Origin of the sequence: Lactiplantibacillus argentoratensis, from assembly GCF_037290055.1 — a bacterium.
GTDB lineage: Bacteria > Bacillota > Bacilli > Lactobacillales > Lactobacillaceae > Lactiplantibacillus > Lactiplantibacillus plantarum.
In genome coordinates this window covers 980,080-1,902,825 of record NZ_CP147647.1, presented here as the reverse complement: position 1 = coordinate 1,902,825, position 922,746 = coordinate 980,080, and the positions used below count along the sequence as shown (strand labels likewise).

At 46.3% G+C, this 922,746-nt stretch carries 834 protein-coding genes, 40 tRNA genes, 7 rRNA genes, 1 other RNA gene, 14 pseudogenes, 3 CRISPR repeat arrays, 3 riboswitches and 6 other annotated features (1 of these 908 only partly in view); of the genes and pseudogenes, 471 read left to right on the top strand and 425 right to left on the bottom strand.

The window, feature by feature from the left end; all coding sequences use genetic code 11:
• Positions 1-7: 7 nt before the first annotated feature.
• The 3 genes from mutL to V7R88_RS09010 all read left to right on the top strand — a co-directional run bounded on the left by mutL (position 8) and on the right by V7R88_RS09010 (position 6,725).
• The gene (gene mutL / locus V7R88_RS09020; RefSeq protein WP_057717942.1) at positions 8-2,044 is read left to right on the top strand and encodes a DNA mismatch repair endonuclease MutL; all 2,037 of its coding nucleotides are present in this window, start codon (positions 8-10) and stop codon (positions 2,042-2,044) included.
• A 1,063-nt stretch (positions 2,045-3,107) separates the two neighbouring features.
• Positions 3,108-3,440 carry a hypothetical protein gene (locus tag V7R88_RS09015; protein WP_152707414.1) on the top strand — a complete coding sequence of 111 codons (333 nt, stop codon included), beginning with the start codon at positions 3,108-3,110 and terminating at the stop codon, positions 3,438-3,440.
• A 216-nt stretch (positions 3,441-3,656) separates the two neighbouring features.
• Complete coding sequence (locus V7R88_RS09010) at positions 3,657-6,725, top strand: YfhO family protein (RefSeq protein ID WP_338816157.1); 3,069 nt, start codon at positions 3,657-3,659, stop codon at positions 6,723-6,725.
• A gap of 116 nt (positions 6,726-6,841) precedes the next feature.
• Here the strand turns inward: V7R88_RS09010 and V7R88_RS09005 are convergent, their stop codons facing one another.
• On the bottom strand, positions 6,842-7,366 hold the full coding sequence (locus V7R88_RS09005) for a hypothetical protein (protein WP_057717939.1): 525 nt from the start codon (positions 7,364-7,366) through the stop codon (positions 6,842-6,844).
• Positions 7,367-7,551: 185 nt separating this feature from the next.
• On the opposite strand from V7R88_RS09005, the gene V7R88_RS09000 reads away from it, so the two are divergent.
• The 16 genes from V7R88_RS09000 (at position 7,552) to trxA (ending at position 24,542) form a co-directional block, all read left to right on the top strand.
• The gene (locus tag V7R88_RS09000) at positions 7,552-8,517 is read left to right on the top strand and encodes an IS30 family transposase (protein WP_033609918.1); all 966 of its coding nucleotides are present in this window, start codon (positions 7,552-7,554) and stop codon (positions 8,515-8,517) included.
• A gap of 124 nt (positions 8,518-8,641) precedes the next feature.
• Positions 8,642-9,253: a Holliday junction branch migration protein RuvA gene (ruvA, locus tag V7R88_RS08995; RefSeq protein ID WP_054398534.1), complete on the top strand. Its 612-nt coding sequence runs from the start codon at positions 8,642-8,644 to the stop codon at positions 9,251-9,253.
• A 17-nt stretch (positions 9,254-9,270) separates the two neighbouring features.
• Complete coding sequence (gene ruvB, locus V7R88_RS08990; protein ID WP_003641514.1) at positions 9,271-10,281, top strand: Holliday junction branch migration DNA helicase RuvB; 1,011 nt, start codon at positions 9,271-9,273, stop codon at positions 10,279-10,281.
• Between the two features lie 17 nt (positions 10,282-10,298).
• On the top strand, positions 10,299-11,333 hold the full coding sequence (queA, locus tag V7R88_RS08985; RefSeq protein WP_060599024.1) for a tRNA preQ1(34) S-adenosylmethionine ribosyltransferase-isomerase QueA: 1,035 nt from the start codon (positions 10,299-10,301) through the stop codon (positions 11,331-11,333).
• 312 nt (positions 11,334-11,645) lie between these two features.
• The gene (gene tgt, locus V7R88_RS08980) at positions 11,646-12,788 is read left to right on the top strand and encodes a tRNA guanosine(34) transglycosylase Tgt (protein ID WP_021732534.1); all 1,143 of its coding nucleotides are present in this window, start codon (positions 11,646-11,648) and stop codon (positions 12,786-12,788) included.
• Positions 12,789-12,865: 77 nt separating this feature from the next.
• A complete protein-coding gene (gene yajC / locus V7R88_RS08975) occupies positions 12,866-13,249 on the top strand; it encodes a preprotein translocase subunit YajC (protein ID WP_003645451.1) in 384 nt (127 codons plus the stop codon).
• Between the two features lie 126 nt (positions 13,250-13,375).
• Positions 13,376-14,509 (top strand): DNA polymerase IV, encoded by a 1,134-nt coding sequence (dinB, locus tag V7R88_RS08970; RefSeq protein WP_057717937.1) that lies wholly within the window; start codon positions 13,376-13,378, stop codon positions 14,507-14,509.
• 92 nt (positions 14,510-14,601) lie between these two features.
• Positions 14,602-15,558: a DHH family phosphoesterase gene (locus V7R88_RS08965; RefSeq protein ID WP_057717936.1), complete on the top strand. Its 957-nt coding sequence runs from the start codon at positions 14,602-14,604 to the stop codon at positions 15,556-15,558.
• Between the two features lie 2 nt (positions 15,559-15,560).
• Complete coding sequence (locus V7R88_RS08960; protein WP_054398529.1) at positions 15,561-16,904, top strand: DEAD/DEAH box helicase; 1,344 nt, start codon at positions 15,561-15,563, stop codon at positions 16,902-16,904.
• 327 nt (positions 16,905-17,231) lie between these two features.
• A complete protein-coding gene (gene alaS / locus V7R88_RS08955; RefSeq protein ID WP_057717935.1) occupies positions 17,232-19,874 on the top strand; it encodes an alanine--tRNA ligase in 2,643 nt (880 codons plus the stop codon).
• A 385-nt stretch (positions 19,875-20,259) separates the two neighbouring features.
• Positions 20,260-20,529 carry an IreB family regulatory phosphoprotein gene (locus tag V7R88_RS08950; RefSeq protein ID WP_003641523.1) on the top strand — a complete coding sequence of 90 codons (270 nt, stop codon included), beginning with the start codon at positions 20,260-20,262 and terminating at the stop codon, positions 20,527-20,529.
• Positions 20,526-20,960, top strand: coding sequence for a Holliday junction resolvase RuvX (gene ruvX, locus V7R88_RS08945; RefSeq protein WP_054398526.1), 435 nt, complete (start codon positions 20,526-20,528; stop codon positions 20,958-20,960). The genes V7R88_RS08950 and ruvX overlap by 4 nt, the downstream gene beginning before the upstream one ends.
• 12 nt (positions 20,961-20,972) lie before the next feature.
• The gene (locus tag V7R88_RS08940; protein ID WP_003641525.1) at positions 20,973-21,269 is read left to right on the top strand and encodes a DUF1292 domain-containing protein; all 297 of its coding nucleotides are present in this window, start codon (positions 20,973-20,975) and stop codon (positions 21,267-21,269) included.
• Positions 21,270-21,400: 131 nt separating this feature from the next.
• Complete coding sequence (locus V7R88_RS08935) at positions 21,401-21,652, top strand: cell division protein ZapA (protein ID WP_003645448.1); 252 nt, start codon at positions 21,401-21,403, stop codon at positions 21,650-21,652.
• A 59-nt stretch (positions 21,653-21,711) separates the two neighbouring features.
• Positions 21,712-24,075, top strand: coding sequence for an endonuclease MutS2 (locus tag V7R88_RS08930; protein WP_057717934.1), 2,364 nt, complete (start codon positions 21,712-21,714; stop codon positions 24,073-24,075).
• Positions 24,076-24,230: 155 nt separating this feature from the next.
• Positions 24,231-24,542 (top strand): thioredoxin, encoded by a 312-nt coding sequence (gene trxA / locus V7R88_RS08925; protein ID WP_003641528.1) that lies wholly within the window; start codon positions 24,231-24,233, stop codon positions 24,540-24,542.
• A gap of 163 nt (positions 24,543-24,705) precedes the next feature.
• Here the strand turns inward: trxA and V7R88_RS08920 are convergent, their stop codons facing one another.
• On the bottom strand, positions 24,706-25,227 hold the full coding sequence (locus V7R88_RS08920; protein WP_225588530.1) for a YslB family protein: 522 nt from the start codon (positions 25,225-25,227) through the stop codon (positions 24,706-24,708).
• 199 nt (positions 25,228-25,426) lie between these two features.
• On the opposite strand from V7R88_RS08920, the gene racE reads away from it, so the two are divergent.
• The 6 genes from racE (at position 25,427) to V7R88_RS08890 (ending at position 29,843) form a co-directional block, all read left to right on the top strand.
• Entirely contained in the window at positions 25,427-26,248 is an 822-nt protein-coding gene (gene racE, locus V7R88_RS08915) for a glutamate racemase (RefSeq protein WP_054398519.1), read from the top strand.
• Positions 26,241-26,849, top strand: a complete 609-nt coding sequence (locus tag V7R88_RS08910) for an XTP/dITP diphosphatase (RefSeq protein ID WP_057717778.1) — start codon at positions 26,241-26,243, stop codon at positions 26,847-26,849. Before racE ends, V7R88_RS08910 begins: the two co-directional genes overlap by 8 nt.
• Positions 26,846-27,364, top strand: coding sequence for a YfcE family phosphodiesterase (locus V7R88_RS08905; RefSeq protein WP_054398515.1), 519 nt, complete (start codon positions 26,846-26,848; stop codon positions 27,362-27,364). Before V7R88_RS08910 ends, V7R88_RS08905 begins: the two co-directional genes overlap by 4 nt.
• Before the next feature lie 86 nt (positions 27,365-27,450).
• A complete protein-coding gene (gene cbpB / locus V7R88_RS08900) occupies positions 27,451-27,942 on the top strand; it encodes a cyclic-di-AMP-binding protein CbpB (RefSeq protein WP_054398513.1) in 492 nt (163 codons plus the stop codon).
• A gap of 18 nt (positions 27,943-27,960) precedes the next feature.
• Positions 27,961-28,671, top strand: a complete 711-nt coding sequence (gene dapD / locus V7R88_RS08895) for a 2,3,4,5-tetrahydropyridine-2,6-dicarboxylate N-acetyltransferase (RefSeq protein WP_003641534.1) — start codon at positions 27,961-27,963, stop codon at positions 28,669-28,671.
• Positions 28,672-28,688: 17 nt separating this feature from the next.
• Positions 28,689-29,843 carry an N-acetyldiaminopimelate deacetylase gene (locus V7R88_RS08890; RefSeq protein ID WP_054398509.1) on the top strand — a complete coding sequence of 385 codons (1,155 nt, stop codon included), beginning with the start codon at positions 28,689-28,691 and terminating at the stop codon, positions 29,841-29,843.
• 275 nt (positions 29,844-30,118) lie between these two features.
• Here V7R88_RS08890 and V7R88_RS08885 read toward each other — a convergent pair whose 3' ends face one another.
• Positions 30,119-31,012, bottom strand: coding sequence for a mechanosensitive ion channel family protein (locus tag V7R88_RS08885; RefSeq protein WP_054398507.1), 894 nt, complete (start codon positions 31,010-31,012; stop codon positions 30,119-30,121).
• Positions 31,013-31,200: 188 nt separating this feature from the next.
• Here V7R88_RS08885 and V7R88_RS08880 point away from each other — a divergent pair, with 188 nt between their 5' ends.
• The 3 genes from V7R88_RS08880 (at position 31,201) to V7R88_RS08870 (ending at position 32,663) form a co-directional block, all read left to right on the top strand.
• Positions 31,201-31,617 (top strand): DUF948 domain-containing protein, encoded by a 417-nt coding sequence (locus tag V7R88_RS08880; protein WP_003641537.1) that lies wholly within the window; start codon positions 31,201-31,203, stop codon positions 31,615-31,617.
• 2 nt (positions 31,618-31,619) lie between these two features.
• A complete protein-coding gene (locus V7R88_RS08875; protein ID WP_057717776.1) occupies positions 31,620-32,132 on the top strand; it encodes a YtxH domain-containing protein in 513 nt (170 codons plus the stop codon).
• 69 nt (positions 32,133-32,201) lie between these two features.
• A complete protein-coding gene (locus V7R88_RS08870; protein WP_054398503.1) occupies positions 32,202-32,663 on the top strand; it encodes a MerR family transcriptional regulator in 462 nt (153 codons plus the stop codon).
• A 72-nt stretch (positions 32,664-32,735) separates the two neighbouring features.
• On the opposite strand, the gene V7R88_RS08865 is transcribed toward V7R88_RS08870, so the two are convergent.
• Positions 32,736-33,845, bottom strand: a complete 1,110-nt coding sequence (locus V7R88_RS08865; RefSeq protein WP_057717775.1) for a M24 family metallopeptidase — start codon at positions 33,843-33,845, stop codon at positions 32,736-32,738.
• Positions 33,846-34,108: 263 nt separating this feature from the next.
• Between V7R88_RS08865 and ccpA the strand changes: the two genes are divergently transcribed.
• The 19 genes from ccpA to V7R88_RS08770 all read left to right on the top strand — a co-directional run bounded on the left by ccpA (position 34,109) and on the right by V7R88_RS08770 (position 50,854).
• Positions 34,109-35,119, top strand: a complete 1,011-nt coding sequence (gene ccpA / locus V7R88_RS08860; protein ID WP_003641542.1) for a catabolite control protein A — start codon at positions 34,109-34,111, stop codon at positions 35,117-35,119.
• Between the two features lie 121 nt (positions 35,120-35,240).
• Positions 35,241-36,113 carry a TIM barrel protein gene (locus V7R88_RS08855; protein ID WP_338816152.1) on the top strand — a complete coding sequence of 291 codons (873 nt, stop codon included), beginning with the start codon at positions 35,241-35,243 and terminating at the stop codon, positions 36,111-36,113.
• Positions 36,106-36,426 carry a DsrE family protein gene (locus V7R88_RS08850; protein ID WP_054398497.1) on the top strand — a complete coding sequence of 107 codons (321 nt, stop codon included), beginning with the start codon at positions 36,106-36,108 and terminating at the stop codon, positions 36,424-36,426. The genes V7R88_RS08855 and V7R88_RS08850 overlap by 8 nt, the downstream gene beginning before the upstream one ends.
• Before the next feature lie 217 nt (positions 36,427-36,643).
• Positions 36,644-37,372, top strand: coding sequence for a YebC/PmpR family DNA-binding transcriptional regulator (locus V7R88_RS08845; RefSeq protein WP_003641545.1), 729 nt, complete (start codon positions 36,644-36,646; stop codon positions 37,370-37,372).
• A gap of 136 nt (positions 37,373-37,508) precedes the next feature.
• Positions 37,509-38,429, top strand: coding sequence for a ribokinase (gene rbsK, locus V7R88_RS08840; RefSeq protein ID WP_057717774.1), 921 nt, complete (start codon positions 37,509-37,511; stop codon positions 38,427-38,429).
• Between the two features lie 209 nt (positions 38,430-38,638).
• Positions 38,639-39,613 (top strand): competence type IV pilus ATPase ComGA, encoded by a 975-nt coding sequence (gene comGA / locus V7R88_RS08835; protein WP_054398493.1) that lies wholly within the window; start codon positions 38,639-38,641, stop codon positions 39,611-39,613.
• Complete coding sequence (locus V7R88_RS08830) at positions 39,552-40,598, top strand: type II secretion system F family protein (protein WP_054398491.1); 1,047 nt, start codon at positions 39,552-39,554, stop codon at positions 40,596-40,598. Before comGA ends, V7R88_RS08830 begins: the two co-directional genes overlap by 62 nt.
• Positions 40,595-40,951 (top strand): competence type IV pilus major pilin ComGC, encoded by a 357-nt coding sequence (gene comGC / locus V7R88_RS08825; protein ID WP_054398488.1) that lies wholly within the window; start codon positions 40,595-40,597, stop codon positions 40,949-40,951. Before V7R88_RS08830 ends, comGC begins: the two co-directional genes overlap by 4 nt.
• Entirely contained in the window at positions 40,941-41,414 is a 474-nt protein-coding gene (locus tag V7R88_RS08820; protein ID WP_054398486.1) for a prepilin-type N-terminal cleavage/methylation domain-containing protein, read from the top strand. The genes comGC and V7R88_RS08820 overlap by 11 nt, the downstream gene beginning before the upstream one ends.
• Positions 41,407-41,592: a histidine kinase gene (locus V7R88_RS08815; protein ID WP_225588532.1), complete on the top strand. Its 186-nt coding sequence runs from the start codon at positions 41,407-41,409 to the stop codon at positions 41,590-41,592. Before V7R88_RS08820 ends, V7R88_RS08815 begins: the two co-directional genes overlap by 8 nt.
• Positions 41,585-42,073 (top strand): prepilin-type N-terminal cleavage/methylation domain-containing protein, encoded by a 489-nt coding sequence (locus V7R88_RS08810; RefSeq protein ID WP_057717773.1) that lies wholly within the window; start codon positions 41,585-41,587, stop codon positions 42,071-42,073. Before V7R88_RS08815 ends, V7R88_RS08810 begins: the two co-directional genes overlap by 8 nt.
• A gap of 172 nt (positions 42,074-42,245) precedes the next feature.
• The gene (locus V7R88_RS08805; protein WP_057717779.1) at positions 42,246-43,295 is read left to right on the top strand and encodes a class I SAM-dependent methyltransferase; all 1,050 of its coding nucleotides are present in this window, start codon (positions 42,246-42,248) and stop codon (positions 43,293-43,295) included.
• 11 nt (positions 43,296-43,306) lie between these two features.
• Positions 43,307-44,500, top strand: a complete 1,194-nt coding sequence (locus V7R88_RS08800; RefSeq protein WP_057717772.1) for an acetate/propionate family kinase — start codon at positions 43,307-43,309, stop codon at positions 44,498-44,500.
• A gap of 321 nt (positions 44,501-44,821) precedes the next feature.
• Positions 44,822-46,207 carry an amino acid permease gene (locus V7R88_RS08795; RefSeq protein ID WP_054398478.1) on the top strand — a complete coding sequence of 462 codons (1,386 nt, stop codon included), beginning with the start codon at positions 44,822-44,824 and terminating at the stop codon, positions 46,205-46,207.
• 497 nt (positions 46,208-46,704) lie between these two features.
• On the top strand, positions 46,705-47,313 hold the full coding sequence (locus V7R88_RS08790) for a metallophosphoesterase (protein WP_057717771.1): 609 nt from the start codon (positions 46,705-46,707) through the stop codon (positions 47,311-47,313).
• A 69-nt stretch (positions 47,314-47,382) separates the two neighbouring features.
• Positions 47,383-48,768: a bifunctional metallophosphatase/5'-nucleotidase gene (locus tag V7R88_RS08785; protein WP_057717770.1), complete on the top strand. Its 1,386-nt coding sequence runs from the start codon at positions 47,383-47,385 to the stop codon at positions 48,766-48,768.
• 18 nt (positions 48,769-48,786) lie between these two features.
• The gene (locus tag V7R88_RS08780) at positions 48,787-49,416 is read left to right on the top strand and encodes a YutD family protein (RefSeq protein ID WP_054398473.1); all 630 of its coding nucleotides are present in this window, start codon (positions 48,787-48,789) and stop codon (positions 49,414-49,416) included.
• A gap of 21 nt (positions 49,417-49,437) precedes the next feature.
• Positions 49,438-50,229 (top strand): TIGR01457 family HAD-type hydrolase, encoded by a 792-nt coding sequence (locus V7R88_RS08775; protein WP_054398471.1) that lies wholly within the window; start codon positions 49,438-49,440, stop codon positions 50,227-50,229.
• 43 nt (positions 50,230-50,272) lie between these two features.
• Positions 50,273-50,854, top strand: a complete 582-nt coding sequence (locus V7R88_RS08770; RefSeq protein WP_237758867.1) for a TIGR01906 family membrane protein — start codon at positions 50,273-50,275, stop codon at positions 50,852-50,854.
• Between the two features lie 95 nt (positions 50,855-50,949).
• Here the strand turns inward: V7R88_RS08770 and V7R88_RS08765 are convergent, their stop codons facing one another.
• Positions 50,950-51,606, bottom strand: a complete 657-nt coding sequence (locus V7R88_RS08765) for a VTT domain-containing protein (protein WP_057717768.1) — start codon at positions 51,604-51,606, stop codon at positions 50,950-50,952.
• 163 nt (positions 51,607-51,769) lie between these two features.
• Between V7R88_RS08765 and V7R88_RS08760 the strand changes: the two genes are divergently transcribed.
• From V7R88_RS08760 to V7R88_RS08625, 28 genes are all read left to right on the top strand, one after another.
• Positions 51,770-52,354, top strand: coding sequence for a peptidylprolyl isomerase (locus V7R88_RS08760; protein WP_054398465.1), 585 nt, complete (start codon positions 51,770-51,772; stop codon positions 52,352-52,354).
• A gap of 116 nt (positions 52,355-52,470) precedes the next feature.
• Complete coding sequence (locus V7R88_RS08755) at positions 52,471-52,893, top strand: CvfD/Ygs/GSP13 family RNA-binding post-transcriptional regulator (RefSeq protein ID WP_057717767.1); 423 nt, start codon at positions 52,471-52,473, stop codon at positions 52,891-52,893.
• Positions 52,893-53,273 carry a hypothetical protein gene (locus V7R88_RS08750; protein WP_054398461.1) on the top strand — a complete coding sequence of 127 codons (381 nt, stop codon included), beginning with the start codon at positions 52,893-52,895 and terminating at the stop codon, positions 53,271-53,273. Before V7R88_RS08755 ends, V7R88_RS08750 begins: the two co-directional genes overlap by 1 nt.
• Before the next feature lie 498 nt (positions 53,274-53,771).
• Positions 53,772-55,338, top strand: a 16S ribosomal RNA gene (locus V7R88_RS08745).
• Positions 55,339-55,543: 205 nt separating this feature from the next.
• Positions 55,544-58,464 (top strand): 23S ribosomal RNA (locus V7R88_RS08740).
• Between the two features lie 71 nt (positions 58,465-58,535).
• Positions 58,536-58,652: ribosomal RNA gene (rrf, locus tag V7R88_RS08735) — 5S ribosomal RNA — on the top strand.
• A gap of 6 nt (positions 58,653-58,658) precedes the next feature.
• Positions 58,659-58,731, top strand: a tRNA-Val gene (locus tag V7R88_RS08730).
• A gap of 4 nt (positions 58,732-58,735) precedes the next feature.
• Positions 58,736-58,808, top strand: a tRNA-Lys gene (locus V7R88_RS08725).
• Positions 58,809-58,862: 54 nt separating this feature from the next.
• Positions 58,863-58,979 (top strand): 5S ribosomal RNA (gene rrf / locus V7R88_RS08720).
• 6 nt (positions 58,980-58,985) lie between these two features.
• A tRNA-Val gene (locus V7R88_RS08715) sits at positions 58,986-59,058 on the top strand.
• A gap of 4 nt (positions 59,059-59,062) precedes the next feature.
• Positions 59,063-59,135: transfer RNA gene (locus V7R88_RS08710), tRNA-Lys, on the top strand.
• A 94-nt stretch (positions 59,136-59,229) separates the two neighbouring features.
• A tRNA-Thr gene (locus V7R88_RS08705) sits at positions 59,230-59,302 on the top strand.
• A 16-nt stretch (positions 59,303-59,318) separates the two neighbouring features.
• Positions 59,319-59,390, top strand: a tRNA-Gly gene (locus tag V7R88_RS08700).
• Positions 59,391-59,405: 15 nt separating this feature from the next.
• Positions 59,406-59,491 (top strand) — tRNA-Leu (locus V7R88_RS08695).
• A 10-nt stretch (positions 59,492-59,501) separates the two neighbouring features.
• Positions 59,502-59,575 (top strand) — tRNA-Arg (locus tag V7R88_RS08690).
• A gap of 5 nt (positions 59,576-59,580) precedes the next feature.
• Positions 59,581-59,654 (top strand) — tRNA-Pro (locus V7R88_RS08685).
• A gap of 31 nt (positions 59,655-59,685) precedes the next feature.
• Positions 59,686-59,759 (top strand) — tRNA-Met (locus V7R88_RS08680).
• A 15-nt stretch (positions 59,760-59,774) separates the two neighbouring features.
• Positions 59,775-59,848 (top strand) — tRNA-Ile (locus V7R88_RS08675).
• Positions 59,849-59,887: 39 nt separating this feature from the next.
• Positions 59,888-59,977, top strand: a tRNA-Ser gene (locus tag V7R88_RS08670).
• 6 nt (positions 59,978-59,983) lie between these two features.
• Positions 59,984-60,057: transfer RNA gene (locus tag V7R88_RS08665), tRNA-Met, on the top strand.
• Positions 60,058-60,059: 2 nt separating this feature from the next.
• A tRNA-Asp gene (locus tag V7R88_RS08660) sits at positions 60,060-60,134 on the top strand.
• A gap of 29 nt (positions 60,135-60,163) precedes the next feature.
• Positions 60,164-60,236: transfer RNA gene (locus V7R88_RS08655), tRNA-Phe, on the top strand.
• 12 nt (positions 60,237-60,248) lie between these two features.
• Positions 60,249-60,319: transfer RNA gene (locus tag V7R88_RS08650), tRNA-Gly, on the top strand.
• A gap of 6 nt (positions 60,320-60,325) precedes the next feature.
• Positions 60,326-60,400, top strand: a tRNA-Ile gene (locus V7R88_RS08645).
• 4 nt (positions 60,401-60,404) lie between these two features.
• Positions 60,405-60,492: transfer RNA gene (locus tag V7R88_RS08640), tRNA-Ser, on the top strand.
• A 20-nt stretch (positions 60,493-60,512) separates the two neighbouring features.
• Positions 60,513-60,585 (top strand) — tRNA-Glu (locus tag V7R88_RS08635).
• Positions 60,586-60,594: 9 nt separating this feature from the next.
• Positions 60,595-60,668, top strand: a tRNA-Met gene (locus tag V7R88_RS08630).
• Positions 60,669-60,670: 2 nt separating this feature from the next.
• Positions 60,671-60,745 (top strand) — tRNA-Asp (locus V7R88_RS08625).
• Positions 60,746-61,414: 669 nt separating this feature from the next.
• Here the strand turns inward: V7R88_RS08625 and V7R88_RS08620 are convergent.
• On the bottom strand, positions 61,415-61,915 hold the full coding sequence (locus tag V7R88_RS08620) for a hypothetical protein (protein WP_054397432.1): 501 nt from the start codon (positions 61,913-61,915) through the stop codon (positions 61,415-61,417).
• A gap of 140 nt (positions 61,916-62,055) precedes the next feature.
• On the opposite strand from V7R88_RS08620, the gene V7R88_RS08615 reads away from it, so the two are divergent.
• The 5 genes from V7R88_RS08615 to pepF all read left to right on the top strand — a co-directional run bounded on the left by V7R88_RS08615 (position 62,056) and on the right by pepF (position 67,495).
• Positions 62,056-62,799, top strand: coding sequence for an MBL fold metallo-hydrolase (locus V7R88_RS08615; RefSeq protein WP_057717528.1), 744 nt, complete (start codon positions 62,056-62,058; stop codon positions 62,797-62,799).
• 286 nt (positions 62,800-63,085) lie between these two features.
• A complete protein-coding gene (gene spxA / locus V7R88_RS08610; protein WP_011101690.1) occupies positions 63,086-63,484 on the top strand; it encodes a transcriptional regulator SpxA in 399 nt (132 codons plus the stop codon).
• Between the two features lie 135 nt (positions 63,485-63,619).
• Positions 63,620-64,348: an adaptor protein MecA gene (locus tag V7R88_RS08605; RefSeq protein WP_057717529.1), complete on the top strand. Its 729-nt coding sequence runs from the start codon at positions 63,620-63,622 to the stop codon at positions 64,346-64,348.
• 172 nt (positions 64,349-64,520) lie between these two features.
• Positions 64,521-65,606: a competence protein CoiA gene (locus tag V7R88_RS08600; protein WP_072535355.1), complete on the top strand. Its 1,086-nt coding sequence runs from the start codon at positions 64,521-64,523 to the stop codon at positions 65,604-65,606.
• 77 nt (positions 65,607-65,683) lie between these two features.
• Entirely contained in the window at positions 65,684-67,495 is a 1,812-nt protein-coding gene (gene pepF, locus V7R88_RS08595; RefSeq protein ID WP_057717531.1) for an oligoendopeptidase F, read from the top strand.
• A gap of 200 nt (positions 67,496-67,695) precedes the next feature.
• Here pepF and V7R88_RS08590 read toward each other — a convergent pair whose 3' ends face one another.
• The gene (locus tag V7R88_RS08590; RefSeq protein ID WP_054397419.1) at positions 67,696-68,331 is read right to left on the bottom strand and encodes a DsbA family protein; all 636 of its coding nucleotides are present in this window, start codon (positions 68,329-68,331) and stop codon (positions 67,696-67,698) included.
• Between the two features lie 290 nt (positions 68,332-68,621).
• On the opposite strand from V7R88_RS08590, the gene V7R88_RS08585 reads away from it, so the two are divergent.
• From V7R88_RS08585 to V7R88_RS08575, 3 genes are read left to right on the top strand one after another with little or no spacing between them, the layout of a single operon-like run.
• Positions 68,622-69,284, top strand: coding sequence for a GTP pyrophosphokinase (locus V7R88_RS08585; protein WP_054397417.1), 663 nt, complete (start codon positions 68,622-68,624; stop codon positions 69,282-69,284).
• Positions 69,281-70,084 (top strand): NAD kinase, encoded by an 804-nt coding sequence (locus V7R88_RS08580; RefSeq protein ID WP_054397414.1) that lies wholly within the window; start codon positions 69,281-69,283, stop codon positions 70,082-70,084. Before V7R88_RS08585 ends, V7R88_RS08580 begins: the two co-directional genes overlap by 4 nt.
• Positions 70,081-70,983: an RluA family pseudouridine synthase gene (locus V7R88_RS08575; RefSeq protein ID WP_338816144.1), complete on the top strand. Its 903-nt coding sequence runs from the start codon at positions 70,081-70,083 to the stop codon at positions 70,981-70,983. Before V7R88_RS08580 ends, V7R88_RS08575 begins: the two co-directional genes overlap by 4 nt.
• 250 nt (positions 70,984-71,233) lie before the next feature.
• On the opposite strand, the gene V7R88_RS08570 is transcribed toward V7R88_RS08575, so the two are convergent.
• Positions 71,234-71,872 (bottom strand): copper homeostasis protein CutC, encoded by a 639-nt coding sequence (locus V7R88_RS08570; protein ID WP_057717458.1) that lies wholly within the window; start codon positions 71,870-71,872, stop codon positions 71,234-71,236.
• Positions 71,873-71,887: 15 nt separating this feature from the next.
• Positions 71,888-72,907 carry a lactonase family protein gene (locus V7R88_RS08565; protein WP_057717459.1) on the bottom strand — a complete coding sequence of 340 codons (1,020 nt, stop codon included), beginning with the start codon at positions 72,905-72,907 and terminating at the stop codon, positions 71,888-71,890.
• Positions 72,908-73,038: 131 nt separating this feature from the next.
• On the opposite strand from V7R88_RS08565, the gene V7R88_RS08560 reads away from it, so the two are divergent.
• The gene (locus tag V7R88_RS08560; RefSeq protein ID WP_003645946.1) at positions 73,039-73,398 is read left to right on the top strand and encodes a PTS glucitol/sorbitol transporter subunit IIA; all 360 of its coding nucleotides are present in this window, start codon (positions 73,039-73,041) and stop codon (positions 73,396-73,398) included.
• 14 nt (positions 73,399-73,412) lie between these two features.
• Positions 73,413-74,567, top strand: coding sequence for an AI-2E family transporter (locus tag V7R88_RS08555; protein WP_057717460.1), 1,155 nt, complete (start codon positions 73,413-73,415; stop codon positions 74,565-74,567).
• 161 nt (positions 74,568-74,728) lie between these two features.
• Here the strand turns inward: V7R88_RS08555 and rpsN are convergent, their stop codons facing one another.
• The gene (rpsN, locus tag V7R88_RS08550; RefSeq protein WP_003640872.1) at positions 74,729-74,998 is read right to left on the bottom strand and encodes a 30S ribosomal protein S14; all 270 of its coding nucleotides are present in this window, start codon (positions 74,996-74,998) and stop codon (positions 74,729-74,731) included.
• Positions 74,999-75,264: 266 nt separating this feature from the next.
• Here rpsN and V7R88_RS08545 point away from each other — a divergent pair, with 266 nt between their 5' ends.
• Positions 75,265-76,119 carry a methyltransferase domain-containing protein gene (locus tag V7R88_RS08545; protein WP_057717461.1) on the top strand — a complete coding sequence of 285 codons (855 nt, stop codon included), beginning with the start codon at positions 75,265-75,267 and terminating at the stop codon, positions 76,117-76,119.
• Between the two features lie 347 nt (positions 76,120-76,466).
• Here the strand turns inward: V7R88_RS08545 and brnQ are convergent, their stop codons facing one another.
• Together brnQ and V7R88_RS08535 are read right to left on the bottom strand one after the other, a co-directional pair.
• The gene (gene brnQ / locus V7R88_RS08540; protein ID WP_057717462.1) at positions 76,467-77,816 is read right to left on the bottom strand and encodes a branched-chain amino acid transport system II carrier protein; all 1,350 of its coding nucleotides are present in this window, start codon (positions 77,814-77,816) and stop codon (positions 76,467-76,469) included.
• A gap of 333 nt (positions 77,817-78,149) precedes the next feature.
• Entirely contained in the window at positions 78,150-78,797 is a 648-nt protein-coding gene (locus tag V7R88_RS08535; protein WP_057717463.1) for an NAD(P)-dependent oxidoreductase, read from the bottom strand.
• Between the two features lie 291 nt (positions 78,798-79,088).
• On the opposite strand from V7R88_RS08535, the gene V7R88_RS08530 reads away from it, so the two are divergent.
• Together V7R88_RS08530 and V7R88_RS08525 are read left to right on the top strand one after the other, a co-directional pair.
• Entirely contained in the window at positions 79,089-79,601 is a 513-nt protein-coding gene (locus V7R88_RS08530) for a tRNA (cytidine(34)-2'-O)-methyltransferase (protein ID WP_003644616.1), read from the top strand.
• A gap of 112 nt (positions 79,602-79,713) precedes the next feature.
• The gene (locus tag V7R88_RS08525) at positions 79,714-82,101 is read left to right on the top strand and encodes a DNA translocase FtsK (RefSeq protein WP_057717464.1); all 2,388 of its coding nucleotides are present in this window, start codon (positions 79,714-79,716) and stop codon (positions 82,099-82,101) included.
• A gap of 309 nt (positions 82,102-82,410) precedes the next feature.
• On the opposite strand, the gene V7R88_RS08520 is transcribed toward V7R88_RS08525, so the two are convergent.
• Entirely contained in the window at positions 82,411-82,530 is a 120-nt protein-coding gene (locus tag V7R88_RS08520; protein WP_003645940.1) for a DUF4044 domain-containing protein, read from the bottom strand.
• Positions 82,531-82,605: 75 nt separating this feature from the next.
• Positions 82,606-83,565 carry a magnesium transporter CorA family protein gene (locus tag V7R88_RS08515; RefSeq protein WP_057717465.1) on the bottom strand — a complete coding sequence of 320 codons (960 nt, stop codon included), beginning with the start codon at positions 83,563-83,565 and terminating at the stop codon, positions 82,606-82,608.
• A gap of 115 nt (positions 83,566-83,680) precedes the next feature.
• Between V7R88_RS08515 and V7R88_RS08510 the strand changes: the two genes are divergently transcribed.
• From V7R88_RS08510 to V7R88_RS08345, 34 genes are all read left to right on the top strand, one after another.
• Positions 83,681-84,049: a DUF3397 domain-containing protein gene (locus V7R88_RS08510; RefSeq protein WP_057717466.1), complete on the top strand. Its 369-nt coding sequence runs from the start codon at positions 83,681-83,683 to the stop codon at positions 84,047-84,049.
• Between the two features lie 169 nt (positions 84,050-84,218).
• Positions 84,219-84,644 carry a division/cell wall cluster transcriptional repressor MraZ gene (mraZ, locus tag V7R88_RS08505; protein WP_003644614.1) on the top strand — a complete coding sequence of 142 codons (426 nt, stop codon included), beginning with the start codon at positions 84,219-84,221 and terminating at the stop codon, positions 84,642-84,644.
• Positions 84,645-84,677: 33 nt separating this feature from the next.
• Positions 84,678-85,637, top strand: a complete 960-nt coding sequence (gene rsmH / locus V7R88_RS08500; protein WP_013355690.1) for a 16S rRNA (cytosine(1402)-N(4))-methyltransferase RsmH — start codon at positions 84,678-84,680, stop codon at positions 85,635-85,637.
• A 30-nt stretch (positions 85,638-85,667) separates the two neighbouring features.
• Positions 85,668-86,054, top strand: a complete 387-nt coding sequence (gene ftsL / locus V7R88_RS08495; RefSeq protein WP_003640861.1) for a cell division protein FtsL — start codon at positions 85,668-85,670, stop codon at positions 86,052-86,054.
• The gene (locus V7R88_RS08490; protein WP_057717467.1) at positions 86,051-88,192 is read left to right on the top strand and encodes a penicillin-binding transpeptidase domain-containing protein; all 2,142 of its coding nucleotides are present in this window, start codon (positions 86,051-86,053) and stop codon (positions 88,190-88,192) included. The genes ftsL and V7R88_RS08490 overlap by 4 nt, the downstream gene beginning before the upstream one ends.
• Before the next feature lie 28 nt (positions 88,193-88,220).
• Positions 88,221-89,186, top strand: a complete 966-nt coding sequence (gene mraY / locus V7R88_RS08485) for a phospho-N-acetylmuramoyl-pentapeptide-transferase (protein ID WP_054396394.1) — start codon at positions 88,221-88,223, stop codon at positions 89,184-89,186.
• Between the two features lie 279 nt (positions 89,187-89,465).
• Positions 89,466-90,845: a UDP-N-acetylmuramoyl-L-alanine--D-glutamate ligase gene (gene murD / locus V7R88_RS08480; protein ID WP_057717468.1), complete on the top strand. Its 1,380-nt coding sequence runs from the start codon at positions 89,466-89,468 to the stop codon at positions 90,843-90,845.
• The gene (gene murG, locus V7R88_RS08475) at positions 90,845-91,936 is read left to right on the top strand and encodes an undecaprenyldiphospho-muramoylpentapeptide beta-N-acetylglucosaminyltransferase (protein WP_057717469.1); all 1,092 of its coding nucleotides are present in this window, start codon (positions 90,845-90,847) and stop codon (positions 91,934-91,936) included. Before murD ends, murG begins: the two co-directional genes overlap by 1 nt.
• 30 nt (positions 91,937-91,966) lie before the next feature.
• Positions 91,967-92,842: a cell division protein FtsQ/DivIB gene (locus V7R88_RS08470; RefSeq protein ID WP_054396399.1), complete on the top strand. Its 876-nt coding sequence runs from the start codon at positions 91,967-91,969 to the stop codon at positions 92,840-92,842.
• A gap of 116 nt (positions 92,843-92,958) precedes the next feature.
• On the top strand, positions 92,959-94,305 hold the full coding sequence (ftsA, locus tag V7R88_RS08465; protein ID WP_054396400.1) for a cell division protein FtsA: 1,347 nt from the start codon (positions 92,959-92,961) through the stop codon (positions 94,303-94,305).
• Between the two features lie 29 nt (positions 94,306-94,334).
• Positions 94,335-95,618 carry a cell division protein FtsZ gene (gene ftsZ / locus V7R88_RS08460; protein ID WP_003640854.1) on the top strand — a complete coding sequence of 428 codons (1,284 nt, stop codon included), beginning with the start codon at positions 94,335-94,337 and terminating at the stop codon, positions 95,616-95,618.
• Positions 95,619-95,641: 23 nt separating this feature from the next.
• Positions 95,642-96,064 (top strand): cell division protein SepF, encoded by a 423-nt coding sequence (locus V7R88_RS08455; RefSeq protein ID WP_057717470.1) that lies wholly within the window; start codon positions 95,642-95,644, stop codon positions 96,062-96,064.
• An 18-nt stretch (positions 96,065-96,082) separates the two neighbouring features.
• The gene (locus V7R88_RS08450; RefSeq protein WP_057717471.1) at positions 96,083-96,337 is read left to right on the top strand and encodes a YggT family protein; all 255 of its coding nucleotides are present in this window, start codon (positions 96,083-96,085) and stop codon (positions 96,335-96,337) included.
• A 23-nt stretch (positions 96,338-96,360) separates the two neighbouring features.
• A complete protein-coding gene (locus V7R88_RS08445; protein WP_054396404.1) occupies positions 96,361-97,146 on the top strand; it encodes an RNA-binding protein in 786 nt (261 codons plus the stop codon).
• A gap of 17 nt (positions 97,147-97,163) precedes the next feature.
• Positions 97,164-97,862, top strand: a complete 699-nt coding sequence (locus V7R88_RS08440; RefSeq protein WP_054396405.1) for a DivIVA domain-containing protein — start codon at positions 97,164-97,166, stop codon at positions 97,860-97,862.
• Positions 97,863-97,893: 31 nt separating this feature from the next.
• Positions 97,894-98,106, top strand: a binding site (T-box leader).
• Positions 98,107-98,176: 70 nt separating this feature from the next.
• Positions 98,177-100,975, top strand: coding sequence for an isoleucine--tRNA ligase (gene ileS, locus V7R88_RS08435; RefSeq protein ID WP_057717473.1), 2,799 nt, complete (start codon positions 98,177-98,179; stop codon positions 100,973-100,975).
• 346 nt (positions 100,976-101,321) lie between these two features.
• The gene (gene dapF, locus V7R88_RS08430; protein WP_003645933.1) at positions 101,322-102,320 is read left to right on the top strand and encodes a diaminopimelate epimerase; all 999 of its coding nucleotides are present in this window, start codon (positions 101,322-101,324) and stop codon (positions 102,318-102,320) included.
• Positions 102,321-102,514: 194 nt separating this feature from the next.
• Positions 102,515-103,069, top strand: a complete 555-nt coding sequence (locus V7R88_RS08425) for an NUDIX hydrolase (RefSeq protein ID WP_003640847.1) — start codon at positions 102,515-102,517, stop codon at positions 103,067-103,069.
• Entirely contained in the window at positions 103,069-103,320 is a 252-nt protein-coding gene (locus V7R88_RS08420) for a hypothetical protein (protein ID WP_003640846.1), read from the top strand. The genes V7R88_RS08425 and V7R88_RS08420 overlap by 1 nt, the downstream gene beginning before the upstream one ends.
• 20 nt (positions 103,321-103,340) lie before the next feature.
• Entirely contained in the window at positions 103,341-104,033 is a 693-nt protein-coding gene (locus V7R88_RS08415) for a 5'-methylthioadenosine/adenosylhomocysteine nucleosidase (RefSeq protein WP_003640845.1), read from the top strand.
• A gap of 58 nt (positions 104,034-104,091) precedes the next feature.
• Positions 104,092-105,252 (top strand): cysteine desulfurase family protein, encoded by a 1,161-nt coding sequence (locus V7R88_RS08410; RefSeq protein ID WP_054396413.1) that lies wholly within the window; start codon positions 104,092-104,094, stop codon positions 105,250-105,252.
• Between the two features lie 2 nt (positions 105,253-105,254).
• Positions 105,255-105,596: a DUF1831 domain-containing protein gene (locus tag V7R88_RS08405; protein ID WP_003640843.1), complete on the top strand. Its 342-nt coding sequence runs from the start codon at positions 105,255-105,257 to the stop codon at positions 105,594-105,596.
• Positions 105,597-105,712: 116 nt separating this feature from the next.
• Positions 105,713-106,837 (top strand): tRNA 2-thiouridine(34) synthase MnmA, encoded by a 1,125-nt coding sequence (gene mnmA, locus V7R88_RS08400; RefSeq protein WP_003644602.1) that lies wholly within the window; start codon positions 105,713-105,715, stop codon positions 106,835-106,837.
• A gap of 191 nt (positions 106,838-107,028) precedes the next feature.
• Positions 107,029-108,387 carry a TrkH family potassium uptake protein gene (locus tag V7R88_RS08395; protein WP_072535358.1) on the top strand — a complete coding sequence of 453 codons (1,359 nt, stop codon included), beginning with the start codon at positions 107,029-107,031 and terminating at the stop codon, positions 108,385-108,387.
• A gap of 9 nt (positions 108,388-108,396) precedes the next feature.
• Positions 108,397-109,059 (top strand): potassium channel family protein, encoded by a 663-nt coding sequence (locus tag V7R88_RS08390; protein ID WP_054396415.1) that lies wholly within the window; start codon positions 108,397-108,399, stop codon positions 109,057-109,059.
• A gap of 282 nt (positions 109,060-109,341) precedes the next feature.
• Complete coding sequence (locus V7R88_RS08385) at positions 109,342-110,073, top strand: WxL domain-containing protein (RefSeq protein ID WP_054396417.1); 732 nt, start codon at positions 109,342-109,344, stop codon at positions 110,071-110,073.
• A 58-nt stretch (positions 110,074-110,131) separates the two neighbouring features.
• Positions 110,132-111,166 carry a DUF916 and DUF3324 domain-containing protein gene (locus tag V7R88_RS08380; RefSeq protein WP_057717474.1) on the top strand — a complete coding sequence of 345 codons (1,035 nt, stop codon included), beginning with the start codon at positions 110,132-110,134 and terminating at the stop codon, positions 111,164-111,166.
• Between the two features lie 6 nt (positions 111,167-111,172).
• Positions 111,173-112,621, top strand: a complete 1,449-nt coding sequence (locus V7R88_RS08375; protein ID WP_060598989.1) for a WxL domain-containing protein — start codon at positions 111,173-111,175, stop codon at positions 112,619-112,621.
• Positions 112,622-113,113: 492 nt separating this feature from the next.
• Complete coding sequence (locus V7R88_RS08370) at positions 113,114-113,779, top strand: histidine phosphatase family protein (RefSeq protein ID WP_054396423.1); 666 nt, start codon at positions 113,114-113,116, stop codon at positions 113,777-113,779.
• Between the two features lie 20 nt (positions 113,780-113,799).
• Entirely contained in the window at positions 113,800-114,474 is a 675-nt protein-coding gene (locus V7R88_RS08365) for a tetratricopeptide repeat protein (protein ID WP_057717477.1), read from the top strand.
• Between the two features lie 15 nt (positions 114,475-114,489).
• Positions 114,490-117,027, top strand: a complete 2,538-nt coding sequence (locus tag V7R88_RS08360) for an ATP-dependent RecD-like DNA helicase (RefSeq protein ID WP_057717478.1) — start codon at positions 114,490-114,492, stop codon at positions 117,025-117,027.
• Positions 117,028-117,180: 153 nt separating this feature from the next.
• On the top strand, positions 117,181-118,146 hold the full coding sequence (locus V7R88_RS08355) for a ribose-phosphate diphosphokinase (RefSeq protein ID WP_057717479.1): 966 nt from the start codon (positions 117,181-117,183) through the stop codon (positions 118,144-118,146).
• A gap of 361 nt (positions 118,147-118,507) precedes the next feature.
• Positions 118,508-119,962: a LysM peptidoglycan-binding domain-containing protein gene (locus V7R88_RS08350; protein ID WP_057717480.1), complete on the top strand. Its 1,455-nt coding sequence runs from the start codon at positions 118,508-118,510 to the stop codon at positions 119,960-119,962.
• Positions 119,963-120,132: 170 nt separating this feature from the next.
• Positions 120,133-120,336, top strand: a complete 204-nt coding sequence (locus V7R88_RS08345; protein ID WP_054396432.1) for a hypothetical protein — start codon at positions 120,133-120,135, stop codon at positions 120,334-120,336.
• Between the two features lie 239 nt (positions 120,337-120,575).
• Here the strand turns inward: V7R88_RS08345 and V7R88_RS08340 are convergent, their stop codons facing one another.
• The 3 genes from V7R88_RS08340 to V7R88_RS08330 all read right to left on the bottom strand — a co-directional run bounded on the left by V7R88_RS08340 (position 120,576) and on the right by V7R88_RS08330 (position 123,489).
• A complete protein-coding gene (locus V7R88_RS08340) occupies positions 120,576-121,535 on the bottom strand; it encodes a diacylglycerol/lipid kinase family protein (protein ID WP_054396433.1) in 960 nt (319 codons plus the stop codon).
• Between the two features lie 62 nt (positions 121,536-121,597).
• Positions 121,598-123,274 carry a ribonuclease J1 gene (rnjA, locus tag V7R88_RS08335; RefSeq protein WP_003640828.1) on the bottom strand — a complete coding sequence of 559 codons (1,677 nt, stop codon included), beginning with the start codon at positions 123,272-123,274 and terminating at the stop codon, positions 121,598-121,600.
• Positions 123,271-123,489, bottom strand: a complete 219-nt coding sequence (locus V7R88_RS08330; protein ID WP_003640827.1) for a DNA-directed RNA polymerase subunit epsilon — start codon at positions 123,487-123,489, stop codon at positions 123,271-123,273. Before V7R88_RS08330 ends, rnjA begins: the two co-directional genes overlap by 4 nt.
• Before the next feature lie 282 nt (positions 123,490-123,771).
• On the opposite strand from V7R88_RS08330, the gene V7R88_RS08325 reads away from it, so the two are divergent.
• The gene (locus tag V7R88_RS08325) at positions 123,772-124,278 is read left to right on the top strand and encodes a hypothetical protein (protein ID WP_057717481.1); all 507 of its coding nucleotides are present in this window, start codon (positions 123,772-123,774) and stop codon (positions 124,276-124,278) included.
• Positions 124,279-124,307: 29 nt separating this feature from the next.
• Here the strand turns inward: V7R88_RS08325 and def are convergent, their stop codons facing one another.
• A complete protein-coding gene (gene def, locus V7R88_RS08320) occupies positions 124,308-124,868 on the bottom strand; it encodes a peptide deformylase (RefSeq protein ID WP_003645922.1) in 561 nt (186 codons plus the stop codon).
• A gap of 283 nt (positions 124,869-125,151) precedes the next feature.
• On the opposite strand from def, the gene pdhA reads away from it, so the two are divergent.
• The 22 genes from pdhA (at position 125,152) to holA (ending at position 152,841) form a co-directional block, all read left to right on the top strand.
• Entirely contained in the window at positions 125,152-126,264 is a 1,113-nt protein-coding gene (gene pdhA / locus V7R88_RS08315; protein WP_003644593.1) for a pyruvate dehydrogenase (acetyl-transferring) E1 component subunit alpha, read from the top strand.
• Position 126,265: 1 nt separating this feature from the next.
• Positions 126,266-127,243 (top strand): alpha-ketoacid dehydrogenase subunit beta, encoded by a 978-nt coding sequence (locus V7R88_RS08310; RefSeq protein WP_003639044.1) that lies wholly within the window; start codon positions 126,266-126,268, stop codon positions 127,241-127,243.
• A gap of 57 nt (positions 127,244-127,300) precedes the next feature.
• Positions 127,301-128,623 (top strand): 2-oxo acid dehydrogenase subunit E2, encoded by a 1,323-nt coding sequence (locus V7R88_RS08305; RefSeq protein WP_057717482.1) that lies wholly within the window; start codon positions 127,301-127,303, stop codon positions 128,621-128,623.
• Between the two features lie 7 nt (positions 128,624-128,630).
• Positions 128,631-130,043 (top strand): dihydrolipoyl dehydrogenase, encoded by a 1,413-nt coding sequence (gene lpdA / locus V7R88_RS08300; RefSeq protein ID WP_057717483.1) that lies wholly within the window; start codon positions 128,631-128,633, stop codon positions 130,041-130,043.
• A gap of 391 nt (positions 130,044-130,434) precedes the next feature.
• On the top strand, positions 130,435-131,367 hold the full coding sequence (locus V7R88_RS08295) for a hypothetical protein (RefSeq protein ID WP_057717518.1): 933 nt from the start codon (positions 130,435-130,437) through the stop codon (positions 131,365-131,367).
• Positions 131,360-131,647 carry a UPF0223 family protein gene (locus V7R88_RS08290; RefSeq protein ID WP_371859719.1) on the top strand — a complete coding sequence of 96 codons (288 nt, stop codon included), beginning with the start codon at positions 131,360-131,362 and terminating at the stop codon, positions 131,645-131,647. The genes V7R88_RS08295 and V7R88_RS08290 overlap by 8 nt, the downstream gene beginning before the upstream one ends.
• Positions 131,648-131,657: 10 nt before the next feature.
• Positions 131,658-132,431, top strand: a complete 774-nt coding sequence (locus V7R88_RS08285; RefSeq protein ID WP_057717485.1) for an inositol monophosphatase family protein — start codon at positions 131,658-131,660, stop codon at positions 132,429-132,431.
• A 189-nt stretch (positions 132,432-132,620) separates the two neighbouring features.
• Positions 132,621-134,459, top strand: a complete 1,839-nt coding sequence (gene typA, locus V7R88_RS08280; protein ID WP_072535333.1) for a translational GTPase TypA — start codon at positions 132,621-132,623, stop codon at positions 134,457-134,459.
• Between the two features lie 254 nt (positions 134,460-134,713).
• The gene (locus tag V7R88_RS08275; protein ID WP_072535332.1) at positions 134,714-135,967 is read left to right on the top strand and encodes a Firmicu-CTERM sorting domain-containing protein; all 1,254 of its coding nucleotides are present in this window, start codon (positions 134,714-134,716) and stop codon (positions 135,965-135,967) included.
• An 897-nt stretch (positions 135,968-136,864) separates the two neighbouring features.
• On the top strand, positions 136,865-137,464 hold the full coding sequence (xrtG, locus tag V7R88_RS08270; RefSeq protein ID WP_057717487.1) for an exosortase family protein XrtG: 600 nt from the start codon (positions 136,865-136,867) through the stop codon (positions 137,462-137,464).
• Entirely contained in the window at positions 137,464-138,819 is a 1,356-nt protein-coding gene (locus V7R88_RS08265; protein WP_080392643.1) for a TIGR03111 family XrtG-associated glycosyltransferase, read from the top strand. Before xrtG ends, V7R88_RS08265 begins: the two co-directional genes overlap by 1 nt.
• A gap of 104 nt (positions 138,820-138,923) precedes the next feature.
• Positions 138,924-140,510, top strand: coding sequence for a TIGR03766 family XrtG-associated glycosyltransferase (locus V7R88_RS08260; protein WP_057717489.1), 1,587 nt, complete (start codon positions 138,924-138,926; stop codon positions 140,508-140,510).
• 452 nt (positions 140,511-140,962) lie between these two features.
• On the top strand, positions 140,963-142,129 hold the full coding sequence (locus V7R88_RS08255) for an FtsW/RodA/SpoVE family cell cycle protein (protein WP_057717490.1): 1,167 nt from the start codon (positions 140,963-140,965) through the stop codon (positions 142,127-142,129).
• 30 nt (positions 142,130-142,159) lie between these two features.
• Positions 142,160-145,591 carry a pyruvate carboxylase gene (locus V7R88_RS08250; protein WP_057717491.1) on the top strand — a complete coding sequence of 1,144 codons (3,432 nt, stop codon included), beginning with the start codon at positions 142,160-142,162 and terminating at the stop codon, positions 145,589-145,591.
• A 160-nt stretch (positions 145,592-145,751) separates the two neighbouring features.
• Positions 145,752-146,057 (top strand): YlbG family protein, encoded by a 306-nt coding sequence (locus V7R88_RS08245; protein WP_057717492.1) that lies wholly within the window; start codon positions 145,752-145,754, stop codon positions 146,055-146,057.
• A 15-nt stretch (positions 146,058-146,072) separates the two neighbouring features.
• On the top strand, positions 146,073-146,636 hold the full coding sequence (gene rsmD, locus V7R88_RS08240; protein ID WP_054396453.1) for a 16S rRNA (guanine(966)-N(2))-methyltransferase RsmD: 564 nt from the start codon (positions 146,073-146,075) through the stop codon (positions 146,634-146,636).
• Positions 146,637-146,638: 2 nt separating this feature from the next.
• A complete protein-coding gene (coaD, locus tag V7R88_RS08235) occupies positions 146,639-147,130 on the top strand; it encodes a pantetheine-phosphate adenylyltransferase (protein ID WP_057717493.1) in 492 nt (163 codons plus the stop codon).
• Complete coding sequence (locus tag V7R88_RS08230; RefSeq protein ID WP_057717494.1) at positions 147,123-148,172, top strand: SepM family pheromone-processing serine protease; 1,050 nt, start codon at positions 147,123-147,125, stop codon at positions 148,170-148,172. Before coaD ends, V7R88_RS08230 begins: the two co-directional genes overlap by 8 nt.
• Before the next feature lie 99 nt (positions 148,173-148,271).
• On the top strand, positions 148,272-148,997 hold the full coding sequence (locus V7R88_RS08225; protein WP_054396459.1) for a helix-hairpin-helix domain-containing protein: 726 nt from the start codon (positions 148,272-148,274) through the stop codon (positions 148,995-148,997).
• A gap of 54 nt (positions 148,998-149,051) precedes the next feature.
• A complete protein-coding gene (locus tag V7R88_RS08220; RefSeq protein WP_003645663.1) occupies positions 149,052-149,537 on the top strand; it encodes a ComE operon protein 2 in 486 nt (161 codons plus the stop codon).
• Positions 149,538-151,829, top strand: a complete 2,292-nt coding sequence (locus V7R88_RS08215) for a DNA internalization-related competence protein ComEC/Rec2 (RefSeq protein WP_338816140.1) — start codon at positions 149,538-149,540, stop codon at positions 151,827-151,829. It abuts the gene before it with no gap.
• On the top strand, positions 151,780-152,841 hold the full coding sequence (holA, locus tag V7R88_RS08210) for a DNA polymerase III subunit delta (RefSeq protein ID WP_338816139.1): 1,062 nt from the start codon (positions 151,780-151,782) through the stop codon (positions 152,839-152,841). The genes V7R88_RS08215 and holA overlap by 50 nt, the downstream gene beginning before the upstream one ends.
• Positions 152,842-153,012: 171 nt before the next feature.
• Here the strand turns inward: holA and rpsT are convergent, their stop codons facing one another.
• On the bottom strand, positions 153,013-153,267 hold the full coding sequence (gene rpsT, locus V7R88_RS08205) for a 30S ribosomal protein S20 (RefSeq protein WP_003645660.1): 255 nt from the start codon (positions 153,265-153,267) through the stop codon (positions 153,013-153,015).
• 227 nt (positions 153,268-153,494) lie between these two features.
• On the opposite strand from rpsT, the gene rpsO reads away from it, so the two are divergent.
• The 11 genes from rpsO to V7R88_RS08150 all read left to right on the top strand — a co-directional run bounded on the left by rpsO (position 153,495) and on the right by V7R88_RS08150 (position 165,015).
• Positions 153,495-153,764 (top strand): 30S ribosomal protein S15, encoded by a 270-nt coding sequence (gene rpsO / locus V7R88_RS08200; RefSeq protein ID WP_003639022.1) that lies wholly within the window; start codon positions 153,495-153,497, stop codon positions 153,762-153,764.
• A gap of 135 nt (positions 153,765-153,899) precedes the next feature.
• Positions 153,900-155,102 (top strand): MFS transporter, encoded by a 1,203-nt coding sequence (locus V7R88_RS08195; protein WP_057717497.1) that lies wholly within the window; start codon positions 153,900-153,902, stop codon positions 155,100-155,102.
• Between the two features lie 117 nt (positions 155,103-155,219).
• The gene (gene dapA, locus V7R88_RS08190) at positions 155,220-156,092 is read left to right on the top strand and encodes a 4-hydroxy-tetrahydrodipicolinate synthase (protein WP_057717498.1); all 873 of its coding nucleotides are present in this window, start codon (positions 155,220-155,222) and stop codon (positions 156,090-156,092) included.
• Positions 156,093-156,111: 19 nt separating this feature from the next.
• On the top strand, positions 156,112-157,836 hold the full coding sequence (locus tag V7R88_RS08185; protein WP_054396469.1) for a ribonuclease J: 1,725 nt from the start codon (positions 156,112-156,114) through the stop codon (positions 157,834-157,836).
• 62 nt (positions 157,837-157,898) lie between these two features.
• The gene (locus V7R88_RS08180; protein WP_057717499.1) at positions 157,899-158,813 is read left to right on the top strand and encodes a hypothetical protein; all 915 of its coding nucleotides are present in this window, start codon (positions 157,899-157,901) and stop codon (positions 158,811-158,813) included.
• Between the two features lie 214 nt (positions 158,814-159,027).
• Positions 159,028-160,215 (top strand): elongation factor Tu, encoded by a 1,188-nt coding sequence (gene tuf, locus V7R88_RS08175; RefSeq protein WP_003640798.1) that lies wholly within the window; start codon positions 159,028-159,030, stop codon positions 160,213-160,215.
• A gap of 203 nt (positions 160,216-160,418) precedes the next feature.
• Positions 160,419-161,741, top strand: a complete 1,323-nt coding sequence (gene tig, locus V7R88_RS08170) for a trigger factor (RefSeq protein WP_054396474.1) — start codon at positions 160,419-160,421, stop codon at positions 161,739-161,741.
• A 285-nt stretch (positions 161,742-162,026) separates the two neighbouring features.
• Positions 162,027-163,292, top strand: coding sequence for an ATP-dependent Clp protease ATP-binding subunit ClpX (clpX, locus tag V7R88_RS08165; protein ID WP_003640796.1), 1,266 nt, complete (start codon positions 162,027-162,029; stop codon positions 163,290-163,292).
• A gap of 159 nt (positions 163,293-163,451) precedes the next feature.
• The gene (yihA, locus tag V7R88_RS08160; RefSeq protein ID WP_054396476.1) at positions 163,452-164,045 is read left to right on the top strand and encodes a ribosome biogenesis GTP-binding protein YihA/YsxC; all 594 of its coding nucleotides are present in this window, start codon (positions 163,452-163,454) and stop codon (positions 164,043-164,045) included.
• Position 164,046: 1 nt separating this feature from the next.
• Positions 164,047-164,343 carry a nucleoside triphosphate pyrophosphohydrolase family protein gene (locus tag V7R88_RS08155; RefSeq protein WP_054396479.1) on the top strand — a complete coding sequence of 99 codons (297 nt, stop codon included), beginning with the start codon at positions 164,047-164,049 and terminating at the stop codon, positions 164,341-164,343.
• Between the two features lie 264 nt (positions 164,344-164,607).
• A complete protein-coding gene (locus tag V7R88_RS08150; protein WP_050338448.1) occupies positions 164,608-165,015 on the top strand; it encodes an iron-sulfur cluster biosynthesis family protein in 408 nt (135 codons plus the stop codon).
• A gap of 55 nt (positions 165,016-165,070) precedes the next feature.
• On the opposite strand, the gene V7R88_RS08145 is transcribed toward V7R88_RS08150, so the two are convergent.
• Entirely contained in the window at positions 165,071-165,241 is a 171-nt protein-coding gene (locus V7R88_RS08145; protein WP_072535328.1) for an SPJ_0845 family protein, read from the bottom strand.
• A 205-nt stretch (positions 165,242-165,446) separates the two neighbouring features.
• On the opposite strand from V7R88_RS08145, the gene V7R88_RS08140 reads away from it, so the two are divergent.
• From V7R88_RS08140 to V7R88_RS08080, 13 genes are all read left to right on the top strand, one after another.
• On the top strand, positions 165,447-166,922 hold the full coding sequence (locus V7R88_RS08140; protein WP_057717500.1) for an ABC transporter substrate-binding protein/permease: 1,476 nt from the start codon (positions 165,447-165,449) through the stop codon (positions 166,920-166,922).
• Positions 166,915-167,655: an amino acid ABC transporter ATP-binding protein gene (locus tag V7R88_RS08135; RefSeq protein ID WP_003640790.1), complete on the top strand. Its 741-nt coding sequence runs from the start codon at positions 166,915-166,917 to the stop codon at positions 167,653-167,655. The genes V7R88_RS08140 and V7R88_RS08135 overlap by 8 nt, the downstream gene beginning before the upstream one ends.
• 183 nt (positions 167,656-167,838) lie before the next feature.
• On the top strand, positions 167,839-169,653 hold the full coding sequence (uvrC, locus tag V7R88_RS08130; RefSeq protein WP_057717501.1) for an excinuclease ABC subunit UvrC: 1,815 nt from the start codon (positions 167,839-167,841) through the stop codon (positions 169,651-169,653).
• A gap of 421 nt (positions 169,654-170,074) precedes the next feature.
• Entirely contained in the window at positions 170,075-170,833 is a 759-nt protein-coding gene (locus V7R88_RS08125) for a YveK family protein (RefSeq protein ID WP_057717502.1), read from the top strand.
• A 20-nt stretch (positions 170,834-170,853) separates the two neighbouring features.
• The gene (locus tag V7R88_RS08120; protein ID WP_057717503.1) at positions 170,854-171,561 is read left to right on the top strand and encodes a CpsD/CapB family tyrosine-protein kinase; all 708 of its coding nucleotides are present in this window, start codon (positions 170,854-170,856) and stop codon (positions 171,559-171,561) included.
• Positions 171,542-172,321: a tyrosine-protein phosphatase gene (locus tag V7R88_RS08115; protein WP_057717504.1), complete on the top strand. Its 780-nt coding sequence runs from the start codon at positions 171,542-171,544 to the stop codon at positions 172,319-172,321. The genes V7R88_RS08120 and V7R88_RS08115 overlap by 20 nt, the downstream gene beginning before the upstream one ends.
• 15 nt (positions 172,322-172,336) lie before the next feature.
• Positions 172,337-173,278 carry an NAD-dependent epimerase/dehydratase family protein gene (locus V7R88_RS08110; protein WP_060598947.1) on the top strand — a complete coding sequence of 314 codons (942 nt, stop codon included), beginning with the start codon at positions 172,337-172,339 and terminating at the stop codon, positions 173,276-173,278.
• On the top strand, positions 173,265-173,930 hold the full coding sequence (locus tag V7R88_RS08105; protein WP_054396496.1) for a sugar transferase: 666 nt from the start codon (positions 173,265-173,267) through the stop codon (positions 173,928-173,930). The genes V7R88_RS08110 and V7R88_RS08105 overlap by 14 nt, the downstream gene beginning before the upstream one ends.
• Positions 173,930-175,021: a glycosyltransferase family 4 protein gene (locus V7R88_RS08100; RefSeq protein WP_057717506.1), complete on the top strand. Its 1,092-nt coding sequence runs from the start codon at positions 173,930-173,932 to the stop codon at positions 175,019-175,021. Before V7R88_RS08105 ends, V7R88_RS08100 begins: the two co-directional genes overlap by 1 nt.
• Positions 175,022-175,035: 14 nt before the next feature.
• Complete coding sequence (locus V7R88_RS08095; RefSeq protein ID WP_057717507.1) at positions 175,036-176,064, top strand: glycosyltransferase; 1,029 nt, start codon at positions 175,036-175,038, stop codon at positions 176,062-176,064.
• Positions 176,061-177,335: a hypothetical protein gene (locus tag V7R88_RS08090; protein WP_057717508.1), complete on the top strand. Its 1,275-nt coding sequence runs from the start codon at positions 176,061-176,063 to the stop codon at positions 177,333-177,335. The genes V7R88_RS08095 and V7R88_RS08090 overlap by 4 nt, the downstream gene beginning before the upstream one ends.
• On the top strand, positions 177,320-178,273 hold the full coding sequence (locus V7R88_RS08085; RefSeq protein WP_338816138.1) for a glycosyltransferase: 954 nt from the start codon (positions 177,320-177,322) through the stop codon (positions 178,271-178,273). Before V7R88_RS08090 ends, V7R88_RS08085 begins: the two co-directional genes overlap by 16 nt.
• Positions 178,274-178,359: 86 nt before the next feature.
• Positions 178,360-179,811 (top strand): lipopolysaccharide biosynthesis protein, encoded by a 1,452-nt coding sequence (locus tag V7R88_RS08080; protein ID WP_057717510.1) that lies wholly within the window; start codon positions 178,360-178,362, stop codon positions 179,809-179,811.
• A gap of 100 nt (positions 179,812-179,911) precedes the next feature.
• Here the strand turns inward: V7R88_RS08080 and V7R88_RS08075 are convergent, their stop codons facing one another.
• From V7R88_RS08075 to V7R88_RS08060, 4 genes are all read right to left on the bottom strand, one after another.
• Positions 179,912-181,234, bottom strand: a complete 1,323-nt coding sequence (locus tag V7R88_RS08075) for a metallophosphoesterase family protein (RefSeq protein ID WP_057717511.1) — start codon at positions 181,232-181,234, stop codon at positions 179,912-179,914.
• Between the two features lie 139 nt (positions 181,235-181,373).
• Positions 181,374-183,341, bottom strand: coding sequence for a PTS fructose transporter subunit IIABC (locus V7R88_RS08070; protein ID WP_057717512.1), 1,968 nt, complete (start codon positions 183,339-183,341; stop codon positions 181,374-181,376).
• A gap of 21 nt (positions 183,342-183,362) precedes the next feature.
• Entirely contained in the window at positions 183,363-184,280 is a 918-nt protein-coding gene (pfkB, locus tag V7R88_RS08065; protein WP_057717513.1) for a 1-phosphofructokinase, read from the bottom strand.
• Positions 184,277-185,032: a DeoR/GlpR family DNA-binding transcription regulator gene (locus tag V7R88_RS08060; protein WP_003644567.1), complete on the bottom strand. Its 756-nt coding sequence runs from the start codon at positions 185,030-185,032 to the stop codon at positions 184,277-184,279. The genes pfkB and V7R88_RS08060 overlap by 4 nt, the downstream gene beginning before the upstream one ends.
• 247 nt (positions 185,033-185,279) lie before the next feature.
• On the opposite strand from V7R88_RS08060, the gene obgE reads away from it, so the two are divergent.
• On the top strand, positions 185,280-186,575 hold the full coding sequence (gene obgE, locus V7R88_RS08055; protein WP_054396514.1) for a GTPase ObgE: 1,296 nt from the start codon (positions 185,280-185,282) through the stop codon (positions 186,573-186,575).
• A gap of 146 nt (positions 186,576-186,721) precedes the next feature.
• Here the strand turns inward: obgE and V7R88_RS08050 are convergent, their stop codons facing one another.
• Positions 186,722-187,006 (bottom strand): hypothetical protein, encoded by a 285-nt coding sequence (locus V7R88_RS08050; protein WP_054396516.1) that lies wholly within the window; start codon positions 187,004-187,006, stop codon positions 186,722-186,724.
• Between the two features lie 431 nt (positions 187,007-187,437).
• On the opposite strand from V7R88_RS08050, the gene rnz reads away from it, so the two are divergent.
• The 7 genes from rnz (at position 187,438) to V7R88_RS08015 (ending at position 194,122) form a co-directional block, all read left to right on the top strand.
• The gene (gene rnz, locus V7R88_RS08045) at positions 187,438-188,373 is read left to right on the top strand and encodes a ribonuclease Z (RefSeq protein WP_226320057.1); all 936 of its coding nucleotides are present in this window, start codon (positions 187,438-187,440) and stop codon (positions 188,371-188,373) included.
• Positions 188,374-188,382: 9 nt separating this feature from the next.
• Positions 188,383-189,174 (top strand): SDR family NAD(P)-dependent oxidoreductase, encoded by a 792-nt coding sequence (locus tag V7R88_RS08040; protein WP_057717514.1) that lies wholly within the window; start codon positions 188,383-188,385, stop codon positions 189,172-189,174.
• Positions 189,175-189,186: 12 nt separating this feature from the next.
• Positions 189,187-189,537: a LapA family protein gene (locus V7R88_RS08035; RefSeq protein WP_057717515.1), complete on the top strand. Its 351-nt coding sequence runs from the start codon at positions 189,187-189,189 to the stop codon at positions 189,535-189,537.
• Positions 189,538-189,558: 21 nt separating this feature from the next.
• Entirely contained in the window at positions 189,559-191,895 is a 2,337-nt protein-coding gene (gene recJ, locus V7R88_RS08030) for a single-stranded-DNA-specific exonuclease RecJ (protein ID WP_057717516.1), read from the top strand.
• An 18-nt stretch (positions 191,896-191,913) separates the two neighbouring features.
• Positions 191,914-192,432, top strand: a complete 519-nt coding sequence (locus V7R88_RS08025; RefSeq protein ID WP_003640768.1) for an adenine phosphoribosyltransferase — start codon at positions 191,914-191,916, stop codon at positions 192,430-192,432.
• A gap of 89 nt (positions 192,433-192,521) precedes the next feature.
• Positions 192,522-193,247, top strand: a complete 726-nt coding sequence (locus V7R88_RS08020; protein ID WP_072535594.1) for a helix-turn-helix domain-containing protein — start codon at positions 192,522-192,524, stop codon at positions 193,245-193,247.
• Positions 193,244-194,122: an IS3 family transposase gene (locus tag V7R88_RS08015; protein WP_222848374.1), complete on the top strand. Its 879-nt coding sequence runs from the start codon at positions 193,244-193,246 to the stop codon at positions 194,120-194,122. The genes V7R88_RS08020 and V7R88_RS08015 overlap by 4 nt, the downstream gene beginning before the upstream one ends.
• A 165-nt stretch (positions 194,123-194,287) precedes the next feature.
• Here the strand turns inward: V7R88_RS08015 and V7R88_RS08010 are convergent, their stop codons facing one another.
• Entirely contained in the window at positions 194,288-194,872 is a 585-nt protein-coding gene (locus V7R88_RS08010) for a winged helix-turn-helix domain-containing protein (protein WP_057716924.1), read from the bottom strand.
• Between the two features lie 115 nt (positions 194,873-194,987).
• On the opposite strand from V7R88_RS08010, the gene V7R88_RS08005 reads away from it, so the two are divergent.
• Positions 194,988-196,199, top strand: a complete 1,212-nt coding sequence (locus tag V7R88_RS08005; RefSeq protein WP_003640766.1) for an MFS transporter — start codon at positions 194,988-194,990, stop codon at positions 196,197-196,199.
• Between the two features lie 96 nt (positions 196,200-196,295).
• Here the strand turns inward: V7R88_RS08005 and V7R88_RS08000 are convergent, their stop codons facing one another.
• Positions 196,296-196,643, bottom strand: a complete 348-nt coding sequence (locus V7R88_RS08000; protein WP_003640765.1) for a heavy metal-binding domain-containing protein — start codon at positions 196,641-196,643, stop codon at positions 196,296-196,298.
• 111 nt (positions 196,644-196,754) lie between these two features.
• Here V7R88_RS08000 and V7R88_RS07995 point away from each other — a divergent pair, with 111 nt between their 5' ends.
• The 8 genes from V7R88_RS07995 (at position 196,755) to V7R88_RS07960 (ending at position 201,292) form a co-directional block, all read left to right on the top strand.
• Complete coding sequence (locus V7R88_RS07995; RefSeq protein ID WP_054396524.1) at positions 196,755-197,516, top strand: SAM-dependent methyltransferase; 762 nt, start codon at positions 196,755-196,757, stop codon at positions 197,514-197,516.
• 174 nt (positions 197,517-197,690) lie between these two features.
• Positions 197,691-197,897 (top strand): hypothetical protein, encoded by a 207-nt coding sequence (locus V7R88_RS07990; protein ID WP_003640763.1) that lies wholly within the window; start codon positions 197,691-197,693, stop codon positions 197,895-197,897.
• Between the two features lie 102 nt (positions 197,898-197,999).
• A tRNA-Ser gene (locus V7R88_RS07985) sits at positions 198,000-198,087 on the top strand.
• A gap of 813 nt (positions 198,088-198,900) precedes the next feature.
• On the top strand, positions 198,901-199,488 hold the full coding sequence (locus tag V7R88_RS07980) for a hypothetical protein (RefSeq protein WP_057716925.1): 588 nt from the start codon (positions 198,901-198,903) through the stop codon (positions 199,486-199,488).
• Positions 199,489-199,811: 323 nt separating this feature from the next.
• Positions 199,812-200,210 carry a minor capsid protein gene (locus tag V7R88_RS07975; RefSeq protein ID WP_225588483.1) on the top strand — a complete coding sequence of 133 codons (399 nt, stop codon included), beginning with the start codon at positions 199,812-199,814 and terminating at the stop codon, positions 200,208-200,210.
• A gap of 139 nt (positions 200,211-200,349) precedes the next feature.
• A complete protein-coding gene (locus V7R88_RS07970; protein WP_260354196.1) occupies positions 200,350-200,556 on the top strand; it encodes a hypothetical protein in 207 nt (68 codons plus the stop codon).
• A 55-nt stretch (positions 200,557-200,611) separates the two neighbouring features.
• Complete coding sequence (locus V7R88_RS07965) at positions 200,612-200,890, top strand: hypothetical protein (RefSeq protein WP_225588482.1); 279 nt, start codon at positions 200,612-200,614, stop codon at positions 200,888-200,890.
• 192 nt (positions 200,891-201,082) lie between these two features.
• Positions 201,083-201,292: a hypothetical protein gene (locus tag V7R88_RS07960; RefSeq protein ID WP_143142895.1), complete on the top strand. Its 210-nt coding sequence runs from the start codon at positions 201,083-201,085 to the stop codon at positions 201,290-201,292.
• A 416-nt stretch (positions 201,293-201,708) separates the two neighbouring features.
• On the opposite strand, the gene V7R88_RS07955 is transcribed toward V7R88_RS07960, so the two are convergent.
• The 3 genes from V7R88_RS07955 to V7R88_RS07945 all read right to left on the bottom strand — a co-directional run bounded on the left by V7R88_RS07955 (position 201,709) and on the right by V7R88_RS07945 (position 205,409).
• Positions 201,709-203,517: a hypothetical protein gene (locus V7R88_RS07955; protein ID WP_143142915.1), complete on the bottom strand. Its 1,809-nt coding sequence runs from the start codon at positions 203,515-203,517 to the stop codon at positions 201,709-201,711.
• Positions 203,518-203,610: 93 nt separating this feature from the next.
• Positions 203,611-204,552, bottom strand: a complete 942-nt coding sequence (locus V7R88_RS07950) for a glycosyltransferase family 2 protein (protein ID WP_054396528.1) — start codon at positions 204,550-204,552, stop codon at positions 203,611-203,613.
• Between the two features lie 464 nt (positions 204,553-205,016).
• Positions 205,017-205,409: a hypothetical protein gene (locus V7R88_RS07945; protein ID WP_057716928.1), complete on the bottom strand. Its 393-nt coding sequence runs from the start codon at positions 205,407-205,409 to the stop codon at positions 205,017-205,019.
• 163 nt (positions 205,410-205,572) lie between these two features.
• Between V7R88_RS07945 and V7R88_RS07940 the strand changes: the two genes are divergently transcribed.
• Entirely contained in the window at positions 205,573-205,965 is a 393-nt protein-coding gene (locus V7R88_RS07940; RefSeq protein ID WP_057716929.1) for a hypothetical protein, read from the top strand.
• A gap of 35 nt (positions 205,966-206,000) precedes the next feature.
• Complete coding sequence (locus V7R88_RS07935; RefSeq protein ID WP_057716930.1) at positions 206,001-207,170, top strand: hydroxymethylglutaryl-CoA synthase; 1,170 nt, start codon at positions 206,001-206,003, stop codon at positions 207,168-207,170.
• 48 nt (positions 207,171-207,218) lie between these two features.
• Here the strand turns inward: V7R88_RS07935 and V7R88_RS07930 are convergent, their stop codons facing one another.
• The gene (locus tag V7R88_RS07930) at positions 207,219-207,848 is read right to left on the bottom strand and encodes a hypothetical protein (protein ID WP_054396537.1); all 630 of its coding nucleotides are present in this window, start codon (positions 207,846-207,848) and stop codon (positions 207,219-207,221) included.
• A gap of 99 nt (positions 207,849-207,947) precedes the next feature.
• On the opposite strand from V7R88_RS07930, the pseudogene V7R88_RS07925 reads away from it, so the two are divergent.
• Positions 207,948-208,595, top strand: a pseudogene (locus V7R88_RS07925) (DNA alkylation repair protein).
• A 92-nt stretch (positions 208,596-208,687) separates the two neighbouring features.
• On the opposite strand, the gene lexA reads toward V7R88_RS07925, so the two are convergent.
• On the bottom strand, positions 208,688-209,320 hold the full coding sequence (gene lexA / locus V7R88_RS07920) for a transcriptional repressor LexA (RefSeq protein WP_057716931.1): 633 nt from the start codon (positions 209,318-209,320) through the stop codon (positions 208,688-208,690).
• Between the two features lie 151 nt (positions 209,321-209,471).
• Here lexA and V7R88_RS07915 point away from each other — a divergent pair, with 151 nt between their 5' ends.
• Both V7R88_RS07915 and V7R88_RS07910 read left to right on the top strand, forming a co-directional pair.
• Positions 209,472-209,711, top strand: a complete 240-nt coding sequence (locus V7R88_RS07915; protein WP_057716932.1) for a DUF896 domain-containing protein — start codon at positions 209,472-209,474, stop codon at positions 209,709-209,711.
• 97 nt (positions 209,712-209,808) lie between these two features.
• Positions 209,809-210,045 (top strand): YneF family protein, encoded by a 237-nt coding sequence (locus V7R88_RS07910; protein WP_003640745.1) that lies wholly within the window; start codon positions 209,809-209,811, stop codon positions 210,043-210,045.
• 57 nt (positions 210,046-210,102) lie between these two features.
• Here V7R88_RS07910 and V7R88_RS07905 read toward each other — a convergent pair whose 3' ends face one another.
• Complete coding sequence (locus V7R88_RS07905) at positions 210,103-210,738, bottom strand: lysophospholipid acyltransferase family protein (protein ID WP_057716933.1); 636 nt, start codon at positions 210,736-210,738, stop codon at positions 210,103-210,105.
• A 111-nt stretch (positions 210,739-210,849) separates the two neighbouring features.
• Here V7R88_RS07905 and V7R88_RS07900 point away from each other — a divergent pair, with 111 nt between their 5' ends.
• The 3 genes from V7R88_RS07900 (at position 210,850) to V7R88_RS07890 (ending at position 212,980) form a co-directional block, all read left to right on the top strand.
• Positions 210,850-211,608, top strand: coding sequence for a tRNA1(Val) (adenine(37)-N6)-methyltransferase (locus V7R88_RS07900; RefSeq protein WP_057716934.1), 759 nt, complete (start codon positions 210,850-210,852; stop codon positions 211,606-211,608).
• The gene (locus V7R88_RS07895; protein ID WP_338816132.1) at positions 211,592-211,897 is read left to right on the top strand and encodes a GIY-YIG nuclease family protein; all 306 of its coding nucleotides are present in this window, start codon (positions 211,592-211,594) and stop codon (positions 211,895-211,897) included. Before V7R88_RS07900 ends, V7R88_RS07895 begins: the two co-directional genes overlap by 17 nt.
• Positions 211,898-211,981: 84 nt before the next feature.
• Positions 211,982-212,980 (top strand): D-2-hydroxyacid dehydrogenase, encoded by a 999-nt coding sequence (locus tag V7R88_RS07890; protein ID WP_003640741.1) that lies wholly within the window; start codon positions 211,982-211,984, stop codon positions 212,978-212,980.
• Positions 212,981-213,316: 336 nt separating this feature from the next.
• Here the strand turns inward: V7R88_RS07890 and V7R88_RS07885 are convergent, their stop codons facing one another.
• The gene (locus V7R88_RS07885; RefSeq protein WP_054396545.1) at positions 213,317-214,039 is read right to left on the bottom strand and encodes an HAD family hydrolase; all 723 of its coding nucleotides are present in this window, start codon (positions 214,037-214,039) and stop codon (positions 213,317-213,319) included.
• Between the two features lie 223 nt (positions 214,040-214,262).
• Between V7R88_RS07885 and rpsB the strand changes: the two genes are divergently transcribed.
• The 35 genes from rpsB (at position 214,263) to lepA (ending at position 255,780) form a co-directional block, all read left to right on the top strand.
• Positions 214,263-215,066 (top strand): 30S ribosomal protein S2, encoded by an 804-nt coding sequence (rpsB, locus tag V7R88_RS07880; RefSeq protein WP_003640739.1) that lies wholly within the window; start codon positions 214,263-214,265, stop codon positions 215,064-215,066.
• A 102-nt stretch (positions 215,067-215,168) separates the two neighbouring features.
• Positions 215,169-216,047, top strand: a complete 879-nt coding sequence (tsf, locus tag V7R88_RS07875; protein WP_003644498.1) for a translation elongation factor Ts — start codon at positions 215,169-215,171, stop codon at positions 216,045-216,047.
• A gap of 199 nt (positions 216,048-216,246) precedes the next feature.
• Positions 216,247-216,969: a UMP kinase gene (gene pyrH / locus V7R88_RS07870; RefSeq protein WP_003640737.1), complete on the top strand. Its 723-nt coding sequence runs from the start codon at positions 216,247-216,249 to the stop codon at positions 216,967-216,969.
• A gap of 1 nt (position 216,970) precedes the next feature.
• The gene (frr, locus tag V7R88_RS07865) at positions 216,971-217,534 is read left to right on the top strand and encodes a ribosome recycling factor (RefSeq protein WP_003640736.1); all 564 of its coding nucleotides are present in this window, start codon (positions 216,971-216,973) and stop codon (positions 217,532-217,534) included.
• Positions 217,535-217,653: 119 nt separating this feature from the next.
• Positions 217,654-218,433 (top strand): isoprenyl transferase, encoded by a 780-nt coding sequence (locus V7R88_RS07860; protein ID WP_057716936.1) that lies wholly within the window; start codon positions 217,654-217,656, stop codon positions 218,431-218,433.
• Between the two features lie 15 nt (positions 218,434-218,448).
• Positions 218,449-219,234: a phosphatidate cytidylyltransferase gene (locus V7R88_RS07855; protein WP_054396552.1), complete on the top strand. Its 786-nt coding sequence runs from the start codon at positions 218,449-218,451 to the stop codon at positions 219,232-219,234.
• Between the two features lie 37 nt (positions 219,235-219,271).
• Entirely contained in the window at positions 219,272-220,549 is a 1,278-nt protein-coding gene (rseP, locus tag V7R88_RS07850; RefSeq protein WP_057716937.1) for an RIP metalloprotease RseP, read from the top strand.
• 39 nt (positions 220,550-220,588) lie between these two features.
• A complete protein-coding gene (locus V7R88_RS07845; RefSeq protein ID WP_057716938.1) occupies positions 220,589-222,298 on the top strand; it encodes a proline--tRNA ligase in 1,710 nt (569 codons plus the stop codon).
• A 392-nt stretch (positions 222,299-222,690) separates the two neighbouring features.
• Positions 222,691-227,004, top strand: coding sequence for a PolC-type DNA polymerase III (locus V7R88_RS07840; protein ID WP_057716939.1), 4,314 nt, complete (start codon positions 222,691-222,693; stop codon positions 227,002-227,004).
• 295 nt (positions 227,005-227,299) lie between these two features.
• Entirely contained in the window at positions 227,300-227,776 is a 477-nt protein-coding gene (rimP, locus tag V7R88_RS07835) for a ribosome maturation factor RimP (RefSeq protein WP_054396562.1), read from the top strand.
• 20 nt (positions 227,777-227,796) lie between these two features.
• Complete coding sequence (gene nusA, locus V7R88_RS07830) at positions 227,797-229,023, top strand: transcription termination factor NusA (RefSeq protein ID WP_054396564.1); 1,227 nt, start codon at positions 227,797-227,799, stop codon at positions 229,021-229,023.
• A gap of 44 nt (positions 229,024-229,067) precedes the next feature.
• A complete protein-coding gene (gene rnpM / locus V7R88_RS07825) occupies positions 229,068-229,367 on the top strand; it encodes an RNase P modulator RnpM (protein WP_003640726.1) in 300 nt (99 codons plus the stop codon).
• On the top strand, positions 229,357-229,662 hold the full coding sequence (locus V7R88_RS07820) for a L7Ae/L30e/S12e/Gadd45 family ribosomal protein (RefSeq protein WP_054396567.1): 306 nt from the start codon (positions 229,357-229,359) through the stop codon (positions 229,660-229,662). Before rnpM ends, V7R88_RS07820 begins: the two co-directional genes overlap by 11 nt.
• 14 nt (positions 229,663-229,676) lie before the next feature.
• Positions 229,677-232,241 carry a translation initiation factor IF-2 gene (infB, locus tag V7R88_RS07815; protein ID WP_338816129.1) on the top strand — a complete coding sequence of 855 codons (2,565 nt, stop codon included), beginning with the start codon at positions 229,677-229,679 and terminating at the stop codon, positions 232,239-232,241.
• A gap of 22 nt (positions 232,242-232,263) precedes the next feature.
• Positions 232,264-232,617 carry a 30S ribosome-binding factor RbfA gene (rbfA, locus tag V7R88_RS07810; protein ID WP_003640723.1) on the top strand — a complete coding sequence of 118 codons (354 nt, stop codon included), beginning with the start codon at positions 232,264-232,266 and terminating at the stop codon, positions 232,615-232,617.
• A 597-nt stretch (positions 232,618-233,214) separates the two neighbouring features.
• A complete protein-coding gene (locus V7R88_RS07805) occupies positions 233,215-234,657 on the top strand; it encodes an MFS transporter (protein WP_057717001.1) in 1,443 nt (480 codons plus the stop codon).
• Positions 234,650-235,819, top strand: coding sequence for a chorismate synthase (gene aroC / locus V7R88_RS07800; protein ID WP_057717000.1), 1,170 nt, complete (start codon positions 234,650-234,652; stop codon positions 235,817-235,819). Before V7R88_RS07805 ends, aroC begins: the two co-directional genes overlap by 8 nt.
• An 8-nt stretch (positions 235,820-235,827) precedes the next feature.
• Positions 235,828-236,355: a hypothetical protein gene (locus V7R88_RS07795; protein WP_054396574.1), complete on the top strand. Its 528-nt coding sequence runs from the start codon at positions 235,828-235,830 to the stop codon at positions 236,353-236,355.
• Between the two features lie 13 nt (positions 236,356-236,368).
• A complete protein-coding gene (gene aroA, locus V7R88_RS07790) occupies positions 236,369-237,667 on the top strand; it encodes a 3-phosphoshikimate 1-carboxyvinyltransferase (RefSeq protein WP_057716999.1) in 1,299 nt (432 codons plus the stop codon).
• 2 nt (positions 237,668-237,669) lie between these two features.
• Positions 237,670-238,767, top strand: coding sequence for a prephenate dehydrogenase (locus V7R88_RS07785; protein ID WP_060598934.1), 1,098 nt, complete (start codon positions 237,670-237,672; stop codon positions 238,765-238,767).
• A 1-nt stretch (position 238,768) separates the two neighbouring features.
• The gene (locus V7R88_RS07780) at positions 238,769-239,290 is read left to right on the top strand and encodes a shikimate kinase (protein WP_054396580.1); all 522 of its coding nucleotides are present in this window, start codon (positions 238,769-238,771) and stop codon (positions 239,288-239,290) included.
• A 511-nt stretch (positions 239,291-239,801) separates the two neighbouring features.
• Positions 239,802-240,725 (top strand): tRNA pseudouridine(55) synthase TruB, encoded by a 924-nt coding sequence (gene truB / locus V7R88_RS07775; RefSeq protein ID WP_072535269.1) that lies wholly within the window; start codon positions 239,802-239,804, stop codon positions 240,723-240,725.
• 12 nt (positions 240,726-240,737) lie between these two features.
• Positions 240,738-241,739, top strand: a complete 1,002-nt coding sequence (gene ribF / locus V7R88_RS07770; RefSeq protein WP_054396583.1) for a riboflavin biosynthesis protein RibF — start codon at positions 240,738-240,740, stop codon at positions 241,737-241,739.
• Positions 241,740-242,450 carry an acetolactate decarboxylase gene (budA, locus tag V7R88_RS07765; protein ID WP_057716997.1) on the top strand — a complete coding sequence of 237 codons (711 nt, stop codon included), beginning with the start codon at positions 241,740-241,742 and terminating at the stop codon, positions 242,448-242,450.
• Between the two features lie 404 nt (positions 242,451-242,854).
• Positions 242,855-243,898 carry a heat-inducible transcriptional repressor HrcA gene (hrcA, locus tag V7R88_RS07760; RefSeq protein ID WP_057716996.1) on the top strand — a complete coding sequence of 348 codons (1,044 nt, stop codon included), beginning with the start codon at positions 242,855-242,857 and terminating at the stop codon, positions 243,896-243,898.
• Between the two features lie 20 nt (positions 243,899-243,918).
• A complete protein-coding gene (grpE, locus tag V7R88_RS07755; protein ID WP_338816128.1) occupies positions 243,919-244,518 on the top strand; it encodes a nucleotide exchange factor GrpE in 600 nt (199 codons plus the stop codon).
• Between the two features lie 43 nt (positions 244,519-244,561).
• Positions 244,562-246,430, top strand: a complete 1,869-nt coding sequence (gene dnaK, locus V7R88_RS07750; RefSeq protein WP_057716995.1) for a molecular chaperone DnaK — start codon at positions 244,562-244,564, stop codon at positions 246,428-246,430.
• Between the two features lie 101 nt (positions 246,431-246,531).
• Positions 246,532-247,674, top strand: coding sequence for a molecular chaperone DnaJ (dnaJ, locus tag V7R88_RS07745; protein WP_003640710.1), 1,143 nt, complete (start codon positions 246,532-246,534; stop codon positions 247,672-247,674).
• 432 nt (positions 247,675-248,106) lie between these two features.
• Positions 248,107-249,282, top strand: a complete 1,176-nt coding sequence (locus tag V7R88_RS07740) for a serine hydrolase domain-containing protein (protein ID WP_338816127.1) — start codon at positions 248,107-248,109, stop codon at positions 249,280-249,282.
• A gap of 31 nt (positions 249,283-249,313) precedes the next feature.
• The gene (locus V7R88_RS07735; protein ID WP_003640708.1) at positions 249,314-249,463 is read left to right on the top strand and encodes a teichoic acid D-Ala incorporation-associated protein DltX; all 150 of its coding nucleotides are present in this window, start codon (positions 249,314-249,316) and stop codon (positions 249,461-249,463) included.
• 42 nt (positions 249,464-249,505) lie between these two features.
• Positions 249,506-251,032, top strand: a complete 1,527-nt coding sequence (dltA, locus tag V7R88_RS07730) for a D-alanine--poly(phosphoribitol) ligase subunit DltA (RefSeq protein WP_054396592.1) — start codon at positions 249,506-249,508, stop codon at positions 251,030-251,032.
• Positions 251,029-252,243: a D-alanyl-lipoteichoic acid biosynthesis protein DltB gene (gene dltB, locus V7R88_RS07725; RefSeq protein WP_054396595.1), complete on the top strand. Its 1,215-nt coding sequence runs from the start codon at positions 251,029-251,031 to the stop codon at positions 252,241-252,243. Before dltA ends, dltB begins: the two co-directional genes overlap by 4 nt.
• A 23-nt stretch (positions 252,244-252,266) precedes the next feature.
• Positions 252,267-252,509: a D-alanine--poly(phosphoribitol) ligase subunit DltC gene (dltC, locus tag V7R88_RS07720; RefSeq protein ID WP_003640705.1), complete on the top strand. Its 243-nt coding sequence runs from the start codon at positions 252,267-252,269 to the stop codon at positions 252,507-252,509.
• Entirely contained in the window at positions 252,506-253,783 is a 1,278-nt protein-coding gene (dltD, locus tag V7R88_RS07715; protein WP_057716993.1) for a D-alanyl-lipoteichoic acid biosynthesis protein DltD, read from the top strand. The genes dltC (V7R88_RS07720) and dltD overlap by 4 nt, the downstream gene beginning before the upstream one ends.
• 161 nt (positions 253,784-253,944) lie before the next feature.
• On the top strand, positions 253,945-255,780 hold the full coding sequence (lepA, locus tag V7R88_RS07710; RefSeq protein WP_003640703.1) for a translation elongation factor 4: 1,836 nt from the start codon (positions 253,945-253,947) through the stop codon (positions 255,778-255,780).
• Positions 255,781-255,883: 103 nt separating this feature from the next.
• Here lepA and V7R88_RS07705 read toward each other — a convergent pair whose 3' ends face one another.
• A complete protein-coding gene (locus V7R88_RS07705; protein WP_054396601.1) occupies positions 255,884-256,174 on the bottom strand; it encodes a hypothetical protein in 291 nt (96 codons plus the stop codon).
• Positions 256,175-256,428: 254 nt separating this feature from the next.
• Between V7R88_RS07705 and V7R88_RS07700 the strand changes: the two genes are divergently transcribed.
• The 8 genes from V7R88_RS07700 (at position 256,429) to V7R88_RS07665 (ending at position 263,142) form a co-directional block, all read left to right on the top strand.
• Positions 256,429-256,719 (top strand): hypothetical protein, encoded by a 291-nt coding sequence (locus tag V7R88_RS07700; protein WP_003640701.1) that lies wholly within the window; start codon positions 256,429-256,431, stop codon positions 256,717-256,719.
• A 62-nt stretch (positions 256,720-256,781) separates the two neighbouring features.
• Positions 256,782-257,411 (top strand): DNA-3-methyladenine glycosylase, encoded by a 630-nt coding sequence (locus V7R88_RS07695; protein ID WP_057716992.1) that lies wholly within the window; start codon positions 256,782-256,784, stop codon positions 257,409-257,411.
• A 109-nt stretch (positions 257,412-257,520) separates the two neighbouring features.
• Positions 257,521-258,471, top strand: coding sequence for a 50S ribosomal protein L11 methyltransferase (prmA, locus tag V7R88_RS07690; protein ID WP_054396605.1), 951 nt, complete (start codon positions 257,521-257,523; stop codon positions 258,469-258,471).
• Positions 258,472-258,483: 12 nt separating this feature from the next.
• Positions 258,484-259,236, top strand: coding sequence for a 16S rRNA (uracil(1498)-N(3))-methyltransferase (locus tag V7R88_RS07685; RefSeq protein ID WP_057716991.1), 753 nt, complete (start codon positions 258,484-258,486; stop codon positions 259,234-259,236).
• 70 nt (positions 259,237-259,306) lie between these two features.
• Complete coding sequence (locus V7R88_RS07680) at positions 259,307-259,642, top strand: hypothetical protein (protein WP_057716990.1); 336 nt, start codon at positions 259,307-259,309, stop codon at positions 259,640-259,642.
• 80 nt (positions 259,643-259,722) lie between these two features.
• Positions 259,723-261,990, top strand: coding sequence for a RelA/SpoT family protein (locus V7R88_RS07675; protein WP_054396612.1), 2,268 nt, complete (start codon positions 259,723-259,725; stop codon positions 261,988-261,990).
• Between the two features lie 9 nt (positions 261,991-261,999).
• Positions 262,000-262,446: a D-aminoacyl-tRNA deacylase gene (gene dtd, locus V7R88_RS07670; protein WP_054396614.1), complete on the top strand. Its 447-nt coding sequence runs from the start codon at positions 262,000-262,002 to the stop codon at positions 262,444-262,446.
• A 72-nt stretch (positions 262,447-262,518) separates the two neighbouring features.
• Positions 262,519-263,142, top strand: coding sequence for an HAD family hydrolase (locus V7R88_RS07665; protein WP_057716988.1), 624 nt, complete (start codon positions 262,519-262,521; stop codon positions 263,140-263,142).
• A 108-nt stretch (positions 263,143-263,250) separates the two neighbouring features.
• Here V7R88_RS07665 and V7R88_RS07660 read toward each other — a convergent pair whose 3' ends face one another.
• The gene (locus V7R88_RS07660) at positions 263,251-264,093 is read right to left on the bottom strand and encodes a fructosamine kinase family protein (RefSeq protein ID WP_057716987.1); all 843 of its coding nucleotides are present in this window, start codon (positions 264,091-264,093) and stop codon (positions 263,251-263,253) included.
• 269 nt (positions 264,094-264,362) lie between these two features.
• The gene (locus V7R88_RS07655) at positions 264,363-265,211 is read right to left on the bottom strand and encodes an N-acetylmuramoyl-L-alanine amidase (RefSeq protein WP_060598936.1); all 849 of its coding nucleotides are present in this window, start codon (positions 265,209-265,211) and stop codon (positions 264,363-264,365) included.
• Between the two features lie 389 nt (positions 265,212-265,600).
• Here V7R88_RS07655 and hisS point away from each other — a divergent pair, with 389 nt between their 5' ends.
• The 7 genes from hisS to V7R88_RS07620 all read left to right on the top strand — a co-directional run bounded on the left by hisS (position 265,601) and on the right by V7R88_RS07620 (position 273,710).
• A complete protein-coding gene (gene hisS / locus V7R88_RS07650; RefSeq protein WP_057716985.1) occupies positions 265,601-266,881 on the top strand; it encodes a histidine--tRNA ligase in 1,281 nt (426 codons plus the stop codon).
• Positions 266,882-266,922: 41 nt separating this feature from the next.
• Positions 266,923-268,719, top strand: coding sequence for an aspartate--tRNA ligase (gene aspS / locus V7R88_RS07645; RefSeq protein WP_057716984.1), 1,797 nt, complete (start codon positions 266,923-266,925; stop codon positions 268,717-268,719).
• An 80-nt stretch (positions 268,720-268,799) separates the two neighbouring features.
• The gene (gene msrA / locus V7R88_RS07640) at positions 268,800-269,330 is read left to right on the top strand and encodes a peptide-methionine (S)-S-oxide reductase MsrA (RefSeq protein ID WP_057716983.1); all 531 of its coding nucleotides are present in this window, start codon (positions 268,800-268,802) and stop codon (positions 269,328-269,330) included.
• Between the two features lie 202 nt (positions 269,331-269,532).
• Positions 269,533-270,408, top strand: coding sequence for a YitT family protein (locus V7R88_RS07635; protein WP_003640688.1), 876 nt, complete (start codon positions 269,533-269,535; stop codon positions 270,406-270,408).
• A gap of 358 nt (positions 270,409-270,766) precedes the next feature.
• Positions 270,767-271,927, top strand: coding sequence for a CDP-glycerol glycerophosphotransferase family protein (locus V7R88_RS07630; RefSeq protein WP_057716982.1), 1,161 nt, complete (start codon positions 270,767-270,769; stop codon positions 271,925-271,927).
• Between the two features lie 104 nt (positions 271,928-272,031).
• A complete protein-coding gene (locus V7R88_RS07625) occupies positions 272,032-272,928 on the top strand; it encodes a deoxyribonuclease IV (protein ID WP_054396630.1) in 897 nt (298 codons plus the stop codon).
• Positions 272,929-272,984: 56 nt separating this feature from the next.
• Positions 272,985-273,710: an SDR family oxidoreductase gene (locus V7R88_RS07620; protein WP_072535265.1), complete on the top strand. Its 726-nt coding sequence runs from the start codon at positions 272,985-272,987 to the stop codon at positions 273,708-273,710.
• A gap of 141 nt (positions 273,711-273,851) precedes the next feature.
• On the opposite strand, the gene V7R88_RS07615 is transcribed toward V7R88_RS07620, so the two are convergent.
• Complete coding sequence (locus tag V7R88_RS07615; RefSeq protein ID WP_054396631.1) at positions 273,852-274,670, bottom strand: pyruvate, water dikinase regulatory protein; 819 nt, start codon at positions 274,668-274,670, stop codon at positions 273,852-273,854.
• A 232-nt stretch (positions 274,671-274,902) separates the two neighbouring features.
• Between V7R88_RS07615 and rpsU the strand changes: the two genes are divergently transcribed.
• From rpsU to rpoD, 11 genes are all read left to right on the top strand, one after another.
• Positions 274,903-275,091, top strand: a complete 189-nt coding sequence (rpsU, locus tag V7R88_RS07610) for a 30S ribosomal protein S21 (RefSeq protein ID WP_003638914.1) — start codon at positions 274,903-274,905, stop codon at positions 275,089-275,091.
• A gap of 41 nt (positions 275,092-275,132) precedes the next feature.
• Positions 275,133-275,576 (top strand): GatB/YqeY domain-containing protein, encoded by a 444-nt coding sequence (locus V7R88_RS07605; protein ID WP_226319647.1) that lies wholly within the window; start codon positions 275,133-275,135, stop codon positions 275,574-275,576.
• A 333-nt stretch (positions 275,577-275,909) separates the two neighbouring features.
• A complete protein-coding gene (locus tag V7R88_RS07600) occupies positions 275,910-276,887 on the top strand; it encodes a PhoH family protein (protein WP_057716980.1) in 978 nt (325 codons plus the stop codon).
• 9 nt (positions 276,888-276,896) lie between these two features.
• Positions 276,897-277,376 carry an rRNA maturation RNase YbeY gene (gene ybeY / locus V7R88_RS07595; RefSeq protein ID WP_057716979.1) on the top strand — a complete coding sequence of 160 codons (480 nt, stop codon included), beginning with the start codon at positions 276,897-276,899 and terminating at the stop codon, positions 277,374-277,376.
• On the top strand, positions 277,360-277,776 hold the full coding sequence (locus V7R88_RS07590) for a diacylglycerol kinase family protein (protein WP_057716978.1): 417 nt from the start codon (positions 277,360-277,362) through the stop codon (positions 277,774-277,776). The genes ybeY and V7R88_RS07590 overlap by 17 nt, the downstream gene beginning before the upstream one ends.
• A gap of 40 nt (positions 277,777-277,816) precedes the next feature.
• Positions 277,817-278,725, top strand: coding sequence for a GTPase Era (gene era / locus V7R88_RS07585; protein ID WP_057716977.1), 909 nt, complete (start codon positions 277,817-277,819; stop codon positions 278,723-278,725).
• Positions 278,726-278,755: 30 nt separating this feature from the next.
• Positions 278,756-279,532 (top strand): DNA repair protein RecO, encoded by a 777-nt coding sequence (recO, locus tag V7R88_RS07580; RefSeq protein ID WP_003644472.1) that lies wholly within the window; start codon positions 278,756-278,758, stop codon positions 279,530-279,532.
• A gap of 324 nt (positions 279,533-279,856) precedes the next feature.
• Positions 279,857-280,756 carry a glycine--tRNA ligase subunit alpha gene (glyQ, locus tag V7R88_RS07575; protein ID WP_003640677.1) on the top strand — a complete coding sequence of 300 codons (900 nt, stop codon included), beginning with the start codon at positions 279,857-279,859 and terminating at the stop codon, positions 280,754-280,756.
• Entirely contained in the window at positions 280,756-282,840 is a 2,085-nt protein-coding gene (glyS, locus tag V7R88_RS07570) for a glycine--tRNA ligase subunit beta (RefSeq protein WP_057716976.1), read from the top strand. The genes glyQ and glyS overlap by 1 nt, the downstream gene beginning before the upstream one ends.
• Before the next feature lie 256 nt (positions 282,841-283,096).
• A complete protein-coding gene (gene dnaG, locus V7R88_RS07565; protein WP_057716975.1) occupies positions 283,097-284,980 on the top strand; it encodes a DNA primase in 1,884 nt (627 codons plus the stop codon).
• Positions 284,981-285,061: 81 nt separating this feature from the next.
• On the top strand, positions 285,062-286,168 hold the full coding sequence (gene rpoD, locus V7R88_RS07560) for an RNA polymerase sigma factor RpoD (protein WP_003640674.1): 1,107 nt from the start codon (positions 285,062-285,064) through the stop codon (positions 286,166-286,168).
• A 567-nt stretch (positions 286,169-286,735) separates the two neighbouring features.
• On the opposite strand, the gene V7R88_RS07555 is transcribed toward rpoD, so the two are convergent.
• Genes V7R88_RS07555 through V7R88_RS07545 form a run of 3 tightly spaced genes read right to left on the bottom strand, consistent with a single transcriptional unit; the run spans position 286,736 to position 288,364 of the window.
• Positions 286,736-287,404 carry a YczE/YyaS/YitT family protein gene (locus tag V7R88_RS07555; RefSeq protein WP_057717113.1) on the bottom strand — a complete coding sequence of 223 codons (669 nt, stop codon included), beginning with the start codon at positions 287,402-287,404 and terminating at the stop codon, positions 286,736-286,738.
• A complete protein-coding gene (locus V7R88_RS07550; RefSeq protein WP_027821980.1) occupies positions 287,401-287,838 on the bottom strand; it encodes a MarR family winged helix-turn-helix transcriptional regulator in 438 nt (145 codons plus the stop codon). The genes V7R88_RS07555 and V7R88_RS07550 overlap by 4 nt, the downstream gene beginning before the upstream one ends.
• 58 nt (positions 287,839-287,896) lie before the next feature.
• Positions 287,897-288,364 carry a GNAT family N-acetyltransferase gene (locus V7R88_RS07545; RefSeq protein WP_057717114.1) on the bottom strand — a complete coding sequence of 156 codons (468 nt, stop codon included), beginning with the start codon at positions 288,362-288,364 and terminating at the stop codon, positions 287,897-287,899.
• Between the two features lie 293 nt (positions 288,365-288,657).
• Between V7R88_RS07545 and V7R88_RS07540 the strand changes: the two genes are divergently transcribed.
• From V7R88_RS07540 to V7R88_RS07500, 9 genes and pseudogenes are all read left to right on the top strand, one after another.
• On the top strand, positions 288,658-288,807 hold the full coding sequence (locus V7R88_RS07540) for a hypothetical protein (RefSeq protein ID WP_162985461.1): 150 nt from the start codon (positions 288,658-288,660) through the stop codon (positions 288,805-288,807).
• 203 nt (positions 288,808-289,010) lie between these two features.
• Positions 289,011-289,898 (top strand): ABC transporter ATP-binding protein, encoded by an 888-nt coding sequence (locus V7R88_RS07535; RefSeq protein WP_057717115.1) that lies wholly within the window; start codon positions 289,011-289,013, stop codon positions 289,896-289,898.
• On the top strand, positions 289,895-290,665 hold the full coding sequence (locus tag V7R88_RS07530) for an ABC transporter permease (protein ID WP_003644463.1): 771 nt from the start codon (positions 289,895-289,897) through the stop codon (positions 290,663-290,665). Before V7R88_RS07535 ends, V7R88_RS07530 begins: the two co-directional genes overlap by 4 nt.
• A pseudogene (locus tag V7R88_RS07525) lies at positions 290,643-290,990 on the top strand (sensor histidine kinase); the annotation flags it as partial. The gene V7R88_RS07530 and the pseudogene V7R88_RS07525, both read left to right, overlap by 23 nt.
• 87 nt (positions 290,991-291,077) lie before the next feature.
• Positions 291,078-292,043, top strand: coding sequence for an IS30 family transposase (locus tag V7R88_RS07520; protein WP_033609918.1), 966 nt, complete (start codon positions 291,078-291,080; stop codon positions 292,041-292,043).
• A 19-nt stretch (positions 292,044-292,062) separates the two neighbouring features.
• Positions 292,063-292,827 (top strand): annotated as a pseudogene (locus tag V7R88_RS07515) (sensor histidine kinase); the annotation flags it as partial.
• 9 nt (positions 292,828-292,836) lie between these two features.
• On the top strand, positions 292,837-293,442 hold the full coding sequence (locus V7R88_RS07510; RefSeq protein WP_054396655.1) for a response regulator transcription factor: 606 nt from the start codon (positions 292,837-292,839) through the stop codon (positions 293,440-293,442).
• Positions 293,443-293,596: 154 nt separating this feature from the next.
• On the top strand, positions 293,597-295,003 hold the full coding sequence (locus V7R88_RS07505) for an FAD-dependent oxidoreductase (RefSeq protein ID WP_057717116.1): 1,407 nt from the start codon (positions 293,597-293,599) through the stop codon (positions 295,001-295,003).
• 179 nt (positions 295,004-295,182) lie between these two features.
• Positions 295,183-295,431 carry a hypothetical protein gene (locus V7R88_RS07500; protein ID WP_003640651.1) on the top strand — a complete coding sequence of 83 codons (249 nt, stop codon included), beginning with the start codon at positions 295,183-295,185 and terminating at the stop codon, positions 295,429-295,431.
• 94 nt (positions 295,432-295,525) lie between these two features.
• Here the strand turns inward: V7R88_RS07500 and V7R88_RS07495 are convergent, their stop codons facing one another.
• Both V7R88_RS07495 and V7R88_RS07490 read right to left on the bottom strand, forming a co-directional pair.
• Positions 295,526-296,470, bottom strand: coding sequence for an NADP-dependent oxidoreductase (locus tag V7R88_RS07495; protein WP_027821977.1), 945 nt, complete (start codon positions 296,468-296,470; stop codon positions 295,526-295,528).
• A 163-nt stretch (positions 296,471-296,633) separates the two neighbouring features.
• Complete coding sequence (locus V7R88_RS07490; RefSeq protein WP_338816120.1) at positions 296,634-297,524, bottom strand: LysR family transcriptional regulator; 891 nt, start codon at positions 297,522-297,524, stop codon at positions 296,634-296,636.
• A gap of 215 nt (positions 297,525-297,739) precedes the next feature.
• Between V7R88_RS07490 and V7R88_RS07485 the strand changes: the two genes are divergently transcribed.
• The 10 genes from V7R88_RS07485 to V7R88_RS07440 all read left to right on the top strand — a co-directional run bounded on the left by V7R88_RS07485 (position 297,740) and on the right by V7R88_RS07440 (position 306,275).
• Positions 297,740-298,174, top strand: a complete 435-nt coding sequence (locus tag V7R88_RS07485) for a DUF2255 family protein (protein ID WP_057717117.1) — start codon at positions 297,740-297,742, stop codon at positions 298,172-298,174.
• Between the two features lie 2 nt (positions 298,175-298,176).
• Complete coding sequence (locus V7R88_RS07480; RefSeq protein WP_003640647.1) at positions 298,177-298,818, top strand: NAD(P)H-binding protein; 642 nt, start codon at positions 298,177-298,179, stop codon at positions 298,816-298,818.
• Positions 298,819-298,956: 138 nt separating this feature from the next.
• On the top strand, positions 298,957-299,811 hold the full coding sequence (locus tag V7R88_RS07475) for an alpha/beta hydrolase (RefSeq protein WP_057717118.1): 855 nt from the start codon (positions 298,957-298,959) through the stop codon (positions 299,809-299,811).
• A gap of 317 nt (positions 299,812-300,128) precedes the next feature.
• Positions 300,129-300,842, top strand: a complete 714-nt coding sequence (locus V7R88_RS07470) for a MurR/RpiR family transcriptional regulator (RefSeq protein WP_013355586.1) — start codon at positions 300,129-300,131, stop codon at positions 300,840-300,842.
• A 71-nt stretch (positions 300,843-300,913) separates the two neighbouring features.
• The gene (locus V7R88_RS07465; RefSeq protein ID WP_338816118.1) at positions 300,914-301,522 is read left to right on the top strand and encodes a sugar O-acetyltransferase; all 609 of its coding nucleotides are present in this window, start codon (positions 300,914-300,916) and stop codon (positions 301,520-301,522) included.
• Positions 301,515-302,183: an HAD family hydrolase gene (locus V7R88_RS07460; RefSeq protein ID WP_057717120.1), complete on the top strand. Its 669-nt coding sequence runs from the start codon at positions 301,515-301,517 to the stop codon at positions 302,181-302,183. The genes V7R88_RS07465 and V7R88_RS07460 overlap by 8 nt, the downstream gene beginning before the upstream one ends.
• Before the next feature lie 159 nt (positions 302,184-302,342).
• Positions 302,343-304,022 (top strand): SWIM zinc finger family protein, encoded by a 1,680-nt coding sequence (locus V7R88_RS07455; protein ID WP_057717121.1) that lies wholly within the window; start codon positions 302,343-302,345, stop codon positions 304,020-304,022.
• Positions 304,023-304,456: 434 nt separating this feature from the next.
• A complete protein-coding gene (locus tag V7R88_RS07450; RefSeq protein ID WP_057717122.1) occupies positions 304,457-305,089 on the top strand; it encodes an SDR family oxidoreductase in 633 nt (210 codons plus the stop codon).
• 229 nt (positions 305,090-305,318) lie between these two features.
• Positions 305,319-305,708, top strand: a complete 390-nt coding sequence (locus V7R88_RS07445; RefSeq protein WP_003646013.1) for a YbgA family protein — start codon at positions 305,319-305,321, stop codon at positions 305,706-305,708.
• A 165-nt stretch (positions 305,709-305,873) separates the two neighbouring features.
• Positions 305,874-306,275 carry a Spx/MgsR family RNA polymerase-binding regulatory protein gene (locus tag V7R88_RS07440; protein ID WP_003640632.1) on the top strand — a complete coding sequence of 134 codons (402 nt, stop codon included), beginning with the start codon at positions 305,874-305,876 and terminating at the stop codon, positions 306,273-306,275.
• A 194-nt stretch (positions 306,276-306,469) separates the two neighbouring features.
• Here V7R88_RS07440 and V7R88_RS07435 read toward each other — a convergent pair whose 3' ends face one another.
• A complete protein-coding gene (locus tag V7R88_RS07435; RefSeq protein WP_057717123.1) occupies positions 306,470-307,075 on the bottom strand; it encodes an NUDIX hydrolase N-terminal domain-containing protein in 606 nt (201 codons plus the stop codon).
• 15 nt (positions 307,076-307,090) lie between these two features.
• Positions 307,091-307,843 carry a DeoR/GlpR family DNA-binding transcription regulator gene (locus V7R88_RS07430; RefSeq protein ID WP_057717124.1) on the bottom strand — a complete coding sequence of 251 codons (753 nt, stop codon included), beginning with the start codon at positions 307,841-307,843 and terminating at the stop codon, positions 307,091-307,093.
• Between the two features lie 192 nt (positions 307,844-308,035).
• On the opposite strand from V7R88_RS07430, the gene V7R88_RS07425 reads away from it, so the two are divergent.
• Together V7R88_RS07425 and V7R88_RS07420 are read left to right on the top strand one after the other, a co-directional pair.
• Positions 308,036-309,727 (top strand): FAD-dependent oxidoreductase, encoded by a 1,692-nt coding sequence (locus V7R88_RS07425; protein ID WP_057717125.1) that lies wholly within the window; start codon positions 308,036-308,038, stop codon positions 309,725-309,727.
• Positions 309,728-309,847: 120 nt separating this feature from the next.
• Positions 309,848-310,993 carry an ArgE/DapE family deacylase gene (locus tag V7R88_RS07420; RefSeq protein ID WP_057717126.1) on the top strand — a complete coding sequence of 382 codons (1,146 nt, stop codon included), beginning with the start codon at positions 309,848-309,850 and terminating at the stop codon, positions 310,991-310,993.
• Positions 310,994-311,062: 69 nt separating this feature from the next.
• On the opposite strand, the gene V7R88_RS07415 is transcribed toward V7R88_RS07420, so the two are convergent.
• The gene (locus V7R88_RS07415) at positions 311,063-311,512 is read right to left on the bottom strand and encodes a MarR family winged helix-turn-helix transcriptional regulator (protein WP_057717127.1); all 450 of its coding nucleotides are present in this window, start codon (positions 311,510-311,512) and stop codon (positions 311,063-311,065) included.
• A 164-nt stretch (positions 311,513-311,676) separates the two neighbouring features.
• Between V7R88_RS07415 and V7R88_RS07410 the strand changes: the two are divergent.
• A pseudogene (locus V7R88_RS07410) lies at positions 311,677-313,035 on the top strand (MFS transporter).
• Between the two features lie 119 nt (positions 313,036-313,154).
• Here the strand turns inward: V7R88_RS07410 and V7R88_RS07405 are convergent.
• The gene (locus V7R88_RS07405) at positions 313,155-313,250 is read right to left on the bottom strand and encodes a winged helix-turn-helix transcriptional regulator (RefSeq protein WP_231957295.1); all 96 of its coding nucleotides are present in this window, start codon (positions 313,248-313,250) and stop codon (positions 313,155-313,157) included.
• Between the two features lie 9 nt (positions 313,251-313,259).
• Here V7R88_RS07405 and V7R88_RS07400 point away from each other — a divergent pair, with 9 nt between their 5' ends.
• The 3 genes from V7R88_RS07400 (at position 313,260) to V7R88_RS07390 (ending at position 316,119) form a co-directional block, all read left to right on the top strand.
• Entirely contained in the window at positions 313,260-313,697 is a 438-nt protein-coding gene (locus V7R88_RS07400) for a glycine betaine ABC transporter substrate-binding protein (protein ID WP_057717128.1), read from the top strand.
• A 22-nt stretch (positions 313,698-313,719) separates the two neighbouring features.
• Positions 313,720-314,694, top strand: a complete 975-nt coding sequence (locus tag V7R88_RS07395; RefSeq protein ID WP_338816116.1) for a zinc-binding alcohol dehydrogenase family protein — start codon at positions 313,720-313,722, stop codon at positions 314,692-314,694.
• Positions 314,695-315,018: 324 nt separating this feature from the next.
• Positions 315,019-316,119 (top strand): hypothetical protein, encoded by a 1,101-nt coding sequence (locus V7R88_RS07390; protein WP_057717213.1) that lies wholly within the window; start codon positions 315,019-315,021, stop codon positions 316,117-316,119.
• A 335-nt stretch (positions 316,120-316,454) separates the two neighbouring features.
• Here V7R88_RS07390 and V7R88_RS07385 read toward each other — a convergent pair whose 3' ends face one another.
• Together V7R88_RS07385 and V7R88_RS07380 are read right to left on the bottom strand one after the other, a co-directional pair.
• Positions 316,455-316,595, bottom strand: a complete 141-nt coding sequence (locus tag V7R88_RS07385; protein ID WP_227059677.1) for a hypothetical protein — start codon at positions 316,593-316,595, stop codon at positions 316,455-316,457.
• Positions 316,550-317,116 carry a hypothetical protein gene (locus V7R88_RS07380; RefSeq protein WP_225588474.1) on the bottom strand — a complete coding sequence of 189 codons (567 nt, stop codon included), beginning with the start codon at positions 317,114-317,116 and terminating at the stop codon, positions 316,550-316,552. Before V7R88_RS07380 ends, V7R88_RS07385 begins: the two co-directional genes overlap by 46 nt.
• 189 nt (positions 317,117-317,305) lie before the next feature.
• Here V7R88_RS07380 and V7R88_RS07375 point away from each other — a divergent pair, with 189 nt between their 5' ends.
• The 3 genes from V7R88_RS07375 to ppsA all read left to right on the top strand — a co-directional run bounded on the left by V7R88_RS07375 (position 317,306) and on the right by ppsA (position 321,020).
• Positions 317,306-317,839 (top strand): MarR family winged helix-turn-helix transcriptional regulator, encoded by a 534-nt coding sequence (locus V7R88_RS07375; RefSeq protein WP_057717130.1) that lies wholly within the window; start codon positions 317,306-317,308, stop codon positions 317,837-317,839.
• Positions 317,832-318,200, top strand: coding sequence for a rhodanese-like domain-containing protein (locus tag V7R88_RS07370; protein WP_057717131.1), 369 nt, complete (start codon positions 317,832-317,834; stop codon positions 318,198-318,200). The genes V7R88_RS07375 and V7R88_RS07370 overlap by 8 nt, the downstream gene beginning before the upstream one ends.
• A 423-nt stretch (positions 318,201-318,623) precedes the next feature.
• The gene (ppsA, locus tag V7R88_RS07365; protein WP_060598940.1) at positions 318,624-321,020 is read left to right on the top strand and encodes a phosphoenolpyruvate synthase; all 2,397 of its coding nucleotides are present in this window, start codon (positions 318,624-318,626) and stop codon (positions 321,018-321,020) included.
• Positions 321,021-321,174: 154 nt separating this feature from the next.
• Here the strand turns inward: ppsA and V7R88_RS07360 are convergent, their stop codons facing one another.
• Positions 321,175-321,681 (bottom strand): MarR family winged helix-turn-helix transcriptional regulator, encoded by a 507-nt coding sequence (locus V7R88_RS07360; protein WP_003644447.1) that lies wholly within the window; start codon positions 321,679-321,681, stop codon positions 321,175-321,177.
• A gap of 175 nt (positions 321,682-321,856) precedes the next feature.
• Between V7R88_RS07360 and V7R88_RS07355 the strand changes: the two genes are divergently transcribed.
• Together V7R88_RS07355 and V7R88_RS07350 are read left to right on the top strand one after the other, a co-directional pair.
• Positions 321,857-322,798: an ATP-binding cassette domain-containing protein gene (locus V7R88_RS07355; protein ID WP_057717133.1), complete on the top strand. Its 942-nt coding sequence runs from the start codon at positions 321,857-321,859 to the stop codon at positions 322,796-322,798.
• Between the two features lie 14 nt (positions 322,799-322,812).
• Positions 322,813-323,583 (top strand): ABC transporter permease, encoded by a 771-nt coding sequence (locus V7R88_RS07350; protein WP_057717134.1) that lies wholly within the window; start codon positions 322,813-322,815, stop codon positions 323,581-323,583.
• Between the two features lie 105 nt (positions 323,584-323,688).
• Here the strand turns inward: V7R88_RS07350 and V7R88_RS07345 are convergent, their stop codons facing one another.
• Positions 323,689-324,894, bottom strand: a complete 1,206-nt coding sequence (locus V7R88_RS07345) for an O-antigen ligase family protein (protein WP_057717135.1) — start codon at positions 324,892-324,894, stop codon at positions 323,689-323,691.
• A gap of 566 nt (positions 324,895-325,460) precedes the next feature.
• Between V7R88_RS07345 and V7R88_RS07340 the strand changes: the two genes are divergently transcribed.
• From V7R88_RS07340 to clpB, 4 genes are all read left to right on the top strand, one after another.
• Positions 325,461-326,168, top strand: a complete 708-nt coding sequence (locus tag V7R88_RS07340) for a tRNA (adenine(22)-N(1))-methyltransferase (RefSeq protein WP_057717136.1) — start codon at positions 325,461-325,463, stop codon at positions 326,166-326,168.
• Entirely contained in the window at positions 326,155-327,177 is a 1,023-nt protein-coding gene (locus V7R88_RS07335) for a Nif3-like dinuclear metal center hexameric protein (protein WP_057717137.1), read from the top strand. Before V7R88_RS07340 ends, V7R88_RS07335 begins: the two co-directional genes overlap by 14 nt.
• Positions 327,178-327,215: 38 nt before the next feature.
• Positions 327,216-328,454 (top strand): peptidase T, encoded by a 1,239-nt coding sequence (gene pepT, locus V7R88_RS07330; RefSeq protein ID WP_057717138.1) that lies wholly within the window; start codon positions 327,216-327,218, stop codon positions 328,452-328,454.
• A 116-nt stretch (positions 328,455-328,570) separates the two neighbouring features.
• Positions 328,571-331,174: an ATP-dependent chaperone ClpB gene (gene clpB / locus V7R88_RS07325; RefSeq protein WP_338816113.1), complete on the top strand. Its 2,604-nt coding sequence runs from the start codon at positions 328,571-328,573 to the stop codon at positions 331,172-331,174.
• A 249-nt stretch (positions 331,175-331,423) separates the two neighbouring features.
• Here clpB and V7R88_RS07320 read toward each other — a convergent pair whose 3' ends face one another.
• Positions 331,424-331,624, bottom strand: a complete 201-nt coding sequence (locus V7R88_RS07320) for a YjzD family protein (RefSeq protein ID WP_057717140.1) — start codon at positions 331,622-331,624, stop codon at positions 331,424-331,426.
• Positions 331,625-331,993: 369 nt separating this feature from the next.
• On the opposite strand from V7R88_RS07320, the gene dnaE reads away from it, so the two are divergent.
• The 3 genes from dnaE (at position 331,994) to pyk (ending at position 338,266) form a co-directional block, all read left to right on the top strand.
• Positions 331,994-335,344, top strand: a complete 3,351-nt coding sequence (dnaE, locus tag V7R88_RS07315) for a DNA polymerase III subunit alpha (protein WP_057717141.1) — start codon at positions 331,994-331,996, stop codon at positions 335,342-335,344.
• A gap of 113 nt (positions 335,345-335,457) precedes the next feature.
• Entirely contained in the window at positions 335,458-336,420 is a 963-nt protein-coding gene (pfkA, locus tag V7R88_RS07310; RefSeq protein WP_003640604.1) for a 6-phosphofructokinase, read from the top strand.
• Between the two features lie 85 nt (positions 336,421-336,505).
• The gene (pyk, locus tag V7R88_RS07305) at positions 336,506-338,266 is read left to right on the top strand and encodes a pyruvate kinase (protein ID WP_057717142.1); all 1,761 of its coding nucleotides are present in this window, start codon (positions 336,506-336,508) and stop codon (positions 338,264-338,266) included.
• Between the two features lie 75 nt (positions 338,267-338,341).
• Here the strand turns inward: pyk and V7R88_RS07300 are convergent, their stop codons facing one another.
• Entirely contained in the window at positions 338,342-339,307 is a 966-nt protein-coding gene (locus V7R88_RS07300) for an IS30 family transposase (protein ID WP_033609918.1), read from the bottom strand.
• A 1,017-nt stretch (positions 339,308-340,324) separates the two neighbouring features.
• Here V7R88_RS07300 and V7R88_RS07295 point away from each other — a divergent pair.
• The 31 genes from V7R88_RS07295 (at position 340,325) to V7R88_RS07145 (ending at position 370,616) form a co-directional block, all read left to right on the top strand.
• Positions 340,325-340,783: a DUF441 domain-containing protein gene (locus V7R88_RS07295; RefSeq protein WP_003640601.1), complete on the top strand. Its 459-nt coding sequence runs from the start codon at positions 340,325-340,327 to the stop codon at positions 340,781-340,783.
• A gap of 54 nt (positions 340,784-340,837) precedes the next feature.
• Positions 340,838-341,725 carry a CvfB family protein gene (locus tag V7R88_RS07290; RefSeq protein ID WP_057717143.1) on the top strand — a complete coding sequence of 296 codons (888 nt, stop codon included), beginning with the start codon at positions 340,838-340,840 and terminating at the stop codon, positions 341,723-341,725.
• 7 nt (positions 341,726-341,732) lie between these two features.
• Positions 341,733-342,623, top strand: coding sequence for a site-specific tyrosine recombinase XerD (gene xerD, locus V7R88_RS07285; protein WP_057717214.1), 891 nt, complete (start codon positions 341,733-341,735; stop codon positions 342,621-342,623).
• A gap of 38 nt (positions 342,624-342,661) precedes the next feature.
• Positions 342,662-343,045, top strand: coding sequence for a hypothetical protein (locus tag V7R88_RS07280; protein ID WP_057717144.1), 384 nt, complete (start codon positions 342,662-342,664; stop codon positions 343,043-343,045).
• Entirely contained in the window at positions 343,011-343,778 is a 768-nt protein-coding gene (locus tag V7R88_RS07275; protein WP_057717145.1) for a segregation and condensation protein A, read from the top strand. The genes V7R88_RS07280 and V7R88_RS07275 overlap by 35 nt, the downstream gene beginning before the upstream one ends.
• Complete coding sequence (gene scpB / locus V7R88_RS07270) at positions 343,765-344,364, top strand: SMC-Scp complex subunit ScpB (protein WP_057717146.1); 600 nt, start codon at positions 343,765-343,767, stop codon at positions 344,362-344,364. Before V7R88_RS07275 ends, scpB begins: the two co-directional genes overlap by 14 nt.
• Complete coding sequence (locus V7R88_RS07265) at positions 344,364-345,080, top strand: pseudouridine synthase (RefSeq protein WP_057717147.1); 717 nt, start codon at positions 344,364-344,366, stop codon at positions 345,078-345,080. Before scpB ends, V7R88_RS07265 begins: the two co-directional genes overlap by 1 nt.
• 54 nt (positions 345,081-345,134) lie before the next feature.
• Positions 345,135-345,256, top strand: a riboswitch (FMN riboswitch).
• A 123-nt stretch (positions 345,257-345,379) separates the two neighbouring features.
• A complete protein-coding gene (locus V7R88_RS07260; RefSeq protein WP_338816112.1) occupies positions 345,380-345,964 on the top strand; it encodes a Gx transporter family protein in 585 nt (194 codons plus the stop codon).
• A gap of 322 nt (positions 345,965-346,286) precedes the next feature.
• Entirely contained in the window at positions 346,287-347,330 is a 1,044-nt protein-coding gene (locus V7R88_RS07255) for a helix-turn-helix domain-containing protein (RefSeq protein ID WP_057717149.1), read from the top strand.
• Positions 347,317-348,756 (top strand): RecQ family ATP-dependent DNA helicase, encoded by a 1,440-nt coding sequence (locus V7R88_RS07250; protein WP_057717150.1) that lies wholly within the window; start codon positions 347,317-347,319, stop codon positions 348,754-348,756. The genes V7R88_RS07255 and V7R88_RS07250 overlap by 14 nt, the downstream gene beginning before the upstream one ends.
• Positions 348,757-348,817: 61 nt before the next feature.
• The gene (locus tag V7R88_RS07245) at positions 348,818-349,450 is read left to right on the top strand and encodes a LysM peptidoglycan-binding domain-containing protein (RefSeq protein WP_057717151.1); all 633 of its coding nucleotides are present in this window, start codon (positions 348,818-348,820) and stop codon (positions 349,448-349,450) included.
• A 34-nt stretch (positions 349,451-349,484) separates the two neighbouring features.
• Entirely contained in the window at positions 349,485-350,171 is a 687-nt protein-coding gene (gene cmk, locus V7R88_RS07240; protein ID WP_057717152.1) for a (d)CMP kinase, read from the top strand.
• An 89-nt stretch (positions 350,172-350,260) separates the two neighbouring features.
• Complete coding sequence (rpsA, locus tag V7R88_RS07235; RefSeq protein ID WP_060598941.1) at positions 350,261-351,550, top strand: 30S ribosomal protein S1; 1,290 nt, start codon at positions 350,261-350,263, stop codon at positions 351,548-351,550.
• Positions 351,551-351,685: 135 nt separating this feature from the next.
• Positions 351,686-352,996: a ribosome biogenesis GTPase Der gene (gene der / locus V7R88_RS07230; protein WP_003640588.1), complete on the top strand. Its 1,311-nt coding sequence runs from the start codon at positions 351,686-351,688 to the stop codon at positions 352,994-352,996.
• 250 nt (positions 352,997-353,246) lie between these two features.
• The gene (locus V7R88_RS07225; RefSeq protein WP_003640587.1) at positions 353,247-353,522 is read left to right on the top strand and encodes an HU family DNA-binding protein; all 276 of its coding nucleotides are present in this window, start codon (positions 353,247-353,249) and stop codon (positions 353,520-353,522) included.
• Positions 353,523-353,731: 209 nt separating this feature from the next.
• The gene (locus tag V7R88_RS07220) at positions 353,732-355,000 is read left to right on the top strand and encodes a tetratricopeptide repeat protein (protein WP_057717154.1); all 1,269 of its coding nucleotides are present in this window, start codon (positions 353,732-353,734) and stop codon (positions 354,998-355,000) included.
• A 110-nt stretch (positions 355,001-355,110) separates the two neighbouring features.
• On the top strand, positions 355,111-355,908 hold the full coding sequence (locus V7R88_RS07215; protein ID WP_057717155.1) for a Cof-type HAD-IIB family hydrolase: 798 nt from the start codon (positions 355,111-355,113) through the stop codon (positions 355,906-355,908).
• Positions 355,909-356,218: 310 nt separating this feature from the next.
• Positions 356,219-357,004, top strand: coding sequence for a 4-hydroxy-tetrahydrodipicolinate reductase (gene dapB, locus V7R88_RS07210; protein WP_003640583.1), 786 nt, complete (start codon positions 356,219-356,221; stop codon positions 357,002-357,004).
• Positions 357,001-358,224: a CCA tRNA nucleotidyltransferase gene (locus tag V7R88_RS07205; protein WP_057717157.1), complete on the top strand. Its 1,224-nt coding sequence runs from the start codon at positions 357,001-357,003 to the stop codon at positions 358,222-358,224. Before dapB ends, V7R88_RS07205 begins: the two co-directional genes overlap by 4 nt.
• Before the next feature lie 56 nt (positions 358,225-358,280).
• A complete protein-coding gene (locus V7R88_RS07200; protein ID WP_057717158.1) occupies positions 358,281-358,736 on the top strand; it encodes a hypothetical protein in 456 nt (151 codons plus the stop codon).
• 181 nt (positions 358,737-358,917) lie between these two features.
• A complete protein-coding gene (locus tag V7R88_RS07195; RefSeq protein ID WP_338816108.1) occupies positions 358,918-360,828 on the top strand; it encodes an ABC-F family ATP-binding cassette domain-containing protein in 1,911 nt (636 codons plus the stop codon).
• Positions 360,829-360,840: 12 nt separating this feature from the next.
• Positions 360,841-361,791, top strand: a complete 951-nt coding sequence (locus V7R88_RS07190; protein WP_057717160.1) for a thymidylate synthase — start codon at positions 360,841-360,843, stop codon at positions 361,789-361,791.
• Between the two features lie 9 nt (positions 361,792-361,800).
• Positions 361,801-362,292 carry a dihydrofolate reductase gene (locus tag V7R88_RS07185; RefSeq protein ID WP_057717161.1) on the top strand — a complete coding sequence of 164 codons (492 nt, stop codon included), beginning with the start codon at positions 361,801-361,803 and terminating at the stop codon, positions 362,290-362,292.
• A gap of 106 nt (positions 362,293-362,398) precedes the next feature.
• A complete protein-coding gene (locus tag V7R88_RS07180) occupies positions 362,399-363,250 on the top strand; it encodes a DegV family protein (RefSeq protein WP_057717162.1) in 852 nt (283 codons plus the stop codon).
• A gap of 149 nt (positions 363,251-363,399) precedes the next feature.
• Entirely contained in the window at positions 363,400-364,344 is a 945-nt protein-coding gene (locus V7R88_RS07175; RefSeq protein ID WP_057717215.1) for an SGNH/GDSL hydrolase family protein, read from the top strand.
• Positions 364,345-364,356: 12 nt separating this feature from the next.
• The gene (locus V7R88_RS07170; protein WP_057717163.1) at positions 364,357-365,001 is read left to right on the top strand and encodes a YpmS family protein; all 645 of its coding nucleotides are present in this window, start codon (positions 364,357-364,359) and stop codon (positions 364,999-365,001) included.
• Between the two features lie 11 nt (positions 365,002-365,012).
• Positions 365,013-365,234 carry a YozE family protein gene (locus tag V7R88_RS07165; protein ID WP_003640574.1) on the top strand — a complete coding sequence of 74 codons (222 nt, stop codon included), beginning with the start codon at positions 365,013-365,015 and terminating at the stop codon, positions 365,232-365,234.
• A 29-nt stretch (positions 365,235-365,263) separates the two neighbouring features.
• Entirely contained in the window at positions 365,264-366,742 is a 1,479-nt protein-coding gene (locus V7R88_RS07160) for a S41 family peptidase (protein WP_057717164.1), read from the top strand.
• Positions 366,743-367,112: 370 nt separating this feature from the next.
• A complete protein-coding gene (locus tag V7R88_RS07155; protein WP_072535259.1) occupies positions 367,113-368,588 on the top strand; it encodes an MFS transporter in 1,476 nt (491 codons plus the stop codon).
• Positions 368,589-368,862: 274 nt separating this feature from the next.
• Positions 368,863-369,921, top strand: a complete 1,059-nt coding sequence (locus V7R88_RS07150; protein ID WP_024521597.1) for an LLM class flavin-dependent oxidoreductase — start codon at positions 368,863-368,865, stop codon at positions 369,919-369,921.
• Complete coding sequence (locus V7R88_RS07145) at positions 369,918-370,616, top strand: NADPH-dependent F420 reductase (protein ID WP_057717165.1); 699 nt, start codon at positions 369,918-369,920, stop codon at positions 370,614-370,616. The genes V7R88_RS07150 and V7R88_RS07145 overlap by 4 nt, the downstream gene beginning before the upstream one ends.
• 103 nt (positions 370,617-370,719) lie before the next feature.
• Here V7R88_RS07145 and V7R88_RS07140 read toward each other — a convergent pair whose 3' ends face one another.
• Entirely contained in the window at positions 370,720-371,649 is a 930-nt protein-coding gene (locus tag V7R88_RS07140) for a LysR family transcriptional regulator (RefSeq protein ID WP_057717166.1), read from the bottom strand.
• A 189-nt stretch (positions 371,650-371,838) separates the two neighbouring features.
• On the opposite strand from V7R88_RS07140, the gene V7R88_RS07135 reads away from it, so the two are divergent.
• The 10 genes from V7R88_RS07135 (at position 371,839) to V7R88_RS07090 (ending at position 383,838) form a co-directional block, all read left to right on the top strand.
• Complete coding sequence (locus V7R88_RS07135; RefSeq protein ID WP_057717167.1) at positions 371,839-372,987, top strand: cobalamin-independent methionine synthase II family protein; 1,149 nt, start codon at positions 371,839-371,841, stop codon at positions 372,985-372,987.
• A 559-nt stretch (positions 372,988-373,546) separates the two neighbouring features.
• Positions 373,547-374,401: a ribosome biogenesis GTPase YlqF gene (ylqF, locus tag V7R88_RS07130; protein WP_338816105.1), complete on the top strand. Its 855-nt coding sequence runs from the start codon at positions 373,547-373,549 to the stop codon at positions 374,399-374,401.
• Positions 374,394-375,161 (top strand): ribonuclease HII, encoded by a 768-nt coding sequence (locus V7R88_RS07125; protein WP_057717168.1) that lies wholly within the window; start codon positions 374,394-374,396, stop codon positions 375,159-375,161. The genes ylqF and V7R88_RS07125 overlap by 8 nt, the downstream gene beginning before the upstream one ends.
• 78 nt (positions 375,162-375,239) lie before the next feature.
• Positions 375,240-376,106: a DNA-processing protein DprA gene (gene dprA, locus V7R88_RS07120; protein ID WP_057717169.1), complete on the top strand. Its 867-nt coding sequence runs from the start codon at positions 375,240-375,242 to the stop codon at positions 376,104-376,106.
• An 88-nt stretch (positions 376,107-376,194) separates the two neighbouring features.
• Positions 376,195-378,342: a type I DNA topoisomerase gene (gene topA, locus V7R88_RS07115; protein WP_057717170.1), complete on the top strand. Its 2,148-nt coding sequence runs from the start codon at positions 376,195-376,197 to the stop codon at positions 378,340-378,342.
• Positions 378,343-378,621: 279 nt separating this feature from the next.
• The gene (gene trmFO, locus V7R88_RS07110; protein ID WP_057717171.1) at positions 378,622-379,947 is read left to right on the top strand and encodes an FADH(2)-oxidizing methylenetetrahydrofolate--tRNA-(uracil(54)-C(5))-methyltransferase TrmFO; all 1,326 of its coding nucleotides are present in this window, start codon (positions 378,622-378,624) and stop codon (positions 379,945-379,947) included.
• A 79-nt stretch (positions 379,948-380,026) separates the two neighbouring features.
• Positions 380,027-380,971: a tyrosine recombinase XerC gene (gene xerC, locus V7R88_RS07105; protein ID WP_057717172.1), complete on the top strand. Its 945-nt coding sequence runs from the start codon at positions 380,027-380,029 to the stop codon at positions 380,969-380,971.
• Positions 380,955-381,497 carry an HslVU peptidase proteolytic subunit gene (hslV, locus tag V7R88_RS07100; protein WP_003638820.1) on the top strand — a complete coding sequence of 181 codons (543 nt, stop codon included), beginning with the start codon at positions 380,955-380,957 and terminating at the stop codon, positions 381,495-381,497. The genes xerC and hslV overlap by 17 nt, the downstream gene beginning before the upstream one ends.
• Before the next feature lie 17 nt (positions 381,498-381,514).
• Positions 381,515-382,933, top strand: a complete 1,419-nt coding sequence (gene hslU / locus V7R88_RS07095) for an ATP-dependent protease ATPase subunit HslU (protein ID WP_003640560.1) — start codon at positions 381,515-381,517, stop codon at positions 382,931-382,933.
• 26 nt (positions 382,934-382,959) lie between these two features.
• Positions 382,960-383,838, top strand: coding sequence for an aldose 1-epimerase family protein (locus V7R88_RS07090; RefSeq protein ID WP_057717173.1), 879 nt, complete (start codon positions 382,960-382,962; stop codon positions 383,836-383,838).
• A gap of 196 nt (positions 383,839-384,034) precedes the next feature.
• Here V7R88_RS07090 and plsY read toward each other — a convergent pair whose 3' ends face one another.
• On the bottom strand, positions 384,035-384,661 hold the full coding sequence (plsY, locus tag V7R88_RS07085) for a glycerol-3-phosphate 1-O-acyltransferase PlsY (protein WP_072535258.1): 627 nt from the start codon (positions 384,659-384,661) through the stop codon (positions 384,035-384,037).
• 485 nt (positions 384,662-385,146) lie between these two features.
• Here plsY and parE point away from each other — a divergent pair, with 485 nt between their 5' ends.
• The 6 genes from parE to msrA (V7R88_RS07055) all read left to right on the top strand — a co-directional run bounded on the left by parE (position 385,147) and on the right by msrA (V7R88_RS07055) (position 392,816).
• Entirely contained in the window at positions 385,147-387,153 is a 2,007-nt protein-coding gene (parE, locus tag V7R88_RS07080) for a DNA topoisomerase IV subunit B (RefSeq protein ID WP_057717174.1), read from the top strand.
• Positions 387,154-387,166: 13 nt separating this feature from the next.
• Positions 387,167-389,617, top strand: coding sequence for a DNA topoisomerase IV subunit A (gene parC, locus V7R88_RS07075; RefSeq protein ID WP_057717175.1), 2,451 nt, complete (start codon positions 387,167-387,169; stop codon positions 389,615-389,617).
• Between the two features lie 183 nt (positions 389,618-389,800).
• Positions 389,801-390,760: a LysR family transcriptional regulator gene (locus tag V7R88_RS07070; protein ID WP_057717176.1), complete on the top strand. Its 960-nt coding sequence runs from the start codon at positions 389,801-389,803 to the stop codon at positions 390,758-390,760.
• Between the two features lie 22 nt (positions 390,761-390,782).
• On the top strand, positions 390,783-391,712 hold the full coding sequence (locus V7R88_RS07065) for a manganese-dependent inorganic pyrophosphatase (protein ID WP_054398409.1): 930 nt from the start codon (positions 390,783-390,785) through the stop codon (positions 391,710-391,712).
• Between the two features lie 126 nt (positions 391,713-391,838).
• Positions 391,839-392,273, top strand: coding sequence for a peptide-methionine (R)-S-oxide reductase MsrB (gene msrB / locus V7R88_RS07060; RefSeq protein WP_057717177.1), 435 nt, complete (start codon positions 391,839-391,841; stop codon positions 392,271-392,273).
• A 27-nt stretch (positions 392,274-392,300) separates the two neighbouring features.
• Positions 392,301-392,816 (top strand): peptide-methionine (S)-S-oxide reductase MsrA, encoded by a 516-nt coding sequence (gene msrA / locus V7R88_RS07055; protein WP_054398406.1) that lies wholly within the window; start codon positions 392,301-392,303, stop codon positions 392,814-392,816.
• A gap of 162 nt (positions 392,817-392,978) precedes the next feature.
• Here the strand turns inward: msrA (V7R88_RS07055) and V7R88_RS07050 are convergent, their stop codons facing one another.
• The 4 genes from V7R88_RS07050 to V7R88_RS07035 all read right to left on the bottom strand — a co-directional run bounded on the left by V7R88_RS07050 (position 392,979) and on the right by V7R88_RS07035 (position 398,979).
• Complete coding sequence (locus tag V7R88_RS07050) at positions 392,979-393,179, bottom strand: sterile alpha motif-like domain-containing protein (protein ID WP_003640551.1); 201 nt, start codon at positions 393,177-393,179, stop codon at positions 392,979-392,981.
• A gap of 212 nt (positions 393,180-393,391) precedes the next feature.
• A complete protein-coding gene (locus V7R88_RS07045) occupies positions 393,392-394,246 on the bottom strand; it encodes a phage integrase N-terminal SAM-like domain-containing protein (protein WP_054398404.1) in 855 nt (284 codons plus the stop codon).
• 1,884 nt (positions 394,247-396,130) lie between these two features.
• The gene (locus V7R88_RS07040; protein WP_057717179.1) at positions 396,131-397,660 is read right to left on the bottom strand and encodes a hypothetical protein; all 1,530 of its coding nucleotides are present in this window, start codon (positions 397,658-397,660) and stop codon (positions 396,131-396,133) included.
• A gap of 11 nt (positions 397,661-397,671) precedes the next feature.
• The gene (locus tag V7R88_RS07035; protein ID WP_054398400.1) at positions 397,672-398,979 is read right to left on the bottom strand and encodes a glycosyltransferase family 2 protein; all 1,308 of its coding nucleotides are present in this window, start codon (positions 398,977-398,979) and stop codon (positions 397,672-397,674) included.
• A gap of 202 nt (positions 398,980-399,181) precedes the next feature.
• Between V7R88_RS07035 and V7R88_RS07030 the strand changes: the two genes are divergently transcribed.
• On the top strand, positions 399,182-399,589 hold the full coding sequence (locus V7R88_RS07030) for a hypothetical protein (RefSeq protein ID WP_057717180.1): 408 nt from the start codon (positions 399,182-399,184) through the stop codon (positions 399,587-399,589).
• Positions 399,590-399,664: 75 nt separating this feature from the next.
• On the opposite strand, the gene V7R88_RS07025 is transcribed toward V7R88_RS07030, so the two are convergent.
• The 7 genes from V7R88_RS07025 to V7R88_RS06995 all read right to left on the bottom strand — a co-directional run bounded on the left by V7R88_RS07025 (position 399,665) and on the right by V7R88_RS06995 (position 407,036).
• Entirely contained in the window at positions 399,665-401,014 is a 1,350-nt protein-coding gene (locus V7R88_RS07025; protein WP_057717181.1) for a dihydrolipoyl dehydrogenase family protein, read from the bottom strand.
• 65 nt (positions 401,015-401,079) lie between these two features.
• On the bottom strand, positions 401,080-401,517 hold the full coding sequence (locus V7R88_RS07020; RefSeq protein ID WP_054398395.1) for a MarR family winged helix-turn-helix transcriptional regulator: 438 nt from the start codon (positions 401,515-401,517) through the stop codon (positions 401,080-401,082).
• A 156-nt stretch (positions 401,518-401,673) separates the two neighbouring features.
• Entirely contained in the window at positions 401,674-402,201 is a 528-nt protein-coding gene (locus tag V7R88_RS07015; protein WP_057717182.1) for a GNAT family N-acetyltransferase, read from the bottom strand.
• Between the two features lie 98 nt (positions 402,202-402,299).
• Positions 402,300-404,198, bottom strand: coding sequence for a CDP-glycerol glycerophosphotransferase family protein (locus V7R88_RS07010; RefSeq protein WP_060599097.1), 1,899 nt, complete (start codon positions 404,196-404,198; stop codon positions 402,300-402,302).
• Positions 404,199-405,320, bottom strand: coding sequence for a CDP-glycerol glycerophosphotransferase family protein (locus V7R88_RS07005; RefSeq protein ID WP_057717184.1), 1,122 nt, complete (start codon positions 405,318-405,320; stop codon positions 404,199-404,201).
• Positions 405,308-406,333, bottom strand: coding sequence for a ribitol-5-phosphate dehydrogenase (locus V7R88_RS07000; RefSeq protein WP_057717185.1), 1,026 nt, complete (start codon positions 406,331-406,333; stop codon positions 405,308-405,310). Before V7R88_RS07000 ends, V7R88_RS07005 begins: the two co-directional genes overlap by 13 nt.
• 1 nt (position 406,334) lies before the next feature.
• A complete protein-coding gene (locus tag V7R88_RS06995) occupies positions 406,335-407,036 on the bottom strand; it encodes an IspD/TarI family cytidylyltransferase (RefSeq protein ID WP_054398385.1) in 702 nt (233 codons plus the stop codon).
• 282 nt (positions 407,037-407,318) lie between these two features.
• On the opposite strand from V7R88_RS06995, the gene V7R88_RS06990 reads away from it, so the two are divergent.
• The 3 genes from V7R88_RS06990 (at position 407,319) to V7R88_RS06980 (ending at position 410,752) form a co-directional block, all read left to right on the top strand.
• Positions 407,319-408,668, top strand: coding sequence for a hypothetical protein (locus V7R88_RS06990; protein ID WP_054398384.1), 1,350 nt, complete (start codon positions 407,319-407,321; stop codon positions 408,666-408,668).
• Between the two features lie 26 nt (positions 408,669-408,694).
• Positions 408,695-410,287 (top strand): L-lactate permease, encoded by a 1,593-nt coding sequence (locus V7R88_RS06985; protein ID WP_057717186.1) that lies wholly within the window; start codon positions 408,695-408,697, stop codon positions 410,285-410,287.
• A 114-nt stretch (positions 410,288-410,401) separates the two neighbouring features.
• Positions 410,402-410,752 (top strand): hypothetical protein, encoded by a 351-nt coding sequence (locus V7R88_RS06980; RefSeq protein ID WP_054398379.1) that lies wholly within the window; start codon positions 410,402-410,404, stop codon positions 410,750-410,752.
• A 190-nt stretch (positions 410,753-410,942) separates the two neighbouring features.
• On the opposite strand, the gene V7R88_RS06975 is transcribed toward V7R88_RS06980, so the two are convergent.
• Together V7R88_RS06975 and V7R88_RS06970 are read right to left on the bottom strand one after the other, a co-directional pair.
• Entirely contained in the window at positions 410,943-411,833 is an 891-nt protein-coding gene (locus tag V7R88_RS06975) for a hypothetical protein (protein WP_060599096.1), read from the bottom strand.
• Positions 411,834-412,023: 190 nt separating this feature from the next.
• Positions 412,024-413,367 (bottom strand): amino acid permease, encoded by a 1,344-nt coding sequence (locus V7R88_RS06970; protein WP_054398375.1) that lies wholly within the window; start codon positions 413,365-413,367, stop codon positions 412,024-412,026.
• 223 nt (positions 413,368-413,590) lie between these two features.
• On the opposite strand from V7R88_RS06970, the gene V7R88_RS06965 reads away from it, so the two are divergent.
• Entirely contained in the window at positions 413,591-414,448 is an 858-nt protein-coding gene (locus V7R88_RS06965) for a DUF368 domain-containing protein (RefSeq protein ID WP_054398373.1), read from the top strand.
• A gap of 136 nt (positions 414,449-414,584) precedes the next feature.
• On the opposite strand, the gene V7R88_RS06960 is transcribed toward V7R88_RS06965, so the two are convergent.
• The 3 genes from V7R88_RS06960 to V7R88_RS06950 all read right to left on the bottom strand — a co-directional run bounded on the left by V7R88_RS06960 (position 414,585) and on the right by V7R88_RS06950 (position 416,219).
• Positions 414,585-415,322, bottom strand: coding sequence for a DUF1003 domain-containing protein (locus V7R88_RS06960; RefSeq protein WP_054398371.1), 738 nt, complete (start codon positions 415,320-415,322; stop codon positions 414,585-414,587).
• Between the two features lie 227 nt (positions 415,323-415,549).
• On the bottom strand, positions 415,550-415,858 hold the full coding sequence (locus tag V7R88_RS06955; protein ID WP_057717188.1) for a DUF960 domain-containing protein: 309 nt from the start codon (positions 415,856-415,858) through the stop codon (positions 415,550-415,552).
• A gap of 28 nt (positions 415,859-415,886) precedes the next feature.
• Positions 415,887-416,219, bottom strand: coding sequence for a hypothetical protein (locus V7R88_RS06950; protein ID WP_054398367.1), 333 nt, complete (start codon positions 416,217-416,219; stop codon positions 415,887-415,889).
• 338 nt (positions 416,220-416,557) lie between these two features.
• Between V7R88_RS06950 and V7R88_RS06945 the strand changes: the two genes are divergently transcribed.
• Complete coding sequence (locus tag V7R88_RS06945) at positions 416,558-417,739, top strand: MFS transporter (protein WP_057717189.1); 1,182 nt, start codon at positions 416,558-416,560, stop codon at positions 417,737-417,739.
• Positions 417,740-417,942: 203 nt separating this feature from the next.
• Here the strand turns inward: V7R88_RS06945 and V7R88_RS06940 are convergent, their stop codons facing one another.
• The 7 genes from V7R88_RS06940 to V7R88_RS06910 all read right to left on the bottom strand — a co-directional run bounded on the left by V7R88_RS06940 (position 417,943) and on the right by V7R88_RS06910 (position 422,693).
• Complete coding sequence (locus tag V7R88_RS06940) at positions 417,943-418,731, bottom strand: DUF4931 domain-containing protein (protein WP_054398363.1); 789 nt, start codon at positions 418,729-418,731, stop codon at positions 417,943-417,945.
• Positions 418,732-418,812: 81 nt separating this feature from the next.
• Positions 418,813-419,103 (bottom strand): RNA-binding protein, encoded by a 291-nt coding sequence (locus V7R88_RS06935; RefSeq protein ID WP_013355535.1) that lies wholly within the window; start codon positions 419,101-419,103, stop codon positions 418,813-418,815.
• Positions 419,104-419,193: 90 nt separating this feature from the next.
• On the bottom strand, positions 419,194-419,913 hold the full coding sequence (locus V7R88_RS06930; RefSeq protein ID WP_054398361.1) for a hypothetical protein: 720 nt from the start codon (positions 419,911-419,913) through the stop codon (positions 419,194-419,196).
• Between the two features lie 115 nt (positions 419,914-420,028).
• A complete protein-coding gene (locus tag V7R88_RS06925) occupies positions 420,029-420,766 on the bottom strand; it encodes a DUF975 family protein (protein WP_054398359.1) in 738 nt (245 codons plus the stop codon).
• 114 nt (positions 420,767-420,880) lie between these two features.
• Positions 420,881-421,315 (bottom strand): GNAT family N-acetyltransferase, encoded by a 435-nt coding sequence (locus tag V7R88_RS06920; RefSeq protein ID WP_057717190.1) that lies wholly within the window; start codon positions 421,313-421,315, stop codon positions 420,881-420,883.
• Between the two features lies 1 nt (position 421,316).
• Complete coding sequence (locus V7R88_RS06915; RefSeq protein ID WP_011101553.1) at positions 421,317-422,186, bottom strand: DegV family protein; 870 nt, start codon at positions 422,184-422,186, stop codon at positions 421,317-421,319.
• A gap of 84 nt (positions 422,187-422,270) precedes the next feature.
• Positions 422,271-422,693, bottom strand: coding sequence for a MarR family winged helix-turn-helix transcriptional regulator (locus tag V7R88_RS06910; protein ID WP_054398353.1), 423 nt, complete (start codon positions 422,691-422,693; stop codon positions 422,271-422,273).
• 481 nt (positions 422,694-423,174) lie between these two features.
• On the opposite strand from V7R88_RS06910, the gene V7R88_RS06905 reads away from it, so the two are divergent.
• A complete protein-coding gene (locus tag V7R88_RS06905; RefSeq protein WP_054398351.1) occupies positions 423,175-424,881 on the top strand; it encodes an NFACT RNA binding domain-containing protein in 1,707 nt (568 codons plus the stop codon).
• A gap of 116 nt (positions 424,882-424,997) precedes the next feature.
• Here the strand turns inward: V7R88_RS06905 and V7R88_RS06900 are convergent, their stop codons facing one another.
• The 3 genes from V7R88_RS06900 to V7R88_RS06890 all read right to left on the bottom strand — a co-directional run bounded on the left by V7R88_RS06900 (position 424,998) and on the right by V7R88_RS06890 (position 427,551).
• Complete coding sequence (locus V7R88_RS06900) at positions 424,998-425,759, bottom strand: ABC transporter permease (protein ID WP_057717191.1); 762 nt, start codon at positions 425,757-425,759, stop codon at positions 424,998-425,000.
• Positions 425,760-425,771: 12 nt separating this feature from the next.
• Positions 425,772-426,671 carry an ABC transporter ATP-binding protein gene (locus tag V7R88_RS06895; protein ID WP_057717192.1) on the bottom strand — a complete coding sequence of 300 codons (900 nt, stop codon included), beginning with the start codon at positions 426,669-426,671 and terminating at the stop codon, positions 425,772-425,774.
• Between the two features lie 385 nt (positions 426,672-427,056).
• Complete coding sequence (locus tag V7R88_RS06890) at positions 427,057-427,551, bottom strand: NUDIX hydrolase (RefSeq protein WP_060599095.1); 495 nt, start codon at positions 427,549-427,551, stop codon at positions 427,057-427,059.
• Positions 427,552-427,753: 202 nt separating this feature from the next.
• Here V7R88_RS06890 and V7R88_RS06885 point away from each other — a divergent pair, with 202 nt between their 5' ends.
• The 4 genes from V7R88_RS06885 (at position 427,754) to V7R88_RS06870 (ending at position 430,499) form a co-directional block, all read left to right on the top strand.
• Positions 427,754-428,479, top strand: a complete 726-nt coding sequence (locus V7R88_RS06885; RefSeq protein WP_057717193.1) for a DUF2087 domain-containing protein — start codon at positions 427,754-427,756, stop codon at positions 428,477-428,479.
• 3 nt (positions 428,480-428,482) lie between these two features.
• On the top strand, positions 428,483-428,854 hold the full coding sequence (locus tag V7R88_RS06880) for a GIY-YIG nuclease family protein (protein WP_003645057.1): 372 nt from the start codon (positions 428,483-428,485) through the stop codon (positions 428,852-428,854).
• The gene (locus tag V7R88_RS06875) at positions 428,855-429,523 is read left to right on the top strand and encodes a chloramphenicol acetyltransferase (RefSeq protein ID WP_060599094.1); all 669 of its coding nucleotides are present in this window, start codon (positions 428,855-428,857) and stop codon (positions 429,521-429,523) included. It abuts the gene before it with no gap.
• Between the two features lie 565 nt (positions 429,524-430,088).
• Positions 430,089-430,499: an iron chaperone gene (locus tag V7R88_RS06870; RefSeq protein ID WP_057717195.1), complete on the top strand. Its 411-nt coding sequence runs from the start codon at positions 430,089-430,091 to the stop codon at positions 430,497-430,499.
• Positions 430,500-430,607: 108 nt separating this feature from the next.
• Here V7R88_RS06870 and V7R88_RS06865 read toward each other — a convergent pair whose 3' ends face one another.
• The 8 genes from V7R88_RS06865 to V7R88_RS06830 form a co-directional block, all read right to left on the bottom strand.
• Positions 430,608-431,207, bottom strand: coding sequence for a histidine phosphatase family protein (locus V7R88_RS06865; RefSeq protein WP_057717196.1), 600 nt, complete (start codon positions 431,205-431,207; stop codon positions 430,608-430,610).
• Positions 431,208-431,385: 178 nt separating this feature from the next.
• Entirely contained in the window at positions 431,386-433,947 is a 2,562-nt protein-coding gene (locus tag V7R88_RS06860) for an ATP-grasp domain-containing protein (RefSeq protein WP_057717197.1), read from the bottom strand.
• Complete coding sequence (locus V7R88_RS06855; RefSeq protein WP_003640511.1) at positions 433,944-435,026, bottom strand: carbamoyl phosphate synthase small subunit; 1,083 nt, start codon at positions 435,024-435,026, stop codon at positions 433,944-433,946. The genes V7R88_RS06860 and V7R88_RS06855 overlap by 4 nt, the downstream gene beginning before the upstream one ends.
• A 34-nt stretch (positions 435,027-435,060) precedes the next feature.
• Positions 435,061-435,585 (bottom strand): bifunctional pyr operon transcriptional regulator/uracil phosphoribosyltransferase PyrR, encoded by a 525-nt coding sequence (gene pyrR, locus V7R88_RS06850; protein WP_057717198.1) that lies wholly within the window; start codon positions 435,583-435,585, stop codon positions 435,061-435,063.
• 158 nt (positions 435,586-435,743) lie between these two features.
• Entirely contained in the window at positions 435,744-436,706 is a 963-nt protein-coding gene (locus V7R88_RS06845) for an RluA family pseudouridine synthase (RefSeq protein WP_057717199.1), read from the bottom strand.
• Entirely contained in the window at positions 436,687-437,136 is a 450-nt protein-coding gene (gene lspA / locus V7R88_RS06840; protein ID WP_054398332.1) for a signal peptidase II, read from the bottom strand. Before lspA ends, V7R88_RS06845 begins: the two co-directional genes overlap by 20 nt.
• A 324-nt stretch (positions 437,137-437,460) precedes the next feature.
• Positions 437,461-439,116 (bottom strand): formate--tetrahydrofolate ligase, encoded by a 1,656-nt coding sequence (locus V7R88_RS06835; RefSeq protein WP_057717200.1) that lies wholly within the window; start codon positions 439,114-439,116, stop codon positions 437,461-437,463.
• Positions 439,117-439,209: 93 nt separating this feature from the next.
• Positions 439,210-439,596, bottom strand: a complete 387-nt coding sequence (locus V7R88_RS06830) for an EbsA family protein (RefSeq protein WP_003644385.1) — start codon at positions 439,594-439,596, stop codon at positions 439,210-439,212.
• 34 nt (positions 439,597-439,630) lie between these two features.
• Here V7R88_RS06830 and V7R88_RS06825 point away from each other — a divergent pair, with 34 nt between their 5' ends.
• Entirely contained in the window at positions 439,631-440,017 is a 387-nt protein-coding gene (locus V7R88_RS06825; RefSeq protein WP_003640505.1) for a ribonuclease HI family protein, read from the top strand.
• On the opposite strand, the gene V7R88_RS06820 is transcribed toward V7R88_RS06825, so the two are convergent.
• Both V7R88_RS06820 and V7R88_RS06815 read right to left on the bottom strand, forming a co-directional pair.
• The gene (locus V7R88_RS06820; protein WP_057717201.1) at positions 440,014-441,120 is read right to left on the bottom strand and encodes an NAD(P)/FAD-dependent oxidoreductase; all 1,107 of its coding nucleotides are present in this window, start codon (positions 441,118-441,120) and stop codon (positions 440,014-440,016) included. The genes V7R88_RS06825 and V7R88_RS06820 overlap by 4 nt on opposite strands.
• 157 nt (positions 441,121-441,277) lie before the next feature.
• On the bottom strand, positions 441,278-442,072 hold the full coding sequence (locus V7R88_RS06815; RefSeq protein WP_057717202.1) for an alpha/beta hydrolase: 795 nt from the start codon (positions 442,070-442,072) through the stop codon (positions 441,278-441,280).
• Positions 442,073-442,328: 256 nt separating this feature from the next.
• Between V7R88_RS06815 and V7R88_RS06810 the strand changes: the two genes are divergently transcribed.
• A complete protein-coding gene (locus tag V7R88_RS06810) occupies positions 442,329-443,408 on the top strand; it encodes a hypothetical protein (RefSeq protein WP_338816587.1) in 1,080 nt (359 codons plus the stop codon).
• A gap of 154 nt (positions 443,409-443,562) precedes the next feature.
• Here V7R88_RS06810 and V7R88_RS06805 read toward each other — a convergent pair whose 3' ends face one another.
• From V7R88_RS06805 to V7R88_RS06770, 8 genes and pseudogenes are all read right to left on the bottom strand, one after another.
• Entirely contained in the window at positions 443,563-444,240 is a 678-nt protein-coding gene (locus V7R88_RS06805) for an ATP-binding cassette domain-containing protein (RefSeq protein WP_057717204.1), read from the bottom strand.
• Positions 444,240-444,998 (bottom strand): hypothetical protein, encoded by a 759-nt coding sequence (locus tag V7R88_RS06800; RefSeq protein WP_057717205.1) that lies wholly within the window; start codon positions 444,996-444,998, stop codon positions 444,240-444,242. Before V7R88_RS06800 ends, V7R88_RS06805 begins: the two co-directional genes overlap by 1 nt.
• Before the next feature lie 141 nt (positions 444,999-445,139).
• Positions 445,140-446,198, bottom strand: coding sequence for a S66 family peptidase (locus tag V7R88_RS06795; RefSeq protein WP_154904634.1), 1,059 nt, complete (start codon positions 446,196-446,198; stop codon positions 445,140-445,142).
• A gap of 81 nt (positions 446,199-446,279) precedes the next feature.
• Positions 446,280-447,623, bottom strand: coding sequence for a GH25 family lysozyme (locus V7R88_RS06790; protein ID WP_080373143.1), 1,344 nt, complete (start codon positions 447,621-447,623; stop codon positions 446,280-446,282).
• A gap of 147 nt (positions 447,624-447,770) precedes the next feature.
• Positions 447,771-448,259 (bottom strand): GNAT family N-acetyltransferase, encoded by a 489-nt coding sequence (locus V7R88_RS06785; RefSeq protein ID WP_057717207.1) that lies wholly within the window; start codon positions 448,257-448,259, stop codon positions 447,771-447,773.
• A gap of 97 nt (positions 448,260-448,356) precedes the next feature.
• Positions 448,357-449,436, bottom strand: a complete 1,080-nt coding sequence (locus V7R88_RS06780; protein WP_057717208.1) for a S66 family peptidase — start codon at positions 449,434-449,436, stop codon at positions 448,357-448,359.
• Between the two features lie 153 nt (positions 449,437-449,589).
• Positions 449,590-450,408: pseudogene (locus V7R88_RS06775) on the bottom strand (glycosyl transferase); the annotation flags it as partial.
• Positions 450,409-450,564 (bottom strand): hypothetical protein, encoded by a 156-nt coding sequence (locus V7R88_RS06770; RefSeq protein ID WP_225588461.1) that lies wholly within the window; start codon positions 450,562-450,564, stop codon positions 450,409-450,411.
• Positions 450,565-450,759: 195 nt separating this feature from the next.
• On the opposite strand from V7R88_RS06770, the gene V7R88_RS06765 reads away from it, so the two are divergent.
• Positions 450,760-451,512 carry an alpha/beta fold hydrolase gene (locus V7R88_RS06765; protein WP_338816582.1) on the top strand — a complete coding sequence of 251 codons (753 nt, stop codon included), beginning with the start codon at positions 450,760-450,762 and terminating at the stop codon, positions 451,510-451,512.
• 166 nt (positions 451,513-451,678) lie between these two features.
• Here the strand turns inward: V7R88_RS06765 and V7R88_RS06760 are convergent, their stop codons facing one another.
• The 4 genes from V7R88_RS06760 to V7R88_RS06745 all read right to left on the bottom strand — a co-directional run bounded on the left by V7R88_RS06760 (position 451,679) and on the right by V7R88_RS06745 (position 454,369).
• Positions 451,679-452,824 carry a THUMP domain-containing class I SAM-dependent RNA methyltransferase gene (locus V7R88_RS06760; protein ID WP_054399138.1) on the bottom strand — a complete coding sequence of 382 codons (1,146 nt, stop codon included), beginning with the start codon at positions 452,822-452,824 and terminating at the stop codon, positions 451,679-451,681.
• Positions 452,825-452,993: 169 nt separating this feature from the next.
• Positions 452,994-453,368, bottom strand: an RNA gene (rnpB, locus tag V7R88_RS06755) — RNase P RNA component class B.
• Between the two features lie 15 nt (positions 453,369-453,383).
• The gene (gpsB, locus tag V7R88_RS06750) at positions 453,384-453,725 is read right to left on the bottom strand and encodes a cell division regulator GpsB (RefSeq protein WP_003638751.1); all 342 of its coding nucleotides are present in this window, start codon (positions 453,723-453,725) and stop codon (positions 453,384-453,386) included.
• Between the two features lie 74 nt (positions 453,726-453,799).
• Positions 453,800-454,369 carry a DUF1273 domain-containing protein gene (locus tag V7R88_RS06745; protein ID WP_003640485.1) on the bottom strand — a complete coding sequence of 190 codons (570 nt, stop codon included), beginning with the start codon at positions 454,367-454,369 and terminating at the stop codon, positions 453,800-453,802.
• Positions 454,370-454,483: 114 nt separating this feature from the next.
• On the opposite strand from V7R88_RS06745, the gene recU reads away from it, so the two are divergent.
• From recU to V7R88_RS06715, 6 genes are all read left to right on the top strand, one after another.
• Positions 454,484-455,107, top strand: coding sequence for a Holliday junction resolvase RecU (gene recU, locus V7R88_RS06740; RefSeq protein ID WP_057717210.1), 624 nt, complete (start codon positions 454,484-454,486; stop codon positions 455,105-455,107).
• A gap of 11 nt (positions 455,108-455,118) precedes the next feature.
• Complete coding sequence (locus V7R88_RS06735; protein WP_057717211.1) at positions 455,119-457,422, top strand: transglycosylase domain-containing protein; 2,304 nt, start codon at positions 455,119-455,121, stop codon at positions 457,420-457,422.
• Between the two features lie 182 nt (positions 457,423-457,604).
• On the top strand, positions 457,605-458,558 hold the full coding sequence (locus tag V7R88_RS06730) for an ABC transporter ATP-binding protein (RefSeq protein ID WP_057717212.1): 954 nt from the start codon (positions 457,605-457,607) through the stop codon (positions 458,556-458,558).
• 12 nt (positions 458,559-458,570) lie between these two features.
• Entirely contained in the window at positions 458,571-459,581 is a 1,011-nt protein-coding gene (locus V7R88_RS06725) for an extracellular solute-binding protein (protein ID WP_054399146.1), read from the top strand.
• Positions 459,578-459,895: a hypothetical protein gene (locus tag V7R88_RS06720; protein ID WP_226319632.1), complete on the top strand. Its 318-nt coding sequence runs from the start codon at positions 459,578-459,580 to the stop codon at positions 459,893-459,895. Before V7R88_RS06725 ends, V7R88_RS06720 begins: the two co-directional genes overlap by 4 nt.
• The gene (locus V7R88_RS06715) at positions 459,876-461,303 is read left to right on the top strand and encodes an ABC transporter permease (RefSeq protein ID WP_250546435.1); all 1,428 of its coding nucleotides are present in this window, start codon (positions 459,876-459,878) and stop codon (positions 461,301-461,303) included. The genes V7R88_RS06720 and V7R88_RS06715 overlap by 20 nt, the downstream gene beginning before the upstream one ends.
• Before the next feature lie 90 nt (positions 461,304-461,393).
• Here V7R88_RS06715 and V7R88_RS06710 read toward each other — a convergent pair whose 3' ends face one another.
• From V7R88_RS06710 to V7R88_RS06670, 9 genes are all read right to left on the bottom strand, one after another.
• Positions 461,394-461,894, bottom strand: coding sequence for a universal stress protein (locus tag V7R88_RS06710; protein WP_054399148.1), 501 nt, complete (start codon positions 461,892-461,894; stop codon positions 461,394-461,396).
• A 90-nt stretch (positions 461,895-461,984) separates the two neighbouring features.
• Positions 461,985-462,842 carry a MetQ/NlpA family ABC transporter substrate-binding protein gene (locus V7R88_RS06705; RefSeq protein WP_057717292.1) on the bottom strand — a complete coding sequence of 286 codons (858 nt, stop codon included), beginning with the start codon at positions 462,840-462,842 and terminating at the stop codon, positions 461,985-461,987.
• 18 nt (positions 462,843-462,860) lie between these two features.
• The gene (locus V7R88_RS06700) at positions 462,861-463,532 is read right to left on the bottom strand and encodes a methionine ABC transporter permease (protein ID WP_054399152.1); all 672 of its coding nucleotides are present in this window, start codon (positions 463,530-463,532) and stop codon (positions 462,861-462,863) included.
• Positions 463,532-464,599 carry a methionine ABC transporter ATP-binding protein gene (locus V7R88_RS06695; protein ID WP_057717294.1) on the bottom strand — a complete coding sequence of 356 codons (1,068 nt, stop codon included), beginning with the start codon at positions 464,597-464,599 and terminating at the stop codon, positions 463,532-463,534. Before V7R88_RS06695 ends, V7R88_RS06700 begins: the two co-directional genes overlap by 1 nt.
• A gap of 634 nt (positions 464,600-465,233) precedes the next feature.
• Complete coding sequence (locus tag V7R88_RS06690; protein ID WP_057717295.1) at positions 465,234-465,959, bottom strand: DnaD domain-containing protein; 726 nt, start codon at positions 465,957-465,959, stop codon at positions 465,234-465,236.
• A gap of 77 nt (positions 465,960-466,036) precedes the next feature.
• Entirely contained in the window at positions 466,037-467,332 is a 1,296-nt protein-coding gene (gene asnS / locus V7R88_RS06685) for an asparagine--tRNA ligase (RefSeq protein ID WP_015640374.1), read from the bottom strand.
• A gap of 20 nt (positions 467,333-467,352) precedes the next feature.
• Positions 467,353-468,552 carry a pyridoxal phosphate-dependent aminotransferase gene (locus tag V7R88_RS06680; protein ID WP_027822580.1) on the bottom strand — a complete coding sequence of 400 codons (1,200 nt, stop codon included), beginning with the start codon at positions 468,550-468,552 and terminating at the stop codon, positions 467,353-467,355.
• A gap of 22 nt (positions 468,553-468,574) precedes the next feature.
• Positions 468,575-469,075 (bottom strand): DUF5590 domain-containing protein, encoded by a 501-nt coding sequence (locus tag V7R88_RS06675; RefSeq protein WP_080392702.1) that lies wholly within the window; start codon positions 469,073-469,075, stop codon positions 468,575-468,577.
• A 65-nt stretch (positions 469,076-469,140) separates the two neighbouring features.
• On the bottom strand, positions 469,141-471,945 hold the full coding sequence (locus tag V7R88_RS06670) for a helicase C-terminal domain-containing protein (protein ID WP_057717297.1): 2,805 nt from the start codon (positions 471,943-471,945) through the stop codon (positions 469,141-469,143).
• An 844-nt stretch (positions 471,946-472,789) separates the two neighbouring features.
• On the opposite strand from V7R88_RS06670, the gene mvk reads away from it, so the two are divergent.
• The 4 genes from mvk (at position 472,790) to fni (ending at position 476,991) form a co-directional block, all read left to right on the top strand.
• A complete protein-coding gene (gene mvk, locus V7R88_RS06665) occupies positions 472,790-473,728 on the top strand; it encodes a mevalonate kinase (RefSeq protein WP_057717298.1) in 939 nt (312 codons plus the stop codon).
• Positions 473,729-473,753: 25 nt separating this feature from the next.
• On the top strand, positions 473,754-474,731 hold the full coding sequence (gene mvaD, locus V7R88_RS06660) for a diphosphomevalonate decarboxylase (RefSeq protein WP_080392703.1): 978 nt from the start codon (positions 473,754-473,756) through the stop codon (positions 474,729-474,731).
• A 50-nt stretch (positions 474,732-474,781) separates the two neighbouring features.
• Positions 474,782-475,873 carry a phosphomevalonate kinase gene (locus tag V7R88_RS06655; RefSeq protein WP_057717299.1) on the top strand — a complete coding sequence of 364 codons (1,092 nt, stop codon included), beginning with the start codon at positions 474,782-474,784 and terminating at the stop codon, positions 475,871-475,873.
• Positions 475,874-475,944: 71 nt separating this feature from the next.
• A complete protein-coding gene (fni, locus tag V7R88_RS06650; RefSeq protein WP_003644359.1) occupies positions 475,945-476,991 on the top strand; it encodes a type 2 isopentenyl-diphosphate Delta-isomerase in 1,047 nt (348 codons plus the stop codon).
• Between the two features lie 156 nt (positions 476,992-477,147).
• Here fni and V7R88_RS06645 read toward each other — a convergent pair whose 3' ends face one another.
• The 5 genes from V7R88_RS06645 to V7R88_RS06625 all read right to left on the bottom strand — a co-directional run bounded on the left by V7R88_RS06645 (position 477,148) and on the right by V7R88_RS06625 (position 484,695).
• Positions 477,148-478,161, bottom strand: coding sequence for an aldose epimerase family protein (locus V7R88_RS06645; protein ID WP_057717300.1), 1,014 nt, complete (start codon positions 478,159-478,161; stop codon positions 477,148-477,150).
• A 24-nt stretch (positions 478,162-478,185) separates the two neighbouring features.
• On the bottom strand, positions 478,186-480,432 hold the full coding sequence (locus tag V7R88_RS06640) for a glycoside hydrolase family 65 protein (protein ID WP_057717301.1): 2,247 nt from the start codon (positions 480,430-480,432) through the stop codon (positions 478,186-478,188).
• Between the two features lie 13 nt (positions 480,433-480,445).
• Positions 480,446-481,792 carry an SLC45 family MFS transporter gene (locus V7R88_RS06635; RefSeq protein WP_057717302.1) on the bottom strand — a complete coding sequence of 449 codons (1,347 nt, stop codon included), beginning with the start codon at positions 481,790-481,792 and terminating at the stop codon, positions 480,446-480,448.
• 492 nt (positions 481,793-482,284) lie between these two features.
• Positions 482,285-483,160: a zinc ribbon domain-containing protein gene (locus V7R88_RS06630; RefSeq protein WP_054399174.1), complete on the bottom strand. Its 876-nt coding sequence runs from the start codon at positions 483,158-483,160 to the stop codon at positions 482,285-482,287.
• A 167-nt stretch (positions 483,161-483,327) separates the two neighbouring features.
• Positions 483,328-484,695: an RsmB/NOP family class I SAM-dependent RNA methyltransferase gene (locus V7R88_RS06625; protein ID WP_057717303.1), complete on the bottom strand. Its 1,368-nt coding sequence runs from the start codon at positions 484,693-484,695 to the stop codon at positions 483,328-483,330.
• A 147-nt stretch (positions 484,696-484,842) separates the two neighbouring features.
• Here V7R88_RS06625 and V7R88_RS06620 point away from each other — a divergent pair, with 147 nt between their 5' ends.
• Positions 484,843-485,652, top strand: coding sequence for a Cof-type HAD-IIB family hydrolase (locus V7R88_RS06620; protein ID WP_054399178.1), 810 nt, complete (start codon positions 484,843-484,845; stop codon positions 485,650-485,652).
• Positions 485,653-485,897: 245 nt separating this feature from the next.
• On the opposite strand, the gene V7R88_RS06615 is transcribed toward V7R88_RS06620, so the two are convergent.
• The 8 genes from V7R88_RS06615 to V7R88_RS06580 all read right to left on the bottom strand — a co-directional run bounded on the left by V7R88_RS06615 (position 485,898) and on the right by V7R88_RS06580 (position 493,846).
• Positions 485,898-487,397, bottom strand: a complete 1,500-nt coding sequence (locus V7R88_RS06615) for an APC family permease (protein WP_054399180.1) — start codon at positions 487,395-487,397, stop codon at positions 485,898-485,900.
• Between the two features lie 16 nt (positions 487,398-487,413).
• Positions 487,414-488,763, bottom strand: a complete 1,350-nt coding sequence (locus V7R88_RS06610) for an aspartate aminotransferase family protein (RefSeq protein ID WP_080392704.1) — start codon at positions 488,761-488,763, stop codon at positions 487,414-487,416.
• Between the two features lie 441 nt (positions 488,764-489,204).
• Positions 489,205-489,468: a hypothetical protein gene (locus V7R88_RS06605; RefSeq protein WP_054399184.1), complete on the bottom strand. Its 264-nt coding sequence runs from the start codon at positions 489,466-489,468 to the stop codon at positions 489,205-489,207.
• A 154-nt stretch (positions 489,469-489,622) separates the two neighbouring features.
• Positions 489,623-489,922 (bottom strand): hypothetical protein, encoded by a 300-nt coding sequence (locus tag V7R88_RS06600; RefSeq protein WP_054399186.1) that lies wholly within the window; start codon positions 489,920-489,922, stop codon positions 489,623-489,625.
• A 93-nt stretch (positions 489,923-490,015) separates the two neighbouring features.
• Positions 490,016-490,789 (bottom strand): potassium channel family protein, encoded by a 774-nt coding sequence (locus tag V7R88_RS06595; RefSeq protein ID WP_054399188.1) that lies wholly within the window; start codon positions 490,787-490,789, stop codon positions 490,016-490,018.
• Positions 490,790-490,887: 98 nt separating this feature from the next.
• On the bottom strand, positions 490,888-491,805 hold the full coding sequence (locus V7R88_RS06590) for a prenyltransferase (protein ID WP_054399191.1): 918 nt from the start codon (positions 491,803-491,805) through the stop codon (positions 490,888-490,890).
• 449 nt (positions 491,806-492,254) lie between these two features.
• Entirely contained in the window at positions 492,255-493,580 is a 1,326-nt protein-coding gene (lysA, locus tag V7R88_RS06585; protein WP_057717305.1) for a diaminopimelate decarboxylase, read from the bottom strand.
• A gap of 71 nt (positions 493,581-493,651) precedes the next feature.
• Positions 493,652-493,846, bottom strand: a complete 195-nt coding sequence (locus V7R88_RS06580; protein ID WP_003638693.1) for a 2-hydroxymuconate tautomerase — start codon at positions 493,844-493,846, stop codon at positions 493,652-493,654.
• A 260-nt stretch (positions 493,847-494,106) separates the two neighbouring features.
• Between V7R88_RS06580 and V7R88_RS06575 the strand changes: the two genes are divergently transcribed.
• From V7R88_RS06575 to V7R88_RS06565, 3 genes are all read left to right on the top strand, one after another.
• Positions 494,107-495,546, top strand: a complete 1,440-nt coding sequence (locus V7R88_RS06575; protein ID WP_054399196.1) for a C69 family dipeptidase — start codon at positions 494,107-494,109, stop codon at positions 495,544-495,546.
• Positions 495,547-495,729: 183 nt separating this feature from the next.
• Positions 495,730-495,996 (top strand): hypothetical protein, encoded by a 267-nt coding sequence (locus V7R88_RS06570; protein ID WP_054399198.1) that lies wholly within the window; start codon positions 495,730-495,732, stop codon positions 495,994-495,996.
• A gap of 77 nt (positions 495,997-496,073) precedes the next feature.
• Positions 496,074-496,295 (top strand): CsbD family protein, encoded by a 222-nt coding sequence (locus tag V7R88_RS06565; protein WP_003640447.1) that lies wholly within the window; start codon positions 496,074-496,076, stop codon positions 496,293-496,295.
• 210 nt (positions 496,296-496,505) lie between these two features.
• On the opposite strand, the gene V7R88_RS06560 is transcribed toward V7R88_RS06565, so the two are convergent.
• Both V7R88_RS06560 and V7R88_RS06555 read right to left on the bottom strand, forming a co-directional pair.
• On the bottom strand, positions 496,506-496,772 hold the full coding sequence (locus V7R88_RS06560) for a GlsB/YeaQ/YmgE family stress response membrane protein (protein WP_003640446.1): 267 nt from the start codon (positions 496,770-496,772) through the stop codon (positions 496,506-496,508).
• Between the two features lie 206 nt (positions 496,773-496,978).
• Positions 496,979-497,308 carry a hypothetical protein gene (locus V7R88_RS06555; protein WP_225588454.1) on the bottom strand — a complete coding sequence of 110 codons (330 nt, stop codon included), beginning with the start codon at positions 497,306-497,308 and terminating at the stop codon, positions 496,979-496,981.
• Positions 497,309-497,438: 130 nt separating this feature from the next.
• On the opposite strand from V7R88_RS06555, the gene V7R88_RS06550 reads away from it, so the two are divergent.
• The 4 genes from V7R88_RS06550 (at position 497,439) to V7R88_RS06535 (ending at position 499,976) form a co-directional block, all read left to right on the top strand.
• Positions 497,439-498,335 (top strand): diacylglycerol/lipid kinase family protein, encoded by an 897-nt coding sequence (locus tag V7R88_RS06550; protein WP_054399200.1) that lies wholly within the window; start codon positions 497,439-497,441, stop codon positions 498,333-498,335.
• Between the two features lie 146 nt (positions 498,336-498,481).
• Complete coding sequence (locus tag V7R88_RS06545; protein ID WP_003640442.1) at positions 498,482-498,847, top strand: DUF805 domain-containing protein; 366 nt, start codon at positions 498,482-498,484, stop codon at positions 498,845-498,847.
• Between the two features lie 157 nt (positions 498,848-499,004).
• Entirely contained in the window at positions 499,005-499,463 is a 459-nt protein-coding gene (locus V7R88_RS06540; RefSeq protein WP_003644345.1) for a universal stress protein, read from the top strand.
• Positions 499,464-499,490: 27 nt separating this feature from the next.
• A complete protein-coding gene (locus V7R88_RS06535) occupies positions 499,491-499,976 on the top strand; it encodes a TspO/MBR family protein (RefSeq protein ID WP_003644344.1) in 486 nt (161 codons plus the stop codon).
• 144 nt (positions 499,977-500,120) lie between these two features.
• On the opposite strand, the gene V7R88_RS06530 is transcribed toward V7R88_RS06535, so the two are convergent.
• Complete coding sequence (locus V7R88_RS06530; RefSeq protein ID WP_003640439.1) at positions 500,121-500,369, bottom strand: hypothetical protein; 249 nt, start codon at positions 500,367-500,369, stop codon at positions 500,121-500,123.
• Positions 500,370-500,758: 389 nt separating this feature from the next.
• On the opposite strand from V7R88_RS06530, the gene V7R88_RS06525 reads away from it, so the two are divergent.
• Positions 500,759-501,040, top strand: a complete 282-nt coding sequence (locus V7R88_RS06525) for a putative quinol monooxygenase (protein WP_054399202.1) — start codon at positions 500,759-500,761, stop codon at positions 501,038-501,040.
• Between the two features lie 374 nt (positions 501,041-501,414).
• On the opposite strand, the pseudogene V7R88_RS06520 reads toward V7R88_RS06525, so the two are convergent.
• Together V7R88_RS06520 and V7R88_RS06515 are read right to left on the bottom strand one after the other, a co-directional pair.
• Positions 501,415-502,021 (bottom strand): annotated as a pseudogene (locus tag V7R88_RS06520) (lytic polysaccharide monooxygenase).
• Positions 502,022-502,268: 247 nt separating this feature from the next.
• The gene (locus tag V7R88_RS06515; protein ID WP_057717306.1) at positions 502,269-503,441 is read right to left on the bottom strand and encodes an SAM-dependent methyltransferase; all 1,173 of its coding nucleotides are present in this window, start codon (positions 503,439-503,441) and stop codon (positions 502,269-502,271) included.
• 336 nt (positions 503,442-503,777) lie between these two features.
• Here V7R88_RS06515 and V7R88_RS06510 point away from each other — a divergent pair, with 336 nt between their 5' ends.
• From V7R88_RS06510 to V7R88_RS06500, 3 genes are all read left to right on the top strand, one after another.
• On the top strand, positions 503,778-504,776 hold the full coding sequence (locus V7R88_RS06510; RefSeq protein ID WP_016527164.1) for an IS30 family transposase: 999 nt from the start codon (positions 503,778-503,780) through the stop codon (positions 504,774-504,776).
• Positions 504,777-504,889: 113 nt separating this feature from the next.
• On the top strand, positions 504,890-505,090 hold the full coding sequence (locus tag V7R88_RS06505) for a hypothetical protein (protein ID WP_003645107.1): 201 nt from the start codon (positions 504,890-504,892) through the stop codon (positions 505,088-505,090).
• A gap of 127 nt (positions 505,091-505,217) precedes the next feature.
• On the top strand, positions 505,218-505,556 hold the full coding sequence (locus V7R88_RS06500; protein WP_057717375.1) for a hypothetical protein: 339 nt from the start codon (positions 505,218-505,220) through the stop codon (positions 505,554-505,556).
• 201 nt (positions 505,557-505,757) lie between these two features.
• On the opposite strand, the gene V7R88_RS06495 is transcribed toward V7R88_RS06500, so the two are convergent.
• Together V7R88_RS06495 and V7R88_RS06490 are read right to left on the bottom strand one after the other, a co-directional pair.
• Complete coding sequence (locus tag V7R88_RS06495; protein WP_011101510.1) at positions 505,758-506,624, bottom strand: SPFH domain-containing protein; 867 nt, start codon at positions 506,622-506,624, stop codon at positions 505,758-505,760.
• Between the two features lie 160 nt (positions 506,625-506,784).
• Positions 506,785-508,488, bottom strand: coding sequence for an MFS transporter (locus V7R88_RS06490; RefSeq protein WP_057717374.1), 1,704 nt, complete (start codon positions 508,486-508,488; stop codon positions 506,785-506,787).
• A gap of 89 nt (positions 508,489-508,577) precedes the next feature.
• On the opposite strand from V7R88_RS06490, the gene V7R88_RS06485 reads away from it, so the two are divergent.
• Positions 508,578-509,132, top strand: a complete 555-nt coding sequence (locus V7R88_RS06485; RefSeq protein ID WP_420908157.1) for a TetR/AcrR family transcriptional regulator — start codon at positions 508,578-508,580, stop codon at positions 509,130-509,132.
• 56 nt (positions 509,133-509,188) lie between these two features.
• Here V7R88_RS06485 and rsgA (V7R88_RS06480) read toward each other — a convergent pair whose 3' ends face one another.
• The 3 genes from rsgA (V7R88_RS06480) to V7R88_RS06470 form a co-directional block, all read right to left on the bottom strand.
• On the bottom strand, positions 509,189-510,247 hold the full coding sequence (gene rsgA / locus V7R88_RS06480) for a ribosome small subunit-dependent GTPase A (protein WP_054398108.1): 1,059 nt from the start codon (positions 510,245-510,247) through the stop codon (positions 509,189-509,191).
• Between the two features lie 264 nt (positions 510,248-510,511).
• Entirely contained in the window at positions 510,512-511,012 is a 501-nt protein-coding gene (locus V7R88_RS06475; RefSeq protein WP_003645113.1) for an acyl-CoA thioesterase, read from the bottom strand.
• 142 nt (positions 511,013-511,154) lie between these two features.
• A complete protein-coding gene (locus tag V7R88_RS06470; protein ID WP_054398110.1) occupies positions 511,155-512,042 on the bottom strand; it encodes a LysR family transcriptional regulator in 888 nt (295 codons plus the stop codon).
• Between the two features lie 126 nt (positions 512,043-512,168).
• Here V7R88_RS06470 and V7R88_RS06465 point away from each other — a divergent pair, with 126 nt between their 5' ends.
• Complete coding sequence (locus V7R88_RS06465) at positions 512,169-512,903, top strand: DUF554 domain-containing protein (protein WP_054398113.1); 735 nt, start codon at positions 512,169-512,171, stop codon at positions 512,901-512,903.
• A 185-nt stretch (positions 512,904-513,088) separates the two neighbouring features.
• Here the strand turns inward: V7R88_RS06465 and V7R88_RS06460 are convergent, their stop codons facing one another.
• The 47 genes from V7R88_RS06460 to V7R88_RS06230 form a co-directional block, all read right to left on the bottom strand.
• Positions 513,089-513,640 carry a 4'-phosphopantetheinyl transferase family protein gene (locus tag V7R88_RS06460; protein ID WP_003645116.1) on the bottom strand — a complete coding sequence of 184 codons (552 nt, stop codon included), beginning with the start codon at positions 513,638-513,640 and terminating at the stop codon, positions 513,089-513,091.
• Positions 513,640-514,398, bottom strand: coding sequence for an enoyl-ACP reductase FabI (gene fabI / locus V7R88_RS06455; protein ID WP_054398117.1), 759 nt, complete (start codon positions 514,396-514,398; stop codon positions 513,640-513,642). Before fabI ends, V7R88_RS06460 begins: the two co-directional genes overlap by 1 nt.
• A 20-nt stretch (positions 514,399-514,418) precedes the next feature.
• The gene (accA, locus tag V7R88_RS06450; RefSeq protein WP_003640418.1) at positions 514,419-515,189 is read right to left on the bottom strand and encodes an acetyl-CoA carboxylase carboxyltransferase subunit alpha; all 771 of its coding nucleotides are present in this window, start codon (positions 515,187-515,189) and stop codon (positions 514,419-514,421) included.
• Positions 515,182-516,024 (bottom strand): acetyl-CoA carboxylase carboxyltransferase subunit beta, encoded by an 843-nt coding sequence (locus V7R88_RS06445; protein WP_003645119.1) that lies wholly within the window; start codon positions 516,022-516,024, stop codon positions 515,182-515,184. Before V7R88_RS06445 ends, accA begins: the two co-directional genes overlap by 8 nt.
• On the bottom strand, positions 515,993-517,381 hold the full coding sequence (locus tag V7R88_RS06440; RefSeq protein ID WP_054398119.1) for an acetyl-CoA carboxylase biotin carboxylase subunit: 1,389 nt from the start codon (positions 517,379-517,381) through the stop codon (positions 515,993-515,995). The genes V7R88_RS06445 and V7R88_RS06440 overlap by 32 nt, the downstream gene beginning before the upstream one ends.
• Before the next feature lie 14 nt (positions 517,382-517,395).
• Positions 517,396-517,809: a 3-hydroxyacyl-ACP dehydratase FabZ family protein gene (locus tag V7R88_RS06435; RefSeq protein ID WP_054398121.1), complete on the bottom strand. Its 414-nt coding sequence runs from the start codon at positions 517,807-517,809 to the stop codon at positions 517,396-517,398.
• Entirely contained in the window at positions 517,809-518,270 is a 462-nt protein-coding gene (locus V7R88_RS06430; RefSeq protein WP_054398123.1) for an acetyl-CoA carboxylase biotin carboxyl carrier protein, read from the bottom strand. Before V7R88_RS06430 ends, V7R88_RS06435 begins: the two co-directional genes overlap by 1 nt.
• Positions 518,267-519,499 (bottom strand): beta-ketoacyl-ACP synthase II, encoded by a 1,233-nt coding sequence (gene fabF / locus V7R88_RS06425; RefSeq protein ID WP_003644335.1) that lies wholly within the window; start codon positions 519,497-519,499, stop codon positions 518,267-518,269. Before fabF ends, V7R88_RS06430 begins: the two co-directional genes overlap by 4 nt.
• An 18-nt stretch (positions 519,500-519,517) precedes the next feature.
• On the bottom strand, positions 519,518-520,246 hold the full coding sequence (gene fabG, locus V7R88_RS06420; protein WP_003644334.1) for a 3-oxoacyl-ACP reductase FabG: 729 nt from the start codon (positions 520,244-520,246) through the stop codon (positions 519,518-519,520).
• Entirely contained in the window at positions 520,233-521,165 is a 933-nt protein-coding gene (locus V7R88_RS06415) for an ACP S-malonyltransferase (protein WP_054398125.1), read from the bottom strand. Before V7R88_RS06415 ends, fabG begins: the two co-directional genes overlap by 14 nt.
• Before the next feature lie 3 nt (positions 521,166-521,168).
• Positions 521,169-521,417 (bottom strand): acyl carrier protein, encoded by a 249-nt coding sequence (acpP, locus tag V7R88_RS06410; protein ID WP_011101500.1) that lies wholly within the window; start codon positions 521,415-521,417, stop codon positions 521,169-521,171.
• Positions 521,418-521,473: 56 nt separating this feature from the next.
• A complete protein-coding gene (locus V7R88_RS06405; RefSeq protein WP_054398127.1) occupies positions 521,474-522,460 on the bottom strand; it encodes a beta-ketoacyl-ACP synthase III in 987 nt (328 codons plus the stop codon).
• 74 nt (positions 522,461-522,534) lie between these two features.
• Positions 522,535-522,978, bottom strand: a complete 444-nt coding sequence (fabZ, locus tag V7R88_RS06400) for a 3-hydroxyacyl-ACP dehydratase FabZ (protein ID WP_003640408.1) — start codon at positions 522,976-522,978, stop codon at positions 522,535-522,537.
• 394 nt (positions 522,979-523,372) lie between these two features.
• A complete protein-coding gene (locus tag V7R88_RS06395) occupies positions 523,373-523,735 on the bottom strand; it encodes a DUF1648 domain-containing protein (protein ID WP_054398129.1) in 363 nt (120 codons plus the stop codon).
• A gap of 305 nt (positions 523,736-524,040) precedes the next feature.
• The gene (locus V7R88_RS06390) at positions 524,041-525,084 is read right to left on the bottom strand and encodes a zinc-binding dehydrogenase (protein WP_054398131.1); all 1,044 of its coding nucleotides are present in this window, start codon (positions 525,082-525,084) and stop codon (positions 524,041-524,043) included.
• Between the two features lie 286 nt (positions 525,085-525,370).
• Positions 525,371-526,504 carry an amidohydrolase gene (locus V7R88_RS06385; protein WP_054398133.1) on the bottom strand — a complete coding sequence of 378 codons (1,134 nt, stop codon included), beginning with the start codon at positions 526,502-526,504 and terminating at the stop codon, positions 525,371-525,373.
• Positions 526,505-526,516: 12 nt separating this feature from the next.
• A complete protein-coding gene (locus tag V7R88_RS06380; RefSeq protein WP_057717372.1) occupies positions 526,517-527,755 on the bottom strand; it encodes a hypothetical protein in 1,239 nt (412 codons plus the stop codon).
• 209 nt (positions 527,756-527,964) lie between these two features.
• Positions 527,965-528,465 (bottom strand): GNAT family N-acetyltransferase, encoded by a 501-nt coding sequence (locus tag V7R88_RS06375; protein WP_054398137.1) that lies wholly within the window; start codon positions 528,463-528,465, stop codon positions 527,965-527,967.
• A 227-nt stretch (positions 528,466-528,692) separates the two neighbouring features.
• The gene (locus V7R88_RS06370) at positions 528,693-529,643 is read right to left on the bottom strand and encodes an alcohol dehydrogenase catalytic domain-containing protein (protein WP_054398139.1); all 951 of its coding nucleotides are present in this window, start codon (positions 529,641-529,643) and stop codon (positions 528,693-528,695) included.
• Positions 529,644-530,183 carry a cysteine hydrolase family protein gene (locus V7R88_RS06365; RefSeq protein ID WP_054398141.1) on the bottom strand — a complete coding sequence of 180 codons (540 nt, stop codon included), beginning with the start codon at positions 530,181-530,183 and terminating at the stop codon, positions 529,644-529,646.
• 160 nt (positions 530,184-530,343) lie between these two features.
• Positions 530,344-531,138, bottom strand: coding sequence for a tryptophan synthase subunit alpha (trpA, locus tag V7R88_RS06360; protein WP_054398143.1), 795 nt, complete (start codon positions 531,136-531,138; stop codon positions 530,344-530,346).
• On the bottom strand, positions 531,131-532,330 hold the full coding sequence (trpB, locus tag V7R88_RS06355) for a tryptophan synthase subunit beta (protein ID WP_015380293.1): 1,200 nt from the start codon (positions 532,328-532,330) through the stop codon (positions 531,131-531,133). The genes trpA and trpB overlap by 8 nt, the downstream gene beginning before the upstream one ends.
• Position 532,331: 1 nt before the next feature.
• Entirely contained in the window at positions 532,332-532,958 is a 627-nt protein-coding gene (locus tag V7R88_RS06350) for a phosphoribosylanthranilate isomerase (protein WP_011101491.1), read from the bottom strand.
• The gene (trpC, locus tag V7R88_RS06345; RefSeq protein WP_054398145.1) at positions 532,955-533,737 is read right to left on the bottom strand and encodes an indole-3-glycerol phosphate synthase TrpC; all 783 of its coding nucleotides are present in this window, start codon (positions 533,735-533,737) and stop codon (positions 532,955-532,957) included. The genes V7R88_RS06350 and trpC overlap by 4 nt, the downstream gene beginning before the upstream one ends.
• Entirely contained in the window at positions 533,734-534,753 is a 1,020-nt protein-coding gene (gene trpD / locus V7R88_RS06340; protein WP_024002821.1) for an anthranilate phosphoribosyltransferase, read from the bottom strand. Before trpD ends, trpC begins: the two co-directional genes overlap by 4 nt.
• 24 nt (positions 534,754-534,777) lie before the next feature.
• Positions 534,778-535,353, bottom strand: coding sequence for an anthranilate synthase component II (locus V7R88_RS06335; RefSeq protein ID WP_054398148.1), 576 nt, complete (start codon positions 535,351-535,353; stop codon positions 534,778-534,780).
• Positions 535,337-536,773, bottom strand: a complete 1,437-nt coding sequence (locus V7R88_RS06330) for an anthranilate synthase component I family protein (protein ID WP_054398151.1) — start codon at positions 536,771-536,773, stop codon at positions 535,337-535,339. The genes V7R88_RS06335 and V7R88_RS06330 overlap by 17 nt, the downstream gene beginning before the upstream one ends.
• A gap of 472 nt (positions 536,774-537,245) precedes the next feature.
• Positions 537,246-538,841: a hypothetical protein gene (locus tag V7R88_RS06325; RefSeq protein WP_054398153.1), complete on the bottom strand. Its 1,596-nt coding sequence runs from the start codon at positions 538,839-538,841 to the stop codon at positions 537,246-537,248.
• Positions 538,834-539,598, bottom strand: a complete 765-nt coding sequence (locus V7R88_RS06320) for an ABC transporter ATP-binding protein (RefSeq protein WP_054398155.1) — start codon at positions 539,596-539,598, stop codon at positions 538,834-538,836. Before V7R88_RS06320 ends, V7R88_RS06325 begins: the two co-directional genes overlap by 8 nt.
• A gap of 405 nt (positions 539,599-540,003) precedes the next feature.
• Positions 540,004-540,474, bottom strand: a complete 471-nt coding sequence (locus V7R88_RS06315) for an alcohol dehydrogenase (RefSeq protein WP_003645142.1) — start codon at positions 540,472-540,474, stop codon at positions 540,004-540,006.
• 21 nt (positions 540,475-540,495) lie between these two features.
• Positions 540,496-547,113 (bottom strand): mucin-binding protein, encoded by a 6,618-nt coding sequence (locus V7R88_RS06310; protein ID WP_338816564.1) that lies wholly within the window; start codon positions 547,111-547,113, stop codon positions 540,496-540,498.
• Between the two features lie 542 nt (positions 547,114-547,655).
• Entirely contained in the window at positions 547,656-547,976 is a 321-nt protein-coding gene (locus V7R88_RS06305) for a Gar-IM (RefSeq protein WP_054398159.1), read from the bottom strand.
• A 434-nt stretch (positions 547,977-548,410) separates the two neighbouring features.
• On the bottom strand, positions 548,411-548,767 hold the full coding sequence (gene rplS / locus V7R88_RS06300) for a 50S ribosomal protein L19 (RefSeq protein ID WP_003640385.1): 357 nt from the start codon (positions 548,765-548,767) through the stop codon (positions 548,411-548,413).
• 157 nt (positions 548,768-548,924) lie between these two features.
• The gene (gene trmD / locus V7R88_RS06295) at positions 548,925-549,665 is read right to left on the bottom strand and encodes a tRNA (guanosine(37)-N1)-methyltransferase TrmD (RefSeq protein ID WP_003640384.1); all 741 of its coding nucleotides are present in this window, start codon (positions 549,663-549,665) and stop codon (positions 548,925-548,927) included.
• Positions 549,665-550,189: a ribosome maturation factor RimM gene (gene rimM / locus V7R88_RS06290; RefSeq protein WP_003640383.1), complete on the bottom strand. Its 525-nt coding sequence runs from the start codon at positions 550,187-550,189 to the stop codon at positions 549,665-549,667. The genes trmD and rimM overlap by 1 nt, the downstream gene beginning before the upstream one ends.
• A gap of 158 nt (positions 550,190-550,347) precedes the next feature.
• On the bottom strand, positions 550,348-550,605 hold the full coding sequence (locus V7R88_RS06285) for a KH domain-containing protein (protein WP_003640382.1): 258 nt from the start codon (positions 550,603-550,605) through the stop codon (positions 550,348-550,350).
• A 17-nt stretch (positions 550,606-550,622) separates the two neighbouring features.
• A complete protein-coding gene (gene rpsP / locus V7R88_RS06280; RefSeq protein WP_003638633.1) occupies positions 550,623-550,895 on the bottom strand; it encodes a 30S ribosomal protein S16 in 273 nt (90 codons plus the stop codon).
• A 96-nt stretch (positions 550,896-550,991) separates the two neighbouring features.
• Positions 550,992-552,440: a signal recognition particle protein gene (ffh, locus tag V7R88_RS06275; RefSeq protein WP_054398161.1), complete on the bottom strand. Its 1,449-nt coding sequence runs from the start codon at positions 552,438-552,440 to the stop codon at positions 550,992-550,994.
• Positions 552,441-552,462: 22 nt separating this feature from the next.
• Entirely contained in the window at positions 552,463-552,810 is a 348-nt protein-coding gene (locus V7R88_RS06270) for a putative DNA-binding protein (RefSeq protein ID WP_003640380.1), read from the bottom strand.
• A gap of 177 nt (positions 552,811-552,987) precedes the next feature.
• Entirely contained in the window at positions 552,988-554,526 is a 1,539-nt protein-coding gene (ftsY, locus tag V7R88_RS06265) for a signal recognition particle-docking protein FtsY (RefSeq protein ID WP_054398163.1), read from the bottom strand.
• Positions 554,527-554,544: 18 nt separating this feature from the next.
• Entirely contained in the window at positions 554,545-558,102 is a 3,558-nt protein-coding gene (gene smc, locus V7R88_RS06260; RefSeq protein ID WP_054398165.1) for a chromosome segregation protein SMC, read from the bottom strand.
• Positions 558,103-558,132: 30 nt separating this feature from the next.
• Complete coding sequence (gene rnc / locus V7R88_RS06255) at positions 558,133-558,828, bottom strand: ribonuclease III (protein WP_003640377.1); 696 nt, start codon at positions 558,826-558,828, stop codon at positions 558,133-558,135.
• A gap of 415 nt (positions 558,829-559,243) precedes the next feature.
• Complete coding sequence (gene acpP / locus V7R88_RS06250; protein WP_003640376.1) at positions 559,244-559,489, bottom strand: acyl carrier protein; 246 nt, start codon at positions 559,487-559,489, stop codon at positions 559,244-559,246.
• Positions 559,490-559,527: 38 nt separating this feature from the next.
• Positions 559,528-560,574 carry a phosphate acyltransferase PlsX gene (plsX, locus tag V7R88_RS06245; protein WP_072535150.1) on the bottom strand — a complete coding sequence of 349 codons (1,047 nt, stop codon included), beginning with the start codon at positions 560,572-560,574 and terminating at the stop codon, positions 559,528-559,530.
• Between the two features lie 42 nt (positions 560,575-560,616).
• Entirely contained in the window at positions 560,617-562,656 is a 2,040-nt protein-coding gene (recG, locus tag V7R88_RS06240) for an ATP-dependent DNA helicase RecG (protein WP_054398167.1), read from the bottom strand.
• A 142-nt stretch (positions 562,657-562,798) separates the two neighbouring features.
• Positions 562,799-564,505 carry a DAK2 domain-containing protein gene (locus tag V7R88_RS06235; protein ID WP_057717652.1) on the bottom strand — a complete coding sequence of 569 codons (1,707 nt, stop codon included), beginning with the start codon at positions 564,503-564,505 and terminating at the stop codon, positions 562,799-562,801.
• Positions 564,506-564,541: 36 nt separating this feature from the next.
• Positions 564,542-564,904: an Asp23/Gls24 family envelope stress response protein gene (locus V7R88_RS06230; RefSeq protein WP_003638623.1), complete on the bottom strand. Its 363-nt coding sequence runs from the start codon at positions 564,902-564,904 to the stop codon at positions 564,542-564,544.
• Positions 564,905-565,139: 235 nt separating this feature from the next.
• On the opposite strand from V7R88_RS06230, the gene rpmB reads away from it, so the two are divergent.
• Entirely contained in the window at positions 565,140-565,325 is a 186-nt protein-coding gene (gene rpmB, locus V7R88_RS06225; protein WP_003638622.1) for a 50S ribosomal protein L28, read from the top strand.
• A gap of 360 nt (positions 565,326-565,685) precedes the next feature.
• On the opposite strand, the gene V7R88_RS06220 is transcribed toward rpmB, so the two are convergent.
• The 11 genes from V7R88_RS06220 to gmk form a co-directional block, all read right to left on the bottom strand.
• Complete coding sequence (locus tag V7R88_RS06220) at positions 565,686-566,345, bottom strand: thiamine diphosphokinase (RefSeq protein ID WP_054398171.1); 660 nt, start codon at positions 566,343-566,345, stop codon at positions 565,686-565,688.
• The gene (gene rpe, locus V7R88_RS06215; RefSeq protein WP_003640370.1) at positions 566,345-566,998 is read right to left on the bottom strand and encodes a ribulose-phosphate 3-epimerase; all 654 of its coding nucleotides are present in this window, start codon (positions 566,996-566,998) and stop codon (positions 566,345-566,347) included. Before rpe ends, V7R88_RS06220 begins: the two co-directional genes overlap by 1 nt.
• Before the next feature lie 9 nt (positions 566,999-567,007).
• Positions 567,008-567,904: a ribosome small subunit-dependent GTPase A gene (rsgA, locus tag V7R88_RS06210; protein ID WP_054398173.1), complete on the bottom strand. Its 897-nt coding sequence runs from the start codon at positions 567,902-567,904 to the stop codon at positions 567,008-567,010.
• An 84-nt stretch (positions 567,905-567,988) separates the two neighbouring features.
• Positions 567,989-570,013 (bottom strand): Stk1 family PASTA domain-containing Ser/Thr kinase, encoded by a 2,025-nt coding sequence (gene pknB / locus V7R88_RS06205; protein ID WP_057717651.1) that lies wholly within the window; start codon positions 570,011-570,013, stop codon positions 567,989-567,991.
• Positions 570,010-570,756: a Stp1/IreP family PP2C-type Ser/Thr phosphatase gene (locus V7R88_RS06200; protein WP_054398177.1), complete on the bottom strand. Its 747-nt coding sequence runs from the start codon at positions 570,754-570,756 to the stop codon at positions 570,010-570,012. The genes pknB and V7R88_RS06200 overlap by 4 nt, the downstream gene beginning before the upstream one ends.
• A 17-nt stretch (positions 570,757-570,773) precedes the next feature.
• Entirely contained in the window at positions 570,774-572,117 is a 1,344-nt protein-coding gene (gene rsmB / locus V7R88_RS06195) for a 16S rRNA (cytosine(967)-C(5))-methyltransferase RsmB (protein ID WP_054398180.1), read from the bottom strand.
• The gene (gene fmt, locus V7R88_RS06190; RefSeq protein ID WP_054398182.1) at positions 572,114-573,067 is read right to left on the bottom strand and encodes a methionyl-tRNA formyltransferase; all 954 of its coding nucleotides are present in this window, start codon (positions 573,065-573,067) and stop codon (positions 572,114-572,116) included. Before fmt ends, rsmB begins: the two co-directional genes overlap by 4 nt.
• Positions 573,068-573,090: 23 nt before the next feature.
• Complete coding sequence (priA, locus tag V7R88_RS06185; RefSeq protein WP_054398184.1) at positions 573,091-575,508, bottom strand: primosomal protein N'; 2,418 nt, start codon at positions 575,506-575,508, stop codon at positions 573,091-573,093.
• Between the two features lie 22 nt (positions 575,509-575,530).
• The gene (gene coaBC / locus V7R88_RS06180) at positions 575,531-576,868 is read right to left on the bottom strand and encodes a bifunctional phosphopantothenoylcysteine decarboxylase/phosphopantothenate--cysteine ligase CoaBC (protein WP_173556619.1); all 1,338 of its coding nucleotides are present in this window, start codon (positions 576,866-576,868) and stop codon (positions 575,531-575,533) included.
• A gap of 52 nt (positions 576,869-576,920) precedes the next feature.
• A complete protein-coding gene (gene rpoZ, locus V7R88_RS06175) occupies positions 576,921-577,133 on the bottom strand; it encodes a DNA-directed RNA polymerase subunit omega (RefSeq protein WP_003640362.1) in 213 nt (70 codons plus the stop codon).
• A complete protein-coding gene (gene gmk, locus V7R88_RS06170) occupies positions 577,130-577,750 on the bottom strand; it encodes a guanylate kinase (protein WP_003640361.1) in 621 nt (206 codons plus the stop codon). Before gmk ends, rpoZ begins: the two co-directional genes overlap by 4 nt.
• A 192-nt stretch (positions 577,751-577,942) precedes the next feature.
• On the opposite strand from gmk, the gene V7R88_RS06165 reads away from it, so the two are divergent.
• Positions 577,943-578,278: a hypothetical protein gene (locus V7R88_RS06165; RefSeq protein ID WP_072535152.1), complete on the top strand. Its 336-nt coding sequence runs from the start codon at positions 577,943-577,945 to the stop codon at positions 578,276-578,278.
• A gap of 205 nt (positions 578,279-578,483) precedes the next feature.
• On the opposite strand, the gene V7R88_RS06160 is transcribed toward V7R88_RS06165, so the two are convergent.
• From V7R88_RS06160 to V7R88_RS06070, 19 genes are all read right to left on the bottom strand, one after another.
• Positions 578,484-579,137: an ABC transporter permease gene (locus tag V7R88_RS06160; protein ID WP_003640359.1), complete on the bottom strand. Its 654-nt coding sequence runs from the start codon at positions 579,135-579,137 to the stop codon at positions 578,484-578,486.
• Positions 579,137-580,072 carry an osmoprotectant ABC transporter substrate-binding protein gene (locus V7R88_RS06155; protein WP_054398188.1) on the bottom strand — a complete coding sequence of 312 codons (936 nt, stop codon included), beginning with the start codon at positions 580,070-580,072 and terminating at the stop codon, positions 579,137-579,139. The genes V7R88_RS06160 and V7R88_RS06155 overlap by 1 nt, the downstream gene beginning before the upstream one ends.
• A 12-nt stretch (positions 580,073-580,084) precedes the next feature.
• Positions 580,085-580,714 (bottom strand): ABC transporter permease, encoded by a 630-nt coding sequence (locus V7R88_RS06150; RefSeq protein WP_054398190.1) that lies wholly within the window; start codon positions 580,712-580,714, stop codon positions 580,085-580,087.
• Positions 580,711-581,895: a betaine/proline/choline family ABC transporter ATP-binding protein gene (locus V7R88_RS06145; protein ID WP_161325448.1), complete on the bottom strand. Its 1,185-nt coding sequence runs from the start codon at positions 581,893-581,895 to the stop codon at positions 580,711-580,713. Before V7R88_RS06145 ends, V7R88_RS06150 begins: the two co-directional genes overlap by 4 nt.
• A 377-nt stretch (positions 581,896-582,272) precedes the next feature.
• On the bottom strand, positions 582,273-583,967 hold the full coding sequence (gene recN / locus V7R88_RS06140; RefSeq protein ID WP_054398194.1) for a DNA repair protein RecN: 1,695 nt from the start codon (positions 583,965-583,967) through the stop codon (positions 582,273-582,275).
• 102 nt (positions 583,968-584,069) lie between these two features.
• On the bottom strand, positions 584,070-584,528 hold the full coding sequence (locus tag V7R88_RS06135) for an arginine repressor (RefSeq protein ID WP_003640354.1): 459 nt from the start codon (positions 584,526-584,528) through the stop codon (positions 584,070-584,072).
• An 83-nt stretch (positions 584,529-584,611) separates the two neighbouring features.
• Entirely contained in the window at positions 584,612-585,430 is an 819-nt protein-coding gene (locus V7R88_RS06130) for a TlyA family rRNA (cytidine-2'-O)-methyltransferase (protein ID WP_003640353.1), read from the bottom strand.
• A 14-nt stretch (positions 585,431-585,444) separates the two neighbouring features.
• Positions 585,445-586,335, bottom strand: a complete 891-nt coding sequence (locus V7R88_RS06125; protein ID WP_054398196.1) for a polyprenyl synthetase family protein — start codon at positions 586,333-586,335, stop codon at positions 585,445-585,447.
• Positions 586,328-586,558 (bottom strand): exodeoxyribonuclease VII small subunit, encoded by a 231-nt coding sequence (locus V7R88_RS06120; RefSeq protein WP_003640351.1) that lies wholly within the window; start codon positions 586,556-586,558, stop codon positions 586,328-586,330. The genes V7R88_RS06125 and V7R88_RS06120 overlap by 8 nt, the downstream gene beginning before the upstream one ends.
• A complete protein-coding gene (gene xseA, locus V7R88_RS06115) occupies positions 586,558-587,901 on the bottom strand; it encodes an exodeoxyribonuclease VII large subunit (RefSeq protein WP_003645161.1) in 1,344 nt (447 codons plus the stop codon). The genes V7R88_RS06120 and xseA overlap by 1 nt, the downstream gene beginning before the upstream one ends.
• Positions 587,894-588,754: a bifunctional 5,10-methylenetetrahydrofolate dehydrogenase/5,10-methenyltetrahydrofolate cyclohydrolase gene (locus V7R88_RS06110; protein ID WP_003645162.1), complete on the bottom strand. Its 861-nt coding sequence runs from the start codon at positions 588,752-588,754 to the stop codon at positions 587,894-587,896. Before V7R88_RS06110 ends, xseA begins: the two co-directional genes overlap by 8 nt.
• Positions 588,755-588,900: 146 nt before the next feature.
• Positions 588,901-589,320 carry a transcription antitermination factor NusB gene (gene nusB, locus V7R88_RS06105; protein ID WP_054398198.1) on the bottom strand — a complete coding sequence of 140 codons (420 nt, stop codon included), beginning with the start codon at positions 589,318-589,320 and terminating at the stop codon, positions 588,901-588,903.
• Positions 589,317-589,775 (bottom strand): Asp23/Gls24 family envelope stress response protein, encoded by a 459-nt coding sequence (locus V7R88_RS06100; protein ID WP_054398201.1) that lies wholly within the window; start codon positions 589,773-589,775, stop codon positions 589,317-589,319. The genes nusB and V7R88_RS06100 overlap by 4 nt, the downstream gene beginning before the upstream one ends.
• A 49-nt stretch (positions 589,776-589,824) precedes the next feature.
• Positions 589,825-590,382 (bottom strand): elongation factor P, encoded by a 558-nt coding sequence (efp, locus tag V7R88_RS06095; protein ID WP_003640346.1) that lies wholly within the window; start codon positions 590,380-590,382, stop codon positions 589,825-589,827.
• Positions 590,383-590,452: 70 nt separating this feature from the next.
• Positions 590,453-591,514, bottom strand: a complete 1,062-nt coding sequence (locus V7R88_RS06090) for a M24 family metallopeptidase (RefSeq protein ID WP_054398203.1) — start codon at positions 591,512-591,514, stop codon at positions 590,453-590,455.
• 191 nt (positions 591,515-591,705) lie between these two features.
• Complete coding sequence (gene rpmA, locus V7R88_RS06085) at positions 591,706-591,984, bottom strand: 50S ribosomal protein L27 (protein WP_003638594.1); 279 nt, start codon at positions 591,982-591,984, stop codon at positions 591,706-591,708.
• Between the two features lie 24 nt (positions 591,985-592,008).
• Complete coding sequence (locus tag V7R88_RS06080; protein ID WP_054398204.1) at positions 592,009-592,344, bottom strand: ribosomal-processing cysteine protease Prp; 336 nt, start codon at positions 592,342-592,344, stop codon at positions 592,009-592,011.
• Positions 592,345-592,365: 21 nt separating this feature from the next.
• Positions 592,366-592,674, bottom strand: coding sequence for a 50S ribosomal protein L21 (rplU, locus tag V7R88_RS06075; protein ID WP_003640343.1), 309 nt, complete (start codon positions 592,672-592,674; stop codon positions 592,366-592,368).
• Positions 592,675-592,696: 22 nt separating this feature from the next.
• Positions 592,697-592,770: a sequence feature (ribosomal protein L21 leader region), on the bottom strand.
• 61 nt (positions 592,771-592,831) lie between these two features.
• On the bottom strand, positions 592,832-593,461 hold the full coding sequence (locus V7R88_RS06070) for a TetR/AcrR family transcriptional regulator (protein WP_054398206.1): 630 nt from the start codon (positions 593,459-593,461) through the stop codon (positions 592,832-592,834).
• A 322-nt stretch (positions 593,462-593,783) separates the two neighbouring features.
• On the opposite strand from V7R88_RS06070, the gene V7R88_RS06065 reads away from it, so the two are divergent.
• The 3 genes from V7R88_RS06065 (at position 593,784) to V7R88_RS06055 (ending at position 594,762) form a co-directional block, all read left to right on the top strand.
• Positions 593,784-594,206 carry a hypothetical protein gene (locus V7R88_RS06065; RefSeq protein WP_054398210.1) on the top strand — a complete coding sequence of 141 codons (423 nt, stop codon included), beginning with the start codon at positions 593,784-593,786 and terminating at the stop codon, positions 594,204-594,206.
• Positions 594,193-594,435, top strand: a complete 243-nt coding sequence (locus V7R88_RS06060) for a hypothetical protein (protein WP_054398212.1) — start codon at positions 594,193-594,195, stop codon at positions 594,433-594,435. Before V7R88_RS06065 ends, V7R88_RS06060 begins: the two co-directional genes overlap by 14 nt.
• A 171-nt stretch (positions 594,436-594,606) precedes the next feature.
• A complete protein-coding gene (locus V7R88_RS06055; protein WP_003640341.1) occupies positions 594,607-594,762 on the top strand; it encodes a hypothetical protein in 156 nt (51 codons plus the stop codon).
• Between the two features lie 90 nt (positions 594,763-594,852).
• Here V7R88_RS06055 and V7R88_RS06050 read toward each other — a convergent pair whose 3' ends face one another.
• Positions 594,853-594,978 (bottom strand): hypothetical protein, encoded by a 126-nt coding sequence (locus V7R88_RS06050; RefSeq protein ID WP_015380266.1) that lies wholly within the window; start codon positions 594,976-594,978, stop codon positions 594,853-594,855.
• Between the two features lie 473 nt (positions 594,979-595,451).
• Here V7R88_RS06050 and V7R88_RS06045 point away from each other — a divergent pair.
• The 3 genes from V7R88_RS06045 (at position 595,452) to V7R88_RS06035 (ending at position 596,315) form a co-directional block, all read left to right on the top strand.
• Positions 595,452-595,525 (top strand) — tRNA-Arg (locus tag V7R88_RS06045).
• A gap of 193 nt (positions 595,526-595,718) precedes the next feature.
• Positions 595,719-595,919 (top strand): hypothetical protein, encoded by a 201-nt coding sequence (locus V7R88_RS06040; protein WP_054398214.1) that lies wholly within the window; start codon positions 595,719-595,721, stop codon positions 595,917-595,919.
• A gap of 57 nt (positions 595,920-595,976) precedes the next feature.
• Entirely contained in the window at positions 595,977-596,315 is a 339-nt protein-coding gene (locus V7R88_RS06035; RefSeq protein WP_003644310.1) for a hypothetical protein, read from the top strand.
• Between the two features lie 47 nt (positions 596,316-596,362).
• Here the strand turns inward: V7R88_RS06035 and V7R88_RS06030 are convergent, their stop codons facing one another.
• The 7 genes from V7R88_RS06030 to V7R88_RS06000 form a co-directional block, all read right to left on the bottom strand.
• On the bottom strand, positions 596,363-596,902 hold the full coding sequence (locus V7R88_RS06030) for a dUTP diphosphatase (RefSeq protein WP_003644309.1): 540 nt from the start codon (positions 596,900-596,902) through the stop codon (positions 596,363-596,365).
• A gap of 16 nt (positions 596,903-596,918) precedes the next feature.
• On the bottom strand, positions 596,919-597,875 hold the full coding sequence (locus tag V7R88_RS06025) for a hypothetical protein (RefSeq protein ID WP_054398217.1): 957 nt from the start codon (positions 597,873-597,875) through the stop codon (positions 596,919-596,921).
• Positions 597,865-598,752, bottom strand: a complete 888-nt coding sequence (locus tag V7R88_RS06020) for a hypothetical protein (protein ID WP_060598926.1) — start codon at positions 598,750-598,752, stop codon at positions 597,865-597,867. Before V7R88_RS06020 ends, V7R88_RS06025 begins: the two co-directional genes overlap by 11 nt.
• A gap of 182 nt (positions 598,753-598,934) precedes the next feature.
• Complete coding sequence (glnA, locus tag V7R88_RS06015; protein ID WP_054398219.1) at positions 598,935-600,281, bottom strand: type I glutamate--ammonia ligase; 1,347 nt, start codon at positions 600,279-600,281, stop codon at positions 598,935-598,937.
• Positions 600,282-600,324: 43 nt separating this feature from the next.
• Positions 600,325-600,705 (bottom strand): MerR family transcriptional regulator, encoded by a 381-nt coding sequence (locus tag V7R88_RS06010; protein WP_003644308.1) that lies wholly within the window; start codon positions 600,703-600,705, stop codon positions 600,325-600,327.
• A gap of 111 nt (positions 600,706-600,816) precedes the next feature.
• Entirely contained in the window at positions 600,817-601,752 is a 936-nt protein-coding gene (gene miaA, locus V7R88_RS06005) for a tRNA (adenosine(37)-N6)-dimethylallyltransferase MiaA (protein WP_054398220.1), read from the bottom strand.
• 4 nt (positions 601,753-601,756) lie between these two features.
• Positions 601,757-602,491 carry a glycerophosphodiester phosphodiesterase gene (locus tag V7R88_RS06000; RefSeq protein ID WP_054398222.1) on the bottom strand — a complete coding sequence of 245 codons (735 nt, stop codon included), beginning with the start codon at positions 602,489-602,491 and terminating at the stop codon, positions 601,757-601,759.
• A gap of 98 nt (positions 602,492-602,589) precedes the next feature.
• Between V7R88_RS06000 and V7R88_RS05995 the strand changes: the two genes are divergently transcribed.
• The gene (locus tag V7R88_RS05995; protein WP_003640329.1) at positions 602,590-602,766 is read left to right on the top strand and encodes a DUF3042 family protein; all 177 of its coding nucleotides are present in this window, start codon (positions 602,590-602,592) and stop codon (positions 602,764-602,766) included.
• A 49-nt stretch (positions 602,767-602,815) separates the two neighbouring features.
• Here V7R88_RS05995 and V7R88_RS05990 read toward each other — a convergent pair whose 3' ends face one another.
• From V7R88_RS05990 to V7R88_RS05955, 8 genes are all read right to left on the bottom strand, one after another.
• Entirely contained in the window at positions 602,816-603,229 is a 414-nt protein-coding gene (locus tag V7R88_RS05990) for a rhodanese-like domain-containing protein (RefSeq protein WP_054398224.1), read from the bottom strand.
• Between the two features lie 226 nt (positions 603,230-603,455).
• Entirely contained in the window at positions 603,456-604,091 is a 636-nt protein-coding gene (locus V7R88_RS05985) for a Type 1 glutamine amidotransferase-like domain-containing protein (RefSeq protein ID WP_060598925.1), read from the bottom strand.
• Positions 604,092-604,361: 270 nt separating this feature from the next.
• Entirely contained in the window at positions 604,362-605,324 is a 963-nt protein-coding gene (locus tag V7R88_RS05980; RefSeq protein WP_057717646.1) for an ROK family glucokinase, read from the bottom strand.
• Positions 605,325-605,341: 17 nt separating this feature from the next.
• On the bottom strand, positions 605,342-605,563 hold the full coding sequence (locus V7R88_RS05975; RefSeq protein ID WP_003644303.1) for a YqgQ family protein: 222 nt from the start codon (positions 605,561-605,563) through the stop codon (positions 605,342-605,344).
• 18 nt (positions 605,564-605,581) lie between these two features.
• Complete coding sequence (locus V7R88_RS05970; RefSeq protein ID WP_057717645.1) at positions 605,582-606,265, bottom strand: rhomboid family intramembrane serine protease; 684 nt, start codon at positions 606,263-606,265, stop codon at positions 605,582-605,584.
• On the bottom strand, positions 606,252-606,818 hold the full coding sequence (locus V7R88_RS05965; RefSeq protein WP_057717644.1) for a 5-formyltetrahydrofolate cyclo-ligase: 567 nt from the start codon (positions 606,816-606,818) through the stop codon (positions 606,252-606,254). The genes V7R88_RS05970 and V7R88_RS05965 overlap by 14 nt, the downstream gene beginning before the upstream one ends.
• A 147-nt stretch (positions 606,819-606,965) precedes the next feature.
• Positions 606,966-607,115, bottom strand: coding sequence for a 50S ribosomal protein L33 (gene rpmG, locus V7R88_RS05960; RefSeq protein WP_003638573.1), 150 nt, complete (start codon positions 607,113-607,115; stop codon positions 606,966-606,968).
• A gap of 125 nt (positions 607,116-607,240) precedes the next feature.
• Entirely contained in the window at positions 607,241-609,277 is a 2,037-nt protein-coding gene (locus V7R88_RS05955; protein WP_057717643.1) for a peptidoglycan D,D-transpeptidase FtsI family protein, read from the bottom strand.
• Between the two features lie 199 nt (positions 609,278-609,476).
• Between V7R88_RS05955 and V7R88_RS05950 the strand changes: the two genes are divergently transcribed.
• A complete protein-coding gene (locus V7R88_RS05950) occupies positions 609,477-612,122 on the top strand; it encodes a YfhO family protein (protein WP_057717642.1) in 2,646 nt (881 codons plus the stop codon).
• 116 nt (positions 612,123-612,238) lie between these two features.
• Here V7R88_RS05950 and V7R88_RS05945 read toward each other — a convergent pair whose 3' ends face one another.
• Positions 612,239-612,541 carry a HesB/YadR/YfhF family protein gene (locus tag V7R88_RS05945; protein ID WP_003644301.1) on the bottom strand — a complete coding sequence of 101 codons (303 nt, stop codon included), beginning with the start codon at positions 612,539-612,541 and terminating at the stop codon, positions 612,239-612,241.
• Between the two features lie 184 nt (positions 612,542-612,725).
• Here V7R88_RS05945 and V7R88_RS05940 point away from each other — a divergent pair, with 184 nt between their 5' ends.
• Together V7R88_RS05940 and V7R88_RS05935 are read left to right on the top strand one after the other, a co-directional pair.
• Entirely contained in the window at positions 612,726-613,181 is a 456-nt protein-coding gene (locus V7R88_RS05940) for a LytTR family DNA-binding domain-containing protein (RefSeq protein ID WP_060598923.1), read from the top strand.
• Positions 613,182-613,904: a LiaF transmembrane domain-containing protein gene (locus V7R88_RS05935; protein WP_060598922.1), complete on the top strand. Its 723-nt coding sequence runs from the start codon at positions 613,182-613,184 to the stop codon at positions 613,902-613,904.
• Positions 613,905-615,034: 1,130 nt separating this feature from the next.
• Here the strand turns inward: V7R88_RS05935 and greA are convergent.
• The 8 genes from greA to V7R88_RS05895 all read right to left on the bottom strand — a co-directional run bounded on the left by greA (position 615,035) and on the right by V7R88_RS05895 (position 623,186).
• Positions 615,035-615,517, bottom strand: a complete 483-nt coding sequence (greA, locus tag V7R88_RS05930; RefSeq protein ID WP_003640314.1) for a transcription elongation factor GreA — start codon at positions 615,515-615,517, stop codon at positions 615,035-615,037.
• A 109-nt stretch (positions 615,518-615,626) separates the two neighbouring features.
• Positions 615,627-616,256 carry a uridine kinase gene (gene udk / locus V7R88_RS05925; protein ID WP_057717639.1) on the bottom strand — a complete coding sequence of 210 codons (630 nt, stop codon included), beginning with the start codon at positions 616,254-616,256 and terminating at the stop codon, positions 615,627-615,629.
• An 18-nt stretch (positions 616,257-616,274) separates the two neighbouring features.
• On the bottom strand, positions 616,275-617,480 hold the full coding sequence (mltG, locus tag V7R88_RS05920; RefSeq protein WP_072535492.1) for an endolytic transglycosylase MltG: 1,206 nt from the start codon (positions 617,478-617,480) through the stop codon (positions 616,275-616,277).
• 146 nt (positions 617,481-617,626) lie between these two features.
• Positions 617,627-620,044: a phenylalanine--tRNA ligase subunit beta gene (gene pheT / locus V7R88_RS05915; protein ID WP_060598921.1), complete on the bottom strand. Its 2,418-nt coding sequence runs from the start codon at positions 620,042-620,044 to the stop codon at positions 617,627-617,629.
• Positions 620,045-620,052: 8 nt separating this feature from the next.
• Positions 620,053-621,099: a phenylalanine--tRNA ligase subunit alpha gene (locus V7R88_RS05910; protein WP_057717637.1), complete on the bottom strand. Its 1,047-nt coding sequence runs from the start codon at positions 621,097-621,099 to the stop codon at positions 620,053-620,055.
• 53 nt (positions 621,100-621,152) lie between these two features.
• Positions 621,153-621,380: a binding site (T-box leader), on the bottom strand.
• A 46-nt stretch (positions 621,381-621,426) separates the two neighbouring features.
• The gene (locus V7R88_RS05905; protein ID WP_057717636.1) at positions 621,427-621,786 is read right to left on the bottom strand and encodes a winged helix-turn-helix transcriptional regulator; all 360 of its coding nucleotides are present in this window, start codon (positions 621,784-621,786) and stop codon (positions 621,427-621,429) included.
• A gap of 22 nt (positions 621,787-621,808) precedes the next feature.
• Entirely contained in the window at positions 621,809-622,318 is a 510-nt protein-coding gene (locus V7R88_RS05900; RefSeq protein ID WP_003640309.1) for an HD domain-containing protein, read from the bottom strand.
• A 100-nt stretch (positions 622,319-622,418) separates the two neighbouring features.
• Positions 622,419-623,186, bottom strand: coding sequence for a TrmH family RNA methyltransferase (locus V7R88_RS05895; RefSeq protein WP_060598920.1), 768 nt, complete (start codon positions 623,184-623,186; stop codon positions 622,419-622,421).
• Positions 623,187-623,452: 266 nt separating this feature from the next.
• Here V7R88_RS05895 and V7R88_RS05890 point away from each other — a divergent pair, with 266 nt between their 5' ends.
• Both V7R88_RS05890 and yidC read left to right on the top strand, forming a co-directional pair.
• Positions 623,453-623,725 (top strand): acylphosphatase, encoded by a 273-nt coding sequence (locus V7R88_RS05890; RefSeq protein WP_003638559.1) that lies wholly within the window; start codon positions 623,453-623,455, stop codon positions 623,723-623,725.
• Positions 623,726-623,788: 63 nt separating this feature from the next.
• A complete protein-coding gene (gene yidC / locus V7R88_RS05885; RefSeq protein ID WP_060598919.1) occupies positions 623,789-624,712 on the top strand; it encodes a membrane protein insertase YidC in 924 nt (307 codons plus the stop codon).
• A gap of 146 nt (positions 624,713-624,858) precedes the next feature.
• On the opposite strand, the gene V7R88_RS05880 is transcribed toward yidC, so the two are convergent.
• From V7R88_RS05880 to V7R88_RS05870, 3 genes and pseudogenes are all read right to left on the bottom strand, one after another.
• Positions 624,859-625,437: an SdpI family protein gene (locus V7R88_RS05880; protein WP_060598918.1), complete on the bottom strand. Its 579-nt coding sequence runs from the start codon at positions 625,435-625,437 to the stop codon at positions 624,859-624,861.
• Between the two features lie 412 nt (positions 625,438-625,849).
• The gene (locus V7R88_RS05875) at positions 625,850-626,014 is read right to left on the bottom strand and encodes a thioredoxin family protein (protein WP_237761837.1); all 165 of its coding nucleotides are present in this window, start codon (positions 626,012-626,014) and stop codon (positions 625,850-625,852) included.
• A gap of 169 nt (positions 626,015-626,183) precedes the next feature.
• Positions 626,184-627,557: pseudogene (locus V7R88_RS05870) on the bottom strand (peptide ABC transporter substrate-binding protein).
• A 731-nt stretch (positions 627,558-628,288) separates the two neighbouring features.
• Between V7R88_RS05870 and V7R88_RS05865 the strand changes: the two are divergent.
• Together V7R88_RS05865 and V7R88_RS05860 are read left to right on the top strand one after the other, a co-directional pair.
• Positions 628,289-629,470: an exonuclease SbcCD subunit D gene (locus V7R88_RS05865; RefSeq protein WP_057717630.1), complete on the top strand. Its 1,182-nt coding sequence runs from the start codon at positions 628,289-628,291 to the stop codon at positions 629,468-629,470.
• A gap of 2 nt (positions 629,471-629,472) precedes the next feature.
• Positions 629,473-632,658 (top strand): AAA family ATPase, encoded by a 3,186-nt coding sequence (locus V7R88_RS05860; RefSeq protein WP_060598917.1) that lies wholly within the window; start codon positions 629,473-629,475, stop codon positions 632,656-632,658.
• 134 nt (positions 632,659-632,792) lie between these two features.
• Here V7R88_RS05860 and V7R88_RS05855 read toward each other — a convergent pair whose 3' ends face one another.
• The 5 genes from V7R88_RS05855 to gndA all read right to left on the bottom strand — a co-directional run bounded on the left by V7R88_RS05855 (position 632,793) and on the right by gndA (position 639,606).
• A complete protein-coding gene (locus V7R88_RS05855) occupies positions 632,793-633,761 on the bottom strand; it encodes a UbiA family prenyltransferase (protein ID WP_072535493.1) in 969 nt (322 codons plus the stop codon).
• 370 nt (positions 633,762-634,131) lie between these two features.
• Entirely contained in the window at positions 634,132-635,775 is a 1,644-nt protein-coding gene (locus V7R88_RS05850) for a HAMP domain-containing sensor histidine kinase (RefSeq protein ID WP_003645182.1), read from the bottom strand.
• Positions 635,775-636,461 (bottom strand): response regulator transcription factor, encoded by a 687-nt coding sequence (locus V7R88_RS05845; RefSeq protein ID WP_003638551.1) that lies wholly within the window; start codon positions 636,459-636,461, stop codon positions 635,775-635,777. The genes V7R88_RS05850 and V7R88_RS05845 overlap by 1 nt, the downstream gene beginning before the upstream one ends.
• A 190-nt stretch (positions 636,462-636,651) precedes the next feature.
• Complete coding sequence (locus V7R88_RS05840; RefSeq protein ID WP_060598915.1) at positions 636,652-638,001, bottom strand: replication-associated recombination protein A; 1,350 nt, start codon at positions 637,999-638,001, stop codon at positions 636,652-636,654.
• 168 nt (positions 638,002-638,169) lie between these two features.
• Positions 638,170-639,606, bottom strand: coding sequence for an NADP-dependent phosphogluconate dehydrogenase (gene gndA, locus V7R88_RS05835; protein WP_003645183.1), 1,437 nt, complete (start codon positions 639,604-639,606; stop codon positions 638,170-638,172).
• Positions 639,607-640,000: 394 nt separating this feature from the next.
• Here gndA and V7R88_RS05830 point away from each other — a divergent pair, with 394 nt between their 5' ends.
• Positions 640,001-640,963, top strand: coding sequence for a cation diffusion facilitator family transporter (locus tag V7R88_RS05830; protein ID WP_060598914.1), 963 nt, complete (start codon positions 640,001-640,003; stop codon positions 640,961-640,963).
• A gap of 135 nt (positions 640,964-641,098) precedes the next feature.
• On the opposite strand, the gene V7R88_RS05825 is transcribed toward V7R88_RS05830, so the two are convergent.
• The 11 genes from V7R88_RS05825 to V7R88_RS05775 form a co-directional block, all read right to left on the bottom strand.
• The gene (locus V7R88_RS05825) at positions 641,099-641,683 is read right to left on the bottom strand and encodes a PepSY domain-containing protein (protein WP_060598913.1); all 585 of its coding nucleotides are present in this window, start codon (positions 641,681-641,683) and stop codon (positions 641,099-641,101) included.
• Between the two features lie 284 nt (positions 641,684-641,967).
• Positions 641,968-642,147: a 50S ribosomal protein L32 gene (gene rpmF / locus V7R88_RS05820; protein WP_003638547.1), complete on the bottom strand. Its 180-nt coding sequence runs from the start codon at positions 642,145-642,147 to the stop codon at positions 641,968-641,970.
• Between the two features lie 59 nt (positions 642,148-642,206).
• Positions 642,207-642,761 carry a YceD family protein gene (locus V7R88_RS05815; protein ID WP_003640295.1) on the bottom strand — a complete coding sequence of 185 codons (555 nt, stop codon included), beginning with the start codon at positions 642,759-642,761 and terminating at the stop codon, positions 642,207-642,209.
• Between the two features lie 124 nt (positions 642,762-642,885).
• Positions 642,886-644,037, bottom strand: coding sequence for a nucleotidyltransferase (locus V7R88_RS05810; RefSeq protein ID WP_060598912.1), 1,152 nt, complete (start codon positions 644,035-644,037; stop codon positions 642,886-642,888).
• Positions 644,038-644,050: 13 nt separating this feature from the next.
• Positions 644,051-644,785 carry a class I SAM-dependent DNA methyltransferase gene (locus V7R88_RS05805; protein ID WP_063731850.1) on the bottom strand — a complete coding sequence of 245 codons (735 nt, stop codon included), beginning with the start codon at positions 644,783-644,785 and terminating at the stop codon, positions 644,051-644,053.
• Positions 644,782-645,138, bottom strand: a complete 357-nt coding sequence (gene rsfS, locus V7R88_RS05800) for a ribosome silencing factor (protein WP_003645187.1) — start codon at positions 645,136-645,138, stop codon at positions 644,782-644,784. The genes V7R88_RS05805 and rsfS overlap by 4 nt, the downstream gene beginning before the upstream one ends.
• A 17-nt stretch (positions 645,139-645,155) precedes the next feature.
• Positions 645,156-645,773, bottom strand: coding sequence for a bis(5'-nucleosyl)-tetraphosphatase (symmetrical) YqeK (gene yqeK / locus V7R88_RS05795; protein WP_060598910.1), 618 nt, complete (start codon positions 645,771-645,773; stop codon positions 645,156-645,158).
• Positions 645,757-646,392, bottom strand: coding sequence for a nicotinate-nucleotide adenylyltransferase (locus V7R88_RS05790; RefSeq protein WP_003640290.1), 636 nt, complete (start codon positions 646,390-646,392; stop codon positions 645,757-645,759). The genes yqeK and V7R88_RS05790 overlap by 17 nt, the downstream gene beginning before the upstream one ends.
• A gap of 12 nt (positions 646,393-646,404) precedes the next feature.
• Positions 646,405-646,719 carry a ribosome assembly RNA-binding protein YhbY gene (gene yhbY / locus V7R88_RS05785; protein ID WP_003640289.1) on the bottom strand — a complete coding sequence of 105 codons (315 nt, stop codon included), beginning with the start codon at positions 646,717-646,719 and terminating at the stop codon, positions 646,405-646,407.
• Positions 646,720-646,789: 70 nt separating this feature from the next.
• Positions 646,790-647,926, bottom strand: coding sequence for a ribosome biogenesis GTPase YqeH (gene yqeH / locus V7R88_RS05780; protein WP_063724768.1), 1,137 nt, complete (start codon positions 647,924-647,926; stop codon positions 646,790-646,792).
• Positions 647,923-648,453, bottom strand: coding sequence for a YqeG family HAD IIIA-type phosphatase (locus V7R88_RS05775; RefSeq protein WP_063724767.1), 531 nt, complete (start codon positions 648,451-648,453; stop codon positions 647,923-647,925). Before V7R88_RS05775 ends, yqeH begins: the two co-directional genes overlap by 4 nt.
• Positions 648,454-649,141: 688 nt before the next feature.
• Between V7R88_RS05775 and V7R88_RS05770 the strand changes: the two genes are divergently transcribed.
• Positions 649,142-649,624: a hypothetical protein gene (locus tag V7R88_RS05770; protein WP_057717620.1), complete on the top strand. Its 483-nt coding sequence runs from the start codon at positions 649,142-649,144 to the stop codon at positions 649,622-649,624.
• A 3-nt stretch (positions 649,625-649,627) separates the two neighbouring features.
• Positions 649,628-650,941, top strand: coding sequence for a glycosyltransferase family 2 protein (locus V7R88_RS05765; RefSeq protein WP_152706981.1), 1,314 nt, complete (start codon positions 649,628-649,630; stop codon positions 650,939-650,941).
• A 76-nt stretch (positions 650,942-651,017) separates the two neighbouring features.
• A CRISPR array of direct repeats spans positions 651,018-651,414; the repeat unit is 28 nt; unit sequence GGATCACCCCCGCATACATGGGGAACAC.
• 197 nt (positions 651,415-651,611) lie between these two features.
• Here V7R88_RS05765 and cas6e read toward each other — a convergent pair.
• From cas6e to V7R88_RS05720, 9 genes and pseudogenes are all read right to left on the bottom strand, one after another.
• On the bottom strand, positions 651,612-652,283 hold the full coding sequence (cas6e, locus tag V7R88_RS05760) for a type I-E CRISPR-associated protein Cas6/Cse3/CasE (RefSeq protein ID WP_152706982.1): 672 nt from the start codon (positions 652,281-652,283) through the stop codon (positions 651,612-651,614).
• Positions 652,284-652,296: 13 nt separating this feature from the next.
• The gene (cas5e, locus tag V7R88_RS05755; RefSeq protein WP_160246162.1) at positions 652,297-653,004 is read right to left on the bottom strand and encodes a type I-E CRISPR-associated protein Cas5/CasD; all 708 of its coding nucleotides are present in this window, start codon (positions 653,002-653,004) and stop codon (positions 652,297-652,299) included.
• A complete protein-coding gene (gene cas7e / locus V7R88_RS05750; protein ID WP_162985472.1) occupies positions 652,985-654,061 on the bottom strand; it encodes a type I-E CRISPR-associated protein Cas7/Cse4/CasC in 1,077 nt (358 codons plus the stop codon). The genes cas5e and cas7e overlap by 20 nt, the downstream gene beginning before the upstream one ends.
• Positions 654,062-654,063: 2 nt before the next feature.
• Positions 654,064-654,669 (bottom strand): type I-E CRISPR-associated protein Cse2/CasB, encoded by a 606-nt coding sequence (gene casB, locus V7R88_RS05745; RefSeq protein WP_152706984.1) that lies wholly within the window; start codon positions 654,667-654,669, stop codon positions 654,064-654,066.
• A gap of 13 nt (positions 654,670-654,682) precedes the next feature.
• Complete coding sequence (locus V7R88_RS05740; protein ID WP_338816557.1) at positions 654,683-656,422, bottom strand: type I-E CRISPR-associated protein Cse1/CasA; 1,740 nt, start codon at positions 656,420-656,422, stop codon at positions 654,683-654,685.
• Positions 656,419-659,166 (bottom strand): CRISPR-associated helicase Cas3', encoded by a 2,748-nt coding sequence (gene cas3, locus V7R88_RS05735; protein WP_152706986.1) that lies wholly within the window; start codon positions 659,164-659,166, stop codon positions 656,419-656,421. Before cas3 ends, V7R88_RS05740 begins: the two co-directional genes overlap by 4 nt.
• Positions 659,167-659,716: 550 nt before the next feature.
• A CRISPR array of direct repeats spans positions 659,717-660,173; the repeat unit is 29 nt; unit sequence CTATTCCCCGTGTATGCGGGGGTGATCCC.
• Between the two features lie 99 nt (positions 660,174-660,272).
• Positions 660,273-661,162, bottom strand: a pseudogene (gene cas2e, locus V7R88_RS05730) (type I-E CRISPR-associated endoribonuclease Cas2e).
• Positions 661,159-662,109 (bottom strand): type I-E CRISPR-associated endonuclease Cas1e, encoded by a 951-nt coding sequence (gene cas1e, locus V7R88_RS05725; protein ID WP_152706987.1) that lies wholly within the window; start codon positions 662,107-662,109, stop codon positions 661,159-661,161. The pseudogene cas2e and the gene cas1e overlap by 4 nt, the downstream one beginning before the upstream one ends.
• Positions 662,110-662,931: 822 nt before the next feature.
• Positions 662,932-663,657: an aspartate/glutamate racemase family protein gene (locus tag V7R88_RS05720; RefSeq protein ID WP_152706988.1), complete on the bottom strand. Its 726-nt coding sequence runs from the start codon at positions 663,655-663,657 to the stop codon at positions 662,932-662,934.
• Between the two features lie 257 nt (positions 663,658-663,914).
• Here V7R88_RS05720 and V7R88_RS05715 point away from each other — a divergent pair.
• A pseudogene (locus V7R88_RS05715) lies at positions 663,915-664,434 on the top strand (zinc-binding dehydrogenase); the annotation flags it as partial.
• A 224-nt stretch (positions 664,435-664,658) separates the two neighbouring features.
• Positions 664,659-665,550: a CRISPR direct-repeat array (repeat unit 28 nt; unit sequence CTGTTCCCCGTGTATACGGGGGTGATCC).
• Between the two features lie 174 nt (positions 665,551-665,724).
• The gene (locus V7R88_RS05710; protein WP_152706989.1) at positions 665,725-666,987 is read left to right on the top strand and encodes a replication-associated recombination protein A; all 1,263 of its coding nucleotides are present in this window, start codon (positions 665,725-665,727) and stop codon (positions 666,985-666,987) included.
• A 171-nt stretch (positions 666,988-667,158) separates the two neighbouring features.
• Here V7R88_RS05710 and V7R88_RS05705 read toward each other — a convergent pair whose 3' ends face one another.
• The 19 genes from V7R88_RS05705 to sufC all read right to left on the bottom strand — a co-directional run bounded on the left by V7R88_RS05705 (position 667,159) and on the right by sufC (position 686,622).
• Positions 667,159-667,470 carry a hypothetical protein gene (locus tag V7R88_RS05705; protein WP_003645192.1) on the bottom strand — a complete coding sequence of 104 codons (312 nt, stop codon included), beginning with the start codon at positions 667,468-667,470 and terminating at the stop codon, positions 667,159-667,161.
• Positions 667,471-667,713: 243 nt separating this feature from the next.
• A complete protein-coding gene (gene rplT, locus V7R88_RS05700) occupies positions 667,714-668,070 on the bottom strand; it encodes a 50S ribosomal protein L20 (protein ID WP_003640279.1) in 357 nt (118 codons plus the stop codon).
• A gap of 36 nt (positions 668,071-668,106) precedes the next feature.
• Positions 668,107-668,301: a 50S ribosomal protein L35 gene (gene rpmI / locus V7R88_RS05695; protein ID WP_003638526.1), complete on the bottom strand. Its 195-nt coding sequence runs from the start codon at positions 668,299-668,301 to the stop codon at positions 668,107-668,109.
• Positions 668,302-668,322: 21 nt separating this feature from the next.
• Positions 668,323-668,823: a translation initiation factor IF-3 gene (gene infC / locus V7R88_RS05690; RefSeq protein ID WP_003640278.1), complete on the bottom strand. Its 501-nt coding sequence runs from the start codon at positions 668,821-668,823 to the stop codon at positions 668,323-668,325.
• A gap of 44 nt (positions 668,824-668,867) precedes the next feature.
• Positions 668,868-668,991, bottom strand: a sequence feature (ribosomal protein L20 leader region).
• Between the two features lie 74 nt (positions 668,992-669,065).
• Positions 669,066-671,030 (bottom strand): threonine--tRNA ligase, encoded by a 1,965-nt coding sequence (gene thrS, locus V7R88_RS05685; protein ID WP_033608604.1) that lies wholly within the window; start codon positions 671,028-671,030, stop codon positions 669,066-669,068.
• Positions 671,031-671,362: 332 nt separating this feature from the next.
• Complete coding sequence (gene dnaI / locus V7R88_RS05680; protein WP_063724762.1) at positions 671,363-672,298, bottom strand: primosomal protein DnaI; 936 nt, start codon at positions 672,296-672,298, stop codon at positions 671,363-671,365.
• 3 nt (positions 672,299-672,301) lie between these two features.
• On the bottom strand, positions 672,302-673,705 hold the full coding sequence (locus V7R88_RS05675; protein WP_152706990.1) for a replication initiation and membrane attachment family protein: 1,404 nt from the start codon (positions 673,703-673,705) through the stop codon (positions 672,302-672,304).
• Positions 673,706-673,726: 21 nt separating this feature from the next.
• On the bottom strand, positions 673,727-674,242 hold the full coding sequence (gene nrdR / locus V7R88_RS05670; protein ID WP_003640274.1) for a transcriptional regulator NrdR: 516 nt from the start codon (positions 674,240-674,242) through the stop codon (positions 673,727-673,729).
• 41 nt (positions 674,243-674,283) lie between these two features.
• Complete coding sequence (gene coaE / locus V7R88_RS05665) at positions 674,284-674,877, bottom strand: dephospho-CoA kinase (RefSeq protein WP_057717606.1); 594 nt, start codon at positions 674,875-674,877, stop codon at positions 674,284-674,286.
• 9 nt (positions 674,878-674,886) lie between these two features.
• Positions 674,887-675,711, bottom strand: coding sequence for a bifunctional DNA-formamidopyrimidine glycosylase/DNA-(apurinic or apyrimidinic site) lyase (gene mutM, locus V7R88_RS05660; RefSeq protein ID WP_033608603.1), 825 nt, complete (start codon positions 675,709-675,711; stop codon positions 674,887-674,889).
• 11 nt (positions 675,712-675,722) lie between these two features.
• Positions 675,723-678,371: a DNA polymerase I gene (polA, locus tag V7R88_RS05655; protein ID WP_057717605.1), complete on the bottom strand. Its 2,649-nt coding sequence runs from the start codon at positions 678,369-678,371 to the stop codon at positions 675,723-675,725.
• A 261-nt stretch (positions 678,372-678,632) separates the two neighbouring features.
• On the bottom strand, positions 678,633-679,349 hold the full coding sequence (locus V7R88_RS05650; protein WP_003640270.1) for a Bax inhibitor-1/YccA family protein: 717 nt from the start codon (positions 679,347-679,349) through the stop codon (positions 678,633-678,635).
• A 539-nt stretch (positions 679,350-679,888) separates the two neighbouring features.
• The gene (locus V7R88_RS05645; RefSeq protein WP_015380237.1) at positions 679,889-680,776 is read right to left on the bottom strand and encodes a helix-turn-helix domain-containing protein; all 888 of its coding nucleotides are present in this window, start codon (positions 680,774-680,776) and stop codon (positions 679,889-679,891) included.
• A gap of 23 nt (positions 680,777-680,799) precedes the next feature.
• Positions 680,800-681,138: a metal-sulfur cluster assembly factor gene (locus V7R88_RS05640; protein ID WP_003640268.1), complete on the bottom strand. Its 339-nt coding sequence runs from the start codon at positions 681,136-681,138 to the stop codon at positions 680,800-680,802.
• A 293-nt stretch (positions 681,139-681,431) separates the two neighbouring features.
• Entirely contained in the window at positions 681,432-682,838 is a 1,407-nt protein-coding gene (sufB, locus tag V7R88_RS05635; RefSeq protein ID WP_003640267.1) for a Fe-S cluster assembly protein SufB, read from the bottom strand.
• Complete coding sequence (gene sufU / locus V7R88_RS05630; protein ID WP_063731740.1) at positions 682,835-683,302, bottom strand: Fe-S cluster assembly sulfur transfer protein SufU; 468 nt, start codon at positions 683,300-683,302, stop codon at positions 682,835-682,837. The genes sufB and sufU overlap by 4 nt, the downstream gene beginning before the upstream one ends.
• Entirely contained in the window at positions 683,289-684,527 is a 1,239-nt protein-coding gene (locus V7R88_RS05625; protein ID WP_060598905.1) for a cysteine desulfurase, read from the bottom strand. Before V7R88_RS05625 ends, sufU begins: the two co-directional genes overlap by 14 nt.
• Positions 684,511-685,812, bottom strand: a complete 1,302-nt coding sequence (gene sufD / locus V7R88_RS05620) for a Fe-S cluster assembly protein SufD (RefSeq protein ID WP_003645199.1) — start codon at positions 685,810-685,812, stop codon at positions 684,511-684,513. Before sufD ends, V7R88_RS05625 begins: the two co-directional genes overlap by 17 nt.
• A gap of 12 nt (positions 685,813-685,824) precedes the next feature.
• Positions 685,825-686,622 (bottom strand): Fe-S cluster assembly ATPase SufC, encoded by a 798-nt coding sequence (sufC, locus tag V7R88_RS05615; protein ID WP_003640263.1) that lies wholly within the window; start codon positions 686,620-686,622, stop codon positions 685,825-685,827.
• A 255-nt stretch (positions 686,623-686,877) separates the two neighbouring features.
• Here sufC and V7R88_RS05610 point away from each other — a divergent pair, with 255 nt between their 5' ends.
• The 3 genes from V7R88_RS05610 to V7R88_RS05600 are packed head-to-tail and all read left to right on the top strand — an operon-like array spanning position 686,878 to position 689,273.
• Complete coding sequence (locus V7R88_RS05610) at positions 686,878-687,102, top strand: FeoA family protein (RefSeq protein ID WP_003640262.1); 225 nt, start codon at positions 686,878-686,880, stop codon at positions 687,100-687,102.
• A gap of 1 nt (position 687,103) precedes the next feature.
• Positions 687,104-689,092 (top strand): ferrous iron transport protein B, encoded by a 1,989-nt coding sequence (gene feoB, locus V7R88_RS05605; protein ID WP_057717601.1) that lies wholly within the window; start codon positions 687,104-687,106, stop codon positions 689,090-689,092.
• Positions 689,093-689,108: 16 nt separating this feature from the next.
• Entirely contained in the window at positions 689,109-689,273 is a 165-nt protein-coding gene (locus V7R88_RS05600; RefSeq protein WP_072535498.1) for a FeoB-associated Cys-rich membrane protein, read from the top strand.
• A gap of 288 nt (positions 689,274-689,561) precedes the next feature.
• Here V7R88_RS05600 and murC read toward each other — a convergent pair whose 3' ends face one another.
• From murC to ytpR, 3 genes are all read right to left on the bottom strand, one after another.
• Positions 689,562-690,872 carry a UDP-N-acetylmuramate--L-alanine ligase gene (gene murC / locus V7R88_RS05595; protein ID WP_003640259.1) on the bottom strand — a complete coding sequence of 437 codons (1,311 nt, stop codon included), beginning with the start codon at positions 690,870-690,872 and terminating at the stop codon, positions 689,562-689,564.
• 62 nt (positions 690,873-690,934) lie between these two features.
• Positions 690,935-693,829 carry a DNA translocase FtsK gene (locus tag V7R88_RS05590; RefSeq protein ID WP_152706993.1) on the bottom strand — a complete coding sequence of 965 codons (2,895 nt, stop codon included), beginning with the start codon at positions 693,827-693,829 and terminating at the stop codon, positions 690,935-690,937.
• Between the two features lie 32 nt (positions 693,830-693,861).
• On the bottom strand, positions 693,862-694,503 hold the full coding sequence (gene ytpR / locus V7R88_RS05585) for a YtpR family tRNA-binding protein (RefSeq protein ID WP_338816551.1): 642 nt from the start codon (positions 694,501-694,503) through the stop codon (positions 693,862-693,864).
• A gap of 168 nt (positions 694,504-694,671) precedes the next feature.
• Here ytpR and V7R88_RS05580 point away from each other — a divergent pair, with 168 nt between their 5' ends.
• Positions 694,672-694,995, top strand: a complete 324-nt coding sequence (locus tag V7R88_RS05580; protein WP_003640256.1) for a PepSY domain-containing protein — start codon at positions 694,672-694,674, stop codon at positions 694,993-694,995.
• 140 nt (positions 694,996-695,135) lie between these two features.
• Here the strand turns inward: V7R88_RS05580 and trmB are convergent, their stop codons facing one another.
• The 4 genes from trmB to V7R88_RS05560 all read right to left on the bottom strand — a co-directional run bounded on the left by trmB (position 695,136) and on the right by V7R88_RS05560 (position 698,705).
• Positions 695,136-695,780, bottom strand: coding sequence for a tRNA (guanosine(46)-N7)-methyltransferase TrmB (gene trmB, locus V7R88_RS05575; protein ID WP_152706995.1), 645 nt, complete (start codon positions 695,778-695,780; stop codon positions 695,136-695,138).
• A gap of 85 nt (positions 695,781-695,865) precedes the next feature.
• Positions 695,866-696,651 (bottom strand): phosphotransferase family protein, encoded by a 786-nt coding sequence (locus V7R88_RS05570; RefSeq protein WP_003640254.1) that lies wholly within the window; start codon positions 696,649-696,651, stop codon positions 695,866-695,868.
• 118 nt (positions 696,652-696,769) lie between these two features.
• On the bottom strand, positions 696,770-697,975 hold the full coding sequence (locus tag V7R88_RS05565; protein ID WP_060598903.1) for an ABC transporter permease: 1,206 nt from the start codon (positions 697,973-697,975) through the stop codon (positions 696,770-696,772).
• Positions 697,968-698,705 carry an ABC transporter ATP-binding protein gene (locus tag V7R88_RS05560; RefSeq protein ID WP_054399219.1) on the bottom strand — a complete coding sequence of 246 codons (738 nt, stop codon included), beginning with the start codon at positions 698,703-698,705 and terminating at the stop codon, positions 697,968-697,970. The genes V7R88_RS05565 and V7R88_RS05560 overlap by 8 nt, the downstream gene beginning before the upstream one ends.
• 199 nt (positions 698,706-698,904) lie before the next feature.
• Here V7R88_RS05560 and V7R88_RS05555 point away from each other — a divergent pair, with 199 nt between their 5' ends.
• The 3 genes from V7R88_RS05555 to V7R88_RS05545 all read left to right on the top strand — a co-directional run bounded on the left by V7R88_RS05555 (position 698,905) and on the right by V7R88_RS05545 (position 700,837).
• A complete protein-coding gene (locus V7R88_RS05555; protein WP_003640251.1) occupies positions 698,905-699,357 on the top strand; it encodes an HIT family protein in 453 nt (150 codons plus the stop codon).
• Between the two features lie 10 nt (positions 699,358-699,367).
• A complete protein-coding gene (locus V7R88_RS05550; RefSeq protein ID WP_003645204.1) occupies positions 699,368-699,709 on the top strand; it encodes a YtxH domain-containing protein in 342 nt (113 codons plus the stop codon).
• Positions 699,710-699,940: 231 nt separating this feature from the next.
• Positions 699,941-700,837, top strand: coding sequence for a peptidylprolyl isomerase PrsA (locus V7R88_RS05545; protein WP_003640249.1), 897 nt, complete (start codon positions 699,941-699,943; stop codon positions 700,835-700,837).
• Positions 700,838-701,003: 166 nt separating this feature from the next.
• On the opposite strand, the gene V7R88_RS05540 is transcribed toward V7R88_RS05545, so the two are convergent.
• Positions 701,004-701,594, bottom strand: a complete 591-nt coding sequence (locus V7R88_RS05540) for an ADP-ribosylglycohydrolase family protein (protein ID WP_226319955.1) — start codon at positions 701,592-701,594, stop codon at positions 701,004-701,006.
• Between V7R88_RS05540 and V7R88_RS05535 the strand changes: the two genes are divergently transcribed.
• The 5 genes from V7R88_RS05535 to V7R88_RS05515 are packed head-to-tail and all read left to right on the top strand — an operon-like array spanning position 701,518 to position 707,180.
• Complete coding sequence (locus tag V7R88_RS05535) at positions 701,518-701,679, top strand: WxL domain-containing protein (RefSeq protein ID WP_226319954.1); 162 nt, start codon at positions 701,518-701,520, stop codon at positions 701,677-701,679. The two genes, V7R88_RS05540 and V7R88_RS05535, sit on opposite strands and share 77 nt — an antisense overlap.
• Before the next feature lie 19 nt (positions 701,680-701,698).
• The gene (locus V7R88_RS05530) at positions 701,699-702,379 is read left to right on the top strand and encodes a WxL domain-containing protein (protein ID WP_054399221.1); all 681 of its coding nucleotides are present in this window, start codon (positions 701,699-701,701) and stop codon (positions 702,377-702,379) included.
• A gap of 9 nt (positions 702,380-702,388) precedes the next feature.
• Positions 702,389-703,435, top strand: coding sequence for a DUF916 and DUF3324 domain-containing protein (locus V7R88_RS05525; protein WP_152706997.1), 1,047 nt, complete (start codon positions 702,389-702,391; stop codon positions 703,433-703,435).
• Between the two features lie 59 nt (positions 703,436-703,494).
• Positions 703,495-703,866 carry an LPXTG cell wall anchor domain-containing protein gene (locus tag V7R88_RS05520; RefSeq protein WP_054399228.1) on the top strand — a complete coding sequence of 124 codons (372 nt, stop codon included), beginning with the start codon at positions 703,495-703,497 and terminating at the stop codon, positions 703,864-703,866.
• 5 nt (positions 703,867-703,871) lie between these two features.
• A complete protein-coding gene (locus tag V7R88_RS05515; protein WP_214374384.1) occupies positions 703,872-707,180 on the top strand; it encodes a WxL domain-containing protein in 3,309 nt (1,102 codons plus the stop codon).
• Positions 707,181-707,458: 278 nt separating this feature from the next.
• On the opposite strand, the gene V7R88_RS05510 is transcribed toward V7R88_RS05515, so the two are convergent.
• Positions 707,459-708,775 carry an FAD-dependent oxidoreductase gene (locus V7R88_RS05510; protein WP_338816547.1) on the bottom strand — a complete coding sequence of 439 codons (1,317 nt, stop codon included), beginning with the start codon at positions 708,773-708,775 and terminating at the stop codon, positions 707,459-707,461.
• Positions 708,776-708,928: 153 nt separating this feature from the next.
• On the opposite strand from V7R88_RS05510, the gene V7R88_RS05505 reads away from it, so the two are divergent.
• Positions 708,929-709,555 carry a TetR family transcriptional regulator gene (locus V7R88_RS05505; RefSeq protein ID WP_003640242.1) on the top strand — a complete coding sequence of 209 codons (627 nt, stop codon included), beginning with the start codon at positions 708,929-708,931 and terminating at the stop codon, positions 709,553-709,555.
• Positions 709,556-709,690: 135 nt separating this feature from the next.
• On the opposite strand, the gene V7R88_RS05500 is transcribed toward V7R88_RS05505, so the two are convergent.
• Positions 709,691-710,332, bottom strand: coding sequence for a Crp/Fnr family transcriptional regulator (locus V7R88_RS05500; RefSeq protein ID WP_152707000.1), 642 nt, complete (start codon positions 710,330-710,332; stop codon positions 709,691-709,693).
• An 88-nt stretch (positions 710,333-710,420) separates the two neighbouring features.
• On the opposite strand from V7R88_RS05500, the gene V7R88_RS05495 reads away from it, so the two are divergent.
• A complete protein-coding gene (locus tag V7R88_RS05495) occupies positions 710,421-710,984 on the top strand; it encodes a hypothetical protein (protein WP_003640240.1) in 564 nt (187 codons plus the stop codon).
• Positions 710,985-711,160: 176 nt separating this feature from the next.
• A pseudogene (locus tag V7R88_RS05490) lies at positions 711,161-711,721 on the top strand (nucleotidyltransferase family protein).
• Between the two features lie 30 nt (positions 711,722-711,751).
• Here V7R88_RS05490 and ribH read toward each other — a convergent pair.
• Genes ribH through ribD form a run of 4 tightly spaced genes read right to left on the bottom strand, consistent with a single transcriptional unit; the run spans position 711,752 to position 715,114 of the window.
• A complete protein-coding gene (gene ribH / locus V7R88_RS05485; protein ID WP_046038973.1) occupies positions 711,752-712,231 on the bottom strand; it encodes a 6,7-dimethyl-8-ribityllumazine synthase in 480 nt (159 codons plus the stop codon).
• Entirely contained in the window at positions 712,228-713,442 is a 1,215-nt protein-coding gene (ribA, locus tag V7R88_RS05480) for a GTP cyclohydrolase II (protein ID WP_152707001.1), read from the bottom strand. The genes ribH and ribA overlap by 4 nt, the downstream gene beginning before the upstream one ends.
• 1 nt (position 713,443) lies before the next feature.
• Positions 713,444-714,046, bottom strand: coding sequence for a riboflavin synthase (locus V7R88_RS05475; RefSeq protein WP_054399238.1), 603 nt, complete (start codon positions 714,044-714,046; stop codon positions 713,444-713,446).
• A complete protein-coding gene (gene ribD / locus V7R88_RS05470; protein WP_057717588.1) occupies positions 714,047-715,114 on the bottom strand; it encodes a bifunctional diaminohydroxyphosphoribosylaminopyrimidine deaminase/5-amino-6-(5-phosphoribosylamino)uracil reductase RibD in 1,068 nt (355 codons plus the stop codon).
• A gap of 158 nt (positions 715,115-715,272) precedes the next feature.
• Positions 715,273-715,403: riboswitch (FMN riboswitch) on the bottom strand.
• A gap of 227 nt (positions 715,404-715,630) precedes the next feature.
• On the opposite strand from ribD, the gene V7R88_RS05465 reads away from it, so the two are divergent.
• Positions 715,631-718,180 (top strand): YfhO family protein, encoded by a 2,550-nt coding sequence (locus V7R88_RS05465; RefSeq protein ID WP_080392728.1) that lies wholly within the window; start codon positions 715,631-715,633, stop codon positions 718,178-718,180.
• Between the two features lie 427 nt (positions 718,181-718,607).
• Here V7R88_RS05465 and V7R88_RS05460 read toward each other — a convergent pair whose 3' ends face one another.
• The 3 genes from V7R88_RS05460 to V7R88_RS14365 form a co-directional block, all read right to left on the bottom strand.
• Positions 718,608-720,644 (bottom strand): hypothetical protein, encoded by a 2,037-nt coding sequence (locus tag V7R88_RS05460; RefSeq protein ID WP_057717586.1) that lies wholly within the window; start codon positions 720,642-720,644, stop codon positions 718,608-718,610.
• Positions 720,641-721,636 (bottom strand): glycosyltransferase family 2 protein, encoded by a 996-nt coding sequence (locus V7R88_RS05455; protein ID WP_057717585.1) that lies wholly within the window; start codon positions 721,634-721,636, stop codon positions 720,641-720,643. The genes V7R88_RS05460 and V7R88_RS05455 overlap by 4 nt, the downstream gene beginning before the upstream one ends.
• 626 nt (positions 721,637-722,262) lie before the next feature.
• Entirely contained in the window at positions 722,263-722,400 is a 138-nt protein-coding gene (locus tag V7R88_RS14365; protein ID WP_015380221.1) for an LPXTG cell wall anchor domain-containing protein, read from the bottom strand.
• A gap of 95 nt (positions 722,401-722,495) precedes the next feature.
• Here V7R88_RS14365 and V7R88_RS05450 point away from each other — a divergent pair, with 95 nt between their 5' ends.
• Positions 722,496-722,936 (top strand): nucleoside 2-deoxyribosyltransferase, encoded by a 441-nt coding sequence (locus V7R88_RS05450; RefSeq protein WP_057717584.1) that lies wholly within the window; start codon positions 722,496-722,498, stop codon positions 722,934-722,936.
• 70 nt (positions 722,937-723,006) lie between these two features.
• On the opposite strand, the gene V7R88_RS05445 is transcribed toward V7R88_RS05450, so the two are convergent.
• The 3 genes from V7R88_RS05445 to V7R88_RS05435 form a co-directional block, all read right to left on the bottom strand.
• Entirely contained in the window at positions 723,007-723,567 is a 561-nt protein-coding gene (locus V7R88_RS05445) for a hypothetical protein (protein ID WP_057717583.1), read from the bottom strand.
• Between the two features lie 87 nt (positions 723,568-723,654).
• Positions 723,655-726,093, bottom strand: a complete 2,439-nt coding sequence (locus V7R88_RS05440; RefSeq protein ID WP_057717582.1) for a flavocytochrome c — start codon at positions 726,091-726,093, stop codon at positions 723,655-723,657.
• 2 nt (positions 726,094-726,095) lie between these two features.
• Positions 726,096-726,710 carry an NADPH-dependent FMN reductase gene (locus V7R88_RS05435; RefSeq protein WP_003643097.1) on the bottom strand — a complete coding sequence of 205 codons (615 nt, stop codon included), beginning with the start codon at positions 726,708-726,710 and terminating at the stop codon, positions 726,096-726,098.
• Positions 726,711-727,053: 343 nt separating this feature from the next.
• Here V7R88_RS05435 and V7R88_RS05430 point away from each other — a divergent pair, with 343 nt between their 5' ends.
• Complete coding sequence (locus V7R88_RS05430) at positions 727,054-728,001, top strand: LysR family transcriptional regulator (protein WP_057717581.1); 948 nt, start codon at positions 727,054-727,056, stop codon at positions 727,999-728,001.
• 185 nt (positions 728,002-728,186) lie between these two features.
• Positions 728,187-729,158 carry a S41 family peptidase gene (locus tag V7R88_RS05425; RefSeq protein ID WP_057717580.1) on the top strand — a complete coding sequence of 324 codons (972 nt, stop codon included), beginning with the start codon at positions 728,187-728,189 and terminating at the stop codon, positions 729,156-729,158.
• Positions 729,159-729,248: 90 nt separating this feature from the next.
• On the opposite strand, the gene V7R88_RS05420 is transcribed toward V7R88_RS05425, so the two are convergent.
• From V7R88_RS05420 to V7R88_RS05375, 10 genes are all read right to left on the bottom strand, one after another.
• Entirely contained in the window at positions 729,249-730,478 is a 1,230-nt protein-coding gene (locus V7R88_RS05420) for a hypothetical protein (protein ID WP_057717579.1), read from the bottom strand.
• A gap of 363 nt (positions 730,479-730,841) precedes the next feature.
• Positions 730,842-731,822 (bottom strand): 3'-5' exoribonuclease YhaM family protein, encoded by a 981-nt coding sequence (locus V7R88_RS05415; protein WP_057717578.1) that lies wholly within the window; start codon positions 731,820-731,822, stop codon positions 730,842-730,844.
• 10 nt (positions 731,823-731,832) lie between these two features.
• Complete coding sequence (locus tag V7R88_RS05410; protein WP_057717577.1) at positions 731,833-734,313, bottom strand: ATP-binding protein; 2,481 nt, start codon at positions 734,311-734,313, stop codon at positions 731,833-731,835.
• Positions 734,300-735,520, bottom strand: a complete 1,221-nt coding sequence (locus V7R88_RS05405) for a metallophosphoesterase family protein (RefSeq protein ID WP_152707004.1) — start codon at positions 735,518-735,520, stop codon at positions 734,300-734,302. Before V7R88_RS05405 ends, V7R88_RS05410 begins: the two co-directional genes overlap by 14 nt.
• 69 nt (positions 735,521-735,589) lie before the next feature.
• Entirely contained in the window at positions 735,590-735,934 is a 345-nt protein-coding gene (locus V7R88_RS05400; protein ID WP_003643106.1) for a YlbF family regulator, read from the bottom strand.
• Between the two features lie 90 nt (positions 735,935-736,024).
• Positions 736,025-738,154 (bottom strand): transglycosylase domain-containing protein, encoded by a 2,130-nt coding sequence (locus V7R88_RS05395; protein ID WP_057717575.1) that lies wholly within the window; start codon positions 738,152-738,154, stop codon positions 736,025-736,027.
• Positions 738,155-738,451: 297 nt separating this feature from the next.
• Positions 738,452-738,574: a hypothetical protein gene (locus V7R88_RS05390; protein WP_003643109.1), complete on the bottom strand. Its 123-nt coding sequence runs from the start codon at positions 738,572-738,574 to the stop codon at positions 738,452-738,454.
• Positions 738,575-738,651: 77 nt separating this feature from the next.
• Positions 738,652-739,113, bottom strand: a complete 462-nt coding sequence (gene argR / locus V7R88_RS05385) for an arginine repressor (RefSeq protein ID WP_054399266.1) — start codon at positions 739,111-739,113, stop codon at positions 738,652-738,654.
• 178 nt (positions 739,114-739,291) lie between these two features.
• Positions 739,292-740,413 (bottom strand): aminotransferase, encoded by a 1,122-nt coding sequence (locus V7R88_RS05380; RefSeq protein WP_338816544.1) that lies wholly within the window; start codon positions 740,411-740,413, stop codon positions 739,292-739,294.
• Positions 740,414-740,478: 65 nt separating this feature from the next.
• Complete coding sequence (locus tag V7R88_RS05375; RefSeq protein WP_054399268.1) at positions 740,479-741,087, bottom strand: LysE/ArgO family amino acid transporter; 609 nt, start codon at positions 741,085-741,087, stop codon at positions 740,479-740,481.
• 235 nt (positions 741,088-741,322) lie between these two features.
• Here V7R88_RS05375 and V7R88_RS05370 point away from each other — a divergent pair, with 235 nt between their 5' ends.
• The 5 genes from V7R88_RS05370 to V7R88_RS05350 all read left to right on the top strand — a co-directional run bounded on the left by V7R88_RS05370 (position 741,323) and on the right by V7R88_RS05350 (position 745,180).
• Entirely contained in the window at positions 741,323-742,774 is a 1,452-nt protein-coding gene (locus tag V7R88_RS05370) for a PLP-dependent aminotransferase family protein (protein ID WP_057717573.1), read from the top strand.
• 102 nt (positions 742,775-742,876) lie between these two features.
• On the top strand, positions 742,877-743,119 hold the full coding sequence (dltC, locus tag V7R88_RS05365) for a D-alanine--poly(phosphoribitol) ligase subunit DltC (protein ID WP_003644263.1): 243 nt from the start codon (positions 742,877-742,879) through the stop codon (positions 743,117-743,119).
• 268 nt (positions 743,120-743,387) lie between these two features.
• On the top strand, positions 743,388-743,999 hold the full coding sequence (locus tag V7R88_RS05360; RefSeq protein WP_057717572.1) for a L,D-transpeptidase: 612 nt from the start codon (positions 743,388-743,390) through the stop codon (positions 743,997-743,999).
• 62 nt (positions 744,000-744,061) lie between these two features.
• Positions 744,062-744,565, top strand: coding sequence for a hypothetical protein (locus tag V7R88_RS05355; RefSeq protein ID WP_261764279.1), 504 nt, complete (start codon positions 744,062-744,064; stop codon positions 744,563-744,565).
• Positions 744,566-744,652: 87 nt separating this feature from the next.
• Complete coding sequence (locus V7R88_RS05350) at positions 744,653-745,180, top strand: MFS transporter (protein ID WP_226319977.1); 528 nt, start codon at positions 744,653-744,655, stop codon at positions 745,178-745,180.
• Between the two features lie 11 nt (positions 745,181-745,191).
• On the opposite strand, the gene V7R88_RS05345 is transcribed toward V7R88_RS05350, so the two are convergent.
• The 5 genes from V7R88_RS05345 to V7R88_RS05325 all read right to left on the bottom strand — a co-directional run bounded on the left by V7R88_RS05345 (position 745,192) and on the right by V7R88_RS05325 (position 749,777).
• Positions 745,192-746,664, bottom strand: a complete 1,473-nt coding sequence (locus V7R88_RS05345) for a glycoside hydrolase family 1 protein (RefSeq protein WP_057717571.1) — start codon at positions 746,662-746,664, stop codon at positions 745,192-745,194.
• Between the two features lie 2 nt (positions 746,665-746,666).
• Positions 746,667-748,022: a PTS sugar transporter subunit IIC gene (locus tag V7R88_RS05340; protein ID WP_063731783.1), complete on the bottom strand. Its 1,356-nt coding sequence runs from the start codon at positions 748,020-748,022 to the stop codon at positions 746,667-746,669.
• Positions 748,023-748,055: 33 nt separating this feature from the next.
• Positions 748,056-748,355 carry a PTS sugar transporter subunit IIB gene (locus V7R88_RS05335; RefSeq protein WP_054399276.1) on the bottom strand — a complete coding sequence of 100 codons (300 nt, stop codon included), beginning with the start codon at positions 748,353-748,355 and terminating at the stop codon, positions 748,056-748,058.
• Complete coding sequence (locus tag V7R88_RS05330) at positions 748,352-748,690, bottom strand: PTS lactose/cellobiose transporter subunit IIA (protein ID WP_338816539.1); 339 nt, start codon at positions 748,688-748,690, stop codon at positions 748,352-748,354. The genes V7R88_RS05335 and V7R88_RS05330 overlap by 4 nt, the downstream gene beginning before the upstream one ends.
• A gap of 121 nt (positions 748,691-748,811) precedes the next feature.
• A complete protein-coding gene (locus V7R88_RS05325) occupies positions 748,812-749,777 on the bottom strand; it encodes an IS30 family transposase (protein WP_033609918.1) in 966 nt (321 codons plus the stop codon).
• Positions 749,778-750,068: 291 nt separating this feature from the next.
• On the opposite strand from V7R88_RS05325, the gene V7R88_RS05320 reads away from it, so the two are divergent.
• Complete coding sequence (locus tag V7R88_RS05320; RefSeq protein ID WP_054399282.1) at positions 750,069-750,518, top strand: DUF3284 domain-containing protein; 450 nt, start codon at positions 750,069-750,071, stop codon at positions 750,516-750,518.
• 225 nt (positions 750,519-750,743) lie between these two features.
• Here the strand turns inward: V7R88_RS05320 and V7R88_RS05315 are convergent, their stop codons facing one another.
• From V7R88_RS05315 to V7R88_RS05305, 3 genes are all read right to left on the bottom strand, one after another.
• Positions 750,744-753,272, bottom strand: a complete 2,529-nt coding sequence (locus V7R88_RS05315) for a PRD domain-containing protein (protein WP_054399284.1) — start codon at positions 753,270-753,272, stop codon at positions 750,744-750,746.
• 133 nt (positions 753,273-753,405) lie between these two features.
• Positions 753,406-754,062 carry a hypothetical protein gene (locus V7R88_RS05310; RefSeq protein ID WP_054399285.1) on the bottom strand — a complete coding sequence of 219 codons (657 nt, stop codon included), beginning with the start codon at positions 754,060-754,062 and terminating at the stop codon, positions 753,406-753,408.
• Positions 754,063-754,630: 568 nt separating this feature from the next.
• Positions 754,631-756,625, bottom strand: coding sequence for an ATP-binding cassette domain-containing protein (locus tag V7R88_RS05305; RefSeq protein WP_226319944.1), 1,995 nt, complete (start codon positions 756,623-756,625; stop codon positions 754,631-754,633).
• Positions 756,626-756,883: 258 nt separating this feature from the next.
• Between V7R88_RS05305 and V7R88_RS05300 the strand changes: the two genes are divergently transcribed.
• On the top strand, positions 756,884-757,360 hold the full coding sequence (locus V7R88_RS05300; protein ID WP_057717567.1) for a hypothetical protein: 477 nt from the start codon (positions 756,884-756,886) through the stop codon (positions 757,358-757,360).
• Between the two features lie 198 nt (positions 757,361-757,558).
• Here the strand turns inward: V7R88_RS05300 and argS are convergent, their stop codons facing one another.
• The 12 genes and pseudogenes from argS to V7R88_RS05240 all read right to left on the bottom strand — a co-directional run bounded on the left by argS (position 757,559) and on the right by V7R88_RS05240 (position 770,993).
• Positions 757,559-759,247 carry an arginine--tRNA ligase gene (gene argS, locus V7R88_RS05295; RefSeq protein ID WP_054399288.1) on the bottom strand — a complete coding sequence of 563 codons (1,689 nt, stop codon included), beginning with the start codon at positions 759,245-759,247 and terminating at the stop codon, positions 757,559-757,561.
• Positions 759,248-759,518: 271 nt separating this feature from the next.
• Positions 759,519-759,965, bottom strand: a complete 447-nt coding sequence (locus V7R88_RS05290) for a GNAT family N-acetyltransferase (RefSeq protein ID WP_057717566.1) — start codon at positions 759,963-759,965, stop codon at positions 759,519-759,521.
• Between the two features lie 123 nt (positions 759,966-760,088).
• A tRNA-Asp gene (locus V7R88_RS05285) sits at positions 760,089-760,163 on the bottom strand.
• Between the two features lie 56 nt (positions 760,164-760,219).
• Positions 760,220-760,290: transfer RNA gene (locus V7R88_RS05280), tRNA-Gly, on the bottom strand.
• Positions 760,291-760,352: 62 nt separating this feature from the next.
• Positions 760,353-760,598 (bottom strand): hypothetical protein, encoded by a 246-nt coding sequence (locus V7R88_RS05275; RefSeq protein WP_003643130.1) that lies wholly within the window; start codon positions 760,596-760,598, stop codon positions 760,353-760,355.
• Positions 760,599-760,724: 126 nt separating this feature from the next.
• Positions 760,725-762,115: pseudogene (locus V7R88_RS05270) on the bottom strand (MATE family efflux transporter).
• Positions 762,116-762,390: 275 nt separating this feature from the next.
• Positions 762,391-764,166 (bottom strand): SLC13 family permease, encoded by a 1,776-nt coding sequence (locus V7R88_RS05265; protein WP_152707005.1) that lies wholly within the window; start codon positions 764,164-764,166, stop codon positions 762,391-762,393.
• Positions 764,167-764,674: 508 nt separating this feature from the next.
• Positions 764,675-766,414, bottom strand: coding sequence for an aryl-sulfate sulfotransferase (locus tag V7R88_RS05260; RefSeq protein ID WP_054399291.1), 1,740 nt, complete (start codon positions 766,412-766,414; stop codon positions 764,675-764,677).
• A 216-nt stretch (positions 766,415-766,630) separates the two neighbouring features.
• Positions 766,631-767,587, bottom strand: coding sequence for a DHH family phosphoesterase (locus V7R88_RS05255; RefSeq protein ID WP_054399292.1), 957 nt, complete (start codon positions 767,585-767,587; stop codon positions 766,631-766,633).
• Positions 767,577-768,200 carry an adenylyl-sulfate kinase gene (gene cysC / locus V7R88_RS05250; protein WP_057717565.1) on the bottom strand — a complete coding sequence of 208 codons (624 nt, stop codon included), beginning with the start codon at positions 768,198-768,200 and terminating at the stop codon, positions 767,577-767,579. Before cysC ends, V7R88_RS05255 begins: the two co-directional genes overlap by 11 nt.
• A 2-nt stretch (positions 768,201-768,202) precedes the next feature.
• Complete coding sequence (gene sat / locus V7R88_RS05245; protein ID WP_057717564.1) at positions 768,203-769,378, bottom strand: sulfate adenylyltransferase; 1,176 nt, start codon at positions 769,376-769,378, stop codon at positions 768,203-768,205.
• Positions 769,356-770,993 carry a sulfotransferase family protein gene (locus V7R88_RS05240; protein WP_152707006.1) on the bottom strand — a complete coding sequence of 546 codons (1,638 nt, stop codon included), beginning with the start codon at positions 770,991-770,993 and terminating at the stop codon, positions 769,356-769,358. Before V7R88_RS05240 ends, sat begins: the two co-directional genes overlap by 23 nt.
• A 586-nt stretch (positions 770,994-771,579) precedes the next feature.
• Positions 771,580-771,819 (top strand) — a binding site (T-box leader).
• 62 nt (positions 771,820-771,881) lie between these two features.
• Here V7R88_RS05240 and metE point away from each other — a divergent pair.
• From metE to V7R88_RS05225, 3 genes are all read left to right on the top strand, one after another.
• Complete coding sequence (gene metE, locus V7R88_RS05235) at positions 771,882-774,188, top strand: 5-methyltetrahydropteroyltriglutamate--homocysteine S-methyltransferase (RefSeq protein ID WP_152707007.1); 2,307 nt, start codon at positions 771,882-771,884, stop codon at positions 774,186-774,188.
• A gap of 13 nt (positions 774,189-774,201) precedes the next feature.
• Positions 774,202-776,058 carry a bifunctional homocysteine S-methyltransferase/methylenetetrahydrofolate reductase gene (locus V7R88_RS05230; RefSeq protein ID WP_021356308.1) on the top strand — a complete coding sequence of 619 codons (1,857 nt, stop codon included), beginning with the start codon at positions 774,202-774,204 and terminating at the stop codon, positions 776,056-776,058.
• Positions 776,059-776,130: 72 nt separating this feature from the next.
• A complete protein-coding gene (locus V7R88_RS05225) occupies positions 776,131-776,490 on the top strand; it encodes a YisL family protein (protein WP_063731801.1) in 360 nt (119 codons plus the stop codon).
• 100 nt (positions 776,491-776,590) lie between these two features.
• Here the strand turns inward: V7R88_RS05225 and V7R88_RS05220 are convergent, their stop codons facing one another.
• The gene (locus tag V7R88_RS05220) at positions 776,591-777,112 is read right to left on the bottom strand and encodes a GtrA family protein (protein ID WP_054399305.1); all 522 of its coding nucleotides are present in this window, start codon (positions 777,110-777,112) and stop codon (positions 776,591-776,593) included.
• Between the two features lie 105 nt (positions 777,113-777,217).
• Between V7R88_RS05220 and V7R88_RS05215 the strand changes: the two genes are divergently transcribed.
• The 4 genes from V7R88_RS05215 (at position 777,218) to V7R88_RS05200 (ending at position 779,616) form a co-directional block, all read left to right on the top strand.
• The gene (locus V7R88_RS05215) at positions 777,218-778,231 is read left to right on the top strand and encodes a hypothetical protein (protein ID WP_173556623.1); all 1,014 of its coding nucleotides are present in this window, start codon (positions 777,218-777,220) and stop codon (positions 778,229-778,231) included.
• A gap of 164 nt (positions 778,232-778,395) precedes the next feature.
• A complete protein-coding gene (locus V7R88_RS05210; protein WP_015825436.1) occupies positions 778,396-778,821 on the top strand; it encodes a hypothetical protein in 426 nt (141 codons plus the stop codon).
• A gap of 249 nt (positions 778,822-779,070) precedes the next feature.
• Positions 779,071-779,154: transfer RNA gene (locus V7R88_RS05205), tRNA-Leu, on the top strand.
• A 389-nt stretch (positions 779,155-779,543) separates the two neighbouring features.
• Positions 779,544-779,616: transfer RNA gene (locus tag V7R88_RS05200), tRNA-His, on the top strand.
• Between the two features lie 57 nt (positions 779,617-779,673).
• On the opposite strand, the gene V7R88_RS05195 is transcribed toward V7R88_RS05200, so the two are convergent.
• Together V7R88_RS05195 and V7R88_RS05190 are read right to left on the bottom strand one after the other, a co-directional pair.
• A complete protein-coding gene (locus V7R88_RS05195; protein ID WP_057717560.1) occupies positions 779,674-781,941 on the bottom strand; it encodes an ATP-binding cassette domain-containing protein in 2,268 nt (755 codons plus the stop codon).
• A gap of 64 nt (positions 781,942-782,005) precedes the next feature.
• Complete coding sequence (locus V7R88_RS05190) at positions 782,006-782,293, bottom strand: hypothetical protein (RefSeq protein ID WP_003643147.1); 288 nt, start codon at positions 782,291-782,293, stop codon at positions 782,006-782,008.
• 114 nt (positions 782,294-782,407) lie between these two features.
• Between V7R88_RS05190 and V7R88_RS05185 the strand changes: the two genes are divergently transcribed.
• The 3 genes from V7R88_RS05185 to V7R88_RS05175 all read left to right on the top strand — a co-directional run bounded on the left by V7R88_RS05185 (position 782,408) and on the right by V7R88_RS05175 (position 784,849).
• Positions 782,408-782,920 carry a hypothetical protein gene (locus tag V7R88_RS05185; RefSeq protein WP_057717559.1) on the top strand — a complete coding sequence of 171 codons (513 nt, stop codon included), beginning with the start codon at positions 782,408-782,410 and terminating at the stop codon, positions 782,918-782,920.
• A gap of 116 nt (positions 782,921-783,036) precedes the next feature.
• A complete protein-coding gene (locus V7R88_RS05180) occupies positions 783,037-783,513 on the top strand; it encodes a MarR family winged helix-turn-helix transcriptional regulator (RefSeq protein ID WP_054399313.1) in 477 nt (158 codons plus the stop codon).
• A 649-nt stretch (positions 783,514-784,162) separates the two neighbouring features.
• The gene (locus tag V7R88_RS05175; RefSeq protein ID WP_161325442.1) at positions 784,163-784,849 is read left to right on the top strand and encodes a CPBP family intramembrane glutamic endopeptidase; all 687 of its coding nucleotides are present in this window, start codon (positions 784,163-784,165) and stop codon (positions 784,847-784,849) included.
• A 38-nt stretch (positions 784,850-784,887) separates the two neighbouring features.
• Here the strand turns inward: V7R88_RS05175 and V7R88_RS05170 are convergent, their stop codons facing one another.
• From V7R88_RS05170 to V7R88_RS05140, 7 genes are all read right to left on the bottom strand, one after another.
• Complete coding sequence (locus tag V7R88_RS05170) at positions 784,888-785,259, bottom strand: hypothetical protein (protein WP_054399322.1); 372 nt, start codon at positions 785,257-785,259, stop codon at positions 784,888-784,890.
• A 218-nt stretch (positions 785,260-785,477) separates the two neighbouring features.
• The gene (locus V7R88_RS05165) at positions 785,478-785,816 is read right to left on the bottom strand and encodes a hypothetical protein (protein WP_054399325.1); all 339 of its coding nucleotides are present in this window, start codon (positions 785,814-785,816) and stop codon (positions 785,478-785,480) included.
• A 167-nt stretch (positions 785,817-785,983) separates the two neighbouring features.
• Positions 785,984-786,751 carry a LytR/AlgR family response regulator transcription factor gene (locus V7R88_RS05160; protein ID WP_054399328.1) on the bottom strand — a complete coding sequence of 256 codons (768 nt, stop codon included), beginning with the start codon at positions 786,749-786,751 and terminating at the stop codon, positions 785,984-785,986.
• Positions 786,752-786,756: 5 nt separating this feature from the next.
• Positions 786,757-788,043 (bottom strand): sensor histidine kinase, encoded by a 1,287-nt coding sequence (locus V7R88_RS05155; protein ID WP_226319882.1) that lies wholly within the window; start codon positions 788,041-788,043, stop codon positions 786,757-786,759.
• A gap of 354 nt (positions 788,044-788,397) precedes the next feature.
• Complete coding sequence (tnpA, locus tag V7R88_RS05150) at positions 788,398-788,862, bottom strand: IS200/IS605 family transposase (protein ID WP_152707047.1); 465 nt, start codon at positions 788,860-788,862, stop codon at positions 788,398-788,400.
• A gap of 207 nt (positions 788,863-789,069) precedes the next feature.
• The gene (locus tag V7R88_RS05145; RefSeq protein ID WP_152707048.1) at positions 789,070-789,678 is read right to left on the bottom strand and encodes a hypothetical protein; all 609 of its coding nucleotides are present in this window, start codon (positions 789,676-789,678) and stop codon (positions 789,070-789,072) included.
• 129 nt (positions 789,679-789,807) lie between these two features.
• Positions 789,808-790,629, bottom strand: a complete 822-nt coding sequence (locus V7R88_RS05140) for a Cof-type HAD-IIB family hydrolase (RefSeq protein WP_063723510.1) — start codon at positions 790,627-790,629, stop codon at positions 789,808-789,810.
• A gap of 482 nt (positions 790,630-791,111) precedes the next feature.
• On the opposite strand from V7R88_RS05140, the gene msrA (V7R88_RS05135) reads away from it, so the two are divergent.
• Entirely contained in the window at positions 791,112-791,915 is an 804-nt protein-coding gene (msrA, locus tag V7R88_RS05135; protein WP_063731815.1) for a peptide-methionine (S)-S-oxide reductase MsrA, read from the top strand.
• 323 nt (positions 791,916-792,238) lie between these two features.
• On the opposite strand, the gene V7R88_RS05130 is transcribed toward msrA (V7R88_RS05135), so the two are convergent.
• Positions 792,239-794,638 carry a sigma factor-like helix-turn-helix DNA-binding protein gene (locus tag V7R88_RS05130; protein WP_161325441.1) on the bottom strand — a complete coding sequence of 800 codons (2,400 nt, stop codon included), beginning with the start codon at positions 794,636-794,638 and terminating at the stop codon, positions 792,239-792,241.
• 335 nt (positions 794,639-794,973) lie between these two features.
• Between V7R88_RS05130 and V7R88_RS05125 the strand changes: the two genes are divergently transcribed.
• The 7 genes and pseudogenes from V7R88_RS05125 (at position 794,974) to V7R88_RS05095 (ending at position 802,712) form a co-directional block, all read left to right on the top strand.
• The gene (locus V7R88_RS05125; protein WP_054396752.1) at positions 794,974-795,960 is read left to right on the top strand and encodes a LytTR family transcriptional regulator DNA-binding domain-containing protein; all 987 of its coding nucleotides are present in this window, start codon (positions 794,974-794,976) and stop codon (positions 795,958-795,960) included.
• Positions 795,961-796,110: 150 nt separating this feature from the next.
• A complete protein-coding gene (locus V7R88_RS05120) occupies positions 796,111-796,968 on the top strand; it encodes an ABC transporter ATP-binding protein (protein WP_152707051.1) in 858 nt (285 codons plus the stop codon).
• Positions 796,965-797,702 carry an ABC transporter permease gene (locus V7R88_RS05115; RefSeq protein WP_152707052.1) on the top strand — a complete coding sequence of 246 codons (738 nt, stop codon included), beginning with the start codon at positions 796,965-796,967 and terminating at the stop codon, positions 797,700-797,702. The genes V7R88_RS05120 and V7R88_RS05115 overlap by 4 nt, the downstream gene beginning before the upstream one ends.
• 20 nt (positions 797,703-797,722) lie before the next feature.
• Complete coding sequence (locus V7R88_RS05110; RefSeq protein ID WP_072535509.1) at positions 797,723-797,881, top strand: hypothetical protein; 159 nt, start codon at positions 797,723-797,725, stop codon at positions 797,879-797,881.
• A 406-nt stretch (positions 797,882-798,287) separates the two neighbouring features.
• Positions 798,288-801,235: pseudogene (locus V7R88_RS05105) on the top strand (YhgE/Pip family protein).
• Between the two features lie 344 nt (positions 801,236-801,579).
• Positions 801,580-801,960 carry a large-conductance mechanosensitive channel protein MscL gene (gene mscL, locus V7R88_RS05100; RefSeq protein ID WP_054396748.1) on the top strand — a complete coding sequence of 127 codons (381 nt, stop codon included), beginning with the start codon at positions 801,580-801,582 and terminating at the stop codon, positions 801,958-801,960.
• Positions 801,961-802,064: 104 nt separating this feature from the next.
• Positions 802,065-802,712 (top strand): deoxynucleoside kinase, encoded by a 648-nt coding sequence (locus V7R88_RS05095; protein WP_003643169.1) that lies wholly within the window; start codon positions 802,065-802,067, stop codon positions 802,710-802,712.
• A 191-nt stretch (positions 802,713-802,903) separates the two neighbouring features.
• On the opposite strand, the gene V7R88_RS05090 is transcribed toward V7R88_RS05095, so the two are convergent.
• The 7 genes from V7R88_RS05090 to pepV all read right to left on the bottom strand — a co-directional run bounded on the left by V7R88_RS05090 (position 802,904) and on the right by pepV (position 810,101).
• Positions 802,904-803,590, bottom strand: a complete 687-nt coding sequence (locus tag V7R88_RS05090; RefSeq protein WP_054396747.1) for a glycerophosphodiester phosphodiesterase — start codon at positions 803,588-803,590, stop codon at positions 802,904-802,906.
• Between the two features lie 20 nt (positions 803,591-803,610).
• A complete protein-coding gene (locus tag V7R88_RS05085) occupies positions 803,611-804,963 on the bottom strand; it encodes an extracellular solute-binding protein (RefSeq protein WP_054396745.1) in 1,353 nt (450 codons plus the stop codon).
• Entirely contained in the window at positions 804,960-805,802 is an 843-nt protein-coding gene (locus tag V7R88_RS05080) for a carbohydrate ABC transporter permease (RefSeq protein ID WP_057717551.1), read from the bottom strand. The genes V7R88_RS05085 and V7R88_RS05080 overlap by 4 nt, the downstream gene beginning before the upstream one ends.
• A complete protein-coding gene (locus V7R88_RS05075; protein ID WP_054396741.1) occupies positions 805,802-806,767 on the bottom strand; it encodes a carbohydrate ABC transporter permease in 966 nt (321 codons plus the stop codon). The genes V7R88_RS05080 and V7R88_RS05075 overlap by 1 nt, the downstream gene beginning before the upstream one ends.
• The gene (locus tag V7R88_RS05070) at positions 806,742-807,842 is read right to left on the bottom strand and encodes an ABC transporter ATP-binding protein (RefSeq protein ID WP_054396739.1); all 1,101 of its coding nucleotides are present in this window, start codon (positions 807,840-807,842) and stop codon (positions 806,742-806,744) included. The genes V7R88_RS05075 and V7R88_RS05070 overlap by 26 nt, the downstream gene beginning before the upstream one ends.
• A 322-nt stretch (positions 807,843-808,164) precedes the next feature.
• On the bottom strand, positions 808,165-808,671 hold the full coding sequence (locus V7R88_RS05065; RefSeq protein ID WP_054396737.1) for a universal stress protein: 507 nt from the start codon (positions 808,669-808,671) through the stop codon (positions 808,165-808,167).
• 26 nt (positions 808,672-808,697) lie between these two features.
• Positions 808,698-810,101 (bottom strand): dipeptidase PepV, encoded by a 1,404-nt coding sequence (gene pepV, locus V7R88_RS05060; RefSeq protein WP_152707054.1) that lies wholly within the window; start codon positions 810,099-810,101, stop codon positions 808,698-808,700.
• A gap of 126 nt (positions 810,102-810,227) precedes the next feature.
• On the opposite strand from pepV, the gene V7R88_RS05055 reads away from it, so the two are divergent.
• Positions 810,228-811,064, top strand: a complete 837-nt coding sequence (locus tag V7R88_RS05055) for an NAD(P)H-hydrate dehydratase (RefSeq protein WP_054396733.1) — start codon at positions 810,228-810,230, stop codon at positions 811,062-811,064.
• A 139-nt stretch (positions 811,065-811,203) separates the two neighbouring features.
• On the opposite strand, the gene V7R88_RS05050 is transcribed toward V7R88_RS05055, so the two are convergent.
• From V7R88_RS05050 to leuS, 3 genes are all read right to left on the bottom strand, one after another.
• Entirely contained in the window at positions 811,204-811,944 is a 741-nt protein-coding gene (locus V7R88_RS05050; RefSeq protein WP_152707055.1) for a 16S rRNA pseudouridine(516) synthase, read from the bottom strand.
• 7 nt (positions 811,945-811,951) lie between these two features.
• Complete coding sequence (locus tag V7R88_RS05045; RefSeq protein ID WP_054396728.1) at positions 811,952-813,622, bottom strand: putative polysaccharide biosynthesis protein; 1,671 nt, start codon at positions 813,620-813,622, stop codon at positions 811,952-811,954.
• Positions 813,623-814,146: 524 nt separating this feature from the next.
• Complete coding sequence (leuS, locus tag V7R88_RS05040) at positions 814,147-816,573, bottom strand: leucine--tRNA ligase (RefSeq protein ID WP_003643180.1); 2,427 nt, start codon at positions 816,571-816,573, stop codon at positions 814,147-814,149.
• Between the two features lie 138 nt (positions 816,574-816,711).
• Positions 816,712-816,922, bottom strand: a binding site (T-box leader).
• A gap of 114 nt (positions 816,923-817,036) precedes the next feature.
• On the opposite strand from leuS, the gene V7R88_RS05035 reads away from it, so the two are divergent.
• Both V7R88_RS05035 and V7R88_RS05030 read left to right on the top strand, forming a co-directional pair.
• Complete coding sequence (locus V7R88_RS05035; RefSeq protein WP_054396726.1) at positions 817,037-817,720, top strand: phosphatase PAP2 family protein; 684 nt, start codon at positions 817,037-817,039, stop codon at positions 817,718-817,720.
• A gap of 68 nt (positions 817,721-817,788) precedes the next feature.
• A complete protein-coding gene (locus tag V7R88_RS05030; protein WP_054396724.1) occupies positions 817,789-818,316 on the top strand; it encodes a tRNA (mnm(5)s(2)U34)-methyltransferase in 528 nt (175 codons plus the stop codon).
• A gap of 86 nt (positions 818,317-818,402) precedes the next feature.
• Here V7R88_RS05030 and V7R88_RS05025 read toward each other — a convergent pair whose 3' ends face one another.
• From V7R88_RS05025 to metK, 7 genes and pseudogenes are all read right to left on the bottom strand, one after another.
• A complete protein-coding gene (locus V7R88_RS05025) occupies positions 818,403-818,600 on the bottom strand; it encodes a hypothetical protein (RefSeq protein WP_057717542.1) in 198 nt (65 codons plus the stop codon).
• A gap of 29 nt (positions 818,601-818,629) precedes the next feature.
• A complete protein-coding gene (locus V7R88_RS05020) occupies positions 818,630-820,156 on the bottom strand; it encodes a glycosyltransferase family 4 protein (protein ID WP_057717541.1) in 1,527 nt (508 codons plus the stop codon).
• 10 nt (positions 820,157-820,166) lie between these two features.
• Entirely contained in the window at positions 820,167-821,675 is a 1,509-nt protein-coding gene (locus tag V7R88_RS05015; RefSeq protein WP_054396720.1) for a glycosyltransferase, read from the bottom strand.
• Positions 821,676-821,701: 26 nt separating this feature from the next.
• On the bottom strand, positions 821,702-823,336 hold the full coding sequence (locus V7R88_RS05010) for a hypothetical protein (protein ID WP_054396718.1): 1,635 nt from the start codon (positions 823,334-823,336) through the stop codon (positions 821,702-821,704).
• Positions 823,337-825,550: 2,214 nt separating this feature from the next.
• Positions 825,551-830,782 (bottom strand): annotated as a pseudogene (locus V7R88_RS05005) (lp_1303a family serine-rich repeat glycoprotein adhesin); the annotation flags it as partial.
• A 384-nt stretch (positions 830,783-831,166) separates the two neighbouring features.
• Complete coding sequence (locus tag V7R88_RS05000) at positions 831,167-832,669, bottom strand: MDR family MFS transporter (protein ID WP_057717538.1); 1,503 nt, start codon at positions 832,667-832,669, stop codon at positions 831,167-831,169.
• 135 nt (positions 832,670-832,804) lie between these two features.
• The gene (gene metK, locus V7R88_RS04995) at positions 832,805-833,992 is read right to left on the bottom strand and encodes a methionine adenosyltransferase (protein ID WP_054396710.1); all 1,188 of its coding nucleotides are present in this window, start codon (positions 833,990-833,992) and stop codon (positions 832,805-832,807) included.
• Positions 833,990-834,095, bottom strand: a riboswitch (SMK box riboswitch). It overlaps the preceding gene by 3 nt.
• A gap of 110 nt (positions 834,096-834,205) precedes the next feature.
• Here metK and V7R88_RS04990 point away from each other — a divergent pair.
• Positions 834,206-834,925 carry a hypothetical protein gene (locus V7R88_RS04990; RefSeq protein WP_054396708.1) on the top strand — a complete coding sequence of 240 codons (720 nt, stop codon included), beginning with the start codon at positions 834,206-834,208 and terminating at the stop codon, positions 834,923-834,925.
• 76 nt (positions 834,926-835,001) lie between these two features.
• Here V7R88_RS04990 and V7R88_RS04985 read toward each other — a convergent pair whose 3' ends face one another.
• Both V7R88_RS04985 and mmuM read right to left on the bottom strand, forming a co-directional pair.
• Complete coding sequence (locus V7R88_RS04985) at positions 835,002-836,498, bottom strand: glycosyltransferase (protein ID WP_054396706.1); 1,497 nt, start codon at positions 836,496-836,498, stop codon at positions 835,002-835,004.
• Positions 836,499-836,898: 400 nt separating this feature from the next.
• The gene (mmuM, locus tag V7R88_RS04980; protein ID WP_054396703.1) at positions 836,899-837,828 is read right to left on the bottom strand and encodes a homocysteine S-methyltransferase; all 930 of its coding nucleotides are present in this window, start codon (positions 837,826-837,828) and stop codon (positions 836,899-836,901) included.
• 113 nt (positions 837,829-837,941) lie between these two features.
• Between mmuM and V7R88_RS04975 the strand changes: the two genes are divergently transcribed.
• The 5 genes and pseudogenes from V7R88_RS04975 to V7R88_RS04955 all read left to right on the top strand — a co-directional run bounded on the left by V7R88_RS04975 (position 837,942) and on the right by V7R88_RS04955 (position 844,233).
• Positions 837,942-839,324 carry an amino acid permease gene (locus V7R88_RS04975; protein ID WP_054396702.1) on the top strand — a complete coding sequence of 461 codons (1,383 nt, stop codon included), beginning with the start codon at positions 837,942-837,944 and terminating at the stop codon, positions 839,322-839,324.
• Positions 839,325-839,655: 331 nt separating this feature from the next.
• Positions 839,656-840,630 (top strand): ferrochelatase, encoded by a 975-nt coding sequence (gene hemH, locus V7R88_RS04970; RefSeq protein ID WP_013355428.1) that lies wholly within the window; start codon positions 839,656-839,658, stop codon positions 840,628-840,630.
• Positions 840,602-841,926 (top strand): annotated as a pseudogene (locus V7R88_RS04965) (Nramp family divalent metal transporter). The gene hemH and the pseudogene V7R88_RS04965 overlap by 29 nt, the downstream one beginning before the upstream one ends.
• Before the next feature lie 838 nt (positions 841,927-842,764).
• A complete protein-coding gene (locus tag V7R88_RS04960; RefSeq protein WP_054396699.1) occupies positions 842,765-843,601 on the top strand; it encodes a metallophosphoesterase family protein in 837 nt (278 codons plus the stop codon).
• A gap of 113 nt (positions 843,602-843,714) precedes the next feature.
• Positions 843,715-844,233 carry a GNAT family N-acetyltransferase gene (locus tag V7R88_RS04955; protein WP_003643199.1) on the top strand — a complete coding sequence of 173 codons (519 nt, stop codon included), beginning with the start codon at positions 843,715-843,717 and terminating at the stop codon, positions 844,231-844,233.
• Between the two features lie 191 nt (positions 844,234-844,424).
• Here the strand turns inward: V7R88_RS04955 and V7R88_RS04950 are convergent, their stop codons facing one another.
• Entirely contained in the window at positions 844,425-844,946 is a 522-nt protein-coding gene (locus tag V7R88_RS04950) for a hypothetical protein (protein WP_054396697.1), read from the bottom strand.
• Between the two features lie 194 nt (positions 844,947-845,140).
• On the opposite strand from V7R88_RS04950, the gene V7R88_RS04945 reads away from it, so the two are divergent.
• Together V7R88_RS04945 and V7R88_RS04940 are read left to right on the top strand one after the other, a co-directional pair.
• Complete coding sequence (locus tag V7R88_RS04945; RefSeq protein WP_054396695.1) at positions 845,141-846,214, top strand: guanine permease; 1,074 nt, start codon at positions 845,141-845,143, stop codon at positions 846,212-846,214.
• Positions 846,215-846,216: 2 nt separating this feature from the next.
• Entirely contained in the window at positions 846,217-846,759 is a 543-nt protein-coding gene (locus V7R88_RS04940) for a phosphoribosyltransferase family protein (RefSeq protein ID WP_338816523.1), read from the top strand.
• A gap of 383 nt (positions 846,760-847,142) precedes the next feature.
• Here the strand turns inward: V7R88_RS04940 and V7R88_RS04935 are convergent.
• From V7R88_RS04935 to V7R88_RS04850, 18 genes are all read right to left on the bottom strand, one after another.
• Positions 847,143-847,227 (bottom strand) — tRNA-Leu (locus tag V7R88_RS04935).
• 55 nt (positions 847,228-847,282) lie between these two features.
• Positions 847,283-847,353, bottom strand: a tRNA-Cys gene (locus V7R88_RS04930).
• Between the two features lie 22 nt (positions 847,354-847,375).
• Positions 847,376-847,447 (bottom strand) — tRNA-Gln (locus tag V7R88_RS04925).
• Positions 847,448-847,454: 7 nt separating this feature from the next.
• Positions 847,455-847,527, bottom strand: a tRNA-His gene (locus V7R88_RS04920).
• Between the two features lie 5 nt (positions 847,528-847,532).
• Positions 847,533-847,606 (bottom strand) — tRNA-Trp (locus tag V7R88_RS04915).
• 8 nt (positions 847,607-847,614) lie between these two features.
• Positions 847,615-847,697 (bottom strand) — tRNA-Tyr (locus tag V7R88_RS04910).
• Positions 847,698-847,702: 5 nt separating this feature from the next.
• Positions 847,703-847,775: transfer RNA gene (locus V7R88_RS04905), tRNA-Phe, on the bottom strand.
• Between the two features lie 55 nt (positions 847,776-847,830).
• Positions 847,831-847,903 (bottom strand) — tRNA-Val (locus V7R88_RS04900).
• A gap of 4 nt (positions 847,904-847,907) precedes the next feature.
• Positions 847,908-847,980: transfer RNA gene (locus tag V7R88_RS04895), tRNA-Glu, on the bottom strand.
• Between the two features lie 21 nt (positions 847,981-848,001).
• Positions 848,002-848,091: transfer RNA gene (locus V7R88_RS04890), tRNA-Ser, on the bottom strand.
• Positions 848,092-848,109: 18 nt separating this feature from the next.
• Positions 848,110-848,182, bottom strand: a tRNA-Asn gene (locus V7R88_RS04885).
• A 6-nt stretch (positions 848,183-848,188) separates the two neighbouring features.
• Positions 848,189-848,305, bottom strand: a 5S ribosomal RNA gene (gene rrf, locus V7R88_RS04880).
• Between the two features lie 71 nt (positions 848,306-848,376).
• A 23S ribosomal RNA gene (locus V7R88_RS04875) occupies positions 848,377-851,297 on the bottom strand.
• A 159-nt stretch (positions 851,298-851,456) separates the two neighbouring features.
• Positions 851,457-851,529 (bottom strand) — tRNA-Ala (locus V7R88_RS04870).
• A 41-nt stretch (positions 851,530-851,570) separates the two neighbouring features.
• A tRNA-Ile gene (locus V7R88_RS04865) sits at positions 851,571-851,645 on the bottom strand.
• 86 nt (positions 851,646-851,731) lie between these two features.
• Positions 851,732-853,298 (bottom strand): 16S ribosomal RNA (locus V7R88_RS04860).
• Positions 853,299-854,125: 827 nt separating this feature from the next.
• A complete protein-coding gene (locus V7R88_RS04855; protein ID WP_054396046.1) occupies positions 854,126-856,228 on the bottom strand; it encodes an LTA synthase family protein in 2,103 nt (700 codons plus the stop codon).
• Between the two features lie 155 nt (positions 856,229-856,383).
• On the bottom strand, positions 856,384-856,620 hold the full coding sequence (locus tag V7R88_RS04850; RefSeq protein WP_003643297.1) for a YkuJ family protein: 237 nt from the start codon (positions 856,618-856,620) through the stop codon (positions 856,384-856,386).
• A 191-nt stretch (positions 856,621-856,811) separates the two neighbouring features.
• Here V7R88_RS04850 and V7R88_RS04845 point away from each other — a divergent pair, with 191 nt between their 5' ends.
• Positions 856,812-857,999 (top strand): pyridoxal phosphate-dependent aminotransferase, encoded by a 1,188-nt coding sequence (locus V7R88_RS04845; RefSeq protein WP_054396048.1) that lies wholly within the window; start codon positions 856,812-856,814, stop codon positions 857,997-857,999.
• A 185-nt stretch (positions 858,000-858,184) separates the two neighbouring features.
• On the opposite strand, the gene V7R88_RS04840 is transcribed toward V7R88_RS04845, so the two are convergent.
• The 7 genes from V7R88_RS04840 to V7R88_RS04810 form a co-directional block, all read right to left on the bottom strand.
• The gene (locus V7R88_RS04840; RefSeq protein WP_054396049.1) at positions 858,185-859,423 is read right to left on the bottom strand and encodes a serine hydrolase; all 1,239 of its coding nucleotides are present in this window, start codon (positions 859,421-859,423) and stop codon (positions 858,185-858,187) included.
• A 63-nt stretch (positions 859,424-859,486) separates the two neighbouring features.
• Positions 859,487-860,542, bottom strand: a complete 1,056-nt coding sequence (locus V7R88_RS04835) for a lysylphosphatidylglycerol synthase transmembrane domain-containing protein (RefSeq protein ID WP_054396051.1) — start codon at positions 860,540-860,542, stop codon at positions 859,487-859,489.
• A gap of 3 nt (positions 860,543-860,545) precedes the next feature.
• The gene (locus V7R88_RS04830; protein ID WP_060598930.1) at positions 860,546-861,568 is read right to left on the bottom strand and encodes a glycosyltransferase family 4 protein; all 1,023 of its coding nucleotides are present in this window, start codon (positions 861,566-861,568) and stop codon (positions 860,546-860,548) included.
• 75 nt (positions 861,569-861,643) lie between these two features.
• Positions 861,644-862,822: a glycosyltransferase family 4 protein gene (locus V7R88_RS04825; protein WP_054396055.1), complete on the bottom strand. Its 1,179-nt coding sequence runs from the start codon at positions 862,820-862,822 to the stop codon at positions 861,644-861,646.
• Between the two features lie 537 nt (positions 862,823-863,359).
• Positions 863,360-865,090, bottom strand: a complete 1,731-nt coding sequence (ptsP, locus tag V7R88_RS04820; protein ID WP_003646541.1) for a phosphoenolpyruvate--protein phosphotransferase — start codon at positions 865,088-865,090, stop codon at positions 863,360-863,362.
• Positions 865,090-865,356: a phosphocarrier protein HPr gene (locus V7R88_RS04815; protein WP_003638282.1), complete on the bottom strand. Its 267-nt coding sequence runs from the start codon at positions 865,354-865,356 to the stop codon at positions 865,090-865,092. Before V7R88_RS04815 ends, ptsP begins: the two co-directional genes overlap by 1 nt.
• 149 nt (positions 865,357-865,505) lie before the next feature.
• Complete coding sequence (locus V7R88_RS04810; RefSeq protein WP_003646540.1) at positions 865,506-865,703, bottom strand: hypothetical protein; 198 nt, start codon at positions 865,701-865,703, stop codon at positions 865,506-865,508.
• A 482-nt stretch (positions 865,704-866,185) separates the two neighbouring features.
• On the opposite strand from V7R88_RS04810, the gene V7R88_RS04805 reads away from it, so the two are divergent.
• Complete coding sequence (locus tag V7R88_RS04805; protein WP_003644206.1) at positions 866,186-868,405, top strand: ATP-dependent Clp protease ATP-binding subunit; 2,220 nt, start codon at positions 866,186-866,188, stop codon at positions 868,403-868,405.
• 115 nt (positions 868,406-868,520) lie between these two features.
• On the opposite strand, the gene V7R88_RS04800 is transcribed toward V7R88_RS04805, so the two are convergent.
• The 10 genes from V7R88_RS04800 to V7R88_RS04755 form a co-directional block, all read right to left on the bottom strand.
• The gene (locus tag V7R88_RS04800) at positions 868,521-869,072 is read right to left on the bottom strand and encodes a tyrosine-type recombinase/integrase (RefSeq protein WP_003646539.1); all 552 of its coding nucleotides are present in this window, start codon (positions 869,070-869,072) and stop codon (positions 868,521-868,523) included.
• Between the two features lie 194 nt (positions 869,073-869,266).
• A complete protein-coding gene (locus V7R88_RS04795) occupies positions 869,267-869,656 on the bottom strand; it encodes a MarR family winged helix-turn-helix transcriptional regulator (RefSeq protein WP_003643287.1) in 390 nt (129 codons plus the stop codon).
• A 538-nt stretch (positions 869,657-870,194) separates the two neighbouring features.
• Positions 870,195-871,160 (bottom strand): ABC transporter ATP-binding protein, encoded by a 966-nt coding sequence (locus tag V7R88_RS04790; RefSeq protein WP_003643241.1) that lies wholly within the window; start codon positions 871,158-871,160, stop codon positions 870,195-870,197.
• A 6-nt stretch (positions 871,161-871,166) separates the two neighbouring features.
• Complete coding sequence (locus V7R88_RS04785; RefSeq protein WP_003643240.1) at positions 871,167-872,246, bottom strand: ABC transporter ATP-binding protein; 1,080 nt, start codon at positions 872,244-872,246, stop codon at positions 871,167-871,169.
• 15 nt (positions 872,247-872,261) lie between these two features.
• On the bottom strand, positions 872,262-873,296 hold the full coding sequence (locus V7R88_RS04780; protein ID WP_054396061.1) for an ABC transporter permease: 1,035 nt from the start codon (positions 873,294-873,296) through the stop codon (positions 872,262-872,264).
• A gap of 3 nt (positions 873,297-873,299) precedes the next feature.
• Positions 873,300-874,229: an oligopeptide ABC transporter permease gene (opp3b, locus tag V7R88_RS04775; protein ID WP_003644204.1), complete on the bottom strand. Its 930-nt coding sequence runs from the start codon at positions 874,227-874,229 to the stop codon at positions 873,300-873,302.
• Between the two features lie 157 nt (positions 874,230-874,386).
• Complete coding sequence (locus V7R88_RS04770; protein ID WP_054396063.1) at positions 874,387-876,030, bottom strand: peptide ABC transporter substrate-binding protein; 1,644 nt, start codon at positions 876,028-876,030, stop codon at positions 874,387-874,389.
• 546 nt (positions 876,031-876,576) lie between these two features.
• Positions 876,577-876,957, bottom strand: coding sequence for a DUF1634 domain-containing protein (locus V7R88_RS04765; protein WP_003643236.1), 381 nt, complete (start codon positions 876,955-876,957; stop codon positions 876,577-876,579).
• On the bottom strand, positions 876,957-877,802 hold the full coding sequence (locus V7R88_RS04760) for a sulfite exporter TauE/SafE family protein (protein WP_003644203.1): 846 nt from the start codon (positions 877,800-877,802) through the stop codon (positions 876,957-876,959). The genes V7R88_RS04765 and V7R88_RS04760 overlap by 1 nt, the downstream gene beginning before the upstream one ends.
• 228 nt (positions 877,803-878,030) lie before the next feature.
• Positions 878,031-878,912: a LysR family transcriptional regulator gene (locus tag V7R88_RS04755; protein ID WP_085764413.1), complete on the bottom strand. Its 882-nt coding sequence runs from the start codon at positions 878,910-878,912 to the stop codon at positions 878,031-878,033.
• A gap of 140 nt (positions 878,913-879,052) precedes the next feature.
• Between V7R88_RS04755 and V7R88_RS04750 the strand changes: the two genes are divergently transcribed.
• Complete coding sequence (locus V7R88_RS04750; RefSeq protein WP_045353035.1) at positions 879,053-880,078, top strand: MucBP domain-containing protein; 1,026 nt, start codon at positions 879,053-879,055, stop codon at positions 880,076-880,078.
• 89 nt (positions 880,079-880,167) lie between these two features.
• On the opposite strand, the gene V7R88_RS04745 is transcribed toward V7R88_RS04750, so the two are convergent.
• Complete coding sequence (locus V7R88_RS04745; RefSeq protein ID WP_152707300.1) at positions 880,168-881,622, bottom strand: hypothetical protein; 1,455 nt, start codon at positions 881,620-881,622, stop codon at positions 880,168-880,170.
• A gap of 1,221 nt (positions 881,623-882,843) precedes the next feature.
• Complete coding sequence (locus tag V7R88_RS04740; RefSeq protein ID WP_003643227.1) at positions 882,844-884,421, bottom strand: peptide chain release factor 3; 1,578 nt, start codon at positions 884,419-884,421, stop codon at positions 882,844-882,846.
• A gap of 297 nt (positions 884,422-884,718) precedes the next feature.
• On the opposite strand from V7R88_RS04740, the gene V7R88_RS04735 reads away from it, so the two are divergent.
• The 4 genes from V7R88_RS04735 (at position 884,719) to V7R88_RS04720 (ending at position 890,005) form a co-directional block, all read left to right on the top strand.
• Positions 884,719-886,041 (top strand): dihydrolipoyl dehydrogenase family protein, encoded by a 1,323-nt coding sequence (locus tag V7R88_RS04735; protein WP_226319701.1) that lies wholly within the window; start codon positions 884,719-884,721, stop codon positions 886,039-886,041.
• Positions 886,042-886,211: 170 nt separating this feature from the next.
• Positions 886,212-887,108, top strand: a complete 897-nt coding sequence (gene gnd / locus V7R88_RS04730; RefSeq protein ID WP_114648371.1) for a phosphogluconate dehydrogenase (NAD(+)-dependent, decarboxylating) — start codon at positions 886,212-886,214, stop codon at positions 887,106-887,108.
• 15 nt (positions 887,109-887,123) lie between these two features.
• Complete coding sequence (locus V7R88_RS04725; RefSeq protein WP_226319700.1) at positions 887,124-888,638, top strand: gluconokinase; 1,515 nt, start codon at positions 887,124-887,126, stop codon at positions 888,636-888,638.
• 11 nt (positions 888,639-888,649) lie between these two features.
• Complete coding sequence (locus V7R88_RS04720; protein ID WP_226319699.1) at positions 888,650-890,005, top strand: gluconate:H+ symporter; 1,356 nt, start codon at positions 888,650-888,652, stop codon at positions 890,003-890,005.
• A 287-nt stretch (positions 890,006-890,292) separates the two neighbouring features.
• Here the strand turns inward: V7R88_RS04720 and V7R88_RS04715 are convergent, their stop codons facing one another.
• Positions 890,293-891,486, bottom strand: a complete 1,194-nt coding sequence (locus V7R88_RS04715; protein ID WP_054396085.1) for an AI-2E family transporter — start codon at positions 891,484-891,486, stop codon at positions 890,293-890,295.
• Between the two features lie 163 nt (positions 891,487-891,649).
• Here V7R88_RS04715 and V7R88_RS04710 point away from each other — a divergent pair, with 163 nt between their 5' ends.
• Together V7R88_RS04710 and V7R88_RS04705 are read left to right on the top strand one after the other, a co-directional pair.
• Complete coding sequence (locus V7R88_RS04710) at positions 891,650-892,576, top strand: L-lactate dehydrogenase (protein WP_054396088.1); 927 nt, start codon at positions 891,650-891,652, stop codon at positions 892,574-892,576.
• 222 nt (positions 892,577-892,798) lie between these two features.
• Complete coding sequence (locus V7R88_RS04705) at positions 892,799-895,162, top strand: serine hydrolase (protein WP_338816514.1); 2,364 nt, start codon at positions 892,799-892,801, stop codon at positions 895,160-895,162.
• Positions 895,163-895,268: 106 nt separating this feature from the next.
• Here the strand turns inward: V7R88_RS04705 and V7R88_RS04700 are convergent, their stop codons facing one another.
• Both V7R88_RS04700 and V7R88_RS04695 read right to left on the bottom strand, forming a co-directional pair.
• Positions 895,269-895,463 (bottom strand): type II toxin-antitoxin system Phd/YefM family antitoxin, encoded by a 195-nt coding sequence (locus tag V7R88_RS04700; RefSeq protein WP_003645953.1) that lies wholly within the window; start codon positions 895,461-895,463, stop codon positions 895,269-895,271.
• 153 nt (positions 895,464-895,616) lie between these two features.
• Positions 895,617-895,994, bottom strand: coding sequence for a helix-turn-helix domain-containing protein (locus V7R88_RS04695; RefSeq protein WP_054396095.1), 378 nt, complete (start codon positions 895,992-895,994; stop codon positions 895,617-895,619).
• 175 nt (positions 895,995-896,169) lie between these two features.
• Here V7R88_RS04695 and V7R88_RS04690 point away from each other — a divergent pair, with 175 nt between their 5' ends.
• On the top strand, positions 896,170-896,901 hold the full coding sequence (locus tag V7R88_RS04690; protein ID WP_060599269.1) for a C40 family peptidase: 732 nt from the start codon (positions 896,170-896,172) through the stop codon (positions 896,899-896,901).
• 216 nt (positions 896,902-897,117) lie between these two features.
• On the opposite strand, the gene V7R88_RS04685 is transcribed toward V7R88_RS04690, so the two are convergent.
• From V7R88_RS04685 to V7R88_RS04675, 3 genes are all read right to left on the bottom strand, one after another.
• On the bottom strand, positions 897,118-897,666 hold the full coding sequence (locus V7R88_RS04685; RefSeq protein ID WP_003643214.1) for a nucleoside tri-diphosphate phosphatase: 549 nt from the start codon (positions 897,664-897,666) through the stop codon (positions 897,118-897,120).
• Between the two features lie 97 nt (positions 897,667-897,763).
• Positions 897,764-898,567 carry a recombination regulator RecX gene (gene recX / locus V7R88_RS04680; protein WP_072535238.1) on the bottom strand — a complete coding sequence of 268 codons (804 nt, stop codon included), beginning with the start codon at positions 898,565-898,567 and terminating at the stop codon, positions 897,764-897,766.
• Between the two features lie 32 nt (positions 898,568-898,599).
• Entirely contained in the window at positions 898,600-899,358 is a 759-nt protein-coding gene (locus tag V7R88_RS04675; RefSeq protein WP_054396104.1) for a competence protein ComK, read from the bottom strand.
• Positions 899,359-899,592: 234 nt separating this feature from the next.
• Here V7R88_RS04675 and V7R88_RS04670 point away from each other — a divergent pair, with 234 nt between their 5' ends.
• The 4 genes from V7R88_RS04670 (at position 899,593) to V7R88_RS04655 (ending at position 900,961) form a co-directional block, all read left to right on the top strand.
• Positions 899,593-900,153, top strand: a complete 561-nt coding sequence (locus V7R88_RS04670) for a sigma-70 family RNA polymerase sigma factor (RefSeq protein ID WP_054396107.1) — start codon at positions 899,593-899,595, stop codon at positions 900,151-900,153.
• 28 nt (positions 900,154-900,181) lie between these two features.
• Complete coding sequence (locus tag V7R88_RS04665) at positions 900,182-900,376, top strand: hypothetical protein (protein WP_060599268.1); 195 nt, start codon at positions 900,182-900,184, stop codon at positions 900,374-900,376.
• 115 nt (positions 900,377-900,491) lie between these two features.
• Complete coding sequence (locus V7R88_RS04660) at positions 900,492-900,704, top strand: hypothetical protein (protein WP_003644190.1); 213 nt, start codon at positions 900,492-900,494, stop codon at positions 900,702-900,704.
• 29 nt (positions 900,705-900,733) lie between these two features.
• Positions 900,734-900,961: a DUF2922 domain-containing protein gene (locus V7R88_RS04655; RefSeq protein ID WP_003643208.1), complete on the top strand. Its 228-nt coding sequence runs from the start codon at positions 900,734-900,736 to the stop codon at positions 900,959-900,961.
• A 101-nt stretch (positions 900,962-901,062) separates the two neighbouring features.
• On the opposite strand, the gene V7R88_RS04650 is transcribed toward V7R88_RS04655, so the two are convergent.
• Positions 901,063-901,368, bottom strand: a complete 306-nt coding sequence (locus V7R88_RS04650) for a hypothetical protein (RefSeq protein WP_011101326.1) — start codon at positions 901,366-901,368, stop codon at positions 901,063-901,065.
• Between the two features lie 866 nt (positions 901,369-902,234).
• Here V7R88_RS04650 and V7R88_RS04645 point away from each other — a divergent pair.
• Complete coding sequence (locus V7R88_RS04645) at positions 902,235-902,903, top strand: sugar transferase (RefSeq protein WP_003643206.1); 669 nt, start codon at positions 902,235-902,237, stop codon at positions 902,901-902,903.
• 437 nt (positions 902,904-903,340) lie between these two features.
• A complete protein-coding gene (locus V7R88_RS04640) occupies positions 903,341-904,762 on the top strand; it encodes a flippase (RefSeq protein ID WP_054396118.1) in 1,422 nt (473 codons plus the stop codon).
• Between the two features lie 173 nt (positions 904,763-904,935).
• Here V7R88_RS04640 and V7R88_RS04635 read toward each other — a convergent pair whose 3' ends face one another.
• From V7R88_RS04635 to V7R88_RS04580, 12 genes are all read right to left on the bottom strand, one after another.
• Positions 904,936-905,712, bottom strand: a complete 777-nt coding sequence (locus V7R88_RS04635; protein WP_063731576.1) for a DUF4422 domain-containing protein — start codon at positions 905,710-905,712, stop codon at positions 904,936-904,938.
• A gap of 135 nt (positions 905,713-905,847) precedes the next feature.
• The gene (locus V7R88_RS04630) at positions 905,848-906,927 is read right to left on the bottom strand and encodes an acyltransferase family protein (protein ID WP_226319696.1); all 1,080 of its coding nucleotides are present in this window, start codon (positions 906,925-906,927) and stop codon (positions 905,848-905,850) included.
• Positions 906,911-908,020 (bottom strand): hypothetical protein, encoded by a 1,110-nt coding sequence (locus tag V7R88_RS04625; protein WP_063723530.1) that lies wholly within the window; start codon positions 908,018-908,020, stop codon positions 906,911-906,913. Before V7R88_RS04625 ends, V7R88_RS04630 begins: the two co-directional genes overlap by 17 nt.
• Entirely contained in the window at positions 907,947-909,233 is a 1,287-nt protein-coding gene (locus V7R88_RS04620; RefSeq protein WP_226319695.1) for a polysaccharide biosynthesis protein, read from the bottom strand. The genes V7R88_RS04625 and V7R88_RS04620 overlap by 74 nt, the downstream gene beginning before the upstream one ends.
• On the bottom strand, positions 909,223-909,846 hold the full coding sequence (locus tag V7R88_RS04615) for a polysaccharide biosynthesis protein (protein WP_226319694.1): 624 nt from the start codon (positions 909,844-909,846) through the stop codon (positions 909,223-909,225). The genes V7R88_RS04620 and V7R88_RS04615 overlap by 11 nt, the downstream gene beginning before the upstream one ends.
• Positions 909,847-909,851: 5 nt before the next feature.
• On the bottom strand, positions 909,852-910,979 hold the full coding sequence (locus tag V7R88_RS04610; protein WP_338816508.1) for a polysaccharide biosynthesis protein: 1,128 nt from the start codon (positions 910,977-910,979) through the stop codon (positions 909,852-909,854).
• 21 nt (positions 910,980-911,000) lie between these two features.
• Positions 911,001-912,134 (bottom strand): UDP-galactopyranose mutase, encoded by a 1,134-nt coding sequence (gene glf / locus V7R88_RS04605; RefSeq protein ID WP_057717752.1) that lies wholly within the window; start codon positions 912,132-912,134, stop codon positions 911,001-911,003.
• A gap of 512 nt (positions 912,135-912,646) precedes the next feature.
• On the bottom strand, positions 912,647-913,579 hold the full coding sequence (locus V7R88_RS04600; protein WP_226319692.1) for a glycosyltransferase family 2 protein: 933 nt from the start codon (positions 913,577-913,579) through the stop codon (positions 912,647-912,649).
• Positions 913,580-913,612: 33 nt separating this feature from the next.
• A complete protein-coding gene (locus V7R88_RS04595; RefSeq protein ID WP_226319691.1) occupies positions 913,613-914,521 on the bottom strand; it encodes a glycosyltransferase family 2 protein in 909 nt (302 codons plus the stop codon).
• A 462-nt stretch (positions 914,522-914,983) separates the two neighbouring features.
• The gene (locus V7R88_RS04590; RefSeq protein WP_260197015.1) at positions 914,984-915,160 is read right to left on the bottom strand and encodes a DUF2247 family protein; all 177 of its coding nucleotides are present in this window, start codon (positions 915,158-915,160) and stop codon (positions 914,984-914,986) included.
• A 26-nt stretch (positions 915,161-915,186) separates the two neighbouring features.
• Complete coding sequence (locus tag V7R88_RS04585) at positions 915,187-915,450, bottom strand: DUF2247 family protein (RefSeq protein ID WP_264179706.1); 264 nt, start codon at positions 915,448-915,450, stop codon at positions 915,187-915,189.
• A 598-nt stretch (positions 915,451-916,048) separates the two neighbouring features.
• Positions 916,049-916,426 (bottom strand): SMI1/KNR4 family protein, encoded by a 378-nt coding sequence (locus V7R88_RS04580; protein ID WP_236039327.1) that lies wholly within the window; start codon positions 916,424-916,426, stop codon positions 916,049-916,051.
• Between the two features lie 164 nt (positions 916,427-916,590).
• On the opposite strand from V7R88_RS04580, the gene V7R88_RS04575 reads away from it, so the two are divergent.
• On the top strand, positions 916,591-917,589 hold the full coding sequence (locus V7R88_RS04575; RefSeq protein ID WP_016527164.1) for an IS30 family transposase: 999 nt from the start codon (positions 916,591-916,593) through the stop codon (positions 917,587-917,589).
• Between the two features lie 195 nt (positions 917,590-917,784).
• On the opposite strand, the gene larD is transcribed toward V7R88_RS04575, so the two are convergent.
• From larD to V7R88_RS04555, 4 genes are all read right to left on the bottom strand, one after another.
• Positions 917,785-918,501: a D/L-lactic acid transporter LarD gene (larD, locus tag V7R88_RS04570; RefSeq protein WP_003643315.1), complete on the bottom strand. Its 717-nt coding sequence runs from the start codon at positions 918,499-918,501 to the stop codon at positions 917,785-917,787.
• Positions 918,502-918,690: 189 nt separating this feature from the next.
• Entirely contained in the window at positions 918,691-919,620 is a 930-nt protein-coding gene (locus V7R88_RS04565) for a YihY/virulence factor BrkB family protein (RefSeq protein WP_015825371.1), read from the bottom strand.
• 385 nt (positions 919,621-920,005) lie between these two features.
• Positions 920,006-921,124: a non-hydrolyzing UDP-N-acetylglucosamine 2-epimerase gene (wecB, locus tag V7R88_RS04560; protein ID WP_057717924.1), complete on the bottom strand. Its 1,119-nt coding sequence runs from the start codon at positions 921,122-921,124 to the stop codon at positions 920,006-920,008.
• A gap of 188 nt (positions 921,125-921,312) precedes the next feature.
• Positions 921,313-922,488, bottom strand: coding sequence for a serine hydrolase domain-containing protein (locus tag V7R88_RS04555; RefSeq protein ID WP_338816505.1), 1,176 nt, complete (start codon positions 922,486-922,488; stop codon positions 921,313-921,315).
• A gap of 256 nt (positions 922,489-922,744) precedes the next feature.
• Here V7R88_RS04555 and gdhA point away from each other — a divergent pair, with 256 nt between their 5' ends.
• Positions 922,745-922,746, top strand: a 2-nt sliver of a protein-coding gene (gene gdhA, locus V7R88_RS04550; protein ID WP_172436956.1) for an NADP-specific glutamate dehydrogenase. 1,354 nt of this gene lie beyond the right edge of the window; only 2 of the gene's 1,356 nt are visible here; its start codon straddles the right edge of the window (only 2 of its three bases are visible, at positions 922,745-922,746); its stop codon lies beyond the right edge, outside the window.

Below are 922,746 nucleotides of genomic sequence, written 5' to 3'. Positions count from 1 at the left end.
GATGGAAATGGGAAAAATTCATGAGTTATCTTCTGTGCTGGCCGACCAGATTGCTGCCGGCGAAGTTGTGGAGCGGCCCGCCTCGGTCGTTAAAGAACTGGTTGAAAATGCTGTTGATGCGCACGCGACGCAGGTTGATATTTTGGTGCAAGAGTCGGGTGTTCAGTCAATTCGGGTTATCGATGACGGTGACGGTATTGATGACGCTGAAGTCCTGACCGCTTTTAAACGGCATGCGACGAGTAAGATCACATCACGTGAAGATTTGTTTCGCGTCCATTCTTTAGGTTTTCGCGGTGAGGCGTTGCCAAGTATTGCTTCAGTAGCGGACGTGGTGATGAATACGAGTACCGGCGCCACTGGGACGAGTATTCATTATCGCGGCGGTAAACTATTACAACAATCGCCCGCTCCGTTGCGGCAAGGGACGGACATTACCGTCACTGATTTGTTTTTTAATACACCTGCGCGACTAAAATATTTGAAGTCCCCCCAAACGGAATTAGCGAATATTTTAGACGTGGTTAACCGCATCGCACTTAGCTATCCAGCGGTAGCATTTCGGTTAGTTCATAATGCGAAAGAGCTACTAAAAACGGCTGGTCGCGGTGACTTACAACAAGTCATTGCTGGTATTTACGGTGTCCAAAATGCGCGCAAGATGGTTGCCATTCAAGGATCGACCACTGATTTTAAATTGAGTGGCTTTGTGGCTTTACCTGAGCTGACGCGGGCCAGTCGCCAGTATATTACTGTTCTGATTAATGGTCGTGCTATCAAGAACCAGCAATTGACCAAAGCCGTCATCAAAGGTTACGGTTCTAAGTTGATGGTCGGCCGTTATCCAATCGCGGTGATCGCTTTAACAATGGATCCTTTATTGGTGGACGTCAATGTTCATCCCACGAAACAGGAAGTTCGTTTGAGTAAGGAACCAGAATTGGCCAAACTGATCAGCACCACGATCACCGAGCGATTAGTGGATGTGAACTTGATTCCGTCAGCATTGACCAATCTTGGCAGTCACCGGCGAGAACATCTAAATACGGACCAGCTCGCAATGAATCTGAACGCCGCTTCATCACAGTATCAGGTGACGGATAAGACGACGCCGACTTCGACTGAACAGTTTGCAGCCTCGCTGGCAGCGGCAACCATGCAGCCCAGCTCGGCAACGGCCATGATGAGTACCACTTCCGCACAGTCGTCAACGGTAAGTCCTGCTGCGACTAGTGCCACTATTCCAGCCGAATCACCAGTAAGTTCTGCCACCCAACCAATCATGATCAGTAGTCGCGACGGACTCACAACTGCACCGGTACAAACATTTGACCAGCGTTACCAGTCCGAATCAGCGGCCTTACCCTTTGGTGAACCCGCTGAACCACTTGCAAGCAGTTCAGCTGCGAGCGCACCGACTAGCGAAGCACCAGGCACAGAACGCTTCCCACAGTTACGTTATCTTGGTCAGATGCACGGGACTTATTTGTTAGCTGAGGCGGATGATGGCATGTACATTTTGGATCAGCACGCGGCCCAAGAACGCATTAATTACGAATATTATCGCCAAGCGATAGGCGAGGTCAGTGCGGATCAACAAAATCTACTGGTTCCGATTATTTTAGACTACCCGACGAGCGACGTTTTAAAAATCAAGGAAAAATTGCCACTATTAGCCGAACTAGGAATTCATCTGGAATCATTCGGCGGCAACAGCTTCATCGTCCATGCCCACCCAACCTGGTTCAAAGCGGGGCAAGAAGAGGATACGATTCGTGAAATGATTGACTGGATCCTTCAGGATGATAAATTGACGGTCGCCCAATTTCGGGAAAAGTCGGCCATCATGATGTCCTGCAAACGGGCCATCAAAGCCAATCATCATTTGGATGATCAGCAGGCGCGCGCCTTACTAGCCAAGTTACCGACTTGCGAGAATCCGTTCAACTGCCCGCACGGCCGCCCCGTGACGGTTCACTTCACGAATTCAGACATGGAACGGATGTTCAAACGAATCCAAGACAGTCATGAAGCACGTGATTAAATTGTTTTACCCGTTGCTTAATCATGAATCATGATTAAAACTGGCCTAATTTTAGTAGGATTCCTGTTCGTCAGCCGGTGCGCGTCCTATTCCGACCTCCGGGGCTGGGTGACAATTGCTGGAACGCAGCCGACGTCGATTTGAGCCCGTGCACAACCCGCCCGGTCTCAAATACGAGTCTTATTCTAAGCCGGAAGAAATGCACTTCCAGCTAAGAATAATTTGGCTACTGAGCATTGTCACCCAGCCCCTCCAGTCGGTAAGCCGCTCGAATGGCTGATGAACGGCCACTTAACTTGGTACAATTGGTCGCTGACTATTTTGATAATAGAACTTTAAACGAGACTTTAAGGTTACATTAACCACTTTGTCGAGACGTTCGATTATTACTATAGTGATTTCGAAATAGTGAGCTATCAAAATGTCATTTTCTGCCTGACAGTTGCTCGACAAAATTACTGTTTATGAAGAAAAGTGATAAGTCCAATAAAAGTTGGGTACATCTCCGTCTGCCATTCGAATACCATCCCGACTGGAAGGCGTTTCTGACAATGCCCAGTGGTGAAATTTCACTTAGCAAGCGTTCCTTGCTTGGTTAGTGAAAGGCCAGTATTTAAGACGTGGGCTTCGGCTTAAATCTGTGCCCACCACGTTCCGGCAATTGGCAGAAATGCCTGGAAGTCGGCGTAGGACGAACCAACCAAAAAAGTTTACGCTAACTCGAACTGTTTCCAGCGGGCCTAAGCTGGCTGGTTTTGAACTTACACAACCAGCACGTTTTAATCATGATTAATACTGAATGATCATGAATTGAATATGTTATCGAAGAAAATAATAATGTTGAGCAGTCCCTGGGTTAGAAACCTGGGGACGCTTTTATTTGTCGCTGATGTGGCGGTTTAACGATAACTTTAAGCTTGGGAGAACGGAACTCGCGACGATAATTCGAGTTGTGAAATTTCGGATTGAATTGGCTGAAATAGTTAGCTATCATTAATTAAAACGAGTGGTTGGTGTGTATCGGAGGACCACTTAACATGATTGGGAGTTGATTAGTGTGGATATGACGAAACTTTATTATCGCCAGGTTTATTCAGCGTACTGTTTTTTGGCCGACCTGCCAGAGGCCACGCCCGCATTCATGGCGGGGCGCAAGACGTTGTGGGAATTAAATGCGCATCCAAGTGCGCGGGACGCCAAATTGATTACGCTGAATTTATATGAGCAAGTTGCTGCTTTTGAGCTCGATCCTAACCGTCATGATCAAGCGGCAATCGCTACGATCAATTTGCAACGGGATAATGCCGTGAGTGGATTACAGCCCTTAGTGCGGCTGTTTGGGAGTTATCCGGCGACTACTAAGATTGAAACCTTGGATAATTGGGATTGGCGTTAGGTGTTGGCTGGGAGTCGGAAGGGGTGTGTGTTCAGTAATCGACTTGTGACTTGGAGATTGAACTGAAGCGACGCGGCGGCCGTGCACACGAATTTATTAAGATTTAGGTTGAACGTCACGAGGTGAAAATGTTCATGGTAAAATAGGAACATTGTTTGTGATGGCAAAATATGGGGATTGCGTCATCGACGTAATTACAAGATAGGGGCACCTGATTTGAAGACAGTACGGAAGATACCACTAGTTGTCTGGTATACGGCGATGTTCGTGGTTATTGCGACGATTACTTACAGCGGGCTTTTCTTAGCCGGCCGAACATTAATCTGGGAAGTGGATGGCATCGCCCAACACTTCCCAATCTTATTGGAATTTCAACGGATCTTACAGCACCACCCACAACAATTATTCAGCTGGTCATGGAATCTCGGCTTGGGGGCCGATCAGCTGACGACTTTTTCCTACTACGTGGTCGGTGATCCGTTTAATTACCTAGTGGCGTTTGTTTCGCGCGCCCATTTGGAATGGGCTTACCAGGCGTTGATTCTGCTACGACTGTACTTCGTGGGGCTGGCTTTTCTAGGTTTTAGCCGGCAGTTCAAGTTTAAACGTGTGAGTCAACTCATTGGGGCCTTGACGTATACGTTTACCGCGTACACGTTCTATGTCGGAATGCACCACCCGTTTTTCTTGTTACCAATGATTTGGTTCCCACTACTTTGTTGGGCAATCGAGCGGGTGCTGCGGGGACGCCACTGGTTACCACTCAGTCTGATTACCGCCGTCGTTATTTTGAGTAACTTTTACTTTGCGTACCTACTCGCGTTGGGTGGCCTGATTTACGCTCTGGTTCGATACTGGTCACGGCGTCGCGACCATTTAGCAATGCGGTCGTTTGGTCAGTTGTTCTGGCGATTGCTGGTAGCAGTTGGCCTCGGTGTCATGATGGCCGGTGTCCTGCTGGTGCCTTCACTTCTCGCGATGTTGACGGCTACGCGTGCCAGCTTTAACTTTGCGAATGGCTTGACGAGTTATCCAATCAATTATTATGTTAATTTGCCCAATCGGTTGTTGACGAATGGGGGTAGTGTTCAATACTGGGTGACCCTCGGGTTGAGTAGCATTAGCTTTATTGCAATTATTTACACACTACGTCATTTTAAACGCTATTGGGTACTCAATTGGGTGCTAGTCGTGATGATGATAGGTATTCTGTTGCCTCAATTTGCGGCTGTATTCAACGTTTTTTCCACACCATCCAATCGATGGTTGTTGATGGCAACGCTCGTATTCGCCTACGCGACGATGGCCTTCATGGATCAAGTTACCGCGTTGACCGCGGCTGATTTGAAATGGTTGGCGGGTATTAGTGGTGGTCTACTTGTCGTTATTTGGTTAATCAATGGGTTTTATCTCAATATCCGCAAACATGATATTGCGACGTACCTTATCTTATTAGCGTTCATTGGGATCCTGCTGGCCAAACGCTCGTTAAAATTAACTAATCGCCAATTCTACGTGTTATTGTTGGGCGTCGTCACGTTGAACCTCGCGAACAACGGCCTCGGTTGGTTGAGTATCAATACAAATTCTAATAGTACCGAACAGTTGCGGCAGGGTGCGGCAATGAAGTGGGTCAAGAATTATTTTGATGGTGCACAGAAAAGTTTGTCCACCACTGGTCAATTTTACCGGACGGCTTTAGCGCCCAACTATTACACGATGCGTTCGGCTGAGAGCGATGTACCGATGGTTCTCGGAACCCACACGGTTGGCTCATACTTTTCAGTTCAAAATGGTTATGTGGGCGCATTTAGTCAGGCCTTAGGCAACTCCGAGTACGCGATGAACTCGCCACTTGGTTCGTTGGACGGTCGGACGACGATGTATAACTTATTAGGTGTTAAATATTTATTTGCACGTGAGGACCAGTTGAAGAACCAAGCCTTACCAGCCGGATATGAGGTTGTTAAGATGAAGACTGGGGAACCGAAGATCTTTGCAGATAAATTTATTTATGGCATGAGTAATCATACAGGTACCATCCTATTAAAGTCTAAGAATGCGTTGCCGTTAGTTTATACACAACGGCATCAAATTAGTCAGCGACAATTTAATCAGCTAAGCGCTGTTGACCGCGAACAAGCTTTGTTGCAAGGTGCAGTCACGACGAAACCGGTTAGTGGTGTCAAAACTGTCAAACCGACCGTTACTGGGAAAAACGTCGCTTACACGGTGCAAGCGGACACGACGAACGTTCTGGATACGTTGGACAAAGTGATTATTTACCGGAATCAACACGCGACCGGGGCGTCGAACAACGTGTTGACTAAGTTACCGGCAGATACGATCACACTAACGCCGGAACAACGGGAAAGCCTGACGCCGGCAACTGGTCTGACGAAACCGTCAAACCGTGTGTTGAACTTGATTGCGGCGAATCAAAAGCTGGTCCAAAAAAATCAGGAAAACAACGCCAACGGGTTAACAAGCATGGTCAGTGATGTCCAAGGACACCAGATGCCGTACCAATTGACTATTCAGCATCCTAAGAAGTATCGAAATACGGAACTCTATCTCGTGCTAGATGGCATCAGCTATCGGCGTTCCTCAATCAAGCACGCCCTGACCACGAGTCAAAATACCAACGTATTCACGGCTCGTCCGTATACCAAGGTCGATTATTTGAATGATGTCCGCGATGGCCTGAAAGGTAATTTAAGCGCCAGTGGGTATTCCCTAACTGCGCAGACAACGGATAATTTGACAAGTTTTAGTCAGTTGGGCACCACGAATATGTCAGACTATGAGCCACGGACATCAGCGGTGATCAACTTAGGGTATAGCAAACACGCCCGTAAGCTGATCACGTTGAACTATACGAGTATTCGTAGTTTACATTTTAAATCCGCTAAATTGATTGCGGTGCCGCTTGGGAAGACTTATCGTCAGCGGACGCGACAACTACAGGCAAGTGGGTTGAAGCATCAGCAAGTAACCAACGATCAGATTACGGGTACGACGACAACTAACGCAGCGACCCTGCTGACGACGTCAATTCCTTATTCAACTGGTTGGCAGCTACAGGTTGATGGCCGGACCGTTAAGACTCAAGTTGTCAATAAAGGGTTTGTGGGGGCCAAATTGACAGCCGGTCACCACCGAATTCGATTGACGTATCATACACCAGGGTTAAAAATCGGCGTCTGGTTGAGTTTCATTGGTGGTGTAATTAGTATACTGATTGCATGCTGGTGGTGGATTCGCAAACGTGGCCGGTCACTTTAGCTGAGTATATGGGTACTAAATAGGCTTCTTAGGAATCAACCTTGATTCCTAAGAAGCCTATTTAGTGTTTTGCCGCAATTAAACGGCATCAGCGCGAAGTTGCTCATTGATGGTCATTAAGGCTGAGCAGGGGTTGCCAACGCAATCAGCTGGTCGGGAATGGCTGGTGCGGTGGCAAACTTTTGCCATTCACTGGTTGACACTAACATGACGAGTGGGGTACTGACTGTCGTTAACCACGTTTTTTGTGGCGTCACGGGAGCCATTGCCGTCGTAATATCGGTATTAACCTCGGGTTCAGTAATTTGCCAGAGTCGATGTGTCACTTGAGCGGTGTCCATCACTTCAACAATTGGGGCAAAGTGGCCGACCCAGTCGTCAATCAGCATTTCAATAACGGGTTGCTGTGGGTAGAGTACCGTGTTGATTGCGCCGGGCACCATGGTCGTCACGGTTTGATCAACCGGCCAGCTGGCAATTAGGCGCCACTGGTGAACGCCGTTTAGCGTGAGCTCGTACCAGTAATAGCTGGCTTCGGTTGTCATCACTGTATCCTGGCTGTCCCAATTGGTAACAGCCGTTTGAATTTTAGTTTGACCAGTCGCGGTCGGTAGCACCGCTTTAAACGGTTTGAGTTGCATAGCGAGACCTCCCTAGGAATTTGAGCATAGCATGATGTTCACGTGTCAGCAAGTATTTCTTGTTGCGAGCGTCGGCAATTACGGTTGAATTTAGTTAACCCGGTTTGTAAAATTAAGTTAGAAATTTAAAAAGCCATTTGTGATAGACTTTTGAGTGTCAAAATCAAAAGAAAGGCTGATCACAAATGACCTATACTCATCTTACCATAGACGAACTTGCCACAATTTATTCTTTTTGGAAACTCGGTAAAAAGGCTTATCTAGTGGCCCCAGCGCTCCATCGGAGTGCTGAAACTGTGTATCGTATTTATCGGTTTCTTGACGCTGGCGGTACGATTATTGATTACCAATGCCACTATCGAAAGCATAAACAACATTGTGGGCGTAAACCAATTCAACTACGCCCTGATGAACTGGCCTATATTCAAGCCAAAACTCAAGCTGGTTGGCAACCAGATACCATTATTAATCGCCAAGAACGGGCTTTCAGCTGTGGGGTTCGAACCCTTTACCGCCTTTTCAAACGCGGTGTTTTGGGGTTGTCGACCAAAGATTTACCGATGCACGGCAAACGGCACCCTAATGGTTACATTGAACGCCGTGGGAAAGCGGGTCAATTGGGCAGGGATTTAAAGAATCGTTATCAGGACTATCCTAATTTTAATCAAGAATTCGGCCATTTAGAAGGTGACACGGTTCAAGGTAAAAACCATCAGGGTGCGGTAACCACGCTGGTTGAACGACAAACTAAGGTCGCAATTGTGCTGAATTCGCATACCAAGTCGGCACACGATGTCAATCGTAGTTTAGCAGGATGGCTTTCGAAGCTGCCACGACACCTATTTAAGTCAATTACGTTTGACAATGGTAAGGAGTTCGCCGGTTGGCGAACCATTGCTAACCAATTTGATTTAAATATTTACTTTGCCGCTGTCGGAGCACCCAATCAACGTGGTTTAAATGAGAACACCAATGGTCTGCTGCGTAAAGATGGTTTACGTCACAATCTTATTATGGACCAGCTATCAGATAGATTTGTTCAAGCAGTTGCCAGTCGACGAAACCACATCCCACGAAAAAGTTTGGGTTACCAGACACCTCTGGAAGCATTCATCAGTCAGATTACAGATGAACAGTTAAAAAATTTCTAACTTAATTTGACAATTCGGGTAACATTAAAATTTGGTTTTTATCGGTGCACCAGTGTTAAGCCACTGTGAAAATGTGGTACAATTTAGCAAGCAAACATACGTTTTATTTAAAGGAGTTTTTTCGGTGTACGAATATTTTCTCGGTCAAGTGACCGATGTAACCCCCGGTTATGTAGTGATTGAGGTCAGCGGCATTGGTTACAAAGTGCTAACGGCTAATCCATATCGTTACCAGGTGGGCGCAGCAGCAGTTAAGATGTATATCCACCAAGCCGTCAGCGAGAATGGCATGAGTCTTTTTGGCTTTTTTGATGCTGACGAGAAGGCGTTGTTCGAAAAGTTGCTTGGGGTTTCGGGAATTGGTCCGAAGTCGGCACTCGCGATTTTAGCTAACAATGACCATGCGGGGCTGATTCAAGCCATCAATCAAGAGAACGCTACTTACTTGACGAGCTTTCCCGGTGTGGGCAAGAAGACCGCCCAACAAATCGTGCTGGATTTGAAAGGCAAGTTAAATGATCTGAACGTCGACGTGACTGGTCAAACCGCGCTTGATGTGGATGCACCTGCCGTTGACGGTGCGTTAGCCGATGCGTTGGCAGCCTTAGAAGCGCTCGGTTATTCGAAGGCCGACGTCAAGAAAGTCACTAAGAAATTGGAGACGTTTAGTCAGACTCAGGGGGCTGATACCAACACCTTACTGAGTGAAGGACTACGACTATTGATGAAGAAGTAGATGGGAGGGGTAACCAAATGGACGATGATAAGTTATTATCCGGTGACAAAGCCGATGACGAAGAGGCGTCATTAGAAAAATCGCTCCGTCCGCAAACGTTAGCCCAGTATATTGGTCAAGCGCGGGTCAAGCACGAATTAGGCGTGTATATTGAAGCAGCCCGTAAGCGTGAGGAATCCTTGGATCACGTTTTGCTCTATGGGCCGCCCGGGCTAGGGAAGACCACGTTAGCGATGGTAATTGCCAACGAGATGCAGGTCAATATCCGTACGACCAGCGGCCCGGCAATTGAAAAACCAGGTGATTTAGTCGCGCTCTTGAATGAACTGGAGCCGGGTGATATCTTATTTATTGATGAAATTCACCGATTACCAAAAATCGTTGAGGAAATGTTGTATTCGGCGATGGAAGATTTTTTTGTCGATATTGTGGTCGGACAGGGGCCAACCGCCCATCCCGTGCATTTTCCATTACCACCGTTTACGTTGATTGGTGCGACTACCCGGGCTGGCATGCTGTCAGCACCGTTGCGTGATCGCTTTGGAATCGTCGAACACATGGCTTATTACGAAGTTGCTGATTTGGAAGATATCGTGAAGCGGACTGCGGATATTTTTCAAACGAGTATCAAACCATCCGGTGCCCACGAAATTGCCCGGCGCTCACGGGGGACGCCCCGAATTGCCAATCGCTTGTTCAAGCGTATTCGTGATTTTGCAGAGGTGGCGGACCAAGACGCCATTGATGAGGCGATCGTCGCGCGGTCATTAACGTATCTACGCGTTGATGATGCCGGATTAGACGAAACCGATAATAAGCTTTTAAGAACGATGTTAGAGTATTATGATGGGGGTCCGGTGGGGCTCGCCACGATTGCGGCTAACATTGGTGAAGAAACGGATACGATCGCTGAAGTGGTTGAACCGTACTTGCTTCAGATTGGATTCTTGAAGCGGACGCAACGCGGACGCGTCGTTACAATTAAAGGTTATCAACATCTGGGGTTCCCATACCCTGAAAATAAATAAGGATAAGAGGTCACAACATGAGTTTAACACTTGAAGATTTTGATTATGATTTGCCACACGAACTGATTGCCCAGACACCAATCAAAAAACGGGACAGTTCACGGTTATTGGAATTGGATCGCCAAACGGGCGAGATGCAAGACAAGCATTTCTACGATATTATTGATCAACTGAATCCGGGCGATGCGGTTGTTATGAACAATTCCCGTGTGATGCCAGCTCGTTTGTATGGTGTTAAGCCTGAAACTGGTGGCCATGCGGAAATCCTCTTACTGCATAATACGGAAGGTGACGAGTGGGAGACGCTCATGAAGCCTGCCAAGCGTGCTAAGGTCGGTACCGTGATCTCATTTGGTGACGGCAAGTTGACGGCGACCGTAACGGCCGAAAAAGAAGATGGCATTCGGATGATCGAGTTCCATTACGATGGGATCTTCATGGAAATCTTGGAGAGCTTGGGTGAAACCCCATTGCCACCATATATTAAAGAAAAACTCGATGATCCAGACCGTTATCAGACTGTTTATGCCAAGGAAAATGGCTCGGCAGCTGCCCCAACAGCTGGTTTACACTGGACGAAGGAACTTTTACAAAAAGTTCAAGATAAGGGCGTTAAGTTAGTTTACTTGACACTACATGTTGGATTGGGGACGTTCCGGCCAGTTGAAGAAGATAATATCGATGATCATAAGATGCATAGTGAATTTTATCGCTTGGACGAAGATGCTGCTAAGACGTTGAATGAAGTACGCCAAAATGGTGGGCGCATTATCGCCACCGGGACAACGTCAATTCGGACGTTAGAGACCATTGGTAGTAAGTTTGATGGTGAAATCAAGCCGGATTCAGGCTGGACAGATATCTTTATCAAACCTGGTTATCAATGGAAAGTCGTTGACGCATTCATCACGAACTTCCACTTACCGAAGTCGACACTGGTCATGTTAGTGGCTGCCTTTACGGGCCGTGATATGATTTTGAAGGCTTACCAACATGCGATTGACGAAAAGTATCGCTTCTTCAGTTTTGGCGATGCGATGTTTATTCACTAGTTTAACGGATTCTAAAGTAGGAATTCCATCTTGAAATGGGTGGGACTATTGAACCTAGTCTTGCGCTTGGGATAGTGCCAATTTTGAGCAATCCTTTTAGCGCCTGAAATCCTAAAGATTGCCAATAGTCGCTTCAAGAAGTTATACGCATTCTTGAAGCGACTATTTGTTGTTTAGGTGCTCGAGCGGCCGATTGAGTCAAGGCACCGATCGAAGTGGTGGATGTGACGCTAATCGCCATGACTGGTTCACGGCCGGATTTCGTGCTATCATTATTTGAGTTTAGCAACATTTTAATACGGAGGAACAGATATGGAACCGGCAATTAAATACCGATTAATTAAGAAAGAAAAACACACGGGCGCCCGCCTTGGCGAATTGATTACGCCACACGGGACTTTCCCGACACCGATGTTTATGCCCGTTGGGACGCAAGCTAGTGTTAAATCACTTGCACCCGAAGAATTAGACGCGATGGGTGCCGGGGTCATCTTATCGAACACGTACCATCTTTGGCTACGACCAGGTGAGCAAATCGTGAAAGAAGCTGGTGGGTTACATCAGTTTATGAATTGGAAAAAGGGAATCTTGACGGATTCAGGTGGTTTTCAGGTCTTCTCCCTGGCTAAAAATCGGGATATTACTGAAGAAGGGGTCCACTTTAAGAATCATCTGAACGGTTCAAAGATGTTCTTATCTCCTGAAAAGGCCATTCAAATCGAAAATGACCTTGGTCCAGATATTATGATGAGTCTAGATGAATGCCCGCCATTCTTTGAAAGTTACGACTATGTTAGCAAGTCAGTTGCCCGGACAAGTCGCTGGGCTGAGCGGGGCTTGAAGGTTCATCAACATCCTGATTACCAGGGCTTATTTGGAATCGTTCAGGGTGCGGGCTTCAAAGATTTGCGTGAACAGAGTGCCAAAGATCTCGTGAGTTTGGACTTCCCAGGCTACTCGATTGGGGGCTTATCTGTTGGTGAATCGAAGGCTGAGATGAATCATGTTTTAGACTTCACGACGCCACTATTACCAGAAAATAAGCCACGCTACCTGATGGGGGTTGGTTCAGCGGATGCCTTGATCGACGGCGCGATTCGCGGGGTCGATATGTTTGACTGTGTCTTGCCGACTCGGATTGCTCGTAACGGGACTTGTATGACCTCGCATGGTCGTTTAGTCGTTAAGAACGCGGCCTACGCCCATGACTTTACCCCGTTAGATGATAATTGTGATTGTTACACTTGTCGGAACTTCACGCGTGCTTATATTCGTCATTTGATCAAGGCGGATGAGACGTTTGGCTTACGTTTGACGAGTTACCATAACTTGTACTTCTTGTTACATTTGATGAAGCAAGTCCGGCAAGCTATTATGGATGATAATTTACTGGAATTCCGGCAAAACTTCTTCGAAATGTACGGTTTTAACGAGAAAAATCCGAAAAATTTTTAGGGATACTGGTATTTCAGACCGTAATTTGTTAAAGTTAAAGATAGTCAAACTTTTAATTAGAGTAGGAGCGATTTTAAATGGGTCAAATGGCATCAATTCTGTTTATCGTGGTCATGTTCGCATTCTTATACTTCTTCATGATCCGTCCACAACGGAAACAACAACAACAACATCAACAAATGTTAAGCAAAATCAAACGTGGTGACAAGGTTACGACGATTGGTCGCTTGCACGGGGTCGTTGATGAAGTTAACGAAACCGAAAAGACAGTCACCTTAGACTGTGATGGCATCTACTTAGTTTTTGATTTGAACGCTGTTGCTAAGATTTCTCCAGCCGAAGACGCACAAGCTAAGACAGTTGCACCAGAATCTGGGGCAGCCGCTGAATCAGCTGCTACTTCTGAAGTTGAATCGGCAAGCTCAGCCGCCGATGATAATGCTGATTCTGAAGCAAAATAGATTTGAATTATAAGTGGCCGATCTGATGATGACCGCTTATTTTTTTTGCTTATTTTTGGTCTTGAAGCGCGCTTTTGAACGTACGTTCGTGTATAATAAAGCTACTAAGGATTGGAGGGTCGACGCATGGCACAGTCGATTATTGAAGCACCCATACGGGTAGATACGAGTCGCAAAATTATTCATGTCGACATGGACGCGTTCTATGCGTCGATTGAAGAGCGGGAGCACCCCGCGTACAAGACGCAGCCATTGGTGATTGCTCATGATCCTCGGCAGACTGGGGGCCGGGGTGTTGTGACCACGGCGAACTATGTTGCTCGTCAGTTTGGTGTTCACTCGGCGATGCCAGCCGCTAAAGCATTGGAACTCTGTCCAAAAGCAGTGTTCAAGACCCCCAACTTTCCGTTGTATCGCGAAGTTTCGGCACAGATTCACCGGATCTTTCATGAATATACGGAGATGATTGAGCCAATTGCTTTTGATGAGGCTTACTTGGATGTGACCACGAATAAAAAACACATTCATAGTGCGGTCGAGTTGGCGCATCGACTACAACAGGAGATTTGGCGGCAAACGCATTTAACTTGTTCGACAGGGATTTCCTACAACAAGTTTATTGCGAAACTGGCGTCTGATTATCGCAAACCGGCGGGCGTCACGATCGTCTTGCCACAGGATGCGGAACCGTTTTTGTTGCGGGAGCCCATCGAGAAATTTCGCGGTGTCGGTAAAAAGACGGTACCGAAGATGCACGATTTAGGCATCAAGACCGGGCAAGATTTATACGCACAGTCGGAATTGGACTTGATCAAACAATTTGGTAAGTTGGGCTATGTTTTATACCGGCGGGTGCGTGGCAGCGATGATCGGCCGGTTGAGTATTTACGTGAGCGGAAGTCAATCGGCAAAGAGCGGACATTCGGACCGTTCCTCCAATCGGCGACGGAAGTGAATACCCACTTGAAGGCCATCGCTAAATTGGTGGAAGCAAGTATGCAATCGCACCAGCGCCACGGTAAAACGCTCGTTCTCAAGTTGCGCTACGGGGACTTTATCACGATTACCAAGCGGCGAACGTTCAGTGAATTTATACCTAATGACGCCGCCTTATTTGAACAGTACGCCGAAGAAATCTTTGAAGAGGTGGTCGATGGCCATTTTGACTCTGGTATTCGCTTGCTTGGAATCACGTTAACCGGCTTGGCACCACTGGCATTCGAGAACTTAACGTTGCCACTTTATCCGAATGACAATTAATTTATTTGGCGCGGCGCGGATTCTTCGGTATACTGGAGTACTGTGACAGTTTAATCGCCACCAGTAAATTATGAGAGTAAGAAGGTTCATTCATGACCGTCCAAACAGCAATCTTTGACTTAATTAAGCAAGCAAAAACAATTATCATTCATCGTCATCAGCGACCTGACCCAGACGCCATCGGAAGCCAGTTAGGGTTAGCAGCTATCATTAAAGCTAGCTTTCCTGCGAAGCGGGTATTGACACCTGGAAAACAGTACCATGGTTTTGACTGGTTAGGACAAATGGATGAGGTTACCGAAGCGGACTATCAAGACGCACTAGTATTAATTCTTGATACCGCTAATCAGCCCCGAATTGATGGTGAACTTTGGAATCAAGGTAAGACAATTGTTAAAATCGATCATCACCCCAACGATGACGCTTTTGGTGAGCCACAGTGGGTCGACGTTGACGCCTCCAGTACGAGTGAGATGATCTATAATTGGTACGCCCCCCTTGCGGCGGAGTTAACGCTAACGGCTAACGCTGCCCGGCTGTTGTATGCCGGCATCGTTGGTGATACTGGTCGCTTCCTGTACTCCGCCACCAAGCCTAGTACCATGCGAGCAGCGGCAGCCTTAATGGAAGCTGGTGCGGATGCGGAAGCCGTCAACCGTATTGAAGACACGATTACGTTACCAGTCGCACGACTGTCGGCCTATGTGTATGAACATCTGACACAGTTGGATTCGGGCGCAGCTTACGTTATTTTAACGAACGCGATTCTCGATTCATTCGCAATCGGTGATGCTAGTACGGCCGGGGTCGTCCCATTACCTGGACGCATTGATACGGTTAAGTGCTGGGCGATTTTTGTCCAACAAAAGGAAGGTGACTTCCGTATTCGGTTACGTTCGAAGGGACCTTCCATCAACGGTGTGGCCAAGAACCATGATGGTGGCGGACACGCCTTAGCGAGCGGTGCCAAGGCTAAGGACCAACAAGAAATTGAAACGGTGGTGCGAGAACTCGACCAAGTCGCTAGCCATTATGAGAAAGAGGTTTAAATATGACCGCAAGTTTTGAAGATTTTAAATTGCAGCCGTTCTTGATGCAGGCACTGACTGACATCAATTTCCGCAAACCGACTGCAGTACAAGAAAAGCTGATTCCAGTGATTGCCGCTGGCCGCAGTGTTATTGGACAGTCAGCAACTGGGAGCGGTAAGACACATACGTTCTTACTGCCCATGATCAACCAACTGAATGCTGATGAACGATACGTCCAGGCAGTTATCACAACGCCCAGCCGTGAATTAGCTTATCAGATTCAGACTGCTGCTAAACAGTTGATCCAACACAGCCCGAAAGCCATTCACATTGGACTCTATGTCGGTGGAACTGATAAGCAGGAACAGATTGAAAAGCTAAATCGGCACCAACCTCAGTTGATTATCGGGACCCCTGGACGGATTTTAGACTTAATGCGTTCCCAGGCACTCGATGTGCATCGTGCGACTCAGCTAGTGGTCGATGAAGCTGATATGACGTTAGACTTAGGGTTTTTGAACGTGGTTGATCAGATTGCTGGCCGGATGCCGGCTGATTTGCAGATGCTGGTGTTCTCAGCCACGATGCCACAAAAATTAACGCCATTCTTGCGCAAGTATATGAATAATCCAGTTATGGAAGAAATTCCCGTGGAATCAGTGATCAGTCCAACGATTGATAACTGGCTAATTTCTACTAAGAGTCACGACAAGAACAGTATTATTTATCGCTTGTTGACGATTGGTGAACCGTATCTCGTGTTGATTTTTGCTAACACCAAGGAACGTGTTCAAGAGTTGACCCATTATTTGCGCCAACAAGGGTTAACCGTTGCCATGATTCATGGTGATATTCAACCACGTGAACGGAAGCGGGTCATGCGTGACGTTCAGCAGTTGAAGTATCAATTTGTTGTTGCCACTGATTTAGCAGCCCGGGGGATTGATATCGAAGGTGTTTCGCACGTCATCAATGATGATATTCCAAATGACTTGGAATTCTTCATTCACCGTGTTGGCCGGACCGGTCGGAATGGCATGGCGGGGACTGCGATTACGTTATATAGCCCGGGTGAAGAAGCCAAGGTCAGTGCAGTTGAGGCAATGGGCATCAAGTTCAAGCCGAAAGCGATTCGCGATGGTGAGATTGTGGATTCGTATGACCGTAATCGGCGGGCTAAACGGGGACCTAAACAAGAGAAGTTGGATCCAACGTTGATTGGCTACGTCAAGAAGTCTAAGAAGAAGGTCAAGCCGGGTTACAAGCGTCGTATTCGTAAAAAGATCAGCGATAAGGCGCGGATGGACCGTCGCATCGAACAGCGAGCGGCTGCCCGCAAGGAACGTAAGGATCGTAAGTCTTAATTGACGCGTATCTGGATAGATTAATGCAAAATAACTGAGCGGTGTATTGACAAGTCGCCGCAAGTTTTCTATACTTTGCAAAGTAAGGACATATTTATATCACATATCAGTCAAGAAACGCTTTGGTTGCTGAAAAAAGTGCGGTGTGGTGTAGATGCTACCTAGAAGTAATGACTAGCAAACTAGTCCGTGTCTCAGCGTTAATGAGCTTAAGAGGTAAACGAACACATCGTTGCAAGCAGAGTGGTACCGCGTTAACAGCGTCTTTGCTAGCAACGGTGTTTTTTTGCCTTAAATTAAGAATGATAGAGAGGATGCCAGAATTAAATGAAAAAATTAAGTAGTAGTGAAATTCGGCAAATGTACTTGGACTTTTTTCATGAAAAAGGTCATACGATTGTCCCTAGTGCATCACTAGTTCCCGTGGATGACCCAACGTTATTATGGATCAATTCCGGTGTTGCAACGATGAAGAAGTACTTTGATGGCTCCGTTGTGCCGGATAACCCTCGCATGACGAGTTCACAGAAGAGTATTCGGACGAATGATATTGAGAATGTTGGGCGGACGGCGCGGCACCACACGTTGTTTGAAATGCTTGGTAATTTCTCAGTTGGTGACTACTTCAAAAAAGAAGCCATCAGTTGGGCTTGGGAACTCTTGACCTCACCAAAATGGTTTGGCTGGGATCCTGACAAGTTATACATGACTGTTTATCCCAAGGACACGGATGCCGCGAAATTCTGGGAAGCAACTGGCGTGAAACCAGACCACATCATTAAAGTCGAAGATAACTTCTGGGACATTGGTCAAGGCCCATCTGGCCCCGATTCAGAAATTTTTTATGATCGTGGCGAAGCTTTCAACAATTTGGCCGATGACGACCCTGAAAACTATCCTGGTGGCGAAAATGAACGTTACTTGGAAGTTTGGAACATTGTCTTTTCGCAATTTAACCACACTCCTGAAGGTACTTACGAACCACTCCCACGTAAGAACATTGATACGGGGATGGGGCTAGAACGGGTCGTTTCGGTCTTTCAAAATGCGAAAACCAATTTTGAAACTGATTTGTTCCTCCCAATTATTCATAAGACGGAAGAATTAAGTGATGGCAAGCATTACGGTGATAATGCTCAGGATGACGTGTCCTTCAAAGTGATTGCCGATCACGCTCGGGCCATTACGTTTGCAATTAGTGACGGGGCCTTACCTTCCAACGAAGGTCGTGGCTATGTCATTCGGCGGTTGATTCGGCGGGCAATTCTGCACGGTCAAAAATTAGGTTTGAAAGAAGCCTTCTTGGACCAATTAGTACCGATTGTTGGGAAGATCATGGCTTCACACTATCCTGACGTGCTCAAAAATAGTGCGTATATCGAAAAAATCGTGGCTTCAGAAGAAAGCCGCTTCAATGAGACCTTGAATGATGGTTTGAACCTGTTGAATAACTTGATTGCGGAAACTAAGCAGGCTGGTCAAGATACACTAGCTGGTAAGGATGCATTTAAGTTATATGACACTTATGGCTTCCCGTTCGAACTAACTAAGGAATACGCTGGCGACGAAGATTTAGATGTCGACGAAGCTGGTTTTGAAGTTGAAATGAAGGCGCAACGTGACCGCGCACGTAATGCACGTAGCAGTGCCAAGTCCATGGGCGTCCAACGGAGTCTCTTGATCGACATCAAAACGCCAAGTGAATACGTGGGCTATGACGAATTAACGAATGTGCAGGGGACTTTGAACGACATTATTGTTGACGAGACCCTGGTTGATCACGTCGACAGTGGTCAAGCTGAGATGATTTTCAGCAAGACACCGTTTTATGCTGAAATGGGTGGTCAGGTCGCTGACCGTGGTGTGATCTTAGATGATGCCGGTCAAACAGTAGCTAAAGTGACTGACGTGCAAAATGCGCCTAACAAGCAGCATTTACACACTGTTGAAGTATTGAAACCCATGCACAAAGATACGACCTATACGTTGAACGTTGACTTGGCTTTCCACAACAAAGTCGAAAAGAACCATACGGCGACTCACTTGCTAGACCAAGCATTACGGGACGTCTTGGGTGAACACACGAAGCAGGCTGGTTCACTAGTCGAACCCGACTATTTACGGTTTGACTTTACTCACTTTGGTCAAGTGACTGACGAAGAGTTAGCCAAAGTTGAACAAATCGTCAATGATAAGATCTGGGCCGCTTTACCAGTTAGCGCCATTCAGACTGACCAGGAAACTGGTCACAAGATGGGGGCAATTGCGGTCTTCACCGAAAAGTATGGCAAAATTGTGCGGGTCGTTTCAATTGGTGATTACTCGATCGAATTTGATGGTGGGACCCACGTCAAGAACAGTAGTGAATTAGGGCTGTTTAAGATTGTTTCCGAAACGGGGATTGGTGCCGGAACGCGGCGGATTGAAGCCGTTACTTCAAAAGAAGCTTTCGAATTGCTGGCCGGTGAAGAGCAGACCTTGAAGCAGATTGCTGCTCAGGTCAAGGCACCGAAGTTAGCCGATACGCCAGCCAAGGTTAGCCAGTTACAAGCTGATCTCAAAGCGGAACAACAGAACCGGGCCAGCCTTGAAAGTCGCTTAGCCAAACAGCAGGCTGGGGCCGTCTTTGATCAAGTCGATGATGTGAATGGTACGACGTTGATCGCCCAACAAATCGAAGTTTCTGGCATGGATCAACTTCGTCAATTAGCTGATACTTGGAAGACTAAGCAGTATTCTGACGTACTGGTACTTGGAACGGTCATTGGCGAAAAGGTCAACTTATTAGTTGCTGTTAGTGATGACAAGGTCAAGGCAGGTATCAAAGCTGGTGACTTGATCAAAGCCATTGCACCAAAAGTTGGTGGTGGCGGCGGTGGCCGCCCAACCTTAGCCCAAGCTGGCGGAAAGAAACCTGCTGGATTACCAGCAGCGTTGAAAGCTGCGCATGAATGGCTTGCCGAACAATAAGATTGCTTGCTTCGGTTGCAAATACTGCTGGCTATGTTGGTCATCTATGTTAGCGCATTCCAAATGATAATTAAATCAGTGCTGTTAGGACGAGACCGTTCTAACGGTACTGATTTTTTAATGTTATGGCACCTTGTGACCGGCTTAGCTCGTAGAAGATTGGGTTACAAAGGTGTGCCTGTTTTGAACTTCAACTATTCGAACATTCGAAACAGGGGTATGTCAGCATATGAAAAAACAGTGTAAATCGGGATGGATTTGCAGAAAACGTCTGCATTCTCCGGGTTATTATTACGAATGTGTTACATCAAAGTGGATTGATTGTACTTCATATGGGCATTTAGTAAAATAGATAAGAAGCGGAAACTAGCGGGAGGTGCTTGATATGAGTTCATTAGACAAAACAATGTACTTTGACTTCGATAATGACAGCGTTAAGGATGTCCACGACACGTTAACGACAGTTTATGAAGCGTTACAAGAAAAGGGCTACAACCCGATTAACCAAATCGTGGGTTACTTACTATCCGGTGATCCGGCGTATATCCCGCGCTTAAAGGATGCGCGTAACTTGATTCGAAAGCATCAGCGCGATGAGATTATTGAAGAACTTGTCAAGTCTTACTTAAAGGCAGATAAGGATGTTGATGCATGAAGTTAATGGGGTTAGATGTGGGTTCCAGAACTGTTGGCGTTGCCATTAGCGATGCTTTTGGATGGACGGCGCAGGGCGTTGAAATTATTCGAATCAATGAGGATGCTGAGGAATTCGGGATTGACCGGGTCGCAGAACTCGTTGAGCAATTGGATGCAGGGGGCTTTGTCCTGGGGCTACCAAAGAATATGAATAATACCTTGGGACCGCGGGCTGAAGCCGCACAACATTACGGCGAGTTACTGACAGCCCGGTTTCATCTGCCGGTAGACTTTGAAGATGAACGTCTGACGACCGTTGAAGCTGAACGGATGCTGGTTGAAGAAGCCAACACCTCACGAAAGAAACGCAAAAAGGTGATCGACAAGTTGGCCGCAAGTTTGATCTTGCAAAACTACTTGGATCGCCATGGCAAACTCACACAAGAATAGCGAGGAACTAACATGAGCCAAAACCAAGATCGTAAAGACAATGATGTGATCACATTAGTTGATGACGAAGGTAACGAAACCTTATTTAACATTTTATTCACGTTTGATTCGGAAGATTTCGGTCACTCTTACATTCTGTTATATCCAGCAGATGCTGCGGCCGATGATGAAGTTGATATTCAAGCCTACATCTTTAATCCTGAAGATGGCGACAATGGCGAATTACAACTGATCGAGTCGGACGACGAATGGGATATGGTTGAGCAAGTTTTGAATACCTTCTTAGCCGATGACGGTGGCATGCAATAGTCGAAAGTAGATTAAGCTCGTGGGCGCATGTCCGCGGGCTTTTTTAGAAATTATGGGACGGTTCTAACTGTCGCATAATTATGATAACCATGCTAGAATATTAATTGTTATTGAAAGGAAGCGGGATGTTGATGACTGCTAACAAGCGCCGCTTTAAAGCGGAAATTGATGGTCGTACTTACACGATCATTGGCACGGCATCTGACCGTCACATGCAAACGGTGACGCGGATGATGAATGAGCAAGTGGCACAATTAAAAAAATTAGCCCCCGATTTGTCTGATACGGAGATTGCGACGTTGCTCGCATTCAATGCGATTTCAGATCAGGTGGACAAACAAGCTGAATTATTGAAAATGCAAACGGATGATGCCGACAAGTAATTGCATTGTCCGTTTTTTTGCGGCTTTTCGTAATTCATTGGAACTTCGGAGGGATATCAGTGAATTCCAAAGTATTGAATACGTTAGAGTACCAACAAGTAAAACAACAATTAGCACCATACTTGGTCTCGGCAACGGGCCAACAAGCGCTCAATGAACTGCACCCAATGACCACCGTTGCAGATATCCAACGGGCCTTAGATGAAACCAACGACGGGGCTGAAGTGTATCGGTTAAAGGGTGGCATTCCGGTCGCTCGTTTAGCAGATATAAAACCGCATATGAAACGGTTAGCTATCGGTGCGACGTTGAATGGGAGTGAACTCGGGCAAGTTGGGCGGGTACTCCGGACAACACGCGCCATCACGCGCTTTTTTGCCGAGCTACTAGAAGATGCTCCTGAGAATGATATTCGGCACCTGTTTGATGAAGTTGCAGAATTAGTTACTTTACCAGATGTGACGAAACGCCTCGCTACTGCCATTGAAGGCGACGGTCATATCACGGATGAGGCGTCACCAGAACTGAGCCGGATTCGGAGCAATATCCGTCGTACTGAAACGGAGATTCGTAACCAAATGGGTCATTATACCCGTGGCCATGATGCCAAGTATTTAAGCGACCCAATCATTACGATTAGAAACGACCGTTACGTTATCCCGGTCAAGGCCGAGAATCGCAGTCGGTTTGGTGGCATCGTGCATGATCAATCAGCGAGTGGTCAGACGCTCTTTATCGAACCCCAGGCCGTCATGGCGATGAATGACCGGTTACGGCAAAATCAAGTTGCGGAAAAGCAAGAAGAACAGCGTATCTTGGAGGAGCTCTCCAACTTGATTGCGCCTTACCAGGACGAAATTATCAATAATGCGGCGATTCTTGGGCATTTTGACTTTATTAATGCTAAGGCGCGCTATGCGCATGATATGAAGGCAACTGAACCAGCCGTCTCACCCAAAAACGAAGTCTATTTACGGCAAGCACGCCACCCTCTGATTGACCCTCGCAAAGTTGTCGCCAATGATATTAGTTTAGGTACTGATTATCAGGCGATGGTCATTACGGGGCCCAACACTGGTGGGAAGACGATCACCTTGAAGACCTTGGGCTTGCTGCAATTGATGGCCCAGTCAGGATTATTTATTCCCGTTGAAGCTGGAAGTCGTGTTGGTGTTTATTATGAAATCTTCGCGGATATTGGTGATGAACAGTCGATCGAACAGAATTTAAGTACGTTCTCATCGCATATGGAAAATATCGAAAGTTTCTTAGCGCAGATCGACGCGCACAGTTTAGTGCTCGTTGATGAATTGGGTGCCGGGACTGATCCGCAAGAAGGTGCGGCACTGGCAATCGCAATTCTGGATGCTATCGGGGCAAAGGGGACCCAAGTCGTTGCGACGACCCACTACCCAGAACTCAAGGCGTATGGGTTTAACCGGCCTGATACGATCAATGCCAGCATGGAGTTTGACGAAGAAACACTCAAGCCGACGTACCGACTATTGGTCGGAATTCCTGGTCGAAGTAATGCGCTCGATATCGCACAGCGGTTGGGTATCCCCCAAACGATCGTTGATCAAGCTCGGTCATTGACGGATACGGATAGTCAAGACCTCAACGCAATGATTGCGGATTTGGTAACGAAGCGCAAACAGGTTGAAGATGAACAACTGCACTTGAAAACCCAAGTGGCAGATTCAGAAAAATTGCATCGGCAGTTGAAGAGCGAATTCAATGCGTATCAACAGCGTAAAGATCAGTTGATCGAAGATGCCAAAGTTCAGGCGAACACCATTGTTGAGCAAAGCAAGACTAAGGCTGATGCGATCATTAGTGATTTGCGTAAGAAACAATTAGCGAGTGGCACGGCGACCGTCAAAGAAAATGAGTTGATCGATGCGAAGGGCGCGTTGAATGCCTTGGAACAACAGCCTAAGCTCAAGAAAAACCGCGTGCTACGGCGGGCCAAAGCCCAACATGATTTTCATGAGGGTGATGATGTACTGGTCAAATCGTATGGGCAACGTGGTGTGTTGATGCGTCAGATGGGTAAACACGAGTGGGAAGTCCAACTCGGTATCTTGAAGATGAAGATCAGTGACGGTGACTTGGAACGGGTTAAACCAGAAGAGCCCAAGCGGGCCCGGGCGACGGTTCAGAGTGCCCACGCGAGTCACGTTTCGCCGAACTTGGACCTGCGGGGTGTGCGTTATGAAGACGCGATGACTCAAGTTGATCGCTATATTGATGCTGCGTTGTTGGCCGGGTATCCTTCCGTCACAATCGTACACGGGAAGGGAACTGGTGCTCTACGAGAAGGCATTACCAACTATCTCAAGTCTAATCGGCAAGTCAAGTCGTTTCACTTTGCTGCGCCAAATCATGGCGGCAATGGTGCGACTGAGGTACAGTTTAAATAACCAAAGACGAGTGCCAGGTGCAGATCAGTGATGACGCGCATTCATGGCTGTACACGATTCCAGCGCTTTAATTGCAGGCAAATTGTTTGTGTTCCACCCGGTTACTGGTATACTTACTATTAGTAACAGATAAAGCCTAAAGGAGGCCGATTATAATGGTCGCAGCAACTACTGATAAAACTTTTACAACGGATACGGCTTCAGGAGTAACGTTAACTGACTTCTGGGCAACATGGTGTGGCCCTTGTCGGATGCAGTCACCAGTGGTCGAACAATTAGCTGACGAGATGGGGGACAAGGTGACGTTCAATAAGATGGATGTTGACGCCAACCCCGAAACGGCCAGCAATTTTGGTATCATGAGCATTCCAACCTTATTAGTTAAGAAGGATGGCGAAGTGGTCGATACCTTAGTTGGCTACCATTCCAAGGAACAAATCCAACAAACTTTAGCTCAATATCTATAATCGGCTGACCGTCATTTGATTGATGGTTCGCTAACGAACGCGCCGTCTTAAGTGAACGGCGCGTTTTTTTGTTCCGGAGGGCAGTGACCACTGCTAATTGTCGAATTCTCAGGAGCAATTGGTGTTTTGGCCTGAAAAAAGGGCGGCCAGCTGGCCGTCCTTTTTATTGTGCTTCTTCAGGTTGTTCGTCATCAAGCTCAACTTGAGGTCGCACGATTTCGATAGGTGTTGCGGGATCGTGATTGACGATTGGTTGATTGTGATCAATCGTAACTGAGATGCGCAGACGCATGCGATTTTGAAACGTGATTTTAGCTTCACTCACACAGTTGGTACGGAGAGCTGACTGCTCAGCTAGAAAGCCAGTCTCAAGCATAAAGTCGGGTGATTTGATCGTGGCGCTACGCCGCGCGACCGGCTCACCAACCAATTCATACGTGATTAGATTATCCGCCGTATTAATCACGACAAGGTGTCCCCAGCCGGCTTGCTCAAAAAAGGTAACAAGATCATCATCACTAGCGACAGGAAACTGGCGTGCCAAGTCTTTACCCGCCCAGTAAAGGATGCCACTACTGTCATCACCCAATAATTTTGGTATTAAGGCATCTCGTAAGATTTCCACACTGAGGATGGAAGCTTTGATCGAGTTGCCCGCAAATTGAGAATAAAAGTCGTTCGTCATGATAATTCCTTTCCATGCAAAAATCGTGGTATTCTGGCCACTGTATAATCATTATTATACCCCGTTTCCACCAATGTGTCGGTTTTTTTCAATTTATCAACGGAAACTTTACAATTTCGTCGCAATTGGTCTGGCTTGAAATCAATTTCAAAAAAGACCATAATAAAGTTTCAGAATTCAGTGAACGGAGATTTTTAAAATGGCAAATGAACATGCAATTGGATTCATGGATTCGGGGGTCGGCGGGTTGACCGTCGTCAAGCAAGCTTTGAAGCAACTCCCCCGCGAAACGGTTTATTTTATTGGTGATCAGGCGCGTTTGCCATATGGTCCGCGACCAGCTGAACAAGTGCGAACTTTTTCGTTTCAGATGGCGGATTTTTTAATGGCAAAGCAGATCAAAATGCTCGTGATAGCTTGTAATACCGCGACGGCAGCGGCATTGCCAGCGTTGCGGCAGCAGTTGTCGATTCCGGTTATTGGGGTGATTGCACCCGGCTCGCGGGCCGCGTTAAAAGCTTCTCATCGTAATCGAATCGGTGTGATTGCGACTGAGGGGACGATTCGTAGCAATGCTTATCGGGATGCCATCTTAACCAAGGATCCCACTGCCACGGTCATTTCGCAGGCGTGCCCTAAGTTTGTACCGTTAGTAGAATCGAATGAGTATCAATCGACGGTTGCCAAGCGGGTGGTTGCGGAATCGTTGAAGCAACTAAAAAAACAAGATGTCGATACGCTTGTCTTAGGCTGCACGCACTATCCATTATTGCGGCCACTCATCCAAAATGTGATGGGACCCGGGGTGACCTTGATTGATTCTGGGGCTGAAACGATCAATGATGTCTCTGCGGTACTCGATTACTTGGATATCGCTAATGATCGTTCTACTAAGCGTTATCCGGACGAGTACTATACAACGGGCGCGGCTGATCAATTCGAAGCGATCGCGCGTAACTGGTTGGATCAACCGGACTTTCACGCACAACATATTGACTTAGGGAGTGAAACGAATGACTAAACCACAAACATTGATCATCGCGACGAATAATGCCAATAAGGCACGCGAGTTTAGCGCAATGTTGGCACCATATGACATCACCATCAAAACGTTGGCCGATTTTCCTGATATTCCTGAAATCAAGGAAAACGGCATTACGTTTGAAGAAAATGCCGCTAAAAAGGCGACAGTTGTGGTCGAAGCAACCGGGTTACCAGCTATTGCGGATGATTCGGGCTTGATGGTCAAGGCGTTGCACGGGGATCCGGGCGTGTTTTCGGCACGATATGCTGGTGACCATAATGATGCTGCAAATAATGCCAAGTTGTTAGCTAATCTGGGTGGCATTCCGGAAGCGGAGCGGACCGCGACTTTTCATACGACCCTGGTCGCCCTCAAACCCAGCGGTGAAAAACTCGTTGTTAATGGTGAGTTAGTTGGCCGTATTCTGATTGCCCCCCGTGGTGACAATGGGTTTGGCTATGATCCGTTATTCTGGTCAACTAAGTTTCAAAAATCATTGGCAGAGTTGACGCCAGCACAAAAAAATCAAATCAGCCATCGGGGCGCGGCCTTGCGACAGCTGATGACTAAATTCGACGAATGGTGGGCGAAAGCATGAAATGTTTAGTAGTAAGTGATAGTCACGGTGACCGTGATGTGTTAGTTCGATTGCTCCATGAGTACCGCGGCAAAGTCGACACTTTTTTTCACTGTGGTGATTCTGAGTTACCGCATGATGACCCAATCTTTCAAGAGATGTTTACGGTTCAAGGAAACATGGATTTTGACGCCGTGATTCCGAACGAAGTTAACCCCACCGTTGAAGGGGTAACGGTCTACATGACACATGGTCACTTGGTAGGCGTGAACCTGGGACTTGGGCATCTAGTGGCTAACGCGGAGGCCCACGATGCAACGTTGGCTTTCTTTGGGCATACCCATCAACTGGGTGTCGAACGGCGGAGCGGTGTGGTCGTACTTAATCCAGGTAGCATTACTTACCCCCGTGGTGAATTTGCACGTGTCGGGGGTACTTACGCCATCGTGACAACGTCAGCCGCGGGTATTGACGTGCAATACTATAACCGACAGCTACAAGCAGTGCCAGAACTAAAATTTCATTTTGCGGATTAAAATGTGGTAAAAAACTCATTTCTAGAACCACGCAAAGTGCTTTTGCAGTTAAAATAAAAGGATGGGCTTAGTGAAGGAGGCGCTGTATGTTAATTCAACCAGTTGAAGACTTATTGTCACGTAACGCCGACCATTATTTGATCCCGGCGGACGTGGTCGCCAATGTCCAAACTGATAATAATTTGTATCACGCGTTTTTAGTACTAACCAAGGTTAAGTATTCCAAAATTCCGGTGCTTGATCATGGTGGTCACTTTGAAGGTTTAGTGTCGTTACCACTGATTACTGAACAAATGCTAGGTTTTGATCAACTGAATACTGAAATATTACTGCAAAAATGCGTCCGGGATGTGATGGAGACACAGGTCAAGACGGTTCGTGATGTTGATGATGTCGAAGAGACGTTACACCTGATGATCGACAATCCGTTTGTTCCAGTCGTTGATGAACAGCAAATTTTTCAAGGAATTGTGACTCGTCGTGAATTCATGAAGAGTTTTAACTTTCTGACTCATGAAATTGGCAAACAATATGATATGATTGAGAAGGATTTTTCCACTAGCGAAAAAGCTAAATAAATTTTTGGAGGGTCTCCGATGGCAAAATTAGATGCACAATCAATTATTAACTACATTGGCAGTGCGAAAAAGAAAACACCCGTAAAAGTATACGTGAAGGGTGCTTTAGACCAATTAAACGTTCCAGCAGGCATCAAAACTTTCTTCAGTGGCAACGCTGGGGTATTATTCGGTGACTGGGCGGATGTTGAACCGTTCTTAAAGGCTAACGCTGCAAATATCGAAGATTATGAATTAGAAAATGACGCGCGTAATTCAGCCGTACCAATGGCAGATTTGAAGCAATACAATGCGCGGATCGAACCCGGTGCGATTATTCGTGACCAAGTCTTGATTGGCGATAATGCCGTTATCATGATGGGTGCGGTGATTAACATTGGTGCCGAAATCGGTGAGGGATCGATGATCGACATGGGCGCCATTCTTGGTGGTCGTGCAATCGTTGGTAAGAACTGTCATATTGGCGCTGGTACTGTGTTAGCTGGCGTGGTAGAGCCACCTTCGGCTAAACCAGTTCAAATCGATGACGACGTGCTGATTGGTGCCAATGCGGCCGTACTTGAAGGCGTGCATGTTGGTAAAGGTGCCGTTGTGGCTGCCGGTGCAATCGTCATTGAAGACGTCGCTCCTAACACCGTCGTCGGTGGGGTTCCTGCTCGTAAGTTGAAAGATATTGATGATAAGACTAAGAGCAAGACTGAATTAATGGCAGAATTACGGAATCTTTAATGGTGGAGGGATAAACAATGGTCTTACGGGAAACCGATCTAATTCCAATTTATCAACACTTACACCAAATTCCGGAAATCGGCTTACAAGAACATGAGACACAGGCCTATTTATTGTCGATTATCGGCAAGATGCCTCAAGATTGGCTGACGATCAAAACCATTCCAACTTTGGATACGGCGATTTTGGTGAAAGTCAGTGGTTTAAAGCATGATTATCGAATCGGTTATCGAACTGACATCGATGCGTTGCCAGTAACTGAAAATACGGGCTTACCATTTGCATCGACCCATCCGGGTGTCATGCACGCGTGTGGTCATGATATTCATATGTCAGTTGCACTGGGAATCCTGAGCTACTTTGCAGAGAACCGACCTGCGACCGACATGGTTTTCATGTTCCAGCCGGCTGAGGAAAATGCCTCGGGTGGGCAACGCTTGTACGAAAGTGGTGCGCTAGATGGTGATTGGATGCCAGATGAGATTTTTGCATTCCATGACAATCCTAATTTACCAACTGGCGCAATCGGTTGCCGGATGGGCACGTTATTTGCGGGAACTTGTGAGATTCACGCACACTTAAGTGGTAAAAGTGGACACGCGGCTTACCCACACCAAGCAAACGACATGGTCGTCGCTGGTGCGGCGTTAGTCTCCCAGCTGCAGACGATCGTAGCGCGCAACGTGGACCCGATTCAAAGTGGTGTGGTGACATTAGGTCACTTTACTGCTGGCACGATTGGCAATGTGATTGCCGGTGAGGCCCAGATTGACGGGACGATCCGAGCGTTGACGCAGGAGATGAACATGCATATTCAGCGGCGGGTTCGGACGATTACTGAGGGGATTGCGCTCGCTTATGACTGCAATATTGATTTGAAGCTCAATCAGGGTGGTTACTATCCCGTTGAGAACAATGATGCAATCACTGCTGATTTTATCAAGTACATGCAGGATGATGATGATGTCAATTTCATCGAAACGGAACCAGCAATGACTGGGGAAGACTTTGGTTATTTGATTCATCAGATTCCAGGGACGATGTTCTGGTTAGGGGTCGACAGTCCATATTCACTACATTCAGAAAATATGGTGCCACACACGGCCGCCATTATGAGTGGGGTCAATGCGATGACCGGCTTTTTGACTCATCGGAATGCGTTACGTAACTAATTTTCAAAACGTACTGTGCTAACATACTTAGCCAGTACGTTTTTTTTACGTCGTGGCCGCCGGATCATGGCGCCGATTGCGACTATGATTCGCACCCACACTAGTTTGTGACCCCGCCTACCCAGAGTATCAAAAGTCAGTTGCTGCCGTACGGTGGTGACCACGGTTGTCATTAGCCACTTATGTCATGGCCCACACAGAAAATGTGGACAAAAAGGCCCGTACAGCAGTGCTCATTTCTGAGTAACTGCCGTGCGGGCTTGTATTGGTTGAGCTTACTTGTGCGTTGGGGCGATATTTAAACGTGGCGAGGGGAGTTGAATTCCCGCTGCTCGGGCCGCGTCCAAGTAGGCGGCCAAAAAGTCGCGCTGAATTGCGAACTGCATACCATTTTTGACGTAAAATTGGACCCGGAAGACCAACGTCCCATCGGCTTGGGTCGTGACGCCTTGAATGTCGGGTTCGCCGATGATATCAGGATACTGAGGCACGAGGTCGGCATTGGTTTCACGGACCACAGTAGTCAGTTCTTGAACGGGCGTCGTTGTGAGAATGTAGAGGTCAATCAGCACACGCATATCGTTACGCGACTGGTTGCTAATGATTAAAATCTTGCGATTGGGAATAAAGTTTAACGTGCCATCGGGACTCGTAACTTGAGTTGTCCGTAAACCGATTGCGGAGACGGTCCCCTCAATGGTTTCGATTTTGACGTAATCCCCAACATCAATCTGATCTTCAAGTAGAATGAAAAACCCGGTGACAATGTCACTGACGAAGCCTTGGGCGCCTAAACCTAACGCCACACTGAAAATCCCAGCACTGGCAATCAACGTCCCCACAGGAACACCTAACACTGAAAGGACCGCATAGATGCCAAAAAACATAATGACGTAATGGTAGATATTTAATGATAATGTAAAAATCGTTGAAATCCGATTATTGGCAGTATCACTAGTATTCGCATTCGTTAAAAACAAGTGGTGGATCAGGCGTTTTCCTAGCCGATCGATCACCCAAAATAGTAAAATAAATAAAATGATTTCGAGTAGCTTGCCGCCAATATTAATAATAATTTGTTGCCAGTCAATTTTCTTAGCCAACTTCATCCACACCGAAACTTGTTTAGTCGGTGTGTCGACCGCTGCTAGGTTAATTGAATTAAACATATCTTCACCCTCGTTATTGTTGTCTGTTCACTAGTTTATCAGATTTGACGCGGGCAACCAAGCCGTGATCAAGTTATTGCGACCAAATGTGACTGGGTGAATGTTGTAAGCACTTTTTTAATTGCGGTATACTAAAGACAATGCTATGCTAGTTTTAATATCATGGCTGTTGAAGGAGGAATTTTAGGATGATTACACACATTGCGGGCATCATTGCCGCCATTGCGTTCTTATTATTAGTATGCTTTATCGGGATTTTTTTAATGCGGATTACTAAAACGATGGGGGAAGTCAACCGTAGTTTAAATAATATTACGGATGACGTTGACGCCTTGTCACATGAAACTGAAAAAATCATGGCAAATGCCAACGAGCTCTTAAAGGATGTCAATGGTAAAGTTGCAACGATCGACCCAGCATTTCAAGCGATGGGTGACTTAGGTCAGAGTGTTTCTGACTTGAATGCCGCAACTCGGGACTTAACGGCCAAGATTGGCAAGAACAATGAGAAGCGGAGCAAGTTCTCCAGCGCAAGCAAGGTCGGTAAAGCGGCTTTTGATGTTTATCGCAACCGGCGTTCAAAAAATAATAGTGAGGAGTCTTAATTATGTCGAAAAAAGGATTCTTATTAGGTGTTGTCTTAGGTGGCGCAGCAATTGCCACCGCCGTTATGAAAATGGATGATGAGAAAAAAGCTGAATTAAAAGCTAAAGCCCAACAAGGAATTGCCGATTTCAAGGATCGGGCCATCGATTATGCGTTCTATGCTAATGATGCAGCTGAAGACTTCAAAGCTGAGGCCGGTCAACAATTCGAAGATACTAAGCAGAAAGTGGCCGATTTTGCTGACCAGTACCAAGCAGCTAAGCAGGAAACGGGCGAAAGCTTTGGCTCAAGCCTTGACCAAGCTACGGATAGTTTACGGTCTGAGTTAGCGAAGGTCGAAGATGATGAAGGTGACGATGAAGATATCGTCATTGATGGTGGGGCCGCCTATCAAAAAGCCGGCGAGGAAGCGGAGACTTCAGCGCCAACATCAGAATCAGCAACTGCTAAGGATACAACAGCTGCGAAGTCTGATGATGAATCGACGACGGATGAAACGTCACCAGCCAAGTAAGCTGACAGCGATAAGATAGGACACTGAGCAGGTGCTCGGTGTCCTATCTGCTTTTGAGGAGGAATCACATTGTATTCAATCGGAGCGGTCGCTAAAAAGACCGGTATTTCAAGTTATACACTGCGCTACTATGATAAGGCGGGCTTAACGCCCTTTGTGAAGCGTGATAAGCAAGGCCGCCGAGTCTTTAATGATGAAGACTTAGATTCACTGGCATTGATTCGTTGTCTTAAGCAGACCGGGATGCCGTTAGAAGATATTCGCCAATTTATTAGCTGGTGTGCCGATGGGGATGAAACGATTGATCAACGGCTTGCAATGTTTGAAGAACAACGCCAGGCCGTTGAAGCACAAATCCACCAATCCTTATTGAATTTGCAAAAAGTCAATCATAAGATTGATGTTTATCGGCGTGCGAGTCAGGCAGGGAGTGAAGCTGCGGTTGACTGTGACGTGCTACCACTAAAAACGACGACGGCGCTGTTAGCCGAAGTGGCTGATTATGAAGCCGAACACCCGTTACCGGAATAGTACGGTATTAGAATGTATACCAAAGAGGGCCATCACGATATCAGCCGTGACGGCCCTCTTTGACATTGTTAATTAAAGGTCTAATACTTTCAATTCTTTTGGCGTGTGGGTAAATGGCTTAAAGCCGTCCTTCGTAACAACCCCACAGTCTTCGATTCGAACACCAGCGACGCCTGGAATGTAGATCCCAGGTTCTACTGAGAAACACATGCCTTCAACGAGTGGCATGTGGTTACCAGCCATGATTGAAGGAAATTCGTGGTCAGTTTGGCCGATTCCGTGGCCTAACCGGTGAATGAAGTAGTCGCCATAGCCGGCTTTGGTGATGATATCGCGCGCAATTTTATCGACATCTTCAGCGGCCATGCCGGGCTTGATGGCCGCTTGAGCAGTTAAGTTGGCTTCAAGACAGACATCAAAGATTTCCTTTTGCTTAGCGCTCGGTTGGCCGTACGCAATTGTCCGCGAAGCATCAGAAGCATAGCCTTCATACATGACGCCGAGGTCGAATAAGACTAATTCGTTTGGCTTGACCTGAGTTTCGTTAGTCGCACCATGGGGGTTGGCAGCATGTTCGCCAGCTTGGACCAAAGTGTCGAAGCTCATTTCCATGATACCCTTTTTCATTAAGGCATACTGTAATTCGGCGGCAATCTGCTGTTCAGTACGACCGGCCTTGACAGCGGCAAATCCTTGTTCAAAAGCAAAGTCAGCCCATTTACCGGCAATGTTTAGTTTTTCAAGTTCGTCGGCTGTTTTGACTAACCGTAATTGTTGAATATAAGGTGATAGATCCTTATCGAAGTGGGCCGCTGGGAATTGCTGTTTGAGGGCGGTAAAGCGGTCTAACGTCAAGTTACCCGTTTCAAGGGCCCAAACCTTAGAATCAGTCAATTGGGCGCGAATGTGGTCAGCAATTAGCGCGTATGGATCTTCATGGTCGAGGTAGCCGAAAACTTTGTAAGGCCAGCCCATCTCCTTGATTGCTTCAACTTCGAGAGCGGGTGCAAAGAGAAATGGTTCCGCATCCGCGAAAACAAACAGTGCTAATGTCCGTTCGTAGGGGTTGCTCTCAAAACCAGTCAAATATGAAATTGTGTGAAAGTTACTAATGTAGGTCACGTCAACGTGATTATCTTGGGTCCACTGACGGACTTGTTGCAGTTTCGTATAATCTGTCAATTCAAACACTCCTTAGATAAAATAATAGATGATAATACTAGTATAGCGCTGTTGATGATAAAAAGCTGAGAATAATGAGCCCAAACTAACAATCTTCGTGTGGTAAATCTTGCATTTTGAAAACAAGTAGGGTATTATTTTCATGAAAGCGATTTCAATAGCAATCTTAAGTTGCATTGGAAGCGTAATTTTGCTATATTGGTTGATGTTGCATGAAAACGAATGAAAACATATGATACCAAGCAAGAAAGGGCTATTTTTATATGGAAAAACAAACAGTAACAATTTATGATGTGGCACGCGAAGCGGCGGTTTCAATGGCCACAGTTTCACGAGTCGTCAATGGTAATCCCAACGTTAAACCCGCAACGCGTAAAAAGGTACTAGCTGTCATCGAACGGTTAGATTACCGGCCTAACGCAGTTGCACGAGGGTTAGCAAGTAAGCGTTCAACTACGGTCGGGGTAATCATCCCAGACGTGACTAACATTTACTTTGCGGCGTTAGCACGCGGGATTGATGATATTGCGATGATGTACAAGTACAATATCATTTTAACGAACTCCGATGATGCGGGTGAACAAGAAGTCAACGTGTTGAATACGTTGATGGCTAAGCAAGTTGACGGGGTCATCTTTATGGGTAACCATATTGATGATAAGCTCCGGGCTGAATTCAAACGGGCCAAGGCACCAGTGGTTTTAGCTGGGACGGTTGATCCGAACAATGAAACGCCAAGCGTTAATATCGACTACGCTGCAGCTGTTGAAGAAGTGGTCACTAACTTAATTGCCCGTGGTCACAAGAAGATCGCGTTGGCTTTAGGCTCATTGTCACAATCAATCAACGCTGAATACCGACTGACGGGTTACAAACGGGCCTTAACCAAGGCTAAGATTCCGTTTGACGACGCCCTCGTTTATGAAGCGGGCTACTCATATGATGCTGGGCGGAAGTTACAACCAGTCATTGCGGATAGTGGCGCTACTGCGGTATTCGTTGGGGACGACGAAATGGCGGCTGGTCTTATCAACGCAAGTATGGAATCCGGGATCAACGTTCCAGATGACTTGGAAGTTGTGACGAGTAATGATACGATCATCACCCAAATCACGCGTCCAGCCATTACCTCGATTACCCAACCATTATATGATATTGGTGCGGTTGCCATGCGGATGTTAACTAAGTTGATGAACGATAAAGAACTTGACGAGAAGACGGTCACCTTGCCATACGGCATTGTTCGGCGCGGCTCAACCAAGTCTGCTGATTAGGTTCGGCTGTCTGCCAGCTAGTGACATTGGCATAATTTAGAACGATAGCGTTATACTAGGTTTGGAATATTTATTCCAAGCCTTTTTGGTTTTGGAATGCGTGAAAGGATGAGTTAAACGGATGACACAACTAGTAATGCGGCCGCGGCCCGGAAAAATCAAGTTAGGCTTGAAGGCGTCTCAGGCGCCCGCACAATTAATGGATCGTTTGCAATATCAACCCGAGGTATTTGAGTTCTTTACCAGTGCGGCTGACTTCGAACCAGCCGCGTTTCAAGCGCTTAAAACGGCCGTCCAATTTGTAAAGACGAATGTTACCGAGCAAATTGTGATTCATCACCCCATGAGTTATCAAGGTGTTCATCTTGATCAATTGCTCGATCCGCATCGTGAAGCTGCGGCGTACCAATTCCTACAAACGAGTACGGCCCAGTTACTTGCGTTAGCGACAGAATTGGATGTCAAAGTGCTCGTGCACGGTGGCTACGGCAGTGACAGTGGGCGCTTGATCGATGAGTATGAGTCGTTGCAGGTCGCCCGTGACATTGTCTTTGAGCGGTTGGATGACTTGGTTCGTCAGGCGAATGGACATGTCATGATTGAAAATGGCGTAACGGCCAGTTATATGTATGGTGACCCACAGTTAGATGAGCGTATCATTCAGCATCATTATCCGCTGGTTTGTGATTTAAGACACGTCTTCATTGCGCTGCACGGCGATATGGAATTGACCATGTTGGCGTTGAAACGGCTGGCACCGCTCATTCAGCATTATCATCTAGTCGATTCGATGGGGAAGCAGCATGATAGCTTGCCTTTAGGGCAGGGGTTGATCGATTGGCAACGGGTGTTACCAGTTCTTAATCCGCACGCTACCATGATTTATGAAGTACCGGATGAAACGGATGCGACCTGCGTTAACATGTTGAGTAGTTATCACTATCTCCGTGCAATTGAGTTACGGTCGATCGAGGGAGGCCAAGCAAATGACTAACTTAGTGGTGCATGTCGATGAGCCAGCTAAGGTTGCAACGGCCATCAGTAATGTGCAGAATTTTTTGGCAGTACGGCCAACTAGTACGGTGGTGGTCGTGGTCAACGGACCAGCTATCACGACGCTAACAACTGGGGCCTGGGAGCCACTACAACAGACGTTACCGCAAGTTGAAATTGATGCGTGCCATAATGCCATGGCGAGTCATCAAATGACTGCGGCCCAACTTCCCGCCCACGTGACGGTGGTTCCCGCTGGTGTGGTGCGAATCGTTGACTTGCAAGCCGTGGGTTACGCGTATTTACGGCCGTAACAGCAGATTATCGTGGTCGTGGTTGTCAGCTACGAACTGAGATTTCAAATCTGAAAGTGGGCGCAATGACGAAAATGGGCCATTAGCGCTACAATAAAAACCGCAGAACTTGGATACCCTTGGTTCTAGTGCTTGAAATCGCTCGCTTTTTTTGCTATCATACTTTACGTATGTTTATCTACTAAACTGAAAATAAATATGAAAGAAGGAGTCACACATGTCAGGACATTCAAAATGGCATAACATTCAAGGACGTAAGAACGCCCAAGATGCTAAACGTGGGAAAGTTTTCCAAAAGATTTCCCGTGAACTTTATATGGCTGTAAAAGCCGGGGGTCCTGATCCAGATTCTAACGCACAATTGCGGTTAGTTATGGATAAGGCCAAAGCTGCCAACATGCCTAAAGATAATATTAAACGGGCGGTTGATAAAGGTAGTGGCTCCGGTGCGGAGAACTACGAAGAAGTTACTTACGAAGGCTACGGCCCTGGTGGTATCGCCGTTCTGGTTCACGCATTAACTGATAACAAAAACCGGACTGCTGCGGCTGTTCGTTCAGCGTTCACGCATCATGGTGGTGCCTTAGCTGCAACTGGTGCGGTTAGTTACATGTTTGATCGTAAGGGTTACATCGTGATTAGTCGCGAAGATTTAGATACTGACGAAGATACGATGTTGATGGACGTTTTAGATGCTGGTGGCGATGATTTACAATCAAGCGACGAAGCGTTTGAAATTTACACTGATCCTAAACAATTAGCCGCTGTTCGTGACGCACTCGAAGCTAATGGTTACAAGTTGGAAACAGCTGAATTAACCATGATTCCTGAAAACTTAACGGACGTTCCTGCTGATAAAGTGGAAAAGTTACAACACATGATTGATGAATTGGAAGATAACGACGACGTATCAGAAGTATACGAAGCTGCTAACTACCCAGATTAATGATGAAAAGACGTGGTTCTTTGATGACAAATCAAGAACCACGTTTTTTATTGCTTAAAATATTGGTAAAACGAGTGCGTCTAACAGGTCAGTTTGCTAAAATTAGAGCAGTTGAATACTGAAGGGACGAATAATCATGAATAAAGTAACCGTACTAGGTAGTTTGAATGTTGATACGATCTTACGTTTCAAGCGTTTTCCTAAGCCTGGTGAAACACTACCGTTGACTGGTAAGAGTGTCGCTGGTGGGGGTAAAGGGGCTAACCAAGCTATCGCAGCCGCTCGTGCTGGGGCCCAGACGACGTTTATCGGCAAGGTCGGCACTGATCAAGAAGGGACGTTCATGGTGCAACAGTTGACCGATAGCGGTGTTGATGATCAATACGTTCAACACAGCGATGCGGCCAATACTGGTTCCGCGTTCATCCTGTTAGATAGTAGTAGTGAGAATCGCATCTTGATTGATGGCGGGACTAACCAGCAGGTCACGGCTAAAGATGTCGAACGGGCTCAATCCGCGATTAGCACGAGTACTTTTTTGATTGCACAGTTTGAAACACCGATTGCAGCCACGATTCGAGGGTTTGAATTGGCCCAGGCGGCTGGACAAAAAACAATCTTGAACCCGGCACCCGCTACCACGACGGTACCCGCTGAACTACTAGCGACGACCGACTTAATTGTGCCTAACGAAACGGAGACGGAAACGCTGACCGGCGTGCACGTTACCGATGAGCCATCAATGATTCAGGGGGCGCAGAAGTTGCAAGCGCTCGGCGTGGCCAACGTAATCATAACGGTTGGGAGTAAAGGTGCTTTCTGGATGCGCGGTGCTGAGCACGGGTTCGTCGCAGCCTATAAGGTCGAAGCCGTTGATACGACCGCAGCTGGTGACACCTTTATCGGGGCCCTCAGCTCGGTCTTAATGCCGGACTTTAGCAACTTGGCTGCTGCGGTGCGGTTTGCTAACCGGGCTTCCTCGATAGCCGTCCAAAAATTGGGGGCTCAACCATCGATCCCAACTAAGGAAGCCATTGAAGCGGCCGAACGGGCTTAATTGGCTCATACTGGGATGCTTGCTTAGGCGTGATGGCAAGTGTGGACCGGGGTTGAGGGTCATAAATCAAAATATAAGATGATGAGCTGTTCTGGAAATAATAGGATATTTCCAGACAGCTTTTTTGATGCCAAAATAAATGTCATTTTTTTCGTGGAAAGTGGCCGTGGTTACGAAACTAATTATTGAAAGGAGCGTGATTATGATAAATGGTGATTGAAGCAGAGTTGAACGAAATCATTCAGGCAGCCGTGGATCAGCGAGCCAGTGATATTTATTGGTTACCCACGGCAGAAGGGTATCAGGTATTAGTACAAGCAGCCGGCAGTCTACGAGCACTTACTCAGATTACGACTGAGTTAGCGCAGCAACTAATGAATCACATCAAATACCGGAGTAACATGGCGATCAGTGATCATCGGCGGCCACAGTTAGGGGCGATGACGTTAACACTGTCAGAACAAACCTTAAACTTGCGAATCTCCGCGGTTGGGGACTTCCTGGATCGTGAGTCGCTGGTCGTTCGCTTATTGTATGAAGGCACAGCCCAAAAACTGAGCTATTTAGTGCCCCAGCAACGCCAACAGTTGAGTCAACTAATGGGGCGAACAGGGTTGATCTTATTCTCGGGGCCGATGGGTTCTGGCAAAACTTCCACGATGTACGACCTTGTGCGGCAACTTCGTGGTCAGCGATTAGTCATGACAATCGAAGATCCCGTGGAAATCTATGAGCCGCAATTTTTACAACTTCAAGTCAATGCGCCGGCTCAGATGGCGTATGGGGATCTGTTGAAAGTCGGATTACGCCATCATCCAGACGTCTTTATCATCGGCGAGATTCGTGATGCTGAAACGGCCCGGATTGCGGTACAGGCTGCGCTAAGTGGTCACTTAGTTTTGAGCACTATTCATGCGCGGGGGGTCTATGGGATTATTCCCCGGTTGACACAATTGGGGGTGGAAGCTGCCGTTTTAGAACAGGCGTTAACGGCGTTGTCTTATCAGCGCTTAGTTCCAGTGACGGATGGCAGTGTGGCGACAATTTTTGATACGGTCGTCTTACCGCATACTATGCCTAAAACGTCACAGATGATGACTGAAAGGTGGGCGGAGTTAATTGATGAACAATTGGCAGCGGGCCGTCTTGATTATGCGACGGCCAATCAACTTAAGGAAGCGTAAGCGCCTTTCGATTGCAATGCAGGCGAAGCTGTTTGAAACGCTGGCGGACTTGCTAGGCAACGGCTTCTCATTTCAACAAGCCTTTCAGTTTGCATTGGATGTGGAAGGTCCGGCCTTTCAATCCTTGCAACCTGCATTGGGGCGCTTAGCTGCGGGCGATGATTTGTCTACGGCGTTGCGCCCATACATTGCGGTAGACTTGTATTACCAATTTTTGATTGCAGAGACTCACGGTGAATTACGAAGGACCTTGACACAGGCTGGCCAATTGATGCGGGCGCGTGCGGAACAGGGACGCCAAATTCGACGGTTGTTACAGTACCCGTGTCTGCTGATAGCCCTCTTACTAGGAACTTTAGGGACGGTCAAGGCGGCGATTTTACCGAGTTTGGCTCATGGCAGCAATGGTAGTGGGGTAATCGCGAGGTGGCAATGGTTCAGTGGTATCGCGGCAATCATCTTATTGATTTGCTTACTACTGGTTGGCCTCCGAGTCAGCCGGCTACCTAGCCGTCAGCGCTATCAGTGGTTAGCCAAAGTCCCGGTGATTGGGCCACTGATCAGAAACTATTGTGGGTATTATTTAAGCCTGAACGCGGCGATGTTATTGACGGGTGGTTTAGGGATTCGGGGTATTTGCGAAGTCAGTCAGCATTTCCAAACTAAGGCGCTGATTTACCAACAAGGACAGGTCATCGAGCGGGCGTTGTTGACGGGAGCTTCGTTGGTCACGATTATCCAAGGCGATCGTTTATTACCCGATGAATTAGCACTATTAGTCGGTAAGGAGAGCCCGGCGGAACAGTTGAGTCAAGAATTACTATACTTTGCAACGTTGCAGTACGAACGCTTGATTCGGCAATTGAACCGGATGATTGGTTGGATTCAACCAGTCATGTTTGGCATTATTGCACTTGTTGTTGTTGGCACGTACTTGAGCCTATTATTACCGATGTATCAATCAATGGGGGAGATTTTAAAATGACATTATTAATGAAACGCTTGATGAAAAAAACGACGGTACCACGGCGCGGCTTTACCTTGATCGAAATGGTGATCGTATTAGCAATCATCAGTCTTTTGATGTTGATTGTGGTGCCCAATTTGAACCAACAACGTAAACAGGCGGCCGGTCGCCAACAAGAAGCACTTACTGAGGTCGTTCAAAACCAAGCTGAGATGTATGCGAACGATACGGGTGCGACAGTTACGGATGATGCCAAAATGTTAACTGAACTTCGTGATAAGGGATACATCAACGAAGGACAGTACAAGCAGGCGACGGCCCAGGGGATTAGTCCAGTACGGCCGCAACCCCAAAATGTAGTTGGTGGTTAAGCGGCGGGGATTTACCCTAATCGAAACGGTAACAGTCTTGGCAATCGTAGCTAGTATGGCGGTAATTGCCGTGCATCGATTTCCCACGCGTCAACGACAACAGAACGCGGAACAGGCGTTTTGGCGTGAGTTACAAACGATGTGGCAGCAGCAGACCTTAACCGCCAGTGTAACGGGTCACCCCCAGGTCGTGAGTTTTCGTGGCACGGAAGTCGTGACTTGGGGTGGCAAGCGTGGTCGGCCCATCACCGGACCACAGTGGCATCTGCCCTTACCAGCAACGTTAAAAACGGAGCGTGGGCGTGATATTCAGATTCAGAAAAATGGGCATCCAGAGCTAGCGGTAGTTGTTTTTAAATCGCAATTACAGCCAAAACGTAAAATCAAACTGAATGCTTTAATGGGGTGGGGGGCCTATAAAGTCACACATGTTAAAGACGCGAATGGGTTTCTTGATGATTGAAACAATCACCGCCCTGGGGTTGTTGATGGGTGGTCTGATTGGGTTTGAAAGCTTGGAGATCATGATGCAGTCACACGAACGTCAGACCTTGCGGGCGATTCAGACAGCTAGGAAGCAATATGAAGACCGGCAACGCGAGCTGTTACTATCCGGAGCACCGGAGCCAGCGCATGATTAGGCGGCGCGGTTTTACGTTAATCGAAGCCGTTGTGGCGTTAGCAATCATGGGCGTGGTGATGACGACGCTCTTTCAGGGTCAGCGTAATTTGGTTCGGCGCACCCAAGTGGATTTACCGACAGTGGAATGGTATTTGATGCTCCACGAGCTTGAGAATCCGGATCATCATTTTGTGGTAGCGCATATTTCAGATGAAGGTGGCCTGACGCCGGGGAAGGCAGTTCATTTAGTGAATACGGTCACGGGTAAACAGTATTTATTGACGTATTACCATATCCTTCATCGAATTGCGTTGCATCACTATGGTGGTGGCGAAATCCAGCTAATTAGAGGCGTTCGTCAATTTCACGTTGACGATGATTTGACCCTGACGATGACGACTGACAAGGGCATTCATTTTCAGGCCCAATTACTTTTGCCGGATCGGAGGGGAGCGATGGATGAAGAAGCGACGCGGAACGATTCTGATCTCGGTGATTAGCTTATTGTTGATTGGCGGGGCGTTCGAATCGCAACGATACGTTAATTTTCAGTCTCGGCAGACGCTATATCGCCTAATTTTGCAATCCTATGAGCATCCTTATCAGCATAATTTTTCCCGGTGATGGGGGCGCGAACCCCGTGACTTGAACTTAATCCGTAAAATCAGTAATATGGTTAAGGATTACAGATTTTGCGGGAGGGTGAGTATTCTGGCACAAGCAGAAACCGAGACGCTTTTTCAGGTCTTAGATCAATCAGTTCAAGTTTTGATGCAACAACTATCCGTTTCATACGTAGACGCACTCATTGAGACTGGTGATAATTTATTGAGCCAATCCGTGCACGTTGAGGATGGAAAGCCGAATCCGGAGCAGACGGCGGCGTTAACAAAGCTCTATCAAACGATCGACTTAAAACAATTGGACGCCGAAACGATTCGCCGTGCGCTTCAACTAGCCTTATTAAAGGCGATTCATAATGATCGTGTGGATCCAAATCATCAAATGACACCAGACTCGATTGGCCTGTTAACAGCCTATTTAATTGCTAAGTTAGTTGGTCCTACGACAGATTTGTCGATCTTGGACATTGCCGTCGGAACTGGAAATTTATTGACCACGGTCATGAATCAGCTGCAAACGGATCGCCCACATTCGATTCAAGGCTACGGGGTCGATAATGACGATAATCAGTTAGCAATTGCCGCCATGAGCATGGACCTACAGCGTTCAGCGGTAGAGTTGTTCCATCAAGATGCAATTGATCCACTAGTAATGCCGAAGACGGCCGTTGCAATTGGTGATTTGCCAGTAGGGTATTACCCATTAGATGACCGTGTCCAAAGTTTCCAGACTAAGGCGACGAACGGTCATTCTTATGTTCATCATCTGATGATGGAACAAGCAATGGCGCATCTATTACCTGGTGGTTGGGGCGTTTTCCTCGTTCCAACAACGATTTTTCAGTCACAGGAATCGCAAGGGCTCTTAAAATGGATGAGCACTGCGGCCTATCTTCAAGGTCTGTTGAACTTGCCAACGAACCTTTTCCTTGATGAAAAATCAAGAAAATCAATTGTTGTTTTACAGAAACATGGACAACAGGCCCAGCAAGCGGGTAAAGTATTACTAGGCGACTTCCCATCATTTGAGGACCAACGTGCTTTTCAAGCATTTACGGCTCAAATCGATGCGTGGGTCGACCAGAATATTATTCGCTAGGAGTGTGTCGTTTGGGGAAGACCATTGCCATCAACGCCGGAAGTTCGACGTTGAAATTTAAGTTATTTGAAATGCCACAGGAACGGGTAATTGCACAGGGGGCTGTTGAACGAATCGGGTTCAAAACCTCCCCGGTCAATATTCGCTATGGTGTTGATCATCTTTATCAGGAGACGGCGATCGTCGCGGACCATTTAACCGCCGTGAATATTGTCTTGGATGAGTTAATCAAATTGCGAATTATTGACTCATATGATGAAATTACTGGGGTCGGTCACCGGGTCGTTGCCGGTGGCGAGCAGTTCCATGATTCGGTTCTGATTACGGACCAGGTGCTTAAACAGATTACGGATCTGGCCGAATATGCACCATTGCATAATCCGGCCAACGCGGTTGGCATCCGCGCTTTTAAGCGGGTGCTACCACATGTGCCCGCTGTCGCTGTCTTTGATACGGCGTTCCATGCCAGCATGCCGGCAGTGAACTATCTTTACTCGTTGCCGTATGAGTACTATCAACGGTATGGTGCACGCAAGTTTGGCGCTCACGGAACCAGCCATCGCTACGTTGCGGCGCGGGCGGCGAAGTTATTGAATCGCCCCCTTAATGCGTTGAAGTTAATTACGCTGCATTTAGGTGCAGGCAGTTCAATCACGGCGATTGACCATGGCCAGTCACTAGATACCTCGATGGGCTTCACGCCGTTAGCCGGGATTACGATGGCAACGCGCTCAGGTGATGTGGACCCATCACTGGTGGTCTATCTCATGAAAAAGCTCAATATCAGTGACCCAGATGAGATGCTCGCGATTTTGAATACACAGTCTGGCCTCCTGGGCCTAGCTGGCTCTGCGGATATGCAGGAACTGGAGGCGCGTTGTGATGAGGACCCACAGGCACAGTTAGCAATCGATATTTTTGTGAATCGAATTGTTAAGTATGTGGGTGCCTATCTAGCTGAGCTACAAGGCGCGGACGCCTTAGTGATTACGGCTGGAATCGGTGAACGGGATGCGCGTATGCGACAACGGATCGCGGATCGGTTGACCTACTTTGGGGTCGCAATCGACCCGAATAAGAATCAGGTCAGTGGGGTTGAACGGGACTTGAGTACGACGGATGCAAAGATTCGGACGCTACTCATTCCGACTGATGAGGAACTCATGATTGCGCGGGATGTTGAACGCGTGGCCGCCAGTCAGTAAGTCATTCAATCTCCATATCATTATAAAGTTCTAAGAAGGCACGCGGATGAAAGTCCGGGTGCTTTTTTAGACATCAAAGTGAAAGTTATTCATGCTAATATGCGTTGCCTTCACTTTATTCACGTCTCATCAATGGCCACTTGATTAGTCAACTTACAAAGTTGAATCCCGTCAATGTAGGCAAGCGAACGCTTACGCGCACATCAGTTGCATTCTCTTAACAAATAATGGTATAGCCCAATTTTGCGATTTTTGAGAGCGCAGCCTTTTGAATGCCGGGAACTTGCCCGCTATAATAATTTCAAGAGGAGTGCAAAGATAATGACGAAAGAAAATTCACAGCCTGCGACGGAACAACTTTCGCGAGGCTTAAAAAGCCGCCATGTGCAATTAATTGCCATTGGCGGCACGATTGGGACCGGACTGTTCTTGGGAGCCGGTCAATCTATCCACTTAGCTGGGCCGGCGATTCTGATCGCGTACTTGGTGACCGGGTTAGTGTGCTTTTTATTAATGCGGGCGTTAGGTGAACTACTATTATCTGACCTCCACACTCATTCATATATCGATTTTATTAAGCAATACTTAGGTGATAAGACCGGTTTTGTGGCCGGATGGACGTATTGGGTCTGCTGGATTACGATTGCGATGGCCGAAATAACGGCTGCTGGTGAATACATGCAGTTTTGGTGGCCCAAGCTACCACAATGGCTTCCTGGACTAGTCATCTTGATTTTATTACTGGGCTTGAATTCAATTAATGTCTCGGCGTTCGGTGAAACCGAATTTTGGTTTGCAATTATTAAAATTGCAGCTATTTTAGCATTAATTGCAGTCGGCATCGGCATGGTCTTATTTAGTGTTAAGACCCCTGTCGGTCATGCCAGCCTGACAAATTTGGTGAGTTACGGCGGCTTTATGCCCCACGGGATCAAAGGTTTAGTGCTTTCTTTTCAGATGGTCCTATTCAGTTTTATCGGCATTGAAATGGTCGGCATGACGGCTTCTGAGACTGCCGATCCGAAGACGGTGATTCCCAAAGCAATCAACGATATTCCAGTTCGGATTATTTTATTTTACGTCGGATCACTATTCTTCTTGATGTGCATGTACCCGTGGCAATACTTTTCGGCGGCACACAGCCCGTTCGTACAAGTCTTCACCAACTTAGGAATTCGCTCTGCCGCCGCAATTATCAACTTTGTGGTGCTGACGGCTGCGGCTTCCAGTTGTAATAGTGCCTTATTTAGTACCGGTCGGATGTTGTTCTCATTAACGTATGATGGCAAGAGCAAGTTTGCCAAACGGATGGGGACACTATCAACACGGCAAGTTCCGCGCAATGCGTTGTGGTTCTCGACGCTGGTGATTGGATTGTCGGTCATCTTGAATCTGCTAATGCCCGGGAAAGTCTTCTCACTGATTGCAAGTGTATCGACCACGTGCTTTATCTTTATTTGGGGCGCCATCGTTGTTGCACATATCAAGTATCGGCGTCAAGCGGGTAGTCGAGCTAAAGTGAAATTTCGGATGCCACTATTTCCGTTATCTGATTACTTTATTCTAGTGTTCCTAGCGTTCATCGCCGTGGTGCTATGCCTGAAATTTGAAACGTTGATCGCACTACTTGTATCAGCGGTCTGGGTGGTTGGTTTATACGCCGTCAAGATTGTCAGTGACCGGGTTCGCCAATGGACTCATGGCTAGTTAGCCCGCATCAGGAGTTCGGGTTGGTTATCAAGTCTATTATTACTGAAGTGCGCCTGACTGCCATCGCAGTTAGGCGCACTTTTGGGCTACTCAGATAGGACTTGCGGGGGACACTGGTTCTCCAGTTTCAGCGATGACGAAGCACGGGCCTAAAACTGTTCTAGTGCCTTTTAGTACGGTGCGCGGTACAATAATAAATGACTAACGCGTTGTACGAATTGTTTCTCGTATGATGCATGATTAAAATCGATGGCTTAATAAGTTCGACAGCCACCAACTTTGACTCGCTGGAAAGTTGCGCTTGGTATCAACTTGCTGGGTTCGTGTGTCAAATGCTGACCTGCAGTTGGACCGTGATTCGGATGGTTAACATGGACGAATGCACGTCGACGAACGAAAATTCATCAGGTTGATCATAACTCACGACAGTTTGCTAGGCTCGTTACGTCTGGCGGATGTTATAAATGTAAATATACGAATAAGAGGTTTAAATAATGCAATACTTTACGTCTGATACACATTTTTATCATGCTGATTTGTTGGGGGACAACGACTTTGCGCCCCGGCCGTTTCCAGATGTGGAGACAATGAATCAAACGATTGTTGACCATTGGAATGCCCGTGTGACGGATCAGGATACGGTCTATCACTTGGGTGACGTGGCGCTGTACTTTACGCGGCCAGCGAAACTGTCTTATGAGCGCGTTTTTGCGTTATTGGCACAACTGAATGGCAAAATCGTTTTTATCAAGGGCAACCATGACTCGCGGGCTTTCTTTAAGTATTTAGCCGCTCATGATCCCCAGTTGAATGGTCAGCCGAAGTTTGAGTTTCACGACGTCGGGGTGCTGATTAAGTATGACCACCGCCAATATTATATGACGCACTATCCGATGATGATGGGAATCGTCAAACAAATTATTAATCTGCACGGGCATATTCATCACTACGCAGTCAACGTCAAGGAAAACATCAATGTGGGTGTCGATACACCAGAAGTCGACTATTTAGACCATTCTGTGCCGTTTGGAACACCATTTTCACTGGCCGAGATCGAGCAGATGGTTGACGGCAAAGCTATCGATTTTGCCAAGCGCCAGTAAGTGAGTGCTTGACCGACTTTGGTGAATGCTTTAGGATTAACAAAGACAACGATTGAGGGGCGATTAACCGTGGACGAACAAGTCACGATTCTGCATACCAATGATATTCATTCGCATTTTGAAAATTGGCCACGTATCCAACGGTATTTGTTGACCGAACGTGAGCAGCGTCGGCAATCCGGAAGCCATGTGATCACCGTCGATCTCGGCGACGCGGTTGATCGGGCCCACCCACTCTCAGAAGCCACTCAGGGGCAGGCCAATGTTGCCCTGCTGAACGGAATCGGTTACGATGCGGTCACGATTGGCAACAATGAAGGCTTGGGTTTAACGCACGGCGCCTTAAATCAGTTGTATGATCGAGCTAATTTTGATGTCATTCTCGACAATTTGACGGATACGGCGACGCATTTGCCGCCGCGGTGGGCGTTACCGGCCAAGATCATCACGACTGCGCGGGGGACGCGCATCTTATTGCTGGCATTCACGGCGCCATTCACGTTGACCTACCCGTTGAACGGCTGGACACCAGCCAGCGTCAAGACGCGACTACCAGAATTATTGCGCCAGTACGCCGGTCAGTATGACGTGTTAATCGTGATGTCCCACCTTGGTATCAATGTCGATCGGTGGTTGGCCAAACAGTTTCCGGTAATCGATGTCGTTATTGGCAGTCATACGCACCATCTACTGGTGAATGGCGAGCTGAAAAACGGTGTCCTGATTGCGGCAGCTGGTAAGTATGGCGAGTACATTGGTCAAATTGAACTGACGATTGACGGTCAGCATCATGTTAAGACGGCTGTGGCCCATACCGTTGCGACGGCCAGTTTGCCAATCGTGACCGGTGATGAAGCGTTGATTGCCGGTTGGAAACAACAGGGTGAAACATTACTCACCCAGCAAGTTGTCGCCAAGGTGCCGCAGCAACTGCGGCCGCATTGGCACCATGCCAGTGATTTGACGGCCTTGGGACTAGCGGCTATTACGGATTACGCCAAAACCGACTTGGGTATGTTGAATGGCGGCTTATTCATGCGGGATCTTCCCGCGGGCATCGTCAACCAAAATGATTTGCATACCATGTTGCCACACGCGATGCATGTTATTCGAGTAACGCTAAGTGGCGAGGCGTTGTGGCGTTTGGTTTATGAGATGGAGTTAGTCCGGCCGTTTTTGAATAAGTTTCCAATTAAAGGAATGGGATTTCGTGGTCAGGTCTTCGGTTATATTCAGTACCAGGGCCTTGCATGGGAAGCAGAGCAACACGGATTGCTCGTAAATGGTCAGCCGGTCGATCGGCACCAAACTTACCAGATTGCGTTATTGGATCATGACCTATTCATTCCGTTTTTCCCGACCATTAACATCAGTGGTCGAACTGAGATATTATTTGAAGCAATGTTAAGAACGGTCGTTGGCGATTATTTAGCGCGTCAATGGCCGGTTAAATAAGAGAAAGGTGGTGTCAATGTGAATCGCGAACATATTGATGAACTAGCTGAACAACAAGCGGAACGGCGGCGTAATTTGTATCATGGGTTACGAACTGATAAGACCCACTTTGAAGTTAGCAAGCACCCGTTTGAAATCGTGTATGATTATCGCCAAGGGTTTGACCTCGACAAGTTCGTTGAGCGTTACAGCTCAATCCTAAATAAGTATGATTATATTGTGGGTGATTGGGGATTTGAACAATTACGGTTGAAAGGCTTTTTCCGTGATGATATGAAGGATGTCCAACGCTCACAGACGATCGGCGCGGTCCAAGACTATCTGTACGAATATTGTAACTTTGGTTGCGCCTACTTTATTGTTAAAAATGAGCGGGTCATCAAACCTAAACGCGCGAGTCGGCCACGTAAGGACGACCGGCGTGGGAAGAAGAATACGACTAACCGGCAATCCCGTGCTCGCAGTAATCGTAGTAGTAGTCGCAGTAAGCAACGGCGAAAGTCGCATAATTTTACCACTAAGCAGAAGGCCGCACCGTTTACTGAAAAGCGGCGGCAACCGGCGAAAGTCACGGCTGGCAACGGTAATCAAGCACGGACAACGAAGCAGAGTAGTGGTAAGCGCCACTTTACAATTCGACAAAAGTAGGAACAGAGAGAGGTATTTTGATTGGGTAAGTACAAGGGTTATTTAATTGATTTGGATGGAACAGTTTATCGTGGTCGGGAACGGATTCCTGCTGCTAAACGGTTTATTGAACGACTACAGGCTAGTCAGACTGATTTTTTGTTAGTGACGAATAATACCACTAAATCACCTGAGGATGTTGCCGCTAACCTAGCGGATAATCATGATATTCATGTGAGTCCCGCCAACGTTTATACGGCGGCCTTAGCGACGGCGGATTATGTTGACGACCTTGCCGGTGACGGTGATAAGACGATGTATGTCATTGGTGAGCTCGGGTTGAAGGGGGCCATGTTGGAAAAAGGCTTCAAATTCGATGAGCAAACGCCCCGGTTTGTGATCGTCGGTCTGGACTATGATGCGACTTATCACAAATTTGAGCTGGCGACGCTCGCAATCAAGCGCGGCGCCAAGTTCATTGGAACCAACGCGGATACTAACCTTCCAAATGAACGGGGCTTAGTGCCGGGTGCCGGTTCGGTGATTGCGATGGTCGAACGGGCCACTCAACAACGGGCCACTTATGTTGGTAAGCCAGAGACGATTATTATGCAGAAAGCGGTCGACCGAATTGGGCTTGATAAGCACGATTGTGTGATGGTTGGGGATAATTATATGACGGACATCTCAGCGGCGATTAACTTTGGAATAGACTCGTTGTTGGTATATACCGGCGTGTCAACTCCCGAACTAGTGGCGCAACAGACCGTTAAACCAACTAACGAGATCAACTCTTTGGACGAATGGGACCTAGACGATGGTGTGGTTAAATAAATGCAAAAATACGGTTCAGTGGCTTAGTCTCTACTTATGGCTAGTGAGCGGTACGATAATTATCACAATTAATGCGAGCTGGTTGTATTTTGTCAACGCGGTTGGTCAGCGGTTGGGTGCCACTGTGAATTTGACACTGGGCCAGTTGATGACAAATTACTATCAGTTACTCGCTTATCTTAATTTTCCGTGGGTTCCCAAATTGGCTATGAATGATTTTACGGATTCGACAAGTGCGTTGGTGCACTTTGCGGATGTCAAGAATCTGTTCATGCTTGATTACGGGGTCTTTATCGTCACGAGTGTCGTTGTCTACTTTTTTTGGCAGCGACTACGGCGGGACCGCCAATTGTGGCGGTTAGTATTGCCAATGCAGACGGCCCTCTGGGTGCCACCAGTAGTGGCCGTTATAATGGCTATCAATTTTGATCAGTTCTTTATCATATTCCATAAGATCCTCTTCCGTAATTCGGACTGGTTGTTTGATCCGCTCCTGGACAGAATTATTTTAGTCTTGCCGGATACGTTCTTCGGCCAATGCTTTGTTCTGGCGTTTATCTTGGTGGAGTGGGCGTTTATTTACTTACTCAGTATCGGGAAACAGGCGTTACGCGCGGCTGATTAGTTCGGAATGGTTGCGGTGTGGATTGAGTTTTAGATTGAATGAAAAATACCGACCAGCTCATATCAGCTGGTCGGTATTTTTGTGATTGGATTGAGTTACTCTTCGTTTTCAGTTGGATGGCTGAAACGGGCACGGATGGCAGAGAAAACGGCCGGAATCAGTGAGACAAGGATGATTCCAATCACGACCATTGAGAAGTGTTCCTTAACGAACGGAATGTTACCGAAGTAGTAGCCACCACCACAGCAGAGAATGACCCACAAGGCACAGCCGATAACGTTGTAGCGGATGAATTGTTGATATTTCATTCGTGAACTAGCGGCTACAAACGGGACAAAGGTGCGGATGATTGGCATGAAGCGTGCAATGGTCACGGTGATACCACCATGCTTTTCAAAGAATTTTTCGGACTTGGCTAACTGCTTCTGATTAATCAGTCTACCAAACCAGGATGTCTCAGTTAAGCGTTCCCCTAAGGAGTGACCAATATAGAAGTTAAGTGAGTCACCCGCCAAGGCTGCCACCAAGAAGAGAATGACAAAAGTCCAGATATGTAGGCCATAGGTTGGATTAGCGGCGAGTGCACAAGCTGCAAATAAAAGGGAGTCACCGGGTAGAAAAGGTAAAATGACCGCGCCTGTCTCAATGAAGATGATGGCAAAGAGAATTAGGTAGGTCCAGATTCCAAAACTATTCACGATGGTGACTAAGTGTTGGTCGATGTGCAACACAAAATCAATTAAAAAACTCATGGTTACCTCCAAGTAATGTGAAATTAATCCTATCTAGGTTACCAGAAAATGAATTGAAATACTATGCTTAGTCGTTAATCGCAAGAAATCCTTACAAATGGCTAGCATTTAATTCGGTTCTCTTGTATTATCAAGTTAATCTTAATAGAAAACGGGTGATTTTGTGGCATTTCCACAATTAGATTTAAGTCAGGTCGATGGACCAAAAGCAACAATCAAAACTAACTTTGGTGATATTAAGGTTCAACTATTTCCAAAGCAGGCCCCAAAGAGTGTTGAAAACTTTGTTGGTTTAGCTCAGAAGGGTTACTATGATGGCATCATCTTCCACCGTGTTATTCCTGATTTCATGATTCAGGGTGGCGATCCAACTGGTACTGGCATGGGTGGCGAAAGTTTGTGGGACAAACCATTTGAAGATGAGTTCTCCCAAGAAGTTTTCAACTTGCGGGGCGCATTATCAATGGCCAACGCTGGTCCTAATACGAACGGTAGTCAATTCTTCATCGTTCAAAAGCCACAATTAGATGCTGGGATGAGTGATCAGATGAAGCAAGCTGGTTATCCAGAAGAAATCGTGACGGCCTATGGTAATGGCGGGACGCCTTGGTTAGATTTCCGGCATACAGTTTTTGGCGCAGTTAGTGATGGCATGGATATCGTTGATAAGATTGCGGCTACTGAGACTGGCATGCAGGATAAGCCAGTTAAAGATGTCGTGATTGAAACCATCACAATTGAAGATTAGTTACGTTTGGAAGAAATCTGCCGTTGCGGATTTCTTTTTTTATAATTAGGATTTTGCAATCCGTTGTATTCAGGTTATAATATTGGGGATTATAATTTTTACGAAACGCAGAATGAATGAGAAAGGATGGTAATATCGTGAGCAATTATCGAATCGGCATGCGGGTGCACGGACGAATTACGGGTATTCAACCTTATGGCGCTTTTGTCACCTTGGATGGTGAACATCAGGGGTTAATTCACATTTCTGAGTGTCACGAAGGGTATGTTAAGAGTATTACTGAGTATCTGAAAGTCGGTCAAGCGGTCGATGTCATTATTTTGGACGTTGATGAATATACCGGCAAAATTAGTTTATCGTTACGCTGTATCGAGCATCAACCGCATCCGACGGTCAATGATTTAGAAATCTACAAGACGTTCCGCCACAAGCATTTTTGGACGAATCGGCACGTGCATGCAGGATTTGAACCCATCGCTAATAATTTAGCGCGTTGGACGTCAGATTCATTGAACCGACTGAAGGCGGGTGAGTATTAGTGCAAAAGCAAGTTGCAGGAACAATTATATACAATGACCAGCAAGGGTCACATTTTTTGGTTAAGCCTTCTGTTCGTGGCTATAACTTTTATGAGCTACCAGTAAGAGCAGGGTGCTCACCATTAGCGTCGGTGTTATGGGATTTCCGGCATACAATCGGTATTGATGTTGACCAACTACGCTTGTACGACTCTGTTATGGCCGAGCTGGATCAGGAAAAAGTTGCCGTTTTTGTATTTGATCATCTTATTGTTGATGAACAGGTACGTGCTAAGTTTGAACAGCAGGGCCTTGAGTTTGTACTAGCAAGCAAGTTGCATGAGCTGTTTGCGAGCGTCCACGTGAGTGAAACGACACCGTTTATGAATTTATCAAAATAAATTCAAATAAAGGGTTGACCTGCATACTAATACTTGATAATATATATCTTGTCGCCGCGAGCTCAGCTGTTAAATAGCTAGCCACGGGCACTTGCATCGTTTCATTTCAAAATGTTGTTTATGAATAAATATTCAAAAACATCAAAAAAGTTATTGACATGAATAATCGCTAATGATAAGATGGTTCTTGTCGCATTGATTGTTCAAGCAGTTGAGGAATCACCGATTATATTATGGTAATAACGTTTCAAATCATTTGCATAGTTATTCAACTTCTTAAATAAAGTTGTTGACAAGAAAATGACGAAATGATATTATGTAATAGTTGTGTTAAGCAATTAACACGCGGAATTAGATCTTTGAAAACTGAACAAAGTTTCGACGAATCAAATGTGTAGGGTCTCTTGATTTTGAATCAAGAGCAAAACATTTGCGAAGTCAATTCGCTAGCAAATAAATTTTAGTACAACATTAAATGAGCTTTTTAGAACTCATCATTAATTTGAGAGTTTGATCCTGGCTCAGGACGAACGCTGGCGGCGTGCCTAATACATGCAAGTCGAACGAACTCTGGTATTGATTGGTGCTTGCATCATGATTTACATTTGAGTGAGTGGCGAACTGGTGAGTAACACGTGGGAAACCTGCCCAGAAGCGGGGGATAACACCTGGAAACAGATGCTAATACCGCATAACAACTTGGACCGCATGGTCCGAGTTTGAAAGATGGCTTTGGCTATCACTTTTGGATGGTCCCGCGGCGTATTAGCTAGATGGTGGGGTAACGGCTCACCATGGCAATGATACGTAGCCGACCTGAGAGGGTAATCGGCCACATTGGGACTGAGACACGGCCCAAACTCCTACGGGAGGCAGCAGTAGGGAATCTTCCACAATGGACGAAAGTCTGATGGAGCAACGCCGCGTGAGTGAAGAAGGGTTTCGGCTCGTAAAACTCTGTTGTTAAAGAAGAACATATCTGAGAGTAACTGTTCAGGTATTGACGGTATTTAACCAGAAAGCCACGGCTAACTACGTGCCAGCAGCCGCGGTAATACGTAGGTGGCAAGCGTTGTCCGGATTTATTGGGCGTAAAGCGAGCGCAGGCGGTTTTTTAAGTCTGATGTGAAAGCCTTCGGCTCAACCGAAGAAGTGCATCGGAAACTGGGAAACTTGAGTGCAGAAGAGGACAGTGGAACTCCATGTGTAGCGGTGAAATGCGTAGATATATGGAAGAACACCAGTGGCGAAGGCGGCTGTCTGGTCTGTAACTGACGCTGAGGCTCGAAAGTATGGGTAGCAAACAGGATTAGATACCCTGGTAGTCCATACCGTAAACGATGAATGCTAAGTGTTGGAGGGTTTCCGCCCTTCAGTGCTGCAGCTAACGCATTAAGCATTCCGCCTGGGGAGTACGGCCGCAAGGCTGAAACTCAAAGGAATTGACGGGGGCCCGCACAAGCGGTGGAGCATGTGGTTTAATTCGAAGCTACGCGAAGAACCTTACCAGGTCTTGACATACTATGAAAATCTAAGAGATTAGACGTTCCCTTCGGGGACATGGATACAGGTGGTGCATGGTTGTCGTCAGCTCGTGTCGTGAGATGTTGGGTTAAGTCCCGCAACGAGCGCAACCCTTATTATCAGTTGCCAGCATTAAGTTGGGCACTCTGGTGAGACTGCCGGTGACAAACCGGAGGAAGGTGGGGATGACGTCAAATCATCATGCCCCTTATGACCTGGGCTACACACGTGCTACAATGGATGGTACAACGAGTTGCGAACTCGCGAGAGTAAGCTAATCTCTTAAAGCCATTCTCAGTTCGGATTGTAGGCTGCAACTCGCCTACATGAAGTCGGAATCGCTAGTAATCGCGGATCAGCATGCCGCGGTGAATACGTTCCCGGGCCTTGTACACACCGCCCGTCACACCATGAGAGTTTGTAACACCCAAAGTCGGTGGGGTAACCTTTTAGGAACCAGCCGCCTAAGGTGGGACAGATGATTAGGGTGAAGTCGTAACAAGGTAGCCGTAGGAGAACCTGCGGCTGGATCACCTCCTTTCTAAGGAATATTACGGAAACCTACACACGCGTCGAAACTTTGTTTAGTTTTGAGAGATTTAACTCTCAAAACTTGTTCTTTGAAAACTAGATAATATCAAATATATTTTTTCATAATGAAACCGAGAACACCGCGTTTTTTGAGTTTTTTATTGAAGTTTAATTATCGCTAAACTCATTAATCGCATTTACCGTTAGGTAAATGAGGTTAAGTTAACAAGGGCGCATGGTGAATGCCTTGGCACTAGGAGCCGATGAAGGACGGGACTAACACCGATATGCTTCGGGGAGCTGTACGTAAGCTATGATCCGGAGATTTCCGAATGGGGCAACCCAGCAGTTTTAATCAACTGTTACCACTAGATGAATTCATAGTCTAGTTGGAGGTAAACGCTGTGAACTGAAACATCTCATTAGCAGCAGGAATATAAAGAAATTTCGATTCCCTAAGTAGCGGCGAGCGAACGGGGAACAGCCCAAACCAAAGTGCTTGCACTTTGGGGTTGTAGGACTGAACATTTGAGTTACCAAAGAACTTGATAGTCGAAGGATTTGGGAAAATCCGCCATAGATGGTGATAGCCCAGTAGATTAAATCAAATTCTCTCAGTTCAGGATCCTGAGTACGGCGGAACACGTGAAATTCCGTCGGAATCCGGGAGGACCATCTCCCAAGGCTAAATACTACCTAGTGACCGATAGTGAACCAGTACCGTGAGGGAAAGGTGAAAAGCACCCCGGGAGGGGAGTGAAATAGTTCCTGAAACCATGTGCCTACAATAAGTCAGAGCGCGTTAATGCGTGATGGCGTGCCTTTTGTAGAATGAACCGGCGAGTTATGATCCCGTGCAAGGTTAAGACTAAAAAGTCGGAGCCGTAGCGAAAGCGAGTCTGAAATGGGCGATTTTAGTACGAGGTTATAGACCCGAAACCAGGTGACCTATCCATGTCCAGGTTGAAGGTGCGGTAAAACGCACTGGAGGACCGAACCCGTGTAAGTTGAAAATTGCTGGGATGAGGTGTGGATAGCGGTGAAATTCCAAACGAACTTGGAGATAGCTGGTTCTCTCCGAAATAGCTTTAGGGCTAGCCTCGGAATTAGGATCATGGAGGTAGAGCACTATTTGGACTAGGGGCCCGTCTTGGGTTACTGAATTCAGATAAACTCCGAATGCCATTGATTCATATCCGGGAGTCAGACGATGAGTGATAAGATCCACCGTCGAAAGGGGAACAGCCCAGACCATCAGTTAAGGTCCCTAAATGTATGCTAAGTGGAAAAGGATGTGGAGTTGCATAGACAACTAGGATGTTGGCTCAGAAGCAGCCACCATTTAAAGAGTGCGTAATAGCTCACTAGTCGAGTGATCCTGCGCCGAAAATGTACCGGGGCTAAGCATACTACCGAAACCATGGATGCGACCATTAGGTCGCGTGATAGGAGAGCGTTCTAAGGGCGGTGAAGCAAGATCGTGAGGACTTGTGGAGCGCTTAGAAGTGAGAATGCCGGTATGAGTAGCGAAAGATAGGTGAGAATCCTATCCACCGAATGACTAAGGTTTCCTGGGGAAGGCTCGTCCTCCCAGGGTTAGTCGGGACCTAAGTCGAGGCCGAGAGGCGTAGACGATGGATAACAGGTTGAGATTCCTGTACTAGTTAAGTGCGTTTGAGCAATGGAGGGACGCAGGAGGCTAAGATGTGCATTCTGTTGGATTAGAATGTCCAAGCAGTAAGTCTTGTGAAGAGTCAAATGCTTTTCACTTTAAGGACAAGCTGTGATGGGGAGCGAAATTTAGTAGCGAAGCGTCTGATGTCACACTGCCGAGAAAAGCTTCTAGTGAGTACTTAACTACCCGTACCGCAAACCGACACAGGTAGTCGAGGAGAGAATCCTAAGGTGAGCGAGTGAACTCTCGTTAAGGAACTCGGCAAAATGACCCCGTAACTTCGGGAGAAGGGGTGCTGATCGCAAGATCAGCCGCAGTGAATAGGCCCAGGCGACTGTTTATCAAAAACACAGGTCTCTGCAAAATCGTAAGATGACGTATAGGGGCTGACGCCTGCCCGGTGCTGGAAGGTTAAAAGGATGGGTTAGCTTCGGCGAAGCTCAGAATTGAAGCCCCAGTAAACGGCGGCCGTAACTATAACGGTCCTAAGGTAGCGAAATTCCTTGTCGGGTAAGTTCCGACCCGCACGAAAGGCGTAACGATCTGGGCACTGTCTCAACGAGAGACTCGGTGAAATTATATTGTCCGTGAAGATGCGGACTACCCGCGACAGGACGGAAAGACCCCATGGAGCTTTACTGTAGCTTGATATTGAGTGTTTGTACAGCTTGTACAGGATAGGTAGGAGCCATAGAAACCGGAACGCTAGTTTCGGTGGAGGCGTTGGTGGGATACTACCCTCGCTGTATGACCACTCTAACCCGCACCACTAATCGTGGTGGGAGACAGTGTCAGGTGGGCAGTTTGACTGGGGCGGTCGCCTCCTAAAAAGTAACGGAGGCGCCCAAAGGTTCCCTCAGAATGGTTGGAAATCATTCGCAGAGTGTAAAGGCACAAGGGAGCTTGACTGCGAGACAGACAGGTCGAGCAGGGACGAAAGTCGGGCTTAGTGATCCGGTGGTACCGTATGGAAGGGCCATCGCTCAACGGATAAAAGCTACCCTGGGGATAACAGGCTTATCTCCCCCAAGAGTCCACATCGACGGGGAGGTTTGGCACCTCGATGTCGGCTCATCGCATCCTGGGGCTGTAGTCGGTCCCAAGGGTTGGGCTGTTCGCCCATTAAAGCGGTACGCGAGCTGGGTTCAGAACGTCGTGAGACAGTTCGGTCCCTATCCGTCGCGGGCGTAGGAAATTTGAGAGGACCTGTCCTTAGTACGAGAGGACCGGGATGGACATACCTCTGGTGTACCAGTTGTGCCGCCAGGCGCATCGCTGGGTAGCTACGTATGGATGTGATAAACGCTGAAAGCATCTAAGTGTGAAACACACCTCGAGATGAGATTTCCCATTCCTTTATGGAAGTAAGACCCCTGAAAGATGATCAGGTAGATAGGTTAGAAGTGGCAGTGCGGTGACGCATGAAGCGGACTAATACTAATCGGTCGAGGACTTAACCAAGTAATTGGTGTTCCGGTTCATATGAAGATATTTGATATTGTCTAGTTTTGAGAGCACAAGTTTCTCAATAGTGTGGTGACGATGGCGAGAAGGATACACCTGTTCCCATGTCGAACACAGAAGTTAAGCTTCTTAGCGCCGAGAGTAGTTGGGGGATCGCTCCCTGCGAGGGTAGGACGTTGCCATGCGAAATTGGAGGATTAGCTCAGTTGGGAGAGCGTCTGCCTTACAAGCAGAGGGTCACAGGTTCGAGCCCTGTATCCTCCATCATGAGCCGTTAGCTCAGTTGGTAGAGCATCTGACTTTTAATCAGAGGGTCGACAGTTCGAGACTGTCACGGCTCATTTAACCGCAAGGTTAAATGAATATTAATCAATTGAATATTTAGTTTCACATAGTGTGGCGATGATGGCGAGAAGGATACACCTGTTCCCATGTCGAACACAGAAGTTAAGCTTCTTAGCGCCGAGAGTAGTTGGGGGATCGCTCCCTGCGAGGGTAGGACGTTGCCATGCGAAATTGGAGGATTAGCTCAGTTGGGAGAGCGTCTGCCTTACAAGCAGAGGGTCACAGGTTCGAGCCCTGTATCCTCCATCATGAGCCGTTAGCTCAGTTGGTAGAGCATCTGACTTTTAATCAGAGGGTCGACAGTTCGAGACTGTCACGGCTCATTGTTTACGGCTCATAATTAAATAGTTTCACAAAAGTTATTGTTGATTTATGTAACTGAGCATGATATGATGTTATAGTTGTGTTAATCGTCATGCCGACTTAGCTCAGCTGGCAGAGCATCTGTCTTGTAAACAGGGGGTCGGAGGTTCGAATCCTCTAGTCGGCATTAACTGAATAGTTATGCGGAAGTAGTTCAGTGGTAGAACATCACCTTGCCATGGTGGGGGTCGCGGGTTCGAATCCCGTCTTCCGCTTTGTTCCAGAGTGTTGCCGGGGTGGCGGAATTGGCAGACGCACAGGACTTAAAATCCTGCGGTTAGTGATAACCGTACCGGTTCGATCCCGGTCCTCGGCACTTTTATGAAGCACCCATAGCGCAATTGGATAGAGTGTCTGACTACGAATCAGAAGGTTGTAGGTTCGACTCCTACTGGGTGCATATAACGGGAAATAGCTCAGCTTGGTAGAGCACCTGGTTTGGGACCAGGGGGTCGCAGGTTCGAATCCTGTTTTCCCGATTAAGTAGTCATATACGATTATTTAACACATCGCGGTGTAGCTCAGCTGGCTAGAGCGTCCGGTTCATACCCGGGAGGTCGAGGGTTCGATTCCCCCTGCCGCGATAGGAATTAGAGCTTGGACCTTTAGCTCAGTTGGTTAGAGCAGACGGCTCATAACCGTCCGGTCGTAGGTTCGAGCCCTACAAGGTCCATCTACTATTAATAGTGGACATTTCCTAGTAACATCATATGGAGGATTACCCAAGTCTGGCTGAAGGGAACGGTCTTGAAAACCGTCAGGTGGGTCAAACCACGCGAGAGTTCGAATCTCTCATCCTCCTTATTATCGCGGGATGGAGCAGTCTGGTAGCTCGTCGGGCTCATAACCCGAAGGTCGCAGGTTCAAACCCTGCTCCCGCAATTGGTCCGTTGGTCTAGTTGGTTTAGGACGCCTGCCTGTCACGCAGGAGATCACGAGTTCGAGTCTCGTACGGACCGTTAAGTTAATAGATTTAAATGGCTACAATGGCTCGGTAGCTCAGTCGGTAGAGCAATGGATTGAAGCTCCATGTGTCGGCGGTTCGATTCCGTCCCGCGCCATATCTGTATTCTGCGGGTATAGTTTAGTGGTAAAACCACAGCCTTCCAAGCTGTTGTCGCGAGTCCGATTCTCGTTACCCGCTTTTTTTGGGCCTATAGCTCAGCTGGTTTAGAGCGCACGCCTGATAAGCGTGAGGTCGATGGTTCAAGTCCATTTAGGCCCATTTTGGAGAAGTACTCAAGTGGCTGAAGAGGTGCCCCTGCTAAGGGTATAGATCGCGCAAGCGGTGCGAGGGTTCGAATCCCTCCTTCTCCGTTGTTCCATATTAAAAATATGACCCCTTGGTCAAGTGGTTTAAGACACTGCCCTTTCACGGCAGTAACATGGGTTCGAATCCCGTAGGGGTCATTATATTATCGCGGGATGGAGCAGTCTGGTAGCTCGTCGGGCTCATAACCCGAAGGTCGCAGGTTCAAACCCTGCTCCCGCAATTGGTCCGTTGGTCTAGTTGGTTTAGGACGCCTGCCTGTCACGCAGGAGATCACGAGTTCGAGTCTCGTACGGACCGTTACACACGTCATTCGCTGATGAATGGCGTTTTTTTGTGTCTCCAGAATCGTGCAGATGTTCGTCGAAATTGTCGATAAGGTAAACGGCGAGCTAAGTGGGCGGGGTAGTGATTCAAATTGTTCTGCTTGGTTAAGCAATTGACTGTTGACGCTAGATGTCATAAAGGATCAGTTGTTGGTATTTGGGTGGTGTTGCCATTAGTTTTAGCCGATCGGCATAACCATGCTGGCTGGTCAAGGCGACACGCTATCTTTTAACATTCGGCACGGTACGATTTACTGGTATTAGGGACAACAGACTTGAGACTCATAGAAATCGGTGTAAGCGACGTACGGGCCACTAGGAATCTTCCGCGAAATGCGCGAGCGTTTCTTGCTGTGTATCTTGGCGGAAGATACTAACGAACGGATGGTAACGGTGATTTTATTCGCGTTGCCTGGTAATGCCACCGGTTAGAAGACGGATAGTTTAAAATCAACTAACCAATGACGTTACTCGCTTAAGAACCACGCCAGCTGCATACGTGACCACTCGTGGCTGCAATGTGGTATTAGAAGCGATGTTTGATTGCGAGTTGCCAAGGCTGGTGTGCTCAGCGTAAACGTATTCGTCAAAAAAAGTCGTTGCAGTTAAAATGCAACGACTTGAATTAGCCAATAACGGCTGATTATGATTTTAATGACCGTACAAATGAGTAACGGCTTTCGTGGTAGCCATAATCTGAGGTGATGTACTTCGCAAATGGTTTGAATGAAGCACTCCGTAGCCAAACCGCATATTCAGAATCACTGTGCCAATTTGTAACGATCACGAAGGCTGAATTATTTTTGGACTCACGTAAAATCCAAAAATGTTTGAGACCATCTGGCTTATTATAGTCATGGCGGAAACTACTAAACTTAGACTTAAAGACTTTTTGTTCATCTTCCGGTAAATCAACGAAGATAAAACTTGTCATCCCATGCCAGTCAGCTGATCCCTTTGAAAGTAAAACGTCATACGTTACTGGGCTTGAAAAAACGGTCTTTTCACCGGTTAAATCGAGTAGCATATAGCGATCTTCAGTGGCATTGGCCTGCATTAAAAGCAAGTCGCGATCAGCATTTTGTTGTTGGATCATGGTTAGAATTTTACGCGTTCCAAATGTTGCTGCAATCTTTCCACTCATCAATATCACTCCTTATTTATTACATCTATTATTATACGTGTTTTTCAAAATAATTGAAAATATGTTAAGTTGTTGGTTTCATTTTTCCTAGCTGCTATATTAAAATAGAAGCGGACTTAAAAATGAAGGGATGGTCAATAATGAAACTAACAGTTCTTGGGTACTATGGTGGTTACCCATATGATGGCGTGGGGACGAGTTCTTACCTAATTACAGCCGGTGATTACCACCTGTTACTCGATTGTGGGTCAGGCGCGCTAAATGCATTAGAAGAGATTCTAGACCCCTTACAGCTCGATAGTGTGCTTCTAACACACTATCATCATGATCATACAGCGGATGTCGGGGTCTTACAATATTATTGGCAACTACGTCCTGGCGAACGCAAGACGCCCGTGTTACCGATTTATGGGCACACCGCTGATCCACTTAACTTTGGTGCGTTGACCTGGCCGAACGCTACGGAAGGGCGTGCTTACGATCCGGCTGTCGTCAATCAAATTGGCCCGTTTGATGTTAGCTTTTTACCGACTAAACATCCAGTTCCGGCCTATGCGGTTAAATTGGTCGAGCGGGCGACGGGGCAAGAGCTTGTCTTTTCTGCTGATACAGCTTATTTGCCGGAACTCGCGACCTTTGCAGCCGGGGCACAATTATTGATGACTGACACGAATTTTAGTGCCGATAAAACTGGTAAAATGTGGCACATGACATCGGCGCAGTCTGGCAAGATTGCTAAGAATGCCCACGTGCAAAAATTATTGCTCACACACTTGCCACAAGATGTTTCATTTACACAACTGCAACAAGAAGCACAAGCAGCCGCCGGTAATGACATTCAAGTCATGGTCGCCCAAAAGTTTTTACAATTAAATCTTGATTAGTATGATAGGGCTTAGCAAATCGTTTTGCTAAGCTTTTTCTGTCAGTTTACTGTAAATAGGTTATTGATATCATAAGTCAAAAATGAATTGTATACGAATTAGTTAATAACACGTGTCGTTATAAAAGCGGTTTATTGAATAGAAAAAATACAAATGTTCAATAATTGTATTTTAGTTTATTAGTTTTAAATTAATTAATTTTGTTAAACCTATTCACAATTAAAAGTGGTTAGCGTATAATGAATTATGTTATAAAATTGATTAACGATGCCAAGGAGGACCCAGGATGGTTATTTTATATACCGCACCAAGTTGTACCTCATGTCGCAAAGCCAAGGCTTGGTTACAGACACACGACATTGATTTTCAAGAACACAATCTGTTTACCGAACCGCTTTCAATTGAAAAAATTAAGCAAATCTTACAGCTGACTGAATCAGGGACGGAAGAAATTATTTCTACTCGCTCGAAGGCCTTTCAGCAGCTGAACGTTGATATTAATGATTTGTCACTCAACGAGTTGTTTGACATGATTACTCATGATCCCAGTCTATTGCGACGACCAATTATGCTAGATGAGAAGCGTCTCCAAGTTGGTTATAATGAGGATGAAATTCGGCGCTTCTTGCCACGTAAGATTCGGACGTTAGAATTATTGCGGGCACAACAATTAGCAAACATGTAATTATTATTGGCTAGTTAGCTTAACTAATTGGCCAATTTTTGTATTTTCAGATAGATTACTTTACAATAAACTGAAATAAGTTAGAATTGTGATAGTGATTATGGCCCTTGACACTTAGAAAGGGGTGGATCTGTAATGGAGATGGAACGCATCAACGAAGATACGATTCGCGTCGTTATTGGAAATGATGATCTCAATGAACGCGGTATTCGCGTACTAGATTTACTAGGGAATCATAAGCAAATTGAAAGTTTTTTCTATAGCATCTTGGAGGAAGTTGATGTTGATCATCAATTTCAGGACAATGATGCCGTAACTTTCCAAGTATTACCGAACCGAAACGGCTTAGAATTATTTATTAGCAAAAATAGTGATAATTTACAGGATACGATTGCTAAGGCAACCCAGTCGCCCGACCAATCGGACGACGATTCACAAGATGATGTTTCAGATTATTTGAAGCGCAAACTAATGCAGACAGACACGAACCAAGTTGAAGATGGGCAGGGTGTCGCACACAATCCAACTAAGGACACGAATGACCTTGATCCATATTTGGACGACCCTGACACGCCAACTAAGGAATACGTGTTGAAATTCGATCAGTTTGAGGATTTCGTTTCATTGGCACAATTATTCCGGCCAGAAGGACTCGCATCTAACTTATTTAAGTATCGGGATCAATATTATCTGGAACTGGTTTTCTTTGTTGACCAATCATCAACGGCAACCATCAAGGACGATGTCGCCGTTGCTCTGGAATATGCGCATTTAGCTAATATTTCAGCCGATGTATTGCTTGAACATGGTGAAAAGATTATGTCCAACGCCGCTTTGGAAACCGCTCGCCACTATTTTAAATAGTAAAGTTAATTGCCTCAACATAACGTGTATTCGTGATGTTAAGGCTTTTTTTGTGCGCTCATGGACACCTGCGCTTTCTCCCCAAAAGTGGGCAGCTCGGTGTAATAAATGACGGTGCTTTCGTGGAAATTATCACTAATGACGTAATTAGTGGTTGAAGGGAGTGAGTAGCATGTTGATTGCCATGGATGCTCAGCATCAGCTCGTCAATGCGGCAACCGCTGATCGCCAAAGCGACTATCACTGTCCAGGATGTGTGCAGCCTGTCCGACTGAAACGTGGGGCGGTGGTCGTGCCACACTTTGCCCACGTCCATGCAACGGATTGTGACGCCTTCTCTGAAGGGGAATCAACGGAACATCTTCGCGGTAAACAACAATTAGCGACTTGGTTTGCGACTAGTGGTTATACGGTGCGTTTAGAAGCTGGTTTGCCGGACTTACATCAGCGACCGGATATTTTGGTACAACGGGGAACGGGACAGCCGCTGGCCCTAGAGTTTCAGTGTTCGCCCCTGTCTGTGGCACGGCTCGCTGCTCGAACACAAGGCTATCGGCAGCATGGCTATCAGGTGTTATGGTTGCTGGGCCGCCCCTATCAGCGCCAGTTGCACCTCAACAGTAAGGCCTTAAAGTTTTTGCAGTATCAACAACGGTGGGGGACGTTTTTACTTTTTTTAGACGTGCAGAGTGCCAGCGTCCGTTTATTGCACCACATCTTGACATTGGATGCGGAGCCTTTGACGTACCAGACGAGTCGGCTGGATACTCGTAGCCAATCGGTGTTGAGTTTACAGCAATTGACGCCTAAAATGAGTAGTCCCACTTTGCCAAGTGCTCATTTGCAGCGTTACTATCAACAGCTGCTGGTGGCTCGTCTCCGACATCAACGTGGTTTTGATGTATTACAAGCAGATTGCTATCAACGTGGGGGGACGATTGCCCAACTCCCCAGTTGGACCATGCCGACCACGCCCCAGGTACCACTGTTGTCAGTGCCATACTTGGTCTGGCATGCTCACGTCTTTTTTGCGTTGCGGCAACGGCCGGGATGTTTGACTGGACCCCAAATAAAGGCGTTACTTTGGGACCAATTACGACCGTTACTTGCTCGGCGAGCCTGTTTGCAATCACGGGGGCAATTAGCGCAACAACTGATTGCGGCTATGATCGTGACGCTTGGCGAACAGCAAGTGCTAATTCAACGGGGGACTGATTGGCAGGTGAATTCTCAACAGCTTAGATGGGGCAAGGGGTAATTTCAGAACAGATGCTACCGTGATGGCCGCAAACTGTGGTAATCTAGTGCTATATTGAAATAATTGGAGGAATCTGCATGGTAGCAACCAAACAATTGCCGACCCGGTCGGCTGTTCCTGAAGAATTGACATGGGATTTGACACCGATTTATGCTGATCAGGCTGCATATGAGGCGGATGTCGCGCAAGTTAAAGCGGCAATCCCCACCGTTAGTGCGCTCAAAGAAGATTTTACAAGCTCGGCCGACACGGTGTTGGCAGGCATTCAGGCCGTCTTAGCTTTGTATCGTCGCCTAGAGAAGGTGGCGGTCTATGCGAGTTTGAAAAGTGATCAGGATACTGGAAATAGTACCAACGCTGCTTTGGATGACCAAGCTAGTAGTTTAACCGCCAAAGTGTCCGCTGCAACTGCCTGGTTTGAACCGGCAATCTTACAGTTAACGCCGGGCGAATTAGATACGTATCTTGATGAAAACGTCGATTTACGTGATTACCGGCACTTGTTGGATACGGTTCGCTTACAAAAGGGCCACGTTCTATCTGAGAACGAAGAAGCCTTACTTGCCGGAGCTGGCGATATTTTTGGGGCTTCCGCGAAGACTTTTGGTGTGTTGAATAACGCTGACTTTCAATTTCCGACGGTGAAGGATGACGACGGTAACCCTGTCAAATTGTCGCAAGGCATTTATGGCGTGCTGCTTGAGTCCGTTCATCCGGCCGTTCGGCGTGAGGCATTTGAGGCGCTATATAAAGTGTATGGGCAATTTCGACGGACGCTCGCGTCGACGTTAGCTAGCCAAGTCAAGGTGCATAATTTCGTCGCTACGGCGCACCACTATCCGGATGCACGAACGGCGGCACTTGCGGCCAATCAGATTCCGACAACGGTCTATGATTCCTTAGTCACGTCTGTTGACAAGCACTTAGATCTGTTACACCGTTACGTTGCCTTACGAAAGCAGTTGCTCGGTGTTGATCAGTTGCATATGTATGATATGTATACGCCTTTGGCACCTAAGCCGACGACCAATTATACCTATCAACAGGCCCAATCGACTGCCTTACAAGCCCTCAAAATTTTGGGACCTGATTATCTAAAACACGTCAAAACAGCGTTTGCTTCGCGGTGGATCGATGTGGTGGAAAACCAAGGCAAACGTAGCGGGGCGTATTCGTCTGGAATGTACGATACTGCGCCGTATATGCTGTTGAACTGGCAGGATAATATTGATAATTTATACACGTTGGTGCACGAAATGGGGCACAGTATGCATTCATACTTCACGACGCATCATCAACCTTATCAATATGGTGATTATTCAATTTTTGTGGCGGAAATTGCGTCAACGACTAATGAAAACTTATTGACGAACTATTTCTTAGCAACTGAGCAAGATCCAAAAATGCGAGCGTACGTCTTGAACTACTACTTGGATGGCTTTAAGGGCACTGTTTTCCGGCAGACGCAATTTGCTGAGTTCGAACAGTGGCTTCATGAGCAAGATCAAGAAGGTCAGGCCTTGACTGCGGATCGCTTATCAAAACATTATTTACAGTTGAACCAACGTTACTATGGTGATGCCGTCGTCAGTGATCCACAAATTGCTGATGAATGGTCTCGGATCCCACACTTCTATTACAATTATTATGTTTATCAATACGCTACGGGCTTCGCAGCGGCATCCACGCTAGCCGACCGTATCAGTACGAAACAGCCTGGTGCCGTTGATGATTACCTCGGCTATTTGAAAGCCGGTTCATCAGCGTTCCCAATCGATGTCATGCATCGCGCGGGGGTTGACATGACTAAGTCAGATTATTTGGACGCAGCCTTTAAGGTATTTGAAGAACGGCTAGACGAGTTCGAACAACTGGTCACCCGAAAATAAACCTGATGAAACAACGTAAAATGAACGTCAGATGTCTGATTCTGACGTTCATTTTGATCCAAAACGGTTGGGGAGTCGGTACGTTAAAAGGGGCTGTTCCCAGCCAGTATAAAAAGTGAACATAGTCAAAAGCACCCGGCGAAAATGATCGTCGGGTGCTTTTGACTGGTAGACCAGTTGAATAATTGCAATTACTGAAATTATAAAACGTGTAATTGTGCATTGGAAAGATTAGCACAACTAGCATTAGTTGCGCGCGTGGCATCCTGAAATGGATCCAAGTTGCCATTGACCAAATCAAACAAGGTCGTGTAATTGAATTGCTCTAATAAGACGCCGTAATCATATTGATCACAGTCAAAGACGACAGCAGATGATGCCTCGGTAATATTCATCTCGGATGCTAAGCGTTGATCAGCATGAAAAGCTTGTTTCGCTAAATCACTGTCACGATCTTCCATGAACATGTCCAGATCAATCTGACAGTCAGTCGCAACTGTTTTAACAAGTGATTCAGAATAATGCTGACCCGCTTTTAGCATCGCGGACTGTAGGGCAATCAAAAAGTTGCGGCCACGTTTTTTACCCTGAAAAAGAGCGGCCTTATAATCTAGGATAACCCGATATAATGTTTGTGATTGTTGGTTTTGAGCGTGCCAATCGGATGCTTGAATGCCCTGGCACTTTAACGCCCGTTGGATAACATTAATATTGAGTAACGGTACGAATTGAAATTGGATTTGCTTGTCTGAGTCATTTGCCAACCGTAACACGTTTTGTTCATCGCGTACGCATTGGTTTGCCAACGGATTTACAAATAAATACACTTCTAACACGTCATAATTCCTCCACTTTCTCTGTTCGCGTCATAGTGCAGAATACCAATCAAACGAGGTATTTGCAAGTTTTTGCTTTCATGAATTTTTTGTGCCGAGCACCACTCGTTACTTGAATTGAACCTTCAACCGTAATCATGAACCGATTTGCTAAATTCGTAAAGTATTTTGTTCCTAGGATTACAGTTTGGAAAAAAGTGAACTTAGGGTTCAATCTCGAGAACGTTAACTTTTTATTCCGGCGATTTATGGTAAAATTTTAGGGTATGGATTGAAACGGAGGTGCCCCGATGGAAGATTGGAATCATTTTTTACTGCCTTATCAACAAGCCGTTGATGAGCTTAAGGTTAAACTGCGGGGAATGCGCAAACAATTTCGTGATTTGAATCAGCATGAACCGATTGAATTTGTAACGGGGCGGGTCAAGCCCGTTGATAGTATTAAGGAAAAGATGACCCGACGTAAGGTACAAGAGGATCGCTTGGAACAAGATATGCAGGACATCGCTGGTCTGCGGATTATGTGTCAATTCGTTGAAGATATCTATCAGGTCGTTGACTTATTGCGCAAACGGACCGATATGACGATCTTAGAAGAACGTGACTATATTAGTAACGAAAAGCCCTCTGGTTATCGGTCATATCATATCGTGATTGAATATCCAGTTCAAATGGTCGGTGGTGAGAAAAAAATCCTGGCTGAAATTCAAGTCCGGACGCTTGCCATGAATTTCTGGGCGACCATTGAACATTCGCTTAACTATAAATATCAAGGGGATTTCCCCGAAAACTTGAGTCAACGATTACAGCGGGCTGCGGAAGCTGCCTTTAGTTTGGATAAAGAAATGTCAGAAATTCGTGAGGAGATTCAAGAAGCTCAGAGCCTGTTCTCATACGGGAAGGGGCCGGGCAATGATGATCCTGACACGACAAAGGAAGATCAGAATTCATGAAAGTAACGATTTTTGCCAATGAGAGTGCTAAGACCAAAAAGGTTGCGAGTGAGTTACACTCAAAGTTGCTAGCGGCTGGGTTTGAAATTGATGATGTGCACCCTGACATTGTCTTGTCGGTAGGGGGCGATGGGACGCTCTTAGCGGCGTTTCATCACTATCGTCACATGGTTGACCAGGTTCGCTTTGTCGGCGTGCATACTGGCCATTTAGGCTTCTATACGGACTGGCGCGATTATGAGATCGACCAACTGATTACCGGGCTACTGGAAGACAACGGTCAGAGCGTGACTTATCCCTTGCTAGCGGTGGATATTACTTATGCGGATACTGATGCAACTGATCATTACCTGGCGCTGAACGAGTCAACGCTCAAAAAGCTAGGGAGTACCATGGTCGCGGATGTTTATATTCAAGATGAATTATTCGAACGATTCCGTGGCGATGGGTTATGCGTTTCGACGCCAACTGGTTCAACGGCTTATAATAAATCCGTGGGTGGTGCAGTCATTCATCCGCGATTGGACGCTTTACAGATGGCCGAAATCGCATCGATCAATAACCGGGTTTTCCGGACGTTAGGATCACCAGTCATCGTGGCGCCGTATGAAACGATTACGATTCGACCGCAACAGCAGTCGCACTTTGTCTTCACGGCTGATCAAATGGATACGCAACCGCGGCCGATTGAACAAATTCGTTATTCAATTGCTAATCGCCGAATCGCGTTTGCACAGCATCGTCATAATCGCTTCTGGCAACGGGTCGGGACATCCTTCATCGGGTTGGACGAACAATGAGGTTTACTTGGACCAACCACGAGACGACGCCAATGAAAGTTAAGACTCTCTTGGCCCAACATGGCGTGACCCGTAGTTTATTGAAAAAGGTCAAGTTTCATGGTGGGGCGATACTCGTTGATGAACAACCAGTATTAGCGATTCATATGCTGACGGGTGGTGAGACGGTGACGATGGTCACACCTGCTGAAATTGGTAATGACCACTTAGGGGTCTCGACGTCGCCGATTGATATTTTATATGAGGATCGTGACTACCTGATCGTGAATAAACCAGCGGGAGTGGCCTCAGTACCAGCACACGCCTTACCTGACAATACCTTAGCGAATCGGGTAAAAGGCTATTATCAAAAGGCCCATTATGATAATGAAGTCGTGCATATTACGACGCGTTTAGATCGCGATACGAGTGGTATCGTGCTGTTCGCCAAGCACCACTTTGCCCATTCGATTATTGATCATCAATTGAAGGCCCATGCGATGCGCAAGATGTACTTAGCCGTCGTTAGCGGTGAATTAGCCGCTGATCACGGATGGTTAGATGCCCCGATTGGTCGCGCCGCTGATTCGTTCATCAAACGAACGACCCGTCCCGATGGCAAGCCGTCTTTGACCGAATATTGGGTGGTTAAACGATTGCGTAACATGACGGTCGTCCGGGTGCGGTTGCATACGGGTCGGACGCATCAGATTCGAGTACACTTTGCCGCTGAGGGTCATCCGTTGATTGGCGATGCCCTTTATGGCGGTCCTCGTGACCCGTGGATTACACGCCAAGCACTGCACTGCATGCAACTGGAGTTTGATGATCCATTCATTGAGCAGACGCTTACGACCTTTGCGCCGTTACCGGCTGATCTTAGTCGTTTGATTACTCATAATCAACGGGCCGATTCGTGATCGACTATTAGGAACCGGCAACATTCGGTTCAACTTAATTAGCATGATTGATTATGAACACCTGCCAAATAGTCGGTGTTGGCGATGACCGGCTTAGTTCGTTAGCAGAAGGCTGGGCAAGTTGGCTTGGTGCGGGTGCTTATGCCAATAGTTAATCATCGAATAATAGTGATTGATGACCCAATTTTTAGGCCACTTTTCAAATCAAAAGGCGCATCTCAAAAAACGAGATGCGCCTTTTTACTAGCTATTAGTAATTAATAATTTTGGTCCCGTGGGCTTGCTTGACACCGAGTGTGGTCGTGATGTCGGCGACATTGTCGGTGGTGATGCCACCACCAGGCAGGATCTGAATCCGACCCGCGGCCTGTTTGATCGTCGTTTGCAAGTGGGAGACACAGTCCGCAATCGGCTGGTCAAGTGGGCCACCATGGGTCAAAATACGATCGACGTCATGGTCTACTAACCAGTCAATTGCCGCGGCTTGTTGGTATTCAGGGATGGCGTCAAAAGCCATGTGGAAGGTGATCGACATGCCACCGGCAGCACCAATTAATAACGCTAGGGCTTCTTCGTCAAGCTGATTATCCGCAGTCAAAGCACCGAATGCGACACCATCAACGCCTAATGATTGAGCCTGTAGCAGGTCCGCTTCCATGATTTTTAATTCCGTATCATTATAAACGAAATTGCCACCACGGGGGCGAATCATGGTTACCAGGGGCACGTGATGTTCACCGGTATACTTGGCTGCCTCAGCCATTACACCACGACTGACCGTTGTACCGCCAACGGATAGGTTATCGTTGAGTTCGATCCGATTGGCACCGGCCGCAATAGCTGCGGGAATGTTAGTGTAATTTTCAACACAGACTTCTTTTAATAACATGAGTTTCATCCTTTACTAGAAACGGACGCAAACGCCTTCGGGCACGGTAACGTCCTTTTGTAATAGACTTAGTTTACCACTGGTTAAGTCGCGTGCATACAAAGTGGCATTGTCCGTGTTTTGATTAACGACCACGACAAAGGCTTCAGTTGGATCTAAATCAAAATCACGGGGGAAGTCACCTTCCGTACTGATTTGCTGAATCAGGGTCAAATGACCGTCAGCGGCGACTGCAAAGACGGCTAACGTGTTGTAGCCCCGATTGGAGACGTAGAGAAAATGACCGTCGTGACTCAAGCGGATGGCTGCGGCACCGTTATGCGCCGTGTAGTCGGCAGGAATGGTCTTCACAATGTCAAGTTGCGTGAAGGCGCCAGTTTGAGCATCATATTTTAAGCTGGCAATCTGACTCGATAATTCACCAGCTAAGAAGGCGTATTGGCCGTCTGGGCTGAATACGAGGTGACGTGGTCCGAAGCCCGCTTCCATCTTGAGCACGGATTGTTCACTTAACTGACCGTCGTCACTGACGTTATAGACATAGACCTTGTCACTACCTAGATCAATCACCGCTAAGCGATCATCCGGTGTGAGATCAGTGTAATGAATATGGGAGCCGTCTTGTTCAGGGCGAGGGCCTTTGCCGCTATGTTGAACGGTATCGGTCAAAGTTAGTGCGCCATCAGCAGCAATCTTCATGACTTCGGCGGTTCCCTTATGATAGTTGGCACTGTAGACGAGTTGCCGGGCCTCGTCGACAGCAACGTAGGCTGGTGGGGTGCCAGGTGCGACAACGGTGTTCAGTTTGTGAGCGGTCTGCCCGTCAATTTGCCAAGCAGCGATACCGCCCTCGTCATCTTCCTTATCGACACTGTATAGGCGATCCTTAGCTGAGAGGGCCAAATAGGTGGGATTTTGAGTGGCTACCAGTAACCCATCGTTGGTTAGGGTTTTGGCAGTGGTGTCAAGGGTTCCTACGTAAATCCCTTGGCTTGTCTTTTTCGTATACGTTCCGAATAAAATGCGTTCTTGCATGATAACAAACCTCCTTGATAGATAATTCCAGTATAGCATAGATATGGTACGTGTAAGCGATGACAAATTGGCGTCTGCGATTAGGACTATGCTACAATTAAAGCAATTAATTAACCGATGGGGGTCTCAATATGACAATAACGGCAACAGTACAATCGATTGGTGCGAATGCTATCGATTCCAAGGAACCAATTTTAGTTTTATTCGATGAAACGGCCACGGCACCATTACAGCAAATCGCGGTGATTCAGAAATTTGAGCAGCCCATCGCGAGTCTGTCGTTAGTTGCTGGTAGCACCATTACGATCGATCGACAAACTTATACGGTGGCCTTTGCAGGGGGACTAGTGGAAGCTAATTTAACGTCAATTGGGCACGCGACGTTGTACTTCAAACCAGTACCTGCCAAACCAATGGAAAACGGCATTTATTTGACACCAAACCAGTTACCAACAATCAAGGTCGGTAGCGTTATTACGTATCAGGCTTAGGAAGGAGGGATTGTTTGAAACCTGATTCACAGAAACAACGGTGGTCAGCGCAACGGCTCATTCGGATTTTGGTCGTTATTTTATTAGTATTGACGATCTTCTTTATGGGCAAGCAAGTCGATTGGCTATTAGATCCGGTCCGGCAAATTTTTAGCATCGTGGGTTTGCCGATTATTTTGGCCGGTGTGCTGTACTACTTGCTTAATCCACTTGTTGACTGGCTAGAAAAGCGTTTTCGCGTACGGCGAACCTGGACGATCATTGGTTTGTTTATTGTGGTTGTCGCGCTGTTGGCGTTAGGCATTATTGCGATTATCCCAACGATTCGCGATCAAACTTTATCAATTATCAATGACTGGCCCAATTATTGGAAAAATGCCAGTACTGAAGTTAATCGCTGGCTCAATGATCCGCAACTCAGTAGTATCCGTGACCAACTTGAAAGTTGGAACACGGATCTCAGTAAGCTAGTGAGTGGCCGCTTTTCGAAGTATTTGACCGGGACGGTGACTTCACTTACAGGCGTATTTAGTACCGTAACGACCGTCATCATTGGGTTGATAACAATGCCGTTTATTCTTTTTTACCTATTGCGCGATGGTCATCAACTACCGAAGTATATGGCTAAGTTTGTGCCTACCAAAGCGCGCTCAGGATTCTTAGAAGTTTTGACAGAAATCAATTCACAGGTCAGTAATTATATTCGTGGTCAATTGACCGTGGCGTTCTTTGTTGCCGTGATGTTTGCGGTTGGTTACAGTATTATTGGCTTGAAATTTGCGCTGACGTTGGGAATTGCGGCTGGAATCTTAAATTTGATTCCATATTTAGGGTCTTTTCTCGCAATGGTGCCTTCAGTGGTCATTGCGTTAGTCACCTCACCATGGATGTTGGTCCAAGTTCTGATTGTCTTCGTCATTGAACAAACGATTGAAGGCCGCTTTATCTCACCGTTAGTCTTAGGGAGTAGCTTAGCTATTCATCCGATTACGATTTTAGTCGTCCTATTAGCGGCTGGTAAAATCTTCGGGTTGATGGGGGTTATTTTCGGGATTCCAGGCTATGCGATCTTGAAAGTTTTGTGGACACATCTGTTTGACTGGTATCGACGGTCTTCGGGATTGTATGAGGCTGAAGCAACCCCATCAACTGATCAAACTAACAAGTAAGGTAATTGTTGGCTACTCAGATGGCGCTGAAACGCGATTAAACCAATAACGCCAAATTAAAAAGGTTCCACAGAAGTCTGATGACAATTCTGTGGAACCTTTTTAATTTAACTGAATGGTGATGTTACTAATCATTAGTGAATATCACGCCAGTTGTCACTTTACCAGCTTGCTTTTTTAACACCTGGAATTTGACCAGCGTGCGCTAAGCGACGAAAGTTAAGGCGCGACATGCCGAACTTACGTAGGTAAGCATGTGGTCGACCGTCAAGTGAGTCGCGCCGATGAATACGCACGGGTGAAGCATTACGTGGTAATTTTGCCAATTCGGTATAGTTGCCAGCAGCTTTAAGTGCTTGGCGTCGTTCGGCATACTTAGCCACGGTTGCTTCGATGCGTTTTTCTTTCGCAATTTTTGATTTCTTTGCCATCTGAATGAGTCTCCTTTATGTCATTAAATTCATGCCATTCGGTAGCAAATTCATTTTGACAATTTAAGTCAGCCTTTAGAACAGTTAATAAGATACCACACCTAAATCGTAACAGCTACTATTTTGTCTGCCCCGATATGGTATGATTGAACATACGTCCTTTACACGATGTTGTCATCGTGAATCCATAGTTTCAGGTAAGCTGGAAAGCATCGCTTGGATATGGGACGCCTAATGATAAAATTAACCAAGGTAAGGTGACACCTGTGAAAAAAATTGACCGCGGCATCCAGTTTGTTCAGGCAAATATCGATCGCTTTCGATGCTTAGTTTGTAATCAAGCATACGTGACCATTGACGGCCACAGCTTATGTTGTTCTAATGGGCATCAAGTAGATTTTTCAAAAAAAGGGACGTTGTATTTTCTAACGCATCAAGTCGCTAGCGAGTACGATGCTAACATGCTGGCAGCGCGGCGCCGAGTTTTGCAAGCTGGTTTTTTCGGCCCCATTGTCCAAGCCATTAATGCGGCATTGCCAAAAACGGCGCAACGAATCTTAGATATTGGTAGCGGTGAAGGCACCCCCCTAGCTGATTTGTTGACAATGCATGCCAATTCTGAAGACGTGGGGATTGGTTTTGACATTAGTAAGGATGGGGTTAACTTAGCGACCCAATTGACGACGACTGCTTATTATTGTGTGGCCGATTTGGCCCAATTACCCTTTACCGATGGGGCATTCACGGCCATTATGGATGTCTTCTCACCATCCGCTTACCAAGAGTTTGAACGGGTCCTTGCGCCCGGTGGACAGTTATTGAAGATCGTGCCAAATCCTGAGTACTTAGTTGAACTGCGTCATTTACTATTTAAACCGACTGATCGACAGTATCAGTATGATAATCAACGGGTGTTAGATCTGTTTGCCCAGCACTATCCCACTGCTAAGCGGCAACGAATTCAATACCAAGTTGCGCTTGATAACATTGACTTTAACGACTTATTAGTCATGACACCGCTGCACTGGGGTGCGGATGCTGAGCAGCTCGCAACCGCTAAACGGCAGGGGTTAACTAAGATTACCGTTGATGTGAGTTTATTAACGATGCAAAAAGGTTAGCGCGGGTGCTTGCATGATTGAAACGCCGGTGTTAAGATAACCTTTGAGAAATCGTTTGGTAGTTAACATCGACATGTCGTTGGTGACTACCGAGTTGTACTTCATTAACGTAGCGTTTCGCCGTGCCCACACCGAAATACTACGTTTTTTTGTGTCTTCAAAAGCTGACGGTGAGGTGTGACCATGTGTTGCTATTGCATTCATACCAGTCCTGAATAATGCCATGATTCACCGGTGAGGTTCAATGGCAACCAGTCAATTGGCATGGCTCTCGTAATTTAAAGCGGACCTTCTGAAAAGTCGTGGATGGCTATCAGAAGGTCCGCTATTTTATATGTGACGCTATATTAATGCAATTTAGAAGCAGATGGTTGTTTACGGCTGATTAACCACCCTAAACCAAAACCTAGCAGTGCGGGTACACTCCAGCCTAACCCTAGATTGGCAAGCGGTAGCCACGCGTTGAGATGAAGCAAAGCTTGCAACCAGGATGCTTGTACCCAGGCGGATGGCATAGCGTTAATGCCGGCAAGAATGGCCGGAATCATGGTCCAGACAGTTGTCATTCCATATAACCAGCGGGACATCCCAAGCCATGGTGCCAGTACTGCCAGTATGATTAACACGATTGCGAGCGGGTAGAGAAACATCAGCACTGGGGTTGAATAAGTAATCATTTCAGTTAGCCCAACGTTAGCAAGAATGGCTGGAATGAGACAAGCGACGGTGATCAGCCAATGGTAGGAAATCTTAGGAAACATGCCATGCAACGTATCACCGAAAGCAGAAGTGAGGCCAATGGCAGTTTTTAAGCAAGCGATGATGACAATTAGAGCTAGTAAAACATTACCGAATCGGCCGAAGTAGGCATCGGCAATTTGAGCTAAGGTAATCCCCCCATTGGCAGCTGGAGCAAAGCGACCTAAGCTCATGGTACCCATAATCGCCAGCAGACCATAGATGACTGCCATTAAACTCATGCTGATTAGGCCTGCTTTAATGGTATCAGTTGCGATTTGCCCCGGATCACGGACACCGAGGTCGCGAATCGCATCAATCACGACGATGCCAAAAGCTAGCGAGGCTAACGCATCCATCGTGTTGTAGCCTTCAGTAAAACCAGTTAGAACTGGATGGCTGACATAGGCGCCACTCGCCGCGACGTTAAGTGATCCCAGTGGCTTAATGATAGCGACAAGCATTAAGGCACCTAATAATAGCAAAAAGATGGGTGTCAGCCACTTACCAACATAGGTCATAATCTTACCGGGATTACGAGCCAGTAACCAAGTGACGACGAAAAAAGCAACGGAGAAGCCCAATAGCACCACGGGTTGTAATTTGGTGGTTAAGAAGGGGGCCAGTCCAATCTGAAAGGCCGTAGTTGCTAATCGTGGCATTGCAAAAAGTGGCCCGAGGGTAAAGTAAAGCAGTACGGTGAAGACATACGCGTATGATCGGCTAACGTTTGTTGCCAGGTCAAATACGCCCTGACTGCGCGTCAGCCCCATGCCGATCACGCCTAGTAATGGCAGTCCAATCCCGGTGATCAATAGTCCGATAATGGCCGCACCAACGTGTTGGCCGGCTTGCTGGCCCAGAAAAATTGGAAAAATCAAGTTACCAGCACCGAAAAATAGTCCAAATAACATGGTGCCGATGAAGAGTAAATTCCGTCCTGATAAACGGTTATTCATGGTATCCCCACTTTCAAATAAACATGGCAATAGTTTAGCATGCTTTGGTGAAGAATTAATTAAAGGTCGGTGAGGGCGTTAACTGGCGGTGTAATGCAACCAACTGGTTAGTGACAATGTTGGCTACGACTGTCGCAATGAGGAGAGATGAGGCGGTGGCAGCACTTAGCTGTTAAATACTGCCAGCAATTGCGACACCACAAAATCCCGTCAGATTCTGGCGGGATTAATTGGTCTTATTTAAAGCGCGTCACAGTTAACTAAATTGCTCAAGTAGCGCTCGGCTTGTGGTTTGGCTGCCACTCGATATTTTAGCACTGCTAGGCAAGACGTTTACTGGTTAGCGACTGTAAAGCGTTCTTGATGATGTTTGGGCGTTTCCAGTTCGTTTAAAACGGCTACCGCCATCGTGCCACTATTGGTCACTGATTCACCAGTAGTGTTCGTCAGTAATGTGTCATGGCCGTACTGGGCCGGGGTAGCAGGACCTGCTGTGAAATTGGCGGCCGGGGAAATTCCAACCCAATCGACGTTGGTGACGGTTCGTAAGAAGGTCAGCTCGGCCAGTTGGTTTTGCGGAATAGCGACGAAGGCAGCATTGGCCGGATTACTTTCAATGTCGTGCACGAAGAGGTGTTGATCATCACCAGTTGTTAAACTACCGGCCCCTAAGATGAAGAGGAGACGTGGCCGCTGTTGTTCGCGGAGCTGAGCGATCAGCTTAGTTGCCAGATCCACGTGTCGGTAAGCCTTATCAGGACTAGTCGCCATTGCGTCAATGACCACGTCAACCGCCTGTAGCTCAGATAGTGTGAGATAAAAAGCGTCTTTAGCTTTGGTCTGCAAATTTGGGTTAGCCGGTAGAGCGGCTAGCTTTTCTTCAGAACGTCCGATGGCCACGACGGTGTGGTTCCGTTCAAGTGCTAGTTTGGTGATGGCTGAGCCAGCCATTCCGGTTGCGCCAATAATCATAATTTTCATAGATAATTCCTCCTCGAGTTATAAAATGATTCGAATGCTGCCTTGTACGTGTTAATCCGGCATGAATCATGATGACAACGTGTCAGGTTTAGATTGGTGTTCGTCAGCCAGTGTGCGTCCTGTTCCGCCCTCCGGCGCGTACGGTGATTAGTATAGGAAAGATTGGTTAAGAATGCGAACAAAGCGTTTTTTAGTTGCAAAGTTCGCTGTTGAACCATAGACATGGTATGATTAATAGGATTGCTATGAATGAACATGGCGTAGAGACTAATATGAATGAGGACGATTATTTTGACAAATCACATTGCGTTATTTGAACCGTTAATGCCAGCGAATACTGGTAATATTGCCAGGACGTGTGCCGGAACGGATACGGCCTTGCATCTGATTGAACCGTTGGGCTTCAAAATTGATGATAAGCACTTAAAACGGGCTGGCTTGGACTACTGGGATAGTGTCGATATTACTTATCATGCTGACTTGCAAGATTTTTTAGCTAGTATTCCTGATTTAAATCAGTTGTACTTAGTGTCTAAATTTGCTGAACATGACTATACGGATGTTGATTATAGTGATACGGGTAAGGATCACTATTTCTTATTTGGTAAGGAAACGACAGGGTTACCAGAACCATTTATGCGCAAATATCCCGAAAAGGCCATTCGGATTCCTCAAGATGATTCACATATTCGAGCCTTGAATTTATCGAATTCGGCTGCGATTGTGATTTATGAAGCCCTGCGGCAACAACAATTCCCGAACCTTGAACGGTCGCACCACTATGAAAATGATAAGTTGAAGTAACCAACAGAACGTGCACTAGCGCTAAACGTTAGGGTGCGTTTTTTGATGGGGACGGGGGAACTTGAGTTTGTTATAATGAAGACAGTATTAATTGAGAAAGGATGAACGAAGCGTGGCGCGTAGACAAGCAACAACAAAAAAGCGCCGGACCTCGACGCGCAAGAAGAAGCCGACGGTTGCGGCTAAGCGGCAGATGACGGGGAATGTCATTGGCCTGATTGGACTATTGGTCACGATCCTCGCCTTGTTGAAGGTGGGGTTAGTGGGCATGGTATTCGCAGAGTTTTTCCGAGCCATTGCTGGGAATGCCTACCAGATTTTTGCCGGGCTAACACTCCTCGTCATGGGATATTTGATGATTTTTGGTCGGTGGCCACGACTGACTTGGCGGTGGTGGGTCGGTGGTAACTTGTTTTTCTTCAGTTACTTATTGCTATTAGAGATCCCGATGTTTAATCAATTGAATCACCATACCGATTTTTGGTCGTTGACGTGGAATCTGATCAAAAATGATTTTGCCAAGGGGGGCATGGCCAGTAATCTTGGTGGCGGCTTAGTCGGCGCTGCTGGTTATAGTGTCACGTATCCACTATTGGCTAATGTCGGGACGATTTTGATCGCCTTGATCCTGATGGTTGCCAGTATCTACATTACCTTTGATTTGCCGTTCCATAAGACGATGCAAGCGTTGCGTCAGGCTTTGATACAAGTGGGACAGCAACTGCGATCCGGCTATGAATGGCTGGCCCACGTGCTGCGGGTCCAAATTGCCCGTTGGCGGGTTCACCAACAAGTGCGCGCCAATCAAGCGGCCAGTGCTGAGAAGCAACCGACGTCAACCGCACCGCAGTCAGCGGCACCCGCTGAGGCAACGAGTACCGCTCCCGCGGCCAGCTCGGTTGCCAGTGCGGCTACGAGTTCGCCCGCTGATTTAAATATCACGGTGGCTAGTGATCGCGAAGAACCGCCGGCTAAAACCCCAACTTCGGCTGCCACGGCTGATCATGAACAAGAACTCCAAGGGACCGAAGTGATGGATGATACGGATTACCAGTTGCCAGAATCAACATTGTTGACGAAGATTCCAAAAACGGATCAGAGTGCTGAGTACGCAACGATCGAGAGTAACTCGCAGAAACTAACAACGACACTGGCAAGTTTCGGTGTCCAAGTTGAAGTGAAGAATGTCAGCTTAGGGCCATCCGTAACAAAATATGAGTTACATCCAGCCGTGGGGGTCAAGGTCAGTAAAGTCGTTAATTTGGCGGACGACTTAGCGTTGGCGCTGGCGGCGAAGGATCTTCGAATCGAAGCACCCATTCCGGGTAAATCCTTGATTGGAATCGAAGTGCCAAATAAACAGATTTCAACAGTCTCGTTCCGGGATATCGTTGAGGCCCAACCAGCGCACCCGACCAAACCGTTGGCCGTACCGCTCGGCCGTGATGTTTCTGGTAATTTAGTCGTTGCCGACTTGTCCAAGATGCCGCACTTGCTAATTGCTGGGTCAACTGGGAGTGGGAAGTCGGTTGCCATTAACGTGATGATCACGGGGCTACTGATGAACACGAAACCAAGTCAAGTTAAGTTTATGCTGATTGACCCTAAAAAGGTTGAATTAGGGGTTTACAATGGGATTCCGCATCTGTTGACGCCCGTGGTCACGGAACCGAAGAAGGCAGCGCGGGCGTTGCATAAGGTCGTTGCCGAGATGGAGCGACGCTATGAATTGTTCGCGGATTCCAAGCAGCGTAACATGCAGGGGTACAACCAATATATCCGTCAACAAAATGCGGCTGATGGGCAGTCACGGCCCGTCTTACCATACATTGTGGTGGTCGTCGATGAATTAGCCGATTTAATGATGGTCACTTCGAGCGAAGTGGAGGATGCCATTATTCGCTTGGGTCAAATGGCCCGGGCGGCCGGTATTCATATGATTTTGGCAACACAACGGCCGTCGGTAGATGTTATTACCGGATTAATTAAAGCCAATGTACCGTCACGGATGGCGTTTGCCGTTTCAAGTGGGACAGATTCACGGACGATTATTGATAGTAACGGGGCTGAAAAGCTACTTGGTCGTGGGGACATGCTGTATCAGCCAATGGGCATGAATAAGCCACTGCGTGTGCAGGGTGCTTATATTTCTGACCATGACGTTGAAGAAGTTGTCAACTTTATCAAAGCTCAACAGACGGCTGATTATGACGATAGTATGCTGGTCAAAGATGACGAGACGGATGCCGCTGGTAGTGGGGACCCTCGCGATGGTGAGGATGAGTATTATGCCGAAGCTGTTGAATTGGTGACTGATCAACAGTCCGCTAGCGTCTCGATGCTCCAGCGACGGTTCCGTATCGGGTATAACCGGGCAGCGCGAATCGTCGATGAAATGGAGGAACGCGGCGTGGTGGGCCCTTCGGAGGGAAGTAAGCCACGTAAGGTTTACCGCCAAAAATCGGCTGACGAAGCGCCCGCGTCGGGTAATGACGCTTAGCGTCCAGTAAGATTGGTGGGCATCATTTGAATGGCATGACTTCACATGGTGGCGCTGCCGATACGATTGAATAATCGACGTTAAAGTAAAGGTTTCAATCGTTAGCCAGATTTGACTAACGGTTGGAACCTTTTTCAGAGACAAATGCGTGATTTTTTTAATTCACATTGTCCCAGAAGTTGGTGGCTAGGCTTGCCGACCATGGCTGAGTGATCCACCAGTAATAAAAAAAGTTACGCTTGTTGTGAGCAAGCGTAACTTTTTTCTTGGTAAGTATTGCAACCATTCGTGGTTCGCAAGGTGTTTAACCTAGAAGGTTAGTAAACCTAACCCAGATAAGGCGGTAAGCACCAATGACCCAATGGTAGAAATGATCATTAACCAGATAACGACCATCGTAATTTTTTGAAAAGTTGATTTTTTCTTCATTATGTTTGTATGCACCACACTTTACGAGTAATTCTTTCATAGTTTAACGTGGAATCAGTTTTTTTTCAATTGAAATTAAAAATAGTCATGGTTTCGTAAATATTCGATGCTAATAATGCAAAGGATAATCGTCCCCAACATCAGCCAAGTGAAGGAGTGAACGAGACCAGCACCAGGCAATTTGACGTTCATGCCATAGATTCCGCCGATAATCGTCGGAATCGTCAAAACCATCGTGAGTGAGGTTAAGAATTTCATGACATCGTTCAAATTATTGGAAATGACCGAACCAACTAACTGACTATATTGTTGCAAAATCTGATTGGTCGTATCAGCCATATCGCTAGCCTGCTGAGTCTCAATCTTAATATCATCGGTTAGTGATTGGTGGTTAGGCGCATTGAAGTGGGTGACCGATGCTTCAACCGCGTCAAGCGTGGGGGCATTCTGATTAAGGGCAGCTTTAAAGCGAATCAACGATTTTTGATAAGCCATGATCGTAAATAGTTCCTCGTTGTGGGTGGCCTGATTCAGGCGACTTTCCAAAGTGGTCGTACGGCGGTTGATTAACGCGAGCGCGGCGACGAAACTGTGTTCGATGTACCACATGATTGCTAGCACAAAGTCTTCATGATTATCCAGACTTAACTTAGAAGAGGCCGGGTCCATTACAAAGTCTTGAATAAAACCAGCTGGGTAATTGCTGACGGTAATGACAACTTGATCCACTAAAATCAAGGCGAAGGGGTAGACTTGGAATTCAAGGTAACCTAATTTACTGGTCGTGAGTTTGGGATACTGCATCACGATTAAGATTGGTTGGCCGGATTGCGTGTTGGTTAGCTGCTCGGCCCGCGAGACTTCTGCATCGTCAAGGATAGCAGTCAGGTAATCTTTAGGAAGATCAAATTGCGTCACCAGTTGGTCGATTTCGGCGGGGGTCGGTCGTTCAACGTTGATCCAGTATGGCTGGTCATGATGGTCATCCGGGGTGGTCAAGAGGCCATTTTTGCCAGTGGTAAAGTATTGTAACAACGGTCATCCCTCCAGTGATAGTTTATGTTTATTATAGGGCTGTCGCAGATGATTGAAAAGTTTAACGATAATCTCTATAATTTAACCCGACACTAATGGGGAGGCAAGTACGCATATGCGAGATTTATGGATCACTTGGTATGGGCAGCTGGTATTTTTAGCCGCCATTTCGATGATCGTTTTAGGCGCTAAACGGGTTGCACACCGTGTTTGGCCGCATGGATTAAGATTGTTAGATTTTTGGCCACCATTTTTAATTGTTTTCACCCACTTTCTGACACTGCAAGCAACGGATAGTTCGCTGGCACCGTACGAAGTGTTGTCCCTAATGATTTTGGGGATCGGTTTAACACTGATTGAAGCTGTTGAACGCGGAGAAATCCTTTACTGGCGCTTTTTTAAGCTCTATTGGCGGGGAGCGGAATTATTGACACTCGTCGTCTATATCCTAGCACTTGGCAGCCACTTCTTTTTAACATCGTAAAAATGTCCCCCACTAAGTCCCACCTAACGAAACTAACGTTAGGTGGGACTTTTTTTGATATTTTGTTAACAATTTGGAAAAGTAACAAAACGATGTGGTAGGAAGTGGGGGGGTGTGGTAGACTTGAATTATGTTTAATGAAAGGGGTTGATTGGCCGTGGCGTCTAAGATGTTTTTCGGAGAGTTTGAACATGCCTTAGATGCGAAAGGGCGACTAATCATTCCTGCCAAGTTTCGTGAGCTATTGGGCACTTCGTTTGTCATTACTCGTGGGATGGATGGTTGTATTTTTGGCTATCCCGCTGAACGGTGGGCAACGCTTCAAGCACAGTTAGATGATTTACCACTAACTCGCAAGGATGCGCGAGCGTTTGTCCGTTTTTTCTATGCTGCTGCTGCCGAATGTGAATTAGACAAACAGGGACGGGTCATGATACCTGCAACCTTGAGACAATATGCAAAGTTGGAAAAGCAATGTGTGATCGTCGGAGTTTCTGACCGATTTGAAATCTGGGGTGCCGAACACTGGCAACAGTTTGAGACGGAGACCGCAGCGAACTTCGATGATCTTGCAGAAAACTTAATTGATTTTTAAATAACAATAATAATTTAGGAAGGGGGCGCACGCGTGGCAACATTTGAACACACAACGGTACTTTTGCATGAAGCAATCGCCGCGTTAAACGTCCGGCCGGATGGCATCTATGTGGACTGTACGTTAGGTGGCGGTGGTCATTCTCGTGAAATTTTGCAACAGTTAGGTCCGGAAGGCCACTTGTATAGCTTTGACCAGGATCAAACCGCAATCGATTATAACCAAAGTAACTTAGCGACTTATCTTGAACGTGGTCAGGTCACGTTCATCAAAAGTAACTTTGCCAACTTGAAGACTGAACTAAATGCTCGGGGCCTTGACCACGTTGACGGGGTAGTTTATGATCTCGGCGTTTCGTCGCCACAATTTGATGATGCTGCCCGTGGCTTCTCGTATCAACATGATGCGCCGTTAGATATGCGGATGGATCAGAGTCAGAAATTAACCGCTCAAACAGTTGTCAATACTTGGCCCTATGCGGACTTGGTTCGTATTTTCTATCGCTATGGTGAGGAGAAGTTCTCTAAACAAGTCGCACGGTTGATTGAGCGTGAACGGGCGGTTCAGCCGATCGTGACGACGGGGCAATTGGTCGAAATTATTAAGAATGCCATTCCGGCAAGAGCGCGGCGAACGGGTGGTCATCCCGCTAAACGGGTTTTCCAGGCTATTCGAATTGCGGTGAATAACGAATTGGGCGTACTGGAGACTTCGCTCGAACAAGCGATTGATTTAATCAATGTTCATGGTCGTGTCAGTGTCATCACATTCCAATCGTTAGAAGATCGTCTCGTCAAGACGATCTTTAAGGAGCACAGCGATTTGCCGGAGCTGCCACCTGGTTTACCAGTTATCCCAGCTGAAATGCAACCAGATTACCGCTTAGTCAGTCGTAAACCGGTCGTGCCTAGCGATGCGGAAATCGAAGCTAATCGTCGTGCTCGCAGCGCCAAATTACGAGCCATCGAACGTTTAAAGATAACGAATAAATAATATTCAGGAATAATTAAAGGAGTGATTAAAATGGCCCAAAATGGATTAGCGCGGGAGTTGCCACAGCAAACTCCTGGCGCAACCACCCCGGTACATAAAACAAAAACCGTTGTGACCCCGAATCCGTCCATCAAGACGCAGCGAGTTGCTTTTTCATTATTTGAAAAAGTATTGTGTGTTGGTTTGAGTTTGGTGGTGTTTGGATTAGCCATTATGTTAGTTTCAACGAACATTGCAACGAGTAACGCACAAAGTCAGTTACAGACGGTGCAAACGAAAGTCACCAAAGTGCAGGCAAAAAATACGTCGGCCGCACAAGAAATCAGTGAACTTTCAAGTCGGAGCCGTTTAAATAAAATTGCTAAGCAGTACGGGTTATCGCTGAACAACGGTAGCATAAGGAATGTTTACAAATGAATAAGAACAAACAACGAATGACTTCGAAACGGTCACCAAAACAAAATCGTAGAATTTTTGGCCAATGGCTATTTTTTGGCGCGATTGCCGTCTTTGGTGTTTTGATCATTCGTTTTTCATATATCGCGATTGTGCGCCACGTCAACGGGGTCAATCTGGTCGAGGCCACCAAGAAACTTTATACGGAAGACCAGACCATCACGGCCAAACGTGGGACTATTTATACGGCTAACGGTGACCCAATCGCTGAAGATACTAGCACGTACACGGTCTACGCCATTATGGCGAAAAATCAGCAAAGTGCTAGTGGCAAGGCGCTGTATGTTAAAAACAACGTGAAGGCGGCGCGCGTCTTATCGAAGTATTTGCCAATCAGCTATAAGAAAGCCCTCGCGACCTTGCAAAAAGGCGCAGGTAAGTTCCAAATTGAATTTGGGACGGCTGGTAAGAATATTTCACTGACGACCAAGGAAAAGATCGATGCCCAAAATGTGGCTGGGCTGCACTTTATTGAATCTGAAGCGCGGCTCTACCCAAACGGCACGTTTGCCTCCCACTTGGTTGGGCTGACCACCTCCAAGAGTCAGAAAGATACCGATCAGACGCGGTTAACGGGGTCGATGGGCATCGAGTTGGCTTTTAACAAGCAGTTATCGGGAACCGATGGTCGCAAGACGATTACGAAGAGCGGATATCAAGGTAGCACTGAAACCGGTAAGAAGGTCAAGGATGGGGATAATATTTATACCACCCTCGACAGTAAACTACAGACATTGCTGGAAACAAAAGTGTCACAAGTTAACGACAAGGTCTCGCCTAAGTCAATGACCGCGACGCTGATGAACGCGAAGACGGGTGCGATTCTGGCCACGACGCAGCGGCCGACGTTTAATGCCCAAACGAAGACGGGGTTGTCTAAGATGTGGCGTAACTTGTTGGTTGAGGACACGTTTGAACCAGGATCGACGATGAAGGTCTTTACAATGGCAGCGGCGATCGACAGCGGCAAATACAACGCTAACGTGACCGTTCCGACTGGTGAATATAAAATCGGTAATAATACCGTTCCTGACTGGAATACGAATGGTTGGGGTAATATCACTTATGCTAAGGGGTTCGCGCTTTCAAGTAACACGGCGATGGCTCACCTGGAACAAAGCATGGGTTCCAAGACCTGGCTTAAGTATATCAAGCGATTCGGGTTGCGCGAGAGCACTAATAGTGGTCTTGACAACGAGCAAAGCGGTTCGATTCAATTTACGTATCCGATTGAACAAGCGGACACGGCCTTTGGTCAGGGGATCCAAGTGACCGCCATGCAGATGCTTCGTGGATTCACAGCGATTGCTAATCATGGTAAGATGTTACAGCCGTACTTTATTTCTAAAATCACTAACTCGAATACCAACAAGACGGTTTATACGGGGAAGAAGAAGGTTGTGAGCCAGCCAATCAGTTCGAAAACTGCCAGCAAGGTGTTGGATCATATGCAAGATGTCGTATACAAGTCATATGGGACTGGTTCATCATATAAGATCAGCGGGTATCGCATTGCCGCTAAGACTGGGACTGCCCAAGTCAGCAACGGGAGTACGTATGAGCAAGGCGACAACACTTATCTGTACTCAGTTGTCGGGATGGCGCCAGCTAAAAATCCAAAGTACATTATGTACATTACGATGAAACAACCGACGCTTAACGGGAGTTCTGCATCGGATGACATGGCGGAAATCTTTGACACCGTGATGAAACGGGCCTTGGAAGAACAAAAGGCTAGTGAGACTAAAGCGACGACAATCAAGATGAAAGATTTGACGAGCAAGACGACTAGTGCGGCTGAGAAAGCTGCTAAGAAGCAGGGACTCGACGTGGTCGTTGTTGGTAAGGGTAGTCGGGTCGTCAAGCAATCCATTTCTTCTGGTACCGTTGTTTCGAGTGGTCAACGTGTCATTTTGGTCACCAACGGGCAGATGTATATGCCGAACCTATCTGGCTGGTCGGCAAGTGAAGTCGCTGACTTTGCGACTTTGACCGGAGTTAAGCTCACGACGAGCGGGACGGGTTACGTCAAGACGCAAAGTGTGACTGCGGGCAATCCGATTGAAGCAAAGCAGGCAATTAGTGTGACACTGAAGTAGTTATCAAGTCTTAGAATGGAGAATTGTTGTGAGTTTATTAGTGTGGGGTGCAACCCTAATCAGTGGTTTTATTATTGTGTTTGCGTTAATGCCGTCACTCATTCGGTATTTCCGCGCTCGTAAAGAAGGACAAATGATTCGTGAGGAAGGTCCTAAGTGGCATGAGAAAAAATCAGGAACGCCAACCATGGGGGGCTTGCTGTTCATCATCGCAATCTTAGTCACCACGCTATGGGTCGGCGGGTGGCAACATCAGCTACAACCTACCACTTGGATTTTGATGTTTATCCTTGTCTTATACGGTGCACTTGGCTTTTGGGATGACAGTATCAAGCTGTGGCGTAAACAAAACGAAGGCTTAAAGGCTTGGCAAAAATTGCTTGGTCAAGTCGTCGGAGCGGTAATTTTAACGTTAGTCTATCAACATGAACATTTGCCGATGGCACTTAGGATTCCGGGCTTCGGGATCTGGTCACTAGGGATTTGGTACATGCTCTTCGCCATCATCTGGCTAGTGGGCTTTTCCAACGCCGTCAACTTGACGGATGGGTTGGACGGCTTGGTTGCTGGTCAGGCGACTATTGCATTTGGCGCGTATGCTGTGATCGCATACGCTCAAAATCAGTATAACGTGATGTTATTCTGCTTGGCTGTAGTAGGGTCACTACTAGGTTTCTTCGTCTACAACCATAAACCGGCCAAAATCTTCATGGGGGACATGGGATCATTAGCGCTCGGTGGGGCTTTAGCTGCCGTGTCGATCCTATTACATCATGAATTATCGCTTCTTTTGATCGGTATCATTTTTGTCGTTGAAACGGCCTCGGTTATTCTCCAAGTCGCTTCGTTCAAGTTAACGGGAAAACGGATCTTTCTGATGAGCCCAATTCATCATCACTTTGAGATGAAGGGTTGGAGCGAATGGAAGATCGATATCGTCTTTTGGTCGATTGGTTTAGTGGCAGCTGTCATTAGTGTTGCCACGATTATTTAGTTCTGATTTTGCTCACACAGGCATTGTTGCCCGCGTGAGCGGTACATAATTGTTTTTTGCGGTATGACTTTATCCACTGGTGGTCACAACTGAATAGTGCCGATTCCTATCAACGCCACGATTATTTCTTAATGGTTGCGTTGCCTACCGCAGATTATGTCGTGGAACCGGTCACTGACTCATCATGAATAATTTGCTGATGACCACGGGTTGGCTCATCGGCCACATAACACGTCAATTTAAGTAACATCTACAAACATTATAGGGAGATCTTGGTTTATGAAGTCGGTTGAGCAGTATCGTAACCAAAAGGTATTGGTTCTTGGGTTAGCAAAGAGCGGGGTCAATGCCGCACGGTTGCTCCACAAATTAGGTGCGTTTGTGACCGTTAATGACAAAAAGAAATTTGATGAGAACCCGGATGCGCAGGAATTGTTGAGCGACGGGATCAAAGTTATCACGGGTGGTCACCCCTTGTCACTACTAGATGAGGATTTTAAAGTTGTTGTCAAGAATCCCGGTATTCCCTATTCCAATCCAATTGTGAGCGGGGCTCAGGAAAAGGGAATTCCAGTTATTACCGAAGTCGAACTTGCTTCACAAATCTTAGCAGGTGAGCTGATTGGTGTAACGGGGACGAACGGAAAGACCACGACGACGACGATGATCACGATGATGCTCAATCAACGCACCAATGCTGGTAAGGCCTACGTTGCTGGTAACATTGGTGTGCCCGCCTCAGCGATTGCACAAAAGGCGACGGCAGCTGATACGATGGTGACTGAACTTTCGAGTTTCATGTTGTGTGGTATTCGGACTTTGCACCCCCATATTGCAGTCATTACGAATATTTATTCGACGCATTTGGATTACCATGGCTCACGTGAGAACTATGTCAAGGCGAAGATGCGGATTACCATGAACCAAACGGCTGATGATTATTTAGTCATTAATTGGGATAGTGAAGAATGGCGGCAACTCAGTAAGCAATCACAAGCAACCGTCGTCCCATTCTCACGGCAAGCCAATACGAAAGATGGCGCCTATGAAGAGGCCGGCAAGCTGTACTTCAAGGATGAATACATTATGGATGCTGCCGATATCCGGATCCCTGGTGATCATAATGTGGAAAATGCGTTAGCAGCGATTGCCGTTGCCAAACTTCAAGCCGTCCCAACTGTAGGAATCGTTCAAGTCTTGAAGACGTTTACGGGGGTTCGACACCGGACCCAATACGTCGAGACGTATGAGGATCGGCAGTTTTACAATGATTCCAAGGCAACCAACCTGGTTTCGACCGAGATGGCTTTGAAGGGCTTTGATCAGCCGGTGATTTTACTTGCTGGTGGTTTGGACCGTGGTAATACATTCGAGAAGCTCGCGCCCGCATTAAAAGCGCACGTTAAGGCCCTGATCGTCTTCGGCGAGACAGCGGAAAAAGTGGCGGACGCTGGGCGGTTAGCTGGCATTCAAGATATTGAGTTTACGGACAACTGTGAGACAGCCGTGCCAATTGCTTGGCAACATAGTCAAGCCGGTGACATCATTATGCTATCGCCAGCCTGTGCCAGTTGGGATCAGTACCCGAACTTCGAAGTGCGGGGCGACCGATTTATTAAAGCAATCGAACAGTTAACTGGAAAGGCGGAAGAAAACTAATGCGATTAATGATTTCTGGCGGTGGGACAGGCGGGCACATCTATCCCGCACTGGCACTGATCGATGCCTTAAAGGCACATGATCCTGAAGCGCAAGTTCAGTTTGTGGGAACGCATCGTGGACTAGAGAGCCGCATTGTGCCAGAACGTGGGATCGATTTTAAAACGATCAAGATCCAGGGCTTTAAGCGTTCGTTGTCATTACAAAACGTTAAAACCGTCTATTTGTTTTTAAAGAGCGTGGTTACGGCGCGGAAGTACATTAAGGCGTTCAAACCAGATGTCGTGGTCGGAACTGGTGGCTACGTGAGCGGGGCGGTCGTTTTTGCGGCGAGCCAGATGCACATTCCAACGGTCATTCATGAACAAAATTCAGTTGTTGGGGTCACCAACAAATTTTTAAGTCGGTTTGTGGATAAAATCGCCATTTCATTTGAAAGTGCGCGGTCGCAATTTCCCGCACAAAAAGTTGTGATGACTGGAAATCCTCGCGCACAGCAAGTGGCTAACATTAAAAAAAGTGGCGCTTTGGCGCAGTTCGACCTCGATCCTGATATTCCAACGGCGTTGATTTTTGGGGGAAGTCGGGGTGCTGCGCGCATTAATGCGGCAGCAGTCGCGGCAATTCCTGAACTGAACAAACGCGATTATCAGACGTTGTTCGTCACCGGCCAAGTGCACTACGAAAAGATTCAAAATGGCTTGTCGGCGACAGCGCTCGCTCCGAATGTTAAAATCGAACCGTACATTAAAAATATGCCTGCAATCTTACCAGAGGTCGCAGTTATTCTTGGTCGTGCGGGCGCAACTAGTATTGCGGAAATTACCGCTTTAGGAATTCCTTCAATTCTAGTGCCGAGCCCATACGTGACGAATGATCATCAGACTAAGAATGCACAAAGTCTCGTGAATGCGGGAGCGGCTGAACTGATTAAGGAAGCCGACCTAACAGGAACTAGCTTAGTGGCTGCCTTAGATGGTCTGCTCCAAAGTAGCACGCATCGCGAAACGATGGCGGCTAACGCGAAGAAACTAGGGATGCCCGACGCAGCTGACCAGTTATTACACGTTTTAGAATCGGTGATCAAGTAGCACGCAGACTAGAGTGAAAGGGTGGGTGTGATGGCCATTTTTCATAAAAAGTCCAAGGATCGTGAACACCCCGAGCAGCTAACACCCTGGGAGCGATTCCAACGCGATTCGGCTGAGAACCATCGCGCAGCGCAAAAAAGTCACCACAGTTGGTCTGGTAAGCGGCTTCGAATTGGTGATAAACTACCGAAGCTTAAGTCCCAGCGGCGCCGCTTACTTTTTAAACGGGTCCTGATACTAATGGGCTGTTTTCTACTTGGTGCCGGAGTGGCCGGTTATTTCATTTCACCACTGAGCCATGTTCAGACAGTGACCGTGCATGGTAATGATCAATTATCCGCCACGCAGGTCAAGACGGCGACCAAGATCAATCCCGGAGTTGCTTTATGGTCCGTGATTGGTCACGATCAACGGACGACGAAGCGCGCTGAACATACTCAGCCGCAGATTGGCAAGGTCACGACCAAGTTAGTAGGGCTCAATGGTGTCCGGGTGACAGTGAAAGAGATTCGCATTGCGGGTTACTTATCGACCGGCCAACACTATCGGCGCATCCTGGAAAATGGGCTGATTTTGAAAGAAACCTATTCTCAACCCGGTGGTGGTTCACCGATCTATGCCAACTTTAAAAGCGGTCGCCGCTTAGCAACGATGATTGCACAGTATGCGAAGTTACCATCGGCGGTCAAACACAATATTTCTGAAATCAAATTTTCACCGAACAAGGCTAATCCCGAACGGGTCCATCTGTATATGAATGACGGCAATGAAGTGTACGCAACAATCAGTACGTTTGCTAGTAAGATGACTTACTATCCAGGGATTGCGGCGAAGATGAAAGCCAAGGGTGTTATTAATCTTGAGGTGGGCGCATACTCCTATCCGTTCAAGAATCAGAATAATTGATAGAATGCTAAGTGTGACCTTTTTAAAAGCGCTTAGGATATGGTAAACTAGGGATTAACTGGATATGTCAGCGAATCCTTGAATATTTATGTAAAATACTAGGAGGTTCCTCTATTATGGATAATTCAGGAATTTATGTCGGACTTGATATAGGGACCACCTCAATAAAAGTCATTGTTGCTGAACGTGTTAAAGGGCAAATGAACGTTATTGGTGTGGGAAGCGCACGTTCTAATGGTTTAAGTCGTGGCGTGATCGTCGATATTGATAAGGCGGCCGAAACGATTCGATCAGCAGTACGCCAAGCTGAAGAAAAAGCAAGTATCGAAATAAAAAAGGTGATTGCGGGAGTTCCCGCTAACCTGGTTAAAATTGAACGCTGTCGTGGTATGATTGCCGTGGCAGATGAGTCCAAAGAAATTAATAATGAAGATGTTCAAAACGTTGCGGCGGCTGCGTTAGTTCAGAGTTTACCGCCAGAGCGGGAAGTACTGGATGTCATCCCCGATGAATTTGTCGTCGATGGTTTTGATGGCATCAAGGACCCACGTGGCATGGTTGGGGTCCGGCTTGAAATGCACGGCACCCTGTTCACTGGTCCGAAAACAATCATTCACAATACGCGGAAGGCTTTGGAAAAGGCTGGACTGCAAATCGAACAGATTGTGATCGCGCCCTTGGCATTAAGTTCCTTAGTGCTGAATGACGGTGAACAAGATTTTGGTTCGATCATTATTGACATGGGCGGTGGTCAAACGACTGCGGCAGTTATACATGATCACCAATTGAAGTATACTTACGTTGACCAAGAAGGCGGCCAGTATATTACCAAAGATATCTCGGTCGTTTTGAATACATCGATCGAGAATGCCGAGAAGTTAAAGCGTGATTATGGCTATGCCGATGCTCAGCAGGCCTCGGATGATGAACTTTTCCCAGTTGATGTTGTTGGGCAAAGTACACCGGAGCAAATAAGTGAGCAATACTTAGCAGAAATCATTGAGGCTCGTCTAGACCAGATCTTTGATAAGGTCAAGCAGCACTTGGATGAGATTCGGGCGCTCGAGCTCCCCGGTGGCATTGTTTTAACTGGTGGGGTGGCAGCATTACCCGGTATCACTGATTTGGCGGCGCAACGTTTTGGAACGCGAGTTCGCGTCTTTACGCCTAATCAAATGGGCTTGAGGCATCCGTCGTTTGATGAGGCGTTAGCGGTCATCAAATATCAAGCGGCCTTGAGTGAAGTGACGTTACTCGTTAAGAGCGCGCTCACCGGTGATACACGTGCCAGTGTGGCGTTGGAATTTGCTGAGGCAACACCAGCACCCAGCCAACCCGCATCACAACCTAAAAAAACAACTAAGAAACAGTCTGCACCACAGGAAACGCAGGAACAGGCTGATCCAAATCATAAAGGAACTGTTGAACGGGTCAAAGGCTTCTTCAACCACTTCTTTGATTAATATCGGATAGAAATGACGGAGGAAAAAACATGGAATTTTCTTTAGATTCAACCCAGAACTCAGGGGCTAATATTAAAGTCATTGGTGTCGGTGGCGGTGGTGGTAACGCCGTTAACCGGATGATTGCTGAAGATGTTAAAGGCGTCGAATTCATCGTTGCCAACACTGATGTGCAGGCATTACAAACTTCAAATGCCGAAACTAAAATTCAACTTGGACCAAAGCTTACACGGGGATTAGGCGCAGGTTCTAATCCTGATGTTGGTTCCAAGGCTGCGCAGGAAAGTGAAGAGGCCTTGACAGAAGCGTTACAAGGCTCAGATATGGTCTTTGTAACGGCCGGTATGGGTGGCGGTACTGGTAATGGTGCGGCACCAGTTGTGGCTAAAATTGCTAAGGACTCCGGCGCGCTGACAGTGGGGGTTGTCACCCGTCCATTTACATTTGAAGGTCCTAAGCGTGCTCGTAACGCTGCTGAAGGAATTGCTCAGATGAAAGACAACGTTGATACGTTGATCATTATTGCTAACAACCGTTTGCTTGAAATCGTTGATAAGAAGACTCCAATGATGGAAGCCTTCCAAGAAGCTGATAATGTGTTACGTCAAGGGGTTCAAGGTATCTCTGACTTAATCACGTCACCAGGGTACGTTAACTTGGACTTTGCCGACGTTAAGACGGTCATGCAAAACCAAGGTTCCGCTCTGATGGGTATTGGCTCTGCTAGTGGTGAAAACCGGACGGCGGACGCGACTAAACAAGCCATTTCTTCACCATTATTGGAAGTTTCAATCGATGGTGCCGAACAAGTCTTGCTGAACATCACGGGTGGCCCCGACATGTCCTTGTATGAAGCCCAAGCTGCTTCTGACATTGTTTCCCAAGCGGCAACGACTGATGTTAACATTATCTTTGGGACTTCGATCGATGAAAGTCTTGGCGATGAAGTCCGGGTGACCGTGATTGCCACTGGTATCGATCAGAAGCAACGCGAACTCAAGATGGACAGCCAGCCTAGTCGTAGTGAAGCTAGTCAGCAACGAGGCGGCATGTTCGCAACGCCAACTGACCAGCCAGCGACGAGTGAAGCGGCCCAATCAAGTGAGTCCCAAGCTAACGACCCATTCGGTAATTGGGATATTCGGCGCGAACCGAACAATTCACGGCCAGTCAACAATGGTCAAGAATTTAACAACGTGGAAAAAACTGATTTTGATGTCTTCAATGATAACTCACAAGCTGACGATAGTAAGGATGATAACAGCGGTGATTCGCTAGATACACCACCATTCTTCAAGCGCCGGCGTAAGTAAAACGGTGAAGGGAGCGCAAGCATATGGCCGGATTCATTAGTAACTTTTTTGGTGTTGGTGATTCTGACAGTCAGTATGAGGAACCCACCGAAACTTCACAAGCGGCGGCCCCCACTGAATCAGCAGCCAATACTCGGAGCACGCCCAAGGTGGTGCCAATGCAAGGGGGCAAGTCGGTGAATAGCAAAATTGCCCTATTCGAACCGAAAATTTATTCGGATGTGAAGGAAATTGCGACGCAACTGTTGAAGAATCAAGCCGTGATTATTAATTTTGATCACGTTGATGATGAGATGGCGCGGCGAATCGTCGATTTTCTGACTGGTACAGTCTTTGCCATCAATGGTGAGATTGAACGCATCGGTGATGAGATTTTTCTTTGCATCCCTGAAAATTACGAAGTTTCTGGAAGCACTACGAGTCAGTTTGATACGAGCAAATTATAAGGAGTGAGTGGCCTGTTAGTGACGATTATTAGTCGGTTGTTTCAACTGTACCAATTAGCCATTGTGGTTTACATTTTGATGTCATGGTTTCCCGGCGCTTATAATACCCGGGTGGGCCGGTTTTTAGGCCAAATCTGTGAACCATTTCTCAGTATTTTTAGGCGCTTTATTCCCGCAATTGCCGGACTGGATTTTTCACCGATCATTGCGCTACTAGTGCTCCAATTAGCTGAGAGTGGCCTATTTTATCTGATAACTTTATTGATGTACTAAATTAAAATAACGAGGATAGTATCGTGAATGATAACTTAAAACAACATTTTCGCGATAGTGAAGCCCCATTTATTGAACAGGTTACTGGGTGGCTGCGACAAGTAGCTGATCAGTACCGACCAATCTTAACTGCGTTTTTGAACCCGCGACAAATCTACATTGCGCAAACACTGGTCAACCAGTTAGACGATGTGCGGATGCGGGCATCCGGTGGCTTTGAAGGTGCTGAGTTACAACGGATCTTATTTTACCCGGTGTATTACGAACCCGAGGCCGCCGATTTTCAAATCACACTGTTTAACATTGTTTATCCCATGAAGTTTGCGACCTTAAAGCACGGTCAAATTCTCGGTACGCTTGCCAATGCTGGTGTTGAGCGCGATGTCTTTGGTGATATCGTGACCGATGGAACGGCATGGCAATTTGTTTGCGAAACTGAAATGGCCAGCTATTTTGAGGAGCAGATCGATCGTTTTGGTAAGACGAAAGTCCACTTAACAGTGGTACCGTTGTCAGCGGTGATTACACCGGAAGACGACTGGGAGGCTGTCACCACGACGGTCAGTTCACTACGTGCGGATAGTATCATTAAAGCGGCGTTCAACTTGTCGCGGCATCACGCCAAGGAATTGATCGAAGGTGCTAAGGTTCGGCTGAATTGGGCTGACTTGCCGAAAGCTGATTACGAGCTAGCATTGTTAGATATGCTGAGTGTGAACCATTACGGTCGTGTCCGACTTGCCGAAATTAGCGGTGAGACCAAGAAAGCGCGGCTGCGAATAACGTTAAATATTATTCATAGTAAATAGATATTGGAGGAATTCTAATGGTGTTAAGTCCAGATGACATTCATAACAAAGAGTTTTCAACGAAACTGCGTGGTTACAATATTGACGAGGTTAATGATTTTCTAGAACAAATTATTAAAGATTATCAAATTACCTTGAAACAAAATAAAGACCTCCAAGAACGGCTTGACTCGAGTGAAGGTAAATTGAAGTATTTCAATGAATTGAAAGATTCCTTGAATCAATCTATCTTAGTCGCTCAAGAAGCGGCCGATAAAGTGAAGACGAACTCTAAGAAGGAAGCCGACATTATCACTCGTGAAGCTCAGAAACAAGCGTCTGACATTGTGAGCGAAGCAACCGACAAGTCGAACCAAATGATTGACGAAGCCTCCCAAAAAGCCAAACGATTATCTGTCGAAACTGATGACTTGAAGAAACAAACACGGGTTTTCCGTCAACGTTTGCAAGTGATGTTAGAATCGCAGTTAGAAGTGGTTAAGAGCAAGGATTGGGATCAACTACTTAGCGAAACGAATACGGCTGATTATGCCGAAATTCAACACGTTTTAAAGGAAGATAGCCTTGACAACTCGGGTGATGCGAGCGTAAACTCAGAAGCAACCGTTGAAATTACGGAAGCAACGAGTGGTGAGACCCCCGTTGCGGACGGTGGCGATCAAGTCCAACAACAGACGGTGGTTATCTTCCCTGATGATGACAACGCTAATAATTAGTTAGGTCATCACGGGGTACAATTGAAGCGAATTGAATGTATTGAGGAGAACAGTAAACGATTAACTAATACGCCCAGAGAGCTGCCGGTAATGGAAAGGCGGTCGTCCCTTAGATAGTCGCAGATCATCTCCGAACGTCACCCTGAATGGAGTAAGGGTGGCCGGTCCATGGACGTTAACCATGCTAAGAGAGAATTTAAACAATTCTAAAATTGGGTGGTACCACGATAACTTCGTCCCTGGGTGGACGAAGTTTTTTTGTGTCTAAAAATTCAATGACGATTGTTTGATAAAAAATTTTAAGGAGTGAGAATATGCGCGTTAAAGAAACGTTAAACCTCGGTAAGACCAAGTTTAAGATGCGTGGAAACTTACCGGTCAAAGAAGTTGAACGGCAAAATGTGTGGGCTGAAAATAAAGTCTACGAACAACGGCAAAAATTGAATGAAGGTAAGCCAAGCTTTATCTTACACGATGGCCCACCATACGCGAATGGTGACATCCACATGGGACACGCCTTAAATAAGATTACGAAGGATTTCATCGTCCGTTACAAGTCGATGAATGGTTTCCGGGCACCTTACGTTCCTGGTTGGGATACCCATGGGCTACCAATCGAACAGAAGTTAAAGCAAGCCGGTTACGATCGTAAGAAGATGACGGACAATGAATTCCGTGAACTCTGTCGCAAATACGCGTTAGAACAAGTCGATCGTCAACGTGATGAGTTTAAGCGCTTAGGTGTTGCTGGTGAATGGGACAACCCATACTTGACGTTAAAGCCAGAATTTGAAGCGGCTCAAGTGCGCGTCTTTGGTGCGTTTGCTAAGCGTCACCTGATCTACCGGGGCCAAAAGCCCGTCTTCTGGTCATGGTCGTCTGAATCGGCTTTGGCAGAAGCTGAAGTAGAATACCATGATGTGACGTCGCCATCCGCCTTCTACGGTGAACACGTCATTGATGGTAAGGGTGTCTTAGATGATGATACTTACATGGTTGTTTGGACGACGACCCCTTGGACGATTCCAGCTTCAGAAGGAATCACCATCGATGCAAGTTTTGACTATGTCGTGGTGCAACCGGCTGGCGAAAGCCGTAAGTTTGTGCTCGCGGCCGAATTATTGGACGAAAATGCCGAACGGTTCGGTTGGGAAGACGTTCAAGTGCTTCAAACGGTCAAGGGTGCGGAACTCGAAAACGTTTTATGCGAACATCCTTTTGACAGTAGTCGTCAATTAGTGACGATGTTAGGTGATTTTGTCACGCTTGATTCCGGGACTGGGCTAGTGCATACTGCGCCTGGTTATGGGGAAGATGACTACCGGATTGGTAAACAATACGACTTGCCAATCTTTGCCCCCGTTGATAACAAAGGGGTCTTAACGGCAGAAGCTGGCGAAGATTTTGCAGGCGTCTTTTACGATGACGCTAACAAGATTGCACTGGATAAGTTAAAGGCTGCCGGGTTATTGCTGAAATACATGCCATACGAACACAGCTATCCATTTGACTGGCGGACTAAGAAGCCAATCATCTTCCGGGCAACGCCGCAGTGGTTTGCTTCCGTTGGTGATATGCGTGATGAGATCCTTAAGTCAATGGATGACGTTGAATTCTTCCCAGAGTGGGGTAAAAAGCGTCTTTACAACATGATTCGTGACCGTGGTGACTGGGTCATTTCACGGCAACGTGTTTGGGGCGTGCCACTTCCAATCTTCTATGCTGAAGATGGCACTGCCATCATGGACGAAGAAACCATCAATCACGTAGCTGATTTATTTGGCAAGTATGGTTCGAATGTTTGGTTCGAACGTGACGCCAAGGACCTCTTACCAGATGGCTATACCAACGAACATTCACCAAACGGTACCTTCACTAAGGAAACCGATATTATGGATGTTTGGTTCGACTCTGGTTCATCACACCAAGGTGTCCTAGCCGAACGTCCATACCTCGACTATCCAGCCGACCTATACCTCGAAGGTTCTGACCAATATCGTGGTTGGTTCAACTCTAGCTTGATCACGAGTGTGGCTGTTTCTGGACATGCCCCATACAAGCAAGTCTTGTCACAAGGCTTCACGTTGGATAATCAAGGTCGTAAGATGAGTAAGTCACTGGGCAACACGATTGCGCCAGCTGATGTTATCAAGCAGATGGGTGCTGAAATCGTTCGGATGTGGGTCGCTTCAGTGGATACCAGTTCCGACGTTCGGGTCTCAATGGAAAGCTTTAAGCAAGTAGCCGATTCCTACAAGAAGTTCCGGAATACGGTACGCTTCATGTTAGGCAACACCGCAGACTTTGATCCGAAGACCAACCGCGTGGCTTATGAAGATTTAGCAAGTGTGGACCAGTACATGGAAACACGGTTGAACGAATTCGTAGCTGAGACGAAGGACCATTACGATCATTATGATTTCTTGGATATCTACAAGAAGTTGATCAACTTCTTGACGGTTGATTTATCAAACTTCTATCTCGATATTGCCAAGGATATTATGTACATTGATGCCGAGGATAGCCATTCACGGCGGTCGATGCAAACGGTCTTCTACGATGTTTTGGTTGCCTTGACGAAGCTCTTCACACCAATGCTGCCACACACGACTGAAGAAATTTGGCCATTCTTGAAGGAACCAGAAGAATTTGCGCAATTAGCTGAGATGCCAGCTGTTCAAAATTATGCGAACAGCGACGAGTTGATGGCTCAATGGACGCGGTTCATGGATCTTCGGAGTAACGTCTTAAAGGCGTTGGAAGAAGCCCGGGATGCTAAGTTGATTGGTAAATCCTTGGAAGCACACTTGGATTTGTATGTTGATGATGATACGCAAGCCTTCTTAGATCATCTGAACACTAATGTTCGGCAGATGCTGATGGTTTCAGCATTAGATCTACACGCGTTAAGTGACGCGCCTGAAGACGCAGAAACATTTGGTGACACGTTAGCCATCAAGGTCGGCCATGCTGACGGTGACGTTTGTGATCGTTGCCGAATGGTTAAGACCGATGTTGGCAGTGACGAGGCTTATCCGATGTTATGTGCACGGTGCGCCGCAATCGTTCGTGAAAACTACCCTGAATCAGTAACAACTGGTTTGGAAGCTTAATCTGAATTAAATTTAGCGTGAGTCTTGATAACTTATGAAAAGTGCCACTAATCAGTCGAACGGGACTGATTGGTGGCACTTTTTTTGCTGATAGCCAGGCTTCTGGATTGGGCAGCAGACTTTAATGCTGGATGATCAGGGCGGCAACGGGCCAAAAAGCGGTGTTATTTTTTGACTCAGTATTTTGGAGGCAATCTTTAATAGTTATTGAGAACATACAGTTGTTGCGCAGGACTTCGAATGGTTATTATGAGAAATGGTCCTTTGCAATTGAATTTTCATGAAAAAGTCAGTATGATAATGAAGTAGTTTAAATTAAGGTCGATTTTATATAGATAGGATGTTGATGGCTGTGAAAATGATCAAGGTACACGGTTCTGGTAACGATTTTTATTTATTGGATCAAACACAATTTCAAGCACCGTTATCGGATGCGGATTTGAAGCAATTGGCAATTAACATTTGTAAACGTGACGGCGCAGGTTTGTACGATGGCGCTGATGGCGTGTTGGTTGTTGATAAATCAGAACATCCACAAGTACTTGGTCGGATGCGGGTCATTAATGCGGACGGGACGGAAGCTAGCATGTGCGGTAATGGGCTACGGACCGTTGCTCGTTATTTGGGCACGCAAAATAGTCAGGAAGACTTCCGGGTTCAGACGATGTATGCGGACTTAAAGGTGCAGGCCGTTGCTGATTTTGCGGCCCACGTCCCAGCTTACAGTGTTGAAATTTCACCCGTAACTTTCGACGCGCAGACACTTGGCATGCATGCGAATAACGATGCGACGACAATTATTAATGAAAAGATTCCAGCGCTGTCTGCTGACTTGAAATTCTCAGCTGTGGCGGTGCCTAATCCGCATTTGATTGCGTTCGTTGACCATGATACGTTGGTTGGCCCCGAATTAGGACGTATCGGTGAATGGATGAATGATGGTAAAAACCAAATTTTCCCTGATGGCGTCAACGTTAGTTTTGTGGAAGTCTTAGGACCAAATTCAATTTTTGTACGCACGTTTGAACGCGGGGTTGGTTTTACCAATGCTTGTGGGACGGCGATGTCGGCTTCCTCATTGATGTACGTGTTATTACACCAAGAAAGTACCGATTTTAATCAAGAAATCCACGTCACCAATCCTGGTGGGATGGTCAAAACCGTTGTTCACCAAGGTGCCGATGAAGAATACTGGATGGAATTGATCGGTAACGCGACGTTCGTCCGGATCGTGACTTTGCCATTAGAAGATGCGCTTCAGGGCGACTACAGCCCAGCTACCGCAACGGAAACTGGTGAGCAGGTTGCTTATGAAGATTTTGTCGCTAACCTTGCAAAGGCCTAATGGCGATTAGTGTCAATTGGTCCGCTTGATTTTAAGAATTGGAAAAATGGGTTAAGGAGCCAAATTGGTCGCTCGTTAGCCCATTTTTTGCGGGTTCGTTAAAATTACCGAAATCGCCCAGTTGAAAATTGCAATCGAGCTAAAAAATCGGTATCCTTATTGAGAGAGCAGACACTGAAAGGGGTTCTTGATCAATGACATTTGAGGAACGGGTTCAGAGTCGTCAGTTGGTTTATCAAGGCGGGTTGGTACAGGTCGAACGACAAGAAGTCACTTTACCAGATCAAACGACGGCAACACGTGAAATTGTGCGACACCAGCCGGCCGTCGCGATGCTGATGATTACCGCGCAACATAAAATGATTGTTGAACAACAGTGGCGCGCTGCAACCGGTGGGCTGACCGTCGAGATTCCAGCTGGTAAGGTCGAATCCGGTGAGACCATGGACCAGGCGGCCGTCCGCGAATTAAATGAGGAAACACGATTGACAGCTCAGCACTTAGAAGCAGTCGCCCAATTCTACACGTCACCCGGGTTTACGGACGAACTAATGAAGTTGTACGTTGCTACCGGTCTGAGTGCGGTTGCAACGGCATTCCCACAAGACCCTGACGAACAAATTAGGCTCATCAAGCTGGACCTCGCGACGGCTGTCAGTCAAGTTCAGACTGGTCAGATTCAGGATGCCAAAACCGTAATGGCGATTTGGTACTGGCAAAGTCACCCTGAGTTAGGAGTTGAAGCATAGTGGCAGATGATGATCGACTCACCAGACAGCAATATCGACAACAACGTAGCCAGCCAACTGGTCACGATACTCAGGAGCAAGAATCACCAACGGCCGAACCCAGTGCATCCAGACAAGCGTACGCTGCTGAGAACAACCGGGCTGTTGAAGAAGCCAAGACGAAACGGCTAGCCCGCAAATTGAATTGGGCGATTGCTGGACTAGTCGTTGGGATTATTATTGTCTTTTTAATTTTATTTTTAACACCATAGAAAGTAGGCGCTAGGCTCACATGAAATTTGGAATTATTTGTGCGATGGAAGAAGAACTTAAAACGTTACGGGACGCTTTGCAAGACGAAAAGATCGTTAATATTAAGGATATTACGTTCTATGATGGGACAATTGATCAGCAGGAAGTTGTCTTAGTGCAATCGGGCATTGGTAAAGTGCAAGCTGGTATGACTACGGCTTTAATGATTACTAACTTTGATGTGGACGTTGTCATCAACTCTGGTTCTGCAGGTGGGATTGGCGCTGGTTTGCATGTCGGTGACGTTGTCGTAGCTAAGGCAACTGCTTATCACGATGTTGATGCGACGGCCTTTGACTACGAATATGGCCAATTACCACAACAGCCACTATACTACGAAACGGATGCCAATTGGGTAAAGCAAATCATGGCGGCGGCCAAGGCAACCGGTTTGAATGCCAAGACTGGACTGATTGTTTCCGGTGACCAATTTATCGCAGGTAAGGCGGCTACCGATAAGATTTTAGCACACTTTCCAGAAGCACTATCTAGTGAAATGGAGGGCGCCGCAATTGGTCAAGCTTGTCACCAGTTCCAGACGCCATATGTGGTGATTCGCGCGATGTCCGATGTCGGTGATGAAAATGCCGGTGTTAGTTTTGACGAATTTATCCTGGAAGCGGGTAAGCAGTCCGCAGCGATGTTACTTGCATTATTTGCGGCGCAAAATTAGTCAGATGTATCGCAGCGATGCTAATAACTAAGAATTATTTAGAAGGAAGTATGATGTAATGAAGCAAGTGTACCTAGACAATGCGGCAACGACCCCAATGGCAGCGTCCGTTATTCAGACGATGACGGATCAAATGACGAATACGTTTGGCAATGCCTCAAGCACCCACGCATTCGGTCGGGCCGCCCGTGAAGTTTTAGACGATAGTCGGCACGTGATTGCCCAAAGCATTAACGCAGCTGACGATGACATTATCTTTACCAGTGGTGGTACAGAAAGTGATAATACGGCGGTGATGCAGACCGCGTGGACGCGCCAACATTTAGGCAAGCATATTATTACGACGGCAATCGAACATCAAGCAATTCTTAAATCGACTGCTTTTTTGGCAGAACATGGGTTTGAGATTACTTATTTACCCGTGAATGAACAGGGACAAATTAGTCTGGATGATTTGAAGGCGGCACTACGTCCTGATACGATTCTCGTCTCAATCATGACCGGGAATAATGAAGTTGGTTCACAGATGCCAATCCATGAAATTGGTGAATTGTTAAAGGATCACCAGGCATGGTTCCATACGGATGCAGTGCAGGCCTACGGGTTGTTGGATATTGATGTGCAACGGGATCATATTGATATGTTGTCCACCTCAGCACATAAAATCAATGGGCCTAAATTCTTGGGCTTCTTGTATAAACGCAATGGCATTAACTTCCCTAGCTTTGTCAAGGGTGGCGAACAGGAAGATAAGCGCCGTGCCGGTACTGAGAACATCCCGGCAATCGCGGGCTTTGCCACGGCCGTGCAAGAACTGACGACCGCTGAGAAGGCCCACCGGCAGGCTAAGTATCGTGAGTTCAAGCAATACATCGTTGACCAGTTAACGGCTAACGGAGTTGATTTTGAAGTCAACGGGTCACTCGGTGAGCATAACTTGCAACACGTTTTGAACTTATGGATCAAAGGGGTATCGACCTATACAATGCAAACTAACCTGGACTTAGGTGGTGTTGCAGTATCTGGGGGCTCTGCATGTACGGCGGGGAGCCTAGAACCATCACACGTTTTAATTGCAATGTTTGGCGAAGACTCACCTCGGATCAGTGAGTCGATTCGGTTGAGTTTTGGCCGCTATACGACGAAAGCGGATCTGGATCAGTTTGTTACGGTGCTGACGAAGACGACGCAGCGCTTATTAAAAAAGCAGGGGGCGTGACGATGGCATACACAACAACGGTTAAACTAGATGGGGATACTAAGACGTATACGCTGAGTCCAACGGTCAAGAAATACACGTTGATGGATTTGGGTTTTGTGAAGGGTCGCTCGGGCGCGTTTAGTTTTGAACGTTCCTTGGATCCCACTTCACCTTATCAAGCAGCTTTTAAGCTGAAGATGACAGTTAACGCGGACTTGACTGGGTTTAAGATGACGACGGTAACGGGCAATGGTGTCCAACGGGCAAATATCTTCAAAAATGACGCCCATCCGGAGGCCGTTGAACAATTACGGTATATTTTAGCTAACTTTATTGAACGCGATGTCCTCACGACGGACTAATCAGGGAACGCCTGGCTTGCAGCCGGCGTTTTCTTTGTTATAATGGAACTTACTGGACTTGTACGACCTTCAAATCGTGGATTCTCCAGAATCTTTTGGAAATGATGGTGAAAAGTATGACTGATCACAGTAACACGCGTGTCGTTGTCGGCATGAGTGGTGGTGTTGATTCATCCGTGGTGGCGTTGCTCTTGAAGCAGCAAGGTTACGACGTGGTGGGCGTGTTTATGAAGAACTGGGACGATACGGACGAAAATGGTGTCTGTACCGCGACCGAAGATTATAAAGACGTTGCCAAAGTGGCGGATAAGATTGGGATTCCTTATTACTCGATTAACTTCGAGAAGGAATATTGGGACCGGGTCTTCACGTACTTCTTAGACGAATACAAGAAGGGCCGCACACCGAACCCCGACGTTATCTGCAACAAAGAAATTAAGTTTAAGGCGTTTCTAGATTACGCGATGGATTTAGGGGCGGACTACATTGCTACTGGTCACTATGCGCGGTTACAGCATGATGAAGATGGCACGATGCACCTCTTGCGTGGCGTTGACAGTAACAAGGACCAAACTTATTTCTTGAGTCAGCTGGATTCAAAGACCTTACAAAAGGTGATGTTCCCACTCGGCGAAATGGTGAAGCCTGATGTTCGTAAGCTTGCTTTAAACGCGGGCTTAGCAACTGCTAAGAAGAAGGACTCCGTTGGGATCTGCTTCATTGGCGAAAAGAACTTCAAGGAATTCCTAGGCCATTACTTACCAGCAACGCCCGGTAAGATGATGACTTTCGATGGTCAGGTGAAGGGTGAGCACGCCGGGCTGATGTATTACACGATCGGCCAGCGCCGCGGACTTGGTATTGGTGGTGATGGCGAGGACAACGAGCCATGGTTCGTGGTCGGCAAAGATCTGAAGAAGAATATTCTGTATGTTGGCAAGGGTTACCATAATCCGCACCTGTACGCGACCCACTTAAAGGCGTCCGACTTACACTTTGTGACTGATGAAGACTTAGGTAATGACTTCCACGTGACGGCGAAGTTCCGTTACCGGCAAAAAGATTCCGGTGTGACGGTGCATTTTAATGATGACCACACGGAAGTTACCGTAACTTTTGACGATCCAGTTCGGGCGATTACTCCTGGACAAGCCGTTGTTTTCTACAACGGTGAGGAATGCTTAGGTTCCGGCATGATTGACGCGGCTTATAATGATGAGCGCGTCTTGCAGTATGTTTAGTTTATAATTGATTGACCGCTGATCAGCTTGGCTTGATCAGCGGTTTTTATTGTGGGACAAATCGGAGCGGCCGTTGCTGGTGCACGTCAAAGCGGAGTGGGACTTGCTTTTCTCGCCTAGGTTGATTAAGCTAAATGGAGTGTGATCAATCGGACGGATTGGTTGAAATCAATAAGTTGTTGCGGGATGGAATGATAATGAAAAAATTAGCACATTTTAGACTTTTTGATACGCTATCTAAGAAAATGGTAGCCGGGTTTATTGTATTAATTCTGATTGGGACGGTCTTGCTGAGTCTTCCATGGGCGACACCGGCAAATGTACACACATCGTTGATCGATGTGCTGTTTACGTCGGCTTCAGCAACGTGCATCACTGGCTTGACCGTCGTCAATACGGCCGCGCACTGGACGACGTTTGGGCAGTTGGTGATTCTTGTACTTTCGGAAGTCGGTGCGTTGGGCTACATGACTTTTGCGGTACTGCTCTTTAATATTATGCGTCGTCAAATTGGTCTCTCCACGCAGTTGATGGTCAAAGCGTCTTTAAACCTAGAACGATTGAGTGATACCAAAAGTGTCATGAAGTATGTCGTTGGTTTGTCACTGCTCTTCCAGCTAGGTGGTTTCGGGTTGCTGGCAGTCGATTTTGTGCCTCGATTTGGCTGGCGTCACGGACTGTACGTTTCTCTGTATCATGCGGTCATGTCATTTTGTAATGCCGGTTTTGATGTGTTTGGCGATAGTCTGCAAGGTTTTCGTGATGATCCGTACGTCCTGACGGTCACAATGGTCCTAATTATTGCGGGTGGTCTCGGGTTCCTAGTTTGGCGGGACGTGCTGTTGTACCACACGCGCAAACGACTGACATTAAATTCCAAGCTGACACTCCTGACAACCTTCAGTTTATTTGTCATCGGTTTTGTCTTGTTGTTGATTACTGAGCGGGACTTAGCGCTACTCCCAAATGGGATGTCATGGGTCAACCGCACGATCAATACGCTGTTTTTGAGTGTCACGCCCCGAACCGCTGGTTTAATCACGATGCCCACGCAAGGGTTGCAGGCGGGGAGTTTATTGGTCATTATGATTCTGATGTTTGTCGGTGGGACGCCGGGATCGACTGCTGGTGGGATCAAGACGACGACGTTTGGCGTCTTGATGTTCCAAAGCATTGCCCAGCTTCGTGGTCGCCGTGATGTTGAGTTCAGTCACCGTCGTTTTAGTCAGGAGAATATTAATCGGGCGTTAATGCTGATTTTCTTGGCCAGCATTGTGTTAACGGTAGCAACGCTGATTTTGACGCAGACCGAAAAAATTCCGAAGGGGTTCGGCTTGGAATACGTTTTGTTTGAAGTGTTATCAGCATTTGGGACCGTTGGACTCAGCTTGGGATTGACACCCAACCTGACTTTAATTGGGAAGATTGTCATCATGATGTTAATGTTTATTGGTCGGGTCGGCATTTTTACATCACTTTACGCGCTGTCCAGACGTCAGGCTAGGGTTAATTTGATTCGTTACCCGGCAGAAAATATTTTGATTGGTTAGGTGGGGAACATGCGAAAAAGTTTTGCAGTATTTGGTCTAGGACGGTTTGGTGAGAGTGTCGTTCGGGCGCTTGCCGCCGCTCATCAGGATGTCTTGGCCGTTGATATTAAAGAAGAACCAGTTAACGAGCTGATGGACGTCGCCACACAGACAATGATTGCTGACACTCGCGATGAGCAAGTGCTGCGTGACCTGAACGTCGATACGTTTGACTACGTGATTATTGGTATCGGCAATAATATGGAAGCCAGCATCCTGACCACAATGTTGAGTAAGGAGCAGGGGGCTAAAAAAGTTATCGCCAAAGCTGAAACCAGTGATCAGGGGCGGGTCCTGGAGCGGGTCGGCGCTGACCAAGTCGTCTTTCCAGAACGTGATATGGGTCAGGGCATTGCCCACCGCATCCTTTCCAACCATATTTTGAACTTTATTGACTTAAGTGATGAGTATACGTTGGCCGCAATTGAAATCACGGATCCGAACTTTGTTAATCAGAATCTGATCGATTTAAAGATCCGACAGCGGTTTGGCCTGACTGTAATTGCAATCAAACACGATAAGCACATTGACGTTTCACCCAAGCCGACGGATATGATGGCGCTCCATGATGTGATTACCGTAGTTGGTCCAGTCAAGGGTGTCATTGCGCTGGATGAGGCGTTAAAAAAATAAATGAATTAATTATGCAAAAACATCAAGGAAAACGGGCCTTGATGTTTTTTTGTGCGCCAATAGTTGTTGGTAGCCCCTCATTTGGCTGGTTGGTGTCGGGCGTCTAATTAATATGGAAAGTTAATGAATCAAAACATAGCCCGCAGTTTCGATTGGTATACATGCTAAACTATGGTTGGCGTCAGGGGAAGAGGACGGTGAAAGCGGAATCATAAAGTGATTAGTAAACTAATATGGTAGCAGGCGACTGGAAAAGCAGTCGATTGAGAAGGAGGAAGCAACATGCGAACTTTTAAATTAATGACCGGGTTAAGTGGTGGCGTGACTTTACTATCACTGGCACTAATGCCCTTAGCGGCATTAGCGGCCGGACCCGGAACAGCAAGCAACAATTTGACGACAGTCTCGTCTGGTTATGTTGCGGATAGTACGGGTAATGCGGAAGCGTTATCGAATGCCCAATTTACGGTCATGCCTGGTGAATTAACGTTGGATGCCGTACCAAATATTGCGTTAGGTTCGACGAACGTCAAAAACATTGCATCGACCGCTACAACGTTAAATGCGACAAGTAGTAACACGTCAGGCGGCAACGGCTATGATGGCAATGGTAGTGGGACCTTAAACGTCAGTGACTTTCGGGGGAATCATGCTGGCTGGACATTGACAGTTGGGATGGGCCCGTTCAGCGCAGGCGCAGCCAAAGTCGACTCCGCCACGTTGAATCTGAATATGACTAAGGGTGCCGCTGATAATGCGAATACTGCGGCACCAACCGCGTTAAGTTTGAATCAAAGTGAAGTGACCAACGGGTGGGTCACAAGCCCGCAAACGTTATGGAATGCCGCTGCAGATACCGGTGAAGGATCCAACTCAGCGACGACCGCGACCAGCAGTTCGTTACAAGTCGGTAAACAGTCTAATATCTCTGCTGGAACGTACACGGCAACGCTCTACTGGACGCTACAAAATGCGCCAGCAGCGGCGGCAGCAACACCAAAAGCAGCTTCATAGGTTCAACCGGTCGTCACGCGTCGCTAGTCAATGATTAAGTGAAGTGGGGGTGTTTAGAATGCGATGGAAACAAATCGGTCAGTGGTGGTTATTAGTGTTGGCATTGCTACTAGGCGGGCTTTTAGGGTCATTACCTGGTCAAGCGGCGTCTAACACACCCGCATCGGGTTTTATTCTGACACCCCTACTGCCCAAGGATCAACTAGATAAGCAGGCGGGTTACTTTAATATGAAGGTCACGCCGGGAACGACGTCAACGTTCAGAGTCTCCGTCAGCAATCCTGGTAAATCAGCAATTACGTTGCAGGTAACACCAGTCAACGCAACGACCTCAGATGCAGGCAGCGTCGCGTACGTGCCGTCTAAGCGGCATGATCCATCTGCCACGACGACGTTTACTGACATGACGTCAAGTGGCGTCGTAGTTAAGTTAGCGGCTCATCAAGCGAAAACGGTGGCTTTTAAGACCACGATTCCCAGGTCTGGCTTCCAAGGGGAGGTGCTAGGTGGCCTCTTTGTCACCAATCCAACCGCTAATGCGGCCAGACCAACGACGAGTCAAGGTTTTATGTTGAAGAACCGCTATGCCGAAGTTACCGCGGTGGCGCTTTGGTGTCAGCCGCAAGTGACGATCCCAGTTAAGTTAGCCCTCGATGAGGTTAAGGTGACGCCCACTAACGGGCAACCAGTACTCTTTGCCAAGCTCCGTAATCTGACGCCGACACTTTTTGGACAACTCAAAATTCAAGCACGCGTTATTCAACGCGCGACGGGAAAAACCGTTGCCACGCAGCAGCTTAAATCAGGATCAATGGCACCGAACAGCTGGTTTAATTATCAGATTGCGTTGGGTACGCAAAATTTAGCCGCGGGAAAGTACCGACTAAAATTGCATCTGACGAGTGGCCAACGTGTCTGGAATTTCACCCGTGACTTTACCTTGACTGCAGAACGGGCCCAACAACATAATCATCATTTGGTTGGGCCACGGAAGGTCAACTGGTGGCTGTGGGGTGCTGTGGTGCTAGTCGTTCTCCTGGCACTTCTAATGGCGGCGTACTGGTTTGGCCAGCGGCGTTCGCGTAAGGAGTGAGGAACGATGAGAAAGTTAGTTAAGACTTGCTGCTTGATGGTACTCAGTCTGCTGGTTGGGTTGGGCGTTGCCACGAGTACCTTAGCGGCCAAAACGGCACCCCAGTCGCCGAGCAGTCCGCCGAGTTCCATCCTAGGTTTGAATCTATCGGGTGGTTTTTCACAACAGCCCATCGATTCCAATGTGATTGGTGGTAATTCAGTGACGTTGTCGGTCCGGGCCCAGCGAAGTGCGCTTGAGGCGGCGACTAGTCTGTTGAGTGGCCGCAAGTATGTATGGTGGGAATCAACGGACGAGGGTCAAACTTATCAGAAGGTTGGCACTAATAGTCGAACATACACTTTCACTGCGCCACAAGTGTCCAAAACAACGCATCTTTATTTTCAGGTGCAGTATGATTTCTCCGGGGTTGGGGCGTTCCCCGATTACTGGTCCAAAATTGCGAAAGTGACGGTCACGCCCGCCCGGGTAGTAACGACTGGCATCAAAGTGACAAGCGATGACGCGTGGCTTAATAATGCACAAGCGACCATGGTACACGCGACACTGACGCCTGAAGACGCCACGGATCCAATTACTTGGAAAAGCAGTGACCCGTCGTTAGCGGCCGTTGATGAATATGGGAATGTGACTGCCACAGACGCCGCGACCGATAATTCTGGCAAAGCGGATGATCACGGGACGGTCACGATTACCGGGACTTCCAATGGTCTGAGCGATAGCGTCAAGATTTTGATTGGGGCGTTACAAGATGTGACGGTTGTCGAAGGAACACCCGCAACGTTTACCTTACCAACGTTGCCTGAGGGTGTGACTGTCAGCAATTGGTACCGCGTCAAGAATGGTAAAGCGACAGCGCTGAATATCAAGGATACGAGTTATACGCTCAGGGTGCCCACTAATGCGGATGATGATGGCACGGCTTACTATGCGAGTCTGAGTTATCCGGTCAATGGTAAGCCACAGACGGTGACGACTAACGCCGCTTTGTTAACGGTTACAAGTGGCGGGCACTTGTCACTGAGTGCGGTCCCAAATTTTGATTTTGGAACGCTAACCTTGCAACGACTCGCGCAAGGAACCGATTTGGCAACGGATGCGACCGCCATCAAAGCTAATGACGGCTACGACGGTAACAACGATTATCGGTTGGCCGTGATTGACGATCGGACTGTTGGGGCCGACTGGCAATTAATGGCGAGTTTGAGTCCGTTCACTGCGGGGGATGCAACGATCAAGACGGCTCGGCTAATGCTCAAAGACACGACGGGGGTGTTACAGCAGACTATCCCAACAGATGGCTCGACTGCAACTGTCTATCGGCAGACTGGTCATCAGAGTAAAACCTTTGATGTGGCACCGAGTTCATTACAGTTACCGGCAACGCCATTGGCAACATCTGGTGATTATCAAAGCACCATTACTTGGACGTTGGCGATTGTGCCAACACCATGATAACGAGTGGTGGTAAGTAGTGTTTCACAGCTACTTACCACTTTTTTATGACGCAATTTCGGGGAAGAAATACCAATGACACAGAAACGGTGGTGGTTATCGATACTTGGATAAAGATGGGGTGTCGTTTTCTTGAATACAGTTTACATAATTATATTTTTGCTGAGTAGATTAGGACGGTACTCATTTTATTTCACTGAGTAGGTCGTCAAATCCGCAGGTGTCGAATAGTATCGTAATCATCGTTAAAATTTGTGAACAGATTTTGAAAATTAGTCTGAAAACTGTCATAATATAGAACGTAAGACGCGTTGTGGCCGTGACGAACGATGGCGGCCATCGACCCGTTATTTGAGTCATTAGCAGGGCTCACATAACCGCGATTGTGATGAGCCACATGATACTTACTCATCTGCACTCACACTCGGTTTTGAGAGTCCTTTGCTGGGAAATAAGATTGGAATCAAGACGCTAGAGTAAGGAAGTAAGCAATTGACAAAATTATTATTTGTTCGCCATGGAAAAACGGAGTGGAATCTTGAAGGGCGCTATCAAGGCTCTCAAGGGGATTCACCATTATTGCCAACGAGTTACCAAGAAATTCATGAATTAGCGGCAGCACTCCAGGATATTCATTTTAGTCACATCTACGTTAGTCCGTTGAAACGGGCGCGTGACACGGCAATGACCCTGCGTGATGATCTGACACAATCAGAGTTACCACTGACGGTACTGAGCCGCTTGCGGGAATTCAATCTCGGCAAGATGGAAGGCATGGCCTTCACGGATGTGGAAGCAAAGTACCCGGCCGAATTCGATGCGTTTCGAAATCATCCGGATCAGTATGACCCGACCGCGATTCAGGGGGAAAGCTTCCAACAGTTGCTCAAGCGGATGACCCCGGCCATCAAGCAAATTGTTCAGGCAAATCCGCGTCGCGATGACAATGTTTTGATCGTAAGTCATGGTGCGGCGTTGAATGCCTTGGTCAACTCATTACTGGGGGCGACACTGGCGACGTTGCGGCAACGGGGTGGCTTGTCGAATACCTCCACTACGATCCTAGAAACGCGTGATCGCGGTCAGCATTTCAAACTATTAGATTGGAATGATACGTCGTATTTATCACGTCGGCCCGATGCAACAGATACGATTTAATATAGAAGGAAGCGATTCAGATGGCCAAAATATCACGTCCTAGCAAAGCTGAACAGCAAGCATTGGTCCACCAATTGATTGGCAAGATCGATGCACAGCCCGAGGACTATCATGCTTACTATGAACTAGTGGTACTATTAACGGCTGGTCAGGATTTTGAACAGGCCGAGGCTTTAGCCATGAAGGCTTTGGGAAAATTTGAACAGCAACAGCCCGCGGCCGACTATCTGCGTTACGCGCTGGGCAACGTCTATTATCAAGCTCAAACTTATGACAAGGCATTACCATACTATCAACAAATTACGGATGATAAATTAAAACAGGATGCCTATTTAATGAGTGCGCAAGCTTTAATGGCGAAACACGATTACCAGCATGCCTTAGTCTGGGCCATTACGGCACAGGAGGCTCGCCCACAACAAGCTGACGCCAATTTGTTAGTAGCAGATATATTACTTGCATTAGGCAATAATCGGCAGGCATCGGATTACTACCAGCGTGCATACGACATTGACCCCCAATCTGGCCGAGCCGCTTTTAACCTAGGACTGACCGCAATGGTCTTGGGAAAACCGTATGCAAACTGGTTTGAACGTGCGCAGAAATTGGACAGTCAATATTTCAAAACCCACCAGCAACAGCTAACGGATATTGAGAAAATGTTAGCCGCACAAGCTGATGATCAAAATCACTAATTGAGGAGGATTTCCGTGACGGACGAACAAGCACATTTATTTTCCGATGATGTCGGTCGGGGACCGGTCACACACTTTATCGTCGGTAAAGTCGCTGCCGTTTTTTTTAGCAGTGCCGATAGTTTTTATAAAGTTTTATTGGTCAAAGTAACTGAACAAAATATCGATTGGTCGGAAGATGAAATCGTGGTTACTGGAAATTTTGCGGATATTCAGGAGGAAACGACTTATCGGTTTACCGGTAAAACGGTGACTCATCCCAAATACGGGGTTCAGTTTCAAGCAGATAATTATCAAAACGAAACCCCGACGACGCGAGCGGGCCTGATTGCCTATCTATCCGGTAGCGATTTTCCTGGGCTGGGAAAACGGACCGCCGAGCGAATCGTTGATACTTTAGGTGAGGACGCCATCGATCAAATCTTAGCCGACCCGAAGGTTTTAAAACCGATCGGACTTCGCACTAGTGTTCAGGCGACCTTGATTGATACGCTTACGGTCAATAATGGTTTGGAGCAAACCATTATTGGGCTGAATGCATACGGCTTTGGTAGTCGCTTAGCTGCTGCAATCTATGCATGTTATCAAGGCGACACTTTGACTAAGATTCAAGAGAACCCATACTGTCTGGTTGAGGATATCAAAGGAGTCGGGTTCAAAAAAGCAGATCAAATTGCGGCCCAACTGAAAATCGATCCTCAAGCAGATGACCGGTTGAAGGCGGCCTTGTTGACTGAAATCAATGAGCTGTGTGTGGAGAACGGTGATACGTATACCACGGCTCAGCCGCTGCTGAATCAAACCTTGCAGCTACTTGAAAATGCTCGCAATGTTCAAATTGATCCTTCAAAGCTAGCTGATCAGTTAGTCGTCCTGGCGAAAGAAAATAAAATCGTGGGTGACGAGAATCGTATCTATTTGCGCGGCCTCTATGAAGCAGAGTGGCGCGTTGCGGAACATTTACAACGGCTGTTAGCCGCCGATAATGATGAAAAACTATCGGCACACGCCGTGGATCGGGCTATCGAGCATGTTGGCCGGGCCAGTAATATTACCTATGATGAATCACAAACCGAAGCACTCAAAGCCGCGATTACGGCGCCTGTTTTTCTACTGACCGGGGGACCGGGTACTGGTAAAACGACGATTATCCGTGGCCTTGTCGCGCTTTATGCAGAATTACACGACGTTTCATTAGATATTAATCAGTATAAGGATAAGCCGTTTCCGATTCTGCTGGCAGCACCGACTGGACGGGCGGCCAAGCGGATGGCCGAAACGACGGGACTTCCCGCTAGTACCATTCATCGGTTACTTGGGCTGACGGGTCGCGAGGATGGCCCCGAGGAGCCTAGTAAGGAATTAGACGGGGGCTTGTTGATTATTGACGAAATGTCGATGGTTGATACGGTGCTTTTTCAGCAGTTATTGACGGCGATTCCAAGTCACATGCAAGTCATTCTTGTTGGCGATAAGGATCAACTACCATCAGTAGGGGCTGGACAGGTGTTTCATGATTTATTGCAGTTTAGCGAATTACCACAAATTGAGTTAACAACAATTTACCGGCAAGGCAATGATTCCAGCATTATTCCATTGGCTCACGCTATCAAAGATGGTCATTTGCCAGCCGATTTTGCTGTAAACCAACCGGACCGCTCATTTATTGCTTGTAACGCTTACCAAGTCAATCACATTGTTGAACAGGTTGTCGCGCGAGCTAAGGCGAAAGGTTTCAGTGCTGAGGATGTGCAAATTCTAGCACCAATGTATCGCGGTACCGCCGGAATCGATCAGTTGAATACCACGGTTCAGAAAATCTTTAATCCACTGAAAAATGCCCGACAGAAGCATCTGACGTATAACGGTCAAGATTTCCGAGTCGGTGATAAGGTCTTGCACCTCGTTAATTCACCCGAAGACAACGTCTTTAATGGCGATATCGGTAAAATTGTCGGTATCGATTTGGCAAACGACTCACACAACGAGTCCAAAAAAGACCAAATCACAATCGCTTTCGATCAAAACGAAGTGACTTACCAACGAAATGAGTGGAATCGACTGACGTTAGCGTACAGTATGTCAATCCACAAGTCCCAAGGGAGTCAGTTTAAAATGGTGATTTTGCCGCTGGTGCCCCAATTTTCACGGATGCTACAACGCAATCTACTCTATACTGCCGTGACACGTGCTGAACAGATGTTAATTCTGCTGGGGGATAGCCAATCATTTGAGCGAAGTGTCATCAATGAATCGGTGAATCGGCAAACCACGCTGACCAAGCGACTCCAACAAGTCTTTGGCGGGGAGCCAGCATCCACTGAGTCGGACGCCACTGCGACGATTGACCAACCAGAGGCAACGAAGGCCGCTGATGACGAGAAAATTGCTTCTGGCGAAGAACCGGCCGCTGAAGAGGTTCAGGAACCGCGTCGCCAGAATACGGGACCAACAATTTTAACGCCAGCGTTGCTTAGTGCTGGTCAGATTGATCCAATGATTGGTATGAATGGTGTCACACCAGCTGATTTCATGACGCAAGGGGCCAATTGATAATTAGTTGGTTGTAGCAAGTGAAATCGCGGCGAGCTGTTCATTGCCGACAACGTTCATTCCCAAAAAAATTCGATTGTGAGCGGTTTTTAGCCGTGGTTACTGATATAATCAAAGTAGCAAAATCATCAAACAACTTTTATGGAGGTCGTTATGTCAACAGATCAATCTTATGCCAAACTGAAACTGTTTGCCCTGAATTCGAACCTACCGTTAGCCGAAAAAATTGCGCAACGGGTTGGAATTCCACTCGGTAAAAGTTCCGTAAAGCGGTTTAGTGATGGTGAAATTCAGATTAACATCGAAGAAAGTATTCGTGGGGCGGAAGTTTTTGTCATTCAATCTATTTCGGAACCAGTCAATGATACGATATTGGAATTACTGATCATGATCGATGCCCTAAGGCGTGCGAGTGCCAGTCAGATCAACGTGGTCATTCCTTATTACGGGTACTCACGTCAAGACCGCAAAGCCCGTTCTCGTGAACCGATTACGGCAAAACTGATTGCAACATTATTGGAAAAAGACCGAGCCAGCCGGGTTCTGACAGTCGATTTACACGCTGCACAAATTCAAGGGTTCTTTGATATTCCGGTTGATCATTTATTTGCGGCGCCATTGCTGGCCAGTTATTTTAAGGACCGCGGCATTACCGATAATCTTGTCGTCGTTTCACCAGACCATGCCGGTGTTTCACGGGCACGTAAGATGGCGGAATTATTAGGAGCGCCAATTGCCATCATTGACAATCGGCATCCTGATGATGATGATTTGGTCCCAAGTAGCATTATTGGTGATGTGAAGGGACGCGTCGCAATTGTGATCGATGATATGATCGACACGGGCACTCGGTTTGACGTCTCAGCGGATGCTTTAGCACAAGCGGGGGCTGCGACAGTTTATGGCTGTGCGACCCATGCGATCTTCTCACAGGACGCGGTTGCCAAGTTACAGGCTTCTAAGTTCGAGAAGGTCATCGTAACGGATACGATTCAGATTCCAGCAGAAAAACAATTTGATAAGCTGGTTCAACTATCAGTCGGGCCGTTATTGGGTGATGCAATTAAACTCATCCATGCACAGCAACCAGTTGATCGGTTGTTTGATCCCCGCATCTAATACCGCGACTTTAAGCACATTAGCCCCCTAACAGGCTGATGTGCTTTTTAGTTGGTTCACTCAACGGCGGAACGCCTCAGAACGGTGCAACTAATTACTTGAGGTAATCAAAAGATAACATTCCGTTTATATGCATAAACGCTGGTATGGCGGCAAACCGCGTCGTTTTGGCAGTGGCAAACATTTTTCAAAATAACCGTACTGTTTTGTAAAAAAACGAGCGATTCTAGTTTGTATTTTAGTAAATTGTGCTACAATAAAATTATGATTTGTAAAAGCAGATTAAGAATTTCTTAATCTTCAGTCACAAGACGTTCTTGTTACGATTAACTTGATTTCAAAAAACTAAGGAGTGAATTAAATGTCACAAGCACATACAACGGGCAAGGTCCTAGCCAGTACGGTTGGTGCCGTTGGTTTATTGCTTGCTACAGGCCAAGCTGCCAATGCTGCCTCAATCACTGTAAAAGCAAACGATACAGTTTGGGGCCTCGCTCAACAACACGGTGTTTCCGTGCAGAGTATTGAAAAACTTAACCAGATTAAAGCGTCTGATGGTAATGTCGATTTAATTTATGTTGGTCAAAATTTACAGATTGGTGGGTCTGCAACTAAGACCGCCACGACTCAGTCAGCAACTAAGAAAGCCGCTGCTAAGGGTACATATACCGTTAAAGCGGGTGATACTCTTTGGGCGCTTGCTGATCGGTACAACACTTCTGTTCATGCGCTTCAATCGTTAAATGGCCTTTCCGGCGATTTAATCGTTGTGGGCCAAAACATTCAAGTGCCTGGAGCAACGACCAAGGCTACCGCTAAGACGAGTCAAAAGACCACCACTTCAGCTACTAGCACCGCATCTACGACGGCAGTTAGTGCCAGTTCTGCCTCGAGTACTAGCGCTAGTTCAGTTTCAAGTACGCCTGCTAGCGTCGTAAGTAGCACCAGTGCAGCAAGTCAGGATGCTGCCAGTGTGAACTCAACCAGCAGTACTAGTACGTCGAACGCATCATCATCGACGGCCTCGGCTGCTTCATCAACCGCCACAACTTCGACTGCAACGGTCAAAGCGGTGGCAACGAGTGCCGCGGTCTCATCAAGTAGCGCTAGCTCATCAACTGCTACTAGCCAGTCGACTAGTGTTGCCTCGAGCGCTTCAGTTTCGAGTAGCACAGCTTCGGCTGCTAGTTCAACGACGAGTCAAAGTAGCACGTCGACTGCTAGTGCCACCAGTACCAGCAGTACGACGGCAACGAGCACTGCTAGTCAAGCGCAAAGTACAGCGGCGACTGCGGTCACGAGTACTGCAACTCAAAGTAGCTCTGCAGCGACCAGCTCCAGCACAACTAGTCAGAGTAGCTCTTCAGCCGCCACTAGCAGTGCCAGCAGCACCGCAAGTAGTACTGCAACGACTAACAGTAGTAGTACCACGACGAGCTCAACGAGTGATTTAGCTACTGGTTCTGTCACTGGCCTCGCATTGAAGTTGGCTAGTGCCAACATTCCTTATGTATGGGGTGGTGCCAGTCTTTCAGGAATGGATTGTTCTGGTTTAGTTTCCTATGTTTACCAACATGCAGCAGGGATTACCTTGCCACATAGTACGGTGGCACAGGAATCCTATGTAACGACTCATTCCGTTGCCGATGCTCAACCTGGAGATATTTTATTCTGGGGGAGTCGTGGTGGCACTTATCATGACGCCATCTATATTGGTAATAACCAATACGTTGCCGCCCCAACTGAAGGCCAAAACGTTCAAGTTCAGACGATCAGTTCTTACTTCATGCCAAGCTTTGCAGGTACGGTTAAGTAAGTCGATTTTAAATGTAAATCCCCCTAACACGATATTCTTAAGTGTTAGGGGGATTTTTATTTATTTTTTTAGTTTTATGATTTAAACTTACTAATAATTGTGGTATATTATGTTTGTCGTTTTTCTATTCGAAAAATTGGACCATCTATTGTGATAAGGAAGTGCTATCAGTGAGTAATCGTTTTGAGATTCTGGAAGAATATCAAGAGGCTAATACCGAACTCGATCATTTAAAGACGTTGGCCGTTCGACAACAGGATCGCTCACGGGTTGTGACCATTTATCCGCACTTGAAAGAACGGGTGAGTCACTTATCTCGTAAATGTGAACAACTTGACATGCTTCTGGAAGCAATCAACGCTTCTGAGGACTAAGAATAACCAAACTGACTGTGTAACCATACTGAGATGGTTAGCAGTCTTTTTTTATCAACTAAGCTGTGTCTGCCGGTCAAATGAGTGGTGAGTCGCGACTGGTCCCTGTGGTCGGTCACAGACAGTTTTCGACTGGCATAAGCTAGTAAGAAACTTTGAAATATCAACGTCTAAAAAAGCCGTTGCGAGAATCCTCGCAGCGACTTTTTTGTTCTAAAATCTGTCGTTTTAGCAGGTGGTTAGTGGTGGTCATGAATGCTAGTGTCGATCCAGAATGGGTACGGGTGGGTGGACAGGTAGAGGTCGTAGTTACGATTCCCAATAATTTGACCATCCATCTGCCCAACCTCAACGGAGTTAACCAACAAGTGTAAGTTAGCGTTGCGATAATGGTGAACGAAGCGCGAATTGAGATGACGACCACCCATTAGCAGTAAAATGAATAACCACAGAATAATCCACCAATGGGGCTCCTCGACAACGATCAATTCAAGCTGATCATCATGCAGATTGGCCTGCGGTAGAATTTTAACCCCGCCACCAAAGTATGGAATGTTTGAAACCGTACAAAGAAAGGCGCGTTTATAATAGTCCCGCTTGCGGTTAACGTGTACCGTCAGTGGAAACCCTTCTTGTTGGGAATAGGCAGCCAGCATATTGCTGAGGTAAGCCCAACGGCCCAGACGGCCCTTCTTCTTACTCCGGTTGGTGTCATCAACGATTTGGGCGTCAAAGCCTAAGCCAACGTTGTTGACAAAGTAACGGTGCTCGTTCTTCAAGGTCTCATGAAAGTAGCCCACATTTAACAGACGGGGCCGCATATTATTAAGGACTTGTGCAAGTGCGATTGCTGGATCAGTCGCCATGCCCAAACCACGGGCAAAGTCGTTACCCGAGCCGCCCGGAATGTAGGCGAGGGGAATCTGTTCATCCTGAGGGACTTGCATGATGCCATTTAGGGCTTCGTTCAGCGTGCCATCACCACCAATGACCAGAATGACCGGAGTCACATTTGGTCGTCGCTGAATCGTTTTTACGTATTCACTTGCGAGTCGAATCGTGTGACCAGCATATTCAGAAATTCGATATTCAAACCGAATTTGGCGTTGTTCTAGAATCGGTTTGACGGTTTCCCAAACGACCTTACCGTGACCGGAGCCTGCCAATTCATTAATAATAATGTAGTATTCAGCAATCAAAATTACACCTCATATCAGTCTTACACCATAAAAAGCCGGAACAGGATCGTTCCGGCAAGTAGTTAGTTCATAATCAGCATTGGCAGAATCATTGGATGCCGTTCAGTCTTATCAAATAAGAAACTCTGCAGATCATCAATAATCGCATTACGGATCGTTGCTTCGGTCGCCTTGTCCGACTTCATTTTGCGCCGGATCGTCCGAAAGACATGTCGCCGAGCTTCATTGATCAAGTCACCGGACTCCCGCATATAGACAAAGCCACGTGACAAAATATCTGGGCCAGCTTGAATCTCTTTTTTGTTTAAATTGATGGTGGCGACGACAACTACCAGACCTTCTTCTGAAAGCACTTGGCGGTCACGTAACACAACGTTACCAATGTCACCGATTCCAGAACCATCAACGTAGACATCACCAGCACCAAAGTGACCCGCAACTCGGGCAGAATCCTTAGTGAAGGCGAGCACGTCCCCATTTTCAAGGATAAAGCTATGATCTAGTGGCACGCCACATTGCTCAGCCAGTTCGGTGTGAATCTTCAACATTCGATATTCACCATGAATTGGCATAAAGAACTTCGGCTTCATCAGTCGTAACATCAGTTTCTGTTCTTCCTGACCACCATGACCAGATGTATGAATATTGTTGACTTTACCATGAATGACATTTGCACCGGCTTCTTCGAGTTCGTTAATCACGTGGTTAACACTTAACGTATTACCAGGAATTGGTGAACTTGAGAAAATAACGGTGTCGCCTGGTTCAATAGAAATCTGACGGTGCGTGCCGTTGGCGATACGCGAGAGCGCCGCCATTGGTTCACCTTGAGACCCAGTACATAGAATCATGACTTTATTGGCGGGTAGGGAGCGCAAATCGTTTGCGTCGACGATCGCTTCGTCAGGGATGTTGAGATAACCTAATTCACGTCCGTTGACGATAGCTGCTTCCATACTGCGACCAAATACCGCAATTTTGCGATGATGTTCAAGGGCAACCTGAGCTGCTTCTTGAATCCGCGAGATGTTAGAAGCGAAGGTGGCAAAAATGATTCGACCTTCAACTTGTTCGAAAATGTGCCGAATTGATTGCGCCACCCACCGCTCTGACTTCGTCCAGATTGGACGCTCGGCGTTAGTACTGTCTGACATTAAAGCCAGTACACCACGTTCACCGAGATGCGCCATCTTTTGAAGGTTCGGCGGCTGGTTGGTGATTGGTGTCAGATCGAACTTATAGTCCCCGGTCTCCACAATCGTGCCAGGTGGTGTTTGAACCGCAATCCCCAGCGTATCAGGAATTGAGTGGGTCGTTCTAAAGAACGAGACACGGGTTTTACGGAACTTGAGCACCGTATCTTCATTGATCTCGTGTAATTCAGTTGTTTTTAATAACCCGTGTTCCTCTAACTTACCCTTAATCAAGGCTAAGGCTAGGGGGCCGGCATAGATTGGCACGTTGATCTGTTTTAATAGGAATGGAATCCCACCGATATGATCTTCATGACCGTGCGTAATCACTAAAGCTTTTATTTTTTGCTGATTTGCAACTAGATAAGAATAGTCTGGAATAACGTAATCAATTCCGAGAAGTTCATCCTCAGGGAATTTAATTCCGGCATCAATCAGAATAATCTCATCTTGAAATTGGATACCATAGGTATTTTTCCCAATTTCTCCCAAACCGCCGACTGCAAAAACAGCGGTTTCGTTATTTTTGACGTTTAACCGTTTCATTTATTGAACTCCGTTAGGTGATACTCTGGATTTTTTTGTTCGTAATCCAAGAAGTTACCTTCTAACGGTTCGATAAATTCGATGTTGTGATCTGTATTATCTTCCACTAAGGTCCGTGCCGCTACTTCGGTCTCAGCTTCGAGATACAAAGATTGGGTCGTTTCCCGTTGTGGGTTCCGTTCTTTGGTTTCTTGGTAATATACTTTGTAAATCATGCGTAAAACTCCTTAATATAAACAAGATTTATTTAGATACTAAGTAATCTAAATAGATAGCAAAAATAAAAGTTTGATCCGTACACCAGGTTGTGTAAACACAACAATTATCTTACATTTTAGCATAATTTAAGATGGGTGTATACAATGTTAACTTTCTTCAAAAATAGAGCGGTTAAAAGAATTTTTTTTGATGAAACATGCTATGCTAAACATAAGTAATAAAATGAAAAATTCCTAAAATTGTGAATCATTATACAAAAAAAGAATTGAGGGTTGAGCATGCAGAGTTGGTTAACAATCATTGGTGGGTTGCTAATTGCAATCGTCGTTTATGAGTTACTGCGGCGGCAGGTGTTGAAGCGCGCGGCATTGAAGATTCGGCGGGCTGGCCAACGAACAGTGGACAGTGCGATGGCAGCAGCGTTCAAAGTACTTGCTAACGCGATGACGATTCAAGAGGTCGCGGGGGCGATCCATTCGGTACCAGTTGCGGATGTCTGGGGGCGTGGTGTGATGGCCTTTGAATACGTACTGGATGCACCAGGCATGGTGGCAGCGGATTTGCCGGAAGTACGACGGTTGTTCAATAACGAATTGCAAGTGTATGCAATTCACAATCAAGTGGCCGCTTTTCAAGAGGCTGGCCCGGCGCTACGGGTCACGGATGCGTGGCTGCGCAGCGGACAGCTCCACTTAGATATTGCCTATTTGATGAATGAGGCCACTTTAGAGTATTTGGAAGATTTGCGTCGGTTGAATTCGAGTGCACCAAAAAAGCAGTCCTGAACATTTCAGGACTGCTTTTTTAAATGACTTTAAGAAATTAGAACTAAATCATCATCAGCGGCAAATGGATTGTCACCATTGATATGGTCGTAGAATAAGATGCCATGAAGATGGTCAATTTCATGCTGACAAACGATGGCCGGGTAGTTCTTGAGACGAATCTTTTTCTCTTCGCCAGCCATATTATAGTAGCGTAACGTAATCCGGTCGTGCCGAATGACGTAGCCCGCAATATCGCGGTCGACGGATAGACAACCTTCGCCCTCAGTCAAAGCCCCGGGTTGAACTGAATGGCTGATGATCACGGGATTGATGATGACGTCTTTAAACACCGGTTCATCATCTTCATTTTCACTCGGAACAAGGACCGCAGCCATTTGTTCCGAAACGTCGACTTGCGGTGCGGCCAAACCAACACCGGCACGCAGTCCGTATTTTTTAGCCAATTCTGGATCTTGGCTATTTTCTAAGTATTCCATCATGTCGTTAGCTAATTTCTGGTCAGCTTCACTCAACGGAAATTTAACTTGTTTTGCTTCCGCGCGTAACGTGTGATTACCTTCGCGGATAATGTCGCGCATTTTAATCAATTCCAATTACCTCCAAAATTAAGATCGCGCAGTTTACACTTAATATCTAGTTTATCATAAGGACGAACTAAAAAGTAGCGCCCGTTATGAAAAAAATGAAAACAAAAATTTGCACAAATTCAATAGTTCACAATCGTTTCGACAAAAAAAGCCGGCTTCCCGCCTTTTGGAAGGGCTTGCAAAAGGTGAAATGCAATGGTAAATTAGACTTGTAATTATGAAAACGATTACGAACGCGGTGCTGAGCACTCGTTTGTACGTTCATGAAAGGGATGTGTCATTTATGGACAACGAAAAACCAATTGTTGATTTTGGTGCGATCCGAGATGCACTTGGGAAAGACTTTGAACCCGTGCAAGTATTGGATGGTCAAGCTAAAGTAATTAAACCAGAAATTGTCTCTAAATATTCAAACGAACAACTCGTTGAATTCTTTAAATTAATGTTATGGGAACGGACGTTACACCAACGTTCCAACGCGTTGACGCGGCAAGGGCGCTTAGGATTTTATGCGCCAACTGAAGGTCAGGAAGCCAGTGAAATGGGTAGTAACGCCGCGATGAAGAAAACCGACGTTTTAATGCCTGCTTACCGTGATATTCCACAATTGATTCAACACGGATTACCTGTTTATAAAGCGTTCCTATGGTCTCGTGGTCATGTCTTGGGTAACGAATATCCCGAAGATTTCCATGCAATGCCACCACAGATTATTATCGGCGCGCAATATGTGCAAGCTGCTGGTGTCGCCTTAGGGATTAAGAAGAATGGTACCGAAGACAAGGTTGCTTACACATACACTGGTGATGGTGGGACGTCGCAAGGTGACTTCTATGAAGGGATGAACTTTGCCGGAGCCTTCGAAGCACCGGCCGTCTTCATTGTTCAAAACAATGGTTATGCCATTTCAGTACCACGGCGCAAGCAAACAGCTGCGAAGACGTTGGCTCAAAAAGCAGTTGCTGCCGGTATTCCAAGTGTTCAGGTCGATGGGATGGACTTCCTAGCTGTTTATGAAGTAACAAAGGCCGCCCGGGAATACGCTGCTGCTGGCAACGGTCCTGTCATGATTGAAACGCTGACATACCGGTTTGGCCCGCATACGAATGCTGGGGATGATCCTAAGCGTTACCGGACTAAGGACGAAGAACAACCTTGGTTCGATAATGATCCATTGATTCGTTACCGTAAGTACTTGACTGATCAAGGTGTTTGGTCAGAAGATCAAGAAAACGAATACGTTGAACAAGTTAAAGAAGATATCAAGGCTGCTGTTAAACAAGCAGATGAAGCACCAAAGCAAAAAATGACCGAATTCTTGGGGAATGTTTTTGAGGAACAACCACAAAACATTCAACAACAAATTACGGAATTCCAAGCAAAGGAGTCGAAGTAACATGTCAAAGAAAACGTATATTCAAGCGATCACCGATGCACTTCGATTAGAACTCGGGTCAGACGAAAAGACCTTAGTTTTTGGTGAAGATGTTGGTAAAAACGGTGGGGTCTTCCGGGCAACCGATGGCCTGCAAGCCGAATTTGGTGAAGATCGTGTTTTTGACACTCCTTTAGCAGAATCCGGTATTGGCGGTTTATCAATTGGGTTGGCATTGGAAGGTTTCCGGCCAATCCCCGAAATTCAATTCCTGGGCTTCATTTTTGAAACTTTGGATTCAATTGCTGGTCAGATGTCACGGGAACGTTTCCGGACTGGTGGCACGCGGCATATGCCGATTACCATTCGTTCACCATATGGTGGTGGGACGCATACACCGGAAATGCACGCGGACTCATTAGAAGGCTATTTAGCTCAAATTCCTGGTTTGCGGGTCGTAACGCCATCTAATCCATACGATGCCAAGGGGTTATTGATTTCCTCGATTCGGAATAATGATCCAGTTTTCTTCCTTGAAAACTTGAAGTTATACCGGTCAATGAAGGCCGATATTCCGGATGAAGCTTACACCGTTCCGTTAGACAAAGCTAACGTGGTTCGTGAAGGTACTGATATTTCCTTGATTGCCTACAGTGCACAAGTTAACCAGTCACTGAAGGTTGCGGAAAAGCTTGAAAAAGAAGGCATCTCCGTTGAAGTTGTTGACTTACGGACTTTGTCACCTTTAGATGAAGAAACAATTCTGAAGTCCGTTCAAAAGACTGGTCGGGCCGTTGCGATTCAAGAAGCGCAACGTCAAGCTGGTATTGCAGCGAACGTTGCTTCACTGATTGCTGAAAAGGGTGCACTTTACCTCAGTGCCCCAGTTGGCCGGGTGTACGCACCAGATACGGTCTACCCATTCGGATTAGCAGAAGACGATTGGCTACCAGCTGAAGATGAAATTGAAGCAAAAACCCGTGAAATCTTGAACTATTAATCAGGACGCGGCATCGAAAAACAGTCACCTGAGACTGTCATGAAAGGAAGTTATCCAATGGCTTACGAGTTTAAATTACCAGAGCTTGGTGAAGGTCTTGAAGAAGGCGAAATTGCATCATGGCTCGTAAAACCTGGTGATGAAGTCAAAGAAGACGATTCTCTAGTTGAAATTCAAAATGATAAATCGGTGGAAGAACTACCATCGCCAGTAAGTGGTAAAGTGATTGATATTTTAGTTCCAGAAGGCGAAACCGCTAAAATCGGTGATGTCATCGTCACGATCGACGATGGTTCCGGTGACGCTGCCCCAGCGGCTAAGGCTGAAACACCAGCCCCTGCGAAGGCGGATGCACCGGCAAGTGAAGCTGCTGAAACGCCAGCTGCTGCGCCAGCACAACCAACGGGGACCCCGGCTGCGGGCGATCCTAACAAGCGGGTTTTGGCAATGCCGTCTGTTCGACAATACGCACGGGATAAGGACATCGACATCACACTAGTTACGCCTACTGGTGCCCATGGTCAAATCACAAAGCAAGATATTGACAGTTACACGGGTGCACCAGCGGCAACGGGTGCTAAACCGGCAGCTACGCCAGCGACAACGGCTCCGGCTGCAAGTGAAGCACCAGCACCAGCACCAACACCAGTTAAACCATACGTTTCTGACACACCTGAATTAGAGACGCGTGAAAAGATGACGCCAATTCGGAAGGCAATCTCTAAGGCTATGGTGAACAGTAAACACACCGCGCCACATGTTACTTTATTTGATGAAGTTGAAGTGAGTGCGTTGATGGCACACCGGAAGAAATACAAGCAAGTTGCTTTGGATCGCGACATCCATCTGACCTTCTTACCATACTTCGTGAAAGCTTTGGTTGCGGTTTTACAACAATTCCCAGAATTGAACGCGTCGATCGATGATGCAAACAAGGAAATTGTTTACAAACACTACTTCAATATTGGGGTAGCTACCGATACTGACCGTGGATTGTTAGTGCCAAATATTAAGCACGCTGAAGGTAAGGGCTTGTTTGCAATTGCCAAAGAAATTACTGACAATACGCAAAAAGCTTACGATGGCAAGTTAAAGGCCAGTGAAATGAGTGGTGGCTCCATTACCATTAGTAATATTGGCTCAATTGGTGGCGGCTGGTTTACCCCAGTTATCAACCAACCGGAAGTTGCCATTTTAGGTGTTGGGCGTATCGGTAAGGAACCTTACGTCAATGACGATGGTGAAATCGTTGTTGGTAAGATGCAGAAGTTGTCCTTGAGTTTTGATCACCGTCTGATTGATGGTGCAACGGCACAACGGGCAATGAACTTATTGAAGCAATTGCTACATGATCCAGAATTACTTTTGATGGAAGGATGAGGTCAGAATGGTTGTAGGAGATTTTGCTGAAGAACGCGATACAATGATCATCGGCGCGGGCCCTGGGGGTTACGTCGCTGCGATTCGGGCCGCGGAACTCGGCCAAAAAGTCACCGTGGTGGAAAAGGAATATATCGGTGGTGTCTGCCTTAACGTTGGCTGTATTCCATCCAAAGCCTTGATCAGTGCTGGTCATCGGCTACAAGAAGCCAAGGACAGTAAGATCTTTGGTATTAAAAATATTCAGGATCCGGTGTTAGATTTTAAAGTGACCCAGGACTGGAAAGACCATCAAGTTGTTGATCGGTTGACCGGTGGCGTTGAAATGTTGCTCAAGAAGCATAAGGTGGAAGTGGTCCGTGGGGAAGCCTATATGCATGACAATCATACCTTACGGGTAATGAACGGCGACCATACTGGTCAGACTTATAAATTCAAACATTTGATTATCGCAACTGGCTCACGGCCAGTTGAAATTCCGGGCTTCAAATTTAGTGGCCGGGTCGTTGACTCGACAGGTGGCTTGAATTTGCCCGAAGTACCTAAGGAATTAGTGGTTATCGGTGGTGGGTACATTGGCTCAGAATTAGCTGGCGCCTATGCCAACCTCGGTGCTCACGTGACGATTCTTGAAGGGACACCGCAAATCTTGCCTAACTTCGAAAAAGACATGGTCAAGCTTGTCTTGAACAGCTTTAAGAAGAAGGGTGTTGACGTCATTACTAATGCGATGGCGAAGAACTCCGAACAAGATGACAGTGGCGTCACGGTCACCTACGCCGTTGACGGGAAAGAAACTGAGATCCATGCTGATTATGTCATGGTCACCGTTGGTCGGCGCCCTAATACTGACGACATGGGCTTGGAATACACTGACGTCAAGTTGACGAAGCGTGGCCTGATTGAAGTTGATGAACAGGGACGGACGGCCGCTGAAGATATTTTTGCGATTGGCGATATTGTCGCTGGTGCCGCACTGGCACACAAAGCGTTTGCTGAAGCTAAAGTTGCTGCTGGTGCCATCAGTGGCAAGAAGACGGCGAACGACTACGTTTCAATTCCGGCAGTGTGCTTCACTGATCCAGAATTGGCAACAGTCGGCATGACGAAGGCTGAAGCTGAAGCGGCGGGCTTACAAGTGAAGACGTCCAAGTTCCCGTTTGCTGGCAATGGTCGTGCAATTTCTTTGAACTCCATGGACGGCTTCTTCCGTCTTGTAAGTACGAAGGACGAAGGCACCATTGTTGGCGCGCAAATTGCCGGCCCGGGTGCTAGCGATTTGATTTCTGAACTAAGTGTTGCGGTCAATGGTGGTATGAACGTCGAAGACCTTGCTTTGACGATTCATCCACACCCAACCTTAGGTGAAGTAGTTCAAGAAGCTGCGGATGAAGCGATGGGTTACCCAACGCATATCTAAAGCGGATGATGACTTAATAAAAGTTTGAGGCCAGCGCCTCAAACTTTTGTTTTACATAAGATGTGGTAGCTGGTGTACCACTTCAAAATGGGCTGCATGGGAAACGCGAATTAGAACGTGCTCAGAAAAATTGAAAGCTGGGTTGGTCAAGATTGCCTAATTGGAACGGTGCGTGCAACCTTGGTATCCGGCACAAATATCGTGACTCAGCGGGCTAACTTTTCCGTGCACAGTGGTCTATGACGATGAAGCATCAAACTGCGCTTGCTTCGGGGGCAAGTGGCAAATTGGTTGGGCATAAATGTTACAAAAGGGTAAGCTTTTTGTTAACATTTACTTGAATTCATTGACAGCTCAGGTACAATTATTAGCGAAGGTTGGAGGGATTGAAATGATTAATACAGTAATTATTCGGGGATTATTCGAGTTCGTACAACAATTAATATTAGTCGCAATTGCCAAAGATTTGCCAGTGAAATTAGTGGTCGCAACGGGTGCCGACGAAGCGCCACGCTACCAAGCGCTGGTGACTGCGAGTTTAACTTGTCGTCAGTTTACATTAGCTGCACAGGCTAAACCAGATTATTCGCAAGCAGATAGCTTGATTATTGGAAATTTAGTACCGTTGGCTAGTGATCGTGATGCCAGTGGTGATTTAAAGGCGACCCTGCCGTTGTTTCGCACATTCGTGAATGATGCGATGGGCGCCGGGTTTAACGGAAAAATTATCTTGGCTGGTAGCAATGACGCAGTTTTAAGCGTTTTGGTCGCACGTTTTAGTGGCATTGATCATTCTAAAGTAGTCGGACTAGGCACCTTGCCACAGAGTCGATTACTAGAGCAACTGTTACGCCAGCAATTAAGTGTTGGTCCAGCGGATGTGCGTGCATTCGTGGTTGGAACTGCGGCGGCACACCTAATCTCATGGAGTCGCTCATATATTGGACCAGCGCCCGTGATGACTTACTTGGCTAACCAGGATATCAGTTTTGGGATGGACGAGATGAGTGAAGCGACGGAGCAGATCGATGACCCCACGATTGTTACTAATCAGACCTTGAGTGTGTTAGCATTAGTACAAGTACTCAATGCATTTTACGCGCAGACGCCGTTTATCGGTACCGTGACAAATATCCAGACACTTGTCGATGACGACCAGCTGGTTGGTTTGTCATCGCCGGTGTTGATCAGCGCTAACGGAATCAAACGCATGGCGGATATGGTGCTATCTGATGACGAGCAGAAAGAATACGCTGAGATTGCGGGCCAGGTTCGTGAAGAACTTGACCGGGTCACAGCGGGGGAGTTGGATGAAGATGCCTAAAAATAATGATAATTATCAGTACCCACTTGATGAGACGTGGACCACTGCCGAAATCATTAAAGTGACGACCTTTTACCAAGCTATCGAAGCCGCTAATGAAGGGTCGATCGCTACGGCAGATTTGCTGGCGGCTTATCGTGAATTTAAGACGGTTGTTCCGGCCAAGTCGGAAGAAAAGCGACTGGCTCGCGATTATGAGGCTGCCTCGGGTTATCGGATTTATCAGACGATGCGGGCGGCTCAGGAGACGAACAAACAGCGATTTCAATACCGAGACTAGGTGACTTAACGTGCAAACGAATGTGGTGAAACAGTTAAATCAGAACATGCAAGCTGTGATGCAAACGGCGCGAAGGCAAGTATTGGCGAAGATGGGAACCCACTTAACGGTCGCGGAGAAGACCAGTCGGCGTGATTTGGTGACTAACGTGGACCATAGCAATGAAGACTTTTTGGTAGGTCAGATTCGCGCTTTGGACCCGGTCGCGAAGATTCTAGCTGAGGAAGGAACCGGCGACCAAGTCACCGACATGACCGGTCATGTCTGGATCGTTGATCCAATTGACGGGACCATGAATTTTGTGCATCAGCGTAATCATTTTGCGATGATGGTGGGCTTGTATGTTGACGGTAAACCAACACTGGGCTATATCTTTGATGTCATGGCGAATAAGCTATATGCTGGCGGTCCTGAAGTAGGCGTCACGCTTAACGGACAGTTGTTGGCTGCACCCGCGGATGTCGACTTGAGTGCGGGGTTGTTTGGTGCGAGTGCGCCGTTATTGATTCAAGACCGCTTCAATATGCAGACTGTCATTGCACAGTCACTGGGCGCGCGAATCATGGGCAGTGCGGGTATTCAAATCAGCCAGGTTTTAGCTGGCGAGCTAGTCGGTTATCTGTCATACTTGCGGCCATGGGATTTTGCAGCCGGTCGGGTTCTCGCTGAAAGCCTCGGACTAGTTGTGTCAAGAGTTGACGGCAGCCCGGTTAATATGTTATCATCGGGTGCTGTACTGATAGCGACAAAGCGCGCACAACGCTCAATTTTGGCAATCGTCTAGTAAGTAGTGGGACTGTGACCCATATGTCACAGTTTTTTTATGTCAATGGATGAAAGCCGCTGAAAACGTCGTTATGAAGGTTTCAAGTTGAAGCTATGACTTGATAGTAACGGCGGATTGTATTAATATATGTAAGATTTCTGCTGTCGAAGATAGCCAGAATTTTGAAGGATGAAAGGAAGATCAATTTTGAAATTTAGAGATGATATCCGCAACATTGCCATTATTGCCCACGTTGACCACGGTAAAACGACGTTGGTTAACGAAATGCTTAAACAATCGGATACCCTTGACGAACATGTCCAGATTGACGATCGGGCGATGGACACTAATGCCATTGAAAAGGAACGCGGTATCACGATCCTTTCGAAAAACACGGCCGTACGTTACGGCGACAAACAAATTAACATTCTAGATACGCCAGGACATGCTGACTTCGGTGGTGAAGTTGAACGAATCATGCGCATGGTTGACGGGGTATTACTCGTTGTTGATGCGTTTGAAGGAACGATGCCTCAAACTCGGTTTGTTTTGAAAAAAGCTTTGGAACAACACTTAACACCAATCGTTGTTATTAACAAAATCGACCGTCCCGGTGCACGTCCTGAAGAGGTCGTTGACGAAGTGTTAGACCTGTTCATCGAATTAGGTGCTGACGAATCACAATTAGACTTCCCAGTAGTTTACGTTTCAGCTTTAAATGGAACTTCTAGCTACGAATCAGACCCTGCTAAGCAGGAACACACGATGCAACCAATCTTTGATACGATCATCAAGACGATTCCATCACCAATTGACAACTCTGACGAACCGTTACAATTCCAAGTGGCCTTATTAGACTACAACGATTATGTTGGTCGGGTTGGTATCGGCCGGGTCTTCCGTGGTACGATCAAGGTTGGTGACAGTGTGTCTGTCATGAAGCTTGATGGTAGCAAGAAGAATTTCCGCGTAACCAAGTTATTCGGGTTCTTCGGTCTTCAACGTTTGGAAATCAATGAAGCCCACGCCGGTGACTTAGTTGCCGTTTCTGGGATGGAAGATATCAACGTTGGTGAAACGGTTGCTGATTCAGCCAATCCTGAAGCATTGCCAATCTTACGGATCGACGAACCAACTTTACAAATGACTTTCGGCACGAACTCCTCACCATTTGCTGGTAAGGAAGGTAAGTTCGTGACTGCCCGTCAACTTGAAATGCGGTTGAAGGCCGAACTTGAAACCGATGTTTCACTTCGGGTCGATGATACTGACGAACCTGGTTCATGGGTCGTTTCTGGTCGTGGGGAATTGCATTTGTCAATCTTAATTGAAACGTTACGGCGTGAAGGTTATGAATTACAAGCATCTCGTCCAGAAGTTATCTATCGCGAAATTGATGGTAAGCGTTGCGAACCATTTGAATCGGTTCAAATCGATACGCCAGATGAATATACTGGTTCAATTATTGATACCTTATCAAAGCGTAAGGCTGAAATGAAGAATATGGAAAGTACTGGTAATAACCAAACCCGGTTAACTTTCTTAGCACCTTCACGAGGCTTGATCGGTTATTCAACTGAATTCCTTTCATTGACGCGTGGTTACGGAATCATGAACCATACGTTCTCTGAATACTTGCCAGTTATTCCTAACTGGAACCCAGGCCGTCGTAACGGTGCTTTGGTTTCAATCAACCAGGGTAAGACCACGACATACGCCACGATGGGTATTGAAGACCGCGGAACGATTTTTGTTGATCCCGGTACCGAAGTATATGAAGGTATGATCGTTGGCCAAAACAGCCGCGAAAATGACATTTCAGTTAACATTACTAAGGGTAAGAACATGACCAACGTGCGTTCTTCTAACAAGGATTTGACGGCGACAATCAAGACGCCAACGCATTTGACATTGGAAGAATCGCTTGAATTCTTGAATAGTGACGAATTCTGCGAAATTACCCCAGAACATGTTCGCTTGCGGAAACGTATTTTGAACACGAACTCCCGTGAAAAAGAAGCTAAAAAGCGTAAAATGAACAAGTAAGTTGATTACTCGAAAGCACGTCCTTAATAGGGCGTGTTTTTTTGTGCCACTTTGTCGCAGGTGGTACCACCCAAGAACGGGAGGAAGTCGGCAAAGTTAATCCATACCGCACTAATGGTTACAGTGTTCATTTAAATGGAAATAATGATTGATAAAATGTTATTCAGAGTATGGTATTAGTTTATAGGGTAAAAAAGGTCCATTGACACTTATGACCCCGCAAAATGGTATTGAATTTGGGAGGTGTGACCATCGTGAAAAAAATTAATAAGTTGATGATCTTAGGCATGCTCGTTTTTGGGATAACGGGAGTAACGACAATTAATCCTGCTATGACAACTACCGCCGATGCCAGCACCAATATCACCATTGATGGCAAGATGAACGACTGGAAAGATGCGACGTTAACGGAGGGCTATAATGGTTACACGGCACTCGCGAGTGCTGGCCAGTATGTCAATGTTTACGTCAAGATGAAAAATGGTGCTGTGCCAGGATATGGCGACTATAATTTCACTATTGATGGTAAGACGTATTATATTTGGTCTAAGAATATTTCAGGTAGTGTTAGCTCGGGAACGGTCAAGTCCTTCACATTAACTGGTGGTAAATGGAATGAAGGCACACAATATGGGGCTGTCGGAACGGGATATGTGACCAATGACGGTTCGCATAATTATGCCGAATTTCAAATTGACTTAACCAAGTTAGGACTAAGTGACAGTGCGAGTGGTAAGCAGATTTCGATGGTCAATCTGAACATCGGTAATGCTCCTACTACTAGTACAGTTGGAACAATTCCCGCGTCTTCGACTAGCTCAAGTAGCAGTACTAGTTCAAGTACTAATGCAAATTCTGCGACCAGTTCCTCAGCTGGAGTGATTACTGATAAAGATACCTCCGCTTCTAAGGCGTCTTCGACGACGGACAATAATGCGGCCAATGACAATGATAATCTCAATATTAAAATCGATGGTAACTTTAATGACTGGAAAAACGTGACTCTGACCGAGGGTTATAACGGCTATATGGCAATGGTCAGTGACGGGAAGTACGTCTACGTTTATGTCAAGATGAAGTACGGGCAGGTGCCCGGTTACGGGGATTATAACTTCGACATTAGCGGCCAAAAGTATTACGTGTGGTCCAATGAGATGCCTAGCTCGCAAAGTGACGGGGCGGTCAAAGCCGTCTCATTTACGGGTGGTAGCAACAATGAGGGCCATCAGTACGGCACGGTCGGTAATGGTTATGTTTCTCAATCCGGTTCACATTCGATTGCTGAATTCAGAGTGAATTTGAGCAAATTTGATATTTCAACGATGACTGGTCAAACGATTACGATGACCAATCCGAATATCGGTAATCAAAAAATGACCGTAGCCGGTGGCTCAACTGGTCCGTACGTAATTTCCGGTGTCGGTGTCGTAATCGTTGCTTGGGGATACTTTAAATTCCGCAAGCGGCGTCGATTAACTGCAACGGATTCATCGACCACTAAGAACTAATGCTTGATTACACGTTATACTCGTTATGATTTAGCATTAACTATGATTAAAACGTGCCAAGTTTAGATTGTTGTTCGTCAGCCGGTGCGCGTCCTATTCCGACCTCCGGGGCTGGGTGACAATTGCTGGAACGCAGCCAACGTCGATTTGAGTTAACGCATAACCCGCATCATCTCAAATACGAGTCTTATTCTAAGCCGGAAGAAAATCACTTCCGACTAAGAATAATTTGGCTACTGAGCATTGTCACCCAGCCCCTACAGTCGGGAACCCGCTCGAATGGCTGATGAACGGCCACTTAACTTGGTACAATTGGTCGTTGGCTATTTTGATACTGGAACTTTAAGCGAGACGTTAAGGTTACATTAACCACTTTGTTGAAACGTTCGATTATTACTACGGTGATCCCGAAATAGTGAGCTATCACAACGTCACTTTCTGCCTGACAGTTGATTGACAAAATTACTGTTTATGAAGAACAATGACAAGTCCACCAAATGTTGAGTACGCACATGTCTGCCATTCGAATACCATCCCGACTGGAAGGCGTTTCTGACAATGCCCAGTGGTGAAAGGCCAGTATTTGAGACGTGTTTTTCGGCTCAAATCTGTGCCCACCACGTTCCGGCAATTGTCAGAAATGCCTGGAGGTCGGTGTAGGACGAACCAACTAAGCAGATTTACGCTAACCCGAACTGTTTCCAGCGGGCCGAAGCTGGCTGCTCTTGAACTTACACAACTTGGCACGCTTTAATCATGATTCAAGCTAGTTTAACGTGCAAAGTGTGGATTGAATCGATAACTATTGAATTAATGACACCAAATTTACTGACAATCAATTCATAACCACCGACGGCTGAGGCGCGTCGGTAAGCTAATTAATAGGACTGATGTACGATGAATGTAAAAATCCTACTAGGGATTCTGATATGGTTATACGGACTGTCAGTGCTCAAACGAGCTCGGCTATCTGCTTTCTCTTTTATTGTGGGAAGCGCCGGGCTCTTTTTTATATTAACCGCAATTAGTCGCCCGTATTGGGTGTGGTTCTTTACCCATGCTGTGATTCATGGTGTTGCGCTGTTTAGCGACGTGAGTGGGTGGTGCCACATCATGTTTAAGATGGGATTGGTCTACATTACGAATAGTGGTAACCCAGTCGTCATGTCGATCGATTATGAGTGTTCCGGAATTATCGAAACTTGTGCGTTTGTTTCGTTGGTCGCTTTTTACCCCGCCTATCACCGCCGCGAGAAGGTGTTTTATGGCGTTTTTGGACTGTTGTTTATTTACTTGATCAATGTTCTGCGACTCATCGTTGTGATAGTCATCGTTCATTTTGGTGGTGGGCAATCATTCTTCATGGCCCATTCGGTGATTGGACGGCTGTTGTTCTATGTACTCGTTATTATCTTGTATTACAACGTCTTTACCTATTCGCAATTGGCCCGGGGGCTTTATCAGCGATTCATTGATTGGAGGGATCGGATACTGTGATGTACTGGCTAAATCTGGCACTGACCAGAATGGGATTTTGGATCACGTGGGCCTTGGTACCGATCGTAGTCGAGATTATTCCCGCCATCCTGTCAACAATCAAGTTAATGTATTTGCACCGACAAACGGTAAAGCCCCAAGCGCCGCAAAAGTGGCCGTGGGTAACCATTATTGTACCGGTTTATAATTCTGAAGATACCTTATTTGACTGCATCCGCTCGATTGATAACCAAACGTATGATAAGAAGGCCATGCAAATCATTCTTGCCAACAATCAGAGTACTGATGATAGCTTTGGGGCATATGCCCGGGCTCAGAATGCATTTCCCAATTTATTTCTGCGCTATGTCAATACGGATAAAGGTAAGGCGCGTGCATTAAACGCGGCGATTTATGAGAGTATTGGAAGTTATGTGATCAATATTGACAGCGACGGCTTGTTGGAACCGAATGCGGTCAAGAACATGGTATTGCGGTTCGAAAGTGACGAGTCGATTGCGGCGATGACCGGAGCAGTATTACCACAGCGGGAGTTAGTCAAACAGGTTTCCGGCTGGTGGCATCGGTTATTGGCTAAGAACGAGTACTATGAATATGCCCAGGCCTTTCTTTCAGGTCGGACCATTGAATCGTTTCGTGATCAACTGTTCACCATGTCAGGCGCCTTTTCGGCATTTCGACGTGAAGTGCTAATGGAGACCTTTTTGTACGATACAGATACGATCGGTGAAGATACGGATATGACGTTTCAGATTCGAACTCGACTAGGTAAGAAAGTCGTGATTTGCGCGAATGCGATTTTTTATGTCGCACCCATTTCGGGCTTTTCAGAGTTATATACCCAGCGGCAGCGGTGGCAACGCGGCGAATTAGAGGTTGCTCAGCACTATATGTCCCAAACTGCTAGTATTACTGGCTTTTTCAAAGACTTTCTCGTTCGGCGGATCATGATTGACCACACGTTCACGTTTCCACGCATGATTTGGACGTTTGCGACCATCGTTTTGATTGCCTTTGGTTATTCAACGGTGGTCGTCGGCTTATCTTATATCTTGATTTATGGGCTGTACGTCTTGGTGGATGCAATCAACTTTATTAGTGTGGGCATCTTACTGAAGCCTTATCCCAAGGAGCAGCAGTTTTATTTGCACTTATGGTGGTTAACGTTGACGTTGCCACTGTACATGTTTTTAACCGCGTGGATTCGGTTGATTGGTGTTATCAATGCGATGACGACTCAGGCAGCTTGGAAGATGCGGGGGTTCACCGAAGAATGGCAGCGGGTGTGGGCAGTTTTACATGATGATGCCCACACGATTCGGCAGCATTATCGACAACGCCGGAAAGGAAAATGAGTTAAAGCGACACATCTGCTGGTGATAGGATCTCAAGTCCAGTGGGGAGGAAATCCTGATCTTGCAGTCCAAAAATGTGCCGGTTCAACCAAAGCAGAGTAACGATGAGACGTTATATTTACCAATTTAGTCAAAAAATGATTACGAGTATTTGGTGGTTACTATTTGCGCCAATGCTGTTATTTGCCGTGGTATCGCCGAATATTATCTTAGGGGATAATGCCACCTTTGGGACGAGTACGACCTTGTTGACGACGGGGTTGATTATTGTCATTGTGGCCGTGTTGATTATGAATTATGCCTATCCACGCGTTCATCGGGGGCTATATCGACTATTGATCACCCATCAGATTCGGACGGCAGGTGGGTTGCTAGCCCTTGTTTTCATTGGGCAGATCGTGTTCGTAACCTTTGTCCATCCCGTCAGTGGTTTTGATGCTGGGATGCTCCACTACGCCGCTACCAGTGCGAAGCACGTCCAAGAGGTGGGCGTGACGGCGTATTATAGTCTTAATCAAAATAACATGCCAATCATGCTCTTTATGCACTGGCTATCAGAAGTGACGGGGCAAACGTCGTGGCAATTCTTTAATTACCTGACACTGTTGTTTGTTGATTTGTCAGCAGCCTTCAATATACTGAGCGTGTTGGTGGTTCGGCGCTCAGCGTTAGGGATTGCGATGTATTTGCATGCCGGGTGGTTGGCGGTTTTTCCCAGTATCATCATGCCGTATACGGATGCCTGGGGATTACCGTTGGTCTCGTTTTTTATGCTGTGCTATTTCGTGATGAGTCAAACGAAGCGACCGCCGTTACTGCGTGTGGCAGCTGCGGTCGGATTTGGTGTAAGCGTGGCATTAACGTACTTCATGAAACCGTCATCGATTATTCCGGTAATCGCCATTGCCATCATCAGCTGTTTAGCACGTTTGCGGTCGCGGCAGGGTTCACAAACGACGATGATTTTTGTGACGGTCGCCATGGCAATTTTGATGCTGGAAAGTGCCGGTATCACTTATCACTATACAAATCAAGCCATTCAGAACCAGACGTATATCAAAATCGATAAATCAAGGTCGATTCCGGCGATTCATTTTATGGCTATGGGTGTTTACGGCTCCGGTGGGTACAGTGAAAAGCAGGCGATCCAGATGGCCGTTTTGCCAACCAAGGCGCAAAAAACGGCGTATTCGATCAAGATGCTGAAGCGACAACTCAAAAAACTGGGACCGTGGGGCTACCTTGAATTTTTGGTAAAAAAGCAACGCAACAATACCGCTGACGGGACCTTTGGCTGGTTGAAGGAGGGTAATTTCTTCCGCGAAAATCAAAAGCCAAGTGATCAGGGTTTTAGTAATTGGTTAAAAAACTTTATTTATTTATACGGTCGCCATATTGCGGATTTCCGATTCGTGGCGCAACTGTGGTGGATCACATTACTCGTGATTATTGCGTTAGGCTTTGGGCCACGTCGCCAGTTGCTTCAACTACTCCGGTTGGCGATGATTGGTGGCTTTATCTTCCTCCTCTTATTCGAAGGTGGTCGGAGTCGGTATTTAATCCAGTACTTACCGTGTTTATTATTACTTGGTGTGTTCTCATTTGAGCGGGCCGTTGTAAATATTCGGCGCGTCGTGGATTGGTATCAACGTAAATTGCAAGCGGCAATTGCGGCAGATGAAGCTGAGTGAGCCGGCAATCGTCAGGACGTGTGATCCGTGATTGATGCAAGTGAGTTGTGAGTAAAGCAATAATAGCTGTGGTGAGGCCTAGATCAGGCGTCCCACGGCTATTTTGTTGTCTACATGATTCATCGTGAAGTTAGACGCGCGTTGGGGTATCACCGCTATTATGAGTGCCAATACGGTTCAATTCATCGCAATCAAGTACTAGACTAGTGGCCAAAGGTAAGTCTGTGAGGCGGGTTAAGGGGCAGGACGATAGGTGCTGCCAATCAAGTGCGTTTTGGACAAAAGACACCGGTTTGTAAATCAGTCATCCCAACTTGATTAAAAAACAACAAATTAATATGTGAAAATGCTGTGTTAAAATCGACTTATGCTATAATTGTTGCAAGCAAACAGTTCGCGTTATCGTGGGAATAATTCGAATTGAGATATTAATTAGGGTGGGATTTAAGCTCATGTGGAAAAAGTTGCACTATATGGACTATGTGCTGTTTATCCCGTATTTGATTCTCAGCGGGATCGGCGTAGTCATGGTCTATTCATCGAGTTCATACGTAGCCGCACAAAACGGTTCGACACCCACCGGTTATTTAGTTAAACAACTGATCTGGGTCGTCTTAGGCTTAGTGATCACCTTGGTTTGTATGAATTTGAAAATCGACATTTTTAAGCAAACCAGGTTACTTGGTATATTAGGGTTTGCAATGTTATTTGTTTTGGTTCTTCTCCGATTGATTGGCCAATCAATTAATGGGGCAGCTGGCTGGATCATTTTGGGGCCAGTCTCGATTCAACCAGCTGAATTTTGTAAGTTTTACTTGATCATTTACTTGGCATCCATCATTTCTCAACGTGAGGCGCATTTTGGGGTGGCCCGGATGCGGGAATTGGGTGCTCAGTTTGTGATGTTATTCGCGATGATTTTATTGATTTTTGTGCAACCGGACCTTGGTGGCGCCACGATTAATTTAGCCATTGCGGCAGTTATTTTGTTTGCAAGTGGCATTTCATACTTTGTGGGTGTTGGTGTCTTTGCTGGGGCGGTTGCCGCATTTGAGTGGATCTTAGTTCCCCTAGTGAGTCGCTTACCCCAGAGTGCCTTTGCAAATTCTTATCAGTTACGGCGGTTCCTCGGTTTTTTGAATCCGTTTAAGACGGCTTCCGGGGCTGGGACGCAGCTGGTCAACTCTTACTATGCCATCTCAAATGGCGGCCTGACAGGGGTCGGAATCGGGAATAGTTTGCAAAAACGCGGCTATTTACCCGAACCGAACACTGACTTTATTATGTCGATCACCTCTGAGGAGCTCGGATTAATCGGCATCTTACTCATAATGGGCTTACTACTTGTCATCGTGATGCGCACGATCTATATCGGTGTTCGTGCGACTAATACGTTCAACGCGTTGGTCTGTTACGGGGTCGCGGCCTACATGACGATTCAGGCATTTATTAATGTCGGTGGGATCGTTGGTTTGATTCCAATTACTGGGGTGACCTTCCCGTTCATGAGTTATGGTGGTTCTAGCATGATGGTATTGACGCTTTCATTAGGGTTGGTATTAAACATCAGCGCACTTGAAAAAATGGCGCGCCTTGATACGGTTCGACAGGCAGGCTAAGACGATTTTATTTGGAAATGAGGGATTTTGGTGAAGAAAGTATTAATTGCTAACCGTGGCGAAATTGCGACCCGGGTCATCCGTGCATGTCACGAATTGGGCCTTCAAACTGTTGCGATTTATGCCAAAGAAGATGAGTTTTCAGTTCACCGTTTTAAAGCTGATGAAGCGTACCTAGTAGGTGAGGGTAAGGCGCCGATTGCGGCTTACCTGGATATTGAAGATATTATTCGCATCGCTAAAGAAAATCATGTGGATGCGATTCACCCAGGTTACGGTTTTTTATCTGAAAATGCTACTTTTGCTCGGCGGATTGCTGAAGAAGGTATGACCTTCGTGGGTCCGAAGCCAGAGCACCTCGAGATGTTTGGTGATAAGATTACGGCCAAACGGGTGGCCCGTGATGCTGGTGTGCAGACGATTCCAAGTACCTTGCACCCGGTCACTAGCTTGAACGAGGCGTTACAATTTACCCAGCAATACGGTTACCCAATTATGATCAAAGCTGCTATGGGTGGCGGTGGTCGGGGAATGCGGATCGTTCACGAAGCTTCTGAATTACAAGAAGCGTTCGACCGTGCCCGTTCAGAGGCCATGCAATCCTTTGGTGATGATGAGATTTACTTAGAAAAATTCATCGCCAACCCCAAGCACATTGAAGTCCAAATTTTAGCGGATGCGCACGGCAATGTGATGCACCTGTTCGAACGTGATTGTTCGGTGCAGCGTCGTAATCAAAAGGTGATTGAATTTGCACCGGCCGTGGCCCTCCCAATCGAATTGCGGCAAAAAATTTGTAATGCGGCAGTCGACTTAATGAAGAGCGTCCACTATTTGAACGCCGCAACGGTTGAATTCTTGGTTGAAGGTGACCAGTTCTACTTCATGGAAGTTAATCCACGGGTTCAAGTTGAACATACGGTGACAGAAATGATTACCGAAATCGACATTGTTCACGCGCAGCTCAAAATTGCGATGGGTGGCGACTTATTCGAGGATTTACGATTACCACACCAAGACGCCCTGACATACAAGGGCGCGGCCATTCAGTGCCGGATTACGACGGAGGATCCAGCGAACGATTTTATGCCGGATACTGGTCGTATCGAGACGTACCGGTCGCCCGGTGGTAATGGGGTTCGTTTAGATGCCGGTAATACTTATTCCGGTGCAATCGTAACACCTTATTTTGATTCACTGCTTGTGAAGGCTTGTGTGGCGGCACGAAACTTCAAAGCGGCTGTTCATAAGATGCGGCGCGTCTTGGTTGAATTTGATATTCGCGGTGTGAAGACGAACATTCCATTTATGTTGAATGTGATTGACAACCCAACGTTCCAAGCTGGGGAAGCGGGGACTCGGTTTATTGATCAGACCCCAGCGCTCTTCAAATTTCCTGACGATACGCAACGTGAAGATAAGATGTTGAAGTATATTGGAAATGTGACGGTCAATGGCTTCGCTGACGTTGCCCAGCATTCGAAGAAGTACTATCCGGACGTTGAATTCAAGGACGACTTTCAACCGATCGCACCCGACATCGTCACGGCCAAAGACGTGTTAGATCAGCAAGGTGCGCAGGGACTACAACAGTGGTTGTTAGCCCAGAAGCAGGTGCTGTTAACGGATACGACCATGCGGGATGCACATCAAAGTCTGTTTGCGACGCGGATGCGGACCAAGGACATGCTCGCCGTTGCGGCAGCGTCACAAAAGGCGTTACCACAGCTATTCTCGTATGAGATGTGGGGTGGGGCGACCTTTGACGTTGCCTACCGCTTCCTCAACGAGAATCCGTGGAACCGACTCAAAGAGCTTCGCCAGGCAATGCCCCGGACACTCTTTCAAATGTTGTTCCGTGGGTCCAATGCGGTTGGATACCAGAATTATCCGGATAATGTGATTCGCGAATTTATCTTAGAAGCAGCTAAGAGTGGCATTGACGTCTTCCGTATTTTTGACAGTTTGAATTGGATTCCTCAGATGGAAAAGAGTATTCAGGCGGTTAAAGAGACTGGTAAGATTGCGGAAGCAACAATTTGTTATACGGGCGATATCATGGATCCTGATCGGCAGAAGTATAATCTTGATTATTACCGGCAGTTAGCATTGGATTTGCAATCAACTGGTGCCGATATTATTGCCATCAAGGATATGGCGGGCGTGTTAAAGCCAGAGGCCGCTTACGAATTGGTATCGACGTTGAAAGACACGCTGTCCGTGCCAGTTCATCTGCATACGCATGATACGACGGGTAACGGGATCTTTACTTACGCCCGGGCGGTGGAAGCTGGTGTTGACGTGGTCGATGTTGCTGCAAGTGCACTATCAGGTACAACCAGTCAGCCATCAATGAGTTCGTTATACTACGCGTTAGCCCACAATGATCGCCAACCCGATGTTGATATCAATAATGTTGAAGCTATCAATCGCTACTGGCAAGGTGTGCGGCCGTACTACCAAGACTTCTCGAACGGAATGACTGGTCCCCAAACGGACATTTACCAGACGCAGATGCCGGGTGGTCAATACTCCAACTTGCAACAACAAGCCAAGGCAGTTGGTCTCGGTGATCGTTGGGAAGAAGTTAAGACGATGTATGCGACGGTCAATGACATGTTTGGTGATATTATCAAAGTTACGCCAAGTTCCAAAGTCGTCGGTGACATGGCGTTGTTCATGATGGAAAATCACCTGACACCGGATGACGTTTACGATCAGGGAGCTAAACTTGATTTTCCAGCATCGGTTATCAACTTCTTTGCTGGCAATCTTGGTCAACCAGTCGGTGGTTTTCCAAAGAAGCTTCAGCAGATCATCTTGAAAGATCATCCGGCATTGACCGTCCGGCCTGGTAGTTTAGCTAAACCAGCTGACTTCGCCGCGGTCAAAACCGAATTGTCGGCTAAGCTAGGTCATGAAGCGAACCATCAGGAAGTGCTTAGTTACATTCTGTATCCGAAGGTCTTCATGGATTACGATGCTAGCCACAAGCGTTATGGGCATGTGTCACTCTTGGACACACCGACCTTCTTCCAAGGCATGCGGCTTGGCGAAACGGTCAATATTGAGTTAGCAAAAGGTAAGGCGATGATTGTTAAACTCAATCAGATCAGTGATCCCGATGTCGATGGTGTCCGGACACTTTACTTTAGTATCAATGGTCAAAATCAAGAGATTATGGTCAAGGACAATTCAATTCACCAATCAGCAACTAGCACGCGCAAGGCAGAACCAACTAACGAGGATGAAGTTGGGGCAACAATGAGTGGGTCTGTTTTGAAACTGTTAGTCAAGAAGGGCCAAACGGTCAAGAAGGGTGATCCATTACTTGTGACAGAAGCCATGAAGATGGAAACAACCATTCAAGCACCGGAAGATGGGGTCATCGAACATATTTATGTTAATGCGGGTGACGTCATTCAAACGGATGACCTTCTGCTAGAAATCGCACCACAATAAGGCTATTTTGAACAAAATCACTAGTGGCTCAGGCAACTAGTGATTTTTTGGATTCAGCGTTGCGTCGATAAAACTACCGCACGGGCAAGAACCTAGTTGACGAAATGCTGAATCTAGCCTAACATTTAAACAGCAACGCAAGTAGAAGAGGTGAGGTTCGATGGATTTTACAGTTAAACCGCGCCGGTCGCTCATCGTGTATATGCATTCGATGAAGCAGGTGCGTCAATTGAAACGCTTTGGATTAATTCAATACCAATCGCGTAAGGAACATTATGTGGTCTTGTACATGGATGAAAATCAAATTCCAGCCGCAACCACGAAAATCAAAAAATTAAATTTTGTCCGCAGGGTTGAACCGTCATACCGCCCGGACGTTGCAATGAACTTTGGTGAACGGGTGGATCAAGGCTTCTTTAAGCCCACCACGACTGGTGCACCTGATGACGATGATGATGAGGATTAAGTTGGTGAAGATGAGATGCGAATTGTAGCAGGAGACTTTGGTGGTCGGCGGCTTAAAGCCGTACCCGGCATGCAGACCCGGCCGACGACGGATAAGGTTAAAGAAGCTGTTTTTAATATTATTGGCCCCTATTTTGATGGTGGGCAGTCCTTGGACTTGTTTGCTGGGAGCGGCGGGTTGAGTATCGAAGCTGTTTCACGCGGAGTGGCTCGGGCTGTTCTGATTGATCGGCAGTATCAGGCCATCAAGACGATCAAGGATAACATTGCCGTGACCAAGGCGCCCGAACGATTTGAAGTGATCAAGGGCGATGCCGAACGAATTTTGGACCGGTTAGCCGCGCAGGACGAACATTTTGACTGGGTCTTTTTAGACCCACCCTATGCCAAACAACAGATCGTGAAGGATATTCAGCATTGTGATGCACTGGGATTGTTGAATCCGGGCTGTCGGATTATCTGTGAGACAGATACGAATGCGAACTTACCGGCCACTTTACCGGGGTTTGAGTTGATCAGACAACAAGATTACGGTATTACGGTCATTACCATTTACCAAAAAGTAACGGAGGTCGGGTAAGTATGGTGACAGCAGTTTTTCCGGGAAGTTTCGACCCAATCACGCGGGGCCACTTAGATATGATTCAACGGGCGAGCCAATTGGTTGACCAATTGATCGTCGCCGTCATGGTCAATACGAGCAAACAACCGTTATTTACGATGACGGAAAAGGTTGCCATGATCAGCGAAGAGGTCGCGGACTTGCCAAACGTTGAAGTTCAAGCTGCGACTGGCTTGACCGTTGATTTTATGGCGAGCGTCCATGCGACAGTCCTAGTACGAGGACTACGGAATGAACAGGATTTCGGGTATGAACGTGACATTGCTTGGATGAACAAGTCATTGGACGAGACGATTGAAACGATTTGCTTGATTGCGCGGCCCCCGTACGCCTATTTTTCTTCCAGTTTAATCAAGGAAGTCGCAAAGATGGGCGCGGACGTTTCCAAGTACGTCCCGACCGCGGTGGCGCAAAAACTCCATCAGCGGTTAGGAACTGATCAACATGACTAGGGGCCGTCAGCTGTTCAAACGTTACTGGGGTTTGCTAGTCGTAGTACTGTTGGTGCTAGCGTTGTTTTTAGTGCCTTTACCATACTATGTTGAAGGACCGGGGAGTGCGAATAATTTGAAGGCCTTCGTGACTGTCAAGCGTCATCCAGATCATCATTCGGGCAAGTTTATGTTGACTTCGGTCGCAGAAGCTCGCGCGACGCCGCTGTTGTGGTTATACGCGCAACTGAATCCCCACTATGACGTGGTCAGTGCTCAGGACATGACTGGCGGGCAGGATGACGCGACCTATAATCGGGTGCAAAAGTTTTATATGCAGAGTGCGATCAATGAAGCCATCGCGACAGCGTACTCAGCCGCACATCAGCAATATCGTAAGACTTATCAGGGAATCTACGTTTTAACGGTGCAATCTAATTCGAAATTTAAAAACCAATTAAAAGTTGGCGATACGATTACGAAAGTCGATGGGCACCATTTTAATACGGCCAGTGCCTATCAGCATTATATTGGTAAGCAGGGCGTCGGACATCGTGTGACGATCACGTATCGGCGAAAGGGGTACTTGAAGCAAGCAAGCGCGCCATTGATCAGGTTAAGCACCCATCGTGCCGGGATTGGCATTGGTCTAACTGATAATATTAAAGTAACGACGACTATTCCGGTCAAGGTCGATCCCGGACAAATCGGGGGTCCCTCGGCGGGCTTGATGTTTAGTTTGCAAATTTATCAGCAATTGACCAATCAGAACTTACGACACGGACGCAAGATTGCCGGGACCGGTACCATTGATCAAAATGGACAAGTTGGTGAGATTGGCGGTATCGATAAGAAAGTGATTGCTGCTAAGCGGGCGGGAGCGACGATTTTCTTTGCACCGTACGTGAAACCAACCAAAGCGCTCTTGGCGGTTGAAGAGAAGGGTCAAACCAACTATCAACTCGCTAAGGCGACTGCGAAAAAATACGCACCAAATATGAAAGTCGTCCCAGTGACGTCGTTTAAGCAGGCCGTTCGTTATTTGCAGACCCACCCACAGTAAAATTGAGATGTAAGTTGAAAAAGTTTGGGATAAAACCCAAACTTTTTTCATGGGCAGTAACCCCTTTTGCGTAACTATTCGTTGAAGGGGTGAAAATGAATGATAGATTGGATCAAGCTACTTAAAACACACTGGCGAATTGTTGGCGGTGTGAGTGCGGTGACGATTATTTTGATAACCGGGTGGGCCCTTAGTCAACTTAAACAGCCCCAACCCGCCAACACGGATAACTTATTGGCACGCTCGATTAGTGCCACATCAACGGGGGCTACGAGTCAGCCCCAACCAAGTGGTGACCGACCGTCCACGAGCACCCAGCCGTCGAATGCGACGCCGAGCTCGGCCCATCCGGCGGGGGACAGTTCGCCAGGATATGTTGATATTAAGGGTGCGGTCAACAAACCAGGACTATACCAAGTGACAGCGAGTATGCGTGTTGCGGATGTCATTCAACTGGCACAGGGCATGCAGCCCCAAGCCGATGTTCGGCAAGTTAATTTGGCTGCCAAGGTGACGGATCAACAAGTGATTTACGTGCCGGTTAAGGGTGAACAGGCGCCAGTCGTTGCGCCACCGGTTGGGCCGTCAACGGCCCCTACTGGTGGGACGCCAACTAGTGATCATGCGGCAACGGATAAGGTCAATCTCAACACGGCTGATGTGGCCGCGTTGCAAAAGCTGAGTGGAATCGGACAGAAGAAGGCTGAAAAAATCATCGATTATCGCCAGCAACATGGTAATTTTAAAACGATTGATGATTTGAAAAACGTCAGCGGCTTTGGGGAAAAGACCGTGGCTAAATACAAAGACCAACTCACCGTCTAGTTTCAAAGCGCACAATTTGGTATACTACTGTCATTGAAAGTGAGGCATAAAATGATGAAAGATCAACGAATTCCATGGGATCAGTATTTTATGATGCAGGCCGTCTTATTGGCGAGTCGGAGCACGTGTGAACGGCTTTCGGTCGGTGCTACGATCGTCCGGGATAAACGCATTATTGCGGGTGGTTACAATGGTTCGGTATCCGGCGATGTTCATTGTATTGATGAGGGGTGTTACCTTGTTGATGGGCACTGTGTTCGAACCATTCACGCGGAGATGAATGCAATTTTGCAATGTGCAAAGTTCGGTGCGGCCACAGATGGCGCCGAGATTTATGTCACGGACTTTCCATGTTTACAATGCACGAAAATGTTATTGCAAGCTGGAATTCAAAAAATTCATTATTTACGTAATTATCATAACGATGCGTATGCCATGTCGTTAATTGAGCGCAAACACGTGGCTTTACAACAAGTGCAGTTTGACCAATCAGACTTGGATAAACTGAATCTTGACCAAATCTTATTAGATCGTGACTAATTGCGCGCACTATTTTTTGCCGCTATTGCTTGCGGCTTACTTAGTAGTTGGTTAGTTGACCAACAATGGCTGGCAGCTGGATTATTAGTAATTTGGTTAATGCGAGTTATCCGTTTACGAGATCGATACTGTTTGATGGCGACGATCGGCTGTGTGGTATCCATGGCAATCTGGCTAAATTGGCAAAATCATCGTTTCACAACCATAGTTCAACAACCTAGTCAGGTGGTCGCACTCGACTTGGCCGTTCAACCTGATGCGATTACGGTGCGCGGTGGTCAGTATCAGCTGATTACCACCAGTCCAATGGGCAAACTCCTCGTTAGAGGTCAGCTGAAAAATGCCGCTGAAAAACAGCATTTGACTCAGCTCACTTGCCGGACAGTCTGGCGTGTTCAAGGGGAATCAGCGCCCATTGCACCTCCTACCAACCCAGGGCAGTTTAATGCGCCTCGGTATTATCGTAATCAAGGAGTCGCCCGCCAAGTGACGGTCACAGCGGTTCAACGAATAGAAATTGCGCCGCGGCGTGGTTGGCTGGGTCCACTTGATCGATTACACCAATGGCGTCAGCAATTCTTTCTAGCCTGTCAAAGATTGCCGCCAACGCTTAGTCGTTATGCGACGAGTCTACTGGTTGGGATGCGCCCCGCAGATTTTCAGACGACAATGGGGGCCGTACAACAGCTGGGACTATTGCATTTGTTCAGTTTGTCGGGTATGCATGTTATTTTATTAGTTAACTTCTTACAATGGGTCTTGTTACGACTGCATCTAAGTCATCAAGCAATCGATATTTGGTTATTAGGGCTCTTACCAGCATACCTTGTGTTGGGCGGCGGGGCCGATAGCTTGCAACGAGCGGTTGTAACTGCGGCCTTGCCGATTGTTTGGCAACTGTTAACGCGCCAGTCAAGTGGGGCGCTGAGCGGTTGGAGCGTTGCTCTGATGGTGGGGATCGTTCACAATCCATTGGTTCTGAGCCAATTAGGCGGTCAGCTTAGCTATGGGCTAGCATTGTTACTGATCTTGATGCCCGGGTTACCGCCGTGGCGGTTAGCCATCTGGATTCAGATCATCAGCTTGCCGGTCCTACTGGTGGCTACGGCGCAGTGGCATCTGTGGTCTTTAGCAGTCAACTTAATCGTTGCACCTATCTTTAGTTGGGTCCTATTGCCAGTGACAGTTGTTGGGGCTAGCATTGGTTTTAGTTCTGCCAATGTTGCTAATACGTGTGAGTGGGTGTTGACTAATTTCCAAAACTGGCTTGATTGGGTCAGTCACTGGCCCGGCCTACTCATTATCGGTCAACCGAGTGCGCTGTGGGCCTGGACGCTCAGTTTATTGAGTTTGTGGTTGTTACGGACACCGCAACGTCGGTATTACTGTGGATTATTACTGGCATATGCGTGTTTTAGTCTTAGTTTGCGTTTTCCGCTTCACGGCGCTGTTCAATTCATCGATGTCGGCCAGGGCGATTCGATTTTGATTCGCCAACCATTTAACCGCCAAGTGAGCTTGATCGACACTGGGGGGCAACTACATTTTCCTAGGCCACGTTGGCAGGCAGAACAGGTCCAGCCGCGATCGCGTGCGGAAACGATTACGGTCAATTATTTGCACCGGCTGGGGATTACTCACTTGGATTCAGTTTATTTGTCACACAAGGATGTTGATCACATTGGTGACTTGGGTGAATTGTTACGCTTGATGCCGGTCAAGCAGGTGGTGGTGCCAGCCGGAATGGCGCACTTGCCCAAGTTTCAGAAACTGCTAGTGCCCGCTAAGAAGCGGCCGAAAGTGATTGAAGCCTTGGCCGGCCAGACGTTTGCAGATGGATTGGTTGCAGTGCATCCATTTAAACCGGGGCGAGCTGAAAATGAAGATTCGCTAGTGCTAACGGGTGTTTTTGGGCGCCAACGTTTCATGTTTACGGGTGATCTTGATCGGGCGGGAGAGCGTGCAATCGTTGCCCGATACCCACAATTGCACGTGGATATTTTAAAGCTAGGGCATCATGGCAGTAAAACAGCCTCGGATCCGTTAGCTTTGCACCAATTAGGTGTTCACCACGGTATTTTATCAGTGGGTCGGCACAACCGGTACGGACACCCGAATCAAGAGACATTAGCAACCTTAACTGAACAGCATATTGTCACTTATTCAACGGCTTTGCAGGGGATGATTACCTATCGTTTTATTGATCATCGACGGGGACGTTGGCAAACATTTTTAAAGGAAGGTGATCGCCATCAACGCACAACAGGCGTTAAAATCGATTCGCAACGGTGACTTGGCATCAATCTACGTTATCTTGGGAACGGTCGACTATTTGGCCGATCAGCTCAAACAGGCTTTTACGCAGCAAATTCCCAGTGAAGAACAGACGATGAACGTCGGCAGTTATGATATGGAAACGACGCCAGTAGCCGTGGCTTTAGATGACGCGATGTCGGCACCGTTTTTTGGTGAGCGGCGGTTAGTCTTTATTAATCACCCGTATTTTTTGACGGGTGAAAACAAGAAGACCAAGGTTGACCATGATTTAGACTCGCTACAGCACTATTTTGAACACCCAGAGCCAAGTACGATTCTGGTACTGATGGCACCCTATGAGAAATTAGACGCACGTAAAAAACTCGTTAAAACGTTAAAAAAACAGGCAACGACGGTGGAAATCAACCAAGTGTCGGAGGCTGAAACGCAGCGCTACGTGCAGGCGGCGTTAGATGAGAAGCAAATCCGCATTGATGCGGATGCGCTACAGAAATTGGTTAATCGAACTGATGGGCAGTTGGGACTGATTATGGGCCAATTACCGAAACTAATGATTTATGCGGCTCAGTCGCAACGAATTGATTTGGCGGCAGTCCAAGCCCTAGTGACTAAATCACTGACGCAAAATGTCTTTGACTTGGTCAATGATGTGCTTCGGTATCAGACACAGCCCGCTGTTGAGCTTTATCATGAATTAGTGGCTGCGCAGGAAGCACCATTGAAAATCAATGCGATTTTATTAGGACAATTCCGATTGTTATTACAGGTCAAAATTATGGTCCATGCGGGCTATAGTCAGGGGAGCCTGGCTAGCACACTTAAAGTACATCCATATCGGGTCAAGCTAGCCATGCAGACGGTCCGTCATTTTGATCAAGCCGCGTTGCGTGCAGCGTATTTGGGGTTGCTCCAAACGGAAGTACAAATGAAAACGACACAACGTGATCCGGAATTACTCTTTGAGTTGTTCATGGTTCAATTCGTTAATGAACGACAAGCGGCACGCACGACGCGGTCGTCTCGTTAGATAGATGTGATTAAGCGATGACGGCCACTACTGACGATAGTGATGATGTGACTCGTTTATGTAAGATATAAAAAGATGGTCGACTGGAATTCTAAGAATTCAGTCGACCATCTTTTGACTTATTAATGACAATAAAAAAACGCCGTCGCAATGCTCGGGCGTAAAATTAGCTTATTTAGCGTAACGTGCAGCCATCCGTGACTTGTCACGGGCAGCTTTGTTGCGCTTGATAAGACCTTTAGAAGCAGCCTTGTCAACGGCGCTAGTTGCTGCTAAGTATAGATCGTCGACGTTGTCGGCACCAGCAGTTTTAGCAGCTTCAAATTTTTTAACAGCAGTCCGCATCGCACTCATTTGGGCGGTGTTACGGACGTTTGCTTTATTGTTTGTTTTCACGCGTTCAATAGCGGATTTGATAATTGGCATCAGATTCACCTCCATCATTTTTTCAACAAATGCTATTATACATAAGCCCCGTCCTGAATGCAACCGTTATGTGTAAAGTAATTTATCTTGATATGTATTGAAACTTGCTTTTTATTCCTTAGTTTGCTAGACTATATCAAGTGTTCAGCAACCCTTTACTTAGTTTTTCGTGCACCACCAACGATTTACTCAGTTTAGGGCAATTATTGGAAAGGTGGTTGAAACACATGGCAATTTCACGCGAAAAGAAGACGGAGCTTATTAACAAGTATGCTCGTCACGAAGGCGATACTGGTTCTGTTGAAGTCCAAGTTGCAGTTTTAACGGAAGACATCAACGAATTAAACGAACATTTACGTGTTCACAAGAAGGATTTTCATTCACAACGTGGGTTGATGAAGAAAATTGGTCACCGTCGTAACTTGTTAGCTTACCTTCGTAAAGAAGACGTTAACCGTTACCGTGACTTAATCCAAAGTCTTGGTCTTCGTCGTTAATATTGAAATTATGAGAGCTGCCTGCGGGCGGTTCTTTTTTTTGCGAAAAATTACAGAAACAATACATAAACTTTATTAATCCCAAACAACCGTTCGTTATACTAATGTTTATTCAAAAGTGAATGAGGGGATTTCATGGAAGCAATGCAAACGTTGACTCGTAATTTTCGGGTCTTATGGTTTGGGAGCTTGATCACGGATTTAGGTAACGCAATGACGTTACCGTTTATTGTGCTGTATATTCAGACGCTAGGCGATTATTCGACGACCCAGCTGAACTTTTTAGGGGCAGCGGCGTTTGCCGTAACGTATGCCTGCAAAGCCTTGATTGCTCCGCTTTGGGGGCGGTTGGCAGATCAGAAGGGGCGCAAACTGATGTGCCTGCGAGCTTCTGGAATGATGACCTTAACGATTCTTGGCGTGGGATTAGCGCCTAACGTGGTCGTACTTTTAATTTTGCGAGCGGCCCAAGGCGCGTTTTCAGGTTACATTAATAATGCGAACGCCCTGATCTCGATTACCGCACCCGCCGAGCAACGTGGTCTATGGCTGAGCAAATTGATCACGGGTTCCATTAGTGGCACATTGATGGGACCACTTTTGGGAAGTGTACTTGCTAATACGGTTGGCTATCGGGGAGCGTTCATGGTGACAAGCAGTTTGATGGCCCTCGTCTTTGCCGCCACCTGGTGGGGCGTGCAGGAGGACGTGACACCAGTGAGTCGCACCGCGTTACCACCGTTGGGGCCGATTCTGCATCAATTAGGGGGGCGCTTTATTTGTGCCTTATTGACCTCGTTATTAGTCGTTCAAGCGACCACCAATGCGATAACGCCACTGTTGAGTTTGCTGGTCGGACAGTTAGCGCCCCAAGCGACGGCGCAGACGATCGTCTTGATGACGGGAATCGTGGCGGCTGCGCCGGGTCTTGCCACAATCCTGATGGCCGGTCGTGTTGGTCGCATTTTGGATCGGCTCGGTGCCGGTCGTTGTCTGATTATTTTTTTGATTTTAGCAATCGTTGACTTGTTGTTAACTAGTTTAGTACACCAAGTTGCGTTGTTGGTCGGGCTACGACTAATCCTGGGGGTTGCGGATGCGGCCCTATTGCCGGCACTTCAAGTGATGACAGTCGAACATGTCCCACACGTGGCGTTTGGGCGTGTGTTTAGTTTAAATCAGTCCGCACAGGCTTGCGGCAACGTAGTCGGTCCCGGATTGGCAGTCATGGTTGCCAACTGGTGGGGCTATCAGCCGATATTTATCGTTACGGCCGGATTGCAGCTGATTGCACTGATACTGTGGGTCACCTATTTCAGTCACCAACGGCACCATTAGGTTGCATTAAATGGTCTAACTATTGCTTTACTTTAAAATGTGGTAAACTGGGGAGAGTTACTTAATCGGAACAGGTACGCTGGTACTTGTAAATTTTAATAGAGGAGTTTTTAGATCATGAACTTTGCAAACGTTGATTTGATGACCGCAATGGTGACCCCTTTCGATGATCACCAACAATTGGATGAAAAGCGGTTAGCAAGTTTGATTGAACATTTATTGGCACACGGCACCCAAGGTATTCTGGTGGGTGGGACGACTGGTGAAGCACCGACATTAACCGAAGATGAAAAATTAACCTTACTAAAGAAAGCAGCTGAGATTGTCGATGGTCGAGTACCAATCGTCGCTGGGACTGGTTCAAACAGCACCGCAGCCACCATTGCATTTACTAAGAAGGTTAGTCAGATCAAGGGTATTGACGCGGCTTTAGTGGTAGTGCCTTACTACAACAAGCCTGATCAAGCCGGCATGATTGCGCACTTTTCAGCGGTTGCTGATCAGGGCGGCTTACCGGTCATTATTTATAATATTCCTGGGCGAGTCATTGTGAAGATGGCCGTGTCAACGGTCTTAACGTTAGCACAGAATCCCAATATTATTGGGATCAAGCAGTGTGCGTCGATGGAGGAATTTGGTGCCATCGTCGAAAATGCACCGGCTGATTTTCTTGTGTATACAGGCGAAGATTCTCAGAGCTTAGCAGCTAAGGAAATTGGTGGCGCTGGGGTTATCTCAGTAGCAAGTCATATTTATGGTGATGAGATGACTGCGATGTTTAGTGCCATCGACCAGGGTGATATTGCGACGGCCGCTAAGTATCAGCGGGACTTAACACCTAAGATGAGTGCCCTGTTTAGCGCGCCATCGCCATCGCCAGTTAAAGCGGCGTTGAATCATTTAGGCCAGCCCGTGGGTGAACCCCGGTTGCCAATCCTGCCGTTGAGTGCGGAACAAACCGCCCAACTTTTCAAAACATTAAACATTTAGAAGAATCAAGGTGAAATAATTGAGTAGTAAAATTCAAATTACCCCCTTTGGTGGGGTCCGTGAAAACGGCAAAAACATGTATGCTGTCGAAGTCGATGGCGATATTTATATTTTAGATTGCGGGCTAAAATACCCGGAAAATGAGTTATTAGGAATTGATATCGTGATTCCAGACTTCAGTTATTTGCGGGAAAATGCTGATCGAATCGTGGGTGTCTTCTTGACCCACGGCCACGCTGATGCTATTGGTGCGTTACCATACTTTTTAAATGAGTTCAACGTGCCGGTGTTTGGCTCAGAGTTAACGATTGAGTTGGCAAAAATTCAGTTGCAAAAAGATCCGAAAGCCAAAAAATTTGATGACTTCCACATCATTAATGAAAAGACGGAAATTGATTTTGGCACAGTCACAGTTTCATTCTTCCGTACCACGCATTCGATTCCAGATTCCATGGGGATCGTTCTTCAAACCAGTGCCGGTGAGGTCGTATACACGGGTGACTTTAAGTTTGACCCGACAGCTGCCGGCGATTATCAAACTGATTTTGCGCGGTTAGCAGAAATTGGCTCTAAAGGTGTGTTGGCGTTACTGAGTGATTCAGCTAATGCAGAAAACTATGAACAACCGGTCAGTGAGCGTGAAATCGCAGCCTACGTATTAGAAACGTTTAAGTACCATCCGGGACGAATTATCGTCGCTTCAGTTGCCTCCAACATCTTACGTATTCAGCAAGTGTTAGATGCCGCAGCGAAGTCTGATCGCAAAGTTGCTTTAATGCCTGGTGATGTTGAAAGCATTGTGAAGACTGCGATTGATTTAGGCAAGTTACACATGCCGGAAGACGTTGTCGTCCCGCTTAAAACCATTGACAAATTCAAACCTGAACAGATTGTGATTCTACAGACGGGCCGGATGGGCGAACCAATCAAAGCCTTGCAGCGGATGGCGAATAAGCAGGAGAGCAAGGTCAATATCGAAAAAGGCGACTTAGTGTTCATTACGACCACACCGTCACATTCGATGGAAACCGTAGTTGCTAAGACCCGCGATATGATTTATCGTGCTGATGCAGACGTTAAGGCGATTGCTGATGAAATGAATTCCTCTGGTCATGCAGCCAAACGCGACTTGCAAATGATGATCAACATGATGAAACCGCAATACTTTATTCCGATTCAAGGGGAGTATCGTCTGTTGGATGCACACGCGGACTTTGCACGTGAAGTCGGGATTCCTGATGATCACGTTCTGATTGCCGCTAAAGGTGACCAGTTACGTTATGATGGGGACACTATGCATCTGGCTGGTTCCATCGAAGTTGGCGACACGATGATTGATGGCATCGGGGTCGGTGACATTGGGAACATTGTGTTACGGGACCGAAAGATTTTGTCTGAAGACGGTATTTTCGTGGCAGTGGTCACGATCGATCGTAAAAAGAAGAAAATCATTGCGACCCCTAAGATTACTTCACGAGGATTCGTTTACGTCAAGACTAGTAAGGACTTGATGAAAGAAAGCGCTGAGTTAGTCAAAACGACGGTGCAAGAAAACCTTGATAACAAAGAGTTTGATTGGGGCCATCTAAAACAGGCTGTTCGTGAAAAGCTGAACCATTACTTGTGGGATCAGACTAAGCGGCACCCAGTTATTTTGCCAGTTATTATGGAAGTTAATCAGCATCATCGGCGTACCAAGAAGGCTAAACCAGCCAAATCAGTCGAGACTGAATCTAAAGCTTAGTCTTAAAAAAGTCGGAATTTGCTTCCGACTTTTTTGGTTACAATGAAGAGGAGGAAGGCTTAATGACGATAGCCGAAACCCAATTAGCCGCTGAACAGGCTAGCCGAGATCAGGATTGGTCCAAGGCGGCAAGTTTGTGGGAGCAGGTGTATCAAGCTCAGCAAACGGCTGCCATCAATTATGAGTTAGTCCAAGCATTGGTGGCTGATCAGCAATACGTGGCGGCAGCTAACTATGCCAGTGAGTTTGAAGCGCAGTATTTAGCAACCGATGCGGCCGCAGATCTGTATTTGAACGCACTGATTGCTAATCATGACTTTATCTCCGCCCGCATCATGGTCAGGGCACGTCCAGCGAGTGCGTGGACGGCAACTGCAATCGCAACTTTAAATGCGGCGGAACGCACGGCTGAGCAAACATTAGGCACGACGCTGACTACGACCATGCGTCATTTCTATCATTTATCTGACCAGCCTGTTCAGAAACAAGTGACAGGCTTACAAGCTGCCCGGCACCTGCCATATGAACGTTATCTAACGGCTGCAAAGTTTCTATTAGTGGATCCATTTTTGCACCCCTTAACACGAGTCGAAGTCCTATATACACTGTACCAATTACAAGTACCAGAAACGGTCAAGATGCAGTGGCTATTGGACGAGCAGATCTTGACACTATGTCCGGCAAAGTTAGTGGCGCTCGGTCAAGATGAAACGAGCAAGGCCGTTTACCGTGTTTTGGAAGCGCGGCTTGGTGACCGAGATGTTTTTCTATATGAAAGCTTACGAGAACTTTTACAATTGCAATTAATGTATTTATATCCTCGCGCCGCACAGGTTATTACTGATGCCACGGCTTGGATCAATATTTTGATCAGTCAGCAAACGGGGGACCCGCTAACGGAGCCCAATGATCAAACTGAAAAAATGATGAAAGTACAACAAAAAATTCAGCAATTTAGCCTTGATTTACAATCATAAGCGTGCGTAATAAGAATTTACTAACAAAAATTCAATTTTTTGAATAATATCTGTTTACAAATCAGATTAGGCTATATATAATATTTAAGGATTCTCAGTGATGGGTGCGCGATTTGGCCTTTTCACTAGGATGTAGTATAATACTAACTAAAGAATTGTTGAGACCATTTTGGCCTCGGCACTATTCTTGCGAAAATCACAGGAGGTTTCATTAATGGCAAAAGAACATTATGAAAGAACAAAACCCCATGTAAACATTGGTACTATTGGCCACGTTGACCATGGGAAGACTACTTTGACCGCTGCAATCACTAAGGTATTAGCATCTAAGGGCTTGGCTAAAGAACAAGACTTTGCTTCTATCGATGCTGCTCCGGAAGAACGTGAACGTGGTATTACTATCAACACTGCCCACGTTGAATACGAAACTGAAAAGCGTCATTACGCTCATATCGATGCCCCAGGACATGCTGACTACGTTAAGAACATGATCACTGGTGCCGCTCAAATGGACGGTGCGATCTTAGTTGTTGCCGCAACTGATGGTCCTATGCCACAAACGCGTGAACACATCCTCTTGGCTCGCCAAGTTGGTGTTGACTATATCGTTGTCTTCTTAAACAAGACCGATCTTGTTGACGATGACGAATTAGTTGACTTGGTTGAAATGGAAGTACGTGAATTACTTTCAGAATACGATTTTCCTGGTGACGATATTCCTGTTATCCGTGGTTCAGCGCTTAAAGCACTTGAAGGCGACCCAGAACAAGAAAAGGTTATCATGCACTTAATGGATGTTGTTGATGAATACATCCCAACTCCAGTTCGTGATACTGAAAAGCCTTTCTTGATGCCTGTTGAAGACGTCTTCTCAATCACTGGTCGTGGGACTGTTGCTTCTGGTCGTATCGATCGTGGGACTGTTAAGGTCGGCGACGAAGTTGAAATCGTTGGTTTACACGAAGATGTTCTTAAGTCAACTGTTACGGGTCTTGAAATGTTCCGTAAGACGCTTGACTTAGGTGAAGCCGGGGATAACGTTGGTGCGTTATTACGTGGTGTTAACCGTGAACAAGTTGTTCGTGGCCAAGTTTTGGCTAAGCCAGGTTCGATCCAAACCCACAAGAAGTTCAAGGGTGAAGTTTATATCTTGAGCAAAGAAGAAGGTGGCCGTCATACGCCATTCTTCTCAAACTATCGTCCACAATTCTACTTCCACACCACTGATATCACTGGTGTTATTGAATTGCCAGACGGCGTTGAAATGGTTATGCCTGGTGACAACGTAACGTTCACTGTTGAATTGATTCAACCAGCTGCCATCGAAAAGGGTACCAAGTTCACGGTTCGTGAAGGTGGTCATACTGTCGGTGCCGGTGTTGTTTCAGAAATTGATGACTAATCTCTAACTGATTTTCATTGATTGATCTAAGCGACTTGGAAGTCTTCTTCCAGGTCGCTTTTTTTAAGAAAAATATACAATAAATCGCGAGCTTACGCGCTTTTTTGGCCAATTCGGTTTACTTTACGGTGTCGATAGGTTAAACTTAACAAGTATGCAATTGACTAGAATTGTAGAAATTATAATGTTTCGGAGGGAATACAATGGCTGCAAAGTGGGAAAAGAAAGAAGGCAACCAAGGCGAATTAACATTCGAAATTGGTGCTGATAAAATTAGCGAAGGTATCGACAAGGCCTTCCAACGGACTAAAAAGAACTTAAACGTTCCTGGTTTCCGTAAGGGTAAGGTTCCACGTCAAATCTTCAATCAAATGTACGGTGAAGAAGCACTTTATCAAGATGCTTTAAACATCGTGCTCCCAGAGGCATATGAAGAAGCAATCAAGGAAACTGAAATCGAACCAGTTGATCAACCTCAAATCGATGTTGACAGCATGGAAAAAGGTAAGCCTTGGGTATTAAAGGCCGTTGTAACGGTTAAACCAGAAGTTACGCTTGGCCAATACAAAGAACTTAGTGTAACGCGTCAAAACACACGGGTTTATGCTAAGGACGTTGACGCCGAATTAGAATCACGGCGTGAAAAACAAGCTGAATTAGTTCTGAAGGAAGACCAACCAGCCGCTAAAGGCGATACTGTCGTTATCGACTTCAAAGGATTCGTTGATGGCGAACCATTTGAAGGTGGCGAATCTGAAAACTATTCACTTGAATTAGGTTCTAACTCATTCATCCCTGGCTTCGAAGACCAATTAGTTGGTGTCAAGGCTGGCGACGAAACTGAAGTTAAGGTAACCTTCCCTAAGGACTACCAAGCCGAAGACTTACAAGACAAAGAAGCCACTTTTAAAGTGACGGTTCATGAAGTCAAGACTAAGGAACTCCCTGAATTAGATGATGAATTTGCCAAGGATGTTGACGAAGACGTTGACACACTTGAAGAATTAAAAGCTAAGATCAAGGACGAACTTAAGGAACAAAAAGAATCCGCTGCACATGATGCTATTGAAGACGAAGCTTTAAACCAAGCCGTTGACAATGCTGAAATCCAAGCAATTCCTGATGCCATGAAGGAAGACGACATTCATCGTCAAATGGATCAGTATTTGGCTAACATGCAACAACAAGGTATCGATCCAAAGACTTACTACAAGTTGACTGGTACTACTGAAGATGACTTACACAAGCAATTTGCTGCTGATGCAGAACGCCGGGTCAAGACTAACTTGGTCTTAGAAGCGGTCGTTGAAGCTGAAAACATCAAACCATCTAAGGATGAAATTGCTGCGGAAGTTAAGGATTTAGCTAGTCAATACAACATGGAAGAAAGTGCCGTTCGTGGTGCTTTAACTGATGACATGTTGTCACACGACATTGCAATCCGCCAAGCCGTTGATTTGATTGCCAACTCTGCTAAGCAAAATGCTAAAGCGGAAGACAAAAAAGATGACAGCGACAAGGACTAATTAGATACAAATTGGGGGTCTTGGAAGATTAATGCTTCCAAGACCCTTTTACATAGCATCAGCTAATCATAATATTAATTTGATTGCTATTTCGCTGATAATGGCGACTTTCTGTGATAATCATTCGGTTTTCAAAGTGGTTAGCCAACTGATTGAACAAATAATTTCGGGTTTAGGTTCGTCCATGTTATAGTAGTGGACGTAGAAGACAGTGCCTAAGCTGGTTTTAGCTTAGTTTTTCTGTTATGATTAATCCATGTAAATACATCGATGAGGTGAGAATGAATGTTTGAAAATACCGAGACAAACGGCCCTGTGAATTGCTCATTTTGTGGTAAATCACAAGATCAAGTTAAAAAGATCGTGGCTGGCCCCGGCGTTTATATCTGTAATGAATGTATCGATTTATGTAAAGAAATTATCGATGAAGAGTTTAGCGAAGAACAAACCCATGAATTGACAGATATCCCAACGCCAAAGGAAATTGTAGACGAGTTAGACCAATACGTGATCGGCCAAAATGAAGCTAAGCGGACCCTATCAGTTGCGGTTTATAACCACTACAAGCGAGTTAAAGCCATGGCTGATAATGATGAAGAGACCGAAGATGGCCCCGAATTACAAAAAAGTAATATTAGCTTAGTTGGGCCAACCGGTTCTGGGAAGACCTTCTTAGCTCAGAGTTTAGCTCGCATTCTGGATGTGCCATTTGCCATTGCAGATGCGACGACTTTGACCGAAGCCGGCTATGTTGGTGAAGATGTTGAAAACATTTTACTGAAGTTACTGCAAAATGCAGATTACGACGTTGAACGTGCTGAAAAAGGGATTATTTATATCGATGAAATCGATAAGATCGCCAAGAAGAGCGAAAATGTTTCAATCACACGAGATGTTTCCGGCGAAGGGGTTCAACAAGCCCTCTTGAAGATTTTGGAAGGAACGATTGCGAACGTGCCACCGCAGGGCGGTCGTAAGCATCCCCAACAAGAGTTCATTCAAATTGATACGACCAACATTTTATTCATTGTTGGTGGGGCTTTTGATGGAATCGAAGACATCGTTAAACGTCGCTTAGGCGATAAGACGATTGGCTTCGGTACAGACACTGATGGTAAGAATGCCGTCTTAGATGATTCTAAGAGCCTCATGCAACAGGTTGTCCCTGAAGACCTCTTACAATTTGGTTTGATTCCTGAATTTATCGGCCGTCTTCCAATCCTGACTGCACTAGAACGTTTAACTGAGGATGACTTGGTCCGGATCTTAACGGAACCGAAGAATGCGCTCGTTAAGCAATATCAACGGTTAATCGCGTTAGACGGTGCGGAATTAGACTTTAACGATGACGCTTTACGTGCGATCGCACAGGAAGCCTTGGCACGTAACACTGGTGCCCGGGGGTTGCGTTCGATTATCGAAGACACGATGCGGGATATTATGTATGACATTCCGAGTCGTGAAGATGTTAAAAAGGTGATTATTACTCGTGAAACGGTTGCTGATCACGCCGAACCAGAACTAGTTTTGGCTGATCAAAAAGCTTCCTAATATTTCGTTCAGCCAATTAATAGACAGTTACTCAGGACCGCGATGAGTTATCATTCGCGGTCCTGAGTGCTGTTTAAATTGAATTTGAGCGTGGAAGCGAATCCGCCATAAAAACTATGGTAGAATGAATGCAATACGATTGCAGAAGGAGTTAATTCGATGGAAGTGCATAACGTTGAACTTGTCATGAGCGCGGTGGCGCCAAGCCAGTACCCGACTACTGGGTTTCCAGAAATTGGGTTAGCGGGGCGCTCCAATGTCGGAAAATCGTCCCTGATTAATGTGTTGATTAACCGAAATAGCTATGCGCGGACGTCTAGTCAACCGGGGAAGACCCAAACATTGAACTTTTATAAAGTTGAAGATCAATTATACTTTGTCGATGTTCCAGGATACGGTTATGCCAAGGTATCTAAGAAGGAACGCGAGAAGTGGGGTCAAATGATTGAGACGTATCTGACAAGCCGAGAGACGCTGCGTGGCGTGGTTATTCTGGTGGATGCGCGCCATGCCCCAACTAAGGACGACGTCGCGATGTACGAGTGGATGCGCTATTATGAGATGCCATTGCTGGTCGTGGCTACGAAGAGTGATAAGATTCCGCGCGGTAAGTGGAACAAACAGGAGAGTTTAATCAAAAAGACGCTTAACTTCCAAGCTGATGACGATTTTATTGCGTTTTCAGCTAAGACCAAAGAAGGCAAGGATGCCGTTTGGCAATGGATCGAAGCGCACACGGTAGGAGGCAACTAACTTGGAATTTAATGAGTATCAGTCGTTAGCAAATCGGACGCTATATGGAAATGAGCAGGTGCTGACGAATTTGTCGCTAGGCTTAGCTTCAGAGACTGGTCAAGTCGTGGACTTAGTCAAAAAGTATACGTTTCACGGTGAAAGCTTGAATAAAGACCAGCTGACGAAACAGATGGGCGATGTGTTATGGTACTTATCACAAGTTGCCGAATGGGCGGATATTCCGTTCGAAGAAGTGGCACAGCAAAATATTGTTAAACTCAACGATAAGTATCCGAATGGCAAACCAGTTAAATAGTCAGTCAAGAGTGGACGAACCAGGAAAGTTGACCTGCCAACAGGTCATGCGGGGCGTCGACTCTTTTTTTGTGACGAACGACTGCGTGAGCCGCGAGTTTTCAGGACGAGGTCTCAATTTTTATAACCGTGTCATTATTGATTTCTGTCATTTTGTCCTTTTCTAGGTAAATTAATTGCATTTGCAGTTGAAATAGCGTAAATTAAAGATTGTAAAAGAGTTGTGCACAACTTAATTCTCTTGAAAACGAAAGGATGCTTAACTATGAAGATTAATATCAAAGACGATGCTCAAGCCTACCTTGCGGATAAGATTCCAGCAGGAAGCCAAGTAATCTTAACAACTGATGATGGTTCTAATAAATATTCGAGTTTGGGCGGCAGCTGTGCCATTGGTAATAAGTTTCAGTTAGTAATTCTTAAAGACGCCGATCCCGACTATACCACGCCATTAGAAAATAATGCTGGTTATGTGATGCACGTTGCCCCGGCTGATGAAGCTTACTTGGGGAACGGCCTCAACATTTCTCGCTGGCATAATGCTTTAGCGCTCAAGGATGATAGCGGGATGCTCGACGGGGCTTTGGCGGTCGTTGACTGGCGCGATGTTTCACCAGAAACGGAAGCAGAGCGGCGTGAAAAGATGCAAACGATCGGGACTAAAATTTGCTAACATAGTAATTCAAATCAAAACGCGATGGCTAACTGCCATCGCGTTTTTTTGACTGCTATTTATGGGCGTCCTTTTTATCAGCTACCTTATTTTCTTGGCGCTTGGCATGTTCGTCAATGGTATCCTGAACTGCTTTAGTGGTGAGTTTATCCTTATCGTCAGGACCAATGGCAAACTTGTCGAATAGCTTATCAAGGTTATCTTGACGCTGTACTTTTAAACTCATAAAATCATTCCTTTCGATTACCGCCTATCATAGCAAATTTCTGACAATTTGTCAGTTATTCGTCATTTATGCATAAAATTAGGGCTTGTCCGTGTATAAACGCCCTTGTTGTGCATAAAATAAAGAAATCTTCAAAAATACTTGCATAAATAATCATATGCGGTTATACTTTATTCTTGTAAATTACAAAACAAGGAGAATACCTATGAAAAAAAGATTTGGGTGGTTTTTAGCCATTATTGTGGCCCTGATCATGACCGTCGTCCCACTTGGACAGACGCAACATGCGCAAGCGGCCGATAATTCATTAGAACAAATTCAGAAAAAGGGCGTCTTAGTCATGGGGACGTCGCCTGATTATCCACCGTATGAGTTTCAAGCCACAGTCAACGGTAAGAGCAAGATCGTTGGGATGGATGTTCAGATCGGGAAACAGGTTGCCAAGGACCTAGGCGTGAAGTTGAAGATCAAATCCATGTCATTTGACTCACTGTTGGTGGCCCTCCAAACTGGCAAGATCGATATGATTATTTCTGGGATGAACCCGACCCCTTCACGGCGGAAAAATGTTGATTTTACCCATGTTTATTATCAGGGTGGCTACGATATTGTCATCAATAAGACTGATAAGGCTAAGTACAAGAATAAGAATTCGTTCAAGAATGGCACGTTGGGTGCCCAAACTGGGACGACTCAATATAATGCCGTCAAAAACCAAACGACTGCCAAGGCTAAAGGGATGACTTCACAATCTGATCTGATTTTGGCACTTCAGAGTCACAAAGTTGATGGGGTGGCGATGGAAAAGCCTTCTGCGGAAGCCTATGTTGCCAACAATAAGAGTTTGGTCGCTATTCCTAGTGACTTCAACATGAGCTCTAGTGCAACGAGCTCGGCGATCGCATTTCGGAAAGGGTCAACTAGTCTCGTTAACAAAGTCAACAAGACCGTTGATCGGATCAAGAAGCGGAACCTCGTTAAGAAGCAATACTTACCGGCTGCCGGCAAGTATTTGAAGACCAATACCGTTAATACGTCAATGGGGCATTACTGGAAGGCGTTCGCCACCGGGATCGAATATACGTTAATCATTACGGTTTGCTCCGTTTTCTTCGGTTTTATCATCGGTATTTTATTGGCATTAGCACGGATGGCTAAGGGTAATCCGCTTAAGACTGCCATTCGGTGGTTAGCGACCGCGTACGTTGAATTTATTCGTGGGACCCCAATGATGGTCCAAGTGATGTTTGTGTACTTCGGACTTGGGTTATTCGTCAATTTACCAGCACTGACTTCTGGGATTATTGCGATTTCCTTGAACTCTGGTGCGTACGTTGCTGAATATATTCGTGGCGGGATTAATTCCGTCGATGTTGGGCAGACGGAAGCTGCTCGGAGCTTGGGGATGTCCAACGGTGAAACGATGCGTTACGTGGTCTTACCACAAGCCTTGAAGAATATTTGGCCATCACTTGGTAATGAATTTATTACGTTGATCAAGGATAGCTCGATTGTTTCGATTATCGGGGTCACTGAATTAATTTATCAAAGTAACATTGTTCGTTCAGATACGTACCGGGGGGTCGCACCGATCGTTGTTATCATGGTGCTATACTTCATCTTAACCTTTACCGCTTCACGGATCCTGAACTACTTCGAAAGGAGAATGCAACATGACTAAACCAGTAATTGAAGTTAAAGACCTTGCGAAGAGCTTCGGTGAAAACGACGTCTTGAAGGATATTACAGAAAAAGTTGAACCCGGTCAGGTGATCGTGGTGATTGGTCCTTCTGGTGGGGGGAAAAGTACCTTCTTACGGTGCTTGAACCTACTGGAGACACCGACAAGTGGTCAAGTCGCTTTCGAAGGTCAAGATCTCACGACGTTGGATACCAAGAGCGTTAACGCGCTTCGTGAAAAAATGGGAATGGTTTTCCAAGGGTTTAACCTATTTCCCAATATGACTGTCTTGGAAAACATTAAACTGGCGCCGATGAAGGTCAAGCACGTCGATGACGCAGCGGCCACTAAGCAGGCGCATGAATTATTGCAACGCGTTGGGTTGGACGATCACGCGGATGCCTTTCCAAGTAGTCTCTCAGGTGGCCAGGCACAACGGGTGGCGATTGCCCGCGCATTGGCGATGAACCCTGAAGTGATGCTGTTTGATGAACCAACGTCGGCACTTGATCCTGAAATGGTTGGAGAAGTGTTGAACGTTATGCAAGAATTGGCCAAGGATGGGATGACCATGGTCGTGGTCACTCACGAAATGGGTTTTGCTAAGTCAGTGGCAGACCGAATCTGGTTCATGGCTGATGGCTATATTCAAGAGAATAATACGCCTGAGGAATTCTTTGCGAACCCGCAAACAGAACGGGCCCAAGATTTTCTTTCTAAAATTTTGATGTAAACCACACGTAACCGGTAATCAGCTTAGCTGCTGATTACCGTTTTTTTGTAACACTGTGATCGGTAGTGACAGCGACGAATGGTCGGATCATAATAAAAATCATATTTCCGGGCTGTTTGGTTGAGTGCCGTGCTGGCGGGCGGTATACTATTAATGCTAATCTAAGCGAAGGGAAGGTGTATTATGGCATCCGCGCATATTGAACATAAATTATCCTTGTTACCGGACTTACCAGGGTGTTATCTGATGAAGAACTTAAATAGTCAGATCATTTATGTGGGTAAGGCCAAGAACTTGAAAAATCGGGTGCGCTCATATTTTAAAAGTAGCCATACTGGTAAGACCGCGCGGTTAGTATCTGAGATTGCGGACTTTGAGTTTATTGTGACTTCGACGGATAAGGAAGCCTTTCTGTTAGAAATTACGTTAATTCAAAAGCATCAGCCGTACTTTAATATTAAATTAAAAAAGGGGACCGGTTATCCGTATATTAAGATTACCAATGAACGGGACCCCCAGATTCTGATCGTCAGTGATGTTCGTAAAGACGGTGGCTACTATTTTGGCCCGTATCCCAACGTTTACGCGGCTCAGGAAACGGTCAATTTTATCCAGAAGGTCTATCCGCTGCGGCGTTGTCATGGTTTCCAGAAGCGGCCGTGTCTCTATTACCATATGGGCCAATGCTTGGGAGCTTGCTTCAAAACGGTGCCGGTGGCAGAATATGACGCGCAAATCAAGCGGATCAAGTCCTTTTTGAATGGTCACGTTGAAACGGTCAAGAAGCAGTTAACTAAACGAATGGATCAGGCGGCCGCTGACTTAGAATTTGAACGAGCGGCTGAACTACGTGATCAACTGAATTATATTGAAATGACAGTTGAAAAGCAGAAAATTATTTCAAACGATAATACGCCCCGCGACCTGTTTAATTTCTATCTTGATAAAGGCTGGCTTTCGATTCAGGTCTTCTTTATTCGGCAAGCGCGGTTGATGAAGCGCGAGAAACGCTTGTTCCCAGTAGTGTCAACTGCACCTGAAGAAATGACGAGCTTTATCTTGCAATTTTATAATCGCAAAAATAACGTTCTACCACGCGAAGTTTTAGTCCCCAACGGTCTTGATAAGCAGGTCCTGAGTGACATTCTCGGAATTCCGGTAAGGACCCCTCAACGCGGCCAGAAAAAGGATTTGCTGGACATGGCCCAAAAAAATGCCCGCATCGTCTTGGAGGAGAAGTTCCGGCTATTAGAGTTGGATGAGCGCAAGACGACGGGGGCGATGCAAGAAATCACGGATGCTTTAGGCATTCCCGCTGGTCATAAGATAGAAGCTTTTGACCACTCGCATATTCAGGGGGCCGACTTGGTTTCCGCCATGGTCGTTTTCACGGACGGGCAGCCGAATAAAAAATTGTATCGGAAATATAAGTTGCGGACGGTCGATCATGCGGATGAAGCCGCATCGACTCGTGAAGTGATTCGACGGCGTTATACACGGCTACTGAAGGAGCATGCGGCGTTGCCTGATCTGATTTTGATGGATGGTGGCGAAATTCAGCTGGAAGCCGCTAAGGACGTTTTAGAGAACGAATTAGGGATTGCAACGCCGGTCGCGGCGATGGTCAAAAACGACCATCATAAGACGGCGGACTTACTCGCTTCTGCAGGTGATCAGCATTTGCATCTAGATCCGAAGAGTCAAGGATTTTATTTATTACAACGGATTCAAGATGAAGTGCACCGCTTTGCCATTACGTTCCACCGACAAGTCCATACCAAACATTCATTGAGTTCGCGCCTGGATGAGATTCCCGGTGTTGGGCCGAAGACGCGTAATAAGTTGTTGCGTAAGTTCGGCTCGATGAGCAAGATTGCCGGGGCCTCCCTTGAAGAGATTCAGGATTTGGGCATTGCTAAGAATGTCGCACAAACCGTCAAATTTTCATTAGCTGGCGGTGGGGTCACACCGAAGCATTATCAAAAGGGCGCCACATAATAGCTATTTGGTTAACTAAACCAATTAATACGAAGAAGACCACCTATTTTTTTAACTGGGTGGTCTTTTTGATACTTGAAAACATCATTGATTTTTAGATTTGTCGATACTGTGATTAGTCGAAAACGGCATTGGTTATCGGAGACGGTCCGTGTTGCGATTGAAATATTTGTATGTAAATACGAGTTGCAAGAAAGTCAAAATATTATACGTTTTATAATATTTTGACTAGTAACTATCAATAAATATAACACTGAAGTTGACAATGTCAATTTAAATATGGGAATCAACAAATATTCGCTTGTATTTATATGAGTTTCATGAAAAATCATGAAAACTGTTGCGTGATTTACAGGTAATTTTCTACAATAAATGACAATCGTTTAGTAAAGGTCAATCAAGAAGTATTGGAGCGTGTGGAATGGAGCAAATAATAACCTTTGATTTTATGGTTAAACTTTTCCGTCAGTATTGGCGAGTGCTACTGATTTTAACGATTTTGGGCGGGGTGATTGCGACAGTGGTGACTTTGTGGGTCATACAGCCTAAATATCAAGCCAATGTCCAAATATTAGTTAACCGCAAACACAGTAGCACAGCTGCGGAATTAACGGGGCAACAAGCAGATGTACAGATGATCACGACTTACAAAGAGTTAATTACAAACTCGGTCGTGCTGAAGCCGGCGCGGCAGGCCTTGAGTGAGGAAGCTGACATTCGACGCTCGCTTGAGACGCTCAAGCAAGCGGTCAGCGTCACGAGCACCGCGAATTCTCAGGTGTTCTCGATTGTTATTCGTGATCAGAATGCCAAAGCTAGTGCCATAATTGCTAACCAAATCGCCGCGACGTTTAAAGAGCGAGTCCAGCACATTATTAAGGTCAACAACGTGACGATCGTTGCATCAGCTGAGACACCAGATACGCCGGTCGCGCCGAAGAAAGCCGTTAATATCTTAATTGGCCTAGCGGGGGGCCTGCTGCTGGGTTTGGCGGTTGCGAGTGTCCGGATCTTATCTAATCGCCGGGTGCAGACGTTAGATTACTTAGCGGAGGAACTAACGCTAACCAGTCTAGGAATTGTGAACCATCAACAGCCACTTATAGCGACAAACGACCAAGCAGCAATTAAACAGCGGCCAGCGAAATCTGCGGCCAAACCAGCAATCAAGCGAGTTTAACATAAGGGGAACGAACGGTAATGAAATTGAGGCGAAAAGTGACGAATATGTCTACCAGCATACAGTTGACGGCTTTGACAGCGCCAATGTCAGTTGTGACTGAGCAGATAAAAACAATTCGGACGAACCTGAACTATTCAATGGTCGGCAAGCCACTGAAAACACTGATGATCACGTCAGCGGTTCAAGGCGAGGGTAAATCAACAATCGGTGGCAACTTAGCCGTGGAATACGCGAAGAAGGGCATGCAAGTCCTACTTGTCGATGCTGATTTGCGACGGCCAACGATCCATCAGACATTTGGTGTCAGTAATCAACGTGGATTGAGCTCGTGGTTGAGCGGGCAATTAGTAGACGTAAACGATGCGATTCATCCGGTACTTGATCATCTGTTTGTCATGCCAAGTGGTCCCAAACCACCAAATCCAGCTGAGTTACTGGCAAGCGATAAAATGACCGAATTTTTAACGGTCGCCACACGTAAGTTAGATTTAGTGATTGTTGATGCGCCACCGGTACTGCCTGTGACGGATGCCCGGATTTTAGCTGGTCAAGTGGATGGCACCGTCCTGGTCGTTCGTCAGAACTTTGTGGAAAAGGTTGCGGTTCGCCAAGCAGTCAATGCCCTGAAGAATGCACGCACACAGCTACTTGGGACTGTTTTAAATGACGTGGACATCAAAACTAACGGTTATGGGTACGGCTACTATGGGACTGATACCAACTGAGTATGTTGACCTGCACTGTCATCTGTTACCGGGATTGGATGACGGTCCCCAGCAGCTTGATCAGGCGGTCGAAATGGCCCGCCAAGCAGTGGGGGATGGCATTCGTTATGTCCTAGCCACGCCGCATCATCTGGATCGACACTATCAGAATGCCGGTCCGGCGGTGGAACGTGCGGTTATTGAATTTCAAGCCGAACTCCAGCAGCAGCAAATTCCGCTGACCATCTTTGCTGGTCAGGAGGTCCATTTGCGCGATGATTTGGTGACAACTCAGTCACAACTACTGGGCATTGATGCTGGTCGTCGCTATTTGTTACTGGAATTGCCACACGAGCAAGTGCCTCATTACACCGCCCAAGTGATCTTTGAACTATTGCAACACGGGACGACTCCGGTAATTGCCCATCCAGAGCGCAATGCTCAGATTATGGCTCGGCCGGAGCAACTCTATGATTTAGTACAACAGGGATGTTTGGCACAGCTGACAGCGGCGAGCCTCGTCGGGCAATTTGGAAAAGCTGTCAAAAGTACAGCACTGGAATTAGTCGAGTGTGGACTGGTCCAGGTGCTTGCTTCAGATGCGCATTTTATGGCGCGACGGGGATTTATGATGCGAGCAGGTTATCAAGCATTAGCACGGTTAGACGGGCGTAATCCTGCCTATTTTGCAACAAATGCAAGACTACTACTGAACGGGGATCCAGTAGTGCTAGGGGAAGTCTTGCGACCTAAACAACGACGAAAATTTTGGCTTTTTTGAGAGGGGTAAATAGTTATGAAAGCATTGGTAACAGGGGGCGCTGGTTTCATTGGCTCGCACTTGGTTGATCATTTAGTTGAATCTGGTTTTGAAGTAGTGGTGGTCGACAATCTGTCCATGGGGGCCATCAGTAATATTAAGTATTGGGAACAGGTCACGATTTATGTCGCGGATGTTTGTGACGATCAATTTATGCAACAGTTACTGGCAGACGAGCGACCAGATTATATTTATTTTTTAGCGGCAATCGCGAGCGTTGCGGATTCTATCGAACGGCCAGCTGAAACGCATGCTGTGAATCATACTGCGGTATTTAACTTGCTCGAACATATTCGCCAAATTCGCCTGCCTATTAAACAATTTCTATTCACTTCTTCGGCGGCTGTTTATGGCAATCTACCTGAACTACCGAAACGCGAGGATTCACGCGTCGCACCGGTATCGCCATATGCCATCGATAAGTATGCGACGGAACGGTTTGTGTTAGCGTACGGTGAGCTGTATGATTTGCCGACCGTTTGTGTCCGGTTCTTCAACGTTTATGGGCCACGTCAAAACCCAAGTTCGCCGTATTCAGGGGTGTTGTCGATTCTGACCGACTGCTTGAAAAACCAGCGGCCATTTACTCTGTTTGGTGATGGGACGCAGACCCGGGATTTTGTGTACGTGAGTGATGTTATCAAGGCATTATGGTTGATTACGGAACATCGAGTACAACATCAGGTCATCAATATTGCCAACGGCTTAGAAACTAGCTTAAACGGGATTATTCAGATGTATCAGGAGATTGCCGGTCAACAACTTGAAATCAAACAGGCTGAACAACGGGGTGGCGAAGTTGACCATTCGGTTGCAAGCATCGGTAAGTTGGCACGTTTGAATTATGAGTCGGAATGGCCTTTGAGAAGGGGTTTGACTAAGTACTGGGAGGGGGAACGTGATCATGCACGAAGTTGAGCTCAATGAATCAATTGCTAATGATGAACACCAGTATGAATTTATTCATAATATTGGTATCCCAGTTACCGGCTGGAAAATGGACTTAAAGCGGTGTTTTGATCTGGTGGTCGGCTTAGTCGGCACGCTCCTCAGTGCCCCCATCGTGCTTGTGTTTGCATTACTTATCAAGCTGACTTCTGACGGTCCCGTTTTCTATAAGCAGGAGCGAGTCGGCTGGATGGGAACGACTTTTGACGTGATTAAGCTACGATCAATGTACCAGGATGCTGAGGCTCGGACGGGTGCGGTGTGGGCACAAAAAAATGACCCGCGGGTGACGCCGATTGGCCGTTGGATGCGTAAAACTCGGATCGACGAATTACCACAGTTCTGGAACGTCCTCAAGGGTGATATGAGTCTGGTCGGGCCTCGTCCGGAACGGCCACAACTTACTGAACAATTTAGTGAACGCCATCCTGATTTTCCCAAACGGCTACGAATTATTCCTGGAATTACCGGCTATGCGCAGATCAATGGTGGCTACGATATTACACCGGGTGCCAAGTGTCAATATGATAATTATTACATTGAACACTTTTCGATTTGGTTTGATATCAAGATGCTGATGGGGACAGTTAGGGTGATTATTTCCGGGGATGGTGCGCGGTAGTGAAAATCGTTTATGTGATTACCCAGGCGACTTGGGGTGGGGCTCAGGCACATCTGTATAGTTTGATCAAGGCTCAGGTGTTGCGTGGTAATACCGTTGCTCTAGTATACGGCGTTGAAGGACGCCTGAGTGCAAGTGTCGCGAAAGAGTTTCCAGGCGTTCAAGTGGTCAGAGTTGCCAGCCTGGTGCATCCAATCGCACCGCTGAGTGATTTAAAAGCAATCAGCACGTTAAGGAAATTATTACAAAATTGGCAGCCAGATATTGTTCATTTGCATTCTTCGAAGGCTGGTATGATTGGTAGACTGGCAACAACTAGATTGGCAATGAAAGTCATTTTCACCGTTCATGGTTGGGGCTTTACACCTGGTGTCGGGAAAAAACGGCAGCTTTTGATGAAAACTATCGAAAAAGCATTAAGCCGTCTGACAACGGCTTATATCTGTGTCTCACAGTTTGATTATGATTTGGGTGTCCAAAGTGGTGTGATTACTAGCGCTCATCCTGCACGTGTTATTCATAATGGCGTGACCGCATTAGTGGGCTCAAAAAAGGTGAACAGTACCGAGACCTTTGTATTATCGATGGCGGCACGTTTTGACGCGCCGAAACGGCAGGATCTCTTGATTCAAGCACTGACATACCTACCTGAGAATCTGCCGATCGTGTGCCATTTTCTGGGTGACGGCCCTGCGATCGAAGCCTGTAAAACGTTAACGCACCAGTTGAACCTGGATACTAAAGTGCAGTTTTATGGGGTGGTGGATAATGTGCAGAAATATTATTCTCAATCGGACGTCGGGGTGCTGATTTCTGATTATGAAGCCCTACCGATCAGTTTAGTTGAAGCCTTAGCTCAAGGTCTGCCAATTATTGCATCAAATGTCGGGGGTATTCAGGAATTGATTGATCATAATGGCTTTTTGGTCCCTAATGATGCACAACAGATTGCTGAAAAGATTCTGACACTCTACCAATCGAAAAAAATTGCGGAGGTCAAGACTAATTCCTATCAAATGTATCAACGACATTATACTGAGCATGAGATGCTTGAACAAACGCAGGCGTACTATTTGTGTTGCTTAGCCTAGGAGGGCGATCGTCGATGACAAAAATCGTTCATGTCTTGTTTTCCGCCAAATTAGGTGGTGCTGAGCAGGTGGTCATTAATATTAGTAAGGGTTTAAGTGAATTCTATGATTTCACTTACTGTTCACAAGCAGGATCAATACAAGAAAGCTTACAAGCGGTCGGGATCGCGTATCAAAGTTTTTCGCCGAAACAGCTTCTTAAATTTAGGCGAGCTATTCTGGCGCTCCAACCAGATATTATTCATGCACATGATTTCAAAGCGAGTTTTTTAGTCAATCTGCTTTTTCACCATGTGCCAATTGTTACCCATATCCATCAAGCTCCAGTATGGCAGACTAGTGTGAACTGGAGAAGTGTGGCGTTTCAATACATCGGCAACAAGAGCTCACGGGTCTTATATGTTTCAGATTGGGCCAAAGAATCGTATCGCTTCCACGATCATTTAACTAATACAACGATTGTTCCCAATGGGATCGACAGTTCGCGAATACGCCAACTGGCTACTACCAGCACAACCACTGCATTTGACCTGTTGTTCGTGGGACGGTTGGAAGATGTCAAAGATCCCGCAAGATTTGTGAGAATTGCTCATAAATTATTGGATGCTATTCCTGAACTAAAGATTGGGATTGTCGGCGATGGTAGCTTGCGTACACACATCGCTAAACAGATTGCAGCCACCCCGCAGATACGCTGGCTCGGGTTTAAAAGTAACCCTTATAAATACATGCGGCATGCCAAAGTCGTGCTGTCGACGTCCAAATCAGACGCGTTTGGATTGACCATGGTTGAAGCGGCCTTACTGGGTGCGATTCCGTGCGCCCCCCGCATTGGTGGCATCTCTCAAACGGCCGCGAGGGTCAATGGCATTGTTTATGCGGGTGATAATGAATTACTCGCAGTATTGACACGTCTCTTTGCGGATGAAAAATTTTATCAGGAAACCAAGGCTAAAATAGCAGCGGTCGATTTTAGTGACTATGAACAAAGGCAATTTATTCAGCGAATCCAGCAAGTTTATGAAGGGGTAATGGAACGATGACTGCATTAAATCGTCAGATTGGTGGGCCTTTTTTAAGAGTAGGACTGTTGATTGCTGGGTTTTATCTGATTTACCAACCCAACTTTTGGAGCAGTAGTTATGTGCCCCTGATAGTTACACTGGGGATTACCGGTGGTTGTGTCTTGCTATTGTCGCCAAAGGACTTATCGATTGCTATCAATCGACTGCACATTTTTGTCATCGGTGTGATGCTATCGGTCATTTACTTTGCGTTCAGGGCAAAGCTGGCAGGAAATGATCCCCGGGTGTTTCAAAATATTGTGATTGTTTTGAACGTCGTTGCCCTGGTGTTATGGCTAGAGGTTCTTCGTAAGTATTTTAACGTGACAAGCGAAACGGTCTTGACCTGGATGCTATGGATGGTGGTCGTTCAATGCTTGTTTGCCTTGATCATGTTAGCAAGTTCGGGTATTCGCGCCGCAATTTTAGCTAAAACAGCTACTGGTATTATTCAAAATCAGTTTATTTATGGTGAACGTTTGTATGGAATCAGCAGTGATTACACATTTTTCACACCAATCTACCATAGTCTAATGGGACTAGTTGCGATATATCTGGGAATGAACCATGGCAAAAAGTATTATTGGTTCCTGCCATTTTGTGTCTTTATTATCGTATTAAACGGCCGCACCGGCTTGATCACGCTGGCCTTTGGTTTTGCTTTGATGCTGGTCAAACGGATGGTCTCGAGCGTGCGCGGGCTCTTTCAAGTTGTGCTGATTATCATATTGAGTGTGACCTTTATCATACTGGGCTTAGCGTTTCTGCAGTCTATTCAACCTGATACGTATACCTGGATTGTCAGCGGCTTTGAAGATACCTTTGCACTCGTCTTTGAAGGTAGTAAGCAGGGCAATTATGAACAACTGACGGGCTCGTTCTTGATGTTTCCAAGTCGGCTTTTAGACTGGCTGTTTGGTTATGGCGTTCGCGTATATGGCGGCAACGCCAGCAATATTTGGTTTGGAACGTCCGATATTGGCTTTATTAATGATTTATTTATGGGGGGCATCGTTTACATGGCGCTACTGTATAGTACGATCATCGCCTATTTGGTCGCCTGCCATAAAAAGTCTGGAAAAGTCGTTCGTGATAGTAAAATCTTCTTAGCCTTTGGAATAGTGCTACTAATCGCAAATTATAAAGGTGAGGTTGCGCGCAGCGGCATGGTACTGACGGCAATGATATTTTTGGGGTATTTACTTTCAACTGAATTGAAGATTGAGGAGACAAAATGGCAATCAGTGTAATTATGAGTGTATATAATGAACGACCTGAGCAAGTTCAGCAAGCGGTTGACTCGATTTTGAAGCAAACTTACTTGCCGATGGAGTTTGTGATCGTACTGGATAATCCAGAACGAAGTGATTTAAAAGAATTGTTAATGAATTATGATAACCGCGTGGAAATGATCAAACTAGTGTGCAATCATCAGAATCTTGGCCTGGCTGCTAGCCTCAATAAGGCAATTGAGCTTTCAAACTGTGAACTGATTGCGCGCATGGATGCGGATGATATTTCTGCCACCAAGCGCCTCGAAGTTGAATTAGAGGCGCTGAAGACGCGCGGGTTAGACTTAATCTCCGGAAATATTGCTTATCTTGATGAACACGGCGAGGTCGTCGGGGAGAAGTCGGCCATTCCGGAGGCTGAACGACTGATCCAGAAAATCCTACCCTATGGTTCAACTATTATCCATCCGACCGTCTTAATGCGGAAAACGGCCGTCCAACAAGTCGGTGGTTACCGATTATTACCAACGGCTGAAGACTATGATCTCTGGCTACGGCTGCTTGCGGGCGGGTTCAAAATCGGATCGATTAACCAACGGGTGTTGCACTACCGGTTGCGCGGTAATAGTATGACTAGCAACGCGTGGCAAACCTATTTGGTATCGCGCTATATTCAGCAATTATATGCGGAACGAAAACGGACGGGGGCGGACAGCTTCGGGCATGACCTACCGACGCTAGCAGAAAAAATAAATGACACCCGTGCCCAGAGCATGTTTAATCGTGGGCAAAAACATTTTACGCTGGCGATGGCCAGCCTGCACCAACGAAAATTTGGGCAGACTCTGGCTGCGTTAGTCCGCGCCATGGTGACATCACCAGATAATTGTTACTATGTGATCAACTATTTACGATTAAGAACGATTTGGACGATCAACGGGCACCGGTATCGGTAGTAACCCATCAATCTAACGTGTCAGTGGTTAAGGGATTGGTTGGAATGAGACGTGATACTTAGTTCAAGCATATGAGAGAGGAACTTATGTTAGTTAGCATTAAGAATAAATACCGGTGTTTTCCTAAGCAAGTTAAGGCTTCGCTTTGGTTCCTGGTCTGTGCTTTTTTTGAAAAGAGTATTTCAATAATCGCAACGCCGATTTTTACCAGGATCATGTCTGCTTCCGAGTATGGTCAATTTAATGTGCTGTATTCCTGGTTGACCATCGTCACGATTATTGTTTCACTAAATCTGTGCTATGGCGTTTATACCCAAGGACTGATCAAGTTCAGCCACGATCGACGGCGATATTCAGCAGCGTTACAAGGATTAACAGTTGTGCTGGTATTAACATGGACGCTAATTTACCTTGGTTTTCGTGATTTTTGGAATAATGCTTTTTCTTTAACGACGACGCAGATGCTGGCAATGCTGCTGATGGTATGGACCTCGTCAGTTTTTAATTTTTGGGCTGGCGAGCGACGGGTCGCCTTGCAATACAAATCATTGGTGGTGGTGACTTTGCTGGTCGCAGTCGCCAAACCAGTAGTGGGCGTATTGCTGGTTGTATATGCGAATGATAAAGTGACGGCCCGTTTTTTAGGACTAGCATTGGTAGAGTTGGTGGGCTATACGGGTTTGTTTTTTGTGCAAATGTATCGTGGCAAAACGTTTTTCTCACGACATTTTTGGCGACACGCGTTAATGTTCAACCTACCGTTAGCGCCACATTATCTTTCTCAGATTGTCCTGAGTAGTGCTGATCGGATCATGATCGGTAACATGGTCAATGCGAAAAGTGCGGGCATCTATAGCTTGGCGTACTCACTTTCGCAAATCATGATTTTATTTAACGTTGCCTTATCACAAACGCTCAGTCCGTGGATGTATCAAAAAATCAAGGATCGGCGCGTGGCCGATATTGCGGGTGTTGCATATGGTTCTCTGATTTTAATTGCGATTGTCAACTTGTTACTGATTGCATTTGCGCCCGAAATCGTTTCGATATTCGCACCACGAGCGTATGCTAAGGCGACCTGGATCGTTCCACCGATCGCAATGAGCGTCTTTTTCATTTTTACCTTTGATTTATTTGCAAAGTTTGAATTCTATTATGAGCGGACATCTCTAATTATGGTTGCCAGTGTCATTGGCGCGGTACTGAATGTGGCCTTAAATTATTGGTTGATTCCAATTTTAGGATACGAGGTGGCGGGGTACACGACCTTGATTTGCTATGTGATGTATGCAGCTGTTCATTATTGGTTTATGAATCGAATCTGTCGTGAAGAACTTGGCACGCTTCCATATAATCGAAAGATACTGGTACTGATTACGTTCACTTTTTTGGCGGCCGGCTTTCTATTTTTGAGTGCCTATCACAGTGTGGTGCTCCGTTATCTATTGATTTTAATAACGGGCGTCGTCGGACTTATCAAGCGTGATTATTTAATGACGATTATGAAGCAAATGATACGCGTGCGAAAACCGAACTAGTCGAGGTAGGGTGGTGCGGTTATGAGTCACAAGCAATCAGTCATGATTTATCAAAAAGACGACAGCCTGAATACCTGCCGTCGTCTTTTTGATAAATCGCTTATTGTACGGCACCAGGCCACGTCACGTTACCGTGTAGTTTCTTAGTGGCTAATACGAAACCACGCAAACTCGTGCTTTGTGGCATTTGTTGCCAGGCCTGAATGTCGGCGGTGTTTTTGACTGGCGTGCCCCGAAAGAGCGCAATATTGGCGGCCGCCATGCCGCGGGCTAACTGATTAACTTTAGCGGTTGATAGTTGCGTTTCATCACGGCCCTCATATAACTGGCTCAGTGCTGCGTTATAGCCGGCCGCATATAGCACGTCATGATCGTACTTTTGGTAGGCGCGCATCGCTTTATTACCTCGATGGTGCTTGATGTAAGCACTCACGTTTAACGGGGTCGCGTGGTACGTGGCCGTCCCGTTACGCTGGTTGATTTTCAGCGTACCGTAGTAGTGCGATCCCAGTATTAGGGCGCCACTGGCAATATCAGTCAGTGACTGGCTCTTGACTTTAGTCGACTTGATACTTTGAGCATGGATATGACCGCTTAGCGACAACTTAATGCCCGCGTCGGAAAAGGTTTTACGGACGTCTTCAGCATAACCAATCGTATAATCCTGATGAATCACCGTATGATCCATTGTATTGTGATGCAGGACGGGAATCAGGGTTGCGTGAGCCTGCTTTGCTTGCTTACCGACTTTGGTGATCCACTGCAAGGTGCCGTCTGTTAGTCCACCACCGACTGTCGAATTACCTTGTTGATAATTACTTTTATAAATGGCGGAGTTTAGCATCAAAAACCAAGTGTGTTTACTTGGTTTCACTAAGTATCCTAACGAACTTGGGTCGGTTTCACTGGCTTGGCCGTAGCCGGCCTGATGATAGATTTTCTTGAACTGGGTCGGACTAGTTGCCTCGGTGCTATATTGATGCTTTCCTTTGAAACGACGGGCGATGGGGTTGTTCAAGTCGTGATTACCGGGGACGACGTAGACGCGGATGTGCTTAGCAGTCAGTCGGCGAAGCTGCTTGGCAACGTACTCGTGACTGGCTTTCTCACCGTTGTTAGTAATATCGCCACTGATGAGCACAACGTCAGGCTTGGTGATTAACGCCTTAGCAATAAAAGCGCGAAAAATCGTCGCGCTGTATTTTAAATCCGCACCGGCATCGTTAGCCGCGTACTGCGTAAAAGCCTTACCATTATCATGCAGGCTGGGCGCAATGACATGGTCATCACTGATCACCATCGCTGTTAAGGTCTTGTGACTGACAGGAGGCAGACCCGTTTTAGGTTGCTTTTGGCAACCGGAAAGCAGCATCATGCCGAATAATACACAGCTGATGCCAAAGATAGATTTTCGTAGTTTCATCAAACTCGTCTCGATTCTCATTAACATAATCGGTATATTAGTTTCATTATACCCGTTTTATTGCGGGGTTAGACGACTGATTCGTTAATTTTGAAAACAAAAAAAGACGATCAAGTTGATCGTCTTTTTGGATATCGTATTATTTAGAAGCCTTAGCAGGTTTCCATAGACCGAGGATAACCCCAGCGATAACGGCACCGATAATTGTGGCACCGATGTAGCCCCAGATATTCGTGGCGAGTAATGAGACCCAGAGGCCACCATGAGGAGCAGGGACGGCAACGCCCCAAAGTTGAGTTAAGCCACCGGCGATGGCAGCACCAATCACACTTGAACCGATAACGTGCAATGGGTCAGCTGTGGCGAATGGAATGGCACCTTCAGTAATGAAGGAAATACCAAGTAACCAGTTAGAGATACCAGCTTTACGTTCGTCATCCGTAAATTTCTTTGGCCAGAAGGCAGTGGCAATCGCAGTTGCCAATGGTGGAACCATCCCACCAGCCATAACAGCGGCCATTAAGTTCCCATGTCCAGTTGCGGTAAAGGCACCAGTTGCGAAGACGTAAGCGGCCTTGTTGAAAGGACCACCCATATCGATCGACATCATACCACCAAGTACGAGCCCAAGGAGAACGGCATTACCAGTACCCATTGAGTTCAAGAAGTGGGTAATCCAAGCGTTGATGACTGAGAAAATCGGGTTAACAACGAAGAACATTAGCGCAGCAATAATCAATAAGCCCAGAATTGGGAAGATCAGCATTGGCTTCATCCCGTCTAAGGATTGTGGCATGTTCTTGGTCCACTTCTTCATCCAAACGGTAATGTAACCGGCCAAGAAACCAGCGGCTAAACCACCTAAGAACCCGGCAGGACTTTTAGCATTAGCGGTAATTGAAGCCGTGTAAACACCGCCGTAAGCGCCAGTGTAGACCGTGGCCATGAACCCACCAACGAACCCGGGCATCAAGGCAGGACGATCACCAATTGATTCGGCAATGTACCCGGCCAAAACGGGTACCATGAAAGCGAAGGCCATGTTACCAGCTTGGTTGAAGAAGGTAAAGGCTAAGCTCTTACTCCCAGCGAATTGTTCAATGATGAAGGAGAGGGCCATTAAAATCCCACCACCGACAACGAATGGTAACATGTGGGAAATCCCGTTCATGAGGTCTTTGTATACTTCACCCCAAACGCTACCATTTGCGCTGCCACCTTCATCGTCATCAGCGGCACCACCATCAGCATCGTGATAGACAGGCGCTTTACCACTCAAGGCTTCTTGAACTAATTGGTCGGCCTTGTTGATCCCATCAGTAACGGGACGGTTAACCAGGTGCTTACCATTGAAGCGGGCCATTTTGACCTTCTTGTCAGCGGCAATCACAACACCGTCGGCACGAGCAATTTCATCGGCGGTCAATAAGTGCTTAACACCTTCAGAACCATTTGTTTCGATTTTGATGTCGACACCGGCCGCTTCACCAGCCTTGATCAAGGCTGCTTCGGCCATGTAAGTATGGGCGATTCCGTTTGGACAGGCGGTAACCCCAACTAAATAGGGACGTTTTTCGTCAGTGGTGGTGCTGGCAGCTGCGGCTTCTTTTTCGGCCTTGGCAGCTGCATCTTTGGCTTCCTTTTCTTCCTTAGCAGCCTGGGCATCACCGAAGAGTTGTTGAACTTCTTCAGGTGACTGTGCATTCTTAAGTTTAGCGACCAATTCAGGATCAATCAATAAGCTTGAGAGGGCGGCGAGGGCGGCTAAATGGGTGTTGTTGGCACCTTCAGGAGCAGCAATCATGAAGAAAAGATGAACGGGTTGACCATCTAACGCGTTGAAGTCAACGCCGGCCTTACTCTTAGCAAACATCACGGTTGCCCGGTTAACAGCCTTATCTTTGGCATGGGGCATAGCAATCCCGTCGCCAATCCCGGTCGTTGATTCGGCTTCCCGTTTGATGATGTCTTGCTTGTAGAGGGCCTCATCATTGATGATACCTTGTTCGGCATATTTATGAACTAACTCATCAATCGCTTCGTCCTTGGTCGTGGCGTGCATGTCCATGATCATGACATCTTTTAGTAATAAATCGCGGATATCCATGTTTAGTTAACAGTCCTTTCTTTAGTGAGCGAGTTTTTCAATGTTAATGAGTGGCAAAATTTCATCGATCTTGGCGCGGGTCGCAATGTCTTCTGAGAAGGCGGTTGCGGAGCCACAGGCTAAACCATAGCGGAAGCTTTCAACAGCATCGTGTGTTTTGGCGAACGTGCCGACAAAGCCACCAATCATCGAATCACCGGCACCAACTGAGTTGATTACCTGGCCCTTTGGTGCGGGACTAAAGTAGACCGCATCCTTGGTGATCAGGAGGCCACCATCGCCGGCCATTGAAATCAGCACGTGTTGTGCACCTTCAGCTAGCATCCGTTGGCCAGCCGCGATGATATCAGCTTGGCTGTTAAATGTGGTGTGGTAATAATCAGCGAGCTCGTGGTTATTAGGTTTCACAACGAGCGGATGACTTGGTAAGGTTTTCTTCAAAGCTTCCCCGGTCGTGTCAATGACAAAGTTAGCACCAGCGGCTTCGACCTTCTGGATAATATCATAATAGAAGCTATCCGGTAAACTTGGCGCTAAACTACCAGACATGACGACCACGTCATCCGGCGTTAATCCGGCCAATTCAGTGTAGAAGGCGTCGATCTCTTTGGCGGTGATGTCCGGACCAGCACCGTTTAATTCAGTCTCTTCTTCAGCGTGAATCTTCACGTTGATCCGAGTATCATCGGCAATTGGGGTGAAGTGGCAATCTAGGCCCTTAGCTTTTAACGCATCACTGATAAACGTGCCGGTAAACCCGCCGATAAAGCCGAGTGCTTTGTTTGGTTGGTCTAGGTCGTTCAGAATCTGGGATACATTGATGCCCTTGCCACCAGGCAGCTTTGCGGTATGTGCTAACCGGTTAACACTACCGAGGGTCATTTGGGGTAGTTGCACCACGTAGTCAATTGATGGATTGACAGTAATGGTATAAATCATGATTGAACCTCCTGAATCGTAGTTAATGGTTGATACTGTTCGGCAACGCTTGGCGTGAGTTGGTCAGTGATGATGGTTGCACTGGATAAATCACCGACGCGCGCAAACGAAACGTGGTCGAACTTAGTGTTGTCAGCTAAGATAAAGCTTTCTTCACTTTGTAGAATTGCGGTTTTTTTGACGACCGCTTCATCGGGGTCGGGCGTTGTGAGCCCGAATTTTGGGTGGACACCGTTGATACCAAGAAAAACTTTGTTGAATCGGTATTCCTCTAACGATTTAACGGCTTCGGGACCAATCACGGCTTTGGTGGTGCCTTTCAAATTGCCACCAAGCAGGTAGGTTTGGATGCCCATGTCTGCCAAAGCGGAAGCATGGACAACACCATTAGTCACGACACGTAAGTTGTAGCTCGGATTTAAATGGTGAATCATGGCTAGGGTCGAAGTCCCGGCATCCAAATAAATGACGTCATCAACCTGAATGTTCGCAACGGCTTGCTGCGCGATATGGTCCTTGGCGTTAACGTTACGGGAAACCTTATCATTCATCGCGGGTTCCTCTTGGAGTGAGTTCATATACTTCGCACCACCGTGCACGCGGAGTAACTCGCCCTGTTCTTCTAGCTGTTGGAGGTCACGGCGCGCCGTGGACTCGGAACAACGAGTTTCAGAACAGATGTCCTTGATTTTAATAATGCCCTTGAAACGGATCGTATTTAAAATGTACTGTTGACGTTCTTCTGTAAGCACTTTCAAATCCCTCCGCATAATAATATACCTGTTTAAACGTCAAAATGCAACAAAAACCTTCAAAAACCGTCAAAATAATCCAAAATCTGTCATCAAATCGTCATTAGCATCCAAATAAAGATGATCTGTCTAATTAGGCGTGGAACTTTTGACGAAGTGGCCGAAGATTTGTATACTAGGTCAGGTATCTAATTTCGCACGATCGGATTTCGTAGATAATAATATAGAAGAAACGGGAGAAAAGAACATGTTTGTTGATCAAGTAAAAGTAGATGTAAAGGCCGGTAACGGTGGTAACGGCATGGTTGCTTTCCGCCGTGAAAAGTTTGTTCCCAATGGTGGTCCCGCTGGCGGTGATGGTGGTCGCGGCGGAAGCGTCGTATTGCAGGCTGACGAAGGATTACGGACACTGATGGATTTTCGTTATACGCGGAAGTTCAAGGCTGCAGCTGGTGGCAATGGAATGATTAAGCAGATGACAGGTCGTTCCGCGAAGGACACAATTATTAAAGTACCGCTTGGGACAACGGTGACGGATGCTGAAACTGGTGAGTTAATTGGCGATATCGTCAATAAAGATCAGCGGTTAGTGGTTGCCAAGGGTGGCCGGGGCGGTCGGGGAAATATTCATTTTGCTAGCGCTAAGAACCCTGCTCCTGAAATTGCTGAAAATGGTGAGCCCGGCGATGAATTGACGATTCGAATGGAATTGAAAGTGCTGGCCGATGTTGGTCTGGTTGGCTTTCCGTCTGTCGGCAAGTCGACACTACTGTCAGTGGTCACGAGTGCTAAGCCCAAGATTGCGGCCTATCATTTTACAACTTTAGTGCCTAATCTCGGGATGGTTCGTTTGGATGACGGTCGTGACTTTGTCATGGCTGATTTACCTGGTTTGATCGAAGGTGCGGCTAACGGGGTCGGTTTAGGAATTCAATTCCTGCGGCATATTGAACGGACGCGCGTTATTTTACATCTGATTGATATGAGTGGTGTAGAAGAAAACGATCCGTTTGAGGATTATCACAAAATTAATCACGAGCTGACGAGTTATGACCCTGACCTCTTGAAGCGGCCCCAAATCGTGGTGGCGACTAAGATGGATATGCCGGATGCCGAAGCTAATCTGGAAGACTTTAAGGCGAAGTTAGCGACGGATGATACGTTGCCAAACACGCCAGCCGTCTATCCGGTATCGTCGATTACACAACAGGGACTAAAAGCCTTGTTAGCCAAGACGGCTGATTTGTTGGATACGACGCCACAATTCCCAATCAAGGGTGTTGACGACTTGAAGCACCGTGATTACACGACTGAAGCGGATGCGGACTTTAGCATTGATAATCCAGAACCAGGGCTGTTCGTTCTGTCTGGTGAAAAGTTAGAACGGCTCTTTAAGATGACTAACTTAGATCATGAAGAAAGTTTAATGCGGTTTGCGCGGCAATTACGTGGCATGGGTGTTGATGATGCCTTGCGCGCAGCAGGTGCCAAGAATGACGATACGATTCAAATCTTGGACTACTCCTTCCAGTTTATGGACTAAAATTTGGTGAAGACCTGTTTCGTTGATGACGGTCGTTTTGACTGTCGTCTAGGCAAACCAATGATCAGAAAATGAGCAATGCAAAACAGCGTCGTTAGAATTTTAACTAACGACGCTGTTTTTTGAGTTCACGTGCAATCGGGTTCTCAGCCAAATAGCAGGCGTTGCTGACTCAACCGATAGCCAAATAATCGGAGTGGGTGCGGTGTTGTCTGAATGTACAGCTGTGTTTGACCATCGATTTGACGGGTCCGTGCGTTGAATTGGTCAAGAGTCAGTGGCGTCACGCTTTTTGCGGCGACGAGGACGAGCTGGTGGTCGACGAGCGTGACACTTTTGATCGGCCACGCTTGATTGGTCGTAGGCTCCCAATACAGTGGTAAAGTTTGCTGTAAATCAGCGGTTGATAAGTTAAAGTCGATGAGTCGCATAACGGTTCCCTCTTGTTCGGACGATTTGTAAGCAAGTATACGATAATCGATTGGGTTAAGCAAGATGGACTGTGAACTCGCTCACCGATGATGACGGGTTGAATGAAAACGGTCACAATCGGTCATCGTCAGGTTGCTCGAAAAGTGCATTTTTTGATTATCGATAACACCGGTGGCAGGCGGTCTTGGCGCATGGAATCTTGAAACCAAGTGCGATAATTTTAGCCTGACATGTTAAAATGAAATGAGCAGCGTTGTTCGTGTTCTTCCTGTTAATTGTGAGGAGCCGCCCAACGTCGCTTGCTTTTTAGAATTGCGGTCGCTGAGCGCACGGTGCTCCTCGGCCATGACTTTGCAGTGCTAACAATTGTGTATTGCCGCTAGATTCGGTAAAATAGTTAGCAGACTGTATAGATAGGACGAACAAAAATATGCAATTAGAATTTTTAGGTACCGGTGCCGGCTCACCGGGCAAATTTCGAAATGTCACTAGCACGGCATTACGACTATTAGATGAACGAAATGAAGTCTGGCTATTCGATGTCGGCGAAGGAACGCAACACCAGATTTTACGTACGACGTTAAAGCCACGTAAAATTGCAAAAATATTCATTACCCATCTGCATGGCGACCATATCTTTGGCTTGCCGGGGTTATTGAGCTCGCGTTCTTTTCAAGGCGGGGACGAACCACTCACCATCTATGGGCCAGTCGGTGTTCGTGACTTCGTTCAAACGGCGTTGCGGGTCTCTGGCACCCATTTGTCATATCCATTGAAGTTTCATGAAATCACGAAGGCTGAAACGGTTTTTGAAGATGCGACGTTCAAAGTAAGCTGCGAACCTCTGGATCATCGGATTGCTTGTTTCGGTTACCGGGTAGCAGAAGCGGATCACCCAGGTGAACTACAAGCCGATCGACTCAAAGCCCTGAACATTCCGAGTGGTCCCGTCTATGGTCAATTAAAAGCCGGCAAAACGGTGACGTTGCCTGACGGTCGGACGATTAATGGTCAAGATTACATCGCTGCGCCACAAAAGGGGCGGACGGTGACAATTCTTGGTGATACTCGGCGGACACCGCACGCGGTCAGTTTGGCACAGGATGCGGATGCTTTAGTTCACGAGAGCACGTTCGGAAAAGATGAAGGTAAGTTGGCACATAACTATTACCATTCAACGAGTACCCAAGCAGCCCAGGTGGCCCAACAGGCCGGGGTTAAGCAGCTATTGTTGACTCATATCTCGGCGCGGTACACGGGTAAGTTGAGTAAGGAACTACAAAAACAAGCACAGAAAGTCTTCAGTCACTCGAAAGTCGTTCGCGACTTTGATGTAATTGATATTCCATTACCTGAGAAAGGTTAGGTCAAGTAAATGACAAACTTAGTGGGTAAAACTGTTTTGGTTACCGGCGCGTCTAGTGGGCTAGGCGAGCAACTCGCCTTAGCCGTAGCGAGTCAGGGCGCCAATGTTGTCTTAGCAGCCCGGCGGCGAGAACGGTTAACACAGGTTGCTGATCAATGTCGGCTGTTGTCAAACGGGCAGGCCGTAGCGATTACTTGTAACGTGGGTCGCGTGGCAGATGTTGATCACGTCTTTGCAACCATCGATGAGCTATTTGGTCAATTGGATGTCGTCATGAACGCCGCCGGTTTTGGCGATATGACCATGGTGACCACCATGGATGCGTCGGTGATGGTGAAGATGCTGCGCGTCAATACGTTGGGGACCATGTATGTTAGCCAACTGGCGGCGCAGCGGATGGTCAAGCAACACGCAGGTGAAATTGTCAACATCGCCTCGATGGCTGGCAAAATCGCAACGCCTAAATCAGCCGTTTATGCGGCTAGTAAGGCGGCCGTTATTGCTTATGATAATGCGTTGCGCCTAGAACTCAAGGATGCTCATGTCAACGTATTGACGGTCAATCCGGGTCCCATTAAAACGGACTTTTTCAAAATTGCGGATCCCACGGGGCACTATTTAGACCGGGTCGACCAGCTGGCATTGAACCCCGTTAAGTTTGCTGAATTGATTGTCAGTAAACTCGGGCATCAACGGCGCGAACTGAATCGGCCTTGGGTGATGTCTGCAGCTAATTTGGGTTATCAGCTGGCACCCAAGCTCGGGGATTGGCTGACGGGGACGGTTTTTAATTTTAAATAGGGGATGAATGTAATGAAGAATCAATGGCGGTTAGTGAGTGCATTAGTCATTGCACTAGTAGTGATTATTTTTGCAATTTTAAACGTAGAACCAGTTCGAATCAATTTTGGAATTACAGCCGTTCATTGGCCACTGATTTTGGTCATTGTGGTGACATTGATTTTAGGCGTCATTACGGCAGTACTGATGGCGACGGTCAATGAATCTAAGGAACGCACGGCCCATAGTGAAGCTTTAGCAGCGGCTCAGGCTAAGATTGACAAGTTGACTGCCGAAAATAAGCAATTAACGTTGCGTTTGAATAATAAAGGTAAACAAAAACGGGCGGTGGCAGAACAGCCAACCGCGCCAGCAGATAAGTAAGTTGTTGAAAGGAAGGATGTCATGTTAGCGGCAAAGAAAAAGTGGGTGCCCCGTTTAGCAACGGCCATTGATGAAGCGGGTGTTGCCAAATTGGCTGAGGCGGCCAACGTGACCCCCTTAGTTGCCCGGTTATTAATGATGCGGGGAATCAATACGGCCGAAGAAGCCACGCCATTCCTGCACGCCGAACAACAACCATTGTTGGATCCAACGACCATGCATGACATGGAAAAAGCTGTTGATCGTATTCAGGAAGCGGTGATTGCCGGAGATCAAATTACTATTTACGGTGATTATGATGCGGATGGCTTAACGAGTACCTCAATTATGTATGAAACGCTGGACCAAATTGGTGCTAACGTGAATTACTATATTCCGGATCGTTTCAAAGATGGTTATGGGCCTAATCAGGACGCTTTTGACCGGCTAATTGCGGCTGGAACGAAGCTGTTTGTGACGGTAGACAACGGTGTCGCGGGAAATGCAGTCATCAATCAAGTGCAGGAACAGGGCATCGACGTCGTGGTGACCGATCATCATGAATTACCGACTGAATTGCCACACGCATACGCCATTGTTCACCCACGACATCCAGAAGGTAACTATCCATTTGGCGGTCTTTCTGGTGCTGGCGTGGCATTTAAAGTGGCGACGGCGCTGCTTGAGGAAGTACCGGAAGAGCTATTAGATCTGGCTGCAATCGGCACGGTTGCTGATTTGGTCAGTTTGACTGGTGAAAATCGGACTTTGGTGACGCTCGGCCTGAAGGTTTTACAGCAGACGACTCGGCCAGGCTTAGCCGCACTGATTCAAGAAGCTGGACTGATTCCCGATAAATTGACTGAGACCAATATCGGGTTTGGTATTGCCCCCCGTCTCAACGCACTAGGCCGTTTGCAGTCAGCGCAGAGCGGGGTAGAATTATTGACAACTTTGGACGATGAGCGGGCGACCGCGCTGGCCAAACAGGTCAATCAATTGAATGAAAAACGCCAGGGCTTGGTCAAGACAATTAGTGCAAGTGCAATCGAGCAAGCACAGACGCCGGAAAATGAGACCCGTCAAACCTTAGTTATTACCGGGCATGGTTGGCACGAGGGTGTTTTGGGAATCGTCGCGAGCCACGTGGTCGAAACGACTGGCAAACCAACCCTAGTATTAAATGAGGATGACGATGGCCGGCTCAAAGGTAGTGGCCGGAGCGTGGAAGCGTATAACTTGTTTGCCGCGATCGACCCGGTTCGGGAGTCGTTGGTGGCTTTTGGCGGCCATCATATGGCGGTTGGACTGACGGTTATGGCCGACCAGTTAGCAACCCTTAAAGAAGCGATGGAAACGGCGGCGGTTGGTCAGCAATTAGCAGACAATGCGCAAGTCAGTTTACCAATTGACGGTACGTTACCATTAGCTGAGGCGACCCTGGCAACTCTGGCAGATATTCAAGCGTTGGCCCCCTTTGGAACGGATAACCCGGCACCGTTGTTTGAATTAGTGCCAACGACTGTCCCACAAGTACGCGCGATTGGTAGTGAGCAACAACACCTGAAATTACAACTGGGTGATGGCACCAATACGGTTGACGCCATCGGTTTTTCGATGGGAGCCGCCTTGCCAGCTATTCAGGCGAGTCCCACTGATGTGACGTTAGTGGGTGAGTTGAGTGAAAACACTTGGAACGGTCAGACAAAGCCCCAAATCATGGTGAAAGATATTGCAGTGACGGGGACCCAGGTGATCGATGCGCGGACGCAACATTTGTCAGCCCATTTATTTCAGGCACCGGGGGTCTACCTCTTTTTCCACCAGCGTCTGTTGAAAAAAGTTGAACAGTATTTAGGTTCCCAAGCGCAAGCCGTATGGGTGGGGGATACGAAAACGGATCTGACTGCCGTGACGGCTAATCAAGCGGTCTTCATTGTCGATTGTCCTGACACGCTGGCGGATATGACCCAGGTACTCAGCACAATTGCGCTCGATCAGCTGACGCTCTACTTATATCGGCAAGAATCGGTTTATTTAACGGGAATGCCAAATCGCGCGCAGTTTGCGAAACTTTTCCAGTTTACCGCAGCGCACCATGATGTTGATATTCATCATCAATTAACATTAGTGGCCAAGCATCTGCATATTGAACGAAATTTGCTTATTTTCATGATTCAGGTGTTTTTTGAGGTCGGATTTGTTAAAATAAATGATGGTGTCATGAATGGCGTTTCGAATCCGGCAAAAGCGGATTTACATCACGCCCCTAGTTATCAGCTGCGCGAACAACAAATCGTTGCTGAAGAAACGCTTTTATATAGTAAATCTGCAGCGCTCCAAGTATGGGTGAAGAACCAGGCTGCGGTTAAGAATTGAAGGAGCTGTTAAGAACAAATGGCATTAGATTTAAAAAAGTATGTGGCTAGTATTCCGGACTATCCCGAACCTGGAATCATTTTTCGCGATATTTCACCACTGATGGCTGACGGGGAAGCTTACCGTGAAGCGACTGATCAGATCGTGCAATTTGCGCGTGATAAACATGTTGATATGATTGTCGGGCCTGAAGCACGCGGCTTTATCGTGGGTTGTCCAGTGGCCTATGAATTAGGCGTTGGTTTTGCACCTGCTCGTAAGAAGGGTAAGTTACCACGCGAAACGGTCAAAGCGACTTATGATTTGGAATACGGGCAGTCTGCACTTTATTTGCATAAAGATGCAATTAAGCCGGGACAAAATGTGCTAGTTACTGATGATTTATTAGCAACTGGTGGGACCATCTCAGCAACGATTCAAATGGTTGAAGAATTAGGCGGTAACGTGGTTGGGACGGCTTTCTTGGTCGAACTCAAAGAGTTGCACGGCCGCGATAAGATTAAAGATTATGATATGTTGAGCTTGATGCAATTTTAAAGCCAATATTAAAAGCTCCGAAGGATATACTCCTACCAAGGTAGACAAGCAAATAATTAAAGCTTGTCTATTGAGGAAGGAGTATTTTTATGGGCCAAAAAGGTTCGAGGTACAGTCTGGAAGAGAAACTCTTTTATATTGGATTGGTAAGAGATGGTGTATCAGCCACGTCAATCCATAGGGAGTACGGTGTTCATCACTCACAAGTGGCACAGTGGATCATGCGATATGATGACGGTGGGCCAGAAGCACTGAGTGGTCGTCGATATCAACACGCGTACTCAGAAGTGCTTATGCTTGAGGTGGTCCAAGCATACCTAGCAGGCGGCACTTCATATCCACAACTAGCCAGAAAATATGGTATTCCAAATCATTCCATTATCTATCAGTGGGTTAACCGGTATACTAGTGGTAAACCACTCAAAGCCACTAGGAGGCCCTCCCCAATGAAAGACGGTAGGAAAACCAATCAGATTGAACGAATCGAAATTGCACAATGGACCATTGCCAATGAAATGAACTACGGTGCCGCGACCACTCACTTCAATGTGTCTTATGGTCAAGTGTATGCCTGGGTCAAGAAATTCAAGCAAGGCGGCCCCGACGCACTCGCAGATCGTCGAGGTAAAGCTAAAGAAGATAACGGTAAATTGACTGAATCAGAACTTAAAGATCTTGAAATCAAACGCCTTAAAGCACGGCTAGAACGTGTCTCTACGGAGGTCGCGATATTAAAAAAACTCCAAGAGTTCGAAAGGATAGATGCACTTCAGAAGAAAAATATCAAACCGTTCAAACGCTCTCACAAAAAATGAATCCCGACACTAAGCGACCGTATGGCATCAGCTTTATGTGTAACTATGTCGGAATCTCTCGTGCCGCATACTACAAGTGGACTCACCGTGCAGTAACCGCTCATGAGCTTGAGAATGACGTGATATTAAACTACATTATTGCGCGTGAAGAAGCCCAAAACTACATTTACGGCGTCCGTACTATGACAATGTACATCAACACGGAGACACCTTACCATGTAAGCCAAGGCCGAGTTCGGCGTATCATGCGTAATCACGGTATCTACTCGTCAATTCGAGTGGCCAAACGCGACCGCAAGGCAGAAAAGAAGGAATATATTCTCGCCAACAAATTACTCTGTGAAGATGGTAGTCATGACTTTACCCCTGAACGGCCGAATATTACCTGGGTGACCGATTGTAGTGAGTTACGATATGGCACAAAGATGGCGCAACGCCTGCGCTTAAGTGCCGTTAAAGATCTTTATGACGGTAGTATTATCGCATGGCAAATTGCAAGTACTGAGACGACCCAGCTTGTGGTCGATACGATGAAGCAAGCTCTAAAAACAACTCATGGTGTCAAACCTGAGATTTTACACTCTGATCAGGGATCGGCCTACACATCAGGTGCATACAACACGTTACTAGCTGGAGAAGGTATCGTGCACAGTATGTCTCGTCCTGGAACCCCAGGAGACAACAGTCCGATGGAAAGCTTCTGGAGCCAATTTAAGACCGAGGAGTTGGCATTCAAGCAACCACTCTCCGAAATAGAGCTCATTAACATCATCAAGAAGTACATCAATTGGCATAACACAGCAAGACGTCAATTGACACTAAACGGCATGACCCCGGAAGAATACCGGAATCATGCCGTTCAAGAAAGTGCATAAGATTTTAATTATTTAATTGTCTACTTGACACGGAGCAGCTCCGAATGACGATTTATCAGTCATTCGGAGCTTTTTTGCTAACCCTTGTTTTGGTCGTTAGTTGGCTTGGATAGTCAGTGATTCTTTGGTAGCCAAGCCAAAAAGACTAACAATTGCATATTCTAATTATTGCCACTTTTCAATGAGTAGTTTAACCTGACGCTTGTCCGTTGACTGAGGATCAGGATCATTCTTTTCAGCATCGCCAAGCAATTTGATCAAATCTAAGCGCAACTGGTGCTCGCCTGCCGCTGAAAGGTTTAGGATCGCGTTACTGAAAAAAATGGCTGACTTGTCAGGTTGCTTGCGGGTCATCTCTTCCTGGTAGGCTTCGGTAAAGTCGTGGTTCAATAGCATGATCCATTGTAAAACTTGTTGGACATGGGCTTGAGTCCACGTGTCGGAGATGTCAGTCAGATCAGTATCGAGACCATCAAGATCTGCCAATTCCTGTGGCGTCTCATGGGAGAGGTGGGCACTGGAATAGTAGTTTTCAGTTAGATTTTTAACCTGAACTTGATTAACGATGGTTAATAAGTCGGCATCCTGCATTTTGTTGATGGTGTAGTACAACTGATTGTTGGGAATTTTAGTTTGGGCCGAAATTTGCTTAGTTGTTAAACCAGTTTTAGATTTGGTGGCCTTTAAGATAGCGGCCACCTTGGGATCGGCCATTAACTTTGCAAACTGAGCCAGTGTGTTTTTGGGCATGTTTTTCACCTCAATACTAGCTTAACCATTTGACAAATAGAAATCAAACGATTAAAGTTGCTTTATCATTTAAATTTATTTAAGCGATAAATAATATTAAATTGGAAGTGGCGTTATGAAAAATCTAGGCCGTAATCGAGCGTTTGTCACGTTAACAGTAGCTGATCTTTTTGAGACAATTGGTACCAGCCTATTTAACATTATTCTATTAACGTACGCGCGAACGTTTGCACAAGCAAATTTGATGGTTTCACTAGTTTCGGTGGCTACTGTGCTTCCTGGTATTTTTGGTATGCTTACTGGTCGATTGGCAGACTCGCAAACCAATAAGCGGGGGTGGTTAGCAGGTTTGAAGTTTGTTCAAGCGGCATTATATCTCGTGTTAGCGCAACTTATTACTGAAAAACAGGTCGGATTGCTGTTGATTATTATTGTCATTAATTTGTGCTCAGACGTGTTGGGGATGTTGAGTGGCAGCCTCCGAATGCCATTATTACAAGCTAAAGTCGCGTCTGAGTTACAAGAAGAGGCCTTAGGGATCAACCAAGGCATCGGAGTGTTAATGCAGACGATGGGCCAAGCGTTGGGTGTCAGTCTATTGGCCGCAACGGGCGATTATCGTCTCGCGGGATATTTGAATGCAATCACGTTCTTGATTGCCGGTCTGGTGCTACTGTCTGGGTATGAAACGCTAAAATTACCTTCCGCAACTGTCACCGTGACGTCGACATTTCGTCAACTGCTACGACAAGTGCGACAAGCAATGGAAGCGGGGGTGCACATGAACGTCTTGGCGCTATTGGGGAGCGTCTTGTTCTTGAATGCGGTGGGTGCAAGCGTCGATGCACTATTGAATTTATACTTGATTCACCGGGCGACGCAGTTACCATTTTCATTCGGAGTCGCAATTCTTGTGATGAATACTGCTGACGTATTTGGATCGGTTGCAGGGAATTTGTTGCATACAGGTTACTTTCAGAGGTGGACGTTTCGTGGTGTCATGTTAACTACCGTCGTGGCGTTTGAGGGTTTATTTATTAATCTGTTGTTTTGGCAAAACTATTGGGTAGTGGTTACAATCATGATGATTGGGGGATTTTGTATGGGACAAGCAAATCCTAAATTGATGGCGAGTTTATTGAAAGTGGCCGATCAAAGTATCGTTGGGAGCTTAGGCGGCATCATAAATTCATTGGCGACGATTTCGATTCCAATCGGCAGTGTTGGATTGGTCTTGTTGGATAATATCGTGAGCCCAGAAGCGGCTTATTTGACGGCCATGGGATTACTGTTAGCTTGTGGTGGTTGTCTGTTCATTCGCCGGTGACGAAAATTATAATTGTGTTATACAAACAGCTGCCACCATGCTAAAAAACCGCTTGCCCAGATTACCGGCAGGCGGTTTCGTTAGTCTCGAATCAGATTAAGCATTGTCAGTGGTCAAATCTTCGGTGATAAAACGAACTGCGGTACCATATGCGGCAACCGATTGCATATCCTGACTAATGGAGCCGGTGTCGAACCGCATCATCACAACGGCATCCGCACCCATGGCACTTGCATTATCGCGCAACCGATTGACCGCGACATCGCGCGACTCTTCGAGCATCTTGGTGTAATCCTTGATTTCGCCGCCAACTAGGCCCTTTAAGCCCGCCCCAATGTTACGGACCAGATTCTTAGATTGAGTGGTTAGCCCAAAGACTTCACCGATAACTTCATAGGGGTGCCCCGGAATATTTTCAGTGGTCGTGACCAGTAATTGTGTCATTGACTGAACCTCCTTTTAAAGATATTGTAATCATAGCATAATTCGTATTGAAATAGGCCAGCGGAGACTTTGATGAGTGGTCTGGTTTACAGGAAACGAAGGAGGCAAAATATGACAGCTTTAGAAAGAAGTTGGTTTGAAGAAGCGCAGCAATCCATGCACGGCTGGGACTTTAGTCATCTGGCAGGCCGGTGGCAGACTGCGGACTTGCCGTGGGATTACGCTGCCCTCGTTCGTGAGTATCTAAGTGCCGATGATCGGTGGTTGGATATTGATACGGGCGGTGGTGAATTGATGGGGCGTTTTAACCATCAGCCAGCGCTAACGGCGGTGACCGAGGGGTGGCAACCAAATATTGAGTTGTTGAAGCAAACGGTGGTTAAAAAGGGGATAACATTATATCCAGATGCCGCCGAACAGTTGACGGCCGTACCAAATTCGACATTTGATATTGTAACGAATAGTCATGGTGCGATGCCAGTGAAGCGAATTGCGGAAGTTTTAAAGCCGGGGGGCCGATTTGTGACTCAGCAAGTTGGTGCGACCAATAATTATGCGTTGTCACGATTCTTTGACGAGCATTACGAACCGGCGTATCCTGACAATCAGTTGTTGACGGTAATGGCTCAAATGCAGGCTGCGGGATTTGAAATTCTGCGGGCTGAGCAAGCCTACGCGGCCCTGAGTTTTACGGATGTTGGCGCAATTGTCTATTATGCCACGGTGATTCCATGGGAGTTTCCGCATTTTGACGTGGCACGGATGCTTCCCAAATTACATCAGTTACAATCCTTACTGGCCATTAATGGTCGCGTCACGACGTTTGAAGACCGATTTATGATTATCGCTCGTAAACTGGCTCGTCGTGGTTAAGGTTGCGAGGGGGCATATTAATCGGATTGGCACTTAACAAACGTAATCGCTTACGAATTGTAGCTTAAACGTTGGATTTGAGTATTCAGCGCTTGTACTTAACTGCGCACTGCCTATAATAGGCGTTATTCCAATCGGTTATTTCATTGGAATAACGAGTTAGGGGGGAGCGTCATGCGGATACGTCGACCGGTTCGGTTTTATCGCTCATTTTGGTTTTGGTTAAGCGTGATTTTTCTATGGGTCTCAACTGCCGGTTTTCCGAAGACTTTAGTGACAGTGGGGGATGTACTGTGCTATGGCATTTTATTTTTACTATCATGCGTGGGTATTCTTGGTTCGTTCTTTGTTTTTGGTCAAGCCGCACGTGAACAGAAGTAATCGGGTATCCGTTGGCGAGGGCTGACGGATATTTTTTGTGGAAAATTCTGAATAAATATTTGTTCTGAAAGCTAATTATGCTATACTTATTAAGTACCACATGGAGAGTTGGCAGAGTGGTAATGCACCGGACTCGAAATCCGGCGAACCGGCTAATACCGGCGCGCAGGTTCAAATCCTGTACTCTCCTTATTAAAGCAGTAGAGACCAGATACAAAAAATAAGAACCCCGACAAATCAACTTTTGTCAGGGTTCTATTTTTTAGAAAAGGCTAGAAAGGAACCAAAGGGAGAGCCGATTGAGATGAGCCAAGCCTTAATATTTTTTTAAACGCTGTATACCTTGATAACAAGGGAATAACAGCGGTAGCACATGCGAACTATTAATTGAATCTTGCGAGCACAGAAAAGCTAATTGATCCTCCTTCTTTTGATCTGCAGCAATTAAATGGGCATAGACATTACAAGTATTGAACTGCTGGTGTGAGGTGGGCATTTAGAAATGTGCTCCACATTGACATTCTTATAAAGTAAATAATTTGCGTGAGTATGATGAAGTCCATGAGGCTAATTATTTTGATGCCAAAGAAGTGTGATATTGTTTTAATAGCAGAATGCTTTTTGACTACTCTCGTTCGTTGCCTTACAATTGCAACTCTGAAAGAATGGAATCAGCATTGACGTGAGTATTGGTTTTTATCTTCTTTATATTGGCATCAGTAGCTACCAATTGTCAACTTGCAGAATGACACCTTGGACAGATAAGTCCGTGAAACTACATCATACTTTTTTCAATACGTGGCAAAATTGTTTCAAGTAATTGCATCACGCGTAATGAGAAAATAGAGGTAGAGGAGAATGATTCAGTTGCTTGGATATGTTGGCATAGCAGATAATATTACAATTACAAGTGATTGGCATGCTGAAGATGAGTGGTGGGATATTTTTTTACAATCTCGGGCGATAATTTTTGCATAGTTATATTAGTTTGGAGGGATAGTACGTGCTTTTATTTGGTTTAGAAATCGGCTCATGGGCTGATTGGGTAGGTTCCGTCAGTACACTTGTTGCGGTTTTAATTGCACTGAGTCCGTGGTTCAAAAAATTAAAGAAAAGTGATTTAGCATTTCAAATTTTGGTTAACCCCCCCGAAGAAAATCAAGGGATAGTAGGTTTTACGCTTGACATAATCAACCCGAATGGCCGACTAGAAGTATTTGAAATTGATTCGTTTCATATAGGATATACAGAGCCGTATGGATATTATAAAGCAAATTTTGAAATTTCGGACTTCAATCTAAGGCCTTTTAGTCGTATACCAAGTGGGTATTCTGTACCATGTCCTGGTGAAAAACGGAAAATTAATGTCCTTGGAAAACAAGGATTTGTTCGTATGCTTGATGTACATGATGCAAGAAGATACTTAGTTAAGATGGTCGGTGTTACGAAAAGAGACAAAGAAAAGTATTTCAGTGCGAGTGTTTTTGAAGTAGATTCGGCAAGTGTTAGAAATATTAGTACAATCACTAAAAAAAATATAGATGATGAAAGCTTTGATAAATTGATAAAAGAAGTAATTAACGGAATATAATTTTAAATTAGCATACGCGTGGTGTTAGTTCATAATAACAACAAAAATCCAGGAGCAAAACTAAAATTACTATCTTAGTCGCAATTGAGATTCAGCCATACTACGACCGAGATTGTTTGCGGCATTAGATTGTCGTTCCAAAAGAAAAAGCGGCTCCCAATCTTCCGTCTGCCGACTTTTAAATGGTGCTTATTATGTTGCCTGTCACTTTTCACTTGCGACTGACTTAGTGAACTAGTCACTGCCCAGCAAATGAGTAGTATGCGTGAGCGTGACATGGTGCAAGCCTTAGCTAAGGAGCTAGCAGCTACAATACGCGGCGATTGATTAAAATAGAAGCCAACTACTTTCATAATCAAACGAAGCTCAATGAATGGAAACGGCGCGGTGTTAAAACGTACCAACTGGTTGCTGTGCTAGATATGCGGACTTCACAAATTTGTCGAAACATTGATGGACGAATATTTAATGTGAATGAAGCGGAAGTAAACGTGAATTTTCCATCGTTGCATCCGGATTGCCGAACTGTCGCAATCATCTATTTGTCAGATAGCAAGTCCATGCTACCACAGACGGCTAACGAGCCAATTACTGGTAAAAAACTCAAGTTGAAGTCTGATGCTACTTATCAAGATTGGCGCCAGGCTTTCGATAATTTGGATAATCAAGTTGGCAATTGTCGGTATGATTCTACCCAGTATATGAATACAAATGGATTATAGGTGCAGACACTGTACCCGCAACATTCGAAGATTTCCAGACAATGAAGTATAATGACAGGTGATAGTTACCAGAACCTATTGAAAGTAGCGCGCGAGGTTTGACGCGAACAATTTGCATTGAACAATTTACACAACTTTGGTGTACGGTGTTCCGTATCAACGGGAAGCTAACTCAGGTTTTGACCGTTATGCCGATGGGCAATCAGTTGTGCGAAGGTATTATGGTAAAATTGGAAAGGCTCGGCTGGACATTAATGTTACTGACCATGCTGGTGCTAAAATGCATCCAATTGCACTGCATGCACATACTTGGAGTTACAGTGAGCAAGAGGAGGGAAAAGTGTAGGTTCATCGTCCTCCATACTATAAATTAACCCTTGCAGAAAGGATTGTGAATATTGATGATACTAGATAAAATTGATCCGTATTCGGACAAACTTCAGTCATTGGAACAGTTACGAATGACAATCGAGATTGGAATGGATATTCAGATTAAAATCAATGGTGTTGAATGGTACATTGGTTTTGACAGTGAGGGCAAACGTATCATTTCTAAAGATAATGGTGATTTTGATTATTACTTCAAAGATACTGACGATGTTGATGAGATTCTTAATTATGTAATTGATGGTAAGAAAATCCGTGACCAATGGCGAGATATCGTTATTGTTGCAATGTAGGGCGTTCAATCATTTTGATTGGGCGTTTTTTAGTGCGACGGGAAAATGCGATGAGTAAAGATAATTCGGATTTAATGCGTTACACCGAGATGGCAATGAAGGGCTTGACATTTGATGCTGACACGGAATAAGGATTTAAGCTTATGACGGATGCCTTTTTAACGTGCTATAAAGAAACTACTTTAGCAAAAGATGAACTTACAGATGGATGGTGGTGGCGATGATAATGGAGCTACGGGTATTGATCGAGGCAACGATAAGGACGGTGCTGACAAAGATGGTAAGGGAGGTACTCCGTTTAAACCGTTTGCTAGCGAAAAGGACTACGACCAGATGACTGACTTGAAAAAGGTTGACTATGAAAAGAATCAATTGAACCAGGCTTTTCATTTAAGTGCTTGATATTTGTACGCCATCCAAAACGTCAAAGTTAGTATTGTGCGACATCAACTTATCGAACAGACTGAGTAAGAATTACGGGATAATGTGTTAGATCAAGTGACTTAGGCTAACCAAGTAGGATTATCTGATTCCAAAGAAAGTCGTCTATGAGCTGATGGTAATCATAGGGTTTTTTAAACTTCTATTGGCTCATATCAGGGCTAGCTTGTACGTCACTTTCAATACTGTAATGACCAAAATCCTCCAGGAACAGTACAAAGAAACGGCTTCACCACGTTTAAAAACCGCGGTGAAGCCGTTTGAAGAGTAATTAAAATCATATTCTCCCATTCATCAACTCGACAAGTACAACATGTTGTGCGTTCCAAAAACATCTTTGGTTTCAAACATCAGAGCCAATGATTCGTCACTAAAACTTAGTAACCTGACCGGGTTGCCTGTGCATCTTTTCTTGAGCGAGAACGATAGAAAAACACATATCCAAGACTGATTAGATAAGCAAAACAAGAGAGTATAAACAGACCAAGATGGCGTGATTCATTCGAGATAGAAACTTCGACTTTATTAGAACCAGCTGGTAACTTCGTTTTGAGCTGTCCGCCAGAGTGCCAGAACGTTGTGTTGTTGCCGTTAACGATTACTTGATAGTTCACGTGATGGTAGCCGACTACGGGCAATTTAACAGATCGTTGCTGTTTAAGCGTGATATTAAAGTTAACAGTCTGATCGGTTGCACGAAAATGGTTAAATTGGCGTGCACCTTTCCAATCAAAAGCGACTTTTCTCCAGTTTTGTTGAAGTGCAAGCTGAAAGTTTTGATTGGTTTGAGGGTGGAAACTAGGATTCGTACGAACCGTGTCCTTTTGAATGTGATAATCAGGCATGGTCATGTGATTAACATTTGCTAAATAATTACGCCCAGTCAAATGTCGAATTAAGCGTCGTTTGACTAGTGTCGTCGGTTGTGTATGGTGCTGCGCCCAGTGAAAGTCTTGGGCGGCACGTTCATGAATTTGTGTCACACCGCTAACACCGATAAATATGATCACTAATCCTGCAAAAATAGTTGTTGCCGTTGAATTCCAATTGACTTGATTTAAAAATAGAATTAGGCCGATCATTATTAGAAGCGAGACAATGGTCAAAATGCGCATTGTAAATTGAAGCAGACTGACTGGCGTGGTTGCAAAGTGTGGCCAGTTTATCCAATTCTGAGCGAGTATCCAGAGACTGAGCGCACCGATTGTCCAGTAACGCCATTGCCCTGTGGGATGCGAAAATAACTGAGCCACTAGATAAATAAGTAGGAGGGTTACAGCCAATCCCATATGGGCACCAGTACTTGATTCAGTAATATCATTGTTCAATAGGTTAGTTAGCCCGTATGAAGGATTCATTCCCAGCAGAATTGGTGTCGGCGTGACCAGTTTATTGTTCAAACCCCAAGTTATAACATTATATAATGAATAACTGGCCATTAATATGCTAATTACTGCACTCAATAAGAGCTGTTTGAATTCTCGTCGTGTGAATTTGCGGCGGATGATGCGAATCAGTTCCAAAACCGCAATTAAAATCGTAAAGAGAAGCAGCGATAAAATATGTGAATTACCGACTAAGCCCATTCCGATAGCCAGCCAAACAATCCCTAGTTGGTCGTTTTTCCAAATCTTAAAGAGTCCAAATATGACCAGTGGCAAGAAGGCGTATCCAAAGGCCTCACCAATTGCCACTCGAGTGAACATCAACTCAAAATGATATGAATTAAATTGATAAGCAAGGACGCCTAACCATAACACCAAGCGATTTTTTGACAGCGACTTAGCCAACCAGTATGCGTTTGTGAGGGTGAAAATATTCATCAACAGAAACCCAACGGCTAATCCCAACATGGGGCTTTGAAAAAGAAGTCGTGGAATGACAAAAATTAGCAAAGTGGGCCAAGGATACATGGCATTTACGGCAATACCGTGGTTGTCAAAGCCGATAAAGTTGATTAGGCTAGGAAAACGCCCGGATCTCAGTGCCTGGTATAAGGACTCAAGCCGCGCTAGATGAACTTGACCGTCGCTATTGATTGCGAAGAAGTGGCCACTAAATGCTGGATAGGTTGACAATAGTGCCAGGATTATTATTGTGATTGTCACAAGTGCCATGTGTGTCTTTTTTCGTGAAAGTGTCATTGCATTAATATCCCCCAGAGAGCGTTTAAATAATAATTTCATTCATAATTTTTAACTTCGTTCGAATGCGGAAACGCATACGACCATACCAGTTTCCCGATATGGTCGTATGCGTCTCAGTCTAGATTGAGAAGGTTACTTCTTTTCTTGCACGATATAGTGCGGCCGGTGTTTTGATTCGATATAAATCTTACCAATGTAATTGCCGATAATTCCGAGACAGAACAGCTGAATACCACCAATCAAGAGCAAAATCGTGATGGTTGAGGCCCAACCACTGACACTGTTATCGAATAATATTTTACGAATAATAACAACAAATATACTGATAATTGAGATCAGTGATAGCAAGCCACCGGTGAAGGTCGCAATCTTCAAAGGAACGTCGGAAAAGTCGACGATGGCGTCCATTGAATAATTGAACAGCTGCCAAATCGACCAGTGGGTTTCGCCAGCGGAGCGGGGTTGATTTTCGAACTTCAAATAAGTGGTTCGGAAACCGACCCAGTTAAAGATGCCCTTAGAAAATCGGTTATATTCAGGCAATTCCAAGATGGCATCAACCATTTGACGTGTCATTAACCGGTAATCGCGGGCGTTGGGAATAATTTTTACTTTTGAGATTTTGTTGACGACCGAGTAAAACGAGCGTGACAAGAATGACCTGATCATTGGTTCGCCGGCACGATTTTCCCGCATTGTACCGATGCAGTCGTAATCACCGCTTTCAAGCATTGCCAACATTTTAGGTAATAAAGTCGGTGGATCTTGTAGATCAACGTCCATGACGGCCACGTAATCACCAATGGTGTGTTCTAAACCGGCTAATAAACCAGCTTCCTTACCGAAATTTCGCGAAAAGGAGACGTAGTGAACAGTGTCAGGATGGTCGGCATTTAAAGTCCGTAGTACGTTCAAAGTATCGTCAGATGAGCCATCATTGACGAAAACATATTCAGTAGTGATATCCTTGAACGATTCTGGATTATCTGCTAGGACTTTTTCAACGGTGTTATAAAATATTTCAATCGTTGGTTCCTCGTTATAGCAGGGAACAACGAGACTCATAGTTTTCATAGTAATTGTATCCGACCTTTTTATGGTTTTTAGAGTAACCTATTGAATTAGGGTGCTTGATATTAACGGAGCACCAGCTATATAAAAGGCACTTACTGATCAATAAAGATTTAAACCAGTATGAATATCATAGCTTGAATTGAGGTATAAAGCAATCAAATATCAAGGCACAAAAATTGTAATGACGTGCTTGCGTACCCCCAATTCTAAGGGCGCCAACCAAACACCAAGTTACCCAGCTCGCTCACCGTACCGGCTGGAGCGGTTTACAAAACAAAACAGTTTCTGTCAGGCACAGGAATGGCGCTGGCAAAAACTGCAGAAAAAAGGTCCTAGCGGGTTACGCTTGAGCGTTTGGATGAGATTGTCAAGGTGTGTGTGAACAATACTTAACAGTCTCACGCTTTCAGCAGGTGACGGAAGTGTGTGGCGATTAACAGCTACAAGGTGGTGATGACAAAGTGTCAGTTACTTGCGAGTGTGATCGAGCCACTTGCCTGAATACGATTAAGTCGATAGACAGCGATGGTGACACCGTCTAATGATCCAGAAAGTGTACCCAAGATCGTCAGCGGTGAAACGGAATCGCCCACGCGCACTTGCCAGTCACAGGTGTTTTGGAAGTATGGCGTGTCGATACGCAACTCAATATAATGTCCGCTGAGTGAATTGATCACGAGACTTGACGGTGACAGGCTGATGATATCCCCGTCGAGCGGGGCATTGATTACTTGGCTGGTTGGTTGCACGGCTAATACCCCGACCTGCTGAGGTGAGGTTGCCGCGGGCATCGCCGTATGAGTTCCGGCGACGGGTGCCTGAAGACTATTTCGTTGTTGACGACGTGAAAACCACATGGATACCGCGCTCCTTACTTGATACTTGTCATAATCACCTGATTCAACCTCAGCATAAATTATGGAACCCGTCCCAGGTCAAGCAATTGCGGGCAATATTTTAGTTGTGAAATGCTATAATAGTTAAGAAATCTTAAGATGGTTAACGAACGGGGTGGTCAAGATGGATTTTGTAGAATTGACCCCGATTGCATTGGAACATACACCGCTTGGAACGCGTGGACAAAATCCCCACAGGCACGATTGGCAACTCGATTGGCAAAAAATAAGCAGTCTGATTGACGACAATCAGGACGTGATGATGCAGGTGGAAGCCGGACTCGCTGAAGACTGGTTGAATACGCACGGCACCATTTGGGATAATGTACAAGGTTATCATCGTTACCCGAATGACAACCGGGACTTCGACGACACTGCTTTCTGGGCAGCGTCTACGTGGGCGACCCCGGCGATTGTTGTGACTTTTCATAATGAAATTAGTCGGGCCTTCAGCTGTTATCGGATCGGACGTGATCCTGATTTTCATTACTTGGGGCCACTCGGACGTGCCCATTAATCCCTTATTGTCATTAACAAATTGGAGGAAAAGACGTGAAAGTTGGAATTGACAAGTTGCACTTTGCAACCTCACATTTATACGTAGATATGGCGGAACTGGCGACGGCTCGCCAGGCAGAACCTGATAAGTATCTGATTGGCATTGGCCAGTCCAAAATGGCGGTGATTCCGCCAAGTCAAGATGCCGTGACATTAGCGGCTAATGCGGCGGCACCGATGCTGACAGCCGCCGACATTGCAGCTATTGATTTATTAGTCGTTGGGACCGAATCGGGGATCGACAATTCTAAAGCGAGTGCGATTTATGTTGCTAAGCTGCTCGGCTTAGACCGACGTGTTCGGACGATTGAAATGAAAGAGGCTTGTTATGCGGCAACGGCTGGTGTTCAATTGGCCCAAGATCACGTGCGTGTTCATCCAGATAAGAAGGCGCTAGTCATTGGTAGCGACGTGGCACGCTACGGTTTGAACACACCGGGCGAGCCGACTCAAGGTGGCGGGGCGGTTGCCATGTTAATTAGTGCGGATCCTAAAGTATTAGCACTGGGTACCGAGTCGAGTCTATTGAGCGAAGATGTGATGGACTTTTGGCGACCGTTGTATCATACAGAAGCCCTAGTTGACGGCAAATATTCGTCTAATATCTATATTGATTATTTTCAAGATGTGTTTAAGAATTACCTGCAAACGACTCAAACCAGTCCGGAAGCACTGACGGCTTTAGTTTTTCATTTGCCATATACAAAGATGGGACTTAAGGCACTTCGAAGCGTGTTGCCATTGGTGGGTGCCAATCAGCAAGCCCAGTGGTTGACGCACTTCGAACATGCGCGTCAGCTGAATCGGCAAGTTGGTAACTTGTATACTGGTTCACTCTATCTGAGCTTGTTATCGCAGTTACTGACTGATCCTCAGTTGCAACCAGGGAACCAACTCGGATTATTCAGTTATGGCTCGGGTGCTGAGGGCGAATTTTATACCGGGGTCATTCAGCCGGACTGTCAGGCGGGCTTAGATCAGGGCTTGCCACAACGACTGGCTCGTCGGCGTCGCGTTAGCGTGGCGGAATATGAGGCCTTATTTAGTCATCAACTGCAATGGCGGGCTGATGATCAGTCGGTCAGCTATGCTGATGATCCCCACCGATTCGTATTGACCGGTCAAAAGGACGAACAACGCCAGTATTTGGATCGACAAGGTTAAGAAAAAAGTCACTTGTTACTAGCAAATTCGCTAGGCAAGTGGCTTTTGTTATTTGAAGTTGTTGGTGATGATTTGGCCATCTTTGACACTCAACAGGGTCTTGTCAGTGGTATCTGGCTGTAGCAATTGAATCGTGTAACCAGCGGCAAGATTCTTCTGGAGCGATTTTGACAAAGATTTGAAATTTGAGGTAATCGTGGTGATTGCTTTTTGATTTTGAGATGGATATGATTTAATCGTCTTCAAAGATTTAACGTACTTTTTATTGGTTGGCGTAATCGTATATGTTTTCGTTGACTTGGTAAATGCAACGGTGCCAATTGATTGATAATTGGATTGCAATTGTTTAAGGATGTTTTCTTCATTCAACTTAGTGGTTGCGGCCGCGCGCTTGGTGCTAGCTTCGTTAAAAACAACTTGTGAGGAACTCAAGCTCGTTGATTTGGACTTACTGGTACTAGCACTGGTACTCGTGCTGGACGATGCTTTGCGCGTCGATTGCTGCGACTGGTTATATGGCCAGTAAGGCAATTTAACGACCGCGTAAATGGTGACTAGGGCGCTTAGGACCGTAACTAGTGTTAGAAATTTCCAACCACCACCGGTTTGACGTGCGTAAATCACGGAAAATAATGCTAATAGAAAAACAATCAAGCCCATAATGGCTAGGAACAACATGTAACCAACTCCCAATGTTTAAAATAGTATAATCATTATACCATTGAACTATTGGCTGTTCGTCACAGATTTGAAATATTTTGAAAAGAGGCCCGACTAATGGCTAATTTAACACCACCACTTTTTCTACCGATACATCCAGAGAATCAGGCACCGATGGCTAAGTACATGCGTGATCAGTTTCACTTCTTAGGTGTAAAGGCTGGTGAACGGCGAGCACTATTGCACCCGTTACGGCTACAGAGTCACCAACTCACGCCTCAGGAATTACAAGCTTGGCTTGCATTTTATTACCAACAACCTTATCGGGAATATCAATACGTGGCAATTGATCTCGCCCAAGCTAACGTCCGCCACATGACACCAGCTCATTATCAGTGGTGCTATCGCCAAATCACAGTAACGCCATGGTGGGATAGTGTTGATGCCTGGCGCAAGGTGCTTGCAACGTACATCTTGACACATGATTGTTTGCAATAAGTGGGGCCGGTTTACTTGCGGGCTACAGATAAATGGGTGCGCCGGGTGGGAATCATGCTTCAATTAGGCTGGAAAGAGCGAACGGACTCCCAATATTTGCAAACGGCGATACTAGCGAATCAGGGGGATGAAGATTTCTTCATCCAGAAAGCGATTGGCTGGGCGTTACGGGATTACAGCAAGGTGAATCCGGAATGGGTGCGCACGTTTGTCGCAAACCACGCGCTTTCGGCCTTGGCCCAGCGGGAAGGATGTAAGTATCTGTGACGAGATCTGCAGATAGTGCCGGCAATCAGGTCCAAAAGAGTGGCAAATAAAAAAAGATGACAAATCGAATTGTCATCTTGTGAGTGTTCATATTACTGAAACAACATGTCACGATATAGGCCAACAACTTTGCCTAACACAGAGACGTTGTTCAAGATAATCGGTGCCATCGTGTCGTTTTCAGGTTGTAGCCGATAGTGATCGGCCTCCTTGAAGAATCGCTTGCAAGTCGCTTCATTTTCATCGGTCATGGCAATGATGATATCACCATTGTCAGCGGAATTTTGACGCCGAACAATGACTTGATCACCATTCATGATACCGATATTGATCATACTTTCGCCACGGATGGTGAGCATGAAAAGGTCGCCACCGAATGATTCAAGTTCCTTAGGAATTGGAAAATAATCCGTCGCTTCCTGTACGGCAAGAATTGGTTGGCCGGCGGTTACCGTTCCAAGTACCGGAATTTGATGTGGCGTAGTTTCGACGCCCAGTGCTTCGAAACCGGCTGGCGTTACCTCAATGGCACGGGGCTTAGTTGGGTCTTTTTGAATATAGCCTTTCTTCTCCAGCCGTGAAATGTGGCCGTGGACGGTCGAAGTCGAAGATAAGTCAACGGCTTCACCAATCTCACGAACGGTTGGCGGATATCCTTTTTCATTGACGCGTTCATAAATAAAGCGAAGAACGGCCATTTGTTTGCTTTCCGATGTTTTACTCATCTTGGCACCTCATTTTTTATTTTCATTATTGGTTAAAACAATTGTAGCATAGCGTTTCATAGCTTTCAAACAAATGTTCGGTTGACAAACACTATTAATTGATTTAGGGTCTAATTTCGTGTATATTTCAAGAGTGAAAGGGGCTGCTGATTTGATTTCAAAAGAATTGCTTGCTCGGATCAATGAGTTAGCTCATAAGGCGAAAGCCGAGGGGCTCACCGAGCTAGAAGAAGCCGAACGTCAAGAGTTGCGGCAAAAATACTTGAAGGAATTTCGCGCCGGTTTTCGGCGACAAGTTGAAATGCTTCAGGTTTATGATAAAGATGGTAAAGAGGTTACGCCAGAAAAGGTCCGTCAAGTGCAACGCGATCGCGGTCTTCGAGATGATTAACCGATTTCAGGAAAATTTGTCAACTGACAAATTTTCCTTTTCTTTTATTATTAATTTGTGTAGACTAGTTTAATGAAGACTGTAATAAGGGAGGGGAATGACTGTGTCTACAGGAATTTGGATTTTAATCGTCGTTATCGGCGTATTGGTTGGGTTAACTGGTGGTTTCTTCGGTGCCCGGCACTATATGCAAAATTACTTGAAGCAAAATCCACCAATTAGTGAAGAGATGCTTCGGAGTATGATGATGCAAATGGGTCAACGCCCATCCGAAAAGAAGTTACATCAGATGTTGAATTCGATGAAAGCTGCATCTAAAAACGATAACAAGTAGTAAAAAAGTGTCGGCTCGCTTTAAATTGCGATCGCCGGCACTTTTTTATTATCGAACTTAATGTTTCTGACGGGTTGTAGCAGGATCAACGTATTTGAACGTTGGGTCGATTTGACGATCCAAGTCGTCAAAAGCGTGCAACATTTTAGTTTCAATTTGTTTTTGACCAGCTTCATCCAATTTAAGTTTACGATCAATATTAATCGGTTGACCGAAACGGACGGTAACCCGCTGACGGCTAAAGAGTTGTTTGAAGGTCAATGGGCCTTGGTAAACGGTTGGAACTAGTGGAACACCGGCCATCTTAGCGATGACGGTGGCGCCGCCTTTAAGTTCTTGTGAGTGGCGCGTTCCCGATGGAAACATGATTAGTGAAAGCTTACCGCTGCGCAAAAATTTGACGGGGGTCTTGATTGCTGAAGGTCCTGGATGTTGCCGATTGACAGGAAAAGCGTTCGCATGGACGAGAATGAACCGCAAGACGGGATTCTTAAATAGTTCTTCCTTGGCCATAAAGCTAAATTTCATTGGGCTGCCGGCCAACGCATAGTACAACGGATCAAACCACGTCCGGTGCGGTCCAACTAAGATGTAGGCGCCCTCAGGCAAGTTTTCCCGTCCTTGATAGTGCGGCCGACCGTTAATAATGGTGATGATTAGTCGGACTAGTCCGCGCATAAAAGAATAAAACATCACGATCTTCCTTTCGTTTACTAACTGCTCACAGTATGACGAAATTTGGCAAATTCTGCAAGTTAATTGTATGATAACTGTGCGATGATTTTAATGGAGAGGTGGCCGAATATGGCAGACGTCACGTTACACGCCGATGAGCGTATTGATCAATTATATAGTCAAGATATCCAAATAATTCAAAGTTCTCAAGTCTTTGCGTTCTCACTGGATGCTGTTCTGTTGGGTGACTTTGCCCAGGTTGCGAAGGGCGCTAAGAGCCAGATTGTGGATCTCTGTGCTGGCAATGGTGCAGTAGGCTTATTCGCCAGTGCCAAAACTCAAGGCCATATTACGGCGGTCGAAATCCAGCCCCGGTTGGCCGATATGGCCCAGCGCAGTGTTATTTTGAACGATTTGACCCAGCAAGTGACAGTCCTGAACGAAGACTTACTGGCAATTACGCGCCAACTACCGAAAGATTCGGTGGATACAGTCTTATGTAACCCACCGTATTTTAAAGATCGACCGCAGAGCGTCAAAAATCCAAACCCTCATTTGGCGATTGCACGGCATGAACTGTCCGCTAATTTAGATCAGATTCTAGCAGTAACTAGTGATTTGTTAAAAATGAATGGTAAAGCCTATTTTGTGCATCGTCCTGAACGTTTGGATGATTTATTCAGTGCGATGGCGGCCAATCGATTGGCACCCAAACGGATTCGGTTCGTCCATCCGAAAGCGCAACGGGAAGCGAACATGGTTCTGATTGAAATGATCAAGGATGGGAAACGCAACGGTGTTCGAATCATGCCACCGCTTGTCGTTTATCGTGATGATGGTGAATACGGGGAAGAGGTGTACACGTTACTCTATGGCAAGCACAAGTAAGCCGGCTGCGTCCACGAAGGCAACCAAAAAATATTATTTTTATGTCCTATTATGTGCTGATCAAACGTTGTATGGTGGTTTTACGGATAATTTGCAGCGACGATTAGCAACGCACAATGCGGGCAAAGGGGCTAAATATACGCGGGTCAGATCACGGCGACCCTTGCAATTAATTTACCATGAAACTTTCACTGACAAATCAAGTGCGTTAAAGGCTGAATATGCCTTCAAACATCAATCGCGAGCTGCCAAGCTAAAATACTTGTCAGCTCACGATGTAAAAATTTAGCGAAGTTTTCACAATTTATGATTCTATTTCTCGCATTTACTGTTATAATATTTACTGTATCAATATATAGGAGGAATTTTTGTAATGAAAATTATTGCATATGCTGTACGTGATGACGAACGTCCATTCTTCGATACTTGGATGAAAGAAAACCCAGATGTTGAAGTTAAATTAGTTCCAGAATTACTTACTGAAGACAACGTTGACTTAGCTAAAGGCTTCGACGGTGCCGATGTATACCAACAAAAGGACTATACTGCTGAAGTATTGAACAAGTTAGCCGACGAAGGGGTTAAGAACATCTCTCTTCGTAACGTTGGTGTTGATAACTTGGACGTTCCTACTGTTAAAGCACGTGGCTTAAACATTTCTAACGTACCTGCATACTCACCAAATGCGATTGCTGAATTATCAGTAACGCAATTGATGCAATTATTACGTCAAACCCCATTGTTCAACAAGAAGTTAGCTAAGCAAGACTTCCGTTGGGCACCAGATATTGCCAAGGAATTAAACACCATGACTGTTGGTGTGATCGGTACTGGTCGGATTGGCCGTGCTGCCATCGATATTTTCAAAGGCTTCGGCGCTAAGGTTATCGGTTACGATGTTTACCGGAATGCTGAACTTGAAAAGGAAGGCATGTACGTTGACACCTTGGACGAATTATACGCCCAAGCTGATGTTATCACGTTACACGTTCCTGCATTGAAGGATAACTACCACATGTTGAATGCGGATGCCTTCAGCAAGATGAAAGATGGCGCCTACATCTTGAACTTTGCTCGTGGGACACTCATCGATTCAGAAGACTTGATCAAAGCCTTAGACAGTGGCAAAGTTGCCGGTGCCGCTCTTGATACGTATGAATACGAAACTAAGATCTTCAACAAAGACCTTGAAGGTCAAACGATTGATGACAAGGTCTTCATGAACTTGTTCAACCGCGACAATGTTTTGATTACACCACATACGGCTTTCTACACTGAAACTGCCGTTCACAACATGGTGCACGTTTCAATGAACAGTAACAAACAATTCATCGAAACTGGTAAAGCTGATACGCAAGTTAAGTTTGACTAATCTCGATTACTAAAAAATGGCGTCACTCATCTGAGTGGCGTCATTTTTTTGTGGCTGAATTTAAGGCGGTTTGTTAGAGACGATTCTGGGCGACTAAGCAGCATTGTAATGTAGGTATTGAAAACGTGCAGCGAAGTACCCGCATATTATAAGAGGACCTCAATCACGCTGGCTGCACGATTGAGGTCCTCAAAAATAAGCTGTTTAGTTAAAATCTGAGGCAGTGTTACGCTGTCCAGGGCTGCCTGGTACGTGCCTGTCAAGGTCAGGTCTATAGGTGACGGGGACCATCATGAGGCCCGCACATTTTCCGATTAAATGTTGGATTAGTCGGGATTATGAAGCACTAGCCGCCTGAAGAAGTGCTAACAACAACTCATTTAACTCCGCTGGACTCTGGATGATTTGATCAGGGATCACGCTCGGTGTCACCTGGTCATTGCGCCGGTGATTAAACCAAAAAGTTTGCCAGCCGGCGTGTTTGGCACTGGTCATGTCGAGTGCTGCATTGTCACCAACGTAAACGGCTTCGTTGGCCTTGATGCCAACCTGATGGGCCCACGTCGTGAAGATCGATGGGTCGGGTTTAGCAATACCCAATTCTTCTGAGATAAAGATGTTATCCGGATGCACGAAATGTTCAATTTGTAATTGATGTAACTTTTGATGCTGAATCGGCGCTGGTCCGTTGGTAATGATACCAATTTTAAATGCGTGACTGAGCTTGGTCAGCGTCGCACTCAGCCCATCGAAAAGGCAAATCTGATTTAGTTCCTGCTGATAGGCCATTTCAAATTGGATAGCCCAATCAGTGCTGATGTGGACTTTGCTGGGTGCTAACGCGTGTCGAATACGGGCGGTTTGCCACGCTTCCAGCGTCATAGTTGTATCAGTGACCTGGTTAAAGGTACGGTCATTAAAATCATGGAACCGGTTAAAAATTTGTGCCAATTCAGTGCTGCTCAAAGCCTGGTTAAAAGTTTTAGTTAAGGCAGCAGTGAACGGTGATTTTTGATCATACAACGTATCGTCAAGGTCAAAAATGATGGCTTTTATCATTATTAAGTGAGCCCCCTATGCGAGATTGTATTTTAACACACTTTCAGGAATTCACAAATTCTTGATGAAATTGCTTGCAAGCACTAGTAATTTTCGGTATACTAATTTTCGGTGTTAAAACCAATTCACACCTACTGCGATAATCATGGCGGTGCTCGGGAGAGTGCCATGATTAGTTGAACGGTGGGGAGGAATAAAACAAATTTTTGGAGGCACATTTATTATGGCTGTTATTTCTATGAAACAATTGCTTGAAGCCGGTGTCCATTTCGGTCACCAAACTCGTCGTTGGAACCCAAAGATGAAACCATACATCTTTACGGAACGGAACGGCATCTACATCATTGACTTACAAAAGACGGTCAAGATGATCGACTCAGCTTACAACTTCGTTAAGGACGCTGCAGCTGATGACGGTGTTATTTTGTTTGTTGGGACTAAGAAACAAGCCCAAGATTCAATCGAAGAAGAAGCAACCCGTGCAGGTCAATACTACGTTAACCATCGTTGGTTAGGTGGGACTTTGACTAACTGGAACACCATCCAAACACGGATTAAGCGTCTTAAAGACTTGAAGAAGATGGAAGCTGACGGTACTTTCGAACGTTTACCTAAGAAGGAAGTTTCATTATTAATGAAACAACGTGCCAAGCTTGAAAAGTTCTTGGGCGGTATCGAAGACATGCCTCGGATTCCAGATGTAATCTTCATCGTTGATCCTCGTAAGGAACAAATCGCCGTTAAGGAAGCTCAAAAGTTGAACATTCCGATCGTTGCGATGGTTGATACGAACACTGATCCAGATGACATCGACGTTATCATTCCTTCAAACGATGACGCAATCCGTGCCGTTCGTTTAATCACTTCTAAGATGGCCGATGCTGTCATTGAAGGTCGTCAAGGTGAAGACGAAGATGTTACTGAAGACTCTTTCAAGGACAACAAGGACGCTAAGAAGTCCGTTGACTCATTGGAAGACATCGTTGAAGCTGTTGAAGGCGACAACGACGCCAAGTCTGACAAATAATTAATTGAAATAATTAGGCTGCCTAAAAATCGCGGACCATTACGGCCTGATTTTGCGGGCAGCTTTTTATCTAAAATCAAGATACTCAAAGGAGAGTAAACTATGGCAAAGATTTCTGCAGCACAAGTTAAAGAACTTCGTGATAAAACCGGTGTTGGTATGATGGACGCTAAAAAGGCGTTAGTTGAAACTGAAGGCGACATGGAAAAAGCCGTTGACGTTTTACGTGAAAAAGGGGTTGCTAAGGCCGAAAAGAAGAGTGGCCGGGTTGCTGCCGAAGGGATTGCTGCCGTTGCAATCAAGGACAACAAAGCTGCCATTGTTGAAATCAACTGTGAAACTGATTCAGTTGCTTCAACTGACAAGTTCAAAAACTTGGTAACTGAAGTTGCCGACAAGATTGCTGAAGAAGAACCTGCTTCCGTTGACGACGCCTTAGCTTTGAAGACGGCTAACGGGACGGTCAAAGATGACGTCATCGAAACGACGCAAGTAACTGGTGAAAAGATCAGTCTTCGTCGTTTCCAAGTTGTTGAAAAGGGTGCTGACCAAAGTTTTGGTTCATACATCCACAACGGTGGCCAAATTGCAGCCTTAGTTGTCTTAGACGGTGCTGACAGTGCTACTGCTAAGGACGTTGCCATGCACGTCGCTGCGATCAATCCTGAATATGTTAACCGTGAACAGGTTCCTGCTGACCGGTTAGCTCATGAAAAAGACGTGCTTGTTAAGGAAGCCCTGAATGAAGGTAAACCTGAAAAGATCGTTGAAAAGATGGTTGAAGGCCGTTTAAACAAGTGGCTTTCAGAAATCAGCTTGGATGACCAAGAATTCGTTAAGGATTCTGATCAAACTGTTGCGCACTTTGTTGAATCAAAGGGTGGCAAGGTTAGCTCATTCATTCGCTTTGAAGTTGGCGAAGGAATCGAAAAGAAGGCTGATAACTTCATCGATGAAGTTATGAACCAAATCAAAGACTAATTACTGACTAAAGGATTAGCTAATTGGGGATTACGACGGAAAGCAATTTTCGGCGTAGTCCCTTTTTGTAAAGTAACGGGTTGAAGCCGCTTTAAAAAGAGAATTCGGTTAATTTTTGTGCCGGATTACGGCTGATACCAAACGCTTATTGAAATATATGGTAAAATGATAGACAGATAATTTCGAGGAGGACAAAACGATGTCGGAAGTTAAATATAAGCGTGTAATCCTAAAACTGAGTGGAGAAGCCTTAGCTGGTGAAAAGGGCTTTGGAATCAACCCGCCCGTCATTAAAACGGTGGCAGAGGAACTTAAGGACGTCTATGACATGGGCGTACAAATTGCAATCGTCGTCGGTGGTGGCAATATGTGGCGTGGCGAAGCTGGGGCCCAAATGGGTATGGAACGAGCCCAAGCTGATTATATTGGCATGTTAGCCACGATTATGAATGCCTTAGCGCTCCAAGATAATCTCGAATCAATTGGTGTGCCGACCCGGGTTCAAACATCCATTGAAATGCGGCAAATCGCGGAACCATACATTCGACGGAAGGCCATGCGGCATCTTGAAAAACGCCGGATCGTTATTTTTGCCGGTGGTACCGGGAGTCCATACTTCTCAACGGATACGACCGCCGCATTACGGGCCGCTGAAATTAACGCGGATGCGATTTTGATGGCCAAAAATGGCGTCGATGGTGTTTACTCGGCTGATCCTAACAAGGATGCGAGTGCAGTTAAATTTGATACGCTTACCCATCTCGACATTATCAACAAAGGGTTACAAGTGATGGATACGACCGCAAGTTCCTTATCGATGGATAATGACATTCCCGTCGTGGTCTTTAACTTGAATGAACCTGGAAACATTCGCAAAGTCGTCGCCGGTGAACACATCGGGACAACAGTCAGGGGGAAATAGTATGGCAATTACAGAACCAATTTTAAAAGAAGCACAGGAACGAATGAAGAAGGCGGAAGCCGCTTTACAACGCGAGCTTGGTAATATTCGGGCTGGTCGGGCTAACGCATCACTATTGAATCGGATTTCTGCAGATTATTACGGTGCGCAAACACCACTTAATCAGATGGCGGCAATTACGGTACCCGAACCACGGGTCTTAATGGTAACCCCATTTGATAAGAGCGCCCTTAAAGAAATCGAAAAGGCTATTTTAGCGTCAGACCTCGGTATTAGCCCAGCTAACGACGGTTCTGCGATTCGGTTAGTTATTCCGCAATTAACGGAAGAACGGCGTAAAGAACTCGCCAAGGACGTTAAGGCGGAAGGTGAACGTGCCAAGGTCGCCGTTCGAAACGTGCGTCGTGATGCAATGGAAGCCTTGAAGAAGGGTCATAAAGATGGTCAATTCACTGACGACCAGTTACATCAGTTAGAAGACCAAGCCCAAAAGTTAACGGATCAAGCGGGTAAGGACGTCGACGCGATCGTTGCGGACAAAGAAAAAGAAATTTTGGAAGGTTAATGACCGACCAATTTATTAAGGCTTGGAGAAATTCAAGCCTTTTTTTGTTGACGAATAGTTAATTAGTGCTTTTTTTGGTAAAATAGTGCATAGTTAAGCTATTTTTATGGAGGTGCGCCTTGTTCGCTTTTTTTAATAAGAATGATCCTGCAGATAACACCGACGTGCAATTGGATCCTGAACGTATTCCAGCCCATGTCGCCATTATTATGGATGGCAATGGGCGTTGGGCCAAAGCACGGCATTTACCGCGGGTTGCTGGCCATAAGGAAGGTATGAACACGGTCAAAAAGATTACGATTGCCGCAAGTGATTTGGGCGTTAAAGTCCTGACGCTTTACGCGTTTTCAACCGAAAATTGGAAGCGGCCAACTGATGAGGTTAATTATCTCATGCAGCTGCCAGTGAGTTTCTTTGATACTTTCGTACCGGACTTGATAAAAAACAATGTTCGGGTGCAGGTCATGGGTTATGTTGATCGCTTACCAGAAGCAACGCAAAAAGCAGTTCAAAATGCGATTGCAGATACCAAAGATTGTGATGGCATGGTGTTGAACTTTGCCCTCAACTATGGTTCACGGGCCGAAATCGTGACCGGGGTGCAAAAGATTGCCCAACAAGTCCAAGATGGTCAATTGGCGGTTAGTGATATCGATGATGCAACCATCGACGCCGCCCTGATGACGGCACCACTTGCACCATACAACGATCCAGATTTGCTGATTCGCACGAGTGGCGAAGAACGAATTTCAAATTTCTTAATGTGGCAGATTGCCTACAGTGAGCTGGTCTTTACTGATGTGAAGTGGCCAGATTTCACGGCGGCGACCCTCCAAGCCTGTATTGCGGATTTCCAGAGTCGTGATCGGCGCTTTGGCGGGTTGTCGGATCATAAATAAAAGGGAGTTTTTGATATGAGACAACGAGTCATTACGGCTGTCGTTGCGTTAATTTTATTTATCCCAGTCATTTTTGTGGGCGGGGTAACCTTAGATATTGTGGCCATGTTGCTAGGGGCTGTTGCGATGAGCGAGTTACTCGTGATGCGCAAAAAACTATTGATTTCATTTGAAGCAATCGTAAGCATGCTCGCAGTCATGATTCAAATTGCACCAAACAACTGGTTCAATGGCTTACCGGACCAATTAAATAAGGAGTACGTGGTTTACTTCTTAATTATCTTATTACTGTTGCACACCGTGTGGTCGCGAAATCGTTTTTCATTTGATGATGCCGGGATGTTGACGTTAGGCGTGTTATACATTGGGATGGGCTTCAACTATTTCACGGCTGCGCGGGGCGTCAGCGTGTACATGTTACTCTTCCTGATGTTCATTGTCTGGTTGACAGATAGTGGGGCTTACATGGTCGGTCGCAAACTGGGTCGGCATAAAGTCACACCGATCAGTCCCAATAAGACGTGGGAAGGCTGCATTGGCGGTAGCGTGATTGGTGTGATTGTGGCCAGTGCCTTTGCAATCGGTTTTCACGTCGGTTATGCGAGCGTCATCAGTATGGTATTGATTACCTTAGTCTTATCAGTTGTCGGTCAGTTTGGTGATTTAGTGGAATCCGCGTTGAAACGCTACTATGGTGTTAAGGATTCCGGTAAGATTTTGCCGGGACATGGTGGCATCTTAGATCGGTTTGATAGTATGTTATTGGTTTTTCCGATTGCACATTTATTCGGCCTTTTTTAAGCTGAGTACCCGAAACGCGGGAGAAAGGAGCGCTTAATTGATCGTTACAATTATTACGTTCATTATCGTTTTCGGAATCTTGGTCATCGTCCATGAATTTGGGCACTTCTATTTTGCCAAAAAGGCTGGGATCCTAGTGCGTGAATTTTCTGTCGGGATGGGACCCAAGGCGGTCGCGTTTCGTCGTAATGCCACGACTTATACGTTGCGGTTTCTGCCAATCGGTGGTTACGTGCGAATGGCCGGCGTGGCTGACGATGAGGATGAAGAACTCAAGCCCGGAACGCCAGTTAGTTTACAAGTTGGTTCAGATGGAATTGTTCATTCAATCAATGCTAGTAAGAAGACGACGTTGTTCAATGGTATTCCGCTGTCAGTGACGGCGACTGATCTCGAAAAAGAACTCTGGATCGAGGGTTATGAGAACGGAGACGAGAGTGAAGTCAAACGATACGCCGTTGACCATGACGCGACGATCGTCGAAAGTGATGGTACCGAGGTTCAAATTGCACCGGTCGACGTCCAATTTCAATCGGCCAAGCTATGGCAACGCATGCTGACCAATTTTGCCGGCCCGATGAATAACTTCATCTTGGCCATCATTACGTTTGCAATTCTGGCCTTTATGCAGGGTGGCGTTACGAGTACAACGACGCACGTTGCGGCGACGACAGCAAACTCAGTTGCCCGTACGGCTGGCATCCAAAAAGGCGATCAAATCGTGGCGGTTAACGGTAAAAAGATGACGAGTGCTCAGTCGATTTCGCTGTTGATTCAAGATAGTCCGAAACAACGGTTGAACCTGACCATCAAAAGAGCTGGTCAGACCAAAAAAATCGCGGTGACCCCCGCTGCTAAGACGGTCTCTGGTAACCGAATCGGCCAAATCGGGGTCCAATGGGCGACCAAGACCGACACGAGCCTGGGAGCCAAGTTAGCATACGGCTTTACTGGTTCATGGGGAATCACCAAGCAGATTTTTCAAGTGCTCGGTCGGATGGTCACGCACGGTTTTAGTTTGAACGATTTAGGCGGGCCGGTGGCGATTTTTGCGACGACCTCTCAAGCCGCTAAGTCCGGGGTGCGTACGGTGATCTATTTACTCGCTGTATTGTCGATCAACCTTGGAATTGTTAATTTATTACCAATTCCAGCACTTGATGGTGGTAAACTATTATTAAACATTGTTGAAGGCATTCGGGGTAAACCACTTCGGGTGGAAACGGAAAGTGTCATTACCTTGATTGGTTTTGGCCTCCTGATGTTATTAATGATTCTAGTAACTTGGAATGATATTCAGCGATATTTCTTCTAAGTGATATTTAATTTGGAACAATAAGGAGAAGATTTGTAGATGAAACAGTCGAAATTGTTAATCCCAACACTCAAGGAAGTGCCTAATGATGCCGAAGCCTTGAGTCATCAAATGATGCTACGGGCGGGCTATATCCGACAAATTTCAGCCGGAATGTACGCCTATTTGCCATTGGCTTACCGCGTATTGACGAATATTGAAAAAATCATTCGGCAAGAAATGGAAAAAATTGATGCAGCGGAAATGCTGGTACCAGCAGTTATTCCAGCTGAGTTGTGGAAAGCAACTGGGCGTTATGAGACATACGGTCCAGAACTATTTAAATTGAAGAACCGCCATGATCGGGAATTTATCCTTGGCCCGACTCATGAAGAAACGTTCACGTCACTTGTTCGTGATGAAATCAAATCGTATAAACGGTTGCCATTGACCTTGTATCAAATTCAGGCTAAGTATCGCGATGAGGATCGGCCACGTTATGGGTTACTGCGTGGGCGTGAGTTTATCATGAAGGACGCTTATTCGTTCCATGCGGATGAGACCTCATTGGACGACACGTTCCAGGACATGGCGCAAGCTTATCAGAACATTTTTGAACGGGTCGGCTTGAAGTTCCGTTCAATCATCGGTGATGGTGGCGCGATGGGTGGTAAGGACTCTCGCGAATATTCGGCTATCGCACCGGTGGGTGAAGATACGATTGTGTATTCGGATGCGAGTGACTATGCAGCTAACTTGGAAATGGCCCGGAGCCTGTACGTGCCCAAGAAGTCCCATGCTTCGTTGAAGGATATGGAAAAGATTGACACTCCCGGAGTGGGTACGATCGACGACCTGGCTGAGTTCTTAAAAGTTGGTGCTGACCAGCTGGTTAAGAGTATTCTGTTTATTGCTGACGATCAACCAGTAATGGCATTGGTCCGCGGTGATCATGAGGTCAACGATGTTAAGCTGAAGAATTACCTTGGTGCGGATTTCTTAGATATGGCCACGCCAGAACAGGCGCAACAATACCTAGGGGCTAGCTTCGGTTCACTCGGCCCAGTTAACGTTAGTGATGACGTTAAAATTATCGCTGACCAGTATGTGAAGGACATGGTCAACATCACGGTCGGTGCCAACGAAGACGGCCATCACTTTACGAACGTCAACCCTGAACGTGATTTCCACGCGGAAGATTACGTCGATATCCGCTTTGTTCAGGAAGGTGAGTTATCACCAGATGGCGCGGGCGTTTTGAAGTTCACCAAGGGGATTGAAATTGGACACATTTTCAAACTTGGCACCCGTTATTCTAAAGACTTGCACGCAGAAGTCTTAGATGCCAATGGACGTAATATTCCGGTAATCATGGGCTGCTATGGAATCGGTGTTTCACGGTTGTTGTCGGCCATTGCTGAACAACGGGCTGATGAGAATGGCTTGATTTGGCCAAAGGCAATTGCACCGTTTGACGTGCACGTGATTCCGGTCAACCCGAAGAAGGAAGACCAAGTCGAAGTTGCTGACCAAGTTGAAGCACAATTGGAAGCTGCCGGTTACAACGTCTTATATGATGATCGTAAGGAACGTCCTGGCGTGAAGTTTGCTGATTCCGACTTAATGGGGATTCCTGCACGGATTACCATTGGTAAGAAAGCCAGCGAAGGGATCGTCGAGATCAAGCTTCGCCAGACTGGTGAGACCCTGGAAGTCAAGCAGGAAGAAATTGCCAATAACTTGGCGGTCCTACTTAAAAATATCGATTAAGATGCGTCAAAGTTAAGTCAAAAATATGGCAACTACCCGTGGTTAGTCGCCAACAGCAATCACCTGGTTGAATTTCGTGAACTGGGTGATTTTTGTTTGCCGATTAATCACGTGGCTCAGCAGTCAGACTGTGATAAAATAGTAACGTTTCAAGTGAATGATTTGCAGGTTCACTGAGGATTATTTCAGATGCCCTTTATAACCGAGGCGTCACGGTGTCATTTAAGCAAACTGACAAGTCAGTGCTAACGATGTATCGTGGCCCTGAAAAATTAATTTGTGTTTTAACTAACATTTACAGCTGGGTTCGCCGTCCGCGTACGTCAGCGCAAATTAACAAGTACGGTGGGTGTCTTACTAACTGATTGTACTCAACAAAAGGAGGACCACTGGTGAGTTTAAACCAACAAGAAATGTTCGAGAAACTACTCGAACAAATTGAAATGCCAACGGGTCCTGAATTTACAGAAGCAGCGATCGATAAGTTGACCGTTCATCAAGCTTCCAAGGTTTGGGAATTTCATTTGCATTTCCAACATGTTTTACCGTATTCACAATTTATGACTTTCCAAAACAAACTTCAAATTGCCTTTAAGGAAATTGCCCGAGTGACTTTTACAATTGTGACCGACGATACCGAGGTCAATGGTCGCGAACTGGCTGAATATTGGGAATGGATCGTTCAGCACAGTGGCATCAAGTCGCCACTCGTTCAATCACTGTGTAACAGTAACGTGCCAACTTATGAAGATGGTCGGGTTATTTTATTGGCTGAAAATGAAGTTATTCAAAATTTTCTGACTAATCAGGCATTAGGACCGATTGAGAGCACCTACCATCGTTTGGGATTCCCGAAGTTCTCCGTTCACACGATGATCGATGAGAGTGCGTCACAGGCGAAGATCAAGGAATTTCATGAACAAAAAGCGAAGTCTGATCAAGCATTGGCCCAAAAAGCGGAAGCGGCGATCAAAAAGGCTAATGAGAAACGCCAAAAGCAGGCAGACTCACCAGCACCCATCGATGGGCCTGTCCAATTAGGCAAGCAGATCAACCCGCAAGAGCCGGCCAAACAGATGGTGCAAATTACCGAGGAAGAACGGTCGGTCATTGTGGAAGGCTATGTCTTCGATATGGAAGTGCGGACGTTGCGTTCTCAGCGGCAGTTATTGATTTTAAAGGTGACCGACTATAGTTCGTCGATGGTCGTTAAGAAGTTTTCACGTAATGCGGATGACGAGGCCCAATTCGCGGCATTGAAGCCTGGAATGTGGGTGCGTGTGCGTGGTTCCGTGCAAGAAGACAGCTTTATGCGCGATTTAACGATCAATGCATATGACATTAACGAAACGTCGCATGCTAGCCGACAAGACACGGCGCCGGCAGATGAGAAGCGGGTCGAATTGCACTTGCATTCTAATATGAGTCAGATGGATGCAACCAATAGTGTCAGTGATTACGTCAAGCAAGCAGCTAAGTGGGGCCATCCGGCGATTGCGATTACGGATCATTCGGGGGCGCAGGCGTTCCCAGAGGCGTTTGCGGCTGGCGAAAAAAATAACATCAAAATTTTATACGGGGTCGAAGCTAACATGGTTGATGACGGGGTGCCGATTGCTTATAATGACGCCCACGTTGATTTGAAAGAGTCCACTTACGTTATTTTTGATACTGAAACAACGGGATTGTCCGCCATTTATGACCGGGTCATCGAATTGTCAGCGGTTAAGATGGTCAAGGGGAACGTCGTTGATCAGTTTGAGGAATTCATTGACCCTGGTTTTCACTTGTCGGAAACAACCACTAATTTGACGAGTATCACCGATGATATGGTGCGGGGCTCTAAATCGGAAGAAGAAGTGTTTAAACTTTTCCGTGAATTTTATGGTGATGCCATCGTGGTCGGCCATAACGTTACCTTTGATATCGGCTTTATGAATACGGGATATGCCCGGCACCATATGGGGCCGATTACAAATCCAATTATTGATACGTTGACGCTGGCACGGTGGTTGTATCCAAATTTACGCGGGTACCGCTTAAACACGCTGGCCAAGAAATTCAACGTTAATTTGGAGCACCATCACCGCGCCATCTATGATGCTGAGACGACCGGCCATTTGAACCACCTGTTTTTGAAAGATGCGGAGGACCGTTATCATGTTCAATTCCACGATCAGCTAAATGATCATATGAATGAGAATGCGGCTTACCGCCATGCCCGGCCCTTTCACGCGACATTGTATGCGCAGACCCAAGCGGGGTTGAAGAATCTCTTCCGAATTATTTCCTTGTCGAACGTGGAGTACTATTACCGTGTGCCCCGCGTGCCGCGCAGTATTTTAAACAAGTACCGGGATGGGATTCTAGTCGGTTCGGCTTGTTCTAGTGGCGAAGTCTTTACCGCAATGATGCAAAAGGGAAAGGAAGAGGCCCGACAAAAGGCCGGCTACTATGACTTCCTGGAAGTACAACCAAAACCGGCTTATTCGGCGTTGATCGAGAGCGGCTTGATCGCCGATACGGATCATTTGGAAGAAATTATCAGCAACATGGTCGAACTAGGCCATGAGATGAATATCCCGGTTGCGGCTACGGGGGACGTGCATTATCTGAATCCTGAGGATAAGATTTATCGGAAGATTTTGATTCATTCACAGCCCGGGAACCCGTTAAACCGGACTGAACGACCAGATGTACATTTTCGTTCCACGGATGAGATGCTCAAAGACTTTGATTTCTTAGGTGCGGAGACGGCACACGAGGTTGTCGTTGATACGCCGCGAGCAATCGCTGATCAATTTGAAATCGTGCGACCGGTTAAGGACAAGTTGTATACGCCACGGATGAAGGGTGCCGAAGCGGAAATCGAAAAATTGACGATGGACCGCGCCCATGCCTGGTATGGTGATCCGTTGCCAGAAATCGTCCAAAAACGGGTGGATAAAGAACTCAAGAGTATCATCGGTAACGGGTTCTCGGTCATTTACTTAATTGCCCAACGTCTAGTGTTTAAGAGTAATAAGGATGGTTACTTGGTTGGTTCCCGGGGGTCAGTCGGTTCGAGTATCGTAGCGACACTGTCTGGGATTACTGAAGTGAACCCGATGCCGCCGCATTATCGGTGTCCAAACTGTCAGTACTCGCACTTTTATACGAATAACGAGTATGGGTCGGGCTACGATCTACCACCTAAGGATTGCCCTGAATGTGGGACTGACATGGTGCGTGATGGGCAAAACATTCCCTTTGAAACGTTCTTAGGATTTTATGGGAACAAAGTGCCTGATATCGATTTGAACTTCTCTGGGGACTACCAACCGATTGCCCATAATTACACCAAAGTCTTGTTCGGTGAGAAAAATGTGTACCGGGCCGGGACGATTGGAACGGTCGCTGATAAGACTGGTTATGGCTACGTCAAGGCGTATGAACGTGACACCAATCAGACGCTTCGTTCAGCGGAAGTTGACCGACTAGCCAAGGGAACGACGGGCGTCAAACGGACGACTGGACAACATCCGGCCGGTATTATCGTTGTGCCGGATTACATGGATATTTATGATTTCACGCCCGTCCAGTATCCGGCTGATGATCAGAGTGCGGCCTGGCAAACGACCCACTTTGATTTCCATTCGATTCATGATAATATTTTGAAAATTGATATTCTGGGACATGATGATCCGACGATGATTCGGATGTTACAAGATTTGTCGGGTGTCCAACCTGAGAGTATTCCACCAGTTGATCCGCACGTCATGAAGATTTTCTCCAGTCCTGAAGTTTTAGGAGTCACAGAAGACCAGATTTTCTCGAAAACGGGGACGCTGGGAATTCCAGAATTTGGGACGCGGTTTGTCCGTGGGATGCTCGAAGAGACTCACCCATCCACGTTTAACGAATTACTTCAGATTTCAGGACTTTCACACGGGACTGACGTGTGGTTAGGAAATGCTGAAGAATTGATCAAGGATGGCACGGTTACGCTGGCCGAAGTTATTGGTTGTCGTGATAACATCATGACCGACTTGATTCACTACGGCATGGAATCTGACATGTCCTTCCAAATCATGGAACACGTGCGGAAGGGCCGGGGGATTCCGGATGAATGGCAACAAGCAATGAAGGACGCCAACGTTCCCGACTGGTACATTGAATCTTGTCTAAAGATCAAGTATATGTTCCCGCGGGCCCATGCGGCAGCCTACATCTTAATGGCGTTGCGGGTGGCTTACTTTAAAGTGTACTTCCCGTTGATCTACTACACGGCCTACTTCTCAGTGCGGGCTGATGATTTTGACCTGGTTGCGATGGCCCATGGTAAAGACGCTGTCAAAGCGTCCATGAAGGCAATCACCGACAAAGGGATGGATGCCAGCTCCAAAGAGAAAAACTTGCTGACTGTTTTAGAGTTAGCCAACGAGATGTTGGAGCGGGGCTTTAAATTCTCTATGGTCGATCTTGAGAAGTCCGATGCTTCGGACTGGCTGATCGATGGTGACACGCTGATTGCGCCGTTCCGAGCAGTTCCGGGGTTAGGACTGAACGTTGCCAAACAGATTGTTGCTGCTCGGGCGGATAAGCCATTCTTGTCAAAGGAAGATTTATCCAAGCGAGGAAAAGTGTCGAAGAGTTTGATTGAATTTATGACCGAAAACGGTGTGTTGAGCGACTTACCGGACGAAAACCAACTCTCTTTGTTCTAAGAAGTACGATAATTGTTAAAGTTTGATGAATTTTTGCAGTGATAGCCGTGTTCAACGGCAATCATCTTGATTTTACTCATCTTGGGCGCGCTATGTTGATATACCGGCGATTGTCAGACCTTGAGAGCGGAAATTTGTCATCACTTGAAACGCATCGGTTTAATGCTATAAATGGCGTAAACTTGCGGTTTGAACATAATTGTGCTAATATATGGGTTGTAATTTAAAACTCGTTAACGAGTGAGCAGCGATGCTCACTCTTTTTATTGGACTAATCTGAATAGGAGGCGCAGCCTTGAGTAGTAATGTTGTTGAAACCATTCAGCCAGTGGCCGCAGCCATTGTCAGTGCTCATCAGTTTGAACTCGTGGATCTTGAATTTGTCCGCGAGGGTCAAAGCTGGTATTTGCGATTATACATTGACAAACCGGGCGGCATTAATATTGAAGAATGTGCAATGGTTAGTGATGAACTTAGTGAAAAACTTGATACGATGGATCCTGATCCGATTCCTCAAGCCTACTTTTTGGAGGTTTCTTCACCAGGTGCAGAACGCCCACTGAAGAAGGAAGCAGATTTTCAAAATGCCATCGGTAAGTACGTGCACGTTGGCTTATACCAGAAGTTGGATGGTAAGAAGATTTTTGAAGGTGATCTGACGGCGGTGACGCCGACCACCTTGACCATCGATTACTTGGATAAGACACGTCACAAAACGGTGACGATCAACCGAGAACAGATTTCACAAGCCCGCTTAGCGGTAAAGTTCTAAATAAGTAAAGGAGTCTACACATGAGCAAGGAATTATTAGGGGCCTTAGACACCCTCGAATCAGAAAAGGGCATTAAAAAAGAAGTTGTCATCGAAGCCTTGGAAGCAGCACTCGTTTCAGCCTACAAACGTAATTATGGTCAGGCACAAAACGTTGAAGTTGACTTTGACCAAATTAAGGGTAATATTCATGTTTACGCCGTTAAAGAAGTGGTCGAAGATGTCTTTGATTCACGTCTAGAAGTGAGCTTACAAGATGCATTAGCCATCAACCGGGCCTATGAAATTGGCGATGATATTCGGTTTGAAGTGACACCGAAGAACTTTGGTCGAATCGCAGCCCAGACCGCTAAGCAGGTTATCATGCAACGCGTTCGTGAAGCGGAACGTGGCATCATCTATGATGAATATAGCCAGTATGAAAATGAAATCGTTACTGGGGAAGTCGAACGCCAAGATAACCGGTTTGTCTACGTTAGTTTGGGTAAAGTCGAGGCGGTCATGGGTCGTTCTGATCAGTTACCTGGTGAAGTTTATCGAATTCATGACAAAATTAAGGTTTACGTCTCAAAAGTTGAAAATGCAACCAAGGGACCCCAAGTCTTCGTTTCGCGGACCGCACCAGATTTGTTAAAACGTTTGTTTGAACAAGAAGTCCCAGAAATCTTCGATGGTATCGTTGAAATCGTCTCGATTGCTCGCGAAGCCGGGGATCGGGCGAAAGTCGCCGTTCGTTCTAATAACCCGAACGTCGACCCAGTCGGTACCTGCGTGGGGCCTAAGGGACAGCGGGTGCAGACGATCGTCAACGAACTCCACGGTGAAAATATGGATATCGTGGAATGGACGGATGATCAGGCCGTATTTATCGCGAACGCATTGAACCCAGCGGAAGTTTTGGATGTTATCTTTGATCCAGAAAACGAGCGGGGTTGTACCGTGGTCGTTCCCGATTATCAATTGTCGCTGGCAATCGGTAAGCGTGGCCAAAATGCGCGTTTAGCTGCTAAATTGACTGGGTTCAAGATCGATATTAAATCGGAAACTGAAGCTTCTGATATAATGGATGCAAACCCTGATGATGTTGCAGCTGCTGAAACGGCTTCGACGGAAATGACTGAAGCACCATCAGAAGCAGCAGTGCAGTCCGATGCCAGTGAAGATGAGGAACCAGCAACGTCCGACGCCACCGTGTCGACGCCTGCCTCAGAAACAGCTGCTGATGAATCAGCAAGTGACGCTGAATAAGTTCGTCACTAAGTGAGTGAAGTAACTAAAGGAGGTCTGGGATTATGAAAAAAAGAAAAGTGCCGTTACGAAAGGACATTGTGACGGGTGAAATGCATCCCAAAAAAGACTTAGTCCGGGTCGTTAAGAATAAGCAGGATGAAGTGTCCGTGGATCCGACTGGTAAGAAGCCGGGACGGGGCGCATACATCGCGTTAGACGTACAGGTCGCACAACGCGCCAAGCAAGAGAAGACTTTTGACAAGGCGTTTGGTATCAAAGTCGGTGCGGACTTTTACGATGAGTTAGTGGCCTATGTTGATCATCAACAAGCCCGAAAGGAACTCTTCGGAAATGACGCCTAACCAAGCTTGTTTAAACCTACTGGGCCTTTCACGGCGTGCCAGCAAGCAGATTGCAGGCGAAGGGCTAGCCCTGGCCGCAATTCGTAATCAGACGGCTAAACTGGTCTTTATTGCCAGCGATGCCGGTCCCACGACTGCCAAAAGGTTTCATGATAAGGCCCAATCTTATGATGTTCCAGTGATCGATACCTTTACTAAAGCAGAACTAAACACGGCTACTGGTAATAAGCGCACGGTTTATGCAATTACCGATGCCGGATTTGCCAAGAAAATGGTGGCGATCATGACACAGTAAAGGAGGGTGAAGATATGGGGAAAAAGCGAATTTATGAGTTAGCGAAGGAGCTCAACGTCCCAAGTAAACAGCTGATCGCGCAAGCTCAGCAGTTGGGATTCTCCGTCAAAAATCATATGTCGACACTCGGTGACAGTGAGGCGCGTCAGTTACAAGGCGCGACTGCAGTTACCCATCCTAAATCTCAACCGGCTCCAGCTAAAACTAGTCGGGCTACGCAAACCGTAGCAAACAATGTGACACGAACTGCTAATCAGCAGCAATCCAACTCGCGTCATCAACAGAGTGGTGATTCTTTGAATAATAATCGTAATAATAACCAAAATAATAGTCAAAGTCGTAATAGTAACGGTAATCGAAGCAATAACGGCGGTAACCGGACTAACAATAGTAACGGGAATCGTTCGACCAATGCTTCACGGAACAACAATACTCGCAATAATAGTGGGAGCAATTCGAACCGGTCTAACAATAGTAACAACAACCGGTCGAATAACAACAACCGCTCAAAAACGAGTAACAACCGCACCAACAACGGTGGTCAAAACCGGAATAACAACCGGAATACGACGAACAGTAACAGTAGTAACAATAGCCGGAGCAACGGCACTAATAACAGTTCCCGTAACGGTAGTGGCCGCTTCGGGGGCAGTTTGAATAGTAACAATAACGGTGGTGGCAATGGCGGTGGTCGTTATCGTGGTGGTAACAACAATAACCGTCGGCGCAACAACCGGAACAATAAGAGCCGTAATAATAAGAATCAACGGATTCGCCAGGTCAATAACAAGCCGGCACCAGTTCGTAAAGACAAGCCGTTGCCAGAAACACTGGTTTACACGGTCGGCATGAATGCTCAGGATTTGGGTAAGTTACTGCACCGTGAACCTGCTGAAATTATCAAGAAGTTGTTCATGTTAGGCGTTGCCGTTAACCAAAACCAGTCCTTAGATAAAGATACGATTGAAATCTTAGCAACTGATTACGGCATTGACGCGCAAGAAAAGGTTCAAGTCGATGTGACTGATTTGGACAAGTTCTTTGATGATGAAGTCAACAACACCGATAATTTGGCACCCCGGGCACCGGTTGTTACGGTCATGGGACACGTTGACCATGGGAAGACGACCCTATTGGATCAATTGCGGCATACGCACGTGACAGCGGGCGAAGCCGGTGGGATTACCCAGGCAATCGGGGCTTATCAAGTTAAGCACGATGGCAAGACTATCACGTTCCTGGATACGCCAGGACACGCGGCCTTCACCGAAATGCGGGCGCGTGGTGCTGACATCACCGACATCACCGTGTTGGTCGTTGCTGCTGATGATGGGGTCATGCCACAAACAATTGAAGCCATCAACCATGCGAAAGCTGCCAAAGTACCAATCATCGTTGCCGTTAACAAGATTGATAAGCCAGGTGCCAACCCGAACCACGTGATGGAACAGTTGACTGAATATGGATTGATTCCTGAAGATTGGGGTGGCGATACGATCTTTGTTCAGATTTCAGCGAAGTTCGGTAAGAACCTAGATGAATTGTTGGATATGATCTTACTTCAATCAGAAGTGCTTGAATTAACGGCAAACCCTAAGCAGAATGCTGCGGGATCTGTCTTGGAAGCTAGTCTTGACCGTGGGAAAGGTTCTACCGCCACGTTACTTGTTCAACAAGGGACCATGCACGTTGGTGATCCAATCGTTGTTGGGAATACTTATGGTAAGGTCCGGACGATGACCAACGACCATGGGAAGCGGATCAAAGAAGCCGTACCATCGACACCAATTGAAATTACTGGCTTGAACGATGTGCCGGACGCCGGTGACCGTTTCGTGGTCTTTGATGATGAAAAGACTGCCCGTGATGCTGGTGAACAACGTGCAAAACAAGCCTTGATGGAAGAACGGAAGCAAACTGCTCACGTTACCTTGGATAACTTGTTTGATTCAATGAAACAAGGTGAGCTTAAGGAAGTTGACGTCATCATTAAGGCTGATGTTCAAGGTTCCGTTGAGGCTTTAGCTGGTAGTTTACGTAAAATCGATGTTGAAGGTGTGCGGGTCAATATTATCCATACAGCGGTTGGGGCAATCAACGAAAGTGACGTGGCCTTAGCGGAAGCAAGTAACGCGATTATTATCGGGTTCAACGTGCGGCCAACTCCGCAAGCCAAAGCCCAAGCTGATACTGACGATGTTGATATTCGTTTGCATCAAGTCATCTACAACGCAATCGATGAAATCGAAAGCGCGATGAAAGGGATGCTCGAGCCAACTTATAAAGAAGAAATTACTGGTCAAGCCGAAATCCGTGAAATCTACAAGGTTTCTAAGGTCGGTACGATTGGTGGTGGGATGGTCACTGATGGTGTCATCCACCGTGATTCTGGTGTTCGGGTCATTCGTGACGGTGTCGTTATTTATGACGGCAAGCTAGCTAGCTTACGGCGTTTCAAGGACGACGTTAAGGAAGTTAAACAAGGCTTCGAACTTGGTCTTCGAATCGAAGATTACAATGATATTAAAGTTAACGATGTCATTGAAGCGTACGTGATGAAGGAAGTCCCAGTTGAATAACCTTTAAAAGGGGGATTAGCAGATGGCACAACATTATCGAGTTGGTCGTTTGGAACAGGAAATCGAACGCGAAGTTAACGATATTTTGTTAAAACGCGTTCGTGATCCACGGGTTGCGGGTGTAACCATTACCGGTGTGACGGTAACTGGCGACCTTCAACAAGCGACCATCTACTACAGTATTTTGTCAGATAAGGCATCCGATGGTGAAAAGACGGCGGCTGGATTGACTAAGGCGACGGGCTTAATTCGTAGTGAATTAGGTTCACGGCTTAGCATCTATAAAACCCCGGAATTAACTTTTGAACGCGATAACTCGGTTCAATACGGTAGCCGGATCGATGAATTAATTAATAACTTGAAGCGTCAAGATTAAGCGCTGAAAAAAATAGTCGTTGCGAATCCAAACGGATTGGCAGCGACTATTTTTTGTTTAACCTAAGAGAAAGACATTGTCTGGCTCTTAGGCTCAGTGAGTATCGATGGCGAGTTAGGTATTCAACCGTCGTTTTAAGAGTGCTGATGGCGGCCGCCGATAAAGTCGAGCAACTCGTCGTTGATATGGTTTTTACAGTCACTGGTGAACAGTGTCGAGGGATGCCTGACGCCACCTTTACAAGTGAAGATGGCGTATTGATTATAAAATTAAAATGAAATTAGGGTTGACGAATTAAAATGAGAATGTTTTAATATAAATAATCAATCAAACGGAAAGGATAGATGAATATGACGACGTTAGCATTCAACGCAACTTATTATTATGGCTTTGCTTATTTTAGGTAGCGCCCGTGTTGGAACCTTAGATACGGACGGCACCTACGTTCGTGTCTAAGCGAAGTCAATTCATCTTGGCCAGCTAGACACCGTGAGTCTAGCTGGAATAATATCATCAATTCAGATTAATTTTTGATGAGCCGGCTAGATTTACACAATCTAGCCGGCTTTTTTTATTTCCATTAAGGAGTTGTTGTTCATGCGTCAGCACCAATTATCAATCAGTCTTTACTTAAACTACTTTGTTCACGGCATTGGCTTAATTATTTTAACGCAAAACATGCAAGCACTAGGTCAACACTGGCAGACCCCGTTAGCGACGGTTTCCTACGTGATTTCTGGAATCGGTATCGGGCGCTTGCTGGCTTACTTTATCCTCGGCAGTTGGTCAGATCATCTTGGTCGCAAGGTCTTTGTCAATCTCGGTATGGCTTGCTACTTCACTTTCTTCGTGGGTATGGCATTTGTCACGAATATTCAACTGGCTTATGGCTTGGCAATTTTGGCCGGTATTGCGAACTCCGCGTTGGATGCGGGAACCTACCCGACGTTTATTGAAATGGGTGGTCGGCAAGGGTCAGCTAATGTGTTACTGAAAGCCTTCATGTCAGCCGGTGAATTCTTGTTGCCACTGCTTATTGCGAACTTTGAAGCCCAGCGGATCTGGTACGGCTGGTCATTCATGCTAGCAGCTGCCATCTTAGTGGTTAACGCCGTCCTGTTAAATCGGCAACAGTTTCCGGTCAAAAATCAAACTGATCAGGCTGTCGTAGTTGCTTCCAAGCGGCAACCGAAGTCTCGTCGTTACTTGGCGACACTTGGCTTAGCTGGCTATGGTTATACTTCGATGGCACTCATGATTCTCTACACGCAGTGGGTCAGCTTGTTCGCCACCACGACGTTTCATTTTTCGTCAGTGTTAGCGCACTGGTTGCTCTCGCTTTACAGCATTGGTTCGATTACAGGTGTCCTCGTAATCTTCTGGCTACTACGGTGGGGGGTTGCGGAAACTAAATTACTATTAGCAATGAATGGTGGCTCGTTGTTGGCGTTAGCGCTGATCTGTTATAGTCCGGCGGTGGGCTTATCGATGCTGGCAGCTTTCGGGTTTGGTTTTACGGCTGCGGGTGGTGTGATGCAGGTCGGCCTCAACTTATTTATCAAAATCTATCCTCACATCAAGGGCCGAATCACTGGCATTTACTTCACGTTTGGCAGTATTGCTTCCTTCACGATTCCGCTCGTGACTGGGTGGTTGTCCAAACAAAGTGTCGCGACCGCGATGCGCTTTGATTTAGTTATTGCTGCCAGTGGTCTCGCCTTTGTCGCCCTGGCTGTGTGGGCGGTACATGTCCCGACCACACTTAGTCAAGAACGCCAGCGTATCAATCACATTGACCAGCAAATCGTCCGATTACTTAATCAACGTTTTGATACGGTGACCGCCATCGGGGAGTTGAAGCAAGCGCAGCAACTTCCAGTATTAGATCAACAACGGGAACAACGGGTGCTCCAACAAGTTGCGGTGAAGAGTACCCAGACCGCGCATACCCCTTATTTACAAGCCATTTATCAAGCAATTATGCATAACTCGCGCGCCTATCAGACGGATTTACACAAGGAGGAGATTGATCATGATTAATTACGTTACTGCAGGTGAATCGCACGGACCCCAGTTGACCGGGGTGCTGACCGGTATTCCGGCTGGCTTACAACTTGATATTGACGCTATTAATGCGGGCCTCGCTGCCCGACAAGGTGGCTTTGGCCGCGGTAATCGCCAGCAGATTGAACATGACACCATTCAAATCACCGGTGGCGTCCGGCACGGTGTTACGCTGGGCTCACCAATTGCACTAACGATTCTGAACCGCGACCACGCGCACTGGGCCGCAATCATGGATCCAGTCAGTCCGGCTACGGCAACCAATACCTTGCGACAAGTTACGCGCCCACGTCCGGGGCACGCCGACTTAGTGGGGGGCATGAAGTACGGTCATCGTGATCTACGTAACGTGCTAGAACGCTCCTCAGCTCGTGAGACTGCCATGCGGGTGGCCATTGGTCAGATCTGTAAGCAATTATTAGCGCAGCTGGACATTCACCTAGTTGGCTACGTTCAACAAATTGGGCCTAAGCAAGTGACGTCCGATTTAGCACTATCCGTTGAACAATTGCAGGCCCAAATTATACAAAATGATTTGCGTTTACCAGATGCGACCTTAGTGCCCGAAATCCATGAGCTGATCACAGCAACGAAGAAGGCTGGGGATACCTTGGGCGGTGTTATCCGGGTCGTTGTCGAAAATGTCCCGGCAGGTTTAGGCAGTTACACGAATTGGGATACCAAGTTAGATGGTCAATTAGCCGCCGCAGTGATGGGGGTCAACGCCATGAAAGGGGTTGAAATCGGTGATGGATTTGCAGCTGCCAGCCATTATGGTAGCCAGGTAATGGATGAAATTAGTTGGGATGAACATGCTGGCTGGTCACGGCTGACCAATCATTTGGGCGGCTTTGAGGGCGGCATGACTAATGGAATGCCAATCGTTGTTAAGGCTGCCATGAAGCCGATTCCGACACTTTACAAGCCATTACAAAGTGTGGATATCGCGACCAAGGTCAGCCAAAAGGCGAGCGTGGAGCGTTCAGATACGACAGCCATCGTTCCCGCCTCGATCGTGGTCGAAAGCGTGGTCGCAATCGAACTAACGCGAGCATTGACGGCCACATTTGATGGCAGTAACTTAGCGCGCCTGCAACAAGCTGTAGCGGCATATCGCGAAGAACTCCGTCAATATTAGGAGGGCCTATGCAAATTCATACCTTAGGACCGACCGCCACGGATAGTTATGCGGCCGCGCAAGTTTATAATCATCGCAACTGGCAGGGACAAGCAGTGATTGTTGAACACCCAAGCTTTGAAGCCATTTTAACCCATTTAACGTCCTATTCTGGTGACCAACTGGTGATACCAGCCGCGTTCAAATCGGACACCCTGAATGCCAGTTGGGGCGATATCCACTATGCGTTGTTGCCCCAATTGACGTTGACCGATTGTTTTATGACGCAACTCGATCCACTCGTCGTGCTCCAGCGCGTGGGGGCCGACAATCAGATTGGTTACACGCATGCAGCGACTGCCCAATTATTAACGAGGGTCGTGCACCAGGTCACAGTGCAAACGGTCGCAAGTAAGTATTTAGCATATCAGGCTTATCAGCGTAATCAAGCGGCATACGTGTTAACTAATGAAAAAAACGTGACACTGACGACTCACGAACGAGAACTTGCACGTTTGACACCTTCGATGGTGTGGTGCGTCTATCAAATAAATTAGGTGATGATGATTAATGATAAAAGAACTAAGCATTCAACCAACCTGTGGTCTACACGGTGAGTTAAGCGTACCCGGCGATAAGAGCATATCGCATCGAGGTCTGATCCTGGGGGCAATTAGTCAGGGGACGACGACTTTGCATCATTTTTTGCCAGCTGCCGATTGTCTCAGCACGCTGACGGCGCTTCAGCAGTTAGGGGTGCCAATCGAGCGGACTGGCACGACCGTTATGATCAGGGGTCGCGGTTTACGCGGGCTGACCCAACCACAACAGGCATTAGACATGGGAAATGCGGGGACAGCGACGCGACTGCTAGCCGGGCTGTTAGCTGGTCAGCCGTTTGAGACGACCCTGGTTGGTGATGCGTCTCTTAGTCAACGGCCGATGGAACGAGTGCGGCAACCGTTACAGGCCATGGGGGCGCAGTTGCAATTAACCGGAGGGCACTTACCTATGCTGATCACTGGCCGGACTTTGCATGGTAGTCGTACCGAGATGCAGGTCGCTAGTGCGCAGGTCAAAAGCGCCTTGATTTTGGCCGCTTTGCAAGCTGATCGACCGAGTACGATCGTTGAAAAATTACCGACTCGCGACCATACCGAGCGCTTGTTAAGGTTATTTGGTGGTCAAACCGAAACGGCAGCTGATCATCGGACAATCACGGTGCATCCGCAGCCAAACTTGATTGGCCAATCATTGACGATCCCAGGCGATTTTTCTTCGGCGGCATTTTTCATGACCGCTGCAACGATTATTCCAAATTCGCATGTCCGACTGACCCACGTGGGACTGAATTCGACACGAACGGGGTTCCTAAGCATTTTGCAACGGATGGGCGGCCGGGTGACGGTCGATCGTAAGCTCGGTGCGGGTGAGCCTGTTGGTACGCTAGACGTGCGGTTTGCCCAATTGCATCCGGTCCAAGTCACCGCCAGTGAAATTCCGGCCGTGATTGATGAATTGCCACTAGTCGCGTTGTTAGCGGCGACCGCGGATGGCATTAGCACGATCAGTGGGGCAGCTGAACTGCGGGTCAAGGAAACGGATCGGATTGCGACGATCGTGACTGAGCTCCAAAAGCTGGGCGTTCAGATTACGGCACGACCAGATGGCTTTGTGATCGATGGTCGCCAGTCTTGGCAGCAACCGACCGAGCCACTAGCTAGTCATGGCGATCACCGAATCGGTATGATGATGGCGATCTCGGCGTTACGGGTCGGCGGTCCCACCGAACTGGTGGATGCCGAAGCAGTGAATATTTCATACCCGACATTCTTCGAAGATTTGGCACGTTTAAACCAGGAGGTGTGAAGATGACGACAATATTGATCAAGGGCTTAGGGCTAATTGGTAGTTCGTTGGCACTAGGCATCAAACAGGGTCATCCGGGTGTGCGAATCATTGGAATCGATCAGGATGCGGCTAGCCTGAGCTACGCGCGCCAGCAAGGAATAATCGATGTGAGTGCGCCCAACCTGGCAGCGGTCGCGGGCGACGCGGACGTAATCATTTTAGCGGGACCGGTAGATGTGATCGTGGCTGACCTGCATCAACTGGCGACGCTGACGCTAAAAGCTGGGGTGCTCGTGACTGATGTCGGGAGTACCAAACAGGTTGTGATGCGTGCTGGTCACGCCCTCCAGCAGCAAGGAGTGAGTTTCATCGGCGGTCATCCAATGGCTGGTTCGCACAAATCCGGCGTGACGGCTGGTCGTGCCAATTTGTTTGAGAACGCTTTTTACTTTTTGGTACCGGGACGGACCGACCAGGCAGCCGTTGAACGACTACAAGTATGGTTACAAGCGACCCACGTCAAATGGTTGACGGTCACGGCGATGCAGCATGATCGGATTGTTGGTCAGCTAAGTCATTTGCCGCATATCGTCGCCGCGGCACTAGTTGATCAGACTCAGGTGGCTTTGGCGGATTCACCACTCGGATTACGCTTAGCAGCCGGGGGTTTTAAAAGTATTACGCGAATTGCCAGTTCGGACCCCACCATGTGGGCGGCTATCCTGATGACTAACGCTGAACTAATAACCAATCAATTGCAGGATTATATTGACCAGTTAATCCGCATCAAAACGGCCATTAGTGCCCATGATCAGCCAGTGCTGCATGATTTTTTTGCGACGGCCAAGGTGACTCGTGACCACTTGGGGCCTGAACGTTTGGGCGGCCTTCCTAACTTTTATGATTTGTTTTTGAACGTTCCCGACCAAGTGGGGGCCATTGCGGATGTTACTCGGCGGTTAGCACAAGCTCAACTGAGCATAGTCAATATTCATATCTTAGAGATTCGTGAAGACGTTGATGGCGTATTACAACTGACATTTAGTGATTTGAAGACGCAAACGCAAGCCGCGTCATTATTAACAGATGCTGGTTATCAGATTGCAAGGAGGAATTAGCATGCGCGCAATTTTAATTGGATTTATGGGTAGTGGTAAAACCACGGTCGGACGGCTTTTAGCAGCTGGGCTAGCAACGGAACACGCTGATTTGGATGACTTGATCGTTCAACGAGCGGGACGACCAATTACGACGATTTTCGCTGAGCGTGGCGAAGGGTACTTTCGGCAAATGGAGCATCAAACGCTGCTGCAGGCCCTCAAAACACCTGGGGTCTTATCAACTGGTGGCGGGACGCCGACCATTGCAATGAATGCAATCAGTCTGAAGCAAAGTACGGTGCCCGTCATCTGGCTGACGGCTGGGGACCAGACTACGATTAATCGGGTCAAAAATGACAGCAGTCGGCCACTAGTCAATGAACTGGATCCGGATGCACTGATTGCCTTGAAGCGGCGGCGTCAATCCTTATACGCCGCGGTAGCCGATTTGACGATTGCCACTGATCAGTTGACACCGCGGCAGATTGCGCACCAGATTCAGGAATGGTTGAATCAGCAAGCTACGGCGCTTCAAGCTTGAAAGCTGATGACGTCGCCAATTGTGGCGTCACTGCCAGTGGCATTTGCAGACAGTGGCGGTGACCTTTTATAATGAAAAATAAATGCTGATGACCGTGCATGTCCCGAAAGAGGCCGCACGGTTTTTTAATGTCTGTAAAGTACGTTCGGCAACTGTGGAAAAGGTGCCAACCCATCTGACGCCTCATTGACCGGTCGTACGGCCCACCACCACCAACGCTTTTGTGGAGCGACCATTGATCTATAGGAAGTGTTTTCGGGTGCGATATGGTTTGCCAATCAACGATTGCGACAACTGGGTAGTCGTTGTCAGCATGCCAGGTGATGGTGTCGAATCAGGACCAGCTTCCGGCTGTCGTCGCTACGACGCCAGCTCCCTGAATTCTGTGATAATCCGCTTACATAGTGGTGAGGTGTGGTATACTGAAAACCGTCGATTAAGAACGATCGAAACGTGGCAAAGCGGTTGGTTGCCACTAGAAACCGAATTTAAATGATTGAAGGCGTTTTTTATGTTGAACGGGATTCTACCATTATATAAACCTCGCGGAATGACGAGTTTCGACTGTGTCGCTAAGATTCGACGACTCTATCAGACCCGCAAAGTCGGCCATTCTGGGACACTGGACCCAAATGTGGATGGCGTTTTACCAATTTGTATCGGCAATGCGACTAAAGTTGTTCAATTTTTAGTCGCTTCCGGTAAAGAATATCAAGGGAGCATCACCCTGGGATTTGCAACGACCACTGAAGATTTAGATGGTGAGGAGATTGCACGCCAGGCGGTCACAGAGCCGTTCACAAATGACGAAATTGATGCTGCGCTGGCACGGATGACCGGGGCCATTACGCAAATTCCGCCGATGTTTTCAGCGGTAAAAGTAAATGGACGCCGTTTATATGATTATGCTCGCAACGGTGAAACCGTCGAACGCCCAGAACGACACGTCACTATTAGCAGCTTCAAGCAACGTCAAGCCGCTACTTATGATCCGTCAACCCAGACGCAGACAATCTATTTTACGGTCGCATGTAGTAAGGGGACTTACGTTCGGACACTCGCAGTGGATGTTGGTAAAGTGCTCGGGGTGCCCGCGGTGATGAGCGACCTGACCCGGTTAAAGAGTGGCGGTTTTACTTTGGATGAGACCGTGACCTTCGAGGAAATCGCGGCCCATGTTGAAGCTGGCACGGCGGGGGCACTACTAGCGCCCATCGATAAAGCCTTAGGGCAGTATCCGCGGGTCACGTTGACGGATGAACAGTGGCAACGCGTTAAAAACGGTGCTTTTATTACTGCGGCAGAAGGACAACAAACTGATCCAGATGCGAACACGATGGTTGCGTTAGTTTACCAAAACAGCCTAAAATGTCTATATAGTTATCGACCGGACGAACAGCGGTACAAGCCGTTCAAAATGTTTGCGGTCAATTAAGGAGTTTTTGTCATGCAGGTGATTAATTTAAAGTATCCCGTGGCGTCTGGTCAGATTCCTGACGGACCGATCGTATTGGCCCTAGGTTTTTTTGACGGCGTTCACCGCGGACATCAGCAAGTCGTTGCAACGGCCCGGCAAGCTGCTCAGGCCCAACACGCCCAACTGGCAGTGATGACGTTTGACCAGCATCCGTCAGTTGTTTTTAAACACACTGATCCCCAGCAAGTCCGTTATTTAACGACGATTGATCAGAAGACGGCGTTAATGAGTGAGCTCGGCGTTGACATTCTATATGTGCTTCACTTTGACGCCACGGTCGGGGCCATGCCCCCCCAAACGTTTGTCGATCAGTTGATCGTTGGCTTACACACGCAAACGGTGGTTGCTGGTTTTGACTACACGTACGGACCGGCTGATATTGCGAACATGCAACGTTTGAATGATTATGGTCATGATCGGTTTGAAATCATTGAGGTCCCTAAGGCGGAACTAGACGCCGAAAAGATCAGCTCAACGCGGATTCGCCGTGCTTTGGACACTGGTGATATCGATACGGCCAACCGGTTACTCGGTTATCAATACGAAACGGCTGGCGAAGTAGTTCATGGTGAAGCACGGGGCCGCACGCTCGGCTTTCCAACGGCGAATGTCGCGCACGGACCCAATACCCGGGTTCCTGGAATCGGCATCTACGCGACGATGGTGCAGATTGGGACACGCTGGGTCATGGGGATGGCCTCAGTTGGACGAAATGTCACGTTTGGTGACCACCGACCAATCACGGTGGAGATCTACTTATTAGATTTTCAAGGGGATCTATATGGACACAATTTAACGGTGCGTTGGGGGCACCGGATGCGTGGTGAAATCAAGTTTGCCGGGGCTGATGCCTTGGTTGCACAATTAAAGCGGGATGAACAAAACACCCGTGACTATTATGTGGCGCATCCCTTTGTGGTGACACCCCGGATTCAAGTTGCACAACAATCAGATCGTTTGGAGGCACAATGAATGGACACAACAACAATTTTTCAACACGGCACACTAGGCTTACTCGTTCCGGGCTTATTTGACGGGACGATTACGGCCGGTGAACTCTTGACTCATGGTGACACCGGGATCGGGACACTAGACGGCCTCAATGGCGAAGTGATTATTTTAGACGGTCACGCCTACCAAGCACGCGAGGATGGCAAGATTCGTGAAATTCAGCCTGAAGAGACGTTGCCATTTGCATCAGTACACTTTGAGAAGCCTGACATCAGCGCGCAATTAGCGCTAACCACCCAAGCTGACTTTGAACAGCAAGTGGTCCGCGATTATCGGCTAACTAACGTGTTTGCGGCTATTCGGGTCGACGGGACCTTTGCAAAAATCAAGACGCGGGTCGCACCTCGCCAGGAGCCACCGTACAAAACCTTGGTTGCGGCTACGACGACACAACCGGAATTCACCGGCGAACACGTTGATGGCACGATTATTGGCTACTATGCACCGCATCTGTTCCAAGGTGCCACAGTCGGTGGCTTTCACTTACATTTCCTGAGTAACGATCATCAATTGGGTGGCCATTTGCTGGGCTTTGAGGTCGAACAGGCGACACTGAAAGTTCAACATTTTGCTGATTTTCACGTCCACTTACCGATCGACAATGAGGCGTACCTGCAAGAACAATTTGATAACGAAGCGATTGATCATGCTATCAATAAAGCTGAGCGTTGATCAGTTGACTACTGATTGCCGTTAAGGCCGGCACCTTAGCTTGAAAAATGCATGTGACCAAGCCAAAAAAGTCTCGCGAGTTAGTAGCTCGCGAGACTTTTTTTATGACGACGATGTGCGAAAACGTTGGCAGAGAGTGTGCGGGCGCCCGTTGGAAACATCGATTAGGCTGCTAGGCACCATGCTTGCATTGTGAAGGGTGAGGGTGTATATTAGCACTCGTAAGTAAGGAGTGCTAATTGTTAGTGGCAATCCACTAAATCCAGTCATGGTGGTACTTGCCGTCCTAATAATTTATGCATTCTTTTATAGAAATACTTTGTCTTTCCTTGACTTTCATCAGGGTGGTTGTTATATTAGTAATTGTGTTAGCACTCCATTAAGTTAAGTGCTAAAAAGAGGTGATGATCACGTTAACTGAACGACAAAGCCTAATTTTAAAGGCCATTGTCCGTGACTATACCGAGGGCGGTAATCCAGTTGGATCCAAATCGCTAGTTCAAGAGCTACCGATCAAGGTCAGCTCGGCGACGATTCGTAATGAAATGGCCCGGCTAGAGGATTTGGGATTGATCGTCAAAACGCATTTGTCTTCAGGGCGCATTCCATCGATTAAAGGATATCGGTACTATGTTGATCATATCCTAAAGCCTGAAAGGGTTGATGGGAAGGACTTGAAGGTGATTCAACATTCATTGGGTGGTGAATTCCACAAGATCGATGAGATCGTCGCTCAGTCGGCGGATATCTTGTCACAACTGACAAGTTACACGACCTTTACATTGCGACCTGAACTTAAAGATAGTCGATTGAGTGGTTTTCGACTCGTGCCACTGGGTAATCATCAGGTGATGGCCATTCTGGTTACTAATAATGGGGACGTTGAAAATCAGACGTTCACCATTCCGAGTGACATTACTGGTGATGATCTGGAGCCGGTTGTTCGTTTTATTGACGATCAACTGGTTGGCCTGCCGTTACAAGACGTCCTCCGTCAATTAACGCATGAGATTCCGTTGAAGCTTGCACAGTATTTGCAAGATCCAGACGGCTTCTTAGATATTTTTGGCAGTGTGTTGTCCAAGGCAGCCTCCGAGCGCTTCTATGTTGGTGGTAAGCTGAATTTATTCAACTATACGGACCAGCAAAGCCCCAAAGAGTTACAGTCATTGTACTCGTTACTTGACCAAACGGACCGGTTAGCTAATGTGATTGGTCCGCCGGGTCAACGGATTCAAGTCCGGATCGGTAATGAGATCACCAACGATTTGTTGAAGAACTACAGTTTAATTACCGCGACTTATGATGTCGATCAGCACGGGCAGGGTGTGATTGCCTTGCTCGGGCCGACCGCCATGCCATATTCACGGATGATTGGACTGATGGGTGCGTTCCAACGAGAATTAGCCCGCAAATTATTAGATTATTACCGGTACTTTGACGAGTGACGGACAGGGAGATGAAAACATTGGCAAAGAAATCAACGCGGACGACGCCGGAAGATTCACAAGCGTCAACAACTGATTCAGCAGCAACGTTAACTGCCAGTGAAGCCACACAGGCAGCGACGAGTGCGGCTGATGATCAAGCTGAACAAACGAAAGCAGTCGATCCAACACAACAAATTACTGATCTAAAAGCACAACTTGATGCGAAAGACGATCAGTTATTGCGTGCACAGGCGGAGATCGTCAATATGCAAAACCGCAACAAGAAAGAACAAGCGGCGCTGCTCAAGTATGATGGTCAAGCACTTGCAAAGGATGTCTTACCAGTTTTGGATAACTTGGAACGGGCCTTAGCAACGCCGGCTGACGATGAGGCGGCCCAACAGTTGAAGAAGGGTGTCGAAATGGTTTATGGCCATTTACAAGATGCTTTGAAAAAACATGGGGTCACCGAAGTTGCGGCTGCGGGCGAAAAGTTTGATCCTAATATTCACCAAGCTGTTCAAACGGTGCCAGTTGATGATGATCATCCAGCTGATACGGTGGTACAAGTCTTACAACGGGGTTACCTATTGAAAGATCGGACCCTCCGTCCAGCAATGGTTGTTGTGGCACAGTAATTAATCAATAAAAATACTAAATTAAAAAGAGGTTTGTTAATTTATGGCAAGTAATAAAATTATCGGGATTGACCTCGGGACTACTAACTCAGCGGTAGCGGTTCTTGAAGGTAATGAACCTAAGATTATCACCACTCCTGAAGGTGGCCGGACGGTTCCTTCAGTTGTGGCGTTCAAAGATGGCGAAACTCAAGTTGGTGAAGTTGCCAAGCGGCAAGCAATCACTAACCCGAATACGGTAGCTTCAATCAAGCGTCACATGGGTGAAGCTGGATACAAAGTTAGCATCGAAGGTAAGGACTACACCCCACAACAAATCTCAGCAATGATCTTGCAATACATCAAGGGTTTTGCTGAAGATTACTTGGGTGACACGGTTGAAAAGGCCGTTGTGACGGTGCCAGCTTACTTTAATGATGCCCAACGGCAAGCAACTAAGGATGCTGGTAAGATTGCTGGCTTAAACATTGAACGGATTATTAACGAACCAACGGCGGCAGCTTTAGCCTATGGTTTGGATAAGACCGACAAAGATGAAAAAATCTTAGTTTATGACCTTGGTGGTGGGACGTTTGATGTCTCCATCTTGGAATTAGGCGACGGGGTCTTCGAAGTATTATCCACAAATGGTGATACCCACCTTGGTGGTGACGACTTTGACCAAAAGATTATCGACTGGTTAGTTGATGGCTTTAAAGCGGACAACGGCGTTGATTTATCAAAAGACAAGATGGCCTTACAACGGTTAAAGGATGCTGCTGAAAAAGCTAAGAAGGACCTTTCTGGTGTTTCTGAAGCCCAAATCAGTTTGCCATTTATTTCCGCTGGTGCTAGTGGCCCATTGCACTTGGAAACCACGTTAACACGCGCTAAGTTCAACGAATTGACTGCTGACTTAGTTGAAAAGACACGGATCCCTGTTGAAAATGCCTTGAAGGATGCTGATTTATCAGCTAGCGACTTAGACGTTGTCATCTTGAATGGTGGGTCAACTCGGATTCCAGCTGTTCAAGAAGCTGTTGAAAAGTGGACTGGCAAAGAATCTAACCATTCTATCAACCCTGATGAAGCGGTTGCCTTAGGGGCCGCTGTTCAAGGTGGTGTGATCACTGGTGATGTTAAAGACGTTGTATTGCTTGACGTTACGCCACTTTCACTCGGTATTGAAACCATGGGTGGGGTCTTCACTAAGTTGATCGACCGTAACACGACGATCCCAACCAGCAAGTCGCAAGTATTTAGTACGGCGGCTGATAATCAACCAGCCGTTGATATTCACGTGCTCCAAGGTGAACGGCCAATGGCAGCAGATAACAAGACGTTGGGACGTTTCCAATTAACGGACATTCCAGCGGCACCACGTGGTGTTCCTCAAATCGAAGTTAAGTTTGACATCGATAAGAACGGGATCGTTAACGTATCTGCTAAGGATATGGGAACTAATAAAGAACAAAAGATTACTATCAAGAGTTCATCGGGTCTTTCTGACGACGAAATTGATCAAATGGTCAAGGAAGCCAAGGAAAACGAAGAAGCCGATAAGAAACGTAAAGAAGAAGTTGACTTGAAGAACGAAGTTGACCAATTGATCTTTACTACCGACAAGACTTTGAAAGATCTTGAAGGCAAGGTTTCAGAAGATGAAGTTAAGAAAGCCAAAGATGCTCGTGATGCTTTGAAGAAAGCTCAAGATGATAACAACATTGACGAAATGAAGGCCAAGAAGGACGACTTGAACAAGATCGTTCAGGACTTATCAGTTAAGTTGTATCAACAAGCTCAAGAAGCTCAGGGTGCACAAGGCGGTGCCGACAGTAATACTGCTGGCAATGCCAACTCAGCCAAGGGCAGTGATGACAACACGGTTGACGGTGATTTCGAAGACTTGGATAAAGACAAGGATAAGAAGTAGCACCGGCAGAACAAAAAGGCCAAGGCCACGTGGCTTTGGCCTTTTTGCTTTAAATATGCTAGTATTAATGAGACTTAATTAAGGTTCATTAGGAGGTTACAATGGCAGAGCAAGACTTATATAAGGTTCTGGGTGTTGAAAAGGATGCCAGTCAGGACGAAATCAAGAAGGCGTACCGCAAGCTTTCGAAGAAGTATCATCCTGATTTGAATCATGAACCTGGCGCGGAAGAAAAGTTTAAAGCTGTCAATGAAGCGTACGAAACGTTAGGCGATGCCCAGAAGCGGGCACAGTATGATCAATTCGGATCGACTGGTGGCCAACAAGGCTTCGGTGGCGCCGGCGGTTTCGGCGGTCAAGACTTTGGTGGCTTCGGCGGCGGTGGCGGCTTTGAAGATATTTTCAGTTCCTTCTTCGGTGGTGGCGCTGGTGGTTCACGGCGTTCTAACCCAACGGCCCCGCAACAAGGCCGAGACTTACAGTATGAGATGACACTGAAGTTTGAAGATGCGATCTTTGGTAAGAAGACGACCATCACCTACAATCGTGAGGAACAGTGTGAGACTTGTGGTGGTTCTGGTGCCAAGCCGGGGACATCGCCGGTGACCTGTTCGAAATGTCATGGTGCGGGCTATATTCAGGTCCAGACGAACACACCACTCGGTCGGATGATGAGCCAACAAGTTTGTGACGTTTGTCATGGAACTGGTAAAGAAATCAAGGACAAGTGTGCCACTTGTGGTGGCTCTGGTCATACTGAACAAAGTCATTCCATCAAAGTGACGGTTCCTGCTGGAGTTGAAGAAGGCCAACAAATGCGGCTTCAAAATCAAGGTGAAGCGGGAACGAATGGTGGCCCTTATGGTGATTTATTCATTATCTTCAGAGTTGAGCCAAGTAAGGACTTTGAACGGGATGGTGCGACGATTTACTTCAAGTTGCCGATCGACTTCGTTCAGGCCGCTCTTGGTGATGAAGTTCAAGTTAAGACGGTTCACGGGGACGTTAAGTTGAAGATCCCAGCTGGTACTCAGACGGGGACAACTTTCCGGTTACGTGGTAAAGGTGCACCACGATTACGTGGCAATGGCAACGGCGACGAACGCGTTACCGTTAATATTGAAACGCCAACGCACTTGAACAAGGGTCAAAAAGAAGCTTTGAAGACCTTTGCTAAAGCTAGCGGCAAATCAGTTGCTGGCAATGGCAAGAGTTCGTTATTTGACAAGCTTCGGGGTGTTTAACCGAGCGAACTAATTCCAGAAATATACAAAGAGCTAGGCGCACCCATCACATTTTGTGGTGGGTGCGCCTAGCTCTTTTAGTACAGTCAATCAAAGATGCTGGCCTGTTTATTAAGTGACTTTTCAGTAACCCGGTTTTTGTGTAAACTGTTTCGTTATCCTGTCGTCCAGTGATTAGTGAGTGCTAGAATTAGTCAAGGAGGTGAAGTAATACGCTGCTAGCTTACGGGGGACGTAACGTTGATGTTACAAAACCGTTACAAATATGTCGTATCAGCGAACGAAAATGCAGGATTTTGATCTTTTTGAGCCGGCCTAACCGTTATTGGTCGGTAGGTTGTTACACTATAACTTGAACTTACGTCCTATTAGCGGCGTAGCTAATATCACCAATCAGTTCGTAATTGATAGCTAATGGGGAGGTCAATCATTGTGAAGCAAAGCAAACTTTTAGTCACAGTTTTTCTTGTGCTGCTGATTGTGGGTGCTGGCGGCGGCTACTATGTTCATCATACAGAGCGGCAAGCAGCGATTGCTAAAAAGCGTCAAACTGACAAAGCATTGAATCAGAAAGCGGCGCAAAAAAATAGCCAGCTTAGTCGTAAGGTCAACCAGACAACGTTTTCGAATAGTAAAGATACGGATGAACAAGTGACTAAGGTACTCAAGTTGAGCCACTTTGTCGGGTCTGCGATGGTCGTTAAAGATGATCATGTCATCTACAATCATGCGTTTGGTTATGCGAATAAAGCTAAGCATGTGCGTAATCAAGTTAATTCGAAGTATCAGATTCTGTCAATTCAGAAGTCAATGACGGCGGTTGGCATTATGCAACTCGTACAAGCGGGGAAACTCAAGTTAACTGATCCAATCTCCAAATTTTATCCAAATTTGAAGCACGGACGCCAAACGACCATTCGCCAAATGTTGGATATGACGACTGGCTTTCGCCTGAATACTGGTCTCAAAGAATTTGCTTCCGAGGCTAAAGTAATCGATTATGCCAAGCATAATGTTTATTATTATCCAGAAAAAAATGGAACGGCTAATTATTCATCCGTTAATTTCCTTTTGCTAGCGGGTATTATTCGCCAGCTTACTGGTCAAACGTACAAGCACTACTTTACGACCCATTTTATTGACAAACTTGGTTTAACCGAATCCGGTTTTGTTATTGATGGTCTCGGAAAAGACGCAACAACTGGTTATCACTCGGAGACTAGTGAAACCACTCCTGGCTATGAAAAAACGATGCCAGAAAGTAAAGCCCAGATGGCCAATGAGTTAGGTACTGGACAGGTTTATATGTCGAATGCAGATTTATTTAAGGTTGAAAGTGCAATTCTTAAAGGTAAGCTAATTTCCAAGCGAAACGTGGCTATTTTACACACCCGGACTGCGACTGGCGAGTACGGTGGTGGTATTTATAACTTGACCAATGGGGTACGTTCGCATGGCGTTGGTTATGGTTACGAATCTAGCATCTTCCTCTCACCAGATGGGAAGACCGGGGTGGTATTAATGAGCAATTATTATCGCAGGTCTGCCGGCATTCAGGCAACAGCTAATAAGATCTTTACCGAATTAATGAAGGGTGATATCAAGTAACTGACATTGGGTTAGTGGAGGAGGTGATGGCATGTTTGCAAAGTTGAAAAGCTGGTTTCAACGTCCGGTCGTTCAATTCATTGCACTTACAGTATTTTACTTTGCTGTCATGCTCGCCTTGGTTTATCTTTACGGTTATAGTGGGATCAACCAAGCGAAGTTTATTTACAACGAATTCTAAAAATGAACGTAGTAACATTATTGTTTGGGGGGAGTTTTAATTATGATTAAGAACATCATTACAACGATTGATGATTATGCACGGACGCAACCCAATAACGTGGTTTATGATGTGCAAGGTGTGACGCACACTTATGCGGAATTAAAAGCTTATTCAGATGCCTTGGCGGCGCATCTTGACACACTCGATCTACCAGCCAAGGATCCAATTATTGTGTTTGGTGGTCAGACGTTTGAAATGATCGCGACTTTCTTAGGCGTTGTGAAATCAGGTCGGGCGTATATTCCAATTGATACACATTCACCAAATGAGCGGTTAACGATGATCAATGAGATTGCTAAGCCAGCTGCCGTGATTGCAGTTGCAGATTTGCCAACCGGTGTCGGGACCACGCCCGTAATTACACCGGATCAATTGGCGGCTATCTTTGCGACGCCAGTTGATTATCAGGCGGATCACATCGTCAGTGGTGATGATAATTACTACATTATCTTTACTTCTGGGACCACTGGGATGCCTAAAGGGGTTCAAATCAGTCATGACAACCTGGTTAGTTACGTTGACTGGATGTTGAGTGATGACTTTGGCTTGCCTGATCAGCCGAATTCGTTGTCACAACCGCCATATTCATTTGACCTATCCGTGATGGACGTTTACCCAACCTTAGCGCTAGGTGGGACACTATACGCCTTACCGAAGAGCGTGACGGATGATTTCAAACAATTATTCGCGGCATTACCAACGTTGCCAATCAACGTGTGGGTCTCAACCCCATCATTTATGGACATTTGTCTGCTGGAACCGAAGTTTAATGCTGAAAACTTACCAACATTAACGCACTTCTTGTTCTGTGGGGAGGAACTCACGCACAAGACGGCGGCGACGCTCAAGAAACGGTTCCCAGATGCCCGGATTTTCAATACGTATGGGCCAACTGAAACCTGCGTCGCGGTCACGCAAATTGAAATCACGGATGCCGCATTAGCACAGTACGATCGGCTACCAATTGGCTATGCCAAGGCTGATACGCGGATGCTGGTGGTTGATGAAAATGGTGAGGCGGTTCCGAATGGTACGGAAGGTGAACTGATTATCGCCGGACCATCCGTTTCAAAGGGATATTTGAACAATCCTGAAAAAACTGCCAAGGCTTTCTTTGAATTAGACGGCCAGCCTGCCTATCATTCTGGTGATATTGGCACGATGGATGCGGACGGTCTGTTCCGTTATCGTGGTCGGGTCGATTTCCAAATTAAAATGCATGGTTACCGCATTGAACTAGAAGAAGTGGATCACTTCTTAGCACAGCAGCAGCATATTGAACAAGCAGTTGCCGTTCCAAAATACGATAAAGAGCACAAAGTAACGCAAATGATTGCGTACGTGGTACCAAAGCCAAATGACTTTGAAAGTGATTTTGCTTTGACCACGGCAATTAAAAAGGACCTTCAAGGAATGATGATGGAATACATGATTCCGCAACGGTTCGTTTATCAAACGAGCTTGCCATTAACGCCTAACGGTAAGATTGATGTCAAGTCGATCATTAAAGAGGTTAATCCAGAATGATTTCTTTTGACCCATATGGTAACCCAACGTACTTTGTGCTGCTCTTTATCGCGTTGTTACCGTTAATGATTGGTCTGTTATATGGTCGGCGGTCTCATTGGTATGAATCATTGATATCGTTTATCTTCTTAATGCTGACTTTTGGTGGCGTTAAGTGGCGAACTGGGATCGCGTTAATTGTTTATCTGATCTATCAGATTACACTAGTTTGGTTGTACTCAAAGTATCGGCAACGTCCTGATTCGCCTAATAAGGGCTGGGTGTTCGTTGTCAGTGTGATCTTAGCGATTATTCCACTAGCTGTCGTTAAGATCACGCCAGCCGTGGCACATGGTGCTAATTCAATTATTGGTTTCTTAGGGATTTCCTACCTGACCTTCAAAGTGGTCCAGATGATCATGGAGACCCGTGATGGGGTAATTAAAGAGTTCCATCCAGTGCTGTTTGGGCAGTTCTTACTGTTCTTCCCAACGATCTCGTCCGGGCCGATTGACCGGTATCGGCGGTTCGTCAAGGATTATGATAGTGTCCCGACTCGTGAAAAGTATCTCGGGTTAGTTGAAAAAGGGGTTCGCTACATTTTCTTGGGATTCTTATATAAGTTCATTTTAGCTTATATCTTTGGGACGCGGATGCTACCCGTCGTTGAACACGCTGCCTTGCAAGCACACGGCATGTCATGGGCGTTAGTCGGTGTGATGTACGTCTATAGTATGGATTTATTCTTTGATTTTGCGGGTTACAGTTTGTTTGCCGTCGGTATCAGTTACCTGATGGGTGTTGAAACTCCGATGAACTTCAATCAACCGTTTAAGTCAAAGAACATCAAAGACTTCTGGAATCGTTGGCACATGACGTTGTCCTTCTGGTTCCGTGATTTCATCTACATGCGGTTAGTATTCTTTATGATGAAACACAAGGTCTTTAAGAGCCGGATTACAACGGCCAACGTGGCATACGTTATTAATATGTTGATCATGGGGTTTTGGCACGGGGAAACGTGGTATTACATCGTTTATGGGTTATTCCACGGTTTCGCAATGGTTGTCAACGATGCTTGGTTGCGGTACAAGAAAAAACATCAAGCACAGTTGCCGTCTAACAAATTTACGGAATACTTTGCGATTTTCCTAACGTTTAACGTCGTTTGTTTCAGTTTCTTGATCTTCTCAGGATTCTTGAACACGTTATTCTTTGGGGCCCGGCCATAATATAATTACAATAAGGGAGCGTAATGACAATGGATGATACAAAAGCAACGGTTTTATCAATTTTAGCAGATTTAACGGGGGAAGACGTTTCTAGCAATATGGACGTTAACCTGTTTGACGAAGGAATCTTAGATTCAATGGGTTCCGTCCAACTTCTATTGGAACTTCAAAATCAATTAGGAATCGAAGTGCCGGTCTCTGAATTTCAACGGTCAGAATGGGATACACCGGCTAAGATTGTTGCAAAGGTTGAGAACTTGCAATGAACGTTGCCAAACGCCTTTTTAAGATTTTTGGGCCAATTATTTTGGCAGCCGTCTTATTATTGGCCGTACTGCTTTCACCGTTCTCATTTGGATTAAACCATATTTCTAAGGATACTGAGAAAAAAGCGGCCGTTTCCTTGTCAGCCAACGTATTAAAAGGTCGGTTAGTTAAACGACAGGCGCTGGATGATGGCTATGTCCCGTTCTTTGGTTCTTCAGAATGGTCACGATTTGATCCAATGCATCCGTCCGTACTGGCAACAAAATATCACCGCAATTACCGACCATTTCTACTCGGTGCGCGGGGGACCCAGTCGTTGACGCAGTATTTCGCGATGCAGTCAGTGAAAAAGCAGATTACAAATAAGAAGGCCGTCTTTGTAATTTCGCCACAATGGTTTGTGCCACAAGGAACGCGGAAAGATGCGTTTTCGTACTATTACTCACCACTGCAGACCATTGATTGGTTACAGGATGAGCAGAATACGGCAATGGACCGGTATGCCGCTCAACGTTTGTTACAGATGCCATCGGGTTCTTCTGATCGCATTTTGGAAGGCGCCCTGGCACGTGTGGCAGCTGGGTTTAAACCAACGAGCGCACAAATGACGTATATTAACTATAAGGCACGTGTCCTTGGCAGTGAGGATGAGTTCTTCTCACGTTTTGGAATTGCGGGCAAAAATTTACGGACTGTCAATGCGCAAGCTAACAAGTTACCAGCGACATATAACTTTAATCAGTTAAACCAATTAGCCGGTAAAATCGGTGCGGCGCAAACGGACTCGAACAGTCTTGAAATCAGCAATCAATTTTGGAACACGAAGTTAAAACGTAATTACAAGCGACTCAAAGATTCACAGCGACACTTGAATTACACGAAGTCACCAGAATTTGCCGATTTTCAACTGGTTTTGAATCAGTTTGCAAAGACGCACACCGATGTCTTGTTCATCATTCCACCGATCAATCAGCGCTGGTCTGCTTATACCGGACTGTCGATGAAGATGATTGCCCAGTTTGACAAGAAGATTCAGTACCAGTTGAAGAGTCAAGGGTTTAATAACGTCTTGGACCTGACCCAGGACGGTGGTAAGGACTACTTCATGACTGATACGATTCATCTTGGTTGGCGCGGTTGGTTGGCCGTGGATCAAAAGGTCGATCCATTCTTGACCAAGAAGACCAAGCCGATTCATTATCAGATTAATGACGACTTCTATTCGAAAGAATGGCAATTACTCAAACCGAGTGAAATCAAGAATTTTGAATAACTTGCTAAGAAGTACAAGCCACGTTGGCTTGTGCTTTTTTTGCGCCATTCAATGAGTAACACAGCGGCATGTCTGGACCGGTCTGATAGAAAAATTGTGCTTGTGCCACTAACTTGGTATAATTGTAGGGATTAGGATTTAGGAAGAAAGTAGGAAAATCAATGGATAAAGCGACAATGCAAGACCGACAACAACATATTCGGAATTTTTCGATCGTCGCCCATATTGATCACGGCAAATCAACGTTGGCGGATCGTATCCTGGAACTCACTGATACGATTTCCAAACGTGAAATGCAAGACCAAGTATTGGACTCAATGGATTTGGAACGTGAACGTGGGATTACGATCAAATTGAACGCGGTAGAGTTACACTACCAAGCAAAGGATGGGGAGACTTATATCTTCCACTTGATCGATACACCTGGACATGTTGACTTCACATATGAAGTCTCACGGAGCCTCGCAGCCTGTGAAGGGGCGGTTTTAGTCGTGGACGCAGCCCAAGGGGTCGAAGCCCAAACACTCGCTAACGTGTATTTAGCCATTGATGATGACTTGGAAATCGTCCCGGTGATCAACAAGATTGACTTGCCATCGGCTGAACCGGAAAAGGTGCGCAAAGAAATTGAAGATGATATTGGGATTGATGCGGAGGATGCGGTTCTGGCTTCAGCGAAAGCCGGTATTGGTATCGAGGATCTGCTCGAACAAATCGTGCATAAGATTCCGGCACCTCAGGGGGATCTGGATGCACCACTGAAGGCCCTAGTGTTTGATTCCGTCTATGACGATTATCGTGGCGTGGTGCTGAGTGTTCGGATTCACGAAGGCATCGTCCGTCCAGGAGATCGGATCCGGTTGATGAACAGTGGTAGTGAATATGAGGTCACGGAAGTCGGCGTCAATTCACCGAAGCCGTTAGCACGGGATTATTTGATGGCGGGGGATGTTGGTTACATTACGGCTAGCATCAAGGATATTCAGGATACCCGAGTGGGTGATACGGTCACGAACGCGAAAAATCCGGCCGAAAAACCATTGGCGGGTTACCGTGAAATGAATCCGATGGTCTACGCTGGGATTTATCCGACTGATAATGCCAAATTCACCGATTTACGGGAAGCGTTGGAAAAATTAAAGTTGAACGATGCCGCGTTGGAATTTGAAGCGGAATCATCACAAGCACTGGGCTTCGGGTTCCGGTGTGGGTTCCTGGGACTGCTACACATGGACGTCATTCAGGAGCGTCTCGAACGGGAATTTAATCTTGAACTAATTACCACGGCGCCGTCCGTAACGTATCATGTCCGGATGACGGATGGCACGGAGAAAAAGGTGGAAAACCCGGCTGAAATGCCTGAGGCGTCTGCCATCAAGGAAATTCGTGAACCGTATGTGAAAGCTCAGATTATGGTGCCTAATGATTACGTCGGTGCGGTCATGGAATTAGCCCAGCGTAAACGGGGCGAGTTCGATACGATGGAATACTTGGATAGTAACCGGGTCAACGTGGTTTATCACATTCCGTTGTCCGAAATCATTTTTGACTTCTTTGATAAATTAAAGTCGAATACGCGCGGCTATGCCTCGTTAGATTATGATTTAGACGGTTACCGTGCCAGCGACCTCGTTAAGATCGATATCTTATTAAACGGTGACCAAGTTGACGCTCTGAGCTTTATCGCCCATCGCGACTTTGCACCGGCGCGTGGACGCGAGATTGCCGCTAAGCTCAAGACGATTATCCCCCGGCAAAACTTTGAAATTCCGGTACAGGCAACGATTGGTTCTAAAGTCATTGCTCGGACGAACATTAAAGCTTACCGTAAGGACGTGACGGCCCATCTGTATGGTGGCGACCGGACGCGGCGGATGAAGCTACTTGAAAAGCAAAAAGCTGGTAAGAAGCGGATGAAGGCTGTCGGCAAGGTCGAAATCCCGCAAGAAGCGTTCATGGCGGTTCTGAAAACTGACGAAGACGAAAAGCCGAACTGATTAAGACAATAAAAAATGGTAGTACCATCGATTGATGGCACTACCATTTTTGCGTTATTGTTAGATACAAGTATAGTGTGATTCAGATAATTGTGATTACCAATTAACCCCAAACATCATCCATGTGCGGCAGTTGCAATAAGCCATCGCTAGCCGGGTCAGTTGTGCCGATGGTCTTTAAATGCCAAGTACCCTGATCGTCCTTGGTCGCAACGACTTTTTTGCGTTTGCCTTCTTGATTTTTGTAGAAGCAGTTTTCGCTATCCGCACCGATTTCGCGGGCGAGGACTTGGTTGGATGTGACGTAACCGTCGTTGGTTTGAAATTTTTCGATTTGGTCGACCGTAGTCAATTGTTCATGACCACGACGATAAATTCTTTCGATGAGTATCATCAGTAAATTCCCCCTAATATTGATAACCTTACTAATTTAATCATATTTTACCATACCCGGATACGCGGCAAAAACAATTCTGAAATGGTTAGCAAATTTATAAGAATTAAAGTTCGATACTTGCTAAACCAATGGCAAATTGGTACACTACTTGTTTAAAGTCTGCTATAATAATAGCTAGATATGAAAATATACTAACGATAAATTAATTTATTATTTAATCAATTTCACATTGTGAAGGAGAGATCAACGACATGTTAAAACGCACGAAACAGTTTCTGCGATCAATACATTATGACTACGATAAAACATATATTAGACCGCTGATGGTGCCCGACAGCGTTTACGTGTTGAAATTCGGTAAGGACCATCGCAACAATCGGGTGGTCGTTAAGTACAGTCATACTTGGACCGGGCGAATCAAAATCAATGAGATCGCAGTTCGGTTGCACAAGCAAAAGCATCCGCGGATCTTTAAGCATGAAGCCGACATGATCAAGTACTTGAATAAGCATTTAACCAAGAAGACCGCAAATAATGACTAAGTGAATGAGGACGGACTAGCAGGGTGCTAGCCCGTTTTCTATTAGAAGTGAGTGAAATAAGCATGATAGCAATCGAACGATTTTTAAGCACACATACGACCCCTGAAATTGCGGCGGGCCTCCTGGGTAAGCAGTTGTGCTTACAGACATCTAGCGGCGTATTGACGGCCTGGATCACAGAGACAGAAGCGTATCTTGGCGTCCGTGATGCGGGCGCCCACGCGTACCAGAACCATCAAACGGCGCGTAATCGCGCACTCTGGCAATCGGCGGGAACGATTTACATCTATCAAATGCGGGCCTGGTGTTTACTGAATATCGTGACGCAAGCTGCCGGTACACCGGAATGTGTCTTGATCCGCGGGATTGAACCAGATGCGGGGCTTGAGCAAATGCAAGCGCAGCGGCCAGTGCCCATTGCGAACTTGACCAATGGACCGGGCAAGCTAATGCAGGCGCTTGGGCTGGATAAAACGTTGAATGGACAAGCACTGCAACCGGCGACGCTATCGCTGAATTTGAGCCCTTGTCGGCAACCGGAACAAGTTGTGGTGACCCCACGAATTGGAATCGTCAACAAAGGTGAATGGACAACGGCACCGTTGCGGTACTTGGTGGCTGGCAATCCGTTCGTATCCAAGATTTCTCGCCGGACGATCGATCATGAACATCATGGTTGGATGACCAGGTGATTGTCAAGCTGATCCGGCTTGTTATATAATTGATACTAAGAAAAAACGTGATAGTCTTAAGTGATGGCGCTTGGCGCTCTAGCTTGTTACGGGAGGAAAATATAAAGATATGAAATGGACTGAAGTAACAGTCAGTACTTCTAACGAAGCGGTTGAAGCAGTGGCCAATATTTTAATGGAAGCCGGGGCCAGTGGCGTCAAGATTGATGATGCCTTGGATTATCAGAATTTAAAGCCGGATCGGTATGGCGAAATCATTGATTTAGCGACAATTCCACACGTCACTAGTGGTGCAAAGATTTCCGCTTATTATCCTGAGACGGTGTTCGTACCGGAGGTCATTCCAACAATCAAGCAACGTGTCAGTCAGTTGGCTGATTTTGGGTTGAATCCGGCCCCAAATGAAGTCAGCATGACGGCCTTGTCAGATGAAGATTGGGCGACCGCTTGGAAAAAGTATTATCATCCGGTCCGGGTCACGCGCTACTTGACGATCGTGCCGAGCTGGGAAGAGTACCAACCAGCGCAACCAGGTGAGCTTGTATTGCGATTAGATCCGGGTCGCGCTTTTGGTACCGGGACACATCCGACAACCAAGCTCTGTTTGCAGGCGCTTGAGACCGTCATTAACGGTGGCGAGCATTTGATTGACGTCGGTACCGGGTCAGGCGTATTAAGTATTGCGGCTAAAGCGATGGGGGTCGGTGCCGTTGAAGCTTATGACCTTGACGATGTGGCCGTGGCGTCAGCCCAGACGAATTTGGACTTAAATCCAGTTGCTAAGGATGTTCATGTGGCGGCTAATGATTTGTTAGCTGGGATTGATACCCAGGCTGATATTATCGTCGCCAATATCTTGGCTGAAATTATTATTCCATTGGTACCGCAAGCCCGGCAAAACTTAAAACGAGGTGGTTACTTCATCACTTCTGGTATCATCGATGATAAGTTCCAGGTCGTTATGGCAGCAATCAAAAAAGCTGGCTTCCAAATTACACAACATACGCAAATGGGCGACTGGCACGGCATCATCGCCTATCTACCAACAACCGAAGATTAGTGGGGGACAAAAATGCAACGATACTTTTTATCAACACCGATTACGACGACCGTCGGACAAACTTTCACGATAACGGGTGAAACTGTCAAGCATTGGGTCAAAGTGATGCGCGCACAACCGGGGGATACTGCGGAATTCGTTACGACGACCCATCAAGTCGTATTGGCGGACTTGGTGAAAAGCGATGGACGGACAGCGACGGCGACAATTACGGCCGTTACGACGCCCCACGTGGAATTACCATTACCAGTGACCATTGCCTGTGGTTTGTCTAAAGGGGACAAGCCTGACCAGATCGTGCAACGCGGTACCGAGTTAGGTGCCAGCGCCTTTGTATTTTTTGATAGTCAGTGGGCGGTCGCGAAATGGGCAGTGAACAAGCAGGCCCGTAAGTTGACCCGGCTGGCAAAAATTGCCCAAGGGGCGGCGGAACAGTCGCACCGAACAATGATTCCTAGTGTGAGTTATGCGACGAATCTAACGCAGGTGTTAACGCACGTGCCGTATGATACCGGCGTCGTAGCGTGGGAAGAATCGGCCAAGCAAGGTGAGAGCAGTCAATTGGTGCAGACGTTAAAAACAATGACGCCGCCACAACGACTGCTGGCGATCTTTGGTCCTGAAGGGGGCTTGGCGCCACAAGAAGTAGCGGCATTACAAGCTGCTGGTATGACGGCAGTCGGCCTGGGCCCACGGATCATGCGAGCTGAAACGGCGCCCCTCTACTTACTAAGCAGCGTTTCTTTTTGGTGCGAACTAGTGTAATTTTGTGGTCGGTGGTGTACAATAAATAATCATAGTCATTTAGCAATAAAGCGTAAGCGAGGGAGTTAGTTTGACGGAAAAATTTCGTAAGTTTAATGGCCAGTATTGGCTGATTGCGCTTGTCGTTGGGGTGATGATACCATGGTTGCTGCGCTTTACGAGTGTTAGCCGGTTTCATCAGATTGTGTGGCTACTCTTTGTAGTTGACTTTGTGCTGGCAGCGGTTGTTGGCTGGTGGATTCGTCGGACTGAACGGACAGGCTGGTTAGTCTGGTTGTTCCCAGTGGGCTGTTTTGTCGGGCTCTATCTATTTTTCCCAACGTATGTCTATTACTTAGCGTTAGTTGATTTAGGCATATCCTACTTAGCATATGGGTTAACTGGTCCCCGCGCGAATTTGCGTTAAAACGGTTGTCAAGGCACGTTGGGTGGGAACCTCACGTGCCTTTTATTAAATAGAATCTTTGTGGAAGTCGTGGTGATAAAATGCCCAAACAACCTACTTGGACTGCCCAGGATGTCCTGGACATGGTTCAAAAGTATATGAATAGTGATCACGTCGCGTTAGTTAAACGGGCGTGTGATTTTGCAACTTATGTGCACAAGGATCAGTATCGCCAATCTGGCGAACCGTATATTATGCATCCGATTCAAGTTGCTGGTATCTTAGCTGAATTGAAGATGGATCCCGAAACCGTCGCGTCAGGTTTCTTACACGACGTTGTGGAAGATACCGGTGTTACTCTAGGAGACGTTGAAGAATTGTTTGGTCATGACGTGGCCGTAATTGTTGACGGGGTCACCAAGCTGGGCAAGATTCGGTACAAATCCAACAAAGAACAGCTTGCTGAAAATCATCGTAAGTTACTGTTGGCGATGTCGAAAGATATTCGGGTCATGATTGTCAAATTAGCTGATCGCTTGCATAATATGCGGACCTTGCAGCATTTGCGGCCCGATAAACAGCGGCGCATCGCAAATGAAACGTTGGAAATTTACGCCCCCATCGCTGACCGGTTAGGGATCAGCACGATTAAGTGGGAACTAGAAGACATTTCACTACGTTATTTGAATCCGCAACAGTATTATCGCATTGTCCACTTGATGAATTCGCGGCGTGAGGACCGGGAAAAGTACATCGAGATTGCCATTCAAGACATTCAAAAGGCACTTCATGATCTGGAACTACCAGAAGCTGAAATTTATGGTCGTCCAAAGCATATCTACTCAATTTATAAGAAGATGCGGGATAAGCACAAACAGTTTAGTCAACTTTATGATCTGTTGGCGATCCGGGTGGTCGTGGACTCAATTAAGGACTGTTATGCCGTTTTAGGGGCGATTCATACACAATGGAAACCGATGCCCGGACGGTTTAAAGACTATATCGCGATGCCCAAGGCCAATATGTATCAATCCTTGCATACTACGGTGGTCGGCCCTGAAGGCAAGCCCCTCGAAATTCAAATCCGGACGTTTGAGATGCACCGGGTCGCCGAATACGGGGTCGCAGCGCATTGGGCATACAAAGAAGGCAAGCGTGACGAGGTCCAGGAGACCCAGTCAGGCAATAAGTTGAACCTGGTCAAAGAAATCATCGAACTACAGGATGAAAGTAAGGACGCTGCTGACTTCATGGAGGGCGTCAAGGGCGACCTCTTTAGTGATCGGGTCTACGCTTTTACACCCAAGGGTGACGTGACGGAATTACCAAAGGGTGCTGGACCACTGGATATGGCCTACTCGATCCATACGGAAGTGGGTAACCATACGACTGGTGCGAAAGTCAATGGCAAGATCGTCCCGTTGGATTACCAGATCAAAAACGGGGATATCGTGGATATTTTAACGTCCACTAGTTCAACTGGTCCTAGCCGTGACTGGCAGAAATTGGTTTACACGCGGCGGGCCCGTAATAAGATCAAACAGTTCTTCCGCAATGCTGACCGTGAGGAAAATATCATTACGGGACGTGATTTGCTTGAAAAGCAGTTACGTGACTTAGAATTTAACCCGAAAGAAGTCATGACCAAGGACAAGGTGACCGCGGTCGCTCAAAAGATGCACTACGGTAGTGAAGATGATCTGTTCGCGGCCTTAGGCTTTGGTGACGTTCAACCGGTGGGAATTGCCAACCGGTTAACGAGTGATGTTCGTAAACAGCGCGAGGCTAATCGGCAGCGTGAACGGGAAGAAGCGATTTTGGCAGATTCTACGGAAGCGCCAGCGAAGAAGAAAGCCAAAGATCATCATAATGAGGATCAGGAGAAGCAGGATCGGAAGCGGCAAAAAGTCTCCTCTTCTGGTGGGGTGATTATTCAAGGCGTCGACAACTTACTCGTACGTCTAAGTCATTGCTGTTCCCCAATTCCGGGTGATGAGATTGTTGGCTACATCACGAAGGGGCGCGGCGTTTCGGTTCACCGTGTTGATTGCCCGAACGTTAAGAGCGCGGAAGCAAATGGCGAACGCTTGATTGATGTTCAGTGGGAAAATCCCGAGGGTGACCGAACGAACTACAATTCTGATTTGGAAATTCAGGGTTACAACCGTAATGGTATGCTCAATGATGTGTTGAAAGTCATCAATAATCACACGAAATTTTTGACCAATGTCAACGGTAAGGTCGATCACAATAAGATGGTCATTATTAGTGTTTCGTTGGGGGTTCGCAACTTGGAACATCTCCAACGAATCATTGACAGTCTTAAAAATGTTCAGGATCTTTACGTTGTCGAACGGAAAATGTTTTAGGAGGACGCTATGCGAGTTATTGTTCAGCGGTCCCAGCAGGCACAAGTTAGTATTGATGGGAAAGTGCAAGGCACGATCGACCATGGTTTTGTCCTGTTGGTCGGTTTTCAGGATGGCGACGGACAAGCCGAATTGGATTACGTCGCGCATAAGATTTTAAACCTTCGCGTTTTTAGTGACGCCGATGGAAAAATGAATTTGAATATTCAACAAGTCGGTGGGGCCATCTTGTCGATATCGCAGTTTACGTTATACGCGGAGACGCGCCATGGTAATCGCCCAAGTTTTACAGCGGCGGGTAATCCTGAATTGGCTAGCAAATTGTATGATACATTTAATCAGCAATTAGCTGCCAGTGGCGTGACTGTTGCGACTGGTGAATTTGGTGCCGATATGCAAGTCTCCCTGGTCAATGATGGGCCGGTCACGATTTGTTATGACACCGATCAACGTTGAAGTAAAAGCTGAAAGACCAATCCGGTACTTTCAGCTTTTTGGCTATTACAATTATTAGCGGGAGTGAATGAGATGCGTGAGTTTTTATGGGACCTCGATGGAACCTTGTTAGATACTTATCCAGCCATGGTCCGAGCTTTCCAACAAGCAGTTGCCGAGTTGGGTGGGACCATTACGGCGGACGCCACGTACCAGTTGATGCGTCAACAGTCGGTCGGCTATGCAGAAAGAATGATTGCGACTCAGCATGGCTGGGATTGGCATGATTTACGAGCTGGCTATCAACGCTGGGAACCACAATTACAGCACGCGCCCGCCGCTTTTGCGGGTGCACAGGCCGTGCTTGCAAAAGTTAGTGCCGTTGGTGGTCACAATTATTTGATGACCCATCGTGACGAAAGTGCCCAGCGCTACTTGGAACAAGCCGGGTTGGCCCAATATTTCACGGATGCGGTCACGGCTGCGCAACCATTCCCACGTAAACCTGATCCAGCGGCGTTGAATTATTTATTGGATAAACACCAGGTCGATCGCCACCGCGCCGTTATGGTGGGTGATCGCAACTTGGACATCGAGGCCGGTCACAATGCTGGGATTGCCGGATATTTATTTGATATCGACCGCCTGATTACGGTGACTAGTGACCCGGAAGTTCAAGTTACGGATTTAAACGACTTATTGACCTTTGTCGACTAGTCTAGATGCCAGAACCATTGTGGTGACTAATGATTGTGTCTAACAAATTATTAAAAAGTCTCGTAATTCGGGTCGCTCAATTGAGACGCCCTGGTTACGAGGCTTTTATTAATATTGCATGAGGATTCGGTCAACGGCTGGCCCGTACGTTTCACCAAACAGGTTCAGGTGGGCCAGTAAATAATAGAGCTGGTAGCTTGGTAGTCGCGTTTGCATACCGGGTGCGAACGGATAGACTGTTTGGTAGGCCTGATAAAAATCAGCATCGAAGCCGCCGAAAATCGTCGTCATGGCCAGATCCATCTCCCGGTCACCGTAAAACACGTCGGGATCGATCAAAACGGGCGTACCGGTCGTGTCAAATAAGTAATTACCTGACCACAAATCGCCATGTAACAGGCTGGGTTTTACCGTATGCATGTGAGAATCTTGCAACAGTTGTTGTCGCAAGTGGTGATAATGCCTTTCACGCGTTTCTGACCATAAATGGTGCGCCTTGGCCAAATTGACTAATACATCTAAACGTTGTTGTGTATAGAAAGTTGCCCAATCAGTCTGCCAATGATTGATTTTCGGTAACTTGCCAGCTGTGAAATCGTGGTCAAGACCAAATTGGGCGTGGTGTTGATGGTGAACTTTGGCGACGGCTTTTCCAAGTGCGGACTGACTGCCAGTCCCGGTCGCTAGCCAATCTAATAAGAGGTAACCGTCTGTGGCGATCGTGCCACTGGCGATAACATGCGGTGTCTTAGTCACTGCACCAAGTAGTCGCAATCCAGCGACTTCGTGGTCAAAGAAAGTAACGTCATTGTGCGGCTGGACCTTCAAAAAATATTGGTGGTGACGAGTAACGATTCGAAAGGCTGCGTTGATGTCGCCACCGCTCACTGGTTGTACTTGCTGAATGTCAGTGAGTGGTAGTTGTGCGAGCCAAGCTTTTGTTAAGTGCATGTTAACTTCCTCCTTGCTGCGATGTTAAATACGGTTACCATCACTGTAACGCAATTAATTGTTATTAACAATTAGTAGCGCTGATCCGCAAGCGTGTGAAATGACGCTAGAAATCTGTTACGGGGTCAAAGCCCTGGCAAATAGATGGTCATTTAGGTAAACCGCGTCAGTTGATTTGGGCTTCATCGATTGAATAGTCACAAAAAGTGGCCGTTATCCCAGTCACTGGAATAACGGCCACCTTCAAAGACTTTATGCCGACCGCATTATTATTGATTGGCGAAGTAGGTACTCAATCCGGCGTAAACCGCGTGCGCGACTTCTTGAGGGTACTTTTTAGAACTGATCGTCTTGAAGTCCGACTTATCATTAATATAACCCAGTTCCATCAATACGGATGGTCGTGAATTATCACGAATGACCAGAAAGTCACCGAAGTCCGTTCCCTTACTAGGAATTGGCAAGGTCGAGACGTTATTGTTTAACGCCTTGGCTAGTGCTAGTGAAGTGGACTTATGGTAGTAATAGGTCGTGATCCCAGAAGCCGTATTTTTTTCTGGTGAGCTGTCAAAGTGAAAACTGATGAAGGCGTCCGCGTGAAGCTTATTCGCAATTGCGGGACGCGCGCTCAGGCCAACGTATTTATCCGAATCACGGGTTAAAATGACGTGCGCGCCAGCTGCTCGAAGCTTTTTAGCCACAGCTTTGGCGACCCGTAACGTGTACGTTTTTTCCATCTTGCCCTTGCTCGAGAGCGCACCAGAATCGGAACCGCCGTGTCCCGGATCCAAAACAATGGTGGCTTCGGAGATTTTGGTCGTCTTGGTCAACTGACTGTTATGTTCATTGACCAACCAACTGGCAATCCAGCCGAATTTATGATCCGCGTAACGGACGTATAGCCAATTGTTCTTGCGTTTCATAATGTGGACCTTAGTGCCCTTAGACGTCGCGTCTTCAATCGCGTAACTCATACCTGGACCGCTACGAATATTGACGTTGGCAATATTGACCGTCGCAGTGTTATTAGTCGCCAATAGCACCACAAAGCCAATCACGAGGCCGATAAATATAAGCGTGACCGTGATTTGACGCCAAAATTGTTTTAAAACTTGCATGCTTTGTCACCAACTAGATTTAAGATAATTGCAATTTGAAGTGCTGCAAATAGTATACCAAAAAAACAGCAGACCGACGAAATCTTGAGATAATTTTAACTAGAATCGTTGACTTTTAAGTGATTTTCGTGTAACTTTAACCATATATTAATCAATCGACCGCAGAGAAAGTAAGAGCATTGTACGCCACTATAACCAGAGACCGGTAGTGCTGAGAATTCCGGATAGTGCGCAATGAGGAGACGCTTTTGAGGTGAACGGCAGCGTTCCGCCTGTGATTACAGACGTTATCAATTAGTACTCAAAAAGGTGGTACCGCGCTAATAGCGCCCTTGGTAAATAATCAAGGGCGCTTTTTTTGTCGATTGCAATCAAGGGAGGAACTATTAATGAGATATCAACGGCCTAAAGGCACCGCCGACATTTTGCCTGGCGATAGTGAAAAGTGGCAATACGTTGAAGCAACGGCTCGTGCCGTCTTCAAGACTTATCAATTCAAAGAAATCCGGACACCGATGTTTGAAAACTTCGAGGTCTTCTCACGTTCAGCGGGGGACACTTCTGATATCGTGACGAAGGAAATGTACGATTTTCATGACAAGGGTGACCGGCACATTACGCTCCGCCCAGAAGGAACTGCCGGCGTCGTCCGGGCGTTCGTTGAAAACAAGTTGTACGGTCCGCAGGTTCTCAAACCGTACAAAGTTTATTACATGGGACCAATGTTCCGTTATGAACGGCCCCAATCAGGTCGGTTACGTGAGTTCCACCAATTAGGTGTGGAAGCTTTTGGTAGTGAAAGTGCCGCCCTCGACGTTGAAGTGATCGCAATGGGCTATAACTTACTTAAGACCTTTGGCTTGACTGATTTGAAACTGGTCATCAACACGTTGGGTGATCAACAAACGCGTGATGATTACCGCCAAGCCTTGATCGATTATTTGGAACCACACTTTGATGAATTGAGTGATGACTCCAAGGAACGGTTACACAAGAATCCATTGCGGGTCTTAGATAGTAAGGCACCGGAAGACCAACAATTTGTGGCCGATGCGCCATCGATTTTAGATTACTTGTCTCCGGAAGCTCAAGCGCATTTTGATCAAACTAAGACGTATTTAGATGCGTTAGCAATTCCGTACGAGATTGATGCCACGATGGTCCGGGGATTAGATTATTATAACCATACGATTTTTGAAATTATGACCCACTCAAAAGCGTTAGGCAAGGGCTACACGACGATCTGTGCTGGTGGCCGTTACAACGGGTTGGTTAAGGAATTAGGCGGTCCTGAAGTTTCGGGTGTCGGCTTTGGCTTGGGCGTTGAACGACTATTAGTGTTGATGGATGCCGAAAATATTGAAGTACCAACTGATGATCAGTTGGACGTCTATGTTGTGGGAATTGGTGATGCCGCTAGTGCCACGACGTTGAAGCTGGTACAAGCATTACGGGCCGCCGGTTATAAGGCCGAACGGGATTACTTGGATCGCAAGCCTAAAGCTCAGTTCAAGAGTGCTGATCGCTTGAATGCCCGTTACACGATGACGGTGGGCGAAACCGAGCTGGCTGATCAGGTCGTTAACTTGAAGGCTATGGCTACTGGTGAGGAAACCAAGGTTGCGATGGCGGGCATCTATCAAGATGCTCATCAAGTTTTAGATAAGTAGTGTGAACGGCAAGTTTGCCGATTTATAAGGAGGAAGCGTTTATGAAACGGACCACATATGCGGGTCTCATCAATGAGGATTATTTAGGCCAAACGGTCACTTTACAAGGTTGGGTACAAAAACGCCGCGACCTTGGGAGTTTGATTTTTATTGATTTACGGGACCGTGAAGGAATTGTGCAATTAGTCTTTAGTCAGGAATTTTCAGCGGATGCTTTGGCGGTAGCGGATCAGTTACGGGGCGAATACGTCATTGAAGTGCAAGGAACCGTTGTTAATCGGAATGCTGACGCTGTTAACGACCGGATGAAGACGGGTAAAGTTGAAGTTGAAATTCACGATGCCAAAATCTTAAATAAGGCGAAAACCCCGCCATTTTATATTCAAGATGACATTAACGTATCAGATGAATTGCGCTTGAAGTACCGTTACTTGGACTTGCGGCGGCCAGAAATGCAACGTGGATTGAAGATCCGTAATGGCATCACCCAAGCAGTTCATAGCTATTTTGATGCCAACGGGTTCTACGATATTGAAACGCCGTTCTTAACGAAGTCGACGCCAGAAGGGGCCCGGGATTACTTAGTGCCTTCACGGGTCTATCAAGGGCATTTTTACGCGTTACCACAATCACCACAACTCTTTAAGCAATTGCTGATGGGGGCCGGTTTTGATCGCTACTATCAAATTGCGCGCTGTTTCCGTGATGAAGATTTGCGGGGTGACCGTCAACCTGAATTTACCCAGATTGATATGGAAACGTCCTTCTTAACGGCTGAAGAAATTCAGTCCTATACTGAAGGCTTGATCAAGCAAGTCATGAAGGACGTTAAGGGTGTTGACATCAAGACGCCGTTTACGCGGATGACTTGGCAAGAAGCTATGGACCGTTTTGGTTCTGAAAAGCCGGATGTGCGCTTTGGTATGGAACTCAAAGACATGGGCGCGGCCGTTTCTAAGGCTGGCTTTAAAGTCTTTGATAATGCACTCGCTAATGGTGGCCTGGTCAAGGCGATCGCAGTTCCTGGCGGTGCTGACAAATACTCCAGAAAACAAATCGATGCGTACACGGAGTACGTCAAACGGTTTGGGGCGAAGGGCTTAGCTTGGATGAAGGTCACAGACGACGGCTTTAGTGGTCCGGTTGCGAAATTCTTCAAGAACGATGGTGACTTTGAAGCCATTACGAGTGCGGCTGCTGCTAAACCAGGCGACTTATTATTGTTTGCTGCTGACAGTTTCAAGGTAGTTTCTGACACGCTGGGGTACTTACGGACAGCGATTGCTAAGGAACTTGACTTGATTGATCAAGATCAATACGCTTACCTATGGGTCGTTGACTGGCCATTGTTTGAATATGATGAAGGTATCGAGCGCTGGGTACCAGCCCACCACCCATTCACAATGCCGAATGAAGAAGATGTGCATTACTTGAATGATGGCGAAGATCCACACAAAGCTCATGCCCAATCCTATGATATCATCTTGAATGGTTATGAACTCGGGGGCGGGTCGATCCGGATCCATACCCGCGAATTACAAGAAAAGATGTTCAAGGCATTGGACTTCACTAAGGAACGCGCCCAAGAACAATTTGGGTTCTTGCTGGATGCCCTTGACATGGGCTTTCCGCCTCATGGTGGCTTGGCAATCGGGTTAGACCGGTTCGCAATGTTGTTGTCAGGTAACGACAACATTCGTGAAGTGATTGCCTTCCCTAAGAATTCTAAGGCGTCAGAACCAATGACTAATGCACCATCGCGGGTTTCTGACCAGCAATTAGCTGATTTGGACTTGAATATTACCAATCCCGTAACGGATGATGAACCAACCGAATAAAAATATTAAGAGCGTCCAGGAATGGACGTTCTTTTTAATTAGTGTTAAATTTATATTAACATTTAATTGGAGGAATTCTCATGGAAACAGCAATTTTTGCGGGCGGATGTTTTTGGTGCATGGTTCAACCTTTTGACAGTCAACCCGGAATCGATAGTGTCGTCTCGGGTTATACCGGTGGTCACACGGAAAATCCCACTTACGAAGCCGTCAAGGCACATACGACGGGGCATACGGAAGCCGTCAAAATCACGTTTGATCCCGATATCATTAGTTACGCCGAATTAGTCAATATTTACTGGCATCAAACGGACCCGACCGATGCCATGGGACAATTTCAAGATCGCGGGGACAATTATCGGCCAGTCATTTTTGTGAACGGCCCCAAACAACGTCGAATCGCCGAAGCGTCCAAGCGGGCATTGCAAGCGAGCGAACGGTTTAGCAAGCCAATCGTCACGGCGATTGAGGATGCCAAACCATTTTATCCGGCCGAGGCACGCCATCAACGTTTTTATAAAAATAATCCGGTAGTTTTCGCGGAACAAGAAGCGGGCGGTCGCGCTGATTTTATCGCTGCACAGTGGGCGGATGCGCCGAAAGTGGACTAAGCGTGAGTTGCTGGTCATCGCGATAGGTGTGATCTAACAATAACTATCGTAGCGGGGCTCGTTCTGGAATTTAGTCGGATTGATTAATGGGAGTTTGCTGAGAAACGTGAGACTTTTAGCAGAATACTGCAAAAGACCGGCCGTTTGCAAATCGGCGTGTTACAATAACGAAAGCGAAAACGTAAAGGAGCACACTTAATTCATGGATGATTTTCAGCAGTTATCCAAACACCATCGTGATGTTGTGAAAGCGTCAACTGCTTTTATATACGCCATTTTAGTTTCCATTGCTATGAACTATTTCTGGACGCCGGGTCATATTTATTCCTCAGGGATTACTGGGCTCGCGCAGTTGATCAATAGTTTGATGAGCAAGTTTCTTCCTGTTCAGATTTCAACGGCGGCGTTACTGTTTATTTTGAACGTCCCAATGTTCATTATTGCCTGGCGTTCGATTGGGCATAAATTTACGCTGTATACGTTCTTAGCCGTTACGCTGTCTAGTATTATGATTAAACTGATTGCCCCAGTTGGCTTGACCCATGACCCCATCATTTGTGCGATCTTTGGGGGTGCGGTTAATGGCTTTGGGACTGGAACGGCCCTGAAAAACGGGATTTCAACCGGTGGCCTTGATATCATCGGCATTGTGTTGCGTCGTAAAACGGGTCGGAGTATCGGGACGATCAACATGGCGTTCAACTCGATCATTGTCATTGCGGCCGGCTTTGTTTACGGGTGGCCATATGCCTTCTATTCCGCACTCGGCTTGTTTGTAAATGGTCGGGTCATGGATATGACGTATACGCGCCAACAGAAGATGCAAGTGATGATTATAACGAGCCGCCCTAAAACGGTGATCGATAGCGTTCAAAATCGGATACGGCGCGGCGTTACCATTGTGCACAACGCTGAAGGTGCCTATCAACATGATGACAAAACGATTTTATTCACAGTCATCACGCGTTACGAAATGGGCGAATTGAAGGCGGCGATGGCCGAATCGGATCCACACGCTTTCGTCAGCATTTCGGACACGGTCAAGATTCTCGGCCACTTTTATGAGCCGAAGCCTTGATGAAATGATCAGATCAAAAGTGTTTGCAGACAGGGCTTTCGAGACTTGTTTGCAAACACTTTTTTAGTCAGGCGTCCCGGGGCGACTTACCTACTACTATTAATGGCGACACAACTAGCAGAAGGGTGGACATCTGTTATATAATACAAGCATTGTGTTAGGAGTCGGTCACAAGCTCATACCAGTTGACCGAAATCTAATAAAGCCGGTGGGGACGCACGGCAAATCGCACAGACGAGAATCAACAAACCCAGCAAGTACATGCTGATCTGGACTTCTTCCGGCGTGCTGGAGTTGGCTGTTCCGGGTCATGACGCATAGCATACTTTTTACTAATAATCAATGATGAAATGAAAGGATGGCCAGGATGAAGAAAGTAATTTATGTCTGGCTGGTGCGGATCATATCGTGGTTGGCGCACTTTGGCACCAGTGATCAGGTGATTTATCTGATGAGTTTTGCGGATAATTTGGATTTTATTCAGCAGTTGAACCAGCGCGTTCCCGGGCGCTTGACTGTTTATTACTTGCCGAGTGCGGCCACCGGGGCAGCACAACTGGTACGGGCGGGCATTGCGACACGGCCGTTTCATGATTCGGTTCGATTTGCCTTGACGGGAATCCCCGTCATTACCCGAGCAGCGGACGTCTATCTTGATAATTATTACGGTTTTACCGCAGGCTTGACGCGGTCGGCCCCGCAACGACTGATTCAACTCTGGCATGCTGCCGGGGCGGTCAAAACATTCGGCTGGGGTGATCCACAGACGGCACAGCGGCCCGCAGATGACCGCCGTCGGTTTCAGACCGTGTATGATCAGATTACTGATTACGTGGTTGCTTCCGAGAAGATGGGGACGATTTTTGCCGACAGTTACCACGTCTCCCAGACGCGGATGCGCGTCTTGGGATATCCTCGTTCGGATCGATATTGTGAGTCCGACTGGGTGACGCGAACCGCGACGGCCATTTATCAGAAATATCCAGTGTTCAAACAACAGCAAGTTATTTTATATGCGCCAACTTATCGCGCCGGTGTTCAATTTACGTTGCCAGCTGATTTCAAGCAATTAAAGTTACGGCCTGATCAACACTTGATTATCAAGTTACATCCCCATTTGGCCGAGCAGGAACGTGATTTGCAGGCTCGTTACCCGGATCTCGTGACGTTGGTGCCGGAGTTCAGTACTGATGAATTGTTGACGGTCGCTAATACCTTGATCACTGACTATTCATCAGTCGTGTTTGACTACGCGCTGTTACCGAATTGTCAAAAAATCATTTTTTATGTTTTTGATTGGGACCGCTATAAACAAGAAGTGGGCCTGCAAGCTGATTTTAAGGACTGGGCGCCAGGACCATTAGTCCAGACGATAGTGGACTTGAATCACGTCTTAGCAATGCCAAGCACGCCGTTACAATTGGCTCGGTTCAACCAGTTATGGAACACGCGTAATGACGGTCATGCGATCGAGCGGACCTTGGCGTACTTTTACCCACGGGTGACTGCAGCGAATTAAGATCACGTGCCGGACTTGTTTTGATAATGAGTGGTTATGCCGACACCAGGCAACTTTAAGGTATGATAGGAAGTAGTAATCTCGCGAAAAGGATGGGACTAACAATGCTTAGACTAGGTTCACATGTTTCGATGAAGGCACCCAATATGTTGCTTGGATCTGCCAATGAGGCGGCCGGCTACGGTGCCAATACGTTTATGATTTATACGGGCGCACCACAAAATACACGGCGTAAACCAATCGACGAGCTGAAGATTGATGAAGCACAGCCGATAATCGAGGCCAATGATCTGCGTCAGATCGTCGTACACGCGCCGTATATCATTAATTTAGGTAACACGAAAAAACCAGGCTATTTTGAGTTTGCAACCGACTTTCTCTATCAAGAAATTCAACGCGCAGATGCCGTTGGTGCGACGCAATTGACATTACATCCGGGGGCACATATTGGTGCCGGGGCGGATGTTGCGATTGCACAGATCGTCAAGGGGCTGAACGCGGTCATCCGGCCCGAACAGCACGTTCAAATTGCGTTGGAAACGATGGCCGGCAAAGGAACTGAAGTTGGCCGGACGTTTGAAGAACTCGCACAGATGATCGACGGTGTGACTTATAATGAAAAGTTATCGGTTACCTTTGATACTTGTCATACGAGTGATGCCGGTTACGCGATTAAGGATGATTTCGATGGTGTCCTGAATGAATTTGACCACGTGATTGGGTTGGATCGTTTGAAGGTAGTCCATCTCAATGATTCTAAGAACCCTCAAGGTGCGCACAAGGACCGGCACACGAATATCGGCATGGGAACGATTGGCTTTGATGCCTTGAATAAGGTCGCTCATCATCCACAACTACCAGACATCAGCAAGATTTTGGAAACGCCGTATGTTGGGGAAGATAAGAAACATCAATTGCCACCTTACAAGTATGAGATTGCCATGCTCCGGGCTGGGGAGTTTAACACGCATCTGATTGAAGATATTGAACAACAACGTTAATGAGAATTGAACGATAATCGCTAGCCGGTTATCGTTTTTTAGTTTAAAGGAGGAAGATTCACATGCAATTGAGTCAACAGCGGTTATTAGTGATTGGCGGTACTTCGGGCTTCGGTCTAGCGATTGCCGGCCAAGCCTTACAGGAAGGCGCTAACGTTCAGATTATCGGTCATACGGCTGCACACGTGAGCGCGGCCATGACGCAATTAGGTGCGTCAGACCACCTAACAGGTACGGCGTTAGATGCACAGGACCCGACGCAGCTAAAAGCATTTTTTGCCGCGCAACCCGCATTTGACCACGTCGTCTCAATGTTAGGTGGTGCTATGGGTGGCGGGTTCTTGGACAATTCGGTCGCGGCGATTCGAGAGACGATCGAAGATAAGTTTTTTGCCAATCTGCAAGTGGCCCAGCTGGCCAGCGACCATCTTAATCAACACGGCTCACTAATTTTTACGTCGGGTGCTGGGGGTCGACCAGATAACGCTTCCGGAGCAATCGTTGGTAATCAAGCCATTAATACGATGGTCGCTGGACTGGCCGTCGAGTTGGCCCCGGACTATCGCGTCAACGCTGTTGCACCGACTTGGACGCCGACTGGTCTCTGGCGTCAACTATCAAACGCCCAATTGACGGAACAGACCGCGGCCGTCAGTGCTAGTAATCCCTTGAAACGCGTGGCAACGCCAGCTGAAGTGGCATCGGCGTATGTTTATTTGATGCAAAATGAGTTTATAACTGGACAAGTGCTGCACGTCGACGGTGGTGTCGAGCTCGTGTAAGTGGTACGTCTGGTGATCCGTATCCCTCCCATCATGATAAGAAAAAATGACACAAAAAAACGCGTGCTGACCGGTGAACGGTGGCACGCGCTAGCTGACTGGAACCCCTAGGAAGCGCCGCTGAGTTGGGAACCTGTGACCCTAGTCATTGTTGGTTTCGTCAGTATTGAGACTTTCCGTAATCAAAGTGGCGGTTTCTTCAATGGACTTATTCGCAACATTGATGACTAAGCAACCAATCTTCTTAAAAATCTTGTCAGCGTATTCCAGCTCGGCTTTAATTTTATCCGTGTTGGAATACATGGTGTCGGGATTGAGCCCATATTGGACCATCCGTTGCCGGCGAATATCGTTTAACTTTTCAGGATCGTTAGTTAGGCCAAAAATCTTTTTTGGATCAACTTTCCAAATTTCATCAGGAATTTGAGCCTGTGGTACTAGTGGCAAGTTAGCGACTTTCAGGTTCCGGTTCGCTAAGTAGAGTGACAAGGGGGTCTTCGAGGTCCGTGAGACACCCAGTAAGACCACGTCGGCCTCTAAAAAGCCACTTGGATTCTTGCCATCATCGTAGGTGACCGCAAATTCGATTGCGTTGATCCGGTCGAAGTAGTTAGTATTTAACGCATGTACGGTACCAGGGTGATTGGACGGTTGGACGTGCGTAATCTGTGAAAAAGTATCTAGCGCGGGTGTGATGACGTCGTAATACGGCAGGTCGTGCGCTTCACAAAATTGATTAACGATCTTACTGAGCCGACGATCGACAAACGTGTGAAAGATGGCGGCGTGTTCTTTCAATGCCTGCGCCAAAACCGTCTGAAGCAGGGAGTCGGTGCGGACGAACGGGAAGCGCTGATAGCGAATGTCATAGTCGGAGAATTGTGCGGCAGCGGCCAGAGCCACATTATGAGCCGTTTCACCGATGGAATCAGATAAGATAAAGACTTTAATTGCTGACATAGAATAACCTCATTTCGGTTCGATAATAGTCTTAGTGTAGCATAGCTGGCGGGGGATGAAAACGATTTACTGTCCGAACTGGCGTCGCTTTTCGCGATTTATTTTAAGGAAATTGTAAACTTTGGTTGACGGCCTTTTTCAATTTATGTATAATTTACTAGAACAGTTGCGTTATGTGTAAGTATGCATAATTTAACGGTTACTTTTTGAGCTCGGAGGGAGGGAATTTAACATGGCAAAAACAGTCGTTCGTAAAAACGAATCTCTTGATGATGCTCTTCGTCGCTTTAAGCGTACCGTTTCAAAGAGTGGTACTTTACAAGAATACCGCAAACGGGAATTCTACGAAAAACCAAGTGTGAAGAAGAAGTTAAAATCTGAAGCAGCACGTAAGCGTAAGAACCGTCGTCGTTTCAAGTAATTAGTATTGATTACTAATGACCTAACGAGGAGGGAAAACCAATGAGTTTAATTGATACACTCAATGGTGATCTAAAAGCTGCGATGAAGGCGCGCGATAAGCAAGCCCTCAGCGTTATACGGATGCTTAAGTCAGCATTAATGAATGAACAAATTAATGTTGGCCATGATTTAACAGCTGATGAGGAAGTAAGCGTGCTCTCACGTGAACTGAAACAACGGCGCGAATCATTAAGTGAATTCGAAAATGCGGGTCGTCAAGATTTAGTTGACGGCGTTAAAGCAGAAATTACAATTGTTGAGCAGTACATGCCAAAACAATTGTCGGACGAAGAAGTTCAACAGATTGTTGCTGACACCATTCAACAAGTCGGAGCTACCGGTAAAGGTGACTTTGGCAAAGTGATGGGTGCCGTGATGCCCAAACTTAAAGGTCAGGCGGATGGCAAGCTGATCAACCAAACAGTTAAATCATTATTGAATTAACGGTTAACCGGAGAAATTTTTCTCCGGTTTTTTTGTGCTTTTAGACTGGCAACAGTGTACGACTGACGGCTTCAAATTGACTGACACCGACTGACGGATATGCGCTCAGTGCTGAAACGCTGCACTGGTTGACTCGCCGACGATTTAAGCAAAAGAAAGAAAATAGTGCTTGTCACCTCGCTGGCGAATGCGGAGGCGTCCTTGTACTGGTTCGATGGGGGCTTTTATGCTATGATTAACTAACAAATACCTGCTGAAATCAGCGTGGTTATCACGCTAATTGCGGGCACCATCATCAAATGATGGTGATCAAATCTGTCAATAAAGGAGTCCATGTTTTTGACCGAAAACTCAAAATATGAACAAAAATTTCTCATTGCCGATCCGGCCCAGTCAGTTGCATTATTAGGACCAGAAGACGCTCATTTAGCTTTGCTTGAAGATGGGTTACACGTGCAGTTGCACGTGTTTGGGGATCAAATGACGATCAGTAGCGATGACGAAGTCGCTGTTCATAATACGCAAGCAGTACTAGATAATTTAACGAGTTTAATTAAGCAAGGTATTCAGATTGGGGCGCCGGATGTTATCAGCGCCATTAAGATGGTCAACCGGGGGACTTTAAACTACTTTAAAGACCTCTATTCAGAGACCTTAATTAAGGACAATCGTGGACGCCCCATTCGGGTCAAGAACTTTGGTCAGCGGCAGTATGTGCAGGCCGTGGCCAAAAGTGACATTACGTTTGGTATTGGCCCAGCTGGAACTGGGAAGACCTACCTTGCCGTTGTGATGGCAATTGCCGCCCTAAAACGGGGCGATGTCGAGAAATTGATTCTGACGCGGCCAGCGGTCGAAGCTGGTGAAAGTCTCGGGTTCTTACCCGGTGATTTAAAAGAAAAAGTCGATCCGTATCTGCGGCCAATTTATGATGCGTTGTATGATATTTATGGCGCTGAACACACGCAGCGGTTAATGGATCGTGGCATTATCGAAATTGCACCGCTCGCCTATATGCGGGGGCGGACGCTTGACCACGCCTTCGTTATCTTGGATGAAGCCCAGAATACGACGAATGCCCAGATGAAGATGTTTTTGACGCGGTTAGGTTTTGGCGCCAAAATGATTGTTAATGGTGATATCTCACAAATTGATTTACCACACCATACTAAGAGTGGCTTGATTCAAGCCGAACAGATTTTGGGCGGTATTAGCAATGTCGCGTTCGTTAAGTTTACGGCGGATGATGTGGTCAGAAATCCGGTCGTTGCCAAGATTATTACGGCGTACGATCGTGTGGAACAACGCTAGGGGGCACTTATGGATTTAGAATTATACGACCAAACCACGGCGGGCGCGCAGCCAGAACAGTTGCAATTGATCCGGGACTTAATTGATCTTGCTGGTCAGACATTGAAGTTACGGGATGATACCGAGGTCTCGGTGACCCTGATGAATAACGATGCAATTCAAAAAATCAACGAGCGGTATCGGGGCGTCGATCGGCCAACCGATGTCATTAGCTTTGCGATGCACGACGATGACGAGGACGATCTGATCGTGATGGATCCAGAGATGGCGGCGGAAATGCCGCTAAACCTTGGGGATATTATGATATCAGTTGATAAAGTTAGTGAACAAGCCACCTTTTTGCATCATTCGGAGGCCCGTGAGCTAGGCTACTTGGTTGTTCACGGCTTTTTACATTTAAATGGGTATGATCATCTTCAGCCAGCAGATGAAACCGAAATGTTTACATTGCAACGCCAGATTTTGGATGCTTATGGCCTCGAAAAATAGACCAGATCGGCTACAAGTTGGTAAGAATCACTCGTTTTGGCAGTCCTGGCTACACGCGTGGACTGGGCTGAAAACGGTGGTGATTGAAGAACGTAATATGCGAACACACCTTGCACTGGGGGCGGTTGCCTTGTTTGCTGGCTGGTGGGTTCACTTGAGCGTTAACGAATGGCTGTGGCTGGCATTAGCAATTTTTCTAGTCATTTTATGTGAGATCAACAACACGATCGCAGAGAACTTATCCGACATGATTACGGGGCCTAATTTCAGTCCGTTAGCTAAAAAAATTAAGGACATTGCGGCGGGTGCGGTAGTGTTTGCCGCGGCCTTTGCCGTCTTAGTCGGGTTGGTGTTGTTTGGACCTAAAGTTTGGAACTTAGTTGTCAGTTGGTTACGCTAGTCTGCGCGTAACGCTTAGGCAAGATTGAAAGGAATTAATTATGGCAGAACAACAAGCATTTCATTCCGGCTTCGTGGCGATCATTGGTCGTCCCAATGTCGGTAAATCAACACTATTGAATCGGGTCGTTGGGCAAAAAGTTGCCATCATGTCTGACAAAGCGCAAACGACGCGGAACCGTATCCAGGGGATTTATACCACTGCGGATACGCAGATGGTCTTCATTGACACCCCTGGGATTCATAAACCGCATAGTCGGTTAGGCGACTTCATGGTCAAGTCGGCCTTGTCTACTTTGGGTGAAGTGGATGCTGTCCTATTTATGATCAATGCGGACGAACGGCGTGGTGCCGGAGATAACTTTATTATCGATCGGCTTAAAACGGTTAAACAACCGATTTATTTGGTGATTAATAAAATTGATCAAGTCCATCCAGATCATCTTTTGGAAATTATGGATCAGTATAAAGACGCTTTGCCGTGGAAGGAAGTTTATCCAATTTCCGCGCTTGAAGGCAATAACGTTGATGAATTACTGACCACCTTGAAGAGCCAATTACCAGAAGGGCCGCAGTACTATCCGTCCGACCAAATTACGGATCACCCAGAGCGGTTTATCATTTCTGAATTGATTCGTGAAAAAGTCCTTGAATTGACTCGTCAAGAAGTTCCCCATTCAACGGCGGTCGTGATTGATTCAATCAAACGTCAGGATGAAGAAAAAATTCACGTTCAGGCCACGATTATTATTGAACGGTCTTCACAAAAGGGCATCATCATCGGTAAAGGCGGAAGCATGCTCAAAAAGATTGGCTCATTAGCCCGGCGTGATATTGAACACTTACTTGGGGACAAAGTCTACCTTGAACTGTGGGTAAAAGTCCAAGAGAACTGGAAGGATCGTCAAGACTTGCTAGCCAGCTATGGCTATCGGCAAGATGACTATTAGAATCGTTAGGTGATCCAGATGGCCCAACAAATGGTCACGAATTTTAACGGCATATTGCTCTTTCGCCGGGATTACCGGGAACGCGATATGCTAATCAAGTTTTTAACTGCCGAGTATGGCAAGAAAATGTTTTTTATCCGTGGTGCGCGCCGGCGTGGCTTCAAAATGGCGGCGGAGTTATTGCCGTTCACGATGGGGGAATACGTTGGTGATTTACGTGATCAAGGTCTTTCGTACATTAATAGTGTCAAGTCGGTGCAGTATCTTGAACATATTAGTCAAGACATTGCTTTGAACGCTTACGCCACGTACGTCATGAACTTAATGGACGTCGCTTTTCCAGATAATCAACCGGTGGGACGGTGGTACCAGCAATTGACCAGTGCACTGCAACTGATTGATCAAGATGTGGCTCCCGCGTTGGTGGCTAACGTGGTCGAAATTCAGTTATTGCAACCGTTTGGGGTGGCCCCAGAGTTGCGCTGGTGCACGGTTTGTGGTCGAAGTGATTTACCGCTAGATTACTCTGAAAGTTACGGCGGTTTGCTCTGTCAACAGCACTGGCATTTGGATCCCCACCGCTTGCATGCCAGTCCAGCAGCGATCTTTTATCTACGTCAGTTTTCCGTGTTGGATTTGGCTAAGGTTCATTCGATCAAGGTCAAACCGCGGACAGCGGCGGAGTTACGGCGGATTTTGGATGAGATCTATCAGAACTCAGTGGGCGTCCGGTTGAAATCTAAACGCTTCATCGATCAGATGGGCAGTTGGTACCAACCGTTGGCGCCCCGGAAGAATGAGGATTGACAAACGAACGGCCATCAGCTATGATGATGGAGAACTGAATAGTTAAGTGTTGATGAGAGAAGGTTGACGGATTCGATTTACAGTGAGACCGTGATGGTGAAAAACGGTCAGTCAAAGTCGTTAATTGGCGCTTTCGGAGCTTTTATACCGTGTAATTAAGCTGCTGAGGTTACTCAGAAGTAGGGTGGAACCGCGAAACCAATCGTCCCTATGTCGTTATTGTCGACGACAGGGGACTTTTTTTGTGCCGCTAAGTAATGGGAATAGCGGTGCCCCCGTTTCAAAGCCATCAGCCGTTCAGTCACTAATTTTGGGAGGATACTAATGAGCAAAAAGTTATCAGTGCAAGAGATTATCTTAACCTTGCAAAAGTTTTGGTCGGATCAAGGTTGTATGTTAATGCAATCGTATGATACAGAAAAAGGGGCCGGAACGATGAGCCCCTACACGTTCTTACGGGCAATCGGTCCGGAACCATGGAACGCGGCGTACGTTGAACCTTCACGCCGGCCTGCCGATGGTCGGTATGGGGAGAACCCCAACCGGTTGTACCAACACCACCAATTCCAAGTAGTCATGAAACCCTCACCAGAAAACGTGCAGGATTTATACTTACAAAGCTTGGAAAAACTTGGCATTAACCCGCTAGAACACGATATTCGTTTCGTGGAAGATAACTGGGAAAACCCATCAATGGGTTGTGCCGGTGTTGGTTGGGAAGTTTGGCTCGACGGGATGGAAATCAGCCAATTCACCTACTTCCAACAAGTTGGTGGCCTCGAAGTTGACCCCGTTACTTCTGAAATTACCTATGGTTTGGAACGACTCTCATCTTATATTCAAGATGTGAACTCCGTTTTTGACCTCGAATGGGGTGATGGCGTGAAGTATGGTGACATCTTCTTGGAACCAGAATTCGAAAATTCTAAGTACGCTTTTGAAGATAGCAACGAAGAATTATTATTAATGTTATTTGATGAATATGAAAAGGAAGCCAAGCGGCAAATTAAGAACGGCTTAGTTCACCCCGCGTACGACTACTGTCTTAAATGTAGTCATACCTTCAACTTGATGGATGCTCGCGGTATGGTTTCAGTTACGGAACGGGCCGGCTACTTAGACCGAATCCGTAACATGGCGAAGTCGATTGCCAAGGAATTCGTGGCGCAACGTGAAAAACGTGGCTTCCCGTTATTAAAACACGCACAGGAGGAGACGAAATAATGGCGAAAACTTATTTACTTGAAATTGGTTTGGAAGAAATGCCGGCCCACGTCGTTACACCGAGTGTGTTACAACTTAAAGAACGAATGGTCAAGTTTTTGAAGGATGCCCGGCTTGATTTTGAAGACGTTAAAGCTTTCTCAACACCACGCCGGTTAACGGTTCAAGTGTTAGGCTTAGCTGACAAGCAGGCTGATGTGAAAAAAGAAGTTCGGGGGCCAGCAAAGAAGATTGCCCAGGATGCAGATGGCAACTGGACGAAAGCGGCAATCGGCTTTTCTAAGGGCCAAGGGGCGTCAACTGATGATATCGTCTTCAAGGATATCAAGGGTACCCCATATGTCTTTGTTCAGACCTTTACGGCTGGTAAGACGGCGGCTGAAGTATTAACGGCCGGAATCAAGGAAGTTATCACCAAGATGAATTTCCCAACGATGATGAAGTGGTCAACGTACAGCTTCAAGTATATCCGGCCGATTCGTTGGATCGTGTCATTATTAGATGACGAAGTGGTGCCGGTTCAGATTCTGGACGTCACGGCTGGCCGCGTTTCACGGGGCCATCGTTTCTTAGGTCATGACGTTGAAATCGCCACGGCCACGGATTATGAAGCCGACTTAGCTAGTGTTCAAGTCATTGCTGATGCCACTAAACGTAAAGCGACGATTCGTGAACAGATCGCAGCCTTGGCGAATGAACGCGACTGGCAAATCAAAGTTAATGAAGACCTGTTGGAAGAAGTTAATAACTTGGTGGAATATCCAACTGCATTTGCTGGAGATTTTGATACCAAATACTTAACGATCCCGGATGAAGTCTTGATTACTTCGATGCGTGATCATCAACGGTTCTTCTACGTAACGGATGCCGAGGATAACTTATTACCACACTTTGTTTCCGTTCGAAATGGGAACACGGATCACTTGGAAAACGTGGCCTTAGGTAACCAGAAAGTGTTAACGGCGCGCTTAGAAGATGCTGCTTTCTTCTATCATGAAGATCAACAACACTCGATTCAAGAATATGTGGAACGACTCAAAAAGGTTAGCTTCCATGATAAAATCGGGACGATGTATGAGAAAATGCAACGGGTCATGGTTATCAGTGACTTTTTGGCTGATCGGTTTGGTTTGACTGAGACTGAAAAGAACCAACTCCACCGGGCAGCGCAAATCTATAAATTTGATTTGGTGACGGGGATGGTTGGTGAATTCCCTGAATTACAAGGGGTCATGGGTGACAAGTATGCTGTTTTGAAGGGCGAAGATCCAGCAGTCGGTCAAGCTATTCGTGAACATTACATGCCAATCAGCGCTGATGGCGACTTGCCTAAGTCCAAGGTCGGCGCGGTATTAGCCATTGCGGACAAGGTTGATTCGATTATGAGTTTCTTTGCCGTTGGGTTGACGCCTAGTGGCTCTAATGATCCGTTTGCTTTGCGTCGTCAGGCATTTGGGATCGTGCGGATCGTACGGGAACAGGGTTGGGACTTCCCAATTCGTCAACTCGAAGCCGATATTCAAAAGGAATTAGTGGCTCATGATGCCACGTACAACTTAGACTTCGAAAAGCAAACGGCACCAGTTGCTGATTTCTTAACGGATCGCGTCAAGCAGTGGTTTAACAACCGTAAGATTCGCTACGATATCGTCGATACGGTTATCAAAGGAAGTCGTCAGGATATCCGTGAGATGTTTAAAGCAGCCGACGTGTTGAATGCCCATCAAGATGATCCACAGTTCAAGGACACAATTGAAGCCTTTACCCGTCTATTGCGGATTACGGCGAAAGCTAAGTTGGACACTGGTGATTTGACCGTTGATCCAAGCTTGTTTGAAAATGAAGCGGAACAACAGTTGTACGATGCTGTGCTTGAATTGCAAAAGCAATTTACCCCAGCGATGAGTATGGACGACCGTTTCAAGGCCCTGGCCACCTTACGACCATTGATTGTCGATTACTTTGAACAGACGATGGTGATGAGTAAGGATGAAAAAGTCCGGGATAATCACTTGAAGCAACTCTTAACGATCGCCCAAATGATTAACGTGATGGGTGATTTGAACCAATTAATCGTTAAATAGACGCAGACCATGTATAATAAAGAGAAGTTACAGCAAGCACGCTGTAACTTCTTTTTTAATTCAACGACAAACAAATTTGACAAAAGTGTCTAATAAGAACAACTTATTATTGCACTGCTGTCAAACTTGTGGTACTATATATTCTGTAAAAGTTTGCACGTACAAAGTCGCATCCAAGTTTCGTGATGCGGCTTTTGATTGCGGCAATGATTTGGTTGGTTTGTCAGACTTTAGTTAGTAGAAATGGGGTGGCAAAGTGGCCAATCGAATTCCCGAGGAAAAGGTTGAGCAAGTCCGCTCAGCAGTCAACATTGCGGATTTTATTGGACAATACGTTCAGTTGAAGAAGGCCGGTAAGAATTTATTTGGCCTGTGTCCCTTTCACGAAGAGCGCACGCCGTCCTTTTCGGTCAATGAGCAAAAGCAGATTTTTCACTGTTTTAGCTGTGGCCGTGGGGGCAACGTGTTCAGCTTCATTATGGATCTCGAAAACTTGTCTTTTCCGGAAGCAGTCGTCAAGGTGGCCGATTTTGGGCACATTGACTTGCCGGCGAGCTATACGGCGCAGTCACAACCGGCCGCACCTAAGGATCAGCAACAAGCCGATCTGTTAAAGTTGTACGCGGATAGCGCTAAGATGTATCAACATATTTTAGTGAATACTGAACTGGGTGAACCGGCGCTTAAGTACTTGCACGAGCGTGGGCTGGATGATGAGACGATTAAAACGTTTGGTATCGGCTATGCACCTGCTAATCAGCTCTTGTTAGATTTTTTTAAAGAACACCAGACTGACTACCAACTACTACGGCAGTCGGGACTGTTCATTGAGAATCAAGCAGGGGACTTACGTGATCGCTTCGTTGACCGGGTCTTGTTTCCGATTAAAGACGCGAGTGGGCGGGTGATTGCTTTCTCAGGTCGAATCCTCAAAAAATCCCCTAATGAACCTAAGTATTTAAATAGTCCGGAAACGAAGCTGTTTAACAAGCGTTCGGTATTATTTAACTTTGACTTAGCACGGGGGCCCATTCGACAACAAAAGTCGGTGGTGCTGTTTGAAGGCTTTATGGATGTGATTGCGGCTTATCGTTCTGGTATTCAGAACGGGGTCGCATCAATGGGGACGAGCTTAACTGATGAGCAGATTTACATGCTTGAGCGCGTTACCGACACCCTATATGTCTGTTACGATAGCGATATGCCGGGGCAAAAGGCGACTGATCGTGCTCTGAAATTGCTAGGTGGTAACAGTCGCCTTAATCTGGGTGTAATCCAAATGCCTGATGGGATGGATCCCGACGAGTATTTGCGTGCTCAGGGGCAGGAGAAGTTTGTCCAAGTATTTGAAGACGGTAAGCAAACGCCCACTGCATTTGAAATGCAGTATTTAAAACATGATTTGAACTTGCAAAACACGCCCGATCAATTGACTTATTTACAGGCGGTCTTGCAACAATTAGCACAACTGTCCTCTAGTGTCGAACAGGATTTATATTTAAACCAATTAGTGGCGGAGTTCGATCTTGATAAGGATGATTTAAAGCAACAGTTACGATCACTGGTCGGTCAGCAGGCCGTTCGACGTGGCGGTGGTGGTCGCTCGGATGAACCGCAAGTAGCTCCGCCACCAGCACCTGCACCGCTAGGGCCACCCCCGGCCACGGTGGATGGCAGTACCAACAACGGCCCGTTAAGTCGGGTAGAGAAGGCAGAGCGGCTGTTACTGTACCGTTTGTTGAATGACCACGATGTTTGGTTACGCGTGATGGCGATTGCTGGTTTTCATTTTGTTCATGATTCGTATCAACAAATCTTGGTGTATGCGGAGGCTTACTTTAAAACGCATAATCAATTTGATTTGGGTAACTTTACGGATTTTATGACGGATTCAGATTTACAGCCGGTCGTCACGAGTTTGGAATTTATGGACGTTGCCAGTGAATCTTCCAAGGAGGAGATTGCTGATCTAGTCAACGTAATCATGAATCAACAGCCGCTGGTAGAACAAATCAACAGTAAGAAGGCCGAGTTAACGGCAGCCAAGCAGATCGGTAATCGTGATTTGGTTCAGCAGTTAACGTTGGCATTAATTGACCTATATCGGCAACAACAGCAGGTCCAACGAGCTGATAACTAGGCGTGAAAATGATATACTTAAGGTTGGCTCGGTATTGCAACCGATCAGCTGGTAGATGCATACTAAATAGGAGGCTACTACATGGCAAAGGCAAAAGCAACGACGGAATACGACAAAGCCGTTAAAGCATTAATTAAGGAATATAAGAAAACTGGTAGCATTCAATATGATGAATTATCAGATAAATTAGCAGCGCCTTACAAACTAGATGCTAGTGGCATTGATAAATTATTACAAAAGGTTGAAGATGCTGGGATTAGTGTTGTTGATGAAAAAGGTGATCCTGATGCTCGAGCGGTCAAAAGTGTCAAAAAAGTTTCTAAGAAGGAACTTAGTGACGCTGGCTCGGCTTCTGGAATTAAAATCAATGATCCCGTGCGGATGTATTTGAAAGAAATTGGTCGTGTCGACTTGTTAACGGCTGACGAAGAAGTCGCTTTAGCACTCCGAATCGAACAAGGTGATGAATCTGCCAAGCAAGAATTAGCCGAAGCCAACTTACGGTTGGTCGTTTCGATTGCCAAACGTTACGTGGGTCGGGGAATGCAATTCCTTGATTTGATTCAAGAAGGTAACATGGGGCTAATGAAGGCCGTTGAAAAGTTTGATTACCGTAAAGGATTCAAGTTCTCAACGTACGCGACTTGGTGGATTCGCCAAGCAATTACGCGGGCAATTGCCGACCAAGCGCGGACCATTCGGATTCCAGTGCACATGGTCGAAACCATTAACAAATTAATTCGAATTCAACGGCAACTGTTACAAGATTTAGGGCGCGAACCAACTCCTGAAGAAATTGGGGCTGAAATGGACATGCCAACGGAAAAGGTTCGTGAAATCTTGAAGATCGCACAAGAACCCGTTTCATTGGAAACGCCAATTGGTGAAGAGGACGATTCACACTTAGGTGACTTCATCGAAGACCAAGACGCAACTTCACCAGCGGATGCCGCGGCTTATGAATTGTTGAAAGAACAACTGGAAGGTGTCCTTGATACCTTGACGGACCGGGAAGAAAACGTCTTACGCTTACGGTTCGGACTTGATGATGGTCGGACCCGGACACTGGAAGAAGTTGGAAAAGTCTTCGGTGTGACCCGTGAACGGATTCGCCAAATCGAAGCCAAGGCGCTACGGAAGTTACGCCACCCATCACGTAGCAAACAATTGAAAGATTTCTTGGAATAATCACCAGATGATGACGTCTGACTAACCAGCTAAGGTGCTGATTGGTCAGGCGTTTTTTTTATGTAGTTGCTAAAACGTGGTGGACACTGATTTAAGACGCAACCCGCGTCTTAATGCCATATTGACGAAACGTGTTCGGGTCTGACTGAGATTCAAAACAACTGAGACAACATTAACGCTTGTTTAATGTTCCAAGCAGTAATTGAATTCAGCAATCGCCAGCTTGGATCAACCGGAAACAGTTTGAGCTTGCACCAATTTTCGGTGGATTCTTACCACGCTAACTTTCAGTCGTGATGGTATTCGGATTCACCAGTATTAATAGGACAATATCTAAAGATAATCGATGATAACTTAAGTTTTTAATTGCAGTGCCAGGTCAAAATATTCAATAAATAATTGTACCAAGTTAGGCGGCCATTTGAGTGGCTTACCAGTCACCAATGTTCACCTGCATTAGCAGCTGAAAAAATTCAGGCACTGGCAGTCTAACGAATTGGCGTGAACACAGGCCCAAAAACACGATCACTAGCCAGTGACCGTGTTTTTATTTGATAATTCTGGAAATTAGTTGTTCGCGTCAGCGGCTGGTGTCATCCAATCAACAAATCGATTTGCATGTTCGGTAAAGAAATTTACGAGTCGCCCAGTTAAAAAGGCTGCAATGAGGGTACCTTCCCGAACCCCCGCTAAAGAATGAGTAAAGCTGAGTGCCAGGACTAGTGAAATGCCAATCAGAATGAAATCATTATAAACTTTGACTTTGGCAAACTTGAGTTGATGCATCAGTGTGATGGCGTTCGGAAGTCCTTCACCAGGCATGATAATGGCGTGTGAATTGACTTCTAAAAAGACACCTAACGATAAGAGCACCGTTCCCATTAAGACAAGTCCGAGTTGCTCGATGTATGTTTGATTAGGAAGACTATGGAAAAACCGCACAAAAGCATCGATGAACCAACCGAACAGGCTACCCGGAATTAATTGTAATAAGTTTTGCCAGGAGAACTGCCGGCGCAAAACGACGGCTTCTAGTAGAACTAAAATGAAAATAAAAGCAATTGTCAACTGGCCAATTGGAATTGCCGTAATATTGCTAATGACATTCGGAATACTGGAAATTGGGGACGTTCCTAGTAAGGATAATTTAGAGAGTGCGACGCCAGCTGACATGCACAGGATACCAATTACGAGGACTCCAAAGTGTTTAATGAATTTTTTCAATGACAATTTCAATCTCTTTTCTCTTGTAAGGCTAGGTAAACTTGTTGCAATTGGTTCGTAAACACTTGCTCGTTGACTTCTGGATGAGCAGCGAAGAAGTCATGCCACCAGTCAATCAACGTTTTCTTAATGGCGATAGCGATTTGTTCACCAGCCGGTGTCAAGCTAATTCGTAGACTACGCTGATCGGCAGGATCACGAAAACGGATGACGAGTTGGCGTTGCTCAAGTTGACGAACAGTTCGAGCTAATAAACTAGGATCGAGCATCAGACTGGCAGCCAAGTCCTTTTGAGTTTGAGCCGGGTGGTCGTAAACAACCAGTAATAAGTCACTTTCGGTCGCTCGAATATTCAACGCCTGTAGTTGGGTGTTGATGCTGTTTTTGGATTCGCGGTAAATACCCGCAATATATTTAGTTAGACTAAAATACTCGATAGTCAGCACTCCTTTTTTATAAATAGTGGACAAGTCCATTATTTATAAAAAAAACGACTTTGTCAAGTCAGTCGTTTAATCGGTCACAGTTGTAAGTCATCGTTAATAGTGGATATGGACGGCCCTGATCATCAGTTGGTTGGCGATCAGTGACTTGGAAACCACGGTGTTCATAAAATTGACGCGCCCGCGGGTTTTGTTCATTCACCGTAAGCGCTGTGGCACCATAATCCTGAATACTAGTTTGCAGTAAGGCGGTTCCAATACCAGTCCCACTTGCGGCTGGGGCGATAAAAAGCATGGCTACTAGTGAACCATCAATACCGATGAAACCAGCTGGGGTATTTTGGTCATCCACTGCAACGAGCAGTTGTGGAACGGTTCGTAATGCTGTGGGGACCTCGTGCTCAATGGTTGTGATTTCAGCGGGCGTTAGAAAGTGGTGACTGGCGTCGACGGACTGTCGCCAAAGCTGAGTTAATTGGCTAATCAATTGCGGTGTTCGCTCGGCAGGCGGGAAAGACTTAATTAACAATGGTCGACCTCCTTATTTTTGTTGTGATTGGTTAAGTTTAACATAAGAGCTAGAGTCAGTGCCAAAACTAATTCAACGGTTGGAATGACCTTTGAATGTATTGAACTTTTGATGGACTAATCATTTTTCAACTGGAGAATGGCGGATTAAAGACGCACATACGTAGGCGAGTAACAACTAGACGAAGTGAAATCACAGTTAATCAGCGACCACCCTCAGTTAGGAATGGCAGATCAATCGACAATGTATTGGCTGGCTCGTATACTAGCGAAAAGTGGATTGGATGTGTTGGAATGAAATTTGTGATTTTTGGCGGTGAATTACTGCTGTTAGCTGCCTGGCTCATTGATGGTCGAACACTGCCATTGAGTTTGCGTCTAATTGGTGTTATTGGAATCGTCATCGTTTCGCAATTAGCACATTGGGTATTGAAAGCACGGTAACTAGCGTTATTAATTGTGATTCAAATGAGCTTTTGATGTAAATCCAGAAGCTCACTTTTTGTCTGGGTTATTTTCTAAAGAATTATGCTAACTTATCAATACTGTTGAAATAATGACATTTGTCACCTGATCATTATGACAAACGCGACTACTCGACCCGATTACGCTGGCGTAAACTATAATCATTAAAGGAGGCGGGGATAATGACACCGTTGATTGAAGCAACTAAGGTCGCATTTAGTTATGGTCAACAGTCAGTTTTGACTGATATTAATATGACGATCATGCCGGGCGAGATTGTTGGCTTGATTGGTGAAAATGGGGCCGGCAAAACGACGTTGTTAAATTTGTTATTAGGAATCAAACGAGTCCAGCAGGGCCATCTCAAGGTGTTCGGGCAAGCGGCCGGTAGCCTGGCGGCGCGATTAAAGATTGGGTCAATGATGCAGGGTGATATGGCCATTCAAGGCGTGACGGTGCGTGATATGTTAAGGCTAGCTGCGGTACAACGTCTGCCTGAATTTGATTGGCAAGCATTACTAGCCACCTTGAAACTACAAGACATAGCCCAGCAACGCTTGACGGCGTTATCTGGAGGACAGTTACGACGAGTCACCTTTGCTTTGGCACTGGTAGGTGATCCCGATTTGTTATTTTTAGACGAGCCGACCGTTGGCATGGATACCAATGCGCAACAGACATTTTGGCAACAGATTAGGCTCTTGAAGGCCGCTGGTAAAACCATTATCATTACCAGTCATTACCTACCGGAGATTGAAGCCATCGCTGATCGAATTATGTTGCTGAAGGACGGGCGCTTTGTTTTTCAAGGCTCGTTTGCCGTGTTGCAAAAACAATATCAACAAGTAGAGATTCGTTGCCAAACGAGATTGCCAGCGGATCGGTTTACAAATTTAACGGCAGTAACTGCGGTTACTAAGCAAGGCGACGAACTACGCATGAGTAGTGAAGACGGTGACGCTACGCTGCAAGCGATGATGCCCATAATCAGTGAGTTGCATCAAGTCTCAATTAGTCGTGAATCATTGACGGATATTTTTGTTCATCTGACGAAGGGAGTCTCAGCATGAAAATTTTAATGGCTCAACTGAGATTTGATGCACGGCGTTTGATTATTCGAAACGCAGCGTTTCAGTTTTTTGCCTTGGTGATGCCAGCAGCTTTTTACTTGTTATTTACAAAAGTAATGGTTACCGGTGGCACAACGGCTCAAATCGCACTTTTTAATCGGTCTTATATGGGCAGTATGATCGTTTATAGTGGGACGATCAGTACGCTGTTCAGTATTGCCCAGATTCTAATGCATGATCGGGAACGGGGACTATTACGGTGGCTACGGTTAACGCCACACGGGGTAGTACCGTACTATCGTTCGATTGGCATGATGAGTTTGGGAATGAATGCGTTAACGGTCGTTATTTTAGGCGCGCTTGCGGTCGTTGTGAACCACGTTGATTTAACCGTGTTTCAATGGCTAGGGATACTTGGAATTGCCCTGATTGGTCAATTGCCGACATTGCTTATGGGCGTTGGACTCTCATTTTTGAATCGTGCCGAAACGTTGAGTGTCGCTAGTAATTTAATTACCTTTCCAATGGCCATTATTAGTGGTCTATGGTGGCCCATTAGCCTATTACCAAGCTGGCTACAGGTGATTGGTAAACGACTGCCAACATATTATGTGAACGATTTGTTGGTCAACTGGGGCACCCATGGTACACTAAAATTAATCGATTTGCTTGGTATCGGGCTGTGGGTGTGCGGCCTATTAGTGATTGTTAGTTGGGTGATTCAGCGGGTACTTAAACGGGGGAATGGCGTTGTTGACGCATCATAAAAATAAATTGAAGACGATTGAATGGACGAGCTACGTGTGGCTCGCCTATTTGCCGTATACAATTGCGGCTTATATACCCGTTAAATCTTGGCATGATTGGTTTTGGCTAATGTTAGTTGGTGGCTTTCTTGTATTGTACATCTTGGTTGTTGAGAAACCGCATTGGCGTGCAGTGACGATGCCGGCGGAGTTAGTTGTGACGGGACTGTTTGCGGTATTTGCGGCTAACAATTTTATGATCATCTTTCCCGGCTGGCAAGTGAGCTTTTTACTTGGTCGTCGTCCTAAACGAGAATTTTATGGTTTTGCTTTAGGGTATTATGCCCCCGGTTTGTAAAATTAAGTTAGAAATTTAAAAAGCCATTTGTGATAGACTTTTGAGTGTCAAAATCAAAAGAAAGGCTGATCACAAATGACCTATACTCATCTTACCATAGACGAACTTGCCACAATTTATTCTTTTTGGAAACTCGGTAAAAAGGCTTATCTAGTGGCCCCAGCGCTCCATCGGAGTGCTGAAACTGTGTATCGTATTTATCGGTTTCTTGACGCTGGCGGTACGATTATTGATTACCAATGCCACTATCGAAAGCATAAACAACATTGTGGGCGTAAACCAATTCAACTACGCCCTGATGAACTGGCCTATATTCAAGCCAAAACTCAAGCTGGTTGGCAACCAGATACCATTATTAATCGCCAAGAACGGGCTTTCAGCTGTGGGGTTCGAACCCTTTACCGCCTTTTCAAACGCGGTGTTTTGGGGTTGTCGACCAAAGATTTACCGATGCACGGCAAACGGCACCCTAATGGTTACATTGAACGCCGTGGGAAAGCGGGTCAATTGGGCAGGGATTTAAAGAATCGTTATCAGGACTATCCTAATTTTAATCAAGAATTCGGCCATTTAGAAGGTGACACGGTTCAAGGTAAAAACCATCAGGGTGCGGTAACCACGCTGGTTGAACGACAAACTAAGGTCGCAATTGTGCTGAATTCGCATACCAAGTCGGCACACGATGTCAATCGTAGTTTAGCAGGATGGCTTTCGAAGCTGCCACGACACCTATTTAAGTCAATTACGTTTGACAATGGTAAGGAGTTCGCCGGTTGGCGAACCATTGCTAACCAATTTGATTTAAATATTTACTTTGCCGCTGTCGGAGCACCCAATCAACGTGGTTTAAATGAGAACACCAATGGTCTGCTGCGTAAAGATGGTTTACGTCACAATCTTATTATGGACCAGCTATCAGATAGATTTGTTCAAGCAGTTGCCAGTCGACGAAACCACATCCCACGAAAAAGTTTGGGTTACCAGACACCTCTGGAAGCATTCATCAGTCAGATTACAGATGAACAGTTAAAAAATTTCTAACTTAATTTGACAATTCGGGGCCTTTTTAATTGGTGGCTGTATACGAGACTATTTACAATATCCTGGTGTGTTTGGGTGGCATAATGGTGACATGATGGGCTTAGTTTTTCCATTGTTATCACCCATACTCGCGTATACCTTTTCGCGGTCAGTTGAACGACAGCGCCAACTCAACCAAACTAACCGCCGATTAAAAACAATTGTGGAACGTAACGAGCGTGAACGAATCGCGCGTGACTTGCACGATACCCTTGGACAAAGCTTTTCAATGATTACACTCAAAACGGAATTAGCTAAAAAATTACTCGTCAAAGCACCGGAGAAAGTGGCACCAGAATTGGACGAAATCGAACAAACCAGTCGCCAAAATTTACAGTTAGTTCGCGAAATCGTCAATAATTTGCATGAACAATCGCTCACAGAAGTCCTATTGGCCCAAACTCGTAATCTAGCAGTGGTTGGTGTCTGGACGACGACCACTGGTGAGACACAGGCAACCAAGTGGCCGACAACGGTCCAAAGTTGTTTTGCGGCGGTGTTAGTTGAAGCCATGACCAATGTGATGCGCCACGCACACGCGCACGAGGTGCGGATTGATTTTGTCGAGACGGCAAAAATTTATCAGATTAAGCTGAAAGATGACGGTAAAGGTGGAACCTTGATGCGTCAGGGCGCCAACGGGATTGCCGGGATGCGAACCCGCTTGCAAGCTAAACAGGGCACCTTTGCCATCACGAGTAGTCGGCGCGGCACCCAGTTGATCTTAACTTTACCAAAGGAGTAGTGAGTCAGCATGATAACTTTATACTTAGCAGAAGACCAAAGCATGTTGAATTCTGCCTTGACCCAATTACTGGAATTAGAAGATGATCTACACGTGGTGGGTAGCGCAGTAGACGGCATAAACGCCTGGCAGGAGTTGCAAGAACTGCAACCGGATGTCGCAATTCTGGATATCGAAATGCCAGGGATAACCGGCTTGGATGTTGCTGATCGATTGGCCAGTTCGCAGCTAGCCACGAAAGTAATTGTTTTGACGACTTTTGCGCAACGCCATTATTTTGAACGAGCAGTTAAAGCCAATGTCGCGGGATATTTGTTAAAAGATAGTCCGAGTGATGACCTAATTGATGCAATTCGAGCTGTGATGACCGGCCGCACCATCTATGCGCCCGAGCTAGTCACGAATATGTTGTCAGCAGACAACAATCCATTGACCGAACGGGAACTAGCAGTTTTGGTCGAAGCTGAGAAGGGGTTGCCCACGAAGACGATTGCGGCCAATTTATACTTGTCAGCGGGGACGACCCGTAATTACTTATCCGCCATTTTTAGCAAATTGGGGGTTCACAATCGATTAGAAGCGATTCGTGTGGCGAAAGCTAATCAGTGGTTGTAAAGCTAGGCTGTTTGAACGAGGGGCCAACTAGGTTTATTTTTATCAACACATATACAAATGATTTGGTGCGCGATATAATTAATTGAATAGTGGTTAATGTTGAGCCCACTTACTAATTACGTGGCAAATCTGGAAGAATGGAAGATCCGGTAAGATGAAAGTAATGATCATCGGTAGTACCCACGCTGGTACGGCAGCGGCACGCGAAATTTTAACACGTCATCCGGAGACGGCGGTGACGATTTACGAGCGGAATGATAACGTTTCGTTTGTTTCGAGTGGGATTTATTTGTACTTAACGGGTGTCATCCAACACCTGGAAGACATGTTTTACACCTCGCCGGCTGACTTGAAGCAGTTAGGCGCTCAAGTTAAGACCCGCCATAATGTTTTACGAATTGATACGGACCATAAAACGGTGCAGGTCGCCAATATGCAGACTGGCGAAGTCTTTGATGATACTTATGATAAGCTGATTATGGCAACTGGTTCATCAGTTATTGTGCCACCAATTATGGGTATCGATCATGAGAAAGTATTACTGTGCAAAAACTACGAGCAGGCGGAACAACTTTATCAATCTCTACAAGCCAACCAACGCGTTGCAATTGTTGGGGCCGGATATATGGGGACCGAGTTAGCGGAAAGCTATGCTAGTATGGACCAACAAGTCATGTTATTTCATTCGCATTCACATATTTTGAATAATTATCTTGGTCCCCAAATGGCGGATGCTGCAACTAAACTCTTACAACATCACCAGGTCGATATCCACCTCAATGAACGGGTGACTGGATTCGCAAGCGGTTCGAATGATCAGTTGATCGTTGAAACCGCGCAGGGTGATTATGAGGTTGATCTGGCCGTCGTTTGCGCGGGATTTATGCCGAATACGGAATTGTTACGCGGGCAGGTCGCTATGGACCGCCATGGTGCTATCTTGATCAATGATTATGTTCAAACCTCTGACCCGGATATTTATGCGGCTGGGGATGCTTGCGTGGTCAATTATAATCCCACGGGACAGCCGGCGTATACACCATTGGCAACTAACGCACTGCGCCAAGGTGCGTTGGCGGGGATCAATGTTTTCGGAGATTTACAGCCGTACATGGGAACGCAAGCCACCTCAGCCATGCAATTATTTGATCACACGATGGCCACAACTGGGTTGACCTATCTAGCCGCGCAAAGACGAGAACTACCAGTACGACACGCCGTCTATCAAGGCAATTGGCGGCCAGCTTATATGCCGACGACGGCCAAAGTCACGATTGAACTAGTTTATAATTATCAGAATCGTCAGCTTCTCGGCGCGCAATTCTGGAGTCGTCACGACATTGCCCAAGCTGCAAACACGATCTCAGTAATGATTCAAAATCAGAATACGATTGATGATTTGGCTTACGTGGATATGTTCTTTCAGCCGAATTTTAATCAACCGTTTAACTATTTAAATTTGGTGGGGCAACTAGCCGTCAAACAAGAATATCAGCGAGGCAATCAAACACCACGAATTACAGCTCGTGGTAACTGGTCGAATAGTAGTGATAAGCATTGACCTAACGTAAAGCAGCACAGGCGCATTAAATCACAGACTTGGGGTCATTTCCCAAGTCTGTTTTTATGCCATCCAAATGATGAAAGCACTGTTCGTCATCCCATAATTGGTGAAAAAGCCTGATTTGTGCTGACAGGAACCCTGTATAATAGATTCCAGTCAAAAGTAGGAATCAGGACATGCAAGTAAAAGTGAAATGGCTGTCGGGGTTGCTAGTGGTTTTGCTAGTACTGGGGCTCAGTGGATGTATGGCACAACAACACCGCATGAAGTATGTACAGTCAAATACGCCTACGTTATTTTTCCACGGTGGCGGTAATAGGTATCACGCCGAGGCACAGATGGGACAAGCGGCTGAAAATGCAGGGGTGACAACTAGCGTTATTCGGGCGATGGGGCTTAAAAAAGGGCGCTTCAAGAATTCGTAGTGGATTCTTGAAGCGCCCTTTTAAGGCTTTAATGCGTCGTTTGACAGTCAATGTGGCGATTGGTCAATTGGCTGAGGCTGGAGCCGATACCGTATTAAGCTTCAGTGCCGACGTTGATGATGAGCTTACCAGCACTGTGACTGTTTTCGCTATACCGGTGGGCGGCTTGGAGACCAGCCGTACTAAACGGAAAGACTTGGTCGATGATGACTTGTAAGTGTCCTTCAACGGCGAGCTGCCCCAAGATGGCTAACTCCCGGCCGTTGGGTTGTAACCACCAGCTGGAGACAGTGGGGCCTTGGGATTTTTGAGCCGCTGTTGGTTGCCCATCAATCGTCACGAGTCGGCCAGTTGGCTTTAAGATTGCCAAGCCCTCATCAATGGCGTCAATGGTATCAAAGACGGCATCGTAGTCTGTAAGGACATCTTGAACAGCCGTCGTGTGGTAATCAATGACGTGGTCAGCGCCGATTTGCTTCAACAGCGTATGGTGATTGGCGCTCGCAGTAGTCGCAACCTCGGCACCGAGGTACTTAGCAATCTGGATGGCATTTAAACCAACCCCGCCAGCACCGGCTTGAATTAAGACTTTCTCGCCAGCTTGAATCTTTAATTGGTCATGAATGACTTGGTAAGCAGTTAGCCCCGCTAACGGCAAAGCGGCGGCTTGTTCAAAAGAAAGACTGGCTGGTTTTAGTGCTAACTTGTCTTCTTTGACTGCGGCATATTCAGCGTAGGTCCCGCGCCGGCCATCCGCATAAATGTCTGGGCGGGCAAAGACTTCATCACCAACCTTAAAGTTGGTCACGGCCGCGCCAGCCTCAACAATGGTCCCAGCGACGTCCCAACCAAGGACAACTGGCATTTGCCAGTCAAACATGCCTTTAAGCAACCCTTGACGAGCTTTCCAATCGATGGGGTTGATACTCGTTGCCTGAACGGCGACTAAGACCTCGTCCTGATCAATGCTGGGACGTTCGATAGTGGCCATCTGGAGTTCTTCGGGCCCACCGTACTGATTAATAATGACTGCTTTCATTTTAAATAATTCCTCCCTGAAACTGAATAACCTAGCTTAGCATTTTAGTTGTGCTCAATTCAATTATTTAGTTCGGACTAGCGTGAATTAGATGCGCGTCGTTTTCAGCAGCCATCAATTGGGCAGTGTGTTGTGGTGATTGGTGAAAGCTGAGTCGATAGTGTCAGTCAGTAGGTATTTGTTGCTGCAGGTCTGTCGCCAGTTGCGTTAAAAAGGTTTTGGCGGCTTCCGACAAGCGTTGTCCCTTAGTCCAGACTAGGCTAGTGCGGGCGGTTATTCGAGGTGTTAGTGGGATGAAAATCAAATCGGATTGGTTCGTATTGATGATGCCATCAATCCCCAACGCGTACCCGACGCCCGCAGAAACTAGTAACGAGGCATTATAGAGTAAATTATAAGTGGCGACGATGGTGAATTTGGGCGTGCTTTCACCATACCAATCCTGAAGTTGATTGATCGTACCGTGTTGTGCAGAAACAATGATCTTTTGGCCTTCAAGATCAGCTAAGCTAATGTAATCATGGTCAGCTAGCGGCGAATGCCGCGGAACCAGTAATCCCCAGCGACTTTCGCCGGGTAGATGGATAAAGTTTAAGTCGTGTTTGTCAGTTGGTTCCATGACGATTCCAAAGTCAAAGTTCCCGGTTTTGAGGTTGGTTCGAATCTGATTCGCATTACTACTCGTCACGTTGATCCTGATTTTCGGATACTGTTGTTGTAGTTTCTTAATCGACTGAGCAATCGTCAAAAAACTGCGCATCTCGGCACTCCCTAATTCAATCGTGCCACTGATTTCTTTGGCTGTATTAATGTTGGCAAGCGTCTTATCGGCTAAGGCGATGATTTGGTTCGCCTGCGTGGCAAAGTATTCGCCACTACTCGTGAGACTGATATGACGGCCATTGCGTTCAAATAGGGTCACGCCCAGTTCATCCTCTAAATCCTTTAATTGTCGTGAAATTGTTGGCTGCGAGACGTGTAAGCGTTCAGCGGCCCGACTGATATTTAACTCGGCGACCACTGCTTGAAAATAACGTAGAACTCGTAATTCCATCTAAAGCACTTCTTTCTATTACAATTAAGTATAATTTTAAATTCCATATAAGCATTCGACATGGTTGCTGTCAAGCTTTAAGATGAAACTTGAGGTTAGTGCAGAATAGTTGGTTATTCAGAGAATAACGTGTCAAGCATCAAGGCAGGGCACCATTTAACCGAAGTGCTCTGAATTAAGCACCACTATTTTGCCAGAATGGAGGAATGTTAACGATGAACAAAAGTAATCAGCCCGTAGTGTCAACCACTGTAACCACGATGCAGTGGTCCAGAGCACAGTTAGCCGCTTTTAGCACGGCGGATGATTTTCAAGTCTCCCCATTTTACAGTGATGGGCAGACATACGGGACACCGACCTGGATTTGGTCGGTCGTGGTAGGGCAGCAACTATTTATCCGTGCTTGGAACGGTCCGCGCTCACGCTGGTATCGATCGGCCGTAACCCAAAGGGCTGGCCGGATTCACTTGGCCGAGAGCAATCATCTGGTGAATTTTGTGCCCATTTGTGATGAGCCCTTAAATAACCAGATTGACCAAGCTTATCGACAAAAATATGCCGGTAGTCCGTATTTAATGCCGATGCTAGCAAGTGGACCGCGGCAGGCGACGGTCCAAGTGATGCCACGAATATCTAAGAAAGGTGAATAGAAATGACTAAAATAATGATTATTGGTGCTAATGGTGGGATTGCCAGGAAGCTGACGCAACGGTTATTAGCAGAAACTGACGATGAACTGGTATTGTTCCTACGTCGAGCGGAACGTTTAGCCCAGTATCGGGAGCAACCACGGGTCACGCTGATTGATGGCAACGTGCTTGATACGGATGAACTTGCCACAGCAATGGCACCGGTGGACATAGTCTATTCCAATGTTGGCGGGACTGATCTAGCAGCCCAGACGAAGAGCATTTTGGCCGCAATGGTTCGAACTCAGCGGCAACGGTTGATCTTCATTAGTGCACTCGGCGCCCATCATGAGGTGCCAGGAAAATTTGGCGCGTGGAACGAACAAGCCATTGCCGATTTCCTACCCGGTTTTCGAGAAGCAGCGAGGTTGCTTAGTGCTTCCGAACTGGTTTATACGGAGATCCGACCAGCCTGGCTAACGGATGTTGCCGAAATTGATTATGAATTGACGACCGGCGCAGAACCTTTTAAAGGAACTGAGGTATCACGAGCAAGTGTTGCCGATTTAGTCTTTAAATTAATGGCGCATCCTGAAAATTATCAGCGTGTCAGTTTAGGGGTCGATAAACCTGGTACGGCGGGTGACCGGCCTAGTTGGTTGTAATTCCTGTCATGAGCCTTGATTGAATGCTAAAATAGGCGTTAACGCTCAGACGACAACGCCTTCCGATGCGGGGTGGCGCAAATTCAAATGACGAACTAACAGTGAATAGATGATTAAATAGAATTCAGGGGGAAGTTATTGAAAAGAATACGCTTATGGGGGCTGATGGCAGGCCTGCTGTTATTATTAGTTGGTTGTGGTCGTGCAGAGACGACCGGGGTGACTAAACCGGTTACGACTCAGGGGCATCGCTACATTCCAACACTGTTTTTCCATGGGTGGGGCAGTAGTTACCATGCTGAGACGCACATGGCAGATGCCATCGTTAAAGCCGGCAAAACACAAACTATTGTACGCGCGATGGTTGCTAAAAACGGGACGGTGACTTTGAAAGGCCACTTTAGATCAGGTGATTATCGACCAATTGTCGAAGTGAACTTTGCTAATAACCGGTCTTCGGATTATCCAACCGTGGGCCGCTGGGCAAAAAATGTGGTGGTGGCGCTCCAACGAACCTATGGCATCACGTCGTTTAACATGGTTGGTCATTCCATGGGTAATATGGCGATTACCTATTATCTATTGGCGAATGCGCAAAATAAGCGGTTGCCGCAGCTCAGGCAACAAGTCGCAATTGCTGGACATTTCAATGGTATTTTGGGCATGGACGACAGCCCTAACCAGATGACGTTGAATGCTGCGGGCCGACCGAATAAATTGCGACCGGCCTACCGCCAGTTATTAGGATTGCGGCGGGTTTATCCACGTCAGCAAGTACGAGTCCTTAATATTTATGGCGATAAGGGCGATGGGACGCATTCGGATGGGTCCGTCAGTAACGCTTCATCACGCTCTTTACGGTACTTAGTTGCGGCGCGTGCGCGTTCTTATCGCGAGGTTAAGATTACTGGGAAACATGCGCAACACAGCCAGTTGCATGAAAATGCGCAGGTCGACCGGTTACTGATTGATTTTTTATGGCCCACACATTAAAGTGGGGCAGTCTGATGGACAGGCACTGGCGCGTGCGCATTTTTAAAATTGACGCTAAAGAAACTGGGGTAGTCAGCTGACGTTTGTCAGTGGTTAGCCTAGTTTTTTGGTTGCTACCAACTTGTAATGACGGGGTATTCGCGCTTAAATAGATAAAGACTGGTGTTGGTCGTTTGCTAGCGCGACCAAAATGGCTGATTATAGTAGGCTATTGATAGTAGTTGCGCGTCCAATCGATTGTACGACTAATGAGGGTCGAACAAACCAAGTTATTATGGTGACCAAGCAACGGATTATTGGAGTGGGGGTAGTGGCGGATGTTTAGTTATGAGCAGCTCGAAAAATATAATGAAACTGATGTGGAAATTTACAGGTACGTTATTAATAATATGGATAGGGTCGGCTACATGAGCATTCGTGAGTTAGCTCACGAGTTGCACGTGTCGACCTCGACGATTTTGCGTTTTTGTCTTAAAAATGGGTTCGAAGGTTATCGTGATTTTAAACGGGCTCTTAAAAGTGAACAACAACAGTTGTCCACCTACGAGCCCAAGAGCGACGTCAGTGAGCTAGCACACTTTTTTGCAAAAACTAATTCTAGCGCGTATGAACGTAAGTTGATGCCAGCGCTCACGTATTTGCGTCGAGCCACGCTGGTTATTTTTGTCGGCATTGGTTCCTCAGGAAGTTTGGCCCGCTATGCCGCGCGCTGTTTTACCAACGCTGGTAAGGTTGCGTTTGGACTTGAGGATAGTAATTATCCAGTGAATACTTTTGAGATTCACGATACGGTCGTTTTTGCGTTATCTGAGAGTGGCGAAACCCCAGAACTAATTGCACTTGTTCAGCATTTTCAACAACGCCGGTGCGCAGTCTTAAGCATTACTAACCAGTCCCAATCCACGCTAGCGAAGCTTTCCGATTGGAATTTTTCATATCAATTGGCTCACCAGAGAATTAATGGTAATTATAATATAACGACCCAGGTCCCCGTGGTCTATGTGATTGAGACCTTAGCGAAACGACTATAACTAAAGAAACGAATCGTGACTTGAATAGTAACGATTCGTTTTTTTAAGCTTGGAAGTGAAAGGGGTGCTTAATGATGGATGAACGACAGCGGAGTTTGAGCGGTCAGACCTATGATGCACACGCACCAGTATTTTTAGAGCTAAAACGGCGTACACGGCAACTTTTAAGCCAGTATAACCAGCTCGCCTATGACCAAAAAAGTGAGAAACGTACGATATTGCAGGCTATGTTTGCCAAGATTGGATCGAATGTTTCGGTGGGGAGCCCATTTATTTGTGACTACGGGTGTAATATTTCGATTGGTCAGAATGTTTCAATCAATATGAACTGTACCTTGATCGACTGTAATCGGATTACCATTGGCAATAATGTCTTGACTGCCTCAAATGTTCAAATTTATACGGCCACCCATCCGGTCGAACTGCATGAACGTTTACGTGCGGACTGGCAGCCAGATAGCGATCAGTATTTTTGCCAGACGTTAGCGCGACTAGTCACAATTGAGGATGGCTGTTGGATTGGCGGTGGCGTGATTATTATTCCCGGCGTGACAATTGGTCGGGGATCCGTGATTGGTGCCGGTAGTGTGGTCGTCAAAGACATTCCAGCTAATTCGTTGGCGGTAGGCAATCCTTGTCGTGTGATTCGGCAGATTAATCAAGGTGAACCGCATGCTTAAGATGATCGCCTTTGACTTTGACGGCACGCTCGCGCCGACGATTCCAATGGTGATTGACGTCTTTCGTCGTAGCGTTGCACCGTACGTTGAGCACGAACTGACCAAGCAAGCTATCGTCCAGACGTTTGGGCTAAATGAGGTTGGGATGGTCAAAGCAGTGGCTGGTCAACGGTGGCCGGTCGCTTTGGCCGCCTTTTATCAAGAATACGCTCGCGCACATTTACGGGTGTCAGCACCGTATCCGGGAATCGTCACACTTTTAGAACTGTTGCAGCAGCAAGGGGTGGCGCTAGCTCTGATTACGGGTAAGGCGGCTAAGAGTTGTCAAATTTCCTTGGACGTGACTGGCCTGACGTCCTATTTCCCCACGCGGTTGTATGGTTCTGAGTGTCAACCTAATAAAGCTGACAATCTGCGACAATTGATGCGCACTAAGTCGTTAGACGCCGCGGAACTCTTGTACGTTGGCGATACTCGCTCAGATTTTGAAGCAGCTGATACGGCCGGGGTGCAATGTTTGACGGCGACGTGGGATCCTAATCAGCCAATTGCTGAAGCCGGCGATCAGATCGTGTTTACTTCGGTCGAGCAGTTGTGGGCCTACTTGCAACGGCGACTTGGTCATGGATTGGTGCGGCCAATGAGCCACAAACCACGGTGAAAAAACAAGCTTTTTAGTGTCAACAGATAAAGTTATGACACGGCGTATGCTAAATGAGGGTCGGTATTGAGTGATATGGTGAGAAATTGCTTGCCGGGTCTTGCCCAATCCGCCATACCGCAGTATGGTTAGGACAAACGAGTTAACGGGAGTGACAATATGGACTGGGAAGACTATTTTCCAACGGCAATCGCTGAACGTGGGTACGATTATTACTTACAGGGGTATGTCACTGATTTAAAACGGACCAAAACACAAATTACGGCAATGGTTACGGGCACGCAGGACTATGGCGTGGTGATTGATCTCGCTAATGGTGACTTTCACGGTGGCGCGTGTGAGTGTCCGTATGCCAATAGTCATCCGTACTGCAAGCACATGGCGGCCGTTTTGTACCAAGCGATGGCGGCTGATAAACCTGCCAGTCAACAGCAAGTTTCCAAAGCACCAACTAGTTGCGACAGTCTTGAACAGACTGCCACTAAGCTGGTTGAGCGGGCTACTGATCGGCAAGTTCGGGACTTTTTGAGTGTGGTGTTGGCCCATGACAATCATCTCGTCCAACTGTTCCGGACGGTCATGGGTGAGACTGATGTTGTGACAGATTTACCTGAATATCTCGCGAGTGTTGATGATTTATTTGACACAAACGCGGATGGCGGTGGTTTTATCGATTATGACGCGGCGACGGATTTCGGCGATGAGGCCTTAGCTTTTCTAAAAGAAGAGGTGCAGCCGTTGGTCGATCACGGCGAGTATGGTTTGGTATTTCAAATCTTAGCGCATCTGATGCTTAAAATCGACCACGTCGACATTGATGATTCCGATGGTGAGATTATGATGATCATGAGTGCTAGTGACGACTTGTGGGAAGCTGTCTTAACAAAAGCCGACGCGGATGTGCAGCAGCAGGTGTTTGATTGGTTATGCAAACAATTAACGAAGTCGTTGAATATCATTGAAGATACGCTTGACGACTTATTATTCACGTATTTCAAGACGCCAGCGTTTATTGACGCCAAGCTGGTGTATACCGCTAAACGGTTCCGTGCCGTGCAAAAACACCCGGATCGCTGGGACTATGACTGGCAGATAGAAAAATGGCTAAAGCACTATTTACAAATGATGACTGCGGCTCATGTGCCTGATAAGCAAATTATTAAATTTTGTGATTCTAATTTGGCGATACCGCAAGTCCGCTTGTTTTATAGCCGGTTCTGTCTTCAACATCAAGATGAGGCGCATGCGGTCCAATTACTAAAAGATGGCAAAAAGTTGGTCGCGGACAATCCGAGCGTATTAGCTGACTTTAGTCGCCAACTAAAGGACGCTTATCAGCAACTAGGTGAGCAGCAATTGTATCGTCAGGAATTATGGCAATTATTGACTGAATATGTGCCAGCGGATGAGGCGCTATTTTCAGAGTTGAAGCAGAGTTACCCAACCAAGGATTGGCCGGCGGTTCGCGAGCAACTGTTGACGGCGATCGCGAAGAATTCCAATGCCGATTTGAAACCACTGTACGTGCAAGAAAACTTATTGAACCCGCTATTAAAAGCGGTCGTGGCCGCGGACGGACTCTGGGATTTACGGACCTATGAGCCGTTATTGAAACCACGTTTTTCAGATCTGCTATTAGCGAAATATGATCATGAAGTGCGGAAAATGGCTACTACTACTGGAACTCGGCGAAAGTATCAACAATTAGTTGGCATATTGAAACGGATGCTTGCTTACCCGGCTGGTAAATCGACCGTGCAGGCGATTGTACATGATTGGCAGCAACAATATCCGCGGCGTTCAGCAATGATGGATGAGCTCTCGCGGTTAAACTGGTAATTGATCGTTAGTTGGCGCAGCAATCGCGAACAGAGTTAAGTCGCATCGCTAAGTTTAGGATCGGTTCCTACCCCAAACTTAGCGGTGCTTTTTTCATAGCCAACTGCGGGCATAATAAATTGTCTTTGGGCCTTGGTCATCCTAGCCAAGATAAAATGGTAGGACATTAGTTTATTTCAAAGTTATTAATATCTATCCGTACTCAGGGCTGACCGGTGGCTGTCATTGACCCTGTTATTCAAAATAAGGCTAATCAGTCATCGAATCACAATTAAGTTTAAATAATGACCGAATTATCATCTTGGAACCGGTATGATAAGCCTTAAGCGACCGAACTGATTAACCATAGGGTGTGGATATGCGCTGTTGGCGTCATTCGTGGTCCGGCCGTTGCTACGAATAAATTAGCGGGTGATGTGAGGACGTGATCAGTAATGAATATTTTGATTATTGGAACGGGTAAATTGGGGTATGAAGTGTATCGTCGAGTGGCCGTGATGCCGCAGCACCACGTGACTTTGTTGGATCATCACCGACATGAGCATGATGTCTCGTTAGCCACGCAGTTAATCGGGGATGCGAGCAATGTTGATGATTTAAAACGCGCGCTGCGAGGGATTGACGTCGTATTCTCAACGGTGGGCATTACCCACGCGGCGCAGTTTGCCACGGCATTGGTGCAAGCGATGGATGCAGTTGGGGTCAAACGGCTATTTTGGACGACCCAGTTTCAAATCAACTATGATCAGATTTCAGAAGCAATGTACACCTTAGCCCACCGTGAGTTTGGGTTTAGTCGTGAAGTTGAGACGACCTATGTGGCGGGGCAAAAGGCCGGGGCCGCAGTCATCAGGAATAGTGATTTGGACTATACATTGCTAGCCTGTCATTTTTTCAAGTACAATGATGAAGTGGATCAATTAATTGTTGAACCAGCTGGAAATGCTGTTAGCGGTGGGCCACTTAGTTTATTCTCATTGGCGACATTGATCACCGATATGTTGGAACATCCACAAGATTATCCGCAACGTGAGCTCATGATCTCAGCTCGGCCAGGCGAAAAGTAACATCAGTTCTGGCTGATCAACTTTAATTGACAACAGTAGTACTCATAAAATATAAGTTTTGATGGCGATAGCTAAGTTGCACCAACGGGTAACTGGGCTATCGCCATTTTTGTGCTAAGTTTCAAAACTTACGACTGTTACCAGTGTACTAATGTAAATTGGTTCTATTTTTCTGAGCCAGACGGTACAATATTTGTAAATTCATCAAAAGATTGAGGAGATGGGAGCAATGTCACAATGGCAACAAGATTGGGCTTACCAAAAGTACTGGGTCATGGCACACTCACAGCAGCATTATAATGCCATCCGACAATTAGCTCGGCACAATGATTGGTCAGCTGCAAAGCAGGAACGCTACCAACAATTATTAGCAGAAGCCGAACAAATTACGCCAACTAAAGCCACGTTGACAACGGCTTATCAGCACGTCTGGGGCTATTTTAAAAAACGGTGTACGCTGGCCGAAAAGCAACGTTACCTGAATTTACTAACGAATTTAACCCCGGCACACGATCAGCTTGGGCCGTTCTTGTGGCAGTTAACGGTGAAGTACGAAGTGGCTTATCTGCTGGCGTCACGCTTGCTGCGCGCGTTTGATCAGCATGAAAATCAACGGTGATTCGTATAACATTTATATTATTTGAACGATAATAAATATGAAAAAATAATGAATTTTTTACGATTACTTCGTTCAGGTCTTTACAAAGTTATGAATAACCTGCTACAATAATAAGCAAGTTATAATTATCATAATAAAAACACTAATCAAGGAGGCGAAATAATTATGATTAAATTGTTTACGCAAGCAGGATGTAACTCATCGCGAAAGGCCCGCCAATGGTTCCGGGATCATGATATTGCATTTGAGGAGAAGAACTTTAGTAGCGCAGCCCCTACTGTTAGTGAGTTAAAACAAATTCTGTGCCTAACTGAGAATGGATTGGAAGATATTATTTCTACCCGTTCACAAAGTTATCCCGCAATTGCTGATAAGCTGCCAGATATGTCATTCAATGAGACGCTCCGGCTGTTATGCGAACAACCCCAGTTGTTGCGGCGGCCAATTATTGTTGGTCGTAATAAATTGCAAGTAGGCTTTAATGATGATGATATTCGCCAATTCATTCCCCGGCATATTCGGCGACTGAATTTTCAACAAACCTTAGTTGGATTGGTGGATATGTAATGTTGGGGTTTAAAGACCATGACATTGTGAAAATGGTAATTACTATGTTGATGTAAATTAATGTTAATTCGACCATCCTTTTCATGATTGTTGGCGCCAGTAGCGCCGCAACTATGTTGAGAGATGACATCTAAAGTGAAATATCCCGGCTAGCAGACGGCTAGTCGGGATATTTTTGACGTCTCAGCAGTTGTTCAGTCGACTGTAATGGTGGCCGTAGAAGCCATCAGTTGCGTCAACTGTTCTTTGGTCGTCCGGTTTTGGGACAACGGTGGCAAGTTGTCGAGTGTAAAGTAGGCTGTTTGGGCGACCTCAATGTTAGGCTCAAATTGGCCATCAGTAATTTCACAAGCAAAGACCAATTTATAATACTGAAATGGTTGGGGAATATCGACACGTAGAGCAGTGTCAAAAACGGTGATGAGCCCCTGAACCGCGACGTGACGGCCAGTCTCTTCCCACACCTCGCGTTGCACATTTTCAGTCGGCGTGTAGCCCACGTCAGCAAAGCCGCCTGGTAAGGCCCATAGTTTCGTTTTAATATCTTGAACGAGTAGTAGCTGATTACCATGGCGTATCAAGCCGCGAACGTCGATTTTGGGGGTAATGTAGCCAGAGTCCTGTGTTAGAGCAGCCGTCAGGTCAGCAGTGGCGACGTTGGCAGCGGCGGCCATTTGTTGAATCAATAAGGTTTGTAACTTTTGATAGCGATCTTTGTCGAACGGGTCAGTCGTGTAGGCTAATCCGCTTTGAATCAGGGCTAACATTGCCCGTTGAGTAGTTAATAGTGAAGATGGCATGTTAATGATCCTCCTCTAAAGGTAAATAAGTTTATCAGGTGCAATTTTAGTAGCTAGGTTATCCGGTAGTGGCTGATCAGTCACAAAGTAATCAAAATCACTGAGAGCTAGCAAGTTGAAGTTGTGGCTGACGTTCACCTTGGTGTGGTCAAACAACAGCACTAGCCGGTCGCTTTGGGCGCGTAACGTTTCCTTTAAAGCGATATCAGATTCGTAAGCGTAATAAACGCCGTCTGCGGTCAACCCAGCGCAACTCAAGGCCGTGGTCGTAAATTGAAATTTGTGTAGTGCTAGAATGCTGTCAGCGCCTTGAACACACCGTTGTTGTGCATCTAATGTGCCACCCAGGATACGCGTTTGAAAATTGCTATGTCGTAATGCCTGGTCAGCAATGTCAAGGGAATTCGTAACGATCATGCCGGGGTGCTTGGACTGGAGATATTGTGGTAGACAGGCAACGGTGGTTGAGATATCTAGAAATAATAACGCATCATTTAGTAAATACGAACTGGCAGTGTGGGCCAGGGCTCGTTTAGTTTGCAGTAAGTCATCATCCCGGTCCAGGTACTGATCCAGCTTATTAAACGTATTCGGCCGACTAATGCCACCGTAGTTTCGTTCAGCCAAATTATGAGCTGCGAGTTTGACAATATCGCGCCGGGCAGTGTCGCGTGAAGTCCCCGTTAATTGCATAATGTCTTTTAAACTCAGTGATGGGTGGGTTTTTAATTCATCAAGAATCAATGATAAGCGTGTTTTTTGGTTCATAATTGATCACCTTAAGTTTTTTTAAGTGTTAAACACATACTAACTTATTTTAGCTTAAATAGAAAGCCAATGACGTCAATTAATGAAAACGGTTGAATTAATCGGCGTTGATGTTGTGGTTACGCCTTGAAACCCTTAAAATTAAGCTAATTAGTGGCAGGGCTACAGCATACCTACGAAAGGATGGTTCAGATGAAAGTGAAAAAAGTGGTCATTGTTGGTGGCGTTGGTGGTGGTGCTTCAGCGGCGGCCCGCGTGCGTCGATTGGACGAGTTCGCCCAGATTACAATTTTTGAAAAGGGGCCGGATGTCTCATTTTCCAATTGTGCCTTACCGTACACATTCAGTGATGTGATTGACCAGCCCGATGACGTGATTTTAAAGACACCGATGCAATTCGAGCAACAGTACAATATTGACGTTCAAGTGAATACAACGGTTGTCGCCATTGATGCGCAGGCTAAGACAGTGATGATCAAACGGCAAGGACAGGTAGCAACGACGATCGTCCCATATGATACACTGATTCTTTCACCTGGTGCTCGACCGATACTACCCGCAGTGATTGCGGGAATCGACCGGCCCAATGTTAAAACGGTCCGCAATGTTCAAGATGTCCGAACGATTCAAGCGTATCTGACTGAACAACACGTTCATGATGTGACGATTGTTGGCGGCGGCTTTATCGGACTAGAGATGGCTGAGAATTTACAACAGGCTGGCTATCAGATCACAATCATTGAGGCTGCTGAGCACGTCTTGGGCACTTTGGATGATGAGTTTGCTCAGCTAGTACACAAGGAACTATACGATCACGGTGTGCAGGTGATACTGCAAGAACAAGTGACGGCCATTGGTGCAACACAAGTTCAGCTCGCCTCGGGACGCGCCGTGACCAGCCAGTTAGTGATTATGGCAATTGGGGTTACACCAGTAACTGAATTAGCGGTTCAAGCGGGTTGTGCGTTAGGCGTGACTGGTGGTATCAAGGTTGATCATCGTTACCAGACGTCCGTGGCCGACATTTATGCGGTGGGTGATGCCATTGAAGTGACTAATCGGCTTACGCGTCAATCTACGCGGCTAGCATTGGCATTTCCAGCACAAATGCAGGCCCGACACATGGTGGATCATTTATACGGGCGGACGCCAGATTATCAGGGTGTGATCGGATCGCAGGTTCTTCACGTCTTTACGTTAAACGTGGCGTCAACGGGCCTGAACGCTACTGAGTGTGAGCACCAGCAACTTGATTATCGGTTCGCAACGGTGGCACCACAGAATCGGGTCAGCGTGATGCCGGGGACAACAGCCGTCTTTCTTAAGTTGATATTCAGTTATCCGACCGGTGAGATTTTGGGCGCGCAGGCTATTGGTCAATCGGACGTTGACAAACCGATTGATATTATCGCTAGTCTAATCACGATGCACGGTCGAGTCAGTGACCTGACAGATGTTGAATTATGTTATTCGCCATGGGTCAGTACCGCCAAAAATGTCGTCAACATGGTTGGCTTAGTGGCGGAAAACGTCCTGAATGATGAATTTAAGCAGGTTGCGGTGACGCAGGTTCGACAGCTGGTCTTGGCGGGGGCGTTTATCATCGATGCCCGTGAACCACAAGAGTACGCTGATGGGCACATCAAGGGCGCTCATAATATTCCACTGAGTCAGTTTCGGCAGCGCTTAGTGGAAATTCCGACCAATCAGCCAGTTTATATTCATTGCCAGACTGGACAGCGAAGTTACAATATGGTCCGCGCGTTACTTCAGCGCGGCTATACGAATGTGGTCAACATTGCTGGGTCGTATGCCGAACTAGTTCAGTATGAATATTTTAATGATCAGACAACGGGGCGAACTTCAATTTTGACACGAACATGATGATTGATAACTAAGATATTAATTTCAACAAAATTTGATAACGTAGCAGAGGCTATTGGGTAAAATAGAAGGTTCAGAAGTGTTAGACTGAAATTATCATAAGAAAGTTGGTGGCAAAATATGCGAACGATTGAAGACGATGCAGTGCTTAAGATTCTAGCGGATGTGATTAAGATTCCATCAGTTAACGACCATGAGTTGACGGTCGCAAAATATTTGCAAGCCCTGTTGGCGAAGTATGATATTTCAGCTAAAATTCACCCCATTACCGGTGATCGTGCAAATCTAGTTGCTGAGATTGGTCATGGGCAGCCTGTTTTAGCGGTTTCCGGTCATATGGATGTGGTTGCGGCAGGTGACCTGGCGGCGTGGGACACCGATCCTTTCACCTTAGTAGAAAAATCCGGTCAATTATTTGGTCGGGGTGTCACGGATATGAAGGCTGGTTTAGTCGCATTAGTCGTTGCGATGATCAATATTCAGCAGCAAGGTGGCCCTAAACATGGCACCATTCGCTTGTTGGCGACAGTGGGCGAAGAAGTTGGTGAAGCTGGCTCGGCTGCCTTTTATCAACAAGGGGCGATGCAAGATGCAGCTGGTTTACTGATTGCTGAACCTTCAACGGTTTATGGAACAGCGGCTGAGCAGAAGGGGTCTTATGACTTAAAATTGACGTCTAAGGGTAAGGCAGTACACAGTTCGACACCCGAACGCGGCTATAATGCCTTAGTCCCGCTGATTAAATTACTCAATGAAGCCAATGACTATTTTGAAACGATTCCGGCAGGCGAGATGGGACCGGTCAGATTTAACATTGACGTGTTAAACGGTGGGGACCAGGTAAATTCGTTGCCCGATTTAGCGACTGCACTCGTTAATGTGCGGACGATTCCGGAATACGATAATGACCAAGTGACCCAAAAATTAACGGACCTGATCGCGGCGTATAATCAGCAAGGCGCTGACATTAAAATGACCGCTATCATGAATGAGTCACCAATTGCAACCACGGCTGATAATCGGTTAGTAAAGTTAGTGCAGGCCGTTGGCAAGTCTTACGCTGGTCGCGATGTTGTCGTCGCCTCAAGTCCGGGAATTACCGATGCTTCCAATTTGGCTAAGCGTCAACCGGCTGATTTTCCCTTTGCGGTTTATGGGCCGGGTAACATGACCCAACATCAGGTCAATGAAAGCTTACCAAAGCAGATGTTTTATGACTTTATCGCCATTTATCAACAGCTGTTTACACGTTTTTTGGCCGAGTAATCGGTGTTGATTGATCGTAAAATCAAAGACCCGCTGGCAGTCAGTGACTGTCAGCGGGTCTTTGAACGGTTAGTACCAATTTTCAGGTGCATGGGTCGGGGTTGAAAAGGCGACGGTGATTTGTCGCAGGGCTTCGTAAGTTTCGGCGGTGCTTGCTCCTAAAATCGTGGCCATTCGCTGTTCACTGGCTTCAAAGAAGCGTTCGATCTTGGTGGCTAATTGGCGGGCCTTGGGTGTTAGGAGTAGTCGTTTGTAGCGACCATCGTCTTTCGCCGGCACGCGAATGAGTAGATCAGCGGCTTCCATTTTGGAAACGAGGCTGGAACAGGTCGCTTTACGAATGTTGAACTCTAATTCTAAGTCCCGTTGGAAGAGGTCGTGATGTTGTTCATTATTGGCGATAAAGTTGATGGCACTAATTTGCATGCCAGTTAGTCCCAGTGATTTTGCAAAATGGTCTGAGTCTCTGGCTAGCGCGTTGTTCGCTTTTTTAATCATGATTCCTAATGAATCTTGCATGAGTAGGCTCCTTAGTAATGCTATGGTTAGCTTTCTAACTAGATTGAATTATAAGAACTAATCGCCTCAAAGTCAACCGAATTAGGACTTTAAATATTGAAACAATATGTTAAAATAGATAATTAGTTCGTGTTCGAACTATTATTAAGGAGCTGATTTTAAATATGGAAAAACGGGTTGACCTCAAATTGATTCTTGCAATCGTGGCTGCCGGGTTACTTTCATTTTGCGGGGTGATCGTGGAGACTGCGATGAATATCACTTTTCCTAAGTTGATGCGAGAATTTGCACTCAATACGGCGACGGTCCAGTAGATGACCACGGCTTACTTGTTAGTAGTCGCAATTATCGTGCCGATTTCGGCGTTTTTGAAACGCCGCTTTCGGACTAAGACATTATTTGTGACGGCCAACTTACTATTTATTCTGGGACTGGTCGTTGACGCGACTGCGACCAGCTTTCCCGTTTTAGTCACTGGACGAATCATTCAAGGGTTGGGGACTGGAATCGCCTTACCGCTAATGTTTAATATTATTATTGATTGGGCGCCCGCGCGGCAGAAAGGGACCTTGATGGGAATCGGTACAATCGGTACGCTGATTACCGCAATTGCCCCAGCACTGGGGCCGACCTTTGGGGGTCTGATCGTTAGTCGGATGGATTGGCATTGGATTTTCATCATGCTGATCCCGGTACTCGTGCTTTCGCTCGCGTTAGGATTATATGCGATTCGCCAAGCCCAGCCAACCGTTAAAGTCGGATTTGATGTGGTCGGTTGGCTGATAATTGTCCTCTTATTCGTTGGCTTTACAATTGGATTCAGCAAGTTAGCCACGATTATCACGCAACCACTGATTTTTGTGGCTTGGCTGGTGGTCGGCCTGATTGGCCTTGTGGGGTTCGTTATCCGCACACGTCGAGCGGCACAACCGCTAATCAATCTGGCGATTTTTACCACAAAATCTTATGATTTGCACTTAATGGCGTACTTTTTGGTTCAAATCTGCGCCCTCGGGTTGGCCTTCATCTTGCCCAACTACATCCAGTTAGTGAACGGCAAGAGTGCTTTGTTAGCTGGCTTGTTTGTACTACCTGGCGCGGCGATCGGGGCTGTTTTTGCCCCACTAGGTGGACGGATTCTAGACAGTCTGGGTGCAGCTAAACCAGTCCTCACGGGTTCAACAATTTTGGTTATTGCCATGGCACTGTTTACGGTGTTGGGGATGCACCTGTCAGGCGGTTTGATTTTAGCCATTTACATTTTATTAATGATTGGTATTGGCTTAACCATGGGTAATACGATGACGAGTGGCTTACAGCAGTTGTCAGCTGAGCATCAAGCTGATGGCAATGCCGTGTTCAATACCATGCAGCAGTTTGCAGGGGCCATTGGGACTTCAGTCGTGTCCGCCGTTATCACGTTAGTTCAAGTACAGACGACTGGAACTAGTGCGCATCGGACAGCGTTAGGGTCAACCATGGCGTTGGGGTTATTGCTGATTTTAGTGTTAATTGAATTGTGAACCATGATATTGGCAATGAAGACGCGTCAAACTGGTCAACGATAAAAAAACTCCTTCTATGACAACCAAGTTCTGATGTTGTCATAGAAGGAGCTTTTTTAAAATTGATATTGCCTTTTTTACATAATAACCTTGCGTTTGTCAGGGTGATTATCCAAATAGTCACTGCCCCAATCGGCCATTGAATTGATGATGGGCCGCATGCTTTCACCGATATCCGAGAGATGGTACTCAACTTTTGGGGGAATTACTGGAACGGTGTTACAATCTTTAGTAAAGGGCAGGCGGCGCTTAATTCAAATCCAAATGTGACTTATCAGACGGCTAAACGAGCATTGTTACGGCAGTACCAATTAGCCTATCTAAAACCGATGAGTTATCAAAATGGTTATGGAATTACAGTTACTCAGGCAACCGCTAAGAAGTATCATCTAGTCCTATTGAAGGATAATAAACATTTCTTCCCGCCGTACCAGGGGGCACCTTTAATGAAGCGGCGGTTTATGACACAACATCCACAAATTGTTAAGTCTTTGAAGAAACTATCAGGCAAGATTTCAACATCTGATATGCAAAATATGAATTATCAGGTTACCATGCAACATAAAAAGGCGGCGATGGTTGCAAAAGCATATTTGAAAGCCCACCATTTATTAAACTAATCGATAAAGGAGCACAATTATTATGAAAGCATACGTCGTGAACCAACCAGGTGGACCAGAAGCGTTACAATTAACGACGCTTCCTAAACCGAGCGTTAAACCGGGGTGGACCCGGGTAAAAGTTTTAGGTTTTGGTATCAATCACTCAGAAATCTTTACGCGGGAAGGCAAGTCACCGAGCGTGCAGTTCCCACGAGTGCTCGGAATCGAAGTAGTTGGGGTGGTCGATGAGACCAGTGCACCAGCAACGTTCACGTCTGGGCAACGTGTGGTTTCAATCATGGGCGAGATGGGTCGGGCATATGATGGTAGTTATGCCGAATACGTATTATTACCGAACGAGCAGGTTTATCCGATCAAAACGGATCTACCGATGGCTTCATTGGTGGTCACCCCTGAGACCTACTACACGGCCTATGGCATTTTTAAGTCTTTGCAGCTTAAAGCGACGGACCGGGTGCTGATTCGAGCAGCTACTAGTGGGGTTGGGATTGCCGATTTAAATCTGATCAAGGCTTATAATCCAGAGATTTATGTGGCCGGGACTACTCGGCGGCTAGTTAAGCGCCAACAATTAATTGATGCTGGCTTTGATGAGGTCATTGTCGCGCCGGATAGCGCTCAGTTACCAGCCGCAACGGCTCATTTTGATAAGATTATCGACTTGATTGGCCCGCTCAGTGTCAAAGATTCGTTGTCGCATCTCAACGAAGGCGGCATTGTAAATATGACGGGTGAATTAGGTGGGCTGTGGACCGTCCCTGATTTTGACCCGATCAGTGATATTCCGAATGGGGGTTATTTAACGGGCTTTTCCTCTGGCGATGTTTCGCAGGCATTGTTGCAAGATTTATTTGACTTCATCTCGACTTATCACGTATCGGTCGCACCGGCTCGAATCTTTAACTTTGATCAGGTACCGGCGGCCCATGCTTATTTGCAAGCGGCGGACAATTTTGGAAAGGTCATTGTGTTGTTGGACCAAAACGCTGAGTAATCTGGTGGTTGGCTACTGCTCAGTCAGGTATTTGCAGGTTGGGCTTAGACCACCAGATTGAAATTTATAAAGAAATCACGATTGTGTCTGACCGTAAATCGGCTAATGCTGACCGGTCTGACGCGATTTTTTTGCCTAGATGGTCCCTTAAAGTGTATGGCTTGCTTGAAAGGTAAGGTAGTTGGAATCGTATCAAAGAATACAATCATCAGCTGGTAATGTTCGCGAAGTGTACTTGTAATCCCATGGGAATCTATTAGACTGGGTTTAAGGTTGACCACCGGTTGATCTGGTAACAATTCGAAGAGGTGGTAGCAAGTGACGATGATTTCTAGTCCGTCGATGGCGGTCACTGACGTTGGCGATTACCTCAAACTAGGGGCCTGTACTGCGGTGATGGCCCAGCCAATTCTCACAGACGCATTGGCAAGTGGGCCGTCGATTGCCACGCAAACTGGGATTGGTGTTGTTTATAATCTGGTCAAGTATACGGCACCGGCCTTTATTTTTGGTATTCTCTATACGACGACGCGCTTGACGCTTAATCAGACCGCGTTGACCTATACCAACTATTTGCACCAGCAGTGGCATGCGCTGTTTATTCCGACGATTTGGTGGACCGCGATCTACTTAATCTTGATGCCACAAGTGCAGCAAGGTAGCCGGTATCATGACTGGCGGGGCTTTTTCTGGCAGTTCGTTAATGGTAATGCAGCGCCGCATCTGTGGTATAACACCATGATGCTACAATTTATCTTATTAATGCCGTTATTCTGGGCGCTTGGCCGTTGGTGTCAGTCTCGACCTCGACGCGGCTGGATCGTATTTGGCGGTACAACACTGGTGGCTATTCTGTGGTTGTGGTTTTATGACCAACAAGTCTTCCATGGTCCTCACAGCCGTGATTGGTATTTACTGGACCGACTTTTTATCAGTTTCCAGATTTTCGGGTTCTATGGCATGTTAGCTTGGGTGTTTCGAGATACCTTTCAGTGCCTGCTTAACAAGTGGTGGCCGGGATTACTTGGTCTATGGCTAGTTGGCCTGATTTGGACTAATTGGGAACTTTTCAGTTACGGCTTCCCGGTTAATTTGCACAACGCCCCGTATTACAAACCGTCAATGACGGTGTATGCGCTAGCAGTCATCGGCCTGTTGGCGGCGTTGTGTGAGATTCAAGTTCGTCATCAACGGCCTGTTAGCAAGTTTGTACATCTCTTTGCTGGTATGGCCTACAAGGCATACTTAGCGAATGTTTTCTGGTCTGAATTGTTGTGGGGTGGTTTTGGTCGTACTTTGATGGTCAAGGCTCCTTGGCTGAGCATTCCGCTGTGCTATGGTTTGACCTGGTTATTGTCCTTTACAACGGCTTTTGGTCTGCATGCGGGATGGACGCGGCTAAAACGTGAATACGAGCATGATTAGGGACTAACCTTGCAATTAGTCAGTCATACTCTGCACGATTAAAGCGGGACAATTGACGTGTTGTGTCATACTGGGATGTCAGTTGACCAGATCACTTTCTGAATCGGCCTGAGGTGTCGTGAAATTGTGTTACTGTGTTAAGCATAAAATTACTGATACGGTGCAGGTGTTCGATGACAAAATAAGCACGTTGTAAAAATCACCAGAACGTGGTTTTACAACGTGCTTATTTTGATGTGAGAATTAGTTCAACAGGTCTTTTGCTGCGTGATTTATGAAGTGTCGTTCTTGATAAGTGGCGCCCTGATCCTTTTTCAAATGAAGCACTCCGGCTGTTAGTTGATCACGATTGTCTCTGTGATTTGACCAGCATCGGGGTCGGTTAGGTAGTTAATACTATTGGTCATGCCAATCTGCGCGGGACCGACCTTTACCGTAATCGTCGTGGCGACTTCACCAGCCTTTTTTTGATCCATTCGCTTAAATAAATCAGCGGCTGTTTTCGGTAGGTCGTTAGCAGCGACGACGGCACGGTTTTCGTATAGGTCGTAACAATCTGCTGATTGATACGGATGATTTTATTCGCGTTGATGATGAGAGATAACATACCGGTACTATCACCACTGGCAACGGCGGTATGGGCTAATTGATAGCCAGCGTGGGCTGCATCGGTTTTGAAAGCCACATAGGTCACGTTTTGATTCAGTGAGCCTAATGAGTAGTGACTGAGGTCCTGGATAGCAGCTCGTTCATAACTATCATAACGATGTTGATATAGGTCGCCATCTTTGATCAGCAACTTGCCTGTATCGCTAGCGCTAGTCGTATTTTCGGCAGCAATCCAGGTATCATTCAAACTCGCTACGTTGACGTGTTTAGGCGTGGCCTTGGCGCTAGTATCAGCGAAAGCGCGGCCCCGTTCAATGGTCGGTGCCTGCTCAGTATCTGAATATTGAATGTTGACAACTGATTGCTTGCTTTCCGTTGAGTTGCGCACGCTAATCTATTGATTTCAATCAGCATCAGTTTGAACGAAGAATGTCGTGGTGCTTGATGGCTAGGGTTATTTGGATGGTGAGTGTTTTGAATGACGGCTAGTCCAATTCAAGGGTTGACGATGATGAAAAAGCGTGTATACTTCTAAAAGTAGTTAGCCGGCTAATTAGTTTTAGAAAGAAGGATCTCAATGCCTGACTTTCCGTTTCGTGATCGACCAGATAAACAGCGTGTGCAATTGACGCTGGACAAAGTGAGTAGCTCGGCGGATGCTGAGCAGGTTTTGGCCTTTCTGGATTTTCAGTGGACATTTCGAACCATGCAAGCCACCTATGAACAATTACTCGATCAATATCAACTTTCAGAATCTAAGTTTATTATTTTGATGTTGCTGGAAAATGAAACTGATCACACGCTATTGCCATCGGAGTTAGCCACAAAGCTAGGATCTGCGCGGGCGACTGTGAGCAAGTTACTGGTCGGTTTGCAAAAGCGAGGCTGGGTGGAAAAGCAGCATCCACAAGATGATAAGCGGACGGTTGCCATTCATTTGACCGCCGCCGGTAGTCGTGTATTGACGCAATTTTTACCGGCCAATTTTAAGGCGGTTACGACAATTTTTGCGTCGTTTACGATTGAAGAGCAGCAGCAGTTTAAAGATTTAATGGATAAAATCAAGCAGGGGACCCAACACTTAAAAAGTGAGGCAATTAATCATGAATGACAAGAAAATTGAATTGTTAACAACATATTTAAGCTTATACATCGATCATCACACCGTTTTAGCCGATATGCAAAATGCGACGGGCAAGTACGTCGTCTTAGATGTTCGGAATGCACCGGCCCAAGTGAAGAAAGATCAAATCAAGGGTGCAATCGCGATGCCCGCCAAGGATCTGGCAACTAGAATCAATGAACTGAATCCGGCGAAGACCTATGTCGTGTACGATTGGACGGGTGGGACAACCCTCGGCAAGACGGCGCTACTCGTGCTACTATCCGCAGGCTTTGATGCGTATGAATTAGCAGGAGCGCTGGAAGGCTGGAAAGGAATGCAGCTGCCAGTTGAAGTGCTTACGGATTAGTGAAATATCGATTTAGACTTAAGTCATAGTGATGGACGCTAAAAGTAGCTAGTGGTGATGAAAGTAATCACCGCTGGCTACTTTGTGTTTTGGGGATAAACACTGGGTTGCACCGTCTGGAATGAGTTGATTTCGCATATTGTGAAATAAGTTCGTTAATTAGTTGGCCTTACAGTTGGCAATTAGAATCCGAGTTAATTTGAAAATATGTCCCCGTTAAATGCCTTTTCTTTCACGCCGGCGTTGAACTTTAACGGGCGTGATCAATCAACGTATACAACTATATTTTGCCAAGAAAATAATGAAAATGGGTTTTACTTTGTGTAAAAATGAACTACAATATAAACGGTTAATGTAAACACTTACAGAACTTAAGTTTGATAATGATGATATTCAAGTGAAGAAACACAGGGAGGTAATCTTATGAGTAGTCGTGATACGGCAAACGTTTTATGGTTTGATGAATTACACCGCGAAGATGTAAACCTGGTGGGTGGCAAATCGTCCTCACTAGGTGAAATGACGTCATCGATGGATGTTCCGGTACCATATGGCTTTGCGACCACCGCCCGGGCGTATCAGTACTTCATGAACCAGACGGGATTGAATGATAAGGTCAATGATTTGTTGGCCAGCATTCAGGATTATGAAAATTCTGATGAATTGCATACCGCGTGCGAACAAATCCGTAATTTGATTGTGGGAGCGACGATGCCCGCTGATTTGGCAGCTGATATTGAACAAGCCTATGCAGATCTAGCCAAGAAGATGGGCCAAACTGATCCGTTCGTGGCGATTCGTTCTTCAGCGACTGCGGAAGACTTGCCAAACGCTTCATTTGCCGGCCAACAAGAATCTTACTTAAATATTAAGGGTGCCGCCGATGTCGTTAACCGGGTTCAACAATGTTACTCATCGCTGTTCACCGATCGGGCGACGTATTATCGGCACAAGCAACACTTCCCACACGAAAAAGTGGCGCTTTCAGCTGCAATTCAAATGATGGTCTTTTCTAAAGCTTCTGGGATCATGTTCTCCGTCAACGTGGCGGATGGGGATGCTTCTAAGATCGTGATTGATGCTATTTATGGTTTGGGCGAATACATTGTCTTGGGCAAAGTGACGCCGGATCACTTTGTTATCGATAAACAGTCCATGAAAATCGTTGAAAAGAATATTATTAAACAACCCGTCCAACTGATGCGGTTACCGGGTGGCGGGACCAAGGAAGAGCCGGTTCCCGATGAATTACAGGGACAACCAGTATTAACGGATGCACAAGTTATCGAATTGGCGGGCTACGCTAAAGAAATCGAACGGCATTACGGTTGCTACATGGACATGGAATACGCTTTGGACACGAATACCAACCGGCTATGGATCGTGCAAGCACGGCCAGAAACGGTTTGGTCACAGCGCAATAAACACAAGGATGCAGCTGACGACGAAGATGTTGTGGATGAAGCGGATGCTAAAGTCGTTGTCCGGGGGTTACCAGCCAGTCCAGGCTTAGCTAGTGGGGTCGTGCATGTCATTGATAACCCGAAGGACATTGATCAATTCAAGCAAGGTGAAGTGTTAGTGACGTTAATGACGTCACCAGATTGGGTACCGGCAATGAAGAAAGCTGCAGCAATCGTGACTAATAACGGTGGCATGACTTGTCACGCTGCGATCGTTTCTCGTGAGATGCAGATTCCATGTATTGTCGGCACTAAAAGTAAGGAAGTCGCGGCAACCGACGTCTTGAAGACCGGTGATGTTGTCACGGTCGATGCTAAGAATGGGGTCGTCTATCAAGGTAAGGTCGCCAGCATGTTGAAGCCGAAGAATGGCGGCACAGTGGCAGCTGGTCAAGTGGTTGCTGCCGAGAGCTTTGCACCAACGGCAACGGGTGTGATGATGAACTTGGGCGATCCTGATCTGGCTGACAAATATTCAAGTTTACCGGCTGACGGGATTGGCTTGATGCGTGAAGAGTTCCTTTGGACGACCTTCATTCATGAACACCCACTATACTTGATTGAGCAGGGTCACCCTGAAAAGGTGGTCAATATGCTGGCAGATGGTATCGCGAAGGTTGTTCGGGCAATGGCACCGCGGCCAGTCGTCCTACGTTTCTCAGACTTTAAGTCGAGCGAATATCGTAATCTAAAGGGTGGCGACAAATACGAGCCGCATGAACCAGCTGATTTACTGGGCTGGCGGGGCGCTTCGCGGTACTATGATCCGAAGTATATCGAAGCCTTCAAGTTGGAGCTGGCAGCGGTTAAGAAAGTTCGGAATGAATTTGGATTGAAGAATCTGAACGTTATGATTCCATTTGTCCGGACCGTTGACGAAGCACAAAAAGTGACGAGCATCATGCGCGATGAAGGCCTAGTTCGGGGTGCTGACTTCAAAGTCTATATGATGGCTGAAATCCCAACCAACATTATTTTGGCCGACCAATTCAATCAATTCGTTGATGGCTATTCGATCGGTTCGAATGACCTTGCAATGCTGATCCTGGGTTGTGACCGTAATAATGATACGGTGGCTCACCTCTTTGATGAGCGGAATTTGGCCGTTAAACGGGCGATTCGGCACTTGATTAAGACGGCGCATAAAGATGGCAAGACGGTTTCGATTTGTGGTCAAGCACCATCAGAGTACCCCGAGTTTACTAACTTCCTGATTCGAAGCGGTATCGACTATGTTTCAGTCAATCCGGATATGGTCAAGGAGACTAAACGAAATGTGGCGCACTTTGAACAACGCATTATGTTGGACAAAGCGACTGGCCGGGGCTTACGGGACCCAATTGATTATAAATGGTAAACTATGATTCCTGTTAAAAGTTAAATAATCACTAAAGGCGGACCAATTCGTAACTGAATTGGTCCGCCTTTAAGTTTGTTTAGAGCCAAATACTGATTCAGGGTTAATTCGGAGCAAGAGGTCATCTAAAAATGACGGGCAGGTGGCATATGATTTACTTTTTAAACTGTTTCAAGTACCGACTAGCAAATAATTTGTGAAACTTAACGCCCAAAGTCGGGTTGGCAGCGTCAATATCCGCATACATCGCGGTGGTAATTTTGGTTAACAAGGGTGCCAGTTGATCGAGCTCGTCGTCAGAAAGCGTGTTGACAAATGGGGGGACCTCCTGGGCTGCGGATGCAATCTCTTTGCGACCAGCAGCCGTTAAGTTCACAAGGTTGACGCGGCGATCTTTGGTGGACTTGGATAAAGTGACCAGCTGACGATTGACAAGTTTATAGACGAACTCGCTCGTTGATTGCGGCGACATGCCAAGGCGACTTGCTAACTGTTTTTGTGAGAGGTGGTCCTCATCGGCTAGTGCTAGTAGAATCTTGCCCTGACCTTCAACGGTTATTCTTGGACGGGCCTGCTTGACAATGTCATCATAAATTTTGCTTAGTTGTTCGTACTCGGCCAATTTTCCGGCGACTAGTTCCGCCTTAATATTCGTTGTCACGATTGATCATTCCATTCGTTCTTTTCTTAAGTATACAACATTCTTTGGTATGCGGTACGTTAAGGTTAGTTGATTTTTTAGATCGATGGTCAATAATTAGTCGTTGACAATTTAGTCAGGGGGTCTTAATATATATTTCATCAGGGGCCCTGATTAATTTTTGGGAGGTTTTAGCTTGAATGAAGAAATGATGATCCAAATGACCCATGTTCAGAAGCGATTTGGAACGAAAGTCGCCGTTCGAGATTTGTCGCTGCAAGTCCAACGGGGTGAAATTTTTGGCTTGTTGGGTCCTAACGGTGCGGGTAAAACGACGACTATCAGGATGATGACAACGCTTTTGCGACAAGATGCTGGGACAATCCTGGTCAATGGTTTTGATTCGTTGTCACAAGCCCGACGTGTTCGCCAGCAGTTTGGTCTGACTGGTCAGACCGCTAGTATTGATCAGGATCTGAGTGCGCGGGAAAATTTGCAGATTTTTGGACGTTTGAACGGCTTAAGCCGTCGAGCAGCAAAGAATCGGGCCATCGAATTATTGACCGCTTTTGATTTGACTCAGTCCGCAGATCACGTCTTGGCTACGTTTTCTGGTGGAATGCGCCGGCGATTGGATTTGGCGGTTAGCTTGATTGGTAAACCGACCATTCTTTTTCTCGATGAACCGACCACGGGCTTGGACCCGCGGACCAGAGCGCAGATGTGGCAAGCGATTCGTCAATTAGTAGCCGATGGTTCGACCGTGGTGCTAACGACTCAGTACTTAGAAGAAGCCGACCAGTTAGCCGACCACATTGCGCTCATCGATCACGGTCAGTTGGTCGCTAGTGGGACGCCCGCCGCTTTGAAACAAACAGTAGGGGGTCAAGAGCTTGAATTAAAAGTCAGTGCGACGACGGCCGTTGCACCGGCTAAGGATATCTTACAAGCCATGCTCGGTCAAAATGTCCGCGTTGCAGAACGGACCCTAACCGTGCCGTTGGATACCACTAGCTTGACGCCGGTCACTGAAATTTTGACGCGGTTACAAGCTGCTCAAATCACGGTCAGTAACTTTGCGATGCACGCGCCATCGCTCGATGATGTGTTTTTTAAACTGACCGTGGGCACAAATTAGAGGAGGACAAAGCGATGGAAATCAAACAACCAGCAGAGTTAAGTCATGTTTTGACAATGACGCATCGGAACTTATTAAAAATGTGGCATAATCCAGATAATGTTAGTGACGTGGTGATACAACCAATTATTTTTACCCTATTATTCGGTTACTTGTTTGGTGGGGCCATTGCGGGTAGTGTCCAGGCCTATTTACCAATGCTAGTTACCGGTATTTTGATTCAAAGTATTTTGAATGCAGCATCGGGATCCGGACAGCAATTACGTGAAGACATTAACGCGGGGGTGTTTGACCGCTTCAAGACGCTACCGATTTCACCAATCGTACCGTTAGCCGGTCAGTTAGTGGGGGATGTTTTCCGATTGCTTATTTCTGGCTTGATGGCACTGGTGACGGCCTTTGTGATGGGCTGGCGACCTACTACTAGCCCACTAGTATTGCTTAGTATCCTCCTGCTGGCGGTATTTGTTGGCTGGTCGCTCTCATGGGTCTTTGCGTTGGTGGGGTTAATGGTCAAAAATGCAGCCTTGATCGGCAGTCTGTCGATGATCATTATTTTAGTGCTGACTTTTCTGTCCAACGCCTTTATCCCGACCAAGACGCTACCGGATTCGCTGCAAATAATTGTCCGATTGAACCCGGTCAGCGTAACGATTACTGCGATTCGCACGATTCTGCGGACTGGTCAGTGGGGCCCGAATGCATTTGGGGTTCTAATGAGTGGGGGCCTGATTATTGCGATTTTTATGCCGTTGACGATCTGGGCGTATCGCCGGTTTAGTTAATGGTTTGCCCAAAAAAGGTGTGCGTTGTAGGTTAACCGGCAGCGCACACCTTTTTGTGATCATGGGCGATACGGGCCCGTTTAAAGTTGATGACCATGTCCCGCGTTAGATTAGCGGGGACTGATACTGGCGCGGACCAATGATTGGCCGTAATTGTTGTTCGTGGTGCCAACAAGCGATAATGAGCAAAATAATAATCAATACTTGCATAGAAGATAAGACAAAGTCCGTCAATCCATAGGCCAGAATAATGGGCAACGTCATCATAAAGTAGCGCAAATTCGGGGTACGATACTGGTACCAATATTTGGTTAAGTGCCAGCCGCTACTCAGGACTAAGTAAATAAAACCGGCACCGCCGAGGATACCGAAAGAAGCGAGTAGCATGAGCAAAATATCGTGAGCGTGTGGGACATAGGTTCCCGTCAATTGCAGATAGCGCCGGGCAAAGCCGAAATACGTCACGCCAAGGTACGGGGCCTGCTTGAAGACGGTGAAGCTGTTGTGCCAAATCGTCAAGCGACTTTGAAGCGCGGTAATGGTCGAAGCACTGCGCGGAAAAACGTGCCAGACAACTAAGCTGCCGGTGGTTAAGATTGTCGTAACCAAGATGCGATGGTGGCGGCAAAGCTGGTACGTCGTCATAATTAGAATGATAATCATGATGATGAGCCCGGTGCGCGATTTGGTTTGATAAATACCCACACAAAGTAGGCCGACGAAAAACCAGTTCATCAGTGGCCAACGTGTGAAAGGGTGAGCGCTTTCATGGCTTAACTGCGTCAATAGTAAGCCGAGGGCAATCAATAATAAACAGCAGGCGTCATTCGGATTATAGGCGGACCCAAACAAGCGGTTTTGATTAGCGGCGTAACCCCATAAGAGGTCGCCTAGCATGAACTTTAGCCACGTGGGTAACGTCAATAATTGGTTAAGCCAATGAAAAGCAAAACCACTAATTGTAATATACAAGCCAAATTGAATGATGAATTTACGGATCTCGTGCCAAGCAATCGATTGTGTGGACTCACGACATAGTAGCCACAGATTGCCTAATACAAAAAGCATGAGGACAGATAGAATGACGCTTCGATAGTCGCGATGATTGAGATTGAGCGTCGTGATGCCCATTAATAGTACGATAAAGCCCAACAACGGGTCGTGCCGGCTGAACTGCCGCGGGTGTTTGAGTAACGCCAACCATTGCCACCGGCTTAAGTAGATCAGCCACCCGATACCCACCGGTGGTAGGATAGCTAATAGTTTTAAGCCAGTCAAAAATGGCGACGTCGTTAAAAGACGTTTTCGCATGGTTAATCAAACTTTCTCTCATTAAATAATATGTCGCTTGCCAGTCGACATTAGCCATATTATGGCACGTCTACCTATCAACTAAACTTGCATTAATAGAATTTTAGTTAGTTTGAACAAAGCTTAGGAATTTTCAGGAAAAATTAGCCAGCTGAATGCGTATTCACGGTGAAGCATGGTAAAATATGATTAGTGACGTACGGCGATACTGGTGCTGTCCTGAATCATGATTGAAATGTGTTGCGCTTTAAAGTTAAAGACAATTGGCTAACAAAGGTCCAAGCGACTGTGCAATCTGTGTTGTGACACTAGCTTATAGTCCATTGGGCATCGCCTTGACTTGGTTGGCGCGATGTTAGTTGGACCTTGCTGGGTGATGACGATAAAGCGCTGACCTGTAATTCAACGGCCATTACGTTTCGATTGTGGGAACATGCTGAGGATAGCGAGTGACGTGCGTGGTTAGTTAAACTGAATAATTAAAACAATTGAGCCGGGCGGATTTAGTCACAATCACTGAAAGCTGTTTCGTGGGTAAGTCTGGCCGAATTAAAGGGGAACTGTACGTGGATGCAAAACAATTATCAAAACGATTAGCAACGGTTGGCGCTTTCGTCCAGCCGGGCGCCCGCGTGGCCGATATTGGGTCAGATCACGCTTATTTGCCAGCTAATCTTGCATTAAATCATCAAATTAGTTATGGTGTCGCTGGTGAAGTCGTCCGGGGGCCCTTTGAAAATGCGCGTCATGAGATTCAAAAGTTAGGACTTACCGGTACCTTAGTGGCCCGTCTAGCTGATGGCCTCGCTGCGATTGAACCAGCTGATCGTATCGATACGGTCACGATTGCCGGGATGGGCGGTCCGCTGATTCGCCACATTCTTGAACAAGGCCCGGCCCAGCTCGCCGGTGTTCAACGGTTGGTACTCGAACCGAACGTTGGTGAAGCGACCGTCCGGGAGTGGCTAGCGGCCAATCAGTTTCAAATCGTGGCCGAGCGCATTCTAGCTGAAGATGGCCATACTTATGAGATCATTTGTGCTGATCGGGTTGATCATCCGGTGACGTACACGACGGCTGAGCAGTTGTTTGGTCCGTTTCTGCTCACGGAGAAGTCACCGGTGTTTATCGCTAAGTGGCAACGTGAGTTACAACGAGTAAATGCGGCGGTTGCGCAAATGCAACGGGCTAAAGTGTTACCAGCGGAGCATTTAGCGCTGGCTCACGCAAAAATCAAATTGATTGAAGGAGTCTTGACGGATGCAAGCAAGTGAATTAATTGCGCGTTTTGAAAAATTTGCGCCACTCAAGTTGAAGTGGGAGCATGATCCCACCGGATTACAAATCGGCGATCCTCATCAGGACATCCACAAGGTGTTAGTTACCCTGGATGTGCGGCCGGAAGTTGTCCAAGAAGCCATCACGATCGGTGCTGACATGATTTTTGCGCATCATCCCGTCATGTTTCGGCCGGCCAACAATCTCGATTATCAGGATCCTCAGAAAGCAATGTACGCAGAACTCGCAGCCCATCACATCTTGGTGTACGCGGCCCATACGAACTTGGACTGTGCTGAGGGTGGAATGAACGATTGGCTAGCGGCGGCCCTCGACTTGCAAAATGTTGAGGGGTTAGTCCCGGGCTACCGTGCACAGGCGGTTAAGATGACCCTCACGGTGCCGACTGATCAAGTTGAAACGGTACAGGAATACTTAACGAATACCGTGGGTGCCACACTCGATCGTTACGCTGTCAACTCAGGTGAACAGTTCAGCGTCGGCTTACTAGTTGATCAGGTTCCCACTGCGGTAGCGGGCATTAATGACCTCGCCGCTGACACGTGGGATTACCAGGTTGTGCCACTGTTATCTGGCGGTCATCAGTATTATATGGGCCGAGTCGGTGATTTGCCGACACCGTTATCAGCGCAGGCATTTGCCGAACAGTGTAAGCGAGTATTTGGTGTCAGTGGCCTGCGACTAGTCAGTGCCGATCCCCGACAACGGATTACCCGTGTGGCCGTCCTGGGCGGCGATGGTGGTAAGTTCTATCCCCAAGCGTTGCAAGCAGGTGCCCAAGCTTACGTGACCGGGGATGTCTATTATCACACCGGTCACGATATGCTGGCAGCCGGGTTGACGGTCATTGATCCAGGCCACCATATCGAGAGTATTTGTAAGTCACAACTCACTAAGCTGTTTGATCAATGGCGTGTACAAGCTGGCTGGCCAATCGAGATTGTGGCGTCTCAGCTGAATACTGATCCGTTTACCTTCATCTAAGTTAATCATGAGCTTTAATAAGGAAAGGAAGTTATCATATGTCAAAATATCCAAACTTAATTTCAGATTTTTTAACCTTCGTCAAAATTAATAGTCGTTCAGATGAGGAATCAACGACAATTCCTTCGTCACCACGTGAAACGGCCTTTTTAAAGCAATTAATGAGTAAGCTCACCGACTTAGGCTTGAGCGATGTTGAACAGGATGCACAAAGCGCGTACGTTTTTGCGACGATTCCTGCTAATAGTGATAAAGCCGTTAAGACCCTTGGCTTCATTTCCCATATTGATACGGCTGACTTTAATGCGGAAAATGTCAATCCACAAATTGTTGACAATTATGACGGTGAATCAGTTATTAAGCTCGGAAATGGGGACTATGTGCTGGATCCGGCGGTCTTCCCAAACTTAAAGAACTATGCTGGTCACACGCTGATCACCACTGATGGAACCACGTTGCTTGGAGCTGACGATAAGTCTGGTGTTGCCGAAATTATTAGTGCTGCGGAATATTTGTTGGCCCATCCTGAAATCAAACACGGCAAGATTCGGTTAGCCTTTGGTCCTGATGAAGAAATTGGGACTGGTGCCGATCATTTCAATGTGCCTGCCTTTGGCGCTGATTATGCCTATACCGTCGATGGTGGTCCGCTTGGTGAACTGGAGTATGAAACGTTCAACGCGGCCCAAGCAACGGTGACGATTACAGGTGTTAACGTTCACCCAGGTGAAGCTAAGGACAAGATGGTCAACGCCTTGCAGTTAGCCGTTGATTTTCAATCGGCGTTACCCGCACATGATGTCCCAGAACACACGGAAGGCCGTGAAGGGTTCTTCTTCTTGCTTAGTTTAGACGGGACCGTTGATAGCGCCAAGATGACCTACATTATTCGTGATCATGACCGTGATAAGTTCGAAGCACGTAAACGGCTATTCTTGGCGGTTGCGGATCGGCTGAATTTAGCTGACGGTGTGGCCCGAATCAAGGTCGAGATGAAGGACCAGTATTACAATATGCGCGAAATCATTGAAAAAGATATGCGGGTCGTTGAATTGGCCAAACAAGCCATGCTCAAGCTCGGGATCACGCCCGCCATTTATCCGGTTCGTGGTGGGACGGATGGCTCCAAGATCTCATTCATGGGCTTGCCGACACCAAACTTGTTTGCTGGTGGTGAGAACATGCACGGTCGGTTTGAATACGTTTCAGAACAAGTGATGGCCCAGGCCGTGGACGTTGTCTTACAAATTGTTCAGGATAATTATGACCAGGACTAAATTCTTGACCTTGTTTGACCTTACGGGTTATACTTTAATAGTCAATAAAGGTCAAACAAAAATTGGCAGCTATGACGGCTGCCTTTTTGCTACCGTTTTTGAGGAGGTACGTGAATATGAATCCAGAACAATTTACAGAAAGTTTACAACAAGCCTTACAACAGGCACAACAAATCGCACAAACACGGCGCCATCAAGAAATTGGGGTGCCCCATCTATTTAAATTTTTAACGCAACCAGGCGAACTGGTTCGGCAGATCTTTAGTGAGGCCGGAGCTGAGTTAGACCAATTACAAACAGAGCTCGACCGTGAGCTGGATGACATTGCCGTTGTTAGCGGTGGTAACGTTCAGTACGGTGGCAGTATGAGCAGTAGTCTAGCGACGCTGATGCAGGCTGCCGATGCCAAGCGCAAGTCGTTAGGCGATGATTACCTTGCGACCGACACTTTGGCTTTAGCGTTGATGGATCAAACTGGTGATCAGTTGACCAAATACTTGAATCAGCAAGGCATCACGGCTGGACAAGTCAAGAATGCCGTTGATCGTATTCGCGGTGGCCAGCGGGTGACGTCGCGTAATCAGGAAGATCAGTATCAAGCTTTGGAAAAGTACGGGGTCGACTTGGTTAAACAGGCGCGCCAGGGGAATCAAGATCCAGTAATTGGCCGGGACGAAGAGATTCTGGACGTTATTCGGATCTTGTCACGGAAGACGAAAAACAATACCGTCTTGATTGGTGAACCAGGTGTTGGGAAGACCGCTATCGTAGAAGGACTCGCACAACGGATCGTTCGGGGTGACGTCCCAGAGAATTTGAAGGATAAGACGTTGTTTTCGTTAGATATGGGGTCCCTGATTGCCGGGGCGAAGTATCGTGGTGAATTTGAAGAACGACTCAAAGCCGTCCTCAAGGAAATCAAGAAGAGCGATGGTCAGATCATCATGTTCATCGATGAAATCCATAATATCGTTGGTGCTGGTAAGACGGAAGGCAGTATGGACGCCGGTAACTTGTTGAAACCAATGTTGGCGCGGGGAGAACTTCATTTGATCGGGGCCACGACGTTAGATGAGTATCGCCAGTACATGGAAAAGGACAAGGCGCTCGAGCGGCGGTTCCAAAAAGTATTGGTTGCTGAACCGAGCGTTGAAGATACGATCAGTATTTTACGTGGCTTAAAGGAACGCTTTGAAATCCATCATGGTGTCCGGATTCATGATAACGCCCTAGTGGCCGCTGCCAAATTGTCTGATCGTTATATTACGGATCGTTACTTGCCAGATAAGGCCTTAGATTTAGTAGATGAGGCTTCTGCTGAAATCCGGGTCGAGATGAACTCCAACCCAACGGAATTAGACCAAGTCAACCGACAATTAATGCGGCTAGAGGTCGAAGAAGCCGCCTTGAAGAAGGAAACTGACGATGCCTCCGTTAAACGGTTGGCGGATGTGCAAAAAGAACTCGCCAGCGCTAAGGAAAAACAGCGGGCTTTATCCGAACGTTGGGACAGTGAAAAGAAGAGTCTCCAAGCATTAAGCGACAAAAAGTCGGCGTTAGACAAGGCTAAACACGACTTAGAAAATGCCGAAAACAACTATGATCTGGAACAAGCAGCTAAGTTGCAGCACGGGACGATTCCCAAGCTGGAACAAGAGTTGAAGGTCATGGAAGCCAATGATCATCATGAAGATTGGTTAGTTGAGGAATCCGTCACACCGGATCAGATTGCGAACGTGGTTTCCCGGATGACGGGGATCCCAGTCGCCAAGCTGGTTGCCGGTGAACGCGAGAAACTATTACACTTGGCGGACCATTTGCATGAACGGGTGGTTGGCCAGGATGCGGCGGTCGATGCCGTTTCGGATGCCGTATTACGTTCGCGGGCCGGTTTGCAAGATCCTAATCGTCCGCTAGGCTCCTTCATGTTTTTAGGTCCAACTGGGGTCGGTAAGACGGAATTAGCGAAAGCATTGGCTGAGAATTTATTTGACGCCGATGATCATATGGTTCGCATCGATATGAGTGAGTATATGGAGAAAGAATCCGTTTCACGATTGGTCGGGGCGGCACCGGGCTACGTTGGTTACGAAGAAGGCGGTCAGTTGACCGAAGCTGTCCGGCGTAATCCTTACTCGATCGTTTTATTCGATGAAATCGAAAAGGCCCATCCAGACGTGTTTAATATCTTGTTACAAGTATTGGATGATGGTCGGTTGACGGATGGACAAGGACGGACCGTCGACTTCAAAAATACCATCTTGATCATGACGTCGAACTTAGGCTCCGAGTTACTACTCGCGGGAGTGGACGACCAGGGTCACTTGTCGGATGAGACGCATCAACAGGTCATGCAGCTGGTTCAAAGTCGATTCAAACCAGAATTTTTGAACCGAATCGATGACATCATTATGTTCACGCCGTTACAATTGGGTGCAATTGAGGAAATCGTGGTGAAATTGATTGATCGGTTGTCGGCTCGTCTCCAGGACCGTGAAATCACACTGAAAATTTCTGATGAAGCCAAGAAGTGGATCGCTAAGCAGGGGTATGAACCGGCATACGGTGCTCGGCCGTTGCGGCGCTTTATCACGAATCACGTCGAAACACCCCTAGCAAAAGAAATCATTGCGGGTCGCGTGGCACCCAAATCGACGGTCGCCATTAATTTGATGGACGATCACTTAGTCTTCGAAAACCAATCGACCCAGCCGGCATAAGCACAACGGCCGGTGCAATCGCTGATTGGGACGCGTGAAAATGCGTTGCGGTGACGATAGCTAGGTCAATGAAAACTGGAATGTGAGCATCTTGGGAGGCTCACGGTCCAGTTTTTTTAGTCGGATTATCATTGTGAGTTGGCTAGGGTGCCAAGCACACAACAAAAAAGACGAGCAACCACAATCGGGGTACTCGTCTTTTTTTGTTGTGCTGAGACTAAGCGGAGCAAAGCCTCTGGTTGTTTTTAATTACTTATTATCTGAACCTTTAGCGGGTTGGGAATGATTAGTAATATATGTGATACTGTTGACCACGACTAGCGCAAAAATTGCAGCAACGATGCCAATTTCACCAGGATTATAGGAGAGTTGTTCGAGGGCGCCACCGATATAGCCGATGACCTCACCGAAGAGGACACTCCAAAAGATAATCGTAAGTTGTCTCATCATTTTCCGACACCTCCCAATGAAAATTATTTTAACACACCGACAGGAAAAAGCAATTGGGTAATAACGGGATATTAAGGCTTTAATTAGGCTGATATAACTACGACGAGACGGCGGTGAAACCCTAGTTATCCATCTAAATATAACCGTGCACGTTATCTGATGACTTAAAACTGCCGCTTAGAACAACTGTTTGGTATAATAAATAGTAACGAATATATCTGAGAACAAGATTGGCCATCAACTGGCATTGAATAGACTGGTGAATTCTTTGTTTACTCATCAATTTGGAGTGAGCTTGACGTAGCTGATTTGATGTTACGTTTTCGATGCGAGTTGAAAGCTGATATTTTATGAAAGGAGGCGGCGATAGTGGCACAATATGTTCCATTGCAAGTGTTGAGTACTTTTAGTTTGCTTCAAAGCACTAGCACTGTCAGTGAGCTAGTCCAGACTGCTAAGCAGCACGGCTATTCAGCGCTGGCCTTAACGGACGTTGATGTCATGTACGGGATTGTTGATTTCTATAATGCCTGTCGCCAGGCGGAAATCACCCCGATACTAGGCATAACGTTGAACCTATTAGGACATGAACTAACGGCCCAAACGTATCCGCTGGTCGTGCTCGCGAAAGACCAAGCTGGCTATCAAAACTTGATGCGGTTGTCGACGATGAAGCAGACGGCGACGGATGCCGGGTTATCGCTAACAGCCGTATTACCGTATTTGAACCATTTAATGGTCTTAACTCCGGCTAAAGACAGCGAATTAGCAGCATTGCTATTACAAAACAACGCTGAGCAAGCCGCCGATTGGGTGACGATGTTACGGCAGGCGGTCGACCCTGACAGCCTATATCTAGGAATTTCTTTGGATCAGGCTCCCGCGTTACGAACGACAATGACGGCCTTTGCACAGCAGCATCAATTACCGGTGGTAGCATTAGATCCAGTCGACTACGTCCAGGCCAAGGATTACTTTGCCGTTTCAGTTTTGCGAGCAATCGATCGGGGCCAACAGATCGAACAGCCTGAATCGTTGCAGGGCATTGAGGGTAGTCACTATTTACGGCCAGCCGACACCGTAACGGCTGACTATGAGCAACTTGGATTGACGGTGGCAGTGGCGGCCACCGCTGAAATTGCCGCGCAGTGCCAAGTTGAATTACAATTTCAACAACCGCAGTTACCGCAATTTCCAACGCCAACTGAACAGCCAGCCAACGTCTACTTACGCGAGTTGTGCACGGCTGGCCTGACAAAGCGCCTGGCTGCGATGACGGGGTCTGTTGATCAACAAGCCTACCAGGATCGTTTGGATCACGAACTGACCGTGATTGATCAGATGGGGTTTGACGACTACTTTCTGATCGTCTGGGACGTGATGAACTTTGCTCATGAAGCACAGATTACGACCGGGCCTGGGCGAGGCTCCGCTGCTGGTTCATTAGTCGCCTATGTCCTCAATATCACGGATGTGGATCCCTTGCAATACGACTTACTATTCGAACGCTTTTTGAACGCCAAACGGGCGAATATGCCGGATATTGACTTAGATATTCCTGATAATCGCCGGGAGCAAGTGCTGAATTATGTTCATGATAAGTATGGTCATGACCGTGTCGCCCAAATCATCACGTTTGGCACTTTGGCTGCAAAGCAAGCCTTACGTGATGTTGGCCGGGTTTTCGGCCTCTCGAGTTACGAGATGAGTGACTGGAGCGCCGCGATTCCTAATCAATTGCATATTACCCTCAAGCAAGCTTATCAGGGTTCCCAACGGTTACAAAATCTCGTTGCTGATTCATCGAAAAATAAGTTGCTATTTGAAACTGCCCAGCGCTTGGAAGGCTTGCCGCGCCATTATTCAACGCACGCGGCTGGCGTGGTACTAAGCCAAAAACCTTTGATTCAGATCGTGCCACTACAAGCGGGTAGTGAAACAATGATGATGACTCAGTATACCAAGGATACCGTTGAGGCAGTCGGCCTGTTAAAGATGGATTTTCTAGGACTGCGAAATTTGTCTTTAATGGCGAGTGCGCTACATTATGTGCAGCGTCAAACTGGCAAGCCACTAGCTATTACTAAAATCGACTTGAACGATCAGGCGACCCTTAAATTATTTCAGGCAGGCGACACGACCGGGGTCTTCCAATTTGAATCGGCGGGGATTCGAAATGTACTGCGGCGCTTGCACCCGGATAATTTTGAATTGGTCGCCGCAGTCAACGCACTTTACCGGCCGGGGCCAATGGAAAATATCGACCATTTTATTGCGCGCAAACAAGGCCAAGAACCGGTCAGCTATCCCGCAGAACAGCTCGCACCAATCTTAGGACCGACGTACGGCATTCTGGTCTACCAAGAACAAGTCATGCAAGTTGCAGCGGTCATGGGTGGCTTTACGCTGGGAGAAGCCGATTTATTACGGCGCGCGATGAGTAAAAAGAAACGCGCCGTGATCGACAAAATGCGGCAGCAATTTATCGCCGGCGCACAACAGAATGGTTATTCCGAAGCAGTGGCGACCCAGGTCTATCAATATATTGAGCAATTTGCGAACTACGGTTTCAACCGCTCACACGCGATTGCCTACAGTAAGATGGCCTTTGAACTAGCCTACTTGAAGGTTCATTATTCCGGGGCATTCTTTACCTCGTTGATGAATTCTGTGTTAGGCAATGGGACCAAGCTAAAACAGTATTTAGCGGAAGCTCGGCAGCATCAAGTTGCCATTATTCCACCAGATATTAATCGCAGTGGGCAGTACTTTGACTGGAATGGTCAGGCCATTGTGTTTGGCCTCAGTTCAATCAAGGGGCTGCGACGTGACTTTATTGCCAGTGTACTGGACGAACGGCAGGCCAACGGACCGTTCAGGAGTCTTCAACAGTTTATGCAACGGATTGACGCGAAGTGGCTCAAAGCGGATTTGATGAACGCCTTGATTTATGCGGGTGCCTTTGACCACTTTGGCCTGAATCGTGCGGAGCTGCTGACCAGTGTACCTGAGTTGATGTCAAGCGCCGAGTTAGCCGGTGGCAGTATGAGTTTGTTTGAATCATTAGCGCCGAAGATCAAAAAGCAACCGGAGCTCTCGTTAGGTGAGCGATTGGCCAAAGAAGCGGAATATCTTGGTGTGTACGTTTCAGGGCACCCGGTAGAAACGTATGATTGGCTCGCGCAACAACGACATACGCAATTAGTCAGCACGCTCACGAGTGAACAACCGGCACAAATACTGGTCTATATTACGAAGGTCCGAACGATTCGGACCAAGCGTGGTCAACCAATGGCGTTTGCCACGGGAAGTGATTTATCCGGGGAAATCGACTTGACGATTTTTCCCAACACCTATCAACGGATTCAGGCGGAATTGAAACCAGAAGCAATCGTGTTAATTACTGGTAAGGTCGAACAACAGCGGGATCTGCAAGTGATCGTCAACACCTGGCAGTTGGCGGAACAACTACCTAAACCAACCGGCCAACTCTTTTTGCGGTTGCAACCTGAGCAAGCAACGGCGACTGTGCAAAAGGAAATTTTAAGGATCTTAAGTCAATATCGAGGTCCTAATCCAGTTCTAATTTACTCGGCAGCAGCCCATCGAACGGTTGAACTAAATTCACAGTATTGGGTCGCAGAAAATCCAGATTTGGTTGGAGCGCTTACAACCTTATTAGGTCGCGATAATGTGGTGATGAAGAACGCTATCCCTTGATACGACGGCGTTTTTTAACGCATTTAATTTTAGAAAATAACAGACAATCCACGTGAAAAGTGTTAGAATCACTTATGGAGTTACGAACTCAATTTATTGCCTGAGGTGAAAAAATGAAACGCATTGGTATTTTAACCAGTGGCGGCGACGCTCCTGGTATGAATGCGGCCGTTCGTGCAGTTGCTGGTAAAGCAATGGCTGAAGGGTTGGAAGCATACGGCATCAATTACGGCTTTGCTGGATTAGTTGCCGGTGACATTCACAAAATAGAAGCAGCCGACTTAGATGGTGTGATTCAACGCGGCGGAACTTTACTATACTCCGCACGTTATCCAGAATTTGCCCATGAAGAAGGTCAATTAAAAGGGATCGAACAATTGAAGCGGTTTGGGATTGATGCTTTAGTTGTTATCGGTGGCGACGGTTCTTACCATGGCGCATTGCGCTTAACGGAACACGGCTACAACACGATTGGTCTTCCAGGGACGATCGATAATGATATTCCTTACACGGACTTCACAATTGGTTTTGACACTGCTGTCAACACCAACGTGCAAGCCCTTGACCGGATTTATGATACGGCTCATAGTCATGACCGGACTTTCGTTGTGGAAGTTATGGGTCGTGGCGCTGGTGACGTAGCCTTATGGTCCGGTGTTTCAATCGGCGCGACTGCTATCGTGGTCCCCGAAGTTGATTGGGACATGGAAGAAATCGCCAACAAGATTAAGCATAACCGGGCCAATGGTCATCGGAGCAACTTGATCGTGTTAGCCGAAGGTGTGATGGGTGCCCAGGAGTTTGTTGAGAAGTTATCCGAATATGGTGACTTTGATGCTCGTGGGAATACCATTGCTCATATGCAACGTGGTGGGAATCCAACTGCTAAAGACCGTGTCATGGCCAGCAAGATGGGTGCCTACGCTGTGGAACTCTTGCTTGCCGGCAAGGGTGGCTTAGCGGTTGGGATTCAAAACAACCAATTAGTCAACCACAACATCTTAGATTTATTTGAATCTAAGCATGACGTTGAAGTGTCATTAGATAAGTTGAATGAAGAAATTTCATTCAAGTAATCATGGCATGTTAGTTCTTATTTTAATTTGATAAAAATGACGTTAATGTCTTTTTATAAAAACTTTCAAGGGAGAGATTTTTCTTATGAAAAAAACCAAGATTGTTTCAACACTTGGTCCTGCCAGCACCGATACTGACACTATTGTTAAATTAATCGAAGCCGGCGCAAATATTTTCCGCTTTAACTTTTCACATGGTGATCATGAAGAACATTTAGATCGCTTAAACAAAGTTCACGAAGCAGAAAAGATTACGGGTAAGACCGTTGGTATCATGCTTGATACTAAGGGTGCTGAAATTCGGACGACCGTTCAAGCTAACGGGAAATCTGAATACAAGATCGGTGATAAGGTTCGTATCACCATGGACGATTCATTAGATACGACCCATGATAAGATTGCCGTTACTTACAAGAACCTCTTTGACGACGTTCATGTAGGTGGCCATGTCCTCTTTGATGATGGTTTATTAGACATGAAGATCGACGAAAAGGACGAAGCTAACCGCGAATTGGTTACAACTGTTCAAAACGCCGGCGTTTTAGGCTCACGTAAGGGTGTTAACGCTCCTGGCGTTTCAATCAACTTACCTGGGATCACTGAAAAAGACTCAAGCGATATTCGCTTTGGTTTGGATCATGAAATCAACTACATCGCTGCTTCATTCGTTCGTAAGCCACAAGATGTCTTAGACATTCGTGAATTACTTGAAGAAAAGCACATGGAACACGTTCAAATCTTCCCTAAGATCGAATCACAAGAAGGTATCGACAACGCCGATGAAATTCTTAAGGTTTGTGATGGTTTGATGGTTGCTCGTGGTGACATGGGTGTTGAAATTCCTGCTGAAAATGTGCCATTGGTACAAAAGAGTTTAATCAAGAAGTGTAATGCTTTAGGTATGCCAGTTATCACGGCTACTCAAATGTTAGACTCAATGCAAGAAAACCCACGTCCTACTCGTGCCGAAGCTTCTGACGTTGCCAACGCCGTCTTTGATGGTACTGACGCAACGATGCTTTCTGGTGAAAGTGCTAATGGTCTTTACCCTGTTGAATCTGTTGCCATGATGGCTAAGATCGACGAAAAGGCTGAAAACACTTTGGCTGAAAACGGTACGTTACAATTAAACCGTTTCGACAAGACTAGTGTTACTGAAACAATCGGTATTGCGATTGCTCGGGCAGCTAAGAACTTGAACATTAAGACGATCGTTGCTGCGACTGAATCTGGCTACACTGCTAAGATGATTTCGAAGTACCGTCCAAATGCTGATATCTTAGCAATCACTTTTGACGAACGGACTCAACGTGGCTTAATGGTTAACTGGGGTGTTCAACCAATCGTGGCTGAAAAACCAGAAACCACTGATGACATGTTTGATTTAGCTGCTTCTAAGGCTGTTGAACTTGGCTTTGCCAAGGAAGGCGACTTAATCCTGATCACTGCCGGTGTGCCAGTTGGCGAACGCGGTACGACTAACATCATGAAGATCCAATTAATTGGTTCTAAGTTAGCTGATGGTCAAGGTGTCGGTGATGAAACGGTTATCGGTAAAGCCGTAATCGCAACGTCTGCTCAAGAAGCTATCGACAAGGCCGTTGAAGGTGGCGTCTTAGTTACTAAGACGACTGACAAAGACTACTTACCAGCAATCGAAAAGTCTAGTGCTTTAGTTGTTGAAAACGGTGGTTTAACTTCACACGCTGCTGTTGTTGGTATCTCAATGGGAATTCCTGTTATCGTTGGTGTTAAGGACGCTACTAGTGTTATCTCTGATGGTCAATTGATCACCGTTGATTCACGTCGTGGCCTTGTATACCGCGGTGCTTCAAACGCCCTTTAAGATCAAATCCAATTTGATATTGAAAAGTCGTCGCTTTGCGGCGGCTTTTTATATTACCCGAATTGTCAAATTAAGTTAGAAATTTTTTAACTGTTCATCTGTAATCTGACTGATGAATGCTTCCAGAGGTGTCTGGTAACCCAAACTTTTTCGTGGGATGTGGTTTCGTCGACTGGCAACTGCTTGAACAAATCTATCTGATAGCTGGTCCATAATAAGATTGTGACGTAAACCATCTTTACGCAGCAGACCATTGGTGTTCTCATTTAAACCACGTTGATTGGGTGCTCCGACAGCGGCAAAGTAAATATTTAAATCAAATTGGTTAGCAATGGTTCGCCAACCGGCGAACTCCTTACCATTGTCAAACGTAATTGACTTAAATAGGTGTCGTGGCAGCTTCGAAAGCCATCCTGCTAAACTACGATTGACATCGTGTGCCGACTTGGTATGCGAATTCAGCACAATTGCGACCTTAGTTTGTCGTTCAACCAGCGTGGTTACCGCACCCTGATGGTTTTTACCTTGAACCGTGTCACCTTCTAAATGGCCGAATTCTTGATTAAAATTAGGATAGTCCTGATAACGATTCTTTAAATCCCTGCCCAATTGACCCGCTTTCCCACGGCGTTCAATGTAACCATTAGGGTGCCGTTTGCCGTGCATCGGTAAATCTTTGGTCGACAACCCCAAAACACCGCGTTTGAAAAGGCGGTAAAGGGTTCGAACCCCACAGCTGAAAGCCCGTTCTTGGCGATTAATAATGGTATCTGGTTGCCAACCAGCTTGAGTTTTGGCTTGAATATAGGCCAGTTCATCAGGGCGTAGTTGAATTGGTTTACGCCCACAATGTTGTTTATGCTTTCGATAGTGGCATTGGTAATCAATAATCGTACCGCCAGCGTCAAGAAACCGATAAATACGATACACAGTTTCAGCACTCCGATGGAGCGCTGGGGCCACTAGATAAGCCTTTTTACCGAGTTTCCAAAAAGAATAAATTGTGGCAAGTTCGTCTATGGTAAGATGAGTATAGGTCATTTGTGATCAGCCTTTCTTTTGATTTTGACACTCAAAAGTCTATCACAAATGGCTTTTTAAATTTCTAACTTAATTTTACAAACCGGGTTACATAAACTGCTTCACCCCCAGATGAATTAGTATGAAATATGATTAAAAGGTGCCAAAACGTTTGGAGATTCCGGTTAGTCAGCAAGGTTCGTCCTATTCCGACCTACGGGGCCGGGTGACAATTGCTGGAACGTAGCCGACGTCGATTCGAGCTCACGCAGCAACCCACTGCGCAATCTCAAATACGAGTCTTATTCTAGGCCGGAAGCAGACCACTTCCAGCCAAGAATAATTTGGCTACTGAGCATTGTCACCCAACCCCTCCAGTCGGGAAGCCGTTCGAATGGCTGATGAACAACCACCTAACTTGGTGCAACTTGCCGCTGAACGAGTTTACTACTTAGAATTTTGAACATGCGTTAATGCTGTCTCATTGTTTGGGATACCTCAGTACTAATACGGTGGAGTTAGAAATAATCGTACAATCACAATTATATTATCAAACTAACTGTTGTATGATAAAATTGCTATCTCTAAAATAGCAACGTCCAATTCGTTCAATGCTGGGTCCACCCATGTCAGCCATTCGAATACCATCCCGACTGGAAGGCATTTCGGCCAATGCTCAGCGGTGAAATTCCACTTGGCAAGCGTCCTTTGCTTGGTTAGTGGAAGACCAGTATTTAAGACGTGGGCTGCGGCTTAAATCTGTGTCCACCGCGTTCCAGCAATTGGCCGAAATGCCTGGAAGTCGGTGTAGGACGCCGCTAACTAAGCAAGTTTACGCTAAATAGACCCTTTTCCAGCGGGTTTAAGCTGGATCACTTGACGTTGACGTTTTGGCACCTTTTGATCATGTTTCCGCCTAAATTGAAGAATAGGGATCGGTTATTGATCAGGGGGGATGGTGAAATTGGTGAGTAACGACCAACACCCCTCGTAATTCGGGCCGTTTTCAGTTACAATTGATAACACGTGAGGTGTCGTATGGAAAGTTGGTTATTTTTATTAGCGATTTTAGTGGTGGCATGGTTAGGGAAAAATCAGTCCTTACAGATTGCGACCGTTGTTGTGTTGCTCATCAAATTGATTCCTAATACGAGTAAGCTATTAACGACGATTGGGCAGAAGGGGATCAATTGGGGTGTGACGGTGATTACCGTTGCAATTTTGATTCCGATTGCGACTGGTCAGATTGGATTTCGGGATCTGTGGCATGCGTTTAAGTCACCAGTGGGCTGGATTGCGGTTGCGTGTGGAGTGTTGGTTTCAGTGCTCTCATTTCACGGTGTCGGGCTCTTGTCAGCGACACCAGAGATTACCGTGGCGTTAGTATTCGGGACCATTATGGGTGTTGTTTTGCTCAAAGGAATCGCGGCCGGGCCAATTATTGCGGCTGGTATAACCTATTGCATTATTCAAGTCTTACATTTAAGTTTACAGTAATTAAAAAGAACGGTCCGTTGATATTTATAGACGGATATTCAGAGGAGTTATCACATGGATAGTATTATTGGAACGGTGGTTACGGCGAAGGTAACCGATGAAAACGATGAAGCATACTTCGTACAGATCGACGGGCAGACGCTGTGGGTCGATAAGACTGAACCGGAGAAGCCATTGCATATTGGCGGACTTTACGAAGGTTTTGTTTATGAGAATGAAGATCACCACTTACAAATGACGCGGTTTGTCCCAGAAATTTCGTTTGATCACTTTGTGTGGGGAACGGTTGTCCGGACGCGGCATGATCTAGGGGTCTTTGTCGATGTCGGTTTACCGAATAAGGACTTGGTGGTGTCATTAGACGAATTACCGACTATCAGTCGACTATGGCCTAAAAAAGATGATCGTTTATACGTTAAGTTAGCCCGTGACAATAAACAACGGCTATGGGCGACGTTGGCCGAATTGACGGACTTTGAGGCTATTTCTAAACCATATGATCGGGCCCAAGTTAAGAATACGGATACCATGGCGACCGTTTTTCGGTTGAAGATGGCTGGTACGTCGGTCATCACGGACGATAATCACCTGGGCTTCGTGCACCCGTCAGAACGTGAACAGGAACCACGCATGGGACAACACGTCAAGGCACGGGTCATTGGCTTTTTGCGCGACGGTGAATTGAACTTGTCCTTGAAGCCGCGGGGATATGAAGAAATTGGCGATGACGCCCAAATGTTATTAGCAGCATTGCAACATCAAGCGGACCACGCGTTACCATTTTGGGATAAGAGTGATCCCGATGACATTCGGAATTACTTTGGTATCAGTAAATCACAATTTAAGCGCGCTGTGGGTAATCTGTTGAAGCAACGCTTGATCAGCCAACAACCAGGTGAGATCAAGCTACTCGAAAATGCGGATGAGCAAGCCGACGATTGATCAAAAAATGCAGGACCAGCTTGCTGATTACCTGCATTTTTTGCGTGTTGAACGGGGATTAGTCGAGAATACGATCAAGAGTTACTCTCAAGATCTGACCACGTTTAGCGAATACTTGATGAGTCAGCAGATCACGGACTATCGGGTGGTTGACCGGTACATCCTGTTGAATTATTTGCAGTATCTTGATGAGGCGGGCAAGTCGCGGAATACGATCATTCATAGCGTGTCTAGTTTGCGTAAGTTTTTTCAATATCTCGCCCAAATGCACGCCATCGATACTGATCCGATGCTAAAGATCGATACGCCTAAGCGGGCGCAACACTTACCACAAGTGTTGTCACCGCGTGAGGTCGAACGATTGCTAGCCGTCCCTAAGTTGAATACCCCGCTCGGATTACGTGACCGCACCCTGTTAGAAGTGATGTATGCGACCGGGCTGCGGGTCAGCGAAACGATTAATTTGACGATGGACGATCTGCACTTGGACTTGGGGTTGATTCAAACGATCGGTAAGGGTGATAAGGAGCGGATCATTCCCATCGGTGATGTTGCCATTGATTTTATTACCCGTTATTTAAAAACGGCTCGGCCCAAACTCGTCTCTGCCAAACGCCGGAACAGCTATTTATTTATTAATAACCACGGTGGTAAATTAAGTCGGCAAGGGGTTTGGAAAAATCTGAAGGCAGAGGTCAAGGCGGCTGGCATCGAAAAAAACGTGACACCGCATACGTTGCGCCATTCGTTTGCAACTCACATTTTAGAAAATGGGGCGGACTTGCGTGTCGTGCAGGAACTTTTAGGTCATGCCGATATTTCGACGACCCAAATTTATACGCATATTTCGAAAAAACGCCTCGCTGAGGTTTATAATAAGTATCATCCGCGAGCGTAGACGTGGTGTGGAAGCAAGCAGTTAAGGGAGGCAATACCGTGCTCGTTAAATATCGGAAGGATTATGAAAAGGTCGCCATGGGGCTACTGTCATTTATCCCGGATTTCAAAGATTTAACACATCTACAAACTGAGATGCAGTGGTATCAGTCAACAGAGGACCACCAATTATTACTATGGCGGCAAGGTGACGGCGATTTCTGTGGCATTATTGGCATTGAAGTCGGCAGTGACTTTATCTTATTGCATCACGATTCATTATCGCCCGAGGAACGGACGGCCGCTAACCAGTATCAGATGTTGGATGAGCTGGCCGCACTGTATCCCAAACAACGGGTCATGGGAACTTTAGAAATGGCGCCAATCATTGGCGCGTGGGAGCGTAATCGTGACAAACAACCAACAACAACCAATCACCATTAAGATTTCGGAGTTTGAGGGGCCGTTAGACTTATTACTGCACCTCATTCGCCAAAACAAGATGGATATTTATGATATTCCAATTGCGGCCATCACGCAGCAGTATCTGGATTACTTGCACTCCATGCGAGCACTAAAATTAGATATTGCTGGTGATTATTTGGTCATGGCGGCGACGTTGATGACCATCAAGAGTCGGTTCTTGTTGCCCCAGCCCGAACCAGACGAGGACGAAGAGGATAATGAGGACGATGATCCGCGTGATTCACTGGTGGCCGAACTCTTAGCTTATAAGGTTTATCAGGAAGCAGCTGGTGAATTACGGGAAAAAGAACAAGCGCGCCATCAACATTTCACGCGGGAAGCGATGTTAGTGCCGGCCGACCTGAGTGCTCCCAAGCTGACTGCGGGAATCACCTTAGATGATCTGCAGGCGGCTTTTCGGCAATTAGTGGCTAAACGGCGGCGGGTACGGCCACTAACGAAAACGGTCGTCGCTGAAACCATCAACATTGATGAGCGGATGACACAAATTACGACGCAATTGCAACAGCAACCTCACGGACTGGATTTTGCCGACCTATTTACGGTCAGTGCCAGCGATGAAATGTTAGTGACAACCTTTATGGCTGTGTTAGAATTAACCAAGCAGGATCAAGTGGCGTTGCAGCAAGCTGAGCCACTGAGTCCGATTCATTTATATTTACGACAGGATGAACAGCATGACGAACATTGAACAAATTGAAGGACTATTATTTGTGGCTGGTGATGAAGGCATCACGGTCGCCGAAATCGAGCACGCCACGGGGTTTGCTAAGCCGGCGATTACGACGATGCTCACACAACTAGCCACGAAGTATCAAGCCGATCCAGACAGCGCCCTCATGATCCTATCAACGGCGAATACTTATCGCTTGGCGACTAAGGCCGCAGTGGCACCGGTGTTAAAACGCTACTTTGAAGCGCCGCTAACGACGAGTTTGTCACAAGCATCGTTGGAAGTCTTAGCAATCATCGCGTATCGGCAACCCTTGACGCGAATCGAAATTGATGAGATTCGGGGCGTGCACAGTGGGTCGACGATTCAAAAATTAGTTTTGCGACAGTTGGTCACCGAGACGGGCCGCTTGAGTGAACCGGGACGACCAATCTTGTACGGCACGACGGAACTGTTCTTGGATTACTTCGGGCTAAAATCTCTAGATGATTTACCAGCGATTGATTTAGCGGCCTTGAGTGACGCGGAGCATCCCGCACCAGAGACGGACCTCTTTTTAAATGCATTTCAGGATAAATTACAAGCAGAACGTGAGGATAAATAATGGCAGAACGATTACAAAAGGTAATGGCGGAAGCGGGCATCGCTTCGCGGCGTAAATCAGAAGTGTTGATCACATCCGGTCACGTTAAGGTGAATGGGAAGACGGTCACCACGCTCGGCGTAAAGGTGGAACCCAGTGACCATGTCGAGGTTGACGGGGTCCCGTTAAACGCGGAAAAACTCGTGTATTATTTGTTTTACAAGCCGCGGGGAGTCGTGACGACCGTTCATGATGAAAAGGACCGTAAGACGGTATTAGACTTCTTTGAAGACGTACCAGAACGGATCTATCCAGTAGGACGGTTGGATTATGATACTTCAGGTTTGCTCATCATGACGAATGATGGGGCCCTTGCGAATCGGTTGACCCATCCGAAGTACGAAGTCAAGAAGACTTATTTGGCTAAAGTCGAGGGCGTGCCGACCAACGCCGATCTCAAACAATTGCGCTTAGGCGTTGAAATCGATGGCCGTAAGACGGCGCCTGCCAAGTCGAACTTGTTAGATAGTGATCACAAGAAGAATAATGCGCTGGTTCAATTGACGATTCACGAAGGCCATAATCATCAAGTGAAGAAAATGCTGGCTGCAGTGGGTCACCCGGTGACGAAGTTGAAACGGGAACGCTATGGGGTTCTCGATTTGCAGAGTTTACAACCAGGTGAATACCGTAAGTTAAAGCCAATTGAAATTAGTAAGTTAAAAGGTGAACGATAGCGCTTGCATTTTTGAACGAAAGCCGTTAAAATAAACTTGTAAAAATAAATATTGGTTCATCTTCAGGGCAGGGTGCAATTCCCGACCGGCGGTAATAACCCGCGACCTATGCGTGTGCATAGTGATTTGGTGTAATTCCAAAGTCGACAGTAAAGTCTGGTATAAAGAAGATCGAGCTTATTTGCCAAGCGTTGCAAGTAAGTCCGCCCCGGATGACATTTAGTGTGATCGGGCGGGCTTTTTTATTTGAAACAACTGGTAATGCGGTTCATTGAAGATGACCCATAGGAGGGTGCGTTATGCAACATACAACGTTACACCGACTAGTGGGCATAGCCTTACTCGGTGCCAGTGCGTATATTTTAATGTTAGTGGAGTTTCCGATTTTGCCGATTGCGCCATGGATGAAGATCAACTTTTCAGATATTCCCATTCTGATTGGGCTCTTTCTCTTTGGTGTTGGGGGCGCGTTTGTTATCACCATTATCAAACTGCTCCTGCATTCAGCCATGATGGGTTTCGCCATCTATGATTTAATCGGGTCGTTTGCTAGTTTCTTGGGTACGGCAGTGCTGATTTTAGCATTTGCATTAGTGCTACGTTACTATCATGGTGATCCTAAGTGGCGGATGCCCGTCGCAATTGGTGTTGCGACGGTCGGGCTCGTTGTGATTGAATCGTTAGCTAACTTGACGTTTGTCCTGCCATTCTACTTACAAGTGATGGGCATGAAGCTCAGCATGTCGTTGAATACAATCGTGCTGGTCGCAGTCGTCCCATTCAACTTGATCAAGGGTCTGCTGGTCGGCAACGTCTTCTGGCTGGTCTATCAACGGCTGGCTAAATGGTTAGGCAACCACAATCAGCTGATGAGCCGAGTTTAAGCACAATCAATATAATAACGAAGGCGGTCATCTATTGCGTAAATGCAAGGTGACGGCCTTTTTAATTTGGCAACACCGTGATATTCTTAAATACGCACGCTGAATACTTAATCATGGATGCGCAATGCGGCGTCTTGCCAGTTCGTGGTAGCGTTGATTACCTAAACTTAGCAAGATCAATAAGCTACCGGTTAATCTACCAGCTAGCGAATTAGCAGCGTCATCCTGAGTGAAGTTGGGCTAACTCACCACCAACTTAAGAAGTTAAGCTGGCCCTTGGTTGGGAGCCGGTCAAATTAACAAATGTAAAGGAGGGCTCACCGTGTTTCCAGACTACGTTTTATTGTTATTCAGTACGACGCCGCGACGAGCAAAGAGTTTGTTTAATGTCTTACGCGGCCGCCGCACGGTCTCCACACTCTTTGCCGGGTTGACCGCCGGCTATTTAGATCTACTCGACAGTTGTCACACGGTGCCCTTAGAAGACTTTATGGCGGCAACTGAAGTCCTCACCGAAAATGGTCAATTGGTGAGTACGACCGCGGGAAGCTGGCAACTAACGCCGGTGGGGGCGCAACGGCAAGCCGAGTTCCGTCAGACGCTATACTTACCCCGGAATTTTCAGGTGTTTCAAACTACGGATGTCCGTCGATTTATGGTCGTCAGTCAACTCGCCTTACAAGTTGTCTCTGAGCTTGTGCATCATGATCGCCATTATTATCCGGTGACGACTGATCCGGGAATTCAAGCACAGGTCAAGCAATGGTTGCGCCGTCAATCGAAGGCGACACTCGGCGAACAGATTCATGCGGCTTTGACCGCCTTCTTAACGAGTTTGGAAGATGCAGAGTTGCCAACGGTCTTCGTCCAGGGGCTCACAGGTTATCAAGAACCCGGGCTAACGAATGAACAGTTAGCTGAACAACTAGGTCGGCACCCCTTCGAGACTGACATGATGCACACCGATGTAATCTGCCAGTGGATCAAGTGGATCCAGCAGCACCCGCAGGATCCATTTGCTCAATTGTTGGCGGCGTTCACTCAAGCGAGTCCCATCAGTCAAAGTGCGCTGCAAACCTACCAAGCATTTTTAACGACCCACCAACTCGCGGCAATCGCGCAGGCCCGGCATTTAAAGATGAGTACGGTACGTGAACACTTGCTGGAAGTCGCGATGTGGTCGCCTGATTTTCCGTATGAAATGGTGCTGGATCATGAGTTAACGCAGCAATTGACCAATATCTTTGCGGCGCAACCAGATGTTGCAAACTGGTCGTTTCAGGATGCCCAGGCTGCATTACCCACGTTAGATTTCTTTGAATTTCGGTTATTTCAGATTATGAGGTGTCAGCATGTCAGAAGATGAATTGTATCGACTGTTGAAAACGAAGTATGGGTTTGATGAATTTCGCCCCGGCCAACTAGCCGTTATTCAGAAAATATTAGCAGGTCAAGATGTCTTAGCGGTATTACCGACGGGAACCGGTAAGTCATTGATTTACCAACTCGTTGGGACTGCGTTGCCAGGATTAGTGGTAGTGGTCTCACCGCTGATTTCCTTGATGCAAGATCAGTTGGCACGCTTAAACTATCAAGGCGAAAAGCAAGTGGCCGCCTTGACTTCGCAACTCGATTATGGTGCTCGCCAGCACCTGCTGAATCATCTCGGCCAGCTAAAGTTCCTGTTTATTTCGCCAGAAATGTTGAGTCAAGACCAGATTCAAGCGGCGCTGATGCGTGTGTCACTGGCGTTACTGGTGATCGACGAAGCCCACTGCATTTCGACTTGGGGGCCGGATTTTCGTCCCGACTACCGCCGTCTCGGCGAGATTCGGCAACGGTTGCGGGCACCAAGAACGTTAATGCTCACCGCCACGGCCACGCAACGCGTTCGGCAAGATATTTTGACGCAGTTAGCCGTTCCGGACGCCCAACAGGTCTTATATTCAGTCAATCGGCCCAATATTTATTTAGCAGTTGAGCAGGTCAATGACGAAGATCATAAACGGGCGACCTTACAACATCTAGTGACGAGTGCGCGCGGACCAGTCATCGTCTACTTTACTTCCAAGCGGCAAACTGACTTGATAGCGGAGTGGCTGCACACGACGACTACGTTACGGGTCGCGGCCTATCACGCGGGGCTAGCGACTGATGACCGCTTCAAGATCCAGCAGCAATTCATGGCGGGACAGTTGGATGTGATCTGTGCCACGTCTGCTTTTGGGATGGGAATCAACAAAGCTGATATTCGCCTGGTGGTCCACTACCACTTACCAACGACACTAGCCGACTACGTTCAAGAAATCGGCCGGGCGGGGCGTGATGGCCAGCAGGCGATGGCGATTATGTTGTACGCACCGGGCGACGAAAACCTGGTTCGGAATCTGAACGAATTGACGGCTGCGACCCCCAATGAAATCCAGCAAGACTACAGTCGTTATCAAGCACAGCAACCGCCGACGGATGACCGTAGTAAAGTCTTGCAGTCTTACTGGCTACAAGGAACGCCGCCGCAGACCGTTGCAACCATTTTTGCTGATCGCCAAGCGGCTAAGGAACGTGAACTGCGAGCACTCATGAGTTACGTCCAAACCACGACTTGTCATCGGGCCGTAATGCTAACTTACTTTGGTGAGGCGGCCGTGACTCATACAGAACAGTGCTGTCAGCTAGCTGGTGAACCGTTACCGCTTGATGCGTTAGGGCTGACAGCGACACATGACGAGGCTGTGGCCCCGCTAATGTCGTGGGAACAGCGCTTAGCTCAATTGTTTTTACCAAATTCTTAAAGAAATCAATTCAGGGTTATGTTACAATATTGGTTGAAAGTTTTTTGAGGAGGAACACCCTATGAGTCAAAAAAATGATAATGACAAATCCCAAGCGGATAAGCCGTGGGACAAAACTTTTGAAGACGATCGGGATGACTCGGGCAATTTATCGCGAACTCAAAAACGAAAACAAGACAGTAGCAACTCCACGCTAACGACCGTGTTAGTCGTGCTAATATTGTTGCTTGCTTTGGCACCAATTGGCTACTTTTTGGTGAAAAAGAATTCGCTTAATAATCCGCAACAGACTGAACAAGTTGCTAGTTCGAGCTCGAAAAAGTCATCGGCCAGTGTTGCTGCCAGCAAGTCATCGACTGCTGCTAGCAAGAAGAAGGCGGCCGCATCGTCGAAAAAGGCTGCTGCCAAAAGCAGTAGCTTGGCATTGGCTAGCTCTAAAGCTGCCAGTTCCAAGGCTGCTAGTTCAGCCGCTGCTAGCTCGAAAGAAAGTGCGAGTACTGACGACAGCAGCGCTAGCAGTAGTAGTAGCTCCTCAGAATCATCTTCAGGGACTAAGTACGTCACGGTAGAAGCCGGCCAAGGAGTCTATCGGGTCGCTACGAATGCTGGAATCTCAGTGGATAAACTATTAGAACTAAACGGTTTATCATCTGACGCAACGATTTCAGCTGGTCAACGGTTACGTGTCCGTTAATACGCGATTTTTTCAGATTGTGAGGGGTTAGTTAATGGCTAAGCAAGCATTACAGGTGGCCATCGATGGTCCGGCTTCAGCTGGCAAGAGTACCGTAGCCAAACTCGTTGCAAAACGGTTTGGCTATATTTATGTTGATACCGGCGCCATGTATCGGGCGGTCACATACTGGGCAATGCAACAGCACATTGATTTAGCGGATGAACCGGCCGTAATTGCGGCGATGAAGTCGCTCAAGATTAGTTTTAAGCCCGGCGAACCAGATCAACTGGTTTTTGCCAACCAGGAAGATATTACGGCGGCAATTCGCCAACCAGACGTGACGAATAACGTTTCGACGATTGCAGCGCTACCACAAGTTCGTACCATTTTAACTGAGCAACAACGTGAAATGGCCAATGCCGGTGGAATCGTGATGGACGGTCGTGATATCGGAACAACGGTATTGCCAAATGCCGAAGTTAAGATCTTCTTAGTTGCTTCGGCGGCTGAACGGGCCAAGCGCCGCTATGCCGAAAATATTAAAAAGGGGATTGACACGCCCCTGGCTCAGCTCCAGGCTGAGATCGAATTACGCGATCACAAAGACTCAACGCGGAAAGTGTCACCATTAACACAGGCAGCGGACGCCACACTTGTTGATACGACGCCAATGTCAATCGACGAAGTTGTTGCTGCCATTGCCGAAATTATTACAAAAAAACAAAGTTCAACAATCTAATTGCATTAACTTAATGCTTTTAGCTAGCTTTTCATTGCATTTTCAGCTATGATATAGGTTAGAGTTATTGTTGACAGGAGGAAATTTGCATGAGTGAAAACGAAAACAGCCAAGAGAAAAATGAACTTTTAGACGCTTTAAACAGCGTTGAAGAAGTAAACGTCGGTGACGTTGTTAAGGGTGAAGTCTTAGCAATTGACGACGACAAACAAGTAATTGTTGGTATCCAAGGTACCGGTGTTGAAGGGGTCGTTCCTTTGAAGGAACTCTCAACACAACGGGTTGACGATGTCAACGAAGCCGCTAAAGTCGGTGATGTCTTAGACTTGGTTGTCATTTCTCGGATTGGCAGCGACAAGGAAAACGGCAGTTACTTACTGTCACATCGTCGGTTAGAAGCTCGCAAAGTTTGGGACGATGTTGAAAAAGAATACGAAGCAGGTCATACGATTAAAGCTCCGGTAACGCAAGTTGTTAAGGGCGGGTTAGTCGTTGACGCTGGTGTTCGTGGCTTCATCCCTGCCTCAATGATTGATGATCATTACGTTGAAGATTTAAATGCCTACAAAGGCCAAGAACTTGAACTTAAGATTATTGAAATTGAACCTAGCGAAAACCGCTTGATCTTATCACACCGTGCCGTTGTTGAAAAGCAACGTGAAGCACAACGTGAAGAAGCTTTGAAGACCTTACAAGCTGGTGACGTCGTTGAAGGTAAAGTTGCGCGTTTGACGAACTTCGGTGCCTTTGTTGACCTCGGTGGGATTGATGGTTTGGTCCATGTTTCAGAAATCTCATACGAACGGGTTGAAAAGCCTGCTGATGTATTGAAGGTTGGTCAAGAAGTCAAGGTTAAGATTTTATCCGTTGATGCTGACCGCGAACGGGTTTCATTATCAATCAAAGCAACCTTACCAGAACCTTGGGATGGTATTGAAGAAAAAGCACCACAAGGGGCTGTACTTGATGGTAAAGTTAAGCGTTTGACGAGTTTTGGTGCCTTTGTGGAAGTCTTCCCTGGTGTTGAAGGGTTAGTTCACATTTCACAAATCTCACACCAACACATTGCCACACCAAACGATGTCTTAAAAGTTGGTCAAGAAATCAAAGTCAAAGTCTTAGACGTTCGTCCAGACGAAAAGCGGTTAGCTTTATCAATTAAAGCTTTGGAAGAAAAGCCACAAACTGCTGACGATGATAACGAAAGTCAACCAGAACGTCGGAGCAACAACAACCGTCGTCGTAACAACAACCGGGACAACCGGACTGCTAGCGAACGTTCAACGGCTAACGCTCCTGAAGAATCAACTGGTTTCACTTTAGGTGATTTGATCGGTGACGAATTGAAGAATGCTGAAAGCAACAATGATGAAAACTAATCATTGATTGATTAAAAATACCCTTCAAGCTTGCCTTGAAGGATATTTTTTTAGGAACAGATTAGTTGGTGCTACCAATTAATCTGAGACTCGTGGCGGGAACCTGACAGCTGCGAGGGCAAAGGAGGAGTTAATATGGCAAAACCAGTTGTCGCCATTGTTGGGCGACCAAACGTTGGTAAATCCACGATCTTTAACCGGATTGCTGGTGATCGGATTTCAATTGTTGAAGATACACCAGGTGTGACCCGTGACCGGATTTACGCCAACAGCGAATGGCTTGGTCAAGAATTTAGCCTGATTGATACAGGTGGAATCGATATTGAAGATGCCCCGTTCATTAAGCAGATTACGCAGCAAGCTGAAATTGCAATCGACGAAGCTGACGTTATTATTTATTTAGTAAGCATCAAAGAAGGCGTCACAGACGCTGACGAACACGTTGCCCAGATCTTGTATCGGTCGAACAAGCCGGTCGTGCTGGGTGTCAATAAGGTCGATAATCCTGAGCTTCGGAGTGAAGTTTATGACTTTTATTCCCTGGGCTTTGGTGATCCGTATCCTATCTCAGGTGCGCACGGGCTCGGTCTTGGGGACTTACTTGACGCGGTCATTAAAAACTTCCCTGAAAAAAGCGGGGAAGACGAACCGGGGACGATTCGGTTCAGTTTGATTGGTCGCCCGAACGTGGGTAAGTCATCAATTGTCAACGCCTTGCTGGGCGAAGACCGGGTCATTGTTTCTGACGTGGCCGGGACGACCCGGGATGCCATCGATACGAAGTTTACTGATCAGGATGGTGACCGGTTCGTGATGGTCGATACGGCCGGTATTCGTAAAAAAGGCAAGGTCTACGAAAATACTGAGCGTTACAGCGTTATGCGTGCGCTCAAGGCAATCGATAATAGTGACGTGGCCCTCTTTGTTATCAATGGTGAAGAAGGCATTCGTGAGCAGGATAAGCGGGTTGCTGGTTATGCGCATGAAGCGGGTAAGGGTATTATCATCGTGGTCAATAAGTGGGATCTGGTTAAGAAGGATAACCACACGATGCAAGAATTCGAAGCGTATATTCGTGATCAGTTCGTTTACTTGAGCTACGCGCCGATTATCTTCGTCTCTGCTAAGACGAACCAGCGCTTGGAGCAATTGCCAGCGCTCATCAAGAAAGTCAATACGAACCATATGCGGCGGATTCAGTCGTCCGTCTTAAATGACGTTATCATGGATGCGATTGCGATGAATCCGACCCCGAGTGACAATGGAAAGCGGCTACGGGTCTACTATGCCACTCAGGTGGCGATTCAACCCCCAACCTTCGTGGTCTTCGTGAACGACCCTGATATGATGCACTTTTCATACGAACGGTTCCTTGAAAATCAAATTCGCAACGCCTTTGATTTTAGCGGGACACCGATCCACATGATCGAGCGGCGTCGTAAGTAGTCAAAAGCGCGTAAAATCAGCATTTTAGCACATTCTTTGATTGATGTAAACGATTATCATCTTTTTGCGCTATTTTCGCTGAAAAGGCTAAAAAAGCTTGCTATTACAGCATTCCTATGCTATCTTTGATGAAGAAATGATGCTTGTTATCGTTTCTCTCATTTTTGGACCACTCAAAAATGATCATCTGGATCATCGATGTTAAAAAGCACGGCGATCCTTCACTCTGTAACGGGGAGGTGAATCAAACATGGCAAACAAAGCTGAATTAGTTAACAACGTTGCTGCGGCAACTAACTTAACGAAGAAAGACGCAACTGCTGCAGTTGACGCAGTCTTTGCATCAATCCAAGACACTCTTGCAAAGGGTGAAAAAGTTCAACTGATCGGATTTGGTAACTTTGAAGTACGTGAACGTGCTGCTCGTAAGGGCCGTAACCCACAAACTGGTGACGAAATCCAAATTCCTGCAAGCAAAGTACCTGCATTTAAGCCAGGGAAAGCTTTAAAGGACGCAGTTAAATAATGCATATCAGTTAATGAAATGCAAACATGAAAGTCAGTATAGCGACCGTTATACTGGCTTTTTTGCTGTCGTCTGCGGTATGATAGACTGTCAGGTCAAACGACCTACAGCTGGTATCGTGAGTGGCGGTATCGGGCTGATTACTGAAATAAATGATGAACCACGGCGACTAAACGCAGTCGTTCTTAGTGGGTTAAAGGATGGGTGTAATGAGTTATTCAGAAAAAATGCTCGCAGCACTATCAAACGGGCAAATTGACACGGCCAAAAAGCACTTTGCATGGGCCTTACGTAAAGACGATGACCAGACGCTGTATAGTTTGGCTGAAGAACTGTACGGCCTGGGTTTCTTAAATCAAGCGGAACGGACTTATAAGAAGTTACTGGCTAAGTATCCCGATGAGGACGATTTACGGACCAGCCTGGCTGATATCGCGATCGATGAGGACGATACCGACCTCGCGCTCGACTATTTACAACAAGTTAAGCCAGACTCGCCGGCTTATGTTCAAGCTTTGCTAGTTGAAGCTGATTTATACCAGACCCAGGAACTATTTGAAGTCAGTGAACAGAAGCTCAAAGAAGCCTATCAGTTGGCACCAGACGAACCGGTCGTTGAATTCGCACTCGCCGAATTTTACTTCCTGATTCGTAATTACAGTCAGGCGACCCGTTTCTACTTGGACTTGATTAAGCAGGGGCAACTCGAAATCTCCAAAGTTAATCTAGTTGAACGGCTAGGGGTCGCTTATGCGGAGTCGGGACGCTTCGAACAGGCGGTGGGTTATTTGGAACAGATCAAGCCTGCCAAGCTCACGCCGGACAGCCAGTTTGAGTTAGGGTTTACCTATTTGCAATTAAACGAACCCCAGAAGGCCATTGACATCTTCGACAAGCTGCGGGAGCAAGATGATCAGTATGCGTCCCTGTATCCATACTTGGCCCAGGCCCAAGAACAACTTCATCAACTGGACAAGGCGTTATTGACCTTACAAGAAGGTTTAGCGGTCGACCAGTACAATGAGCAGCTGTACTTGCAAACGGCCCGCTTAGCCTTGAAATTAGACGATCAGGAATTAGCTGAAAAGTATTTGCGGGAAGGATTGAGCATTGACCCTGATAACTTGACCACGGTATTGGAACTTTCCAATTTATTAGTTCAGCAGGAACGTTACCAAGACAATATCGACTTGTTGGATCAATACTTGCAAAGTAATGAATTCGACCCACAGTTCTACTGGAACCTGGCGATTTCTAATGATCATCTTGATCATTTTCAGGCAGCTAAGGATAATTATGAAGCGGCTTATCCGTTCTTTGAACATAACAAGGACTTCCTCAAACCGGCGATTTATTTCTTCCGTGAAGCCGGAATGGCTGACAGTGCCGTAGCAGCATTACGGAATTATTTAACGATCGAACCGGATGATGGTGAAATGGTCGCGATGCTAGAAGACTACGAGGATCAGGGTTACTAGGACGGTGGTTCTCTACAGCTTGCTGAAAGTTCCATTTCTAAAGCTATTGAAAACACTTTCAGCTTTGGTAAAATGAACGTATATCAAATTCAAGTGAGGCGTTTACTATCGTGAAAGTAGCTATTATTGCCACCGATTTGGATGGCACGTTTTTGAGAGACGACCATCAGTTTGACCACAACCGGTTCCAAGCCCAGTTGGACAAAATGAACGCGCAGGGTCAGCACTTTGTCGTGGCGAGCGGCAATCAGCTGCAACATTGCATTGACGTTTTTGACGGGATCAGTGGTGAATTGACCTATGTGGCTGAAAATGGCGGGTTGGTCATTGATAATCACGGTAACGTGTTGGCTGAAAGCTTGATTGCGCCAGCGCTTTATCAGGAACTATTGAATTACGTGGCGACTGAACCGGCACTGGCGGGTGCTGAGATCTCGATCTCCGGTAAGCAAGGGGCATACATCCGGCCTCAAGATGACAGTCCAATCATGCGTTACTACCTGAGCCGACTGCAGATCGTGCCATCATTGTTGACCATTGACGACCATATCTATAAAGCCACTTTTAGTTGGCAAGATACGGATGCTGACGCGCACGCCGCTTTGATCAACCAGCAATTTGCTGGCCGGTTACGTGCGACTGTCAGTGGTGGGAATGGGCTCGACGTCATTCCGCCCCATGTTAATAAGGCGACTGGGCTTGCTTATTTGCAACAGCATTGGCATATCGCTGCGAGTCAGACGGCTGCGTTTGGGGATAATGGCAATGATCTTGAAATGCTTCGAGAAGCTGATTACAGCTTTGCGATGCAAAATGCGATTGCCCCCGTCAAAGAGATGGCCACGTATCTGACGTCCCATGACAATAATCATGATGGGGTCCTCGCAACCATTGACACGTTAATCTAGCGTCGTCAGTGATCATTACCGAATGAAATCGTAGTTAGCAGTGTTTGACCGAGCGGGACCACCGCGTTGAGTCAAACACTGCTTTTTAAGTCTTCTATGCACAAATTGGGCGGACACGAGCTGCCGAACGGAACCGTAAATCGGCGTTACACCAGCCCGTGTTAGTCGCGCTACGCGAACCATCACGGGCTGATTTGACAATTTAAGCGCGCAACGCAGAAGTTTAAGGATGTTTGCCGAGGATTCTCCTGCCTAATTTGGTCATTGTCTGCTAAAATATAATTAGCTTAATCTTGAGGAGGAATTTATTGTGGTAAAAGTAATTGTTGCCGGCTATAAGGGTCGGATGGGTAGTACGGCCGCTCAGATGGTCATTGATAATCCTGATTTTGAATTGGTTGGGGTCTATGACGCGCGCAGTGGAGAACAAAATCTAGGTGAGGACGACCGCTTTAAGGGTCAAGACGTGCCAGCTTTTCATGATTTAGACCAAATTAAGACGGATGCCACGGTCTGGATCGACTTTACGATTCCAACCGCCGTTTATGAAAATGCAAAGTTTGCACTTAACCATGGTATTTCGCCCGTTATTGGGACTACTGGGATGACCGATGAACAAGTTGCCGAGTTGCAAAAATTAGCGAAGGACAAGCAAGTGGGCGGCCTCATTGCGCCTAACTTTGGGATCAGTGCCGTCTTGCTCATGCAATTTGCCCAACAAGCAGCGAAGTACTTCCCAGACGTTGAAATTATCGAGATGCATCATGACGATAAGATTGACTCGCCAAGTGGGACTGCTATCAGTACGGCTAAGAAGATTGCTGAAGTTCGGCAACCAAAGGAACAAGGCAATCCTGACGCCACTGAAACCTTACCAGGCGCACGCGGTGCCGAATATGAAGGGATGCGGATTCACGCGGTTCGGTTGCCTGGACTAGTGGCGCACGAAGAAGTCATGTTTGGCGGTCCTGGTGAAGGGTTAACGATTCGCCAAGATTCCTTTGACCGGATCTCATTTATGACGGGTGTCAAAGTGGCGGTTGAAAAAGTTAACCAGTATCACGAACTCTTTGTTGGTTTGGAGCACTTACTATGATTTTGACGCAGTTGCCAGCTGAGTTTCAAGCAGCTAAGCCGATTATTAAGACGATCGAAGCGGCCGGCTATGAGGCGTACTTTGTTGGTGGGTGTGTTCGCGATACGATTTTGGGCAAGCCCCTACATGACGTCGATATTGCGACCAGCGCGTTTCCGGCTGAAGTCAAACAATTATTCAAACGAACGGTTGATACGGGAATCGAGCACGGGACGGTGATGATTTTAGATCACGGCAATGGTTATGAAACGACGACGTTTCGGACTGAATCTGGTTACCAAGATTTTCGGCGCCCTGATCAGGTCACGTTCGTTCGGTCACTGAAAGAGGACCTGAAGCGCCGGGATTTCACAATCAACGCCTTAGCCATGACTGCTAACGGTGAAGTGATCGATCTGTTTGACGGATTAGCAGACATGCAGCGCGGCGTCTTGCGTGCCGTTGGCGTTGCTGAAGAACGTTTTCATGAAGATGCGTTGCGAATGATGCGGGCCGTTCGGTTTGCCAGCCAGTTAGGCTTTACCATTGAATCACAGACCGAACAGGCAATTGCGGATAACGCGGCGTTGTTGACGAAAATCGCCGTGGAACGGACGCGTGTTGAGTGGGAGAAGCTGCTGATGGGTCAGCACCCAGTTGCCGGTTTGACCGGCTTGCTGACCACTGGCTTGTATCGGTATATGCCCGCCATGGCCGATCAAGAAGCGATGCTGCAGCAGTTAATGGCACTGCCGGCTTGGCATTTGCCGAGTATTGAGAGTACCTGGACCTTGCTCAGTTGGGCCATGCACCGGACTGACGAAGCAGCAATTCGCCAGTTACTAAAGACGTGGAAGACGAGCAATGAACTGATCAGTCATGTGACGGCCGCTGTTAAGGCGCTGACAGCATTGAAGCACAATGGTCAGCTAACTGCGCAAGAGAACTTTTACACGGGCTTAGACGCACTAAGAACGGCCAATCAGGTGGCGACGATTTTAGGCTTTGGTCAGGACCAAGCACAATTGGCGCAAGCTTATGCTAGCTTACCAATTCATGACAAGCATGAATTGGCCATTAACGGTGGCGATTTATTGAAGGCAAAACTGGTGACGCCTGGGCCAATGATGGGCCAAATTCTCGCGGCTTGCTTGCAGGCCGTGGTGATGAAACAGGTCCCAAATCAACAGGATGCTTTGCTTGATTTTGCAAGGATGGTAGCGGATTCAAAAAACCATTGATATTTTCTATGAATCTGTTACGATTAAAGTGAAACTAATTCAATGAGGTGATTTAAATGGAACGAGCATTAGAAGCATTGAAATTTCATTTTCGGAATGGTGACACTTGGACAGTTCATCATCAAGATATCTCTGACCTGTGGATTGGCCGGGTAACGACGAGTTATGGCCGAATTAAAGGTGGTCACATGACCATCATTCACCCTTGCAAATCATTCAAGGCTGAATTTAAACCTGACGCCGATGCGATTGACCCAGATACGACCCAGTTATCATCCGTGACAAGTGGGATGTTTGAACGGGTAACGCATTATCAAGATATTGAAAAAATTGACATCCTGTTTGGTGACGAACGCGGTAGTGAACAAATCTACTTGCCATTCAAGCCGCGGGATGCGGATGGTATCGACAACATTTACCAGACGAGTTCATTAGCTAGTGATGGAAAATTACACTTAGTCGTTGATGATGAACGGACCGTCTTTGATGTTTACGGTGATCACAATAATTAAGATGTTACCAAAAACTCTTGGGGCCGATCGGGCCTTAGGAGTTTTTTTGTGACTCGCGCCCAATCGTAATCGATGGTCGTTAGGAAATATTAACGTTGATTTGCGCGTTTGTCAGTTGTGTTTTAAGCCGATTCTAGCTAAGATAGAACTTAATGATGTAAAAAAAGGGTGGATCGTAACAATGCAAACTTTAAGAGCAGAAAATCTGACCCGAACTTATGGTGAGAAGACGTTATTTCACGATATTTCATTTATTGTGAATGAACATGACCGGATTGGTGTCATTGGCGTTAACGGGTCCGGGAAAACGAATTTATTAGACGTATTAGCCGGGATTACGGCGCCGGAAGCCGGTCAACTGGTGATGCCCAAAAATTATACGATTGGTTATTTAAAGCAAAAGCCGGAGCTTGATCAGAATCTGACGGTCATTGATGCCGTGTTGGCCGGTAGTCAGCAAGTCTTTCGAACGATTCGCCACTACGAGCAAACGTTGGCTGCTTACGCTGATCATCCCGAAGACCAAGCGACTCAAAAAGCCTACGTGGCCGCCGAGGATCGAATGAACCAAGAGGATGCTTGGACGGCTGAAAGTGATGTCAAAACGATTTTGACACAATTACACATCACCGACCTGACGCAGACTGTCAGTCAGATGTCAGGGGGCCAACAGAAGCGGGTGGGCCTGGCGCAAGTGTTGATTCAATCACCGGATCTTTTATTACTAGACGAACCGACCAACCATCTTGATTTTGACTCAATCGAGTGGTTAGAAAGCTATTTAGCTAGTTATAAGGGCGCGTTGATTGTCGTGACCCATGATCGGTATTTCTTGGACCAAGTCGCCAACCAAATGTTTGAATTGTCATTCGGCGAGCTGCATAAATATACGGGGAATTACCAAGATTTCGTGCAAGCGAAAGCTGAACGGGTCGCCCGTGACGTGTTAGCTGAACACAAGCAACAGCAACTGTACAAAAAGGAACTGGCTTGGATGCGTGCGGGAGCACCCGCGCGTAGCACGAAGCAACAGGGGCGCATCAATCGGTTCAATGATTTGAAGGATAATTTGAATACGCTCCAAGTTGATAACGATGTTGATATTTCGCTCGGTCAGCAGCGTTTGGGTAAGAAAGTAATTGAGTTAAAGGACGCGAGCTTGCAGTTTGATCGGCAAACCATCCTGGATCACTTTTCGATGTTGATCCAAGCCAATGACCGCATCGGTATCACTGGAATCAACGGTGCCGGGAAATCTAGTTTATTGAATGTGATTGCGGGTCGACTGCCACTTGACAGTGGGACCGTGACGATCGGTGAGACCGTCAAGATGGCCTATTATACGCAACAGACCGAACCGATTCCGGGCGACAAGCGTATCATTAATTACTTGCAAGATGTCGGTGAGACGGTCTTGAATAAACAGGGCGAGCATGTTTCAGTGACTGAGTTACTAGAAGAATTCCTGTTCCCACGTTCGATGCACGGTACGCTGATTCGCAAGTTATCCGGGGGCGAACAGCGCCGGTTATACTTACTGAAGTTGTTGATGCAACAGCCGAACGTCCTCTTATTGGACGAACCGACTAATGATTTGGATATTGGTACGTTAACGGTGCTGGAGAACTACCTCGATGATTTTGTCGGGACCGTCATCACCGTTTCCCATGACCGCTATTTTTTGGACAAGGTCGGCACGAAACTGCTGATTTTTGATGGTCAGGGGCATATTGAACGCTATTCTGGCCGTTTCTCCAGTTATTTGAAGGATCAAAAAGACGCGGCCAAGCCCGCAGCCAAGGCCAGTGCGACAAAAACTACGGCTAAGCCGGTCACGGATGACTCGACCGCACCAGTGACCAAGAAGGCCAAGGTCAAGCTGACTTACGCGGAACAGCTCGAATATGACAAGATCGAAGGGGTTATCGAGCAATTGGATAGCCATAAGAGTGAGATCGAAGCGGCGATGGCTGCCAATGCCAGTGATTATGGTAAGTTAGCTGACTTGCAAAAAGAATTGACTAAGACGGAACAAACGATTGATGAGAAGATGGATCGCTGGGACTACCTCAGCCAGTATGCAGAAGCCTGAAAGGATGATCGCATGTTAGAAGATAGTTATTTACAACTCGCGCGCACCATTTTAGAACACGGCACGTATAAGGATGACCGTACCGGCACGGGAACATACAGTGTGTTTGGTTATCAGATGCGCTTTGATCTGAGTCAAGGTTTCCCGTTATTGACGACCAAAAAAGTGCCGTTTGGACTGATCAAGAGCGAATTACTATGGTTTTTGCATGGTGATACGAATATTCAGTATTTATTGCAACATCACAACCATATCTGGGACGAATGGGCGTTCAAAAATTGGGTCACGAGTGCCGATTACGACGGCCCTGACATGACGAATTTTGAACATCGCCGGCTAGATGATCCCGACTTCGCACCGATTTATCAAGCGCAGATGCAGACCTTTGATGAGCAGATCTTGGCCGATGATGCGTTTGCGGCTAAGTATGGTAATTTGGGTGACGTTTACGGTGCGCAATGGCGTCACTGGCAAACGCGTCAGGGAAAGACGATCGATCAAATTGCCAATGTGATTGAAATGATCAAGACGCATCCGGATTCGCGGCGGTTGATCGTTTCCGCTTGGAATCCAGAAGATGTGCCGAACATGGCGTTACCACCGTGTCACACCCTGTTTCAATTCTATGTCGCGGATGGTAAGCTCTCTTGCCAACTCTACCAACGTTCAGGCGATGTTTTCCTAGGTGTGCCATTCAATATTGCGAGTTACGCGTTACTGACCCATCTAATTGCTAAGGAGACGGGCCTAGCAGTGGGCGAGTTCGTGCATACGTTGGGTGATGCACACATTTATACGAACCACGTGGAGCAAGTTAAAACGCAGTTGAGCCGGCAACCCCGGCCAGCACCCCAGCTGACTTTAAGTGGGGCGCATGACAGTATTTTTGATTACCAAATGAGTGACATTAAGCTCAGTGGCTATGATCCCGCACCGGCAATCAAAGCGCCGGTCGCGATTTAGGAGGCCGCAATGATTGCACTGATATGGGCAGAAGATCAAAATGGCCTGATTGGCAACCAGGGCCAGCTTCCCTGGCATTTACCTGCAGATATGCAGCGGTTCAAGGCGCTGACGACCGGACACCATGTTGTGATGGGGCGCAAGACCTTCGCGGGTTTTAAACGCCCGCTCCCCCGGCGGACCAACTGGGTGCTCTCACGTCAGCCTGATTTGAAGTTGCCACCGGAAGTCCACCAACTAGCAGATGTGGCGGCGATCCAAACACTGGCGGCCGCCCATCCGGATGAACCGATTTTTGTCATTGGTGGTGCGGTGGTGTTTGCAGCCGTGTTACCGGTGGCCGATTATTTATATCGGACGCGTATCAACGCAAGGTTTGATGGTGATACCTGGATGCCAGCCGTGGATTACACGCAGTGGCAGCTGGTGAGCCAACAAGTTGGAACGGTGGATGAGAAAAATCAATATCCGTACGAATTTGATGATTTCCGCCGGCGTTAATTCAGCGGCAACCGTGAAACTCAGGCAGATTTCTGCTATACTGAAAGCATTAATTTTATTGTAACGATCGTTTAACCGTTACAAGTATAAGAAAGCGTGGCAAAGTATGACGAAAATCAAGATTGTGACCGATTCTTCGGCAAATTTGACGGATGCCGAGGTAAAAAAATACGATATTACCGTGATTCCGTTGACTGTCATGATCGATGGCACCATTTACGTGGAAGATGAAACGATTACGCGTGAAGAATTTATTGACAAGATGGCAACGGCTAAATCTTTACCAAAGACGAGCCAACCGGCACTCGGAACGTTCATTGAAACGTTTGATAAGTTAGGTGCGGATGGCGCGAGTGTGATTTGTATCAATATGCTCGAAGCCATTTCAGGAACGGTGCACACAGCGGAACAAGCGGCTTCGATTACGAAGACTGATGTCACCGTGATTGACGCGCGGACGACCGATCGTGCGATGGCCTTTCAAGTTTTGACTGCTGCTAAGTTAGCCCAGAGTGGTGCTGACAAACAAGCAGTCATTGATCAGATTCATGCAACTCAGGCCCATACCAAGCTATTTATGGGCGTCATGACCCTGAATAACCTCGTTGCTGGTGGTCGAATCAGCCGGCTGACGGGAGCTATCAGTACGTTGCTGAATGTTAAGATTGCCTTGGAAGTTGATGACGGCACCCTGGATGTGAAGATGAAGGGGCGCGGTGTTAAGGCGATTAATAAATTTTTTGATAAGGTTCTCGACGATATTATCGCAACGCCGAACGTCGCCGAAGTTGCGATCTCTCATGTTGGCGCCACGGAGCGTGTGGAAGAATATCGGGCACGCCTACAAGCGGCTTTACCAAGTCTCAAGGTCAGTGTTCAACCAACGGTGCCAATTATTGCGACCCATGGTGGCCCGGGTGCGTTTGCCGTGGAATATCATACGCAAGTGCCAGCGTAAAGTGAGCGGTGTCCCACAGGCGGCTTGTCTACGAGCACTAATGGCAAATGGTGATCGTCCCAACAGGGGATGGTGACCATTTTATTGTTCCAAGATGAGTTAGCGCTGATTAGATGGACTGCTCAACGGTGAAGAAAGGTTGGATGCCAATGTCCAAAGTTAAAGAAACCATCAAAATCATTTTAGTGGTGGCGGTGTTAGCGGTCGGTGTATTTTTCGGGGTCAACTATTTGCTGCATCCGCAAAATGAATCGGCGACGACGACCCCAACAACGACTAAAAAGACTACTGCTAAGAAGACGCCCCATAAGGCGCAGATCAACTTGGTCGCGGTCGGTGACTCCTTAACGGAAGGGGTCGGCGATGAGTCGGAGGGTGGCTACGTTGGTCAAATCAAACAAACGTTGACGACTAAGCAAAAGCTGAAGGTGACGACCACGAATGCTGGTAAGTCCGGTGATCGGAGTGACCAGATTTTAGCACGCATCAATAAGTCGAAAGCGTTACAACAGAAAATTGCCAAGGCGGATGTGATTACCGTGACGGTTGGCGGTAACGACCTCCTGCAAACGCTCGAAGGGTCCCTAACTTCTAACAATACGGCCAAAAATAACGCGACGGTTGCTAAAGCGCAAACTTTATATGCGAATAAACTAACCAAATTATTTAATAAGTTACAAAGTTTGAATGGCACTGCGTCAGTTTTTGTCTTTAGCATCTATAATCCAATTTATGTGAACTTTCCAAATGTGACGTCGATCACGCACTACATTAGCCAGTGGAATGATCAGACACAGACGACGGTTAGTCAATACAAGCACACCTACTTTATGGATATCAATTGGACGATGTCGCACGGCCAGTACAAGACGGCGGCGCAGATTCGTAAGTTGAAGAAAGCAGCGAGTGCCACGACCTTAACTAGCTTAACCAGCTCAAAGGCCATTACCGGTGCGTTAGAGACGGAAAACAAGACGAATGATTTGATTTCGACTGCTGATAATTTCCATCCCAATAAGCGGGGGTATCGTGTGTTTACAACCAAACTGTATCAGACCATGATGGTCCATGATGCGTGGTTGATCAAAAAATAGGGAGGTAATGAGATGCGGGAAGCACAACGAAACAAGCAGGCACCAGCACCTAAAAAGCCGAAGACAAACGGCCCAATCAATGTTTGGAAATGGGTCGCCGTTGTCTTGATTGCGTTGATCGTTGGTACCGGTGCTTACGTCGGCACCCAGGTCTTACGGTCGCCTAGTGAAAGTACCAGTTTGACGACTGCCAGCAATACGGACGCGGCTAGTGTGCCGATTACAATGAATCGAAAACAATTAAACGCCCTTGCGAGTTATTATTTGAATGATCTACAAAAGGGCCAAGACATGAAATATCGCTTCGTGGTCCGGTCTACCGGCGCTTATTTGCTCGGAACGACGCAGGTACTGGGGCAAAACGTGTCGTTTGTGATTACGATGAAACCAAGTGTCATCGATAACGGCAATATTTCGTTGAAAGCAACCAATTTATCAGTCGGGACGATGTCCTTGCCAATCAGCTTTGTGATTAATTATATTAATAATAATTACAAGACACCTAAGTGGGTCAAGCTGAATGCCAAGAAGAAGACAATCGACCTCTACTTGAATAAATTAGTTGGTAAACATGATGTTCGTTATAGTGTAGATAAGCTTGATTTGAAGAATAATCAGTTCAAGTTCGAAATGCATATTCCAAAAACTAGTGACTAAGGAGTGAATTCATGCATAAAACATTTTATACATTTTTGATGACGCAACGGAACCCAGACAGTACCGATGCCATTGCCGAATTTGCCAATAATGCGTTTTTGGATCAATCGTTTCCAAAGCAGAGTAAAGATTTTCACGAACTCTCACAATATTTGGAATTGAACGCTGGTTATTTGCCAACGATGACGGTCTTTGATGACGCGTGGCAAGCCTATTTGGCAAGTGAAGCTTAAATTAATTTGTAGGAAAGAGGACGTTCGGTATGCCAGAGGAACCCAAACAAACTAATCCGCACATAAAAAAAGTGTCCCGGCCCAAGCGACGCGTTGGTCTATGGACCTATATTATTTCCATTGTCGTCGCATTAGGTATTGGGGTTGGTGGGACGTACTGGCTGATCGGTCGGCAAGTCAATGCCCAGCTCAGCAGTATGCAGCAGACTAGTAAAGCGATGAAAAAGATCGAATCAGTTTATGAAACGATCAATGAGAATTACTACAAACCGGTCAATGCGAATAAGTTGGCCAACGGTGCCATTAACGGCATGGTCAATTCGTTAGGTGATAAATTTTCCGAGTACATGGACAAGAGCGAGACGGAAAGCTTGAATGACACGATCGACAGTTCGTTTTCTGGAATTGGTGCCCAGGTTCAAAAATCTGGCAACTATGTTCAAATCATTTCACCAATTGCTGGTACGCCAGCTAAGAAAGCTGGTTTGAAACCGAAGGACATTATTAAGGCGGTCAATGGCAAGTCAGTGGCCGGTAAGACCTTGACACAAGCCGTTAGCATGATGCGTGGTAAGATCGGGACGACGGTCAAATTGACGATTGAGCGCAGTGGTCAAACCTTTACCGTAAGTTTGAAGCGGGCTAAGATTCCAGTGACGACCGTTGATTATAAGTTAGTCGGTGGCGATAAGAAGATCGGTTATATTACAGTATCGACCTTCTCGACGAATACTGCTAAGGAATTTAAGACGGCGTTGAAGGCACTCGATAAGAAGGGGGCCAAGAAGTTAGTCATCGATATGCGTGGTAATCCTGGCGGGTTGATGACGGCTGCCTTGAAGATGGCCTCAATCTTCTTGAAGAATGGTAAGACGATCATGCAGGTCCAAGCACGCGATGGTTCGACCGAAAAATACACGGCGTCCAAGAAGTATGATGGTGGCTTTAAAGAAACGAAGCCAACGACCGTCTTAATTGATGGTGGGAGTGCTTCGGCAGCTGAAATCTTCTCCGCAGCCTTGCATCAATCGGCAGGTGTTAAACTGGTCGGGTCACAGTCATATGGTAAGGGGACCGTTCAAACGGTGACGACTTTTAATGATAAGACTGAGATGAAGATCACGGTCGCGAAGTGGCTGACACCAAACGGCACTTGGATCAACAAGAAGGGCTTGACACCTGATGTTAAAGCTGATGAGCCGAGTTATGCAAGCTTGACGGTTATTAGCAAGGTCAGTGATTTACAAGCTGACAAGGTCAATAGCAATGTCAAGACGTTCCAGAAGTACTTGCAAGCCTTAGGTTACTTTAAAGGAACCGTTAATGGCTACTTTGGTGATTCAACCACCAGTGCGGTCAAGCAGTATCAAAAGCATGCCAAGTTAACGGTCAATGGCAAGGTCGATAAACAGACACTGACTAAGATCGAGACTGAATTAGCTAATAAGATCAGTGATAATGATCGGGCTTACGATGCAGCAATGAAGTTGATTGAAAAGACGAATTAGTTCAAAGCTGATTCGTATATTTTAAAAGGTGTGACCGAAATCCGCATGGCTTTCGGTCACACCTTTTTAGTTGCGGAATTTTAATGCGGCACCGGCAACGAAGCTTTGACAAGATGGAGGTGAACCTACGAAATAGGCTCAGAAATAGCTGGTCACGCGTGCTTCATACATCGACAGTGGGAAGTCCTATTCTTGATGAACTGAAATCAAGATTTAGACTTGCCTTGCAGTGGGGGTAAAGCGGTATACTAGAAATTGTGCGTTAATTGATCGGTATGAAATAGTGAATTTCAACGGGTTGGATTGAGGTAACTTTTAGCTGAACGACTGACGAGATGTTTAGCAATTATAGATAGAAAGAAGTTTTGTTGTGAATCGACGGGCCATTTATTTTGTTCAGGGCGCCCTGTTACTATCGAACGTTATGGCTGGTATCGATAGTACGAATGTGAATACGGCGCTACCAGCCATTATTGCAGATTTACACGGTCTACGGTTAATGGCGTGGATCGTCGCTGTTTTCTTACTAGGAACGGCCGTTTCGACCTTGATCTGGTCAAAAATGGGTGAGCGCTTTGGTAATAAGCGCGCTTATCAAATGACGACGGCACTCTTTATTGTCGGCTCCTTACTACAAGGATTAGCACCCAACATCTGGTTTTTGATTATTGCTCGGGGTATTGCGGGTCTCGGCAACGGGGGGATGATTTCCTTACCTTACATCATGTATGCGGATATTTTTAAGAATCCGCGTGATCGAATGCGGGCACTGGGACTAGTCTCGGCTTGCTTTAGTATGGCAACGATTATTGGCCCCATGGTCGGTGGTGTGATTGTCGATGTGTGGTCTTGGCACTGGATCTTTTACCTCAACGTACCAATTGGGATTGTCTCAGCCGTGCTGTTACAAATCTTCTATCAAGAACCTAAGCGGGAACATAACTTGCAACCAATGGATCGTGCAGGGGCGTTATTGATGGCGGTTGGGATCATCAGTTTGCTTGGTGGTATTGAACTGATCGGCATGGTGTCGTTATGGATTGTCGCGATCGTGATCGTGGGGGCGCTCATTGTGTTGGGCAGTTTAACCATCGTGGAACGTCGCGCTGTGGACCCGGTTATTCCGGGCCGCCTGTTTAAGAACGCGCCGTTAGTGGTCGATTTCGTCTTATTTGTGCTTATTTGGGGCGCGTTCGTTGCCTTTTTGACGTACAGTCCGATGTGGGCTCAGGGCTTGCTAGGGACGTCAGCGTTAATTGGGGGCGCCACGCAGATTCCAAGTGCTTTTGCTAATTTTGGGGGTAGTGAATCAGTTCCCCGCATGCGGCGGCACTTGACGCCCCATCGCGTCTTGACGATCAATATTATCATTTTGACGCTGACCTTCGTTCCATTGATGATTGGCGGTGTTAAGCTTCCATACTGGGTCTTACTCTTAGCTGGCTTCTTTGAAGGTTGGGGCAATGGGGCCTGCTTTAATGAGCTGCAGGTTAAGGTCCAAGTAGACGCTGATCAACGTGACATTCCAGTTGCGACTTCGTTTAGTTATTTGATTCGGATGCTCAGCCAGACGTTTACCACGGCTATCTTTGGGCTAATCATGAACCAAGCTCTGACTAGTGGGGTGGCACGATCGGATGGTAAAATCACCATGGCGATGATGAACCAGTTAAGTGATGCTAGTCGGGCGGGCCGGCTACCAGCGCACCTAGTGCCGATGATGCGTGGCATCTTACACACTGGACTACAAAATATCATGATTGTTGCGTTCGGATTAATGATCGTCGCTTTAGTGATCAACTTATGGGCACAACGTCATGAAACGCAGCGGCAGGTCCAGGGCTAGATAGCCTGTGCAAACTTGATTTTTGCAATGATGATTGATTCGGAAAAACTTACGGAGAGGTATTCTAATTGAATACCTCTTTTTGGTCGGTCGTCGATGGTTGGATCGCTGAATTACTACCGCACCGGAATTTAGCTAATTGGCAGATTGTTTTTGATTATGATTGATGGCTAGCAAGCTGGGCCTATCAATTGCATTTAAAGCGATAATACGCTATATTAACGTCAATCACTTACTAAAAGTAACCAAAAATAAAAGTAATGGGGGCCTTAAGATGATTGATGTTAATCAACTAGAATTTGGGTTAGAAACATTTGGGGATATTGTCGCGAACGCGGATGGTAGTTTACAGTCGGCGGGAGAGTCATTGCGCCAAATCGTGCGCGAAGGTCAGTTAGCGGATCAGTATGGGCTGGATGTTTTTGGCATTGGTGAACATCACCGACCAGACTACAGTGTCTCAAGTCCGGAAACGGTGTTAGCAGCCACCGCTGCCGTGACCCAGCACATCAAATTAGCGTCAGCAGTAACGGTGCTGAGTTCCGATGACCCGGTTCGAGTTTATGAACGGTTTGCAACGTTAGACGGCCTGTCTAATGGGCGCGCCCAAGTGATGTTAGGACGGGGGTCGTTTACCGAATCGTTCCCGTTATTTGGCTATGATTTGACGGATTATGATGATCTATTTAACGAAAAACTCGCACTATATGACCAATTGCGAACGGAAAAGCCGGTGACTTGGTCGGGTAAGTTTCGGGCTTCGTTAACGAATCAAGACGTGTATCCAAAGACAGCTACTGGTGAACTTGAGACTTACATTGGGATTGGTGGTTCACCAGAATCAATTATTCGCGCGGCTAAGATTGGCTATAAAGTCATCATTGCAATCATCGGTGGCCGGGCGGACCGATTTAAACCGTATATCAAACTGTATCACGAAGCCGCTAAAAAGTTCAATCAGCCAGCTTATCCGATTGCGGTGCATTCGCATGGATTCATTGCGGATGATCAGGATGAGGCCTTGACGGTGGCTTATCAAAATATCAAAGCTAATTTTGATCGCATTGGATTGACCCGGGGATGGGCGCCAATGAGTCACGAACAATTTGACCGTGAAACAAAATACGGGTCGTTTTATGTTGGGACGCCGACCGTGGTTGCGCAACGGATCGCGACGACGATTGAAACACTGGGGCTGGGGCGCTTTGACTTGGTATACGGGGCCGGTAATCAAACGGCGGCTCAACGTGAACGGATGATTGAATTGTATGCGACACAGGTGATTCCACAAGTTAAAACTATTTTACAAGCGAAGCAGGTGACGACTAAATGACAGTCAAAAACGTTGGAATCCTCGGCGCCGGTAAAGTTGGTATCGTCTTAGCGGAACTGGCATTGGCGGCCGGTTATGACGTTCGCATTTCGGGTTCTGGCAAAGTAAGCAAAATTGAATTAACGATTCAAACACTAGTTCCGGGTGCGATTGCGTCGGAAAATCAGGATGTCATCGCCAACAGTGAGTTAATTATTTTAGCATTACCGCTGAGTCGTTACCGACAAATCCCGGCTACGGCGCTTGATGGTAAACTTGTAATTGATGCTATGAATTATTGGTGGGAAACAGACGGGGTACGGGAAGAAATTCTGGATCCCCAGACGTCCTCCAGCGAACAAGTCCAGCAATACTTCAAAGGGAGCCATCTGGTTAAAACACTGAACCATATGGGTTATCATAATCTGCAAGAAGACGCCCGACCTAATGGTGATCCGGCGCGGAAGGCCCTATTGGTAGCTGGTGATGAACCCCAAGCCGTAGCAACTGTGGCCCACTTTGTGGAGACGCTTGGGTTTGATCCCATTAGCTATCCCCGACTGGCGGATGGTATTATGACTGAGCCTGGCAGTCCGTTATTTGGGGCCAGTTTAAGTGCGACCGCGCTTCAGCAAATCATTGATCATTTTGATGAAACTGATTTTGGTCGTGCACTTGCGGCCAAACATGCATTGGATGCTGAAACAAACGAGTAGTTAAACCAAACTAAAATGCGGCATTCAACTTGAATGTCGTATTTTTTCGTCTGTATGCTGTTGTTAACAAAAAATGAATTCAGTCACGGCATGTGTCAATCAGTCAATTATCATTAAAAACGTCAAAGCCATATCCTTGAATGTGCTGTTTCAATAGTGTCAAATAGCGCTGGGCCGTAGCGCTTAATTCGATTTTTTTATGGCGCAGGTATCCAAGGGTCATTGCATCATCCACTTTTAGTGGAATCGCCACAATTTTTTCGTCATTGAGTTCACTGCTGATGATGCCTGAACTGATCGTATAGCCGTTTAAACCCACCATCAAGTTGAAGATCGTTGCCCGATCACTGATGCGGATATGCTTTTTATGAGGCAGCGTACTGAGGATTTCTTCTGCAAAATAAAAGGAACTCGTATCGCCTTGCTCATAAGAGAGGTAGGGATAGTCTCGTAGGTCATCCAAAGTCAGTTCTTGCTTGTGCGTTAATGGGTTATCACGACCGACGAAAACGTGCGGGCGAGCCTCGAATAGCGGTACGAAGCTTAAGTCTTTGTCAGCAATCAAACGGCTAAGCACGGTCTGATTGAACTTATTAAGATAAATGACGCCGAGCTCGCTTTTCAAAGTCTGAACGTCATTGAGCACGTTGGCCGTTTCAGTCTCGCGTAATGTGAACTGATAGGTATCGCCACCAATTTCCTTGACTAATTCGACAAAGGCGTTCACGACAAACGCATAGTGTTGCGCAGAGACACTAAAGATACGCTTGCGAACGGTTCCCTGACCAAAATGTTCGTTGAGTAAATTAACTTGGTCGAGGACACTGCGAGAATAGTTAATGAATTCACGGCCCGCATCCGTCAAAGTGATCCCCGTTTTATGACGATAAAACAGTTGTACTTGATATTCCTTTTCGAGTTCTTTCATTGCTTGGGATAATGAGGGTTGGCTGATAAATAACTGTTTGGCCGCCTCGTTGATCGAGCCCGTCGTGGCAATTTTTTCTAAGTAGCGCAATTGTTGAATACGCATTAGGCGCACCTCCTGAGAAATTTCTGGTTTCAGTAACTAGTTAACGCATGATTGTAGCTGGTGTGATTGCATAAATTATTTAGGTTATAGGTGTTGCCTATTATATCATCAATGCAACCAGTCTTATCTATTTTCTAATCAAATTGTTATAATAAACTCATTCAGACAGACACGGAGGATGATGACATTATGACAAAAACACATTTCCAGCTGGTCGGCTCACTTTTACGCCCGGCTAGTTTACTCACTTATAAGAATCAAATCGAACATCGTGACGATATTCAATACCCATTTTATGAGGCTTTGCCGGGCTACCAGGCTGCCGAAACCGCGGCGGTGAAGACGGTGATTGCCACCGAAAAGGCGCATGGGATTGATGTGCTAACGGATGGCGAATATACGAAGTCAATGTGGCATTTGGATTTTATTTGGGGGTTTAGTGGTGTTCGGCGGTTTATTGCGGATGAAGGTTATAATTTTCGCGATCATGACGGCAGTGATTTTGAAACACGTAAAGATATTGGCATTGAAATCACCGCACCACTTTCGGGCAAGCATCATCATTTTATCGATATTTATCAGCAGCTTAAGGCACAAGCCGATGGTAATGACGTTAAATTAACGATCTGGAGTCCCGCGCACGCCTTTGTTGAGTTTGGATACATCGATAAGCTATATGGCCCTGACCAGGTTTACAAAACTGTTGATGACTTGCATGCGGACTTACTCGGGGCGTATAAAGAATTCTTAACGGATTATCAAGCTGCGGGTGGCAAAATCATCCAATTCGATGACTGCTTGTGGGAAGTGTTTGCCAGTGATAATCAGCAAAGCCCCTTTGGTGCTGGCAATGGCAGTCTCCAAGAATTAGCTGATGTGGCCGTCAACACCAATAATGAGTTAGTTGATTTTGGCCATCAATTAGGGTTGAAAGTTTGGACGCACAATTGTCGTGGTAACTATGAAAGTCGGCACTTTGCGGAAGGCAGCTACAATACGATCGCTAAGAAATTCCTGCATGACCAACACTACGACCGGTTCTTCCTTGAATGGGACGATGACCGCGCCGGTGATCTTTCAGCGCTCAAGGTACTTGAGGACCGGCCGAATGTGGAAGTCGTCTTGGGCCTGTTATCCAGTAAGACCAACACCTTAGATGATGAAGATCGCGCGTTACGGTTACTGACGCAAGCTAGTCAAATTTTGAATAAGAACCAGTTATATTTATCTCATCAATGTGGTTTCGCTTCCTGTGACTCAGGCAACGAGTTAACGGCGGCTCAGCAGTGGGCGAAGATCGATCAGGGACAAAAGATTGCGGCAAAATTCTGGGATTAAGTCACGTCAGTTAATTAGCTGACGGCTATCAAACGACAATCAAATAAGCGCGATGTTGCGGCCATCTTGATGATGAAGGCTGTGACGTCGCGCTTATTTGCATTTGTAGTAGGTGAACTGTTGTATGATCGTATCGGTGGACGTTAACGCTAAGGACGGTTATGCGATGTGCTTGGACTAACGAGCTAATTGACAGCTACCGCAAGCTTGCAGCCAATAAAATGGTGTCACTATTCCGGTTAGCTAAATTAACGTGAGGATGTATTGGGCAGCAGCTCAATGGGCGGTTTCAAAGCATGGTCGGTGTAAACATGGTAAAATATAGATTGCTGCATCATGCCAGTCCTGGACTAGCAAGCGTCCGGTGTTTTAGTTCATGGGCGGCATAGCGACCAACGATTTCGTTGAATGAACGCATTAGTAGCGGTTGGCGCAAAGCACTTAAGCATGTCGCCACTGGAGCTAGCAGTTTCGGCTTGACAGCCCGTGCTGTTAAAGAATTTTAACAATGATCAAAGTTTGAAGGCATTCACGCCACGAGAAAAAGGAGCACAATGTAATGGCAAATATTCAATGGTACCCAGGTCACATGGCTAAGGCGATTCATCAAATTCAGGACAATTTACACTTAGTTGATATTGTTTTTGAATTGGTCGACGCCCGGATCCCCGTGGCTTCCCAGAATCCAGAAATTGAAAAAACGGTTCAACAAAAACCACACCTCTTAATTATGACCAAGAAGGACCTGGCAGATCCGCAAGCGACAGCTGACTGGGTCAAGTATTACGAAGACCAGGGTCAAGTTGCAATCGCGGTCGATTCACGTAGCCGTACGATTGGTAAGCAAATGACGCAAGCGGCTAGTGACATGTTAGCTGACAAGTTAGCAAAAATTGCGGCCCGTGGCATTACTAATCGGCCAATCCGCGCAGTTTGTGTCGGTATCCCCAACGTTGGCAAATCGACCTTATTAAACCATATTGTCAATAAAAAAATTGCCAAAGTCGGTGATCGTCCGGGCGTTACCAAGGGCCAACAGTGGCTCAAAGCGTCCAATAAATTGGAATTACTAGACACTCCCGGGATCTTATGGCCGAAGTTTGAAGACCAAGTCGTTGGGACCAAGTTGGCCGTCACGGGCGCGATTAAGGAAAATATCTATCCTAACGATGACGTCGCTTTGTTTGCCTTGGACTTCTTCAAGCAGCACTACGCGGCCCGCTTAGTCGACCGTTATCATTTGACGGCTGAGCAGTTGGCCTTACCAAACCCGGAATTACTGATTGCGATGACGAAAAATGCGGGGATGCGCGATGACTGGGAACGTTTCTGCGTGGCCTTCCTCTTAGATATTCGCAAGGGCCGGCTCGGTCGTTTTACGCTCGACTTAACGGGGGATCAACCCGATGCCTGAACGAACGATTGCGGATTTTAAACGGCTACTGGCTGACCAACCAACGGCAGCGCTGCTAGCCGCGGCCCAAGCCGACCCGCGCAAGGGCGTGCAGCAGGCTTATCAACACTATTTGCGACAAGCTGAAAAACAGGCGGTGTTAGAGACACGTTTTAATCAACATATGCGTTTAGAACGGGATTTTTGGGCCCACGGCGGACAATACGTTGCTGGGATCGATGAAGTTGGTCGCGGTCCGTTAGCTGGACCAGTCGTCACTGCCGCTGTAGTCTTGGACGATCATTTTGATTTGCTAGAAGTCAATGATTCAAAGCAATTAACCGCTAAGAAACGGGCGGCCCTGATGCCACGGATCCTAGAAGAAGCGGTCGCCGTGGGCATCGGCGTTGCGGATGCCCAACAAATTGATCAATTAAATATCTACGAGGCGACCCGAGTTGCAATGGCCCAAGCCGTCCGTAACCTGTCCGTTCGGCCAACCCGTTTACTAGTTGACGCGATGCAGGTGCCGGTACCAATTGAACAGACCCGTCTAATCAAGGGCGATGCGAAGAGCGCGAGCATCTCGGCGGCTAGTATTGTCGCCAAAGTCGTCCGGGACCACTTAATGACCATGTACGATCAAGTGTATCCCGGGTACGACTTTGCTGATAATATGGGCTACGGGACTGCTAAGCATTTGGCCGGGTTGGCCAGTTTGGGCGCCACGCCGATCCATCGCCAATCTTTTTCACCGGTTCGAAATGCTAAGCGGGTCTAAATCCGTAACTACTCTTTAAAGAAGCCGTTTTGTTGACGACTAGTGTCAACAAGGGTGAACTTAAGGAGTCGTGATAACATGCAGTTAAGAAGTTTATTGATTCGATTACACTTAGCACACGGCATCGGGTATGCCGGGATGGTCCGTGTGCTACAACACTGTCGGCAGGTTCACACGGTCGTCACTGATCCCCGCCAATTAGGTAAATTGGCCCATTTAACTGCTAGTCAGCAGGAGCGTTTTACCGCTGACTGGCAAAGCACGGCATTTCAACAACGACTAAAACGGCATGCGCCGCTTGATATTTTAACGATCTTGGATGATGATTATCCACCGGCCCTATTAGAAGGCTATCAACCACCAGTAGTGTTGTTTTTGCGCGGACAGCGTGCGTTACTCACGACGCGTCAACTTGCGGTCGTTGGTGCGCGACAGGCGACATCGTATGCGGAACGGGTCACGACACAATTATTGGCACCGTTAGCCACGGAAAAGCTGACTATTGTCAGTGGCCTAGCGAAGGGCGCCGATGGTTTTGCGCATCGGACCGCCCTTCGTTTTAACTTACCGACGATCGGGGTGATCGGGACTGGACTAGATATTAGTTACCCCCGTCAACACCGCGACTTGCAGCAACAAATTAGTCAGGTCGGTTTATTAATCAGTGAGTACCCACTGGGGGTGGGGCCGGAACCCTACCACTTCGTTGCTCGTAACCGGATTATTGCCGGGCTGTGCCAAACGGTTATCGTGGTCGAGGCGCAGGCCCATTCTGGGAGTCTGATCACTGCTAATATCGCGTTACAAAACAATCGCAACGTTCTGGCAGTACCTGGACCAATTGACGCACCATTTTCAGTTGGGTGCAATCAATTGATCGTCGCGGGGGCCAAACCAGTCTTAAATTCGCGACATATAATAGAAGAGTTTTTACCAAAAATTTGACAACACGAAATTTTTGAAATATGATTACAGGGATTTCTTAAACTGATATTTATAATAATGATAATGAAACCTGTAAGGAGCTGATCGAGTGGCTGCAAGTACAACTAAAGCCAAACCGGCGGCAAAGCGGAAGACCGCAACTAAAACTGCTACCAAGCGGAAAAGCAAAACACCCGCTAAAAAATTGGTGATCGTGGAATCACCATCTAAAGCAAAAACGATTGAAAAATATTTAGGTCGTTCTTATAAAGTCGTCGCTAGTCTGGGCCATATTCGGGATTTACCGAAGAGCAAGATGGGTGTCGACGTGGATAACGACTATGAACCGCACTATATTTCGATTCGCGGTAAGGGTGATGTGATCAAGGGATTGCGGAAAGAGGCTAAAAAAGCCAAAGCCGTGTACCTCGCATCTGACCCGGACCGTGAAGGGGAAGCCATTGCTTGGCACTTATCCTATTTATTAGGGCTTGACCCTAAGGATAAAAACCGGGTCGTCTTCAATGAAATCACCAAGGATACGGTCAAAAACGCTTTTAAAGAACCGCGTTCAATTGATATGGACCTGGTGGATGCCCAACAGGCCCGGCGAATTTTGGACCGACTAGTGGGTTACTCAATTAGCCCATTATTGTGGAAAAAGGTCAAAAAGGGCTTATCGGCCGGTCGGGTGCAATCGATCGCGCTAGATTTGATCATTCAACGTGAAAATGAGATTAAAGCGTTTAAGCCCCAAGAGTATTGGACGATCGATAGTGAATTTCAAAAGGGTCGTTCCAAGTTCATGGCAAGCTTTTATGGAACCCATGGCAAGAAGCAACCGTTGGATGACAACGATGCGGTGCAAAAAATCTTGGGCCAATTAGACCGGAATGGCGATTTTAATGTCGTCAAAGTCGTCAAGAAGGAACGTAAACGGTTCCCAGCGCCGCCATTTACAACCTCCACCATGCAACAGGATGCCAACCGGAAGTTGAATTTCCGGACGCGTAAGACCATGATGGCAGCACAACAATTATATGAAGGCATCAATGTTGGTGGTAAGGAAGGTAGCGTCGGCTTAATCACTTATATGCGGACTGACTCGACGCGGATTTCGTCGATTGCGAAGCACGAAGCGTCACAATTCTTGCATAAAGAATACGGCGCAGAATATGCGGCCACCAAACCTGTCAAGGGCAAGTTACCAGAAGGCGCTCAGGATGCCCATGAAGCAATCCGACCCTCATCCGTCTTCCGGACACCCGCAAGTATCAAAGACTACTTGACGAAGGATCAATTCCGGTTATACCAGCTGATCTGGTCACGGTTTGTGGCTAGTCAGATGACGCCCGAAGTACTTGACACAATGGCGGTCACGATCGACCAAAATGACGTCCAATTCCGGGCGAACGGGTCGAAGACGAAGTTTGCTGGTTTTACGAAGATCTACGATAAGACGGAAAAGAATAACGTCTTACCAGATTTAAGTGAAGGTGATGTGGTCAAGCTATCGAAGACGGATCCGCAACAACACTTCACCCAGCCACCCGCACGTTACTCTGAAGCCAACCTCATCAAAGCATTGGAAGAAAATGGTGTGGGGCGGCCGTCAACGTACGCACCAACCCTGGATACGATTCAGCGGCGCTACTACGTCAAATTAGAAGCGCGCCGGTTTGTGCCAACTGAACTCGGCGAGATCGTTAACGATATTATTCAGGAATACTTCCCGGATGTCGTTAATGTCGGCTTTACGGCCAGTTTAGAAGAACAGTTGGATGCGACTGAAGAAGGTAAGGAAAACTGGGTCAAAGTCGTCGATAGTTTCTATAAGCCGTTTTCGAAAGAAGTTGCCACGGCTGAGGAAAGTATGGAGAAGATCCAAATCAAAGACGAATTAGCGGGCTTCAATTGTGATATTTGTGGCGCGCCCATGGTTGTGAAGATGGGTCGTTACGGCAGATTCTTTGCCTGCTCCCGTTTCCCGGATTGCCGTAATACGAAGCCGATCGTTAAAGAAATTGGTGTCGTTTGTCCGCAATGTAAGAAGGGCCAGGTCATTGAGCGGAAATCGAAGAAGAACCGGATTTTTTATGGTTGTTCCCGCTTCCCAGATTGTGACTTTGTCTCTTGGGATAAGCCGGTTGGTCGTGACTGCCCGAAGGATGGCCATTACCTGGTCGAAAAGAAGGTCAAAGGTGGCAAGCAAGTGCTTTGTCCGAATGGCGATTATACCGAAAACGTTCAAAAATAAATGAAAAAAAAGGTCATCTACGGATGATCTTTTTTTGTGCATTGTCAAACAATGCGTACAATTTGTGAAAATCCGTTGACAAAATTCGTAATTTCAACTGATTAACAAGTGTTTCATCGGTAAAATAAGCGCCCACTTAAATTAATGTTCGCTTTAAGCTTGACGGCGGCCATCTCATTGCAGGATTTGCTGATGCCATTAGTTGTCTTCTGCTAGTTTCTCAGGTATGATGACAACAATACTATCAATGGTATGACAACAAGAAAAGAGGAATTCTGGATGGCATCAATACCAACAGTAAACGTAATTGGCGCCGGTTTAGCCGGCTCAGAGGCCGCTTGGCATATTGCTAATATGGGCGTCAATGTCCGGCTGTATGAAATGCGGCCCAGCAAAATGACTCCCGCCCATCACACGGCGCAATTTGCTGAATTAGTGTGCACGAACTCACTGCGGGCGAACCAATTAGCCAACGCGGCGGGCCTATTAAAGGCCGAAATGCGACAGATGGATTCGATCGTGATGCAAGCGGCTGAACACCACGCTGTCCCAGCTGGCGGTGCGCTCGCCGTTGATCGGGATACGTTCTCTGCAGAGATCACGGCTGCAATCACCGCGTTACCTAATGTTGAGATTATTAATGAAGAGATTACGAGTCTTCCAGATGGTATTACGGTCGTAGCGACTGGACCATTAACGGCGGCGTCCTTAGCGAAATCGATTCAAACGTTTAACGACGAAGATGACTTACACTTTTTTGATGCGGCCGCACCGATTTTAACGAAAGATTCGATCGACATGGACAAGGTGTATCTCAAATCACGCTATGACCGCGGTGAAGCGGCCTATCTGAACTGCCCAATGACGGAAGCCGAATTTGACGTTTTCTATGACGCGTTGATTCACGCCGAAATGGCCGAAGCGCATGATTTTGAAAATTCGGATGTCTTTGAAGGTTGTATGCCAATCGAAGTGATGGCACAACGTGGGCGCCAAACGATGCTATTTGGCCCACTTAAACCAGTGGGCCTTGAAGATCCAAAGACGGGTAAGCAACCCTTTGCAGTCGTTCAGTTGCGCCAAGATGATGCCGCTGGTGATCTATATAATATCGTCGGCTTCCAAACCCACCTTAAGTGGGGCGAACAAAAACGGGTCTTTTCACTGATTCCGGGTCTGGAGAACGTTGAATTTGTCCGTTATGGCGTCATGCATCGCAATACTTTTATGAAGTCACCGAAACTATTAACGCCAACTTATCAGACGCAGCAACGGCCTGACTTATTTTTTGCGGGCCAAATGACGGGCGTCGAAGGCTATATTGAAAGTGCAGCGAGTGGCATCGTTGCTGGAACCAACGCGGCGCGCTTAGCACTTGGGTTAGAACCGGTCGTTTTTCCAACGGACACGATGATGGGGGCGATGGCCCACTATATCACGCATACGAGCGCTAGCAACTTCCAGCCGATGAACGCCAACTTTGGCATTATGCCAAAACTCAAACAGCGCATTCGGGATAAGCGTGAACGTAATACGGCGATTTCTGAACGGGCCTTGGCTGACCTGGCGACTTTTAAAGATGAAACGTTGACCGTTAACAACTAAAATATCGCCCCATTGACAGGGTGCATAATTGTGTTTTCCTCCATACTTTGCTAAAGTAGCAACGTATGGAGGTTTTTGCATGGAAACGGATTATTTAACCCTCTTTTTAAAGTACATTCGGGTTGAACGACAGTATTCGGAAGAGACCGCTGCTGCTTATCGGGAAGACATTCAAGCTTTTAATGATTTCTTAACGGCAAATGGCGGCGCGAAAGCGTATACTGAAGTTGACCGGTTGGACGTTAACGTCTATTTAAGTCATTTATATGACCGGCACTTGACCCGCAATTCAATTGCTCGGAAAGTTTCAAGCTTGCGGTCGTTCTATAACTTTTTGGTTAAGAATGATTTAGCTAAATTGAATCCCTTCGTGTACGTCCAACTCAAAAAACATGCGGCGCGCTTACCCCGTTTTTTCTATCAAAAGGAGCTGGACGTATTATTTCAAACCGTCTATGCGGATGATAGCGTGATGGGGGCCCGGAACGCGGCGTTATTAGAAGTCCTGTATGGTACTGGGATTCGGCTGAGTGAGTGTGTCGATCTACAATTAGCCGACGTTGATTACGACCTAAAAATGATGTTGATTCGTGGGAAGGGCGACAAGGAACGTTACGTCCCATTTGGTCGGTACGCGGCTACCGCGCTTCAGCATTACGAAACCGTCTGCCGGCAGCCCGTGATGGCCAAGTATAGTCAAACGCACCAAACGGTGTTTATTAATCGGCATGGCGGTCCCATTACTGGCGGCGGAATCGAATATGTCTTGAATCAAATCGTTAAGAAAAGTAGTTTAACGGCTGATATTCATCCCCACATGCTCCGGCACACGTTTGCAACGCAGATGCTGAATAATGGTGCCGATTTACGGACCGTGCAGGAGCTGTTAGGTCATACAAGTTTGTCAACGACGCAAATTTATGCGCACGTGACAAAGGAACATTTACAACAAGATTATCGTCAATTTTTCCCACGGGCAACGCGGGAATCGACAAAGGAGACTGAACATGACAACGAAATTTGAAGCAACTACCATTTGCGCCGTTCGCCAAAACGGCCATAACGCCATGGCCGGTGATGGTCAGGTCACGATGGGTGAAAAAGTCGTAATGAAAGGGACAGCCCATAAAGTTCGGCGGATTTATAATGATCAGGTCGTCGTAGGTTTTGCCGGGAGTGTCGCGGATGCGTTTAACCTTGAAGATCGTTTTGAAAAGAAACTCAACGAATTTTCTGGTAATTTACAACGGGCAGCCGTTGAGCTTGCCCAGGAATGGCGCAGTGACCAGGCGTTACAGAAATTGGAAGCTTTGTTGATCGTCATGAACAAAGATGACATGTTACTTGTTTCTGGGAGTGGTGAAGTAATCACGCCGGATAACGACGTCTTAGCCATTGGTTCTGGTGGCAACTTTGCCTTAGCCGCCGCGCGCGCAATGCAGCTGCATGCCAAGGATATGAGTGCCAAGGAAGTCGCTGAAGCGGCAATCCATATTGCCGGCGACATTGATATCTTTACCAATCATAATGTGATCTCAGAAACGTTGTAATGTAGGAGGAAACGCTCATGGAAGAAATCAATAAGACACCGAAACAAATTGTGGCCGCGCTTGATAATTATGTTATTGGTCAAAACCAAGCTAAAAAAGCGGTGGCAATCGCGCTACGTAATCGTTATCGGCGGATGGAACTTTCTGCTGAAATGCAGGAAGAAATTACCCCCAAAAATATGCTGATGATCGGACCAACCGGGGTCGGGAAGACCGAAATTGCCCGGCGGTTGGCTAAGATTGTGCACGCCCCGTTTGTGAAGGTTGAAGCAACTAAGTTTACGGAAGTCGGCTATGTTGGTCGCGATGTCGAATCCATGGTTCGTGACTTAGTGGACGTGGCTATCGAGATGGAAAAACAACAGGCTTATTCTGGTGTGCGGGCGCAAGCGGTGCAGGCTGCTGATAAACGGCTCGTCAAATTATTAGTACCAGCCCAAAAGAAGCAGGCTAAGAATAATGGTAACGAGTTCCAAAACATGATGAACATGTTTAGCCAGATGCAAAACGGCCAGACCCCCAACGTTGACGATTCAAGTAACGAAGAAGTGACCGATGAAGTTCGTAATCAACGATTATCAGTTGCCGATCAGTTGAAAACGGGGCGCTTAGAAAACTCAGAGGTTACCATCGAGATGGATGACCCCCAACAAGCCGCCGCGGGTAATAATAACATGCTGGGTCAAATGGGTATTGATCTTGGTGATAGTTTAGGGGCTTTAATGCCCAAGAAGCGGATCCAACGGACAATGCCAGTCTCAGAGGCCCGAGAAATTTTAGTCCGGGAAGAATCCGAAAAGTTAGTCAATAACGCTGATATTTATCATGATGCGATTGTCCGTGCTGAAAATACCGGGATTATTTTTATCGATGAAATTGATAAGATTACTAAGGGTGGTCAGCAAGGTTCCGGTGAAGTTTCACGTGAAGGGGTTCAACGAGATATTCTGCCAATCGTTGAGGGGTCACAAATTTCAACAAAATATGGTCCCATCAATACTGATCACATTCTGTTTATCGCTTCCGGGGCCTTTGCGGAAAGTAAACCTAGTGATCTGATTGCTGAATTGCAAGGCCGTTTTCCAATTCGGGTCGAATTAGACGATTTAAGCAAGGATGACTTTGTTAAGATTTTGACGGAACCTAAGAATGCGTTGATTAAGCAGTATATCGCTTTGATCGGTACGGACAACATTAAAGTGACGTTCACGATCGAGGCTATCGAAGCGATTGCCACGATTGCCTATAAGGTCAACCATGAGACACAAAATATCGGTGCCCGTCGTTTGCACACCATTTTGGAAAAGCTCTTGGAAGAATTGCTATACGAAGGTCCTGACATGGAAATGGGCGAAGTCACAATCACTGAAAGCTATGTCAACGAGCGAATCGGTAACATTGCACAGGATAAGGATCTTAGTCGTTACATCTTATAAAATTTATTAAGGGGGCGTTTACGCGGATGACAGTCGAATTAAAGAATGAGTACCTCACCGTTTTGATTAATGAAGCTGGGGCGGAATTAAGTAGTGTCAAGTCGAGTGACGGTATTGAGTACATGTGGCAGGCCGACAAAACTTTTTGGGGCCGGCACGCACCCGTGCTTTTTCCAATCGTTGGTCGTTTAAAGGATGACCAGTATACTGTTGCTGGTCAGGCTTATCACATGGGACAACACGGTTTTGCCCGCGACAATGACTTTACGGTCGTCAACCAAACGGCCACACAAGCAACATTTGAATTGACCGATAGTCGCGCGACGCGGGAGATGTATCCATACGCGTTTCGATTACGTCTGGTTTATACGTTGACGGATCATGAATTGACCGTTAACTACAATGTGCATAATCCGGCTAATCAAGAGCTGTTGTTTTCTGTTGGGGGGCACCCAGCATTTAACGTGCCACTCGCTGATCCGGCGGGCACACTAGCTGATTATAAGGTTACCGTGGCACCACGAAAGGTCTACGCGCATATTCCATTACAGGCACCGTTGAACGATGCGGCAAATGCGGATGACTTCGACCTGACCAAGCCATTAGCACTTAGCCGGGATTTGTTTAAGGACGATGCCCTGATTTTGGATTTGGATCATCACGAGACGACGTTAATGTTGGACACTGATCTGGATGATCATGGGGTAGCGATGACGATTGAAGATGCACCATACGTCGGCATGTGGTCACCATACCCCGCAGAAGCGCCGTTCGTGTGCTTAGAGCCATGGTGGGGCATTGCGGATAACGTTGATAGCGACGGTCAATTAAGCCATAAGATGGGCATTAACCGGCTTGCAGCGAACCAGACGTTTGATGCTAAATATGCGATCAGCTTTTTCTAACTAAACTAGTGTGAATTTACGAAACCGGTCAAGCCGCTTGACCGGTTTTTTGTTGTGGCCTAAAAAGGCACAAAAGCTATTTGTATCATCTTACTTTAACTAAGAGCAAAAACACCACACAAGCCCAGCAACTAAGCTTACCAGTTCCTAAATAAAAAGACCACTCAATAATGAAATGGTCTTGAAAAGAGTGCGATTATTTGTGGTTAGCACGTTGCTGACGTCGCCAACCGAGTCCGAAGTGTACCAATGATTCGGTCCCGTTTTTGATACGGGCAATATTACTGCGGTGCCGATAGAAGATGAAGAGCGTCAATGCAAAGGCTACGAGTGACAGCAACCAATCTTGATAGTAAAAAATCGCAATCAACGTAACGATTGGGAAGGCCGTCATACTAGCAACACTGACCATACTGGTCGTGTAAACCAACAGTAACATGATGGCACTAGCAATTAAGAAAAACTCCCAGTTGTAGGCCAGTAAGATTCCGGCACTGGTGGCAACGGCCTTGCCACCTTTAAAGCCAATGTAAATTGAGAACGTATGTCCTAAAATAGCTGCTAGTCCAATCAATAAGGTATAGCGGTTATTCATATGGAATAGCAAGGTCGGCTGTAGTGCTGCGATAGTGCCTTTTAGAATATCCATCACCATGACAATTGTCCCGGCGGTCGGGCCTAGGACCCGGTACGTGTTGGTAGTTCCAATATTACCACTACCTGCTTGACGAATATCAGTGTGAAAGAAAAACTTGCCAATAATGACACCCGAAGGAATCGCGCCAATTAAGTAGGCGATGATCAGCATAATTAGTATTTTCAAAGTTGGTTCCTCCTGCAATAGAATCAATCAATATTTTAGCATTCTTTTTAAGGTTGTGGGGATTAATCGGTTTAAAAAATGATGATTGGGTGGTAAATTATGAAAATAAAATGATTTTTTGATAATTATTATGTGCCTAAAAGCGGGTGGCTAGGGCCTTTAAAGCGCTAACTGACAAAATATTCACGCATTTTAAGAACTAGTCGTGACCAGTAATAAGTTTATTCATTGAACTGGCGCTTAGAATCAACATGAGGTAAGCTAGTAAGTGGCTTTAATTTTTAGAAGATGACTTCTGACACGAACACACGTTTGCTATTTTAGTTGTTAACGTGTATGCTAACAGATGAAGAGCCACGAGTAACAATCAGAAATTAATATAATTGCACCTTGACAGGTTGGGGCTTTTAGGACTACTTTATTACGGTTTCCTGAAAGTACCACTTGATCGAGGCAGATTTTTAAAGATAAAAGGAGTTGTGAGAATGGCCAAGAAAAGCCCAAAATATGATGATTCTTCAATCCAAGTACTTGAAGGATTAGAAGCCGTTCGGAAGCGTCCCGGAATGTATATTGGTTCTACGGACGGCCGCGGACTCCATCACTTAGTTTATGAAATTGTCGATAATGCCGTTGATGAAGCCTTAGCTGGCTATGGTAAAGAAATCAACGTGATTATTCACGCCGATAATAGCATCACCGTTGTCGATCATGGTCGTGGGATGCCAGTTGGAATGCATGCTTCCGGTATTCCAACACCTGAAGTTATCCTCACGGTTTTGCATGCTGGTGGTAAGTTCGGCCAGGGTGGTTATAAGACTTCTGGTGGGCTGCATGGGGTCGGTGCGAGCGTCGTTAACGCACTGTCGTCCGAATTGACGGTCACCATCATCCGTGATGGCTACCGCTACGTTGAACATTTCAAAGATGGTGGTCATCCCGTTGGGACCCTTGAGAAGAAAGGGAAGACTAATAAGCCAACTGGAACAACAATGACCTTTAAGCCCGACGCTAGTATCTTTACAACGACGGTTTATAATTTCCAAACCTTAGCTGAACGGCTACGTGAATCCGCATTCTTACTGAAAGACGTCAAAATCACGCTGACTGACGAACGAGAAAATCAACAACAAGAGCTGGTCTTCCATTACGAAGATGGTATCAAGGCGTTTGTCAGTTACCTCAACGAAGATAAGGACACCCTCGGGGACATCATGTTCTTTGATGGTACTAAGGAAGGCGTCGAAGTTGAGGTTGCTGCGCAGTACAACGATGGCTATTCGGAAAACTTGTTATCATTCGTCAATAACGTGCGGACGCCAGACGGTGGGACGCATGAAGTCGGGTTCCGCAGTGCCTGGACGAAAGCGTTCAATGAATATGCTCGCAAGGTTGGCCTATTGAAGGACAAGGATAAGAATTTGGAAGGCTCCGATGTTCGTGAAGGGCTATCCGCTGTTATTTCGTTACGAGTACCGGAAAATCTTTTGCAATTTGAAGGTCAAACTAAGGAAAAGCTCGGGACACCCGAAGCACGAACGATTGTTGATAATATCGTGAGCGAACAACTTCAATTCTTCTTGATGGAAAATGGCGAGTTTGCTCAAATGCTGATTCGCAAATCAACTAAAGCTCGCCAGGCTCGTGAAGCTGCCCGTAAGGCCCGTGATGAAAGTCGAAATGGTAAGCGGCGGCACAAACAGGAACGGTTACTTTCTGGAAAATTAACTCCGGCGCAGTCTAAGAATGCTAAGAAGAATGAATTGTTCTTAGTCGAAGGGGATTCGGCCGGTGGCTCAGCAAAACAGGGGCGTGATCGCAAGTTCCAAGCAATCTTGCCATTACGTGGTAAGGTGTTGAATACCGAAAAGGCCAAATTAGCTGACATTGTCAAGAATGAAGAAATTAATACCATGATTTACACAATTGGTGCGGGTGTTGGGCCCGAATTTGATATTAAGGCTAGTAATTATGACAAGGTCATTATTATGACCGATGCCGATACCGATGGTGCCCATATCCAAATTCTCTTACTGACATTCTTTTATAAGTACATGCGGCCAATGATCGACGCTGGTAAAATCTACATTGCGTTGCCACCGCTGTATCGCTTACAAAAGAAGCAGAACAAGCAGTTGCGGACGGAATATGCATGGACTGACGAAGAGTTAACGCTCAAGACCAAGTCATTTGGTAAGGGCTATGCGCTCCAACGTTACAAGGGGCTCGGTGAAATGAACGCGGAACAGCTATGGGAAACGACCATGGATCCGGAGAAACGGACCTTAGTTCGAGTTCGAATCGATGACGCTGCTTTAGCAGAAAAACGGGTCACCACGCTAATGGGTGACAAAGTTGAACCTCGTCGAAAATGGATCGAAAGTAACGTCCACTTTAACTTGGACGAAGACGGGTCATTACTAGATAACGAGGCCGTCTCATCTGCACATGAGCAAGCCGACGAAGAATTGGCACAACAGCTAAAACAATAGAGGGGGTCGTAAAATGGCAACTGAACAACCAAAAATTCAAGAACTAACCCTTGAAGACGTCATGGGCGACCGCTTCGGCCGTTATTCTAAATATATTATTCAGGAACGCGCTTTACCAGACATCCGTGATGGTTTGAAACCGGTACAACGGCGGATCCTATACGCCATGAATCAGGATGGCAACACCTTTGACAAAGCCTTCCGTAAGTCGGCCAAGTCAGTCGGAAACGTCATGGGTAATTTTCATCCCCATGGAGATTCTTCGATTTATGAAGCAATGGTTCGCCTTAGTCAGGACTGGAAGTTACGTGAGCCGTTGATTGAAATGCATGGGAATAACGGTTCCATGGACGGTGATCCGGCTGCCGCCATGCGGTATACCGAAGCACGTTTGAGTAAAATCGCTGGTGAAATGCTCCAAGATATCGATAAAAAGACTGTCGATATGGTCCTCAACTTTGATGACACGGAGTACGAACCAACTGTTTTACCGGCCCGTTTCCCGAACTTATTAGTTAACGGAGCAACGGGGATTTCAGCCGGTTATGCAACGGAAATTCCGCCGCATAACTTGAGTGAAGTCATTGACGCGATTTTATTCCTGATGAATCACCCTAAGGCAACACTCGAAGACTTGATGGACTTTGTCAAGGGTCCCGATTTTCCAACTGGGGGAATCATTCAAGGCTTAGCAGGTATCAAGCAAGCCTATGAGACTGGCCGTGGGCGTATCGTCGTGCGTTCGCGAACCAAGATCGTACCGCTTAAGGGGAATAAGTCACAGATTGAAGTTTCGGAGATCCCTTATGAAGTTAATAAGGCACAGCTAGTGAAAAAGATTGATGAAATTCGCATTTTGAAGAAAATCGAAGGCATTGCCGAAGTTCGTGATGAAAGTGACCGCCAAGGATTATCGGTCGTGATTGAACTGAAGCGTGACGTCAATGCAGAAGGTATTCTGACTTACTTACTCAAAAATACCGATCTACAAATTACTTATAACTTCAACATGGTCGCCATTTATCATCAGCGGCCCGAACACGTTGGCCTGAAAACGATTCTAACGGCCTATTTGGAGCATCAACGGGACGTTGTAACCCGGCGGACCCAGTTTAACTTGCAGAAGGCTATGGATCGCCAACACATCGTTCAAGGATTAATCAAGGCGATGTCCATCCTCGACCAAGTGATCAAAACGATTCGTGGTAGCAAGGATAAGAAGGACGCCAAACAGAATTTAGTCAGTCAATTCGATTTCTCTGAGATTCAAGCGGAAGCCATCGTGACGATGCAACTCTATCGGTTAACCAATACCGATGTGACGCAGCTAGAAAAAGAATCAGCTGAACTGGCCAAGGCTATCGCGACCTATCAGCTGATCTTGGCAGAGCCTAAAGAACTCGATAAAGTGTTGCGGCGCGAATTAAAAGCCGTTCAAAAAGCCTATCCAACGAGCCGCTTGACTGAAATTCAAAATGAAATTCAAGAGTTAAAAGTCAAGACCGAGGTCGTGATTCCACAAGAAGACGTCATTGTCATGATTAGCCATGATGGCTATATCAAGCGAACCAGCTTACGCTCTTATTCAGCATCGGAGCCTGATGATAATGGGCTTAAAGATGAGGATTATCCAATCTATCTGGCTAAAAACAGCACGTTAGATCATTTAATGATGTTCACCAACATGGGCCATCTCATTTACCGGCCAATTTATGAAATTGCTGACGCCAAGTGGAAAGATACTGGCGAACACATTTCTCAGACGATTGGGCTGGCTGAAAACGAGCGCATCACGTGGGTCTATTCTTTTGAAAACCTTAAAGCTACCGGAAAATTCTTAGTGGCAACTAGTGACGGTTATATCAAGCAAACGGCCTTTGCCGATTACACGCCGGGCCGAACTTATAAGACTCGGGCTAGTCAGTTCATCAAGATGAAGGCTGATGATGCAACTGTTGTAACGGTCAAATACTTACCGGCTGCGCCAACGGGAACCCTGATCTTGATTACGCAACATGGTTATGGCCTTCGTTATGATTTGAGCGAGGTCCCAACAATCGGTGCGAAGGCGGTCGGCGTGAAATCTATGGATCTACGCGACGATGCCATTGTACGGGCAACGATTGCCGCAGATAATGATTTGATTGCCATGATTACGCAACGGGGCTCATTCAAGAAGATGAAGGTAGCAGATTTACCTGTGACAAGTCGTGCACGACGGGGTGTTCAAGTCTTACGGGAGTTGAAGAATAATCCACACCGGGTCGCTGACTATGTCTTAGTTGCTAGTGACGCAAATGGGGTTGCACTTGATGTGCTGACTGATCGTGGTAGGCACCATTCGATCCTGAACGATGATCATCCAATCAGTGCGCGTTATTCTAATGGCTCGTTTGTAGTTGATACTGATACTGAAGGGGAACCTGTTTCTATGCAGATCCATCCAATCCCGCTAACGGTGTAATTTGCAATGCGAATACTTGCACGTTAACTGGCATTCGATTAAGATAATGTTATGACAGGGTAAAATATTATGAATTAGTTAAGCTTTATTTACCAATAACAACCGCTTGCTTTCACTTTGAATCTTGTATAAAATTATAGGTATCATAAGATGGCGATAAGAAGAAAGGATCAGGTAAAATTCATGAAGACAACTCAAGAAAGTATTTTCTCATCGAAAACGTTAACGTATTTCTTGCAACTAGCTGAAACTATGAATTACACACAAGCAGCCCAAATTTTAGGCATCACGCAACCAGCATTGACGCAACAAATCAAAAAACTAGAGCGTACCGTTGGCGCCCCTTTGTTTTACTCCGTCGGGAAAAAGTTACGGCTCTCTGACGCCGGTTACACGATGCTCAACGCAACACACAGCATTTACGACGTACTGAACAAGGCAACTGATGAAATTCAGCAGACGACCAGTGCTACTCAAGGAACAATCAATATTGGGGTGTTAGCTTCAATTGAAGACCACGTATTTGAGGATTTTGCCATCAAGTATTACGAGGCCAATCCGAATGTTATTATTTCGTTGCACATGTTGACGCGTAAAGAAATTTGGGAACGATTGGAAAATAATCGGATTGATTTGGCAGTCATGTACCTACCTGATGAAAGTATCAAGAACTGGAAACCATACCAGTCCAAGAAGATTATCCAAGATGAGCTGTTATTTATTTCGGGTGACGAGAAGTTAGCGAAGAAGAAGCGCATCAAGTTCAAAGATACGACGCTCAATCCATGGGTGACGTATCCTGAAAACTACTACTTGGATCAAGTGGTTAAGGAATCCTATAAAAACCAATTGGCTGATTTGCCAACGGCAGTCGCCCGGTTCACGACACCACAACAGATTTATCGTTTTGTGGCAGCAACTAACACGAACACGGCGTTACCTAATTCATTTATGGTGGCTAATCCGGCAACTGATCAGCTTCACACGTTGTCATTTGAACCAGCCATCAAGTTTGACTTAAACTTCGTCTTCCGTAAAGATAAGGACCAAATTCCACGAATCAAGAATTTCCTTGACGAATTTGACGCTTACTTACGGACCGAAGATTACATTTCACGGTTACAAAAAATTAATCAAAAATAAGTTTTAAGGGAGTTTTGTGCTAATGAGTAAGGAATTAGTTTTTGGACATCAAAATCCTGATACCGACGCGATTGTGGCGGCCAAGGCGTTCTCATACTACGAAAATAAGATGGGGGCGGACACTGAAGCGGTTGCTTTAGGTGAACCCAACGAAGAAACCCAATACGTTTTGGATTACTTTGACGAACCAGCATTACGGGTCATTACTAAGGCCAGTGATGAAGTTGACAGCGTTATGCTTGTCGACCATAACGAACCACAACAAAGTGTAAGTGACATTGCTGACGTAACTGTTAGTCACGTGGTCGATCATCATCGAATCGCCGGCTTTGATACGGCGCAACCATTATTCTACCGGGCAGAACCACTTGGCTGCTGCAGTACCGTCATTTACAAGTTATTCCAAGAAAATGATATTGAAATTCCAGCCAAACTAGCCGGATTAATGTTATCTGCGATCATTTCAGATACATTACTCTTAAAGTCACCAACGACAACGGAAACTGACGTTGCAGTCGTTAAAGACTTGGCTAAGATCGCTGATATTGACTATGAAACTTACGGTTTAGCAATGCTTAAAGCAGGGACTAACCTTGACAGCAAGTCTGAAAAAGAATTAATCGATGCTGATGCCAAGTCATTTGAAATGGCCGGCAAGACCGTACGTGTTGCGCAGATTAATACAGTTGACTTAGACGATGTTTTCAAGCGCCAAGCGGCCTTAGAGAGTGCTGCTAAGGACGAAAACGCGAGTGACGGTTATGATTTATTCCTAATCTTAGCTACTAATATCTTGGATAGTAACTCCGAATTATTAGTCGTTGGTAACCCAACGGAACCCGTTGAAAAGGCCTTTGGTAAGACGATTGCTAACAACCGTCTCAGCTTACCAGGTGTCGTTTCACGTAAGAAACAAGTTGTCCCTCAATTAACGGACGCCTTCAACGCTTAATTTACAGATTAATTTAAAAGAAGCTGCCACTTGTGGGAGCTTCTTTTTTGCATTCTAGATAGATTGGGGTATGATAAAGATTGTGATTAGGTTGTGCACAACTAAATTATGGGAGGACTGGTAGCAATGGATAAGCAGCAAGATGAATTACGACAGCGTTTAACACCAGAACAGTACGCCGTTACCCAGGAGGCGGCGACCGAGCGGCCATTTAGTGGTGAGTATGATAACTTTTATCAGGAAGGTATTTACGTTGATGTTGTTAGCGGTCAAGCACTCTTTAGCTCGCTTGATAAATATGATGCGGGCTGTGGCTGGCCATCATTTACCAAACCAATCAATCAGACCAATCTGAACGAGCACCGTGACGAGTCGTTTGGCATGCACCGTACAGAAGTAACTAGCACGCAAGCGAACTCACACTTAGGGCACGTCTTCCCAGATGGGCCCCGTGATCGCGGTGGGCTTCGTTATTGTATTAATTCAGCAGCGCTGAAGTTCATTCCAGTTGCTGAACTTGAAAAAGCTGGGTATGGTCAGTATCAGAGCTTATTTAAATAATTGAGTTAATAAACGGGAGGAATTTAGATGACAGAGACTGCAATATTTGCTGGTGGTTGTTTCTGGTGCATGGTCAAACCGTTTGACCAGCAGCCCGGAATCAAGTCAGTCATTTCAGGTTACACGGGTGGTACAGTTGCTAATCCAACGTATGAACAAGTTGCCAGCCATACGACTGGACATACTGAAGCGGTTGAAATCACTTTTGACCCAGAGGTAATCAGTTATGCCGACTTAGTTGAAATTTATTGGCGTCAGACCGATCCAACTGATGCATCGGGCCAATTTCAGGACCGTGGCGACAGTTATCGACCAGTAATTTTTGTTAATAGTGAAGCTCAACGACGAGCTGCAACGGCTTCAAGAGATGCACTGGCAGCTAGCGGTAAGTTTGCTGAGCCGATTGTGACAACCATTGAAGATGCGAAGCCATTTTATCCCGCAGAAGCCGAGCACCAAGACTTTTATCGACGCAATCCATTCCGCTATCAAATCGAAGAAATGGGCGGTCGTGAGGCGTTTATTAAGGAACATTGGCAATAAACGTAATGGTGGCTTAAGCGCTTAGAATGACGCCTATTGGAGAACTGTTTATCACTGGGCATCATCACAATAATGCGGCTAAAAATACGAATAAACCAACCTGCAAACCTTCAGCGATCGTCACTGGGTTAGTAGGTTGGTTTTTGAGTTTAATTATGATTGTTAACTTGCTTGGTAAGCGTCCAATGCTGAATAAAACGACTTTTTGACTGAGTCACGAATATTTAAGTAAGTAATATAATCAGATAATTCATGAACATTACTAGTCAAAGGAAAATCAAAGTCTGAGTGCGCATAACAAGCAGCTGGTGCGAACGGACCGTTTTGTTCAATAAACGGTTCTAACCAACGATAGAATGTCATCAAATCATCCTTTCAATACTTTAGTTAAATCACTAAAACTAGTTTAACTGCAAAAAGGCGCGTTGTATAGGCGTTTTAAGGCTTCTTAATTAACTAGCAAATTCCACGTAATGCTTGTGATGTGTTTGTAAAGTTATGTAAAGATCGTGCAACAACGTAAAGTTACTTTAACTAAAAAAGCTAACCGTCGCAGTTAGCTTATCAGTGTTGCCTTAATCTGTTTTAGTGGCTTTTAAAGTGCGCAAATCACGTTGGCGTAGCAAGTTTTGGTAATATTCGAGGCTGGTTTCATCTAACCGCAGTTGCTGCATGATCTCAGTCGGTTCGGTCGTCCGGTGTTGATTGAGAAACCACAGCATGAAGTCTTGGCGCAGTGCAACCGGCTTTAATGGCACACCTAAACGTTGACTATCACCCGCCAAGTATTTATGCAATGCTGCTAGAGTGATATGTGGGTCGGTCCCACGTTGACGCTGCTTTAAGAAAAGGTCCGAACTACCACTTTGAGTCTGTAATGGCTGCAAATAGGCCCGTAGTTTAACCAGAAAAGCCTGTTCTACTGCTGTAAAGGTAATTGTATTCAATTGCTGATAAAACCCCGGTGTGAGCATCTCCGTGGCAGTATAACCCTTGGTCGTTAGTAACAAAAATAAGCGGGTGTATGGATGCAGGTCATCCATTGCTAGCCATGCCGCCAATTGCTCTGGCCAAGTCGTTGTTTGTTGCCGATTAGTCAATGGTTGTCCCTTGATTGTAAAGGTTGGTAAAGTTGTAATAATTCGGTGTGAAAATAAATAGCTAAAGTAGCCGTTTAGATTCGACAGACATTTATTCAGCGTCGATGTTTTGAATTGACGTTGTTCACGGAGCATTGCCAAGTAAGCTTGAATATCATTCTCAGTTAAATCTGCTAGTAACTGATCCTTAGCAAAGGTCTCATTGAAATGCTGCTCATAGTTGAAAAAGTCAGCCAAGGTTAATTCATATTGCTCAATCGTACTAGCTTGCTTGCCAGCAGTTTCTAATGAGGCGAGAAAGCTTTTAGCATACGGAAATTTAGCGGTCATTGATAGTAGGACATCCTTTCTGGGTTAGAATTCTTACTTTAACTAAAACATAAATTTACAGCAAAAACAAGCGATTTGACCGATGCTGAGAGGCGCATTCTAAGCGCGTGTTCGTTTATTAGTTGAAGACTCGTCCGTCAAATGAAGCGTATAATCGACGTTAGCTATCAGCAAATTATGAGCGTACATGCAAGTTAGTGATAAATACCAGCTAGTGAGCTAGTTAGATTTAGCAGTTTGAAAGTATTTGAACTTTAAGTGATTCAGACAAGCTAATCCAAATTCATGAAAAATACTCGGTTGAAATTCAATCGACTGATTTTAGCGTTGATGTCTGTGACTCAAAAAAATAATTTAAGTTAAACGGACGCGCTAAAAAGTTCAAAACAGTTAGCCACGAAAAAATAGTTGCAACGAAATGACAATCTAAGAATTGAGTCACCAGAAAGCTAACATAAAATTTAAAAATCATCACGGGGGACCTAAATCAGGTCGTGGGGGAGCAATTTTGTTTTCAATTCTACTTTGTATAATATATATTATGTAAACTAAAAAATATATAAAAAGCCCCCTAGCTAGATTTAGCCATAATCCGCACATAAGCCATCATAATCACCAACCAACCGCTTTTATCATGTAAATTGTTATCAAGTTTACTGCTAGTACAGCGATTATTTTCGGCTAGAAAATAAATTTATTACGCATTTTTATAAAATCTGCTGAATAATATTGATGTGACTTACTGTGGACATATGATTATGATTCATAAGCTAGGCACAGTCAGAAACCATTTCATCATCAAATCGCTTTTGACTGTGTTAATGATGATACTGCGCATAACTGTTAGTCAATCGCTTGGATTGCTGCGTACCTTAGATTTAAAACCGGCTTTTAGAACGTCATTGTTTATCAAGTTTCAAAGGACATGATTTGCCATGGACGGAGCGCCCAAAGCCGTATCATGACGGTATTCAGTCACGCACTCAACTAAAAATGTTAAAGATGTGTAAGTTAGATCCGTCTGTGATACTAATTTGTCTTGTTGGCAGTCACGTCATTTTATCGTAATTTATATTAGAGGTCGCGTGCTGAATGCCATAAATGTGAGCGGGCATCTTTGAGTACTGCGGTTGTATGAAGAGCCGGTACAGCCTAGCTTTGCAATTGCTTTTTGGCAACTATTCTAACTAATAATCGCGGTAATTAAACAATAATGCGTGCTCAGTCATAATTGTGGATTGACAACTTATTAATTTTCAGACCATTAATCCTAAAATTAAGCGTATTTATTAAAGCTAATTGTGTCATTCGATTTAGTGTCACCAATCATTGCAGACTACGAACAGTAATTCGTCATGGCCTCATCGGTTTGTTGGCCATGCACTAGATCAAAAGTTCGGTGAATAATTTACCAGGGTAATGGGTTCTTTTAATACCACGTCTAATAAAATTGCGTAAAACGCAATGTCATCGCACAACCCGATATTACGCTCAAATAGGTCGTTGGTGTTCATGTCAACTTTTTGTGGCAGCCCCTACCCGGCCAGAAATAGCACCCGGTCGCCCTATTTTTCAAGCCGCTTCCATTCAACGCATTCTAAGACCGCCTCAGCACCAGTTTTACCCAATCAATTGGGCCAATTCAATGGTACACCCGTTTTGGCTGAAGCTTGACGAATTGACATGACGCCTCATAGCAATGGCTTTGCTCACCCACGCCATTACGCCGGCCCCCCTTTTCGAGATGCTAAAAAGATTATTACTGAAGCAACGGTCACTACTGTCAGCAATAATCTTTTTTATATCATCAGTTTAATTTTCATTCAGTGAGCTTCGAACGCTAACGATTCATTTGAGCATTGATCTTGAAATAGCCCCTGCCACTCAATTCTGCTTAATTTGACGCTGCCACCAGAGCTTGGCCCCCGCGATCCCGCAAGTCATCAACATAAGGATTGGTAAGTACAAGATAATATGATAGCGGCCCTGTACTTCCAATGGTAAGGCACTTAGGGTGAAACCATCTAGTAACAGCGCTCCCATCAGCAAATAGCGATTGAGATAGTGCCGGTGCCATAGCAGTCCCAGTCCCATTAAAACGCTGAACAACGCAATTACCAGCATTGCTTGCCAATAAATCGTCGCACTTGTAATCAGTATAGGTGCCAAGTGAAACCAGTGGCGGTTGAGCAAACCGGGATGGTGGCTTAAGTTATATAAGCTCCAATCATAACCATAATCCTCACGAATAAACCCCTGCATTTTTTCATTAGCAAAGGGACCTAACTGTGGCTTGACCTGTTTGAGATTAGTCTTCAGGGTTGTCGCCATCGTTCGGGTAATGCGTGGATACGCTTGCGTCAACGTGGGCGCCACCCGTAATTCGTGGCTGACGGTAGCTTGTAGTGCCGGGCTATAGGTCCCGTGACTTTTGACATCTGTCCCCGTAGCCAGGCTGTATAAAGTTTCAACTTGGGCTGGCGCAACCTTAAAGCCATATAACCAGCTGTCGAGATTGGTCGCTGTGAACATGAGTCCTAACACGACCCCACCGTATATGAGGATCTGCCGAGCTTGAGCGCGGTAACGGTGGTAAGATTTGAGCGGGACACATAGACTCATCAAGCCCAGTGCAATTAACCAAACGCCCATGATTGGTCTTAGCATGTTTGCTACGACAGTCGTCACGATTGCCAGCGCTAGGTATAGTCGCCGGTCTGTGATTGTGGTCGTCGCGAGTGGAACTAATGCCCGTGTCAGCGCATACATCATGAGCAAAACGCTGGTGAAGAAGAACGGTTCACCACCATTTAAGAGCGTGCCGTACAGCCAATAAGCTGGAATCCAGTAAAAAATGAGTGCAGCCGCGATACCTAATTGTCGTGAGAGCCACCGTGCGACCAGCCAGTAAATTAAGATCATGTCGACTAACGTACACCCAATATTGATTAGTTGGCTGACAAAAAAATTGGCCCCGCCAAAAGCCGCGACTAAGCTGTAGCCGTTCGCGATATTTAAGGCGTGTGGAAAAACGACGTAATTACCAACGATGCCATGGTGCAATAGTTGGGTCCAGGTGAGTCCTTGGGCACTAAATGCGGCAAGCGTATGGTAATTCCAGAAATCTGAGGTGGGATCGATTTTTAACCCTGCAACTAGTGGGAATTTTAAGAGAGTTAACCCCATCAGTGCTGCAACTAACCAGCTAGTTTGATGGCGGCTCAACCACCAGCTGCCAAGGCCAATCGTGGCACCAATGAACAATACGAACAAACCAGCGGCTATCCAAGCGCTGATTGCGAGGTGTAATTGCCGACTGACCTGCCAGTTGGCGATAATCATCCACCCGAGCAAGGCAGCTGCAATCGTGAGAACGGTAATTTGAAATATCTTATAGCACCACTTCATCGGCATGCACCTTCATCTTAATATGAGCGTTTCAAGCCAGTATCTGGGTATTTTGCAACGGGGGTCGTGACACCATGGCGCGTTTTAGCCCACCCCGTTTGACCACGCAACTGCCGGTAAATGGCGACGTATGGTGTCAGGCTAATAATCAATAGGAATGCTTGAAAGGTTAAACTCTGCTTGAGCGCATCCAAGAAGCCAACGGGTTGTTTCACGACAGCACAGTTGCGCTGATACAGCGCTGCTAATACTAAACAAGCTGAAAAGGCAATCACTAGTAATGTTCCGATAGCCAAATGATGCCACCCAACTTGCCAATGTTGCAAGCTGCGACTCACAAGCACGACTATCGTGATCAGACTGGTCAGTGGCACGATACAACCACTGATAGGCATCAGAATCCAAAAAGTCGTGTCCAATTTTTGAAAATGGTTCAGGCGTCCCGAACGCCAAAGTGCTGGTAAATAGCGCATGCATTGTACGGCGCCTTGACACCAGCGCACCCGTTGACGAAAAAATGGGCGTAGTTGTTCAACGGCCTCTTGCTGAACAACTAAGGTATGATCAAAAGCTGTTCGGGTACCACCTAACAGCCAAGTCCGCAAAGTAAATTCGAGATCTTCGAGTAAGCTATTCCCCCATGGATTCTGTAACGCTAAATCTAGCCGGACGAACTGTCCATTTCCCGACGCAATCCCCTGACCAAGGCGATTGCGCAACTGTTGGGTAGCATTATTAACCCCCATGAACTCAAAATTCTGCATCTTAGTCAGCCAGTTGGGCTGATTGTAGATATTCACACTCGTTTGGATCATGGCCAACTGTGGTTCTTGTTCGAAGTGCGCCAGTACCCGTGTCAAATCGGCAGTATTCATGAACGCGTCTGCATCCAGGACCCCCACGATCGTTCGCTGCGGATTGGACTTCAGTGCCAATGTCTTATGAATGTACTGGACGGCAGTGTTGAGGACGGCCCCCTTACCAGCACGCTGGTTACCCGTGCGGTGTAAGATTTGTAAGAAGCGCGACGATGACTGTGTTAATAACAACAGACTGTGATCTGTCGAATCGTCATCAACGGCAATGATTTGGGCGTGAATGGTTGGTGGTAACTGTTCGAGAGATTCAGTTAATTGTGTAATCGTTCGCGAGATCACGTGTTCTTCATTAAGCACCGGAATGACCAAAAACAACTCATAGGGTGTGGGCCCCTTTTCATAGCTTTGTATAGGTTCTCGATAATGATTGATCAGTAATAAGTTAATAATAAAATACAAGTAAAAAACGACTGAAATCATAATTGCGACTCTGATTATTATCATCATAACGCCCCCATAGAAACTTATTAAGAAGGTATTATACGCATACTTTTTTAAAATTCCTATTATTTATGTTATGAAAACATAGTGAACGAATCATGCCCATTCTTTACGTCTTTTTCACGGGAAGTTTACAATTATTCGGTAGTTAGCAACGTATGTAAATTGGTAGGATAGTGTTATTAACTAATAAGGACGGCGGAGACTGATGAAAAAAGTAACTTGGGGACTACTCACATTGTTGATTGGACAACCAATCATCGTTTATATTGGACAAGCAGCCCTGTTAACGATGATTCCGAGTCATTATGGTCTGTTGGGAGCAATCGCTTATACGAGTGATTCGCACCACTATTTGGCGATGCTTGAAAGTATGCTTATTCCGGCCCTACTGCTCGCGATTATCCCACTAAATCGGTATGCGGCACCCTTTACTTGGTCAACAATTTTGAAAAGGACGCTTGGCTGTTGGCTATTTGGAATGAATTGGTTTATTCTGATCAGCCTGTTTGTTCAAGCTAGCTGGCTAAGCTGGGGTATCTTCCTTTGGTCACTTGGTGGCGCCATTGTCCTGCTCGCCAAATTATTAGGCGTCCTAGTCATAAACAATCAGTGAGTTAATTTCGAATAACAAAAAGATACTGGGTAGGCGGCAACCTACCCAGCATCTTTAAATTAGTTGGTTTAATGACTAGTCATGGTGTAAGAGTGGCGTCAACATATCAATGATCCCCACTGAAGCACTTGGAAAGGCAAAAATCTTCTGACTTAACGTGTTGGCAGAGACGTGATCATTAATAATCATGGTCAGTAAATTAATCAAGTCTGGCGCGCCATTACCATAGATGGAGGCACCGACGAGGTAATTCTCTTGGTCAAAGACCAGTTGTAGATCAGCATCGACCTCGTTTTGATACTGAAAGGCTAACAGTTTACCGTATGGCAGTGCTTGAACGTGAAAGTGGTCAGTATCAAGCTTGGCGTTCTCGACAGGGATACCGACCTGTGCGATTCTTGGCAACGTAAAGACAACTGATGGAATGACCGGATAATCGATTGCAGCCGTACTTCCAAGCAGTTGGCCAGCGATGTAGTTAGACTCAAAGGTCGCGGTCGGGGTTAGCTTCGGCAAAGTTTTGCTGATGACGTCACCACTAGCGTAAATGTTTGGAATGTTTGTCCGCAAATGGTCGTCGACGATAATGCCGTGTCGGTCGGTTTTAACGCCAACTTTTGTTAACCCTAAGTATTCGATGTTTGGAATCCGACCAGTGGCCGCAATGATGTCATCACTCTCAATGGTCAGGCCGTTCTCAGTAGTTGCCAATAATCCTGTGGCGCTTTTAGTTACCTGGCTAAGGGCTTCACCAAAGTGGAAGTGCACCCCGGCTGCCTGTAAATGTGCAATCATTTTTTCAACGTGCTCTGAATAAAATGCGGGTAGTGCCCGATCGGCAAACTCAATAATATGCACTTCTGATCCTAGTAACACGGCCATGTTGGCAAATTCTAACGAGATAATTCCGGCGCCAATTAAGGTCAGCCGTTTAGGCATGGTTGGTAGGTCAAGAAAATCACGACTGTCATGCATCAGCTCCGCACCCGGAATCGCCAGCTTGACTGGTCGTTGTCCGGTCCCGATAACGATGGTATCCGCTGTATACGTGCTGTCCGCTACCTGAACGGTGTGGGTATCAGTCAGCTCACCATGACCGGTAATAATTGTAATCCCCAATTGTTTGAAGACGGCCGTCATTTGTACCGATAAAGGTTGAATGACTTGTTGCTTATAGGCCATCAACTGTGACCAATCGATGGTGGGCGTTGTGTTGATGCCAATCCCTTGATATTGTTTGAGTTGTTCAGTCAGCTCGAAGGGACCGTCTAACAGAATCTTAGCATCACAGCCAAAGTTAGTGCACGTTCCGGCGATGGTATCTTCTTCAATGATTGCTACCTTATGTTGCGCATGTGCTAGGGCTACTGCCGCATGCCACGTTGCGTGCCCGCTACCGATAAAAATTGTGTCATAATCTGCCATTAGAGATTCCTCCTAAAATTATATTTCAATCGCACACGACTGAAATGGTCAATAAAAAGGCCCGTTTAGGCCAAATCCTGTGATAATGCGGTAATAATCTTCTGGTTCAGGGCCAGTGCTTGTTGATATTCATCGACAGTCAGGTGGTAGCGACTGATACAAGTTTCAATCGCGGCTTCGATTGGTGCTTGTTGTTGCTTACCCTGCGTCGTGAGATGAATGAGTAACTGGCGCCGATCCGTTGCTGGTCGCTCGCGCTGCAACCACCCTGCGTCTTCCATGCGTCGCAAAAGCGGTGTCAAGGTGTTGCTGCTTAAGCGCAGAACCTGACCTAACTCGTGTAATGACTGGTCGTCATGTTCCCACAATGCCATCAGTACGAGATACTGTGCGTAAGTCAGTTTGAATGGTGTTAACGCTTCGACATAAAATTTGTTAAATAACCGATTGGCATTGTATATGCTAAAACAAAGTTGATTAGCAAGGTCAATTTCTGGTGTCATGCGGATGCTCCTTTCAATCGTGTGCGATTGATTATCAGTATAAGCCCCTTGCCCGTAAAAAACAAGGGGTAAATAAATTTGTAAGCTGCTGGTCGCCACAGACAGCGACTAATTCTAAACTTGTAAAAGCAGTTCACTCAAAAGCACTTACTGCCCTTAGTCTTGGGTCAGTGACTTGATCATGAGCAAATCGGTTTGGCGATCATCACCCATCACAAAATCGTGAGCACTGAATTGTTCAAAGCCCCACTTCGCATAGAAGCCCTTCGCGGGTTCGTTATGTTCCCAAACGCCAAGCCAGATTTTCTGCTTATGATTAGCTTTCGCAATTTGAATCGCTTGTTGCATAAATTGATTGCCGAGCCCTTGGTGTTGGAATGCTTTTCGGATATAGATCCGTTCAACTTCTAAAGTGTCTGAGCCCATTGCTTCTGATTGTGCCGCACCGGTGTTTAATTTCAAGTATCCTAATGACTCACCGGCTCGTTCAACAAAATAAAATTGTGATTCGGGTTCCGCTAATTCATGGGTTAACTTGGGCAAGTTATATGCATCTTGTAAGTATGCGGCCATATTTTCAGAGGTGTTTTGTGCACCAAACGTGTCCTTAAAGGTTTCAATACTGATTTGTTGTAGTTTGTTCACGTCAGCAGTGGTGAGCCGCCGTGTCGTAATTTGTGACATGATCAATTCCTCCTATAGATTCCTAGCAAAAACAGTCGGTCACACGATCAACGCGGTAAATACGCTGACAATGTGACTGACTGTTTTATTCTAACATATTATTTAGCCTTTTTACCCCAATCAGGGATAATCTTCCCATCTTCACTAATGGCGAGACCGTCGTTATTTTCTAACTCAGCTGCGTTCGGATCCTCGAAGTCATTTTCAAGTGCGTCCACAAAACGGGCTGTCGACTTGCCATCTAAATCATCAAAGAAGAAGTTCACAAAGCCGTCCAATTTAGCTTGGTCAACTTGGGGATGTTGCAGCTGGCTGATCAACTCACCCGTGTTTTCCGCTAAACTACCGGGAATAAAATCAAAGTAGTTGAAGTAAAAGCTCCGGGATTGCATGTAATCCGCTAAGTCCGGCGCAAAGAAAATCATTGGCTGGTTCAGTAGTGCGTATTCGAAACAAACTGATGAGTAGTCAGTGATTAATTGGTCAGCAACGAGTAATAAATCGTTGATCTCACGATAATCAGAAACATCATAATAGAAGTCCGAATATTCATATGGTAACGTTGGTTTGTTTTGCACAAACGGATGAATCTTCAGTAAAAAGACGTAATCTTCGTGTAACGCTTCGTAGATTGCTCTAAAATTCAACATTTCAAAGGGATAGTATGCTGATTGCTGACCATTGCCACGAAATGTTGGGGCAAAGAGAATGACTTTTTTGCCCTTGATGAATGGCAAATCTTGCGCGAGCCGTTCCCGGATTGCCTGTTTCTTGGGCTCATCGAAAAAGATATCCGTCCGCGGAATTCCTAGCGGCTGAATCTTATCCGGCGCAATTCCAAATCCTTCCGCGTATTTATCCGCGATGTTATGCGAAGAAACCAAGGCTTTGGTGTAATTGCGATGATTTAACGATTGAACCTTAGGACCACCAGGCATCCCCAACCGGCTGTAACCAAATGTTTTAAAGGCACCGACCGCATGCCATACCTGAATCAAATCCGCATTTTCCCGGATATGCAATGGGTAAACTAGTGGGTAAAAGTCATCTAAAATCACATAGCGACTAGTAGCCAACGCTTTAGCCAACGTTCGAACCTCTTTCCAGGATTTTTTGGTTTTAATACTTGGCTTCAAATAGAATGAAATCTTAAAATCAGTATTGCGACGTTTTAATTCCTGGTAGATAAACTCGAAATTACCGGAGATCGTCACCCGACTATCGGAAACAAATGAAATTTGTTTCTTATGAATCGGTTGAAGGCAGTACCACCGATACCAGAGTTTTAGCGCCCGGCGTTTAATGGCACGCATCGCTACACTATCTAACCCGACATCTTCAGTAAACTCATTTTCAAGCGGGTTGACATCACTCAGTTTATATGAAGTGACCTTTAAGGCTTGGGCGGCTAAATTATACCGAAAAATTAGACTGTATGACTTATTGCTTTTCGCTGAATAGCTTGTCATTTTAGTCGTATAATTTAAGTCTTGCTGTGTTTCCACCACTTGACCAATGGAGGTTCGTCTGATAATCCAACCATTACCTAGATACTGTTTTAATTGTATCTTGATTTCATAAGTGCCTGGCGTTAACGGTTTACCCTCACTGAGTGTCGAAAAGTTGATGTCACCATGATACCCGGCATATGGAAAATCAGCGTTTTGACCACGAACGTTGATCAACGGAATTTCTAATTCTTCATTCGTCTTGCTAGTCAAAATTAAGCTTTTAATAATTCGTTCAGTATCTTGTTCGGGATACTTTTCAAACCACGCCATTCCCTCAATCACTAAGTAAGAACTGTTGAATTCCAGCTTAGTCACTTGACGTTTGATCAATGATTCGGCATCTTTCTCAATTCGCAATGTATTTAGAAAATCAACGTCTTCCTTGGTCGTTTGTGCGTCCTCAACCAGTTCACGATTACGAGTGTATTGCGGTTGATTCCGTCCGTATACGATGCGACGTGCGATTCGTTTTAGTCGTTGTATCATCTAATGTTCTCCCCCTGCTAATTTTTCAACAAATTGAACGACCCGTTCGGTATTATGCCCATCTTGATGTGGAAATGTCTTTTGCTTTAATTCATGTACATAAGATAGATCCATATGATCAACTTCCTGATTAATAAAATCGACAACTCGCGCCGCTTTGCTGAAGTGCGGTGCTTGCAAATATTGATAGTAATCGACATAGAATCCGGATGTTTGCATATAATCATCATAATCAGGCGTATACAGAATGATTGGTCGTTCAAAATAACTAAACGTCAATGATAATGACGAATAATCGGTTATAAATAAATCAATCGTTGGCATCAGCGTCTTAACCCGCTCAGCATCTTGGAAGATATGCACGTTGGATGGTAGCGTCATCGCTGACAGTTTTAAGTACGGATGCAGCGAAATGTACAGTTCCCATGGACCGGTCAGCTGCTGACAGGCCGCAATCATGTTGTTGACATATCCCATGACTTGCTGCTTACCCTGGACACCTTGCCGATAAGTCGGTGAGTATAGAATACGACGGGCGGCGAGCCGCGGTTGTTGTGGTTGTCGATTAAGCAACGAGTCGACCATTGGCGATCCAGTGGCAATGACGTGATCTTGATTGATAGCCATGGCATCTAGATAAGCAGGCTGATCAGACTTTGCATTGATCAAGACCCAATCATAATTTGTGTGCGGCTTCATGACGCTCTGATCAGCATTCGGTAAGCTGAGGCCAAACTTTTTCAATGAACCAATGGCATGCCATAATTGTACCACTTGATTATCATCATGTTTGTGAATTGCGTAAAGTGGAAAAAAGTAATCATCGATCACAAAGACGTCAGCCCTGGCAATCACGTATAGCGCTTTAATGGAGGCGAGCAAGAAGCCCACTTTTCCAACCAGGGTGCGGTCATAATGATAGCAAAACACAGTAACCGGTTTAACGTTGGCAGTTTTTAGGCCCTGCTCAAGAGCTGCCAAATTGTCGTTTAATTGACCGCTGCGCATCGTGGCAAGTGTGATCCGTCCCTTCTTCGGGCCAAACACTTTATAAAAAAATTGATAGAATAAATTAAAGCTCGTGTGTAGTAACACGAGCTTTACCGTCTTTAGACGTCCCATTCCATCACCTCCTTGCCCCAATAATTAGTAAGTGCACTATCAAAGAAGTTGGTAATGTCTTGAATGGAACCCACTTTTTGAACGTAGCCAACTAAATTTTGCAACCGTTCGCGAGTGACTGGACTGGAGGATAAAATATCAACGGCACATTTAAAATCTTCACGGCTGCTGCGACTGACGCCTCGTAACGTCAATCCTTCTGCAAGGACAGACCGGGTGTCGATACCGACTGGGTTTTCAGAGACGCCCATTAGAATGGCAGTTCCCATCGGTTGAATATGCTGGATAATTTGTTGAATCGCTGCTTCACTGCCCTGGCCGCCGGTACATTCTAAGGCCTGACTGACCTTGACATCGGCTGGAATGTCATCGACCAGGTAAGTTTTGTCTGCAAATGAGAAATAATCTAACTTGGATTGATGCCGACCGAATACCAGCAACTGACTGTCTGGGAAAATTTGTTTAACCAGGGTCGCTGTAATATAGCCCAAGTTACCATCACCCCAAATACCGATAACCCGTTGGTCCTCATCCATGGCACTTTCAAGCTTGGTTAATGCTTGAACGCCGACCGAGACCATCTCAATGAATGCGGCCATGTGTGGATCGAAGTCGCTTGGCACGCTGATTGCGCGGTCGCGTCGTAAACAAACGTATTCTTGCATAAAGCCGTCGTAGCCACTTGAACGGAATTTTGAAGAAGGTAAATAGTTCTCCTGAATAATTGAATCCTTCTGAACGGGCGTATTAGGGACCATTGCGACGAGCGTCCCAGGCCTATACTCATGTTGAGGATCATAAACAACCTCACCCACAGCTTCATGGATCAGTGCCATGGGTAGCTTAGCACGTAATGCGGCTTGGGAGCGTTGACCAAAGAAATAACGCGTGTCAGCATGGCAAATCGATAAGAACTTTGGTCGCACGATCAAATCATCGGCGTCTACCTCTTCGGCGACGGTTTCAACTTCAAATTGACGGGGACTCACTAAGCGATAAACTTGATTTAACATCTTATGACCTCTTTTCTACTAATGCTGATGCAACGCGTAAGTCAAACGGCGTTGTGATTTTAAAATTATAATTTTCACCACGTACTAAACTAACCTTTTGACCAGCCAGCGAGCAGATTTTGCACGAATCAGACAGTGATGCCTTTTGTTCGGAACTAAGTGCGTTATATGAGTCGATCAACGTTTTGATGTGAAAACTCTGAGGTGTTTGACCCTGATACATTTCGGAACGAACCGGAATATCAGTTACTTGATCATTAGTACCGCGGACAATTGTATCGATTGCTGGGACGACGGTATCGACTGCTTTGTTCTCTAAAACGGCGACGATATTGTCATTAATGATACGTTGTGTAATGAACGGCCGAACTGCGTCATGAGTCACAACAACATCATCGTCCTGAATACCGTAATGATCTTGGATATAGTTGATTCCACTCATTAGTGTTTCGTTACGGTCGGCCCCACCAATGACAACGTGAACACGCTCATCGGTGATGTACTTTTTGATGATATCTTCAGTATGGCTGACCCAATCGGCTGGACAGACGACTAAAATGGCGTCAAAGCGACTTTCAAGCGTAAATTTTTCAATAGTATGGATTAAGATTGGTTTGTCGGCAAGCAGTAAGAATTGCTTTGGCATCGGAACATTGCCCATGCGAGTTCCTTTACCGCCGGCTAATATTTGTGCATAAATCATATCTACATGACCCCATTCATTATTTAAATTATGTGGATAATGATAAATAAGAATTTTATGTTTTTTGTGAATAAATATGAAAGAAGTGTGACGTTCCTGGTAAGAATTGTTTTTTTTTATTTGTTTAGTTAAAGTAAGATTATACGATTAGTTTAAATATATCTACATATCCCGGCGCTCAATTTACAGGTAAAAGTGCCTAAACATACCTTTTAGCACCATTTATGCGCATTAATTGGTATACTAGGCCTAGAAAAACTAACGAAATGGTTGTGATTATCTTTGACTCGTTTACGAAACTCTGGGTTAGACTTCTCCGTCGCGACGCTTAACTTCTTGGCGAACGTCGGGATCGTCCTACCCTACGTTCTAATTCTCTTTAAGTATCAGCAGACCCACAACGCGAATTACTTAGCTGCGATCGTGGTCTTCTATGTGGCCCGGGCGGCAAGTGTCTTCTGGACTAAGCACCTGAACCTCAAGGCTAGTAGTTATTTGCTCATTTGCCTCTGGCTGGGGGCATTCGGTAGCTTGTTGTTCAGCTTGACGGCTAACATTGTGGCTGTGCTGGTCGGGGCCCTATGCTTAGGGTATACATCCGCCAACATCTGGCCCTATTACTTGACGATCAAGCTGCACTTGTCCGCGCAGACGGACTTTAAATTAAAGAAATTTTACTGGTTAATTTTCTTAGTTCTCGGCATTCTCTTTGTCCTAGATTTTGCATTGAATTGGGGTTACCGACTGGCCTTTATCCTGCTGGCACTACTATTTATCATTGCCTTGCCTGCTGGCCGTTTGCTGAGTCAATTTTCACTCGCGTTTTATGATCAACATGAAATGGCCCAGGCACGCCCGATCAAGCCGTGGCGCGTGGTGGTTTTTATCGTCTTCTTTGCTGCGATTGGGTTACTGACGTTGCTGCGTAAGGCGAGCTTGCAAATCGCGCTACCAGCCGTATTGGGAATCATCGTCGTGGCCATTATTCTACTCAATCTAGAGCTAGCTGCTGATTGGCAAGCTATGCCGGCTAACAAACTACGGATTGTTGATCGGGGCTTTTTACTGAGTTTTGTCCTACTGTTTAATAGTTTCTTTGGTGTCTTTGTCTTTGGAAAAATGGGGATGTACCTAGTCTTTGCTATCTATTTGTTGGGCTTTGAGACCGGCCGCCCACTGTATTTGTTACTAGGTCGACATGACTTACATCGTGCGACAACCATCGCGCGCGGTGGTTTGATCATTGGCCACTTATTAGTTGCGATGGCCCAACCCGTTTTATACGTCGCCGGGCTGCTTCTGATCTCGTTGTACGTCGGTTTTGAAAACCCAGCCATCAATACTAGCGTTTATGCCACTGAGGTTGATGATCCCGATCTCGCAATTATTCATAAATATCGCTTTTCCACTTATGGGGGCCTACTTTGTCAACTCTGTTTCTTCGGCCTCTTAGTAATTGTTAGCAGTTTTCGGCAATTAAACTTGCTCAATTTCTTCAATCCAGCTTCAACTGCTTTGAAGAACACTTATCTAGTAGGGATGGTTTGGCCCTTAACGGCGATTTCCCTGATTGTTACGCTGGTCACGCTCTATGGCCAGTATTATTTCAAACGGGCGCAGTCAAACGATTAGACACCATCTAAGGAGGCGTTACGACTATGATTTTTATTGCAAGTGCGGCAATTATCCTGCCACTGATTCTTCTCGGGGGCCTGAATTTATCGGCGACCCGTGGAATGACCATTAGCGCTCTGGTAGTGATTATTACTGGCTATTTCTTCTGGCAGATTAGTCCAACAGTTCTGACCGCCTCAATTCTGCAGGCGATTCATAAAGCCCTGCCCATCTTATGGATCTTATTTGGCGCCTTACTCATGCTCAACTGTTTGCGCGCCACCGGAGCAATCGACCGGATCAACCAGGGTTTTCAAAGTTTGTCTGCCGACATGCGGCTACAAACCGTTTTGGTCGCCTTCCTGTTCGGGGGCTTGATCGAAGGTGTCTCAGGCTTCGGGACCCCAGCAATGGTCACTGCACCATTACTAATTGCACTCGGCTTTTCACCCATGGCGGCCGTTATCTTGGCCTTAGTGGCTGACTCGACCCCCGCAGCGTTCGGCGCCGTCGGGACACCATTGACCGTGGGACTGAGTAATGTGACTGAAAAAGCATCCGTCTTGAACTTGATTGGTCTGCGCATCACGCAACTCGATCTATTCGTTGGTGCGCTAATGCCAGCGGTGCTCATTTTAATTCTCATCATGTGGTTCGGTCCTAAGACGCACCGCTTGAAAAACTGGCTAGCCGTCTTACCCTGGGCGTTAGTGATCGGTTTCGTATACAGCCTACTGGCACTCCTCAGTGCTTGGCTGATAGGTTATGAATTCGTCTCGATTATTGCGCCGCTGGGAACACTGATCATTGCCATCATCACGATCCGATGGCACTGGTTGTTACCAAAGTCGAGTCAGACAACGCCGTGGCGAACCAATGGCCCGGTAACTCAGACGGCTACATCTAGTTCGGTGAACCTGGTGACTGCCTGGTTCCCTTACCTACTGGTCGTTGTACTATTACTCGCTAGTCGGGTCGTGACACCGATCAAGCATGTTTTGACTCGTTATGCTAACTTATCGTGGTCCCACATTCTGGGTTATAGTCAGATCAACTCTGATTGGGAGCTCCTCTACTCACCGGGGACGATCTTGGCGGTGGCGGCCATCATTGGGTTACTCGTACAAGTCCGTTCATTGAAACCCTTATTACCGACTGCCCATTCGGTCATCCGTTCAATGGGTAACACCGCCATTGCCCTCGGCGTTACCTTGATCATGGTTCAAGTCTTCACTAATTCTGGCCTCAATCAGGCCAACCTTCCCAGCATGCCAATGTATATCGCCAAGTTCATCGCGACCTATCTAGCTGGTGTCTGGGTAATCATGGCACCGTTTCTCGGCCAATTAGGGGCGTTCGTAACTGGTAGTACCACGGTCTCGACGCTGACTTTTGCGCAAATCCAAGCTGATATTGCGGTCAATGCGAGTTTGAAGCCCACGATTATCTTGGCAGCCCAACTCGTCGGGGCAGCGGCCGGTAACATGGTTTGTGTCCATAATATCGTTGCCGTTAGCTCAGTCGTCGGCCTGAGTGGTCAGGAAGGCGCCATCTTACGTAAAACACTACTACCAGGTCTGGGTTACGCCCTCTTAATCGGGGTTGCCGGGTGGCTATTATTACGCCTAGTTGCTTAACTATATGCGCATAAAGGCACTAATCAACCGCAGTTCAGGTGATTAGTGCCTTTATTTCATGAATGGATTAGACTAAAATAGGATTATAATTTTCAACGCAAAGGAGGCGCTGACATGCAAGTGCGCTTAGTGCCGAACTTACAACTCGGTGAACGGATTATTGGTCCGACCCCCGACCCCGAGGCCAATCGCGCGCTTTATCAACGCTATGCGAAACGATTACAGGCCCGATTAGGTATCGGTTTTCAAGTCTATCTAGATACGAGCGACGGTTACGATTTACTACATGCGCGTGACTACGACACCGATACTTGTTGGGTCGTCGCAGCGGCCGTTTACCAAGCATTAACCGATTCCGCCGTGCTCACCCACCACCGCATCATCCCGCTGAGTGACCAAGCGCTGATTTTAAAAGCGACGCAACCAATTGAAAAACAGCTGCGTCAGCCCCCGACTGATCAGTAGCCGCCGCTCGTCATCGGTCACACTGATGAGACCGGGATAGCTGGTAGGCATACATGGACACCACCCGTTAAAATCAAAAAAGTAGCAGTGTATTAGCCGGTTCTGGCTGATGACACTGCTACTTTTGTTTGTCGGCTAACTGACTCAATTTAACGGGCGGCGAACCTAGTTATCGACCGACGCGTTATCATTATTGCATGCTGGCAGCCATTTTGATTGCCGTTGCCATCTCCTGAGCCTTGACTTGATAGACCACTTTACCAGCTTGCCATTGGATAACTTGATCTAGCTGCCCAGAACCTGACGAGACCGCGTCAAAACTGATATCGCCGACCGATTGTGGTGCTGGTAAATAGACTTGTTCGAAGGTAGCGACAGCCTGTTTCGCCAACGCGACGCCCGCGTCTTCGTTCATCATGTTGGCATGCACGGTCAACGACCAGCGGCCCTCGTTCCACATGATATATCGCTGACCGGCACCCGCGTCGATATGCGCGGTGATTTGATGACCGAGATCGACAGTCGGGAGCCCCGCTGCGGATTTATTATCCCGATAACCCACTTGCTTGGCCGCGGCATCCGTTGTCGTATAAGTCGTCTTGGTGACGGTCGCATAGGCCGTTTCATCCGCCACAGCCGCCGCGTTGAATGGCCGTGCTTGCTGTCCCACACTATACCGGACAGTGTAATTAGCCGCGGCACCTGAATAACGCATGTTTAACTTCGAACTGCCACTGGTTAACCCATCAACTTGTGGGACAAGTGCTTGTTGCCCCAACACCTTAGTCAACTGTTGATTAAGTGCCGCTAGCCGGGTGGTGGCCGTCGACTGGGTGACCGACTTGTTGGAAACACTGGTGGCCCGCTCACTTGCTACTTTAGATGACCGACTCATCGTAGTGTGACGCTGGCTACTAGTACTGCTGGTGGTCGAAGCCTTCTTCTTGGCGCTGCTGACCGTGGCCTTGGCAGTCGTTGTCGTCTGACTAGTTGCCTTGGCGTCCTGATGTGTTTGTGTCTGTGATGAACAGCCGACCAATAAGACGGCGAGTGGTAATACGAGCAAGTTGCGATAATTCATACTGTTCCCCTCCCCAATAATCATGTCACAGCTGATACGTGCTCGTCAGCAGCGTCCATGAGGTTTGACTTAATTATAGAATAGAATGCGCCATTAGGGGTGATTATTGCACCTTACAAAAATCGCCGGCCACCAGCTGGTAAACTAATTGGGTTTACCAAGACTGATGACCGGCGTTGACGCTCAATCGTTATTCAGTAACGTGATGCATACTTCGCTCAATGACTAATAAAACGACGAACCAAACGACTGAACCGATGACTGCCCAGCGGTTGACTTGATCAAAGCACAAGACGACCGTCACCGCGATAAAGAAGGTCAAGGTCGCGATGTTAGAAATGGGGAACAGTGGCAGTTTAAAGGGATTATGCGTACTGTCAGTGGTTCGTTTGTAGACATAATGGCACACCAACAAGGCACACCAAACAATGATGAAGTTGGTCGTCGCCACGTTCGAGATCAGCGTGAAAACGGTACTTGGAATCACGTAGTTCAGTGCGACGATCACCAGTAAAATCAAGGACGAGAATAACAAGGAGCGGGCGGGAACGTTGTAGCGATTGACCTTTCCCATCCACTTCGGCGCGTTATCGCCGTGCGCCAGCGTAAATAACGTGCGGCTCGTACTAAAGATGGCACTGTTACAAGCTGAGAGCGCCGCGGTCAGAACCACGAAGTTAATAATGCTAGCCGCCGCTTTGATGCCCACGTCGCTGAAGACTTGCACAAAGGGCGACTGACTGGTCGTAATCTGGTCCCAGGGATAAATCGCCATGATTACGAATAAGGCGCCCACGTAGAAGAATGAGATTCGAATCGGCAGGCTATTGATGGCCCGCGGTAATTCTTTTTCGGGGTTTTCAGCTTCCCCAGCTGTAATTCCGACCATCTCGATACCCGTAAACGCAAAAATAACGAGCGAAAACGACATCAGGAACCCCTGGATGCCTTTAGGGAAGAAGCCCCCGTGACTGACCAGGTTCGTCACCGAGACCGTTTGCCCACCGACATGGGCCGCGGAGCCGATCAAGATCGCCCCCGTCACGATCAAGGCAATGATGGCCACGACCTTAATCATCGAAAACCAGTATTCTAATTCGCCAAACGCACTGACGGAAAGCATATTGAATACTAATAAAATCAAAATAATTATTAAAGGCGTTACCCACTGTGGAATCCACGGGAACCAGTAACGAATGTAGATGCCGCTCGCAGTCAAGTCAGCCATGGCCAAACTGATCCAGCAAAGCCAATAGGTCCACCCAATGGCGAACTCGAAACGTTTACCCAAATACCGATTGATGAATTCCAAAAACGAATGTAAGCGCGTATCTGACAATAGAAGCTCACCCAGTGCCCGCATCATCAAGTAGCAGAAAAAGCCGCCAATCGCATACGCCAGCAAGATCGACGGGCCCGCCTGCTTGATTGCTGACCCGGAGCCTAAGAAGAGCCCGGTCCCAATCGCGCCCCCCAGCGCAATCATCTGCACGTGACGGCGTTTTAGTTTGCGGGCAAGTTGCTGATTTTCCATATGACCTCAACTTTCCTTTAATCCAATTTAATAATAATTTTCATAAAAATACAGAATTTTTCACGTCCATTCATTTTATGACAAAATAATCCGCCGCGCAACTTTTGCCACCGAAAGAAACGGTAAAAACGGATTTTAATTGCCAGGTCGCTCTTTTTCTGGTATCTTTAATTACTTTGATTATTACTGGAATACCAGTCATTAGAGCTAAAGGAGTTTACTTATGCCAACTAAAACAACTGATACTTTCTGGAAACGATTCTTCAAGGGCGTCGTCATCGCCCTCGGCTTTATTTTACCGGGCGTCTCAGGTGGGGTCCTGGCCGCCATTCTCGGTATTTACGAGCGGTTGCTGGGCTTTATGGCCCACTTCCGCCGTAACTTTAAACGCGACTTCTGGTACTTTGTTCCCGTTGGCTTAGGGGGTATTGTCGGGATTGCCCTGCTTTCCGCCCCACTGGAGTACTTACTGGCACATGCCCAGGTGATCGTTCTCTGGGGATTTGCGGGTGCCATCATCGGGACTTTACCAGCCTTGATGACGACGGCGACTAGTCAAGGGCCGCGCGATTGGCTCGACGGGGTTTGGTTCTTCGGGACCTTCATTATGAGTGCTGGTCTACTCTACTTCATGAGTGAGTTGTTTGGGACTTTGCCGGCTAACTTTGGTGGGTTCATCGTTGCAGGCGCCCTGATTGCCTTAGGCGTTCTAGTGCCGGGGCTGAGCCCTTCCAACTTACTGCTGATTTTAGGTCTCTTCACGCCGATGCTAACAGGCTTTAAAAAACTAGACATCGTGGGCGTCTACTTGCCGATCGCTATCGGTGGTATTCTGGCAATGGCCTTGTTCTCGAAGTTGATGGATCACCTATTAGTAAAGTTTCATTCCCGGGTCTACCATTTCATACTCGGTATCGTGCTGGCTAGTACCATGCTGATATTGATTCCAAATCCATATGCAGCTGAGAGTATCTCATACGCGAATGCCACTCTCAGTACTTACCTATTCAGTGCCTTAGCACTCGCTGTCGGAATTGCGGTGGGTTACTGGATGAGTGCCTTAGAAAGCAAATACAAATAATAGCGCTGACCGTACGCAAACTTGACGAGCTTCGTCGAATGTTACGGGACGGTCACGGATTGCTATAAAAAAACTGAGTCCCAGAATTTTCATCTTCCGGGACTCAGTTTTTTGGTGCGCCACTCAAGCAGCTGATTTAACTTTGATTACGACGTCGCCGTGGTTGCAACCGCCGTAATTCGTTGACTTGTGCCTGAATCTCGCCTAACATTTGGGTTTGCATTTTCTGAATTTCAAGCATGTTCGGTTCATCTTGTTGAATTAAATGATCGACCTTCGAGTGCAGGACCCGAATCTCCTCTTCAGACATCGAGTTCACTTTAAAATCATTGGCCGCTTGGAGACGATCATACTCGGCTGCCCGGTTCTGACTCATCATGATCAATGGCGCCTGAATCGCCGCGACCATACTTAAAAATAAGTTCAATAGAATAAAGGGATAGGGGTCAAAATGGTGGCTGAAAATTGGTAAAACGTTGAGTAGCATCCACACGAGCATCACGACCACAAACGAGATGATAAACGCCCAGCTCCCCCCGAACCGCGCGACGCCATCCGCGACCCGTTGCCCGAATGTCAGTGAACTTTCCAGTTCGTTGTTCACATCGACGACGCGATACGTATGGTTGGCGAGGATCTTAGATAATTGCGCATTGACCTTATCATTTTGCTGGTAGTCGCTCTCGATCATCGCATCCATCTTTGCTAAGCGGTAATGCACGAGATGCTCGCTACAAATGAAACTACTATTATGGGCCTGCGGAAAGTCCTTTAAAATCATTTGCTGCAAACTAGTTTCCAATTCTTCTAATCGCATGCCGTCCACAACTTGGTACCGTTGTTGATCGACAATGCACACTGCTGTTTTCGCCATTAGACACACACCTTTCTCTGATCCCGGCGCAAAACTTTCGTGAATAACTTGGCCACACGACTCGGACGGCGGCCCTCGCCATCACGGTGCCCACCTCACGCCATCTATTTAATTATACAAATTTAAGGCGCGTCTGCCCAGTCAAAGACCACCAAACAAAAAAGCGATTATTCGCGGCCTGAAGTGACGAGTTTCCTCGCATTCAGCTCGTCGAACAATCGCTGCTATTAGACAGAGAGTTCGTCCATCAACATCATCGTCTGATATTGCCCGTCATCTAAGACTGCAACCGTCTCCGGGAACTCCCGTTGATAGCTAACTGGTAAGTCAAATTCCATAATGGCATCGTGCTGAGCGTCAAAGGCCACCGTGACCTGGCCATTCCGTGCAATCAGGGCAAATTGCAGGACCTGTGGTAAGCGAACGACTCCCTTTAGATCTTGATCAATAATATCCCAAATGCCATCAATCACCGCGCTGGGTAGCTTGGCGGCTAGGCCCAACGTTGCAAACCGTTCTTCATCTCGATCGAACATGCCAATCACCTCATTAAATCGATTCGGCTTAGTTATCGCGAACAATCACCGCAACTTCTTTTTCAATCCGGATAAATAAACCTTGTGAATCCTGTCGAAAATCATTTTCTAACGTGTCAGACAGCGGTTTAATCCGGCCAACCACCGAACCAGTTGTGCCGTAGAGCTCAATTGTCTGACCATCCGCAGCCCATTTGACTGTCCAGTAGCTACCTTCTAGGGCCTCATCGACGAAGTACTGAGTACCCGCCAGCACGGCGTCATTAATCACACTACTTTCATCCGCAGTCATCCCCGCGTCTAATTCCCACTTAAGTTTTTGATTGACTTCCAACATATCTCCTGGAATCAAATTCTGCATGATTATTCCTCCACTTTTGTTCATTTACTTAACATCATACCACAATCATAACTAATATCAGTTATTCAAACTTATCGGCAGCAGTTGTCTGGCAAAGATTGATATGGTACTATTATGATATTAAAATGAGATTATTAGAAAGTGGTGAACAACATGGTGGCTAAATCTTTAGCTTGGATCAACCTTAAACGCACGATTTTTGCAGTTATGGTTATGTCAGGGGCGCAGTCTGCCCTTTTTTCCAAGTTGAATGACCACTAGCCATTGCGAAGTCACGAGCAGCTGACGACAATGGGTCGTCTTTTTTTGTCCGCACGTGACCGCTAAAGGAGTCTAATATGTTATCACCACTTACCCGTCGTAACCTCACCCTCAGTTATGGTTATGCGGCCTGTGCTTTTTTTGGCATCAACACCCTCTGGGTAATTTTTTTACAGCAACAAGGCCTATCACTCGTTGAAATTGGGCTCTGCGAAAGTGTGTTTCATCTCACTAGTTTTCTCTCGGAAGTCCCCTCTGGCGTGATCGCCGACCGCTTTGGTTATCGGCCAGTCCTGATCCTTAGTCGCCTGATGGCTATCGGGCACGCCCTCATCATGTTAACCGTTCACAGTCTCGGCTGGTTTCTCCTGGCCTTCATCCTACAGGCTTGGGCGTATAATCTCCAGTCTGGAACGATTGAAGCCGCCCAATATGACAGTCTCGTCACTGCTCAGGCCACGCAACGTTATCCACGCGTTACGACGATTCTCAACACCACGATCGAACTTGCCGATACGTTGGGCGTCGTGTTGGCCGGCTGGTTAATGCCGCAACATCTCACGGTCACCTACTGGGTCTACCTAGTGGCCGCCCTCATCGCCATTCTCGCAATCAGTGGGCTGCACGTCCCCCATCAGTTGACCAATCCGCATGCAGACCAGCCGTCGTTACGAACGATTTTTCGGGTGGCCGCACAACTGTTGGTGACCCAGCGTCGCTTACGATTTTTGATGCTTTTTGACGCGCTCTTTTCGGCACTCGGCACTACTTATTACTATTACTTTCAAACGGTGATGACCGCACAACACTTTAGTGGACCCCTGATCACGACGATTCTCCTTGCCGGTATGGCCCTCAATATCGTGGCGATCCAACTGACACCGTGGCTACAGCGACATCAAACCCAACATCAATTGCTTCACTGGCTCTGCTTAGGCATGATCATGGCCTTGCTGGGTGCGTTTAGTCACTTCATCGGTCTCCTGGTCCTCACCTATTTAGTGATCAATAGCCTAATGGCACTGATTGAACCGCTATTTTCTAACTACTTCAATCAGCTGATTCCAAACGGCCAGCGCGCCACCTTACTGAGCGTTGCTAGCATGGTCTTTAGTTTAGCCATGATTGGCGTCTTTCCTCTGATTGGCTGGCTGATTCAAAGAATTGGCTTTGCCGTTACTTTCGGTAGCTGTGGCCTGCTGACGTTGATTGCCTGGCTCAGTCTCTACGGCTATATCCGGCGCGGGCCAACCCGATGACACGCATTACTGACTGCCTCACTTGCTGCTAACCAAGCGAGGCCCGGCACCTCGTAACTTTTAAATACGGGCTATTTGACCGCGGACATCAACCGCAACTGTAGCACCATTAATCATGGCCATGAACGTTAAAATAAAGGTCCCTAAGAATCGTGTGATTCTTAGGGACCTTGTTCGTCCTTTTGCGGCGACAGACCGCTAAGCTAGTTTGAGCGGACCGGGTTAGCCTGCGCGAACTGTTGCCGAATTTCCTGAGCGATAGCCCGCATTCGCTCAGGTGTATCCGCCTGCGCCAGTCGATAGCCGATATAGTATGGTGAGACGTTAAATAACGGCACTACTTTGGCCACGACCTGGTCACCCTGTGGATAGAAGAACAGGTTATAACTGTCACACCACCCATGAAAATAGGTGTTTAGTGTGTACTGGACCACTTGCTGCACCGCATCCGCGAAAGGGGTAACAGCGGTGATTGGCGCAGCGACGTTGATTTCGACAAATCCCATGATGGGCTGATCAGAAACGGTCACTTGGACCCGGTCGACCGTCAACGCTGGATACCCCGTCAAGTTGGCGGCTGTCACGTTGGCATAGCCATCGACGGCCGTTAAGCCAACGATTTGCATGTGTGGGTGCCGTAAGCTGCCACCCGAATGCGGGCCAAAGCTTTTATAGCACAGCACCGATTGGAACCGGCCACTCGCAATCGTGGCCTGCCAGTGCTTTAATACAAATGCAAAGACAGCGCGATTTTCTACGGGTGAGTAAGTAGCAATATCGCCATCATGGCGGGCGGATTCGATCACGATCGTTTGCCACGTGGCTTGCAAGGTCGGAAATTTATTCAATAGCCAGATACGATCTGCATCTTGCGCGAGAATATCAGTCAACTGGTGCGGCGCGCAAAAAGGACAGGCATTGTGCGGATGCCGGATATTCTCGGGCTTTCCCTTCGCAATGGCCGTATCAAAGATTAGTGGCTGGTTTGGCAAGGTTCCTCAACTTCTTTCATAAAATAAGAAAACGGGTCCGACACACTAATCAGGTGCCGACCCGTTTGCCGCTTATACGCATTAGTTCATTGGTTCTGGTGTATCAGCGCCCGGACCAAATTGGACATCCGCCATCGTGATCCAAACAACAAATTCCGTTGATGCTAGCCGCCAGTACTGCGGGTCCGACGCCGCCGGTAGTGATTGTTCAAAGAGCGCAATTGCCAACGCGTTAGCCGCATTGTCCGCAGCAACTTGGACACTCGCCCCAAAGGTCTGGGCGGCCGGAACGTCTGGAAAACGGACATCCCAGTAGGTGCCTTCATCACGAAAAATGGCTGGATACTTAACTTCCACATAATTGTGATTCAATTTCATCACTCACTTCTTACAATCATTTTAAGGCTATTATACCGAAAACGGTCGCAAAAGCCCAGCTCAAACATCATGATTGCCGTAAAATTAATCAGCTTTTGACACGTGGTACGAGCCATTACTATCCGTCGTGACCTTATAGTTCCCACTGATTGAGTTTTCGCCATAGTCCTTCGCGTCATCTAAATTATCGTATGTCGAGCCGGAGTGACTGCTACTGCTGCTCTTCTCAGTACTCGTTGATGACGTCTCACTCTTTGATGAGCTGCTGGCTGTTGAAGTACTGTGAGAGGTGGCACTACTGGTAGTCGTTTGATGACTGGCCGTCGTGCTATGCGAACTAGCTGTCGTATTAGTGGCAGTTGAACTGCTATACGCACCCGTCGTTTCTGTCCCATCTGTGCTAGTGTCGGCATCCGTACTTTCAGCCGTCGTTTCACTAGTACTTTCACTACTTGAACTTGAATGCTTCTTCTTTTTCTTCGATGTGCTCGATGCTTTCTTCGAAGATGATTTTTTCCGCGCTTTGCTGCTACTTGAGGAACTCGTCGTTTCAACTAAGTCTTGGTTGCTAGCGGCTTTGACAAAGTATACGACCGTTCCCCCGAGCGCAATCACGATTAAAGCCAATAGCCATAACGAAACGTGATGTTTTTTTTGCGGTGACTTAGGTGCTTGCGGTTTCTTTGGATCGTTCGGTTGCTTAGGTGCATGGGATCCCTGCGAACTCGCCTTACGTCCCCGCTTGCCACCCGTAGCCTCTCGCGCTTTTAAGCGTGACATGCGCGTCTGTTTTTGTTCAGGCATTAACTATCGCACTTCCTTTCTTGCTTCCGCCAGTTTACCATATTTTGGCGGGCTTGTCTTAATGCTTAATAAAAGAAACAATATTATTTGTGTCGATTTTTAATATTGAAGTTCATTAATTAATTGCTTGTAAATTATCATAATAGTTGGCAAGCACCCCATAAATATAAGGTGTCAACCATAACTGGCCGATTCCAACCGTTAACATGCTGAGAATTTCCCAACCTAAAAAGCTTAAATGTAACACGAATAACTGCCACTTGTGTCCGTACATCAAATGACGGCTACGGGTGACCGCATCCCGATAGCGGGGACGGGGTTGCCCAGCTGGTGTTGCGGCTAACAAGTCCTTATACACATAAAAAGTCTGTGAATAAGCATACGCCTTAATAATACCTGGAACGACCAATAACAGGCTCCATAAAAAGATGAGCACCGTTTTATAAATAATCAAACCGACCAGCGCCCAGCCATAGTGCTTCGTGAACCCGATCGTTGAGTCGCTGACTGGATGGATCTGGCGTTCTGGTTGACGGACCCAGTCCAACATTGCGTAGCTCGTCCCGATCCGAAAGATTTGAACGACCAGCCAAACACCAACTTGGACCAGTAAAAAGCCGGCCATTACAGCTAAAATCAGCGATATATCAGTACCCGTCAGTGCCCCCAGCTGTTTAAAGGCTGCGCTGTCAGACGTAGAACTGCCCGCTGACATGCGATCTGAATAATTGGCCATCACTCCGAAAATCGTCAATAAGCTAATAATAATACATAATAAGATGGCATCTTTCCAGCGCCCCTTAAAAAGTTGCTTAATTTCAGTTTTAAGTTCGACCCTCGTTTTTTGAATCATTGCTCCACCTCTCCACTACTTGTTTAATCTAGTCCATTTTCCGTGTTTTGCCCCTGTTAGTCAACGCCTAAACCCTAAAAAAGCGCCGGCAAAAAGCCAACGCTACGGGTTGAATCATAATAATTGCTTATGCATAATCACGACGGGGGCACCATCTTCTTCATATGGGCCAGCGGTGACTTGATAACCACACCGTTCGTAAAAACGCTGGGCAGTGAGTTCACCATGAATCTCACCTTGAGTAAAGCCACGTTGCATGGCCCACTCCTCAGCTGCTGTCAATAATTGTCGTCCCCGACCCTGACCACGATAGGCCTTTCGGGTACAGACCCGCCCAAAGCGCATCACGTGGTCAGTTTGTGGTTCTAGGCGTAACGTTGCAACTGGCAAATCTGGTTGCAAATAAAGAACGGCATATTCACGCTGATCGGTATCCTTGACGTCAAATTCAACGTCAGCACTGATCCCACGTTCTTCTACAAATACCGCCTGGCGTAACGCATAGGCGGCTGCTTGATTAGCTGGTGACGTTGAAAAAATAATTTTCATGTTAGTAGGCCTTATCAATGTCTTTCAACCAGGCTAACGCTAATGATTTATCGCCTAAGTGGGCGCCAATGACTGGGCCAAAGTACGTGATATCAATCGGCATGTCTGGATAGATTTGTTGTAACTTTTGTTTCCAATCTTCAGCGGCAGCCAGATTATTGCCCTGAACGATAATTGCTCGCAGCGGATAGTCGACTTTTGACTGGGCTTCAGCAAAGAGGTGCTCAACTCGCGCTAAAGCTTTCTTAGTTGAACGAACTTTCTCAAAGGCGACGATTTCATGGCTCTGATCATCAAAAGTCAACAGTGGCTTGATCCGTAACACGCTCCCAATGAAGGCTGACGCATTCGATAAACGACCACCCCGGACCAGATTTTGCAAATCATCCACGATAAAGTATTCGCCCATCGAGGCCCGCAGATCGTCTAGGCGTGCCAGAATTTCTTCAACACTGTGACCCGCTTTGGCCATCCGCGCGGCCTCAATTGCCAAATAGCCCATCAGACGAACCGTGATCTGGGAGTCATACGGATAAAGTTTGATATTATCGACCATATCTCGCATGTTCATCAAGCTATTATAAAAACCGGAAATCGTGCTAGCAAGATGAATACTGATGACCGCATCATAACCTTGTTCACCCAAGCGGTTATAGAATGCCACCATTTCCCCCACGGGTGGTTGGGACGTACTTGGGAACGACTTAAATGATTTCATATTTGCGTAAAAGTCGGCCGTTTTAATGTCGACACCTTCTTGATACACTTTTCCATCTATAATAACCGGAATCGGCACGACATGAATATCGTTGTCCGCGACCTCTTGCGGTGTCAAATAGCTCGTGCTGTCAGTAACAACAGCAATCTTCATGACTTACACCTACTTCTCATTTAAATAATAACAAATATCATAGCATAAAACTAAGTTATACTCTACCTTCGACCGTTTGGAAAGTCATGGCTCGAGAATTCGGCTAACTGACTTATTTAACCGGTTGAGTAGAATCCGGAGAAGGTTCTGTTCATCTTGGGGCCATTTGTCGAAAACTTCCGCTTCAAACCGTTGATAATCCGCATTAATCGTGGTCAATGCCGCTGTTCCTGCCGGCGTGACCGTGTAAACGAGTTGGCGGCGGTCACGACCAATCGCTTCCTTGCTCAAACGTTCTTTCTTGACTAGGCTAGCCAGTTGCCGACTTAATGTAGATGTATCAAGCTGCATGGCCGTCGCCAATTTTTCTTGCGTATTGGCCCCCGCCGCCAACTGGATCAGTAGTTGCCATTCCGCAACGGTGATTCCTTGGGCCTTAGTAATTTTTTTCAACATGGCAGTTTGCAACTTAGCGGTTTCCGCTAAAGCCGTTAAACTTGACTTCATGACAGTTCATTCCTCTCAACAATAATTCACATCGGTCCATTGTGACTTGATTTATCCCGCCTGATGATTAAAAACGTGCTAAGTTTTTAAACCAAAAAATCAACTGAACTTTGCTGACACACGCCCGCTTCAGCGCAAGCTGACGATTCAGTGCGATTCCATCGTAATTAGCACGCTTTAATCATCATTCATGCGAATAGCAACACCCACAATGAATACATTTGTATTATACAATATAGAGGGCGTAATTACGACTACTTTTTATTTAAAATACCGTTAAAGTAGTTTTTGCATATAACATTTTTAGATTCAAAGCGTTCATCCGCTAATTGTTTGTTTGACAGCCAGCAGCGGCAGCGACTAACTTTATGCGCCAGCGCGGGGCGCTAACTTGTTTTTAACCGTTCAAAAACGGTATACTAGTACCCGGTTAACTGTATTTTTACAGTGATAACGAATATCTTAGAAAGCGAGTGATCACATGTCCTTTGATGGTTTATTTACCCATGCCATGGTCACCGAATTACGCCAAACACTAGTTGGCGGTCGTATTTCAAAAATTAATCAGCCATACCAAAACGAGTTGATTCTGACCATTCGTGCCAACCGGAAGAATCACCCAGTTCTACTATCGGCTGACCCGACGTACCCGCGGATTCAGACAACACAAATCCCTTACGTTAATCCAGCCGTGCCGACGAACTTCGCAATGATGATGCGTAAATATTTACAAGGTGCCATCGTGACCGATGTATCGCAGGTCGCTAACGACCGGGTCGTGCACCTGACCGTGACGACCCGTAACGAACTCGGTGATGCCGAGACATTGACGTTGATTATCGAAATCATGGCGCGACATAGTAACGTGATCCTAGTTGATAATCAGACTGGTAAGATCATTGACGTCATCAAGCATGTCGGTGCGGATCAGAATCGCTACCGACTACTTCTACCAGGCGCGACCTACATCGAGCCCCCCAAGCAAGACAAACAAGACCCCTTTACACCGAATACTGATTTTCACACCTTAGTCACGGATTACCCCAACGAAGACGTGCTGGCAAAACAATTGCAGCAGCATTATCAGGGATTCGGCCGTGATAGCGCGCAACAGTTAGCTGCTGACTTGCATCAGTCTGGCGACCTTGATCACCATTATCAGGCCTTTTTGGCACAGTTTGATCAGCCGCAGGCGACGTTGATCACCTTACCAAATAACAAGACCATGTTTGCCGCGGGGCCGTTTGACCATTTTGGCAAAGCCACGCGCCAGTTCGACTCATTGAGCAGTCTGCTTGATTTCTATTATGCAGACGCAGCCCAACGGGAACGAGTTCAACAACAAGCCGGCAATCTGATTCGGGTGGTCAAAAACAACCTGAAGAAGAATCGCAATAAGCTCAAAAAGTTGGAAAAAACCTTAGCTAACACCAAGCAGGCCGATGAGCTGCGGTTAAAAGGTGAAATCTTAACGACCTATCTACATGAAGTCAAACGTGGGATGACTGAGATCACTTTACCAGACTATTATCACGATAACGCGCCGTTAAAGATTCAACTATCTAATCAGCTCTCGCCTTCCCGGAACGCACAGAAGTATTTTTCACGTTATCAGAAGCAAAAAAATGCCGTTGGCTTCGTTGGTGAGCAGATCAGCTTGACCCAAGCTGAGATTGATTATCTGGACAATATCCAGACCCAAATCGAGCTTGCTAGCCCCGCTGACATCACCGAAATTCGTGAAGAATTGACGCAACAAGGCTACTTAAAGCAACACAAAACTAAGAAAAAGCAGCGCAGTTCACGCAAACCGAGTCAGCCCCAGGAATTTACTGCGAGCGACGGGACACCGATCTTTGTCGGTAAAAACAACCGGCAAAACGATCAATTAACATTGAAAACGGCCCGTAAGAGTGACTATTGGCTGCATACACAAAAGATTCCAGGCTCACACGTCATCATTCATTCAGATGATCCTAGTGACCAAACACTCACCGAAGCTGCGAACCTTGCCGCCTACTTCTCAAAGGCCCGCGATTCAGCAACCGTTCCGGTCGATTACGTCCAAGTTCGCCGAATTCGCAAGCCCAATGGTGCCAAGCCTGGTTTTGTGATCTATGAAGGTCAGAAAACGTTGTACGTTTCTCCCAATGCTGAGCTCGTTGAACAACTGACACCGCACGCGTAAACTAGTTTTAAAGTGCGCGGTGATCAATCATCAACCAACAAAATCGCGCGTCCAAGATGAAATTTCTGGACGCGCGATTTTTAGTATTCACTGGCAGTGCCTCAGACGGTAACGGCTCAAGCTTCCCGCCGCCGAAAGAATAGCAGGCCTAACACTAAGAATAAAATAATGTAAGCGAGATTGCCCCAAAACAACTGGACATCCGTGAGCTTAGTAATTTTACTCAGCGTCGGCAATCCCAACTGGGCCGAAAAGTTGAACATGTTGAGCGGGTTCCACTTGAGCCACGCATACTTCCGGATGAGTGCAATCATAGGAATATTGACCATGCCAAGGACAAAGTAGCCGATGATCCCGACCGCGACTGCTGCGCCAGAACTCTTAAACAGTGCGGCCACTAGCAGCACCAGACTGAGCAGTAGCCACGTATTAAGAAAATCACCACCGACACCAGCCAGCCAATCATGCCAGAACTTGGCCCGCGAAAAGATTGCGAATTTATCATTCACTAAGCAGACTTTGAGTAGAATGGCCAACAGACTGCTACCGATATATAACAGTAGACTGTAAGTTAACAGCACGAGCCACTTACTAACCAAAACGAGTGGCCGTGAATAGCGCTGGGTTAACACGTGCTTGATCGTTCCAAATTGAAATTCCATCGTGATTGTCGTGGCCGCCGCTGCTACCATAAAGAAGACGATGAACTGTTGTGCTTCGAAATTCGCTGTGAACACGGTCTTGGCGGGAAAAATCACTGGCTTGACCCGCGCCAAAATCGCAAAAAGTACGGCGACTGCGGCCAGTATCATTCCGCAGCAAATCGTGGACTTCTTCTTAAATAGTTTCATAAGTTCTTGTCGATACAACGTCATCATAGTCGTCACCCCCTACGCACTGGTCGTCGCCAGCAAGTTTAAAATCGTACTTTCCAGGTCGGCATCCTCGTGCTGAACATCCGTGACCGTCAGTCCGTGACTAGTCAGAACATGGAGCACATCTGCCACCTGATGGTCGGGTGCTAAGTGGACTTTCACAGCCGTGTCGGCAACTACCTGATAACCGGCTGCCACCAGAGCGGCTTTGGCCTGACCGTCATGATCAGTTTTCACGATCACAAAATGGTCAGTCGTCGTTAACAGGGTCGTCATCGTTGTTTTCTCAATAACTTTGCCGTGATCGATAATGACTAAGTCGTCTGCTAACTTTTGCAATTCACTGAGAATGTGACTGGAAATCAAAAATGTGACACCCGCCTGTTTTTGCGCCAAAATAAAATCACGTAACTCCTTAGTACCTTGCGGATCCAAACCATTCATCGGTTCGTCCAGAACAACCAACTGAGGCTGATTCAGGAAAGCCAGGGCGACACCCAGCTTTTGTTTCATCCCCAATGAATAGTGACGCGCTTTTTGATGGATATAGTCCGTCATATTTAGTGCAGACACCACTGCTGCCAATCGTGCTTGAGCATCAGGCCCGTCCGCAAACAACCGTAAATTGTCCCAGCCGCTCATATACGGGTAAAGGCTCGGATACTCGATCAACGACCCGACTGTCGCTAGGATTGGGTGATGATCGAGTTGCATCGTTTCACCTGCGATTTGAATCTCACCATCCGTACTAAGTAACCCTAAAATTGCTTTCATAATTGTCGTTTTTCCAGCGCCATTCGCGCCCACCAGGCCCACGATACGTCCTTGGGCGCATTCAAAACTAACGTCACGCAAAACTGGCTGGTGGCCGTAACTTTTATTCAGATGTTTAACGGTTAGAATTACATCGGTCATTTAAATCCCCTCTCTTTCATGATGGCAAACGTTTTCAAAAACTATCGACACATTGCGCCCCCATTAAATGACAAGTGATCACCATCTCGGAAAAGTCACCATGTGAACGTTACTGAATTATAGCCCGCTATTCAGTTAAATGTTATTTTTTGGCGGCGCACACTAGTATTTTGGTACGGTTAAAACCAACCACAGGAAACATCGATTAACTAACCAATCAAAACCAGCCGACTTTTGCCATGCAGCGCGCACGCTTGTAATCATTGCGTGTGATTATAAGTGAAAAATAAGGTGACTACTAGATCAGCTACATTACCGATCCAGCACTCACCTTATTTTTCACTGTTGTGTTAGTTTTATGGCGCCGTGCCGTGATTTGTTCGGGTCAATAAACCGGATGATCCAGCACCGTCCAGTCCGGGTAGGTTTGATCACTGGGATCAAACTGCCCAGATAACAACACGGCCTTCGCCTTCAAAACTAGCGGTGACGCATTAGCTTCAGTCAACGCATGCAACGGCACCCGTGATGCTCCATGCGAATCTTGACCATCAAAGTTAGCGACATGTTCGGCCAGCTGCCCAGTCGTCCGGGTCACTCGGTAAAAGACCGCCAGATGTTGGTTCATCCGCCACTGCTTGAACTGCCAGGGATACCGAAAACTCGTGATACCCAATTGCGTCAATTCAGTCGGGATTAACCCGGTTTCTTCTTGAATCTCACGGCGAATCGCGGCAAGTAAGGGCTCACCATCGGCCAAACTGCCACCTGGTAAATCGTAGCGATTGGTATAGGGACCACCAAACTTTTTAGTGACGACCAACGCATGTTCATCGCCAATAATCCCATAAACACCAAATGCACGGTGATAAATTTCCATTGTCCCACGTCCTTTCACGTTTAAACAGCGTCGTTAAGCGTAGGCACTAGCTATCTTGGTGTCAAGGTAAATCTCAATGTTTACTATCACAGCAAACATATCAGACAATTTTAAGTTTACTATTTCGATAAACATTAATCTGCCAATTGTGTTTACAAATACAGTAAACAGCCGTATAATCAGTAACATTGGAGGTAGCCTCATGGACTTAACTAGTTTAACGATTGATGATTTAAAACGCGGCTGGCATCAAACAGCCACTGCCCGGTATTGTAATTACTGTGATGCTAGCTGGGAAACGACTACAGCGGCGGCCACGATCGAACAACATTTAACGATCGTCCATGGTGGTATCCAGTCACCACTGATTCACTTAGCGAGTCGCTACAACACTTTAACCACTAAACAGCAAAATTTACTGACTGCTTTTGCGACCGGCATCAAGGATGCCGACTTGGCTAAACAATTTCAATTAGCGGCGGCCACGATTCGACATCAAAAATTTACATTTCGTGAAAAAGCCAAACAAGCTAAATTGTACCTGGCCATCTATCAATCCGTCTTTGAGAGTGGTCAGACGCCTAATGATTTGATTGTCCTGCCAGAACAACCTGGAATTATTGATGACCGCTTTGCGATTACTGAAGACGAAGTGGCCCAAACATTGAAGCAGTACTTCAACTTTGATCATGACCCACTACAATTGAAGCGGTGGCCCAAAAAGCAAAAGACGATCGTCACGATTCTAACGCGGATCATTGATGAAGTACCGATGAACCGACCAATGAACGAAGACGAGCTCAACCACTATTTACGCCCGATTTATTTCGATTACACCACGCTGCGCCGTTACCTGATCGACTACGGCTTCTTAAAGCGTACCGTCGATGGCCGGCAATACTGGCGCACAACTACTAAGGAGGACTGAACCATGCAACCAGTCGAAAAACATCGCTTACAACAAAAATACAAACTTGCCCCAACTTATTACGGCGTCATTCAAATTACCAACGAACGCAATCATAAAATTTGGATTGACACAGTGCCCAATTTACACAACCGCTGGGCCTTTTATCAACTAAATCTCAATAAAAACTTTTACCGGTCCAACCCGTTACAGGCTGATTGGAATCAACAAACTGCCGCTGACTTTTCATATCAAATTCTGTGGCAAAAGGAAACGACCGATGTTACTAATATGCGTGCCACGCTCAAAGCACTCAAAACCAAATGGCTGCACGATTTACAACCATTCGATGACCATGGCTATAATCGGCGCCCTAAAGATTGGAAGGAAAACTAAATGACCACCACTAAACCAAACATGCACGCCGTTGCTATTAATCCTGCAACCTGGCCGCGCCAAACTTATTTTTACTATTTCACCAAGATAGCCCCCAGCGGTTTTAGTCTCACGGTAAATATGGATATTACCGCCACCCTAGCCTGGACTAAAGCCCACCACGTTAAATTCAACGCGGTATATCTATACCTAGTGAGTCGCTTGTTGACCACACATCCCGAAATGCGCATCGGCTATTTGAACGATCAACTGGTGACCTTTGACGTGTTACATCCGTCTTATACGATCTTACACGCTGACCGGACAATGGCCAATTTATGGACGACTTACGACACCGATTTTGAAACGTTCTATCAACACTATTTAGCAGACCAAGCTGAATTTAGTGCACTTCCAGGACCCATGCCGAAAACACCACAAACACCTAATCTGGTTAATATCGGCTGTCTTCCAGGAGTCCACTTTAGTAGCTACACGCCCCTCCCATTCAAACCACTAGATAGTTTCTTTCCAATCTTTCAGGCTGGCCAGTTTAAGAAGGACGCTGACAAAACAATCATGCCGCTAAGCATTACGGTCAATCATGCCACCATTGATGGCGATCATCTCAGTCGTTTTTTTAATGAACTCCAGTCATGTTGGGAACAACCAACACAATACTTAGCCTAACCATATAGTTAAGGCCCGTTATGTGCATTTGTTATCCAGCTTAAACACCGCTCGTCAGGTCTTTTTTGAAGCGAATGAGTCACTAGCTTAATCAGTGTTATTTACCGGTGTTTGTTCGTTCATCAGATTGCGCCTTTCTTCAAGCAACCACACCGTAACCGCTGTCCAAGTAGTGCCGGCCCTCGCCAGTACAATTCTAAGAAATTCTTATGTTAGCCTTATGAAAACGCAGTAGTTGAGTCTGCTTCAAATGGGTAAACTAAAGACATTAATTAAGAAAGGAACTGATGTCTATGCGTCATTCACAAGTCTTAACGATCACGGTGAAACAACCGCGGCCTCGGAGTGCTGATCCAGCTGTCATTTATAGAGTCGATCACCATCCTTACTGGCATTGGAACCTAACGAACTAATAAAAAACGAACCGTGCACTGAATCGTAGTGGGCTCAAATGCGCGGTATTAAAAATAATCCCGTTTGATCAGCCGTGTGGACCACCTGATCAAACGGGATTATTTTTGATTGCAAGTACCCTGGGTATCCGGTACACTGAAGCCATCAATGAATGGAGGAAATGCCAATGGCCGAGTACCTTGACGCTGACCTAGCCGTTTTAACACCGTACCTGGAAAAACTAGGTGCAACACCCCACCGCGCCCAACTGATTACCTTACTCAACTGGGTACACACGACTTTTCCACAACTCAAGGCACGGGTCGCCTGGAATCAACCGATGTTTACTGACCACAACACATTTATCATTGGGTTCAGTACCGCCAAGGATCATCTGAACATTGCACTTGAATCACACACTTTGGATAGCTATCGTAGCGCAATCACAGCTACTGGTGATAAAGCCACCAAAATGTTATGGCAAATCGCTTTCGACGCGCCAATCAATCACAAGCTACTTACCGAAATTATCCAATATAACATAGATACCAAACAAGCCATGACCACCTTTTGGCGCCCTTGATACACCGCGCTCACAATCCCACTTTCATAACTGATTCGGGTCGTGAGCGCTTTTTAGTGTCTAGAATCAGACTGGTTATCAACACACTTGGCGCTAGTTGACATAATTTTAATTTTTATCAGTTGCGGCCAAATTAATGATTTTTTCAAAGGTGAAGTGGCCCGCGTCATACTGGTACTTGATGACTGCGCAGTTATGTAACACGATACCTTGCCGCTCAATTTCGTCCATTGAAAGCCATTGCCGCAAAAACATGAAGCTAGCCCCACCGTGACTGACCGCCAACACCTGCTGATGATCCGGACGGGCCATCACCGCCGTCAACGTTTTGACAACGCGTTCTTGGACCTGCAAATCACTTTCGCCACCGTACTGACAGAAAAAGTCACCATGACTGCGGCGTACGGGGTCCGGTTTTGGATTTAACACTTCCGACTCACCTTCGAAAACGCCAAAGTTCCACTCTTTGATACCCTTTAAACGCTCATAAGGTTGCTTGGTCACTAATTCTAGCGTGTCACTAGCCCGTTCCTGCGTCGAGCTGTACGCATGATCAAACGTAATCCCTTGCGCCTGAAAATACGCGCCCACGCGTTGAGCATCCGCAATTCCTTTGGGTGTCAGCGGCGAGTCACACGCCCCCTGAATCTTCTTCAGCCGATTAAAAAGTGTTTCACCATGCCGCATCATATATAACGTCTTTGCCAATTTAACTAACCTGCCTTTAATTTGTCTTTAGATAAGCATACCATAAATGAAAGCGCTATTTAAAGCGCCCTAGAAATTAGCCAGCCAAAGCCTACTTCTGCCTACGAACGCGCAAAAAAGCACAGCCAGACTAAAATCTAGTTGTGCTTTAAATGGCGCTATTGCTCAAAAGTTCGGCCTAAAAATCCGTATCCTCATTTCCCTGATTCAACGCTGTCAACGCCGCCTTTAACGTGTCGCCATGTGCAATCACCGTGCCGGTAGCGTGACCCGGTTCACCGGTGGCTTCCACCTCATCATAAATTTGTAAATGATTGTAGGGAAATGTATTTGCCTGAACATAGACTGGCTTTAGCCGGTTAACATCCGGATAGTCGTACATCACCTTAGTCAGTGCTTCGCCTAATTTTACGTGAAGTAATAAGCGGGTCACGCTCGACCCACTGGCCTTACTGATTAACGCCATCGTAGCAATGCTCATCGGTTCAATCGTAGCAAGTTGCAAAGCCGTATCAGCAATTGCTAACCGAACTGTATAGAGCCCGGGCGCACCCATGGCGAGCACTCGTTGCTTGATTTCAGCGTGTAAAGCTGTAATTGCCTGATTTTCCGCCTTATCACGAATCGGAAATACTTGGACCGCACCACGGACATTGCCACGCAGGTTATTGCCCGCAATAATCTCACTCACGCCAAAAATCGTGACATCCGTGCCATCGGTAATCACCTCGACGGCGGGCGAATCGTTGGTCTTGATCTGCTCGCGCGGCAAGCTATTGTTGATTTGGATCACTTGATAGCCATCCTGTACTAACTTCTGGCCCAGCCGGTAATCATGATAGGTGGTAAAAACGATCAGCGGCTTTTCAATCGCTAAGACGTTTAAAATATCCGAATACTGTTTAGGTTCAACGTAACGTTTTTGGGCCAATCGCGGCGTCATCGCCACACTATTAGGGTTAGCGTTGATCAAAACAGGCTCATAATCAGCCTTTTTCAAGTAGAACAACAGTTGTGAGACCAAATAGTCGTTCCCATGGTTGGTTCCGATCCGGTTAGCACCCGTGCCAATGACAACGACTCGCCGACCAGTAGACGGTTGACTTTCGTTATCAAATTCGTACGTGGAGTAATAAGTACTCGTCTGCTCAGTAAATTCCCCGGCAGTCGGTTCGACCTCCTTAAAAGTCGGTTGAATTTCATTTTCCAACGCAAAGTTGCGAACCTTAGCCACATCTGTTTGCCAGGCAGCGGCCGCATCTTCATCGGTAAAGCCAAAATATTTGGCTCGGCCCAGCGCGTGGACGTCAAACGGCCGTTCACGCAAGGCGCGTTCAATTTCTAAAATATGACTCAGTTTATAAAAGTAAAAAGCATCAATCTTGGTTAGCTCGGCTAATTCATCGATTTGATAACCACGATTCAGGGCTTCAAGTAAAATCAGCATGCGCCCAGCTTGCGGATGAATCAACCGTTGGATCAGTTCACCCTCCGAATAGTTCTGGGGTCGATTAGCAATCACGTGATAGCGAGATTCGTCCGTAGACCGCAACCCCTTCAACAAGGCTTCTTCCGTTGAACGACCAATACCAATCACTGAGCCTGTCGATTCCGTCACGGTGTCTAGTTGATGACTAACTTTCTTCAACACATTGAACGGCCAAACTGGTATCCGGCAAACAATATGATCTAAAACGGGTTCAATTAAAGCTGTTTGTTTACGGTAGGCGCCGGGCAGTTTGACCTCTGCCAAACTTATCCCGACCATTAGATTACCAACAACTTGTGCTAACGGATACTCGGTTGCCCGCGCGGCTAACGCCATCGTCCGATCAAAGTACGGTGTCACTTTAATCACGTAATAGTTTTGCGTGGTCGGATCAAGTGCAAATTGAACGTGACAAGAGCCGGTCAAATGTAACTTGCGCATGATCTTAAGTGTCGCTGAGCGAAACTGTTGGTATTCTTGATCCGTAATCGTTTGCGTTGGGGCAAAAACGATCGAATCAGCGGAGTGAATCCCAACTGGATCAAAATTCTCCATCCCACTGACTAATAGCGCGGTGTCCTTCTGATCACGGACGGCCACAAATTCGAGTTCTTTATAGCCGACGATACTCTGTTCGACAATACATTGTTTGGTCCCTGAAACTTTGAATCCCATTGCTAGGGCCCGTTGCAGTTCGTCTTCATCTTCACATAGTTGGCGACTCGCTTCGATTCGGGGTGCGACCGACTTGACGATCACTGGAAAACCGACGTGGCGCACCACGGCCATCGCCTCAGTCGTGCTAGCCACCACTTGTGAGGCAATCACGGGTTCACCCATATCTTTCAACCGGTTGCTCATCAGCGCTGGGTTGACGATCATGTCGACCACGTCTTGATCCCACTGTAGCAACTTCACGTGATTATTTTTTAACACATTGTTGCGAATCAACCCTTGAATTAGGGTGACTGTTTGGACGCCACCAAGTGAAGGAATGAGGCCATCAGGCTGTTCAGTTTCAATAATTTTGGATAGTGCGGCGACGGTCAGTGGTTCCAAATAAACCTTGTCAGCAAACCGATTTTCAGCCGCCACGGAGTAAGCATTGTTATCGACGAGGACGACAGCAATGCCCAGACGCCGAATTGCCGCACCGATTTGGGTCACCGCGGCATCGTGTTGCCCCTCACGGCCAATATCATTATGCCCAGCGCCGATAATCAACACTTTTTGTAAGGCTTGATTGTTCACCAGATTGGCCCCCTTGCTTGTTGCATCGACTCAACAAATTCATCAAAAATATCGCGCGTTTCAGTCGGACCAGGAGCGCCATCTGGGAAAAATTGCACTGAAAACGCTGGAAAGTCCCGTAGACGCAGTCCTTGAATCGTCCCATCGATCAAGTCAACAAATGTCGTGATCAACTTATTACGATCAACAGTATCCGCATCTACCGCGAACCCCTGGCCCTGAGCTGCATAAATAATTTGGTTCGTGATTACTTCACGAATCGGATGATTAGCCCCATGATGTTCAGGTGATAATTTCATAATTTGGGCGCCATTGGCCATCGCAAATAGTTCGTGGCCCAGTCCGATGGCAAACAGCGGCACCCGATTTTGAATGTTCTTGATCATCTCAGTCACACTGGCTGGTAAGTCCTGCGGTTTGCCCGGCCCAGTCGATAGAATGACGCCGTCCGGGTCTAAGTTTAAAATTTCCTCAGTCGTTGCCGTATAAGGTAAGACCGTGACGTTACAAGCACGCTTACTAAGCTCGCGTAAAATCCCGTGTTTGAGGCCAAAGTCGATGACCACGACATTGAGCCCCGTCCCCGGATTAGGAAATGGTTTCGGTGTTGCGACCGCTGCCACCTGTTGATTAGTCAGCACGGTCGCACCCAATTGATCAAAGGCATGGGCATCTGCAACGTCTACGATACTGGCTTTCATCGGGCCACTTGCTCGGAGTTGCTTCGCTAAGTGCCGTGTATCAATATGGCTGATGCCAGGAATATTTTGTTGCTTTAAATATTGATCCAGTGACCAGCGCCGCTGCCGGTTGGTCGAAATGCTAGCGACATCCCGAACGACGACCCCCTTAACGGTCGGTAAAATTGATTCGTAGCTATCATGGTTGATTCCATAGCTCCCAATGGTCGGCTGCGTAAAAGCAACGATTTGGTTATGATAAATTTGATTAGTAATAATTTCTTGATAGCCCGTCATACTCGTGTTGACGACGATTTCTCCGGTAGAAACCGCTGGCGAGCCAAAGCCTTCACCTAAATAGGCGCTGCCATCTTCAAGAATCAAATAGCGGTCTGCCATTGCGATCCCTTCTCATCTGTTTGACTTTGTCGTACTAGTTAATAATTTCAATACCATCGTGACCGTCGATTTCACTGACCGTCACTTTGATGCGTTCTTGACGCGCGGTGGGAATGTTGCGACCAATAAAATCAGCGCGGATCGGCAATTCGCGGTGACCACGATCGACTAGCACCGCCAAGGCAATGCTCTGGGGCCGACCGCCACCCATTAAGGCGTCTAAAGCCGCGCGAATCGTTCGGCCGGTAAATAGAACGTCATCAACTAAAATGACCCGCTTATCCGCCACCGAAAACGTTAACTGATAGTCGGTTGAAAGCCGTGCTTGATCCAGTGGCTGATCATCACGAAATGCCGTGATGTCCAACTCGCCAACTGGAATCGCAGTACCTTCAAGCTGTTGTAATTGGGCTGCAATCCGCTGCGCAATATAGACGCCGCGGGTTTTAACGCCCACTAAGACGACATTTTTAATGCCTTTGTTCTGTTCGATAATTTCATAGGTGATCCGGGTCAATGCCCGTTTCATCGCCATTGAATCAACAACTTCTTTTTGCATAATTGCCTCCCAATTTGTGGTTATCGCTTTTTTGAGCAACCCGTATGACAAAGAAAGACGGCCGGACAAGGTGTCACGGCCGTCGACGAAAAGTTATTGTTAACAGTTTGCCTTTCAGTCTCGCAGGGCCGGATTAAAGGACGCTCATTACTGTTAGATTAATGATTCCCATCGGTTTTGTCAAGCTTAGCCAAGGTTGTAGTAAAAATTGGTGGTAGTGGTGCTTCAAAGGTTAATAATTCACCCGTTACGGGGTGCTTGAATCCCAATAGCTTGGCGTGCAAAAACTGACCGTGCCCCTTAATCGTCTTTTTAGGGCCATACAGGGGATCGCCCACTAGCGGATGCCCAATAGATTGTAAATGAACGCGGATTTGATGCGTACGACCAGTCTCCAACCGGCAACTAATCAAAGTGTAGTGCTGATAACGTTTCAGTACTTTAAAATGAGTAACTGCTGGTCGCCCAGTCTTAACGATGGCTTGCTTTTTGCGATCCTTCGGTGACCGGCCGAGTGGGGCATTAATTGTCCCCGTGTCCTCTTTGATCACCCCGTGAACGAGTGCGACGTATTCTCGCAAGTTAGTTTTCGCCTTCAGCTGGGCCGCCAACGATTGGTGAGCCCGGTCATTCTTTGCGACCATCAATAATCCGGACGTATCTTTATCGATGCGATGAACGATTCCGGGCCGAAACTCACCGTTAATCGTCGACAACGGACTATGATACAGTAAGGCATTCACCAAGGTATGGTTAGGGTGCCCAGGAGCTGGATGCACGACCATTCCCTGGGGTTTGTTGACAACTAAGACATCATCGTCTTCATAAACAATGTCTAATGGAATGTTTTCTGGCTCAATCGTTGTTTGTTGAACCGTCTGTGCGGCAACGACAATTTCGTCACCTGGTTTGACGTGATACTTGCTCGCCTCGAGTTGACCATTGACCGTCACCTGATCCGTTTTGATCAGCTTATCAACTTGCGACCGCGTCCAGACCGACTGTAGTGCCGCTAACACTTTATCCAAGCGCCCTGTTTGGTCAGTAATCGTGAATTGTTGTTCCGTGGTCGCTCCTGCCACGTTATCAGCTCCCTGTAACTTATTTTTCAAAACTATCATCCCGCAGCACGCCGATCAAGATAAAAATGACGCCCACGGTTAAACATGAATCCGCAAAGTTAAAAATTGGAAAATTAATAAAATCAAGTTGGAACATATCGACGACGTACCCAATACGTAACCGGTCAATGAAATTCCCCAAAGTTCCCGCAATCATCAGTGAAATACCAACCTCATATAGCCATTTGCCACGTAAGCGCCACAGCAAGTAGCCCATCACGATCAAGGCAATCACTGAAATCAAGTAGAAGAACCACATCTTGCCTTCTAAGATACTCCAAGCAGCCCCGTTATTATGTAAATTCGTGAGTGATAATAACCCGGTAACAATACTCGTACTGGCACCCAACGCAATATGACTCACAATCGCTGCTTTGATAACCTGGTCAATAACGACCAGCGCTACCATTAAAATTAAATAGATCCACATATTCTGTCCTCACATTTCGCTAAGCTGTGTTTAATTATACCAAAAGACGTCGTCCTTGTACGAAACTCCGGCAGGAAAAGCGCGGTTTTTATTGCAGACTTAATAACTAAGCACCTTTCGGGTATCCTCCCAAAAGCATCGGCACCTGATTAACCATCCCCCAGTTGAAGCAACGAGCCTGATGATCGGTTGCACTGCTAAGCGAGTTAGTCATCATCGGCAGGGCACAAATTAAGCCTGCGTGATTGATTCGCTGCCGCGGTCTGCCAAAAACACCGCAAATAAAAAGTCGACCCCAACTGGCATCGACTTATCGGTCAAGTATTAGAACAAACCTGAGATTTTTCCATCATCGCTAATGTCCATATCGAGTGCGGCCGGATGTTTTGGCAGCCCCGGCATCGTCAGCACATTCCCAGTCAAGGCGACAATGAAGCCGGCACCTAACTTCGGCACAAATTCACGAACATTGATTGTGAATCCGGTTGGTGCGCCGAGACGTTTGGGATCATCGCTCAACGAATATTGCGTCTTCGCCATGCAGACTGGCAAGTGATCCCACCCTTGCTTGGCAAACGTTCTCAATTGGCGCTGAGCCTTCGCCGAATATTCGACGTTGGCCCCACCATACGTCTTAGTGACAATATCGTTGATTTTGGTCTTGAGATCCGCATCCGCTGCTGACAACGGTTGAAAGTGACTTGGTTGCGCACATAGATCAACCACTGCGCTGGCTAAGTCGGTTGCCCCGTCACCCCCACGACCCCAGACATCAGCCAAGACTGCATCGACGCCAAGGTCGGCACAATAGTCTTTGACGGCTTGGATTTCGGCGTCAGTGTCGGCCGTAAATTCGTTGATGGCCACCACGACTGGCACCCCATAACGTTGCATGGCATGGATATGATGTCCTAAATTAGCCGCACCGGCTTTCAAGGCCGCCACATTTTCGGTTGCCAAATCTTGCAAAGCCACGCCACCATGTAACTTTAAAGCCCGAATCGTCGCCACGATTACCACGGCATTGGGCGCTTGTCCGACCGCTGGCACGTTAATATCCATGAATTTCTGACCACCCAAATCAGCACCGAAGCCCGCCTCGGTTACCGTATAGTCGGCTAGATTCAATCCGGCTTGTGTGGCAAGTACACTGTTACAACCATGCGCGATATTGGCGAACGGACCACCATGAACGAGTGCCGGGGTATGCGCCAGGGTTTGAACTAAATTTGGACGTAACGCGTCTTTCAAAAGTAACGTGATCGCGCCACCGACGTTCAAATCAGCAACTGTCACTGGTTGACGGTCATGTGTGTAGCCAATTACAATTCGATTAACACGTTGTTTCAAGTCCGCGATATTTTCTGAAAGACAGAGAATGGCCATCAGTTCACTCGCGACGGTAATGTCAAACCCATCTTCACGAGGTACACCCGACGTTGCACCACCAAGGCCAATCACCGTATGCCGGAGCGCCCGATCATTAATATCCAACGCGCGCTTCCATTGAATTCGACGCTGATCGATACCCAACTGGTTACCTTGTTGAATATGGTTGTCAATTAAGGCCGCGAGCGTGTTGTTCGCAGCCGTCAGGGCATGCATGTCGCCGGTGAAGTGCAAATTGATATCTTCCATTGGAATCACTTGTGAGTACCCGCCACCAGTGGCGCCACCCTTCATCCCCATAACTGGTCCTAATGAAGGTTCCCGCAATGCAATCATCGTTGACTTGCCAATCTTAGTCAACGCGTCACCTAACCCAATAGTCACGGTTGACTTTCCTTCACCAGCAGGCGTCGGGTTAATCGACGTTACTAAAATAAGGTTGCGTTGAGTTTTCTTAACTGGTAACGGTAATTTAAGTTTAGCCTTCGTGCTCCCATATTGGTCGATCTGGTCAACCGTCAAGCCCGCTTTAGCCGCAATCGCCGTAATCGGTTCTGGTGTCACTTGCTGTGCAATTTCAATATCCTTCATCAATTCTCCGCCCTTCTGTTTTTACTTACTCCATTATAACAATTTTCCTGAAATTATGAACATTATTTGTATATTGATTGTTTTTATTCGTATCTATCGACTGGTTGCCAGGTCAATCAACTGATTGCGCGCCTTTTTCAACATCAAAAACCGATATTGATTACCATCGATTTGAACTTTCAACCCACCGCGTATCGGGACGATCAATTCGAGTTGATCACGGGGAATCACCAGCCAAGAATGGTTCAAGACCGTGCTAAAAATAATGAGGTTATGATTAATTGTTACGCGCCGCAAGCTGATTTGAATCGCGACCAAGGCAATAAAGAGCGCCGCAATGACGAGTAACCACCACTTAAACTTCAAGATTTCTAGCCACAAAATAATCCCCGCCATCAATACTAGTGCCGTCCACGACCAGACGATCACACTTGACGCTAGCATTGGTTGGTATTTAAAGGTATGCTTATCGTTATTCACAGTACAAAATTCCTTTCACATTGGAGTGAGTTTGATGCAATTATATACGGATGCCGCGACCACACCCGATAATCAGCGCAGTGCCGCGGGAATCTTAATTATTGATCAGGGCCAACAACACCAATTCAAACAGGTCTTGCCAGACAGTGATAATCATACCGCAGAATTTCTTGCCGCCATTGCTGGCTTTAAAACTTTATTAGATTCTTATGGTCCGCAAGTCAGCGTCTTTTTCTATACGGATAGTCAAATCGTCGCCGAAAGTGTCGCCAAGGGTTACAGCAAAACTTTCAGTGTCGAACTGGCGACTTTGCTGCACCTGCAAGACCAGTGCCAATTAGTAATCACCCAGTGGATTGCCGAAAGTGATAACCATGGCGCCCATCAATTAGCACAACAAGGCTTACATCTTAGTGACTAATCAGCCGGGGCCAAATAAGTTTCAATTGGTCGTTGATACTGGTCCCAGTCATGGGCACCAGTTTGAACATAGTCGGCTAACAACTTACCAATCATGGGTCCTGTTGTTAAACCAGATGAACCTAACCCGCTAGCTACCAAAATATGTGGGTTATCCGGAATTGGACCGAAGAACGGCGCAAAGTCACGCGTGTAGGCACGCGTACCCACTTTTACCTGCGTAATTTGATCCTTAGTCAGGTTGGCATCAAGTTTGAGCCCGCTAGCAAAGAGATCATCTTCAACCAGACTTGAAACTTGCAAATCATAACCTTGATCATTTTCGTGCGTCGCCCCAACGACCAATTTGCTGCGCGTAAAGGGAATAAAGTCTCGTTCACCCTCAGGCATGAGCACTGGAACATCGTCAGCCCAAGTCTCAGGCAGCTGCATTTCAATCAACTGCCCTTTTTGTGGCCGAACATCAGCAACAATCTTCATTGGCAACAATAACGGCTTTAGCCACGCCCCGACTGCTAAAATCAACGTGTCATAGCTTTGCTGACCATTAACCGTCAATAGTTGGCCCTGGTCACCTAAACGTACCTTACCTTTATGACGGACCAGGTTCCGCTTTTCAGCGTATTTCAGTAAATTATGTGCAAACTTATCGCCATCGACCCGCGCACCACCACTCACAAACACACCGGGTTGGGGCGCCGTTAGCAGTGGGATCCGGTCTTGGACTTCTTCAGCAGTTAATTTCTCAATCGTTCCCATCTGGGGTGCCGCTTGCCGGCGCTTTAGCGCTAAATCGTATAGCGCCTGCAAATCATCTGGATCGGCACGAGTCACAATCGTTCCTGCTTGTTGATAAACAGAATAGCCCATTTGCGTGTCCGCAACAATTTCTGGATATAAAGCAGCCCCAGCCTTAGCAAGCTGATACCAACGCTGATTACGACGCTTAGATAACCAAGGTGAAATAATCCCCGCTGAATTCTTAGTCGCTTGACCAATACCTTCATCATAAATCGTGACGTTCAGGTCAGGGTTCTGGCTTAAATAGTACGCCGTGACCGCCCCAACAATGCCACTACCAATAATCGTTACTTGTTTTTGCATTTTCCAACGCCTCCACAACCAATCTGCTTTCATTTTAGCATACTCGAATTTTTTGCGGGTGGCTGATTCAGTTGGATTAAAATCAGATCATTCGTAAATGTTGCTGGCACGAGCTTTGCGGCAATTAATTTAATACCGTGGACTGGCTCTTTGCCCCTTATGACTGAGACAGGGCAATCAATAGTTGTTGCCGGACAAAATTTTCGTTCGTCCAGTGTAAATAATGCTGACCTGGTGCATGAACCAAGTGACCAAGCTGGCACCACGGTGATTGTTGGTACGCCGTCAAGCGTTGGTCAGTGACTAAAACTTGGATTGGCAGCGTCAGTACCCGCTTTTCAGCGGTTCGAAGCGTCGTTACTAATTGTGGTAAGCATTGCGCTTCAGTCAGAATACTCGGGTTCGCGTAAGCTGCTAAATCAATACGGGCATTGGCGGCACGTTCGGCCAGTGGGTTTAAAGGATTAACTTCTGCTAAGAGTTGCTGAAGTGTCAAAGTTTGTCGCTGTTGTACTAGTTGCGGATAGTTTTCAATAAAAGATTGGACGTTTGCAAGAAGTTGTGGTGCCATCGCGGCATAGGGTGGTTCAAGCAAAACTAAGCCACAAACATTATCTAAGTGCTGCTGGGCATATAAGAATGCGTAACTAGCGCCTAAACTGTGGCCCACCAATAATAAGTTGCTCACGTGTTCATGGTGAACCACATCCTCAAGATTGGCTAAAATATGCGGGACAGTGCGCACCATTTGACTATGAATGCTACGGCCCACGCCAATCGTGTCGATGGCAAGTAATCCCACCTGACTTGGCAATCGTGCCATTAAATGCTTAAAATTATAATCAGTGGCGTCCCAGCCAAACGCCGGTAAGCACATCAACGTCGGCTGTTGTGGTTCCGCCGGTCGGTACTGATAGTACACTTGTCCCAATTCCGTCATTAATTGATTCATGATTACTTGCCTCCCACAATGACAGACATCGTAAGTAGTCCCAAATGCTTCTTTATTACAGATAAAACACAGCTTTACAATCAGTCATGCATAGTCTAGTCCACAACTGATCAGTAGAAAATGGTTTTTAACCGCTTTGTTAAATCAACTGACCATTAAAAAAGTGACAAGATTTAAATAATCGTCACATTTTGACCATATTTTCGTTTTACACTTATTAATACGCACGACTATATTGTTTTAAAGGACTTTTGCCATGTTAGTTATTGTTTGGATTCTTTTAGTTTTATTGTTAGGACTCATGGGTTGGTTGGAATACCACAATCTTCAGCATCCGGTCATCCAGCCAGCTAAAACCCTGGCGCCGCGCGCACAGCTCCAATTGCAACATCAAGTGCGGCAACACGTGACTGATCAAGCACCACGATTGAAATGGTTATATTATGGAATGGCAGCTTGCTGGTGGCTCGGAGTTATCAGTTTACTAGTCAGTTGCTACTTGGTCAGCGCAAAATTAACCTTGTTGATTTTTCCGATTCGGAGTGTTGTCACAAGCATCGCCTTAATGATCGTTGGCATCATCTTGCTAATGATTCCTGCCTTAGTGTGGCCGACGCAAAGTTATGATTACTTGATTGGTCACCCGACTCAAAACCATCATTGGCAGCTAGCCGATACCGCCACGTTTGAACACTATCGTCGCTTTCAGATTTGGTTGGTTTTGGCATTAGACATCTTCATCCTGATTGGTTGGATTAGTTGGGCCTACCGGGTCAGCACCGTTCCCATGGTCACTATTGAGTACCTACTAATGGTGGTGGCAATCGCCGTACCAGTTGTGGCATTGATCACGCTGTTAGCACAACTGCCATACTTACATCAAAACCGATACTTGATTCCGGTCAGCGGGCGCTTTGGCACCCAGCATTATCATGCGAATCAGGCACTCATGCAACAACAACCGGACTTAAAGTCACGGCTAATTATCGTTAATGTTGTTCGGATTATTGGTTACGCGTTGGGGTTGTATGCTTTATGGTTGTTATATGCCAACATTCTTGCACCGGCCTTTACGGTCGATACCAGTATCGTTTACCCCGCAGCGGCGTTTGCCATCATCGGATTGTTAATCGTGTTAACAGCGGGCGGTGTGTGGCTTCCCCGTTTCTATGATTACTTGCAATTATTAGATAACAAGACCTTGACGTTCAAATTGGCCGGTAGCGACCGCTTCCGTCGTTTTCGTTTTCATTTGTATTACTTCAAGTTGGCATTCAGTATTTTATGGATCGTTATCTGGGCATTGATCATCGGTTATATTTATTACTTTGGCTAGGTACGCTCACCAATAAGACGCAAAACGGTACTCAGACTAATCTGAGTACCGTTTTTTAGTGTCATTTTATGAGACTTGCCAGCGAGGCCAACTTGAGCGCCAAAGGACTCAAAATAAGTGTCGCCATTGCGGCGCAAGAGCCATTACTGTTATATTACTGCGTTTTGAAGAGCGCAACAAAGTCAGCTTGCGCGCTCGCAGCTTCAAACGTTCGCTTGGACAGTGTCGTCACCTGCCGATCATTGAGCCACAGCACTTGGTAATCTGTAAAAGCATGGAGGTCGCGAACGTCATGTGTAATCATCAAGTAGGTTCGCTCAGGATGGGCTTGCATGACCTGAAATAACAACTGCACGTTTTCCCGATCCACCGCCGCTGTTGGTTCATCCAAAACAATCAATTCGCGATCAACTTGTAAGAACAGCAATAACTGAACTAATTTGCGTTGGCCCCCAGAAAGCTGACCATAATGCTGATCCCATAACGGGGCCAAGAATTGATAAGCTTGGGGATCAATAAGTTGTTGGAGCTGTTCAGTTGTCAATCGTAGTCGTCCGTGCTCGATACCCAAAACCAGCTGGGCAACGTCCCGCACACGAATTGAAGACAGTAACGGGAGTTGTTGGTTCAAATAAATGGCTGCTTTAGGTAGGTCTAATTCACCTTGTGCCGGCCGCAAACCAGTGATAATATCAGCCAGCGTCGTTTTTCCAGCGCCATTTTGACCAATCAAAAAATTGACACCGGGACTTTTTAATTGAAAACTCACGTCCTTGAAGAACGGTTGCCCATTTCTTGAAAATTGATATGCTAAATGCTCAACACGCATCATTATAAGCCCTCCGTTGGCAGAATCTTAATGTGCCGATAGCTAAGTCCGCCAATAACCAATAATACGATCAGACTCAGAAGATAAGTCGTCATAAAGTGGCTGACGGGGCCCATGCTGATCATCGCAAAGACATTAGTAACTAAGTAAATGGGACTAACCAGGTTGAGCAACGGGTTACTGGCAGACACCGCCAGCATGTTACTCAACATAAAGGTCCCCACGACGACGATCAGCGCCAGTGCATTTACAATCGTATCGACAGTTTTACGGCGGAGCGCCAAGGCAATCAAGGGTAAGCCAAAACAAGTGACTGGTAGATACACAAGCAACACGGTCAACCATAAGCGGCCTAGCAACGGTAAAAAGGCCAACTTGAAAGTGATCGCGCTCAACAGGGCCACCAACAATAAAGTCATCAAAATTATGCCCAAGCTGACCAGCGCTTGACTGACAAGAAAAACTGCGGGGCTAACCACCAAGGTTCGATATTGTTTGAGATAACCCTGCTCGCGAAGAATGGCTACACTGCTGGCAGTCGTTAGACAATTGGAAAAAATCATCCAACCAATGTAGGGCACGACTTGAGCCGTATAAGTTGTCAGCGATAAAGGTTTAAAGAAAGCGCTACTGACATTCATGATTAAAAAGACAAGTGGTAAACAGATCGTGTAAATTAACACCCCGGGAGTATCCCGAATGACCTTAAAAAAATACTGCGTGTAGACCCCCACCTGAACGCTATATTTATTCATCACCATCACACTCCTTTTGTTAATCTAATTGTTTTATTATATGTTTATCATTTATCAAAAAGCAAGTATTCTTATACCAGGCATGTAAGTATGGCCAATTTACAAAGTTTTTGAGCTTGCTAAACGTCTTTAATTGCAAAAGGTAGTCTAAAAATGACTAAACGTCACCGTTCGAGCCTGCGCATCAATCCGGACATCCGCCCCCAATGGCGTACTGAGCATGGGGACTGTATGGCAGCTATCGTAGTCGTAAATAATTGGTAATTGGTGAGCCCCCAGCACCTCCTGTAAGATATCGATTGGCAACCGCCCGCTGCCTTGATCATCGTACAACGCGTGTTTTCCCAAAATAATGCCAGAGATTTGATCAAAAACACCAGCCAACGCTAACATTACGAAATTTTTTTCCAGCGTCGCTGCAGTTTTCTCGGCATCTTCAATAAATAAAAGCTCGTTACCAGTTAATTTTGGAAAATAAGGTGAGTTAAAGAAGCCGTACATGGTGTTCAAGTTCCCACCGATCAAACGGCCAGCCAAAACGGGGGTCGCCGTATAATGCCAAGTATTTGCGTGCATGTGTTTCGGATGTTCAAAGGTCTCCCAATTGACCGCTTCATCCGTCCACTGTGCCGGTGCCTGTTCGGTTACGGCCTGCCCCGGTGCTGCGCGGTAGACTGTCAGAAAATTTTGCCAAGTGGTTGTCACGATCTCTGACTCTAAGGCGCCAAGTGAGGCTACTAAGGCCGGTCCGTAAATCACACGACAGTTAGGCGCGTGCGTTTGCACCGCCAATAACACGGCCGTCGCATCGGAGTAACCAACAATTGTTTTGGGATACTGATTGAGATACTCGTAATCGAGCATTGCTAGAACCGAATTTGCGTTTGTCCCACCAATCGTTGCCATCAAAATGTCCAGCGAATCATCATGAATTAACGCGTTGATTTCGGCCGCCCGTTCTTTGATGGAACCAGCACGGTAACTATCCCGTCGTCCCGTCAAATTACCGGCAACTAAGGTCACTCCTTGGGTTGCCAAGAACCGTCGTGCGCGAGCATAACGGTTTGGCGATAATGCCGTAATCGGCGTTGATGCAGAAAATGTCCCAATTTTCATTGTATTCCCACCCCGTAAGATTAAAATGTAATTAAAATAAGTGTAGCACTTTTTAATCTTTCTAAATTCCCAATCGACGGATTTCGTCAAAAAAACGACTTTCAGCTAATAACTTGCTGAAAGTCGTTTAGTAATCAACTGGCAATGCTCGTATTGAACGACCTAGTCGACTTATTGCGTGACCACGTTTGAGCGGTTGGCTGAAACGTAATTCCCTTTATTCGTTAAATAATAGCGTGAGCCACCCGAGCGTGAATAAACCTTGGTTACTTTAATTCGATCACCCGCGGCGTGGTAGGCGTGTCGATTAGACTTGACAAAGTTTGAAGATTTATAGGTGTAGAGCCCCACTTTAGCCTTGATCCAGCCACTGGAAGGTACTGATTCATAGTACCAATGATCAGATTTAGAGACCTTCGCCGTGATATAACCACCACTCACCTTAATCCGATAGAAATTCCCACTTTTAACCAAATTACCACTGTAGATGCCACCCTTTTTCAAGGTTTTACCCGTTGAAGTTGTCAAATTGACATCTTTGAACAAGGTGCTCTTTTCACGAAGCTTATACAACCGATGTTGGCCGACCCAATAGCCGGTGACGTCCTGGGATAAGACCCATTTATTCAAACCGCTTAAGTAAACTAACTGTTTGGAGCGACTCTTGGTGACTGACTTAGTCGCTGTGACCTTGTAGTATTTTTTCTTAGCGCTAGTAGGAACTTTCGTGCCGTCATAATAGCTCGACGCCCCATTATTGAGGTACACATGCTGCCCTTTCGTATAGCTACTGTAGGCATACGTCGTGCTAGTTGAACTGGTCGACGATGATGCCGAAGTCCCAGAAGTCCACCAGCTTAACGGGTGGTAGGTCGTCACGGAGGCACTATCATACAAACTGTTATCGACATATTGTCCTAGCGAAGATAAATAATAGCTACTGGAATATTGCCACAATGAGAACGAAATCGTCGGCTTCGAGGAGTAATTTGCAATCCACTGGGCGTCAAAACTTTGCCGTGCCGTGTTGGCGTATGTGGTTGCAAATGACTGGTACGAATAAAAAATCAACTTCTTGCTCGTTAACGACCGCATCTCAGTATACCAAGCCTTGACAGCCGCGTTGGCCGCCGCGCTACTCATGGAAGTCGTTTCAAAATCCAAGACGTAGAACTTCGTGTTCTTATTTGCGCGTTGATAGAACTTATCTGCCTCGGCTTTAGCAGTCGCGGTACTCGTAAAGGTCGCATAGTCATAGGACCCGAACGGAACACCATATTTCACATAGAGACTCTCATTAGAGGTGTGGTAGAGATCCTCATAACTACTCCCATATTGCACCCGGTTAATGACAAAGTCAGCCTGACTCTTCAAACTTTGAACCTCAGTACTCGTTAACTGACCTTGCCACTCTGAGATATCCGGCACCGCCGCGTGTGCCTGAACGACCCCAATACCACCTAAAAAACAACCCAAGAGTAGCAGCATCAACCGCCACTTTTTCTGCATGACCAAATTACTCGCCTTCCCATCATTAGTTTGATATGTACGTTTACTGCACACCTTATCCTACCGATAAAATGTGCAGAAAGGTTCTCAAACTGATTGCAGTCGTTTTACAATTTGTTTACATTATAAACTAATGCAGGAAAGTGTGATTTACTAGTGGAATGATTCATGTGGAAACTTTTCTAACCGATACAGACCTTCATCATCCGGGTAGCTTTCCCCAGGCTTAGGGCAATACCCGAAGTGTTGGTAAAATAAGTGCGCAGTCACGGACGCTGGAACTTCTACACGGTGGGCGTGACTGAAATAGATATCCTGTTCAAGGGTATGCAGAATTTGACGACCGCCGCCCATGCCCTGAATCGCAGGATCAACAAAAATCGTGAACAGACTGTACTCACCCGGACGCCCCCAGTACGACCCAATCGCCCCGGTCGCGACGAGTTGCTGCTGAAAATAGCCGACATAAAAGTGCGTCGCAGCAGCTTTTTGGCATAGCCAAGCCGGTGTCATCTGGGCAATAAGCCGATCCAAGTATGCTTTAGGATAGTCACCCTGATTACTCGTCAGTAATGTGCGCGCAATCAGTGCCGCTGCGGCTGGCCCATCCGTAGTTTTAAAACGTCGAACTTGTAATTGCATATGACAACTCCTCTCGTATTGCACTATTCTTTGATCGTTGCAATGAACAAAGAATGTCTTTTTGATCGTCTGCCGATACCAATTTGACAATGACCACTTAAACTTCCGCAAACCAAGGTTCTAAAATTTTTAACGTGGCTTGATCAAAATCGATACACACTTGCGCCCCATATGGAAGTGCCGTTCGCGGAAAAGCGTGACCAAAATTAATATTATACAGAATTGGCAATTTCAAATCGGCTGTCTCATCGATCAAAATTTGGCGGTATTCCTGATAATAATGCTCATTCTGCGGCTTACCTACAATCACGGCGGAGACGTTTGTCAAAATCTCAGCTTGTCGCATTCGTTGCAGCATCCGCTTGAACAAATCGGGCTGCGGCTGTTCGTCACTCGTTTCGATAAACAGAATTTTTCCGCGCCATTCGGCTGCAGATGGAATCAGTCTGAACTGTTCCGCAACTTGCCGTTCGTCCGGATAGCGGGTCGTGGTCAATAAATCATAAAAGCTGTCCAGGCAACCACCAAGTAGCGTTCCACTGATTGTCCCGTGACCACGTAACACTTCGTAATGGTGCATTTCGGTGTGGGTCATGCGCCGCGTTCCCTGCGCCGATTCACTGAAATCTGTTCGTTCGTCATACCACACGGGACTGCTAATAATGCTTGTCTGCGGCGGACTTTCAAAGTATCGCTTCCAAGTATTCGCAGTATACGGCAACATCTGCGGCCCTAATTCGGCCAAATCGCTTAAAAAATTGGGGCCATAAAAAGTTTGCAGTCCCAGCTGATAAAACATCAAATGATTGATCGTCGTATCTGAAAAGCCTGTGAACAGTTTAGGCGACCGCCGAACCGCCGTCTTAAACTGCTCATCAGCCATCAAATATGGCACGGTTCGATACGTATCATCACCGCCAATTGCCGCTACAATCCCCCGGATACTTGGATCCAGAAAGGCCGTCTTCAAATCGGCGGCTCTTAAATCAGGGCGTTGCTGTAAAACCAGTCGCCCTTTCAAGGCATTCGGCATCATGACTGGGACGAGCCCTAGTTGTCGCATCCGTTTTAGCCCCCGATTCAATTGATGCTGCTGCGTGAGTTCTCCGAGCGTCCCGCTCGAAAGACTGACGACGGCCACGTGATCACCAACGTGCAATGGTGCTGGTTTTAACATATGCTCACCCTTTCTTAATTTAATTTAAAATTAATTTTATCATCATTATATAATATTTTAAATTGTTATTTAGTTTTTATTCATTTTCAATGTAACCACCGACTAAATAGGTCACTGAGTCCGCAACTCTGCATGACTCAGTGACCCGTCACCCTATTGTAACCAATCTTTTATGTCAACCAAGCGAAACTTATGCGTACCCGCTGACCATCGTTCTGGCTGTGCCTTAACCATTGCCAACAACTCTGTCAGTGACTCGGAACCACCATTTAACTTTTGCAGTAATGCTGAGACCAGTGGGGAACGTGGTTGCGCACCAACTAATAAACAATGTTCACCTTCAAAGGATAACACGTCACCTCCCGCCCGTAAACGGCCAAACGGGCGGCGCAACTTGACGGTACCCAAAATCAGCAAGCCGCCTTGTTCAAATAACGTTTGCAACAACCAATAATCGAGTTTAAAGTGGTTAGACCGTTGTCGTAAATCGGCCGGCAATGCTTTAGCTACTGGTATAGTCGTTTTGAAATTCCGACTATACTGATGCCACGATTGAACCCAGTCCTCATGCTCACAGATAAATCGCCGGGGTAATGTCAATTGACCTGCATAATCACAAATTTTTTTAATCGCCGGATCACTCATTATTGACGGACTGGCTTCAAAAGTAGGACGCAATTGTCGTATCAGTTCAATAAACTCTGCTCGATAATCGGCAAAGCCTGGTGTTGCTAAATTAATCAAAATTCGCTTAGCGACGCAATAAGTCACCGCATCCTGATACGTCCCCTTGGCGTGCTCAATGGCATCTTGATAGGCGGTCATAATATCAAACAGTCGTGGGTTGGTATAATCTAAAGTTGTCGAACCAGCGTGTTTATAATAATTATAAAATGGTTGTTGCACATAAGCGACTCGCTCACAGCAGCTCAACATGTCCAGCAAAATATCTAAATCCTCGTAGACCATCCGCTAATGATAGATATGCTGGTCCATAGCATTCTTGATAATAACAATCGACCGCAAATATTTTGGTAACGCTTCAAAATCACGAGTGACCCACATCGCAAAATATTGCTGGACTTTTGCTTTTCGGTCCCGAAGTAGTGCCGTTTCGATTGCAGTCATTTAAAACACCTTCCGTTTTAAGATTACTTTTTAGAGGCCGTAATTCTAGTTAATAAACAGGCGATTACCATTATTTTAACATCACTAACAATTAACAAGACCAAATATTGACTAAACAAGTCTATCAGTTGTATTCAGCAGTCATTTCTGGCACAGTTAACTTAATCATAATATTAATAAAGTGAGCCGATAAATATGATCAAAGTTACTAACCGACACTTTCAAGATGTGCCTGCGCTGGAAGTTGTTACTACAACCCATTTAGACCAACCGCTGCCACTAGTGATTTTTTACCACGGTTGGCAGTCCAATAAAGAACTCGTGTTGACCCAAGCACGTAAACTGGCGCGCAAGAATTTACGAGTCGTCTTGCCCGATGCCATGAATCACGGTGAACGACACCAAATCGTTAGCCAGATTCCTTCATTTACTTTTTGGAACAGTATCCAAGGTAATCTTGGCGAATTCGAGCTAATTGTGAATTACTACCGGGAGCGTAAACTCATTTTGAATGAGCAGATTGGTGTCAGCGGTTATTCAATGGGTGGCATGACGACCGGGGCTTTATTGACCCATCATCCTGAAATTAAAGCAGCCACAATCATTATGGGGACCCCTAACCTGAACGCGTACGCCCAATTAGTCCGCAAACATGCGCAGGCCCATGCTTATTACATTCCCAGTGATTTAGCCCTATTGACCAGTTGGCTAGATCACTATGATCTTAACCTGCAACCGGAAACCATCAATCATCGGCCACTTTTATTTTGGCATGGTACTGAGGATGAACGGATTCCTTATTCACAGTCTCGTAATTTCTTTGACCGCGTGCATACCGCCCCGTATGCTGAACAAGTGGCATTTATCACGGGTTATCAAGCCAAACATCTGGTCAAAGTGCCCCTGATGAACAAAGTTGCTAATTTCTTCGATTATTATTTAAATTAATTATCAAAGGCTCAACCATGGTTAACGTTAGCCTTAAAAGAGCGTGCTTAGTCGGTCACCCGATTAAACACGCTCTTTTAAGGCTACTCAAACTATCTGTCACACATTGTAATGATCGTTATTGTTAGCTACAAATTGTTTTTCTTTACCAACAAAGGTCGCCTGCTTATTCCGTCCGTGCTGGCCGAATTCGTTTGCCCCAATATTGGAAATAATCTGTCCGTAACGCACCGTTATAGAGTTTCCGGCGTTTCGTGGCTTTTTGTCCATAGAAGTCTTCAAATTCTAAGTCACTGGTCAGGATATACTTGCTCCAACTTGGTAATTTACTGTAAACTTGGCCCATTTGCCGATAGAGAATCCGGACGGTATCCCGATCGCTTAGCCGCTCCCCATATGGTGGGTTGGCAATTAGGACCCCGTTGATCTTGTCAGTCGTAAAGTCTTTGACAGCCAGTTGTTTGAAATGAATGTCATGCAACAACCCGGCTTCCCGCGCATTCAGCTTGGCAATGTCAATCATTTTACCGTCAATATCGTACCCACTAATATCTAGCTCAGTGTCGTAATCGGCTAAACTATCAGCTTCGTCTCTCAATTGTTGACTCAGGCCAGCGGGAACCCAGTCCCATTTTTCACACGCAAATGCGCGGTTGAACCCCGGGGCAATGTTGCGCGCCAGCAAAGCGGCTTCGATTGGAATCGTCCCCGAACCACAAACTGGATCAACAAATGGATTATCCGGATACCACTTAGCTAGCATCACTAAGGCAGCGGCCATGTTTTCTTTTAAGGGTGCGCCCCCCTTTTCGACTCGGTAACCCCGTTTGAATAAACTAGAGCCAGTTGTATCCAGCGTTAACAACACGTGATCCTTATTGATCGCCACTTCTAATGGGAACAAAGCGCCCGTCTCCGGAAGGTGCCCACTCCGATGATAAGTATCGGCTAATTGATTAACGATTGCCTTTTTGACGATAGATTGCACGTCGGGAACACTGTGGAGCTTAGAATTGCGCGATTTACCTTCAACTGGAAATTCAGCGTCCATCGGCAATAACTGGTCCCATGGCAATGCGAGGGTCTTTTCAAACAACTCATCAAACGTATAAGCATCAAATTCACCAACGATGATCTTGATTCGATCAGCCGTTCGTAACCACAAGTTGGTCCGCAAAATATCTTTGATCGTTCCGTTAAAGCGAACCCGGCCATTTTCAGTTTGAACTTGATACCCTAAATCTCGCAATTCACGCCCCACTAATGCTTCAATTCCGCTAGCGGCGGTGGCAATTAATCTAAATTCTTGCATAGTTTCCTCCTGCGACGCCTGTTCTGCAGGCGCATCTTGTTGAGTAAATATTTCCACTAAATTGGTTTCCTCACCTAGTTTAGCATAAGTTGCTAGTTTGCTAACTGATCGAATAAAAAAACTGGGACAAAAGCGAACTTTTGTCCCAGTCTCCTGTCTAAATGTAAATTCCTGTAGGCCATGTTTTGTACCTAGTTAAAGTACAGGGTCTGTTAACTAGGCGGTAATCATCTATCTCGAGATTACTAATCTCCCCCCACATTTAGTTCAGTTCCTTATGTGAAGCGCCCCTACCGTAGTTTGGGTTGCCCGCTCGTGGGGTTTACCGCGTTCCAACTCAACCGTTTCCAATTGAGTATCGTCACTGTGGCACTTTTCAGGAATACTCGGGCATAGCCGAAGCCTTAGCCGTTTTTCCCGCCGTTACCGATAAATCGGTACCCCGGCTTATTTTTTCACCGAGCACGAACACTACAAGCATCGCAGCTTGTGCGAGCATGGACCTTCCTCAGCCGACATAAGCCGACCGCGATTACCCAGAATTTACATCGAATCACAATTATAGACGGTGTGATTCATTTTGATTATTATCTAATTGGGCGCCAAAGACATGACGTTCCAAGTTAGACAAACGTTTCAGAATATCCATATTCGTCACCGTACTAGTCGGTTGTGAAGATGGACTGGTTGCACCGACAGCGACTTGCTTGGTAAGCTCGTCAACCTTGGCCCGTAACCGTTCATTTTCATCTGAAAGTTGTTGGTTATCTTTAGTAAATGACTCATAGTCCTTAATGACATTATCTAAGAAGCCGTCCACGTCGGCGGGATCATAACCCCGCATCTTTGGCTTAAACTCTTTTTGAAGGATGTCTTTGGGAGTAAAATTACGTTTAGCCATATTTAAAAACACCTCATTGTTATTCGCGCGACACCCATTAGGCATCCGCATTACTTAAAACATTGTAGCAGACTTTATTCAAAATTAAAACCATTATTCTGTTTTTCTGCATATTCGTTGGCACTTTCCTGTAACCAGTCGAAGTCGATCAAGGTCAGCGGGTATGGATGGGTGTCACTAAAATTCCGAATCAAATCATAGTCATACGTGGGTTTTCCCGGGTTATCTGGATCATACACCAACGTCGCCGCATCCGTATGGGTAACCATAAATTCTTGGTAATTTTTTAATTGTTGCGGATTTTCATACGGTTGTTTACTGACTGGTGCATGAAAATCGACTTGGGCCAGCAAAGTCTGTAATTTAGCTTGGTTATTTTCATTCCAGCGCCCACCAAATTCACCATATGGTAACATCATTGCCACTTTCAATTCTGGATATGTCTTTTTGAGCGTTAACCCTACTTCCGCTGTCCACTGTTCAATACCGAGCTGACCACCCGTTATCAGCCAATCCATACCATCCTCGATCTGCGTCGTTAAGTAATTAGTTAACGCAAACTTAATAACTTTTAGTTTATCATCCTGATCACCAAAGACATTCAACTCGTAACTCCGGTAACCACTAAGCCACAACCGGCTCATAAAAGAGTCTCCTTTCTGTCACTAAATCGGTCCAAATCAGTTAAAAACTCACAGATATTTCACATTCCCTGCTAGTTAATGGTAAAATGTAACATTATTAGGAGGTTGATTAATGTGACGATTCGCTATCCAAACGGTCAAGTTTATCGCCAACCCGACCCAACTAAATCGAAATCTTCCAAATTTGCTAACGTCAATTTTGGCGATCGCGGAATGAGCTTGGAACAAGAAATCAATGATAGTAACGCCTATTATCTTGAAAATAATATCGCAGTTATTCATAAAAAGCCAACGCCCATTCAAATCGTTAAAGTCGATTATCCCAAACGAAGCGCTGCTGTCATTCGTGAGGCTTATTTTAAACAAGCTTCTACTACTGACTATAACGGTGTCTATCGGGGGAAGTATTTAGATTTTGAGGCCAAGGAAACCAAGAACAAAACAGCCTTTCCACTAAAAAACTTTCATGAGCATCAAATTAAGCACATGCGCCAGTGCTTAGCTCAAAGTGGCATCTGTTTTGTTATTATTCGGTTTGCGAGTTTGGGGCGCCTATTTTTGTTAACAGCCAGCGACTTATTTACTTATTGGGATCATCAAGGAGATGGTGGTCGCAAGTCAATTCCACTGACGGATATTGAACATTTAGCCGCAGAGCTACATTATCAAATCAATCCACGCATTCCCTATTTGGATGCGCTTGATCATATTATTGATGAGACCTCATCAATTCATTAAAGGAGAACATCATGGCAGGTAACAATGAACAGAACTCACGGGTTGCTCGCAGAAAAAGCCAACCTAAACCACCTAAGAAACACTGGTTTCGGCGGATTATTTTATCCTTAGCTGCACTGTTTGTTATCGGGGTACTCGCTGGTTTAGCACTTTTCTTCTACTATGCGCAGACGGCACCAACTGTCACGCAGGGTGACCTTGTTGATACGGGGGCCGTTAAGATTTACGGCAAGGATGACAACTACTTGACCTCTTTGGGAACCAACGACCACGAATACGTTAAGTCTAGCAATATTCCATCCACGCTTAAGAATGCCGTCGTATCGATCGAAGACCGTCGTTTTTATAAGCACAAAGGGGTCGATTATTACCGGATTCTTGGCGCCGCAGTTGGCAACTTAAAAGGTAGCTCGCTCGGGATGCAAGGCGGGAGCACCTTGACCATGCAACTCGTTAAACTTGCGGTCTTTTCAACCAGTACTTCGGATCGAAATTTGAAAGTCAAAGCCCAGGAAGCTTGGATTGCACTTAATCTTGAAAAACATTACAGCAAATCCCAAATTCTGGAATTTTACATCAATAAAGTCTATATGGGTAACGGGATTTATGGTATGGGAACGGCCGCTAAGTATTACTACGGCAAGTCATTAAAAGATCTGAGTCTTAGTCAACTCGCACTGCTCGCAGGTATGCCGCAATCACCGACCTACTACGACCCGACGACTTATCCATCATACGCAACTAGCCGCCGTAATCTGGTGCTGCAAGCGATGTACGATAACAAGGTCATCTCCAAGAGTCAGGAAACCGCTGCTGAAAAAGTCAGTGTCAAAACGGGCTTAACTAGTTCGGGACGGTCAAGCCTGGCAAAGCATGAAAAGACGAATAAGATCTTGGATGCTTACCTGAACGAAGTCCGTCAAGACCTCCTCAAAAAAGGTTATCAATTAACCGATGGCGAGAAAGTTTATACGAACATTGACATGGATGCCCAGAAGCGGCTTTACGACATTGCCAACACGTCTCAATACGTCAACTATCCTAATAATGGCAAACAGACTTTCCAATTAGGGGTGTCGGTTGTTGACTCATACACTGGCAAGGTTTCAGCTATGATTGGTGGTCGTAAAACCGGTAATGTCACGTACGGGACCAATCGAGCTGTCTGGACATCTCGTTCAAACGCTTCGACGATGAAGCCGATTCTCGATTATGGACCAGCCATTGAATACTTGAACTGGCCAACTTATAAATCATTGTCTGATACGAAATACAAGTATCCCGGGACTAACATTTCCGTGCATGACTTTGACAATAATTACTTGGGCAACATGACGATGCGTGAGGCACTGGTTCAATCGCGGAACATTCCAGCAATTCGGGCCTTACAGACCGTTGGTAAGAGTCGTGCCAAAACCTTCGCTAACGGCCTCGGCATGAACCTTAAGACCGTTAACTATGCTAACGGGATCGGTGCTGGTGTTTCCACCCTACAAGTTGCTGGGGCTTACGCTGCGTTCGCCAACGGTGGTGTTTATCACAAGCCATACTACATCCGGAAAGTAACCACTTCGGATGGCGTTACGACATCATATACTAGCACTGGTAAGCGCGCCATGAAGAAATCAACAGCCTACATGATTACCGATATGCTTAAAGGGGTCATCAATAGTTCCACTGGGACGGCGACAACCGCTAAGATCAGTGGTGTTTACCAAGCTGGTAAGACTGGTACTGACAACTATGCTTCTCAGTATAAAAACAAAGTGCCATCCGATGCCGTCGTTGATTCATGGATGGCCGGATACACGAAGAATTATTCGGTCGCCGTTTGGACTGGTTATGATAAGTCCACCGAAGCTGGTGGTTATCTAGATACCTCCAACGAAAAGATCTCACAACAAATTTATCGCGCCATGATGAATTACCTTCAACAGTATTCACCAAACTCTGATTGGACCAAACCAAGCTCGGTTGGCACGACTAAACGGAACGGTATCGAAGAACTTTACGTTGTTGGTCACCTCTTCTCCAGCAGCGAAGCATCATCTGGAACTGCTAGTTCAGCTAGTTCCAATTCAGCAACAACGAGTAGTTCTAGCAGTAGTACGGTAGCAAGTAGTGATCGTTCGCAAAGTAGCAGTAGCAGTTCCGAAGCCGCTTCTTCCTCAAGCAGTGCCGAAAGTTCGTCGTCTGAATCTAGTTCGGAAAGTAGTAGCAGTTCGGAAGCAAGTTCAAGCTCGGAAGCAAGTTCCGAAGCAACTTCATCGGAAACACCGACCGCTGATACTAATAACACGACTGAAGGACAATAAGCATCACCCAAGACCACTGAATTCGATTCAGTGGTCTTTTTAGTTGCATTGTTTTACTGAAATAACACACAAAATTTACATAAACTAAACTCAAAATCAACGTTAACCCGGCGAATTACTACTACAATACAAAGTAACTTAATAAACTGAACAAACTTATCAAGACAAAGGAGTTACATATCGTGGTTGCCATTAAGCTAACCGAATTATCTAAAAGTTTTCAAGGTCCGGTAATCAATCAACTCAGTCTGACGATTCCTGATCAACAAATCACGGCATTAATTGGTCCGTCTGGTTCCGGCAAATCAACGCTGTTAAACATGATTGCAGGTCTAACGACACCTGATAGTGGTCAAATTTCATTTGATAATCAGCCTATTTTTGATGCCACCACCCATTTGAATCAGCCACCCGCCCAGCGTCACTTGGCAATGGTTTTTCAAGACTTTGCCCTGTGGCCGCACATGACGGTCCAGGAAAACGTCGCCTTTGCATTAGAAAAGCACCTGACCAAGCCGGAATTGGCTAATCAAGTCAATTGGGCGCTGGAACAAGTGAGCTTGACCGACTTCCGACATCGTTATCCGCGTGAACTTTCGGGTGGTCAGCAGCAACGTGTCGCCCTTGCACGCGCACTAGCGACGCAACCAGATTTAATCTTATTCGATGAAGCATTAAGCGCGCTTGATCCTGAACTACGCACACGGCTCCAATTAGAGATTCGTGCCCTAATTCACGACCAGCATCTGACAGCAATCTTTGTGACCCATGATCGTCCAGAGTCCTTGCGAGTCGCCGACCATCTCGTATTACTTCAGGATGGCAACGTGGCCCAAGCGGGCACACCCGCGCAGCTGTACCAACAGCCCAAATCTCAGTTCGCAGCCAATTTCATGGGCCAACTTAATCAGATCAACGCGCATCAGGCCATTCGCCCAGAATATGTCACAGTCAGCCAAACGAATACCCCGCAGCCCACTTACCAAGGCTTGGTACAACGTTCAACCTTCATGGGTGACCATTTTGATACTTGTGTCCAAGTCGGCACCTACGATTGGCATGTCCAGACCAAGTTGCCGTACACCGCAGCACCGATTACATTAAGCATCGATCCACATCAAATACTAACTTTTTAGGAGTTGACACACATGTCTAAAACGGCAATTATCACATTATCCACGCTCGGCGTGCTCGCAATTGGCACGTCACTTTATGTTAATCAACATCAGAAAAAAACGTTAACCGCCAACGCGCAAACTAGTCAACAAGTCTTAACAGTATACGCCGCCGGACCTAAACCCCTTTCTGATCAAATCATCCACGGCTTTGAAGCCAAAACTGGCATTAAAGTCAAAAGTTTTGACGGCACGACTGGTAAGATTTTAAGTAAGGTCAAGGCCGAGCAAGGTAATTCACAAGCTGATGTGCTGATTTTGGCTTCAATGGCCGCTGGCGTTGACCTCCAAAAGAACGGTCAGCTATTGACCTATCAGCCCGCTCGAGCTAAACATCTAAATGCGCAGTTTAAGGACGCTAGCCACCAACTGATCAATTACAGTGCTTCGGCAGTTGGCATCACCTACAATACGCAGCACATCAAATCGGCACCGACAGACTGGTCTGACTTAACAACAACCCCGTATCGCAATCAAGTGACCATCCCGGACCCTCAAACTTCTGGTTCAAGTCTGGACTTTATCAATGCTTATCAAATGAAGCATGGTACCAAACTGCTCAAAGCGCTTCAAGAAAATGGCGCCGATATCGGGGGTGCCAACAAGGAAGTGCTCGATGCGGTCATTACCGGCCAAAAAGCGGCCGTCTTCGGTGGGGTCGATTACATGAGTCTGACGGCTATTAAAAAGGGCGAGAAGATTGGTTTCGTCTATCCTAAGAGTGGGACCTTAGTTAATCCACGACCAGCGATGATCTTGAAAGCTAGTCGTCACCAAGCCGCGGCCAAGCAATTTATTGACTACCTCTTGTCAGCTAAAGTTCAAAAACAGATTCAAAAAAGCAACTTAATTCCCGGTACCGCGAGCGATTTGACCGATCCACGCAATGGTGAAACCATCAAAGCTTACACGGTCAATTGGACCAGTGCTAATGCTGCTCTGACTAAAAACGTGGTCGCATTTAATCAGGTCTTTAGCCGATGAGTAATCGCCAAGTTCGCTTGTCCTTATCAATCATCATCAGTTGCGTGTTGGCGATTCTAATTATCGGCCCCCTCGTCGCCCTGATTGGCCAAACACTAGTTGGGCAATCACCGCTCCAACTATGGACACAGCTGACGCATTCAACCAACCGCGTAAGCATTCAACACAGTCTGTTCCTCGGTGGAGGCACGGTGATTGGGACGACCCTACTGGGCCACCCCCTTGGCATGGATCATGACGCGTACTCGCTTAACAAAACTTCCCTGGTTGCATTGGCTTTTGTTAGTGCCGTTCATGACACCACCATATATTAACGCGATGGGCTGGTTATATTTCTTCCAACCACACGGACTTCTGGCCCAGCTCAATCCGAGTTGGCACCACCAATTTCAGTGGCTATTTTCGCCATTCGGGATGATTGTTATCATGAGTCTGCACTTATACCCCGTGGCTTACCTAGGCTTGCGCACGGCCCTCACGCAATTCAACCAGCGCTGGCTTCAGGCAGCTGAAGTTCACGGGGTCAGCATTTGGCGGCAACTAGCGCGGATCACGGTGCCAATCATGTTAGTCCCATACTTAGCTGTGTGGATTCTAGTCTTTACCAAAACCTTGGCTGAGTTTGGTACGCCAGCCACTTTTGGCCGGAGCATTCACTTCGAAGTGCTGACGACTACGATTCAAAAGGACCTCAGTCAGTGGCCCTTAGATTTTCAAAACGGGGTGCTCACTGGCACCCTCCTACTGACAATTGCTCTGATTGCCTGGGGTGCCCAACAATGGCTGCTACGACGGCCGGCCGTTAAGTTCACCGGGCAACGGTCAGCGCCACAATATCAGCATCCTGGCGTGACGGCTTTGGCAAGCACTTTCGTCACTACGGTCATCGGGATTGCGATTATCCTGCCATACAGTGCCATTGTGCTCCAATCGCTGCTCAAACAACGCAGTCTTGGTTGGAGTCTGTCCAATCTGACACTTGCACACTATCTGGATCTGCTGCGCTTTGACAGTCCAGCCTGGCAAGCCATTATCACGACCGTGGGATTGGCCTTATTGATCAGCAGTCTCAATGTGATCGTTGGTTTATTCTTAAGTGTCGGAAGTTTAACGAAACACTTTCCCAAATGGCTACGACGATTGTGTTATACATTAGGCGCATTGCCACTCGCAATTCCGAACGTCGTCTTAGCATTGAGCTTAATGATGCTCTTTTCACAGGTGCTGGCGTTCACTAAATTATACGGCACCCTGACCATCATCCTGATTGCGGATGTCACCTTATTTCTACCCACTACGGTGCAATACTTAACGACTGCTCTCAAGGCGTTTGACTCGGAATTATTAGCCAGCGCGCGCATCTTCGAACCAAGCTTCGGTCGCATTATCCTAAAGATTGCACTTCCGATTCTATGGCCAGCGCTACTCAACAGTTTCGTGATGGCTTTCATTGCCACAAGTCGTGAATTAGTCGTTGCCCTCTTGTTACTGCCTTCGGGGATGACGACCGTTTCAACCTTTATCTATCAATCGTTTGAACAGGGCGAAGCAGCCGCCGGTATGGCCCTAGCAGTGGTGACAGTCGTCCTTACATTCATCGGGCTGATTGGCGCTAATCGGCTGCACTCAGTAGACAAGCGCGTGGTAGCGTCCGAACCAGTGTCCAAACGACACCAATCGGCGCTTGAACCGACAGTTGCGAACAACAAAGGACAACTTTAAGCAATCTTCAACACTACCAGAAACTAAAAAGCTGGTCGCACGAACGTCAAAATTGACGTCGTGTGACCGGCTTTAATCATCACTTACGAATTATTTAGACTCATCGGCCGAAACATCACCGGTTTGTTCAACCGTTTCAGCTTTATCATTCGGCATGTTAACGACGGTGACGTTAGCTTCCGTATTACGAACAACATACGCTGTCGTTGAACCTAAGAACAGGCGGGAAATCGCATTGGTTCCCGAACGACCAATTACGATTAAATCAATATTTTGGGCCTTGGGAACATCGACCGCAATTGTTACCTTGGGCACTCCGGTTTGCTGAATCGTTTCGGCGTGCAACTGGTGGGCCGCAACTTGATCCTGGGCCCGCTCTAATAACTTCTTACTCTGGGCTTGATCAAAACTCATCATATCTGGTGCCGCACTCGTAAAAACATCCGGACTGTAGACGCCAAATCGATTAACATCGATGACGTGCAATAAAAATAACTGGGAGTCAAAAACCTTCGCTAACGCAATCGCGTGTTCAAGTGCATAATAAGCATTATCGGAACCATCTAATGGGACCAGGATTCGTTTATACATGGTTGAGACCTCCTGATAAGTTTAATGAGTTACAACATTTATTATCATAATCATAACTTATCCATGATTGTCGAGCACCCAATATGCTTATTAATTATCAAAATAAGATAGCGGTTTATTGACGTTGATCTTAGTACCGTAATATTTTTGCTTGATATACTTTTGAATATCAGCTCGATGGTATAATTTAACTAGTTTAAGGTAACTTGCACGATGCTTGTTCTTAGCGGCCGTTGCTAAGATATTGACGTTATCCTTAGTACTCTTATTCAGACTTTCGTGGAAAATCGAATCCCGTAAAACGTGTAAGTGTCCTTCCAAAGCAACCGTATTCGAGATTAAAACCGCATCGACACTTTTAATGATCCGGGGACCGGTCGTATCATCGGTCTGTTTGAATTTCAGATGACGGGGATTGCTTGTAATATCCTTCACTGAACCTAAGACACCAAAATTTGCCGCCAGTTTGATCAGGCCCGCTTTTTGAAGCAGCAACAGGCCTCGCGAAGCTTGAGAGGGATTGTCAGCAATTGCAATCGTAGCGCCATCCGGAATTTCATCGACGCTTTGATATTTTTTGGAGTAGATTCCCATTGGTTCCAAATAAGTCGTTCCTAACGCCGCCAACTTGGCCTTGGGATTCTGCTGATTATACGTTTCATAATATGACCAGGACTGAAAGGCGTTTACATCAACGTTACCATCCGCCGTGGCCTTGTTCAGCTGAACCCCATCCGTAATCTGTTTGACCTTAATCGTTAGGCCCATCTTCTTGGCATCCTGGCTTTGAGCAATGTGCTGCCAGACTTCATAGTCCGACCCCATTGATCCGACCGTAATCGTGGCACTCTGTTGCGCGCGGGCCGAATAACTCGTTATTTCATGTAACCCCACACAAATACCGACAATTACGGCAATACCAATCAACCACCATGCTAATCGTTTCATCGGCTTATTCCCCCTTTTTTAATGGTGTGAGACGCTTTTGACGAGCCAATCACCAAATAGCTGTACAGCAAATACTAAGATTAAAATGATGATCATCGCCACAAACGTCACGTCGTTTTCAAACCGAGCGTACCCAATACTGATTGCAATGTCACCTAAGCCGCCCGCACCGATCGCACCGGCCATCGTCGTCAGACCAATCAGGCTAATCACCGTCACGATGGAGACGCGAATCAAATCAGGTAGTCCCTCTTTCAGATAAACCCGAAAAATAATTGCCATGGGACTAGATCCCATGGACTGAGCAGCTTCGACGATGCCCTGATCAACATCGAGTAACGCATTTTGAACTTGCCGGGCATAGAAAGGAAAAATACCAAAAACTAGTGGGACTAACGATGCCGTGGTCCCCACCGTTGTTCCAACTAAATAGCTGGTCAACGGCGAAATTACGGCCAGTAGAATAATAAATGGCACTGAACGGAGTAAGTTCGTTAACTTGTCTAATATTTGATACGAAGGGCCATCAGCTAAAATGCCTTGGGGTTGTGTCACAACTAATAGCACGCCTAATCCCAAGCCTAATATTCCTGCGACCAGCGCGGAAACTGCGGTCATATAGAGGGTCTCCAACGTTGCTTGAATAAACTCAGCTTTCATTTGCAAGACATTCGGAATTAATGTTGTCATTAGTCCACCATTCCCTTCACAACTTCTTCATTAATAATGCGCGTGTGTACGCCTTGAGCGGCCATATTAGTGACCGCCGTATTGAAGGCCGTTAAATCACCCGTAATAATCGCAATCATGTCACCAACGTTTTGACCATCGATCTGATCAATATTGGCAAACAAAATGTTAACGTCGACTCCCAGTGTTTGCGATAACTGCGAGACGATCCCCTGCTTCGTCGATTGACCAACGAACTTAAACGCAATCAGCTCCTGGTCCGCTGCTAATTCACTCAATTTAATCGTTTTAGTGATTCGTTGAATGGCGGCCCGAACATTGGTAGACGTTTCCACAAAATCAACCGTCAGGGGTGCTTTAGGGGCTGTGAAGACTTCTGCAACCGGTCCTCGCTCGACAATTCGCCCATCAGCCATAACGGCAACATGGTGACAAATACTCTTGATGACTTGCATTTCATGCGTAATGAGGACGATGGTGATCCCTAACTCGCGATTGACCCTTTGCAACAACTCAAGAATCGCTGCCGTGGTCTTTGGGTCCAGCGCACTAGTTGCTTCATCAGAAATCAAGATTTGCGGGTCAGTGACCAGGGCCCGCGCGATTGCCACCCGCTGCTTCTGCCCACCGGATAATTTATCTGGGTAGGTCTGCGCATAGTCTGTTAATCCAACGAGCTTCAGTAGCCGTAATGCTTTGGCGCGGCGGTCCTGTTTACTAATTTTTTGACCCAGTAATGGGTAAATAACGTTGCCCAGCACTGTCCGTGATTGCATCAAGTTGAAGTGTTGGAAGATCATCCCAACGTGTTTCCGGGCTTGCCGTAATGCAGCTGGCGATAGCGTTTGTAAGGCCTGGCCGTTGACGACTACCTGGCCCGTTGTCGGTGGCTGTAAGAGATTGATCACCCGCACCAGGGTACTTTTGCCGGCGCCGGAATAGCCGATAATGCCATAAATATCACCCGTCTGGATTTGTAAATTGACATCTTGAACCGCGTGAACGACTTGGTGCCCGTCGTCAAAGGTCACCGCGATGTCTTTTAAATCAATAATTGCCTCTGTCATAGTCGACTTCCTCCCATTAAAAAACGCCCATCGTCTCTAATCTGATTATCAGATTAAGGACGAATGGACGTTTTCCGCGTTACCACCTTACTTCAAATGACCCTCACAGGCCACCGCACTTCGAGTACCGCCACTGCAATTTCTGGGTGAGACTCTAACCGCATAACGGGCGTAACCGTCAACGCTTAACCCCATCAGCTCAGCGTTGAAACTTGCATTATAAGACCATCTTCACCGTTGTGAAATGGCTACCTCGCACCAACCGGCAGTTCTCTATGGCATTCCAACAACGGCTACTCATCTTAGACGTATTTATTAATATATTTACTTGGTTGTTTACAGTATTACGCTATTTTAATGAGAAGTCAACATTTAATTATAACCATTCTCTAATTTAAGCGATATTCACAGATTCCGGTCTGCTGATGTGCCCCACCAGTTTATTTGGGCCGACAGATTCCGGTGGTCTGGTTTCGACCCCAGTGCGCTGCGCCAACGACGTAAACAGCTACCATTGATGTGAAGCAACGCCCAATTCATCCCGTAAAAAAAGTGGTAACGACACCTCACCCAGGCAATCGTCACCACTTTATCAAGATTATTGTAACCCCCGACATGCTTTTCAGCACAATACTTAAGACTGGTCTTCACCTAATTTGAATAACGGAATCTTCGGACCGGCATTTTCACCCGTCTGGCGTTGTGGTTGCGGAGCGGAATTCAAGCGTTGCTCAATACTGCGTTGCCGCTCTGCTTCCACCTGGGCAGCCGTCTTCAAGTTACGTTTCTGCCAGTTCAACAGAATTCGGTCCATATACGTCAAGTTATAGACTTGACGCAGAACTGCTTCTCGCAGTGCCAATTCGATAACTTCCGGTTCATAATGGTCTTCGTCGAACCACTTACTAATACTTTCCATTTCGATTGGTGACAAGTCCCGGCCAAATTCCGTTTGAATTGCCCGAAAAACTTTTTCCCGCCGATTTTCATTTGTGGCCTGTCCGGAAACTTGATCACCAGCCGGTTGTTTCTTGAGTGCGACGGCCAGCTTGTCATACAGGCCGTCAAAATTATAACGGTCATGAATCTTGTGGTCATCCGCCGTGATCGATTCAATCGTCAATAATTTCTTGGCTAACATTTCATGTAGCCGCTGAAAAACGGCATTTGTCGATTCACCTAAACTCTTGGCAATTACCGCAGCATCTGGGAATTGATTACCCTGATCAATTAACCGTTTGAACTGCAAATAAACCAATAATTCATCGTTTGTGACCCCAATTTCACGATAGTGGGCCAATAATGCGTTCGCAATGGTCGTTTGACCATCATTCACTAACGCGGCAGCTAAGGACTCCATCTCGTTATCATCCTTTCACTATTAAGAGCGTGAGACTAGGTCCCACGCTCTTAATAAAACTAACCTTCAATTAAAGTTTACGGGTAAATCCGGTTCAACAACCGTGGGAACGGAATTGTCTCCCGCACGTGATCTTCGGCCGTAATCCAAGTCAAGAATCGCTCGAGTCCCAAACCAAAACCAGCATGAGGAACACTACCATACTTACGTAAATCTAAGTACCAAGCATAGTCGTCTGGATTTAAGCCGGCTTGTTTGATCTGGTCAAGTAAGTAATTGTAATCAGTTGCTCGTTCTGACCCGCCAATAATCTCACCATAGCCTTCTGGGGCTAATAAATCCGCACAAATCACCACGTCGTCCCGGGTTGGATGCGGCTTCATATAAAATGGCTTGATGGCTTTCGGGTAATTCAAAACGAAGACGGGTTGATCGAAGTGATCAGCCAAGAAGGTTTCTTCTGGTGAACCAAAATCAACACCCCAATCCACGTCAAAGTCATTTTCTTTTAACAATTCAATGGCTTCATCGTAACTGATTCGTGGATAAGGTAACTTGGTGTACTTCTTCAACGTTTCAACATCACGACCTAAAATGTCGAGTGCGTATTGACAATGATCAATCACACCTTGAACGAGAAAGGCAATATAACGTTCTTGAACTTCCAAACTTTGTTCTTGATGCATGAAAGCCATTTCTGGTTCAATCATCCAGAACTCAATTAAATGCCGCCGAGTCTTGGACTTTTCAGCCCGGAATGTTGGGCCAAAAGTAAAGACCTTTCCGTAGGCCAAAGCTCCGGCTTCGGCGTATAACTGACCACTCTGTGATAAGTAGGCATCCCGATCAAAATATTCAGTATGGAACAATTCAGTTGTCCCTTCAGGTGCACTCCCAGTCAAAATTGGTGAGTCCATCTTAATGAAACCTTCTTGATTAAAAAATTCATACGTTCCGCGAATGACTTCATTACGAATGTTCATGATTGCCCATGGCCGCTTAGAACGTAACCATAGATGCCGGTGATCTAGTAAGAAGTCCACCCCATGTTCCTTAGGCGTAATTGGGTATTCTTCACTTTCACCAACGACTACAATGTCTTCAACTTCGATTTCATAACCGAACTTTGAACGACTGTCTTCATGAATCACACCCGTAATCCACATGCTGGCTTCTTGCTTAACTTCCTTAGCGAGTTCAAAAACTTCTTCGCTAACTTGGCTCTTAACAACGACACCTTGGAAAAAGGCGGAGCCATCACGTAATTGTAGGAAGGCAATCTTACCACTTGAACGTTTATTAGTGAGCCAAGCCCCAATCTTTACTTTTTCGTCGACATGGTCCTTAGCATCGATAATGTTGATCTGTTGCACCATTTACTTACATCCTCCAATTACTTTGCTTGTTCAGCAATTTTTTCTGTCATAAATTTTTGTAACCGTCGATGGGCCTCTCGCAAGGAATCGATATCAGTTGCATAGCTTAACCGTAAACAACCGGGCATGCCGAACGCCTCTCCAGGCACTAAACCGACATGGGCTTCTAATAACACTGCCGTCACAAAGGCCGGTGCATCTGCATAGCCTGTTAAACGCAATGCTTCCGTAATATCTGGGAACAAGTAAAAGGCTCCCGCTGGTTTGCCAGCAGGCATCTTAAACCCAGGTAAACGCTCGATCAGTGGGTATAGTTCGTTTAACCGCGCTTCAAAGCCCTGACGCATCGTTTCAACCGATGATTGGTCACCACTAAAAGCTTCAATCGCAGCATATTGTGATACGGCGGCTGGGTTGCTAGCAGCGTGACCTAACACGACCCCCATCTTAGCCATGATGGTTTGTGGCCCGGCAGCATATCCGATACGCCAACCAGTCATGGAATAGGCCTTTGAAACCCCATTGATCAAAACCACGTGATCCATATTAGCATCATCTAATTCTAACACGGATGTAAATTCATTACCGTTATATAATAACTTTTCATAAATTTCATCCGCAATTACCAAAACGTCGTGTTCAACGGCCCAGTTCACGATCGCCGTCAATTCTGCACGGCTGAATACCAGACCGGATGGATTCTGTGGCGAATTCAAGACTAAGGCCTTCGTCTTAGGCGTCCGCTGCGCTTCCAAATCAGCAGCGGTAAACCGCAACTGTTCATCGGTGCTAACTTCGACTGGCACACCACCAGCTAATTTAACTTGCTCCGAATAGCTGACCCAGTATGGGACTGGTAATAACACTTCATCGTCGGGATTCAGAATAACTTGGAATAACGTAAACAACGCCATTTTTGCGCCATCCGTTACGACGATCTGATTAGGATCAAAATGGTAGTGATGGTCAGCTTCAATTCGCTGACTGATAGCTTGTTTTAAAGCTGGTAATCCAGTTGCCGGTGTGTAGAAACTCGCTTGACCATTTTGAATACTATCAATGGCTGCTTGCTTAATGTTATCCGGGGTCTGAAAATCCGGTTCACCGATTCCTAAATTGATAACGTCAACGCCGTCCGCCATCATTTGCTTGGCAGTCGCACTGATCTTCAATGTCGCTGACGGTTGAACCTGCATTACTTTACGCGATAATTCCATGTACATCCGCACTCCTTTAACCTTAAATGTTAATAATTGATTTCAGCTGGTTTCCATTAGAATACTGCAAAATTTCATAACATAAATTCTTTTTCTGGTTCAAGTACGTAATTTCCCACACGACCGTCCCATCATACTTCCCAAGCGTCGCTTTGATAATCTTGCTAGGATTGCGTTTAGACCAGACCTTTTTCAAGGCTTTCGTACGTGAAATCCCAGCGGACTGTTCGATAACGGTCGTTTTATGATGTTTATTCGCGTTAATTAACGCGTATACCGGAACATTTTTACTCGACGTTCCCGTAACGACGTAATAACTACTGGTGCCATTGTACTGTGAAAAGGCCGTCGTGGTCTTTAGCTTGCCCTTGCTGACGGCCAGACTATACGCCGTCTTCTGGGCTTGGTGCATTGGCCGTTGTGCGGCCCATAACGTGCCATAGACCGCCACGATAATAGCTAAAATGACGACCAGAATAATCATAATGAGTCGCTCAGGGCGCCTTCTACGTTGAACTCGCATATGCTCTTCCTTTCAAAAACAGATAAATTAATTATAGCAAATTTAACTGATTGCGGAATGGTTTCTTACTTAGTTTTGAAAAAACTTTGAAGTTCCTGCGTAATCATCGTCAATGAACCGGTTGCGGGCGGCAACGTTTTCGGTAAAGCTTTAAGAATCGTCTGCCCGTATCGCTTCGTCATCAAACGGTCATCGAGGATCACCGCTGCCCCCCGGTCTTCATCCGTCCGAATCAAGCGGCCGACACCTTGGCGCAACTTCAATGCCGCTTTCGGTAACGCTTCGTTATAAAACGGATTGAGTTGTGCTTGCCTTAGTTGTTGATAGCGGGCCTTGGTTGTCGTCTGGTCGGGTGATTCAAACGGTAATTGCGTGACGATCAACAATTCCAACTGTTCTTGTGGCAAGTCGATCCCCTCCCAGAAACTACCGGCACCCAGGAGAATGGCATCGTCCCCCTGCATAAAGCGCCGAAGCAGCTTTTCACGACTACCATTGACGCCTTGAGCCAAAATTTCGCGATCACCAGGTAGATCCGTTTGATGCAAACTGTAAAAGACTGCTTCAATCATATTCAGTGAATTGAACAAGACCAACGTTTGCTTAGGCGCTGCCATCACGATGTCGTGAATCGCATGCGTCAAGTATGCCACGCGCTGCTTGCCACTGGGTGCTTCCGCCGCAGTAGCATCCGTAGCGACGAATAGCCGTGCCTGGTGTTCTAAATCAAACGGTGTTGATAATCGGTGATGCTTAGCCGTTGCTTGGTCAATATCCAATTGCGAATAAACGTACTGAGATTTCCCAGTGGCAAATAGCGTGGCACCAGTTAATAGTGGCGCACTGAAGTAAGGATATAGTTGCGTCTTAAAATACCCTTGCGTATCGATCAAGCTACCCGCGAGCGTGAGACTGCCGCGATCATGCCATTGATTAAGGCTCACCCAGAAGACCCGTTGTTCCCGCGAAGCTGGCACTAACCACGTTTGTAATAACTCATAGCCCTGACGAAGATGTTGAAGACGATTGTCAAAGTCGTCGAGGACGTGTTGTTCACTAGGCAAGATTTGCGATTGATCATGTTGATACTGCTCATTTAATTGTTGAAACTGTAAAAAACAGTTTTCGATGGCCGTTTGTAATTGTTTGATCAGCGGATTGTGGGCCGCAAAGAAATTAGTCAACTGATCCGTGGTGATTCCTAATTCAGCAGGCTGATTGCCGCCCTTTTGTGCTGGTACAAACGTTCTAGCTAGCGCCGCCTGCAGTTGTTGCAGGTGTAGGTCAGTATCATTCAATGAATTATCTAATAATTTCAGACGATAATCGGCCTGTGGTTGTTCCGCGAACAGTGCCCGTAAATTTAGACTATGTTCCGTGTCAATGCGACTGATCAAGCTGTGGCAGGTCGCCATGTAGCCATTGAAATCAAAGGTCTGCCGTGAGTCACGAACGACACCATCTGCCAGATGCTGGGCCTCATCAAGAACCAGCAGTGGCCGCTCTTGACGGCTACCCAATTGGGCCACGTGGCGCATCAAGTAGGCATGATTGGTAATGATGAAGGTCGCTTGCGCGGTCAATTGATCCCGGAAACGTAAAAAATCTTCCTTAAAGAACGGATCATCAGCTTTCAACGAGGCCACGCCATGATGAGCGATTTCGCTAAAGTACGGCGCTTGATACGTGCTCAAGTGCAATTCATCCAGATCACCAGTCGTTGTCATCGTTAACCACACGAGCACGCGCAACTTCAATAATTGCGTTTGCTTTGAATGTTCATGCAATGCCAAGCCACGGGCAAACCGGTTTAAATCAACGTAATGCTGATTACCCTTAATCACAACCGCCGTCACAGGATTAGGCAACAACTGATTCAACAACGCCACACCCTGATCACGTAACTGCGTTTGTAAGACCGTGGTCGCCGTGCTAACGACCACCTGTTGACCATCCTGTGCCAAGTAGGCGAGTGGCAGCAAATACCCGAGTGTTTTACCGGTTCCGGTCGGTGCTTCAATCAACAATGGTACTTGTTCAGCAGACTGTTTTGAGTAGTGCCGATAAATCTGGTTCATCATCCGGGCCTGTTGTGGCCGATAAGTCAAGCGATCACCAAAGATATGCTGCTTTTGTGCTTTTGTCAACGGATAGCGTGCCGCTTTACGACCCGCGGCTTGCTGTGGCAATCGCTGTTTACGCAGAGCGAGCCCGTTTTTGATCACTAAGTCAGTTGGTAACTGCTGTGGATGTTGTTTGCCCTGTTGAAAGGCGTATGCAAACAAGTCAGCCGTTTCACGTGGTAACTCCGGTGCTAATTGCACCATTTGTTGTAACGTGATCAATGGTAAGTGTGCGAGCCGCTGTTGTAACGTGATAAACAAGTGGGCCGTAGCAATTGCATCACTATCCGCAGAATGTGGATGATTATGGTCAATCGCAAGCAAGTGACTCAAGTCCCGCAACCGAAAACTCGAAGCAGTCGGTAACAGAATTTGGCTAAGAGACACAGTATCAACGGCCTGAATTGGTAGTTCTGGATAACCGACACGCTGCAATTCTGAATTGATAAATGGCAGGTCAAAGTTCACGTTGTGGGCGACAAAAACCGTCCCTTGTAATAAGCTGTATACCGTACCAGCCAGATCATCAAAGGGTGGTGCTTTGCGTACCCGTGCATTACTGATTCCCGTTAAATTCTCGATGACGGCGGGAACCGTTGTTAACGGATTAACGTCCGTGGCAAATGTATTAATTATTTTATTGTTCTTAACAAACGCGCAACCGATTTGAATAATCCGGTCGCCGTCCTTCACACTAGTTCCAGTAGTTTCAATATCAACTACCGCATAAGTTGTGTTTGGTTTCATGGTCATTTCCCCAAGTTATGGATTGTAAAGATGTTCATTAGATTGGTAAGCGTATAAATCCGTTATCAACGCTAACGCTGACGTTCGACCAACTAATCGATCTTTATGGCATATCACGTGCGATGTGTTTGTAATCAGACTGAAGGCTGGTCCAAGTAGCGCTACACTTGGTCTCGACCACTAACTTTAACGGTCCGTCGGTCAGCCCAACTTAGCTGAGTTCAACCTACTAAACTGTGCCAGTGACACAAGTCGTCCTGATGACGCAAGCCGCTTGGCTCATCCTCCACACCGATCGTCACACATACGTCACGTCGATCATTGTAAATTATAGCATATTCGGCGCAGGGAACTCAGCCCGACCAACTCTTAAGCCAAATTCGTCAGTCTGAGGACAACGGGCAGAGACTGGTCAAGAGTATGATTGAGCAACGATAAAGTTCATGAAAGTGTCTCGGCGTACATCTGCCATAACACAGTCAGCTGAGTACGCGCGCTTGAATAGCCGGCACTGCTACCCAAAATTCACTTTCCTAATTAGTGAATTCTGGGCCACGTAGTCCGTCACAAGCAGCTCAACTTCTTTTTCATCATTATCGGACTGATTTCTAATCATTTACTAATTTTAACATAGTAATCGATCTTCGTCTGCCGTTGATAACCAGTCTGTCCATACGCCCCTCACGTGAATGATTTAATTTAATTAAATTGTTACTTTCCAAACCAGTTTAACTTACATTTCAACTGAATTCAGCGCGTTCGCCGGGGTTAGCATGGCAAAAGAAGCGCTAATAAGGTATTATGAAGCTATTATTAATCTACTTACAGAAAGGCAGCGACACGATTGAAAGATCTAGCTACCGGTACTAGTCATGCCAAAATTATTTTAATTGGCGAGCATGGTGTGGTTTACGGACAACCCGCCATTGCCTTACCGATTTCGACCATCCAAATGCAGGCCATTATTCACCGCCGTGATGCAGCGCAGACGGTCAAAAGCCGTTACTTCAACGGCGACTTTAAGATGATGTCTGCCAACTTAGGCGGTATTCAGACGCTCATTAGAACCTTGCTTGCACGTTTTGATGCCCCCGAGCAGGGCTTCGATATTCACATCACGAGCGATATTCCCTCTGAACGCGGAATGGGGTCCTCAGCCGCAGCGGCCGTGGCCGTAACGCGGGCTTTTTATGATTTCTTCGACCGACCACTCTCCCACCAAGAATTATTGGCCACTGCCAATGTAGCGGAAAGCTACACGCATGGTCAACCCAGCGGCTTAGACGTTGCGACGGCCAGCGCCAAAAGCCCCGTCTGGTTTGTCAAGGGTCGTGAGAACTTTCCGATTCCGGTAAAGCTTCCCGGCTATTTAGTCATCGCGGACACGGGTATTAAAAGTCAGACCAAAGTTGCAGTGGCGACCGTTCGCAACTTACTAATGGTTGAGGGCGCGACGATTCAAGCACGCATCGATGACTTAGGCCGTTTGACTCGTCAGACCCGAACCGCGCTTGAAGATGGTGACATGGGCGGCCTAGCCACGGCCCTGAATGGTGCGCAGGATGACCTACGTTCCATGGGTGTCAGCCACCCCGCTCTGGAACAACTACTGGCAGTGGCCCGCCAAAATGGGGCGCTGGCTGCCAAGTTGACCGGTAGCGGTCAGGGCGGTTGCCTGATTGCGCTCGCGCCGGAAGCTAGCATCGCCAACCAATTGTCACAAAAGTTGGCTGCGGCGGGTGCCACTGCGACCTGGGTCGAACCACTCTTAAACGATGACTAAATTTAACTTTGGAGGAAAAGACATAGTGAAAACCGTTACGGCCAAGGCCCATACTAACATTGCGTTAGTTAAATATTGGGGGAAAAAAGATGCGGCGCTGATGCTACCACAAAATGGGAGTATTTCGCTGACCCTTGATCACTTCTATACCCAGACCAGTGTGACCTTCGATGAGCATCTCGATACTGACCAAATTTACTTTAACCATCAACACTTACCCACGGGCAAATCAGCACGAATCAGCCAGTTCCTCGACCTGATTCGCCAGCGCAGTGGTCAAACCAACTATGCAACGGTCAAAACTGAAAATCATGTGCCGACCTCAGCTGGCTTAGCCTCTTCCGCCTCCGGATTCGCGGCCTTAGCAGGGGCTGCTAGTCGTGCGGCTGGCTTACAACTAGATGCGGCTGATCTATCACGACTAGCACGCCGTGGCTCAGGTTCTGCGACCCGCTCAATTTTTGGTGGCTTCGTCGAATGGCATGCTGGCCACGATGATCAGAGTTCTTACGCGGAAGTCTTACAAGATCCGGTCGATTGGGACATTCAAATGATCGCCGTTGTTTTGAAAGCCACTAAAAAGCCAATCAGCTCAACGGACGGTATGGCACGCGTCGTTGCGACATCCCCTTACTATCCAGCTTGGATTACCACAGCTGAGACGGACTTGAAACGGATGCGCCAAGCCATCGCTGACCGCGACCTCACAACCGTTGGCCAGATCGCCGAAACGAACGCAATGCGGATGCACGCGCTCAATTTGAGCGCTGAGCCCGCCTTTAACTACTTCACCGCGGATACACTGACAGCCATTCAAGCAGTTAACGACTTGCGTTCACACGGGATAAACTGTTATTATACTTTGGACGCCGGCCCGAACGTCAAAATCATTTGTGCGGGTCAAGATACCGACATCATTATGACCGGGTTACAACAACACTTTGACGCTGATCAATTAATCGTCGCCAAACCTGGCCCGGGTATCACGATAACGGAAAAATAATTCAGTTTAATTTAAAATGATCAGTGATGGTCATGAAAGGATATGATGGCATGATAACGGTGAAAGCCCCTGGAAAACTCTACATTGCCGGTGAATACGCCGTAGTGGAAAGTGGTTATCCAGCAATTATTGTTGCACTAGATCAATTTGTGACGGCAACGATTTCACCTAGCGAAACGATTGGGAGTATCGTTTCTGAGCAGTATCAAGAAAACTCAATCGTCTGGCGACGTCAGGGAGACGCGATGGTTTTTGATAATCGTGACAATCCCTTCCATTATATTTTGGCAGCAATTAATCTCACTGAAAGCTATGCCCATGAATTGGGGCGTGAACTTGGTGTTTATCATCTCGGTATCAATAGCGAGCTCGATAGTGCTGATGGCAAAAAATACGGTCTCGGCTCTTCGGCAGCGGTGACCGTGGCAACTGTCAAAGCACTATGTCAGTTCTACCATTTACCGATGGATAAAAATAAACTTTTCAAATTAGCCGCCATTGCCCATCTATCCGTGCAAGGCAATGGCTCGCTTGGTGACATTGCCGCCAGCGTCTATGGTGGCTGGATTGCTTACCATTCATTCGATCGGCAATGGTTACACCTACAACAAGCTGAGTCAAGCTTAAGCGATTTGTTGACGATGCCGTGGCCCGATTTAAAGATCGAGTTATTGACACCCCCAGCCGCCTTACGTTTGATGATTGGCTGGACGGGGTCACCGGCCTCCACATCACACTTAGTCGATAAAGTGGCCTTAGTCAAGGCGAAGCAACGCAGCGAATACCAGACCTTTCTAAAAGCCAGCAAAGCTTGTCTAAAACGTATGATCACTGGTTTTCATTGTGGTGACTTGCGCGTGATTCAAACCGAGTTGCGAACCAATCGTCAACTACTTCAGAAATTGGGCGATTTCAGTCACGTGACGATTGAAACACCCCTGCTGCAACGGATGATTCAACTCGCCGAAAGTGCTGGCGCGGCCGCAAAGACTTCGGGCGCTGGTGGTGGTGACTGTGGGATCGTTTTGATTGATCAAACCATCGACCCACGACCATTATTAGCTGCGTGGGCTCACGATGGTATCGAACAACTTAACTTAAACGTGCATACGGTTCAGGATACCGTTTTACCAAATTCTTAAGCAGTTTATTGACGAGCCTGGCAGCCTTGCTGGACTCGTTTTCAGATTCTAAATTAATTGGAGGTGGCACCGTGCCACAAAGTCAACAATCTCATCGGAAAGATGAACATGTTTCGTTAGCTGAAAAGTATTTTCATGGCGAACAAGCCAATGCCTTTGACCAGGTCCGGATTCGCCACGACGCGTTGCCGGAAACTGCCGTGGCCGACGTCGATTTAGCCACCACCGTTGGCCAGTGGCATTGGGACAGCCCCCTCTACATTGAAGCGATGACTGGGGGCTCACAGCGAACGGGCGAAATCAACGCTCGTTTAGGCCGCATCGCTGCAGCTTGTGGCTTACCGATTGCGACCGGCTCTCAAAGTGTTGCCATCAAAGATCCCCAAGTAGCCCCCACTTTTGCCACGATGCGTGACCACAATCCGAACGGGCTGATCTTTGGCAATCTTGGTGCCGGCCACCCGTTATCTGCGGCCCAAACAGCGATTGCAATGCTCCAGGCCGATGCGCTCGAGCTCCATCTCAATGTCGTTCAAGAAATCGTCATGCCAGAAGGCGATCGTGACTTTCATTGGCTAACTAACATTTCGGACTTAGTCCAAGCCTTAACGGTACCAGTGATCGTCAAAGAAGTGGGCTTTGGTATTTCCCGCCCCACGATGCAACAGCTCTACGCTGCCGGCGTACGCTACCTAGATTTAGGCGGTCACGGTGGGACTAACTTTGTCGACATTGAGAATCGCCGACGTGCTAACCGCGATATGGCCTACCTTCACGACTTTGGCCTCACCACGGTTGAGTCCTTGCTAGGCGTTCAGAACCGACCGGATGATCTCACGGTCTTAGCTGCTGGTGGCGTTCGACAGCCACTCGACATCTTAAAAGCGTTGATGTTAGGCGCTGACGCGGTCGGCATGGCTGGCACCGTGCTACACGCTTTACTCCATCATACGGACGACGAAGTCATTGCGATGCTGACGGATTGGCAGTCGCAATTAAAACGCCTATTTGCACTCGTCGGCGTAACGCGTGTTGATCAATTCAAAAGTAGCCGTATTCAGGACAAGATTCTGTTATCACCTGAACTTGTTAACTACAAGCAATCGATTAAAGATTAAAACAAAGCGTGTCATCACAAACTACGGAATGTCATTCTATACTTGTGATGACGCGTTTTTGTTATAACCAAGTACACCAAAAAAGCAGTGTGCCCCTATGGCAAGCACTGCTTTTTGATCGTGGTAAAGAAAATAATTTCCATCATCTATTGATTGCTATTTTGACACGTATTGGTAGCGATTCACGTACGTCCGTGGCTGACCAGCCCGTAGAACAACATCCCCAAAGCCATGATGATTAATAGCATCCGGCAAAATTTGCAGTTCCACGGCCAGCGCATGGTAGTCTCCTAGCCGATACGGCTGCGTTCGTTCGGGATTAGCGGTAAAGATAACTAAACCATTGCGATCCGTGTTAATGAGCAGTCGCCCGTGAGTCGTTGCCAATACACCGGCAGGTTCATCCTGGTGGTCAAGCACATAGCAATCATCATACTCCGTCTTGCCAGTCTCTTGGATCAACCGATCGAGCTGCGATTGAATCGTTGGCTGCTCGCGAAAGTCATACGCTGGTGACGGAACGTAGAAGACGCCCGTGGGGACCTTCTCGTGGTCCGTGTGAACCAGTTTGGTCGAGTTGATACGTAATTGCTGGGAATTGATCAGCCCGGCCTGACCATCAAGATTAAAGTAAACGTGACAGGTCGGATTGAATAACGTATCGGCAGTGGTCACCCCGTGATAGCTGATTTGAACCTCATCATCGGCCGTTAACGTATAGCTTACGGTTACCCTCAAGTCGCCCGGAAACCCGTCGTCAGCGCTCAACAGTGTGGTCGTCAACGTGACGGTATCACCATCGGGATTAAAACGGCCCTGATAATTATGCGTCTGTAGGCCATGCTCACCACCATGTAGCAGGTGCCGACCGTTATTTGGCGGTAAATGATACGTTTGACCATTCAGAGAAAATGCCGCGTTACCGATTCGGCCAGCGACTCGCCCCACCGTTTTGCCAACTTGATATGGCGTCTCGATATAATCCGCCAAATTGTCAAAGTGAAGCACTAACGATTGTGGCTGATGGTCGACCTGTACTTCAAAGTCATACCAAGTTGCTGCATAACTCAACACTTTCAGTTTGCTATGATGGTCATTTTCAATCGTGTATAAATAGACTGGTTCGTCCTGATACACACCAAATGGTACTGCAGAAATCGTACGCCTCATTCCCTTCGATCAGTGCAAATTGAACTAGTCCTGTGTCAATGTTTGCGTGGTACCATCCACTTGAACATCAATTGGTTCTCCGGCAATCAGCTTCAACGTCGTCCCATTGTGATCAACCGTAACTTCAATAATCCGATCACGGAAGACCTGACGGAATGAATACTTCGTCCATTGTTTTGGCAAGAATGGCCGGTAACTAAGTTGGCCATCATGAACACGCATGCCAGCAAATCCTTGGACCATCGCAATCCAACCACCAGTCATTGAGGTGATATGAAGACCATCGACCGTATCATTGTTGTAATTGTCAAGATCGAGGCGTGCCGTCCGGTTATAGAAAGCTACGGCCTTGTCTTCATAGTGCAGGTCAGCAGCTAACACGGCGTGAATGGCTGGTGACAAGCTTGATTCGTGAACGGTCATTGGTTCGTAGAAATCAAAGTTGTGCTTTAATTGATTTTTCGAGAAATCATCAATAAAGTCATACATCACTTGTAACACATCGCCCTGCTTGATATAAGGTGACCGTAAAATGTGGTCCCAAGACCAATGCTGATTGATTGGTAATTGATCAGCTGGAATCGCGGAAACGGGTGCTAGGTCCTTATCCAGGTACCCATCATGTTGAACAAAGATATCCAAATCCTTGTCATATGGTAAGTACATCCGATCAACGATATCTTGCCAGTGGGCACGTTCTTCAGCCGTCACATTTAAGGCAGCAGCTTGGTCATCACTGACCTGATCTAAGATTTCAAGCGTGTATTTCAACGTCCACTGTGCCAAATAATTGGTGTTAAAGTTATTATCAACGTTGTTCTCATATTCATCTGGACCAGTAACCCCATGGATCATGTACTGCTGATTGCGCTTGCTAAAGTGTACCCGGTCTGCCCAGAAACGAGAAATCTCGGTCAACACTTTACTACCTTCGTGTAAGACGTATGATGTATCGCCGGTATAACGCGTGTAGTTATAAATAGCAAAGGCAATGTCGCCGTTACGATGAATTTCTTCAAAGGTGATTTCCCATTCGTTGTGGCATTCGATCCCGTTGAAGGTCACCATCGGGAACAATGCCCCATCAAGCCCCTGTTGACGCGCGTTGTGATAGGCACCATCCAACTGCTTGTAACGATACATCAGCAGGTTGCGGGTAACTTCTGGTTTGGTAATGCCCAGATAGACTGGAACGGCAAATGCTTCCGTGTCCCAATAAGTCGCACCACCATACTTTTCACCAGTAAAGCCCTTGGGTCCAATATTCAACCGTGGATCATCACCATAATAAGTGCTAAAGAGTTCAAATAAGTTGAAGCGCATGCCTTGTTGAGCCTCAGTATCGCCTTCAATTTGAATATCTGATTGTTGCCAGCGATCGGCCCAGCCGGCTTCATGGGCTGCCAATAAATCATCAAAGGATTGGGCGCTGACCGTATCTGTCAAACGTTGAAGTGCGGTCATGATGGTATCATCAGTCGGATAGTCCCGCGACGTAACCACAACGACTCGCTTTTCAAAGCTAACGCTGGCACCAGCTTCTAACGTACCGTAGTAACGATCGATTGTGGCCGTGTCCGTCACTTGAGCCGCTTTGTGATTTAGTTTTGTCACATAACTAACTTGCATCCCAGAAGTAAACTGTGGGGTTCCAAAATCATTCGGCACGGTCTGAGCAATGAGCCGATCGTCGCTAACTTCGTGAACGTTCCAGAAATGTTCATCATAGTTGGCATCTTCGTTTTTAACGTCAGCATCCAGTGCGGAAGCCACTTTTAATTCAACCGTTTGGTCGCTTAAGTTTTCGAACGTCACCTTCTGAACAGAAAGTTCTTTTTGCGCAACACTCAAGAAACGCTCAAAGGTCACGCGAACCCGTTGACCGTCCTGATCAACGATAAAGGATCGCGTCAAAGTCCCGTGTTGCATATCCAGATCAAGCTTAAAATCGCTGAAGTTGGCCGTTGCTAAGTCGATTTTGGTTCCATTGAGTTTAAAATTGATTTTGATGAAGTTGACAGCGTTGATCACCTTGCCAAAGTATTCGGGATAGCCATTCTTCCACCAGCCGACCCGGGTCTTGTCTGGATACCAGACACCGCCCAGATAAATACCGGGAAGTGTATCCCCGCTGTAATCTTCTTCAAAGAAGCCGCGCATGCCCATGTAACCATTTCCCAGACTAGTCATGGATTCTTGCAGCCGTTTGTTTTCTGGTTTGAAATCAGTCGTCAAGACATGCCATGGATTGACATCAAAAATTCGTTTCATAAGTTAATTCCTCCTAGTTTTTATACGTTTCTTTGATCAAGCCAACCGTGCCCGCACCAATTGCAAGGACGATCCCCGCAAAGATGAACATGTTAGCTTGTGAATTGCCAAATAATGGATATAATGCAAAGCTCAATAGGGACGCAACAATTTGTGGTAAGCAAATCGAACCGTTAAAGAGTCCTAAATAGGTCCCCATGTGTTCGCCAGATAAGGCGTTGGTCACCATCGTCAATGGATACGTATTCATTGCAGCCCATGCCATCCCAACGAGAATGAATGAGACAATCAATGCGGATTGACTGTGAATAAAGAAAATTGACAGGAAACCAACCGCACCAAGTAATAAACTCAAAGCATAACCAAGTTTGTGCCGATTGTTCGGAACCTTGGCTAACACGTATGACCAGACAACTGCAGCGACGGACTGAATAGCAGATAGGATTCCGTACCAGTTACCAGCAGCTTGGTACCCTGCAGAACTGGCATTAGTGGTGTGCCAAACGTTGGCAGCCATGGCACCGGTTGAGTAGGTCCATAAGTATTGGAATGCCATCCAGCAGAAAAATTGAACTAAGGCCACTAACCAGAAGACCTTTGGCGCTTTCTTCAAGAGTGCCAACCAGTTACCACCAGATTTATTAGCGCTTTCATCAATGCCGTGATACTTCGCGTAAGTGACCGGATCATATTCCCGCACCCGGGCAATCGTGATAATCGTTGAAACAACTAAGATTGCTGCACCAATATAGAATGACCAGATTACTGAATTAGGAATGACCCCTTTGCTAGCCGTATTAGCGACCCCAAACAAGGTCAACAGGAATGGGAAGATTGCCGCAATGACGGCACCGGTATTCAACAAGAAGCTTTGAATCCCGTAGGCGTAACTCTTTTGGTCATCGTTGACCATATCCCCGACCATCATCTTGAAGGGTTGCATTGCCACGTTAGACGACAGATCAAGAAATGCCACGGTAATTGCCCCGAAAACTAAGGCCGCCATGGAAGCGTAACCAAATCCAAACGAGCCAGAGTTGGGTAGTAGTAACATCACGATAGCTGCAACGACCGTCCCCAGAATCAGGTAAGGTAACCGTCGCCCACCTAAGCGTGGGGCCCATGTCCGGTCAGATAAACTCCCAATGATTGGTTGCACGATCAAACCAGCAAGTGGTGGTAAGATGAAAAACCAACCAAGGTTATTTGGATCCGCACCTAAAGTTTGAAAGATCCGGCTCATCTGTGAGCTCTGAAGTGTAAATGCCATTTGAACACCGAGAAAACCCAGACTCATCATCCAAATCTTATTGGATGACAGTTTCGGTAACCCGGCCGTTGTTTTAGATGTTTCTTTCACAATAAAGCCTCCCAAAAATAATATCAATCGCTTGAGTACAAGTTAGATTATAAAACCGCTTCCAAATTTATGCAAGCGTTTGCGTTAAATTGCATGAAGATGCTTTATTTATTTATATCAGCGCCCGTTGCGCGTGAAATCCGCTAATACCAGGGGCTTAAATAGGTTCTCACAGGCCATAATTCATATAAAGTTCATATAAAATTCACAAAAAAATCATTATATTGCGTGGTGTTGCATAGCTAAATAGCTTCAGTTAATAAAGCGTTGCATACCGTTGCATGAGCAAATCACTTCAATCGGCGAATATCATTTTGTAAATAACTCATTGCTTTCAATGATTGGCTTCAAGGCAGCATTATTTTACATTATCTGCCATCAATTATTCATGTTTAGAACACGCCACCCTGCTTTAAGATTGAATATCGAGGCAAAAAAATCGTGTGCTCATGCCGACTTAGCATGAACACACGATTCCAAATTATTCAGTTATTAATCCGCATTGGCAATCTTTGCAAAACCATCTTGTAAATCCGTATTTTGTGAACTAGTGAAGTTAAACGTCGTGGCATCCGCACTGTCCTGCGAGACCAAGACGTCTGGCGAGCCGTTATGGAAAACGTAGAGATACGTAATCACGCCACTAGATGCGTTGGGATCAGTAGCAGCAGCAACGACCTGGTACTTCACATCGGTATCAGCAGTCGTTGTCCACTTGAGCTTGACCGCGTCACCATTGACCGTGATTTTATCTTGATACTGATTATTCTTGATGTCTGCCGGTAAACTCAACTCACCAACCGTGACCGACTGACCATCATACGTCCCCTCGTACGATTGGTTCATCGTATCTTCCCACGACGACATGAATGAGGCCAACTCACTCGACTTGGTTGTCGACCACAGTGCCGCCTGAGTTGCCGTGCTAGCAGACGACGCGGACGATGATGACGACGCGGCTTCCGTCGAATCAGCGGTTTGTGACGAAGACTTGGCAGTCGTCGCGGTCGTCGTCGAATTATTCTGTTGCTGGTGTTCCAGCCAGTAATAGCCACCACCGAATGCAACGACTAATACGACAATCAAGATCAACCACGGCGCCTTTGATGCTGAATGCGGTTGTTCATTTTGACGCGCATGTTGCGCTGAACGAGTAGCTGGTTGCGTCGTAGTCGGTGCGGCCGAAGCTGACGCGCTGGCGGCTGGTGTTTCTGAAGCAGCCGTTGACGACGTGGATTGCGCGGCAGAACTCACAGCGGCCGTCGATGTTGGTTGCGCCGAACTAGCTGGAATAATCAGCCGTGCACCACAGTTTTCACAAAATAGCGCGTCAATATCATTCTTTTTCCCACAATTTGGGCAGTACATAACTCTTCCTCCAATTATCATGATTGCTTGGGTTCGTTTGTTGGTCAGCTTGAATGCATCGTTCCCCTATTTTAACATGGTTCAAATAATCCATGACGACTACTACTCATTTACGACGCCGCACTAACAGCGAACGGGCGTTATGCCTTAATCACTATCATGTCAGGTTAGAGCGTTGCGTTTTCTGGGGTCGCCAAGAACCGTAAACCCTTAGGGAAGAAGTTTTTGACCGTCTTCGCGACGACCTTTCCGAACCCAACTGGGAGCCCCTCACAAGTTAAGACCCGAAAACCAGTGGCAGTCGCACTTGCCAGTTCAAAGGTCTCCCCATGAACGTACACGGCCCACTGCTCACGCGTTATTTCAATTTTAGGTAACGACAGATCATCGCTGGCTAGGGCTAACGCGTAACTTGGTTCAAAGCGTTTCTTCTTAAACGTGCCCAATAAAATTCCGGGACGAAAGACCTTAAGTTTGCGCGTAACCGGCATCATCGCTGGCACACCATATAACTGATCGCCATGTGCTTGTAGGACGAGTCCCGGCAAACTGTCCGTTGCTTGCTTTTGTAAAAAGTCCGTCCATAGTTGCCGTTGTGTGGCACTTAATTGTTCACGCACCACTTTTTTGTCTTTGACCACGCCGGTACCGTGATAGACCAGCTTGGCAATAAAGTGGCCCTCCCCACGCATCAAGTGTGGAAATAGACGCGCCGCCTTGGCCAGATTGGGATTGCCATCCGCCCACTCCGGCTTCGCATCGACCATCCCGGCCGTCTTGACCAGTGGTTCCAGTTCAAACTCAGGATAAGTCTTAAGTAACCACGCCATCATTTGCTCGTCTTCTTCCGGCGCAAAAGTACAGGTCGAATAGATCAAATGACCGCCCGGACGCAGCATCTTGACCGCTTCCGTTAAAATCTCTCGTTGGCGTGCGGCACACGCCGCTGGATAGTCGGGCGTCCAATACTGAACGGCGTCATGATCCTTACGAAACATGCCTTCACCCGAACACGGCGCATCCACCAAGATCCGGTCAAAAAAGCCCGGCAATTCCTTGGCGAGGGCTGCTGGTGTTTCGTTAGTAATGACCGTATTACGGGCCCCATAACGCTCAACATTATCGCCGAGAGCGGTCACCCGTTGCCGGTTGATCTCGTTAGTCACCAACAAGCCGGTCTGCTGTAAGTAGCTCAACAGATGAGTCGTCTTACCACCCGGTGCCGCACATAGGTCTAACACCCGTTCACCGGGCTCTGGTTTTGCAAATTCACCAACAGTCATGGCACTTGGTTCTTGGCTGTAGACGGCACCCGCTAAGTGTTCAAGCGCATTGCCGTTTACCTTACCATAATACCCAATTGGGCTGTACGGCACGGGAGCGCCCATTTTAGCACGCATCGCAGCCGTTACAGTCTTATTCGGATTGACCCGAAATCCCTTTTCGACTGAACCATCAAACGCTGCCAAAAAAGCGGGCGCCTGATCGCCTAGTAGTTGTTGATATTTTTGAATAAATTCTGCAGGTAATTGCACCCAAATTTCCTCCTCGACTAAAAAGTATCCTCAATTAGATTACCACATTTTGCTCCGACTGTAAGGTAGCAAAGATTCGCAATTAGGTCGGATTTATGCTAAATTAAATTAATTAACTGCCGGAAATATGGGAGATGTTTGTTGAATATGGAAAGAAAACTAATTGCGTTAGACTTAGACGGAACCACTTTGAATGCTGAATCCAAACTCAATTCAGCGACGATCCAAACGATGCAGCGGTTACAAGCAGCGGGTCATATTGTGAGTATTATTACTGGTCGCTCCTACCAGGGTTCACAGGCGATCTACGACCAGTTACATCTCAAGAGTCCGATGATCAACTTTAACGGCTCCCTGGGTCATTTGCCCCACCAGGCGTGGGCCTCGGAGTACCAATTCACGATCAACAAAGCGATTGTCTTAGCACTCGTTAAATATCGCGAACAATTGGGTATCAATGAAATAATTGCCGAAAATAAAAATAGCACGATGACAGCCGGCCAGGATTTGATCGCAGGTCAATTCTTCCCAGAAATTGCCGACAGCCCCCGACTTACACCGGAGACGTTAACTCGGAATCCTAATTCTATCGTCTTGCTCGTCCAGCTTGATCGGCGGGCGGCCATCATTGACTGGATCACGGAACGCTTTGGTGACCAAGTCGACGTTGGCGTTTGGGGCGGCCCGAATGCCATCCTTGAGATTACCTCGAAAGGGGTCCACAAAGCTAAGGGTGTCGCATATCTAGCCGATTATTTTCAAATCCCACAGCGCAACATCATTGCCTTTGGTGACGAACACAATGACCTCGAAATGTTGGCATACGCTGGTCTTGGCGTGGCAATGGCCAATGGTACTGATAAGATCAAAGCGACGGCTGACGATGTGACCGCCTATAATAATGATCAAAATGGCGTAGCTCGTTACTTGAACGATTATTTCGCGATTGCGGAATAAACCCGGATACACCGCGACAGTGGGACGCCAACGATCCGATGCTTCTGAGTCGTCACTGGCTATACTTTAAAGCACTGACTGCGCACCACCGTCGATTAACGGACGCGATACCCGCTTTTAATCACCAATTAAATACGGCACTTCCAGAATCAAGACCCATCTGGAAGTGCCGTATTTAGCTATTTTTAACTATTTAGTTTGGCGTTAGTGGGCTCAGACGTCCGCACCAACGCAGCGGACCAAAATCAGTCCCGCTCTTCGACGGTCGCATCGGCCACCTTTGAAGCGGATGCGCCTGCAGTATCAGTCTCAGACTGCCGTTTTTCCGCCAAATACGAATGACGCATGCCATAGCTAAAGTAGATCACTAAGCCAACGATGAACCACACGCCCGCGTATAATTTCGCCTGGATATCCAAACCCATGAAGACGAATAGTGCGCCGAGAAAAGCGACGGCTGGTAGAACTGGGTAAAACGGCATCTTGAAAGCTGGTACCGCGATATCGACGCCTTCACGCCGCCGCAAAGCATAGATTCCCAGAGAGACGAACATGAAAGCAATCAGGGTCCCCGCGGAAATCAATTGTGCCAGAAACGCAAACGGGCAAAACGCCCCAATAATGATCGCGACGATCGTTAAGACGAGTAGTGCGTTGTTAGGCTGATTATGATGTAACTTACCAAGCCACTTAGGTAACATCCCATCACGTCCAAAGGAATAAATCAACCGTGAGCCCGCTAAAGTCATCCCAATCAATGCTGTGAACATCCCTAGTACAGCAATAGCCTGGATAACACTGGCAACGATCGGGTGACCGGCTTGCCGTAATGCCCAGCCAACTGGTTCGGCGTTATTGGCATATGATGAATATTTGAACATACCGACTAAGACCAAAGCAACCGCCACAAAGAGCACCACCGCAATGACCAGTGAACCCAGAATTCCTCGGGGCATCGTCTTGCCAGGATTCTTTGCTTCCGCTGAATTAGCGGCGATCGAATCAAAGCCAATATAAGCTAGAAAAATCATCGATACCCCGGCATAAATCCCTTGCCAACCGCCAAATGCACTACCATCAGCGTTCAAATGATACTTAGGAATGAATGGGACATAGTTTTGTACATGGATCGCCGTCGCACCCACCACGATAAACGTGAGCACGGCTAACACTTTCAACACGACTAACACATTTTCGACTCGGGAGGCTTTACTAATCCCACGTGAGAGTAATAACGAGACCAGCGCAATCACCAAGACGGCAATCAGGTCGACCACGCCACCATCAGTCCCGAACGTATTCGACAACGCTTTCGGCAGCGTTAGTCCTAATGGTGACAAGAGCCCCCGCAAATTGGCGGACAACCCTGAACCGACAAACGCCAGTGCGATAAAGTACTCGGCAAGCAACGCCCAACCCGCAATCCAACCAAAAAACTCGCCAAACATCACGTTGATCCACGAATAAGCGGAACCGGCAAACGGCATTGCTGCCGCCATCTCAGCGTACGCAAACGCAACTAATCCAGCAACAATTGCTGCGACGATGAACGAAAAGACCACTGCGGGGCCCGCGTGATTCGCGGCCACCACCCCTGGTAATGTAAATATGGACGTTGAAACAATCGTCCCCACGCCTAAGGCCAAGAAGTCCTTGACCGTTAATACCCGCGCTAAGTGGGAATCCTTATCTTCATAAATGCTCGGATCTTCCTTTAAAGTTAATCGTTTTAATAACCGTTGCATTAAAATCCTCCTCGTTTTACCAACCAATCTTACCTCGAGGCCGTTTGACCAGCCTCTGTTCTGCGGCAGTCAGTGCTTCATCTAACACGGCTAATGCGGTATCTAGCTGTGATTTGGTAATTACTAATGGTGGTTGGAACCGTAAAATATTTCCTTTGAGCGTAATCATGACCACGCCCCGTTCAAAAGCAGCGTATATGACGTCACTGGCAAACTCCGGATCGGGTTGCTTACTCTGTTGGCCCTTCACCAGTTCAATGCCGCCGTTCAGCCCGTACATCCGCACCTGCCCGATTTTAGGATGGCGCTGCTGAAGCGCTAAGAACTGTTCTTTAGCGTAACGACCATAGTTGCTGGAACGGGTAACCAACTGTTCATCTTCTAAAACGTCGATTGTCGCCAACGCCGCCGCACAGCAAACCGGATTTGCTGCGGTCGTGAAGACGTGCGCCGGCGCTGCCAGACTCTCCATCACTTCGCGGCGCCCAATCACCGCACTCAACGGTAACCCCGAAGCCAGTGATTTGCCAACGGACATCAAGTCCGGTCGGATGCCGGGAAAGTTTTGAATGCTCCACATCTTCCCGGTTCGTCCCATCCCTTGATTGACCTCATCGACGGCAAATAGGATACCGTGCTGGTGACAAAAATCATAAACTAATTGAACATATTCTGCTGGCGCTTTCCGGATTCCGCCGTCGCCTTGAATCGGTTCAATAATGACACACGCCGTTTCTTCCGCCGGTAAATAGGAATCAAACGGCGCTTTGAACGCTTCAAAGTACCGTAATGCGAGTTCATGTTCCGTCTCATGCGGCAAGGTACGGTAACAGTCAGGATACGGCACGTGCACGATGCCAGGTAGTAACGGTCCCATCTTACGGACCATGTTCAGGCTAACTCCTGAGAGTGACATTGAGCCGTACGTTGACCCATGATAAGCATCCGTATAGGCGACTATGTATTGTCGGTCAGTATAAGCCCGCGCAAATTTGATGATGGCATCATTAGCATCCGAACCAGAATTGCCAAATGCGACTTCATTGTCGGTACCCGGAGCTGATTTTGCCAGCCGCTCAGCCAATTGTTGTTCTGGCTGATGATGAAAATATGCAGGCGTGTAATGAATCAACTTGGCCGCCTGTTCCTGAATGGCTTTAACCACGTGGGGGTGCGTGTGACCCACGTTAATGGCCGAAGCACTTGCCAACAAATCGATGTACTGATTCCCATCGACGTCGGTAAGCAGGGCCCCATGCGCATGATCAATAACCAAATCATAGTAGTTGATTCGTGCAGCCGTCGCCATATACTGGTCCTCACGTTCAATGAGTTGCTGATCTAAACGATGGTTTTGACTAATCATTCGCATACCTCCATTAATTTAATAAGACTTATTTTAATCATTCTTTAATTTATATGCAAGTCTTTTTGCCCGCACAGTCGGTTATAAATACCCACTTTTACCGGCATAGGGCTGGTTTTAACGCCAATTATATTTTTAATTAATAAGATATAAATTAACAAAATCAATCACCGTCTCATACAACTAATTGCCATCAACAGATCAAAAAACTGGCATCATTTTAAATGACGCTCCCGCCCTGAAATTTGATTTGCTAGTCGCAATCATTTTACTCAACTCACCGACTACTCGCGAAGTTCACGTCACAATAAGTGTACGTCTGAGACGAATAAAGGGCTCCCACCGTGAACAGCATCGTTCAATGCCCCATATGCGACACAAAAAAAGATTATCACCCGCCCCCTTCAAGGGTCAGACAACAATCGTTTTGTTTAGTTGGCCTCACTTATTTAAGTATGCGGCTAGGCCCCAACAGACTAGCCCTAAGACGGTCGTTACTGCTAGTAAACACAAACTTTCTTGATTGACTTCCGGTACGGACCAACGACGGTAAGTTTGCATCATCGTCGGCACCGTGGCGGCCCGCACTAATTGGTATCCGGTCAGCCAACCCGTTAGACTCGCAATGATCGTCACCAACACGTGGCAACGCGTTAACGGTCTGAGACTGTCGTACTTAGCTTGTAACTGGTAGCGTGCTTTCATCGAAAAATCACTTCCTCGCGAATTCGCGACCTCACGACAATTTGAATAACTTGAATATAACACGCCGGTACCGCGCTCCCAACTGTTAAGCGCCATTCACAAAGTATCTTTACAGTAACTAATCTTGCAGTAAGTCGCTTTCATCACCCCCGCTTTACATGGTGAACGTAATCGTCGTCCCCCGGGTCATCACGGGCTGTTGGGGTGCTGACAACATCCCCGCTTGGCCGGCTTTGAGCTTCTGAGTCGCTAAACGCGCAACAGCCGCATACTGGGTCGTTGTGATTGGTGCTGAACAGATTCGCTTTGTTCGTGACTGCTCAAATTGATACCACTGTGCGGCACGTAATGGCACTGGATGCCGCTGTAAATCCCCCACGTGAATTTTAAACGTTGACTGACGGGTCACAATTGGGGCGAGCAGCCAGACCCACCGGGTTATTGCTTGTCCCATCCTACCACCACCGTTTCGCATTTGTTACCGTTATTATAGCATAGCAAAACGGACCGCTGCGGCCTAAAAAGAGCACCACAACGGTCCGGAAATTCAATGTTTTTTATTGCCCGATTTTTCTAAACGCTTGACTTGATTTTGTAAATGGTCGACCTTAGTCGTCAGCGTATCGATTTTAGTCAGCAATTGTCGCAAGTCGTCATCATGTTGTGGTTCATCGATCGTTACATTCTGATTCGCTTGCGTGGTAAAGAAGTCAGTAATCGTACTTGTTAACAAACCAATAAAACCGATCCCACCGAACATCAGCCCGACCGCAATGACTTTGCCAACGGCGGTATGGGGCGTGTCGTCACCATAACCCACGGTCGTCGCCGTCGTGATGGCCCACCACAGTGAATCTGATAGGCTTTGATGCTCAAAAACAGAAAAGAGCAACGCACTGAGTACGATAATCGCAATACTGATCGAGAACAGGTAAATAAACCCAGTACTATAAATAAAGCGGTGAAAATCGTGCGTCCACTTACCATCCAGTCCAAGCTTCCAAAACAAGTGGTGGTATTGGATCATCCGTGCCAAGCGTCCCAGCCGAAAGAGTGCAAACACCGGGTGCATGGGAATAATCCCCATCAAATCGAACGCCGAATGAATGAGAAAGGTCTTCCGATCTCGAGAACGAATCAGGCGCACAAAGTAGTCCACCGCAAACACGACTAATAAGCCGTTACTGATGCGGTTTTCAACGTGCCAATCACCGATATGAAACGATAATAGGATCACGTTAACTGCCGACCAGAGTGTCAAAAGTGTGACAATTAAGTGATACACCGCAATTCTTCGCTGCTGTCGCTGTTCTGCTTCCATCCTGCTTACCCCTATTTTATAAACTGGTAATAATATAGTCCACTTTTATAAAAATAACCACGATAAGTGCTAAAAATTTAGTGAGCTTTACCAATTCGTTACAACCAAGTTCCCAAAACGAATAACACTGGGTAGAGGATGAAGAACAGTGACGCACTTTTGACCGTCGTAATGAACGTCTTCTTTTTATCTTGCACATCAAAGAACGGCCGCATACCTTGCCACATGATTGGCAGCAGGAGGACGACCCAAATCGTAACGATTGGTGCCAGTCCCAACAAGACGTTCACAAGTGGCCAAATCCCACCGATAATCAAGAACGCCTGAATCAGACGGACCGACCCCGGCTTCCCAAGATAGTAGGCCAAGGTGTAGCGATGATTCAGAATATCTTCATCACGGTCCGCCGTATTATTCGCCAGCTGGAGACAAAAGAAAATCAGCGTCAGTGGTAAGCATAGTAAGAAAGTCGTCCCAACGATCGACCAGGTCAACGGATGCTGTCCATACGTCGATACGACCACACAAGTCAATTCGATTAAAAAAGCAATTGCTAACGCCACGACCGTCTCACACAGCGGGGTCGCGTTGATTGGATAAGGACCAGCCGTGTAAAAAATACCAATCACATAGCCAACCAGCCCCAGGACGAGTACTAGCCACCCGGTCCGCATGACAAGCCAAATACCGGGAATCAGTGAGATCAGGTACAGTCCCAATGCTAGGCGCCCGACACCCGCGACGGGTAACTGCAAGCGGCCGATTGGATTCGTCTTCTGTGCATAGCCTTCCCGATCACGGGCATGGCGATAATCATAATAGTTATCAGAGACGTTGACGGCTAAATCAAAAATAAACACGCTAACCAAACACAAGGCCACGTTAAGCCAGTTGACCGTACCCAGGTGATACTGTGCAATGGCACTGCCGAGCACAAACCACATAATATTAAGTGGTGCCGTATAAATTTCTGTCAGTTCATAGAATACTGGCCAAGTTAGCCATTTTTTGAACATTTTAACAACTCCCCCACCGGTTATTTAAATCGTTAATTTTCTATTGGGACCTTATTGACCATCGTCACCGTCGAAGACTTTAACTATCAAATTTTAACAAACCACACGCCTAACGCAAGCAAAGCGGATAGATTTAACAAAAAAATTAGGCCTCACATGCACATAAGCCGCTGAAAGCACCCATTTTGCTTTCATTCAACCGCATCACTTGCAGGTGAGTTTCTAAACAACGGGCGGACGCCGGGGCAATCATTCCAGTTTTACTGAAACCTTCCATACGATCAGCAGTCCGTAACCAATCCACTTATATTGCCCATTTTAGCACTGATCCCAGCCGAGTGTTGCCCAAGCCGCTCGACAATAACCGTTACATACGTACCGCGAACTTCGTCGAATTTAAAAAAGCATTTCAAGAGCCGGACTCCTGAAATGCTAATCGATCACGCACGCTACTTGGTTTTTTCCGGCACTGATAACGGGAGATCTAAGCGCGTCAAGTCGGCGTAACTTTCACGTTGCACCACGAGTTGGCTATGCCCCTGTTCACAAAAGACAACGGCAGGTCGCGGATTACGATTATAATTGCTAGCCATTGAATAGCCGTATGCGCCGGTATCTAAAACGGCCAAGACGTCACCCGCTTTGGTGGCCGGCAACTGTTGATTCCAAATCAACATATCGCCTGATTCACAGTACTTACCAGCAATCGAGGCAACCTGTTCAGCTGGCAGGGTCGGATCCTTGGCTAAGACTGCTTCATACCTCGCTTGGTATAGTGCTGGACGGATATTGTCACCCATCCCGCCATCGACCGACAGATACTTCCGAATGCCTGGGATATCCTTCTCATCGCCAATCGTGTACAGGGTCGTCCCAGCAGCTGCGACTAACGAGCGTCCCGGTTCAATCCAGATTTCTAACATGGGAACTTGGTGGGCCGCAGTTTGAGCAAGGGTCTCCTTAACAATCGCATCGACAAAATCCGTTGGCTGTAGCGGATGATCCTCGGCAGTGTACTTCACACCAAAGCCACCCCCGACATTCATGATTTGGGGGTAAAAATCAAGTTCCCGTTGCCAGCGGGCAAACTCACTCACGAGTTTGTCGACAATCATCTCAAAACCGTTCAGTTCAAAGATCTGTGATCCAATATGACAATGGATCCCAACTAGCTTCAAATAGGGAGCGGCTTGCGCAGCTCTGATAGCCTGGTCCGCTTGGCCGCTGTTCAGATCAAAACCAAACTTGGAATCGGCCTGACCAGTTGAAATATAGTCATGCGTATGCGCTGAAATTCCGGGGGCGATTCGCAACATAATCGTCGTTAACTGTTGCCGCTGTGCCGTCAACGTCGTCAGTTGGCTTAGTTCATCGAAATTGTCGACCACGATGGTTCCGACCCCGGCATCCAAGGCCATGGTCAACTCAGCCAGCGACTTATTATTACCGTGAAACGAAACGGCAGCCATTGGAAAGTCTGCTTGTTGGGCGGTATACAGTTCACCACCGGAAACCACATCACAGTGGATGTGTTCTTGGGCAATCAATTGATACATCGCGACCGTTGCAAACGCCTTACTGGCATAACTGATTTGATAGTTAACGTGGTTTTCTTCAAACACCTGCTTGAACGCCGCGATCTCGGCACGAATCGCACCGGTATCATAAACATATAGCGGCGTCTGATACGTCTTGGCAAGGGTCAATGTATCGACGCCCCCCACCATCAAATGGTGCGCCGAATTTAATGCATCCGTCTTTATTTGTTCGTTCACAGTCTAACCTACCTTCTCAACTTTAAAAAAAGCCGGCCACGTCAAATTCGACTGGTCCGGCAATGAACAACCTATTCTGCTTCTTCGTCGCTCTTTAAGACACCACCAACACTGTAGCGATTTTTCTGCATTTCACTTAAAATCACGTGAATGTGTTCGGCTGGTGCACCGGTATTCTTGCTGACCGCGTCAGTCACGTCTTTCACCAAGTTTTTAAGTTGTTCTTGTGAACGACCAGCAATGAGATCAATGTGTACGATTGGCATGAGGCCACGCTCCTATTCTTAATTCACTATTTTTGAATGTTTTAATCTTACTTTAATCTTTTCCATTTTGCAAGCCACGACATTGCTAACTTAATAGTACGTTGCCCATAGCTGGCAGTTTGACGGCAATGATTCACTTGGCGTAGTCGTGCAAACTGAAAATCCCCATTCACGAGCAAACATGCTAAAATTAATTTAACAAAAATGATTATGCCACGATACGGCACTCAATTATGTCGCGTGGAGAAAGAAGGCTCCAAATGTTGACCCACCAATTTAACCCCTATTCCGCCTGCACTAGTATCTTAGTGGGTAAGAACGCCAGTGCAGATGGTTCGACCATGATTGGCCGTAATGAAGATTCACGCGCCGCTTGGGCGAAAAAGATGGTCATCCACACGCACCGTGAATTCGATGAACCACAAACTTTCAAATCTCAGGATCAAAGCCACCCCTTTACGATGACCTTGCCAAAGATTCGTGCCAAATACACGGCCACCCCTGAATGGACAGCCGAATACGGCCTATTTGAAGAGGATGGTATTAACGAATACGGCGTAGCGATGAGTGCCACCGAGAGTGCGTACTGTAACACCCGCGTGCTAGCTGCCGACCCCTATGTCAAAGATGGTATCGGCGAAGAAGCCATGGTGACGGTCACCTTACCATACATTCATTCTGCTCGCGAAGGTGTTGAACGTCTCGGACACATTATTGAAGAACACGGCACTTATGAGACTAACGGGATTCTTTTCAGTGATGTCAATGAAGTTTGGTACATGGAAACTGGTGCTGGTCATTACTGGGTCGCACAACGCATCCCAGACGATGCCTACGCAGTGGTTGCTAACCAGCTGGCAATCCAAGAAATCGACTTTAGTGACCATGATAATTATCTTTATGCTAAAAACATTCGTAATTTTGTCTTAGACAATCAGTTAGCTTCCATGGATAATGGCTTGAATTTCCGAGAAGTCTTCGGTACGGCCGACCTTTCTGATCGATATTACAATACGCCGCGTGTTTGGTATGGACAAAAGTGCTTTACACCAAGTGTGAGCCAGACCCCCGAGTCGTTTGACTTACCATTCATTCAGCGAGCGGATGGCTTAATTCACATCGACCAAGTCGAAGCTTACTTAGCATCTCATTATCAAGGCACGCCGTTTGACCCCGTCGGCCAGGGGACCGCTACGGAGAAGCATCAGTACCGGCCAATCAGTCTGGCGAAGACGCAAGAATCACACGTCTTACAATTGCGGCCGGACTTTCCCGTCACGCTGAGCGGGATTCACTGGTTGGCGATGGGCGTAGCCGCTGAAAGTGTCTACGTTCCGTTCTATGCCGGTGCTACGACCACTCCAGCAGCTTATCAAGTTGCGACTGAAAAATACGATGCGGCTTCGGCATACTGGATTTTCAAGCACGTCGGTATCCTAGTCGACGCCCACTACCATGAACTACACGGGGAATTACAAACAGTACAAAAGGAATTGGCGATTCAACTTGGTCACCACATTATTGTCACGGATCAGCAAGTCGCCGCTTTGACTGGCGACGAACTTGCGACGGCACTGACCACGGCTAATCAAAAAGCCGCTGACCAGACCTTGAGCGCAATGCAAGTTCTCGCCGCTGACCTGATTACCAAAAGCACCGATATGTCACCGTTGAATTACGATACTGATTTAAACCTATAAATCACACCCCCTATCCGTTTTTGGGGGCAACCATTATTGATGTGATGCGGCTTTCGGACTGGTCAAAATGCGCTTAGTTCCGTTACTATCCAAATAAAACTTGGTGCACGCCGTTAACCTGGCAATGGTGTATTTTTTCTTAGAAACCATCAGCATGATTATTTCTAAGGGAGGTTACCATTGATGACCACGTTAAAGTATCTACGCCATAGTATCCTAATTGCGTGTTTTTTAAACTTGATTTTTGCCCTGACTCATTGGGCCGGCATTGCCAGCAACCATCTGTTGATCGCTACAAATTACGGGCTCAGCGCCCTGATTATTTTAATGGTTTTGTTGAATACGATCGTTTTGACACATCATCCGACAATCATGCTCCCCCAGCGACAACAAATTTGGCTGATCAACTTTGCTGCCCTACTGATTGCCTTTCTGACCGAGTGGTTATGAGCATTGTGCATATTGGTTGCGTTTTGTCATCACTTATCGCAAACTAAGGTTAATTCTTATATTAGGAGGCGCTTTTTATGAGTGATGTTAACAAGAAGTTCGATAGCAAGAAGGACCAGTTGAGCGGCAAGGCCAAAGAAGTCGAAGGTAAAGTAACCGGGGACCGTGCACGTGAAGCCCAGGGCAAAACACAATCCTTAATGGGCAAAGCTAAGGACAAATTAGCTGACGCAGAAGAAACTGTTAAGGGCGTCGTGGATGAAGCTAAGGATAAAATGAAGAAGAAATCTGACGATTAAAATTTGTCGTGGGCACGGCGCAAACGGATGGTGATCAAAATCACCATCCGTTTTTTATGATTACGCCACTTCAAATGAGAGCCCCCATCGGCGCACACAAAAACAACTTCGAGTAAGCTAGTACCTCGAAGTCACCTGTGGGGCTGTTTAGGGTGATGTTTAACATTTTTTGATGCCGAGCGTAACAGCCAGGCTGTCAATTGGCACTGTTCAATTGTGTTTTGACCGTCGAACCCGTGCCCACTGAACCACGAACATCATTATCAGGACAACGGCAATTGCACCGATTGCGGCTGGTATCACAGTCATTCCGGCTAACTCAGGCCCCATCGGCCCCAGCACACCTTCACCAATGAGCGCCCCAAGAACGCCAGCAATAATGTGACCGATCCAACCCCGCGATTGACTGGGGCTCATGATAGCACCTGCAAAAGCACCAACCGCCGCGCCAACAATCATTACCCATAACCAATGCATGCTGTCATCCCCTTTTTAGCGGCGGTGTTTGAACTGCCGCACTTCTCGAAACACAGTCAATCCTAATTGCCCAATTGCAATCAATAGTGACAATTTACCCCAAAAACCAGGGGTCTGTCGTTTAATTTTAGCCATTACGGACACCTCCATCTTTTGATAACGCTAACAAGTGCTACTTCAACAAATCCTTTTATGCCTAATCACAATTACTGCGGCTGAAGCGCCTGGGCAGCAACGGTTCCGATCACAATAAGTATCATCGCCCCGCTCACGACTGGCAACAACGTCATTCCAGCAACTGTTGGCCCGAACCATCCAAAAGACAGCTGGCCACCAAGTGCACCGAATAAGCCTGCGATTAAATTAATTGTCGTTTGACGCCGACCATGTGCGCCTACTGCATTTGCAACGATACCTATTGTTAGTCCTAATATCGCAACACCTATCCATCCCATTGTGAACACGCTCCATCCCGATATTGTGTGATTAAAATCATCATAACTATAATATTTATATTGAGCAATCAAAATGCTCATTGACCCGACTAATTCAGTAATGATGCATATCATTTCCAGTCAAACCAGTGTTCAAGCTATACTGAGACTATCAAAAGCTTACTAAATAAGCGATGAATAAACTTAATTTTTTAATCAAGAGGTGATTGTCATGGCAACAACTTACGGCATTTTCTATAACGGACAAGCGGGTAATGGGCAAGCGGCAACCGTCGCCCATCAAACCGCGCAAGCGCTATCGAACCACGGCATTGAGTCTCAATTACTGACAACACCAGGAATCCCCCGGGCAATTGCGTTAATTAAGCAAACGCTTCCTCAACTGTCAGCACTAATTATTATTGGTGGAGATGGCACACTGAACGTTGCAATGACAGCCACAATCCAAGCTGAAGCACATATTCGTATCGGCGTTATTCCCATGGGAACGGTTAATAATTTTGCCACCCGCTACCAATTACCAACTGACCCCCAAGCGGCCATCGAACTAATTTGTACTCAGCCGGCGACCCAAGCAGTCGGCATGCTAGTTTGTAATCAACGCCGGGCAGTCGTGAGTTCACTGACATTCGGTAATTTGGCTGACATTTCCAATGAAGTTCGACAATCTGAAAAGCAGCGATTCGGTAAATTAAGCTATCTTTACCGTGCTATTTGCCATATTGGTCACAATAAGTCACTGCCAATTCGATATCAATTCAAACACGAAGGAAGCCACACCTTAAAAACATGGTTCTGTTTGATTACAACGACCAAATCAGTCGGTGGGCACGTCTATAGCGCGTCTGCTCCAGGAAAAATGCATATTAGTCTACTTAACAACATTGGCTGGCGGCAAGTAATTCCATATATTTGGTTCGCACTAACGGGGAACTTGCAAAACTCCAAGGCCATTACACAGCTAACGGCAACCAGTGCACGAATTACGAGTGCAACTGGTCAAGCCGTGACGACACGTATTGACGGCGACCCAGCGGTTAAACTGCCAATTGAATTGACCTATTTGACAGACCGCTTCGAATTGATCGTACCAACAGTCATCGAATAACGACGTATTTTTTATTAATATAATCAACATATTGATTGCTTACTATTAACTTTTTGATTATAGTTAAACATAGTTATTAATTAATCCCAATTAACACAGGGAAAAAATAATAATGTTCACATCATAACTTTATTGGGGGGATTACGATGGCATCTGCTTATCGCAAATTTTGGGACAATCTTTTAAACTTTTCGGGTACAGCAACACGCTCTGAGTACTGGTGGCCCGTTATCATTAACTACATTCTTGGTGGTATTATCATTGCAATTATTCAGATGATTATGGGACACCCCATCGAGGATATTTACAATTGGAGCGATCTGAGTGTTAATACGATGAGTAAACTCATCGCATTAATCGTTTGGTTAGGAACGCTCTCGTTGAAGTTTCGGCGATTGCATGACAGTGATCACACTGCATGGTGGATTTTAATTGACTTAGTTCCAATAATTGGGACCATTTGGTTCTTCATCTTAATGGTGTTGCCGTCACGCTCAAATCGTTGGCAATAATTTAACTAGGCGCAACTTTTATTGGCTAAGCGGCCCATAATGGTTGCGCCTTTTGTGACTAAGCGCTGGCAGTTAATCATATTAATAGACGCACTAATTATGTGAATGTTATCATTAGTATAATAAATAACATCATTTCATTTAGGAGGTCCTGAGGATGTATCAAAATATTCTAGTCCCGCTTGATGGCTCTGATAATGCCTACATGGCTTTAAAACATGCGGTCAAACTAGCCCAGACGTTTAAATCTAAATTATTTCTGGTCAATGTTATTGATATTACACGACTGAATGCGTATAGTCCTGCAGCTTACGGGGGAACGCTATATACAAACCTTCTAAAAGTCGCAAAAGATAATAGTCAGGACATTCTGGATCGTGGTCAGCAAATGGCTTCGGCAGCACAAGTCGAATCCCTACCAATTCAAGTTAATAGTTCACCAAAAGCTAGCATTGCAACTGATATTCCCAAAAAATATGCAATTGATCTAATCGTCATGGGCAAATCCGGCACCAACGCGGTTTCTCGAATTTTGCTAGGCTCAACAACCGCGTACGTCGTACAAAAAGCGGAAGTCAACGTGACAGTCATTAACACAATTGACGACCCTGATTAGACGACTAATAGAAGGAGGGAAAAATCAATGATCAAAGAACGCCCTAAATTCAATTGGCTTCATCTGCTCATTTTCATTGTGGTCGTCGAAGCAATCGGTAGTCTGTCGGCATGGCTCGCGGGAGACATTAAGGCCGTTTACAATGGGCTCAACTTGCCAGTACTATCACCACCAGATGGCCTCTTTGGCATCGTTTGGCCGATCCTATATGCGCTGATTGCGATTGCTGGTTACTTAGTTTTCCAGCAGGCTACGACACACCGTGACCGCCTCATGGACGCCACCCTGTTTGGTATCCAGCTGTTACTAAACTTTATTTGGAGCATCATCTTTTTCAGCCAGTCGGCTTATTGGTGGGGCTTAGTCATTATCATTGTGCTTGATTTAGTCGTCTTACTTTGCATATTACAGTTCTATCGCAGTAGTCGGCTAGCCGCAATTTTGATGGTCCCCTACTTGGTCTGGATCTGTTTTGCAACTTATTTGACATTAGGCGTCGCATTATTAAATTAAATATAATCACAATTCAAATAACGATCCCATCAGTCATTGTTACTGATGGGACCGTTATCTTATTGTATTAAAGTTTTAACACGGCTTAACTGGTGTTGTCACCGCCAGGCCCCCGTGTATAGGCACTGATTACCAATCAACTATTTAAAGCGTTCTACGTTGTCGTTTTCTTGAACGATACGGCACAGCGTAATCTTGTGGCGCATCTTCCGGACTGGCACTCGTCCAATGGCCACTACCCTTTTTAGCTGGGCGGGCATCATCTTTGAGACACGTAAACCGTGAGCCGTGTTTATCCTGGATAATAAAAATTCGACTAAATTCGTTAATGGTATCGACTACCGTACAATCCGTATGCTTGATGTTGAACACATCCGTATAAACTTTACTCATTATTGTCCACCCCCTAGGAATTAGTATTTAACATTGTTAATATACCGCGTCTTGAATGACAAATCCATAAATATACATCTGCTGGTTATTATTACTAAAAAATGATAATCGTACAGGTCACTGATACCCCGATATACCGCCTAATTCGTTTAAATTTTCGCCCGCACCAATCGGCCTTGATAAATGAGTAATTAATCAGATGCAGTTGCATAATTGATACCTGTTTTCATTGTACAATCCTGGTCTCGTACGATATAATCAGAATATTCTTTTTGTAAAACTATTACAGTAAGATGGTGACGACTAGTCGCTTCAATGCTTTGGCGGCTTTATCGGCATCACCGAGTAGGTTATCAGTCCGCAAGCACGAACAACAGGGGGAGTATTCAATGAAAGTCATTAATGTCGCACTACACGTCAAGCCTGAGTTAACCACTCAGTATGAAGCCTTTATTCATGAGCTAGTGGTCAATTCATCACAAGAACCCGGTAACAGTTTCTACGGCCACTTCAAACAACTAGGTCATGACCATGACTACGAGATTATTGAGCACTGGCAAGACCAAGCCGCCGTGGATTTCCATAATAAAACACCGCACTTCCAGAACTTTCTCGCTCATATCAATGAGTATCTAATAACTGAGCCTGAAATTACCCGGATGGATCACTAACGACTTGGTACTGTAGTCACATGAGCGCAACTGACAGTCACCTATTGAATCACAAATTTGAGCCACCTTGGTTCAACTAACTTGCATTGAGGGGATGCTCCTGCGCGTACTCCTTAATGCTAAAATGCCAGCTGCCAAGCTGTAATCGCAAATCTGATTCCCGGCATCCGCTTAATTATTACCACTAATTTACAATAGCAACCTGTTCTTCACTAATCAGTAAAGACCGGTCATCGCCATTCGCTTCTATGAATCCTTAAAGCACATTTACAAAGGTCTTACTAGCCAATAAACGCCAGTAAGACCTTTACGATATCTCAAAGACAACTTTTATAGTCTAAAATCACCTCAAAGTAAATTTAGGCCTCATCTAATTACTGTACGTCAATATCTGAGACTTGATAGAACGCATTACCAGTATCTGCTATATTCCAAACACTGAGTAACACTTGATAGCCTTTTTCATTAGCAGAAATATTGACTTGATGGGTTACAAATTCACTAGGGATGGCACCATTGTCATTATAACTAGCTATCTTCTTGAAATCACTAAACTTAAGTGGTGCGTTTGGATTCCAGCCAGGCTCGGTAATATAGTAATCCCAAGTACTAGTTTTATGACTTGGCAGTTAACTGCCAAGTCACACTAAGATTGCCGGCCTTCACAGGTGTCTTATACCACCGTTTGGCATTTTGCTCGTCCAATGGTGCAAAGTTAGCAATACCGGCACTGGCAATTTTGCCATCAATAAATGTATTTTGGGGCGCTTCAATACTCTGTGGTTCATACATAACCGAACCAATATTGGTATTCAAAGGCCCACCTGGATACCAAGTACTCCCCAGATAAGCTCTGCCACCCGGGTTCGTCACAAAGCCATGTGCTGAAACTTGAATCACGCCACAACCTAAAAACGCGATCATCATACCAACTATAATAAATAAGTACCGTAATACATGATTCTTCTTGGTGCTCAACATAAGATCCCCTCCTCAATTGTCACTATAACGCCCTGACAACATGATAGCCACCAAGATGCACAGAGGCCCGAAATCTTTTCTATGCCTATCGATTCCAGCCTAATACTGAACAAGTCTGGAATGGTTGCCCTTGTCTATCATTCCAGATCCCTCATAAAAAATCCCTCATGTTTTTATGAGGGATCAATGAAACTACATGTTTATTGTGGAGCTATATTTCGATACGACTACCGCAGAACCGACAAGATCAATCATAAATATAATGGCGAGTCATCGGAAGGCCAGTTCCACTCGGAGCTTTCACTAATAGATATTGAATAACATCGATATTTCCGGCCTCAAAAGCAGCTGCACATGCCTGTAAATATAATTGCCACATGCGGTCAAATCGTTCCCCATAATTCTTGACGACCTGTTGTTCGACCTGCTGATAATTGTGATACCAGATTTCTAACGTCTTTTGGTAATGGCGCCGCAAGGGTTCAATGTCTGAAAATTGTAACTTAGCAGCCATAATATGTTTGAGATTCTCAGCAACATTTGGGATATAGCCCCCTGGGAAAATATATTGGTTAATAAATGGATCAACGCCGGCACCTTCATGTTGACCTGTAATGCCATGAATTAAAGCTCGGCCTCCTGGAACTAAGAACGCTTGAATTTTATTAAAGTATAACCCTAGATTTTCTTTACCAACATGTTCAAACATACCTACCGAGGTGACATAATCAAATTGGCCAGTGACTTCTCGATAGTCCTTTAACTGCACATGCACTTTTTCCTCCAAATGACGTTGCTTGATTTGCGCTTGTGTATAATCATACTGTTCTTGACTTAAAGTAATACCCGTTGCATCTAACCCAAACTCATCCGCGGCCATAAATAATAATGTTCCCCAACCACTCCCAACATCCAATAATCTTTTACCAGGCTGGGTTGCCAGCTTATTTAAAATATGTCTCACTTTATTGAGTTGTGCCTGTTTTAAAGTATCATCGTCATGTTCAAAGTACGCACAAGAGTAGGTCATGGTATCATCTAACCATAGTTTATAAAAATCATTGCCGATATCATAATGACTTTGAATATCTTTTGTGCTGCTTTTTTCGGAATGTGATAATTTTGGCAAGTGTTTCAAAAATGAATTATGTGTCAAAAAACTGTCTTTTTGGTGGTAAGCAGAGGCAATTAATTCCTGAATGCTCCCGTCTACTTCAATATCCCCATTCATGTATGCTTCACCTAAAACCAATGTTGGCTGATTAGTTAATAGCTTAATTGGGATTTCTTTATTTAATCGAACTTTAACAGCTGGCATGCCGGTACCATACCGTTCAATTTGCCCATCCCAATAAGTGACTTCAATAGTAATATCGAACGCTTTACTAAATAAGTTTTTATAAATGATTTTGTCTAACATAACAGTCTCCTATATAATGTTTTACGTATGAAACATTATATACCTGAATTTGATTTTCCGGAAGATTGATCGTCTTTATTTCACTGAACCTGTATTGAACAGCCAACGGTATTTCTAATAATAGCAATGATTGCCAGTTTTATTTATACTGAGAATTATGCTGTTCATAATATTTATATTGATAATCTTAAACTACTGATATTAAATTCAGAATGACCTATTTTTTAAATGACGAATTTACAATTGAAGTGCAACAAATGATCAAAAAGAAGACTCACAGCCTGAGTCCTTGTAAAATATAGTCACCACAACTTACTTACAAGGAGGACTCAGACTATGAGCCTATATCATCATCTTACCTTAAATGACCGTGAATGCCTACTAGTTGGGCTAACTTTAAAACAGTCTTACCAGGCCATTGCCCAACGCATCGGTTGTTCTAAAGCGACTATTTCACGGGAAGTTAGCCGGAATGGTGGTCGTTCTAAATATTCCGCAGTTAATGCGCAACTAAATTATGAGCGTCAACGTTTGAAAAGTCGACGGCCACGGATCTTATCGCAAACTGATATCCGGGCATTTGTCATTAATTGTATCGTCCATCGTAAATGGTCCCCAGAACAAATCGCAGGACGGCTAAATTTTGAGCATAGTAACTGGAAAATCAGTTACAACACAATTTATCGTGGAATTGCTTTGAATAATCTTGGTGAAAAGCGTAAAAGTCATGGTGCCCGTGGATTCGCCCGCCAATTAAGACATCGAGGTAAAACGCGCAAAGTTAAGGGAACTATCAAGGAACGGCGTGGTCGTTTTAACGATGTACCTTCAATCCACGACCGCCCACTTTCGGCTGAAAATAGAACTCGGTTTGGTCACTGGGAAGGTGACACAGTGCGTGGTAAAACCGGACGTTCAGCGCTGGTGACGCTGGTAGACCGTAAATCACGGTATTTATTAGCGGAACGGGTAAGTAAAGTCGCAGCTAAACCCGTGGCACAAGCTATGATGGACTTATTAAATAGCGTCACACCGGAACGGGTAAAGACACTTACACCTGATCGTGGAACTGAGTTTGCCAATTATCAAGACGTCATTGACACTTTAGAAATACCGGTATTTTTTCCAGATCCACACGCACCACAACAACGTGGAACCAATGAAAATACTAACGGTTTAATTCGTGAATATTTCCCCAAAGGAACTGATTTGAACGATTTAAATGACCAAGAGATTATCGCATTCGTCACAGATTTAAATAACCGTCCACGCAAGGTCTTGGGATGGAAAAGTCCAAGTGAAGTTTTCTTCGGCAAAAAGTTGCGCTTGATTTGACAATTCGTCATACCAAAAACTAATGTCTGTTGCCAAACATCGAGATTGTTCAGCATCAATATTTACTGCAGTCATTACATCTAAATTGCTTAAACTAAATGGAGGTATTACAAATGGATTTCATTATCGCAATTGGCGGCCTCATCACTGGCATTGGCCTCATCATCAATGTCTTTAACACCCGGATCAAGTATGGCTGGTTCACTCACTATCAGAGCAAAAGTCGTCCACTTAATTATGTTAGTTTATTATTAATCATAATAGGGTTAATTATTATTATTGGCAAAGCCTATCTAAACGGACAACTAAATTAACATAAAAACTAAATTGCTGATGCAGTACAGTATTCATTTGTATGTTAGCCTATATAGTGGTGACGTGAAATTTATATCACTATAACTAATTCATTTGTTTAAACTAAACACTACACTGGGGGATTCAATGATGAAACAGCAACAGAAATTAGCGCGTTTAACAACTGTTAATCAGCTTTTAGAACAGCTAAACACTTCAGTTCCAATTGAAAAAGTTGAAATCAGAAAATTAATTAGCCAAGCCTATGCAACTATCAACCAACCAGATTCAGTTACTAAGCGTTATCAACAAATACCCGACGCAATCAATGAATTAATCGGTCAACTTCAAGTGATGGCTGTCGCTAAACAATACCATTTCTCATCTGAACAAGATCAGTTAATTGCCAACTTAACAACTTCTACAAATAGAATGTTTGCCCACGGTTGGTATGGCCTAATTGCCATGAGCAGTGTTGGAAAGTAAACCTAGCAATTCATAAAGAGTGTTCCAGCTACGATTTGACCCATTGAAGGCATCCCCAAAAGAGCATCTTTTTAAAAGATTAGCGGGTCATGATGTCAATTTTTGTTACTGTTTGAACTTAACTGTAGTATAAAAGGCGCTCAGCAAATGAGCGCCTTTTATGTTACTGCTACAACTTTGATTATTGTTATATCAACGTTCCTACTTAACTTCCGAAGTATTCACAATCGGCTGCGTACCCCGCTCCGAAATAATGGTGACCATCATGTTATTGATCAGTTGCAGTTTCTTATCGTCTGATAGCTGCATCCCCGTATCTTTCTCTAAACGGGCGATCGTGTCTTCTGTAATTGAAACGGCCCCTTCCACGATGACCTTGCGAGCAGATAGAATTGCCGAAGATTGTTGGCGTTGTAACATCGCACTGGCGATTTCAGTCGCGTATGCGAGATGCGTTAAGCGTGTCTCAACGATCTCGACCCCCGCAACATTTAGCCGTTCTTGAAGTTCTTCCGTTAACCGGTCAGAAACTTCGGTTGGATTACTCCGCAGCGTAATCTTCTTGTCGTCATCAAACGTATCATATGGATATTCAGAGGCCACGTGCCGCACCGCTGATTCACTTTGAATCTCAACAAATTGTTCATAATCATCCACTGCAAAGAGTGCCATACTGGTATCAACAACTTTAAACACGATAACGGCCGCAATTTCCACGGGATTTCCCCGGAGGTCATTAACTTTTAAAATGGCACTGTTAAAATTGCGGACCCGCAGTGAAATGGAAAACTTACTGGTTAACGGAACGGTCATAAACAGCCCGGAATCACGAATTGTCCCGATATACTTACCAAAAAATGTTAACACGCGCGCCTCGTTGGGGCCCACAATTGTTAGCGAACTAGCCCCAAAGGCCGCAATAATAATTAACAATGCGCCCAAAAAGATACTCGCAAAATGATCGCCAGTCGCACCGGCCCAAACCAGCCAACCGCCAACTAACACAAATGCGATCGCTAACACTAGACCAATATAGCCATTGATATGAAACACTTGTTTTTCTTTCATCAAGACTACCCCCTTTGGCCCTTATTATAGCATAAGCGTCTCACATGCTCGCAAAGCTAAGTTCGATGGCAAGTTCCAAAGCCAGTGATGGCGATCGCCTTCGCGGCCCTCCCGGCTCAGCTATTCAAACGTGCGTGAAGTCCATCCCCATCAACGTGACTTAACTCGGCTTGCCACTTTTCCGCTCCCGTCCCGCAAAACACCAGGTCGTCATCATTAGCAATAGCGTGAATGGCCAAGCGACTTGGTAGGGGCGCATAAACGCAGCAGTTAACTCAATTTTGGGTTTGGCCTTAATCGCTGATGCAGCAGTCCTTATTCGCTGGTTAGTATGTTTAACTTGACTGTGAACCTTTTGGGCCACCAGCTGATGAATTTGAGCTTTGATACGCACTGGAGCGGACTGCAATGACCGTGCTTTTAACACTTGCATATAATTGGCAGCAACCAACCGGCGGGCCTTAGCCGCCGTGATTGGCTCGTGGACCATTTGCGCGGTTTGCTCAGTTGCTAATTGGTGGTCAACCACGCGTAACGTATCACGTTTGGCTTGCTTAGGAATTGATAAAGTAGTGACCGTCGTCGTTGCATACGTTCGTATCTGTGTCTTAGCCGTTGTCAAATTAGCGGCTAAAGCTGACACAAAAATGGCTACGGCCAACGATGTGCCAATTTGCCGAAACACGCCAATCACACTTTGTGACGCTGTCAGTAACTCACCGGTAAAATCACCGGCCGCTAATACCGTAATTGGCCCAATAATCGTGCCGTAGCCCGCACCAACCAGTAACGCCGCTAATGCAAACTGCCAGTACTGACTAGGACTCATCAGGCTAAGTACCCCATAACCCGTAGCCATTGCGAGACTACCACTAAAGATCACGCGCCGCGCACCAAGCTTTGCTAACAAGAAACCACTGATTGGTGAAAAAATAAAAATCATCATTGAAGCGGGCGTAATCATAATCGCCGCCATCAATTCCGTCTTACTTTGAACTTTCGTGAAGAAACTCGGCATCAAGACTAATAGTCCCACCATAAAGACCCCTGATAACACGGTCGCTAACGCCGCACCGTTAAACTGTCGGTCTTTAAATAGGGCTAATGGGACCATCGGCGCTGAGACGTGGGCCTCCATCCAGACAAAGGCAATCAATGTTAGCGCACTAGTGACGCCCAGGCTCAGGACTATGCGACTTGTCCATCCCCAGTCATTACCTTTAACCAGGACCAACGTCAATGCCAATAAGGTCGTCATCACTAAGGCACTCCCACCGAGGTCTAGTTTTGCTTGACCATGACTAGGGTGCCGCCATGATAGCCAGGCGATGCAACCACACAACGCGACGGCAACTAAAGGCACGTTAATCAGGAAAATTCCCCGCCACCCCCAAAATTGAGTGACCGCACCACCAATGGTTGGCCCTAACGCCGCGGCTAGCCCTTGCATCACGCCCAAGCTTGCAATGACCCCCGTGCGCCTGCTGAGTGCAACACTCTGAATACCAATCGTCATACTAGCCGGGAAGACGATGGCTGCACCAATACTTTGTATCGCTCGGCCAGTAATCAGCAGCCCGACACTGAGACTCAAGCCAGAAGTTAGTGAACCAATACCGAAGAGCCCGAGTCCAATCAAGTACATCCGCCCGCGTCCCCAGACATCCGCTAACCGACCGAGTGGAATCGCCAGACTAGCAAACAGGACGGTGTAAATATTCAGTGCCCACGACAGGTGCGTCAAATCAGTATTTAGTCTCGTCTGAATTGCTGGCAACGCAATATTCATAACCGTCGTATCAAGCATACATAGAAAAATGCCAATCATCATCATTGCAATTACTTTCGTCGATTTTTTCATCATAATCGCCTCCCGTTAAGTTAATGGGAGTATATCTGGTAAAATGGTCATAAATAAATACTTACGTTACAAAAAAGGAGATGTTGTAACCAATGAACCCACAAACACGAAAACGCCAAAATTTAACTGCGGTTTATGCGGCCTTACTACAGCTTATGTCGCAAAAATCACTCAGTCGGATTTCAATCACAGAACTTTGTCAGCACGCTCAGGTTTCTCGCACCTATTTTTACCGTAATTTCACCAACTTCGATCAGATTATTTTGGCCTATCAAAAACAGACTATCCTTCAATATCTGCGCCAATTACCGCGACAATCAAAGGTTAAATTGCAGGTATTGATGACTCAATATTTCACTCTCATGCAACAAATGGCAGCGACAAATGCGTTATTGATCAAAAATGAAAAAACCAGATTTTTATTCAAAGTTTCGAAGCCGTCTTTGCATTACTCATCAAACAAGACCGTATTATCGGTTCAAGCAATACCGCGCTTCGCCAACCGTACTACACGGCTTATTTTTCTGGTGCGGTCATCAATATGCTCGTTCATTGGCAACAGAATGGGATGGTTGAAACACCGGCCTATCTCGCTCAACAGGTCACTCGGTTCACTCTACGCGATAACGAAAGTAGGTCCTAAATAAAACGGGGTGCCGTTGCCGACATCCCGTTTAGTAGCTTCTTTAATTCACTTATCAACTCAGTCGCGATGGTAACGTTGTTTAACACGCTTCATCGCTTGTTTGCCACCAAACATCCGCTGAATTTTAGCCTGCTCCAACTGGCGTGAATTGAGTCCTTGATAGCTCATCTCACGTTGTAATTTTTGATAGCTTTGTAACCGTTCAGACGTTACCGTGCCCGCCTCAACTGCTGCCCGTACCGCACAACCAGGCTCGCTAGTATGGGTACAATCATTAAACTTACACTGTGTCGCCAATGCGGCAATTTCCGCGAAAGTTTGATTTAAATCACCCATGAAGATTTGTAACTCACGCATTCCTGGTGTATCAATGACGCAGGCGCCCGTTGGTAGCGGTATTAATTGCCGACTCGTCGTTGTGTGCCGCCCTTTGTCATCATCTGTACGAATCGATTTCGTCGCCAAGATATCCTGGCCCAACAATCGGTTAATCAAAGTCGACTTACCGACACCCGAAGAGCCCACGAAGGCCACCGTTTGACCAGTCGTTAGGTATGGTTGCAATTCATCCAAACCCTGACCCGTTTCGGCCGAACAAGTGATCGTTGGTACGCCGACACTGACATCCGCCACCGCCCGTAGCTTAGTGGCTAGATCCGTGCAGACATCCGCCTTGGTTAAGACAATGACCGGAAGTGCACCGCTATCCCACGCAATCGTCAGGTAACGTTCTAACCGCCGCACATTAAAATCCGCGTTCAATGACATGCAGATAAAGATGGTATTAATATTTGTCGCAATGATTTGGCCATCTTGGTGGTTCACAGCACCGCGCGCCAAGACACTCTGCCGTGGTTCGATTGCTTCAATCTGTGCCTGATTATCAGCGGATGAAGCCAGGTACACCCAATCCCCGACCGCCGGAAATGCCGCGGGACTGGCCGCTTCATAAGCCAGTTTTCCCGTAACTTGTGCTGAACGTTCCCCAGCCGTTGTGATGACTTGGTACCAATCGCGATGTTGGCCGATAATCCGGCCAAGTATTTGACCGTTTTCCTTAGTCAAGTCGACTTGAACCGCCGTCGTCAATCCATATTTAGTTAAATTAATTGTCAATTTTTATAATCCTCTCGCAAAGTGACTTACCCTAACGCTCTGCGAATTAAAAATGCACCCAATCTTATCCCAACTGTGCGCAAAAACCGTCCGGCATGTCTATCTGCCAGGCCATTCGTCACATTAGGGTACACGAAACTAAGCGGGTCCAACCCACTTTTTTCGCTCAACAACACCCTAACGAATGCCCGACATAAAACACCCCTCCTATATTTGATAATTACAATTTAACAAGTCTCACCAAAATTGTCAATTTAAATCGATTCACCACGGCAATTCAACGCTAATGTGCGCATTAAAGTCTTGCTGGCGCTTTAGTTTGGCTAACCGGGCGGCCTGCCGCTCTTGATAGCCCTGAGCCACAAACGTGTATTCTGGTTTATCAGCGACTAACAGTGGTAATTCAATATTACGGTCCGTCACCACGAACGTTGAAAAGCAGGTCAATCCCAAAAACCGTTCGCCGGTCTTCAAGTGTTCACCAATGATTTTAGTAAATACCTCGATTGAGCGGTGACCAACGCCCGAAACGTAAGATTCCGCACACATTGAGTCTTGTAACCGAAACGGCAATAAAAAATTGACCTGATCGACTGACACGGTCACCGTCTCAATTCGAGCCACTCGCGATGCGGCAATCGATGAATTATCATCGATAGTCGCCAAGATTTTCCCGCCGAAAACCGTGTCGTGCTCATTCAAATCGGCTGAGAACACACGGTGATTGCTAATTGATAAAGTCTGTGAAATATGAATTGGTTCCATGTCTGCACCCCGTCATCTTTAATAATTTTCATTGATATCGCTGTAAACGACGAAACCTGCTAATTGGCCGGCTAGTCATGCCATCGCCCACGTTAATGCTCATGCCAGGTTAACTGTGATAAAGTTTGCCTATTCGCCACGATTAATCCGCAACCGATTGCCAATACTTCGTCGCAAACGCCCAAAATTTAGCAACCACGGCAGCGTGATTATCGGGACGCTTCATGAAAGCCATCTGACTGCGAATAGTTGGCGTCAGTGGAATTGCTTTAATGTTGTCAAAACCAGTGAGATCAAATGACCGCGCCATGACAACCGAGACACCATCACCCTGATTCAGCATTTCTAAAATGAGATCAATTCGTTGACCATCATAGACCATCTGTGGCGTATGCATTTTTTGAAATGCCGAAAACAACGGGTTATCTTCACCGATGGTATCTTTCAATAATAAAATTGATTCATGTGCCAGCATCGACAGACTAATCTCAGCTTGTTGCGCCAACGGATCGTCTTTCGGAACAAGGACCACAAACTGATCGGTCTCATTCAATAAAACGTCATAATTATTGGGTTGATCCCCGAAAATCCGTGTAAATACAATGTCGACATTCGTATGATCCAGTGCATGCGCTAACCGATCGACACTCGCCTCACTAAATTGTAATTTCACTTCCGGATACCGCTTCGTAAATGCCGTGATAATATGAAAAGCCTGGTATTGTGCTAAAGATGGTAGTCCCTGAACAACCAGCGACTGCGCATTATGAGCGGTATTAGCGGCCAGAGCTTGTTGTAACTGACGCTCTTCGCGCAGAATTGCTTGGGCCCGTGGCAATAATTGTTGCCCAATCCGTGTTAACGTGACTTGCCGATGCTCACGTTCAAATAATTGGACCTGCCAATCGCGCTCTAAAGCCATAATGTACTTTGAAATGGTCGACTGTGACAAAAACATGCGTTCAGCACTGCGACTATAGTTCTGGGTCGTGGCAAGGTCAACAAACACTGCCAATTTCCGTGTTTCCATAATTAACCCTCTTCTAACTATTCCTATTTAGAATAGTTTACCACATATTCAGAATTGTTCTTATCCGAAACAAGCTCTAAACTAATAGCTGTTGTTTTTATCAATTAAATATTGAGGAGGGCTTGCGTGCCAATTGGAATTATTACTAACGTGTGTGCAATCTTTTTCGGGGGTATTGTCGGCGCATTGACCGGCAAACGAATGTCACAACGTTTAAAAGATGGGCTGAATATGTCCTTTGGGATCTGTTCCATGTGTATGGGGATTTACGCGATTGCACCACTAAAAAATCTAGCGGCGGTCATCTTTGCCGTTATTATCGGAACAGGTATTGGATTACTTTGCCATTTGGGAACTGCAATCAATCACGGCGCTGCCGCGATGCAACGTTTCATTTCACGGTTTGTCAAAGCACCAGCAACTTTTGAGAAACAGGCTTTTGAACAGACAATGGTCACGGTAATCGTACTATTTTGTGCCAGTGGAACTGGTATTTACGGGACTTTAACTGAAGGGATGAACGGCGACGCCACAATTTTAATTTCCAAATCGATTCTGGACTTCTTTGCTGCGGTAATTTTCGGTGCTAACTTAGGGTTAGTTGTTTCCTTAATTGCTGTTCCCCAACTAATCATCCTGACAGCTTTATTCTTAGTCGCTCACCTAGTCTTTCCCTTGACCACTCCTGACATGATTCTAGATTTCAAAGCGGTCGGTGGTATTTTAATGGTTGCCAGCGGCTTTCGCATTATTGCCGTCAAGATGTTTCCGACCGCCGATATGATTCCGATGATGGTCGTTATCATGCCGATTTCATGGTTATGGATGAATTTTGTATTGCCATTATTACAGATAAACTAATTGAAGGATAAATTAAAAAGCAGTTCTGAGCCCACAATTATAGCTTGCTCAGAACTGCTTTTAGTCAGCACGTAGAAGGCTTGCAATAGCAGGTCAACCAGTCGGCTGATAATAAAATCCAGTGGCCATTGTTCACTAAACTTAAAAAAGAGCGCACTAAAGTTAATACCAACCACGCACTCCAATCAGCCAACCGACAAGGGACGAGCCAAAAATCCCTCGTGGGTCGCAGGCAATTCTAACGGCGTCAACTGGTATAACTGTGTTTGATAGCACGCTAGTCCACGTTGTAAATCAAGAACCTCGACACGGCGGGGCGCATGGGTCAAGCCACAGCCCACTAACTTTAATACCGCTTCTTTAGCCGTCCAAAGTTGCCACCCTAACCGATAACGATCTTGCACCGATAAAGCCTGTAATAGCTGCCATTCCGCCGATGTAAAGGCTCGCCGAATGGCAGTCACATCATATGGACGGACCTGTTCAACATCAATCCCCAGAGGTCCCGGACCGACCGCCACCATCACTAACTGGTGCGTGTGACTAACACTAACACCTAATCGAGGATGACTTGGAAAATAGGGCTGTCCCAATCGATGATAAGCTAATGGTACCGATAACACTTGCTGAATTAATTGGCGACTCACGGTTCGCTGAGTGACCCGTCGCATTTTTTTAGAAACATCGACCGGCATCTGAAGCCACTGCCGTTTAAAGACAACTTGAGTGATTGGCATTAACTTAAGTGGACCCCTTTATCCACGTATACCACGTCCCCGGTCATTCCAGTCGAGAGATCGCTTAATAAAAAGGCAGCCACGTTGCCGATCTCACGCGTTTTTACCGGTTCTCCATCAACTGTCATACTGCGAGATAATTTTAATAATTGCTGATGCTCATGAATACCCGTTACCGCCAACGTTTTGACTGCTCCGGCTGAAATTGCATTCACGCGGACTTGTTGTGGTCCAAGGTCACGTGCCAAGTAACGCACATTTGCTTCCAACGCGGCCTTAGCAACCCCCATCATATTGTAATTTGGTACGGCTCGCTCTGATCCAAAATACGTCAACGTTACGAGACTGGCTCCTGGTTTCAGCATTGGCCGAGCTGCTCGGGCAACTGCAATCAGCGAATACGCACTAATATTTTGTGCCAAATCATATCCAGCTTTCGTGGTATTCACAAAATCACCTTCTAACGTTGCTTTATCCGCATAAGCAATCGCATGGATAATCCCATCGATGACACCATACTGTTGTTTAATGCTTGCAAATGCCCGATCAACATTGTCATCATCAGCAACATCACAGGCAATTAACGGCACATCTGGCGCAACAAACCGCTGTAAACTTTGCTTCAAACGGTCATTTTGGTAAGTCAAGATAACCTGGGCCCCCTGTGCAATTAATGCCTCGGTACACCCCCAGGCAATACTGCGCTGATTGGCCACACCCATGACCACAATGGTCTTACCCGATAAAATTCCATCCATACTTATCATTCCTCACTTATTCAAAATTGCCGATAACGGGCTTGGCGTTGCGTAACCAGTTCCGTCACCGACTTTGCTGTTAAAGCAGTTAATGTCTCGTCAATGGCTGTTTTCAGCGGTTGACAATCTGCTGCGGTTGCTACTTCAGGAATAATCCGATCGATAATCCCATCTGCCAATAATTCTGTCGGCGTCAAGCGCATTTTTTCCGCAGCTTCAGCAGCACGTTGCGATTCTTTCCATAAAATAGTGGCATAGCCTTCAGGCGATAACACCGAGTAAGTACTATTCGCCAACATCCAGACTTGATCACCACATGCTAAGGCTAATGCACCACCACTGCCACCTTCACCAACAATCAAACTCAAAAATGGTACTCGCAATTGTAATCCTGCTAACAAACAGTCAGCAATTGCTCGTCCTTGTCCCTCATATTCCGCATCAACACCCGGATAGGCACCCGGCGTGTTGATTAAGGTCACGACCGGCTGCCGTAATTGTTCTGCTTGCCGCATTAACCGCAATGCTTTTCGATAACCGCTAGGCGTCGCACAGCCAAAATGCCGAGCTTGATTCTCGGCCAAATTTTGACCCTTCTGAATACCAATAATGGTGACGGGCCGTTGGGCAATTGTTGCTAAGCCGGCGATTACAGCTGGATCATCCGCCCGTTGACGATCACCATGACAATCAAAAAAATCCTCTGTCAAGCCATCAATCAACGTTTGAATGCTAATCTTACTAGCATCCCGGGCTGCTTGAACTTGTTCGTAGGCCGTTACTTTAGACATCCTGATGACCTCCCTGAGTGATTGTTAATAATCGTTGTAGTGTTTTCCGTAAGGCTGGTCGGGGCACAATTTGATCTAACCATCCATTGGCCAATAAGGTTTCCGCCCGTTGGAAATCCGCAGGTGGTGTCTGTTGAATGGTTTGTTCAATGACTCGCCGACCCGCGAATCCAATGAGCGCTCGTGGCTCGCTCAACATAATGTCACCCTGCATCGCAAAACTAGCCGTGACACCACCAGTGGTTGGATCAGTTAAAATTGTAATATACAATAGTCCAGCTTTTCGGTGATTTGCAACCGCCGTGGACACCTTAGCCATTTGCATCAATGCACGAGCGCCTTCTTGCATACGCGCCCCGCCAGAAGCAGTAACCATCACAACGGGAAGTTTTTGGGTCGTACAAGTTTCAAATAATCGCGTAATTTTCTCACCGGTTGCCGCCCCCAAACTCCCCATCATAAATTTAGTTTCCATGACACCTAACCCAAATTGATAAGTCGCTAACGTCCCAATACCAGTCAATACGCTCTCATTCAAGTGTGAGGCTGCTTTGGCACGCTGCAACTTTTCTAAATATGCAGGGTCATCAAAACTAACGGGCGCACTCAGGTCCGCATCCCGCTCTTCAAAACTCGCCGTCAATTGTTGAACACGTTGCCAAGCAGGCAAGCGAAACCCATAATCACAATGGGGACATACCTTGAATTCACCGAGATCTTGGGTATAACAATCTTCATGACAAACTGGACAGCGCGTCAATAACGCGTCTGGGATATTATCCCGTCGAACAGCTAACTGCCGTTCAGTGGGTGCTTGAAACTTGCGCTTGGGCATCACTTAACCATCCTTTCAAAAAGTCTTGTTCGATATAAGCTGTGGTATAGGTACCACGGCCAACAGTCGAATCTGCAACTAATCCTGCTAAGAAGGTCCGGTTCGTTTGAACCCCATCGATGGTTAATTCCAATAAACAACGATGCATCTTGCGACTGACCCTCTTCCGATTAATACCGTGAACAATGATTTTGGCAATCATCGAGTCGTAAAACGGTGCAATCATGCTACCAGTCACCACACCAGCATCAATCCGGACTCCCAGTGTCCCCATTGGGTAGATCAACCGGGTGATTTTTCCAGGTTGCGGTCGAAAATCGTGGTACGGATCCTCCGCATTCAAGCGACACTCCATGGCAACACCATGAATTTTCACATCCGCCTGTTTAATTTTTAATGGCATACCAGCTGCAATTTGTACTTGCGCTTTAATCAATTCAATACCCGTTACCATTTCAGTAACCGTATGTTCAACTTGCAACCGCGTATTCATTTCCAAAAAATAAAAATGATGCTGCTGATCCATTAAAAACTCATAGGTACCCGTATTTGTATAACCCAACTTTTTGGTTGCGTTAGCCACTAATTGTCCCAATTTGGTCCGTTCAGCAGTCGTGATGACCGCACATGGACTCTCCTCTAACACTTTTTGATGATTCCGTTGTAGCGAACAATCGCGCTCTGGTAGATAAATAACATGCCCCTGTTGATCGGCTAATACCTGCACTTCGATATGCTTCGCCGGGGCAATGATTTTTTCTAAGTACAACCGATGATCATCGTATGAAGCTTGAGCTTCCTGCTGAGCGGTTCGAAAAGCCTTCGCTAAATCTTGATCATTGCTAACAGCGCGAATCCCTTTACCGCCACCCCCAGCAGCGGCTTTGATCATAACTGGGTAACCTAAGGTATGGGCCGCTTGCATAGCCGCCTCAATATCCTTAAGCACCGATGGACTGCCGGGAATCACGGGTACGCCTAATCGTTGCATGGTCTGCCGGGCATTTTCTTTGTCACCCATCTGGTCAATCACCTCAGGACGCGGTCCAATAAACGTTAACTGACAATCCGCACACATTTTGGCAAATTCCGCATTCTCAGATAAAAAGCCGTAGCCTGGATGAATCGCCTGACACCCGGTCAAATTAGCAGCGCTAATAATTGCTTGCATATTCAAATATGACTGGTTGACGGGACTCGCCCCAATACAGACCGCCTCATCAGCCAGATGTACAAATAAGCTCTCCTGATCAGCCACTGAATAGACAGCGACCGCTTTAATCCCCATCTCATGAAGCGCGCGAATAACTTGGACCGCAATTTCACCACGGTTCGCGACTAAGACTTTTTTAAACAATCGCCATACCTCCTTCAGGCTTGCATTACAAAGGTTAAATCAGCACTAACAACCTCACGACCAGCACAGGTAATCACGCCATGGCCTGTTCCGATTTGACGACGCAACTTAGTTAACGTTACCATCGCTTCTAACCGGTCACCTGGGCGCACATCCGTCTTAAAATCAGCCTGCCGAATTCCGCCAAAAAAGACGTTATTACCATGATGTTCTGGCATCGATAGTAAAGCCACAACTCCCGTTTGAGCCAAAATTTCTAATAATACTGGCCGAATCATCGTTCTTCCGGTCAGTGTCGGACTCTGAAAAAGCCATTCATTAATCGTGACTAATTTTTCCGCTGTTGCGCTGACACCTGGTTGGACCGCTATGATACGGTCTAATAATTGCAGCGGAAACCGTTGGGGAATTAAATCCGTAACTTCCATTAAACGGTCGTCTCCTCAATTGCAAACAATGGTTCATCAAATTCAACCATAGTTGCATTCTTAATTAAAACTTCTTTAACGATCCCACTAACTGGGCTAGGGACTTCGTTGATCATTTTCATTGCTTCGATTACACACAAGGTTTCCCCTGACTTGACACGATCACCCACCTGAATAAACGGCGCCTGTTTCGGGTCGGCAGCTAAGTAAGCCACCCCAACTAGGGGCGCCGTGACCATCGTTGTTCCCGATTGAGTCGCCACTTCAGTCGTCGGTTTGACCACTGGTACCGTAGAGTCGGTCACTGCCGGCTGTGAACGCGCTGAATTTGTCTCAGCAGTTTCAGCTTGTTTATTCAAATGCAGTTCAAAGGTTGTCGTCTTGACGTCCATGACTTGAGCGCTGGATTGATTAAACTGATTGATCAGGGCGGTCATCGCTTCCGTATCCGTCATACTCATACATTCACCCACTTCTTAAAGGCAACCACGGCATTATGGCCCCCAAAACCAAATGAATTACTCAAAGCATAGGTTGCGGCTTGATGTTGAGTTGCTGGCGTTACTAAATTGACTGGACACTCAGGATCTTGGTCCGTACAACCAATATTCGCAGGTAACTGACCCGCTTGCAGAGCACCAATCGTTGCAACAGCTTCAATTGCACCCGCAGCGCCTAATAAGTGCCCCGTCATTCCTTTAGTACTGCTGACTTGTACATCTTGACCAAACAACGCGCTAATTGCTTGAGCTTCGGCACTATCATTCGCATGTGTGGCTGTTCCATGAGCATTGATGTAATCCACATCACGCGGCTGAATGCCGGCTTCCGCAACGGCTTGTTGCATTGCACGTTTGGCACCAGCACCATCCGGTCGGGGGGCTGTCATATGATAAGCATCGCTAGTCGTTCCGTAACCCACGACTTCACCAAGAATCTGGGCGCCTCGGGCTTGGGCATGGGCCAACGTTTCTAAGACTAACGTCGCACCCCCTTCACCCATCACAAACCCATTGCGTTGACGATCAAACGGTAACGAAGCCAACGTTGGGTCAGTGGCTTTCGACAACGCAGTCAGGGACGCAAACCCTGCAATACCGATTTCGTTGACGGAAGCTTCTGAACCACCCGTGATGATCACATCTGCCTTTCCTTGACGCAAATATTCAAACGCATCGCCGATGGCATTCGTCGCCGACGCACACGCGGTCACAATCGCTTGACTGGTATTCTGTGCGTTAAATTGCATCGCGATATTACCAACAACCATGTTGATGATTGAATTAGGGACGAATAACGGTGAAACTCGTTTGGGACTCTTGTCGTGCATCTTGATCACTTGCGCTTCAATCGTCGTTAAACCACCGATACCCGAACCATAAATAACGCCTAATCGTTCTGGATCAATATTTGCTTCATTTAGTCCGGCTTGCGCCATCGCTTCACTTGCACTGTATAGACCATAAACGGAAAATAAATCCAATCTTTTCGCTAATTTCTTTTCAATTCGTTCTTCTGGCTGAAAATCCTTAACCTCACCGGCAACTGTAATCCCAGTGGGCGTCGCGTCAAACTTCGTGATGGGCTTAATCCCAACTTGTCCCGCGAATAACCCCGTTAAAAATTCATCAACACTATTACCGAGGGGCGTCACCGCACCCATTCCAGTCACAACTACTCGTTCTGTCATTGGATAACCTCCCATATCTTATATCGTCATGCCACCGTCAACTGTTAGCACTTGTCCCGTTAAGTACGGTTGGTGCAATAAAAAGTCAATTGCTTGGGCAATTTCGTCGGGCGTCCCAAAGCGTTTGAGTGGAATATCACTTAAGGCAGCCGCCGTTACACGGTCATTCAATTGTGCCGTCATGGCCGTCGTAATCATTCCTGGGGCCACCGCATTACACCGCACTTGGCGCCGAGCCGCTTCCTTTGCCGTCGTTTTAGTTAAACCAATAATTCCAGCCTTACTAGCCGCATAGTTCGCCTGGCCGATATTGCCATGTAACCCGACCACACTAGCAACATTAACGATGGCGCCTTGTCGCTGTCGCTGCATGACTTTTAAAGCGTATTTGGTCATATTAAATGTGCCCAATAAATTTGTTTGAATCACACTCATGAAATCTTCCGCGTGTAGCCGCGTTAATAACTGATCATGGGTCACACCAGCGTTATTCACGAGTCCATCTAAGCGACCAAAATTTGTCATCACGGTCTCAATTAAATCAGCCGCCGTTTGATCATCGCTCACATCACCAACTAATTGCGTCAACCTTGGATATTCAGCCGTTAATGCTTGCCAATCGGCCGCTTCAATTTCATGATGAACGTTTAAAATAACGCTGGCCCCCTGAGCTGCCAACCGTTTGACTGTTGCCAAACCAATACCCTTAGCAGCTCCAGTGACTAAAATCACTTCATCCACGCTCACGTACCTCCTCAGTATCCTGACAATAATTCTGCCAATCTGTCACATCTTCAATTGACCAAACCCTTACCCCTGACAATGTTTGTTTGGCAAAAGTTGCTAAACTATGCCCCGGTCCAACTTGAATAATCTCATCGACCTCATATGTCGCAATTCGTTGTAAGCAGGCCGCAAAGTGCGTTGGCGATACTAACTGTTTTACCAACGTTTCCTTGACAGTTGCCTGGCTAAAGGGGGTCACGGTCGTATTACTGATGACCGGAATTTGGGGTGCTGCAATATTAACAAATCGTAATCGTTGCGCCAACGCCTCACTCGCTGCTGCCATTAACGGCGTGTGTGAAGCCACCGCAACGTCTAATGGGACCACCCGTTTAACGCCGTGTGTTTTTAAATAGGTTCGCACAGCTTGAATACCAGCTGCATCGCCACCAATAACAATTTGATCAGCTAGATTGTAATTAGCGGGATACGCAACCCCCACTGCTTGGGCACTTTGACAAGCGGCTGCAACCAGTGCCGGCGTTACCTTCAACGCCGCGACCATCTCCCCGGGATGCTGTAATCCCGCTCGTTGCATATATCTAGCCCGATCGGCAACTAACTTCAAGCCATCAGCAAATGGCAGGACGCCAGCTGCAATCAATGCGGCATACTCGCCAAGGCTCAATCCTGCTAACACGGTCGGACACTCATTAAGCAACGCTGTTAAAGCACGATATAACCCCATATTCATCGCTGTAATTGCAACCGGCATCCGTTGAGCATCATCGATCCAATCAGCAGTTACCCGCAAATCCCAGTCCAACACTTGATTAGCTTCGTCAATTGTGGCTTGGTACGCTGGTAACGTTTGATAAAGATCGGCCCCCATATCGGCAAACTGTTGTCCTTGACCACTGAATAAGATTGCCGTTTTCATAACTTAGTCCTCGCTAGTTTCCTGATGAGTCGCCACATAATCAACTAAATCACCAACCGTGGCTAAAGCGTCATCCGTTTCGATTTCGATATCATATTCGTCTTCGATCTTATCGATCACTTCAAAAACGTCCAGACTATCAAGTGCTAAGTCTTCGGTAAAGTTCGTTGTCATCGTAATCTTGTCAGCATCCACGTCTAATTGTTCCACGATCATCTTTTTAATTTGGTCAAAAATTTCAGTTTTAGTCATTGTTGATTCCTCCAGAATTTTTAAATTAATTTTAAATGCTTGATTTCAGTTATCAATTAATACTCAATTACGGCACTACCAACGGATAACCCGCCGCCAAAACCGGTAAACACCAGCTTGTCACCACGTTGAACTTGCTTTTGGGCAACCATTTCAGCAAATAGAATCGGTTCACTGGCCGCCGCAGTATTGCCATACTGTGCAATGTTCATCGGTAATTGTTCCGTAGCTAAGTTTAATTTTTGACCAACGCTCTTAACAATACGTGCGTTGGCCTGATGAAGCACAAATGCTTTAATATCACTCGACTCAAGCCGTGCCTGCATCAACGCCTGCTCAATTGAGTGGGGCACTTGCTTAGTGGCAAAGTCATAAACCCGCCGACCATTCATCTGAAAGGCCCAGCGGTTAGAACCTGCACCATCAGTCCGTGTTGACCACGGATTCACCTGAGGCTGCTGTCCCGCCGTTAAATAATGCCCGTCAGCGCCAAACGTCGCGTAATGACCGCCCAGCCAGTGCCCAGTGGCCGTATTAGGCTTAGCAGTAATCAATAGACCACCCGCACCATCACCAAATAAAACGGCAGTGCTACGATCATGCCAGTCTACTAACCGACTCAAGGTCTCGCTACCGATTAACAAAGCGGTCTGACCCGGTTGTAAGTATTGGTGAACCAACTGCATCCCATAAACAAAGCCCGCACAGGCAACATTGATGTCAAAGGCAATTGCTTTTTCAGCCCCAATCGCTGCCTGTACTTGAGGAGCCGTCGCCGGTGTCAAATAATCCGGTGACATGGTTGCCACGATGATCAAATCAATCGCCGTCGCCGCTAGCCGACTTTGCTGCAACAACTGCTGGGCAACTGAAACAGCTAAACTCGTCGTTGTCTCATCGGTCGCGACGTGGCGAGAACGAATTCCCGTTCGCTGCTTGATCCAATCATCAGAAGTCGCCATCAGTTGCGTTAGTTCTTGATTCGTGACTTTGGTCGTCGGCAGTGCCTTAGCACTCGCTAAAATCGAAAAATTAGTTGTCATGGTTGGTTACAATTCGGCAATGCTTTTAAAAAACTTTCCCAAACGACAATCGCCGAATTGACATTACCACCTTTCTATTTTGAATCAGTTGCACCAACGATAAAGGTTAAATCAGTTGTGCAGGCTGCCTTGTCACCGACCATCGCCTGACAACTCACCGTTCCCATGTTGGACCGTTGCTTGACCATTTGGACATGCAACTTCAAGACATCACCGGGACGGACAATTTTGCGGAACTTGGCATCCTTAATGGCGCCAAGATAAGCCGTCTTACCAGCAAACTTTTCAGATTTTAAAATCAGAATCGACGCGGCTTGCGCCAAAGCTTCAATAATCAACACGCCCGGCATGACCGGGTTACCAGGAAAGTGCCCTTGGAAAAATGACTCATTGATCGTGACATTTTTCGTCACCACGATCGATTCACCCGGATTTAATTCATCCACCCGGTCCATGAATAAAATTGGGTACCGGTTGGGGATTAATTGCATAATTTCACTTGCTTCTAACACACTCATAGTTAGTCGCTCCTTTCACGGCGTTTGGGAATGGCATTAAGTTAATCGTCCGACCAAATCTTGTCAATTGATTTCAGCAGATTAATTTACAGTATGTTACATTCTTCAGTGGTTAAATCCCGGTAAGCTGGGCTCTAATCGGGCTTTATTTTTTTGCGAAAATTTCGTAACTGGCCAATTTTTGCGGTCATAATCCGTCAACGAACTGGCACAGGTTAGTAATTTGACTATAAAGTTTATAATGTGTTCAATCGGTTAATGATTCCTCGTAAAAAATAGTTTCAACCAACCAGTCACCTGTCTGCTGGCAGTCACTAGGATAAAACTAGGGCATTAAAAAGCGCCTGAAACTCGTCGTCTCAAGCGCTTCTATTCAGAAAATCGATTTTTCTAATCACCATCCACCAATAAATCCACTGACAAGCTGGCCCTGCACTTCCGATTGCAATATCACCCACAACAGGACGCTGAAGCCCACCATGACACCTAAACACTGTCCTTCAAAGTCGGTTAGCGTCGGTAGTTGCAAGAGTCCGAGTTTGCGCCGTTTTTGACGGGCCAACTTAATGATGACTTCACCCGTCACCACAGCTAGTAGTGGTAACATGACTAGCCACCAGCGGCTGCCGAATGAATCCGCCAACCCGGCACTATTGAAATGCGTCACCACTGTTTGGGGTGCCAAACCAATCATAATGACACACATCAAAACGACCACGGCCACAATTATTCGCACGATCCAAGTAAAGACTCGCATGGCGCTCACCTCATTTTTGACCCAGTATAGCAAGCTGGCGTCCGCCTGGATAGTAAAATGCGTTTTTTTAAACGGTTAATTATCGAAGCCGACTACAATTGTGCGACCAGCTAGCTTTAACGACACGGTTCAACTGGTTGCATATCTTTTTTCTAATGCCAACGCAAAGACTAGTCTAAATCAACTAAGTTTGATTGATTTTTAACATTAATTATTGCCATCAAAAAAGTCGTTTCAGCACGATGAATCAGTACTGAAACGACTTTTGATTGATTACTTTGAAGCGACTAGTTACCTAGTCGAGATTAATCAATGGTAATCATAGCCTTAATCGTCTTTCGATTTTGCATATCTTGGTAAGCCTGATTAATGTCGGCTAATGGATACGTTTGCGTAAATACCCGGCCCGGATTAATATTACCGTCCAAAACTGCTTTGAGTAAGAACTGTTTGTCATAAGTCGTAACGGAGGCGGAACCACCAGCAACCGCAATATTTTGAGCAAAGGTTGACCCAAGTGGCCGGTTATTATAATGTGGTACACCCACATAGCCTACGCGACCCCCATTATGCAAAACACCTAAAGCTTGGTCAATGGCCGCTTCGGTGCCGACACATTCCAACGCCGCATCCGCGCCGCCACCAAGGATTTCACGTACCTTCGCAATGCCTTCGTCACCACGTTCAGCGACAACCGCGGTCGCGCCAGATGCCAGTGCCATTTGCTGCCGATCTTCGTGGCGACTCATCAAGACGATTTGCGCGGCACCCCGCAACTTAGCTGCAATCACAGCACATTGCCCAACGGCACCGTCACCAATAACCACGACTTTATCGCCCTTTTGAACGTTTGCACACCGTGCCGCGTGATAACCAGTCGGCATCACGTCTGCCAGCGTCAACAATGACTTGAGCATCCCTTCCGTATAGTCACTAGGTTGACCAGGAATCTTAACTAACGCCCAGTTACCATAAGTGAAGCGAATGTATTCTGCTTGAAAGCCATTAGACCAATTTATGTGGCCCGGATGCCGATCACAAGTACCATCGAAACCAGCCAAACAAGCCGCGCACTCACCACAGCCATGGGTAAATGGGGTGATGACAAAGTCGCCTGGCTTGACCGTCGTAATGGCCGAGCCAATTGCCTCAACGATTCCGATAGCTTCATGTCCTTCGTTGATCGAATGGGCAGCTTTGTCATCACCATGCGCATATGACCACAAATCGGAACCACAAACACAAGTCCGCACGATGCGCACAATGACATCATCATCAGCTTGCAATGTTGGTTTGTCAACTTCCTGAACAGATACTAGCCCAGCTTTTTCGAAAATTGTTGATTTCATCCTAATCACCTTTGGCCGCCTCAACCAAAATTCAATCAGCGGTCGTTCCCTTCATCATTAAAATAATAATATTAAAACGAATACACATATATTATAACAAGAATCTGCACGTATCAGTTAATGATTGCACCAAGTCGGGCGTCACTAAATATTTAGTTACTCAGATAATCGGGACTAGCCGCGCTTGTCATTTATCTGTCAGAAATTTTTCATAAAAATGCGCCCAACCATGTTAGTTTCCTAGCAAAGTCAGGCGTCTTAACTCGGTCGATCGACCACTTTCAACTCAAGCACGAACCCACTTTAATAGTGCCGTAGCTGCCAACTCATGGAAGCGAGCGCCATAGGTTAGGCCTGCGTCATCACAGCGGTAATTTGATTGATGTAAGGTCCCATTGCCGCCTGAACCTAAGAATCCATAGAATCCTGGAATACATTCTTGATATAACGCAAAATCATCGTCGGCATTGCATAGCTGGGCAGGCACAATATCAAAATCATCTTTCAGAACACGTGATAGTACAGCGGTAAGTGCCGCGTTATTGTTGACACAGCTTGGTCCTCGGTCCCAATCAATTGTAGCGGTTTGCTGATTCATCTTGGCAGTTGCACGCACAATATCGTAAAAACGTACTTTAGCTAGATCCCGGTTAGCCGTGTTGAAGGTCCGAATCGTGCCTCGTAAATTCGCCGTATTTGGAATCACGTTAAAAGTCGTTCCCGCTTGGACGGCAGCAATCGTTAGCACCAGTGCTGCGTCTGGCGCAATATTTCGGCTACGAATGGTCTGTAAATTACTGATCAATTCACCAAGCGTCACGATGGGATCATGACTTGCTTCGGGCATCGCTGCATGGGCGCCCTGGCCCAGAATTGTGACGTCAAAATTATCATTACTAGCCATGAGTGGTCCAAACTTCATCGCTAAAGTGCCGACTGGTAAATTCGGCATATTATGGAATCCCGCAATCGCACGAACACCTGCTAGAACACCATTATCAATCATCATTTTGGCACCGCGGTGTCCTTCCTCCGCAGGCTGAAAGATCAGTCGCACCGTACCATTGAGATCCGCCTCATGCACTTTCAATAATCGCGCTCCCCCTAATAAGGCGGCCGTGTGAAAATCATGCCCACAAGCGTGCATCCGACCAGGAATCGTTGATCTAAAGGATAACTCATTGTCTTCTTGGATTGGGAGTGCATCAATATCCGCGCGCAACGCGATGATTGGCGCACCATGCCCAATCTCGGCCACCACCCCAGTTTCTCCCGGATAGTCTACCAACCGAATGTTCAACTCAGTCAATGTTTGCTTAATTAAAGCGGTCGTCGCGACTTCCTGCAGTGCTAACTCTGGGTGTGCGTGTAATTGATGGCGCAAGGTCGTCATCCAAGCTGCTAAAGTTGTTGTCATCATCTGAAAAGCCCCCTATAAAATTTTCAAGAAGATCGACGCAATAATCACTGACGCCACTGAGACGGTTGCAAAACCGCCCACTAACATTTTAGGTAACATCTGGTCTAGTAAATATTGCTTTTCCTCCGCAGTCGATCCCATAATTTCGGTCACTTCATGGGTGACGATATAGTCCGCGGGGAAACCAAATAAGGCAGTCAATGCACTTGCAAAAGCCATTTCGCGGCTAAATCCCAACGGTCGCGCCAATAAGCTAGATGCAATCCACATCCCTAAAACACCAAGAACGATCAACGTTACAATCGGGATCAAAATACCACTTAACATGCTGATTTTAACAATGTTTAGATTGGCAAAAATATAAGCTAGCAGACCATACATCAGCCAGTGAAAGACGCCCGCTTTCTCCAACACCGCATCTTCTAAAAAGCCCAACTGATGCGCGATAACACCAAACACTAAACAAATGATGTACTGATTAATCGTGCCATGGGCTAACTGGGCAGTCCATTCAGCTAGCCCAGTCACAGCAGCGACTTTAAATAACATAAAAGCTGAAGTATCATAAGCAGCCGGTAGTTGCCAATGCCGTAATTGAGGTTGAACTGATTTCACCTTCGCTGGTACGGTTGGTAGCGGGCACACTGGTAATTGCGCCGTTGTTTGAACTGTCGCACTGGTGGCAGAATCAGCGGTCGCGACCGTGACGTCTACATGTCGGACTTGCAATAGTCGGCGACTCTCCCGTTTGAGCATCCACGCGGTTAGCGGATAACCGAGCATGCTATGCATGACAAACATTGCCACCGGAAACGCCACGAGTGCGGTAATATGTTGGGCCTTGAGTCCAGCTGTCATCAGAAAGGCAGCCACTAACCCACCCGTCAACGGGGGCACACTGGCAACGATCGTGTGCCAATCAAATAAAAGACGGCCAATTCCCATCGTGAGCACCACTGTTCCAACCACGCCACTCAGGGCAATCACAACTGCACGCCACTGTTTTAACAACAATTTCAGATCCATCAACGTCCCCATATGAACCAATAAAACGGCTTGGGTAATTTGAATAAAGGCAGTGCCAAATGAAGCAGCGGGGACAATGTTTTTGGGAACAATTGTCCAAAAGCCCACTAGAAATAAGAGTGCCGTAATAAATACGGAGGGAACATAGGCCCGACTGCGCGTGGAAACCCACTCGCCAAGCATCATAAAGCCCATGACAACCATAAGAGAAATAGTTGCTACCATTACCATCACTTCCATTAGCTTAATTCACGATTGGTTTTTTTCTAATCGTATTATCATAATCTAACAGAAAGCCAATCGTAAAACGAGCCGTTCAATCAGATTCCGTTTAAACCCAATCTCATTCGCAACGACACAAACGATTCTAAAGTATCGCACCTAGTTCCGATAAGATTCCAAATACTAGATTGACTGAACTAACTAAGCAAATTTTAATCAAAATTTAAATCCATGGGACAATGGACTGGGCGTTCATAAATAAATTGACGCCCCAATCGACCATCTATGCGGTGATGCGTATCAGTGAAACCATGGGTCAGGTATAAATGTTGCGCCACATGATTGGCATGATTGACCGCTAATAATATTGTTTGAATCATCGGATAATGACTGGCAAGATAACGTGGTAATTCGGCAAGCGCGTCAGACGCAACCCGCTGATGCTTAAAGCGATCATCAACAGATAAGGCTCGCAACAAAATCGTATTCACTTCCGTTTCACCGTAACTGAGCGGTCCTTGACCAACATGCAAACAGAAAAAGCCCACTAATTGGTTGCCATTCATAATCATAACGGCCGTTCGTTCTAAATCAGATTTGCAAGCACGAATAACTTGTTGTGGCGTCGCCGTGTACATCACATTAACCAGTTGATACTGTTGTATTTGCTTCAGTGCTCCCCGTGTCGTCGAATAACGTACTAATTGAATCATGACCATCACACTTCCATTTGACCGATTTAGCACTTAGTGTAACAGTCCGTGGTCATGACTGGGAATTTTAATAATTCAATTGTTGAATTGACTAACTGGTGCTCGATTCAGCCTGCACTAGCTGGACGACGCACTAATCCACCACAAAAACGGCATCGGAAAAACTGCCCGATGCCGTTTGGTGATATTCGATTAAACCAGTTAATTTCAAATACGATTCAAGTACTTCATGGGCGCAACAAAATCTTGCCAGCAACTTGCCCGGTCTCAAGGGCCCGGTGCGCAACGGCTCCTTCTGCTAATGAATAGACTGTCGCTGGTCGTATCGTCACGCGATGCGTGAGCACATCATCAAACAATTGATTGGCACAGCACTGACGAGCAACCGCGCTGTCCAAATAATCCCATAAATCACCAGTCATCAAACTCTTGGATTCGGACATTAGCTTGACTGGATCAATTACTGGTGGATTGCCAGCTGCCATGCCATAAAAAATGACCCGCCCACGGTGCTTGGTAGTCGCCAGACTAACTGGTAGTGTCTTACCGACCCCATCAAACACCGTATCAAAAAAATTATGATGGGTCGTGTCCCAAGGATCATGGCGCATAAAAACGGTGGTTGCGCCAGCTTGATAGGCCAATTCAGCTTTCGCCGGTGTTGACGCGACACCATAAACAGCCACCTCATTGGCCACGAGCAGTTGCGTTAATGGCTGCCCAACACCACCGCTGATGCCATGAATCAAGACTCGATCGTGCGGTTGGTTTTGCGCCAAGTCATGGACTAAGAACTCCGCAGTCATGCCCTGCAATCCAATGCTAGCGACCTGCTGATCATTGATTGCCCGTGGTACTTTAATCGCCTGATCAGCTGGAACCGCGACGAGGCTAGCGTTGGCAAACGGCACGTCAACGAATAACACCCGATCACCGCGTTTAAAATTCGCCACTTGCTTACCAACTGCCACAACTGTTCCCACGCCTTCATAACCATCAATGTACGGTTGATGCTTTTCCAAATGATAGGTACCACGACGACGATAAATGTCGGCAAAGTTGAGCCCGATATACGTTGTTTTAACCAATACAGTATTTGCAGTAACGATTGGGTCCGCCACCTCACCGTACTGTAGGACCGACGCATCGCCAAAATCATTAAAAAATAATGCTTTCAACTAATCACCCGTCTTTTCTAACAAATCGTCAATCTGGCCCGATGCTGTTACCAACGTCAAGAAACGGTGGTTCCAAATCCGATCTTGATAAAAATCAATCGTTTGTTGCGCACTCATCATGGAATTGGCCGTCGTTGTCGTCAACCCCCGAACCATTTCGAGGTGGTAGCCTAACCCATGAGCCATTTTAACCGTCGTATCCACACAAAACTCGACTTGCGCACCACAGATTTCAAGTGTTTGACATCCAATCGCCGTCAATTGGGCTTGTAAATCCGTGTGATAAAAAGCGTTGGCGTGCGTTTTCTGGACCACAATATCGGTTGCTTCAATTGGCAACTCTGGTATCATCTGCCAATCGGCAGAACCAGTGACTAAGTCAGCATCGTGATGTTGCACAAACACGATTGGCTTATTTTGAGCCCGATAACTCGTCATGCGTTGTTGAATACCCGCAATCACGGTTGCCAAATTGGCAACCGGTTGGGGCCCGCGACAGACACCAACTTGCATATCAATAATAATCAGTACATCCGCCATGTTGAGCCCTCCTTAAATTAATTTAACTGGCTTGGTTAGCGTCAACTATTATTAACGACGCCCACAAAGCAGTAAGCTGTTTTTAGGCTAGCACATTATCCTAGCGTTTCCCAGCATTTAATCGAAGTAGCCCGGCACAACAACATCGTAACAAACAAGATCAGTCAACTGTATCAGCCGTGCGACCATCCAATGCGCGCCGCATCCGTCGCGTATAGTCTCTTAAGACTGCTGTCGCTGGTTGGTGCGTCGCAATCAAATGCACGACTGCACTACCAACGATGACCCCGTCCGCAATTTGTGCCATGGCCTGGGCCTGGGCTGGCTCATGGATACCAAAACCAATTGCGACAGGTAACGTAGTCGCATGGCGAATCTTCGCCACCAGTGTTGCTAAATCAGTCGTGATGTGTCGCCGGGTCCCCGTGACACCTAGTGATGATACGACATAAATGAAGCCCCGCGCCTGCTGGGCAATCGCTGCGATACGTGCATCATCACTCGTTGGCGCAATCAATGGAATCAAAGCAATACCATAGTGGTCTAAGGTTGGTCGAAGTTCACCAAAGGCTTCTAGTGGCATGTCGGGAATAATCAAGCCTGCGACATTCAAACTTTGACACTGCTGGGCAAAGGCAGCATAACCAAACTGATAAACAATGTTCGCATAGGTTAAAAATACGAGTGGAATAGTTGTCTTCTCTCGAATTGCCACCACCAACTCAAAAACGCGTTGGGGTGTGATGTGTTGGTCAAACGCACGGAGATCAGCGGCCTGAATTTCGGGACCATCAGCCACAGGGTCTGAGAACGGAATGCCAATCTCAACGAGATCACAACCCGCTTCTGCTAACGCAACAACTTGGTGAACTGTCGCTTCAAAATTAGGATCACCGGCCACTACAAAAGCAATAAACGCCTTATGATTTTTAAAAATTGTTGTTAAATCAGTCATCAATTGTCACCCCTCGATACTTTGCAATTGCCGCCACATCTTTATCTCCACGACCGGATAACGTACAAATAATAGTTTGGTCACGTCGCATCGTTGGTGCTAATTGTTGTACGTAGGCGACTGCATGGGCACTCTCAATCGCACAGATCACCCCTTCGACCTTAGCAATCAGTTCAAATGCTTGTACTGCTTGGTCATCGGTGATCCCCACATATTGCGCCCGGCCACTCGCAGCCAGGTAGGCATGTTCCGGTCCGACGCCCGGGTAATCCAGCCCAGCCGAGATTGAATAGACCGGGGCAATTTGTCCGGCTTTATCTTGTAAAAATAGTGACTTCATGCCATGGAAGATACCAGTCCGACCACGTTCAATCGTCGCAGCCGTCAACGGCGTTTGAACACCCTTACCCGCTGCCTCACAGCCAATCAGCTCAACTGACGTATCATCAAGAAAAGCCGCAAAACTTCCAATGGCGTTACTGCCGCCCCCGACACAAGCCACGACGGCATCCGGCAAATGACCTGTTTGGTCCAGGATCTGCTGTCGGGCTTCTACACTGATGACACTTTGAAATTCATGTACCATCATTGGAAATGGGTGTGGTCCCGTTGCAGAGCCCATGATATAAGCTGTATCATCACAGCGCCGCGTCCACTCTTGTAAGGCCGCGTTGATCGCATCCTTTAGCACCATTGAACCAGTCGTGACCGGGTGGACCTTGGCCCCTAATAGTTGCATCCGGTAAACATTCAGCGCTTGACGATCCGTGTCTTTCTTACCCATAAAGACGTCGCATTCCATCCCGAACAAAGCAGCAATAGTTGCAGTTGCGACCCCGTGCTGTCCAGCCCCAGTTTCAGCAATCAATCGCTTTTTGCCCATCTTCTTTGCCAACAGTGCCTGCCCCAAGACATTGTTAATCTTGTGCGCACCCGTATGGTTCAAGTCCTCACGTTTAAAATAAATCTGAGCACCACCTAATTGATCTGATAATCGTTGTGCATGGTACAACAACGATGGCCGGTTCGCATAGTTATTCAACAAGTCAGTCAACTCTTCTTGAAAATGCGCGTCCTGTCGGTAATGTTGAAAGGCGCGATCCAACCGCTGTAGCTCGGTCATTAATGTTTCTGGAACGTACTGACCACCAAAGTCGCCGTAACGCCCCGCCTGTGATTGATTTTTAATCATACTAATTCCTCCTAATTTCTGTTAATAATGGTGTTGACACGCCCGTTTGGTGCGCCCGTTGGACCATCAGATTGATTTTTTCACGGTCTTTATTGCCCGCCGTCTCGACGCCACTAGCCACATCGACCATTGCCGGGTACACCTTGTTGATTGCCGTTACGATATTCGTCGGTGTTAAACCACCAGCCAAGATAAACGGCCGGACGGGACGCTGTGATTGTAATTGATTCCAATCCAACACCTGTCCACTACCTGGACGGGCATTATCCAATAATAAGTAATCCGCTTGACATTGTGTAGCATTCGCTGGCGTCATCGCTTGAATCACCGGCACATGGGCGGCCATTAAGGACGCAATCCGAGGATCATCGACGGTAGCGTGTAGCTGGACCACCTGAATAATGTGCTGTTGCACGAGAGCTAAAATTTCCGATAATTGATTAGTTGTAAACACGCCAACACGCCGGATACGCGGATCTAATTGCTGTGACAGTTGGCGCGCGGTCGCCATCGTAATCCGTCGTCGACGACCGGGGGCAAATACCATCCCAATTGCGTCTGGGAGCGCTTGATTAACCATCACGACATCCGCTGGTCGCATTAAGCCACAAATTTTGATTTGAGTCATCCACGCACCCCCGCCCGCAATTGCATGACGGCTTGACCTTTATCTGGTGCACGCATCAATGTTTCGCCAACTAGCATGGCGTCAAAGCCAGCAGCGGCCAACTGTTGAGCCTGTGTGGCCGTTTGAATACCAGACTCAGCGACCACATAACACTCAGCTGGAACTGCTTGCCGTAACTGACAGCTCGTTGCAAAATTGACACTGAAATCTTTCAAATTCCGATTATTAATGCCAATAATCCGGGCCCCAGCCGCCACCGCTTGCTTAATCTCAGCCGTTGTATGGACTTCAACTAGCGCACTTAAATTCAGCTCATGAGCCAACGTAATGAAAGCCTGCAGTTGAACCGGTGTTAAAATAGCAACAATCAATAAAACCGCACTAGCACCAGCAATACGAGCACTCGCAATCTGACTAGCAGCCACAATGAAATCTTTACGTAATGTGGGTACCGAGACCGTTTGCGCAATGGCTTGTAAGTAAGACAACTGTCCTTTAAAATACCGGGGTTCGGTCAACACTGAGATGGCATCGATCCCAGCAGCAACATAGTCTTGCGCAATCTGTAAATAGTCAAACTCAGCCGCAATCAGCCCCTTAGAAGGTGACGCCCGCTTAACTTCACCAATAAGCTGTAAGCCCGGCTGGGCCAGCATTGCTTCAAATGATAAAACGGGGGTGGTCATTTTTCGAGCTTGTTGAATGCGCTTCACACGCTCCCTAACTGGCACCTTCTGAACCCGTTGCTGACTCGCCTGGACGAGTTGATTTAAAATCATGAGGCCATCACCGCCTGACTACTCTGAATTAATTGGGCCAACTTAGCCGCGGCCGCTCCTTGATCGATTGTTTGCTGGGCCAACTCAAAAGCGGCCGCTAGATCCAACTGTGGCTTGGCAATATGCAACGCCGCGGCGGCATTCATCAACACCACGTCACGAGGGGCCCCCGGTTCTCCAGCGAGCACTGCCCGCGTGATGGCGGCATTAACTTGGGCACTACCACCAATAAGAGCCGCATGGTCACAACGCGTCAGTCCAAACTGTTCAGGCGTCAGGATTCGCGTTACTTGCTGCCCATGATTAATTACGATCACATCCGTAGGGGCTGCTGCTGAAATTTCATCTAAGCCGTCTCGGCTATGCACGACCATGGCATGTTTAACACCTAAACGCGTCAACACTTCGGCTAATGGAGCCATTAAAGCTTGCCGGTATACCCCTAATAGTTGCATCTCAGCATGAGCTGGGTTGGCTAAGGGACCCAGTATATTAAAAATAGTTGGAATCTTGATTTGTTGCCGGGCCGGAGCGACGAATCGCATCGCCTGATGATATTCGCGCGCATACATAAAGGCAAAATTGGTCCGCTCTAGCAATGCTAGACTCTGAGCGGGCGTTAGATCGATTTTGATACCGAGTGCTTCTAAAACATCCGCCGCACCACTCTTGGACGACGCCGCACGATTGCCGTGCTTGGTCACTGGTACACCCGCAGCAGCGACCACTAGCGCAGTGGTCGTCGAAATATTAAACGAATTCGACCGGTCACCGCCCGTCCCAACGATTTCTAGCGTGGGCCGTTTAACTTTAAAAGGTAACGCCTGGGAACGCATCGCAGTTGCTGCACCAGCAATTTCATCGATAGTTGCCTTTTTGATGGCTAAGGCGGTCAAAAAGCTCCCAATCTGTGCGTCGGTGGCTTGACCTTTCATAATTTCCGTAATGACTTGTTGGCTCATTGTAAAGTCTAGATTTTCTTGGTTAGTGAGTTGTGCAATCGCTGTTTCAATCATAAGTATTCCTCCACTCTCGTCTGCTTAATGTTTAAGTGCTAAAAAATTACGGATCAGTTGCTCACCAACGGTGGCTGGCGTCATGATTGATTCTGGATGAAATTGAACGCCGTACAGCTGACGGCCCACATCTTCCACTGCCATGATTTCCTGATCATCGCTTGTCCCAATGATTCGAAAGTTAACGGGCAAACGGCCCGCATCAGCTACCAACGAGTGGTAGCGCGCTGCCATGAACTGCATCGGACAATCTTTAAATAGTGATGACGGCTGCACGTGCATTAACGTGGCTTGCCCGTGAACTAAATGCTGGGCGCCTTGCAGCGAACCGCCAAAAGCGGTGACCATCACTTCTAATCCCATACAAATCCCCAATATGGGGACCTGACCAGCTAATTGTTGCACGACTTGTGGACTAACTCCCGTGTGGGCTGGCGTCCCCGGCCCTGGTGATAAAATGATATGGTCAGGTTGTAATGCCTTGATTGCAGCAACCGTCAAATCGTCATTTTTAATGACCCGTACATCGGGCGTCAGACGACCAATTAGTTGATACAAGTTATAAGTAAAGCTGTCATAGTTATCAATTAATAATTCCATCTTTAACTCGTCCTTTCGCGTCTTGTACTGCATTAACGATCACTCGTTGTTTATTCTGGCACTCCTTAAATTCTTGAGCGCCGATACTGTCAGCAACAATGCCCGCACCCGCTGGAATCACCAACTGTTCATTCATTCGGTAGGCCAGCCGGATGCCAATCGCCATGTCTAAATTACCGTTACAATCCAAGTAACCAAAGCAACCACCATAAGCACCCCGCGGCACCTGCTCATAATGATTAATCAGGGTCATTGCTTCAATCTTAGGCGCGCCAGCTAACGTCCCAGCTGGAAAAGTAGCGGCAAGCACTTGGAGTGCTGTAGTAGTCGGCGCCACTTCTGCGGCCACCCGAGACCCTAAGTGCATGACTTGCGAATAACGAATTAATCGCCGTAAATTAGTCACCCGGACACTTTTAAACTTTGCAACTTGTCCTAAATCGTTACGTCCCAAATCAACTAACATATTGTGCTCGGCAATCTCTTTAGGGCTGGTTTGTAATTCATGAGCCAACTGCTGATCCTCGGCAGGTGTTCGACCACGGCGTCTCGTCCCGGCCAATGGATACGTCGCGATTTGTTCCCCATCCTTCGTTACTAACGTTTCTGGTGAGGCCACCGTCATTTCGAAATTAGCCTGTTTAAAATAACAGGTATACGGGGCCGCTGTTTTTTGAAGTTGCTGATAAACTGCCAGCAATGACCCGCTCATGGTCCCCAAACATGGATTAGCATATATCATTTGGAAAATATCACCAGCGTAGATGTGTTGGCGAATTCGGTCAACCTGACGCGCATAGGTCGCTTGATCCGCTTGCATGTGTAATGGTTGCTGTAAGTCAAATGGTGGCAGAGCTATTGGTTGCTGTAATTGTTCAATAATGGCGGCTAACTGTTGCGTTAGAGCCGTTTGAGTCACGGCGTAAGTTGCCGCTAAATCCGCAGTTGAAATCAGCTGCGTCAACCCAAGCTCATGATGTCGATGATCATAGACGAGCACACTCCTAACTAAGAATAAACCTAAGTCATCGAGATCTGCGGTTGCTGGTGATTTCAAATGCAACTTGGGTACAAATTGTTGAACATACTCATAGCCGAAATACCCTATCAAGCCCCCCGTAAATGGTGGTAATCCTTGAATTCGTGGTGTTCGATATTGGTTTAGAATGGCTTGGAGTGTCTCATTAGCTGGTCGTTTGTGCTTGGCTAGTTGCCGGCCCGTGAGACTTCGCTGTGGTTTAAAACTAAAATAGCTATATCGTTGGTGCCGATCAATCGTCAGCGCGAAACCGTTCCCCATCTGGTGGACGATTTTAGCAACCGCAATGGGGTCAAATGTGGCGAGTGGTCGTTTGACCATCACTGGTACGTAGGGATAATGATCCTGATAAGGAATCAAAGTTGGTAATGTTGGATTCATATTGAACCACTCCTCATTAATAAGATAGTTTTACTTGAGTTGTGGTTAATTGCCATCGTTGCTGCATTGAACTGCCCCCTATCAAAAAAATCCGTCCATGACTAATGACAGTCAAGGACGGATTTTTCCGCGGTACCACCTTGGTTGGACACCAAGTTATCCCATTCAGGTTAGACTTGGGTCCCAGCTTAGCGAAATGCAAACACATTCCCGGGAATTGACGGCTCCCTATCGTCGCGAGGTAGTAGAACAAAACTGTTCGTTAGTCGCGCCCTCAGTGGTCCATTTAATAATTTGCGTTCGATCGCACTCTCAGCAACGGCGACTCTCTTTACGGGCATCATTATCTTGATCTCCACTTCATCGGTTTCATGGACGAATATTAAGTTGTCATTAACATTAAAACTCGATGAGCAATTTGTCAACACTTTTATCTTAATTTAATATTATGTGACTGTGAAATTAACACTTATTAGTCAAGTTGCTGCCAAAAAGTCTTGTAGTAATGCCAGACCAAACCAGCAGAAATAATTCCGACGCCAACTAATACAATGATATTAATCAGCATAGCTGCCGCCGCGAACAGCTGAATCAGCACACTATAGATCACAATTGTCAGCACGCCCACAACACTGCAGGCCAACAAGTTAAGCATCAAACCAAGATTACCGCCGCCCCGATTAAACAATTGGGTCACATTAGTCCAATTCGTCAGCCGTAGCTGATAATCACGCTTAAAGTAATGTTGGGCAGCTAGGTACGTCCCCCAAGCAACGCCCAATATTAGAGCCAAATCTAGGGCTAATGGTGCTCGCCCAGCGATACCCACCACTAGAACCATCACACCATTGATCATGATCTGGAACCAATAACCCAAGTAAAACTTTTGTCGTAAGTAACGGGACATTGGGATTGGCAGTGCACGCACAAAGTCAAAGTTCATTTTATCAAGTGAAATGAGATTACCGACTAATGAGGTTTGATTAACATTGACGATCGCACCGGCCATCCCACTGACAAACCAGACACCGAGCCAGTTCAGCGATAGCCGACTAAAATTAGGGGCGGTCCCCGAAAAGAGAACGGTCCCGACTAAAATCAATGGCAGCAGGATTGAATTTGTGAATAATTGTAAGGTTAAACTGGGTTCTTTCAGTAACTGAAACTGGTAGGTACGCAAAATTTTATTGCGGTTATGTTGTCGCGAATGTCGATGCTGCGGTGTTGCCAATAACACTGTGTTGACTTGCGTAAGCTGTTCCACCAAGTGGGTCAAAACAAATTGTCCAGTCAGTGCGAACAAAATCAGCGAGATGACAATTAAACTCGCCCAGGTTAGCAAACTCGTCATTGTCAACGGCGTCGTGAAAACTTTAAAAATCGGTATCAATAGGGGTAATGCTGCGCGGTCAACCTGCGTTCCGGTGTCAGATGATGAGCCGCGATTCATGAAGTAGAGCCCGACTAGCACTAAGACAGCGTTAAGGCCTAACATGACGTTCATCACCATTTTTTGATGGGTGCGAAACACAGTTAGCTTGGTTAAGCCAAAAACTATTAGGGCGCACAAGCACAGTAACAAACTCAGTATTAGGCCATACATCAAGACGGCCATCAGCACACCTAACACCACAAAGATTCCTGCCCGTGTTGCGGTCATGATAAAAATTAAAAGTAACGGAATGGTAAAGGGTACCGTGTTGAATATCACGACCAAAATCTTACTCATAAAAATTTCTTGATTGCGGAAAGGTAACGGTAAGTATTCAACAAGATCATTGCCGGCAAAAAAGACGTTATAAATACCGGATATACTCTGTGAAACTCCCAATAAGATAAATAACGCCACATAGAACGTAAACATGCCTGGCAACTTGCTAAAATCAAAGGCCAGCATCGTCAAACCATAAATACCAAGAAACATCAAGGCATTCAAGTAAAATTGCCGCATCAACTTCTTACTCAAGGCTGACCCCGAAGCGCCCTTTTTACGTAGCCGATCCGTTAGTTGCGGATTCAACAACCTGAGATTAACAGCCAACAAAACACGCAACTGACTTTTATGCATCATGCTCACCCTCCAGTGCATCGACAAGGTGATCATCCGTCAACCGCCCGGCCATTTGTAAATATATCGCCTCAAGTGATTGTTGCGGATGTTGCGCTAGTAATTGTTCAACCGAACCGGTATAAATCAATTGCCCCTGCTTCAAAATTGCCAATCGGTCACATAACTGCTGCGCCGTATCCAGATTGTGGGTGGAAAAAATGACCGTCTTACCTTTGGCGGCATGGGCCTTCATCAAATTTTTCAAATCAAAAGCAGCTTGGGGGTCTAACCCTTGCAGCGGCTCGTCTAAAATCCAAATATCGGGGTCGGGAAGCAACGCCCCAATCAAAATAGCTTTTTGCCGCATCCCGTGTGAATAACTGGCCATGGGTTCCTCAACGTGTTCAGCCATATCGAACAGTGCCACCAGCTGTTGGCGCCGTTGCTGAACGGTTTCCTCTGATTGCTGGTAAGCGGCAGCTATCAAGTCCCAATATTCCATCGCCGAAAGTTGAAGAAAAATATCGGGTGTGTCCGGCACGTAAGAGATCTTTTCTTTGACAGCTTGTCGTTGCTGTTCAAGGTCTAAGCCATCGACCGTAACCGTGCCACTCGTCGGTTTAATGATACTGACTAAGTTTTTGATCGTCGTTGATTTACCCGCCCCATTGTGGCCCAGCAAACCGAAGATTTGGCCTGATGCGATGGTTAAAGTAAGCTGATTCAATGCTGTCTTATCCCCATAACGTTTCGTTAATTCGTGAATTTCAATCATGTGATTATCCCCCTAGTCACCATTTTGGCTTTATTATACCGGACCACGTTTGAAAACTCGAAAACGGAGCGACTCGATCCTCATCAATTAACTCATCTGTGCCAATGACTAGTTTCATCATGAAACTAACGATTTCACCGACCACTTCCAAGATACTTGTTAGCCCAACCCAATCAACGACCACCTCGTTGTTACAGTTGTCATATACAAGTTAGTTGTTTTGAAGATTTCCGTCGCTACAAAACAGATACAGATTGTCATTTGACATTCCAGTATTAATCCTTTTTGTTACTTACAATTTTGAAAAGATTCCCCTAACCCAATTAAGAAGCTGGTACCGTTGCTGTAACGCAAAAAAGTTCTTCTCTGACAAGGCATCAGGCCCTATCAAGGAAGAACTTTAATTTACACTTTGTTATTTAAATAACGGCTTTCCATTGCCTGGCGGGCAAGAACAGCGTCCTCAAAGTGCTGAAACGGCTTGTGTAACAGGTAGCGCCCCTTGTAGAAAAATGTCGCCACCCATTTTTGAGTATTGCTATCCCAGCTGACACCGATGACACCACTCTTATTACGCTTAGACATAATCTTTGACGGTAAATCAGTGTGATGATCATGAATTTTCAGATTGCTTAACCGCCCCATACTGGCAGCCGTTTTGGGATTACGTCGAATTAACTGCGACCGACTTTCTCGTGTCAAACACCCACAGCTTCTTGCTCGCCCATGCCGCAACGCGTACGAATCAGCTTTGGTCTGATTGCCACAGCGACACTGACACAACCAGAGGGCATTGCCATTTTTGGCAGTTCCACAACGTCTAATGACTGTTAAGCGGCCAAACTTCTGACCCGTGATATCGATTAAAGTAGTCATATTAACGCCTCCATTTAACGGCTAATTATGACGTTTCTTCAAAATTGCACTCACACCAACTAGTAAGGTTGCTGCAGTCAAACCAAGTAGTTCCGCCGCAACACTAGCTGGCCGATCATCATTGGTTTGCGGTAAAGTCGCTTGTTTGTGGGTGGCTGATTGATGAGCCGCGGTTGGCTTAACGGATTTAGTCGTCTTCGCCAGTTTAACCGTTTTTACATTGGCTGGTCGTGTCTGAGCAGTCTGTTCAACAGCCTGTGCTTGTTTGAGATCCACTGACCGCTTGACGCTAGCTTGTTTAGCAGTTGTTGTTGCGACGGTCTGAGCCTTATCCGGCGTCTTGACCGTTGCGACTTTATCTGGCGTGTCAGTCGTCTTAATTTTATCCGACTTATTAACTGTCACCGTCTTCACTGGTGTTTTTGGTGTCTCACCGGTTGAAGGCCTATCGGTAACGTAACGAATCGTTTGAATATCATCCACGCTAGCTGGCGTAACCATGACTGCCTGAGTACCCGTTACCACCGCATGATAGCCCGGAATACTGAACGCCGCGACGCGCTCAAAAGTGTGATCCGCCTGATTAGTCGACCAATTGCTATACGTTACGTCCCCGGTGACCTGATCAACCCGTTTAGTACGAGTGAATGTCATCGCTCTGACCGTATCATCGTGCAACTGCGTGCCAGTCGTACTCTGATAATGTATGGTTTGCGTGATCGTCTTGGTCTCGGTTGTCGCAGTTGTCACATGTGCAAGCTGAACCAGATAGCTGTGAACAACACCATCATCATTGAAAATAGCTCCTGAAACTGGATAGCTATCGCGGACAAGCACGTAGCCCTGATTACTGTAATCAGCAATTGTGTTAGCCGTGCGGTAATCGGATGATGTCTGATAATCGCCAGTCAAACTGACGGTCGCGAGCGTTTTATCCGTGGTGACATCAACATAGGTGACCGTCGCCTTTTCTGCGTTAAGCGCATACGTCACAATAATGTTGGTCGGTTGCGCCGCACTAGTTACTGCATCGTTTCCCGTGACCCGCGCCCGGTCAGCCGTATAGCCAATAATAACGGGTGACGTCACGGTGGTATAACGACCAGTAGCTGAAGTCCCATCCAGCCAATCAGTATAAACTACGGTAGGATCAACTTCATCAATCGTGGCATCCCGATTAAACGTAATCAGTTGAACGCTGTCAGTGCCAGCCGAAGCCCCATTTTGATACTGATACTTAATCGTTTGACTGACTTGTTTCGTCAGATCTTGGGCGGTCGTTCCAGCTGGATATTTCGGTCCGTCTGGATTGTCTGGATCAATTGGTTGGCCTGGCGTACCCGGATTACCTGGTGTAACCGTGACTAACTTATGCTTCAGTGTCACGGTATAAGTTTTAGCAAAATCATCGACATCGAACAGCATCCCCGATACGGGATAATTATCACGTACCAGTTCATAACCGTTTTTAACATAACCTGCAATGGTTTCAGCGGTCCGATAATTGGATTGTGTCCGATAGTCACCAGTCAAATTGGCCGTAGCGAGCGTTTTACCCGTCGTGACATCCACATAAGTGACCGTTGCTTTTTCAGGTTTTGCCGCATAGGTGACGACCACCTGTGTGTCTGAATCTGTATTAGCAACTGAATCACGACCAGCAACCTGTGTTTTATCAGCCGTATAGCCAGTAATGACGGGTGACATCACGGTGGTATAACGACCAGTAGCTGAAGTGCCATTCAACCAATCAGTATAAACTGCGGTAGGATCAACTTCATCAATCGTGGCATCCCGATTAAACGTTATTAGTTGAACGTTATCAGTACCAGCCGAAGCGCCATTTTGATACCGATACTTAATCGTTTGACTAACTTGTTTCGTCAGATCTTGGGCGGTCGTTCCAGCTGGATATTTCGGTCCGTCTGGATTGTCTGGATCAATTGGTTGGCCCGGCGTACCCGGATTCTCTGGTGTAACCGTGACTAACTTATGCTTCAGTGTCACGGTATAAGTTTTGGCAAAATCATCGACGTCGAACAGCATCCCCGATACGGGATAATTATCACGTACGAGTTGATAGCCATTCTTGACATAGCTCGCAATCGTTTCAGCCGTCCGGTAACTGGACGTGGTCTGATAGTTACCAGTCAAATGATCCGTAGCGAGCGTTTTACCCGTAGTGACGTCTACATACGTGACCGTGGCGTTCTCTGGCTTAGCCTGATACGTGACCACGATGTTCGTGTCAGCATCCGCATTGTGCACCTCGTTATTACCCGCAATACGCGTTGAATCAGCAACATAGCCTTTAATTTCCGGTGAATCGACTGGCATGTAACGACCAGTCGTTGCCGTACCAGTCAACCAATCGGTATAAGTTAGCTTATTGTTAACCTCATCGACCGTCACGCTGCGCTTGAAAGTGATTGTTTGCGTATTAGCGTCGGCAGCAGTACTTTTATCCTGATACTGATAGTGAATGGTTTGACCAACCTGCTTAATCAAGTCTTGCACAGCCGTACCCGCTGGATATGTGGGCCCGTTTGGATTATCGGGGTCAATCGGCTCGCCTGGCGTACCCGGATTATCTGGGGTAAGCGGCAGGAGTTTATGTTGCAATTTGACAGTATAAGCCTGAGTACCTCCGTCTTTATCAAACACAGCACCGGCTGTCGGGTAGCCATCACTGACCACTTTATAGCCCATATTAAGGTACTGAGCGATTCGATCTGCGGTCCGATAATTCGAAACGGTCTGATAATCACCAGTTAGTGGGTCTGTCGCCAGCACCACTCCCGTTGTCGTATCTTCATAGATCACCGTGGCTTTTTCGGGATTAGCCTGATAATAAACTTGTACATCTGGACTGAGATCCGTCCCACTCACCGTATCACGACCCACAACACTGGTTGGGTCAGCCGTATAACCAGTAATCGAAGGTGAATCAACGGCCTCAAAACGACCAGTCATGGTCCCATCATCAGTCAACCAATCCGTGTAGACGACTGTGCCATTAACTTCATCCACCGTGACGTTACGACTAAAATTAACCACTTGAACATTGTCCGGCTTAGCAGTGCGACCATCCTTGTATAAATAATGAATCGTTTGGCTGACTTGCTCAGTTAAATCCTCAAAGTCAGTCCCCACTGGATATGTGGGTCCGTTTGGATTATCGGGGTCGATCGGCTCGCCTGGCGTACCCGGATTATCTGGCGTGCGTGTTACAAATTTATGAACAAGCGTCACCTGGTACTTTTGAACACTGCCGTCCTGGTCATAGATCACCCCGGCTGTTGGATAGTCATCACGGTACAATTGATAGCCCGCATTCTCATATGCGGCAATCGTATCAGCTGTCCGATACGCATCCGTTGTCCCGTACGCTCCTTGTAAGGGTTCCGTCTTAATGACCTTGTTATCAGTTTGGTCAAAATACGTGACCGTCGCATACTCTGTGTTCACGGTATACGTCACAGGAATCGTCGTGTCATCATCCTGCCATACAACGCCGGGATTGCCGGCAACACTGGTTGAGTCAGCCGTATAACCAGTAATCAAAGGTGAATCAACGGCCTCAAAACGACCAGTCACGGCCCCATCATCAGTCAACCAATCTGTGTAGACGACTGTGCCATTAACTTCATCTACCGTGACGTTACGACCAAAATTAACCGCTTGAACATTATTCGGTTTAGCAGTGCGACCATCCTTGTATAAATACTGAATGGTTTGACTGACTTGCTCAGTTAAATCCTCAAAGTCAGTCCCCACTGGATATGTGGGTCCGTTTGGATTATCGGGGTCGATCGGCTCGCCTGGTGTACCCGGATTATCTGGCGTGCGTGTTACAAATTTATGAACAAGCGTAACCTGGTACTCTTGAACACTGCCGTCCTGATCATAGACCACCCCGGCTGTTGGATAGTCATCATCGACCAGGTCGTAGCCCGCATTCTCATACGCGGCAATCGTATCAGCCGTCCGATACGCATCCGTTGTCCCGTACGCTCCTTGTAAGGGTTCCGTCTTAATAACCTTGTTATCAGTTTGGTCAAAATACGTTACAATCGCCGTTTCAGTCTTGGCCAAATAACGATACGTCACGGTACCGCCCTGATCAGTTAACGTGCCATTATAGGCTAGTCCAGTATTGGGTGCTAACACATAGCCCGTCTTAGGTTTGGCTGCCGTCGTGTAGGTCAAATAGTCCGTGGCCGTTGCGTCCGTAGCATGTGTCGCCGTACCAGTTTCCGAAGCATCTACCTGAGTCTCACCATTAGCATCTACATGTTCGTAGAGGTACTTAACCGCAATATCACCAATTGTCAAGGTGCCAGGAATGACTGAAATGGTATAGTTTTTATTCACCGAATCATCAGCATCAGGAGTGGCCGTAATTGTCTTAGTTCCAACCGCACTCATGCCGTTGGTCACACGATACTTTAAGGTCTCACCATTAACTGTCCCAGTAACCACCGCCGCCAAATTCTTTTGCGTCCCATCCGACCAATAAATCTTGTTGGAAATCGTAATTGTTGCTTTGGCTGGATCAATTGTCAGCGTTCCATTGACATAAGAAATTTTATAATTACTGGTATCGGCTGCCGTGGTCCCAGTCATTGCATAAGTGCCGACCTTAGTATAAGTCGTCGCACCACTGCCATCTGCCGCAACTGCGGTAAATGCTAACTGATCATAATTGGTCCCACTAGTAACAGCGGCAGTCGTGCCATGTGCGCGGCCGTCATAAACTGCATTATCATCCTTGACCGTGACTGTCAGATCTGCTGGCGTGATCACCAACGTCCCATCCGTCGTGGTAACGGTATAGTTCTTAGCCAAAATCGCCGCTTGCGTGGGATCCGCTAACGCGTATGTCAGGTCGTCATAGGTACCGACGTTCGTGGCAGTCGTCGTAGTAAAATCAAAGTGATCATACGCGGTTCCAGTCGTTACAGCTACGGATGTCCCCTGAGGCTTGCCATTATAGGTCACTGTATCATTGGCTATCGTTAACCCGAGACCAGCAGCCTGCACCGTACCAATCGTGGTGAAAACTGCCGCATCATCCAGAATATAATTCGACCCCAACGCAGCTTGAACTGCCGCCCGACCTGCTTCATTAAGAGTAATTGTATATTGGCCAGTGTCCGTCCCGGTCAAGTTAGCATCGGTGCCTTGATACGCGTAAGTAAAGTCTGCCGGCGTTAAAATACTTTGACCGACCTTGCCGGCTACACCTGGTTTAGCATCGCCGATTTCACCGTTACTAATTTGAAGGATATTTCGCTTTGTTGCATTTTTAACGGTGATTACCGGCAACATTGTCAATGCTCCCGTATACGGCTGTGAAGGCCGAAGTATAATTAGCCCATTCTTACCAGTGGTGGCTGTGATTTTTACAGGGACAATCTTAATTGTAAAGGTATAATCGGAGGCCCCAGTCGAAAAGGTTGGGACAAAGTCATCCAAATCACTGGTGGTATCATAAGCATTATAACCTTGCATAACCCGGCTCATCCCAGCTTTACCCGCTGCATTGATCGTCACTGCGTAACTGCCAATTTTGGTAAGCGTTGCAAGGTCCGTATCTCCGGAATATTTCGTGACTTGCCCATGTTCATCCGTATACACAACATCAACGTAATCATTGACATCAGCAGAGTCCAGAAAAAGTGCATATAATAAATTGACCTTGTTGCCGTTTACATCTTCTAAGTAATTGCCCGCTGCATCTTGAATATAGTAGGCGATGTCGTTAGCCGGCGTCTCATCTGGAGAACTAATATAAGATTCTAGATCCGCCAGCGACGCCTCGCCATAATTCATCGACACGGTCCCCGTAGTTACTAACGATACGGTCGGCTTCGTTTCAGCTTCACTGGCGATAGCTGAAACCGCCGGTACTGCGGACTTAGTGACCGGCGTGTTTGCTGACCTGCTCGCTAGCGCACCCGTCAATGGGAGTGCCCGACTTGTCACTGCAGTCGTAATGGTCGGTGCTTCAGCAGTATGGGTGCCGGCCGTTTTCTCAGTTTCTGCGCGCGTTTGGCTAGCTGGTGTAGAAGCAGTGACATCACTTGCTACTGAAGAATTGGTCATCTTAGTGCTTGTCGTATCCGTGTTAAAACTCGTAGTAGCCGTTTTAGTTGCGGATGTTGATGTGGCTTCCGTGTCAGTAGATTTACTGGTGACACTTGGTGCACTAGCACTTGAGCCATCAGTACTTGATATGCTAGCACTTGAGTCAGCGCTGCTTGAAGCAGCACCGACTTCGGCAGCCGGCTTCGTAGCTGCTGCCGACTGACGATTACTGGAAGCTGAAGTTGCCCCAGTTGAATCAGTAGTAGCTTTAGTATCCTGAGTCACGGCCTTTGTGGCTGTCGCCGTACTAGATGATTTTAGTACAACGGCATTGCTCGGTTCTGCCATGTCGGAACTAACGCTTGCGCTATTGTCGGCCGTGTCAACCCCCGTACCCGTTGCGGCTTTCACTTGTTCAACTTGGCTAAAAGTCAAACCGATGCCAACTGAAAATACCGTGATACTAGCAGCCACCCAGCGCCGCCCCGATTTATAAAGCTTATAATGAGACTTACTTTCCAATCCCAACCTATTTAAACGATTCCGCATAATTCTGCCTCCAAAGTTCAACCGTACCTGGGACAATCAAGTTATTTAGCTGAGTAATATTTGGTGCGCTTCATAACGTACTGAAACAATCGCGTTAATCATCAAGCTATCACCTGATTGACCCCTTCAATCATTAGTATACGTTCAAATAAGTTAAAATAACAAGTGCATAACAAAAAATAGACAAAATTATTTTTTAGATTATTTAATTGCAGTATCAGTTCATGCTATAACGCTGCATAAAAATACTAATATAACCGACATACTGACACACTTACTTTGAATCTATTGCACCCGCATCCCAGTTAGGTGGTTATCAAACAATGTATATCATTTGTTCTACTGCTGAAATGGTTTGCCAGCTATTTTACGGCACCAACTAATTTTCATTGCCTGCACGCCGACCATATCACCTAATATTGTTAAGACGCGCAAATCATGAACTGTATTTTCACACCAAAAAGCCCCTCTGAATGGGTTTCATTCAAAGGGGCACGGACATGCCGCACGGATATTCTCATTTAAGCTGTTACTGACACACCCTAATCTAAATAGGTACTATGCATCCCAATATAGCCTAAATTCGTTCCCATTGGTTTGGCCGCGACTAATATTGGATAAATCTGATCATAAAAGTTTGAAGCAGCCTTCGAGAGGCCCTTGTTGCGTAGCGCCTCCATTTGAAAACTGACCACTAATTTATTTAACACAGCAATTGAATAGCGATGATGCTCCAAATCGGCTTTGACCATCAACCCGATTTTACGTTCACGGTCGGTAAGACTCGTGTCGAGAACGAAGTCAACTAATTGACTCAATAACGCCTGTTCATCGACCTGATGTTTCCCCGTATGTCCAAACATCGGCGTTCACCTAACTCTCTTTTATCTTATCGTGCTAGCTCTGAGCAATTCCCGTTTAATTAACCCGGCCGCCAGCTTAGCACTAGTTATACTGGTCAAATACGCGACAAACCAGTTCAGATAAATCAGTTTAGTCTGATATCGAGTGATTCATATTCAGCTAATTGACGTATTCCAAGAAGCATCGCGTACTCGTATTACTATCATAATACTTCAAATTAGGAATTACGAGCTATCTCGTAAGATTGTTAAGAGATAAACCCAAGCACAGCATGCTCACATTGTGAACCGACCTAAATTGGTCGATGATTTGACGATTGAGCGTGTCACTAACTTCGCCAATAAAAAAAGCTAGCTAATCATTAAAAATGATTAACTAGCTTTCCATCATCAGTTCAGCCTAAGCTGCAACCGATGACTGCTGACGTTGTGATTTAGCCACGACGACGTTCTGGGATCCGAGCAGCCTTACCATGTAAGTTACGTAAGTAGTATAACTTGGCACGACGTACACGACCTTGACGAACGACATCAATTGCGGCAACGCGTGGTGTGTGTAATGGGAATGTCCGTTCCACACCAACACCGTTACTGATCTTACGAACAGTATAAGTTTCGCTGATACCGGAACCATGGCGCTTGATAACAACACCTTCAAATAATTGGATCCGTTCGCGAGTACCTTCAACAACTCGTGCATGAACACGAACTGTGTCTCCAGCACGGAAATCAGGGATGTCCGTACGAAGTTGTTCATTGGTGATCTTTTCGATCAATTGGTTTTGACGCATAATGTATTTCTTCCTTTCGCCGACATTCGTGACAACCTGGTCAGCGGAACATCGTTAATGGGCACAATAGCCAATAAATAGAATACCATATTCGAGGGTGGGCACGCAAGTTTTTTTGAACTCTTCACGACTAACTTGTCCTAATTAACGGCATAGCCTACACTTCCGACTCATCCGCCTTGATATCTGCTAACATCTGTTTAGCTTTTCCTGACAATGATAGCCCCGTCAACATGTCCGGGCGCCGTTCATAGGTCCGTTTCAGTGCCTGTTCTAAGCGCCAATCATCAATTTTTCCATGATCACCACTCAGTAAGATATCTGGTACCTTCATACCACGAAAATCAGCAGGACGCGTATATTGTGGGTATTCCAGGAGACCGCTCGAAAAAGAATCCCCCGGAGCCGATTCCGAATTACCAAGCACACCTGGTAAGAGCCGCACCGTCGCATCAATCATGACCATTGCACCCAGTTCACCACCAGTTAAAACGTAATCACCTAGCGAGACTTCATCGGTGACTAATGACCGAATCCGCTCATCATAACCCTCATAGTGGCCGCAAATAAAGGTCAAATGTTCTTCCTGAGCAAAGTCTTCAGCAACGTGTTGATTGAACTGGACTCCCGCCGGATCCAATAAGATCACGCGACCGGGTGCCGGGTGTTTTTCCTGAACGCTGGCCAAAGCATCAAAAATCGGTTGTGGTTGGAGTAACATGCCCGCACCACCACCATACGGATAATCATCCACATGGTTATGCTTGTCGGTCGTAAAATCCCGAAAATTAGTGACATCAACATTGATGACGTCATTTTCAATGGCATTGCCAATCATCGACTCATGAAGCGGCCCCGCAAACATCTCTGGAAACAGGCTTAAAATATCGATTTGCATTAATCAATCAGCCCTTCCATTAGTTCAACAGTCACCACGCCCGCATCCAAGTCAACATCTTTAATGACCTGGGGAATCTTAGGTAGTAAGACGTCAGACTGACCATGATCCCGTTTGACCACCCAAACATCATTCGCACCAGGTGACAGAATCTCTTTAATAGTCCCTAAAGGCTCGTCAGCGGTCGTCACAACTTGTAGGCCGACAATCTGGTGATAGTAGTACTCACCCGCTGGCAAGGCATGTAATGCTTCAGCAGGAACTTTGATCGTCCACCCCTTATAGCGCTCCACATCATTGATGTTATCGAGCCCTTCAAAGGTAAGAAAGTACAGCCCCTTTTGCTCACGGGCCTTCGCGATTTTGACAGTAATCCCGCCAGTCGTTTCATCTGGGGTTTTAAATAAACTCAATTGTTGCCCTACTTTAAAGCGTTCTTCTGGAAAATCAGTCACGACAACGACTTTCACTTCACCACGAATGCCGTGGGTGTTAACTAGGGTGCCAACACGATAGTAATCCATTAGCTTCCTCCTCTTAATTAGCTTGATTGTTATTCGTTTTAAATGTCATCAACATGTTACAACTAATCTACTCAACGACGGTCATCGAGATACTTTGACTCGTCCTCAAAAACTGGAACAAGATAAAAAAACTCTTAAACAAAACATCACTGCTTCGCTCAAGAGTTTTTTTGTTGTCCGTCTTCGATCGTAAGCCGGACACGTTTAGGTCCTGAAACTCGGACACTATACACAATTGTCCGAATTGCCGAAGCAACCCGTCCCTGCCGACCAATGACCCGGCCGATATCTTCGGGATTAACCGTTAAGTTGTATTCAAGATAACGCGTGGTTTCCTTAAAATCAACTTTAATATCGTCTGGATATTGAACTAACGGGGTGACAACCGTGGTGATTAAAGCTTTAATATCTGCCATGATCTATTACCGCTTTATTATTTAGTGAACTTAGCTTCGTGGTACTTCTTCATGATACCGGCCTTAGATAAGATATTCTTAACCGTATCTGAAGGTTGGGCACCATTGTTCAACCAACCGAGGATATCTTCCTCTTCAAGTTTAACTTGGGCTGGTTCTGTAAGTGGGTTGTATGTGCCGACTTGGGCGATAAAACGACCATCACGTGGTGAACGTGAATCTGCGACAACAATCCGGTAAAATGGATTTTTCTTAGAACCCATCCGCTTTAGACGAATCTTGACTGACATTTAAACACCTCCCGAATTCTTTAACAGGTAATAATATACCAGTAAATCAATAGCTTGTAAAGGACTTTTTCTTGACAGGCTAAAAAAACTTATAAATTAGCGTTTGCGACGCCGCATTGCTTTGGCTAAGCGCTTTTGTTTTTTCTTCTTAGTTTGACGAACCATTCGCTTCATGGCCATTTGTTGCATCTTACCACCGATACCGCCATTGGCACCACCCATGAGACCTTCCATACCAGCAAAGTTCCCTTTGGACATTTGATTCATCATCTTTTTGGTCTGGTTGAATTGCTTGATCATCCGGTTGACTTCATGAATTGGCCGCCCGGAACCAGCCGCAATCCGTCGACGCCGAGATGGGTTCAACAAATCCGGATCTGCTTTTTCGGCATTGGTCATCGAATAAACGATGGCCCGGATATGGGCAATGTCTTTCGGGTCCATGTTGATATTTTTCATCGCTGGATTGTTAGCCATGCCGGGAATCATCTTCATGATATCTTCCATGTTCCCCATCTTGTCAACTTGGTCTAATTGGTCGATAAAGTCATTGAAGTCAAAAGTATTTTCCTGAATCTTCAGGTTCATTTCTTCGGCTTGTTTTTCGTCATATTGCTGTTGCGCCTTTTCAATCAGCGTCAGCATATCACCCATGCCAAGAATCCGATCCGCCATCCGGTCTGGATGGAAGACATCAAGATCAGTCATCTTTTCGCCTTGACCGACAAACTTGATTGGCTTACCAGTGACGGCCCGAATTGATAGTGCAGCCCCACCACGAGTATCGCCATCTAACTTCGTCAAGACGACCCCGGTCACATCCAGCTTATCGTTAAAGCCCTCCGCCGTATTAACGGCGTTTTGACCAGTCATCGCATCGATCACTAACAAAATTTCGTCAGGATGAACGAGATCTTTAATATTGGCCAACTCGTTCATCAACTGCTCATCGATTTGTAACCGACCAGCCGTATCAATAAACACGTAATCATTGTGGTTTTCTTTCGCCTGTGCCATCCCTTGACGCACGATTTCAACGGGATCAACATCGGTTCCTAATTGGAAGACCGGCACGTCGATCTGGCGACCAACCTGTTGCAATTGTTCAATCGCGGCTGGCCGGTAAACGTCGGCCGCAATCATTAATGGTCGGGCATCCTGTTCGTTCTTTAATTTCAGGGCTAATTTCCCGACCGTCGTCGTTTTCCCGGCCCCTTGGAGCCCAGCCATCATGATGACCGTTGGAATCTTCGGCGATTTGTTCAGTGGAACTGCCTTTTCACCCATTGTTTTCGTTAATTCTTCATCAACGATTTTAACGATTTGTTGGGCTGGATTTAAGCCTTCCAGCACCTTTGCGCCGAGCGCACGTTCGCGAACCGTTTTAACAAAATCCTTGACCACCGTAAAGTTAACATCGGCTTCAAGTAATGCTAACCGAATTTCACGCATGGTTGCGCGAAGATCACTTTCCGAAATCTTCCCCTTGCGCCGTAAATTGGTCATTGCTTTTTGTAAACGTTCCGTTAGGCCTTCAAATGCCATTAGTGTCACCTAACCTTTATTATTATTCTGAGTCAGCTTCCAAGTTGACTAGTTGTTGAATCATCTTAATTAACTGGGTATCCCCATGGTAATTTTGCTTAATATAGTCAGAGATCGCGTCAACTTCGTGATTACGTTCCACAAAGTCGTGGTAGAGATGCAGCTTAGCCTCATAACCTTCTAAAATCTTTTCAGTCCGCTTGATGTTATCATAGACGGCCTGGCGCGAAACTGAGAACTCCGCTGCAATCTCGCCTAAGGAATAGTCATCAGCGTAGTACAGTTGAATATAGGCTTTTTGCTTATTCGTTAATAACGGTTCATAAAACTCGAATAACGAATTGATTCGATAATTTTTTTCAATTTCCATGTGGGGACTCCTCACGCTTATCATACAGACTACACACTAAATAAGAGTACCGATTTTATCGCCATTCGTCAACTATCAGTCGCCATTTGGGGTAAAAATAAATGGTAATCGTCCTCGTGCTGAGAACAATTACCATTTCATTAACTGGCTTTCAATTTAAGACCATCATCAACTGATTTAACCCGTGATAATATCTTTAAATAACCCGTAGACAAAGTCATTGGCATTGAATGGTCGTAAATCAGTCACCTTTTCACCTAAACCAACGTACTTCACAGCAAGATGCAATTCATTACGAATAGCTAAGACGATCCCACCACGTGCCGTACCATCAAGTTTAGTTAACACAATCCCACTGACATCCGTCGACTGTTTAAACAATTTGGCTTGGTTCAGCGCGTTTTGCCCAGTCGTGGCATCCAGCACCAGTAAGACCTCATGTGGTGCATCAGGGATTTCACGGGTGATGACCCGCTTGATCTTTTCCAATTCATTCATCAAGTTGACTTTGTTTTGAAGCCGACCAGCAGTGTCCACAAAGAGCACGTCATAATCTTCGGCCTTAGCCTTCTTAACCGCGTCAAAGCAAACGGCCGCTGGATCACTTTTTTCGGCCTTAGCGACCACGTCAACCCCGTCTCGTTGCCCCCAGACTTGCAACTGCTGGATTGCACCAGCTCTAAACGTATCACAAGCCGCCAACAAGACCTTCTTGCCTTGCTGCTTGTACATGTTCGCCATCTTACCGATTGTCGTGGTCTTACCAGCACCATTGACCCCGACAAATAAAATAACGGTCGGACCACTCTTAGCCATGTGAATCGAGTTATCCTCGCCTTCACCAGCTTCACCGTACATATCAACGAGCTTTTCGACGATGACGCTTGAGATTTCTTTCTTGCTCTTCGCGTTCTTTAATTTAACTTCGTCACGTAGCTCGTCACTAATTCGCATCGCGGTCTCATAACCCACATCAGATTCAATCAGCGTATCTTCCAAATCATCGAAGAACGCTTCGTCGACATGGCGGAAATTAGCCAAGAAGGCATTGATACGATCACCAAACGTTTTCCGCGACTTTTTCAGTCCTTCATCATAACGTTCTGCCTCAGTTGGCTCCGGCTCAGCCGATTCCGAATCAGCCGCCGCATTAACAGTCGGTGCGGCGGATTCAGTCGCAGTCGTCGCTGATGACTTGACTGCTGGCGCCGTACTGGCTACTGATTCTGACATAGCGTTTCCTTCAACTACCGCATCAGACTTAGTCGCTAACGCCACGTCGCTCGCGGCCGCTTGACTAACTTGTGCCGCACTCGCACTTAATGCAGCTAGTGACTGGGCAACCATTGCACTGGCTGTGAGTGGCGCTTCCGACACCGTCGCCGACTGCAGTGATGCTTGTGAACCAGACTGTGCACTCACTGCCGCCGTGCTATCGGCCGGGGCTTCACTAGTAGCTGCCGATTTTACTGTCGCTGGTTCGTCCGCAGTGCTTGTCGCTTCGCTTACGGCTGTATTGGACACCGGTGTCGCAATAGATTCAGTTGTTGCGCCCTCCGAGCGAGCTGGCTGTTGTGACGAAGGGGCCCGGTCGTCACTGACCGGTGCGTTAGCTTGACTCGTCGTTGCTGGCGCTTCACTGGCAGCTGACGTTGTTTGAGCGTCATCTGATTCTGGTAAACTAAACGCTTTTTTTAACCGACTAAATAGTCCCATCTTCAACACTTCCTTTAATTATTTTTGTTCATCTTTTAAATCTGCCAAGGAGACTGAGACCATCTTGGAGACACCTGACTCTTCCATGGTTACCCCATAAAGTACGTCAGCGTGCATCATTGTTCCTTTTCGATGAGTAATGATCACAAACTGCGTTCCCGTTTGAAAATCATTCAAATACTGACTGAACCGATCCACGTTGGCATCGTCTAACGCAGCTTCGGCTTCATCTAAGATACTGAATGGCACGGGGCGCACTGCTAAAATGGCAAATAATAACGTAATAGCCGTTAACGCCCGTTCCCCACCAGAAAGTAAACTTAATCGCTGAAATTTTTTGCCAGGTGGCTGGGCCATGATATCAACCCCACTGGTCAATAAATGTTCTGGGTCGGTCAAGATCAATTCAGCCTTACCACCGCCAAACATCTGTTCAAAAATCGTACTAAATTCGCTAGCGACTTGATCAAATGCCGTTTTAAAGCGAGTGGCAACGGTCGTATCCAAATCAGCCATTGTTTGCAATAAGTGTTCCTTGGCTTCAGTTAAATCGGAAGCTTGGTTATTGAGAAAGTCAAAGCGTTCCTTGACCCGCTCGAATTCGTCAATTGCGCCGAGGTTTACCGTTCCAATCTCATCCAAGCCCCGTTTAAGCAGTTTCAACTGTTCTGTAATCGCAGGTAACGCTAAGTCACTGACGTCAGCTTGTGCTGCGGCAACTGTCAACTGGTACTTTTCAGCCAGATCAGCCGTGGCGTGGTCGACTTCGCCAGTCAATTTTGTTTGGCTCAATTCCAAGCGACGGTAATCATCCGTTGCAGCCGCTGCGAGTTGTTGCAACCGAACTTGCTGGGTCGATAATTCTTCAACCTGATCATTAAGCGTTGCTAGCTGTTGTTCACACGTTTTCCGTTGTTCTTCAACCACAGCCTGTTTAGCCTTAGCTGTTTTCAAGACCGTATCGCGTTCTGCGACCGACATTTGCTGGCTCGCTAACGTTGTTTTAATTGCTGTTAAATCCGCTTGAATTTGCTTTTTCGTCGCTTCATTTTGCGCCAAGGTCGCCTGACATTGTTCTAATTGTCGTTGCGTTTGTTTCACGTGTTCCTGCAACGTGATCAGTTGTTCACGCTGGGCTTGTAATTTCGTCGTTTGAGTCTGTTGATAACTTTCGTAATCCGTTTGCTGTTGTTGGACTGTTTTCATTTGGTCCTGATAGTCTTTAAGCTTAGCCGCATTAGCCGCTTGCGCTTGCTGATTACGAGCCACTAAGTCTTCATAGCTATCATCAGCCTGCGTCTGTTGCTGCTCATAAGTTAAAGCCTTAACTTGACGACTTAGCTGCGTTTGCTCGCTCTGTGCCGCCTGTAACTGGGCCTGTGTCTGACTAAGGCGATCCTTAAGCTCACTTAGTTGTTGGCGGGTCGTTTCAACTTGAACCGTTAAGTCTTGGTTAGCTTTTTTAAGATCTGCTAGCCCTTGTTCATAGGTTACTAATTCAGACTGCATCTGGGCAACGTTAGCTGCAATTTTTTCCGCGGATTGTTGCTGTTGGAGTAGCCCATTATCATCATGGCGAGTCGCACCACCGGTGATGGCCCCACTGGCCGCAATCGTTTCACCATCAATGGTTACCAATTTGCACCGAAAACGTCGGCTCCGTGAAATTGCCATCGCGTGGTCTAGCGTGTCCACAATCGCCGTTGTTCCTAACAAGTAACGTTTGATTGCCGTCAATCGTGGTTCGCAATCGACCAACTCGCTAGCCACGCCCAACACACCAGGTTTTTGTGATAAATCGCGCTCAGTGTTAACGGGAAGTTGACGAGCCGTGATCCGCTCGATAGGCAAAAAGGTTGCCCGACCGGCGTGATTTTGTTTTAAGAAATTAACAACAGTTTTAGCCGTCTGTTGTGTGTCACAAACAATATTTTGCAACTGTCCGCCCAGTGCAACTTCGACCGCCTTAGTATACTGATCAGGAACGGTCAGGAGTTCTGAAACGGCCCCGGCAACGCCACTAAACTGTTGGCGATGTTGTAAGACCATTCGAACGCCCGCATAAAAGTTCGTATAGCGTTCCTGAACAGCTTGCAACGCCTCTAGCCGTGACTTTTCACGCTGCATCAAGCCAGCCGCGTCTAACCAACGTTGCTGTTGCTCGTCGATCCGCTCTGCATTCGTTTTTACTTGGGCTTGTTGGGCTGTTAGCGTGGCCTGCTGCTGACTAACTTGATTTTCTAAATCACGTTGCTCACGATTGTGCACGTCCACGGTCGTCTGCACCCGTTTCAAGTTAGCCTGAGCCTGTGCTAGCCGTTCTGCTAACGCTGTGCTCTGACTCCCAGACTGTTGATGTTGCTTAACGAGGTTCTTCGCTTCGTTATTCAATTCAGCCTGAACTTGTTTTTCATCAATATAAGCATTGCGTAATTTTTCCAGCTCATCGGCCAACTGCTGACGGCCGGCCGCACTCGTTGCCGTCGTTAACTCGGCAACTTGCGCTTTGACTGCCTTAACTTGGGCTTGCTGCTCAGATAAGGTTTGTTCTAATTGGGATTGATGCTCGGTTTGCGTCGCAATCTGTTGCTCAGTTGCGGTCAAACTGGCCGTCAGCCGTTCCTGCTCAGACTGTTGGTTTTGCCGCCGTTCAGCGTCAACCCCTTGTTGTCCTTGCGTGTTTTCGATGGTCTTAATCAGCTCAAGATTTTGTGCTACCAGCTCATCTTTTTGCTTTAATTGAGCTGTCTGCTGGGTTTTAAAATTAGCTAGCTTGGTTGCCCCAGCATCAACTTGTTGCTGATACTTAGCCACTAACGCCTTGGCACTAGCTAACTTTTCATTGACACCTTGCAGTTGATCACGAGCAATCATCAACTTCTTAACAAGCCGCGAACGGTCCAAATAATCAAATTTTTGTTTTTGATCTTGATAATCCCGGGCAAGACTCGCCTGTTCTTCCAACGGCCCCTTTTGCTGATTCAACTCAGCAATGATATCGTTCACGCGGTCTAAATAATCCGTCGTTTCTGCTAATTTATTTTCCGTCGTGAACTTATCCTTTTTGTACTTTAAGACCCCAGCGACATCTTCGATAATACTGCGGCGCTCTTCTGGTTTCGCATTAAAGACCGCCTCAACACGACCTTGAGAAATCACTGAAAATGAGTCTTTTCCCAGACCAGTATCAATCATCAAATTCGTAATATCTTTCAACCGGCAACTCTGATTATTAATTAAATAATCGCTGTCACCGTTGCGAAAGAGTTTCCGCGTAATACTGACTTCTGCGTAATCCAAAGGTAAAAAGTGGTCACTGTTATCAAACGTGATCGTGACTTTAGCCATATTCAACGGTTTTCGATTAGCCGAGCCGGCAAAAATGACGTCGGTCATCTTAGTGCCACGTAAACTTTTGACGGCCTGTTCTCCGAGGACCCAGCGAATAGCTTCAATAATGTTACTCTTACCACTACCGTTTGGGCCGACAATTCCCGTCATTCCGGCTTGAAAATCAATTTTGGTTTTATCAGCAAATGATTTAAATCCGCTGATTTCTAATGATTTAAGTTGCATTCGACACAAACTTCCTGTAATTATTAATGGTTACTTTTGCTGTAATTGTGAATAAGCTTGCCGAGCAGCGCTCTGTTCGGCTTCCTTCTTGGAATGCCCCCAGCCCTCACCGATTTTTTGACCATCGGCAAGTACGGCAATCTCATAAGACCGCTCATTGGCTGGACCATCTTGTTCAATTAATTGGTAGTCGATTGCGACATCGCCATCCCGTTGCAAGTATTCTTGCAAGGTCGTCTTATAATCAAAAACGCCATCAAAACGACCCTCATCCAGCTTAGGAAAAATTACTTGATGAACGAACTTCAAAACAGGTTCCCGTCCTTGATCCAGGTACAGTGCCCCGACAAATGATTCAAAAATATCACATAAAAGTGAATCTCGTTCCCAAGCATGCGCTTTTTGTTCGCCTTTGCCTAACCGGATGTACTGAGGAAAGTCACATTCACGGGCAAAGCTTGCAAAACTTTCTTCACAAACCATGGCGGCCCGTAAACGAGTCAACTTACCTTGGGGCATGTCTTTATAACGTTTGTATAAATATTCGGACACCACTAACTCCAAGACGGCATCCCCCAAAAATTCGACCCGTTCGTAATACTTCAACTGTTGGTCCTGATGCTCATTGACATACGAGGCTTGTGTAAATGCCTCCGCCAATAAATCGGGATCGTTAAACACAATGCCAAACCGTTCCTTCAACATTGCAGCTAATTCTGTAATCATTTGAAACTTCCTTTCGTTATCATTCTATCGACTAACCCCATTGGATCAGCCAGTTATCACAATCTGTTACTGGTGGTGCCTAACTTAGCATGAATCATTATTTAAGGTGGTCATTCATCTGCCGTTCGAGTGCTTCCGACATGTATTCAGTGCTACTCTTACACGCAATGTTCAGTTTCACCCAGCCGTGGCAATCGACCGTGGATGATCAGAAGCTAACAAATAGAAACACAAGTTAAAAGTCCGCTTAAGTAAGGATTCATCTGATAATCAGTCAGTCAACAGGTCACACATTGCATATCATAACATTATACTATGATTTAGTGGTCAATAACAATGATATCGGTACTTTCGTAGTCAGACAAGCAAAAACAGGTAACCATGTTGGCTACCTGTTTTTGCTTGGTCAATTAACTTATTTTGCTTGGTGCGCTGCCACGTAATCGACGACTTCGCCGACCGTTGACAACTTTTCGGCATCTTCGTCTGAGATTTCGCTACCAAAGGTGTCTTCTAATTCCAGTACAAACTCAACAAAATCGATGGAATCAGCATCCAAATCGGTTTGCAAGTTCATTTCGTTGGTAATCGTTGCTTTATCAACTTCAAACCGATCAGCAATGATATCCGCAATTTTATCGAAAATTTCTTCTTTCGTCATGTAAAGATCCCTCACTAACTTGAATTCACTAAAGTATTCTAATCGTTTTCAGCAGGAATGTCTACACTTGCTTGCTGATTAGCTTGTTGATTGGCAAAATATTCCGCAACTCCTGGGACGATATCCGTGCTGACCATCTGGCGAATTTGACGGATCGTGTTCACGATCGTTGGGGCTTTGCTAGAACCGTGCGTCTTTACGACCGGGGCTTTCAATCCGAGTAAGACCGCACCACCGTACTGGGAATAATCCATTTGCGACCGGATGTCATTAAACCCATTTTTAAGCAATAGGCCGCCTAACTTGCCACTGATACCGGTGTTATAGACGGCATCTTTCACTAAACCGAGCATGGAACGCGCCGTCCCTTCAATACTCTTCAAAACGGCGTTACCTGTGAAGCCATCCGTTACGACGACATCAGCAACCCCGTTTAACAAATCTCGGGATTCAACATTGCCAACAAAATTGATACCATCAGTCTGTGACAAGAGTTCAAACGCTGCCTTATGGACCTTATTTCCCTTGTCATCTTCGGTCCCGTTGTTGAGCAAGGCGACCCGGGGATGTTTGGCTTGCATCATCCGTTCCGCATAGTACGTCCCCAACACACCGTATTGTTGCAAGTTCAGTGGCTTACTATCCGCATTAGCACCAATATCCATCATCACAAAGTTCGATTGGTTGGCATTGCGTACCACTGGCAATACCGTCACTAATCCCGGTCGATCGATGCCCTTGATTCGGCCCACGATAAATAACCCGGCCGCCAGAACGGCCCCCGAATTACCGGCAGAAAAGAAGGCGTCCGCCTGGCCATCCTTTACGGCCTGAGCCGCCATTACGATTGATGAATGCTTCTTACGGCGAACGGCACGTACGGGTTCGTCCTCCATCGTAATGACTTCATCAGCATTGATGATTTGAATCCGATCACGGTTCTTCAGTTGCGCGTTGATCACGTCACGTTGGCCATATAATAAAAAGACCGTATCCTCAAATAAATCACGAGCCTGTTCGACCCCCTCGATCACAGCGTTAGGGGCGTAATCGCCACCCATGGCATCAATCGCAATTTTAATCATTGTGTCACCATTCCTCTCATCACAAGTACTGTCTTTAGGTTATTAATCGAGCGTTCCCACTGCAGCCAACTTTTGACTCAGATAGGCAGCTAGCGCCCGATTATCCGGTTGACTTTGCCAATCCGGTTGCTGCACGATTGCGTGGGCATCTTGCTGGGCGACTTGTAGCACGGTCAAATCCGCAATCGGATCACCCACTTTAAATTCCGGCATTCCCGATTGTTTGACTCCCAGCACATCACCGGCTCCTCGTAATTCTAAGTCTTTTTGTGCCAAAACAAAACCATTGGTTGTCTGCGTCATGATCTGCATCCGCTCAATCCCTTGTTGATTCTTGGGATCAGCCACTAGAATACAGTATGAAGCCTTCGTCCCACGACCGACGCGTCCGCGTAATTGATGTAGTTGCGCCAAGCCAAAACGGTCAGCGTCATAAATCATCATGATTGTCGCATTCTTGACGTCAACTCCCACTTCAATCACGGTCGTGGAAACAAGTAATTGAATGTCGCCCGCCTTAAAAGCCGCCATGACCGCGTCTTTTTCCTCAGGTTTCATTCGACCGTGTAACAGTCCAACTTTAACACTCGCCCCAAAATACTCTTGTAAGTTAGCTGACAGGGCCTCAGCGTTTTTGACATCCAGCGTCTCGGATTCCTCAATCAATGGCGTCACCACGTAGGCTTGTGAACCATTGTCAATCTGTTGATGAACAAAGCTTAACGCCGAATTAGCTTGGTTGCTCCGTACCCAAGTGGTTTGAATCGGTTGCCGACCAGCCGGTAATTCGTCAATTTCAGAAACGTCCATTTCGCCATACGCGGTAATCGCCAACGTTCTTGGAATCGGTGTTGCCGTCATGGCTAGTGCATCGGGCTGCCCGCCCTTTTGACGAAAAGCGGCCCGTTGGTTGACCCCGAAGCGATGTTGCTCATCGGTAATAACTAATCCCAAATTAGCATAAGTCACCCCGTCCTGGATCAGGGCGTGCGTGCCAATCAATAAGTTGATCTCACCAGCAGCCAGCGCTGCTAGCAACGTCTTACGGGCAGCTGGCTTGGTCGCACCCGTTAACAGCGCGACGTTGACATCCGTGTCGGCAAAGACCTGAGCCAAGTTGTTTGCGTGTTGTTCAGCCAGGATTTCGGTTGGCGCCATCAACGCGGCCTGATAACCAGCAGTAATCGCCGCATACATGACAATGGCAGCCACAATCGTTTTCCCGGACCCCACGTCACCTTGCAGCAACCGATTCATATGTTTCGGTGACTTCAAGTCCAAACAAATTTCATTGACGACTCGTTTTTGGGCGTGGGTCAATTCAAATGGCAGTGTTTTGATAAACGCCTTTAGTCGGTCATTATCATAAGCAATCGCAATACCATTGGTTGTCGCGTCCGTTTGCTTCAACGCTTGCATCTGCATTTGAAACAACAAGAATTCCTCGTAGGTCGCTGAGCGTCGTGCGGCCGTTGAATCGGCTTGACTAGCTGGGAAGTGCATATCATGAATCATTTGGCGCCGCGGTAACAGTCGGTATTTCGCACGTAAGTTAGCTGGGACAATGTCCGTAATGACTGGGGCATATAACTCATATGCCTGTTTGACCATCTTCTGAATCGTCCCCTGCTTGACCGTCTTGCTGGCCGGATAAATCGAGCCAAACGCTGAATCCGCATTATTGGGATTGATGATCTTCATGCCCGTCAAGCTACTGCGCGTGGCGTCCCACTTGCCATAAACGGCTAAATCTTGGCCAGTCTCAATCTGTTTCATCAAGTATGGTTGGTTAAAAAAAGTCACCATATAGACGTCATGGTCGATCAATAAGCGAAAATTCAAGCGATTCTTCTTACGGCCAAAGCGTGCTAGTACCGGTTCAGAAGCCACGGTCCCCTTTAGCGTCACCTTTTCTTGATCCGCGATTTCATTAACGTCTTTGACCTGTAGATCTTCATAGCGAAAGGGATAATAAGTCAATAGATCTGCAATCGTATTAATCCCAAGCTCCGCTAAGCCTTTTTGGCGGGCTGGGCCGACACCACTTAAGGTTGCAACCGCGTCACTCAACTGTTGTCCCATGCCTGACCACCGCCCTTTCTAAAATAATTGACTTTACTGGTACTAATTATACCAAAAAAACGTTTCAATCCCGCGGGAAGTATCCGCCCGTACAAAAACAGGCCCCAGCATCACTGCTAAGCCCTATTTTTAACGGTTAGTCCTATTCAACTGACACAAGGAATGGGTAAACTGGTTGATCACCCTCATGAATTTCAATTTCTAATTCATCATCCAACTCTTGCACCTTCGCTGCTAAATGATCAGCGTCAGTTTTAGTTGCATCCTTGCCGTAAATAATCGTTACGAGTTCGCTATCTTCGTCAAGCATGGCTTTAACCATATCTAAAGCAGCGGTATCGCGATCTGGATTCGTAATCACGATTTTGCCATCGACCAAGCCCATGTAGTCGTCTTTCTTGATCTCAAGGCCATCGATTGTCGTATCGCGAACAGCATGCGTGACTTGACCACTAACGACCGTGCTCAAGGTTTCTTCCATTGCGGCCTGATTATCATCCAGATCAGCTTCCGCATTGAATGCCAACATCGCGGTCATCCCTTGCGAAATCGTCTGACTGTGGATAATTTTAACTGGTACATCGGCCACTTCCGCAGCTTGTTCGGCTGCCAAGAAGATGTTTTTATTATTTGGCAATACTAATGCTTGCTTGGCACCACTGTCATTGACAGCTTTAACGATATCCGCGGTACTTGGATTCATCGTTTGACCACCAGCAATGATATCGGTGACACCCAAGCCCTTAAATAGCTTGCCGATCCCATCACCCGACGAAACGGAGATGATGGCATAACCATGCATGTCAACTTGTGGTTGTGAAGGTAAGGCGGGCTCAGCAGCAGCTTGCGCTTCGCCTTCCTTATCATGTTCCATGATGGTTTCTTGTTGTAGACGCATATTGTCAACTTTAACTTTGATCAGCGCCCCAAAACGTTGGCCCCACGTCATGACATCGCCCGGATGTTCCGTATGAACGTGCACCTTGACGATTTCATCATCGTTGATGACAAGTAATGAATCGCCTAATTTTGCTAAGTAATCATAGAAAGTGTCGTAATCGAACTTGTGATCAACTAACTTACCATCACCGATTCGCACCATAATTTCAGTACAGTAGCCATACTTGATATCATTCGGGTCTAACTGACCCTGAACACTTTGATGGTGCGCAGCATCAATCATCGAATCCATTTCAGCATCGTCCGGAACATAGTCCTGCGATTCGTCGACCTTGCCGCTTAACGAGTCACTAAAGGCTTCCAGCACAAAAGTCAGTCCCTGACCACCGGAATCAACAACCCCAACTTGTTTTAAAACGGGTAACAAGTCCGGTGTGGACTTCAACGCGGCTTCAGCAGCCGTAACGACGGCATCCATAACTTCACAGATATCATCAGTCGTTTTAACGGCTTCCTTACCGGCACCAGCAGCTTTGCGAATGACCGTGAGGATAGTTCCTTCGGTCGGCTTCATAACGGCCTTATAGGCGGTCTGAGCACCAGCAGCGAGGGCGGCAGCTAAATCATTAGCAGTTAAGCTGTCCTTATCCGCTACGGCTTTAGAAAAGCCCCGAAAAATTTGTGATAGAATCACACCAGAATTACCACGGGCCCCCATCAAGAGTCCCTTGGCTAAGGCTGACGCTAGGTCGCCTACTTTTGTACTGGTTTCTTCACGTTCGTATTTGGCACCGCTGGCCATCGATAAGCTCATATTAGTCCCGGTATCACCATCTGGTACCGGAAAGACGTTCAAAGAATTAATAAATTCAGCGCGTTGGTTCAGCTTTTGTGAAGCAGCCTGCACCATTTTGCCAAATTCAAGATTAGTAATCGTGGTGATTTTCAATTTCAAAATTCCTCCTTGGCTTCCACCAACATCAATTTAGTCGTTCATTACCCGGACACCTTGGACAATGACGTTGACCGAATTGGCCGTAACGCCAAGCATGTTTTGTAAGTTATATTTGACCTTGGCTTGGACATTGCGTGAGACTTCTGAAATTTTGGTCCCATAACTGACGATAATGTTGACATCAATAGCCACCCCATTATCCTCTTGGCGAACAACCACACCGCGCGCATAGTTTTCGCGGCGTAAAATTTCATTAACATTATCACGAATCTGGTTCCGACTCGCCATACCGACAACCCCGTAGTTATCCGTTGCGGCGCCACCGACGACCGTCGCGATAACATCATTATCAATATCAATGGTTCCAAATTGCGTTTTGATTTTGACAGCCATGAAAATAGCCTCCTTGTTTTAACGCGTTCATTTACGATAGTTTATCATAGCACAACCACTCTTGAAAGAAAAATTAAGCGACTGCTTAACAGAAGCCCGGAAACTGGGAATTTAGCAGTAAAGTAAAATTACTTGATAGAAATGTATTGCAACCTTTATTAATCTATGATAAATTATTCTAGTGAATGATAAAGACGACCTTTTATCAATGAATTACCGAAGGAGGCAGATCAACATGGCAAAAGACTACGTTACAGGCAAACGGACGCACTTTGGTAACACGCGTTCTCACGCTTTAAACCACAGCCGCCGCAGCTGGAAAGCTAACTTGCAAAAAGTTCGCATTTTAGTTGATGGTAAACCAAAGAAGGTTTGGGTTTCAGCTCGGACTTTGAAATCAGGTAAAGTTACGCGCGTTTAGCGCAGCAAATCGCCAGCACATTTTTTTGTGGCTGGCGTTTTTTGTTGCCTAAAATCACTAATTTCTCGTCAGTTTTTTATAAAGTTTATAATTCAGTCTTGACCAGCCCATTATGATAACTTAAATCACTGAGCAAGCTCGCCATCCCCTGGTCGTCAACAACGACCAGCTAGGATCTGGCGAGAAAGGTCTGCTTCAACATAAGCTTTCCGGTTAGGCCTGCTAACGACCACCGACCTAAACATCAGCACGTTTCATTAACAAGCTCCCGATGATACGTCGTTACTGCACATTAAAAGACCGGTTGATGAGTTTATGACTCACCGACCGGTCTTATTTTAGCTGAAACCTTGGGGTACCCTACGCATCCGCCATGCTGTCATCACAACTTTGAATAACAGCCAGAACTCCTGCATCAAAGCTAAAATGACCAGTATCGCCACTGAATTCGTTACTGGCCCATGAAATCGGGTACGCATTATAAGCAGCGTCCAACTGATACTTTTCATCGGGTAACGTGAGATGCATCGGCATCAGCGGTACAAACGCCAAATAGCGTTTATCCGCTTCCTTCGTGATCTGGTAGTCCCCTGGTAGAAAGAACTGAACCGAATTTTGCTTATCGATCAGTTTGATCTGTGGGGCCCACTGACGAAATACCGGATCAAGCACTAACCACATATTGGCCAGTAAATGGTCTAGCCGACCACCCGTGGCTCCGTATAGATGCACTTCGTCCGGTTGCAACTGCTCAAAAATAGATTTGATTGCCAATTGCGTATCCGTATGGTCTTGGTCGGGTTTGACAACGACAGCGCCCACCAACGCCTCTTTGACAGTCTGGAGTTCAGCCGCATCGATTGAATCAAAATCCCCCACGACCATCACGGGCTGGATACCACGCTTCACTAAACGCAACGCGCCACGGTCAGCGCCGACCCATGGTCCTGGAATCGTCGTTAAATCTGCTGGATAATTAGCGGTCGGTCCGCCAACCAGTAAGTTTACGATGGTTGCCATTAATTGGTCGCCACCTTCAAATCTTGAATACGTTGCGCTGGGTCCGCACTGTCATAGACATACGAACCCGCAACAGCGACCGTCGCACCAGCGTCATAGCACGCCTTGACGGTCTGGTCGTTGATGCCACCATCAACTTCAATCTCAAATTGATAACCGTGTTGTTGCTTCAATTCGTTCAACGCCGCAATTTTAGCAACCATCTGGTCCAGAAAATGTTGACCACCAAAGCCAGGATTGACGGTCATAATCAAAACTTGATCCACTAGTGGCAGTAATTCACTAATCATGCTGAGGGGCGTTCCGGGGTTCACGACCACTTCAGCTTTCACGCCTGCATCCTTGATCAATTGTAAGGCGTGATAAATGTGCCGGGTACTTTCAACATGCACACCGATCAGATCCGCACCGGCCTTTGCAAACTGGCCGACAAAGCGTTCGGGATCCATAATCATTAAATGACAATCTAACATCAATGACGTTACTGGCCGTAAATCCGCCACGGTACTCATTCCGAATGACAAGTTAGGGACGAACTGACCATCCATAACGTCGATATGCAACGCGTCGGCACCGGCATTTTCAGCCATCTGAACGTCACGTTGAAGGTTTGCAAAATCTGCGCTTAAAATTGAAGGGGCAACTTTAATCATTAGTCTCACTCACTTTTTCTTATTATAGATTACTTTTTTATTTTTAATGGTTTCATAGAATTGTAGATAATTATCATAGCGACTCGCTAACAGCTCCCCGGCTGCCAGTGCCTGTTTGACCGCACACTGTGGCTCATTGATATGCACGCAGCCCCGGTATTTGCAATCAGCGCTGAGCCGCACAAATTCTGGGAAATAATGGGTCAACTCGTTAGCGGCAATATCGAAAACTTCGTAGGATGAGAAACCCGGCGTATCAGCAACCAACCCATCCGCAATTGGAATCAAACTAACTTTACGGGTCGTATGCTTCCCACGATTCAGCGCCTGTGAGATCTCACCAGTCGCTAACGCCAGCCCTGGTTGCAGGTGATTTAGCAGTGTTGACTTACCCGCACCAGTTTGACCCATGACAACTGCCACGTGACCTGCCAGCGCCGTTTTAACTGCAGCTAAGGCGGCTGGTGAAAATGCCGTTCGTTCGCAGACGACCTGATAGCCAATTTGGCGATAAGCGTCCGCTAACGTTAATCGTTGTTGGTACACCTCATCGGTTAGTAAATCAGTCTTCGCAAAGTATAGTAGCGGTTCGATCCCCGCTACCGCCAAAGCCACCAGTTGTCGGTCCAATAAATTCGTTGAAAATTCTTGTTCCGTTGTGGCGGTTACCACGATACCTAAATCGACATTGGCCACTGGCGGCCGTACCAACTGGGTCTGTCGATCAAGAATCTTTAACACGTAGCCCTCTTGTGGGGTCGCCGCATCAAACTCCACATTGTCACCGACGAGTGGCGTGATCCGCCGTTTCCGGAAATTCCCACGCGCACGGGTCCGATACATTTGGCCATCCGCATAAACGTCGTAAAAGCCGCTTAGCGATTGCCGAATTTGTCCAATTTTCAAATTAGCACCACCTTTTGTATTATTTGGTACGGTCCACTTTTCTCTATTGTACCAAAAAAGTCATGCATTGCGCATGACTTATCTTTATTTTGTTACATTTTTGCTGGTAATATTCTTCTTTTCCATGATCGTAACCCCGTTACGCACGATTCGGTAATGCCCCTTCGTATTACCGGTCAGCTGAAACGGCAAACTAATCTTGGTCGACCGCATGATTGCAATATCGCGATAAACGGTCTCAATCATATGGGTATCATCATACAAATAAATCTTAACATCGTTGGCTTGGGCAGTCGTGGCCGATAACGCTTTGTACGGCACCGTTAGTTTAACATAAAAATTCTGTGGTGTCGTTACGTTATTATCACTGCCCCGTGACATGGTCACCGTAATAGTCGACCCAGTCCGGACATTGCCACCGCCATCTGGATCTTGATCATAGGAATAACCCGCCTTCTGTTCTGACGAGTAGCCCTGCTTAAAGTTAACATTAAGATCATTCGCTTCAGCATAGTCCAAAATATCGCTCTTGCTCTCACCAGTTAAATCTTTTAGCTCGACGTAGCGGCTACCAGCGCTGACCGTAAACGTCACCGTCGTATCCGTCGGCATCACGCGACTACCAGCGACAACATCCTGACTGATGATCTGCCCCGCTGCAACCGACGACGTACTGTAAGTTTCCTTAACTTTGAAGCCCGCCGATTTGAGCGTCTGTCGAACATCATGGTAATTATCATTGACATAATTGCCAAAGCTCATGACCTTGGCACCGTTGCTGATAACCAAATTAATGCGAGCACGTTCTTGGACCCGCGTCTTAACACTGGGCGTTGATTTGATCACCTGATTTTTGGCTACCTGATTGCTTTTTGCGTGTTGGACAGTACCGACCGTCAAATGGTGCTTTTTGAGGACTTTAGTTGCAGCGCTCTGACTTAAGCCCGTTACTTTCGGCACCGTCGTCATCTGTGGCCGACTTAATTCTAGACCGACAATCACCGCCACGACTAATAACAAGATAATCCCACCCCAAAATAGGAGCCGCCGTCGCAACGGATGGCGTTTGGACCAGGAGCGGGTTGGCAACGGTGCTTCATCAGTATCTGTCTGACTTTCAGTCGTTTCAGCCGGACGCTTAGGCGCCACTTGCTCACTTTTATGGGCTACGACCTGGGTTTTACCGTCTTGATTGGCCGCGATTGCGGCTTGAATATCCGCACTGGGCATGATCTTAGTCTCATCATTACCGACATCTTGCGGTACAAAGCGCTTTTCGCCCGCACGGCTACTAGCAAGCACCGTCAATAAGTCGGCGGCCATGTCCTCGACCGTAGCATAACGTTCCCGGGGGTCTTTGGTTGTCGCCTGCAAGACGACGTTTTCAAGCGCTTGTGGAATGTCCGCGTCAAATTCCCGCACAGATGGCATTGCATTCTGAAAATGCTTTAACGCAATGGAAACTGCCGTCTCACCCTTGAAAGGGACTGAACCTGTTAACATCTCATATAAAATAATCCCTAACGAATAGATATCCGATTGTTTTGTCGCCATGCTACCGCGGGCCTGTTCCGGTGACAAATAATGGACCGAACCTAAAATCGTGTTAGTCTGCGTCATGGTATGTTCAGATAACGCGACTGCAATCCCGAAATCAGTGATTTTAGCATTGCCCTGCTCATCAATTAAAATATTTTGTGGTTTTAAATCCCGATGAATAATATTATGCGCGTGGGCCGTTGCCACGGCACTTAATATCTGCTCCATGATGTCGATCACTTGCTGTAACGGTAACGGAAAATTCTCTTTAATATAATTTTTAAGATCCATCCCTTTGACGTATTCCATGACCAAGTATTGCATGCCATTTTCTTCGCCAATATCGTACAAACTGACAATATGGGGGTGAACAAGTTCCGTCGTTGCCAGTGCCTCACGTTGGAATCGCTTGATGGTCTTAGGATCATCACGTAAGTCTAACCGGAGCAGTTTGACCGCAACATCACGGTCTAATATTAAGTCATGAGCCAAGTAAACGTTGGCCATCCCACCTTCACCTAAGGACCGGACGATCCGATATCGTCCGCTAAGGGTATAGTTGGGTGTCATTTACTGGCCACCTCACCATCAAGCGCCATCAATAGCGCCGTAATGTTATCCTTGCCACCAGCTGCATTGGCTAACTTGATCAAGGTCTCACACTTCTGGGTCGAAGTCTGGGACGTCGCCAAAACCGTCGCGAGTTGCTGATCAGTCACCATATTTGTCAGCCCGTCTGAGCATAACAACAATTGGTCGCCGGGTTGCATCTGGTAAAGGTTCGTATCGATATCCGCATCTGGTGAGATGCCTAGTGTCCGCGTAATAATATTTTTCTGCGGATGTTGTCGGGCCTGTTCGGCTGAAATTTCCCCGCGCTTGACCAACTCATTAACTAAAGAATGATCCTCCGTCAGTTGGTGGAGTTGCCCGTCGCGAAAAAGGTAGCCCCGACTGTCACCAATGTTGGCCATCAAAAACTTTTGGTCAAAAAGTAAGGCGGCAACCATCGTCGTACCCATACCGTTTAAATCTGAAAATTCACGGGCCTTTTCAATAATATGCTGATTTTCATCTTGAACCTCACTTGCCAGCCACTTGACCGCATCATTGGGTTCCTTGAACGTTGTATTTTCAAACCGAAAGCCCATGTGCGAGACTGCCATCTCGGAAGCAACATCGCCCCCTTGGTGACCACCGATGCCGTCCGCAACAATTGCAAAATTGATGCCAGCCTTATTTTGAAAAAAGCCGACATAGTCTTCATTTTCTTCACGTTGTTGGCCAATATCCGACCGGTATGCAAAATCCATTGTTTACCACTCCACCATTATTTTTTTCGCAAACAAGCAATGAAAAAACCGTCGGATAAATAATCATCGGGATAAATCGACAAAGTCTTTTCCGTTCGATCAGTTTTCAAGTCTCGTTCAGTTGGCGTTGTTTGCAGCTCAAAATCCGGGTGATCCGCTAAAAATTTGGTAATCACGTCCTGATTTTCCTGTTGCAAAATCGTGCACGTACTATACGTCATGATACCACCTTTTTTCAAGGTTGGCGCGACCGCTGTCAAAATTGCCAGTTGGATTCGTTGCAAGTTCAAACTATCTTGCAACTGTTTTTCATAACGAATCTCGGGCTTACGCCGCATCAATCCCAGTCCCGAACATGGGGCATCGACTAAGATCCGATCAAAGCTTTCAGCATTGAATTGCGTCTCAACTTTACGGGCGTCGAGTTCGGTTGCTTCAACACGATCAGCAACGTGCATCCGCGCCGCATTTTGACCAATCAGCTTCACTTTATTGGCATGAATATCAAGGGCAACGACTGAACCACCCTGCTCAGCATCTAAACTGGCCGCAATCTGAGTCGTCTTCCCCCCGGGGGCCGCACAAGCATCCAAGACCCGATCACTCGGCTGCGGATCGAGTGCCGGCACAACTAATTGTGCACTTTCATCTTGAACTGTGAACATGCCATACCGCATCGCTTCAGTATTAATCGCCTGACCATCCGTTGCAATCAGTCCTAACGGAGAAATCTCGCTCGGCGTAATTGTCAAGCCATCATTAATCAGCGCCGTTGTCACATCTTCAACCGTCGACAAGGCCGGGTTGACGCGCAACGCCTGCTTAGCCGGTTGGTTCAATGATGATAAGATTTTCTCCATCTTCTCAGCACCCAATTGACGCCGCAATTCTTGAATCAACCATATTGGCATGCTATAAGTCACACTCAACCGTTCATCAGGATCTTTAATCGCATCAAAACTCGGTAGTCCTGAACGATCCATTTGATGTAAGACGCCGGTTACAAACCGCCGAATGCCAGGGTGACCTTTGACCTTAGCGATTTCAATCGTTTCGTTGAAAACGGCCCGTTGTGGAATCTTATCCAGATACTGCCATTGATACAATGCGCTCAATAAGAGTTCCCGTACCCACGGGTCAATCTGGTGCGGATGTCGAACAAACGGGGTCAACCAGTATTCGAGGGTCAACCGGTGTTGAATGACACCGTAAACCATATTGGTCAGTAGATTGATATCCCGCCGATCCATTTGATGATCATTAATTAATTGGTTTAATTGCAAATTCGAATACGCGCCGTTTTTGATCTTCGCTAAGGCCGCGACCGCTAACCAGCGGGGGGTGTTGTCAACTGTGCTCATTTACTAATAACCTGCTCTCCGGTAGCGAATTTATCCGCTGCCCCATTTAAATAGTCTGTAATCGTCATCTTCGGTTTACCAGCTGGCTGTAACTGATTGATTGCAAGCGCGGTATGGTCAGCGGCTGCAATCACAAGCTCATGTTTCGTCTTGCGAACCACTTGTCCAGGAGCTTGCGTGACCACTTCGTCAGCTAACGGGGTCACATCCCAGAACTTCGTGCGCTTTCCATCCAAGACCGCATAGGCGATTGGTGCTGGTCGCATACCCCGAACTTGATTATCAATTTCAACGGCCGTTTTTGTAAAGAAGTCTAAGACCTCTTGTTCTGGCTGAATGTTCGGTGCAAAGGTCACTTGGGATTCATCCTGTGGCACCGCCGTAATTTCGCCAGCAATCAACTTGGGCAATGTTTCCAGTAACAAGTCGCGACCAACTATGCTCAACTTATCAAACATCGTCCCGGTGTCATCGTTTTTTTCAATTGGAATCGCCCGCTGCGCCAGCATGTCGCCCGCATCCATCTTTTTAACCATGTAAATGATAGTAATGCCAGTTTCAGTCTCACCGTTGATAATTGAATATTGGACAGGCGCGCCACCACGATACTTAGGCAGTAACGAGCCATGAACATTAACGGCACCAATTTTGGCAGCTTTTAACAATTTTGTTGGTAAAAACTGTCCAAAGGCGGCCGTCACAATTAAATCGGGCTGCAAGTCAATAATCTGTTGCATTTCAAGACTACCACCGATCTTTTCCGGTTGAAACACGGGAATATCATGGGCAACCGCAACTTCTTTAACTGGCGAAGCCGTTAAAACGTGTTTGCGACCAACTTTTCGGTCTGGCTGAGTTACGACACCCAGTACTTGGTATTGTTCTTTAATTAAACTTTCGAGAATCGGTGCCGCAAACGCGGGCGTTCCCATAAAAACGATTGATGTCATTGTCAAACTTCCTCCTAATCCCGTTACATGAAATGTAAGGGTTCCACGTCAATTCCAATCTGTAGCCCTTGTCGTTGTTGCGCCTGCGTCTCATGCAGTAGCGTTGTCAGCGTCTGCGCTAAATTGGGTTCTTGTTTATATTTGATCACGATTTGATAATAATAACGGCGATTGACGCGTGCGATCGGCTTGGGCGTTGGGCCTAATAGAATCGTTGACGGTGCCAACCGTGGGCGTAACCATTGCAGTAGCTGATACATGCGCTTGGCCGCTACCGCTTCATCTAAGTCACTCGCCGTGATTTGAACCGTAAAGTAGTACGGTGGATAGCCACCCCGGTGCCGCATCTGCATCTCATACTTGAAAAAGCCTTCGTAATCATGGTGTTGTGCGAAGCGAATCGCGTAATGATCCGGGTTAAATGTCTGAATATACACGTGACCACTCTTTTCCGCCCGTCCAGCTCGACCACTCACTTGGGTTAATAGTTGGAAGGTCCGTTCACTGGCGCGAAAATCTGGCAGTCCTAGGGCCGTATCAGCATTCAAGACACCGACCAAGGTCACGTTAGGAAAATCCAGTCCCTTCGCAATCATCTGGGTACCAATCAAAATATCAGCTTCACCACTCCCAAACTGTGCTAAAAGCTTGGCATGGGCGCCCTTTTTACGGGTCGTATCATTGTCCATCCGAATAATGTTAGCGTCCGGAAGCAAGTCTTGCAATTCTTCTTCGACTTTTTCAGTTCCCGTCCCATAATAACGGATCTGACGACTATAACAGTTCGGGCAATTCCGCGGAATGGCTTCTTCGTGACCGCAGTAATGGCACTTCATCGTGTGCGTATCCATGTGTAGCGTGAGTGAAATATCACAATTAGGACACTTCAAGACAAAACCACAATCTCGGCACAACACAAACGATGAATAGCCCCGCCGATTGAGCATTAGAACACTCTGCTCATGACGTTCAAGCCGATCCTGCAAGGCAACTAACAACGGCGCTGAGAAATTGCTTTCAGCGTGTTGTTGCATTTCCTTTTTCATATCAATAATTGAAACCTTAGGAAGGGGCCGTCGATTGACCCGATCCGCAAGCAGTAAGCGCTGATAAACGCCCTTTTCTGCGCGGGCGCGCGTTTCTAACGATGGGGTCGCCGAGCCCAGCACGACTGGACAGTTATGATAACGACTACGCCATAAAGCCACTTGCCGAGCATGATAACGCGGGGCATCATCCTGCTTATACGTGCTCTCATGTTCTTCATCCATCACGATTAAGCCAAGATTTTTTAGCGGGGCAAACACCGCTGAGCGTGCGCCAACCACCACCTGAGCCTCACCTCGTTGGATTCGCCGCCACTCATCATACTTCTCACCACTGGACAATCCACTGTGCAAAACGGCAACAGCTTTACCAAAGCGACCCTTCACGCGTTGAACCATTTGGGGTGTCAGTGAAATCTCCGGCACTAACATCAACGCCGTTTTTCCTTGTGCCAATGCGGCCGCCATCGATTGCAAGTACACCTCAGTCTTACCGCTCCCCGTCACACCCTCTAACAAGAACGTGGTGGTTGCGGCTTGGTCAACAGCTTGCGTAATCTGATCGACGGCCACTTGCTGTTCATCATTCAATTGTAATGCCTTGGTAGTCTTAATATCACTAGTTGCGTAGGGATCACGATAAACCTCGACGGCCACTTTTTTAAGCCAGCCTTTCTGTACTGCTGTACGAATGGCACCGTCCGTGACATCAAAACGAGTACAAAACGCCTTTTGCGAGAGCTGTTCACCATTTAAAGTGAGCAACCCCTGGAGCACTGCCAATTGTTGTGTAGCCCCGGCGCGTACCTGGCCCACTGCAGCCTTTAGCGCTTCGTTAGTTAAGGCCGCTTTCACCGCCGTTTGCGTTTTACGCCGTGCTTGATTTTTAACTTGGTAGTACACATCGACTTGCCCAGCCGCCTGCAGCCGTAATAACTGGCTGACGATTGCCGGCGTCGTGGCGACGTCATCAAACGGCACCATCGATTGGTCCCCAAACAGCGTCGTTCGAATCGTCGCGGGCGTTGTTGCTGTTGTTCGCAACTGTTTTTCATACTTTGCACGCATGACCGCCGGCAGCATGGTCTGTGCACAGGTAATCTGAAATGAAAACGTGCTGGCAGCCAACCACTTGGTCAGTGCTAAGGCTTCAGTATTCAGAACCGGTGCTAGGTCAACGACCGCGTCGATTGGTTTCAGCTCACCATCAAAGTTAGTAACGTCATCAAGAGCTAACACAAACCCCTGCACCCGCCGTTTACCACGGCCGAACGGCACCACGACGCGCATGCCGGGTTGCACTTGTGATTGCCAGGCGGTTGGAATTCGATAACTATAAGGTCGATTTGTCTGCATAGTGGGCACATCGACTAATACTTGGGCAATTTGTGCCACACAACTCTTCCTCTCTACTTAATCATGCCTGTGTTCCTGCACCATCCGCAATTGCCGTCATCAAGATCTGTTTGGCAATTGCAGTTTTCGTTGTCAATTCCGTCGTAACTGGTTGTTGCTCAGGCCGCAACAGTGTGACCTGATTAGTATCACCATTGAACCCAACTCCCGGTTTGGAAACATCGTTAGCAACAATTAAATCTAATTTTTTACTAGTTAACTTACGATTGGCATTAGCCAGCAATGATTGCGTTTCAGCTGCAAAACCAATCACATACTGTTGGTGCTTCCGGGCCGCTAACGTTTTTAAAATATCCGGTGTTTCTGTCAATCGTAACGTTAAGTCAGCATGGTCAGCTGGCTTTTTAATCTTCTGATCAGCTAATTCAGCCGGCCGATAATCAGATACGGCCGCCGCCATGACCAAGATATCCGTATCATCAAAAATATCACTGACTGCCGTCAATAAGGATTGAGCCGAATCAACCGTCACGACCTTAACACCACTAGGCGCTGCTAAATGAGTCGTGGCGCTGATCAGTGTCACAGTTGCACCTAACTCCCGTGCGACTTGAGCAACTGCGTAGCCCATCTTCCCCGATGAACGATTCGTGATAAATCGTACCGGATCTAAGGCTTCTCGGGTTCCGCCGGCAGTGACGACAACTCGCCGTCCTGCTAATGGCAAATCAGGTGTCAACTGAATCAATAGATCTGTCAACCAGGCCAAAATCACCGCTGGTTCCGGCAAGCGTCCTTGACCACTGTAGCCTTCCGCCAACATACCCGTAGCAGGAGTTAAGACGTGTAACCCATCCGTCGTCAGTTGCTTCAAATTGCGCTGAGTTGCTGGATTAGCGTACATATGTGAATTCATTGCTGGCACCACAAACTTGGGTGCGGTCGTCGCTAAAATTGTCGTCGTTGCGGCATCATCTGCGAGACCGTTAGCCACCTTAGCAATCAAGTTGGCGGTAGCCGGAACGAGAATCATCACTTCAGTCCAGTCAGCTAACGCGACGTGGACGACGTGATGCGGGTCAGTCGTTGTGAATTCATCAATGACCACTGGCTGCTGCGTTAAAGTTTGAAAGGTCAATGGCGTGATAAACTTTGCCGCATGGGTCGTCATCGCAACTCGCACGACGGCGCCCTGTTTCATCAAATTACGAATCAATACTAACGCTTTATAACTCGCAATCCCACCACTAACGACTACCGTTACATGGCGTTTTGTCCATATACTCACTTCTTCACGTCCTTTGAAAAATCTCGCAACCGTGCCAGCGAGATTTTTACACTTTAATAAAACAATTGTATCAAGAATCGACAGTAACGTGAAGCTGAACGTCCGCGTCATTCTTCATAAAAAAAGTGCCAAGCCCCAGCTGGCTCAGCACACCGTTTTGTTACTAATCTTTGTCAGTTTCATCTGGATCGATCATTAAGTCACCGGCCGCAATTTCTTCCATGGCCCGACCAATCGTTTTAACCGATTTGTATTCGCTAAGCATTGGTGCTGCACCAGCGTCCAATTCATGGGCCCGCTTGCTAGCTAACATAATCAATGAGTAACGCGAATTAACTTGCTTCAATAAGTCATCAACTGATGGATATAAGATCATGATTCCGCATCTCCTAACATTTCTTCATACTCGGGCATGACCCGTTTAACACTAAACCGTTCACTACGAATAATAGCCTTGATTCGTTCAGCAGCTAGCGGGACTTCATCATTGATAACCGCATAATCATAATTACGCATCATCTTGATTTCATCAACCGCTTTTGCCATCCGCTTGTTGATCACACTCATATCATCAGTCCCACGACCAATGATGCGGTGCTTCAATTCCATCAAATCCGGCGGCGTCAAGAAAATGAAGACGCCATCAGGCATTTTTTCGCGGACTTGCATGGCCCCGTTAACTTCAATTTCTAAGAAAACGTCTTTGCCAGCCGCCAACGACTGCTTAATATATTTTAAGGGCGTCCCATAGTAATTGTCAACATACTTGGCATATTCAAGCATACCGCCGCTCTTAATTTCATCCTCGAACTCTTCTTTGGACACAAAATAGTAGTCCTTGCCATCTACTTCGCCCGGACGCATTTGCCGCGTCGTCATCGAGACTGAATATTGAAAATCGTTATCATCTGAGTCAAAGATTTCCTTGCGGACGGTACCTTTACCGACACCCGAAGGACCTGATAAGACGATTAACATGCCTTGTTTCGCCATGATCACAAATTCCCCTTAATTAAAATATGTTTTAAAGTTTATTTTGCACTTTTTAACCCTATATTGCAAGTATTATCAAGGTTACACAGCTTTTTTTCATTTTTATTCGTGAATTTTCTCAAATTTTAGGCTTGCTTTTTAGAACGCCTGTTCGTATAATGGAAACACAAACAAATGTTCGAGGTGGCTAATATGCAAAATCAACAATCTAATTTGAAACTAATTTCCAAGAACTTACACGCTTCCTATCGCCAATTTATGGATGACTTTACTGCTGCCCCGACCGTCGTTGCGCCGTTACTGCCAATGATGCCGGCTTTCCAGCGGGATTTGTTCTTAACTCAAGCGCACACGGAACACTATCAAATCATGCTCCAGATGCAGCCTCAGCTCACTGAGTCCCGACCATATAATATTCACGGAGTGTTAAGAACCCTCGCTAATGGTCAGTTGGTTCTAGTCAACCGGCAGTTACACCTGACCCACTTGGTCGATCCGGACGCCATCCGTTATATCAAACGCGTTTAGTTTAATCATTAATACTTGCATCAAAAGATGAAATCATGTTCAATACAACCTTGCGTATTCTCATGGTGTTTTTGATGCAAATCAAAAAGATTGATGTTACAGCTCCACTGACTTCCCTGAATGAGTGAGTACGGAGTACCTGTAAATCAATCTTTTTTAGTAACTTAATTTTTATATTGCTTCTTTTACTTGTCGCTCACTGACGTTATTTTTGAGTTGGATCAGCACGCTTTTCAATCCAAGCCAAGACCGTATCAGCAATGATTGCCATTAAGGCTGTTGGTAACGCCCCGGCCAAGATAATGGCACCACCATTCGTAGCATTGGTTCCTCGAATAATGATATCCCCTAAGCCGCCGGCACCAACGAAGGTCCCAATGGCCGTAATCCCGATAGCCAACACTAATGCGTTCCGGAGTCCAGCCATAATGACGGAAAGTGACAGTGGCAACTCCACCATTCGTAACAATTGCCAGCGCGTCATCCCCATCCCCTTACCGGAATCCAAAATACTAGCACTCACATTTTGCATTCCAGTATAGGTATTCTTGATAATCGGCAGCAATGCGTATAAGAAGACCGTGACGATTACCGTGTTCACACCTAGGCCCAAACCAATCATGATGATTGATAACATCGCTAGTGATGGAATCGTTTGAATCACATTGGCAATCGCAATCACTGTTGCACTCAACCGACTATGATGGGCGATGAAAATGCCAATTGGAATCCCAACAATTGCCGCAAACAGCACGCCATAAATTGAAATCAAGAAGTGACGTGAGAACTGGCTTAACACGTACACACCGTTTTGTTGGTAATAATATATCAACTGTTGCAGTAAGTTCATCTGAGCCATTATTTGTCACTCCCTTCAAAGTAATTATGTTTTTCAAGGAACTGTTTAGCCACAACTTCCGGTTCCACTAAGTTATTATCAACTTGATAGTTCAAGTTTTGCATCGTCTTTAAGCTGATTTTACCGTTTAATCGATTCAAGATTGGCTTCAACTTCGGATGTGCTTTCAAGATCTTGTTCGTTGCAACCGCACTCGCATTATATGGTGGGAAGAAATTCTTATCATCCTTTAAAATCTTCAGATCATAACTACCAATCCGGCCATCAGTCGAGTATCCGAGGATGGCATCCATTTTACCTGATTCCAAGGCATCGTAAACTAAACCAATTTGCATTGGATAAGTCTTCCCAAATTGGAAACCATACAACTTCTTAAAGGCAGGATAACCGTCACCTTTTCGTTCAGTCCAGATTTGATCCAAACCGACCGTCAGCTTTGGAGCCACTTTTTTCATATCACTAACCGTATTTAGATGATATTTCTTGGCCGTCGCTTTCGTCACCATAAAAGCATAAGTATCTGCGAACCCGTAACTTGGAAAATAGGTCATTTGATACTTGCTGTTGAATTGTGAGCGAACTTTTTGGTCAATCGACTTGATATTACTCCGATCCATCTTTTCACCCAGAATCGTCGTTAAGTCCGTCCCAGTGTAGCGAATCGCTGAAATATCAGCCTGATCATTCTTTAAGGCATTGAAACTAACCGTCCCAGAACCTAAATTGTTAATGATCGTCGTATTCAAATTAGAATAATGCTTAATCATATCTTGAATCATGTACGCCATGATTTGTTGTTCAGTCGTGTTTTGTGACGCAATCCGGATCGTATCGGATGAAGTTCCAGACAAACCCGGAAAGCCACAGCCGGCCAATAATAATGCACTGGCGACCGTTGCAAAAACACCTAACAACCACTTTTTAATTTTCTTCATCTTTAATCCCCCTTACGCTTGTGTGGTTCTTGGGGTAACCGCTGCTTCTAGTTTACCCAACAGCCAATCAACGATGAGGGCTAAGATAATCACCGGAATCGAACCGCCTAAAATCAAGTCAGTTCGATAGAGGTTTAACCCATTAAAGATAAAGTCCCCAAGGCCACCGGCACCAATGTATGATGCTAACGCAGCCCAGGCAATAACGTACGTTGCGGATAATCGAATACCAGCCATAATAACTGGGGCTGCCATCGGTAACTCAACTTTAACAATTGACTGCCAACCGGTCATTCCCATTCCCTTAGCCGCATCGATTAAGGCTGGATCAACATCTTCCAGTCCAAGATAGGTATTGCGGAGAATCGGTAATAAAGAATAGATGAACAACGCAATGATAGCCGGAATCGCACCAATCCCGAAGAACGGGATCATCAATGCCAACAGTGCCATCGCTGGAATTGTTTGTAACATACTAGCAATTGACATGACCACATTTGCAATCGGCTTCACCCGCGTGAGCAAAATTCCAATTGGAACCGCCACGATAATTCCTAAGAACAATGAAAACGCTGAAATATACAAGTGTTGCCACGTCTTAACCAGCAGTTGTATGCCGTAGTTTTGTAGGAAAGTTATCATGCCTGTTCACCGCCTTCAGCGGGCGCATCGTCCTCCCCGTGATGAATATTGTTTTCAGCTTCATCTTCGTCTTCATCACCCCAGAGGGCATCATAAACAATATCAACTAGAGTGGCCCGCGTCACAATGCCGACTAAACGATGTTGTTCATCAACAACTGGAATATTCTTTAAGCCACGTTTCAAAATACGTTCGACCGTATCACGAATCAATGAATTCGACTGAACATAGAATATATCAGTCTTCATAATATCGCCCACACTAGTGGCCGAATTGAAGTTATAATCAACGTCTTCAATGCCGATTACACCCTTCAAGATGCCGGCTTCATCAGTGACTAACAACGAGTCAACCCGCTTATCATGCATTTGTCGTAATGCGACCGTCAATGACTTTCCTGGTGTGGTGGCAATTGGGTCTTTCAACATCACTTGCCCAACAGTGGTAATACTTGGCCGTGCTTGGATCAAGCGATCCTTACCAATTAAGTTCTCAACGAATTCATTAGCTGGATGACGTAAGATACCGTCTGGCGTATCCACTTGCATAATGTCGCCACCATCCATGATTACAATACGGGTCGCTAATTTTAACGCCTCATCCATATCATGGGTTACAAAGACGAACGTCTTACCCAAGCGTTCCTGCAAATCTTTAACGAGATCTTGCAAGGATTCACGGGTAATCGGGTCTAACGCGCCAAAGGGTTCATCCATCAATACTAAATCTTGGTCTGCTGCTAACGCCCGAACGACCCCAATCCGTTGTTGTTGCCCACCGGAAAGTTCCGACGGGTACCGATCCAAATAATCTTCTGGCAATTCCACCAGCTTAATCATCTTCTTAGCACGTTCATTCATTTTATCTTGGGGCCACTTTAGCAATCGTGGTACCAAAGTAATATTGTCTCGAATCGTCATATGGGGCATTAACCCAATATTTTGAATCACGTAACCGATTTGCCGACGTAATTTAACCGGGTCAATCTGGCTAATATCCTTACCATTAAGTTTAATGGTACCGGAAGTCTGACTTAACATCCGATTAATCATCCGCATCGTGGTCGTTTTACCTGAACCAGATGTCCCGATGAAACAAACAAATTCACCTTTTTCGATTTCCAAATTAAAATCTTCAACGGCTACTTTGCCACCAGGATACGTTTTATTCAAATGTTCCATTGTCAGAAACAACCTCATCACTCCAATCATTTACTCAGTTTATTTCGTTGCCGAATAAACTGTACTGTAATTAAGCATAACTTATAACGAAAGCAAAATGCAAACGTCATGACATGTAAACTGAACATTTTATCGTTTTAACGGTATATTTTTGTAGTCGGAGCTTCAGATTAGCCACCCACTACCAACCAGTCCGACAGTTCATTAAAACGTGTCCGTTGACCCATATTTCGTCTATTTGCGTTTTATATTGTAAAGAATTATCGTCGCCTTGGCAATAATACCGAAACCTCACTCGACACTATCGTCACTAATTAACACCATCAAAAAAGGACCGACCATAGTTGTCCGTCCCTTGTGGTACCGATCAATTAAGCTTAATCATCTTTTTCCTCATCGGCCAGTCGCAATAACTCTTCCGCATGTTCAAGCGATAACTTAGTGACTTTAGTTCCCGCCAACATGCGTGCCAGTTCTTGAACCCGGGCCGCATTATCCAGCTTAGTCACACTCGTTTTCGTGCGTTTACCAGTAATCTTCTTGGCAATGAAGTAGTGGTGATCACTCATCGCCGCAACCTGTGGCAAATGGGTAATACAGAGCACTTGTGAAAAGTGTGCAATACCATTGATTTTCTCAGCAATCGCTTGAGCAACCCGACCGCTAACGCCCGTATCAACTTCGTCAAAAATGATACTGGTAATTCCCTGTGATTCAGAAAAAATGGTTTTCAAAGCCAGCATCATCCGTGAGAGTTCCCCACCAGACGCAATTTTAGCCAATGGGCGCATGCGCTCACCAGGATTAGTCTGAATATAAAATTCAACACTGTCCAGACCACTCCGATAGATCTGACCCTTAGTCGGTTTGAATCGTACTTCAAAGATTGCCTTATCCATATACAGATCTTTGAGTTCTTGATGGATCTGTCGTTGTAACACTTTCGCCGCAGCCCGCCGTTTATCGGACAACGCTTCGCCCGTCGTAAGTAGTTGTTGTTTCAGATCGGCGACCCGCTGGGCCAAATCTTCACTATTTTCTTCAGAGTCAGTCATCTTGGCTAACTCAGCCGCGATTTTTTGGTAATAATCTAAGATTTGTTGTTCAGAGTCCCCATACTTACGTTTTAACTGGGTCAAAACGTCCAGCCGCTGTTCGATTTCATCCAAGCGACCCTCGTCGAATTCTTGCAAATCGAGCTGATTAGAAATCTGACCGGCCGCGTCCTGCAGCCCATAAAAGGCATTTTTGACATTCACGGTAATCTCATTAAAGGCGGGGTCCAAATTAGCAATCGGTTCTAGTGCATTCATCGCCGTACCGACCATATCAACCGCACCAGTCGTTTCTTCACCCGCCGCTAACAACGTGTAACTCTGTTGAAGTGCTTGATTGATCATTTGGTAATTATCTAAACGGTCGCGTTCCGCAGTTAAACTGGCCTCTTCACCCACTTTGACTTGTGCTGCTGCGATTTCGTCCACTTGAAAGTTCAGCATATCTAAGCGTTGAGCCCACTCTTTTTCATTCGCATTCTTTTGCCGCAGTTCACGGTTTAACTGCTGATAACGATCATACTGTTGCTGGTAACGCTGCTTCAATTTACGAATTTTAGCGGTGGCAAACTCGTCCAGCAATCCCAGGTGTTTTTCAGGTTGCATCAACTCTTGATGTTCATTCTGACCATGAATATCAACAATTGTTTCACCAATCTGTTTCAAAGTCGTCGTATTGACCAGCATACCATTGATGCGACATGTATTACGGCCGCTTTTAGTAATCTCGCGCTGTAGAATGACGGTATTATCCGCATGTTCGATCCCCGCTTCATCCAACAATTGGGCCGTCACGCCGTCAGCCGGCAAAATAAACATGCCTTGCAAAACGGCTTTATCAGCACCGGTCCGAATAAACTCTGCCGAGCCGCGGCCACCCGCTAATAAACCGACTGCATCAATAATAATTGACTTACCAGCACCGGTCTCACCAGTTAAAACCGTCATGCCAGCTTCAAAAGCAATGTCTAAGTGTTCGATAATTGCAAAGTTCGTAATTGATAATTCTTGTAACACTGCAAGCCCTCCTTAAAAGCAATTGGTTACCAGCATCCGTTAGTTAATTTTGAAAAAAAGCGACCTGACACACGTGTGAGCAGGTCGAAGATAGCTTACTAATTAGTGATCACTCAGTAAGCGTTGAATTTTTTGTTGTAGCTCTAAAGTCATCGCTAACGACTTGCAAATAATCAGAACGTGAGCATCATCGCCTAGCGTTCCAAAAATTTCGTCATAATGCATTGCTTCAATCAACGTTGCTAGTGCTGGTCCGTTACCCGGCAACACCTTGATGAGGACAAATTTATCCTGAGTCGCATACGAGACATAGGCATCTTTCAGTGTCCGCTTGAGCTTTTTCTCCGTATCCATTTGTTTCTGAACTGGCATACTATAGTGGTAACCGCCCGTTGCCGAGGGAACCTTGACCAGCTGCATATCTTTAATATCGCGCGAAATGGTTGCCTGTGTCACGTCAATATCTTCAGCACGTAACAGCTTAACAAAGTCTTCTTGACGTTCAATTTCGTTCGAACTCAATAATCGTTTAATGTAGCGTTGGCGCTCTTGCTTCTTCACCCGATCACCCCCGGTAGCTATTCATACTTATTTAAACACATCATAAGCCAAAATGCATAAATATGAAAGTCCGGATTTCAATTTTAAGCTTGATTTAATTGTTCATAAGCGGCCGCCTGAGTTTTTTCAATCGACACAGTCGGCGCAATCCGTGGTGTTTCATCGGTAGCTTGTAGATGAATTAGAAACTCAATATTACCTTCACCACCCTTGATTGGTGAATAATCAAGCCCTAGAACGTTATAACCATTCGCTTGCGCAAATTCCACGATATCTGTCAACACCGCCTGATGAACAGCAGGATCACGGACAATTCCGTGTTTGCCGACATTCTCACGACCAGCCTCAAATTGTGGTTTGATTAGAGCAACGACTGAACCACCGTTTTCAATAATCGCGTGTAATGGGGGCAAAATTAAGTGTAGTGAAATAAATGAAACGTCGATGGACGCGAAGTTAGGTTGCCCCTGCGTGAAATCTGCCAGCTTACTATACCGAAAGTTAGTATGTTCCATCACAACCACGCGCGGATCTTGGCGTAACTTCCAGACCAACTGATTACTACCGACATCCAAGGCGTAACTCATTTTTGCCCCATTTTGTAAAACCACGTCGGTAAAACCACCAGTCGACGAGCCAATATCTAGGACCGTTTTGTCGGTCACGTCAATTTCAAAACTTTTGAGTGCTTTTTCAAGTTTGAGACCGCCACGTGAAACATAGGGCATCGGTTTGCCTTTCAAATGTAATTCAGTTGCCACTGGGATCTTCATGCCCGGCTTATCTAAGCGTTCTTCGTTGACACCTAAGATTTCACCGGCCATTACGGCACGCTTAGCCTTTTCGCGGGTATCAAATAATCCTTGTTGTACTAATAATACGTCAACTCGTTCTTTTTCCATCTAAATTTAAGTCCTTAATCTGTAAAATACGTTAGAAAAGCTGCAAGCAAGCCCATGTCTCGTTGACTAGCAGCACTAGCTTTTACCAACGCCGTTTGAGCAGCTGTTACAGCTTGTTCTAACGCTGTTCGTGCGCCTGCAAGCCCCAGCAAACCTGGATACGTATTCTTATGCTCATCGGCATCCTTATGCGTAGCTTTTCCTAACTGAGCAGGCGTACTCGTCACGTCTAAAATATCATCGTAAATTTGAAACGCTAATCCATAGGCATCAGCATATTGTAATAGCAATTCCTGCACGGCTGGTTGCACTTGAGCTTGAATCAACCCTGCTTGGACAGCGTAGTGAATTAACGCCCCCGTCTTCTCGCGATGCAGCTGTTGTAAGGCTGGTAAGGCCAAATGTTGTCCCGCTCCCAGGACATCAGCAATTTGACCAGCCACCATCCCGCGAGGTCCGGTGGCCTGCGCTAATGCTAAGGTTTGATCAGCAACGATCGATGCCGGTAACCCACTATCCGCAATCCATTCGAAAGTCAACGGTTGTAAGGCATCCCCTGCAAGAATGGCAACGTCTTCCCCAAACTTAACATGGTTAGTCGGTTCGCCACGTCGTAGTTGATCATTATCCATCGCCGGTAAATCATCGTGAATTAGCGAATAAGTATGCATCAACTCAACGGCCACACTTGCCCGCAAGTTTGCAGCCGTCGTTACGATATCAAAAGTATCTAAAATAGCTAACGTCAATAACGGCCGTAACCGCTTGCCACCTGCTAGTACCGAATAACGCATGGCGTCAGTCAGGGTCGGTTGGTCAGAACACGCTTGGAGCTGCTCATCTAAATACTGATTAATCTGAGGACGCCACTTGGATTCAAATTCAGTTAATAATTGCTTATTCATTGGCGTCAGCTTGCTCAAACGGAACTTCGTCGCCATTTTCATTCATCATCTTAGTGAGCGTCTTTTCAGCACCTTCAAGGGTTGCTTGCAACTGCTTGCTAAGTGCCACGCCCTTTTGAAATTGATCCAAGGCTTGTTCTAAAGGGACATCGCCTTGTTCTAATTGATTAACGATCGTCTCTAATTGTGATAAATTCTGTTCAAAAGTTGGTTGTTCAGCCATTATTTTCCTCCATCGATCTTCGTAATCTGTGCTTGCGCCTCACCGTCAGCCATGTGAATTGCAACCGTTTGTTCTGGCTGCAATTGTTTGACCCCGTGAACCACTTGTTCATCCGCCGTCACAAAGGCGTAACCACGCGTCATGATTTTAAGCGGACTAAGTAGATCCAACGATTGGACGGTCTGCGTCAGTTGTTGCCGTTTCTGCCGCACGACTAACTGGGTACCCCGATTCAGCCGTTGCTGCAAGTTAAGCAGTTGTGTTTGTGCCTGGCGAACTTGGTGAATCGGCGTTTGCTGTCGTAATTGTTGAAAAACACGCTGGTAGTGCTGGCTTGCCAGATTAAAGTTATTTTGACCAGCCTGTTTAAGTCGCTCATTTAAGAAGTCTAACTTCTGCAAATACCCTTCGTACAAGCGGTTCGGCTGAGTAAACACGTACGACGTTTGTAATTTATTAAGTCGTTGTCGATCGCGTTGAACGAAATTCTGAAATGCATTGAACACGCGGGTCTGGTCTTGCTTTAATTGTAATAAAACATCGTTATATACTGGTACCGCTAATTCGGCAGCCGCAGTTGGGGTGGCCGCCCGCACATCTGCGACCAAGTCAGCAATTGTCGTATCCGTTTCATGTCCCACGGATGAAATAACTGGCAGTTGACTCTGTGCGATTGCACGCGCAACCACTTCTTCGTTGAATGGCCACAGATCTTCGATTGAACCACCACCACGCCCAATAATTAATGTATCAAAATCACCTTGCGCATTGGCACGTTCGATCTGCCGACTAATTTCGGCCGCAGCCGCATCACCTTGAACTTGAGATGGAAACAAAACGATCTGCGCAATCGGAAAACGGCGCCGAGTAGTCGTGATAATATCGCGAATCACTGCGCCACTACGACTAGTGACCACTGCAATTCGCTTTGGAAAGCGCGGAAGCGGCTTTTTGGGTGCACTAAACAAGCCCTCAGCCGCTAATTTCTTTTTAAGTTGTTCGTAGGCTTGATACAACGCACCCACGCCGTCTGGTTCCATGCGTTCCACATAAATCTGGTAACTACCACTGGGCTCATACAGACCAATCCGGCCCACGACCAGAACCTTCATACCTTCTTCAGGCTGAAATTTGACCTTGGCAAACGCCGACTTGAACATAATGGCTGAAATCTTGGCATGGTCATCTTTCAAACTGAAATATTGATGCGTATTAGGCCGGGGACGATAATTAGAAACTTCCCCCGTTAGGTACACTTTACCTAAATACGGATCAACCTCGAATTTACGTTTTAAATACTGAGTTAAAGCTGTCACTGTCAAATATTGTTGACTTTCACTCACTTACATCACTCCACTTTGCAAGTTCCACCGTTGTCTGCATCAAGGTGGCAATCGTCATTGGACCCACCCCACCAGGAACGGGCGTAATCAACCCCGCGATGCCTTGAGCAGAATCAAAATCGACGTCACCCACTAGTTTACCATTTTCATCACGATCCATGCCAACATCAATGACCGTCGCGCCTGGTTTGATATCAGCACCAGTGATCAGGTGTGCAATCCCAGTTGCAACCACCAAGATATCCGCCGTCCGGGCGACCGCCTTTAGGTCAGCTGTTTTACTATGTGCAATCGTTACAGTTGCGTTAGCATTTGTTAACAAAGCGGCCATCGGCTTACCAACAATGGTACTCCGACCAATAACAACCGCCGTTTTACCAGCCGGATCAACCCCATAGTCAGCCAACATCGTCATAATACCGCGAGGCGTATTTGCTACGGGATAATTACCTGGAAAATTGGTGATCAACTTACCAACGTTCGTCGGGTGAAAACCATCGACGTCCTTTTTAGGATCAATGGCCATCGTGATCAATGGTTCATTAATTTGGGCTGGTAGTGGCGACTGCACCAAGATGCCATGAATGCTGTCATCCGCATTGTATGCCGCAATAATGGCTAACAGTTCGTCCTGACTAGTAGTCGCTGGCAACTGCCGCACCACGGAGTGCATCCCCAACTTAGTGGCTTTACGATTCTTATTTCGAACATAGATTTGACTGGCTGCATCGTCCCCAACAATAATTACAGCAATCCCTGGTTGAATTCCCTGAGCAGCCAATTCCGCTACTGCCGTTGCCGTCTGCGCGTTAACTTTCTTAGCTACTGCCTTACCATCAATAATCTTCGTCACAAGTGCCACACTCCTCTTTCTCTGTCTGGTCTTATTTTAGCATATTCACCACGATGATTTATGACCGGTTTACTAATAAGTTATTAAAAAAAGTCTGGCAAATCGCCAGACTTTTACGGTAGAACATAAGATTGTTCGGTTTTAGACTAATTGGCCTGGTTTTTAACCACTTTACCAAGTACCCCGCTAACGAATTTCCGAGAGCGGTCATCACTGAACGCCTTTGCCAATTCAATTGCTTCATTAACCGCGACCTTAGTTGGAACGTCGTCAACAAATTGCAATTCAAAGAACGCGATGCGCAAGATAATCAAATCAGTCTTAGCCAGTCGGTCCAACGACCACTTTTGACTTAAATAAGGCTGAATTTGGGCGTCTAATTCCGCTTGATGTTCACGAACACCAGTTACTAACGTGCTTAAATATGCGGGAATTTCAACTGCATCCGCCTCTTCAGGGTTGAGTAACTGTTGGAATAACTGATTTTCATCAGCGTCCGGGTTCGCATTCAAAGCGAATAAAGCCTGAAATGCTTTTTCCCGGATTTCATGACGCGTTAAACTCACGATTCTTCACCATCTTCATTTTCATCGGTCTGGGTATCTTCATCACCAAACAAGTTGTTTGGATCAATGGCACTTTCGGTCTTCTCAGTCACGATACCAGTAATGTGAACGTTGACTTCACTCAGGGCAAGATCGGTCATAAATAAAATCTGTTGTTTGATCTTATCTTGAATTTCTAAAGCGACCTTTGGCACTGAAACGCCATAGTCCAAGTATGCGTACACATCAACACTGATCTGATCATCAACGATCGTTAGCTTGACACCCTTACCAAGATTCTTCTTGCGACCGAACAACTCATTTACACTGGAAGAAATCGTCCCTTGCATCCGGTTAACGCCATCAATTTGACTTACCGCGATACCAACGATTATTTCAAGCACTTCTGGTGCAATTTGAATTTGTCCTAAGCTGGGTTCTTTGCTTTGTAACGTAATATTGCTACTGTCAGCCATTTTGACATTCCTCCAATTCCATGTTTGCCGGTATTAGTTTTTCTAAAAATTAAGCCCGTGAAACGTAAGTGGAGTCAACGGTGTTAACGATCAGCTTGTCGCCGGCCTTAACGAAGAATGGCACTTGGATAATCGCACCAGTTTCCAACGTTGCTGGCTTAGAACCACCAGAAGCGGTATCACCCTTAATTCCTGGTTCAGTTTCGGCAACTTCCAAAGTAACCGTGTTTGGTAAATCAATTCCCAACACTTCACCCTTATAAAGCGTTACTTGAACTTCCATGTTTTCCTTCAAGAACTTCAATTCGTCTTGAATGTGGTCGCCAGGAATTTCGATTTGTTCATAAGTTTCAGTATTCATGAAGACATAGCTGTCGCCATCGGCATAGAGGTACTGCATCGTACTCTTTTCGATTGGCGCTTGTTCCATCCGCGCACCGGCACGGAAGGTCTTGTCTTGAACGGCACCGGTCCGTAAGTTCTTAAGCTTTGAACGAACAAAGGCGCCACCCTTACCAGGCTTAACGTGCTGGAATTCCACGATGCGCCAAATTGCGTTGTCTACTTCAATCGTCAAACCATTTTTAAAATCTGCAGTTGAAATCATTTTTAAAAATCCTCCTCAAATATATCTTTATAACTATAACAAGACCGAGCCGCTGTGGCAACTGTCTTAACTATAAAATCAGTAAATCGCGCGTTGCGGTCGTCAGTCGTTCATGGCCCTCAGCGGTCACTAAGACATCATCTTCGATTCGCATTCCACCTAAATCTGGGAAATATACCCCGGGTTCAACAGTGACCACACTGTTTGCAACCAAGGTACCCGTTGTGTTTTTTGAAATCAACGGCCCTTCATGAATAGCGAGACCAATGCCATGGCCCATACCATGATTGAAGGCGTCGCCATAGCCCGCGTTAGTCAGCAAATCACGCCCGACCGCATCCAGTTGAGCAGTTGCTGCCCCAGCTTGGACCTGATCGATTACAGCCTGTTGGGCGGCTTGCACCGCTTGGTAGGCCGCAACTAACCTGTCGTCCGGAGTACCTAAAGCAAACGTTCGCGTCATATCGGACGTGTACCCGTCCAAAAAGTAACCAAAGTCTAGGGTGACGAGTTGCCCGGCCGTCAAGACCGCGTTCGAAGCTGTCCCGTGTGGTAAGGCCGCACGGGCACCACCCAACACGATCGTCGTGAACGACGGCCCACTTGCACCGTGTGTTCGCATAAACGCGTCCAACAGGTTGCTGACGTCGATTTCGCGCATGCCTGGTCGCACAATGCTCGTGACGTATTCAAAACCAGCATCCGCCAAACGTGCACTCGCTCGTAACCGATCAATCTCATCAGCACTCTTAGTGATGCGTAATTCGTCGACCACGTCTGGTAAAGCAACCAAATCGCTGACCAAGTTCTCGTCCAAGTAACTATAAGCTGCATAGGGAATCTCGTCTTCGAAACCCATGACCCCAGTGCCAGTTTTGGCGATGATCTCACAAACGGCCCCCAGATAATCACGTGTAATAACTAGGTGCTGGTCGTCATACTGATTCGTGAAAGCTGTCTGATAGCGGGCGTCCGTAATCAGATAAACTTCCTGCGCCAGTACTAACAAGTAACCATCGCCGGCCATATCAGCCATTCCCGTCAAATATTGGAGATTAGCACCACTCGAGACTAAGAACGCATCGATTTTTAATTGATCAAACTTATTTTGTAACCGTTCAACTCGACCCATTATTCGTCACTCCCATCATTACCTCACGCTTCATTATACCAAACTTTCCCAAAACTGAAGGTAATGATTTATTGAAGACCGCTTCAACAACGTGTGCTGCGCATAATGCAACCACGGACGAGTAGTGAGCCTAGCAGTATTACTAGATTGCTTCACAAAAAAAGAGCCTCCCTGCAGAGGCTCTTCAAAAATTATTTTGCTGGGTAAACAGATACTTGGCGCTTGTCGCGACCTTTGCGTTCAAAACGAACGACACCGTCAGCCATTGCAAATAATGTATCGTCGCCACCACGGCCAACGTTTACACCTGGGTAAATATGGGTTCCGCGTTGACGATAAAGAATGTTACCATTCTTAACAGTTTGGCCGTCAGCCCGCTTAGCGCCTAAACGCCGACCAGCTGAATCCCGACCGTTGGCAGTTGAACCGCCACCTTTATGGTGAGAGAAGAATTGCAAGTTCATTAACATAGTAAAGTCCACCTCCGAATGTGGTTATCGTGTTTGTTCACGAACCCGGATGTAATCTCCGTAATTCGTGGCCACATCGTTCAAACCAAGTGTGAAACTTTCAAGTAAGGTTTGTAATTGTGCGTTCGCTAAGTCCAACTTAGTGAAGTCTGCAATTAACAGCCCACCATTGGTTTCATCACTTTGTACTACGGGTTGTAAGTGGGCAACTTGTTCAATCCCATTGATTGTACTAATTGCTAACACCGAAACCGCTGCACAAACGATGTCTTGTCCATAAGCACCTGAATCAGCATGTCCCGTTAATTTAAAAGCGGTCACTTGACCGGTCGCATTACGAGAAATGGTTGCCTGAATCATAAGGAATGCCTACTTTCTTAATTATGCATTAATTGTGTCGATCGTTACCTTAGTGTATGGTTGGCGATGACCCTTCTTAGTATGTTGGCCCTTCTTGGCCTTGTACTTGAAAGTAACCACTTTACGGTCACGGCCTTGCTTTTCAACAGTACCTTCAACCGTCGCACCATCAACAGTCGGCGTTCCAACCTTAGTTGTGTCACCACCAACAAAGACTACTTGATCAAAAGTAACCTTGTCGCCAGCAGCAGCGTCAAGCTTTTCAACGTAAATTGCTTGGCCTGCTTCAACTTTATATTGTTTACCACCAGTTACAATAATTGCGTACACGTTTGTGCACCTCCTTAAAATATAAATCACTTAGACTCGCCGAATATAAGTGCCATTGCTGAACTTAAGACTCAATCCGTGCGGTTGTAGCTGTAGAAGTCCACAAATACAACAGGAAAATATTATCAAATTTTCCCATAATAGTCAAGGAATGATTTCACTTCACAAAAAAGTCCGTGAAACTAATACTCCCTACCGTCATCAAATGGTGCATTTTTTTAATACACTTGGTTAAGTAATGTGGCGTGTAGATCATATCATTAGCTAGCCAATCAGTAATCAAGCCGACTGTCGCAGAAACGTAATACGCGATTTGAATGCTGACCGGTACTTCCAGATCAGCAAATTGATCCTGAAAGTCACGATGAAATTTCGTCATCCAGGTCGTCATCTGCTGATTGATCCGTTGATTGACCGCTAACTGACGTTGGTCTAGTAATAACGTCTCAAAAGCTTCTGCATGCAGACTAATGTAGTCAAGTGCCTTTGATAAGGAAAAAACGTGCACCCGCTGTAATGGGTCGGCCGGATTGGTCATAATGTCGCTCACTGAAACCGTCACGATGGCCGTTTCAAATAATTCACTCACCAAGTCATCTAGGGCCTGATCAACAAACGCCGGCTTGTCTTTATAGTGGAGATAAAATGTTCCACGGGTGACTGCCGCCGTACTAGTCAGTTTTTGCACGGAAATGTTATCAACTGTTTCTGTCTGTAATAATGTAATTAATGCTTGTCGCAAGCGCCGCCGAGTTTTATCGACACGCGGATCAACTTCATGGCTCATATCTGCTCCCTACTTTCATTTCATAATTAATATAACATTAATTACCAGGAGCGTCTAACAGATGATAATTAGCCGGACAAATAGTTGGATTACGTCTAAGATAATCGCAGCTAATAAAATAGTTTCGCTAAGTAACCATCAATTTAAAACACTTCGCAAATACGATTAATAAAGCACTACCATGTACGGATATTCTGAAGATTATTAGAACTTTTACATACAGATTGAGTGAATGTACACGCTTCGATAAAATGAGATTTAACGACTCAAATCCGATACATCATTCAATCTATCTGCCATCTAATTCACGGAGGAATTTCATATGTCTTTATTATTGTCTATGACGCAATTGACCGCCACTTTGACCATTAGCGGGTATATCGGCTACTGGATAAAATGCAGAATCACAACCAGACCCAGGATGCTCAGAAAACGGCAGCTCGCAAAATGGCTCTTTGCTTATATCATTTTATTGCTAGTCACAGGCACGATCGTCGGTAAAATCGATTCCAAGGAAAGTACTGATAACGCTGTGAAAACCGCAACTGCTAAAAGCCATGATAATAAAGCCCAATTTTCAAAAACGACTGCCAAAACTGCACTCGACCATTTTAACAGCATGTCATCTAAACAGATGGGTCAATACAACACCGCTCTTGCCACTACGCTCAAAGCAAAACAGCGACTTGCCAACAATAATGAACAATATATACTTACAACTCATCGATGGTATGGCATTTCATAAGCACACTGGGCTAGACGTTCACGTCACTTCCGAATTCTTATCTGCTAATAACTCGCAAAAAACAGCACTGGCAAATTTATTCCGCGAATTTTCAATCAACCAACTCTCCAAACAAGGGTTTAACATTGTCCAAAGTCCCTATGGTCTACGCTCTAAAATCTACTTCAACGGCAAAGAAATTGGCCGCTCCAAAATGATGAGTGATTCTAATTTCAAGTGGAATGATTAAAATGATCAGTGCTGTAAAGGATTTTATCTTGACAACCGACCAAAATAACCGTTATACTAATAATGCAATTTTTGGGAAAACTCTAGCTTTTCCTGTTAATTCGGTTGCAATGTACACTATTCTTGTTTAATATAGTCGTTATTGGACTAATCAAAGGAGGGACATACTCTTATGACTGTTGTTGCAAAACCATATAACACATGGGCATCACGTCGGCCAGTTGCTGGGAAGCAAAAGCGCATTCGTCGCGAAAAAGAAGTTGCTGCTATCCAACGTTGGGCTGCCGGCAAGACTGACACCATCGAAAAAACACCAAAAATCAAGTAATTAAAAAAGAACTGCTCATCTTGAATGAGCAGTTCTTTTTTAATTGATTGATTGTATAATGCCAATGTGCAAGTTAAGAACTCCCGTTGACTAACGGTCATTACGGGAAGCAGTGAAATGCTTACTGCTTGCATTTTCTTTGGCAACAAAGTTTGAATAATATTGAATGCCACCAGCGATGGCGATGATACCGACGATTGCAAATACTGAACCCATAAGAATTCTCCTTCCTTGTTACGTGATTATTATCGTTTTGTTACAGAAATATTTCAAGCGAAACAAACCATTTTTGTCAGTTTTGTTAGTTTCTTTATCTTTTCTTAAGTATTTTAGGAGAAATTGGTTTCTTCACGACTAATAAAAGCGGTAGCTCCGCAAGAGGAAATTAAATTGCAACTGCACGTAGTTGGCGCTACCACAAGGTTTATATCGTGTCATTCTTCAGGTGGTAATTAATAGCCATAAAAACAATGTTCCCACTCACCTGTCTGACGACATTTTTGACTTTCATCATAATTGCCATTGTCCTGATGAAATATACTTACCTTAATTCAGTGCTTTTTCATTACAAATATTACATTCTCACATTATCCTGATTGCTCACGCCTTTTTCGGTCACTACAAATCGGTGAAAAATCAAATAAAAATTGACACTTTTCAGCTTCTTAACTATAATTAGTCTTGTTGTTGTCACGGTAGCTCAACTGGATAGAGCATCCGCCTTCTAAGCGGAGGGTTGTGAGTTCAAGTCTCACTCGTGACATACTGGCGATTCACAGTTGTGACTCTGAATAAAGAAGTTTGCTGAACCAACAGTTAGCAAACTTCTTTTTTGTTTCAACAGATTTGGGCAGCTATCGTTTATATCACTAATTTACAATCAAGTTTCCGACCCAACCTACTACCGCCTTGAAGTAGTACAATCAACATATCTAAGATGTTTGGGGGAATCAACAATGCTTTTACGCCATGGCTTAACTAGTAACATTTATCTGAACGATTACTTGACGTTTGTTCAGCAAGGACGCGACACCTTTGAATTCCATAATAACTTATTAATCGCACAACACCACTACCACTTCGTCATCAGCGCCCACCGCGCCTTTAACACCTTCTACGCTGAACAGGATCGGCTGGCTGAACAACTGATGGACTAAATCAATTCTCGCATCCCATCCTAATAGTGCGTATAATATGTTTTGAGGTGAAACATATTGAAACTTGAAGCAATTGCCGGAAATATCGCGCACGCCATCAAAGATCGTTCAACTGACGGGCCCTACGTACTCGCGGTCGAGTTTACGGACAAAGCCACCAAGGGAAAGTCAGCCACTGGTTGTGTCATCGTCCGGATGCCAGATCACCAGCACTATACGATCACCAGCAATGACTTTCGGTATATGGATGCGGACAAAGATACTTTAGCTGAGGAACTCGGGGCCTTCTTTGAATGCGACGATGATCTTGATCAACGACAAACATTGATCGACCAAGTTAATGACTTAGTTGCACAAGACGCCGATAACGACGCGCAATTAATGACAGAGGCTTAAAAAAATAACCTAGTTACGTGATCAAATCGCGCAATTAGGTTATTTTTTTAATAGTTATTTGCTTGTCGTTGCTCATTGACATGATTTTTGGCCGTAAACGCCGTTTGTATCTCGTCCTGAGTAAAGCCAAAATCAACTAGCCCAATCTTCAAGAAAACGTGCCAAGCGTGCTGGTAGCTCTCCTGACGATGGTTAAAGTAAGCATCATAGAGGAGGTGCTTGATCGCCAAGTACTGTTTATTCAAATCAGTCGCCGGCTTGGCCGCAATCGTCGTCAATTGCTCAGGCGTTACTGGAATCAAATGCGTCCACTGTTGAATCGCTGAGACAAGAAAGAAGAAGTCCATCGCATCGACGTATTCGTTCAGCAGCGTTTCGCGGTGTGTCTTATCAGGATCCGCTTTGCCACGATGAATCTTCCAAACTTTGAACCATTCCGACGTATTAGCCATTTCTGCCAATTCGACGTCCAGTGAGACCATCGCATTTTGCAACCGTTCTTGTGGCCGCCAATGAATCTGTTGACGGGCCGTAATATCGCGGTCTAAACGAATCGACTGTTGTAATAACGTTGTTAGTTCTAACATCTAATACCCCCGTTACTTAAGCAAATACTAATGGATCCGCTTTTATTTCTAGCGAATCGATATTTTCTAAGTACCAATCACGCATGAACCCAAAGTGTAACAACACGTCAAACCACGAAACTGCTTGATCAGGATCATGAACAGTCAGGACCCATTGTTGACTACCGCCAGCTTCAGCGGCATCAAAGATATCAACTGTCAAACCAGCCCGCAGTTCAATTTGGGCACCATGTCCTTGATGTGAATTACGCAACATGTGCTCATTCTTAGCCGCACTGACAAACAATTTGTCAACGATTGCCCGATCTAAATTAGCCGACCGCAGTTCATATTTAGCCGCGTTCGCAACGTCCAAAATATTAAAGTCGACGTTAAAGCCAAAATCATCTTGTAAGCAATGTCCAAATTTAATTAGCGTTGCCAGGACCGTATTAATTTGGTCAACCCCAGTCCCCTTCAACAATAATTTATTAATAAATAAATTCGTGAACGCCGAACTATTAAACCGTAACAAGCGCCGTTCTAAATGAATATAAAATAAGTTTTCGCCAGTTGTTTGTTCACGATAATAGGCGCCACCGTTACCGTTGTTCACCACTTGATACAAGAAGGTGTAATCATCCGTTAGCGCCCCGTAAACGTGATACAGTGCTTCAGTATGCCGTTGAGAATTCAACACCGCTTGTTCATCACCATGCATACCTAACAACCGGCTCATGAAGATCAAGTAATAATCCGCATTCTGATACTGATGTGGGAACGTGACGTAAGCCGTATCCAGCTTAAAATCGGCTAGCTGTTGTGCCGCCGCTAGCAGCGTCTCCCCGTCAGTCGTATCAATCAGTTGGTCCATCAAGGCCGTAAATTTTTCACCATTCGCGAGTCCCTTTTTGAGTCCATCGTTAAAAGTACTCAACTTACCGTGAGTACTCAGTGTTGCCGTGTCCATCTGCTTGTCCGTATTATTCGCCATCAGCCGCTACCTGCGCCTTCCCAATCAGCGTGGTCAAGTAGTCCACATAAAGACTACGGTTACGCTCATTAAAATTCTCAAAACTCTTAAAGGCGTTTTCAATTGCTTGCTTCTCATAAGCTAAAATCGTATCTTCCTTAGACAGCGTTAAAATCTTAGCTTCGTTATCCTTCATGGTTGCATGGGCATTATTAGCTTGTTCGTCTTCATCGGCCAGCTTAGTTAACTGGTCAATAATTTGCTGCCGTTCTTCTTTGATCCGACCAGAATCAAATAGTGAATTACGTTGCCCATTTTCTTTTAGTTGCTTCCGCAATTCTTCTTTTTGGGCATCGCGGTCTGATTGCGCGTCAATCAGTTTTTGGAGCTGATCGCTACCAGCTGAGATCTGTTGAATACGATCCGTGTTGAACCGTTTGTGCGCGGGAGCCAGTTCAAACGTCTTTTGTAATTTGTTGTATTCTTCTGAACTAAATTCAAAGGCGACTTTCAAAACGTTCAATTTACCAAACCGGCGCCGATCCCACCAGTTACCAAAGTAAATCTGAAATTCGCCGAGTTGGGTTTCTTCATAATAAAAGAATGGGTACTCATGAGCCAGATAATCAATTAACTTGGTACTCAAGTAGTGACTGATTGCCGGATAGACATCCGTAATTAAATCCACTTGGGCGTTACGGGTTGGATCCGGTTCCTCGTTAAGTAAGGCTTGGTGATAGTGGTCACCATCGATCAATTCGTAGATCAACCGGTCGTCACCAGCCGTAATTGCTTGGCGCACCGTAGTTACATAGTCTAACTTTTGTTGAAGTCGCTTCGTAAGCGCGCGCGTAGGTTGATCTTGTTTTTCAAGATCAGGCTGATTTTGTTTTTCCATAATAATCTCCTTGCAATCAATAATAATTGAAAACTTGCTGAATTGCACTGCTGTTCTTAATGTTACCGAAAATTAGCGCATTAATAAAGGTTAACACCACTAATTTACCAATTTTATAACAAAAACGGCTAGTTCGCCATTTAAGGTGCCCTAACCGTCGTATTTTTATCTTAATTTATGGTCTAGTACAATTCCATGTACTGATCGCGTTCCCATTCACTAACTTGTTGACGGTATGAAGCCCATTCAAGTCGTTTAGCTTCCAAGAAACTCTGGTAAATGTGTGGTCCTAACGCCTTTTTCATCGTTGGGTCCGTCTGGAATTCTTTCAACGCATTGTGTAACGTTGATGGTAAGTCAGCAATACCAGCTGCTGCCCGTTCATCTTCATCCATGACGTAGATGTTACGGTCAACACTCTTTGGTGGTTCGATACCATTCTTGATGCCATCCAAACCAGCTTCAAGGACCGCTGCAAAGGCCAAATATGGGTTCGTTGAGGCGTCCACACTCCGTAATTCAAGCCGCGTTGATAAGCCCCGCGCACTTGGAATCCGGATCATTGGTGACCGGTTAGATGCCGACCAAGCCACGTAAACAGGCGCTTCATATCCAGGAACCAAACGTTTGTATGAGTTGACGGTTGGGTTGGTAACCGCAGTGTATGAGCGAGCATGCTTCATCAAACCACCCAAGAAGTGATAAGCGTCTGATGACAATTCTAAGCCACTCTTATCATTAGCATCATAAAAGGCATTACCTTGATCATGGAACAAGGACATGTTCACGTGCATCCCAGAACCATTGACCCCGTTTAACGGCTTAGGCATAAAGGTTGCCCACAAATTGTATTTCCGCGCGATGGTCTTAACGACCAATTTGAATGTTTGGATATGATCGGCTGCCGATAACGCATCCGCATACTTAAAGTCAATTTCATGTTGGCCTGGGGCAACTTCATGATGGCTGGCTTCGACATTAAAGCCGAGTCGTTCAAGTTCAAGTGCGATGTCTCGGCGGCAATTTTCACCCAAGTCCATTGGTGATAAGTCGAAGTAACTTCCCTTATCATTCAATTCGGTCGTTGGTTCACCCTTCTCATTCATCTTGAATAAGAAGAATTCAGGCTCAGTCCCACAGTTGAATGCCGTGTAACCCGCTTCGCGCATATCGTTCAGGACACGAATTAAGTTGTTCCGTGGATCCCCTTCGAACGGCTTACGATCAGACGTGTAAACTTCACAGATAATCCGTGCAATCTTACCATGTTCCGTGTTCCAAGGCATGATCAACCAAGTTGATAAGTCGGGATACAGGTACATGTCACTTTCTTCGATCCGAACAAACCCATCGATGGATGAGCCGTCAAACATCAACTTGTTATCCAAGAGTTTGTCGAGTTGTGAAACTGGAACTTCAACGTTCTTAATTGTGCCGAATAGATCAGTAAACATTAACCGTAAGAAATTAACGTTTTCTTCTTTGACGATGCGGCGAATATCGTCTTTTGAGTAGGACTGTTTTGCCATGAAAATCGCTCCTTAAATTGATTGACTAACGGATGCAAACATCTTAGTGTGCCGGATAATTGGGGCCCTTGTCGGACTGCAAGCCTCCGAGATTCAGGAATTCATCATGAAGGATTCGGCGCACATCGCGATCAGTTAGTGGCTTAGCCAAGTCAGCTTGCTTCTGCTCAGCCCGCTGCTTTTGGAGCGCATATATTTCTTTGATTCCAGCCATGTTGATGCCATCTGCTAAGTAATCCTTGATTTCAAGCAAACGATCAACATCATTCAACGAAAACATTCGCCGATTACCGGCATTTCGCTCCGGTGTAATCAATTCTTGCTCTTCGTAGTAGCGAATTTGCCGCGCAGACAAATTGGTCAGCTTCATAACCGTACCAATTGGCAAGACGGCCAACGAGCGACGGAGTTCCTTTTCCTTCATAACGACCCTCCTCTTTAATACAGACTTAATATTAGCAATGTTATCATCGAATGTCAATCATTCATGTTAGAAAATATCACACGTTTTATCATAGGTATACCAATTTATAATTTAGCTTAACCAACTAGCTAGCTGTTGGTCAATCGAGGCCCGTAATTCAGGGTGTTCCAATAGATTGATCCAGTCGACCGACATCTTGTTACGGAACCAAGTCAACTGACGCTTCGCATAACGACGTGAGTCCTGTTTGATCTTAGCAATTGATTCGTCACGCGTCTGCTCCCCATTAAAGTAAGGGAACCATTCGTGATACCCGATCCCCTTACCAGCCGGTAACATGGCGCCACCTTGGTCAAATAGCCAGCGGGCCTCTTGTTCTAATCCAGCGGCTACCATCTGGTCGACGCGTTGATTGATTCGATCATATAGCAACGCTCGTTCCGCAGTCAGGCATAGCGTATAAGCATCCAGCGTGTTACCGGACGCATCCGCCTGCTCAGAAAAAAGCTGACCAGTTGTATGCACGTACTCCAACGCCCGTACGACCCGTACCAAGTTAGCGGGCGCAATTGCGGTGGCCGCCTGCGGATCACGCTGTTTCAACGCCATCCACGCCACATCCGAACCTTCGACAGCGGCACGATCAAACCAAGCTTGACGATACGCCATATCAGGTTCATTATCCGCTGGTCCAAACTGATAGCCCGCCAACAAGGACTGCAAGTAAAAGCCAGTCCCACCAACAATAATGGGTAGCTTACCTCGTGCACTGATATCGGTAATCAACGCTGTCGCCCGACTGACAAATTCAGCGACCGTAAAACGCTGATCAATATTTTTGATATCGATTAGGTGATGTGGAATGCCAGCTTGCTCTTCCGGCATTATTTTAGCCGTACCAATATCTAAGTCACGATAGACCTGCATTGAGTCCCCTGAAATAATTTCGCCATTCAGCCGTTTAGCTAGCTCAAGCGATAACGCCGTCTTGCCGACCGCTGTCGGTCCCGCGATTAATAATACTTTCTGTTTAGTTACTGCCGTCACTCGTTTAACCTCCTTGTACCTGTTTACGAACTCGTCGCGCCAATCCAGGGTAGTCGGTAATCAGCCCTGCAAACCGATGCCGATAACAGAATCGCATATCGCGCTCCGTGTTGACCGTCCATGGCCGCAACTGTACTTTTGGCAATAAGAGCCAGTGAACCCGCACCCAGCGAATATCCGGATGATAACCGAGAACAATGTGTTGCGCATGCAGTCGCTTTGCAGTTTGAACCTTAGTCTTGAACAGGCTATCCGATTCGACCTCGGGCTGTAAAACATGCAACCGTTCGATCGACTTTCCGTAGAAGCTCGAATAAATTAGCGTAAACGGGACTTGATGATGTTTGAAATAATCCGCTACCAAGTCTTCGATCCCCTCATAATGAATCTTATTAGTTTTGATTTCCAGATTGAAAATACCAGTAAAGTTATATTGAATCAATAATTGAACCACTTCATCTAAAGTTGGAATACGCGTCCCCGCATAGGCCGGTGCATACTTAACACCAGCGTCCAATTGCTTTAACTCGGCCAACGTGTGATCCACGATTCGGCCGGTGCCGTTGGTCGTGCGGTCGACGAGCTCATCATGCATAATAATCAGTTGCCCGTCTCGCGATAAGTGGACGTCAGTCTCAATGCCATCCGCACCATCCGCGATAGCCGCAATAAATGCTGGCAACGTATTTTCCGGTCTGGTCCCCTTACTTCCACGGTGCGCAATAATTTTAGTCAGCATGCATTTCACCCCACTTTTTTAAAAATTAGATTGAATTGATTGCTATCTCCGCGCAAAACAAGCATAATAAAACTAACAATAGCTAGGAGGTTTTACTAATGAAATCATTTACCCGTGGCTTCTTGTTTGGGGTCGTCGCAACTGCTGGTGCCGTAATTGGCTCTGTCTTATCATTTAAGAAGCAAGTTGTTGATCCAATCGAAGACCAAGAAAACAAATTCGAAGAAAACCGGAAAAAGGCGATGCGCAAGAGTCGCTCAGCTCACAACGGTTAATTAACTAAAAAATGGTGGCCGAACAAGTTGTTGTTCTAGCCGCCATTTTTTAATACTTCGCTTTTTTCGTCTTACCTTCCCAACGTGCGTAGCCGGGCTTCAAAATGAACAGCTTCGAATAGCCATTCTTAGCTAATGTAACGACGGCCCGCGTACTTAACGTGTGGGTTTGATCGTAAACGTAGATTGGCATATCCTTACGAAGCTCGTTCATCCGGACCTTCAAACTGTTGAACGGAATGTTTCGAGCCCCTAAAATATGACCAGCGTCAAACTCTTTCTTCTCCCGCAAATCAATCACTTGGGCTTTGCGCATTCCCGCCTGAAATGCTTCTTCGTCCAACATCGTGGACACCTGCCGCCGTCGAATATAACTATATAACTCATAAATAAAGTAGGCCGCAATTATGATAACTAACACGATGTTAACATAAGCCATACCACTTAATGCACCTAAAACCACGTTATCCCTCCTAATTTCTACTTACCTATTTTACACAAAACCGCTTACTTTTACTAGGGGTAAGCTGGAAAAGCCGCGATTAAACTGCTGACTAATCCTGAAGTCCCACTGATTGCTTTATGGCCGTGCTCACCCACAGTTTAAAGGCACCCATTAAAACGGTCGGGGCCTGAGACCCGCATTTAACCACGCTGTTAATTCAAAACCAAGCATCGCAGTATCACATTTATGAATCCGAATCGAGCATCTGAATCTGACTACCATGCACCAGTAACCCTTGATTGTTAGTCAACCGCGTGACCGTAACGCCCGTCTTATGTTCCCAGTCAGTGATAAACTGCGGCAATTGCGGCTTTACTTCACAATGAACATCATAATGCGGATAAATACGGATCGTCGTCGCATTGATGGCTGTTGTGCTTGCCAGTTGCTCGGTGTTGTCCTCCGGGTATAAATAGGCGTACAGGTCTAAATCCGGGCCTAACAAGATAGCCCCAGCGCTAATACCGTAGATTGGCTTGCCCGCCAGCGCGAGAGTCCTCAGTCGTTCCAGCACGTGCGTTTCACGCAGATTCTTCAACAGTAAAAACTCGTAGCCACCATTCAAAATAATGACCGTTGCCGTATTCAATGCGGCCAAATCATCCGTCAATACATCTAGGAGCTGCACGTGCGCATATCCAAGCTGCTGAACCGTTTGTTGTAGCGCCACCATTTGGGGGTGATTTTTACCCGCACTGACCGAATTGACGATAATCACAATCCTTGCGCTGTCCTTAGCCACCGGCGCCACTAAAGTGAAAAAGGCGTCCGTTACGGCCGTAGTGCTAAACGCCCGTGAAGACAATAATAGCTTTACCATCCTGCTCCTCCAATCAATCCTGTCATCTAATTCAATTCACACTAATCGATCCGCACCCCTTGTACCAAGTTGCATAGCAGTTCCCACGCCGTTCAACCAACATGCCGACATACAGCGAAAACTGCGCATCACCTGAGGACGTGAGCTCAAATCAATATTGGCAATTGGCGCTTAGTTGTTAAACGCCAACTGATTAGCACAGCTTGTGGCACTTGGTATAAAAAAGAAGCTCGGACATTACTTCCAAGCTTCTTGAAGATTGATTTTTACTTAAATAAACCGTTGGGCCAATGAACCGGCTCCGATAACACCAGCGTCGTTACCTAAGACTGCTAACTTCAAAGCAGTCGTGTCGCGAATCGTTGGGAATGTGAATTGGTTGAAGTAACTGATGACTTGATCTAATAAGAATTCACCAGCAGCTGAAACCCCGCCACCGATAATGATTGAAGATGGGTTCATCGTGTTCCCGACATTAGCTAATGCCAAGCCTAAGTAGTAAGAAACCCGATCAACAACGCGCTTAGCCAAGACGTCGCCTTCTTTAGCTAAATCGAAGGTGATCTTTGAACTAATTTCTTCACCGTTGTCTAATAATTGTTTCAACTTAGAAGCACCAGAGAATTCTTCTGCCATATCACGGGCAACGTGAACGACACCAGTTGCAGAAGCGTATTGTTCCAAGCAACCCTTCTTACCACAAGTACACATGTAGCCGTTTGGTTCAACCGTTACATGACCAATTTCACCGGCACCACCGGCAACACCATGGAGTAAACGACCATCGGCGATGATTCCACCGCCAACACCAGTTCCAAGCGTTACAAAGACAACATCACTGCCGTTTTCACCAGCGCCCTTCCAACGTTCGCCAAGTGCAGCAACGTTGGCGTCGTTATCAAGCGTAAATTTGATGCCGGTTCCTTTTTCGATTTGCGCCTTAACTGGTTGTAAAGTCTTCCAGTTTAAGTTGTAGGCACCGATAACCGTCCCATTATCCAAATCAACGGTCCCGGGAGTCCCCATCCCAATTCCGATAAATTGAGAACGGTCCATCTTATATAAATCAATGTGGTGGTTGATGGAATCGATGATGTTAGGCACAATGTGGGCCCCTTCATCTAAAATCGTGGTTTCAATACTCCACTTTTGTTGAATATCACCATTTTCTGTTAAAATGGCAAACTTAGTTGTCGTCCCACCAAGGTCGACTCCGATTAACTTACGCTCCATGTTGCTAAATCCCTCCATTAGTCATGCGCCGCGTCTTCACGGGCGCGTTCTGCTTCTATCCGGTGCTCATGGCTCAATACGAGCTTGACGCGGGCATACATCTTCGGGTCAATGACACCAGCTTGATAGAGATGATCGATCTCAATCGCCATTAACTCAATGTCCCAAATTCGCTTGCCTACGTACACGTACACGCCAAATTTTTTAAGTAATTGTTGGACGTCATAAAGTGTTTTCATGTGCATATCCTCGATTAATTATACAGTTAAATTAGCATTTGTAAAACCCATTTTTAGTAAAGCTAACCAGCCAATGACTAGAATAACCGTTGCCACAATTCGTTTCAGCGGCGCAATCTTGCCAATTCGCGGTACACCCAGCAGATAGCCTAATAAGAAGCCACCAACTAGGCCGCCGACATGTCCCCAGATATCGATGCCATTCGAGAACATATCGAATACTAAATTCAAAACGGTTAGTAGTAAAAATTGGTTCGTGAGCTGGCGAATCACTGGATTTTCCCAGAACGATTCCCCAATCGTCAAAAAGGCACCAAAGAGTGCGAAACACGCCGTACTGGCCCCTACTGACTGATTATTGGATAACGCGAAGCTCATAATGTTACCACTAATGCCACCCAAAATATAAATTGCCAGCATCCGCCAATGGCCATACATCGCTTCAATTTGCATGCCCATAAAATAAATAACGACACCATTCAGTGCTATATGAGTAAGTCCCATATGTAAAAACATCGGTGTCACCAATCGCCACCACTGGCCGGCCGCGATTGCTTGATTGTTCTTAGCACCTAGTGAATTAAAAATCAGCATGGCACCGTCGCCCATCAGCCACTCGACTAAGAAGACTGCCACAGTAATTCCAAGTAGCACCTGCGTGACAGCCGGTTCAGTTTGCCACCAGCGTTTAATTCTCATCATGTTGTTCATCCCCTGCTACCAAGAGTTCGTCTAATAAGACGTCATATTGATCAACCGGCCATTCAGCGTGTTCAAAAGCCATCTCGTCATAAGCCAGTGTCAACTTCTTACCCCGATAATCAGCGAGGTAACGATCGTAGTAGCCACCACCAAATCCAATCCGGGCGTGCCGGTCACGGCTGTACCCAAGACCAGGAACTAAGATCAGATCGATCTGTTGCTTGGCGACTGGTTCACCCGTGACGGGCTCTGGGATGCCAAAAGACGTTCGCTCAAGTCGATCAGTCGCTTGGTAAGGATAAAAAGCCATTTGACGATGCGGCAGCGTTTTTGGAATAACCACCATTTTGCCCTCCGCCCAAGCTTGTTCAATAAGTGGGCGCGTCGCTACTTCGATGTCACTACTAATTGTCATGGCAATGACCTGGGCAGTTTGCCATGTTGGGCTTGCAAATAATTGAGTCTGTAACGCCTGGTTTTGCCGTTGCCGGTCAGCCGGCGTCATTTGGCTTAATCGCCCAAGCTGTTGCTTACGAAATGCTTTTTTCTCCACGTACGGCACCCCCGAAAATAAAATTGGTATAAAAAAATCTCATTCATTAACATGTCAAATTGAAAAATCAATTTGGCAGTTGCCAACAAATGAGAAACCCATTGTCTGATGACAATGTTACAGAAAAAACAACAGGAGTCCCCGTTGTTATTTTGTTTCACGATGTAATGTCACTTTGTGTTCCCGTGGACAATACTTCTTAAATTCAACCCGGTCCGGATTGTTCCGGCGGTTCTTTGAAGATAAGTAGTTGCGTTCATGGCATTCTGTACATTCAAGTGTAATGTGTACCCGCATGTTGTTGACCCTCCAAACTCATTCGCATATTACAGGGCCGGAACCCTTAACTTGAACTACTATACCATTAATGATTAAAAAATACCAGTATCAATTAAGATACTGGCACGAAAAAAGCTGATTTTTTACTTGTTATAATACTTCCAGAACGCTGCATAAATTTGCTTAGCAACGACCATATTATAATCACCACTAGTAGCAGTAATTCCTGGAAAGGCAACCGCTATCACTACTTTAGGGTTCTTATAAGGCGCATAAGTCACCAAACTTAACGTTTCAGTAGATGTCGTTCCGTGGAATGTCTCGGCAGTCCCAGACTTAGCTGCAACCGCTGGTGATAAACTAGCTAGTGCACTCCCCGTCCGCTGCGTCATACTCCCATGGACCACATCCCAATACCCTTGGTGTACGACATCAAAGTATGAGGATGGGACGTCAATGGTATTCAGGACACGTGGCTTAACATTAGTCTTAACAGCCCCTTGGGACCCGTTAGATTTAGTCCCAGTAATAGCGGAAACGATGTGTGGTGCAATGCGTTGCCCACCATTCGCCATTGTCGCAATGTATTGCGCCAACTGAATAGTCGTGTAAGCATCGTAGTTCCCGTAGGACAAGTCTAACGCTTTACCAATATCCTTCTGTGCCGAAGAACCTTGGTAACCTGAGGCTTCACCCGGCAAGTCGATCCCGGTCTTAACACCTAAGCCAAACTCGTTAAAATAACCACGAAGTTTAGAGAAGACCGAATTAGACATCGTCAAGGCTTTCCCAGACGCATAGCTGAAGTTACCTTCCTTCATGGCTAATTGCATCATATAGGAGTTAGAAGAAACTTCCATGGCAGTCGAAGCGTTAAGACTCAGACTAGTTCCACCATTCTTGTTAAACCATGACGACTTGGTGGCCGTTCCGGCTAACTTGATCGGCGTATCGGTCAAAGTACTATTCGTGGGTGTAATCACACCATCTTGCAAGGCACCCATGACCGTAGCACCCTTAACGACCGACCCCATAACGAAGGATTGGTTGATGGTTCCCAACGCATTTTCAGTCACTTTACCAGTGGATAGATTCCGGCTGGCACCTGCTAACGCATAAATGGCACCAGTGCTAGGGTTCATTACAACAGCATAGGCTCCTGGCGAGTAGGCATTGCTACTCCCCACCGTTTTGGCTTCAGACATAATGATACTTTGAACCTTTTTCTGGAACTTCGAATTAATCGTCAGCTGAACGTTGTCACCCTTCTGGCCACCGTACTTCTTAATCTCCTTTTGAATGACCCCATCCTGCGTCTTGACCTCAGTCTGTGACTTGGTTCCACGAAGGACATTTTCGTACTGCTTTTCCAATTGGCTTTGACCAACCGAATCATCACGAGAATAGCCTTCTGCCAGCAAGGTTTTAATGCTATCACTCGGTAGCCCTTGCTTTTCGGTCGTAACTGTCCCGAGCACACTACTCAAGTCAGTCCCATTAGGATAACTCCGAGTCCAACTCGTTCCGACCTTAACTCCTGGCATTTCGGATTGGTGCTCACCGATTTCAGCAAGCTCCGTACTCGTCACACCAGTCGATTTGATATTGACCGTTGACAGCGAGTACGCCGAACTCATCTTATAATAAATCGCCGCCGCATTCTTTTGCGTAGACGTTAAACTATTAATGATATGTTTTTCCGCATAGGCGACTTCCCGTGCGTACAAAACATCATCGTCGCTAGACGTTTTGACCTTCTTAGCAACCGACTTTAAATTAGCCGCCCCCGCTAAGTAATAATCAGCCAAGTTCCGATCCGTTAATGTATCCGTTGGAATAGTTAAGTATTCACCTAACTTATTCGCCACTTCATACATCTTAGTCGACGCAACTGACAGCCCCTTCGTGTATTGAATCGCTTGGTGAGATTTGTTTCCCACTAAGACCCGACCGGTTGAATCATAAATCGATCCCCGTTGAACGTTTCCCGTTGCCGTCGTATTATTGGCCGAATTCACCGTACTTCGAAACTTCTGTCCGTAATCAACTTGTAAGTAAGCTAACTGCGCAATCAACGCAGCAAATAACAAGAAGACGATGAAAAACAAGAAGTTCAGCCGAAATGGAATATGCGACTTGTTGGGATCACGATTTATCGTAATTTTCTTAAACAATTTCAATTCTCAGGCGCTCCCATTCTTAATTTGGTAAACATTTCGCAAAAATTTACCAGATGATACTAGCAATCCTAGATAAATACCATACTTATGTTATTCTAAACGATAGACATAAAAATTTCAGCCGTTATTACGGATTTTAATGTTTTTTTGATTATTTTTCTGTTTGGCTGTGAATTATTAGAGATTGAGGTGGCAATTTTTGAAACTCCGTCGTTTTTTTGACAAGCGCACGTGGCCATTATGGATCAGCTTTTGGTTACCTTTACTGATCATGACCGGTTATTTTATTTATCGGCACATGGCTCCCTTTGGATCAAGCAGTCTGTTAACGGTCGATTTAGGCCAACAATACGTTGATTTGTTTTCCTATTTCCGGCATACCCTACTGCACGACCCGAGTGCTTTCTTCTATTCCTTCTCCAAAACGATTGGTGGCGAGATGGTTGGGGTCTGGGCTTATTACTTAATGAGTCCCTTTAATTTAATCTACTTACTGTTCCCTGGTCAATCAATCACTACCGGCATTTTTATCGTCACTGTACTAAAGTATGGTTTCGCAGGGCTATCCTTCGCCTGGCTACTCACTAAAACGCAGACGCAAAAGGGTTGGCTGGTGCCAACTTTCAGTACCGCATACGCACTGATGGGCTGGATGGTCGCCAATCAGCTCAACATGATCTGGTTAGACACGGTCGCCATTTTACCATTGGTCATTTTGGGACTGGAACGCTTGTTTACAACTGGTAAAGTCCGTTACTTCGCTGGCTGGCTGGCCGTCATGCTAATTGACAACTATTATATGGGCTACATGGTCATTTTATTCAGTTGTTTATACTGGTTGTATGGCGCAACTAAGTATTGGCAAAACGTGAAGACCTTAGCAACTCACGCCCTCAAATTTGCTTGGGGTGGTCTGCTAGGTGTCGCATTCTCCGCATGGTTGCTATTACCAACTTTCTGGGCGCTCATTCAAAGTAAGGCTCAATATAATGTGACCAAGGTTCATTGGAAACTTGAATACGCGCCCTGGAAGATGTTAGCTAAGTTCGTCACCGGTACTTTCAACTTCGATCAGATGCCATCCGGTCAACCGAACTTTTACGTGGCATGGTTAGCAGTTCTCGCCTTTGTGCTCTTCTTCTTACGGCGCCAGTTCAAATGGTCCGTGAAGTTGAGCGCCTTGATTGTAACCGCGACGCTTATCTTATCATTTTGTTACGAACCACTTGATTTATTGTGGCATGCGGGCCAATTTCCAGTTTGGTACCCTTACCGCTTCTCCTTTGTCTTTTGTTTCTGGGTCGTCTGGATTGGTGCCCAAGCACTGACAGACAAAATAACGATCAAACTGTGGCAAGCGCTAACGATGCTCGCATTGCTGGTCGGTTTGTTTACAACCATTTACTTGAACATTAAGAAAGTCACCTACGTCACCCAAGCTAATCTCTTAATTACAATTGGCTTGGCAGCAATTACATTGATTTTCTTAACGTTGCCTAAGGAACGACGTCTCATTTATCAAATCGTCGCGTTAATTTTAGTTGCGACTGATATGTCAATCAACGTGGTCGCTTCATTAAATAATATTTCCTACGTGTCACAAAGTGAGTTTGGTAAATACACGCAAGCCCTTGACAATGCCGTCAACAAAATTAAAGCTAGCAACAATCGTTTTTATCGAATTGGTAAGACGTTTACACGAACTAAAGACGATCCGATGCAGGCGGCCTATAACGGTGCTGACCATTTCAGTTCGACCTTCGAAAGTATTATCCCTAACTTTTTCGGTTCAATTGGTCAGCCGGATGGGGACGGTGTGGTCGCCTACACCAACGGGACCATGATTACCGATTCGTTACTGGACATGCAGTACTTTATGGATAAAACAGTACCGACATCCCAGACTGATAACGCGAACTATCGTAGCTACATTCCGGTCACCAGTACCAAGAAAGATCTGACGAATTACCAAAAATCGGCAAAGCTCAGCACTAACAAAGTCACGACCTACAAAAATCCATACGCCCTGGGTCTTGGTTTCGCAGCGTCTGACAAGATTACTAGCTTGAAAGTCTCCAAAACAACTGGCGATCCGATTGCCCGGCAAGAGTTGATTTACCAAACCTTAGCAAATCGTTCAACCAGCGGCTTGATCAGTGCCGAAAACTTTAACGAAGTGGTCTTCCAAAACGTTAAGAAGGTCACGACGTTAACTGGCGCCGTCTTGAACAAACAAAATTTAGCGAAAACGGGATCGGTTTACTTTAAGTTCACGCCGACAACCAATGATTCCTACTACATCACGCTCGGGCAAAACCTAACTACTTCGAATGCGAGTTACTACATTAACGGTAAGGAACTCAAGCAGTACCCAACTTACCGGCACACGATCGCTGTTAACGTTGCATCGAATAGCAAGGGCAAGACCGTGACATTCGGGATTCAGATGAAGAAGACTTCTCTCTGGTTACAAAACTTCACCCTCTACAAGTTGGATAATACCCAATTCAAGAAGTCGGCGCAGAAACTCCAGCAATCCCCTTGGAACATCACGGCCCACTCAAGTCGTAAGATTACTGGTACAATCAACATCAAGCATCGTCACCAAGTTTTGATGACGACCATTCCTTACTCCAAAGGTTGGCATGCCACTGTTGATGGCAAATCCGTCGCAACTAAGAAAGTGATTAATACCTTTGTTGCTGTCCCATTAAGTAAGGGCAAGCATACGGTCACCTTGACGTATCGACCGCCATTCTTAATCACTGGTAGTCTGATTACTGGGATTAGTGCCCTCGCAACGGCTGGTTGGTTTATCGTCCGGCGTCGACGCCACCACGCCTAGCCCGGTTCACAGTCAAAGATGTGGTCAGCAAAAATCAGCGTTACCTGAATTGTTAATTCAGGCGACGCTGATTTTTTGTCCAAATATTAATCACTATTGGCAAGCACTCACCAGAACTACTCGTTATTGGGCGTGTAGTCATACTTCGGGCCGTCATTTTGTTCATCATAATCAACTGTGAGATCATATCCCTTAAAGAACCATTCATCACGGTCGTTGACATAGTAATTGACACCATCCTTTTCAACCATGGCAATCGGTTGATGGGGTTCGTCATCACGCATGATCCCGATTGAGAAGCCACTGTGAACGGCTGTCTTGCCATAAGTTTTGCCGTAAAAGCGCACCCCATTACCAGTGGTTACACCCATGTCATCATGAAACCACTTACTGGCCAAATCTGTAATTGTTATTTTCATTACTAACACCTCATCATTGAAATCGTTTACAGTAATTGTGCCCTTTTTGCCCATAAAACGCAACATTGACAGTCGATGAGCAAGCCAATGACCAGTTGCGTTCCTGAAATGACCGCTAAGGGAGTCTTTATTTACAGCGTCATTGTTTTGTGGTGTACTTAAGCTACTTAAGGAGGTGAAACCCATGCAAGTGAACATTGAAACGGATCCCGACACCTCAATTCCAACCGTCACACTGCATGTTCCAGTCGACTACCCCGAAACGGCCGCCCTCACTGCTGCTCTCAAAAATCTTTCAATTGAGGCCGCTACGTTAACCGTTTCACAACGTGGTCAACTCGTACAGTTACCGCTTACTTCGATCCTATTCATCGAAGCAACTGGTCACCAGGTCGCCGCCCATACGCTGGATAATGTTTATCGTGTTCCCAAGTCGCTGACCGCTGTGGGCACAGGCTTACCTGCTTCCTTTCTTCGCGTCTCCAAATCTGCCATTGTCAATACCAAACAAGTCTATTCCTTGACCAAGACATTGACCGGGAACTTGATTGCGTTTCACCACTCACCTAAACAACTGTACGCTTCAAGACGCTACTATCGCCAACTCAAAATAAGTCTTGAACAGAAAGGACTGTTATAAATGCATAAAAATTGGTTTTGGCCCGTCTTCTTAATTGCCAGCGCCGTTGTTCTTATCGTTAGTCAACTCGGTCTCTTCACGCTCCACGTCAGCATCTGGAGTCTCTTGTTAACATTGATTCTAGTTGCGGCTTTAATTAGTAGCCTTCGTTACTTGAATATGCCGGGCGTCGTCTTCGCTATCGCATTCTTAGCCATGATCTATGCGCAACCACTTGGAATCACTAAGCTCGTACCATGGACAATTTTAGGGGCTGCCGTATTACTCAGCATTGGTTTGGGTCTTTTGATTCATCCCCGTTATCAATATCATTATCGCTATCACAACCATGATCATGCTCATTACAATCATCATAACCACGATGACGTCCATGAATCAACGAGCACAATCAACGATGACCATGTTAATTTAGATCTATCACTAGGCAACAGTATCCGCTACGTTCACAGCGAAAATTTTCGTTCTGCGGATCTAAACGTATCAATGGCTGGTGCCAAAATCTACTTCGATGACGCTGCCATCAAAGAAGGCCAAGCAACCATCAATGTCGACGTTTCATTAGGTAGCCTTGAGTTATACCTCCCTCAAACTTGGCAGCTACAGGAAAATCTCAGCAACTCAATGGGCCACATCTCATCGACCGGTACACCGACCACTGCTGGCCCGGGTGTCATACTAACCGGCAGCGTCTCGCTTGGTGAATTACGAATTATCTATATCTAATCCTACTTTACTGTCGGCCATATCCTGATCAATCTGTCATGAATCATGATTAAAACATGCCAGTTGGTTGGATTACTGTTCGTCAGCACTTGTTCGTCCTATTCCGACCTCCGGGGCTGGGTGACAATTGCTGGAACGCAGTCGACGTCGATTTGAGCTAACGCACAACCCGCGTCATCTCAAATACGAGTCTTATTCTAAGCCGGAAGCAACCCACTTCCAGCTAAGAATAATTTGGCTACTGAGCATTGTCACCCAGCCCCTACAGTCTCTAGAGTGTGAGGGGCCGCGGGTTGAAGCTGAGTATTGCCTAACCAACGGATTAATGCTAGTCCGTTGGCGTAGCAAGCACAGGCTTCAGTGGCACCGAGCACGTTTCGAGAACCCGCTCGAATGGCTGATGAACGGCCACTTAACTGGGTACAATTGGTCGTTGGCTATTTTGATAATAGAACTTTAAACGAGACTTTAAGGTTACATTAACCACTTTGTCGAGACGTTCGATTATTACTATAGTAATTCCGAAATAGCGAGCTATCCAATATCTTTTCGACCTGACAGTTGCTCGACAAAATTACTGTTTATGAAGAACAATGATGAGTCCAATAAAAGTTGGGTACATCTTCGTCAGCCATTCGAATACTGTCCCGACTGGAAGGCGTTTCTGACAATGCCCAGTGGTGAAATTTCACTTTGCAAGCGTCCTTTGCTTGGTTAGTGAAAGGCCAGTATTTGAGACGTGGTGTTTCGGCTCAAATCTGTGCCCACCACGTTCCGGCAATTGGCAGAAATGCCTGGAGGTCGGCGTAGGACGAACCCACAACAAAAGTCTACGCGAGTTCGAGCTGTTTCCAGCGGGTCTAAGCTGGCTGTTTTCGAACCTACACAACTGGCATGTTTTAATCATAGTAAATGCTAAACAAAATTGTAACGTGCCCGATTTACTCACCCGTTTACCTGCTTTGTGCAGATAAGCGGGTGTTTTGCTTGAATCCCGAACTCACACACAAACGTGCTTGTTCAGTAACAGTTCGTTAAATAGTGGCTGGTAATCAGTAGTCGCGCTTCTAAACCAACAAAAAAAGACTGTCTCAAGGTATCCCTACCTCAAAACAGTCTTAAGCGTAAAATTACGCGTTTTCAACCTTCAAAATCTTAACCGTCATGGTACCGGCTGGAATGTTGATGGCAACTTCTTCATCAACGTGATGCCCAATCAAGCCCTTGGCGATCGGGGAATCATTAGAAATCTTGCCAACCATTGGATCAGCTTCGGCAGCACCAACAATGGTGTAGCTTTCTGGTTCTTCATCAGGTAATTCTTTAAACGTCACGATTTTACCAACGGAGACTTCCGTTTCGTCAATCTTGTCACTATCGATGATTTCAGCATATTGAAGCATGTGTTCAACCGTCTTAATCCGGTTTTCTAGCAAGCTTTGTTCATTCTTTGCTGATTCATACTCAGAATTTTCTGATAAATCACCGTAGCTACGTGCGATCTTAATACGATTAATAATTTCTGGACGTTGATTAATTCGAAGGTCTTCAAGCTCTTTTTCCAGCTTGACCTTGCCTTCTTCTGTCATTGGATATGTCTTATCTTCAGCCAATGTGTTTCACTCCTCAAATACGCAATATAGTTATCAAAAACCAGCCTACCATTTCAGATTTTAAAAGTAAACTCCAAACTCCAAAATAGTGCTGGTTATGACGTTATTTTTATAAAATCGAACGAACCTTAGTGGTCAATAAATCAATGGCAACTTCATTTTCGCCACCTTCAGGCACAATGATATCTGCATACCGCTTAGTGGGCTCTACAAATTGGTGATACATTGGTTTGACCGTCGCCAAGTATTGACCAATCACAGAGTCTAGTGTCCGGCCCCGCTCTTTGATATCACGCTGAATGCGCCGGATGATCCGAATATCATCGTCGGTATCGACGAACACCTTGATGTCCATCAGGTCGCGTAAACGCTGGTCATCCAGGATCAATACCCCTTCGACGATGATCACGTCACGTGGTTCCTGATGGATGGTCTTATCGCTACGCGTGTACTGCTCGTAATCGTAGACCGGCTTTTCTATGGGTTGATAGTCGAGTAGCTGCTTGATCTGCTTGATCATTAATTCCGTATCGAAGGCCAACGGATGGTCATAATTGACAGCATGCCGTTCAGCCATGGTCATCTCACTCTGGTCATTGTAGTACGAATCTTGTTGTAAGATCAGTAAAGATTGACTTGATAATTGATTATAGATTGCTTTACTAACCGTGGTCTTACCACTACCGGAACCACCAGTTACCCCAATGACTACTGGTCGGCGATGTTTATTTTCAGTCATTTAAGTTATGCCTCATTCTTATTTTTCAGCGGCTTCATTGTGCTTCGAAACCTTCTTGATGTTGGCCGCGTGACCCGCAGCATCCTTTGCATAATAGACGTCACCAGTCTTCAAATCTGCTACGAAATACATGTAACCCTTGCTCCGTTGTGCAGGATCTAAGACTGCCTTGATCGATGTTAAACTAGGACTGTTGAACGGTCCGGGGCCGTAGCCTAAGTTCAACCGTAAGTTATACGGTGAATCAGTCTGCAAATCTTTATTCGTTAACGTTGACTTGTTAGAATTGATCGCATAGAACACTGAAATATCAGAATCCAAGCGCCACTTAGCAGCTAACCGGTTCAAGAAAACGCCAGCAATCAACCGGCGATCTTTCGTCGTACTGCCTTCACGTTCAACTAAGGACGCTAAGGTCATGACTTCTTGCACGGACATCTTTGATTTCTTGATTTCCGTATAGTATGGTTCAAGCTCATCATTCGTCTTCGAAACCATCTGCGTTACTAACTGTTTCAAAGTTGTCTTCTTGCCAACGACGTAGGTTGCTGGGAACAAGTAGCCTTCAAGTCGATAACGAACTTGCTTAGCACTCATCGCTGAATTCAGCAATTGTGGATATTTCTTGGCCAACGATTTGATGAATGTTTGATCCTTCATTAGGGCTAGAAATTCTGCCGACGTGAAATCAGTTTGTTTTTGAACCGTCTTCGCAATCGTCTTAATCTGACTACCTTCAACGATTAGGACCTTACCACTAGAACTCTGAACCGGCTCCGATGAGCCACCTTTGTTCAGGGCCTTCGCGATTTGAGCAAGTGACATCGACGGCTTCAACTGATAGTAGCCCGCGTGAAAGTTCGATAAGTTATGGGCTTTCGTCCAGTATTCAAAGACAAAACCACTCTTGATCACCTTTTCACGCTGCAAAATATCGGCAATTTTCTTACCATTCGCACCGTATGGGATGTCAACTTGAACGACGCGATTGTCGCTACTGTCATATGGTTGCGTCGCATTATCAAAATATCGATAACCCAATACCCCCACAATAATTAAAAGTACGACTAAAATACCAACAACGCCACCAATAACGTGTTTCGAAAATGATTTCCGTTGTTTTTGCTCTGAACGATTAGGTTCATTTACCCCACGATCTTGTGAATCGTTTTGATCCTTCTGATCTTGGTTATCCTGGTTGTTATTCAAGACTCGCCCCTCCATTTATTGATTAATCTTATCAATTATACAAAACTGTTGCCCAGTTTGCACTAGTTCACCATTAGTTTTATGGTTTTTTAGAATCTTGGACACACATTAAACGCCGAATGACTTCAAATCATTCGGCGTTTAACAAGACTATCAACAAATTAACGAATCTCTGCACCTAATTCATCCGTTAAGGCTGTCAGTACTTTTTCAAAAGCAGTCGTAACGTCATCATCGACTAACGTTGCATTTTGATCTTGATACGTTAACGTATAAGCTAGTGACTTCTTGCCAGCAGGTACGTGACTCCCATTATAAACATCAAAGAGTTGAACGTGCCGTAAATGCGCGCCGCCCTTCTTGTTGATCAAGGCAACCACAGTTGCGTTGGTCACATCGTCATCAATCAACATCGCCACGTCCCGGGTGATACTTGGGAACTTGGAAATCGGTTGATACTGTTGACGCGCTTTTGGTAAGGCAATCAACGCCGTTAAATCCAGTTCAAAGACATAAGTTTCCCGAATCTTGTAGGCTTTGGCAGTCGTTGGATGAACTTCACCGACGAAACCGACTAACTGGTCACCAACGTAAACATCAGCTGTCCGACCAGGATGCATCTCTGGATGTTCGGCCGTGGCAACATAACTAACGGCATCTTGCAACGCCAGACTCTTCAGATAACCAGCCACGATACCCTTAATCTGGAAGAAATCAACGGGTTGTTCGGCAACGCCCCAGCTCTTGGGAACCATGGAACCCGTAATAGCTCCGGCAATGTGTTCAATTTCCTTCGGCCGGACTTGTTCAGGTTGACTGTAAAAGACCCGTCCTTCTTCATACAATGCCACATTGTGTTCCTTACGAGCATTGTTATAAGCTAAATCATCCAGCAAACCAGAAACTAGACTCAAGCGTAGCGTGGTCCGTTCTGAACTCATTGGAAAGTCTAATTTAGTGACGTCACTAGCATGAAGCGCAAAGGCCTTCGCCTTAGCCTCTGTGGTCAATGAGTAACTGATGGCTTGCGTGAGGCCAGCACTTTCCATTAACTTACGTGAGTCACGAATCACCTGTTGGGTCTCATTAAGCTTACCGATTGTTGGTTGGCCCGTTGGTAGGGTCGCTGGTAAGTTATCATAACCGTATAGCCGGGCGATTTCTTCGATAAGGTCAGCTGGAATATGGATATCCCAACGCCGTGATGGCACCGTAACCGTGAACGTTTCATTAGCAACGACCGTTGGAAAGTCCAATCGTTTAAAAATATCACGGACCGTGTCCAATGACAACTCAGTTCCTAAGACGTGGTTGATCCGTGCTAAGTCAATGGTTACTGTCGTTGGTTGCACATCCTCTTCACGACCGATGAGCATACCACTAGCAACTTGACCATCACCAAGTTCTGCAATCATGGCCGCGGCAGCGTCTAAGGCCGTTGCGGTCATGCCGTGGTCAATACCCCGTTCGTAGCGCATTGAAGCTTCGCTGTGTAAGTCATGATTATGGGCAGTTTTACGAATCTTAACTGCATCAAAAACCGCACCTTCCAACGCAATGGTCGTAGTCTGATCAGTGACTTCGGTCGCTAAGCCACCCATCGTCCCAGCCAAACAAATTGGTTGATCGCCACTACAAATCAACAGATCACTCGCTAGTAATTCGCGATCTTCACCATCTAACGTCGTTAAATGCTCGCCAGCTTTCGCCAACCGGACGTTAATTTGACCGTCATTCAATTGATCAAAGTCAAAAGCATGTAGCGGTTGTCCATATTGCATCAAAATGTAGTTCGTTGCGTCAACGACGTTATTGATTGGCCGCATACCAGCATTCCAAATTCGAATTTGGAGCCATAACGGACTTGGTTTAATCGTAACGTTTTTAATTAGACGCATTTTGTACATTGGGACATCATGTTCATCGGCAGCGACAGCCACATGTAGATCATCCGCAGCCACCGTCGTAGCATCTTCATGCAAATCAACTTTCGGCATCGTTGGTTGCTGGTCGTAAATGGCAGCAAGTTCATGCGCCGTACCATTCATACTAAGCATGTCACCACGGTTAGGGGTAACGGACATGTCAATAATTTCATCATCCATCCCTAAGTATGAAAAGACCGGATCACCTGGCGTGGCATCGTCAGGCAGAATGAAAATACCATCCGCAACTTCTTTGGGAACTAACTTTTCATCAAAACCAAGTTCGTCTAAGGCGCACAGCATCCCATTTGATGGAACTCCCCGCATCTTACTCTTCTTGATCTTAGTGTGACCACCAATCCATGAATTGGGTAACGCCACGATCACCTTTTCGCCAGCCGCAACGTTAGGTGCCCCACAAACGATTTGCAAGGGTTCTGATTCGCCTACGTCCACTTGACAAACGTGGAGATGATCAGAATCTGGATGTGGCTCACACGTTAAGACGTGCCCCACTACAACTTTTTTCAATCCTTCACTGGGACGAATAACACCGTCAACTTCAACGGCCGTCCGTTCAATCTTTTCTGCTAATTCATCGGCCGGAATGTCCAGCTTCAAATAATCGCGTAACCATGTCGTAGAAATTCTCATGTGGACGCCTAACCTTTCTTATAGAACTGTGACAAGAACCGCACGTCATTCAAGTAGAAGTTGCGGATATCGTCAACACCGTATTTCAACATCGCAAAGCGGTCTGGTCCTAACCCAAAGGCAAAACCACCATATTCTTCTGGATCAATGCCAGACATCTCTAACACGTGGGGGTGAACCATGCCGGCACCCAACACTTCGATCCAACCCGTTTGCTTACAGATTGCGCAGCCCTTACCATTGCAATTAAAGCAAGTCACATCAGCTTCTACGGATGGTTCCGTGAATGGGAAGAAGCTTGGCCGCAAGCGGACATCAAACTGGTCGCCGAATAAGGTCTTGGCAACTAGGATTAACGTACCCTTCAAGTCGGCCATCGTAATATGCTTGTCTACGACCAATCCTTCAATTTGATGGAATTGATGTGAATGGGTTGCATCATCCGTATCACGCCGATAGACGCGGCCTGGTGACAAGACCTTCAATGGTCCCTTAGAAAAGTCGTGGTTTTCAAGTGACCGCGGCTGATCAGCAGACGTCTGCGTCCGTAGCAATACGTCTTTAGTAATATAGAACGTGTCCTGCATGTCACGGGCCGGATGATCCTTCGGTAAGTTCAACCGTTCAAAGTTGTAGTAATCTTCTTCAACTTCGTCACCATCAACGATTTGATAACCCATTCCCATAAATAAATCTTCCAATTCAGTAATGATCTGGGTAATCACATGTGGCTGGCCTTGTGGGACTTCCCGTCCCGGCAATGTCACGTCAAGCTTTTCAGCAGCCAATTGCTTATTAACGGCCGCTTGTTCCAATTCTTCGCGGCGTTCATCAATCGCCGCCTGAATCCGGTCACGAACTTCGTTGGCATAAGCCCCCACCTTTGGCCGTTCTTCAGGACTTAAGTCGCGCATTCCGCGCAATACTTCCGTAATCGGCCCCTTTTTACCAAGCAAATCAACTTTGACTTGGTTAACCTTTTTCAAAACATCGGCGGATTTAATATCGGCCAAGCCTTGATCGCGTAATTCGGTTAATCGATCTTGTAAACTCATATGCTGCCTCCAATTTTTAGTTGCGTTGCGGACAAAAAAAGACCCCATCCCTAAAAAGGGACGAGGTCATCGCGGTACCACCCTTGTTTGCATCGTAATTACTATGCACACTCATAACCCGTCATAACGGTCGGGATACCGGAAAATTATTTGTTTTCACAAACGCCCAATTTCAGCTCGGAGAGTGAATTCGTCAATCTTGGTCGCCAGGGTGCTTTCAATCGGTGACACCCTTCCCTACGACGCCGTAACTAACTACTATTTCTCGTCAAGGCTTTTATCTACATTGTCAGTTTATGGCAAAGTGCCCTGCACGTCAACCCCGTATTAGGATTCGGCCGGACTAAACCACTTATCGGACCAGTCATGGACGGTATCCATCACTTGCCGTAAATCTTGCCCTTTAGTGGTCAATCGATACTCGATCAGGGCAGAGTCACAATGGGTTACCCGACTTACAATGCCGTTTTCTTCCAATTCCTTCAAGCGAACAACGAGCACTCGATCACTGCACTTAGGAATCTGACGAGCCAGATTCTTAAAGCGTTGGGGACCGTCTTCCAGTAAAACATCGATAATTAGCCCGTTCCATTTCTTCCCGAGAATTGAAAACGTCTTTTCAAATTTTGGACACAGTTCAAAATCCACGTTGGATTCTGTTACCGTGTCAGCTAGTATTTCTGACATGCAATGACCCCCAATTATTGAATTAACCGGCGGAGACCTTGCCTCGGAACCGATCTAGTTGTTTGGCCACTTTCATACGCAATGGTCCAAAAAATTCATGTTCTGCTTCATAATCATCAACTAAAGAGACGAGCAAACTTTCCCGATATTTCGGCACAGCTAAAGTTGCGCCGAACATATGCTTCAAAATGATATCTTTTTCCATGGGCGTTAATTTTGTTAACTTTTCGGCGTTACGTAACGCCACCCGCGGATGGATGAATGCGTGCGATCCGAGATCAAACTTGGTTTCACGCCAGTCATAATAAAACAAATCATGCAATAATCCACCACGCGCCACTGCCGTCGTATTAAGATGCCATTTCTTCGCTAAAACATAACTATCATATGAAACTGCAATCGAATGATCCAATCGATTTGAATGGTGGTGCTGTGTAAACTCAGCTAGTCGTTGAACGGCCGGCTGTGCTAATAAGTCTTCGACGATCGCCACGTATTCAGAATCTTGTTGCCACGCATTATTAGTTTTCATCTAAAGCTCCCTTTGCTAATATCTACGGCTATTCTACTAAAAAGCTCGCCATTTTGGAAGTATTTTACCTGGATTTTAGCATTTTCTTACTAATTGTAAGTTAGCGATATAAACCGAACATTAAAACGCCCGCTGCCACGGCTACATTTAACGATTCTGCTTGTCCCTTGATGGGAATGTATAAGTTTTGGTCTGTCCGTGCCAATAATTCCTGACTCATTCCATTACCTTCGTTTCCCATGATCAAGCCAAAACTAGCCGGCGCGTCAATATCTAAATACCGGGCTGCCTGTGGATTTAACTCTGAACCGTAGACTGGTGAACCCTGCGCCTGCAATTGGTCAACCAACTTGTCGAGATCAGTACTGATCAGTTGTAAATGAAACTGACTCCCCTGCATGGCTCGTTCAACTTTGGGTTGATGAATGTCCACCGTCCCGGTACCGAAAGCGACGCCGGCAAAACCCGCAGCATCCGCAGTCCGGACCATGGTCCCAATATTTCCGGGATCTTGAACATTATCGAGCAGTAACCAAGGCCGCGTTAAATCTAATTGTGATAGATCTTCAATTGCAGCAGGCAGGGTCGCCAGCGCAAACACCCCCTGCGGCGTCACCGTCGCACTGATATGTTTGGCAACTTCATCAGAGATTTCAATGACCGCTGGAAAATGAGTCAAGTCCGGTTCGGTCGCCAGTTGCTTGGCAGTAATGAGCAAGGTCTTAATCGCGACGTGTGCTTTAACTGCTTCGTTGACTAAATGCCAACCATCTAGCAAGTATTGTCCCTGTTGTTTGCGTCCCTTCTTTGTTTGGAGCTTCTTCCACGCCTTGACGTGCACATTCTGTAATGAATTAATTTTTTCCATCGTTAACTTCCTTTAATCTTAATCAATTGGAACATCCGCTGGTCTGGCCAGTTTTTGGCACTTTGGGTCATCGTTGAATCCGAAACATCGTCAAAATGCCGATTTATCCCCAGTATAGCATATCGCCCGTTGAACATTTCCATGCTATTATATAGGTAATACTGATTGTACTAATTATGCCGACGCAATACAATCGGCAATCGCAACAATCAGGGTGCTAGTCATGTATTACACTAGCTGAACAAGTTAAGTAAGGAAGTGACACAATGCGTGCAGTAACATTAAAAGCAACCGGCCGGGTCCAGGGGGTGGGCTTTCGCTGGGCCACTAAAGTTGCCGCTGACAAATGCGGCGTGAACGGAATCGTCCGTAACCTGATGGACGGCTCAGTCTTTATTGAAGCCGAGGGCGAAGACCAACGAGTGCAAGTCTTTATCGACGTTGTTCGGCAGTCCCCCACTGATTTTGGCAAAGTCAAGCACCTCGAAGTCCACGAAGTTGAACCACAAAACTATCATGATTTTCGGATAACCAATTGAATTCCCCCGACATCTTTAGTATCATCATCATTATATGACTTTAACAAAGGGGATTATTAACTAGTGAAATCAAAAAAAGGCCTTACGCTCACCATCACCTTAGGAACGTTAGCGCTGTTTCTAAGCGGTTGTGTGCAAACGACCAAAGCTGGTAAACCATACGGATTCGTCTACGAGTACCTTGCAAAGCCAGGGCAAAACGTGATGGAATGGTTGTCACAACTATTCGGTAACAACTACGGTTGGGCAATCATTGGCTTGACGGTCATTGTGCGACTTGTCTTGCTACCAATGATGATCAACCAGCAACGTAAATCGACTTACCAACAAGAAAAAATGTCCGCAGTTCGGCCACAGATGGAAAAAATCCAGGCACGGCAAAAAGCAGCGACGACTCAGGAAGAAAAAGCCGCAATCAGTAATGAACTCATGCAACTTTACCGTGACAACGGTATTAGTATGACTGGTGGTATTGGCTGTTTACCACTACTGATTCAACTGCCAATTTTCTCCGCCTTGTACTACGCTATTCGCTATTCGCCTGAATTATCTAAGGCGACCTTTATGGGAATCTCCCTTGGGAAATCCAGTCTGATTCTAGCCATTTTAGCCTTTTTATCCTACTTGGCACAGGGTTACCTATCCATGATTGGTTTACCTGAAGAACAGAAGAAGACGATGCGTCTCATGCTCATTATGAGTCCGGTCATGATTTTATTTGTTTCCATGTCCGCTCCCGCAGGTTTAGGACTTTACTTCTTCGTTGGTGGTTTATTTGCCTGCTTGCAAACACTGATCATCAACTTCTTCCGGCCACGTATTCGGCGCGAAGTTGAAGCAGAACTCAAAAAGCACCCAATCAAAACACCAACACCGACGCAACCAAAGCCGGTTAGTGCAACTGAATCCAGGCTTAGTCATCCTCGTCCGCAAAATAATGCGGGGCGTGGTCGGAATGCCGGTAAACAACAACGACATCATAAATAATAACTGAAGCTTAATCAACACTAAAGCACCGTCATGAAAATTCTCATGGCGGTGCTTTTTACGTTTCACTTAACTGGCATACAGCCGTCCCCTTAACTGATTTTACGAACATTACCACGGGATGCCAATTAACGCTGCCAGGCCGATTAGATCAATTTCTTACTTAGCCGGTAGGAATAACCCACGGTCAAAATCACGACTAACACGATGAGTATAACAAAGACATTGAGAAATGACTTGGTGGACATCTTTCCCATCGCTACTAACAGCGGTCCTGAAATGCCAAACAATCGGCCTGCTAGCACGTTCGTCCGGTGCCAGTTTTCTTCTGACAAATAGTTCCACGGAATCCGGATTCCAACCAAAAAATTACGAGGCACATACGCCATCGGTAGTGCCACAATCGAGATAATCAGCGCAATCAGCGCAAAGCCAATCGTGACAATCCGATTGAAATCAATGAGTAACAAATAGAATAAAACGGTCAAGTTAATATCAGCACCGAGATACGTCCCCTTGCGCCAGTTGGAATTCTGTTTACAAATCAAAATCAAACTAAGCCCAATTAAAAACAACCCACCAACCACGGCTAACGGTGCATTACGAACTCGCCACACAGGTCCACGATTGCCCAGTTTGACCACCGCTAAGATGACCAAATTGATTAAATTCACCACGACGAGTAATTTAACTCCAAGCGTCTGTTGCCACTTTTCTGGAATCATGAGTCAGCCCCCATTCTCGTTCGAACTAGTATTTGGCTCCATACAACTACCAATCTTTCACACAACGGCGTATTCCAACCCATTGTTACTAGAAGTTAAGAGCGCATAAAACTGCTTACCAGTTGCAAACAATTATAGTTTGATTCGGTGATGTGTGGGGTACTTTGTCCGTTTTAGCGTTAGTCAGGCCAACAACTTTACGAAGTCCCCCACTTGCTTTGTAGCCGGCAAGTGGGGGAGCAAGAAAATGTCTGCCGGTCATTCCAGCACCGCCTGACGCGCTTAAATATTGAATCCATAAATTTGATGTCGGGACGTTCATGTTCATCAGCAAATTCCATTTTGATAACGATTCCGATGATTGCCCCACTTATTTTTTGGGTTTTCAAGTAGATTAATAACAGCTGACAGACTACTTCAAACTGCGTATCCAGTTTTCAATTTCAGGCTGTGTTTTTAAATTTCCATTCACAAATCGGCCGATTTCTTGACCTTCTCGATATGCAATAAAGCTTGGCAATCCCCGAACGTTCAATTCCAAACAAAGCTGTATATTTTCATCACGGTCAACCTTAATAAAACGATACTGAGAAAATTCATGTTCAATTGTCGGTAACTTGGGCCGAATATACTGTCACTCGCGACACCAATCAGCACCAAAATATACAATAAAGTAGCCAGTATCAATCATATTAAAGAATTCAGTTTGAGTTTGTGTTCCAATTTTTTTCATTTTTATCACACCTTTATTTAAAGTAAGCTCTAGTATAATCAGTTTCCCCTGCAGCATGGTACTCAACACCAGCGAGTTTGTGCGTCACCAGGTGCGTTTCACTAACATAATACAGCGGAACTATTCCCATTTGGTTTTGTAATCGGTTAGCCGCCTGACGTAAACTTTGCCAATACTGCTTTTGACTGCTTGTTTGTTTAGCTTTCGTCAATAAATCATCATACGTTTTGTCACTGAACCTACCGCTATTCATACTATTACCCGATTGAAGAACCCCAAGATAGTTGACCGGATCAGCAAAATCAGCTAACCAATACCACTGACTGAGCCCGAATTGACCATCGCTTTTCAAATTCTGTAATCCCTTGTCAGGAACGTTTTTCGTACTAACCTTTACCCGACTCAAGTGTTGTTGCACTTGCTGTTGAACAAATTGAGCCACATTTTTGGTCACATCTTGGTCATCACCCACCAATGTTAGTTGCACCGTTCCCTTCACCTTAGTTTCTTTCAATCCCGCGGCCCACAAGCGCTTGGCTTTAGCAATATTCACTTTCGTCGAAGTGCTGGTTTCTGCACTAAAGTCGCGCTTGGTCGTCGGATCGACCGCCGTACCCGGACTTACGAAACTCGAGGCGGGCTTTGAACCGTCGGCCAAGACGGTCTTGGTAAGTTGCTGTCGATTAATCACCAACGAGAGGGCCTGACGCAATTTTCGGTTTTCTAACGGTTGTCCCGCCCGTTGATTTACTTGCAAATAATAAGTCCATGCGCGGTCAACATGTTTGACGGCTGTATCATGTTGCAGACTTTTAGCCGTCACACCGGAAATAGTCGCATCATCTAGTTTGCCGTCCTCGAATAAATTATGCGCTGTGTTGGCATCCTTAACCGTTTGATATCGGATCTGCTTAAGATGAATTGCTTTCTGATCCCAATAGTAGCGATTACGCTTCAGAAGATAAGTATCGTTTGAACCCGTCCAACTTGCAACTTTGAAAGCACCATTAGAAACCGTCGTTGATGCACTGGTGCCATATCTGGAAGTTCCAACCTTAGTCACAAATTTCTGATCCTGAGGCAGAAACACCGGAACCGTAACCAGTTTATTGAAAGCTGCAATTGGATGATCCAGCGTTATTTTTAAAGTTCGTTTCCCAGTCGCCTTAATTCCCAAACTCCGATAACTTTTTTAACCACTATTGATTGCATCAGCATTCTTAATACCGCTAAAGATGTACGTGTACACGGGCTTATTAGCCGGATTCATGGCTCGTTTCCACGCATACTCAAAATCACTCGCCACGACCGGATCCCCATTGCTCCATTTAGCAGATTTACGGATATGAAAAACATACACTGTACCATGGTGCACTGGCTTGACCATCTTTGTCGCCATCGCCGGTACTGGCTGATCCTGACTGTTTAACCGATAAAGTCCTTCCGTTGTATTTACTAATGTATTAAATTCTGGCAAAGTTGCTTGATTGGTACTATCAAGTGTTGTCAGTGTTGCCGTTTGCATCAAGTTTAAAGTTCGACTGTGATGCGTTGCTGAACTGGTTGCACGACCACAACCAACTAGTAATAAAATCATGCCACTGATGGTTATTCCAAATCCCAAGTACTTCTTTCTCATAACGATGTCCTCCAACTAAAAAAATAATCCCGTCCTTAACTAACATAAGGACGAGATTTCCCGCGGTACCACCTTTGAGTTGAGCCAACAGTCAAACGTGGCTCCACTTATAAGTGGTCTATAACGGCACCACCCGCAGCTTTTGCTTGCACAAAAACCATGCTCCGAGCTCATCTTCACCAGCACTAAATTCACATGCTTTCACTATCCATGGTCGCTTCAAATTTATTAACTAGCTACTCTTCTCATCATCACTTAATTTTTATAATCCAATATTAATATTAATCCATTAAAAATGCAATGACTTTTTCTGACAATCAAGACTCAATCAACGTCACTTGTCCGCCAACATGCCGAACTAAATCCAACGTATTTCGTCAAAAGCAATCCACTTTGAGCAAACGACACTTTGTTTCCTGAAATTTTATGTAAATATGCGATAATGGAACTTAACAATTCAAACTCAGGGGGAAACTTTCATGAAGTTACTACATACAGCGGATTGGCACATCGGCCGGACGCTTAATGGTTATTCTTTGCTTGATGAACAGGAAGCAGCGTTCAAGCAGATCCTCGCGATTGCATTGGCTGAAAAAGTTGACGGTATCGTGATTGCTGGGGATATCTACGACCGGGCCGTGCCAAGTACCGATGCGGTCACTTCACTCGACCACATGCTGCAGGCTATTAATATCGAGCATCACTTACCAATCTATGCCATTGCTGGCAACCATGATGGCGCCAAGCGTCTCAACTATGGTCGTGAATGGCTAGCCTATAATAACTTTCATATCAATACGTTACTAGCCGAGGCCTTCACGCCCATCGAGACCCCAACGGCACAAATCTTTATGTTACCGTTTTTTGACCCTATTGACGCGCGGGTCTACTATCAGCAACAAGGTTTGCCTGAAAAGCAGGTCAAGGCGATTCACACCATTCACGATGCGATGCAACGCGTGATTAGTGACCTCGTTGCCACCTTTGATCCTGCAAAACGGCATTTGTTGATTACCCATTTTACCGTTACACCCAAAGCGGATGACGACTTGGAACTGACTAGTGAAACGACTTCCAAAGTGGGCGGCTTGGCGACGCTGACCACCGATTTATTCGCAGACTTCGACTACGTGATGCTGGGCCATATTCACACTCGCTTAGCCTCACCCGACAAAGATTGCATTCGCTATTCGGGCAGTCCCGTCAAATTCAACGTCAAGGAAGTCAACCCTAAGTTCCATGGCAAAGGTGTTGAGATCGTGACAATCACACCCACTGCGATCACCCATGAATTCAAACCAATTCAGCCGCAAACTGACTTGGTTACGTTGCGTGCGCCTTGGGAAACGTTACTTGATCCCAACTTTTATCAGCAACAGCCGTTAAAGCAAGCATGGTTCGCGATTACCGTCCAAGAATTCGACCGTAGTAAGCATCTGAACGTCCGGGCACAGCTTGAACAAATCTACGGCACGATTGTCGAACTGGACTACGAATCGAACCACCAAGCCACCGCCATCAGTGGCCCCAAAAACATGAACGAACTGAGTCCTGATGCAATTGTTGGGCAGTTTTTCCACGCGATTACTGGTAAACAACTCTCAACGACACAACAACAACTCGTCGACCAGATTTTTGTCAACTTAAGAAAAGAGGATTAGCCGTGAAACCCGTTTATTTAGCCATGAACTATTTTGGCCCCCACGAACATTCAATTATTGATTTTAGCAAGCTAGAAAGTACGCCGATTTTTCTGATTAGTGGTGATACTGGGGCCGGTAAGTCAACTATTTTCGACGCCATGACTTTTGCCCTCTTTGGCAGTACGACGAATGATGGGACGGATGGTCGGGCAGCCAAAGAGATGCGCAGCCAGTTTGCCCCCGCCGACCAACCGACAAGCGTCACCTTCTACTTTGAGCAAGGCAATCAACTCTATAAGATTGCGCGCTCCCCTGAGCAATACTTAGCTAAGAAAAAGGGTTCTGGACTGACGAAAAAGAATAGTACGGCCAAATTAGCTGTCGTTGATCACGTTGGTGGCGTGGAGATTGAGAGCATTGCAACCAAACCGGCCGACGTTGGTCCCGAGATCACGACCATCTTGAATTTGACTGCCGATCAATTTAAAAAAATCATTCTACTCCCCCAAAATGACTTTTCGGAATTCTTAAAGTCAAAAACGACTGACAAGGAAAAAATTCTTAAAAAGATTTTTGGAACGCAACTTTATTCAGACTTTACTGCGGAACTTAAAGCGGAGTATCAAACCGCCAGCAAGACTGGTGATCAGTTTGTCGCCGATTTGCGGGTCGCACTAGCCTCAGCAACTTGGAATGATGAGGAACAGGCTCAACTTCAAGCAGTTCCGGACAATCAAAAAATTCCACTACTACGAGCATTTGTTACGACGCGTCAAAGTGCTTTTGACCAAGCACAGCAAACGACTAGTAAAATCAATCGGTCTGTTAAAGCGGCCGAAACGACCTACCAGCAAGCACGCGATCGCCAACAACAATTTGACCGGCTCACACAGGCGCAAGCTGATTATCAAACTAAAGTTGAAGAACAAACACCGGCAATTACCATAGCCAAGCAACAGTTGCACGCGTTAACTTGGGCCCAGCCCCTACAAGCCACCATGCAAGCCCTCACTCAACAAACACGTGACCAAAAGCAATTGACACTTGACCAGCAAGCAGCTATGGATAACGTGCAACAAGCGCAGGACGACTATCGCCAAGCGCAAGCTGCAGTTCAACAATTACATGACCAAAGTGAAGCTAACCATCAGCACCAGCAGCGCTTGGAACAATTGGCCACGTTGATTCCACAAGCGCAACGCGTTGAAAGTCTCATCGCACAGCTCGCAAAGCTCAAGCCGAGTGTCGCTGATCTGAAGGCGACTTTTGAACAGCACCAAACCGTAATAAAGACATTAACAGCCAAAATCACCACCCAACAAGCGAACTTGCCATCTATTGATGACTTACACGCCACTAAAGATTTGCTGATTAAACAACGAGAACAGTTCGTCGACACCCTGACACCACTTGATAGTCAATGGCGAGGTGCGCAACAAGAACAGCAGCGCGTCACCAAGCAACTGACTGATTTACGGGCGCAGCTTGCCCGCGATGAACAGAATCAGCACAATGCGCAAGTCCAATTTGAACAACAACGTGGTCAACGCCAAAGCTTAATGATTGCCCAATTACAACAAGAACTCGTTGACGGCCAGCCCTGCGTGGTCTGTGGATCAACCGATCATTCACAGATGCCGGTCACAACCATCGTTGCAAATGAAGCTGACTTACGACAATCCATGCAAGCCGTTGACGACGCTCAAAACGCGCTGGCGGCAGCCAACAAGCAAGTGGAAGCAACTCAACAACGTGTCGAACAGGCTGAAACAGAAGTTGACCAGGCTACGCAGCAAGTAACCACCGCCCAAACGCAACTAACTTCAACTTACCAACAGTTGATTGAAACCAACGGACTAGCACTAAAGTCACCCTACGATTTGACCGCAGTCAGGGCTTTTTTCGCTGGGCAACTCGCCACAATTACGAAGAAGCTTGAGGCAGCCCAACGAGTGGTTCAAGCTATTGAGAAATATACTGCTGAACTGGAAGCACAACAAAAACAGGCCCAACAAACGGAGTTACAGTTAGGCGAACAACGGGCCTTATTGCGCAATAAAACAGCCGATTTGACGGTAGCTCAGGCAGCCATTGGTACGGACTTACAAGTCACAAGCGCTGACCTGCTGGCCGAAAAAGCGCATCTCAATCAGATCGTCGCGACCTACCAACAACGCCTAGAGGCCGCCCAAGCCACCGTTCAAATCAGTCAACTTACTTTATCAAAACATCAAACTAAGCTCGATGATTTAAACGACCGGTTGAAGACAACACAGGCCACGCGCACGCAGCTTGAGCAAACAATCGCACAGGCCTTAGCTGCTCCAGAAGCACCGACTCATGACCAAACCGTACTTGAAAATTGGTTAGAAGAACTCGCCAATGGTCGACTGACCGCCCTGCAAGTCCAAATTGCCACCTATCGGCAAGACAAGGAGCGTCTGACAACCGAAATCAAGCAACTGCAAACCGCCTTAACGAACGTTGAACGACCGAATATTACGGGCATCCAAGCTCAGCTGGCCGACCTGCAAGCTCATAAGGATCGAGCACTGCAATCCCAAACCGTGGCGGAACAAGCCTTAACCGACGCGCAAAGTTGTCTCGAAAAAGTCCAACAAATCATGCACCAGCAAGGCACATTTGCAAAGCGGTTCGCCGAAATTACAAGCCTGTATAATATCATGACTGGTAAAGATGGCAACGATCACAAGCTCAAGTTAGAGACCTACGTTGTCCAAAACTACTTGCAACGCGTCTTAAACTACGCCAATGATCACTTTATCAACCTGCTTTCCAATAACCGCTACACATTTGAACTAGCTGCCGAAGCGAGTGATAACCGCAGTGACCATGGCCTCGATATCAATGTTTACGATAATGAGACCGGCAACTCGCGTTCATCCAACACGTTGTCTGGTGGTGAAACCTTCATTGCTGCTCTGTCGATTGCACTCTCGCTCAGTGAGGTCGTTCAATCTTCGGCTAATGGCGTCCAAATCGACGCACTATTTGTCGACGAAGGCTTCGGCTCCCTGGATGATGAAACTTTGGAAAAAGCGATGCAGGCACTCGAAACAATTGGTGAAAACCGAATGGTCGGTGTTATCAGTCACATTGAATCAATGAAACGAACGATTGGCCAACAAGTTCTCATCAAAAAGATGGGGGATGGCCGCAGTACCGTGCGGTTGATCAGTAAATAGCCGCCGAAAACAACCGCAGTACATGACTAACAAGGTCCAAAAAACAGCGACACAAAAAACGGCGGCCGTCATTCAGCAATTATGCTGGATGACGGCCGCTGTTTTTGCGAACCATCCCAATTAATCAGACCGGATTAAAAGAAAATACCCAGGATCAGTCCAAGTAATTGCATGCCTTGAAACATCATCAAATTTTGTGGTGCCGTATTAAAGGTGGTTTCTTTCACTTGCACCGCGTTAAAGGCCCGAATATTCTTCAAAATTTTTGGTAAAACGAGCAACACTGCCAGCTGATAAATCGGTAGTATTTGTAAAACAACACTCATCAGCACTGGCAAATAACCTAACAGCGCTAGCGTATCGTAGACCCGTAGTGACCAACGATGACCAATATAGTATGGAACCGTATAACGTTCATTGCGAATATCCTGTTGTAAATCTGAAATATTATCAGCTAACATGATATTCGCAACCAAGAAAATCCCTGGTAGCCCCACTAAAATCATGACCAATATGTTCTCTAAGTTCCCCACAATCGCAAACTGCGGCCAAGCAAACTTAAAGCCCGCCAGTACGGGGGTCGCGACGTTCATATAAACACTCAGAAAGAAAACGCCAAATCCTTCGACACATCCTGACAGTAATTCACCCAACGGGAAGCGCGAAAACGGCACCGGGCCATAGGTATAGAAGATAGCCACACCAATCGCTGCAGCGCCCATGAACAGTAACAATAGGTTTGTTCTGACGACTAGCACTAATCCTAAAATAATTGCAGTTGCTAACATCGCTAGCATCAAATTCAATGATCGTCGTGGTGACAGGTGCTCACGGCCAACAATGTTATAAGTATCCCGATAATGTAAATCCTTAGCCAAGTAGTAATCCTGCACGTTATTAAACCCCGTCACAAACAATGCAATCGCTACTTGTGCAACTAAGTAAATTAACGAATTGATCCAATTAAACGCATGAAAATAATAGATTGAAAATAAAACACCAATAAAATACGGCACCACACTAGCTGCCTTGGCATTTAGCCGAATGAATTCCAAAAAAATTTTGAACGTCATTGGCCGATAAGTTGGTTCGTTCGTCAACAACTTCGCCCCCTGATTAAATTAACTACTCTTCCACTATACCAAAAAAGGTTACTTGTGAAAATGGTTTCATGATGAACATACCAACAAATATCGGTCAGCTTAAATATATTTCGAGTCGGATCAATCTGAATCAGGATTAAACCCAGCCTGCTGGTGTACAACCTATTCGTCGTTTAATCAGCATCTTACTGCGCCCTATCGAACTGTCAGTCGATGCTCAATATTGATCCAGGCCTCCCTCAAAATCACGATATGATCCCATAGGCCGCGGCTTTAAAATTCATTACAGCGCAATTATCCATACTGAAAACGCACATTCAAGTTAAATTAACTTGAATGTGCGTTTTAAATTCATCAATGATTCGATTACCTAGTGGTCGTGCTCATGATCATCCAAGGGCGCTTCATCTTCATCACGAGTAGCTGGTCGGATTCCGGCTGGCAGTTCCGACTTGGCAATCTTTTCAACATCATTCGTTTCAGCCTCGGCCTTAGCTAAGAGCTTCGCGTCCCGTAGAATCGGTAACTGGAACCGAAAGATCGAGCCTTGGCCCACCACAGATTCAACACTAATATGACCATGGTAACCTTCAACTAACCGTTGCGCAATGGATAATCCTAACCCGTTACCACCCTTATCACGGCTACGCGCCTTATCAACCCGATAAAAACGGTTGAAAACTCGATCGAGATTGTCCTTAGAAATACCCTCGCCAAAGTCTTGGACGGCGACTTCAATGTAGCGATAATCCGTGGATAATGATAAATGGATTTCTTTACGTCGTGTCGAGTACTTGACCGCATTATCCAATAAAATAATCAGAATTTGCTCGAGGTGATTACGGTAAATCTGAGCATACACCGGCTTTTTAACATCATCATCAAACGTAAAATGAAAGTCGGGATGAATCATCGTAAAATCGTTAAATGCTTGCGTCACTAACTTCTGAACGTCCGACGTCTCATGGCTAAAATTGATTTCCAATTGTTCAGCACGCGATAAGTCCAACATTTCTTGAACTAAGCTCTGCATTCGCTTGGTTTCTGACAAACTAGCCGCCAATGATTCCGACAACACTTGTGGATCATCCTTGCCCCATCGATTCAGCAACTCCATATGGCCCTGGATAATGGCCACCGGGGTCCGTAATTCATGGGAAACGTCTTCAACAAATTGCTGCTGTTGATTAATATAGCGTTGCATCTGATCAAGCATATCATTGAATACGACTGCTAAATCCGACAATTCATCATTGCGTTTAAGATCGGGCACTCGCGAGTCAGTTTGCGGATCATCATTGACCGCATTAATCGTCTGTTTGATTTTACGCATTGGCCGTAATAGAAACGCAGCTAAGAAATAGCCCAGTAGCGTGGCACCAAAAATAGTGATCATTGTCATCACAATAAAGATCCAGATCAAATTCTGAGTCGTTGAATGGTATTCCGCCAAATTATCGGTGACCTGGGTGTAACCAATCAAACGGTGATTGCTAGCCGCATAAATGGGCGCCCGCCCAACTAATTCAGCATCACTTCCTCGGCCAATCACCACCACCTGACGCGTCTTATTCTTAGAGAACTCATGTGCATCCTTGCGGGATAGATAGAGTGTGTTCCCATGTGGATCATAAACCGTCACAGCTAAGTTTGTGCGGGATAAGGCTGTTAAATCGGAATCTGAAAAGATTTTACTTTGCAGCACACCATGCTTACGTTCACTCATGGTAGTTGCCGGTTCAACACTCGCTTCGGGTTGCAATTTAGCAGCCACCGACTTAATGGTCAGTCCCTTCGACTCCGTTCGTAACGATTGTTGCACCGTTGTAACAGCACTAGCCACGTTCCGTTGTTCTTGGCGCAATAAGAGGTTCGTGAAACTCTTATAGACCAATAATGAAAAACAAATAAAAATGAGCGCGGACCCAATTGCGGTCCCGAGCGCCCATTTCCATTTTAATGACCAACGGCGCCGTGGTTTAGGCGTCACTTGATTCGTATCAGCGTCAGTCATTAAGAACGAATCACGTATCCAGTCCCACGAACAGTTTGGATGTAACTCTTTTCTCCTGGTCGGTCAATCTTGTTCCGTAAGTAACGGATATAAACGTCGACGACATTCGTTTCAACTTCTGATTCGTAGCCCCATACTTTGTTTAATAAGACATCGCGCGCGAGGACAACGTTAATATTTTCCATCAAAGTTAATAACAGTTCATATTCACGTTTTGTCAAGTTGATCACTTCGTCACCACGTTTAACGACTAAGTTTTCCTTTTCAATCGTTAAATCTTTGTAAGTAACGGTCGTTTGTTTAGTGCTCTGTTGTTCACTTTCCAAATCGATCCGCCGTAGTAACGCCCGCAAACGTGCGAGTAGTTCTTCAATGGCAAACGGCTTAACGATGTAATCATCCGCACCATGATCCAAGCCGGAAACTCGGTCAATCACGGAGTCACGGGCCGTCATCATAATGATTGGCGTGTTCTTGACTTCACGAACCCGCCGGCAGACTTCCAAACCGTTCAGTTCTGGTAACATCAGGTCTAATAGGATGGCATCAAAATCTTCAGCTAACGCTGCGTCTAACCCTTTACGGCCGTTATATTCGACTTGAATATCATAGCCTTCGTGTTTTAATTCTAATTCAACGAAGCGTGCGAGGTTTTTTTCATCCTCAATAATTAATATTCGACTCATTTACTTTTAGTCACTCCTAATATTCAACTTATCTAAAAACCGTACGAATCAGTGATTTATCACCACTAACCTGCATTAAGCTAGTACAACATGTTATTTTAACATGAAAACGCTGAATTTCCTACACCCCAACCAGGGTCTGCTCCTCACCCAAATCTAATTTTAGTGAATTCTCATTAAATTGCAATCTTTATGTCTCATCATCTGACGGTTCGGTTTGCGGATGTTGCTGGTGCCACTGGCGAATAGCAGCTAGACGCTGTTGCCAGGCTTTCTCCTGTCCCTGGCTAGTCGGCTCATAGTACCGGTGCTGTTTTAACTCAGGTGGCATCGTCGTCATCGTGGTTAATTTGGCCGCTGTATCATGGGCATATTGGTAATCAGAACCATAACCTAAATCTTTCATTAATTTTGTCGGTGCGTTGCGAATCTGTAACGGTACTGGCAAATTTCCAGTCGCTTTGATATCTGCTTGGGCTGCCGATTTAGCGGCATATAACGCATTCGACTTCGGAGCTAAGGCTAAGTAAGTCACTGCTTCAGTCAAATTCACGTCACACTCCGGCATACCGATCAACTGGCACGCTTGAAAGACCGCTACCGTTAGCGGTAATGCCTGCCGGTCAGCGAGCCCAATATCTTCACTCGCAAACCGAATCAAACGCCGCGCAATGTACAACGGATCTTCACCACCAGCGAGCATCCGCATCAACCAGTATATCGCCGCGTCAACATCACTGTTACGCATCGATTTATGTAATGCAGAAATAATATTATAATGCTCCTCGCCATGCTTATCATAACGCAATGACTTAGTATTGATCAGTTGCGATAAACCGGCCGTGGTAATCGTAACGTGCTTGCCATCACGGTCACCGTTCAAAACAGCCATTTCCAACGTATTGAGCGCCATGCGGGCATCACCATTGGCAAACTCGGCAATCAACCGTAGCGTATCCGGTTGCATCGTAATCTCTAAATCTGGAAACCCCTTCGGATTCTGTAACGCACCCTGCAAGACAGCTTCTAACGCTTCAGGCGTCAATGCCTTCAAGACTAACACTTTACACCGTGACAATAGCGCCGCGTTAATTTCAAATGAGGGATTTTCCGTCGTCGCACCAATTAACGTGATACTGCCGCGCTCAACATACGGTAAAAAGGCATCTTGTTGGGCCTTATTAAACCGGTGAATTTCATCAATAAAAACAATGGTCTTTTCACCAAAATCTCGATTAGCCTCCGCTTCATCCATGATTTGCCGAATTTCTTTAATGCCACTCGTCACCGCGCTAAACGTAATAAAGTGCGACTGGGTCTGTTGCGCAATAATTTCGGCCAGCGTGGTCTTACCGACTCCCGGTGGCCCCCAAAAAATCAAGGATGGTAACTGATCTTCTGCGATTAATTGTCGTAATAGTTTACCCGGGCCAAGTAGATGCTCTTGGCCCTTGAAATCCGCCAGCGTCACTGGCCGGACCCGGTAAGCCAACGGACTACTACTAGATTTATCCGGGTTAAATAATGATTCTTGTCGCATGGCGACCCCCACTTTCGCGTTTATTCATTACTCTCAATTTTAACGCAAACGTACGTTCTAATCCACTCAAACCAACGATCATTACCGCACAGCCACCCACAGCACAAAAAAACTGCGCCTAATCACGCGTAACGTCATTAGCCACAGTTTAGTTCATTCAAAATGATTTTATTGTTCTTCGTACCAACTGTAATGGTATAACCCTTCACGGTCAGTCCGTTCATACGTATGCGCACCAAAGTAGTCCCGTTGCGCTTGCAACAAGTTAGCAGGCAATACTTCGGCTCGATATGAGTCGTAGTATGACAATGCCGCACTAAATGATGGTACTGGTACACCGGCTTGGATTGCTAAGCTAAGCACTTCACGTGTTGATTGTTGATACTTAGCAGCAATGTCAGCAAAGTAGTCGTCCATCAATAAGTTATTTAAATCAGGCTTCTTATCAAAAGCATCCGTGATGTTTTGTAAGAATTGGGCCCGGATGATGCAGCCTGCACGCCAGATTTGGGCAAGTTCACCGAACTTCAAGTCCCAACCATAATGTTCAGAAGCGAACCGAAGTTGTTCGAAGCCTTGCGCATAACTCATAATCTTGCTGAAGTAGAGGGCTTGACGAATCTTCTCAACCAATTCTTCCTTGGCTGGCAAGTCAACGTCAGCGGTTGGGCCAGCTAATTTCTTAGAAGCGGCAACCCGTTCGTTCTTCATCATTGAGATGTAACGCGCATAGACCGCTTCCGTAATAACGGATTGTGGCACTTGAACGTTCAAGGCATCTTCGGAACTCCACTTACCAGTTCCTTTGTTGTTCCCACGGTCTAAGATCATGTCAACGATTGGCTTAGTCTTATCCGCACCTAAATCATCCTTACGTGACAAAATGTCAGCGGTGATTTCGATCAAGTAACTGCTCAATTCGCCCTTGTTCCAGTCCGTGAAAATATCGGACATTTCATCAACGGACAAGCCTGCGACGTTGCGCATGATATTGTATGATTCATCGATTAACTCTTCATCACCGTATTCAATCCCGTTGTGGACCATCTTAACGTAGTGACCAGCACCGTTCGGGCCGATGTAAGTCACACATGGTGCACCGTCTTGAGGCGCTTTAGCAGAAATCTTTTCCAAGATTGGGGCAACTAAATCATAAGCTTCCTTTTGACCACCAGGCATCAATGAAGGGCCTTGTAAGGCACCTAATTCACCACCGGAAACACCCATACCAATAAAGTTGATTCCGGATTTATCTAAGCGGGCGTTACGCGCCATCGTGTCATTAAAGTTGGTGTTCCCACCATCAATCAAGACATCGCCTTTATCTAATAGTGGTAATAATTCATCGATAACGGCATCGGTTGGCTTACCAGCCTTAACCATCATGATAATCCGTCGTGGCGTTTCAAGTGAAGCCACGAAGTCTTCGATCTTATAACTTGGTACTAATTGCTTGTCAGCATGGTCCTTAACGACCTTTTCAGTTTTGGCACCAGTCCGATTAAAAATCGCAACCTTGTAGCCGCGGCTTTCGATGTTCAACGCCAGGTTCTTACCCATGACGGCCATCCCAATGACACCAATTTGTGGTTTTTCATTACTCATTAGTTTATTGCCTCCCAATTTTTAATACGCAACTATCGTACCAAAAAACACGCTGTTAATAAAGTAAATGACCGCAGATTTTAAAATTAATTTCATATAATTTATCTTGGAAAGAAATTAATTTTCATAGGACCATCCAAAAAGGTTACTTACCTTTCAAACAGCACCAACTGACAAAGTTAAAAACACCGTGCTAGGCTTACAGTAAAATAAACGGATAACCTTCATAGATCGGTTCGTGGTGTTTAGGCTAGTGTCCTCATTGTTATTCTGACGTTCCGCACTTTTTTTATTCGTACATGCCCGCTGGTGGCCACTTTTACCAGAGAGACACCCTAGCACCACTAATCCTGACCAGCAGTCCAATTCAAGATGTGTAAGGAGGCCCCTAATCATGTCGATCCAACGACTGCCAGATTGGCATCAAATTGAACAGCCCGTTGTCATTTCGCTTAAAACGGCCCGTCACCATCTCTGGGGCAACGTGGCCGTTTATTTGGGCCTATTTATTATCGAGCTTCTAGGGGCACGCTGGGGCCACTCACAGGCCCTGCGTGCGGATGCCGTTAATAATTTATCTGGAATTTTTTCGACCGGGCTACTCATGACTGGTCTATTCATCGCCAGTCGCACGCACGATGACGATTTATTTGGCGCACCCATCGCACCCGCGGAGCAGCAGCAATTAGGACCCCGAATCCAGCAATCCCGCTTTCGTTTTGAGACGATTTTTAATTTACTAGCCGGCACCATCATGGCTGCCATTGGAATCGACATTATTATCAAAGGCGTAATGACATTCGCCACCCGTACCCTCTTCAAAAGCCTCAGCAGCATCGCCGGCTGGGCCGCCGGGTTTTCCTTCGTCGTGTTACTGGTCCTATGGGCGTTTAATCATTACTGGAGTCGCAAACTTAACAATGCAGCCCTGATCGCAGCGAGCCGTGATACCTTCACGGATGCGTTGACCAGTCTGACTACCGTGCTTACGATCCTCGTCACGGTCAAACTCCACCTTCAGTGGTTCGATAACCTGATCAGTATCGGCTTAGGGCTATACATCCTCAATACTGGTACCAAAATTTTTCGAGAAAGTAGTCTGAACCTAGTTGACTATTTCGACCCTTACCTTGAAGATCGCTATCAACGCCGAATTGCTGATTTAACGAGTGTCCGCAAAGTCATTTTTCTCAAGGCTCATTATGATAGTAATCTCATCATGCTGCGAGCCACGATCGGTGTGCCACCTCAGATGACGGCGATTGAAATCACACGTCTGATCGAAACCATCAATCAAATCATGTGGCAAGAATTCGGTGTGATGGAAACGGACGTGATGATTACGACTAACTATTGATCAAATCGGCGTTTTATACTCAACCCCTGTGTTTGACCGACTCGCTGATTAAAAGAGGAATGGCTGCTGGCCATTTCAAGACTAGCTGCTGATAAAGTGAGGACACCGCCCCTTTTCACCAGCAACCACTCCACACTAATCGTCGTGTTCAGTTTCCAAAATGCTGCCTTCGTAAGCATCAATCTTAACATCGACTTGTTGCTTTCCTTGATGTACCTGGACTTCCCAATAAGTCGTGTCGTTATCCTTATCGAGCTTAAGCTCGCTGGCATAGCCGCCATTGCGATCATGGACGGCAATCGCCACCGCTTTGCTAGGACTGATTACCTTGTTCAGATTCAGCCGGTCACGCTCAGCGTCAGCTTGGTCATCTTGATCCAGCATTTCGGACTTCTTACTGATGACCTTCCCGGTTCGCCCATTGAGCTGTAATTCATGCTCCTGGGTGCCACCAACGCCTTCCAGCGTATAAACTGGACGGCCGAGTTGGTCCTCCAACTCAATACTCGTCACGCTGGCGTTCGGAAATTGCTGTTGAAACTTTTTGATGGCTGCGGTTAAGGACACTTTTGTTGTGGCCGTCACACTTTTAGTCGAACTACTTTGCGTGCTGGTCGATTGACTGGTCGTCTTGCCCTGGGACGACTGTCGGGTCCCACATCCAGCTAACAGGGCCACGCTTAACAGCGCCAACCCGATACCATATCGTTTATTCATCATCTCCATAACCCCCTTGTCGCTGCGTCAGTAACAATCGTCATGGGGCTGCGCCCATATTAATAGTCATAGTATACGGAACGGGGACGCCCCCTCGCAATCAATATGCAAAGTCTCTAGTTTGACCGCACTGGCGCCTGAATCATGCCTTATTTTGAGAAATGCTGGTCCGCCAAACTTAATTGAAGACAACAAAAAAGCCCGCCTAAGCGGGCTTTGAGATCGTATTATGGTAACGAAAAGTTCCATGCGCCATGGCCGCAATGCAACTTTTCACCAACTAACAATTAGTTGTTTACTTTTACGACTTGCTTGCCGTTGTAGTATCCACAACTTGGGCAAACACGGTGTGATACACGTAATTCGCCACAATTTGGGCATGGTGCCAAATTTGGTGTAGCCAATTTAATATGACCACGACGGTTGCGTTTACGCATCTTAGATGTTCTTCTTGCTGGTACAGCCATCAACCTACACCTCCTTCAAGTGAATTCACATAATGTGTGTTTTGATACGCCTAGCTAACTTAATCCTTGTCTTCCTGATCAGGGAACAGGTTTTTTAACTTAGCTAAACGCGGATCAACAGTTTTAAGTTCTGCAGCTTGCAACGCTTGGTCGTCCTCGGAGAGAACTTCCCAACCCTTACCAGTTGGCATTGGGGCGCCGTCTTGTTCAGCTTCAGAAAGAATCTGCATGGGGATGTGAATTAAAATATTATCCTCCACAGCGACATCAAAATCTAAAATATCATCTTCAGGTAAAATAATTACCGTATCAGTTTCTTCGTCAAAACGACTCAGATCCGTTCCCTGAGGAACATAATATTCCGTCATTTGAAAAGCCAATGGGACATCCACTGGCGTCAGCGAGCGACTAGACGGCAATGTTAACATTGCGTCAATCTTCGCCGTGATTAACACATTATCCTTATCATAACTTGCTAACCCAGTTGCGTGAACTGACTTAACGTCGATAATTTCAGGATAACGGCTCATCAAGGAGTGTTTTAAATCCAATGCTTCATCAAACTGAAGTGGCGTTTCACGGTATGTTTTAAGCTGTGAAAGTGACCATTTCATTTAAAAACCTCCTAATGCAACGTGATAAATTATACCTGTGTAAAAATCCTTTGTCAATGTTTTTTCCTTGACAGTCCAAAATGCCCGTCATTAGACCTAACCATATCAGGAAAGTGCGCTACGGTCAACCAATTGTTGCCGGCAACCGCCACGGCCGCCGGTACAAATCTTGCGACTGCCCATTAATTAATTGATAGACGCGCCCCGCCCGATAATCGAGATTCAGGGCATGCTGGCGTAAGTCTTGATTGATTTTCGTATACAGCGGTAACGGGAGCTGTTTCTTCACTTGATGCAAATAAGCCTGCCCCTTAGGTGTAAAGCCCAAGACGCGCAGGTAGTTATGTGCCTGTGCATTCTGGATTTCTATCTGGTTGAGCTGCAAGAGTGCGGCCGTCGCCACCCGCTGCAATCGCGTATACGTGTAGCGTTTTGACTTGACCTGATGAATAAAGTCATCAAAAGTCGTGGCGTGTTGGGCCATTGCCTGCATCCGGTATTCCAAGCCCTCCGCCATCTGATCATACTGCCCACTACGGGCAACGTCGACGGTCAGCAATTGATACTGCAAGAACGGCCAAAAATCGCGCCAGCGCTGCAGCCGTTGCGTGGTCAACGCCGTGAAGGTATCAGCTGGGACGACTGGTTTCAGCGCCGCCCAATCCTGCGCCAGCGCCGCTTGGCGAACCGCTGTCCCACTGGCATAGCGACTATTGGCCGCAATTGTCGTCGTCGCGTGATCCGCTTGGCGGCGTTTGATCGGCAATAACTGCATCGGATGTGCCAAGGCCTGATTGGCAGCGTAATAACAGAAGCTCAGCATGTCATTGGCCGCCGTCAACGTCACGCCCGTGGCAGCTTGCAGGGCCGCGTTAAACTGGGTGGCAAAAGTCGCATTATAATGCGTAAAGTCGCCCTGTTGCGCCGCAATTGCCGTGGTCAACCGCTGAAAGTCTAACTCAGGATGTTCCGCACCAAAAACAACACTCGTGCAGTCCAGTGCACTGAGCAACTCAATACCGCCCCGGGCAAATAAATGGGCTGGTTGGGTCGCAAAAAATACGGGCAATTCGATTACTAGATCCGCCCCGTTTTCCAAAGCCAGCTTTGCACGTGTCCACTTGTCTAAGATGGCCGGCTCCCCGCGTTGTAGCCAATTACCGCTCATCACCACCACGACACAGTCGGCATTAGTCAGCTGTTGCGCTTGTTGCAAGTGGTAGCGATGCCCATTATGCAACGGATTGTATTCAGTTATTAACCCGACTGCTTGCATCCTTTTCCTCCTGTTACTTACGGCACTTGAAGAACCACCGCGTTGTCTGATCGTCCGGTTGTTGGCGGCCAAAGTCTGCGCTGACTGTAACATGGTTGAAACCAGCTGCCTGCAACGCTTGTTGATAATCAGCCAGCACGTAAGTTTGTTCTTGATGTAATTCACTGACTTCGTCAAAGGCCTGCTTCTCATCATTATAGATAAAGAAGGTTAGATCATGCTCAGCACTGTGCGGCTGTTCACCAGCGTAGCTCGTCCACATAAAAGCCCGGTCCTCATCGCGGTAATTATACATGTACCCTGGATAGACCTCATCCGTTTGATAAGGGGTAATGACGTCGAATAAAAATTCGCCATCCGCTGTCAAATGTTGAGCCACTTGTTCAAATGCGTGTTGGACCGTGGTAATATCGGGCAAATAGCAGAACGAATCAGCAAAACAGGTAACCGCATCAAAGGTCCCAATCTCAGATAAATCGAGCATGTCCCCTTGTAATAGCGGTAAGGTCACGGCTGCCTCGCCCGCATGACGCTGTGCCAGTGCTAACATATTCTCCGACAGATCTAAGCCGGTGACCTGATAGCCGGCCTGGGCTAACAACACCCCTAAGCGGCCCGTCCCACAAGCCAATTCGAGCAACTGACCATCTTGGTTAGGATACTCACGACGGACAAAATCCAGCCATTGCTGGTACATGGCTGGATCAAAAAGTTCGTCATAAAGTTCGGCAAACGTCTGATAAATCATGCGTTTACCCATTGTGCAACGTCCACGATAGGCGCATCAGACCATAATTTTTCCAAATTATAGTGTGCCCGCGCATCCTTTTGGAAAACGTGCACGATGACGTCACCGGCATCGATCAAGACCCATTCGCCCGCAGTCCGACCTTCGACGCTCTTGACGTCTGAACCAGCCTTGCGGACAAAGTCTACGATGTTATCAGCGATTGCTTGAACTTGGCGCTTGGAATCCGCAGATAAAATGACAAAATAGTCTGCCATCAAACTGACTTCCGCTACGTCTAAAGCTACGATATCATCGGCACGCTTATCGTCAGCGGCCTCAACAGTTAATTGTAAAAGTTCTTTGCTATCCATAAAACTCTCCCTTAAATTTAATTGGCAAATTGAGGGTCTACCCCGCCGACCCACGCGTTATAAGTCGCTAACGTTTGTGGGTAGACTGGCGCGCCCTTCTGAATCAGATAATCTAGTGTATGTTGAATTTGGAAACGAACACCGTCAGCCAGCGACTTGGCCGTCGCTTCACGGGCCGCTTCAACACCGGGGAAGTCCCGGGCGGGTTCAATAAAATCAGCCATGAAGATGATTTGGTCCAACTTAGTCATATAAGGCGCTCCGACCGTGTGTAACCGCACCGCATTCAAAATCGGTTCATTGTAGATGTGCAATTCATCCTTGATCAGCTCAGCGCCGACATAGCCGTGCCAGACCCCATTTCCATATGAGACCAGGTCGGGATCCATGCCACGCGTCTTGATGAGCTGAATAAAGGTTTGATCATCACGTTGCTTGGCGTAGTCGTGTAACAACCCCGCAATTCCAGCTAACTCGATATCAACACCGTTGTCGGCAGCTAACTGCCGCGCCGTATCCTCGACCCGTAAACAGTGTTGATAGCGTTTGTCAGTCAACTGGGCGGCAACTTTTGCCATTAGCTCCTCGTGACGATATGGGACAATTCCTTCAGTATATTCAATCGTTTTGCTCATACAAATGATGCTCCTTAATATAAGCGGCCACGGCTTCTGGAACCAGATAACGGACCGAATGTCCATGGCTGATTTTTTGACGAATCTGGGTAGAACTAATATCGATCAACGGTGCGTCGACCCAAATGACCGGATATTGACTCGTCGTTGGATACCCGGTTCGTTTGATACCAACAAAGGTGACTAATTTAACTAGCTCGTCAATATGATACCAAGTATGCAGATAATCGACCATGTCGCCGCCAATGATGAAATAGTACTGGGTGTCCGGATGCTTAGCCTTCAAAAACTTCATCGTTTCGTAAGTATAGCTTTTGCCGCCCCGCTCGATTTCCGCCGTCTCCAACCGAAACAGTGGATTATCAACAATGGCTTCTTGGACCATATTTGCGCGATCCTCCACCGCAATCGTCTTCTTTTCGTCGACATGCGGTGGTTGAGCGTCCGGCATAAAGCGGACTTCATCCAAACCTAGTTGATCACCAACTTGCTGGGCCATGATCAAATGTCCCAAATGCGGTGGGTTAAACGTGCCACCTAAAATACCAACACGGCGATGCGGAATTGCCGTCACCGTTTCCGTCAGAACTTTTGTCGCTGTTTGATTAACCGTCTGCACCCGTCATTCCTCCTATAACTTAGCAACTTCCAATGAATAGTGCTGGTCTTCTTCATGACTAGCTGGCAAGTATAAGACTAGCACCCGGCCAATTGTTTGAACGACCGTAATCGCGGTTTTCTGTTCAATTGCGGCTTTAACTTCAGCCGTTGTCACATCCGCGTTTTGTAAAATGTTAACTTTAATCAATTCCCGCTTATCCAGCGCACCCGTTAATTGGGTCAACCATTCGTCAGTCAAGCCGTTTTTCCCGACAGCAAATAGTGGCCGCATGTGGTGGGCTTCACCACGTAAATAGTGTTTTTGTTTTCCACGTAAGTTTTCCATTAAGTTTGATTTACTCCTATAATTTTCTGTTTGACAATCGCGCATCAGATTCTACTCCGACCACAACTCATCAACGCTTGTTGATCATAGCTGGGCGCGTCAAGACTGCAACACCCTTTGGTGCCCAGGCCGCTACACGCGTATCTGCAGCCACCGTGACCCATCCGAGACCTTCAAAGACAATATCACTGATTTCCGTCACTTTGAATTCGTGACGAACCAGTAGTGGGAAGTCAGCGACCGCATCGCCAGTTGGGGGGGTGATCAGTTCACCCACATGCTTGGTATAAAAGTTGTCCGCATTCTCAGTCCGGGTTCGGTGCAAGGTCAAGTTATTATCAACGTAGACCGTCCCAGTGGCTTTTAACGTATCAACTATATCTAACCGTGCCACCCCACCTAAGAACAAAGTTTGACCGTTACCTAATTGGAAACCCTTTGGGCGAATCTCGCGTTGTGGTGAGACTAACTTCAGGTCATCGCCTGATAACACGTGGGCCATCTGTTCAGGATGAATAATTCCGGGTGTATCAACCATCATATGACCATCATCCAACGGAATTTCAATCTTGTCTAACGTGGTCCCTGGGAACCGAGATGTCGTGATTAAGTCCTTCAAACCAGTATTGTTGGCAATAATTCGATTGATCAACGTTGACTTACCAACGTTGGTGACCCCTACGACATAAACATCGCGGCCACGACGATACTTTTCAATCATCGCTAAGAGTTCATCAATGGAATGCCCCTTCTTGGCACTTGTTAGCGCAACGTCGACTGGCTTGATGCCCTGTGCGCGAACTTGTTGGTTCATCCATTCCCGCAATTTCGTCCGGCGTAGTTGACGTGGCAACACGTCTTCCTTATTACCGACTAACAGAACGGGATTATCCCCAACAAAGCGCTGGAGACCAGGAATGATACTTCCATTCAAATCAAAAATATCGACAACGTACACAACCAGGGCGTTCGCATCGCGAATCGTGGCTAACAAATGACGAAAATCATCATCCGTTAAGCCAACCGGCACGATTTCGTTATAGTGCCGAAGCCGAAAACAACGTTGACAGTATAAATCCTGGGCGTCACTAGCTAATGATTTTTGTAACGCGCTGTTCGGTGTGTAGCCGGCCGCCTTAGGATCGGTCGTTTGAATCGCCGCACCACATCCAATACAGTATAAAGTTTCTTCTGATGTTTCACTCACTTATTAAGGTCCTCCTGAAAATGCATTTCTGGATAAACATGTGCTAATCGTAATTTGATAAACCGCTCAAAGAAACGGTTGATCCGGGTATTCCACGCATCTGTCTTCACGATTGGCTGGACTAAGATACTGGGTACGCCCGCAAGATGGGCCGCCCACATGTCGGTGATATACTGATCGCCAACCATGACCACTTCATTTTTGTGTAAGCCCAGGTCATGCCGTGCCTTACTAATCCCCAGCGGGAGGGGCTTCAGTGACCGCGAAACAAATGGCAGTTCCAGGCTTTGTAGCGCCTTAGCAATTCGCGCTTCAGAATTGTTCGACACCACCACTAACGGAATGCCCGCGTCCTGTAACGCGTGCAACCACTTTTTCAGTTCCGGGGTGCCATCCGGATTGTTCCATGCGATCAATGTGTTATCAAGGTCGGTGAATACCGCCTTAATGCCCTGCGCCCGTAACTGCGCCGGTGTTACATTGTAGATTGCTGGTATCATCCAAGTTGGTTTAAATTGCTTAATCATCGTTATCCCCTTCGCTTCTCGCTGGATTTTTTGGTTATTGGCATAACCCCACTAGCCCATTTTATCATACTATTGGTGAAATACCGGACTAAATCAGGTCTGGAGCCGGATTTTACTAGGCAATTGTGCTAAATTTTAGTCATCAATATATAATAATTTGTTTTTTGAAAATAAGCAACGAAAATCCTTCCAAGTTGTCGTAACTTGATGACACCACCTGGATCAAATTTGACTAAGTTGATCGCACCCGCATTTATTTGATAGGTTGGGGCCCGAGTAAGACATTGAAAATAGCACTAAAAGTCGCCAGTAAATTCAGCGATGTTTTGCCGGTTGCCCTTTTCTCGCCAGTTTATTTGCAATGGCTAAACCACAATCTGACAATTGGCGCACTGACCATTTTGTCAAATTAGATTAACAAAGTATCCCATTAAGTGTATATTGATTAAAGATACGTTGCTTTTACTTATATCATGATACCGATATGTATATTGATTGCACATCAATGCAATCCTCATGTAAGCTTATTGGCATGGTTAAACGTTCAGATCGTTCTAAAACTGTTCATCGCAGTTAACGTTAGGCACCCTGGTGTTGTTCTATGTCGATAAACTGACAATATCAGTAATGATATAAACTATATGATCCGCATGATCACTAAACAATATGTCATCTCGGAGGTTCGTTTATGGAGAAAAAAGATGTTATGAAACAATACGTTACCGATAAATATTTTTCCAAGGGGCACTGGTGGACGAAACTTTGGCAAACCCTAGTCGCAATTATTACTTGGATCTGCGTGGCCGTACCTGTCTATTGGACTATTTCGTCAACGTTACTTGCCAATAATCCCCAGTTCATTCACGCCTGGAAATACGAAGAAGGTAAGACGCTGTTCTACTTTTTTGACCGGTTCTTCATTATTGCGTTCATCTTAATCGCCATTGTGGTCATTGTCTCCACGATTCACAATAATCACCGGGTCAAACAACACATCAGTAAAGAACGGCAATATGACGAGGACCAGTTAGATATTCGAAAGCGTCAATTAAACAACTTTTACACCCAGCGATTCGGGCAGGCCACTTTCCGGCAACACGTCAAGCACTACACGGTTGACCCCGAACAAAATCTCGATGTTAATGAAATCCACAGATTGTATGAGGACTAGCCCATGGAAATAATGCAAACACTTAAGCCCTTCGAAAGTATCTGGAACTTTGTGCTGTTATTATTAGTCTCCTACCCGATTCTCGGTGCATTTGCCTGGTTTATCGGTGTACTCTGCTACCAGCTGATTTATCGTCATCGTCACAAAGACGATATTGAATTTAAACAACTAACACCTGAAGCACAACCCTTTATCACAATCATGATTCCAGCACATAACGAGGAAGTCATGATTGAACACACGATCAACTACTTAATGAATAATTTAAATTATGAAAAATATGAAGTGCTGGTCACAGATGATGGTTCGACTGATGAGACTCCGGCTATTTTAGAACGTCTCCAGAGCGTGTACGACAACCTACGCGTGGTAACAATCAAGAAAAATCAGGGTAAGGCCCACGCGTTCAACGTCGGTGTTGGCTTTGCTCGTGGTGAATTTATTTTAAGTAATGACGCTGATTCCATTCCAGAACCCGATGCGCTGTGGAAATACATGAGTTATTTCATGGGCGAAGAACACGCCAATACGGCAGCGGTCACGGCCAACATGGATGTCCAGAACCGAAGCACGATCATCGCCAAGTCGCAAACCGTAGAATTTTCAAGTATCGTTGGTGTTATCAAGCGGAGCCAAGTCAGTGCTTTAGGTAACATGTATGCCTATAGTGGTGCCAATACAATGTACCGGCGTGATGCTCTGATTGACGTTGGCTTATTCCGGCAAGATCGCGCGACCGAAGATATCAGTATTGCTTGGGATCACCAGTTGAATGGTTGGACGACCGTTTTCTCGCCAGACATTCTATTCTATATGAACGTCCCCGAGAATCTAGACGCCCTTTATCATCAACGCAAACGTTGGGCCAAAGGTGGTACCGAAGTGCTGTTGACCAACTTTAAACGGGTTGCCACTCATCCAGGCAAGTATTTGAAACAATGGGCTTTTATCACTGATCAAACACTGAGCATCATCTGGTCCCTATTCTTCTTCGTCTCAACACTGATCTTCCTGATTTCGCTCGTCACTTTCTTCTTTACCGGCAATTACGAGCGCGTCTATCATATGTTCTGCATGGCCTTCATCTTCGTGACCTTCGAGATGTTCGCCGGTGTCTTGCAGCTATTGTCCGCATTGATCGTTGACGACCGTGGCCGCAAGTTCAAATATCTGATTTTCATGCCACTCTATATGCTGATCTATTGGCAGGTTAACGCCCTCGCCCTGGTCACAACGCTAATCCCAGCCGTTAAAACCATCCTGGGTTACGGCAGCGGCACCTGGGTCAGTCCAGTTCGGAAACACCACACTGAATAATTGAGAACACAAAGCGAGCCTTCAATCGAAGGCTCGCTCTTTTGTTGTGCGGGTCACTGCTGCATTCAAGCCAAGGATCACACCCCCGCATACACGGGGAACACCGCTTAGCTTCACGGGCAAGGCTGGAACAGTCGGGATCACCCCCGCATACATGGGGAACACCTAAACATACTTGAAAACTTGAGTTTTAAGCGTAGGATCACCCCCGCATACATGGGGAACACTGGAGAGGATGAAATGTAATGGCAAAATTCACGTGGATCACCCCCGCATACATGGGGAACACTAATATTTCCCCAAATAAAACTTCCCATGATGAGGATCACCCCCGCATACATGGGGAACACGCAGCGACTGCATCTTTAGCAGCAGTAGGCTCAGGATCACCCCCGCATACATGGGGAACACCCATCGCGATCACTCAACTTCGCAATGTCAGTCAGGATCACCCCCGCATACATGGGGAACACACTTGACAAATCCCGCCGCCAAGCCTTTCTGAAAATACCAAACACTAAAAATAAGTTAACTTGACTTCGAGGATAGCAAGCACGGACGAACTGTAAAACTAACCCCTGACTAATACGCTCGATAAAAACTAGCGCATCCCTGGTTCGTCAGCATTGGTTCCAGGCTCACCAATCCAGTAAACACCGATGTAAGTCAATCACTGTACTTCAGGAATGACCGTCATCAGCCCCATACCAAATGCCTTTTCACGGCCGATTCCTCTCGTCAAGGTTTGCTTGAAGGTTGGTAGGTCTTTGACACATAGGAGTCCTTCAAATGTCACACGACTTAAGCGAACGCCGTGCCCTTTAGCTCGGTGAAGCATGGGCCAATCATGACTCACCACGTCAAATGCGAATTCGTGAATCTTGTCAGATGTTGTCTCACGATGATCAACCAACTCAAAGCCAGCCCGGATTGCTCGGTCTGCCAGCCATTGCTTTTGTTGTTCAATTGTCACGTGCGGCACTACTCGCCCCTTGGGATGATTGGGATCAACAATTGAATGGGTGGGATTAGCAGTAAGCCGGAAACGCATCACCATACCGACTTTGAGCTGATCCAACCAGGCATCATAAGATTTGGTGACCGCTGTACCCGCAACGCCGTACCGTTCGAATTCTTTTGGTGCTGGCCGCGTGGCACTCAACAACAATAGATAGCTTTTGCCGTTTAAACGATCGATGCGCCAAAGATGACGCTGCCGTTGACCACTATTAATCTCATCCGGAAAGCTTTGTTCCACCCAATTGTGATAGGCGCCCAAATGGCTGAGATCCTTTATCTTACGGCGATTATTGGTATCAATTTCAACTCTTGATAAATACATCAGCGGCTCCCTTCTAAAGATAGTTCATAATATCGTGTTCAGTATCGGCATCCTTGGTTGCGAAATACGGATTTTCGAGTGACACGCGATCAACTGCTACCGCGCGGAATCCATATTGCCGATGCCGCTGGTCGAACGATACAACCGCATCCTTCACCATCGAACTAGGATAGTCAGGCAACAACACAGCGTCAGCGATGAGTTCTGCCACGAAGGTGTGGTGCCGGATTTGCCGCATGTAGAACTGGGAGGCTTGCCAACTCGCGGCTTGCAGCACTTGTACTGGATTACGCCCCGAACGGATTGCCGTCATCATCGGACCAGCGGGAACGTTCGCGCGTCGACCTAATGCAAGTTGGAAATGGGGATGTCGGATGGCCCAGTCGATCTGATCAATAAAGCCACCATCTTCACTACCAAGCGCAACCATAAACACGGCATCTTGCAAATAATCACGATAAGTTAGCTTCCGTCGATTCCGCTTCCATTCAACAATTTGAAAATCAGTGAGCGGCTTGGCAGGTTGATCGATTCGAACAGCATAGGCCAGCTGGTTCAACGTCTTAATTCGTGGGTCGCGTCTTGAATAACCGAGTGCGGCTGCCACCATACCGATAATAGCGCTCTTAGAAGGATAATCATAACTGGTCCGCCGATCAAAGTTTGCTTCATTACCGTATGATTGTAATGGGGCTGTCAGTTTAATCGTTACCGTCTTCATCCTTGACCACCTCTGTTAATTTCGCGACGAGTTGTTCTAGTAAGCCTGTCAAGCTATCAGCAGGCGTCGCAACCTGTGACTCGTCGGCGCCTAGATCAACATTCAGTATCGGCTGCTCAACAAATGACAACGCTGCTTGATAGGCAGTCGCCAATTGTTGCACCGATTGCTTGACGTAACCCGTCTTAGAAGCTACTGGATCTTCAAAACCAGAAACTAAATTGACTGGCGTATCAGGTCGCAAGGTCACCATCACATAATTAGGTAACGTTTTATTTGCAAACGTATTTTGTTTGCCAGTTGGCATTGATAAGACAAAGGCTTTCACAAATTCACGAATACCATCAATGGCGGCGGTCTCGCCGAGGTTAGCAATTAGCTCATTGATATTGACATTGGCATACCGGTACAAAGTCGCTGAGTTAAATTCTAAGGTTCCTAACATGGCCGCCCCAGTACTATCTTCTGGCTGCAAATCGTCTAAGGCCGTAAAATAATCAAATTCAGGCACCACTTCATGCGTTGAGATAGCATGCGCGACTTGTGCAGCGGCGTCAACATTCAATTCAGGATTGTCTGCGACCATTCGGCCAAACAATGCTAAATCAATCGACTGATTGCCTTTCAATACGGCTTTGATCGCCTTTTTATCAAGTTCTTCATCCGCATTATCCGTCACATACTGTGCCAGTTGGTCAATTTGGCCAGGACTAACGAGTAATAGCGCACTTGTCTCTTCATCCTTATCCAGCTTAACGCTAGCTAACTTGAAAACAGCATTAACTTGTTTCCACGCATCATCGTCATTCAATTCAGGCGTTAACTTCTGTAGCGCTTGCTTCAAGAGTTGAGCCGCTGCTTTAGTTCTGAAGCCCACCGTCACCGTGTCATCCTTAAAGCTTTGGCGTACCGCGCGTTTCCAGCTTTGAGATGAGACTCGTGCTCGTGTCACACCACCATATAGGGCCGTTTTGGGTGCCCCAGTATCATCCCGGTTAATATTTGAAGATGGCACCGTTTGAATCACATGTATATCCAGATATAAGTTATTGGTCATCATTAGTTTTTCTTCCCTTCAGTTGTCACTGTTAGCGGGCGATAATATTGCTGCCCCCATTGCAATCGAACCTGGCTCGCATGCTCATAATCTTGCTGAAACCAGTAAAGGTCTTGCGCTAAACGTGGATAGTCGATTTTTTGCAATTGATCGTTGGCTTTTAGCATACTGACTAAGTGTGTCAGTGCGTTGATGATACTAGCAACGTTAGTCGTTGCTAGTAATGGTTGCATCCGCCGGTCTAGCGCAACCCTGGTCTCTTCGTTACGCCGCAGCCTTGCAAGTGCTCGGAATAACGGCATTCCTTGATCCTTTACATCTGCATGCGGGTTCGCGGGACCATACACCAAGGATTCAGTTCCCTGCTGCTGGATCGCATAGAATCGAATCGCGGTATAAACGGCCACTTCCGCCTTAGTGGGCTGGCCATCTTGGCTCAACATGTTTGGTTCTAAATGAGCCATCATCACCGGCCACAGTGTCTGGGCTTGCGGACTGGTCAGTGCCGTTGCGTGCCGGACACTAGCTAACACACCCTTGTTAAGATTACCATTATTGTATAACTGTCGAATAATACTGATAGTTGCCGATTGAATTTTACTTTCCATCTGCAATTTTCACCTACCTTCCACTTAGTTGTGTAAACACGAGTCGACGAAATTGATCATTGGCCGTAAAAATATTGACTTGTCGAGGCACGTTATTTTTATCACGTTCAACAATGCCCCGAACATCCCTTGATGAACTAGTCGCCATCATTACACTGGATGCTTGTAGCGTTAGTTGTTGCAAAGTCTGCCGCCATTCTTTAATCTTAGCATCCCGATCATCATTACCAGTCAAGCTAGCCAGCCAGTCCTTAAACGGTCGATTTAGGCTCGCATAGAACTGAGCACTATGGCGTTGCGCAAATTGTTTAGCGTCGATATTACGGATTTGGCCGACCGTTGCGGCAAAGTGATAGTACCCATCCCCAATTCTTTGTGTTAATTCGATGACCTCTTCAATCCGAACGGGCCAATGATCCGCCGTTGCCTCATCGAACAGCACATCTGCTTGAATTTGCATATCATCATAGACCTCAGTTGCCGGCATCTGTGACGACATGTTGCCGTCACTGATCAATGCCGTAGAGGCCAACCACAATTGCCGGTCATCCGCTACTAAGCCCTCCGTCTTCAAGTAATGCAGCCACGCAACAATTCCCGCCTCATAAATGTCGTCACTACGATTGACGTTGACATATTGACCAAAATTACGCCACATCGCTTTACCCATATACTTAATTCCATTGACTGCCGGCCGAAACCGACTAGTCTTTTTATCTTGACGCCACAAAGTCATCGGTTCAATCAGGGCATCTTCAGTATCAAACATCGGAATACCCGCACTATAGATTGTCGGCCGTTGGTGATCATCCCACTCAAGATGCAATAACCGTGACCAGGTGGTATACAATGCTGCTAAGTTATCCGGGACTTGTTGACGTTGCCGTTCCTGCAAATAGGCAGTGAAAGTTGCATATTCCCAGACGGGTTGCTGTACGATGTACTGTTCATCTGAAACGGTTGGGACTAAGACTAAATTCAACATTAAAATTTCAAATAGGGAGCGCCCACTCGCATAAACTGGATTGAGTCGATACAGCCAGCCAGCTCCGTTAGAGAATTTTTCGTCACTATTAATCTTTGTCTTGTCAGTAACCCCAGTATAATTTTGGTACATAATCAGCCAGCGAACTAACTCGGCTAATGTTAACTCATTTTTAGTTTCATCAACCTTGGGAGCGAACAACGCTACTGAATTCCCACTCTCAGAGATGCGTCGATTCATTTGACGTACAGCAACTTGGCCAGTTGGTTTGCCCGTCCGTTTACTACGCGCGACACTCTTAGCCTCAGGGACAAATTCATCGTAGGCCGACGCTGTTACTTGATAGAATGGTTGATCCCCAAACAAATCGAACTGCCCCGCATGACATTGCAAATAATCCGTCACGATTGTGGAAAAATGACCACTTGCAAACAAGTCTGCCCAAGTTTGCTTTAAATCATCGTGAATCTCATCAATCCCATAGTCCTCATCCACATGCTCGACTTCGAACATGTCGTTCATAGTCAGCCATTCATAGGCTTGATTATCGGCACCGTAACGCGTATAGATCGTCGTCAGAATTGCCAATAGCAGCCGTAAAATCGCTAAGTCCTGTGCACGCATATCGCCAGCGAGTCGTCGATAATATTGCGCATTTTGAAACAGCTCAATTAGTGACACCGTGACCGCTTGATTCGTACGGGCATCGATCACAACAATCCACGGATCCGTCGTCAAGTTAAAAGTTTGCATTCTCACCGTCTTCATTCCTCCTTCGAATAACTCAATCCTAATTGTGATGAGTAGCTGAGCCGCCACTTACTAAACTCAGCAGTCAGTTTCTGATCCAGTGGTAATACCAACACCCCACGTAGCCAAATATCGTCCTGCCAACGCGCATGGTAAGGCCGCGTCAAATCTTCTAGTTGATTGATTGCTTTAGTAATGTTAGGCGTTACTGCTACCGGCAAGCGTAGCGTCTGCTGCGCAATTTCTGCAGGGGCGACTTCGTCTAATCGACGACCATCCAGGAGAAAATCATCGTGGTTCATGTGCTGGATCAAGATAACTTCCAATGTTTCTTGAATATCACGCACAGCTGCACTGGCCTGCTGATCAGTGGCAATATCTCGATGCTCGCGATCCAGCCACCCATGAATCGATTGACCATGCTTTAGTTGCGGCTCACAAATTTGAAAAACTTGAGCTTTTTGTTGCTCAGCCTTTAATTTCGTCGAAAATTCCTCCGCAGCAGCCTTAATCCCAGGGACTTGTATATCAGTTGCCAAGTCGTACACCTGCTGAACAAGGGTGGAAATATCGTCAGGCAACTTTATCTGATTCTTGAGAAAATGATCGGTCTTCATCAGTAAATACTTGCCGTAGACAGCCTCATTACCATCACCATAGTCGCCGAAGCCCTTGATACCCATGATGTTCAACTGTGGTCGTTGAAACCGACGTGGCCGTTTAATCATTTGATGTCGATGCAAACGACCAGCCCGCTGTAAGATTAGGTCCATCGGGGCGATGTCCGTATACAGGACATCAAAATCAATATCTAAGGACTGTTCCAACACCTGTGTGCCAATCACGACTAATTTAGCAGGCCGCTCGCCGTGTTTTCCAATCGCCGCTTGTAATTTCATTTCCTGCTGAGCACGATCCGGTGCTAAAAAGGCCGAATGTAACACCATTAACGGCACATCTGCGGGAATCAGTGCCGCTAAGTCCTGCGCTCGCTTAACAGTATTGACAATGATTCCAGCAATGCCACCCTCACGCAATTGCTTCAACAACCTCATAATCAATTCCTGATCATCCTGATTGTTACGCTGCACTTCAAGTGTAAGTGCGGCTTGATCACTTTGACCTTCAAAATTAGTCAGTTGTTTGATGTCCGGACCGTCCAACATGCTCAACAACGGATACGCCTGTGTGTCTTCCCAGCCAGTTGGGGCGACTTTCAATATTTGATGATAGCGACGACCATACTTCCCCTTTATATACGCTTTTAATAGCTGATTTCGTTTTATTTTGGGTAAAGTTGCTGATAAAACTACAACGGGCACGTGATATGCGCCTAACCATTCGATTGCTCTGAGCAGATACTTATTCATGTAGGCATCATAGGCGTGTACTTCATCAATCACAACAACTTTTCCAGAGAATCCAAGGTGGCGCAAAAAAAGATGCTTCTGTTTCAATCCCATGAGCAGCAAATTATCGATTGTTCCCACTGTAAATTTGGTTAAAATCGACTTTTTCCCGCCAAACCAACTATTGACAGTTACGGCACCATCATGTTCATCTGTTGAATTAACATTGCTAGCATTCGGTAGACGCTTATACATCTGATTAAACTGCGCCTTGCCATGCATTAATTTAATTGAGAGTCGGGCGGACTGTTCATCTGCAACACGCTCCAGCCAGTCGTTCACACGTGCAAACATCGCGTTAGTGGTTGCCTGGGTAGGCAGCCCCATATACACACCGTCACGACCGGTCATTCTTGCAAGCTGTTCAACTGCAATTAACGCAATCTCAGTCTTGCCTAGTCCCATTGGTGCCTCAACAATTGCCATTCCAGGATCAGTGGTCGCCTCAAGTGCGTTCGTAATGGCTGCTTGAACTGGTCGCGCATGAAAACCAAAACGCACCTGATATGGGTCCCGGTTGCGATCAAGCGGTGCCGGCACCCATTCATCATCTGACTGCCAAGTTGTGATTGCATCTCGAAAACGGGCCTGCAAATTAATATCTGTCGCCGATTGCATTGTTGTCACTAATGGGAATAGTGGTTTGTCCGGATTTTCATTTAAGTACTCGCTTGAAGCCAGCCAATCTGCCATAATTAACAATCCAGTTAAAATTACGGCTTCAGGCTGATTCAAAGTAGGAATGTCGGCAGTAGTCTGATAGCCGGCGGTATGTAACCCATATGCCACTAGTTCACGTTGAACTTGTTGCCATGCCATTTGAAGATCAGGTTGGTTATCATTCTGATAGTAATTGGCCGTATAGTCTTTAATCTGCCGTTTCGGTGAAGCGCTTGCAGTTTTGCCATGATGCCCACCAATAATTGCTCCCACTGTTGGGTTCACACCAAACGATTCTAGAATTGCTTCACCGGCAATTGCGTGAGGTGATTCACGTGCGGAAGACAAGTTTAAACTAGCTAAATCTCGAAATCCATTTTGCATCAGCTGTTCAATCAATAATTGATCTAATTGATGATCGCCATTATAAGCAGGCTTAGTCTGAAATGCCGGGGTGGCCTTTCCAATATCGTGAGTGAAGCCTAAAAACTTCACTAATCTCTGTATATCTTCCTCCGAGGTTACCTCCGATAATTGTTGCCGCTGTCCCTCACTCAGCCAGTGGTTGAATAACCAATTAATAGTGTTTTCACAATCCTTTAGATGCACAATCAGCGGCAGCCAAAGCCGCTGACCATCATCTGAGCGTTTCTTAGCCCATAGACTCTGTGCTAACCGTGAAAATTCTGTCATTAATCTTCTGCCCCCTCACATTAGTATTATTAGCACTTTTAGACGATAAGTACTGGTAGTTATATACGAAAAATAATAATTGTACCGTCTAATCTCAGTTCACTAAAATTACTTTCATTGGATATTTACTTATCTTAAGTTTCTGCGGCCTGTAAAACAATTCAAAAATTAACTATATCTTATACTAACATTTAAATTCTAGAGGTTCAGCTTCGGCTTGATAAAACGTCGCTATCTTTGTCTCAATTATTTATGTGAGCAAGAATCGTTGAAACAATAAATAATCTGCGCTACGGATGAGATATGCCTGCTGCAAGCCTAGTACTTGGGCCCACCGCATAGTTATTAATCATAAATTTATCTCTTAGCATTTTGTATCACATAATTTATGCAACCTAATAATCTCAATCAATACTCACAACAAGTACAAATTCTATACATTGAAGGCCGCCTTGCTTGTTTCGTCATATTAATAGTGTTCATTAAGCAAGTTGACTTAAATCTCTCAAGTACTAATTTGATATTACTGCTATAATAGGCTTTGTTTAGTCTATTCCCCGTGTATGCGGGGGTGATCCCCAACCGCCATTATCCAACCAATTCGCTAGCTGCTATTCCCCGTGTATGCGGGGGTGATCCCAACATCAACATCGAAAGCCCATTGGGACTTGGCTATTCCCCGTGTATGCGGGGGTGATCCTATTTTGAAATCAATGTAGGCGGTCATTATGCCCTATTCCCCGTGTATGCGGGGGTGATCCTACCAGCGACCGCCCTCATAATCATTCTTAAATCTATTCCCCGTGTATGCGGGGGTGATCCCGGACAATCGAGCCAGTAACCTGTATTGGGCTGACTATTCCCCGTGTATGCGGGGGTGATCCCACGATCGACACTTCTAAGTATCCGAATGGTGGCTATTCCCCGTGTATGTGGGGGTGCTCCTTCTAAACCCGTCGATTTCGACTGGTTTAAAAACTATTCCCCGTGTATACGGGGGTAACCCAAACAAAGCCATAGATAAAGCAACAAATCACTTTGAAACAAATACGACTTTACAGATATAGACGTGCACACTTTACACATCAGCACGCTACAAAGTCTCACTAAACGTTTAAAGAACCGTCGTTAATCAACTTATGTGTTAACTCCAGTGTTGCCTTAGCATCTGAAAGCGCGTTATGTGGCCTTAAGTTCACAATTTGATAATCTGCTAATACCGTTGACAGGCGATAATTATCCAAGAAGACATTTGTGCGTTTCACAATGGGCATGAGATCTGTTGTGTGATTGGTCAGTCCTTCTATGTCATTTTCTATAAATGCTTGCTTCAAGAACATTTCGTCAAAATGGAAATTATAGCCTACGATTACACTGTTACCAATAAAGGCCTTCATTTCACTCAACGCCATAGCTATCGAAACACCTTGCTCATTAAGCATGTCACGTGTAATCCCAGTAAGTTCAACAATTTTTTGGGACAACGGTCGATCAATTTTTATTAGTCGGTTAAACTCACTTGTTTGACCATCGGAATACTTTTAACTGCTGCGATTGAAATAATAGCGTCTTTACTCGGATCCAATCCCGTCGTTTCAATATCTACTGCCACGACCGATTCATCACTGTGGCGGGACTGTTGCCGCTGAACTTTTTGTGTCATCATCCGTGCCTTGTGGAACTTGGCAGCATTACTATAACCATGTTTTTCCACCGTCTGACTCGCTGCAAGGTGCATCATTAACGGAATACCATCAAAATCCACCACTTGATGGTCATGGCGGGTCGTCTTGAATTGATAGCCAAGTTCGTTATTGGCATTGTAGACCATGGTTGCTTCACCCCGACCAATATTCTCAACAATTCGCAACCATAGCGAATCACGGACACGGGCATTAACATTACCCACGTAGACTCCCGTCTGAATCTCTTGATACCATTTAGTCAGGTCGCCACGCAAGGCATTCGGCACCTTTGTTAAGGTAACTACAATCATTCTATGCCACCTACTTCAGTCTCGTGATATTGAACACCAAATTCTTGTAATCCTAACCGATCGTCCCAAAGGCTAAGATTGCTAACTTCCGTAGTAGTCTCACTGACACCGAGAATTGCCTTCAAGTCTGAGACCATTCGTCGCAATAGTTTGCCATCAACAAATGCGTCCCGCATTGCCAAGCGCGTACTTCTAGCAATATCTTCATCGGCCGTCGAAGCAGCCACGATATCAAAGGCAACTGGAATTGAAGTTTCAGCCTTATACAAGTCAGCGAAATCATAAACAAAAGATAGGTCATGACCAGTATGTACAAATCCAAGCCCCGCCGAAGCCCCCATCGCCATAATGACGCTATAACTCAGCCCATATAATGCTTGGTGCGCTGCAGTCAACGCCTGATTAATTGGTGAACTCGCTTCAAAATTGTCAGGATTGTATTCACGCCGTGTCCAGCTGACCCCCGTACGTTCAGACTCCAAACGGTAAACTTGTCGAACACGTGCACCTTCCTTACCACGCAGTTTTTGCATTGATAAAGTTGTCACGTCATCATTCGGAAAACGCATTTGATACATCTTACGTGCAACCGCCAATCGTGAACGTTGATTTGAAAATAATCTTGCCTGGGCTTCAAGCAATCGCGACGAGTGATTCAATGCTCGACCATGTGCATACTGCCGCACCCCACGCTCACCGACCCACACAACTGCCATTCCCGCATCCCCCATTAATTCCATTGCGCGGTGCGTAACATCCACACCTGGCCCCAGCATTAACACACTAATAATTGCTGCGGGTACAAAAACCACGCCACGAGCATCACTGACTCGAATCGCACTATCTTGGCGATCGAGTTTGGCATGTTCCAAGTATAAAAATGTTAATCGATCATGAATTCGACTCAACTCTGACAATTCTGGCTTTTTTGCTCCAAATTTTTCCATTGTTTGTACACCTCCGACATAAGCAACAACAAATTCGCACCATATTCACTAACCGACTTAGCAAATACGCTCTTATCCTTACACAGCGCTTGCCCCACTTATATTTCTGGAATAGTTGCTAATCGGACAACTAATAAAGCGCTTACAAAACCATGATAAAAAAATTCCAACTTCATACTGAATATTTACATCTCACTAGAGTCAAGCTATTGCTTAACAATACAAGTATACCCGGTCAAGAAATTTTTGTATTGATTCCGAAAATTATTATTAATTACCTTATTTATATTACAATGTTTTCATTAGAAATACAATATATTTTTTCAAGCAATGGGAATTCAATTTAAGCGCACTAAACTCAACAGTTCAAATAGCGATCGACTCGTTTTATATCAGTTATTTACAATTCAACCCTTATCGTACATGCTATGAGCAACTCACATTCAATAAATAGATTTTCAATTATGGTTCTTCCCAATCACCCAAGTCGGCTTTAAATATGTTATTCTTTAGTATATTAAATGGCTTTATAATTACGCGTGGTATAAATCATGCTAATTACAGTTCCTCGTCTGTACGAGGGTGATCCTATAAATAAGGTCATTTAACAGTGTTCCCCGTGTATGCGGGGGTGATTAACTGTGTGATTGTGTTGTTGAGTAGTTAACTACCTATTTCCTGTATATACGCGGAGGATCTTATACACCACAATCGCCCATACTAAATAATCGTCTTCATCAATCCATGACGACGATTATTTAGTATGCTATAGGATTAATCCCCGTTCGGTTTACCTCCCTTTTAACCCTTGATCGATGGCTGCTACCGAAGTATCATTGTTGTTTTAGCGGCCTGTGCACATTGGACTGTTACTCTGGCCAATTCGTGCTGTGCGTCAATAATTCGTTCAGACCCATACGGCGCAGTATCTTGGGCCACCGACAATTCTGTGCAGCCAAGAATAGCAGCATCACAATTGGCGGCGTTCAATAGTTGGTCAATTAATCCATGGAATTTGACCCGATTGACATAGTCATGCTGCTTGATATCTTCATAAATCAAAGCCATTACTTGAGCTTGCTGCTGCTCAGTTGGCACGACCGGTATATGACCCTTAGCTAGAATGAGTTGCTGATAAAGTTGTGACTTCAGCGTTCCAGTCGTCGCCAAAACACCGATTCGTAACGGTCGCGATTGCTGCAATTGACAAGCCGCTTCCACTGCAAGTGCCGGCATATTCAAAATCGGCACGTTGGTAATCGCTGTTAACCCCGGCATAAAATAATGCGCCGTGTTACACGTCATCACGATAAACTTAACCCCTAACCGATCGAGTAACTGCACGTCCGCTTTCAATGATGGCAGTGGGTTCGTACAATTATGATCCAAAATATAGGCAGTACGGTCAGGAATCTGCGCGTCGTTTAACACCACATAATTCAAATAATCTTGATCACGATGCGTGACAGTCAGCCGATTAACGGTATGCACAAAATCTTCGGTTGCCATCGTTCCCATTCCACCAATGATTCCAAAACAATTTTCCATAACAGCACCCCCATTTAGCAGACGAAAGACTAATTGAGACTTACAACCCCAGCAATAACCGATATAACAAATTGTATTTAGTTAGGTTGTTGCTTATTATCTAACAAGCGTTCAACTACAAGCAACTAATTTGCAATCCGTCCCCAACTTAGTACGTTATCATTGCTTACCACTTATTTCGTTATTACTCAGCAAACACTTTTCAGGCTAAATAAGGGGCTATTCACACATCAACTAACGTTAACAGTTTGCCAACCACTCAGTTAGCAAAATTAGCCGGGCTCACAGTTATTAGTAGTGCTTCACGACCTGAAAGCATCGCTTGGACGCAGCAGCACGGTGCAAATTTAGTCGTCAATCATCGTCATGATTTGGTTAGTGAAGTACATGCTTTAGGTATTAAAGATGTCGATTATATCCTCGGATTAAGCGATCTTGACAGTCACTGGAATGAGATATGTACGCTCGTTAAACCCGATGGCCACATCGCATCAATTACCGAAAACCGGCGCCCAATCGATCTTAAAAAACTAACCAAGAAACGCGGAATATTTGCTTGGAAATGGATGTACTCAAAATCCTACTACCACACGGCCGACATGATTAGTCAGCACAATATCTTAGAAACCATTGCGGGTTTGCTTTGACCGTGGCTTGCTTCAAAGCACGCTATCACAGACACTACGGCCAATCAACGCGCTTAGATTGTGGCAGGCCCATCAACTTATCGAGCAGCATCATATGATTGGCAAGGTAGTTATTGAAGGATGGAAATGAGTTGGCGTGTATTACGGCTCGCGCGATAATGATCAACTTTAACTCGCCAAATACGCTGTCCTGTTCTGTCTTTTGATGCTTACAACTGATGTTGCACTCCAATGGAGAAATTATTGATATTCTTGGAGCCATACCTTATAGTCAAAGTAGTGGCGATTTTGCAAGTTAACTAAAATTCCTTGTTTTATTATTTTTGATTGTTGATTTACCGGGATTTATTTAGTCTGTTCCCCGTGTATACGGGGGTGATCCTACGCTGTATTAGCCCCATTTAATCACCTACCACTGTTCCCCGTGTATACGGGGGTGATCCTCACAACTTTGCTCATATTCGTGGCACCCGACTACTGTTCCCCGTGTATACGGGGGTGATCCTAAACGATGACTTAGTTACTTATATCACGGACTGGAACTGTTCCCCGTGTATACGGGGGTGATCCTACGCTGTATTAGCCCCATTTAATCACCTACCACTGTTCCCCGTGTATACGGGGGTGATCCTCACAACTTTGCTCATATTCGTGGCACCCGACTACTGTTCCCCGTGTATACGGGGGTGATCCTAAACGATGACTTAGTTACTTATATCACGGACTGGAACTGTTCCCCGTGTATACGGGGGTGATCCTATGGTATTTTTCTCTCATCTCATCGCTTCCATCTGTTCCCCGTGTATACGGGGGTGATCCCCTAACGTGTGCTTGTGGCGGAATAGGTAGACGCTGTTCCCCGTGTATACGGGGGTGATCCCTGTGGGAATCTTACCGACAGGGAAATGCAATTCTGTTCCCCGTGTATACGGGGGTGATCCCGATAGTAATTGGTCCTCCGATATTGGTATGGGCTGTTCCCCGTGTATACGGGGGTGATCCTAGTTTCCAGATTACCAACAGTTTTTTGTACGTCTGTTCCCCGTGTATACGGGGGTGATCCTCGTGCCATCATCTGCAACGGTTGCCTTGGTGTCTGTTCCCCGTGTATACGGGGGTGATCCTTTGGATATCAACCAGCTTGTTAGTTCAGCTTACTGTTCCCCGTGTATACGGGGGTGATCCCGTGTCATTGTAGATAGGTGCTTCTGGCTCAACCTGTTCCCCGTGTATACGGGGGTAATCTAAGTCATTAAACTTTCCAGTCCGAACCAACGTCAAACCTATGGTATCAGACTCGCCCATTTTAGCATCATTCCCCGCTAAAACTGCCAAACTTTCTTTTTCAGTTTCCAAAATATTAGTGCTATGATGATAGCATCAATTTGACTAAAACACTTAATCAGAAAGGACTTTGAAATTGGCATTTAAAACACCACTGGCTGATCAAATGCGCCCGCAATCACTGGAACAGATGGTCGGGCAACAGGATCTGTTGAAGGCAGGCCAGCCATTACGCCAGATTATTGATCAACATGTTAATATTCCCCTCATTCTGTGGGGGCCGCCGGGAACTGGCAAAACTAGTTTGGCGCAGATTATTGCGAGTCAAGACGATTATCCATTCGTGGCTTTTAATGCTTCGACCGAAAATAAGGCACAGCTGACGAAAGTCATCGCACAATACCCAGAGCAATCGTTTGTTCTATTAATTGACGAAATTCACCGAATGACTAAAACATTGCAGGATTTTTTGTTGCCCTACTTAGAGAATGGGCACGTGATGCTAATTGGCTCAACGACCGAAAATCCGATTATGTCAATCGTTCCGGCCATTCGTTCGCGCTGTCAAATTTTTGAGTTTCAACCACTGAGCGATACAGATATCGAGATTGCTTTACGCCGTGCGGTAACCGACATTTACAACCTAACCGACGATCAGGTGGATGCTAAAGCCCTCAACCTGATCGCTATTTCGGCCGAAGGGGATCTGCGAATTGCGTTAAATATCTTGGAAACGCTCCACGCTATTGACCAGAAGCAAATCACTGTTGCTGCGGTACAACACTTTGCCCAGCAACAGCATTTTAGCTACGACCGGAAGGCAACTAAGCATTATGACTATCTGTCGGCTTATTCGGATTCGATGGCTGGCTCAGATACTGACGCGGCGCTCTACTACTTAACCATTTTGTTAAAAAATGATGACTTACCCTCAGTGGTCCGCCGGCTACGTGAAATTCCATACACTTATATCGGCTTAGCTAACCCGGAACAGGTCACACAAATTGTGGTCGCTGCCAATCAAGCCGAAAAGATTGGCATGCCCAAAGCAAAATATCCACTAATGTTTGCCACCATGCTGATGTGCATTTCACCCAAGTCTGGTTCGTTTGACCAATCTTGGGAAAAACTAGACCAGGACACACAAAATCCAAGTCAGCACCCCATGCCCCGTGGATTGCGCGATATGCACTACAAACACTCCGAGGAAATTACAGGTGGTGGTCTGATCGATAATCCATTCCAAATGCCACATCAGATTGCCCAACAAAACTACATGCCTAAAGGATTGGCTGGTCGTCGTTATTATTACCCTAAAGATAATGAAAATGAACGCAAACTCGGTGCACAATACCTAAAACTGCATCGCTTTATTTATAACGAAGATTATCACGAATAGACAATGGCAGACTGGCTTAACCAATCAGAAATCACACTCGATTTTCATAAATCAGAGTCGCGCACTAAATGGCTCACTTAGGCCGTTATCCACGTATACTCCAAGCGGCATCAAAAAATGGACTCAGTCAAATGACCAAGTCCATTTTTATTTGGCATCATCTTTTATGAATCAGTGCACGCCAGAGACCAAGTCAATTCGCGTCACACTATTATGCCAAAGTTCTTGGGCCGTATAAACATCCTTTTCGAACAACACGACAGTGCCATCCGATTCAATCCGAGCATTGGCACCCAACCATTCCCAAGATGGCATTAACCACAAATTGCGCCGCTTTCCCTTACCCTTTTTGGGTGACCACGCAGAAACATAGTCATCAATGAAATGTGTACGCATGTATCGAAACTCCCCATTATCAAACTCAATCTGCAAGATGTTGGCGCCCATCCAGACCTTAACTGCTTTAGGTAAAACTGTTGCCATGGTGACACCCCTTCTCCAAAGCTCCCAGCTAAATAATTAATCAACACATAAGCAAGCGCTTACATCGTTACTATATCACAATAATGTGTCAAATCAATCTCAAGATTCAGTAAGGACGTCAACACACCGAACCATCTTGTCCAGGAATCGTGCCCCTTAATCAAGCGTCAAAACAAAACGACCGCCACCCATACAGGATGACGGTCGTTCAAACATTAGAGCAAGCCCTAATTAAGTTTTAAATTAAGCAAGTGCCTTTTTAGCAGTGTCAACCAATGCCTTGAAAGCATCAGCATCGTTAACAGCTAAATCAGCTAACATCTTACGGTTAACGTCAACGTTAGCTAACTTTAAACCGTGCATTAATTGACTGTAGCTGATGTCGTTGATCCGGGCTGCCGCGTTGATCCGGGCAATCCAAAGACGACGGAAGTCACTCTTACGCCGGCGACGATCGCGGAAGGCGTATAGGTATGACTTCATTACTTGGTCCTTAGCAACCTTAAATTGGATGTGCTTAGCACCACGGTAACCTTTAGCTAATTTTAAAATCCGTTTGCGACGTTTACGTGTTACAGTTCCACCTTTTACTCGAGCCATGTTATTTCCTCCTAGATTTAACTAAAACGTTGTGAATTATTTTTGTAATAACTTGTGGTATGTCTTGACCATTGGCTTTTCGATAATAGCCGTACCACGTAATTGGCGACGTTGTTTCTTAGTCTTACCATGGAAACGATGACTAGTAAAAGCGTTGGCGCTCTTAATCTTACCCTTAGCAGTTACCTTGAAACGCTTTGCAGCAGCGCGGTTTGTCTTTTGTTTTGGCATAATCAATAATCCTCCTAGAAATTACTTATCTGTTTTTGGTGCTAGTACTAGGAACATACTCCGACCATCCATCTTAGGATAGGCTTCGACCGTAGAAAATTCCTTAGTAGCTTCAATCATTCGATTTAAGACTTGGCGACCAATATCCTTATGGGTAATAGCGCGGCCCTTAAACCGGATGGAGACGCGAACCTTGTCACCTTTTGACAAGAACTTTTCAGCATGTTTCAGCTTCGTGTTAAAGTCATTGGTGTCGATAGCTGGGCTCAAGCGGACCTCTTTGATGCTGACCACTTTTTGCTTCTTACGGGCTTCCCGATCCTTCTTTTGTTGCTCGAAACGGTACTTCCCATAATCCATAATTCTGGCCACGGGTGGTTTCGCTTTCGGCGCAACCAATACTAGATCTAAACTAGCGTCTTCAGCAATCTGCATTGCTTCTTGTCGTGACTTGACACCTAATTGTTCACCATCGCTGGCGATCAAACGTACTTCGCGAGCACGGATGCCGTCATTAACCATTGAATCTTTAGCTATGGTAATTCACCTCCGAAATATTTTAGAGAAATTCACAAAAAGAGCGGGCGCATAGTACGCCCGCTCAACCCCGTTAATGGGAATCAATTCATCGTTCATCTGCCCGATGACTCTGGTCACCAAGGCGAGAAGCGGGTGCTTCTGCTTTTTTTCTCAACTCCAATATATTAACAAGAACCACGGCCCTTGTCAACCCATCAATCAATATTGATGCCATTGGCTGTTAATTATTTGCTTGCACCACGACTGTAATGCTTGATTTCTTGCGTGATGGCACCAATGAACATGTCAACGGCTTCGGATTCAGTCCGTTCTTCACCGTACTTCCGAACTGAAACACTCCCGTTAGCAACTTCTTGGTCACCGACAACTAACAAGTATGGAACCTTCTTCGTTTGTGATTCGCGAATCTTGTAACCCATCTTTTCGTTACGGTCATCGATACTTACCCGAACACCCTCAGCTGCCAAACGACGACGAACGGTTTCAGCGTAGGCACCGTGCGCACCATTGTTAACTGGGATGATTGTTACTTGCTTAGGTGCTAACCAGGTTGGGAAAGCACCCTTGTAAATTTCAGTTAAGTAAGCGACGAACCGTTCCATCGTTGAAACAAGACCACGGTGAATCATAACTGGACGATGTTCTTCACCATCAGCACCAACGTACTTCAAGTCAAAGCGTTCTGGTAACAAGAAGTCCAATTGGATAGTTGATAAGGTTTCTTCACCACCAAGGGCCGTCTTAGTTTGAACATCCAACTTAGGACCATAGAAAGCAGCTTCACCTTCAGCTTCGAAGTAATCCAAGCCCATATCATCCATAGCGGACTTCAACATCTTTTGACTGCGTTCCCACATAGCGTCATCATCGAAGTACTTTTCCTTGTTTTCAGGATCACGGTAGCTCAAACGGAACCGGTAATCAGAAATGTCAAAGTCTTCGTATACTTCAACCATCAAACTCAAGATCTTTTTGAATTCTTCTTCAATTTGATCCAACGCAACGAAGGTATGACCATCGTTCAAAGTCATTTCACGAACCCGTGATAATCCAGTTAAGGCGCCAGACTTTTCGTAACGGTGCATCATGCCGAGTTCAGCGATCCGCAATGGTAATTCACGGTATGAGCGAATGTGATGGTTGTAAATCTGGATATGTGATGGGCAGTTCATCGGCCGTAATTCCAATTGTTCGCCGTCACCCATGTCCATTGGTGGGAACATGTCCTCACGGTAGTGGTCCCAGTGACCAGATTGCTTGTAAACGTCCAAGTTAGCTAAAACTGGCGTGTATACATGTTGGTAGCCATTTGCAACTTCCTTGTCGATAATGTAACGTTCGATTTGGCGACGAATCGTTGCACCATTTGGCATCCAGTAAGGCAAGCCATTTCCAACCTTAGGATCAACGAAGAATAAGTCTAATTCGTTACCAATGACCCGGTGATCACGTTCGCGGGCTTCTTGACGCCGCTTGAGATCAGCATCTAAGTCTTTTTGCTTTAAGAAGGCCGTCCCGTAGATCCGTTGTAACATTGGATTGCTGGACTTACCTTGCCAGTATGCACCGGCAACGGATAATAACTTGAAGACCTTGACTTTCCCCGTTGAAGCTAATTGGGCCCCGTCAGATAAATCAACGAAGTCCCCTTGCTTGTAAACAACGACTTGATCATTGTTGGCAGCGGCACGTTCGTTAACTAAGTCTTGTTGGTAAGGGTTGTCACCAACTAAAGCTAAAGCGTCAGCCTTTGATAAGACTTCGCGTTCGATTGGTAAATCTTGTTTGATAATTGCAGCCATCTTATCACTGATGGCTTCCAAATCATCTTCACTGACTTGTTTACCATCTTCGTCAGGATTGTCGGTATCAAAGAAGAAACCGTTGGCATTCCCTTCACCACTCCCAAAATGAATGTTAGGGAATAATTGCTTAACCGCGTTAGCTAATACTTGGGCAGCCGTTTGCCGTAAAACATTGAGGCCGTCTTCACTATCAGCAGCGATAATTTCGATACTACCATCGGTTGTCAGTGGTTGGCGGTAGTCCACGATCTGATCGTTGAACTTACCAGCAACCGACCGTTTAGCCAATGAAGGACTAATTGACTTTGCAATTTCTTCCGTCGTTACGCCGGCATCAAATTGCTTTTCAGCACCATCTGGGAACTTAACATTAATACTTGCCATATACTTGACACTCTCCTTAAAATTTACCCACTCACCAAAACACCGCGCCGGGACGACAAAAAAGTCCCTAATGCCAGACTGAACTAGCATTAGGGACGTCATTGACGTGGTTCCACCCGATTTTTCAGTGTCATCAAAGACACTGACTCATTAGCGCTAATAACGGAAGCGTTCCGGCTCAATTGAGCATGTTCACAAAAGTGGTATCTTCGTAAACCCGGTCCAAGACTTCCAGAACAAGGTCTTGGTCTCTGCAATCCATAGTAAACAAAGCGTGTCTTTTGCATCTGTTTTCATTAAACCACTTTTAAACTAAAAGTCAACTCTTGATTTTAAGCATCAGGATTGAGTCGTCGATTACGACCGACCATCTCAATCTCACTCGCAAGGTAACGTACCCGTTGCATGATTCGCTGCGCTTTGACTGGTTCTTCATCACCCTTTTGTGAGAGCGTCAAATAACCATCTTGCAATTCTTGCATCGAAAAATTAGACGAGAAACAAGTTGGCAGTTCCTCCTGCATTCGATACTCCAGAATAACCCCGAGCACATCGTCCCGAATCCAAGTCGACGAAGCATCCGCACCGATATCATCAATCATGAGAATCGGTGCCCGTTTAATCGCATCGACCTTATCTGCCGACGTATTGTTACTAATCGAGCGCTTCATCTCGACCGCAAAACTCGGAAAATGAATCAAGGTCGTATTGAAACCCTTAGCTGCCAACGCGTTCGCCATCCCACCGAGTAAATAAGTTTTACCGACACCAAATGAGCCGTAGAGATATAAGCCCCGGTGAAAACGCTTGGGCGCTTGTGTATAGGCATCAATAAAATCAAGTGCTGCCATTAATGCTGTCGCCCGGTCACCATCTTGATCATACGTCTTTAAATCCGCCGACTGAATGTTTTTCGGCATGCTGATTGATCGAACCCGCTGTTGCAATGCGTGAGCAGCTTGCTGTTCTTGCATTTGTGGTGTTGGCTGATAAGCAATGTCAATCAAGTGATTACTCATCACTAATGTCGGCTGATACCCAGGTGCTTGAGTTGGCTCGTGCCGCGCAATTTTACGTTTCTCTTCACAAAATTCATATAATTTAGCTGCTGAACGTTCTAGCGCATCCGAAGATAATTCGTTTTGATGAGCAGCTAAAAACTGGCGAACATCTGGATCTTGGTACACAGCTGTCATTAACGCCTCATACCGATGATTCAAGTTTTTCCGATTCATTAACGTCCGGAGTGTTTCTGAGATATTCTCCATGTTTTAGTCCTCCTTTTCCGAATTTGTCTCAAGCTTTGCTAGTCGATCAGCAAGCTGTTTGCGTTGGGCAGCAGTAATTTGTTTACCGGTCCGAGCTGGTTGCTTACCACTCTCAGTCTGTTGCTGTTGTTGGGCCCACTTTGGCATAATCTCCTTACGCGTCGGTCGATTGTTCTTGCGCCGTGTTGGTGTTGATTTCGGCTGTTTACGTTGCTTCAAATACATCAAAGCCGCTTCCGGCGTCGTAATGCCGTGTTGTTGCCAATCATTGGCGACTGTTTCTAGCAAATTACGATTAAGGGCAGCTAACTCCCGATTTTGCAATAAGTAGTAGATCACCATGTTGATGACGGCATTGGGTAATACCCCCCGACCAATTAAATCATGAACTAGCCGGTTCTCACCGCTCGTCACAAAACCATGTTTCTCCTGCTTCAAAGCTGATAAAAAGTCATACGGCGCTGTCTGCTTAGCATACGTCACGAGTTGCTGCTCAGCCGTTGAGAGCTGTGCTGAAGCCTTGTTATCCTTAGTGGTCGTCGTTGCAACCGTTGCTTCCGTAGCGACCTGCTGACTCGAAACTGCGGGCCGTTCATAGCGCCGCGCAATCAATAATTTCAATTGATTTTCATCAAACTGACCCGTTGTTAAACTAGCCACTTCACTGATTAACTTAGCCATCTCAATCTCACTGATGCCGTAGACCCGACTTTCCGTAATGATCAGTTGCCGTGAACTCGCAACCTGTTTGAGATCAACATAGTTCTGCTTCAAAATTTGCCCCAACAGTTGCCAGTCAAAGTCATCGTCACTGAGCACGGGCGAGTGATCCTCGGCCGGTTCATTGGCCGCCAATTGGGCGCGCACCTTTTGCACTGAAAGAGGTGGCGTCGTAACTTTTTGACTATCAACGTGAAACACATCTAAGATATTTGCCGTCACGTCTTTGGCAGCCGTCAAGTCAATCGGCTGTGCTGCAAAATCGCCAGCAAGTTGTTGATAACGTAACTCACCGACCGTATCTAACAATAGGACACTCAATAGATCATCCGCAAAGAATTGTAACGCCAGTAATGGTGCTTGTAATTGATAAATGTACATGGCACCCAATTCATCTTGTTGATAATAGCTGCGCAACAAGCCAGTTGCTTCAAGTTTACGCCGAGCCGCTAACACCGTCGGCAAGTCCACATTTAGGATGCCAAGCAGTTCCGCGTGACTGCGTCGATTGCTCAGCTCATTCTCGCTACTCTGTAAGCTACGTAACGCCGCGTACAAGCTATATGCCAATGGCCCCATCAGTGGCAAGTATAATTCCGCCAATACAGCTTGTTGCGCCGCACTGAGCGCTGGTGCTTGCGGGACCACTAACCCAGTTTTGGGTGTTAAGGGTTCATCATTTGGCATGTTGTTCACCATTCTTTTTCACTAATCTTTTTTTCGTTTAGGTGCGTGGGTCGTCTTCGCTGACGGTTTTGCCAGTTTGACCTTATCACGCTCCATCATATCTTGGAGTTCATTCAAGAAGACGTGCATATCCTTGAATTGCCGGTAAACACTGGCAAAACGAATGTACGAAATTTCGTCAATATCTGCCAATTGCTCCATGACATACTCGCCGATAACTTGGCTTGAAATTTCATTTTCGCCCAGTGACCGGACCTTATTTTCAACATCATCAACGACGCCCGTCATGGTTTCCATGCTAACGGGTCGTTTCTCGGCCGAGCGAATAATTCCGCGCAAGACTTTTTCACGATTGAATTCTTCGCGGGCACCATTTTTCTTAATGACTAATAATGGCGTGGCTTCGACCCGTTCAAATGTTGTGAACCGGAATCCACAGTTTTCGCATTCCCGGCGCCGTCGAATCACGCGACCATCATCAGTTGGTCGACTGTCAACCACGCGGGAGCCATTATGATGACAATGTGGACATTGCATAGACTTCTCACCCCTTGTAACAACTAACAATCAGTTTTTCTTTATTTAGTAATAGTTTTCAGCCATTTTAACACGGCTGCTTTAGTTTTATCAATGTTGGCCCCGTTATCAATGACAACGTCAGCCCTTGCGACCTTCTGTGCAAGTGGCATTTGGCTGTCAATTCGTGCCTGAGCCGCCTGTTGCGATAAGTGGTTACGCGCCATCAACCGCTGCAATACTACGGCTGGTGGTGCCGTCACAACCAACACTTGATCACAAACGTGTTGCCAGCCACTTTCAAATAACAACGGCACATCTAAAATAATTGCGTCTGGCTGTTGCTGGTTCGCCGCGACAATCGCTTCGAACATCGCGTACTGAATCGGTAACCGTGTAATTGCAGTTAAGGCTTGTAAAGCTTGAGCATCGTTAAAAACCAACTGGCCAAGCCATGACCGATTCAGCCGCCCGTCTGCCAGCACTGCTTGCTGACCAAAGTGCGCCACAATTTTTTGGGTCGTCGGTTGGCCTGGCCCTTCAACCTGCCACGCGATTTTATCCGCATCAACGATTGGTAACTTAGTTGCCAGCAGCTTAGAAACAGTCGACTTACCAGTGGCAATGCCACCAGTCAATCCAATCAACTTTGTCATCTTGATCACCTACAACCGTTGTTCTAACGGGCAAAAATGGGTCCCTCGCTGTGCCACTTTGATTTTCTCAATAATTGTGCCACACCGTTCGCAAGGTTCCCCTTCACGACCATAGACGTGTAAGTGATTTTGAAACTGACCGGCCTCACCAAATGCCGTTGAAAATGAATGAACAGTGGTGCCGTGACCTTTAATTGCCATCGCCATTTCATCAATAATGTTTTGGCGCAATGTAGCAATCTCATCAGTAGTTAGCGAATTAGCAGGCCGCATTGGATGAATCTTACTCATCCATAGCGTTTCGTCCGCGTAAATATTCCCAATGCCCGCAATCTTACTTTGATCCAACAATAGTGGCTTGATCATCTTTTTCGACTTGCCAAAAGTAGCCGTCATATAAGCCAGTGTTAACTGTTCAGCAACGGGTTCCGGGCCAATTGTCCGCAATCCCGCCACCGTGCCTTCTTCACCGGTCGGCACGAGCGTCATTCGCCCGAACTTACGCGTATCGTTGTACAACAAATCACGATCATCGGTCAGATGGAAGATCACGTGCGTGTGTTTACCTTGATCTTCACCACGCGGTACAACATTATACTTGCCTTCCATCCGCAAATGCGACACCATCGTCAGACCATTGCTAAAGCGAAACAATAAATACTTCCCCCGCCGATCAATGGTCTGGATCGTTTGGTTGGCTAAACGCTGTTTGAAACTATCGACATCATTATTAATAATTTTCGGCCAAAAAACCTCGATACTAGCAATCGTTGCCCCACTAACCAGACGATTTAAGCCGCGACGAACAGTTTCAACTTCAGGTAATTCAGGCATGGTGGTTCCCCCTATTTTGCATCGTACCAAGTATCACCGTAGTGGCTCTCAACCTTTAACGGTACGGCTAACTGTACGGCGGAATCCATCACGCTTGGCACTAATTTTTCTAAAACTGGAATTTCTTCTTTTGGCGCTTCAAAAATCAATTCATCATGAACTTGTAACAGCATGGTTGCTTTCAAACCCGCAGCCTGTAACTTATCTTGCATCTTAATCATCGCAATCTTGATAATATCAGCCGCACTCCCTTGGATGGGGGTATTCATGGCTGTCCGTTCAGCGAATGAGCGTTGGTTGAAGCTCTTGGAATTAATATCTGGCAAGTACCGGCGTCGATGTGAAATGGTTTCCACATAACCTTGTTTTTTCGCCGTTTGGACAATTTCATCCATATACTTTTTGACACCCGGATATTCTTTGAAGTAAGCGTCAATAAAGCTGCGAGCCTGTTTACGCGTAATGCCGATATTTTGTGACAAGCCGTAATCACTAATTCCATAGACGATTCCAAAGTTAACCGCCTTGGCTTGCCGTCGAATATTTGGCGTCACCTCTTCAGCTGAGTTCAAATGAAAGATGCGCATGGCCGTTGCGGCATGAATATCATCACCCGCTTTAAAAGCGGCCTGCATATTTTCATCATCAGTAATATGCGCGAGAACCCGTAATTCGATTTGCGAATAATCAGACGAGAAAATCTGCCAACCTTCATGACTAGGAACAAAGGCTTGTCGAATCTTACGTCCTTCTTCCAAGCGCACCGGAATGTTTTGTAAGTTTGGATCAACGGACGACAATCGGCCGGTTTGGGTCAACGTTTGCAAGTAGCGCGTATGCACTTTTTGATCAGCAGAATGAATGGCATCTAACAAACCGACAACGTAGGTCGATTGAATCTTCGAAATCTGACGATATTGTAAAATATTAGCGACGATTGGTGCTTCCGGTGCTAACTTTTCTAGAACGTCTACGGCGGTAGAATACCCTGTCTTGGTCTTCTTGATTACGGGTAATTTCATTTCTTCAAACAAGATGTGACCTAGTTGCTTAGGTGAATTAATATTGAACTCTTCACCGGCTTCTTGATAAATCGTCTGTTCAATTTCACTCAACCGTTCTGTAAACTGACTGCCCATGGCTTTAAGTCGACTGCTGTCGACCGTAATGCCGGCGATTTCCATCTGAGCTAAGACATTGGCCATCGGTTTTTCAATATCATCGTAAAGTTGATCCTGCTCATTGGCTGCCAATTCCTTTAATAACTGTGGCTTCAAACTAGCGATCGCGGCCAATTTCCGGGCGAGATGACTAAAGTAGACATCATCATCTTCAGGAATGGCACGCTTAACGCCCTTACCATAAACGGTCTCGTCACTCGGCAAGTCAGTGTACCCGTGTTGCTCAGCTAAACTTCCCAAGTCGTTACTGTTATCATTTGTATCTAATAAGTATGAAACGAGTAAGAGATCAAAATCGACTTTACCTAGCTGAATACCCAAACGATTAAGCCCGACCGTCGTGCGTTTCATATCAAAAACGTCCTTGGTAATCGTTGTGCTACTCAAGAGGTCAGCCACAGTCGGTTGCATTAATAATTCCACATCCCGACTGATGTACCAGTGATCATCCGCTCCGATGGCAAAGCCAGCAAAGGCCGACGTGTGGTAGTTTGGCGTTGGCATCTCCAAGTAAAAGTCCACGTGGTCGGTAAATTGTTGCAATTCCGTCAGGTTAGCTTTCGTCAAGACGGTATAATCAATGGGCGTTGCTGGTTCGTCCGACTGTAGGTGTAATTTCTTCAAAAATGATTGAAAGTCCATCTTCTGATAAAACGCGGCCAGCTGGTCAAGATCCGGGCCATCATAGGATAAATCAGCCAATTGAACATCAATCGGCGCATCCCGCTTGATTGTTGCTAGCACCTTAGCTTGCGCCGCTTGTTCGCGATCCTCAATCAGATGTTCCTTCATCTTGCTCTGCTTCATGGCATCGATGTTTTCATAAATGCCTTCCATCGTACCATACTGTTTGAGTAATTTAAGGGCGGTCTTCTCACCAACCTTGGTGACACCCGGATAGTTATCCGAGGTATCACCTGTCAACCCCTTCATATCAATAATCTGTGCCGGTGTGATGCCCAGCTTTTCTTCAACGTGCGCCGGCGTATAGCGTTCCACTTCAGAAACACCTTTAACGGTCACGGCCACCGTGGTATGCTCGGTCGTCAACTGCGTCAAATCACGGTCACCAGTGACGACCGTCGTGGTGTAGCCGGTTTGATCCGCTTGACCGGCCAGTGTACCAATAATGTCATCGGCTTCGTAGTCTTTTAATTCATAATGTTTGATACCATATGCGTCTAATAGCTGTTTGATATACGGCATTTGTTCAGAAAACTCACTGGGCGTCTTAGCCCGGCCACCCTTGTAATTATCGTACATGGCTGTTCGAAACGTGGTCTTACCCGCATCAAAAGCCACTAACATATCCGTGGGTTCGACTGTCTTGATCATGTGGTCAAGCATTGTGTTGAAGCCATAAATGGCGTTGGTATGCAGGCCGTCTGGATTTACGAACCGTTCCAGTTGACTATGCAACGCAAAGAACGCCCGAAATGCCACACTGTTACCATCAATCAGTAATAATTTTTTTGCCATTAGTTTGCTCCCATCTCTTAATTTAAATCATCATTTTTATGAAAATCCGTCACTCAGACCATTAATACCACTCGATTGGCGGTCTGATGCGCAGCGCCTGTCAGTACAGGCTGAACGACTAATTATTTACCCTTATAATTGTACCAAACAATTAAGTAAAACGGGAGTTCGGTCCACCGAAAACCCGTGAAATAACTCATTTTCGGTAAATTAAAAGGATTATGACATCTTGGTCATAATCCTTAATAATTATCTTAATGATTAGTCGCGGCTTGAGCCACCGAAGATTTGGACGAAGTAGAGGAACAAGTTAACGAAGTCCAAGTATAATTGTAAGGCCCCAGTAACGGCCAAACCAGTCGATGAAACCTGGTCACCATATTGTAAATACATGTTGCGCATCCGGTTAGCGTCCCACATGGATAAACCGGCGAAGATCAATACACCAATGTATGAAAAGATGTAACTAATCATGGCACTTTGTAAGAACATATTGACCAGTGAAGCGACAAACAACCCGATCAAGGCTGCAATCAAGTGCGTCCCAATACGTGAAATATCACGCTTAGTCGTCGTCCCAATCACCGCCATGGTCGCAAATACAGCTCCAGCTGCAACGAACGCACCGGTGATAACGGCACCCGTGTATAAGGACAAGGTCACTGACATTTCAACCCCAAAGATGATGGCAAAGAGCATCAGTAAGGTGAAGCTCATCGCTGGATTGCGTGTCGCGTTGACTTGAATCCCACCAATCATCACAAACATGCTGACAATGAAGATCATCAAGAAGATGAATGGGTGTTGTGAAAAGGCGGCATTAATTTGTGCTTGGAACGTGGTCATCGCTAAGTAAACGGTAAAGGCCGAAACTAACACGGCGATTGTCATAAACCCATACATTTTAGTTAGGAAACTACGGAGGCCAACTTGTGTGTTGATGGTCCGTGGTTGTGGGTCATTTTGAAAATTGTTCATAAAATCCCTCTTTCACCTAAAAATTGACTACTCGTTACTTTTTCCGAGTTAAGATTAAAAATTGAGTTTGTGCATCGTTACTAACGCAGACTGCGCTAGTAACAACACCACACTAGTTTGTCAATCATTTGCCTATGACTAGCCATCTCAATCAGTCACCTCAACTTTCTTAACTTAAGTCTATCAAATTAGTCAAAGAAGGTAAAATAGTTTGTGCCTGTGAATTTAATAAGAATTTCTTATGTCTAAGTGAATTCCATTCAATCATTGTCTTTAATGGATTACCGCTACATTAGGATTTTCCGGAATGGGACACCATAAGCGTTTATAATAGAACTTCAATCGGTAGGACTTTTTGCGGGACATCCGGGGAAGATTTTTTAGGGGCGGGCGGCGTCATACATAACTTTCTAAATAAGAAGTCCCACACTAGTATTGACTTGCTAGTGTGGGACTTCTTATTATTTAATGTACAAAGCATTGATTAGTTTTAGCATGTTGGAAACTACAATAAAACACTAAATCTAGCCATTGTCTTGTTAATTGTTTTCTGAAGCAGCAATACCCTGCAAATATCGTTGTCGCAATGCAGCTACCTTAACCTCAACAACTTGATTATGATTAATCCGTGCAAAAGCTTCTGTTTCACTCATTAACCGCTTAATCAATTTATCCGAAAGTTGTTGCTTAACAGCATTCTCGGTCGCTAAGTATTTCAATCTTGGTAAGTAATACGTGACATGTTCATCTGAGCAAAGCGCTACCCCATCATCTATTAGACGATTACTTGTGACGAAATCACCACTAATTGCGTAATACTCTGCCGTATAAAAGATTAGGGTTAACAGCCGTAAGTAATCATTTGCATATCCTGATGAGCCAGCGTGCTCGACATAGTATCGTACTCTCCTGAAATAAAATTGAGCTTTCTCAGGCTCAGCTAACCGGCCATACATGACACCCAGACCGACATAAGCTAGCGGTGTGAAAATTGTTTGGTGAGCCCTATCCAAATCATCAACGATTTGCGAGAAGGAAAAACAAATATCACTGGCTGTTCCATTAATCAACGAACTTAGCATGCCACATAAATAGTAATATTGCATCCGTGAAGGTACCGCATCAATTTGCTCAACTTTCAGGTCTACCAATGATTGCAGGACTGATTGATAATCTTCCATCATCAGTCGTCGCTCAATCTCATCAAGTTGCTGTCGAATTTGGGTCACTGAATTAGCCTGGTTTTCACTTAGATCATCAACTGTCAATCCCAGACGAGCGCAGAGCTGATTTAAAATTGCTAATGCTGGTACTCGCCCACGCCGTTCAAACTTACTTAAAGTCGCCTGCGTACAAATTCCGTTTGATAATTTGACTTGTGAAATTTTTAAAGCTTTTCGCCGGGCAATAAACTTTTCAATATCCATCGCACACCACCTTGTCTCACCCGTTAGCCATGAATGCCAAGGGCAACCTTAGCAAAACGACTCATTTTATCAATTCCCCAAGCAGGTTCCCAGACCAAGTCAAGTTCACAATTCTTAACACCATCCACACTCATAATTGCTTGATTAATTTGACTTGCCAATAAATTTCCTAATGGGCACCCCATCGTCGTCAGCGTCATCGTTACCGTGCAGCTACCATTATCGTCTACGTCAACACCATAGATCAAACCAAGGTTAACCATGTCAACGCCCAGTTCTGGATCAATCACCTGCTCTAACGACTTCATGACCGCGTCTTCAACGGGTGAGAGGGCCTTATCCTCGCCAAGTTCGTCTGCCATTCTGCCACACTCCTGTCTGTTTAAAACTGTTTTTAATTATACCATTGTTAGAATATACGTTAATAATCCTAATTTATAATAAAGTACGTCGCCAATATTAACGAAAAGGCGAATCAGCATGATAAAAACACTAACCGAGATACAATTTTAAATTACTACAATTATCAACCATCCTAGCTGGCACGATTATAATGGCTAACATTCATCAACAATCATTTAACCAAAAAACTCGAATCGCAATCTCGCATGCCACTCAAGTTTTATTTTAACATCAGCTTAACCAATCCCCCTTACTACCCGATTGAACCTTCCATCTCAAAGCTGATTAACCGGTTTAATTCAACGGCATATTCCATCGGTAACTGCTTGGTAAATGGTTCCACGAATCCCATGATAATCATTTCGGTCGCCTTCGCTTCTGAAATTCCCCGGCTCATCAAGTAGTAGAGCTGTTCTTCAGAGATTTTGGACACCTTAGCTTCGTGTTCCATCGCGACGTTAGCACTGTCGATTTCGTTATACGGAATCGTGTTGGAAGACGACTGGTCATCCATGATGATCGTGTCGCACTCAACATGCGCTTTGGAACCGTCTGAATGCTTGGCAAAACGCACGGTCCCACGATAATCGGTCGCACCACCGGTCTTAGCGATGGACTTCGAAACAATCGAACTGGAGGTATTCTTAGCATTATGAATCATCCGGGCACCAGAATCTTGGTGGATGCCATTGCTGGCAACCGCGATCGATAACATGGTCCCGCGGGCACCTTCCCCATTCAAATAAACGCTTGGGTACTTCATCGTAACCTTCGAACCTAAATTCCCATCGACCCATTCCATCGTGGCATTTTCGGCCGCTGCAGCTCGCTTAGTTTCCAGGCTATAAACATTGTCAGACCAGTTTTGAATCGTTGTATAACGGCAGTAAGCGTTGGGCTCAACATTGACTTCAACAACGGCCGCGTGCAAACTATCTGAAGAATAATTAGGGGCCGTACACCCTTCGACATAGTCGACACTGGCACCATCTTCCACGATAATCAAAGTCCGCTCAAACTGACCCGAGTTTTCAGCATTTAACCGGAAATATGACTGAATTGGCGTCTTCGTCTGGACACCCTTAGGCACGTAAATGAAGGACCCACCTGACCAGACCGCCGCGTTTAAAGCCGCAAACTTGTTATCGGTTGGTTTGACGAGTTTCCCAAACCACTTCTTGAACAGTTCTGGATAATCGTGAAGCGCCGTATCGGTATCGGTAAAAATAATACCTAACTTTTCAAAATCTTTACGCATATTGTGATAAACGACTTCAGATTCATACTGCGCCGATGAACCGGCTAAGTATTTCCGTTCAGCTTCAGGCACACCTAACCGGTCGAACGTCCGCTTCAAGTCAGCTGGGACTTCTTTCCAGTCACGGAACTTTTTATCGGTCATCTTCTGATAATACAGCATGTCCTTCAAGTCGAGTTTCGTGAGATCCGGGCCAAACTTAGGCATCGGCATCTTTAAATACTCATGATAGGCATTTAACCGATAATCCAACATCCATTGTGGCTCATGTTTTGCCGCGGAAATTTCGCGCACCGTGGCTTCCGTTAATCCTCGCCCAGTTGAATATGCTGGTTTGACATCGTCATGAAATCCATATTCATAATCACGGTCATTTTTGACCACGTCAGGTACTTCACTCATACTTCTGATTCCTCCTCATTGCCATTTTCAGCAAGCAATGCCCGTTGCAAAGCCCACCAAGCTAGCGTGGCACATTTGATTCGTGCCGGAAATTGCATAATATTCGATAAAATTGCGGCGTCTTCTAAGGCATCCATATCGGCCTGCGGGTGTTGCTTGCCAATCGCCATATCCGAAAACGTCTTAGCCATCGCCAATGCCTGTTCTTTCGACTTACCCATCACCGCATCCGTCATCATACTGGCCGATGCTTGACTGATGGTACAGCCCTCACCCGTAAATCCAATATCTTCGATTTGATCATGATCATCCAATTCGATGGCCAAATTGATGACGTCGCCACAAGTTGGATTTTTCAACGTAATGGCATGTGTTGCGTTTGGCAACGCATTTTTGTGATGCGGATGATCACCGTGATCTAAAATTACTTCGCGATACAAGCCACTTAACTTAGACAGTCCCATGTTTGAAAAACTCCTTTGTTGCTTGGAGTGACGTTAATAATTGATCAGCGTCCGCTTGTGTATTGTAAATGTAAAAACTAGCCCGTGCGGTCGCTACTAAGCCGAGTGCTGCCATCAGGGGTTGTGCACAGTGATGACCCGCGCGAACGGCGACACCTTCCATATCCAACGCGGTAGCCGCGTCGTGCGGGTGCAAACCGTCGATATTAAAGGCGATGACGCCGGTGTGGTGTTGTGGATCTTGGGGGCCGTAGACCGTGACACCAGGCATTGCAATCAACTTAGGCAATAAGTAATTGACTAATTGCTGTTCGTGTTGCTGAACTTGATCCATACCGAGTTGCGTCAAATAATCAACCGCCGCGCCCAAGCCGATCGCACCGGCAATGTTCTGAGTGCCCGCTTCAAACTTCCACGGTAGTTCCGCCCAGGTACTGTCATCACGGTGAACAAAGCCAATCATCTCACCACCAAATTGATACGGTGGCATCGTAGCTAATAAATTCTCACGACCATATAGAACGCCAATGCCGGTTGGTCCCAGCATTTTATGCCCTGAGAATGCGTAAAAATCAACATCGAGCGCCTGGACATCAACCGGCATATGAGGGGCTGCTTGCGCCCCATCCGCAATCATCACGGCACCGTGTTGATGTGCCAATCGTGCTAGCGCCTTGATTGGATTGACCGTTCCCAATACATTACTAGCATGGGTCACTGAAACGATTTTTGTTCGATCCGTAATCTTGTTGGCAGCATCGGCCATGTCCAATTCACCGTCAGTCGTTAACTCAATATATTTCAAGGTAGCGTGCTTACGCAGCGCTAACTGTTGCCACGGAATTAAATTACTATGATGCTCCATAATGGAGATGACGATCTCATCACCCGCTTGAATATTGGCTTCGCCATAAGTACTGGCAATCAGGTTGAGACTATCCGTCGTCCCTTTAGTGAAGACGATTTCATCCGTTTTTTCAGCATTGATGAACCGTTGCACCTTGGCACGCGCAGCTTCGTATTGACTAGTGGCCCGCTCTGCTAAGGTGTGGACACCACGATGAACATTGGCGTTATCGTGTTGATAAAAGTGGACGAGCGCATCCACAACTTGGCTGGGGCGCTGAGCGGTCGCCGCGTTGTCCAGGTAGACTAGCCGCTCATCATTCACTTGTTGATCTAGAATGGGAAAATCTGAACGTAACGTTTCAAAATTGGATGCCATCTTCAAGCTTCCTTTCAATCGTGTTCGTTAAGCGCGTCCGGACAGTCTTCGATGGGATCGCACCAATCACGGTACTTAAGAAGCCCCGAATAACCAACCGTTGGGCCTGTGGTTTATCAATCCCGCGACTCATCAAATAGTACATTTGATTTTGATCAATTTGACCAACACTTGCTGCATGTCCAGCTAACACGTCATTTTCATCAATCAATAGAATCGGGTTCGCGTCACCATGGGCATCATCAGACATCATCAAAACCCGATTTTCCTGTTCAGCATGTGCACCGGAGGCCCCGTGAATAATGTGACCGATTCCGTTAAAAATCAGGTTAGACTTTTCCATAATGACCCCACGTTGTACGATATTGCCGTCAGTCTTCTTACCACGGTTGGTGACCCGCGTATTAACACAGACATCCTGGGCCTTGGTCGTCACTGTGATGACCTTGGCATCGGATTTGGCGCCTTCACCGATCAGTTCCGAGTCAAAGTCCCCGAAAGTGTTACCGTTATTCATCATCCCGATAGCCCAATCGACTTTGGCTCCCCGACTGATTGCGGCTCGCCGATTCAAATAAGCAGTCGTGTTGGCCCCGAGTTCATCGAACGCCGAAAAATGCACTTCGCTGTCAGCCCGTGCCAAAATTTCCACCACACAGTTGGCAATATTATCAACGTCCCCCTTGGTTGTCAGGTGCTGAGTTACTGCGAAATGGCTGTCTTGTTCAGCCACGATCAAGACGTGACTAATTAACGGTTGCACTCGGGTACTATCCTGGATCGTGGTGATCTCGATTGGTTCTTTGACAGTAACCCCTTTTGGAACATATAGGAAGACCCCGGCGTTCAAAAACGCGGTATGGTAGCTGGTCAACCGGTCCTCGTCAGTTTTGACGACTTTGCCCATAAAATGTTTTTCAGTTAGCTGTGGATGTTCGCGAAAAGCCGTGAACATATCGGTCAAAATGACACCCTGATCATCTAGTTCATCAGGCAAATTGACGGTCACCGTTGTCTGCCCAACTTGTACGATTTGGATATGACCAGCTTCAGCCGTTACATCAGTTGCTAAAGTTCGATCCGAACGACTGAACTTTAGTGGTTGGTCGGTGGGCGTCAGTGGCCAGTCGCGAATACTAAAGCGATCAGCTTTGGGAACCGCTAGGCCTTGCATCGCATCTAAAGCCGCTAAACGGCGTTCAACGAGCCAGTGCGGTTCACCATGTTCGTTAGCAGCCGCAGCTAGCGTTGTTTTGATAGTTTCATAATCAGCAGTTGCTTCCATTACTGCCACCCCCTAATCTTCGTCGTCAACAAGTTTGACATCAATGTTCAAATCGTCACGTAAACCAGCATAACCTTCTTTTTCAAGGGTCTTTGCTAAGTCGGCGTTACCAGTCTTCACGATTCGACCACCCATCATCACGTGAACGACATCGGGCACAATGTAGTTTAACAGCCGTTGATAATGCGTGATAATCAATGAGCCGAAATTATCGCCCCGCATCGAATTAACACCCTTAGAAACCACTTGTAACGCATCGATATCAAGCCCGGAATCAATTTCGTCCAATAAGGCGAATGATGGCTTGATCATCAATAATTGCAAAATTTCGTTACGCTTCTTTTCACCACCGGAGAAACCTTCGTTTAGGTAACGTTCCGTCATGGATTCGCTCATATTAAGTAGTGCCAAGTTCTTGTCGAGTTCTTTAAGAAAGGCCATCACTGAGATTTGATCATCAGCTGGTCGACGTGCGTTCATTGCTGCCCGTAAAAATTCAGCGTTGGTGACCCCTTGAATTTCAGCTGGATACTGCATGCCGAGGAAGAGTCCCTTACGTGCACGTTCATCAACTGGCATGTTTACGATACTTTCGCCGTTCAACAAGATATCACCCTGAGTAACGTGATAAGCCGGTTGGCCCATAATAGTTTGTGATAAAGTGGACTTACCAGTCCCATTTGGTCCCATAATGGCATGAATTTCACCAGTTTTCATAGATAAATTGACGCCTTTTAAAATCTCACGAGACTTTTTTTGCTCATCATCCGTCACTTCAACGTGTAAATCTTTAACTTCCAAGGTTGCCATTTAAATCATCCTCCAACAATTGAATTTATTACCCAAGCCGTTATTCCTTCCGTATATAATGATTAGTCAACGGCTTCAACAAAAATAGCGTAACATCGGCCTTTTTGTATTCTATACTTAGAGTATAACCGTTTTCATTTCAAAAGAAAATAAGGCTTTTCCCCATATTAATAAAAGCCCTTTCATGCTATGATGTAGGTATAATATTTTTGATGAATTATTCACTATTGGAATATTCAGAAAGGACTGAGCCTTATGCTAAGTCAATCCGTTACTAATACATCACAACTACATATTCAACAATTCACAGGTTTGGATAATCAGACCGTTCAACGATTGCACAGCTTAGGGCTACATGTCGGCAGTCCGCTGGCCGTTGTCCGCTACTATCCGTTTCACGGACCAGTAATTGTTCAGATTGATCAACAACGGATTGGGATTCGGTACACCGTATTTCAAACGTTGATTGGAGGCCATTAAGATGACGACGGTTGCATTGCTCGGAAATCCCAATACTGGTAAGACGACGCTCTTCAATGAACTGACGGATAAATACGCGTACGTCGGTAACTGGACCGGCGTGACCGTTGAGAAGAAGATGGGCCGGATTCGGCACTCTGAAGTTGAAATGGTCGATTTACCCGGAGTCTATTCACTTAATCCAATCACCAAAGATGAAGCAGTCGTCACCAACTATCTGCTACATAACCACCCTGATTTAATTCTGAACGTGACCAACGCGAGTCAGCTCAAGCGTAACTTACTACTGTCGATCGAAGTGTTGGAATTTGGCGCACCGGTGATTATCGCACTCAACATGATTGATGACCTCAAACGGACGGGCCATTATTATGATTTTGACAAGCTAGCTGAACAACTTGGCTGTCAGATCAAAGCGACTAACGCCCGCAATAAAGAAGGGCTGCATCAGCTACGCGAAGACTTATTGGCAGGTTCCCATCCGGCCGCGACACCGCTCAAACTCAACTATCCTTTCATGATTGAGCAAGCCATTCGTCAGGCTAGCCAACAGCTCATCAAAAAATTTGATTTGACAGCAGACTTCGCACGGTGGCTGACGATTCAATTTATTAATCAAAATAAGCCAATTCGCGCCTACGCGAAACACATGGGCTTGACACCACTTACTAGTCAAGCCGCTTATTACGACGCTCAAAAATTCGACGAGCAGATCTTCCAAACCCGACTAGATTTTATTGAGCAAACCCTAGCCAGCGCTAGTCAAAACTTGGCAAGCACCAGCCACGTCGAGATGACTGCTAAAATCGACAAGTGGGTCACCAATCCGTTCTTAGGGCTACCCGTCTTTGTGGGAATCTTCTACTTGATGTTCAAATTATCCTTTGATTGGATCGGCACGCCTCTGTCAGATTTGTTAGATAGCTTCGTCTCCGGACCACTATCCACCACCGTAAGTCACTGGTTGACCATGGCTGGAGCCATCCCGGTCTTGCGCTCACTGATTGTTAACGGCCTAATCGCAGGGGTCGGTGGCGTGCTCGTCTTTATCCCCCAGATTTTTGTCCTGTTTGCCTGTATTTCAATCTTGGAAGATTCGGGTTACATGGCACGGGCAGCCTTAGTTACCGACCGCTTGATGCAAATGATTGGACTCAACGGGAAGGCGTTCATTCCCCTAATTATTGGATTTGGATGCAACGTCACTGGTATTATGGCCGCCCGGACAATCGAACAACCTAAAGAACGCTTGATTACAACGCTGATTTCCCCATTTATGAGTTGCTCCGCCCGTCTGCCAATCTACAGCCTATTTGTGGCCGCCTTTTTCCCTAAAAATCAGGCCCTGATTGTCTTGTCGATTTACTTCCTCGGTATTGCGGTCGCCCTCGGCATGGCTAAATTTTATCAACTGATTTTCAACGTCGATGACAGTTCCGTCTTCATCGTCGAGTTACCACAGTATCATATTCCCAGAGTTGACATTATTTGGCGCGGGACCTGGGATAAGGGTAAAGGCTTCATCAAAAAGGCAGGTACCATCATCTTTGCCGGTACGGTCTTGATTTGGTTACTTTCCTCATTCGGCACTAGCGGCTTAGTCAGCGACATCGATAACAGCTTTGCCGCGACACTTGGCAAGACACTATTACCGCTGTTCGCGCCACTTGGTGTGACCGCCTGGCAAGTTATCTCAGCCCTCTTTACTGGGATTCTAGCCAAAGAAGTCATCAGCTCTAGTATGATGGTCATGTTCCACAGCGCAAATCAGGCCGGCTTGATTGCCATGATGGGCCGCTTTTTCACACCGTTATCCGCATACGCGATGCTCGTCTTCATCCTGCTGTACGTCCCGTGCTTCGCCACGATTGGGACCATCAAGTCCGAGACTGGATCGACCAAGTGGGCGGTTTACGCCGTCTGCTCGAGTTTAGTCATTGCTTACACCTTGGCCTTCATCATTTACCAAGTTGGCCAATTATTTATCTAAAAGGAGTTTGATTCACATGGCATTATTCATTAATTTCTTGATTATCGCACTAATTATTGGGACTGCTGGTTATCAGATTTATCACGTGGTCAAACGTGCTAAAAAGGGCAAATGTGCGGCCTGCGACTATGATTGTGAAGCTAAAAAAATGTTAAACAAGGCCCAGAAACAACAAAACTAAAACTGTTACACCTGCTCCCCTATTCACGTAATTAATACTTGAAAATCAGACACACTAATAAAACACCAATGACGGGATTCGAATGAATTATCGTCATTGGTGCTTTATTTATCGGCTGCATAAATTTCATTAAAACTTCTAAGGTCCAAATAGGTCGCACAACTGTTGTCTAGCAATAATCTAACATCCCTCATAGGGTTTCCAACTTGGCCGCTGACGTCGGTTTACGCTAAATCAATTTAAAGACAGACTAAAAAAGCGGCCCCAGCGGGGCCACTTTTTTAAACATTATTTCATTTGATCTTCATAAATTTTTTCGTACTTTTGAATGTCACCAGCACCCATAAAGACAGCGACGGCATTGTGGTAAGCCGTTAAAGCAGACATGTCATCGGTCGTGATAATTTCACCACCATTGGGTAACTTAGCAGCTAAGTCTTTGGAGGAAACATCACCAGATTTTTCACGGGCAGAACTGAAGATATTGGTCAAAAAGACGTGATCTGCCTTGCTTAAGCTGGCTGCAAAGCCATCCATCAATGCTTTCGTCCGTGAGAACGTATGTGGTTGGAATACGGCCAGGATTTCCTTATCCGGATACTTTTGGCGTGCAGCATCCAATGTTGCTTTAATTTCTGATGGATGATGGGCGTAGTCGTCGATCATGACCATATCGCCAACTTGATGTTCTGAGAAACGTCGTTTAACCCCACTAAAGTCGAGGAGTTCCCGCCGAATTTCGTCTAAGTTCACCTTTTCAAAGTAAGAAACCGCAATAACAGCCGTGCTGTTTAAGACATTGTGTTCACCAAACAATGGAATTTCAAATTCCCCTAACGATTCATCGTGATACTTCACTTCAAATGAAGACCCCTTAGTCGTTCGTTTGATGTTCACCGCTTGAAAGTCGTCACGGTCATTCGTCCCGTAATAGTAAATTGGGGTATCAACATCGAGGTGTCGTAAACTTTCATCGTCACCCCAAGCAAAGATGCCCTTCTTCACTTGATTGCCAAATTGTTGGAAAGCGGATTGAACGTCAGCTAAATCCTTGTAGTAATCAGGATGGTCAAAGTCAACGTTCGTCATGATGGCATAATCGGGATGGTAAGCAACGAAGTGCCGGCGATATTCATCCGCTTCAAAAACGAAGAAACGCGCGTCAGGGGTGCCTTTACCGGTCCCATCACCAATCAAGTAACTGGTGGGAGCGATATGACTCAAAACGTGGGACAACAAACCAGTTGTCGACGTCTTCCCGTGAGTCCCGGCCACACCAATACTCGTGAAGCCTTCCATTAATTTTCCAAGAAATTCATGATAGCGATAAACGGGCAACCCCATTTCACGCGCCTTTTTGATTTCAGGATGGTCATCAGTAAATGAGTTCCCCGCAATCACTGTGAGGCCTTCGCGAATGTTATCTTCGGAAAACGGTAGCATCTTAATGCCAGCTGCAGCTAGACCTTTTTGCGTAAACGTATATTGTTCAATATCTGAGCCTTCAACTTGGTAACCCTTGTCATGTAAAATCAAGGCTAGTGAGCTCATCCCAGAGCCCTTGATCCCAACAAAATAATAAACCGTTGCTTTATCCATTATGCTAATAATCTCCCATATTCACAATTCATCAGTCATGAGGTGAATCGCTTTATTTTTAATTATGAATTGGCTTGTAATTTAGTTAAATCTGCCGCCGTGAAATAAACATCTCGTGGTTTGGAACCCTTAGCCGCTGAAACGTAGCCGCGACTTTCCAAATCATCAATAATATTGGCCGCCCGATTATAGCCAATCGAGAAGTTTCGTTGCAACTTCGATGTCGACATGGTGTCTTCATCGGCAATGTAAGCCAATGCTTCAGGCATCAAGTCATCTTCATTGCGGGCCGCTTCCTCGTGCTTCATTAGGCTGTCTGGTTGAAATTCATAGTGCGGTGCGGCCTGATCACGGACAAACTGAGTGATACTATCGATCTCACTGTCCACGAAGGTCCCCTGCAACCGAATCGGTGCGGGTTGGCCGTTACCAAGATACAACATATCACCGCGTCCCAACAGGCGTTCCGCCCCACTCGCGTCCAGAATCGTCCGCGAATCGATCTGGCTGGCAACCATGAAGGCCACCCGCGTTGGAATATTATTCTTGATCAAACCAGTAACCACATCAACACTTGGCCGCTGGGTCGCAACTAGTAAATGAATTCCTGCCGCACGGGCCTTCTGAGTAATCCGGGCAATGTAATCCTGAACCTCACTAGAAGCAACCATCATCAAATCAGCTAATTCGTCGATTACAATCACGATATACGGCATTTTTAGCGCCGGCTCATCATGTTCGTCGGCCAGTTTGTTGAATTGTTCAATGTTCCGGGCACCACCAGCGGCCAGTTTATCATACCGATTGTCCATCTCATCAACGACCCATTTCAGCGCTGCCGAAGCGGCTTTTGGTTCTGAAATCACGGGTGCTAATAAATGTGGAATCTCGTTGTATGGTGCTAGTTCTACGGCCTTCGGATCAATGAGCAACAATTTAACTTGTTGTGGGTTCGCCTTGTACAGGATCGAAACCAGGATACTATTGATGAAGACCGATTTTCCAGAACCCGTCGCCCCCGCAATCAAACCGTGCGGCATCTTCCGCAGGTCAGTGACTTGTGGTTGCCCGAATAAGTCGACACCGAGTGCGACCGTCAATGGTGACTTACTGTCGCGGAATTTGTCAGAATCTAAAACTTCGGACAGCATCACCGGCCGCGATTTTGCATTTGGAATTTCAATTCCAATCGTATTACGGCCAGGGATCGGCGCTTCAATTCGAATATCTTTTGCAGCCAAGGCCAATTTCAAATCATCATTTAAGTTGGTAATCTTGCTGACCTTGACGCCACGAGCAGGTTTTACTTGGAACTGAGTCACGGTTGGCCCGATCGTCCAATCGACAACGTTGGCATTGACACCAAATGCGTCCAGAGATTCATCTAACGCACTGGCCTTCTGCTCGATCCAATCATCCATCTCAGATTCATTGGCCACGATCGGTGCTTTCAACAGATTCAGCGGTGGCAAATGGTAAGCCGCTAATTCTTTGTCTTCAAGGACGGGGGCCGCTGAACCACCACTATGAACTAACCCAGGTTGTGAAGCCACTGCGGACGTTTCTGATAAAGCGGGACTAGTGGTAACTGCAGAAGTAGCCGCCTGTGACGGTGCCATAGTGACACTAGCCGCTCCCCCACTTTCTTGTGAAGGGACCGTGGATGCCACAACGCTGACTGGCGTGGCCGTTGCCGACGTCACTGCAGGACTTGTGCTAGTTGGCCGCATGCCAACCGGTTGATAAGGTTCTTCGTTAACGTGTGAACGCGTCTGCGCATGACTTGATTGTGGTGCTGCAGAAGCTGCCGTTGTTGGCTGATCCTTAAATAGCGCTAAGTCCGCCTGCGCATCGTGTTCAGCGGTCATAATATCTCCTAAGGATAGGCCTAGCCCATGTGCTGACTTGGGTGTCGCGCTAGTCGCAGCAGATTCTGTTTCATCATGATCAGCAGCCGCATTAACAGTTGCAGCAGATTCAGCAAGCGCGGAATCAGTTGGTTCAAACACTTCTGTCGGCCCTGCCGATACTGCCGAACTTGCCGCGCTAGGCGCATTTACGGCGGCCGCCGACGCTGCTAAACTTGGGTCAGTGGGCTCAAATACTTCCGTCGGGCCGGCCGATACTGCCGAACTTGCCGCGCGAGGCGCATTTACAGCCGCTGCCGACGCTGCTAAACTTGGGTCAGTGGGCTCAAATACTTCCGTGGGAGCCGTCACTACCACTGAATCATCGGTTTTAGGCGTATTAATTGCCGCAGCCGACACAGCTAATTCAGGAGTAGTAGGTTCAAACACTTCCGTTGGTCGCACAACCATCGCCGAAGCTGCGGACACCGCGGAATCACTGCCGGTCTGTGACGTGTTAGCCACGACCGTTTGAGCAGCCACGCTCGATGCTGCCTGACTAGTTACCGTTGTCGGGTCAACACTTGAAGCCATCTTCCGTTCCGCTTGACTAAGAACTGCCGAATCACTCGGGTGTTCAGCTTGACTCGTGCCCGTCCCACTATCAGAAAGCGGTTGTTGCAAATCAACAGCCGGTAAATCAATAGCTGCTGCATCCGCAAACAATAAGAAGGTCTCGGGCCGCTTATGCAAACTCGCTTCAATTTCTAAATAATTACGGTCATCGTGGTCCTGAATGATACCGCCATTTGTCAGCGCCGCACTAAGCTGGGCCGGTACCCGGGATGGGTGAAAAGTCCCATGGGTGCCACCGTTAAAGAGGGTCGCACTAGTTGCAGCACTGCTACTCGAAGTAGTTGCCTGACTCGTCACCTGCTTGGCGCTAGTTTGACTGGCTGGCCGTTTTGGCGCCACACTGGGTGCATCAGCAGTCGATTGTGGACTAGCCGATGCCGCTACAGGAGTTGATTGACTGGCCGCTGAATTATTCACTTGTGGTTTGTTAAATCGATATTTCCGGAAAAATGCCGGGCCATCATAATGGTTCATTTTCAATCATCCTAGTTTTTAATATCTGCAAATTAAGCGGTAAATAACGTCTGAGCGCGTTTAAAATCGAATGCCGCACCCACTGGCTGATAATCGGCGGGCAAAATCAAAGCCCCTGGCCGTTGTGGCGCGTTCGGTAATTGTAATTCTCGGCCTGAAACAATCATGCCATCACTCTCAACGCCCCGTAATTCGCCCGGCCAAATAATTAAGCCACTGGGCATCATTGCACCGACCTTGGCAACAACAACCAAAATATCCGCCTGCATATTAGGTGAACCACTCACGATTTGAAGTGGTTGATCCAAACCAACATTCGTCTTGGTAATCTGTAAATGATCAGACTTCGGATGTGATTCGGCTGATTCCACATAGCCGACCACAAACTTAGGGTCAGTGTCTAAAATTAATTCAGGTTCAAAATCATTGGTTTTTAATAAATTATTTAATTGCTCAACTTGTTCTGCCGTTAAGTGAACTTGACCATTGGCATCTAAGTCGCCTAACGTCTTGGAAACGTCAAAGAAATTATAGCCCAAGGTTTCTCCACTGTCAGCATCGCTAATACGCGTCACATTGGCATGTGTTTCAATCGTTTGGGTGGCCGTATCTGGTCGTAAAATGGTGATTAACGTGTCACCTAATTCGGATGGATTATAACTTGTAATTAACATGTGAAACCCCTTTACTCTCATTTTAGCGTTCAATATATTATTATAGCGTATTTTACTTAAATCATACTGATTAATTATGACTTTTCTTTGTATTCTCGTCAATCATTGGTATACTAAATTTAAATAAAACATTTCCTAGTCAAGTTAGCTGAAAGGAGACGCAACATCATGAATAAACAATTACAGTATGGCGGCTTGTTAGCGGTTGGGATGGCTGGTATCGCCGGGGGCTTTTCCGTTGGCGGCCTGTTCAAGCGGTTGCGCCGCCCCACCCCTAACCAAATTCTTAGCCAAGTCAAGCGCGCGTTTTTAAAGGAAGCGCCGATCGAAGGCTCGTGGATTGAAATGAAAAAATCCCCATTACAAAAGTTCGCATTGCGCACGGATGTCTACTATGGCGGCATTACCCGCTATGAAGATGGCCAGCTGGTACAGTACGAGTTTTTGGCCGATGCCAATACTGGTAGTATTTTAGACATTTACCGGCTTTAATAACTCACAATTGACTATCCGCATCAAAAATCAAAGATGAGCTTCTGGAATTAAGATTCCGGAAGCTTTTTTGATACTTCCGATAATTACACTCAATAAAAAACAGCGACCGCCGACGCGTTTCGCTGCTCTCAATCAGTCTATTTTGCTGGGAAAGTTGCAATAATCTTATAAATCGGACCCGCCGCACTGAACTTCTGTTCATATTCAGTCTCGACGTTATCCTCAGGTGTGGCAACCGCATGCAAGTCTAACCAAACTTGTTCAAATTGCATCCCAAAGTTATTCATGCTCGTTAATGAAAATTCGAATAGCCCCCGGTTATCAGTCTTAAATTCGATCTGACCGTTGGGTTTTAAGACTTCCCGGTAACTGCTCAAAAACGACTTGTGGGTCAAACGCCGCTTTTCATGCCGCGACTTCGGCCACGGATCAGAGAAATTCAGATATAAGCGATCAACTTCATGGGGTTCGAAAAAGGCAGTCACCGCTTGACCGTCCGCATGTGCCAATTGCAGGTTAGGCAACGGTGCCTCGACTAGCTTTTTCAAAATAATCGCAATCACCGAGGTCTGAATTTCAATGGCCACGTAATTAATTTCAGGATGACGCTTAGCCATTTCAATGATGAACTGGCCTTTTCCACTCCCCACCTCAATCTGGAGGGGCTGGGGTTTGGCAAAACGGCTTTGCCAGCGGCCTTTTAACTGAGTTGGATCTTCGGTAATAAGTTCGGGATGGGCGGCAATTAACTTTGGCGCCCATGGTTTATTTCTGACACGCATCTTGATTGACTCCTTCTTCATTTGCTTACTCAACAAAATCGCCGCGAATTCCATCTGGGACTCGCGGCGATTTTGTTGCTCGTCGTTACACTTCGTACTGCGATAATTCTTCTAAAAAGATAATTTCATGGTTCATCTGATGGTACTGATTCCGATAATAATTATCTTTGATATTCAATAGTAAATTAATCTTAGCATACCAGACCACTCGCGTCCGTAAGGCGGTCGTCATAGTCTCACCGTATTCACTAAGCCACTGTTGCCAATCACTTAACGGGACATATTCGCACAGTAGCATACTGATGTCTGACGCCGGATCCGCAAATCGGGCGGAATCCCAGTCAACCAAGTACAGTTGTTGGCGATCAGACAGTAACCAGTTCTTGTGGTTAAGATCACCGTGACAAACGCGATAATCAGTGGCCGGTAAAGTGGGTGCGGTTCCTCTTAATTCATCCAGAACCCGGGCCATTAACGGATGGTGCCGTAAATCATCTGGTAAATCTTGTAAGTATTGCTGAATAAAGTCTTGTGGGCGGACACTCTGACCACCGACTTTTCTTAACATCCGGTGAAGCAACTCGGAATTGTGCACACGTGCCAATAAATGCGCCACTTCAGGCAGCCGCATTTGTTGCTTCGTTAAAGTTTGACCATTCAACCACTCTTGGGCTGTCAGCGTATCCCCGCTTGAGATACGCTTCGTCCAGATTAATCGCGGGGTAATTTCTTCCATCGACAGCGCCGCTAGGAACGGCGAGGCGTTTCGCTTTAAGAACAATCGTTGGTGATTTTTTTTGCCCATGAAAGCTTTATTCGTATTCCCATAGATCGGATAAACGTCCCAGCCATCATCAAGTTCGAAATCCATCAGCCCCACTCCTCTCAAAATTTATTTAATGACTCATTATTATTTGACTTAACAATCACATTTTATAGACGAAAGTTGAATCCGTCAAGTCCTTTTTAACCCTTGATACATCAAGGTTTTAAGCTAATCTTAATTTTAAATACCAAGTAACTAAGAGATAGATTTCAATCACGTTAATGATGAGCAAAATCCCAACTTGAGCTAACGGTGCGTTGCTTAACCAGAACGCAACTAAAAAGATTAATCCCGTCAAACTTAACACGTTTCGCAATAACCGCTGAAAGTTTTTCACCCGCTGTTTAGTTGCCAGCGGATAAATGTGCGTAAAAACTATATTATCGTATTGCTTGTAAAACGGCAACAATTGAAACCCAATCAAGTAAATAAATAAGGCGTCCAACGCCATCGCTAACCAACCGTGCCCACTAAAGTACAGTAGCACCGCACCGATGACGGTCAAACGAACCACTAACCCGCTAAATTCCGTGCCGCGCAACATGCCCCGTGTATATAGGTAGCCAAACGCATGCTGCTGGTCCTTAGGTAACCACCGTAGTAACCAGTCCAGGTACCGACGACGTTTGACACTGCCTTGCACCATTGGTACATCCGTAAATAAATTAAAGAATCGATAAATCCCTAACATACGGTTGGCTTCGGCTTTGATGTCGTCACGCCAAGCAATCACCGTGGTCGACCAAATTCGTTGGTGCAAATAACGTTGTCCCACCGCAATCGCGATGGCCATTACGGCACTCAACCACGGCGTCACTAGTAGTCCCACTGCCAATGTGACGAACGCGCCGGCCCAGTTCAGGGGGCGCAACCACCGCTGCATGGCTGGCTTCACTTGATAGAGATGCGTCACGCTCAGCGTTAACTGGGCATCCTTTAACGCCAACTGGGTGATGAGTAACGCCAGCAACGACCAGCCCGTCATCTGATCAACGATCATGAGCAACGGCACGGTCAAACCAACAAAAACCACTTGGACTGCTTGTGCCAACCACCAACTATAGCGCCACGCTTTCACGAAGTACGCATGCACATCCCGTTCACGTGGTAACAGGAAAACGGTATCGGCCGGTTCTAATAACGTTGCGATATGACTGACACTTAGGCCCGCCCATAATAAGAGACCGAGCACCCAAACGATCCACGTCTGCTGAGGGCCAAGCGTCTTGAGCCAATTGGAATAAGCCAGCCCGAGTCCGCCGACAAAAAACATTAATGCAATGACAAAGTGATCATTGAACACCAATCTTAGGTAGCGCAACATCCGACGCAGATGCCGCTGCAACCGCGTTTGAAATAACTCATTCATCACGAGTCACCCCGGTCAATGAAAGATAAATATCGTTTAACGACTCACCCGCATCCGGATAATTCGCTTTGATTTCAGCAAAAGTCCCCTGTGTCTGTACTTCACCAGCATGCAATAATACAAACTTATCACAAGCTTTTTCAGCCGTGTCCAAAACGTGCGTCGACATAAGAACAGCGGCGCCCTGTGCTTTGACTGTCGCAATCAATGCCAACAAGTCGTGCACCGCCAAAGGGTCCAGCCCTAAGAAAGGCTCATCAATAATGAATAACTTAGCGTTAGTGATGAACGCACAAACAATCATGACTTTCTGTTTCATTCCCTTTGAGAAGTTCGCGGGGAACCAATCCAACTTGTTAGCCAATCGGAAAGTTTTCAATAAGTCATGAGCCCGTTGCCACGCCTGTTCTTGGTCTAAACCATACGCCAGCATCGTCATTTCTAGATGTTCTTTTAATGTTAACTCTTCATATAAGATAGGTGTTTCTGGAATGTACGCAATTTGGCTCTTATAGTTTTGAGGATCTTGTGCCAATGTCACACCATTGAGGGCAATTGAACCCTTCATGGGCGTCAGCAAACCGATAATATGATTAATAGTCGTTGACTTTCCGGCCCCGTTAAGTCCGATCAAGCCCACTAATTCACCAGGTTCAACTTGAAAACTAATATCTTTTAAGACGGGAATTTGCGAATACCCACCAACTAAGTGTTGTACCGCTAATGTCATAACGTTAACCTCTTTCTGTGTTGGTATAAGTGCTCCCATTATAGCATAGCCATCACGACACCCTCTATTTGGTTGGCTCATTGACCCCCGACTTTACCGAAACTTCAGTAAATTATTGTTAATCAGACCACCTGATTTTGATTGCCACAACGCCGATAGTGTATAATGAACCCAACTAATAAATAAAGAAGGTTATCACATGACAGCTTTTGAACCAAAACTCGATGACGATTGTATCTTTTGTAAAATAATTAAGGGCGATATTCCGAGCTATACCGTTTATGAAGACGACATGGTCAAAGCCTTTCTTGACATCTCGCAAGGTACTCCTGGTCACACCTTAGTCGTACCGAAGACGCACGTTGCCGATATTTTCGGTTACGATCGTGATCTTGCCAGCATCGTGTTTGCGCGGATTCCTGAAATCGCCCGCGCTATCAAAGCAACTGACGAGAATATCATTGGCATGAATATCGTTAACAATAATGGTGCGGTCGCTTATCAGTCCGTCTTCCACTCCCATTTTCACCTCATTCCCCGCTACAGCGATAAAGATGATTTTCGGATGATCTTCAAGGACAACGCTAAAAAATATGACGAAACCGACTACACTCGCTTACAGAACGCCATTAAAACTGAATTAGCTAATTAGGAGGCCCCCCATGGCAAAGTTTATTCGTAACAGCTTGATTGGTCTGGGTCTCAGTGCTGCTACCTACATGTTGATCAATCAAAAAACACCTAAAGCGCTCTACACAGACATCAAAAGTTACGTGCAAGACGTTTTAGATGCCGCTGACAACTTACAAGACGCGCGTGAAGAGTTTAGCGATGCTCAGAGCAATCTCAGTGTGCAAATGGCCCACGCCGCGGAGGTTTTTGATGACATTCAGACTGAATTGGATAAATTTCAGTTTAAGATCGAACCCCACGTCGCCATCATGAAAAAGCGTGCGGATCACTTACAAGATACTTTAGACCATTTAACTAAGACAACCGACTAATTGAGAATCGTGTGGTCGCATACGACCCACGATTCTTTTGTTTGCTATCTTAACAAGCTTGTTTCGTTTAAATTCACTGACGCATTAGGTAGAATTTATGAAGAGGCTGTGAAATCTCTGAAAATTTTGTAAAGATTTCCATATGCATGCAGAAGCTTTAATAGATATGGTATAGTAGTCGTTGAAGTCTGCTAATGCAGAACGATTTCAAGAATAGGATGTGTTTTAGGAATGAAGAAATGGCTCATTGCCCTTGCTGGTGTCTTACTAACCTTCACCTTAGCTGGTTGTGGTAGCAAGACCGTTGCATCAACTTCCGGTGGTAAGATTACCGAAAGCCAATATTACAGTAGTATGAAGGGAACCTCTTCAGGTAAACAAGTCTTGCAACAAATGATCCTGAACAAGGTGCTCGAAAAGGATTACGGTTCAAAAGTTTCGACTAAGCAAGTGACGAAGCAATACAATACTTACAAGTCACAATATGGTAGTTCTTTCTCAACCGTCTTATCACAAAATGGTTTGACGACCAAGACCTTCAAGGAACAATTACGTTCTAACTTATTATTGAAGGAAGCCGTTAAAGATAAGGTCAAGATTACTGACAAAGCTTTGAAGAAGCAATGGAAGTCTTACGAACCTAAAGTCACGGTTCAACATATCCTAGTTGCCAAATCAGCAACTGCTGACAAAGTCTTAGACGCTTTGAAGAAGGATTCTAGCCAAGCCAACTTTACGAAGTTAGCCAAGAAGTATTCAACTGATACAACGACTAAGAATGATGGTGGTAAGTTATCAGCCTTTGATAACACGAACACGAGCTACTCATCTAAATTCTTGACAGCCGCTTTCAAGTTGAAGAACGGTGAATACACCACTTCTGCTGTTAAGACCAGCAACGGTTATGAAATTATTCGGATGATCAAGAACCCTGGTAAGGGTAAGATGTCTGATCACACCGCTGATTTGAAGAAACAAATTTGGGACAATGATATGAGCGACTCCACAGTCTTACAAAACGTTGTTTCTAAAGTGCTTAAGGGTGGGAACGTTTCAATCAAGGATAACGATTTGAAGGATATCTTATCGTCATACCTTTCAACCTCATCTTCATCAAGCTCTAACTAATTACGTTAATTAAGCCACCCCGACATTTAACCTGTCGGGGTGGCTTTTTGTGTGGAATCATGATTTTGAACGCTTTGCACCAGACCACCGATAACTATATCCCGGGAACGCCTCCCAAGCGACTCAATCACATCCAAACAATTCACGCCGACAGACTACCCGTCAGCTAGCTGGTCGCAAACTTATCAGTAAACACCTCAAAATGGGCATTGAGCAGTTGATGGTTTAAGGTTTGTTGCCACCACTTGGTATCCACCGGAATATCAGGATGCCAAGCAGCAGTTAAGGCCGCGGTAATCGTAGCAATCGTATCCGTATCGCCGCCAAAGTTAACAGCCGCTAACACCGCTTCCCGTGGCGTCTGGTAGTTTAAAGCTACCCAACATGCGGCCAACAAGGTATCCACAACGTAACCACTCGTCCGAATGACCCCGGCTTTTGTTTGGGCGAAGTCTGGTGAAAATAACGCGCCGTATGTGTCCAGTTCACCTAAAAGTGTCACATCCTTGATCGTACTGATTAGTAATTCACGCACTGATACCAGTGCGGCGGGCAACGCTTGTCCCTGATGAAGCGCATGCAACACTTCCAAATAAATTAGACTCGCCACAACTGAACGAGCATGACCATGTGTCAACATCGTATAATTTCTAGTTATCGTCAGTCGATGTGCGACGCTTGTGTCATTCTGCAGAGCCACCGCTAACGGCGCTGGTAAAGGCACTTCGGTTAAAGTTTGGGATCCAAGTGATGTCACTTTGACGATTCCCAAAAGCACGGCCAAACCAGGAGCCTACAGCAACACTTTGACATGGACCTTGACCGCTGCTACCCCTAGCTAACCATAAGGAGGGATCGCCCATGTTTAACCGCTTTTGTCTTAGCACGGGGTTAGCGACTTTAGGGTTAATGGCAACCAGTTTGACGGCTCTCGGGGCAACGACTAATGGTACCGTGACTTTTCAAGATGATACTAGTGCCACGGCCCCAGTCGATCCCACTAGTCCCAACGTCCCGTTGACAACCACCGATCCGAATAATCCGGCAACTAACAATACCGGAACATTGACCCTCGATGTGGCCCCCAAAACTATCGACTTTGGTACCGTCACCACGTCCAACGCAGCCAAAACTTACACTGCAATTGGCAACTACAATCAATATCTACAAGTATCGGACAAACGCACCACTGCCAACGGCTGGCAAGTCAACGTTAAGCAAGACCGGACGTTAACTAACGCTAGTAATAACCACGTGCTGACTGGTGCGGTGATTCACCTACCCCAAGGAACTGCACGTAATTCGCTAAACGAGCCCGCCTCAGTAGCCGATTCCAATTTAGTTGTTGCTCCCAGTGTAAGCGTAACCACCGCCGACCAAGTCGTTTTCAGTGCCCCCAACCGAGCGGGTGTTGGTAAAGCCACTTCCACGAACACTTGGAACGCGGGTGCCGTGACCCTTTCAATCCCTAAGCTGACAGCCCAAGTCGGTAACTACACGAACAACTTGGTTTGGACGCTAGTCGCCGCAACCACTAACTAGGAGGTAATCATGAAAAAATTGATGTGCTTATTCGGCGTAATTGGTGGCTTGGTTTTCATGAGTTGGACCTCACCAAGCATCCAGGCCACCGCTACCAATGCCGAAGTTCAATATAGTGTTAACAAAATCAGTCCCGGCCAAGAAGTCGATGCTAGCAGTCCCTTTTTCGACCTTAAAGCCAAGGCGGGCACCACCCGTAAAATTCAGGCGCGAGTCTATAACCCGACTGACCAAGCAATTACGGTCAAGACCCGGCTACTCACGACATTTACGAATGACTCAGGCCAAATCGCTTACACCCAAACAGCCAAACGATACGATGCCAGCTTGAAATATCGTTTTGATCAAATTGCGACTTTGGCAACCGGTTCCGACAAAGTCACCGTCCCCGCCAAAAGTAACCGGGTCGTCAGCGCCACCATCAACATTCCCCAAGGATTCGATACCGGTGTAATCTTAGGCTCATGGTACTTCGAAAAAATGGGGCAAGGCGCCAAAAAAGCGTCTAAGGGCGTCAATATTAACCAAAAATACAGTTATGCGTTAGCGGTTAAACTGACGGCCAAAGAAATCGCAGTGCCTAAATTGACTTTAGGGACGGTCACTCCTGGATTACGCAACTATCGCAAAGTCGTGCTCGCGTCCATTCGGAACCCAGAACCGGCAGTGGTCTCGCAATTAAAATTAACCACTAAGGTCACGAAAAAAGGCAGTTCCAAGGTACTCTATCAGAACAGTAGCGACAACTTGATCATGGCCCCTAATTCAAATTTCACTTACCCCACTTTCTTAGACGATCAAGTCATGCGGGCGGGCGATTACACCTTATCGGTCACCGCAACGACTAACGACGCTAAGTGGGCCAAGAAAACTTGGCATTGGTCCCGGGACTTTAAGATTACGACTGAACAAGCACGTCAAAATAATCAAAAAGCTAAAAATGACCCGGCCGCCCCCATCAGTATCTGGTGGTACGTCCTAATCGTCATCGTGATTGCGGGCCTGTCTGCCGGGATCGTTTATCTGATTATGCAACGACACAATCACAGATCCTAAATAAGCAGTTAATTTTAGATTATCTTCTAGCTTGGCACGCAAACAAGGAGGTTATCACTATGGCTAAATTCAGGCGGCTAGTTCTACTATCATTGAGCCTTGGACTAGCCCTCGCTGGTGGTTGTCGGAGTCCCGACGCCCTAGCGGCTACCCCAACTGACACTAATGTAACCTTGACCGACTGGCAAGCCGGGACGGATCTGACAAATTTCCAACACCCCCGTCCCCACCAATATCTAGCGGTACCCAACATCATCGCCACTGCTAATCAACAGGCTTCGACTCAGACACCATCATCCGCGGCGATCCGTCCGGATCAATCAGTGCTACCACAAACGAATGAAGCCCGCCAACTGTTAGCCTGGTTAGGTCTGTTGACAGCTGGCTTGACTGGTTGGCTCGTGTGGCTCATGCAACGCCGAAGGGAGTGATCAACTTGCAACGACCACGAAGATTAATAACGGCTTGGCTCGGGTTACTCGTTCTCTTAATGAGTCTACTCGTTGTCAACGGCGGTGCCATTTATGCGACAGCGACCACCACGGCCACACCCATCAAATTCGAGGAACCACCCACGGAATTAGTGATTGGGCAACCTTTTACACTTCAGTTGGCCGTACAAGGTTCTCATGAACACCAAGTCATGGTCACGATACCTGAGGCCCTCACCGTTGACCAAACTAAAACCCGGCAAGCCAACAGGGCGAACCTCGCTGAGCTGGATTTTGATGCCGACAACCGGAAACTAACGTTGACACCATCTGATCCGACAGCCAGTACCACGTTCGATTTGGTATTGAGCGCTAGTGAAGCAAAGACCTACAAAGTGACTGCGGAAGCACTGATTACTGGGCCAGCATTAGCAACCACTGCCGATTCAGCTGTCGCCAGTAGTGAAAAACCGACGACCCACACCATGACCACTGAACCAATAACCTTCACCGTGGCCGCGGGCTCTGCAGTGGACGCACTTCCTGAAGAAACCGGTACTGAATCAGCACGTGAGGTCAGCAATGATGCCGAAAGCACCTCTTCGGCCAGTCAAGACCCGACCACTGACGATTCGTCAGCAACAGCAACACAAGCGGCTGCCACGAAACGCGATGACAACAATGCCACAAGCAAATCGTCCGAACAGTCGTCTAGTACCACAGCGACATCGGATTCGACTGCTGACAACGACACTGCTACTAGTCGCACAGCGCAAGCTGATTCGGAAGCAGAACGGACACCGCAAGCGACTAAAGCGACTGCCACTAAAGCCACTAGTGATATCACGACCGCCGCAATCGTGGTCAATCCAGATGGTAGCACGACCGTTTCGACTTACGATGATTTAAAATCAGCGTATACCAATACCGCCGTCACGACGATTAAATTGGGGGCCAACATTGCCCACACGTCAACAAGTACCACAGAATTAGGCACCCGTACCACCAGCCTGACCATCGACGGGCAAAATCACAGCCTGGATCCCGGCATCGGCAACTTCACATTGGGTTCCACAACCACGGCCCAGACAATGACAGTAAAAAACTTCAGTAGTATTCGTGGCGCAATTGCGAGTGGAACGAGTAGTGGTGGCGCCGCCGGAATCATTCAGAGCGGGACTGATAGTGGAACTAATGCTGGTGGTGCTCGCTGGACGATTACAGTGAGCGATTTAATCACCACCAGCGACGTTTACCGCCTCGTCAACGCTCCTGGTAATCAAGTCAATGTCAGTGGCGCAGTCACCGCAACAACCGTCGCTGAAAACATGATTACTGGTGGAATGACCTTTGCCGCCAGCAGTACCTACATCGGTCGCAAGGCGAATAGCAGTGCCGCCAACAAAGCTTTCTTCAACTTCACGGCAACTAGTACAGTCGGGACTGGAGACCGCAAAGTCACCATTGGTAGCGCTGCTAATGTTAACTTGCTAGGCAGCGCATCAGACGCGACTCGGGGTATTTTCTATGACCAGTATGATGCCGTCACGGTGGGGACCAACGCGATCCTGACCGCCAAGATGTACGGTAACGTCTATCGGGCAGAAACAGCAAACACGTTTACCGCCAACGCAGGCAGTAAGGTCACGTTTGAGAACTTAGCCACAACTAGTAGCAATGCACTCTACTACGTCACCCCGTTGATTCCGCTAAGCAACAACAGTACGTTTACTGTGACAGGTGGCGAGTTGTATATCACTAGCAGTGGTTCAGCCCCCATTTTTGGTGGCTACATGTCCGGTCTGAGCGTCTTGCTAGATTCCCCTAAGGCCTACGACATTAAAAATACGGACTTTGCAATTCTCGTTCAAACGGGTTCAATCGTCGAGACGACCATTAAAAGTTTCAAAATCACGAACAGTAACCTGAGTATCTGGTCATTGTCCCTACTGAACCTGCTGAGCGCCAGTGTAACCTATCAAGGGATCACTGCCATCGAACAGAATGGGGTCCTGATTACCAACAGTGGTAGCGTCTTACCGGGACTACTCACCTTCTCGGCGGCACGACGAATTGCGAACACCCTCTCGTTGCCGACTGTGCAATTCAGCTCACCGTATACGAGTGACTTGAACGCCCAGCTCGTCACCAATGCCGACAAGAAGGTCCGCGTTCGCGTTATCACCGGTTATACGGAATCGAATGGCACACAAACGCCGATTTACGCCGGAACGGGAACGGCAACCGTCAAGTTGACAGATGATCAGGGTGCAACGCAAAGTGGTACGACTGACAGCAGCGGTTACGTCAATTTCACCTTAAATTATTTTCCAACGGCCGGCGCGACGATGACAGCTCAAGCAACGACCACCTATACTTCAGATCCCGTCACCATAACCGTCCAGGATAAAACGCCGCCAACACCGGTAACCGTTAAAGATGGAAAAATCGTTGCCGATCAAAAAACGATTGCTAGCGGCTCCACGACGACGGCTGGTAACACACTTCGTTACACGGTTAACGGGACCGCCGCAGCTGATAACAACGGCAATGCCATCACCGCAACCGCTGCCAGTGATGGGAGTTGGTCCCTTGCGATGCCAGCCACTAAATTAAAAGCTAACGACGTCATTCAGATTTTTGTGAAAGATAGTGCGGGGAACGAAAATCCGGTCACCAGTACAACTTATCATGATGCCACGTTTGCCGCCGCTACCCAATACACCGTCGCACCGGCAATTGGCCCGACAGCACCAACTGAGCCCGAGCACCCTGGTACGACCAATACCAGTGGGAGCGAAAACACTGGGACCGGTAATACGGGCGAACTTCGTTTAGACTACGCGCCCAGCCAATTTAACTTTGGCAGTGTCACAACAAGTATGCAGCCTAAAACTTACGCCGCCCAGACAATCAACGGTGTCGCGAAACAGTGGCTCCAAGTTTCGGATAATCGGTTAGCAACTCACGGTTGGACCGTCACTGCCCGTCAGAACAGTCCTTTTACTAGTACTAGTGGCGCCCAACTCACCGGCGCGAAGTTACACATTCCTGCCGGGCAGACCTATAATGAACGCGCTACGGGCCAACTCAAAAGCTACGCGGTCGATCTCACAACCGCCGAACAACCCGTCTTTGCAGCCCCAGCAACGGCCAACGTGGGGAAAGACCTTTCAACCAACGTCTGGCAACCCACCCAAGTTCAATTGACCGTTCCTGGCAACACCGCCCAAGCGGGCCAAACCTATAACACAACCGTAACTTGGACGCTAACGGCTAACGTGACGAACCAACGATTAAATGTGCCAAACTGAGGCTCCTCGGCCGTACACCTTAAGTACTGGCCCCAACTCTAGCAATTGGAAGCGCGACTTCAAAGCACCATTAGACCACCACAATAATTGTCGATTTCATCACTTAAATTTGACCGTCGCTGGATTGCCCATCATTATTGATGACGCGACGTTTTTTTCCTGTGAGTTTCTAATTAGCTAATCATCAGCAGCCACTAGTTTTTCATGTCATATACTGAGCTTAAACAACACATCAACTTAAAATTGCCAAGTCCGTATAATGGGCTTGGCAATACAACCTAGTTAGTGGCTAAAGTTTGTAACGCCTGTAAACTAGCCGTACTGAGTACATCCACCGGCTGGCTTAATCCCGGTTGAAAGAAAAAGTCACCATAGGCTAATTGCTCGAGCGTTACTCCCATCTGGATTGCGAGCGAAACGGTATTGATGACCGCCGTTAATTCTGCTGTAGACATTATTTGTGCACCTAGTATCCGATGAGTTTTATCATAAAACAACTTAAAATGAACGGTCGCATTCAATCGAGCTGGTGCGGATGCCACCAATCGGGGAACCTCGATGTAAGTTGCTAACACTGGTTGTTGCATACGGACAGCTAGTTGCGTGTTTAGGCCCGTAGCAGCAAAGTAATATCCCGCCGCATTAAGCGCGGACGTTGCCTGAACGCCGGGAAACACAATTCGCTGATCCGTTAACAAGTTATGCGCTAATAACCGACCGGCATGACTGGCCGCGCTGCCTAAAGTGATCCGCTCTTTAGTACCCGTGGGCGTAAACCGAACTTTAGTCGCATCGCCAATCGCGTAAATATCTGGAACACTTGTTTGAAAATAATCATCCGTCTCAATTAATCCCTCAGAATCTAGCGTCAAAGTTCCCCGTAGCCATGCAGTATTCGGCCGATTGCCGACTGCGACAAGGACTAAGTCGGCAGCATACTGACCACGATTCGTTTGTACCGCTGTCACGTGTGTTGAACCTAATATGGCCGTCACCCGCTCTTCCATCTTTAATTGCAGCCCATTCTCAACACTCGCTGCAGCTAAAATTTGCGTAAATTCTGAATCAAGATTGTGACTGAATGGCCGAGCGTTCACATCAATAACAGTTACTTGCTTGCCGGTTTGTTTAAATAAGGCTGCAAAATCCATCCCAATATAGCCGCCTCCAATCACGACCACGTTTTTAATTGCTGCTGACTTAGCGGCCAATTTTAACTCATTGATGCTGGCACGGTTTTGAATCGATCGAACACCAGATAATTCGGCTCCGGGAATCGGTAACTGGATTGGTAACGATCCAACGCTCAATACCAATCGATCGTAATGATCAGTCTGTAATTGCCCCCGTTGATTACGAGCAGTAATCGTGTGGGTCGCTGGGGTAATTTTTGTGACCGTCGTTTGGTCGAATAGCGTCACCTGCTGGGACAAGGCCAACCGCTCTTTTTCAGCATCCGCCGGAGCCCAATCCAAAGCCGTCGCGAATTGCCCGTGCTCGTACCAATGAATCTCATTATCCGTATTAGCTGCTAATAAGCCATTGACCGTTTCGCGGCCGCCATGTGCAGCCCCGACAATAATAATTTTTGCCATATTTTCCGCCTCTGATTACTTAAATTATTGTTAACAACGCTATTTAAGATACACGTTGTCTTTAACTACAACAATCGTTTGGCTACGGAAATCACTATTATTAAGGCACAAAAAGCAGTAAACTGTTTCTAAAACCAATTAGGAGATCTTTTTGTGACCCAACTCAATCAACGTCGACGTGGCAACCGACTGGAAAACGCGATTTATGACACCACCTATACCCTGCTTAGTCAATACGGCCTCGACCAGGTCACTTTTTCACGAGTAGCCACTGCGGCCGCTACCAGCCGCAGTGTTCTTTATCGCTACTGGGATTCGACCTTTGACCTCATCTTTCATACTATTATTCATCAAATACAAAAGACTCCCATTGCACTTACGACCACGCCACTAGATACTGGCAGTCTCCGTACCGATCTCATTCTGTTAGCGCAACGCTTTATCCAACAAACTAGTACGGGGCCCTTCCGCTATTTTCGGCTATTGTTTGCCACAGCCTTGAACGCGCAGAACCAGCGCGATCTCACGCAGTTAGTGACTCAAATTGATCATGCCAACTTGACCCTGATCGAGCCACTTCTGACGAATGCACAAAACCACGGTGAACTTCAGATTTGGCCTAACCAAGCCGCACAATTAGTATTGTTTCAACAATTACGGTACTGCGACATCATCAACCAACCGATGAACACTGATCAGCAACTCACCAATCTCATTGATCAAGTCGTTTTGCCGGCATTGCGAGCAAGTGGCGTTGCTAACCGGCATTTTCATCATTAAAGAACCTCTTCCTCACAAGTCAAATAAAGTCTGATTTCCTAGCCCATACTGCGTTGGAAATCAGACTTTATTTTTAATATTGAACCAGCGTCACCCTTAACTAGCCAAAACCAGGCGACGCCCCCCTTTACCCGTCTAACAAATTGTAATCTGGCGCTTATTGACAATAATCTGCCCTTCAGCCGCCAATTGTTTGAACTGACGACTCAGGGTTTCGGGAGTAATCCCCAAAATATTCGCCAATTCCTTCTTCCTCAACGGCAATTCAAACTCGATTTGTCCGGATTCAACGGCACAATCGCGCAAATACGCCATCAAACGCGCTTTAGCATCCAGCAAATCTCGTCGCAATTGATTCTTCTCAGCTTCAATCAATTGATTCCCAAAGTTGTTGATCATCGCCAATGATAAACTGGCTGATTCACCTAATAATCGCTGAAAATCATCATATTGAATGGAACAGACCCACGCATCACTCGTGGCTTGAATAAACCCCTGATTCTCATGCGGTGCAAATAGCCAGTGTTGTCCGACGACATCACCACTACGCAACAACTCAATAATTTTCTCCTTACCATTAGCAGCTAGGGCATAAATTTTAGCCGTTCCCTCATCCAAAATGAGCATGCCTTCCTGATGGTCGAGTGGCTGACGAATCAACTGCCCTCTTTGATAAAATTTCCGGTGATGGGTCACCGTTATTAATTTGGCTTTCACCGCTGGCGCTAGCGGTGCAAATAATGGTGAACGACTCACACAATCCATTTTTGAATGCATAATTTCTCCTTTTCTTGATCTATATCAATTTTTATATGATTAGAATAGCATATACTGACCATATAATGAAGAACTGGAGGAATTATTCATGACTAAAAAATACGTTGCTAACATCGTCCCGCTGAACGCCGAAGGAATCGGTACTGCCCCCCACGGCACAGCGACTTTCACTGAAACTGGTAACCAATTACACGTCACCATTGAAATGTTCGATACCCCGGCCAACACGCAACACTGGGAACATTTCCACGGCTTTCCAGATGGCAAAGCGGCACAGATTGCGACCATGGCCCAAGATGTCAATCACGACGGCTTTGTAGACTTGCCGGAAACTGAACCCGTTTCTGGGACGACGATGGTCCCATTTGACAATGCGCCCCATCACATGGACGTACCGAATGATAATTACCCAGTTGCCGACGCGCAGGGCCACTTCGCTTATGAAATCGATGTGCCCTTAGGCGACCTACAGGCTAAGTTCAAAGAAGTCTTCGGTACCGATGACTTAGAACTAGACAAGCGGGTCATTTATATTCACGGCGTCCCACAAGACTTAGCCCTACCTGCATCAGTCGCTGGTGAAGTGGGCATGTATGATGCTCACGTCACCCTACCAATTGCAGTTGGTAAGATTGAGGTTACGGAAGACTAGGCAATTATTACTTAAACTCACAACCAAAAACTAAGACCGCTTACCACTATCAGTTAGTAGTGGTAAGCGGTCTTAGTTTTTTATGAAATCAGCAAAAGCAAATCCTTTATTTGAATTGCACGATATCATTACTATGTTAGACTATTTTTAACCAACATTAAATTGAGGTGTTTTCAATGACCAACGAACAACGAGTTATTCATATTATTAAAACAACTCCTGCTTTAATGACGATTCTTCAATTAATTCAAGACTGTCATTTAAAATAAGGCGCATTGGCGGCTGGTAGCATCCGTAATACTGTTTGGCAAGTACTCAGCGGGCAGCCAGTGATGTTCAACAGTGATATTGACGTCGTCTTTTTTGACCCTGAGCGACCAGCCAGCGATGATTTAAAAATCTATCAGCAACTTACTGATAAAGCCCCACAATACCAATGGCAAATAAAAAATGAGGTCTATATGGCACATTATAATTTTGATAAGGATCCCGAATTCACTTCCGTTACCGATGCAATTGGTCACTTTGTCGAAGTTCCAACTTGTATTGGCGCCTTTTTAGACGAAAATCAAATCAAGCTAATCGCCCCATATGGTGTAGACGATTTGATAAACTTTCGCTGTTCCCCAATCCCCTACTATCGCCAGGATGCCAAGCACATGGCAATCTATCAGCAGCGAATGGCACAGAAGCAGTGGCATCAACAATGGCCCAAGTTACAAATTGATGGTATTTGAAATATTATGCATACCCTTAATTTACGTCATTTAGGCCAAGTCAGCTTTTAATATTGCCCGCTGCACGTCCAACGTTTCTAACAAACTGACCGCACAGTCAGCACCCTTATTGCCACTCTTAAAGCCAGCGCGATCCATAGCTTGTTCAATGGTATCCGTGGTTAAAACGCCGAACATTATGGGCGTATCGGTTGCCAAACTGACGGTCGCAATCCCCGTCGTCACGCCACTACAAACATAGTCAAAGTGCGCGGTTGCACCCCGAATGACTGCCCCAAGTGCAATCACGCCATCATAGCGCTTGGTTGTAATCATTTTTTGAACCGTCAGTGGAATCTCAAAAGCTCCCGGTACCCAGGCCACGTCAATATCGATTTCATTGACCCCATGCTGTACCAAACTTTCTTGTGCCCCAGTTAAAAGTTGCTGCGTTACAAACGCATTGAAACGCGCCACGACAATCCCAATCTTAAGCCCGTTGCCATTAATTTTGCCGTTAAAAGTTGTCATTCGTGTCCCTCCGTTAGTGTGAGTTGATGATGAAATCGATCACGTTTTGTTTTTAAGTAAGCTTGATCGTACTGATTGGCTGGTATTTCTAAGGGGATCCGTTCAACAACATCAATCCCCGCTGCACGTAACTGCTCAACCTTATCAGGATTATTAGTCAGCAAACGAACCCGTGTAATCCCCATTTGGCGTAGAATTAATGCCGCAATATCATACCGGCGCTCATCCGGTTGAAAGCCCAACTGCACGTTCGCATCATACGTGTCAACCCCGTGTTCTTGGAGTGCGTAAGCCGCTAGTTTGTTAGCCAAGCCAATGCCGCGACCCTCTTGCCGTAAATAGACAAAAACACCGCGCTGAGCTTGACTGATCTTTTGGAGTGCGGCGTGTAATTGATCACCACAGTCACACCGCTGCGATCCTAAAACATCACCCGTAAAACATTCAGAGTGTAACCGCACTAACACTGGTTCATCGTCACTGATATCACCAGCTTGCAGTGCTACTGGCAACGCCGTATGACCGGGGACTTCGAAACCAGTCATCGTGAACTGACCATCCTTAGTCGGTAAGTTGACGCTCGGGGTCGTTGTTAGCTGGGCGGCACCCGTTTGAATCACGTAGGTGGTAATATCTTCGATGGTAATTAGCGGTAATTGTAAGCCCTCTGCCAAAGCTTTGAGATCACGGCGCCGCGCCATTAAGCCATTTTTCTTGATAACTTCACAAATATAGGCCGCGGGGGTCACACCTGCTAATTGTGCTAACGTGACGGCTGCTTCAGTATGACCACGCCGCGCTAACAATCCACCAGTCCGCGCAATCAATGGAAAAACGTGCCCGGGATGATAGAAATCAGCGGCCTGACTATTGGGATTGGCTAACGCTTGAATCGTGGTCGCCCGATCAGCTGCCGAGATTCCCGTGGACGTCGTCTGGTGATCCGTTGAGACTGTAAATGCCGTCCCAAACGCATCGTGTTCACTAGTCATCGGTGTCAAATGTAGTCGCGTGGCGATACTTGGCGCCATCGGAACACAGAGTAGTCCCCGTGCTGATGTAATCATCCGATTCACTGTCGCAGTGGTTGCTTTAGCGGCTAGGCCAACCATGTCTCCTTCCGCTTCGCGCGTCTCATCATCCGCAACAATAATCAATTCGCCCCGTTTTAATGCGGCCAAGGCCGCTGCTACCTTTTTCATTGTATCCATCTTAATGACTCCCCTCTAAAGCTAATTGCCGGGCCAAGTACTTGCCCAGAATATCCGTTTCTACATTCACCAGCGTTCCAACTTGTAACTCAGACAAGGTCGTCACCGCTTGTGAATGCGGAATTAAATCGACTTCAAACGTCGTCTCCGTGACAGCTACGACCGTCAAACTAACCCCATCAACTGCCACCGAACCTTTAGTGACTACTAGTGCGCGATATTCTGACGGTAAACTGATCAACAGACGCAGCGCGTGCGCATCAGATTGTCGCTGTAGCACTTGCCCACAGTAATCGATGTGACCCTGAACAATGTGCCCATCTATGTGCGCGTTCACTTGTAACGCACGTTCTAGGTTCACCAATGAACCGACCACAAGGATCTTTAAGTTCGTTCGACGCATCGTTTCAGGCATCACCACTACACTGAAAGCATCCGCTTGTCGGGTCGTTACCGTTAAACAAATGCCGTTCACCGCTATACTGTCACCAATCTTAAGATTCGGGGTCATCAGCGACGGTGCGGTAATCGTAAGGGTCATTTCCAACCCTTGTTGGTGTACTTGGCTGACGCGGCCCTTGGTTTGAATAATTCCAGAAAACATTTACTTAACTTCCTTTCGAACGGCCCGTAGCCGGATATTCGTCCCCAAACAAGTTACCGTTGGTTGTTCAAATGTCAACGGCGTCATCACAGCGGCCCCGGTGACGGCTGGCAAACCCGTCCCACCAATCATCATTGGTGCGATGTAGCTGACCCATTCGTCAATCAATTCAGCCGCAACAAATTCAGCTTGCAGATGAGCCCCACCTTCAACTAAGAGTGACTGCCAGCCTTGTTCGACACATAGTTGACTGATTGCAGCGGGTGTCCAGTTACCAATCAGGACGTGTACATTGGGACTGTTTCGAAGTTGGTCGTCACTAGCCGCAGCCTGACGACAAAGTAACCAGGTTGGGGCCTGACCGTCCTGAACAAGCCGGTGGTTTAACGCCACGGTACTCGTATTCAACACCACCAATCGAACCGGTGGCTGCACCATTGCCGTCAGTCGGACGGTTAATTGTGGATCATCAATCGTTAGCGTCCGTTCACCAATCAGAATTGCTTGAAACTGTGACCGTAAGCACTGACTATCGATATAACTAGCATGATTGGAAACCAGCGTCCGAGTCGGCGTTTCAGTATTAATTTTGCCATCAAGCGTTATCGCCATTTTCAGGGTGATCCATGGCCGCTGCTGCACATAAAAATGATTGTAGTGGGGGTTCAACGCGCGAACTTCGTCCGTTAAACAGCCCGTCACCACATCAACTCCGTGGTTCAAAAGATACTGACGTCCCTTACCACCCACGATTGGATGGGGATCTAATTGACCAATCACGACTTGCCGAATTCCAGCCGCGACGATTCGCGCACTACACGGCGGCGTCTTCCCATAGTGTGAACAAGGTTCTAGTGTGACAAATAACGTGGCCCCACGCGCCTGTTCTGGTGTGACCTGCCGCAGCACATCCACCTCAGCATGGTCACCGCCAAAATAATGATGATAACCTTGAGCTAACACGTGGCCGTCTTTGACTAATACCGCACCGACCTGGGGATTTTGGTACGTCGCCACCCCCGCCAATTTGGCTTGATCGATAGCCATTTGCATAAAATCAGTTAACATTGGTTCACCTCCAACAAGATAAAAAAACACCCAATTATCAAATCATCGATAATCGGGTGTGAAGTGTTCGCCAAATAGATTTCACCAGTAGGATCCAGCTAAATAAACCTACTTAAAGGTCGCCAATAGCCACTACTGCCTAGTAAAATTCAAGCAATAATTTTCTTCTCCCATCCAGACTATACTGTCGGTCCCAGACTTGCACTGGGTCCACCGCTCACGCGGGTCACGGACTTCAACTTACGTTGTTACCGTCGGTCGGGAATTGCACCCTGCCCCGAAGAAATCGTATTCAGTTTTCACCTTTTATAAAAACACTTTCTTAATCAATTGTCAATCACCCCTTTTAGTTTAACCTCGTGAACTGCTGTGTTAAACTGCTAGCAAACTTTATAAAAATGATAATGACTAACACTAATTTTTAACTTTTTTCAGAAAATTGTTCGCTTTTCTTAACTAGTTTTCAAGTTTCAGTACGGTACAATGAAATCATTCATAATATCGGAGTTGAATAAAATGTGGCCTAATTATCAAACAAGGCGCTGGCAAGTGGCAGTGACAGCTGGATTACTGTCCCTTGCTATCATGGGGATTGTCTTCGCAATTTGGGGGATCACGCCCTTCGGTAACCATAACTTATTAATTAGTGATATGGGTGGCCAATACTTATCATTTTTCACCGCGTATCGGCATGCCATTTTAACGCATAGTTTTCAATTATATTCATTTTCACAGTCATTAGGCGGTAACGCACTACCCACGATTGCTTACTATCTATTAAGCCCATTTAACATTTTGATGTTGTTGTTTCCGGCGGCCAATTTGCCAACCGGACTTAGTCTACTCATCATGTTAAAAATCAGCTTGATTGCGGTCACTATGACGGCTTTTTTACAAACGCATTTTCACACAAAGCGGTGGTCGACTGCCATTTTTGGTGTTGCTTTCAGCCTCTCTGGCTTCGTTGCCCTCAACTATTTTACGATCATGTGGTTGGATGCATTAATTTGGTTACCACTGGTCATTCAAGGACTCGACCACTTAATTGCAACTGGTCATCCCGGGCGCTTTTTCGGCTGGTTATGGGTCAGTATCGTCACCAATTACTACTTAGGCTATATGACTTGCCTATTTGTGATTTACTATTTTATTTATCAACTATTTGAACACAAACGCCCTCAGGACAGTCTTTGGCAAACTGTTCGTCATCAATTTTTGTTAATACGGCGCGTCGCAGTCACCATGCTACTCAGTGGGTTAAGCACGATGTTTGTCCTGATTCCCACTGGTTTAGGCATGCTGACTACGGCTAAATCTGCGGTCAAATTATCGAGCTACTTACCGGTCCCACAATTCGGTTTAGCTATTTTGAGTCAATTTGGCTTAGGTGCCGCCAATTTTACGACTCGGCTCGTACACGCACCGACCGTCTTCAGCAGTAGTCTGGTCGTCTTGCTGGCCCTAAGTTTCTGGGTGCAGCCCAACTTGACTAACGCTCACAAATGGCATGGCTTCGGACTATTACTTGCACTCTTCTTGAGTATGGACATTCGGACCTTAGATACGATTTGGCACATGTTTCAAACGCCCGCTGGTTTTCCATACCGCAATGCTTTTTTCTTTAGCTTTGTCTTGATCATGATCGCTTTTGAAGCCTGGTTAGCAGGCCCCCGGCGGATCGCCTTGCGCTGGCAATGGTTGTTACCGACACTCATGCTCAGTGCGCTGATATTAGGCTGGTTCGCCCAACGAACTGCTAAGCACCCCTTAACAACTTCAACGCTGGCGCTCAGCTTAGTCGCTGTCATCTTAACCGCAATTGCCTTATTCGCAACGGCGAAGCGATGGCAAACGCTCAGCTTGGCAGGTATCGTCGCCTTAGAATTAGGGACTAACAGTACCCTCATGATGGCGAAATCACCACTAGGGAATCAGGCTAAATTTGTAACTGCCTATCGAACCGAATACCGCCAAATGCAAGCCGTCAACGATCCTGATGGTCAATTATATCGCGTTGAAAATCAAAATACGCTAATCAATCAGGCCTACAATTATGATAGCAAGTATCGTAATTACAACGACCCGATGTTATTTAACTTTCACGATATTACCTACTACAGTTCAACTTTTGCGAACCAAACACGTCTCATGTTGAAGTCACTTGGGCTATTTTCTAAAAACGCCCGGCGTGTCAGTTCAGAAGGCCTAAATCCGGTCACTGATTTACTCTTAGATGTAAAATACGCTGTGCAATTAAACGCCGTGGGTCAAGCGACAACGCGGCTCCGTAGTCAAAACGGGTTAGGGTTTGCCGTGCCAACAGCATTTAGACAGTTAAAGCTTCGTCAGAATAGTGCCATTATCAATCAAGAACGCCTCTTACAAAGTTTGCGGCCATCGAAACGCGCCTATTTTGGCAACGCCACGACGCTCTCAGATCACGTCGTCCAAGATTCACAGGCCAAACACTATCCGTATTTGGATACGATTAAATTAAGGATGACCCGCACCGGGACGCTGTATTATAACGACACGACTCGTCAAACAAAGTACACCACGATGCGGGTCAACGGCCACTTAGTCCCGACTAAGTTCAATGCCAACGGTGAGTTAGTGCTCCGATCACTAGGTTATTTTGACAAAGGCGCTATTGTCACGTTAACGGTCAAACGCACCCAACCAACGCTTGGCACCCATGTCCACATCGCCAGCCTGGATCAAGCCCGGTTCAACCAAGTCAAACAGCAACTGCTATCCACGCGCTTTACACCGACTTACCACGTCTCGGGCATTCATACCGTGGTCAGTGGTCAAGTTACCAATCGCTCCAAGCAAAAATGGCTCTACGTTGCTATTCCAGCCGACAAGGGGTGGCGCGCCACGGTCAACGGCGTCAAAGTTACTCCTAAAACGGTCATTGGTGGGATGTTAGCCCTACCGATTCAGCCCGGTAAGAATCAGATTCAGCTAACTTACCACGTCCCGGGATTGCTGGGCGGACTACTGATTTCAATCATAAGTGGACTTAGCTTCATTCTTTGGCGTCAACGATATCGCCAGCATTAGAATCGTGTCAATCAAAACAATCGGACTGCCAAGCTATTCTGCTAGGCAGTCCGATTGTTGTTTTAATGGTCGCTGTAACTGCTAAACCAGTCGCGTTAATATCGGTTTTAGATAGGACACATTATGTTAGTCAAAATTAATTCAGGTTTCATCCAAAGAAAGACCCTATGCTCAGTAAAATCTAAGTTGATTGCCGGTTTAGTAACGAATGCCAGTGCGTTATACACTAAACGCGTGTACACCTGATTTTTAGCCTTGTCAAAGGTGGCATCTTCTCAAATAACGTGCTCAATTTGAACTTTCAAGTTAGTCTCTTCCCAACACTCGCGTTTGGCCGCTACTTAACGGCGATTATCTTTCGTTTAACCACAAATAAAAGTCCCAACACTGGCAACACCAGTTATTAAGACTTTCGATTCAAGTTTTATTATTCAGTTTCTGGCCGTAACCGACCTAACGCCAAAATGGTCGCCAGCGCCACACAGCCGACAACTGCTAGACTGGCGGCACCCGTTGTTAACGCGTGCGGCTTAATAAACTGCTGTTTTATCACGACTTGTAAGTACGCGTGCCGCTTAGCCGTCACCCGGCCTGTTAACGGGCTGTAGTTGGCCGCCATCACACCATACCGGACGGGCGTCTGACCAATGTTTTTAATCGCTAATCGCAGGTTGCCCGCCGCTGTCAACGGATAATTCAAAGTGGTCAGCTCATTGGCCGAGCCCCGCCACCGTTTGACAATATGCGCCCCCTTAGTCAAGGTAATTGTTACGCGCCCATGCGTCGCAACTGGCTTCAACCGTAAAACATTACTCTTACCACTAACGGCTAACGGCGTAGTAACAGCGTGACCCGGTCTAATTTTTTGCACCGTGGACACAACATAACGCCCATTTCCCTGATTGCCACGTACCACATCAGTAATCCGCGTCGCCTGACCCGTCTGCCACAAACTGGCCACACTGATTGCCGCCAATACGACGACCAACCACGTCAATTGGCGCCGCATTACTCGGTTAAGGTGCCACACCGGCAACTCACGACCACCCACAATACTGAGGAGCATCAATCCCGGTAATAGTGGCAACGCATAGCGCCCTTCTACTTCCCAGAGTCCGACATGAAAAGCCGTTAAACCGAGAATTGCCAGGGCAACGAACGTCACGGCCCACTCGCGCCGCCTCATCAAAGTCACGATTGCTTGCACCAACATTGTCAGGTAAATCGTTTGCGTCATTAGAACCAGCCAAAATTGAAGCTGGCGTTGATGATTCAAATACCAGCGGGGCGCACGAATCCACTGAGTGGTCAACTTAAAGCTATCAAAATCGCCAGTCGCCCAGAAGACCCGCATCTTTTTGAGCAAATGTACGAGGGTCCCCGTAACGCCCATCTGATGTAACCGCTGCTGAATTATTTGCTGGGTCTGTTGGCGCTTGGCCGCCGCAGTTGGCATCTGATTAACGCGCGCAAAATCGTCATGTCGGTACTCACCCGAGCTTTGGGGGTTCAAGCTCATCGCAATCCAGCTGGTTGCCGGTAAGGCGGCATCAGCTTGGCGCGTATAACCCGCTTGCTGTTGGGCAGTTCGCATCACCGCAAACATCACCCCGAGTGTCATCACTAAACTAACGAGCCAGCCTAACATTTGCCGACCACTGAATTGTCGTTGCCACCACAAGATGATCCCCATCAATACGAGCGTGAGCCAGAGCACAATGAGATTAGTCTTCATCACCACGCCCACGGCCACCAATAACCCATCACCAATCAAAACGCCCCAACGACGCCAGCCGGTTAAGCTTAGTCCGAGTGTGAGCAAGGCCAAGCTGTCTGGAAGTAGTGGCAAAACGAGGGCGTCCGTATATGCAAATAGTCCAAATGCGGCCACGGGAACACTGACGAGCCACAACAAACTAAATGAGACCGCCCCCGGTTGCCAGTAACGCCAACGGTTTAGTAAATATAGCCCACTGATTAGTCCGGTATCGATCCAGATAAAGCGGATGACATTTAATAATACCCAGGGCGTCTGCGTCAGTTTCATTAATGGCTTGAACAGATTCGCAACTAATAACGTAAAATTCACATTATTGGGATAAATCATAAAATAATGTTGCCAATGATGGCTGCCCCGCGCTAATAACAGTGCCTGCTGCCGAACGAAAAACGGGTCGGCCCGCGCCACGTCCACAAAACTAGTGGCAATCAACATTTGGACGATGGCGATTAAGCCGACCAGCCCAATCAACAGCCAACGATACTGACGAGATGATAACTGTTTGAGCACCTGCCGGCCAGCCATCGTCATGACCAATAATCCCAGAACCATGGCTAATTGAACGACCGGTGACGCCCAGTCCGGGTTGCCGAAGAAGTGAATCGGTTGCAACCACGCCATGCCGACTGCGACGACCAATACCGCGGCCGCCAGCCAATTGACGCTCTTAACTACGCCCTTCATCCGTGCACCCGTTGCGAATTTACAATAGCTGGCTGTTGAGTTGCCGTATAATCATCCGTTTCAATAATATAGCGGGGCCGGTGCTTGACTTCCGCAAAAGTTTTTCCGACATACTCGCCAACAATACTAATACCAATCAATTGCATCCCACCTAAAAACCATAGACTTGTCATGAGTGAGGACCAGCCACTCGTTGCGGTCCCTAGTAATCCTTGTATTAACGCATATAGCATCATCATCAAACTACCGCCACTAATCACCATACCGAACAATAAAATTACTTTAATCGGTGCGATTGAAAATGACGTGATCCCATCAAAAGCAAAAGCCACCATCTTACGTAATGGATACTTTGAAACACCCGCAAAACGTGGTTGGCGATGATAATAAAGTTTAGTTGTTGGAAAACCTAGTCGTGGTACGATTCCACGCAAGAATAAATTGGTTTCCTCATAGGTTAACAGTGCCTGAACTGCCCGTTGACTTAATAATCGAAAATCGGCGTGATTAGGTACTAATTGCACACCAATACGCTTCATTAGCCGATAAAAGCCGTCCGCGGTCCATCGTTTGAAAAGTGAATCACTACTTCGATCATTGCGGACACCTAATACAATATCACTACCAGCACGATAGCGTGCCACCATTTCTGGGATCACCTGTGGGTCATCTTGCAAATCAGCATCAATCGTAATGACTATTTCAGCAGTCGGACTGGCGACCTGCATCCCAGCCATCAACGCGTTTTGATGACCAAAATTACGACTAAACTTAAGACCCGTCACGGTTGAGTACTGTTTTTCCAACGACTTAATCAGTTTCCAAGTCTTATCTTGACTACCATCGTCAACAAATAATAACTTACTTGCCGCATTGACCTGTTTGTGTTGGATCAGATCCGTCAAAATACCATCCAAGATGTGTGCAGACTTAGGTAACACCGCTTCTTCATTGTAGCAAGGCACAATAATGGCTAACCGTGGATTTGGCATGCTAATTCCCCCAATATGACTCAAATAGTTTTACGAAATAACAATTATAATTGCAACTTTCGGTATCATTAGCGCCATGCGATTGTGGCCCAAATTAGACACTTAACGAAAAACATTCCGGTATCATTAATAACGCAGAATATCTGCCCCCACAACTATCCACGACTAATTTTATAATCATTAATGCCTGACACCCACAATCCTCAAAGGCAAGCTTACGACTATTACTGTAATTATTTATCTCAATCATCCAACCATTGACCTAGGCAACTGTCAGTGGTCACACAGCTCAATAGTTCAAATTGATAGTACCAATATCTTCCTCGCAATTCAAACAAAGCAACGATTTCGGTACCAACCATTAACAAATTATCCGAACTTAACCCCCGTGCTAGTACCACCCATTATTACGAACCGGTACAAAGAAAATGCGGAAATAACCTTGTGTTACGAACCATTCAGAATTCCAACCGAATCTTCAAAACCGATTTATTTAAGATTAAGTGACGGACTTATTATTAACCACAACAATCCATTTAAGCTCACAAAAATGGGCCTTCATAATTTCTGAAAGCCCATTATATAACTCTAAATCCATTGCATTCTAATTTCAGTCAAACAATAACTTATTTAGCTGGTAACCATACAAGCATCAACAACAATAAGGCAAGTCCAAGTATTGCAATGAGCAAGCTTTGGTGATTCTCGCTCGTTTGTGGTAACGTTACTGCCTTCGAAACTTGACCGGATTGATCTGTGGCCACAAGCTAGTAGTTAAAAACAAATTGACGTTGACCCCCAAAATCTCTAAAATTAAGCCATTAGTCTTTTTACTAAATTAACTTTAAGGAGTATCTTCATGGCACAAATTTATATTGCTAGTCCGTTTTTCAGTCCCGAACAAGTGACACGGGTCACACAACTTGAGGAAGCTTTAGCGCAAAATCCAACCGTCACGGATTTTTATTCACCACGTCTACACCAGGACGCTCAAGCCGAACAGTTCACCAAAACTTGGGCGACCGAAATTTTCCACCGTGACATGGCCCAAATTGCGGCCGCGCAAGTCATCGTGACTGTCTTAGACTTTGAAGCCAAAAACTTAGATTCTGGTACCGCCTACGAGCTAGGTGTGGCTACCATGCGCGACTTGCCCATCATCGCCTTGCAGGAAAAAGATGAGGCCGTCAACCTGATGATTACCGAAAGCTTACACTGGTATACCAAACAAGTCAGTGATTTTGAAACTTACGACTTCCAACAATTGCCCCAAGGCGACTTTGTCGGTGAAATTTTATAATAAAAAACGAAGCCAGGCTTTCGACTATTATCGAAAGTCTGGCTTCATATTTTGTCGTTCTTAACTTTACTTACCAGTGGGCCCCGATCGTCTGTTGCCAAGCAAAGTACGGGGTGCCCTTTGTCAATGCTTCAAATTGATCAGCCGTCAAATTGGGCCAGTCGATGTCACCGGTTGCCAATTGTAACGAATCGGTTAAGTGAAGATGAAAGTCGGTGATCCAAGCCAACAGCGGTTTCAACACTGACAAATCGGTATTTAACATCTGATAAGTAGCGGTATCGCTGGTCAACGTCACCGCCAATGTGTAACGGGCCTTCATTCGTACGCCATTACCAAGTTGCCGCACGATTGAGCGATACAATCCCAGCTCGACGTCCGTGATGACTGTGGGTATTGGCGCCAAGGTTTGAAAGACTGTGCCGCGCTCATCGGCCAAACTCAGCCGACTAGGCGTGATCGTCAAACGCCCATGAGCAGCCGCGCCCTCATTCAACGCTTTCAAGATAAACGGCGTCTTTTTGCGCGCGGTCGAATACTTGTGATCATTTAAAACAATCGTCATATAAGCTGGTTGGTGCGTAATATTGTCCGCAATGTTCGTCACCGCGACTGGCATTGGTTTTTGCATGTGATAATCTCCCTTGTCGATCTGCTTCTCTCTACGGTCGATTATACACTAACCCGACTCAACCAACGTAGCGACTTAATAATTGCCTTAGGCCGTCACCGGATCAACGTGCTCAGCAACGGCATGAGCAGCCGCGATTCGACCGAACGTAAAGATATCACTAAGCGAGTTACCACCTAGCCGGTTACCCGCGTGAATTCCGCCGGCTACTTCTCCCGCTGCGTATAGCCCGTCGATAATCTGACCGTCCGTATTTAAAACGTGAGCATCCGGATCAATCTTCAAGCCACCCATCGTGTGGTGGGTTGCTGGTTTACGCGGCGTTGCGTAGAATGGTGCCACGGCAACTTTCAAATCAAAGGCCGTCTTATGAAATTCAGGATCCTCGCCGGCATCAACGTAACGATTGTAATCCGCAATCGTCTTAGTCAGGGCTGCCGGGTCCATGCCAATTTGGTGCGCTAAATCTGTCAAAGTATCAGCACGGAACAAGGTCCCATTCGCCACCTGCTGGTCAATTTTAGCTTGGGTCGTGTTGTAAGCCGTCTTTTTAATTTCATCATCGGCAATTAGATAGAAGAGACTCCCATTATCAATGGCCGCCTGAGTTAACTCATCACGACTGCCGTACTCATTGACGAACCGTTTTCCTTGCTGGTTTACCATCACAAAGTTAGCCGGTGGCACTTGGAGCCCACTGAATAATTCGCCGGTCTCCGGATCAGATACCGGCATCATTTGTGAGAAGCCCATCCCAACTAATGCTGCACCAACACTAGTTCCTAGCCGAATCCCATCACCAGTCATTGCGGGTGAATTAGTCGTCTTGACATCATCATCGATGGCCGTCCAGTACGTATTGTACTTTTGTAACATTTTGGTATTCGCTGCGAAACCACCAGAAGCTAAAATCACCGCATCAGCATGGACAATCACTTTCTCATGAGCCGCATTAGTCGCAATGACGCCACGAACTTGCCCATCTGTCACCAGTAATTCTTTTACCGGCGTTTCCGTCATAATCGTACCACCCTGTTGTTCAACAAAGGCCCGTAAAGTCTTGATGTAAGCAAAACCTAGATCACCCATTGGCTTATGCCCGCGCCGCCAGATGGCTCCAACTGGCATTGTCACTTGGCTTTCATCAAATTTCACACCAATCGATTGTAACCACTTGACTGAATCCAGGGCGTTATCCGTCAATTCTTTTACCAAATCATACTGACCGTGAATCTCTTGACCGTTCAAATCAGTCCGTTGACCACCTAAATAAGTTTGAATTCGATGTAACAAGGTTGAATCAAATAAGGTGCCCTTTTGATTGGTATTGGCAGTCAGGTATGCGTCAATCTGCTGTTTCAATTTACGGAAATCAGCCCGATATTCAGGTGCAATTGTACTTTCATCACGCTCACTCAGATCCTTCAACGTTTGCTTTTCACCTGGCAAAGCTGCAAAATGTCGTTGCCAATCCGGATCAGCCGCATTCATGGGCCCCCCAGCGCGAACGGTATTACCACCGACAGCTGGGAATTTTTCTAGGACAACGGCTTGATGACCAGCCTGTAACACTTTGGCCGCTGCCGTCAAACCAGCCCCACCAGCACCAACCACTACGACATCAGTCGTCACTTCTCTGGCAGCAGGTTGAGCGACCTGCTTAGTCGCACGCCGTTTCTTCAAATCATCAGGATTGGCACCAGCTTCTTTGACCGCACGAGCGACCCCATCGATAACACCATGACTGGTAATTGAAGCCCCGGAAATCGCATCAACAGCGAGCGTTTGACCCGCAATAATCTCCTTGGGAATGCGTTCAAAAGCCACATCGGCAATCCCCTGCGTTTCACTACTAGTATCAATTTCAATATTTTCAATCCGGTCAGCGGAGAGGGTCACTCGCATTGGCAATTCGCCATTATGTCCAGTGGCCGTCACCTGATAAGTACCCGGGGCAAAGCTAAGCGCTTCTGGTGCCCGCATCTCGGCGACGATGGTCGCAAACTTCTGAAACTTTGCAAAACAACTGTCCAGAAAATCAACCGTCCCTTGCACCTTTAAATTACCTTGATCGTCAAAAGCCGTTTGGGCACGACCTAATAAGAATTCTGAACCGGGCATGACACTGGCGTTAACACCGGGAGCGTCTAAAATCTGGCGCAGGTGTAGTTGCGCGCGTGACGATCCTTGGACACTGTATGAAGCCCCAACAATCATTACTGCTTGCCCATCTAATGGGTGAATTTTGAATGATAACCATTCAATAATACTTTTCAACGCGGAAGGTACGGAATGATTGTGTTCCGGTGAGGCAATGATAACCCCGTCAGCCGCCGCGATTTTGGTGGCAAAGTTTTGAATGATGGTACTGTCAGTTTGATTATTCGATTCATCAAACATTGGGACATCAGTCAATTCTAAGATTTCAATTTCGGCTTGCGTCGCAAAATGTCGTTGCATAAACTCCAGTAACATCCGATTATATGAATGCTGAGCATTCGTCCCAACAATTCCAACAAATTTCATGTTTATTCCTCCCCAGTCACTTGTCGCCACGAGAACTGCTTACTCTTTTCGAAAAACTGACTCGACGGCATGATCTTATTCGTTAAATCCACAAAATCAATGAATTCGCCAAACGCATTGTCTAATTCCTGAACCTTATCCGGATAAGTCAGGTCACCCTGATCATCAAAAGCTTGTAGTGAACGGCCTAGTAAGTATTCAATATTCGGCATCACCAGTGCTTTTAATTCCGGTGCCTCTAAAATCTGGCGTAGGTGCGCTTGAGCACGTGAGGTTCCCAGTGAACCGTTCGAGGCCCCAACAATCATAACTGGTTTATTAATTAACGGCCGCGTGGTATATGACAGCCATTCGATCGCGCTTTTCAGTACGGCCGGAATTGAATGATCATACTCCGGCGTGGCAAAGATCACGCCATCTGCTGCGGTGATCTTATCACTGAGCTGTTGAATTGCTACTGGTGCTGTTCGGTCTTCCGGTTCATTAAAAGCCGGTAAATCTTTTATTTCACAAATTTCAATCGTGGCTTGTTGCTGAAAATGCCGTTGCATATATTGCAGTAACTGCCGGTTGGTCGATTTGGTTGCATTCGTCCCAACAATCCCAACAAATTTCATAATTTCAGATCCTTTCAGGATGATTTAAACAGTCGTTTTCGACGAGTAGCTACTGAATGATTGGCCACTCTTAATACTGATTAGTGTAAGTGAAAGCGCTGTGCTTGTGAAATATTTATTTATCTATACCCCGATAACAAATTTACTATGTCGACGATTCGCGTTAAAATTAATCATGTTAAAATGGTTGGTCATAATGCGGTTTAGCCACTATCGTCAGGATGTTGACCGAACTTATTGAACATGTTTTGAACGTCCTTATGGCGATGCAACTAACCCAACATGACCAAATCAGCAATCAAACGAATAATCACTTAATCACAATGCGAGAGGAAGGCGCTTTATGCCAAAATCAGATTCCAGCGAAATGCGACGGTTTTTAGATGTGTTGCTCAAGCACGGCAATTTTACCCGGGCGGCTAAAGATCTCTACATTTCACAACCTTACCTCACCCAAAGCATCCGCAACGTGGAAAAAGAACTGGGCGTCACCATCATCAATCGTGAAGTCACGCCACTGCGACTGACCACGGCTGGGCGGACTTATTATCAATATTTGACGGTGCTCGAAAACGAGAAGGATTACTTTAATAAGCAAATTAGGCAATACACGCATGCCAACCAACAAGTGATTCGGCTGGGCGTCTTATCTAGCCTCGGCTATTACTTATTGCCCCTGTTCCTACCTGCTTTTTTGAAAGCCCACCCGGCCACTAAGATCGAATTAACCGAAGATATCGCTAGTCGCAACGAACAGCGCGTGCTCCACGGTGAGCTGGACTTCTTAATTGGTCAAAACCCGGAAACCATCGCGCCGGGGCTTGAAAGCTATGACCGCGGTCGCGACGGGTACTACGCGATTATCCCGAACACCGTCAACTGGTACCAACCCCATCAGGCCTTCATTAATCCGGGAGCGTTACCCCTCAACGACCTGCTACAAGCGCCGCTAGTCTTGTCGCCCCACGGGTCATCGATTCGACGCCAAGTTGACTACTTATTACAAAAGCACAACGTGACACCGAATATCGTAATTGAGAGCACGAATACCGCCACCATCACCAAACTAGCCACCGCTGGACTGGGTGTTACCTTTTTACCAGACAGTGTGCATACCCAACCTGATCCAGAACGCTATAACATCTTACCCTTGCCCCAAGCGTTAATGTCCCTGAATTATTTCATTGCCTTTTCAGCTGAGCATTCACTGAACCAGGTGGAAAAAGACTTGGTGACGATCTTCTTAACCCAGTTAGAAGCCGATCTGGCACAATCGTCAACAATTTCATGATACAACAAATACCCATCTACTTAGCCGTTAAGACGGCCAATGTAGATGGGTATTTTAACAGGAACCATTATTTCAAAGACGCATCAGTTGAGATATGCTTTTCGTTGCGAAATTTTGACGCCACGCCTACAATTTAGCTAACCAATACATGCTAATCTAGTCACGAAAAGTAAGGATGGCTTATCATGATAACGAATAAATGCCGTTACGGACTGGTAGGTCTAATTTCGATAGTCCTAACGTTTGGTCTTTCCGCTTCTAATCGGCTCCGTGCGTCCTTCAACGCTACGCCGGCCATCACCTACATGTCAAAATATGGCATTATCAACCATCGCACGCAATGGCAAGCCATGCTGCATGCGACTGATCATGGTCGCAAAATCACGTCACTGACCCAACTCAATCAAATTCTGCGCGCTGCAAATTTACATTCATTCGCCGTCGCCAATCTCCGCCAAGTCGAACATGCCACCCGTCCGACCAAGACAATGAGTGCCGGCCTCACCATCATCAATGTGCCAGCATTTTACAGCAGTCAGCACCAATTACAAAAACAGTATTGGACACAACTCCAGCACCTGATTAAACAAACTAAGCCGACAACCGATTTAATCTTAAACTTCGCAGCAAATACTGGTGGTAGTTCGGCACCGATGATTGCTGGCCTGGCCACCATCATTCCCGACGGCACCCTCTACACCGGCATCACGAACCATCATCGCAACCGGCCGCGTGTGATGTACCATGGCCGCATCACTGGTGGACTTGGTCAAGATGACTTTAACTTTTCGCAACCAACGGCGGCCCACTTTCGTCATATTTATGCCATTATTGGTAACCAGACAGCGAGTGCCGCGGAGGTGACCATCATGGCGCTAAAACGTAACCCGCACGTTACTTTAGTTGGGCGTTCTTCCGCTGGATATACTAGTCTCAATGGTGGCGTCTTTTTAAATACCGCCGTGGCCGTCATGACGATTGGCACGCTCAAAGCGACCGTCAAAATCCATGGTCAGCAATACTTCAATAACCAGCCGTTAAAGCCAGACATACCAACGTTATGTCAGCCATTGGCACCATTACAATTAGGCCAATCGCCCCATTTAGATGCCGACTTTCTGTCCGAGTTACGAACCATCATGAAGCACTACCACTGACGCCCCGTCCTTTCAGCTTCAACTACTAGATTCACAAACTTCAGCCTAGTCAATCGGCACTATTGTGATTCAGTTAGCCGTTCAGCTGCACTAAAAAATCAGCTTACGCATCCACCGCCATCCCCAAATTACAATTGTAATCAGAATAGCTGTGACCAGCCAAGCGACTAACACGATCCCAATACTGACGGTGGCTGCCAGTGCACGGTTCGCCATCTTCACAGTTGCCATACCAGGCACACTCTCAGGCCGCAGTACACCGTAAGCGACTAAGCGCATTGCAATCAAAACGGTACTATAACTCGCACCAAGTTGCCAAGCTGGCCGAGCCGCGCCATCTTCTTCACTCTCGTCTTCATAGTCGTCCGCCGGATCAAACCGTCGGGCCCACTGTTCAGTTGTCAACGGATCTGCTAAATCCCAGTGTTGCCAGGCATCCGTCCAGTTGGCTGTCGTCTCATCATTGAGGGCGTCATCGAGCGTGCGTTGCATCAATTTATTCTGCAAAGTTGCCTTGGCAGTCAAATCACCGTCCCACTCAAGCTGATCGAAGAACTCAATCGCTAACGACAAGCCCTGCATGGGCGTAATTGCGGCCGGATCAATCTGACTTTTCGCCACCAGCTGTGACCATTGCGCGTCCAAATCTCGATCAGCACTTTTTTGCCATTGTTCAAGTTGGTTAACCAATTCAAAAATCTCAAAAGAGTCCTCAGTATCCTGGTACTTATCGAAAAAGGCCCACATCACGGCTGGTAATTGTTCAGCAGTCAACGTCGACGGGGCGGCAGACTCCGGATGCATGCTCTGACGATGTGCACGCCACACTTGCCACCCGGCACCACTGACCTGAGTGGCCGCCCGTTTACCAATTTCTTGCAGATATTCCTGATCTTGTGCCTGCAAAAACGCATTCATCGCTGCATAGGCTTGAACTTCTTCTAATTGACGTTCAGGTCGTACTCCAGCTGGCAGCACTAATTCATCCTCTCCGTCGGTCTCATCAACTTCATGTTCAGCATGATCATTGGGCGTAAGCACGGCCCTAACTGCCCGCTTCCATGCTTGCCACATTGGATCATCCGCCGTTACCTCATAAATTGCCCCGGCTTGCATCCGATTTAGTAGTGACTTGACGGCGTCATCGATTTCATCGTCGTCAAATTCATCCTCAAGTCCCAGATAGCTAGTTTCCAACCAACAATCCGCGAGCCAATAAAATGTCGTTACATATGCTTCTTGTTCGTTCATCCCGATAATCTCCCCTAATGCGTGCAATTTTAAATCATTTGTCTCTGTGACGGTCCCGTCACGTGCCACAGTTGCCGGATTATCGTTTAATCAATCAGTCTGGCCGCTAGATTACGCGCATCGTGCACGCCAATACTACTCAACGTGCCCTAATTCAACACGTATGCAATGGTCAACGATAACAACTAATCACTCGTAGTAACTTATCATGTCAGGATATTAATTGCAATTAAAATTTTTATTTTAGCTTTAATGACGGCCCACGCTAATTAATGGTGCAACGTCGCACCCCCCCAATGGAATTCATCATCAAAAATAAAGATCACAAAAAAACTGTTAAAATCATTGATTTCAACAGTTTTTTCAAACACCGTATCGATTTAGACAACCGTGATCCCCATCAACGGTTGCCCGTCAGAGATGACGATTAAGTTAGTTTTGTTCGTCTGGTAATTCACCCTTCGTTTGATCACCAGTTGGCCGGTAAAAGTTACGACCGTCCATGGCAAAGATCCGCTCCGTATACGTGCCCGGTTCTGCGTGTCCAAGTGAAGTCTGCATCATTTGAATCGACGCGTCCAACTCGTCTAAGTCATGTAAGATTTCAGCTTCCATAATATGAGGCCGAACGGGTGACCCATATTCTAACAAACCATGGTGCGCAAGAATCGTATGCCGCAAGACTAAAACAGATTCCGACTGCTCGTCAATTTTCAACTGTTGACAAGTCTCCACGATTTGTTCATCAATCAGGACAATGTGACCGACCAAGTTTCCTGCCAACGTATAAGTCGTCGAGACCGGCCCCGACATTTCAATCGTCTTACCCATGTCGTGCAAAATCGCACCGGCGTATAGTAAGGCCCGGTTAACGTGGGGATACTGATCGGCAACTGCCTTAGCTAAGCGCAAAATTGATAACGTGTGATAGGCCAAGCCACCGGCGAACGCGTGATGATTTTTCTTCGCCGCGGGATAGCTAAAGAATCGGTCATGAAATGTCGTTAACATGTGACGAATAATCCGATTCCAATTAGGTTCAGTAATTTCAAAGACAAACTGATTGATTTCGTCCGCCATCGTGTCGGTCTTTAGTGGTGCGTGTTCCACAAATTGTTGCACTTCTTGTGGTTCGCCACTATGAGTGAGCCGCATCTGTTGAATTTTGATTTGCGGATTACCCTGATAGTTTTCGCGTTTACCTTTCAGATGAACGACTCGACCTGCCTGAAAGTTTTCGACATCTGTATCGCTTGCATCCCAAAACTTCCCGGAAATCTCGCCGGAAGTATCCTGAAAATTAATGGCTAAAAACTTCTTGCCGTTCTTGGCGATGCGAACTTCCGAATCTTTCAACAAAAAATAGCCATCCACGGTTTCATCTAATTGATAATCAAATAACTTCTTTGCCATGTTATCCCCCCTAGGTTAACTGCTGTACAGTCGCTGTCTTCAGTTGGGTCAGTGCCGCTGTCTCATTCGTAAAGTAGAGCACTTGATGATGCTGAGCAACTACTGCTAAGACTTGCCAAGCAGCTTGCTTACGTTGCTCATCAAAATTCACCAAGCCATCATCAATCATTAGTGGTAACTGAGCTGCTTGGCCCAAATGATTGATCAACGCTAGCCGTAAAGCCAAGTACAACTGTTCCTTAGTCGCCGTTGAAAGTTCCGCGACCATGAACTGCGTTGTTGCCGTCTTCACAACCATTTCATCACCGTCTAAGTCAATTTTATTATACCGCTGTGCCGTTAATTGCGCGAAAATCGTGGTTGCTGCGGCCAAAACAGTTGGTAATTGCTGTTGTGTCAATACCTGTAGCGCCGTATCGATCCAGTTCGCACCCAACTGCCGCGTTAGCCATTGACGTGCCATGACAGTGATTTCCGTTTGTAGATCCGCCTGTTGCTGACGTAGCGTAGCGTACTGGCCATCCGCCGTCAACTCTTGGAGTTGTGCTTGCGCCGTGGCAATGTCCGTAGCTAACTGTGTCAGTTGCTGCACCGTTTGGGTACGTTGTTGCCGTCTTTCAGCCAGTACCGCTTGCAACGCTTCAAGCGACGTATACTGCTTTAACGCCGATAGCTCAGCAGAACTGAGTTGTTGCTGTAATTGTTGACGACTCGTGGCGTTGGCCGTTTGCTTTTCGGCATCACTAACCGCTTGCGTCAACGAGTCTACATCCGCTAAACCGTTGGTCGTTGCTAACGCCTGTAGCTGCTCGGTCAGATCACGGACCTGCTGCGTCAACTGCTGGACCTGCCGCTGGACAAAGGCAAAGTCGGGGCCGGACATGGTCTGCTGTTGCATCACTTGATGGACTTGATCATAGAATTGGGCAATTCGAGTAACACTTGTCGTTAAATGATCCTGATCAACAGGAATCCATCCTGCCGCAAATTGATAAGGCTGAATCAATTGCCAGAGTTTGGCAGCCTGTGTTGCTAATGCTTGATCAGCAGTCGTGACCGCAGCTTGTGCGCGTTGCAGTGCCGCGACTAGTTCCAATTGCTGTAAGGCTTCACTGGCAGTCAGATTCGGTGCCAGACCAGCAGCCACTAATTGGTCTGATAAGTGGTCGGTTGCTTGCACCGGTTTACCCTGACTACGGGTCATCCCAAACCAACCAAGTAGGGCCACACCTGCTAACATCAAGATCCATTTAAAGCCGCCTAATGGTAGCAATAATCCCGCGACAATCCCGATTGCACCACCAATCAAGTGCCAATCAAGCGATGGACTATTCGGGGCCGGATGTTGGCGACGCGTGTTCGCCGTCGCTGCCAACGTCGCCTTCAAGGTCTCGATTGCGGCCTGTTTGTGCGGAGAGAGGCAACCTAACAGCTCAGGATGTGCATTACTTTGCGCTTGAAAATCGGCCTTGGCAGCACTTCCCTGCTGGGTCAACGTTTGGTATTGGCCTAAGGTTTGTTGCAGGGTTGGTAACTGAGCTTCTAATTGGTCAAACTGGTCTTGATGTTGGACGTAGAAGCCAACTAGTCCTTGAGATTGTGTATCAACTGGTTGCTGACTTAATTGCTGACGGGCACTCGCCAAGGCGTGTTGCAAGTCCGTTCGCTGTTGGCTTAATTGTTGATAGCGTGTCCTAGTCGCCGTAGTTAGTGTCGTCGTCATATTAGTGGCTTGCAGTTGCTGCAATTGTTGATAGACCGGCCACTGATTTCGTAAATTGGCGAGCTGTTGTTGTTCATGATCCAACTTGGTTAAATCACGTTGGGTACTTGTCCGTTGTGCCTGCAAATCCAGCAATCGATTTTGTAATGTTTCGTATTCTGGGTACCGTTGCTTGGCCGCCTTGACCTGTTCTGTCAACATGCGATAGTGCTGCAATGCTTGATTCAACCTGGGTTTGCGGCCGCGGGGCTTATATAACGCCTCCGCATCTGTCCGTAACGTAGTCGCCGTTTCTCGCCATGGTGCACTGCCCACCAATCCGACTTGTTGTAATTGCACGTTCAAATCGCTGGCGTGCATAGTTTTGAGCGCCGTCAATTCAGCCTGGTTAAACGTAAACAATCGCAAATACTGGTCACGATCATAAGGCGCTAACCACTTGTCAAGTAAAGCCAGCGGTTGAGCGGCCTGCGTCTGCACGTTCACCAAGGTAGCGGGTTGATCACCTAACCGGGTCAACCGGTATGTCGTCTCGTCAACCACTAGCTCTATCGAACCACCGTACTGATTCGTACCTTGTGGTTCATGGCGTTCAAGTGGGTGACGGCGGGAGGGAAAACCAAATAACATGCCGAGAATAAAGGCCCGCATTGTTGATTTACCACTTTCATTGAGGCCGTAAATCACTTGAAGCCCATCACCAAACTCGAACTGCTGCTGTTGAAATTTGCCAAAGCCCGCAATTTCAAGACGCTTAATCTGCATCATCATTCACCCCCGTCGTTAAATGGTACTGATCATTTAAGAGTCGCACCACTTGTTGTTGCCAAGCAGTGGGTGACATATCTTCCAGCAACACAGTGTTCAGAAAGTCTTCATCCAAGAGTTTGCCTGCAAGTTCAGCGACTGCTTGATCGGTCACGACCTGCTCACCAACTTGTTGCCAGGTCGTCGCGTTAATACCAAACAAGGGGGTCATCGTATCCGTCGTTGCTTGCTCAATCGCAACCGGCCACCAATGTTCATTTGCTTGTTCCTGCAACTGGGCTAGAATGGCCCCCTGATTTAAGGCTAATTCCGCCATCGCACTCAGTTGAAGACTAGCTGGTAACGTAATCGTTACTAATTTTAAGCCGGTAACCATCTTCAATGATAATTGATCAGCTAACTGATGGACGATGTGTGAACGGGACATGGGTTCTGGGCTAGTGAGTGTTGGCGTCCAATCCGCCCATTCAATATCAGTCAAGGCGTGAAATACTGGTTGCAAGGTCTGATCGGCCTGGCTATTCACAATGAGGCACCCCTTCGCCCCAGTTTCACCGCGATGGCGTCCCTGCGTGTTGCCGGCATATACGATTGGTGGTTGCAAATTGAGCGTTTGCCGCTGATGAATATGACCAAGGGCCCAATAATCATAATGTTTCGTTAATAATTCACTAACGTTGAACGGGGCGTAGTGGTCACCCGCCACGCCAATCTGACCGTGCAAGGTACCAATCTGATAATCAACGCCCGGGGCTTTAACCGGATAATCATCAACGGGGTCCGTCGTCACCCACCGCTGCGCATAGCTAAACCCACTAATCGCGACCCGTTCTTGTGCCGCAGTCGTTAAGGTAGCCGTTGTTACCTGCGGGCCAAAAACGTGCACATTGGCCGGAAAGTGCCAGCGACTTAAATCCGCCTGAAAATCATGGTTACCGAACGATAGCAGCACCGGAATCGCAGCCGTATTCAACCGCGCTAGCGCCGTCATCAGTGCCGCCTGGGCCTGAACACTTTGGCCCTGTTGGTCAAACAAGTCACCAACGAGCAGGACGAAATCGACTTGCTCAGCCACCGCCAAATCGACTAGTCGGCTGAGTGCCCTCAGTGGTGCCGTCACTAACCGTTCCTGCAAAGCTGGTGTTAAGCCACTCAGTCCTTGAAACGGTGTATCTAAATGTAAATCTGCCGCGTGTAGAAATTTCATGATAACCCCCACTAAAAAAGGGGCAATCACGGAACAGATTCCGTCATTGCCCCTCGATCCTTAATTTACTTAGTTCTGGTATAATTCTTGAACTGGTTTAGTGATAATTTGATTTAAATCATTCATCAATTGGTTCAAGTTACGTTCTTTACCCATTAAGGACTTAATTTCGTCAACGTTGCCAACCTTATCAGCTAAATCATGGGCCTTTTGAACTTCGTCATCAGTCAATTCTTCCCCATTCATCTGCTTTTGTGACAATTGCATCTGAACTTCTTGAAAGTCCTTAAACAGTGAAAAGGCACTGTCATTGGTCTTCATCGTGTCATAAGCGACCTTTAATTCCTTGAATTCTTTAGTCTGACGTAATTCTTGTTCCAATTGGTTCGCAGTATCGTAAATATTTACGGCCATCGTGAGTTCCTCCTCGAAGTATGTGTCGTCATTATTTTAGCATTTTTAACGGAACTTGAATAGCATTAGTACGTTCAGAAGCTAGCTTTACTAGTTGCCAAGGAAACTTTTGGCCTTGGAGAACCAGTCTTTAGCCTTATTCTTAACGGCATTAGCGCCCTTCTCAACGTTTTCCCATACGGATGATCCACTATCGGAACTATCCGAATCACTACTATTAGATTCGGTCGCCAGTGTCGCAGCATCCTTCGTACCAAAACTAGTATTATTCGTATTCGGCAAAATATTTTGTAATTCATTCTTGAATAACGAGGAAAGTTGATTTTCAGATAAACTCTTCAAATAATGAGTACTGTTCGTCGTATCAAATCCGATCCAGGTCGTGACCACAATGTCCGGGGTATAAGCAATCATCCACTGATCCTTCGTTCCCGAACCCGTACTGTAATCAGCCTGCGTACTCCCAGTCTTACCAGCAACCGAGTATCCATACGGCTTGGCCGCAGCCCCGGTCCCACTATTGTACGTGCCAAGCATCATACTGGTCATTTCTTTAGCAACGCTGGCGGACATAATTTTCTTCGTCTTAGTCTTCGTATTATCGACAACGACATTGCCACTAGCATCGATAATTTTCGTAATAAAGTGGGCCGTCGTTTTCTTACCACCATTCGCAAACGCTGTATAGGCACTGGTCATTTGAGCAGGTGATACCCCCGTCGTCAAACCACCTAAGGCAAGTGCCAGGTTATCATCCGACTTGGTAACGGGTAAGCCAAACTTTTTCACGGATTGATACCCTTTATTCACGCCAATCTTATTCAATAGCCAAACCGCCGGAATATTCATACTTTGCGATAACGCGGTATACATTGGGACCGATTTACTATAAACATTATCATAATTTTTGGGCGCATATTTATTGGCCCCAAAAGTTTGCTTCTTATTAGAGAGGTTCGAATCATACGTATAACCATTTTGTAGTGCTGGTGTATACACTGCCAACGGTTTGATCGTCGAACCCGGCTGCCGCTTAATCTGAGTCGCACGGTTAAAGCCCCGGAAGACGTGTTTGCCCCGACCACCGACGACGGCTAACACACCACCCGTCGACGGATCAACCGCAATCGAGGCCCCTTGGACCTTCGTATCATCGTCCGCGTTGGCCGGGAACAACGTACTATCCTTAAATGAATCTTGCATCTGCGTCTGATCATCTTGATCAAGCGACGTATAAATCTTATAGCCCCGATTCATAATGTCAGATTCCGTTAGCCCGTACTTATTAATTGCTTCATCAATCACCGCATCGAAATAATATGGATAATTATAACCACTTTCATAATGGTAGTTATTCGTCAGCGTCATCGCCTTTTGCGAATAAAGCTTATACTCACTTTTGGAAAGCTTATTATTAGCGACCATGTTATTCAAGACGACGTTTCGACGAGCCGTAGACGCTTTCGGATGATTGATTGGATCATAACCGCTGGGCGAGCTCAGCATTCCGGCCAAGGTCGCCGCCTGGTCAACGGATAACTCCGACGCGTGTACGCCAAAATACCGTTCAGACGCATCCTCAGCTCCCCAGACGCCGTGGCCGAAATAAGCGTTATTCAAATACATCGCTAAAATTTGGCCTTTGGAATAGACATTTTCAGTCTCAATCGCCAAAAAGATTTCCCGAAACTTACGCGAGAAGGTCTGTTGTTGTGTTAGGTAGGCGTTTTTGACCAATTGTTGCGTCAACGTACTCCCACCGCCACTAATGTAATCACGGCCAATGATCTTATTGATAACGAGCAGGACAAACGCCCGCCCGATTCCTTTGACTGAGAAACCATGTTCCTTATAGAAATTACGGTCTTCAGTCGAAATTACCGCGTTCTGTAAGTTTTTTGAAATACTACTCAAATGGACATAGGTTCCCTTTTGTGAATAGAGTGAACCGGCCTTTTTATTGTCCTTATCATAGATTTCAGTTGTCTTTTCTAGCTCCGCCTGTAAATTACCAACTTTAGCCGTCTTGGCTTCATAAGTTAAATAGGCACTCCCAATTAAGATGACGGTCAAGACGAGTACAATTAGCCACCGTGTGATTTGTCGCCGGTGCCATTGGTAGCCGACGACGGCAGCGAATCGCTGCCAATAGGGTGCTAACCAATTGCCAATGACTCGTAAGCCGTCTTTGATCGTGGCCCAAAAACCATTTTTTTGCATAATCTTCCCCTTGTTCAGCCGACGTACCTGTCACAACGTCCGCGTTACTTGTTAGCTTTTACAATTGTATCATAAATTTTCCGATGCTCAGTAATTGACCACAACCTTGAAAAAATCTTCAACAATCAAACGCAACTTATTTTGTAGATAACCCGATGTTTGCCAGTTGTTGCCGAATCACTGATTTAGGCCACGGGTTGTAACCAGATTAAAGGTCACTACGCTAAAACGGCCATAAACAAAAAAAGCTTCCGAGCCGTCCATATGACATACTTGAAAGCTAGCTCAGCCACGTCATTACTTACGCCGGACACCCCGGCGATTAGCGTTGAGCTCATTTTGTTGTTGTTTAAATTTATCGAAGGTCGCATCGCGTTGTTTTTGATTCTTTCGAGGCGCCCGTTTCTTCGTATATTTCATATCTCACACCTCTTTTAATGACAATAATCATACCGTGAACGACGGCCTAGTGCAACCAATTAGACTGCTCACCACAGTCAGTCTTCATTACTAATGTGACTAGCAAAGGATTCGTATAGCTGCTTTGCCACCGTCGTATTCGGACTCACGACAAAGATCGTGTCGTGACCAGCCAAGGTCCCACTCACTTCTGGCAAGTTCAAATCATCAATGATCGCCGCCAATAGATTCCCATTACTCGGTAGCGTATGAATAATATTCATGAATTCAACCCGGTCAATACTGGTCACCACATCGTGTAGCGTTTCAAATAGCCGGTCCTGTTCATTTTTGTTAGCTGTTTTAAAAATCGCGTACCGCGTCTGACCGTGCTCATCCGGCGTCTTGACGATCTGCATCTCTCGGATATCGCGCGAAATCGTCGCTTGCGTCGCAGCAATGCCTTTCGCTTGAAGCTTAGCCATCAATTCTTCCTGGGTAGCAATCGGGTATTCACTAATTAATTGTTCGATAACTGCTTGGCGCTCAGACTTTTTCATGTCGCGAAGCCTCCCCAAATCTTGTAATGAATACATTATAGCAAATATTCACTTGGCAAACTACGCACAGAACTTCAAAAAGCACATTTTCCGCGACTGTTAGGAAAATGTGCTTAAACTAATTTTGTATAATTATTTAAAAGTAATGAGTCACCAATGCTCGTCAGACCATCAGGACCTAATCGAACCGTCGCAAATATTGCCCTAATAAATCCAGACCCCGTTGCAACGTCGACGTATCCGTACAGTAACCTAAGCGGGCGTGCCCTGGAATATCGAAACGTGAACCCGGCACTAATAAAACACCCGTATCTCGCAGTAATTGTCGACAGAACGTCTCGTCATCGATCGGTACCATTAGTTTAATACACGACACTGAAATACCGTGTGGCGTGATTAATTCGACCCGCGGTTCCTGTGCGACCCACTCTGTCAAAATTTTGAGGTTGCGACTGACTAACTCCCGATTTCGCGCCAGAACCCGTTGGCGGTTCGCTAAAATCTTCACGGCTAGTTGGTCATTCAAGACGCCCCCACAGATTATCGTATAATCACGATACTTCCGAAAAATATCAGCGATTTCTTGGCTCGGTGTCGCCGTCCACCCAATCCGGATACCAGGCGCTGAATAGGTCTTGGATAAACTGTTGACTGCAATTCCACGCTCGTATAAATCGGCAATTGAGACGAACGGGGTTTCATCCAGTGGCTCGTAGACCTCATCGGCCAAAACGTAAGCTCCAACTGAGCGAGCTAATGTGACGACCTGTTCTAACAGTGTCCGATCTAGTAAACTCCCAGTCGGATTGATGGCATTATTAAGTAAGATCATCTTCGTATCTGGTCGAATCAATTGTTGCAGTTCCATAATATCCGGCAACCAGCCCGCCGACTCATGGATATGCCAATAATCAACCGTGGCCCCCAATGACTTGGGAATGTCATACAGTTGCTGATAACTCGGGTACAGTGCAATCACGTGGTCACCGGGTTCCACCAAGCTATAGATTGCTAAATGATTAGCTCCGGTCGCCCCATTTGTTTGGAGAACATTGGCTGCTGGCACTTGCTGGTATAGCTGACTCACGAGTTCTTTGAATCGTGGTGAGCCTTCGATCCAGCCATAATCCAGCCGGGCCGCCCCTAGTTCTTCATAAAAATCCTGTGGTGCTTGTTGGTCGTCTAAAGCCGCAATTTCTGCCATCGTTAAGGCTGCGATTGAGCTTTGACTAATATCGGTGGTTGCTTCACGCTCATGTGCGTTTAACCAGGCCTCCACTCCGAAACCAGCAATCTTCATGCGTATCGTCCCTCTCATAAAAAGTCCAATACGACTAGCATACCGATTGTCAGAGGTAACCGCAACTATATTTTCGTGATGAAGGTCGCTAGCAACTTCACGCCGTATAAAATAATGATGCCGCCACAGATCCGATTGACCCAAAGTAGGACTCGCGGTCGCATGAGATGCTTGAATTTACTGACCAAGCTGGTCAAACCGATGAACCAAATGATGGATGCTAGAATGACCCCCATCATAAAGAAATGGGTCAGCGTTGCCGGAATCGATACCCGGAACGCCGCTAGTAACACGGAACCATCGATCAGGGCTTGCGGATTCAGCCACGCTACCGAAAAAGCTGTCAGAATCGCTGCTTTATACGAAAAGTCTGCGTCGAGGGTCCCCATGGCCGTCGCCTTTTGCCGCAACAAATTCCAACCAATGTAAAAGACCAGTAAACTGCCAATCAACAACACCCCTAATTCAAGCCAGGGGGTGGTCTGCAACAATCGGCCCACCCCATAAAAGCAAGCCAGGGAAAGCGACGTATCGAATGCAATCACAATTAAAGCCACTCGCAATGCTCGTTGCAATGGTTGTTCAATGGCTGTCGAAACCACAAATAAGTTTTGCATCCCGATTGGGGCAATGTAAACAATTCCAAATAATAATCCTTGTAAAAACACTTGCATGTTTTTGACCTCCTTAATACCAGCCAATTCGATTTCCCTACCAACCAATTATTGTTCAATCAATTGGTCATATCCGACTAGCTTTTAATTCAGAGATGATTATAATAGAGATAATTTCATTTGTAGCCAACCAATTTGGCAGTTTTTACCCAACCACCTGTAATCGAACACCAATTTTCAGGTTGGAAAACTAACTGCTTAAATCGCCCACACGGGCACTCAGGAGGCATTTGCCATGGCACTTTTATCAATCAACTGGCAACCAGATAAACAGGTCGCCACACCCATTTACCAACAAATTACCAATTATTTTCAAGAACAAATCGCAAAGGGCAACTGGGCCGTTGGGGCTAAACTCCCTGCGCAACGCAAATTGGCCGAACAATTCGGCGTGAATCGCAGCACCCTAATCACGGCACTTGATGAACTGATGGCAGTCGGCTTAATTACGAGTAATCCCGGCTCTGGGATGGTTATTTCCGGTAACCATTGGTCCAGCTTATTGGCGGAACACGTCAACTGGTCGCAATATGTTAAAGCTGGCCAGTTCAAGCCCAATTCCCACGCGCTCCAAAAAATCAACCAATTTGAAACCGATGCGGTTATTCGTTTGAGTACTGGTGAACCCGCACCAGAACAATTTCCCCGTCCACTTTTTCAACGGGCCTTTGCTCATCTAGGCGAACAGTTGACAAGCTTGAACTATACTGAGCCCGCGGGTATTTTGGCTTTACGCCAACAAATCGCACGTCACTTGGAAAAAGTTGGGATTCATACCCATCCGGAAAACATTCTAATTACCTCCGGATCATTACAAGCGCTCCAGCTGGTCTCAATGTCACTATTTCCAAAAGATGCCACCATCTACACGGAAGCACCTACTTACGTCAAATCTTTACACGTCTTTCAGTCGGCCCACACCCATCTCGCTGGCATTCCGATGGACAGTCAGGGCTTGGCCTACTGGCAGATGAACGCCCCTACCCAAGGCCACCATGCCATTCTTTACACGATTCCGACATTCAATAACCCAACTGGAATCGTCATGAGTGCGGAGCGTCGTCAACAAGTCTTACAAACGGCACAAGAACACCGCTTACCAATCTTAGAAGACGCCGCTTATCAAGATGTTTGGTTCGATCAGCAACCGCCACAGCCACTGAAGGCCCTCGATAAGACCGGCAATGTTATTTATTTTGGTAGTATTTCAAAGTCCCTTGCACCGGGATTACGCATCGGCTGGACGGTGGCCGCCAAACCGGTCATCGATCGCTTGACTGACGTGCGCATGCAAACCGATTACGGTGCTAGCTCACTGTCACAACTTGTACTGGCAGAAATCTTAGCTGATCCTGAATATGAAACGTATCAAGCTGATTTCCGGTCCGTACTTACCAAGAAGGCCGCGGCGGCAGAACAAATTCTGCATCATTACTGGGACGATTTTGCGACTTGGCAGACGCCCACGGGTGGCTTTTATCTGTGGGTCCGCTTAGCCGACAACATTAATATTCCCAAATTATTCGACCTTGCCACTGCGCACAACGTTCTCTTCAACCCTGGTAGTATCTACGATTTCCAGCCGAATCAGTACATTCGTCTGAGCTTTTCTTATGAATCCAGCGACCGCTTTGAACAGGGGATTAAAATTCTAACTGATTTAATTCACGCCAATTTTAACGTTTAATCAAGTAAAGATTTCGTTAATACACCTGATTAACCATCATCGATGATAAAACTATGCTAGAATGAAGACTGAATAATTCACAATAATGATAAGGGGCGTATTTTGATCATGGATGATGTTAAAGCAACGGTACTATCGATCTTGCAAGATTTAACTGGGGAAGATGTTTCAAACAATATGGATGCCAATTTATTTGATGAAGGTATCTTAGATTCCATGGGTTCCGTACAACTGTTACTGGAACTTCAAAATCAGCTTGGTATTGAAGTGCCCGTTTCCGAATTTGAACGTTCTGAATGGGAAACGCCTGCAAAAATCGTGGCTAAGGTCGCTAGTTTACAATAAACAAAATTCCGATCGTCGTTAAGCACGCTGCTTAATGGCGATTTTTTAGTTAGCTCAAGAAATGCCTAGTTAACAGCTGATTTACTGCAACTAACTTTAATTTGACGATTTCTGACATTACCTGTGGCACCAGTGATAACGGCTATCCCAACTTATTTTGGAAAATTTTACGAAAATGATATGCAAAGTTTACACAATTTTGATAAACAAGCGTTCGCTAACTGAGTAAACTAAAATCACTAAAATCATTTTTGTGAGGGATGGTATTTTGAAAATCAGTGTTCATCAGCTCATCTGGGTCACGATTGGCACGATTAGCTTGACTATTTTTACCGGATTCGGACACCTGTTTGCCCGGCACCACCAGGCCATCGCCAGTAACCGGCCAATCACTAAGGTTAGTCATTCAGCGGCTAAGGTAACCACACCAGTCCCAAAGACCGTTGACTGGCATAAGCCCTCCCTGTCACGGCCGTATCCCAAACTGGCCAAATACGATGACATCAATATTCAGGTTTCAACCAGAAATCAACGCGTCTACTTAAGAAATCACGATCAGACCCTCTACACCATGCTTGCTTCTACGGGCAAACATGGCTCTGACACTCCCAAAGGACACTTTGAAATCCAAGTCGAACGAGGACAACACTTTTTTAACACGCAATCGGGTGAAGGCGCCAATTACTGGGTCTCATTCAAGGATCATGGGATTTACCTATTTCACTCAGTACCAGTCGATGCTAACGATCAATACATCGTTAAAGAAGCCCAGCAACTTGGTAAAGTCGCCAATTCACATGGTTGTATTCGCCTGACGATTGCTGATGCCAAATGGCTCTATGAAAACATTTCAACCCATACACCGGTGGTTGTCAGTTGATAAAAAAAGAATTTAGGCCACATCCTAATGACCGCCATAACCTACTCTGCTATCTCAGTAGCATGTTAATTACCTTTTTTGGCTTCTATGGCTTTACTTACCTAGTCACCTGGTTAACGATTGAAAAGACCGGTAATCCCCAGTTACTCGGCAACGTCATGGCGATGACAATGCTGCCGGCAATCGGTCTGAACCTAGTCGCTGGTCGGGTACTTAAATACTACTCAGCCAAACAAATGATGTTCATTACGGATATTTTGACGGGAATACTCTTCATTGGTGCCTATTACGCACTAAATACGGTTAGTTGGCAAATCAATTGTTTAGTCATCGTCGCCGTTCTTAATAAATCAATTGGGGTCTTTTATAAGCTCAGTAACAAAACGATTTTGCCAGACCTTTTTGCACCCGGAAATATTCAAATCGTCAACGGCTATCAAACGCAGATTCGCCAGTTGGCCATCGGTAGCGCGACAATGCTCGTCACGATGGCACTATGGGTAACGCCGGCCACCTTAATCTTAATAATGGGGATAGCGTTCTTGGTTTCAGCCGGCCTCGATTAGCAATTCCGAACACGCTCCCATCCCTCCTCGGATTCGGTTGTCTCCGTCAAGCTAGAACGCCATCGATCATGGCCGCGATGGTCGTTACTGTACGCCGTTCTCGGTTATCTGGTCGACGCGACGATTGCAGTAGCCGTTCCTTGGCTCGTCGTCAGCAAGTTGCATAGTCACTGGCCACTTAGCTGGTTCTTAACCGCTAACGCCACAGGTATCTTATTGGCACCACTATTGCTAAAACGATGGTCAAAGCAATCCCTGCTAACTTTGACGGCCTTCACCGGTGGGTGCTTACTATTCATGTGGCCGACCTTTGCCAGTCTTATGATTACCATGTTCTTAATTGGTGTCTTACGCGGACAGACCAACATTAGTTTTTTCACTACTATTCAACAAATCTCCACCAACAATCGTAATACCCTAATGACGGGGGTCTTAACCGTCATCGACACCACCACCGTTATTGGTAGTTTGCTGGCACCCCGTTTGATCTTAACGCTCGGTTCTTGGACCCTCCCCTTGCTTGGTGGGGGTATCCTCTTGTTTTGTTTGACGCGGCTAATTATCTTGTTGAACAACCAAAAGCAGTCTTCATCCGATATCGACGAAAACTGCTGAGAAACACTCATTTAATTTGAGACCGAGGGACCCAGATCTTGACCATTGGATGCAATCACTCGCTGATACCAGTAGAAAGAGTCCTTCGGGATTCGGGCCAGAGTTCCACTACCATCGTCTTGACGATCCACATAAATCAATCCGTATCGTTTAGACATTTGCCCTGTACCTGCAGAAACTAAATCAATACAGCCCCAACTGGTATAACCAATCAGTTTAACGCCATGGTGAATCGCCGTTGCCATTGCTTGAATATGTTTACGTAGATAGCTAATCCGGTATACATCATGAATTTGACCATCCACTGTCAAATAATCCTTGGCACCCAATCCATTTTCAACAACCATTAGTGGTAAATGATATCGATCATTCATCACCTCCAAATAATATTGTAAACCAGCCGGGTCGTCCGCCCACTCCCATTCAGAATATTGTAGGTATGGGTTACGCGCGCCCATCGAAAAATTACCGCCAACAGTTGCACTGACCTCATGTGTTGTAACTGCCGTTGACATGTAATACGAGAAGGTATACCAGTCAACCGTACCGGCTTTCAAGGCTTCTAAATCACTGTCCGTAATGTCTAAATCAACTTGATGCTCATTCCATAAACGTCGTGCATAGGTCGGATACTGCCCTTGGCACTGCACATCCCCACAGTAATAGATGTTTTGTTCCCAGACGTACCGATTCTGCAAGACATCCGCCGGATCACAGGTTAACGGATAAGACGTGATACCGCAAATCATGCAACCAACTTTATTTTCGCCATCAATCGCATGTGCTTGCTGTACGGCTAAAGCACTAGCGACAAATTGATAATGTAATTGTTGATAAGCACGTTGGTAATCTGCATCATCGGCATTGGCACGCAACGCCAGAAACATGATCGTATTATTAATTTCATTGAAGGTAATCCAGTGCTTTACCAGCCCACGATACGCCGTAAATAGCGTTTCTGCATAATGCTGGTAAAAACCAATCATCCGACGGTCATTCCAGCCACCATACGTTTCCTCCAGGTGTAGTGGCATATCGAAGTGTGAAATCGTCACCAATGGTTCAATTTCGTATTTTTTCAAAGTTTCGAACACCCGGCGATAAAAATCCAGCCCTGCTTGATTTGGTTCATCTTCATCTCCGCGTGGAAAAATCCGTGACCAGGAAATCGACATTCGATACATTTTGAAACCCATCTCTGCAAACAGCGCAATATCTTCTTGATATCGATGATAGAAGTCAATACTAGTCTGATTAGGATAATATTCATCTGGCAGCACCGCTCCATGTGCTCCAGTAGGAATTGAATCCCCTTTTCCAGGAGTACCATCCGCTTGCAAATAAGTGACTTGCCGTCGCTGATTAAGGCCTCCCATTGTCGTAATATCCTTCATAGTCAGGCCGCGACCATCAACATCATAAGCACCTTCGCATTGATTAGCGGCAGTGGCCCCACCCCAGTAAAAATCAGCCGGAAATTGCATATTCACACCTCTTTCTCAGTCTTCACAGGTTGCATGGCCGCGTTATCTTGATTCGAAACTGCCGCCCGCTTTTCTTCAGCTTCAACTGCCGCCTCTTTGGCAATCAGTTGCTTTTCATAAACTTTAAAGAAGGGATACCAGATAAGCGCTGACGGAATCAGCATCAAATAGTCAGTCAATGCGTTGCGCCAACTGAGCGTACTGAGATAACTTCCAAAACCCATGGGTAAAATCGCGGTAATTACAATCCACCCCGGTGTTAAAAATCCAATCTTGTATAGTACGAGTGCACACAACATAACTACCGGAATATTCAGGACAAACGGGATACTCATAATCGGATTATACATAATTGGAATACCAAAAGTCATGGGTTCATTAATTTTGAACCAGCCGGGGATAATTGACAGCTTACCAACGGCACTCAGCTGTTTAGATTTAGAACGCATCGCCATTAGCGCTAACGGCAGGGTATTCCCAGTTCCACCTGCTACGGTCATAAATGAGAACAACATCACAGGTGCAAACACCACCGGCTTCCCAGCTGCCTGCAATGCGGCATTTTCAGAAACCGCTTGAATCACTAACGGCATCACAATTGGGACTAAAATCATCGTACCATGAATGCCAAAGGTCCATAATAAAGCACCCAAGATACACAGGACAAAAATACCTATGGTTGAAGTCAGTGCACTCAGTGGAATTGCCAGTAATTCCATAAAACCCGAACAAATATTATACTTACCGGCTGTTCCAACCGTGACTAATAACGATGCGCCCAAGAAAATCACGGCGTTAAACAATAATGGCACAATGGATGCAAAACCGTCTTGGAGAAATTGAGGGACTGCATCTGGCATGTTGATTCGAATATTCTTGTCTGTACATAATTTCTCAACGCGGACGGAAATCCAAACTACGACGAAGCCAATAAACATTCCCTGAGCACCTAAATAGGTCGTATCAATGCTAACTGTTCCAGTCTTACTGACAATCAATCCACCGGCCACAATCCAAAAACCCAATAATGCGTCAATCGCATTCATGATTGGGGCCGTCATTTTTAAATTTTTGGCGTAATGAAATCCCAAGAATAAAACAACCCAAATTGATAAAGAATTCATTGAGAATTGGAATGGAATCTTCAAGTAGGCTAACAGAATACTCTTTGCTGATAACACGCCAAACATCGTCGGTCCCAGTACTGACATCGTGATTTGAAAGATCGCGCCAACCATTAGAATACCCATCAAAGACATCATAGCTGCCTGTAATGCGGTAATAAACTTATTATTGCCAAGTCCCTGGCCGGCACGTTGTAGTCCGACCATCAGTTTACTATTAAAAAAGCGTTCCATCGTCCTTCACCCCCGAATACTAATCCCTCGTCATCACACCAAGTTCTCGGCCAGTTTAAAAATATGGGCGCTGTCGCCCACCGCATAGTCCAATGGTGGAATGGCGGCGACGGGCAACCCCGTGGCTTTTTCAACTTCACTCTGCCGATAAGCTACTTGCGGTCCCATCAAAATAACGTCATAGTCCTGGTAGACATCTTCGTACGCAGATAAGCCGACTGCTTTAATTTGTCCGGCAACGCCTTGTTCGTCACGATACTGCTGTAACTTTTTCATTAAGATGCTCGTTGACATTCCCCCCGCACAAACTAATAACACGTTGATTGCTTTCATAAACCAACCATCCCTTCAAATTTTTGAGACATCTTTAACATCTCAGCGATTAACTCGTTAGCTAACAGACTTGTCATAAAATGATCTTGAGCATGAATTAGTAAAACATCAATGGAAATCTGTTGGCCACCCGCCTCAGCCACCAGTAGTTGGGTTTGAACATCATGGGCTTTCCCCAGCGCTTCACTAGATTGCTTCAATAACATCTTAGATTCGGAGAAAGCCTCACGATGCATCGCATCTAACGCGTTAAAAGCCAGCGTGCGTCCTTCACCAGAATATGCAATAAGGGCCATTGCGATATTTTGAGTTTCTGTATTATTGGCTAATGTCATTATCCGGTTACCTACTTTCTGTATTTGTCGACAAACACATCGTAACAAGTTTTTTTGTCAATCACAAAAGCGCTTACATATTCTTGTGTATAGCTTTCAACTCCCGAATTGTCAAATTAAGTTAGAAATTTTTTAACTGTTCATCTGTAATCTGACTGATGAATGCTTCCAGAGGTGTCTGGTAACCCAAACTTTTTCGTGGGATGTGGTTTCGTCGACTGGCAACTGCTTGAACAAATCTATCTGATAGCTGGTCCATAATAAGATTGTGACGTAAACCATCTTTACGCAGCAGACCATTGGTGTTCTCATTTAAACCACGTTGATTGGGTGCTCCGACAGCGGCAAAGTAAATATTTAAATCAAATTGGTTAGCAATGGTTCGCCAACCGGCGAACTCCTTACCATTGTCAAACGTAATTGACTTAAATAGGTGTCGTGGCAGCTTCGAAAGCCATCCTGCTAAACTACGATTGACATCGTGTGCCGACTTGGTATGCGAATTCAGCACAATTGCGACCTTAGTTTGTCGTTCAACCAGCGTGGTTACCGCACCCTGATGGTTTTTACCTTGAACCGTGTCACCTTCTAAATGGCCGAATTCTTGATTAAAATTAGGATAGTCCTGATAACGATTCTTTAAATCCCTGCCCAATTGACCCGCTTTCCCACGGCGTTCAATGTAACCATTAGGGTGCCGTTTGCCGTGCATCGGTAAATCTTTGGTCGACAACCCCAAAACACCGCGTTTGAAAAGGCGGTAAAGGGTTCGAACCCCACAGCTGAAAGCCCGTTCTTGGCGATTAATAATGGTATCTGGTTGCCAACCAGCTTGAGTTTTGGCTTGAATATAGGCCAGTTCATCAGGGCGTAGTTGAATTGGTTTACGCCCACAATGTTGTTTATGCTTTCGATAGTGGCATTGGTAATCAATAATCGTACCGCCAGCGTCAAGAAACCGATAAATACGATACACAGTTTCAGCACTCCGATGGAGCGCTGGGGCCACTAGATAAGCCTTTTTACCGAGTTTCCAAAAAGAATAAATTGTGGCAAGTTCGTCTATGGTAAGATGAGTATAGGTCATTTGTGATCAGCCTTTCTTTTGATTTTGACACTCAAAAGTCTATCACAAATGGCTTTTTAAATTTCTAACTTAATTTTACAAACCGGGACTTAATTAATTGACCGGATTGACACTCACTGGCATCAAAATAACCAGATTAGACCTAACACTCGGTCTCCTCACTATTAGTGTATAGATTTAACTACTAATTTGAAGGTTGTGTATAGCTGATTCAACTGGTGTATAGCCTACACATTTGAACTCGTTTTTATCAGCCTTGAACTAACACATGAGTCTCGCTATAATCGAATCATGAAAATCATTCGCACACTTGCCGTCACGAATACGGAATTTTATAACTGGTTAGAACAACAACTACTCACGGAGATTCAAACCGCTACGGGTCAAGTACTCACGGCTACGTCAATCAAGAAAGGACTAACCTATCGGAAAACGGCCGCCAAAACGGCCGCTCAGATTAAAATTATGATTGATGATTACCAACGCGGTATTAAGTACCAAATGACAGCTGTTTCACCACTAGATACCGTCACCGTAACCTATTTAACCACTGATGAAGGTGCTCAAACTACCGTGACCTTTCTAGAGGACGTTGACAGCTATCGACCGCAACAACACCATTGGCTACTCAGAACCTTTAGTCAGGCAATGCTCCTTGGGCGGATGTCTGACACGTTGCTACAGCTTGAACAACAAATCATTGATCACCGAACGACCAGTCATCAAGCTATCCAACCATAGACATTTCGGCAATGATTCAGCCTTTCGAGTCACAGGAATCAATGGCCTACTGAATAGTCACATCAAGCAATTACAACCACTCGATGCGACTATTTCAGCTTTGTTAGTACGTGCTCCGTCAATACCAGAACCACTATCAATACTTGCCCATCATTGCCCGCTTCGAAATCAAGGTTGCCACCTCCCTGCCCAACAATCTCAACCGATTGCTCATTTGAACTAGGCTCAGCGCAATTGCCTCAAGATGACGAGTAACGTTCCAATCATCTCATCATTCACAATCAGTTTGAATGTCTGTTCGATTGGTCGTAGACACCGTCGTAACTGTTGATAATCATCCGAATACTGAGTTATTAATTTCCGCGTTGGGGGCGTAGTCGTTTCAGTTTTGCCGGCCAAAATACGCTCAATCATGCTACCCAAGTGAACAAACAGGCCAATTTGTTGATCCTCAGTTAGTTGGTATAAGGTTGTCAAGTCGTCCATGAGTGGTGGTAACACACGCTGCAACTTAGCAACTTCTGCATATTCAAACTGCGTCTTAAAATACTGATAGATCTGATTATAAGTATCCCAGTGACCAGCTTCCGGCCGAAACATCAGTACCTGATCTAACTGCTGATGCGAGTGTTCAAAAACTGTTGCCATCGAAATAAACGGAATGCCGAATAGTTGAGGATCAAAGGTGCCGACAAACGCATGAATCTGATAAACCTGTTGTAATCTAAGTACGGTCGCGACCAACTCATCACGATGTCCAATCGCTAACGCCTTGACGCGCATTTGCAATCGTGAATACTTATCAATGTAATCTTTTAATTGCGCTGCACCTCCCTCACCCGTATGACACAGCGTGATGATCAACTCATCTTTGGTCATCTTTTTAGCATTCAATTGTTGCAGGTCGACCTTCACCAGGTGATAAACGTCATCTATATCCGTTGCGCGGGCACTCTTTCGAGCAGCATCTAAACCGACCAGGGTCACTGGAATTTGAATCATCCGAATTTTAGTCGAGAGTTCACCTTGAATGGTCGTCAACATCCATTTGATTGCTCCCATATCATAAATGATTATCACACCCGCGCCACCATCAATCTCACTGATTTTATGCTTCAGTGCTTTCATCACCATCACGCTATCGGCTGCTAGGTCAACATCATAAGCATAAGTATTATTAATCATGCTGAGTGTGTTGGTTGTTCGCATCAGGGCGCTGGCAGTTCCCATTCCATGCATGACATAAAGCACAACCGGATGCTGTCGTGTCACTGGTGATTGCGCAACTAAAAACGTCACCAATAGACTGACTTCGGCCGTTGGAATAGATAGGTTAAGCTTTGTCGCTAAAACCTGTGTTAATTTTACTGCTGCCTCATATTCGACCGCATACTGTGACTGTAATTGCGCGGCCGTTGTCAGTGAGGCAGATTTGGTCATTGGCATTTGCCGATATATTCCATTAATATGCAGACATAGGCCATTAAACACGCTCTCAGTCAACGGCCGTCCCAATAATCGTTCACAATCTGGCTGCCAGTCCCTGACAATCTCAATAATTATTGGAGCGACGATTTGTGCTAAGTTATGCGTATTGGATTCAAGCTGTTTTCCGACATCTTGGTCAATCACTGACAGCGATTGGTCGGCGCTGGTGTTCGACTCGGCCTGTTGCCGTCCCACTTTCAATGAACCCAAATTCAAATTAGACGTTGTATTAGTCTCAAACGATAAGTCAGCCGTTTCCAACACAGCCGCCAATTCCTTTTGATAGTCTCGTTCTTGCGTCAATGCCTGTTGCACCACTGGTGATAAATCAGCAAAGTATACGCGAACTTCACGGTCAGTATCAGTTATAAAACGAACATAGGCCTGCGCACAAGCCATAGTAATGGTCGCTTTCAACGTTTTTAAATTCTGATCATAGTTGGCCAACATGAGTGCCCTGGCAACATCTAACTCTACTCGAATCGTTCGCTTGGATTGTTGGGCTTCAATGGTCAAAAAATGGCGAATCAACGCCCACCTTTCTGACCACGGTCGCCGCTTGAAATCCGGTAATTCAATCTTCATTATCAATTGTTGTGTACCGAGAACTTGCTGCTCAACTCCGCTGACTAAAATAATTAACGGTGGTTGTTTGAAAGTCGCTACGGTTTCCATGACAGTCATCAATTGAGCACGCTGTGGACCATCTAAATAGTCATAATGGTCAATCACGACAATACCACCCTGGCATTGCCACCACAGACTGTTGGCGAACTCACCATGCTCACCAAATAATTGACTGTCAAGTTGGTGAATGTCGTCAGCATAATTACGACAATTAACAACAGTGGTGCTATCAGCGGCCGTCAGCATGCCCTGTTGCCTAGCAAAATCTCGAATTTCATGCACAAACGCGGTACTACCCGCCCCATCATTCGCCGCAATGTGAATATTCAACGGACCGCTGGGATACAGAACCGCCGCTTTTGCAAGTTTAATTGCATGTTGCAGGCTGTTCAGACTGCCAATTAGTCCCGTAAATGGTTCTTGGGAGCCTGAGGTAGCTAACAGAAATTGTACTGGCCGCGTCTTAGTCTTGACTAACTTGTGTTCGCGCACTAATGCATTCAAAGCCGCGCTAACATTTGTGCGTTGCATTTTCAATTGTGTCGCAATGACCATTGCTGTCACACCATCGTGATACCGCGTATCCGTTAAAACCAATTTGCGTACCATATCATAAATAAGCTCTCGAGTCGTTTCCATTTAGATTCCCCCACTAAATTTACATCACTACTTTTATACCAGACTTGTACATTTTTTGCCGTGATTTGCCATCGAAAAAAGCACCCGTTGCTCATCACAGCGCGTGTCGTTTCAATCAATACTTGTCTACAATTTAAGCCACTAGTTTCGTCAAAATCTGAGCAGCATCCGCTAAAACCTTTTCCGGATGCTGCCGTGCGTCCGCCAACATGCCTAGTGGCTCCAAATCCAAGGCAGCAAATTCTGCGTGCCGAGTTTGAAATTGACGATGAAATGGGAGCAACTCACTAGCCGACATCGCGGATCTAACGGCCACCGGTGCCGGATAGCGATTCAATACGGTATAGATTTTCGGGTTGGTAAGTGTGTACTCCATGCTAAATTGCAATGCCCCCAAATCTTGATACAATAACGTACTGACATCCGTTTCAGTAGAATAAGTCAAAATGATTTGTTGTGCCAATGGTAACCAACATTCATTGAGTAACCAGGTATAGTTATCGTGTTTTGGCCCCGTCGAATCAAGATCGATCAGCAAATAATCCGTCTGGACACCCTGTAATGCGGCCCAAAAGTTGTTGAGCTCATTAGCCGTCCGAATGTCTGACTGCCACTCATAGCAGTGATGCTTTTGAATAGTCCGCCACGTGACGGTTTGATAGTTGCAACTAACGATGGTGACCGTCATTTTCCAATTGGTCAATACGTTCGCTAACGCCAGTGTTAACAAGCTCTTGCCACTAGCGGCTTGCGTTCCACCAATGACTAGTGTTTGTGGTTGTTTCCTCAAAACAAAACCCTCCTTAGCTTAATTTACACCAACAGCATACCCGGACAGTCGCTGAATTGCCAGTGTTTTGCATGTATAACAGGGGGGACTTAGGGCTTTTTATGAGAAGTCACTGATAAGTTTGTTGGCGAATTAATTCACTCGCTGAAAGAGTCAAGTGGCCGATGGAATAATCGCGCCTAAGACTGACAAGACACGGTTTTGCGAAATTAAAGTAAACGTTATCAAGCATAGTAACCAATTTAAACGGATACAATTTAATTTTGCAATCACTATTCATCTCCCCGAAAATTAGTTTTTACTAATAATGTTTAGTTCAGTCAATTAACTAACCAGTACCGGACTTTGTTCTCCACCGTTATTCAGAGCACACATCAGATAATCACGCCCAAGTAGAATAGTGACCGAATTAAAATTGGCCCGACTAGTTATCAAAGACCTCGCCGAGCCAATCTAGTTTTCTCCATCTGTCAACGTCCTCGACAACCTTATCCAATCTCGTAATCGCTCACACAAAAACACGACTATATACACGGCACTGCGGAATACCCGCTACAGTTACTGGCAATTATTCCGCGGCCAGAGCCTTAATTGGGTTGGCCCGTGCTGCCCGCCGTGCCGGTAAAATGGCCGCCAGCCAGGCAATAATAATAGCAATCACAAAAACAGCAATCACGTTACTGAGTTGAATCTGAACCAGCGCGTACCCGCCCGTTAACTTAGCCAGCGCATGATTAAGCCCCCGCTCAGCTAGGTAGGACAGCCCAGTCGCTAAGGTGGCACTAATTATGCCCAGCATCAGTGCTTCGCTAGTAAACAATCGCCGAATGTCACGACGCCGCTCCCCTAATGACCGCAGAATACCGATTTCTCGCATCCGCGCACTGACCGACATAAACATCGTCACGATGATCATTAATGCGGAGACAATTAACGAAATCCCGGCAATCGCCGCTAACACTTTGGCCGCAATATTAACGTAAGTATTGAACGAATCCAGCGTGGCCGCGATACTGGTTGCCGCAAATGGCTGCTTACCATTGATCGATAAATGATTGATTTCATTAACCACGATCTGATTCTGTTCCCGACTCTTGATTCTAACGGTGACAAACGTCGGCTGCGTCGAAACCCGTGCGGCTGAACGCATTGCCTGCATCGTGTTGTAATTGACAGCATTCAGACCGACTTCTGAGGTGCTATCAACGATTCCGGCAACAGTCAATGCGCGCGTCACCGTTACGGGCTTTCCTTTTTGATCAAATGTCTGATAGCTGACCGTCACGGACCGCCCCACTAACTGGCGCCAATTGGTGGCCGACCATTTCTGAGCGATGGAAGACTTGTCCAATACAATCTGGTTGTCTCCGGCCACGTGGCCCGCTTTCAATTGCCGGGTCGGGTCGCTACTCGTCCAAGTCGTCAGCTCCGGTGCAGCAAACTTCTGTTGTCCGATTGCAATCGTTGCATTCGTCGCTGAGATGCCAGGTTCCACGTCAGTTACGTGCTTAAGATCCCGTAATGCTGTGAGCTGCGTGTCGGTGAACACGGGCATTCGCGCGGCGATGCCTCCAGCGACGGCCGGATCATAAACGGCCGCGGCCTGCTCATCACGATCCTTGGCGTTATCTGCTTGATGCATGACCATGATTGATTGCGGATCCACTAACGTATTCATTTCGTGGTTAATATAGCCCTTAATGCCGGTACCTAGGCCATCGAAAAGCATGACCGCAAATAGTCCAATCGCGGTTCCTAATACGATCAACGCATTCCAGGTCCACGTGTGTCGCATATGCTTGAAGGCCATCATGACTGACACGCGCCATGGCAGCGGCCGCGCGGGTAATGGTGCAACTGTTGCCGTGACCAATTCATTGTTGGTCGTCAGTGGTTGTGATTTGATTTGGCCGTTCACCAACTCAGCAATTCTAGTCGCGGCACCCGCCACGCGCTGTGAATGGGTGACACAAATCACCAAGCGCCCCTCCCGGGCAATTTTTTGAAGCATTGCCATGACATCGGCAGTATTATCAGCGTCCAACGCACCGGTCGGCTCATCGGCAATCAGGATTTTAGGATCACCGGCCAATGCCCGAGCAATCGCAACTCGTTGTTTTTGACCACCTGATAACTGTTGCGGGTATTTCTTGATTTGAGCCGTCAAACCAACGTCGGCCAGGAGATCGTGTGCCCGCCGCATCCGTTCGCTATGGCTTAACCTAGTCATATCTAGGGCTAACATGACATTTTCAAGCACCGTTAAATGACTGATCAGATTATAGCTCTGTGAAATATAGCCGATAACTTCACGCCGGTACTGATCCAACTGGCGCTCATGATGATAATCAAGCGGTTGTCCAGCAATACTGACGCTCCCCGTGAAGTCATGGTCGAGGCCCCTAATAATATTCATCAAGGTCGTCTTGCCACCACCTGACTCACCGACAATTGCCACAAATTCACCGAGTTCAAACTGCAAGTTAATATTCTTTAAGACGTTGAATGTTTGTTTGCCAACCTGATAGTTCTTACAAATATTCGTTAGTTCCAAATAACTCATCACCAAGCCCCCAATATGGCATTTTGAATTAGCTTCCAGAATACCACCCCTGGCTACGAAACTGGTCATAAAAATTTTAGTATCGTAAGTTGCCTTATTAAGATTTTAATGTTTCATGCCATCACCATCACGGCTTATAATCAGACGTAAATTAGGCTTGAGTTTACTACCTCGAACTGGTCACTAAGTTGGTGCTTGTCAACCAGCTAGATCATTCACCCAAAGTAAACGGCCAAGCCACCAATGGGAGGGGTATTCATGAAAAAGGCTTTCCGCTTAATCGGTTCCGACTACATTCGTTGCGCGATTTTTTTCGTAATTGCTTTTTATGCCGTCACCGCAGAGCCCAGCGGCCGGTTTCACCTACATTGGACGTTAACCAACATCTATCTGACTTCCGCATACTTCTTCGGCCATCCACTCCTAATGTGCCTATTGCCACGACTTGCCCATAACCCCTTTCAAATGATTTCAGTCGCTTCACGTGCGCTGAATGATGCGACCGGTCAACATCAAACAATCACTCAAATTTATCATAACGCCGTCAATCCCGTCAGTAGCCGTGATATGTTGCTCTCTCAAAATGAATATCGCGACGACATGATGTCGATCAGCGTTTCCTTTGTCATTCATGGTTGCTTATTGTTATTATCGTGGCCGTTAATCGGGCTCGTTTTACTAGGCCGGGGCGGTAAAGTTTTGATCCATCGACTGATGATCCGCTTCACACGATAAGTCTGGTTCCAGTTACAAGAGTGGGGCGCAGCTACCTGCTCGCGATTTCTGCGATTGGTTCGCAACTTGCCTTCGCCCGCGGTCGTACATCGAATCCTGTGCCGCTATGACCGCAACCAAAAAACGCCACGCATACTAGCTCGGCTTTAACGGCCGGTTTCGCATGCGTGGCGTTCAAACTTGAACAGTTAATTCTAATTACATTTCATCGGGAGCCTTAACGCCAAGTAAGCGAAGAGCTTCCTTCAAGACGATGCTGACACTCTTGACTAATGCCAAACGTGCGTTTAATTCATCATCTTCAACTAAGATCTTGGTGTTAGCATAATACTTGTTGTATGCCTTGGCTAAGTGGATCGCATACTTAGCAATAACGGATGGTTCGTATTCCGTGCTGGCACGTACCACAGTTGCTGGGAATTCACTCAATAACTTCAAGGTATCCCAAGCGGCTGGGTCGCTTAACGTTTGACCAGTTACCGCAATTTCTGGGCTACCGGCTTTCCGCAAGATACTTTCAGCGCGTGCATGGGCGTATTGTACGTATGGCCCAGTCTCGCCTTCGAAACGAACAACTTCTTCCAAGTTGAAGTCAAAGCTGTTCATCCGTTCGTTCTTCAAGTCATGGAAGACCACAGCGCCAATCCCAACGGCATCCGCAACTTCATCCTTGTTAGGCAAGTCGGGATTCTTGGCTTCGATTTGCTCATGCGCTAACGCAACCGCATCGTCCAAGACCTTATCGAGCAAAATGACCCGGCCACTCCGAGTTGACAACTTCTTACCACCAGAAGTAATCAAGCCAAATGGAATGTGGTGGATCTGATCAGCCCAGTCAAAGCCCATCTCAGTCAACACAGCCTTCAATTGCTTGAAGTGGTTGGTCTGTTCATTCCCAACGACGTAGAGGGACTGCACGAAATCATAAGTCCGTTTCCGGTAGATTGCAGCGGCCAAGTCCCGCGTGATGTATAAGGTCGCGCCATCTGATTTCTTAATCAATGCCGGATTCAAGTCATACTTGCTTAAGTCCACCACTTCGGCGCCTTGGCTTTCTTGCAAGAGGTGCTTATCCTCCAAGATGTCGACAACTTCTTGCATCTTATCATTGTAGAAAGCTTCACCCTTGAAGGAATCAAAGTCGATATCCAAACGTTGGTAAATCTTCTTGAACGCCTTCAATGATTCTGAGCGGAACCACGACCACAGATGAGTCGCTTCTTCGTCACCATTTTCCAACTTCTTGAACCATTCACGGGCTTCGTCGTCCATTTCAGGATGGTCCACGTCTTCTTTATGAAAACGCACGTAGTATTTTAATAGGTTATTGATTGGATCAGCTTTAACTTCAGCTTCGCTTCCCCACATCTTGTACGCTGTGATTAGCTTACCGAACTGCGTGCCCCAGTCACCTAAGTGGTTGATCTTAACTGGTTGGTAATCCAACTTACTTAAAATATTTGCCAATGAATTCCCAATCACTGTTGAACGTAAATGACCCATCGAGATTGGTTTGGCAATGTTTGGCGATGACATATCGATGGGAACTTGACCCGCTTCACCGAGCTTAGCATCACCAAAATGACCACCATTCGCCAACACTTGATTTAAAATATCGGCCGCAAACGCTTCTTTTTTGAAGAAGAAGTTAACGTATGGTCCCATTGCAACAACTTTTTCAAAGTCACTGCCATCGACTTTTTCGACGATGTCGCTGGCAATCATCTGGGGTGCCTTGTGTAACGTTTTGGCTAAGGTAAAGGTTGGAAAGGCCAAGTCCCCCTGCTTAGACGTCTTTGGTTGTTCGATCTTGTCTAGAATCGCTTCCTGCGTTAAATCTGGTAGTGCTGGCGCTAAGGCCGCTGCGACGAGTTGTTTATAATCCATATTGTCCTCCTTGACTGTCTTGCGGGACAAAAAAAGTCCCTCACATATTTAAAAACATGTAAGAGACGAGACGTGCCCGCGGTACCACTCTAATTGATATGACATCCACTTATTATCGAATTGTCGTCTTCAAAAGCGCGCTTCCAATGATGCTTATATTCGGCTCCCATCATCCCGAACTCGCTGGTCTAAGCATTCATCGTACTATTCTTTCTCATTAGACGTATATATTTTTACCATGCGTTAGTATAACAGAATTCAACCGGTTTGACTAGTTCAACGTTAAAATCATATCCTGATGCGGAATCCCATCCTCTAAATAAACGTCAGAAACTGGTTGAAACCCGAATCCACGGTAGAAGCGATCCAAGTAATGTTGGGCCTGAATGTTGATTTGTGTCGTTGTTGGCCACAACGCTTGAATCTGATCGATTGCCTGCTGGAGCAACTGCTGTCCGTAGCCGTGCCCCCGCACCGCCGGATTAGTGATCACCCGGCCGATACGGGCCTGCTGGTTGGCTTCACGCATTAAGCGTGCATATACTAGCAGCCGTCCCGTTGAATCTAGCCCCCGTAAATGCCAAGCGGTTAGATCCGTATCGTCGACCTCTTGGTACGGACAAGCCTGTTCGACGACAAAAACGGCCACGCGGAGCTTGTAAATCTGTTGTAACTGCCGAACGGTTAACTCATCGAACGGCATTGTCGTAAATTGCATGTTATCTCCTTAATGCTGACTATTGACCACTGAGTCGGCCAATCATTAATCATCCAGACTTTTATCCAATAAAAAAGAACGGGTCATCGCTGACTGACGTTCTTGATTATCATCATCTATTGACGGTCCGTACGAGACTCGAACTCGTGATCTCCTGCGTGACAGGCAGGCGTCCTAAACCAACTAGACCAACGGACCATGCGCTCAAGGAGCTTGAGAATACAATGACTATTAACCGAACTGATTAATAGCAAAGCGGGTGACGGGAATCGGACCCGCGACGCAAGCTTGGGAAGCTTGAATTTTACCACTAAACTACACCCGCATTTGACAACAGAAATTAGTATAGCATACATTTTTTCTGTTGTCATGGTTATTTATAAATTTTTAGTCTTCTTTTTCTGGGACAACTTTCGGCTTTGGCGCCGCTTTAATAAGCTTAGCATCATCCTTACGAACAACTGCGCGGTGGTTATACTCGTTAACAATTGGTTCGTCAGCTTTTTGAAATTCTTTAATTAAGATCAAGACTGAATTTTCATACACTTTTTCAATTTCGCCCTTGAAATCGTGTTCCAACGAAGCAAACTTCTTACCAGCGACGTAATCGCCAATTTTTAATTCTACGGCCATTTGTAAACTCCTTAACGTTTTTCAATTCATGCCCCGTCCATAGGTGTCCGGGAGATTAGATGAGTGACTTTAAAATAAAATTGATAACAAATATTATCAAATAATCCGCTTGGTTGCAAGCCTTAATTACAATTTTTCAGAATCGTTTAATATTGGTCGGCCCCTTCTGCGACCGTGTTTGTCATGCGGGCCTGTTGCCGTAAATCGTGGACCGATTTGATGTAAGCAGGCAACAGCACGGCACACGACCCTAACCAAGCTAACGGTTCCGAACTACAAGCACCGGCGTAATCGAAGATCCGAACTAAGATCAGCGCCGCAAACACCCGCATAAAGAGTTCCGCCGCGCCCGCCAAGGTTGGAATCGCGCTGCGTCCAAGCCCTTGCAAGGTATTACGCATAATAAATAACATTGATAAGAGGATATACGTACTTCCGATGACGTTAAAATACGTCTGGGATAAGTTCAATACCGCCATGTCCTGATGACCGACGAAGAACCCCACAAGCTGTTTACCCCAAATAATTTCGATCAAGCCGGCAGCCACACTAAAGCTCCCCGACAACCACATGGTCTGCTTGACCCCCGTGATAATCCGTTCATACTGATGCGCGCCATAATTCTGAGCTGCGAAAGTCGCCATGGTGACCCCAAAAGACATTAATGGCTGAGTCGCGACTTGGTCGATTTTCTGAGCAGCAGTCGTCGCCGCCACTGAGTTAGTACCAAGACTATTTAATGCCGCTTGTAACACGATCGTTCCAATCGCTATGATTGACATCTGAAAGGCCATGGGTAGCCCAACATTCAGGTGGGCCTTCACTTCTGACCAAACTAACTTGAAGTGGCACCGCCCAATGTGTAAGATGGGCACTTTGACGATGATGTAAACCACACACATGAGCGTTGCAATGGTTTGCGCTAAGATTGTCGCCCAGCTCGCCCCGGCAATGCCCCATTTGAAAACCAAGATGAATAACAATTCCAAGCCGATATTAATTAATGCGCTGATAATCAAAAACCATAACGGCGTGCGACTATCACCGAGTGCGCGAATGATGTTTGACAATAGGTTGAACGCAATTGGTGCCAGCATCCCGCCAAGCATAATTTGTAAGAACGTCCGCGCATCCGCAATGATATCCGTCGGCGTTTGCATCAACAACAAGATGTGGTCGACGAAGATCAACGACAGAATCGTCAAAATAATCCCGACAATCAAACTAACTACGATACTAATCGCAAAACTGCGCCGCACCGCTTTAAAATCACGTGCCCCAAAATGTTGGGCTGTTAATATGGATAAGCCAGCGGTTAACCCCTGCGCAAAGCCAATGATCAAAAACTGAACACTCCCAGTTGATCCAACTGCCGCTAAGGCTTTAACCCCTAACGTCTGACCAACGATCAACGTGTCCGATAAACTATAAAATTGTTGAAAAATGTTACCGATTAGTAACGGAATCGTAAACCAAAAAATTAATTTTAGCGGTTTTCCCTTTGTTAAATCGTTCATTTTCGCACTCCTTTCATTAATTAAGATGACGTACTTGTAATCGTTTTCTTGGCGCTTTGCCAGACAAGCAAACTTTGCTAGTATATCAACTTTAGATTTATAATACTAGTCCTTTGTTCGTAAATATTAAATATTTTATTTTAATTAGTGAATTGGCCGTCTTGATTTACTTTTTAAGGTTATTTCACTGTGCTAAGCTGTCACCGATTTACTAACCAACACAAAAAAACTTGTCAGCAGCCACTCACAAGTCTTTTAGATTCGATTAAGTCACATCACAGCACCATATAATAGTAATAGGACACAAACACACAAACGACCATACAAATCAAATTTAACGGAATTCCGACTTTAAAGTAGTCCGTGAACTTATAATGTCCAGGGCCGTAAACAATCAAGTTTGTTTGATACCCGATTGGCGTTGAAAAGTCCGCCGTCGCAGCAATCGTAATCAACATAACAAGCATCATCACGGGTAGATTTTCCAACTTCGCTGCGGAAACGACCACTGGAAACATCAGTGATAACGCCGCCGCATTGGACAAGATGGCCGTTAAGAAATTGGTCACGAAATAAATCAGGAACATATAGATGATTGGTGACGCATTCCCGGTAATTGCTACCAATGACTTCGCGATAAACTTATCAGCACCCACGTTCGACATCGCAAGCCCAAGTCCATAACTACTAGCCACTAAAAACAACACGTTCATATCGACAGCCTTCACAATATCGCTGATTGAAACGCATTTCGTCAAGAAAAGTACCACGCACGAGGCCGCCAGACCAACGAACAAATCAATCACGCCCATAGTCGACACGATGATCGTTGCAACCAATAAAACAATCGGTAAAACATCCTTATAAGTATGTTTCCGGGACTTCACTGGTTGTGAATTAAAGACGTGTAAATCTTTGAGACTTGCCAGCTCGTCTGGTTCACCAGTGGTAATCATGACCAAGTTGTCCCCGCCTTTTAAGCGAATACTTCCGAGATGCCCTTCGAGGTTGACATCGTTGCGTCGAATTGCGACGACGACACTCCCAAAGACATTGCGAAAACGCGCTGATTTGACCGTTTGGTTCACCAAACTGGACGTGTCCGGAATGGAGACTTCGACGAGCCGAACCCGTTCATTGGTGATATCAGTCATATTGATTTTCTGAGTGCTTGGTATTAGACCTTTAATATTCATAAGATCATTAATACAATCAAAATTTCCAGTGAAGTAAAGACGGTCACCTAACTGTAGAATCGTCTCATCCGTCACCGGCACGATCGACTGACCACTCCGATTAATCGCCACTAAGAAAGAGCGCGGTAAATTACGAAGTTTGGCGGCGACCACCGTTTGATTGAGGTGTTCAAACTCATCGCCGATCGTCATTTCAATCAAGTAATCATTCGGTTCAGCAACAACATCGTCAACACTACTCCCATAATAGGTCGGTAACATGCGGTACCCGATTGTCAGTAAGTAAATCAACCCAATAATCGTGATGGGAACCCCGATGACGGCCAAGTCAAAGGTACCAAATTGTGCTAATTTGTACTTAGACAATAATCCTTGTGCCACTAGATTGGTCGAAGTCCCTAGAACGGTCAACAGCCCACTCAGAATCGTGGCATAGGATAGTGGGATCAAGAACTTTGAGATTGCCATCCCTTTCTGCTTCGTCCAACGCTGGACCATCGGTGTCAAAGTGGACACAATCGGGGTATTATTCATAAACGGTGAAATCACACTCACGCTCGCTAACAACCGTAATAAGGAACGCTTTTCGCTGTGACCATCGCCGAGAATCCGGTCAAATAAGCGGGTAATAATATTACTTTTGGCAATGGCATAGGCAATAATATACATCAGGGCAATTGTCGCTAATCCGTCGTTAGCAAAACCAGACAGTGCGTCCGTTGGCGACAAGATGCCGACAAACATCAAGAACGCTAAGGCACACAAGATTACGGCGTTCGGGGTCGTAACTTCCATGGCCATTAATATAAATGATACTAATAACGTGATTAAAACAATTGCAATATTTAAGGTCATCGTCATCGCTCCGCTTCAACTAATTTTCATCTCGCTGAGTCTTGCGCCACTGCTCATAATCAGCCTATATCCGTCGCGCCGTTCAACATAAGAACCATTGTAGACTTGGAATGTGAACATAAATGCGACACGGTATGAAATTATTCTAGCTTTGCGGATGATTTTGCGACCAAATTGTGACTTTTTCATTAACATTCAGTCACAACTTTGCAAACGACCTTTTCGGGCTGACAACTGGTTTAAGAACGGACGCGCTTGAAGTCGTGTGGATGACGAAATATTGATTATCAAGCATTCAAAAGTGACGCCTAGCTAGTCAACCGGCAATCATTATCCGCAGTTATTGATCAACCGATATTATGACTAGTCCGCCATTGAGCCATATTTTCATACCGGGCTACTAACGACCATCGCGCCATCAGTATCTTGGTTAGCGCAACACGCAAACAGGCGCCCCCGACCAGATGAGCCATCTAGTCATGAGCGCCCGTTTTACATTCGATAATCCTTATTCATTAATACCATACGTGTGTTTCGTCGGATACAACGAGAAGCGTTCGGCCCGGTAGACATAACCACCGCTTGGAAGACCCGTTAATTCAACGTTAAACACCTGTTGCTTGCTCTTCAAATCGTATTCAATAATATTAGCTGATTTACCATTATTCAACCAACCAAAATCAATTAGCCGATTCGAAGCACTCAAGTAACGATTAGAACCAATAATATTGGCAAAGTTCTTCTTACCTAATGACTTGCCGTAACTGCCAACTTGAGAAATCGTCTTCGTCTTTTCATTAATATGATATTCGACACCTTCTGAATATTTACCAGAAGAGTCCGCCAACGATTTCTTGGTCGTACCAACTGCCACGTTATTGTTGAAGATCATCACGTTGAGCGAGTTCTTCTTGCCCAAGGTGCTTGGATCAACGATGGCGGCATGTTGCCCACCCGGCCAAGCAATCTTACCACTAGCCTTCAGCAAGTACTTGCGGTACGATTTCGGCCAAGCTGAAGTCTTCTTACCAGACAAGATCCACTTGATCTTTTCAGTCTTGTAATCGATCTTCATCACTAAGTTCTGGTTGCGACTTGAAATAATCAAGCTCTTATCCGTCTTATCATAATAGACGGAGTTCTGATGGAACCAGTCCTTCTTACCCATATATTTACTGGACTTCGTCGCGTTGTACTTCGTATAGAACTTCGCAGGTAGGATATTCTTCATGTTGATGACCTTGGTAATCTTACCCGTCTTATGCGATATAACGATCATCGTGTCTTCGACATAAGTCCGGCCGCCATCGGAAACGGTCGCAATCAGATCACCGTTTGGCAATTCCGTTACGTCATGGTGGACCTGATTATGGTTCTGCTTCTTAGAACCCTTAGCCTTACCCCAGGCCTTATGATTAAATTTATAAGTCTTATAAACTTTACCCGTATAATCCATTTCAACTAACTCATCAAAATATGAATTCTTAGCATTCGATTTGGTCCAAATCAATAAATGCCCATTGTTAAGTTGTTTGAAAATGTGGGAAGTTGGCCGCGTTGTATACCACCGAATATTACCATCCGCATCCATCCCGAACGATAAGTTTTTAGACTGCTTGCTCCCAGAGATCGTCGTCCGAACCATAAATGTCAGCTTCGAATTGCCAGTCCCTAAGACCATTTTTTGTTTGTTAGCCTTCTTAACGTTGATCTTAAAATCGGTCAACGCTGAAGGTAACTTCGCCGTCTTGAGTCGGATCGTCTTGGTTGTCGACGTGCCATTCTTATAGGTTACCTTAATCTTGACCTGGTTATTCGTGTTGGCGTATAACCCCAGCACAGTCAAATCATGACTTGTCGTATACTTATTGACCGTATTAGAAATTGAAGTCTTACTACTCTTACCGACCACCGTATAACTGACCTTGGCCGCCTTGCTGGTCTGGAAAATCACCTTGGCGGATAACGGAGACACCCCGTATGGGTTAACCTTCGTGTACATGTTATTAACGGTATAATTCTTATTAGCGACCGCCTTCTTCAGCGTCGCCGTCTCACCCGACTGGGCCTTAATCTCAGTCTTGACTAGCCGCGTGTTGATGTCCTTCTTCGTCGCACTCGCCGAACGTACCTTACTAGTGGTCGTTGTCGTTGCAGTTGACTGATGATACTTGTAATACCCAAAACCACCGCCAATCGCGACAATCACAACGACAATTAGTGCAATCAACCAATTTCGCTTTTTCATTTACCTTTCACCGACCCTATCTCACTGTTTTTTCTGACACTAGTTGAAACCTCACGACTGTGACTCGAACCAGATGACCACTTTTCGGCTAACTGTCAGTAGGACACCCTGATAACAATGACCTAATCTAACTGTGTGCGTCACTTCATCGCTAGAAACCGCCAGTAATTATGCCACTGAGCCGAAACCACCCAGTTAATATTAATTTCATTATACTTAATCCACTGCCGTCGCAGCTAATATTTGCGCCTGCATTCGCTCAATCACTTGTCCCACCGTCGCTAGGTCCGGAACAAATGCCCCACTTGCTAACGGATGACCGCCACCATTGAACGCTTTGGCGACCGCATTGACGTTGATTGCTTTGGACCGGAAGTGCACGCGGTATTGTCCCTGTGGGGTTTCAATGAAGAATAACCACACTTTGACCGTCGTCAAGTTACCGGGTAACGGGACAATTGCGTCCTCATCACCATACTCCAGACCAAAATCACTAAATAGCCGTTGCGGTAAGACAACGTGTGCCAGGCCACTTGGGGCAATAGTTTGTTCGCTCAGAACGTATCCGTACAACTTGCTGAGTGCCGGCGTCAAGTCCATTTCATGGTGACTAATAGTGGCAATATCAATGTCCGTTGCCGCGAGTGCACTCGCAATCTTCAAGGCTCGAGCTGACGTCTCAGGAGTCGAAAAGCGCACCGTATCGCCGATCATGCCGGCATATAGTTTAGTGGCAACGGCCGTCGTTATGGTAAAACGCCCCGCTTGTGCCAACTCATAAATCATCTCCGAGCAACTGCTATAAGTTTCATCGACCCAGTTCAGTTGCCCATAGGGATCGTGATTCGGGTGGTGGTCGATTTTGATGACAAAGGCATCTGATGGCAACGCCCCGGCCAAGCGCTCGTGATTAGCACAATCTACGGCAATGACGAGGTCCGTTGCTTGTGGGGTCACTGGCTGCTCATCGGTTGGATCGATCCACGCCAAATGGCCCGGAACTGGCGCCATCGCCACAACGAATTTCTCTGGATAAGCTGCTTTGAGCAAAGCGACCAATCCAAACTGTGCCCCGATTGCATCGGGATCCGGATTCGTATGACGATAGACCAAGATTCGGTCCATTTTCACAATCGATTTTGTGATGGCAGTAATGATTGCACTAGTTTTCATTTGCAGTAACCAAACTGACGTAATGGTGTTCCGCTAAGTAATTCAATACTTGTTGCACGGAAGCGGCCAGTGGCTGTTTAGACGTATCAATCGTGATCTCAGGATCGATTGGCGCTTCGTATGGCGCATCGATACCCGTAAAGCCTGTGATCTCACCACGACGCGCCTTCGCGTACAATTGCTTCACATCCCGTTGTTCACAAACTTCAAGTGGCGTATCAACAAACACTTCAATAAACTCATCGGCCTCCAGGTTCGCCCGCACTTTATCACGGTCGGCCCGATATGGCGAAATGAAAGCCGTCAACGTAATCACACCAGCATCGACAAATAGTTTGGCAACTTCACCGATTCGACGAATATTCTCTTCACGGTCTTCCGCTGAAAATCCTAAATTCTTATTCAAGCCAAAACGCATATTGTCGCCGTCTAAGACGTAACTACCAATTTGTTGGTCAAATAGTGCTTTTTCAACGGCATTCGCGATTGTCGACTTACCAGAGCCAGACAGGCCCGTAAACCATAAAACGACACTCTTGTGATGGTTCAGCGCTTGCCGTTCAGCTTTGCTAACTTGCGAATGGTGCCAAGTAATATTATCTGACTTTACCATGCTTAGACCTCCTGTTGCTGTTCACGTTTGCGCTTCAACCCGTCGATGAGGACCCGGGCTACTTCGGGACGTGAGACTTCCTTTAGTGGTACGACACCATCAGCCAGCATCTTACGAACCTTTGTCCCACTCAATGAGATGTGATCTTCGGCACCGTGTGGGCACGTCTTCTGCGTTGCCATTGATCCACACTTCTTGCAGTAGAAGGAATTATCGAATTTGAAGAAGTGCATCCCCATCTCGTCTTCGACCGAAGTGATTAATTTTTGGGCTTCATAGGTCCCGTAATAGTCACCCACACCAGCATGGTCACGACCGACGATAAAATCAGTACAACCATAGTTTTTACGAACGATTGCGTGTAAGATGGCTTCCTTAGGACCAGCATACCGCATCGCGGCTGGATAAATGACCAACCGAACACGGTCTTCTGGATAGTAATACTTCAGAATCGTCTTATAGCTTTCCATCCGAACGTCTGCTGGAACATCTTCCGCCTTGGTCTCACCAACCAATGGATTTAAGAATAACCCATCGACGTTTTCCAAAGCTAATTTTTGAATATATTCATGCGCCCGATGAATTGGATTCCGTGTCTGGAACCCAACGATCCGCTTCCAGCCGAGGTCATGGAACATCTTCCGAGTTTCTAATGGTTCCATATAATAATCACTAAAAGCACCATGATCTGGCTTATGCAACAATTTAATTGCACCACCCAAGTAGACGTCACCATTGGCATACAAGCGTTTAACACCTGGATGGGCTTCGTCGGTGGTCTTGTAGACGTTTTGGGCTTCCAATTGCTTGTCCGGAACAAACTTATCTTCAACTTGCATCGTGCCATAAATGACGCCGTCAGCGCCCTTCAAAGCAATCTTAGTATTCAATTCAATCTTATCAGCATCCGCTTGGGACACACCCAGCGTAATTGGTACACTCCAGATAACGCCACTCTTCAAGTGCATCGTGTTGACCACTGAATGGTAATCATCACTGACCATGAAGCCAGTCAGGGGGCTAAAACCACCAATCCCAATTAATTCCAAGTCTGAGATATTCCAATTATTGATGGTTAAACTTGGCAGCTGCTCAGCAGCCTGACGCGCTGCTTCACTAAAATCTTCTAAATTAACTAACTTACCACCATGAGCTTTAATTCCGTACACTGTTTGCATATTGATCACCTTTCACGTTTAAAATTTCATCATAATTAAGACTTACAAAATGGTTCAATGCGGCTTGCTGTTGTTCATCCTGACTCGCACGTCGACACAACGCTGTTAAAGTTGCCGCCACCTCATCCATGTCTAGCGGGGTCCGCAGCTTGAACGTTTCGTCCGGCTGTTCATCTCGTAATGGCGCTGCCTTGGTCGGCTCAGCAGCAATAAAAGCCGTCACCGCACTTTGCGACGCAGGGGTTCCCAGTTCGTCAGCCATCAGGACCAAGTATGGTGGCTGTTCAACCGCGTGCAACGTCCGTATTAAATGTTGAATCGCTAATCGGCGCTCACGTTCATCAGTGATGGCCGTTAAGTCATCTGCAATCACCACGTTATGCGTATCCGCACCTAACTCGGCACTGACCGTCGTTAACATTTCAACGATTTCATTGTTTTTAGCATCGCCAATTCCCCACAACGTCTCGCGTTTTGCGTTTTTACGGAGATAATTATTCAAGGCTTCCTTTTGCTCGACCACTAAATAGTCCAAGGGGTACGTCTGAATGGCAATCGTATTATTATTCAACCGTTCGCTCAAATCTTCGGCAATCTCATGACTGTCAGCTTCTGTGCCGACCATCTTGACTTGACCGTTTCGTAAAGTCGTGTTGACCTGATCAACCTGGGCCTGATCTTCGCCGAATACAAAGAACGTTTTACTATTGATCTTGACGTTAAAGTCCCGATATAAAGCGCCATACTTGGCTAAATACTCGTCAGTCATCTCGTCGATGCGCTGTTGAAATTCAGCCGAAGCAAAGTAATCCGGGTCAGCCGCAGCTTGACGGCCTAGTAAGTAAAGTGCCTTAACATCGGGTTCCACGTCCGTTCGAGCTTCAAACTCAGCTAAGCTTTCACCGCTATCACTCTTTTGGAGTGCTGGATCGATGAAGTCATCGATTTGCGCTTGCAGGGCCGCCTCATCGCTCGTCCATGGTAAGTTGAATTGGGTCGCGATTCGTTTCAATGTCGTCAACGTCTGACCAAATAAATCTTCGTACGTGACGAGGATGCGGTGCTCACGGTCGGTATCACGTAATGAAAGCAACGTCCGGACTTGCCACTGACGCATTGCGAGCGTGGTATCACGATGCCAAGCGCGCTCATTCGAATTGACCACGTCCATCGGATTACGTAACAAGACGATCTCAGCCGGCTGAACCTCAACGTCAGCCAAAACACGTTGCCACAATTCGATATAATCATTCATCCGTGGGTCTTTAATCGCCAGATATTGTTCATTCTCAAAAAAGTTTCGTAGATACGTGGTTAACGCCGCCCGGTCCTTTTTAATCTTCGGGCTATCGTAGTAACCCTTGAAGGCTGGCCGGTACCGGATGCGACTTCCAAGTGACTTGTGAATATTGATGACATCTTTATTTTCAAAATAGCCTTTCGGATTGATCCGCTTACTAGGTGCCAGCAGGTTATCAGTCCCGAGAGAAATGCCCATCAAATTAACACACTTAGTCATTACCGATGTTCCGGAACGGCCACTCCCAAGAATTAATACGACCTGCTTCGTTGGTTGACGGTGATTAAACAATCGTTGCCATAAGCTTTGACTCATTCTTCATCATCCTAATCATTATTATTTATTTGATCTTTGGTACTTCGCTAGTGGGCTCACCAAATATACTAGCAAGTTAATTGTGAAAATAAGTACTCTTAACTCGAAAAAAATATGATGATTTCATGAAATTTAGTGCTTTTAGCAAGTACGCACCCGGTAATCTGCTGGGTGTAGATTAGGACATTTCCCCACAGTTTTGATGAAATATTCAAATTTTAGGACTATTAAAATTCCTTTATACCAGTGCATTGATTACCAAAGCACCTGATTTCATTAAGTATCGTCAGCACCCTTAACCAACTTAATCCTCAATTGAATGCTTGGCGCAACACCCCTGTTATGAAGGCCTAAAATGTCAACCCAACCATGTGGGAGCTGCGTTTCAACCCTATTCACCAGCTCAAGTGGTCGAAATCCGACAACGGTTGCTGGCAAAGACTAGTGGCTGTTCACACTACGTTTCCTACTTGCCTGGCTCCAAATAGCGTGTGCGTCACATTACGCCTTGAATATGTTCAAAAGATTAAAAAATAATTTGATTAAATTAGAAATTGGTGGTATTTTCTAATCAACCATAAAACATGTAAACGTCCTGAAGAGGAAAGTAATCATCGCTACCCGTGCAGTGAGTTTGGAATAGTGCAAACCAAACCGGAAAACGATTGATGAAAAATGGCCTCCAAACGGCACCACTGAGCTTTTGCCAGGTGATGACAGTTAGCTACTGTTAATAAGCTTCCGTATGAAACGTACGGATTGAGGTCAATATCGTGAGGTGTTGACAAATTAAGGTGGTACCGCGAACGGCAACTTCGTCCTTTAATCAGGATGAGGTTGCCGTTTTTTCGTTTAAAATAATTTGCTAAATATAAGGAGTGGGTTTTAATGACAATTATTAATAGTAACTTGGGGTATCCACGTTTAGGTGAACATCGTGAATGGAAGCACTTATTGGAACACTTTTGGAAAGGACAATTAGACAACGTGACCTTTCACGCCACTGCTAAAAAATTACGTCTAGCTAACTTGAAAAAGCAACGCGACCTGGGAGTGGACTATATTCCGGTCGCTGACAATTCGGATTACGATCACGTTTTAGATACACTAGTCGCATTCAACGCGATTCCAAGTCGCTTTGGTCACTTCGATCACCAGTTGGACTTGCCCGACTACTATGCAATTGCCCGTGGAACTGATACCGCCGTGGCGGCCGAAATGACAAAGTGGTTCAATATCAACTATCACTACATCGTGCCTGAATTCGATGATGTGTCCTTCAAGTTATTAGATAACCGTTGGCTACGTTACTACCAAGAAGCTAAGCAAGAACTTGGCATCGATGGTAAACCAGTGATTCTGGGCCCCGTCTCTTTCCTTAAGCTGGGGAAGCGTCACGGACAGTACTTAAATGACGCGGCCGTCAACGAACTATTACCGCAATTATTACCACTTTACCAACGAGTGTTTGAAGAGTTAGCGACAGCTGGCGCAAAATGGATTCAATTGGATGAACCGACCCTCGTCAAAACAACGACGGTTGCGGAACTCGCACCTTATCAAACTGCACTTGAACATTTGCATGCGGCTGTCCCATCCTTAAAAATCGAACTCCAAACTTATTTCGACAGTCTTGATCAGTACGACCAAATCGTGACCTGGCCAGTCCAAGCACTTGGACTGGACCTAGTACACGACCATGGTGAAAACTTGGCGCACTTGGTCGACCACGGCTTCCCAACTGATAAAACTCTCGCCGCTGGCATTATTGATGGTCATAACGTCTGGGCTAGTGATCTACAAGCAAAACTTGCATTAGTTCAACAGTTACGGCAAATCGTGACCGATGATCAGTTATGGCTCCAACCGGCCAACTCATTATTACACGTTCCCATTACCACCAAAAACGAAACCAAGGCTGACCCCGTCTTACTGGGCGGACTGGCCTTTGCGGACCAGAAGTTAGCCGAGCTGCATACCTTAACCGTGGCAGCCAATCAAGGGGTTGCCGCTGTTCAAGCAGCGTTTGACCGTAATCAGACCAACTTGACCGCTCTCAACCAGTCCAGTCACCGCAACAACCAGTCAGTCCGCGCGGCGGAAGCGCAACTGAGTAATCAAAAATTCGAACGCCAGGCACCATTTGCGACCCGGATTAAGTTACAACACGACCGATTACACCTTCCCCTCCTGCCAACAACAACGATTGGGAGCTTTCCGCAAAGTGCGCAAGTCCGGGCAAAACGAGCAGCATGGCGCAAGGGTAATTTAACCGACGCCGATTACCAGACATTCCTACATGCCGAAACCAAACGATGGATCAAGCTACAAGAAGGCCTCGGCCTCGACGTCCTGGTTCACGGTGAATTTGAACGCACTGACATGGTCGAATACTTTGGTCAAAAACTGACTGGCTTCTATGCGACCCAAAATGGTTGGGTCCAATCATACGGTTCACGAGGCGTCCGGCCACCCGTTATCTTTGGGGATGTCGCCTACACAGAACCAATCACCGTTGCTGAGTCCGTTTACGCGCAAAGTCTAACCGACCAGCCGGTTAAAGGCATGTTGACAGCACCACTGACCATTATCAACTGGAGTTTTGTTCGCGACGATATCCCTAGGGCGCAGGTTCAAAATCAGATTGCTTTGGCCCTCCGGCAAGAAGTTCAAAACTTGGAAAAAGCTGGTATTAAGATTATTCAAGTTGATGAACCAGCACTTAGGGAAGGTTTGCCACTCAAGCAGCGCCATTGGCAAGCCTATTTGGATGAAGCAGTGTACTCATTTAAGATCACCACGACCGGCGTGCAAAACGACACTCAGATTCATACCCATATGTGCTACTCTAACTTTGCCGATATCATCGATACCATCAAAGCCCTTGACGCAGATGTCATTTCGATTGAAACGTCCCGTAGCCATGGGGAGATTATCAGTGCTTTTGAACAAACCGGGTACGATCAAGAAATCGGTCTGGGGGTCTATGACATTCACAGTCCACGTGTACCGAGTGTTGCGGAAATTGAAGCCAACATCCAACGCGCATTACGCGTTATCGACGCCCGGCAATTCTGGATCAATCCTGACTGTGGTCTCAAAACCCGGCAAGAATCAGAAACCCTAGCAGCCTTAAAGAACATGATTGCTGCGCGCAACGCGATCCAGGCCCAATTGACCACTAGCATCCACTAAGGAGGTGGCTTGAATGAAGTTTAAACAAGCACTCCAGCAACGGGTCCTCGTTGCCGATGGCGCAATGGGCACCCTTTTATATGGTAATTATGGCATCAATTCGGCTTTTGAAAACCTGAATTTGACGCATCCCGACACGATCTTACGCGTTCACCGATCGTACATTCGGGCTGGTGCCGATATTATTCAAACCAACACCTACGCTGCGAACCGCCTAAAGTTGACCCGGTATGATTTACAAGACCAAGTCACCACCATCAATCAGGCCGCTGTGAAAATTGCAGCGACCGCACGGGAACACGCGGATCACCCCGTTTACATTCTGGGAACGATCGGTGGACTAGCCGGCGATACCGATGCAACTGTTCAACGGGCGACACCAGCAACGATTGCTGCCAACGTGACTGAACAACTTACCGCCCTTCTAGCCACCAACCAGTTAGATGGCATCTTGCTCGAAACATATTATGATTTGCCAGAACTACTCGCCGCGTTAAAAATCGTGAAGGCCCATACTGACTTGCCCGTCATCACGAATGTTTCAATGTTAGCCCCCGGCGTCTTACGAAACGGTACGAGCTTCACTGATGCCATCGTCCAACTCAACGCTGCCGGCGCCGACGTAATCGGCACGAACTGTCGCCTGGGACCTTACTATCTAGCTCAGTCATTTGAAAACTTGGCGATTCCAGCTAACGTCAAACTAGCCGTTTACCCAAACGCTGGCTTGCCTGGCACTGATCAGGACGGTGCGGTGGTCTACGATGGTGAACCAAGCTATTTCGAAGAATATGCCGAACGCTTTCGTCAGCTCGGTCTGAACATTATTGGTGGTTGTTGTGGGACCACACCTTTGCATACCAGCGCAACCGTCCGCGGTCTAAGTAATCGCAGCATCGTTGCTCATGACCAGCCGGCTACAAAACCACAGCCACCAACGCTCGTCACGACAAAGAGTCAGCACCGGTTTCTGCAAAAAGTTGCGACCCAAAAAACGGCGTTAGTCGAACTCGATCCACCCCGCGATTTTGATACGACTAAATTTTTCCGGGGTGCTGAACGATTAAAAGCCGCTGGTGTCGATGGCATTACACTGTCTGACAATTCGTTAGCAACGGTCCGGATTGCTAATACGACGATTGCGGCGCAGCTCAAGTTGAACTACGGCATCACGCCGATCGTGCACTTGACGACCCGCGACCACAATCTAATCGGCTTACAATCAGAGATCATGGGTCTACACAGCCTGGGTATTGAGGACATCTTAGCTATCACTGGCGATCCGGCCAAACTCGGTGATTTTCCGGGAGCCACTTCGGTCAGCGATGTGCGCTCCGTTGAACTGATGAAGTTGATCAAGCAATTCAATAGCGGCATCGGACCAACGGGTAAGTCGCTTAAAGAAGCCAGTGACTTTCGGGTCGCAGGCGCCTTTAATCCTAACGCTTATCGCACTTCCATATCGACCAAGTCAATCAGTCGGAAGTTAAGTTATGGTTGTGACTACATTATCACCCAACCCGTGTATGATCTTGCAAACGTTGACGCTTTGGCAGATGCTCTAGCGGCTAATCACGTGAATGTGCCAGTGTTCGTTGGTGTTATGCCACTCGTCTCACGGCGTAATGCTGAATTTCTACACCATGAAGTCCATGGCATTCGGATTCCAGAACCTATCTTGACACGCATGGCAGAAGCCGAACAGACCGGAAACGAACGGGCAGTGGGCATTGCTATTGCAAAGGAATTGATTGATGGTATCTGTGCGCGCTTCAACGGCGTTCACATCGTCACACCGTTTAACCGCTTTAAAACGGTCATTGAATTAGTCGATTACATCCAACAGAAAAACTTAATTAAAGTACAATAAAAGAAACCGCCACCAACACCTACTTTCATGCTAAAATTAGACATGAATTGTAAATGTGGAGGCGGTTTTGTCATGTACTTATTAGGGCACATTATTGGTTGGCTATGGCTCATGCTGACGGTTGCGATTGGTCTCAGTCGTCACTCAGTCAAATCAGCCAATCGCTTTTTGATTCTTAGTCGCATCGGGTACCTGCTAATTATCATCACTGGGGTGGCTTTGGCAATCAGAACCTTATCAGGCAACTGGTGGTTGACCCTGGTCAAAGCAATCCTCGGGCTCGGCACGATTGGGATGATCGAAGTGGCTTTTGCCCGCAAACAAGAAAGCCATTTGAACCCTGGACTCGTCACCCTGCTCGTCTGTGGCACCGTGCTGACGATTGTTTGTGGCATCGGCTTGCACTGGCAATTGACAGGTAACTTGATTTAAACCATCACTGTCATTGACGTTGCTGACTGACGATGCGAATTCGAATTGATGCTATCAAAAAAGCAAGTCGTCCCATTACGGACCACTTGCCTGATGACAATTAATTGTTACGATCACTCAATCGTTTCATGATTTGCTGGCGCATCCGCATCTTCTGGTTGCTTTCCATAAAGATCAACCGCGACGTCCCGTAGTTAAAGAGTCCCACGAGAACCTGGTCGATGATTTTAACAAGTAGGGGTGTCCAGAATAACAACGAAATGCCGACGAACATGAGGAAAGTATCGAAAAAATATGATAAGCCCCGTGTCAGCATGAAACTAAGGAACTCGCGGCACCAGTGCCAAAAGTCGCGAGATTTGGATTGAAAGACCACCGCTTTGTTGGTAAAGAAACTAAACAAAGTCGCTAGCACCCATGCGATTGTGTTGGAAAATAAATAGTGTTCTGCCAACACCGAGTGGAGCAACCAGAATACTAAGACGTTCACTAGCGCGGCCATAAAGCCAAACAGTGCGTATTTCCAAAAATATTGATATCGATGGTAGATTTTAATCAACCATTGCACGCCGTTCGCCACCGTTTCTTCTAACTCAAAAATATTATACAATAGCAATATCATACCTTGTTATCGGCCCCCTGACAAGCTCAGCCGTTAAATTGGCGCTTAATGGGCCGGTCGCTTATACTTAAACTAATCTGCAATTCTTTTTGGAGTGAATTATTTATGAGAACTTATTTATTTGTTGCCGGGCTGGTCTTAGCCTGTCTAATTTTAATTATCATCTTAATTGCGGTATTAGTCCATCTCCGCCATGTCAACCAGGCGGCGGATAAGCAGGCCGCGTTGCTTAAATCAATTCGGCAGCGCCTCGTCCACCAGACTTTGGCCAACCAGGAACAAGACCGCCAAATTACCAAGTTGCAGACTCAAAACAACGGTTTTCGGAATCGCTTGAATCAGGCCGTTCCGCATCCGGTGGCGGTTCCTCAGACGCGCCGGATCAACGCGAATTCACGGGCAATTTTCCGCTCATACGTCATTGGTTTAGATTACTACCAAAAAGAATTTGAAGCCGCACTGGCCGATGCGAGTGCCCGGGGTTACTTTAAACCTTATGGTGGCTATAATGATTCTGGTCTGAAAGCAGATTATCTCTACGCTAAGAAATACCGTGTCGACGCTAACGCCAATATCGGTGAAATTCAGCTAGTGGAGGAAGTCGATGGCGCCGAACGCTCCGTCCGGGTTGAACTAAAAGTCGCGGAGCATGGCTATACCATCGGTTATCTGCCGAAAAAACAGGTCGACGAGGCCTTCAACGTGATCGACATTTACGCCAACTCGGTCATGACCCTCTCCTCCAAAACCAATTTAACTGGTGGTGAATGGAAGATGGCGATCGATGCTGTCGATGAAATGCAGTACCTGAATGATCCCAACGCTCAAAATCGGGCCCTTCCCGATTACGGTGCCATTGACACCCCCTTAAAAATCAAGACCGGTAAAAAGTCCTACTTCCTCCAATTCACCCTATATGAAATGGAAATCAGCAATGATGAGATTCCATTGTATAGTTTAGTCGACACCGTCGACGGTCAACGTGGCTCAATTGTTGAAGTTGATGCTGGTCCGATCTCATATGTGATCGACGTCCAAGCTGGGCCACAGACAGGGTCCAAGATTACGGTCATTCCTGAACAAATCGACCGCGTCATTTGGGTCCCTAACTGGAAATAGGTCAATCACCGTTATCAAGTGAGGTTATTTTAATGAAAAAATTAATCTTAGTGATCCTGTTACTGCTGTCAATCGGTGTGATGACCATCGTTGATTCGAACATCATCCGACAAGCCCCTTATCCGAGCTTGTCCCAAGAACAAACGAAATAAGGAGGTCCGAACGTGACCCGGGCAATTTTAATCAGTTTCTGCGCCCTATTCCTTTTAGCAGGCTGCACTTCCCAAGCTGAGCCAAGTATTTCCACTAAGCAAGCGAACTCAGTTGCAGCCGCTAACCGCGCGGAGCAAACTAGTCGTGCCAATGCAGCGGCTGATGCTAGTGCTAAGAAGCAATCTGGTGACCATTATCAAGCTACTGACGACCATATCACTAGCGCAACTAGTGCAGTGGCCGCCGTCGGGCAAGTGCTCAACGATTCCAAGCAACAAACCTTTGGTGTCGTACCAACTGCCAACCAAGATGCACACGGCCACCACTATTATCAGGTCGATGCTTATCAGAAAACGGCTAATGGCGGCCGGGGGCATTATCTGAATAGTTACTTTGTTTATTTAGATGGTAGTATCACGACCAAACAAGCAAATTAATAAACAGACAAGTTGTCACCCATTCGAGCAGCGTCGTTGAAGCTGCTGGGATGGGTGACTTTTTGGATGCATTTTTTGCCGGTAATCATTTCAGTGTTTGGGCGTACAGTTATTCCATGCTAATTAAGGCTAGCCCCAATAACTAAGCAACCAATTTGCAATTACAATTAATATCAACTGCATAAATATAGAAAAAGGTTTATTTTTTTGTTACTTTTCGCTATAATGGATATTGTTGTTAAAGCAACTGCCCCAGTGGCGGAACTGGCAGACGCGCAGCGTTCAGGTCGCTGTATTGGAAACAATGTACAGGTTCGAATCCTGCCTGGGGCATAAATAGTCTATGAGCAATAAAAGAGCCACGGTAAACACTTATTTACTGGGCTCTTTTATTTTGTGGATTTTAACAAAGTAGTGACTTTGCAAAGGTTTTTACGCCTTTCTTCAATAAGGATGAAATTAAAATAATTTTGCTCAACCGATCAGCGCTGGTCCACCTCACCTATCCGTTTAGACACACTAACCACAGCAAACGGGCCGTCGCTCCCATTGTTAGGGGAACTATGGCCTTTTACTAACGGTTAAGTCATTATTGATCACAGTGGAACCATCACCAACACTTCAGAAACTGAGGCGATTAATTTCTGAAAATCCCCAAAAAGTCCTATGCAACCCACGATTTTAGTGTATACTAGATATGTTGACGAAAAGTTAACGTGATGGCGGTAGTGGCGAAGTGGTTAACGCACCGGATTGTGGCTCCGGCACGCGTGGGTTCGATTCCCACCTACCGCCCTTCTAAAAAAGCACGTGCAATTGCACGTGCTTTTTTATTTAATCAAATTTTTCTAATCACGCCGTCAGCCAAGCCTTCAAAGCGGCTCCAGTGCGTGAAGTGGGCACGTCAACTGCTGCTCGTGGGGTTCCGCTATACTGAATTCGGCCGCCATACTGACCAGCATCCGGCCCCACATCGATCAACCAATCGGCCTGGCTAATTACCGCCAGATTATGTTCGATAATAATCAACGAGTTACCAGCGGCCACTAAGGCATCGAATAATTTTAATAAGCGTTGTGTGTCTTGCAAATGCAGACCGGCAGTCGGTTCATCTAACAAGTACACCGTTCCCTGCTTGCCTAGCTCAACCGCCAGCTTCAACCGTTGCAGTTCACCACCCGACAAAGTGGTGAGCGGTTGCGCCAATGTTAGGTAACCCAAACCGACCCGGTCTAAATTCTTCAATGGCTGAGCCACTTTGTCCATCGTGGCAAAAAAAGCTAACGCCGCTGTGACTGACATCTGGAGCACGTCGGCAATCGTCTTACCCTGGTAAGCATAACTGAGCGCCGTTTCATTATACCGCTGCCCATGACACAATTCACATGTCTGCACAACGGGATCCATAAAGGCCATATTCGTGATGGTCACGCCTTTACCCTTACACCGCGGACAAGCACCCTTACCATTATAGCTGAACCAACTAGTTGCCACGCCATTGGCTTTCGCGAATAGTTGTCGGATTTGGTCGAGCACTCCTAAGTAAGTCGCCGGTGTTGAGCGAATATTCAGACCCACTGGTGTCTGGGCTAAATCAATATAAGCCGTCTTTAATTGCCGTTTTAGCGCGGTAACCAGCGAACTCTTCCCTGAACCGGCCACCCCCGAGACGACCGTCATCACACCGAGGGGCACGTCGACACTGACATCGTGCAGGTTATTTTCATTAATATGGTGTAATGCCAAGTGGGCCTGGACTGGTCGTTCTTGACCCCATTTATGCGGTTGTCGCAACCACCGGCCCGTCAACGTATCAGAAGCCAGTAACTCGTCATAAGTCCCAGTAAAGGTTACGTTTCCACCAGTGCGACCAGCTGCAGGCCCCATCTCGACAACATAGTCGGCTAACGTAAACATGGCTGGATTGTGTTCAACAATCAGAATTGTGTTACCCTTATCCTTCAGCTTCGTTAACGCTTGCTTGATTAACTGAATATCATGTGGGTGCAGCCCAACGCTTGGCTCGTCCAAAATGTAGACCATATCTACTAAGGCGCTGGTCAAGTATTTGGCAATCTTAATCCGTTGCGCTTCACCACCAGATAAAGAACTGGTCCCACGATCCAATGTCAGATAGCCCAGGCCAATATCGACCAACGATTGGATCTTGGTCGTCAGCTCCCGCACAATATCTTGGGCTAACGGCGCATCAATCGCTTGTAAAAATGCCAGAACATGCTTTAAATCCATCGCCGTCACCTGAGCAATGTTGACCCCGTTAATATGATTGGTCAACACGACCGGTTTGAGTCGTGTGCCATCACACGTTGGGCACGGTTTGCGCGTGACGATCGCCGCAATCGCATCGCGATGGTGTTCGGCTTCCTTCTTACCAATAATCGAGCGCTTGATCCGCGGAACAACACCTTCATACAGGGCCGTTCTAGGAAAACCTTCTCCAGGATGGGCTAATTTCTGTTGCGGTGCGTGCATCAGTAAATCGTATTCCGCAGCACTATAATCCTTGATGGGTTTATCATTGTCAAACAAACCACTCGTCGCATAACGGCGCCAACGCCACGTATCCGGTGCAAAACTCACAAACGTGATGGCCCCCTCGTTTAATGATTTCTCAGGATCAATCAATTGCTGCTCATCAATATCGTCAACATAACCTAAACCTTGGCAGGTTGGGCACATGCCTTGGGGTAAGTTAAACGAAAAACTGTCCGAATACCCGATAAACGGTTCCCCAACCCGTGAAAACAAGAGCCGCAGTAACGAATAAATCCCAGTATAGGTTGCCAAGGTTGAACGCGCATTCTTGCCGAGGCGTTGTTGAGCAATCACAATCGCAACGGGCAAGTGCTCGATATGCCCGACGTGTGGTTGACCATACTTCGGTAAATATTGTTGCGTAAAACTGGGAAACGTTTCATTCAGTTCGCGCCGTGACGCCGCTGCAATCGTATCAAAAACGAGTGACGACTTACCGGAACCTGACAAGCCCACGAACACCGTGGTTGCATATTTAGGAACGCGAAGACTAACGTGCTTTAAATTGTTTTGGGTAGCGTCGTATACGTCAATGGCGCCATGTGGAAATGAATAACTGGTCATCAAACCTTCCTTTCTATCACTTGTTTGCTATCAAAAAAGGACCTGAAAATTCAGATCCTAAGTATCAGACTGATTCATCAACGAGCTTGACGACCGTCCCATAGCCGGTTACGATCAAAAACCGTGGTGCAACACTCATCTGAGCGACTTCAGTATTGAAGTTCACATAAATTAACCCGTCGCCACCTTGATCCTCTGCCTTTTGTAGCAGTAGTGGCTTGACTTGCTCGATTAAATCGTCAAACCGTTCAAACTGATCAACACCATCAGATTCAAACATCAGGTGTTTTGTGACGGAGACGACGCCCTTAATCATATGGGAGCGCTGTAAATCACCAGTTGTCATAAACATTTTTCCAACCCCCTATCATTTTAATTTTACTTGAAAACGACGTCACTCGCAAACGTAACCAATTATTTGACCACAAGTTTTTAAAGGACTAAATTAATCGTAGGGAGTGATAGTTTGAAAACAGCAACACAACTTTTACAACAATATACCTTTGAGCCCGTTAAGGATAAAATGCGGGTCGAACAACACGCCTTAGCCGTCCAACATCAGGATCGCGCCATTCCATTCGGACACTTCAAGATCCGGTTGAAAAATATTGATAATCAACAAACTTACTTATTGGAATTAAAACAAGCGTTACAGTTGACCACCACGTCTGGGTTCCAGTTACGTTCCCGCTTGCACGGGGTACATGTCAAGCACGCGCAACACATGGTGCCGACCGGTTATCACGTCTTAGCATCACTGACGATTAAGAACGCCCCGCAGGACGCTCATGAATTTGTCCACGACAAAACGAAAGTCGCCTGTCTGATTCCAGTCGGCGACCACCGAGCCAAGACATTGCCAACCAAAGTCCCACTCTATGCGTTCACGGACAACCACCAGCTCGCTATTAATCAGCGGGCCATGGCCCAGTTATTCCTAACGTGCATCAAGTCCCAACAACACCAGCAGGTCAATTAACAAACTCATTTTTATAAATAAATCGTTCGAAAACAATGTATTTGCGCAATATTAATTGCATTTGGCGAATTAATTGCGTACAATGTACTAAAACAGATAGTAAAGGAGGCGGTTTGATGGCAACCCCAACAAAAAACATTTTGCTCGATGAACAACTCTGCTTTGCACTTTACACCGCCAGCAAACGATATAATCATTTTTATTCCGAAGCTTTAGCACCCTTTAAGCTGACTTATCCGCAGTACATCACCTTATTAGCACTGTGGGAAAAGAGTCCGATGACGGTCCGCGAGCTTGGTTCACACGTTAACCTCGATAGTGGAACTCTGACCCCGTTATTGAAACGGATGCAAACCCAAGGCTGGGTCGAACGCAAGCGCGATACGGATGATGAACGTCAAGTTAACATTTCATTATCACAGAAAGCCATCGATGCTAAGCCAGAGATCTTTGCCCACGTCAATTCTTGCATGGACTTACTTGGTTTAGATGAAGCAACCTATAACCAGATTCGCGAAACGGTCAACTTTGCTTCTGAACACATCAAAAACGCCGATCCTAAAAAGGTCGACTACACCGGTGAAGCATTCTAACCAGTCACCTCACTTTGGCCGAGATTATCATAATCTCGGCTTTTTTGTTGCGATTAAACCGAGTGATTGCCAGTCTACAGCACCCCCTGCACCGTGCAAAGCTACGGCCAGTTCGCAGCGCCTAAATAATCATGGACGGTCTCTTTCAAAAATAAAGAAAATAATAAAACTCTAGTGGCACTTGATAATCTAGATAGCAAAACATAATTTAAGTATGTATTAGCGTGACTCCCTCGTCAGTCTTTCACTTTGGAGCCGGTGGGACACTTTTGGAGCACTTTAAATCAAAAAAATGACTCTACCGCCGGAAGCAGTAGGGCCAAAGAGTTAGGTTTAAGTACAATATGGGGGATTGTACTTGCTTGTCCATCCACTTTGGGGGAGTAAAATGAACAAGTGTATAACTATTAGGTACAAGTATATACTATTACATAATTGTGAAGAAAGTGTGAAGATTTCTTCGAATTGACCATTTTTTATTCTTTATTTTTATAATACGCCAATCGTTTTTTTTACAATTATTATATTTCGGGCACGTAACTATATTAATATCCCCACTCAAGACTTACGTCACACGCTTTTATAGATTTGCAAATCCGTGTTGAAACCTGAGCACTGCGGTAAAATCAACCATAGGAGGTGAAGTCGGATGGAAATAATTGACCGCGGTCTGGGGTGGCTGGGACGCGTACTACTCACCACCGGTCTAATCATCGGCGTCGTGATTCCACCAATGTTACTTAAGTTAATTAACCAATTGTATCGCCATCACCAACTCATAGCTTGGCAAATAACACTGGCGGTCGTTTACTTACTGCTTTTTATGATCCTGGCCTTAGCTGCAACGGCCATAATGCGTCATTACACGGGTGAATACCAGTCGAAACAGTTACAACGCCATGACTGGCAAGTTATTGGAACGGCCTATCTCATTATCTTAATCTTGGAGGGCGGCTTGCAATTAATCAATCAGCTCCTATATCACCAGAACCAGACACAAAATAATGTCGCTATTAAGAACTTAATGGCCGGCAGTCCCTTGTCACCGTGGCTCATGGCATTGAGTGCTGTTTTTTTGACCCCGATCGTCGAAGAACTGATTTTTCGCGGCGTCCTGACGAACCTTTTCTTCCAACAAGAATGGCTCAAAATTGGGCTTAGCGGCCTGGTCTTCGGTAGCCTGCACAGTAGCTCGACCGTTCCAAGCTTTCTAATATACGTCACCATGGGACTGGCACTCGCCGTAGTCTATCGTCTGACCGGAAAGATTCGTGCCGCCATCGCACTCCACTTTGTGATTAACGCCCTCGCAATCACCATCATGTTGCTAAATTGACGAACCACCTCTGCAACTTTGTGGGGACGCTTGCCAGACTAACTCGTATAGCCGCCTTGCCAAACAAGTAGGACGTCAAAAATCAAGAACAACACATTAAAGTGTAGCAGCCACCAGTTCATTAGGCCCTTCTCACGCACCATTCCTGTGATGGCCAAGCCAATACCGATAACCGGAATCAAGCCTCCTTGGAGCAACCGGTAAATCGGCAGGTACGCCCACTTGGACAACAATAGCGGCCCCGTTAGTTGACCTAATAAAACAAACAATAAGAATACCCCGATATTCAGCAATGAGCAGGCAAACGCCGTCTCGGTAACGGTCCCCATCGCGAGGCGAAAGTGAAATTGGAATCGTAAAATCAATGTCCCGATGATTCCAATAACCAAGATAATGCCAACCACTAACATACAGCCACTACTCCTTTTTTTGTCATTGTTACTGTACGCTAAAATCAACCACGCGCCTAGCACAAACCCAGAAGCTTAACGATTTTTTAGCAAACACCGTAACTAGGTTAGTGACCGGGATTCTCCAACCCATTCGCTACGGCCGCAACTGGTCACATGGGCCGCGCCACGTTTGCAATTATCAAAAAAAGAGCCGGCAACTTGCCCGCTCACCCAATCTAACTCTTTGTCCCACTTGGTACTGTTAGTACTTTGGCTTTCAACCCAACAACTTTAATTGTGATCCGCTTGTGAACTGGCATCTTAACGTAGAATTGACCACTCTGCTTGTTCGAAATAATCTGGCGAACGTGTTTGCCACTCTTGAGCGTCACGATAACGCCGTGCTTGGTCCGCCCGCTGATTGTCGCCGAGGTGGCATTTTGATGGTATACCACCTTTGACACGGTGAGCCGATGGGTTCGGCGATGATAATCACCTTGCAAGCTGTATTCCGAACCGAATATTAGCAAACAACCGGCCAGAATCATTAAGATTAATGACCAGAACTGTTTCATGACACCACCTCCACCCCAGTTCCCACAACTGGTATTTGATAATATTAGCATACATGCAAATTCATCTGGAAAACCAAAAAAGGTGCAAAGCTCATAATAGCTTGCACCAACGTCATTAAAATTCATTTTTGATTAACGGTTTTGTTACATTAGAGTCTTGTGTGGCACTAGCTGAATGTAACCGCTAGTTCAGAACGCTTGACCAACGTCACCAGATCATGCATTTTACGAATCGCAATATCGACCGACTCGCCATTTTCAAAGTAGCCAAGCTGATGTTGCTTATCAATTCGTACTAGCATTTGCGGGTTCACCAAGAAACTCTTATGAACCCGGAATAACTCTGGGTGGGCCACGGTTTCATCACTAATCTTACCATTGTATTGAACAATTCGATCTGTTAAATGGAGAACCAGCTTATTGCGAACTGCTCCAGTCTCGATAAATAACACCTGATCTAATGGAACATTGAAGAGCTGACCACCCTTAGAGTAAGAAAACATGGCCTTGCTGGTGACTGCTTGCTTGGTATAACGTTCATAAGCAACCCGAATATCTGTCTCCACTTTGGCTTTGACCGTTTCTTGACCCAAATCTTTCACAATAAAGTCCAGTGGTTCGATTCGTCGTTCAAAGGTCAAAAAAGCCATTTCAGAATGGGTCGACACGAAGACAATCCGCGCATTAACATCCGCCTCGCGAATTCGAGTCGCTAGTGCTAGGCCATTTAAGTCTTGCCCAGGATATTCAATATCTAAAAAGTAGAGTCCCTCAAGATCGGAATTGGTCTCGACATAGTCCAACAACGTTTGTGCTTGTCCGGTTGCCAAGGTCAGTTCCATATCAAAATCATTGATCATAATATGATTCTTAATGATTTGCTTTAAAGTTGCTAATTGTTCAGGATCATCTTCCACAACAAAGGTCTTTAACACGCTGCTCACTCACTTTCAATACTAATAATAAATTCGAATCGTTGATGGGAGCTCACTTCATAAGTCACGTTCGCTAACGGGTCTAACAACTCGCGGACGGTTGCCAATCCTTGCCCATGGCCAGCACCCTTCGAGGTATGTCCCGCAACCATGAGCTCATCTAAGCGCTCGATCGGGTGATTCAATGAATTGGCAAATATTAATTCCACCATCCGAGGATACTTGACCAGTGCCACCGTGATCTGCCCCCCACTCTGGCCCTTCACTGCTTCGATGGCATTATCTAGCAAGATTCCACTCACCCGTGATAGCGTCACCGGATCAATTGCAATCACTGAAATGGGGTCAGTAGCTTCCAAGCGTACTTGAATCCCAGCTTGGCGGGCAACGGAAAACTTACTTTGGACGATCGCCTTCAATGGCTTATCCTTAATTTGTTCCAAGTTGTCGAAGTGGCCAAAATCACGATTAAGACTCTGCTTCGACTTGGTCACGACTTGCCGAAAGTATTGCTGTAATTCAGGATCATCGGCCGTTTGAATGTATTCGCCTAAAGATAACAGAATATTCTGATAATCATGGCGGAACTTACGTAAATTTTGATAACTACTTTCTAAATTTTTGACATAAATATCATATTGTTGCCGCTCCAAAGCTTGCCGGTTGTTTTGAACCCGCAGTGTGTAGCTATAGAACAGGTAGAGGAACGTTCCGGCGTTGATCAGCAAGATTGCCACCAGAATCAACATCAGGATTCCTAAAAATCCAGAGCCGATATTATAGTTGTCCGCCGCTGCCGTGATGGTAAAGAACGCGACCGCGACTACGGCTAAGGCGCTAACGATCACATTCAACGTCAGCTCATCCACAAATTGTCGTGGATAGCGTTTCTTTAAGACTTTAAAGCTAGCGACAACTGCTAACATACAAGCCGTCACGATTGTTTCACCGATAGCCTCGAATAACCAGCCATTCCAATCATTCAAACCGAGATTAAATAGATGGAAAATCGACTCGGTCGCATAGTTGCCAAAAAAGCTAAAGAAAATGTAAGCGAGTGTGGCCGTTAGACTTGTCACGATAAAGTACTTTTTGCGACGCACGAACGCTAGTAACCCCATGTTCACAATGAACGTGATAATGTCGGAATAATCGTCATACAGCATGTAGATCACAGTTAGAAGTACGGTCATGACCGCAATAGTCGCATAGACCCGCTTCTGCCGGAGCTCACGATTGATTAATATCTGCAGTAGAAAAACCAGCAAGACCGAATACCAGTGGTCAAACACTGCAATATACCAATAGACGTAAACGATAACTGCTCCCTCCCCGCATGATGCTTAATACTACTATTGTAGCGAAATCCAACCGGTTTGTATATTTGTGCGATAAAAACTTAACAATCTTTATCAAATCGCTGACTGACAAATTAACGCCCCCAACCGCTTCAAGACCCGCTGTAATCATCTTTCTTAGCTTTAGAAAAAAATATGCTCGCCAAAATCATAACTACCCGTAAAACGGGTAGTTTGCTCCAGGGCTATAAGCCCTATGTACTAGCCAGCGTCTCAAGGCGCTGGCTTTTGTGTATCAAAGCCAAACTGCTCTTGTCACTTTTGCGACCGCTTTAAGCGGTGTTGTTATTACTTGCCTTGACCCTTAAAAGGGGTTTCATATTCCCGGACACTCAACCGATCCTGCGCTTGATCATGTTTTTCTTGATCACGAATATATTTCCTGATGGTGGCTTCATTAAGCCCAACCGTGCTAACGTAATAGCTGACTGACCAAAAGTGTCGGTTCCCAAATTTATACTTCAAATTCGCATGCTGGTCGAACATCATCAAGGCCGATTTACCTTTTAAATAACCCATAAAACTGGCAACACTTAATTTGGGTGGGATGCTTACCAACAAGTGGACGTGGTCTGGCATCATATGTCCTTCCAATATCTTTACGCCTTTATACTGGCATAGCAAGCGAATATCATCTTGCAAGTCACGTCGATATTGATTATAAATTATTTTTCTCCTATACTTTGGAGTGAATACGATACGGTACTTACACAGCCACTTGGTATGTGCAAGGCTGTTTAGTTTATTCGCCATTTCTGACGTCCCCCTTTCGATTTTGAATGTTTGGCTCTGATCACCTACATTCTAAATCTGATGGGGGCGTTTGGGTTTAACCATTTTGCCATCCGCCCGCAAAGCGGGTGGTTTTTTGTTTCGCACGCTTTAGCGCACTCAACCGGGCCTAAAGGCATAATAAAAAAGCGACCTCCGTTCATTAACGGCGTCGCTCATAGATTATTATTAGTGAAAGTCACCGGGCATAAAGCTCTCGATAACCGCGGTTGTATTGAAGGTTTCAAAACTATGGAAGCTAGCCTCATCGATTTCAGCGTAGCGAATAGCAATCTGTGGACGTTTTGCAAGATCGAACATATCCACGTAATTGAACTCAATATACTTCTTATGCTCACTATGAATGAAGCCGGCATAGCTATCACCATGCTTTTTGATTCGGCCAGATAGCTGAATCACTTGGTCGTGGTGGAACGCTTGCTTCAGCAACGTCTTCAAAAGTGAATGCTTAGTCTTATTATGCTTTTTCAGCAATTTATTCATCAACCGCTCAGTGTTCCAAACATCATAGTAGCCCCGTTGTTTGGCTAGTGCGATAATGGTCGTCATGCTCTTTAAATAATCAGTGTCACTCATCACACGGGCTAACGATGCTTTACGAAAAACCACCAACCCGTCTAGTTCACCATCAACATTAACGGCTTGAACCAGCACAAACTTTTCATCCTGCTGAATCACATAGCCGACACTAAATTGCTCATTGGTTCCCTTGGAATAGATCTCAACGAGGTTGGTATTCTTAATCGCCTTAGCTAAATCGTCGCGAATCGCACTCATGCGTGTTCCCCCATTCAGTAATTTGTAACAAATAATTTATTTCATACTACCACATTTTCAACTATCATGATACCACTTGTAAAGGTCGAACACCAAATGGCAACTTTCATTATCTAGATAAAATTTGTGCTATAAAATAAACTTGTTAATAACCTCTGCTAACGCGTCATGATTGTTATCAGCGGCCGTCACGTATTTAGCAGCGGCCTTGACCGCATCGATACCATTGGCAACACTTACAGGTAACCCCACCGCCTTCAGCATCGGCAGATCATTGCTGTTATCACCCGCAGCAATAATTTCATCCGCCGTAATTCCCAGCAATTTTCCTAATTGAACCGCTGCGGTCCCCTTGTCAACGCCAGCCGGATTAAACTCAACGTAACGGTCAGACGAATAAGTCACAGCTAACTTGCTTGGATCAACGATTGCTTCAACGTCCGCGCGCATCTGCTTGCGGTCAGCCATCGTTGGTAACGCCATAATAATCTTCATAACATTCATCGTTTTGAATTGTTCAAAGTCCGGCGTTGTCATGGTCGTAAACGTCACGCCGCGGTTTTGTAAGTAGTCAGAATCACTTGGAACCGGATTATAAATATATAACGTATCCTGCGTGTACACGTGTGTCGCCGCCTGTTGATTCGCAATCCCCGCTTCAAACACGCCTTTAGCAACCTCATAAGGCATGGCGTTGACTGCCAATGGCCGATTATCCTTATTCTCTAAAATCAAGCCACCATTATAAGAAATCGAATATTGATGCGGTTGGTCCCGCAAACCCATCGTCTCCAAATCGTTCTGAAACGAGGTATAACTACGACCAGAGTTCGGCACAAAATAAACGCCCTTAGCCGCGGCGGCCTGAATTGCCGCGGCGTTCTTTTCAGACAACGTACCATCGTCATTCATCAGTGTCTCGTCCAAGTCACAAACAATCATTTTATACATATTACGGTTTCCTCTCATCTGCTTGACCAGCCGAAACTTGGTCATTTTAGGTTTACTATTCCACTCTAGCGAAAGATGTGCGGAAATGCAACCGCTTTATTTTTCAATCAACCAGACCATGTTGACCAATATGCGGGAAGTCTCCGTGTGAGATTCTATTGCCACTACTGCGCCATCTGCAAGGTTTAACTTCATCTTTCGCTCAGACGGCTCGGCAGTACAGCCTGCTAGGCGATAATTTCTAATGGTGACCCCGCAACTTTCCCGGCTAACTTTCAAAAGTCGCGGTTTCCCCTCTTAGTCCACTGCTAATAGTACTAATCGAAAGAAAGCTCAGGAGTTTTTTGACATTCAGGCCCACCATTAATATGGTGCCTAAATTCTCAAATCATAACATTATGTCGTACAAGCCCACCGTGCTAAAATCAACCTAATTCTAAGTACAAGCTATACTCGGCAAGCAGGCCAGTTAAGGAGACGCCATGAAAACCAACCCGGAAGACTTAATGCGCGACTTATACAATTTAATTATTAACCCAGCAACCCGTGACTGGGAACGCCATTTACTAGTCCAGGCCAAGAATAATCGGCAACAGCTCTCGCCGACTGGGCAACTAAAACAACTCGAAGCCGATTTGCGACCGTTAGCTATGCGGGAGAACCTGACGCCGGATGTCATGGACTTTTATCTCGCCATCACTGGCAACGGACCCACGCCGGCTGAGAACAGTGTATCGGCTTACCCACCCCTTAGTTCGCCTTATGAAGAACGGGCAGTCTTTGCTGGTGGGTGTTTTTGGTGCATGGTCGAGCCCTTTGATCAGCGTCCCGGTATTAATACAGTGATTTCTGGTTATACCGGTGGTTCGTGGGCCCAACCAACCTATGAACAAGTGAGTGGTCAATATACCGGGCACGTTGAAGTCGTGGAAATCAGATACGATACCCGTAAAATCTCGTATCAAGATCTGGTCGATGTTTATTGGCAACTAATCGACCCGACCGATCGCTTTGGACAGATCAACGATCGCGGTAGCCAGTACCGGCCAGTCATCTTTTACGCTGATCAACATCAATTGACCATTGCGCAAGCATCCAAACAAGCGCTTGTGGACTCGCAACGTTATCAAAAACCAATTGTCGTGGCCATTGAACCCTTACAGCAATTTTGGCCAGCAGAAAATTATCATCAGGATTTTTACCGCAAACAACCCCGGCGCTACCGACAACTGAAAAAAGCCCATGATCACTATCTAAGTTGGTTGAAATTTAAAAACAAATTATAGCTTGGCGGTTCAGTCCATGCTGACAGCTTTGCCTGCTTCCGGAATTAATTGGGCAAGCACTAGTTTAAAAAGCATCCGTTACTTGCCAGTATTTCAACCAGCAAGCAGCGGATGCTTTCATCATTAACGATACAATTCGAATCTCTCGTAACTAGCAGCCCACATGAAGTGCCAACTTAACGCGCATTGGCCACCATGGATTTGTACAAAGACCCGCTCAACGTAGTCCCGACTGCGATTGCTTGCCGATTCCAAGTAAGATCCAGTAATGAATCGTTTCAAACGATGTGATAACGAGCACGATCAATTGGCAGTGGTCCACCTCAAATTTCGATTCCCATGCCCTGATACACATCCGCATACATCGTCTGCTGATCAGGATAAAGTCGCTGCGTTTCCGGCGCGTATGCCAGTTGCCCCTTACTCAGCTTCTCAAGTACTTTAGCTTTGTCCAAGTTCAAGTTAAATTTATGATTGATTTTCAACAAGAAATCATCGATATCACACGGTTGCTGGCCTAATTCTTGTGCTAAAAAGTTAACAAGCGGCGGGCACACGGGCGTTGGGTGGGTTTCATTGATAAATATGACGCCACGCGTCTTGATGGTTCGAATCGATGGGATGGTAAAGATCAGCCGTTCATACGCTTCATCACTAAAGCCAGTCTTCGCCATAAAAGAACTTTCAAATCCGGCATCCACCAATGATTTCCACGTAAAGAAGACATCATCATCAACGAACGCCACCACTTCTTGCAAAAAGTTATCAATATCAGCCTTAGTCAATCCTAACTTATTTAAGCCCCTAATCGTCAGATAACGTGTGGGATCCATCGCAATCAAGTCATGCCGTAACTCAAGTTGGTAGGCTTTGAGTGTAAACCAGCGATTCGGGTATGCTTTAAGTTCATCCGTCGGAACGTAGTCATCCACGAGCCACAGCTTCTTCAACGCGTCGTCTAAGGAATGACAATCCTTTCTCATTAACAGGCCACTACGTTCAACGTAGCCGAGCTTGTCCACCAATAAGGGGGAGACTTGTACTGCGGGGTCAATCAGTTTAATAATTCCCGCAACTTGCTCGAACGGATAGAGCGATTGATCAAGGACAATCTGCATCTTTGCATAGAATTCTGGATTGGTTGGTAACTTTGCATTCATCGTAATCGTATTATTATGAATATATTTTTTATAAACCTTATTGATATAGGCCCACACTGACACCCGTTTCAACTGATAGCTGGCTTGCAGGTAATCGGCGACATCATCGGCGGTTTGACCATCAAATTGCAATAAAATATCCAGGTAAAACTTATCCTTGCTAGCCTCATCATTATTGATACGACCAATGTATACCTGGGACTGACGAACGATCGTATTCAACCGATCAAATTGTTCATACCCGAGTGCCTTTAACAGATTAGCCAATTCAGAACTTTCGCGAATATCGATTTCAGCCATTAAAGCCTGATTCTGTTCAAAAAAGTAATCGATGCCATAAATTCCATCGGCAACTTCAAATAACGCATTAATTTCATCCAGATAATCGCTGACATCGCTCAGAGCAAGTTCGTAATAGCGGAAATAGCCATTCGTTCGTTGAATAATGTGCGGTTGCCGCTCAACTTGAGCCTGTAGCGCCCGTTCTGAAAGTTCTGGGCCATGCGCCTGACCATGTGCACGGAAGAACTTATCAAGCTCGACCAACAATGTTTCCCGCGTAAAAACGTTCCGATGAGTAAATAGAATTTCATCAATGACATGACTAGTCGTCAAATCCACGATTCGGTTAGCATGGTTCACAAATTTTTGTCGACAGTTCAAGCGTTCAGCCAGCACTTCTGGCGCAACCTTATTGAGCGACAACAGGTACTGGTCTACTGACTTCAAGTTTTTAGGTCGTTTGTACTTGATTTGAATGTACTCAAAGATTTCGGGGGTTCCCTGGGTGTAATTCAAGAATTGATCAAGTTGAATGTCATAACTTAGGACTAATTTCTTATACTTTTCAACATCATCAAATAACGGTAATCGCTTTACGATTTGGTCGACAATTTGCCGGACCCGCTCACGTGTCAGTCCGTAAGCATTGCCAATTTCTTGCAAAGTCAGTCCTGACAGCCGTCCAACCAAAAAATCCTTCTTTTTGAAGTCTAAATCCAGAAAAGCCACCAGCGTATTGGGCACCTGTTCGATTCCTAGCCACTTAATCATGTGGCGCTGCTCATTATGACTGTTCACGCGATGTTGTAGTGTCGCGCTCAAGTCAACTTCCGGTATCGTTTCAAGCTCTTGGTCGATTGCTGCTTGGCTAATCATCTGCCAATCACGGTACCGTTGAATAATTTCGAGATTCTTTTCGGGCGCTTTGCGCCAATAGCTTGGCAGCTTCATCTGATTATTAATCATATAATCCAGTTGCGACACGGTATTAATACCATTACGCCTCAACGTCTGAACCAACTTGTCATCGGCACCACCCATCACTAAAAAGCAGACCGAATCCAGCACCGCTTGTCGATGGTTCTGCCACTCAGTTTGAGCCGCCTGGATCTCCCGCACCGCATGGGTACTCCTACGTTCGACAAGCTGCTCCCACAGCACCGGTACGTTATGTTCATTAATAATCTGATAAAAGTGGCAATCACTGGCATCCAGTTTTTCCAAGGTATTCTGGCTAAGTCCCAACGCCGCTAAGGTGCAATACATAATTGGATTCTTCATCACTATCACGGTCCTTTTTAAGCAAGCCGCAATACTGTTACTGAAGCCCGCTTCAATTTCGCTTATATTTAAATTCATTATAGATGTAAACGTCGCTTCATGGAAGCTGTCCCGGCCTTTTCCAATCAATTGTTAACGAAACACTAACACCGTCTAGTCATTATTTATTTTTCAAAGTCACTCTGCTACGCGTAATGGCCTTCGTAATCGAGTATGGTATATTATAATGTAGTTTAAATAGTACATAACAGGTTAGTACGGGAGCATTACAAAGATCCGAGTATCGCTGAACTAACGGCTTATCCAATACCAATCAAAATAACGAGGTTCTCACCATGCAAACAATTCAGTTAAGCAACATCTTTAAACAACAAGCACACCAAACGATTTTAAAAGATTTCACACTCACCATTCCAGCGCAAAGCAACATCGGCATTCAGATGAGCCACGTTGAGGCAACGACCTTCTTTAACCTATTACGCCAAACGACGCCCCAAACTAGTGGCGTCATGACTGGTCTCACTCTCGCACGTATCCAAGCCATCTTTCATGATGACGGCTTTTATCCGCAATTAACCGTCTCGACTTATTTGAAGACCTTTCAACACATCAGCACCTTTGAGACGGATCTGGATGACATTTTGCAGTATTTCGCACTCAAAGACGTCGCCCATACTAAGATCAAGCACTTATCCTTTGATCAACAACAACGTCTGGCCATACTGCGAGCGTTCATCCTACAACCGGACTTGTTGCTAATTGAAAGTCCCCTGACCAACTTGACCAACGCTGGCATTGAGCTGTACTTAGCAGCCTTAGCCTATACTCGCGAACACGGTGTCACCGTACTGCTGACCTCCTACTCATTAGAAGAACTTGTCCTAACCAGTACGACTATCTTTCGTTATCGACCAAACCAGGGCCTCGAGTTGACTGATTTGGCGACCGAAAGCAGTTCCGATTCCGCACACACTTCAGAAGATACACCTAGACCAATTTTTAAAGTTGCAAGTAAGGTTGAAGATAAAACAGTCTTTTTCAGCCCTAACGAGATCGATTTTATTGAAAGTGTCAACGGGGTCAGTCAACTGAACGTCAGTGGCGAACAATTCACATCATCGCAAACAATGAGCGAATTAGAACAACAATTGACGACGCTCGGCTTCTTTCGCTGTCATCGTTCTTACTTGGTTAATTTACAACAAATCGCGGAACTGATCAGTTACTCCCGAAATAGTTACACGTTAATCTTGAAAAACAAAAGTAAACTGCCCCTCTCTCGCGGTAAACTCACTGATTTAAAAGCTTTGATCAATTTTTAGGACACCATTCAGCCTAAATAACGCACCATTCGGCTCCAATATGCCCCATTACGACCTGATTTAATCACATTCTGCATTTGTTCCAGTAAACTAGATTTTGTTGAAGCCACCGCGCTTCCAAATCAAATTTAAAGGAGTCAGCGATCAACGATGACAATAAAAAATGCAATCGAAGTGATTAACATTGCCAAATCATTTCAAAATACGACCGCGCTGGATCAAGTTAGTTTTACCGTCCAGCCAGGTGAAATTTTTGGCTTTTTAGGTCCCTCGGGATCGGGAAAAACAACCACCATTAAAATTCTAACCGGACAATTATTACCAACGAACGGTGAAGCCTACGTCCTGGGTCAGTCTGTCCAAGCATACGACGAACACCACTATGAAAAAATCGGCATCGTCACGCATCAAAGTGGGCTTTACGACAAATTATCGGTATACCAAAACCTACTATTCTTCGCGAAAATGTTTGGTGTCCCGGTTGCACGTGTTGATAAGTTACTTGAACGAGTTGGTCTCAGTCAACATAAGAAAAAACTCGCTGGTAAGTTATCTCAAGGTATGCGTCAACGGCTAGTTCTGGCGCGAGCAATTCTTCACCAACCACAAGTCTTGTTCCTCGACGAGCCAACCAGTGGCTTAGATCCCCGCACGACCCAAGCAATTCACGCACTGATTAGGGAATTACGCGACCAGGGCACAGCGATTCTGTTAACGACTCATGATATGCTGGAAGCCACTCGTCTCTGCAATCGTGTCGCCTTACTCAACGCTGGCCGCATCGCAGAATGTGCAGCCCCACAAGCATTGCAATTAAAATATAATCGCGACCAGCAGTATCGCGTCCACATTGCATCGGCAGCGCAAGATTTATTACTCCCGTCATCTCCTGAGACGACCTATCAGATTAACCAGTGGATGCTTTCTGGACAGCTTGAGACGATTCACTCGTGCGAGCCGACCCTTGAAGATGTCTTTTTAACCGTAACTGGAAGGAGCCTAAAATGAGTTTATCAATGACCAAAATAAAAGCCTTATTCGGTCTTAAATTAAGACTGATCATTTCAAATGTGAGTCTGATGATTGCCCCAATCATGGCCATTTTGTACGTCGTTTTCATGAAGAGTATTATGCAAAGTAAAGCACCATCCCACGTTGCCCTGATTTCCCTTTTACTGGGAATGGGACTATGCTTTAATGTCGTTATGGGTGGCATCATGATGACGAGTTATCCCTTAGCCGAAGAAAAAGAACATCATACATTACGTGTCCTAATGACCTCTTCCATTACCGGGCCCGAATTTTTTATCGGTAGTTTATTGCCACCACTAGCTATTATGACTGTGACCAATTTGATACTGGTCCCCCTAAGCGGCGCCAGTTGGTCGCAAATTCACTTAGGAAACTTTTTATTGATTACCATTATCACTAGTTTAACGAGTCTCGTGCTCGGATACATTATTGGTCTGATTGCTAGTAGCCAAACTCAAGCAGGCGTCTACAGTATTCCAATGATGTTGATTTTAAGCCTGATACCGAATTTCGAACAGTTCAATACCACCCTTAAATCCTTTAGCAATTATCTGTACAGCAGCACGCTTAATCACTATATTACCGCCTCGTATACCACTGGTGGCTTTTCATGGACGCTTCGCGAAGCCCTCACGCAACTCGGCTGGCTCGTGATTGCCTGTGGCATCTTCTTCTATGCCTACCGTCGTCACGGTCTTGATAATGATTAATCCTTAGGAGGTTCTCAATCATGCCAACTTTAAAGATTGGAACGACCGTCAAGTTACCAAACCCATACTTGAAAATTGCGGGAACGATCATTGCCTACTACGCAACTAAGGATCAATACTTAGTTCGGCTTGGTGTCAGCCAACAATGCTACTTCAAACCAGATAAGCTGATTGCCTGAAAATCTTAACTGCTTATCTCATACCAAGCCCCTTACTTTGAAATATCACGGTAAGGGGCTTCTTTTCCACGTTCGAACAATCCCGCAGCCCAATCGACGTTGGCTATGTTATAGCAATGGCCACCCAGCCCAGAAGGCGGGCGTAAGACGCGCATTTGCTGATGACCAGTAACATAACGGCACATTTTTATCATATTAATGACAGCTCAATGCATGTCATGTAGACCCACAATATTTTTAAAATCACAACTTACCCTTATTTTAAACCCCATTTGCGCCCAAAATGGGGTTTAAACCTCACATGCTGTCTTGATGATGTGGTGCTTTTTCTGAAACCTGTTATCCTCTTTAATGCACACGCGGGGTTTTACGCAAAAAATAGGCAATTAAGGGAGCGCAAGTAAAGATGATTAAAGCAGAATGGGCGTATATGCGCAAACACAAACTAATGATTATCGTCATGGCAATCATTATGTTCATTCCATCAATTTATGCCGTGACATTTTTACGGTCGATGTGGGATCCATACGGTCGGTTAAATAATTTACCCGTAGCCGTCGTCAATCACGATCAGCCAGTCACGTACCAAGGGAAGCATCTCAGTGTTGGACGCAATTTAACAACGAATTTAAAAAAATCTGACGCTTTAAAGTTTCACCAAGTCAGTGCAAGTGAAGCGCAAGCTGGCTTGAAAAACGGCCGCTATTACATGGTGCTCACGATTCCACGCACTTTCTCACGCCACGCAACCACCTTACTCGATCACCAACCACAAGCCATGGTGCTACACTACGACACCAGTGCTGGACATAACTTTGTCGCTAGCAAGATGGCCGATTCCGCCGCTACTTCGATTCGGTCATCCGTCGCCCAAACGATTACAACGAGCTATGCCAAAACGATGTTTGCTGCTATCAAACAACTTGACGGTGGTCTCAAAACAGCGGCTACCAATAATCAAAAGCTCGCGACTGGTGGGCAGCAGCTCCAAACCGCCAACCAAAAAATCGCCACCAACCTGGACACCCTGGCAACTAGTTCGCTGAAACTAAAACAAGGGAGTCAAACACTAACGATCGGTTTAAACCAATATCTGAATGGCGTTTCACAACTACAGGCGGGAAACCAAAAAGTAGTCGCCGGTCTAACAAAACTGCTCGTCAAAAGTAATCAGTTAGTTGCTGGCATGGGCCAACTCAACAGCGGCGCCCAAACACTAAATCAAGGCGTTAATCAATACGTTGCCGGCGCCCAGCGAGTGAATACTGGGACTGTCAAAGTCAATACTGGTGCCCACCAGGTGGCCAGCGGCGCGCAACAATTCAGTAGCGGTACCGCTCAACTGGCGACTGGTACACAACAGCTTGGTTCCGGTTTAAACGCTTATGTGGCCGGTGTCGGCAAGGTCAACATTGGTGCCAGCAAGCTTAGTCAAGGTGCTACTCAACTACAAGCACAGACCGCTCAGTTAACGACTAAAACGACGGCTCTAACGAACGGCTCAAGTCAGCTAACTACTGGCATCCAGACACTAGGTCAAAACAGTCAGGCCCTCACCACCGGCTTGCAAAAATTGCAGACGCAGCTTAAGCAACCAATGATCAAGCCACGATCAACGCAACCGTGGCAGCGCTGAAAAAACAGGCTGCTGGGACTGACTTATCGTCCGTTAAAACCACGCTAAGTGCGCTAACAACGGCTATTAAAACTAGTGCGACGCTTCATGACAATGTCGCCGCAACCGCTGACAGTCAAAAATTGACCGCGGCACAAAAATCAGCCATTTTGGCAACGGTTGATCAATCCGCTAACCGTGACGCCATTAACGGTGCCCTTGCGAGTTTAACCACAGCCATCGCCCAATCGACGCAACCGGCTGTCGATACGACCGCTTTGACTCGGGCCCTCAGTACCACGACTCAACAACAGAAAGGCCTTGCAACCACGGTCAACCAACTCACTACCGGTGCCCAATCACTGACGACCGGTATTCAATCTGCTGGTACCGCGGCTAACAAGCTGAGGACTAGTCTAACCCAGCTGAACACGGTCCTACCTAATCTCACTAATGGCATTGGGGCCGTCACTACTGGTGCGACAAACTTGGCTAGCGGAACAACAACGCTCACAACTAATAGCCAGCAGCTCACTCAAGGCTTTAAAACACTGGATGCAAACACTAGCTTGCTCAATCAGAAGAGTCAACAACTGGCTACAGGTGCGGGACAAGTTGCTGCGGGTTCTCAACAGCTGACCGCGGGCACGCGTCAACTCAGCTCCCAGGGCAACCAGCTAACACAAGGTGCCAGCCGCGTGGCTACGGGTCTACAAGCTGCACAGACCAACCTGCCAAGCTTAACAACTGGCATTGCACAATTAACTACTGGGAGTCAGCAGGTCGCGACCGGCTTAAATCGGCTCGGCACAGCGGGTACTGCACTTGCTAATGGCAGCCAACAACTCACTAGTGGCAATGGGCAATTAGCAACTGGCGCTCAGCAACTGGCCACGGGCGCTAACCGGGTCACAACTGCTGGTCAAAAAATTCAAGCGGGTAACCAGACTTTGGCAACCAAATTAGGAACGGCCGCAAATAAGGGTAAAGTTAACCCATCAACACTGACCTATCAACAAGTTGCCAAGCCCGTCACCACGACTCACCAGGACCGTGATGACGTCCCAAATAACGGTACTGGCATGGCACCGTACATGCTGAGTGTTTCGCTCTTCGTCGGTGCCCTCGCTCTCAACATGATGTTCGATATGTATACGCCACGCAAGCATCCAGATTCAGCGCTAGGCTGGTGGAGTAGTAAAGCCAGTATCATGCTCGGCTTTTCAATCATGGAAAGTACGATTATGCTCGGCTTGATGATGTTGATCAACGGACTCAGCCCGATTCATCCCTGGGCCACTTGGTTGCTACTCACGTTAACAGCACTACTCTTCATGACAATCGTTGCTTGGCTTAACCTAGTCCTCGGCAAGGCCGGTGCCTTCTTCAGTATGGTGCTACTAGTCTTACAGCTCGGTAGTTCAGCGGGAACGTACCCGATTCAGTTATCAGGTCACTTTTTCCAAGTCATCCATCCGTGGTTACCAATGAGTTACAGCGTGAACGGCTTGCGACAGACCCTAATGACTGGTAATTCTGCTCTTCCTGAGATGGGCATCTTGACACTGTTTCTAGTGCTGTTTATCGCCCTGACCTGGTTGTTCTTTATCCGCCGTTACCCACGGCTGGCTAAAATCGACTTTGAAGACCCCGTCGCCGTCAAAGCCACTCAGAGTAAGTTAGCTACTCTGGTTCAGCGAAGAGCTCAGGCCAAAGCATCCGACAACCAGGCGGATTAGCCACTTGAATTGACGCTATCGCATCAAGGTAGCCATCACAGAACGACTTTCTCTAATTCGGAGAAAGTCGTTTTTTTCATCATCCAACCGCTCTCACCACCAAATTACTAGGTGACTTGGCCCGTCAGCGCACTCCAACCGAATTTCTGACGCAACCACACTGCGTATCCAGCACCGATTAAGTCACTATCCAAACAAAACTAATCATGATACTGACTCAAATCAAAATGGGTATGCTTTAATGAGGAATCAACTTACGGTTGAATTAGATTGGTGTTTTGATTGAGTCAGCGTTTGATTTTGGCTATACTGTTAACAGCAATTAATAAAGGAGTGCGAGTCACATGATCAAAGAATTCAAGGAATTTATTGCCCGCGGCAACGTGATTGATTTAGCCGTTGGGGTTATTATTGGGTCTGCTTTCACCGCTATCGTCAAATCATTGACGGACAACTTAATCAATCCACTGATTGGGATTTTCTTAGGCAGAGTCGATTTATCTAACCTAAAGTTCAGTATCGGGGACGCCACCTTCAAATACGGGTCCTTTCTAAATGCCATCATCAATTTCTTCATCGTGGCCATTGTTGTTTTCATTCTGGTAAAAATTATTAATAAAGTGGTTAAAAATGAACCAGAGGAACCCGAAGAAGAAGAAGTCGATGTTTCCGCGCAATACTTGGAAGAAATTCGGGATTTATTAAAGGAACAGACTAAAAAATAGGTGAAAATGGCTCCTAAGCAAATTTTTCATTAAAAGTCTATATGGTATTAAAACTTTTTTTGAGATACAATATATTGTGCAATTTTTTATAAAGAGGGGCTATCATGGTGATAATAACAGCAGGAATGATTGGGGTCGGCAAAACCACGTTAACAGGGTTAATTGCTGACCACCTTGGAACTAAGGCATTTTACGAACCGGTTGGCGACAACCCCGTATTGCCACTTTACTATTCGGATCCTAAGAATTACGGGTTCCTATTACAAATCTATTTCCTCAACAAACGTTTTGCAATGATCAAGAAGGCATTGGCCGATGATAACAACGTCCTCGACCGCTCCATCTATGAAGATGCCCTCTTCACCAAAGAAAACAACGCTGAAGGAAACATCTCTGATACCGAATTGAATGTTTACTTGCAACTACTAGACAATATGATGACCGAATTGACTGAATTGCCTAAGAAGGCGCCGGACTTGATGGTCTACTCTGAAACTGACTTCGATACCATTCTTTACCGGATCAAGAAGCGTGGTCGCGACTACGAACAGTTCGACCACAACCCTGAACTGGAATCTTATTACTATAAGATGTGGACCGCTTATCGGAAATGGTACGATGAATACGATGCTAGCCCTAAAATGAAGATTGATTTACAACAGTACGACTTGGAAAAACCTGCTAACCAACAAGCAGTATTGGCACAAATCGATTCTGAATTAGGTAAGATCCGCAACCCCACCACAGTTTAATCAATGATGCTAAAAGCGCCAGCCCCGATAGTGGGACTGGCGCTTTTGCTTTGTACAATCTGAGTAACTTCGAGCTGTCAAATGATCCCGGCAGTTTTGGCTGTGACCCTAGTCACCTGCGAATCGTCGCCCGGAAATTTTAGCGACTGGCCCCGTCATAACTAGCAACCTTCGAATACCACACTAGCCAGTTACATCGCCGCTCGGACTTGTTGCGCTAACTCAAAGTTGTTGGTAATCACCGCATTGACCGAGGCCGCAAACAACTGCTGCATCACGGCCGGCTCATCCACCGTCCAAACCCGTTCAGCGACGTGGCGTACAGGTTGATAATGCTCAAGATGGACCCCTTCTAAGTGTTCATGAGTCGCAAACTCATCTGGATTACCCAGCCGCGCCGAGGTCAAAAAAGCATACTTCTGGCTGGCATCAATGGCGTAAGCCCGCTGTAAACTCTTCAAGTTAAATGAGGAGAAGACGACCGGATAGATCAAGTCAGTCTGCTGGACCATCCGTAAGACAATCCGTTCAATATCAAGATAATAGTGTCGATCAGTCTTCAACTCAAGATTCAAGTGAACTGGCTCCCCACTAACTAAGGTCAAGAATTCTTGTAAGGATGGAACCGGTTCGCCATTGGCTAACTTGAATCTACGCAATTGTTCGAACGTCAGGTCCGCAATGGCGCCCTGTCCGTTAGTCGTTCGATCAATTCGTTCATCATGCATAATCACCGGTACTTGGTCCTTAGTAAGATGGACGTCAAACTCTAAGCCATCGATATGATGACTGATAGCATACGCAAACCCGGCCAATGAGTTTTCAGGAAACTTGACGGGAACACCCCGATGACCATAAATCAACGACATATTTGGCACAATTCTTCAACTCTTTCCAATTAATGACGACCGTTTGCACGGTTATTTGATTCTAACACTTTATTGTACGTATTTTCAGCCGTTTGCAACGATTGGCGAATATCTTGCCCAGCAAAGATTTGCTGCATGGCTGTTTGAATCGCTGTCCGTGCTGGAACCCAGCCATCGACAAAGACACCCGAGTTCGTATTATTCGGCTTAGTACGCAACATCTGATTACCAGAAACTTCTAGCACTGGCGACTTCTTAAATAACTTCTTCAGGGCTGGTTCGTCCTTAGCGCCCTTATTAACGGCTAAATAACCAGTCTTGGCCTGCCAGTCGGCTTGAGTCTGTGCGCTTGCGAGAAACTTGGTGAATTCCCACGCACCATCTTGGACCACACTGGGCTTATCGTTTGCAATCCATAGTGCTGCCCCACCAACAGCGATTCCGTTGGCTTTCTGCCCATTCGGCCGGGGGAAGTACGTGACGCCCAAGTCATTTTTTAGCACTTGATATAACTGCCCCGTTTTTGCGGATGATTGCATAAAAATCCCCAAATGACCGGCTAAGAATGAAGCTGCTTCATTGGCAGCGGCGTTACCACCCGAACCAAAGTTCATAAAGTCGCCATAGTCAATATTCTCTTTGACCCACTTCATGGCATTGATGGCTGCGGGACTCGTGAAATCGACCTTAGTTGCGTTACCGGTATGACCATTATCATGATTGGCAACGGGAACACCAGCATTAGCGACCAGCTGCTCGAATAACCACGAATAGGCTTCCATGGTCATCCCCTTGACTTTGCCGTGTGACTTGTCATGAATGGCCTTAGCGACGCGGGTAATATCATCATAGGTTGGATCCACTGGTGGCGGGGTGATCCCGTACTGTCGCAAGACCGCTTTATTATAATAAAGTGCCGTTTGCGACGCGTTAAACGGCATCGCTAATAATTGATTATCCCGCATCACGATGGCTTTGGCGCCCGGAATAATCTGATCAGCATCGTAATGATCACGATCAATGAACTTCTGCATCGGCGTCGTGAAGCCACTATGATACATCTGACTAGTGGAAATATCCATCGATTGAAATAGTGCCGGTGATGCGGCCGTGCCGTGCGTGTTCAGGATCTTTTGAATGACCCCGTTATAGCCGCCTTCAAATTCGGCGACGACTTCATACTTCGACTGTTGGTGATTAAACGCTTTAACATAGGCGTCAATCGCTTGTTGGCCTGGTCCTTTCATCTCATGCCAGAAGACCACTTTAATGCGGCTACTATCTGCATGGACACGGGTCCGACTATAAACCACGCCACCCACTACCATGAGGACAGCCACAATCCCGGCTAGCCACTGCCACTTTCGCGTTATCTTCATCATTTCACCGAGCCCTCATTCAATCCAGATTTAAAGTAATGTTGCCCCCAGAAAAGGACGATTAACGTCGGAATCACCACGATGGCCGCACTCGCCTGGACGAGCCCCCAATTCGTGGCCGTTTCCTCCGAATGCAATTGCCGCAATCCATCTTGGACTGGCCGCAGCCGATTTGAAAACGTGGTCAGCATTGGCCATAAGTATTGGTTCCAGCTCCCTAAAAAGCTGTATGCCGCTAACGTCAACAAACTGATTCGTGAGTATGGCAAGGCAACCCGCCGGTAAAATTGCCAGTGCGATAGGCCTTCCACGTCAGCCGCCTCCTTTAAGTCCCACGGAATTTGTCGAAAGGCCTGGCGGAGCATGAAGATTCCAAAGGCCGAAGTTAGGAACGGAATAACCATCACCGCGTAGTGATCCAACAAGTGCATGGCACGGACGGTGTGAAAGTTCGGAATAACTTCGGCTTCAAATGGTAGCATCATGGTTGCCAAGACCAGATAAAACAACGCATCCCGATATTTAAATTCCAAAAATACGAAGGCATACGCCGCGATTGAGGCGAAGAACAGATGCGCCACCATTTGAACGAGTGAAATTACCAAGCTATTAAATAAGTAGCGGAGAATCGGCGTTTTGGTGAACGCGTCCTGATAATTTTGCCAAGAAAGGGTACCACTCAGCGACCCTTTCGCAATGGTCGTTGTCGGCAAAAAGCTGGTCCACAGACCTAAAATGAACGGTAAAATAATAACTAACGCTAATGCAACTAATAACAGGTATCGAAGCCCAATCGCGATTCGGTGACGAATCAAGGCTTGAGTAGCCATCGTATTTTCCATTAGTAATGCACCCGCTTTGCTAAAAGTTTGAATTGAATTACCGTGATGGCGGCAATGATAATCGCTAGGATAATCGACTCCGTACTAGCAAGCGCGTAGTTTCCATCAACGAAGGCATCCTGATAAATCCGATAAACTAATAAGTTAGTGGCGTTCGTGGGTCCCCCCGCCGTCATCAAGTCGATCAGTCCGAAACTCTTGAACGCCGAGATCAACGTAATCACCGCCACAAAGAAGAGTGTTGGTGAAATCATCGGTAACGTGATATGGAAGAACTGATAACGACGACTAGTCCCCGCAACGTCAGCGGCATCATACAAGGTTTTAGGGACAGCTTGTAAAGCCCCGAAAAAGATTAAAAAGGTAAATCCGAGGTGCATCCAGACACTCGTCATAATAATCGCCACCATGGCCCAATGCGGCTCCGTTAACCAATTAATTGCCGGTAAGTGCATCCAGATGGCGACCTTATTCAACAAGCCCACAGATGGATTAAACATGAATAGCCAGAAAATAGCAGAAACTGAGACGGAAACGCCCATGGTCGAGGTAAACATGGTCCGAAATAGCTCAATCCCCCGAACCCGTTGATTGGCGGTAGCGGCTAACAATAAGCCACCAATGATTGTGAACACCGTCACGCCCACGACGTAAATCCCGGTGGCTTGCAGACTAGCCAGATAACTCTTAGTCGTCAGTAAATTGAGGTAATTTTGGAAACCAACAAAGACGGTTGGTTCACCAAAACTGTTGGTCAAAAAGAAGCTTAGATACAAGGTCCGTAACATTGGATAAAAAACAAAAATACTGAGGGCCAGTATCGAAGGCCCAAGGAATAACCAAGCATAGTATTTATCGTTCCGCTTTAATTCAAAACTGGCCGTCTGGGCATTCGCTTGGTCATGAGCGTCTGGAGATTGTTTCGGCTTAAGGCGTCGCTTAATCGACGGAAATGAGTTGATCACTAGTGACACCCTCCTCTTCAGCAATCAGTTGTTCGTGCTCGTCAAAAATGAAGATCTTACCGTTTACAGTTACGTCCACCCGCTGTTCAAGCGGCAATTGAACTTGACCGGATTGTACGATTCGCAACGCGGTCCCGTTGTCAGCCTGCACTTCAATAATCGTCATCTCACCCAGCGTCTCGACATTCGTTACCTTACCATTGCCATGCTCATCTGCAACTGGTACTGCCTTGAGCTGATTAGGCCGGATACCGATTGTATAGCTACCGGCGTTTAATGGCTGGTTGAGGGTTATCTGAAAGCCCGCCGCAACGTGTAATTCACGCGTTGTTTTCGTCACCACTGGCAGTAAGTTGATCTGTGGGGTACCGAAGAATTCAGCCACAAAATGATTGGCCGGATGATTATAAATATCTAACGGTGTATCAATTTGCTGCACGTGGTGTTCATTCAACACCATCATGTGATCGGCCATGGTCATGGCTTCAGTCTGGTCATGGGTGACATAAATCAAGGTCAGTCCCAGCTTACGTTGCAACTCACGAATTTCAGTCCGCATTCGTACGCGCAATTGCGCATCCAGGTTCGATAACGGTTCATCCATCAGACAAATCTTCGAATCACTGGCAATTGCCCGGGCCAAAGCCACTCGCTGCCGTTGACCACCGGACAGCTCACGCGGCTTACGGTCGCGATAAGCGGTCAAGTTGACCATCTTCAAGGCGTCATTGACCCGGCGTTCAACTTCGATAGCCGGCATTTTTCGTGCTTGTAAACCAAACGCAACGTTAGCAGTCACGTCTAAGAATGGGTACAACGCATAACTTTGAAAAACCATTGACAACTTTCGATCTTTTGGTGGGACTGCATTCATGATCTGACCGTTGATGGCCAACTTTCCACTCGTAATTGGAATAATACCAGCAATCATCCGCAACAAGGTACTTTTACCACAACCGGATGGTCCGACGATCACAAATAACTCCCCATCTTGAATCTCAGCGTTCACATCGTGTAAAACTGGCTGTTTTGCCTTATCATACGTCTTTGTGATGTTCTGCAAAGCAATTCCCATATTCATATCCCCTCGACCTTTTATTTGTAATTCCTTGGATTACGCTTTAATCATGCCAGACCAACGTATCAGAAACGTTGGCATAATGTAAAAATAACGTATGGGTTATGTATTTTTTTCATAAACAACGCCTGGCTAACAAATTCAGGTGCAAACTAAAAAAGTTGCTTCGAGAATATGGGACATTCTCAAAGCAACTTTTTAGTCTGGATCATGTTAGTTAATCCGTCATGGATGATATGGAATCTCAATGCGGCCGGCGCGGTAAAAAGTCCGCTAGAATTGTCCCGGCAAACACCAGCCGCCGACTCAGAGACAGCAATTAAAGCCAACGGGTGGTGTGCTTTGGCAACTTGACCGGCTGTTGATCAGCATCCGTACGCACCACCAACGTGTCACAGGTTGCATTACGAATCACATAGGCGGCATTGGAGCCAATTAACACCCGGGCCACGTTGTTAAGTCCCGTGGCGCCAACCACGATCAGGTCGGTGCCATAGCGTTCTGGTAAGGTCGTCGCTAATAGCAACTTCGAATTACCTGAATGCAGGTGAACCCGCACGTCGCTAACACCGGCGGCCATCGCTTGTTGACGGGCCTTAGCGAGATTCGCTTTAAGACCGGCCGTCAACTCGTTCAATGCTTGCGGTGTCGTTGCGCCAAAACCCATCGGCCCTTGAGTCACACCAATAAATTTCTCAGTATTAATGACCGTCACAATATCCAAAGCGGCGTTTTGCTCGACCGCGATCTTAATTGCTTTCGTTAAAGCTAATTGGGACTGAGGACTCGTATCGATGCCGACTAAAATGCGTTTAACCATCGTCATAACCATCACCCTCCATTAAAGGATCACTATTTGTCGGTTGCTAACACGGCAATTGACTCAGCGTAAATCGCCATTGCAGCCATTAATTCGTCAATTGGTTGGAATTCATTGGCTTGATGCATTGTATCTTCGGTATCTGGGAAGAGTGCCCCAAAGGCCACCCCACGAGCCATCATACGGCCATAAGTCCCACCACCAACAATTTGTGGTTGGGAGGCCGTGTCACCAGTTTGACGCCGGTAAACGTCCATCAAATCCTTGACGATCGGGTCTTCAGGGTCAACATAATGTGGCACCATGAAATCACCCTGCGTGACCGTGGCACCAGCTGGTAACTGTGCTTGGACTTTCGCCGTTAAATCAGCAGGTTCGATGCCCTTCGGATAACGGAAGTTCAACGTTAACGCGCCACCCTTTTGATGGTCGAAGCTGAGTAACCCGACATTCATCGTCAAATCACCCATAACGTCATCTTTGTATGCTAAGCCTAACTGGTTCGCCCGTGAATCATCGTGTAGCTTGTTAGCCACGAAGTTCAAGAAGGCCGCGGCATCATCCGCAAACGCATAGTTGGTCAAGAACGTTGCGAGGTAGGTTCCGGCGTTGATGCCGTTACGTGGTTCCATCCCGTGAGCGGCCTTCCCAACGACTTCCAGCTTAACGCCTTCAGGAACGACCGTTAATTCACCGGTTACCGGTTGCTGATCCAAGAACGCAGTGAAGTCGGCGGCAAACTGCTCGTTGTCATCCGTCGCGACCACGGCTTCAGCATCACGCGGCACCATATTTTCACGCAAGCCAGAATCGAAGGAAACTAGATTAAAGTCGCCATTGTCTTCATGACCGAAGTGTAATTGTAGACTCACATTCCCCTTTTCACCGTTGATCAGTGGGAACATGGCATCTGGAGAGAAGCCTAAGGTTGGCGCTGGTTCAACTTCAAAGTAGCGTTTCATGCCAGTCCAATTACTTTCCTCATCGGTCCCAACGATAAAGCGAATCTTCTTATTGAGCTTCAAGCCAAGTTCTTTGACGATCTTTAAGCCATAGTAAGCGGCCATTCCAGGTCCCTTGTCATCAGAAACACCGCGGGCATACATCTTGCCGTCCTTGATGGTTGGTTCGAAGGGGTCCGTATCCCAGCCGTTACCAGCAGGCATCTCGTCCACGTGGGCTAAAATTGCTAAGGTCTCATCGCCCTCACCAATTTCGGCATAGCCGACCAAGTTATCAATGTTCTTAGTCTTAAAGCCGTCGCGTTCCGCAATCGCTAAAAACGTGGTTAATGCTTGCTTAGGACCAGGGCCTAAGGGTGCGTCATCCGTCGCCTGGCTATCGTCACGAAAGCTCGGGACGCGGAGCATGGTGGTTAAATCTGCTAAATAATCATCTTGATGCTTAGTTGCTTCATTTTTCCAATCAACTGACATGTTAAATTCCTCCCACATATTGTTACCTTAATTTTATCATAGCTGTCGTCAACTTAATAATCGTAAGTAACCGCTTTTGGAAAATGGTATACTCAAAGTAAATTAACTTAGAAAGCTGGTCATTTTATGCAACCTATTACAACCGAAATTGTTAGCCGAACGATTATCAAACGACCGGCTGATTCTCATAAAGGCAATTACGGCCGAATCATGCTGATTGGGGGTAATCAAAACTTTGGTGGTGCTATCATCATGGCCGCAACGGCCGCAACATATAGTGGTGCCGGTCTGGTAACGGTCGCTACCGACCCGTCTAACTTCACGAGTCTACATGCTCGGCTACCCGAAGCCATGGTCATTGACTATCACCAAACGGACACCTTATTAAACCTGCTGGCAGGAATGGACGTTATCGTCATCGGTCCAGGTCTTGGAACAGATACCGGCGCTGATCAGTTACTGACCGCCGTTCTCGCCGCGGCGCACGCCCCACAACGCCTGGTCATCGATGGTTCGGCGCTGACCCTGCTTGCGCAGCAGGCCCGGCCCCTTCCTGACACGGACATCGTGGTCACGCCACACCAAATGGAATGGCAACGACTCAGCGGCATCGCGATCAAAGATCAAACCCCAACCGCCAACCATGACGCGCAACAACGGTTAGGTGTTACGGCCGTGGTCAAAGCGCATCGCACGACCGTTTACACTGACGAACGGGTCTGGTTCAACCCCGGTGGCACTCCGGCCATGGCGACCGGCGGCATGGGTGACACGTTAGCTGGTATGATTGGTGGCTTCGTAAGTCAATTTCATGATTTTACCGATGCCGTCCTGAGCGCGGTCTACTTGCACAGTGCCATTGCCGATGACCTCGCTGCAACGCGATACGTCGTCTTGCCACATCAAATCAGTACCCGCATTCCGACTTACATGCACCGCTTTAGCCAAATTGAACGGTCCTAACTAGCTTGACCATCACTAACATAAACAAAATGATGACACAAGCCTAAAGAAAAGCCTCAACAAACCATGCTAGAATTCATGGTTTGTTGGGGCTTAATAATTTGGTTTTAAAACAGAGTGGCCGAATTCGTAACCCGCACTATTCGCCGACGGGTTGGTTCGCATCCGCCTTCAACGCTGTTAGTTCGTCATCAGTCAGCGCACGATAGTTCCCCGCTAATAAGCCAACGGGTAGCGTTAACGAACCAAACTTGATTCGCCGTAACCCGACGACCTGTTCACCTAACGTTCCGACCATCCGCTTAACTTGGTGATACTTGCCTTCATGAATCATGATTCGAATCGTGGTAAAGTTCTCGATTTCATGGAATTGAACAATCTCAGCCTGAGCCGGTTGCAATTCAGTCCCATCCTTTAACGTGATCCCATCATTAAAATTAGCCAATTGCGCTGCGGTGATTTCCCCCGTGACTTCAGCCTCGTAGACCTTCGTCACGTGGTGGTTCGGCGACAATAGGTCGTGTGAGAGGGCCCCATCGTTCGTAATGACTAAAATACCCTCAGTGTCTTTATCAAGACGACCCACGGGAAATAAATCGTCACGAAAATCCGTGGTATTGAACAGATCCATCACCGTTTTCGCAGCGGAATCCGTTGTCGCCGTGATGACCCCGATTGGTTTGTTCATCACATAATAGAAGTATTGTTGGTAGCGGACCTGCACGTCATCTAAAAAGACGGTGTCACTGCCAGGATTGATCTGTTGTTTGCCAGAGATTACTGGCTCACCATTGGCGGTGATATGACCATCCTTAATCAGACGACGTACTTGAGTCCGCGTGCCAATTCGCATCGCATGTAAAAATTTATCTACTCGCATAATTCACCTATTTAATCCGTAATTTCCGTCGTAACCCAGCCGCTTTCGTTCCAATCATCAAATCAGCCATCCGTGAACGGAGTGCTAAGTAGACGTAAACCGCACCACCAGCGATAACTGCTAGGGCAACGATCAAGAACGATTGGGCCTTGCTGTGCTCATTCAACACAAAGTTCAGCCCATAAACAACTAATCGTGCCGTGACGTACGTTAAAATCGAATAAACTAAAATTCGATTGATTTTTGGTAATAACTTCACGTACCGAATACCAAAGTTGACTTCCAGATCGTACATTGCCATCAGACTTGCAACCATCATCCCAATCGCGGTCGCAACCAGGGGCCCCGCCGTTGATAGGAAATAGATACACGGTAACTGAATCACGATTTTGACCAGTAAACCGATCAAGTAATAGCGAATAATATCGCGGTTGCGTGACAGGCCTTGCATCAGCGCCGAAATCACCGTAAAAAAGCCTAAAGCAATCGCGGTAAATGCTGAGATCTGCAGAATCAACGTTCCAATTTGATCATAACTATAAAAGAGCGTGTTAAGTGGTTGTGCCACTGCGGCCATCCCCAGCGCTCCGGGAATCATGATAAATAGGAACAAAATAATCGAATCTTCCAATTGTTTACGAATATTACGCATATTATGACTGGCCAATGATTCAGATAAAATCGGCACGACCGTCACGGCAATCGCAGACGCCAATGACACAATGATCATCACCAATTTGTTCGCATTAAATGCAAAGTAAGCATACAACGTATCGATCTGCTTAGTACCCAAATGGTAAACCAGCCGCATCATCGGTTGGAACGTTGCTTGATCCAACAGGTTGAAGACTGTCGTTGCGGTATCGATCACAATAAATGGAATCGCCTGAATAATAATATCGCGGAACAATTGCCAGACTGGGATAACTAGTTTGTTCTCACTCTGAGCAGCTAAGGCATTTAGCTCGGGCCGTTTGCGGAAATAATACCAACCGAGTAATAAGAAGCTGGCAGCCGCCCCGACGAATGCTGCGAATGTCGATTGGGTCACGGCATTCACCCAATCGCCGTGAGCGACGCGCATGATGAAATACGTCGCACCCAACATATAGATGACCCGAAAGACTTGTTCCACGAACTGTGAAATCGCGGACGGTGCCATTTGTTGATACCCTTGGAAGAATCCCCGGGTCAGAGACATCGATGGCAGAATCACCAAGGCAATGGCTAACGCATGCAAAACGGGAATCAGATTGGCATCATAGCCCCCAAAAGCAGTTGAAATCGCCCCAGCACCAAACCATAAAATAATGGCACCAATAATCCCAAAGGCTGACGTCAACAACAAGCCCCGCTTGAATAAACGCTGTCCAACGGCGTATTCATTCATCGCATTATATTCGGAAAGTTGTTTAGAAATTGCGGACGGAATTCCCCCGATCGCAATCAGTAGGAAAAAACTATAAATATTATATCCCTTGGCATAAAGCGCGTTACCTTGCGTATAGTCAGCGCCCATCCAGATAACCCACGGAATAATATATATCGCCCCGAGTACCCGTGAAAAGAGACTCCCAGCCGTCATCCAAGCCGACCCACGCACCATCTTCTGGTGCGCTTCGGCTTCAGAATTCACGTGTGCATTCTGGGGCTGATTAGCTTTTGATTCCTCAGACATGTTCGTAACCCACTTTCTTAATTCAATCCTAATCATTTTAGATGAAAAACAAACAAGTTGCAATTCAATTCCGGCCTTATGCGTGAGTTTAACCGAACTTTAATGATAAGGCCTTGACAACCGCACCAGCTATCGGCGGCCCATACCGCCGTCTGATGCTCGATGACTGATACAGAAAAAAGAACAACCCGTATGCGTTACCAATGGTCATGATACGGTCTTAGATTCGATTACAGCGGAATGCCGCCATGATAACCATTTCCGATGATTAAACAACACTACTGCTCGTTTTAAGTTAAGCATAGGCGGTTGCGCAGGCCCTGCCTACCAAAAACACGCGTGATTTGTCTCCCCAACCCAACCAGAACGTCCCCAGAATCTTTATTCACTTAACCAAATCAATCGTAACCGTATTAACTTGTTCTGTGAGTAGTTAAAAAAATCGTGATAGCAACCAACACTTGTCAGTCACCATCACGATTAATTTAAGCGATATTCATTTGAATTGAGACTGGTCGTGGTACTTAGTTGGCAACCACGTTAACCAGTTTGCCAGGAATGGCAATCACTTTACGAACCGTCTTGCCGGCCGTAAATTCCTGGATTTTTTCATCCGCCAGGGCTAGTTTTTCAAGTTCATCCTTGCCCATATCCTTAGCGACTTCGGCGTGTGAGCGAACCTTACCATTAACTTGAAGCACGATTTGGACCGTGTCTTCTACTAACTTAGATTCGTCATACGTTGGCCAAGTGGCGTAGGTGATCGTGTCATCATGGCCTAATAATGACCATAATTCTTCCGACAAATGCGGTGCGATCGGTGACAGTAACTTCACAAAGCCTTCGATATAAATGATTGGTAAATCGTCGACCTTGTATGCTTCGTTGACGAAGACCATCATTTGTGAAATCGCAATGTTAAAGCGCATAGCTTCATAGTCTTCCGTGACTTTCTTAACGGTTTCGTTGTAGATTTTCGTCAACTTACCATCATTGATAGTCGTGATTCGGTCGCGAACACGATTGTTTTCATCGATCATTAAGCGCCAAACCCGTTCGATCCACTTATTGGCACCATGTAACCCATCGGTACTCCACGGAATCGAAGCTTCCAATGGTCCCATGAACATTTCGTATAGCCGCAACGTATCGGCACCATATTGGTCAACAATATCATCGGGGTTAACCACGTTCCCCCGCGACTTAGACATCTTTTCGTGATTATCACCCAAAATCATCCCTTGGTTAACTAACTTCTGGAATGGTTCCTTGGTTGGCACAACGCCTAAGTCATATAAGAACTTGTGCCAGAAACGTGCGTAAAGCAGATGTAAGACCGCGTGTTCTGCACCGCCCACGTATAAGTCAACGGGTGACCAGTACTTCAACTTGTCATAATCGGCCAAAGCTTCACGGTTGTGCGGATCAACGTAACGCAAGAAGTACCATGAACTCCCGGCCCATTGTGGCATCGTGTTGGTTTCACGCTTCCCCTTACGACCGTTTTCATCGACGACATTTACCCAGTCGTCGATATTCGCTAACGGGCTTTCACCAGTTCCTGATGGTTCCAGGTTCTTAGTTGCTGGTAACCGCAATGGTAGTTCATCTTCAGGAACCAGCGTCGTTTCGCCGTCTTCCCAGTGAATAACTGGAATCGGTTCGCCCCAGTACCGTTGCCGTGAGAAGATCCAATCACGTAACCGATAGTTGACCTTCTTTTCACCGGCATGGTGTTCACCTAACCAGTCAATCATCTTATCAATAGCTGGTTGCTTAGCTAAACCGTCAACAAAACCTGAGTTGATGTGTTCCCCGTCGCCAGTGTAAGCTTGTTGGTCATAATCATTATCACCCGCAATGACAGGTTTGATTGGCAAATCAAATTTTTGTGCAAATTCAAAGTCCCGATCATCATGAGCAGGCACTGCCATGATGGCCCCAGTTCCATATGAAGCCAGAACGTAATCGGCAATCCAGATTGGCAGTTTTTCACCATTAACCGGGTTGATGCCGTAGCTACCAGTGAAGACCCCGGTCTTGTCCTTATTCAAATCAGTCCGTTCAAGGTCTGACTTGCTGGCGATTTTAGCTTTGTATGCTTTGATAGCGTCCGCTTGTTCGGGTGTCGTCAATTGTTCAACTAAGTCGTGTTCAGGTGCCAAGACCATGTAACTTGCGCCAAACAGCGTGTCTGGCCGCGTTGAGAACACTTCAATCTCGGTATCGTCAGGCTGACCAGCAACCTTGAAACGAATGGATGCGCCAACTGAGCGGCCAATCCAGTTACGTTGTTGCTCTTTGATGTTTTCTGGCCAATCAATATCGTCCAGGTCATCAATCAACCGGTCCGCATAGGCCGTGATTTTGAGGCTCCATTGCTTCATTGGCACCCGGTAAACATCATAGCCACCGCGTTCCGTCTTACCATCAACCACTTCTTCGTTAGAAACAACCGTTCCACCCATCATATCAGGAGCCCAGTTGACCAACGTTTCAGATTCGTAAGCCAAGCCCTTCTTATAGAGCTGTTCAAAGATCCACTGCGTCCACTTGTAGTAACTTGGATCAGTCGTATTCACTTCACGGTCCCAGTCATATGAGAAACCTAATGACCGAATCTGACGTTTGAAGTTCTTGATGTTCTTGGCCGTAAAGTCCTTCGGGTTATGCCCCGTCTTGAGCGCATATTGTTCAGCAGGTAAGCCGAATGCGTCCCAACCCATTGGATGTAAGACATTGTACCCTTGCATCCGCTTGAACCGTGACATAATATCCGTGGCCGTATACCCTTCAGGATGCCCAACGTGTAATCCTTGACCAGATGGGTATGGGAACATGTCTAAGGCGTAATACTTCTTCTTATCCGTTGTGTCTAATGTTTTGAAGGTTTTGTTTTCCTTCCAATAATGTTGCCATTTGCGTTCAATGACTTTATGGTTGTATGCCATAGTAGTGCCCCTTTCTTGCTGCCTTGTATGTAAAAGCTAGCATTGCGACTTTCCAACTGACTATTCAAGATGGTCATTTTCATGCTTCAACTCAGTAAAAGCGGTTAAAAAACAAAAAATCCTATAAGCCAATTAAGCTTATAGGACGAAAACGGGTTCCGCGGTACCACCTATGATTCCACGTTACCGTGGCCTCTTGGGAATCTTAACGCGAAACCACGTCCGTACCTACAATCTTGTTCAGCCGGAAGACTCGAAGGTGAGTTCATGATTGGTGAATCCCCGTTTGCAACTACCACGGAGTTTCTGAAAAACACCAGCCACTACTATTCCTTCTCAGAGTCGTAAAGTTATTGTTTTCATAGTAGCAAACCAGCACGTTTTTTTCAAGGGCCCAAGCCCCGCTGGCGATAAATTTTATCATCAGGCATTAATCGGACACCTGATAAAAAATGCTATAATAATGGCAATAATTTATTTATCGGAGGAATCAGTATTGAAGCAACGATCCTGGCAACGTTCGGACAGTTTGACTCTACTTATCTTTTTAGGATGGTTAGGCTGGACGGCCGCGGTATGGCAACGGGCGCCTTGGTTAACACACTTTGACACCACGGTTGCTAATTTTTGGCATCATAGTCCCCAGTGGTTTCAACACACGATGGTCACGTACACGCAGCTTGGCAATCCCCACACCATCACCATAATCACGTTGATTATTGGTCTGGCACTCTGGCTGGGTCATAACCCACGCGGCGCAGTCTTCTTTTGGATCAACACCTGGCTGATTGCCGGCTACGGTAATTATCTCATCAAACAGGTCATCATGCGGCCGCGGCCAACTGCTTGGCGGCTTGTCCAAATTGGGGGGTATAGTTACCCCAGCGGGCACTCGACAACAACGACCGTCCTTATCGGTAGCCTGCTCGTGTTGGCTTTTGACTATTGGCACCGCAATGCCCTGACTGGCTGGCTCACTGCCCTCGGCGTAACGGCTATCTTGCTAATGATGATTAGCCGGGTCATCGTGGGCGTCCACTATCCTAGCGATACAATCGGTGGCCTTTTACTTGGAAGTGTTTTACTATATATAAGTGCGCGTTTTAGTACGCGTTATCGGCACGGACCGCTTCGATTGCGGCCTTAATTCATGAATTCAACAAGGGGGTAACACTCATTCAACTCAGTTCGGCATTAGCTTATAGCCACACGCTGATGAACCAAGTCGTCAATCCCGGTGATCACGTGATTGACGCGACGGTCGGCAACGGCCATGATACCGTCTACCTCGCCAAGCTGGTCGGCACGACTGGTCACGTTGACGGATTCGACATTCAATCAGCGGCCATTGAAGCGACGACAACTGCCTTAAATCAAGCAGCGCTCAACCATCAAGTCACGCTGTGGCAAACGGGCCATGAACACATCGCAGATAAGATTGCCGCTGATCAACCTATCAAGTGTGCCGTCTTCAACCTGGGCTATCTACCAGGTGGCGATAAGCAAATCATTACGAAACCAACGACAACGTTAACGGCCGTAAAAGCCATCCAAGAACGCCTCGTCACCAACGGCCTCATCATCCTGCTAGTCTATGCTGGTCATCCCGGTGGCGCGACAGAAGCACAAGCCGTATTGGATTACGCAACGAGTTTGGACCAGCATCAATTTCAAGTCCTGCAATATCAATTTATTAATCAAGTCCATGTGCCACCATACTTGTTGGCCATTCAGAAACGTTAATTTAACCATAAATGAGCCTAAAAGACCTGTCAGACGAAGCTAATCGTCTGACAGGTCTTTTCAATTAGATATTTAGCTTAAAAAAACTACTTCTCCCACGGATACTTGCCGTTTTCATCCTTAGGTGTATTGCGCATGATCCGCTTAGTGCCCTCATCCATCTCTTTATGCCGTTTCTTACGATTATGGTGCCGAACAATTAGGACAAGGCCACCGATGCCACAGTACACGATCATTCGGGTAACCATCTTAACGGTCCCATAAATGGTCATAATCATTAACATTTTGCGTCCTCCCTTACCGTCAAATCTACTTAAGCCGTGACCTTAGCAGGCTTAAAGTAATCTAACAATGCTTGCCACTGTTTGAAAACGGCTTCTTCTGAATAACGCTTGGCATTTTCATAAGCCTGAGCACTGTATTGTGCCAGCTGCGCTTGATTCTTCAACAATTCCAAAATCGTTTTGGTCAATTGTTGCACATCGCCGTCCGTCGTTAGAACCCCACTCTTATGATCCTGAATAATATCACTCGGGCCATACTTCACGTCATTGGCAACCATTGGTAACCCGTGGGCTTGAGCTTCTAGCAACATCAATGAGAATCCTTCAGCTCGACTTGGCAAAAGTCCTAATTGAGCCCGATTGTAAACGGCATTGACATCCGTGGTATACCCCTTGAACAATACCACATCTTCCAAGTGCGCTGCAGCAACTTGTGCATGTAGTTGCTTTTCAATATCCCCGTTCGCATAACCCCATAATTCCAACTTGGCATCAGGAAACTGCTTGTGAACTTCAACAAAGGCTTCAATTGAGTGATTCTGTTGCTTTTCGGGTGCCAGCCGCGCAACTTGCACGACCAGGTCTTTTTGTCGTTGGTCGAACTTCACCGGCGCCGCTTTTAACGTAGCATCATCAACATAGCCAACCGGAATGGTAAACGCTGGAATGTCCTTACCAAAGCGAGCTTCCACGTCCTTAGATTGTTCCGGTGTAGCAGAAATGACCGCGTCCCAAGCCGCCCAATTATTCAGCGCATTAGCATAATTATTGTTCAAGGTAGAATGCATAATATCCTTAGCATCACTCACATGGTTATTATGTAGATGCAAGACTTTCTTAGCTGGTGTGGTCATATTGAATAAGCCCCAGGCACATTCGACGGTCCGATCACAAATGAAGACATTTTGTTCATCATTCAACTGGTTAAGTTCATCATAGAAGTAACGGGTCAGTTCATTCATCCCATTAAAAGTATGGCTCTGCTCGTTGTAGTTCAAGACGCGCCACGTGATTCGCTCCTGACCAGCGTGATTTAACAAGTGTAACTTCTCCACGTGAATCAATCCATCCGGGCCAAAGTACGCTTCTTGGGCAATCTTACCGTCCCAGTCAAATAATTGTTCAAGACACTTAAAGCCCCGCGTATCCCACCAACTCATCTTGAGCGTACGACCATTCACGTCAAAATATTGCACATTGCTAACAGCTTCCGTACCGGCCCGAAGGTAAATAATCATGATTAACTTACCACGTTGCATGACTTGAATCTGGTTATCTTTCCGCGTCTTGATGGCATCGGCTGGCACTTCAAAGTCTGCTAAATCAAACCGTTGACGCTTGACCAACTGACTACCGCAAAAGAAGTCAAAAAGATTAACAAAATCAGCATCAGCAATATTGGCCCCTTCAAGTACATCGTGCAAATTCATTGCAAATACGCGGGTCACGATTTTAGCGGCCACATGGTGCTTCTTGAATAAAGTCAGTCGGTTGATTTCCGCCTGTTCGATTCCTGATTTTGAAAATTGCATGTTATCGTTTAAGAAATAATACATATGCGCCCTCCTACTTAATACCCAGTAATTGTTGCCAACGGTGCCAAACTTTTAAGTCAGTTTGTGACGTATGAAGCTTCTTAAAGGCGGCTTCACTGAATGCCGTCAACTTCTTCGTATCCGTCATTAATTCGATGACCCGGTCACGCAGCGCCAATTGATTGCCAGGATCAACGATGAAACCATCATGACCGTCATCAATCCAATCTTTAGGGCCATAATTAAAGCGATAACTAATCACTGGAATCCCGTGACTCATGGCTTCCGGCATACTCATTGGACCACCATCAACAATATCGGTATTGAGCAACAGCTGATAATCATCATAACGTGTTTCTAAATCAGGATGATAATCTAATAAATGCACATTATTCGTGAGTTTTAATTCTTCAATCAGCTTATTCAGCGTCTTAAGATACTCTGGATCGCCGTAGCCGTAAAAATCACACTGAATTTCTTTGACCTGTTGCTTAACTAACGCAATGGTCCGAATTAACTGGTCTAGTTGCCGATCCGGCGCCAGCCGCCCAACGTATAGCAATTGCTTAGGGCGGGCCGTGATTGGCCGTAGTTTACTCTGCGCCAACGGACTCGTCGTCACAGTTGGTAACACTGTCACCTTAGCTTTAGGGAACCGCGTCCGCAGATGCTGGGCCTGACTTTCCGTAGCTGTAATAAAGCCATCAAAATGTTGCAGGTTATCGAAAGCCGGTGTTAAGAACCCGTCCAACGGGGAATGAATTGGGTCATTAATATCCTTCGCCTGATAAATTGGAACCGTCACATACTTGTGAGAATCATCCTGCAGTTCCAATAACGGCTTCACACTGGTACCTGGGCGATCACTAATGAAGGTCGTCGTTTGCTTGTCCCAATGACTGAGTTCGGCCAAGAAGAAATGGAATAAATGGTTCGCGTCCTGGAAGAAGCGCTCCGCTTGATCGCGGTAATTCTTTAAAATCAAACGTGACGCTAGCGGATTACCATTGGTATCAGGTACATAGTACTGCTCAATTACGGTCTCGCCTTGTAGATTATAAAACCGTTCCAAAACCAGTTTCCCGTTCTGACCAAAATATTGGGTACTGGACTTGAAACCGCGCCAATCCCACAAGTCGGTTGAAGTTAAGTTACCTTGATTGTCGAAGAATTCTTGGTAAAAGACGCGCCCAATCGTTCCAGGAATAAAGCCGACGTTGCTAACGTGTTCATCACCATTAAAAATTTTGCTAAAGTTGGCACCCACTTCTACCGCATATTCAACTGGCAGATGCATGTCATCAGTATGCAGAACTTTAGTTGGCACATCCGTGGTTTGTTGAAAGTAATCAAACATATTCAGCACTTGCTGGTTGGCCAACTGAAAAGTTCCCATGGTCTGATGTAGTAAGCGGTCATACATCTTAGTCACAATCTGGGCTGGTGCTTTATAGTGGTTAAATAATTTCACCCGGTTGATTGCCGCGTGCTCAACACTCGAATTCTTGCCTAAAATATATTCATTAATGAAGTAAAACATACAGTCACCCTTTCTGTTACTCAGCATTACGCTTGTCGATATGTGTAGTTATAATAGTTCACTAAACCGGATAAGAAATGCTCACAATCGTCAATCCGTGTCCGGAAGTTGTCATGACGTGCATAGAACCCACCAATAAACTTCTGCGGATTATAGAGATACATTGCAATTTCAGGTAGAAAACACCCAGTAGTAATCTCATACAACGCACGGTACCGCAACACTTGCCGTAAGCGAGCCAAGTCATAAGGTGCCATCAAGTCTTCATTACCTGAACGTTTAATCATGTCGGTCATTTTAACGGCCGCATCAACTAATTCAAGCAATGTTGGATACGTGGTATCACGCTCTTCAATGAATTTTAGATGATTGAATACATTTTTCAAACCCAGTTTCATATAATCGCGATTGTCTGGGAATACCAGTAATGCTTCATTGATTGCATAAGAAATCCAGTGATCATGATATTTACCGTAGTCATTAGCCACCATGTAATCCAAGATTTGCTTCACCAGGTTCATCACATTCTTATCATGCGTTAACTCGTATAGCCGGGAAAGCGCAAATGCGACTTCTCCCTCATAATAGATAATTCGAAAAGCTGCTTTGACCGTTAAATCTGGGTTGAGAACATGAATTAACTTGCCAGACGGTTCTTGGAAGAAATGGACGCCTTTAAAGACTTTCATTAAAACTGGCATGAAAGTATCATCCTTGGTGACGTCTTGATATTTACACAATGTAAGCATCAATAAGGCCTGCCCACCCAACTTTAATTCGCCGTTATCGTCGACGAAGATTGCGTCCTCTTTTTCAATCGTGGCATTTTTTAAGCCCCACTGAATCGCTAACTTAACTTTTGCAAAATCTTCAGTGCGCTTTGTGAATGGAATGGCTTCCAACAAAGCATATAAGGACGAAAAATGCCGGACAACATTGTAATTGCTAAGAACTCTTTGACGAGCCGGAAAATAACCGTAGACAAATTTGCCGTTATCCTTCAACTGATTAATCAGGAAGGTTTCACCATGCTCAATAGCCGATTGCAATTCGCTCTGCTCGTCAGTCACTACCCGAATGCCCTTACCACAATCCTCCTGCTCAGATAGATTCCAGATTTTCTGCCCGTCAGTAAATACACCAGCGGTTGTAAAGACCCAAACATTTTCTGTCTTTCGAATATCGACTGGTAGCGCTCCTTCACGCTTGTTAAGATACGGCGCTACTCGATCATAGTCGACCCAAGAACCCGAACGATTCTTACCAATTCGATGCGCTTTGCTAGGACGGAAAAATGCTTGTCCATTACTTTCCATCTCCAATAAGGCTGTCTTGAAATCTGCATCAAAACTAATACCGTATCGCCAATAGTTCATCCGAAAAGTAGCTGCCAATCGCGCTTCAAAAGTTTCTCTTGGTAACTTCTGTGTTGATTGAACTGCTTCTAATCGAACCCAACTCGCTTGAGGGGTTTTGGCTAATTGTTGTGCAACTGCTATCCAAGCTTGCTTGAAAGAATCGCAACGATAGAATCGCACTTGGGCCCGATGTCGATGATCCGATACCGAAAGTGCCAAGGTTACGGTACTTGTACCGTAATCTTTCAAATTTCCAGTTGCAATCAGTGCTTGCTTAAGCTTGGTGACAGTAGATTTTTGCATCTTAGTCTTACCTCTTTCAATTTTCTTTTATGTACGCCAAAACGGGCTTCACGCCCGTTTTGGTTAATAGTCTTATTTTACAACGTATATCGTTAGCAGTACTAACAAATCAGCTTTAAATTTTAACTATTTTTGATTCTCATCATCTTCATCATCATCTTTACGACGACGACCGAACAAGAAGAACCACCAGCCGAGTCCAGCAGCTGCAGCCGCGGTCAACAAGCCACCGAAAATCGTTCCGGTATTATTACTTGTATCAGATGCAGTCTTACCATTCTCGTCAGTATTACTTGAGCCGACCTTATCATCAGCACTATCAGTATCAGCTGACTTCTTATCCTTATCAGAATCATTACTACTCTTCGAATCTGAATCAGTCTGATCAGAAGTTGCATCAACGTCTTGAGCGCTAGCAGCGGCATAAACCACTGATGTAGCAGCAGTTGCTGACGTTGTTGCAGCACCGTCACTGGATGGTGTCGTAACCGCCAACGTTGCAGCTGTGGCCGAGACGCCACTTGTTGCTGCAGCACTCAAGCTAGTCGTACTTGTCGAAGCAGCAACGTTGCTAGAAGCAGTCGATGAAGTTGTCGTACCAGTGCCAGTACCTGAGTTATTTCCAGTAGAGCCCGTCGTATTGCCCGAGCCTGATCCAGTATTTGAACTGGAACTTCCATCTGAGCCAGAATTACTACCATTGCCAGAATTGGTTCCATCATTTGAATCTGAATCTGTAATTGCATCGGAATCGCTGTCGCTGTCAGAATCACTATCCGAATCGGAGTCACTGTCCGAGTCGGAAGCACTATCCGAGTCTGAGTCACTGTCGCTATCTGAATCACTGTCGGAGTCTGAGTCACTGTCCGAATCAGAGTCGCTGTCGCTATCCGAGTCACTGTCAGAATCTGAATCGCTGTCGGAATCTGAGTCGCTGTCGCTATCCGAATCACTATCGGAGTCGGAATCACTGTCGCTGTCAGAGTCTGAATCACTATCGGAATCGGAGTCACTGTCGCTATCCGAATCACTGTCAGAATCCGAGTCACTGTCTGAGTCGGAATCACTGTCCGAATCGGAGTCACTGTCGCTGTCGGAATCCGAATCACTGTCAGAGTCTGAGTCGCTGTCGCTATCCGAGTCGCTGTCCGAGTCCGAATCACTATCCGAATCGGAGTCACTGTCGGAGTCTGAGTCACTATCGGAATCTGAATCACTGTCGCTGTCTGAGTCGGAATCGGAGTCGCTGTCTGAGTCCGAATCGCTGTCGGAGTCTGAGTCACTGTCTGAATCTGAATCGCTGTCCGAATCAGAGTCGCTGTCGCTGTCCGAGTCCGAATCGCTGTCGCTATCCGAATCGCTGTCAGAATCCGAATCGCTGTCGGAGTCACTATCGGAGTCACTGTCCGAATCAGAGTCGCTGTCGCTATCCGAATCACTGTCGGAGTCCGAATCGCTGTCGGAGTCAGAATCGCTGTCGGAGTCCGAATCGCTGTCAGAATCGGAGTCGCTGTCGCTATCCGAATCACTATCGGAATCACTGTCGCTGTCCGAGTCAGAATCACTATCGGAATCGGAGTCACTGTCGCTATCAGAGTCGCTGTCGGAGTCACTGTCCGAATCACTATCGGAATCGGAGTCACTGTCGGAGTCCGAATCGCTGTCAGAATCGGAATCACTGTCCGAATCAGAATCACTGTCGCTATCCGAATCACTGTCTGAATCGGAGTCACTGTCCGAGTCTGAGTCACTGTCGCTATCTGAATCACTGTCCGAGTCCGAATCACTGTCGGAATCTGAGTCGCTGTCACTATCCGAGTCACTGTCGGAGTCGCTGTCGGAGTCTGAATCGCTGTCCGAGTCTGAATCACTATCCGAATCGGAGTCTGAGTCACTATCGGAATCTGAGTCACTGTCGCTATCGGAATCGCTGTCCGAGTCCGAATCGCTGTCAGAGTCTGAGTCGCTGTCCGAGTCTGAGTCACTGTCCGAGTCCGAATCACTATCCGAATCCGAATCGCTGTCGGAGTCTGAGTCGCTGTCGGAATCTGAGTCACTGTCAGAGTCGGAATCACTATCGGAATCTGAGTCACTGTCAGAGTCGGAATCACTATCGGAATCTGAGTCGCTGTCGCTATCCGAATCGCTGTCGCTATCAGAGTCACTGTCGCTATCAGAATCAGAGTCACTGTCGCTATCAGAGTCACTGTCAGAATCAGAGTCGCTATCGGAGTCTGAGTCACCGTCGGAGTCCGAATCGCTGTCCGAGTCTGAGTCACTATCGGAATCTGAGTCACTGTCAGAATCAGAATCGCTGTCGGAATCGGAGTCGCTGTCGCTATCCGAATCACTATCGGAATCGGAGTCACTGTCGCTATCAGAGTCGCTGTCGGAGTCCGAATCACTATCCGAATCGGAATCACTGTCGCTATCCGAATCGCTGTCGCTATCCGAATCACTATCGGAATCTGAGTCGCTGTCTGAGTCGGAGTCACTGTCAGAATCTGAATCGCTGTCGCTGTCCGAATCTGAGTCACTGTCAGAATCCGAATCGCTGTCTGAATCACTATCGGAATCTGAATCACTATCGGAGTCCGAATCGCTGTCAGAGTCCGAATCACTGTCTGAGTCTGAGTCGCTGTCGCTATCCGAATCGCTGTCGGAGTCACTGTCAGAATCAGTATCCGAGTCTGAGTCACTGTCAGAATCTGCATCACTGTCGCCGTCAGAATCACTATCTGAGTCATCTTCAGTAACATTAGCAGCTAAATCAGCATAGTAGCCTGCATCATCAGCGGCACTTGAAGCTTTCTTTTTAGCTTCAGATGCTTCGGACGCTTTCTTTTTGGCTTCCTCTGCATAACTGGAAGCAGCCGAGTTTTCGCCGGCAGCTTCCGCAGAATCTGCATTTGATTGGGCAGCTGCCGCATTAGAAGCTGCAGTTGAAGCAGCTGTTGCGGCTGACTGTGCATCAGAGGCTGCTGCCGTTGCTTGTTCTGCGTAGGAGCTTGCTTCTGAGTTTTTGCTTGCATATTCGCCCGCAATGTTCGCATAAGAACTAGCAACTGAACCATATTCCGTCGCTTGATTTGCGTAGTTAGCTGCTTCGCTAGCCGCAGAATCTGCCGCTTCAGTTGAAATAGCATTAACAGTCAAGTAAGCCCGGCCTAAAGTTACAGTTGTCGTGGTAGTAGTCCCGTTGGTCGTATTAGATCCAGTAATAACTAGGTAATAATAACCGGATTGCCCTACCGTCAGATCTGACAGATTAAGTGTCGTACCATTCTGACCACTCAGCGCTGTTCCAGTACCGTCCGCTGTTGAAGAATAATACCATTGATAAGTAATATCAGTCCCAGTACCCGTAGTCGAACCATCTGGAACCCACGTCAAATCACTTCCAGCATCAACACTCGTATCCTCAAGGCCGCTACCGATTGTAATTGTCTTTGAAGATGAATAGCTAGTACCGTCTGCATTCGTAATTGTTGCTGTGATTGTCACCGTTCCATTAGACACAACGGTCAAAAGGCCAGAAGCATCAATTGTCGCAATGCTTGAATCACTTGTCGTCCAGCTAATCGTTCCCGTAGCATTCTCGGGGTTAGTCGTTGATGTAAACTGGCTAGTAACCTTATCGTTTGAGCCACTCGAACTGTTCGTTGGATTAATGACGTAATCATCACCAGCTATGGAAATGTTTGTTGCTGGAATATTGCTACTATAAACATCGACTTCCGCTAAATTACTTGCAAACGTATAAACTGTAAACACGTTTAACGGGTCCCAAGAAAACCCTTGTACGGCTTGGAACAGCAATGATCCAGTATAGCCCGCTTTGATAGTCACTGTTAATGAGCTACTGGTTGACAGTAAACCAGCACTGTCAACTGCATCATATGATTCAATATAAGCGCTAGCCTTATCTAAGGTCATCCAAGTGCCGTTGACTTGAACATACCAAGTTGTTTTTGATGATAGTGCAACCCCACCTAATCCTAATGCTGACGAAGCTGACAAGGTAAAGGTCCCACCAGAAACGGTCGACGTCACTGATGCGGGTTGAGAAGTCATCCCACCAGAAATAACAATCCCTAGAATTGTCGTTGCATTACCCGTATTAGTGCTTTTATATGAATTCGTATTGTTTGAATAATTCGTCGCGTTGCTAGCCGCCGTACTACCTAAAGCCGCATTGGATGTAGACAATGCCGCATATGAGGTTGCTTCACTAGCGGCCGCTGAGGCATTGGTCACATATGAGCTGGCCATAGCATAATCGCCCGCAGCTACTGCCGATGAAGCCTGGCTTGTATACTGAGCTGCCATTTCCGCAGCTGAAGTTGCGGCCGCGGCTGCACCAAGCGTCGTCACGGCATAATTATTAGTTTGTGCAACGTATGAACTACCCAACGTAGTGTTCGATGCATACTTTGCACTTAATGAGTTCGCGACACTGATTGCGTTCCCGGCTGCTGATGCAGCTGCTGACGCTGCGCTAGAGGCAGCCGTTGCAATCGAATTATAATAACTGGATTGTGCTTGCACGACCGTTTGGGTAATCGCACTTGCCGCACTCGAAGCAGCATTCAACTGATCCGTTGCATAGGTCAAACGCAAAGCCGCGTAGCTTTGTTGCAAGGCAGCCGAATTATAATTCCCGTCCGCTGCATATGAAGCAGCAAGGCTTGCCGCTTCACTAGCTGCCGCTGCGTATGAACTAGCCGCTACAGCCGCAGAACTTGCCGCTGCATTATAACTGCTAGTTGCAGCGGTATTAAATGAAGAACCAGCAACGTTATACGCATTAGCAGCGTTGGCCGCATAGGATGCAGCCAGTGAGGCTTGGTTACTGGCCACATTTGCCGATGACGCAGCCATACTAGCATAGCTTGATGCTAAATAATCAGCGGCAGTATCACCGCCATCTTCATTGACCGCATTCTTCAAAGCAGTATCCAGACTAGCTGCTGCCTCAGATGCGGCACTACTTGCAGAGCTGGCATATTGAGTCGCAGCACCCGCGTAACTCGATGCCAGACCCGCCCAGATATTAGCGCTAGTATACGCCCCTTCGGCTTCATAAGAAGCCGCCGAAGTACTGGCCATAGCTGCAATACTTGCTGCTTCTGAGGCCACACTGGCGCATGAGCTCGCAACGTTGTATGAAGAATTAGCCTGTGACGTGTAGTAACTAGCTAATGAGCCCGTCAAGTTAGCTGAAGAGCTAGCCAAGCTGATTGCACTACTTGCAGCAGCGGCTTGAGAGGCTGCCACTGAGGCTGCACTATTGGCTTGACTGGCATAACTGCTGGCAATTTCAGTGTAAGTTCCTTCTGGATTAGTGACAACAATGGTAATCACATTACCAGCTGCTTTATAGCTTGAAAAAACAGTAGATCCTGACGCTACGACCTGATAATAGTACGTGCCAGAAATTGTTGGTGTTGTCGAATATGTTGCCGAAGTTGCACCTGAAATCGTGGTCCAAGTAGTCCCATCCGTAGAGACATACCAAGTATACGTGGTCGATCCCAAAGCTACACCACTGATACTTGTCGAATTAGTAATACTAATCGTACTACCCACAGACACACTAGGCGTGGTTGTGGATGTCGTTACGGTTGCGTTCTTGCTGTCGGTTTGTTCATTAGCGACATCCGTCGAAAACTTAGCAGCTAAAGTCGCGTTAGACTCGGCAGTTGCAGCGTAACTAGCAGCCAATGAAGATGCCGATTGGGCCACCCGAGCGTATGAGTCCGCGGTGGCAGGATCACTAGCACTGACAGCGGATTTTGCAGCCGTACTTGCGACGGCGTAGGCTGATGAAGCTGAGCTAGCGGCCGTTGCAGCACTTGAAGCATAAGCTGACGCTTGAGTACCAGTTTGCGTTGCTGCCACACTGGCCGCACTTGAAGCCGTACTCTTTGCTGTATTCGCCACGTTTGCACTTGAAGAAGCCGCACTCGCCAAATCACTAATTGCAGTACTATTGGCAAAACTGGCTGCCGAACTAGCGGTGCTAGTAGCGGTGCTCCCGGCGGCATATTGACCAAGCGCCTCCGTTGCGGCGGAGGAAGTAACTGCATGGGCAGTACTAGTGGCTTCATAGTCATTATTTGCCGCATTACTACTTACCGCGGCATAGGCTGAGGAAGCTGCCACCGCAGCGGTCGTTGCGTTAACCGCGGCCGTTGAAGCCGCAGCTGCCGTGCTAGAAGCGACGGCGTAAGCTGAGGTAACGGCCGTATTATTTTTATCGTATTGCATGGCTAAGTATGCACTGTTGGCTGCTTCAGCTGCCGAGCTCGCTGCTACCGTGGCTGCAGATGCCGCACTAGATGCGGCGGAATAATTGCTACTTGCTAAATTAATTAAGCCTTGGGTAGCAGCGCTGCTGGCCGTTGAAGTGGCCGTTGAAGCCAGGGCTGCGTATGAGCTGGCCGCACTGGCCGCACTAAATGCTAAGGAGTTGGCATTAGTGTATGCCAATGTATTATCTATATTCGACCCCACACCAGTGTTCAGTGCCTTTAAGTACATGTTTGCGATACTATTGTAGTGCCGTGACAAATCAGCCGCGTTGAGCGCTTCTTGATAGGCACTTTGGGCCGCACTTACTGCAGCTTGCGTCGTTAGGTTATTGACCAAACTAGCATAGCTGCTGGCAAGTGTAGCGTATGAACCAGCTAACAAAGCTGACGATGATGCCGCCTTAGCCGCGGTACTATCGGTATATGAACTATCCCCCGATTCCGACGAGTAAGCTGCAATGGCTGCCGTTGAAGCCGCCGTACTTGCAGACTTAGTCGTGCTGGCAACACTGCTTGCTGTCGAGACAGTACTTGCCGCTACGCTAGCACTGCTTGACAAACTCGTCGTACTTGAGCTAGCTGCGGAAGAACTGCTGCTATCAGTTAAACTCGATGAAGTAGCGCTTGACGAGCTCGAACTACTACTTGAACTTGCGCTGGATGCGCTCGAACTAGCCGTTGAGGTACTACCACTGCTAGTGCTAGATGTACTTGTCGCATTAGTCGTACTTGTTTCGCTCGCAGAACTTGCGTCTGAAGCACTGTCATCGCTGCTTGAACTATCCGATGAAGATTCGTAATTACTGTTCAAGGCAGTTTCACTCGAAGAAGATGCCGTAGACGAGTCACTGGTAGTACTAGTTGACGTACTACTTGCCGTTGCAGCAGCTAGTGCCGCCGCACTCGCTGCTGCAGAAGACGTATCCGCCCCCGAGCTGGCACTACTAGTGGCACTACTTGCCGTATCGCTACTAGTATCCGCCGAAACCGTATCTGCATGAGATACTAACTGAGGTGCAGCAGTCAATACAAATGATGCCATCGCCGTAAATACCCAAGTACGGCCGACTTTAAACATCTTGTAGTGAACTTGCGGATCTCCCCTAAAAGATTTATGTCTCAGAAATTTCATGGTTTTGCCTTCCTTCTCTAACCTAATCAAACCCGTTTATATATGATACAAAAAACACATATATAGCATCATTGGTATACCCCATCAATCGTTAGACTATGCACTCATAATACTATGATTATGTTTTGTTGGCAATAGTTGATACCGTCAATCTTGTTACACGTTTTCCATTAATTTTCCTAAAATAGTTACCAAATAAATAATATTAATGAAAACGAGTGTAATAGGCCTCATAAAGCCCATTACACTCGTCTAACAACTTAAAATTTATTTATAGCACTTATGGAAATTTTATTGAAAATTTTTCAGATTCTTTTACGTTAATATCAAATAAACGACAAATTATGAGTCGCTTTGACAATTAATTTGTTGATACTAAGCCAACTAATCCTGATTTTGGTTTAAATCAGCCGCGTGTTGTGCTGCCGTTTTTTGTGGTCCGCGATCCAAACTATTCACAATAAAGGCTAGAATAACCAAACCAAGGCCAATCAGGTAGACCCAATGTAAGCCCGTATATAAGATACGATGAAGTGTCGGCAACAAATGAGACGGTAATTGCGTCGCGGTCTGTGGATTAATCAACTTGTTCATCATCGCCATGTTTGTTCCTGCATGGTGCTGGATGCCTTGGTTCATCCCGACATTTAGTGCAATCCCAAAGATTGAGATCATTAACGTCTGGCCAATTGTCCGGCTCAACGTATTGAAAGATGTCGCGACCCCGACATTTTCAGCTGGCACCAGGTGTTGCGACGTGACGGTCGTTGCTGTAATCGTAATTCCGAAGCCCACGCCACCAATCGCTGTAATCAGGAAGAACCATGGGAACGCGGTATTAACTGGCAAACACGCTAAGCAAATGCTTGTCACGAGGATGAAAGCCAAACTCAGATACAAAATCCGTCGCGGCGCCCACTTTGCCAATAACCGACCCGTCACGAATGACCCGACGATCCACATTAGCGAGCTTGGTGTTACTGCGAATCCCGCCAAGGAAGCCGGTACACCCAGTATCCCTTGAGTCCAAGTGGGAATATAAACTTCAACCGCCATTAGGAAGCCACTGACTAAGGCCGCCACGACATTTTGAATAATGAATGTGTGGTTTTTGAACAAATCCATCGAAATCACTGGTTCATCCGTGTGACCTTCACGACGGATAAATAACCACAAGCTGAGCGCACTAATGACCCAAGCGAGTCCAACGGCCAGCCAACTGATAGTGGCGTTTCCCAATAATTGGAAGCTTAGCATCAAGCACAGCAAGAAGAGCATCAGCCAAAAGCTACCCAAGTAGTCGATTTTCACGTTATTGTGACGTTTGGGTTCTCGTAAATAAAATTGAAATAGGAAAAGGGTGATCAACCCAACTGGCACATTAATGAAGAAAATCCAATGCCAGCTGAGCTTATCGACAATTAGTCCACCAATCAGCGGTGCCAGCACTGAAGCAATGCCCCACGCTGAACTATTAAAGCCTAGCACTTTGGCCCGGCGTTCGAATGAATAAATATCTGCGATAATTGTCATTGAGACTGGCATTAGCGCCCCGGCACCAATCCCCTGAATGGCCCGCCAAAAAATTAGCACCGGCATCGAATTAGACAAACCACTCATCATAGACCCAATAATAAAAATAATTAGTCCGGCTTGCATCACTGGTTTTCGGCCGACCAAGTCAGTCAGCTTTCCATAAATTGGCGTCATCATCGCATTAGTCAATAAATAAATTGAGAAAACCCAATTCATCAATGAAACCCCGTGTAAATCACCAACAATCGTTGGCAAGGCGGTCGATACAATCGTCCCTTCAATCGCACTCATAAACGTCGCGACGTAAATGGCAACCGTAACCGCCATTACGTTAGTTTTACGCTGTTGCATCTTAGCAATTCTCCTTCTCTATCAATCATTTTAAAACCCCGTGTCTCTAAAATAGCCCGCAAAAAAAGCGACCTTGAAAAAAGGTCGCTTTTAGCGTCGAGTACCTACAGACCGTAACGAATCAACGTTACCGCATTATTTAAATGCTGCTTTTAAAGCATCTACTTTATCAGTATGTTCCCATGGTAAATCAATATCGGTCCGACCAAAGTGGCCGTATGCCGCAGTTTGCTGATAGATTGGCCGTTGCAAGTCAAGCATTTTGATAATCCCAGCCGGACGTAAGTCAAAATTGTCGCGAATGGCGTTAATCAACGCTTCATCACTAACCTTCCCGGTCCCGGCAGTATCCACTGCAATCGAAACTGGTTCGGCAACCCCGATAGCATATGCCAATTGCACTTCAACCTGATCAGCCAAGCCGGCAGCCACCACGTTTTTGGCAATGTAACGAGCAGCGTAACTTGCAGAACGGTCAACCTTGGTCGCGTCCTTACCTGAAAAGGCACCACCACCATGATGGGCAAAACCACCGTACGTATCCACGATGACTTTCCGACCAGTCAAACCGGCATCCCCTTGAGGGCCACCAATAACAAAACGACCAGTTGGGTTCACAAGATACTTGGTTTGGTCATCTAACAAGTCAGCTGGTAACACGGCCTTGATGACTTGATCAATGACCGTTTGCCGGATTGTGTCCAAATCAACATCAGGATCATGTTGAGTAGACAAGACCACCGTATCGATTCGCTTAGGTTGGTTGTCTTCGTCATATTCGACCGTGACTTGGGCCTTCGCATCTGGACGTAACCACTTAATGGTACCATCCTTACGTAGCACTGCAATTTTACGCATCAACCGGTGGCTCAATGCGATCGGCAGTGGCATTAATTCAGGGGTTTCGTTGATGGCATAACCAAACATCATCCCTTGATCACCAGCACCGATTTGATCTAATGGGTCAGCATCGCCAGAACGCGTCTCCAAGGAATCATCGACCCCTTGCGCGATATCTGGTGATTGTTCATCCAATGAGACAAGGACGGCACAGTTGTCACCGTCAAAGCCGTATTGACCATCAACATAGCCAATCGACTTGATCGTGTCACGCACGACCTTTTGAATATCAACGTAGGCCTTGGTCGAAACTTCACCGAAGACCAGCACTAATCCAGTCGTCACTGAGGTTTCAACAGCGACCCGTGCTTGTGGATCCTGGGCTAACATTGCGTCCAGGATAGCGTCACTGATTTGGTCAGCAATCTTATCAGGATGACCTTCAGAGACAGATTCAGATGTAAATAAGTGTCTTTCACTCACAATAAATTCCCCCTTGATAATTTCGGTTACAAGGCATCTAAGCATCACTTATTCTTCATTGAACAAGTTAAACTTATCCTTTCGGGAACGGCTCATAACTATATAAGGTTATCACAATCACCATTTTTTTTAAAGATTTCTGTCAAATTATTGACGGGAACTGCCCCGACCGGTACGATTAACTCATTATCCTAATTAGAGAGTGTTGACAATATGATTCGAATCGGAAAATTACATATTAAACGCGATTACATCGCCTTGGCGATCTTTACCATCGTTCAAAGCATCATTAGTTGGTGGGCCGCCCTCGATTACGGGCGTTCATTTCAAACGGCCTCATTTTCAGCCGCGCAGTTACCACTGATTGGCTACACCTTAGCCGTGGCCGCCGCGGTCTTCATTATCTTAGATCGGCGGATTGCCCCCCAGTGGAGCCTCATTGCGATTGGAATTACCGTGGCCTTTGCATTTACCAACATTATTGCCAAGGAATCCGAACTATTATACCTGCTATTAACGTGCAGTGCGTGGTTGCTCGTGATGGCCGTTCCACGCTTCGGTATGCAAAACTACTTCGGCTTAGTCGTTTTCAGCGTCATCATGACGTTCACGATTCCAGTGGCCGTTTTCGACTTACAAAACAACTATTTATCAACAACATTTCTCTGGAAGCTGACCCCCATGCTGGCTAGTTATGTCTTCCTATACGTACCGAGCTTCAGCCGTCAGCGCCAAATCAATCAACTGATTTCGGCCATCACCGGTCTGCTACTGGTTATCACCATCTTCCTGCAGCCGCTGACCTGGCAAACGATCGTTGCAATTCTCATCACGATTGCCGTCTGGTTCAGTCAACAGTCCTTTGGCCGAACTCGGTTGCATCTTATGATCAACGTAGCCGTTCAGTTGATACTGATTTTATTACTTTATTAATATCTAGATAACAAACAAGGCGTCTACCTAGTCTCTTAAACTAGGTAGACGCCTTGTTTGTCCCTATCACCAGCTTTTAAAGTGCTGCTATTAACTGGCGCCACTTTTCAATAATCGTCTGCTTGCTGTAACGAGTGGCCGAATTGTAGGCATTCGTAATCAGTTGTGCTTGTCGTTCAGGGTGCTGTAAATACTGACGAACTTTCATTGTCAACTCATCAACATCATTGGGTGTCACTAGGTACCCGTTCACGCCGTCTTCGATAATATCTTCCGGTCCGTACGCAATTCGATAGCCGATAACTGGCACGCCATAGCTTTCGGCTTCCATTGTGGCTAGCGAAAAACCCTCTTCCAAACTGGTCATTAAGGCCAAGCTTGCCCGCTGATACTCTTCTGCCAGATTGGGTAAGAAACCCCGAATAACGATATTTTTTTCTAGATGATTGGCCTGAATAAATTGACGCATTTGCGCTTCGATCTTTTGCCCATGCCCAAACAACTGCAAGGTCAGGTCGGGAAATTCACCAACTAACCGCCGAACCACTTCCAGTTGATGTGGTAATTGCTTTTCCGGTGAATAGCGCGCCACACTAATGATTCGGTGTGGATCACGACCATCAATTTTGACTGGATGAACCGTTGTATAGCCGACTGGAATCACGACAATTGGTGGTAAATTATCATAGCGGGCCAATAAATCACGCTTTTGATGCTCGGTCGACACAATAATTCGGTGAAATTGGTCTGGATGGGCCAAGACATACCGATAAACTGATTTTAGGTGCCCACTTACCACGTCCTCACCAATCCGTAGATGCGTGCTATGTAAGACTGAACACACGCGAATTTCGGGACGCGTATGACCCAGGGCTGCCGCTGTTTGGCGGTTACGATCACAGAAGTAGACGTCATCAGCAGTGGCCAACTCATTGAAGCAGAACGTCTGAAAAGCCTGTTCGGTATTGAAGAAAAAGTCTCTGTGTCGATAATTCTTCAACGTAATCAGTCTTAGTCGTGACTCTGGTCCGGTAGTGTCATACTGTTTGATAATTCTGACTTGCCCTTGTAAATCATAATAAACTTCTGTGTGCACTTCCTGATGTTTTACTAAAAAGCTTGTCCGACTCAGGAAGCCCCGGTTATCATAAAATTCGCGCCGGACTTTAACACCCTGATTATCAAAATAATTGACATAATCCAATTGTCGTAGCCCGGCATCCACAAAATGAGCGTACATCAAATATTGACCATCGGTATCCAGAATGCGAAAATCCGTCGTATTTGGAACCTGAATCACCTTAAAGTGACAAACAGCTTGCCAATAATGCATCCAATCATGATGGATTTTAGTCGCTGCTTCAGGCATCGTCCCCTGAAAGAAATCATACACACTAAAGCATTTTCCTTCCGCACCAAAGCGGGCCGCATGCTCATGTAAACGCGGATTATAAGTGACATAGACGCAGCGAGCCTGATAACCAGCGGCGTCAAATAGCGCCAGTCGGTTCAACTGTGCCTTTTCAATTCCCGTCAATTTCAATCCTAAACCAGTACCCACAAAATAATACATCACCTAGCCGTTCCCTTCTCAATCTGAAAAATCAACTCATCCTGTCACCGAGTTCAAAAACTTCGAGTACGCACGGACGATTGACCACTTCATCTGTTATATCTATACACTATCTTTACCCTACCATATTTTACGTTACTCGACCAAGATATGAACAGTTTTATTGACATACAAAAATCGCTAGTCGTGAACAACTACCGTATCAGCAGTGCCCGACTAGTGATTTTTCACCAGTTTCAATTAAATTGCTAGCCATACCTAGTGACGCTCAGCACGCTAGTTATTGTTTTGCTCAAATATAATTAAATCAATAATTAGTGTGTAACGAACACCCCAAGACAACTTATATCTCTGAGACACGCCCACCATGAACTAAAACACCGTCATTTCTTAACATTTTTCAAAGCTTGGCGGAATCCGAAACACTGAGAGCTCGTGCCACCGTCGCAATATCCTTCGGCGTTGTGCGACAACAGCCGCCGATAATGCGGGCCCCGGCAGCTAACCACTGGGGAACAAAGGACGCGAATTGGTGACTCAAATGAGTTTCTTGCCAAGTCTTCGTCACGGGATCATATTGATCACCAGAATTAGGATAAACGATCAACGGAACCGCTACAGCCGCCTTCAAAGTGGCTAACGCTGGTGCAATGTTTTCCAGCGTAGTGCAATTGACCCCCACAGCGACCACGTTCGGCTGGGCCGCCACCCACTTTGCGGCCGCGGCTAACGACGTCCCATCACATAGTGTCTGGGGGTCCTTGATACTAAAACTTACCCAGTATGGTTGTTGCGGCCAAGTGGTTGTGATTAGTTGTACCAACGCCTGTACTTCGTCTAAACGTGGCATCGTTTCTAATGCAAGCACGTCCACCCCGGCAGCCATGATCAACGCCAGACGTTCGCGGTGGAAGTCCTGATAGGCACTCGGCGTTAACTGGTACGCACCCGTGTACTCACTACCATCCGCTAAGTAAGCGCCGTACGGGCCAATACTACCAGCAATCACAGCATCCGTGACATGACTAGCAGCACGCGCCGTATGCGCAATTGTTACCGCCTGTTGTATCAATTGACGCGCTTGTGCGGCAGCAATACCAGCCTGCTCAAATGCAGGGACGTTGGCCTGGTATGTATTAGTTGTCATGATTTTTGCGCCCGCATCCAGATAGCTCTGATGGACTGCTTGAATCGCATCCGGATGGTCCAACATTGCCGTGGCTGACCACAGCGCGCTATTGGTTGCCACGCCCCGTTTTTCTAATTCCGTAGCCATCGCACCGTCCGAGACGACTGGGCCCCGGTTCAATTGTTCAGTTAATGAAAGCATTGCAATAATTGCCTTCCTTTCTACTTATAAATTATGTTATTCTAATAGCATTGTTGATTTTCTAATCATAGTCTAATCATATTAATTCTGCAAGTAAGGAAGGCCGGTACATTATGTCAAAACAAACCCACCTTAGTCGCCAGATGGAATCACGGCACGTGCTGATGATTTCGCTCGGTGGCGTGATTGGGACCGGATTATTTTTAAGTTCCGGTTACACGATTCATCAAGCGGGGCCAATCGGGACCCTACTCGCCTATACCATCGGGGCCGTCCTCGTCTATCTCGTCATGCTCTGTCTAGGTGAGCTGTCAGTTGCAATGCCCTACACCGGGGCGTTTCACGTCTATGCGAAGAAGTATATTGGTCCTGGCACAGGCTTTACAGTGGCCATCCTATATTGGTTGACTTGGACGATTGCCCTCGGTTCAGAATTTACAGCGGCGGGGCTCATCATGCAAACGTGGTTTCCGCACATTGCGACCTGGATCTGGAGCCTCGTCTTTATGGTGGTCATCTTCACTGTTAACGCCCTCTCCGTACGCTGGTTTGCGGAAGCGGAATTCTGGTTTGCCAGTATCAAGGTCATCGCAATTATTGCTTTTATTGTGTTAGGCGGACTGGCAATGGTCGGTATCCTGCCACTTCACGGTCATACCAGTGCCCCGTTTCTGAGCAACTATACGCGTAACGGTTGGTTTCCCAATGGTTTTGGTGGCGTCTTTACGACGATGCTAACGGTCAACTTTGCCTTTTCTGGAACTGAGCTAATTGGAATTACAGCTGGTGAGACGAAGGATCCGGCCCACACCATTCCGACCGCCATCAAAACGACCCTCTGGCGCCTGATTATTTTCTTCATCGGTAGCATGTTCGTCATGGCCGCACTGATTCCTTACAAACAAGCGGGTGTGACGCAAAGTCCATTCGTGCTCGTCTTCAAAGCGATTGGGATTCCCTACGCCGCTGATTTGATGAATTTCGTCGTATTGACCGCCATTATGTCGGCCGCTAATTCTGGTCTCTACGCGTCTACCCGCATGCTGTGGTCACTTGCGAACGAGGGAACCATTCCAAAGGTTTTCAAACGGACTACCAAGCGTGATGTGCCGTTAGTCGCCCTAATTACTAGCATGCTGGGTGGCATTCTGGCCCTATTGTCGAGTGTCTATGCCGCCGGTTCGGTGTACCTGGTCTTAGTATCCATTTCAGGACTTGCCGTCGTCATTGTTTGGATGGCAATTGCCCTTTCGGAGATCAACTTCCGCAAAACCTACCTGAAAAGTGGGCAGTCGCTTGATCAATTGACCTTTAAAACGCCCGGCTACCCGGTCGTCCCGTGGCTGGCCTTTATCTTAAGTGGGCTCTCTTGTATCTTGATTTGGTTTGACCCTAACCAGCGGATTGCCTTGTATTACACCATTCCCTTCGTGGCGATTTGCTATCTAGGCTACTATCTCAATCAACGTTATCGACGGACCCACGCCGCAAAGTAAGCCCGTTAGTCAGCTCAACTCACCAAGTCCACCCAGCAATCGTCTTTTGATGCTGACGACCTGAAAACGAACATGGTCATGGCTTTTGCTGACATTTCTGAATCTACTTTTAAAGTACGATCCAGCCGACGACACCGATTTTTGAACTGCAACAAAACCAAATATCAATTTCAGATCTCTTGCTAGCCCGGCCAGTTGCTAGCAAGAGATTTTATTTATTTCAGCAGTAAATTGATTATCACTAGATAATCGAATAAATAAACCATTAACCCCGTATACAAGCTGACGATTATGCTATGATTAATTTATCAAGAGCATTGGAGGGGTTTCTATGCACCCAGGATTATTACTCGTCAATTTAGGCTCCCCGGCATCCCCACGGACTAAGGATGTCAAAGCATACTTACAAGAATTCTTAAGTGATCCAAGCGTCATCGAGATGCCAGCCGCACTCTGGCAACCGCTGTTGCGTGGTATTATCTTACCGACCCGTTCTTGGCGTTCGGCCACCTTTTATCAGGATAGTTGGCTCCCACAAGGCTCACCATTAATCGTCTACAGTCAAGCCATCTGCCAACAAGTACAAGCAGCATTACCCGATTGGGACGTCCGACTAGCAATGACGTACGGTCAACCCGATATCGGTGCGACCTTGAAAGCCATGGTTGCTGATGGGTGTGAAAAGCCAATTATTTTACCACTTTTTCCGCAATACACCCAGAGCACGCACGGCGGCATCCATCGTCAAGTTGAAGCAACTGGATTACCACACACCTTTATCGACAGTTTCTACGACCAACCGACCTACATTCACTTACTAGCAACCAAAGTCTGGCAAAGCTATCAGGCGCATCATTATGATGCGGTCATCTTCAGCTACCACAGCATCCCCACTGCAATGGTACGCCATGGTGATCCCTATCAACGAGAATGTGAGGCAACGACCAAAGCTGTGTTGACGGAGCGACCAGAATTACCAGCTGATAAGGTCATTACGGCGTATCAGTCCAAGTTCGGACCGATGCCGTGGTTGAAGCCTTACTTAAAAAATGAGCTCATGCAGTTGGTCGAACTTGGCAAACGCAACGTATTAGTAGTTACGCCATCCTTTGTCGTGGACTGCTTGGAAACCCTCGAGGAAGACTACGTTCAAAATTATCAAACCTTTCGGGCAAGCGGTGGTGATCGGTTTGACTTAGTACCACCGATGAATAAGGATACCGGCTTCAGCCAATTTCTGGCTGACCTCGCTATCCAAAAGCAGGAGGCGTCGAACCATGCAATCGCATCGTCATCAAAGTCTTGAAGAAATCAATCAGAGCGTCGCGGTTCCCGACGTTCATCAGACGGCCTTTTGGCGCAAATTTTTAGCCTATAGCGGTCCCGGTGCACTAGTGGCAGTCGGCTATATGGATCCCGGCAACTGGTTGACATCCCTAGCCGGTGGCGGTCAGTTTCAGTACCGGCTTTTAGCCGTGCTCGCATTAGCCATCATTGTCGCCATGTTCATGCAAGGCCTGGCAATCAAGCTAGGCGTTGTGGCCCGGCAAGATTTAGCACAAGCCATCGCCAGCAAGCTCCCCCGGCCCGTACGTTACGCCGCGTGGATTTTAAACGAAGTCGCGATGATGGCGACTGATATGACGGGCGTCATCGGCACCGCAATCGCCTTAAAGATGTTATTCGGCTTACCACTACTTGCAGGGATATTACTAACGATTGCGGACGTCTTAGTTGTCTTGTTGTTTTTAAGATTCGGTATTCGGCGGGTCGAAGTGATCGTGCTCGTCGCTATTTTGACCGTCGGCATTATTTTTGGCATCGAAGTTGGGCGGGCCCACGTTCAATTCGGCAACGTGTTGCTCGGCTTAGTTCCGACACCATTGATCATCAAAAACCACACTGCACTAGTCCTCAGTCTCGGAATCTTGGGCGCAACCATCATGCCACATAACTTATACTTACACTCATCGCTTGCACAAAGCCGGCGTTATGATTATCATAACCCAGCCCAAGTCACAGAAGCACTGCGCTTCGCCAATTGGGACTCAACAGTGCACTTGATTGCGGCTTTTCTCATCAACGCACTTTTGCTCGTCCTTGGTGGGACGCTTTTCTTCGGTCACACCAACGCGTTAGCGAGTCTGCAGGCCGTCTTCGATGGGTTAAAAAGTACCACCGTGGTTGGCGCCCTTGCTAGCCCGGTCATGAGCTGGTTATTTGCATTAGCCCTGCTAATTACCGGACTAATTTCATCCATCACCAGCACCTTAGCTGGTCAGATCGTCATGGAAGGTTATTACACATCCGCCTACCGCTCTGGCAACGTCGGCTGCTTACTCGCGCTGTCACACTAATTCCGATTCTGATTATCGGTATGTTAGTCGGCTTTAGCGACACTGCCTTTGAAAACCTGATCATCTACGCGCAAGTGGCACTCAGCATCGCCCTTCCCTTTACCTTGTTGCCACTAGTTGCGTTGACAAATGACGCCGGCCTGATGAAGACCCACGTTAATCGCCCGGCGGTAACGTGGTTGGGATATGGGCTGGCCGGAATTATTACGGTGTTGAATATTTATTTGGTGTATAGCTTGTTTTGAGATGAGATCCATTCACATAGCTACTTTGACTTCAGCACTAAACCAAAGGCCGTCAACCGCGAAGCATATACGCAGGTTGATGGCCTTTTGATACTCCAACTCAATTATCGTGGATACTAATTTCCCAATTTTTAGCGATAAATAGTCATACCCCGCAATGTATCTTCTATCAGACAGTATCGCAACGTTATCACTAGTTGCTATGCTAGGTAAAAATTCCCCAGTACAACCCGCACCCATGAATCGCAACAGTCCCAATTGCTAAAATGACCATTTTAGCCAAGCTACATGCCCAATATCAATGGTGCTGGCTCGAATCATATTACTAAATAACATTGAAAAAACAACAAAACACTAGTCAAATTAATTGCCAGCTTTAGTCGAGGCGAATCCGTTACGTTAACTTTTTTGTAAGGTGTCATCATTTATCCAAAACCTCTTTCACAAACAATTAGTTTAATCACTATATTTAGAAGCAATCCATTCAGTTTAAACAATATCACACCATATGTAAGTCACCTTGAACTCTGGGCAATTACATGTGTGGTAACCCACCCGCATTCCATGCACTGATACAATTAAATGATACCAACCAAACTAATCATAAGGCACTATGGTAAAATAAAAACCGTGATTATCGCAAGGATAACCACGGCACGAAACGAATTGGCTTGAATATACGTGCTATATATTACTTCGTTTCATACCCATTATAACAGATAAAAGTTACGATGGCTTTTCATAGTGGTTACATTCATAAATTTTTAAAACCCACGTTTACCAGAATAAAACATCTCACCAAAATTTAGATTACATAGTAGAAAGGAAGCATCTCAACATGGTAAAAATTGCAGTCCTATCTGACGTTCACGGTAACGCCACTGCACTCGAAGCAGTCTTAGCAGATGCCCAAACTCAAAATGTTGATGAATACTGGACAGTGGGTGACATGACCGTCCGCGGCCCAGAATCGGAGCGCTGTCTCACCTTACTTGACCGCGTTCACCCCACTGCCTACGTTCTCGGAAATCACGAGGAAAACTACCAAAAAGTAATGGCCGCCAATCCCAACACGTTCACCAAGCCCAAACAAATTATGGCAACGGTTCTCACCGCTTTTGATCGGCGCCAACTGAGTTCGACACACTTTGAACGGTTACTGAACTTACCAATGACAGTCATCAAACACGTTGGCCCGTTAACTATCCGTCTTCAGCACGTTTTACCGACCGTCGCTAGTGGACACGCGCTCGCGCCGACTGCCAATCAGGCGAACTTTGACCAAGCCGCTGAAGGCGATGTCGATATCGTCATCTACGCGCACACGCACCAGCCCATCATGCGCTACGCGACCACGGGCCAGCTGATTCTAAACGCCGGGACGGTTGGTCTCCCGACTGCTGTTAACTCCCACCTACGTCAACCACGTGCTAATTACTTGCTCCTGACGATTGACGAGACTGGTCTTCAGCATGTTGATTACCGCGCCGTGGATTTCGATTGGCAGCGGGCAATCACGATTGCACACAACACCCACTTACCCTACTTCGAATTCTATGAACAAACTTTACGGACTAATGCTTACCAGTACGCACCGAGTGCGGTCGCGGCATATAATACGCAACATGACATGGCTCAAGAAGCGCGCAAGATTTTACTTGAAAATCGTCACTGAAAATCTCCTAAGAATCGGGAGAAAATAGTTTCATTTTTCTAGAAATTCTGTATACTTTTAAAAGTCGATTACTGCTTCGGCGGCAATCACTGTTCAAGAGAGGAGCTAGAATTATGTACTTTAAAAAAGCGACCCTCGATGATCTCGATACGATCATCGACATTCTGAGTGACGGGCGGAATCAACTTGCTGAAGCTGGGGTCAACCAGTGGCAAGGCGATTACCCGTCGCGCAAACAAATCACGGCCGACATCATGCAAGGATCAGCATACTTATTCAATGCCGACGACAACGCAACGGTCGGTGCTGTCGCTGTCGTACCATCACCAGACGAAACTTATGATACTGCGAAGGCCGAATGGTTAAATACCACGGCACCTTATGTCGTGATTCACCGAGTCGCGATTCATTCTAGCCATGCGGGGCATGGTTATGCCACTCAATTATTCGAAAAAATCATCGCTCATATTGCTGCGGATCATCCTGAAATCAAGAGCATCCGTATCGATACGCACGCCGACAATCAAGCGATGCAACACCTGATCGCAAAGATGAACTTCAAGCGAGTTGGCGAAATGGTCGGTGTCTACCATGTCGATGACGTTTGCTATGTCTATGAAAAAATGCTGTAATTAATCTCTGAACCTGACCACTTGTGGCGGGTTCTTTTTTTACGATCAAATCCAATCAGTCATGCTAAATGACTACTCGTTTGCGGCAGTTGTCACAGCTAAGTCCTTTTGCTCAGCAAATACACAACGAGTGGCTGTTTGATTCTTATAACCGGCGCACTAGTTGCAGCCCGATTAAGACAAGCTTGGCTTCATTTTTGTAACAAAGTCGCCAGTGCTGCATACCGTTTGCGCCAGTCCAAAATAGTTAGCGACTCACAGGGTTGCGTTAATAGCCAATCCAACTGTGCTTGCCGGTCAGGCTGATCTAAGAAGACGTAACTCCGCGGCGTAACAAAGTTTTCAAACTGACGACGTAACTGTGCCAACGGAATGTTAGGTAAGGTTGTAAAAGCCGTAATCGGTAACGCCAATCCGACTTTAGCTCCTTCAAAATAAGCCGCGGTGGTTGTGGGCGCGTCATGCTGTAACAATGCGCCCACAAGCGCTAATTGTTCAGGCACGAGTTGCAGGCCCTGATCACAATGCAAAAAGAGTTGAATTCCCCCATTAGCCCCTGTCGTATAGACAAATGCTTGAAACGGACGTGCAAAAAAACGCCGACGATATTCCAGAATCTTGGTGCCATTGATAATCGCTTGTGTTGGTTCTGGATGCAACGAAAATAATAATGTTGGCCGCTTTGGCAAGTAATAATCTTTAATCGTTGGCATGGTGCCACCCCTCCTTCACTAATTAGCACTAAGTATACCCCATTTGCGAGCGTGCGCCAACTAATCGTGATTCGTGAAAACACGAACTATAAATAGTTAACAAACAATATTATTCTGACTTTGTCCTAAATTTGCTGGATTTAAACCCTAATCAGTCGTATATTATTCGTATAAACAAAAAAGGCGGTATTAATATGCATTGGTTGGCGGATCTATTGGCAGCAATCGGGGTCGTTTTGAACGGGATCCCACAAGGAATTATGGCGATGAGTCTTGGCTTTGCGGTCTTTCCGACTGCATTCTCATTTGGATTAGTTGGTTTGATCAACGGAGTGGCTGGTTCCGTTGCACCGGTTTCATTTCAAGCGGAGTCCCTCGCACTAGTCGGGCATCTGGGACATAATTTACGCGAACGGTCGTCGATCATCTTTTTAGGTGCGAGTCTAATGTTCGTGATTGGCCTGACTGGCACTCTGCCGCTCATTGTTCACAGCCTGGGCAATCAGCTTATGGCAGCAATGATGGCGGGCGTCGGGTTAATGTTGGCTAAAATCGCATTACAAATGGCGCATGAACAGCCTCGATTTGGCTGGCTGTCAATCGGCTTGGCGGCTACGACTTATTTGATCAGCAAAGATTTAGTATGGACAATTGCCGTATCAGTGATTGGGACCAGCTGTTACGCAGCGACGACGCATTATCGCGTCACACTACCGGAACACGTGACGACCCGCAAATTACAATTTGTCAGACCACAGTTCAGTTTTAAAATCATGCGAGGTGCGCTAAGTCTAGCTTGTCTTAATATCGGCGCTAACCTCTCGTATGGCCTAATTACTGGCCAAATGACGGGACGGCACCCCAACCCGGTCAATCTAAATCTACTGACTAGTAGTCAGGCATTAGCAGACCTAGGAACTAGCCTGCTGGGCGGTGCACCAGTCGAAACGATTATTTCTGCGACGGCCAGCGCACCTGAACCAGTAATTGCGGGTATCCTAATGATGTTGATCATGATGCTGATTCTTCTACTAGGATGGCTGCCGAAACTCGGGAAAGTCGTCCCTAGCAGTGCGATTGCCGGTTTTCTGTTCATCTTAGGAACCATTGTCATTTTCCCGGAGAATGCCGCCACCGCCCTGCATGGCTCGTTAAACACTGTTGCCGGTGTGACCCTCGTCGTGACCGCCCTTGTCGATCCATTTGCAGGGCTAATGACCGGAGCACTACTAAAATTTGGATTGCCATTAATTGGATTGGGGTTATAAATATGCAAACTTATCAGTTAACATTAGGAGCACTAACACGTCAGTTACCATTGATTCGTTTAAACGCCACGACCAGCATCGCTTCTTTCGTCCTATTGGGCGACGCGGAATTAACTGACTATGCCGCCCGTCAACTCAGTCAGCGGCTAAGCACCATTGAATTCGATTATCTAGTCACGATGGAAAGTAAGGGCATTCCGCTAGCCCAGGCGCTAAGCCAGGCCACGAACCACCCCCGCTTTATCGTTTTACGTAAGAATCGTAAGGACTACATGCAATACCCGCTTAGTGAGCCGGTAGCGGCGATTACGACCAGTACCCCACAACAGCTAGTTTTAGACGGTACTGACGCCGCACTGATCAATCATAAGCGCGTCATCATTATCGACGACGTCATTAGCACTGGGGGCTCGTTAAACGCCGCCAACGCCCTCCTACACCAAGCTGGCGCCCAAGTGGTCAAGCAGATGGCAATTTTAGCAGAAGGCGCCGCCAGCGAACGAACAGATATCGATTTTTTGGCACCGTTACCATTATTTGACTAGCTGCGGTTCAGAAACACATTACAACTCACTAGCGAGTCACAAAGCAGAACAAGCACCATGGACTTAAACCAACTACTTCAGTTATCACCGAGTGCAACGAGCAAGTTTTAGATGGATGGATTCGTTTTAAAGACCTACCATAATATGAAAAGCCCTATGTTAGCATGATTTATGCTAATACAGGGCTTTTCGATGCTTACGAGACTATTTCTACGTTCATATTCATGCAATGCTAATATTGTAAATTTATTCTTTGCAATTGGAAAGTTCACCCAAAAATCATTTTGCCTATTTTCGCATGATTCTAAGAATACAAAAAAGCCGTTATATCAACGATATAACGACTTCTTAAAGGTACTTAGAGCTTCCTGAAAACCTCTTAGTACCGGCGATCGGGGTCGAACCGATACTCCCTCAACGGGAACTGGATTTTGAGTCCAGCGCGTCTGCCAATTCCGCCACGCCGGCAAAATAATAACTAGATGGAACATAAATCTGATCAGGATTATAACCTTTTCAGGAAAGGCGGTAACCGGATTTGAACCGGTGATGAAGGTTTTGCAGACCTCTGCCTTACCACTTGGCTATACCGCCATCATTTATTGCCCAAACCCAACTGGGTTAGCTGGATTCGAACCAGCGCATGATGGAGTCAAAGTCCATTGCCTTACCACTTGGCTATAACCCAATCAAAGGGCGGTAGGTGGGAATCGAACCCACGCGTGCCGGAGCCACAATCCGGTGCGTTAACCACTTCGCCACTACCGCCATCATGGCAGGGATAGTAGGAGTTGAACCCACACCGACGGTTTTGGAGACCGTTGTTCTACCATTAAACTATATCCCTATAAAGAATGGAGGGGAGTGGATTCGAACCACCGAACCCGAAGGAGCGGATTTACAGTCCGCCGCGTTTAGCCAGACTTCGCTACCCCTCCATAAATGGCGCGGGACGGAATCGAACCGCCGACACATGGAGCTTCAATCCATTGCTCTACCGACTGAGCTACCGAGCCATATCATTCTTCATGATGGAGTCTATTAAATTATTGATGAGTAACTCTCATCAGATGGAGGATACAGGGCTCGAACCTGTGACCCTCTGCTTGTAAGGCAGACGCTCTCCCAACTGAGCTAATCCTCCATAATGACCCCTACGGGATTCGAACCCATGTTACTGCCGTGAAAGGGCAGTGTCTTAAACCACTTGACCAAGGGGTCATATTTATTATATCTAACTAACGGAGAGTAAGGGATTCGAACCCTTGAAACAGGTATAACCCGTTTACAGCATTTCCAATGCTGCTCCTTCAGCCACTCGGACAACTCTCCATGGCTTACCGTAGATAACTCCGACAGGCGGGCTCGAACCGTCGACATCTTGATTAACAGTCAAGCGCTCTACCAACTGAGCTATGTCGGAATAATCGCATGGCAACGTCCTACCCTCGCAGGGAGCGATCCCCCAACTACTCTCGGCGCTAAGAAGCTTAACTTCTGTGTTCGACATGGGAACAGGTGTATCCTTCTCGCCATCGTCACCACACTATTGAGAAACTTGTGCTCTCAAAACTAGACAATATCAAATATCTTCATATGAACCGGAACACCAATTACTTGGTTAAGTCCTCGACCGATTAGTATTAGTCCGCTTCATGCGTCACCGCACTGCCACTTCTAACCTATCTACCTGATCATCTTTCAGGGGTCTTACTTCCATAAAGGAATGGGAAATCTCATCTCGAGGTGTGTTTCACACTTAGATGCTTTCAGCGTTTATCACATCCATACGTAGCTACCCAGCGATGCGCCTGGCGGCACAACTGGTACACCAGAGGTATGTCCATCCCGGTCCTCTCGTACTAAGGACAGGTCCTCTCAAATTTCCTACGCCCGCGACGGATAGGGACCGAACTGTCTCACGACGTTCTGAACCCAGCTCGCGTACCGCTTTAATGGGCGAACAGCCCAACCCTTGGGACCGACTACAGCCCCAGGATGCGATGAGCCGACATCGAGGTGCCAAACCTCCCCGTCGATGTGGACTCTTGGGGGAGATAAGCCTGTTATCCCCAGGGTAGCTTTTATCCGTTGAGCGATGGCCCTTCCATACGGTACCACCGGATCACTAAGCCCGACTTTCGTCCCTGCTCGACCTGTCTGTCTCGCAGTCAAGCTCCCTTGTGCCTTTACACTCTGCGAATGATTTCCAACCATTCTGAGGGAACCTTTGGGCGCCTCCGTTACTTTTTAGGAGGCGACCGCCCCAGTCAAACTGCCCACCTGACACTGTCTCCCACCACGATTAGTGGTGCGGGTTAGAGTGGTCATACAGCGAGGGTAGTATCCCACCAACGCCTCCACCGAAACTAGCGTTCCGGTTTCTATGGCTCCTACCTATCCTGTACAAGCTGTACAAACACTCAATATCAAGCTACAGTAAAGCTCCATGGGGTCTTTCCGTCCTGTCGCGGGTAGTCCGCATCTTCACGGACAATATAATTTCACCGAGTCTCTCGTTGAGACAGTGCCCAGATCGTTACGCCTTTCGTGCGGGTCGGAACTTACCCGACAAGGAATTTCGCTACCTTAGGACCGTTATAGTTACGGCCGCCGTTTACTGGGGCTTCAATTCTGAGCTTCGCCGAAGCTAACCCATCCTTTTAACCTTCCAGCACCGGGCAGGCGTCAGCCCCTATACGTCATCTTACGATTTTGCAGAGACCTGTGTTTTTGATAAACAGTCGCCTGGGCCTATTCACTGCGGCTGATCTTGCGATCAGCACCCCTTCTCCCGAAGTTACGGGGTCATTTTGCCGAGTTCCTTAACGAGAGTTCACTCGCTCACCTTAGGATTCTCTCCTCGACTACCTGTGTCGGTTTGCGGTACGGGTAGTTAAGTACTCACTAGAAGCTTTTCTCGGCAGTGTGACATCAGACGCTTCGCTACTAAATTTCGCTCCCCATCACAGCTTGTCCTTAAAGTGAAAAGCATTTGACTCTTCACAAGACTTACTGCTTGGACATTCTAATCCAACAGAATGCACATCTTAGCCTCCTGCGTCCCTCCATTGCTCAAACGCACTTAACTAGTACAGGAATCTCAACCTGTTATCCATCGTCTACGCCTCTCGGCCTCGACTTAGGTCCCGACTAACCCTGGGAGGACGAGCCTTCCCCAGGAAACCTTAGTCATTCGGTGGATAGGATTCTCACCTATCTTTCGCTACTCATACCGGCATTCTCACTTCTAAGCGCTCCACAAGTCCTCACGATCTTGCTTCACCGCCCTTAGAACGCTCTCCTATCACGCGACCTAATGGTCGCATCCATGGTTTCGGTAGTATGCTTAGCCCCGGTACATTTTCGGCGCAGGATCACTCGACTAGTGAGCTATTACGCACTCTTTAAATGGTGGCTGCTTCTGAGCCAACATCCTAGTTGTCTATGCAACTCCACATCCTTTTCCACTTAGCATACATTTAGGGACCTTAACTGATGGTCTGGGCTGTTCCCCTTTCGACGGTGGATCTTATCACTCATCGTCTGACTCCCGGATATGAATCAATGGCATTCGGAGTTTATCTGAATTCAGTAACCCAAGACGGGCCCCTAGTCCAAATAGTGCTCTACCTCCATGATCCTAATTCCGAGGCTAGCCCTAAAGCTATTTCGGAGAGAACCAGCTATCTCCAAGTTCGTTTGGAATTTCACCGCTATCCACACCTCATCCCAGCAATTTTCAACTTACACGGGTTCGGTCCTCCAGTGCGTTTTACCGCACCTTCAACCTGGACATGGATAGGTCACCTGGTTTCGGGTCTATAACCTCGTACTAAAATCGCCCATTTCAGACTCGCTTTCGCTACGGCTCCGACTTTTTAGTCTTAACCTTGCACGGGATCATAACTCGCCGGTTCATTCTACAAAAGGCACGCCATCACGCATTAACGCGCTCTGACTTATTGTAGGCACATGGTTTCAGGAACTATTTCACTCCCCTCCCGGGGTGCTTTTCACCTTTCCCTCACGGTACTGGTTCACTATCGGTCACTAGGTAGTATTTAGCCTTGGGAGATGGTCCTCCCGGATTCCGACGGAATTTCACGTGTTCCGCCGTACTCAGGATCCTGAACTGAGAGAATTTGATTTAATCTACTGGGCTATCACCATCTATGGCGGATTTTCCCAAATCCTTCGACTATCAAGTTCTTTGGTAACTCAAATGTTCAGTCCTACAACCCCAAAGTGCAAGCACTTTGGTTTGGGCTGTTCCCCGTTCGCTCGCCGCTACTTAGGGAATCGAAATTTCTTTATATTCCTGCTGCTAATGAGATGTTTCAGTTCACAGCGTTTACCTCCAACTAGACTATAAATTCATCTAGTGGTAACAGTTGATTAAAACTGCTGGGTTGCCCCATTCGGAAATCTCCGGATCATAGCTTACGTACAGCTCCCCGAAGCATATCGGTGTTAGTCCCGTCCTTCATCGGCTCCTAGTGCCAAGGCATTCACCATGCGCCCTTGTTAACTTAACCTCATTTACCTAACGGTAAATGCGATTAATGAGTTTAGCGATAATTAAACTTCAATAAAAAACTCAAAAAACGCGGTGTTCTCGGTTTCATTATGAAAAAATATATTTGATATTATCTAGTTTTCAAAGAACAAGTTTCAATGACGACTAACGTCGTCAATGGAGAATAGCGGGATCGAACCGCTGACCCCCTGCTTGCAAAGCAGGTGCTCTCCCAGCTGAGCTAATTCCCCATGAGGTATTCAACTTATGGAACCAACTGGTTCGGTTCCAATGGGCCTAAATGGACTTGAACCATCGACCTCACGCTTATCAGGCGTGCGCTCTAAACCAGCTGAGCTATAGGCCCAAAAAACGCTTATTAAATTGAGAGTTAGACCTCTCAAAACTAAACAAAGTTTCGAAGAATGTGTAGGTTTCCGTAATATTCCTTAGAAAGGAGGTGATCCAGCCGCAGGTTCTCCTACGGCTACCTTGTTACGACTTCACCCTAATCATCTGTCCCACCTTAGGCGGCTGGTTCCTAAAAGGTTACCCCACCGACTTTGGGTGTTACAAACTCTCATGGTGTGACGGGCGGTGTGTACAAGGCCCGGGAACGTATTCACCGCGGCATGCTGATCCGCGATTACTAGCGATTCCGACTTCATGTAGGCGAGTTGCAGCCTACAATCCGAACTGAGAATGGCTTTAAGAGATTAGCTTACTCTCGCGAGTTCGCAACTCGTTGTACCATCCATTGTAGCACGTGTGTAGCCCAGGTCATAAGGGGCATGATGATTTGACGTCATCCCCACCTTCCTCCGGTTTGTCACCGGCAGTCTCACCAGAGTGCCCAACTTAATGCTGGCAACTGATAATAAGGGTTGCGCTCGTTGCGGGACTTAACCCAACATCTCACGACACGAGCTGACGACAACCATGCACCACCTGTATCCATGTCCCCGAAGGGAACGTCTAATCTCTTAGATTTGCATAGTATGTCAAGACCTGGTAAGGTTCTTCGCGTAGCTTCGAATTAAACCACATGCTCCACCGCTTGTGCGGGCCCCCGTCAATTCCTTTGAGTTTCAGCCTTGCGGCCGTACTCCCCAGGCGGAATGCTTAATGCGTTAGCTGCAGCACTGAAGGGCGGAAACCCTCCAACACTTAGCATTCATCGTTTACGGTATGGACTACCAGGGTATCTAATCCTGTTTGCTACCCATACTTTCGAGCCTCAGCGTCAGTTACAGACCAGACAGCCGCCTTCGCCACTGGTGTTCTTCCATATATCTACGCATTTCACCGCTACACATGGAGTTCCACTGTCCTCTTCTGCACTCAAGTTTCCCAGTTTCCGATGCACTTCTTCGGTTGAGCCGAAGGCTTTCACATCAGACTTAAAAAACCGCCTGCGCTCGCTTTACGCCCAATAAATCCGGACAACGCTTGCCACCTACGTATTACCGCGGCTGCTGGCACGTAGTTAGCCGTGGCTTTCTGGTTAAATACCGTCAATACCTGAACAGTTACTCTCAGATATGTTCTTCTTTAACAACAGAGTTTTACGAGCCGAAACCCTTCTTCACTCACGCGGCGTTGCTCCATCAGACTTTCGTCCATTGTGGAAGATTCCCTACTGCTGCCTCCCGTAGGAGTTTGGGCCGTGTCTCAGTCCCAATGTGGCCGATTACCCTCTCAGGTCGGCTACGTATCATTGCCATGGTGAGCCGTTACCTCACCATCTAGCTAATACGCCGCGGGACCATCCAGAAGTGATAGCCGAAGCCATCTTTCAAGCTCGGACCATGCGGTCCAAGTTGTTATGCGGTATTAGCATCTGTTTCCAGGTGTTATCCCCCGCTTCCGGGCAGGTTTCCCACGTGTTACTCACCAGTTCGCCACTCACTCAAATGTAAATCATGATGCAAGCACCAATCAATACCAGAGTTCGTTCGACTTGCATGTATTAGGCACGCCGCCAGCGTTCGTCCTGAGCCAGGATCAAACTCTCAAATTAATGATGAGTTCTAAAAAGCTCATTTAATGTTGTACTAAAATTTATTTGCTAGCGAATTGACTTCGCAAATGTTTTGCTCTTGATTCAAAATCAAGAGACCCTACACATTTGATTCGTCGAAACTTTGTTCAGTTTTCAAAGGTCTAAATCGTTCGTTGATTACCTCAACGCAACTATTAAAGTTTATCATCATCAGAACAACCTGTCAACATCTTTTTATAAATTATTTTGAATAACTATTCAATGTAAATGTTCACATCGATTCGAATATTCATAATAATGAGTAATGTTGCATATCGCTCTTAACGACAAGAAATATAATACCAAGAATAACGACCCGGGTCAACCCTTTTTATGAATTAATTTCAGAAAAGTTTTAAACACCGATTAATGTCGCAATAGACTATATTTTACGGGGTTTTGATCGAGATAGCAAGCAAAAATTCAATAAATCTCCCTTTAATTTTCAACGACTGTTTTTCAATAGTACAGCAACGCTCGCATAATGAATATTATCTCGTTGACAATCGACCAAATCAAGACGACTAAACGGTCAACAGCTCCACATCATGACCGGCCGTTATTGATTCACAACGCTCCCCTGCTATTCCAACGTCTCATTTATTCGAGACTAAGAATAGATTGCAGTCGATCACACCATCGACTTGGTAACACTTCCGCGTTCACCATCAGTGTTAATCCAAAATGCGCAACTGTCAGCACAATAATCGTGTCTCGAACCGAGTCCAAGACCAATGCCAACTTATCTTCGCAACCAAAAAAGGGATAACGCCGTCAGCGTTATCCCTTAGTTGATACGAGTTCGATTAATCAGAACTACTGCTTGAACTACTACTGTCACTTGAGCTAGACAGTTCTGGTGCATCCGTCTTATACAGACTTTCGGTTGATTTACCCTTATGCTTCGAAAGAACACTGGTCTTCTTCTCAGCTTGAATCTCTTTCAGTGATTTGAGGGTCTTAGTCAGCTTATAACTGTAATCCGACTTATCGACCTTCTTAAACCCTTTAGGCGTGTAGAACCGTAGTAAGTCCCCTTGGATGACCCGGTCAGAGAGCGAGAGTTCCGTCGTCACGTGATTTTGCATCTGCTTGACGGTATCCTTCTGCTTCGTCGTCATATCCGTCAGTTTCTTACCGGTCTTCGAATCATAGACTGTCCCACTGATCTTCGTATATGTCGGTGAGACAAAATCCCCGTTCCGGAAAGCCACTGTCTGGTTATGCTGTTTCGACAGTAAGTCCGTTCCGAACTGGATGTAGCCCTTGTTCTTGATCCCTAACAGGTCAAAAATCGTTGGCAACGCATCAATTTCACCACCATACGTGTGGTTAATACCGCCCTTGATTCCCTCAGAGTGAATCATAAATGGTACTTTCTGGAATTGTGCCAAATCAAAGCTAGTTACTGACTTTTTACCCAATAACTGTGCAATGGCAGCTTTATGGTTGTTTGAAATCCCGTAATGGTCCCCATAAAGCACAATCATACTATTCTTATATAAGCCGGCCTTCTTCAAGTAACTAATGAATTCAGCAAAGGCTTGATCAAGATAATGGGCTGTCTGGACGTAGCCATCAACGGTTGAATCCCCGGTCGTCGTCTTATCGATCGACTGGTTCTTCTTATCCAATTCATATGGATAGTGGTTCGTCAACGTAATCAGCTTTGCGTAGAATGGTTGTGGTAATTGCTCCAAATACTTAACAGAGTCTTTGAAGAAGATTTTATCCTTCAAGCCATAACCAATATTGTAGTCTGACTTCTCTTTATAGTAAGAAGAGTAGAAGAAGTAGTTATACCCCCACGACTTATACGCGTTATCCCGATTCCAGAAACTAGCCACATCACCGTGGAAAGCCGCAGTCGTATAGCCCTTTTGTGACAGGATTGCTGGCGCTGCCTGGAACGTGTTCGACGTCCCATACTGCGTCATCGCTGACCCGGTTGGTAAACCAAACAAAGAGTTTTCCATCATCATTTCAGCATCAGAGGTCTTCCCTTGCGCCACTTGATGGTAGAAATTATCAAAACTCAAAGTACTCTTATCATGATAGAACTTGTTCAGGTTCGGGGTAACTTCCTTACCATCGACCTTATAATCAATTAAAAATTGCTGGAAACTTTCCAAGTGAATCACGAAAACGTTCTTACCCTTGGCCTTACCAAAGTACTTAACGTTCTCGCCAGCCTGGTTTTTCTTGAGGTAGGCTAGCACACTCTTCATATCACTACTACTTGCTTGGGCCCGCGTCGCACTTTCTTTTTCAGTCTGATAAAAACTATACCCTGCATATGTGTTGAGTCCCAAGTACTTAACGATGTAGTTGTTATCAAACGTCCGCGTCAACAAATCCGACCGGTCATGTTCAGACATGCCGAGGTCAACAGCAAACAACGCCACCCCAATCATGGTCAGTGTTGCCGCATACCGAATTTTGAAAGGTCGCGGATCGATCCGAATGACCTTGAAGGCTAATAACAGAATCAGCAACACGACATCCGCATAAACTAAGAAGTCGGTCCCGTGAATAATCTGCCCCAAACTCTTTCCGAGGTTATTACTAGCAGCACCGGAACTCTTAATTACCCCTGCCGACATAAAATCAGAAAATTCCCGGTAGTACAAGATATTGGCAAATAACCACGTCGTCTGTAGGACGTCAATGATCATCATGATCCAATATTTTAAGCGACCCCGGAAATATAGGGCAATACCGAGCAACACGATTGCTGTCGGAAATGGATTCAAGAACAAGATAAATTCCTGAACGGGTCCCTTAACCCCTAAAGTAAACTCGCTCTTATAAGCGATATAGGTCTTTAGCCAAAATAAGACCACGGTCAGGAGGTAAAAGCCCAACGTCGTGTTGACTTTCCCAACCGTGTTTTTTATAAATTTAGGCATGGTAATTTCTTCCTCCGTTATTGCTATTAACAAATCCATATTATAACGGTTGCGTACTAGTTAGCAATATCTTGAAGATTTCTTCAAAAATTCTTCAACATTACAACGCGTCATAATATGGATCTATCGAAAATCTATCTGGATTTTGGGGGAATCTAGTTATCCGTTAGCAAATCGTACAATTCAATTGCCACGAGGTCAATGTTATCAAATTCAAACGTTTGGTCTGGATTGAATTCTTGTAACGTGTACGTCGAGGTTGCGGGATCGTACGCTACTTGTCCACGTTGAACGCCTTCCTTTTCGAACCGCCGTGATTGCACTTCGGTTGCTTCAGTTGTGCGCATGGCTTCTAGTCGTTTGAGAATTGCTGATAGTTCAGATTTATCCATTATACTAATCTCGCTCCTTCAAGTTTTGTTTACATTCTAGCAAAAAATAGGACTAATAACACGTTTTTTTAGTAGAAAGCCCATTTTTACCACAAATTTTCACACTTATAATTATACCCTAACTTCCTGCTAAGACGGTGAGAAGTTGTGCTAAAATTAGAACAACTTATAAATTAAAGGAGTTCGGATATATGACACTATTTAGAGACGATCTCAATGAAACCATCAGTCACATTCAAGTTTCAACCATCCGCCAGTTTGACGAAGAGGTCAGTGCGATCCCCGATATGGTCAAGTTAACGCTCGGTGAACCCGATTTCAACACGCCGGAGCACGTTAAAGCCGCGGCTAAAAAGGCGATTGATGACAACTACTCTCACTATACTGGCATGGCGGGGCTGTTGGAGCTACGCCAAGCGGGTGCCCACTTCCAGGAGACCAAGTACGGTGTCCATTACGATGCTGAAGACCAAGTCTTAGTGACCGTGGGAGCGACGGAAGCGATTGCGACTGCGTTGACGACAATCTGTAATCCTGGCGACGCCATTATCATCCCGTCCCCAATCTTTCCAGCGTACATCCCCATCATTCAAGAAGCACACGCTAAACCGCTCTTCATGGATACGGGCGTTAACGACTTTGTCATCACGCCTAAGATGGTCGACGACTTTATTGCGGCGCATCCTGACGAGAACTTCAAGGGCATCGTGTTAAACTACCCAAATAACCCCACTGGTGTCACTTACGTGGAAGATGAGATCAAAGCGCTCGCCGACTGTTTCCATCGCCATAACTTGTGGGTCGTATCCGATGAAATTTACAGTGAACTGACTTACGGTAGCGACCACGTCTCAATTGCTAAATTCATTCCTGATGAAGTCATCCTGATCAACGGCTTATCGAAGTCTCACGCCATGACTGGCTGGCGAATCGGCTTCCTGTTTGCTTCCAAGGAAATGACGGCCCAACTTAAAAAAGTCCATCAGTACTACGTCACTGCTGCAACCACGATTGCACAGAAGGCCGGTGTCGAAGCCCTCACCAACGGAATCGATGATGCGCAACCAATGCGGCAAGAATACCAAGCCCGGCGTGATTTCGTTTATCAAACGATGTCGAAGCTTGGCTTCAAGATTGCTCGTCCGACTGGGGCCTTCTATATCTTCGCGAAGATTCCAGCTGGCTTTGAACAAGGCTCGATGGCATTCTGTAAGGACTTGGCACGCAAGAATCAGCTCGCAATTATTCCAGGGACTGGTTTTGGTGCCGAGGGTGAAGGCTACGTACGGCTAAGTTACGCCGCTAGCATGGAAAAGCTCCACCAGGCCATGGAACGTCTCACCGCATACATGCAGGAGCCTACTAACCGTGTCAACTAAGCAACAACCTTATCAGGATCCTGGGCAACACCTTACCGCTTTAGTTCATCACCGCTAGCCATTGCAACGACTAGCATCGGATTCAACTCAAAAAGGAGCGCCAACTACTCGTAAATTACGGTAGTTAGCGCTCCTTTACTTATCTTCAGCGTCACATCAGCATCACACGATCTATTAAGCGAGCATCACTTTGCGAACGCATACGTGCCCGTCGTAGTCCGCTTTGCTGGCGTCGTTGCCCATTGAAGTGGTCCGAGCATCGTCAGCGCTTCAGGCGTCCGATAAATGACTTCCTTCGTCGTTCCTGACAATGGATCCGTCAACCGCAACTTTAGCACGGCCGTATTAGCGGCCAGATAATTCGGCGCTGCCCGGTGTAATGGCCACAAGGCAATTTTAGTCTGGGTCATCGGTTGATCCTGGTTGACCCACAGCTTTGAGTCGTACTTCGTCACTAGCCGTACTTTAGTGTGCGTCCCCGGAATCTGATAATTGATGTGCTTAGGAACGACCTGCTTGTACTGTTCGGTCTTTTTGAGCATCAGTCGCAAGTTATTGTTCGCCGTAAACTGCCACGCACCACCAAGCGTTGTGGCAATCATTCGGCGGCCATTCTGCCGGTAAGTGGCGACTAGACAGGCACCCGCTTGATTAGTATAGCCGGTCTTCAAGCCATCGACCGGAACTCGGGGATCATAATAATCGGCACCCTTGAGGATTTCCACTGATGTTGGGACCGTATACTTGTGAATCTTGACCGAACGTTGATTGGCAACCTTGATCACGTCGGGGTAATCATCAATCAGATGTTGCGCGATGGTCGTTACGGCCCGTGCTGACACGAGATTTTGGTCCTGATCGCTGGTTCCTTTGAGTTTTAAATCATAATTCTTCAAATCGGTATTATCGAGCCCCGAAGCACTCACAAAACTCGCATCCAGGTGCCACTTGGCCGCTTGCTGATTCATTAGTTTAATGAACTTATCATTACTGCCGGCAACGTACTCGCCCAGCGCAATGGCACCGCTATTCGACGACCCTACCAGGGTAACTGCGAACAGTTCCTTGACCGTAAACGTCTCCTTAGCCGGCATCGGCATCACGGACAAAGTTGCACTGGTCGCCATCTTGCGAACGTTTTTACGAATCGGGACCGTATCCGTCCACTTGATTTGACCACGTTCGATGGCCCGTTCGACTAAGTACAGCGTCATGAGCTTACTCAGGGACGCAATGGGTAATTTCTGATCGGCATTCTGCGCGTAAACAGCCTGACCGGACTTGGCATCCACCACATAGGCGGCTTTGACCTCATCCGCCTTACTACTGGTCGCCTGCGCCGTTACATTGCGGCCCAATAGCCCGCCGACTGCCGCCGTCAACACTAGTCCCCACACCAACCGTTGTTTGATTAACTTTAACATAGTACCTTCCTTTAATTCGTAACCGCGAAAAATGGGTCGAACAATGATGTCGGCCCATTCAAATTACTGTTCTTGTGAATCCGACCGGCTAGGCGCCGCACTCGGAATTTCTTCTGCTTTCTCGGGCCGCATCGCCATGGCAATCATCCCTAAGAATAATCCCAAATAATACGTTAAGATCCGCCAGATCAGCATCGCTAAAATCAGCTTACTGTGGCTGGGGATGAACTTGGCAAATAGCGCCGTGAACCCAAACTCGGCACCACCAGCACCACCTGGAATCGGAAATAGTGACGTCACTAAGAAAATCAAGACGTTCAAGCTAGTCACCATAACCAAATTAACGCCGGAGATTCCCATTGCCCGCATAATAAAATACGGAATCAGGTAGTAAAACAGTAGCTGTAAGAAGGTGACGATACAAACTTCGACCAGCATCCGCCAGTCCTTGGTCATTCGAACGCTTTCTTCGTAGAACGAATCGATTTTTTCACTAATATTGTTTTCAAACTTGGCAAATCGCTCAGCTTTCATAAACCAGCTGACCGGGATCAAGACGATCTTCACCGCTCGTTTTGTAAAGTTATACCAGTACATCACCAACAACAGACCAACAATCACCGCAAAGTGAATCAGAAAACCTAACAAAACGTATAGTGACAGGTAACTTAACTTTTCAGCTAAGTAATGAAAACCAATTAACATGGCGAATAAGAAATTCAATACCACCATGGCCTGAAAAACAACAAACTTCATCAATGCAACTGAACTTGCCCGTCCAGCGTCAATCCCTGATTGTGCCATCACGAAGATTTGGGCAGGTTGGCCACCCGAAGAAAACGGGGTGATACCGTTGAATAGTTGCTCGGCTAAAGGAACGCGCAGGGCACTCTTAAAGCGATAGTTCCGATAACGGTGCCTGACAAACTTTTGCACCACCGCGGCTTCCAGACCGAAGTATAGTCCGACACACCCTAACGCAACTAATAACCACCACCAATTCAAAGTGAGAATATCGTCCATTAGATTGCTTAGTTTGACATTGCGCAGTGAGTACCACGAAATGCCGACGCCTAACGCAACCATTACGAGTAATGACCAGATATTTTTTCTTGTCATTGACTACCCCTCTTTTGCCTGTTGCAAATAAAAATCATGCCAAACTTTGGCAAGGCGCTCTTCCGAATAATCCTGAGCAGCCAAAACCGCCTTGTCATGCAAGAATTGCAACCCGGCTGGATTATGGCGTAACTGGTCGATCTGTCGTTGCATATCATCAACATCACTGGCCGCTTGATAGTAGCCATCAATGATTGCCCGGTACAAATCTAAATCCCGGAGCAATACTGGTGTCCCACAACTGAAGGCTTCCAACACGGACATCGGAAATAACTCGTTATAAGAAGGCAGTAAGAAAAGATCCGCCATATTATAATAGTCCACCAATTTCTCACGAGGAACGATGCCTGGAAACGACAGATTAGCTGGCGGGTTATCCACCACCTGCTTCAACTCCTGATAACCATCCGTAATTCGGCCAAACGAGAACCCACCGGCCCATACAAACTGGATATCTGGATTCTGCTTTGCAAGCGTAATAAAATCAGGAACACCTTTCCGATCCTGAATCTGACCGGTCCCGATAATCATGAATTTACTTTGATCATAGCCGTATTGCTGGCGCAAGCGCAACTGTTTAGCCTTAGTCATTTCGTAAAATTCACGTTTGCTGACAAAATTCGGAATATACGTTACATCTGCTCTTTTGATATGGTATGCTTCCAATTTTGGAATGAAGGTCGGGTTCACCACCACAATGTGGTCCATCCGCTTATAAAATGAGATTAAATAACGATTGAAAATCATTTGGAATGGTCGTGGCAACTTCAAGCTACCCTCGAGCGTCTCTGGTAAGAAATGCACGTAACCGATTTTACGGCCTCGATTAGGCATAAACGTAGACAGGTAAAACATTGGATTAACCGTATGGTAATGTGAAACGGCGGAGCGCCCATATCGATTGACTTTAATATTAAATTCATCCTGCCAATGGGTCCGCAACAACCGCATCAATTCTAGATAGGCGCTGCCGACTCCCTGACCCTTGACGGAGTCAGCTTTTGAAAACATGGTAATGTCTAACATAATTCGTCCCCTTACGCGTCATACGCCGAATAAGCATCCCCAATTTGGCGGTGCTCATTGGTGGCTTGACGCCCGTTAATTGCTAATATTCGCCGATTTATCCGCTGATTCAGAATACGCCAGCTGCACGTCTTGATAGTAATTGATGACTTGCTTGCCAAAATACTCCGCGGAAATCTGGTAAAGCTTCTTCTGCCGTGGCTTGGGATCGTTAAAAGTGTTGGGATGTTGTAAATAACGTACCACATCCTTGACCAAATTGGCCTCACTGGTAAAAGTCGTCCCTAGTGACGGGTCGTCGAGTAATTGGTCCGTGTACGGACTAGCCGCCACGACCGTTTTAAGGCCTGCCGCCATTGCTTCAATGTACGTCAGCCCTTGTGATTCTGAGTTAGAAGCTGAAACGAACAAGTCCGCCATCTGATAATAGTTATAGACTTCATCATTATCGATTTCACCAGTAAATTGCACGTGTGCCGTTAATCCAGCGTCTTGAACTTGGTTTTCCAGTGTTTCACGTGCCGGGCCATCGCCCACAATCAGGAGCTGGGCATTGGGCACCTGTTCTAAGATTGCCGGTAACGCCGCAATGACTTCATGGATATTCTTCTCATAGGCCAGACGACTCAAAGACAGCAAGACTGGCGTATCTGGCTGGTAGCCCAGTTTTTGCCGATAATCGGCCGTCGACTGTTGTTCATACTGATTAATGTCGATTCCAGTCGGAATAATGCGAATCGGCGCTTTAACACCATAACCCGTCAGCGTATTAGCAACCCGCTCACTGGGCGCCACAATACCGTTCAAATGATAGCAATACGCCCGTGTGGCTTCCTTAACATGGTAGGGCTTTAACAACTTACCATTCGCAATATAATGCAAGTAATCCTCATACATTGTGTGGTAAGTATGAATACATGGGACTTTTAATTGTTTGGCAACAAATTTACCAATCATCCCCATCGAGAATTCTGTCTGCGTATGGACAATATCCAAGCCGAGGTCTTTGGCGACCTGGTAGGCTTTAAAAAGTCCGCGGACGGCAATTCGCCGATCTGTGAACGAAACAAATGGAATACTCGTAAAACGAAAAATATTGCGTTCATAAATATTCTTATCAACATGGGGATCCGTGGTCGTAAAGATATAGACTTGATGACCAGCCCGTTCGAGTTGATTGCGTAACACCTTGATTGACGTTGCGACCCCACTCACTTGTGGATAGTATGTGTCTGTAAATATCCCGATATTCACGTAGATTCTCCCCTTATTTCCATCGATTAACCATGCTGCTAATCAATGTTGCTTAACCGCGCTTCGATCATAATTGCATGATCATCACGAATTCGACTCAATGCCTATATTATAAACATTATATTGGTTAAATATCCGAGTTGCAAATAATCTTAATATAAATTAAGAGTTCATGACAAAATCTATCTGACCAGCTACACCTATAGAAAATGAATTCGAAATGATGAATTGTAATCGCTAGGCATCACTCAACACCGCCATTACATCGTTTCCACTACACCAACTCTTCACCGTCAACAGCGAGTAGCAATGTGCCCTGTGTCCATCATTGACTAGCGCGGTCGCAACTATGGACAATTGTCACAATGCCTAAATGTCCAGTCAATTCGCGTCATGTACTGTGCCAGCTCTCATCATACCGGTGCGGGTAGCCCACTCCCCGTCGTGCTAAACCCGGGGCTAGTACAAACTGGTTAATGACCCGCATTTACCCACAAAAAAAGAGCAAATCCACAGATTTGCTCTTAGTTTGATTGTTTATTTACCGAAGACGTTCTTTTCAACTAATTCTTTGACTTCTTCGTTAGTAACACACTCGTTAAGTGCCTTATCAGCTAATTTAGCCATTTCCTTAGTATCAAGTTTCTTCATTAATGAACGTGTCTTAAGCACGGAAGTTGAACTCATTGAGAATTCATCCAAACCTAAGCCCATCAATAATGGCACCGCAATCTGATCCCCAGCAACTTCACCACACATACCCGTGAAGCGTCCGTTCGCATGAGCAGCGTCAATAACATGCTTGATCAAACGCAACAACGATGGGTTGTATGGTTGATACAAGTATGACACTTGTTCGTTACCACGATCAGCAGCAAATGAGTATTGAATCAAGTCGTTAGTCCCAATACTAAAGAAGTCGACTTCCTTAGCAAACTGGTCAGCTAAAATAGCTGCCGCTGGGATTTCAATCATGATACCAAGCTTGATGTCGTCAGCAACAGGCGTACCAGCTGCAACCAACTTGGCTTTTTCTTCCTCAAAGATAGCTTTGGCTTTACGGAATTCGTCAAGCGTTGCAATCATTGGGAACATAATCCGTAATTGACCGTAATGTGACGCACGTAATAACGCACGTAACTGGGTCCGGAAGATGTCATCACGATCGAGGGAAATCCGAATAGCCCGGTAACCCAAGAATGGGTTCATTTCATCAGGTAATGGCAAGTAAGGTAATTCCTTGTCACCACCGATATCCATGGTCCGAACAATAACGGGTTTGCCGTTCATCCCTTCGACAACCTTCTTGTAAGCTTCGAATTGGGTATCTTCGTCAGGTAATTCTGAACTGTTCATGTACAAGAATTCTGAACGGAATAATCCAATGGCTTCAGAGCCAGCATCCAAAACACCATCCATATCGTCAGGTGTCCCGATGTTAGAAGCTAATTCAAAGTGCTTGCCGTCCTTAGAAACGGTGGCCTCGTTCTTCAACTTAGCCCATTCAGCCTTTTGCGCAACAAAGTCTTTAGCCTTTTGTTGGTAATCAGCAACTTCAGCATCCGTTGGGGCTACTAAAGCGTCACCGTTGATACCATCCAAGACGACCGTATCGCCTTCTTTGATATCAGTCGTGGCAGATTCAGATCCAACGACCGCTGGAATTTCAAGCGTCCGTGACATGATGGCTGAATGACTAGTCCGACCACCAATGTCAGTAATGAAGCCCTTAACATACTTACGATCAAGTTGAGCTGTATCACTAGGCGTTAAATCGTGGGCAACCACGATTACTTCGGAGTCAATTAAAGCTGGACTTGGTAAGGTTACCCCTAACAAGTGGCTTAAGACCCGCTTCGTTACGTCGCGAATATCACCGGCTCGTTCTTGCATATATGCATTATCCGTCATCGCTTCAAACATTGAAATGAAAGTATCAGTAACTTCCTTCAAAGCTTCTTCAGCATTGACTTTATCATCCTTGATCTTACCTTCAATTTGTCCGAGCATTTCTGGGTCAGACAAAATGGTGATATGAGCTTCAAAAACTTCTGCTTCTTCTTCACCCAAGTTTTCAACCGCTTTGTCTTTAATGACCTTTAGTTCAGCCTTGGAAGCATCGAAAGCGTCATGTAACCGTGCAACTTCAGCATCCGTATCGGAAACTGTTGTCTTTTCGAATGATAAATCTGGATCAACTAGCATATAGGCCTTAGCAATTGCAACACCATCACTGGCCGCAATTCCTTTTAGTACCTTTTCAGCCATTATTCAGATAATCCTTCTTTCTTCATCGTTTCAGTTAAAGCTGCGATAGCGTCGGCTTCGTCGGCACCTTCAGCAGAAATGGTAACGTCAGCGTCTTTACCAACACCGAGTGACATAACACCCATGATGGACTTTAAGTTAACGGACTTGTCTTGGTATTGCAACGTAATTTCTGAGTTGAACTTACTTGCTGATTGTACCAATAAAGTTGCGGGACGTGCGTGGATACCAGTGTCTGCGATAACGTGAAATTCTTTCTTTTCCATAACTATTCGATCTCCTTCAAGATAAATAAATTTAAAATTGGTTCCGAGTCAATTCGAGTTGCCGCCAACACGTATACTCAAGAGCCCTTAATAATGATGATAGCAATTATCCAATTAAAATACAAGCCCTTTCATTCAAGCTAGGCCTATTAATTGGTTGTCTTACCATCCTTCTCGAAATGGTAAACAATGCGGCCATCTAAGTCCGCCGTACCAATGACTCGTTTACGATACTCATACTTCATATAGGCGTCGTGAAAAGCCATAAATTCATCCGGCGTTACGGTAAAACTGTCGCGTTCGCCATGACGCAACGCTTCCATTAACTGGGTATAATCCGTTGCCAAACAATTACCGCCTCCTCAAAGTTAGGTTGACACATTACTGCATCATTATTTTGATATTTACGAACAAAGTTCTCCGCCGCTCACTGGCTGTTGACGGTCACCAATGAAAAACGATGCGCTGCAAACATCAAAACTGGTCAGGCTCGATACATGCAAAAAAACCGCTTTGTACTATAATATAGACAGACAGTTACATCATCACTTATCCTAACCAGATAATTAATATACAACGAATCCGGTTACATGACAAGCTATGAGTTGCGACTATCCAGACTATTCAGAAATAATTGAATCAATCAGCCATTGCGAATTATCCCGGCCGCACGTCCAGTTTTGACCCTGAGGCTTTTCACTTGCAACAGTCCGTAAATTCGCTATACTAATAGTCAAAGGTCAACAAAGGTCAAAGAGCCGATGAACCTTTAACTATGATCCTAATCGATTTAGTTATATTTCTGATGCGAAAGGTGTGTGACAGCATAATGCTTTGTGACAATTGCCATAAGAACGAAGCGACGATCCATTTATATACGAGCGTCAACGGTCAGCGGCGACAAATCAACCTTTGTCAAAATTGCTATCAACTGCTAAAGAATCAGGAACAGCAACCAAATAACGGAGTTGGAGGTGCTGATATGGCACAAGATCCATTCGGTTTTGGTGGTCTTGACGACATTTTCCGTGCAATGCAGGGTGGCGTTGATCCTAATAACGCTTACCGGCAACAACAGACCCCACCGACCCAGCCAGCTGGTCCTAATGGCGGCAATCGTCGTGGCAATAACAACGGCGGTGGCCTCCTTGGCCAATACGGCTTCAACTTAACAGCGCAAGCTAAACAGGGCAAAATCGATCCAGTGATTGGTCGCGATACCGAAATTAATCGGGTTATCGAGATTTTGAATCGCCGGACCAAGAATAACCCCGTTTTAATTGGTGAAGCTGGGGTTGGTAAAACGGCGGTCGTGGAAGGACTAGCACAGAAAATCGTTTCTGGTCAAGTTCCACAAAAACTGTTAGATAAAGAAATTATTCGTTTGGACGTGGCTTCCCTTGTTCAAGGTACCGGTATTCGAGGTCAATTTGAACAACGAATGCAACAATTAATGAAGGAAGTTCAAAGCAATCCGAATATCATCCTCTTCATTGACGAAATCCATGAAATCATGGGTGCCGGTAATGCTGAAGGTGGTATGGATGCTGGGAACGTTCTGAAACCCGCCCTTGCCCGTGGTGATTTCCAACTAGTTGGGGCCACGACATTAAACGAATACCGCGACATCGAAAAGGATGCCGCCCTCGCCCGCCGGTTCCAACCGGTCACGGTCAACGAACCGAGCGTGGAAGAATCTATCAAGATTCTCGAAGGCATTCAGAAGAAGTACGAAGACTATCATCACGTTAAATACGATCAAGATGCCATTGTGGCAGCCGTCAAGTTGTCAAATCGTTACATTCAAGATCGTTTCTTACCTGATAAGGCCATCGATTTACTCGATGAAGCTGGTTCACGTAAGAACTTGACGTTGAAGACGGTCGATCCAAAGACGATTCAAGAAAAGATCGACGAGGCAGAAAAGCAGAAACAGGACGCCTTGAAGAAGGAAGACTACGAAAAAGCCGCCTACTATCGCGATCAAGTTGCTAAGTTAGAAAAAGCTAAGCCCGATGAAAGTTCAGACCAGCCTAATAACGATACTGCCACTGTAACGGTCAAGGACATGGAACAAATTGTCGAAGAAAAGACAAGTATTCCAGTTGGTGACTTGCAGGCTAAGGAACAGGCTCAAATGAAGACCTTAGCACCCGACCTTAAGAGTACGGTTATTGGTCAAGACCAAGCGGTTGAGGCAGTTGCCCGGGCCATCCGGCGTAATCGAATCGGTCTGAACGGAACTGGCCGGCCAATTGGTTCCTTCATGTTTGTCGGCCCAACCGGGGTTGGTAAAACTGAATTGGCTAAACAACTTGCTAAGGAACTGTTTGGTTCTCAAGATGCCATGATTCGGTTTGACATGAGTGAATACATGGAACCACATTCAGTGGCTAAGTTGATCGGTTCACCGCCTGGCTATGTCGGCTACGAAGAAGCCGGTCAGTTAACTGAACAGGTTCGTCGTCATCCATATAGCCTAGTCTTACTAGACGAAGTTGAAAAGGCTCATCCGGATGTCATGCACATGTTCTTGCAAATCCTCGATGATGGCCGGCTGACCGACTCACAAGGTCGGACTGTCAGCTTCAAGGATACGATCATCATCATGACTTCCAACGCTGGGACTGGCGACAGTGAAGCTAATGTCGGTTTTGGTGCCGCTGCTGAAGGCAAGACGCACGATATCACTAGCCGGTTGACGGACTACTTCAAGCCAGAATTCTTAAACCGGTTCGATGACATCATTCAATTCAACGCTTTATCTAAGGAAAACTTGATGAAAATTGTTGGTTTGATGATCGAAGATGTCAACGGCATGTTAGCTAACCAAGGCTTACACGTCCACGTCACAGAACCTGTCGAGGAAAAACTCGTTGAACTAGGTTACAACCCTCAGATGGGGGCTCGCCCACTCCGGCGTGTTATCCAGGAACAAATCGAAGATCGCATCGCCGATTTCTATTTGGATCACGGCGACGTTAAGAACATGGTTGCAAAAGTTGAAGACGGCAAGATTGTTTTGGCGGCTGAGACGAAGTCCGAATAAGATAATTAAATTTAGAGCCAGAAGCGTAAACAATCGTTTACACTTCCGGCTCTTTTTTGTGCCTACCTCAAATCTTCATTGAGTCGCTATGAAATAGACCGCGTCTCTGCCATAATTAAACACCTAATTTAAAGTCCCATAATTGTCGTTCCAAATTATCACGCTCAATGCCAATATAGCGTTTTGTCACCTGCTCGCTGGAATGATTGAAAATCATCATCAATCCGGCAATGTCACGAGTCTTTTGATAATAATGATAGCCAAACGTCTTGCGCAACGTGTGCGTACCAATATCATCCCGCTCCAGGTACTCACCGGCCGTCTGAAAGACTCGATAGACACCATTAACGGTTAAAGCTCCGCCCCGACCACTACAGAATAACGGTTCATTTGCCCCCCGATACCGCGTAAAGTGGGCTAATTCCGTTTTGAGGTTTTTCAAAAACAACCAGCGCTTCTTGCCCGTTTTTTGTTCCATGATCATAACACGATCTTTGCCACGTACTTGCCCAACCTTCAGTCGTAAAATATCACTCATTCGTAATCCCGTGTTAATTCCAACCAAAACAATCATGCGATTACGCTCCCCATAACGCGCTTGTGAAACAGCCCATAAAAAATCATCGATTTCTTGGTCCGTTCGTAGCGGTTCAACATTATAATGCATACGCTCCATTACACCTCAATCAATCTTATTAAGTTTAAATTACTTAACCTAGAGTAAACTAAACAAAGTAATTGTTAACCTATAATGCTCCCCACTATTAAGTACTAAAACAAAAGCGCGGGACAAAGAGTCTCCCCCTTTATCCCGCGTTAAGGATATTACTTCACTTAATATCCGTGAACGTGTACATCTGCCTATAATTGCAAGGCTGATAATTGATCCGCTAACTGTGTTGCTGGTGTCGTGTCAAGTGATTTAGTCAATTGTGCATCAACATCCTTCATTCGATCCTGACCAGCCTTCGTAAGCGTTAAGACCCGTAAACGCCGGTCTTGTTTAATTGGTTGACTTTTCAACCATCCTTGGGTTATCAAGGTGCCAATATTTTGTGCCAACGAGGCTTTCGCCACATTCAACGCATTTGCCACATCACCAATCTGGATACCAGGATGTTGTTCGACATAAACTAAGATCCGTAACTCGTTCAAACTAAGCCCTGTGGCGGACGACCAGTTCGACGTAAGTCGTTTTAAGTCCCGTTCAAGGTGCATGATATTCATAATATAATTAATTGGTTGTTGCATACTAACAGCATCCTTCCTGAAATTTGTACTTTTTTCATTAACCGTTCAAAACAAGCCATTGTCCCTTTGCATGATTTTAAAAAAATAGTGCGAATTGATTCCTGTTAAATCAATATTTTTGATACGATTCGTCATTGCCGCTCGATAACCGTATCCTTGACGACCTCAATTAAGTCAACGTTTCACTCGCAATATTTTTTTAAAATGGTGCGAATCAATTATTAAGACGAATAGTTATATTTGTTAACAAACTTTATTAGCAATATTATTATTGCATAATTACAAAATTTACACAAATAACTTTGACTACCGGTCACAGTTTAGCCGGCCAAAAATAGCCGTCTATTCCCGATTTAATCGGCTTTTTGACAATTAATTCCATCAATATTTTTTACATATTAAATTTATATGTCAAGTTAACATGAGTTAATTATAATGGTTATTAATTAATAAACTTATCTAAACAGTTAATTAAATATTCTACTGAATAATAAAACAGACGTCGAGTATTCGCACTCGTCGTCTGTTTTATTAGCCGTTACTCAGAAAATTCCGTAATTAACCCCGCGTCAACAGCCCGCTTGGTGTATATCGGGATTTCGTCTTCAGTTGCCCGGACAAAGTGCCCTGGTGCAATTTCGACCATTCGCCGCTTCTTACCGTCATGTTCGGTCGTTTCGTCATAAGGAACCTGCTTACGGTTACGTTCAAACTCTGGATCAGGTACCGGCACCGCCGAGATCAAACTCTCGGTGTACTTGTGCAACGGATGGTTATACACTTCATCCGCAGGCCCAATTTCCAGAATCTTACCGTAATGCATAACGCCGATCCGGTCACTGATATACTTAACCATTGACAAATCATGCGCAATAAATAAATAAGTCAAGTTCTGCTTAACTTGTAATTCCTTCATCAAATTAACCACTTGGGCTTGAATCGAAACGTCCAGCGCAGAAATTGGTTCATCAGCAATGATGAATTTAGGCTCTACCGCTAACGCCCGGGCAATCCCGATCCGTTGACGTTGACCACCAGAAAATTCATGTGGATAACGACTAGAGTGGTCCTTGTTAAGACCAACCGTCTCCAACAAGTCTTCAACTTGCTTGGTTCGGTCTGCATCATCCTTGGCTAAACCGTGAATATCAATCCCTTCCGCCACGATATCCTTGACTTTCATTCGTGGATTCAATGAGGCGTATGGGTCCTGAAAGATCATTTGGATCTCCCGGCGAAATTCATGGCGTTCCTTCTTAGTGTGTAATTTGGAAACGTCCTTACCGTCAAAAATGATTTCACCATCAGTTGGTTCATATAAGTGAATGATGGAACGCCCGGTCGTGGTCTTTCCTGAACCAGATTCACCAACTAACCCAAATGTTTCACCTTCATAAATGTCAAAGGAGACGTCATCAACGGCCCGGACTTCATCTTTTTTGCCGACATTAAAATACTGCTTTAAATGGCGAACTTCTAGAATTTTTTTACGTTCATCAGGCATGTCTACTTACTCCTTTGCTACGGGATTTGAAATTGGTGCTTGCGGTTTTTGCATGGCCGCAAACTTTTGCTGACGCCGAACGATTTCAGCAGGTGGCGTTACCTTTGGGGCATCTGGATGAAGCAACCAGGTTGCCGCGTAATGGGTATCAGAAACCTTAAAGAATGGGGGTTCCTTCTCCGTATCAATCTTCATCGCGTAATCGCTCCGCGCTGCAAAGGCGTCACCAACTGGTGGTTCCAACAAATCTGGTGGGGTCCCTGGAATCGCTGATAATGAGCCACTTTCAGTATCCAAGGTTGGCATCGAATTGAGTAACCCCCAGGTATAAGGATGTTGTGGATTGAAGAAGATCTCATCGACTGTCCCGTATTCCACGATTTTACCGGCATACATCACTGCGACCCGATCAGCCATTCCGGCCACGACACCTAAGTCATGGGTGATAAAGATAATCGACGTATCAATTCGATTTTGTAAATCCTTCATCAAGTCCAGAATCTGGGCTTGAATCGTCACGTCCAAGGCAGTCGTTGGTTCATCAGCAATCAGGACTTCAGGATAGCAGACCAATGCAATCGCAATCACAATCCGTTGCCGCATCCCGCCTGAGAATTGGTATGGATAATCATTGATTCGGCCTTCAGGATTAGTAATCCCAACCAATTTCAACATCTCTAGCGCTTGGGCAATCGCTTCTTTTTTCTTCAAACCCTTATGTTTCATCAAAGGTTCCGCAATCTGCATCCCAATCCGCATTGTTGGGTCCAATGATGTCATTGGATCTTGGAAGATCATGGCAATATCCTTACCACGAATGTGTTGCATGTCTTTTTCGGACTTTTTAATAATATCTTCACCGTGGAACATAATACTCCCACGTTTAATTTCAGCATTAGGTGCTAACAGGCCCATCAGTGAACGTGTCGTCACTGACTTACCAGATCCTGATTCACCAACAATTGCCAAGGTTTCACCCTTACGTAAATCAAAGCTAACGTCACGGATGGCTTTAACTTCGCCCGCATAAGTATGGAAATTGATTTCCAAGTTGCGGACCTCAATCACATTTTCTGGTTTTTCCATAGTGCTGCCGTCCTCCTAACGTTTTGACTTTGGATCAAACGCATCGCGCATCCCGTCACCTAACAAGTTAAAGGCGAGCATCAAGATGATCAGCACGATGGCTGGGTACCACATCTGATATGGCAAGAATTGGAAGTTCTTCTGCCCATCAGAGATCAACGTCCCCAATGAAGCTTGTGGTGAACTGATCCCAATCCCGATATAACTCAAGAACGCTTCGAAGAAGATCGCACTTGGAATCGTGAACATCGTTTGAATAATAATGACACTTGAAAGGTTTGGTAACAAGTGTTTCCAAGCAATCTTGACGGGTGATTCACCCAGTGTCCGCGCAGCCAAAATAAAATCTTGGCTCTTCAATTGCAAGGTCTGTGCCCGAGTCAGCCGGGCCATCGTTGTCCAACCAGTGATCGCGATGGCCGCAATGATTGAGGCCATCCCAGTCTTCGTGAAGGCCGTGGCCATCAACACCATGATAACCAATTGTGGGATGGACGAGAGGATTTCAATCACACGTTGCATGAATAAATCGACGCGCCCACCTTTCCAACCGGAGAGTATCCCGAATCCGACCCCAATCGTCAGGTCAATCAAAGTAGCAATCAACGCAATTTCAAGTGAGATCCGGGTCCCATACATAATCCGCGCCAGTAAGTCCCGGCCCAGATAATCAGTCCCGAGAAGATAATGTACGTCAGACTTTGCACCGGCCGCCGCATACGCATCAACGTCCTTACCAGATTGAGTCAAGTGACCATTCAAGCCATGGATACTAACACCCGGAATCTTCGGAGGGAGGTTCGCATACCGTGGCGACTGTGCATTAGGATCAACATGGTAGACTGCCCGTCCACCAAATGCCACTAAGAATAAGAATACTAACACGATAAAGCTGATAAAAGCGGTCTTGTTAGACTTCAATCGCCGCCAGACATCTTGGCCGAACGTTAAGGAAGGTGCTGCGATCCGTTCATTATCAGGACCCGCTTGTTTATCTAACGGCTCGAAGTCGCCGGGCTTAATATCGATACTACTTGGATTTTCTGCCATTAACTAGTCCCCATTTCCATTTAAACGAATCCGCGGATCAATAATTCCGTAGACAATATCGGTCAACAATAATAGTAAACAAAGGAGTGCTGAATAGAAAATCGTCACACCCATGATGGTTGGGTAGTCGTTAACCAGAATTGATTTAACGAATTGTTCCCCAATCCCAGGTACTGAGAAGATATTTTCAACAACCATTGAACCCGTCATCAAGGCGGCGGCCAATGGTCCAATCAGCGTAACCATTGGAATCAAACTGTTCCGCAACGCATGGTGATACACGATACCAAACTTCGACAACCCTTTGGCTTTAGCTAGCTCAATATAATCCGAACTCAGCACGTCCACCATGTCGGTTCGGATAAACCGAGCCGTTTCGGCCAGCGGACTGGCGGCCAAAGCTAACGTTGGTAAGATCGTGTAAGCGAAGCCTTCCCAGCCAGCAACTGGGAACCAACCAGCCTTTAAGCCGAGGTAGTATTGTAACAGGATGGCTAACACGAAACTTGGAACTGCGATCCCTAAGATCGATAAGATGGTTGCTAAACGGTCGGCCCAAGTATCCTTCTTGATGGCACCAACGGCCCCTAGGATAATCCCAAAGACGATTCCGACGACCATCGCTTGGCCACCTAACTGCATTGATGGTCCCATCCGGCTACCAATCAGGTAACTGACGGCTTGATCAGAGAACTGGAAGGATAGCCCTAAGCTCCCCTTGAAGATCCCGCCAATGTAAATGAAGTATTGCAACCAAACGGGTTTGTCCAACCCGTATTGGGCCAAGATCGACGCCTTTTCGCTAGGGGTCAATTTAGCTTCATTTTGCAGCGGTGTTCCGGGCATTAACTTCATTAAGAAGAACGTGGCGGTCGCCACAATGAATAATGTCAGGAACAAGTAAAATATCCGCTTTAAAAGATACTTTCTCATGAGAATTCCTCGCATTCTATTAAAATCAACTTAAAAAATAATGACATCCCTCATTATAAAACAAAATGGTAAGGATTAACAATGTGTCAATCCTTACCCCTTTGCTTCACATTCATTCAGTTAAAGCACACACACTTTTTTCTGTGGATTTACATCATTATTTTACGGACATGTACTTGAAGTTGTAGTTTGAGCCCGCAGTGTTGTAGATGATGCCCTTCAGATTGCTCCGAGTCAACGTTGCTGAGGCTTGTTGATAGATTGGGATGACCCCTTGATCATTCATCAATTGCTTTTCAGCAGCGACCATGTCAGCCCAACGTGCAGTCTTGTTATTGGCATCGGCACCTTCCGCCTTCTTCACAGCATCGTCGTATGCGGCACTGTCATACTTCCCATTGTTGTATGAGTTGTCGGACGTGAAGAGTGACAAGAAGGAGATTGGGTCAGTAAAGTCAGCATTCCAGGCAGAGATAACTGTATCGAAGTTCCCGTTTTGTGACCGTTGAAGACGGGTCTTGAATGGGACGTTCTGGTTAGTAACGGTCAGACCAGGTAATTTCTCCCAAGCACCTTGAATAAATTCAGTAGACTTCTTACCACCATCAGTATCGTCAGAAAGAAGCTTGATGTTCAGCTTAGTTTCACCAATTTCTGTCATTCCTTCTTTCCACAACTTCTTAGCTTTCGTTAAGTTGTAGTCAACTGCAGAAGGAACGGCAGCGTCAGTCGTAAAGTCCTTACCAGTTGTCGGGTTTTTAGCTAAGTCTTCAGAAACGTAACCTTTAGAAACGGTCGAACCGTTACCTAACGTATTATTAACGTAGGACTTCCGGTTAATTGCTAGTGACAAAGCCTGACGAATCTTCTTGTTCTGGAAAGCTTTGGCTAAAGTCTTATCGCTATCCTTACGATTAAATTCAACGTAGAAAGTTGAAGCCGTCTTCCGAACTAAGTAGTTCTTATCATTCTTATAATTCTTAACTTGTTCGTTGGAAAGTGTCGTAAAGTCGAGCTTATTGGAATTAAATAAGTTCAGACCAGTTGAAGCATCCTTAACAACTTGGTACTTGATGCTGTCCATCTTAACAGCTTTCTTATCCCAATAATCGTTATTCTTCTTCAAGGTCCATGACAAGTTTGTCCCAGTCCAACCAGTCATCTTGTAAGGACCGTTATAAACCATGGCCTTACTGCTCGTCCCATACTTAGAACCGTACTTCTTAACCACTTTTTCATTTTGTGGGAAGAAGTTGACAAAGCCCATCAGCTTGTCAAAGTAAGCAATTGGCTTATCCAAAGTGACCGTCAACTTGTAATCGCCATCAGCCTTGATCCCTAAACTAGAAACGGGCTTCTTGCCATTGACGATAGCGTCAGCGTTCTTAATCCCTGAATATAAGTATGCGTATTGTGACGCAGTCTTTGGATTAACGGTCCGTTGCCAACCATAAACAAAGTCTTTGGCAGTAACTTTATCCCCGTTACTCCATTTTGCGTTCTTCCGTAAAGTGAACGTATATGTCTTCCCACCATTAGTAACCTTAGTGGATTTCGCAATTCCGGGTGTGACCTTCCCGTTCTTACCGAGACGGTATAACCCTTCATTGGTGTTATTCAACGCATTAGAACTAACCACGTCGGTGGACTTAGAAATGTCCATCGTTGGTAATTCGGCTGATTCGGTCCAATTGGCCGTTTGCTTAGAACTTGAAGAACTCTTGCTTGAGCCACAAGCAGCTAAGAATAGTACGGATGCGCCGGCAACGACGGTTACTTTTGCAGCTGTTTTGAAATTCATATAACCCAACCCCTAACTTTAAAATAGTTTGTGTGTGCTTTTCCCTCGAAAAGTTAAAGTAATTGTATATTATAAATAAATTAAAATCAATCCTAAACTCTAATTTTTATCATTATTTCGTCATAATCGTCTTAATCATTTCATTTTGCGATTATTATCCATACTGATAAACATGCCTGAAATTACTGATATATCAGCAATTATATTCTCACACCAGTGTTCAATTATCAAGTGAACACAATCGGCAATTTTTCTTAATAAATAATTCAAATAACGATAAAAATGACGATATTAGGTCTTTTTTACGTTAGTCAAAACAGCTAAAAGTGCACAAATAAAAAAGAATGCTGATTTTTTATCAGCATTCTCTTATTATTAAACAATATTGGTTAGTTAAATACTCGTACATCGGCATAAAACACACCAGCCCGTGAATTTATACCAGCTTAGATTCTTTCCACATTAACCTCGAAACAAGCTGGTAGCCATTTTAGATGTGCGCCCATTTTAATCACGACTCAACCTGATTAATCAGCTCCGTCTAGCCTAGTTACCGAGATACCCAATCACCGAAGCAACAATCAAGATGATGAGAACAATCGTCGTAATCCAAACATATAAGTGGTCTTTTTCCACTGCAAAGGCGTAGATAGAGACCGCAACCCGCAAAGTTGGCGTTAAAATCAATAGAAATAAGCCTAACATAATCACGGCATATGGTTTAAGTGCCACAATGCCGGCTAGAATATCAGCGACCGTATGGGGTTCCATACCATTTGCATAACCACCATTGCCCTGAATCAACATCAGAAGCATCCCAATAATAATCACGATTGCAGAAACAATGACGCCAATTCGTAGAATATACCCAATCATCATTTCAACAGCGTGCATCTCTTGCGCTTTAGTTGTTTTTTGCTTATCCATTAGATGGTCACCCCGAATCCTTTAGCAATCATTTGAATTCCCAGATAGAGCATCACGGGCACAAAGATCATGCGAATCAAGCGTGGCTTGAGCCGCGTCATGATTCGTGAGCCGATTAAGGCACCGACGATAATCCCGATAGCTAATGGAGCCGCGATTCCGGGTTTGATTGACCCATTAAAGAAGTAGACCATCGCACTCGCTGCCGCCGTCACCCCCATCATCAGGTTAGAAGTTGCTGATGACGGTTTAAGCGGCATATGCATAATCGTATCCATGGCTAGCACTTTGAACGCGCCACTCCCGATCCCCAACAAGCCACTGGCGAAACCAGCACCGAACATCATGGAAAAACCACCCGGTACGTTTTCAACCTGATAATCAACTTGCTTATTCAATGCTTTATCATAATAAGTACCATTTAAGTTCAACTGTGTCGCCAGCTTGTCATCTTTGACTGACGGTAATTCACCGTTCTTACTCATTAATTTACGAATCATATTATACGTCGTGAAAACTAACAGCGCCCCAAATAGGAAGTACAGGAATGTTGCATTAAGTACCCCCGTCAACACTGCCCCGAGGACGGCCCCGACCGTCGTCGCAATTTCAAGAAACATCGCGACGCGTAAGTTCAACATCTCATCACGTAAATATGCAATGGTAGAGCCCGAACTCGTGGCAATCACGGCGATAATACTGGCCCCAATCGCATACTTAATATCTAATCCCAAACCAAGTGTCAGGATCGGTGTGACGATCATGCCACCACCGATACCTAAAATAGCACCGAAAATTCCGGCAATTACCCCAACGCCGAGCATTAGCCCTAACGAATAAATCATTTCCTTCACCTTCACCCTTTAAATTTCAATTGTTAGTGTACCATTTAAACCGATTGATATCTAATTATTAAATGAAGGTTAGCGTATCCCCAGTACGACAGTCATTAGGCTTATTTTGCGTCTGAAAACACCACTGCAATTTCTAGCTAGTGTAATCGGTAACAACCCGATTAAATCAGCAATTCACCCTTAACCGCGATTAAATTTTTAGATATCAAACTGATTAAACTAGTCTAGCGACTGCGCTTGCTGGAATTGTGCCATCAAGCCGGCAACTAATGGGGTCGCTAAGGCTTCCGGGGTCGTTGCTAGGGCCAGTTGAGTCTGAAAACGATGATCCGCCAATGATCGAATCAGCACGTCACCGCCGTCATAGGTTTCAGCCAATGATCGTGGCACCAGGGCCACTCCCAATTGGTGATTAGCCCAGTGCATCGCCGTGCGGGCATCATCACAAGTCATGATGTAAGTCGGCGTAACCGCTGCCTCCAAAAAAGCAACGTGGAATAATTCATTAAAGCGGCGATACTTGATCAATGGTAACGTAGCGAGGTCACTTAGTCGCAACTGGCGCCGCTTTTCAAACTGTGAATATCGCTTTGGAATGACTGCTGCCATCCGTTCCGCGGGAAAGTAACGACAAACTAGATGTTGCGCGTTGAACGGTGTCCGTAACACCGCCACGTCTAGCAACCGTTTATGTAGATCGTCTAACAATTCATACGTATTGCCTTCCGTAATCGCGAGTTGAACATCAGGATGTTGCCCTAGCCACTTTAGTAATGCCGTATTCGGCATGACCCCCGCCGAGGATGAAACCGTCCCCAGATTAATGGTTCCCGTCACACCATGTGCTAGAGCCCGGACCTTGTTCTCCGCAGTCGCCGACAACTGCGTGAGCTGTTGGGCATACCCCACCAGTAGCTTGCCAGCTTCAGTAACAGTCACACCCTGAGGCAAGCGATTGAAGAGGGTGACGCCTAGTTCAAGTTCTAATTGCTTAATCTGATAGCTCAGTGGTGGCTGCGCCACGTGCAAGCGTTTGGCGGCCGCTGTCATCTGACCTTCCTCTGCCACGGCCAAAAAATATTGTAATTGTTTTAGATTCATCCGTTAACGCCCCCTGTTATTAAATATTAGTATACACGACTGACAAAGCGGGAATTTTACAATTTATTTAAGACGTGCCAGAACCCTTGTGAATGCGTTATACTAGTGATAATTAATTTATTAATGAAAGGAGTGGTCACGTGTCGTTTCTTGACCGACTTAAAGGAATGCTTCAGGCACTAAACAGCACGGAAGCCGCCACAAGCGCTACTGAGGCACCACGTTCCATTGCCGCACAAACTGCCGCAGCACCTACAGTTAACCAAACAGAAGCATTAGTTCTCGTTCACCACCTAGATCAGGATGGCAATGAACTGCAGGCTGCTGATATGATTGCTGGCACCATTGGCGAAGAGATTCACTTGCCAGCCGTCAGCATCACCGGTTATCACCTCGTCCACATTGAAGGCTTGACTCGCTGGTTTACGACCCCACAGGCTAGCATCACGTTGACTTACGAACGCCAAGCTGGCCAACCAGTCTGGATGTACGCCTATGACATTGACCGCCGCGAACTAATTGGCCGGCCGACCATGTACCGGGGGAAATTAGGAACCCCTTACGAAGTCAGTGCGCCGACCGTCGCCGGTTTTAAGCTCCTCCGTTCCGTAGGCGACGTGACTGGTGAATACACGACCACTTCCAAGACGGTCCTTTTTTTCTACCGTAATCAAAATTGGCAGCAAACTGACCTCAGTACTGGTTTTGTCCAAATCAACAAGTTGACCGCCGTTTATCCGTATCCCGGGGCAACTACGACCAACTATTTAACCAAGCTCCAGCCTGGTAGCACTTATAAAACGTATATGCGCGTTCGCTTAGTCACCCACGAGACCTGGTATGCGATTGGCGATGATCAGTGGATTCCGGAGACGCACCTCCAATTGACTACCGGTGACACACTGTTACTCAAGTTGCCAGCCGGCTACCGCGTCCAAAATAAACGGCCTGTTCGCCAAACCGGCGTCGTCAGTTTTGTCCCTGGCAAACAGGTCCACACATACATCGAACCATATGGCCGCTATTTGACCACCGTCACTCATGGTGACACGGTCAATTTGATTGAGCGAATGGCCGACGATAACGGGGTCGTCTGGTATCGCCTGCAAGATCAAGGCTACTTGCCGGGCCGTTATTTAACGAAATTAGATCCACCGTTTGCTTAAACAAGACTTTTGTTCAGTTAACGCGAACCATGCTAAAATGCGCCACTCGCTAGCTTCAATCTAATCTAGCGAGTGGTGCATTTTAATATCTACTTATCAACAATTATGCGCATCAACTCGATGCCCCGATTCGTCAGCAAGAAACCTTCCTGGCTGTGGTGCATGAAGACTAACCCTTCAAACTCGCGATCACCAGCAAAGTTAGCCTCACCGACCTGACTAGTCGTCAAGTGTCCCAGTTTAGCCACTGGAAGTGACGTAATACTCTCATCGGAGACCAGGTAGAGCCGACCAGTAACCTCGTTATATCCAATCGATTGGGCGAAGAAACCCGGATTATTAGCTAACCCCTGCGCGAGTTGTTCAAAATGTACACCAGTCGTCGAACTGATTGTGCCACGATAAAGCGTGACATTGCCATTTCTGAGCTGACTCGCATGCGTCCAATAATAGGCCTGCCCAGCGCGATCAAAAGTCAGTTCATCACCTAGACGCCCGCTACCAGTAGTAAAGGCAATTTTAAGATCCGGCGTCAAGGATTGTGGGTTTAGTCGCGCAACACTTGCAAGCTGATCACGTGCCGTCGATGAAATAAACCACAGCTCGTTCGTCTTAGGATTTAAAGCTAGTGACTGAACGTGTCCCGCCGTAAACTCTGGGCCCACTTCAATGGCGGCCAGCACCCGCCGGTCAAAAGCCGTCAGCGTTCCATCGAACTGGTGAGCTGCTGCCACGCGGACCATCGCCATCTTCCCCGACTGCCCAGCACCTAGGGCCATTAGGCGTTGCCAATCATAGCGAACGACCCAGCCCGTTTGGTCGGCACCACCTGGCTGTTGATCATTGACATACATGACGTACAAGTACCGATTGTCCGCCGAAAATGTCGCACTCTGTGGGTCATTCAACAAGCGCCCCCCTAACTGTTGCGGCAAATACAGTGCCGTTTTGAAATGATAATGGTCGTAATAGCCGCTACTCTGGCGCAACGTGTCTGGCTGATTTTGTAACCCCTGAGTCGCCAGATACGCCGCGGTAGGACGAAACAAAATATGCGCAGTGGTGTAACGTCCCGCTCCTTTTAAGGGCAAATAACTCAGCTTATTGGCCGCGCGCGTCACTGCATTCGCTTGTTGATACATCTTTACCACGCGCATCGGCTGTCGCGTCGGTGCCTTAATATCAGTGACCTTAGTCCCGTTAACCCGCACCGCGTCCGCCAGCACCCAGCTCACTCGACCGCCAGTCCCATGTCGCACTTGCCAATAAGTCACTAACCGCTTGTTTTGTGTCACCATCACCTGTCCGACCCGTTGCCAGTGACTTGTCGTTTGGGCCTGCCCCGACGGCGTTAACTGCATCGTTGCACGATTTAATTGATATAAGCGCGTTTGTTTCGATTCAAGCTCACAATTCCGGGGCGCTAAGCTTTGCACCACTGGCCAGCGAACCAAGTTCGTCGCCGCGTGCACCGTCACCGGTCCCCACAACCCCATTCCTAACATCAATCCTAACAGCCAGCGTCCCCTCGTCTTCACGCTCATCGCCCCCCTACAATCTAAATTGCAGATTGATTGTATCGTAATTCTCCCACCTTAGCAGTACTGCAACGTTGGTTTACATGGTGAATTTACATGGACCAATCAGCATGTCAGAAGAACCGCTCATCTCACTTCTATCCGGTGCCACTCACAAAAAATGATGACACCGCCAAATCAACTTGGCAGTCTCATCATTTTATGAACTATTCACATATTTGTTTGTGCTTTTGCTTGAGACACGTTGTAATTTTTCTATCCGTTAAATCAAGAGCAGCCAGCTTAGGCCCGCTGGAAACAGTTCGGGTTAGCGTAAACTTTTTTGGTAGGTGCGTCCTACACCGACCTCCAGGCATTTCTGCCAATTGCTGGAACGCGGTGGACACAGATTTAAGCCGAAGACCACGTCTTAAATACTGGTCTTCCACGCCTTAATGCCATATTGACGAAACGTGTTCGGGTCAGACTGAGACTTCCGGTTAGCTACGCTATGACGCCAAGCGGAAGTGCACCGCTTAACGCCATAGCTAGGCTAATCCTCAGTCTCACCCCGTCTGAACCTCACACTCTTGCAGCACTGGGCATTGGTAGAAACGCCTTCCAGTCGGGATGGTATTCGAATGGCGGACGGAGATGTACCCAACTTTTGATGAATTGGTCGTTGCTTTTCATAATCGGTAATTTTGTCAATCAACTGTTAGGTCGAAGAAGATATTGTGATAGCTCACTATTTCGGAATCACCATAGTAATAATCGAACGCCTCGACAAAGTGGTTTGGGGAACCCTAACGTCTCGTTTAAAGTTCAAGTATCAAAATAGCCAACGACAAATTGTACCAAGTTAAGTGGTCGTTCATCAGCCATTCGAGCGGCTTACCGAAACGTGCTCGGTGCCACTGAAGCCTGTGCTTGCTACGCCAACGGACGAATGCCAAGACCGCATTAATCCGTTGGCTAGGCAATGCTCAGCTTCAACCCGTGGCCCCTCACACTCTAGAGACCGGAGGGGCTGGGTGACAATGCTCAGTAGCCAAATTATTCTTAGCTGGAAGTGATTTTCTTCCGGCTTAGAATAAGACTCGTATTTGAGATGACGCGGGTTGTGCGTTAGCTCAAATCGACGTCGGCTGCGTTCCAGCAATTGTCACCCAGCCCCGGAGGTCGGAATAGGACGAACATTGGCTGACGAACAGTAATCTAACTAAAGTGTAACCAAAAATATAAATTCTAGAGCTTCGAGGTCAGCTTGACATCCGGATACTTATCCGCAAACCAGCGTTCGGCAAAGGCATTTTCGAATAAGAAGAGCGGTGCCCCGTAACGGTCCTTGACCAATAGATTCCGCGAACTAGACATCTTTTCATCCAATTGTTCGGGATCGATCCAGCGGGCAGTCTTGCTACCCATTGGTTCCATGACAACTTCCGAATTATATTCATTTTGCATCCGGAATTTGAAGACTTCAAATTGAAGTTGACCGACTGCACCGAGAATATAGTCACCCGTTGAATATGAAGTGTACAACTGAACGGCCCCTTCTTGAACCAGTTGTTCAATACCTTTATGGAAAGACTTTTGTTTCATGACGTTCTTGGCTGTAACGCGCATGAAGAGCTCCGGCGTAAATTGCGGTAACTTTTCGAATTGAACCGCATTTTTGCCAGCATAAATCGTATCTCCAATTTGGAAGTTACCTGTGTCGTAGAGGCCGACGATATCGCCAGCAACGGCAGTTTCCACCGTTTCACGGGTATCGGCCATGAATTGCGTGGAGTTGTTCAAGCGCATCTTCTTGCCAGTCCGTTGTAAAACGACGTCCATCCCCCGGTCAAATTCGCCAGAACAAATGCGGACAAAAGCGATCCGGTCACGATGGTTCGGGTTCATGTTGGCTTGGATCTTGAACACAAAACCGGCAAATTCATCGTCGGTTGGCTGAACGACTTGGTCATCACGAGTCTTATGAGCAGCGGGTTTAGGCGCATACTGCAGATACGTCTTCAAGAACGTTTCGACCCCGAAATTGGTGAGGGCAGACCCAAAAAATACTGGCGTCATGTCTCCCGCCATTACTTTAGCTTCGTCAAAATCATTACCAGCTTCGTTGATCAATTCGACTTCATCCAACGTGTCACGATAAATACTGTCCTTGGTCAATTCATTACTAGGATCAAGCTCACCGTTCTCATCTAGTGGTAAGAACGTTTCGCCATGCGCTTCATTATGATAAAGTTCCACACGGTGATTGTAACGATCGTATAAGCCCTTTAAGCCCTTACCCATACCCATTGGCCAGTTCATTGGATAAGTTTCGATTCCGAGGACTTCTTCGACTTCGTTCAACAAGTCCAATGGTTCGCGACCATCACGGTCCAACTTGTTCATGAACGTAAAGATCGGAATGCCCCGCATCTTACAAATTTGGAATAACTTCTTCGTTTGTGGTTCGATTCCCTTAGCCGAGTCAATGACCATGACAGCGGAATCGACCGCCATCAAAGTCCGATAAGTGTCTTCCGAGAAATCCTCATGTCCGGGCGTGTCCAAGATGTTGATCCGTTTGCCATCGTAATCGAATTGCATCACGGAACTCGTTACTGAGATTCCCCGCTTCTTTTCAATTTCCATCCAGTCAGACTTGGCAAAGTTCCCACTTTTACGGGCTTTAACCGTTCCGGCCTGACGAACAACGCCACCAAACAATAACATTTGTTCCGTAATGGTGGTTTTCCCGGCATCCGGGTGAGAAATAATCGCAAAGGTACGCCGGGTATTGACCGCGGCGGTTAATTCTGTCTTATTCATTAAAAATTCCTTTCATCATAACCTGTATATTCAACGTGCACGGTGGTACCGTCCCACCGTAAAAAAACATAGCCTTACATATTTTACTGATATTTGACCAAAAAATCCAGTACCACCGACTATCTTGCACCGATTCGGTGGGAATTCACTTAACAAAGTCATGACAGACCAGTTGCAATCGATTTCAGGGCCATGCTTTTAAATTAAGACCGCGTTTTATTTGGCATGTTAAATTAAGTTGTGTACAATGTATTTGTTTTTAAATAACTGTGATTTGGGAACGAGGAGGATTTTAATATGTCAGAAAAATTTGACGTTATATATCTAGGTAGCGGTCACGGAACGTTTGACGGGGCCATTCCGTTAGCGGCTCGTGGCAAAAAAGTCGCCGTCATTGAAGCTGATCTGGTTGGTGGTACCTGTCCTAATCGGGGTTGCAACGCTAAAATCACCTTAGACCAGCCGGTAGCATTAAAAAATCAAGTTGCTAACTTCCAAGGATACGGTCTACGTGGTGAACCGACGATTGATTGGCAAGCCAACTTCGACCACGAACGCGACGTCATCGCCGGCTTACCAGATATGATTGCTGGCTTAATGACTAGTGCCGGCGTGACCCTCATCAATGGCCGCGGAACGTTCGTCGACGACCATACGATTCAGGTGGCGGACAAGACGTACACCGCCGATAAAATTGTCATCGCAACCGGTCAGCATCCACATCGTTTGGACATTCCTGGCACCGAACTCGCCCATGACAGTAACGACTTTTTGAACCTGACCACGCTGCCACACCACATCACCGTGATTGGGGCCGGCTACATCGGACTCGAATTCGCCAACATGGCACTGACAGCCGGCAGTCAGGTCACCCTGCTCATGCGTGGTGACCAAGCGCTTCGTCAATTCCACCAACCATTCGTTGAACGATTATTGGCCATCCTCGTGGAACAAGGTTTAGTCCTCAAACGTGAATGGGTGCCAACTGCGATCAAGTCAACTGGTGACCGCTTCGAAGTCTTCAGCGCAGATGACAAGATTACAACGGACTGGATCTTAGATGCGACGGGCCGCCAGCCAAACACCGCCAACTTAGGACTTAAAAAAATCGGTGTGGACTACACAGCAGCGGGAATCACCGTCGATGACCACTTGCAAACGAGTGTCGCTGGCATCTACGCATCCGGTGACGTTCTCGCCAAGGATCAACCAAAATTAACACCCACTGCTATCTTTGAGTCGCAATACCTGACCCACCTATTCATGGGTGACACCAATGCCCCCATCAAGTATCCGGCCATTCCATCGGTCGTCTTCACGTCCCCACGATTGGCCCAAGTTGGTACTCTTCCAACTGGTGACGCCCACGATGCCAAAGTTACCGTCAGTGATCTTAAAGATGACTGGTTCCGGCAGACAACGCGCGATGTCACTGGCCATAACTTACTCGTGACCGATGACCAGCAACGGTTGATTGGTGCCGCTGAACTCGGTGAACAGGCCGAAAATACCATTAACACGTTGCTACCAGCGATCCAATATCAATTGACCCCGGCGCAACGTGAACAACTCGTGACCCTCTTCCCAAGTATCGGCGCAGCCGTTTGGTCAGCAATTTAACAAATTTTTTCTTGGCAATCAGGCCTGTAAAACCGGGCTTGGTTGCCATTATTTTCAACTTGGTGAAAATAATTTACAAATATACGGTTGATTTATGTAAATAGTTTTATTACAATGTAAGCGAATACAAAAAGTACTTAATAATTTTCATATAAAAGAGGGGTTTCATCATGAAATTAGGATTGATTGGCTTAGGTAAAATGGGTATGAACTTAGCGTTGAACATGCAAGACAACGGGCACACGCCGGTGGGGACGGATCTCAACCCCACCAATCTCAGCACCGCCAGTGCCAACGGGTTGGCGACGGCCCCGGATCTCACCAATTTGATTGAGCAGTTACCAACCCCACGGATCGTGTGGATCATGGTACCCGCTGGTCAGGCGACCAACAGCGTTATCGAACAGTTAGCCCAGACTTTAAGTGCGGGTGACATCGTCCTCGATGGCGGTAATTCGCACTATCAAGATAGTATCCGCCACGGCGAATTACTGGCAAGTCACCACATCAACTTCTTAGATGTCGGAACGTCGGGCGGTCAAGCTGGTGCACGCCACGACGGCAATTTTATGATTGGTGGCGACCCCGCCACTTTCCAAGTCGTCGAACCACTATTTAAAGCGATTGCCGCTCCCGATGGGTATTTGTACACCGGCCCTGTTGGCAGTGGTCATTACCTGAAGATGGTCCACAACGGAATTGAGTATGGTATGATGGCAGCAATAGGTGAAGGCTTTGACGTTTTACAGCATAGTCAGTTCACTTACGACAACGCGGCCGTCGCCAAAATGTGGAATAACGGCTCAGTCATTCGAAGCTGGTTAATGGGCTTAGCTCAAGATGCATTCAGCAAGGATGGTAATCTGGACGACATCAAGGGTGTGATGCATTCATCCGGTGAAGGTCGCTGGACCTTAGATACGGCCCTCGACCAACAAGTCGCCACCCCGGTCATTGCGATGGCCTTGATGATGCGCTACCGTTCAGAAACCGATGACACATTCACTGGTAAAGTTGTTGCCGCCCTGCGTAACGAGTTTGGTGGCCACGCTGTCGATCACGAATAGGAGGAACGAAGCACCATGACTTACCTTATTGGAACTGATTTAGGAACGACAAGTACCAAATCCGTCTTGTACGACCACCAGGGTCACGTAATTGCAAGTGCCAACGTTGGCTACCCACTCTATCACGATATCGTGACCACGGCTGAAGAGGACCCCGAAGAAATCTGGCAAGCAGTCCAAGCGACCATCCATCAAGTGAGTGCCGGTATTGATCCCGAAGACATCGAAGGAATCGCCTTTTCATCCGCCATGCACAGCTTGATCTTACTTGACAGTCAGAAACAACCGCTGACCCGGGTCATCACTTGGGCAGATAACCGGGCCGCACAAGATGCCGCTGAATTGAAAAGTCAACCCCTGGGCGATCGCCTATATCACCTCACGGGAACGCCGACTCACCCGATGAGTCCCCTGGTTAAGCTTCACTGGCTTGCCCATCATTCACCGGACTTACTAGCACAAACCTGTCACGTGGTCGGAATTAAAGAATACTTGATTTACAAAATGACGGGCCAACTTCAAATGGACTATTCAATGGCCAACGCCACTGGCTTATTCAATCTTTACAATTTTGATTGGGAACCAGTCGCGCTCGACTATGCACACATCACCCGCACGCAGCTACCACCATTGGTCGATACCGACGCCGTGATTGACGGCCTGACAACGGCCGCAGCCAACGACCTTGGCCTCCTGCCGACCACGAAAATTATCATGGGTGCCAGCGACGGGGCCCTCTCCAACTTGGGCGTGGGAGCTGATGAACCAGGAGTCGCGGTCATTACCATCGGTACTTCCGGTGCCGTACGGGTGATGACCAAACAACCCTACTTGGATCCTGAAGGCCGACTATTTTGTTACTACGTTGCGCCGCATCACTGGATCGTTGGTGGGCCAATCAATAACGGTGGTCAAGTCTTCCGGTGGGTCCGTGATGAGCTCTTCGCGACTGAGAGTCAAACCGCTCGCGCGAATCAACAAGATCCATACGACCAATTGACAGCGCTTGCCGCAACCGTTCCCGTCGGCGCCCACGGACTCTTATTTCACCCCTACTTAAGTGGTGAACGCGCGCCGCTCTGGAACGCGGATGCCCGCGGTTCACTGCTGGGCGTCACCACGACCACGACCAAGGCTGATATTGCGCGTGCGGTCTTGGAAGGTATCGTGATGAACCTGAACACCGTCCTACAATTGACGGCGGCCGCCGAACCAGTTCATGCGATTCGGGCCACTGGCGGCTTTGCCCGTTCAAGTTTATGGCGGCAAATTTTGACCGACGTCTTGGGCCAACCCATTACGATTCCAGCAAGCTTCGAAAGTTCCTGTCTAGCAGCGGCCGTTATCGGTCTCAAGGCACTGGGACATATTGATGACTTAACCGCGATTCACGCCATGATTGGTGCGACTGAGACGTATCAACCCAACGCCGCCAACCATCAGTTATATCATCAGCACCAAGTCGTCTTTGACCACGTAACGGCGCAATTGGCCCCGTTATATCACGAAATCGCTACTCTAAATCGTTAGGAGTGTCCACTATGCCATTTGTTGTTCTTACACTCGGCATCCTACTACTGTTATTATTAATTATTAAATTCAAGCTGAATACCTACATTGCGCTGATCGTTACGGCCGTCGTTGTCGGAATCGGACTCGGAATGCCATTAACTAAGATTGCCACTAGTATTCAAAACGGGATTGGTGGGCAACTTGGTGAGTTAGCACTAGTCTTCGGCTTCGGTGCCATGCTCGGCCGCTTAGTAGCCGATGCTGGTGGTGCTTACACGATTTCCACGACACTATTGGATATTTTTGGACGCAAACGACTCCAAATTGCCATTGTCGTCGCCTCATTTATCATCGGGATTGCCCTCTTCTTCGAAGTCGGGATCGTCTTGTTGATTCCAATCGTCTTTGCCATTGCGATCGAAGCACAAGTTCCCGTTCTCTATCTCGGGATTCCCATGGGTGCCGCCTTGTCCGTCACCCACGGATTCTTACCACCGCATCCGGCACCAACGGCAATTGCGACGACGCTAAATGCAAACGTCGGCCACGTGTTGCTATTCGGCATCATTATTGCGATACCGACTGTTTATATTGCGGGGCCACTCTTTTCACGTTGGGCGCAAAAGATGGTTCCAGACGCCTTCACCGGTAAACCACACCTACCGCTTAGCAGTAACAAACGTCAATTCAAAGTATCTGAAGCGCCCGGGTTTGGGCTCAGTGTCCTAACCGCGCTCTTCCCCGTAATTCTGATGACAATCACCACCGTCTACGAATTGGTCGTTGACCACGGGGTGACACCGAAAAACCCGTCGACCCTTGACCAAATCATTCGTTTGATTGGGGCACCCGGAATCGCCATGTTAATCTCACTATTATTCGATCTCTGGTCAATGGGGATTCACCAACACAAGACCAATAAGGCCATCACGGCCACCATCGAAGATGCCACTAAGTCAATTGCCATGTTATTACTAATCATCGGTGGGGGTGGCGCCTTCAAACAGATCTTAATTGATGGGGGTGTTGGTAAGGCCGTGGCCCAGTTGTTCAGTGGCAGCAGCATCTCACCACTGATTCTTGGCTGGCTAGTCGCTGTCATCTTGCGGGTCTCACTCGGCTCCGCTACAGTAGCAGCCCTCACGGCAGCCGGCCTAGTTGCACCGTTAATGACGCAAGCTGGGATCGACCCTGCCCTGATGGTAATTGCCATCGGCTCCGGAAGTGTCGCCGCTTCTCACGTGAACGATGCTGGTTTCTGGATGTTCCGGGAATACTTCGACCTAACCGTCAAGCAAACGTTGCTTACATGGACAATGTTAGAAACGATCATCGCTGTCTGTGGTCTCGGAGGCGTGTTGGCGCTCAACGCCATCTTCCATTAAACTTCTCGAACTAGCTGAATAGTTACAGTAACTTGTATATCTAATCCAGTTACCAAGCCACTGAAATTTCACTCGATCAACAACCGTTAAACAAAACACCGTCGTTACGCATAACTTCATGCTGCGTAACGACGGTGTTTCTATCTTTAATAATATCCGCTAATTTGCCAAATACACGCTTAACGACCAAATATGACCTTGGTGCAACGGCTTGACGCCCCCATTACCTGTTCAAACACGGCGATTGGCGAGCGCGTTCGGGTTCAATCCGGGTATTAAAGTAAAGCCTACTTTTTTGATTTAGCATTCGTCGTCAAGTCTACTTTAGTCGCCTTAGCAGGTTGCGGCTGGTAGACCGTCGTTTGCTTGCGTAAGTGCTCCTCATTTCGTAACTCGACAATATTATAGAGGTAAATCACCACGGTCCGGACCACGGCATAAAACGGAATCGCTAAAATCATGCCAAGGATCCCAGCAATGTTGCCGGCTGCCAGTAATAAAATAATGATCGTTAACGGGTGAATCTTGAGTGTCCGACCAATAATGTTCGGATAGATTAAGTTCCCATCAACCTGTTGAACAATCACGACCACGATAATCACGTACACCACCTGCATCGGTGACTTGGTGAAAGCCACGATGAGCGATGGTGCGATTCCAATGTAAGGCCCCACGTACGGAATAATGTTCGTCAACCCGGCAATCACACCAAGCAACAAGCCATATGGCTGCGAGATCAACATGTAGCCGATTGCCGTAAACGTCCCCACGAATAGACACTCGATAACCTGACCACTAATATAGCTGGAAATCGTGTCGCCCATCTTCTGAAGTAAGCCGATGACTTCTGGGCGCTGTTTCTTCGGTAAGAACCGACTGATGGCTGGAATGAACTTCTCACTATCCTTCAGCATATAGAACAACACGACCGGAATCGTGATTGCCATGATGGTCACACTCGTAATCGTCGAGATCACCGTGACGACACTACTTGATAATGATGACAAAAAGTTCTGCGAATACTTGCTGATTTCGCCATTAAACTGCTTGGTATACGAGCTGATGTCGATCTTTTTCAGTACCGAACTATTATTGATCAGCTTAGTAGCAGCTTTTTGCATCTCTGTCGCAATAGTTGGCAAATTGTAGATCAGTTGTGTTACCTGACTGACTAACCGCGGCAACAGGGAAACGGCTCCCCACACCAGTAATCCGAATAATAGCACAAATACGATGGCCACGGCGCCAGTTCGTGAAATCCGAAACTTCTTGTAATGAACCTTCGTCAATAACTTGACCAAGGGGTTTAACATATAAAATAAAAATCCTGAAATTAAAATTGGCATGAACACGACACTTAAAAACGTGCCGATGGGCTGAAACAAAAAGCCGATGTTCGTGCAGACCCAGATCAAGGTCGCCACAATTAAAATCTCAAGTGACCAATATAACAAGGCCGAATCTTTTAGGCGCTTAAACACTCGCGCTCCTCCCTTTCTTGGTGCAACTAGTAATGCGTTAATTATACCCTATTTCACTTAGCCCGAATACGATTTCGATATTTCTCACAAAATCTATTTAAAATCAATGAGAATCATGGTAATTTAATTAATGAACGATAAACTTTTAAAGGAGCGCTATCTTATGTCACGTAAAATTGCCATCATCGGAATGGGCCACGTTGGTTCAACCGCTGCACACTACATCGTCGCCAACGGCTTTGCTGACGACCTGGTTCTCATTGATACGAATAATAGCAAGGTCGAAGCGGACGCGCTTGATTTTCAAGACGCCATGCCGAACTTACCCTTCCACACAAATATCATTGTCAATGACTACAGTAGTCTCATTGATGCTGATGTGATTATCTCAGCTATCGGGAATATTAAGTTACAAGATTCACCAACTAACGACCGCTTCCTCGAATTGCCGTTTACCAGCACGCAAGTCAAGGATGTCGCTGCTAAGATCAAGGCTAGTGGGTTCAATGGGATCCTCGTTGTCATCACCAACCCTGTGGACGTCATCACCTCAATCTATCAGGCCGTTACTGGCTTACCAAAGAATCACGTGATTGGGACGGGAACGTTGCTGGACTCCGCACGGATGAAGCGGGCCGTCGCCAGTGCCCTCAACCTGGACTCACGGTCCGTGGCCGGCTACAACCTGGGTGAACACGGCAATTCTCAATTTACGGCTTGGTCAACAGTCCGAGTGTTAGGCCAACCAATTACCAAATTAGCCGCCGACCGCGGTTTAGATCTGGCTAAACTAGACGCTGAATCACGCGATGGCGGCTTCCGGGTCTTCCACGGTAAAAAGTATACGAGTTACGGTGTTGCAACGGCCGCGGTGCGCTTAGCCAACACGGTCTTGAATGACGCGCTCACCGAACTCCCCGTTTCCAACTTTCGCGAAGAATACGGCGTGTACCTCTCATATCCAGCCGTCGTTGGTCGTGACGGGATCGTCGAACAGGTTCAATTGGATCTCACGGACGAAGAATTGAAGAAATTACAGGTTTCAGCAGACTACATCAAGACCAAGTACGCTGAAAGTCAAACCGACTAATCAGCACGCCAAAGTCAACGAACTAACAATCATCATGCTAACCGGTTAACACGTATCCAACGTGTTAGCCGGTTTTTATTCGTCCACTCTGTCAAACAACGTTAACTTAAAAAACACCGTATCTTGTCAAAACACGTTAGGAAGTTTAACGCCGATTCGAAAAGCCGTGCAATTGTCTGGCCACCGTTTTATATTAATGAGCAGCTAAAAGGGGGAATTACTTTGACGTTCAAACAACGCTTGTCCGCAACCACCATGCTGACCTTGATCAGCCTCAGCAGCCTGACACTTGTTCAACCAGCCACTGCCGCAACTAAACCAACTGATTCTCGTCTGCGTACCAGCCACGGGATCACGATTTATCCACAACTCCCAACCAATCGGCGCCAACTTCGACGCGGTCACTTCACCCGCCAACCCATGACCACTGCTTTCAAAATCACTCAGCAGCACCGCGGTCTTGGTGGCACTTACTTTCACATCATCAGCAACCGTTTTAATGGTTGGGTTGCTGCACGCACCATGATACCGCTCGCTAAGCATCCGACAGGACAACGCTTTAAAACGCCCGCCATCCGCGCTGCAAGATTGAGCACCCACACCACGACACCGCCAATGATAACTAACCGGCAGCTGCAGCTGATCATGACGCATCAATTAAGCACGCATCAAATGAATCAACTTCATCTACGCGTGAACAAACCTGTCCGGACAACGCGTGGGCAATACATCCAAATCGTCGGACCACGAGGCTGGCATGTCTGGGTTCCAATCGGCAATAAGCCACTGCGACTCACATTGGCCACACCTCGCCAAAATAAACATTTGACTACCCCCACCCGAGCAGTCACGCCCATCCATGCTCAGGCTGGCCTGACAACACCCAAGTCTGGCCCGGCAACTACGGGACAACCTCAGAATCTTAACAACACCGTTAAATTCCGGCACGCCGAGAACAACGCGACACCAGCGCTCCCCAACAGCTCAGTCGGACAACTACAACATGTGAATGCATCAACACCGGCTACCCCACCGAACCAGAAATCCACTTCACCGACCCAGGGACCCCACTTTATAGGAACATCAGTCAAGTCATCAGCCCAGTTCAACGATCAGCAAACCGTTCAACGACCAGCGATAGCCGCACCACACGCGCCGGTTCAGTTCCATTCCAGTGTTGCCACGGCACCAACCCATCAAGCGCCAGTCAGTTCGGGAGCTACCACGGCGGATGTCGCTTCCACAGCCACCACAACTCAACCGGTAACCTCAGCTGGGACGGTGATTAGGCATCAGCAGGCGCACCCCGACCAGATTGCAACCGCGACACGACCAGCAAGTCAGCCTAGTTGTCCCGTCAACCCGGTCAGTCAGGTGCCAATTAGGGCCAATGCAAACAGCGCGTCGTCACTGGTTAGTCAGGCTACTTCCGCACAAACTGACCACAAAACTGCGACATCCGCGGCCATACCACAAGCGGTTACCACGCCATCGAAGACGCCGGCCTCAACTGGAACGTCCAGCGCTAGTCAGGTTGCTGCCGCACGACCGGCCGACCACACCACGATGTCAGCGGCCGCTCCGACGTCAGTCAATGCCGCCCCGGTCACGAAATACACGGCCCAACAGGCATTACAAACCATCAACCAGCTCATGACCACTAACCATTTCATGGGGACCTTGCTCCTGACGAATAATGGACCAGCAGGAGTCAAAACTTTGACCTTTGGCTCGGCTAATTTGCAACAACACCTTGCCAATACTGTTGACGAAGCGTACCCGCTTGCCTCGCTGGAAAAATCAGTGACTGGTGCAGTTATTCAGCACCTGATCAATGCCGGGAAATTGACAATGAACACAACTTTGGCTCACTTTTACCCGCAAGTCCCCTATGCGCAGTCCATTACGATTCGCCAATTACTCGACCACACCTCAGGAATTCAGATGGGCGAACCCGTCCCAGACCAGGCTTTGACTACTGATCAACAGGCCGTCGACTTCACCCTGCAACACTTGACGTCTACCAACCAGCACCAGTGGTCGTATTCCAACGCCAACTTCACCCTCTTAGCTGGTATCGTTGACCAGTTAACGGGCCAATCATTCAGTGCTAACCTCGAGGCTGATATTTTGCGGCCACTCAACATGCAACACACGTTCGTCTATAACCAAGTGCCAGCCAACGCCGTTCATCCGCTCCCCTACACCTTCAGTAAAGGAACCGCAACTCTTCGGTCAATCTCGACCAACTTACTATCCAGCGAACTCGGTTGTGGTAACCTTTACGCCAGTGTCGGCGACTTCTACACCTTCATTCATCATCTCGTCGATGGGCAACTACTCACACCAGCGGGATTCCAAGAACTGGCCGCTAACTTACACCCCACCTACTCAGGCGGAATCTACTACCGTGATGATGGGACGATTCGCATTGGTGGTGCCGACAACAGTCTCTATAGTCTCTACATCGGCTCCAATGACAGCAAGGTCGCCATGGTTTTCTTTGCTAACCAGGCAAAATGGTCGACCATGAACACAGTCGGCGTCCAAATTGAACAAATCTTAGCACAATCCGCACGCTTATAGGACGACAGCTTGCAAAAAGACACCACCGGCAATCATCTGTCGGTGGTGTCTTTAACTTATCGGACTAAATGAACCTTGACTGGCACAATTAGTTCGTTATTATTATTTAACTGAATTCCATATCATGATGATTCGTTTTGGCTAATTGACTGACAATCTGCAACCAGTCCTTCATACTAACCATTACCGCTGAATCTTGGGTGCTGGGATTTTCCACCTCAATGGTATCGTGGCCTTGATTAACAATCGTTAACAACTGGTTGATATTCTTTTTTGCTAATGCGGTAGTAACTTTTTTCATACGCCCATCTCCCAATCCGTTCCATAATTGTTGCCATTGTGCACCATTCATTCAAACCCGTCAAGCGCTGCTAGCAATTATTCAAGTAACTGAGCAATATTTTACACTAAGCAGGTCCTAGTTGCACCTAAAAGAACCGAGTTTTACATAAAATTAAAGTCGCGGGGTCTTAAACATCGATTTCAAGACGTTTCTGATAATTTTCATTTGCTCATTAGTAATCGGTTGGCCGTCATATTCAAACTGGTTTTTCTTGTTTTCAATCACTTTTTTTAGGTCGACAGCTGCAGCATTGCTAGACTTGGCGGTCGGTTCTTTATCCTTACCAACTAATTTGGTATAACTCGTACCGAGTACCTGGGCAACTTCTTTCAACGTCCCGACAGACGGCGTGTGCTTCTTCCAACTATAGATGGCACTCGCACTCAATCCCGCTAAGGTCGCCACTTCCGCTAAGGTCAGTCCATTCTTCTTGGCAAACTGCCGAATATTCTTAAGTAATTCACCATTATCAATCTTCAAAAAAGCCAAGTTCATCACTCCTATCGCTCAAGATCTAATCAGTTATTGTTAATCCACTCAAGCTGTCGATATTACTTAATCGAACCGCAACCCATTTGCAACAACTTTGTTACAATCAGCGTTTATGATAGGGTCAGCGTTAATGAATGAGATGGACACGGGGATTTTCGGGGAGGAAATACATATGAAACAACGGCTTATCGCACTGATTGTTGCTATTCTAGGCCTCGCGGTGGGGCTTTGGCAAGCACCAAACGTCGACGCCAGCTCAACTAATCGCGTCATTAGAACCACTCATCTAACCAGGACTGCTTACTTGACGAAAAATATGCAGGGCGGCTTCTATAACATGAGCGGTGCCACTACTAATCTTAAAATCAAGTATCGCGGAACGCTTCGGCAATATGGCAATACCACTTGGTTTGTCAGCCAACAACGGCAAGTCCGCTTAGCCAACAATACCACGGCCAATTATTATTTTATAACCAGTGCCAATAACCGTGTCCGTGGCTGGGTCAAGACCGGCTCCCTTAAGAAGAGCACCAGATCTTTCACCAACCTCTATAACGTGGCCAAATCCAAACTCGGTCACCGCTATGTCTATGGTGCGGTCGGTCCGAACACGTTCGACTGTTCCGGTTACACCAAGTACGTCTTCCAGCAAGCCGCGCAGAAGTCCCTGCCCCGTGTGGCCCAAGCCCAGTACCGACAATATCCAAAGATTTCCAAACAACGCGCCCAAAAAGGTGACTTAGTCTTCTTTGGCAGTGGCACGGGCTCGATTTCACACGTTGGCATTTACGTTGGCGGTGGCAAGATGATCGACGCCCAAGACAACGGTGTTAAGAATGAAAAAGTCTACGTTCCATGGTGGCACGCGGTCGGCTATTCGCGACCAGTCAACTTTGGCGCTTAGATAAATCGTGATTTTCAATTTTCAAACGACTCGCAAGCCCGTCTTGTGGGTCGTTTTTTATTGTCCTAATTATCGTGACCCGTGTCAACCATGACGGTCGGTTATCACGTTGAATGAGCCAACTCCACATGACGGCGAAGATACAAAAGGGAGCACCCCAGCACGGAGTCGCTCCCTTTGTACTTTAATTACGCCGCTGACAGACCGTCAGCAGAGCTATTGCCGACGTGATAATTCTTGATAGCGACTATACCAGATATCGATGTAGTCTTGTGAAAACGGGCCTTTTTTGTTTTTGATCCAATCAACTAAGACTTTCACATTTGCTTTTAAAATGCGATCAGTATCAGCCGAATAACGCCATTGGGCACCGTGTTCTTCGTACTCATCAACATCCAACAACCGCCGTTCACCATCGGGAAAGACTTTGACATCCAGATCATAGTCGATGTACTTCAAAGCCTCTTTATCTAACACGTATGGTGATGCTAAGTTGCAATAGTATGAAACGCCGTTATCGCGAATCATCGCCACGATATTAAACCAATAATGCTTATGAAAATAAACGATTGCAGGTTCCCGCGTCACCCACCGGCGACCATCATCCTCGGTAACTAGTGTGTGATCGTTACAACCAATTAGTACGTTCTCGCTTGTTTTGAGTACCATTGTATCGCGCCAAGTTCGATGTAAACTTCCGTCGTGCTTATAGCTTTTGATCGTAATGAAGTCGCCTTCCTTAGGTCCTTTAGCCTCGCGCGCCATATTAACCCAACTTTCTAAACTGAGGGTAAATTTTCATCGAATTTCATTAAACATTATACCAGATTTTTATGGCGTGCGGGCAGGTAATTCAACCTTTTCACTCATCAGCGACTTGTTCGTCGATAAATCGATTGATATCGTCCATCATGAAGCCCTTCTGAAACAGGCTCCGTTTCGTACGCATCGTGCGTTCGCGAAAGGCATACTTGCGATTACGTTGCCACAGCTTCGCCCCCTGCGTCACAAGGGCTTCCCACTGTTCATCTTCATCGGGTGCTAGTGCCAAACTTGCAATCGCGGCCGTAATCGTATCGTTATCAAACCCCTTGGTCATCATACCTTGACGAACTTTCTGTTGCATCGTCTTAAAAGCTTGCCGGTGATAGCGTTTCGCTAATTTACGTGCGAGTTCAGTGGCGTTATCGACCTGTTCTTCGATACTGAACTGGCCAGCCAAAGCATCATCAATCAGCTGCTCACCCACACCCTTTTGCCGTAAGTTCTGCCGAATTACCCGCGGCCCCTTATCACTAGTGCGTTTGGCCGTCCGCACGAAGGCATCCGCGTACTGTTGGTCGTTCAGTAACCGCAATTCGCGTAACTGTTGCATCGTGGCGTCGATGACCGCCTCATCAATCTCTTCATCCCGTAACTTGTCATGAACTTCTTTTTCAGTCCGCAACTGGTGTGAGAGATAATCAAGCGCGCGCGTATACGCCTTGGAGACATCATCAGCCGCAATCATCGCCGTCTGTAGTTGTTCATCAACCTCCATGCCTTTGAAAACGCGGAATTTGATCATCACCGACTCACTGATTGGAAAAGCATACTGCTCGTCTAAGTAGATGTTATAGCGTCCAGCTCGTTTTTGGGCGACAATCTTCGTGATTTTTTTGGTCAACGACACCAACTCCCATCTTTTAATCGTTACTCCTATAGTTTACCGAAAAATTGACGGGTCAAACAACTAATTTCTCCGGGAAGCGCTAAGATATCAAAATGCTTCAGGACTTGGTCAGTATACGACTGCATCATTTCGTGATCCGTATCTGCCATCGGAGGCACCGATTGATCAGGCACTAATCGCCGGTGATGATGTTCCTGCAGTGCCGCTTGCAGTTGACCAGCCTTCTCAAGTTGACGGGTCGCCACCCGCTCACTCATGTCCACTTGGATCATGATCTGCCCATCATAAACCAAAGCCGTCATGAAACCTTGAGCCTCAATATGGTGCAAATAATGCCGATTATACCAACTGGTCGTTCCCCGCTTGGCGGTGGTTAGTGGCATCAGGATCGCCTCGCCATGAATCACGGGTAACTTGTGCTTCGATAACCCGATCTCGCCAGCGAGTTGCTTAATCAGCTGTGTCCCAGATAATCCCAAGCGTCCAGCATACGCCACCATGATCTGGCGCGTCGTCAGTTTCGTCTTGATCAGCCCTCGTTGGCGATCAAAGATGAGCGTATTCTCTACGCATGTTAGGTGTTTTATGTCAAGTAGAAAAAGTGTCTCCAGCACGTCGATTGTTGCAAATTCAGCGCGTTGCGCAATTGCTAATAATCGTTGTGGCTGTCGGGTGTCCCAAGTACCGGCATGGCACTGCCAAAAAGTGTTAACGTGATGTGGACCGTCAATATTTTGGTTCATAGATGGTAAAGCCCCCTCAAAATAGGTATTTCTCTCTAACATTCACCAGCCGAGCCCCCGCTGTCCGCGGTTATTTTAGATTAATCACATCATAACAATTACGTACAATCTAGGAAAGTAGTTGGTCCGCAATTTGACCAAATCTCATTGGAACATTAATAATGAAAATAAATCGTCACTTTTCAAGCTATTTTCACACCCGGCAGCATCAGCGACTGCTCGCTACACTAGCATCAACCTTGGCCAAGGAAATCATTCATAAATGGGGTTATTCAGATGCACGCTGATCGTTTTGATAATCAAGTTGCTTTCGATTTACTCGCCCGACCCGAGCACCAACGCCTACTGTACGGCGCTTTAAAAGCTGCCCAAGTCACTAAGTACCATCCACAATTTGAGGATTGTGTCACCGTGGCGCACTTGACTTGGCTGTCCGCCTACCAGAACTATGCACCCGAACTACCTGCAAACTTGCCGGATTTTCGTAAATTTGCATTTCGGCGGATCAAGTGGCGGACCGTCGACTATTTACGTAAGCAAACTTTGCGTACCCAGTCGCAAGTCAACTTGGTGCATGCTCTGCCCATCGCCATTGACCCCATGACCGAGCAGGAGACCCATTGGCAATTAACCGACCTCTTAACCGACCTCCTCGTTCAATGTCGACCAGGTGAACGCATTTATCTCACCGAATTCTTCCTCGAAGAACAATCCGTTGCCAGCATCATGCGGCGCCACCAGGTCAGCCGCCGAACGGTCTATAATTGGCGGGCCAGCCTACTCGTTAAGGCCCACCAGCTCTACCAGCAACAAGCTAGTGACAAATACGAATCATAAGACTGTCGAAGTCTGAAAGGAAGCGGCCATGCATATTTGGATGAACACCCACCTGCTACTCACAGTGATCGACGCTAAGCAGCACCGCTCGCGTCAACGCTGGTCAGCTGGACACGAACTGACCGACACCGACCTTGCCACGCTGATTGCTATCCTGACCCCACTATTTGCCGAAAAGCGTATCAGTATTACCGTCCGCACCGTCACCGAGTCGGCGGCATAAATCGACCCTAGGCAAAAAAAGTTTTGGCAAAGGCTGCACAAATCGTCAGGCTCAACCGTCTGTATTAATGTAAGCTGGCCAGCCTACCACCACAAAATTCGAGGAGGAACTCATCATGACTAAAACTTGGTTAAAAGCAACCCTGACTGTTCAAACAACTACGGAATTGGACGAACAACGTAAGCAAACCTTTAACGCAATCGCCCAAGACGCAACTGACGAACAACTTGCCGCTTTTGGCAAGATCGTCGAAGTCTTGACGGGCGACCAGTTCACGGCCGCTAACTTGGCCAACGCCTACCGCTACGATCCACAACCCATCGCTTAACACGCCCATAATAATAGGAGGAAGCGCCCATGAAAACTTTAGACTTAAGCTTTAAGACTAGCACAAACAAGGTTCACCACTTGAAGTTACACTACGCCAACGACAACTTGAGTAAAGACGTTGTTAGTAAGGCAATGGCGGACCTCGCTGCCACCAAGCTATTCGTGAAGGATGGCGAAAACTTAGTCGCCGAACCGCTTGCTGCTAAGTACGTCGAAACCATCGAGACACCAATCGTCACTGCACCAAAGGCTTAACCTCGCGTTACCTGCAATTACAAGAATCCCCGGTCAGTAATTGACCGGGGATTCTTTGGTTATCATTTAAAGTCGTCTTACTCTTGGCAATCACTTCAGAGCTAAATATCACAAGATAGCCGCATCGCTTTCGTCTCTTGACGGTCGACAGGGTAAATCTCGATAATAATACTGTTACCGACCGGATGCCAATCAATCGCTTTAACCAGTGCCCGCATAAACGTCCGCGTGATCTGAGTCTTGATCGAAATACCGCTACGCTCAATGTCATCATAGAAAATGACCCGTTGATCTAGCTTATCAACCTTAAAGTAGTAGTACGCATAATGGGCCGTCCCCCGTTTCAAAATTAAGTGGTACGAATTATTATAATCCGCGGGAAAAACCGTGATCCAATCGTCATTCATATCGGACATCCTTTTCACTTGAATTTGAGCTCTAATCTAATTGTACCTTGAACGGTGGTGAAAACCTAGAGGGAATATGTGAGAAATCACGCGAGAAAGCCACCGTAGCAACCTAAAATTTGCCAGCTTACTTTCGAACGATGGGCCAATATCAGCAGCCATTGTAACCATAGCCACAAAAAGATTCATTAATTTGGACTATCTTCTACTTAATGACCGTGATAAGAACGAGCTCTTTACGCTTCATTCAGCTTATAACTTATTCTAACCGTATGTCTTAAATTACGCGATTGCTAGGTTAACACATAGTTAATGCTTAGCAAATATTTATTCACCAATTGGCAGAGTCATCACTATCATACCGTTTTTAGTACTATAATCACCTCAATTATTTTTTCATAGATTGATTCACTTTCCCCTCATATTTATCCCGGTCACAATTATTAGGCCTAAACCCATAACTCATTAGAATACGTAGCTGATATTTTTTCTGTTCATTAACTAATTTTACGACGCACCACTTTTACTAACAGTTGCGCGCTTTTAAGTTGCTAATAATTGCAACTGGGTGAAATGCTGGTAAATTATAGTTAACCAAAGTTCAATTAGTCAAATCTAACCCTCAAAGAATTACAGCTTAAATATTGGTTTATTCCAGTACAATATTTGCTATAATGAGATTAGCAAGGCTGCAAAGTTAATCGTATCAAGCATATTTACTTGATAGCTATTTTGTACTATAATCATTAGGTTGTATCAATATGGTTCATACATAGTCAGTTTGTGGTAACCCGAACAGTAGTAATAGATTAACCTGGCTGTGATTTACGGGGGAAAATATTTAAAGGAAGCATAGGGTGTTACTTATGGAATTGAAGGAACGAGAAATCAGACCGATTACGATTGACGCCGGGCGTCAGCATCGTCGTTATGGTTATCGGTTCATTAAACGCGTGTTTGACTTTGTCGCTAGCCTCTTAGGCCTCATCATCTTATCACCACTCTTCTTGCTAATTGCAATTGCGATTAAAGTTGAAGATCCTAAAGGCGCCGTCTTCTACTCGCAGACACGGTTAGGTCGTGGCGAAGTCCCATTCAAGATGTATAAATTTCGCTCGATGGTTTCCAACGCCGATGAATTGTTGGAAAAATTACTTAAAGATAACGAGATTGATGGTGCCATGTTCAAAATGCAGGATGATCCCCGCGTAACTAAGATTGGGCGATTCATCCGTAAGTATAGCATTGATGAACTACCACAATTGCTAAACGTCCTTCAAGGCTCGATGAGCTTAGTTGGACCCCGGCCGCCATTGCCACGGGAAGTCGAAGAATATTCCGACTATGACAAACAACGGTTAGCCGTCAAGCCAGGTTGTACCGGTTTATGGCAAGCAACTGTTCGTAACAGTGTCGGTTTTGATGAGATGGTCAAGTTAGACTTAACTTACATTTCTAAACGGAGTGTCGCATTTGACGTCTACATTCTGTTCAAGACAGTGGTCATTATGTTCAAGCCTAATGGCGCTTACTAAACATAAAAATACGAACGCGCAACCAAACTCAAGGGGGAATTTGGTTGCGCGTTTTTGTAACCCATTGATTTGATCAGGCCACGCATCATTCGCGCGCCGTACCATCAAGGTTATTCCGCTTTCCTGCAAGCATCATTGATTCCTCTACCCCAACCGGCAAAATCTTTCAGTCCTTGATTATCGTGTGCACGACCATCACTCACTGGAGTTCTCCAAGTATTAAGCTAGCTTCCTAATTTAATTATCGTTGATATAACGATGTCGCTTTTCAATAGATTAACAATAACAATACTTTCGAATTTATAAAATAATAAGTTTGTTAATAACCAACCCTAGCCAGTTAAAACCACTATCAACCGGCTAATTGGCTGTGATACAATGAGTTGAATGTTGAGAAATTCAGCGTTAGACTGCTTAATTGCCACAAGGAGCCACTCATGCGAATCATAAGGAATTACTTTTATACAGCGGGGTATAACCTCTTAATATTACTAACGCCCCTCCTAACCGTCCCGTACATCTCGCGGGTCTTAGGACCGACCGGCGTCGGTATCAATGCAACGACCAATTCGATTATTACCTACTTTCTATTGTTCGGGACGGTCGGCATTACGATTTATGGTAACCGCGAAATTGCCTTTATTCGCGACAATCGGAAGCAACGCTCACAAACTTTTTGGGAAATTGAAATATTACAGTTATTGACCATCAGTTGTGCCTATCTCGCCTTTTTGGTTTTTCTCTTTTTTGAGCACCAATTGCAAATTTATTTTTTCTATCAATCATTTTATATTATTGCGGGTGCTGTTGATATTTCTTGGTACTTCATGGGTCTCGAGGATTTCAAAAAAACTGTACTCCGTAACATGCTCGTTAAGATTGCTTCTGTGATTGCGATCTTCATATTCGTGAAGACTCGCCAAGATACCGGAATCTACATTCTGATTTTAGCGGGCTCACAAGTGCTAGGCAATCTGACGCTGTGGCCATACTTACGGCATAGTGTCGACCGACCGCACTGGCGACGATTGAATCTCTTTCGGCATCTGCGGCCCTCATTAGCGTTATTCGTGCCACAAATCGCCACGACGGTCTACCTTGCGTTGAATAAGACCATGTTATGGCAGATGGATTCGCTGACCGCCGCCGGATTTTACGATTACTCTGACAAGTTGATCAAGCTCGTTTTAGCACTAGTGACGGCAACGGGGACGGTCATGTTGCCCCACATTGCCAACCTCTTCATGAAGCAGCAACTTGAACGCGTCAAACAATACTTATACATGTCCTTTGACTTTGTGCTCGCGATTGCGATTCCAATGGCTCTCGGTGTGGCAGCGGTCGCAACGACGCTCGCCCCCCTCTTCTTTGGACGGGCATTTGGGGCAGTCGACCGACTGCTGATGATTGAAGCACCCGTCATCATCCTAATTGGGATGAGCAACGTGCTTGGTCAGCAGTTTCTACTACCGACTAAGCAGACCAAGACCTATACGCTTTCCGTCACTATCGGGGCCCTGGTCAACATCGCTTGCAACATCCCACTTATTTGGTTTTGGGGCGTGGCCGGTGCTATGGTTGCCACGCTCATTTCCGAAGTGTGTGTTACGGGTTACCAGTTAGTCGTGACGCGGCAGACGTTAGCAACCCGACAACTATTCACGGGTAGTCTTAAGTATGTGATTGCTGGTGTGATCATGTTCGTCGTCGTTTACACCTTGAACGTCAATACTGCTGCTTCTTACCTCAATCTGGCCTTGCAAATTGGCATCGGTGCCCTGACCTACGTGGGGCTACTGTTCCTGCTGCAGCCGCCAGTACTAACTAATGCTGCAAAATTGCGAACTCGGATGCAATAACCCTGCGTTCGATTACTAATTCATACAACCGACTTAAAAGCGCCACCCACTAGACCGATCATCGTCTAGTGAGTGGCGCATTTTTAAACTATTAAGTCGTTATCTCATTAATTTGCATGCCGCATCATTCATCAGCGACTGCCCTCACTTGTCCGTGATAAATCGCAGACACCTTAAAAGTGGGTCCGCTTAGCCGCTTGTGGGAAGAACTTTCGTTTCAACAGATTATACGCTTTCGCCGGTAACTGCTGCTTTTCCATATACATTACCGGGACTTCCACATACGTAAGTTGGTTGTGGTTGATCCATACATCCAGTAGGAACTCAGATAGGTAGCCGAAAACGCGAGCCTCTTGAACATCATAATCTGTGATATCAATGCGATCACGCACAGCAAACAGAATATCAAAGACCCACTTGGCATAGTCGTCAAACTTAGGCCCCGACATGATCATCATATTAAACATGTGCGCCGACGTTTGATGCATCAACTGATCAAAGTCATCTAAGTAGGCGGCATGGCGTTCACTAATCACCGTGCGCATCATGTCTAGTGGTTCGCGATGATGTGCGTGAACGTAATGTGAATAATTTGATTCAATATAGTAATGGCGCTTTTTCGGGACGATGACATCGTATTGCTGCAATAAACTTTCAATTTCGGTCCTTGATAAAATACCGGCTAACTTGCGTTTAGGTGCCTCAGACAAGTAGCGTCGATATTGATTCAAGCCCTTAACATCCGCATGACAGTTCTTCCAGATCCAGTACATCGCCGTTAACTCGTTAAAGTTCGGGTTGCTTGCTGAAATATTGTCACCGACGTCATCAGGTTGATAACTTTGCGGTGCTGCCCCATGGATCGCCGCACCAACAAAAATCGGTCGGTAAGCTGGATCTAGTGGCATTTGATACGGCTTATGAGCCGCTACATAAATTTGTACTTTCATTCGCCAGTCCCCCTCTGGTGTGAAATTTGTGCCTCAAATCATAATAAATTTTCCATTATTTAATCATGCAAGTGTTTACAGGTGTCTGTTAGGTCAATTAATTATCTCGGTGTTTACCGGGTTGTACATACTAATCTAACGACGTTGTAGCCGACGAAAGAGATACTGCCGAGGTAAAAAGCACGCTCGAATTCCCGGAAGATGCGGAATTGCCAGCATGGCAACCGTCACAAAACCAATCCGGTAGCTGATTGCGATGAGCGTTGTCACGAGTGGTCCCGTCTGCGCAATCAAATGATTCGTCAACCAGCCTTCAATGCCAATCACGTTTAGGTCGATCAAATGGAAACACAGCACCACCAGCGATAACTGGCCGTAGCGTTTCAACCACTTAACCGGGCGTGCATTCGGATAATGACTAAGCCAGTCACTGACGCGAATGATACACAAACTGCCAGCAACGCCCCCCATGACGCTAATCAACAGATTAGGCGACGTTGGGACCGTCAACGCAAAATAACCTTGAAAAGCACTCACTAACCACATGAACGTGAATAATAAATACCAAGCAGATGACATTCGACTGAGCAACGCCGTTTGTTTAACGAGGTAACCAGCATATAAAAAGAGCTGTGCTAACAACGCGGCGTTAAAGGCCCACGGTAAATAAGCGACATGACCAAGCCAACCACCCAAGATTGCGAGAACAGCGAACACCCCGCCCCGCACGATGGCCTGACGGAAGCGCTGATGACGTCGGGACGTCAGTAACATCACACCATTGAACAGTTGCAGTGCGATAAACATACTGAGCAAGAACCACACGGCCCCAATCGGTTGAACTTGCCAGTGCCACGGATTGAAGACGATCGAACCAGCCCCGTATGCCGTGGCAATTAATCCTTGACGCCAACTTGGAAAATACGCACTAAGGAGCGGATTCGGCAATAACCGGGCTATCGCACTTACGACTAACAGCACAACTGCCGTTGCGAGATACGGTAGTAATAGGTTGATGATACCACGCTGACATTCTTGTCGTGCCGGGCGTGAGTGATATAAATAATCGCTCAACATGAAGAAAATCGGCATGTGAAAGGCGAAGATCAAACTACCGAAGAATTGCCCGTTATAGGGACCCAAGGTATGACCAATCACGACCGCTAAAATTGCGATTCCCTTTGCAATATCGATCCACTCAATTCTTTTGCGCATTGACTGAGCCTCCTATTGACTGGGAGCCGCCAAATAAATCTGGTAATAACCGCTGCAACCAGCGAACGTGTCGTAATAACCATACCAGTTCGACACTAACAATCAGCACCGCGCTAGTCCAAAGCCAACCAGACCACCACGCGCCGATAATCGGTGTTAGCAACCGATTAATGACCATAAATGGTGCCATCAGTAGACCGGCCACCAGTAAATCACCATAGCCCGTTTGAACAAAGTTATGCCGACGAACTGCTTTGGACCGTGGTCGATTCATGATCCAAGTGGCAATCGTCACCCACAGTGTCAAACACGGAATCGCCTGAAAAGTCTGGGCAAACGGCTGGCTGCTGATAAGGTCAAAATTTTTTTCTAGATTCACTTGATACATCGTGACCGACACCATCACGGCATAGCACCCACATGTCAGCAGCCACGCCACTAAGAGGTGTTCTCGCGTAATCCGGTGTAACACCTCCGTTTGGCTCAACCAATACCCCATCAATGCAAAAAAGCAACCGGCCGTAATCGCGAGCGGTGGATTAACACTGATCGTCGTCAGACCAGTAAAGTAGACCAAGATTGGTACCATGCCAATAAATACGAGCTCCGCCCAAAATAGGTATTGCTGAATCGCAAGACTGGCATGGTGCGCAATCACCCTGAGTAGCGGCAAGGTGACAAAGAAGCCCAACAGCTCATACAAAATGTCATAAAAGCCCACGGGCGCTTGGGCTAAAGCGGTAAAAAAGCCAGCGATGTTAAAACTCGTTAAACTACCTTGGGTGACCAAGTCTTCAAGATAGAAGGCTAGTGAGAATAAGGTAATTCCACCCATTATCCATAAGACTCGGCGAATCAACTGTGGCACGGTCAATGCCGTGCGCCGCAATTGATAGGCGCCCAGGGCCATCAACAATAAGTTGGGACCCGCTGCCGTTATCAATGCAACGACGAGCTGCGGATAGAACCAGATACTTTGTGGTTGATGGCTAAAACTAAATACCGCGTTCATCCCGGTATCACCGAATAGAATTAACATCAGGGCGATGATCAGGATCAACCGCTGCACCCGATAAGCCTGTTGATGATTCATCGGCACGACGCCCCCTTCGAATAACGACTGGTCGGTCAAATGCGGGACCGACTGCCGTTCGATAATTTGGTAAATCAGCGAATAACATCAGAATAAAGACGTTATACGTTACTTCTAAGAAATGCTGATCAAACATGCTACTGATGGCAATGGCCGCAAAGATTACCGGTAACAAATAATCGTGTTGCCGCGTCCGTTGATACAAAAACCAGGTCATACCGATAATTATAATCAACGTTAATAGTAATCCGTATGAAATCAACATATTTAAGAATGACGAGTCGATGAAGAAATACGTTGCATCACCGACACCATTGGTAAACGTTTCAACCCGATCGCCACCCCAACCGTTAATTGGGATTGGGGCTTGGCCGAATAATTTAACGCCATATGCTAATAACGCGTTATTCCCCAGCGCGAGTCGCGTGGACAAGGTATTATTGAGCGCTACCAGCATCCGGTCTTGATAATTAAAAATATTCGACAACCCAATAATTAGCCCACTAGCAAGTGGTAACATCAAAAAGCTATACCGAATCATCGGCCGAAGCCACCGAAGCTGGCGGCGATAGACATAGACCAAGTACAAGCTGATCAAAACGATTAAAGCAATCACATCCGTCATCGTTTTCGTAAACTGGTAAATCATTGCCAGGCCAAGCAACACGGGTAATAGCGCTACTAATCGAAAACGACGGGCCAGTAAGTATAAATACGCCGCACACAGATAGAAAATATGGGCCGCAAAATCAGTGGTATACACGACACCAAACGACTGACGTAACCCATCGGCAGTTGCAAACGTAATATTTTTAATCAGTCCGACTTCCGCAGCAACTAGCGCTAACAAGAGAATCGTCCCCACGACGCCCAGATAAACTTGAATGATCTGCCGAAACGAAACTTCCCGGGCCGCAATCACCAACATGATTGTCGGCATCAAATAATGCGCACCCGATGTGAGCGTCACGACAGTCACCAGCACGAGTAAACTGACTTCGCCAATAATCTGGCCGGGAGTCAAGGCATCTAAGCAAACCACGAGGCCCAGTAATGCAGCCAAAGTCGCTAATTCAATTAAAACGCCCACTCGATGCGGTATCATCTCGTTAAAGGTCGTCGTCTGTAGTGTGACTGAGGCTAAGTAGATTCCGAAGATAATCAGATAGAGCACATTACGGTGCTGCTGTATACTTGCTCCCCTACGTCTCATTATCGCGCCGCCCCCAACCCTGACCATATTTCACGAGGTACGGACTCAGCAACGCTAAGCCGCCCCCAGCAACTAATATTAACTTCCAAAGCGCCCCGCGAATCACGTTTGTCTCACGCGTTACGGTACGTTTAACTGTCTTCACTCGATAATTTTTTAAGCCCGTCAGATTAGCTTTAATCGCCACATTGAACGCCTGAGCATTCTGCTGGGCCACTTGCCGTGAACTACTCGTTGCTGTCACTCGCAAGACCGGTCGCCGCGCAACTGGTGCCGCTTGGACCGACTCACTCAGTTCCTGAATCGGTTGCCAAATGCCATAATGCGCATAGGCATAAGTGCTGGCTTGAGTCAGCACTGCACTCTGGTGTGGCATCACGTTGAACTGCGTGATAGCTTTGATATCCCGGCGTCGCTGACGTTTTAGACGGGCTGTTGACAGCCCTGAACGCGGCGTTTGCGCAATCTGAATATCAACAGATGCTTGATACACCGGCTTAGGTAGCCATCGATTGCCCGCCCATCCAAGGCCGACGCTTAGCATAATGATCAGCAATTCGAGCGGCAACCACCGCCACGCTAAACTAAAGCGTTCCTTTGGCTGTACCTTCATGTGCCTCACTCACTCCCACGTAGACTAATTTGAAATTGGCTCCAGAGATAATCAGTGACCAATAGATGCTGCTGCCCCACTGCTTTAAATCGCCGATCCAGCAACCGATAACGTGGCTGTTTCTGAACCTTTTCAGCTGTCGTTAAGTCAAATATTAGCCGGTAGCGATGCTTGGTGGTCGGTATCAAATTCACCGCGGTCACGCGTTGTGACTGCGCATGATTTAGCTTAACGTGACCAACCAACTTGACCGGACGCGTCAACCGCTTGGCACGATAGATGGTCAAACGCGTGCCACGCTGACGAAACAGGTACAAGTGCTGATCAATCAAGCTCATTCCAGCGACTTGGCGCGCTGGAAGCTTCCCTAGTTGTAACGCGTGCCAAGCTTTGACCCGGCCAGTCTTCGTGAGCTGTCCATAATAGAGTTTGGCACGGCTGCTTTGGCGATCAATGCCGCGAGCCACGACAACCGCTGAACCAGCCGTATCCGGAAGGACGGCTTGAACCCGACCTTGCTTAAAATCAGCCCCGTTAAAGTTCAACCGTTGATGTTGCCAATCTTTAAAATTAGTCGTCCAGTAACGGTCTTGCCCATCTATCAACGCCAAGCGGCCATTCGCGTACCAGACACTCGGCCGTGACAATTGCACATGCGGATAACTAATGGGTAGTTTCGTCCATATCCGGCCGTCTTGGCTGGTACTGATACGACCGTACGTTGTCGCATCACCTCGCTGCTGTCGATTTTGAAAGACCGGCGTGGCGGTATTCTGAGTACCGGCCTGTAAATACCGTGCTTGACGTAGCGTCTTGCGTAGCTCCGCCGTCGTCTGTGCAGAACGATACTTTAGATGCACTGTTTGATTACGGCGCGGCAACAAAGTCGACAATGGATCGCGATTCGTTAAGACATAGCCATTAATGCCAGATTGAAATAAATTGCGGTGATTGACCTTACCTACTAAGGTAATTGGTCCGGGTGAAATAATCGGCGTCCCATTTTGATCAGTTTGATAAATCCGCGTGACCGTGTCTTGACCGCGCTGAATACTCAGGGCGTAGCAAGCATATCCCAATAATAGTGCGAGCAATGCTAGGCTCCCCCACACAATTGCTAGCCGTTTTCTCATCTTCAATCATCACACATTCTTTTATTTGGTCGTTGCAAATTCCGACGCGACTGTCACTAAGGCCGCGTGAATCACTTGGTGCATGTCATAGTAGCGATACTGGCCTAGTCGACCACCAAAGATGACTTGGGGTTCAGCCGCGGCGAGCTTCGCATACTGTTTGTAGAGCGTATTGTTGGTTTGATTATTGACCGGATAATACGGCTCGTCACCCCGCTGCCAGTTCGCTGGAAATTCACGTGTAATTACAGTTTGATCCGCATCGCCCTTACCGAACTCAAAGTGTTTGTGTTCGATAACCCGGGTATACGGCGTCTCAGCATCAGTGTAATTGACTACGGCATTACCTTGATAATTATCCACGGGCACGGTTTCAGTCTCAAAACGTAGTGAACGGTAGGCTAATTCCCCTAACTGATAGTCAAAGAATTGGTCAATCATCCCGGTAAAGACGACTTTCGGGTATTGGGCAAGATACTCAGCCTTATGCGCAAAGAAGTCGGTGTTCGTTTCCACGGTAATTTCAGGATGAGCTAACATCTTCTCAACGATCTGCGTATAACCACCGATGGGAATACCTTGATAAGTATCGTTAAAGTAATTGTTATCGTAAGTGTAGCGTACCGGTAACCGCCGAATAATGAACGCTGGTAAGTCCGTAGCCTTTTGTCCCCACTGCTTTTCCGTGTAACCCTTGATCAGCTTTTCGTAAATATCGGTCCCAATCAACGCAATTGCTTGTTCCTCCAAGTTGCGTGGTTGCTGGTCACCGAGATTCGCCGCCGCGCGTTGTTCCGCAATCTTAGCGGCGGCTTCTGCCGGTGTCCGAACGCCCCAGAGTTCACTGAACGTATTCATGTTGAACGGCAAGTTGTACATGTGACCCTTGTAATTAGCGACTGGGCTATTCGTATAACGGTTAAATTCCGCAAATTGATTGACGTAATCCCAAATTTCACGGTCCGAGGTGTGGAAGATATGCGCCCCATATTGGTGGACTTGAATCCCCGCCACTTCCTTAGTGTAGATATTACCAGCAATGTGGTCGCGCTTTTCAATCACTTTGACCCGTTTACCACGTAAGGCTGCTTCATGAGCAAAGACGGCACCAAATAGTCCCGCACCAACTACCAAATAATCGTATTGTTCGTTCATGTGAATTCCCCCAAAATTAACTTGTTCTTGGTGAATTATAACAAACATTACGTGATAAACAATCGCTCAACATACGGATATAACGGGTTTTAATCAAATATCAGGGCTTGCTAAATTAAGTTTACTATCTAAATAACAAATAATATTATGATTACCGGTTTCAACCATTGCGACTAAATACAAGCAATCATCTGAATGCTTTCTAGTAGTCACTGGTCAAAAGACCAATAAACGTTGCTGTAAAAACAGTAAAATTATCCATTCGAATTACAAAATAAATCTAAAAATTAAATTTTGCTTTTCCGTCTAAAATGTCACCAAAACACAAAACTAGTTGTGCCAAGAAGTTTTTTCTCAGCACAACTAGCTTTTAATTCGTTGTTAATAATGATGAAGCTGATGTCCAAAATTGAGTCGGCCTGGTTTAGTAATCTGACCTTAAATTGCAATCATCACTGGTTTCGCCCGTATACAGTTCCCATGTCATCAGACAGCTCACGATCAGGCCCACACTAAAACTTCTGTCCCGGCATGAAGTTGGGATTCAAGCCCTCACGCTCGCGACTCGCATCACGTAACGCCTCCAAGTAAACTCTGATAACCATTTTGCGATAGCCACGATAAAACGGTCCACAGAGTTGAATGGCCAATCGGGCGTAGAATCCAAGCAACCATCCGAGACTGACCAATGAGTTTGCACGCCACCGCTTAATCGTAATCAAGCGATTGCGCTGCCCGTAATAGAGACGCCAATCGGGTACGAATTTAGACTTGAAGTCCAGGGACGGTAACGCCGTCTTGTGAATTAATTTAGCCGCACTCACATTGACCGGTCGACTCAGCTTGGCCGTCCGTACCGCGTACTCACAGTCATCCCACCAGATAAAGTAGCCAGCGTCCGCCACTCCCACTTGCTTGATCACAGCCACACTCATGAAAACACCGCAGAAAGTGTACTGGTCAAACTCAAAATTACCGCGATATTCACGTTCAGGGACCGCCTGCGCTTGAAAGGTACTCCAATTGGTGAACCGGTTCCGCTGATCCGCTTGCAAACGGCCATCCTCAATATACACACTCCCCGTCAAGATTTGGCGATTTGGATGATCTTGCTGATAAGCAATTAGTTTTTCAAAATAGTCTGGCTCAAAAATTGCATCATCATCGGACATTGAAACCCAATCCAAGTTCGGATCCGCCGCCACAATCTGCATCCCCCGAGCAAAGCCCCCAGCACCACCGATATTTTTGGTCAAATACCGGTAATCAACACTTGGATTAGCCAAAATATCAGCTGTTTGTAATTCAGTTTTTGTCCCATCCGTCGAATGATTATCAATAATAATAATTTTCGCGGGTGGGACCGTCTGATTCAGTAGTGCCGTAATTGATTCGATTAGTAATTGTTTGCGGTTGAAAGTTACCACAATCGCCCCATATTGCATGTTTGTCCACTCCTTGTCTTAACCTAACGTCCTTTATGGTAAATAATCTTGATTGCGCCCAAGCCGGTCATGCCAACCATCACGGTAACCTTGAACATACGCTTTTATCAGCGGCCCCGCTTGGCCCCATCTATCCCGAAAAAGCAAGATGGCGAATAATTTGCGCGCTAAAAAGCGACGGGCATACCAGCAGGTAACCCGAGTTTGCCCACGGTGTTTGAATAATGATGCCAGCCGATTACGCATCACGTAATATTCCTTCCACGGCGCTATAGCAGTACGAGTATACGTCGTTTTGTGTAGGACCAACGCGTCGTGGACATTTAGAAACTGACCATACTTGCGAGCCCGGAGCGCATATTCAAAGTCATCAAACCGAATAAAGTAATCCTGTTCAGGTAACCCAATTCGTTCAACAATGCCGCGACTCATTAAGATACCCACAAACGAAAAAATATCATACTTAAAGTCCTGCGCATAGTCGGCTTCGGCTATGGGCTTAACCGTCAGTGTTTGCGAATTGGTAATCATTTCACGATGCATCGCATCATGGTGTCCATTTGGTAATAACACTGATCCTGAAAATACGCCTTGTTGCGGCTGAGTCACAATCGCTCGCCGCATCGCCGCAAAGTAGCCGGTCTGAAAAATCGCATCATCATCAGAAATCGAGATCCAATCACAGTCAGTCTGCAATGCTAGCCGAATTCCAGTTGCAAAACCAGCGGAACCACCAAGATTTTGCTGACAACGAACGTAAACCAAGTGTTGATCATCAAAGTCAAAGTGTTGCTGAATAAATGCCTCCGTCCCATCCGTCGATGCGTTATCGATGACGAAGACATATTCTGGCGCTTCCGGCTGCGTCAAGACACTCTCAATAGCCTCCGCAAGTAGCGCTTTACGATTAAAAGTCACAATCACACACGCAATTTTTGTCATAAGCTTCCCCCAAATTGTTATGATCACTTAAAACTAATCCGAATTAGTCAGTTAAACTGACTAGCCGTTTCAAGTAATTTTTCATTATACTAGTCTAGTTTGATTATAGCTAGACGTGATGGTTAGGATAAAATATTTAAACCTGATTTTTAAGGGGATTAAACGTATTTGGAGGTTAGTTTGGAAAGATGCCTATCATTAACTGTGTCGTTATCAAAAACATGCCTTGATTTCAGAGTAATTTAAAAACACATCACAAAATTAGTTACCGAAGCTAATTTTGTGATGCACACTTTCTTAATTCTTTTTGATTTTCTATGCAATCCAGTCGTCGAATACATCCATCAATTCTCTTTCCTCAGGATAATCAAGATAAATAATTAACCTCGACACTATACTTCAGTAGGCAAATCAATTGATCATACTGCTTAATCATTTAAATCAATCGTAATTGTTCACCCTCTAAATTTTAAACTCATGGAACCTTAGAATTAAGATCTTACAATTTGTGTATGAATCTTGAGGCATATATCCAATAAAAGTATTCATATCTTCAGGATAGCCCTGGTTGTCATAAAATTTTTCAATTTCATCCAATAATTTCTTGTCATCAGTTACTTCATCATTGAGCTTGGACAGATAGACAAACCTAAGTTTTCTATTCTCTAGTTTATACTCATCATTGTTTTTTCAGATACTAAGTTAAAATGACACTTTATTTCAAATAATATTCGTGATGAGTCCTCGTCTTCAACTCCCCATGCCAGTTGATTGATAAATTCATCATTAATTCCGCCTCCCATTAGTTCAACAGCGTAATCTGAAATAGCTTGAATGGTAAAATACGCCATTTCCATGCCAACATAAATTGTTTCCCAATTATAGGTTAACCTTTGTGCTCTCAAATCTTTTAACGTTATTAAATTCATAATAAGTTCCTTTATTTGTCGTGTGTTTAGTTAGACCTCAAAGTTGTTTGGCCTCCAATAATAAATCTTCGATGACTTGCGTTTAACTAAGTTCCTAGCCGCACAGTTCATCGTCATATTTAGTCGATTGAACATCTTTTTACCCAGTGACCTTCCTCATAACTTTCTTAACAGTTGCCAAAACATTCGCACCTTTGTTAACTTAGCAAATTTATAACATGTTCGGGATCATTCAGTATTCTTCCTGATAGCAACATCATTGGGCCCACCTCTACACCTAATTTAGCCACTACATGATTACTATTCACTACTTGTAATCGCCCTAATATTTAGAATATGCTAAATTCATCAATATTCTAAAAACCAACCGATATCCGGCAAGTGCTTTTCGTCGAATATTGATTGGTTTATCTGATTAATTGATATTGCCTATTCGCATGATGCTTAATCTAAATTAATCAGCCATAGTAAATTAGACTAACCAGCAAGGCTACTGACCAATAACAACACTAGTTCCTGTGTCATATTTTCCACCATCATGGCTATAACTGACCATCCAGATTAACGTATATCCGGACCTTTATCGCAGTTTGTTTTTTTACTCTAATTCTCCTTCTACTATATCTAGCAAAAAATCACCAAAACTATTATATAAGACTTCATTTTTTTGAACGCTTTCAGCAAATCCTGGAAAATAGGAAGTAATTTTAGGCTCTTGATTTGTATTTAATTCTCTATAATTTAAACAAAGAATTTCACCCATCTCTGTATTATAAATCATCACTAAGTTTGTGGGCATCTTTACCACCCTACGTTCATCCAAAGTTGCCCAAACTGCATCGGGAACTCCTGAATTTTCAAAATCCTCAGTAAAAACACCATAGATTTCAGCCGCACCGAATGTTAAGGCGCCATATTCCAATAAGAACTTCCTATAATCAGACGGAAACTGTACACCTAGTTTTGTTTCTCCCATTGCTATTAATTCACTTGACGCCCCACCAAAATGATCTACTAAATCTTTGTTTTCATGTGACGAATTTACAATTGAAGTGCAACAAATGATCAAAAAGAAGACTCACAGCCTGAGTCCTTGTAAAATATAGTCACCACAACTTACTTACAAGGAGGACTCAGACTATGAGCCTATATCATCATCTTACCTTAAATGACCGTGAATGCCTACTAGTTGGGCTAACTTTAAAACAGTCTTACCAGGCCATTGCCCAACGCATCGGTTGTTCTAAAGCGACTATTTCACGGGAAGTTAGCCGGAATGGTGGTCGTTCTAAATATTCCGCAGTTAATGCGCAACTAAATTATGAGCGTCAACGTTTGAAAAGTCGACGGCCACGGATCTTATCGCAAACTGATATCCGGGCATTTGTCATTAATTGTATCGTCCATCGTAAATGGTCCCCAGAACAAATCGCAGGACGGCTAAATTTTGAGCATAGTAACTGGAAAATCAGTTACAACACAATTTATCGTGGAATTGCTTTGAATAATCTTGGTGAAAAGCGTAAAAGTCATGGTGCCCGTGGATTCGCCCGCCAATTAAGACATCGAGGTAAAACGCGCAAAGTTAAGGGAACTATCAAGGAACGGCGTGGTCGTTTTAACGATGTACCTTCAATCCACGACCGCCCACTTTCGGCTGAAAATAGAACTCGGTTTGGTCACTGGGAAGGTGACACAGTGCGTGGTAAAACCGGACGTTCAGCGCTGGTGACGCTGGTAGACCGTAAATCACGGTATTTATTAGCGGAACGGGTAAGTAAAGTCGCAGCTAAACCCGTGGCACAAGCTATGATGGACTTATTAAATAGCGTCACACCGGAACGGGTAAAGACACTTACACCTGATCGTGGAACTGAGTTTGCCAATTATCAAGACGTCATTGACACTTTAGAAATACCGGTATTTTTTCCAGATCCACACGCACCACAACAACGTGGAACCAATGAAAATACTAACGGTTTAATTCGTGAATATTTCCCCAAAGGAACTGATTTGAACGATTTAAATGACCAAGAGATTATCGCATTCGTCACAGATTTAAATAACCGTCCACGCAAGGTCTTGGGATGGAAAAGTCCAAGTGAAGTTTTCTTCGGCAAAAAGTTGCGCTTGATTTGACAATTCGTCATCGATAAAAAAAGACCAACGCATAATCTTACGTTGATCCCATCACCTTAAATACTAGATGTCACTCCAGCATACGAATTGTTCCAATGCTTTCGTATGTCTTGCAACTGTTACGTAAAAAAAACATTTTATTTCAAATTAAAGTGCAGAAATAATTTTTTCAATCACTTAAAATGACTACGCATTTTACCCAATCCCAAAGAACCCATGCATAAACAACGCTGCACAAGCAGCCCCAACGAAAGGTGCAATCCCAGGAACAATGATCCCGTATTGCCAGTCGCTGTCAGCCTTGTTCTTAATTGGTAAGATGGCGTGGGCGATCCGTGGGCCCATGTCCCGTGCAAGATTCATGGCGAATCCGGTTGGGCCACCTAGCCCCATCCCAATGGCCCAGACTAAGAGCCCAACACCAATCGGCACGATCCCCGGCGTCTTCACTTCAGAAATAGCTAAAATCCCAGAAATAAAAATAAATGTATCGAAGAATTCGACGAAGAAGTTCCGTGGTAAGTTCCGCACAGCGGGTGCGGTTGAGAATAAGTTCCGAATCGTAATTGGGGAAATCTCATCAGCAGAAGCGGCAAAATGGTCCGCGTACATGATCCAGACGATCACGGCACCAACGACCCCACCCAAAACTTCTGCAACTGAATACGGGATGAACAATGACCATGAAAGGTTCCCTAAAATACATTGGGCTAATACCATGGCCGGGTTAATGCAGACATTGCCGAAAATGAAGAGGGCAATTGTAATCCCAAACCCCCATGTTGTAATTGCGAAGATATGGCCGGAACCGCGGTACTTGGTCCCCTTTAAAACCTCACTACAATGTACACCGACACCAAAAATAATCATCAAGGCGGTTCCCATGAACTCTGCCAAAAGCTGATGAATCACTATCTTTCTCCTCCTGTGGCGTTGTTACGCCTGTTTATTTTGAAATAGACGCCACTTACTTTCAGAAAGCACCGGCACTTTTTTCACACGAACACCATTATACACAAAATCCGAATCGTTTAATATGTAAATCGCAAAAAGTTTTGATTTTACAGGATTAAACGTTCGGATTCAATTAAAAGGTTCTGATTATTCTTTTTTAGTCGTTTTTTTGCGTTTGAAGAATTGTCGACGAATGCGGCGAATCATCCGTGGCGACTTTGGCTCAATCGTATGCTCAAACCATTCCTGCACCGACGCATTGACGACGCCACCAAACATCAAGAGAATCCCGGAAAAGTTCAACCAGAACATCAGTACAATTAAACTCCCGATCGTTTGGTAAGTCGTAATCCGTTTAGCAAATAATTCGATGTATACCCGGAACCCTTGCGAGATCACGATCCAGCCAATCGTCGTAACTAACGCCCCCGTCCAAATGTAACGCAATTTCACCTTGGCGTTCGGTACAAAGTAATACAACAACATGGCGACGACGAACATCCCAACAAAGGTAATCAAGTTTTTGTTTTCCAACAACTGATTAATCCAATTCGGAATAATTGCACGCGTAAGATTCGTTAAATTCAAGATCACATCTAGAATCAATTGACTCAACGTGAAGAAAATCGCCAGCCCTACGATTAGGAGTAATAGTCCCAACGTTAAGAAAAAGGCAATAATTCGCGTCCAAACGGCATTTTGGGCATCCGTAACCCCGTACGCCTCATTTAGACTCCTGCGAATTGCCGCAATGATTTTAGATGCCGACCAGACTGTCACCAGAATCCCAATTGACAAACTACTGCTGCTGCCACTAGACAGGAACGAAACTAAAATCGGCTTAAACGTCTGGTAGACATTACTAGGAATAACTTCCTGAGCGTACGCTAAAATCTGTCCAGACTTCAAATCGAACCGGGCAATGAGGTTTCCGGCAATCAAGATAATCGGGGCAATCGACATTAACGCGTAGTAGGCCAGCACAATCGCATTATTGCTGACATTGGCTTGTCCATACCGTCGAATAATAATTTCCAGGCTTTTCGCAATTTTAGGGTAACGGGCTTTTAAATTCATTCATTTATCCTCAACGCTCACTTATAGTATTTACAATTATACAATGGAATGCCGCGGGACACACCTTTTATACCAGGATTAGTGCTTTCGGCGAATAGACTAGTCGGTCCAATCAGATCAATTGGTGGCAATACCTGGCCGCTGACGAGTAAAATCTGCTTATCTTCCGGCCGTCAGCCACTTTGACAAAATCAAGTAGCTGCCTAGACACTCAGTAGTACCGGGCCATCTAGATTTTAACGCAAAAAAATAACCGGTATTGATACCCCCGCGGCATCCATCTCCGGCTACTTCACTAATTTCACATCTTTACAGGAGAAGTGAAAATTTTTATCACTATGTCAGTGCTTAATATTACACTGTTTATACAAAAATGTAAATAATTTTAATGTGTACCAATTTTTTTCATAATCGCTTGTAAGATGTATTCCGCAGCATGACCATCGCCATAAGGATTTTTAGCGTCTGCCATCCGTTGGTACGCTGCGGAATCATCTAACAGGCTGGTCATTGCTGCCGCAACCTGCTGACCATCAGTGCCGACTAATCGTAACGTCCCCGCGGTAACCCCTTCCGGTCGTTCAGTAGTATCACGCAATACGAGCACCGGTTTATTCAGTGACGGGGCCTCTTCCTGCACCCCACCCGAATCCGTCATAATGAAGTAACTGCGCGCCGCCATGTTGTGGAAATCAAGTACGTCGAGCGGGTCAATGAGGTGAATGCGATCGGTATGGCCGAGGATACGTTTGGCGACCGTCTGCACTGCCGGACTCAAGTGTACTGGGTAGACCACTTCGACATCCGGATGCTGAGCAACCACCCGTTTGATGGCGGTAAAGACCGCTTCCATCGGGGCACCCTGATTCTCACGCCGATGCATCGTGAGTAAAATCATCCGGTGCCCGGGCTGAATCAAATCAAGCGCAGCGTGTTGATAGTCCATCGAAACCGTCTGTTTTAAGGCATCGATGGCCGTATTGCCCGTTACCGTGATGGCCGCATCCGGATGGTTTTCCTTCAATAGATTCTGCCGACTTAATTCGGTCGGTGCAAAGTACATGTCGGCCAGCACGTCAGTCAGCTGCCGATTCATCTCTTCAGGATATGGCGAGTACTTCTGCCACGTCCGCAACCCCGCTTCCACGTGTCCAACTGGGATTTGATGATAAAAAGCACTCACACTAGCTGCAAACGTCGTGGTTGTATCACCATGCACCAGCACGATATCAGGCTTGACTGTATCCATAATTGCATCTAACTTCGTCAGTACCCGGCTGGTGATACCAGCTAACGTCTGATTAGGCTTCATGATATTCAAATCATAGTCCGGCGTAATGTGAAAAATCGTGAGCACCTGGTCTAACATCTCGCGGTGTTGAGCCGTCACCACCGTTACCGGTTCAAATTGTGGCTGTTGCTGCAACTGCAACACGATGGGCGCCATCTTAATTGCTTCTGGCCGCGTGCCGAAAATCGTCATTACCTTAATTGGTTTTGTCATTAACTTTCACCTGCATCATTTAGTTTCTAATCTCATCATAGCGTTAGTTACGTCGTGGCGCCATCATTTCGAGTAAAAGTTTAGTTATTTTCAAGGATTCAGCCAAACGGACGGGTAAGCAAAAACACCATCTTAATTGCAGGCACACGTTCTCCCGCAATTAAGATGATGTTCAGCCCGTACCGTTTCTAAAAAGGTACCGTCTTCAATAAAATATCACGAATCTTATACGCTACCTGGTTGTCACCACCAAAAACACCCTGATTTTCAAATAAGACTAAGGCGACTTTGGCATTTCGCGACCCCATATAGTAGCTATGAAAATTATTGTCATTGCCACCCACTCGAATCAACTGGCCTGCCTGGTAATAAACGCCTGCCGAATATTTAATTTGAAAATTATCCGCAAGTGACTTTAAACCGGCTTCACCAACTAGCTGGCCGCTTTGAAGCCCATACATAAATTTATAATAATCCCCCACACTCATATATAGACTACCACAGCCTAATTCACTAGATTGTAACGGCTTAGAAATGATGCCACTCTGACCAAACCCATTAGCCAAGCGATACGAAGTCGGGTTGATCACATTGCCCGGAATATCGTTATATTCATAGGTATGTTTTAATCCCAATGGCCGAATGATGTCATTAGTCAAAGCCGCCTGATAGGATTTATGCGTCACTTTGCGAATAACCCCTGCCAATAAGGTAAAGTTCGCGTTGGAATAGGCATAAGCATGATTATTCGTCGACCGTAAATGTTGCAGTGTAAAGTTCAGCCGCGCCGTCTCCGTTGGTAAAATCGTCTTTGGTGTTATCTCAGTCATCCGAATACCGGAACGATGGTCTAATAGTTCACGTATCGTAATCTGATTGGCGTACGGAATTTCCGGGTAAAAGTGACTCAGCTTCGTCGTCAGACTCAACTTGCCCTGATTGACCAGTTTTTGAATCATCACGCCAGTCACAGCTTTTTGTAGTGATGCTAATGGGTAAGCCTCCGTCGCAGTATTGCGGACTTGATTGGCATCATCCGCATAACCATACGTCCGGACCCGGACCCCCGCCGGACCGTTCGTGGTCAGTAACAGTGTCCCCATAATATGATGACTTTTGATCAACTGATCGATTTGCTTGATTGCCTGCGCCTCAGTAAGCTGACCGGGCTTCGCTTTGGGCTTGGTCGTCGTTTGCTTTTTCGTCGCGGATTTGATTTTTGACGCCGCCTGCTGGACTTTAATTGTCTTCGGTGTCACTTGCCGTGCTCCTTGACCTAATTGCTGTGATCCCCACACACCCACGCCAATCAACCCCAGTAAGATTGGCAATAAACTTAATAACCAACGCCGTTTGTTCATCATGATCCCCCCTGTTCCTGATGAGTCGCGTCAGATATGACTTGACTACTTTTTGATTGCCCCAAGCATACGCCCTCACCTTTGACTTTGCATCAAAATGCGAATTATTGTTAGTCCGCCGAACCAAATCGCAAACGCTATCAATAGCAAGGATTTACCACAATCGCCAAAAATTCATCAAAATTTAGTCAATTTAACTCGTGCAATTTCCGAACGTGACCATTAAAATGAAGATTATAGTTAACTTATTCAAGGAAGGAT

Coding starts and splice junctions, on each gene's coding strand:
- ruvB (WP_003641514.1), top strand. CDS start 9,271: ATGGACGATGATAAGTTATTATCCGGTGACAAAGCCGATGACGAAGAG.
- V7R88_RS06020 (WP_060598926.1), bottom strand. CDS start 598,752: ATGGAAAAACAAAATCAGCCTGATCTTGAAAAACAAGATCAACCTACG.
- queA (WP_060599024.1), top strand. CDS start 10,299: ATGAGTTTAACACTTGAAGATTTTGATTATGATTTGCCACACGAACTG.
- rplT (WP_003640279.1), bottom strand. CDS start 668,070: ATGGCTCGAGTAAAAGGTGGAACTGTAACACGTAAACGTCGCAAACGG.
- tgt (WP_021732534.1), top strand. CDS start 11,646: ATGGAACCGGCAATTAAATACCGATTAATTAAGAAAGAAAAACACACG.
- V7R88_RS08195 (WP_057717497.1), top strand. CDS start 153,900: ATGGAAGCAATGCAAACGTTGACTCGTAATTTTCGGGTCTTATGGTTT.
- V7R88_RS08960 (WP_054398529.1), top strand. CDS start 15,561: ATGACCGCAAGTTTTGAAGATTTTAAATTGCAGCCGTTCTTGATGCAG.
- V7R88_RS06285 (WP_003640382.1), bottom strand. CDS start 550,605: ATGGCAGATATTAAAGCTTTAATCACCACGGTTGTCACCCCGTTAGTT.
- lspA (WP_054398332.1), bottom strand. CDS start 437,136: ATGTGGATCTATTTAATTTTAATGGTAGCGCTGGTCGTTATTGACCAG.
- V7R88_RS06160 (WP_003640359.1), bottom strand. CDS start 579,137: ATGGCTCAGATGAACTTACTGCAACAGTTGATATATTATTACCAACAA.
- V7R88_RS07665 (WP_057716988.1), top strand. CDS start 262,519: ATGCGTGAGTTTTTATGGGACCTCGATGGAACCTTGTTAGATACTTAT.
- V7R88_RS06785 (WP_057717207.1), bottom strand. CDS start 448,259: ATGCAATTACAAGTTCGACGTTTTAAAACTACGGATGGGCCAGCCGCA.
- obgE (WP_054396514.1), top strand. CDS start 185,280: ATGTTTGTTGATCAAGTAAAAGTAGATGTAAAGGCCGGTAACGGTGGT.
- V7R88_RS08845 (WP_003641545.1), top strand. CDS start 36,644: ATGTCAGGACATTCAAAATGGCATAACATTCAAGGACGTAAGAACGCC.
- V7R88_RS07700 (WP_003640701.1), top strand. CDS start 256,429: ATGTTAAAACGCACGAAACAGTTTCTGCGATCAATACATTATGACTAC.
- tnpA (WP_152707047.1), bottom strand. CDS start 788,862: ATGGCGAATAAACTAAACAGCCTTGCACATACCAAGTGGCTGTGTAAG.
- V7R88_RS08125 (WP_057717502.1), top strand. CDS start 170,075: ATGGAGCAAATAATAACCTTTGATTTTATGGTTAAACTTTTCCGTCAG.
- V7R88_RS08375 (WP_060598989.1), top strand. CDS start 111,173: ATGAGAAAGTTAGTTAAGACTTGCTGCTTGATGGTACTCAGTCTGCTG.
- ftsL (WP_003640861.1), top strand. CDS start 85,668: ATGGCCCAAAATGGATTAGCGCGGGAGTTGCCACAGCAAACTCCTGGC.
- V7R88_RS06525 (WP_054399202.1), top strand. CDS start 500,759: ATGAAAGTCATTAATGTCGCACTACACGTCAAGCCTGAGTTAACCACT.
- V7R88_RS08015 (WP_222848374.1), top strand. CDS start 193,244: ATGAATCCCGACACTAAGCGACCGTATGGCATCAGCTTTATGTGTAAC.
- V7R88_RS07170 (WP_057717163.1), top strand. CDS start 364,357: ATGCGGGAAGCACAACGAAACAAGCAGGCACCAGCACCTAAAAAGCCG.
- V7R88_RS04615 (WP_226319694.1), bottom strand. CDS start 909,846: ATGAAGGTACAGCCAAAGGAACGCTTTAGTTTAGCGTGGCGGTGGTTG.
- V7R88_RS08090 (WP_057717508.1), top strand. CDS start 176,061: ATGACTGCATTAAATCGTCAGATTGGTGGGCCTTTTTTAAGAGTAGGA.
- V7R88_RS04630 (WP_226319696.1), bottom strand. CDS start 906,927: ATGCGCAAAAGAATTGAGTGGATCGATATTGCAAAGGGAATCGCAATT.
- dltB (WP_054396595.1), top strand. CDS start 251,029: ATGATTTCTTTTGACCCATATGGTAACCCAACGTACTTTGTGCTGCTC.
- V7R88_RS06700 (WP_054399152.1), bottom strand. CDS start 463,532: ATGACAACATTAATTCCGAATGTCTTGCAAATGAAAGCTGAGTTTATT.
- V7R88_RS06690 (WP_057717295.1), bottom strand. CDS start 465,959: ATGGAGTCCTTAGCTGCCGCGTTAGTGAATGATGGTCAAACGACCATT.
- V7R88_RS07785 (WP_060598934.1), top strand. CDS start 237,670: ATGACGACAATATTGATCAAGGGCTTAGGGCTAATTGGTAGTTCGTTG.
- V7R88_RS05890 (WP_003638559.1), top strand. CDS start 623,453: ATGCGTGCAGTAACATTAAAAGCAACCGGCCGGGTCCAGGGGGTGGGC.
- V7R88_RS06125 (WP_054398196.1), bottom strand. CDS start 586,335: ATGAATAAGCAATTATTAACTGAATTTGAATCCAAGTGGCGTCCTCAG.
- V7R88_RS04685 (WP_003643214.1), bottom strand. CDS start 897,666: ATGGCGCGCGAGGCTAAAGGACCTAAGGAAGGCGACTTCATTACGATC.
- V7R88_RS05220 (WP_054399305.1), bottom strand. CDS start 777,112: ATGATATTGCTATTGTATAATATTTTTGAGTTAGAAGAAACGGTGGCG.
- V7R88_RS07205 (WP_057717157.1), top strand. CDS start 357,001: ATGATTTTGACGCAGTTGCCAGCTGAGTTTCAAGCAGCTAAGCCGATT.
- V7R88_RS05455 (WP_057717585.1), bottom strand. CDS start 721,636: ATGCCAAATCCACGGTTAGCCATTATTGTGCCTTGCTACAATGAAGAA.
- V7R88_RS07335 (WP_057717137.1), top strand. CDS start 326,155: ATGCAAGCAAGTGAATTAATTGCGCGTTTTGAAAAATTTGCGCCACTC.
- rpsA (WP_060598941.1), top strand. CDS start 350,261: ATGAGTGAAAACGAAAACAGCCAAGAGAAAAATGAACTTTTAGACGCT.
- V7R88_RS04575 (WP_016527164.1), top strand. CDS start 916,591: ATGAGCCTATATCATCATCTTACCTTAAATGACCGTGAATGCCTACTA.
- ytpR (WP_338816551.1), bottom strand. CDS start 694,503: ATGTTAATTACAAGTTATAATCCATCCGAATTAGGTGACACGTTAATC.
- V7R88_RS08310 (WP_003639044.1), top strand. CDS start 126,266: ATGTCAAAGAAAACGTATATTCAAGCGATCACCGATGCACTTCGATTA.
- V7R88_RS07605 (WP_226319647.1), top strand. CDS start 275,133: ATGAGTTTAATTGATACACTCAATGGTGATCTAAAAGCTGCGATGAAG.
- V7R88_RS05395 (WP_057717575.1), bottom strand. CDS start 738,154: ATGCAAAAAAATGGTTTTTGGGCCACGATCAAAGACGGCTTACGAGTC.
- V7R88_RS08560 (WP_003645946.1), top strand. CDS start 73,039: ATGACAATAACGGCAACAGTACAATCGATTGGTGCGAATGCTATCGAT.
- mscL (WP_054396748.1), top strand. CDS start 801,580: ATGATCAAAGAATTCAAGGAATTTATTGCCCGCGGCAACGTGATTGAT.
- pfkA (WP_003640604.1), top strand. CDS start 335,458: ATGAAACGCATTGGTATTTTAACCAGTGGCGGCGACGCTCCTGGTATG.
- V7R88_RS07435 (WP_057717123.1), bottom strand. CDS start 307,075: ATGCCATCTTCACTATTAACTACTCAACGGGCAATGTTAGCCCTGATT.
- V7R88_RS07600 (WP_057716980.1), top strand. CDS start 275,910: ATGTTTTTGACCGAAAACTCAAAATATGAACAAAAATTTCTCATTGCC.
- comGC (WP_054398488.1), top strand. CDS start 40,595: ATGACATTATTAATGAAACGCTTGATGAAAAAAACGACGGTACCACGG.
- V7R88_RS07900 (WP_057716934.1), top strand. CDS start 210,850: ATGGCAGACGTCACGTTACACGCCGATGAGCGTATTGATCAATTATAT.
- msrA (WP_054398406.1), top strand. CDS start 392,301: ATGACAGAGACTGCAATATTTGCTGGTGGTTGTTTCTGGTGCATGGTC.
- V7R88_RS05905 (WP_057717636.1), bottom strand. CDS start 621,786: ATGTCAGAAATACTAGCTGACACGGTAACAGAATCCAACGTGGATTTT.
- alaS (WP_057717935.1), top strand. CDS start 17,232: ATGAAAAAATTAAGTAGTAGTGAAATTCGGCAAATGTACTTGGACTTT.
- V7R88_RS07370 (WP_057717131.1), top strand. CDS start 317,832: ATGAATGACAAGAAAATTGAATTGTTAACAACATATTTAAGCTTATAC.
- V7R88_RS06800 (WP_057717205.1), bottom strand. CDS start 444,998: ATGGTGATGAATAAATATAGCGTTCAGGTGGGGGTCTACACGCAGTAT.
- V7R88_RS07540 (WP_162985461.1), top strand. CDS start 288,658: ATGAAATTTGTGATTTTTGGCGGTGAATTACTGCTGTTAGCTGCCTGG.
- ribF (WP_054396583.1), top strand. CDS start 240,738: ATGCAGGTGATTAATTTAAAGTATCCCGTGGCGTCTGGTCAGATTCCT.
- V7R88_RS05140 (WP_063723510.1), bottom strand. CDS start 790,629: ATGTATAAAATGATTGTTTGTGACTTGGACGAGACACTGATGAATGAC.
- V7R88_RS06555 (WP_225588454.1), bottom strand. CDS start 497,308: ATGAGCATTTTGATTGCTCAATATAAATATTATAGTTATGATGATTTT.
- V7R88_RS07200 (WP_057717158.1), top strand. CDS start 358,281: ATGGAACGAGCATTAGAAGCATTGAAATTTCATTTTCGGAATGGTGAC.
- coaD (WP_057717493.1), top strand. CDS start 146,639: ATGGTGACAGCAGTTTTTCCGGGAAGTTTCGACCCAATCACGCGGGGC.
- V7R88_RS06310 (WP_338816564.1), bottom strand. CDS start 547,113: ATGCGGAATCGTTTAAATAGGTTGGGATTGGAAAGTAAGTCTCATTAT.
- ybeY (WP_057716979.1), top strand. CDS start 276,897: ATGGATTTAGAATTATACGACCAAACCACGGCGGGCGCGCAGCCAGAA.
- V7R88_RS06760 (WP_054399138.1), bottom strand. CDS start 452,824: ATGCAAGAATTTAGATTAATTGCCACCGCCGCTAGCGGAATTGAAGCA.
- V7R88_RS06165 (WP_072535152.1), top strand. CDS start 577,943: ATGCAAAATCAACAATCTAATTTGAAACTAATTTCCAAGAACTTACAC.
- V7R88_RS08425 (WP_003640847.1), top strand. CDS start 102,515: ATGACATTTGAGGAACGGGTTCAGAGTCGTCAGTTGGTTTATCAAGGC.
- V7R88_RS05840 (WP_060598915.1), bottom strand. CDS start 638,001: ATGCGACAAGAATCATTATTTAACCCGGATAAATCTAGTAGTAGTCCG.
- V7R88_RS08580 (WP_054397414.1), top strand. CDS start 69,281: ATGAAAGTAACGATTTTTGCCAATGAGAGTGCTAAGACCAAAAAGGTT.
- hrcA (WP_057716996.1), top strand. CDS start 242,855: ATGATCACGTTAACTGAACGACAAAGCCTAATTTTAAAGGCCATTGTC.
- V7R88_RS06950 (WP_054398367.1), bottom strand. CDS start 416,219: ATGCAGAATTTGATTCCAGGAGATATGTTGGAAGTCAATCAAAAACTT.
- V7R88_RS07995 (WP_054396524.1), top strand. CDS start 196,755: ATGACAGCTTTAGAAAGAAGTTGGTTTGAAGAAGCGCAGCAATCCATG.
- mltG (WP_072535492.1), bottom strand. CDS start 617,480: ATGGAGGGGCGAGTCTTGAATAACAACCAGGATAACCAAGATCAGAAG.
- nrdR (WP_003640274.1), bottom strand. CDS start 674,242: ATGCAATGTCCACATTGTCATCATAATGGCTCCCGCGTGGTTGACAGT.
- V7R88_RS05940 (WP_060598923.1), top strand. CDS start 612,726: ATGCAAGTGAACATTGAAACGGATCCCGACACCTCAATTCCAACCGTC.
- V7R88_RS05190 (WP_003643147.1), bottom strand. CDS start 782,293: ATGTTTATGACAACTGGTGATTTACAGCGCTCCCATATGATTAAGGGC.
- V7R88_RS08020 (WP_072535594.1), top strand. CDS start 192,522: ATGGGCCAAAAAGGTTCGAGGTACAGTCTGGAAGAGAAACTCTTTTAT.
- leuS (WP_003643180.1), bottom strand. CDS start 816,573: ATGGCATACAACCATAAAGTCATTGAACGCAAATGGCAACATTATTGG.
- V7R88_RS06560 (WP_003640446.1), bottom strand. CDS start 496,772: ATGCATTGGTTATGGGTAATGATTGTTGGCGCGGCGGTTGGTGCTTTT.
- V7R88_RS04835 (WP_054396051.1), bottom strand. CDS start 860,542: ATGACAAGAAAAAATATCTGGTCATTACTCGTAATGGTTGCGTTAGGC.
- V7R88_RS08470 (WP_054396399.1), top strand. CDS start 91,967: ATGGCCATTTTTCATAAAAAGTCCAAGGATCGTGAACACCCCGAGCAG.
- V7R88_RS07180 (WP_057717162.1), top strand. CDS start 362,399: ATGACGAAAATCAAGATTGTGACCGATTCTTCGGCAAATTTGACGGAT.
- V7R88_RS04555 (WP_338816505.1), bottom strand. CDS start 922,488: ATGATGAACAAACGGCGTTGGTTATTAAGTTTATTGCCAATCTTACTG.
- V7R88_RS04765 (WP_003643236.1), bottom strand. CDS start 876,957: ATGGATAAGCAAAAAACAACTAAAGCGCAAGAGATGCACGCTGTTGAA.
- V7R88_RS07030 (WP_057717180.1), top strand. CDS start 399,182: ATGAAAAAAGTAACTTGGGGACTACTCACATTGTTGATTGGACAACCA.
- V7R88_RS04580 (WP_236039327.1), bottom strand. CDS start 916,426: ATGGGAGAAACAAAACTAGGTGTACAGTTTCCGTCTGATTATAGGAAG.
- tig (WP_054396474.1), top strand. CDS start 160,419: ATGGCTGCAAAGTGGGAAAAGAAAGAAGGCAACCAAGGCGAATTAACA.
- V7R88_RS07250 (WP_057717150.1), top strand. CDS start 347,317: ATGTCAGAAGATGAATTGTATCGACTGTTGAAAACGAAGTATGGGTTT.
- cysC (WP_057717565.1), bottom strand. CDS start 768,200: ATGGTAAAGTCAGATAATATTACTTGGCACCATTCGCAAGTTAGCAAA.
- V7R88_RS08490 (WP_057717467.1), top strand. CDS start 86,051: ATGAATAAGAACAAACAACGAATGACTTCGAAACGGTCACCAAAACAA.
- V7R88_RS06890 (WP_060599095.1), bottom strand. CDS start 427,551: ATGGAAATTTATCACCGTGCATTTGGTGTTTATGGGATTATTGGCGAT.
- cas3 (WP_152706986.1), bottom strand. CDS start 659,166: ATGACAGAATTTTCACGGTTAGCACAGAGTCTATGGGCTAAGAAACGC.
- pepT (WP_057717138.1), top strand. CDS start 327,216: ATGTCAAAATATCCAAACTTAATTTCAGATTTTTTAACCTTCGTCAAA.
- V7R88_RS07910 (WP_003640745.1), top strand. CDS start 209,809: ATGACTGTGTCTACAGGAATTTGGATTTTAATCGTCGTTATCGGCGTA.
- rpmB (WP_003638622.1), top strand. CDS start 565,140: ATGGCAAAAGACTACGTTACAGGCAAACGGACGCACTTTGGTAACACG.
- V7R88_RS05025 (WP_057717542.1), bottom strand. CDS start 818,600: ATGTTAATGATTATGACCATTTATGGGACCGTTAAGATGGTTACCCGA.
- infC (WP_003640278.1), bottom strand. CDS start 668,823: ATGGTTAATGACGGCATCCGTGCTCGCGAAGTACGTTTGATCGCCAGC.
- V7R88_RS07805 (WP_057717001.1), top strand. CDS start 233,215: ATGCGTCAGCACCAATTATCAATCAGTCTTTACTTAAACTACTTTGTT.
- V7R88_RS08325 (WP_057717481.1), top strand. CDS start 123,772: ATGCAGAGTTGGTTAACAATCATTGGTGGGTTGCTAATTGCAATCGTC.
- V7R88_RS08010 (WP_057716924.1), bottom strand. CDS start 194,872: ATGCCCAAAAACACACTGGCTCAGTTTGCAAAGTTAATGGCCGATCCC.
- xerD (WP_057717214.1), top strand. CDS start 341,733: ATGCAGGACCAGCTTGCTGATTACCTGCATTTTTTGCGTGTTGAACGG.
- rpoD (WP_003640674.1), top strand. CDS start 285,062: ATGGCAAAGGCAAAAGCAACGACGGAATACGACAAAGCCGTTAAAGCA.
- V7R88_RS06705 (WP_057717292.1), bottom strand. CDS start 462,842: ATGAAACGATTAGCATGGTGGTTGATTGGTATTGCCGTAATTGTCGGT.
- V7R88_RS07195 (WP_338816108.1), top strand. CDS start 358,918: ATGCAAACTTTAAGAGCAGAAAATCTGACCCGAACTTATGGTGAGAAG.
- V7R88_RS08255 (WP_057717490.1), top strand. CDS start 140,963: ATGTGGAAAAAGTTGCACTATATGGACTATGTGCTGTTTATCCCGTAT.
- pheT (WP_060598921.1), bottom strand. CDS start 620,044: ATGAGAATTTCTACGACATGGTTACGCGATTATTTGAAGCTGGACATT.
- V7R88_RS05640 (WP_003640268.1), bottom strand. CDS start 681,138: ATGGCAGACGAACTTGGCGAGGATAAGGCCCTCTCACCCGTTGAAGAC.
- V7R88_RS05145 (WP_152707048.1), bottom strand. CDS start 789,678: ATGAGTGCGATTCGCGACGATTTAGCTAAGGCGATTAAGAATACCAAC.
- V7R88_RS05400 (WP_003643106.1), bottom strand. CDS start 735,934: ATGGCCGTAAATATTTACGATACTGCGAACCAATTGGAACAAGAATTA.
- coaE (WP_057717606.1), bottom strand. CDS start 674,877: ATGACAAAGTTGATTGGATTGACTGGTGGCATTGCCACTGGTAAGTCG.
- hslU (WP_003640560.1), top strand. CDS start 381,515: ATGGAAGAAATCAATAAGACACCGAAACAAATTGTGGCCGCGCTTGAT.
- V7R88_RS04585 (WP_264179706.1), bottom strand. CDS start 915,450: ATGAATTTAATAACGTTAAAAGATTTGAGAGCACAAAGGTTAACCTAT.
- V7R88_RS05180 (WP_054399313.1), top strand. CDS start 783,037: ATGGCAACCCCAACAAAAAACATTTTGCTCGATGAACAACTCTGCTTT.
- V7R88_RS08085 (WP_338816138.1), top strand. CDS start 177,320: ATGGCAATCAGTGTAATTATGAGTGTATATAATGAACGACCTGAGCAA.
- V7R88_RS04635 (WP_063731576.1), bottom strand. CDS start 905,712: ATGAAAGTACAAATTTATGTAGCGGCTCATAAGCCGTATCAAATGCCA.
- V7R88_RS04975 (WP_054396702.1), top strand. CDS start 837,942: ATGTCAAAACAAACCCACCTTAGTCGCCAGATGGAATCACGGCACGTG.
- V7R88_RS06925 (WP_054398359.1), bottom strand. CDS start 420,766: ATGATTCAAAAAACGAGGGTCGAACTTAAAACTGAAATTAAGCAACTT.
- V7R88_RS07035 (WP_054398400.1), bottom strand. CDS start 398,979: ATGATGATAATAATCAGAGTCGCAATTATGATTTCAGTCGTTTTTTAC.
- V7R88_RS07960 (WP_143142895.1), top strand. CDS start 201,083: ATGAACTTACAGATGGATGGTGGTGGCGATGATAATGGAGCTACGGGT.
- V7R88_RS06825 (WP_003640505.1), top strand. CDS start 439,631: ATGCAATTATATACGGATGCCGCGACCACACCCGATAATCAGCGCAGT.
- glnA (WP_054398219.1), bottom strand. CDS start 600,281: ATGGCAAAACAGTCCTACTCAAAAGACGATATTCGCCGCATCGTCAAA.
- pepV (WP_152707054.1), bottom strand. CDS start 810,101: ATGTCAGTTGATTGGAAAAATGAAGCAACTAAGCATCAAGATGATTAT.
- V7R88_RS05000 (WP_057717538.1), bottom strand. CDS start 832,669: ATGCAACAGCGTAAAACTAACGTAATGGCGGTTACGGTTGCCATTTAC.
- V7R88_RS07375 (WP_057717130.1), top strand. CDS start 317,306: ATGCCTGACTTTCCGTTTCGTGATCGACCAGATAAACAGCGTGTGCAA.
- V7R88_RS06415 (WP_054398125.1), bottom strand. CDS start 521,165: ATGAAAACGGCAATCTTATTCAGTGGTCAAGGACAACAGTTTGCCGAT.
- sufD (WP_003645199.1), bottom strand. CDS start 685,812: ATGGAAGCAACTGCTGATTATGAAACTATCAAAACAACGCTAGCTGCG.
- V7R88_RS07615 (WP_054396631.1), bottom strand. CDS start 274,670: ATGTCAGCAATTAAAGTCTTTATCTTATCTGATTCCATCGGTGAAACG.
- V7R88_RS08000 (WP_003640765.1), bottom strand. CDS start 196,643: ATGACACAATTACTGGTCACGACCACTGAAAATATTCCGGGGCACCCC.
- V7R88_RS04780 (WP_054396061.1), bottom strand. CDS start 873,296: ATGGCAGAAAATCCAAGTAGTATCGATATTAAGCCCGGCGACTTCGAG.
- V7R88_RS05590 (WP_152706993.1), bottom strand. CDS start 693,829: ATGAACCATTATGATGGCCCGGCATTTTTCCGGAAATATCGATTTAAC.
- V7R88_RS08110 (WP_060598947.1), top strand. CDS start 172,337: ATGAAAGCATTGGTAACAGGGGGCGCTGGTTTCATTGGCTCGCACTTG.
- V7R88_RS05055 (WP_054396733.1), top strand. CDS start 810,228: ATGCAACCTATTACAACCGAAATTGTTAGCCGAACGATTATCAAACGA.
- V7R88_RS06060 (WP_054398212.1), top strand. CDS start 594,193: ATGGCATTTCATAAGCACACTGGGCTAGACGTTCACGTCACTTCCGAA.
- V7R88_RS06320 (WP_054398155.1), bottom strand. CDS start 539,598: ATGATTGAAATTCACGAATTAACGAAACGTTATGGGGATAAGACAGCA.
- V7R88_RS06445 (WP_003645119.1), bottom strand. CDS start 516,024: ATGCCCAAGCGCAAGTTTCAAGCACCCACTGAACGGCAGTTAGCTGTT.
- V7R88_RS06550 (WP_054399200.1), top strand. CDS start 497,439: ATGGCAACAACTTACGGCATTTTCTATAACGGACAAGCGGGTAATGGG.
- coaBC (WP_173556619.1), bottom strand. CDS start 576,868: ATGACGCGGACGTTCAGCTTCACGTTACTGTCGATTCTTGATACAATT.
- V7R88_RS07290 (WP_057717143.1), top strand. CDS start 340,838: ATGGATAGTATTATTGGAACGGTGGTTACGGCGAAGGTAACCGATGAA.
- V7R88_RS06010 (WP_003644308.1), bottom strand. CDS start 600,705: ATGAAGGAAAAGGAACTCCGTCGCTCGTTGGCCGTCTTGCCAATTGGT.
- V7R88_RS05845 (WP_003638551.1), bottom strand. CDS start 636,461: ATGAGTCGAATATTAATTATTGAGGATGAAAAAAACCTCGCACGCTTC.
- V7R88_RS06640 (WP_057717301.1), bottom strand. CDS start 480,432: ATGAAACGAATTTTTGATGTCAATCCATGGCATGTCTTGACGACTGAT.
- der (WP_003640588.1), top strand. CDS start 351,686: ATGGCAAAACCAGTTGTCGCCATTGTTGGGCGACCAAACGTTGGTAAA.
- truB (WP_072535269.1), top strand. CDS start 239,802: ATGTTGAACGGGATTCTACCATTATATAAACCTCGCGGAATGACGAGT.
- plsX (WP_072535150.1), bottom strand. CDS start 560,574: ATGATTAAAATTGCGATTGATGCCATGGGTGGCGATTACGCCCCTAAC.
- V7R88_RS08830 (WP_054398491.1), top strand. CDS start 39,552: ATGAACAATTGGCAGCGGGCCGTCTTGATTATGCGACGGCCAATCAAC.
- dapA (WP_057717498.1), top strand. CDS start 155,220: ATGAACTTTGCAAACGTTGATTTGATGACCGCAATGGTGACCCCTTTC.
- V7R88_RS07245 (WP_057717151.1), top strand. CDS start 348,818: ATGAGTCAAAAAAATGATAATGACAAATCCCAAGCGGATAAGCCGTGG.
- V7R88_RS08765 (WP_057717768.1), bottom strand. CDS start 51,606: ATGAGTTTTTTAATTGATTTTGTGTTGCACATCGACCAACACTTAGTC.
- ribH (WP_046038973.1), bottom strand. CDS start 712,231: ATGACAACTTTTAACGGCAAAATTAATGGCAACGGGCTTAAGATTGGG.
- murG (WP_057717469.1), top strand. CDS start 90,845: ATGCGATTAATGATTTCTGGCGGTGGGACAGGCGGGCACATCTATCCC.
- efp (WP_003640346.1), bottom strand. CDS start 590,382: ATGATTTCAACTGCAGATTTTAAAAATGGTTTGACGATTGAAGTAGAC.
- V7R88_RS08440 (WP_054396405.1), top strand. CDS start 97,164: ATGGTGTTAAGTCCAGATGACATTCATAACAAAGAGTTTTCAACGAAA.
- metE (WP_152707007.1), top strand. CDS start 771,882: ATGACAATTATTAATAGTAACTTGGGGTATCCACGTTTAGGTGAACAT.
- smc (WP_054398165.1), bottom strand. CDS start 558,102: ATGCAACTTAAATCATTAGAAATCAGCGGATTTAAATCATTTGCTGAT.
- V7R88_RS06835 (WP_057717200.1), bottom strand. CDS start 439,116: ATGAAGGATATTGAAATTGCACAGCAAGTGACACCAGAACCGATTACG.
- V7R88_RS07940 (WP_057716929.1), top strand. CDS start 205,573: ATGGATTTTGTAGAATTGACCCCGATTGCATTGGAACATACACCGCTT.
- accA (WP_003640418.1), bottom strand. CDS start 515,189: ATGTCTAAAGTAACGGCCTACGAACAAGTTCAAGCAGCCCGGGATGCT.
- V7R88_RS08600 (WP_072535355.1), top strand. CDS start 64,521: ATGTTGATTGCCATGGATGCTCAGCATCAGCTCGTCAATGCGGCAACC.
- V7R88_RS08150 (WP_050338448.1), top strand. CDS start 164,608: ATGAAGATTAATATCAAAGACGATGCTCAAGCCTACCTTGCGGATAAG.
- V7R88_RS06900 (WP_057717191.1), bottom strand. CDS start 425,759: ATGATGACGTTGTATCGACAAGAACTTATGAAACTATTTAAGAAGAAG.
- V7R88_RS05175 (WP_161325442.1), top strand. CDS start 784,163: ATGGAAATAATTGACCGCGGTCTGGGGTGGCTGGGACGCGTACTACTC.
- V7R88_RS08965 (WP_057717936.1), top strand. CDS start 14,602: ATGACCGTCCAAACAGCAATCTTTGACTTAATTAAGCAAGCAAAAACA.
- clpX (WP_003640796.1), top strand. CDS start 162,027: ATGTTTGAAAATACCGAGACAAACGGCCCTGTGAATTGCTCATTTTGT.
- V7R88_RS06305 (WP_054398159.1), bottom strand. CDS start 547,976: ATGTTTGGACATACGGGGAAACATCAGGTCGATGAACAGGCGTTATTG.
- V7R88_RS08755 (WP_057717767.1), top strand. CDS start 52,471: ATGAGAAAGGATGGTAATATCGTGAGCAATTATCGAATCGGCATGCGG.
- V7R88_RS05675 (WP_152706990.1), bottom strand. CDS start 673,705: ATGCCAAATGATGAACCCTTAACACCCAAAACTGGGTTAGTGGTCCCG.
- V7R88_RS06915 (WP_011101553.1), bottom strand. CDS start 422,186: ATGAAGATTGCTGTTGTTACTGACAGCACGAGCTATTTGACACCGCAA.
- msrA (WP_063731815.1), top strand. CDS start 791,112: ATGAAAACCAACCCGGAAGACTTAATGCGCGACTTATACAATTTAATT.
- lexA (WP_057716931.1), bottom strand. CDS start 209,320: ATGAGTAAAACATCGGAAAGCAAACAAATGGCCGTTCTTCGCTTTATT.
- V7R88_RS08520 (WP_003645940.1), bottom strand. CDS start 82,530: ATGAAGAAAAAATCAACTTTTCAAAAAATTACGATGGTCGTTATCTGG.
- V7R88_RS06145 (WP_161325448.1), bottom strand. CDS start 581,895: ATGGAACATTTGAATAAAACGTATCCTGGTGGCAAAGTAGCCGTTGAA.
- V7R88_RS04760 (WP_003644203.1), bottom strand. CDS start 877,802: ATGATTTATTCGTTAGGGCTAATGCTCGGCGTTGGGGTAATTGCCGGA.
- V7R88_RS05610 (WP_003640262.1), top strand. CDS start 686,878: ATGCTAAGTCAATCCGTTACTAATACATCACAACTACATATTCAACAA.
- V7R88_RS06270 (WP_003640380.1), bottom strand. CDS start 552,810: ATGGAAATTGAAAAAAATTATCGAATCAATTCGTTATTCGAGTTTTAT.
- dnaK (WP_057716995.1), top strand. CDS start 244,562: ATGGCAAGTAATAAAATTATCGGGATTGACCTCGGGACTACTAACTCA.
- V7R88_RS06350 (WP_011101491.1), bottom strand. CDS start 532,958: ATGACTCAAATCAAAATTTGTGGCTTAATGCGACCAGCGGATGTCGTG.
- rplS (WP_003640385.1), bottom strand. CDS start 548,767: ATGCGTCAAAACCAATTGATCGAAAAGATCACCAATGAACAACTTCGT.
- V7R88_RS05345 (WP_057717571.1), bottom strand. CDS start 746,664: ATGCAATTTCCGGCTGATTTTTACTGGGGTGGGGCCACTGCCGCTAAT.
- V7R88_RS04850 (WP_003643297.1), bottom strand. CDS start 856,620: ATGGATAAATCTGAACTATCAGCAATTCTCAAACGACTAGAAGCCATG.
- pyrH (WP_003640737.1), top strand. CDS start 216,247: ATGTCGGAAGTTAAATATAAGCGTGTAATCCTAAAACTGAGTGGAGAA.
- V7R88_RS05445 (WP_057717583.1), bottom strand. CDS start 723,567: ATGCAAAAACCAATGCCAGTCGCGGTGACGAACATTGCGGACAATATT.
- V7R88_RS08145 (WP_072535328.1), bottom strand. CDS start 165,241: ATGAGTTTAAAAGTACAGCGTCAAGATAACCTTGATAAGCTATTCGAC.
- V7R88_RS05865 (WP_057717630.1), top strand. CDS start 628,289: ATGAAGTTACTACATACAGCGGATTGGCACATCGGCCGGACGCTTAAT.
- V7R88_RS04745 (WP_152707300.1), bottom strand. CDS start 881,622: ATGAGCGTGAAGACGAGGGGACGCTGGCTGTTAGGATTGATGTTAGGA.
- V7R88_RS05895 (WP_060598920.1), bottom strand. CDS start 623,186: ATGGAAAAAATTAATTCATTACAGAATGTGCACGTCAAGGCGTGGAAG.
- V7R88_RS04795 (WP_003643287.1), bottom strand. CDS start 869,656: ATGCAACAACCAATTAATTATATTATGAATATCATGCACCTTGAACGG.
- sufC (WP_003640263.1), bottom strand. CDS start 686,622: ATGGCAACCTTGGAAGTTAAAGATTTACACGTTGAAGTGACGGATGAT.
- gndA (WP_003645183.1), bottom strand. CDS start 639,606: ATGAGTAATGAAAAACCACAAATTGGTGTCATTGGGATGGCCGTCATG.
- V7R88_RS05705 (WP_003645192.1), bottom strand. CDS start 667,470: ATGGCAACAGTTTTACCTAAAGCAGTTAAGGTCTGGATGGGCGCCAAC.
- V7R88_RS06710 (WP_054399148.1), bottom strand. CDS start 461,894: ATGTATAAACGAATCCTGGTCCCATTAGATGGTTCCGATAATGCTTAT.
- V7R88_RS07950 (WP_054396528.1), bottom strand. CDS start 204,552: ATGAAAACTATGAGTCTCGTTGTTCCCTGCTATAACGAGGAACCAACG.
- rpsN (WP_003640872.1), bottom strand. CDS start 74,998: ATGGCAAAGAAATCAAAAATTGCGAAAGAAAAACGCATCGAAGCAACC.
- V7R88_RS07320 (WP_057717140.1), bottom strand. CDS start 331,624: ATGATGAGACAACTTACGATTATCTTTTGGAGTGTCCTCTTCGGTGAG.
- V7R88_RS04790 (WP_003643241.1), bottom strand. CDS start 871,160: ATGCCTGATGAACGTAAAAAAATTCTAGAAGTTCGCCATTTAAAGCAG.
- V7R88_RS05405 (WP_152707004.1), bottom strand. CDS start 735,520: ATGAAATTTCTACACGCGGCAGATTTACATTTAGATACACCGTTTCAA.
- V7R88_RS06645 (WP_057717300.1), bottom strand. CDS start 478,161: ATGAGGCGTACGATTTCTGCAGTACCATTTGGTGTGTATCAGGACGAA.
- V7R88_RS05565 (WP_060598903.1), bottom strand. CDS start 697,975: ATGAATGAGTTATTTCAAACGCGGTTGCAGCGGCATCTGCGTCGGATG.
- V7R88_RS08095 (WP_057717507.1), top strand. CDS start 175,036: ATGACAAAAATCGTTCATGTCTTGTTTTCCGCCAAATTAGGTGGTGCT.
- V7R88_RS04960 (WP_054396699.1), top strand. CDS start 842,765: ATGGTAAAAATTGCAGTCCTATCTGACGTTCACGGTAACGCCACTGCA.
- V7R88_RS05010 (WP_054396718.1), bottom strand. CDS start 823,336: ATGCAAAAATCTACTGTCACCAAGCTTAAGCAAGCACTGATTGCAACT.
- fabZ (WP_003640408.1), bottom strand. CDS start 522,978: ATGAGTGTGTTAGAAGCAAGTGAAATTATGCAATTAATCCCCAACCGG.
- tuf (WP_003640798.1), top strand. CDS start 159,028: ATGGCAAAAGAACATTATGAAAGAACAAAACCCCATGTAAACATTGGT.
- V7R88_RS06065 (WP_054398210.1), top strand. CDS start 593,784: ATGTCTTTATTATTGTCTATGACGCAATTGACCGCCACTTTGACCATT.
- V7R88_RS04940 (WP_338816523.1), top strand. CDS start 846,217: ATGCAAACTTATCAGTTAACATTAGGAGCACTAACACGTCAGTTACCA.
- V7R88_RS05825 (WP_060598913.1), bottom strand. CDS start 641,683: ATGATGAATAAACGATATGGTATCGGGTTGGCGCTGTTAAGCGTGGCC.
- V7R88_RS04640 (WP_054396118.1), top strand. CDS start 903,341: ATGCGAATCATAAGGAATTACTTTTATACAGCGGGGTATAACCTCTTA.
- V7R88_RS07440 (WP_003640632.1), top strand. CDS start 305,874: ATGATTAAATTGTTTACGCAAGCAGGATGTAACTCATCGCGAAAGGCC.
- V7R88_RS05560 (WP_054399219.1), bottom strand. CDS start 698,705: ATGACATTAGCGGTACAACACTTAGTTGGTGGGTATTCGCAAATTCCC.
- hslV (WP_003638820.1), top strand. CDS start 380,955: ATGACAACGAAATTTGAAGCAACTACCATTTGCGCCGTTCGCCAAAAC.
- V7R88_RS08040 (WP_057717514.1), top strand. CDS start 188,383: ATGACAAACTTAGTGGGTAAAACTGTTTTGGTTACCGGCGCGTCTAGT.
- V7R88_RS05390 (WP_003643109.1), bottom strand. CDS start 738,574: ATGAAATATACGAAGAAACGGGCGCCTCGAAAGAATCAAAAACAACGC.
- frr (WP_003640736.1), top strand. CDS start 216,971: ATGGCAATTACAGAACCAATTTTAAAAGAAGCACAGGAACGAATGAAG.
- V7R88_RS05225 (WP_063731801.1), top strand. CDS start 776,131: ATGTACTTATTAGGGCACATTATTGGTTGGCTATGGCTCATGCTGACG.
- V7R88_RS06605 (WP_054399184.1), bottom strand. CDS start 489,468: ATGAAAGCACGCTACCAGTTACAAGCTAAGTACGACAGTCTCAGACCG.
- V7R88_RS05600 (WP_072535498.1), top strand. CDS start 689,109: ATGGCATTATTCATTAATTTCTTGATTATCGCACTAATTATTGGGACT.
- V7R88_RS07500 (WP_003640651.1), top strand. CDS start 295,183: ATGCAAGTAAAAGTGAAATGGCTGTCGGGGTTGCTAGTGGTTTTGCTA.
- V7R88_RS06780 (WP_057717208.1), bottom strand. CDS start 449,436: ATGTTAAAACCAGCACCATTGCACGTTGGTGATCACGTGGCCGTCGTC.
- V7R88_RS06315 (WP_003645142.1), bottom strand. CDS start 540,474: ATGACTACTTTAATCGATATCACGGGTCAGAAGTTTGGCCGCTTAACA.
- dltD (WP_057716993.1), top strand. CDS start 252,506: ATGAACGTTGCCAAACGCCTTTTTAAGATTTTTGGGCCAATTATTTTG.
- V7R88_RS07890 (WP_003640741.1), top strand. CDS start 211,982: ATGAAAATTATTGCATATGCTGTACGTGATGACGAACGTCCATTCTTC.
- dapD (WP_003641534.1), top strand. CDS start 27,961: ATGGCAAAATTAGATGCACAATCAATTATTAACTACATTGGCAGTGCG.
- V7R88_RS05070 (WP_054396739.1), bottom strand. CDS start 807,842: ATGGGAATTGCTTTGCAGAACATCACAAAGACGTATGATAAGGCAAAA.
- V7R88_RS08605 (WP_057717529.1), top strand. CDS start 63,620: ATGGAGATGGAACGCATCAACGAAGATACGATTCGCGTCGTTATTGGA.
- sat (WP_057717564.1), bottom strand. CDS start 769,378: ATGCAAACAGTGTACGGAATTAAAGCTCATGGTGGTAAGTTAGTTAAT.
- V7R88_RS06000 (WP_054398222.1), bottom strand. CDS start 602,491: ATGCTGACTAAAATTATTGCGCACCGTGGAAGTAAGGGGACCAGACCG.
- V7R88_RS05525 (WP_152706997.1), top strand. CDS start 702,389: ATGAAAAAATTGATGTGCTTATTCGGCGTAATTGGTGGCTTGGTTTTC.
- msrB (WP_057717177.1), top strand. CDS start 391,839: ATGGATAAGCAGCAAGATGAATTACGACAGCGTTTAACACCAGAACAG.
- V7R88_RS05625 (WP_060598905.1), bottom strand. CDS start 684,527: ATGGCATCCAATTTTGAAACGTTACGTTCAGATTTTCCCATTCTAGAT.
- V7R88_RS06090 (WP_054398203.1), bottom strand. CDS start 591,514: ATGGGTCGAGTTGAACGGTTACAAAATAAGTTTGATCAATTAAAAATC.
- rpmF (WP_003638547.1), bottom strand. CDS start 642,147: ATGGCTGTACCAGCAAGAAGAACATCTAAGATGCGTAAACGCAACCGT.
- V7R88_RS08385 (WP_054396417.1), top strand. CDS start 109,342: ATGCGAACTTTTAAATTAATGACCGGGTTAAGTGGTGGCGTGACTTTA.
- V7R88_RS06985 (WP_057717186.1), top strand. CDS start 408,695: ATGATTTTTATTGCAAGTGCGGCAATTATCCTGCCACTGATTCTTCTC.
- V7R88_RS09015 (WP_152707414.1), top strand. CDS start 3,108: ATGACGAAACTTTATTATCGCCAGGTTTATTCAGCGTACTGTTTTTTG.
- V7R88_RS06965 (WP_054398373.1), top strand. CDS start 413,591: ATGCCAACTAAAACAACTGATACTTTCTGGAAACGATTCTTCAAGGGC.
- V7R88_RS06670 (WP_057717297.1), bottom strand. CDS start 471,945: ATGAAACCAAACACAACTTATGCGGTAGTTGATATTGAAACTACTGGA.
- V7R88_RS09005 (WP_057717939.1), bottom strand. CDS start 7,366: ATGCAACTCAAACCGTTTAAAGCGGTGCTACCGACCGCGACTGGTCAA.
- V7R88_RS05775 (WP_063724767.1), bottom strand. CDS start 648,453: ATGATTAAGCAATTTAAACCAACTTGGATGATACCAGCAATCTACAAT.
- argS (WP_054399288.1), bottom strand. CDS start 759,247: ATGGATTATAAACAACTCGTCGCAGCGGCCTTAGCGCCAGCACTACCA.
- V7R88_RS08535 (WP_057717463.1), bottom strand. CDS start 78,797: ATGAAAATTATGATTATTGGCGCAACCGGAATGGCTGGCTCAGCCATC.
- V7R88_RS05065 (WP_054396737.1), bottom strand. CDS start 808,671: ATGACGATGGTTAAACGCATTTTAGTCGGCATCGATACGAGTCCTCAG.
- ptsP (WP_003646541.1), bottom strand. CDS start 865,090: ATGGCTGAAAAGGTACTAAAAGGAATTGCGGCCAGTGATGGTGTTGCA.
- pfkB (WP_057717513.1), bottom strand. CDS start 184,280: ATGATTTATACCATTACTGTCAATCCATCAATTGACTACGTGGTGCAA.
- V7R88_RS05375 (WP_054399268.1), bottom strand. CDS start 741,087: ATGCAAGTGTTTTTACAAGGATTATTATTTGGAATTGTTTACATTGCC.
- V7R88_RS06155 (WP_054398188.1), bottom strand. CDS start 580,072: ATGAAGAAAATTAAAAAGTGGTTGTTAGGTGTTTTTGCAACGGTCGCC.
- trpB (WP_015380293.1), bottom strand. CDS start 532,330: ATGATTAAAAATCAATCACAGGCGGGGCGTTACGGCGACTTTGGTGGT.
- ileS (WP_057717473.1), top strand. CDS start 98,177: ATGCGCGTTAAAGAAACGTTAAACCTCGGTAAGACCAAGTTTAAGATG.
- V7R88_RS05910 (WP_057717637.1), bottom strand. CDS start 621,099: ATGAGTTTACAAGATCGATTAACCGAATTACGCGATCAAGGCTTGGCC.
- trmD (WP_003640384.1), bottom strand. CDS start 549,665: ATGCAAATCGATATTTTAAGCCTGTTTCCAGAGATGTTTGCGGGGCCG.
- V7R88_RS04710 (WP_054396088.1), top strand. CDS start 891,650: ATGTCACGTAAAATTGCCATCATCGGAATGGGCCACGTTGGTTCAACC.
- V7R88_RS06680 (WP_027822580.1), bottom strand. CDS start 468,552: ATGGAATTATCGCGTAAAGTAATGCAGGTTCAACCGTCAGCGACATTG.
- V7R88_RS07350 (WP_057717134.1), top strand. CDS start 322,813: ATGGAAATCAAACAACCAGCAGAGTTAAGTCATGTTTTGACAATGACG.
- V7R88_RS06515 (WP_057717306.1), bottom strand. CDS start 503,441: ATGTTAGACAAAATCATTTATAAAAACTTATTTAGTAAAGCGTTCGAT.
- V7R88_RS05165 (WP_054399325.1), bottom strand. CDS start 785,816: ATGAAACAGTTCTGGTCATTAATCTTAATGATTCTGGCCGGTTGTTTG.
- V7R88_RS08910 (WP_057717778.1), top strand. CDS start 26,241: ATGACTAAACCACAAACATTGATCATCGCGACGAATAATGCCAATAAG.
- V7R88_RS05030 (WP_054396724.1), top strand. CDS start 817,789: ATGAACCAAGTCGTCAATCCCGGTGATCACGTGATTGACGCGACGGTC.
- mnmA (WP_003644602.1), top strand. CDS start 105,713: ATGACTGATCACAGTAACACGCGTGTCGTTGTCGGCATGAGTGGTGGT.
- V7R88_RS04755 (WP_085764413.1), bottom strand. CDS start 878,912: ATGAATCTAAAACAATTACAATATTTTTTGGCCGTGGCAGAGGAAGGT.
- V7R88_RS08810 (WP_057717773.1), top strand. CDS start 41,585: ATGATTAGGCGGCGCGGTTTTACGTTAATCGAAGCCGTTGTGGCGTTA.
- V7R88_RS07955 (WP_143142915.1), bottom strand. CDS start 203,517: ATGAAATTATTATTTAAACGCTCTCTGGGGGATATTAATGCAATGACA.
- V7R88_RS06630 (WP_054399174.1), bottom strand. CDS start 483,160: ATGTACTGCCCAAATTGTGGGAAAAAGAATGATATTGACGCGCTATTT.
- pyrR (WP_057717198.1), bottom strand. CDS start 435,585: ATGCAAAAAGAAGTTGTTGATTCAATGGCGATGAAACGGGCATTGACC.
- V7R88_RS05320 (WP_054399282.1), top strand. CDS start 750,069: ATGAAAATCATTCGCACACTTGCCGTCACGAATACGGAATTTTATAAC.
- V7R88_RS05510 (WP_338816547.1), bottom strand. CDS start 708,775: ATGGCAAAAATTATTATTGTCGGGGCTGCACATGGCGGCCGCGAAACG.
- hemH (WP_013355428.1), top strand. CDS start 839,656: ATGCACCCAGGATTATTACTCGTCAATTTAGGCTCCCCGGCATCCCCA.
- V7R88_RS07705 (WP_054396601.1), bottom strand. CDS start 256,174: ATGATACTCATCGAAAGAATTTATCGTCGTGGTCATGAACAATTGACT.
- dltC (WP_003640705.1), top strand. CDS start 252,267: ATGACAATGGATGATACAAAAGCAACGGTTTTATCAATTTTAGCAGAT.
- V7R88_RS08180 (WP_057717499.1), top strand. CDS start 157,899: ATGACGATAGCCGAAACCCAATTAGCCGCTGAACAGGCTAGCCGAGAT.
- ccpA (WP_003641542.1), top strand. CDS start 34,109: ATGGAAAAACAAACAGTAACAATTTATGATGTGGCACGCGAAGCGGCG.
- rnz (WP_226320057.1), top strand. CDS start 187,438: ATGCAATTAGAATTTTTAGGTACCGGTGCCGGCTCACCGGGCAAATTT.
- V7R88_RS05080 (WP_057717551.1), bottom strand. CDS start 805,802: ATGGAAAATACGATGGCTACTCAAGCCTTGATTCGTCACCGAATCGCG.
- V7R88_RS05015 (WP_054396720.1), bottom strand. CDS start 821,675: ATGTTTTACTTCATTAATGAATATATTTTAGGCAAGAATTCGAGTGTT.
- V7R88_RS04670 (WP_054396107.1), top strand. CDS start 899,593: ATGCACGCTGATCGTTTTGATAATCAAGTTGCTTTCGATTTACTCGCC.
- V7R88_RS04645 (WP_003643206.1), top strand. CDS start 902,235: ATGGAATTGAAGGAACGAGAAATCAGACCGATTACGATTGACGCCGGG.
- V7R88_RS08355 (WP_057717479.1), top strand. CDS start 117,181: ATGTCAACAGATCAATCTTATGCCAAACTGAAACTGTTTGCCCTGAAT.
- V7R88_RS05720 (WP_152706988.1), bottom strand. CDS start 663,657: ATGGAAAATTGTTTTGGAATCATTGGTGGAATGGGAACGATGGCAACC.
- prmA (WP_054396605.1), top strand. CDS start 257,521: ATGAAATGGACTGAAGTAACAGTCAGTACTTCTAACGAAGCGGTTGAA.
- rnc (WP_003640377.1), bottom strand. CDS start 558,828: ATGATTACAGAATTAGCTGCAATGTTGAAGGAACGGTTTGGCATTGTG.
- uvrC (WP_057717501.1), top strand. CDS start 167,839: ATGGCATCCGCGCATATTGAACATAAATTATCCTTGTTACCGGACTTA.
- V7R88_RS06565 (WP_003640447.1), top strand. CDS start 496,074: ATGAGTGATGTTAACAAGAAGTTCGATAGCAAGAAGGACCAGTTGAGC.
- V7R88_RS06390 (WP_054398131.1), bottom strand. CDS start 525,084: ATGAAATCAACAATTTTCGAAAAAGCTGGGCTAGTATCTGTTCAGGAA.
- V7R88_RS07965 (WP_225588482.1), top strand. CDS start 200,612: ATGATACTAGATAAAATTGATCCGTATTCGGACAAACTTCAGTCATTG.
- V7R88_RS05130 (WP_161325441.1), bottom strand. CDS start 794,638: ATGAAGAATCCAATTATGTATTGCACCTTAGCGGCGTTGGGACTTAGC.
- V7R88_RS08585 (WP_054397417.1), top strand. CDS start 68,622: ATGGAAGATTGGAATCATTTTTTACTGCCTTATCAACAAGCCGTTGAT.
- V7R88_RS07400 (WP_057717128.1), top strand. CDS start 313,260: ATGGTACTCAACTTTTGGGGGAATTACTGGAACGGTGTTACAATCTTT.
- V7R88_RS04610 (WP_338816508.1), bottom strand. CDS start 910,979: ATGAGAAAACGGCTAGCAATTGTGTGGGGGAGCCTAGCATTGCTCGCA.
- fmt (WP_054398182.1), bottom strand. CDS start 573,067: ATGACATCAATCGTTTTTATGGGAACGCCCGCGTTTGCGGCACCGATT.
- V7R88_RS07820 (WP_054396567.1), top strand. CDS start 229,357: ATGACGCCTAACCAAGCTTGTTTAAACCTACTGGGCCTTTCACGGCGT.
- gnd (WP_114648371.1), top strand. CDS start 886,212: ATGAAATTAGGATTGATTGGCTTAGGTAAAATGGGTATGAACTTAGCG.
- V7R88_RS04990 (WP_054396708.1), top strand. CDS start 834,206: ATGATTCGAATCGGAAAATTACATATTAAACGCGATTACATCGCCTTG.
- budA (WP_057716997.1), top strand. CDS start 241,740: ATGGACACAACAACAATTTTTCAACACGGCACACTAGGCTTACTCGTT.
- V7R88_RS08410 (WP_054396413.1), top strand. CDS start 104,092: ATGAAGCAAGTGTACCTAGACAATGCGGCAACGACCCCAATGGCAGCG.
- V7R88_RS05115 (WP_152707052.1), top strand. CDS start 796,965: ATGAGTTTATCAATGACCAAAATAAAAGCCTTATTCGGTCTTAAATTA.
- V7R88_RS06540 (WP_003644345.1), top strand. CDS start 499,005: ATGTATCAAAATATTCTAGTCCCGCTTGATGGCTCTGATAATGCCTAC.
- V7R88_RS08390 (WP_054396415.1), top strand. CDS start 108,397: ATGCGAAAAAGTTTTGCAGTATTTGGTCTAGGACGGTTTGGTGAGAGT.
- V7R88_RS08295 (WP_057717518.1), top strand. CDS start 130,435: ATGATTAATACAGTAATTATTCGGGGATTATTCGAGTTCGTACAACAA.
- V7R88_RS05265 (WP_152707005.1), bottom strand. CDS start 764,166: ATGACCTTAAATATTGCAATTGTTTTAATCACGTTATTAGTATCATTT.
- V7R88_RS08415 (WP_003640845.1), top strand. CDS start 103,341: ATGAAATTTGGAATTATTTGTGCGATGGAAGAAGAACTTAAAACGTTA.
- V7R88_RS07510 (WP_054396655.1), top strand. CDS start 292,837: ATGATAACTTTATACTTAGCAGAAGACCAAAGCATGTTGAATTCTGCC.
- V7R88_RS07530 (WP_003644463.1), top strand. CDS start 289,895: ATGAAAATTTTAATGGCTCAACTGAGATTTGATGCACGGCGTTTGATT.
- V7R88_RS04770 (WP_054396063.1), bottom strand. CDS start 876,030: ATGAATTTCAAAACAGCTGCAAAAGTAACCGTCGTTGCCGGCGCATCC.
- rpsT (WP_003645660.1), bottom strand. CDS start 153,267: ATGCCAATTATCAAATCCGCTATTGAACGCGTGAAAACAAACAATAAA.
- V7R88_RS04945 (WP_054396695.1), top strand. CDS start 845,141: ATGCATTGGTTGGCGGATCTATTGGCAGCAATCGGGGTCGTTTTGAAC.
- V7R88_RS07535 (WP_057717115.1), top strand. CDS start 289,011: ATGACACCGTTGATTGAAGCAACTAAGGTCGCATTTAGTTATGGTCAA.
- V7R88_RS05935 (WP_060598922.1), top strand. CDS start 613,182: ATGCATAAAAATTGGTTTTGGCCCGTCTTCTTAATTGCCAGCGCCGTT.
- V7R88_RS08395 (WP_072535358.1), top strand. CDS start 107,029: ATGATAATGAAAAAATTAGCACATTTTAGACTTTTTGATACGCTATCT.
- V7R88_RS06220 (WP_054398171.1), bottom strand. CDS start 566,345: ATGGCAACCATCGTAAACTTACTGGTTGGCGGACCGACCGCTAATTAT.
- V7R88_RS07905 (WP_057716933.1), bottom strand. CDS start 210,738: ATGTTTTATTCTTTTATGCGCGGACTAGTCCGACTAATCATCACCATT.
- aspS (WP_057716984.1), top strand. CDS start 266,923: ATGAAACGGACCACATATGCGGGTCTCATCAATGAGGATTATTTAGGC.
- V7R88_RS05170 (WP_054399322.1), bottom strand. CDS start 785,259: ATGTTAGTGGTTGGCATTATCTTGGTTATTGGAATCATCGGGACATTG.
- rbfA (WP_003640723.1), top strand. CDS start 232,264: ATGGCACAACATTATCGAGTTGGTCGTTTGGAACAGGAAATCGAACGC.
- udk (WP_057717639.1), bottom strand. CDS start 616,256: ATGACTGAAAATAAACATCGCCGACCAGTAGTCATTGGGGTAACTGGT.
- V7R88_RS06945 (WP_057717189.1), top strand. CDS start 416,558: ATGTTATCACCACTTACCCGTCGTAACCTCACCCTCAGTTATGGTTAT.
- V7R88_RS07505 (WP_057717116.1), top strand. CDS start 293,597: ATGAAAGTAATGATCATCGGTAGTACCCACGCTGGTACGGCAGCGGCA.
- glyS (WP_057716976.1), top strand. CDS start 280,756: ATGGCGAAAACTTATTTACTTGAAATTGGTTTGGAAGAAATGCCGGCC.
- V7R88_RS07260 (WP_338816112.1), top strand. CDS start 345,380: ATGCAACATACAACGTTACACCGACTAGTGGGCATAGCCTTACTCGGT.
- V7R88_RS06200 (WP_054398177.1), bottom strand. CDS start 570,756: ATGGATTTTGCATACCGGTCGGATATTGGCCAACAACGTGAAGAAAAT.
- V7R88_RS05850 (WP_003645182.1), bottom strand. CDS start 635,775: ATGACTGACGCTGATACGAATCAAGTGACGCCTAAACCACGGCGCCGT.
- V7R88_RS04690 (WP_060599269.1), top strand. CDS start 896,170: ATGAAACAACGGCTTATCGCACTGATTGTTGCTATTCTAGGCCTCGCG.
- mmuM (WP_054396703.1), bottom strand. CDS start 837,828: ATGCTTTCATTAACTGAACAATTGAACCGGGGCCCAGTCGTCTCGGAC.
- V7R88_RS06600 (WP_054399186.1), bottom strand. CDS start 489,922: ATGGGACAAGCAATAACCCGGTGGGTCTGGCTGCTCGCCCCAATTGTG.
- V7R88_RS08885 (WP_054398507.1), bottom strand. CDS start 31,012: ATGTTTAATTCAATTAACCTAGCAGCGGTCGACACACCGACTAAACAA.
- V7R88_RS05830 (WP_060598914.1), top strand. CDS start 640,001: ATGTCGATCCAACGACTGCCAGATTGGCATCAAATTGAACAGCCCGTT.
- V7R88_RS08135 (WP_003640790.1), top strand. CDS start 166,915: ATGACTAAACCAGTAATTGAAGTTAAAGACCTTGCGAAGAGCTTCGGT.
- clpB (WP_338816113.1), top strand. CDS start 328,571: ATGAATCCAGAACAATTTACAGAAAGTTTACAACAAGCCTTACAACAG.
- ffh (WP_054398161.1), bottom strand. CDS start 552,440: ATGGCATTTGAAGGCCTAACGGAACGTTTACAAAAAGCAATGACCAAT.
- dtd (WP_054396614.1), top strand. CDS start 262,000: ATGCGAGTTATTGTTCAGCGGTCCCAGCAGGCACAAGTTAGTATTGAT.
- V7R88_RS05975 (WP_003644303.1), bottom strand. CDS start 605,563: ATGAAAACACTTTATGACGTCCAACAATTACTTAAAAAATTTGGCGTG.
- V7R88_RS05035 (WP_054396726.1), top strand. CDS start 817,037: ATGGCAATAATTTATTTATCGGAGGAATCAGTATTGAAGCAACGATCC.
- V7R88_RS07695 (WP_057716992.1), top strand. CDS start 256,782: ATGATAGCAATCGAACGATTTTTAAGCACACATACGACCCCTGAAATT.
- V7R88_RS07050 (WP_003640551.1), bottom strand. CDS start 393,179: ATGACATTCTATCGTTGGTTAGAACCGTTTATTGAACAAAACGGTCCG.
- V7R88_RS07625 (WP_054396630.1), top strand. CDS start 272,032: ATGCTTAGACTAGGTTCACATGTTTCGATGAAGGCACCCAATATGTTG.
- infB (WP_338816129.1), top strand. CDS start 229,677: ATGGGGAAAAAGCGAATTTATGAGTTAGCGAAGGAGCTCAACGTCCCA.
- V7R88_RS07015 (WP_057717182.1), bottom strand. CDS start 402,201: ATGTCACAAATTACGACACGGCGGCTCACCACTGCTGACGTGAACAAA.
- pyk (WP_057717142.1), top strand. CDS start 336,506: ATGAAAAAAACCAAGATTGTTTCAACACTTGGTCCTGCCAGCACCGAT.
- ftsZ (WP_003640854.1), top strand. CDS start 94,335: ATGGAATTTTCTTTAGATTCAACCCAGAACTCAGGGGCTAATATTAAA.
- V7R88_RS06735 (WP_057717211.1), top strand. CDS start 455,119: ATGGCAGGTAACAATGAACAGAACTCACGGGTTGCTCGCAGAAAAAGC.
- V7R88_RS04855 (WP_054396046.1), bottom strand. CDS start 856,228: ATGCCTAAATTTATAAAAAACACGGTTGGGAAAGTCAACACGACGTTG.
- V7R88_RS05770 (WP_057717620.1), top strand. CDS start 649,142: ATGGAGAAAAAAGATGTTATGAAACAATACGTTACCGATAAATATTTT.
- V7R88_RS06510 (WP_016527164.1), top strand. CDS start 503,778: ATGAGCCTATATCATCATCTTACCTTAAATGACCGTGAATGCCTACTA.
- V7R88_RS07005 (WP_057717184.1), bottom strand. CDS start 405,320: ATGGGACGTCTAAAGACGGTAAAGCTCGTGTTACTACACACGAGCTTT.
- V7R88_RS06375 (WP_054398137.1), bottom strand. CDS start 528,465: ATGATTCAATTAGTACGTTATTCGACGACACGGGGAGCACTGAAGCAA.
- V7R88_RS06880 (WP_003645057.1), top strand. CDS start 428,483: ATGCAACCAGTCGAAAAACATCGCTTACAACAAAAATACAAACTTGCC.
- V7R88_RS06505 (WP_003645107.1), top strand. CDS start 504,890: ATGGATTTCATTATCGCAATTGGCGGCCTCATCACTGGCATTGGCCTC.
- V7R88_RS06100 (WP_054398201.1), bottom strand. CDS start 589,775: ATGGCTGACAGTAGCAATATTACGTTACAAAGCAAAGAACCCAGCTTA.
- glf (WP_057717752.1), bottom strand. CDS start 912,134: ATGAACGAACAATACGATTATTTGGTAGTTGGTGCGGGACTATTTGGT.
- V7R88_RS07590 (WP_057716978.1), top strand. CDS start 277,360: ATGGCCTCGAAAAATAGACCAGATCGGCTACAAGTTGGTAAGAATCAC.
- rpsO (WP_003639022.1), top strand. CDS start 153,495: ATGGCAATTTCACGCGAAAAGAAGACGGAGCTTATTAACAAGTATGCT.
- V7R88_RS05240 (WP_152707006.1), bottom strand. CDS start 770,993: ATGAGTCAAAGCTTATGGCAACGATTGTTTAATCACCGTCAACCAACG.
- V7R88_RS06365 (WP_054398141.1), bottom strand. CDS start 530,183: ATGGCGGATGTACTGATTATTATTGATATGCAAGTTGGTGTCTGTCGC.
- V7R88_RS07635 (WP_003640688.1), top strand. CDS start 269,533: ATGGATGATTTTCAGCAGTTATCCAAACACCATCGTGATGTTGTGAAA.
- V7R88_RS08230 (WP_057717494.1), top strand. CDS start 147,123: ATGACTAGGGGCCGTCAGCTGTTCAAACGTTACTGGGGTTTGCTAGTC.
- V7R88_RS07630 (WP_057716982.1), top strand. CDS start 270,767: ATGGCCAGGATGAAGAAAGTAATTTATGTCTGGCTGGTGCGGATCATA.
- V7R88_RS05355 (WP_261764279.1), top strand. CDS start 744,062: ATGTTAATTACCTTTTTTGGCTTCTATGGCTTTACTTACCTAGTCACC.
- V7R88_RS07520 (WP_033609918.1), top strand. CDS start 291,078: ATGACCTATACTCATCTTACCATAGACGAACTTGCCACAATTTATTCT.
- V7R88_RS07300 (WP_033609918.1), bottom strand. CDS start 339,307: ATGACCTATACTCATCTTACCATAGACGAACTTGCCACAATTTATTCT.
- V7R88_RS07450 (WP_057717122.1), top strand. CDS start 304,457: ATGAATATTTTGATTATTGGAACGGGTAAATTGGGGTATGAAGTGTAT.
- V7R88_RS05095 (WP_003643169.1), top strand. CDS start 802,065: ATGGTGATAATAACAGCAGGAATGATTGGGGTCGGCAAAACCACGTTA.
- V7R88_RS08905 (WP_054398515.1), top strand. CDS start 26,846: ATGAAATGTTTAGTAGTAAGTGATAGTCACGGTGACCGTGATGTGTTA.
- murD (WP_057717468.1), top strand. CDS start 89,466: ATGAAGTCGGTTGAGCAGTATCGTAACCAAAAGGTATTGGTTCTTGGG.
- V7R88_RS08330 (WP_003640827.1), bottom strand. CDS start 123,489: ATGATTTACAAAGTATATTACCAAGAAACCAAAGAACGGAACCCACAA.
- V7R88_RS06745 (WP_003640485.1), bottom strand. CDS start 454,369: ATGAGCCGGTTGTGGCTTAGTGGTTACCGGAGTTACGAGTTGAATGTC.
- trpD (WP_024002821.1), bottom strand. CDS start 534,753: ATGATTGAAACAGCGATTGCACAACTCACTAACCAAGAAAATCTAGAC.
- V7R88_RS05430 (WP_057717581.1), top strand. CDS start 727,054: ATGCCAAAATCAGATTCCAGCGAAATGCGACGGTTTTTAGATGTGTTG.
- V7R88_RS04785 (WP_003643240.1), bottom strand. CDS start 872,246: ATGGAAAAACCAGAAAATGTGATTGAGGTCCGCAACTTGGAAATCAAT.
- V7R88_RS07735 (WP_003640708.1), top strand. CDS start 249,314: ATGTTTGCAAAGTTGAAAAGCTGGTTTCAACGTCCGGTCGTTCAATTC.
- V7R88_RS05195 (WP_057717560.1), bottom strand. CDS start 781,941: ATGACCAGTTATTCATTTCCACATGGCGCCATTGACGTATACGACGCT.
- ribD (WP_057717588.1), bottom strand. CDS start 715,114: ATGTTAACTGATTTTATGCAAATGGCTATCGATCAAGCCAAATTGGCG.
- V7R88_RS07465 (WP_338816118.1), top strand. CDS start 300,914: ATGATGGATGAACGACAGCGGAGTTTGAGCGGTCAGACCTATGATGCA.
- V7R88_RS05255 (WP_054399292.1), bottom strand. CDS start 767,587: ATGAAAACTAGTGCAATCATTACTGCCATCACAAAATCGATTGTGAAA.
- V7R88_RS05415 (WP_057717578.1), bottom strand. CDS start 731,822: ATGGCAAAGAAGTTATTTGATTATCAATTAGATGAAACCGTGGATGGC.
- V7R88_RS09000 (WP_033609918.1), top strand. CDS start 7,552: ATGACCTATACTCATCTTACCATAGACGAACTTGCCACAATTTATTCT.
- trpA (WP_054398143.1), bottom strand. CDS start 531,138: ATGACTGATTTAACAACAATTTTTAAAAATCATAAGGCGTTTATTGCT.
- rpmI (WP_003638526.1), bottom strand. CDS start 668,301: ATGCCAAAACAAAAGACAAACCGCGCTGCTGCAAAGCGTTTCAAGGTA.
- yajC (WP_003645451.1), top strand. CDS start 12,866: ATGGGTCAAATGGCATCAATTCTGTTTATCGTGGTCATGTTCGCATTC.
- rpmA (WP_003638594.1), bottom strand. CDS start 591,984: ATGTTAATGAACTTGCAATTCTTCTCTCACCATAAAGGTGGCGGTTCA.
- V7R88_RS05465 (WP_080392728.1), top strand. CDS start 715,631: ATGTGGCCTAATTATCAAACAAGGCGCTGGCAAGTGGCAGTGACAGCT.
- V7R88_RS08140 (WP_057717500.1), top strand. CDS start 165,447: ATGAAAAAAAGATTTGGGTGGTTTTTAGCCATTATTGTGGCCCTGATC.
- V7R88_RS06970 (WP_054398375.1), bottom strand. CDS start 413,367: ATGGAAAATCAGCAACTTGCCCGCAAACTAAAACGCCGTCACGTGCAG.
- V7R88_RS05410 (WP_057717577.1), bottom strand. CDS start 734,313: ATGATGCAGATTAAGCGTCTTGAAATTGCGGGCTTTGGCAAATTTCAA.
- rpmG (WP_003638573.1), bottom strand. CDS start 607,115: ATGCGGGTACACATTACACTTGAATGTACAGAATGCCATGAACGCAAC.
- V7R88_RS07945 (WP_057716928.1), bottom strand. CDS start 205,409: ATGTGGTTTTCACGTCGTCAACAACGAAATAGTCTTCAGGCACCCGTC.
- parE (WP_057717174.1), top strand. CDS start 385,147: ATGGCCAAGAAAAGCCCAAAATATGATGATTCTTCAATCCAAGTACTT.
- rsmD (WP_054396453.1), top strand. CDS start 146,073: ATGCGAATTGTAGCAGGAGACTTTGGTGGTCGGCGGCTTAAAGCCGTA.
- trmFO (WP_057717171.1), top strand. CDS start 378,622: ATGGCATCAATACCAACAGTAAACGTAATTGGCGCCGGTTTAGCCGGC.
- V7R88_RS05370 (WP_057717573.1), top strand. CDS start 741,323: ATGGCACTTTTATCAATCAACTGGCAACCAGATAAACAGGTCGCCACA.
- V7R88_RS05495 (WP_003640240.1), top strand. CDS start 710,421: ATGACTAAAAAATACGTTGCTAACATCGTCCCGCTGAACGCCGAAGGA.
- V7R88_RS08510 (WP_057717466.1), top strand. CDS start 83,681: ATGCGAGATTTATGGATCACTTGGTATGGGCAGCTGGTATTTTTAGCC.
- V7R88_RS07445 (WP_003646013.1), top strand. CDS start 305,319: ATGTCACAATGGCAACAAGATTGGGCTTACCAAAAGTACTGGGTCATG.
- V7R88_RS06495 (WP_011101510.1), bottom strand. CDS start 506,624: ATGAAAGAAAAACAAGTGTTTCATATCAATGGCTATATTGGTCTAGTG.
- V7R88_RS04595 (WP_226319691.1), bottom strand. CDS start 914,521: ATGACAAAAATTGCGTGTGTGATTGTGACTTTTAATCGTAAAGCGCTA.
- V7R88_RS07460 (WP_057717120.1), top strand. CDS start 301,515: ATGCTTAAGATGATCGCCTTTGACTTTGACGGCACGCTCGCGCCGACG.
- V7R88_RS05580 (WP_003640256.1), top strand. CDS start 694,672: ATGAATAAACAATTACAGTATGGCGGCTTGTTAGCGGTTGGGATGGCT.
- V7R88_RS05545 (WP_003640249.1), top strand. CDS start 699,941: ATGAAGAAATGGCTCATTGCCCTTGCTGGTGTCTTACTAACCTTCACC.
- V7R88_RS08880 (WP_003641537.1), top strand. CDS start 31,201: ATGATTACACACATTGCGGGCATCATTGCCGCCATTGCGTTCTTATTA.
- V7R88_RS07175 (WP_057717215.1), top strand. CDS start 363,400: ATGTCCAAAGTTAAAGAAACCATCAAAATCATTTTAGTGGTGGCGGTG.
- rpoZ (WP_003640362.1), bottom strand. CDS start 577,133: ATGATCTTATATCCATCAGTTGATGACTTATTGAAGCAAGTTAATTCG.
- V7R88_RS05815 (WP_003640295.1), bottom strand. CDS start 642,761: ATGAAATGGTCACTTTCACAGCTTAAAACATACCGTGAAACGCCACTT.
- feoB (WP_057717601.1), top strand. CDS start 687,104: ATGACGACGGTTGCATTGCTCGGAAATCCCAATACTGGTAAGACGACG.
- V7R88_RS06335 (WP_054398148.1), bottom strand. CDS start 535,353: ATGGAATTATTAATTGATAACTATGACAGCTTTACTTATAACTTGTAT.
- V7R88_RS08070 (WP_057717512.1), bottom strand. CDS start 183,341: ATGGATATCCGCGATTTATTACTAAAAGATGTCATGATCATGGACATG.
- V7R88_RS07430 (WP_057717124.1), bottom strand. CDS start 307,843: ATGAACCAAAAAACACGCTTATCATTGATTCTTGATGAATTAAAAACC.
- V7R88_RS05275 (WP_003643130.1), bottom strand. CDS start 760,598: ATGGCCGTAGAATTAAAAATTGGCGATTACGTCGCTGGTAAGAAGTTT.
- V7R88_RS05500 (WP_152707000.1), bottom strand. CDS start 710,332: ATGCATTCAAAAATGGATTGTGTGAGTCGTTCACCATTATTTGCACCG.
- V7R88_RS07845 (WP_057716938.1), top strand. CDS start 220,589: ATGAAACAGTCGAAATTGTTAATCCCAACACTCAAGGAAGTGCCTAAT.
- gpsB (WP_003638751.1), bottom strand. CDS start 453,725: ATGGCTAAACGTAATTTTACTCCCAAAGACATCCTTCAAAAAGAGTTT.
- V7R88_RS07395 (WP_338816116.1), top strand. CDS start 313,720: ATGAAAGCATACGTCGTGAACCAACCAGGTGGACCAGAAGCGTTACAA.
- rnjA (WP_003640828.1), bottom strand. CDS start 123,274: ATGAAACGGTTAAACGTCAAAAATAACGAAACCGCTGTTTTTGCAGTC.
- V7R88_RS08575 (WP_338816144.1), top strand. CDS start 70,081: ATGAGGTTTACTTGGACCAACCACGAGACGACGCCAATGAAAGTTAAG.
- V7R88_RS08805 (WP_057717779.1), top strand. CDS start 42,246: ATGGTTAAGGATTACAGATTTTGCGGGAGGGTGAGTATTCTGGCACAA.
- V7R88_RS05555 (WP_003640251.1), top strand. CDS start 698,905: ATGACAGCTTTTGAACCAAAACTCGATGACGATTGTATCTTTTGTAAA.
- V7R88_RS07675 (WP_054396612.1), top strand. CDS start 259,723: ATGCCCAAACAACCTACTTGGACTGCCCAGGATGTCCTGGACATGGTT.
- V7R88_RS07470 (WP_013355586.1), top strand. CDS start 300,129: ATGTTTAGTTATGAGCAGCTCGAAAAATATAATGAAACTGATGTGGAA.
- mutL (WP_057717942.1), top strand. CDS start 8: ATGGGAAAAATTCATGAGTTATCTTCTGTGCTGGCCGACCAGATTGCT.
- V7R88_RS08075 (WP_057717511.1), bottom strand. CDS start 181,234: ATGAAACTACGAAAATCTATCTTTGGCATCAGCTGTGTATTATTCGGC.
- V7R88_RS05765 (WP_152706981.1), top strand. CDS start 649,628: ATGGAAATAATGCAAACACTTAAGCCCTTCGAAAGTATCTGGAACTTT.
- V7R88_RS05650 (WP_003640270.1), bottom strand. CDS start 679,349: ATGAACAATTTTCAAAATGACCCACAACCACGGACCATCAACACACAA.
- V7R88_RS07225 (WP_003640587.1), top strand. CDS start 353,247: ATGGCAAACAAAGCTGAATTAGTTAACAACGTTGCTGCGGCAACTAAC.
- V7R88_RS06905 (WP_054398351.1), top strand. CDS start 423,175: ATGTCCTTTGATGGTTTATTTACCCATGCCATGGTCACCGAATTACGC.
- V7R88_RS05290 (WP_057717566.1), bottom strand. CDS start 759,965: ATGCAATTTACGACAATGCCGTTCGATGAGTTAACCGTTCGGCAGTTA.
- V7R88_RS06975 (WP_060599096.1), bottom strand. CDS start 411,833: ATGAATTATCGCAACTTGCTCGTATTACCACTCGCCGTCTTATTGGTC.
- V7R88_RS07685 (WP_057716991.1), top strand. CDS start 258,484: ATGCAACGATACTTTTTATCAACACCGATTACGACGACCGTCGGACAA.
- V7R88_RS06620 (WP_054399178.1), top strand. CDS start 484,843: ATGGAAAGAAAACTAATTGCGTTAGACTTAGACGGAACCACTTTGAAT.
- V7R88_RS08850 (WP_054398497.1), top strand. CDS start 36,106: ATGACTAACTTAGTGGTGCATGTCGATGAGCCAGCTAAGGTTGCAACG.
- V7R88_RS05380 (WP_338816544.1), bottom strand. CDS start 740,413: ATGAAGATTGCTGGTTTCGGAGTGGAGGCCTGGTTAAACGCACATGAG.
- V7R88_RS05550 (WP_003645204.1), top strand. CDS start 699,368: ATGGCAAAGTTTATTCGTAACAGCTTGATTGGTCTGGGTCTCAGTGCT.
- V7R88_RS07490 (WP_338816120.1), bottom strand. CDS start 297,524: ATGGAATTACGAGTTCTACGTTATTTTCAAGCAGTGGTCGCCGAGTTA.
- V7R88_RS05110 (WP_072535509.1), top strand. CDS start 797,723: ATGCCAACTTTAAAGATTGGAACGACCGTCAAGTTACCAAACCCATAC.
- V7R88_RS05810 (WP_060598912.1), bottom strand. CDS start 644,037: ATGCAAGCAGTCGGGTTAATAACTGAATACAATCCGTTGCATAATGGG.
- V7R88_RS06530 (WP_003640439.1), bottom strand. CDS start 500,369: ATGAGTAAAGTTTATACGGATGTGTTCAACATCAAGCATACGGATTGT.
- V7R88_RS08290 (WP_371859719.1), top strand. CDS start 131,360: ATGCCTAAAAATAATGATAATTATCAGTACCCACTTGATGAGACGTGG.
- V7R88_RS06615 (WP_054399180.1), bottom strand. CDS start 487,397: ATGCAACGGTTATTAAAACGATTAACTTTAAAGGAAGATCCGAGCATT.
- V7R88_RS07010 (WP_060599097.1), bottom strand. CDS start 404,198: ATGATACAACGACTAAAACGAATCGCACGTCGCATCGTATACGGACGG.
- sufB (WP_003640267.1), bottom strand. CDS start 682,838: ATGAGTGAAGTACCTGACGTGGTCAAAAATGACCGTGATTATGAATAT.
- V7R88_RS04700 (WP_003645953.1), bottom strand. CDS start 895,463: ATGAAAAAAGTTACTACCGCATTAGCAAAAAAGAATATCAACCAGTTG.
- cas5e (WP_160246162.1), bottom strand. CDS start 653,004: ATGAAGACGGTAACGATTAAACTGACAGCCCCATTACAATCATACGGT.
- V7R88_RS05740 (WP_338816557.1), bottom strand. CDS start 656,422: ATGAAGACGGTGAGAATGCAAACTTTTAACTTGACGACGGATCCGTGG.
- recG (WP_054398167.1), bottom strand. CDS start 562,656: ATGGGACAACAGTTGAGTGACGCGGTTGCAACCTTAAGTGGTGTCGGC.
- opp3b (WP_003644204.1), bottom strand. CDS start 874,229: ATGAGAAAGTATCTTTTAAAGCGGATATTTTACTTGTTCCTGACATTA.
- V7R88_RS07420 (WP_057717126.1), top strand. CDS start 309,848: ATGCGAACGATTGAAGACGATGCAGTGCTTAAGATTCTAGCGGATGTG.
- V7R88_RS06405 (WP_054398127.1), bottom strand. CDS start 522,460: ATGACAACTAATTTTTCGATTTTAGCGAGTGCTAAGGCACTGCCGACG.
- V7R88_RS05315 (WP_054399284.1), bottom strand. CDS start 753,272: ATGGAAACGACTCGAGAGCTTATTTATGATATGGTACGCAAATTGGTT.
- yqeK (WP_060598910.1), bottom strand. CDS start 645,773: ATGAGCAAAACGATTGAATATACTGAAGGAATTGTCCCATATCGTCAC.
- V7R88_RS05995 (WP_003640329.1), top strand. CDS start 602,590: ATGAAATCATTTACCCGTGGCTTCTTGTTTGGGGTCGTCGCAACTGCT.
- V7R88_RS08265 (WP_080392643.1), top strand. CDS start 137,464: ATGTACTGGCTAAATCTGGCACTGACCAGAATGGGATTTTGGATCACG.
- V7R88_RS05460 (WP_057717586.1), bottom strand. CDS start 720,644: ATGAAGGGCGTAGTTAAGAGCGTCAATTGGCTGGCGGCCGCGGTATTG.
- polA (WP_057717605.1), bottom strand. CDS start 678,371: ATGGCAAAAAAATTATTACTGATTGATGGTAACAGTGTGGCATTTCGG.
- V7R88_RS08620 (WP_054397432.1), bottom strand. CDS start 61,915: ATGAGTGGAAAGATTGCAGCAACATTTGGAACGCGTAAAATTCTAACC.
- V7R88_RS06895 (WP_057717192.1), bottom strand. CDS start 426,671: ATGACCGATGTAATTCTAACCGTTAAACATCTGAATAAAAGTTACGGC.
- V7R88_RS07390 (WP_057717213.1), top strand. CDS start 315,019: ATGATTTCTAGTCCGTCGATGGCGGTCACTGACGTTGGCGATTACCTC.
- V7R88_RS06595 (WP_054399188.1), bottom strand. CDS start 490,789: ATGGAAGCAGAACAGCGACAGCAGCGAAGAATTGCGGTGTATCACTTA.
- cbpB (WP_054398513.1), top strand. CDS start 27,451: ATGTTAATTCAACCAGTTGAAGACTTATTGTCACGTAACGCCGACCAT.
- ftsY (WP_054398163.1), bottom strand. CDS start 554,526: ATGGGACTATTTAGTCGGTTAAAAAAAGCGTTTAGTTTACCAGAATCA.
- V7R88_RS05450 (WP_057717584.1), top strand. CDS start 722,496: ATGGCACAAATTTATATTGCTAGTCCGTTTTTCAGTCCCGAACAAGTG.
- V7R88_RS08080 (WP_057717510.1), top strand. CDS start 178,360: ATGTTAGTTAGCATTAAGAATAAATACCGGTGTTTTCCTAAGCAAGTT.
- V7R88_RS08565 (WP_057717459.1), bottom strand. CDS start 72,907: ATGCAAGAACGCATTTTATTCGGAACGTATACGAAAAAGACAAGCCAA.
- V7R88_RS05570 (WP_003640254.1), bottom strand. CDS start 696,651: ATGGATTTCGAACTTGATGATGGCTGGGACGTTTATCCGATCTATGGG.
- dnaJ (WP_003640710.1), top strand. CDS start 246,532: ATGGCAGAGCAAGACTTATATAAGGTTCTGGGTGTTGAAAAGGATGCC.
- V7R88_RS04620 (WP_226319695.1), bottom strand. CDS start 909,233: ATGAGACGTAGGGGAGCAAGTATACAGCAGCACCGTAATGTGCTCTAT.
- V7R88_RS08890 (WP_054398509.1), top strand. CDS start 28,689: ATGGTCTTACGGGAAACCGATCTAATTCCAATTTATCAACACTTACAC.
- V7R88_RS06920 (WP_057717190.1), bottom strand. CDS start 421,315: ATGAAAATTATTTTTTCAACGTCACCAGCTAATCAAGCAGCCGCCTAT.
- V7R88_RS04830 (WP_060598930.1), bottom strand. CDS start 861,568: ATGTTAGACATTACCATGTTTTCAAAAGCTGACTCCGTCAAGGGTCAG.
- rpe (WP_003640370.1), bottom strand. CDS start 566,998: ATGATTAAAGTTGCCCCTTCAATTTTAAGCGCAGATTTTGCAAACCTT.
- ribA (WP_152707001.1), bottom strand. CDS start 713,442: ATGGATACAATGAAAAAGGTAGCAGCGGCCTTGGCCGCATTAAAACGG.
- V7R88_RS04660 (WP_003644190.1), top strand. CDS start 900,492: ATGACTAAAACTTGGTTAAAAGCAACCCTGACTGTTCAAACAACTACG.
- V7R88_RS05805 (WP_063731850.1), bottom strand. CDS start 644,785: ATGATTTATCAGACGTTTGCCGAACTTTATGACGAACTTTTTGATCCA.
- V7R88_RS06535 (WP_003644344.1), top strand. CDS start 499,491: ATGATCAAAGAACGCCCTAAATTCAATTGGCTTCATCTGCTCATTTTC.
- racE (WP_054398519.1), top strand. CDS start 25,427: ATGGCAAATGAACATGCAATTGGATTCATGGATTCGGGGGTCGGCGGG.
- spxA (WP_011101690.1), top strand. CDS start 63,086: ATGGTTATTTTATATACCGCACCAAGTTGTACCTCATGTCGCAAAGCC.
- dapF (WP_003645933.1), top strand. CDS start 101,322: ATGGCTGTGAAAATGATCAAGGTACACGGTTCTGGTAACGATTTTTAT.
- V7R88_RS07090 (WP_057717173.1), top strand. CDS start 382,960: ATGACAGTCGAATTAAAGAATGAGTACCTCACCGTTTTGATTAATGAA.
- aroA (WP_057716999.1), top strand. CDS start 236,369: ATGATAAAAGAACTAAGCATTCAACCAACCTGTGGTCTACACGGTGAG.
- V7R88_RS07660 (WP_057716987.1), bottom strand. CDS start 264,093: ATGCACTTAACAAAAGCTTGGCTCGCACAACTACCACTCACTGACATT.
- V7R88_RS08920 (WP_225588530.1), bottom strand. CDS start 25,227: ATGACGAACGACTTTTATTCTCAATTTGCGGGCAACTCGATCAAAGCT.
- V7R88_RS08035 (WP_057717515.1), top strand. CDS start 189,187: ATGAAGAATCAATGGCGGTTAGTGAGTGCATTAGTCATTGCACTAGTA.
- V7R88_RS07990 (WP_003640763.1), top strand. CDS start 197,691: ATGCGGATACGTCGACCGGTTCGGTTTTATCGCTCATTTTGGTTTTGG.
- V7R88_RS06805 (WP_057717204.1), bottom strand. CDS start 444,240: ATGATGCGTGTTGAGCATTTAGCATATCAATTTTCAAGAAATGGGCAA.
- aroC (WP_057717000.1), top strand. CDS start 234,650: ATGATTAATTACGTTACTGCAGGTGAATCGCACGGACCCCAGTTGACC.
- V7R88_RS06955 (WP_057717188.1), bottom strand. CDS start 415,858: ATGTTCGATCGAGATGAAGAACGGTTTGCAACGTTGGGCCTAGCCGCC.
- V7R88_RS05980 (WP_057717646.1), bottom strand. CDS start 605,324: ATGGAGCGTAAGTTAATCGGAGTCGACCTTGGTGGGACGACAACTAAG.
- V7R88_RS05215 (WP_173556623.1), top strand. CDS start 777,218: ATGAGAACTTATTTATTTGTTGCCGGGCTGGTCTTAGCCTGTCTAATT.
- V7R88_RS08225 (WP_054396459.1), top strand. CDS start 148,272: ATGATAGATTGGATCAAGCTACTTAAAACACACTGGCGAATTGTTGGC.
- V7R88_RS06545 (WP_003640442.1), top strand. CDS start 498,482: ATGGCATCTGCTTATCGCAAATTTTGGGACAATCTTTTAAACTTTTCG.
- V7R88_RS04840 (WP_054396049.1), bottom strand. CDS start 859,423: ATGTTAAAGTTAATCAAACAACGGTTGGTGTGGGGACTAGTGTTGACG.
- xrtG (WP_057717487.1), top strand. CDS start 136,865: ATGAATGTAAAAATCCTACTAGGGATTCTGATATGGTTATACGGACTG.
- hisS (WP_057716985.1), top strand. CDS start 265,601: ATGAGATATCAACGGCCTAAAGGCACCGCCGACATTTTGCCTGGCGAT.
- V7R88_RS07185 (WP_057717161.1), top strand. CDS start 361,801: ATGATTGCACTGATATGGGCAGAAGATCAAAATGGCCTGATTGGCAAC.
- xerC (WP_057717172.1), top strand. CDS start 380,027: ATGGAAACGGATTATTTAACCCTCTTTTTAAAGTACATTCGGGTTGAA.
- V7R88_RS07020 (WP_054398395.1), bottom strand. CDS start 401,517: ATGACACCAGAAATTGACCTTGCTAATCAACTTTGTTTTAGCATATAC.
- V7R88_RS05945 (WP_003644301.1), bottom strand. CDS start 612,541: ATGAAAATAACAATTACAGATTTGGCCAGTAAGTGGTTTCATGATGAC.
- V7R88_RS04675 (WP_054396104.1), bottom strand. CDS start 899,358: ATGTTAGAGAGAAATACCTATTTTGAGGGGGCTTTACCATCTATGAAC.
- V7R88_RS06655 (WP_057717299.1), top strand. CDS start 474,782: ATGATAACGGTGAAAGCCCCTGGAAAACTCTACATTGCCGGTGAATAC.
- V7R88_RS08245 (WP_057717492.1), top strand. CDS start 145,752: ATGGATTTTACAGTTAAACCGCGCCGGTCGCTCATCGTGTATATGCAT.
- fabF (WP_003644335.1), bottom strand. CDS start 519,499: ATGACAGAACGAGTAGTTGTGACTGGAATGGGTGCGGTGACGCCCCTC.
- scpB (WP_057717146.1), top strand. CDS start 343,765: ATGACGAACATTGAACAAATTGAAGGACTATTATTTGTGGCTGGTGAT.
- nusA (WP_054396564.1), top strand. CDS start 227,797: ATGAGCAAGGAATTATTAGGGGCCTTAGACACCCTCGAATCAGAAAAG.
- V7R88_RS07150 (WP_024521597.1), top strand. CDS start 368,863: ATGATTGATGTTAATCAACTAGAATTTGGGTTAGAAACATTTGGGGAT.
- V7R88_RS06485 (WP_420908157.1), top strand. CDS start 508,578: ATGAACCCACAAACACGAAAACGCCAAAATTTAACTGCGGTTTATGCG.
- V7R88_RS08350 (WP_057717480.1), top strand. CDS start 118,508: ATGTCACAAGCACATACAACGGGCAAGGTCCTAGCCAGTACGGTTGGT.
- trxA (WP_003641528.1), top strand. CDS start 24,231: ATGGTCGCAGCAACTACTGATAAAACTTTTACAACGGATACGGCTTCA.
- argR (WP_054399266.1), bottom strand. CDS start 739,113: ATGAAAAAGTCTGAGCGCCAAGCAGTTATCGAACAATTAATTAGTGAA.
- V7R88_RS05335 (WP_054399276.1), bottom strand. CDS start 748,355: ATGAAAGCAATCAACGTGTTATTAGTTTGTGCGGGGGGAATGTCAACG.
- cas7e (WP_162985472.1), bottom strand. CDS start 654,061: ATGACCAATAACTTATATCTGGATATACATGTGATTCAAACGGTGCCA.
- V7R88_RS06610 (WP_080392704.1), bottom strand. CDS start 488,763: ATGATTAGTCAAAACCATCGTTTAGATCAGCAACTCATTGAACGTGAG.
- V7R88_RS06815 (WP_057717202.1), bottom strand. CDS start 442,072: ATGAATCAATTAATGACGGAATTGGGACAAGTGTACTATCAGTACCGA.
- V7R88_RS07265 (WP_057717147.1), top strand. CDS start 344,364: ATGGCAGAACGATTACAAAAGGTAATGGCGGAAGCGGGCATCGCTTCG.
- V7R88_RS06435 (WP_054398121.1), bottom strand. CDS start 517,809: ATGGAAGTTACGGATTTAATTCCCCAACGGTTTCCGCTGCAATTATTA.
- V7R88_RS04725 (WP_226319700.1), top strand. CDS start 887,124: ATGACTTACCTTATTGGAACTGATTTAGGAACGACAAGTACCAAATCC.
- V7R88_RS06675 (WP_080392702.1), bottom strand. CDS start 469,075: ATGCGAGTTCAACGTAGAAGGCGCCCTGAGCGACTCATTATGATTATT.
- V7R88_RS08050 (WP_054396516.1), bottom strand. CDS start 187,006: ATGCGACTCATCGACTTTAACTTATCAACCGCTGATTTACAGCAAACT.
- V7R88_RS08570 (WP_057717458.1), bottom strand. CDS start 71,872: ATGTTATTAAAAGAAGTCTGTGTTGAAAATTACACTAACATTCCCGCA.
- V7R88_RS05330 (WP_338816539.1), bottom strand. CDS start 748,690: ATGACATTAGCCAATAATACAGAAACTCAAAATATCGCAATGGCCCTT.
- V7R88_RS07125 (WP_057717168.1), top strand. CDS start 374,394: ATGCCTGAACGAACGATTGCGGATTTTAAACGGCTACTGGCTGACCAA.
- V7R88_RS08005 (WP_003640766.1), top strand. CDS start 194,988: ATGAAAAATCTAGGCCGTAATCGAGCGTTTGTCACGTTAACAGTAGCT.
- lepA (WP_003640703.1), top strand. CDS start 253,945: ATGGATAAAGCGACAATGCAAGACCGACAACAACATATTCGGAATTTT.
- V7R88_RS04845 (WP_054396048.1), top strand. CDS start 856,812: ATGACACTATTTAGAGACGATCTCAATGAAACCATCAGTCACATTCAA.
- brnQ (WP_057717462.1), bottom strand. CDS start 77,816: ATGAATAACCGTTTATCAGGACGGAATTTACTCTTCATCGGCACCATG.
- V7R88_RS07220 (WP_057717154.1), top strand. CDS start 353,732: ATGAGTTATTCAGAAAAAATGCTCGCAGCACTATCAAACGGGCAAATT.
- V7R88_RS07140 (WP_057717166.1), bottom strand. CDS start 371,649: ATGCGTATTCAACAATTGCGCTACTTAGAAAAAATTGCCACGACGGGC.
- V7R88_RS05305 (WP_226319944.1), bottom strand. CDS start 756,625: ATGAGTTATTTGGAACTAACGAATATTTGTAAGAACTATCAGGTTGGC.
- V7R88_RS06820 (WP_057717201.1), bottom strand. CDS start 441,120: ATGCAAAAACAAGTAACGATTATTGGTAGTGGCATTGTTGGGGCGGTC.
- V7R88_RS07895 (WP_338816132.1), top strand. CDS start 211,592: ATGGCAAGCACAAGTAAGCCGGCTGCGTCCACGAAGGCAACCAAAAAA.
- V7R88_RS05125 (WP_054396752.1), top strand. CDS start 794,974: ATGCAAACAATTCAGTTAAGCAACATCTTTAAACAACAAGCACACCAA.
- V7R88_RS04655 (WP_003643208.1), top strand. CDS start 900,734: ATGAAAACTTTAGACTTAAGCTTTAAGACTAGCACAAACAAGGTTCAC.
- rnpM (WP_003640726.1), top strand. CDS start 229,068: ATGAAAAAAAGAAAAGTGCCGTTACGAAAGGACATTGTGACGGGTGAA.
- V7R88_RS04815 (WP_003638282.1), bottom strand. CDS start 865,356: ATGGAAAAGAAAGAATTTCACGTTATCGCAGACACTGGTATCCACGCA.
- V7R88_RS06050 (WP_015380266.1), bottom strand. CDS start 594,978: ATGGGTTCAGTATTTGCAATCGTCGGTATCATCGCCATCGCTGGTGGC.
- V7R88_RS06130 (WP_003640353.1), bottom strand. CDS start 585,430: ATGGAAAAAGAACGAGTTGACGTATTATTAGTACAACAAGGATTATTT.
- V7R88_RS06980 (WP_054398379.1), top strand. CDS start 410,402: ATGCAAGTGCGCTTAGTGCCGAACTTACAACTCGGTGAACGGATTATT.
- V7R88_RS06575 (WP_054399196.1), top strand. CDS start 494,107: ATGTTGACCCACCAATTTAACCCCTATTCCGCCTGCACTAGTATCTTA.
- dltA (WP_054396592.1), top strand. CDS start 249,506: ATGATTAAGAACATCATTACAACGATTGATGATTATGCACGGACGCAA.
- era (WP_057716977.1), top strand. CDS start 277,817: ATGGCAGAACAACAAGCATTTCATTCCGGCTTCGTGGCGATCATTGGT.
- ftsA (WP_054396400.1), top strand. CDS start 92,959: ATGGATAATTCAGGAATTTATGTCGGACTTGATATAGGGACCACCTCA.
- V7R88_RS05970 (WP_057717645.1), bottom strand. CDS start 606,265: ATGATGAGAATTAAACGCTGGTGGCAAACTGAACCGGCTGTCACGCAG.
- V7R88_RS07190 (WP_057717160.1), top strand. CDS start 360,841: ATGTTAGAAGATAGTTATTTACAACTCGCGCGCACCATTTTAGAACAC.
- V7R88_RS07295 (WP_003640601.1), top strand. CDS start 340,325: ATGGAAAGTTGGTTATTTTTATTAGCGATTTTAGTGGTGGCATGGTTA.
- casB (WP_152706984.1), bottom strand. CDS start 654,669: ATGGAAAGTAAAATTCAATCGGCAACTATCAGTATTATTCGACAGTTA.
- V7R88_RS06570 (WP_054399198.1), top strand. CDS start 495,730: ATGACCACGTTAAAGTATCTACGCCATAGTATCCTAATTGCGTGTTTT.
- rsfS (WP_003645187.1), bottom strand. CDS start 645,138: ATGGATAGCAAAGAACTTTTACAATTAACTGTTGAGGCCGCTGACGAT.
- V7R88_RS07495 (WP_027821977.1), bottom strand. CDS start 296,470: ATGAAAGCAGTCATTATTAATCAGTACGGTGGGCCCGAAGAACTCCAG.
- V7R88_RS06580 (WP_003638693.1), bottom strand. CDS start 493,846: ATGCCAATCGTACACATTGATCTCATTGCTGGTCGTTCACAAGAACAA.
- V7R88_RS07485 (WP_057717117.1), top strand. CDS start 297,740: ATGAACAAAAGTAATCAGCCCGTAGTGTCAACCACTGTAACCACGATG.
- V7R88_RS06330 (WP_054398151.1), bottom strand. CDS start 536,773: ATGAATCCAACATTACCAACTTTGATTCCTTATCAGGATCATTATCCC.
- V7R88_RS07135 (WP_057717167.1), top strand. CDS start 371,839: ATGACAAAAACACATTTCCAGCTGGTCGGCTCACTTTTACGCCCGGCT.
- V7R88_RS07345 (WP_057717135.1), bottom strand. CDS start 324,894: ATGCGAAAACGTCTTTTAACGACGTCGCCATTTTTGACTGGCTTAAAA.
- V7R88_RS06080 (WP_054398204.1), bottom strand. CDS start 592,344: ATGATTCAGGCAACCATTTCTCGTAATGCGACCGGTCAAGTGACCGCT.
- recJ (WP_057717516.1), top strand. CDS start 189,559: ATGTTAGCGGCAAAGAAAAAGTGGGTGCCCCGTTTAGCAACGGCCATT.
- V7R88_RS08795 (WP_054398478.1), top strand. CDS start 44,822: ATGACGAAAGAAAATTCACAGCCTGCGACGGAACAACTTTCGCGAGGC.
- V7R88_RS06230 (WP_003638623.1), bottom strand. CDS start 564,904: ATGGCTGTCAAAATCAAAACGCAATTTGGAACCATTGATATTGATAAT.
- V7R88_RS05085 (WP_054396745.1), bottom strand. CDS start 804,963: ATGATGAAGATAACGCGAAAGTGGCAGTGGCTAGCCGGGATTGTGGCT.
- V7R88_RS06395 (WP_054398129.1), bottom strand. CDS start 523,735: ATGCGAGTCTTTACTTGGATCGTGCGAATAATTGTGGCCGTGGTCGTT.
- V7R88_RS08105 (WP_054396496.1), top strand. CDS start 173,265: ATGCACGAAGTTGAGCTCAATGAATCAATTGCTAATGATGAACACCAG.
- V7R88_RS04625 (WP_063723530.1), bottom strand. CDS start 908,020: ATGAATCATCAACAGGCTTATCGGGTGCAGCGGTTGATCCTGATCATC.
- V7R88_RS07885 (WP_054396545.1), bottom strand. CDS start 214,039: ATGATAAAAGCCATCATTTTTGACCTTGACGATACGTTGTATGATCAA.
- rsmB (WP_054398180.1), bottom strand. CDS start 572,117: ATGAGCACAGTTGACAACACCCCCCGCTGGTTAGCGGTCGCGGCCTTA.
- V7R88_RS06695 (WP_057717294.1), bottom strand. CDS start 464,599: ATGACAGAGGCAATTATTGATTTAAAAGACATCGCGGTGACCTTTGAC.
- V7R88_RS07655 (WP_060598936.1), bottom strand. CDS start 265,211: ATGCAAGTTTTAAAACAATTTTGGCGTCAAATCACGGTCACGCTTATA.
- V7R88_RS04665 (WP_060599268.1), top strand. CDS start 900,182: ATGCATATTTGGATGAACACCCACCTGCTACTCACAGTGATCGACGCT.
- V7R88_RS06055 (WP_003640341.1), top strand. CDS start 594,607: ATGACTGTTGTTGCAAAACCATATAACACATGGGCATCACGTCGGCCA.
- V7R88_RS05900 (WP_003640309.1), bottom strand. CDS start 622,318: ATGAAAACTAATAATGCGTGGCAACAAGATTCTGAATACGTGGCGATC.
- V7R88_RS07780 (WP_054396580.1), top strand. CDS start 238,769: ATGCGCGCAATTTTAATTGGATTTATGGGTAGTGGTAAAACCACGGTC.
- V7R88_RS06490 (WP_057717374.1), bottom strand. CDS start 508,488: ATGATGAAAAAATCGACGAAAGTAATTGCAATGATGATGATTGGCATT.
- V7R88_RS06930 (WP_054398361.1), bottom strand. CDS start 419,913: ATGCCTGAACAAAAACAGACGCGCATGTCACGCTTAAAAGCGCGAGAG.
- murC (WP_003640259.1), bottom strand. CDS start 690,872: ATGGATAAAGCAACGGTTTATTATTTTGTTGGGATCAAGGGCTCTGGG.
- V7R88_RS08815 (WP_225588532.1), top strand. CDS start 41,407: ATGATTGAAACAATCACCGCCCTGGGGTTGTTGATGGGTGGTCTGATT.
- V7R88_RS08025 (WP_003640768.1), top strand. CDS start 191,914: ATGGCATTAGATTTAAAAAAGTATGTGGCTAGTATTCCGGACTATCCC.
- dinB (WP_057717937.1), top strand. CDS start 13,376: ATGGCACAGTCGATTATTGAAGCACCCATACGGGTAGATACGAGTCGC.
- rpsP (WP_003638633.1), bottom strand. CDS start 550,895: ATGTCAGTCAAGATTCGTCTAAAGCGGATGGGTTCTAAGAAAAATCCA.
- V7R88_RS07165 (WP_003640574.1), top strand. CDS start 365,013: ATGCATAAAACATTTTATACATTTTTGATGACGCAACGGAACCCAGAC.
- V7R88_RS04740 (WP_003643227.1), bottom strand. CDS start 884,421: ATGAATAAGACAGAATTAACCGCCGCGGTCAATACCCGGCGTACCTTT.
- V7R88_RS05435 (WP_003643097.1), bottom strand. CDS start 726,710: ATGAAATTTGTTGGGATTGTTGGGACGAATGCAACCAAATCGACCAAC.
- V7R88_RS04950 (WP_054396697.1), bottom strand. CDS start 844,946: ATGCCAACGATTAAAGATTATTACTTGCCAAAGCGGCCAACATTATTA.
- V7R88_RS05050 (WP_152707055.1), bottom strand. CDS start 811,944: ATGCGAGTAGATAAATTTTTACATGCGATGCGAATTGGCACGCGGACT.
- V7R88_RS05325 (WP_033609918.1), bottom strand. CDS start 749,777: ATGACCTATACTCATCTTACCATAGACGAACTTGCCACAATTTATTCT.
- V7R88_RS06025 (WP_054398217.1), bottom strand. CDS start 597,875: ATGGCGAATAATACGGACAAGCAGATGGACACGGCAACACTGAGTACT.
- V7R88_RS05300 (WP_057717567.1), top strand. CDS start 756,884: ATGAAAAAGGCTTTCCGCTTAATCGGTTCCGACTACATTCGTTGCGCG.
- V7R88_RS04735 (WP_226319701.1), top strand. CDS start 884,719: ATGTCAGAAAAATTTGACGTTATATATCTAGGTAGCGGTCACGGAACG.
- yhbY (WP_003640289.1), bottom strand. CDS start 646,719: ATGGAAAACTTACGTGGAAAACAAAAACACTATTTACGTGGTGAAGCC.
- V7R88_RS08950 (WP_003641523.1), top strand. CDS start 20,260: ATGAGTTCATTAGACAAAACAATGTACTTTGACTTCGATAATGACAGC.
- msrA (WP_057716983.1), top strand. CDS start 268,800: ATGGAAACAGCAATTTTTGCGGGCGGATGTTTTTGGTGCATGGTTCAA.
- V7R88_RS08365 (WP_057717477.1), top strand. CDS start 113,800: ATGGCCAAAATATCACGTCCTAGCAAAGCTGAACAGCAAGCATTGGTC.
- cas1e (WP_152706987.1), bottom strand. CDS start 662,109: ATGGAAAAATTTGGAGCAAAAAAGCCAGAATTGTCAGAGTTGAGTCGA.
- dprA (WP_057717169.1), top strand. CDS start 375,240: ATGCAGTTAAGAAGTTTATTGATTCGATTACACTTAGCACACGGCATC.
- V7R88_RS07480 (WP_003640647.1), top strand. CDS start 298,177: ATGACTAAAATAATGATTATTGGTGCTAATGGTGGGATTGCCAGGAAG.
- V7R88_RS07415 (WP_057717127.1), bottom strand. CDS start 311,512: ATGCAAGATTCATTAGGAATCATGATTAAAAAAGCGAACAACGCGCTA.
- V7R88_RS08940 (WP_003641525.1), top strand. CDS start 20,973: ATGAGCCAAAACCAAGATCGTAAAGACAATGATGTGATCACATTAGTT.
- V7R88_RS06855 (WP_003640511.1), bottom strand. CDS start 435,026: ATGGCAGACCGCTATTTGATTCTTGAAGATGGCAGCGCCTATTTAGGT.
- V7R88_RS07855 (WP_054396552.1), top strand. CDS start 218,449: ATGAGACAACGAGTCATTACGGCTGTCGTTGCGTTAATTTTATTTATC.
- V7R88_RS06770 (WP_225588461.1), bottom strand. CDS start 450,564: ATGACTGCAATCGAAACGGCACTACTTCGGGACCGAAAAGCAAAAGTC.
- V7R88_RS05985 (WP_060598925.1), bottom strand. CDS start 604,091: ATGGTAAAGCTATTATTGTCTTCACGGGCGTTTAGCACTACGGCCGTA.
- mraZ (WP_003644614.1), top strand. CDS start 84,219: ATGTTTTTCGGAGAGTTTGAACATGCCTTAGATGCGAAAGGGCGACTA.
- trpC (WP_054398145.1), bottom strand. CDS start 533,737: ATGATTTTAAATCAACTCGTCCAGGCGAGTCAGCAACGGGTTCAGAAG.
- V7R88_RS05475 (WP_054399238.1), bottom strand. CDS start 714,046: ATGTTTTCTGGAATTATTCAAACCAAGGGCCGCGTCAGCCAAGTACAC.
- V7R88_RS06040 (WP_054398214.1), top strand. CDS start 595,719: ATGCTTTTACGCCATGGCTTAACTAGTAACATTTATCTGAACGATTAC.
- V7R88_RS06380 (WP_057717372.1), bottom strand. CDS start 527,755: ATGGTAGCAACTATTTCTCTTATGGTTGTCATGGGCTTTATGATGCTT.
- acpP (WP_011101500.1), bottom strand. CDS start 521,417: ATGACTAAAACTGAAATTTTTGACCAAATTAAAAAGATGATCGTGGAA.
- wecB (WP_057717924.1), bottom strand. CDS start 921,124: ATGACAAAACCAATTAAGGTAATGACGATTTTCGGCACGCGGCCAGAA.
- rimM (WP_003640383.1), bottom strand. CDS start 550,189: ATGGATTACTATCGTGTTGGCACCCTAGTTAACACCCACGGCATTCGT.
- V7R88_RS06500 (WP_057717375.1), top strand. CDS start 505,218: ATGATGAAACAGCAACAGAAATTAGCGCGTTTAACAACTGTTAATCAG.
- V7R88_RS06875 (WP_060599094.1), top strand. CDS start 428,855: ATGACCACCACTAAACCAAACATGCACGCCGTTGCTATTAATCCTGCA.
- V7R88_RS06430 (WP_054398123.1), bottom strand. CDS start 518,270: ATGAGTATGACGGATACGGAAGCGATGACCGCCCTGATCAATCAGTTT.
- mutM (WP_033608603.1), bottom strand. CDS start 675,711: ATGCCTGAATTACCTGAAGTTGAAACTGTTCGTCGCGGCTTAAATCGT.
- V7R88_RS06885 (WP_057717193.1), top strand. CDS start 427,754: ATGGACTTAACTAGTTTAACGATTGATGATTTAAAACGCGGCTGGCAT.
- V7R88_RS08875 (WP_057717776.1), top strand. CDS start 31,620: ATGTCGAAAAAAGGATTCTTATTAGGTGTTGTCTTAGGTGGCGCAGCA.
- V7R88_RS08260 (WP_057717489.1), top strand. CDS start 138,924: ATGAGACGTTATATTTACCAATTTAGTCAAAAAATGATTACGAGTATT.
- V7R88_RS05020 (WP_057717541.1), bottom strand. CDS start 820,156: ATGTATTATTTCTTAAACGATAACATGCAATTTTCAAAATCAGGAATC.
- V7R88_RS06070 (WP_054398206.1), bottom strand. CDS start 593,461: ATGAGCCATGAAGTTGATCCGCGTGTCGATAAAACTCGGCGGCGCTTG.
- V7R88_RS07455 (WP_057717121.1), top strand. CDS start 302,343: ATGGACTGGGAAGACTATTTTCCAACGGCAATCGCTGAACGTGGGTAC.
- V7R88_RS06470 (WP_054398110.1), bottom strand. CDS start 512,042: ATGGAAACACGGAAATTGGCAGTGTTTGTTGACCTTGCCACGACCCAG.
- V7R88_RS06845 (WP_057717199.1), bottom strand. CDS start 436,706: ATGATAGTTTTGAAAAATAAGTTACAGGGAGCTGATAACGTGGCAGGA.
- V7R88_RS04985 (WP_054396706.1), bottom strand. CDS start 836,498: ATGTATTATTTTGTGGGTACTGGTTTAGGATTGAAATTGACGGGAATT.
- V7R88_RS05230 (WP_021356308.1), top strand. CDS start 774,202: ATGAAGTTTAAACAAGCACTCCAGCAACGGGTCCTCGTTGCCGATGGC.
- V7R88_RS04600 (WP_226319692.1), bottom strand. CDS start 913,579: ATGCAATATGGGGCGATTGTGGTAACTTTCAACCGCAAACAATTACTA.
- V7R88_RS07795 (WP_054396574.1), top strand. CDS start 235,828: ATGCAAATTCATACCTTAGGACCGACCGCCACGGATAGTTATGCGGCC.
- yihA (WP_054396476.1), top strand. CDS start 163,452: ATGGAAGTGCATAACGTTGAACTTGTCATGAGCGCGGTGGCGCCAAGC.
- V7R88_RS06715 (WP_250546435.1), top strand. CDS start 459,876: ATGACACCACCATATATTAACGCGATGGGCTGGTTATATTTCTTCCAA.
- V7R88_RS04565 (WP_015825371.1), bottom strand. CDS start 919,620: ATGAATTTAAAAGCCCGTTACCCTAAAATTGCGAAAAGCCTGGAAATT.
- V7R88_RS07425 (WP_057717125.1), top strand. CDS start 308,036: ATGAAAGTGAAAAAAGTGGTCATTGTTGGTGGCGTTGGTGGTGGTGCT.
- V7R88_RS06325 (WP_054398153.1), bottom strand. CDS start 538,841: ATGCATAAAAGTCAGTTGCGTGTTTTGTTGGCTGTTAATCTCAGGTTG.
- rpsB (WP_003640739.1), top strand. CDS start 214,263: ATGGCTGTTATTTCTATGAAACAATTGCTTGAAGCCGGTGTCCATTTC.
- pdhA (WP_003644593.1), top strand. CDS start 125,152: ATGGACAACGAAAAACCAATTGTTGATTTTGGTGCGATCCGAGATGCA.
- fabI (WP_054398117.1), bottom strand. CDS start 514,398: ATGGATGGAATTTTATCGGGTAAGACCATTGTGGTCATGGGTGTGGCC.
- ruvX (WP_054398526.1), top strand. CDS start 20,526: ATGAAGTTAATGGGGTTAGATGTGGGTTCCAGAACTGTTGGCGTTGCC.
- cas6e (WP_152706982.1), bottom strand. CDS start 652,283: ATGTATTTATCAAGAGTTGAAATTGATACCAATAATCGCCGTAAGATA.
- V7R88_RS06720 (WP_226319632.1), top strand. CDS start 459,578: ATGAGTAATCGCCAAGTTCGCTTGTCCTTATCAATCATCATCAGTTGC.
- V7R88_RS08120 (WP_057717503.1), top strand. CDS start 170,854: ATGAAATTGAGGCGAAAAGTGACGAATATGTCTACCAGCATACAGTTG.
- V7R88_RS04805 (WP_003644206.1), top strand. CDS start 866,186: ATGCTTTGTGACAATTGCCATAAGAACGAAGCGACGATCCATTTATAT.
- V7R88_RS06810 (WP_338816587.1), top strand. CDS start 442,329: ATGTTAGTTATTGTTTGGATTCTTTTAGTTTTATTGTTAGGACTCATG.
- ylqF (WP_338816105.1), top strand. CDS start 373,547: ATGGCAAATATTCAATGGTACCCAGGTCACATGGCTAAGGCGATTCAT.
- V7R88_RS05880 (WP_060598918.1), bottom strand. CDS start 625,437: ATGATTCCAGAAAAGTGGCAACAGACGCTTGGAGTTAAATTACTCGTC.
- V7R88_RS06460 (WP_003645116.1), bottom strand. CDS start 513,640: ATGCCAATCACTCAAGTTGTCTTTAAACGGCAGTGGCTTCAGATGCCG.
- V7R88_RS07160 (WP_057717164.1), top strand. CDS start 365,264: ATGCCAGAGGAACCCAAACAAACTAATCCGCACATAAAAAAAGTGTCC.
- V7R88_RS04720 (WP_226319699.1), top strand. CDS start 888,650: ATGCCATTTGTTGTTCTTACACTCGGCATCCTACTACTGTTATTATTA.
- V7R88_RS05440 (WP_057717582.1), bottom strand. CDS start 726,093: ATGAAATTTGTTGGAATTGTTGGGACGAATGCTCAGCATTCATATAAT.
- V7R88_RS06150 (WP_054398190.1), bottom strand. CDS start 580,714: ATGATAACTTTCCTACAAAACTACGGCATACAACTGCTGGTTAAGACG.
- V7R88_RS06765 (WP_338816582.1), top strand. CDS start 450,760: ATGATCAAAGTTACTAACCGACACTTTCAAGATGTGCCTGCGCTGGAA.
- V7R88_RS06030 (WP_003644309.1), bottom strand. CDS start 596,902: ATGTTAGAACTAACAACGTTATTACAACAGTCGATTCGTTTAGACCGC.
- V7R88_RS05340 (WP_063731783.1), bottom strand. CDS start 748,022: ATGGAACGCTTTTTTAATAGTAAACTGATGGTCGGACTACAACGTGCC.
- V7R88_RS08115 (WP_057717504.1), top strand. CDS start 171,542: ATGGGACTGATACCAACTGAGTATGTTGACCTGCACTGTCATCTGTTA.
- V7R88_RS08305 (WP_057717482.1), top strand. CDS start 127,301: ATGGCTTACGAGTTTAAATTACCAGAGCTTGGTGAAGGTCTTGAAGAA.
- V7R88_RS05645 (WP_015380237.1), bottom strand. CDS start 680,776: ATGGATATTGAAAAGTTTATTGCCCGGCGAAAAGCTTTAAAAATTTCA.
- ppsA (WP_060598940.1), top strand. CDS start 318,624: ATGAGTAGTCGTGATACGGCAAACGTTTTATGGTTTGATGAATTACAC.
- glyQ (WP_003640677.1), top strand. CDS start 279,857: ATGAGCAAAAAGTTATCAGTGCAAGAGATTATCTTAACCTTGCAAAAG.
- V7R88_RS08935 (WP_003645448.1), top strand. CDS start 21,401: ATGACTGCTAACAAGCGCCGCTTTAAAGCGGAAATTGATGGTCGTACT.
- cmk (WP_057717152.1), top strand. CDS start 349,485: ATGGCTAAGCAAGCATTACAGGTGGCCATCGATGGTCCGGCTTCAGCT.
- parC (WP_057717175.1), top strand. CDS start 387,167: ATGGCAACTGAACAACCAAAAATTCAAGAACTAACCCTTGAAGACGTC.
- V7R88_RS07040 (WP_057717179.1), bottom strand. CDS start 397,660: ATGCCGATGAAGTGGTGCTATAAGATATTTCAAATTACCGTTCTCACG.
- rpsU (WP_003638914.1), top strand. CDS start 274,903: ATGGCAAAAACAGTCGTTCGTAAAAACGAATCTCTTGATGATGCTCTT.
- V7R88_RS06910 (WP_054398353.1), bottom strand. CDS start 422,693: ATGAAGTCAAGTTTAACGGCTTTAGCGGAAACCGCTAAGTTGCAAACT.
- V7R88_RS06385 (WP_054398133.1), bottom strand. CDS start 526,504: ATGATGACAACAACTTTAGCAGCTTGGATGACGACCTTGCGCCATCAA.
- V7R88_RS08455 (WP_057717470.1), top strand. CDS start 95,642: ATGGCCGGATTCATTAGTAACTTTTTTGGTGTTGGTGATTCTGACAGT.
- thrS (WP_033608604.1), bottom strand. CDS start 671,030: ATGGCAAGTATTAATGTTAAGTTCCCAGATGGTGCTGAAAAGCAATTT.
- V7R88_RS06995 (WP_054398385.1), bottom strand. CDS start 407,036: ATGATTTATGCACAAATATTAGCCGGCGGTAAAGGAACTCGCATGGGC.
- V7R88_RS07385 (WP_227059677.1), bottom strand. CDS start 316,595: ATGGATCAAAAAAAGGCTGGTGAAGTCGCCACGACGATTACGGTAAAG.
- V7R88_RS06725 (WP_054399146.1), top strand. CDS start 458,571: ATGTCTAAAACGGCAATTATCACATTATCCACGCTCGGCGTGCTCGCA.
- V7R88_RS07145 (WP_057717165.1), top strand. CDS start 369,918: ATGACAGTCAAAAACGTTGGAATCCTCGGCGCCGGTAAAGTTGGTATC.
- V7R88_RS04650 (WP_011101326.1), bottom strand. CDS start 901,368: ATGAATGACGATTGGATCACGGTTTTTCCCGCGGATTATAATAATTCG.
- V7R88_RS06475 (WP_003645113.1), bottom strand. CDS start 511,012: ATGGAACCAATTCATATTTCACAGACTTTATCAATTAGCAATCACCGT.
- rbsK (WP_057717774.1), top strand. CDS start 37,509: ATGAATAAAGTAACCGTACTAGGTAGTTTGAATGTTGATACGATCTTA.
- V7R88_RS04955 (WP_003643199.1), top strand. CDS start 843,715: ATGTACTTTAAAAAAGCGACCCTCGATGATCTCGATACGATCATCGAC.
- V7R88_RS08855 (WP_338816152.1), top strand. CDS start 35,241: ATGACACAACTAGTAATGCGGCCGCGGCCCGGAAAAATCAAGTTAGGC.
- lpdA (WP_057717483.1), top strand. CDS start 128,631: ATGGTTGTAGGAGATTTTGCTGAAGAACGCGATACAATGATCATCGGC.
- acpP (WP_003640376.1), bottom strand. CDS start 559,489: ATGACGAAAGAAGAAATTTTCGATAAAATTGCGGATATCATTGCTGAT.
- V7R88_RS06120 (WP_003640351.1), bottom strand. CDS start 586,558: ATGGCTGAACAACCAACTTTTGAACAGAATTTATCACAATTAGAGACG.
- pknB (WP_057717651.1), bottom strand. CDS start 570,013: ATGACACCCAACTATACCCTTAGCGGACGATATCGGATCGTCCGGTCC.
- sufU (WP_063731740.1), bottom strand. CDS start 683,302: ATGGGACTGTCTAAGTTAAGTGGCTTGTATCGCGAAGTAATTTTAGAT.
- dnaI (WP_063724762.1), bottom strand. CDS start 672,298: ATGGAGAATATCTCAGAAACACTCCGGACGTTAATGAATCGGAAAAAC.
- V7R88_RS05120 (WP_152707051.1), top strand. CDS start 796,111: ATGACAATAAAAAATGCAATCGAAGTGATTAACATTGCCAAATCATTT.
- V7R88_RS05520 (WP_054399228.1), top strand. CDS start 703,495: ATGGCTAAATTCAGGCGGCTAGTTCTACTATCATTGAGCCTTGGACTA.
- V7R88_RS07000 (WP_057717185.1), bottom strand. CDS start 406,333: ATGTTAAATCAAGTTTATCGCTTAGTGAGTCCCCGTCAATTTGAAGTT.
- V7R88_RS08790 (WP_057717771.1), top strand. CDS start 46,705: ATGCAATACTTTACGTCTGATACACATTTTTATCATGCTGATTTGTTG.
- comGA (WP_054398493.1), top strand. CDS start 38,639: ATGGTGATTGAAGCAGAGTTGAACGAAATCATTCAGGCAGCCGTGGAT.
- V7R88_RS08380 (WP_057717474.1), top strand. CDS start 110,132: ATGCGATGGAAACAAATCGGTCAGTGGTGGTTATTAGTGTTGGCATTG.
- V7R88_RS05045 (WP_054396728.1), bottom strand. CDS start 813,622: ATGTCTGAGGAATCAAAAGCTAATCAGCCCCAGAATGCACACGTGAAT.
- V7R88_RS07930 (WP_054396537.1), bottom strand. CDS start 207,848: ATGTTGTTCCTAGCCATTATGGGCTTGATTGTTTTTCTATTAGCATTA.
- gmk (WP_003640361.1), bottom strand. CDS start 577,750: ATGGCGAAACAAGGCATGTTAATCGTCTTATCAGGTCCTTCGGGTGTC.
- V7R88_RS06870 (WP_057717195.1), top strand. CDS start 430,089: ATGGAGGAAATGCCAATGGCCGAGTACCTTGACGCTGACCTAGCCGTT.
- V7R88_RS08405 (WP_003640843.1), top strand. CDS start 105,255: ATGGCATACACAACAACGGTTAAACTAGATGGGGATACTAAGACGTAT.
- V7R88_RS06590 (WP_054399191.1), bottom strand. CDS start 491,805: ATGTTCAAAAAATGGCTAACTTGGCCAGTATTCTATGAACTGACAGAA.
- V7R88_RS05260 (WP_054399291.1), bottom strand. CDS start 766,414: ATGAAAAAGCGAAATTGGTTGATTGCACTAATTGTCGTTGTGATTGTC.
- V7R88_RS04800 (WP_003646539.1), bottom strand. CDS start 869,072: ATGCATTATAATGTTGAACCGCTACGAACGGACCAAGAAATCGATGAT.
- V7R88_RS07065 (WP_054398409.1), top strand. CDS start 390,783: ATGAGTAAGGAATTAGTTTTTGGACATCAAAATCCTGATACCGACGCG.
- V7R88_RS08615 (WP_057717528.1), top strand. CDS start 62,056: ATGAAACTAACAGTTCTTGGGTACTATGGTGGTTACCCATATGATGGC.
- tsf (WP_003644498.1), top strand. CDS start 215,169: ATGGCAAAGATTTCTGCAGCACAAGTTAAAGAACTTCGTGATAAAACC.
- trmB (WP_152706995.1), bottom strand. CDS start 695,780: ATGCGTGTCAGAAATAAACCATGGGCGCCAAAGTTAATTGCCGCCCAT.
- V7R88_RS05425 (WP_057717580.1), top strand. CDS start 728,187: ATGATAACGAATAAATGCCGTTACGGACTGGTAGGTCTAATTTCGATA.
- V7R88_RS06960 (WP_054398371.1), bottom strand. CDS start 415,322: ATGGCGAAAACAGCAGTGTGCATTGTCGATCAACAACGGTACCAAGTT.
- V7R88_RS07025 (WP_057717181.1), bottom strand. CDS start 401,014: ATGGCAGATTATGACACAATTTTTATCGGTAGCGGGCACGCAACGTGG.
- V7R88_RS07045 (WP_054398404.1), bottom strand. CDS start 394,246: ATGACCGCTAAATTTCCGTATGCTAAAAGCTTTCTCGCCTCATTAGAA.
- V7R88_RS08220 (WP_003645663.1), top strand. CDS start 149,052: ATGAAAGATCAACGAATTCCATGGGATCAGTATTTTATGATGCAGGCC.
- V7R88_RS05530 (WP_054399221.1), top strand. CDS start 701,699: ATGTTTAACCGCTTTTGTCTTAGCACGGGGTTAGCGACTTTAGGGTTA.
- pepF (WP_057717531.1), top strand. CDS start 65,684: ATGGTAGCAACCAAACAATTGCCGACCCGGTCGGCTGTTCCTGAAGAA.
- V7R88_RS07070 (WP_057717176.1), top strand. CDS start 389,801: ATGAAGACAACTCAAGAAAGTATTTTCTCATCGAAAACGTTAACGTAT.
- recO (WP_003644472.1), top strand. CDS start 278,756: ATGGTCACGAATTTTAACGGCATATTGCTCTTTCGCCGGGATTACCGG.